This is a genomic window from Steroidobacter gossypii (genome assembly GCF_016801985.1).
Classification (GTDB): Bacteria; Pseudomonadota; Gammaproteobacteria; order Steroidobacterales; family Steroidobacteraceae; genus Steroidobacter; species Steroidobacter gossypii.
The window spans coordinates 400,299-1,323,044 of the sequence record NZ_JAEVLS010000001.1; the positions used below are offsets into that span (position 1 = coordinate 400,299).

The 922,746-nt window shown below is 62.7% G+C and carries 772 protein-coding genes, 2 tRNA genes, 8 pseudogenes and 5 riboswitches (2 of these 787 running past the window's edge); of the genes and pseudogenes, 361 read left to right on the plus strand and 421 right to left on the minus strand.

The annotated features are described in order from the left end of the window. Positions 1-723, minus strand: partial view of an ATP-binding cassette domain-containing protein gene (locus JM946_RS01845; protein WP_203165434.1) — the 5' portion only. Its footprint begins 33 nt before the window's first position; the window shows 723 of its 756 coding nt (coding positions 1-723); the start codon lies at positions 721-723; the stop codon falls past the left edge of the window. 189 nt (positions 724-912) lie between these two features. Between JM946_RS01845 and JM946_RS01850 the strand changes: the two genes are divergently transcribed. Next, positions 913-1,854 carry an AAA family ATPase gene (locus JM946_RS01850; protein WP_203165435.1) on the plus strand — a complete coding sequence of 314 codons (942 nt, stop codon included), beginning with the start codon at positions 913-915 and terminating at the stop codon, positions 1,852-1,854. Positions 1,855-1,996: 142 nt separating this feature from the next. After that, positions 1,997-3,481: a VWA domain-containing protein gene (locus tag JM946_RS01855; protein ID WP_203165436.1), complete on the plus strand. Its 1,485-nt coding sequence runs from the start codon at positions 1,997-1,999 to the stop codon at positions 3,479-3,481. 42 nt (positions 3,482-3,523) lie between these two features. Here JM946_RS01855 and JM946_RS01860 read toward each other — a convergent pair whose 3' ends face one another. Continuing rightward, positions 3,524-3,733, minus strand: a complete 210-nt coding sequence (locus tag JM946_RS01860) for a DUF7336 domain-containing protein (RefSeq protein ID WP_203165437.1) — start codon at positions 3,731-3,733, stop codon at positions 3,524-3,526. Between the two features lie 381 nt (positions 3,734-4,114). Then, positions 4,115-4,315 carry a hypothetical protein gene (locus tag JM946_RS01865; RefSeq protein WP_203165438.1) on the minus strand — a complete coding sequence of 67 codons (201 nt, stop codon included), beginning with the start codon at positions 4,313-4,315 and terminating at the stop codon, positions 4,115-4,117. A gap of 712 nt (positions 4,316-5,027) precedes the next feature. Here JM946_RS01865 and JM946_RS31900 point away from each other — a divergent pair. After that, on the plus strand, positions 5,028-5,642 hold the full coding sequence (locus JM946_RS31900; protein WP_230979428.1) for a VWA domain-containing protein: 615 nt from the start codon (positions 5,028-5,030) through the stop codon (positions 5,640-5,642). Positions 5,643-6,157: 515 nt separating this feature from the next. Here the strand turns inward: JM946_RS31900 and JM946_RS01880 are convergent. After that, positions 6,158-6,601: a hypothetical protein gene (locus tag JM946_RS01880; RefSeq protein WP_203165441.1), complete on the minus strand. Its 444-nt coding sequence runs from the start codon at positions 6,599-6,601 to the stop codon at positions 6,158-6,160. Positions 6,602-7,016: 415 nt separating this feature from the next. Between JM946_RS01880 and JM946_RS01885 the strand changes: the two genes are divergently transcribed. Next, positions 7,017-7,196, plus strand: a complete 180-nt coding sequence (locus JM946_RS01885; RefSeq protein ID WP_203165442.1) for a hypothetical protein — start codon at positions 7,017-7,019, stop codon at positions 7,194-7,196. Between the two features lie 5 nt (positions 7,197-7,201). On the opposite strand, the gene JM946_RS01890 is transcribed toward JM946_RS01885, so the two are convergent. The 4 genes from JM946_RS01890 to groES form a co-directional block, all read right to left on the minus strand. Continuing rightward, positions 7,202-8,119 (minus strand): SPFH domain-containing protein, encoded by a 918-nt coding sequence (locus JM946_RS01890; RefSeq protein WP_230979492.1) that lies wholly within the window; start codon positions 8,117-8,119, stop codon positions 7,202-7,204. Positions 8,120-8,185: 66 nt separating this feature from the next. Continuing rightward, complete coding sequence (locus JM946_RS01895) at positions 8,186-8,623, minus strand: NfeD family protein (RefSeq protein ID WP_203165443.1); 438 nt, start codon at positions 8,621-8,623, stop codon at positions 8,186-8,188. Positions 8,624-8,843: 220 nt separating this feature from the next. Further along, entirely contained in the window at positions 8,844-10,487 is a 1,644-nt protein-coding gene (gene groL / locus JM946_RS01900; RefSeq protein ID WP_203165444.1) for a chaperonin GroEL, read from the minus strand. Between the two features lie 84 nt (positions 10,488-10,571). Next, positions 10,572-10,862 carry a co-chaperone GroES gene (groES, locus tag JM946_RS01905; protein WP_116808371.1) on the minus strand — a complete coding sequence of 97 codons (291 nt, stop codon included), beginning with the start codon at positions 10,860-10,862 and terminating at the stop codon, positions 10,572-10,574. 265 nt (positions 10,863-11,127) lie between these two features. On the opposite strand from groES, the gene cutA reads away from it, so the two are divergent. The 12 genes from cutA to purD all read left to right on the plus strand — a co-directional run bounded on the left by cutA (position 11,128) and on the right by purD (position 23,731). Then, positions 11,128-11,451: a divalent-cation tolerance protein CutA gene (gene cutA / locus JM946_RS01910; RefSeq protein WP_203165445.1), complete on the plus strand. Its 324-nt coding sequence runs from the start codon at positions 11,128-11,130 to the stop codon at positions 11,449-11,451. A gap of 103 nt (positions 11,452-11,554) precedes the next feature. Continuing rightward, a complete protein-coding gene (gene dsbD / locus JM946_RS01915) occupies positions 11,555-13,843 on the plus strand; it encodes a protein-disulfide reductase DsbD (protein WP_218042547.1) in 2,289 nt (762 codons plus the stop codon). Positions 13,844-13,921: 78 nt separating this feature from the next. Then, positions 13,922-14,593 (plus strand): TlpA family protein disulfide reductase, encoded by a 672-nt coding sequence (locus JM946_RS01920; RefSeq protein ID WP_203165447.1) that lies wholly within the window; start codon positions 13,922-13,924, stop codon positions 14,591-14,593. A 248-nt stretch (positions 14,594-14,841) separates the two neighbouring features. Continuing rightward, the gene (aroQ, locus tag JM946_RS01925) at positions 14,842-15,291 is read left to right on the plus strand and encodes a type II 3-dehydroquinate dehydratase (RefSeq protein ID WP_203165448.1); all 450 of its coding nucleotides are present in this window, start codon (positions 14,842-14,844) and stop codon (positions 15,289-15,291) included. A 59-nt stretch (positions 15,292-15,350) separates the two neighbouring features. Further along, positions 15,351-15,806 (plus strand): acetyl-CoA carboxylase biotin carboxyl carrier protein, encoded by a 456-nt coding sequence (accB, locus tag JM946_RS01930; RefSeq protein ID WP_203165449.1) that lies wholly within the window; start codon positions 15,351-15,353, stop codon positions 15,804-15,806. A gap of 114 nt (positions 15,807-15,920) precedes the next feature. After that, complete coding sequence (gene accC / locus JM946_RS01935; RefSeq protein WP_203165450.1) at positions 15,921-17,264, plus strand: acetyl-CoA carboxylase biotin carboxylase subunit; 1,344 nt, start codon at positions 15,921-15,923, stop codon at positions 17,262-17,264. 6 nt (positions 17,265-17,270) lie between these two features. Further along, positions 17,271-18,191, plus strand: coding sequence for a 50S ribosomal protein L11 methyltransferase (gene prmA, locus JM946_RS01940; RefSeq protein ID WP_203165451.1), 921 nt, complete (start codon positions 17,271-17,273; stop codon positions 18,189-18,191). Positions 18,192-18,221: 30 nt separating this feature from the next. After that, the gene (locus tag JM946_RS01945) at positions 18,222-19,439 is read left to right on the plus strand and encodes a DUF3426 domain-containing protein (protein ID WP_203165452.1); all 1,218 of its coding nucleotides are present in this window, start codon (positions 18,222-18,224) and stop codon (positions 19,437-19,439) included. After that, positions 19,439-20,437 carry a tRNA dihydrouridine synthase DusB gene (gene dusB, locus JM946_RS01950; RefSeq protein WP_203165453.1) on the plus strand — a complete coding sequence of 333 codons (999 nt, stop codon included), beginning with the start codon at positions 19,439-19,441 and terminating at the stop codon, positions 20,435-20,437. Before JM946_RS01945 ends, dusB begins: the two co-directional genes overlap by 1 nt. 136 nt (positions 20,438-20,573) lie before the next feature. After that, entirely contained in the window at positions 20,574-20,801 is a 228-nt protein-coding gene (fis, locus tag JM946_RS01955) for a DNA-binding transcriptional regulator Fis (protein ID WP_203165454.1), read from the plus strand. A gap of 65 nt (positions 20,802-20,866) precedes the next feature. Further along, complete coding sequence (purH, locus tag JM946_RS01960; RefSeq protein ID WP_218042549.1) at positions 20,867-22,438, plus strand: bifunctional phosphoribosylaminoimidazolecarboxamide formyltransferase/IMP cyclohydrolase; 1,572 nt, start codon at positions 20,867-20,869, stop codon at positions 22,436-22,438. A 3-nt stretch (positions 22,439-22,441) separates the two neighbouring features. Then, positions 22,442-23,731 (plus strand): phosphoribosylamine--glycine ligase, encoded by a 1,290-nt coding sequence (gene purD / locus JM946_RS01965; protein WP_203165455.1) that lies wholly within the window; start codon positions 22,442-22,444, stop codon positions 23,729-23,731. 30 nt (positions 23,732-23,761) lie between these two features. Here the strand turns inward: purD and JM946_RS01970 are convergent, their stop codons facing one another. From JM946_RS01970 to JM946_RS01995, 6 genes are all read right to left on the minus strand, one after another. Then, positions 23,762-24,136, minus strand: a complete 375-nt coding sequence (locus JM946_RS01970; protein ID WP_203165456.1) for a hypothetical protein — start codon at positions 24,134-24,136, stop codon at positions 23,762-23,764. A 7-nt stretch (positions 24,137-24,143) separates the two neighbouring features. Further along, on the minus strand, positions 24,144-27,041 hold the full coding sequence (locus JM946_RS01975) for a protein kinase domain-containing protein (RefSeq protein WP_203165457.1): 2,898 nt from the start codon (positions 27,039-27,041) through the stop codon (positions 24,144-24,146). Between the two features lie 225 nt (positions 27,042-27,266). After that, the gene (locus tag JM946_RS01980) at positions 27,267-27,845 is read right to left on the minus strand and encodes a GNAT family N-acetyltransferase (RefSeq protein WP_203165458.1); all 579 of its coding nucleotides are present in this window, start codon (positions 27,843-27,845) and stop codon (positions 27,267-27,269) included. A gap of 30 nt (positions 27,846-27,875) precedes the next feature. Continuing rightward, positions 27,876-29,159, minus strand: a complete 1,284-nt coding sequence (locus tag JM946_RS01985; RefSeq protein ID WP_203165459.1) for a dicarboxylate/amino acid:cation symporter — start codon at positions 29,157-29,159, stop codon at positions 27,876-27,878. Between the two features lie 50 nt (positions 29,160-29,209). Beyond that, positions 29,210-29,713, minus strand: coding sequence for a hypothetical protein (locus JM946_RS01990; RefSeq protein ID WP_203165460.1), 504 nt, complete (start codon positions 29,711-29,713; stop codon positions 29,210-29,212). A 108-nt stretch (positions 29,714-29,821) separates the two neighbouring features. Then, positions 29,822-30,325 (minus strand): DUF2721 domain-containing protein, encoded by a 504-nt coding sequence (locus JM946_RS01995; protein ID WP_203165461.1) that lies wholly within the window; start codon positions 30,323-30,325, stop codon positions 29,822-29,824. A gap of 142 nt (positions 30,326-30,467) precedes the next feature. On the opposite strand from JM946_RS01995, the gene JM946_RS02000 reads away from it, so the two are divergent. Further along, positions 30,468-31,166, plus strand: a complete 699-nt coding sequence (locus JM946_RS02000; protein ID WP_203165462.1) for a DUF4097 family beta strand repeat-containing protein — start codon at positions 30,468-30,470, stop codon at positions 31,164-31,166. On the opposite strand, the gene JM946_RS02005 is transcribed toward JM946_RS02000, so the two are convergent. Continuing rightward, on the minus strand, positions 31,156-32,247 hold the full coding sequence (locus JM946_RS02005; RefSeq protein WP_203165463.1) for an MBL fold metallo-hydrolase: 1,092 nt from the start codon (positions 32,245-32,247) through the stop codon (positions 31,156-31,158). The two genes, JM946_RS02000 and JM946_RS02005, sit on opposite strands and share 11 nt — an antisense overlap. A gap of 72 nt (positions 32,248-32,319) precedes the next feature. Between JM946_RS02005 and JM946_RS02010 the strand changes: the two genes are divergently transcribed. Together JM946_RS02010 and JM946_RS02015 are read left to right on the plus strand one after the other, a co-directional pair. Then, entirely contained in the window at positions 32,320-33,621 is a 1,302-nt protein-coding gene (locus tag JM946_RS02010) for a M20/M25/M40 family metallo-hydrolase (protein WP_203165464.1), read from the plus strand. Between the two features lie 243 nt (positions 33,622-33,864). Then, positions 33,865-35,739 carry an alpha/beta hydrolase family protein gene (locus tag JM946_RS02015; RefSeq protein WP_203165465.1) on the plus strand — a complete coding sequence of 625 codons (1,875 nt, stop codon included), beginning with the start codon at positions 33,865-33,867 and terminating at the stop codon, positions 35,737-35,739. Between the two features lie 10 nt (positions 35,740-35,749). Here JM946_RS02015 and JM946_RS02020 read toward each other — a convergent pair whose 3' ends face one another. The 3 genes from JM946_RS02020 to trxA form a co-directional block, all read right to left on the minus strand. Then, positions 35,750-37,597 (minus strand): bifunctional diguanylate cyclase/phosphodiesterase, encoded by a 1,848-nt coding sequence (locus tag JM946_RS02020; RefSeq protein ID WP_203165466.1) that lies wholly within the window; start codon positions 37,595-37,597, stop codon positions 35,750-35,752. A gap of 258 nt (positions 37,598-37,855) precedes the next feature. Then, positions 37,856-39,112 carry a transcription termination factor Rho gene (rho, locus tag JM946_RS02025; protein WP_116808373.1) on the minus strand — a complete coding sequence of 419 codons (1,257 nt, stop codon included), beginning with the start codon at positions 39,110-39,112 and terminating at the stop codon, positions 37,856-37,858. Positions 39,113-39,342: 230 nt separating this feature from the next. Beyond that, the gene (gene trxA, locus JM946_RS02030; protein ID WP_322110882.1) at positions 39,343-39,672 is read right to left on the minus strand and encodes a thioredoxin TrxA; all 330 of its coding nucleotides are present in this window, start codon (positions 39,670-39,672) and stop codon (positions 39,343-39,345) included. A 547-nt stretch (positions 39,673-40,219) separates the two neighbouring features. Here trxA and JM946_RS02035 point away from each other — a divergent pair. Further along, positions 40,220-41,725, plus strand: a complete 1,506-nt coding sequence (locus tag JM946_RS02035; RefSeq protein WP_203165468.1) for a DEAD/DEAH box helicase — start codon at positions 40,220-40,222, stop codon at positions 41,723-41,725. On the opposite strand, the gene yrfG is transcribed toward JM946_RS02035, so the two are convergent. After that, positions 41,726-42,448 carry a GMP/IMP nucleotidase gene (gene yrfG / locus JM946_RS02040; RefSeq protein ID WP_218042550.1) on the minus strand — a complete coding sequence of 241 codons (723 nt, stop codon included), beginning with the start codon at positions 42,446-42,448 and terminating at the stop codon, positions 41,726-41,728. It abuts the gene before it with no gap. 91 nt (positions 42,449-42,539) lie between these two features. Between yrfG and JM946_RS02045 the strand changes: the two genes are divergently transcribed. The 4 genes from JM946_RS02045 to arfB are packed head-to-tail and all read left to right on the plus strand — an operon-like array spanning position 42,540 to position 45,073. Next, complete coding sequence (locus JM946_RS02045; protein WP_218042551.1) at positions 42,540-43,076, plus strand: DUF3301 domain-containing protein; 537 nt, start codon at positions 42,540-42,542, stop codon at positions 43,074-43,076. Between the two features lie 26 nt (positions 43,077-43,102). After that, positions 43,103-43,327: a YdcH family protein gene (locus tag JM946_RS02050; protein WP_116808299.1), complete on the plus strand. Its 225-nt coding sequence runs from the start codon at positions 43,103-43,105 to the stop codon at positions 43,325-43,327. Positions 43,328-43,337: 10 nt separating this feature from the next. Continuing rightward, positions 43,338-44,654 carry a mechanosensitive ion channel family protein gene (locus tag JM946_RS02055; RefSeq protein ID WP_203165471.1) on the plus strand — a complete coding sequence of 439 codons (1,317 nt, stop codon included), beginning with the start codon at positions 43,338-43,340 and terminating at the stop codon, positions 44,652-44,654. 2 nt (positions 44,655-44,656) lie between these two features. After that, on the plus strand, positions 44,657-45,073 hold the full coding sequence (arfB, locus tag JM946_RS02060; RefSeq protein ID WP_218042552.1) for an alternative ribosome rescue aminoacyl-tRNA hydrolase ArfB: 417 nt from the start codon (positions 44,657-44,659) through the stop codon (positions 45,071-45,073). Positions 45,074-45,095: 22 nt separating this feature from the next. On the opposite strand, the gene JM946_RS02065 is transcribed toward arfB, so the two are convergent. The 10 genes from JM946_RS02065 to JM946_RS02110 form a co-directional block, all read right to left on the minus strand. Then, positions 45,096-46,292 carry a phospholipase A gene (locus JM946_RS02065; RefSeq protein ID WP_203165472.1) on the minus strand — a complete coding sequence of 399 codons (1,197 nt, stop codon included), beginning with the start codon at positions 46,290-46,292 and terminating at the stop codon, positions 45,096-45,098. A gap of 65 nt (positions 46,293-46,357) precedes the next feature. Next, positions 46,358-48,811, minus strand: a complete 2,454-nt coding sequence (plsB, locus tag JM946_RS02070) for a glycerol-3-phosphate 1-O-acyltransferase PlsB (RefSeq protein WP_203165473.1) — start codon at positions 48,809-48,811, stop codon at positions 46,358-46,360. Positions 48,812-48,882: 71 nt separating this feature from the next. Continuing rightward, positions 48,883-49,407, minus strand: coding sequence for an alpha/beta hydrolase (locus tag JM946_RS02075; protein ID WP_203165474.1), 525 nt, complete (start codon positions 49,405-49,407; stop codon positions 48,883-48,885). After that, positions 49,404-50,237, minus strand: a complete 834-nt coding sequence (gene ttcA / locus JM946_RS02080; protein ID WP_203165475.1) for a tRNA 2-thiocytidine(32) synthetase TtcA — start codon at positions 50,235-50,237, stop codon at positions 49,404-49,406. Before ttcA ends, JM946_RS02075 begins: the two co-directional genes overlap by 4 nt. A 2-nt stretch (positions 50,238-50,239) precedes the next feature. Next, positions 50,240-51,736: a carboxypeptidase M32 gene (locus tag JM946_RS02085; protein WP_203165476.1), complete on the minus strand. Its 1,497-nt coding sequence runs from the start codon at positions 51,734-51,736 to the stop codon at positions 50,240-50,242. 498 nt (positions 51,737-52,234) lie between these two features. Continuing rightward, positions 52,235-55,366, minus strand: a complete 3,132-nt coding sequence (locus JM946_RS02090; RefSeq protein WP_203165477.1) for an efflux RND transporter permease subunit — start codon at positions 55,364-55,366, stop codon at positions 52,235-52,237. Further along, positions 55,363-56,436 (minus strand): efflux RND transporter periplasmic adaptor subunit, encoded by a 1,074-nt coding sequence (locus tag JM946_RS02095; RefSeq protein ID WP_203165478.1) that lies wholly within the window; start codon positions 56,434-56,436, stop codon positions 55,363-55,365. The genes JM946_RS02090 and JM946_RS02095 overlap by 4 nt, the downstream gene beginning before the upstream one ends. 190 nt (positions 56,437-56,626) lie before the next feature. After that, positions 56,627-57,580 (minus strand): cysteine synthase A, encoded by a 954-nt coding sequence (gene cysK, locus JM946_RS02100; RefSeq protein WP_203165479.1) that lies wholly within the window; start codon positions 57,578-57,580, stop codon positions 56,627-56,629. A gap of 88 nt (positions 57,581-57,668) precedes the next feature. After that, the gene (phaC, locus tag JM946_RS02105) at positions 57,669-58,763 is read right to left on the minus strand and encodes a class III poly(R)-hydroxyalkanoic acid synthase subunit PhaC (protein WP_203165480.1); all 1,095 of its coding nucleotides are present in this window, start codon (positions 58,761-58,763) and stop codon (positions 57,669-57,671) included. Then, positions 58,760-59,587 carry a poly(R)-hydroxyalkanoic acid synthase subunit PhaE gene (locus JM946_RS02110; RefSeq protein WP_203165481.1) on the minus strand — a complete coding sequence of 276 codons (828 nt, stop codon included), beginning with the start codon at positions 59,585-59,587 and terminating at the stop codon, positions 58,760-58,762. The genes phaC and JM946_RS02110 overlap by 4 nt, the downstream gene beginning before the upstream one ends. A 176-nt stretch (positions 59,588-59,763) precedes the next feature. On the opposite strand from JM946_RS02110, the gene phaR reads away from it, so the two are divergent. Then, complete coding sequence (gene phaR / locus JM946_RS02115) at positions 59,764-60,309, plus strand: polyhydroxyalkanoate synthesis repressor PhaR (protein ID WP_203165482.1); 546 nt, start codon at positions 59,764-59,766, stop codon at positions 60,307-60,309. A gap of 7 nt (positions 60,310-60,316) precedes the next feature. After that, a complete protein-coding gene (locus JM946_RS02120) occupies positions 60,317-61,780 on the plus strand; it encodes a glycogen synthase (RefSeq protein ID WP_203165483.1) in 1,464 nt (487 codons plus the stop codon). Here JM946_RS02120 and JM946_RS02125 read toward each other — a convergent pair. After that, complete coding sequence (locus JM946_RS02125; protein ID WP_203165484.1) at positions 61,770-62,240, minus strand: LEA type 2 family protein; 471 nt, start codon at positions 62,238-62,240, stop codon at positions 61,770-61,772. The two genes, JM946_RS02120 and JM946_RS02125, sit on opposite strands and share 11 nt — an antisense overlap. Before the next feature lie 122 nt (positions 62,241-62,362). Further along, positions 62,363-63,622 carry a glucose-1-phosphate adenylyltransferase gene (gene glgC / locus JM946_RS02130; RefSeq protein ID WP_203166533.1) on the minus strand — a complete coding sequence of 420 codons (1,260 nt, stop codon included), beginning with the start codon at positions 63,620-63,622 and terminating at the stop codon, positions 62,363-62,365. A 393-nt stretch (positions 63,623-64,015) separates the two neighbouring features. Between glgC and JM946_RS02135 the strand changes: the two genes are divergently transcribed. Genes JM946_RS02135 through JM946_RS02150 form a run of 4 tightly spaced genes read left to right on the plus strand, consistent with a single transcriptional unit; the run spans position 64,016 to position 68,276 of the window. After that, entirely contained in the window at positions 64,016-64,591 is a 576-nt protein-coding gene (locus tag JM946_RS02135) for a hypothetical protein (protein WP_218042553.1), read from the plus strand. A gap of 32 nt (positions 64,592-64,623) precedes the next feature. Further along, on the plus strand, positions 64,624-65,139 hold the full coding sequence (locus JM946_RS30140) for a DUF192 domain-containing protein (RefSeq protein WP_203165486.1): 516 nt from the start codon (positions 64,624-64,626) through the stop codon (positions 65,137-65,139). A 1-nt stretch (position 65,140) separates the two neighbouring features. Next, positions 65,141-66,445, plus strand: a complete 1,305-nt coding sequence (locus JM946_RS02145) for an aspartyl/asparaginyl beta-hydroxylase domain-containing protein (protein WP_203165487.1) — start codon at positions 65,141-65,143, stop codon at positions 66,443-66,445. 10 nt (positions 66,446-66,455) lie between these two features. Then, positions 66,456-68,276: a tetratricopeptide repeat protein gene (locus tag JM946_RS02150; protein ID WP_203165488.1), complete on the plus strand. Its 1,821-nt coding sequence runs from the start codon at positions 66,456-66,458 to the stop codon at positions 68,274-68,276. On the opposite strand, the gene JM946_RS02155 is transcribed toward JM946_RS02150, so the two are convergent. From JM946_RS02155 to JM946_RS02190, 8 genes are all read right to left on the minus strand, one after another. Beyond that, complete coding sequence (locus JM946_RS02155; RefSeq protein WP_203165489.1) at positions 68,269-68,844, minus strand: hypothetical protein; 576 nt, start codon at positions 68,842-68,844, stop codon at positions 68,269-68,271. The genes JM946_RS02150 and JM946_RS02155 overlap by 8 nt on opposite strands. Before the next feature lie 25 nt (positions 68,845-68,869). Further along, entirely contained in the window at positions 68,870-69,598 is a 729-nt protein-coding gene (locus JM946_RS02160) for an alpha/beta hydrolase family esterase (RefSeq protein WP_203165490.1), read from the minus strand. 69 nt (positions 69,599-69,667) lie between these two features. Next, on the minus strand, positions 69,668-72,646 hold the full coding sequence (locus tag JM946_RS02165; protein WP_203165491.1) for a TonB-dependent receptor domain-containing protein: 2,979 nt from the start codon (positions 72,644-72,646) through the stop codon (positions 69,668-69,670). A gap of 772 nt (positions 72,647-73,418) precedes the next feature. Then, on the minus strand, positions 73,419-79,214 hold the full coding sequence (gene uvrA, locus JM946_RS31500) for an excinuclease ABC subunit UvrA (protein WP_203165492.1): 5,796 nt from the start codon (positions 79,212-79,214) through the stop codon (positions 73,419-73,421). A 253-nt stretch (positions 79,215-79,467) separates the two neighbouring features. Beyond that, positions 79,468-81,384, minus strand: coding sequence for a M48 family metallopeptidase (locus tag JM946_RS02175; RefSeq protein ID WP_203165493.1), 1,917 nt, complete (start codon positions 81,382-81,384; stop codon positions 79,468-79,470). A 1-nt stretch (position 81,385) separates the two neighbouring features. Beyond that, complete coding sequence (locus tag JM946_RS02180; protein ID WP_203165494.1) at positions 81,386-81,967, minus strand: LemA family protein; 582 nt, start codon at positions 81,965-81,967, stop codon at positions 81,386-81,388. 125 nt (positions 81,968-82,092) lie between these two features. Continuing rightward, the gene (gene aroQ, locus JM946_RS02185) at positions 82,093-83,406 is read right to left on the minus strand and encodes a gamma subclass chorismate mutase AroQ (protein WP_218042554.1); all 1,314 of its coding nucleotides are present in this window, start codon (positions 83,404-83,406) and stop codon (positions 82,093-82,095) included. Positions 83,407-83,612: 206 nt separating this feature from the next. Next, positions 83,613-83,858: a hypothetical protein gene (locus JM946_RS02190; RefSeq protein WP_203165496.1), complete on the minus strand. Its 246-nt coding sequence runs from the start codon at positions 83,856-83,858 to the stop codon at positions 83,613-83,615. Between the two features lie 330 nt (positions 83,859-84,188). On the opposite strand from JM946_RS02190, the gene JM946_RS02195 reads away from it, so the two are divergent. Then, on the plus strand, positions 84,189-84,668 hold the full coding sequence (locus tag JM946_RS02195; RefSeq protein WP_203165497.1) for a hypothetical protein: 480 nt from the start codon (positions 84,189-84,191) through the stop codon (positions 84,666-84,668). On the opposite strand, the gene JM946_RS02200 is transcribed toward JM946_RS02195, so the two are convergent. Beyond that, a complete protein-coding gene (locus JM946_RS02200) occupies positions 84,665-86,020 on the minus strand; it encodes an ATP-binding protein (RefSeq protein ID WP_203165498.1) in 1,356 nt (451 codons plus the stop codon). The two genes, JM946_RS02195 and JM946_RS02200, sit on opposite strands and share 4 nt — an antisense overlap. A 26-nt stretch (positions 86,021-86,046) precedes the next feature. After that, positions 86,047-86,775 (minus strand): response regulator transcription factor, encoded by a 729-nt coding sequence (locus JM946_RS02205; RefSeq protein ID WP_203165499.1) that lies wholly within the window; start codon positions 86,773-86,775, stop codon positions 86,047-86,049. Between the two features lie 296 nt (positions 86,776-87,071). Between JM946_RS02205 and JM946_RS02210 the strand changes: the two genes are divergently transcribed. Next, complete coding sequence (locus JM946_RS02210) at positions 87,072-87,329, plus strand: EF-hand domain-containing protein (RefSeq protein ID WP_203165500.1); 258 nt, start codon at positions 87,072-87,074, stop codon at positions 87,327-87,329. A 101-nt stretch (positions 87,330-87,430) separates the two neighbouring features. Next, positions 87,431-87,754, plus strand: a complete 324-nt coding sequence (locus JM946_RS02215; RefSeq protein WP_203165501.1) for a hypothetical protein — start codon at positions 87,431-87,433, stop codon at positions 87,752-87,754. Positions 87,755-87,773: 19 nt separating this feature from the next. On the opposite strand, the gene JM946_RS02220 is transcribed toward JM946_RS02215, so the two are convergent. Then, on the minus strand, positions 87,774-88,580 hold the full coding sequence (locus tag JM946_RS02220; RefSeq protein WP_203165502.1) for a M48 family metallopeptidase: 807 nt from the start codon (positions 88,578-88,580) through the stop codon (positions 87,774-87,776). A 27-nt stretch (positions 88,581-88,607) separates the two neighbouring features. Then, positions 88,608-89,195, minus strand: a complete 588-nt coding sequence (locus tag JM946_RS02225) for an SRPBCC family protein (RefSeq protein ID WP_203165503.1) — start codon at positions 89,193-89,195, stop codon at positions 88,608-88,610. Positions 89,196-89,271: 76 nt separating this feature from the next. Between JM946_RS02225 and folE the strand changes: the two genes are divergently transcribed. Together folE and JM946_RS02235 are read left to right on the plus strand one after the other, a co-directional pair. Next, on the plus strand, positions 89,272-89,919 hold the full coding sequence (gene folE / locus JM946_RS02230) for a GTP cyclohydrolase I FolE (RefSeq protein ID WP_203165504.1): 648 nt from the start codon (positions 89,272-89,274) through the stop codon (positions 89,917-89,919). A gap of 209 nt (positions 89,920-90,128) precedes the next feature. Further along, a complete protein-coding gene (locus tag JM946_RS02235; protein WP_203165505.1) occupies positions 90,129-90,860 on the plus strand; it encodes a hypothetical protein in 732 nt (243 codons plus the stop codon). Here the strand turns inward: JM946_RS02235 and JM946_RS02240 are convergent. The 4 genes from JM946_RS02240 to JM946_RS02255 all read right to left on the minus strand — a co-directional run bounded on the left by JM946_RS02240 (position 90,857) and on the right by JM946_RS02255 (position 95,998). Then, positions 90,857-91,660, minus strand: a complete 804-nt coding sequence (locus tag JM946_RS02240) for an endonuclease/exonuclease/phosphatase family protein (RefSeq protein ID WP_203165506.1) — start codon at positions 91,658-91,660, stop codon at positions 90,857-90,859. The two genes, JM946_RS02235 and JM946_RS02240, sit on opposite strands and share 4 nt — an antisense overlap. Beyond that, positions 91,632-93,893: a VTT domain-containing protein gene (locus JM946_RS02245; protein WP_203165507.1), complete on the minus strand. Its 2,262-nt coding sequence runs from the start codon at positions 93,891-93,893 to the stop codon at positions 91,632-91,634. The genes JM946_RS02240 and JM946_RS02245 overlap by 29 nt, the downstream gene beginning before the upstream one ends. Positions 93,894-93,999: 106 nt before the next feature. Next, positions 94,000-95,103 (minus strand): D-2-hydroxyacid dehydrogenase, encoded by a 1,104-nt coding sequence (locus tag JM946_RS02250; RefSeq protein WP_203165508.1) that lies wholly within the window; start codon positions 95,101-95,103, stop codon positions 94,000-94,002. 19 nt (positions 95,104-95,122) lie between these two features. Then, positions 95,123-95,998 (minus strand): dienelactone hydrolase family protein, encoded by an 876-nt coding sequence (locus tag JM946_RS02255; protein ID WP_203165509.1) that lies wholly within the window; start codon positions 95,996-95,998, stop codon positions 95,123-95,125. Positions 95,999-96,653: 655 nt separating this feature from the next. On the opposite strand from JM946_RS02255, the gene JM946_RS31165 reads away from it, so the two are divergent. The 3 genes from JM946_RS31165 to JM946_RS02270 all read left to right on the plus strand — a co-directional run bounded on the left by JM946_RS31165 (position 96,654) and on the right by JM946_RS02270 (position 102,729). Then, positions 96,654-98,684, plus strand: a complete 2,031-nt coding sequence (locus tag JM946_RS31165) for a glycoside hydrolase family 6 protein (protein WP_218042556.1) — start codon at positions 96,654-96,656, stop codon at positions 98,682-98,684. A 102-nt stretch (positions 98,685-98,786) separates the two neighbouring features. Then, positions 98,787-100,499, plus strand: coding sequence for a lytic polysaccharide monooxygenase (locus JM946_RS02265; RefSeq protein ID WP_203165510.1), 1,713 nt, complete (start codon positions 98,787-98,789; stop codon positions 100,497-100,499). Positions 100,500-100,521: 22 nt separating this feature from the next. Beyond that, positions 100,522-102,729, plus strand: a complete 2,208-nt coding sequence (locus JM946_RS02270; RefSeq protein WP_203165511.1) for a cellulase family glycosylhydrolase — start codon at positions 100,522-100,524, stop codon at positions 102,727-102,729. 63 nt (positions 102,730-102,792) lie between these two features. Here the strand turns inward: JM946_RS02270 and JM946_RS02275 are convergent, their stop codons facing one another. Then, positions 102,793-106,758, minus strand: coding sequence for a DUF3683 domain-containing protein (locus JM946_RS02275; RefSeq protein WP_407700501.1), 3,966 nt, complete (start codon positions 106,756-106,758; stop codon positions 102,793-102,795). Positions 106,759-106,942: 184 nt separating this feature from the next. Here JM946_RS02275 and JM946_RS02280 point away from each other — a divergent pair, with 184 nt between their 5' ends. From JM946_RS02280 to JM946_RS02295, 4 genes are all read left to right on the plus strand, one after another. Continuing rightward, complete coding sequence (locus JM946_RS02280) at positions 106,943-107,617, plus strand: YceH family protein (RefSeq protein WP_203165513.1); 675 nt, start codon at positions 106,943-106,945, stop codon at positions 107,615-107,617. A gap of 85 nt (positions 107,618-107,702) precedes the next feature. Further along, positions 107,703-109,190, plus strand: coding sequence for a DegQ family serine endoprotease (locus tag JM946_RS02285; protein WP_203165514.1), 1,488 nt, complete (start codon positions 107,703-107,705; stop codon positions 109,188-109,190). A 102-nt stretch (positions 109,191-109,292) separates the two neighbouring features. Then, positions 109,293-109,964 (plus strand): response regulator, encoded by a 672-nt coding sequence (locus JM946_RS02290; protein ID WP_203165515.1) that lies wholly within the window; start codon positions 109,293-109,295, stop codon positions 109,962-109,964. Positions 109,965-110,008: 44 nt separating this feature from the next. Next, positions 110,009-111,490: a sensor histidine kinase gene (locus JM946_RS02295; protein ID WP_203165516.1), complete on the plus strand. Its 1,482-nt coding sequence runs from the start codon at positions 110,009-110,011 to the stop codon at positions 111,488-111,490. A gap of 15 nt (positions 111,491-111,505) precedes the next feature. Here the strand turns inward: JM946_RS02295 and JM946_RS02300 are convergent, their stop codons facing one another. After that, complete coding sequence (locus JM946_RS02300) at positions 111,506-112,348, minus strand: secretin N-terminal domain-containing protein (RefSeq protein ID WP_203165517.1); 843 nt, start codon at positions 112,346-112,348, stop codon at positions 111,506-111,508. Between the two features lie 183 nt (positions 112,349-112,531). Here JM946_RS02300 and motA point away from each other — a divergent pair, with 183 nt between their 5' ends. The 4 genes from motA to JM946_RS02320 all read left to right on the plus strand — a co-directional run bounded on the left by motA (position 112,532) and on the right by JM946_RS02320 (position 115,453). Next, a complete protein-coding gene (gene motA, locus JM946_RS02305) occupies positions 112,532-113,389 on the plus strand; it encodes a flagellar motor stator protein MotA (RefSeq protein ID WP_203165518.1) in 858 nt (285 codons plus the stop codon). 12 nt (positions 113,390-113,401) lie between these two features. Further along, on the plus strand, positions 113,402-114,394 hold the full coding sequence (motB, locus tag JM946_RS02310) for a flagellar motor protein MotB (protein ID WP_203165519.1): 993 nt from the start codon (positions 113,402-113,404) through the stop codon (positions 114,392-114,394). A gap of 148 nt (positions 114,395-114,542) precedes the next feature. Beyond that, positions 114,543-114,926 carry a VOC family protein gene (locus JM946_RS02315; RefSeq protein WP_203165520.1) on the plus strand — a complete coding sequence of 128 codons (384 nt, stop codon included), beginning with the start codon at positions 114,543-114,545 and terminating at the stop codon, positions 114,924-114,926. Further along, complete coding sequence (locus JM946_RS02320; RefSeq protein WP_203165521.1) at positions 114,923-115,453, plus strand: hypothetical protein; 531 nt, start codon at positions 114,923-114,925, stop codon at positions 115,451-115,453. The genes JM946_RS02315 and JM946_RS02320 overlap by 4 nt, the downstream gene beginning before the upstream one ends. A gap of 332 nt (positions 115,454-115,785) precedes the next feature. On the opposite strand, the gene JM946_RS29920 is transcribed toward JM946_RS02320, so the two are convergent. The 14 genes and pseudogenes from JM946_RS29920 to JM946_RS02375 form a co-directional block, all read right to left on the minus strand. Beyond that, positions 115,786-116,160 (minus strand): hypothetical protein, encoded by a 375-nt coding sequence (locus tag JM946_RS29920; RefSeq protein WP_218042557.1) that lies wholly within the window; start codon positions 116,158-116,160, stop codon positions 115,786-115,788. 97 nt (positions 116,161-116,257) lie between these two features. Continuing rightward, complete coding sequence (locus JM946_RS02325; RefSeq protein WP_203165522.1) at positions 116,258-116,512, minus strand: hypothetical protein; 255 nt, start codon at positions 116,510-116,512, stop codon at positions 116,258-116,260. Positions 116,513-116,610: 98 nt separating this feature from the next. Next, a complete protein-coding gene (locus JM946_RS29925; RefSeq protein WP_218042558.1) occupies positions 116,611-116,913 on the minus strand; it encodes a hypothetical protein in 303 nt (100 codons plus the stop codon). A gap of 60 nt (positions 116,914-116,973) precedes the next feature. Next, positions 116,974-117,252, minus strand: a complete 279-nt coding sequence (locus JM946_RS02330; RefSeq protein WP_203165523.1) for a hypothetical protein — start codon at positions 117,250-117,252, stop codon at positions 116,974-116,976. 897 nt (positions 117,253-118,149) lie between these two features. Beyond that, positions 118,150-118,464 (minus strand): hypothetical protein, encoded by a 315-nt coding sequence (locus tag JM946_RS02335; protein WP_203165524.1) that lies wholly within the window; start codon positions 118,462-118,464, stop codon positions 118,150-118,152. Positions 118,465-118,857: 393 nt separating this feature from the next. Beyond that, positions 118,858-118,992 (minus strand): hypothetical protein, encoded by a 135-nt coding sequence (locus JM946_RS30880; protein ID WP_269140867.1) that lies wholly within the window; start codon positions 118,990-118,992, stop codon positions 118,858-118,860. A 139-nt stretch (positions 118,993-119,131) separates the two neighbouring features. Further along, a pseudogene (locus JM946_RS31505) lies at positions 119,132-119,293 on the minus strand (CPCC family cysteine-rich protein); the annotation flags it as partial. A 56-nt stretch (positions 119,294-119,349) separates the two neighbouring features. Then, positions 119,350-119,856, minus strand: coding sequence for a hypothetical protein (locus tag JM946_RS02345; protein ID WP_203165526.1), 507 nt, complete (start codon positions 119,854-119,856; stop codon positions 119,350-119,352). Between the two features lie 70 nt (positions 119,857-119,926). After that, positions 119,927-120,421: a DUF2314 domain-containing protein gene (locus JM946_RS02350; protein ID WP_203165527.1), complete on the minus strand. Its 495-nt coding sequence runs from the start codon at positions 120,419-120,421 to the stop codon at positions 119,927-119,929. Between the two features lie 622 nt (positions 120,422-121,043). After that, positions 121,044-121,858, minus strand: a pseudogene (locus tag JM946_RS31510) (AbiJ-NTD4 domain-containing protein). A 465-nt stretch (positions 121,859-122,323) separates the two neighbouring features. Next, entirely contained in the window at positions 122,324-122,668 is a 345-nt protein-coding gene (locus tag JM946_RS02365) for a hypothetical protein (protein ID WP_203165529.1), read from the minus strand. Positions 122,669-122,737: 69 nt separating this feature from the next. Beyond that, positions 122,738-123,361 carry a DUF7919 family protein gene (locus tag JM946_RS31905; protein WP_456115326.1) on the minus strand — a complete coding sequence of 208 codons (624 nt, stop codon included), beginning with the start codon at positions 123,359-123,361 and terminating at the stop codon, positions 122,738-122,740. Beyond that, positions 123,256-123,588 (minus strand): hypothetical protein, encoded by a 333-nt coding sequence (locus JM946_RS02370; protein ID WP_203165530.1) that lies wholly within the window; start codon positions 123,586-123,588, stop codon positions 123,256-123,258. Before JM946_RS02370 ends, JM946_RS31905 begins: the two co-directional genes overlap by 106 nt. A 197-nt stretch (positions 123,589-123,785) precedes the next feature. Next, a pseudogene (locus JM946_RS02375) lies at positions 123,786-123,908 on the minus strand (tyrosine-type recombinase/integrase); the annotation flags it as partial. Positions 123,909-124,165: 257 nt separating this feature from the next. Between JM946_RS02375 and JM946_RS02380 the strand changes: the two are divergent. From JM946_RS02380 to JM946_RS02405, 6 genes are all read left to right on the plus strand, one after another. Continuing rightward, a complete protein-coding gene (locus JM946_RS02380; RefSeq protein WP_203165531.1) occupies positions 124,166-124,396 on the plus strand; it encodes a hypothetical protein in 231 nt (76 codons plus the stop codon). Between the two features lie 212 nt (positions 124,397-124,608). Then, positions 124,609-124,986 carry a hypothetical protein gene (locus JM946_RS02385; protein ID WP_203165532.1) on the plus strand — a complete coding sequence of 126 codons (378 nt, stop codon included), beginning with the start codon at positions 124,609-124,611 and terminating at the stop codon, positions 124,984-124,986. Positions 124,987-125,073: 87 nt separating this feature from the next. After that, a complete protein-coding gene (locus tag JM946_RS02390) occupies positions 125,074-125,751 on the plus strand; it encodes a hypothetical protein (protein ID WP_218042559.1) in 678 nt (225 codons plus the stop codon). A gap of 70 nt (positions 125,752-125,821) precedes the next feature. Next, the gene (locus tag JM946_RS02395; RefSeq protein WP_203165534.1) at positions 125,822-126,313 is read left to right on the plus strand and encodes an SRPBCC family protein; all 492 of its coding nucleotides are present in this window, start codon (positions 125,822-125,824) and stop codon (positions 126,311-126,313) included. A gap of 73 nt (positions 126,314-126,386) precedes the next feature. Then, a complete protein-coding gene (locus tag JM946_RS02400) occupies positions 126,387-126,725 on the plus strand; it encodes a hypothetical protein (RefSeq protein ID WP_203165535.1) in 339 nt (112 codons plus the stop codon). Between the two features lie 535 nt (positions 126,726-127,260). Then, on the plus strand, positions 127,261-128,121 hold the full coding sequence (locus tag JM946_RS02405) for a hypothetical protein (protein WP_203165536.1): 861 nt from the start codon (positions 127,261-127,263) through the stop codon (positions 128,119-128,121). Positions 128,122-128,215: 94 nt separating this feature from the next. Here JM946_RS02405 and JM946_RS02410 read toward each other — a convergent pair whose 3' ends face one another. The 5 genes from JM946_RS02410 to JM946_RS02430 all read right to left on the minus strand — a co-directional run bounded on the left by JM946_RS02410 (position 128,216) and on the right by JM946_RS02430 (position 132,883). After that, complete coding sequence (locus tag JM946_RS02410; RefSeq protein WP_203165537.1) at positions 128,216-128,950, minus strand: proteasome-type protease; 735 nt, start codon at positions 128,948-128,950, stop codon at positions 128,216-128,218. A gap of 98 nt (positions 128,951-129,048) precedes the next feature. Beyond that, positions 129,049-129,855: a transglutaminase family protein gene (locus JM946_RS02415; RefSeq protein WP_203165538.1), complete on the minus strand. Its 807-nt coding sequence runs from the start codon at positions 129,853-129,855 to the stop codon at positions 129,049-129,051. A gap of 10 nt (positions 129,856-129,865) precedes the next feature. Next, positions 129,866-130,813: an alpha-E domain-containing protein gene (locus JM946_RS02420; RefSeq protein WP_203165539.1), complete on the minus strand. Its 948-nt coding sequence runs from the start codon at positions 130,811-130,813 to the stop codon at positions 129,866-129,868. Between the two features lie 22 nt (positions 130,814-130,835). Continuing rightward, the gene (locus JM946_RS02425; RefSeq protein ID WP_203165540.1) at positions 130,836-132,251 is read right to left on the minus strand and encodes a circularly permuted type 2 ATP-grasp protein; all 1,416 of its coding nucleotides are present in this window, start codon (positions 132,249-132,251) and stop codon (positions 130,836-130,838) included. A 242-nt stretch (positions 132,252-132,493) separates the two neighbouring features. Then, on the minus strand, positions 132,494-132,883 hold the full coding sequence (locus JM946_RS02430; protein ID WP_203165541.1) for a hypothetical protein: 390 nt from the start codon (positions 132,881-132,883) through the stop codon (positions 132,494-132,496). Here JM946_RS02430 and JM946_RS02435 point away from each other — a divergent pair. From JM946_RS02435 to rraA, 4 genes are all read left to right on the plus strand, one after another. Then, positions 132,863-133,363: a hypothetical protein gene (locus JM946_RS02435; RefSeq protein ID WP_203165542.1), complete on the plus strand. Its 501-nt coding sequence runs from the start codon at positions 132,863-132,865 to the stop codon at positions 133,361-133,363. The two genes, JM946_RS02430 and JM946_RS02435, sit on opposite strands and share 21 nt — an antisense overlap. 222 nt (positions 133,364-133,585) lie before the next feature. Then, complete coding sequence (locus JM946_RS02440) at positions 133,586-133,945, plus strand: hypothetical protein (protein ID WP_218042560.1); 360 nt, start codon at positions 133,586-133,588, stop codon at positions 133,943-133,945. A gap of 168 nt (positions 133,946-134,113) precedes the next feature. After that, a riboswitch (cyclic di-GMP riboswitch) is annotated at positions 134,114-134,200 on the plus strand. A 177-nt stretch (positions 134,201-134,377) separates the two neighbouring features. Then, on the plus strand, positions 134,378-136,492 hold the full coding sequence (locus JM946_RS02445) for a hypothetical protein (RefSeq protein ID WP_203165544.1): 2,115 nt from the start codon (positions 134,378-134,380) through the stop codon (positions 136,490-136,492). Positions 136,493-136,711: 219 nt separating this feature from the next. Further along, positions 136,712-137,194 carry a ribonuclease E activity regulator RraA gene (rraA, locus tag JM946_RS02450; RefSeq protein WP_322110883.1) on the plus strand — a complete coding sequence of 161 codons (483 nt, stop codon included), beginning with the start codon at positions 136,712-136,714 and terminating at the stop codon, positions 137,192-137,194. A gap of 6 nt (positions 137,195-137,200) precedes the next feature. Here the strand turns inward: rraA and JM946_RS02455 are convergent, their stop codons facing one another. Next, positions 137,201-137,992 carry a DUF2182 domain-containing protein gene (locus JM946_RS02455; protein ID WP_203165545.1) on the minus strand — a complete coding sequence of 264 codons (792 nt, stop codon included), beginning with the start codon at positions 137,990-137,992 and terminating at the stop codon, positions 137,201-137,203. A 32-nt stretch (positions 137,993-138,024) separates the two neighbouring features. After that, the gene (locus tag JM946_RS02460) at positions 138,025-138,801 is read right to left on the minus strand and encodes a DUF899 domain-containing protein (RefSeq protein ID WP_203165546.1); all 777 of its coding nucleotides are present in this window, start codon (positions 138,799-138,801) and stop codon (positions 138,025-138,027) included. A 91-nt stretch (positions 138,802-138,892) separates the two neighbouring features. Here JM946_RS02460 and JM946_RS02465 point away from each other — a divergent pair, with 91 nt between their 5' ends. Then, positions 138,893-140,113 (plus strand): helix-turn-helix domain-containing protein, encoded by a 1,221-nt coding sequence (locus tag JM946_RS02465; RefSeq protein WP_203165547.1) that lies wholly within the window; start codon positions 138,893-138,895, stop codon positions 140,111-140,113. Positions 140,114-140,154: 41 nt separating this feature from the next. Beyond that, complete coding sequence (locus JM946_RS02470) at positions 140,155-140,796, plus strand: Vgb family protein (protein WP_203165548.1); 642 nt, start codon at positions 140,155-140,157, stop codon at positions 140,794-140,796. On the opposite strand, the gene JM946_RS02475 is transcribed toward JM946_RS02470, so the two are convergent. The 4 genes from JM946_RS02475 to JM946_RS02490 all read right to left on the minus strand — a co-directional run bounded on the left by JM946_RS02475 (position 140,793) and on the right by JM946_RS02490 (position 145,881). Beyond that, the gene (locus JM946_RS02475) at positions 140,793-141,836 is read right to left on the minus strand and encodes a lipocalin-like domain-containing protein (protein WP_203165549.1); all 1,044 of its coding nucleotides are present in this window, start codon (positions 141,834-141,836) and stop codon (positions 140,793-140,795) included. The two genes, JM946_RS02470 and JM946_RS02475, sit on opposite strands and share 4 nt — an antisense overlap. Before the next feature lie 107 nt (positions 141,837-141,943). Then, the gene (locus JM946_RS02480; protein WP_218042561.1) at positions 141,944-144,499 is read right to left on the minus strand and encodes an FtsX-like permease family protein; all 2,556 of its coding nucleotides are present in this window, start codon (positions 144,497-144,499) and stop codon (positions 141,944-141,946) included. Then, on the minus strand, positions 144,496-145,185 hold the full coding sequence (locus JM946_RS02485) for an ABC transporter ATP-binding protein (RefSeq protein WP_203165551.1): 690 nt from the start codon (positions 145,183-145,185) through the stop codon (positions 144,496-144,498). The genes JM946_RS02480 and JM946_RS02485 overlap by 4 nt, the downstream gene beginning before the upstream one ends. Positions 145,186-145,206: 21 nt before the next feature. Next, entirely contained in the window at positions 145,207-145,881 is a 675-nt protein-coding gene (locus JM946_RS02490; RefSeq protein ID WP_203165552.1) for an outer membrane beta-barrel protein, read from the minus strand. A gap of 161 nt (positions 145,882-146,042) precedes the next feature. Between JM946_RS02490 and JM946_RS02495 the strand changes: the two genes are divergently transcribed. The 5 genes from JM946_RS02495 to JM946_RS02515 all read left to right on the plus strand — a co-directional run bounded on the left by JM946_RS02495 (position 146,043) and on the right by JM946_RS02515 (position 153,561). After that, positions 146,043-148,703 (plus strand): glycosyltransferase, encoded by a 2,661-nt coding sequence (locus JM946_RS02495; protein WP_203165553.1) that lies wholly within the window; start codon positions 146,043-146,045, stop codon positions 148,701-148,703. Between the two features lie 81 nt (positions 148,704-148,784). Beyond that, positions 148,785-149,267, plus strand: coding sequence for a MarR family winged helix-turn-helix transcriptional regulator (locus JM946_RS02500; protein WP_203165554.1), 483 nt, complete (start codon positions 148,785-148,787; stop codon positions 149,265-149,267). Continuing rightward, entirely contained in the window at positions 149,264-150,685 is a 1,422-nt protein-coding gene (locus JM946_RS02505; protein ID WP_203165555.1) for an efflux transporter outer membrane subunit, read from the plus strand. The genes JM946_RS02500 and JM946_RS02505 overlap by 4 nt, the downstream gene beginning before the upstream one ends. A 24-nt stretch (positions 150,686-150,709) precedes the next feature. Then, positions 150,710-151,951 carry an HlyD family secretion protein gene (locus tag JM946_RS02510; RefSeq protein WP_203165556.1) on the plus strand — a complete coding sequence of 414 codons (1,242 nt, stop codon included), beginning with the start codon at positions 150,710-150,712 and terminating at the stop codon, positions 151,949-151,951. Positions 151,952-152,043: 92 nt separating this feature from the next. Next, positions 152,044-153,561: a DHA2 family efflux MFS transporter permease subunit gene (locus JM946_RS02515; RefSeq protein WP_203166537.1), complete on the plus strand. Its 1,518-nt coding sequence runs from the start codon at positions 152,044-152,046 to the stop codon at positions 153,559-153,561. A 36-nt stretch (positions 153,562-153,597) separates the two neighbouring features. Here the strand turns inward: JM946_RS02515 and JM946_RS02520 are convergent, their stop codons facing one another. Further along, positions 153,598-154,689 (minus strand): Gfo/Idh/MocA family protein, encoded by a 1,092-nt coding sequence (locus tag JM946_RS02520; RefSeq protein ID WP_203165557.1) that lies wholly within the window; start codon positions 154,687-154,689, stop codon positions 153,598-153,600. A 153-nt stretch (positions 154,690-154,842) separates the two neighbouring features. Then, positions 154,843-155,031 (minus strand): hypothetical protein, encoded by a 189-nt coding sequence (locus JM946_RS29930; RefSeq protein ID WP_218042562.1) that lies wholly within the window; start codon positions 155,029-155,031, stop codon positions 154,843-154,845. A 36-nt stretch (positions 155,032-155,067) separates the two neighbouring features. Here JM946_RS29930 and JM946_RS02525 point away from each other — a divergent pair, with 36 nt between their 5' ends. From JM946_RS02525 to JM946_RS02540, 4 genes are all read left to right on the plus strand, one after another. Further along, a complete protein-coding gene (locus tag JM946_RS02525) occupies positions 155,068-157,725 on the plus strand; it encodes a serine/threonine-protein kinase (RefSeq protein ID WP_203165558.1) in 2,658 nt (885 codons plus the stop codon). A 129-nt stretch (positions 157,726-157,854) separates the two neighbouring features. Continuing rightward, a complete protein-coding gene (locus tag JM946_RS02530; protein ID WP_203165559.1) occupies positions 157,855-159,336 on the plus strand; it encodes a tetratricopeptide repeat protein in 1,482 nt (493 codons plus the stop codon). 180 nt (positions 159,337-159,516) lie between these two features. After that, positions 159,517-160,149: a response regulator transcription factor gene (locus JM946_RS02535; protein ID WP_203165560.1), complete on the plus strand. Its 633-nt coding sequence runs from the start codon at positions 159,517-159,519 to the stop codon at positions 160,147-160,149. Positions 160,150-160,177: 28 nt separating this feature from the next. Further along, the gene (locus JM946_RS02540) at positions 160,178-161,941 is read left to right on the plus strand and encodes a hybrid sensor histidine kinase/response regulator (protein WP_203165561.1); all 1,764 of its coding nucleotides are present in this window, start codon (positions 160,178-160,180) and stop codon (positions 161,939-161,941) included. 3 nt (positions 161,942-161,944) lie between these two features. Here the strand turns inward: JM946_RS02540 and JM946_RS02545 are convergent, their stop codons facing one another. Continuing rightward, positions 161,945-162,421, minus strand: coding sequence for a hypothetical protein (locus tag JM946_RS02545; RefSeq protein ID WP_203165562.1), 477 nt, complete (start codon positions 162,419-162,421; stop codon positions 161,945-161,947). Positions 162,422-162,425: 4 nt separating this feature from the next. Then, entirely contained in the window at positions 162,426-163,847 is a 1,422-nt protein-coding gene (locus tag JM946_RS02550) for a GMC oxidoreductase (protein WP_203165563.1), read from the minus strand. A 142-nt stretch (positions 163,848-163,989) separates the two neighbouring features. On the opposite strand from JM946_RS02550, the gene JM946_RS02555 reads away from it, so the two are divergent. Next, positions 163,990-164,859 carry a pseudouridine synthase gene (locus JM946_RS02555; RefSeq protein WP_203165564.1) on the plus strand — a complete coding sequence of 290 codons (870 nt, stop codon included), beginning with the start codon at positions 163,990-163,992 and terminating at the stop codon, positions 164,857-164,859. Here the strand turns inward: JM946_RS02555 and JM946_RS02560 are convergent. Then, positions 164,856-165,758 (minus strand): acyl-CoA thioesterase, encoded by a 903-nt coding sequence (locus tag JM946_RS02560; RefSeq protein WP_203165565.1) that lies wholly within the window; start codon positions 165,756-165,758, stop codon positions 164,856-164,858. The two genes, JM946_RS02555 and JM946_RS02560, sit on opposite strands and share 4 nt — an antisense overlap. Positions 165,759-165,913: 155 nt before the next feature. Between JM946_RS02560 and JM946_RS02565 the strand changes: the two genes are divergently transcribed. The 4 genes from JM946_RS02565 to JM946_RS02580 are packed head-to-tail and all read left to right on the plus strand — an operon-like array spanning position 165,914 to position 170,951. Next, on the plus strand, positions 165,914-166,657 hold the full coding sequence (locus JM946_RS02565; RefSeq protein ID WP_203165566.1) for a PspA/IM30 family protein: 744 nt from the start codon (positions 165,914-165,916) through the stop codon (positions 166,655-166,657). A gap of 31 nt (positions 166,658-166,688) precedes the next feature. Continuing rightward, entirely contained in the window at positions 166,689-168,356 is a 1,668-nt protein-coding gene (locus JM946_RS02570) for an AAA family ATPase (protein ID WP_203165567.1), read from the plus strand. Continuing rightward, the gene (locus tag JM946_RS02575) at positions 168,353-169,210 is read left to right on the plus strand and encodes a hypothetical protein (protein ID WP_203165568.1); all 858 of its coding nucleotides are present in this window, start codon (positions 168,353-168,355) and stop codon (positions 169,208-169,210) included. Before JM946_RS02570 ends, JM946_RS02575 begins: the two co-directional genes overlap by 4 nt. 43 nt (positions 169,211-169,253) lie before the next feature. Then, positions 169,254-170,951 (plus strand): phosphate ABC transporter substrate-binding/OmpA family protein, encoded by a 1,698-nt coding sequence (locus JM946_RS02580; RefSeq protein ID WP_203165569.1) that lies wholly within the window; start codon positions 169,254-169,256, stop codon positions 170,949-170,951. Between the two features lie 13 nt (positions 170,952-170,964). Here the strand turns inward: JM946_RS02580 and JM946_RS02585 are convergent, their stop codons facing one another. The 9 genes from JM946_RS02585 to JM946_RS02625 all read right to left on the minus strand — a co-directional run bounded on the left by JM946_RS02585 (position 170,965) and on the right by JM946_RS02625 (position 181,811). Then, the gene (locus tag JM946_RS02585; RefSeq protein WP_203165570.1) at positions 170,965-171,585 is read right to left on the minus strand and encodes a nucleotidyl transferase AbiEii/AbiGii toxin family protein; all 621 of its coding nucleotides are present in this window, start codon (positions 171,583-171,585) and stop codon (positions 170,965-170,967) included. Then, positions 171,551-171,874, minus strand: a complete 324-nt coding sequence (locus JM946_RS02590) for a nucleotidyl transferase AbiEii/AbiGii toxin family protein (RefSeq protein WP_203165571.1) — start codon at positions 171,872-171,874, stop codon at positions 171,551-171,553. The genes JM946_RS02585 and JM946_RS02590 overlap by 35 nt, the downstream gene beginning before the upstream one ends. Continuing rightward, entirely contained in the window at positions 171,871-172,476 is a 606-nt protein-coding gene (locus tag JM946_RS02595) for a type IV toxin-antitoxin system AbiEi family antitoxin domain-containing protein (protein WP_203165572.1), read from the minus strand. Before JM946_RS02595 ends, JM946_RS02590 begins: the two co-directional genes overlap by 4 nt. 117 nt (positions 172,477-172,593) lie before the next feature. Further along, a complete protein-coding gene (locus tag JM946_RS02600) occupies positions 172,594-173,958 on the minus strand; it encodes a heavy metal sensor histidine kinase (RefSeq protein WP_203165573.1) in 1,365 nt (454 codons plus the stop codon). Further along, entirely contained in the window at positions 173,955-174,641 is a 687-nt protein-coding gene (locus JM946_RS02605) for a heavy metal response regulator transcription factor (RefSeq protein WP_203165574.1), read from the minus strand. The genes JM946_RS02600 and JM946_RS02605 overlap by 4 nt, the downstream gene beginning before the upstream one ends. After that, on the minus strand, positions 174,638-176,053 hold the full coding sequence (locus JM946_RS02610; RefSeq protein ID WP_203165575.1) for an efflux transporter outer membrane subunit: 1,416 nt from the start codon (positions 176,051-176,053) through the stop codon (positions 174,638-174,640). The genes JM946_RS02605 and JM946_RS02610 overlap by 4 nt, the downstream gene beginning before the upstream one ends. Positions 176,054-176,061: 8 nt before the next feature. Next, positions 176,062-179,196: a multidrug efflux RND transporter permease subunit gene (locus tag JM946_RS02615; protein WP_322110885.1), complete on the minus strand. Its 3,135-nt coding sequence runs from the start codon at positions 179,194-179,196 to the stop codon at positions 176,062-176,064. 14 nt (positions 179,197-179,210) lie between these two features. Beyond that, a complete protein-coding gene (locus JM946_RS02620; RefSeq protein ID WP_203165576.1) occupies positions 179,211-180,404 on the minus strand; it encodes an efflux RND transporter periplasmic adaptor subunit in 1,194 nt (397 codons plus the stop codon). 153 nt (positions 180,405-180,557) lie between these two features. Continuing rightward, a complete protein-coding gene (locus JM946_RS02625; RefSeq protein WP_203165577.1) occupies positions 180,558-181,811 on the minus strand; it encodes a serine hydrolase domain-containing protein in 1,254 nt (417 codons plus the stop codon). A 161-nt stretch (positions 181,812-181,972) separates the two neighbouring features. Here JM946_RS02625 and hrpB point away from each other — a divergent pair, with 161 nt between their 5' ends. The 5 genes and pseudogenes from hrpB to acs form a co-directional block, all read left to right on the plus strand. After that, a complete protein-coding gene (gene hrpB, locus JM946_RS02630; protein ID WP_322110886.1) occupies positions 181,973-184,546 on the plus strand; it encodes an ATP-dependent helicase HrpB in 2,574 nt (857 codons plus the stop codon). 50 nt (positions 184,547-184,596) lie between these two features. Continuing rightward, the gene (locus JM946_RS02635) at positions 184,597-185,370 is read left to right on the plus strand and encodes a DUF4412 domain-containing protein (protein WP_203165579.1); all 774 of its coding nucleotides are present in this window, start codon (positions 184,597-184,599) and stop codon (positions 185,368-185,370) included. Positions 185,371-185,401: 31 nt separating this feature from the next. Further along, complete coding sequence (locus tag JM946_RS02640; protein ID WP_203165580.1) at positions 185,402-185,671, plus strand: DUF4404 family protein; 270 nt, start codon at positions 185,402-185,404, stop codon at positions 185,669-185,671. Between the two features lie 8 nt (positions 185,672-185,679). Further along, entirely contained in the window at positions 185,680-186,111 is a 432-nt protein-coding gene (locus tag JM946_RS02645) for an HIT family protein (RefSeq protein ID WP_203165581.1), read from the plus strand. 43 nt (positions 186,112-186,154) lie between these two features. Beyond that, positions 186,155-188,095 (plus strand): annotated as a pseudogene (gene acs, locus JM946_RS02650) (acetate--CoA ligase); the annotation flags it as partial. A 317-nt stretch (positions 188,096-188,412) separates the two neighbouring features. On the opposite strand, the gene JM946_RS02655 reads toward acs, so the two are convergent. Further along, positions 188,413-188,919, minus strand: coding sequence for a C40 family peptidase (locus JM946_RS02655; RefSeq protein ID WP_203165583.1), 507 nt, complete (start codon positions 188,917-188,919; stop codon positions 188,413-188,415). 139 nt (positions 188,920-189,058) lie between these two features. On the opposite strand from JM946_RS02655, the gene JM946_RS02660 reads away from it, so the two are divergent. The 3 genes from JM946_RS02660 to JM946_RS02670 all read left to right on the plus strand — a co-directional run bounded on the left by JM946_RS02660 (position 189,059) and on the right by JM946_RS02670 (position 191,446). After that, complete coding sequence (locus tag JM946_RS02660; RefSeq protein WP_203165584.1) at positions 189,059-190,690, plus strand: M28 family metallopeptidase; 1,632 nt, start codon at positions 189,059-189,061, stop codon at positions 190,688-190,690. 50 nt (positions 190,691-190,740) lie between these two features. After that, entirely contained in the window at positions 190,741-190,989 is a 249-nt protein-coding gene (locus tag JM946_RS02665; RefSeq protein WP_203165585.1) for an EF-hand domain-containing protein, read from the plus strand. Positions 190,990-191,200: 211 nt separating this feature from the next. Then, complete coding sequence (locus tag JM946_RS02670) at positions 191,201-191,446, plus strand: hypothetical protein (protein WP_203165586.1); 246 nt, start codon at positions 191,201-191,203, stop codon at positions 191,444-191,446. A gap of 334 nt (positions 191,447-191,780) precedes the next feature. Here the strand turns inward: JM946_RS02670 and JM946_RS02675 are convergent, their stop codons facing one another. The 4 genes from JM946_RS02675 to JM946_RS02690 form a co-directional block, all read right to left on the minus strand. Continuing rightward, entirely contained in the window at positions 191,781-192,161 is a 381-nt protein-coding gene (locus tag JM946_RS02675) for a LytR/AlgR family response regulator transcription factor (RefSeq protein WP_203165587.1), read from the minus strand. Positions 192,162-192,227: 66 nt separating this feature from the next. Continuing rightward, positions 192,228-192,872: a response regulator gene (locus tag JM946_RS02680; RefSeq protein ID WP_407700502.1), complete on the minus strand. Its 645-nt coding sequence runs from the start codon at positions 192,870-192,872 to the stop codon at positions 192,228-192,230. Positions 192,873-192,925: 53 nt separating this feature from the next. Then, positions 192,926-193,339, minus strand: a complete 414-nt coding sequence (locus JM946_RS02685; RefSeq protein WP_203165589.1) for a helix-turn-helix domain-containing protein — start codon at positions 193,337-193,339, stop codon at positions 192,926-192,928. Between the two features lie 200 nt (positions 193,340-193,539). Further along, positions 193,540-194,970, minus strand: a complete 1,431-nt coding sequence (locus JM946_RS02690) for a CHASE3 domain-containing protein (protein ID WP_203165590.1) — start codon at positions 194,968-194,970, stop codon at positions 193,540-193,542. 322 nt (positions 194,971-195,292) lie between these two features. On the opposite strand from JM946_RS02690, the gene JM946_RS02695 reads away from it, so the two are divergent. The 14 genes from JM946_RS02695 (at position 195,293) to JM946_RS02760 (ending at position 206,201) form a co-directional block, all read left to right on the plus strand. After that, on the plus strand, positions 195,293-195,721 hold the full coding sequence (locus tag JM946_RS02695) for a hypothetical protein (protein WP_203165591.1): 429 nt from the start codon (positions 195,293-195,295) through the stop codon (positions 195,719-195,721). Positions 195,722-195,783: 62 nt separating this feature from the next. Continuing rightward, positions 195,784-196,104, plus strand: a complete 321-nt coding sequence (locus tag JM946_RS02700; RefSeq protein WP_203165592.1) for a BON domain-containing protein — start codon at positions 195,784-195,786, stop codon at positions 196,102-196,104. A gap of 165 nt (positions 196,105-196,269) precedes the next feature. Then, positions 196,270-196,515: a BufA2 family periplasmic bufferin-type metallophore gene (bufA2, locus tag JM946_RS02705; protein ID WP_203165593.1), complete on the plus strand. Its 246-nt coding sequence runs from the start codon at positions 196,270-196,272 to the stop codon at positions 196,513-196,515. Positions 196,516-196,604: 89 nt separating this feature from the next. Next, positions 196,605-197,456, plus strand: coding sequence for an MNIO family bufferin maturase (gene bufB, locus JM946_RS02710; RefSeq protein WP_322110887.1), 852 nt, complete (start codon positions 196,605-196,607; stop codon positions 197,454-197,456). Further along, complete coding sequence (locus tag JM946_RS02715; protein WP_203165595.1) at positions 197,453-198,232, plus strand: HvfC/BufC N-terminal domain-containing protein; 780 nt, start codon at positions 197,453-197,455, stop codon at positions 198,230-198,232. Before bufB ends, JM946_RS02715 begins: the two co-directional genes overlap by 4 nt. Before the next feature lie 29 nt (positions 198,233-198,261). Further along, positions 198,262-198,945: a fumarylacetoacetate hydrolase family protein gene (locus JM946_RS02720; RefSeq protein ID WP_203165596.1), complete on the plus strand. Its 684-nt coding sequence runs from the start codon at positions 198,262-198,264 to the stop codon at positions 198,943-198,945. A 4-nt stretch (positions 198,946-198,949) separates the two neighbouring features. Then, positions 198,950-199,588, plus strand: coding sequence for a maleylacetoacetate isomerase (maiA, locus tag JM946_RS02725; protein WP_203165597.1), 639 nt, complete (start codon positions 198,950-198,952; stop codon positions 199,586-199,588). A gap of 26 nt (positions 199,589-199,614) precedes the next feature. After that, a complete protein-coding gene (locus JM946_RS02730) occupies positions 199,615-200,415 on the plus strand; it encodes an SAM-dependent methyltransferase (RefSeq protein WP_269140910.1) in 801 nt (266 codons plus the stop codon). A gap of 45 nt (positions 200,416-200,460) precedes the next feature. Further along, entirely contained in the window at positions 200,461-200,997 is a 537-nt protein-coding gene (locus JM946_RS02735) for a GNAT family N-acetyltransferase (protein ID WP_203165599.1), read from the plus strand. Between the two features lie 284 nt (positions 200,998-201,281). Continuing rightward, a complete protein-coding gene (locus tag JM946_RS02740; protein WP_203165600.1) occupies positions 201,282-201,566 on the plus strand; it encodes a hypothetical protein in 285 nt (94 codons plus the stop codon). A 16-nt stretch (positions 201,567-201,582) separates the two neighbouring features. Continuing rightward, positions 201,583-203,391 (plus strand): GGDEF domain-containing protein, encoded by a 1,809-nt coding sequence (locus tag JM946_RS02745; protein ID WP_203165601.1) that lies wholly within the window; start codon positions 201,583-201,585, stop codon positions 203,389-203,391. Positions 203,392-203,513: 122 nt separating this feature from the next. Next, positions 203,514-204,233 carry a response regulator gene (locus JM946_RS02750; RefSeq protein WP_203165602.1) on the plus strand — a complete coding sequence of 240 codons (720 nt, stop codon included), beginning with the start codon at positions 203,514-203,516 and terminating at the stop codon, positions 204,231-204,233. After that, on the plus strand, positions 204,230-205,639 hold the full coding sequence (locus tag JM946_RS02755) for an ATP-binding protein (RefSeq protein WP_203165603.1): 1,410 nt from the start codon (positions 204,230-204,232) through the stop codon (positions 205,637-205,639). Before JM946_RS02750 ends, JM946_RS02755 begins: the two co-directional genes overlap by 4 nt. 115 nt (positions 205,640-205,754) lie before the next feature. Beyond that, on the plus strand, positions 205,755-206,201 hold the full coding sequence (locus JM946_RS02760) for a hypothetical protein (RefSeq protein WP_203165604.1): 447 nt from the start codon (positions 205,755-205,757) through the stop codon (positions 206,199-206,201). A gap of 47 nt (positions 206,202-206,248) precedes the next feature. On the opposite strand, the gene JM946_RS02765 is transcribed toward JM946_RS02760, so the two are convergent. Further along, complete coding sequence (locus JM946_RS02765; RefSeq protein WP_203165605.1) at positions 206,249-208,267, minus strand: DUF4394 domain-containing protein; 2,019 nt, start codon at positions 208,265-208,267, stop codon at positions 206,249-206,251. A 207-nt stretch (positions 208,268-208,474) separates the two neighbouring features. Between JM946_RS02765 and JM946_RS02770 the strand changes: the two genes are divergently transcribed. The 4 genes from JM946_RS02770 to JM946_RS02785 all read left to right on the plus strand — a co-directional run bounded on the left by JM946_RS02770 (position 208,475) and on the right by JM946_RS02785 (position 213,996). Then, positions 208,475-209,080 (plus strand): acyl carrier protein phosphodiesterase, encoded by a 606-nt coding sequence (locus JM946_RS02770; protein WP_203165606.1) that lies wholly within the window; start codon positions 208,475-208,477, stop codon positions 209,078-209,080. Positions 209,081-209,102: 22 nt separating this feature from the next. Next, entirely contained in the window at positions 209,103-210,431 is a 1,329-nt protein-coding gene (locus JM946_RS02775; protein ID WP_203165607.1) for a metal-dependent hydrolase family protein, read from the plus strand. Positions 210,432-210,595: 164 nt separating this feature from the next. Beyond that, on the plus strand, positions 210,596-211,795 hold the full coding sequence (locus JM946_RS02780; protein ID WP_203165608.1) for an energy transducer TonB: 1,200 nt from the start codon (positions 210,596-210,598) through the stop codon (positions 211,793-211,795). A 62-nt stretch (positions 211,796-211,857) separates the two neighbouring features. Continuing rightward, positions 211,858-213,996: a WD40/YVTN/BNR-like repeat-containing protein gene (locus JM946_RS02785; RefSeq protein WP_203165609.1), complete on the plus strand. Its 2,139-nt coding sequence runs from the start codon at positions 211,858-211,860 to the stop codon at positions 213,994-213,996. Here JM946_RS02785 and JM946_RS02790 read toward each other — a convergent pair. The 5 genes from JM946_RS02790 to JM946_RS02810 form a co-directional block, all read right to left on the minus strand. Next, positions 213,983-214,615 (minus strand): hypothetical protein, encoded by a 633-nt coding sequence (locus JM946_RS02790; protein WP_203165610.1) that lies wholly within the window; start codon positions 214,613-214,615, stop codon positions 213,983-213,985. The two genes, JM946_RS02785 and JM946_RS02790, sit on opposite strands and share 14 nt — an antisense overlap. Before the next feature lie 189 nt (positions 214,616-214,804). Then, entirely contained in the window at positions 214,805-216,016 is a 1,212-nt protein-coding gene (locus JM946_RS02795) for a pectate lyase (RefSeq protein ID WP_203165611.1), read from the minus strand. A 311-nt stretch (positions 216,017-216,327) separates the two neighbouring features. After that, positions 216,328-219,528, minus strand: coding sequence for an efflux RND transporter permease subunit (locus JM946_RS02800; protein ID WP_203165612.1), 3,201 nt, complete (start codon positions 219,526-219,528; stop codon positions 216,328-216,330). A 21-nt stretch (positions 219,529-219,549) separates the two neighbouring features. Beyond that, on the minus strand, positions 219,550-220,890 hold the full coding sequence (locus tag JM946_RS02805) for an efflux RND transporter periplasmic adaptor subunit (RefSeq protein WP_203165613.1): 1,341 nt from the start codon (positions 220,888-220,890) through the stop codon (positions 219,550-219,552). A 216-nt stretch (positions 220,891-221,106) separates the two neighbouring features. Beyond that, complete coding sequence (locus JM946_RS02810; protein ID WP_203165614.1) at positions 221,107-222,555, minus strand: MATE family efflux transporter; 1,449 nt, start codon at positions 222,553-222,555, stop codon at positions 221,107-221,109. Between the two features lie 145 nt (positions 222,556-222,700). Here JM946_RS02810 and pbpG point away from each other — a divergent pair, with 145 nt between their 5' ends. Together pbpG and JM946_RS02820 are read left to right on the plus strand one after the other, a co-directional pair. Next, on the plus strand, positions 222,701-223,576 hold the full coding sequence (gene pbpG, locus JM946_RS02815) for a D-alanyl-D-alanine endopeptidase (RefSeq protein ID WP_203165615.1): 876 nt from the start codon (positions 222,701-222,703) through the stop codon (positions 223,574-223,576). Positions 223,577-223,741: 165 nt separating this feature from the next. Continuing rightward, positions 223,742-223,897: a hypothetical protein gene (locus JM946_RS02820; RefSeq protein WP_203165616.1), complete on the plus strand. Its 156-nt coding sequence runs from the start codon at positions 223,742-223,744 to the stop codon at positions 223,895-223,897. A gap of 125 nt (positions 223,898-224,022) precedes the next feature. Here the strand turns inward: JM946_RS02820 and JM946_RS02825 are convergent, their stop codons facing one another. Continuing rightward, the gene (locus JM946_RS02825; protein ID WP_203165617.1) at positions 224,023-224,379 is read right to left on the minus strand and encodes a DUF1428 domain-containing protein; all 357 of its coding nucleotides are present in this window, start codon (positions 224,377-224,379) and stop codon (positions 224,023-224,025) included. A gap of 117 nt (positions 224,380-224,496) precedes the next feature. On the opposite strand from JM946_RS02825, the gene JM946_RS02830 reads away from it, so the two are divergent. After that, positions 224,497-225,129 carry a glutathione S-transferase family protein gene (locus JM946_RS02830; RefSeq protein ID WP_203165618.1) on the plus strand — a complete coding sequence of 211 codons (633 nt, stop codon included), beginning with the start codon at positions 224,497-224,499 and terminating at the stop codon, positions 225,127-225,129. A gap of 48 nt (positions 225,130-225,177) precedes the next feature. Here JM946_RS02830 and JM946_RS02835 read toward each other — a convergent pair whose 3' ends face one another. Next, the gene (locus JM946_RS02835; protein ID WP_407700503.1) at positions 225,178-227,097 is read right to left on the minus strand and encodes a CocE/NonD family hydrolase; all 1,920 of its coding nucleotides are present in this window, start codon (positions 227,095-227,097) and stop codon (positions 225,178-225,180) included. A gap of 126 nt (positions 227,098-227,223) precedes the next feature. Here JM946_RS02835 and JM946_RS02840 point away from each other — a divergent pair, with 126 nt between their 5' ends. Then, positions 227,224-227,610 (plus strand): hypothetical protein, encoded by a 387-nt coding sequence (locus tag JM946_RS02840; RefSeq protein ID WP_203165620.1) that lies wholly within the window; start codon positions 227,224-227,226, stop codon positions 227,608-227,610. 129 nt (positions 227,611-227,739) lie between these two features. Here JM946_RS02840 and JM946_RS02845 read toward each other — a convergent pair whose 3' ends face one another. The 4 genes from JM946_RS02845 to JM946_RS02860 form a co-directional block, all read right to left on the minus strand. Continuing rightward, a complete protein-coding gene (locus JM946_RS02845; RefSeq protein WP_203165621.1) occupies positions 227,740-228,564 on the minus strand; it encodes a hypothetical protein in 825 nt (274 codons plus the stop codon). 11 nt (positions 228,565-228,575) lie between these two features. Next, entirely contained in the window at positions 228,576-230,198 is a 1,623-nt protein-coding gene (locus JM946_RS02850; protein ID WP_203165622.1) for an IPT/TIG domain-containing protein, read from the minus strand. 93 nt (positions 230,199-230,291) lie between these two features. Next, on the minus strand, positions 230,292-231,965 hold the full coding sequence (locus JM946_RS02855) for an MFS transporter (RefSeq protein WP_203165623.1): 1,674 nt from the start codon (positions 231,963-231,965) through the stop codon (positions 230,292-230,294). A gap of 26 nt (positions 231,966-231,991) precedes the next feature. After that, the gene (locus JM946_RS02860; RefSeq protein WP_203165624.1) at positions 231,992-233,329 is read right to left on the minus strand and encodes a DcaP family trimeric outer membrane transporter; all 1,338 of its coding nucleotides are present in this window, start codon (positions 233,327-233,329) and stop codon (positions 231,992-231,994) included. Positions 233,330-233,551: 222 nt separating this feature from the next. Here JM946_RS02860 and JM946_RS02865 point away from each other — a divergent pair, with 222 nt between their 5' ends. Continuing rightward, a complete protein-coding gene (locus tag JM946_RS02865) occupies positions 233,552-234,223 on the plus strand; it encodes a LuxR C-terminal-related transcriptional regulator (protein WP_203165625.1) in 672 nt (223 codons plus the stop codon). On the opposite strand, the gene JM946_RS02870 is transcribed toward JM946_RS02865, so the two are convergent. Further along, the gene (locus JM946_RS02870) at positions 234,220-237,723 is read right to left on the minus strand and encodes a PAS domain-containing hybrid sensor histidine kinase/response regulator (RefSeq protein ID WP_203165626.1); all 3,504 of its coding nucleotides are present in this window, start codon (positions 237,721-237,723) and stop codon (positions 234,220-234,222) included. The genes JM946_RS02865 and JM946_RS02870 overlap by 4 nt on opposite strands. A 17-nt stretch (positions 237,724-237,740) precedes the next feature. On the opposite strand from JM946_RS02870, the gene JM946_RS02875 reads away from it, so the two are divergent. Further along, a complete protein-coding gene (locus tag JM946_RS02875; RefSeq protein ID WP_203165627.1) occupies positions 237,741-238,268 on the plus strand; it encodes a hypothetical protein in 528 nt (175 codons plus the stop codon). On the opposite strand, the gene JM946_RS02880 is transcribed toward JM946_RS02875, so the two are convergent. Continuing rightward, complete coding sequence (locus JM946_RS02880; RefSeq protein ID WP_203165628.1) at positions 238,258-240,012, minus strand: diguanylate cyclase; 1,755 nt, start codon at positions 240,010-240,012, stop codon at positions 238,258-238,260. The genes JM946_RS02875 and JM946_RS02880 overlap by 11 nt on opposite strands. A 250-nt stretch (positions 240,013-240,262) precedes the next feature. On the opposite strand from JM946_RS02880, the gene JM946_RS02885 reads away from it, so the two are divergent. Beyond that, the gene (locus JM946_RS02885) at positions 240,263-242,530 is read left to right on the plus strand and encodes a di-heme-cytochrome C peroxidase (protein WP_203165629.1); all 2,268 of its coding nucleotides are present in this window, start codon (positions 240,263-240,265) and stop codon (positions 242,528-242,530) included. 62 nt (positions 242,531-242,592) lie between these two features. On the opposite strand, the gene tal is transcribed toward JM946_RS02885, so the two are convergent. Beyond that, positions 242,593-243,723 carry a transaldolase gene (gene tal, locus JM946_RS02890; RefSeq protein ID WP_203165630.1) on the minus strand — a complete coding sequence of 377 codons (1,131 nt, stop codon included), beginning with the start codon at positions 243,721-243,723 and terminating at the stop codon, positions 242,593-242,595. Positions 243,724-243,894: 171 nt separating this feature from the next. Here tal and JM946_RS02895 point away from each other — a divergent pair, with 171 nt between their 5' ends. Then, positions 243,895-244,818, plus strand: coding sequence for an aspartyl/asparaginyl beta-hydroxylase domain-containing protein (locus JM946_RS02895; RefSeq protein WP_407700491.1), 924 nt, complete (start codon positions 243,895-243,897; stop codon positions 244,816-244,818). Between the two features lie 250 nt (positions 244,819-245,068). Then, positions 245,069-245,854, plus strand: coding sequence for a hypothetical protein (locus JM946_RS02900; RefSeq protein WP_203165632.1), 786 nt, complete (start codon positions 245,069-245,071; stop codon positions 245,852-245,854). A 4-nt stretch (positions 245,855-245,858) separates the two neighbouring features. Here JM946_RS02900 and JM946_RS02905 read toward each other — a convergent pair whose 3' ends face one another. From JM946_RS02905 to JM946_RS02925, 5 genes are all read right to left on the minus strand, one after another. Further along, positions 245,859-246,407 carry a DUF2058 domain-containing protein gene (locus tag JM946_RS02905; protein ID WP_203165633.1) on the minus strand — a complete coding sequence of 183 codons (549 nt, stop codon included), beginning with the start codon at positions 246,405-246,407 and terminating at the stop codon, positions 245,859-245,861. A gap of 83 nt (positions 246,408-246,490) precedes the next feature. Next, positions 246,491-247,438, minus strand: coding sequence for an AraC family transcriptional regulator (locus JM946_RS02910; protein ID WP_203165634.1), 948 nt, complete (start codon positions 247,436-247,438; stop codon positions 246,491-246,493). Positions 247,439-247,568: 130 nt separating this feature from the next. Beyond that, a complete protein-coding gene (locus JM946_RS02915) occupies positions 247,569-248,288 on the minus strand; it encodes a pseudouridine synthase (RefSeq protein WP_203165635.1) in 720 nt (239 codons plus the stop codon). After that, positions 248,285-249,355, minus strand: coding sequence for a class I SAM-dependent methyltransferase (locus JM946_RS02920; protein ID WP_203165636.1), 1,071 nt, complete (start codon positions 249,353-249,355; stop codon positions 248,285-248,287). The genes JM946_RS02915 and JM946_RS02920 overlap by 4 nt, the downstream gene beginning before the upstream one ends. After that, a complete protein-coding gene (locus JM946_RS02925) occupies positions 249,345-250,643 on the minus strand; it encodes an aminotransferase class I/II-fold pyridoxal phosphate-dependent enzyme (RefSeq protein ID WP_203165637.1) in 1,299 nt (432 codons plus the stop codon). The genes JM946_RS02920 and JM946_RS02925 overlap by 11 nt, the downstream gene beginning before the upstream one ends. A gap of 60 nt (positions 250,644-250,703) precedes the next feature. Between JM946_RS02925 and JM946_RS02930 the strand changes: the two genes are divergently transcribed. After that, positions 250,704-251,636 carry a ketopantoate reductase family protein gene (locus JM946_RS02930; RefSeq protein ID WP_203165638.1) on the plus strand — a complete coding sequence of 311 codons (933 nt, stop codon included), beginning with the start codon at positions 250,704-250,706 and terminating at the stop codon, positions 251,634-251,636. A gap of 6 nt (positions 251,637-251,642) precedes the next feature. On the opposite strand, the gene JM946_RS02935 is transcribed toward JM946_RS02930, so the two are convergent. Beyond that, a complete protein-coding gene (locus JM946_RS02935; protein ID WP_218042563.1) occupies positions 251,643-251,945 on the minus strand; it encodes a hypothetical protein in 303 nt (100 codons plus the stop codon). A gap of 122 nt (positions 251,946-252,067) precedes the next feature. On the opposite strand from JM946_RS02935, the gene JM946_RS02940 reads away from it, so the two are divergent. Further along, entirely contained in the window at positions 252,068-252,895 is an 828-nt protein-coding gene (locus tag JM946_RS02940) for a fumarylacetoacetate hydrolase family protein (protein WP_203165640.1), read from the plus strand. A gap of 130 nt (positions 252,896-253,025) precedes the next feature. On the opposite strand, the gene JM946_RS31170 is transcribed toward JM946_RS02940, so the two are convergent. Continuing rightward, positions 253,026-254,327 (minus strand): VOC family protein, encoded by a 1,302-nt coding sequence (locus tag JM946_RS31170; RefSeq protein ID WP_203165641.1) that lies wholly within the window; start codon positions 254,325-254,327, stop codon positions 253,026-253,028. A 248-nt stretch (positions 254,328-254,575) separates the two neighbouring features. On the opposite strand from JM946_RS31170, the gene JM946_RS02950 reads away from it, so the two are divergent. From JM946_RS02950 to JM946_RS02960, 3 genes are all read left to right on the plus strand, one after another. Next, positions 254,576-255,328, plus strand: coding sequence for a histidine phosphatase family protein (locus JM946_RS02950; RefSeq protein WP_203165642.1), 753 nt, complete (start codon positions 254,576-254,578; stop codon positions 255,326-255,328). Positions 255,329-255,400: 72 nt separating this feature from the next. Then, positions 255,401-257,473, plus strand: a complete 2,073-nt coding sequence (locus JM946_RS02955; protein WP_230979432.1) for a carbon starvation CstA family protein — start codon at positions 255,401-255,403, stop codon at positions 257,471-257,473. After that, entirely contained in the window at positions 257,470-257,664 is a 195-nt protein-coding gene (locus JM946_RS02960; protein WP_203165644.1) for a YbdD/YjiX family protein, read from the plus strand. Before JM946_RS02955 ends, JM946_RS02960 begins: the two co-directional genes overlap by 4 nt. A gap of 16 nt (positions 257,665-257,680) precedes the next feature. On the opposite strand, the gene JM946_RS02965 is transcribed toward JM946_RS02960, so the two are convergent. Both JM946_RS02965 and JM946_RS02970 read right to left on the minus strand, forming a co-directional pair. Next, complete coding sequence (locus JM946_RS02965; protein ID WP_203165645.1) at positions 257,681-259,819, minus strand: xanthine dehydrogenase family protein molybdopterin-binding subunit; 2,139 nt, start codon at positions 259,817-259,819, stop codon at positions 257,681-257,683. Between the two features lies 1 nt (position 259,820). Next, positions 259,821-260,351, minus strand: a complete 531-nt coding sequence (locus JM946_RS02970; protein ID WP_203165646.1) for a (2Fe-2S)-binding protein — start codon at positions 260,349-260,351, stop codon at positions 259,821-259,823. Positions 260,352-260,578: 227 nt separating this feature from the next. Between JM946_RS02970 and JM946_RS02975 the strand changes: the two genes are divergently transcribed. The 4 genes from JM946_RS02975 (at position 260,579) to JM946_RS02990 (ending at position 262,712) form a co-directional block, all read left to right on the plus strand. Next, the gene (locus tag JM946_RS02975) at positions 260,579-261,049 is read left to right on the plus strand and encodes a bactofilin family protein (protein ID WP_203165647.1); all 471 of its coding nucleotides are present in this window, start codon (positions 260,579-260,581) and stop codon (positions 261,047-261,049) included. A 14-nt stretch (positions 261,050-261,063) separates the two neighbouring features. Beyond that, positions 261,064-261,414: a hypothetical protein gene (locus JM946_RS02980; protein ID WP_407700504.1), complete on the plus strand. Its 351-nt coding sequence runs from the start codon at positions 261,064-261,066 to the stop codon at positions 261,412-261,414. A 26-nt stretch (positions 261,415-261,440) separates the two neighbouring features. Further along, on the plus strand, positions 261,441-262,040 hold the full coding sequence (locus tag JM946_RS02985) for a histidine phosphatase family protein (protein ID WP_203165649.1): 600 nt from the start codon (positions 261,441-261,443) through the stop codon (positions 262,038-262,040). A 162-nt stretch (positions 262,041-262,202) separates the two neighbouring features. Next, a complete protein-coding gene (locus JM946_RS02990; RefSeq protein ID WP_203165650.1) occupies positions 262,203-262,712 on the plus strand; it encodes a DUF1993 domain-containing protein in 510 nt (169 codons plus the stop codon). A 48-nt stretch (positions 262,713-262,760) separates the two neighbouring features. Here JM946_RS02990 and JM946_RS02995 read toward each other — a convergent pair whose 3' ends face one another. The 6 genes from JM946_RS02995 to JM946_RS03020 all read right to left on the minus strand — a co-directional run bounded on the left by JM946_RS02995 (position 262,761) and on the right by JM946_RS03020 (position 269,436). Beyond that, the gene (locus tag JM946_RS02995) at positions 262,761-263,735 is read right to left on the minus strand and encodes a hypothetical protein (protein WP_203165651.1); all 975 of its coding nucleotides are present in this window, start codon (positions 263,733-263,735) and stop codon (positions 262,761-262,763) included. Positions 263,736-263,911: 176 nt separating this feature from the next. After that, on the minus strand, positions 263,912-264,979 hold the full coding sequence (locus tag JM946_RS03000; protein ID WP_203165652.1) for an alpha/beta fold hydrolase: 1,068 nt from the start codon (positions 264,977-264,979) through the stop codon (positions 263,912-263,914). 49 nt (positions 264,980-265,028) lie between these two features. Beyond that, a complete protein-coding gene (locus tag JM946_RS03005) occupies positions 265,029-266,213 on the minus strand; it encodes an ABC transporter permease (protein WP_230979433.1) in 1,185 nt (394 codons plus the stop codon). A gap of 13 nt (positions 266,214-266,226) precedes the next feature. Beyond that, positions 266,227-267,378, minus strand: coding sequence for an ABC transporter permease (locus JM946_RS03010; protein WP_203165653.1), 1,152 nt, complete (start codon positions 267,376-267,378; stop codon positions 266,227-266,229). Beyond that, positions 267,375-268,067 (minus strand): ABC transporter ATP-binding protein, encoded by a 693-nt coding sequence (locus JM946_RS03015; RefSeq protein WP_203165654.1) that lies wholly within the window; start codon positions 268,065-268,067, stop codon positions 267,375-267,377. The genes JM946_RS03010 and JM946_RS03015 overlap by 4 nt, the downstream gene beginning before the upstream one ends. 118 nt (positions 268,068-268,185) lie before the next feature. Continuing rightward, positions 268,186-269,436 (minus strand): MFS transporter, encoded by a 1,251-nt coding sequence (locus JM946_RS03020; protein WP_203165655.1) that lies wholly within the window; start codon positions 269,434-269,436, stop codon positions 268,186-268,188. A gap of 173 nt (positions 269,437-269,609) precedes the next feature. Between JM946_RS03020 and JM946_RS03025 the strand changes: the two genes are divergently transcribed. After that, positions 269,610-269,957, plus strand: coding sequence for a DoxX family protein (locus tag JM946_RS03025; RefSeq protein ID WP_203165656.1), 348 nt, complete (start codon positions 269,610-269,612; stop codon positions 269,955-269,957). A 12-nt stretch (positions 269,958-269,969) separates the two neighbouring features. Here the strand turns inward: JM946_RS03025 and JM946_RS03030 are convergent, their stop codons facing one another. Further along, positions 269,970-270,935: a helix-turn-helix transcriptional regulator gene (locus JM946_RS03030; protein WP_203165657.1), complete on the minus strand. Its 966-nt coding sequence runs from the start codon at positions 270,933-270,935 to the stop codon at positions 269,970-269,972. Between the two features lie 135 nt (positions 270,936-271,070). Further along, positions 271,071-271,703, minus strand: a complete 633-nt coding sequence (locus JM946_RS03035; RefSeq protein ID WP_218042564.1) for an inorganic pyrophosphatase — start codon at positions 271,701-271,703, stop codon at positions 271,071-271,073. Positions 271,704-271,846: 143 nt separating this feature from the next. On the opposite strand from JM946_RS03035, the gene JM946_RS03040 reads away from it, so the two are divergent. From JM946_RS03040 to JM946_RS03050, 3 genes are all read left to right on the plus strand, one after another. Beyond that, positions 271,847-272,377, plus strand: a complete 531-nt coding sequence (locus tag JM946_RS03040) for an adenine phosphoribosyltransferase (RefSeq protein ID WP_203165659.1) — start codon at positions 271,847-271,849, stop codon at positions 272,375-272,377. Positions 272,378-272,454: 77 nt separating this feature from the next. Continuing rightward, positions 272,455-273,093, plus strand: a complete 639-nt coding sequence (locus tag JM946_RS03045) for a redoxin family protein (protein WP_203165660.1) — start codon at positions 272,455-272,457, stop codon at positions 273,091-273,093. Positions 273,094-273,287: 194 nt separating this feature from the next. Further along, positions 273,288-273,947 carry a TIGR04211 family SH3 domain-containing protein gene (locus tag JM946_RS03050; protein ID WP_203165661.1) on the plus strand — a complete coding sequence of 220 codons (660 nt, stop codon included), beginning with the start codon at positions 273,288-273,290 and terminating at the stop codon, positions 273,945-273,947. 354 nt (positions 273,948-274,301) lie between these two features. Here the strand turns inward: JM946_RS03050 and JM946_RS03055 are convergent, their stop codons facing one another. Beyond that, positions 274,302-275,456: a metallophosphoesterase gene (locus JM946_RS03055; RefSeq protein WP_203165662.1), complete on the minus strand. Its 1,155-nt coding sequence runs from the start codon at positions 275,454-275,456 to the stop codon at positions 274,302-274,304. 81 nt (positions 275,457-275,537) lie between these two features. Here JM946_RS03055 and JM946_RS03060 point away from each other — a divergent pair, with 81 nt between their 5' ends. Both JM946_RS03060 and JM946_RS03065 read left to right on the plus strand, forming a co-directional pair. After that, entirely contained in the window at positions 275,538-277,151 is a 1,614-nt protein-coding gene (locus JM946_RS03060; RefSeq protein WP_203165663.1) for an amino acid kinase family protein, read from the plus strand. Between the two features lie 9 nt (positions 277,152-277,160). Then, on the plus strand, positions 277,161-277,634 hold the full coding sequence (locus JM946_RS03065; protein WP_203165664.1) for a GNAT family N-acetyltransferase: 474 nt from the start codon (positions 277,161-277,163) through the stop codon (positions 277,632-277,634). A gap of 93 nt (positions 277,635-277,727) precedes the next feature. On the opposite strand, the gene JM946_RS03070 is transcribed toward JM946_RS03065, so the two are convergent. The 5 genes from JM946_RS03070 to JM946_RS03090 form a co-directional block, all read right to left on the minus strand. Further along, positions 277,728-279,467, minus strand: a complete 1,740-nt coding sequence (locus JM946_RS03070) for a DUF885 domain-containing protein (RefSeq protein WP_203165665.1) — start codon at positions 279,465-279,467, stop codon at positions 277,728-277,730. A 103-nt stretch (positions 279,468-279,570) separates the two neighbouring features. After that, positions 279,571-281,982: a TonB-dependent receptor gene (locus tag JM946_RS03075; protein ID WP_203165666.1), complete on the minus strand. Its 2,412-nt coding sequence runs from the start codon at positions 281,980-281,982 to the stop codon at positions 279,571-279,573. Between the two features lie 33 nt (positions 281,983-282,015). Further along, positions 282,016-284,982, minus strand: a complete 2,967-nt coding sequence (locus JM946_RS03080) for a TonB-dependent receptor domain-containing protein (RefSeq protein ID WP_203165667.1) — start codon at positions 284,980-284,982, stop codon at positions 282,016-282,018. 205 nt (positions 284,983-285,187) lie between these two features. Beyond that, positions 285,188-285,790 carry a rhomboid family intramembrane serine protease gene (locus JM946_RS03085; protein ID WP_203165668.1) on the minus strand — a complete coding sequence of 201 codons (603 nt, stop codon included), beginning with the start codon at positions 285,788-285,790 and terminating at the stop codon, positions 285,188-285,190. Positions 285,791-285,872: 82 nt separating this feature from the next. Further along, the gene (locus tag JM946_RS03090) at positions 285,873-286,781 is read right to left on the minus strand and encodes a dienelactone hydrolase family protein (RefSeq protein ID WP_203165669.1); all 909 of its coding nucleotides are present in this window, start codon (positions 286,779-286,781) and stop codon (positions 285,873-285,875) included. Between the two features lie 81 nt (positions 286,782-286,862). Between JM946_RS03090 and JM946_RS03095 the strand changes: the two genes are divergently transcribed. After that, positions 286,863-288,188 carry a DUF418 domain-containing protein gene (locus tag JM946_RS03095; protein ID WP_203165670.1) on the plus strand — a complete coding sequence of 442 codons (1,326 nt, stop codon included), beginning with the start codon at positions 286,863-286,865 and terminating at the stop codon, positions 288,186-288,188. Here JM946_RS03095 and JM946_RS03100 read toward each other — a convergent pair. After that, positions 288,180-289,721: an ATP-dependent DNA ligase gene (locus tag JM946_RS03100; protein WP_203165671.1), complete on the minus strand. Its 1,542-nt coding sequence runs from the start codon at positions 289,719-289,721 to the stop codon at positions 288,180-288,182. The genes JM946_RS03095 and JM946_RS03100 overlap by 9 nt on opposite strands. A gap of 148 nt (positions 289,722-289,869) precedes the next feature. Continuing rightward, on the minus strand, positions 289,870-292,830 hold the full coding sequence (locus JM946_RS03105; RefSeq protein ID WP_203165672.1) for a TonB-dependent receptor: 2,961 nt from the start codon (positions 292,828-292,830) through the stop codon (positions 289,870-289,872). 495 nt (positions 292,831-293,325) lie between these two features. Here JM946_RS03105 and JM946_RS03110 point away from each other — a divergent pair, with 495 nt between their 5' ends. Next, complete coding sequence (locus JM946_RS03110; RefSeq protein WP_203165673.1) at positions 293,326-294,267, plus strand: lysylphosphatidylglycerol synthase transmembrane domain-containing protein; 942 nt, start codon at positions 293,326-293,328, stop codon at positions 294,265-294,267. Between the two features lie 6 nt (positions 294,268-294,273). On the opposite strand, the gene JM946_RS03115 is transcribed toward JM946_RS03110, so the two are convergent. From JM946_RS03115 to JM946_RS03155, 9 genes are all read right to left on the minus strand, one after another. Then, on the minus strand, positions 294,274-294,894 hold the full coding sequence (locus tag JM946_RS03115) for a gluconate 2-dehydrogenase subunit 3 family protein (protein ID WP_203165674.1): 621 nt from the start codon (positions 294,892-294,894) through the stop codon (positions 294,274-294,276). A gap of 41 nt (positions 294,895-294,935) precedes the next feature. After that, a complete protein-coding gene (locus tag JM946_RS03120) occupies positions 294,936-296,618 on the minus strand; it encodes a GMC oxidoreductase (RefSeq protein ID WP_203165675.1) in 1,683 nt (560 codons plus the stop codon). A 103-nt stretch (positions 296,619-296,721) separates the two neighbouring features. After that, positions 296,722-298,083 carry an amino acid permease gene (locus tag JM946_RS03125; protein WP_203165676.1) on the minus strand — a complete coding sequence of 454 codons (1,362 nt, stop codon included), beginning with the start codon at positions 298,081-298,083 and terminating at the stop codon, positions 296,722-296,724. Between the two features lie 4 nt (positions 298,084-298,087). After that, a complete protein-coding gene (locus tag JM946_RS03130; RefSeq protein ID WP_203165677.1) occupies positions 298,088-299,395 on the minus strand; it encodes a Xaa-Pro dipeptidase in 1,308 nt (435 codons plus the stop codon). A 24-nt stretch (positions 299,396-299,419) separates the two neighbouring features. Further along, positions 299,420-299,893, minus strand: coding sequence for a cupin domain-containing protein (locus tag JM946_RS03135; RefSeq protein WP_203165678.1), 474 nt, complete (start codon positions 299,891-299,893; stop codon positions 299,420-299,422). After that, positions 299,890-301,008, minus strand: coding sequence for an MFS transporter (locus tag JM946_RS03140; protein WP_203166540.1), 1,119 nt, complete (start codon positions 301,006-301,008; stop codon positions 299,890-299,892). Before JM946_RS03140 ends, JM946_RS03135 begins: the two co-directional genes overlap by 4 nt. 59 nt (positions 301,009-301,067) lie before the next feature. Beyond that, entirely contained in the window at positions 301,068-301,508 is a 441-nt protein-coding gene (locus JM946_RS03145) for an META domain-containing protein (protein ID WP_203165679.1), read from the minus strand. Positions 301,509-301,593: 85 nt separating this feature from the next. Then, positions 301,594-302,889: an APC family permease gene (locus tag JM946_RS03150; RefSeq protein WP_203165680.1), complete on the minus strand. Its 1,296-nt coding sequence runs from the start codon at positions 302,887-302,889 to the stop codon at positions 301,594-301,596. A gap of 16 nt (positions 302,890-302,905) precedes the next feature. After that, entirely contained in the window at positions 302,906-304,936 is a 2,031-nt protein-coding gene (locus JM946_RS03155) for an amidohydrolase family protein (RefSeq protein ID WP_203165681.1), read from the minus strand. 320 nt (positions 304,937-305,256) lie between these two features. Here JM946_RS03155 and JM946_RS03160 point away from each other — a divergent pair, with 320 nt between their 5' ends. After that, the gene (locus JM946_RS03160) at positions 305,257-305,601 is read left to right on the plus strand and encodes a hypothetical protein (RefSeq protein WP_218042566.1); all 345 of its coding nucleotides are present in this window, start codon (positions 305,257-305,259) and stop codon (positions 305,599-305,601) included. Between the two features lie 2 nt (positions 305,602-305,603). Here the strand turns inward: JM946_RS03160 and JM946_RS03165 are convergent, their stop codons facing one another. The 3 genes from JM946_RS03165 to JM946_RS03175 are packed head-to-tail and all read right to left on the minus strand — an operon-like array spanning position 305,604 to position 309,450. After that, positions 305,604-306,944 carry a GH1 family beta-glucosidase gene (locus JM946_RS03165; protein ID WP_203165683.1) on the minus strand — a complete coding sequence of 447 codons (1,341 nt, stop codon included), beginning with the start codon at positions 306,942-306,944 and terminating at the stop codon, positions 305,604-305,606. An 11-nt stretch (positions 306,945-306,955) separates the two neighbouring features. Then, positions 306,956-308,017, minus strand: a complete 1,062-nt coding sequence (locus JM946_RS03170; protein ID WP_203165684.1) for a LacI family DNA-binding transcriptional regulator — start codon at positions 308,015-308,017, stop codon at positions 306,956-306,958. 32 nt (positions 308,018-308,049) lie between these two features. Further along, on the minus strand, positions 308,050-309,450 hold the full coding sequence (locus tag JM946_RS03175) for a sugar porter family MFS transporter (protein WP_218042567.1): 1,401 nt from the start codon (positions 309,448-309,450) through the stop codon (positions 308,050-308,052). Between the two features lie 222 nt (positions 309,451-309,672). Between JM946_RS03175 and JM946_RS03180 the strand changes: the two genes are divergently transcribed. From JM946_RS03180 to JM946_RS03200, 5 genes are all read left to right on the plus strand, one after another. Beyond that, a complete protein-coding gene (locus JM946_RS03180; protein WP_203165686.1) occupies positions 309,673-312,639 on the plus strand; it encodes a TonB-dependent receptor in 2,967 nt (988 codons plus the stop codon). A 136-nt stretch (positions 312,640-312,775) separates the two neighbouring features. Beyond that, on the plus strand, positions 312,776-314,311 hold the full coding sequence (locus tag JM946_RS03185; RefSeq protein ID WP_203165687.1) for a tryptophan halogenase family protein: 1,536 nt from the start codon (positions 312,776-312,778) through the stop codon (positions 314,309-314,311). 3 nt (positions 314,312-314,314) lie between these two features. After that, a complete protein-coding gene (locus JM946_RS03190) occupies positions 314,315-315,025 on the plus strand; it encodes a SapC family protein (protein ID WP_203165688.1) in 711 nt (236 codons plus the stop codon). After that, positions 315,009-316,022 carry a cupin-like domain-containing protein gene (locus tag JM946_RS03195; protein ID WP_203165689.1) on the plus strand — a complete coding sequence of 338 codons (1,014 nt, stop codon included), beginning with the start codon at positions 315,009-315,011 and terminating at the stop codon, positions 316,020-316,022. Before JM946_RS03190 ends, JM946_RS03195 begins: the two co-directional genes overlap by 17 nt. A gap of 9 nt (positions 316,023-316,031) precedes the next feature. After that, the gene (locus tag JM946_RS03200) at positions 316,032-317,519 is read left to right on the plus strand and encodes a tryptophan halogenase family protein (RefSeq protein ID WP_203165690.1); all 1,488 of its coding nucleotides are present in this window, start codon (positions 316,032-316,034) and stop codon (positions 317,517-317,519) included. Between the two features lie 212 nt (positions 317,520-317,731). Here JM946_RS03200 and JM946_RS03205 read toward each other — a convergent pair whose 3' ends face one another. Together JM946_RS03205 and JM946_RS03210 are read right to left on the minus strand one after the other, a co-directional pair. Next, positions 317,732-318,700, minus strand: a complete 969-nt coding sequence (locus JM946_RS03205; RefSeq protein WP_203165691.1) for a GNAT family N-acetyltransferase — start codon at positions 318,698-318,700, stop codon at positions 317,732-317,734. Positions 318,701-319,017: 317 nt separating this feature from the next. Continuing rightward, positions 319,018-319,512, minus strand: coding sequence for an Lrp/AsnC ligand binding domain-containing protein (locus JM946_RS03210; protein ID WP_203165692.1), 495 nt, complete (start codon positions 319,510-319,512; stop codon positions 319,018-319,020). Positions 319,513-319,607: 95 nt separating this feature from the next. Here JM946_RS03210 and putA point away from each other — a divergent pair, with 95 nt between their 5' ends. The 4 genes from putA (at position 319,608) to JM946_RS03230 (ending at position 327,107) form a co-directional block, all read left to right on the plus strand. Continuing rightward, positions 319,608-322,763, plus strand: a complete 3,156-nt coding sequence (putA, locus tag JM946_RS03215; protein WP_203165693.1) for a bifunctional proline dehydrogenase/L-glutamate gamma-semialdehyde dehydrogenase PutA — start codon at positions 319,608-319,610, stop codon at positions 322,761-322,763. A gap of 578 nt (positions 322,764-323,341) precedes the next feature. After that, on the plus strand, positions 323,342-325,045 hold the full coding sequence (locus JM946_RS03220; protein WP_203165694.1) for a GMC oxidoreductase: 1,704 nt from the start codon (positions 323,342-323,344) through the stop codon (positions 325,043-325,045). A gap of 83 nt (positions 325,046-325,128) precedes the next feature. Further along, complete coding sequence (locus JM946_RS03225) at positions 325,129-326,292, plus strand: choice-of-anchor H family protein (protein ID WP_203165695.1); 1,164 nt, start codon at positions 325,129-325,131, stop codon at positions 326,290-326,292. A 125-nt stretch (positions 326,293-326,417) separates the two neighbouring features. Continuing rightward, complete coding sequence (locus JM946_RS03230) at positions 326,418-327,107, plus strand: molybdopterin-dependent oxidoreductase (RefSeq protein ID WP_203165696.1); 690 nt, start codon at positions 326,418-326,420, stop codon at positions 327,105-327,107. Here the strand turns inward: JM946_RS03230 and JM946_RS03235 are convergent. The 6 genes from JM946_RS03235 to JM946_RS03260 all read right to left on the minus strand — a co-directional run bounded on the left by JM946_RS03235 (position 327,091) and on the right by JM946_RS03260 (position 333,854). After that, positions 327,091-328,515 carry a glycoside hydrolase family 28 protein gene (locus tag JM946_RS03235; protein WP_203165697.1) on the minus strand — a complete coding sequence of 475 codons (1,425 nt, stop codon included), beginning with the start codon at positions 328,513-328,515 and terminating at the stop codon, positions 327,091-327,093. The genes JM946_RS03230 and JM946_RS03235 overlap by 17 nt on opposite strands. A 58-nt stretch (positions 328,516-328,573) precedes the next feature. Continuing rightward, positions 328,574-329,077, minus strand: coding sequence for a DUF695 domain-containing protein (locus JM946_RS03240; protein WP_203165698.1), 504 nt, complete (start codon positions 329,075-329,077; stop codon positions 328,574-328,576). 108 nt (positions 329,078-329,185) lie between these two features. Beyond that, a complete protein-coding gene (locus JM946_RS03245) occupies positions 329,186-330,139 on the minus strand; it encodes a PI-PLC domain-containing protein (RefSeq protein WP_203165699.1) in 954 nt (317 codons plus the stop codon). A gap of 174 nt (positions 330,140-330,313) precedes the next feature. Further along, positions 330,314-332,539, minus strand: coding sequence for an ATP-binding protein (locus tag JM946_RS03250; protein ID WP_203165700.1), 2,226 nt, complete (start codon positions 332,537-332,539; stop codon positions 330,314-330,316). A gap of 108 nt (positions 332,540-332,647) precedes the next feature. Continuing rightward, entirely contained in the window at positions 332,648-333,115 is a 468-nt protein-coding gene (locus JM946_RS03255) for a hypothetical protein (protein WP_203165701.1), read from the minus strand. Between the two features lie 663 nt (positions 333,116-333,778). Continuing rightward, a tRNA-Phe gene (locus JM946_RS03260) sits at positions 333,779-333,854 on the minus strand. A 370-nt stretch (positions 333,855-334,224) separates the two neighbouring features. On the opposite strand from JM946_RS03260, the gene egtB reads away from it, so the two are divergent. The 4 genes from egtB (at position 334,225) to JM946_RS03280 (ending at position 338,487) form a co-directional block, all read left to right on the plus strand. Beyond that, positions 334,225-335,508 (plus strand): ergothioneine biosynthesis protein EgtB, encoded by a 1,284-nt coding sequence (egtB, locus tag JM946_RS03265; RefSeq protein ID WP_203165702.1) that lies wholly within the window; start codon positions 334,225-334,227, stop codon positions 335,506-335,508. A 15-nt stretch (positions 335,509-335,523) separates the two neighbouring features. Continuing rightward, the gene (gene egtD / locus JM946_RS03270) at positions 335,524-336,507 is read left to right on the plus strand and encodes an L-histidine N(alpha)-methyltransferase (RefSeq protein ID WP_203165703.1); all 984 of its coding nucleotides are present in this window, start codon (positions 335,524-335,526) and stop codon (positions 336,505-336,507) included. Positions 336,508-336,583: 76 nt separating this feature from the next. Next, positions 336,584-337,345: a trehalose-phosphatase gene (otsB, locus tag JM946_RS03275; protein WP_203165704.1), complete on the plus strand. Its 762-nt coding sequence runs from the start codon at positions 336,584-336,586 to the stop codon at positions 337,343-337,345. Positions 337,346-337,347: 2 nt separating this feature from the next. Then, entirely contained in the window at positions 337,348-338,487 is a 1,140-nt protein-coding gene (locus JM946_RS03280) for a carboxylate-amine ligase (protein WP_203165705.1), read from the plus strand. Here the strand turns inward: JM946_RS03280 and JM946_RS03285 are convergent, their stop codons facing one another. Further along, positions 338,488-339,663 (minus strand): acetate/propionate family kinase, encoded by a 1,176-nt coding sequence (locus JM946_RS03285; RefSeq protein WP_230979434.1) that lies wholly within the window; start codon positions 339,661-339,663, stop codon positions 338,488-338,490. It lies immediately after the preceding gene. 63 nt (positions 339,664-339,726) lie between these two features. On the opposite strand from JM946_RS03285, the gene JM946_RS03290 reads away from it, so the two are divergent. Together JM946_RS03290 and JM946_RS03295 are read left to right on the plus strand one after the other, a co-directional pair. Then, positions 339,727-341,061 (plus strand): amidohydrolase, encoded by a 1,335-nt coding sequence (locus JM946_RS03290; RefSeq protein ID WP_203165707.1) that lies wholly within the window; start codon positions 339,727-339,729, stop codon positions 341,059-341,061. Between the two features lie 227 nt (positions 341,062-341,288). Then, on the plus strand, positions 341,289-345,098 hold the full coding sequence (locus JM946_RS03295; RefSeq protein WP_203165708.1) for a response regulator: 3,810 nt from the start codon (positions 341,289-341,291) through the stop codon (positions 345,096-345,098). Positions 345,099-345,102: 4 nt separating this feature from the next. Here JM946_RS03295 and JM946_RS03300 read toward each other — a convergent pair whose 3' ends face one another. The 4 genes from JM946_RS03300 to JM946_RS03315 all read right to left on the minus strand — a co-directional run bounded on the left by JM946_RS03300 (position 345,103) and on the right by JM946_RS03315 (position 349,523). Next, on the minus strand, positions 345,103-345,375 hold the full coding sequence (locus JM946_RS03300) for an oxidative damage protection protein (RefSeq protein WP_203165709.1): 273 nt from the start codon (positions 345,373-345,375) through the stop codon (positions 345,103-345,105). Between the two features lie 108 nt (positions 345,376-345,483). Then, on the minus strand, positions 345,484-346,617 hold the full coding sequence (gene mutY, locus JM946_RS03305) for an A/G-specific adenine glycosylase (protein ID WP_322110889.1): 1,134 nt from the start codon (positions 346,615-346,617) through the stop codon (positions 345,484-345,486). Between the two features lie 48 nt (positions 346,618-346,665). After that, positions 346,666-347,238: an SRPBCC family protein gene (locus JM946_RS03310; RefSeq protein WP_203165710.1), complete on the minus strand. Its 573-nt coding sequence runs from the start codon at positions 347,236-347,238 to the stop codon at positions 346,666-346,668. Between the two features lie 86 nt (positions 347,239-347,324). Further along, positions 347,325-349,523, minus strand: coding sequence for an AsmA family protein (locus JM946_RS03315; RefSeq protein ID WP_203165711.1), 2,199 nt, complete (start codon positions 349,521-349,523; stop codon positions 347,325-347,327). Positions 349,524-349,770: 247 nt separating this feature from the next. Between JM946_RS03315 and JM946_RS03320 the strand changes: the two genes are divergently transcribed. Then, positions 349,771-353,049, plus strand: coding sequence for a PAS domain-containing protein (locus tag JM946_RS03320; protein ID WP_203165712.1), 3,279 nt, complete (start codon positions 349,771-349,773; stop codon positions 353,047-353,049). A gap of 19 nt (positions 353,050-353,068) precedes the next feature. On the opposite strand, the gene JM946_RS03325 is transcribed toward JM946_RS03320, so the two are convergent. The 9 genes from JM946_RS03325 to JM946_RS03365 all read right to left on the minus strand — a co-directional run bounded on the left by JM946_RS03325 (position 353,069) and on the right by JM946_RS03365 (position 363,384). Beyond that, positions 353,069-354,025, minus strand: coding sequence for a diguanylate cyclase (locus JM946_RS03325; protein ID WP_203165713.1), 957 nt, complete (start codon positions 354,023-354,025; stop codon positions 353,069-353,071). A gap of 201 nt (positions 354,026-354,226) precedes the next feature. Further along, positions 354,227-355,126: a DUF4097 family beta strand repeat-containing protein gene (locus tag JM946_RS03330; RefSeq protein ID WP_203165714.1), complete on the minus strand. Its 900-nt coding sequence runs from the start codon at positions 355,124-355,126 to the stop codon at positions 354,227-354,229. Continuing rightward, positions 355,123-355,746, minus strand: a complete 624-nt coding sequence (locus tag JM946_RS03335; protein ID WP_203165715.1) for a hypothetical protein — start codon at positions 355,744-355,746, stop codon at positions 355,123-355,125. The genes JM946_RS03330 and JM946_RS03335 overlap by 4 nt, the downstream gene beginning before the upstream one ends. Then, complete coding sequence (locus JM946_RS03340; protein ID WP_203165716.1) at positions 355,739-356,350, minus strand: RNA polymerase sigma factor; 612 nt, start codon at positions 356,348-356,350, stop codon at positions 355,739-355,741. Before JM946_RS03340 ends, JM946_RS03335 begins: the two co-directional genes overlap by 8 nt. Positions 356,351-356,538: 188 nt before the next feature. Next, positions 356,539-357,714 (minus strand): EAL domain-containing response regulator, encoded by a 1,176-nt coding sequence (locus tag JM946_RS03345; RefSeq protein ID WP_203165717.1) that lies wholly within the window; start codon positions 357,712-357,714, stop codon positions 356,539-356,541. Further along, the gene (locus tag JM946_RS03350) at positions 357,704-360,103 is read right to left on the minus strand and encodes a PAS domain-containing protein (protein ID WP_203165718.1); all 2,400 of its coding nucleotides are present in this window, start codon (positions 360,101-360,103) and stop codon (positions 357,704-357,706) included. The genes JM946_RS03345 and JM946_RS03350 overlap by 11 nt, the downstream gene beginning before the upstream one ends. A gap of 24 nt (positions 360,104-360,127) precedes the next feature. Continuing rightward, a complete protein-coding gene (locus JM946_RS03355) occupies positions 360,128-360,850 on the minus strand; it encodes a response regulator (protein WP_203165719.1) in 723 nt (240 codons plus the stop codon). Between the two features lie 59 nt (positions 360,851-360,909). Continuing rightward, positions 360,910-362,385, minus strand: a complete 1,476-nt coding sequence (locus tag JM946_RS03360) for a PAS domain-containing sensor histidine kinase (RefSeq protein WP_203165720.1) — start codon at positions 362,383-362,385, stop codon at positions 360,910-360,912. Positions 362,386-362,694: 309 nt separating this feature from the next. Beyond that, complete coding sequence (locus tag JM946_RS03365) at positions 362,695-363,384, minus strand: response regulator (RefSeq protein ID WP_203165721.1); 690 nt, start codon at positions 363,382-363,384, stop codon at positions 362,695-362,697. A gap of 475 nt (positions 363,385-363,859) precedes the next feature. On the opposite strand from JM946_RS03365, the gene JM946_RS03370 reads away from it, so the two are divergent. Beyond that, a complete protein-coding gene (locus JM946_RS03370) occupies positions 363,860-365,323 on the plus strand; it encodes a PAS domain-containing protein (protein ID WP_203165722.1) in 1,464 nt (487 codons plus the stop codon). A gap of 69 nt (positions 365,324-365,392) precedes the next feature. Here JM946_RS03370 and JM946_RS03375 read toward each other — a convergent pair whose 3' ends face one another. The 6 genes from JM946_RS03375 to JM946_RS03400 form a co-directional block, all read right to left on the minus strand. Next, on the minus strand, positions 365,393-366,589 hold the full coding sequence (locus JM946_RS03375; RefSeq protein WP_203165723.1) for an EAL domain-containing response regulator: 1,197 nt from the start codon (positions 366,587-366,589) through the stop codon (positions 365,393-365,395). Next, the gene (locus JM946_RS03380) at positions 366,576-369,275 is read right to left on the minus strand and encodes a hybrid sensor histidine kinase/response regulator (protein WP_203165724.1); all 2,700 of its coding nucleotides are present in this window, start codon (positions 369,273-369,275) and stop codon (positions 366,576-366,578) included. The genes JM946_RS03375 and JM946_RS03380 overlap by 14 nt, the downstream gene beginning before the upstream one ends. Before the next feature lie 1,039 nt (positions 369,276-370,314). After that, positions 370,315-371,079: a 2-dehydro-3-deoxy-D-gluconate 5-dehydrogenase KduD gene (kduD, locus tag JM946_RS03385; RefSeq protein ID WP_203165725.1), complete on the minus strand. Its 765-nt coding sequence runs from the start codon at positions 371,077-371,079 to the stop codon at positions 370,315-370,317. Between the two features lie 3 nt (positions 371,080-371,082). Then, positions 371,083-371,931, minus strand: coding sequence for a 5-dehydro-4-deoxy-D-glucuronate isomerase (gene kduI / locus JM946_RS03390; protein ID WP_203165726.1), 849 nt, complete (start codon positions 371,929-371,931; stop codon positions 371,083-371,085). Positions 371,932-371,966: 35 nt separating this feature from the next. Next, the gene (gene uxaC, locus JM946_RS03395) at positions 371,967-373,385 is read right to left on the minus strand and encodes a glucuronate isomerase (protein WP_203165727.1); all 1,419 of its coding nucleotides are present in this window, start codon (positions 373,383-373,385) and stop codon (positions 371,967-371,969) included. A 135-nt stretch (positions 373,386-373,520) separates the two neighbouring features. Continuing rightward, positions 373,521-374,681: a LacI family DNA-binding transcriptional regulator gene (locus tag JM946_RS03400; RefSeq protein WP_203165728.1), complete on the minus strand. Its 1,161-nt coding sequence runs from the start codon at positions 374,679-374,681 to the stop codon at positions 373,521-373,523. Between the two features lie 138 nt (positions 374,682-374,819). On the opposite strand from JM946_RS03400, the gene JM946_RS03405 reads away from it, so the two are divergent. Both JM946_RS03405 and JM946_RS03410 read left to right on the plus strand, forming a co-directional pair. Then, positions 374,820-376,337, plus strand: coding sequence for a UxaA family hydrolase (locus JM946_RS03405; RefSeq protein WP_203165729.1), 1,518 nt, complete (start codon positions 374,820-374,822; stop codon positions 376,335-376,337). Continuing rightward, positions 376,334-377,806, plus strand: a complete 1,473-nt coding sequence (locus JM946_RS03410; protein ID WP_203165730.1) for a mannitol dehydrogenase family protein — start codon at positions 376,334-376,336, stop codon at positions 377,804-377,806. The genes JM946_RS03405 and JM946_RS03410 overlap by 4 nt, the downstream gene beginning before the upstream one ends. Here the strand turns inward: JM946_RS03410 and JM946_RS03415 are convergent. The 9 genes from JM946_RS03415 to JM946_RS03455 all read right to left on the minus strand — a co-directional run bounded on the left by JM946_RS03415 (position 377,796) and on the right by JM946_RS03455 (position 391,900). Continuing rightward, positions 377,796-379,079: a TRAP transporter large permease gene (locus JM946_RS03415; RefSeq protein ID WP_203165731.1), complete on the minus strand. Its 1,284-nt coding sequence runs from the start codon at positions 379,077-379,079 to the stop codon at positions 377,796-377,798. The genes JM946_RS03410 and JM946_RS03415 overlap by 11 nt on opposite strands. 101 nt (positions 379,080-379,180) lie before the next feature. Further along, positions 379,181-379,708: a TRAP transporter small permease gene (locus JM946_RS03420; protein ID WP_203165732.1), complete on the minus strand. Its 528-nt coding sequence runs from the start codon at positions 379,706-379,708 to the stop codon at positions 379,181-379,183. A 3-nt stretch (positions 379,709-379,711) separates the two neighbouring features. Further along, positions 379,712-380,692, minus strand: coding sequence for a TRAP transporter substrate-binding protein (locus JM946_RS03425; RefSeq protein WP_407700492.1), 981 nt, complete (start codon positions 380,690-380,692; stop codon positions 379,712-379,714). A gap of 5 nt (positions 380,693-380,697) precedes the next feature. Beyond that, positions 380,698-381,534, minus strand: a complete 837-nt coding sequence (locus JM946_RS03430; protein ID WP_203165734.1) for a 2-keto-4-pentenoate hydratase — start codon at positions 381,532-381,534, stop codon at positions 380,698-380,700. Positions 381,535-381,678: 144 nt separating this feature from the next. Beyond that, the gene (locus tag JM946_RS03435; RefSeq protein ID WP_203165735.1) at positions 381,679-383,274 is read right to left on the minus strand and encodes a carboxylesterase/lipase family protein; all 1,596 of its coding nucleotides are present in this window, start codon (positions 383,272-383,274) and stop codon (positions 381,679-381,681) included. Between the two features lie 24 nt (positions 383,275-383,298). Then, entirely contained in the window at positions 383,299-384,237 is a 939-nt protein-coding gene (locus JM946_RS03440) for an alpha/beta hydrolase (RefSeq protein WP_203165736.1), read from the minus strand. Beyond that, positions 384,234-385,865, minus strand: a complete 1,632-nt coding sequence (locus tag JM946_RS03445) for a family 43 glycosylhydrolase (protein ID WP_203165737.1) — start codon at positions 385,863-385,865, stop codon at positions 384,234-384,236. Before JM946_RS03445 ends, JM946_RS03440 begins: the two co-directional genes overlap by 4 nt. A 12-nt stretch (positions 385,866-385,877) precedes the next feature. Beyond that, the gene (locus tag JM946_RS03450; protein ID WP_203165738.1) at positions 385,878-388,640 is read right to left on the minus strand and encodes a TonB-dependent receptor; all 2,763 of its coding nucleotides are present in this window, start codon (positions 388,638-388,640) and stop codon (positions 385,878-385,880) included. A 554-nt stretch (positions 388,641-389,194) separates the two neighbouring features. After that, positions 389,195-391,900 (minus strand): TonB-dependent receptor, encoded by a 2,706-nt coding sequence (locus JM946_RS03455; protein ID WP_203165739.1) that lies wholly within the window; start codon positions 391,898-391,900, stop codon positions 389,195-389,197. A 435-nt stretch (positions 391,901-392,335) separates the two neighbouring features. Between JM946_RS03455 and JM946_RS03460 the strand changes: the two genes are divergently transcribed. Then, positions 392,336-393,343, plus strand: coding sequence for a sugar kinase (locus tag JM946_RS03460; protein ID WP_203165740.1), 1,008 nt, complete (start codon positions 392,336-392,338; stop codon positions 393,341-393,343). Between the two features lie 243 nt (positions 393,344-393,586). Next, complete coding sequence (locus tag JM946_RS03465) at positions 393,587-395,017, plus strand: aldehyde dehydrogenase family protein (RefSeq protein WP_203165741.1); 1,431 nt, start codon at positions 393,587-393,589, stop codon at positions 395,015-395,017. An 18-nt stretch (positions 395,018-395,035) separates the two neighbouring features. On the opposite strand, the gene JM946_RS03470 is transcribed toward JM946_RS03465, so the two are convergent. The 8 genes from JM946_RS03470 to JM946_RS03505 form a co-directional block, all read right to left on the minus strand. Beyond that, entirely contained in the window at positions 395,036-395,725 is a 690-nt protein-coding gene (locus JM946_RS03470; protein ID WP_203165742.1) for a hypothetical protein, read from the minus strand. Between the two features lie 112 nt (positions 395,726-395,837). Further along, positions 395,838-397,835, minus strand: a complete 1,998-nt coding sequence (locus JM946_RS03475) for a PQQ-dependent sugar dehydrogenase (RefSeq protein WP_203165743.1) — start codon at positions 397,833-397,835, stop codon at positions 395,838-395,840. A 142-nt stretch (positions 397,836-397,977) separates the two neighbouring features. Beyond that, entirely contained in the window at positions 397,978-400,626 is a 2,649-nt protein-coding gene (locus JM946_RS03480) for a TonB-dependent receptor domain-containing protein (protein WP_203165744.1), read from the minus strand. 67 nt (positions 400,627-400,693) lie between these two features. After that, entirely contained in the window at positions 400,694-401,725 is a 1,032-nt protein-coding gene (locus JM946_RS03485) for a FecR family protein (protein WP_203165745.1), read from the minus strand. Beyond that, the gene (locus tag JM946_RS03490) at positions 401,722-402,297 is read right to left on the minus strand and encodes an RNA polymerase sigma factor (protein WP_203165746.1); all 576 of its coding nucleotides are present in this window, start codon (positions 402,295-402,297) and stop codon (positions 401,722-401,724) included. The genes JM946_RS03485 and JM946_RS03490 overlap by 4 nt, the downstream gene beginning before the upstream one ends. A gap of 110 nt (positions 402,298-402,407) precedes the next feature. Continuing rightward, entirely contained in the window at positions 402,408-403,181 is a 774-nt protein-coding gene (gene xth / locus JM946_RS03495) for an exodeoxyribonuclease III (RefSeq protein ID WP_203165747.1), read from the minus strand. A gap of 9 nt (positions 403,182-403,190) precedes the next feature. After that, entirely contained in the window at positions 403,191-405,047 is a 1,857-nt protein-coding gene (locus JM946_RS03500) for a DUF885 domain-containing protein (RefSeq protein WP_203165748.1), read from the minus strand. Between the two features lie 100 nt (positions 405,048-405,147). Beyond that, positions 405,148-405,223 (minus strand) — tRNA-Gly (locus tag JM946_RS03505). Between the two features lie 136 nt (positions 405,224-405,359). Here JM946_RS03505 and JM946_RS03510 point away from each other — a divergent pair. The 3 genes from JM946_RS03510 (at position 405,360) to JM946_RS03520 (ending at position 407,526) form a co-directional block, all read left to right on the plus strand. Continuing rightward, positions 405,360-406,253, plus strand: a complete 894-nt coding sequence (locus JM946_RS03510; protein ID WP_203165749.1) for a LysR family transcriptional regulator — start codon at positions 405,360-405,362, stop codon at positions 406,251-406,253. Then, on the plus strand, positions 406,250-406,972 hold the full coding sequence (gene trmB, locus JM946_RS03515) for a tRNA (guanosine(46)-N7)-methyltransferase TrmB (protein WP_203165750.1): 723 nt from the start codon (positions 406,250-406,252) through the stop codon (positions 406,970-406,972). Before JM946_RS03510 ends, trmB begins: the two co-directional genes overlap by 4 nt. A gap of 221 nt (positions 406,973-407,193) precedes the next feature. Further along, positions 407,194-407,526 (plus strand): DUF6763 family protein, encoded by a 333-nt coding sequence (locus JM946_RS03520; protein ID WP_203165751.1) that lies wholly within the window; start codon positions 407,194-407,196, stop codon positions 407,524-407,526. A 69-nt stretch (positions 407,527-407,595) separates the two neighbouring features. Here JM946_RS03520 and JM946_RS03525 read toward each other — a convergent pair whose 3' ends face one another. After that, positions 407,596-408,879: an AmpG family muropeptide MFS transporter gene (locus JM946_RS03525; protein WP_203165752.1), complete on the minus strand. Its 1,284-nt coding sequence runs from the start codon at positions 408,877-408,879 to the stop codon at positions 407,596-407,598. Positions 408,880-409,015: 136 nt separating this feature from the next. Here JM946_RS03525 and pyrE point away from each other — a divergent pair, with 136 nt between their 5' ends. Next, a complete protein-coding gene (pyrE, locus tag JM946_RS03530; RefSeq protein WP_203165753.1) occupies positions 409,016-409,648 on the plus strand; it encodes an orotate phosphoribosyltransferase in 633 nt (210 codons plus the stop codon). A 133-nt stretch (positions 409,649-409,781) separates the two neighbouring features. Continuing rightward, positions 409,782-410,429 (plus strand): hypothetical protein, encoded by a 648-nt coding sequence (locus JM946_RS03535; RefSeq protein ID WP_203165754.1) that lies wholly within the window; start codon positions 409,782-409,784, stop codon positions 410,427-410,429. A gap of 6 nt (positions 410,430-410,435) precedes the next feature. Here JM946_RS03535 and dut read toward each other — a convergent pair whose 3' ends face one another. The 3 genes from dut to JM946_RS03550 form a co-directional block, all read right to left on the minus strand. Further along, positions 410,436-410,927 (minus strand): dUTP diphosphatase, encoded by a 492-nt coding sequence (gene dut, locus JM946_RS03540; protein ID WP_203165755.1) that lies wholly within the window; start codon positions 410,925-410,927, stop codon positions 410,436-410,438. Further along, positions 410,917-412,179, minus strand: coding sequence for a bifunctional phosphopantothenoylcysteine decarboxylase/phosphopantothenate--cysteine ligase CoaBC (gene coaBC / locus JM946_RS03545; RefSeq protein WP_203165756.1), 1,263 nt, complete (start codon positions 412,177-412,179; stop codon positions 410,917-410,919). Before coaBC ends, dut begins: the two co-directional genes overlap by 11 nt. A gap of 140 nt (positions 412,180-412,319) precedes the next feature. Continuing rightward, a complete protein-coding gene (locus JM946_RS03550; protein WP_203165757.1) occupies positions 412,320-412,946 on the minus strand; it encodes a glutathione S-transferase family protein in 627 nt (208 codons plus the stop codon). A gap of 197 nt (positions 412,947-413,143) precedes the next feature. Between JM946_RS03550 and radC the strand changes: the two genes are divergently transcribed. The 3 genes from radC to rpmG all read left to right on the plus strand — a co-directional run bounded on the left by radC (position 413,144) and on the right by rpmG (position 414,394). After that, positions 413,144-413,818, plus strand: a complete 675-nt coding sequence (gene radC, locus JM946_RS03555; protein WP_203165758.1) for a RadC family protein — start codon at positions 413,144-413,146, stop codon at positions 413,816-413,818. A 164-nt stretch (positions 413,819-413,982) separates the two neighbouring features. Beyond that, positions 413,983-414,219: a 50S ribosomal protein L28 gene (gene rpmB / locus JM946_RS03560; protein WP_203165759.1), complete on the plus strand. Its 237-nt coding sequence runs from the start codon at positions 413,983-413,985 to the stop codon at positions 414,217-414,219. Between the two features lie 19 nt (positions 414,220-414,238). After that, entirely contained in the window at positions 414,239-414,394 is a 156-nt protein-coding gene (gene rpmG / locus JM946_RS03565; protein WP_116808805.1) for a 50S ribosomal protein L33, read from the plus strand. Positions 414,395-414,559: 165 nt separating this feature from the next. Here the strand turns inward: rpmG and JM946_RS03570 are convergent, their stop codons facing one another. Continuing rightward, positions 414,560-415,747, minus strand: coding sequence for a DesA family fatty acid desaturase (locus JM946_RS03570; protein WP_203165760.1), 1,188 nt, complete (start codon positions 415,745-415,747; stop codon positions 414,560-414,562). A gap of 240 nt (positions 415,748-415,987) precedes the next feature. Between JM946_RS03570 and mutM the strand changes: the two genes are divergently transcribed. Then, positions 415,988-416,803, plus strand: coding sequence for a bifunctional DNA-formamidopyrimidine glycosylase/DNA-(apurinic or apyrimidinic site) lyase (gene mutM / locus JM946_RS03575; RefSeq protein WP_203165761.1), 816 nt, complete (start codon positions 415,988-415,990; stop codon positions 416,801-416,803). Positions 416,804-416,982: 179 nt separating this feature from the next. On the opposite strand, the gene ggt is transcribed toward mutM, so the two are convergent. From ggt to rsmD, 3 genes are read right to left on the minus strand one after another with little or no spacing between them, the layout of a single operon-like run. After that, on the minus strand, positions 416,983-418,665 hold the full coding sequence (gene ggt / locus JM946_RS03580; RefSeq protein WP_203165762.1) for a gamma-glutamyltransferase: 1,683 nt from the start codon (positions 418,663-418,665) through the stop codon (positions 416,983-416,985). A gap of 54 nt (positions 418,666-418,719) precedes the next feature. Beyond that, entirely contained in the window at positions 418,720-419,211 is a 492-nt protein-coding gene (gene coaD / locus JM946_RS03585) for a pantetheine-phosphate adenylyltransferase (RefSeq protein WP_203165763.1), read from the minus strand. Then, positions 419,208-419,852, minus strand: a complete 645-nt coding sequence (rsmD, locus tag JM946_RS03590; RefSeq protein WP_203165764.1) for a 16S rRNA (guanine(966)-N(2))-methyltransferase RsmD — start codon at positions 419,850-419,852, stop codon at positions 419,208-419,210. Before rsmD ends, coaD begins: the two co-directional genes overlap by 4 nt. Before the next feature lie 103 nt (positions 419,853-419,955). On the opposite strand from rsmD, the gene ftsY reads away from it, so the two are divergent. The 4 genes from ftsY to rpoH all read left to right on the plus strand — a co-directional run bounded on the left by ftsY (position 419,956) and on the right by rpoH (position 423,876). After that, positions 419,956-420,945, plus strand: coding sequence for a signal recognition particle-docking protein FtsY (gene ftsY / locus JM946_RS03595; protein WP_203165765.1), 990 nt, complete (start codon positions 419,956-419,958; stop codon positions 420,943-420,945). Between the two features lie 184 nt (positions 420,946-421,129). Further along, positions 421,130-421,861: a cell division ATP-binding protein FtsE gene (gene ftsE / locus JM946_RS03600; protein ID WP_203165766.1), complete on the plus strand. Its 732-nt coding sequence runs from the start codon at positions 421,130-421,132 to the stop codon at positions 421,859-421,861. Beyond that, a complete protein-coding gene (ftsX, locus tag JM946_RS03605) occupies positions 421,861-422,775 on the plus strand; it encodes a permease-like cell division protein FtsX (RefSeq protein WP_203165767.1) in 915 nt (304 codons plus the stop codon). Before ftsE ends, ftsX begins: the two co-directional genes overlap by 1 nt. A gap of 261 nt (positions 422,776-423,036) precedes the next feature. Beyond that, positions 423,037-423,876 carry an RNA polymerase sigma factor RpoH gene (rpoH, locus tag JM946_RS03610; protein WP_203166542.1) on the plus strand — a complete coding sequence of 280 codons (840 nt, stop codon included), beginning with the start codon at positions 423,037-423,039 and terminating at the stop codon, positions 423,874-423,876. A gap of 210 nt (positions 423,877-424,086) precedes the next feature. Here rpoH and JM946_RS03615 read toward each other — a convergent pair whose 3' ends face one another. Further along, complete coding sequence (locus JM946_RS03615) at positions 424,087-424,773, minus strand: OmpA family protein (RefSeq protein WP_218042568.1); 687 nt, start codon at positions 424,771-424,773, stop codon at positions 424,087-424,089. 140 nt (positions 424,774-424,913) lie between these two features. Continuing rightward, entirely contained in the window at positions 424,914-425,381 is a 468-nt protein-coding gene (locus JM946_RS03620; protein WP_203165769.1) for an Mpo1 family 2-hydroxy fatty acid dioxygenase, read from the minus strand. 357 nt (positions 425,382-425,738) lie between these two features. On the opposite strand from JM946_RS03620, the gene JM946_RS03625 reads away from it, so the two are divergent. Beyond that, positions 425,739-426,860 (plus strand): acyl-CoA dehydrogenase family protein, encoded by a 1,122-nt coding sequence (locus tag JM946_RS03625; protein WP_203166543.1) that lies wholly within the window; start codon positions 425,739-425,741, stop codon positions 426,858-426,860. Between the two features lie 50 nt (positions 426,861-426,910). Here the strand turns inward: JM946_RS03625 and JM946_RS03630 are convergent, their stop codons facing one another. Continuing rightward, positions 426,911-427,213 carry a hypothetical protein gene (locus JM946_RS03630; protein ID WP_203165770.1) on the minus strand — a complete coding sequence of 101 codons (303 nt, stop codon included), beginning with the start codon at positions 427,211-427,213 and terminating at the stop codon, positions 426,911-426,913. 173 nt (positions 427,214-427,386) lie between these two features. Between JM946_RS03630 and pdsR the strand changes: the two genes are divergently transcribed. After that, a complete protein-coding gene (gene pdsR / locus JM946_RS03635) occupies positions 427,387-428,079 on the plus strand; it encodes a proteobacterial dedicated sortase system response regulator (protein WP_203165771.1) in 693 nt (230 codons plus the stop codon). A gap of 30 nt (positions 428,080-428,109) precedes the next feature. Then, positions 428,110-430,176 carry an ATP-binding protein gene (locus JM946_RS03640; RefSeq protein ID WP_203165772.1) on the plus strand — a complete coding sequence of 689 codons (2,067 nt, stop codon included), beginning with the start codon at positions 428,110-428,112 and terminating at the stop codon, positions 430,174-430,176. A gap of 453 nt (positions 430,177-430,629) precedes the next feature. Here JM946_RS03640 and JM946_RS03645 read toward each other — a convergent pair whose 3' ends face one another. Continuing rightward, positions 430,630-431,250: a YdbL family protein gene (locus JM946_RS03645; protein ID WP_203166544.1), complete on the minus strand. Its 621-nt coding sequence runs from the start codon at positions 431,248-431,250 to the stop codon at positions 430,630-430,632. Between the two features lie 70 nt (positions 431,251-431,320). Beyond that, positions 431,321-433,483 (minus strand): translocation/assembly module TamB domain-containing protein, encoded by a 2,163-nt coding sequence (locus JM946_RS03650; RefSeq protein WP_203165773.1) that lies wholly within the window; start codon positions 433,481-433,483, stop codon positions 431,321-431,323. 134 nt (positions 433,484-433,617) lie between these two features. Between JM946_RS03650 and JM946_RS03655 the strand changes: the two genes are divergently transcribed. From JM946_RS03655 to JM946_RS03670, 4 genes are all read left to right on the plus strand, one after another. Further along, the gene (locus JM946_RS03655; protein ID WP_203165774.1) at positions 433,618-436,185 is read left to right on the plus strand and encodes a glycoside hydrolase family 3 protein; all 2,568 of its coding nucleotides are present in this window, start codon (positions 433,618-433,620) and stop codon (positions 436,183-436,185) included. Positions 436,186-436,258: 73 nt separating this feature from the next. After that, complete coding sequence (locus JM946_RS03660) at positions 436,259-437,248, plus strand: LacI family DNA-binding transcriptional regulator (RefSeq protein WP_203165775.1); 990 nt, start codon at positions 436,259-436,261, stop codon at positions 437,246-437,248. A 3-nt stretch (positions 437,249-437,251) separates the two neighbouring features. After that, a complete protein-coding gene (locus JM946_RS03665) occupies positions 437,252-438,136 on the plus strand; it encodes a DUF6279 family lipoprotein (RefSeq protein WP_203165776.1) in 885 nt (294 codons plus the stop codon). A gap of 95 nt (positions 438,137-438,231) precedes the next feature. After that, the gene (locus JM946_RS03670) at positions 438,232-439,065 is read left to right on the plus strand and encodes a class I SAM-dependent methyltransferase (RefSeq protein WP_203165777.1); all 834 of its coding nucleotides are present in this window, start codon (positions 438,232-438,234) and stop codon (positions 439,063-439,065) included. 98 nt (positions 439,066-439,163) lie between these two features. On the opposite strand, the gene JM946_RS03675 is transcribed toward JM946_RS03670, so the two are convergent. Further along, the gene (locus JM946_RS03675; protein WP_203165778.1) at positions 439,164-439,466 is read right to left on the minus strand and encodes a hypothetical protein; all 303 of its coding nucleotides are present in this window, start codon (positions 439,464-439,466) and stop codon (positions 439,164-439,166) included. Between the two features lie 104 nt (positions 439,467-439,570). Further along, positions 439,571-441,634 carry an elongation factor G gene (gene fusA, locus JM946_RS03680; protein WP_203165779.1) on the minus strand — a complete coding sequence of 688 codons (2,064 nt, stop codon included), beginning with the start codon at positions 441,632-441,634 and terminating at the stop codon, positions 439,571-439,573. A gap of 176 nt (positions 441,635-441,810) precedes the next feature. On the opposite strand from fusA, the gene JM946_RS03685 reads away from it, so the two are divergent. From JM946_RS03685 to JM946_RS03695, 3 genes are read left to right on the plus strand one after another with little or no spacing between them, the layout of a single operon-like run. Continuing rightward, entirely contained in the window at positions 441,811-443,154 is a 1,344-nt protein-coding gene (locus tag JM946_RS03685) for a response regulator (protein WP_203165780.1), read from the plus strand. Positions 443,155-443,195: 41 nt separating this feature from the next. Then, complete coding sequence (locus tag JM946_RS03690) at positions 443,196-444,254, plus strand: saccharopine dehydrogenase family protein (RefSeq protein WP_203165781.1); 1,059 nt, start codon at positions 443,196-443,198, stop codon at positions 444,252-444,254. Beyond that, the gene (locus JM946_RS03695) at positions 444,251-445,303 is read left to right on the plus strand and encodes a YheT family hydrolase (RefSeq protein ID WP_203165782.1); all 1,053 of its coding nucleotides are present in this window, start codon (positions 444,251-444,253) and stop codon (positions 445,301-445,303) included. Before JM946_RS03690 ends, JM946_RS03695 begins: the two co-directional genes overlap by 4 nt. 2 nt (positions 445,304-445,305) lie before the next feature. On the opposite strand, the gene JM946_RS03700 is transcribed toward JM946_RS03695, so the two are convergent. Beyond that, the gene (locus tag JM946_RS03700; protein ID WP_203165783.1) at positions 445,306-446,085 is read right to left on the minus strand and encodes a glycerophosphodiester phosphodiesterase family protein; all 780 of its coding nucleotides are present in this window, start codon (positions 446,083-446,085) and stop codon (positions 445,306-445,308) included. Positions 446,086-446,425: 340 nt separating this feature from the next. On the opposite strand from JM946_RS03700, the gene JM946_RS03705 reads away from it, so the two are divergent. Continuing rightward, a complete protein-coding gene (locus tag JM946_RS03705; RefSeq protein ID WP_203165784.1) occupies positions 446,426-448,456 on the plus strand; it encodes a PQQ-dependent sugar dehydrogenase in 2,031 nt (676 codons plus the stop codon). 6 nt (positions 448,457-448,462) lie between these two features. Here JM946_RS03705 and JM946_RS03710 read toward each other — a convergent pair whose 3' ends face one another. Beyond that, a complete protein-coding gene (locus JM946_RS03710; protein ID WP_203165785.1) occupies positions 448,463-448,873 on the minus strand; it encodes a bactofilin family protein in 411 nt (136 codons plus the stop codon). A 559-nt stretch (positions 448,874-449,432) separates the two neighbouring features. Here JM946_RS03710 and JM946_RS03715 point away from each other — a divergent pair. The 3 genes from JM946_RS03715 (at position 449,433) to JM946_RS03725 (ending at position 452,820) form a co-directional block, all read left to right on the plus strand. Beyond that, positions 449,433-450,773, plus strand: a complete 1,341-nt coding sequence (locus JM946_RS03715; RefSeq protein WP_218042570.1) for a M16 family metallopeptidase — start codon at positions 449,433-449,435, stop codon at positions 450,771-450,773. Then, positions 450,770-452,182 carry a M16 family metallopeptidase gene (locus tag JM946_RS03720; RefSeq protein ID WP_203165787.1) on the plus strand — a complete coding sequence of 471 codons (1,413 nt, stop codon included), beginning with the start codon at positions 450,770-450,772 and terminating at the stop codon, positions 452,180-452,182. Before JM946_RS03715 ends, JM946_RS03720 begins: the two co-directional genes overlap by 4 nt. A gap of 170 nt (positions 452,183-452,352) precedes the next feature. After that, entirely contained in the window at positions 452,353-452,820 is a 468-nt protein-coding gene (locus JM946_RS03725) for a hypothetical protein (RefSeq protein WP_203165788.1), read from the plus strand. A 35-nt stretch (positions 452,821-452,855) separates the two neighbouring features. Here the strand turns inward: JM946_RS03725 and JM946_RS30890 are convergent, their stop codons facing one another. Then, the gene (locus tag JM946_RS30890; protein WP_269140874.1) at positions 452,856-452,990 is read right to left on the minus strand and encodes a hypothetical protein; all 135 of its coding nucleotides are present in this window, start codon (positions 452,988-452,990) and stop codon (positions 452,856-452,858) included. Positions 452,991-453,062: 72 nt separating this feature from the next. Here JM946_RS30890 and JM946_RS03730 point away from each other — a divergent pair, with 72 nt between their 5' ends. From JM946_RS03730 to JM946_RS03740, 3 genes are read left to right on the plus strand one after another with little or no spacing between them, the layout of a single operon-like run. Then, positions 453,063-454,061, plus strand: a complete 999-nt coding sequence (locus JM946_RS03730) for a hypothetical protein (RefSeq protein WP_203165789.1) — start codon at positions 453,063-453,065, stop codon at positions 454,059-454,061. A gap of 31 nt (positions 454,062-454,092) precedes the next feature. Then, positions 454,093-455,355, plus strand: a complete 1,263-nt coding sequence (locus tag JM946_RS03735; protein ID WP_203165790.1) for an MgtC/SapB family protein — start codon at positions 454,093-454,095, stop codon at positions 455,353-455,355. 51 nt (positions 455,356-455,406) lie between these two features. Beyond that, on the plus strand, positions 455,407-456,228 hold the full coding sequence (locus tag JM946_RS03740) for an SDR family NAD(P)-dependent oxidoreductase (protein ID WP_203165791.1): 822 nt from the start codon (positions 455,407-455,409) through the stop codon (positions 456,226-456,228). A gap of 15 nt (positions 456,229-456,243) precedes the next feature. On the opposite strand, the gene JM946_RS03745 is transcribed toward JM946_RS03740, so the two are convergent. Beyond that, entirely contained in the window at positions 456,244-456,921 is a 678-nt protein-coding gene (locus JM946_RS03745) for a M15 family metallopeptidase (RefSeq protein ID WP_203165792.1), read from the minus strand. Positions 456,922-457,172: 251 nt separating this feature from the next. On the opposite strand from JM946_RS03745, the gene JM946_RS03750 reads away from it, so the two are divergent. Together JM946_RS03750 and JM946_RS03755 are read left to right on the plus strand one after the other, a co-directional pair. Next, entirely contained in the window at positions 457,173-459,563 is a 2,391-nt protein-coding gene (locus JM946_RS03750) for a putative bifunctional diguanylate cyclase/phosphodiesterase (RefSeq protein ID WP_218042571.1), read from the plus strand. A 98-nt stretch (positions 459,564-459,661) separates the two neighbouring features. After that, positions 459,662-461,578, plus strand: a complete 1,917-nt coding sequence (locus JM946_RS03755; protein ID WP_203165794.1) for an ATP-binding cassette domain-containing protein — start codon at positions 459,662-459,664, stop codon at positions 461,576-461,578. A 95-nt stretch (positions 461,579-461,673) separates the two neighbouring features. Here JM946_RS03755 and JM946_RS03760 read toward each other — a convergent pair whose 3' ends face one another. Next, entirely contained in the window at positions 461,674-462,291 is a 618-nt protein-coding gene (locus tag JM946_RS03760) for a TetR/AcrR family transcriptional regulator (protein ID WP_203165795.1), read from the minus strand. A gap of 181 nt (positions 462,292-462,472) precedes the next feature. Here JM946_RS03760 and JM946_RS03765 point away from each other — a divergent pair, with 181 nt between their 5' ends. Further along, entirely contained in the window at positions 462,473-462,826 is a 354-nt protein-coding gene (locus tag JM946_RS03765; protein ID WP_203165796.1) for an energy transducer TonB, read from the plus strand. A gap of 61 nt (positions 462,827-462,887) precedes the next feature. Here the strand turns inward: JM946_RS03765 and JM946_RS03770 are convergent, their stop codons facing one another. Continuing rightward, complete coding sequence (locus JM946_RS03770; protein WP_203165797.1) at positions 462,888-464,138, minus strand: CaiB/BaiF CoA transferase family protein; 1,251 nt, start codon at positions 464,136-464,138, stop codon at positions 462,888-462,890. 135 nt (positions 464,139-464,273) lie between these two features. On the opposite strand from JM946_RS03770, the gene JM946_RS03775 reads away from it, so the two are divergent. Both JM946_RS03775 and JM946_RS03780 read left to right on the plus strand, forming a co-directional pair. Further along, entirely contained in the window at positions 464,274-464,708 is a 435-nt protein-coding gene (locus JM946_RS03775) for a hypothetical protein (RefSeq protein ID WP_203165798.1), read from the plus strand. Positions 464,709-464,834: 126 nt separating this feature from the next. Further along, positions 464,835-465,635, plus strand: a complete 801-nt coding sequence (locus tag JM946_RS03780) for a tyrosine-protein phosphatase (RefSeq protein WP_203165799.1) — start codon at positions 464,835-464,837, stop codon at positions 465,633-465,635. A gap of 25 nt (positions 465,636-465,660) precedes the next feature. On the opposite strand, the gene JM946_RS03785 is transcribed toward JM946_RS03780, so the two are convergent. Next, positions 465,661-467,076, minus strand: coding sequence for a short-chain fatty acid transporter (locus JM946_RS03785; protein WP_203165800.1), 1,416 nt, complete (start codon positions 467,074-467,076; stop codon positions 465,661-465,663). 92 nt (positions 467,077-467,168) lie between these two features. Continuing rightward, on the minus strand, positions 467,169-470,522 hold the full coding sequence (locus JM946_RS03790) for a GH36-type glycosyl hydrolase domain-containing protein (protein ID WP_203165801.1): 3,354 nt from the start codon (positions 470,520-470,522) through the stop codon (positions 467,169-467,171). Between the two features lie 153 nt (positions 470,523-470,675). On the opposite strand from JM946_RS03790, the gene JM946_RS03795 reads away from it, so the two are divergent. Continuing rightward, positions 470,676-471,122 (plus strand): CBS domain-containing protein, encoded by a 447-nt coding sequence (locus JM946_RS03795; RefSeq protein ID WP_203165802.1) that lies wholly within the window; start codon positions 470,676-470,678, stop codon positions 471,120-471,122. A 49-nt stretch (positions 471,123-471,171) separates the two neighbouring features. On the opposite strand, the gene JM946_RS03800 is transcribed toward JM946_RS03795, so the two are convergent. From JM946_RS03800 to JM946_RS03815, 4 genes are all read right to left on the minus strand, one after another. Next, positions 471,172-472,017 (minus strand): MipA/OmpV family protein, encoded by an 846-nt coding sequence (locus tag JM946_RS03800; protein WP_203165803.1) that lies wholly within the window; start codon positions 472,015-472,017, stop codon positions 471,172-471,174. 14 nt (positions 472,018-472,031) lie between these two features. After that, a complete protein-coding gene (locus JM946_RS03805; RefSeq protein WP_203165804.1) occupies positions 472,032-472,511 on the minus strand; it encodes a glutathione peroxidase in 480 nt (159 codons plus the stop codon). Positions 472,512-472,523: 12 nt separating this feature from the next. Further along, positions 472,524-472,931, minus strand: a complete 408-nt coding sequence (locus tag JM946_RS03810) for a hypothetical protein (RefSeq protein WP_203165805.1) — start codon at positions 472,929-472,931, stop codon at positions 472,524-472,526. Positions 472,932-473,001: 70 nt separating this feature from the next. After that, the gene (locus tag JM946_RS03815; RefSeq protein ID WP_203165806.1) at positions 473,002-473,697 is read right to left on the minus strand and encodes a TetR family transcriptional regulator; all 696 of its coding nucleotides are present in this window, start codon (positions 473,695-473,697) and stop codon (positions 473,002-473,004) included. Between the two features lie 245 nt (positions 473,698-473,942). Here JM946_RS03815 and JM946_RS03820 point away from each other — a divergent pair, with 245 nt between their 5' ends. The 3 genes and pseudogenes from JM946_RS03820 (at position 473,943) to JM946_RS03825 (ending at position 476,420) form a co-directional block, all read left to right on the plus strand. Continuing rightward, the gene (locus tag JM946_RS03820; protein WP_203165807.1) at positions 473,943-475,115 is read left to right on the plus strand and encodes an acetyl-CoA C-acetyltransferase; all 1,173 of its coding nucleotides are present in this window, start codon (positions 473,943-473,945) and stop codon (positions 475,113-475,115) included. Between the two features lie 22 nt (positions 475,116-475,137). Further along, positions 475,138-475,235: pseudogene (locus JM946_RS31515) on the plus strand (3-hydroxy-2-methylbutyryl-CoA dehydrogenase); the annotation flags it as partial. Between the two features lie 21 nt (positions 475,236-475,256). Then, a complete protein-coding gene (locus tag JM946_RS03825) occupies positions 475,257-476,420 on the plus strand; it encodes an acyl-CoA dehydrogenase family protein (protein ID WP_203165808.1) in 1,164 nt (387 codons plus the stop codon). An 829-nt stretch (positions 476,421-477,249) separates the two neighbouring features. On the opposite strand, the gene JM946_RS03830 is transcribed toward JM946_RS03825, so the two are convergent. From JM946_RS03830 to JM946_RS03855, 6 genes are all read right to left on the minus strand, one after another. Further along, entirely contained in the window at positions 477,250-478,194 is a 945-nt protein-coding gene (locus JM946_RS03830; RefSeq protein WP_203165809.1) for a hypothetical protein, read from the minus strand. A 479-nt stretch (positions 478,195-478,673) separates the two neighbouring features. After that, complete coding sequence (locus JM946_RS03835; protein WP_322110890.1) at positions 478,674-479,681, minus strand: HNH endonuclease; 1,008 nt, start codon at positions 479,679-479,681, stop codon at positions 478,674-478,676. A 188-nt stretch (positions 479,682-479,869) separates the two neighbouring features. After that, a complete protein-coding gene (locus JM946_RS03840; RefSeq protein WP_203166545.1) occupies positions 479,870-480,676 on the minus strand; it encodes a peptidylprolyl isomerase in 807 nt (268 codons plus the stop codon). 221 nt (positions 480,677-480,897) lie between these two features. Further along, a complete protein-coding gene (locus JM946_RS03845) occupies positions 480,898-481,383 on the minus strand; it encodes a carboxymuconolactone decarboxylase family protein (protein WP_230979439.1) in 486 nt (161 codons plus the stop codon). Positions 481,384-481,448: 65 nt separating this feature from the next. Next, entirely contained in the window at positions 481,449-482,330 is an 882-nt protein-coding gene (gene sigJ, locus JM946_RS03850) for an RNA polymerase sigma factor SigJ (RefSeq protein ID WP_203165811.1), read from the minus strand. A 21-nt stretch (positions 482,331-482,351) separates the two neighbouring features. Continuing rightward, entirely contained in the window at positions 482,352-484,148 is a 1,797-nt protein-coding gene (locus JM946_RS03855) for a sulfurtransferase (RefSeq protein WP_203165812.1), read from the minus strand. Positions 484,149-484,262: 114 nt separating this feature from the next. On the opposite strand from JM946_RS03855, the gene JM946_RS03860 reads away from it, so the two are divergent. Continuing rightward, positions 484,263-486,089, plus strand: a complete 1,827-nt coding sequence (locus tag JM946_RS03860) for a DUF885 domain-containing protein (RefSeq protein WP_203165813.1) — start codon at positions 484,263-484,265, stop codon at positions 486,087-486,089. Positions 486,090-486,165: 76 nt separating this feature from the next. On the opposite strand, the gene JM946_RS03865 is transcribed toward JM946_RS03860, so the two are convergent. The 6 genes from JM946_RS03865 to JM946_RS03895 all read right to left on the minus strand — a co-directional run bounded on the left by JM946_RS03865 (position 486,166) and on the right by JM946_RS03895 (position 495,371). Then, positions 486,166-486,888: a putative Ig domain-containing protein gene (locus JM946_RS03865; protein WP_203165814.1), complete on the minus strand. Its 723-nt coding sequence runs from the start codon at positions 486,886-486,888 to the stop codon at positions 486,166-486,168. Between the two features lie 152 nt (positions 486,889-487,040). Continuing rightward, a riboswitch (cyclic di-GMP riboswitch) is annotated at positions 487,041-487,127 on the minus strand. Positions 487,128-487,599: 472 nt separating this feature from the next. Then, positions 487,600-490,044, minus strand: coding sequence for a DEAD/DEAH box helicase (locus JM946_RS30170; RefSeq protein ID WP_230979440.1), 2,445 nt, complete (start codon positions 490,042-490,044; stop codon positions 487,600-487,602). 118 nt (positions 490,045-490,162) lie between these two features. Continuing rightward, complete coding sequence (locus JM946_RS03880) at positions 490,163-490,540, minus strand: DUF3037 domain-containing protein (RefSeq protein WP_203165815.1); 378 nt, start codon at positions 490,538-490,540, stop codon at positions 490,163-490,165. Further along, positions 490,518-491,294, minus strand: a complete 777-nt coding sequence (locus tag JM946_RS03885; RefSeq protein WP_203165816.1) for a HipA family kinase — start codon at positions 491,292-491,294, stop codon at positions 490,518-490,520. The genes JM946_RS03880 and JM946_RS03885 overlap by 23 nt, the downstream gene beginning before the upstream one ends. Positions 491,295-491,871: 577 nt before the next feature. Beyond that, positions 491,872-493,176 (minus strand): L-rhamnose catabolism isomerase, encoded by a 1,305-nt coding sequence (gene rhaI, locus JM946_RS03890; protein ID WP_203165817.1) that lies wholly within the window; start codon positions 493,174-493,176, stop codon positions 491,872-491,874. A gap of 74 nt (positions 493,177-493,250) precedes the next feature. Next, the gene (locus JM946_RS03895) at positions 493,251-495,371 is read right to left on the minus strand and encodes a bifunctional rhamnulose-1-phosphate aldolase/short-chain dehydrogenase (RefSeq protein WP_203165818.1); all 2,121 of its coding nucleotides are present in this window, start codon (positions 495,369-495,371) and stop codon (positions 493,251-493,253) included. 160 nt (positions 495,372-495,531) lie between these two features. Here JM946_RS03895 and JM946_RS03900 point away from each other — a divergent pair, with 160 nt between their 5' ends. Genes JM946_RS03900 through JM946_RS03925 form a run of 6 tightly spaced genes read left to right on the plus strand, consistent with a single transcriptional unit; the run spans position 495,532 to position 502,318 of the window. Then, positions 495,532-496,335: a DeoR/GlpR family DNA-binding transcription regulator gene (locus tag JM946_RS03900; protein WP_203165819.1), complete on the plus strand. Its 804-nt coding sequence runs from the start codon at positions 495,532-495,534 to the stop codon at positions 496,333-496,335. A 51-nt stretch (positions 496,336-496,386) separates the two neighbouring features. After that, entirely contained in the window at positions 496,387-497,412 is a 1,026-nt protein-coding gene (rhaS, locus tag JM946_RS03905; RefSeq protein ID WP_407700493.1) for a rhamnose ABC transporter substrate-binding protein, read from the plus strand. 47 nt (positions 497,413-497,459) lie between these two features. Further along, positions 497,460-498,980: a sugar ABC transporter ATP-binding protein gene (locus tag JM946_RS03910; protein ID WP_203165821.1), complete on the plus strand. Its 1,521-nt coding sequence runs from the start codon at positions 497,460-497,462 to the stop codon at positions 498,978-498,980. Positions 498,981-498,985: 5 nt separating this feature from the next. After that, positions 498,986-499,960: an ABC transporter permease gene (locus tag JM946_RS03915; RefSeq protein WP_203165822.1), complete on the plus strand. Its 975-nt coding sequence runs from the start codon at positions 498,986-498,988 to the stop codon at positions 499,958-499,960. After that, the gene (locus JM946_RS03920; protein WP_203165823.1) at positions 499,957-500,934 is read left to right on the plus strand and encodes an ABC transporter permease; all 978 of its coding nucleotides are present in this window, start codon (positions 499,957-499,959) and stop codon (positions 500,932-500,934) included. The genes JM946_RS03915 and JM946_RS03920 overlap by 4 nt, the downstream gene beginning before the upstream one ends. 16 nt (positions 500,935-500,950) lie before the next feature. Then, positions 500,951-502,318 (plus strand): FGGY-family carbohydrate kinase, encoded by a 1,368-nt coding sequence (locus JM946_RS03925; RefSeq protein ID WP_203165824.1) that lies wholly within the window; start codon positions 500,951-500,953, stop codon positions 502,316-502,318. Here the strand turns inward: JM946_RS03925 and JM946_RS03930 are convergent. After that, the gene (locus tag JM946_RS03930) at positions 502,282-503,520 is read right to left on the minus strand and encodes a DUF748 domain-containing protein (protein ID WP_203165825.1); all 1,239 of its coding nucleotides are present in this window, start codon (positions 503,518-503,520) and stop codon (positions 502,282-502,284) included. The two genes, JM946_RS03925 and JM946_RS03930, sit on opposite strands and share 37 nt — an antisense overlap. A 140-nt stretch (positions 503,521-503,660) precedes the next feature. On the opposite strand from JM946_RS03930, the gene JM946_RS03935 reads away from it, so the two are divergent. The 4 genes from JM946_RS03935 (at position 503,661) to JM946_RS03950 (ending at position 509,664) form a co-directional block, all read left to right on the plus strand. Continuing rightward, positions 503,661-504,680, plus strand: a complete 1,020-nt coding sequence (locus JM946_RS03935) for a PstS family phosphate ABC transporter substrate-binding protein (RefSeq protein ID WP_203165826.1) — start codon at positions 503,661-503,663, stop codon at positions 504,678-504,680. A gap of 163 nt (positions 504,681-504,843) precedes the next feature. Then, positions 504,844-507,726, plus strand: coding sequence for a patatin-like phospholipase family protein (locus JM946_RS03940; RefSeq protein ID WP_203165827.1), 2,883 nt, complete (start codon positions 504,844-504,846; stop codon positions 507,724-507,726). 9 nt (positions 507,727-507,735) lie between these two features. After that, a complete protein-coding gene (locus tag JM946_RS03945) occupies positions 507,736-508,929 on the plus strand; it encodes a DUF711 family protein (protein WP_203165828.1) in 1,194 nt (397 codons plus the stop codon). 93 nt (positions 508,930-509,022) lie between these two features. Further along, positions 509,023-509,664 (plus strand): hypothetical protein, encoded by a 642-nt coding sequence (locus JM946_RS03950; RefSeq protein ID WP_203165829.1) that lies wholly within the window; start codon positions 509,023-509,025, stop codon positions 509,662-509,664. 21 nt (positions 509,665-509,685) lie between these two features. On the opposite strand, the gene JM946_RS03955 is transcribed toward JM946_RS03950, so the two are convergent. The 3 genes from JM946_RS03955 to JM946_RS03965 all read right to left on the minus strand — a co-directional run bounded on the left by JM946_RS03955 (position 509,686) and on the right by JM946_RS03965 (position 515,117). After that, positions 509,686-512,307, minus strand: a complete 2,622-nt coding sequence (locus JM946_RS03955) for a GAF domain-containing hybrid sensor histidine kinase/response regulator (protein ID WP_203165830.1) — start codon at positions 512,305-512,307, stop codon at positions 509,686-509,688. Positions 512,308-512,430: 123 nt separating this feature from the next. Continuing rightward, the gene (locus JM946_RS03960) at positions 512,431-513,714 is read right to left on the minus strand and encodes a serine hydrolase domain-containing protein (RefSeq protein WP_203165831.1); all 1,284 of its coding nucleotides are present in this window, start codon (positions 513,712-513,714) and stop codon (positions 512,431-512,433) included. Between the two features lie 11 nt (positions 513,715-513,725). Then, the gene (locus JM946_RS03965; RefSeq protein WP_203165832.1) at positions 513,726-515,117 is read right to left on the minus strand and encodes a GntP family permease; all 1,392 of its coding nucleotides are present in this window, start codon (positions 515,115-515,117) and stop codon (positions 513,726-513,728) included. A gap of 150 nt (positions 515,118-515,267) precedes the next feature. Between JM946_RS03965 and JM946_RS03970 the strand changes: the two genes are divergently transcribed. After that, on the plus strand, positions 515,268-516,572 hold the full coding sequence (locus JM946_RS03970) for a metal-dependent hydrolase (RefSeq protein WP_203165833.1): 1,305 nt from the start codon (positions 515,268-515,270) through the stop codon (positions 516,570-516,572). Positions 516,573-516,609: 37 nt separating this feature from the next. Here JM946_RS03970 and JM946_RS03975 read toward each other — a convergent pair whose 3' ends face one another. Further along, positions 516,610-516,999: a hypothetical protein gene (locus tag JM946_RS03975; RefSeq protein ID WP_203165834.1), complete on the minus strand. Its 390-nt coding sequence runs from the start codon at positions 516,997-516,999 to the stop codon at positions 516,610-516,612. A gap of 209 nt (positions 517,000-517,208) precedes the next feature. Here JM946_RS03975 and JM946_RS03980 point away from each other — a divergent pair, with 209 nt between their 5' ends. The 3 genes from JM946_RS03980 to JM946_RS03990 all read left to right on the plus strand — a co-directional run bounded on the left by JM946_RS03980 (position 517,209) and on the right by JM946_RS03990 (position 519,652). Further along, positions 517,209-517,676 (plus strand): c-type cytochrome, encoded by a 468-nt coding sequence (locus JM946_RS03980; RefSeq protein ID WP_203165835.1) that lies wholly within the window; start codon positions 517,209-517,211, stop codon positions 517,674-517,676. 522 nt (positions 517,677-518,198) lie between these two features. Then, positions 518,199-519,131: a ribosome small subunit-dependent GTPase A gene (gene rsgA / locus JM946_RS03985; RefSeq protein ID WP_218042576.1), complete on the plus strand. Its 933-nt coding sequence runs from the start codon at positions 518,199-518,201 to the stop codon at positions 519,129-519,131. Between the two features lie 131 nt (positions 519,132-519,262). Next, entirely contained in the window at positions 519,263-519,652 is a 390-nt protein-coding gene (locus tag JM946_RS03990; protein WP_203165837.1) for a TraR/DksA family transcriptional regulator, read from the plus strand. Between the two features lie 76 nt (positions 519,653-519,728). Here the strand turns inward: JM946_RS03990 and JM946_RS03995 are convergent, their stop codons facing one another. From JM946_RS03995 to JM946_RS04025, 7 genes are read right to left on the minus strand one after another with little or no spacing between them, the layout of a single operon-like run. Further along, on the minus strand, positions 519,729-520,277 hold the full coding sequence (locus tag JM946_RS03995) for a DUF4136 domain-containing protein (RefSeq protein ID WP_203165838.1): 549 nt from the start codon (positions 520,275-520,277) through the stop codon (positions 519,729-519,731). A gap of 7 nt (positions 520,278-520,284) precedes the next feature. Further along, entirely contained in the window at positions 520,285-521,049 is a 765-nt protein-coding gene (locus tag JM946_RS04000; protein WP_203165839.1) for a M15 family metallopeptidase domain-containing protein, read from the minus strand. A 25-nt stretch (positions 521,050-521,074) separates the two neighbouring features. Beyond that, positions 521,075-521,371 (minus strand): DUF4342 domain-containing protein, encoded by a 297-nt coding sequence (locus JM946_RS04005; RefSeq protein ID WP_203165840.1) that lies wholly within the window; start codon positions 521,369-521,371, stop codon positions 521,075-521,077. Between the two features lie 38 nt (positions 521,372-521,409). Next, complete coding sequence (locus tag JM946_RS04010) at positions 521,410-522,150, minus strand: LytR/AlgR family response regulator transcription factor (protein WP_203165841.1); 741 nt, start codon at positions 522,148-522,150, stop codon at positions 521,410-521,412. A gap of 12 nt (positions 522,151-522,162) precedes the next feature. Next, positions 522,163-523,230, minus strand: a complete 1,068-nt coding sequence (locus tag JM946_RS04015; RefSeq protein ID WP_203165842.1) for a sensor histidine kinase — start codon at positions 523,228-523,230, stop codon at positions 522,163-522,165. Next, the gene (locus JM946_RS04020) at positions 523,230-524,144 is read right to left on the minus strand and encodes a LiaF transmembrane domain-containing protein (RefSeq protein ID WP_203165843.1); all 915 of its coding nucleotides are present in this window, start codon (positions 524,142-524,144) and stop codon (positions 523,230-523,232) included. The genes JM946_RS04015 and JM946_RS04020 overlap by 1 nt, the downstream gene beginning before the upstream one ends. Next, a complete protein-coding gene (locus JM946_RS04025) occupies positions 524,141-524,590 on the minus strand; it encodes a LiaF transmembrane domain-containing protein (RefSeq protein ID WP_203165844.1) in 450 nt (149 codons plus the stop codon). Before JM946_RS04025 ends, JM946_RS04020 begins: the two co-directional genes overlap by 4 nt. Positions 524,591-524,763: 173 nt before the next feature. On the opposite strand from JM946_RS04025, the gene JM946_RS04030 reads away from it, so the two are divergent. Next, on the plus strand, positions 524,764-525,702 hold the full coding sequence (locus tag JM946_RS04030) for a hypothetical protein (protein ID WP_203165845.1): 939 nt from the start codon (positions 524,764-524,766) through the stop codon (positions 525,700-525,702). A gap of 195 nt (positions 525,703-525,897) precedes the next feature. Here JM946_RS04030 and JM946_RS04035 read toward each other — a convergent pair whose 3' ends face one another. From JM946_RS04035 to JM946_RS04045, 3 genes are read right to left on the minus strand one after another with little or no spacing between them, the layout of a single operon-like run. Beyond that, positions 525,898-526,815 carry a recombination-associated protein RdgC gene (locus JM946_RS04035; protein ID WP_203165846.1) on the minus strand — a complete coding sequence of 306 codons (918 nt, stop codon included), beginning with the start codon at positions 526,813-526,815 and terminating at the stop codon, positions 525,898-525,900. Then, the gene (locus JM946_RS04040; protein WP_203165847.1) at positions 526,754-527,968 is read right to left on the minus strand and encodes an S-adenosylmethionine:tRNA ribosyltransferase-isomerase; all 1,215 of its coding nucleotides are present in this window, start codon (positions 527,966-527,968) and stop codon (positions 526,754-526,756) included. Before JM946_RS04040 ends, JM946_RS04035 begins: the two co-directional genes overlap by 62 nt. Then, positions 527,965-528,699 (minus strand): SDR family NAD(P)-dependent oxidoreductase, encoded by a 735-nt coding sequence (locus tag JM946_RS04045; protein WP_203165848.1) that lies wholly within the window; start codon positions 528,697-528,699, stop codon positions 527,965-527,967. Before JM946_RS04045 ends, JM946_RS04040 begins: the two co-directional genes overlap by 4 nt. A 148-nt stretch (positions 528,700-528,847) precedes the next feature. Here JM946_RS04045 and JM946_RS04050 point away from each other — a divergent pair, with 148 nt between their 5' ends. Beyond that, a complete protein-coding gene (locus tag JM946_RS04050) occupies positions 528,848-529,417 on the plus strand; it encodes a helix-turn-helix domain-containing protein (RefSeq protein ID WP_203165849.1) in 570 nt (189 codons plus the stop codon). 158 nt (positions 529,418-529,575) lie between these two features. Here JM946_RS04050 and JM946_RS04055 read toward each other — a convergent pair whose 3' ends face one another. Both JM946_RS04055 and JM946_RS04060 read right to left on the minus strand, forming a co-directional pair. Next, positions 529,576-530,586, minus strand: coding sequence for an NADP-dependent oxidoreductase (locus JM946_RS04055; RefSeq protein ID WP_203165850.1), 1,011 nt, complete (start codon positions 530,584-530,586; stop codon positions 529,576-529,578). Positions 530,587-530,668: 82 nt separating this feature from the next. Further along, positions 530,669-531,232 (minus strand): DUF3617 domain-containing protein, encoded by a 564-nt coding sequence (locus JM946_RS04060; RefSeq protein WP_203165851.1) that lies wholly within the window; start codon positions 531,230-531,232, stop codon positions 530,669-530,671. 96 nt (positions 531,233-531,328) lie between these two features. On the opposite strand from JM946_RS04060, the gene ligD reads away from it, so the two are divergent. Genes ligD through JM946_RS04075 form a run of 3 tightly spaced genes read left to right on the plus strand, consistent with a single transcriptional unit; the run spans position 531,329 to position 535,224 of the window. Further along, positions 531,329-534,175 carry a DNA ligase D gene (ligD, locus tag JM946_RS04065; RefSeq protein ID WP_203165852.1) on the plus strand — a complete coding sequence of 949 codons (2,847 nt, stop codon included), beginning with the start codon at positions 531,329-531,331 and terminating at the stop codon, positions 534,173-534,175. A 9-nt stretch (positions 534,176-534,184) separates the two neighbouring features. Continuing rightward, the gene (locus tag JM946_RS04070) at positions 534,185-535,015 is read left to right on the plus strand and encodes a CAP domain-containing protein (RefSeq protein WP_203165853.1); all 831 of its coding nucleotides are present in this window, start codon (positions 534,185-534,187) and stop codon (positions 535,013-535,015) included. Positions 535,016-535,023: 8 nt separating this feature from the next. After that, positions 535,024-535,224 (plus strand): DUF3565 domain-containing protein, encoded by a 201-nt coding sequence (locus JM946_RS04075; protein WP_203165854.1) that lies wholly within the window; start codon positions 535,024-535,026, stop codon positions 535,222-535,224. Between the two features lie 64 nt (positions 535,225-535,288). Here the strand turns inward: JM946_RS04075 and JM946_RS04080 are convergent, their stop codons facing one another. After that, a complete protein-coding gene (locus JM946_RS04080) occupies positions 535,289-536,002 on the minus strand; it encodes a hypothetical protein (RefSeq protein WP_203165855.1) in 714 nt (237 codons plus the stop codon). Positions 536,003-536,168: 166 nt separating this feature from the next. Continuing rightward, positions 536,169-537,353, minus strand: coding sequence for a S8 family serine peptidase (locus JM946_RS04085; protein WP_203165856.1), 1,185 nt, complete (start codon positions 537,351-537,353; stop codon positions 536,169-536,171). 321 nt (positions 537,354-537,674) lie between these two features. Here JM946_RS04085 and JM946_RS04090 point away from each other — a divergent pair, with 321 nt between their 5' ends. From JM946_RS04090 to JM946_RS04100, 3 genes are all read left to right on the plus strand, one after another. Beyond that, complete coding sequence (locus JM946_RS04090; protein ID WP_203165857.1) at positions 537,675-538,181, plus strand: RNA polymerase sigma factor; 507 nt, start codon at positions 537,675-537,677, stop codon at positions 538,179-538,181. 9 nt (positions 538,182-538,190) lie between these two features. Continuing rightward, positions 538,191-538,943, plus strand: coding sequence for an anti-sigma factor (locus tag JM946_RS04095; protein WP_203165858.1), 753 nt, complete (start codon positions 538,191-538,193; stop codon positions 538,941-538,943). Positions 538,944-539,010: 67 nt separating this feature from the next. Next, positions 539,011-540,513 carry a phospholipase D-like domain-containing protein gene (locus JM946_RS04100; RefSeq protein ID WP_203165859.1) on the plus strand — a complete coding sequence of 501 codons (1,503 nt, stop codon included), beginning with the start codon at positions 539,011-539,013 and terminating at the stop codon, positions 540,511-540,513. A gap of 93 nt (positions 540,514-540,606) precedes the next feature. Here JM946_RS04100 and JM946_RS30175 read toward each other — a convergent pair. The 5 genes and pseudogenes from JM946_RS30175 to JM946_RS30180 form a co-directional block, all read right to left on the minus strand. After that, positions 540,607-541,041: pseudogene (locus JM946_RS30175) on the minus strand (thermonuclease family protein); the annotation flags it as partial. Beyond that, the gene (locus JM946_RS04105) at positions 541,041-541,700 is read right to left on the minus strand and encodes an ABC-type transport auxiliary lipoprotein family protein (RefSeq protein WP_203165860.1); all 660 of its coding nucleotides are present in this window, start codon (positions 541,698-541,700) and stop codon (positions 541,041-541,043) included. The gene JM946_RS04105 and the pseudogene JM946_RS30175, both read right to left, overlap by 1 nt. An 8-nt stretch (positions 541,701-541,708) precedes the next feature. Beyond that, positions 541,709-542,644, minus strand: coding sequence for an MlaD family protein (locus tag JM946_RS04110; protein ID WP_203165861.1), 936 nt, complete (start codon positions 542,642-542,644; stop codon positions 541,709-541,711). A gap of 3 nt (positions 542,645-542,647) precedes the next feature. After that, the gene (locus tag JM946_RS04115; protein WP_203165862.1) at positions 542,648-543,466 is read right to left on the minus strand and encodes an ABC transporter ATP-binding protein; all 819 of its coding nucleotides are present in this window, start codon (positions 543,464-543,466) and stop codon (positions 542,648-542,650) included. Positions 543,467-543,468: 2 nt separating this feature from the next. After that, a complete protein-coding gene (locus JM946_RS30180; RefSeq protein WP_203165863.1) occupies positions 543,469-544,584 on the minus strand; it encodes an ABC transporter permease in 1,116 nt (371 codons plus the stop codon). 230 nt (positions 544,585-544,814) lie between these two features. Between JM946_RS30180 and JM946_RS04125 the strand changes: the two genes are divergently transcribed. Beyond that, entirely contained in the window at positions 544,815-545,927 is a 1,113-nt protein-coding gene (locus JM946_RS04125; RefSeq protein WP_203165864.1) for a mechanosensitive ion channel family protein, read from the plus strand. Between the two features lie 14 nt (positions 545,928-545,941). Here JM946_RS04125 and JM946_RS04130 read toward each other — a convergent pair whose 3' ends face one another. Further along, the gene (locus JM946_RS04130; RefSeq protein ID WP_203165865.1) at positions 545,942-547,366 is read right to left on the minus strand and encodes an alpha,alpha-trehalose-phosphate synthase (UDP-forming); all 1,425 of its coding nucleotides are present in this window, start codon (positions 547,364-547,366) and stop codon (positions 545,942-545,944) included. A 339-nt stretch (positions 547,367-547,705) separates the two neighbouring features. Between JM946_RS04130 and JM946_RS04135 the strand changes: the two genes are divergently transcribed. From JM946_RS04135 to dinB, 4 genes are all read left to right on the plus strand, one after another. After that, the gene (locus JM946_RS04135) at positions 547,706-548,683 is read left to right on the plus strand and encodes a malate dehydrogenase (RefSeq protein ID WP_203165866.1); all 978 of its coding nucleotides are present in this window, start codon (positions 547,706-547,708) and stop codon (positions 548,681-548,683) included. 226 nt (positions 548,684-548,909) lie between these two features. Continuing rightward, positions 548,910-551,387: an acyl-CoA dehydrogenase gene (locus tag JM946_RS04140; protein WP_203165867.1), complete on the plus strand. Its 2,478-nt coding sequence runs from the start codon at positions 548,910-548,912 to the stop codon at positions 551,385-551,387. Between the two features lie 71 nt (positions 551,388-551,458). Next, the gene (locus JM946_RS04145) at positions 551,459-551,911 is read left to right on the plus strand and encodes a DUF4399 domain-containing protein (RefSeq protein WP_203165868.1); all 453 of its coding nucleotides are present in this window, start codon (positions 551,459-551,461) and stop codon (positions 551,909-551,911) included. Then, a complete protein-coding gene (gene dinB, locus JM946_RS04150) occupies positions 551,908-553,080 on the plus strand; it encodes a DNA polymerase IV (RefSeq protein WP_203165869.1) in 1,173 nt (390 codons plus the stop codon). The genes JM946_RS04145 and dinB overlap by 4 nt, the downstream gene beginning before the upstream one ends. A gap of 163 nt (positions 553,081-553,243) precedes the next feature. Here dinB and JM946_RS04155 read toward each other — a convergent pair whose 3' ends face one another. Next, positions 553,244-554,029: a hypothetical protein gene (locus tag JM946_RS04155; protein ID WP_203165870.1), complete on the minus strand. Its 786-nt coding sequence runs from the start codon at positions 554,027-554,029 to the stop codon at positions 553,244-553,246. 135 nt (positions 554,030-554,164) lie between these two features. Between JM946_RS04155 and JM946_RS04160 the strand changes: the two genes are divergently transcribed. From JM946_RS04160 to JM946_RS04180, 5 genes are all read left to right on the plus strand, one after another. After that, positions 554,165-554,779 carry a FlhC family transcriptional regulator gene (locus tag JM946_RS04160; protein WP_203165871.1) on the plus strand — a complete coding sequence of 205 codons (615 nt, stop codon included), beginning with the start codon at positions 554,165-554,167 and terminating at the stop codon, positions 554,777-554,779. Positions 554,780-554,791: 12 nt separating this feature from the next. After that, the gene (nudC, locus tag JM946_RS04165; protein ID WP_203165872.1) at positions 554,792-555,745 is read left to right on the plus strand and encodes an NAD(+) diphosphatase; all 954 of its coding nucleotides are present in this window, start codon (positions 554,792-554,794) and stop codon (positions 555,743-555,745) included. A 72-nt stretch (positions 555,746-555,817) separates the two neighbouring features. Then, positions 555,818-556,666, plus strand: a complete 849-nt coding sequence (locus JM946_RS04170) for an NRDE family protein (RefSeq protein ID WP_203165873.1) — start codon at positions 555,818-555,820, stop codon at positions 556,664-556,666. 41 nt (positions 556,667-556,707) lie between these two features. Continuing rightward, the gene (locus JM946_RS04175) at positions 556,708-558,447 is read left to right on the plus strand and encodes an autotransporter assembly complex protein TamA (RefSeq protein WP_203165874.1); all 1,740 of its coding nucleotides are present in this window, start codon (positions 556,708-556,710) and stop codon (positions 558,445-558,447) included. After that, positions 558,447-562,217: a translocation/assembly module TamB domain-containing protein gene (locus JM946_RS04180; protein WP_203165875.1), complete on the plus strand. Its 3,771-nt coding sequence runs from the start codon at positions 558,447-558,449 to the stop codon at positions 562,215-562,217. The genes JM946_RS04175 and JM946_RS04180 overlap by 1 nt, the downstream gene beginning before the upstream one ends. A gap of 6 nt (positions 562,218-562,223) precedes the next feature. On the opposite strand, the gene JM946_RS04185 is transcribed toward JM946_RS04180, so the two are convergent. After that, the gene (locus tag JM946_RS04185; protein ID WP_203165876.1) at positions 562,224-563,096 is read right to left on the minus strand and encodes an alpha/beta fold hydrolase; all 873 of its coding nucleotides are present in this window, start codon (positions 563,094-563,096) and stop codon (positions 562,224-562,226) included. Positions 563,097-563,114: 18 nt separating this feature from the next. Continuing rightward, positions 563,115-563,726: an NUDIX hydrolase gene (locus tag JM946_RS04190; protein WP_203165877.1), complete on the minus strand. Its 612-nt coding sequence runs from the start codon at positions 563,724-563,726 to the stop codon at positions 563,115-563,117. Positions 563,727-563,839: 113 nt separating this feature from the next. On the opposite strand from JM946_RS04190, the gene rarD reads away from it, so the two are divergent. The 14 genes from rarD to JM946_RS04260 all read left to right on the plus strand — a co-directional run bounded on the left by rarD (position 563,840) and on the right by JM946_RS04260 (position 578,212). Continuing rightward, on the plus strand, positions 563,840-564,769 hold the full coding sequence (gene rarD / locus JM946_RS04195; RefSeq protein ID WP_203165878.1) for an EamA family transporter RarD: 930 nt from the start codon (positions 563,840-563,842) through the stop codon (positions 564,767-564,769). A 116-nt stretch (positions 564,770-564,885) separates the two neighbouring features. Then, positions 564,886-565,341 carry an arginine repressor gene (locus JM946_RS04200; protein WP_203165879.1) on the plus strand — a complete coding sequence of 152 codons (456 nt, stop codon included), beginning with the start codon at positions 564,886-564,888 and terminating at the stop codon, positions 565,339-565,341. 80 nt (positions 565,342-565,421) lie between these two features. Then, complete coding sequence (gene argG, locus JM946_RS04205; RefSeq protein ID WP_203165880.1) at positions 565,422-566,645, plus strand: argininosuccinate synthase; 1,224 nt, start codon at positions 565,422-565,424, stop codon at positions 566,643-566,645. A 39-nt stretch (positions 566,646-566,684) separates the two neighbouring features. Beyond that, positions 566,685-567,764 (plus strand): hypothetical protein, encoded by a 1,080-nt coding sequence (locus JM946_RS04210; RefSeq protein ID WP_203165881.1) that lies wholly within the window; start codon positions 566,685-566,687, stop codon positions 567,762-567,764. Continuing rightward, a complete protein-coding gene (argC, locus tag JM946_RS04215) occupies positions 567,761-568,822 on the plus strand; it encodes an N-acetyl-gamma-glutamyl-phosphate reductase (protein ID WP_203165882.1) in 1,062 nt (353 codons plus the stop codon). Before JM946_RS04210 ends, argC begins: the two co-directional genes overlap by 4 nt. 50 nt (positions 568,823-568,872) lie before the next feature. Next, positions 568,873-570,042: an aspartate aminotransferase family protein gene (locus tag JM946_RS04220; RefSeq protein WP_203165883.1), complete on the plus strand. Its 1,170-nt coding sequence runs from the start codon at positions 568,873-568,875 to the stop codon at positions 570,040-570,042. Positions 570,043-570,067: 25 nt separating this feature from the next. Next, positions 570,068-571,066, plus strand: a complete 999-nt coding sequence (locus tag JM946_RS04225; protein ID WP_203165884.1) for an N-acetylornithine carbamoyltransferase — start codon at positions 570,068-570,070, stop codon at positions 571,064-571,066. A gap of 55 nt (positions 571,067-571,121) precedes the next feature. Beyond that, positions 571,122-572,042: an acetylglutamate kinase gene (gene argB, locus JM946_RS04230; RefSeq protein ID WP_203165885.1), complete on the plus strand. Its 921-nt coding sequence runs from the start codon at positions 571,122-571,124 to the stop codon at positions 572,040-572,042. A 123-nt stretch (positions 572,043-572,165) separates the two neighbouring features. After that, positions 572,166-573,353 (plus strand): argininosuccinate lyase, encoded by a 1,188-nt coding sequence (argH, locus tag JM946_RS04235; protein WP_203165886.1) that lies wholly within the window; start codon positions 572,166-572,168, stop codon positions 573,351-573,353. A gap of 14 nt (positions 573,354-573,367) precedes the next feature. Beyond that, positions 573,368-573,790 (plus strand): hotdog fold thioesterase, encoded by a 423-nt coding sequence (locus JM946_RS04240; RefSeq protein WP_203165887.1) that lies wholly within the window; start codon positions 573,368-573,370, stop codon positions 573,788-573,790. 91 nt (positions 573,791-573,881) lie between these two features. Then, positions 573,882-574,199 carry an LPS translocon maturation chaperone LptM gene (gene lptM, locus JM946_RS04245; RefSeq protein WP_203165888.1) on the plus strand — a complete coding sequence of 106 codons (318 nt, stop codon included), beginning with the start codon at positions 573,882-573,884 and terminating at the stop codon, positions 574,197-574,199. After that, positions 574,199-576,940 carry a DNA polymerase I gene (polA, locus tag JM946_RS04250; RefSeq protein ID WP_203165889.1) on the plus strand — a complete coding sequence of 914 codons (2,742 nt, stop codon included), beginning with the start codon at positions 574,199-574,201 and terminating at the stop codon, positions 576,938-576,940. The genes lptM and polA overlap by 1 nt, the downstream gene beginning before the upstream one ends. 124 nt (positions 576,941-577,064) lie before the next feature. After that, positions 577,065-577,586, plus strand: a complete 522-nt coding sequence (locus tag JM946_RS04255) for a porin family protein (RefSeq protein ID WP_203165890.1) — start codon at positions 577,065-577,067, stop codon at positions 577,584-577,586. 44 nt (positions 577,587-577,630) lie between these two features. Next, positions 577,631-578,212 carry an outer membrane beta-barrel protein gene (locus JM946_RS04260; RefSeq protein WP_203165891.1) on the plus strand — a complete coding sequence of 194 codons (582 nt, stop codon included), beginning with the start codon at positions 577,631-577,633 and terminating at the stop codon, positions 578,210-578,212. A gap of 448 nt (positions 578,213-578,660) precedes the next feature. Here the strand turns inward: JM946_RS04260 and yihA are convergent, their stop codons facing one another. Next, positions 578,661-579,281, minus strand: coding sequence for a ribosome biogenesis GTP-binding protein YihA/YsxC (gene yihA, locus JM946_RS04265; RefSeq protein WP_203165892.1), 621 nt, complete (start codon positions 579,279-579,281; stop codon positions 578,661-578,663). A 107-nt stretch (positions 579,282-579,388) separates the two neighbouring features. Between yihA and JM946_RS04270 the strand changes: the two genes are divergently transcribed. From JM946_RS04270 to JM946_RS04285, 4 genes are all read left to right on the plus strand, one after another. Continuing rightward, positions 579,389-580,015: a c-type cytochrome gene (locus JM946_RS04270; RefSeq protein WP_203166548.1), complete on the plus strand. Its 627-nt coding sequence runs from the start codon at positions 579,389-579,391 to the stop codon at positions 580,013-580,015. 73 nt (positions 580,016-580,088) lie between these two features. Further along, positions 580,089-580,955 carry a thiol:disulfide interchange protein DsbA/DsbL gene (locus tag JM946_RS04275; protein WP_203165893.1) on the plus strand — a complete coding sequence of 289 codons (867 nt, stop codon included), beginning with the start codon at positions 580,089-580,091 and terminating at the stop codon, positions 580,953-580,955. 36 nt (positions 580,956-580,991) lie between these two features. Continuing rightward, positions 580,992-581,975, plus strand: coding sequence for a magnesium transporter CorA family protein (locus JM946_RS04280; RefSeq protein WP_203165894.1), 984 nt, complete (start codon positions 580,992-580,994; stop codon positions 581,973-581,975). After that, positions 581,976-582,818 carry an NYN domain-containing protein gene (locus JM946_RS04285; RefSeq protein ID WP_203165895.1) on the plus strand — a complete coding sequence of 281 codons (843 nt, stop codon included), beginning with the start codon at positions 581,976-581,978 and terminating at the stop codon, positions 582,816-582,818. It begins immediately after the preceding gene. Here JM946_RS04285 and JM946_RS04290 read toward each other — a convergent pair whose 3' ends face one another. Beyond that, on the minus strand, positions 582,819-583,775 hold the full coding sequence (locus JM946_RS04290; RefSeq protein ID WP_203165896.1) for an endonuclease/exonuclease/phosphatase family protein: 957 nt from the start codon (positions 583,773-583,775) through the stop codon (positions 582,819-582,821). It lies immediately after the preceding gene. A gap of 66 nt (positions 583,776-583,841) precedes the next feature. Next, on the minus strand, positions 583,842-584,312 hold the full coding sequence (locus tag JM946_RS04295; protein ID WP_203165897.1) for a hypothetical protein: 471 nt from the start codon (positions 584,310-584,312) through the stop codon (positions 583,842-583,844). Between the two features lie 561 nt (positions 584,313-584,873). On the opposite strand from JM946_RS04295, the gene JM946_RS04300 reads away from it, so the two are divergent. The 4 genes from JM946_RS04300 to JM946_RS31175 are packed head-to-tail and all read left to right on the plus strand — an operon-like array spanning position 584,874 to position 589,984. After that, the gene (locus tag JM946_RS04300; RefSeq protein ID WP_203165898.1) at positions 584,874-587,177 is read left to right on the plus strand and encodes an ATP-binding protein; all 2,304 of its coding nucleotides are present in this window, start codon (positions 584,874-584,876) and stop codon (positions 587,175-587,177) included. Between the two features lie 57 nt (positions 587,178-587,234). Beyond that, positions 587,235-587,654: a response regulator transcription factor gene (locus JM946_RS04305; protein ID WP_203165899.1), complete on the plus strand. Its 420-nt coding sequence runs from the start codon at positions 587,235-587,237 to the stop codon at positions 587,652-587,654. Further along, positions 587,644-588,093, plus strand: coding sequence for a chemotaxis protein CheX (locus tag JM946_RS04310; RefSeq protein ID WP_203165900.1), 450 nt, complete (start codon positions 587,644-587,646; stop codon positions 588,091-588,093). The genes JM946_RS04305 and JM946_RS04310 overlap by 11 nt, the downstream gene beginning before the upstream one ends. A 55-nt stretch (positions 588,094-588,148) precedes the next feature. After that, a complete protein-coding gene (locus JM946_RS31175) occupies positions 588,149-589,984 on the plus strand; it encodes a TonB family protein (RefSeq protein WP_203165901.1) in 1,836 nt (611 codons plus the stop codon). A gap of 8 nt (positions 589,985-589,992) precedes the next feature. Here the strand turns inward: JM946_RS31175 and JM946_RS04320 are convergent, their stop codons facing one another. The 8 genes from JM946_RS04320 to JM946_RS04355 form a co-directional block, all read right to left on the minus strand. Then, positions 589,993-591,339, minus strand: a complete 1,347-nt coding sequence (locus JM946_RS04320) for an NTP/NDP exchange transporter (RefSeq protein ID WP_203165902.1) — start codon at positions 591,337-591,339, stop codon at positions 589,993-589,995. Between the two features lie 87 nt (positions 591,340-591,426). Next, the gene (locus JM946_RS04325; RefSeq protein WP_218042578.1) at positions 591,427-592,884 is read right to left on the minus strand and encodes a M16 family metallopeptidase; all 1,458 of its coding nucleotides are present in this window, start codon (positions 592,882-592,884) and stop codon (positions 591,427-591,429) included. A 17-nt stretch (positions 592,885-592,901) separates the two neighbouring features. Further along, the gene (locus tag JM946_RS04330) at positions 592,902-594,272 is read right to left on the minus strand and encodes a M16 family metallopeptidase (protein ID WP_203165904.1); all 1,371 of its coding nucleotides are present in this window, start codon (positions 594,270-594,272) and stop codon (positions 592,902-592,904) included. 124 nt (positions 594,273-594,396) lie between these two features. Further along, a complete protein-coding gene (locus JM946_RS04335; RefSeq protein WP_203165905.1) occupies positions 594,397-596,253 on the minus strand; it encodes a putative Ig domain-containing protein in 1,857 nt (618 codons plus the stop codon). Positions 596,254-596,473: 220 nt separating this feature from the next. Next, positions 596,474-596,577: riboswitch (cyclic di-GMP riboswitch) on the minus strand. A gap of 116 nt (positions 596,578-596,693) precedes the next feature. Then, a riboswitch (cyclic di-GMP riboswitch) is annotated at positions 596,694-596,780 on the minus strand. Between the two features lie 351 nt (positions 596,781-597,131). Beyond that, positions 597,132-598,304 (minus strand): putative Ig domain-containing protein, encoded by a 1,173-nt coding sequence (locus tag JM946_RS04340; RefSeq protein ID WP_203165906.1) that lies wholly within the window; start codon positions 598,302-598,304, stop codon positions 597,132-597,134. Between the two features lie 164 nt (positions 598,305-598,468). Then, positions 598,469-598,567: riboswitch (cyclic di-GMP riboswitch) on the minus strand. 181 nt (positions 598,568-598,748) lie between these two features. Beyond that, a complete protein-coding gene (locus JM946_RS04345) occupies positions 598,749-601,382 on the minus strand; it encodes an HD domain-containing phosphohydrolase (RefSeq protein ID WP_203165907.1) in 2,634 nt (877 codons plus the stop codon). Positions 601,383-601,495: 113 nt separating this feature from the next. Next, on the minus strand, positions 601,496-601,930 hold the full coding sequence (locus JM946_RS04350) for a response regulator (protein ID WP_203165908.1): 435 nt from the start codon (positions 601,928-601,930) through the stop codon (positions 601,496-601,498). Next, entirely contained in the window at positions 601,927-603,996 is a 2,070-nt protein-coding gene (locus JM946_RS04355; protein ID WP_203165909.1) for a S9 family peptidase, read from the minus strand. Before JM946_RS04355 ends, JM946_RS04350 begins: the two co-directional genes overlap by 4 nt. Positions 603,997-604,428: 432 nt before the next feature. Between JM946_RS04355 and JM946_RS04360 the strand changes: the two genes are divergently transcribed. The 3 genes from JM946_RS04360 (at position 604,429) to JM946_RS04370 (ending at position 608,824) form a co-directional block, all read left to right on the plus strand. Further along, entirely contained in the window at positions 604,429-606,498 is a 2,070-nt protein-coding gene (locus JM946_RS04360; protein WP_203165910.1) for an energy transducer TonB, read from the plus strand. 114 nt (positions 606,499-606,612) lie between these two features. After that, the gene (locus JM946_RS04365) at positions 606,613-608,049 is read left to right on the plus strand and encodes an MATE family efflux transporter (RefSeq protein WP_203165911.1); all 1,437 of its coding nucleotides are present in this window, start codon (positions 606,613-606,615) and stop codon (positions 608,047-608,049) included. A gap of 109 nt (positions 608,050-608,158) precedes the next feature. After that, positions 608,159-608,824 (plus strand): cytochrome b/b6 domain-containing protein, encoded by a 666-nt coding sequence (locus JM946_RS04370; RefSeq protein ID WP_203165912.1) that lies wholly within the window; start codon positions 608,159-608,161, stop codon positions 608,822-608,824. Between the two features lie 51 nt (positions 608,825-608,875). Here JM946_RS04370 and JM946_RS04375 read toward each other — a convergent pair whose 3' ends face one another. The 8 genes from JM946_RS04375 to JM946_RS04410 form a co-directional block, all read right to left on the minus strand. Beyond that, positions 608,876-609,058, minus strand: a complete 183-nt coding sequence (locus JM946_RS04375) for a hypothetical protein (RefSeq protein WP_203165913.1) — start codon at positions 609,056-609,058, stop codon at positions 608,876-608,878. Between the two features lie 105 nt (positions 609,059-609,163). Continuing rightward, positions 609,164-609,544, minus strand: a complete 381-nt coding sequence (locus JM946_RS04380) for a VOC family protein (RefSeq protein ID WP_203165914.1) — start codon at positions 609,542-609,544, stop codon at positions 609,164-609,166. A gap of 33 nt (positions 609,545-609,577) precedes the next feature. Beyond that, complete coding sequence (gene malQ / locus JM946_RS04385; protein WP_203165915.1) at positions 609,578-611,770, minus strand: 4-alpha-glucanotransferase; 2,193 nt, start codon at positions 611,768-611,770, stop codon at positions 609,578-609,580. Positions 611,771-611,774: 4 nt separating this feature from the next. Beyond that, positions 611,775-613,940, minus strand: a complete 2,166-nt coding sequence (glgX, locus tag JM946_RS04390; protein WP_203165916.1) for a glycogen debranching protein GlgX — start codon at positions 613,938-613,940, stop codon at positions 611,775-611,777. A 97-nt stretch (positions 613,941-614,037) separates the two neighbouring features. Further along, positions 614,038-615,936, minus strand: coding sequence for a 1,4-alpha-glucan branching protein GlgB (gene glgB / locus JM946_RS04395; RefSeq protein ID WP_203165917.1), 1,899 nt, complete (start codon positions 615,934-615,936; stop codon positions 614,038-614,040). A gap of 92 nt (positions 615,937-616,028) precedes the next feature. After that, positions 616,029-618,500: a glycogen/starch/alpha-glucan phosphorylase gene (locus JM946_RS04400; RefSeq protein ID WP_203165918.1), complete on the minus strand. Its 2,472-nt coding sequence runs from the start codon at positions 618,498-618,500 to the stop codon at positions 616,029-616,031. A 12-nt stretch (positions 618,501-618,512) separates the two neighbouring features. Next, positions 618,513-619,124: a Cif family virulence factor gene (locus JM946_RS04405; RefSeq protein ID WP_203165919.1), complete on the minus strand. Its 612-nt coding sequence runs from the start codon at positions 619,122-619,124 to the stop codon at positions 618,513-618,515. Between the two features lie 80 nt (positions 619,125-619,204). After that, entirely contained in the window at positions 619,205-619,666 is a 462-nt protein-coding gene (locus tag JM946_RS04410; RefSeq protein WP_203165920.1) for an OsmC family protein, read from the minus strand. A gap of 252 nt (positions 619,667-619,918) precedes the next feature. Between JM946_RS04410 and ybaL the strand changes: the two genes are divergently transcribed. Next, on the plus strand, positions 619,919-621,670 hold the full coding sequence (gene ybaL / locus JM946_RS04415) for a YbaL family putative K(+) efflux transporter (RefSeq protein WP_203165921.1): 1,752 nt from the start codon (positions 619,919-619,921) through the stop codon (positions 621,668-621,670). A 3-nt stretch (positions 621,671-621,673) separates the two neighbouring features. Here ybaL and JM946_RS04420 read toward each other — a convergent pair whose 3' ends face one another. The 8 genes from JM946_RS04420 to JM946_RS04455 all read right to left on the minus strand — a co-directional run bounded on the left by JM946_RS04420 (position 621,674) and on the right by JM946_RS04455 (position 631,549). After that, entirely contained in the window at positions 621,674-623,083 is a 1,410-nt protein-coding gene (locus tag JM946_RS04420; protein ID WP_203165922.1) for a M48 family metalloprotease, read from the minus strand. Between the two features lies 1 nt (position 623,084). Continuing rightward, on the minus strand, positions 623,085-624,584 hold the full coding sequence (glpK, locus tag JM946_RS04425; protein ID WP_203165923.1) for a glycerol kinase GlpK: 1,500 nt from the start codon (positions 624,582-624,584) through the stop codon (positions 623,085-623,087). Between the two features lie 12 nt (positions 624,585-624,596). Beyond that, positions 624,597-625,028, minus strand: a complete 432-nt coding sequence (locus JM946_RS04430; RefSeq protein ID WP_203165924.1) for a hypothetical protein — start codon at positions 625,026-625,028, stop codon at positions 624,597-624,599. Next, a complete protein-coding gene (locus tag JM946_RS04435) occupies positions 625,028-625,336 on the minus strand; it encodes a hypothetical protein (RefSeq protein WP_203165925.1) in 309 nt (102 codons plus the stop codon). Before JM946_RS04435 ends, JM946_RS04430 begins: the two co-directional genes overlap by 1 nt. Positions 625,337-625,414: 78 nt before the next feature. Further along, positions 625,415-626,131 carry an RES family NAD+ phosphorylase gene (locus tag JM946_RS04440; RefSeq protein ID WP_203165926.1) on the minus strand — a complete coding sequence of 239 codons (717 nt, stop codon included), beginning with the start codon at positions 626,129-626,131 and terminating at the stop codon, positions 625,415-625,417. A gap of 3 nt (positions 626,132-626,134) precedes the next feature. Beyond that, a complete protein-coding gene (locus JM946_RS04445; protein ID WP_203165927.1) occupies positions 626,135-626,539 on the minus strand; it encodes an antitoxin Xre/MbcA/ParS toxin-binding domain-containing protein in 405 nt (134 codons plus the stop codon). A gap of 147 nt (positions 626,540-626,686) precedes the next feature. Beyond that, a complete protein-coding gene (locus JM946_RS04450; protein WP_203165928.1) occupies positions 626,687-628,594 on the minus strand; it encodes a gamma-glutamyltransferase family protein in 1,908 nt (635 codons plus the stop codon). A gap of 87 nt (positions 628,595-628,681) precedes the next feature. Beyond that, complete coding sequence (locus JM946_RS04455) at positions 628,682-631,549, minus strand: TonB-dependent receptor (protein ID WP_203165929.1); 2,868 nt, start codon at positions 631,547-631,549, stop codon at positions 628,682-628,684. 181 nt (positions 631,550-631,730) lie between these two features. Between JM946_RS04455 and JM946_RS04460 the strand changes: the two genes are divergently transcribed. Then, on the plus strand, positions 631,731-632,519 hold the full coding sequence (locus JM946_RS04460; RefSeq protein WP_203165930.1) for a FadR/GntR family transcriptional regulator: 789 nt from the start codon (positions 631,731-631,733) through the stop codon (positions 632,517-632,519). Positions 632,520-632,582: 63 nt separating this feature from the next. Here JM946_RS04460 and JM946_RS04465 read toward each other — a convergent pair whose 3' ends face one another. Then, the gene (locus JM946_RS04465) at positions 632,583-634,322 is read right to left on the minus strand and encodes a M20/M25/M40 family metallo-hydrolase (RefSeq protein WP_203165931.1); all 1,740 of its coding nucleotides are present in this window, start codon (positions 634,320-634,322) and stop codon (positions 632,583-632,585) included. 45 nt (positions 634,323-634,367) lie between these two features. On the opposite strand from JM946_RS04465, the gene JM946_RS04470 reads away from it, so the two are divergent. Together JM946_RS04470 and JM946_RS04475 are read left to right on the plus strand one after the other, a co-directional pair. Continuing rightward, a complete protein-coding gene (locus JM946_RS04470; protein ID WP_203165932.1) occupies positions 634,368-634,856 on the plus strand; it encodes a flavodoxin family protein in 489 nt (162 codons plus the stop codon). A gap of 206 nt (positions 634,857-635,062) precedes the next feature. Beyond that, positions 635,063-635,629: a hypothetical protein gene (locus JM946_RS04475; RefSeq protein WP_203165933.1), complete on the plus strand. Its 567-nt coding sequence runs from the start codon at positions 635,063-635,065 to the stop codon at positions 635,627-635,629. A gap of 4 nt (positions 635,630-635,633) precedes the next feature. Here the strand turns inward: JM946_RS04475 and JM946_RS04480 are convergent, their stop codons facing one another. Both JM946_RS04480 and JM946_RS04485 read right to left on the minus strand, forming a co-directional pair. Beyond that, positions 635,634-635,975, minus strand: coding sequence for an ArsR/SmtB family transcription factor (locus JM946_RS04480; protein WP_203165934.1), 342 nt, complete (start codon positions 635,973-635,975; stop codon positions 635,634-635,636). Continuing rightward, a complete protein-coding gene (locus JM946_RS04485; protein ID WP_203165935.1) occupies positions 635,956-636,432 on the minus strand; it encodes an SRPBCC family protein in 477 nt (158 codons plus the stop codon). Before JM946_RS04485 ends, JM946_RS04480 begins: the two co-directional genes overlap by 20 nt. Positions 636,433-636,555: 123 nt before the next feature. On the opposite strand from JM946_RS04485, the gene JM946_RS04490 reads away from it, so the two are divergent. Further along, positions 636,556-637,182, plus strand: coding sequence for a DNA-3-methyladenine glycosylase (locus JM946_RS04490; protein ID WP_203165936.1), 627 nt, complete (start codon positions 636,556-636,558; stop codon positions 637,180-637,182). 51 nt (positions 637,183-637,233) lie between these two features. After that, on the plus strand, positions 637,234-639,675 hold the full coding sequence (locus JM946_RS04495; protein WP_203165937.1) for a YgiQ family radical SAM protein: 2,442 nt from the start codon (positions 637,234-637,236) through the stop codon (positions 639,673-639,675). Between the two features lie 163 nt (positions 639,676-639,838). Here the strand turns inward: JM946_RS04495 and JM946_RS04500 are convergent, their stop codons facing one another. After that, complete coding sequence (locus JM946_RS04500; protein WP_203165938.1) at positions 639,839-641,038, minus strand: lipid A deacylase LpxR family protein; 1,200 nt, start codon at positions 641,036-641,038, stop codon at positions 639,839-639,841. Positions 641,039-641,445: 407 nt separating this feature from the next. On the opposite strand from JM946_RS04500, the gene JM946_RS04505 reads away from it, so the two are divergent. Further along, positions 641,446-642,390, plus strand: a complete 945-nt coding sequence (locus JM946_RS04505; protein ID WP_203165939.1) for a LysR family transcriptional regulator — start codon at positions 641,446-641,448, stop codon at positions 642,388-642,390. A gap of 47 nt (positions 642,391-642,437) precedes the next feature. Here the strand turns inward: JM946_RS04505 and JM946_RS04510 are convergent, their stop codons facing one another. Further along, on the minus strand, positions 642,438-643,034 hold the full coding sequence (locus tag JM946_RS04510) for a class I SAM-dependent methyltransferase (RefSeq protein WP_203165940.1): 597 nt from the start codon (positions 643,032-643,034) through the stop codon (positions 642,438-642,440). A 112-nt stretch (positions 643,035-643,146) separates the two neighbouring features. On the opposite strand from JM946_RS04510, the gene JM946_RS04515 reads away from it, so the two are divergent. The 5 genes from JM946_RS04515 (at position 643,147) to JM946_RS04535 (ending at position 651,303) form a co-directional block, all read left to right on the plus strand. Further along, complete coding sequence (locus tag JM946_RS04515) at positions 643,147-643,551, plus strand: Hsp20/alpha crystallin family protein (protein ID WP_230979443.1); 405 nt, start codon at positions 643,147-643,149, stop codon at positions 643,549-643,551. Between the two features lie 39 nt (positions 643,552-643,590). After that, complete coding sequence (gene lon, locus JM946_RS04520; RefSeq protein WP_203165941.1) at positions 643,591-645,987, plus strand: endopeptidase La; 2,397 nt, start codon at positions 643,591-643,593, stop codon at positions 645,985-645,987. A gap of 565 nt (positions 645,988-646,552) precedes the next feature. Continuing rightward, positions 646,553-648,565: a PrkA family serine protein kinase gene (locus JM946_RS04525; protein WP_203165942.1), complete on the plus strand. Its 2,013-nt coding sequence runs from the start codon at positions 646,553-646,555 to the stop codon at positions 648,563-648,565. A gap of 144 nt (positions 648,566-648,709) precedes the next feature. Beyond that, the gene (locus JM946_RS04530; protein ID WP_203165943.1) at positions 648,710-649,894 is read left to right on the plus strand and encodes a DUF444 family protein; all 1,185 of its coding nucleotides are present in this window, start codon (positions 648,710-648,712) and stop codon (positions 649,892-649,894) included. Between the two features lie 14 nt (positions 649,895-649,908). Beyond that, positions 649,909-651,303, plus strand: coding sequence for a SpoVR family protein (locus JM946_RS04535; RefSeq protein ID WP_203165944.1), 1,395 nt, complete (start codon positions 649,909-649,911; stop codon positions 651,301-651,303). Between the two features lie 25 nt (positions 651,304-651,328). On the opposite strand, the gene JM946_RS04540 is transcribed toward JM946_RS04535, so the two are convergent. After that, a complete protein-coding gene (locus JM946_RS04540) occupies positions 651,329-652,204 on the minus strand; it encodes an NmrA family NAD(P)-binding protein (protein ID WP_203165945.1) in 876 nt (291 codons plus the stop codon). Positions 652,205-652,386: 182 nt separating this feature from the next. Between JM946_RS04540 and JM946_RS04545 the strand changes: the two genes are divergently transcribed. Further along, on the plus strand, positions 652,387-653,382 hold the full coding sequence (locus tag JM946_RS04545) for a LysR family transcriptional regulator (RefSeq protein WP_203165946.1): 996 nt from the start codon (positions 652,387-652,389) through the stop codon (positions 653,380-653,382). Here JM946_RS04545 and JM946_RS04550 read toward each other — a convergent pair whose 3' ends face one another. Next, positions 653,383-654,057 (minus strand): glutathione S-transferase, encoded by a 675-nt coding sequence (locus JM946_RS04550; RefSeq protein ID WP_203166550.1) that lies wholly within the window; start codon positions 654,055-654,057, stop codon positions 653,383-653,385. A 319-nt stretch (positions 654,058-654,376) separates the two neighbouring features. On the opposite strand from JM946_RS04550, the gene JM946_RS04555 reads away from it, so the two are divergent. The 4 genes from JM946_RS04555 to JM946_RS04570 all read left to right on the plus strand — a co-directional run bounded on the left by JM946_RS04555 (position 654,377) and on the right by JM946_RS04570 (position 664,880). Next, positions 654,377-655,603: an efflux RND transporter periplasmic adaptor subunit gene (locus tag JM946_RS04555; protein ID WP_203165947.1), complete on the plus strand. Its 1,227-nt coding sequence runs from the start codon at positions 654,377-654,379 to the stop codon at positions 655,601-655,603. A gap of 134 nt (positions 655,604-655,737) precedes the next feature. Continuing rightward, a complete protein-coding gene (locus JM946_RS04560) occupies positions 655,738-658,917 on the plus strand; it encodes an efflux RND transporter permease subunit (RefSeq protein ID WP_203165948.1) in 3,180 nt (1,059 codons plus the stop codon). Continuing rightward, the gene (locus JM946_RS04565; RefSeq protein WP_203165949.1) at positions 658,910-660,358 is read left to right on the plus strand and encodes an efflux transporter outer membrane subunit; all 1,449 of its coding nucleotides are present in this window, start codon (positions 658,910-658,912) and stop codon (positions 660,356-660,358) included. Before JM946_RS04560 ends, JM946_RS04565 begins: the two co-directional genes overlap by 8 nt. Positions 660,359-660,482: 124 nt before the next feature. Then, positions 660,483-664,880, plus strand: coding sequence for a DEAD/DEAH box helicase (locus JM946_RS04570; RefSeq protein ID WP_203165950.1), 4,398 nt, complete (start codon positions 660,483-660,485; stop codon positions 664,878-664,880). 89 nt (positions 664,881-664,969) lie between these two features. Here the strand turns inward: JM946_RS04570 and JM946_RS04575 are convergent, their stop codons facing one another. Then, positions 664,970-665,788, minus strand: coding sequence for a GIN domain-containing protein (locus tag JM946_RS04575; protein ID WP_203165951.1), 819 nt, complete (start codon positions 665,786-665,788; stop codon positions 664,970-664,972). Positions 665,789-666,127: 339 nt separating this feature from the next. Here JM946_RS04575 and JM946_RS04580 point away from each other — a divergent pair, with 339 nt between their 5' ends. The 3 genes from JM946_RS04580 (at position 666,128) to JM946_RS04590 (ending at position 670,547) form a co-directional block, all read left to right on the plus strand. Continuing rightward, positions 666,128-667,375: a diguanylate cyclase gene (locus JM946_RS04580; RefSeq protein WP_203165952.1), complete on the plus strand. Its 1,248-nt coding sequence runs from the start codon at positions 666,128-666,130 to the stop codon at positions 667,373-667,375. A 165-nt stretch (positions 667,376-667,540) separates the two neighbouring features. After that, a complete protein-coding gene (fbp, locus tag JM946_RS04585) occupies positions 667,541-668,557 on the plus strand; it encodes a class 1 fructose-bisphosphatase (RefSeq protein ID WP_203165953.1) in 1,017 nt (338 codons plus the stop codon). A gap of 196 nt (positions 668,558-668,753) precedes the next feature. Continuing rightward, complete coding sequence (locus JM946_RS04590; protein WP_203165954.1) at positions 668,754-670,547, plus strand: beta-ketoacyl-[acyl-carrier-protein] synthase family protein; 1,794 nt, start codon at positions 668,754-668,756, stop codon at positions 670,545-670,547. Here the strand turns inward: JM946_RS04590 and JM946_RS04595 are convergent. Next, entirely contained in the window at positions 670,544-670,921 is a 378-nt protein-coding gene (locus JM946_RS04595; RefSeq protein WP_203165955.1) for a hypothetical protein, read from the minus strand. The two genes, JM946_RS04590 and JM946_RS04595, sit on opposite strands and share 4 nt — an antisense overlap. Positions 670,922-671,110: 189 nt before the next feature. On the opposite strand from JM946_RS04595, the gene JM946_RS04600 reads away from it, so the two are divergent. Next, entirely contained in the window at positions 671,111-672,325 is a 1,215-nt protein-coding gene (locus JM946_RS04600) for a GGDEF domain-containing protein (protein WP_203165956.1), read from the plus strand. Positions 672,326-672,477: 152 nt separating this feature from the next. On the opposite strand, the gene JM946_RS04605 is transcribed toward JM946_RS04600, so the two are convergent. Together JM946_RS04605 and JM946_RS04610 are read right to left on the minus strand one after the other, a co-directional pair. Next, entirely contained in the window at positions 672,478-673,572 is a 1,095-nt protein-coding gene (locus JM946_RS04605) for an ATP-binding response regulator (RefSeq protein WP_203165957.1), read from the minus strand. A 301-nt stretch (positions 673,573-673,873) separates the two neighbouring features. Next, positions 673,874-674,755, minus strand: coding sequence for a LysR family transcriptional regulator (locus tag JM946_RS04610; RefSeq protein WP_203165958.1), 882 nt, complete (start codon positions 674,753-674,755; stop codon positions 673,874-673,876). Positions 674,756-674,959: 204 nt separating this feature from the next. On the opposite strand from JM946_RS04610, the gene JM946_RS04615 reads away from it, so the two are divergent. From JM946_RS04615 to JM946_RS04630, 4 genes are all read left to right on the plus strand, one after another. Beyond that, positions 674,960-676,087: a citrate/2-methylcitrate synthase gene (locus tag JM946_RS04615; RefSeq protein WP_203165959.1), complete on the plus strand. Its 1,128-nt coding sequence runs from the start codon at positions 674,960-674,962 to the stop codon at positions 676,085-676,087. A gap of 283 nt (positions 676,088-676,370) precedes the next feature. Then, positions 676,371-678,107 carry a biosynthetic-type acetolactate synthase large subunit gene (gene ilvB / locus JM946_RS04620; RefSeq protein ID WP_230979444.1) on the plus strand — a complete coding sequence of 579 codons (1,737 nt, stop codon included), beginning with the start codon at positions 676,371-676,373 and terminating at the stop codon, positions 678,105-678,107. After that, a complete protein-coding gene (locus JM946_RS04625; RefSeq protein WP_203165960.1) occupies positions 678,104-678,463 on the plus strand; it encodes a tRNA-binding protein in 360 nt (119 codons plus the stop codon). Before ilvB ends, JM946_RS04625 begins: the two co-directional genes overlap by 4 nt. Positions 678,464-678,502: 39 nt before the next feature. Next, positions 678,503-679,291, plus strand: a complete 789-nt coding sequence (locus tag JM946_RS04630; RefSeq protein WP_203165961.1) for an acyl-CoA thioesterase — start codon at positions 678,503-678,505, stop codon at positions 679,289-679,291. Positions 679,292-679,303: 12 nt separating this feature from the next. Here the strand turns inward: JM946_RS04630 and JM946_RS04635 are convergent, their stop codons facing one another. Together JM946_RS04635 and JM946_RS04640 are read right to left on the minus strand one after the other, a co-directional pair. Next, entirely contained in the window at positions 679,304-679,960 is a 657-nt protein-coding gene (locus JM946_RS04635) for a MarC family NAAT transporter (RefSeq protein WP_203165962.1), read from the minus strand. Between the two features lie 62 nt (positions 679,961-680,022). Next, positions 680,023-680,751: a TetR/AcrR family transcriptional regulator gene (locus tag JM946_RS04640; RefSeq protein WP_203165963.1), complete on the minus strand. Its 729-nt coding sequence runs from the start codon at positions 680,749-680,751 to the stop codon at positions 680,023-680,025. Between the two features lie 217 nt (positions 680,752-680,968). Here JM946_RS04640 and JM946_RS04645 point away from each other — a divergent pair, with 217 nt between their 5' ends. The 3 genes from JM946_RS04645 (at position 680,969) to JM946_RS04655 (ending at position 685,476) form a co-directional block, all read left to right on the plus strand. Further along, positions 680,969-683,272: a TonB-dependent receptor gene (locus JM946_RS04645; protein WP_203165964.1), complete on the plus strand. Its 2,304-nt coding sequence runs from the start codon at positions 680,969-680,971 to the stop codon at positions 683,270-683,272. Positions 683,273-683,285: 13 nt separating this feature from the next. Further along, positions 683,286-684,044 (plus strand): 3-hydroxybutyrate dehydrogenase, encoded by a 759-nt coding sequence (locus tag JM946_RS04650; RefSeq protein WP_203165965.1) that lies wholly within the window; start codon positions 683,286-683,288, stop codon positions 684,042-684,044. A 202-nt stretch (positions 684,045-684,246) separates the two neighbouring features. Continuing rightward, entirely contained in the window at positions 684,247-685,476 is a 1,230-nt protein-coding gene (locus tag JM946_RS04655; RefSeq protein WP_203165966.1) for an MFS transporter, read from the plus strand. On the opposite strand, the gene JM946_RS04660 is transcribed toward JM946_RS04655, so the two are convergent. Genes JM946_RS04660 through JM946_RS04705 form a run of 10 tightly spaced genes read right to left on the minus strand, consistent with a single transcriptional unit; the run spans position 685,473 to position 701,450 of the window. Further along, complete coding sequence (locus JM946_RS04660; protein ID WP_203165967.1) at positions 685,473-687,296, minus strand: sensor histidine kinase; 1,824 nt, start codon at positions 687,294-687,296, stop codon at positions 685,473-685,475. The genes JM946_RS04655 and JM946_RS04660 overlap by 4 nt on opposite strands. Before the next feature lie 50 nt (positions 687,297-687,346). Further along, complete coding sequence (locus JM946_RS04665; protein ID WP_203165968.1) at positions 687,347-687,529, minus strand: hypothetical protein; 183 nt, start codon at positions 687,527-687,529, stop codon at positions 687,347-687,349. 2 nt (positions 687,530-687,531) lie between these two features. After that, complete coding sequence (locus tag JM946_RS04670) at positions 687,532-688,368, minus strand: DUF4159 domain-containing protein (protein WP_203165969.1); 837 nt, start codon at positions 688,366-688,368, stop codon at positions 687,532-687,534. Between the two features lie 22 nt (positions 688,369-688,390). After that, complete coding sequence (locus JM946_RS04675) at positions 688,391-692,035, minus strand: DUF4175 family protein (RefSeq protein WP_203165970.1); 3,645 nt, start codon at positions 692,033-692,035, stop codon at positions 688,391-688,393. Continuing rightward, the gene (locus JM946_RS04680; protein ID WP_203165971.1) at positions 692,032-694,110 is read right to left on the minus strand and encodes a vWA domain-containing protein; all 2,079 of its coding nucleotides are present in this window, start codon (positions 694,108-694,110) and stop codon (positions 692,032-692,034) included. The genes JM946_RS04675 and JM946_RS04680 overlap by 4 nt, the downstream gene beginning before the upstream one ends. Continuing rightward, positions 694,111-695,010 carry a DUF58 domain-containing protein gene (locus JM946_RS04685; protein WP_203165972.1) on the minus strand — a complete coding sequence of 300 codons (900 nt, stop codon included), beginning with the start codon at positions 695,008-695,010 and terminating at the stop codon, positions 694,111-694,113. Then, positions 695,007-696,008, minus strand: a complete 1,002-nt coding sequence (locus JM946_RS04690; RefSeq protein WP_203165973.1) for an AAA family ATPase — start codon at positions 696,006-696,008, stop codon at positions 695,007-695,009. The genes JM946_RS04685 and JM946_RS04690 overlap by 4 nt, the downstream gene beginning before the upstream one ends. After that, the gene (locus JM946_RS04695; RefSeq protein WP_203165974.1) at positions 696,008-698,266 is read right to left on the minus strand and encodes a tetratricopeptide repeat protein; all 2,259 of its coding nucleotides are present in this window, start codon (positions 698,264-698,266) and stop codon (positions 696,008-696,010) included. Before JM946_RS04695 ends, JM946_RS04690 begins: the two co-directional genes overlap by 1 nt. Next, complete coding sequence (locus tag JM946_RS04700) at positions 698,263-699,207, minus strand: hypothetical protein (RefSeq protein WP_203165975.1); 945 nt, start codon at positions 699,205-699,207, stop codon at positions 698,263-698,265. The genes JM946_RS04695 and JM946_RS04700 overlap by 4 nt, the downstream gene beginning before the upstream one ends. Further along, the gene (locus JM946_RS04705; RefSeq protein WP_203165976.1) at positions 699,174-701,450 is read right to left on the minus strand and encodes a VWA domain-containing protein; all 2,277 of its coding nucleotides are present in this window, start codon (positions 701,448-701,450) and stop codon (positions 699,174-699,176) included. Before JM946_RS04705 ends, JM946_RS04700 begins: the two co-directional genes overlap by 34 nt. A 132-nt stretch (positions 701,451-701,582) precedes the next feature. Between JM946_RS04705 and JM946_RS04710 the strand changes: the two genes are divergently transcribed. From JM946_RS04710 to JM946_RS04730, 5 genes are all read left to right on the plus strand, one after another. Further along, a complete protein-coding gene (locus tag JM946_RS04710) occupies positions 701,583-702,008 on the plus strand; it encodes an encapsulin-associated ferritin-like protein (RefSeq protein WP_203165977.1) in 426 nt (141 codons plus the stop codon). Continuing rightward, entirely contained in the window at positions 702,005-702,841 is an 837-nt protein-coding gene (locus tag JM946_RS04715; RefSeq protein WP_203165978.1) for a family 1 encapsulin nanocompartment shell protein, read from the plus strand. Before JM946_RS04710 ends, JM946_RS04715 begins: the two co-directional genes overlap by 4 nt. Positions 702,842-703,075: 234 nt before the next feature. After that, positions 703,076-703,969: a LysR substrate-binding domain-containing protein gene (locus tag JM946_RS04720; RefSeq protein ID WP_203165979.1), complete on the plus strand. Its 894-nt coding sequence runs from the start codon at positions 703,076-703,078 to the stop codon at positions 703,967-703,969. A 301-nt stretch (positions 703,970-704,270) separates the two neighbouring features. Beyond that, positions 704,271-704,615, plus strand: a complete 345-nt coding sequence (locus tag JM946_RS04725) for a hypothetical protein (RefSeq protein ID WP_203165980.1) — start codon at positions 704,271-704,273, stop codon at positions 704,613-704,615. 278 nt (positions 704,616-704,893) lie between these two features. Then, complete coding sequence (locus JM946_RS04730) at positions 704,894-705,367, plus strand: DUF5658 family protein (RefSeq protein ID WP_203165981.1); 474 nt, start codon at positions 704,894-704,896, stop codon at positions 705,365-705,367. A gap of 33 nt (positions 705,368-705,400) precedes the next feature. Here JM946_RS04730 and JM946_RS04735 read toward each other — a convergent pair whose 3' ends face one another. Next, positions 705,401-705,811 carry a hypothetical protein gene (locus tag JM946_RS04735; protein WP_203165982.1) on the minus strand — a complete coding sequence of 137 codons (411 nt, stop codon included), beginning with the start codon at positions 705,809-705,811 and terminating at the stop codon, positions 705,401-705,403. A 221-nt stretch (positions 705,812-706,032) separates the two neighbouring features. Here JM946_RS04735 and JM946_RS04740 point away from each other — a divergent pair, with 221 nt between their 5' ends. The 3 genes from JM946_RS04740 to JM946_RS04750 all read left to right on the plus strand — a co-directional run bounded on the left by JM946_RS04740 (position 706,033) and on the right by JM946_RS04750 (position 709,009). Next, positions 706,033-708,087 carry a response regulator gene (locus JM946_RS04740; protein WP_203165983.1) on the plus strand — a complete coding sequence of 685 codons (2,055 nt, stop codon included), beginning with the start codon at positions 706,033-706,035 and terminating at the stop codon, positions 708,085-708,087. 9 nt (positions 708,088-708,096) lie between these two features. Further along, entirely contained in the window at positions 708,097-708,786 is a 690-nt protein-coding gene (locus JM946_RS04745; protein ID WP_203165984.1) for an alpha/beta hydrolase, read from the plus strand. 79 nt (positions 708,787-708,865) lie between these two features. Beyond that, positions 708,866-709,009: a DUF3096 domain-containing protein gene (locus tag JM946_RS04750; RefSeq protein ID WP_203166552.1), complete on the plus strand. Its 144-nt coding sequence runs from the start codon at positions 708,866-708,868 to the stop codon at positions 709,007-709,009. A 68-nt stretch (positions 709,010-709,077) separates the two neighbouring features. Here JM946_RS04750 and JM946_RS04755 read toward each other — a convergent pair whose 3' ends face one another. Then, positions 709,078-709,461, minus strand: coding sequence for a UrcA family protein (locus JM946_RS04755; RefSeq protein WP_203165985.1), 384 nt, complete (start codon positions 709,459-709,461; stop codon positions 709,078-709,080). A 60-nt stretch (positions 709,462-709,521) separates the two neighbouring features. On the opposite strand from JM946_RS04755, the gene JM946_RS04760 reads away from it, so the two are divergent. From JM946_RS04760 to JM946_RS04770, 3 genes are read left to right on the plus strand one after another with little or no spacing between them, the layout of a single operon-like run. Continuing rightward, positions 709,522-709,722, plus strand: a complete 201-nt coding sequence (locus JM946_RS04760; protein ID WP_203165986.1) for a hypothetical protein — start codon at positions 709,522-709,524, stop codon at positions 709,720-709,722. A gap of 24 nt (positions 709,723-709,746) precedes the next feature. Beyond that, positions 709,747-710,817 carry a sensor histidine kinase gene (locus tag JM946_RS04765; protein WP_203165987.1) on the plus strand — a complete coding sequence of 357 codons (1,071 nt, stop codon included), beginning with the start codon at positions 709,747-709,749 and terminating at the stop codon, positions 710,815-710,817. Positions 710,818-710,837: 20 nt separating this feature from the next. Continuing rightward, entirely contained in the window at positions 710,838-711,674 is an 837-nt protein-coding gene (locus JM946_RS04770; protein WP_203165988.1) for a LytR/AlgR family response regulator transcription factor, read from the plus strand. Here the strand turns inward: JM946_RS04770 and JM946_RS04775 are convergent. Together JM946_RS04775 and proS are read right to left on the minus strand one after the other, a co-directional pair. Then, on the minus strand, positions 711,625-712,539 hold the full coding sequence (locus JM946_RS04775; RefSeq protein WP_203165989.1) for an EamA family transporter: 915 nt from the start codon (positions 712,537-712,539) through the stop codon (positions 711,625-711,627). The two genes, JM946_RS04770 and JM946_RS04775, sit on opposite strands and share 50 nt — an antisense overlap. A 2-nt stretch (positions 712,540-712,541) precedes the next feature. After that, the gene (proS, locus tag JM946_RS04780; RefSeq protein WP_203165990.1) at positions 712,542-714,101 is read right to left on the minus strand and encodes a proline--tRNA ligase; all 1,560 of its coding nucleotides are present in this window, start codon (positions 714,099-714,101) and stop codon (positions 712,542-712,544) included. Positions 714,102-714,319: 218 nt separating this feature from the next. On the opposite strand from proS, the gene JM946_RS04785 reads away from it, so the two are divergent. Continuing rightward, positions 714,320-714,562 (plus strand): helix-turn-helix domain-containing protein, encoded by a 243-nt coding sequence (locus JM946_RS04785; protein WP_203165991.1) that lies wholly within the window; start codon positions 714,320-714,322, stop codon positions 714,560-714,562. A gap of 9 nt (positions 714,563-714,571) precedes the next feature. Here the strand turns inward: JM946_RS04785 and JM946_RS04790 are convergent, their stop codons facing one another. Genes JM946_RS04790 through tagH form a run of 3 tightly spaced genes read right to left on the minus strand, consistent with a single transcriptional unit; the run spans position 714,572 to position 718,238 of the window. Next, positions 714,572-716,071, minus strand: coding sequence for a serine/threonine-protein kinase (locus tag JM946_RS04790; protein ID WP_203165992.1), 1,500 nt, complete (start codon positions 716,069-716,071; stop codon positions 714,572-714,574). Positions 716,072-716,090: 19 nt separating this feature from the next. Beyond that, positions 716,091-716,819 carry a PP2C family protein-serine/threonine phosphatase gene (locus JM946_RS04795; protein WP_203165993.1) on the minus strand — a complete coding sequence of 243 codons (729 nt, stop codon included), beginning with the start codon at positions 716,817-716,819 and terminating at the stop codon, positions 716,091-716,093. Between the two features lie 6 nt (positions 716,820-716,825). Continuing rightward, entirely contained in the window at positions 716,826-718,238 is a 1,413-nt protein-coding gene (tagH, locus tag JM946_RS04800; protein ID WP_203165994.1) for a type VI secretion system-associated FHA domain protein TagH, read from the minus strand. Between the two features lie 112 nt (positions 718,239-718,350). Between tagH and JM946_RS04805 the strand changes: the two genes are divergently transcribed. After that, a complete protein-coding gene (locus tag JM946_RS04805) occupies positions 718,351-718,980 on the plus strand; it encodes an SRPBCC family protein (RefSeq protein ID WP_203165995.1) in 630 nt (209 codons plus the stop codon). A 225-nt stretch (positions 718,981-719,205) separates the two neighbouring features. Next, positions 719,206-719,988: a hypothetical protein gene (locus JM946_RS04810; protein ID WP_203165996.1), complete on the plus strand. Its 783-nt coding sequence runs from the start codon at positions 719,206-719,208 to the stop codon at positions 719,986-719,988. Positions 719,989-719,991: 3 nt separating this feature from the next. On the opposite strand, the gene JM946_RS04815 is transcribed toward JM946_RS04810, so the two are convergent. Beyond that, positions 719,992-722,481, minus strand: coding sequence for an ABC transporter permease (locus tag JM946_RS04815; protein WP_203165997.1), 2,490 nt, complete (start codon positions 722,479-722,481; stop codon positions 719,992-719,994). Next, positions 722,478-723,149 (minus strand): ABC transporter ATP-binding protein, encoded by a 672-nt coding sequence (locus JM946_RS04820; RefSeq protein ID WP_203166553.1) that lies wholly within the window; start codon positions 723,147-723,149, stop codon positions 722,478-722,480. Before JM946_RS04820 ends, JM946_RS04815 begins: the two co-directional genes overlap by 4 nt. Positions 723,150-723,153: 4 nt before the next feature. On the opposite strand from JM946_RS04820, the gene JM946_RS04825 reads away from it, so the two are divergent. Beyond that, positions 723,154-723,876, plus strand: coding sequence for an arylesterase (locus JM946_RS04825; protein ID WP_203165998.1), 723 nt, complete (start codon positions 723,154-723,156; stop codon positions 723,874-723,876). A 23-nt stretch (positions 723,877-723,899) separates the two neighbouring features. Next, entirely contained in the window at positions 723,900-725,582 is a 1,683-nt protein-coding gene (locus JM946_RS04830; protein WP_203165999.1) for an AMP-binding protein, read from the plus strand. A gap of 50 nt (positions 725,583-725,632) precedes the next feature. Here JM946_RS04830 and hemE read toward each other — a convergent pair whose 3' ends face one another. From hemE to JM946_RS04870, 9 genes are all read right to left on the minus strand, one after another. After that, positions 725,633-726,718, minus strand: a complete 1,086-nt coding sequence (hemE, locus tag JM946_RS04835; RefSeq protein ID WP_203166000.1) for a uroporphyrinogen decarboxylase — start codon at positions 726,716-726,718, stop codon at positions 725,633-725,635. A gap of 70 nt (positions 726,719-726,788) precedes the next feature. After that, positions 726,789-727,946 (minus strand): deoxyguanosinetriphosphate triphosphohydrolase, encoded by a 1,158-nt coding sequence (locus JM946_RS04840; RefSeq protein WP_203166001.1) that lies wholly within the window; start codon positions 727,944-727,946, stop codon positions 726,789-726,791. Beyond that, positions 727,943-729,043, minus strand: coding sequence for a 3-dehydroquinate synthase (gene aroB, locus JM946_RS04845; protein WP_203166002.1), 1,101 nt, complete (start codon positions 729,041-729,043; stop codon positions 727,943-727,945). The genes JM946_RS04840 and aroB overlap by 4 nt, the downstream gene beginning before the upstream one ends. Next, positions 729,040-729,588 (minus strand): shikimate kinase AroK, encoded by a 549-nt coding sequence (aroK, locus tag JM946_RS04850; protein ID WP_203166003.1) that lies wholly within the window; start codon positions 729,586-729,588, stop codon positions 729,040-729,042. The genes aroB and aroK overlap by 4 nt, the downstream gene beginning before the upstream one ends. Before the next feature lie 169 nt (positions 729,589-729,757). Further along, complete coding sequence (gene pilQ, locus JM946_RS04855; protein WP_230979445.1) at positions 729,758-731,977, minus strand: type IV pilus secretin PilQ; 2,220 nt, start codon at positions 731,975-731,977, stop codon at positions 729,758-729,760. Between the two features lie 20 nt (positions 731,978-731,997). After that, positions 731,998-732,519 carry a pilus assembly protein PilP gene (locus tag JM946_RS04860; protein WP_203166004.1) on the minus strand — a complete coding sequence of 174 codons (522 nt, stop codon included), beginning with the start codon at positions 732,517-732,519 and terminating at the stop codon, positions 731,998-732,000. 38 nt (positions 732,520-732,557) lie between these two features. Beyond that, positions 732,558-733,232 carry a type IV pilus inner membrane component PilO gene (locus JM946_RS04865; RefSeq protein WP_322110894.1) on the minus strand — a complete coding sequence of 225 codons (675 nt, stop codon included), beginning with the start codon at positions 733,230-733,232 and terminating at the stop codon, positions 732,558-732,560. Then, on the minus strand, positions 733,229-733,861 hold the full coding sequence (locus tag JM946_RS30190; RefSeq protein WP_230979446.1) for a PilN domain-containing protein: 633 nt from the start codon (positions 733,859-733,861) through the stop codon (positions 733,229-733,231). Before JM946_RS30190 ends, JM946_RS04865 begins: the two co-directional genes overlap by 4 nt. Position 733,862: 1 nt before the next feature. Then, the gene (locus JM946_RS04870) at positions 733,863-734,924 is read right to left on the minus strand and encodes a pilus assembly protein PilM (RefSeq protein WP_203166006.1); all 1,062 of its coding nucleotides are present in this window, start codon (positions 734,922-734,924) and stop codon (positions 733,863-733,865) included. Positions 734,925-735,335: 411 nt separating this feature from the next. On the opposite strand from JM946_RS04870, the gene JM946_RS04875 reads away from it, so the two are divergent. Together JM946_RS04875 and JM946_RS04880 are read left to right on the plus strand one after the other, a co-directional pair. Continuing rightward, entirely contained in the window at positions 735,336-737,813 is a 2,478-nt protein-coding gene (locus JM946_RS04875) for a penicillin-binding protein 1A (protein ID WP_203166007.1), read from the plus strand. A gap of 36 nt (positions 737,814-737,849) precedes the next feature. Continuing rightward, positions 737,850-738,470: a hypothetical protein gene (locus JM946_RS04880; RefSeq protein ID WP_203166008.1), complete on the plus strand. Its 621-nt coding sequence runs from the start codon at positions 737,850-737,852 to the stop codon at positions 738,468-738,470. 24 nt (positions 738,471-738,494) lie between these two features. Here the strand turns inward: JM946_RS04880 and JM946_RS04885 are convergent, their stop codons facing one another. From JM946_RS04885 to JM946_RS04915, 7 genes are all read right to left on the minus strand, one after another. Next, entirely contained in the window at positions 738,495-739,790 is a 1,296-nt protein-coding gene (locus JM946_RS04885; RefSeq protein ID WP_203166009.1) for a citrate synthase, read from the minus strand. Between the two features lie 347 nt (positions 739,791-740,137). After that, positions 740,138-741,664 (minus strand): M48 family metalloprotease, encoded by a 1,527-nt coding sequence (locus tag JM946_RS04890; RefSeq protein ID WP_203166010.1) that lies wholly within the window; start codon positions 741,662-741,664, stop codon positions 740,138-740,140. A gap of 255 nt (positions 741,665-741,919) precedes the next feature. After that, a complete protein-coding gene (rpmE, locus tag JM946_RS04895) occupies positions 741,920-742,120 on the minus strand; it encodes a 50S ribosomal protein L31 (RefSeq protein ID WP_129641557.1) in 201 nt (66 codons plus the stop codon). Between the two features lie 454 nt (positions 742,121-742,574). Further along, positions 742,575-743,750, minus strand: coding sequence for a radical SAM family heme chaperone HemW (gene hemW, locus JM946_RS04900; RefSeq protein WP_230979447.1), 1,176 nt, complete (start codon positions 743,748-743,750; stop codon positions 742,575-742,577). 118 nt (positions 743,751-743,868) lie between these two features. Next, positions 743,869-744,468, minus strand: a complete 600-nt coding sequence (gene rdgB / locus JM946_RS04905; RefSeq protein WP_203166011.1) for an RdgB/HAM1 family non-canonical purine NTP pyrophosphatase — start codon at positions 744,466-744,468, stop codon at positions 743,869-743,871. A 14-nt stretch (positions 744,469-744,482) separates the two neighbouring features. Continuing rightward, the gene (gene rph / locus JM946_RS04910; protein ID WP_203166012.1) at positions 744,483-745,208 is read right to left on the minus strand and encodes a ribonuclease PH; all 726 of its coding nucleotides are present in this window, start codon (positions 745,206-745,208) and stop codon (positions 744,483-744,485) included. 91 nt (positions 745,209-745,299) lie between these two features. Beyond that, on the minus strand, positions 745,300-746,097 hold the full coding sequence (locus JM946_RS04915; protein ID WP_322110895.1) for a PP2C family protein-serine/threonine phosphatase: 798 nt from the start codon (positions 746,095-746,097) through the stop codon (positions 745,300-745,302). A gap of 87 nt (positions 746,098-746,184) precedes the next feature. Here JM946_RS04915 and JM946_RS04920 point away from each other — a divergent pair, with 87 nt between their 5' ends. The 4 genes from JM946_RS04920 to JM946_RS04935 all read left to right on the plus strand — a co-directional run bounded on the left by JM946_RS04920 (position 746,185) and on the right by JM946_RS04935 (position 749,788). Then, positions 746,185-747,039, plus strand: a complete 855-nt coding sequence (locus JM946_RS04920) for a YicC/YloC family endoribonuclease (RefSeq protein WP_203166014.1) — start codon at positions 746,185-746,187, stop codon at positions 747,037-747,039. A 39-nt stretch (positions 747,040-747,078) separates the two neighbouring features. Beyond that, positions 747,079-747,699: a guanylate kinase gene (gene gmk, locus JM946_RS04925; RefSeq protein ID WP_203166015.1), complete on the plus strand. Its 621-nt coding sequence runs from the start codon at positions 747,079-747,081 to the stop codon at positions 747,697-747,699. A gap of 144 nt (positions 747,700-747,843) precedes the next feature. Next, complete coding sequence (locus JM946_RS04930; RefSeq protein WP_203166016.1) at positions 747,844-748,593, plus strand: SIMPL domain-containing protein; 750 nt, start codon at positions 747,844-747,846, stop codon at positions 748,591-748,593. Between the two features lie 28 nt (positions 748,594-748,621). After that, positions 748,622-749,788 carry a hypothetical protein gene (locus JM946_RS04935; RefSeq protein ID WP_203166017.1) on the plus strand — a complete coding sequence of 389 codons (1,167 nt, stop codon included), beginning with the start codon at positions 748,622-748,624 and terminating at the stop codon, positions 749,786-749,788. On the opposite strand, the gene JM946_RS04940 is transcribed toward JM946_RS04935, so the two are convergent. The 6 genes from JM946_RS04940 to JM946_RS04965 form a co-directional block, all read right to left on the minus strand. Then, positions 749,785-750,072: an NfeD family protein gene (locus JM946_RS04940; protein ID WP_203166018.1), complete on the minus strand. Its 288-nt coding sequence runs from the start codon at positions 750,070-750,072 to the stop codon at positions 749,785-749,787. The genes JM946_RS04935 and JM946_RS04940 overlap by 4 nt on opposite strands. A gap of 123 nt (positions 750,073-750,195) precedes the next feature. Further along, positions 750,196-752,121 (minus strand): tRNA uridine-5-carboxymethylaminomethyl(34) synthesis enzyme MnmG, encoded by a 1,926-nt coding sequence (mnmG, locus tag JM946_RS04945; protein WP_203166019.1) that lies wholly within the window; start codon positions 752,119-752,121, stop codon positions 750,196-750,198. 70 nt (positions 752,122-752,191) lie between these two features. After that, the gene (locus JM946_RS04950) at positions 752,192-753,550 is read right to left on the minus strand and encodes a DUF3999 family protein (protein WP_203166020.1); all 1,359 of its coding nucleotides are present in this window, start codon (positions 753,548-753,550) and stop codon (positions 752,192-752,194) included. Positions 753,551-753,582: 32 nt separating this feature from the next. Then, the gene (locus JM946_RS04955; protein WP_203166021.1) at positions 753,583-756,354 is read right to left on the minus strand and encodes a DUF2339 domain-containing protein; all 2,772 of its coding nucleotides are present in this window, start codon (positions 756,352-756,354) and stop codon (positions 753,583-753,585) included. Between the two features lie 75 nt (positions 756,355-756,429). After that, positions 756,430-757,509: a DNA topoisomerase IB gene (locus tag JM946_RS04960; protein ID WP_203166022.1), complete on the minus strand. Its 1,080-nt coding sequence runs from the start codon at positions 757,507-757,509 to the stop codon at positions 756,430-756,432. A 20-nt stretch (positions 757,510-757,529) separates the two neighbouring features. After that, on the minus strand, positions 757,530-757,694 hold the full coding sequence (locus JM946_RS04965) for a hypothetical protein (protein WP_203166023.1): 165 nt from the start codon (positions 757,692-757,694) through the stop codon (positions 757,530-757,532). Between the two features lie 212 nt (positions 757,695-757,906). Between JM946_RS04965 and JM946_RS04970 the strand changes: the two genes are divergently transcribed. Continuing rightward, complete coding sequence (locus JM946_RS04970; RefSeq protein WP_203166024.1) at positions 757,907-759,949, plus strand: S9 family peptidase; 2,043 nt, start codon at positions 757,907-757,909, stop codon at positions 759,947-759,949. On the opposite strand, the gene JM946_RS04975 is transcribed toward JM946_RS04970, so the two are convergent. Together JM946_RS04975 and JM946_RS04980 are read right to left on the minus strand one after the other, a co-directional pair. Continuing rightward, positions 759,936-760,850 carry a hypothetical protein gene (locus tag JM946_RS04975; RefSeq protein WP_203166025.1) on the minus strand — a complete coding sequence of 305 codons (915 nt, stop codon included), beginning with the start codon at positions 760,848-760,850 and terminating at the stop codon, positions 759,936-759,938. The two genes, JM946_RS04970 and JM946_RS04975, sit on opposite strands and share 14 nt — an antisense overlap. Continuing rightward, entirely contained in the window at positions 760,847-762,247 is a 1,401-nt protein-coding gene (locus tag JM946_RS04980; protein ID WP_203166026.1) for an alkaline phosphatase D family protein, read from the minus strand. Before JM946_RS04980 ends, JM946_RS04975 begins: the two co-directional genes overlap by 4 nt. Positions 762,248-762,332: 85 nt before the next feature. Here JM946_RS04980 and JM946_RS04985 point away from each other — a divergent pair, with 85 nt between their 5' ends. Both JM946_RS04985 and JM946_RS04990 read left to right on the plus strand, forming a co-directional pair. Continuing rightward, complete coding sequence (locus tag JM946_RS04985) at positions 762,333-764,450, plus strand: ATP-dependent helicase (protein ID WP_203166027.1); 2,118 nt, start codon at positions 762,333-762,335, stop codon at positions 764,448-764,450. A gap of 33 nt (positions 764,451-764,483) precedes the next feature. After that, entirely contained in the window at positions 764,484-766,496 is a 2,013-nt protein-coding gene (locus tag JM946_RS04990) for a C1 family peptidase (RefSeq protein WP_203166028.1), read from the plus strand. Here JM946_RS04990 and JM946_RS31520 read toward each other — a convergent pair. The 16 genes and pseudogenes from JM946_RS31520 to JM946_RS05065 all read right to left on the minus strand — a co-directional run bounded on the left by JM946_RS31520 (position 766,426) and on the right by JM946_RS05065 (position 779,615). Further along, positions 766,426-767,001, minus strand: a complete 576-nt coding sequence (locus JM946_RS31520) for a DUF192 domain-containing protein (RefSeq protein WP_203166029.1) — start codon at positions 766,999-767,001, stop codon at positions 766,426-766,428. The genes JM946_RS04990 and JM946_RS31520 overlap by 71 nt on opposite strands. A 33-nt stretch (positions 767,002-767,034) precedes the next feature. Next, complete coding sequence (locus JM946_RS05000; protein ID WP_218042584.1) at positions 767,035-767,937, minus strand: type II secretion system F family protein; 903 nt, start codon at positions 767,935-767,937, stop codon at positions 767,035-767,037. A gap of 51 nt (positions 767,938-767,988) precedes the next feature. Continuing rightward, entirely contained in the window at positions 767,989-768,837 is an 849-nt protein-coding gene (locus JM946_RS05005) for a type II secretion system F family protein (RefSeq protein ID WP_203166031.1), read from the minus strand. Between the two features lie 5 nt (positions 768,838-768,842). Next, on the minus strand, positions 768,843-770,141 hold the full coding sequence (locus JM946_RS05010) for a CpaF family protein (RefSeq protein ID WP_203166032.1): 1,299 nt from the start codon (positions 770,139-770,141) through the stop codon (positions 768,843-768,845). A gap of 24 nt (positions 770,142-770,165) precedes the next feature. Then, entirely contained in the window at positions 770,166-770,630 is a 465-nt protein-coding gene (locus JM946_RS05015) for a hypothetical protein (protein WP_203166033.1), read from the minus strand. 77 nt (positions 770,631-770,707) lie between these two features. Further along, a complete protein-coding gene (locus JM946_RS05020) occupies positions 770,708-770,899 on the minus strand; it encodes a hypothetical protein (RefSeq protein ID WP_203166034.1) in 192 nt (63 codons plus the stop codon). Between the two features lie 236 nt (positions 770,900-771,135). Beyond that, positions 771,136-772,308: a hypothetical protein gene (locus JM946_RS05025; protein ID WP_203166035.1), complete on the minus strand. Its 1,173-nt coding sequence runs from the start codon at positions 772,306-772,308 to the stop codon at positions 771,136-771,138. A gap of 5 nt (positions 772,309-772,313) precedes the next feature. Next, positions 772,314-773,975: a Tox-REase-5 domain-containing protein gene (locus JM946_RS05030; RefSeq protein WP_230979448.1), complete on the minus strand. Its 1,662-nt coding sequence runs from the start codon at positions 773,973-773,975 to the stop codon at positions 772,314-772,316. A gap of 462 nt (positions 773,976-774,437) precedes the next feature. After that, a pseudogene (locus JM946_RS31525) lies at positions 774,438-774,596 on the minus strand (TadE family protein); the annotation flags it as partial. A 31-nt stretch (positions 774,597-774,627) separates the two neighbouring features. Next, positions 774,628-775,680, minus strand: a complete 1,053-nt coding sequence (locus JM946_RS05035; protein WP_203166037.1) for a type II and III secretion system protein family protein — start codon at positions 775,678-775,680, stop codon at positions 774,628-774,630. 3 nt (positions 775,681-775,683) lie between these two features. After that, complete coding sequence (gene cpaB / locus JM946_RS05040) at positions 775,684-776,481, minus strand: Flp pilus assembly protein CpaB (RefSeq protein ID WP_203166038.1); 798 nt, start codon at positions 776,479-776,481, stop codon at positions 775,684-775,686. A gap of 38 nt (positions 776,482-776,519) precedes the next feature. Next, positions 776,520-776,675 carry a hypothetical protein gene (locus tag JM946_RS05045; protein ID WP_203166039.1) on the minus strand — a complete coding sequence of 52 codons (156 nt, stop codon included), beginning with the start codon at positions 776,673-776,675 and terminating at the stop codon, positions 776,520-776,522. Next, positions 776,672-777,280, minus strand: a complete 609-nt coding sequence (locus JM946_RS05050; RefSeq protein WP_203166040.1) for a hypothetical protein — start codon at positions 777,278-777,280, stop codon at positions 776,672-776,674. The genes JM946_RS05045 and JM946_RS05050 overlap by 4 nt, the downstream gene beginning before the upstream one ends. A gap of 103 nt (positions 777,281-777,383) precedes the next feature. Continuing rightward, positions 777,384-778,184, minus strand: a complete 801-nt coding sequence (locus JM946_RS05055) for a hypothetical protein (protein WP_203166041.1) — start codon at positions 778,182-778,184, stop codon at positions 777,384-777,386. Between the two features lie 2 nt (positions 778,185-778,186). Continuing rightward, the gene (locus tag JM946_RS05060; protein ID WP_203166042.1) at positions 778,187-779,395 is read right to left on the minus strand and encodes a pilus assembly protein TadG-related protein; all 1,209 of its coding nucleotides are present in this window, start codon (positions 779,393-779,395) and stop codon (positions 778,187-778,189) included. Next, positions 779,382-779,615: a hypothetical protein gene (locus tag JM946_RS05065; RefSeq protein WP_203166043.1), complete on the minus strand. Its 234-nt coding sequence runs from the start codon at positions 779,613-779,615 to the stop codon at positions 779,382-779,384. Before JM946_RS05065 ends, JM946_RS05060 begins: the two co-directional genes overlap by 14 nt. 226 nt (positions 779,616-779,841) lie before the next feature. Between JM946_RS05065 and JM946_RS05070 the strand changes: the two genes are divergently transcribed. Next, positions 779,842-780,381, plus strand: a complete 540-nt coding sequence (locus tag JM946_RS05070) for an amidohydrolase family protein (RefSeq protein ID WP_203166044.1) — start codon at positions 779,842-779,844, stop codon at positions 780,379-780,381. Positions 780,382-780,415: 34 nt separating this feature from the next. On the opposite strand, the gene JM946_RS05075 is transcribed toward JM946_RS05070, so the two are convergent. Together JM946_RS05075 and ada are read right to left on the minus strand one after the other, a co-directional pair. Next, a complete protein-coding gene (locus JM946_RS05075) occupies positions 780,416-781,264 on the minus strand; it encodes a dienelactone hydrolase family protein (RefSeq protein ID WP_203166045.1) in 849 nt (282 codons plus the stop codon). A 91-nt stretch (positions 781,265-781,355) separates the two neighbouring features. Then, positions 781,356-782,432, minus strand: a complete 1,077-nt coding sequence (ada, locus tag JM946_RS05080; protein WP_203166046.1) for a bifunctional DNA-binding transcriptional regulator/O6-methylguanine-DNA methyltransferase Ada — start codon at positions 782,430-782,432, stop codon at positions 781,356-781,358. 231 nt (positions 782,433-782,663) lie between these two features. On the opposite strand from ada, the gene JM946_RS05085 reads away from it, so the two are divergent. Next, positions 782,664-783,566, plus strand: coding sequence for a c-type cytochrome (locus JM946_RS05085; RefSeq protein WP_203166047.1), 903 nt, complete (start codon positions 782,664-782,666; stop codon positions 783,564-783,566). A 12-nt stretch (positions 783,567-783,578) separates the two neighbouring features. On the opposite strand, the gene JM946_RS05090 is transcribed toward JM946_RS05085, so the two are convergent. The 7 genes from JM946_RS05090 to rpmH are packed head-to-tail and all read right to left on the minus strand — an operon-like array spanning position 783,579 to position 788,951. Beyond that, positions 783,579-784,661 (minus strand): hypothetical protein, encoded by a 1,083-nt coding sequence (locus JM946_RS05090; protein ID WP_203166048.1) that lies wholly within the window; start codon positions 784,659-784,661, stop codon positions 783,579-783,581. Between the two features lie 55 nt (positions 784,662-784,716). After that, positions 784,717-785,097 carry an eCIS core domain-containing protein gene (locus JM946_RS05095; protein ID WP_203166049.1) on the minus strand — a complete coding sequence of 127 codons (381 nt, stop codon included), beginning with the start codon at positions 785,095-785,097 and terminating at the stop codon, positions 784,717-784,719. 9 nt (positions 785,098-785,106) lie between these two features. Next, the gene (mnmE, locus tag JM946_RS05100; RefSeq protein ID WP_203166050.1) at positions 785,107-786,468 is read right to left on the minus strand and encodes a tRNA uridine-5-carboxymethylaminomethyl(34) synthesis GTPase MnmE; all 1,362 of its coding nucleotides are present in this window, start codon (positions 786,466-786,468) and stop codon (positions 785,107-785,109) included. Between the two features lie 7 nt (positions 786,469-786,475). After that, positions 786,476-788,161, minus strand: a complete 1,686-nt coding sequence (gene yidC / locus JM946_RS05105; RefSeq protein WP_203166051.1) for a membrane protein insertase YidC — start codon at positions 788,159-788,161, stop codon at positions 786,476-786,478. Then, positions 788,154-788,423, minus strand: coding sequence for a membrane protein insertion efficiency factor YidD (gene yidD, locus JM946_RS05110; protein ID WP_203166052.1), 270 nt, complete (start codon positions 788,421-788,423; stop codon positions 788,154-788,156). The genes yidC and yidD overlap by 8 nt, the downstream gene beginning before the upstream one ends. Then, positions 788,405-788,860 carry a ribonuclease P protein component gene (gene rnpA / locus JM946_RS05115; RefSeq protein WP_322110896.1) on the minus strand — a complete coding sequence of 152 codons (456 nt, stop codon included), beginning with the start codon at positions 788,858-788,860 and terminating at the stop codon, positions 788,405-788,407. Before rnpA ends, yidD begins: the two co-directional genes overlap by 19 nt. After that, entirely contained in the window at positions 788,817-788,951 is a 135-nt protein-coding gene (gene rpmH, locus JM946_RS05120) for a 50S ribosomal protein L34 (RefSeq protein WP_116811218.1), read from the minus strand. Before rpmH ends, rnpA begins: the two co-directional genes overlap by 44 nt. Positions 788,952-789,220: 269 nt before the next feature. On the opposite strand from rpmH, the gene dnaA reads away from it, so the two are divergent. The 4 genes from dnaA (at position 789,221) to gyrB (ending at position 795,426) form a co-directional block, all read left to right on the plus strand. Beyond that, on the plus strand, positions 789,221-790,582 hold the full coding sequence (gene dnaA, locus JM946_RS05125; RefSeq protein WP_203166054.1) for a chromosomal replication initiator protein DnaA: 1,362 nt from the start codon (positions 789,221-789,223) through the stop codon (positions 790,580-790,582). A 219-nt stretch (positions 790,583-790,801) separates the two neighbouring features. Continuing rightward, entirely contained in the window at positions 790,802-791,899 is a 1,098-nt protein-coding gene (dnaN, locus tag JM946_RS05130) for a DNA polymerase III subunit beta (protein ID WP_203166055.1), read from the plus strand. A gap of 19 nt (positions 791,900-791,918) precedes the next feature. Next, on the plus strand, positions 791,919-792,983 hold the full coding sequence (recF, locus tag JM946_RS05135) for a DNA replication/repair protein RecF (RefSeq protein ID WP_203166056.1): 1,065 nt from the start codon (positions 791,919-791,921) through the stop codon (positions 792,981-792,983). Positions 792,984-793,011: 28 nt separating this feature from the next. Then, positions 793,012-795,426, plus strand: a complete 2,415-nt coding sequence (gyrB, locus tag JM946_RS05140; RefSeq protein ID WP_203166057.1) for a DNA topoisomerase (ATP-hydrolyzing) subunit B — start codon at positions 793,012-793,014, stop codon at positions 795,424-795,426. Positions 795,427-795,485: 59 nt separating this feature from the next. Here the strand turns inward: gyrB and JM946_RS05145 are convergent, their stop codons facing one another. The 3 genes from JM946_RS05145 to glyQ all read right to left on the minus strand — a co-directional run bounded on the left by JM946_RS05145 (position 795,486) and on the right by glyQ (position 799,406). Next, positions 795,486-796,250 (minus strand): lysophospholipid acyltransferase family protein, encoded by a 765-nt coding sequence (locus JM946_RS05145; protein WP_203166058.1) that lies wholly within the window; start codon positions 796,248-796,250, stop codon positions 795,486-795,488. A 128-nt stretch (positions 796,251-796,378) separates the two neighbouring features. Further along, positions 796,379-798,460 carry a glycine--tRNA ligase subunit beta gene (gene glyS, locus JM946_RS05150; RefSeq protein ID WP_203166059.1) on the minus strand — a complete coding sequence of 694 codons (2,082 nt, stop codon included), beginning with the start codon at positions 798,458-798,460 and terminating at the stop codon, positions 796,379-796,381. Positions 798,461-798,464: 4 nt separating this feature from the next. Further along, a complete protein-coding gene (gene glyQ, locus JM946_RS05155) occupies positions 798,465-799,406 on the minus strand; it encodes a glycine--tRNA ligase subunit alpha (RefSeq protein ID WP_203166060.1) in 942 nt (313 codons plus the stop codon). 332 nt (positions 799,407-799,738) lie between these two features. Between glyQ and glnA the strand changes: the two genes are divergently transcribed. From glnA to JM946_RS05180, 5 genes are all read left to right on the plus strand, one after another. Continuing rightward, positions 799,739-801,151 carry a glutamate--ammonia ligase gene (gene glnA / locus JM946_RS05160; protein WP_203166061.1) on the plus strand — a complete coding sequence of 471 codons (1,413 nt, stop codon included), beginning with the start codon at positions 799,739-799,741 and terminating at the stop codon, positions 801,149-801,151. A 150-nt stretch (positions 801,152-801,301) separates the two neighbouring features. Next, positions 801,302-802,054 carry a DUF4124 domain-containing protein gene (locus tag JM946_RS05165; RefSeq protein WP_203166062.1) on the plus strand — a complete coding sequence of 251 codons (753 nt, stop codon included), beginning with the start codon at positions 801,302-801,304 and terminating at the stop codon, positions 802,052-802,054. A gap of 67 nt (positions 802,055-802,121) precedes the next feature. Beyond that, positions 802,122-803,264 (plus strand): nitrogen regulation protein NR(II), encoded by a 1,143-nt coding sequence (gene glnL, locus JM946_RS05170; protein ID WP_203166063.1) that lies wholly within the window; start codon positions 802,122-802,124, stop codon positions 803,262-803,264. Beyond that, positions 803,251-804,648 (plus strand): nitrogen regulation protein NR(I), encoded by a 1,398-nt coding sequence (ntrC, locus tag JM946_RS05175; protein ID WP_322110897.1) that lies wholly within the window; start codon positions 803,251-803,253, stop codon positions 804,646-804,648. Before glnL ends, ntrC begins: the two co-directional genes overlap by 14 nt. Positions 804,649-804,824: 176 nt before the next feature. Then, entirely contained in the window at positions 804,825-805,283 is a 459-nt protein-coding gene (locus tag JM946_RS05180; RefSeq protein ID WP_203166065.1) for a tRNA (cytidine(34)-2'-O)-methyltransferase, read from the plus strand. A 224-nt stretch (positions 805,284-805,507) separates the two neighbouring features. Here JM946_RS05180 and JM946_RS05185 read toward each other — a convergent pair whose 3' ends face one another. The 4 genes from JM946_RS05185 to JM946_RS05200 form a co-directional block, all read right to left on the minus strand. After that, positions 805,508-806,548 (minus strand): NAD(P)H-dependent glycerol-3-phosphate dehydrogenase, encoded by a 1,041-nt coding sequence (locus JM946_RS05185; protein WP_203166066.1) that lies wholly within the window; start codon positions 806,546-806,548, stop codon positions 805,508-805,510. A gap of 7 nt (positions 806,549-806,555) precedes the next feature. Next, entirely contained in the window at positions 806,556-807,056 is a 501-nt protein-coding gene (secB, locus tag JM946_RS05190) for a protein-export chaperone SecB (protein ID WP_203166067.1), read from the minus strand. Positions 807,057-807,143: 87 nt separating this feature from the next. Beyond that, positions 807,144-807,416, minus strand: coding sequence for a glutaredoxin 3 (gene grxC / locus JM946_RS05195; protein WP_203166068.1), 273 nt, complete (start codon positions 807,414-807,416; stop codon positions 807,144-807,146). After that, positions 807,413-807,862, minus strand: coding sequence for a rhodanese-like domain-containing protein (locus tag JM946_RS05200; RefSeq protein ID WP_203166069.1), 450 nt, complete (start codon positions 807,860-807,862; stop codon positions 807,413-807,415). Before JM946_RS05200 ends, grxC begins: the two co-directional genes overlap by 4 nt. A 109-nt stretch (positions 807,863-807,971) precedes the next feature. Here JM946_RS05200 and JM946_RS05205 point away from each other — a divergent pair, with 109 nt between their 5' ends. The 3 genes from JM946_RS05205 (at position 807,972) to JM946_RS05215 (ending at position 811,747) form a co-directional block, all read left to right on the plus strand. Continuing rightward, the gene (locus JM946_RS05205) at positions 807,972-809,099 is read left to right on the plus strand and encodes a murein hydrolase activator EnvC family protein (protein ID WP_203166070.1); all 1,128 of its coding nucleotides are present in this window, start codon (positions 807,972-807,974) and stop codon (positions 809,097-809,099) included. Between the two features lie 311 nt (positions 809,100-809,410). Next, the gene (locus JM946_RS05210) at positions 809,411-810,709 is read left to right on the plus strand and encodes a S41 family peptidase (protein ID WP_218042588.1); all 1,299 of its coding nucleotides are present in this window, start codon (positions 809,411-809,413) and stop codon (positions 810,707-810,709) included. Between the two features lie 6 nt (positions 810,710-810,715). Next, entirely contained in the window at positions 810,716-811,747 is a 1,032-nt protein-coding gene (locus JM946_RS05215; protein WP_203166072.1) for a GGDEF domain-containing protein, read from the plus strand. 16 nt (positions 811,748-811,763) lie between these two features. On the opposite strand, the gene JM946_RS05220 is transcribed toward JM946_RS05215, so the two are convergent. Next, entirely contained in the window at positions 811,764-812,162 is a 399-nt protein-coding gene (locus tag JM946_RS05220) for an MAPEG family protein (protein ID WP_203166073.1), read from the minus strand. An 18-nt stretch (positions 812,163-812,180) separates the two neighbouring features. Between JM946_RS05220 and JM946_RS05225 the strand changes: the two genes are divergently transcribed. Then, the gene (locus JM946_RS05225) at positions 812,181-812,654 is read left to right on the plus strand and encodes a phage holin family protein (protein WP_218042590.1); all 474 of its coding nucleotides are present in this window, start codon (positions 812,181-812,183) and stop codon (positions 812,652-812,654) included. A 49-nt stretch (positions 812,655-812,703) separates the two neighbouring features. On the opposite strand, the gene JM946_RS05230 is transcribed toward JM946_RS05225, so the two are convergent. The 7 genes from JM946_RS05230 to dtd form a co-directional block, all read right to left on the minus strand. Next, positions 812,704-814,662 (minus strand): OPT family oligopeptide transporter, encoded by a 1,959-nt coding sequence (locus JM946_RS05230; protein WP_203166075.1) that lies wholly within the window; start codon positions 814,660-814,662, stop codon positions 812,704-812,706. Between the two features lie 4 nt (positions 814,663-814,666). After that, positions 814,667-816,484 carry a M2 family metallopeptidase gene (locus JM946_RS05235; RefSeq protein WP_203166076.1) on the minus strand — a complete coding sequence of 606 codons (1,818 nt, stop codon included), beginning with the start codon at positions 816,482-816,484 and terminating at the stop codon, positions 814,667-814,669. 21 nt (positions 816,485-816,505) lie between these two features. After that, positions 816,506-817,984, minus strand: coding sequence for a peptide MFS transporter (locus JM946_RS05240; protein ID WP_203166077.1), 1,479 nt, complete (start codon positions 817,982-817,984; stop codon positions 816,506-816,508). A 218-nt stretch (positions 817,985-818,202) separates the two neighbouring features. Further along, positions 818,203-818,967, minus strand: coding sequence for a twin-arginine translocase subunit TatC (tatC, locus tag JM946_RS05245; RefSeq protein WP_203166078.1), 765 nt, complete (start codon positions 818,965-818,967; stop codon positions 818,203-818,205). A gap of 8 nt (positions 818,968-818,975) precedes the next feature. Beyond that, positions 818,976-819,401 (minus strand): Sec-independent protein translocase protein TatB, encoded by a 426-nt coding sequence (gene tatB / locus JM946_RS05250; RefSeq protein WP_203166079.1) that lies wholly within the window; start codon positions 819,399-819,401, stop codon positions 818,976-818,978. A 21-nt stretch (positions 819,402-819,422) separates the two neighbouring features. Next, complete coding sequence (gene tatA / locus JM946_RS05255) at positions 819,423-819,653, minus strand: twin-arginine translocase TatA/TatE family subunit (protein WP_203166080.1); 231 nt, start codon at positions 819,651-819,653, stop codon at positions 819,423-819,425. 122 nt (positions 819,654-819,775) lie between these two features. Beyond that, positions 819,776-820,228: a D-aminoacyl-tRNA deacylase gene (gene dtd / locus JM946_RS05260; protein ID WP_203166081.1), complete on the minus strand. Its 453-nt coding sequence runs from the start codon at positions 820,226-820,228 to the stop codon at positions 819,776-819,778. A gap of 464 nt (positions 820,229-820,692) precedes the next feature. On the opposite strand from dtd, the gene JM946_RS05265 reads away from it, so the two are divergent. Both JM946_RS05265 and JM946_RS05270 read left to right on the plus strand, forming a co-directional pair. Next, positions 820,693-821,520: a UDP-2,3-diacylglucosamine diphosphatase gene (locus tag JM946_RS05265; RefSeq protein ID WP_230979449.1), complete on the plus strand. Its 828-nt coding sequence runs from the start codon at positions 820,693-820,695 to the stop codon at positions 821,518-821,520. Continuing rightward, a complete protein-coding gene (locus JM946_RS05270; RefSeq protein ID WP_203166082.1) occupies positions 821,517-822,554 on the plus strand; it encodes a glycosyltransferase family 4 protein in 1,038 nt (345 codons plus the stop codon). The genes JM946_RS05265 and JM946_RS05270 overlap by 4 nt, the downstream gene beginning before the upstream one ends. Here JM946_RS05270 and JM946_RS05275 read toward each other — a convergent pair. The 5 genes from JM946_RS05275 to uvrD form a co-directional block, all read right to left on the minus strand. After that, positions 822,551-822,916, minus strand: a complete 366-nt coding sequence (locus JM946_RS05275; RefSeq protein ID WP_218042592.1) for a tetratricopeptide repeat protein — start codon at positions 822,914-822,916, stop codon at positions 822,551-822,553. The two genes, JM946_RS05270 and JM946_RS05275, sit on opposite strands and share 4 nt — an antisense overlap. A 249-nt stretch (positions 822,917-823,165) precedes the next feature. Then, complete coding sequence (gene mrcB, locus JM946_RS05280) at positions 823,166-825,478, minus strand: penicillin-binding protein 1B (protein WP_203166084.1); 2,313 nt, start codon at positions 825,476-825,478, stop codon at positions 823,166-823,168. 530 nt (positions 825,479-826,008) lie between these two features. Continuing rightward, the gene (locus JM946_RS05290) at positions 826,009-827,457 is read right to left on the minus strand and encodes a TrkH family potassium uptake protein (RefSeq protein WP_203166086.1); all 1,449 of its coding nucleotides are present in this window, start codon (positions 827,455-827,457) and stop codon (positions 826,009-826,011) included. Positions 827,458-827,466: 9 nt separating this feature from the next. Then, the gene (gene trkA / locus JM946_RS05295) at positions 827,467-828,855 is read right to left on the minus strand and encodes a Trk system potassium transporter TrkA (RefSeq protein WP_203166557.1); all 1,389 of its coding nucleotides are present in this window, start codon (positions 828,853-828,855) and stop codon (positions 827,467-827,469) included. Continuing rightward, positions 828,852-831,023, minus strand: a complete 2,172-nt coding sequence (gene uvrD, locus JM946_RS05300) for a DNA helicase II (protein WP_203166558.1) — start codon at positions 831,021-831,023, stop codon at positions 828,852-828,854. The genes trkA and uvrD overlap by 4 nt, the downstream gene beginning before the upstream one ends. Before the next feature lie 337 nt (positions 831,024-831,360). Here uvrD and JM946_RS05305 point away from each other — a divergent pair, with 337 nt between their 5' ends. Continuing rightward, complete coding sequence (locus tag JM946_RS05305) at positions 831,361-832,020, plus strand: COG3650 family protein (protein WP_203166087.1); 660 nt, start codon at positions 831,361-831,363, stop codon at positions 832,018-832,020. 10 nt (positions 832,021-832,030) lie between these two features. Here the strand turns inward: JM946_RS05305 and JM946_RS05310 are convergent, their stop codons facing one another. The 11 genes from JM946_RS05310 to JM946_RS05360 all read right to left on the minus strand — a co-directional run bounded on the left by JM946_RS05310 (position 832,031) and on the right by JM946_RS05360 (position 842,620). After that, the gene (locus JM946_RS05310; RefSeq protein WP_203166088.1) at positions 832,031-833,251 is read right to left on the minus strand and encodes a VanZ family protein; all 1,221 of its coding nucleotides are present in this window, start codon (positions 833,249-833,251) and stop codon (positions 832,031-832,033) included. Positions 833,252-833,267: 16 nt separating this feature from the next. Continuing rightward, entirely contained in the window at positions 833,268-834,173 is a 906-nt protein-coding gene (cyoE, locus tag JM946_RS05315) for a heme o synthase (protein ID WP_218042596.1), read from the minus strand. A gap of 95 nt (positions 834,174-834,268) precedes the next feature. Further along, on the minus strand, positions 834,269-835,264 hold the full coding sequence (locus tag JM946_RS05320; RefSeq protein ID WP_203166089.1) for a COX15/CtaA family protein: 996 nt from the start codon (positions 835,262-835,264) through the stop codon (positions 834,269-834,271). A gap of 171 nt (positions 835,265-835,435) precedes the next feature. Then, a complete protein-coding gene (locus JM946_RS31530; protein WP_203166090.1) occupies positions 835,436-835,846 on the minus strand; it encodes a cytochrome C oxidase subunit IV family protein in 411 nt (136 codons plus the stop codon). Positions 835,847-835,887: 41 nt separating this feature from the next. After that, positions 835,888-836,562: a heme-copper oxidase subunit III family protein gene (locus JM946_RS05330; protein ID WP_203166091.1), complete on the minus strand. Its 675-nt coding sequence runs from the start codon at positions 836,560-836,562 to the stop codon at positions 835,888-835,890. Between the two features lie 22 nt (positions 836,563-836,584). Further along, positions 836,585-837,280, minus strand: coding sequence for a cytochrome c oxidase subunit 3 (locus JM946_RS05335; protein ID WP_203166092.1), 696 nt, complete (start codon positions 837,278-837,280; stop codon positions 836,585-836,587). Continuing rightward, entirely contained in the window at positions 837,277-839,046 is a 1,770-nt protein-coding gene (locus tag JM946_RS05340) for a cbb3-type cytochrome c oxidase subunit I (protein ID WP_203166093.1), read from the minus strand. The genes JM946_RS05335 and JM946_RS05340 overlap by 4 nt, the downstream gene beginning before the upstream one ends. Positions 839,047-839,109: 63 nt before the next feature. Next, entirely contained in the window at positions 839,110-840,462 is a 1,353-nt protein-coding gene (locus JM946_RS05345) for a c-type cytochrome (protein WP_203166094.1), read from the minus strand. Between the two features lie 42 nt (positions 840,463-840,504). Then, on the minus strand, positions 840,505-841,092 hold the full coding sequence (locus tag JM946_RS05350; protein WP_203166095.1) for a hypothetical protein: 588 nt from the start codon (positions 841,090-841,092) through the stop codon (positions 840,505-840,507). A gap of 141 nt (positions 841,093-841,233) precedes the next feature. After that, positions 841,234-841,857 carry a thioredoxin domain-containing protein gene (locus JM946_RS05355; protein WP_203166096.1) on the minus strand — a complete coding sequence of 208 codons (624 nt, stop codon included), beginning with the start codon at positions 841,855-841,857 and terminating at the stop codon, positions 841,234-841,236. After that, entirely contained in the window at positions 841,841-842,620 is a 780-nt protein-coding gene (locus tag JM946_RS05360) for an SURF1 family protein (RefSeq protein ID WP_218042598.1), read from the minus strand. The genes JM946_RS05355 and JM946_RS05360 overlap by 17 nt, the downstream gene beginning before the upstream one ends. 18 nt (positions 842,621-842,638) lie before the next feature. Between JM946_RS05360 and JM946_RS05365 the strand changes: the two genes are divergently transcribed. Continuing rightward, entirely contained in the window at positions 842,639-842,839 is a 201-nt protein-coding gene (locus JM946_RS05365; protein WP_203166098.1) for a twin transmembrane helix small protein, read from the plus strand. Positions 842,840-842,933: 94 nt separating this feature from the next. On the opposite strand, the gene JM946_RS05370 is transcribed toward JM946_RS05365, so the two are convergent. From JM946_RS05370 to bioB, 8 genes are all read right to left on the minus strand, one after another. After that, positions 842,934-843,818, minus strand: coding sequence for a cytochrome c oxidase subunit 3 (locus tag JM946_RS05370; RefSeq protein WP_203166099.1), 885 nt, complete (start codon positions 843,816-843,818; stop codon positions 842,934-842,936). Positions 843,819-843,867: 49 nt separating this feature from the next. After that, positions 843,868-844,407 carry a cytochrome c oxidase assembly protein gene (locus JM946_RS05375; protein ID WP_203166100.1) on the minus strand — a complete coding sequence of 180 codons (540 nt, stop codon included), beginning with the start codon at positions 844,405-844,407 and terminating at the stop codon, positions 843,868-843,870. Between the two features lie 7 nt (positions 844,408-844,414). Then, a complete protein-coding gene (locus JM946_RS30900) occupies positions 844,415-844,540 on the minus strand; it encodes a hypothetical protein (RefSeq protein ID WP_269140884.1) in 126 nt (41 codons plus the stop codon). Beyond that, on the minus strand, positions 844,540-846,135 hold the full coding sequence (gene ctaD, locus JM946_RS05380; RefSeq protein ID WP_203166101.1) for a cytochrome c oxidase subunit I: 1,596 nt from the start codon (positions 846,133-846,135) through the stop codon (positions 844,540-844,542). Before ctaD ends, JM946_RS30900 begins: the two co-directional genes overlap by 1 nt. Positions 846,136-846,141: 6 nt before the next feature. Beyond that, the gene (gene coxB / locus JM946_RS05385; RefSeq protein WP_203166102.1) at positions 846,142-847,014 is read right to left on the minus strand and encodes a cytochrome c oxidase subunit II; all 873 of its coding nucleotides are present in this window, start codon (positions 847,012-847,014) and stop codon (positions 846,142-846,144) included. A gap of 146 nt (positions 847,015-847,160) precedes the next feature. Beyond that, positions 847,161-847,694, minus strand: a complete 534-nt coding sequence (locus tag JM946_RS05390; RefSeq protein ID WP_203166103.1) for a DUF2244 domain-containing protein — start codon at positions 847,692-847,694, stop codon at positions 847,161-847,163. Positions 847,695-847,760: 66 nt separating this feature from the next. Beyond that, entirely contained in the window at positions 847,761-848,633 is an 873-nt protein-coding gene (gene bioC / locus JM946_RS05395) for a malonyl-ACP O-methyltransferase BioC (protein WP_203166104.1), read from the minus strand. A 13-nt stretch (positions 848,634-848,646) separates the two neighbouring features. After that, positions 848,647-849,705 carry a biotin synthase BioB gene (gene bioB, locus JM946_RS05400; protein WP_203166105.1) on the minus strand — a complete coding sequence of 353 codons (1,059 nt, stop codon included), beginning with the start codon at positions 849,703-849,705 and terminating at the stop codon, positions 848,647-848,649. Between the two features lie 119 nt (positions 849,706-849,824). Between bioB and JM946_RS05405 the strand changes: the two genes are divergently transcribed. Continuing rightward, positions 849,825-850,601, plus strand: a complete 777-nt coding sequence (locus tag JM946_RS05405; protein ID WP_203166106.1) for a ComF family protein — start codon at positions 849,825-849,827, stop codon at positions 850,599-850,601. On the opposite strand, the gene ubiA is transcribed toward JM946_RS05405, so the two are convergent. From ubiA to rpoZ, 5 genes are all read right to left on the minus strand, one after another. After that, positions 850,547-851,413 (minus strand): 4-hydroxybenzoate octaprenyltransferase, encoded by an 867-nt coding sequence (ubiA, locus tag JM946_RS31180; protein WP_407700505.1) that lies wholly within the window; start codon positions 851,411-851,413, stop codon positions 850,547-850,549. The two genes, JM946_RS05405 and ubiA, sit on opposite strands and share 55 nt — an antisense overlap. A gap of 1,257 nt (positions 851,414-852,670) precedes the next feature. Beyond that, positions 852,671-854,797 (minus strand): ATP-dependent DNA helicase RecG, encoded by a 2,127-nt coding sequence (recG, locus tag JM946_RS05415; protein WP_203166107.1) that lies wholly within the window; start codon positions 854,795-854,797, stop codon positions 852,671-852,673. Positions 854,798-855,098: 301 nt separating this feature from the next. Continuing rightward, positions 855,099-855,482 (minus strand): Rid family detoxifying hydrolase, encoded by a 384-nt coding sequence (locus JM946_RS05420; protein ID WP_203166108.1) that lies wholly within the window; start codon positions 855,480-855,482, stop codon positions 855,099-855,101. 74 nt (positions 855,483-855,556) lie between these two features. Next, complete coding sequence (spoT, locus tag JM946_RS05425) at positions 855,557-857,728, minus strand: bifunctional GTP diphosphokinase/guanosine-3',5'-bis pyrophosphate 3'-pyrophosphohydrolase (protein ID WP_203166109.1); 2,172 nt, start codon at positions 857,726-857,728, stop codon at positions 855,557-855,559. A gap of 30 nt (positions 857,729-857,758) precedes the next feature. Further along, positions 857,759-858,049 carry a DNA-directed RNA polymerase subunit omega gene (gene rpoZ / locus JM946_RS05430; RefSeq protein WP_203166110.1) on the minus strand — a complete coding sequence of 97 codons (291 nt, stop codon included), beginning with the start codon at positions 858,047-858,049 and terminating at the stop codon, positions 857,759-857,761. 156 nt (positions 858,050-858,205) lie between these two features. Between rpoZ and JM946_RS05435 the strand changes: the two genes are divergently transcribed. From JM946_RS05435 to JM946_RS05515, 17 genes are all read left to right on the plus strand, one after another. After that, positions 858,206-858,838 (plus strand): c-type cytochrome, encoded by a 633-nt coding sequence (locus JM946_RS05435; protein WP_203166111.1) that lies wholly within the window; start codon positions 858,206-858,208, stop codon positions 858,836-858,838. 77 nt (positions 858,839-858,915) lie between these two features. After that, positions 858,916-859,908 carry an oxidoreductase gene (locus JM946_RS05440; RefSeq protein WP_203166112.1) on the plus strand — a complete coding sequence of 331 codons (993 nt, stop codon included), beginning with the start codon at positions 858,916-858,918 and terminating at the stop codon, positions 859,906-859,908. A 7-nt stretch (positions 859,909-859,915) separates the two neighbouring features. Beyond that, positions 859,916-860,548 carry a 16S rRNA (guanine(527)-N(7))-methyltransferase RsmG gene (gene rsmG, locus JM946_RS05445; RefSeq protein WP_203166113.1) on the plus strand — a complete coding sequence of 211 codons (633 nt, stop codon included), beginning with the start codon at positions 859,916-859,918 and terminating at the stop codon, positions 860,546-860,548. A 110-nt stretch (positions 860,549-860,658) separates the two neighbouring features. Beyond that, positions 860,659-861,468: a ParA family protein gene (locus tag JM946_RS05450; protein ID WP_203166114.1), complete on the plus strand. Its 810-nt coding sequence runs from the start codon at positions 860,659-860,661 to the stop codon at positions 861,466-861,468. A gap of 21 nt (positions 861,469-861,489) precedes the next feature. Then, entirely contained in the window at positions 861,490-862,413 is a 924-nt protein-coding gene (locus JM946_RS05455; protein ID WP_203166561.1) for a ParB/RepB/Spo0J family partition protein, read from the plus strand. Between the two features lie 99 nt (positions 862,414-862,512). Then, positions 862,513-864,861 (plus strand): DUF5916 domain-containing protein, encoded by a 2,349-nt coding sequence (locus JM946_RS05460; RefSeq protein ID WP_203166115.1) that lies wholly within the window; start codon positions 862,513-862,515, stop codon positions 864,859-864,861. Between the two features lie 212 nt (positions 864,862-865,073). Next, positions 865,074-865,436, plus strand: a complete 363-nt coding sequence (locus JM946_RS05465) for an ATP synthase subunit I (protein WP_203166116.1) — start codon at positions 865,074-865,076, stop codon at positions 865,434-865,436. Positions 865,437-865,458: 22 nt separating this feature from the next. Continuing rightward, on the plus strand, positions 865,459-866,301 hold the full coding sequence (atpB, locus tag JM946_RS05470) for a F0F1 ATP synthase subunit A (RefSeq protein ID WP_203166117.1): 843 nt from the start codon (positions 865,459-865,461) through the stop codon (positions 866,299-866,301). Between the two features lie 58 nt (positions 866,302-866,359). Next, complete coding sequence (atpE, locus tag JM946_RS05475) at positions 866,360-866,635, plus strand: F0F1 ATP synthase subunit C (protein ID WP_116808431.1); 276 nt, start codon at positions 866,360-866,362, stop codon at positions 866,633-866,635. A gap of 75 nt (positions 866,636-866,710) precedes the next feature. Continuing rightward, positions 866,711-867,190 (plus strand): F0F1 ATP synthase subunit B, encoded by a 480-nt coding sequence (locus JM946_RS05480; RefSeq protein WP_203166118.1) that lies wholly within the window; start codon positions 866,711-866,713, stop codon positions 867,188-867,190. 33 nt (positions 867,191-867,223) lie between these two features. After that, positions 867,224-867,760, plus strand: coding sequence for a F0F1 ATP synthase subunit delta (locus JM946_RS05485; RefSeq protein ID WP_203166119.1), 537 nt, complete (start codon positions 867,224-867,226; stop codon positions 867,758-867,760). A gap of 60 nt (positions 867,761-867,820) precedes the next feature. After that, positions 867,821-869,362 (plus strand): F0F1 ATP synthase subunit alpha, encoded by a 1,542-nt coding sequence (gene atpA / locus JM946_RS05490; protein WP_203166120.1) that lies wholly within the window; start codon positions 867,821-867,823, stop codon positions 869,360-869,362. A 34-nt stretch (positions 869,363-869,396) separates the two neighbouring features. After that, positions 869,397-870,260 (plus strand): F0F1 ATP synthase subunit gamma, encoded by an 864-nt coding sequence (gene atpG / locus JM946_RS05495; RefSeq protein ID WP_203166121.1) that lies wholly within the window; start codon positions 869,397-869,399, stop codon positions 870,258-870,260. Positions 870,261-870,310: 50 nt separating this feature from the next. Further along, complete coding sequence (gene atpD / locus JM946_RS05500; protein ID WP_203166122.1) at positions 870,311-871,729, plus strand: F0F1 ATP synthase subunit beta; 1,419 nt, start codon at positions 870,311-870,313, stop codon at positions 871,727-871,729. Positions 871,730-871,849: 120 nt separating this feature from the next. Then, positions 871,850-872,269: a F0F1 ATP synthase subunit epsilon gene (locus JM946_RS05505; RefSeq protein WP_203166123.1), complete on the plus strand. Its 420-nt coding sequence runs from the start codon at positions 871,850-871,852 to the stop codon at positions 872,267-872,269. Positions 872,270-872,373: 104 nt separating this feature from the next. Beyond that, complete coding sequence (locus JM946_RS05510; protein WP_203166124.1) at positions 872,374-873,099, plus strand: hypothetical protein; 726 nt, start codon at positions 872,374-872,376, stop codon at positions 873,097-873,099. A gap of 16 nt (positions 873,100-873,115) precedes the next feature. After that, positions 873,116-873,598: a hypothetical protein gene (locus JM946_RS05515; RefSeq protein WP_203166125.1), complete on the plus strand. Its 483-nt coding sequence runs from the start codon at positions 873,116-873,118 to the stop codon at positions 873,596-873,598. A gap of 34 nt (positions 873,599-873,632) precedes the next feature. Here the strand turns inward: JM946_RS05515 and JM946_RS31185 are convergent, their stop codons facing one another. After that, entirely contained in the window at positions 873,633-874,745 is a 1,113-nt protein-coding gene (locus JM946_RS31185) for an alpha/beta fold hydrolase (protein WP_203166126.1), read from the minus strand. 99 nt (positions 874,746-874,844) lie between these two features. Here JM946_RS31185 and mddA point away from each other — a divergent pair, with 99 nt between their 5' ends. Both mddA and JM946_RS05530 read left to right on the plus strand, forming a co-directional pair. After that, the gene (mddA, locus tag JM946_RS05525; protein WP_203166127.1) at positions 874,845-875,609 is read left to right on the plus strand and encodes a methanethiol S-methyltransferase; all 765 of its coding nucleotides are present in this window, start codon (positions 874,845-874,847) and stop codon (positions 875,607-875,609) included. A 90-nt stretch (positions 875,610-875,699) separates the two neighbouring features. After that, complete coding sequence (locus JM946_RS05530) at positions 875,700-877,175, plus strand: protein adenylyltransferase SelO (RefSeq protein WP_407700494.1); 1,476 nt, start codon at positions 875,700-875,702, stop codon at positions 877,173-877,175. 10 nt (positions 877,176-877,185) lie between these two features. Here the strand turns inward: JM946_RS05530 and JM946_RS05535 are convergent, their stop codons facing one another. Further along, the gene (locus tag JM946_RS05535; protein ID WP_203166129.1) at positions 877,186-878,142 is read right to left on the minus strand and encodes a response regulator; all 957 of its coding nucleotides are present in this window, start codon (positions 878,140-878,142) and stop codon (positions 877,186-877,188) included. Positions 878,143-878,435: 293 nt separating this feature from the next. Between JM946_RS05535 and glmU the strand changes: the two genes are divergently transcribed. Next, a complete protein-coding gene (gene glmU, locus JM946_RS05540; RefSeq protein ID WP_203166130.1) occupies positions 878,436-879,800 on the plus strand; it encodes a bifunctional UDP-N-acetylglucosamine diphosphorylase/glucosamine-1-phosphate N-acetyltransferase GlmU in 1,365 nt (454 codons plus the stop codon). 459 nt (positions 879,801-880,259) lie between these two features. Continuing rightward, positions 880,260-882,095, plus strand: coding sequence for a glutamine--fructose-6-phosphate transaminase (isomerizing) (gene glmS, locus JM946_RS05545; RefSeq protein ID WP_203166131.1), 1,836 nt, complete (start codon positions 880,260-880,262; stop codon positions 882,093-882,095). Between the two features lie 5 nt (positions 882,096-882,100). Here the strand turns inward: glmS and JM946_RS05550 are convergent, their stop codons facing one another. Further along, a complete protein-coding gene (locus tag JM946_RS05550; protein WP_203166132.1) occupies positions 882,101-884,785 on the minus strand; it encodes a LuxR C-terminal-related transcriptional regulator in 2,685 nt (894 codons plus the stop codon). Between the two features lie 146 nt (positions 884,786-884,931). Here JM946_RS05550 and JM946_RS05555 point away from each other — a divergent pair, with 146 nt between their 5' ends. The 8 genes from JM946_RS05555 to JM946_RS05590 all read left to right on the plus strand — a co-directional run bounded on the left by JM946_RS05555 (position 884,932) and on the right by JM946_RS05590 (position 894,502). After that, positions 884,932-886,491, plus strand: coding sequence for a hydantoinase/oxoprolinase N-terminal domain-containing protein (locus JM946_RS05555; RefSeq protein WP_203166133.1), 1,560 nt, complete (start codon positions 884,932-884,934; stop codon positions 886,489-886,491). Then, positions 886,488-887,600, plus strand: a complete 1,113-nt coding sequence (locus tag JM946_RS05560) for a DUF917 domain-containing protein (protein ID WP_203166134.1) — start codon at positions 886,488-886,490, stop codon at positions 887,598-887,600. Before JM946_RS05555 ends, JM946_RS05560 begins: the two co-directional genes overlap by 4 nt. A 15-nt stretch (positions 887,601-887,615) precedes the next feature. Next, positions 887,616-888,866, plus strand: a complete 1,251-nt coding sequence (locus JM946_RS05565; protein WP_203166135.1) for a cytosine permease — start codon at positions 887,616-887,618, stop codon at positions 888,864-888,866. Between the two features lie 120 nt (positions 888,867-888,986). Continuing rightward, positions 888,987-891,095 (plus strand): TonB-dependent siderophore receptor, encoded by a 2,109-nt coding sequence (locus JM946_RS05570; protein ID WP_203166136.1) that lies wholly within the window; start codon positions 888,987-888,989, stop codon positions 891,093-891,095. Positions 891,096-891,114: 19 nt separating this feature from the next. Continuing rightward, the gene (locus JM946_RS05575) at positions 891,115-892,914 is read left to right on the plus strand and encodes an amidohydrolase (protein ID WP_203166137.1); all 1,800 of its coding nucleotides are present in this window, start codon (positions 891,115-891,117) and stop codon (positions 892,912-892,914) included. 98 nt (positions 892,915-893,012) lie between these two features. Continuing rightward, on the plus strand, positions 893,013-893,495 hold the full coding sequence (locus tag JM946_RS05580) for an FKBP-type peptidyl-prolyl cis-trans isomerase (protein WP_203166138.1): 483 nt from the start codon (positions 893,013-893,015) through the stop codon (positions 893,493-893,495). Between the two features lie 180 nt (positions 893,496-893,675). Continuing rightward, positions 893,676-894,002: a DUF2934 domain-containing protein gene (locus tag JM946_RS05585; RefSeq protein WP_203166139.1), complete on the plus strand. Its 327-nt coding sequence runs from the start codon at positions 893,676-893,678 to the stop codon at positions 894,000-894,002. A 71-nt stretch (positions 894,003-894,073) separates the two neighbouring features. Next, positions 894,074-894,502, plus strand: a complete 429-nt coding sequence (locus JM946_RS05590) for a CBS domain-containing protein (protein WP_203166140.1) — start codon at positions 894,074-894,076, stop codon at positions 894,500-894,502. Positions 894,503-894,567: 65 nt separating this feature from the next. Here the strand turns inward: JM946_RS05590 and leuA are convergent, their stop codons facing one another. Further along, positions 894,568-896,265 carry a 2-isopropylmalate synthase gene (gene leuA, locus JM946_RS05595; RefSeq protein WP_203166141.1) on the minus strand — a complete coding sequence of 566 codons (1,698 nt, stop codon included), beginning with the start codon at positions 896,263-896,265 and terminating at the stop codon, positions 894,568-894,570. Positions 896,266-896,692: 427 nt separating this feature from the next. Here leuA and JM946_RS05600 point away from each other — a divergent pair, with 427 nt between their 5' ends. Together JM946_RS05600 and JM946_RS05610 are read left to right on the plus strand one after the other, a co-directional pair. After that, the gene (locus JM946_RS05600; protein ID WP_218042602.1) at positions 896,693-897,193 is read left to right on the plus strand and encodes a hypothetical protein; all 501 of its coding nucleotides are present in this window, start codon (positions 896,693-896,695) and stop codon (positions 897,191-897,193) included. A gap of 248 nt (positions 897,194-897,441) precedes the next feature. Then, positions 897,442-897,633 (plus strand): hypothetical protein, encoded by a 192-nt coding sequence (locus JM946_RS05610; RefSeq protein ID WP_203166144.1) that lies wholly within the window; start codon positions 897,442-897,444, stop codon positions 897,631-897,633. Positions 897,634-897,654: 21 nt separating this feature from the next. Here the strand turns inward: JM946_RS05610 and cysQ are convergent, their stop codons facing one another. The 3 genes from cysQ to cysD form a co-directional block, all read right to left on the minus strand. Continuing rightward, the gene (cysQ, locus tag JM946_RS05615) at positions 897,655-898,452 is read right to left on the minus strand and encodes a 3'(2'),5'-bisphosphate nucleotidase CysQ (RefSeq protein ID WP_203166145.1); all 798 of its coding nucleotides are present in this window, start codon (positions 898,450-898,452) and stop codon (positions 897,655-897,657) included. A gap of 13 nt (positions 898,453-898,465) precedes the next feature. After that, on the minus strand, positions 898,466-900,391 hold the full coding sequence (cysN, locus tag JM946_RS05620) for a sulfate adenylyltransferase subunit CysN (RefSeq protein WP_203166146.1): 1,926 nt from the start codon (positions 900,389-900,391) through the stop codon (positions 898,466-898,468). Between the two features lie 68 nt (positions 900,392-900,459). Beyond that, complete coding sequence (gene cysD, locus JM946_RS05625) at positions 900,460-901,362, minus strand: sulfate adenylyltransferase subunit CysD (protein WP_203166147.1); 903 nt, start codon at positions 901,360-901,362, stop codon at positions 900,460-900,462. Between the two features lie 409 nt (positions 901,363-901,771). On the opposite strand from cysD, the gene JM946_RS05630 reads away from it, so the two are divergent. The 9 genes from JM946_RS05630 to JM946_RS05670 all read left to right on the plus strand — a co-directional run bounded on the left by JM946_RS05630 (position 901,772) and on the right by JM946_RS05670 (position 911,674). Next, positions 901,772-903,211, plus strand: coding sequence for an efflux transporter outer membrane subunit (locus tag JM946_RS05630; RefSeq protein ID WP_203166148.1), 1,440 nt, complete (start codon positions 901,772-901,774; stop codon positions 903,209-903,211). Positions 903,212-903,231: 20 nt separating this feature from the next. Beyond that, positions 903,232-904,698: an efflux RND transporter periplasmic adaptor subunit gene (locus JM946_RS05635; RefSeq protein WP_203166149.1), complete on the plus strand. Its 1,467-nt coding sequence runs from the start codon at positions 903,232-903,234 to the stop codon at positions 904,696-904,698. A 5-nt stretch (positions 904,699-904,703) separates the two neighbouring features. Then, positions 904,704-905,420, plus strand: a complete 717-nt coding sequence (locus tag JM946_RS05640) for an ABC transporter ATP-binding protein (protein WP_203166150.1) — start codon at positions 904,704-904,706, stop codon at positions 905,418-905,420. After that, positions 905,420-906,631 (plus strand): ABC transporter permease, encoded by a 1,212-nt coding sequence (locus JM946_RS05645; RefSeq protein WP_203166151.1) that lies wholly within the window; start codon positions 905,420-905,422, stop codon positions 906,629-906,631. Before JM946_RS05640 ends, JM946_RS05645 begins: the two co-directional genes overlap by 1 nt. A gap of 58 nt (positions 906,632-906,689) precedes the next feature. Continuing rightward, on the plus strand, positions 906,690-907,448 hold the full coding sequence (locus tag JM946_RS05650) for a phosphatase PAP2 family protein (RefSeq protein WP_218042604.1): 759 nt from the start codon (positions 906,690-906,692) through the stop codon (positions 907,446-907,448). Positions 907,449-907,537: 89 nt separating this feature from the next. Continuing rightward, entirely contained in the window at positions 907,538-908,647 is a 1,110-nt protein-coding gene (locus tag JM946_RS05655) for an S-(hydroxymethyl)glutathione dehydrogenase/class III alcohol dehydrogenase (RefSeq protein WP_203166153.1), read from the plus strand. A 33-nt stretch (positions 908,648-908,680) separates the two neighbouring features. Then, positions 908,681-909,523, plus strand: a complete 843-nt coding sequence (gene fghA / locus JM946_RS05660; RefSeq protein WP_203166154.1) for an S-formylglutathione hydrolase — start codon at positions 908,681-908,683, stop codon at positions 909,521-909,523. Further along, positions 909,520-910,704 carry a multidrug effflux MFS transporter gene (locus JM946_RS05665; protein WP_203166155.1) on the plus strand — a complete coding sequence of 395 codons (1,185 nt, stop codon included), beginning with the start codon at positions 909,520-909,522 and terminating at the stop codon, positions 910,702-910,704. Before fghA ends, JM946_RS05665 begins: the two co-directional genes overlap by 4 nt. Positions 910,705-910,795: 91 nt before the next feature. Continuing rightward, positions 910,796-911,674 carry a DUF4351 domain-containing protein gene (locus JM946_RS05670; protein ID WP_203166156.1) on the plus strand — a complete coding sequence of 293 codons (879 nt, stop codon included), beginning with the start codon at positions 910,796-910,798 and terminating at the stop codon, positions 911,672-911,674. 16 nt (positions 911,675-911,690) lie between these two features. Here JM946_RS05670 and JM946_RS05675 read toward each other — a convergent pair whose 3' ends face one another. From JM946_RS05675 to def, 4 genes are read right to left on the minus strand one after another with little or no spacing between them, the layout of a single operon-like run. After that, entirely contained in the window at positions 911,691-912,122 is a 432-nt protein-coding gene (locus JM946_RS05675) for an OsmC family protein (RefSeq protein WP_203166157.1), read from the minus strand. Continuing rightward, positions 912,119-912,562 (minus strand): OsmC family protein, encoded by a 444-nt coding sequence (locus JM946_RS05680; RefSeq protein WP_203166158.1) that lies wholly within the window; start codon positions 912,560-912,562, stop codon positions 912,119-912,121. The genes JM946_RS05675 and JM946_RS05680 overlap by 4 nt, the downstream gene beginning before the upstream one ends. Further along, entirely contained in the window at positions 912,559-914,037 is a 1,479-nt protein-coding gene (gene gabD / locus JM946_RS05685) for an NADP-dependent succinate-semialdehyde dehydrogenase (protein ID WP_203166159.1), read from the minus strand. The genes JM946_RS05680 and gabD overlap by 4 nt, the downstream gene beginning before the upstream one ends. A gap of 48 nt (positions 914,038-914,085) precedes the next feature. Further along, positions 914,086-914,619 carry a peptide deformylase gene (gene def, locus JM946_RS05690; RefSeq protein ID WP_203166160.1) on the minus strand — a complete coding sequence of 178 codons (534 nt, stop codon included), beginning with the start codon at positions 914,617-914,619 and terminating at the stop codon, positions 914,086-914,088. A gap of 129 nt (positions 914,620-914,748) precedes the next feature. On the opposite strand from def, the gene JM946_RS05695 reads away from it, so the two are divergent. Both JM946_RS05695 and JM946_RS05700 read left to right on the plus strand, forming a co-directional pair. Further along, on the plus strand, positions 914,749-915,372 hold the full coding sequence (locus JM946_RS05695) for a nucleotidyltransferase family protein (protein ID WP_203166161.1): 624 nt from the start codon (positions 914,749-914,751) through the stop codon (positions 915,370-915,372). A gap of 178 nt (positions 915,373-915,550) precedes the next feature. After that, complete coding sequence (locus JM946_RS05700; protein ID WP_203166162.1) at positions 915,551-915,733, plus strand: hypothetical protein; 183 nt, start codon at positions 915,551-915,553, stop codon at positions 915,731-915,733. Between the two features lie 13 nt (positions 915,734-915,746). Here JM946_RS05700 and JM946_RS05705 read toward each other — a convergent pair whose 3' ends face one another. Next, positions 915,747-916,148 carry a response regulator gene (locus JM946_RS05705; RefSeq protein ID WP_203166163.1) on the minus strand — a complete coding sequence of 134 codons (402 nt, stop codon included), beginning with the start codon at positions 916,146-916,148 and terminating at the stop codon, positions 915,747-915,749. Between the two features lie 360 nt (positions 916,149-916,508). Between JM946_RS05705 and JM946_RS05710 the strand changes: the two genes are divergently transcribed. The 3 genes and pseudogenes from JM946_RS05710 to JM946_RS05720 all read left to right on the plus strand — a co-directional run. Beyond that, the gene (locus tag JM946_RS05710; RefSeq protein WP_203166164.1) at positions 916,509-916,934 is read left to right on the plus strand and encodes a response regulator; all 426 of its coding nucleotides are present in this window, start codon (positions 916,509-916,511) and stop codon (positions 916,932-916,934) included. 227 nt (positions 916,935-917,161) lie between these two features. Beyond that, positions 917,162-921,394, plus strand: a pseudogene (locus tag JM946_RS05715) (response regulator); the annotation flags it as partial. A 62-nt stretch (positions 921,395-921,456) separates the two neighbouring features. Continuing rightward, positions 921,457-922,746 carry the 5' portion of a response regulator gene (locus JM946_RS05720; protein WP_203166166.1) on the plus strand. Its footprint extends 723 nt past the window's final position, so the window shows 1,290 of its 2,013 coding nt (coding positions 1-1,290); it begins with the start codon at positions 921,457-921,459; its stop codon lies beyond the right edge, outside the window.

The window sequence follows — 922,746 nt, forward strand, 5'->3', positions numbered from 1 at the left end:
CTGAGCTTTCACGAAATCGCTTACGAACTGCTCAGCGGGTGCGTCGATGAGATCGCGATAGCTGCCGCGCTGGACGACCTTTCCCTCGCGCATCAACGCGATGTTCTGCGAGAAGAACGCTGCTTCAGCCATGTCATGCGTCACCAGCAGCACCGACTTTCCCAGCCTTTTGAATAGACGACGAAGATCCTCCTGCAGACCATGACGCACCATCGGATCTAGCGCACCCAAAGGTTCATCGAGCAACAACACCGCCGGATCGAGCATCAGCGCTCGCATCAAGCTGACCCGTTGCCGTTGCCCGCCAGAAAGATTGCTCGGATAGCGGTCCAGCGCATCGCGCGGTAGTTGCACCAGCTCCGCGAGCTCGGCCACGCGATCTGCAATCCATTGCCGCTCCTTGCGCAGAAAGCGTGCGGCCAGCGTGACATTGTCCACCGCGCTCAAATGCGGGAACAGACCACCGGACTGGATCACATAGCCGATACGACGACGAATCTCCAGCACGTTGTCGGGCGCGAGTTTTCGATCAGTGACGATCACCGAGCCCTGCTGGGGCCAGGCAAGCCCGGCAGCAAGCTTGAGCAACGTCGACTTCCCACAACCGCTGGGACCGATCAGCGCCACCGTCTCGCCCGCTTCGACGCGCAGGCTCACATCGTCCACCGCGACCGCGTGTAGATATCGGTGACTGACGTGTTCGAAGGCGATGGCGCAACTCATGAGCACGACAGCTTAAAGCAAACCACCTATCACTCCCACCCAGCAGCACAAAGATGCAGGTCTCGAGCGCATCGGCTATACATGCGGACGGGGATGGAACCTGAGCAATCGGATGAACAGCAGGCCACACCCAAAAGCGGGCGGCTGGCTGATTGCATATGCGCTGCCCGCGGTGGACACTCGGTAACCATGGCTGACATACCAAGCATTGCCGCGTCGGTTGCTTCCTTGAAGCAGCATCTGGAGGCGCATCGCTATATCTGCTCCGACCAGATCGCGACCGCCGTTTATCTCGCGTATCACCTGCGCAAGCCGGTGTTGATCGAAGGTCCGCCCGGCGTCGGAAAGACCGAGCTCGCCAAGACCACGGCGCAGATGTTCGAACTGCCACTGATTCGCCTGCAATGCTACGAAGGGCTGGACGAAGCGAAGGCGCTGTACGAGTGGAAGTATGGCAAACAACTGCTCTACACGCAGGTGCTGAAGCAAACGCTCGATGAGGTTCTGCAGGGCGCAAAGGGCTTCGCCGAATCGGTCAAGCGGCTGCATGAGTTTGGGGATATTTTCTTCTCGGAAGAGTTCCTCGAAGCGCGGCCGCTGCTGAAGGCGTTACGCGAAGAGCACGGCTGTGTGCTGCTCATCGACGAAGTGGACAAGTCGGATCATGAGTTCGAGTCGCTGCTGCTCGAGATTCTTTCCGACTATCAGGTCTCGATTCCCGAGATCGGCACGGTGAAAGCCCGGCACACCCCGCCTTTGGTGTTCCTGACCAGCAACAACACTCGCGAGATTTCCGACGCGCTCAAGCGGCGCTGCCTGCACTTGTATATTCCGTTTCCGGACATCGCTCTCGAACAGCGCATTGTCAACGCTCGCGTGCCAGAGATCGCGCCTCGGCTGCGTGACCAGCTGGTTCGCTTCATTCACGATCTTCGCGAGCTGGATCTTAAGAAGGTGCCATCCATCAGCGAGACGATCGACTGGGCTCGCACGTTGCTTCTGCTGCATGCGGACCGGCTCGACCCGGAGCTGGTTAGGAACACCATGAACGTGATCCTTAAATTTCAGGAGGACATCGAGAACGTACAGCCGGAGCTGCGGACACTGACCGACAAGGCAGTCCGTTCATGATCAAGTACCGCGTTCCGAGCATGCACTCACGCAGCGTCGACGCGCTTGGCAGACCCAACCCGATGATGTCATGGACCAGTTGCTGACCAACTTCATCCGCGCACTCCGCAACGCCGACGTTCGCATTTCGCCGGCGGAAACGTTGGATGCGCTCAGCGCGGTTCAACTGATCGGTTACGGAGATCGGCAGCTGCTGAAGGACAGCCTCGGCCTCGTGCTGCCGAAGACGCTGGACGAAAAGGCGGCCTTCGATACGTGCTTCGACCAGTTCTTCTCGTATCGTGCGCGCACATCGCTACGCTCGCCCACACCACCGTCAGCTCAGGACGCAGCGACAGCAGATCGCGGCGACAACACTCGGGACCGCGCTGCTGAGGCCAACGATGGCACTGAGAATCGAGAAACTGAGGCCGGCGATGGCACTCAGGCCGGGAACAGCAGCGCCGGCAGCGGCGAAGCTCGTGGCGAACGTTCCGGCCGCGGCCAGAGCAGCGAAGCGACGGCGGCCGCCCGCGAGGCTCGCGAATCAAGCGAGGATGTCAGCCCCGGAGAGATGCCCGCGCCTCAGTCCCCGCTTAGCCGATTACTGACCCGCGCCAATTCGATGGAGATCAATATCGCCATCAATGCCGCCGGCCAGCAGGTCAACGTCTACCAGATCGAGCTGTTCACGCAGAAAGGCGTGTACACCCGTCGCATCCTGGAGGCGATGGGCCACACCGCACTCCAAGAGGAAATCTTCTCCCTCAGCGACAGCGCAGCCATTCCCGACCGACGCCTCGCCCAAGACCTCACCCGTCGGCGCGACTGGCTACGCGAGCGAATCCGCGAGTACGTCGAACATCAGTTTCTTTTGCATGCCGATGTCAGCGGTCGTCGTCTTCGAGAAAGCCTGCTGCGGGATCTGCGGCTCTCTTCGGTTGAGCAGCGCCATCACCGCCTGCTCCGCGACCTCGTCCAACGCATGGCCCGCAAGCTGGTCGCCGCCTACTCTCGCCGCCGCAAAGTATTCCGCCGCGGCCATCTGCACGTGCCTCGCACCCTGCGTCGGAACATGAAATATGACGACGCCATCTTCGACTTGCACTGGAAGTCCGTGAAGACCGACCAACCCAAGGTCTTCGCCATTTGCGACGTAAGCGGCTCGGTCGCCAACTACGCGCGCTTCATGCTGATGTTTCTTTATAGCCTGGAGGAAGTGCTCCCCAAAGTCCGCTCCTTCGCCTTCTCCTCCGACCTCGGCGAAATCACGGACCTCTTCGCCCGCAACGACATCGACACCGCCATCGCGTTAGCGCTCCGCCAATACGGCAGCGGCTCCACCGACTACGGCCAGGCTCTTGCCGACTTCCGGAAGCTCTGCCTCGACGACCTCGACCGCCGCACCACCGTCATCATCCTCGGCGACGCCCGCAACAACTACGGCGACGCTCGCACCGACGTGCTCAAGGAGATCTACGACCGCGCCCGCCGCGTGCTCTGGCTCAACCCCGAGCCCAGGGCGATCTGGGACACCGGCGACTCGGAGATGCGGCATTATATTCCGTACTGTCACCAGGCCGAAGAGTGCGGGACGCTTGCGCAGCTGGCGAGGGTGGTGGATCGGCTACTAAGGATAGGCCTGTAGTACACAGTCAACGCCCATAGTGCGGCTCACTCATCGCCGACCCTAATCAAAGCCAAAGCCGTCCACCCAAAAGCTCTTGTCGAGCTCGTAACCACCAATGTTGAAGTTCTCCGGGTAGTCCTTGAAGCCCGGGAGCAGTTTCAGACGTTCGATAGCTTGTTGAGCATTCGCTTCAGAGGAGAAGATGCCGATGGTCTTAAAACCATCGAGCTCCTCCTCATTGCGAAAGTGAGTCACAAGATAAACTTTCATAAATGACTCGAGTGCGCTGTCAGCGCACTTCCGCCGACTTGCGCAATCTCCGCCTCGACGACCTCGACCGCCGTGCCACCGTCATCATCCTGCGGCGCTCCTGCAACAACTTCGCTGCCGCTCGCGCCAACGTTCTCAAAGAAATCTACCGTCCGCGTCGTTGCCTCACGTTAGATGACACATACGACAAGAGCGTAGCTCACAAACGCGATCCGGCACGGTTAAAGAGCCAGCTCCGGTGAAGCGCAGGATCCTTTAGTAGTTTATCGCCGCACCCGGCTATCACGAGAAGTCAGCGGTCCGTGTTCTGAATCGATCCCACATGAAAATGAGCATTTGCAGCATCGAGGACCAAATGGGATACATCGCCACGCGCCGTCATCAGTCTCTGATATAGAACTCGCAATACACATGCTCGATCAAGACCGATGGCCCCTTTGCAACGATCAACTGAGCATCCACAACTCGCGCTCGAACATATGCGAGGTCGATATATCCATAGGGCGCCCAATCAAAGAAATCATAGAACTCGGCGAAAACATTGCCCGCAGTCGGCAGATTCTCGCGCACACGCCAGATCATATTCCGGTTCTCGTCTCGTGCTCCGAACTGCACAGGCCACTCGCTCAGCCCAGATCTTGGCCTCACGATCAGCCATGGAATTGGCGCCGCCCTATATTCTTCGGTCCTTCCCTTTAGACCGCACGGTGCCACCACAAGAGTTCGAAACAAACTCTGCTCAATACTCGCGAAGTCGTTCTGTGTTTCGGCCGACTCAGGCGCCTCACTTCCGGCGAAGTACGCATTCCATGAGTGTCGGACCGCCTCCTTGAACAAAGACAAATGTCTGGTGATGTTTCTCAATTGGACTCCTTCATAGTCTATCTAGTCCCCGAATTGGATTCTGGTTGTAAATGATCTCATGCCAGAACCCAGTCACATGGCCGTGGCCTGGTCCATCGACCCACCACTTCTTCCCAAGCGGGCATGGATTGCATTTCCCTTCACAGTCCCTGCCCATACTGATAGTGCTTACCCAAGACCCAGTAGTGCATCCTGATCGCCGCCTTCGGCGGCTCGGCGTAACAGCATGAGATACTTTGCGTACCTAAAGGCAGAACGATCGGGATCGGCGAACTCACCAGCCTCAGTCTCATGTATGAACCCGAGGAATTGGCAAGCCTCGATCGCATCGCTCTGGGCGAGCGTGACAAATCGCGACACTGCGCCACTGATATCGTCGCCCTCGTACGCCTTGGCTTTCTGCAGGAGCCTACCAAGCGGGATCTCCTCGATGGGCTACAGCGATCCTTGCTCATGGCGGGCTCGCTCGGAGCTGGCGACAACTCGCGCAGCGCCGGATTTGGATGACTCAGCCGATCACCCGGCCGCCTTGTTCTGCTGCTTCACCACGCTCGTCGCCATCGCAATCATCGACGAGATATCGCTCAGAGTCGCCGGCACGATCAGCGTGCTGGACGATTCGTCCGCTACCTTTCCGAACTGTTTAGCGTACTCCCCCGCGACGACTACGACGCCATTTTTGGCTTGCACTGGAAATTCGCGAAGACCGATCAACCCCAAGGCGTTCACCATCTGCGACGTAAGCGGCTCGGTTGCCCCGCGCTTCACCATGATGTTTCTTTACAGTCTCGAGGAAGTGCTCCCCAAGGTCCGCTCCTTCGCCTTCTCCTCCGACCTCGGCGAGATCACCGCCCTCTTCGCCCGCATCGACATCGACACCGCCATCCCGTTAGCACCTAGCCAACCCGGCAGCGGCTCCACCGACTACGACCAAGCCCTCGCCGGCCTCCGCAAACTCTGCTTGGACGACATCGATCGCCGCACGAGCGTGATCATCCTCGGCGATGCGCGGAACAACTACGGCGACGCACGGACGGATGGCTGAAGGAAATCTATGACCACGCTCATAGAGTGCTGTGGCTCAATCCTGAACCGAGATCGATGTGGAACAGCGGGATTAGCATACTGTCACCAGCTAGGAGAGTGCCGGACGCTGGAACAGCTGACCAGAATCGTCATCCAGTTGCTGAAGTCAAGCAACTAGCTGAATTCTCTGCCCAGTCACGTACACCTTGGCCACAAAAAATCCCAATCGCAGTACGGGAGCATATCAACTCAACCGCACAGCGAGCTCGTTCTTCCTTCATCCCCTTAGGACGCAATCACGCGCTCAGTGCATTCGCAAGGCGTCCACATGCAGCTGAAGCCGACACGTCCTGGAAACTCAAGCAAGGGCTAATATTCTATCTGTCTTACCATGAACAACGATCCCCAGAATCACTCATTTCAAGAGTTTTCGGTTGCCGTCCGTTCATGGAATAGCCGCGCTTATCACCCACGATTGCGCATGTGTCACTTCGCAAGGAACGGAAAACCATGAGAGCTCCGCAGCATTACCCGTCATGCAGTCAAGCTATTTCTTAGCTCGCACTCAATAAGAACATCTGGTGCCGGGTCCATCGCCATCGCCTCCTCAAAGTAAGCAGGATCGCTGCCGTATTCGATAGAGAATATAAAGCCTCTCACGCACCAAACCTGTGCTTTGATGGTAGCAGCCACTCCTTTGACCGTGGCCGACACCGTCACCTTCGCGATCAATAGTTCTTCGGCCTTGTTGAGAAATGCAAGCGACTCATCAAATGTCGGCCGGCCGCGTTCCATCCTGTAGAAGTTGACCTCTGCCCCTCCAGGCAGCCTCTGCACTTTGTTAATTGCCTCAACCTGTCGGCGCCACAAAGCAGTAAGATCGGCACCTAGTTGATCCTTGACGCAGTTAAGGATACGACTTTCCAACTCGGACAGCCGCGTATCGGCGTTCAGTAACTTGGCTAAGAATGATCTCATTTATTGCACTCGCAGCCGGCCGCACCTGCACCAATCGCGCCATAGGCGCCACCCGCCCCAGCCCCCTTATAATGTTAGGTATTCGGATTATTTGCTGTTGGAGACGGTTCGGCATCGGATTTTGCGCCTTCCAAGCTCTCTTCATGAAACCATAGCGGTATGGATCAGACAGTGCATGAATCACAGTCGGCACGTAGTTCCCATTGAACAAAGATCGGGGCCCACCCATGCGTGCCGGAATCCAGTGCGGAAACTCCAACCCTACACCACGTGCACCTGCGGCCCGTAGTCCGGCAAAACCGCCAGCAGCGAAACTCCCCGCTACTCCAGTCCACTCACCGTTGGAATACGCATCCGACGAATAATCAATGCCACCATCGATATCGGCAAATTCAAAACACCGTCACTCCGGAACGTGGCCGACACCGCGCCATACATGCACGACGGCGGTGTCGCGACGCTGGCAGAGGCGGTAGAGCTGGAGCTTTACAGTCGTGGCGCCGTCACGTACCCCATCATCCTGACGCGAGGAGAAAAAGCCGATCTGCTGGAATTCTTGAAAACCCTCTCGGGCACGCGTTCGGCGGTTCCCTGATAGCTTCACCCCACCTTGTTCTGCTGCTTCACCACGCTCGTCGCCATAGCAATCATCGAAGAGATATCGCTCAGAGTCGCCGGCACGATCAGCGTGCTGGAGGCTTCGTCGGCCAGCTTGCCGAATTGCTTCACGTACTCCTCCGCGACCCGCAGTTGCATGGCTTCCATGCCGCCGGGGCTGGCGAGGGCTTCGCCGACGCGCTTCAAGCCTTCGGCGGTGGCGGTGGCGATGGCCATGATGGCTTGAGCCTGACCTTGAGCTTCGTTGATCTGCTGTTGTTTGTTGGCTTCGGATTCCTTGATGACGCGCTGTTTCTCGCCTTCGGCCTGGTTGATCTTGGCGTCGCGGTCGCCTTCGGATGTGAGCACGACGGCGCGCTTCTCACGCTCGGCACGCATCTGCTTTTCCATGGCGTGCAACACGTCCTTGGGCGGGGTGATGTTCTTGATCTCATAACGCAGCACCTTCACGCCCCACGCCCCCGAGGCGTGATCGAGCTCGCTGACGACGTTGGCGTTGATCGTGCCGCGCGCCTCGAAGGTGCGATCGAGATCGATTTTGCCGATCTCGCTGCGCAGGGTGGTTTGCGCGAGCTGGATGATGGCGAATCGATAGTTGCTGATGCCGTAGGAAGCGCTGCGGGCATCGAGCACCTGCAGATAGAGCACGCCGTCCACGCCGACCTGCACGTTGTCCTTGGTGATGCAGATCTGCTCGGGAATATCCAGCGCCTCTTCTTTCAGAGTGTGTTTGTAAGCGACGCGCTCGACGAACGGCACCAGAATGTGGAAGCCGGCCTGCAGGGTGCGGCTGTAGCGGCCGAGCGTTTCGACGACGAATGCGCTCTGTTGGGGCACGACGATGGCGGTCTTCATCAGGACGATGACCACCAGCACGAAGATAGCCAGCACCACGTACATGGTTGTGCTCACGAAGACCTCCAGTTTCTTTCGAGTGTCGTCAGTTTGTGAAATCGGGGCGGCGCGCTAGGCAGCCGAGCGCACCATCAGAACCAGGCCGTCGACGCGCGCGATCACCGCTTCGCGGCCGGCTTCAATCGGCCGCTCATCGACGTTGCGGGCAGTCCAGGAAGAGCCGCGATAATCGACGCGGCAGGTTTGCGAGGGCTCGAGCCGCACCGGCACCGTAACCCGATCGCCCACCGTCAACCGCTCTTCGACATGACCGGTGCGCGCACGCACCAGCTCGTACGCTCGTTTGCGGAACGTCACCATCGTCACGACAGCAACAACGGAAAGGGTGAGCCATTGCGCCCAGTCGGGCAGATCCACGCCGCTCAGGCCCAGCAGCCCGACGATGGCGGCGGAGATTCCGAAGAACACCAGATAGAACTGCGCGTCGAACACGAACATTTCGATCGCGAGCGCCAGTGCGGCGACGATCATCCAACTCCACCACGGCATGGTGCTTCTCCCTTGGCGAGCCCGTGCAGATCTTACCAGCTGCCACGCCCGGCACACCGGCACTAACACGCAATCCGCCGGTCACTCGCGCACAGTCGCCGGCCAAAAGAAAAGCCCCGCCGAAGCGGGGCTTTTGCAAACAAACAAGGCGAAGCAAACAGGGACGACCTGTAAGCGCCGGGTCGCAGGCGGCAAGCGCCACCTGCGACACCGAAGCAACTTACATGTCCATGCCGCCCATGCCGCCCATGCCGCCGGGGGCGCCGTGAGCGTGATCGGCCTCGTCCTTCGGGGCTTCGGCGATCATCACTTCGGTCGTCAGCAGCAGGCCGGCCACAGAGGCGGCGTTCTGCAGAGCCAGACGCGTCACCTTGGTCGGATCCAGGATGCCCAGCTCGAGCATGTCGCCGTAATCGCCGGTGGCGGCGTTGTAGCCGTACGTGCCCTTGCCTTCCTTCACCTTCGCCAGCACCACCGCGGCGTCTTCACCCGCGTTGGTGACGATCTGACGCAGCGGCTCTTCGATCGAGCGCGCCAGGATGCGGATGCCGAAGGCCTGATCTTCGTTCTTGCCTTCCAGCTTCTCGACAGCCTTCTGCGCACGAATCAGCGCCACGCCGCCGCCCGGAACCACGCCTTCCTCGACAGCAGCGCGGGTCGCATGCAGCGCGTCTTCGACGCGAGCCTTCTTTTCCTTCATCTCGATCTCGGTGGCGGCGCCAACCTTGATCACGGCCACACCGCCAGACAGCTTGGCGACGCGCTCCTGCAGCTTCTCCTTGTCGTAGTCCGAAGTGGCTTCTTCGATCTGACGACGGATCTGGTCGACCCGAGCCTTGATGTCGCTGTTCTTGCCCTTGCCGTCGATGATGGTGCTGTTTTCCTTCTCGACCACGATCTTCTTGGCTTCGCCGAGGTCGTTCAGGGTCGCCTTCTCGAGCGACAGACCGACTTCGTCGGAGATCACGGTGCCACCGGTCAGCACGGCGATATCCTGCAGCATGGCCTTGCGGCGATCGCCGAAGCCCGGAGCCTTCACAGCGGCAACCTTCACGATGCCACGGATGGTGTTGACGACCAGGGTCGCCAGCGCCTCGCCTTCGACGTCTTCGGCGACGATCAGCAGCGGACGGCCGGCCTTGGCGATGCCTTCCAGCAGCGGCAGCATTTCGCGGACGTTGGAGATCTTCTTTTCGTACAGCAGGATGTACGGATTGTCGAGCTCGGCGGTCTGGTTCTGCTGGTTGTTGATGAAGTACGGCGACAGGTAGCCGCGATCGAACTGCATGCCTTCGACCACATCCAGCTCGTTCTGCAGGCCCGAGCCTTCTTCGACGGTGATCACGCCTTCCTTACCGACCTTCTCCATCGCATCCGCGATGGTCTTGCCGATCGACTCGTCGCTGTTCGCGGAGATGGTGCCGACCTGCGCGATCGCCTTCTGATCCTTGCAGGGCTTGCTGAGCTTCTTCAGCTCTTCGACAGCAGCGGCGACGCCAGCGTCGATACCGCGCTTCAGGTCCATCGGGTTGGCGCCGGCGGCGACGGCCTTCAGGCCTTCGCGCACGATCGCCTGGGCGAGCACGGTGGCGGTGGTGGTGCCGTCGCCAGCTTCGTCAGAGGTGTTGGAAGCGACTTCCTTCACCATCTGCGCGCCCATGTTCTCGAACTTGTCCTTCAGCTCGATTTCCTTCGCAACCGACACGCCGTCCTTGGTGACGGTGGGGGCGCCGAAGCTCTTCTCGAGCACCGCGTTGCGGCCCTTGGGACCCAGCGTCGCCTTGACGGCGTTCGCCAGGATGTTCACGCCCTTCAGCATGCGGGCGCGAGCGTCGTCGCTGAAACGTACTTCTTTAGCAGCCATGTGTTTAGACCTCTAGAAATTTTCTTGGTTGCCCGGCCGGCGCTGCCGGCCCGACAACGACAAATTTGCTGATGAAGGGATCGATTACTTCTCGATCACGGCCATGACGTCTTCTTCACGCATGACCAGCAGCTCTTCACCGTCGACCTTCACTTCGGTGCCGCTGTACTTGCCGAAAAGAATGTTGTCGCCGACCTTCACGTCCAGCGCGCGCACTTCGCCGTTCTCGAGGATCTTGCCCTTGCCCACGGCAACGACCTTGCCCTTGATCGGCTTTTCGGTGGCCGAGTCCGGGATCACGATGCCACCGGGGGAGGTGCGCTCCTCTTCCAGGCGCTTGATGATCACGCGATCGTGCAGGGGGCGAATCTTCAGTTTGTCAGCCATAGCTCAAACCTCGGCAAAGCTAGTTTGCGAATGGATTGATGTGGAAAAGAGACAGTTGTTCGAATCGTGGCGTCGGGTGAGCACCACGGCAAAGCGTTAGCACTCACCCCATGCGGGTGCTAATAATAGGCACGGAAGGGGATATTTCAAGTCGAATTTGGCCTCTTGTTGACCCCCTGTCGAAGCTGCGTATGCGGTGACACAGAGGCCGGGCGGGGCTATGCTGCGGACCGCGTCGAGCGAGGCTAAGTGTATGACTGAGCAAGTGATTGTCGCCCTGTCCACCTGCCCGGACGAAGCCGTTGCGCGACGCATCGCCGAGGCCCTGGTGAGCGAGCGGCTGGCCACCTGCGTGAATCGGGTGTCTGGCGTCGCTTCGACTTACTTCTGGGACGGCCGTCTCCAGGACGACGCGGAGATTCTGTTAATCATAAAGACCACGGCGGCGCGCCTGGCCGAGCTGGAAGCGAGGCTCACGGCCCTGCACCCTTATGAGTTGCCGGAGCTGGTGGTCCTGCCCGCGGCGGGCGGGAACGAACGCTATCTGCAATGGGTCCGAACCGGCGTATCCCGGTGAAATCCGCCCATTGAAGTCGGCAATGCGCGAGTTTCGATGCAATGTACCGGGGCCCGGCCCGGTCCAATCGACGGATCAGGCCAGCGATCAGGGCCAGCGACACTTGAGCACGAATTTGAATAGCAACACGCGCCAGTTGAGCATCATGGTGTGGGCCGCGGCCCTGGCATGGCTTGCCTCGTTGTCGGCGGCGCAAGCCAAAGAGGACTTCCTGCCGCCCGAGCAGGCCTATCGCTACACCGTCGAAGCCGACGGGGATCGCGTGGTGGTGAACTGGAAGGTCGCCCCCGGCTACTACCTCTACAAAAAGAAAATGGGTGTGGCCTCGACCATGGCCACCGTGCAGACCGCCGAGCCCGACTGGCCCAAGGGCCAGGAGCACACCGACGAGTATTTCGGCACGCAGGAAATCTATCGCGGCAGCTTCGCTGTGCCGGTCGCGTTCACGCTCCACAGTGGCGAGCGCCCGAAGAAGCTCGCGCTGGAATTGAAGTTGCAGGGCTGCGCCGATGCCGGCCTTTGCTATCCGCCGCTGCGCTGGAAGACCGAGGTCGATCTGCCCGCCGCGGGCGCGGGCGGCGGATTGAGCTCGTTGTTCAAATCGAAAGGCGGCGGGTTCGGCGCGCCGAAACGGAACGATGATTTCCTGCCGCCCGACGAAGCGTTCCGCTTCGGACCGGGCATGGAGCAGCCCGACAAAGTGGCGCTCACCTGGATCATCGCCGAAGACTACTACCTCTATAAGGATCGCATTCAAGTCACCACCGACACGCCGGGCGTGACGCTGGGTCGCCTGCAGTTGCCTGAGGGCAAGCCCAAGCACGACGAGTATTTCGGTGACACCGAGGTCTACTACGAGGTGCTCGAAGCGTCGCTGCCCATCGCGCGACCGGCGGGCGCCGGCACGCTGGATTTGAATGTCACTTATCAAGGCTGCGCCGAGGGCGGCCTTTGTTACAACCCGATCACCAAGCAGGTTTCACTCGAGTTGCCGCCGACCGATCGGGCGACGACGTTGCCGGCGGATGCGCAGCCGACCGGCACGAGCGCTGGCGGTTTGGCGTCGTCTTCGAAGCCGCCGGTGGCCGAACAGGATCGGCTCGCATCGCTGATACGTGACGGCAATCTGTTCGCCGTGCTGGCGACGTTTTTCGGTCTGGGCATTCTGCTGTCACTGACGCCGTGCGTGCTGCCGATGATTCCCATCCTTTCCGGCATCATCGTCGGCCAGGGCGGCACCGTGACTCCGGCGCGCGGCTTCTCGCTCGCTTTCACCTATGTGCAAGGCATGGCGCTCACTTACGCCGCCGCCGGCGCTGCCTTTGTGCTGGCGTTCCAACAGGCGCCGCAGGCGTTTTTCCAGCAGCCGTGGATCATCGGCTTGATGACGTTGCTGTTCGTGGTGCTCGCACTGGCAATGTTTGGTGCGTTTACCTTGCAGTTGCCGAGCGCGCTGCAGACTCGACTCACGAATGTGAGCAATCAACAGAAGTCAGGCACGTTCGTCGGCACCTTCATCATGGGTGCGCTGTCGGCGCTCGTGGTTACTGCCTGCGTCGCGCCGGCCATCATCGCCGCTTTGTCCGTCATCAGTCAGACCGGGCAGATCGCGCGCGGTGCTGGCGCGTTGTACGCCACGGGTTTGGGCATGGGCGTTCCGCTGTTGATCGTCGGCGCTTCGGCCGGCTCGCTGCTGCCGAAGGTCGGACCGTGGATGGACACGGTGAAATCTCTGTTCGGCGTGCTGTTCCTCGGCGTAGCGATTTATCTCGTATCGCCGCTGCTGCCTGGCGCGGCAGTGATGTTGCTGTGGTCGCTGCTCGCAGTGCTGTCCGGCTTCTGGATCTTCTCGCTCAAAGCGCGTGACGGCAGTCCCGTCGCAGCCCCGCTGCGCGCGGCCGGATTGGTCGCGCTGGTCTACGGCATCTTGCTGCTGATCGGCACGGCGTCGGGAAGCAAAGATCCATTGCAGCCGCTGGATCGCCTCGCCTCAGGCGGCGGTGGCGCGAGCACGCAAGAACATGCGCTCGCGTTCCAGCGAATCAAAACGGTCGCCGATCTCGAAAATGCCGTGGCCGCAGCGACCGCCGCGGGCAAACCGGTGATGCTCGACTTCTATGCGGACTGGTGCGTGTCGTGCAAAGAAATGGAGAAGTTCACCTTCCCCGATCCTGGCGTGCAGGCCGTACTGGCGAACGTCGTTCTGTTGCAGGCCGATGTCACTGCGAACGACGAGCACGACCGCGAGCTCATGACGCGCTTTGGCATCTACGGGCCGCCGACCATCGCCTTCTACGGCGCTGACGGCGTCGAGCGCACCGACTTCCGGTTGGTAGGATTTATGGGAGCGGAGCCGTTCCGCGAACATGCGCGGGCTGCATTCGGCAGCTGAAGCTGCCGATAGCGCCGGTGCTTGCATCGATCCCCGCCACGCGGCAATCATCGGCCGCGCTTAGTTGAGACAGTGAATATGAAACCCATCGGTTATATCGCCGTGGCCGTCATCGCGGCGGCGGCCGGCTTCGGCATTTATCAATTCGGCATCGCTCCGCGCGTAGCAGTCGAGCCACCGCAGGCGGCGAGCCAGACCGCGCCCGCCGAACCCTCTGCGGCTGCAGATGAGTCCGGCGACACCGCGCTCCCAGAAACACTGCCCGATTTCACCCTCGCCAATCTCGAAGGCCAGCCGCAGTCGATCCGCAGCTGGCAAGGCAAATCGATGATCGTGAATTTCTGGGCCACCTGGTGTGCGCCCTGCCGCCGCGAGATTCCGCTGCTGAAGAAGATTCAGGCGGACCACGGCGATGAGGGTTTTCAGGTAGTGGGCGTCGCAGTCGACTTCCGGGAAGATGTATTGAAGTACGCGAAGGAGATCGGCATCGATTATCCCCTGCTGATCGGCGAGCAGGACGGGATGGAAGCGGTGACCAAGTTCGGCCGTGGCTCGCTGGGTTTTCCGTTCACGGTATTCACGGACAACCAGCAGCGCCTGGTGCTTTTTCACCTCGGCGAGATCCATCCACCCCAGGCGGAGGTGATGCTGGCGGCGGTTCGGAAGGTCAACAGCGGCGAGCTGACTCCGATTCAGGCCCGCACCGTTGCAGCCAAGCAACTCGCGGAACTGCCACGAGCGCAAGAGTAAAGCTGGCCGACACCGCAAGATCGGCTATCATGCCGCCCCTGTTTTCCTGGGCGGGGCGGCGCTGGCAACATTCGCAGCCGATAAGCCGGGATCCGTTCAGTCGCTGCGCTGTTGCAGTTTGCCCACGAAGCGGCTGGCATTGAGCTGCGACTTGCAGCGACTGCGCCGCAAATCATCGCCAAATTGCACCCAATCTGGGTAAACTCGCCGCCATCTTCGGTTAACTGAATCGACGGCTGCCCGCCCCCATGGCGCATTTGTTACTGCTCAACGGTCCCAACCTGAACCTGCTCGGCACGCGCGAGCCGGGGACCTATGGGTCCGTCACACTGGAGCAAATCGTCTCCCGCGCCAGCCAGCTGGCCGCGGAGGCCGGGCATCACCTGTCCACGTTCCAGAGCAACGCCGAGGCTGAGCTGATCAGCCGCATCCACGAGGCGCCCGCTTCGCACGTGGCCTGCATCATCTTCAACCCGGCGGCGTTCACGCACACCAGCGTAGCGCTGCGCGATGCGTTGTTGGGGGTGAAGATTCCTTTCATCGAAGTGCATCTGAGCAACGTGCATGCGCGGGAGCCATTCCGCCATCACTCCTACTTCTCCGATATCGCCATCGGCACGATTACGGGATTGGGCGCTTTCGGGTACGAGCTGGCGCTGCGCGCGGCGGCGAACTACCTGAGCCTTCCCCGCCAGTAGCAAGGCATTTTCCGCACTCTTTCCGCGCTTTTTCGCAGGAAAAGAACAAGAGGATCCGTATGGACATTCGCAAGGTCAAAAAACTCATCGAACTGCTCGAAGAATCCGGCATCGCCGAGATCGAGATCAGTGAAGGCGAGGAGTCGGTGCGCATCAGTCGCTATCCGCAGGGGCAAGCGGCGCCCGTGGTCCACTACGCCGCTCCGCCGGCTGCAGCTCCGATGGCAGCGGCTCCTGTCGCCGCTGCTCCTGCAGCCGCAGCGCCGGTCGCGAGCAAGGCCGATCACACCGTGACGGCGCCGATGGTGGGCACGTTCTATTCCGCCGCCTCGCCGGGCGCGAAGCCGTTCGTCGACATCGGTAGCGAAGTCAACGTCGGCGACACTCTGTGCATCATCGAAGCCATGAAGATGATGAACCAGATCGAGTCCGACAAGGCCGGCCGCGTCACCGCGGTGCTGGTGAAGAACGGCGACCCGGTGGAATTCGGCCAGCCGCTGTTCATCATAGAATGATGAACAATCGAAGCAGCATCATTGAATGATGAAGCGCCGAGCGAAACTCACCACCGAATAACTTCGTCGCGTGCTGGCGATTTGTAGCGCCGGCGCCCACGGTAACAACCAAACATGCTGGAAAAAGTAGTCATCGCCAATCGCGGCGAGATCGCGCTGAGGATTTTGCGCGCCTGCCGGGAACTGGGCATCAAAACCGTCGCCGTGCATTCCACCGCCGACTTCAATCAGAAGCACGTGCTGCTCGCGGACGAGTCGGTGTGCATCGGCCCGCCGTCGTCCAAGGAAAGCTATCTCAACATGCCGGCCATTATCAGCGCCGCGGAAGTGACCGATTCGGTCGCCATCCATCCGGGCTATGGCTTCCTGTCCGAGAACGCGGACTTCGCCGAGCGCGTCGAGAAGAGCGGCTTCATTTTCGTCGGCCCCAAGCCCGAAACCATTCGCATGATGGGCGACAAGGTCTCGGCCATTCGCGTGATGAAGGCCGCCGGCGTGCCGTGCGTGCCCGGCTCCGGTGGCCCGCTCGGCAACGATCCGGATGAAAATTTCCGAATCGCCAACGAGCTCGGTTATCCGGTCATCATCAAAGCCTCGGGCGGCGGCGGTGGCCGCGGCATGCGCGTCGTGCACAGCGACGCGACCTTGATCAACGCGATCAATGTGACGCAGGCCGAAGCGTTGGCCGCGTTCGGCAACGCCGAGGTCTACATGGAGAAGTTCCTCGAGAAGCCGCGGCACATCGAAATCCAGGTGCTCGCCGACAACTACGGCAACGTGGTGCATCTGGGCGAGCGCGACTGCTCGCTGCAACGTCGTCACCAGAAGGTGATCGAAGAAGCGCCGGCGCCCGGCATCACGCCGAAACAGCGCAAGGCCATCGGCGATCGTTGCGTGGCCGCCTGTCGTGAGGTCGGTTATCGCGGCGCCGGCACGCTGGAGTTCCTGTATCAGGACGGCGAGTTCTATTTCATCGAAATGAACACGCGCGTGCAGGTGGAGCATCCGGTGACCGAAATGATCACCGGCATCGACATCGTGAAGGCGCAGTTGCGCGTCGCCTCGGGCGAGCGCTTGCCGTGGACTCAGAACGACATCACCGTTCGCGGCCACGCCATCGAGTGCCGCATCAATGCCGAAGATCCGAAGGGCTTCATTCCATCGCCCGGTCCAGTGAAGCTGTTCCATGCGCCGGGCGGTCCGGGCATCCGCGTCGACAGCCATTTGTACAGTGGCTATACGGTGCCGCCCTACTACGATTCGATGATCGGCAAAGTGATCGCGTACGGTGAAGATCGCGATACCGCGATCGCCCGCATGAAGAACGCGCTGTCGGAAATGGTCATCGAAGGCATCAAGACCAACATTCCGCTGCACCAGGAAATCTTCAATCACGCGGCGTTCAAGGCCGGCGGACTGGATATCCACTACCTCGAACGTCGCCTCGGCATCAAATAATCGGCCATGCCCTTTCTGCAGCTCGTCCTACCCATCGGCGCAGCCGACCCTGCGCCGTATGAGGATGCGCTGCTCGCGGCCGGCGCTTCCTCCATCACCCTCGAGGACGAGGGTGATGTTCCGGTGCTCGAACCGCTCCCCGGCACGACGCCGCTGTGGCCGCGCGTGCGGCTGAAGGCGTTGTTCGATGGCGACGCCGTACCTGAAGACATTCTGCAATTCCTGAACGGCGAGCTGAACGACACGCTCGTCGAGCCCTTGAGCCGGGCCAGTTTCGAAACGCTCGCGGACCGCGCCTGGGAGCGCGAGTGGCTGAAGGATTTCAAACCCATGCGCTTCGGCAAGCGGCTGTGGATCTGCCCCGGTGGGCAGCAGCCCGATGCTGAACAGCTCGCCGCCAGCGACGCGGCCGTGTTGATCGAGCTGGATCCTGGCCTCGCCTTCGGCACCGGCACGCATCCGACGACGGCGCTGTGCCTGGAATGGCTGGACCAGGCAGCGGTAACGGGCAAGCGTGTTATCGACTACGGCTGCGGCTCGGGCATTCTGGCCATCGCGGCCGCAAGACTCGGCGCCGGCGAAGTGGTCGGCATCGACATCGATCCTCAAGCGCTGCTGGCGACCCACGACAATGCTGAACGAAACGGCGTCGCGCAGCTGATCAGCGCGCACCTGGCCGACGATTCTCAGGACGCGCCCGCGGATGTTCTGCTGGCCAATATCCTGGCCGGGCCGCTGGAAAGCCTGGCGCCGGCCTTCGCCGGCCTGGTCCGCGCCGGTGGCCAGCTGGTGCTGTCGGGAATTCTGGCGAATCAGGCGGAAGCTGTGGCAAGCCGATATGCGCCGTGGTTTGATATCGGCCCGGTCGTCGTCCGTGACGATTGGGCGCGCCTCGACGGCGTGCGCCGCCCGACTCCACCGCGCTAGTTTCGAAGATCCGAGCTTGATGATCCGAGCATGCTGACTCAGTGTCCCAGCTGCCAGACGACGTTTCGTGTCACGAGCGAGATCCTGCGGGTCGCGCACGGTCAGGTGCGTTGCGGCCGCTGTCAGACGCAGTTCGACGCGCTCGAGCGGCTGATCGAGGAAACCGACGACGGCGCAATCGAAAGCGGCCGCTACATGCGCCCGCCGCGCGCCATTCCGCAGCCGCCGCCATCGCCGGGCCAGATCGACGTCGACGAACCCGTCGAGCACGAAGACATCACGCTCGAAGGCCGCCACATCGAGATCAGCGGCGTCTATGAAGCCATCGACGAGACCGGCCAGGGCCAGCCGCAAATTCGCGAGGAGGTGATCGAAGACTGGGTGGAAATCGGCGATACCGACGACACTCTCGACACCGACGTCGAACGCAGGCTCGAGAGCGAGCGGGTCGACAGCGAGCCCGAAGCCATCGACATGCGCGAGGATTATCCTTCCGAAGTCGATGAGATCGCGGAAGAAGACGCGGCCATGCAGGCCGCGGCCGAGCAAATGGAAGCTCAACGCGCCGCTCTACAATCCGGCCGCTGGGCGCAATCTCAGCCACAGCAGGCTCGATCAAATTTCGTACGCGCTCCGACCGGCACGCGCACGCGTCGCAATCCGCGCGCGGTCACTGCCGATGAAACGCCTGCTGTCGAGTTCGATTTCCCGACGCAGCAACGCGCCGAGCACACCTCGTCGCTCTGGAAGATTCTTGCCGCGCCACTGATCCTGCTGTTGCTCGTGCAAGTCGTACATCACTATCGCTCGGTGCTGGCCCGACATCCGCAACTTGGCGCACCCTTGCAGAGCGTCTACGGTGCGCTCGGTCTGACATTGCGCCCCGACTGGAATCTGCATGCGTATGAAGTGCGTCAGTGGGGCGTGGTCGCCGATCCGTCGCAACCGGGAACGTTGAAGGTGCGCGCGAGTGTCAAGAATCTCGCCGACTTTCCGCAGCCCTACCCGCTGATCAAGCTGGTGCTCGAGGATCGCTGGGGCGATCAAGTTCGGGCGCGCGAGTTCGACCCTTCGGAATATCTGGATCCCACCGCGGCGCCCGATCGCATGCTGGCGCCCGCACAGCAAACCAACGCGAGCATCGCTATCGTCGATCCCGGCCCGGATGCGGAAGGTTTCCGCTTCGATGTGTGTTTGCGGGGCGCGCGCGGCCCTGTCTGCGCTGCGGATGTCCCGGGCAAGCTGTGATGCAGATCGGCCGTTACAAACTGGTCAACAATCTGGCGCTCGCGCCCATGGCGGGCGTCACCGATCTGCCGTTCCGACTGTTGTGTCGACGCATGGGCGCCGGCATAGCCGCTGGAGAAATGCTCACTTGCGATGTGCGTTTATGGCACACCGAAAAGTCGCGTCGGCGCATGGATCACAGTGGCGAGCCCGAACCGCGCGTGGTGCAGATCGCTGGCGGCGATCCGGAAATGATGGCCGAGGCCGCGCAACGTAACGTCGACGCCGGCGCGCAGATCATCGACATCAACATGGGCTGTCCGGCGAAAAAAGTTTGCAATAAGGCCGCCGGCTCCGCATTGATGCGCGACGAGCCGCTGGTGCGCTCGATTCTCGAAGCGGTTGTCAAGGCCGTGAACGTGCCGGTGACGTTGAAAATGCGCACCGGCTGGAATCCTGAAAATCGCAACGGTCTCGCCATCGCGCGCATGGCCGAAGCCATCGGCGTGCAAGCACTGGCGATTCACGGCCGCACGCGCGCCTGCATGTATCAGGGAAGCGCCGAGTACGAAACCATCCGCACCATCAAGCAAAGCGTGTCGATTCCGATTTTTGCCAATGGCGACATCGACTCAGCCGCGAAAGCGAAGCACGTGCTTGAACAGACGGGCGTAGATGGCTTGATGATCGGGCGCAGCGCACAAGGTCGCCCGTGGATTTTCAGTGAAATTCAGGCCGCCCTGAATGGCAATGAATCTTTCGTCACGCCTTCCATCGAGGAAGTCCGTGATATCATGCTCGCTCATTTGCGCGATCTACATGCTTTCTACGGGGAGGAGGCGGGAGTCAGAGTCGCGCGTAAGCACATCGATTGGTATGCGAAGAGTCGCGCCTCCGCGCCGGCTTTGCGACAAGCCGTGATGCAGGCGACCGACGCGACGACACAACTCGATCGCGTACAGGCGTATTTCAATGCGCTCGCAGAAGCGCCGGAACAGAGTCTGTCAAGCGCGGCTTGAACGAGTCGCGCGCCAATGAAGGGCACGCGACGTGGAAGATTTTTTGATTGCAGAGACTTTTGGCGGAGAGGCCATGGCCCCCAGAAAAAAAACCAGAGCTCGTCGAGAGCCGCTGGCTCGACCCGCGCCGCGGGCGATGCCTTTGAGAACCATGACGGCGGAAGCGCTCGATTCCTACTTCGCGACCTTGAACGGCCACAAGCCCGGTCAGCTGTACGATCTGGTGCTGCGTGAAGTGGAAGAGCCGCTGTTCAAGGCCGTGCTCGAATACGCCGAGGGCAACCAGAGCCGCGCCGCCGATATTCTCGGCATCAATCGCGGCACCCTGCGCAAGAAGTTGAAGACCTACGGGCTGGCGGAATAACCGATCCGCCGGTCGGCTCGAGATCTTTTCAGTTCACATTCCGGTTTGCGAGAGACCGACAACACATGTCCATTGCCGTGCGTCGCGCGCTGCTGAGTGTTTCCAACAAAGATGGCCTGGTGGAATTCGCGCAGGCATTGCAAGGTCGCGGCGTAGCGATTCTGTCCACCGGCGGCACCGCCAGTCTGCTCGAGAAGCACGGCGTGAAAGTCACGCAGGTGTCAGCGCACACCGGCTTTCCCGAAATCATGGATGGCCGCGTAAAAACGCTGCATCCGAAAATTCATGGCGGCCTGCTCGGCCGGCGCGACATCGACGACGAAGTGATGCGCACGCATGGCATCGATCCCATCGATCTGGTGGTCGTGAATTTGTATCCGTTCGCGGCCACCATCGCCAGGCCCGATTGCACTTATGAAGATGCCATCGAGAACATCGACATCGGTGGCCCGGCGATGGTGCGCGCCGCCGCCAAGAATCATGATCGCGTCACGATCGTTGTCGATCCAACCGACTACGCCGCGGTGCTCGATGAGTTGCACAAGTCGGACGGCGCAGTCTCCGAGCAGACTCGTAAACGCCTCGCCGCCAAAGCGTACGCGCACACCGCGAGCTATGACGCAGCGGTTGCGAGCTACCTGTCGCGTGTGACGCAGCCGGAACACGGCACGAAAGACGAATATCCCGATCCGCTGTCGCTGCAGTTCCGCAAGCGCATGGATCTGCGCTACGGCGAGAATCCGCATCAATCGTCGGCGTTCTATGCCGTTGCCGACGCACCGGGCGCAAGCATCGGCACCGCCAAACAACTTCAAGGCAAGCAGCTCTCGTACAACAACATCGCCGATGGCGACACTGCATTCGAATGCGTGCGGCAGTTCGATGAACCCGCTTGTGTCATCGTGAAGCACGCCAATCCTTGCGGCGTCGCCGTCGCTGGCGACACGCTCGCTGCGTACGACCGTGCGTATCGCACGGACCCCACGTCAGCATTCGGCGGCATCATCGCGTTCAATCGTCCGCTCAATGCGAACACCGCTCGCGCCATCGTCGAACGGCAGTTCGTCGAGCTGATCATTGCGCCGGAAGTGGATGCGGATGCGCTCGAGATCTGCGCGCGCAAAGAAAACGTCCGTGTGCTGGTGACGAGCGGTCTGGCGCCCACTGGCATCCGCCATGAATATCGCAGCGTCAACGGTGGCCTGCTGGTGCAAACGCGCGATGAAGGCCGCGTCGCCAAGAGCGATCTGCGCGTGGTGACCAAGCTCGTACCCACCGACGAGCAGTTCGCCGATCTGCTGTTCGCGTGGCGGGTTTGCAAGTACGTCAAATCCAACGCCATCGTGTATGTGAAAGACCGCATGACCATCGGCGTCGGCGCAGGCCAGATGAGCCGCGTGGTGTCGAGCCGCATCGCGGCCATGAAAGCCAAGGATGAAGGCTTGGAAGTGGCCGGCGCGGTCATGGCGTCGGATGCGTTTTTCCCGTTCCGGGACGGGCTCGATGTTGCTGCCGAGCTGGGCATCAAGGCCGTGATTCAGCCGGGCGGCTCGATGCGCGACAATGAAGTCATCGCCGCCGCCAACGAACATGGCATGGCCATGGTCCTCACTGGCATGCGGCATTTCCGACACTGATTTATGCGCGTTCTAATCCTGGGTTCTGGTGGTCGTGAACATGCGTTCGCGTGGAAAGTTGCGAACACGCCGCGTGTGACCGCGGTGTTCGTGGCGCCGGGAAATGCTGGCACTGCGCTCGAGCCTGGCGTCACGAATGTCGACATCGCGGCCGATGACATCGACAAGCTGGTCGAGTTCGCCAGGCGCGAGCAGATCGATCTCACCATCGTCGGCCCGGAAGCGCCGTTGGTCATCGGCGTGACCGACGCGTTCGAGGCAGCGGGCCTGCGCTGCTTCGGGCCTCGCAAGCTTGCTGCTCGCCTGGAAGGCTCGAAGGCCTTCACCAAAGAATTCCTGCGTCGTCACAAGATCCCCACCGCTGCGTACGCCACGTTTACCAAGACGAACTTCGATGCAGCTTGGGTTCGCGCGCAGCGCGCGCCACTGGTCGTGAAGGCTGACGGTCTCGCGGCCGGCAAAGGCGTGATCATCTGCGCCACGCAGGAAGAAGCTGTTGCCAGCGCGCAGGCCATGTTCGACGGTCAGTTCGGCGCGGCCGGCAGCACCGTCGTCATCGAAGAATTTCTGGAAGGTGAAGAAGCCAGCTTCATCGCCATTGTCAGTGGCAAGCACATTCTGCCGCTGGCCACCTCGCAGGATCACAAACGTCGCGACGACGGCGACCAAGGCCCGAACACTGGCGGCATGGGCGCTTATTCGCCCGCGCCAGTGGTCACGGACGAACTGCACGAGCGCATCATGCGCGAAGTGATGCGGCCGACGGCCGAAGGATTGATCAGCGATGGCACGCCTTATATCGGATTCCTCTATGCCGGCTTGATGATCGCGCCGGACGGCACGCCTAACGTGCTGGAGTTCAATTGCCGCTTCGGCGATCCGGAGACTCAGCCGATCATGTCGCGACTGACGTCCGATCTCATGGCGTTGTGCGAGGCTGCGCTGGATGGTCGGCTCGATCAGATCAAAGCCGAATGGGATCCTCGCGCGGCGCTCGGCGTCGTGCTGGCGGCCGGCGGTTATCCCGATTCAGTTCGCAAAGGCGATGAGATCCACGGCCTGCAGGATGCGGCCGCCCTGCCCGGCAAGGTGTTCCATGCCGGCACGTCGCTCAGCGCCGGTAAAGTCGTCACCAATGGCGGTCGCGTACTCTGCGCCGTCGGCCTCGGCGCCACCGTCAGCGACGCACAGCAAGCCGCTTACGCCCTTTGCGACAAGATCACCTGGAACGGCGTGCAATATCGGCGCGACATCGGCTACCGCGCCGTGCAGCGGGAACAGAACAAGAGCTGAGCGTCAGCGCCTCCGCAAGCCCGACGGGCGTCAGCTCGGCTCCGGCGTTATCTCGATCACGCTGCGCTCTTCGGGCTGAGTCTCGGGTTCGACTTCGAGAATCACCTGCACATGCTCGCTCGCGGACACCGGAAACGAGCGCATCAATCTCTCGGCGAACGCGATCGTCTGCCCCAGCTGCTCGAGCTCCGTGCGTGGGATGGTGAGCCAGATGCCGGTGGGATCGCTTTCGAGCTGCCAGCCCCCGCGATCGGCACTCATCACCGACGGCCGCACGCTGACTCGAAATGCGTGATTGCGGGGCAGCGCCACGACGAGATCGACTGAGCGACCGGAGGCCAGCAGAGCGAGCTCAGCGCGGCTGATGCAACAATACAGCGCCTGGCCTGAGAATCGCACGTTCACGGCGCGATCAATCGTCGTCCACGATGATGACGGCGGCGCTGCTGCGCTCGCCGAGATTCACGCCTTCCTCGTTGACCTGCAGCTCGACCAGGAACAGCTCGGTCGTCTCCTTGATCGAGTCCTGCACCAGCGGAATCGTGATGTGAGCTTCGCGCACGCCGGCTGGAATGCGTTCAGTGCCCGGGCCGATACCCGCGAAGTCCGAACCCATTTCCGCAGAGTTGCTGCGCAGGTTCCAGGTGAAGGAAACATCGCGCCGGGTCGAGCCCGTGCGTCGAATGACCAGGCGCACCGAGCCGTCGCCTTCGGAAGTCACATAGCTGTCTTTATCGAACTCGATCACGACCGGACGCGCCGCCCCCGGAGCAGGCGCGGGAGGAACCGATGCCGACGGAGTGGGAGCTGCGCTAGACCCGGCAGCTACTGCTGGCGCCTCGGCCTGAGCACGCGATGGTTGCTCCTTGACCGGCTCTCGACGAGGCAACTGACTCACCCGCGGCTGCGCACGCTCAGGGTCCGTTGCTGGCGCTTTGGTTTCAGCATCATTTCGCGTTGTCGAGGAAGATCCGCTCGCCTGCCCGTTCGACGGCGACTGCGCGCCAGAGGATGACGATCCTGAGGGCCGCTGCTGTGTCGACGGGAGTGGCGCAACCGCGGGCGGCGCAATCGTTTCCAACGCTCGCGACTCGATCGTGTCATCCGCCTCGACTTGCCGATCGAGCATCGCGTTGCCGCCCGCCGATTCACTCTGCAACTCGCGATCGCCAACCGGCGGATTCACCGGCAGCACGTTCACCAGATTCTTGGGCAGGAGGCCGTACTGCCACACCATATAACCGCCGGCCACGAACACCAGGGCCAACACGGCTGCACTTGCAGCCCGTTGCCAACGCGACCGCGAGGTCGCTGGCACCGACAACTCCGAGGGCACTCCGAGACGATTCGGCGCTTCGCCACAACCCAATGCCGCGAGCAGCTCGACCACGTCGATGCGTCGTTCGCCACGAGTCCACAACAAGGCACGCTGCAGCGCTTGCTGCTGCTTGCCGCTCAATCCCGAAATGCGTTGCGGCTGACGGCCGTGCGCGCGCGCCAGGGGCGCCGATCGGCCGCCGAAAGGATGACGACCGGACAACAACTCATAAGCGATGCACGCGAGGCTGTAGACATCGTCGCTGGGATGCGGATCGCTGCCATTCACACGCTCGACGCTGGCGTACGCCGGCGCCGCGACTGGCACATCGTTCAATCCCGAAGAGGAATGCAGATCGAGCGGCCGATCGCGCGCGAAGCCGAAGTCGAGCACGCGCACTTCGCCGGCCGATGTGATCATGATGTTCCGCGGCTTCAGATCGGCGTGCACGATATTGCGCCGATGCGCATGAGCCAGGGCCGCGCCCACGCTGCTGACGATGGCCAGCGCATGGTGGCGAGCCATGGTCTGGCCATCCAGCCGCTTCAGAATGTCCGCGAGCAGCTCGCCTTCGAGCAACTCCATGACGATGAAATACACATTGCCATCGCGATCCAGGTCGAACACGCTGACCACGTTGGGATGCGACAGGGACTGCGCTTCGTGGAATTCGCGCTCGAGCTGGGCGAGCTCTTCGGGCCGATCGTGATAGTTGAGCTTGAGGACCTTGACGGCGACACAGCGCGACGCCGGGTCGAGATGCGCGCGATGGCGATCGACCGCTTTGTAGACGGTGCCACTGCTGCCGCGCCCCAGAATCGAAATCAGCTCGTAACGGTCGCGGAGTACATCGCTGGTAAGTCCCGGCGGTGGGACGGCGGATGGACGCGCTGGGCGCTCGCTCGCCAGATCGTGCGCGCGAGTGCTCGAAGTGATGTCGTCCTTGGGACCGCGCGCCAGGACGGTCTCGTCCTCGGCGAGTTTGATCGACGGCGGTGGCCGCGTCAGCGGCTCGTCGAGATGCCGGCGGAAGCCTGTCGGATCACTGTCGCTGGCCCGGCGAAAGCCGGTCGCCTCGTCGAGCTTTCGGCGACTGAAAATCGTCGCATCGCCCTCGCCGGTGCGGCGACCCGAGGTGGCCGCGTCATCGTCTGCAACGCGGCGGCCGAAAGCGGTCGCATCGTCATCAACGCCGCGGCGGCGGAAGGAAGTCGCGGTATCGTCAGTGCCGCGGCCGAAAGCAGTGGCGTCGTCATCTCTAGTGCGACGACCCGTCCCAGCCTCATCCTTTGCACCCGTGCGACGACCGAAGGCAGCCGCGTCATCGCCCTCGCCGCGGCGGCCGAATGCAGTCGCATCCTCATCTCTCGTGCGACGGCCGGGGCCAGCCGCCTCTTCACCGCCAGTGCGACCGAAGACCGTCGCATCATGATCGCTGCCGCGACGGCGGAAGGAGGTGGCGTCATCGTCTTCAGTGCGCCGGCCGGACCCAGCCGCATCGTCCTCGCTGCTGCGGCGGAAGGTAGTTGCGCCGTCGCTGGAGCGACGCGGGGCGGCTGCTGCTTCTTCGCCGCGACGTGTTGACGGATCCACCACCGCCGGCTCGGAATTCATCGACTCCGGATCGCGATCGGCGATCAGCTTGCGCCAGCGCGAGCCGGTGGTATCGATGGTAACGTCGGTGGTGTCCTGCTTGTCGCCGGCGTCATCCTTGGTCTCGGTCTGATTGGCCACGCCGAACACCAGCTGCGCGATGTCGGTCTTGAGCGAGCGGGCCAACGCCATGTCGATGCGGCCGCGGCGCTGATATTGATCCAGCAGCGCGAGCGCGTCCCAGGGCGCATCCGAGTTGCTGCGGCAGACCGACAAGAACGAGGCTTGCATATCGGCACGGTCGCACCGGCCGGCGATGTAATCATCCAGCCAACTGGCGAGGACCGCGCGCGCATTCTCGCCTTGCTCTCCAAGGTCCTTGTCGATGGACAGGCTCATCACCGTTTGCAGTTTGCCCCAAACTCAGGCGTCTATAAGTCGTTAGTCGGTCCGTCGGCCCATTCGTTCGGAGGAATGGGCGGGCCGAAGCCCCCCAATCTAGCGGGGCGGCAAGCTGAACGACACCTGTCGCCCCCTTCCGACCGGGTGCGACTTCGCGCTTGCCTGCCCCGGAGGGCTCCTGGAGGCGGCCCGGCCCGCGGGGCCGTGACCGGCGGTAACAGCTCACGGCGCCTGCAGCGCCTTTTCCATTCGATAGTCATCCATTACGAAGCCGCCGCCAATATCCATGACCAGCTCCGCGGCGATCCGGAATCCCAGCCGCTGATAGGCCTGAACCGATGGATTGCCCTTGTTGACGGTCAGCCACAACAGAGAGAGCCCGCGCCGCCGAGCGAGCCCCTCAATGAACTCCATGCATCTACGCCCGGTTCCCGAACCACGCGCCGCATGGTGCAAATAAAACTTGCTCAGGAACATCACCCTTCCGGGTTGTTCCTGAACCGCGCAATAGCCGATGTCGGCGCCGAAGCCGGTGTCCAAAGCGCGCGCATCTTCTCGCCGCACAAGGAAGTATTCATAGCCCTGCTCGATCTGGGCCTGCATGGCCGGGGCGCTCTGGAACCTGGCCACCATGTAATCCACCTGAGCCCGGCCGATCAGGGGTACGTAAAATTCGTACCAGATGGCGTGGGCGAGCGCCGCCACGGTGGCAAGTTGCTCCGGCGTGGTCACCGGGACGAACTCGAGGTTCGAGGGGGCATCGGCGGCGGATGCGGGGCTGGAGGGGGCGGGTGAGCTCATCCATCCATAGTAGCCCAGTTATGAGGCCGATCAGCCGCCCGCCAGCTCCTGTCGCAAGCGGTTCTCATCCAGGGCGCGACACCATTTGGCGACCACCAGCGTGGCCACGCCGTTGCCCACCAGATTGGTCAGCGCGCGCGCCTCGGACATGAACCGATCGATGCCGAGGATCAGGGCAAGCGCCGTCACCGGGAGGGTGCCCAGCGCGGACAGGGTGGCCGCCAGGACGATGAAGCCGCTGCCCGTGACCCCGGCCGCGCCCTTGGAGGTGAGCAGCAGCACACCCAGCAGGGTGAGCTGGTCCAGCAAGGTCATGGGCACATTGGTGGCCTGCGCGATGAACACCGCCGCCATGGTCAGGTAGATGGACGTGCCGTCCAGGTTGAACGAGTAACCGGTGGGAATGACCAGCCCGACCACCTGCTTCTCGGCGCCCGCCTGCTCCATCTTCGCCATCATTCGCGGCAAGACCGATTCGCTGGAGGACGTGCCGAGCACGATGAACAGCTCCTCGCGGATGTAACGAACGAAGCGCAGGACGCTGAAGCCGTGCAGCCTGGCGATGGCGCCGAGCACGACAAGAACGAACAACAGGCAGGTGGCGTAGAAGCACGCCATGAGCTTGCCCAGCGAGGCCAGCGAGTCCAGGCCGTACTGACCGATGGTGAACGCCATCGCGCCGAACGCGCCGAGCGGCGCGAGCCGCATGATCATGCCGACGATTCGGAACAGCACGGCGGAGAAACGATCGACGAAGTCGAAGATCGGCCGCGCCCGCTCGCCGACCGCATGCAGCGCGAAGCCGAACAGCACCGAGAACAGCAGCACCTGCAGGATATCGCCTTTGGCGAAGGCGTCGACGATGGTGTTGGGAATCACATTCAGCAGAAAGTCGGTGACACTCTGCTGCTCGGCGGCCTTGGCGTACGTCTCCACGGCCCTGGCGTCGAGCTGCGAAACATCGACGTTCATGCCGGCGCCCGGCTGCACCACGTTGACGATCACCAGCCCGACGACCAGCGCGATGGTGCTGACGATCTCGAAATACAACAGCGCCAGCGCCCCGGTCTTGCCGATCGCCTTCATGTTCTCCATGCCGGCGATGCCCGTGACCACGGTGCAGAAGATGATCGGCGCGATCATCATCTTGATGAGCTTGATGAAGCCGTCGCCGAGCGGTTTGAAGTCGGTGGCGAGGCCGGGAACGAAATGACCCAGCAGCACGCCGACGGCGATGGCGATCAGCACCTGGACATACAGCGAGCCATACCAGCGGGTGGGCGCCGCTGGCGCAGCATGGGCGTCGATTGCCATCCTGGTCCGCGAATAAAGATGGGGATGCGGACCAGTCTACACGAGCGGAGTTACTCGGGCGCGACCTGCCTGACGCCGGCCTCTGCGCCCGCCGTGCCATTGATCCAGATCCTTCCATTCCTCGGATCGAGGCGCACGAGCAAGCCCGGCGAGCGATTGAACTCCTTGCATTCGACCGGCAAGCGCGCATCGGCGAAATACGCCTTGGCGAGATCGATCACCGTGGCCGCCGGCGCTGCCATGCCTGGCACATCGGGCGTGTGACCGAAGATGCTCACGCGCCAGCTCTGCTTGCGCGCGCCCACCGAGCGCAGCTCCTTGCAGAATCGATCCATCAACAACAGGTCCGAGCTGAGGGTGTTATCGGTGAGATCGATGGGTTGATCGTTGGCGATGGCGACATAGCGAAGATGCAACACACCACCGGCCGGTTGGGTGTCGTCATACACGCACACGGCTAGCGCGCCGCGCAGCTCACATGTGAGCAGGGTCGATTCCTTGGAGACGCGAAACGCATCGGGCTGAACAACGATTTCTGGCGGCGGCTGGATCATGCGGGCGCGATGATGCCGGCGCTCGACCGCGCCAAGTTGTGCACTGGATCACGGAATCGGGCGAAGCGACATGCATCGGCAGTTTTGCGCGCAATTTGTCCGTGGCTGTCATTCTTTGGCGACGGATGTTTTGACCGCTGCGGCCTTGTCGACGGCGGGCGATACGGGCCGCACTCCGCCGAACGACAGCGAGTTGGTCGCGAGAATCACTTCGCGGAGGAAATAAATCAACGCGAGCGCGAGCGCGAGCAAGGCGACCACGAACGTGATGGCGATGGGCACATCGAGGTGGAGACCGAGCGCCGAGCTGACGAACAGCGCCGCGACGACCAGCGACACCAGCAAGCCGCAGGTGACTGACAAGCCGATGGCGCGATTGATCAACGTGGCGCGCTTGGACAGGATGCGCAACAGCTTGTGCAGCTCATCGGCCTGCTCCGGGGTCGCGTACTGCAGCCGGTCTTCCAGGGTGCGCGCACGGTCGATGATGCGGCCGACCCGCGTCGCGAGCGCATTCAACGTCGTGCCGACACCGGCCAGAAGAAACACCGGGGCCACGGCCAGTTGAATGACCTGCCCCAGGTTGGCGACCTGCGAACCCAGGCTGAGCATGCAGAACCTCGAGTGATGCGTGCGTTCGAACGATACACCAGCTGTTCGAGCATTGCCGCTAGGCAGTTGCAATTCGTCCGGACGCCCATTGCAACCCTTTCGGCCCCGCCCGCGTCCAATCCTGCAAACAGGAGGTGCGAACATGCGGAACAAACTGGCGGCGTTGAGCACGGTGGTGCTGGTGTTGGCGAGCCCGCTGCTGTGGGCCGACGGCGAGAATATCTCCAAGGTCAACGGCTCGATTCACGTGGCCAGCGGACGACAGGTGGGTTCGGTGGAAACCGTCAATGGCTCGATCCGGCTGGAAAGCTCCGTGACCGCCGGCGATATCGAAACGGTCAGTGGCTCGATCGATATCGGCAGCGACTCGAGCGTCGGCGACATCGACGGGGTCAATGGCGACGTGACTCTGGAGCGCGGCGTCAAGGCCGAGTCGGTGGAGCTGGTCAACGGCGAGTTGCGCATCGACGAACAGGCGCAGGTGCGGGGCGATGTCACCTCGGTCAACGGCGATATCGTGCTGGCCAGGCAGGCTCAGGTGGGCGGTCACGTGGAAAACGTCAATGGCGCCATCGAGCTCGACGCCGCGCGCGTCGGCAACGGCATCAAGACCACCAACGGCGACATCGAGATTGGCGCCGGATCGCGCGTGGATGGCGGCATCCATGTCGAGAAGCCCGACTTCAGCATGTTCTCGAGCAAGAAGCACAAGCCGAAAGTCACCATCGGCCCGGACGCGGTCGTGAACGGCACGCTGCGCTTCGATCGTCCGGTCGAGCTGCGCATCAGCGAGCGAGCCACGGTCGGCAAGATCGTCGGCGCGACGCCGATCAAAGACTGATGTAATGGATGCGTCCGGCGCGCAGCTCGCGCCGGACGCGACCGGCATGAACCAGATATTCCAGATGCGCCAGCGCTTCGCCCAACGCCAGGAACAGATGCATGTCCTTGAGCTCGCGGCGAAACATGAATGGCAACACGTCCACCGCCAGCTTTGGCTGTGCGCACAGCGCCGCCAGTTTGTCCAGCTGCTCCAGGTGATGGCCGGTGAGATCGTCGATCCTCTGGCGCAGTCCGCGAAACGGCACGCCGTGCGCTGGCAACACCAGCGTATCTTCGGAGAGCGCACGCAGTCGCTGCAAAGACGACAGGAACGAGCCCAGCGGATTGGCATCGCCGTGGCCGAACATGAAACTGATATTGGATGAAATCGTCGGCAGCACCTGATCGCCGCTGATCAACACACCCAGCGCCGGGTTCGACAGGCACAAATGACCTTCGGCGTGACCGTTGGTCTCGAGCGCGGTCCATTCGCCCGCACCCCAGCGCAGAACTTCCTCATCGGCCACGAAGTGCTCGACGCGTGTCATGCCGCTGGTCATGCGAGCGAAGCGCTCGGGTCGAAACATCGCACGGATCTGTGTTGCGTCGGTGAGGCCGTGCGACTGAAAGAATTGCTCGGCCTCGGCGAACACTGCCCTGCCCTCGCCGCCCCACATGGCCCGCGCGAGCTCATGCGTCCGCCGCGACATGAGCACGGGGACGTTGCAACGCTCCTGCAGCCACGCTGCCAGCCCGATGTGATCGGGATGAATGTGCGTCGTGAATATCGCGCGCAGGGGTCGTCGTGAGAAATAGTCGCGCTCGATCTTTTCCCACGCATCCTTGCCGATCGACGCCGCCATGCCGGTGTCGACCACGATGCAGCCCTCTTCGAGCTCCACCAACCACACGTTGATGTGATTCAGATCCAGCGGCAACGGGATGCGGGCCCAGCGCAGCCCGGGCGCGATCTCCACGCTTTGCCCGGGGCCAGGCGCGGGGAGATCCACGTACTGCAGACGACGCGGGGCGGATGGAAACGCCTCGCCTTCTGCAGTCACGGTGGGTGCGGGGTGGGTGCCGGGATCGGAAACGCTCATGAGGGTTGGGAAGGATCCGCGTCAGGGGCTCGCGTATCATGCGGCCTCTTGGCCGAAAGAGGAAATTCCACCATGCGACTCGCGAGCACGATCGTTGCCCTCGCCCTTGCTGGCGCGCTGCCGGCGTATTCCGACTCCGCGTCGCTGGATGCCAGGGAAAAAGCGCTGGTCAGCCACTTGACCGCGGGCGAGAACGCCTCGATCGCGCTGCTGGAACAGATCGTGAACGTGAACAGCGGCACCATGAATTTCGCCGGAGTGCGCAAGGTCGGCGATGTGCTGCGACCTCGGTTCGAGGCGCTGGGATTCAAAGTCACTTGGGTCGACGGCGCGCCGTTCCAGCGAGCGGGACATCTGGTGGCCACTCGCCCAGGGCGCGGCCCGCACGTGCTGCTCATCGGTCACATCGACACGGTGTTCGAGCCGAATCATCCGTTTCAACGCTGGGAGCGCGTCGATCAAAACATCGCTCGCGGTCCGGGCGCGGCCGACATGAAGGGCGGCATCGTCGTGGGACTGGCCGCGCTGGACGCGCTTCGTCAGGCCAAGCTGCTCGATTCACTGCAAATCACCGTGGTCCTGCACGGCGACGAGGAAGATTCCGGGCGACCGCTCGATCTCGCTCGCCGCGATCTGATCGAAGCAGCCAAGGCGGCGGACATCGCCATCGGCTTGGAGAACGCCGCTGACGATCCGAAAACTGCGGTCACTGCTCGCCGCAGCTCCACTGGCTGGGTGGTGAAAGTCACGGCCAAGAGCTCGCATTCATCGCAGATTTTTTCCGATGAAGTTGGCGCGGGCGCGGCCTATGAGCTGGGTCGCATCCTCAATGGCTTCTACGAACAAGTGCGCGGCGAAGAGTTTGTGACTTTCAATCCCGGCCTGGTTGCCAGCAGCACTCAGATTGATTTCAAAGGCCAACCGCTGAGCGCTACTCTCTCGGGCAAGAACAACATCGTCACACCGATCGCCATCGCATCCGGCGATCTGCGGACGTTGACCATGCAGGAGCTGGAAGACACTCGCGCCAAGATGCGCAAAGTCGTGGCAGCCAGCCTGCCGCAAACCTCGGCAACCATCGAGTTCACCGACAGCTATCCGCCCATGGCGCCTACCGAGGGCAATCGCAAGCTGCTCTCGATGTACGATGCCGTGAGCCGCGACCTCGGCTTCGGCCCCGTTACCGAAGTCAATCCCCGCAACGCCGGCGCCGCCGATATCTCGTTCGCCGCCAACCACGTCGAGATGGCTCTCGACGGCCTCGGCCTCCTCGGCGGCGGCTCCCACACCCCCGAAGAGTTTGCCGACCTCCGCACTTTCAAGATTCAGTCGCAGCGGTTGGCGGTGTTGTTGTATCGGTTGGGCAAGAAGTAACGCGGCACTGCTGACTGCGAGCTTTCCGCCTGCCGCACGATTGCCTCGAACGGCGCTCTGTAAAAAGTATCGATATACTTGTGAACAGGAACAATAACATCAGGGAGATCAGCGGAAATGAAGCGCAGTCTGGCAGCCGCATTGGCGGCGGCTTCACTATGTCAATGGATTTCATGGACAGCGAGTGCGCAAGCTACGGAAGCAGCGCCGCCATCGGCGGCAGCGTTCGCGAGAGGAGCTGCGATGTCAGCCGTGGTGCTCAGCCCCAACGGCAAGCAGCTTGCCTGGTTCGACAATCGGGAAGCCGGCCTCGCCGTGCAAGTCATCGATGTGTCGGCGAATGCGCAGCTGCAAGTCATGCGCCCGGGGCCGGGTGTGAAGTTCCGCAGCCTCGACTGGGCCGACGACGACACGCTGCTGATCCACAGCACCTTTACGTATGTTCCAGCCCACGCGCCTCAGTACCAGCATGAGAGATACCGCATCTCCGCGCTGAACGTGCGAACCGGCAAGAGCTTGGGTCTGCTGAACAACCAGGGCAGCCCGGCCGGTGCGGAACTGCTCGCCATACCCGTCGCGAATCCCAACAAGGTGGTGATGGCGAGTTGGGATTTTTCGCGAACCAACTATCGACAGGAACTCGGGTCACGCCTCAGCGGCGGGCGCAAGGACGCCGGCTTCACATATAACGTTTATGAAGTCGACATCACCACCGGCGAAGGCAAGCTGCTGAGCAAGGGCACACCCTGGACCACCGACTGGATCGTGAATGAGCAAGGCGAGCCCATAGCCCGTACTGAATGGCTCGCTGACCGCAAGCGGTTCTCAGTGGTGCGCCGAGACGCTATCGGCTGGACGGAGATCTACAGCCTGGAGTCGGACAACCCGCCCGAGGCGAGATCGACCACCCAGGACGGAGCGATTCTGTTGGTCGGTGCGCTGGGGCGCGAACGTAGCGCGCTGTGGCGCCTGCCGATCGAAGGCGGCGCACCTCAGGTGCTTGCGGCGAGTGAACAGTACGAGATCTCGGCGCTGGAATCCGATCCGTACACTCACCGTGTGCACGGCGCATGGCTTGGCGGCATCGATCCGACCATTCAATGGCTGGACGACAAAGCAGCCAAGCGCAACGAGGGGCTGCGCAAGACATTTGGTGGCTTGGATGCGCAACTGATCGGCCGCTCATCGGACTACACGCGCGCGCTCGTGTATGTAGCCGGATCGGGCAAGCCAGGCACGTATTACCTGATCGATTATAAACGAGGCGCAGCAGATATCGTCGGCGAGCTGTACCCGGAGCTGGCAAACGTAACGCTGGGCGAGGTTCGTTCCTTCAGCTACAAAGCGCGCGACGGATATGAGATCCCTGCCTATCTCACATTGCCACCGGGCAAAGAAGCGAAACAACTGGCGTTGGTCGTTTTGCCTCACGGCGGACCGCAGTCTCGCGACACAGCGGACTTCGACTGGCAAACGCAATTTCTGGCGTCACGCGGCTACGCCGTCCTGCAACCGCAGTTCCGAGGCTCATCGGGTTTCGGTGTGGCCCATGCAAAAGCGGGGTTTCGTCAGTGGGGCGGATTGATGCAGGACGACGTGACCGACGGCGTCAAAGTGCTCGTGGAACAAGGCCTGGCCGATCCGCGCCGCATCTGTATCGTCGGCGCGAGCTACGGTGGCTATGCCGCTCTCGCGGGCGCGGCTTTCACGCCGGATTTATATGCATGCGCGGTCAGCATCAACGGCGTTTCCGATTTGCCGGCGATGCTCGGATACGAGCGCTCATGGGGCAAGGAATCGGATGCAGTGGCTTACTGGACCGATCATATTGGCGCGCCGACCGATGCGAATGTGATTGCGATGTCACCTGCGCGCGCCGCGGCTCGCATTCGCGCGCCAATCCTGTTGCTTCATGGCACTTCGGATTCCGTAGTGCCCATGGAACAAGCGCAGCTGATGGAAAACGCTCTGCGGTCGGCGGGTAAACAGGTCCGGTTCGTCGAACTGCCAAGCGAGGATCACTGGCTGTCACGCGGCGACTCTCGCTTTCGAGTGCTGACGGAGCTGGAGAAGTTCCTCTCGGAACATCTTGCGCCCAAGCTGCAAGGAGCGGACTGAAACGCGCCCGTCAGGCGCTGGTCATCAGCTGCTCCATCGGCAGCATATCGGGCGGCGGCCGGCGAGCGGCGGCGAGCAGGTCGACGATGCGCTCGTCGCTGCGAAGTACGAAGCTGTTGCCGGTCTGCTGTTTGGCGTATTTCTTCACGTGCGCGAGCAGGTGAGCGACGGCGTCGGCGCTGGTCGCGCCCATGGTTTCCGAATCCAATGCGGCGACCGACAAAGTCAGCAGAGGGAACTTGCGCTGACGGCCGTCGCGATCAGTGGCGGTGATGGACTTGGCCGCGGCGTGCTCGGGTGAGTAAAAGTTCGCTACCGTCTCGGCGAACCGCTCCAGCACATTGACCACGCGCTCGCGCCAGTCGGCTGAGCGCATGAGGACCAGAAAATCGTCGCCGCCGACGTGGCCCACGAAATCCAGCCGCGCCGAAAAATGATTCTTGAGCAGCGCGGCCAGGTGCAGGATCACCTGATCGCCATGCGCATAGCCATACACGTCGTTGTAGGGCTTGAACGAATCCAGGTCGAAATATGCCGCGATGAAACGTTTGCGCGACTCGATGAGCTTGTCGACGGTGCTGCGAACCGCGGCGTTGCCGGGCAGCAGGGTCAGCGGATTGGAATGTTTCGCCGATTGCAACTGCTGCTCGGTGATCAGTCGAAGCACGTCGATGGTTTGCCCCAAGCCGTGATAGCGCCCGTCCTTGGTGATGACGAACTCTTCGGTGAGCCGCGGCCGGCCCTTCTGAGTCACCAGCCGACTGACCTGCTCCAGACGCAGCTGACCGTCGATCAGCAGCGTGGGCGATTCCATTACCGCCGTGACCGGCCTCTTGTTGAAAATCTCCGGATGCAGCGGCTTGGCAAGCAGATCGAACAGACGTTCGCGACGGACCACTCCCAGCGGCCGACCGTCCTGCACTACCGGAAAGCTAAGCTGTTCGGGAGTATCACGAAACAAATCTGCGACTTCGGTGACGCGCATTTCCGGCGGCACGGGCGGCACATAAGTCGCGATGTGTTCAGCGCACAGCGCCGTGTGGGTCACGATGGAGCGATCCAGCGACTCCACCTGTTGTAGGGCCGCGCTGGGCGCCGTGCTCGGGCGGCCGAACAAATGACCTTGCAAACGATCCAGCCCGAGATCCACCAGTTCACGACACTCGCGCTCGGTTTCCACGCCTTCGGCGATGACTCGACAGCCCATGGCGCGCCCCATATCGAGCATGGATCGCACGAACTCCAGCTTGGTCGCGTCGGCGTCGATGCCGGTGACGAAATAGCGATCGATCTTCACGTAGTCCGGCTTCAGCTCCGACCACGTGCGCAGTCCGGACGAGCCCGCGCCCAGATCGTCGATGGCGATAGCGCAACCGGCGGAGCGCAGGCGTTGCATGGCCGAGCGCAACCGGTCGTAGTCTTCCAGCAGACTTTCCTCGGTCAGCTCGATCACCACGCGATCGCTCGCCATGCCCTCGCTGCGCGCCAGTTCGACGAAGCGTTCGGCGAAATTCGGATGTTCGTAAATCGTGTCGGGCGACACATTGATGAACAATTGGCCGGCGGCGCGCGCAGCGACAAAACGTTTGAACGCGCTTTGCATGCACAGAAAATCGAGCTCGACCTTGAGGTCGGCGCGACGCGCGGCTTCGAACAGATTTTGCGGAGCGTGCAGCCAGCTGTCGGACGGGCCGCGAGTCAGCGCTTCATAGCCGCAGATGCCGCGCGAGCGCGGATCGACGATGGGCTGAAACAGGGTCGTGATGCGCCCCTCGCGCATGACATCGGCAAGCTCCAACGCCGATGCGTCCAAACGGCGCAACCGTAGCGTCGGCGAGTCGGAGCGTGAGTCGGACATGCGCGTGCGCCGGGTTGACCCGGCTTTCCCCGTGGATCCCTAGGGCTTGTGTTGCATACAACTTAAATAAGCTTGGGGAGGCCGAACAGCGAACGGCTTCGCATCGATGGCCGACGTCATCGATGTGTTCACCTAGGAATGTGAAATCTGTGATAGAGCGCACATCGGCCAGCCCCTCCGCGAGAGGTGGTACCGATGCGCGATCGCATGACGGCATTGACCGCTGCTCGGTCAACGCGCTTGCACCATCGCGTGGCGCTAGCGCTTCATCGCGTCGAAGAACTCGCCGTTGGTCTTGGTGTCCTTCATCTTGTCGATCAGGAACTCGATGGCCGCCAGCTCATCCATCGGGTGCAGCAGCTTGCGCAGGATCCAGATCTTCTGCAGCTCCTCGGCGGAAGTGATCAGTTCCTCGCGGCGGGTGCCGGAGCGATTGATATTCACGGCCGGGAACACGCGCTTCTCGGACACGCGCCGATCCAGGTGGATTTCCGAGTTGCCGGTGCCTTTGAACTCCTCGTAGATCACGTCGTCCATGCGCGAGCCGGTGTCGATCAGGGCGGTCGCGAGAATGGTCAACGAGCCACCCTCTTCGATATTGCGAGCGGCGCCGAAGAAACGCTTCGGACGCTGCAGGGCGTTGGCGTCGACACCGCCGGTGAGCACCTTGCCGGAGCTCGGCACCACGGTGTTGTAAGCACGCGCGAGGCGGGTAATCGAGTCAAGCAGAATCACCACGTCGCGCTTGTGCTCGACCAGGCGCTTGGCCTTTTCGATCACCATTTCGGCGACCTGCACGTGGCGGGTGGCCGGCTCGTCGAACGTCGAGGACACCACTTCGCCGCGCACGGTGCGCGCCATTTCGGTGACTTCTTCCGGACGCTCGTCGATCAGCAGCACGATCAGATAAACATCGGGATGGTTCGAGGTGATGGAACTGGCGATGTTCTGCAACAGCATGGTCTTACCCGCTTTGGGCGGGGAGATGATCAGACCGCGCTGGCCCTTACCGATCGGCGCCACCAGATCGATGATGCGCGCGGTGAGGTCTTCACTCGAGCCGTTGCCACGCTCCAGCTTGAAGCGCTTGGTCGGATGCAGCGGCGTGAGATTCTCGAACAGCACCTTGTGCTTGGCGCCTTCCGGAGAATCGAAATTGATCTCGCCCACTTTCAACAGCGCGAAGTAGCGCTCGCCGTCCTTGGGCGGACGAATCAGACCGGAAATCGAGTCGCCGGTGCGCAGGTTGAAACGACGAATCTGGCTGGGGCTGACGTAGATGTCGTCGGGGCCGGCCAGATAGGAGCTGTCGGCGGAGCGCAGGAAGCCGAAGCCGTCCTGCAGGATCTCCAGCACGCCGTCGCCGTAGATATCCTCGCCACTGCGCGCGTGCGCCTTGAGGATGGAGAAGATGATGTCCTGCTTGCGCGAACGGGCCAGGTTCTCCAGCCCCATCTTCTGCGCGATCTCCACCAGCTCCGGCACCGGCTTCAGCTTCAGCTGAGTCAGGTTCATGGACTGGCGCGAGGCGGCCAGTTCCGCTGGGGAGATGACGCCGACGTCCTCGCCGTCGAACGCGTCGTCGAGCGGCAGGTCGTCGTGCTGCGGGCCTTCCCCACGATGATCGTTGTTGCCGCCGCGATTGCCGCGATTGCCGCGGTTGTCGTTGTTGCCGCGGTTGGAGCGGCCGCCGCCGCCACCTTTGTTGCCCGGGCGATTACGGGCCTGATTGCCGAGATAGCCTCTCACAGTTTGCTGTCCAGAAATGCGGCCAGGTCTGATTTACGGAGGGCTCCCACCTTCTGGCCTTCGACCTGACCGTTCTTGAAGAGAATCAGGGTGGGAATGCCGCGCACGTTGAATCGCTGCGGCGTCTTGGGGTTCTCGTCGATGTTGAGCTTGGCGATCGTGACCTTCTCTTTATATTCGGTCGCGATCTCGTTCAGCATGGGCGCGATCATCTTGCAGGGCCCGCACCATTCCGCCCAGAAGTCCAGCAGGACCGGGCCTTTGGCCTTGACGACGTCATCTTCAAAGCTGGCGTCGGTGACATGCACAATCGTCTCGCTGCTCACCAGAAACTCTCCGGGGGTGTGATGAATTGAGTGGAATGGACGGGTGGTGGTTATTGGGAATGGCAGTGACTCAAACCGGCGCCTAGGGCGATACATGGGTCCATGCGTGGGTCATGCGCGTGATGTTGGCGGCGAGCGCCGTACGGGTCGGCGAAATGACCGGGTGACTTGAGTGTGTCCGGTCGGGCACAATGCCCGGGCCTACTGACTTGATTGCGTTGGGCCAAACTCCATACGAAGGCCGCGTGAATGCTTGCGAAAAATCTGTGTGAGCGGTGCTCGTGCTCGAAGTAAGCCAGTCTGCTCGGTCTGCTCTTGACGATCGCTACTCGCGCCATCCGATCAAAGGGTCGCTTGAGTATCCCCTTGAGCACCCTCTCGAGTATCGCAATGGATACTCCAGCAAGGTTCATGACTTCGAGGGGCTTGGAGCCAGTGCTCCGTTCGGGGCAGGTGCGGATGAGTCCGCTTCGTTGAGGCTTATTAAAACCGGGTGCCTGCCAATTTGCAAGCGCCCCCCACTTATCCAACAGGTAATTCATATCGAATGGCTGATTCGCACTTAACCGAGCTGTCCTTTTCCAGCCTGCATCTGCCGGAAGCTTTGCAGAAGGGCCTTGCCGATGCCTCGTTCGAGCGTTGCACGCCCATCCAGGCGCAGACCCTGCCGCAGGCGCTGGCCGGCCTTGACGTGGCGGGGCAAGCGCAAACCGGAACGGGAAAAACCGCGGCATTTCTAGTGGCAATGTATGCGCGCCTGATGCGCGAACCGCCACCGGCGTCGCGCAGCTTGAATGCACCGCGGGCTTTGATCATCGCTCCAACGCGCGAGCTGGCGGTTCAGATCCATCGCGACGCCGAGGTGCTCGGCTCGCACACCGGTCTGCAACTCGGCCTCGCCTTCGGCGGCGTCGACTACGAAAAGCAGAAGCATCATCTCGAACGCGGCGTCGACATCCTGATGGGCACGCCCGGTCGCATCATCGATTTCGTGAAGCAACGGGTCATCGACCTGCGCTCGGTGCAGGTGCTGGTGCTGGACGAGGCCGATCGCATGTTCGATCTCGGCTTCATCGCCGACATCAGGTACATCCTGCGCCGACTGCCCGATCCGCAGGCGCGCTTGAACATGCTGTTCTCCGCGACGCTGTCCCATCGCGTGCTCGAGCTCGCCTACGAGCATATGAACGAGCCCACGCTGGTGCGCATCGAGCCGGACAAGATGACCGTGGATCGCGTCCGTCAGGTGATCTACTACCCCTCCAACGACGAGAAACCGCGGCTGCTGGTGGGCTTGCTCAAGCACATGGATCCGCGACGCAGCATGGTGTTCGTCAACACACGGCGCGCAGCCGAGGAAATCGAATCTCTGTTGCGCTCGAACGGCATCAACGCCGAAGCGATTTCAGGTGACGTGCCTCAACGCAAGCGTCTGCGCATGCTTCGTGACTTTCACGAAGGCACGTTGGCTGTGCTGATCGGCACCGACGTCGCCTCGCGCGGTCTGCACATTCCCGATGTGAGTCACGTATTCAACTACGACTTGCCGCAGGATCCGGAAGACTACGTTCACCGCATCGGGCGCACCGCGCGCGCCGGCACCGAAGGTGATGCAATCAGCTTCGGTTGCGAGGAGTACGTGATTTCCCTTCCGGACATCGAAGGCTACATCGGTCGCAAATTGCCGGTCGCAGCTGTCGCGAGCGAGATGCTGCCCGAAATCGTGAGTCCCGAACGCGTGCCACGACGTCACTTCGGCGGACATGGGGGCGGCCGAGGTAAAGGCAAGCCCGGTGGCAGCCGCAGCGGCGGTAATCGTAGCGGCGGCCGTCGCGGCGAGCGCCGTAGCGGCGGAGGTGGTGGCGGCGGTCATGCATCGCCCGCTCCGGCGCCGACCGAAACGCCACCTTCTGAAGTTTCAGCTGACCCGAGCGCCATCGGAACCAACGGCGAAAGCGCGCAGGAAGCGCCGCCGAGAAAAAGACGTCGCCGTCGTCGTAGCAAACGTTCGAATGGAACGAACCCTGCTCCGCCGGCGCCGGAAACGACCTGATCAATCGGGTCGGTGGTCGCGCCCGCTGAGCTCTTCGAGCAGATGGCTCACCGCTTCCACCGACATGAATTCGGTCACTTCGCGTTTGTCCATTCCGGTGTCGGGCTTGGAGATCGCGAAGATGTGCGCGATGCCGTGCTCACGCGCGGCTCTGAGCACACTGTGACTGTCGTCGACGAATAACGTGCGAGCGGGATCGAACTGCAGCGCCGCCTGCAGCTGGCGCCAGAACTCCGGGTGTTCCTTGGGCACGCCGAAGCTGTGCGAGCTGAACACCACGTCGAAATAATTCAGCAAGCCCGTCTGGGTCGCTTTCACTTTCAGGCTGTCACGATGCGCGTTGGTTACCAGCGCGATGCGCACGCCCTTGTGGCGTAACGCGCGCAGAAATTGTTCCGCGCCAGGCAGGAAGCGCACGTGCTCGCGGATTTCGTGCTTCATGGCGGCGATGTCGAGCGACAACTGGCGCGACCAGAAATCGGTGCAGTACCAGTCCAGCGTTCCCTGCGTGGTGGCGAACATCGGTCGCAACACCTCGCGCGCCCGCTCGACGCTCAGGCCGTGCCGGGCGGCGTAGCGCTCCGGAACCAGCTCCAGCCAGAAATAATTGTCAAATCGCAGGTCCAGCAAGGTGCCGTCCATGTCCAGCAAAACAGTATCGATCGCCTCCCAGTGCGCCAGGGAGGGGCCTGACCCGGCTGCGGAAATCAGTGAGCTGCTCAAGTGAAATCTCGACTTCTTCGGAACGACGACGGCCGTATGATAAGGCAAGCTGTGCAGCGAACAGGCTCCTAGAGTCGGGAGACGAGGATCGATGGAATTGGGTTGGGGCACATTGGTGCTGCTGGTGGTGGCCGCGGGGATCGTCTGGTTTCTGCAGGACAGCCTGGCCGCGCGCGAGCGAGCCAATATCGCCGCCATGGAGGCCTGCCAGCGTCTCAGCCTGCAGTTCCTGGACGGCACTGTCGCATTCGCGCGACTGTCGTTCGCTCGCGAGCACGGCCAACTGGTCGTGCGCCGCACGTATGTGTTCGATTACACCGCCAACAGCATCGAGCGCCGTCAGGGCTTCGTCATCATGCTCGGCCGGCGAGTGGAGTCAGTAGGTTACGCACCGGGCGAAGAGCGGCGGAATCCGCCACCGCAAGCTCCTTCTGTCAGGCTCTCGGCCACCTTCCCCCCACCGGCCGAGCCACCGCCTCCGCCGCCACCGCCGGCCGAAAGCGCCCAAGTCTTCGATCTCGCCGATTGGCGAGCGCGCCGTCGTGGCGCCGATCCGCAGCCGCCGCCCTCACAGCGCCGCCCCACTCTCACCAACGGCGGCGCCTCGGATCAGGATCAACATCACTAGTCCGGCTTGCGCTAAAGTACGCGCCGATGAGCGAAGCGGAAAACAACGTCGAGACTGAAACTTTCCGACGCCTGGAACGGCTGCGGGAGTTACGCATCGAACATCGCGACCTGGACGACGTGATCCACCGGCTGCAAATGGATCTGTACGTCAACGAAGTGCAACTGCGGCGGCTCAAGAAACGAAAACTGATGTTGAAGGATCAGATCGCTCGTCTGGAAAGCGAACTCATTCCCGACCTCAACGCCTAAGTTCAACGCCATGCAGGAATTGCTGCATAACGCAGGCCTGGCCCTGGAGGCCCTGCTCACCCCTTCGTCGCTGTTGCAACTGGCCGCGATCGCGCTGGCCATCCTGGTGGCCTGGTGGTTCGGCCGGCAGGTGCGCAATACCGAGCGCGGCAAGCTGGCGCTGGTCCAGCCCGGCTTTCAGGCGCGGCTGACCGAAGCGTTGATGATCATCAGCCCGCATCTGGCGGCGCTGGTGCTGATCGCCGCGTTCGGCGGCGCTCTGCACGCGCTGAAGGTGGAAAGCAGACTGGTGGATCTGGCGATCACGCTGTCCGGTCTGCTGCTGCTGATCCGCTTCGCCGTCTATGTGGTGCGCGTCTCGCTCGGCAACCGCACCAAGGGCTGGGGCAACGTCATCACGTTCGTGATCTGGGGCCTGCTGGCGCTGCACGTACTCGGCTGGTTCGATCCGCTGGTGCAGGCGTTCGACAGCGTCGGCATCAACGCCGGCGACAAGCGCATCACGCTGTGGTCGGTGATGAAGATCCTGTTCACCGTCGGCCTGTTCATTTCGGTGGCGGTGTGGATCGCGCGCTGGGTCGAGCGGCGCCTGATGTCCATGCAGGGCCTGGCGCTGAGCATGCGCATCGGCATCGCCAAGTTCTCGCAGGCATTCCTGATCGGCCTGTCGATCCTGCTGGGCCTGAACGCCGCGGGTCTGGATCTCACCACCCTGAACATTTTCACCGGCGCGCTCGGCATCGGCCTGGGCTTCGGCCTGCAGGCCATCGCCGCCAACTTCGTCAGCGGCTTCGTGCTGCTGATGGACCGCTCCATCAAGCCTGGCGACGTGATCAGCTTCACCGGCACCACCGGCACCAGCACCGAAGGTTTCGGCTGGGTGCAGGAACTGCGCGGCCGCTACGTGGTGGTGCGCGATCGTGACGGTGTCGAAACGCTGGTTCCGAACCAGAACCTGATCACCAACCCGGTCATCAACTGGAGCTACACCGATCCGCGCGTGCGGCTGAAGCTGCCGGTGCGCGTGAGTTACAAATGCGATCCGGAAAAAGCCCTGGAGCTGCTGCTCAAGGCGGCCGAGGATCAGCCGCGCATTCTGCGCGATCCCAAGCCGGTGTCGCGCATGATGGGCTTCAACGATTACGGCTTCGACCTGGAGCTGCGCTTCTGGATCGCCGACCCGCAGGAAGGCGTGAACAACGTGCGCTCCGATGCGAACCGCGCCATCTGGCGGCTGTTCAAGGAGCACGGCATCGTCATTCCGATCGCGCAGCGCGAAGTCATCCTGGAGATGCGCGAGCGTGGCCAGGTCGCCCGCGACGACTGATCATGGCGCTTGCGAACGAGCTGGGAATACCGGAAGAAGCCATCGAGCTGCGCTTCATCCGCGCCGGCGGACCCGGCGGTCAGAACGTCAACAAAGTCGCCAGCGCCGTGCAATTGCGTTGTGACTTGAAAGCGTCGCCGTCACTGCCCGAACGCGTTCGCGATCGCCTGCGCACCCTCGCCGGTCGCCGACTCACCGCGGACGACGTGATCGTCATCAGCGCGCAGCGCTTTCGCACCCAGGAGCACAACAAACGCGACGCGCTGGAACGTTTGGGCGAGATGATCGCTCAAGCTCGCATCGAGCCACGCGTTCGCAAGCCCACCAAGCCCTCGCGCGCTTCCAAGGAACGCCGCCTGGAAGGCAAGCAGAAGCGCAGCGAAGTGAAAAAGACCAGGAAGGTCTCGCACGACTGGTGAGTGCGGCCGCCCTGCCGCGTTGTCACAACGCCACGGCAATTCCCAGCCGCCATTGCGAATCCAGCTTGCGGTTGTAATCCAGCAGGCTCTCGCCGTGGCCGTTGAAATATTGCAGGGTCAGCCAGCCGGTGAGGTCGCCGCCGCTGAGCTTGGACAAGGGATAGGAAACATTCGCCTCGACACTGCCGTAGCTGCTGCGCTCGCCTTTGCGTAACGTGGTCCAGAAATCCAGGCCGCCCTTGGCGCCGATACCAAGTACCCAATCGACGTAGCCGCGGTAGTCCTTGATATCCGGGTTCTCGTCGTCGGAAATGTAGTTGTGGATCAACGGCGCGGCGAACAAGCGCAGACCGGCCGGATCGCCCAGCGTCAGAGTCGGTCGGGCATAGAGCATATTGAAACTGCGCGAGTCGTCCCCTTCCTTGCCGTTGGACTCGTGCCCGAATCCAGTCTCGACGCCGACCCGCAACTGACCGTCGAAAAAACGGGCCAGATCGTAGTTCGAATAGAACAAGCGCGGCCGGTAGCTCGAGTCCTTGAACGGCTTGGACAGATCGCCCAGGTCCCACAGCGATGTTTGCGAGTACGACAGATACAAATCGTCGATCCACGGCAGGCGGTTCGCCAACTTGCCGCGCCCGTCGAACAGTTGATAACGCAGGCTGATCTGGAACTTCGCGTTCAAGCCGCCGTCGCCACCCACGATGAAATAGACCGGCTCGTACACCGAGACGGCCAGCGGCGGCGGCTTATCGACCAGCGCCGTGGTGTATGAATCTCTGGATGGCGCATTCTCGGCGGTGCGCACCGCTTCATTGGCCGCGATGGCGTTGGCATCCGGCGCGGGCGGCAGAATCTGCAAAGCCACCGAGTTCGCCGCCAGCCCGGTCGGCACGAGCGTCGCGACGCCTTCGGCCCTGGCGGGCAAGGTGCCCTGCAGCTTCATGCGAGTGAAACCGCCCGGCGCCACTTCGATCTGGCCGCTGCGCTCGGGCGCAAGCTCGATGATGGTCAATGCCGCCGGCGTTTCGAATCGAACGTGCAGCTCGGCCGGCACCGCGACGGTCAATGGCTGCGAGTCGCTATTCGTGATGGTCAGGTCGAGCTGAAATGCCGTGCCCGCGACGACCTGCGCGTGCGGCGTGGAAAGAATGATGTCGGCGCGCGCGCCGCAGCTCGCCAGGAGGGCGACCGCAAGTAAAAGGTTGGAAATATTCATGGCACGGAAAGCACGCCAGCGAAGTTCGCTTCAAGCGTACCGGGCGGCCGGCCATCCGGCCAGCACTACCGATGCGTCACTTGCAGCACGCTGTTACGAATCTGCTCGTGCAACACCAGCTGCGCATCGTCCGCGACCGCCGGCAGCATGTCCGTGTAAGTCAGGCGACCCTCGGCATTCACGCCTAGCACGTTCCTGGATCGCAGCAGATCGATGAAATTCTTGAACAGGATCTTGTCGAAAAACTCCGGCGAGTTCAGCTCGTACAACAGCGACATGCGCTGCGCCATGAGCTGGCACTGCGACTCCAGCGCGTCCTGACTGATGCGGCCGCTGCCATGTTTCAACAATACCGCGATCACCAGGTAGTAACGCTCGACGATCTGCACCGTGATCTGCGCCAGCATCGACAGCTGCACCGCCTCGGCCGAGCCGGTCGGCGGACGACGCCACTGCGCGCCCGCCTCCACCGCTTCCAGCAGACCGTGATTGGCGAGGTCGTCGAGCGTCTCCAGGGTGACGGCGCTCACCTCCTCCTCGGTCCAGCGCAGGAACAACTCGTCGCGCACGTACGGATAGATGCGCCACATGAGGCGCTGAATGTCCTCGGTGCGCATGGTGCGATTGTTCAGGAAACAGCACGCGATCAACGAAGGCAGCGCCAACAGGTGCAGCACGTTGTTCCGGAAGTACGTCAGCAGCACGGAGTTCTCCTCCGTCATCTGCATGACGTCGCCAAGCGGATGCTTCAAGCGCTGAATCACGCCCATGCGCTCGCCATGACGCACGATGGACGCGCCGTCGTTTTCGGTGACCCAGACCAGCGGCGAGTACGGCGCCTGACGCAACAGCGAGGCGAGCAACTCGAGTTGCCGCGCCAGATCGGTTTCCAGCATCGATTGCTTGGGCGTGGCGAGCAATGCCGCTGCGATCAGGTTCATCGGCGCGACACAGGCGGCGCCGTTGATGTTGATCATGATGCGCGTCGCCAGCTCATCCACCGCAGCGGGCAACCAGGACGGACGCTCGACTTTCTCGGTGGCGCGCCGATTGTCCGGATCGTGACGCTTCAACACCTCGTCGAGATGGATCGGCTCGCCGAAACTCACGTGCACTTTGCCGAAGCGCTTACGGAGCGCCGGCAACGCGCGCAACATCGTGAAGATGGATTCTTTCTCCTTCGGCTTGCCGAGCATCTCGTTGACGTAGGTCTTGCCCTCGATCAGACGCTCGTAGCCGAAGTACACCGGCAGGAACACGATGGGCCGGCGCGGATCGCGCAAGTAGCTGCGCAAAGTCATCGACAGCATGCCAGTCTTCGGCTGCAGCAAGCGGCCGGTGCGGCTGCGCCCGCCCTCGATGAAATATTCGATGGAATGACCGCGCGCCATCATCAACCCCAGGTATTTCATGAACACCATGGTGTACAGCGCATTGCCTCGGAAACTGCGGCGCATGAAGAACGCGCCGCCTTTGCGCAGGAACGGACCCACGCCAGCCATGTTCAGATTGATGCCCGCGGCGATATGCGGGATGGCGTAGCCCTTGTAATAGATGACATACGACAGCAGCAGATAGTCGATGTGACTGCGATGACAGGGCACGTAGATGACTTCGTTGCCCTCGATCACCTTCTGCAGCTGTTCGACATGATGCAGCTCGACGCCGTCGTACAGCCGCGTCCAGAACCAGCTCAGCGCCTTGGCCATGAACGCAACGAAAATATGCGAATAGTTGGCGGCGATTTCCCAGACGTAGTCCTGCGCCAGCTTCAGCGCTTCGCGGCGTGAGATCTTTTTGGAGCGCATCTCATCGGCCATCGCTCTGCGCACAGCGCCGGAGCGCAACACTTGCGTGGCCATGGTGCGACGATGAGATAAATCCGGGCCGATCGCAGCGGCGCGCTGCCGCGCCAGGAGCAACCGCAGGGTGCGAGTCAGGCGACGCACCGCTCGCGATCTGTCATGTCCTTCGCTCACCGTGGCCCGCAGCGACACCGGCTCGCCGAACTGAACGAACAGGTTGCGTCCGTTCACCATCAGCGACAGCAAGCGACGGAAGCGCCCGACGCGTTCCCAGTTTTCCGACAGCAGAATGCGCAGCCACGAATCTTTGCGGTTCGGCGCGCGTCCCCAAAGTACGGTCACCGGCACCAGATCGACATCGAGTGTGGGATCGTCGAACGCTGCGGACACCAGCGAGCGCATCGACTCCGAGATGCGATAGTCGGTCCGGTCGCCCCAGAAGCCGGCGCGGCGCTCGAGGAACAACACCGACTGCGACGGCAGTGGTTTTTTCAAAGGATCGAGCGGTGCCGGCAGACCGTGCGCGGCGCAGACTTTTTCCAGCACCACCAGGTCCGCGACGGCGGATTCGTTCAGCACATAGCAGATCGGCCGCTCGCGCTGTGCGTAGCGGGCGCGCAGGTCTTCAGGCAGGACATGCGGCCGCGCCCACATGGAAACGGGCGCGCGCAGTAAGCCCAGCCAGAGTCTGTCGAGTCCGGGAAGATCGGCCATCGGTAGCTTCGCGCCGCGTTAGTCGGCGTTCGGGTTCGATTCGGTGGCGAATAGTAGCAGCAGCGCCAGGCTCAGGCCCGGACCGGGCTATCGTTCAGCACTCGCTGCAGGAACTGATCCAACAACGCGCACACTTCGGTCAGGTTGGCGGTGAGTCGATGATCCGAGTCGAGGATGTGCAGGGCGCACTTGTACTGGCGCGCATAGCGGATGCTGTTCTCGACGGGCACGATGTCGTCGTTCCAGCCGTGCACGATGTCCACCGGGCAGGCTGGCGGCGCCGGCGTGTATTTTTCGTAGCCCGGCATGAAGAACGCGGGCGCCAGCAGATACAGCCCGCGAGTGAGCACCTGTGTCGACACCGTCGTGCACACATGTGCGCCCAGGCTCGATCCCACCAGCAGCAATTCGCCCGGCAACTTTTTGCAAACCTCGCGCAGCCTGACCACTCGCTCAGCTGGATCGGCCATGCCGCGATAGTCGACCGACTCGACCGTGAGCCCGTGGCGTTTGGCGACTTCGGCCATGGCGACGATTTTCGTGCCCCAGGGATCGCCGTCCTGGCCGTGGGAAAACACGATGTATTGCTGGCTCACTCGAACAGCTCTCCGGGATTGTTGGTGACCGGCCCGTCCGGCTGCGGTCTTTTGTTGAAATCGTAGCTCGCCGGATCGGCGAGGTGCGAGGGCACCACGTTGCGCAAGCTGGAAAAGATGGTCTCGGTGCGCCCCGGATACTGTCGCTCCCATTCGCGCAGCATCTTCTTGATCTCCACCCGCTGCATGTTCTCTTGCGAGCCGCACAGGGAACAGGGAATCAATGGAAACTCACGAGCGCGCGCATAGCGCTCGATCTCCGATTCGGCAACGTACGCGAGCGGCCGGATCACGATGTGACGACCGTCCTCGGAATGCAGCTTCGGTGGCATGGCCTTGAGCTTGCCGCCGAAGAACATGTTCAGGAACAGCGTCTCGACGATGTCGTCGCGATGATGGCCGAGCGCGATCTTCGTGACGCCGTTCTCCGCCGCGTACTTGTACAAAGCGCCGCGACGCAGCCGCGAGCACAGCCCGCACATGGTCTTGCCTTCGGGAATCACGCGTTTGACGACGCTGTAGGTGTCCTGCTCGATGATGTGGAACGGCACACCCAGCGCGGTCAGATAGTCCGGCAGCACATGCGCCGGAAAGCCCGGCTGCTTCTGATCCAGATTCACCGCCACCAGTTCGAACTGCACCGGCGCGCTGCGCTGGAGCGACATCAAAATGTCGAGCAAGGTGTACGAATCCTTGCCACCGGACAGGCACACCATCACCTTGTCGCCCGCCTCGATCATGCGGAAGTCTTCAATGGCCTTGCCGGCGAGGCCTCGCAGCCGCGCTTGCAGGCGCTTGAAGTTGTTCGAGTAGTCGGGCACGGCGGACATGATCAAGGTTCCAGGTATTTGCCTTCGATATAACGCAGCCATGCGGCTGCGGATAGCGGCTTGCCGGTGGCGTTGCGGATCAGATCGGGCGTGCTGACGCTGGCGGCCAGCGAATGCACATTCTGCCGCAACCAGTCGAACAAACCCGTGAACTGGCCCGCGGCGATTTCCTCATCGAGCTGCGGTCGCTCGTAGCGCAGGCTCTCATATAACTGGCCGGCGATCACCGCGCCGATCGCGTAGGACGGGAAGTAACCGAAGGAGCCGACGGCCCAGTGCACATCTTGCAGGCAGCCTTCGGCGTCGTTGGCGGGCCGCACCCCGAGCCGATCGCCGATGCGAGTGTTCCACGCTTCGGGCAGATCGCGGATCTTCAACTCGCCTTTCAGGATCTCCTGCTCCAGCTCATAGCGAAGCAGGATGTGCACAGGATACGTGACCTCGTCGGCGTCGACACGGATCAAACTGCGCCGGACCCGCGTCAGCAGACGATACAGGTTCTCCACTTCCCACTCGGGACCGGTGACGCCGAAGGCTTTTTCCATGAGCGGTTTTAGGTAGCGCAGGAACGGTCGGTTGCGACAGATGAGCATCTCCAGCAGCAGAGACTGGCTTTCCTGCACCGTCATGCCGCGATCGCGACCCACTGGCTGACCGCGCCAGGCTTCGGGCAAGCCCACGTCGTACATCGCATGACCGGTCTCGTGCAGAACGCCCATCAAGCCAGTCAGCGGATCGGTGGGGCTGAATCGGGTCGTGATGCGAATGTCGCCGGGGATGCCGCCGGTGAACGGATGCTCGCTCTCGTCCAGGCGACCGCGGTCGAACGGAAACCCCATGCTCTTCATCAGGTCGGTGGCCAGATGCCGTTGCTTGCTGACAGCGAACTTGCCGTTGATCTCCAGCGGCGGCGACTTGGCCTGCACCTCGATGGCTTCCTGGATCAGGCCGGGCAGACGCCGGCCCAAGGTGGTGAAGATGCCGTCGATCTCGGCCGTGGTCAGACCCGGGCTGAACTCGTCCAGCAAGGCGTCGTAGGGATCGAGCTTGAGCGCCTTGCCCAGCAGCTCGGCCTTGTTGCGCACCAGGTTGGCGACCTCCTCCAGATGCGGAGCGAACAGCGAAAAGTCGCTTTTCTGCCGCGCTTCGATCCATTTGATCTCGGCGCGCGAGGTGGCCTTGGCGAGCCGTGAGACCAGGTTTTGGGGCGTGGCGATGGCGTGATCGCGCTCCCGGCGCATCTCTTTCAGGTTGGCCTGCTGCCAGTCCTCAAGAGCCTGCAGATTCGCTTCGGCTCGATCCAGCAGCCGCGAGACTCGGGGCGAGGTCAGCAGCGAGTGGCTCTCCGTCTCCAGCACGGCGAGTTGCTCGCCACGCTGCTCCGAACTGCCTCGCGGCATCATCACAGCGGAATCCCAACGCAACAGGCTCGCAGCGCTGCGGAAGGCGTGCAGACGCCGGAATTCCTGTTCGAGTTGTTGATAGGGCGTCAAAGCCATGGCGCGATCGGGGACGACCGTAAAGCCGCCATTCTACCAACGAGCCGACGATCGAATCCCGAGCAGCGAGAACCGCCCCAGGTACAGGGAGCTACCCGCCGCCCGGGCGGGGCAGGAATGTGCCGATCCGCGTCATCGGACCCGTCGGCACTTGGCGACGAATCGCTAAATTTTCCTAACCGATGCTCGGGCGTAATCGCAGCACCCGCCGCCGCTTCATTCCAAAAAAGTATTTCTGAATTACAAAATATTTAGGGAACGAGTCGCTCGGACGGCGGTCATATAAACCGTCCTCCTGCGAGGGCGGTTGTGAGCCGCTCTGGGACAAAGAAAGCCGGTACGTGTTGCAGCCTACCGGCTTTTTTTCGGGCGCTGGATTGGGGCTCCTGCCCCGCCCAGCGCGCGAGTTTGGCGAAAGGCGTGACTTTCGCCGGCTCGCCGCCGCCTGAGGCGGCGGGTACATCCCTGTACCTCGGGTGGGCACTACATTTCCGTCCGTTACGCTTCATCCCGGGCTGGCGCGGTGACTTTGCCAGCGGCGGAGCGCAGGCGCTCGATCATCTGGCTGATGTACTCGGGCGACTGGGTGTTGCGCGCAACGAAGGCATACACCACAGGTACAACGTACAGGGTCAGCAATAACGAGAACGTCACGCCGTAGACGATCACCGATCCGATGGTGCTGCGGCTTTCCGCGCCGGCGCCGGAGGCGAGCAGCAGGGGCACGGCGCCGAACACCGTACACAGGCTGGTCATCAGCACGGGCCGCAACCGGATGGCCGACGACTCGATGATGGCTTCGAAGAACTCGACGCCGCGATCGCGCAGCTGATTGGCGAACTCCACGATCAGAATGCCGTTCTTGGCCGCCAGACCGATCAGCATGATGCAGCCGATCTGGCTGTACACGTTGATGGATCGGTCCGTCACCCACAGGCCGAGCAACGCGCCCGCCACCGCCAGCGGCACCGTCATCATGATGATCATCGGATGGCGGAAGCTCTCGAACTGCGCCGCCAGCACCAGGAACACGATCACCAGCGCCAGCAGGAAGGTCATGTACAACGCATTGCCCGAGCGCTTGAACTCGCGCGACTCGCCGCTGTAGTCGATCACCGCGTGCGCCGGCAGCTCGGTGCGGATCAAGTTCTCCATATAAGCGAGCGCCTCGCCCAGCGAATATCCCGGCGTGAGATTGGCGGACAGCGTGATCGAACGCAGTCGATTGAAGCGCTTCAGCTCGATGGGGCCGGCCGTCTCCTCGACCGTGACCAGATTGGACAGCGGCACCAGCTGATTCGTGGTCGCCGAGCGCACATAGATATTCGTCAGATCGCTGGTGGTGGCGCGGTCCGTATCTTTCGCCTGCAGGATGACGTTGTACTGCTCGCCACGATCCAGGTACGTGGTGACGATGCGCGAGCCCATCATCGTTTCCAGCGTGCGCCCGACCGCAGTGAGCGATACACCGAGGTCTCCAGCGCGATTGCGATCGACGGAGACGCTGATCTGCGGCTTGCGCGCGTAGTAATCCGATTCGAGGTTGGTCAGCCCGGGATTCTCGGCCGCTTTGGCGATGATGATGTCGCGCCAGCGAGCGAGCTCCTCGTAGTCGCTGCCACCAAGCACGATCTGCACGGGATTCCCCGAGCCGCCGACGCCCAGGCCGCCCGGCGTGCCCACGTTGACCTTCACGCCGACCAGATCGACCAGCCGTTTGCGCAAACGGGCTGCGATCTGCTGCGCCGACTCGTCACGCTCATCCCAATCGGTGAGATTGAGAGACACGAAACCGGCGTTGATGTCGGCGCCACCGCCGACATTGGCGCTGCGAGCGATGAAGCGACGCACGTTGCCACGCTCCACCTCTTCCAGCACGATCTCCTCGACCTGCCGAAGATAACGATCCACGTACTGCAGGCTCGATCCTTCCGGAGCGGTGAAACGGATGAAGACGCGCTGACGGTCTTCGGTTGGCGCATATTCCGACGGCAAAGCTTTGAACAACACGAACACCAGACCGAACGCGAGCAGTCCCGCCACCACAACCAGCGCCGGCGCGGCCAATGCACGCCGCAAGCTCCGCTCGTACGCACGCGAGAGCCACTGAAAAAAGCGATCGGTCGCATGCGCGACCCGACCGCGCACGATGCCCTTGGCGAAAATCTTCGAGCACATCATCGGCACCAACGTCAGCGACACCAGCGCCGAGATGGCAATGGCTGCCGCGATGGTGATGCCGAACTCGCCGAACAGCCGGCCGACGTTGCCGGGGATAAACGAGATCGGAACGAACACCGCCATCAGCACCAGCGTGGTGGCGATGACCGCGAAGCCGATTTCGCGACTGCCGTCCACGGCGGCCAGCAAAGGCGCTTCGCCCAGCTCCATGCGACGCACGATGTTCTCGAGCACCACGATGGCGTCGTCGACCACCAGACCGATGGCGAGCACCGCGCCCAGCAGCGTCAGGACGTTGACCGAATAGCCGGCCACCGCCATGACGATGCACGCGGCGATGATGGACACCGGAATGGTGACCGCCGGGATGATGGTGGCGCGCATCGTGCCAAGAAACAGATAGATGACCACCAGCACCAGCAGCAGCGCGACCACCAGCGCGTGCTCCACTTCGTAGATCGACTTGCTGACGAACACGGAGTCGTCGACGGTAATGTCGAGCTTGAGATCCTCCGGCAGCGTCTTCTGAATCTCGTCGATCTCGGCGTACACGCCCTTGGAAACATCCAGCACGTTGGCGGTGGACTGGGGAACGATGCCGAGGCTGATGCCCGCGTTGCCATCGGTACGGGCCAACGAGCGCAGATTTTCCGCAGCGACCTCGACAGTCGCGACTTCACTGAGCCGCACCAGGTAACCGTCGCCGCCACGACCGATGACGAGCTGACGGAAATCCTCGGCCGAACGGAAGCCGGTATCGGTGCGCAACGTGAACTCGCGTTCCAGCGATTCGATACGACCGGCCGGCAACTCGACGTTTTCCTGCCGTAACGAATCCTCGACGTCCTGCACCGTCAACTGACGAGCAGCGAGCGCCTTGCGATCCAACCAGACGCGCATCGCATAACGCCGCTCGCCGCCGACGCGAATGGTCGCGACGCCGTCCACCACCGACAGGCGGTCGACCAGGTAGCGGTCCGCATAGTCGGTCAGCTCCAACTGCGTGCGCGAGGCGCTGGTCAATGCCAGCCACATGACTGCATCGGACGAGGTGTCCACCTTCGCGACCTGCGGCGGGTCGGCTTCATCGGGCAGCTGCCGCACGACGCGAGAGACGCGGTCGCGCACATCGTTGGCCGCCGATTCGATGTCGCGATCCAACGCGAATTCGATGGAAATGCGCGAGCGCTCATCGAAGCTGGACGAGCGCAATGTTTCCACGCCTTCCAGACCTGCGATCTGATTCTCGATAACCTGCGTGATCTTCGATTCGATGACGGCGGCGGACGCGCCTCGATACACCGTGTCGATACTGACCACGGGCGGCTGAACGTTCGGCGTTTCGCGCACGGTGAGCCGGCCCAACGCCATCAACCCGATGATAGTCATCAGGATGCTGATGACCATCGCGAACACCGGCCGGCGAACGGAAACGTCGGACAGAATCATGAAGCGACCTGCGGAGCGGCCTCGGTGCGCGCCTCGACCGGCGTGCCATCGTGCACGTTCAGCGTGCCGTCGATCACAACGGTGTCTGCCTCGGTCACGCCACTGAGAATCTCCACTTCTCCAGGGCGACGCCGACCGATCTTGACCTCACGCTTGTGCGCACGACCGTCGGCCACCACGAATACGAAGTGCTTGCTGTCCTCGGGAACGATGGCGCTCTCGGGCAGCATCAGCGCCATACCCGTGGAACGCACCAGCTGCAGCGTCATGAACATGCCCGGTCGCAGTCGCTGGTCCTTGTTGTCGATCGAGGCGCGCACCACGATCGTACGCGTGGTCGGATCGACCCGGGTGTCGACGCTATCGACGCGCCCTTTGAACACGGAGTTGGGATAAGCGCTGCTGCGCGCCTGGACGGTCAGGCCGGGCTTGAGACTGGAAAGGAATATCTCGGGCACCGCGAAGTCCAGCTTCACCACCGTCAGGTCGTCGAGCGTGGTGATCACGCCGCCCGGACTGACCAGCGAACCCAGGCTCACGTTGCGCAGGCCGACGCGGCCGGCGAACGGCGCGGTGATGATCCGATCGTTGAGACGCGAGCGGGCGGCGGCGACACGCGCTTGATTCGCGAGCATGGTGGCTTGCAGCTGATCCAGCTGCGCTTCGGAAAGTGCCTGCGTCTGGAACAGCTCCTGGCTGCGCTTGTACTGGCTGCGGCTCTCGCGCTCTGCCGCCTCCGCCGCGGCCAGATCGGCGCGAGCTTCTTCGTTGTCCAGCTCGACCAGCACCTCGCCCTTGCGAACCTGCTTGCCTTCCTCGAAATGAATGGCGGCGACGCGATCGGCGACCTTGGCGGTGATGTCGACCGATTCCTTGGCCCGCACGGTGCCCAGCGCCTCGACCTCCAGCGCGAAGTTCTTGAGCTTGGGATGAGCGACCATGACCGGCACTTCACGTGCGCTGCCGCTCTGGCCGCCCTTCTTGCCGGAGGCGGGCATGCCGGAATCCGTACAGGCGCCGAGCCCGAGCACGACCACACACCCCAACATCAGGATCCAATTTCGCTTCACGACTTCGCCACAGTTCAACGCCAGGGAGAGCCGATCATTCTCCCAGCTGCACTGCAGCTTGTCTGCGCAACAGTCCCCTGAAATCGACGCGGGTGCGCGCCGACATTGCAAACAATCGCGAAATCAAACACCTGCGGCCGCGGAGGAAAAACCTCATCCGCGGCGTCAGCTTACAGAATTGTCAGATAAGTCAGATAGCGGTCGCCGGCTCCGCATCCGAGGCATCGGAGATGCCTTCGAACAGCACCGTCGAGAGGTAGCGCTCGGCGGTATCGGGCAGCATCGCAAGAATCACCGACCCTTGCGGCGCGTTCTGCGCGACCTTCAACGCCGCGGCCATGGTGCCGCCGGAGGAAATGCCGCAGAAGATGCCTTCCTTCGCCGCCAGCTGTCGCGCGGTCTGGATGGCCTCGTCGTCGGTGACCGGCAGGATCTCGTCAGCGACTTCGCGATTCAGCACGGCCGGCACGAAGTCCGGGGTCCAGCCCTGAATCTTGTGCGGTTTGAACTCGCCGCCCGCCAGCAGCGAAGCGCCGGCCGGCTCGGTTGCGACGATGCGGACCTCGGGGCGCGCCTTCTTGATCATCTCGCCGGCGCCCGTGAGCGTGCCGCCGGTGCCCCAGCCGGTGACCCAGAAGTCGAGCCGACGGCCGGCGAAGTCGCTCAGGATTTCCGGGCCGGTGGTGTTGCGGTGATATTCGGGGTTGGCCTGGTTCTCGAACTGCCGCGCCAGGAACCAGCCGTGCTTGTCCGCCAGCTCCTTCGCCTTGCGCACCATGCCCGAACCGCGCTCGGCGGCCGGCGTGAGGATCACTTTCGCGCCCAGCATGCGCATGATCTTGCGGCGCTCGATCGAGAACGACTCGACCATCACCGCCACGAACGGATAACCCTTGGCGGCGCACACCATCGCCAGGGCGATGCCGGTGTTGCCGGAAGTGGCTTCGACCACCGTCTGGCCCGGCTTCAAGGTGCCGCGGCGCTCGGCGTCTTCGATGATGGCAATGGCGAGCCGATCCTTCACCGACGACAGCGGATTGAAAAACTCGCACTTGGCGTACAGGGTCACGTGCGAAGGCGCCAGGCGGTTGATTCTGACGATGGGCGTGCGCCCGATGGTGCCGAGAATGTTGTCGTAGATCATGGCGAGAACTACTGGTTATTGAGGGAGGAGCGGCAGATTGCGCGCCTCATATTCGGGCGTCAACAACCCTTTGGCATGTGGCAATTCCCTAACTTTGGTCGCGCTCGCGCAGCCAACCGGCGATCTTGTCCGGGATCTCGCGTTGAGCGGTGCCGCTCACGTAGATGCCGATGTGGCCGCCGCGGAATTCATGCGTGCTGTAGTCCGAACTCGAGATCAGCTGCCCCAACGGCTTGCTGCTGGAGGGTGGCACCAGGTGATCCTGCGTCGCATAGATATTCAGCACCGGCACCGCAATCCGCTTCAGGTCCACGGGGCGGCCGCCAATAGTGAGCGTGCCTTCCTTGAGCCGGTTCTGTTTCACGAACAGCGTCAGGAACTGACGGAACATTTCGCCCGCCTGATCCGGACTGTCGAAGATCCATTTTTCCATGCGCAGGAAATTCTCCAGGGTCGCGCCGCTGGTGTTCGGATCGTTCAGCTGGTGCAGCAGATCGACGTACTTCTGACTGTTCAGCCGGAACGGCATCAAACTCACGAACAGCGCATTGAGCGCCTCGCCCGAAACATTGCCGGTGGCGGCTACCAGCGCGTCGACGTCCACGTGCCTCGACCATTTGGTCAGCAGATTCTCGGGCGTATGAAAATCCACCGGCGTGACCATGGTGATGAGGTTGCGCAGCCGCTGCGGGTACAGGGCGGCGTAACACAAGCTCATGCTGCCGCCCTGACAGACGCCGAGCAGATTGATCTGCTCGCAGCCACTGGCCCGGCGCACGAAATCCACACAGTGCGGCAGATAACGCGTCACGTAGTCTTCCAGCGCGAGATAACGATCCGCGCCGTCGGGATAACCCCAGTCGATCAGATAAACATCCACACCTCGCTGCAACAGACCGCGGATCAGCGAGCGATCGGTTTGCAGATCCATCATGTAAGGCCGATTGACCAGCGCGTAACAAATCAGCACCGGCGTGCGCACGCGCAACTCGGGCGCGACCACTTCGGAAGGGCGATAGTGGTACAACGTAACTTTGTCTTCGCTATAGATCGCGTCCTTGGCCGAGCAACCGACAGCCACTTCTCCTGCGTTCGCCAGCGCCGCCAGGCCTTGCGACATGCGGCGCATGAAGTCGCCAGTGACTGCGGCCAGTTCGGAAGTGCCGGGAGTGGAGTCGTTCATGTGAGTTCCTCACCGCGCAACTGTGCCTCGAGCGTGGCCACGCGCTCACGCAACTCGCGCATCTGCTTGTGCACGGAGTTCAGCTCGGAGCGCGTAGGCAGATCGTATTGTTTCAACAAGCGCTCGAGGATGACCTGCTGACCGGCACGCAGGCGAATGGCAGCATTGCCGAGCTGCGCTTGTAATTTGCAGTACGGTTCGCTGTGTGCGACCTGCGCAAAGACCTTCTCGCCGCAATCGACCCACAGGTTATAAAGCTCGCGATACTCGCCGGCACCGGGCGTCGGGTTCGCCTCGCCGTTCTGCTTTCGTTCGCGAATCAGGCTTTCGAGCATCGACAACGCGTCGCTCTGGACTTTGGTCCATACAGCGCGCAGCTCCTGTTCCAGCTGCTGATATTCCGCTTGAGCAGTCATCAACTCTCGCCACGCTTCAGACTGCTCGCGCAGCAACCCGATCGACGGCAATCGTGAGATCAGATCGACGAACTGACGCGTCGCGCCTTCGCCCGCGGACGCCGCGCCGGCCCAGGTGCCCTGCCAGGCATTGAGCATGTCCTCGCCGAACTTGAGTGGCGACTCGCCAGCAGCCGTGCCGGCTGCACTTCGCTGCGCAAATTGCTGCCAGCCCTGCAGATACGCCTGACCCGCTTCGAGCCAGCGCATGCCGATGTCACGGACCTGGTCGGAAATCGTGTCCGCAGCGGCCTTCGCCGCGCCGGCTTCTGCGCCACTGCCCGGCAGGCCGGCGCGGCGCAATTGCTCGCGCTGCTGCTCGATCCACGCCTGTATCCAGTCGGATCCGTCGTTTTTCGACTCGGTCATTGCCGCTTCCCGCCGTTCATCGGCCCGGCATTATGACCTGCGCGGGCCGCGAATTGATCGGTATGACTCACTTCGATGCATCGTGTGTTGCACCGCCAAATGCGCGTCGTTACAGTAGCCCACCGCCGGCGCTGACGCATCCTTCGCAGGCGCGCCCGTTGCCTGTCGAGCTGAGCATGAGCGAAGAACGACTGATCAAAAAATATGCGAACCGGCGCCTGTACGACGCCGCGCAAAGTCGTCACATCACTATCGACGATATTCGCGATATGGTGATCGCCGGCACCCGCGTGAAGGTAATCGAGGACAAGACCAACGAGGACATCACGCGCCTGGTGCTGCTGCAGGTGATCGCCGATCAGGAACAATTCGGCCGGCCCATCCTTTCGACCTCGTTGCTCGAATCGATGATCCGCTTCTACGGCAATTCCATGCAGAGCTATTTCAGCAGTTACCTGGAGAAAAGCGTCGAGACCTTCATCCGCCAGCAGGAGCTCATGGCTCGCACCATGAACAACGGCGCCGGTCCCGGGCCCAATCCGATCGCCGAGCTGGCTCGACAGAACCTCGAGCTGTGGGCCAAGATGCAGGAAACCCTGCTGACCACGTTTGCGCCGCCGCGCGAGCCCGCCAAAGATAAACCCGGCAAGGCGCCCCACACCGGCAGAAACAGCACTGGTAAAAACAACACGCCGGACGACGGCGACAACGAACCGTCCTGACGTTGGCATGCCTTTGAAAATCTGTTTCGTCGCATCGGAAATCGCGCCGCTCGCCAAGACTGGCGGTCTCGCGGACGTGGCTGGCGTGTTGCCGAAGCATTTGCACGCGCTCGGTCACGATGTGCGTGTGTTCATGCCGCTGTATTCGACGATGAGCAACGGCGCGGTACACCATGCGCCGACGCTGGACAACGCGCACCGTGTGCCATTGGCGCTGGGCCCGCATCGGTACTGGTTTTCCTTGCTCGAAGCACGGCTGCCGAATTCGTCGGTGCCGCTGTATCTGGTGCATTGTCCGGAAGTGTTCGATCGCCCTTCCCTGTACACCTCCGGAGCGGATGAGCATCTGCGTTTCCTGGTGCTGCAGCGAGCGGCGCTGGAAGGTTGTCAGCGCCTGCAGTTCGCGCCCGACGTCCTGCATTGCAATGACTGGCATACGGCGCTGATGCCGATGCTGCTCAAAAGCGTGTACTCCTGGGATCGATTGTTTGCAGCCACGCGCTCGGTGCTGTCGATTCATAACATCGGCTATCAAGGCGTCTTCGGCGCGGGCACCGCTTACGATATCGGCGGCGACGTACGGCATCTGTTATCGCCAGAAACATTGGCCGGCGCCGGCATCAACTGGCTGCGCGAGGGCGTGCGCCACGCCGACCGAGTCACTACGGTGAGCCCGACTTACGCGCAGGAAATCTGCGGGCCTATCGGCGGGCACGGGCTCGATGGCGTGCTACGGGCCCGGCCCGACGGCGTGGTGGGCATTCTGAACGGCGTCGACTACAGCGAGTGGAATCCAGCCACCGATCGTTATTTGAAACATCACTTTTCGCCGCAGGATCTGTCCGGCAAACGCGCCACCAAACGTTCGCTGCTGGACTGGTTGAACCTGTCGGTGAGCGACAGCGCGCCCATGATGGGCATCGTGTCGCGCATGACGGTGCAGAAAGGCTTCGATCTGCTGTTCGACTCGTTGCCGCACATCCTTTCGACGCGCGATATGAGCCTGGTTGCGTTGGGCAGCGGCGAGCCGCGCTACGAGAATTTTTTCGTCGGGCTACAGCAGCGCTTTCCGGATCGCGTGGTGTTTCATCGCGGCTACCACGAGGAGCTGTCGCACCTCATCGAGGCCGGCAGCGATATGTTTCTGATGCCGTCGCAGTACGAGCCGTGCGGGCTGAATCAGATGTACAGCCTCAAGTACGGCACCGCGCCCATCGTTCGCCGCACCGGCGGTCTGGCCGATTCGGTGCAGATGTGGGACCCGGCGACGCGCCAGGGCACCGGCGTGGTGTTCAACGATTTCGACGTGCCGGCGGTGACCTGGGCGATTCACACCGCGCTGGATTTCTACAAGGATCAGGACGGCTGGCGGCAGCTCATGCTCAACGGCATGGCCCAGGATTTTTCCTGGGACAAGCAGACGGGCGAGTACGTGCGGCTGTACCGCGAGCTCACCGGCATCACTTCATGATGGCGAGATTGACGCTGCCGGCTTCGTTGAATGGAATCTTCTTCAGGAAACGGATGTCGGTCAGCAGGTTGCCTTCCACGGTGTAGTTCACCTGGGTGCGGCCGTTCAGCCGCGACAACAGGCGGCCGATGCCGCTGACGAAATTGGTTCGCACCGTCATGTCGAAATCGGTCTCGCCGTTGGCCGGCACCGTGAACGGCCGGTTCAGCGTGCCCCTGGCGAAGCTATCGCCTTCCAGAAACACCTTGTAGTCCAGCCCGGTAATGGGCAACTCGCGATCGTTCGGATTGTCGATGTTGACCCGGATCAGGAACTGCTGATTGAAAATGTCCGCCGACGTCATTGCGACGCTGACCAGCGCCAGCCTCGGCGCCTGCAAGTCCGGCCGCAAGGCGCTACAGCTGCTGGCTGTGATGAGCAGCGCGAATACCAGCGCGAAACGTTGCACGACCTTGTTCATCTGGGCCCCCAATGGAACTGGGGCCAGAGGATAACAGACCGCCGTTTTCCTTGATGCGACGCAGGCCCGGGACGCAGGCCCGGTCGGCAGCAGAAGACCCACCCGGGGGTGGGTCCTGTGCGTTAGCTCCGCTGCAGGCGGGACAGCATGTCCCGCGTAACCAGCGCCACGCCAGCCTCGCTGATGTAGAAGCGACGGGCGTCCTCTTCGCGGTTGACGCCGATCTGCGTGCCGGGCGGCACCACGCTGCCGGTGTCGACAATGGCGCGTTTGATGACGCTGCCGGCGCCGACCTTTACATCGGGGAAGATCACCGAACGCTCGATATAACTGCGCTCATCCACGCGCACATTTGAGAACAGCAGCGACTGATTCACGGTCGAGCCGGAGATGATGCAGCCCCCGGACACCATCGAATTGATCGCCACCCCGCGGCGACCGTCCTCATCGAGCACGAACTTCGCAGGCGGATACTGGCGCTGATAAGTCCAGATCGGCCAGTGCTCGTCGTAGATGTTCAGCTCTGGATTGACGTACACCAGCTCCATGTTGGCGTCGTAGAACGCGTCCACCGTACCGACGTCTCGCCAGTAATGCTGAACACGCGTCTCGCTGTCCGTAAACGGGTACGCGATTACCTTGTGAGTGCTGAGCGCGCCCGGAATGATGTTGCGGCCGAAGTCATGCGAGGTGTCGGGCCGCTGGGCCTGCTCCTCGAGCAGCCGGTACAACAGGCTGGCCTTGAACACATAAATGCCCATCGAGCCGAGCGCAAACTGCTCGCGCCCCGGAATGCCTTCGGGCTCCTTGGGCTTCTCCGAAAACTTGGTGATCCGATAGTCCGGATCGACGCTCATCACACCGAAGGCCGTCGCCTGCTCGCGCGGCACTTCGACCACACCGACAGTGATGTCAGCCCGCTTGGCCACATGCGAAGCCAGCATCACGCCGTAGTCCATCTTGTAGATGTGATCGCCGGCCAGCACCAGCACGTGCTTGGGATTGTGCAGCTTGATGATCTGCAGGTTCTGATACAGCGAGTCGGCCGTGCCGCGATACCAGAAATCGCCCATCTGCTGCTGGGCCGGGATGATCTCCACGAACTCGCCGAACTCACCTCGCAGATAGCCCCAGCCGCGCTGGATGTGCTGGATCAGCGAATGCGCCTTGTACTGGGTCATCACCTGGATGCGCCGGATGCCGGAATTCACGCAATTCGACAGGACGAAGTCGATGATGCGGAATTTGCCGCCGAACGGCGTGGCCGGCTTGCACCGGAAATCGGTCAGATGCTTCAGACGTTCGCCGCGCCCGCCAGCCATGATGACCGCCAGGGTATTGCGCGTGATGCGGCTGACGTAACGGCGCGTTCGGGTCTGCATCTCGCCGTTGCGACGGCCGAGCGCTTCCCTGGATCGAGCGCCATCTGCTCTATCGTCCATATCGGAGTTTCTCGTTTGTCTTAGCGCAGCCCCGTTGCCACGTGCCTCGGGCCTCCGGTTGACCGACGCCATTGTCGGCGAAGACCGCCGCCGCTTGCCTGACGCACGCGGCTTCGGCATTGTGGGTTGCTCGCCGTCCCCGTAGGGACCGGGACGGCGAGGCTCCGGCGCAACAGTCTGCCGGAACCCCTCATCGAGAGTAAGCATACCCGCATGCTGCAACGGTTCAGAGACGACGTCGTTTTCCCGCTCAGACATGTCGGCGGCTCCTCGCACCTCGCGGGCCGGCTGCGTTGCCTGCCCGCAATAACGATCTGTTGGTTAACGTTGGGAATGACCTGCAAGGTCCATGCTCAGGCGTCGGATGCGGAAGATGACAACGCTACCAACGCCGCCGCCCCCGCGATCTGCCTGCCGGACGGCCGCGGCTATCTCAACGCACGGCTCTCCGGCGCATTGCAAACAGAGCTCGTTTGGGGCAATGAGGGCATGGAATGCACTGGCGCCGTGCGCCCGGACGGCGGTCTGCGCATTCGTTTCAGCCATCCGGACAGCGCCTCGGGCGGCCGGCTGGTGCTGCTGTTCGGCGTCGCCGGGTTGCGCGAAGGCCAGTCGGCCAAGGCGCTGCCGGTGAACGTCACGGTGATTCGCGAAGGCCAAGGCGAGTTTTACAGTACCCAGGGAGACAACAAGTGCACCCTGGACGAAGTCGCGCAGGAGCCGATCGCGGGAATACCGCATCGGTCACGATCGTATCGAATTTCTGCCCGCGGTTTTTGTACGGGACCTGCACGAGAGGTCAACGGCGACGGTGTCGTGTTGCTGTCGCGCTTCGACTATGTCGGGCGCGTCGATTTCGACACCGAAGAGCAGACTGAAGAGGAAGTGTTGGCGGCGAGCCGACCCTGAACCTACCCCCGAAACCTGAACTTGAACCTACCGTGATACGACATACAAAATATTTCGGTGCGCTCCTGGCCACGGCGGCGGCGCTGCTCTGGCTTGCGATCGTCGGGCTGTCGACGGCCCGGGCCGACGACGCCGCTGTTGCACAGCTCGACCGACATTTCCCGCGTTCGAGCCTGCAGATCGCCACGCCCGATGCACGCCTGCACAAGTTCGACGTATGGGTCGCCGACGACGACGCCCGGCGCGCCCGCGGCCTGATGTTCGTCACCAAGATGCCCGATCAGCAGGGCATGCTGTTCATCTATCCCAAGGCGCAACCGATCGCGATGTGGATGAAGAACACTCACATTCCGCTCGACATGCTGTTCGTGCGAGCGGACGGACGCGTGGCGCGGGTGGTTGAAAACACCACCCCGATGTCCACCAAGACCATCGAATCGGGCGAGCCGGTGCTGGCAGTGATCGAGCTCAACGGCGGCGTCGCCAAACGCAACAACATCCGCGTCGGCGCGCAGGTCATTCACCCGGTGTTCTCGACCCAGCCCTGACATGACCCAGACGCAGCGTTATCCCACCGAAGTTCAGACCTGGATCCAGCAGGCCGAGCAGGCCCTGCAGTCCGGCAACCGCCCGCAGGCCGAAGCCCTGATGGCCCGTGTGCGCAACGCCGCGCCGGAACACCCGGCCATCCTGAACGCTACCGCGGTGAGCGAAATGCAAAGAGCCAACTGGGCCGAGGCACGTTCGCTGCTCGAACGCGCCGTCGCCCAGGAGCCCGAGAACGCCCGACTGTGGATGAATCTAGCCGCCGCCCTGCGGGGCCTCGGGCTCGTCGACGACGAGATGCGCGCCCTGCAGCGTGTCCTGGAAATCGAGCCGCGACATCTGGCCGCCCTGCTGCACAAGGGCGCACTGCAGGAGCGGCAAGGCAATGCCAAGGCCGCTGCCAAAACTTATAACAACGCCTTGCAGACCATCTCAGCGAGCACGCCGCTGCCTGGACCGCTGCGTGCGATGGTCCAGAGAGCGATCGAAGTCACGAACGCAAACGATGCCGCGCTGGCGGACCATCTGGCGGCGAAGCTGCACGAATTGCGACAGGAATACGCGGCCGAAGATCAATCGCGTTTCGACCACTGCATCGACACCGTGTTGAACCGGCGCCGCATCTACACGCCCCGGCCGACCTTCCTTTATTACCCCAAGGTGCCGGCGCTGGAATTCTATCCGCGGGAGATGTTTGCTTGGCTGCCGGCGGTCGAGGCCGCCACCGCCGATATTCGCGCCGAGTTCGAACGAGTGTTCGCCGAAGACGCCGACCAACTCGAACCGTACGTCAAACATCCCAAGGGCATCCCCCTGGACCAATGGGCCGAGCTGAACCATTCGCGCAAATGGAGCGTGTTCTATCTCTGGCGTGACGGCGTGCCACAGCACGAGCACCTGGAACGCTGTCCACGCACGGCCGAGGTCCTGAAACAGTTGCCCATGCACGACGTGCCGGGTTACGCGCCCACTGCGTTCTTCTCCATCCTCGATGCGAAATCGCATATTCCGCCGCACACTGGCGTGACCAACACTCGCGTGATCACGCACGTGCCATTGGTGGTGCCGGAAGGCTGCCGCTTCCGCGTGGGTTCCGAGACGCGCGAGTGGCAACCGGGCACCGCATGGGTGTTCGATGACAGCATCGAGCACGAGGCCTGGAATGATAGCGGCGTGCCGCGCGCCATTCTCATTTTCGACGTCTGGAATCCGTTTCTAAGCCAGGCGGAACGCGCGCTGTTGAGCAAGGCCGTGCAGGAAATGAAACAGTTTTATCAAGATCAGGCGCCGCTCAGCGGGGCCATATGAGCCGATTGTCGTGAGTGCATCCGTTATCGCCGCGACCGAGCTGGCGCAGGTCACCAATCTGCTGCGGCAGGGAAAACTGGCTGAAGCCGAAAGCTCGTGTCGAAACATGCTGACCAAGGCGCCTGGAAACGCCGCAGCCATTCACCTGCTGGGATTGATCCGCAAGGATCGGGGCGACACGGCCGACGGCGAGCGACTGCTGCGGGAGAGCATTGCGCTCGCGCCTCGTCAGCCTGATTTCAAAGCGAATCTCGCAAATCTGCTGCGTCGGACTGGACGCCCGAAGCTCGCCGAAACGCTGTATCGCGAAGCCCTGCAGCTCGATCGCAATCAACCTGGCGCGCGTGTCGGTCTCATCCGCGCGTTGAGCGACCAGGGCGAGCATGTCGCAGCCGAAAGCGAGGCACGCACGCTGTTGGCGGCGAACCAGCGCGACAGCACTGCATGGTCGCTGCTGGCAATGACGTTGCGCGAGCAGATGCGGTTACCGGAAGCCGAGCAGGCTTATCGTCGGGCGATCGAAGTCGCGCCAAACCAACCGCAGGCTCATCACAACCTGGGCTCGCTGCTCAACCGCATGGATCGCGCCGAAGAGGCTCTGCAGGCGCTGGAGCGCGCGCAGTCGTTGGGACTGAGCGGGCTCGAGCTGGTCTTCAATCGCGGTGTCGCGCTCACTCAGTTGCTGCGGCTCGACGAAGCCGAGCGCGCTTTCGAGCAGGCGGTCGCCTTGAATCCGTTGCACGGAGAAGCCCAGGTCAATCTCGCTCGCGTGCGTTTCATGCGAGGCGATCCAGACTTCTCCCGGAGCATCGCCGCAGCGGCGAACAAACGTTCGGATCCGAACTTGCAGATTCTGCTGAGCCTGATCCTGCGCCGGGCGGGTGACTTGCCGCGAGCGGAGTCGACGTTGCGTGACGTGATCCTTCGCAGTGGCACCTCCCCCGAAGCATGCGCCGCTTTGGCTGAAGTATTGCTGGAAAGCGGCCAGCTCAAGGAGGCTGAAACACATGCGCTCGAAGCAGCGGGTGCTCGCCCCAACGACGCGCGCTTCAGCGACGTTCTGGTCACGATTCTGCTCTCGCGTGGCAGGCCGCAGGACGCGCTGCCATTCATCCAGCGTCAGCGCGCGCAGAATCCGCTGGGCCAGACCTGGCTCGCCTACGAGGCGACGGCAGCGCGCATGCTCGGCGATCCGTTGTATCAGGAGCTCTACGATTACGACCGCCTGGTGCGCACCTACGACATCGAGGCGCCGATCGGCTGGTCATCCATGCAGGAGCTCAACGACGCGTTACTGCACGCATTGAACCAACGCCATCCGTTTTCCAATCATCCGCTGGATCAGAGCTTGCGCAACGGCAGCCAGACTGCGCGCAATCTGCTGGTGGAATCCGATCCGGCGATCCGCGCCATTCTCGAGATCTTCAAGCTGCCCTTGCAGGACTATCAGCAACGCATCGGCGCCGATCCGAACCATCCGCTGACCGCGCGCAATCAGGGCGCCGTCGATATCGTCGGCGCGTGGTCGGTGCAACTGCGCCGCGAGGGTTATCACGTCAATCACGTCCATCCCGACGGATGGATCAGTTCAGCGTATTACGTGGCCGTGCCCGAAGAAGTTCAGGATGAGACGCTGATGTCGGGCTGGCTGAAGTTCGGCGAGCCGCGCTTCGCAGTACCCGGCGCCACCCCGGAAGCGGTGATCCAGCCGCGCCCCGGGCGGCTGGTGTTGTTTCCTTCCTATATGTGGCACGGGACCAATCCGATCCACGGCTCGGATCCCCGCACGACCATCGCGTTCGACGCCGTGCCTCGTAAACCGACTACTTGAGCCGGGTGACCTGCGTGGAGCGCTTGCCGTTGACCATGCGATACGAGCCGAGCATGCCCGCGTTGATGGTGATGTTGTCGCCCGGCTTGGCCATGAAGTGACGTTCGACCTTTTTCTGTGCCCAGACCTGGCCGTTGTCGAGCGTCATCACCAATTCGCCACGCGGTCGCGACGACACTTCGGTGATCTGCGCGCTCAGGCTCTCGATCTTGCCGTTACCGCTGGCCTGCTGTTCCTCCTCGGCGCGGCGCTGACGTGCAATGGCGCTTCCCGTCACGCCGAACTCGCTGGCAGGGTCGGCTGCCGCAGCGGCAGGAGCTGGTGTCGCCTTCGGCGCGGCCCGTTCGGCAGCAGCGGGCTTGGCCGGCGCTGCGACAGCCGGCTCACTGTCACTCGACTTCCTGGAGGCCGAGATCGCTTCGTCGTAACAAGCGAGACGACGCGCTTCGTCACGCTCTTCGGCGCACGCAGCGAGGCGGTCGGCGTCGGCGCGCTCCGCCGCGTTGGTTACCGGCATGGTCGCGAGCATGGCGGCCGCCCATACGATTGATTGCAATTTGCTCATCATGATCGATCCGTAGTTGGCTTCAAGGTCACTGCGCGGTCGGCACCGGCGCTGCATTGGATGAATAAACCTTCAGCCAGTTCCATGCAGCCGGATTGACCTCGTCGGCCACCCTCGAATAGTTGTGGCTGCGTCCTGGCAGGACGGTGAGGTTGGAGGGATGTCCGGCCGTCTGCAAGGCCTCGTGCGTTTTACGCACGTCCTGCAACGCGAAGTATTCGTCTCGGTCGCCGATATAGAGTGCGACAGCAATGGCGCGCCTGGCATGAGGCACGGCAATGAATTCCTTGGGCTCGCGCCAGGCGCCGGCGAACACCGCGGTGGCGGCGAAAAATTCCGATTCCAGCATCGATAGCGTGAGCGCATAGACAGCGCCGCCGGAGTGCCCGAAGAGATAGATCCGCCGCGGGTCGATGGCATGAAGCCGTTCGATTTCAGCCACCACGGCGCGTATGAACTGTGGACCGTCTGCACGGATCTGCCACGCCGCCGCTTTTCTTGCCACGGGCGCGGCAACGATGAACCCATTGGCCTGCGCCGTAGGAATCCAGCGCTCGAGCATGTCATCGGCTTTGCCATACGAGCCATGCAACGTGAGCAGCAGCGGAGTCGGCGATCCCGCGTCGGCGGGTGCGTAGATATAGAAAGTGCGGCGCAGGCCCGCGACTTCGAATGTGTGTTTATCCGGCGTGGTTGTTGCCGGCTGCGCGGGCGACGCGAGCAGCAGCATCAGCACTGCGAGCAAGCGTACTGCCATTGCGATCTCCCAAAAAAAGACGGCGGGCATGAAGCCCGCCGTCCAGTTCCACCAGAATCCTCGGACCGATCAGAAATCGGCCGTCAGACCCACGAAGATGAAGCGACCCAGCGTGTCGTACACCTGCGGGAACGTGTTGCCGTTACACAGCACCGCCGGGCAGTTGTCCTGGCCCAGCAACGGCGGATCCTTGTCCGTCAGGTTGTTGATGCCGAGACGACCCGTGACGCTGCTGAACGCACCCAGTTCCTGGAAGGTGTAGGACGCCGACAGATCGAAGTAGCTGCGCGAGCCCAGGCGCGCATCCGTCGTGGCGAAGTCGTCGTCGTTCAGATCCGGATCCGAGCTGGTCAGATCCAACGACACTTCGTCGATGTAGCGCCAGGTCAGCGCCACGTCCACGCCCCACGGGCTCAGCCAGTTGGCGCGCACCTTCTGACGCCATTCCGGAATCGGAACGCCGCAGACCGTGCCGTACAGGCCTTTGCAGTCGTACTTGGTGGCGAAGCCGGCCAACGGCTCGGTGACGAACTCGTCGGTGTAGGTGCCGACCAGGCTGAAGGCGATGGCGCCGGCGCCACCCGCTTCCAGACGGTAGTTCATCTCGAGGTCGACGCCCTTGGTGGACAGCGAACCGGTGTTGAGGATCGGATCCTCGACGAAGGCGCTGTCACCCAGCCACAGCGAGCCGTTGCCCTCCGTGCCCGGCGCCTGGATGCGGTTGATGCGATTGCAGAACTCCGGATCGCCCGAATCCATACACTGGTTGAGGATGAAGTCCTGCCCGATCTGGTCGATCAGCTTCTCCACCTTGATGTCGAAGTAGTCCAACGTCATGGTGAAGCTCGGCAGGAAGCTCGGCGTGAACACCAGACCGTAGGAATAGGTGTCCGACTCTTCCGGATCCAGGTTCGGGTTGCCTCCCACCAGACCGTTGTATTGCGCAGCCGGGTTGGCAACGATGTTGCCGTATTGTTCCGGCGTCACACCCGTCAGAGCGCACTCCTCGAGCGTGCGGCTCGGGTTTGCACCCGCGCACGGATCGGTGTTGCCGTTCAGCTGAACGCGGGGCTGCAGGAACAGCTCCTGGATGTTCGGCGAACGCACGGCGCGCTGATAGCTGGCGCGGAAGCGAATGTCTTCCACGGGAGCCCAGTCGAGACCCAGCTTGTAGGTATCCGTATCGAAACCCAGGTTGTAGTCGGAGAAGCGGTAGCCCGCTTCGGCCGACAGCGTCTGGGCGAACGGCTTGTCCTGCAGGATCGGCAGGCGCAATTCGGTGAAGATTTCCCTCACGTCGAACGAGCCCGTGGTGTCCAGGGTCGGAGCGCCCTGACCGGCCAGATCGTTGGTCTGATAAGCCGCATCGGCCCTCAGCTCGGAACGCTCGGAGCGATATTCCGCACCGATCGCGAAGCCCAGACCGTCGTTCGCCGTCGGCAGCTTGATGCCGTAGTGACCCAGGTCGGCCGCAACCGAGCCGCTCAGAATCTGTTCGGTGGTGCCGCCCGAGCTGAAACCCGGGATCTGCAGGTACGCCAGCTGCTCCGGCGTCACGCCGCCGAGCTGGAAGATGTTGTAAGGCACGCAGGCCGGATCGTCGTTCGACAGATCCACGTCGGCGTTGACGCGGCAGACGATGTTACCCTGCGCATCGCGCACGGCGTTCAAAGCCTTGCCGAGTCGCGAACGCGAGAAGTCGTTCTGATAATTCTCGGACAGCAACGTCTCGCCGTACAGCGCATACACGTCGTAATTCCACGCCGTCGCGAAGTCGCCGCGCACGCCCAGCACGCCGCGGAACGAGGTGTGGCGCAGGTCGTCGATACGACCGCCGCCTTCGACGTTACGACGGGCCAGCGGCACGAACACATCGCCAGCGGAGGCGCTGCCACCGCACCATGCATCCAGCATGCTCTGGTTGAAGTACGGGTTGTCGCAGTTGAACAGCTGGTTGCCGAAGAACGGAGGCTGACCGGGGCCGCCGCCGGCGAACGCGCCGGAAGCCGCGATCTGCGCAGTCGTGCGGTCGTCCATGAACATGAATTCAGTGTAGACGCTGGCGGCGTCGCTGAAGTCATAGTGCGCGAACAGACCCGCAGTCTTGCGCTCGTCCGGACGCTGGTAGTAGTTGTCCGGAGCGAAGTTGTACGCGTCACGCGCGGCGACGTAAGGACGCAGGTTGCCGTCCGGACCGAGGATGTTCGGGCCGAAGTGGGCGGGCGCAGTGGTGCCGGAGCCGGCGCAGGTGAACGGGTCGCCGTCGTAGCCGGAGCCCAGGGCGCAGGAGCTGAAGTCGCGCTGGTCCTGCTTCAGGGCGTCCAGTTCGCGGTAGCCCAGGTAAACAGTGGCGTTACCACGGCCGTCCGGCGTGTTGATGCCGGCCAGGAAGGTGATTTCCTTGGAGTTGCCGTCGGTTACGTTGCTGCTGGGCAGACCGAAGTTACGGGCGCGGACCGCGCTCTGCACATTGCTGTCGTTCTCGTGCTGATAGAAACCGTATTGCGCGTCGACGCGAATACCTTCGAAGTTGTCGTTCATGATGAAGTTGACGACGCCCGCGACGGCGTCGGCGCCGTACACGGCTGACGCGCCACCGCTCAGCACTTCGACACGCTCGATCAGCGCGCTCGGGATCTGGTTCAAGTCCGGCGAAGCAGCGCCGTTCTGAGTCGGGTCGCCGGGCATCAGGCGGCGGCCGTTGATCAGCACCAGGGTGCGCTCGGAGCCGAGGTTACGCAGGTTGACGGTCGCGGTGCCGGTGGCGCCGTTGGACAGGTTGCCGCCGAAGTCGGCGAACGCCTGCGGCAGGTTGTTGATCAAGTCTTCGACGCGCACCACGCCTTCGATCTTGATCTGCTCAGAGGTCACGGCCGTGACCGGGCTGATGCTGGTGAGGTTGGGCTGCGGAATACGCGAGCCGGTGACGATCACTTCGGTGATCTGGGCATCTTCCTGGGCCTGTGCGGGCAGCACCATTGCTGCGGCAGAGGCGCCAGACAGCAGCGCGTAGTTGACTGCGCGCCGTATGGACGTACTAGTGGACATTTAGAATCTCCTCCTGCGAGAGGGGTATGTTGTTGGGTAGAACTGCAACCGCATCGCCCTCCTTAGCTGGATTCCGGCGAATGCGGCGCTCCCTGTTTTGTCTTGGCCGGGGGTCAAAAACGGACCCTTCATCTCCCTCGACCCAAGCGTGGCATCGAGCATACAACCGTGTCTGGCGTATTTAAAGCCTGTTGCGTCCGACCACCGGCTGATTACCGGCAAATCCCTGGGGTTGGCGCGCGTAGCGCACATTGCCGGGCGAGTTTCTTGTATACCGTTGCGAATGAACCACACGGATTGTGGTTGCCGGATCGTGAAAAACTAACGATCAACGCCCCAATCGAGGGCGTCGGCGCGGGCGCCGGAGGATTGTCTTTCTGAGCTGTCGAGTGGCAGTCGCGTGAGTTCTTATGGGCACTCGCCAAGTTGCGACAGCGTAGTGGCTTTGCTTGCGGAGTGATACCTGACGAAAGTTAGTGTCGAGCCCTTTCCAAAATGAGTCCGGGGGCCGAATGTGATCGGGCCGGCGACCAATGACTCACTTTGGTGCGCGCCAAAGCGATGGCTTATCCGGCGCGCACCATGGGGACGCTTCAGTGGGCGATATGGGCTCCAGATTCCGAGACTTAGCTCACATTTGTATACACGCGCTGGTGGCCGGAGCCCGCTCTCGCGAGCGGACCGGCATTACGGATATCCCGAACACCAGCACCATTTTTCGTGGGCCAACGCTTCCGCTGCTCGCCTCGCTGCTATTCGATGCGCCTCGAGCTCACGCGCGGCGCCGGCGTTCAGAGTCCGACGCCGCATCTTCCTTGCGACCCCGCTCGCTCAAGAACTCTCGCAGGATGCGAGCTGTGTGAGATCGCTTGGCCTGTTCGATGACCGCTTCCGGCGGACCCTGCAGAACCACCTGACCGCCCTCGGCGCCACCTTCCGGCCCGAGATCGATGATCCAGTCGGCTTCCGCGATCACATCCAGATCGTGCTCGATGACCACCACGGTGTTGCCAGCCTCGACCAGCCGATGCAGAACGCGGATCAGCTTCTCGACGTCCGCCATGTGCAAGCCGACGGTCGGCTCGTCGAGCACATATAAAGTGCCCGGCGGCTTCTCCACGACCTCGCCCGGCTCCGGCGTGCGCAGCATCCTGGACTCGCGCACCTTCGACAGCTCGGTCACGAGCTTGATGCGCTGAGCCTCGCCACCCGACAACGTCGGGCTCTGCTGGCCCAAGGTGAGATAGCCCAAGCCCACGTCCTGCAGCAGCCGCAGGCAGTGATGGATACGTGGATGCGCGCTGAAGAAATCCACCGCTTCGTCGACGCTCATCATCAGCACGTCGCCGATGCTGCGGCCTTTGTACTGAACGCCGAGCGTGTCCTGATTGAAGCGGCGACCGCCACAGCTGTCGCACATCACGCGCACGTCGGGCAGGAAGCTCATTTCGATCTTGCGCATGCCCTGACCTTCACACGCTTCGCAGCGACCGCCGGCGGTGTTGAACGAGAAACGCGATGGCGTGTAGCCACGCATGCGCGCTTCGGGCGTTTCCGCGAACACCTTGCGAATCGCGTCCCAGAAGCCGATGTAGGTCGCCGGGCAGGAACGCGGGGTCTTGCCGATGGGCGTCTGGTCGACTTCCAGAATGCGATCGATCTGCTCCCAACCTGCGATCTCCTTGCAGCCGCGCCATTCGAGCTTGGCGCCTTTGCGCCGACCGAGAGCGGCACGCAGGTTGTCATGAAGCACGTCACGCGCCATGGTCGACTTGCCGGAGCCGGACACGCCGGTGACAACAACCAGGCGATCCAACGGCACCTTGCACGTCTGCTTGCGCAAGTTATGCAGAGTCGCGTCTTTCACGACTAAAGCGGGCGAACGCGGAGTGACCGCGCGACGCTGGCCGATCGGATGCTGTAGCGGGTGCGCGAGCAAGCGGCCGGTCACCGACTCCGGCGAACGTTCCAACTCTCGCGCCGTGCCCGCGGCGACCACGCGACCGCCGCGAGTACCGGCACCCGGCCCGAGATCGAGCACGTAGTCGGCCCGGCGGATCGTTTCTTCGTCGTGCTCGACCACCAGCAGCGAGTTGCCTTTGGCGGCAAGCTTGTCGAGCGTATCGAGCAGAATGCGATTGTCTCGCGGATGCAGGCCGATGGTCGGCTCGTCCAGGATGTAACAAACGCCTTGCAGGTTGGAGCCGAGCTGGGCCGCCAGACGAATCCGCTGCGCTTCACCGCCCGACAAAGTCGGCGCCGAGCGATCCAACGCGAGATAACCGAGCCCGACGTCTTCCAGGAACGCCAGCCGGGAGTTGATTTCAGTCAGCACGTCGCGCGCGATCTCGCTTTCACGACCTTTCAGCTTGAGCGAGTTGAACTGCTTGCGCATGTCGCCGACCGACTGCGCCGTGACCGCCGCGATCGACTGGTCGCGGAAGCGAACGTTTCGGGCAATCGGATTGAGGCGCTCGCCTTCGCAGCTTTCGCACACTTCCGCTTCCTGCTCGAACCATTCGTTCCACCAGATCTCCTCGCCGCTCTGCTCTTCGTCGAAGCCGCGGATCTGCAACCCCGTGCCGAAGCAGTCCTCGCACCAGCCGTGCTTGGAGTTGAAAGAGAACAGACGCGGATCGAGCTCGGTGAAGCTTTTGGCGCAAGACGGACAGGCGCGCCGAGTGGAGAAGATCGACAGGCCAGCATTGGCAGCTGCGGCGTGGCCCTTGCTCGACTTCTTCACGGCGGGCAATTTTTTGGCCTTGACGCTCTCATCCAGCAAATGCACGACGCCCTTGCCGAAGTCGAGCGCGGTCGTCAGTGCCTCACGCAATTCGCGCTCGTTGCGCGCAGAAACTTGAACCGTCGCGACCGGCAGCTCGATCGTATGTTCCTGGAAACGCGACAAACGCGGCCAGGCGTTCGTCGGCAGCAGTTCGCCATCGACGCGCAGTTGCTCATAACCTTTTTTCGCAGCCCACGCGGCCAGGTCGGTATAGAAACCTTTGCGAGCCACTACCAGCGGCGCCAGCAGGCTGACGCTCTTGCCTTTGTAATCCCGGCAAATGCGGGCGAAGATGGACTCGAAGCTCTGCGGCTCGATCGGCACGTCGCAATCCGGGCAGTACTGCGTACCCAGCTTCACGTACAGCAAACGCAGGAAGTGATAAATCTCGGTCAAGGTCGCGACCGTGCTCTTGCGGCCGCCGCGACTGGTGCGCTGTTCGATCGCTACGGTGGGCGGGATGCCGAAGATGGCATCCACGTCGGGGCGTGACGAAGGCTGCACGAACTGACGGGCGTAAGCGTTCAGCGATTCCAGGTAACGACGCTGACCTTCGCCGAACACGATGTCGAACGCCAGTGTCGACTTGCCCGACCCGGACACACCGGTCACGACGGTGAACTTGTCGCGCGGCAACTCGACATCCACGTTCTTTAGATTGTGCTCACGAGCGCCGTGAATGCTGATGACATTGGCGCGCGGCCGATGCGCCGCCGAGGCGGCCAGTGGCACCACTGTGCTCTGCTCCGCAATCTTCCAGCCGCTCTCGACTTCGCGCAGCGCTTTGCCTGTATGCGAGCCCGGCGCCTCCATCACTTCCGATGGCGTGCCGACGGCGATGACTTCGCCACCTGCCTCACCGCCTTCCGGACCGAGATCGATCAGCCAGTCGGACGCGGCGATGACATCGAGATTGTGCTCGATGACCAGCAACGAATGTCCGGCGGCGATCAGGCGGCGGAACGCGCGCAGCAACTTCGCGATGTCGTCGAAGTGCAAACCAGTGGTCGGCTCGTCGAATAGAAACAACTTGCCCGGGGCGGCGTTGTCGGGCATTGCCGTTGCGCTCTCGGCGAGATGGCCCGCCAGCTTCAGTCGCTGCGCTTCGCCGCCGGACAGCGTCGGCACGGGTTGCCCGAGTCGCAGATAATCCAGACCCACTTCCGCGAGCGGTCGCAGCGTCGCCAGCACTTCACGCTCGCCGGCGAAAAACTGCACCGCTTCGGAGACCGTCATGTCGAGGACATCGGCGATGCTGCGACCGGGGCCCGCGCCGCGATTCAATGTGACTTCCAGAATCTCGCTGCGATACCGACGGCCGTTGCAGTCGGCGCAGCGCAAGTACACGTCCGACAGGAACTGCATTTCGACGTGCTCGAAGCCGTTGCCACCGCAAGTCGGGCAGCGACCGTTGCCGGAGTTGAAGCTGAACGTGCCGATGGTGTAGTCGCGTTCCTTCGCGAGCGGCTCGTTGGCAAACAATTTACGGATGGCGTCGAACGCGCCCACGTAGCTGGCAGGGTTGGAACGCGTGGTGCGACCGATGGATGTTTGATCCACCATGACGACGGCGCTGATGTGCTCCGCGCCCTGGATGCTGTCGTGCTCACCCGGCGCTTCTGTCGGCTTGCCGAAGTGTTTGAGCAACGCCGGATACAGCACGTCTTGAATCAGCGTGGACTTGCCGGAACCGGACACGCCCGTGACGCACACGAGCCTGTGCAGCGGGATCGACACGTCGATGCCCTTGAGGTTGTGCTGTCTTGCGCCCTTGATGGTGAGGTTCGCAGTGGATGGTGGCAGCGTGGTGGCCGATGCCGCGGCGACCTGTTTGCGGCCGAGCAAATAATCGGCCGTCAGCGAGCGCTTCGCGTTTTTCAATTCGGTCGGCGTGCCGAAGAATACGATCTCACCGCCTTTCTCGCCGGGCCCGGGGCCGACATCGATCAGTCGATCGGCCGCCTGCATCACCTGGGGATCGTGCTCGACCACCACCAGCGAGTTGCCGGCCGCTTTCAAGCGACGCATGACGTCGATGACGCGCCCCATGTCGCGCGGATGCAAACCGATGGACGGCTCATCCAGCACGAACAACGTATTCACCAATGACGTGCCCAGCGCGGTCGTCAAATTGATCCGCTGCACTTCACCGCCGGACAAGGTGCGCGACTGTCGATCGAGCGTCAGATAACCGAGACCCACATCCATGAGATAACCGAAGCGACCGCGGATTTCCCGCAGCACCAGGTCACTCGCCTCGTCCAACGGCGCCGGCAGCGACAACCGATCGAAGAATTGTTTACAGCGATCAATGGGCAGCAACATCAGCTCGTGGATGCCGATGCCCGGCAGCTGCGCCAACTGCTCATCGCTCCACTGCACGCCACTCGGCTTGAAACGCAGTCCCTTCGGCAGAACCGCCGCAGCGTCGGCTTCAGTGCCGAGACGCCACACCAGCGCGTCCGTCTTCAGACGCGCGCCATTGCAAGCAGTACAGGGAGTGTAAGCACGATACTTCGACAACAAGACGCGGATGTGCATCTTGTACGACTTGGTTTCGAGCCATGCGAAGAAGCGACGCACGCCGTACCACAGCTTGTCTTCCCAGCTACCCTCGCCTTCCAGGACCCATTGGCGCTGGTGTTCGGTCAGCTCGCGCCAGGGCACGTCAATCGGAATGTCTCTTTTACGCGCGTACTTGATCAGATCGTCCTGGCACTCGCGGTAGGACTCGGTTTGCCAGGGACGGATCGCGCCGCCTTTGAGGGTCTTGCTCTCGTCGGGCACGATGAGCCCGAAATCGATGCCGATGATGCGACCGAAGCCACGACAAGACTCGCAAGCGCCCAGCGGAGAATTGAACGAGAACAGGCTGGGAGTCGGCTCGCGATAATGAATGTCGCAATCGGCGCAGTGCAGGTCGGAAGAGAAGCGCCAGCTCGCCGCCGTTGCCGGGGGCGAATTGTCGGCCTCGGCTGTGCGAGTGCTGCCGTTGTTGGGCTCAAGCACATGCACCGACACGCGGCCGCGCCCCACACGCAACGCGGACTCCAACGCTTCGATGACACGCTCACGTTCGGTGTTGTCGAAGCGAAAGCGGTCCTGAATCATTTCCAGGCAGACGCTCGCCGGGTGGTCGGCGGCGACCTCGGCGCCCTTTTTCGATGCCTTCTTCTTGGCGCCTTTGCGTTTGGCCGGTGCGCTCGCCGCGGCTGACGTTGCAAGGCGCTGAAACAACCGCGTGTAGCCCTGCTTCTCCAGCAGGCTCAACACTTCAGCTTCAGCGAAATTGGCGGGCACCGGGACAGGGAATGTCACAACCACGCGCGCATCGGAACGACCCGATCCTTTCAATCGCTCGGTCAACTCTTCATAGATGGTCTGCGCGGTATCGCGCTTCACCGGCGCGGCACACTGCCGGCAATAGACATGCGCGGCGCGCGAGAACAGCAGCTTCAAGTGATCGTTGAGCTCGGTCATCGTGCCCACGGTCGATCGCGAGGTGCGCACCGGATTGGTCTGATCGATGGCGATGGCGGGCGGAATGCCGTCGATGCGCTCGACCTGCGGCCGATCCATGCGATCCAGGAACTGGCGTGCGTAGGGCGAGAACGTCTCTACGTAACGGCGTTGGCCTTCGGCGTACAGCGTGTCGAACACCAGCGAGGACTTGCCGGAACCGGACACTCCGGTAACCACGATGAGCTCACCCGTGGGCAACTCGACATGCAAATTCTTGAGGTTGTTCTGGCGCGCGCCACGAATGACGATGGACTGGGACATGCTCACCAATGGCCGCGAGGCCACGAACGATGTAAGAAAAACGGAAGACCCGGGAGCCGGGCCATGCGCAGATGGATAAGGATTGTAAGCGCTGGGTCAACCGCCCCCAACCCGCCGCGCATTCAAGCGCCGAAAGCTGTCAACCTGTGTCTACTTTACTCCGGATCGGGGATCCCGCCACGACCCCGTGGCGAGTCGGAAAAAGGCGTGACTTCTGTCTCTCGCCCGCCCCCCGTGGCGGCGCGGGCCAACGTTAGTTCGCGTTAACACTGACGAGCGGCGGCAACGGACAGTGCAGGGTCGCGCAGACGGCGCGAAGCAGCTCGGCTTCGCCCAGCGTAAGTCGCTGATCGTGCGTCACCGTCTTGACCAGCGCCTCGACCAGCTGCTCCTTGATGATGGGCGCGAGCTGATCCAGTCGGCTGAGCGCCAGGTCCAGCGGCGGCGCCCAATGCTGAACACTCTCGAACGATGGTCGTTGGCGTGGCAGCAGGTGGTGGACACCCACCTCGTAGGCGCGGCGCGCCGACTCGATGTCCTCATGCCCGTGCTGAGCGAGCACCGAGAACAATACCTGAATGTCCTTCTGCACGACGTTCAAGGGCAGTTGCCGCGCGCGAGCGCGGGGATTCAGGTCATCGCTCAATTGCACCTGGGCCAACTTGCGCAGCACATAGTTCTGCAACGACACGTGCCCTTCCCGCTGCAACATGCCGTTTAACGCGGCTAGCAGCTGCAATCGCTCCTCACGAGTCAGCTGACGCAGCGCTGGAAACGTCCGGTACAGCGCGGGCATGCGTTGCTCGGGCTCGAGCGTGTCGACCGCACTTTGCAACCGCGTGATGTTTTCGAGTGTTTGCGCTCCGATCTGCTTGGCGATGTAGTGCTGCTGCCGCCCGCGCACCTCGGTGCTTGAATCGAGCGCCAGCGCCAGCAACAGCGCCCGAGCGGAGTCAGGGTGACGGCCCGCCGCGATGATGGCGTCGGGCAGGGATTTACGGATATCCCGCGCCACTTGCATATGAATCGTGCCGGGATTGCCGACCAAGCCGGCAACGGCCGCCGCCGCGCCCGGCACATTGATCAAGGCTTCCAGTTTTTCTGCGGCGCTCGGCTTAGGCTGGGCCTCGGCCTTGGCTCGTTCGGCTGCCAGCAACAGCTCTGCGCGAGCGCGATCGAATTCCTTGGCGTCGAAGCGCGGATCGATGGCCTTGAGACGATCCTCGAGTGCTGGATGAGTAGCGAACAAACGGCTCATGCCCGGCGCGAACAACATGTGCGCCACTTCTTCGACTTCAGGATTGGCGATCTTCGAGCCGCCCGAGACCGCACCGATTTTCAGCAGCGCGCCGCGCAGCCCGGTGGGATCGCGCGTGAACTGAACTGCCGATGCGTCCGCCAGCGATTCGCGACTGCGCGACACCGCCGCTTGGATCAAACGACCGAAGAACAAACCGACGTAACCGATGATCAGCACCGCCAACGCGACCAGCATGATGGGAAATGCCTTTTTCTCGCCGCTGTTGGACGTGAGTCGCAGCACCGTGCGGCCGATGAGCGCGATCACCAGCAGTCCGAACAACAATCCCATGAGGCGAATGTTCAACCGCATGTCGCCGTTGAGGATGTGACTGAACTCGTGCGCGATCACGCCCTGCAGTTCGGCACGGTTCAGTGTGGTGAGCGTGCCGCGCGTTACGCCGATAGCCGCATTCGCCGGATTGTGACCGGCGGCGAACGCGTTGATGCCCGACTCCTGCTCCAGCAGATACACCTCCGGCATGGGCACGCCGGAGGCGATGGACATTTCCTCGACGACATTGAGCAAGCGGCGTTGCTGCGGATCGGTGGTGTCCGGCGAAACACGCACGCCGCCCAGCGAGCGTGCGACTACACCGCCACCGCCGCCGAGCACGAGCGTCTTGTACAAGCTCGCCAGTCCGATGACACCGACGACGAGCAGCGTGGTGCCCAGCACGGTGCCTGGATGAGCGCTCATCCACTCGCCGAGGGTCGGTGAATAGCCGGTCCTGGAGCCTTCCACCGAGGCAAACACGAAGAACACGACTGCGTTCACCGCCGCGACCACGGCCAGCACCGCGAGCGCGAACAGCACGACGAGGCGGCGCGACGTACGCCGCGACTGCTCCTGCCGCTCGAAGAAGTTCATATCAGAACTTCACCACCGGCACCGCGCGCTTCTCCGGCGACTCGATCTGCAGCAACTGCGCAGGCAGGAAGCCAAACATGCTGGCGACGATGCTGTTCGGGAACATCTCGCGAGTGTTGTTGTAAGTCATGACGGCGTCGTTGAAGGCCTGCCTGGCGAACGCGACCTTGTTCTCGGTCGACGTCAGCTCTTCCGACAACTGCATCATGTTCTGGTTGGCCTTCAGATCCGGATACGCCTCGGCCAAAGCAAACAAACGCCCGAGCGCACCGCTCAACGCGTTCTCCGCGCCGGACAGCTGCTGGACGGCATTCGGATCGCCCGGATTGGCGGCCGCGTTCTTCAGCCCGGTGACAGCTGCATTACGCGCGGTGATGACCGCTTCAAGCGTTTCACGCTCGTGCTTCATATAACCCTTCGCGGTTTCCACCAGGTTGGGAATCAAGTCGTGCCGGCGCGTCAGCTGCACGTCGATTTGCGCGAACGCGTTTTTGTATGCGTTGCGGCCGCCGACCAGCCGGTTGTAGATGGAAACGAAAAAAAGCGCGACCAGGACGACGACAATAAGAACGATCCAGCCCATCTGATCCCCTCCACGGCGAATATCGCCTTCTGCAGCATAACCAAAGACGCGCGTGCCGCCCGCGGCCACCGGCCAACGGCCTGCGCCCACCGGTCAACGTCGCTCGCCGACGGCGGGCGAGCGACTCAGTTCACAGTTTCCGCGCCGCCCGCGGCGATGGCGTCATTCAACCAGGTTTTTACGGCGCCGGATGCGATCTGCCCTTTTAGCCAGGTATCGACGTAGTTGCCGAGCGCTACGTCACGAGGCATCAGCACGGCTTTTTCGCTCTGAGTAAACGTGGTCTCGGTGGCGCGGCACAGGCGCTTGTCGTGGCGCGCCTGCAAGTCGACTTCGACATCGTCGGTGACCATCACATCGGCTCGGCCGGCGGCGATCTCGGCGAAGATGGTGCGATTGTCGGGATGCACGGTGACCTGGGCATGGATCAGGCGGTCCCGCACGAACTGTTGATTGGTGCCACCGGGATTGACGACCACGCGTACGTCGGGCCGATCGATTTCCGCCACCGTGTCGAATCGCGACTCGGTGCCGCAGCGGACGATGGGCGTCTTACCGCCTCGATGATAGGGAACAGAAAACGTGGCGAGCCTGGCGCGTTCCGGAGTGATGCTGATGCCTCCTAGCGCCACGTCGAAGCGACCGGCCTGGTAGTCGCTCATCAGCCCGCGCCAGCTGGTACTCACAAGCTGGGGCTGCGCATCCAGCGAGCTTGCGAGCGCCTCGGCCATCTCTACATCGGCGCCCGTCAATTCGCCGTTGCGTTCCAGGGTGAACGGGGCGTAGTCGCCGGTCATGCCGACGCGCAACACCTTGCTCGCCTTGATGCGCTCGAGCGGCGGCATGCTCGAGGTCCGCAGTTTCGACAACGATTGCACGAGGGCTTGCCTGTCGTCCTCTTGCAGCCCGGGCATGTCGACCTTGGCGGCGTACTTGCCGTATCGCTCGACGAAGTCGTCCGTGGCGAGTTCCGGCAAAGCGAGATAGATGGCGTGCAACAACTGTTCGCCCAGGCGGTCGAGCTGCGGCCTGAGCTCTGATTTCAGGTCACGCACGGGCTCATTGCTACGGCCCTGCTGTTTCCAATTCGAGATGACGTGCTCCTGGACGTCGCGCGCCATCCGGATCTGCAATACAAACAACTCACGCGCCGACGCGCCATCGATGCCCAGTCTCTGCGCTTGAGCCATCGTGGCCTCCAGCACTTGCTGTTCGCGCGGCACATCGGTGACAGGGACGTTGTTCGCGTGCTTCCACGCCGCCACGGCCGGCATGAGTTGCAGTCGCTGCTGCATGAGGTCGAACACTTCGGCCACCTCGGCCGGTCCACTGAAACTCGCCGACCGGGCGACGTTTGCCATCAGCACGAGCGCCAGCGCGATGCAAAGACGGTGCAATGTCATGCCTCCACCGAAAGACTCGGCAATGTAGCACTTCATACCGCGCGCTATGAACGCGTAACGAACCCCGCCCAGCAGCCGCCAACGACCGTGCATCGAAGCTGACTGATCGGGCGGCGAACGGAATGCGAAGGCCCGCCCAGGGCGGAGCGAACTACAAGCGCGAAAAAGCCCGCCGATGGCGGGCTTTTGCAGCGACATCGTTCGCTCAGCGGCGGCAGCCGCTCGAGCGACGGCCTCAGCTCTCAGCGGCGAGGGCCGAACAAATCGAACAGGCGGCTCAGCAACGTCGGCTCGAATACGGCGACATCGACGCTAGCAGGCGCGACCGGCACGTCGGCGAGATTCACGCGGATCTCGTCTTCACCGCGTGGCTTGGAGAAGTCGAACGTTTGCCTGACCGGACACTCGGGTTGCGCGGCGGGAGCGCGGGATGTCGCCGGCGCGGAGCTGCGACGAACCTGGGGTTGGGCGGGACTGGCAGCGCTCATCGAATCCTCCATACAACGACGCATCAAGAAACCGTCCGCAGACTAGAGCAAGCCAAAGCGACGCCCTGTGAGCCAAATCACGTTCGCATCGGTGAATGGCTGGCTCACGACAAATGCGCCGACCTCGACTGCTCACCAATGGAGCAACGCGGCTTTATGTCGAGCGCCTGTCGCCGACCGCAGACGGCAAACCATCTTGCACGCAGCCGAGAAATAAAGAACGTTCTCACCCGTGCAGAGAAGGACGAATCGCACAGGCGACTCGGTCCGTTTCACCGCCAGACCCTCCGCATCCGATTCTTCTGCAAACCCGAATCGAAGGAAAAGCGCTTGTCTCGCCTTCAGCAAATCGCAATCGTCGCCGCCTCGCTGCTCGCAGCCGCCTGTTCGAAACAAAAACCGGCCACGACTCCCAGCATTCCGCTGGTGGAGCAACGCGCCGCCGACCCAGCCCCGACAGCAACCACAGATGAGTTGCGCAGCTCCTTCGCGCCGCGCGGGATCGCGGCAAGCTATCGCGCGACATTCAGTGAAGGGCAGATTCAAAGCCTGGAGGAAACCCGCGAGAGCACCTCGCAAACAGGCACCTACGAATTCCGTGGCGCGCGACTCACGAGATATCGAGGCGCGGCGCTCAATTCGAACGAGGACATCGAGTTGGAATTCGACTTGCAAGGAAAAGTGCTCACCGCCCGCGCCGGCAACAGGGAAGTGAGCGCCGAGGAAATCAGTGCGATTCGCGACCGCGCCCAATCGCTGCGAAGTCACGCCGTAGCCCAGCACGGCGTGCGAGGGCACGAAGCGAACTAATCCGGCCGCAACGGCAGACGAATCTCGACGCGCAACCCACCATTGGCCGCGTTCTGCGCACGCACCTGGCCTTGGTACAAGCCAACCACGCGCGCCGTAATCGCAAGCCCGATACCAGTGCCCCCGGAATCGCGATCGCGCGACTCAGCCACGCGATAGAACGGCTCGAAGATGTGAGCCAACTCCGCCTCGGGCACGCCCGGCCCGTGATCCTCGATCACAATGACGGCGTCGCGATGCTCGCGGGTCAAACAAACCGATACTGCCGAGCCGGGCCTGGTGAAACGCACCGCGTTGCGCAGCACGTTTTCGATAGCGCTGCGCATGAGATCGTGATCGCCGTTGAGCCACAGGCTTTCACCCGGCGACCAATCGACATTCTTGTCGGCGGCGCTCGCTTCCAGACGCGCGTCCTCGACCACCTCGGTCAACAACGTGGTGACATCGATGGGCTCGCTGGGCAACGTCGGCTTGGCGGCGCGCAGCTGCGACAGCTGCAGTATCTGACCGATCAGCGTATCCAGTCGCTCGGCCTCCAGATCGATCCGATCCAGCTGTTTGACCATGTCCGCTTGTGGCCGACGCGCCAGGCCGGAGGCGACCCGCAGACGGGCCAACGGGGAACGCAACTCGTGGGACATCGCCCGCAACAGATCTTCCCTCGACGCAATCAGCGTGCGGATGTGCTCCGCCATCGCGTCGAAGTCACGCGCCAGGACGCCCAGCTCGTCGCGACGACTGGAAAACTCCTCGCCGACTCGCGCCTCGAGATTGCCGGCGGCCAGCGAACGTGCGCTGGACTGCAATCGCTCCAGCGGTTTGCTGATGTAGTGCGCCAGCCACCAACACACCAGTCCACTGATGACCAGCGCGAACGCGAACACGACCAGTCGCACATCCGACGCCTGCAACGGACTCAGCGGATAGCTGCGTCCGATCATCACCGTGTACACGGTGCCGTCGCGATCGGTGAACAACGGGGTGAGCAACAGAGGATCGTCGCGACCGCTGGGCGGCGGCTCGCGCCCGAAGAAGCCCGCGTCCTTCAAACGGTTTGCGTAGCTGCGATAGGTCGGCGGCAGAGGTCGCTGCAAAATATCCTGCCCGTCCGGGCGCACCACATAGATATCCCGGCCCGGATAGCGTTCTTCGGCGTGCTCGATCCACTTGTAGAGCTCGGTCATGCCGCCGACCAGCAGCCGATTCGAGGCCTCCGAAGCGAGCTGCCGAATATCGGGCGAGGCCGCCTGATCGCGCTGAAAGCGATACCACGCCACCGCCGCCGTGGTGGCGAGCACGAGCAAGGTCGCCACCCAGAACGACAGAAAGATACGAAGGAACAGCGAGCGCACGACTATTCAGGCCAAAGCGCCGGCGATCAGACTCTGGACTCGGCGCGCGCTTCGCCGGTGGCGATCAAGACATAGCCCGCGCCACGGATGCTGCGAATTTCGGGCAAGCCGTTTTCACCCAGCCCCAACTTACGGCGCAAATTGCTCACGTGCGTATCGATGCTGCGGTCGTAAGGAGTGAGGCGTCGGCCCAGCACGCGCTCGGTCAGCGACTCGCGCGACTGCACTTGTCCCACCGCTCGCATCAGCACTTCCAGCAGACGCAGCTCGGTGCCGGTGAGGCGCACCGACTGACCCGACAATGTGACTTCGAATGTCGCCGGGTCGAGGCGCAACGGACCGACGCTAACCGGATGCGCCGGCGTATCGGCATCGCGCGGCGAGAAGCGACGGAGCACTGCGCGCACGCGAGCCACCAGCTCGCGAGGATTGAAGGGTTTGGACAGGTAATCGTCGGCGCCCAATTCCAGCCCCACGATCCGATCCACGTCGGCGCCGTGCGCCGTCAACATGATGACTGGCACGGACAGGCTATGTCGCAGGCGACGCAGGACTTCGAAGCCGCTCAGCGAAGGCAGCATCACGTCCAGGATCACCAGGTCAAAGGGGTGCGAATCGGCGGTCAGGCGCTCCAGCGCCTCGGCGCCATCGCGCACGATCGACACCTGGAAACCCTCGCCGGAGAGGTATTCGGTGAGCATCTGACCGAGCTCGCGGTCGTCGTCGACGATCAGTACGGAGGCAGGCAAAGTCATGGTTCGGTCCATAGGGTCGGTCCCCGGCGCTGCGCCTGGACCATGGCATATCGAAAGCGCATCGGTTGCGAAGTTTCGTCAAGTTTACGCAGTGCGCGGCACAACCGCAGGCGGCGGGCTCGTTTGGCGCAGGCCCGTCGCTGCATTTCCTGGCGCGCCGGCGGATGTCCGAGATTCTCCGGGCGAGCGTACCCCCGCACGATGCGCTACGCGCCGCCGGAACCGCATTTCAAGGCTCCGCGTTGAGTTCGGGCCGAAGTGATAGACACGCAACGTCGATCAATGAGGAGAGGCTCATGAGCAGATTGATTGCATTTGTGGCAGCGGCCCTGTTGTCGGTCACGGCCTTCGCCGGCGACAACAAGGACAAAAAGGACCACTCGATGAATTCCTCCGCCGTCACCTTCGATTCGCTGGACAAGAACGGCGATGCTCAGCTCAGCAAGACCGAAGCGGCCGCCGACAAGGCGCTGGCCGACAGCTTTGCCGCCGCGGACAGCAACGGCGACGGCTATCTGAGCAAGACCGAGTTCACCGCCCGGCAGAAGAGCTGAGCGGGCGCCAACGTTTGTCCAACGTTTGTTGATGACGGGCCCCATCGCATGCCGCAGAGGCGGCCGCGGTGGGGCCTCGTCGTCTCTGCTACCCTAGAGACATGGCCGTACCCTGGTTACAAATCGTTCAGCTGGTGCCCTCGATCGTCGAGGTGTCTCGCGAGCTGCTGAAGCGCACCAAGCGCATGCCCGAACCGCAGGACATGCCGGTCCCGGAAAACGTCGACCAGCTGGCGCAGCGGGTCTTGACCCTGGAAGACAACGAGCGTCGTCAGGCCGAGCTGGTCAATCAAATGGCCCAGCAAATGTCCAACCTGACGCGGGCCCTGACGGCCCTGCATCGTCAGGTGCTGTGGTTGGGGGGTACGGCGGTGGTGGCCATCGTGGTCGCGATCGTTGCCATCGGCATGGCCGCCACACAATAGCGGAGGAGCTCGAATCGGCTCACTTTGGGGCGGCCTGATACAGCGGCAACACTCGCGGCACGTTCTTCTCAAGATCTCGAATACGCGACTCGCCCGAAGGGTGCGTGCTCAGGAATTCCGGCGGACCGCCGCCGCCCGCCTTGGACATCTTTTGCCACAGCGTGATGGCGGCATTCGGGTCGTAACCGGCGCGCGCTATGAGTTCCAGGCCGATGCGATCGGCTTCCGCTTCCTGCTCGCGACTGTGCGGCAACGTAAACGTCACAGCGGAAACCTGGCTGGCGATTTGCATGGTCGATTGCTCGGCGCCCGTCGCCACAGCGACACCGGCGAGCACCAGCTGTTCGGCGTATGCACGTGACAAACGTTCGCGTGAATGTTCGCGCAGCGCATGCGCGATTTCGTGGCCGATCACCGCGGCGAGCTCGGCGTCAGTCGGCTTGATGACGTCGATCAGACCGGTGTAGACCATGATCTTGCCGCCAGGCATGCAGTACGCATTCACGTCTTCGGAGCTCTGCACGTTGACTTCCCAAGCCCAGGCGGTGGCGTCGGGGCGAAACACCTTGGTCTGCGGGATCAGGCGCTGCGAAATCTTCTGCACCCGATCGTAACTCTGCTTGTCCGCGTTCAACGCGCCGGCCGCGCGCGCCTTGTTGATTTCCTGGTCGTAAGCGGCCTTGGCGCCTTCGTCGACCTTCTCCGCCGACACCGCCATCATTTGTTTTCGATCGACGCCGACGGCGCCGGGCGCCGTGGTCTGCACGCTCTGGCACGCGGTGACCAGCACCGCGACCGCGGCAACGAACAAGGCACGAATGCGCATGGGTTCCTCCTTACACGTGCAATGTTTCTATTGCTTGGGTGGTTCCGGGTTGCCGACGCTCACGTAGCGCGCCAGGCGCTGCAGCTGGCCGCCGAGCACCTCATCGACGATGGGCGCCCAGTCCGCCAGCGGCCGGTCGGCGAAGCCGCCGACATTATATGTAAACGTGATCCGCGAACCGCCCGCGGCCGACTCGATTTGCCAGGTCATCACGCCGGTAATGCCGAATTCCTGCAGCGGCCCGAGCGCGCCGTTGATGCGCAAGGTCTTGGCAGGCATCGCATACACCACGTTGCCGTGCTCGATGCCGGCGTACAGGCCGAGCTTTTCACAGAAGCAGCCGCGCACGAACGGCTCGAGCGTGAGATTGCGAGCGTCGCCCGAGTAGGTGTGCTCGGGGTCCCACCATTTGGCGACATCGGCCAGCGCCGCCCAGATGATCGGCGGCGCGACGTTGGGCGTCTCGGCAGTGTGGCGCAGATTGAAACCGCTCGGTCCGGCGCTGACGATTTCGGCCCGCGCGGCAGCGGCGCCGAGCAGGGCCGCCACCACAGCGATCGGAGCGACGATCGCGGCAACCCTTCGGGCGACCATCGAAGTCAGGCAAGCTCGCATGTTGTTTCCTCTTCCAGCACCCGCTGCGGGCGGCGCATGGTAATCCGGCGCGGCGAAGGATGGTAACCTAGCGGCCATGAGCAAGAAAAAAGCCCGAGGCGCCTCCAGGGCGGCCGACGCCGGCGTGCCCGAGGCGCACGTGCAGACCCCCACGGTGAGCGAGCAGGACGCCCGACAGGCCGTCGCAACGTTGTTGCGCTGGGCCGGGGAGGATCCAATGCGGGAAGGCCTGCGAGACACGCCCAAGCGCGTCGTGACTGCGTATCGCGACTGGTTCTCCGGCTATCTCAGCGATCCCGCCGACTATCTGCGCCGCACGTTCGAAGAAGTCGAAGGCTACGATGAGATGATCGTCCTGCGCGACATCGAATTCGAATCCCATTGCGAGCATCACATGGCGCCCATCATCGGCAAAGCACACGTGGGCTACCTGCCGACCAACAAAGTGGTGGGCATCAGCAAGCTGGCCCGCGTGGTCGACGGCTATGCGCGCCGCTTCCAGGTGCAGGAGAAGCTCACTGCACAGATCGCCCGATGCATCAACGACGTGCTCAAGCCCCGTGGCGTGGGTGTCGTGATCGATGCCGTCCATCAGTGCATGACGACGCGCGGCGTGCACAAGCGTGGTGTCTCCATGATCACCAGTAAAATGCTCGGCGACTTCCGCGAGGATGCACGAACGCGCAACGAGTTCCTGCGCTTCATCGACATCGCCAACGGCTGAGCGCGCCGAGATCGCGGAGCAGTCGCGCGCGATAGATTTAACACTTGTGCTCGCGCGCTCGGGGACTCCCGCAAATTGTCGGCGGAGGACCACACCAGCGCACACGAGTGTGACGAAGTTCTCGTTGGCACTTTCGTCACAGTTCTAGCATCCCGATCCGGTGGCATTGCCTTCGTGATACGACGAAGGTCGGATTCAGAGGTCAGGATGTGAATGCAGTAGCCGACACGACGATGCAGGAGCCGCAAGGTCGCCCCGTTCGCGCGCGCGCCGAGCACATCTCCATCGAAGCAGGCCACGACGACGTCCTGCCGAATGCGAAAAAGCGCCCCCACCGCAAGGCCCGACTGAATTACGCCCTGACCAGCAAACTGCGCGGCTGCGACACGCAGCTGGCGCTGCTCGACGATCATTTCCTGTCGGTACACCTGACGCGGCCGGACAGCGAGCCTAAGAAGTACGATTTCGATCTGCGTTTCGCCAATGCCAAGCCGATGATCGTGCGGCACATCGCCTGGTTCTGGCTGGCGCTGGCGATCAGCCTGGCGGGACTGGCGACGTGCGCACTGTGGATGTTGTGGCCGCAGACTGCGGCGGAGTGGCTCAGTCCCGTGCTGATCACGGCACTGGCCGCGCTGCTGGCGGCGGCGGGATCGGTGCTGATGTTTCTACGTCGCACCACCGAATCGTTGGAATTTACCAGCGTTCACGGTGGTGTAACGCTGGTGAGCGTGACTGGCGCGATCGGCAGCGCGCGCGAAGGCAAGAAGTTCTTCGTCGAGCTCATCAAGAGCATCAATGCGGCCAAAGCGGCGCGCCCGCAGCCGCCGCAACAGTTCCTGCGCGATGAGATGCGAGAGCATCATCGCCTGCGCGAGCTCGGTGTCCTGTCTGAAGCTCAGTACGAAACCAGCAAGTCGCGCATCCTGGCCGCGCATTAGTCTGTTGCGCTCTGTGTGAATCGCTCGACGTCGATCTCGGCGCGTAACGGCAAATGATCGGACGCGCGCTTGGCCAGCGGCGTGTTGTGAACTGCCACCGAGACGAGGGCCTGCACGGGCCGCACCCAGATGCGCGTCAGCGCGAGAAACGGCCAGAACGAGGGGAACTCGGGCGGCGCCAACGCCTGACCCAGGATCTTGTGCGCATCTCGCAACGTGCCCGCGCGAGGAAACCACTCGTTCATATCGCCGAGCACTACGGTCGGATGCTCCGGCGGCGAAGTCGAGACTGCATCGAGCAGCTGCCGCCATTGAAAGCGGCGTTCCGACCGGCTCAGCCCCAGATGAGTCGCGATCACGCGCAATGCGCGACCGCCGACATCCAACTCGACGTCCAGCGCGCCGCGCGGCTCCAACCATTTGCCGTAACTCAGATCGTGACGATGCACACTGAGCACTGGGAAGCGCGTCAGCAGCGCGTTGCCGTACTCGCCACTGTGTCGCACGATGCGCAAGCCCGGGATGGCCGCCATGTCCATGGTTTCGGAAAGGTATTCGAGCTGCTGCGAATCGTCTTCCTCGCCCGGCTCGTTATCGACTTCCTGCAACGCATAGATATCGCAGTCGAGCTCCTTGAGCACGTTGGCGATGCGCAGCGGCGAGCAGCGTCGGTCCAATCCAATGCAGCTGTGGATGTTGTAAGAACCGATCGATATGCGGCGCACGCCGGGCGCCGGCGGCGATTCAACCGCTTCGACCGGAACTTCGGTCTTAGACAGGACGCGTGTCGCGGACGCCATGTCGCGAAGGGTTTGCCGCCGACGACAGCAGCCAGCGCCGCACGTACCAGGTCGCTCCGCCAAGCAGGAACAGCACAAAGGCGATCGCCCAATAGTTGATGCGCGCAGGGTCGTCGAGCCACGCCGACAGCTGATCGCCGAACACTGTCGACGTGAGCGTGCCTGGCAGGATGCCGATCGCCGTCCCTAGCAGAAACTCCCACATCCGCATGCGAATCGCGCCGGCCACCACGCCCTCCACGGCGAACGGCGCCAATGGCACGAGTCGCAACGCCGTCATCGCGAGCAAGCCGCGACGACGCAACACTTGCAGAATTTTGTCCAGCTTGGCGCCGGCCATGCGACGCACCGTGCCCGGCTCGAGCCGCTTGCCCGCCACATACGTGGTCCACGCCGCCACCTGGATGCCGCTCATGGCGATGATGAATCCCCAGATCGGTCCGTAGGCGATCACCGCAAATAAAGTGATCAACGGTCGAGGAAACATCACGTACGACGCCGGCGTGTACGCGAGCAGCGTCAGCAGCGGCACCCACCAGGTCTTGCCCACTTCGCGCGCCCAGCCGGTGATGCGATTGCCGTCGAGATATTCCGCCAGCGGGGTGAATTGCCACACGGCCGTCAAGGCGATCAAACCCACTGCGATGGCCGCAAGCTTGCCCCAGGAGGGTCCGGTCGGCACCAGCTCGTCCGGTTGTTCCGAAGTATCGGTGATGAACGCTCTGCCGTGTTGGTCCGCCATGCTGGACTCGTCCCCGGAAGAGAAGATCTGCGCAAGGCCGCTCAGTTCCACCGGCTTTTCCGGATCGGCGACGCTGATGACGTTCAACAGGGTTTCGGGGATTTGCGGCAGGTCCGTCAGCGGTTTGAGCGTGCGATCGTCACGCTGCAGCCGATCGATCGCGTCCCGCATGTTGCCGGTGGCAGCGATCGCCTCGCCCACCTGCGTCACTTCGAAGCCAAGATGCTCGGCCAGCAGCAACGAGCGCAGCTCGCGGATCTGCTGCTGCACGTCTTTCCGGCCCCGCGCCTCGATCGTCAGATCGCACTCGGTGTCCAGGCCCATGGAGCGATTGGCCAGGTTCGCCGAGCCGATGCGCACGATGTCGTCGTCGATCACCATCATCTTGGAATGGACGTCGATGCAGGTGCCCTCCTTCAACCCGGCAATGAACGGATAGAAGGCCCGGAACCGCTTGTAACGGTCCGCCGCTCGCAGTTTCTGCACCAGCCGTGTGCGCAAGGTCTGCATGGTCAGCTCTTCCAGCCAGCCATGACTCAGCTCCCGCAGCACCACGATGATCTCGGGGCCGTCGGGCTCGGCAAGACGCGCCGCCAGCGCATCACCGATTTTGTCCGCCGTGAAATATTGATTCTCGATATAAATGCTGTGTTTGGCCGCAGCCACCATATCGAGATACAGCGCCTCGATTTCTTTGACACCGTCGTTGTCGTTGATCGCGGGCTCGGTGCGAGCGATGCCGACGGCTACGTCGGTGACATTCGCCACCAGCGACTGCGGCCAGCGCGATGTTTTCATCTCCTCCGCCGCGGCTCGGCGGCGAAACACGCGTCGCTGCGCGGCCGGTGGCTGCAACACCTCGCCGGTCGCTCGGCGCCAGCGCTCGCGAACCAGATCGCCCAACGCGCGAGCGGCGTCGCCTTCGACCGCCATCATCAAATCGTGAAAGGGCGGGTACGCCGTGCCCTTGAGATGTCGATGCTGGTTCTCGGGCGAATGCTCGTTGGTGTCCCAACGTCGGCAGGTCAGATCGATGCCGCCGTTGAACGCCACGGCGTCGTCGATGACCACGATCTTCTGATGATGCGAGCCACCGATGGGATGCGTGTTGTCGTAACGAAAATGCACGCGTCGATGCGGTTGCCAGCCCAGACCGTAGAACGGCGCCCACTCGCGGTCCAGGCCGAAAATCATCGGGTAGTCCCAGATCAGCACATGAATGTGCAGATGGCGATTCCGGCGCGCCAGATCGTTCAAAAAATCGCCCAGCTCCAGCTCGCAGTCGTCGGCGTGGCGACACATCAGCCGCGTGCGACTGTGGAAGTCCCAGCCAGTGATCAGAATGGAGCGTTTGGCCTTGCGCGCCGCTTCTACGAACGCCCTGAAGTAATTGTCGCCATCGACCAGAAATGCCGCGCGTTGCGCTTTTTCCACGCGCCAGCAATTGCGGCCGGGCTGGAACAAGGAAGCAGGGGCGTGAGGCGCGGACATGACTGGGTTTGCAAAATTGGCAAACGAGGTGATGTCGGCGAAACGCTCGCAGCGAGCGGCCGGTTCCCCAGCCGCTGCCCAACTCGCAAAGCGTGATTGTCGGTTATCAATAACCGCGCGTTACGTCGACGACCGACAACATCCTGTCGCCGGCCACGTAACGACGCACGTTCTCTCCAACCACTTGCAGTTGTGCGTCCTGCCCGAGATCCGAACTGCTGGAGATGTGCGGAGTGATGATGACGTTCGGCGCCTTCCACAGCGGATGACCGGCCGGCAAGGGCTCCGGATCGGTCACGTCCAGCGCGGCGCCCGCAATCTTGTTGCTCTCGAGCGCAGCGATCAGATCGGACGTGACGACGCTGCCACCGCGCGCAACGTTGATCAGATATGCAGTGGGCTTCATCTTGCCGAACAGCTCGGCATTGAAGATTCCCTTGGTTTCGGGTGTGAGCGGCGCGGTGTTCACGATGAAGTCGGCTTCACTCGCCAGCTTGTGCAGTTCGTCGGGCAGGCCGACATAACTGACGAAGTCCGGCCCGGTGCGGCCGCTGGCGCGCGTGGCTGTGACTTTCATTCCAAGTGCATGCGCACGCTTTGCCACCTCGGTGCCGATGCCGCCCAGGCCTACCACCAACAGGGTCTTGCCTTCGACCACGGCCATGCGGCCTGCGCGCAGACCGGGCGCCCATTCACCACGCCTTTGCGCGGGAATGAACAAATGCAGACCGCGAGTGAACGCCAGCATCATCGCGATCGCATGTTCGGCAATGATCGGACCGGTGATCCGTTGCATGTTGGTGACCAGAATGTTTCGTTCCCTGATGGCTGGCACGGACACGCAGTTCTCGACGCCGGCGGTCACGAGCTGGATCCATTGAATGGACTTGGCCGCGCTGAGCAGGTCGGCGCTGCAGACACCGATCGCGGCGTCGATGCTCGCGAGCTTGGCTCTCGCTTCCGGTGTGCCGGCCTGAATGAACTCGACCCCCGGGGCTGCCGATTGCAGCGCCGGACCGGCCTGTGCAGCGATACCGGCGAGCAGAATACGCTTGGGCTTGCGCCAGCCCTTGCGATCCTTCACCGGCGTCTCGTCCTGTTGCAGACCGAAGTGTTCGATGACGTCGGCGGCGGAGTTTTCCCCAGCGGTGGCGGAAGCCGCCAGCAGAGCACCGAGACAGGCGCCGATCAGCAGCGCGCGAAATTCCATCCAGCGATCTCCACTCGACTCAGGCGACGCCGTATTGGTTGAACCATGCCAGCATTTTCTGCCAGGCGTCCCTGGCGTCGGCTTCCACATAGGAAGGCCGATAATCGGCAAGGAAGGCGTGAGGCGCATTCGGGTACACGACGATCTCCGCATCGACTTTGGCTTTCTTGAGCGCCGTGCGCATTTGCTCGACCGTATCGAGCGGGATGCCCTGGTCCTTGCCGCCATACAAGCCGAGCACCGGCGCATTCAGATCGGCGGCGATGTTGACCGGATGTTTGGGCTGGTTCTCGGTGACATTGCCAACCAGCCGACCGTACCAGGCCGCGCCCGCCTTGAGCTGCTGGCTGTGCTCGGCGTATAGCCACACGATCCGGCCGCCCCAGCAGAATCCGGTGATGCCGAGCTTGGCGACGTCGCCCTTGCCGGACTCCTGCGCGAAGTTCACCGTCGCATCCAGATCCGCCATGACCTGCGCATCGGGCACCTGGGCCACGATCGGCAGAATCTGGTCGATGGACTTGAGCTTGGAAACATCGCCCTGGCGGAAGTACAGCTCGGGCGCGATGGCGTAATAGCCGGCCTTGGCGAAACGCCGGCAAATATCCTTGATGTGCTCGTGCACGCCGAAAATTTCCTGAACCACCAGCACCACTGGGAACGGCCCGCCCTTGGCAGGCATGGCGCGATAGCCTAGCAGCGTTTCCTCGCCCACCTTGATCTTCACATCGCTCGTGTCGATGCCCCTGGTGTCGGTGATGACGGTGGCGGCGCCGATCGGCTGCACCGCCAGTGCAAATCCCGCCGCGGCGAGCCCGCTGACCATCATGTGCCGGCGATTCAGCTCCATGCGCGAGAACACGTTGGCGATATCGGTCTGCAGATCCCGGTTCATGGCGCCCCCTAAATTACAATGAAGCTGCGGCCTTGCCGCGTTCATGAAGCGACCGAGTGTAGCGACGCGCTCGCCGCCTGCAAAGAATGAACCCGTTAAGGCAGGTGAATGCGACCTCCGTGTCGGTCGCGCGAACCATGGACGACAGTAAAAAATTCGTGACCGTCGAGCGCGCCGCATCGCGCGCCATCGACGCTGCGCGATTGACTGCGCAATGACTCGCCTTGCAATGGCAATAGCTCTGATTTGCTTGAAAACAAGCCATTCACGTCTGTCTGTTCATGTCTCGTGTTGGCTCGGTCGGTGCAAGTTTGCATGTTGACAGCGTTAGTCATTTGGCCCATGGTGCCCTCGTTCGGAAACCAAGGATCGTTACGCATCGAGGCGCAGCCGCGAGCGACGAATACGGCGCGAACTTCGATGCCTGCTCAGGGGGTCGTGACATGGACGGACGACTTGGGTCCCAGAGACCCGCAACGGCGCTGAAACCTCGCACCCACGCCGGATCGCGTGAGGGACCGCGAGGACGCTAGCGCTTCCATTTTCTTTCAGCATTCCTCGACTGCCCACCTGTGCGTGGGCGCCGACCACGTGCGCTCGTCTGTTACGGACTGGCGCGTGCGGACGTCTTTTGCCGCCGATCAGGGAGGACCTCATGTTTTGCTCATCAGTGTCGAATCGCGAGCTCATTGCGCCAGCGCGCGTGTTTCGCTGGCTGTTTGTGATATTGCTGGTCTGTTGTTCCGGAGCCATACCGAAAGCCTTCGCTCAAGCCGCCGGCTGCCAGGTCACGTACACCAAGAGTTGGGAAGGCGGCAACGGCTTCGGCGCCAACATCGCCATCCTGAACACCGGCCCCGCCATCGCCAATGGCTGGACCTTGCAATTCTCATTCACCAACGGCGAGCGCATCCAGAACGGCTGGCCGGTGAACTTCTCTCAACCCGCAGGCAGCGCGCAGGTGACGGTGTCCAGCAACGCATCCTGGAATCAAAGCATCGGCAGCGGTGCGACCTTCACCGCGGGTTTCAACGGAATCTCGACTGGCACGACCGGAACACCGACCGGCTTCACGCTGAACGGCACGGCTTGCAACGGTGATGGCGGTCCTGGCCCTGGCCCGACGCCTTCGATCAGCGCGACCCCAAGCTCGCTGACTGTGGCAGGCGGAGCGAGCGTCACGTCGAATCTGCGACTCAGCGCCGCGCCTACCAGCAGCGGCGTGACCGTCGCCCTCACCCGATCGGGAAGCACAGCGATCACGGCGTCGCCGACCTCGATCACATTCAACAGCAGCAATTGGCAGAGCGGTGTGAATGTGACTTTCAGCGCCGCGGCTGGCACAACCAGCGCCACCTCGACCTTCACCGCCGCCGCCAGCGGATATAACTCGGCAACGATCTCAGTCGCGCGCAGCACCGGCCCGGTGACGGGTCGCGTCGACAATCCCTATGTCGGCGCTGGCGTTTATAACAATCCACAATGGCGCGCGAATGCAGCCGCGCATGGTGGCAGCGCCATCGCCATGCAGCCGACCGGCGTGTGGATGGATCGCATCAGCGCCATCACCGGCAATAACAGCCCCACCACGGGCACCATGGGATTGGCCGATCACCTGGACGAAGCGGTGGCGCAGGATCAAGCCAACGGCTCCACGCCCATGGTCATTCAGATCGTGATCTACAACCTGCCGGGCCGCGACTGCGCCGCCCTCGCCTCCAACGGCGAGCTCGGACCCAACGATCTGCCGCGCTACAAAGCGGAATATGTCGATGTGATCGCCGGCATCCTGCGGCGCCCGGCGTACGCCAACCTGCGCATCGTGCTGATCATCGAAATCGACTCGTTGCCCAACCTGGTGACCAACGTCACCAGCCGCCCGACCGGCACCGCGATGTGCGACACGATGCTGCAGAATCGAGGCTACGTCGACGGCGTCGGCTACGCGCTCGCAACCTTCGGCGCCATCCCGAATGTTTATAACTATGTCGACGCCGGTCATCACGGCTGGCTCGGCTGGGACACCAACTTCGGCCCGTCCGTGGACATCATGCGGACCGCCGCGACCGCCTCCGGCAGCACGCTGGCGAACGTGCACGGCTTCATCACCAACACCGCCAATACCTCGGCGCTGCAGGAGCCGTATATCACTGTCGACAACACTACGCGTCCGTCGACCTGGATTGACTGGAATCAATTCAATGACGAGCTGACGTACGCGCAGGCATTCCGTCAGCGTGCCGTCCAGGCCGGCTTCGACGCCAACATCGGCATGCTGATCGACACCTCGCGCAACGGCTGGGGCGGACCGAATCGCCCGACCGGCCCGAGCAACGCGTCCGATCTCAACACTCGCATCGACGCATCGCGCATCGACCGACGCATCCACAAAGGCAACTGGTGCAATCCCAGCGGCGCCGGATTGGGCGAGCGTCCGCGAGCGGCGCCGGCTCCCGGCATCGACGCGTATGTCTGGATCAAGCCGCCCGGGGAGTCGGATGGCGCGAGCCGCGAGATTCCGAACGACGAAGGCAAGGGCTTCGACCGCATGTGCGATCCGACATACGGCGGCAACCCTCGCAACAACAACAACATGACCGGCGCGAAGCCGAATGCGCCGCTGTCCGGTCACTGGTTCCCAGAGCAATTCCAGGAGCTGTTGCAGAACGCCTATCCACCTCTGTAACAGGACGAACCGCGGGAGCCGGCGCCGCCTCGCGCGCCGGCTCTCGCCTGGAGCAAACGTTTCGGGCGAGGCACGGGACTTCAGCAGTTCAACGGAGGATGTATGAAGCTCGATTCGTTACGGACCATGCTGCTGGCCGCGCTGCTGCTCGTCATGAGCGGCGCTCACGGCCATGGCCTCATCCAGGACCCGCCGTCGCGCAACTGGTTCTGCGGCGCCATCACCAAACCCGATCAAGTGGCGAACGGGACTGCGCAATATCCCGTCTGCGGCGATGCCTTCAACGCGCCAGGCATCGATCCCAACGCTGGTTACAACTTCATGAGCGTGCTCACGCACACCACCGGCCGCTCGGGCGTCGGCCCGCGACAGAACGTCTGCGGGTTCAACTCGGAAAGTTGGAATGGCGCCGCAACGCCGTGGGATCAGTCGATCAACTGGCCGACGGTGCCCATGTCCGCGGGACAGAAAACATTCACCTGGAACATCTCGTGGGGCCCGCACTTCTCGGACACCGAAGAGTTCCGCTACTGGATCACCAAGCCGGGCTTTCAGTACCAGGTGGGCCGCCCGCTGTCCTTCAGCGATTTCGAGGACCAGCCGTTCTGCACGCTCACTTATAACGACGCGAACCCGAATGCCAACCCCAATGTGATTCCCAACCCCGGCGCGGCGACGTTCCAGACTCGTTGCAATGTGCCGTCGCGGACCGGTCGCCATGTGATCTACGCCGAATGGGGCCGCAACCAGTGGACCTATGAACGGTTCCACGGCTGCATCGATGCGATGTTCCAGGGCGGCAACGGACCCACGCTGGATGCGCAGATCGCGCTCAGCCCCGATGTGGCCGAGTTCGAAGGCAGCGGCTCCATCACGCTCGACGGCCGCGGCTCCACCGGCTCGAACCTGAGCTATCAATGGACGGTGGACTCGCAGAACCCATCGCTCTACACCCTGACCAACGCGAACCAGTCGGTCGCGACCCTCACATTGGGCGCTCCGCAAGCATCGTCGAATGTCACCGTCTCGCTGGTCGTATCGGGCGGCGGGTCTTCCGATAGCGCGACGCGCACGTTCGTGCATCGCCCGGCGAACACAGCGTCGCAATGGTTCGATCTGGGGCCGCTCACCGCAGAGTCGCGCGCGCTGACGGTTGGCGATCGCGTTTCTGTTCGCACTGTGACGACGAGCGGTCAGGATGCGTACTGGCCGACGACGCCGCTGACGATTACCGCAAGTAATGCAGCCGCTACCGCGTGGCCATTGGCGCTGGCGCAGGCCGTCAATGCGGGCAACGGCGCGGTGCGCATCGGCGCGCTCAACGCACAGAACCAAGTCGTGCCTCAGCAAAGCGCCACAGCGAATCGAGTGTTCGCGCAGAATTCCGCCGGCATCACAAGTGCGTTCCTGCAAGTCACTCCGGGTGATACGGGTACAGGCAATGGCGGCTTGACGGTCACGCCAGCCGTCGCCTCTGCAAGCGCGTACTACAACGAGCTGCATCTGCGCTTCGCCAATACGGCGCCCGTTACTGCGTTGTCCGCCACGATCGTGGTGCAGAGGACCACCGGCGTGAGCTACAGCGGCCAGTACAACACGCTCGGCAGTCAAGTTCAGCAGAGCAATTCGAGCACGTCTTCGGCGATCACGTATCAATACACGCTCGCTCCGGGACAGACGCTCAGTGCTGGAACGAATCGCACGCTCGCCGCGCAATTCGGTGGCACGGGCACCGCCCATCCGACCACGGGTGACACCTACACGGTGACGTACACCAGCGGTGGCACCCAGTACACCCAAACCGGCACGTTCTGAAGCAGCAACACGGAGGTCGATCATGCTTCGTTCATTTGTTCATCCAAGGTCAGCGGCCACAGCGCTGCCGGCGGCAGGGCCTCGGCCCCCGTCGTCCGCGCAGGCGGTGCGCTGGATTCTCACATTCATCACCCTGTTCGTCTGTTACCTAGTGATGGCCTCTGGCGCATTCGCGCAGAATGCCAGTTGCTCGGTGACTTACACCAAGAGTTGGGAAGGCGGCACCGGCTTCGGCGCCAACATCGCCATCACCAACACCGGCGCGGCCATCACCAATGGCTGGACGTTGAGGTTTAACTTCGTAAACGGCGAGCGCATCCAGAACGGTTGGCCGGTGACTTTCACCCAACCGGCGGGCAGCTCGCAGGTCACGGTGGCGAGCAACGCGTCTTGGAATCAAAGTATCGCCAGCGGCGCGACGTTTACCGCTGGCTTCAACGGCACCTCCACGGGCACGACTTCAACGCCGACCGGGTTCACGTTGAACGGCACCGCTTGCACGGGTGACGGACCTGGCCCCGGGCCGACGCCGTCGATCAGCGCGACTCCGAGCACGCTGTCGTTGGCCGGTGGTGCGACTGGCACGTCTTCGATCCGCTTGAGCGCCGCGCCCACCAGCTCGGTGACTGTGACACTCACGCGTTCGGGCAGCACCGCGATCGCGCACTCGCCCACCAGCGTCACGCTCAACAGCTCGAACTGGAGCACGGGCGTGAATGTGACTTTCACCGCAGCCGCGGGCACCACTGCCGCGACCTCGACGTTCACGGCCGCCGCTTCCGGCTATAACTCCGCGTCGATCTCTGTTTCGCGGACGACGTCCAATCCCGGCGGCGCGGTGTTCCGAGTCGATCCCAGCGGCAGAATCACCAAGAACGGCCAGGTCTTCCCGGTGCGCTGTGGCTCCTGGTTCGGCCTCGAAGGTCGGCACGAGCCTTCCGACGATCCGACCAATCCCAGCGGCGCGCCCATGGAGCTGTACATGGGCAACACCTTCTGGGCCAATGGCAACTCTGGCACGGGCCGCACCATTCAACAGACCATGACCGAGATCACCGGCATGGGCATCAACGTGGTGCGCCTGCCGGTCGTGCCGCAGACGCTGGATGCAAACAATCCTCAAGGTCGCGAGCCATACCTGAAGAATCATCCTTCGGTGCGCGTGCCCAACTCGCGGCAGGCGCTGGAGGAGTTCATCCGGCTGGCGGATCAGAACAACATCGAAGTGATGCTGGACGTACATTCGTGTTCGAACTACATCGGCTGGCGCGCCGGCCGCCTGGATGCGCGCCCACCTTGGGTCGATGCGACTCGCGACAACTACGACTTCACCCGCGAGAACTACTCGTGCGCGGCGAGTGGCAATCCGAGCACTGTGACGACCACGCATCCGTACAACCAGACGATGTGGCTCGACAACCTGCGGACCCTGGCCGGTCTCGGCACGCAGCTGGGCGTCGATAACATCATCGGCATCGATATTTTCAACGAGCCGCACGACTACACCTGGGCGCAATGGAAATCGCTCACCGAAGCCGCGTATCAGGCGATCAACGCCGTGAACCCCAACACGCTGCTGTTCGTTCAGGGCATCGGCACGGTGGCCGGCACGCAGGACGGCACGCCCGACACCACCACTGACGTGCCACACGGCGCGGCCTCTTCCAATCCAAACTGGGGCGAGAACCTGTTCGAAGCAGGCACCAATCCCATCAACATTCCCAAGGAACGCCTGGTGTTCTCGCCGCACACTTACGGCCCGTCGGTGTTCGTGCAGCGGATGTTCATGGATCCGGCGCAGCCTCAGTGCGCTGGCCTGGAAGGCGACGCAGCCGGCGATGCCAACTGCAACATCGTCATCAACCCGACGCAGCTGCGCGCCGGATGGGAAGAGCACTTCGGCTATCTCAAGGACCAGGGCTATGCCATCGTGGTCGGCGAGTTCGGCGGCAACCTGGATTGGCCACAAGGCCAGGCCAGCATCCGCGACCGCGACCGCTGGAGCCACATCACCCCGGGCGTCGATGCCCAGTGGCAGGATGCCTTCATCGACTACATGGTCGATAGAAACATCGAAGGCTGCTACTGGTCCATCAACCCCGAATCCGGCGACACCGCCGGCTGGTACGGCCACGCCTACGACCCGGTGTCGAACACCGCCGGTTGGGGTGAGTGGCGACCCTTCGATCAGCGCAAGACGAATCTGCTGAATCGGTTGTGGGGCCGGTGATAGGAGCTTGAAATTCCGGGGCTGGCTGCACCAGCCAGCCCCGGTGTCGAGACTGGTCGACTGTTACACCAACACGCGCTCGATGCCGCCGGCGTTGGCTTTCTGCACGTACTCAGGCAGCCAGTTCGAGCCGAGCACGTGCCTGGCGATCTCAACCACGATGTAATCCGCATCGACGTCGGCATCGTCGTTGTACCGCTTCAGCCCCTGCATGCACGACGGGCAAGACGTTAGAATCTTAACGTCACCTTTGAAGCCGTCCGCGCGCAGCTGCTCCGCCCCCTTGCGCATTTCGATCTCCTTGCGGAACCGAACCTGCGTGGCGACGTCGGGGCGAGTCACAGCGAAGGTGCCAGACTCACCGCAGCAGCGGTCGTTCTTCTCGACCTTGCCGTTCACCTGGTCGTTGATCAGCGTGTTGACCACCTTCAAGGGGTCATAGCTTTTCATCGGCGTGTGACACGGATCGTGATACATGTACCTCACACCGGTGACGCCTTCGAGCTTCACGCCCCGCTCCATCAGGAACTCGTGAATGTCGATGATGCGACAGCCCGGGAAGATCTCGTCGAATTTGTAGCCCTGTAACTGATCGAAACAGGTGCCGCAGCTGACCACCACCGTCTTGATGTCGAGATAGTTCAACGTGTTCGCGACGCGATGGAACAGCACACGGTTGTCCGTGATGATCTTTTCCGCCTTGTCGAACTGACCCGCTCCGCGCTGGGGGTAACCGCAGCAGAGATAACCGGGCGGCAGAACCGTCTGCACGCCAACCTGCCAGAGCATCGCCTGCGTCGCCAGCCCGACCTGGGAGAACAAACGCTCCGAGCCGCAGCCCGGGAAATAAAACACCGCTTCCGAATCGCTGGTGGTGCGCGCCGGATCGCGAATGATGGGCACGTAGTGCCGATCTTCGATATCCAGCAAAGCGCGCGCGGTCTTCTTCGGCAGCCCACCAGGCATCTTCTTGTTGACGAAGTGAACCACCTGCTCGCGCACCGGCGGCTTGCCGGTCGTCGCGGGCGGACGCGCCGTCTGCGCAGATGCGACCACGCTCAGCGCGCGATTGGCCATGCGTTGCGCCTTGAAGCCCCATTCAAGCATGGCCGTGCGCGCCACCTTGATGGTCTGCGGATTGGTCGCGTTCAAGAAGAACATCGACGCCGCCGTACCTGGATTGAAACGCTTCTTACCCATCCGACGCAGCAGATCGCGCATCGCCATGGAGACATCGCCGAAGTCGATGTTCACCGGGCAAGGCTTCTCGCACTTGTGACAGACCGTGCAATGGTCCGCCACATCCGAGAACTCATCCCAGTGACGCAGCGACACGCCGCGACGGGTCTGCTCTTCGTACAAGAACGCCTCGATGAGCAGCGACGTAGCCAGGATCTTATTACGCGGCGAGTACAGCAGATTCGCGCGCGGCACATGCGTCGCACACACCGGCTTGCACTTGCCACAACGCAGACAGTCCTTGATCGCATCCGAAATCGAATTGATATCGGACTGCTGCATGATCAGGGACTCGTGCCCCATGAGATTGAAGCTGGGCGTATAGGCATTGCGCAGATCGCCGCCGGGCATCAGCTTGCCTTTGTTGAAATGCCCGTCCGGATCGACGCGATCCTTGTAGCGACGAAACTCCTCGGTCTCGGCGTCCGTCAGGAATTCCAACTTGGTGATGCCGATGCCGTGCTCGCCGGAGATCACGCCGTTCAACCCGCGAGCGATCTGCATGATGCGCTCCACGGCGTGATTCGCCGTCTGCAGCATCTCGTAATCGTCGGAGTTCACCGGGATGTTGGTGTGCACATTGCCGTCGCCAGCATGCATATGCAGCGCCACCCAAACGCGACCCCGCAGCACGCGCTTGTGGATTTGTTCCACCGCCTCGAGGATCGGCAGGCACGCGCCCCCGACGAACAGGCGGCGCAGGTGCGCGCGCACTTCGGTCTTCCACGAAGTACGCAGCGAACGATCCTGCACCAGATCGAAGACACGAACATTCGGTTCGCGCTCGACGCGACGTTCGAAGTCGCCTCGCAGCGGCGCATAGCCCAGCGACGCCAACTGAGGCAGCGCTTCGCTGAGCGGCGTGTCCAGATGCTCGGCGAGGTACGTCCAGCGCGCGAGCGTATCGGCGATGACTTGTTGAGCCTGTATCTGCCGATCGCCGAGCAATTCGGCCCGCGACACGCCGGCCAAATCGGGATCGTCGACCTTGCCCAACGGCAACTCGGTCTCGAAGAAATCGCGCAACTCGCGCAGCATCTTGACCTTGTTGGCGAACGATAGCTCGATGTTGATGCGCTCGATGGCGTCGGTGTAGTCGCCCATGCGATCCAGCGGAATCACCACGTCTTCGTTGATCTTGAAGGCGTTGGTGTGTTTGGCGATCGCGGCCGTGCGCGAACGATCCAGCCAGAACTTTTTGCGTGCGTCCGGGTTGACGGCCACGAAGCCCTCACCCGCACGACTATTGGAGATACGCACGACTTCGGACGTAGCACGCGCGACGGCGTCTTCGTCATCGCCCACGATGTCTCCGAGCAGGACCATCTTGGGCAAAGCGCCGCGCTTGGACTTGGTGGCATAACCGACCGCGCGCAGATAGCGCTCGTCGAGATGTTCCAGGCCCGCCAGCTGCACGCCGGTAGTGCGCGCCTCGTTGTCGAGGAATGTTTTGATTTCGACGATGGACGGAATCGCGTGCCGCGCGTGACCGAAGAACTCCAGACACACAGTGCGTGTGTGCTTGGGCATGCGATGAAGAATCCAGCGCGCCGACGTGATGACGCCGTCGCAACCTTCCTTCTGCACGCCCGGCAGACCGCCGAGGAATTTGTCGGTAACGTCTTTGCCCAGACCGGCCTTGCGGAACTTGCGACCTTCGATGTCGACGCGAGCAGTGCGCAGCACACGAGCGCGCGCCGGATTGTCGCGACCGTCCTTCCAGATCAGTTCGAACTTGGCGACTTCGACGTCGTGAATCTTGCCGCGGTTGTGCTCGAGTCGGGTCACTTCCAGCCAGTTGCCGTCTGGATCGACCATGCGCCACCAGACGAGATTGTCGACCGCCGTGCCCCACAGCACCGCTTTCTTGCCGCCGGCGTTCATCGCCACGTTGCCGCCGATGCACGATGCATCCGCCGAGGTGGGATCGACGGCAAACACCAGACCGGCACGTTCGGCCGCATCGGAGACCCGGCGAGTCACCACGCCGGCGCCGCTGAAGATGGTCGGCATCTTGGCGTCCGGTGTGGACGCACCGGGAATGTCGATGGTCTCGATCTCTCCCAATGTTTCCAATTTCTCGGTGTTGATGACCGCCGAGAGCGGGGTCAGCGGAATGGCGCCACCGGTATAACCCGTGCCGCCGCCGCGCGGAATGATGGTGAGCCCCAGCTCGATACACGCGCGCACCAGCGCCGGAATCTCGTGCTCAGTGTCCGGCGACAACACCAGAAACGGATATTCGATACGCCAGTCGGTCGCGTCCGTCACGTGCGAGACACGAGCGAAGGCATCGAAACGAATATTGTCGTCGCGAGTGTGGCGTTCCAGCAGACGCCGCGCGCGCTTGCGAAGCTGCACCAACTGATCGAAGTCGGTGGCGAACGACTCGACCGCGCGCCGCGCGGCCTGCAACAGCTCGCCGACTTTGCGATCGCGCTCCGGATCGGAAACATCGCGACGCCGCTCGATCTCGTTGAGGCGGTGATGCAAGGCCTCGATCAGCTGTCGGCGACGCTTCGGGTTGTCGACCAGATCGTCCTGCAGATAGGGATTTCGCTGCACGACCCAGATGTCGCCGAGCACCTCGTACAACATGCGTGCGGAGCGACCGGTGCGGCGTTCACTGCGCAGCTCATCGAGCACCACCCACAACCGCTCGCCCAGCAGCCGGATCACGATTTCGCGATCCGAGAACGAGGTGTAGTTGTAGGGGATTTCGCGCAGGCGAGCTGCCGGACCCACCGCGGCGGCGGTCTCCGGCTCCAGGGCGTCGAGCGGTAGGGACAGGTTGCGCAAGGTAGTAAGGCGAGAGCCCAGGCGAGGTATGGACCGCGATTGTAGTGGTAACAGTGCGGTCGATGAAGGCGCGAATACCTGATAACCCCTTGATCTGGGCAATCCTTTATATTCCCCAAACCAAACTGCATAAGCGCCCACCAGCGCCCATCAGCACCACGGAGCCGCCGGTCGCATGAATACTCATCTGTCAGCCCTGGAAGCCCGCTTGATCGGCAGCCTGATCGAAAAGGCCATCACCACTCCCGACCAGTACCCGCTATCGCTCAATGCGCTGGTGAATGCCTGCAATCAGAAGAGCAACCGCGAGCCGGTGCTGAGCCTGGACGAGCGCACCGTGCAGGAAAGCGTCGAGGGCCTGGTGAAAAAGCATCTGGTGCTGGAAAAGTCGGGCTTTGGCAGCCGCGTGCCCAAGTACCAGCACCGCTTCTGTAACACCGGCTTCGGCTCGTTCGAGTTCACGCCGGTGCAAACCGCCGTCATCTGCGAGCTGCTGTTGCGTGGGCCGCAAACGCCGGGCGAGTTGCGCAGTCGCGTGCCCCGCATGGCGCAATTACACGACGCCTCGGAGATTGAAACAGCCCTTGAAGATCTCGCGACTCGCCCCGATGGTCCGTTCGTCAAGCAACTGCCACGGGAGCCCGGCCGCCGGGATTCCCGCTACGCGCATTTGTTCAGCGGCGAAGAAGAAATCCCGGTGACGCCGGCCGAGGCTCGGGCTGAATCGCCGCCGAACCAGCCCAGCACTCACAGCCCCTCGCTGCAAGCTCGTGTGCTCCATCTGGAGGAGCAAGTGGCGGCGTTGCGCCAGGAATTGGCAGCACTGCGCTCGAGCATTAAGACGCCGTAATAAAGCCCGCTGGCGGCAAACTTTGGCGGCGGTGGGGCGTCTCACTGGCATTGCATTGGAAACCTTGAGATGGGAGGAACACTCAATGCCGGTCAGACAACCCTTCAAGCGAGCCAAGGCCACAGCGACGGCGGTGGCCGTCGTCCTCGGAGTCGCGATGGCTGGCTGCTCTGGCAGCTTCGCGGACAATCCAGTTCAATCTGCCGCATCGAGCGCGCCGCCGGCCGTTGAAACCGCCTCGCCGCGCAACTTGGCGGCGGCCCTTCCCGATTTCGCCTCGCTGGTCGATCGCTACGGCCCCGCCGTCGTGAACGTCGCGGTGGTCGGCAAGAGCCAGCCCGTGGCCGACTTCCCGGGCATGTCGCCGAACGATCCGTTCTACGAATTCTTCCGCCGCTTCGGCCAGCCCGTACCCCGCGGCCGCCAGAACATTCCTCAGCCGCGCGGTGAGGGTTCCGGCTTCATCGTGAGCCCGGATGGTTACATCCTGACCAATGCCCACGTGGTGGATAACGCCGAAGAAGTCACGGTGAAGACCACCGATCGCCGCGAGTACACGGCCAAGGTGGTGGGCACCGATCCGGCCACGGACATCGCGGTACTCAAGATCGACGCCACCAATCTGCCTACGGTGAAAATCGGCGACGCGTCCAAGCTGCGGCCCGGTGAGTGGGTGATCGCCATCGGCTCGCCGTTCGGCTTCGAGAACAGCGTCACCGCCGGCATCGTCAGCGCCACTTCGCGCTCCATGCCGGGCAGCAACTATGCGCCGTTCATTCAGACCGACGTGGCCGTGAACCCCGGCAACTCCGGCGGTCCGCTGTTCAACATGCAGGGCGAGGTGGTCGGCATCAACTCGCAGATCTACAGCCGCAGCGGCGGCTACATGGGTCTGTCGTTCGCGATCCCCATCGACGTCGCCAGCAACGTGCAACAGCAGCTGGTGTCCACCGGCAAGGTGACTCGCAGCCGCATCGGTGTGTCGATTCAGGATGTGAATGCGCAGCTCGCCGAATCGTTCGGCCTGGATCGCCCCCGCGGCGCGCTGGTCGGCATGGTCGAAAACGACGGCCCGGGCGAGAAGGCCGGCATCAAGGCCGGCGACGTGATCTTGAAGGTGGACGGCGCCGAGATCGAAACGTCCTCGCAGTTGCCCGGCATCATCGCTTCGAAAAAGCCCGGCAGCACCGTGAATATCGAGGTGTGGCGCGACGGCGGCATCAAACGCCTGACCGCCAAGCCGGTGGAGATCGCGGAGAAAGGCGTCAAGGTCGCCAATCGCGACGACCCCGAAGCCGACGAGACGGCCAAGCTCGGCCTCGTGGTGCGTCCGCTGGATCGCGAGGAGAAACAACAGGTCGACACTGAGGGCAACCTGGTCGTCGAAGATTCCGACGGCCCGGCGGCCGCTGCCGGTGTGCAGCGAGGCGACATCATCCTCGCGGTCAACAACAAGCCGGTGAAGTCGGTCGAAGACCTGAAGAACGCGGCCCGCAAGAGCAAAGGCAAAGTGGTGGCCTTGCTGATCGAGCGCGAAGGCGGCCAGATCTTCGTGCCGGTCCGGGTGGGCTAACCTCGGTTTGTGTCCCCGTTTGAATGCTGATCGGCGATGGCGGAAACTTCTCCTCGGCTCCCCTCCCCGCCATCGCCGGTCAGCGCCGGTCAGCTCGACTGCATGAAACTACTGCTCATCGAAGACGATCTGCAGGCCGCCGAATACCTCATCAAAAGCCTGCGCGAAAGCGGCTACAGCGTCGATCACAGCCCGGATGGGCGCGACGGCCTGGAGAAGGCCACGCAACGTCACTACGACGTGATCATTGCCGATCGACAGTTGCCGCATGTCGACGGGCTCACCATCATCACCACCCTGCGTGAGCGCAACGATCGCACTCCGGTGTTGATCCTCTCGGCGCTCGGCACCGTCGACGATCGCGTCCATGGCCTGAAGGCCGGCGGCGACGATTACCTCACCAAACCTTTCGCGTTCGCCGAACTGCTCGCGCGCATCGAAGCGTTGAGCCGCCGCGGCTCGGCATTGGCCGAATCGAGCCGACTCAAAGTCGCCGACCTGGAGCTGGATCTGCTGGCCCGCAAAGTCACGCGCGCCGGACAGAACATCGATCTCACCACCAAGGAATTTCAGTTGCTGGAGTTCCTGATGCGCCGGCCCGGCCAGGTGGTCACCCGCACCATGCTGCTCGAAGGCGTCTGGAACCTGCACTTCGATCCGCAGACCAATATCACCGACGTGCACATGAGCCGCCTGCGCAACGCCGTCGACAAAGGGTTTTCCCGTCCGCTGATCCACACGGTGCGTGGCGCGGGCTATGTGTTGAAGGAATAGGCGCGGGTCTGGCGACCGGCGGCCGGGCCGGATTCCCGGGTAGAATGGCCGCCACTTCATCCACGATCATTCAGAGCAGCGAACGCATGACCGACGCCGGCAGGCCGGATACCGGCGGGCCGAAGACGCGCCCGCGACCGCGCATGCGACTGTCCACGTCGCGGCTCGCGATGCTGTTCATCGTGATTTTCGCCGTCGGCGTCACGCTGGTGCTCACCGCTGTTTATTTCCTGACGGCGCGCGTGCTCGACCAGGAAGTCGACGCGGTGATCAATTCCGAAGTCAACAACCTGGTCGACGACTACTCGCGAGGCGGCCTGCTGCAGCTGATCTCGACGCTGCATCGTCGCGCCGACGGCTGGGGCCGAACCGGCGCGGTGTATCTCCTGGTCGAAAGCAACGGCTTCCCTCTCGCCGGCAATCTCGCGCGTTGGCCCCAGGTGGTCAGCCGCTACAACGACTGGGTCGAGTTCGAAATCGACGCCAGCGAAGCGGGCGGCGCCGTGTCGCATCCGGTGCGCGCACAGATCATTCGGTTGCCCGGCAATCGCTGGCTGCTCGTTGGCACGGACATTCTGGATCGCAGTCGGCTGGCATCGCGGCTGCGCACGGCGATGTTCTGGGGCGTGGGCGCGAGTGTGCTGTTGGCAACGCTCTTCGGGTTGAGTTACAGCCGGCGCATTCGCCGTCGCGTTCGCGCCGTCGCGGCGACTTGCGAATCGATCATGGCCGGCGATTTGTCCAGACGTTTGCCAGTTGAACCTGCGCACGATGAGTTCGATGCGCTGGCCGCGGCGGTCAATCGCATGCTTGAAACCATCGAGCAGCAGACCGAAATGCTTCGCACGACCTTCGATAGCGCTGCTCACGACTTGCGTGGACCTTTGTATCGCGCGCGCGTTCGTATCGAAGAGTCGTTACAACATGAGGGGCTGGCCGACAACGTTCGCGAGACGATGGAAGCCACGCTCGCCGAACTGGATCGCGTGCAACGAACCTTGGGAACATTGTTGCAGATCGCGCAGACCGACGGCCGCGGCCGCGACGTTCCTACCGAAGACGTCGATGTCGCCGCGCTCGCTCGCGAGTTGGTCGAGCTGTATCAACCCGAAGCCGGTAATAGAAACATCAGCCTCGACTATCGCGGCGATACCACCGCCATCTTGCACGGCAATCGTCAACTGCTCGCGCAAGCTGTGGTCAACCTGTTGGAGAACGCCATCAAGTACGTGCCCGATGGCGGCAAGGTGGAAGCCAGCGTGCGCAGCGACGGCAATGCCGTCACGCTATGTGTGGCCGACAACGGTCCCGGTATTCCCGAAGCCGACCGCACCCGCATTCTGCAACCCTTCGTGCGCCTCGAACGCGATCGCGATCAAGTCGGCAGCGGCCTCGGTCTGAGCCTCGTCGCCGCCGTTATGCGCCTGCACCGCGCCGCCATCGAACTCCTCGACAACCGCCCCGGTCTGCGCGTGCAATGTGTGCTGCCGGTCCAGCCGCAGCGGCTGTCGAGCAACGTCACTTGAAAGAACCTTGCGAAACTATTGCGGGTCCACCTTCACCCAGATCGCGAGTTCGTTGGCGCCGGTGCTGTAGTTGCGACTGAGAATGCCGCTGTCGGTGCGGGAGGAGGACTCGCTGACGCTGCCGAGTTGGATCCAGGTTCCCAGGCGCCCCGTCACCTGTGTGTTCAAGGATTGGGACTGGATGCCGCCGCCGGAAACGCGTTCGTCCTGTTGTGAGATTTCCAGGATGACCTGCTCGCCGGCCAGTCGCGGCGTGACCATGAAGCCGCGCTGGAGATCGCGATGCTCGACGGCGCCTGCGACGAACGGACGACGACCGCCGCCGATGGCGACGGCAGTGACGATCGGCACGCTGGTGCCCGTAGCAATGAATGCGGAACTGCCTTCGAGCACGGAGACACTCGACACGCTGGAATTCTGAGTCTGCAGCGTGCGCTCGCCGGCACGCACGGTGACACCCGATCTGGACCGCGGCCGTTCGTTGACGGAAACACCGCCATCACCGGTGCGCAACGTTCCTGATGCCGAGGCTTGTTCGCGCTGAATGTCCTGCGCCGTGCTTCGTCGAACTGAGACCAGCATCTGACGCTGTTGCCGATCCAGCTGCTCCACCGCCGAGCGCAGCTGTGCGAGGTTCGCATTGCTGGCACGAACGAACAGCTTGTAATCCTGTCCTGTCAGCGCGCCGCCCTGTTCGAGCAACGGCTGAAGCACGGGGATGAGCTCCTCGGCGCGCCGATGCTTCAGATCGATGACCGTCAGCGACTGCGCCCATGCCAGCGCTGCAATCAGGCAGGCGCTGATGCCCACCCAGGACCATGGCTGCAGCCGACCATTCTGCTTGCGCGAATTGTTCATGAAGCCTCGCTGCACGGGCCTAAGTGCCTGTGCGGAGATGATTATTCGACCGGCTCAGGCAAACGCCTAAGCACAAACAGCGGCTTTGCCGCGGCGTCGGCCTCTCAAGCCGCAGCAGATTATGCCGAATCAGGAGCTGTGCGGTCCTTGAACCGCGGCTCGTCTGTCGGTTCCGGAAACTCAATGAATCTGATCCTCGGCATCGTGGTGGTGTTCGGCTGCGTGCTGGGCGGCTTCGCCGCTCATGGCGGCCAGCTCGCGGCGCTTTGGCAACCCTTCGAACTGGTCATCATCGGCGGCGCGGCCATCGGCGCGCTGATCATCGCCAATCCGTTCAGCGTCACCAAACGGGTGGCGGCCAGCATTCCTGCGTTGCTGAAAGGCTCCCCGTACAAAAAGGATCACTACCTCGCGCTGTTCTCGGTCATGTACGAGTTGCTGTCGATCGCGCGCAAGGAAGGCATGATGGGCCTGGAGCGCGTCATCGAAGAGCCCGAGAAGAGCGAGCTGTTCAAGAAGCGGCCGCTGATCATGAAAGATCATCACGCGGTGGAATTCATTCAGGACTATCTGCGCCTGATCATCAGCGGCGACATGGACCAGCACCAGCTCGAAGCGCTGATGGATCTGGAAATCGAAACGCATCACCACAGCGGCGAAGAGCCGGCGCAGGCGCTGAACAACGTCTCCGACGCGATGCCCGGCTTCGGCATCGTCGCGGCGGTGCTCGGCATCGTGAACACCATGGGCGCGCTCGGCGGTCCGCCGGAAGAGATCGGCATCAAGGTCGCCGCCGCGCTGGTCGGCACCTTTCTGGGCATCCTGCTCGCCTACGGTCTGCTCGGCCCGATGAGCAAGGCGATGGAGCGTCGCGCGCGCGACGAGACGGCGTTCTACACCGCCATCAAGACCTGCATCATGGGATTCCTGCAGGGTCATCCGCCGCAGATCGCGATCGAGTTCGGTCGCAAGTCGACGCCCGCGGATCTGCGCCCGAGCTTCAAAGATCTCGAAGCGCAGCTGCGCGGCAAGAAGTCCTGATCGGGGCACGTCATGGCACGCGGCAACGGTGGGGGCGGCGAAGCGCTTCGACCTATCATCATCAAGAAGGTCAAGAAGCGCGGCCATGGCCATCATGGCGGCTCGTGGAAAGTGGCCTTCGCCGACTTCGCCACCGCGATGATGGCGTTCTTTCTGCTCCTGTGGCTGATGGGTTCCACCACCGAACAGCAGAAGGGCGCGATCTCCGAATATTTCAACAATCCCTCCGGCGCGGCAGGCGCCAGCACTGCGCCTTCGTCCTCCGCTGTGCAAGGACCCGGCGGCGCGAGCACCAGCATGATCCAGCTCGGCGGCGCGATGGAGTTGCACACCGCCAGCGATATCCAGGAGGCGCCGGCCAGCAACGACGACGAAGCCGAGAAGCGCGCTGAAGAGCTCGATCGCGAGCGATTGGCTGCGCTGATGAACGAATTGAAGCAGGCCATCGAGGCGCGCGAGGCGCTGGCCAAGTTCAAGGATCAGATCCTGCTCGACATCACACCCGAGGGCGTGCGCATTCAGATCATCGATCACGAACGCCGCTCGATGTTCCCTCTGGGCAGCTCGCGATTGGAAGAGTTCACCGCCAAGATCCTTTACGAGCTGGCGAACATCATCAAGACGGTGCCGAACCGCATCAGCATCAGCGGCCACACCGATATCAAGCCATACGTCGCCAACAACTACAGCAACTGGGAGTTGTCCGCCGATCGCGCCAACGCCGCTCGCCGCGCGCTGATCGTCGGCGGCCTGCCGCAGGAGAAGGTCGGCCGCGTGGTTGGATTGGCCTCGAGTGTGCTGCTCGACACCGCCGTGCCGGACAGCCCGGTGAACCGGCGCATCAGCATCATCGTGATGAACCGTCGCACCGAAGAAGCCATCCTTCACGAGAACGGCACCTTGCTCGCCGTTCAACCCGACGGCGCTTCGCCTTCCAGCGAAGGCTCCACTGGCGGCGCTGCTGCTCCGATCGCCGCCGTTTCTCCGATCGGGTTGCCCCAGTAGTCATACAAGTTTCTGCAGAAACGCCGCCGCGATCTGGGCACCCGCGAGGGTTGATCTATTCGATTGACGCTGGCTACGTCGCGGCACTATCGTGCCCACCGGACGGACACCTTCGCTCGCTGATGTTCACTGGGAACAAGGAGAAAACATGTCCAACATGGCGACCGTGGAACTCAAAGCTTTCGTCCCGGCGAAGGACTTCGAACTTTCCAAGCAATTCTATATCGATCTGGGATTCACGCTTGGCTGGTCGTCAGACGTTATGGCTCAGTTCCATGCCGGCGCATGCACCTTCCTCCTGCAGCGCTTCTACGTCAAGGAGCATGCGGAAAACTTCATGATGCATCTGCTGGTCGAGGATGTGGAATCGTGGTGGCGCCATGTCGAGGCAGCCCAACTCGCCAAGAAATACGGCGTCCGCGTCCTGCCTCCCGCCGATCGCCCCTGGGGCATCCGCGACTTCACCATCGACGACCCCACCAGCGTTCTCTGGCGCATCGGCCAGGGCATCGAGAACGCTCCACAAACATGAAGCACGTTCCTTCTCTGATCCTGATCCTAGCCGTTCTGGTGCTAGCAGCCTGCGCCAGGGAACCGTTCAGGGTTTGCTTCGGACCCATATCGAGTGGCGACTGCAAGAATTTCCGCTCCGCTGAGCATTTCGAAGCCTGGGAAGCTGCCGAACGCGAAAAGCAGAAGCGCGCGGCAGCCAACTTCCCCGACGACTTCCGAGACATCGTCGCAGTGGTGCTGAAGGCCTCTTTCAAGAACAACGAATCCGAGTTCAAGAACACCAGGAATCAATACTTCGTCTCGGTCTTCGGTGAAGATCTCGATCCAACCACGCAAGCCAAGCTGCTGGCGCTGGGCCTGGTGACGGAACCCGCATCCCGTTACGTCAGAAGCCAGCGTGAGCCGGCGTTCCAGGATGCGACTGGAACCTATCTGAGCAACACCGAGGTGTATGTCTCCTCCATTAAGCGTCTGCGTGACGGCGCTTACGACGTAGAGTTTGGATACAACTGTGGCGAGCTCTGTGCGGGCCACTATATCGAGTGAAGCGAGAGTCTGGCCAGTGGGTGTTCATCTCGAAGCAAGCGTTGTGGCATTCGTAACCTGCATGTCCGGAAGGCGCCAGCTCCCCGGGAGGCCAGGAAGTAAATGAACAGAACGAACAGCCCAAGTGCCGCAACGGTGAGTAGCGGCGCCACGGAGAACACAAGGAACAGGAAGACCACGCGCCGCCCACGTGACGCTTGCACCCAAATCTGAAACCTTGATCCATCGACACGCATCAGGGTGTAGATCCCGCCCAACACCCGCCATAACCGGCGGCGAACTCGTGCGCGCCAAAGGCGCGTGCGAGTTCGCCGTCCGTATCGATGGCGTTGTTAGGCTTCACGCTGTTCGTAACCGGCAAACGGTCCAAAGAATATCTTCCCGTCCGCCAATCCCGAGATCACTTGGCCCTGGGTCGGAAAGTGCGACACGAACTCCGGCCACGATTCTGCGACATACGATGTCCACCTCTGAGGGTCCAGCTGGTGAATCTTGTGGTCGGAGATGTCCAAGAATTCGTAGCCTCTCATCGCAAGATGGGCCACGACTGCGCGTGCGGCCGCTTCGTGGTCCGTGGCAGCAACGAATGCAGCGACATAGGCCCCAGCCAGATCGGTGGGCATTTCTGAATTTGTGCCGCGTCCGATGTGCAGGTTAAGCAACCAGAGTTTGTTGGTATCTGTCGGACGCTTGCACAATCCGAACATCTTCTGCCCCCAGGCCTAACGCCGCGAATGAGCCGCGAGCAAAAACCGGAGGCTTTTGCGAGTCGGGCGCGCAACGCGCGCGGACTCGATTCGCTTGTTAGGGCTTGGCTGATGCATCGGATGACACTCCTTCGACGCCGATTGAATCCACTTTAACGCCGAGTTCTAGCAGTCGTCGTTTCGCAAGGGTGCCGAGCGCGTCATCGTCGACCAATAGATCGAAGCGCCGTCCTTCGCGGTTCTTGTAGCAAATGACCTCACTGACGGGTGTGCGCTCGATGTAGTAATTCTCGACTGTGAGCCCGCTCCCAAACAGGAGCTGCTCAACACGCTCACCGATGGATATTCCCATTCTCTAGCCCTAACGCCCCGGCTGAGCCGCGAGCAAAAGCCGAAGGGTTTTGCGAGTCGGGCGCGCAACGCGCGCGCACTCCAGCCGGATGTTAGGGCTCAGTCCCACAGTCCGTTCCTCCGATAAACAGACACACATGCGATTTCCAAGCCAGCGAACGCACCCAGCCCCAGAACATGCGCCAGAGCAGCCAAGTAAGGCGAATCGAACACCATCCAGAGAATGAGGGGAACGGCAACGATCAATGGCAACACCAGGCACCAACAGGCCAACTCGTAGTGAAGCGGAAGCACTGTATATCTCTGCACCTTCGCCAGATCACGCGCAAACTGGCGCCTCTGCATCAACGCATACGCGGCCACCGCAATCACATATACAACCAACGCTGGAAGCCACTCCATCTTGCACCCTAACGCCCGCCATCACCCGCGTGCGTTGCGCACGTCGCGTGAAATGGCTTGTTATGCGCCATGTGCGCCGAAGTATTGGGTGATCTCTGCATCGTCTGTGACCATGTGATCAGTGATGTGAAAAACATCGTCGATCCACTCGTGCTTCAGTGCTTCATCGCGATCTAGGATGCGCCCAAGGAACGTTACATGACTCCATGGCGAGTCCTTGGCATCGACCAGGCCGATCTTGAAGTCCCTCTCGTCCGTCCAGATCCGGAACGGAAATGCGATACGGTGCTCAGGTTCTCCGCCCTCGCCCCATTCGCCCAGGTCATCTTTCTTCTTCACGCATAACGCCGCGCATAACCCGCGAGCAAAGAGCGTAGCTCTTTGCGAGTCGGGCGACCAACGGGAGCGGAGTTCATGCGCTTGTTTGGAAGCATGCTCAATTCTCCTTGTATAAGCGAGACATGATCATGTACACCGGATAAGCCAATACCATAATGATCAGACTGGCCCAATGCGTTGATGCTGAGTCAGCCCATCTCTCCATCTTCTTCGATGGGCCGAACAATCCGAGTCCTATCAGGACGAGACCACCAAAGAATAATGCAAATAGTAGAATGTGCGCCCACCACGTGTCGGCGCGGTCGCCGTCTATGTGCCAGACAAAGATGGCCACTGCGCCGAACGCGAGCCCGAGCGTCACCAGATAACTTCGGCAGTAAGTGACTGTTGCCTTCCGTCGTTTTCGTATATCCGACATGATTCATTTCGCCCAACGCCTCGGCTGAGCCGCGAGTAAAAGCCGGAGGCTTTTGCGAGTCGGGCGCGCGTAGCGCGCGGACTCGAGCCGATTGTTAGGGCTTTGCCACATGCTGCACCCAAATGACCTCGCCCGGATGATGCTCTTGGACGGTAGCTATTGCTTCTTCGACTACCGAAACCTCTGTGCCGGTTAGCGCATAGTTGAACCGAGTTACGCTCACGCCATCTGACCCGAACCGACGATGCTCTTCCTCCGAGATGGCATCTGCTCCCACCCACACGGAATGACCTCCAGCCTTCGCCGCCCGAATGGCTTCCAGTGCTGATCGGCGATCAAGTGCTAAGTAAACCATACGAATCTTGAGCCCTGACGCCCCAGATCAGCGACGTGGCAAAAGGGGCGCGACTTTTGCGTTCTGCAAAAGGCGTGTCGCTTTTGACACGTCCGCTGCATCTGGATGTTAGGCCGCGCCCCGGTCACCATTTGGCGCTGGGGGACGTGGCCAGAATCTCGTACAGACCGAAAACGTCATTGTCATCGACGCCAGGATCGCCGATGGCATAGAGGGTGCCAAAGACAGCTTCGTAGGTGGCGCTACGGTTAATCAGGCACAGGTCCGCCGGCGAAACACCAGCTGCCAGAGCCCGTTCAATAGCTGGCCCCACCTCTGCAAAGGTGCCACCAGGGTGTCGTTTGCAGTTGGCAACGATGTTGTCAAGCGTGGAGGGATCATCAAGCGGATTGATGATCTCTTGCCAAAGATGCTCGACCAGCTCTTCTCTCGTCGGCATGAAAGACTCCCTAGCGGCCTAACGCCCACGCTGTGCCGCGAGCAAAAGCGCCTCGCTTTTGGTGCGGGTCGGAACCAGCGTGATGTTAGGTTCCGACATACGCGGCTCCGCAGTGCTTGCATCTTGCGTGGCGCATGAAGAAGAACGCATGGCTAAACGCCTGCTCGCCACAACTGAAGCAACTTAGGTCAGTTACTCGCTTCTGCAGCCACCACATTAGCGCCATCCACGTGAAGATCGCCGCGTACCCTGGCAGCAACTCCGTTGGCAACACTGCTGAGTATAGGAAGAAGCACACCGGGCCGATTACGAGCCATGATAGAGCCGCGAGGAAGAACAGATTCCTCCGCTTTCGCACCTCGAACCAGAACTCACCTGCTCCCATCTGAATACCTAACGACCGAGCTGAGCCGCGCCGCTGCCGACGCTGAGTGAAAGCGCGTTTCTCACCGGCGCCGGCTCCAGCGACTTGTAAGCGCGTTGCATGTTGCTGCCAATAATACTGCGGAACTTCTTCCGCCGCTGCATTGAAGTACTCCCGCCCCGATGCAGGCGATCTTGGCGACATAACTTCGCACGCGGGACGCCATCCCTTGGCGCGACGGAAGCCGTTGGCTACGGCCACGGTGGCCGGCCACTTCGCGAGTGCCAGCAACTGATGCTGGAAGAGGCTGGACTTGTTTGCACCGCCTGCCAGGGCTGGGAATCGCAACTGCACGTGATCGTCTTCCCAACCACAAAGCCTACATATCTCATAGGAGCCAGCAGGCCCCGAGAAAACCTCGAAACCACAACTGGGGCACGGGAAAGATTTCTCAGCACCCTTCATGCGCTAACGCTATTGCTCACGCGCGCGCGTCTTCGCGCGTCGCGTGCAGCAACTTGTTAGCCGTACAACCTTGACCAAAGGAGTCGCTCCTCCGCCAATTCTTCGATTTCCGATGAATCCAAGTGCAACAGCAAAGTACCGAGTTGCCGATCTCCTCGAATCAGCGCGATAACGCCCAGAGCGGCCTGCCGCGTTGAGGCGTCCGGCGTCTGCGCTACATCCTTAAGCGCCAATGTAACGAGGTCCTCTAAAGCGGCTTCGTACTCGGGCTGCAGCCAGCTCGGTACCGGCGGATTGGTCTTGCGGTGACGCTCAGCCTCGATCACACCCGCCAACCCATACAAATTCCAGTCCCTTGTTGCCGCGGCCTTGGCAATCCGAACCAGATGCGGGACCGCTGCATACGACGCGACATCCACGTCTCCCTGATGATGGAGCTGGTCCCAGAGTTCACTCCAGGTGTCGTTTCCGGCTTCAAGCCCTCGGAGTGCCACTGACGCGTCATAAGCGAGGCGATAACCACCTTTCAATTCTCGCCAATGCTGGTCATCTAGGGAGATCATGTGCTCTTCCGGCTAACGCCATTGCTCACGCGCGTGCGTCTCCGCACGTCGCGTGCAGCAACTTGTTGGGCTATGCATACTTAGCCTCCTCTTCCTTGAGCTCCGGTGGCAGGTCACCCCAAAGCTCACGACCACGCCGAAACATCACTCGCATCGAGTAGCCGCCGAGATACCTCTTCGGATCCTTAGTTACTACCCAGTCTTCGATGTCGCCGAGAGCATGCGTTTGCAAGCGCTCAAGTTCCCCGGTGTGCGTGACCGGCGGCGTCATGTACCGCACGCGTACGTATGGCCCTTCAACGCTCAGCAACTCTGCCCACAAGTGCTCTGTTTCCCCGGAACTGGTGACAAATGGAACCTTTACATTCGTATGGCCCTTCGCATCTTTGAATAGCTCGAGCATCTGCGGGAGAGAATCCTTGGCTTTTTCACGCGCCTCAATCATCAAAGGATCGTTGTCATCGATGGCAAGCGGCGGTAAAGCAGGTCGATTCCTGGCAATGAACCACCACCACGCACCCCAGATGAGGATGGCTGTAACGAAGACGAATATGATCGTGCTCATTTCCTTAAGCCCAACGCCCACGCTGTGCCGCGAGCAAAAGCGCCTCGCTTTTGCGAGTCGGAACCAGCGTGATGTTAGGCACCAAAGTCACTCTCCAGCACTCTCCGGGAAGTCCTGACAACTTCCACAGCCTTCGCTTTCTCAACAAGCTCGACACAATGTCCATTCTTCGGGTTCCGTTTGTAGAGAGGCATCTCAACCCACTTTATACTTTCCATTTCGCGCTCCGGCGATTCCTTCACCGTAAAGTTTGAGACGCGACGACCGTATAAGAATCGATCCGACGTACATAGAATATTCGATCGACGCCACTGAACAACATTCGATTTTCGAGCCGTCGCTCCTTTCTGCGATTGGCAAGGCGGGCCATCTCCATCACGGAACCTCGGCATCTCTGATAGTGGATGTCGATGAAGTCCTCAACGAAGGAACTCGACAGCCTGCTTGAAAGGACTGCCACAACTCGATTTTCATCGCTGATGCGGCGGTCCATACCTTCCCAAGTGATGAGCCAAGCGTTCACGCTTTGCGCCTAACGTCTGCCATCCGCGCGTGCGTCTTCGCACGTCGCGTGCATGGGCTTGTTATGTGCTCTTGCGATCACATACCGCAAAGTTAACTCCTATACCTTGGCTTTGAGGTAATTGATGAATGCCGAACATGCGACGAGCAAAAACTTCGCATCCGATGCCGAGAGCGTAGGCTCTTCGAGCATGGCGTGTCGAATTCCGCTTTCGTCGCTCGTATAGCCGTACAAGGAAGATAGAGCCTTCTTTAGCGCGGGGTGAACCTTTCCATCCTTTTCCAAAATGAGCAGTGCATCTCTCAGGGATGCTTTTGAGTTGCCGGTAAGTTCCTTGGCTAAACTTTCGACTGCCGAAATGGACTCCTTGATCGAATTGCGGTAATCGGGATTCTGCTTCCAACTTAGATGGTCTAGGGCGCTCCGCAGGTGAACCTCAACACCAGCAAATTGCCCGTCTTCCAACGCTTGCTCGATGGAGTCAACCTCTTCCTTGCCAGTCACTGGCGCAAAAGCGCCCGATATATATCGGTAGCCCGCGAGTTCCCGCTCGAGGATTGCGTTCAGCATCTCCTGCATGTTGCCCAATTTTTCATTTTCCAGGACGAACTCTAGGAAGTCGTAAACCTCATACCATTCGCATCCAAAAAGAAACTGCGGATCTCGTCGAGGACTTTACTGGTGCGGTTCGGCCGAGCATCCATGGGTCTTTTGAAGAAGTGAAACCAGAGCGCCATGCTAAATGCATCGATGTCACCTGGCCCACTACCATACTTGGCGTACATGAAACCTTCACGTTGCCAAATATATAGATCGAGAATGTTCCACAACGAACTTCGCAGATCGTCATCCATCCCCTCAGTTTGAAGTACAGTTGTGACGGGGCGCTTGCCAATGCGCTGACTGAATCTCATGCATCACTCCTGAGCACATAACGCCCGCCATAACCGGCGGCGAACTCGTGCGCGCCAAAGGCGCGTGCGAGTTTGCCGTCCGTGTTGATGGCGTTGTTAGGTTTCATTGCGACGGCCAAAAAAGAAAGCTAGACAAGAGAACCCACACGCCTGACACGAACAGATAGCTGCGCGCGAATCGATTCTTCCGGCGGCGGAAATACATGCTCAACGCGATGAGAACGACTATGAAGCCAACGATGGCTTGGATTCGAATAATGTCCGAGACACCAGCAAGCTTGGCTAGTCCACCAGCTCCGAGCGGGACTAGGAATAGCACGAAGCATAGTAGCTGCGGCTTATCTTTGGAATTTGCTTCCATACGTTTCAGAAACCTAACTCTTCGGCTGAGCCGCGAGCAAAAGCGCCTCGCTTTTGCGAGTCGGGCACGCGCAGCGTGCGAACTCCAGCCGATTGTTAGCCCTCTCAGTAAGGTCGCTCATAGATTTCCCTAGCCAGCGGGGCGTCAACTTCCCCGTTCTCGAAGTATAGAAAAGATGTGGAGAGTGGCGTCTTGCTACCACCTCGCTGCTCATTCGAGCGAGTTGGGTCGGTGACTGCTACTAAGATGTGCAGGTACTGGCCACCATCTTTCGTTCCTTCCTCAAGCACCTGAAACTCGAACTGGAGAAAATGGCCGTCCGGTCCACGCTGTTCAGTGAATGTCTGCCCGTCGCGGTAAGACTCCCGCAAATCTTGCCATGCCCACAGAATCGGGATTGCATCCATGAACGCGTACAGTTGCGTGACTAAGGCAAAGTCAGAGGCCATCTTGTTTCCTTGGCTAACGACAACAATGAGCCGCGCGGCGGGATGACGCTGAGGAAGGGCGCGTATGTTTCACCGCGTCGGCTCCATTGTTTTGTTAGCTGCGATACAACCTAGTGCTTCTGCGTACTCAGCGGATGAGAACGAGGGACATTGAAGGACAGCTTCGATGAACTCACGTGGCGGGCTGTACTCGTGCGCTTCCACGTAGTGCGAGATCATCTGCGGAGCGACATAGAGCACTCCGGCACCGGGCACGGCAAACTCACCGACGCCTCGAGCCTCGCCACACAACGAGCAAAGATGTGGACCGGCACAAACGGGCCAGCCACATGCACTGGAACTCCGCGACCAATCTGCAGCGAGCTTGGCCAGGCGCCTCCGGAATTCGACCGACGTTTCGGCCACCGAGAACTGATGCTCTTTCTCAAGCCAGCCGATCGCCCGGATTTGAGGACCCGAGGTGATCATCGTCTCAGTACAGAGGTCGCGGTAGTACATGAAGCAGCTAACGCCCCGGCTGAGCCGCGAGCAAAGGCGCTTCGCCTTTGCGAGTCGGGCGCGCAATGCGCGCGAACTCCAGCCGGATGTTAGGCCATATCTTTGACGAGTTGGAGTTCCACGCCATGATTTGATGCCTCCTTCCTGAGCATGTTGATCAATCCGCCCGCCGCCCCTGAAACGGAGTGGGGACATGAAATGAATATCGTGATTGGCGATTCTGCCCCGAACTGTGCCTGGAAGCTCTGACTCGCCACTTCCCGCAAGTAGTTGCCGATCTTTTGCCGCAGACGGCCTAGCGTATCAGCTGAGTCATCAAGAGGGCCGCTGCAAACAACAACTAGATCTACTCCGCCATCGAGACGCTCGCCGACGATATCGAAGGCCTCGAGATTCTGAATCGGGGGCTCGAAGTCGCTCATGCCTGGCCTAACTAATATGTAGACGACCTAAGTGACGTAATCCAATCAGGCAGTGACCGAACTAGCATACATTTTTCCCAACGAATTCGCATGCTTGTAGCGCGCTTCTTCCCTGATGTCGAGTCATGATAGGTGGCATGGCGGAGCTGTGGCGATCTGCCGGGCAGAGGTTGCCCGCTATAGCCCGTGGCACCGCTTCAGATGCTATCTAACGGGCTTACTACTCCACGTCCTCCCCGGTTCAGAACATGCGTATAGATCATAGTCGTCTTGACATCGGCGTGCCCAAGCAGCTCTTGCACCGTTCGGATGTCGTAGCCACGGGACGATTACGGAGATTATTGAATCGGCTTCAAGGCAGAAGGGATTCAATGTGGAGGAGCCAGGCGTCATGATCGAGTCGCCACCGTTCGGGCTACTGTTCTTGCCAGTCGCCACCTTGGTCCATGACCCGATCGTTCTGGTCCACCGCAGTGAAGCCTAACAAACGAATCGAGTGCGCGCCCGTCGGGCGCCCGACTCACAAAAGCCTCCGGCTTTTGCTCGCGGCTCATTCGTGGCGTTGGGCGTCAAGCCTATGAGCCATCCGCTTTTCGAACTTGTCTCTGCACTCGAAAGCTGCCACATTCATTTCACTTTGCAGCGGCATCGTCCCGACACGATCTTGGTTACGATTACACTCGTTGGTGAGCGCGTGGAAGTTGACGTGTTCGAAGATGGACACATGGAAGTGTCGCGGCTCAAGGGAAGCGAAAGCATCGTCGGGGGCAAGGACCTCGTCTATGAACTCATCGAAGCAGAAAAGTAGTCGGGTCGTGCCCAACAAGCCGCTGGTTACGACTCGCAACGGCGAAGCGCCGTTGCTCGCGGCTCAAGCGGGGCGTTATACCAGCTGAAACTGTGCGCACATCGACGATTGTGCTGTGCTTATGCCTCGTGCCGATTGCTGCATGTGAGCGGGCCATACCCCCGGCTGAACGGGCAGCGCGGACGGCGGTTGCAGACGAATCCGGAGCGGCGATGCTCCCGGAGTCGGAGAATCCGCGTTGGCTCCACCCTGTTCACACGAACGGAGAGATCAGATGCCAAGAGTTTCGAGTCTCAATCGTCGAACTGCTGGCCAACCCGGCGCAGTGGCACGATAAGGATGTCGTCGTCATCGGGTTTGCGGCAGTCGGTTTCGAGCACTCGGCGATCTACATCCATCGCGAGGACATCGAAGCCGGTATCATGCCGAACGGTTTATGGCTCGAACTCCCGAACGACTCCCTGTCTGCTGAACTGGACAAGGGAGCCTATGTTCTAGTGCGAGGAAAGTTTGATGCGAAGGCAGGAGGACACATGAATGGCTTCAACGGAACGATTCGAGCAACGAAAGTTCTGCTCTGGGGGCGTTAGGGACGCGAAGAGCTCGTATAACAACGCGCTCCAGCCGACGTGCGAAGACGCACGCGGCTGAGCGCAGACGTTAGCGCTCAAAAGACAATGACATCGCAGCCAGCAGATAGTCCGGATGCGGTCCGTACGGGTTTCGGCTGGAAACTCAAGTTGGCGTTGCTACTGCCCAGTGCGCTGGTATTAGCCAGCATAGTGGCAAGCTTCTTCATCTTCTCATACTACATTGACACTGCGTTTCTCGTGGCGTCCGCTGTCGCACTGGTTGTCGCAACGACCGCGATGGTAATGCTCATTCGCCGTCCGGCGCTTCGATTGATCGGAAGCATTATCGTCACCGTACTCGCGGTGATGGCGTCGCTGCCGGCGTTCCTGCTTCTAGTCTTTGTCGTGTACATGATCGTCCCAGTCACGCCCTGGGAGCGGGAGGCGATCTCCACCGCAGAGACATTTGTCGAGAGAAACGGTTACACCGCGGCCGGCCATCCAAAGGGTCTGCCGGTGCTCGCCAACGACATCATGGACTTTGGTCCGGCCGACGAAATTGCACAGTCACGCAGGAATGCAGTACAACCGCGAGCGGTGGGCATTGTAGGCGTTCCCGGGTTTGGGTATAGCGTACTGTTTGAATACACGCGCCCACCTCCACGTATCAACGATATGCCTCGCAGCCTGTTCGTTGTGCAGATCGAAGCGGATGGTAAAGCGCGCAAACCGCACTTGATGCCCACGTATCCGGATTGGTGGTATAAGAAAAATGAGCGCTAGCAGGCCATCGAGTTCGCGCCCTCCGGCCGCCCGACTCATTCGCGGCGTTAGGCCCGCAAAGGAGGTTGCTATGAAGGTAGAGATCACAAAAGCACCAGTCGCACAGACGGAAATGCTCATTCGCAGACCTGTCTCAGAGGTGTTTGAGGCTTTCATCGACCCCGATATCACAACGAACCTCTGGTTCACGAAGAGCAGCGGCCGACTCGAAGTTGGTCATGGAATCACATGGCACTGGGAGATGTACGGAGCGTCAACGTTGGTGCTCGTAAAAGCCATTGAACTCAACGAACGTATTCTGATCGAGTGGGACGGATACAGCGGTCGCACCATGGTTGAATGGAAGTTTTCCGCGCGCGACGATGCAACGACATATGTTGCCATCACAGAGTCTGGTTGGACGGGCACTGGAGACGAACTCGTCAAGTACGTTGGCGAGTCGACTCAAGGGTTCACCTGGACGCTTGCAGGCCTCAAAGCTTTCCTTGAGCATGGCATCAAGTTGAATCTTGTGGCGGATAAAAAACCAGATGCGCACAAGGATGGTTGGCAGCGGGCCTAACAAGCCGCTGCAGGCGACGCGCGAAACGCGCGCGCGTGAGCGGCGGCGTTAGCCACTGAAGGGGGAAATATGAATGGCGAGTGAGTTTGTTCTCGTGAAGACGGCCCACCCTGTTGATACTCCATTCGATCCGCTTGATCTGGATAGCGATCCAGCATTCAAAACGGAGGACTATCGGAAGGTGGCGGAACAGATATGTTCGGATGCCGTTTGGAACGGAGAGGAAGGGACAGGATCGATGTTCGGCCATGCCGTTGCTCTGACCCCTACGGATGCCTGCCTCTTCATGAGTTTCGCAGCTCTTTTGACTTCGGTCGAAGCCGATCAACTCGCCAGCCAAGCGTTGGCGCTTGGAGCGGTAGTGTTGGACGCGGAGAGCGTAGACATGTTGTCTGGTCGGTTCGAACTGTAATCCATATCGCTGCATGGCTAACAAGCGCGTCAAGTTCGTGCCCTGGGGGCACCCGACTCGCAAAAGCGATGCGCTTTTGCTCGCGGCTTACGCGCGGCGTTAGAAGTGCAGTCAACCATGTCCCCTCTTGGCAAGCTCGAGTCAGCGCTTTGTGATACGAACGGCGTGTACATCGGAGCGGAGCAGAACGCAGAGGAGTACCTTGCAGCACTCCGATCTGACATCCGTTCCCATGTGTGCGAGCCCTTTCAGCTCAGTGCTACCGTGATGGCGCCTGGCTTTCCGGATGTTCCGGTCGGTAGTGTACCGACCGGGCAATGCGTCGCTTTCCGCGAGGGCTATTGGCTGATCTATGAATCAGAGAAGGATCGCTTTCTCTGCTTCTGGGGAACTGACAGGAACAGCTTGGGCGCACATGGCGTCTATGGCAGTCCGCTCTACTGCTGGTCGGCATGAGCACTTCTAACAGCATGTTGGTTCCGACTCGCAAAGGCGAAGGGCCATTGCTCGCGGCACAACGTGAGCGTTGGGCATCATGAGCGCAGATCATATTGCCGAGATCGCTCCGATGATTAGTCTCATGCGTTCGCTTGTGTACCTCGGACTCGTACTGGGCTCGGTGGCCCAGACTTCAGTCGCGGATCGGGCGGCGTACGGTGGAGTGCGGGACATCGCGGCGCAGGGGACTACGATCACGGTGCGGCATCATCATGATTGGTCGCGGATACCGGTCAAGGACGATGGATGGGTCCTACGATACTCGGCTGCTACGCCCTTTGGCATCGACCAGGAGACTTCCAACCTGGTGTTCTACTCCTCGCAGGGCGCGCTCATCGCCCGCACCTCGAGTCCACCGCTGACCCATCTGAAGATTTTGGCCGATGATAAATATGTCATCGGCCTCTCTGACATAAAACATCTCAATGACACTCAACTCGTCGTGTTCAGTCCGAACGGCAAGCTTCTGTTGAGACGGCGGATCTCGGCCAACCTTTATTGCTTCGACGTGGCGGGATATCAGGCGCTGAGGCAGAAGCATCGGGAAGCATTCAGTCAACTGGACAGGCACTCACAGTCGTCGCACAGCAGTTATGGTTGGCGAGACGGTGACCGTATTTATTTGGAGATCGCCGGCGGCATAAGCGAAGCGTATTGGACCGCTTTAGCAAAAGATGTGCTGCCGGCAGTCTGCGCCTCTCCCCTGTCCTCGAATTTCAGCGAGTCCGCTACCAACTGGATACACTGGTACTCCCAGACGGATCCGCAGCCTCGGATCGTGGAACGACATGGACGGCCGTTCGAAGTTCGGTTGAGGGATCCCCAAGGTATCGAGTTTGGAATCAAGTTCGAACTCACGCCTTTGCAAGGCGAGCAGGCATTCGACGAGAAATTCTGACTTGGATCTCTTTACGCCTCATCCGACCCGCCCGAGTTACGCAACCACGTTGCTGAGCTGACAAAGCGCACGAGATGACTGAGCAGGAACCGCGTCAGCTGCGCCGCATCCACTCCGGATCGGGAATCTCATGAAACGCATGACGCAGGCTTTCGCTCCAACGGGTGCGGATCATTCTGAAGTAGGCGTGATTCTCGTCGATGTTCACGTGGCTATGGACCTTGAGCTCATCGGTCTTGATCGATAGCAGATCCAGGGGCACGCCCACTGACAGATTCGACCGAATCGTCGAATCCATGGAGATCAACGCGCACTTCGCACCCTGTGCGAGACTCGTGCTGCGTGAGATGACGCGATCGAGAATGGGCTTGCCGTACTTGGACTCGCCAATCTGGAAGTACGGCGTATCCGCGGTGGCCTCGATGAAATTGCCGGCCGCATAGATACAAAACAGCCGCGGCGGCTCGCCCGCGATCTGGCCGCCGAAAATCAGCGACGCGTTGAATTCGATATGATGCTCCTTCAACGCATCGGCGTCGCGGCGATGAACCTCTCGCAGCGCGTCGCCGACGCTGAGGGAAGCTTCGAACATGTTCTTGGCGCCCCAGATGCTTACGCCCGGCTCGTTCTCGTGCTCGTGCAAAACATTCACGACCGACTGCGAGATCGCCAGGTTGCCTGCCGTGAGCAGCACCATCACGCGCTCGCCCGGGCGCTCGAATACCGTCACCTTGCGAAAGGTGCTGATCTGATCGACGCCCGCATTGGTGCGCGAGTCGGACAGGAACACCAGGCCGGCATCGAGCAGCATGCCTACGCAATAGGTCATAGCAGTGACTAGTGGCTAGAGATCAGCGAACGTTCGGGAAGATAGCTGGCAACGATAGCCGATGTGGCGGGCTGTGGGCCAGAGATTGCGGCTTGTGACTACTGCTGGGCCGAGGCCGCGACACGAACCGCGACCTGCATTTCTTCCGGGCCACCGCCGCGCCGAACGCCGCGAACCGGGCAGGCATCCAGGTAATCGCGTCCGACGGCGAGCCGGCAATGCCGGCCGTCGGTGGGCATGCGATGGGTGACGTCGATGGACATCCAGCCTTGCTCGCGACCGGTCCAAACGTCCACCCAGGCGTGGCTGGCGATCTCGCCCTCCTTGCCAACGTAAAAATAACCGCTGACGTAGCGCGCAGGAATACCAGCGCTGCGACAGCACGCGATGTAGACATGCGAATGATCCTGACAAACACCCGCCCCGCGCGCGAAGGCTCGTGAGGCCGATTCGTGCACATCGGTTGCGCCTGTTTCATAGCGCACTTGTTCACACACGGCCTCTGCGAGACCGAGCAGCCGTGAGGGCATGTCGCCTCCGGGCTGCAGGCGTGAACGAGCGAAAGACAGGATGGCTTCATCCGGGCGCGTCAACGGCGTCTCGGCCAGAAAGGCCAGAGGTGAAATATTGCCTTCATCGGGCAGCGGCGCGGCCGCAGTGTCGGCAATCTCCACCACGCCGTCGACGACGATGCGAATCTCGCGATGCGGCTCATCCAAGGTCAACAGATGCACGATGTTGCCGTAAGCATCCACCTGCGAACGACAACGGCCCGGCACGGACATGTTCCAACTGAGCGCACGCTGCACGGGATCGCGGCGAGGAGTGAGGCGCAGGCTCTGCACACTGCGCTTGACTGGTTCGCCGTAGCGATAGAGCGTTTCGTGTCGGATATGCAGTTGCATGGGTTTCTCGTCAATCGGTTGCCGACACCAGGAAGTCACGCGACACGCGATCGCCGAGGCCGCGCACCTGGCCGAGGAAGCGCACGAGATACTCGTGCAGCCCCATCTCGAACACGCTCTCGATGCGACCGAAATGCAGCGACGCCTGCAACTCACCTGCACGCCTTTCGGTTTCGGATGATTGCGAGTTACGGACTGCCTGCAAATGCGCGTACACCTGAGACATACATCGCCTCAGCGATCGTGGCATGTCGTCGCGCAGGACCAGGAGCTCGGCTACGCGCCTGGGCGTGATCAAATCGCGATAGACACGGCGGTAGATTTCGAATGCCGATACGGAATGCAACAACGCGCTCCACTGGTAATAGTCGGCGGCGCCGCCAGCCTGCTCGCCGTGGGGCAGCAGCAGGTGATACTTCACATCGAGAATTCTGGCGGTGCTGTCCGCGCGTTCCAGGTATGTTCCCAACCATGTGAAGTGCCAAGCTTCATCGCACAGCATCGTGCCCTGAATCACGCCACGGGCGACGTGCGAGCGGTACTTCACCCATTCGAAGAAATTGCCGACTTCAGCATCGGTGGACGGCCGCTGGCTGGCCTCGCGCATTTCCAGCCAGGTCGCGTTCAATGTTTCCCAAATCTCCGATGTGAGCGTACCGCGCACGGCGCGTGCGTTTTCTCGCGCGGCGCGAAGGCAGCTGTAGATGCTGAGCGGGTTGTCGCGATCGAAGGCCATGAAGGCGATGACGTTGGATGAGGTGACGGAGTCGTAGCGTTGCCGGAAAGCGTCCATGAGACCGATGATGGTCAGGGTGGCGATCCAACCCTGCTCCAGGACTTCCGCGCCCTGCGGGAGCAGCGACATGCGACAGTTGACGTCGAGCATGCGAGCGAGGTTTTCGGCGCGCTCGGTGTAGCGGGCCATCCAGTAGAGATGGTCGGCGGTGCGGCTCAGCATGCTCGTACGCCCGTCGCGCTCATCATCGCTCCAACACCCACGTATCCTTCGTCCCGCCACCCTGCGAGGAATTCACCACCAGCGATCCTTCGCGAAGCGCCACGCGAGTCAGGCCGCCGGGAACCAATGTCACTTCCCGGCCGGACAGCACGAAGGGTCGCAAGTCGATGTGCCGAGGTGCGATGCCGGATTCGACGAAAGTGGGACAGGCCGATAGCGCCAGAGTAGGCTGCGCGATGTATCTCTCCGGCGAGCGCAGGATGCGTTGACGGAAGGCATCCAGCTCCGCGCGACTGGCGGCAGGGCCGATGAGCATTCCATAGCCGCCCGCTCCATGAACCTCCTTGACGACCAGCTCACCAAGGTGAGCCAGCGTGTACGCCAGATCTTGCTTCCGCCGCAACACATAGGTCGGCACGTTCGACAGCAGCGGCTCTTCGCCCAGATAGAAACGAACCATCTCCGGCACATAGGGATAAATGGACTTGTCATCCGCCACCCCCGTGCCGATCGCATTGGCAACAGTCACGTGCCCAGCGCGATACGCGGCAAGCAAGCCTGGGATGCCCAGCATGGAATCCGGCCGAAACACCAGGGGATCGAGGAAGTCATCGTCGATGCGACGATAGATCACATCGACTCGCTGCGGCCCTTGAGTCGTGCGCATGTAGACGAACTCGTCGTCGACGAACAGATCCTGCCCTTCGACCAGCTCGACGCCCATCTGCTGCGCCAGAAACGCATGTTCGAAATACGCGCTGTTGTAAGCACCGGGCGTGAGCAGCACCACCGTCGGATCGTTCACGCCCGTAGGTGCGACGCTTCTCAGATTCTCCAGCAGCAAATCCGGATAGTGTTCGACCGGCGCCACCGAATGCAGCGCGAACAGCTCAGGAAACAATCGCATCATCATGCGACGATCCTCGAGCATGTACGACACACCGGAGGGCACGCGCAGATTGTCTTCCAGCACGTAGAACTCACCCGCGCCCGCACGCACCACATCCACGCCGGCGATGTGCGCATAGATGGAGCCCGGCACATCGATGCCCTGCATCTCCGGCCGATATTGACCGTTGCAAAGCACCTGCTCGGCTGGAATGCGGCCCGCCTGCAGAATCTCCTGCGAGTGATAGATATCGTTGATGAAGGCGTTGAGCGCGCGCACGCGCTGCTTCAGGCCCGCCGCCAGATGTTTCCATTCGCCGGCCGGAATGATGCGGGGAACGATGTCGAAGGGAATCAGCCGCTCGGTGCCGGCCTCCTCGCCATAGACGGCGAAGGTGATGCCGACGCGATGAAATAACGTGTCGGCCTCGGCGCGTTTGCGAGCGACGCGCTCGCTGGGAATACGGCTCAGCCAGGAGGCGAAGGTCTTGTAATGCTCACGCACCTGCCCGTCGCCGGCATGCATTTCGTCGTAGGGAGTCGCCGACATCCAGACCTCTGTTGTGACCCGGCCGATTCATTCCGGCGGGCGAGCCTGGGCAACGCTGCCGCGGCTCGAACTCGATGTCGGAGCAGGGAGCGAAAAACGTGCCAGTGGCAACAGCACGGAAATTGGCGTGATTCGCGAGCGGGGCCGGAGGAAGTCCGGAGATCACGCACCAACGCGAGGCCTGGAGTGCGACCCTCGCGCACGATGATGGGGCGATCACCCCATCATCGTTCTCACCGCGTTTACGGCATCTGGATCTTGCCGCCGCCGCGACCGCCAGTGATGCCTGGGACCGGGCCCTGCGGCACCACCAGTTGCGACGCCTGCTGGCGGCGCATTTCCTGGATCTGCTGCACAGTGCGCTCGATCGCTGCCTGCGCGGCGGGGGAAAAGCCCACGACGGCGTCAGCCAGGGTCTTGCCCTCGATTTCGAAATTGATCGGCACCGGGCCCATGTTGGTCATGATCTCGGCCTGGCCGAGAAACAGCACGGGGCGGCTGGGATCGGGCGTGCCGTCGGCGCGCACCGGGGACAGGCGACGGATAGCGCCGACGCGGCGGTCGGTGAAATTGTCCTCCTGGTAGAGCCCTTCCGGGTCCATCTGCGGGTCTTGATTGCGATCGTCAGCCATGTAGAAACCTCTAATGAATTCGCCCGCTTGCAGCAGGTTGCGGATATCGCGTCGGCTTATGACAGTAGACCAGCCGGCGCTGCCATCTTCAAGGCAGCGATGCTATTCGTCCGCGCCGTCAAGGCCGGTACAATGGGGTCATCTTTAATGAGAGCAACGGGCGCCCGCCCGATCAGTGCCATGCAGGAAACCGACAATCCCTTCAGCGAAGCCTTCGGCAAAGCCGTCGATCTGGGCAACCGGATCGCCGACACGGACGACAAGGCCGATATCTGGGACATCGCCGACGGTTTGCTGGCAGGCGCCGTGCAGTATTGGCTGTACTCGCGCCAGCCCTGCTCGGACCCGGAATGCGAGGAGTGCCAGCCCATCAGCACCGCACAGGGCCGCATCGAGGAACTGCGCAAGTTGATGCGTCAGTTCGCCGAAGAAAGCGAATATTTCCATTCGCCCACCGACCGCAACGTCGGCCGCGCTTGAGATGCGCGCTGCCTGCGAGTCACCGCAGCGGCCGCTCGATCACCACGTTAGTTGCTGTTTGTCAACGCTGCGCGCGTGATTTTTTCGCAGCAAAAAATAGTTCGCGCGTACGTCATTGATCCGTAACGCGGCGTAAATGCAACAGCGGAATGCGATGGCGTTTTGCGATCCAGCGCACACCGCCTGAAGCGTGTCGCCCTTCACACTTTCTCCCGTGACCTCGTGCGGGAGACCGATGCGGTGGGAATGTTGAAGAATTTGAAGCTCAGACATCGCGCGTACGTGTGCGCATACAACTCGTTTCGATTCGCCGCGCGGCTGCGTGGCGACCTGAGCGAGTTCGCGCCCTCGATCGCCGAAACATTGGAGAGCGTCGGCGACGAGCTCGCCGCGCTGGCGCGCGACAGCTGTCCGAACGAGAACGAGCGACGGCAGCTGATCGAAGGATTGGAAGGCGCTCTGCGCGCGCTCGGCTTGTCCGATGCGGCTCAGGTGCACATCGTCGCTCAGCTCGCGCCTCGCATCATGGCGGGCGAGCCAGCCTCGGCCAGCAAGGAAGCCTGGACGCGTATCGCGGTGTGAACGTGGTCACCAAACGAATCTGAACGCCGCCAGAAAATTGACCAGATGAGACATAACCTCAAGCCCGCCGCAGCCTGTCAACCTGTCGCCAATACAACTGTCTGCTGAAAGCGACCTGACACCTTGACTTATGGCCTGGTCGTGCCGATGATCAAGCCGTTCCTAGTCGATATTCCTGGGCAAACTCGCCGAAAGGCGAGGACGCAAAGCTTCCGGTCTAACGGATTCATTTCCTAAGACAGCGGGGTTGCCACGGGGCCGCCTGCGACAGCGGCAACGGTTTCGCCAAAAAAGAAAACAGCGAAACCGCCGTGCACGAGCGCGATGCGCATAAGCGCGCTCCCTTCCCCGTCGAAATGTGTCCATCGGGCTCGAGTTGCGTCCACCGCAAGCGGGCGGTGTTCCAGCGGCGAAACGGGTTGGGGAAGGACAGTGGACGACAACACCAGCAAGGTTTATGTGGAGCCGGACAGCTCACATGCGCCGCTCGTAGCCCAAAACGCGGGCAGCGGCGCTCAGCTGTTCGTCATCAACCTGTGCGCGTCGATCGCGCCGGTGTCGACGACCGGAAGAAACATTCCCGGTCTCGAAAACTACAAGCTTTATCAGGTCGCGCGCGTCGAGGACGGGCGCACGCGGCATCGTCTGCGCCTCGGCTTCTTCACCAACGAAGCGCATGCTGAACGCGTTCTCACTGTGGTTCGCCAACAGTATCCGACCGCATTCACCACCAGCCTCAGCGATGAAGATCGTCGCTTCGCTCGTGGCTACTTGCCCGCCAACTCTGCCCCCGCGCCGCGTCCCGCTGTTGCTGTCGTCAACACGGCTCCGCCGGCGCCCGCCGCTCCTGCTGCTGCGGCTCCGGTCCCCAAGGCCGCTCCTGTCGCACCGAAGGCCGCTGCTCCCGCTGCGGCGAAGCCTGCCCAACCTGCCGCGGCCAAGCTTGCCCCTGCCGCGAAAGCGCCCCCTACCGAGAAGCCTGTTGCTGCTGCCAAGGCGCCCGCTGCGCCGAAGCCCGCGCAGCCTGCGAAAGCCGCTGTGGCCAAGGCTCCTGTCGACGAAGTCGTCGAGATGACGTGGGAGCCCGATGAAGAAACCAAGGCCGCGGCCAGCTCCGCGTCCCTGCCGAAAATCAAGGCACTGACCGAGGCCGTCGGCCTCGATGAATTGAGCTGGGATGAAGAGGCGCCCACGCTGGCTCCCGCCCCGGCTTCCTCCAAAGAACCTCTGGCGGTCGGCCTGTTGAGCGGCAAGTTCGCCGCGCTCGACGCCAGCAAGATCAAGAGCGGTAAATCAGCTGCGCCTGAGGCTGCCGCTCCTGTCGCGAAGGCCGCTGCCAAGCCTGTGACGCCGCCAGCGCCTGTCGCTGTGCCGCCGAAACTCGATCCGGCTGCCAGCGTGCGTGTGCCTGCTCTGACGTTCTCCGATCCTGAACCCACGCCGGCTGCCGCTCAGAAATCGAAAGCTGGGTCGAACGAGCCGTATCACGTCGGCAAGGGTGTGCGGATCGAAGATGTCGAAGCGTTCGAGCTCGACCTCTATGACGATGCGCCTGCTCAGCCGGCGGCTGCGGCCAAGAAGGGCGCGCCTGCGAAGCCGGCCGCCAAGCAGCCTGCTGCTCCGGTGGCCAAGAAGATCGAGGCGCCGGCCAAGCCGGCCGCTCCAATTGCGGCGAAGCCCGCTGCGCCGACCTTGAAGCAGGTTCCGCCTGCGCCGGTGCGCGAGGCGTCGCTCAAGCATCCCAACCTCGACAGCACGCAGACCATCCGCGCGCTGACGACGGAAGAGCTGAACGACGGCGCTCAGGAAAAATGGTTTGCGATTCAGCTGGCGGCCTCCGAGCAGCCGGTCAATCTCGACACCATGCCGCACCTGGACATCTTCGAGGCGTACAGCCTCTACTCCGTGGCCACGGCGGGCAGCGGCAAGATCGTGCATTCGCTGCGCTTGGGCTTCTTCAAGGAAGCGGTGTCGGCGGAGGCGGTCGCGGGTTATCTGAAGACGTTCTTCGCCTCGCCGTCGGTGCTGCGAATCAGCGTCGCGGAGCAGGCGCGCTTCAAGGATGCGCCGCAGCCCCGTCGAGCCGAGCCGGAGGAGCCGAAGAACAACGTGGTCGAGTTGAGCAACGCCCGAGCGAATCGCGCGCCGGTGGTGCCGACGGTCACGATGGAAGTCGATACTTCGGCGACGGGTGCGTTTCGGCCCAATGCAACGGGTGCATTCCGCCCGAATGCGACCGGTGCGCTGAACTCGGCCACCGGCACGTTCAAGCCGGGCGCCACTGGTGCGTTCAAGGCGAACGCGACTGGGGCGTTCAAACTGAATGGCACCGGTGTTCATAAGGCGCTCGACACGCGTGTTGCGGCTAAGTCTGCTAGCCCTGCGACCAAGCGCGCGGATCTTACTGGCAAGCACAAGTCGCTCAAGAAGAGCCTGGCTGAGGAACTGCTTGAGGAGGCCCGCGAGGTCGAGCTGTCGGAGAGTGGCATTCGCAAGCTTCCTCAGAACAACTCGCTTCTGTCTCGGCTTCTGGGCAAGAAGAAGTAGCTTTGTAACTTTCGTGGTGCGCGGCGCCTGCCGGAGGAGATGCCTTCCCGGCACCGCTGCACCCGCCGCGCGTCGCTGTGGCGGTGAGGCCCCAGAAGAGCACAATCATCGATATCGATGGCGGTGGGTCGCCGCTGGTCAGCGGTAGGCGTGGTTATACACGCTGGTTTGGTGCTGTTGGGTGCGGCAAACTGCGGCGTCTTTCGTTAGGGGCGCGCTGTGGATATTCGTACTGCCGATCTTTGCGACCAATTCAGCGACGAACTGGACGTCTGCGAGCCGATGTTTGGCGACTTCGGCGGGTACGGGCAGTTCGGTGGGCAGATCGCCACCATCAAATGCTTTGAGGACAACTCCCTCGTTCGGGAATTAACGGCTGAAGCGGGCAACGGCCGTGTGCTCGTGATCGACGCGGGCGGCTCGATGCGGCGCGCCGTGGTTGGCGATGTGCTCGCGAAAAAAGCCGTCGACAATGGCTGGAGCGGCATCGTGGTGTACGGCTGCATTCGCGACTCCGCCGCCATGGCCGACATGCCGATCGGCGTCAAAGCGCTCGGCACTCACCCGATGAAAACCGACAAGCGTGGCGAAGGACAACGCGACATCCCCGTGCGCTTCGGCGGGATCACCTTTCGCCCGGGCGACTGGCTGTACGCCGACGAAGATGGCGTGATCGTCGCTCGCCGGGAGCTCGTCAGATAGCACACATCACGCCAGCCCGACTGCGCGAGCGATTAGAAACATCCCAGCGCAGACGATGAAAGCTCCGAGCGCTCGGGCGACGCGCTGCCCGGCCGGCGCGAGGCGCTCGAGCGTGATGGCAATAGCGACCGCAGTCATGGCGCGAAGGTCCATCACGCCAATCACGAGCAGAATGGCAGTAAGCCCCGCACAGCAGTAGCTGCAGTGAAGGCCGAGCCGCAAGCCATGACGCCAGGCGCCGAGAGCGGAGATTGAAGAGGCAGGCAAGCAAACGTTGGCGCCGCGGCAGCAGGCCAGGTGATGCGCCTTCCAACTCGTGAACTGAAGGAAGCCGGCGATCACAACGACGATGCCCACGGCAATGGGCACGCCGCGAGCCAGCGTGGGCTGCTGCATTTCGACGGCTGCGAGCGAAACGCCAAGCGGGAATGCCGCAACACCGATCAGCGTCCAAACAAAGAAATATCCCGCGGCAACAATCGCAGTCAGACGAGCAAGCCGCGAGGTGCCAACTGCAGCCACGGCCTGCCGGTAACGCAACAGCATGGGTAGCAATGATGGCAGCATCATCGCCACCATCATCACCGACCACATAGCCACGAACGACAGGGCGGCGCCCGTCCATGTCTGTCCCGGCATTCGCATCCATGCCATGGACATGGTCCACCCGCCGGGCATGGGCATGCCACCCATGGTCGACATGGACGAGCACCATACGAAAGTCACAATGGCGCTCGCCACGAACGCCAATGCCGAGACGCAGAAGAAAACCCGTTGCGAAACCTGTGCAGTAGCCATCGCGTGATCTCCTGCGCTCGATCGTCTAAAGCTCAACGCGCGCCGGCTTGGGCGTACTCGTCACGGCGTCGCCACCAGACGTTTTGCTCGTTGCGACCCTTGGGCGCGCGATCGAGCCACTGAAACATGCCCCACAATCCGTCGAGACCACGCGCATAGGTGGAATAGGTGTGATAGATGACACCCTTCTCCACCACGAACGCGCTCAAGCCCGGCCGATCGCGCGCGTAAGTGGCGACATCGGTGCCGCACATGGCCGCGTTGTCAGACACCGGCGGCGGTACTTGAGTGGCCGCATCCATCGCGTGCCCGTCCCGCTCGAAGTTGTATTCGATAGTGCCTGCACGCTGCTGCTTCTCAGTGAAAGAAACGTTGAAATCGAAGTTGAAGTCGCCACCGTTCGAAGAGACCCACGGGAAGGTCCATCCCATGCGGCGCTTGTACGCCTGCAGCTTCGCCAGCGGTGCGCGAGAGACCACGGAGAGCGTGACGTCGTGGTTCGCCAGGTGAATCACGTTGCCCGCGAAGCCGTCCGCGACGGCCGAGCAGGACACGCAACCCGCCTTGTAATCCGGCCCGAACATGAAGTGATAGACGAGCAGCTGCGAGCGGCCTTGAAAAAGATCGGCCAGCGTCGCAACGCCCTCCTCGGTATCGAATCGGTATTCCTTGTCCACCCGCACCCACGGCAGCGCCTGACGTCGCCTGGCCAGTTCGTCCGCCTGCCGGGTATGCTGCTTCTCCGCCTCGAGCAGATCGAGCCGCGCGGCCAGCCATTCCTGTCGTGTTGCGATCGTATGTGTCGCCATCACTGTCTCCGTTGCAAATTCCGCCTCGTTCGTGAGTTAGATTAGGGCAGGGTCGACAGGGCCGGGGAGTGACAAGTGTGACGGGATTCCGATGGACTCGATGATCACAGCCGCAGCGCGTGCGCTCGCCGCGGGCGATCCGCTAGGCGCATTGAAGCGAGTCGCCTTGCGCGACGATGCTGCTGCCCTGGCATTGCGAGGTATTGCCATGGCGCAGCTGGGCGATCTGGTTCGAGCCAAGATGCTGGTGCGAAGCGCGGCTCGTGCGTTCAGCCCCAAGGAAGTGGTCGCCAAAGCGAGATGCGTGGTCGCCGAAGCCGAAATCGCCTTCGCGATGCGCGATCTGGGCTGGCCGGAAAAAGCGCTCGATGCCGCTCGCGCAACGCTGGAAGAGCACGGCGATCATGCGAACGCCGCGCACGCGCGCTACCTGGCGACGCGTCGTCTGTTGCTGATCGGGCGCATCGACGAGGCAGAACGCACGCTCAACGAATTCGATGCAGGAAAAATCCCACCGGCTTTGCGAGCCGCGCACGAACTGGTTGTCGCAGGAATTGCCATGCGCCGCCTGCGCACGAAGGACGCTCGAAATGCGCTCGCTCGAGCCAGGCAAGCGGCGCACCACGCAGGCATCTACGCGCTGACTGCGGAAGTTGAGAGCGCATATAGAACATTGGATACACCCGCCGCGCGTCTGATCGCACGCGGCGAGGAACGACTGCTCCTGCTGCACGAAGTCGAAACGCTGATGTCCTCGAAGGCGCTGATCGTCGACGCATGCCGCTATGTTGTACGAGACGAACGCACGAATGTTTCGCTCGCCACGCGTCCCATCCTCTTTGAACTCGCTTGTGCTCTCGCCGAGGCGTGGCCCGGCGATGCGCCGAGGAATGCACTCATCGCGCGAGCGTTCAGGACCAGGCATCCGGACGAGACGCACCGAGCGCGATTACGAGTTGAGATGGGACGCCTGCGCAAACTGCTTCGCCCGGTTGCAAGCGTCAATGCAACGAAGGACGGTTTCTCACTGATGCCGCGTCGAGCACGCGAGGTCGTCGTACTCGCGCGGCCCGTCGCCGAAGAGCACGCCGCGGTGCTCGCATTTCTGGCGGACGGCGAATCGTGGTCGAGTTCCGCTCTGGCGCTTGCACTCGGCGCGAGTCAGCGAACCGTGCAGCGGGCGCTGGATTCGCTGGCAGCGGCCGGCAAAGCGCAGTCGTTCGGTCGCGGCCGAGCACGTCGCTGGATGACGCCGCCCGTGCCCGGATTCACGACCACCTTGTTACTCCCTGCCCCGCTGCCCGGCGACTAGTATGAATCCACACCTCGCATCGATAGCTTCGGAGCAAGATCATGAAAAAATCCACAGCCACCATCCTGCATGAGTACGGCCCTCTCGAGGGCGTCGAGAACATCGGCGGGGTCACCTACGACGGGCAACAGGTCTGGGCTGCCTGCGGCGACAAACTCGCGGCCATCGACCCTAACACCGGCAAATTGGTGCGCTCGCTCGACATCGCCGCGCACGCCGGCACGGCGTTCGACGGTCGGCATTTGTTTCAAATCGTGGAGGATCGAATTCAAAAAATCGATCCGAATACCGGCGGCGTGCTCGCATCCATTCCCGCCCCCGGTGGCGGTGCCGACTCGGGCCTGGCCTGGGCGGAGGGATCGCTCTGGGTGGGCCAGTATCGCGAACGCAAGATTCATCAAATCGATCCGGAAACGGGCGCGATCCTGCGCACCATCGAATCCAATCGCTTCGTCACCGGTGTGACCTGGGTGGATGGCGAGCTCTGGCATGCCACCTGGGAAGGTGAAGAGAGCGACCTGCGTCGTATCGATCCACGGACTGGGGAAGTGAAGGAGCAGGTCGACATGCCCGCCGGCGTGTTTGTTTCAGGGCTCGAGTCCGACGGCGCCGATCGCTTCTTCTGCGGCGGTGGGCGCAGCGGGAAAGTACGCGCCATTCGCCGGCCGAAGCGCGGCGCCTAAAGGCGCATCTTCTGTGCGTAGCCGGTCATTTCCAGATAGCCGCGGCCGACCGGTTTACCGTTCTCGAAGGCGCGCACCGCGCCTTCCCAGTAAATCGTGCCGGTGCTGCCGCTGGCGTCGTTTTCCTGATCGTCCATCAGCGGACGCAGCGTAAAGACGCGGTCGCCGACAGTGACCTGCCATTCGACGGGATATCGAACGCCGGTGCGTGAGGAGCGCCAGTGACGCAGCGGCTTCCATGCCACCGCCTCGGGTTTGTATGAGATGTCTTCAGCGGCTCCGGCCGGCCGCAGTTTGGCGGCGGCCCACAGCTCGCTATCCTGCGGGCCGCGCATTTGGAACATCATCAGCGCGCCGCCGTCGTCCAGATTGAGGCCGATCCAGTCCCAGCCCTGAGCGCGTTCGTCGACGATGGCGCCGGACCATTCATGATCGAACCAGGCGACGCCGCGCACCGTTTGGTCCGCTCCTTCGATGGCGACCCGGCCGGTGACCGCGAGTTGAGGCAGGCTGTAGTAATAGCTGGCGGAGCCGACGTCGGGACCTTTTTGACTGAAGCCGCGCTCGCCTTGTAACAAGGGCGGCGCCTGCGGCTGCAACTGCAGATCGATCTGCAGATCGCCGGTCTTCGCGACGGCAATGTATATATCGCCCTCCCGGCGCAGCCGCCAGTCGTCGATATGAACATCGAGCGAGCCCTCCGCCGCTTCCGCCAACCCAAAGCCAGCACGGGCGGATTTCTCGTGATGTAACAGCGAGCCGCGTTTCGGATCGCTGACGGCGAGATGAGCGAACAGCACCTGGCGCAGCGCGAAGCGCGATGGATTGTTCTCGTCGATGCCGGTGCGCGTGCGAAAGAACGTCAGCTGAAAGCCGATCGGATCGCCAGCAGCGCCTTCGAGCCAGCCGGTGACGTACCACCATTCCGTTCTGAACTGAGGGTGACTGCCTTCGTCGCGAGGAAACTGGATCTCATATCCAGGCACGACCTTGGGGAAAATCACCTCGGCGCGCAAGCCTGACATCACCAGCGTAGCCACAGCGAATGCTGTGCAGAATCGCGCGGCTAGCCGGGCGATTCTCCGGAGGCCGAGCACACCAAGATCAGCCGGCGATGAGTAGGCGCGACTGCGGCAGACCGCACGCATCACCAATCCTCCCTGACAGCGCGCACGACTTCTCCGCCCATGGCCTGGCGCCCGCTCACAACGGCAATGAGCGCGGCCGCACCGATCAGCGCTGCACTCAGCCCCGCGAGCAAACCCAGCGGCGCATGCAAATCCATGCTCCAGTGGAACGACTGCCGATTCACCACGTAGATCAAGATCAAACTGATGACTGCGCCGGCGAGCAATCCAACGACCACGCCCAACGTGCCGAGAACCGAGCCCTCGATGGCCAGCATCCCCGCCACCTGTCGCCGCGTAAAGCCCAGATGGCGCAGCGCGCCGAATTCACTGCGGCGAGCCAGCACCTGAGCGCTGATGCCGGCCGCAATACCGAACAATCCAATCGTCACCGCCACCAACTCCAGCAAGTACGTAATCGCAAACGTTCGATCGAACGCCGCCAGCGACAACGCGCGAATCTCACGCGGCGTGCGCAGATCGTGCTCGGTGCCTGGCGGCAACAGGTCGCGAATCGCATTTCCTATCGCGGCGATATCGGCCGACTCCTCCAGCCAAAACCACACGGTGTTGATCGCGCGATCGCCGGTCAGCGCCAGATAGTCGTTCCGATCCATCACGACGGCGCCGTTCTGATGCTCGTAATCTCGCCACACGCCGCGCACTGACGCGGCGACGGTCTTGCCGCCCAGCGTGAGCTCGATCTGGTCGCCCGGCGAAATCGCAAACAAATCCGCGGCCGCCTCGCTGATCCAGACGGGCAGCGATCCCTCCGGCACGTCAGTAGCGGCCGTGCTCATCATCCACAACGCTTCGTCGGGACGCTCGCGATCCAAAGTCCGCGCAATCACAGTGAGCGCCGGCCGGTCGGCCGACAGCTGCGCGCGAGCGAAACGGCTGTATGCGACATGATCAACCCCCGGCACGCGCGACATCGACTCAGCCAGCCCTTCATCGAGGAAGGCCGATTGCCCCACATAGCCCACGCGCACATATAGATCGGCAGGCAACACCTTCTGGGTCCACTGATCGAGCGAATCGCGGAACGACGTGACCATGATGGCCATCGACACCATCAAGCTGAAGCTGACGATGATGGAAGAAACACTCAAGGTCGCGTAGCGCGCCGTGCCGGAGATCTGCGCGATGGCGATCTCGTATGGAATATGGCTCGAGCGCGGCGCATGGCGCAGTACGAAGCGAACCACCGACGGCATTGCAATTACACAGGCGATGAGCAACAACGCAATCGCGACGAAACCCGGCAGCGGCAGCCCGGCGATGGGAGGCAGACTCACCGCGATGGCCGCCAGCACGGTCAACGTCAGGACCGTCCAGCCATGCGGACGAATCTCGCCACTGGTGATGTCGCCTGCTTTCAGCGCGCTCGCCGTCGGCACACGAGCGGCATCGAGCGCGGGCCGCAGCGCGCCCGCCACGGCCACACCGATGCCCAGCAACGAGAACACCGCGATTTCCGCGATATGCACATTCAAGCCAGGCGCGAGGCCTCGGAAGTAGCCGGCGCCGAGATCCGCACCCAATGCGCTCAATCCGAGGTTCGCAATCATCACTCCAAGTACGATCCCAATTGCGGCGCCAAGCACACCGACGATCACGCTGCCCGAGAGCATCAGCAAGAGTTGCTGTGAGCGGGTCACGCCGATGGCATGCATGACCGCAAACTCACGACGCCTGCGCAACGCTGCGAGTGACTGCGTTGAGTAAACGAAGAAGCCGCCTGTGAACAACGCGACCAACGCGAGCGCCGTGAGATTGGATCGGTAGGCACGCGACAGGCGGAGTGCGTCATCGCTCGCTTCCCCTGGCGTCGTGACTTTCACCGAGGCGGGCAATATCGATGTGAGCGCCGCCCTGACCTGCTCCGGGCTCGTGCCAGTGGCAAGACGTAAGTTGATGCGAGACAGCTTGCCCAACCTGCCGAACACCCACTGCGCGGTAGCGATGTCGACCACGCCGCCAAACTCCTGCAAGGCTGCCGGCGGCAACACGCCGGACACGCGCAGTCGCTCGCGTTGCACGCCGACCTGGAACTCGACGAACTCGCCTCGCTCGAGCTGCAACTCACGGGCTGCGGTGGCGCTGAGCAAAATCGTGCGAGCGTCGAAAGCGCCGGTCGTGTCCTGTTCAGACTCATCGTCTGCGGCTCCGCGCTCGTCAGCGCCGCCGCTAACAATGGCAGCGGCAAACGCAGGCTGCAGCAGCTGCGAGCGAAAGCCGTCCAGGCCGATCAACGTCAACGCGCCGCGCTCGCCCACCAGCTTCGCTTCGACTTCGACCACGGGACTCGCGACGGACACGCCAGGCACGCGCGCCACCATTGGATACAGATCCTCATCGAAGCCTTCGCTGCCGCCTTCCACGGCCAGGTCGGCCAATCCATAAAGACTGCGCGCAGCGAGAGATATCTCGTCCGCGGCCGAGCGGTTGATCAAATAGATGGCAAGCCCCAGCGCCACGCCGAGCGCGATAGCCAGCACCGCGAGCAAGGTGCGCCCGGGTGACCGCCGCATGGGGCCGACGATCGCGGCTTCGATGAGCAGCGAGGGAATCACGACCGAGGGTGAGTGGCTGCAGCTCGTGGCGCCAGTCCGTGTCTGGAAAGTTGCAGGATGCGATCTGTAGTGGTCGCAGCGAGTTCCGAATGCGTGACGAGGATACCCGCCGCGTTGTCACGCTTGAGCTGAGCAGCCAACAGTTCGAGCACTTCAGCCGCGGAGTCCGCGTCGAGATTGCCAGTAGGCTCGTCGGCCAGAACCAATGCCGGACGATGCGCCAATGCACGAGCGACGGCGACTCGTTGCATCTCGCCACCCGACAGTTGTGAAGGAGACGCATCGGCGCGCTCCAGCATGCCCACGGCGTCCAGCAATTCGCGCACGCGATCCGCCGCTTCGCGACCTTGCCGACCGTTCAGCGCCAGCGGCAACGCGACGTTCCGCTCGACACTGAGATGCGGCAACAAATGAAACGCCTGAAACACGAAGCCCATGCGCGCCCGACGCAAGCGCGTGCGCGCATCGTCGTCAAGCGCGCTGATGTCACGACCGTCGAGCGAGATGCGCCCCGTGTCCGGAGTGTCGAGTCCGGCAATCAGATTGAGCAGCGTCGATTTGCCCGTGCCGGACTCGCCCATGACGGCGACGTACTCGCCCGCCGCGAGCTGCAACGAAACGCCACCGAGTACCCGTCTGGGTGGCGGTCCGCCGAAGGACTTGCTGATGTTCTCGACCTGTAACATCGCGGGCGCGACGCCTCGCGATCAGAACGCGATGGTGAGGCCGAGCGCCGCGTGATATTGCAGCAGGGTGTCCGACTTGGTCCGGATGGCGCACGCACCGCCGCCTTCGTCGGACACACAAAAAATGTTGCCGTCAGTGTCGAGCAACGAGACGAACGCGCGGACATCGAAGCGCACGCCGATACGTTCGGTAATCGGCACTTTGACGCCGGTGCCGACCGTGAACGCGAACTTGGTTTCGTCATCCAGCCCGGACTGGTCGGGGCTGAACCTTGCCGCGCCCACGGTGAGACCGAAGTATGGGATCACGCGCTTGGCATCGGGATTGCTGACCGTGCCGCCGATCTGCAGGTATTGCACATCCAGGTCCAGAGGAATGGCGCCGCCGATCTCGCTGCTCTGCTGGACATACAGCAACTCGTAATGTCGCCATTGGTCGGCGGCGGCGTTGAAGATCACGCCGAAGTCGTTGTCCTCTTCGATGTCGCGATCGGTGTTGCTGGCCGGGTCTTCGAATTCGCCGCCGGCCATGTAGCCGAAGAACGGGGTGATCTCGTAGTTGGGATAGTCATCGACCGGCGCTTGCGCGGCGGCCGTCCCGGCCACCGCCAGCAGCGTTACGCCAAGCGCGGCGCGCATCGCGACGCGCGCGGAAAACTGTCGTGGAAAGAACCACTTACCAATATGCCAATGCATAGCCTAAAGACTCCTTCGGGAAGGCCGGCGCGGCGACCGGACTTGCAGTCGCGCGGCTTACGTTAACATGTCGCAGGTCGATTGCCTGAACGACGCTCACCTCACGCTATTCGCAGCCGCCGTGCAAACGGTCGCGGCCCAGTGACGCAACGAAGCCAAACATGAAGTGGTCGGGTTTTCTGGTTGCCGCCGTGTTCGCGGCGCTCACGTTCGGCCTGTGGGCCTACGTGAACCGGCCGACCGCCGAGCCGCCATGGCCGGCGCACGTGCAGGGCATGGCGTTCTCGCCGTTTCAGGCGGGACAGGATCCGATCGTAAGGAACCTGCCTGGGGAGCAGCAGATCGATAGCGACCTGCGCTTGCTGTCCGGCAAGGTGACCGCGATCCGCAGCTACTCCACGCTCAACAGCCTGGGCCTGATTCCGGAGATCGCCGCACGCCATGACATCAAGGTGACGGTCGGCGCTTGGCTGGATCGCAGACTCGCCACCAACGATCTGGAAGTGGCCGCCGCCATCGAGCTGGCCAACAAACACGCCAACGTGATCCGCTTGGTGATCGGCAACGAAACCATCCTGCGTGGCGACCTGACAGTCGCACAGCTGATCGAACAGCTTGATCGGGTGCGCGACGCGGTGGCGCAACCGGTCAGCACGGCGGAACCGTGGCACGTCTGGGTCAGCAATCCCGAGCTGGTCGAACACGTCGACTATCTGGCGGTTCATATGCTGCCTTATTGGGAAGGCATCCCGGTGGAGCAAGCCATCGATTACATCGATGCACGCATGGACCAGCTGCAGCGCGCGTTTCCCGGCAAACCCATCGTGATCGCGGAAGTCGGCTGGCCCTCGGACGGTCGCACCCGAGAAGGCGCGGTGGCGTCGACCAGCAATCAGGCGATGTTTCTGCGACGGTTCCTCGATCGCGCCAAGGACGAGGGCTATATCTATTACCTGATGGAAGCTTTCGATCAGCCCTGGAAGGCACGCTATCAGGGCGCCGTCGAAGCGTACTGGGGCGTCTACGATGTCTACCGCCAGCCCAAGTTCGAATTCGTCAAGCCGATCGTTCGCATTCCACAATGGCAGACGCTCGCCACAATTTCAGTCGCGATCGCTACTGTGATTCTCTGCCTGCTCTACGTCCACAGCCTCGCGTTGGGCACGCGCGGCCGCAGCCTGCTCGCGGTCGTGGTGTATGCGGTGGCGACCACGATGGTCTGGATCATTTACGACTACTCGCGGCGCTATCTCACCGTCGCGAGTGTGTTGATCGGCACGTTGCTGATCCTCGGCATGCTCGGCGTCATCGCGGTACTGCTGACTGAAGCGCTCGAATGGGCCGAAGCCCGCTGGGGCAAGCCTCGCAAGCGGCCGTTCGTCGCTGCGACGGCAGGCGCCGAGTTACCCAAGGTTTCGATTCACGTGCCGGCGTACAACGAGCCGTCGGCGATGTTGATCGAAACCCTCGACGCCCTCGCCCGTCTCGATTATCCGGACTATGAAGTCCTGGTCATCGACAACAACACCCCGGAGCCCTCCGTGTGGCAGCCGGTTGAACGGCATTGCCGGCAACTGGGCGAGCGCTTCAAGTTCTTCCACGTGGCGCCACTTGCCGGCTTCAAAGCGGGCGCGTTGAACTTCGCGCTGAAGCACACCGCCGCCGACGTGCAAATCGTCGCGGTCATCGACAGCGACTACAAGGTCGAGCCGCATTGGCTGCGCAGCCTCGTGCCCGCGTTCGCGGACGAGAAGCTCGCCATCATGCAGTCACCGCAGGACTACCGGGACGCCGAAGAGAATGCGTTCAAAGCGATGTGCTATGCCGAATACCGTGGCTTCTTTCACATCGGCATGGTGGTGCGCAACGAGCGCAACGCCATCATTCAACACGGCACCATGACTCTGGTGCGACGCTCGGCGCTGGAAAGCGTCGGTGGCTGGGCGGAATGGTGTATCACCGAAGACGCCGAACTCGGACTGCGCTTGTTCGAGCATGGCCACGAAGCACAGTACTTGCCGGTCACCTACGGTCGTGGCCTGATGCCGGAGAAGTTCATCGACTACAAAAAACAAAGGTTCCGTTGGGCGTACGGCGCGGTGCAGATCCTGCGCGCGCATGCCAAGATTCTGTTGAGCGGCGACCCGCGACTCACCCAGGGGCAGCGCTATCACTTCATCGCGGGCTGGCTGCCATGGATGGCCGATGGTTTGAACCTGCTGTTCAATATCTTTGCGCTGATCTGGTCGACCGCCATGATCGTCGCGCCGCATCGTTTCGATCCGCCGCTGATCATGTTCTCGGTGCTGCCGCTCGCGTTGTTCGCGTTCAAGATGGCGAAGCTCGCGCATCTGTATTCGTCTCGTGTCGGCGCGAACATCCGACAGACGATGGCAGCGGCGCTCGCGGGACTGGCCTTATCTCACGCCGTGAGTGTGGCGGTCGTGAAGGGTCTGCTGACTCGCAATCAACCGTTCTTCCGTACCCCCAAGGGCAAGCAACCGAGCGCGTTGATCGAAGGCTTCGCCGCCGCGCGCGCCGAGACTGCCTGGTTGTTGGCGCTGGTCATGGCCGCTGTCGGCCTGACGCAGCAATTCACCATCGCCCCCGGCCTGGTGCTTGGGATTCCCGAGGAGCTGAAGGCGCCGGATGTCTCGCTGTGGGTGGCGGTGCTGATGATCCAGGCAATTCCTTACGGCGCCGCCCTGCTCATGTCGCTCATCAGCGCCCTGTCTCTGCCCGCCCGGTGGCTGGGACGGCTACCGATGAGCACCGGCGTACCCGCCACGGCCGGCATTCGTGCTCCGGATTCTGCGGACTAGTTCCTGAAAGCGCGTTTTGCCGGCTTGCCCGGTCGAGGGCGCTGCCTATAATGACTGCCTAGGCAGCTATTGCCGAGGCCAATGCCCAAGCAGCATTACAAACCGGATTCATTTCACCTCCGCGACAGCGTCGGTTACCTGATCAAGCGCGCGCAGCGCCTGGCGCAGGAACAGATCGAAACCAGGTTCGAGGAGCAGGGCTGCACCCTGCAACAGTGGGTCGTGCTCATGCACGTGCGCGACAAGATCGCGGTCACCATCGCGGACCTTTGCCGAGAGCTGTATCACGACAGCGGCGCGATGACTCGCCTCATCGATCAACTCGAAGCCCGCAAGTTCATCGAGCGTCGGCGCAATGCGGATGACCGCCGCGTCATCGAGCTGTCGCTGACCCACGCCGGCGAGAAGGCGCTCGACAGTCTCATTCCTATCGCCTGCGACACACTCAATACCGCCCTGGACGGTTTCACGCGCGACGAGGTCAAGACGCTGCAATCGCTGCTCAGACGGATGATCGGAGGTCTGGAAGGATCGCTGAGCGCGAATAAGGAGAAGTCGTCGTGAAGACGCGAACACATCTCACATCAGGCGCGGCTGCGCTGCTGTTGGGAATCGCTACCGCGCTCAGCGGCTGCGTGACGCCGCCGAAGACCGAACCTCAGCTGCACACCATCGCGGGCGACAATGTCGGCCTGGGTGCGACCACGGCGCCGGTGGTGGAAGAACGCTGGTGGGAACAGTATGGCGACGCGCAGTTCGATCGGCTGGTGACGGCAGCGCTCGAATCGAATCCGAGTCTGCAACAAACATTGGCGCGCCTGCGCACGGCCCAAGCGCAAGTGCAGTTCGCGACGGCGCAACGGCAGCCTGGCGTGATCCTGAACGGACAGGAACAACGCAGCCGTCTGCCCGAGGAATATCTCATTCCCCCGCCGTTTGGCGGCGGCACCTATTGGTCCGGCCAGCTGCTGGCGAATCTGTCGTGGGACCTGGATTTCTGGGGCCGACAGGCGGCGCTCATCGATCAGGCCAAGGCCACCGAACAAGCCGTGCGGCTCGATTCAGCGGCCGCGCGACTCGCGACCACGGTGGCGCTGTCCGAAACCTATCTCGACTTGAATCGCGCTATCGCGCTCGCCGACATCGCCCAGCAGTCTTTGGTGCAGAGACAGCGCATCCTCGACATCACCCGAAAGCGCATCGGCGCCGGCCTCGACACCACTGTCGAACTCCGTGAAGCGGAATCGGCTGTCCCGCAGGCCGAGCTGGCGCGACTGCAGGCCGAAGCGGCGCGTGAAATTGCTGTACATCGTTTGGCGGCATTGATCGGCGAAGGCGCCGATGCTTATGAGCACATCGCTAAGCCGACCTTGGATTTGGAAACCGCGTTGTCGATACCCACCGAGCTGCCCGCGGACCTGCTGGGCCGCCGCCCCGACGTCCTGGCAGCTCGCGCCCGCGTCGAAGCTGCGACGTCGCAGCGTGCAGCTGCGCGCGCGGCGTTTTATCCGAATGTGAACCTGAGCGCATTCGCCGGGTTTCAGGCGATCGGTCTCGACAATCTGCTTCAGGCCAACAATCGCACTTACGGCGCCGGCCCGGCGATCAGCCTGCCTTTGTTCGATTCGCAGCGCTTGAAGTCGCAGTTCAATGCGGCCACGGCCCTGCAGGACGAGGCAGTCAGTGCGTACAACAACGTCGTGCTGTCAGCCGTGCAGCAGGTGGCGGACCAACTGAGCCAGGTGAACTACAGCGCACGGCAGCTGCAACAAGCGCGCGCCACACTCGATGCCGCCGAAGAGGCGTATCGACTTGCGCACAAACGCTACGAAGCTGGCCTCGCCAACTATTTGTCCGTGCTCACGACCGAAACGCAGGTCCTGAATGCACGCACCACTTTCGTGGACATCCTCCATCAACAAGCGCTCGCACGTGTGTCGTTGCTGCTCGCCGTCGGCGGCAACTTCAGTGCCGCCAGCTGATCGTTACTCATCAACGGAATTCCCATGAGCGACTCCAACTTTCCTGCAACGGGCGCCAACGGCGCCCGGCGACGAGGCCTGCTGATTCTCACCGCCGTGGTCGCGCTCGGCGCGATCGCATACACCGCCTATTGGCTCACCGTCGCCCGGTACTACGAGAGCACCGACGACGCCTATGCCGCCAGCGACATCGTGCAAATCACCAGCGAAGTGCCTGGCGCCGTGCTGGGCGTGCACGTCGATGACACGCAGACCGTGGAACGCGGTCAGGTGTTGGTCGAGCTGGACCCAGCCGATGCAAACATCGCGGTCTCGGCCGCTGAAGCCGAGCTCGCCCGCACTGTTCGTCAGGTTCGCTCGCTGTATGCGCAAGCCGATCAGTTGCGCGCTCAGATCGCCGAACGCGAAAGCGAATTGAAGAAATCGCAGAGCGACTATGCACGCCGCCAGGCGCTAGTGGCCGATGGCGCCGTATCGGGTGAAGAGCTCGCGCACGCGCAGGACACGATCACTCAAACTCGCGCAGCGCTGCAGGCTGCGCAACGTCAGCTGGATGCCACGTTGGCGCAGACCGAAGGCACCACGCTCGCAGATCATCCCAATGTGCTGGCCGCCGCAGCTCAGCTGCGTGATGCCTCGTTGGCTCTGCGCCGTACGACCATTCGTTCGCCGGTGACCGGCACTGTCGCCAAGCGAGGCGTTCAAGTCGGCCAGCACGTGGCGGCTGGAGCGCCGCTGCTCGCGGTGGTGCCACTCGACGACGTGTGGATCGATGCAAACTTCAAAGAGAGCCAGCTGAAGCACGTGCGCGTCGGTCAGCCCGTCGTCGTGCACGCCGACATCTACGGCGACGACGTCGAGTATCTGGGCACCGTGGCAGGCCTCGCCGCCGGCAGCGGCAGCGCCTTCGCTCTGTTGCCTGCACAGAACGCGTCGGGCAACTGGATCAAGATCGTTCAGCGTGTGCCGGTGCGTATCGCGCTCGACCCCGAGCAGCTGAAGAAACATCCGCTTCGCGTCGGCCTGTCTATGCACGCGGAGATCGAGATCCGTGACACGTCCGGGCCGCTGGTCGCCACCCAAGTCCGCAATACGCCGCAGCCGTTGCAGAAGAGTGTCGGTGAGGATCCCGGCATCGAGCAGCGTATCGCCGAGATCATTCATCAGAACGCCTCCGGCGTGCCGGCCACGGTAGCGAGCAATCATCAGGTCAAGCCGAAGGCGCTGACGCGCGAAGCGGTGGTGCCCGTCAGCGCACGCATGTAACTGCCAGCGAGCCAGGATGATCGAAGAGCAGCCATGCCGATGAGAACACCCCCGTGAGCACCAGCGCCGCAGATGCCTCCGCAACCGCCCCAATGGAGGGCGGTGCGCTTGCCATCACTTCACTGGCGCTGGCGCTCGGCACCTTCATGCAGGTGCTGGACACGACCATCGCCAACGTTTCCATTCCGACCATCGCCGGCAATCTCGGCGCCTCGGCGGATCAAGGCACCTGGGTGATCACTTCATTCGCCGTCGCCAACGGCATCAGCGTGCCGCTCACCGGCTGGCTGATGATGCGCTTTGGCATCGTGCGGACATTCACTGCTTCGGTGCTGGCGTTCACCATCGCCTCGTTACTGTGCGGACTCGCCTGGAACCTGCCCTCGCTGGTGTTCTTCCGCGTTCTCCAGGGCGCGGTGTCGGGCCCGATGGTGCCTGGCTCGCAGGCGCTGTTGCTGCTGCTGTTCCCGCCCGCGAGAAAGGGCCTGGCGCTCGCACTCTGGTCCATGACCACGCTGGTCGCGCCCATCATGGGCCCCGTGTTGGGCGGCTGGATCTCGGACAACGCCACCTGGCCCTGGATCTTCTATATCAACGTGCCGGTCGGCCTGTTCACCGTGGCGGTGTGCTGGTTCCAGTTGCGACATCGCGAAACGCCGACTCGCAAGTTGCCCGTCGATCAAATCGGCATCGCCCTGCTGGTGGTATGGGTGGGCGCGCTGCAGATCATGCTGGACAAGGGCAAGGACGAAGATTGGTTCGCCTCGCCGTTCATCATCGTGCTCGGTCTCATCGCCGTGATTGCGCTGGCCGCGTGGCTGATCTGGGAACTGACCGAGAAACATCCGATCGTGGATCTGTCGTTGTTCAAGCACCGCAACTTCACGTTCGCGCTGATTCCGATGTGTCTGGGCTACGCAGTGTTCTTCGGCAACATCGTGCTGCTGCCGCTGTGGATGCAAACGCAGTTGGGCTACACAGCCACCTGGGCCGGATTGCTCGCGGCTCCAGGCGGTCTGGTTGCCGTGCTCATCTCGCCGTTCGCGGCGCGCTTCCTCGCGAAGTTCGATGCGCGCTGGCTGACTTCATTGGCGTTCGTCGCCTTCGCGGTTTCTTACTACATGCGAGCACAGCTGACGGCGGACGCAGCCGTCATCGATTTCGTCATTCCGCAGTTGATCCAGGGTCTGGCGATGGGCACGTTCTTTGTCGCCATCCTCACCATCATGCTCGACGGCATCGAGCCGCAACGCGTGCCGGCTGCCTCGGGTCTGGCGATCTTTCTACGCACCATCGCGGCGAGCTTTGCCACGTCCATCACCACCACATTATGGGATCGACGCGAAGCGTTTCATCAGGCGCATCTTGCCGCAGGTTCGAGCGTGTATGACCCGCAGACCCAGCAGGCGCTAACGCATATGCAGTCGCTCGGTGTTCCCGACGGGGCCGCGCTGGCGGCGCTCAACCAACAGATGGTCGGCCAAGCCTATCTGCTCTCGTCGCTGGATTACTTCTGGATCTCGTCGTGGCTGACGCTGGCGATGATCGCTCTGGTGTGGCTGGCTCGGCGACCTGCCTCGGGCGGGGCGGTACACGCGGCGGCAGACTGAACGACTGCCGCCGCGCTGCGGAGCGGATGTTCCCGATCAGATTCGGATGGCGCGGCCGGTGCGAGCGGATTCGTAAATCGCACTCATGATCCGTACATCCTGCAGGCCCTCTTCCCCCGGCACGATGGTCGGCCGACGTTCCTTGATGCAGCGAGCGAAATCATCGAGCTGCGCCGCGAACATATCGACCTCGGGGAACGACAGCGGCTTGCCGTCGCTGCGCGAGCCTTTGATGCCGCCGTAGTAATAGGCGGGATCGAGCTCGAACCAGCCACGCTCGCAATTGGCGCGGAAGTTCTTGATGCCGCCGATCTTGAAACTGGCCGTGCAGTAGGCGTTCGCCCCGCTCGGAAACTGCGCGGTCCAGGAGATGGTTTCGTCCACTTCCTTGAACTTCACCGCGTCGGTCTTGGTTTCGGTGGCGGTCACGAGCACCGGCTCTTCGCCGGTGAGATAACGGGTGGCCTGCAAGGCGTACACACCGACGTCCATCAAGGCGCCGCCACCCGACAGCGCATGCTTCAGGCGCCATTGATCGGGCCGCCCGACATCGATGCCGAAGCCCGCTTCAATGATGCGCACCGGGCCCAACTCCTGCTCACGCGCCAGGCGAATGCATTCCTGATGGTGCGGCTCGAAGCGACAGCGATAGGCGGTGCCGAGCATGCGCTCCGCCGCTTTGCAGGCGTCGATCATTTGCTGGCAGCGCTCCACCGAAATCTCCAGTGGCTTTTCGCAAAACACGTGCTTGCCGGCCTGCGCCGCGGCGACGGTGTGCTCCAGATGCAGCGCGTTGGGAGTGACGACGTAGACGATGTCGATATCGTCGTTGTCGGCCATGCGATGCATGGTGTCGTAGCTGTAGACGCTGCGCTTGGGCAGGTCGTAACGCTTACGCCATTCCTCCGCCTTTTCGGACGAACCGGTGACGATGCCGGCCAGCCGGCAATGCTGGGTCTTCTGTAAGGCCGGCGCGATCTGTTTGGTGCTGAGGGAGCCGAGTCCGCACAGCGCCACCCCCAGTTTCTTGTCAGGGGCGGCGGCGCGGGCGCCAGTGCTGATGAACGGCGCTGCCAAGGTCGCGGCGGCGGCTCCCTTCATGAAACGACGACGGGAAAGGTCCTGCATGCTTGCTCGCTTACTCCATTGCCCGGGTGCTGTGGCGAGAATGATGAGCCGCGCCGGGTATCTGCCGTTTATTCAGCAGGAGTGACGCGGCTGCCGTCCTGTTTCACTCAGTTCGGCGAAGGACTAGGATAACGCAGTGCTCGACTCGGAATTCTAATCTCGCGCTGGCGCCACCGGCCGGACGCTGCGGCCGACCCCGCCGCCGCCGAACAAACCTTTGGCGTATTGAGATTCTTCCAGTTGTTCTTTACACATGGATGGGTTCTCTGGCGCGAGGCGAGGACGCCGATAGTTGCACAAGCCGGGCAGGCCCAACAACTGATCCTTGGTACGGCTGAACATCCCTGGTACGACTAGTCCCGAGCCTCGAACCGCGCCATGGCCAGAACCCGCAAACGTCGGCGACAGCAGCCTCTCGAAAAGGCCAGCGCAATCGCCCCTGCCTCCGCGGGCGGCGGCTCCGATGACAGCCACGATTCATTCGTGAACGAGTTCGAGTGCGGCGATGCCGCCCACCGCGAGCCGCTGCCCGATCCGGCCGGCCGCATCATCGGAGCATATCGATTGATTCGCAGCCTGGGCAGCGGCGGCATGGGCGAGGTCTTTCTCGCAGAGCGCGCCGACGAGCAGTTTCGGCAGAACGTCGCGATCAAACTGGTACGTCGAGGCCTGCTGTCGAATCAAGTGCAAGGGCGCTTGCGACAGGAGCGGCAGATCCTTGCCTCGCTCGACCATCCGAACATCGCGCGGCTGTATGACGGCGGAACGACCACCGACGGCACGCCATACATCGTCATGGAATACATCGATGGCGAACCCATCGATATCCACTGCGATCGCCGACAGCTGACCATCGAGCAGCGGCTGCGCCTGTTCATCACAGTCTGCTCCGCCGTGCATCGCGCCCATCAGAACCTGATCGTGCACCGGGATCTGAAGCCATCGAACATATTGGTGACCGCCGACGGGGTGCCCAAGCTGCTCGACTTCGGCATCGCGAAACGGCTGGACGATACCGACGCGAGCTACACCATGGCGGTCACCCAGGCCGATGTGCGAGTGATGACGCCGGATCACGCCAGCCCCGAGCAAGTGCGCGGCGAAATCATCTCCACCGCGAGCGACGTATACGTGCTCGGCGTGCTGCTCTACGAATTGCTCTGCGGCTACAAGCCGTTCGCGTTACGCGGCAAGAACCTGGGCGAATTCGAGCGGGCCATTTGTGAAGACATGCCCGCCATGCCGAGCGAAGTGATCGCCGCGGCCGAACGACAGGCGGACAGCGGCATCGTGTCCGTATCGGCGCAACGCTCAGCCACTACGGCGAAGCTGCGGCGCGAACTGAGTGGCGACCTGGACAACATCGTCGCCATGGCCATGCGCAAGGAGCCCGAGCGCAGATATTCGTCGGCCGCGCAGCTGGCCGGAGATGTCGAGCGATATCTGAGTGGCTTGCCGGTGCTGGCGCGCCCCGACTCGTGGTCGTATCGAGCGGGCAAGTTCTTACAACGCTATGCGCTCGGCGTGGCTCTGTCCGCCGCGCTGGTGGCGACGCTGATCGGCTTCACCGTCACTGTTTATATGCAATCGTTGCGCATCGAACAGGAGCGCGACCTGGCGCAGGCCCAACGCAGCATCGCCGACTCGCAACGCGAGCGCGCCGAAGCCGTATCGGCGTTCCTCATCGACTCTTTCAAAGTGGTGGACCCGTTCGCCAAGGGCGGCAACCTGATCACGGCGCGCCAGATCCTGGACAACGGCGCCACGCGCATCGCGCATGAATTGAACGATCAGCTGGCGATCAAGGCCGACGTGCTGGACACCATCGGCAGCGCCTATCTCGGCCTGGGGCTGCCCGAACAGGCGCGGCCGCTCATCGAACAAGGTCTCACGGTGCGGCGGAAGCTGTTCGGTGAAGACAGCGCGGCGGTGGCGCGCAGCCTGTACTCGTTGAATCAGGTGTACGAAAAAGAGGGCAATCTGGACGCGGCGGAAAAGCTCGCGTGGCAAAGCCTGGAGATCAACCAGCGCCAGACCGGAACCGCCAGCGTCACGACGGCCACCAGCCTGTGCCGACTCGGCGTCATCAAAAAGATTCGTAGCGAACTCGCGGCGGCGGAAAAACTGTTGCAGTCCTGTCTCGACATCCGGCGTGCGCGGCTCGGTCCATATGACGTTTCCGTGACCATTCCTCTGGACAACCTGGCGCACATCGCCACGCAGCGAAACGACAATGTGGTGGCCAAGACCTATCTAACCGAAGCGCTGGAGATCGACCGGCGCGCGCGCAGTGAAGAACATCCGCAATACATTCGTCATTTGTTACGACTGGCGGCAGTCACTCACGATCTCGGCGACACGGCCGAGGCCGAGCCCCTGTTTCGCAACGCCGTCGCATTGAACCAGCGGGTGCTCGGTGCCGAGCACCCGGAAACCATCGATACCCTGAGCGCTTTCGGCACGTTTCTGATGGAAACGGATCGCTTCGCGGAAGCGCGTAAGGTGCTCACAACGGTGCTCGAAGCGAATCGCCGCGCTCGAGGTCCAACTCACAGTTATATCGGCAACGATCTCGAGAATCTTGGCCGTCTCGCTTATCGTCAGCGCGATTTCACTGCCGCCGAGCGGTACCTTGAAGACGCGCTCGCGATCTATCGTGACACATTGCCGCCCACCCACGGCTTCATCGCAACCGCGCTGACCACGCTCGGCCGGACGCAGCTGGCGTTGAATCGGCTGGCCGATGCGCAAACATCGCTGTCCGAAGCGGTCCGGGTCTGGCAGGTCGAATACGGCGACAACAGCACCGGTTACGCCAGCGCCAACGCCGCGCTGGCGTGGTCTAAGGCGTTGCAGGGTCACTTCGCCGAGGCGGAGCCGGCCCTGCTCAAGGCCTATCCCATGCTCAGCCGCTCGACGCGCAAAGTGGATCTCGAAGTGGCGGCCGAGCTGCGGCAGTGGATCGAAAAGCTGTATCTCGAGCAGGGTCGCCCGACGGCCGCCAGGGAATATTTCTCCAGGTTGCAACAGAACTGAACGGTTCGCCACTCGCGTGGCCCGAGCCGAAGCAACCTACGCCAAAGGTCGGTTGAACAGCGTAGCCGGACGCTGCAGTATGCGCGGCGACCAGCGCTCATCCATTGCCGAACAAAAAGGAAACTGCTCGTGCGAATCCTGATCGCGGACGATGAAGTCGCTCAATCCAAAACGTTGCGGCCGTTGTTCGCGGCTGGCGGCAAACGTAAAACCAAGGTCCGCGCCAGCGCGGGCGCTCCCGCCATCGGCCAACTGATCGTGGCGCGAGCTGCTCGCAGCAGCGCACCGAAAAAAGGCAAACGGCGCGCCGGGGCGGCGCAGCCCGGCGCCGACAACCTCGACCTCGGCGATCAACCCGAACAGGCGGCAACCATCCTGGATGCCCTGGGCATCTCGTTGTTGAATCGCGGCATGCTGGAGGAAGGCGCCAGGCTGATCGAGCTGGCCTTGCAGATCCGGCGCAAATTCTTCGGCAGCGATCACCCCGCGACGGCGCTGAGTCTGAACAGCTACTCGCGCGTGGAACGTGAACGCGGCAATTACGAATCCGCCACCGCCGCGGTACAGGATGCGTTACGCATCAATCGCAAAGTGTACGGCGAGCGAGGTCTGCCGGTGGCCGTGAGCCTGAACGAGCTGGGCGTCGTGCAGCTGCTGCAGGGCCGGTTCACCGAGGCGATGAGCTCGGCCAGCGCAGGCCTCGAGATCCTGAAACAAGCCGGGCTGTACGAGACCGATCCGAATACCACGCGATTGCTCGACATTGTTGGTCGCGCGCAGTGCGCACTACGCCAGTCGAACGAAGCGGAACAAACATACAAGGACCTGCTGGCGCTGGATCAGAAACAACTCGGCACCCGCAAACATCCCAAGTACGCCACGCATCTGGCGAACTTCGGCCTGGTGCTCGAACAGCAGGGCAAGCGCGGCGGCGCCGCCCGGGCCTACAGCAATGCCATCGACCTGTACGCCAACACCCTGAACCGCGAGCGCCACCCGAATCTGATCGACGCTTACGCCAACCTCGGATCGCTGTTGCGCACGGTGCCGAGCAAGTCCAAGGACGCCGGCAAGTATCTGCAGAAGGCGCTGGAGCTGGATGTAACGGTGCGCGGCGAAGGGCACGCCCTGGTCGGCAACGACTACGCCAATCTGGCCCGCTGGCAATACGACACGGGCGATCGTGCTTCGGCGAGTCGGGGTTTCTCGCAAGCCATGACCATCTACTCCCGCAATGTTCGCAACGGCTCGTTGCCGGCCAATCACTTTTTCATCGCCGAGGCGCTGACCTGGCAGGGCCGCCTAGCAGTCGAGCTCGGCACGGTGGCCGGCGGCAAACAGGGCGAGCCGCTGCTGCGTCAGGCCCTGGAAATCTGGCCGGCGCAACTGGGCCCCGACACTCTGGGCGAGGCCATGGCCAAGGCTTACCTGGGCCGCGCCCTGGCGCTTCAGGGAGGCGATCGCGACGATGCCTGCAACCTGTTATGCGAGGGCTATCTGCAGCTGAAGCAGGATCCCCAGGCCAAGCCGGACCTGTTGCGCCAGCTGCGCAGCTGGTTGAAGGAGCAAGGCTGCACCTGTGAGGAAACGCCGGTGGCGACGGCCGCATAACCCGGGGGCCCCGGGCAGCGGGGCTTTCCGGCACCCGCCTCATTGGCACGAAAGGGTCATTGCCCGCCCCCTAACGCGGAAGTACGATGGCCGCCTGTACACATCGGGAATACAACCGATCCGCACGGCGACGGAACCGCCCTGCAAACATCCTGGTAGCAACTGGATTGGGGCAGTGTCATGAAAATCCTCATCGTCGATGACCATCCGTTATTTCGCGCTGGTTTCCATGCGGTGCTCGAGCAAAGCGACCTGGACGCCGGCGTGCTGAGCGTGTCCTCGGTGCCCGAGGCGCTGCAGACGTTGCAAACGGATGGCGACATCGGCCTGGTGCTGCTGGACATTCACCTGAAGGGTGAGGACGGCTTCAACGCCCTCAAGGTGATCGGCGAGCGCTTCCCGACCACCGCCTGCATCATGATCTCCGGCGACGAGCAGCAGGCCGTCGCGGCCCGCGCGGTGACCGCCGGCGCTTCCGGGTTCATTCCCAAGTCGTTCACCGCCGACGAAATGATCGCCGCGATTCGCCGCGTGCTCGCCGGTGAAGTGTTCGTGCCCGAGACCACCAACCTGACGGCGGCCGAACAGCCCAACGGCCTGACCCTGCGTCAGCTCGAAGTCATCAGCATGCTGGGGCGTGGCTTCTCGAACAAAGAGATTGCCCGCGCGCTGGATGTGGCCGAGCGGACCGTGAAGGCGCACGTGAGCGCGGTGTTCGAAGCGCTCAATGTACGCAATCGCACTCAGGCGGTGCTGGTGGCGCAGAAGCGTGGCTTCCTGCCCTCCTCGCCGGCTTACGCTAACGCGCGCTAACTCAGCCAAGTAACAAAAACGCCGCTTCATGGACGCCGCGCTGTTGCGACGCGTTGAGCAACAGCGCGTCGAGATGTTGTATGGCAATGCCCTGGCCGTGTCCGGCTCGGCATTGTTGATGGTGGCCATGATCGCCATCATCACCTGGCCACACACTCCTCACGTTCGCATCATCAGTTGGTCCGTCGCGGCGCTGCTGGTGCAAGCCTCGATGCTCGCGCTCACGATCTGGTATCGCGGCGCCGACAATCGGGCCACGGCTTCTGGCGCCTGGGGCTGGCGCTTCGCTGCGCTCTCGGCGATTGCCGGCGCGGTGTGGGGCTCTTCCGCCTTCGTGCTGGTCGATGCCAGTCAATCGCTGACGCTCGCCTTGATAGCGGCATGCCTCGCCAGCCGCGCCACCATCAACGTGCTCACTCATGCGCACTTTCCGCCGGCGCTCCATTCGTTTACCGCGCCCGTGTTTGGATTGCTGGCGCTGCGTTACATCTCGCTGGGCGGTTATGGCAACGCTGCCCTGGGCGTGATGTGGTTTGCGGTGCTGGGTTATTTGTTGTTGTTCGGCGAGCGCCAGTCGCGCGTCATCGTGGCGCAGATTCGTCTGCGCTATGAGAACGAGCAACTAGTCGGCCAGTTGCAACAGCAATATGCGTTGGCGGATCAGGCTCGCGCCCGCGCCGAATCGGCGAGCCGTTCCAAATCTTTGTTCTTTGCCGCCGCCAATCATGACCTGCGTCAGCCGCTGCATTCGCTCGGCCTTTTTGCCACGGCGTTGCGCAACGGCAAGGTCGACGAAGCGGGCCGCAAGATGATCGATCAGATCCTGCAGGCCACCGAATCGCTCGAGCAGCTGTTCGACAATCTGTTGGATATTTCCAAGCTGGACGCCGGCCAGGTCGAAGTCAAGAAAGAAATCGTACACGCCAACCTGGTGCTCGATCGTCTGCGCAGCACGTTCGCCGTGCCGGCTGAAGACAAGGGACTCAAGCTGATCGTGCGCCGCTCGCGCGCGGTGCTTTACACCGACCCGACGCTGTTGTTTCGCGTGCTGTCCAATCTGGTCGCCAATGCGATCCGTTACACCGAGAAAGGCGGCGTGATCGTGGCGTGCCGCAAGCGTCGCAACGGCGTCAGCATCGAAGTGTGGGATTCGGGCATCGGCATTCCGGCCGAGCAGCACGAGCGCATCTTCGAAGAGTTCTATCAGCTCAACAATCCGTCACGCGATCGCAGTCGCGGCCTGGGACTGGGCCTGGCGACCGTGCGCCGGATCGTGCATTTGCTCGACCATCCTTTGTCGGTGCGCTCCACCCCGCGTCGCGGCTCGCGCTTCACCATCGACGTGCCGCTGGCGGATCCCAACAAGATTCATTCGGGCGCGGCCACCATCGAGCAAAAAGTCCCGAACCTAATCGGCGGCAAGCTCATCATGGTCATCGACGACGAAGAGTCGGTGCGGCTGGGCATGCAAAGCCTGCTGGAAAGCTGGGGCTGCAAATGCATCACGGCCATGGATGCCGAGCAGGCGCTGGCTGGCGTCAACGGTCGGGTGCCCGACTTCATCATTGCCGACCTGCGTCTACGCGGCGATCGCAACGGCATCGACGCGATTCGCGAGCTGCGCGCAAAGCTGGGCGATGGAATTCCAGCCGTGCTGATCTCGGGCGACACGGCACCCGAGCAGTTACGTAAGGTGAGCGCCGCCGGTCTGACGATGATGCACAAGCCGCTGAAAGCGGTTCGGCTACGCGCGCTGCTCAATCATGAATTCGCGAAGAAACAGCACGCGTGACGATCAGGCCTGGCTGAAGGTGCTGTCGCTGCGATATGTGAATGGATTGATGCACGCAACTGCGCGACCGCTGTAAACGATTGTCTCGCGCTTCGGATCGGGCACCCGGAAGAAGTTGCTGCCGATCAGATATTCCGTGAGCACGTAGCGCTCCAACCCTTCCAGCCCGTTGCGCGCCTTCGCAATGTGCGCCGGCAGCCAGGGCACGAAGCGATCGGCGAACACCGTCACCTTCACCTCTTTGCGCTGCATGCGTTCGCTGGCGAGGATGTCCTTGATGTACGCCTGCAGGGACGCCGGGTCGAGATCGATGCCTGGCAAGTTCTCTCTCAGCACGCTCTCGACCCATGAAGCGCGGTAATTGCTGAGCGAGCCCCAGGAGGCTGCACCGAATATTCCCAATGCTACGGTGCCGCCGGCGCCCGCGATCAGGAGCTTGCGTCGGCCGGACGAAAAGTTGCTGGTCGATTTCATATGCATGCCGTCACGCGAGCAAGGCAGCGCTGCGCAGAGACAAAGCTGCGACGCTCAAACTGGGATTCGAATTCGGACCCGAAGGGAACACCGACGAACCCACTACCACCAGATTGCGGACATCGTGATGAACCTGCTTCGGGTCGATCACCGAAGAGGCGCGCTCCGCGCCCATGCGCAGCGAGCCCTGGATGTGAGATTCGGTATCGCGCATGCCTTTGAAGTCGATGCGCTCCACCGGCAACGGCGCCAACACCTTTTCGATGTTGTTCAAGGATTCCTGCACGCCGCGCTTGGCGTACTCCGAAACGTCCGGGTGCAGCACCTTGGGCATGCCGTCGTGGTCGAGCACGACGCGATTGGAATCCTGAGGCAAATCTTCCACCACTACCACCAGCGGCGCGAGCTGACGCCATCGGCCGTATTCCTTGCGCAGGCCATGCGGCCAGCGGTTGTCGAAATAGATCAACGCGCCGCCATAGTCCTTGCGGAACGCGCCGTCATACAACGAGTAGTTCAACGCAGTGGTGATGGTGCCGCCGTCGAGACTGTCGAGACCCTCGAGCAGCACCTCCAGCGAGTACCCGACCTGCTCGTGAATGCCGACGCCGGTCAATGGATGATCGATGCCCGAGCGCAGCAGGATCGCCGGGCTGTGAATCGCATTCGCGCCCAGCACGAACAGATCGCCGGTGACTCGATGCTCGGCGCCGCCTTTGCGATAGACAGCGGCGCGAGCCACGCCGCCCGCATGATCGAGGTGTGTCACTTCACATTCAGCGCGAATCTCGACGTTGGGGAGGTTGCGCAGACTGGCGAAGCCGTTCTCGAATGTGAACTTCGCGTTGACGGGGCATAGATTGCAACGAGCGGAGGCACAACACGGCGGTCGCCCAGCAGCGGCAGTGCTGGCGCGCGCGGTGGCGATCGGAACGTGAAACTCCGGCTGCGCTTTACGCATGATCGCGTCGACGGCCGTGAGCTTATGGGGCGGCTGAGGAAAGGGCGCCGAGCGCGGCAGGATCTCGGCCATTTCCGGCGCTCCCGCCACCGACATCTTGGTTTCAGCCGCGAGGTAATAAGGCTCGAGCTCGTCGTAATCGAGCGGCCAATCCTGGGCAACGCCGTACCTGCTGCGCATCCGAAAGTCGCTCGGATGAAAACGCGGTGTCTGCGCATACCAACAGTTGGTGCCACCGCCCACGCCGATCGTGAAGTTCCATACTTTGTTCGCCGCGTCGGTGCGAAACGTCGAGGCAGGCGTGATGGGTGAGTTCTTGCCGTGCTCCAGCTGCCAGGCGTGCGAACTGAAGGCACCGCGCTCGAGCATCAGGATTTTCGCGGCCGGTCGCTTGCTCAGGTAGCCCTCGACAAAGAACAACGATCCGAATCCAGTCCCGACCACCACCACATCGAAATGCTCTTGAGCCATGCGTCCTCCCGAAGCGCATCGGAGTTTAACCGGCGCGCTGCCGGGATGTTCCATGAATGAATGACTTTTGCGCCGTCACCTGACAGATTCCTCGGGGATTGCGTGTAAGCTGCGCGCCATTGTCCCCAGCCACCGACATTCCATGCGCAAGCCCCCAGCCGCCCCAATCTCCACTGCCAAGGGCGTGAGACTGCAAAAGGCCATGGCCGACGCCGGCCTCGGCGCCAGACGCGACTGCGAAGACATGATCACCGCCGGCCGAGTGAAGGTGAATGGCCGCGTGGTCGATACATTGCCCTGCTTCGTCGATCCCGCAAGCGACGTGGTGGAGCTCGACGACGAGGTCGTCGAGCTGCCGGTGCCTGAGCAAAGCACGGCCGATTCCGCCAAGGCAGGCGGCAAGGCGCGCACCCTGATCTACGTGTTGATCAATAAACCCAAGGGCGTCATCACTACCACCAGCGATCCCGAAGGCCGTCGCAACGTGCTGGAGCTGGTGCCCACCTCGCTACGCCGCGAGGAACGATTGTTTCCGGTGGGCCGCCTCGACGGCGACTCGACCGGCCTGCTGCTGATCACCAACGACGGCGACCTCGCCTATCAGCTCACGCATCCGAAGTTCGGCATTCCAAAGGAATATCGTGTGCTGACCTCGGGCCTCGCCAGCGACGAGCAGTTGCAGAAGCTGCGCGCCGGCATGTATCTGGTCAATCCGACAGCGGATGGCTCCAAGACGTCCAAGCGCGCTTCGATGGAATCGGTGCGCATCATCAAACGTTTCGTCGACCGCGCCCGCGGCGACCGCACGCTGCTGAGCGTGACCTTGCGTGAAGGTCAGAACCGAGAGATCCGCCGCATGCTGGCGCGCGTCGGTTTGAAGGTGCGCGAACTCGAGCGCGTGGCGATCGGCCCGCTGCGCGCCGGCGATCTCAAGCCGGGCCAGGCCAAGCTGCTCGGCAAAAAAGATGTCGAGAAGCTGCGAGCCGCGACGCTGAGCGCGGGGCTCGATTAGCCCTGCTTGTCGATCAAGCGGATCAAACCTTCCTGCGCCATCGAAGCCACCAGCTTGCGATCGCGATTGAACATCTCGGCGCGCGTGAGGCCACGAGCGCCGCCGGCGAACGGACTGACCGCTTCCACCAGGATCCATTCGTCCGCGCGTGGCGGGCTGTGGAACCACATGGCGTGATCGAGGCTGGCCATCATCACATCCTTGCTCATCATCGCCGCCGGATGTTTCAACAATGCGGTGGACACCAGAAAGTAATCGGACAGGTACGCCAGGCCCGCCAGATGGGTGAGCGGATCATCCGGCAGCGGCGACGCCGCACGGATCCAATACTGGGCCCGCTGCATCGACTGCTTACGCAGCATGAACATCTCGGGATTCACCGGCTTGAGCTCGATGATGGCCTCCTGCGAGGCCAGCGCCGAGGCGCCCTTGGGCAGCCGGTCGCCAAATTTTTCCAGTAACTGACGCACATCCATCAGATCTTCCGGATCGGGCACGTCGCCGCTCACGCTCACGTCGTGCTGCAGGCCGGCTTCCTGCCGGTGGAACGACAGCTCCATATGGAAAATCGGTCGCGAACGCTGCCGGGCCACGACACGCCGCGTCGAGAAACTGCCGCCATCGCGCGTCAGCTCGACGTCGTAGATCACGGGGATGTCGCTCGCGCCGGCCAGCAGAAAATAGCCGTGCAGCGAATGGCAGACCCGATCGGGGGCGACTGTCTGGGTGGCGGCCATCAGGCCCTGACCCAGGATCTGCCCGCCGAACAGCGTGCGATTGACATTGATCTGGTTGACCTGGCTGCGGAACAGGTTGGTGTCGAGCTGCTCGAGCTCCAGCACTTCACGCAGGCACTTGGGAGCGGGGGGCGCGGGCGGCGGCGAAATCGGATTGGCCATGGCGGGGAGTGTAACACCGCGCCGACCGGCGCTCTGAGGCCACTCACCGGCGCACCGCGGCCGCCGGCCCTCGATCCCTACTCGGCACCGGGGAATTTCGTTAACCTCTGCCCAATAACAACGTCTCATTCCTGGCCCGGAACTTGGAGGGTTGCATGTTCAGCCGACTCGGGAACCTCATTAAAGGCTTCTTCTCCCTCTTCATCTCGGGAATCGAGAAACGCAATCCGGAAGCGCTGCTGGAGCTGGAGCAGGAAAATCTCCGTAAGCAGATCGCCAACTTCAATCAGGGCCTGGCCACGCACGCCGGCTTGTGCGAGCGGATCATGGGCCAGGTGCGCAAGCTCGAGACCGAGCAGAAAGATCTGCGCGCCAAGACTACGGCGCATCTGCGCGCCGGCAACAAGTCGGCCGCCGGCCAGTACGCGCTGCGCCTGCAGACCATCGAGTCGCAGCTGGAAGAAAACCGCAAGCAGCTCGAGCAGGCCGAAGGCACCTACAAGAATCTGATCAAGGCTCGTGACGTGGCCGTGCAGACGGCGCGCGCCAAGATCGAGGGCCTCAAGGGTGCGATCAACGATCTGCGTATGAATCAGGCCATGGCCGAGATCCACGAGATGGCCTCGGGCATGATCAGCAGCATCGGCGGCTCCGGCGACACGCTCAATCGCCTGCACGAGATGGTCGAAGAGGAGCGCACCAAAGCCGCCGGTCGCGCGCGCATCGCCCGAGACTCGGTCGATATGAGCGGCGTCGAAGTGCAGGAAGCGGAAATGAATGCGCTTGCCGATCAGGCGCTCGCCGACTTCGCCGCTCGCGAAGGCATTTCCATCGAAGGCAGCACGCCGGCTGCGCCCGCCACGCGCACCATGGGTGCGCAGTCGGAATCGCAGTCGTAACCACAACTGTCACCTGGGGAACGCGACCTCGATGCCAGCTCCGCACGGCGCACCCGCTTGGGCCAACGAGCTCGCCCTCGCCTACGAAAGCGGCGCGCATGGGCAGTTCATTCTGTACGGCAACGTGCACGACCGGATTGCCGTCGGCGCGCAGCTCGTCGGGCTCACTGGCTATCTCGAGCATCACCTGCTGTCGAGCTTCCAGATCGTGCTTTCATACGATCTGGGTAGCGGGCTGACCATCGAACGCGGTGGCGAGCTGGTCGAGAAATGGGGCGGCGCGGATCTGAAGTCCTTGCCGAGGGAGCCGCAGGCAGCGCTGCAATACGTCAGTCGCTATCTGCGATACCTCGGCAACCTGCGTGCGCTGGGTCGCGAAGTGAAAGAACACGTCGCAGTGATCTTGCGCAGCGTCGATCACATCGTGCCCGCCGACGGCGTCGGCTTCGAACATGGCAGTCTCACCAGCGTATTGCGCGAATGGTCGTCGGAAGCCCCGTTCGCCGATCTGCCCTTCACCAGCATTCTGATTGCCGACAATCTCAACGATGTCGAGCCGCTCGTCGCATTCAGTACGCATGCCTCGCGCATTCGTGTGCCGCTGCCGGATTCGGCCGAGATCGAACGTGCGTTGACGCTGCTGCGAACTCACGAGGCCCGAGCGTTCACTCCGGACGCGAACCTGGCGCAGATTGGCGCGGCGCTGGTCGGCGTCACGCTGACGGCGCTGGAAAGCCTGGTGAAGATGCGCGATCACTCGGGCCAGCCGCTGAACAGCGCGGATCTCACTCGCATCAAAAAAGAGCTGGTGGAGCGCGACTCCGCCGGCCTGGTCGAATTCATCGAATCGACTCGCACTCTCGACGCCTATCACGGCCAGGACGCGCTCAAGCGCTGGCTGCGCCAGGACATCAAGCTGTGGCAGACCGGCGATCTGAAGGCGTTGCCCATGGGGTATCTGCTGTGCGGCCCGGTAGGCACAGGAAAAACCTTTCTGGTCGAATGTCTCGCCGGCGAGGCCGGTGTGCCGGTGGTCAAGCTCAAGAACTTCCGCGATCGCTGGGTGGGCTCGAGCGAAGGCAATCTGGAAAAGATCTTCCGACTGATCCGTGCGCTCGGCCGTTGCATGGTGTTCATCGACGAAGCCGACCAGACGCTCGGCCGGCGTGACTCGGGCAGCGGCGACAGCGGCTTGTCCGGGCGCTTGTATTCCATGATCGCGCAGGAAATGTCGGATACCTCGAATCGCGGGCGCGTGTTGTGGATTCTGGCGTCGTCGCGGCCCGACTTGATCGAAGTCGATTTGAAACGTCCGGGGCGCGTCGACGTGAAAGTGCCGCTGCTGCCCACGAGCACCACTGCCGAGAGCGCCGCACTGATCGGCGCACTCGCCAAGCGCTACGGTCTGCAGTTGAACGAAGCGGACCTCACTGCCCTCGAGCCGCGCATGCCGCTATTGCTCACACCGGGTGCGGCCGAGGCGCTGGTGGTGAAAGCCTATCGGCGCGTACGCACCGAGTACCTCGAGCCGCGTGCCGCGCTCGATGCGTGTTTGGTCGGTTATCAGAATCCCGTGCCAGCCGACGTGCTCGAATTCCAGATGCGCATCTCGATCCGCGAGGCCACCGATCTTGCGTTCGTGCCGGCGGCGTTTCATAAGTACGCCGAGCCGGCCACTGCTGTCCCCATCGCGCCATGAGCGGCCCGCGCTCCTATCTAGCCGCAGCGTTCAACGCGCGTCCTTTCGGCATGCCGGTGCCGCCGAACTGGTTCGGCATTGCCGCGTTCGCGCTGCTCGGCGCGTTCGTGAATCCAGGCCTGTGGCTGATCGGCGCGGGGCTCGAAGGTTTGTATCTCTGGGCGCTGTCACGAAATCCGCGCTTTCGAGCTACCGTTGACGCCGGCGGCAAAGGCGACGACTGGGTCGCGCGCTACAACGCGCTCAGTTATCACTTGGATGAAGACGCGCGCTGGCGGCAGGAGTCCATCGAAGCTCAGGCGCGGGAGATCGTCGACCTTCTCTCACGCACCGGCGCGACGGAAATGCAGAAGAGCGATGTGCGACAGATGGCGTGGCTACATTTGAAACTGCTGGCCGCGCGCGCTTCGATCCTGCAGGTGATCAGCGCTGCGGAGCGCGACAAGCGCTCGCTCCATGATCAGGAGCTTCGGGTCATCGAGCGGCTTTCGGCCCCGGCGCTCAGCGACGAGCTCAAGCGCAGCCTGGAACAACAGCTGGCAGTGCTGCGCTCTCGCCGCGCCGGACATGCGGATGCTCAGCATCGCCGCGAACTCATCGAAGCCGAACTGGAGCGCCTGCGCCAGCAAGTGACGCTGGTGCGCGAGCAAGCATTGCTTGCGACGGACGAACACAGCGTGGCGTCGTCGCTGGACGCGTTGTCCGCTTCGCTCAACGAAGCCAATCGCTGGCTGCGCGATCAACGCGAATTGTTCGCCGGCCTCGATGGCCTGACCGACGAACCGCCTCCGGAAGAACTGCTGCAGCCTCGCGCGCCGACCGGTCGTCGGCGACGCGAACGCGTGGTGCAGTGATGTGCGCTCGACGATCAACACAGCTCTCGGCAAGGACTCTTCAATGAGCACAAACAAACCGGTCCAGCGCGGCTCGGCCGCCGGCAATCTGATCACGCTCGTGTTATTGCTGGGGATCATCGGCCTGGGCGCGTACCTGTGGATGGGCTCTCGGGGCACGGATGGCACTGGGTCCGGCAGGACCGCCACGACCGCAGCGGGATCGACATCTTCCGACAGCCGCCGCGAAGGCGACGCGCCCGAACCCATCGAGCCTGTCACCGGCACGCCCTCGCTCGAGGCGGCCGCGACCTACACGCCCAAGGATGGCGTGTTGCAAATCGACATCAGCGAGTACGCCGGTTACGGCGGCCTGATCGTCGCCAACGGCGGCATGGAGCCCAATCCCGATTCGTTCTTCGCCCGGGAATACGGCTTCAAGGTGAGGATCACCAAGAGCGAAAGCGAAACCTGGTCGGCGCTCAACAACGGACGCCTCGCGGCCACGGCCACGACCGCCGACGCGCTCGCCGTGCTCGGCCGTCAGTTCGACGCCGTCATCCCGCTGCAGATTGGTTATTCGCGTGGCGCCGATATGGTGGTAGTCGATCGTGGCATCGCCTCGGTCAATCAGCTCGCCGGCAAAGTGCTCGCCGCTTCGCAGTTCAACGAAAGCGAGTTTTTCATTCGGTATCTGGCCCAGGAAGCCGGCGTGCCGGTCACGGTGCTGCGTGACCTGGACTCGAAACCTTCCTCCAGCGAGCTCGGCCTGGTCTTCTACGAAGACGCGTTCGTCGCCTGCGACGCCTACGCACACGAGCTGACCGGTTCGCAGCGCTTGAATGGCTGCGTCGGCTGGACGCCGCGCACCGACGAAGTCGTGGAAAGATCCAATGGCGCGGCCAAGGTACTCGTATCCAATCGCAACCTGCTGGTCATTGCCGACGTGCTGGCGGTGAATGGCGGCTTCGCCAAAGCGAATCCCGACATGGTTCGCGGCCTCGTGCACGGCATCCTGGAAGGCAACCGTCGCTTGCGCGATCAGCAGGCAGCAAACATTGGCGTGGTCGCCAAGGCGTTCGGCTGGAGCGAAGCGGAGGCGCGCGACGAGTTATCTCGCGTGCATCTGTCGAATCTTCCGGAGAACCGCGCGTTCTTCTCGGGCACCATCGATTCGGCCGGTTCGTTCGGCGGTATCTTCCAATCGTCCGTGCTCGCTTATGGCAGCGTGATCCGCAATCCCACCGATGCCTCACGCTTCGCCGATACGACCGCACTCGACGCGCTCGCCAAGCAAGGTCTGTTCGCCGAACAAAAGATCGCTATCGCCCCCATCCGCAGCAGTACGCAGGCATCGCTCGAAGGCGATCCGCTGCTGAGCAAGGACATTCGTTTCTTTTTCGAGGCGAACTCGGCCGTGCTCGACAAGACCGCGCCTCAGAATCAGGAATATCTGGACACGATCAAACGTTTCCTGCAGGTGAGCCCCGGCTCCACCGTGCTCCTGCGCGGCCACGTCGACAATGCGCGCGTCGGCGAATTCCGCGACCAGGGCGGCGAACAACTCGTGAAGAGCATGGCCCTCAAAGCCATGGAACTCTCTCGTCAACGCGCGCTCGCCGTCAGCGAAGCACTCCGCGCTCGTCACAAAGATATCGACAGCTCTCGCATCGAAGCCGTCGGCCGCGGCTGGGAAGAGCCCGCCGGCCCGGACAGCGAGCTCAATCGTCGCGTAGAAGTGCAATGGTTCACGCTGGAGTGACGCACGCAGTGTGTCATGAGGTCACCCATCCCTCCCCGGCCTTCCACCGCTCCATCAGCTTCTCTCCTCGGGCGAGCGAACGGAGCGCCGGCACTGCGAAGGTCCTGATATCTGCGACGATTCCGTCGAACGCATTAGCCAGTCCCGGCTCGTCCAGCTTTTTTACAAAGGCGTTCCACTGAATTCGATGCTGCTCCGCGAAGCTGGCGGTGAGCGCTTCGAATTCCTCGGCCGGCACCGGCGTCTCGCGATTGTTGAAAGTCGCTTCGATCGCGTTGAGCAGCGCGTCTGCCTCGAAATCGAGATGCTTCGAGCACATCCACACATCGTAGAAATCCTTCACTCGACTGTTTGCGCTGCCCAACGCCACCATCGCCTGGAGCTTCTCCGCGATCGCGGACTCGATGGGATAGGCAAGCAGATGGATCGTGTCGCTTGCGAGGTAGGCTGGGTATTCGACGATTCGCGGGCCGGGCACCATCACATCGCCGACACCGAAGTCGATCTGTATCCGAAGACGCACTTTGTCCATGCGTCCGTCCATCAGAATGCGCGTTCCTTTGTATTCCGAATCCTTGGTGATCTCCTCGGCGACGATGCTATCGGAGGAAGATGAGGCCGTCCGCCTCCACATCGAGCGTCGCGCAGTCCTTGACGAGAGCGATCAAGCTCGCCCGGTCGGCTTTGCCCCTGCGCAGCATGTCGATGTCCATCGTGGGACGCGCACGTGGTATGCCGATCGTTTTCAGCAGCAGCGCGCCCTTCAGCACGACGCTTTGCGCATGCTTTGACTTGGAGACTCGATACAGAAATCGCTCGATGGCGTATTGCTGAAGCACCTGTTGAAACGGCGCGCCGCTCGACTTGGAAGTGTTGCGCAGCCTTGCGAGTACGGAAGCTACGACATTCTTCTTCCCGCTCATTCGATGGCCTGCAGGTACGGCGACATTGGTTTTTCAACACGAAGCAGGCGCGCGTATCGGAGCAGTTCGCGGTTCTGTACGCGTTTTCGCTGTCGTGCCAGGCGGAGCGCCTCCAGCGCGACGTCCAGCCCGAGCTTGTTCCTGAACTTGAAGCAATCCACCACAGTGCGCGCAACGCCGTAGATACTCAGCGGCATGCCGGCGACGCGATGCGTTTCGAGACCTTCATGGAATGTCTTCGGATCGAAGCGATACACCGTGACTGGAATCGACAGCTTGATGCGGTAATAGCTGTCTCGGGGCACCGCCAGATGCACGGAGGATGGTATCTGTGTCGTGATGTCGTGATACGAAAGTGCACTGGTTAGACACACAGCGGCATTCGGCGCGCGCGCAGCGACGACGGCGAGGTCGGGATACTCTGCTTCGCCGACGTCGGCCAGGCGGTAAAGACCGCGGCCGAGCTCGACAATCTGGCCGCTTTCACGCAGAGCATAGAGTGCGTCGGTGTGCACGCCACTCGCGATCAGATCGCGAGTGCGCAGCGTGCCGCCTTTTTCGCGGAAGACTCGAAGTGCGCTGTCGAGGTCGCGGGTTTTCATGGCCGGGTAATAATAGCTCCATTTATTTACAAATGGGTAGAGTATTACCCAGCCCTAGCTCGATACTATCGCCTCCGGCTCTTCAAGCAAGCGGGCTTTTTGTCGGAGCGGCCCGATCTAGGCGCAAGCGACAGTAAATCCGATCGTGGTAGCGCCGTCGTCGCTTTCGGCGAAGACGGTGCCGCCATGCATGGTGGCAACGGCGCGGACGATCGCCAGACCGAGGCCGTGATTTTCGCGGCTGCCGCTGCGAGAGCTGTCGACGCGATAGAAGCGGTCGAACAGTCGGGAAAGGTGCTCCCGCGCGATACCGGACCCGGTGTTCCGCACCGAGACGCGGATGGCGCCTGGCTGCTGCAGAACAGACACGACGATCTCGGCACCGCGCGGGGCGTGCTGGACGGCGTTCTGTAACAGATTGGTTACAGCGCGCCGAAACAGTGATGTCTCGATACTGGCCTGCGCATCGCCCTCGATACGCACGCGCACGCCAGCTTCTTCAAAGATGAACTCCAGATACTCGACGGCGTGGGCCACTTCTTGCGCGATCGACACTTCGATCCGGTTCGGCGCGCGTTCACCGCGATCCGCGCGAGCCAGGAACAGCATGTCGTTGACGATGGCGCGCAGCCGTTCGAGATCCTCAAGGTTAGAGTGCAGAGCTTCTTTTAGTTCCGTCACACTGCGCTCGCGCGACAACGTGACTTGCGTCTGGCCGATGAGATTGCCCAAGGGCGTGCGCAACTCGTGCGCCACATCGGCATTGAATGCTTCGAGCTGCTGATACGCCGCCTCGAGCCTCGCCAGCGCCCCGTTGAAAGAGTCTGCGAGCTTGGAAAGTTCCGGCGCCAGCGTGTCAGTCTGCAAGCGTCGCGACAGACGCCCTGGCGACAACGCCTGTGCTTCACCGGACAACCGCTCCACCGGCCGCAAGCCCACGCCGGCGATGTAGTAGCCGAGCGCCGCTGCTCCGAGCGCGCCGACGATCGTCAACGCAACCAGGCCCACCGTGAACGACTGCAATGTTTCCACGAACGGCGTCGAATCGATGCCCACCATCAATCGCACCGCTGGCCGCTCGCCACGCGCCTCGACCATCGCCGAATACGTCTTGAACGGCTCCTGCTGGTCCGGCAGCCGGACTTGCCCAAAACTGGCCGTGACCGCGCTACGCAGCTGCTCGGCCGTCAGCTCCGAGCCATAGCGGAAGCGTCGGTCGTCACTCAGCACCCAAACCCTGACGCGACTGTTCTCGGACAGCGAATTGTCGAACTTGCTGCGTATGTGGCCCCAGTAGGCCGCTTCGTCGTTGCGCATGATGAAGGGCCGGTACATTTGCCAGCGCGCCTGCAGTTCATTGTCCTGATGGCGCCCGAGCTCGCGCTTCAACAGACCATGCATGGCCACGCCCAGCACCGCCAGCGTGACGAAGCTAGCGACAGCGAACATCGCGGCGAGGCGCTGGCTGATGGAGAGCTTCATGCGTCTTCGCTCTGCTCGCGTACTTCGAGCACGTAACCCATACCGCGCACCGTATGGAGCAAGGTGGGCCGGAACGGATCGTCCAGCTTGCTGCGCAATCTTTTCACGGCGACCTCGACCACGTTGGTGTCGCTGTCGAAGTTCACGTCCCAGACCAGTTCGGCGATGGTGGTCTTGGACAGGATCTCGCCCTTACGGCGCGCCAGCGCCGCGAGCAATGCAAATTCCTTGGCCGTCAGATCCAAACGCTGGCCATTGCGCCAGGCTTTGCGCGCCAGCAGATCGATCTGCAAATCGGCGATGCGCAATTGCATGGCTTCCTGCCCCCGACTGCGCCGAGTCAGCGCTTGCAGGCGCGCCACCAGCTCCAGGAACGAAAAGGGCTTGACCAGATAGTCGTCCGCGCCTTCGCGCAGTCCACGCACACGATCGTCGACCCGGTCCCGCGCCGTCAGCATGATCACCGGCGTCTGCTTGCGCTCGCGCAGAGCGTGCAGCACCGAGAAACCGTCGGTGCCCGGCAGCATGACGTCGAGCACGATCACGTCGTACTCATATTCGAGCGCCATGTGCTTGCCGTCGAGCCCATCGCGCGCGACGTCCACGACGTAGCCCTGCTCGCGCAGGCCTCGCTCGAGGTAGTCAGCCGTCTTGGGCTCGTCTTCTACGATCAGAACTTTCATTGCCTCGAACTGGACCCCGAACCGGGCACCAGACCCATGGACTCATAAACATTCACCAAGCGGATGGAAACATCCGCCGTCGCGCGGGCCGCGTCCAGCTCCACCGCATACACGCTGCGCTCCGCGTCCAACACTTCCAACAACGACAACGCACCCGCCGTGTATTGCCGTCGCGCCAACTCGGCGGCCCGCCGCGCCGACTCCGCCGCGCTCGCCAGCTCCTGCTGCCGAAGCTTGCCTTGCGTGTACAACACCAGCGCAGTCTGAGTTTCTTGAAGCGCGGTGCGCGCGGTCTGTTCGTACGTCAGATACGCCTGCTCTTGAACGGCGTCCGCCGCATCGATCGCCGCACGAATACGGCCGAAATCGATCAATGGAGCCAACAAACCACCGCTCACCGACCACGTGCGAGTGCCGGTATCCAACAGATCGCTGACCCTATTGTCCTGGACCCCGAGCAAACCGGCCAGCGTGATGCGCGGGTAGCGCAAGGCTTCGGCTACGTTGCGCTGTTCTGCCGCCGCGATCAAGCGTCGCTCCGCCGCTTGCACGTCCGGTCGACGCGCGATTACGTCGGCTGGCGTGAGCAGCACACTCTCGGCGTCACTGTCGGGCAGCGCGCCCGGGTCGCTGCCTGAGGCCGGCAACAGAGGATTCAAGGTTTCCGGCGTCGATGCTGTCAACAGAATCAAGCGATGGCGCGCGGCTTCAGCCAGCTCGTGCGATTGAGGAATCTGCGCGCGCGTGGTCCGCAACGACGAGACAGTGCGTTCCAGATCCAGCCGGCTGGCAAAACCTTCATCGAAGCGCGCGCGAGTGATGCGGACTGTTTCTTCCTGCGCCTGCGCGTTGCGCAACGACAGCTCGGTCTGCACTTGGTACAAGCGGAACTCGAGATAGTTGCGAATGACTTCGGCGATCAATGCCACACGAACTGCGTCGCGATCCGCCTGCAGGGCGCGCAACTCGGCATCGGCAGCACGCGCTTCGGCTCGCAACCGGCCGAACAGATCGATCTCCCAGCTGGCATTGGCCGCTGCACTGGCATTCTCCTGAATTCCGCCAATGGTGTTCCCTGCGAAGCGGCGCCCGCTGGAGCGATCGGCGTCGACGGACGCATCGATCTGCGGCGCCAGATTCGCCAGTGTCGCGCGGCGCTGTGCGCGCACTTCCCGCACACGGGCTTCGGCGACGCGCAGATCGAGATTGCGTTGCTCAGCCAGCTCGACGAGCTGATCGATGGTCTGATCGTCGAACGCCTTCCACCACGTCAACGAAGCCGCATCCGCTGGGGCGATCGCCCGCTGCTCATCGACCCAAGCGGACTGCATGTCATCGGGCAGCTGCCGCACCGGTTGGCTGCAAGCCGCCAGCAAGGCCAGAGCGATGACCGACATCACTCGATGTGACATACGGCAGCTCATCGGGCCGGCTCCGGCACCGCGGTCACCGCAGGCTCCGTCGACTGCCGGGAGCCATGAAACACCCGATCGAGCGCCAGATAAATCACCGGCGTCGAAATCAAAGTCAGGATCTGGCTGATGACCAGCCCGCCGAAGATCGCGAAGCCCAGCGGCTGACGCAGCTCCGAGCCCGTGCCGATGCCGAGCATCAGCGGAATCGAGCCGAGCATCGCGGCGATGGTCGTCATGACGATGGGACGAACGCGCACCAGACAGGCTTCGTGAATCGCAGCGAGCGGCGACATGCCGCTGCGCTGGCGCTCCAACGCGAAGTCCACCATCAAGATGCCGTTCTTCTTGACGATGCCGATCAGCAGCACCACCCCGATCAGCGCCATGATGGAGAAGTCCTGGCCGGCGAGCCACAATGCCAGCACCGCGCCGATACCCGCCGAGGGCAGCGTCGACAGAATCGTCAGCGGATGCACGAAGCTCTCGTACAGCACGCCGAGGATGATATAGACGGCCACCAGCGCGCCCAGGATCAGCAGAGGCTGCGTCGCCAGCGACTTTTGAAATTCCTGGGCCGTGCCACGGAAGTTGCCGGTAACGGTGCTCGGCATGCCAAGCTCGGCCTGCGCCTGCTGGATCAAGGTCACCGCATCGCCCAGCGCGACGCCTGGCGCGAGATTGAACGAGATATTGACCGACGGAAACATTCCGTCGTGCGTGATCGAGAGCGGCCCGGTGCTCGGCGGCTCCATGCGCGCCACGGCTGACAGCGGCACCATCTGCCCGGTCAAAGGCGAGCGCAAATAAAAATTCTGCAGACTCTCGGCGCGGCCGCGCTGGGCTTCGTCGATCTCCAGAATGATCTTGTATTGGTTGGTCTCGGTCTGGTACTCGCTGATCTGACGCTGACCGAAGGCGTCGTACAGTACCTGATCGATGTCGACCGTTCGCAAACCGAAGCGCGCCGCGGCGGCCCGATCGATATTCAAGCGCGTCACCGCGGCGCCGAGCTGCAGATCGTCGGAGACGTCGCGCAATTGATCGTAGCCCTGCAGTTTCTCGGAGAGTTGACGCGCCCACTCGGCCAGCTCGCTGCTGTCCGGCCCGCGCAGCACATACAAATATTGGGCACGACCGCCACCCGCACCCAGATTGATGTCTTGCGCAGTCCGCATGAACAACTGCAGGCCGGGAATCCCGGACACCTGCGGCCGCACGCGGTTGATGAACCCTTCGGCGGACACATCGCGATCGCTGCGATCCTTGAGCACGATGAAAATGCGGCCGCTGGCCATGTTCGAATTGCCCAAGCCGCCGCCCACCACATGGGCGATGCTCTGCACCGCCGGATCCTGCGCGATGATGCCGGCGGCGATCAGCTGCTTGGCTTTCATATCTTCGAACGAAACATCGTCGGCGCCCTTGGTGGTCACGAAAATGAACGCCGTGTCCTGCAGCGGGAAGAATCCTTTGGGGATGAACACGTAGCCCAGCACCGCCACCGCGACGGTAGCGCCAAAACTCACCAGCACGGTGCGCTGATGCGCCAAGGCCCATCGCAACACGCGGTCATATCGGGCGATCAAGCGCTGCGAGAATCCGTGCTCGGCGCCCTCCTTGTGTTTCATCGGCTTCATGAACCGAGAAGCCAGCATCGGCGCAAGAGTCAAAGACGCGACCACCGAAATCAGAATGGCCACCGTCATCGTCACCGCGAATTCACGGAACAAACGTCCGACCACGCCGCCCATGAACAGCAGCGGCACGAACGCGGCGATCAGCGAGAAACTGATGGAAACCACGGTGAAGCCGATCTCGGCCGCACCACGACGGGCCGCCTCGAGCATCGATTCGCCGGCTTCCAGATGGCGATGGATGTTCTCCACCACCACGATGGCGTCGTCGACCACGAAGCCCACCGCCACCACCAGCGCCACCAAAGTGAGATTGTTGAGGCTGAAGCCCAGCATATACATCGCGCCGACCGTCGTGATCAGCGCCACCGCCAGCACGGCGGCGACGATGGCAGTGGCCGAGAGCTGGCGCAGGAACACCCCCATCACCACGACGACCAGCAACACGGTCACGATCAACGTGATTTCGACCTCGTGCAACGACGCACGAATGGTGCGAGTACGATCGTTGATCACTTCCAGCTCCACGCTGGCAGGCAGGAGCTCCTGCAGCCCGGGCAGCGCTGCGCGGATGCGATCGGCGGTCGCCACGATATTTGCGCCCGGCTGGCGGCGAATCACGAAATGAATGCCCGGCTTGCCGTTCTGCCAGGCCTGCACATACTCGTTCTCCGCGCCGAATGTCACATTGGCGACGTCGCGCAGGAACACCGGCGCATTGTCGCGATAAGCGACGATCAAGCCGTCATAGTCCTGCGTGGTGAATATTTGATCGTTGGTCTGCAAGGTCGAGACCCGATCCGCCCCGAACAGCGCACCCTTGGCTTGATTGACGCTGGCGGCTTGAATCGCCTGGCGCAGGTCCTGCAGCGTCAAGCCCAGCGCCGCGAGCTTCTCCGGGGCGGCCTGAATGCGCATGGCGGGCTTGCGTTGACCGTTGATGGGCGTTTCCGCCACGCCCTCGATCTGGCTGAGCTGTCGTCCCACCACGGTCTCGGCGATATCGCTGAGCTCGGTGAGGGTCATCAGCTCCGATTGCATGCGCACGACCAGAATCGGGCCGTCGTTCGGATTGACCTTGCGCCAGGTGGGCAGATTGGGAAGATCGGCCGGCAGTCGCCCCGCCGCCGCATTGATCGCCGCCTGCACTTCCTGCGCGGCCACGTCGATATCCTTGGTCAGCACGAACTGCAGGGTGATGGTGGTGCTGCCCAGGGTGCTGCTCGAGGTCATATCGGTGATGCCCGGCACCGAGCTGAGCTGTACCTCCAACGGCGTAGCCACCGCCGACGCCATGGTCTCGGGGCTCGCACCAGGAAGGTTGGCGCTGATTTGCATGGTCGGCAGTTCCGCCTCGGGCATCGGCGCAACCGGCAGCAGCGGAAAGGCGACGATGCCCAACAATACGATGCCGATCGTCAGCAAAGTGGTGCCGATGGGATGACGGATGAACCATTCCGACAAGCCGGGCCGCGTCAGACCGACCTGCGCGCGACTCGCTGCCATGGGTGTTTGCTCGCTCACCGCCCGGCACTCCCACTGGGGCGATTCGGCTGCCCTCCGGCAGAGAACAGCGCGGCCGGGCCTTCCACCAATGTCACTCTCGCATTCGGCGTCAAGCGCGAATGGCCATCGATGACGACGCTGTCGCCGCTCGCCAGCCCGGACTCGATGACGGCGATTTCGTCGTTGTTGTAGCCGACCTTCACGGGCACGACCTCGGCGGTCTGCTCACGCACGCGGAAAACGAAGGGCCCTTGCAAACCCTGTCGCACAGTGCGCGCTGGCACGACCAGTGCGTTGCCACTTATCCCGGTCTGCAAACGCACTGTCACGAATTGGCCCGGCCACAACTTGCCCGCCTGATTGCTGAACTCGGCCCGCAAACGAATCGTGCCGGTGCTCGCATCCACTTGATTGTCGATGGTGGTGAGCTTGCCTTCCGCCAACAGCACGCCGCCGTCGCGATCGTAAGCGCCGACATGCGCGTGCGAGTCGCCGCGTGTCAGCCCTTGCACGCGACCCAACAGGTCTTGAGGCAAGTTGAAGATCACGGAGATCGGATCGACCTGCGTGACGGTCACCAATCCTGCAGCGTCGCCTGCCTGCACCAGATTGCCCGGATCGACGCGTCGCAGACCCACGCGGCCGTTCACCGGCGAGGTGATCTTGGTAAAAGTGAGCTGTACCTGTTGAGCGGCGATGGTTGCTTCATTCGCCGCGATGGCCGCTTCCAGCTGCTCGACCAGCGCGATCTGCTGTTCGAGGGTCTGACGTGAGATCGCTTCTTGCGCGAGCAGATTGTCGTAACGTGATTGATCCAGGCGGGCGGCCTTGAGTTGCGCCTGATTGCGCGCCCTCTCCGCTTCGGCCTGACGCAGGTTGGCCAGAATGGTACGGTCGTCGATGCGAGCCAGCAGCTGGCCACGTTGCACCTGCTGCCCTTCGGCGAACAACACTTCGGTGACGATGCCGCTGACCTGCGGACGCAACACCACGTTGTGCAACGACTGCACCGTTCCGATCCCTGTGGCCAGCTGCGGCACATCCCGCTGCTCCACCGTCGTTACCGTGACCGGGACAGGAGGCGGGCCTGCGGACGGGTCCGCCGCCAGCGAGCTGGAGGACAGCCGCCACACGATCAGCACTACGACGACAACGGACAGCGCTGCGCCAAGCAGAGCGCCGCGGGATTGAGCAAGTCGAATGGGCATGACGATGCACACGAAAGCCTCTGGACGAGGCCAGGCCCACCATAGCCCAACGCCCGGCACCGGAACATGACCCCCAGCTTACCGAGCTGTCAGGATCCGTTCCGAGCGTTGGTGTTCAAACAACGTTGCAGTCTCGAGCCGACGCAGCGTGCGCTATTCCTCGACGATGGCCTGGTAGGTCAATGAGCGCGACAGCTCGCGCAGATCGGGCATGTTGTCGCCCCGCTGCTGGATCATTCCCACCACGATCAATTCGTACACCGGGTCGATCCAGAACCAGGTGCCGGCAAAGCCGCCCCAGAAGTAGGTGCCCTTGCCGCCATAGCCGCCGGCCGCGGCCGGATCTTCGATCACCGCGAAATCCAGACCGAACCCGGTGCCCGGTCCCATGGTGGGCGCCGAATCGGGCAACGCGTTGGTGCGCATCAGCTTCACGCTGAGCGGCGACAGGATGCGACGCCCGTCGAGCTCGCCGCCGTTCAGTAACATCTGGCAGAAGCGCATGTAGTCGCTGGCCGTGGACACCAGGCCGCCGCCACCGGAGGGAAACACGGGCGGCTGGCTGTAATCGGCCATGCCCGGATGCTTGACCGTGTTGCCATCCTTGTCGCGGAAGTAGAACTCCGCGAAGCGATTCATCTTCTCGGGCGGCACGTAGAACGCGGTATCCACCATTTTCAGCGGACCGAACAGGTGTTGTTGCAGGAATTCCGGGAACGGCTGGCCCGACAGTTTCTCCACCAGATAACCCTGCACGTCCACCGCCACGCTGTAGTGCCAGCGCTCGCCGGGCTGGAACAGCAGCGGCACCTTGGCCAGCCGGTCGATCATGGTCTGCATGGGCTCGGTCTGATCGAAGACCTTTTGCTCGACGTACATCTTGTCGACGGCGCTGCCGCCGAAGAAGCCATAGGTGAGCCCGCCGGAATGCGACATCAGCTCGCGCATGGTCATGGGGTGATCGGGCTCGACGGTCTTCACCTGGCCGCTGATGGGATCGACCTTGGCGACTTTCAGCGCCGCGAATTCGGGAATGTGCTTGGACACCGGATCGTTCAGCTGCCACTTGCCCTGCTCGAACAGGATCATCATGGCCACGCCGGTGATCGGCTTGGTCATGGAATAGATGCGAAAGATCGTGTCCTTCTGCATCGGCGCGCCGCCCTCGATCTCGCGTTTGCCGGCCGCTTCCAGGTGCACCACCTTGCCCATCCGGGCCACCATGGTGACCACGCCCGGCAGCTCGCCTCGCTCGGTGAGCGCTTTCATTTCCGTGGTGAGCCGGGCGAGTCGTTGCGAGGACATGCCGACGCTTTCCGGCCGGGCCTTGCCCAGATCGGCGGCCGGCGCGCTGCCGACCACGCCGGCGAGCAGCAACGAACAAAACAAGCGACGCGCTAGGTTCATGAATGTCCCCCGTGTTGGAAGTGATTCCTTGCCGTTCGCAGTGTAGTCATTGGTAGATGACGAAAGGAACGGCGCGAGCGCTGGACGGGCGTTGGCCGCGGCCAGTTTCGCCATACGGATCAACGCTCGTGGCGGGGTTTCGGATGACCGATAATGGCCGGGTGAACCGTTCAGCTGTCGATCTGCCCCCTACCCTGCCCATCCAGGCGGCGCTGCCCGAACTGCGGCAGACCCTGGCCCAACACCGCAACGTGGTCCTGCAAGCGCCGCCTGGCGCGGGCAAGTCCACCGGCGTGCCACTCGCGCTGCTGCCTGAATCGTGGCGAGGCGACGGTCGGATCGTGATGCTCGAACCGCGCCGACTGGCCGCTCGTGCCGTCGCCACGCGAATGGCGCAAACACTCGGTGAGGCGGTGGGCCGCACGGTCGGTTATCGCACCAGGCTGGAGACCAAGGTCAGCAAGGAGACGCGCATCGAAGTCGTCACCGAAGGCATCCTCACCCGCTGGCTGCAACGAGACGCGACGCTGGAAGGCGTGGCGCTGGTGATATTCGACGAGTTTCACGAGCGCAGCCTCAACGCCGATCTCGGCCTGGCGCTGTGTCTGGATGCTCAGGAAACGGTGCGCGAGGACCTGCGCCTGTTGGTGATGTCGGCAACGCTCGACGGCGCGGCGGTCGCCAGGTTGCTGGGCGATGCGCCGATCGTTACTTCCGAAGGGCGCGCGTTTCCTGTCGCTACACATTATCGCGAGCGGCTGGATCAGCGTAGCGCACGACCTCAGTACGAGGATATGGCGCAAATTCTCGCCCGAACCATCATTCGCGCCATCGAGGACGAGGACGGCGACGTGCTCGCATTTCTTCCCGGCCAGGGTGAGATTCGCCGCGCGCAACGTTTTCTCGAAGACGCCTCGTTGCCGAGCGGCGTGCGCGTGCTTCCTCTGTTCGGCGAGCTGTCCGTGCATGAGCAGGATGCGGCCATCCAGCCCAGTCGCAGCGGCGAACGCAAGATCGTGCTCGCCACCAACATCGCGGAAACCAGCTTGACCATCGAAGGCATTCGCATCGTGGTCGACAGCGGCCAGGAGCGGCGTTCGCGCTTCGATCCGTCCACCGGCATGAGCCGGCTCGAGCTTGGCAGCATTTCGCGCGCTTCAGCCGATCAACGTCGCGGCCGCGCCGGAAGAATCCAGGCCGGTGTGTGTTATCGACTCTGGAGCGAGGTCGAACACGCGGGTTTGCCTGCGCAGACGGCGCCCGAGATTGTCGGCGCCGATCTCGCGCCGCTGGCGTTGGAATTGGCGAATTGGGGTATTTCGGATCCAGCCGCGCTGCGCTGGCTGGATCCGCCGCCAGGCGCCACGTTTGCGCAAGCTCGCGGTCTCCTGCGATCGCTCGATGCAATCTCCGCCGATGGTCGCGTCACCGAACACGGTCGGGCGCTGGCTCGAATGGCGACGCATCCGCGCCTGGCGCACATGATCGTGCGTGGAGCGGAGCTCGGTTTGCAAACAACGGCGCTGCAGATCGCAGCCGTGCTCGGCGAGCGCGATCTGTTGCGCACTCAGGGCCAGGATAGAAACGTTGACTTGCGCTTGCGAGTCGAGGCGCTGCGCGGCGAGCGCAGTCTTCCGGGCGGCGTATCGTTGGATTCGGGCGCGAAGCAGCGCGCGCTGCGAAGTATCGAATTGCTCGGCCGGCAATTGGAACATTCCTCCTCCGGTCGCAACCCAACGAGCGACTCGAAGCTCGGCGACTTCGACGTCGGTCGCTTGCTGGCGCTGGCGTACCCGGATCGCATCGCTCAATCACGCGGCAGCGGCGGGCGATATTTGCTATCGAGCGGCCGCGGCGCGCAGTTGCCGCCGGCGCAAAGCCTGTCGCAAGCGGAGTTTCTGGTGGTCGCCGATCTCGACGCCGGAGATCGCGAAGCATCGATTCGACTTGCGGCGCCGTTGACGCGCGAGCTGCTCGAATCGGACTTCGCTGCGCATATCGAGCATCGCCAGCGATTCGAATGGGACTCGCGCGAGCAAAGCGTCATCGCTCAGGATGAGCGCTGGCTCGGCGCATTGAAATTATACGAACGTCGAATCGACAAGCCCGATCCAGGGCGCATGCTTGAGGGCATGCTCACCGGCGTGCGCGAGCTCGGCCTGGCAGCGCTGCCTTGGACCAAAGCTGCACGCACCTTGCAGACGCGGATGATTTTCGCGCGACGTTATGACGAGCGCGCACCGGCCCCGTGGCCAGACGTGAGCGATGCAGCGCTGCTGGAGCATCTAGATGAATGGCTTGCACCGTGGCTGACCGATATGAGCCGTCGCGATCATCTCGCGCGACTCGACTTGCACGACATTCTGCTGTCGCTGCTCGACTGGAATGCGCAGCAACGGCTGGAAACGTTCGCGCCCACGCATCTGGCGGTACCGAGCGGCTCTCGCATTCCCATCGAGTACGGCGACGATGCACCGACTGTCGCCGTTCGGCTGCAGGAAGTTTTTGGCATGCACGAAACACCCACCGTCGCCGAAGGCCGCGTGCCGCTCACCCTGCAGTTGCTCTCGCCAGCCCACCGCCCCGTCCAGGTCACGCGCGACCTGGTGAGCTTCTGGGCGCGTGGCTATCTGGATGTCAAAAAAGAGCTCAAGGGGCGCTATCCCAAGCACTATTGGCCCGACGACCCCCTCACTGCCCAAGCCACCGCCCGGGCCAAACCCCGCCCGCGCTGAGTCGGGCGCAAGCAGGGTAGAATCCGGTATCGCTCGGTAGGGGGACCTCCATGCTCATACGCACGCTGTCGCTGCTGCTGCTGGCCGCCACCGCCACCGCCGGCACCAAGCTCGAGACTGTCAACCGCGACCTGTCCGGCGCCCGCACCACCACCATCAACACCTGGGCCCAGGGCGGCATGATGCGGGTGGAGACGCAGCCCAACGAGTCGACCATGATTTTCAAGGACGACACGATTTACGCCATCAGCCACAAGGACAAGAGCTACATCGCCATGGACCGCGCCTCCATGAAGAGAATGGCCGAGCAGCTCAATCCGGCCCTGCAGATGCTCCAGGAGCGCATGAAAACCATGACGCCCGAACAGCGCGCGCAAATGGAAAAGATGCTCGGCGGTCAGCTCCCCGGAGGGGCGGAGAAAAAGCAGGAAATCAAGCGCACCTCACGCAATGACAAGATCAACGGCTACAGCTGTACTTTTGTCGAAGTGCGCGAAGACGGCGTGCTCACCGACGAGCTGTGCGTGGTCCCCGGCAACGCCATGCAGGGCTCGGCCGAACTGATGGCGTCCGCCCGCAAGCTCGCCGCCGTGATGGACGAGATGTTGTCCAGCGTGGATATGCCGTGGCTCAAGCAAATGTCACAGAAACAAATGCAGAACTTCGAGGCGCTTGGCGGCATCCCGGTGATGAGCCGGCACTTCCAGGACGGCAAGCCACAAAGCGAGACCACGCTGAGCAATATCACCAGCGAGGCCTTCGCCGCGACCGTGTTCGAAATCCCGGCCGGATATACCAAGAAAGACATGCTGGCGCCGCGCTAAGATCGTCTCGCCGACATTGACGGAGATAGCAGTGAATCAAGACATCCAGCAGCACGTCCTCGCCCTGCACGCCAGGCTCGAGCGCCTCGACCGGGACGAGATCGACTCGGCCACGCGCGATGCGCTCATGCTGCTGCTCAACGATCTGACCCGACTGCTGGGTGCGGCGTCCCTGGATAACGAAGACCATCCGCTCACCGAGCGGCTCGAGCAACTCGCGGTGAGTTTCGAAGCCGAGCATCCTGCGGTCGGCACCGCCGTGCGCCAGCTGATCGACGCGCTGGCCAAGGCCGGAATCTAGGAGGCGCGATGTACGACCAAAGCAATGTATTCGCCAAGATCCTGCGCGGCGAAATCCCGGCATTCAAAGTTTATGAAGACCAGCGCTCGCTGTCTTTCATGGACGCCATGCCGCAGTCCGACGGCCACACGCTGGTGATTCCCAAAGTCGAAGCGCGCAATTTCTTCGACATCGCGCCGGACGCGCTCGCCGATCTGATCAAGGCGACTCAATACGTCGCCAAGGGCGTGCAGCAGGCGTTCAAGCCCGACGGCATGCGCATCATTCAATTCAACGAGCCCGCCGCCGGTCAGACGGTGTTTCACATCCACTTCCACATCGTGCCCTGCTACGAAGGTCAATCGATCCGGGGACACGGGCGCGACTGGGCGGATAAGGCAGTGCTGGCCGAGCACGCCGAAAAGATACGCGCCGCGCTCGCCACGCTGCCGCCTCGCTAATCGCACCGCTGTTTCGTACGGCAATACTCATCGCTTCGACATCATGAGCCAGAAGATCTACAAAGTTCCCGAAGACTTCGCCGCGCTGGCGCATCTGCGCCAGGCCGACTACCAGCGTCTGTATCAGGAATCGGTGCGCGACCCGAACAGCTTCTGGGCGCGCATCGGCCGCCGACTCGACTGGATCCAGCCGTTCGCCAAAGTCAAAGACACCAGCTTCGACGAGCACGACTTTCGCATTCGCTGGTATTACGACGGCAAGCTCAACGTGGCGGCCAACTGCCTCGACCGCCATCTGACCAAGCGCGGCGACAAGACCGCGATCATCTGGGAAGGCGACGATCCGAAGCTGTCCGAACACATCACCTATCGGCAGCTGTACGAGCGCGTCTGCCAGTGCGCCAATGCGCTGAAGTCGCTCGGCGTCAAGAAGGGCGATCGCGTCACGATCTACATGCCGATGATCCCCGAAGCAGCCGTCGCCATGCTGGCGTGCGCGCGCATCGGCGCGATTCATTCGGTGGTGTTCGGTGGCTTCTCGGCCGATTCCCTCGCGGGGCGCATCGCCGACTGCGGCTCTTCGGTGGTGATCACCGCCGACGAAGGCATTCGCGGCGGCAAACGCATTCCGCTCAAGACCAATGTGGATCTGGCGCTGACCATGCCGAACACCGACTGCGTCAAGCACGTGCTGGTGGCGCGACGCACTGGCATTCGTGTGCCGATGTACGCCGCGCGCGATCGCTGGTTCGACGATGTCGTGAACTCGCAGCCGAAGGAATGTGCGCCGGAGGTGATGGACGCGGAGGATCCGCTGTTCATTCTTTACACCTCGGGATCGACCGGCAAGCCCAAGGGCGTCCTGCACACCAGCGGCGGCTATCTCGTGTACGCCGCGATGACTCACGAACTGGTGTTCGATCTGCGCGAGGACGACATCTTCTGGTGTACCGCCGACGTGGGCTGGGTCACCGGCCATAGTTATGTGGTGTACGGACCGCTTGCGAACGGCGCGACCACGGTGATGTTCGAAGGCGTGCCGAACTATCCGGACTGCGGACGCTTCTGGCAGGCCGTGGACAAGCACAAAGTCACATTGTTCTACACCGCACCCACGGCGATTCGCGCGCTGATGCGCGAAGGCGAAGAACCTGTGAAGGAATGGTCGCGCAGTTCGTTACGATTGCTCGGCACCGTCGGCGAGCCGATCAACCCCGAAGCATGGGAGTGGTATCACCGCGTGGTCGGCGACGGCCGCTGCCCGGTGGTGGATACGTGGTGGCAGACGGAAACTGGCGGCATCCTGATTTCACCGCTGCCCGGCGCGATCGATCAGAAACCCGGCTCGGCGACGCTGCCGTTCTTCGGCGTGAAGCCGGCGATCGTGGACAACGAGGGCAACACGCTCGAAGGCGCCTGCGAAGGCAATCTGATTCTGACCGACAGCTGGCCGGGACAGATGCGCACGGTGTTCGGCGATCATCAGCGCTTCATTGATACTTACTTCAAGACCTTCCCCGGGCGCTACTTCACCGGCGACGGCGCGCGCCGCGACGAGGATGGTTATTACTGGATCACGGGCCGTGTCGACGATGTTTTGAATGTCGCCGGCCATCGTTTGGGCACGGCGGAAATCGAGAGCGCCATGGTGGCGCATCCGAGCGTCGCCGAAGCGGCGGCGGTGGGCTATCCGCACGACATCAAAGGTCAGGGCATCTATGTCTATGTGACTTTGATCGCCGACGCGCAGCCCAGCGAGGCGCTGCGCACCGAGTTGCGTGACTGGGTGCGTAAGGAGATCAGCCCGATCGCCACACCCGATTTGATCCAATGGGCGCCGGGCCTGCCGAAGACACGCTCCGGCAAGATCATGCGGCGAATCCTGCGCAAGATCGCGGCCAACGAGCACGATCAATTAGGTGATATTTCCACGCTCGCCGATCCTTCAGTGGTCGAGAACCTGGTGCGCGAACGCATGAACCGCCCCGCCGCCGAGCTAGCCGCTGCTCAGCAGGTAGCGGTCGAGCCGGCGAAAGCGCCTGCCAAGAAGAAGAAAAAGAAGGTCGTTTAAAGACGCCGCCAATTCGAAGCGCCTCAGGTACATGGATGTACCGCCGCCTCCGGCGACCGGCGAGCGACAAAAAGTCACGCCTTTTTGCCTGCTCGCCCGCGGGGCCGGGCAGGGCTCGGCGGTGCCTCAGCGAAGCATCGCTTCGCTCCGCCGGGCCGGTGGCCATGGATGGACACCCCGGGCTTGAGCGCAGCAGGGACTGCGCAACTCAATGCCCGGATCCCGCGTCATCAAAACAGCCTGCCCGCGCCGGCGAGGCGCGGGGCGTAGAAGTCGTCGTCGAGCATGCGCAGCTCGACGGATCGGCCGGTTTGTGGGGCGTGCACGAAGCGTCCTTCACCGGCATAGATCGCAACGTGAGAGATGCGGCCCTTGATCTTGAAGAACAGCAGGTCGCCCGGCTCGATCTCGTCCACATCCACCGGCGTCGCCGCCGAGTACTGCTCGGCGGCGGTCCGGGGCACGAGTATTCCCAACTGATCGTGAATGAAGCGCACCAGCCCGCTGCAATCGAAGGTGGTCGGTCCATTCCCACCCCATTCATACGGTGAGCCGAGCAATGAGATGGCTCGGATCGCGACTTCGTTGCCGACCGTCGTAGCCGGCGCGACCGGCGGGCGAACCTCTGTCGCTGTGGGCGTCTGCGGGACATAGGGCTGCGGCACGGCGCACCCCTGCAGCGTAACGATCACTGCGAGCAATGCGAAGCTGAATGTCGGTGCTGTGAAACGGTTCATGGCGCTACCGTCAAAAGCATGCCCGAGATCGAGGCTATGAGCCAAGCGCTGAACACGCGATGAACTTGCGTGGCCAGCGAAATTCCTGCACCGGTGATACTGTTGCGGCCTCTGAAAGCTTATGGAATCCCTCGATCTCATGCTCCGACGCTCCATCTCACTCCTGCTGCTGATGTCCGCTGCTGCCGTTCCGGCCGCGGAGCGAGGGGCTTGGAACGAGGTGAAGCCGGAGATCATCCGCAGTCACGTTGAATTTCTTGCAGCCGATTTATTGGAAGGGCGCGCCACCGCCTCGCGCGGCCACGACATCGCCGCGGCATATGTCGCAGCACAGTTCCGGCAGGCCGGCCTGCAGCCGGCCGGCGATGACAACAGCTATCTGCAGAAAGTGCCTTTGCTGGAAGCAACGCCGGTGCTGCCAGGTTCCTCGGCCGAACTGGTCCGCGACGACGACACACGCAATTTCGAGTACGGCATTCATTATCTGCCGAACGCCGATTTCACCTCCGCGAGCTCCACGCTGAGCGCGCCGCTGGTGTTCGTGGGCTTCGGCATCGACGCGCCCGAACTCGAACACAACGATTTCGAAAATATCGATGTGAAGGGCCGCATCGCGGTGATCTTCAGCGGCGCGCCGGCCAGGTTCTCCAACGAGAAACGCGCCTATTACTCCTGGGAAGAAAGAAAGCTCAGCACGCTGGTGGACAAAGGCGCAGTTGGTGTCATCACCATCGATTCATCCGCTGATATCAAACGCACGCCGTGGGAACGGCGCGTTGCGATGAGCTGGATTCCACAGATGCGCTGGCTCGACGCGGGTGGCGCGCCACAGAACGCGTTTCCCGCGCTCAAACTGCGTTTCCGTTTCAATCACGACGCGGCCACGCAGTTGTTCGAGACGGCGCAAAGCAATTTCGCCGCAGCGCTGGCCGCATCGGACGAAGGCACACCGCAAGGCTTCGAGCTGCCGGGCATGCTGACTTTGTCCGCCACCACCGGCCTGCGCAAAACCGAGAGCGCCAATGTCGTCGGCATGCTTCCCGGTTCGGATCCCCAGCTGAAAAACGAATACGTCGTGGTCACCGCGCATCTGGATCATCTCGGGCGCGGCACGGCGGTGAACGGCGACTCTGTTTATAACGGCGCGCACGACAACGCGGTCGGCATGGGCATCATGCTCGAGCTCGCGCGAGCGCTGCACGCGTCCAATGCGAAGCCGCGCCGCTCGGTGCTGTTCGTGGCCGTAACCGCTGAAGAGAAAGGCTTGCTCGGCTCGGACTTTTTCGCGCACCAGGCCGAGGTGCAGGAAAAGAAGCTGGTCGCCAACATCAACATGGACATGCCGCTGACCTTCGAGCCGGTGCAGGACTTCGTCGCGCTCGGCGCTCCGCACTCGAGCTTGGGAGCGGTGGCCAAACAAGCAGCCGCCGCCGAAGGCTATCGCCTGAGCGCCGACGCCGCGCCCGAGCTGGTGAGGTTCATTCGCAGCGATCAGTTTTCGTTCATTCGTCGCGGCATTCCGGCGCTGGTGCTGGGCGCCGGCTATCAGCCGCGCAATCCGAGCGTGGATCTGGACGAGCTGCGGCGCGAGTTTCTATCGGCGCATTATCATCAGCCGAGCGACGATCTGACGTTGCCGATCCATTATCCGACCGCCGCCGACCTGGCCCGAATCAATCTGCGCATCGTGCTGGCAGCGGCCAATTCGAGCTCGGCGCCGCGCTGGACCCATGGCGATTTCTTTGCGGAGAAATTCGCCGCGGACAGGTAAGATTTACTCACGTGGCCTCTCAAAGCACCGCTATCAAAAGGATGAACCCCATGCCGGACCTGGATGCAGTCAAGGACATCGACGTAGACGCCGCCGATCTGAAGGAGCTGAAACAAAGCTTCGACGCCTGCGACAGCAACGCCGACGGCTGGATCGTGCATCAGGAGTTCAGCGCGCTGTTGCGCTCGCTGGATCAGGACCTGTCCGAGGACGAATGCCTGCTCGCCTTCGAGCTCACCGACGCCGACGGCGACGGCTCGATCTCGTTCGAAGAGTTCATGGGCTGGTGGACTGAATAGCGCGCCCGTCGAGCGCGATCGGGGATTTTGTCAAAGACAACCCCGCAGCAATATGTGATATGGCTCACACGCGCCCCCCGCATGGCGCGTGACGTAATGCTCATTCCCCGCATGAACCGGGGGCTTACTGCTTTCCCCTAGTCGAACATCCAGGAGGTTGCCCCTAACCTAGCGCGCTGCTCGTGCCGATAGCGCTGAGTAAGGAGACTTCATGAGCAGCGAAATGAGTGAACAGATGCGCCACCAGTTGCGCATCGGCGACCCGGTCCGCCTCAAAGACAGCGACGTGGATCTGCGTGGCGACGTCTGGCAGTTGCGCACCGGCCGCTACGTCGTGGTGCGCTGGCAGGACGAATGTCGCAGCACTCATTCCGAAACGGCCGTCGAATACGACGCCTCGCGCAGCCGCGCCGAGTGGAGCCGCAACATCAGTCATGAGGACCGCGAGCGCTCCTAGCGTCTGACAGGAAGGCGCCGGATAAAAATAGGCCGCGCTCGAATGAAGAGCGCGGCCTTGAAGTGCGCAGCCGTCAGCATGGTGTCCGATGGGTTCTCAGCGGGTGCCCCCATCGTCCTGGGGAGGTCCATGTAACGAGTTGCGCAGGGTTCGGTTGATCGGTGCGTTAATCCTTGTCGAGGTCCGTTCGCATCACTGGCGTCGCATCGCTGGTCGATAATCCGGCAGAAAGGATCCAAGCAGTGGTCGCACAACGCACGACCGGACGCGCAGGATCCTGAGTATGTTCCGTCATGTGGCTGCGGTTTTATTTCGGCAGTTACTCACTGGCAGCTCAGGCCGCGTCGATCTGCAGCAATACCTCGCGTACCTTGTGAAACTCCGAAGCCTTGTCGAAGAAATGATCCGCGCCACACTCGCGGCTCGCAATCCGGTAATCATCGGATGGATGATTCGTAACCACGATCACGGCCTCGGGTCGGCTGCGGCTTGCCCTTAATTGCTTGAGCACCTGAAAGCCGCTACCGCCGCGTAGCTGGATGTCGAGAATCAGTACCCGGGGTTGCGCCAGTCGCATCCCTTCCAGCGCAGCGGCCACGGCATCGGCGCTCCCCACCACCTTGGCGTTTGGGATATCGCCCACGGCTTCCACCAGGCGCTCCATGACCGCAGGCGAGTCCTCAACGATGTAGATCGTCAGCTCGGATCCAGCCATGACTCGCGCCTGGGCAGGAGGGGAGCCTTCCGTCCGCTCATCCCCGCTCTCCAGCTAGTACCGACCTCACTCCACCAGTTGATTGCGGACCGCGTAGGCCGCGATCTCGGCGTTACTGCGCATGCCCATCTTTTCCAGGATGCGCGCCCGATAGGTGCTCACGGTCTTGACGCTGAGCCCGAGCTCGTTAGCCATCACGGCCGGCGAGACGCCACGCGCAATACGCGTGAACACCTGCAGCTCGCGCTCCGACAGCCGGTTGTGCATCGGGCCTTCTTCGTCCGCCGCACACTCCGACGCCAGCAGCTCGGCGACCAGCGGCGTGATGTAGCGACGGCCGGTGCCGACCGCACGCACGGCTTTCACCAGCTCTTCGGGCACGATCATCTTGGGCACATAGCCGTTGGCGCCGGCGCGCATCAGACGGACGGCGAAGCTGCGCTCCGGATGCATGCTCAGCACCAGGATCGCCAGCTCCGGCTGATCGCGCTTGAGCTGCTTCAGCAGATCGATGCCGCTCTGGCCGGGCAAGGTGATGTCGAGCACCACCACGTCGACCTGCAGGCCGTTGCGCAACTGTTGAGTCGCGTCCTCGGCCGAGCCGGCTTCGGCGACCACCTGGAGATCCTGCTCCTCCGCCAGCATCTCGCGCACACCGGCGCGGAGAATGGCGTGGTCGTCGACGATCAACACGCGAATCGGCGTATGCATGGCCTGATACGCGTCCCTGGCTTCATTTTCCCGAGAGCCTACTTCGTTGGGATTCAACATCGCTGCGGTACCTCGGTCATGGCTTCACGGAGGTCGCCCCCCTGCAAGGTGGTAATGGCCACGTCCTGACCGTCACTGAGACCGTAGTCCATGGCCAGACCCTGCGCGCGGTATGCATTGAGGCGGTTGTAAAGAGTCTTCAGACTCACCCCCAGCAACGCCGCCGCGCGCGTCTTGTTTCCACCGCACTTCTGAAGCGTGGCAAAGATCATCCAGCGCTCGACGTCGGCGAGGTTGGTGCCTACCGGAATGCGTAGCGCAACCGGCGCTTGCGCATGATTGCGCTCGCCGCGCTCGACACTCTCGGTCGACAGCTCCTCGTTCGACAGCTCGTCGCCCGGATGGGCCTCATCGCCGTAGTTGGCGCGATGATCACTGTGGGTTGCCCTCTCGACATGATTCTCCATGCGAACGCTCCTGACGGTCAGCTTTACACTTGGTGGCCCGATGGATCACAACGGCGTCAGGGCGAGGAAAAGTTCCCCACAAAGTGAAGTTCGTACCGTCAGACGTTTCCTACGTACTGACCCGGACCCCTGGTTTTGGCCCCCACAGACCCGACGCCCGGAACAGATTTCCCGTCGCAGTCCCCAAGCGCTCCGCGGTGTCAGGCGGAGATCGCGGCGGGGTTGCTGGCGGGGATGAAGGCTTCGACGATGGTGCCGGTGCCCTCTTCGGGGCGGCGGATTTGGAATTTGCCGCCCATCTGGCGCATTCGTTCGCGCATGCCGACCACGCCGTGGGATTTGGGTTTGCTGAGTGACTCTTCGGCCACGCCGACGCCGTCGTCGATGATGCGCAGACGGACGCCGCCATCTTCGCGCGCCAGAATGATGCGAACCCGGGTGGCCTGCGCATGCTTGGCGATGTTGGTGAGCGATTCCTGCGCAATCCGATAGAACGCGATCGACCGCGCCGGATCCAGATCGTCGAAATCCTCCTGCACATCCACCTCGCAGGGCAGCCCGGTGCGACGCGTGAACTCGCGACAGTGCGAGCGCATGGCGAACGCCAGGCCCAGGTTGTCCAGGTGACTGGGCCGCAAGCCTTCGATCACTTCGTGCTTGAGCTCGACAGTCTCGGTCAACATCTGCAGCACCCGTTGCAGCCGTTCCTTGATCTCGCGCGTGCTCTCCGGCAGGCGACGCTGGATCCAGTTCAAGTCCATGTTGATGGCGGTGAGATTGCTGCCCAAGGTGTCATGCAACTCGCGCGCGAGCTTGGCCTTCTCCTCTTCCGAAACGCGGATCAGATGTTGTGAAAGCTCGGTGAGCTCGGCAGTGCGCTGTTCGACCTGCTCGTTCAAGGCTTGATTGGCCTGCAGGATGGCGTTCTCGGCCTTCTCACGATCGCGCACATACTTGCGCAACAGTTTGTTGAGACCGATCAACACCGCCACTGTCACAACCGTGGTGAGCAACGCCAGCCCGCCAGCGACGAGCAGATCTCGCAACACCTCGCGGCGCAAAGCTTCGATGCGTGCATCTTCCTCCGCGACCATTCGATCGACGATGCCTCGCACGCGATCCATCGTGGTCGTGGCTTGCTCGGTGCCTGCGACATCGGCGGTGCCATTCGGGCCCGGCTGCGGACTGCGGCTGATTGTCGCTTTCAGGCGACTGATGGCGGCCGCGGTGAGTTGCTCCAGCTCGCCGATGTCTTGTTGTCGGGCCGGGTTTTCCGAGGTGAGATTGCGCAGCTTGTCGATTTCGGTGCGCCAGCTGCGCATCGCCACGTAATAGGGTTCCAGATATCCGGTCTGACCGGTGAGCAAATAACCGCGCTGGCCGCTCTCGGCCGCCGTGAGCACTGACTGAAACGAGCTCAGCGAGCGTTTGATTTCGTAGGAGCGAGCATATTGCGCATGCGAATCCATGGTGGCCGCGGTGTTGATGATCAGCAGCGTGGCGTTGACCATCAGCAGCGCGATCGAAATCACGATCACGAGGCGCACGTGCAGGGGCACGCCTCCGGTCGCCGCCGGCGGCTTGTTCACCGTTGCATTCGGAGAATGCCCGCTGTGAGTTGCGTCGACCATGGCCTCCTGCAGGCAATGAGACAGTCGTGGCTGCAACGGCTGTGTACATTTCTTGGTTCCTTGGTCAGATGTTGCCGTCGGACAACGCCCATGTCGCCATTCAGTCGCGCAGGTCACATATACACGCTCGTGCAACAACAGGACGATCACTTGACGCAGCGCGCCGCGTGTGCGCGGAACCTTGCATTTCATCGGCACGTTATCGACGCGAATTCCGCGCGCTGCCAAGCGCTTGCACCCACTGTGGGGGAACTGACCGTTTGGCAGGGGGATTGAATCGTGGAGCGCGCGGATCACCAGTAACTGTTTCGAGGGCATGCACATGAAGAGCAATGTTTGTTATTTGATTCTTGCCGCGGCAGGTCTGGCTCTGGCGGGCTGCAACAAGGCCGAGTCGCCAGCCGACGTTCAACAGGACGTCGCCAGCGCTCAGCAGGAAGCTCAGCGCGATGTGACGGATGCGCAGAACGAGGCCCAGGAGTCCATGGCCGACGCGCACGAAGATGTGATCGACGCGCAACGGGACAATAACGCCGACGCCGTGGCCGATCAGGCTCGCGACGCCAGCGAGACCGCCGCCCAGGGCGATTTCAAAGTCGCTGTAGCCCGCGCCGAAGCCACGCATAAAATCGCGGTAGAGAAATGCGATGCGCTGCAGGGCACGGCTCAGGAAGACTGCAAGGAGCGTGCGGACGCCGATCTGGAAAACGCCAAGCGTGCGGCCGAGGCTCGCCGCGACGGCGCGGGTTGATAGATCTCAAAGGTAGATTGTCAGGCAGATTTCAGGAACTCATCAGTTCAGGAGCGATGGATATGGCACGGCAAAACACGGCGGCATTGTTGTTGGCCGCAATCATGGCCTCGACGGTCGTCGGATGCTCGTCGACTCCGACGCAGCAATCGACCGGCCAGGCGATCGACGACGGCGTCGTCACGGCCAAGGTCAAGGCCAAGCTGATCGAAGATCCGGTGACCAAGGCGCATCAGATCAACGTCGAGACGTTCAAGGGCACGGTGCAGTTGAGCGGCTTCGTCGAAACCGATCAGGCTCGCACCCGGGCGCTGCAGCTGGCCCGAGACGTCGACGGCGTGAAGAGCGTCAAGGACGCGCTGGAGATCCGCAAAGGCGGCTGATTTGCGAGCGGATAGCAGCAAGGGCGGGTGAGTAATCACCCGCCCTTTTTGTTGTCCGGACGATGCCAAATGGCGACAGCAAGCGCTGAATCCGAAACTTCGCCGACTGCGTATACTCCAGCGCTTCGCCTTCGAAGCGTCCACTTTCCACGAGGAATGGCATCGATGAAGAAACTTTCTACTCTGGCGTTGGCCACCGCCGCCGCGGTGATGTTCAGTAGCGCCCCGCTGACCGCGGCCCAGGCGGACGAAGCCAAGGTGAAGTGCGAAGGCGTGAATGCGTGCAAGGGCACCAGCGCCTGTGGCACCCAAGCCAATGCCTGCGCCGGCAAGAACGCCTGCAAGGGTCAGGGCTTCCTGATGCTGACCAAGGCGGAATGCGACGCCGCCAAGGCCAAGCTGAAGAAATAACTTCGGCTCCGGCCCGGTCTGATGAACAGGGCGGCGCGACATCTCATGGCGCCGTCGCGCCGCTTCCTGTTCCAGCCTGCGAGCGTTCCGTGTCTAAATCGTCTGCTCTACCCTCTCTTGGATTCGGCCTCGGCGTTCGCCCGGCGCACTACGAAGCGTTGCTGGGCGAGCGCCAGGGCAGCGTCGGCTGGCTGGAAGCCCTGACTGAGAACTATCTGGTCCCCGGCGGCAAACCGCTGCACTACCTGGAGCGGTTGCGCGCCGAATACCCGATCGTGCTACATGGAGTGTCGCTGTCCATCGGCAGCGCCGATGCGCTGAACGAAACCTATCTCGCCGAAGTGAAAGCCCTGGCCGATCGCGTCGAGCCGGCGTGGGTGTCCGATCATCTGTGCTGGACCGGCGTCGACGGCGTCAATCTGCACGACCTCATGCCCATGCCATTCACCGAGGCGGCCTTGCGGCACGTCGTGTCGCGGATCGCTGCCGTTCAGGAACGACTCGGCCGCCGGCTGGTATTGGAGAACGTGTCCAGCTACGTGAGCTTCACCCACTCGGACATGACCGAGTGGGAATTCCTCCGTGAAATCGCCCTGCGAGCCGACTGTCACCTGCTGCTGGATGTGAACAACGTGTATGTCAGCAGCGTGAACCACGGCTTCGATCCCATGGCCTATCTGCGCGGCATTCCGGTGGAGCGAGTCCAGCAATTTCACCTCGCTGGTCATCGCAATATGGGCGACTATCTCATCGATACGCACGATGCGCCGGTCTGCGAGGAGGTGTGGCAACTGTTTCACGCGGCCGTGGAGCGCTTCGGCCCGGTGTCGACCATGATCGAGCGCGACGACAATATCCCCGAGATCGATGTGTTGCTCGCCGAGCTGGATCGCGCCCGCGAGATCACGGCGGCCGCACAAGCCTCCAGGTCGGCGGCATGAGCGACGCGCGCGCCTTGGCCGAATTGCAGCGTGACTTCCAGCGCCATGTCATGCATGGACAAGAACGCATCATCGAGGCCGTCGGCGGAAGCCCGAGTGTGCCGGCAAGCGTTCGCCTGGGCATCTATTCCGAAGCGTATCGGCTGCGACTCACCGATGCGCTCGCAAGCACCCTGCCCCGCCTGCAACAGCTCATGGGCAAGGAGCCGTTCTCGGCGACCGCCCTCGAATATATCGACCTGTGTCCGTCCAGCTATCCCTCCATCCGCTGGTTCGGCGATCAGCTGCCGCGCCTGTTGCGACGTTCGTTTCCGGAGCAACCGTGGCTGGCCGAACTCGCCACTTGGGAATGGACCATCGCCGCGGCGTTCGACGGTCCGGATGCAGAGCCTGCGACGGTCGCGACACTGGCGGCCGTGGCCCCCGAGCAATGGCCAACGCTGCAGTTTCAGTTCCATCCGACCGTGCAATGCCTGCAGCTGCAGAGCAACGCGCCGCAGCTGTTCAAGGCGCTGACAGAAGAAACCCTGCCACCGCCCCCGGTGGCGCTCGAGCAGCCGCAAGCCTGGCTGATCTGGCGCGAAGGGCTGAAGACCCAGTACCGCTCGCTCGAAGCCGACGAGCACGCGGCTCTGGAAGTCATGCGTGCGGGAGGGACGTTCGAAGCGCTCTGCGACACCCTGTGCGCCTGGCATGAAGCGGAAGCGGTGCCCGCGCAGGCGGCGAGCATGCTCAAGCGCTGGGTGGTGGATCAAATGATCGTCGGAGTATCCTAGCGGCCCGAAACATTCCGGGCCGCGTACCCATGTCCTTTGTTTTTCCGCCGCCGGCGCCGCCCGGCGTGGCTATCGTCGGACGTACCGAGCGCTTTCCCGTGCACCGCATTTATTGCGTGGGTCGCAACTACGCCGCGCACGCCCGCGAAATGGGCAATGACCCGGAGCGCGAACCGCCGTTCTTCTTCACCAAGCCCGCGGACGCGGTCGTACCGAGCGGCACGCAACTGCCATTCCCCTCGCGCACCGGCGACTTGCATCACGAAATCGAGTTGGTGGTCGCCATCGACACTGGCGGCGCAAACATCGGCATTTCACAGGCGCTGTCGCACGTGTTCGGCTACGCGGTGGGGCTCGACCTCACCAGGCGGGACTTGCAGGCCGCAGCGAAAGACAAAGGACGACCCTGGGACACCGCCAAGGGCTTCGATCGCTCCGCGCCCATCGGCGCCATCACTCCCATAAAAGACGCGCAGCTCAACGGCAGCAAGATCTGGCTGAAGGTCAACGGCCAATTGCGCCAGCAAGGGGCGCTATCGGACATGATCTGGAGCGTCCCGGAAATCATCGCCGAGCTATCGACCTTGTTCGAGCTGTGTCCCGGCGATCTGATTTTCACCGGCACGCCCGCGGGCGTCGCGGCCATCAAGCCCAACGACCGGCTCGAAGGCGGCGTCGACGGCCTCGAATCTCTTCTCGTGACTCTGATCTAACCGCATGAAGCTCTACAATTTCTTTCGCAGCTCGGCCGCGTTCCGTGCGCGCATCGCCCTGAACCTGAAAGGTCTCGAATACGAGCGCGTCGCCAAGGCCTTCGCCAGGAACGAACATCGCGCGCCGGACTATCTCGCGTTGAATCCGCAAGGCCTGATCCCGGCCTTGGACATCGACGGCGCGGTGATCTCACAATCGCTGGCCATCATCGAATATCTCGACGAGGTTTACCCGCAGCCGAAGCTGCTGCCGAGCGAGCCGCTGGCGCGAGCTCAGGTGCGCTCGATGGCGCTCGCCATCGCTTGTGACATTCATCCGCTCAACAACCTGCGAGTGCTGAATTATCTGCGTCACAACCTCGGCCAGAACGAGGACGGCGTGAATACCTGGTATCGGCACTGGGTCGCCGAAGGCTTTCGCGGCCTGGAGCAGGAAGTCGCCAGGTTCTCGAGCGCGCAGCGCTACTGTTTCGGCGACAGCCTGTCGCTGGCGGATGTGTGCCTGGTGCCGCAGATGTACAACGCGCGCCGCTTCGATACCGACCTCACGGCGTTTCCCAAGCTGGTCGCGATCAGCACCCATCTGGAATCCCTGCCGGCGTTCGCGTCGGCGCGTCCGGAAGTTCAGCCCGACGCCAAGTAGCCTCAGTGACCGAGCCAAGCAATCTCATGAAAGGACGCGGCAGCCTGGTGTGCGTGGGTATCGGCATGACCCTCGGATCGCATCTGACTCCGCTGGCGCGCGATCACATCCAGAATGCCGACGTGGTGTTCACCGGGCTGTCCGACGGCATCGTCGAAATGTGGATCGCGGGAATGAACAAGGATGTGCGCAGCCTGCAGCCGCTCTATCAGGAGGGCAAATCGCGCATGCAGACCTATCGCGAGATGGTCGACACCATGCTCGCCGAAGTGCGCGCCGGCAAACGCGTTTGCGCCGCCTTTTATGGGCATCCCGGCGTGTTCGCCTGGCCGACCCACAAGGCCATCGAGATCGCGCGCCGCGAAGGCTATAGCGCGCACATGGAGCCTGGTGTGTCCGCGGCCGATTGCTTGTACGCGGATCTCGGCTTCGATCCTGGCAAATACGGCTGCCAGCACTACGAAGCCAGTCAGTTCATGTTCAATCGGCGCCGCCTGGATACCGGGGCGTATCTGATTCTGTGGCAGGTCGGCCTGTCCGGGGATCAGTCGCTGGCGCGCTTTTCCACCGGCGCGGCGTATCGACAAGTGCTGGTCGACGTGTTGAGCCGCGACTATCCGCTGGAACACGAAGCGATCCTCTATCGGGCGGCGACGCTGCCCACCTTCACTCCGAAGATCATTCGAGTGGCGCTCGGGCGCTTGCCCCAAGTCGAAGCCGATATGCATTGCACGTTGGTGATTCCACCGGCGCAGCCACTGCAGCCCGATCATCACATCCGCGAGCGCCTCTCCGCGCTCGACCGCGAGTTCGCCGCGCAGAGCTGAGGGCGGGCGGTGCACGCGTTTCCAGTGGAAACCGCCAGACTGCTCATGCGCCCTATCGAGGCGGCTGATGCGGCCCTCTATGAGCATCTGTATACGGATGCCGAAACCATGCGTTTCATCGGCGCTCCTCTGTCTCCGGAACGCGCCGCCAGAAGTTTCCGGAGCGCGCTCGCCGGCATGCAGCGCCAGCCCATCGAGCGCGTGTTTCTGGTGGTGTGCGAGAAGACCACGAACACCGCGGTTGGTCTGTGCAGCCTGCAGGACTTCGATGCCGAAGCTCGCAGCGTTCAAGCTGGCTTCATGTTCGTCGCACCCGCCCGCAGCAGGGGCTATGCGAAGGAAGCCATCACGGAGCTGATTCAGCAGGTGTTCGCGCGCTTGCCGGTGGATGAGCTGTGGGTGGAATTCGCGGTCGACCATGTGGCTGTGCAGCGGGTCATGCATAGCGTAGGCTTTGCACACCGTGGCAACCTCGCCCGGCAGGAGTCTGAGCATGGGCAACGGAATGCCTGGTCGGTTCGTCGTCGATTCTGGTCGCCGCCCTCGGCGCTCACGGCATCCACTGTTCGGAACGAACGGTAACGGGCCGGAGAAATTCCGACTCCGCCCGGCGTTTCTCGCGCCAGCACGGCTGCCGAGCGCCGTTTTCACCCCATCCGGGCCCATCGAAGGGCTTCGAAACAGGCATAATTCTGTTAACTCGCGGATCGCAATCCGATCTCGGAGCGGCGGATGAATGTTTCTGTGGAACGTTCGAGAGCCCGTCGCGGAGCGCTTGCTCTAGTCTGATCGACAGCGGGCGACAACGGCTGCGTCATGCAGCGGTCATCGATGCAACAACAAACGGGGCAGAGGAGGAGCATATCGTGTCGAATGTGGTGGATCTGTTGGAAAGAATGGGCCAGAGCTCGCGCGTGCAAGCGCTCAGCAGCGAGCAACTGGCTCAGGAGCTGCGGCTCGCCGGTCTCGAGCCGGCCGTGCAAGCGGCCATCCTGGAGCAGCGCGCCCGCGAGCTCGAGGAGCTGATCGGCGCGAGCAAGAACGTGTGCTGCATGGTCCACGCGCCACAAGACGACGAGCCCGAGGAAGAGCAGCCTGCTGACGACAAGCAGATCACCGGCGTCGATCGCCGTGTCGCGCGCGCCGGCTGAGCAATCACCTAGAGCAATGGGTTCCGTCCGGCATTGGTTGCTGGGCGGACTCGCTCATTTGTGCCTGTTGACGGCGGCGCCGTCGCTCGCGGCGGAGTCGCCAGACTTCGCCGCGATGCTGCAGCGGGCGGACGCGATGAAAAGCGTCGACCCGACCGAGTTCGTACGGCTACTCGAAGATCTGCGCGAGCAGGCCGATCGGCTGACCCCGCAACAGCGCGACCAGCTGCAGTTCCTGCAGGGCTGGCGCCATGCGTACGCGGGCGAGTACACCGCGGCGGTTCCTTTGCTGGAAGCGGTCGTGGAACGATCGTCCGACCCCACGCTGCAATTCCGCGCCGGCCTGACCGCCGCCAACGTGCGCGTCCTGGCCACCCAATACGAAGGTGCCTTCCTGCAACTCAATAAACTATTGAGCAAGCTGCCGGAGGTCACCGATCCGGACGCGCGGCTGCAAGGCATGTCGGTGGCTGCCGATCTCTATGTGCTGGTCGGCGAATACGATCTGGGCATTCGCTACGCCGAACAGGTCATCAAGGAAAACGTTCGAGGTCGCGGCGTGTGTCGTGGCCAGCAGATCCGCCTCGACGCGCTGTGCAAGACCAAGCGCTTGAAGGCGGACCACCCCGACCTCGAGTCGAGCATCGAGGCCTGTCTGACGCAAGGCGAAGCGCTGGCCGCCAGCGGCATTCGCATGACCAAGGTGCGTTTGTTACTGCGAGAGCGCCGCGCGGACGAGGCCATTTCACTGCTCGAACGGCACTACGGCGATATGGAACAGACCCGCTATCCACGCGGCATTTCCGAATGGGAGTCGCTGATGGCGCAGGCCTATCAGCAGCGAGGCTTTGGGGCCGAAGCGCAGCGCTACGCTCTCCAATCGGTCGCACACAGCGTCAAGGACCAATTCACGTTGCCGCTGGTGAGCGCATATCGCGTGCTCTATGAAGAGGCCGAGAAGCGCGGCGACCTGGCGAACGCCATCGCCTACCTGAAAAAATCGGCCGCCGCGGACAAAACCTATATCGACGACGTGACCGCACGGCAGCTCGCCTATGAACGGGTCAAGTCGAACACGCTGTCCACCAAGTCGCAGCTCGAAGCGCTGAATCAGGAGAACAAGCTGCTGCAATTACAGCGCGAGCTGGACAGCAAGGCGGCCGAGACCAGTCGCCTGTACATCGCGCTGCTGATGCTGGTGCTTGTGTTCATCGCGCTGTGGGCCTATCGCACCAAGCGCTCGCAGCTGTATTTCATGAAGCTGTCGCAAGTGGACAGCCTGACCGGCATCGCCAATCGGCCGCGCTTCATCCAGCTCGCCGAAGCGGTGCTCGAAGCGGCGCGTAAATCGCAGCAGCAGGTCAGCGTCGTGCTGTGCGACCTCGATCATTTCAAAGCCATCAACGATCGCCACGGCCATGCCGCAGGCGATCACGTGCTGCGCCAAGCGGTGATGGCGTGCCAGGCACATCTGCGCGTCAGCGATATTTTCGGCCGCGTCGGCGGCGAAGAATTCGGCATCGTGCTGCCGGGCTGCGGACTCGACGACGCGCGGCAACGCGCCGAACGGCTGCGGCAGGCTCTGATCGCCATCGATCCGCACTACGAGGGTGCGCGTTGTCCGGTCTCGGGCAGCTTCGGCGTCACCTCCACCGAGCAGTCAGGCTACGAACTGCGCCAATTGCTGGCGCACGCCGACGCGGCGTTGTATCGAGCCAAGGCTGCCGGACGCGATCGGGTCACGCCGTTCGATGGTGGCAGCCTCACCCCCGATCAAAACATGATCGGCGTCGACAACGGTCTGCGCAGCGCCGGTAACGCCTGAGTTCGCGGCAAATCGTTACGCAGTGTGTCGGCCCGCGCGGCCGCAACACTTGGTTACAATGTAGCCGCGCACGCGGCGCGAGCATTGGCCATGATTGCGCGCGCAAGCTCTGAGCTGACGCCATGACCGACTCCCGCCATATCCTCATCGTCGATGACGATCGTGAAATTCGCACTCTGCTGGGCGACTACCTGCAGAAGAATGGCTTTCGCGCCACGGCCGTGGGCGATGGCAAAGCCATGCGTCGCGCTCTGGAACAGTCGCATGTCGACCTGATCGTGCTCGACCTGATGTTGCCGGGCGAGGACGGCCTGAAGCTCACGCGCGAGCTGCGCGCTCATTCGCAGATCCCTATCCTCATGCTCACCGCGCTGGGCGAGGAAGTCGACCGGGTCGTTGGCCTTGAAGTCGGCGCCGACGATTATCTTTCCAAACCGTTCAGCCCGCGCGAGCTGGTCGGAAGGATCAAAGCGATCCTGCGGCGGACGGCACACATGCCGCGCGACCCTTCGCAAAGCCAGGTCACCACTTATCGCTTCGGCGACTGGAAACTCGATGTGACGGCGCGCTCGCTGACCCACGCCGACGGCTCGCAACATGCGTTGAGCGGCGCCGAGTTTCGTCTGCTTGCCGTGCTGCTGGCTCATCCCACGCGAGTGCTGTCACGCTCGCAATTGATGGAGCTGCTGCGTGGACGTGACATCGATCCTTTCGATCGCAGCGTCGATGTCCGCATCAGCCGGCTGCGACAGGTGCTGCGCGATGACGCGCGCTCGCCCAAGATCATCAAGACGGTTTATGGCGAAGGCTACGTGATGGGCGTTCCGGTCGAACAGGAATGACGGCCTTGCGCTCGCTGCTGCCCGACACGTTGTTTGGACGCCTCTTCGTGGCGACCGTGGGCGTGATCGGGGCCATGCTGCTGGTATTCGTCCTGCTGATCGTACGAGAGCGCCGCGAGCTCGCGCTGCTCGAGAGCGGCGCCGGCAGCTCGGCCAACCTGATCGCCGAGACCAGCCAATACCTGGCGGGATTGTCCCAGGAACAGCGCGACGAGGCTCGCACCCAGCTTCGCGAGCAACGTCTCTCGCCGAGCGACGTGCGCCCGCCGCCGCGGCGCATCCCTGATGAACAGCAGGCCGCGCTAGAGCGAGCGTTCGCCGCTCATCTGCAGCGCCATCTCGGTCCAGACTACAAAGTCTCTACCGGCCCGCCGCGGGCCCGACGCGGCGATGTCATTCCCCTATACGCGATCCGCAGGGAGCCGCCGCCCGAACAACCCACTCTGCGCATCCGCCGCTTCGAGCGAATATTCGATGTCACGGTGACTTTGCCGGACGGCGACAAAGCGACGTTTCGTACGCTGGCGCCCCGCTCCGGGCCGCCGTTGCCGCGGATGATCTTCCTCGAGCTCGGCATCCTCGCCGTCGCGCTGAGCGTGGTGTTGTATGCGATGACACGCACCATCACTCGTCCTCTTGGCGATCTCGCCCGCGCCGCCGACGAGGTCGGTCGCGGCGCCACTGCGACTGCGTTGAAGGAAACTGGAGCGAGAGAGCTGCGTCGTGCGACACGTGCGTTCAACTCCATGCAGGAGCGCTTGCGTCGCTATCTCGACAGTCGTACGCAAGTGCTCGCGGCGATGTCACATGACCTGCGCACACCACTGACACGCCTGCGCTTGCGAGTGGAATCCATCGATGACGACACGCTGCGCCAGCGCTGCATCGAGGATCTGGACGAGATGTCCAACATGGTTCGCGGCGCGCTCGGCGTGTTTCGCGGTTTGAACGATGAAGAAGCCGCCGTGCCGGTGGACATCGACGCGCTTGCACGCGAGCTGCAGCGACAACATGCCGAGCTTGGTGACGATGTGACCATCGTGGGTTCGGCGCGCGCACCCTACGTCGCCAAGCCACTCGCGTTGAAACGTTGTCTCGGCAACCTGGTGCAGAACGCGATTCGCCACGGCGCGCGGGCCAGCATCCATATCGAAGACGGCCCGCAACTCATCCTGCGTGTTTGCGACCAAGGCCCGGGCATTCCCGAAGACATGCTGGAGAAAGTGTTCGAGCCGTTCTTTCGCCTCGAGCAATCGCGCAATCGCGACACCGGCGGCACCGGCCTGGGGCTGAGCATCGCCCGCGATATCGCCCAGGCCCACGGCGGTTCACTATCTCTCCACAATCGGCAGAGCGGCGGTCTGGAAGCCCGGCTGGTGCTGCCCAGGGAAGCAGCAAGCCGCTGATTCTGCTTGACTTTACGACATTACAGTTAGTAACACTTCATTACCGCACGCGGCCCGCCGCCGGCCTATTCTGAAGCCGTGTTCTGAAACGACACGCACTAACGGAGACACTGTGATGAAAACCAAAGTCACCCTGCTTGCGCTTGCCTGGCTTGCCAGTGGCGTGGCCTTTGCCGCCGAAACCACGGCGACTCCGGCCGCTCAAAGCGAGGCCCGCACGGTCAAGCGCGGTCCGGACATGGACCGGATGGCGCTGCTGCTGGACCTGAACGACTACCAGAAGACCGAGGTCGAGAAGATCCTCAACGAGCATCATCAGCAGGTCCGTGCCGCGCACGAAGCGACTCGCGCCACGGGCGCACGTCCGTCACGCGAAGAGATGAAAGCTCTGCGCGAGCAACACAAGCAGGAACTCAACGCCAAGCTCAGCGGCGTGCTGACGCCGGAACAGCTGAAGAAATTCGACGCTCTGCGCGAGCGTGGCCCTGGCCGTCACTTCAAGCGTGGTCCCGGCGGCCACGGTGATGGCAATGACGCTGACGCGGCGAGCACCAGCAGCTGAGATGATGAATCGGACGGCGGTGACCTCACCGCCGTCCTTTTTTGGTATTAGCGGATCGCCGTCTGACCCACCGTCAGCCCACTGATTCCCGCCGGCAGCGCGCCCAAATCCGTAGCGCGACCATTGCTGAGATCGATCGAGTACAGCCGCGTCGACGAACCCACCGTGAGCGCGGCGAACGCCGAGCCAGTGGCCGCGGCCGAAGCCGTCGTCACCCGCACGGTCGACGGAATATCGAAACCGTTCGCTTCGGTGAAATCCACTGTATTGCCGTTCAACGTGATGGTCTGGCCCGCGGTGAGCGTGCCGTTGTTGGGCGGGTTCTGGATGAACAGCATGTTGCTGACCGGGTCGATCACATACTGAGTGGTCACACCGCCCGTGCCCTGGCCGAAACTGTTCGTATAAGCCGCGCCAGTGACGCCGGTCGAGCCGGCGGGCTGAGCGTTGATCGAACCATCCGGATTGATGCCGTCGGCGCTGGCGTTGCCGTCGACCGGCACGCCCAGGATCTGATTCAGCCTGAAATTCAAGCCCGTGCCCGTGGTGACACGAATGCGATCCACGGTGGGATTGAAGTCGAAGCCGTAACCTGCGGACGCCGGTGGCAGATCGACGACCGCTCCCGCGGCGGTCACGAACGCAATCGAGCCCGCCGTGCCAACCGCACTGGCGGTGCCTGACAGCGGATCGATGATGTAGATCGTGCCGTTATCCATCGCGGCATTCACGCCGAACGAATACAGCTGGCCGGTCTGCGGGCGAAAGTCGATGCCCACCAATGTTTCTCCAGCTGTGATTCCGGAGATGTTCACGGTTACCGGCGAGTTGAGCGCGTTGCTCAACAAGCGCACCAGCTGCGTGCCATCCGCCGACAGCGCAAACAACGGCGTGGCTGCCGGCTGCTGAAGCGCTATGCCGATCACACCGGCGGTGCTGAGCGGGCCCGCGGTTGTGACAGCACCCGTGGAGAGATTGACGTTCACCAGCTCGTCCTGCGTCCGACCGGACGCGAGTACGACTGCCGTGCCCGCTCCTGCCGCGACAGCGTTGGAGCTGCTCACCGTGACCGTGGGCGGGATATCGAAACCTTGCACGGTCTCCACCGGCACCGACAACAGCGTGCAGACGGTTTGCGTGCCCGCGTTCGGCGGATTCTGGATACAGATCGTGTCGGTGGTTTGATCGATCGTGTACTGAGTCGTCACGGTCACGTTGGGAGCGCTGTTGGTATAGGCGGTCTCCTGCACCGACACGGTGGGGCCGTTGATGGGCCCGTCCATGTTCACGCCCGGCGTGGCCATGTCGCCATCGACCAGCGCACCGTTGTTCGGATTCATGCGGAAGTTCTGACCGGCGCTATTCACCACGCGAATGCGATCGACAGTCGGGTTGAAATCGATGCCGAAGAGGGTGTTGGCATCGGCGCCAATGCGTACATTCGCGCCGCCCGCATCGACGAAGCGGCCGGCGGTCCCGATCGCCGTCGCCACCGATGTTTGCGACGAGATGCTGTAGAGCTGAACCGTACCCGCGGTGGCGTTGTAGCCGAGCCCGTAGAGAAAGCCGTTCTGCGGCCGTCGGTCGATGCTGACCAGCGTCTCGCCATCGTTCACGCCGGTGATGTCGGTGGGATTCTCGAAGCCCGCCGGGAACGAGGCGGGAAATGCGGCCAGCCTGTTGTTCGACAACAGCGCATTGCTGTCCGAGGCCGGCACCATCACGTTCTGGGTGTAATCCCGGCTATCGGTGCCGGAAGGGTTCGACGCTGTGATGGTGAACGAGTACGAACCCACCGTGGTGGGCGTGCCGGTGTATTGCCCACTCATGGCGTCGAGCGACAGCCCCGGCGGCAGCGAGCCACTCACGCTCCACATGATGTCCCGACCTTGGGACACGAACGTCGCGCTGTAAGGAACACCCAGTGAAGCAGGCGGCAGCGGAGTATCCGGGGCGGTAATTTGAGGCCGACGCGATTCGTCGTTACCGTTATCGCCACAGGCGCTCAGCAAGGTGAAGGACGCGCAGATCAGGACTGCGGCCGAGCCCAACTTCATCAATCTCATGGGGATCCCTTCTGGTTGCACGCGACCGCCGCCGAGAGCGTTCAGCTCGCGGCAGGATCTGCAGCGTTATTCGGGAAGGGCTGCGGCACGGATGCAGCAATGTCGCTGAACGCAGTGTCTCGCGAGCGCGACGCGCGCCTGGACACGTCTGTTCTGAGACGATTCGATTTTTGCTAAATTGCCCACGACCCATCGCAAGGAACTCACTTGAATTGGCTGGCCCACGTGTTTCTGTCCGAGCCGAACGTCGAATTTCGCCTCGGCAATCTGCTGGCCGACATCGTCCGAGGAGAAGAGCTGCGGCGCATGAGCCCGGGCTTTCAGCGCGGCGTTCAGAAACACAAGCAGATCGACGCGTTCACCGATGCGCATCCGCTGGTAAAGCGCAGCCGCTCGCGAGTGAGCCCGGAGTTCCGTCGCTTCAGCGGCGTGCTGGTCGATGTGTTCTACGATCATCTGCTCGCCACCAACTGGGGCCGCTACTCGCCCATTGTGCTCGACGCATTCACGGCCAAGTTCTACGCTGACATCGAAGCGCATCACATCGCGCTGCCCTCCTCCGCGCGCGTCACGCTCGATCGCATCATTCGCCACGACCTGCTCGGCTCATACCGGCGTATCGAAGGCGTCGAGCGTTCGCTGCGTCGGTTGTCGGCGTATCTGTCGTCGCGCTGGCGACGCGAATTCGCACTGGAAAATGGCGTCGCCGATCTGATCGAGCACCGTGCTGGATTCGAGACCGATTTCGCGGAGTTCTTCCCGCAACTGCAGGCCGCCGCGGCCACGGATCGCGTTACACTGCGAGGCTCGTAACGACGACAACAAAGGATCGCCCATGCCCGTCCGAGCCATCCGCAAGGCTGTAGCAATTGCATTGGTCGCCTGTTCGACACTCCCGACTCAGGCAGTGGCGCAAACCAGCGGCGACCGCGTGGTGCTGGTCCAGGCTGGACGACTCCTCGACCGCCCCGGCCAAGCGCCGCGAGGCAACGCGACCATCATCGTTCGCAATGGCAAAGTGGAAGCCGTGCGCGATGGTTTCGTCGGTGCGGAAAATTATCCCGGCGCGCAAGTGGTCGACCTGCGTGAGCGCTACGTTCTTCCGGGGCTCATGGACAGTCACGTGCATCTCGACAGCGACCGGGCCGGCCAGGAAGGCCTGCTCGAATCGTTGACCAACGATCTTCCTTACTTCGCGTACGAAGCGGCTGTGAACGCGCGCAAAACTTTGGAGGCGGGTTTCACGACGGTTCGAAATCTCGGCAACGACGGCGGCGTGACATTGGCGCTGCGTGACGCAATTGCCGCCGGCAAGGTGCCCGGCCCGCGCATCATCGACGCGGGCTCGTCTATCTCCGCCACCTCGGGGCACGGCGACGCGACACTCGGCCTGCGTCACGAGATCGGCGAACACATCTCTCAAGAGAATCTCTGTGACAGCGCCGAAGCGTGCCGGCGCGCCGTTCGTATGCAGGTCCGCCGCGGCGTGGATGTGATCAAGATTCTCACCACCGGCGGCGTCAACAGCCGCATCGGCGCCGGCCTCAACAAGCAAATGTTCGACGACGAGGCCAAGGCGTTGATCGAAACCGCGCATCTCTATAACAAGAAGGTGGCGGTTCATGCGCACGGTGCGGACGGCATCAATCTGGCGCTCAAGTACGGCGCCGACTCCATCGAGCACGGCACGCTGATCGATGACGAAAGCATCAAGCTGTTCGTCAAGCATGGCGCGTACTACGTGCCGACGCTGTCGACGGTCAACGGGTATCTCGAGCGCATCGCCAAGGACCCGAACGCTTATCCGCCTGAAGTGCGCGCCAAGATCGAATGGCGCATCGGCATCACCGGCAAGGCTTTGGAGAAGGCGTATCCGCGCGGTGTGAAGATCGCATTCGGCACCGACGCGGGCGTGTCCAAACACGGCCGCAATGCCGACGAGTTCGAGCTCATGGTGAAACACGGGATGCCCGCGGCCGAAGCCATCAAAGCCGCCACCGTCAACGCGGCCGATCTGCTCGGCATCTCGGCCGAAGCCGGCACGCTCGAGCCCGGCAAGCGCGCCGACCTGATCGCCGTCGCCGGCGATCCGCTCGCCGATGTCACAGTGCTCAAACAAGTCGCGTTCGTGATGAAGGACGGACGCATCTTCAAGCAGCAATAACGCCTACAGTGCCAGGGCCGTACCGAGGTCGGGCGCTTCTATGGAACTTCCGTAATTAGGACTTACGACCACTGACACCGAATTGCGAATGAACTACCGTGGCCTGCAGAGTGAACCCGCTGCCGCTGTGCTGCAGCAGGGTTCCCGTACTGGGGAGCAAGCGCATGGCCACCGATACTGCGCGCGTAGAACTCGAACTGGCGTCCGGAAGAAATGAAATCACCGCGCCGTTTCATGAGACCGCCCAACGCAGGCGGCGACAACACGAACTAAGCGCAGCATCGGTGGGTGCGCCGGCCGTCGCACCGTCCCGGCTCTCGGCACGACCGCCTTGGATTGCCTTCGCCGCTGCCTTGGTAGCAGTTGCCCTCGCGGTCTGGTGGGTGATGGCGCAGCGCATGCCCGACATCGATCCGGGCGAAGTCATCGCCCGCAATCTCCACGATGCTCAGACTGCGATGGCCGATGGCCGGTACACCGACCCGTCGGAGCGCAGCGCATTTCATTACTACAGCACCGTGCTTGCCTTGGACCCGACCAATGCCGAGGCCATCGCTGGGATCGACGCCATTGCCAATCGTCATCTCACCGACGCGCGAGTATTGCTGGCGGAACAAAAGATCGCCGAGGCCGGCGTCGCGTTGGAGAAGGCGCGGCGCGTTCGGCCGGATCACAATGGCCTGACGTTGCTCGAAGCACAGTGGCGTACGGAACTGCGGAAGCTGCTCGCCGCCAGCACGGGCGTCGCGAAGACCATCTCCGAGCCGATCGTGAAACCCGCTGGCACCAGGCAGCGCGCTACTGCTCCCAAGCGTACCGAACAAACATTGGCTGCCGCCAACAAGGTGGAAGAGCCACAGGCACGGAAGTCAGGCAGTGGCCCGGAAATGAAGGCGTTTGTGGAGCGACCGCAAGTGGCCAAGCTCGATGTGGCCGCGGCTGCGCTGGCCGCTGCGAAGCCTCCGTCGACCCGACTGGAAGAAATGGCGCTGCCGGTGAGCGAACCTGACGTGAGCATAGCCAACACGGGTGCGAACATCGTCCAGGAAATCGCGCCTGCGGCTAGTCCTGCGCCGACGCCAGCGCCGGCCGTTCCACCCGCCGAACCCAAGCTCATCAAAATGATACAGCCTCGGTACCCGCAAGAGGCGCTGATGCGAGGCCTGGAAGGCTGGGTCGACATCAGCCTGCAAGTATCGCCGACAGGTGATGTGATCGACCCGCGCATCGAAGGCAGCAGTCGTGGGCGCATGTTCAATCGGGCCGCCCTGAACGCGGTCCAGCAATGGAAATATGAACCGCGCAGCGACGGCGCGAGCAGCGGACGAGTGCGCGTTCGCGTGCAATTCAAACAGGCCGACTGATCGATCGGCCGGGCTTGCCAGCCCGGCCCCGGATGGGCAGCATGCGGATCGGAGGGATCCGCATGAGACCCAAGGAAAGGTTCACCCGCGCCCTGCTGGCTGCCGTGGTCGGCTGCCTCGTAGTCGTGGCCCGCGCGGAAGATCGCGATATCGCTTTCGCGTATTCGGCCCAGGTCGTCAATCCCAAGTTGACCGGCTCGTTGTACGAGCCTCGGTCCCGAACATTGCTGCTGTGGGGCACGGACGGCGCCATCCTCTACTCCACCGATCTCGGCACCTGGCACAACGCGCCGACACCGGCGACCGCTGACCTCGCACGCGTGGCCGCCGACGCCGATGGCAAAGTGCTGATCGCCGTTGGCGAACGCGGCACCATTCTTCGCTCCGACGATTCGGGACGGCGCTGGCACGCGGTGGCAGCAGGCGGCTCCGATTTCGACCTTCGCGCCGTTATTCATCATGCAAGCAGCGGCGTCTGGATCGCCGCCGGTACGCGCGGGACGATCCTGCGCTCGCTCGACAGCGGCAGAACCTGGTCGGCGTTGGAGCATGGACTCGAGCTCTCTTTCGAGACGCTATATGTCGAGCCCGCCAGTCGCGCTCTCTTGATCGGCGGAGAGGCCGGATTGATCGGGCGCTCCACGGACGCAGGCGTGAGCTGGCTGCTGACGCAAATCAAGATGCCGGAGCCCGTCACACCGATCACCGCCTTCCGTTCGCTGGGCGATGAACTGATTGCCATGAGCGCGCTGGGTCGATTCCTAACCTCGAGTGACCGCGGCGAAAGCTGGGAACTCCAGGACATGGGCGCGAATGCCTACTTCACCGACGCAACGCTCGATCCCGTGCACAGCACCCTGCTGTTGAGCAGCCATACCGGGGACTTGTTTCGACGTGAGGCCAGCGACTCGTCCTGGGAGAAGGTGGAACTCACGCTCGACGGGCAGAAACGTTTCGTGAGCGCCATTCGCTATGACGAGCTCACCCGTTCATTGCTTGCGGTCGGGCACCACGGCTTGGCCGCACGCTCCACCGATGGCGGGCGCCAATGGCACAAGATCGAAACTGGGTTTGCCAGCAGCATGGAATCTCTCGCTCAGCTGGACAAAGGTCGCTACGTCGGATTCGGCGAGGGCGGTTATATCGTCTCGTCCGCCGATTCTGGCAAGACCTGGCGCCGCGCATCTCCCGAGTTGAGTCTGAATTTGCGCGAAGTCGTCAGCGTGCCGGATAGCGACATCATGGTCGCAAGCGGCGAGCTTGGAGGCATCGTCCGCTCCGCCGACAGCGGACGAACCTGGCATCTCATCGATGTTCGCTATCCAAACATGAACACGCCGCCCGATCTGCGCTCATTGCTGGTCGCGCCCGGCGGCAAGGCGCTCGTCGCGGCCGGCGCACCCGGCACCATCATCCGATCCGAAGATGGCGGTCAGCAATGGCGCATCGTGCATTGGACGCCGTTGGAAAAAGAAGAAGCATTCCCCTGGGTACTCGCGCGCGGAGACTCGATGACAGTGATCGAAGCGCGCGGCTCGTTCTACTCGTCGCAAGACGCGGGCAAGTCGTGGCATCTAACGAAGCTCGACACCGATCGCGAGCTTTGGCAGGGCAGCGTTGCCGCGAAAGGCTCCGTCATGTTGGCCGGCGGACAGCGTGGCGTCGCGATTCGCAGCGTCGATGGTGGCAGGCAGTGGGCTCACATCGACACCGGCGCCACTGAAGATCTGTTTGGCAGTTATGCCGACGAGCACTCGGGCGATTGGTTTCTGTTGGGTGGCAAGGGCCTGATCCTTCGTTCTCTCGATGCCGGCTTGCACTGGCAGCGCGCTCCATCCGGGACGGATCGCGCTCTACGACGCATGCTCCGTCATTCTGCAACCAACACGCTGGTCGCGTTCGGTGAGTTCGGCAGCATCGTCCGCTCGTCCGACGGCGGGCGAACCTGGCAACCGATCGCAAGCGGCACCGATGCGGAGTTGCGCAAGGGTTTGATCGAACCCCGCAGCGGCCACATGATCATCGTCGGTCAGCAAGGCGTCATCCTTCGCTCCACTGACGCAGGCAAGAGCTGGCAAAGAATCTCCAGCCACACGCAGCGTCATTTCCGCAGCGCCGTGATCAATCCTCGCAACGGCGATCTCATCGCCGTGGGCGAGCGCATCGTGAGATTGACACGCGGCTCGGCTACTTCGCGTTGATCTTCTGTTGCAAACGCGCCAGCTCGCGATCGAATTCGGTGGTCTCGTAGTTCTTCAGCTGGGTGTACTGCTCGGGCGTGAGCGCCGGCGAGACTTCGGACAGAAACTCATCGAGATATCGCTTCAGTGCTTCGCTCGTTTTCTCATGCGCGTACTTGCGCTCGGCGGGCGACAGAGAGTCTCGGTCCAAGCCAAGATCGCGCATTACCGTGCTGTAACGTTGCTTCTGCCGCAGCTTCGCATCGAGCACGACGCGTTCCTGACGCGCGTCGAGTGGCGCGACATTGCTGATACCGCCGGTATATTCGGCGAGATGATGCTGCTCCAGATCCGACTCCTTCAGGACCTGAAAATACTCGAAGCCCTCCGCTGACAACAGTCGACCGATCTGGGCATCCAGCTGCTCTCGCGCAGCCAGACTCGCTTGCGATTCGCGCTCCAGCAATCGTTGCCGCAGCTCTTCAACCTGCGCTGGATTGGCGTCCGCGATCAAGAAGCGGTACTTGTGCTCGACGTGAGCGAGCAAGGCGACATCGCCGATGTCTCCCGTGGCGAGGAGGCGCTCCTCTTTGGGCGCGGCTGCCGGCTGGACGCTGCTCGACTGCATCGGCGCTGTCACGGGCGCGTTCCGCGCGGATGCAATCGGAGTGGCGACAGGCTGTTCACTCTTCCGAGCCTCGATGGCCGCATATGCAATGCACGCAACGACCGCTGTCCCTATCAGCAGTTTTGCATTCATGATTTCACCTTCGAACAGATGGCCGGGAGCATCTCGCTCCCGGCCAAGCTCGATTCACACCGACAAAGATCAATAGTTGCTGTTACCGGACTGCTGGCAGCTGGCCCACGGCCCGATGCAGATCGTGCCCGCATCGTGCAGGCGGCTGTTGGTCAGCCGCGCCGTGCTGCTCGAGCTGTCAGTGCGGAACACGCCCTCGTTCATGTCGTTGATGTCGCAGCGATCGAAGGTCACGTCGACACGGAAGGTCGTGCCGCCATTCTGGCGCAGCGCCTTGCCGGCGCGGTGGATGATGCAGTTGCTGACATTCAGGGTCGAAGCGGCGTTGACCTGGAAGAACTTGTCGTCGGCGTCGTAGCCTTCGATGTTTCTAACCGTGGTGGTGCCCGAAGACTTGATGGTCATCGCGTCCTCGCCGACATTCATCCAATGGATGTTGTCGAGCACCGCGCCGTTATAGGTGTGAATGCCGTCGGCGCCGTTGTTGCCAATGACCACGTTGCGCAACGTCGCGCCATTCTCCACGCGGAACACTGGATCCTGACCTTCCGACTGGCTGCCATCACCCAGCGCCGAGCCCGCGTTGAAACGCTGGCAGCCGCCGTCGTACGTGCCACTGGTCACGCGAATGGTGGCATTCACCGTCGTCTGCGCTCCGTTGGTCGAACACGAGGAACCCGTGATCGAACCGGTCCCCGGATTGCCGCCGCCGCCTCCGGACGGCGTGGCGGAAGCGACATTGGAATCCGTCGCCGTGCCGCTGGCCGTGTTCTTGATCCAGTAATAGTAGGTCGTGCCGTTGCTCAACCCGCTATCGGTGTAGCTGCGTGTGCTGGCGCTGACGCTGGCGATGCGCACGCGTCCATTCGGATTGGAATCGAGATCGCGATAGATTTCCTGCGTGGTCGCCGTGCCGCTCGAATACGACCAGCTCAACGACACGCTGCCGTTGCCCCCGGACGCGCTCAGATTGATGCTCGATCCGGTCGGTGGCGGCTCGCCCCCGCCGCCGCCCGAGCCCGACGGCACCGAACATTCCTTCACCTGCTTGGATGGAATGGGATCGGATCCGAAGGTGGCGACGGTGCAAGTGAAGGTGCCGCTCAGCACCTTGTAAACGAACTGGCCCGACGCGCCGAAAGCTACGTTGGTGCTGCCGCTCACCGAGCATGTCTCGGGCGTGCGGCAGATAGTGACGTAACCTTCCGGCCGATTGGTCGCGCTCCAGCTGGAGGCGGCCGCGGCCAGCAATATTCCCCCTACGAACAACTTGCGAAGCATGATTTTCTCCTGTCCATTGGATTTCGATGCTCGACTTCACTCTCGCGGCCGGACAGGGCGGGCCAGTGAACGAGGCGCAAGAACATGGCTGCGTCGCGTCCGAAGGCACGCATCTGCCCGGTCTTTCAGCGATAAGTTGACACCGGTGGCAAAAATGCAGTCATTCGTGACACCGGTGTCAGCCGACCGTACAAGCTGCGCCCCGGCAGCGAACATACGTACATGGTGAAACCGGCTTAACCGCCTGTGACCACTGCGAATTTCACCGCAGTCGGGTCAACGGAAGCCGGATTTATGGAACGCGCCGGCGTTCAGGTCGTGTGGGGAGCACCGGCGGGATCGGAAGGCACGGCGGACGATGCGCTCGCAGGCGCAGGCACCGCTTCATGAGTCTGGCCACGATGCCAGAGCGCCTTCGCCCAGGCGGTGAAGCCGTAAATATAGGTGTAGAACACCGGCACGATCAGCAATGTGAGCAGTGTCGAAGTGATCACGCCGCCGATGACGGCGCGGCCCATCGGAGCGAGCAATTCACCACCGGCGCCGACGCCGATGGCCATCGGCAACATGCCGAAGATCATCGCCAGAGTCGTCATCAGGATCGGGCGCAAACGGACCTGCCCGGCTTCGAGAATGGCCTCGCGCACCGTGCGGCCGGCGCGGATCGCCTGATTGGTGAAGTCCACCAGCAGGATCGCGTTCTTGGTCACCAGGCCCATCAACATGATGAAGCCGATGATGGAAAAGATATTCAGCGTGGTGCCAGTGAGCAGCAACGCCAGCAGCACGCCGATCAGCGACAGCGGCAGCGACACCATGATGGCGATCGGCTGCAGGAAGCTGCCGAACTGCGACGCCAGCACGAAGTAGATGAAGATCACCGCGAGGATCAACGCCGCGCCGGCGGCAGCGCTGGTCTCGTTCATTTCCTGCTGGCCGCCGCTGACATCGAAGCGATAGCCCGGCGGCAATTCCATGGCCTTCACGATCTTTTCAGCGTCGGTGCCCACGTCGCCCGACGGACGGCCCTGAGCATTGCCATAGATGGTGATGCGCCGTTGCAGGTTGAGACGCTTGATCTGCTGTGGACTGGTGGTCTCGACGAAATCCGCGACCTGCCGGATGGGCACCAGCAACGGGTTGCCGTTGGCATCGGTGCGAGCGCTGGTCACATACAGGTCGCCCAGATCGGCGGCGATCTCACGACGCTGCTTGGGCAGTTGCACGATGACGTCATAGTCCTGCCCGTCCGGGCCGAGCCAGGTGCTGATCTGATCGCCCGCGATCAGCGGCCGCAACGCGTTGCCGATGCTGGCGGTGGTCAGGCCCAGATCGCTCGCCAGCTCGTTCTTGATGCGCACGGCTACTGTCGGATTTGCGCCGCGCTCGCTGCTTTCCAGATCCGCGATGCCCGGGATTGTCGACAACCGGCGCATCAGCTCCTGCGACAGCTCGGTGAGCTTGCTGTTCTCGGGACCCAGAATCGAGATCACCACCGGCTGATTGAAGCCGCCCATGGTCAGACTCAAGCCGGCGAAGCTCGACAGCCGATTGCGGATCTGCGCCTCGATCTCCTTCTGCGACGGACGATCGAACAGCTCCTTGTCCTTCAGCAGCACACGCACGCGCGCATAGTTGCGACCTTCGTCGGTGCCCACGGTGGTGACGATGCTGTCGACACCTTCGATCTCCCGGATCGCCGCTTCGGCGTCGCGGATCTTCGCATCGGTGTATTCCAGGCTCGAGCCGATGGGCGTGTTCATGCGAATGAACATGATGCCCTCGTCCTGTTCGGGCACGAACTCGGTGCCCACCTTGCCCACGATCAGGAAGCTGCCCAAGAACGAAAACAGGGCGATGAGCAACGAGATCGCCCGCGGGCTGAGGCTCACTCGCCCGGCGACCCGATAGCGACGATCGCTCATCACCCATTGCAGCAAACGATCGTAAACGCGGTGCGCATAGTCGATGACGCTCTCGACGCGCTCCATCACCTTGCCGAGCCACGGCGCGCGACGGAACCGGTCTTTGCTCGGATCGGGCCACACCGACGACAGCATGGGATCGAGCGTGAAGCTCACGAACAGCGACACCAGCACCGCAACCGCCACCGTGATGCCGAACGGCTTGAAGAACTTGCCGATGACGCCGTCCATGAAAGCGACCGGGATGAACACCGCCAGGATGGCGAAGGTGGTCGCCATCACCGCCAAGCCGATTTCGCTGGTGCCTTCGAGCGCCGCGGTTCGATGGTCCTTGCCCATGTCGGCATGACGCACGATGTTTTCACGCACCACGATGGCGTCGTCGATCAGCAGGCCGATACACAACGACAGGGCCATCAAGGTCATGAAGTTGAGCGTGTAGCCAAACGCGTTGAGCGCGATGAACGTCGCGATCACCGAGATCGGCAGGGTCAGGCCGGTGATGATGGTGGAGCGCCACGAGTGCAGGAACAGGAACACGATCAGGATGGTCAGCAGCGCGCCTTCCAGAATGGTTTCCTTGACGCGCTCCAGCGAGCCTTCGATGAACTTCGCATCCGACCACAGCGTGCGGATCACGATGTCGGGAGGCAGCCGGGAAGTGAGATCGGCGACCGCTTCATCGACCGCCTTGCCGACCTCGACCATGTTGGCCTGCTGAACCTTGTAAACGTCCAGCGAGACCGAGCGCATGCCGTTGGAGCGCGAGATGGACATCTCTTCCGCCTCGCCGTCGACGATGTCCGCGATCTGGTGCAGATAAACCGGCGCGCCGCCCTGATTGGCGACGATGATGCGCTCGAAGTCGCGCGGATCTTTCATCTTGCCTTCGACGCGGACCAGCTGTTCCTGCGGACCACGCGAAATCATGCCGGCCGGCAAATCCTGGTTCGCGGCGCGCACCGCTTCGACGACCTGATCCACACCGACGCGGAAGCTCTGCAACGCCTCCGGCCGCAAGAAGATCTGCACCTGACGTTCGACCGCGCCGCCGACCGAGACATTGCCTACGCCGTACGAGTTCTGCAGGCGTTTGACGATCTGCTGTTCGGTGATGGTGGAGATTTCGCGCAGACTGCGAGTGGTCGAGTACACGACCAGGCTGACGACGGGCTCGGTGGAACTGTCGTTGCTGGCGCGAGAGATGGTCGGCTCGCGCACGTCTTCGGGCAGCGAAGCACGGATCTGCGCAACTTTATCGCGGACTTCCTGAGTCGCCGCCACCGCATCGGTTTCCATGCGGAAGTCGATCATCAGGAACGCGTTGCCCTCGCGCGCCGTGGAATAGATGTTCTTGACGCCGTCGACGCCGTTGATGACGTTCTCCAGCGGCTTGATGACGTCGTTTTCGATCGCCTCGGGCGAGGCGCCCGGATAGCTGACCGTGACGTAGGCCTGCGGCACCACGATCTCGGGCATTTCTTCGACCGGCAGCAGCCGATACGAATACAGCCCGAGCACCACCAGGGCCAACATGACCATGGTCGCGAAGACCGGCTGATTGACGCTGGTTTTGGTGATCCACATGTGAGTAACGCCAGCGAGCGACTAATTACGCGCGACTTCGGAGGCCACGGCGGCGGTCGGCTCGGACTTGCGCACGCGAGCCACCGCACCCGCCTTGTCGTCGCCGATCTCGGCGACGATGACCTGATCGCCGGGGCTCAGACCTTCGCGAACTTCGACGAAGGCGTCACCCTTGTTGCGCGGACCGAGAGTCACCGGTGTGCGAACGATTTTCTCGTCGCGCAAAACGTAGACGTAAGTGACGCCGGCTTCATCGCGCACCGCGCGCTGGGCTACTGCAAGAACCGGCTCGGTCGCATTCAACATGAGCTCGCCTTGGGCGAACATGCCGCCCTTGAGCGCGCTGTCCGGATTCGGGACCGCGATGTAAATCATGATGGCGCGCGAGCCATCCGAGGTCATCGGATTGATTCGCTGCACTTCACCTTCGAACGTGCGCTCGCCGAAACCGGCGACGCGGAAGCGCACTTTCTGACCCACGCTCACCGAAGGAATCTCGGCGGACGGCACCGCGGCCTCGAGCACCATTTGTTTCAAATCCACCAGCGTGACGATTTCCGAATCCGGCGACACTTTTTCGCCCGGCTGCACCAGGCGCCTGGCGACGGTGCCGGAGAACGGCGCTCGGATCACGGCGTCGTCCAGATTGATCTTGGCGACGCGCGCCTGGGCTTCGGCAAGCTTGAAGCTCGCGATGCTGGCGGCGTAGGCGCTCTCGGTCTGCTCGAAGGTGTTTTGCGAGATGAACTTCTGATCGAGCAACGCGCGGTTCTTGTCTCGATTCAACCGCGCCAGTTCGAGATCGGCGCGTGCCTTTTCCACAGCCGCCGCTTCACGATCGTACTGGGCCTGCAGATTGCGGGTGTCGACGCGAGCAATCACTTCGCCCTCGCGCACATCCTGACCTTCACGCAGTCGCAACTGCTCGACTTCGCCACCGACCTTGGACTTCAAGGTCGCCTGCACATACGGCGCGATCGAGCCGGACAGCGGCAAGGCGCGCGACAGCACTCGCGATTCGACGGATGAAACATCGACGGCAGCGAGCTCTACTGGAGCCGCGCTGGCGGCTGGCGTACCCACCGCTGCGGCAGGCGCCGCCGCCGGATCGCGCATAGCAAACCATGCGATTGCGCCGATGATGGCCAGCGCCGCGACAATGATCCCTGCTTTCATTGGTGTGATTTTGGAAGAGTCGCCGTGCTCCTGCTGGACCATCTCGGGTGCAGCCTCCTGAACCGGGGCCGACTGCCGATGTTCCGTGGGGCGGGTCGGGAACGGGGTGACCGCCGCTGCATGTGCGGGCGGATCGGTCCGATCGGCTTCGTAACGCGCGGAAGGCTGGTTTGCACTGGTTTTCATTGCGGAATCCACGACCGGAAGTCCCTGAAGGCCGGCGGCCAGGTCAGCTTAGAACACCGAACCTCGCCGCGAGTTGCACCCCTTGCCCCAAAGGCCAGCGAGCCGGGTGCGTTCCTGGTTGGACGGAAGCCAAGCCCAAAAGGTTACAAGCCGGCGAAAATTCTTTCCGAGACCTGGGTCTGTGTCGAAGCCTGCGGCCCCGAATCCAGGCTACGGCTACACCTGTTTCAACTTCCACCGACCGCGCCTGAACAGCACCAGACTCCACAAGGCCAGCGCCGAAAAGCCGATGGGCACTGCAATGAACACGCCCAGCGGCCCGAGTCGGAAGACTTCCGCCAGCAGCCAGGCGAGCGGAATCTGGAACAGCCAGAAACAGAAAAAATTCAGCCGCGTCGGCGTCCAGGTGTCGCCCGCGCCGTTGAACGCCGCTTCCAGGCACATGCCGGCGGCATATAAAGGAAACGCCAGACTGACGATCCACAAGGCCCGCACGCCGTGCTCGAGCACCGGCGGATCGTCGGTGAACAGCCGTACCAGCGGCCCCGAGCCGAACACGAACACGAGGCCGATCAGGCCAAGAAACATCACATTGAAACGGGTCGCGATTCGTATCGCCTGCTCGGCGCGCTCCGGTTTGCCGGCGCCGAGGTTCTGGCCCACCAAGGTGGCGCCCGCGTTGGCCAGCCCCCAGGCCGGCATCAGCGCAAACATCACGATGCGCATGGCGATGGTGTAGCCGGCCAGCGCCGCGCTGCCGAACGCCGCCAGGATCTTGAACAGGCCCACCCAGCTGGTAGTGCCGATCAGTAGCTGCGCGATGCCGGTGCTGGCGGTGGCCATGATGGTTTGGACATCCAGCCAGACCGGTTTCAGATGTCGCAGGCGGACGCGCACCCGGCTATGGAATCCCGCCAGGTGCCACAGCTGATACAGCACACCGACGCCGCGACCGATGTTGGTGGCCACCGCCGCGCCGGTCACGCCCAGCTCCGGGAACGGTCCCCAGCCAAAAATGAAAAACGGACCGAGCACGATGTTCAAAGCATTGGCGAGCCACAGCGTGCGCATGGCCAGCACCGCGTCGCCGGCGCCGCGAAAGATGGCGTTGATCAAAAAGATCATGAACACCGTCACATTGCAGCCGAGCATGATGCGGGCGAAGTCGCTGCCTAGCGACACGATGCTGTCGCTGGCGCCCATGAGCCGGAGAATGTCCGATGCGAAGTAGCTCAGCACCAGGCCCAGCGCCGCCGAGATCGTGACACCGAGCAGGATGATTTGGCCTGCCGCCTGCGCGGCGCGCTCCGCATCCTTCTCGCCGATGCGCCGGGCGACGATGGCAGTAGCGGCGAATGAGATGCCGATGGCCACGGCGTAGACCAGCGTCATCAGCGATTCCGTCAGGCCGACGACCGCCACCGCGTCCGAGCCGATGCGAGAGACCCAGAACACGTCGACCACTGCGAACAGCGATTCCATGATCATTTCCAGGACCATGGGCACGGCCAGCAGCAGCACCGCGCGGTTCAGCGGCACGGCGGTGTAATCGAGGTGCTGGCCTTTCAGCGACAGGCGCACGACCTGCCAGAACGAAAGGTCGGGCTGCGCGGCGGAGGCGTTTGCCTCGGTCGCCAGTGGCTGGTCGGGGTTGGAAGTAGACATGAGGGCGGCGATTGTACTCATCTAAAACTTCGATTGCCGCCTGCAACCAATGAGGCAAGCAGGGAAAAACTCACATTCGCAAGTGCTGCAAATCGGTTACCTTTGAGTCTTCCGACCTCCAGTAAAGAAAGGCACGACCCAGGCGATGCCAACTTCCTTTCGTCCGCGCCCCTTCCGGCTGCGCCATTTCCTGCTCGCACTCCCTGCCTCCCTGATCGTCACCCTCGCCTTCTCCCAGCCGCTGCCTGCCGGAAAACCGCAGACCAAATCGGCGTCGGTGCTGGTGGTGGACGAGGCCGACGCCACCGTGCTGTACGCCAAGCAGTCGCAGAAGGTCATGCCGGTCGCCTCCATCACCAAGCTGATGACCGCGCTGGTGGTGCTGGAAGGCAAACAGCCGCTGGAGGAAGTCGTCACCATCCTGCCGACCGATCGTGAACACACCAAAGCTTCCGCCTCCCGCCTGGCGGTCGGCAGCAAGCTGACACGCGGCGAGCTGCTGCATCTGGCATTGATGTCCTCGGAGAATCGCGCCGCTCAGGCGGTGGCGCGCGCCTATCCGGGCGGGCTGTCGACGTTCATCAAGGCAATGAACGCCAAGGCCAAGGCGCTGGGGATGAAGCACACGCGCTTCGTCGATCCGACCGGCCTGTCGAGCGGCAACGTCGCGACCGCCTCTGACCTGGTCAAACTGGTGGTCGCCTCCTCGCAGCAGCCTTTGATCGAGGAGTACTCGACCAGCGAGCGCCTGACCGTGCCGGTGGGGCGCCAGTTGCTGGAATTTCGTAACACCAATTCGCTCACGTCCAAAGAAGACTGGGACATCTCGGTCCAGAAGACCGGCTACACCCAGGACGCCGGCCAATGCCTGGTCATGAAAGCCAGCATCCAGGATCGTCCTACCGTGATCGTGCTGCTGAATTCGTTCGGCAAACTCACCCGCGTTGCCGACGCACGTCGCATTCGTCGCTGGATGGAAAGCGACGCGAACGGCGCGCAGCTGGCTCGCGCCGGCAAGTAACTCTTTTCTCCTGTCGCTCTCCGGCGTTCACCGGCGACCCTCCGCGGTTCGCCGGTAGTCCGCTTTTTTTTGCGATCCCGGTTGCAACCCTTTTTCGCAAGCTCGCGTCAGAAGCTACGAACACCGCATAACGCGGAGCAACCAAGAGTAAAGAGGAGAGCAATCATGTACGCCGTGAGCAAAGTCACTCAGAGCACCCAGCGCGCCGTTTGCATGGCCATGTCGGTCGCCATCGTCGCCGTGTCGCTGACCTTCGGCGCCTTCGGTGTGAAGTCGATGGAAGATGTCGGATACAGCGTGACTGTGACGCAGCTGCAGTGACAGGAGCGCTGATCATGCGCTCCACGTGCTCGACTCCGCGGCTGGTTCGTTCACCAGCGGCAGCCGCGGAGCCAGCCGAACCTTCGACGATGTTTGTTTGCTTCTGAAATAGCTCTAGCGATCGATCAGAGATCGACGAATACAGTGAAGCCACCGTAGCTCATGCGCTTCATGTCGAAAGGCATGTTGTTCATGTCCGGGGCGAGCCGGGGATCCTTCATCACCTTGGCGTTGACCTTGTCGCGATGGGCGCGCGACTTGTAAAGAATCCACGAGAACACCACCACTTCGTTGCTCTTGGGCTTGACCAGCTTGGGGAACGGCGTGCCGAAATTCTGTTTCAGGTCGTCGCCCACACATTCGCAATATTCCAGCGCTCCGTATTCTTTCCAGACCTTGCCGGCTTTTTTCGACAGGGCCTCGTAGGCCTTGAGGTTTTTCTTGGGCACGACAATGACGAATCCATCGGCGTAACGTGGCATCTGTTGCTCTCCCGTGCTGTGGCCATCGTAGCGGTCGCACCATCGAGCAAGCCAGCCCCCCTGTCAACTCGCACGTTACAATCCTGGCCCAGACCCAGCACACTGAAGGAGCCCGCCATGACGGACAGCATCGTGTTTTTTCACAATCCGCAGAGCCGCGCCCGCATCGTGCACTGGATGTTGGAAGAGAGCGGCGCTGACTATCGCACCGAGCTGTTGCGCTTCGATCGCAACGAGCACAAAGCGCCGCAGTATCTGGCGGTGAACCCGATGGGCAAGGTGCCGGCCATCAAACACGGCGACACCGTCATCACCGAGGCCGCCGCGATCTGTGCGTATCTCGCCGACGCATTTCCCGCCGCCAATCTGGCGCCGCCGGTCAACTCCCCCGAGCGCGGCACGTACTATCGTTGGATGTTCTTCGGCGCGGGCTGCGTCGAGCCCGCTTTCGTCGATCGCATGTTCAAGCGCCCGCAGGTTGACCGTCCAGGCGCGCTGGGCTACGGCAGTTATGAAGATACATTGCAGGCGCTGGAGACGGCACTCAAGCCCGGTCCGTTCATTCTCGGCGAGCGCTTCAGCGCCGCGGATGTTTATATCGGCTCGCAGATTGCCTGGGGCATGCTTGCGAAGGCACTCGAGCCGCGCAAGATATTTCAGGATTACGTGGCTCGCTGCGGCGAGCGGCCCGCGTTCCAACGCGCGGCCGCCCAGGATGAGAAATATATGAAGGAGCTGCAGCAGGCGTGAGTCGAGCCGCTGCGGTCGCGCTCCAGATGCGGAGCGCGACCGGCTCGATCATTGCGCCGCTACCACCGGCAACTCGATCGAGCTGGCTTGTTCGGGCGTGCGCCAGATGCGCTGAGTCGCTTTCACGTAGCTGGCCGGCTCGGCGAACATGATGTTCGGCACGAAGCTCTGCGGATTGCGGTCGTACAGCGGAAACCAGCTCGACTGGATCTGCACCATGATGCGATGGCCAGGCAGGAAGGTGTGATTCACCTGCGGCAAGGCGATCGAGTACGGCAACGCTTCGTTGGAAGTCAGCGGCTGCGGCTTTGACAAATCCGCGCGATATCGGCCACGGAAGATATCCGCCGACAACATCAGCTGATAGCCGCCCATGCTCGGGCGATCCGGCACTTCGTCCGGCCACACGTCGATGATCTTCACGACCCAGTCCGAATCGGTGCCGCTGGTGGAAGCGAACAACTGCGCTATCGGTTGGCCGGCCAGGCGCACCGCTTCAGTCAACGGCTCGGTTTGATAGACCAGCACATCGGTGCGCGAGGCGGCGTGACGTTGATCGTCGACCAGCCATTCGCCCCAGCCCGAGTTCGCCGCGCTCATCGGCAAAATCGGGCGCTGGCGATACGGCACGGGCTTGGCCGGATCTGAAATGTACTCGTCATAGCCGCTCTCGCCCGCCTGCGGCGCTTCGAAGCCCAGCCGTCCGCCGGACAACAGATACAGCGGACGTGACTTTTGCGCACAGCCATTGGCGCACGAACGCGGCCAGTGATCGTACTCGTGCCACTCGTTGGCGCCGGTCTCGTACACCAGCACACGCGGCGTGTTCGGCTTCGGCGCGTCTTTCAAGTGATGATCTAAGAACGGCTGCATGATCTTGTTACGAAACCAGCCGGCGGTGTCGCCATTGAATTCCAATGCGCCGAGGCTGCGGCCCTCGCGACGTCCCTGGCCGTGATTCCACGGTCCCATCACTAGGTGCACGAGCTCGCCGTTCGGGTCCTTGGGCGCGAGCGCCTTGTATAGCGCCGGGCTGCCATAGATATCTTCCTGATCGAACAGGCCGCCGACGATCATCATCGGCACTTTCAAAGGCTGACGGGCGAGCAGTTTGTCGACAGCCTGCTCCTGCCACCAGGAGTCGTAGCTGGTGTGTTCGGAGATAGCGCGCCAGAAGCCGAGTTGCTCCAGACCGCGGGTTTTGGCGAGCGCGCCGGCCGAACCGGCGCGCAGGAATGTGTCGTAGATGTCGTATGAGTCCCACCACCACTTGAACGAGCCGCTGCGCGTGGATTGCTGGCCATAGATGAATTCCAGCGCCGCGCCCTGTCGGAACGCGCCGTTGTGAAACCAGTCGTCGCCCATCCAGCCATCGATCATGGGCGCGAACGGCACCGCCACTTTGAGCGCGGGATGCGGATTCACTGTCGACATGACAGTGGTGTAGCCCTCATACGATCCGCCGATGGTGCCAACGCGGCCATTGCTCTCGGGCACGTTCTTCACCAGCCATTCGATGGTGTCGTAGGCGTCGGTCGCGTGATCCACCTTGGTGGGATTCAACGGGCCGCGCAGCGGACGAGTCAGCACGTAATCGCCTTCGGAACCGAACTTTCCGCGCACGTCCTGATAGACCACGATGTAACCGGCTTCGACATTCGTGTCATGCATCTGCGGCACGACCGCGGCCAATCGCGGGCTGTTGAAGCGCGACACGCGACCGGCAGCGTTATAAGGCGTGCGCGTCATGATGATGGGCGCCTTGGCGTCCCTGGTGGCGCTCCTGGGCACGAGAATGAAGGTCTTGAGCTTCACGCCGTCGCGCATCGGAATCATCACTTCGCGCTTGACGAAATCGTAGCTGTCGACGCTCGGCGTGAACTTCTCCGGCGTCTCGCTCGGCAGCGACTTTACCGCCTGCGCAGCGCCGGCTTGCAGACTCAAGCCGAGCAGCAGCACGCCGACCATGTGACAGAACTTTTGCTGGGCCACTTGCCACTCCTCCTGCAATGCAAACGCCGAGCTTAGTCAAGATGGATCCAAATCGCGACACTCGATATGATCGACGAGTCGTTCCCGTACGCCTAAGTCCGGATGCCGCACATCGAATTGCCGCGCGCGATCGAGGATTATTTTGCGTTCGCTGAAACCGAGCCGACCCGCAACGGCCGTCGGTTCTCGATCACGTTGCCGTATCTGGACGGCGAGCGGCTGGACCGCCTGCAGTGGTGGTATCACATCACGCCGGCGCAGGAGCAGATGTACGACGGTACCGGCCTTGCGTTCTATCGCAACCGCGCCGTCGAGCAGTTTCGCCGGCATATAGAGCGCTGGCTGGACATTACTTCACAACGATTCCACGGCGACGAACCCATTCCACGGCTCGGCTCACGGCAAGCGGGCTCCTCAGCTGCCACGATCGCACCCAGCACGCCGGCGCCAGCACAGATCGAGCCGGTGGAAACGATCGCGATCGGTTGATTCGAAACTGCTGACGATGGGCGCTTCATGCGCGGGGCCGCGGGGCCCCGCGTCGGATCGTGATGGGCCGGATGCACCACGATATCGCGACATGAGCGATCGCGGCCGTCCGCCAGCGCGCGGCCGGTCTTAGCGATACTGACGATCGCGCGTCTTCAGCTCGACCTTGGTGCCGAAGTGGTACACCACGCTGAAGCTGATGGTGCCGATCTCCTGCTCGCGATCGACCACCGAGTAGCCCAGGGCGACGCCAAGCGAGTTGCCCATGAATTCGGGCTGATGTTCGATCTCGATGCCGTAGGTGTCCTGCTCGTACATCTCGCCGCCGGAGAGCATCACGCGCACGCTGTCGATCGGATACCAGCTGGCGCTGAAAACGTTCGACTCGATCTTCGGGCCGTCCTCGAGCTCCGTGGAGGTATGCACCGCGCCAACCGTGAAATCCCACAGATAGGCTTCGGCGGCAAAACGATAGAAGTCGGTGCCGAGTGTGTCGGTGCCGGTGGAAACAAACACCGAGTCGTCGCCGCAGTCCGACTTCAGCTCGCCCTGGCCGTACGAAGCAGAAATCCTGCCCAACGTCGGGCGCCGTGCGAATATCGTGGCCGCAGCGTCGTAATTGTTGAAACGACACGAGGGACGCGACGTCCCCTGCGACGTCACATCGAGCAACACGTCGCTGGTGCGAGCCGTGGTGCGCGAGTAGTTGCCGGACAGCGATGCGCCAAACAAGCTGCCGATTGGCAAGGTGGCCACGCCGGTCAGGCCGAATGTGCCATTCGACGTGCTCTCCTTGGTGTCGCTGTCGCTGGCACTCAGGCCGAGCGACAGGTTGGTCGACTCCACCGCGCGCCGCTCGGTGTCGCGACCGAGATTCTGCTCCGCCGCCACAGCGACATTGCCCGCCAGCTGCAACGCCGCCAGCGCACCGATATAAATATATTGCGAGGTCATGATATGGATGCTCACAGAGCAGGCGTGGGCTGCACGACGATGCGCGCGCCGCCGGCGACGAACAACGTACCGCCATCGGGCGTGATGGTCATGCGCACGCCGGGACCCGGGTCCCCCGCAAGCGGCGTGGCCGGCCCAAGCGCGGTGTACGCAGCTTCGTCTCGATCCACACTGATGTCGTAAACCAGGATGCCGCCTGCGGTCGGATCGTAAGCATATGCGCGCGTGCCGTCCGGCTTGAGCGCGACCGCGACGGTGGTATCCGGCAGCGTGCCGAGCAGTGCGAAAGCGCCGCTGTACACGCGAACGCCATTGATCACGACGCGAGAGAACCGGCGATCGACCGCCGGCACTACAGCGTTCTGTCGCAGCGTCGGTGTGATGGTCGCGGTGATCGAATTCGTTGCAGTCTCATACAAGTACACCGGCACGTCGGTGGTCAGGCTCGGGTCGCCCTGGACTATCACAGCGGCGGTGCGGATGGCGGAGATGACAGGCGTACCGTTGTTCAGCTCGGGGCTGGTGACGATGAGCAGTGCGTTGCTGGCAGGATCGTAGATATAGGCGGGCGTGGTGCCGCTGGTCGGCAGACTGGTAGTGATGAGCGCGCGATTGTCATTGCCGACCACGATGTTCTTCAGTGCCGAATTCGCCTCGAGCGACGGCGCCGTGACCGCCGTGCCCAGCGCCAGCGTCACAGGATCGACCGGCACCAGCGTGTTCGCCGTGATACCGAAGATCTGCGAACCGTTGGCGGACAGTGCGGCGCCCAGGAAGCCGTTGACCTGAGCCGGTGCGGCCCATGCGCCGTCCTGGAAGGCATAGCGAACCAGCGGATTGGAGGGCGCATCCGTCGTCAGCAGTAACGCGCGCCGCTCGGGGTCGTACTCCAGCGATCGAACCGTAGTGGTGCCGGCAAGATGGTCCAGGGTGGTAGCGGCAAACGCGATCGGGTCCTGCACCAGCAGATTCACCGCCGAAGGAATCTCGCCGTCATGATCGGGCGCGCTCAGACGAATCGTGTACGTACCCGCGGCCAGCGCCGGATGCGTGGCGAGCAACTCGGTGCCATTGTCGTTCACACGAACCTCGGTGCCCGCGACATCGCCGAAGCTGACCGCGTTCACGTTGAAGTTCCGGAAACCGAAGCCGCGAATCAGCACCTGATCCGAGACGCCGGCGGTGGCCACGTATGGCGTCACTCGCTCGAGGACGGGCGAGATCTGGTAATCGATCGAAACACTCTCGGTGCTGCCCGCCGACATCCGCGTGCAAGTGGCGTCGGCACAGGTGTAGCCCGTCACCGCGACCGCGCCGGTGAATTTGCCGGGCCCGATGGTGTTCGCGGCCGTCGGCGTCACGGTGATCTCGGCGGTCCGGCCGTTCAGCACCGAGGTGGCCGACGCGATGGCGTTGCCACTGTGCACGACGGCGACGTGCGCGATGTCCTCACCGAAGCTGGCAGTAAAGCTCTGCGGAGCCACCGTGGCGCTCGGACTCGAGGCGCGGAACACAATCGCATTGGTGGAGATTTGGGTCTCGGCGGCGCCGTCGCCCCCGCCGCTGCCGCATCCGGCCAGCAATCCGATCAATACCAAGCCTGCTACGCCGCGGGCGCCGGGTAGATACTGCACTTTTTCTCCCAAATAAGGCGCATCGCGCGCTCCGGAGGAACGCGCGATGCTACCCGATCAAGCTGAATACGGGATGTATGTGCAGCTATTGTGTCACAAGCCCTTATCCTTGGTCTCCCTCAGGAACAGCGTGCCGATGACGGCGGTCATGACCGCCACCACGATGGGGTACCACAGGCCGTTATAGATGTCGCCGGTTGCCGCCACGATGGCGAACGAGGTCACCGGCAGAAAGCCGCCGAACCAGCCGTTGCCGATGTGATAAGGCAGCGACATGGAGGTATAGCGGATACGGGTCGGGAACAGCTCCACCAGCCAGGCGGCGATCGGGCCGTACACCATGGTCACCAGGATGACCAGGTAGGTGCACAGGGCGATCACCATCGTGTAATTCACCTCGTCCATGTTGGCTTTGGCCGGATAGCCCGCCTGGTTCAAGGCGCCCTTCAGCTGCGCGGTGAAGCTGTCGCTGGCGGTCTTGAACTCGGCCTTGCCGAGCGTGTCGCCCGCGAATGAATCGAGTATCACCGCGCTTTCGCCGGTGCCGATGCGAACCTGCGCGACTGTGCCGGGCGGCGCCGCTTCGTTCTCATACGGCACGCCGGTCCTGGCGAGCGCGGATTTCACCACGTCGCAAGATTTGGTGAAGGCCTTGCGTCCGACGGGATCGAACTGGAACGAGCAATCCGCCGGATCGGCGATCACCGTCACCGGCGCGTTGGACACGGCGCGCTCCAGCGCCGGATTGGCGAAGTGCGTGAGTCCCTGGAACACCGGGAAGTAAGTCAGCGCCGCCAGTACGCAGCCCGCCATGATGATGGACTTGCGACCGATGCGATCGGACAGCGCGCCGAACACCACGAAGAACGGCGTGCCGATCACCAGCGCCGCGGCGATGATCAGATTGGCCGCCTTGGCGTCGACCTGCAGGATCTTCTCCAGGAAGAACAGCGCATAGAACTGGCCGCCGTACCACACCACCGCCTGGCCGGCGGTGGCGCCGAACAAGGCCAGCAGCACGATCTTCAGATTCGACCAGTTGCCGAACGCCTCGGTGAGCGGCGCGGTGGACAGCTTGCCTTCCTTCTTGATCTCCATGAACGCCGGCGACTCCTGCAGCTGCAGCCGGATGTACACGGAAATGCCGAGCAGCACGATCGACAGCAGGAACGGAATGCGCCAGCCCCAGGTCTCGAACTCGTCGCCCAAGGCGACGCGACACAGCAGGATGACCAGCAGCGAAAGAAACAAACCCAAGGTCGCGGTGGTTTGGATCCAGCTGGTGTACAGACCGCGCTTGCCATTGGGCGCGTGCTCGGCGACATAGGTGGCGGCGCCGCCGTACTCGCCACCGAGCGCCAGGCCTTGCAACAGGCGCAGCACGATGAGAATGATGGGCGCGGCCACGCCGATGGCCGCGTAGTTCGGCAGCAAGCCGACGATGGCGGTCGAGGCGCCCATGATCACGATGGTGATCAGGAAGGTGTGCTTGCGACCGATCAGATCGCCCAGCCGGCCGAACACCAGCGCGCCGAACGGCCGCACGAAAAAGCCGGCGGCGAACGCCATCAGCGCGAAAATGAAACCGGTGGTCTCGTTGACTCCGGAGAAGAACTGTTTGGAGATGATGGCCGACAGCGAGCCATACAAATAGAAGTCGTACCATTCGAACACGGTGCCGAGCGAGGATGCGAAGATCACTCGCCGATGCGAGCGGTCGATACCGCCGGTGCTGGCGCCCGACAGCGCCTGTGGTGTGCTGGCCATAAGGTTCCCCTGCAAACGATACCTTCTCAGAATGAATATCTCGCAACCGCGTGCACGCGCCGCATCGAGCCACTCGCACCGCTTTCGATTTCCCGTTCGGCGTGGCGGAACTCGATGCCGACGTCGAGCCTGGTCACGGGCGAATAGAACGTGTTGACGGCCCACGACCAGCTCGACTTGTTGACGTTGGCGCCGCTCAGGAGCACATCGTTGTCGTAGGCCGAGCTGGACAGCATCAAGGTGCTGCGCAGCCGCTCGTTCCACACCTGGCGCCACGCCGCGAACGCCGCCCATCCGGAAATCGCTTCTAGCTCGCCGCTCGCCGTGAGCACGGCGTCGTTGTTGAAATTGACGCCGAGATAGCGGCCGATGCCTTCGCCGCCGGCGATCGAGAAGCGCAGATCGTGCGGACCGAAGTTGAACTTACCAGTCAGCGACAGCGCCGCGCCTTCGGTGGTGTCGTCGATCGCTGTAGCGCCGGTGGTCTCGTATTTCAACTGACGCAACAGCGCCGCCGCGCGCACATAACCGCTGCCCAGCTTCCAAGTGTAGGCTGCCGTCAGGTCCGGGATATTGTTGTCATCCGAAGCGATGCGTGTGCCGCCGCCGAAGGGTGTGATCGTGGTCTCGGGATTTTCCGCCGAGAACGACCAATTGCCCAACGTATAACGAACCATCGGCTCGCGCACGAACACCGTGCCGTCGGTGGGGCCGATGTAATCGGCCGTCTCCGGCAGCGCGCCCGCGTCCATGAAATTGCTCCAGGTCTGGCCGACCAGCCAGTTGCGATATTGCACGTAGGCGTGTCGGAGCAGCACGCCGTAAGTGTTGGTGGCGCGCTCGTCGCCGAGCGCCGAGCCGTACAAATCCACTTCGAAACGCGACGACAACAACCCGCCGCCGGCCAGATCCGTGTCGGTGCCGAAGATGAAACGCGATTGTTTGACGTGCGAATCGAAGTCCGCGCCTTCGCCGACGCCGCCCACCGGGATGGTCGAGGGCAGGTAGAAGTCGCGGCCGATGCTGCCGTCGGCGATTTCGCCGTCGTCGTAATCCGACCACAAACCGTCGAGCTTGATGAAACCGCTATACAGGAAACGCGTTCCCGCGGTGGCGTTCACCATGATGGGCCTGGGTTGGAAGTTGGGCAGATCGGCGGGCTTGGCCGCGCTGGCCGCGGCGGGCGCGCCCGACACCTTTTGTCTCAGCTCTTGCAGTTGTCGCTCCAGTTCTTCTATTCGGGCCTCCAGCGCGCGCTGCTGCCGATCCGCAGCCTCCGATGGAGACTGAGCTCGCGCAGTCAGCGGCGGCGCAGCCATGCTGACGATCGCCGAGGCGATCAGAACCTTCCGTAGCTCGATCATTGTCCATCCCCCGATGACAAGTCGGCGCGAGTCTGCGCGCGCGGCTTGCGGACCGGCCATTCATCTTTGGTCGAAGCGAGGCGCGCCGCTATTCGACCAAAGTCGAATACTGGCGCGCGGTCCGCATCGTCAAGCTCGCGGGTAGTCGAGGCGTGACGTGTTCTTGGTCCCGGGCAAATGGAGTTGCCGCAAGTGACTCAAGCATGGAGTATTGCGCGCTCAATGAAGCGCGCCGTCCTGATTGCCGACGATCATCCTCTGTTTCGTGATGCCTTGAAGCTCGCGGTGGCGCAAGCCGTGCCGGGTGCGCAGATCGTCGAGGCGGACACCGTCCATTCGCTGTTCGCGGCGCTCGACGCTCATCCCGATCCCGAGCTGTTGCTGCTTGACTTGAACATGCCCGGCGCGCACGGCTTCAACGCGCTGGTGCAGGCACGAGCGAATTTTCCTACCGTGCCCATCGTGGTGATTTCCGCCCGCGAGGACCGAAGCATCATGCATCGCGCTCTCGGTCATGGCGCGGCTGCCTTCGTCCCCAAATCGGCTTCGATCGATCTCATCGTGGCGGCGCTGCGCGCCGTGCTTGGCGGCGATACATGGCTGCCCGCCTCGGCCTCTGCCGGTGGCTTGGATCCGAGTCCGCTCGATCAGCAGGAGCTCGACGCGACGGCGCGTCTGGCGACTTTGACGCCGCAACAATTTCGCGTGCTGTCGATGCTGTCGGCGGGCCTGCTGAACAAACAGATCGCGGCCGAGCTCAACGTCTCGGAGGCCACAGTCAAAGCCCACGTCAGCGCACTCATGCAAAAGCTGGGCGTAAGTAATCGGACGCAGGCGGTGTTGCTGGCGCAGCGGTTGTCGCTCGATCAAGGATCCGGCGATAGCACGAGCTAACCGGTGCGCTCGCCCAATGCGGATTCTTCAAGCTTTGGACGCGCCAGAGCTACGAGCAACGCACGCAGCGCTGCTGGGCGCAGCGGCTTGCGCAGGACTTGAAAGCCCAGCTCGTTCGCACGTTGAGCCAGCGCTGCCGTGCCGTCCGCGGTCACCAACGCCCCAGCACGCAACCGATTCGGTTCGCGCGGCACCAGTTCGTCGAGCACATCCAGACCCATCGGCTCACCGCCGAGATGGTAATCGGCAAGCACCAGATCGGGGGGCTGCGTCTGCAACATCTGCCGCGCCTCGATCGCGGTCGCGACACAGAAGACTTCGATGCCCCAGCGAGTCAGCAGCTCGCGCATGGCGTCGAGAATGTTTGGATCGTCCTCCACGCACAGCACTTTCAACCCGCGCAGCCCCGAGATATTGCCGACCGACGCAGTCGCGATCACCGGCTGACGCACGATGCCAGAACCCCGCGGCACTGTGACACCGAAGGCGCTTCCTCGACCTTGCACTGAACGCACCGTGAGATGTGTTTGCAATATGTTCGCGATCCGGTCGCAGATCGACAATCCAAGGCCCAAGCCGCGCTCACCCCAGGGCGATTGCTGATCGAGCCGCCGAAACTCCTCGAAGATCACGCTCTGACTCTCGGGGGCAATGCCAGGCCCGGTGTCCAGGACCTGCAGTTCGATTCGATCACCGGCGCGACGGCGCACCCCTACCACCACTCGCCCGCTGTGCGTGTAACGCAAAGCGTTGCCGATCAGGTTCTGCAGCACTCGCCGTAACATTCTCTGATCGGTGTAGACCTGCGCCCGCGTCGCATGCACACGCAGCTCCAGGTTGCGCTGTACAGCCACCGGCGCGAACTGTTCCTTCAACGATTCCAGCAGTGCGCCCGCCGAGAAGTTGGCGGGTTCGGGGCGGATCGCACCCGAGTCGAGCCGCGAGATGTCGAGCAATCCGTCGAGCAGCTCCTCGGCGGCGTGCAACGAGTTCTCGACCCGATCCGCCAACTGCTCGATCTGCGGGTTTTGCAGCTGGCCCGCCTGTCCACGCAACGCCGCGTTGAACAGGCGCGCGGCGTTCAACGGCTGCAACAAATCATGACTCGCGGCAGCGAGGAAACGTGTCTTGCCCAGGTTTGCTTTTTCAGCCGCCGCAGTGGCTTCGGCCAGCTGGCGCGTTCGTTCCGCCACCCGCTGCTCCAGGGTTTCGTTGATCTCGCGCAGCTCGTCCTCGACATGTTTATAAGTTGTGACATCGTTGAACGTGCTGACATAACCGCCGTCCGGCAAAGGTTGCCCCCGCACTTCGATCACTCGCCCGTCGCTACGCCGCCGTTCGGACAAATGCGCCGAGCCGGCGCGCATGTGCGCCAGCCGCTTTGCTACGTGCGCCTCCGCGTCGCCCGAGCCATACCAGCCGCGCGCGGCGTTGTATCTCATCAGGTCGGCGATGGGTCGACCGGCACGCATCAGCTCCGGCGGATAGTCCAGCAGTTCGACATAGCGACGATTCCACGCCACCAATCTCATATCCGCATCGACCACGCTGATTCCCTGCGGCATGTTCTCCATCATGGCTTCCAGCAGCTCACGATTGAAACGCAGCTTCTGCGAGGCCTCGTCGAACAACGTCACCACTTCGCTGAACTGCAGACCGGCGCCGCGTAGCGCGCTGGTCAGTACCATGCGCCCGGAAGCCGCACCGAGCGCGCCGGCGAGCTCGCGCTCCAGCCCTTGTAACAAGCCCACATCGGCGCGCTGAGTCGGCGAATACTCGCGGCCTTGCTCCTGTGAATATTGTTTGAACCACGCTTGCGCCGCGCTCGATCCGAGCAGGCGTGCAGCCAGCAATTGCAAGTCGGCGACGGTGGCCGAACCCGGCAACAACTTGGCGCGTCGTGCATCGGCGCCGGCAATGCGCGGCGCCAGTTGCAATCGCTCACCGATCGCGGGTGGCGAATACAAAGACACGCCGACCAGCGAGGCAATGTTCACGAGCAGCGACCAGAACACCCCGTGGGTGAGCGGATCCGGCCCTGCGAAGCCGAGCAGCGAATGCGGCGCGAACAAGCCGATGCCGAAGGGCCCTTGAGTGACCCACGCTGGCATCGGTCCGCCCGCGCTCACCAAAGTCGGCAGCAACAGCGTGTAGATCCAGATCAGAAATCCACCGCACAAGCCGGTGAGCACGCCGATGCGACTGGCGCCGGACCAATACACCGCACTGACCACTGCCGGAGCGAACTGCGCCACCGCTGCAAAGGCCAGCAAACCGATGGACGCGAGACTCGAGCCGTTCGGCACGACTCGAAAGAAACCGAAGGCCACCAGCAGGATCGCCAGAATGGCCGCTCGCCTGATCCACAGAATGCCGCCGGCGGCCAGGCTGGGAGCGCCGAGCGCCGGCGTTCGCCAGCGCAACAGCGCAGGCAGCACCAGGTCGTTACTCACCATCGTCGCCAACGCCACAGTGGCCACGATCACCATGCCCGTCGCGGCGGAAAAGCCGCCGAGATAAGCGAGCAGCGCCAGCCAGTCCTGACCCGCGCTGAGCGGCAACCAAAGCACGAAGGAGTCGGGCGACACGGAACCGCTCGCGGCGCCGGCTGCAATTGCGGCAGCAGCGATGGGCACGACCACCACGCTGATGACCATCAGGTACATCGTGAACCACCAGCGAGCATGCCGCGCGTCGTCTACTTCGGCGCATTCCACTACGCCGACCTGGAACTGCCGCGGCAAACAGAAGATCGCCGTTAGCGACAGCAATGTTTGGGTGACGAATGAAATGGAATGATCAACGCCGGCCGGCATTCTGCGGGCCGTCTCGATCACGGGCCCGATGCCACCGAGCTGCGTCAGCGCGAATACGGCGACGAACACCAACGCGATCAGCTTCACCAGCGATTCGGCAGCAACCGCGAGCACCATGCCGGGATGATGTTCGGTCGCGTCCACTTGCCGCGCACCGAACAGACTAGAGAACAATGCGAGCATCAGCGCCACCAGCAATGCACTGTCTCGATACCAGGCCGTCGTATCCGCCGGCGCGCCTGCGGACAGCACATCGATGCTCATCGAGATCGCCTTCAACTGAAGCGCGATGTATGGAATGGCGGAGGTCAGCGCGATCAGCGTCACCGCCACGGCAATCTGCGGCGAGCGGCCGAAGCGGGCCGCGAGCAGGTCGGAGATGGAAGTGGCGTTCTGCTGTTTGGCCATTCGCACCAGCCGCTCGAAAAACGGCAGCAGAAACACGAACAACAGCATGGGCCCCAGGTAGATGGGCAGGTATCCCAGCCCGTCGCGGACCGCGGTGCCGACCGCGCCGTAGAAGGTCCAGCTGGAACAATAAACGGCCAGCGCCAGGCTGTAGATCAGCGGGCGCAGCCGGCCATGGTCAGGATACAAACGACGGCGGTCGCCCCACCACGCGATGGCGAACAGGCCACACACGTAGACCAGCGAAGCGATCAGGAGCCCCCATCCCGAGATCATGACCGCATAATACTCAAGTGATCAGCTACAACGTATTCCTGGAGCGCGACCGTTTGCCGGCCGCCGCCGATTGGGCCCGCTCGCTTCGCGAGGCCGGCTTCGACGTTCAGCTGCCGGAGGACTTCGAGCCCGGCTCGCATAGCGGATATTTGCCCTGCCCGGACGATCGCACCGGGTTCGAGTACTACCTGGAATCGTTCACCGCACCGACCATCGAAATCGGCGCAGCCGGAGCCAAGGCCATTGGCGCTCGAAACAGCGTTGCGAATCTGCGCTTCAGCGGTCGCCCCTCGGACCGTGCTGCCGCGGTGGCTGCCGCCGCGACCCTGACCGTCATGACCGACGGAGTGTTATTCGATACAGAAACCGGCCATTTCATTGGCGCCGACGAGGCGCTGCCCTGGGCTCGCAACGAGCGTTACCAACCGCTCGCCGTCTATCGCCGGCGTTCGGCTCGACGCAAAGCGCGTCTCACACCCCCCATCATCCTGCGTTTGCTGATCATCCTGGTGCTGGTGATCATGATCTATTGGCTCAGGAGATAGCCACTCGAGGTTGCGCCGGCGCGCCCTCTGGATTGCGTTCGTGGAACGCCACCACGCAGTTGCGGCCACGCTGTTTGGCTGTATAGAGGGCTGAATCGGCGGCCTCGAAGAATTTGTCCGCGCTTTCGAACTGGCCGCGGTCGAGACACGCATAGCCGATGCTGATGGTGATAGCCAGATCGCCGTGCAATGTTTCTTCAATGGTCCGCCGCAGCCGCTCGCTCATGAGCGCCGCGGTCTGGCAATCGACTCCCGGCAGGATCACGGTGAATTCTTCACCGCCATAGCGGCAGCCCAGCAGCGGCTTGCGGGCAAACTTGCGTAACGCATGCCCCACCGCCTTGATCGCTTCGTCGCCTCGCGCGTGGCCGTGCCGATCGTTGTAACTCTTGAAGTGATCGATATCGAGCACCAGCAGCGACAGCGGCCGTTGTTGCTCGCGCGCTTGCAGAAACTCCTCCGGCAAGCGGTCGTCGAACAAGCGCCGGTTGCCGAGCAGCGTGAGCGGATCGGTGCGGCTCTGGTGCTGCAGCTCGTTCATGCGCGTGCTCAACGTCATGGACAGCAGAATCATTTCCAGCAGCGAGCCGATCTGCCAGCCGTTCTGAGTGAGGAACGTATGAGGCAGCATGCCGAAGGTCTTCAAGAGAAACACCACCGAGCCGCACAGGAACGAGCTCCAGGCGATGACATAGAAGCGCGCCGGCCGCGAACCGAGCGCCATGGCGCTGATGCCTAGCGTCAACATATAGATCACGCCCATCAGCACCAGCAGCGCGATCGGGGCGATGATGGCTGAGTACCGCACGAACGGCGAGGCCAGCAGCAAGACGACGGCGACGCCTTGCACGACTCTCGCCCCGAGGTCCAATCGCGGTATCACTTCCCTGGCGCGCAGAATCATCCGCGAGAACTGCAATCCCGCGAACAAGGCGATCATGATCAGCGCGATCAGACTGGTGTTGCCCCAGCGCGGGCTCTCGGGCCACAGGTACTGATAGGCGAGCCCATTGTGAATCAGCATGTACAGCCCGAACGTCGCCACGTACGCGAAGTAGGCGAGGAACGCCTTGTCGCGCACGGCGATGAACACCAGGCTGCTCCAGACCAGCAGCATGATCACGCAACCGTAATAGATGCCGTACGCCAGCTGCTCGCGACTGAAGGACTCCAGCAGCTCCGGCGAGCTGTAGAGCGACAGACTGATATCGATGGCCCCCTGCGATTGATAGCGCAGGTAGACCACGCGCTCGGCCCCCGCCGGTACGTAGATGGGGAAAACCAGATCGCGATGGGCAATGTCACGAGCGGCGAACGGGCGCCGGTCGCCGGTCCGGTGGGTGCGCCACTGCCCCGGTCCCGTCTGCTCGTATACATCCAGGTAATCGATCAACGGGTAGGTCTGGCGCAGGTACAGCTCCCGCTCCCGCGGCCCCTGGTTACTCAATGTGACTCGGGCCCACCAGACAGAAGTGGTGAAGCCGACGTTGGCCGCCGCCAGGCTCGAGGGGCTGAAGCTCGCGCGGGTCACATCGTCGACGGACAGCGTGCCCGCCGGGTCTTCGAGCAGCCCGATGTGGCGACTGAATTCCTGCACGTGGATTCGTTCGGCGGCGGGCAGCACGAATATCGGCTCGGCCTGCACGGCGAAGGTGGTGAGCACGAGCATGAGCCACACCGACACGCATGCCGCGACCCGCCGAGCAAGGCGCTGGGTGGAAACGGCAATACGAAGCGGCGTCATCGGCACTTTGTCCTCCCTCTAGGTGTGCCCCGCTGCCCCGGTGCGAATGGCGGCAACGAACGGCGCGCAGTATGCGACACGGCGCACTCGCTCGCGACGTCCGCGGTCATGAAATATTGGAATTGTGATGTCGTCAGCGGGCGGTGTGTGAGCCGGTCGGTACCTTCCGCTGCGCCGATGTGACGCATACGTGCAAGCGGCCGGGACGCCCTCGCCGCCGGACTCAAAGACCAAAACAAGGAGCGCTTCGATGCGGCGGCTGATGAAATGGTTGTTGGCCCTGGTGGGTGTGCTGGCCGTGCTGGCGGTGGCCGTCTTCGCCTGGTTCGTGCTGTGGCCGGTGCATACCATTCCAGCGCTCGAGCAGGTCGACGAGTACGTGTGGCTCGACCAGAACTGGGGCGCAGGCCAGAACAGCCCGCAACGGCAGACGTACTATTACACCCCCCAGGGCACCTCGATGCCGCAGGGCGCCTCAACCGGCGCGGTTCGTTATGACTGGTTCGTGAATCTGGAGCTGCCTTTCTCCAGCGAGCGCTTCGCCGCGCCCGATCACATGCGCAAGTACCGTTTCGTGGTCGATCCGGAGCCGAGCCCGGCCAATCCGCATCAGCTGCCCATCGGCTTCACCAGGCACTTCGACCCCGCCATCGGCGAAGACGTGCTGGACATCACCTGCGCCGCCTGTCACACCGGCGAACTCCATTTCACCAAGGACAATCGCACCTACGCCGTGCGCATCGACGGTGGCGCGGCGATGCATGCCTTCACCGACTTTTCACGCGGCGACTTCGCACCGCTGCTGCTGGCCTCGCTGATCGACACCGCGGTGAAGCCCTGGAAGTTCGATCGGTTTGCCGAGCGCGTGCTCGGCTCGGGCTATCCCGACGCCAAGGCCGAGTTGAAGTCGGCGTTGTGGGCGAGCATCAAGGCCATGCTGAGCAGCGGTCAGAACAATCCGTTGCGCAAGTTGTATCCCGTGCACGAGGGCTTCGGCCGCACCGACGCTCTGGGGCGCATCGGCAACACCGCGTTCGGCGATCATCTCACCGCCGACAACTACCAGGTCGGCGACGCGCCGGTCAGCTATCCCTATCTTTGGAACATCTGGAAGTTCGACTGGGTGCAATACAACGGCTCGGTGGCCCAGCCGCTGGCAAGAAACATCGGCGAGGCGCTGGGCGTCGGCGCCATCTCTCCCTGGCGCAACGGTATGCTGCAACCGTTGCCGCCGGAGCACCGCTTTCGCACCAGTGTCGATATCCCGGGCTTGCAGCGTATCGAGCATACGTTGCAGCAGCTCACGCCTCCGCAGTGGCCTGAGCATATTTTCGGTCCCGTGGATCGCGCCAAGGCGGAGCAAGGCGGCAAGTTGTTCGAGCAATATTGCCGCGAATGCCATGGGCCTCACGTGGCCGAGGCGGCTCGTCAGCAAGCGAGCGCGCCGCTGAAGCCGTTCCCGGAAGTGGAATGGCGCATCGAAGTGATTCCACTCGATCACATCGGCACGGATCCGAAGGCCGCCCAAGGCTTCATGTCGCGCCGTTACGATTTGTCCCGCACCGGCTTGACCAATGCCGAACTGGCCGACGCCCTGCGACCTTTGCTGGTTCGCTCGCTCGCGCGCGATGCGAGGTTCCGTCTGCATGAAGTGGTTCGGTTGCGTGAAGCGCAGCAGTTGCCGGTGGGCGAGCTGCCCACATTGCTTGCCAGCTATCCCGATCCCGACGCCAATGCGACGCCGAGCTTGCCGCAGCAAAGCTTCGAAGCCATCGATTCGGCGTTGGAAATATTGCTGTCGCCCGTGCCAGTTGTGTCTGCGGACAAGCCTGCGGATCCGCTCGACTGCGGATTGGATTGCCACACGCTCAATCTGTTGTGGGATGTGCGCTATGGCACGTCCAGTATCGACAAGACGGTCGGCGCGCTGGATGTGACTCGGCTCACCGAAGGTCTGGCGCTGAACCTGGTCGGTATTTTGATCAAGAACCGTTTCTATGCCGACTACGGCATCGACTACGCGACTCAGCAATGCCTCGAAGGTTTCGGCGCTCTCGATCTGCCGCAGCAGATCCTTGGCTACAAACCGCGCCCACTACAAGGCGTCTGGGCCACGCCGCCGTTCCTGCACAACGGCTCGGTGCCTTCGTTGTATCAAATGCTTTTGCCGCCCGAGCAACGGGATAAACGTTTCTTTGTCGGACGCCGTGATTTCGACCCGGTGCACGTGGGCTATGCAACGCAACCCGATCCGAAGACCGGGGGCGATGGGTTCTGGTTGGATACGTCCATTCCGGGCAATCTGAATATCGGTCATGCGTTTGCCGCGGATGCTGCCTCGTGGAACAAACACTTGCAGGATCCTGCTTCGAACCCATTACCTGCAGGCGTGATTGGCCCCTTGCTCACTGACGAACAACGCTTCGCGTTGGTCGAGTACCTGAAGATTCACCAGGACCCACCCACGCCGGCGGACTTCTCTGCTCCGCAGTGTGAATTGTTCGGTCGCTCGTTGTGAGATCGCCGGAAACGAGGGGGTTGCCAAGCCCCTCGCCGCTCCGCCATTCTCTGACGCAACTCTTATTTCTTAGCCCGCGCAGCCAACGTAGCGAGCAGCGCGTCGAACGGCTCCTTGAACTTCTTGACGCCCTCGCGCTCGAGCTGCGCGCTCACTGAATTCAAGTCGATGCCGAGACCACGAAGGCTCTGCACAGTTTCCGCAGCGGAAGAAAGATCCTCTTCGATGCGCACGGCCGGAGAGCCATGATCGCGATAGGCGTCGACAGTAGCAGGCGGCAGAGTATTGACCGTGTTGGGAGCGATCAGCGCCTCGACATACATCGTATCCTTATATGCCGGATCCTTGCTCGAGGTGGACGCCCATAACAGACGCTGCGGCTTAACGCCTTTATAAGCCAGCACCCGCCACCGATCCCCATGGGTCCACTCTTTGAAATACTGATAAGCCAGCCGCGCATTCGCGATAGCAGCCCGACCGCGTTGAGCCTTGGCTTCCGGAGCAGACATCTTGTCCAGCTGCGCATCGACCAGCGTATCGATACGACTCAGGAAGAAACTCGCCACCGACGCAATCTGATCGATCGGCTTGCCGGCGCGCGAACGTTTCTCCAAGCCGGCCATGTACGCATCCACGACCGCTCGATACCGCTCCACGCTGAACAGCAAAGTGACATTGATATTGACGCCCGCCGCGATCAACTCGGTGATCGCCGGCAACCCCGCCTCGGTACCCGGCACCTTGATCATGGCGTTGGGCCGATCGAACGCCTGCCACAACCGTAGCCCTTCGGCGACAGTGCCCTGCGTATCATCGGCAAGATGGGGCGACACTTCGAGGCTGACGAAGCCGTCCGTCCCGCCGCTCGCATCGTAGGTCGCCCGAAACAAATCGGCCGCCGCCTGCACATCTTCTAGCGCCAGCGTCTCGTAGATGTCGTTGATGCTGCGACCCGCAGCGGCCAGCGACGCGATGGCCTCGTTGTATTCAGCGCCTTCGCTGATCGATTTGGCAAAAATGGCCGGATTCGAAGTCACGCCGGCTAGCGCATCGTCAGCGATCAGCTTCGCCAGGCGCCCGTCGCGCAGCCAGCCGCGCCGGATGTCGTCGAGCCAGATGCTCTGCCCCAGCTGGTGAACCTGACGGAGCGGGTTGGCGCCCGCGGCTTTGATCTGATCGGCTTTGGCATTCATCTGTATCTGGCTCCGACGCTACTCTGCGATGCACTCATGCGATTGTATAGGACCGGATTGCGATTACGCTTGTAGCGGCAATACTGCAATTCCGCCGAGGCGCTTGTTTCGAAGGTTTCGCTGAGTATGCTCCGCCCAACAACTGGTCAGAGCCCCGCGCCTTCGCAAACAATGTATCACCTGCTCGTGTCACCCCGCGTGCTGATCGTGGCGACCTTCATCGCTTCGGTCACCTTCGTACAGTTTCGCGGCCGCGTACGGCACAAGCTGTCGCGCCTGGTAGCGGATCACGCCAACCTGCTCGCCCCGTACAACAGCCTGATGTATCTGTTCTCGGCGGTGAAAGCCAAGCCCTATGCCGACGTGCGGGAGTTTCCCGAACTGAAGCAGGTGACCGAGCAGTGGCAGATGATTCGCGAGGAAGCGCTCAAGCTGTTCGATGAAGGTCACATCCGCGCGGCCGCGGGCTATAACGACATCGGCTTCAACACGTTCTTCAAGCGCGGCTGGAAGCGTTTTTACCTGAAGTGGTACGGCGACTTCCTGCCCTCGGCCTCGGCGCTGTGTCCGAAGACGGCCGAGCTGCTGGCAAAAATTCCTTCCATCAACGCAGCAATGTTTACACTTTTGCCGCCGGGCTCGCGGCTCGGCGCGCATCGCGACCCGTTCGCCGGCTCGTTGCGCTATCACCTGGGCCTGAGCACGCCGAACTCCCCGGACTGTTACATCGTGGTGGACGGCGAGAAGTATTACTGGAAGGACGGCGAAGCGGTGATGTTCGACGAGACCTACATCCATCAGGCCGAGAATCGCACCGATCAGACTCGCGTGATTCTTTTCTGCGACATCGAGCGACCGTTGTCTAACCCCGTGATGCGATGGATCAATCGCACCATCGGGCGCGGCATGATTCGCGCGGCGGCAACACAGAACGTGCCCGGCGAGCACGTCGGCGTCCTGAATCATATATTCTCTTACGTGTATCGAATTCGCGCGCTCGGCCTGCGCATCAAAGAGTGGCACAAGCCCACTTACTACGCGCTGAAATGGTCGCTGCTCGCAGTCGTCGCGTACGGCATCTTCGTCGGATTTTGAAACAGTTGTTGGCGTCGGCCCGACAAACGGGCCGTCCGCCACGCGGATGCGCCGCCCGTTGAGCCTTCAATTATTTCCGCCGCGGCGCTAATCGAAGCTGATAAATCGCGTCAACTCCCGGCGCGACACACGAGCGATTTCCAGCATGGAACTTCCGTCCGTGCGTGTCGTTGCTTGCTTATCCTCGGCATGGTTTCTGCAAGCCTGATTGGCCAACAAGGCTCGATGTCGAAGGACGGGAGTTGCAACAATGATGCGCCTCGGACTCGTCTGTCTGGTTCTACTGTTTCCTGCACTCGGCCACGCCTGCGAAAGCGTCAATCGCGAGCAGTGCAAGCAGCGCTTCGCGGCGCTGGTGAACTACCGCACGCAGGCCATCACCACCGCATTCGGCGATCTGCTCGGCACCTTGCCCACCGCGCTCGAAGTGCGTTTCGTCGGCACCAAGGAGTTGGTCGACGGCAAAGAAATCTACGATCAACAGAATCACACGCTGGTGTTTCCGCGTCGGATGCTGAGCTCCAAGGTCCCCAACCCGCTGCGCGCCGCCGCTTACTACTGGCCGTTCTATGAAAACGAACAGTATCGACATGCGTTCCCGGTGGTGGAGGCCATCGATCAATTGATCTGGAGCGCGTACCTGCAGGAAGCGGCCAGGGCGAGCGGCCTGTCGTGGCCGCACAAGGACTGCAAGTCAAGCGATCTCGGGCAGCGGCTGCCGTGCGAGATGCTGGTGGAAGGCATCAACGAACATCTGAAGGAAGTGCGCACGCCGATCTTCAACGCCAACCGGCTCGATATGATCTGGCCGGAGGATTTTGCGGGCTTTCGCCGCAACCTCTGGGACAAGGGCGATCAGACCTATCTGGACGTGCAGCGCTACGGCGGAATTCTGTTGATCGGTCCGCTCATCGATCAATTCGGCGTGCCGCGCGCGCTGGCTTATGTCGCCAGAACGCCGTTCCACGTCGAGGACAACAACATGCGCCTGTCGGCGCAGCGTTACCAGGAACGCGCGCGCAAGGTGCTCGACTGAACGGCTACCACATCAGGTCGTCGGGCACGACGAAGTCCTTGTACGGATCGTCCTCGGCGGGCTTGGATTCTTCCTGGTTCAGCTTCACTACCGAGCGCTCGTCGCGCTCGCGCAGGCGCTCGGCGATTTCGGCAGGCACCAGGTCGTAACGGCCTTCGCAACGGGCGATCGCGATGCTGCCGCCCATCAGCTTTTCACGCAGCGCGTTGTCGGCGGTGATCCGACGCACTTTGCCGCGGTCGATGAAATTGAAATATTCATCGCTGTCCGGCTTGGGCAGGCGGTGTTGCTCGATGATCTGTTTGATCTGCGCCCAGCGCTCCTTGCGCTCCTGATTCTCCTGGCGCTTGCGATTCAGCTCGGCGTCGCGCGCAGCTTTCTCGGCCTGAGCCTTGGCACGGGCTTCGGCGGCGCGCTTCTCCTGCTCTTCACGCAGCTGACGGTTCTTGGCCTGCTGGTGTTGCTGCTGCTTTTGCTGCTGTTCGACCTGGCGCGCCTGCTTCTTGCTGCCGAGGCCGGCGGCCAGTAACTGCTCGCGCAATGACATGCTCATCGAAGGCTCCGCACGGACTCCCTTTGGGACGGCGCCATTCTACGCAAACCGGTCCCGGCCGCGAGTGCGACAGCGCTCGAAAATCAGGCAGGTTGCAATCCGCCGCCGCGCACTGTCTGAATTTCCCGGCGCGGCGGAGCCCCGAACAGGCGGCGGTATTCGCGACTGAACTGCGACGGGCTTTCATACCCCACGCGATGCGCGGCAGCGGCCGCTTCCAGCCCTTCCATCAGCATCAGACGGCGCGCTTCATGCAAGCGCAGCTGTTTCTGGAATTGCATGGGCGACATCGCCGTCACCGCTTTGAAACGATGATGCAGCGACGACTCGCTCATATGCGCGGCGGCGGCAAGATCCTCGATGCGCAGCGATTCAGTGAATCGCTTGCGCAACAGTTCGATGGCGCGCGCGACCCGATTCACCTGACTGTCCACAACACACAACTCGCGCAACCGATGCCCCAGCTCGCCAGTGAGCACGCGGTAATGAATCTCTCGCAGCACCAGGGGCGCGAGAATCGCGGCGTCGCGCGGCTGTTCCAGCAACCGAGTCAGGCGTAGCACGGCATCCAGCAGCGGCGGACTGGTGCGTGCGACATACAAACCACGATCGGTCGAGGGTGGCACGGCGCTGCGTCCCACCTGCAACAGCAGCTCGCCGATCATGCGCGCGTCCAGCTCCAGGCGCAGACACAGATAGGGCTTGTCGGCGGTCGCTTCGAGCACATGACCGATCGCCGGCAAGGTGACCGACACGGTGAGATAGTTCAGCGCGTCGTAGTAATAGACCTCGTCGCCCACCATCGCGCGCTTACGCCCCTGGACCACGATGCACAGGCTCGGCTCGTACAGCGACGGCGTCGGCGTCGAAGGCGAGTTGGCGCGCATGATCGTCAGCCCTGGAATGGCCGACGGGTGCATGCCCTCCCCGGGCGCCAATCGCGTCACCAGCGCGGCCAGTTCGGCCTGCTGCTGATCCAGGTTGGGAAGCTCGACAGGAGGCGATTCGGGGCTGGACTCGACGGCGCTCATGGCTGCGGCTGCAACGATAATCAGGCTAGGCGGTAACCGCCATATCAGCACACAGCCCGGCTTTTGTCCCGGGTCGGCAGGCCACCTTTGCAGAATCGGGCAAGAACCGAAGAGGAATCGGTGAGCCGGCTCAGGCGCCCTGGCGAGCCGGCACTGCAAACAGACGCTCGAGGTCGGTGGCGTCCAGCAAGCGCCACTGGCCCATCGGCAAAGCGCCGAGCTCGAGCCCGCCGACCCGGCTCCGATGCAGCGTCTCGACGTGATTGCCGACCGCGGCGAACATGCGACGCGCCTGATGGTATCGACCTTCGGTGAGCGTGAGTCGCGCCTGGCGCGGCCCGAGCACTTCGAGATGCGCCGGCGCGAGCGGCTCTCGCTCCGATTCGAGCATCAGTTTGCCGCTCGCGAAAACCTTCACTTCGTCGCCACGCAAATCGCGCGCCAGCGTGGCCTCGTAGACCTTGGGCAGTTTGGATTTGGGCGAAACAATCTTGTGCAGCAGTTTGCCATCGTCGGTCATCAACAACAGACCGGTGGTGTCGCGATCCAGTCGACCCACCGTCGCGACCACCGGGCTGCGCTGACGGAAACGCGGCGGCAACAAGTCATAAACAACCTGGCCAGGGTCGGACGTCGAGCAGGTGTAGCCGGTCGGCTTGTGCATCATCAGCAACATGCCGGGCGGCGGATCGAGCGGCTCGCCATCGATGCGCACGCGTGAGTGCTCGACCTTGTCATCCGAGTACAGCACCTCGCCATCGACGTCGGTGATGCGGCCGTCACGAAAGATCGCGAGCACTTCCTTGCGACTGCCGTAACCCAGATTGGCGATGAGCTTGAGCAATTTCATCGCGCGCTCCTGCCCGCTTTGGACGCCGCCTTGGCGCGCACGGCGGCGATGATCTTGTAGCCATGCTGCTGAGTCACGGTTCGCACGGACTCGAAGTTTTCACTCAGCACCGATTCGTATGGCAAGTGACGATTCGCCACCAGCCACAACTTGCCACCGGGCTTGAGCGAGTCGGCGGCCACCGAGATGAAACGCCGCCCGATGTCGGGGCGGTCGATGCCGCGCTGTGCGTGAAACGGCGGATTGGTGACGATCACGTCGTAGGTATCCGGCAATCCCGCCGCGACATCGTGCCATCGGTAGTCGATGGGCGTGCGCGCCTCGAAACCCTTTAGATTGACGCGCGCGAGTTCCAACGCGCGGTTCTCGGCTTCATATATATCGAGCGCGGCGATGCCAGGGCAGCGAGTCAGCAACTCCGCCGACAGGTAACCGAATCCGCCACCGAGATCGGCGGCGCGACCGCTCAACGTCGCAGGCAGATGCTCGGCCAGCAGCGCCGAAGCCACGTCGATGCGATCCCACGCGAAAATACCTGGACGACTCATGAACCGTCCGTCGGCGATAGCGCGCGGTTCATCCAACGACTGCCAGTGAGTCAGCAAGGAAAAATTCAGCCGGGCCAGCGAAGCGGTCCAGAACACGCGACATTTGTTCTTGCTCATGGACTCGACTTCGCCCGTGAGCTGCGCGAGATCCGCTTCACCGGATCGCGCGCCCTCATCGTTGCTCTGACACGCAATGATTCGACCGCCCGGCTTGGTCATCGCGACCGCGCGCGCCATGAGGGCACGCGCTTCGTCACGTTGCCGAGGCGGCAGGATCAGCACCAGTTCATAAGTTTTCGGCGCATCCTTGGCATTGACGGCGAATCCGGCTTGCAGCAACGCGTCCGCTTCGGGCTTGAATGTCTGTTCGCAAAACAGTCCCGGCAGCGGCTGCTGGCGCAGGGGCCAGCCGTCGCGCGCACGAAGAAACATTGCACCGCCGGCGGGCCACTGCAGACGACCGTCGCTGAAAGGCAGGAACAGCGTTTCGAGCGCCGCGTCGTTGCGATCAGCCGGCATGCGACTGCAACAGCTTTTCGGTCGCGGCGAGCAGCACGCAGACGGCCACACCTTCGGCGGCCTGGGTCACTTCCGGCAGTTCCGGAAAACTCGGCGCGATGCGAATGAAACGATCCTGCGCATCTTTGCCGAGCGGGTGCGTAGCACCCGCGGGCGTGAGTTCCACGCCGGCTTCTTTCGCCAACTGCACGACGCGCTTGGCGCAGCCGTCGAGCACCTCGAGCGAAATGAAATAGCCGCCCTTCGGGCGCGTCCAGCGCGCCACGCCCGAATCGCCGAGGTGCTGCTCGAACGTCTTCAGCACCTGCTCGAACTTGGGCGCGAGAATCTCGCGATGCCGATCCATGAGCGCCGCCACGCCGCCATTGGTGTTGAACAAACGAACGTGGCGCAGCTGGTTCACCTTGTCGCCACCGATGGTGCGCATGCTCATCTGCTTCAGGTACCAGGCCACGTTGTCCTTGGAACCGGCGAACAAACCGACGCCCGCGCCAGCGAATGTAACTTTGGAAGTCGAGCCGAAGATGAAAGCGCGATTCGGATGGCCGTGGCGCGCGCAGGCTTCGTCGATGTTCGTTATCTCGATGTGCTCGTGAGTCAGGTGATGCACGGCATAGGCGTTGTCCCAGAACAAACGAAAGTCGCGGGCCGCGGCCGGCATCTTGGCGAGCCGCTCGATGGTTTCATGCGAATACACCGTGCCGCACGGGTTGCTGTATTTGGGCACGCACCACATGCCCTTGATCTGCGGATCGGACGCGACCAGCTGTTCCACCACGGCCATGTCGGGGCCGGTATCGAGCATGGGCACGGGGATCATTTCGATGCCGAACTGCGCGCAGATCGAGAAGTGACGATCGTAGCCCGGCACCGGGCACAGAAACGCGATGCGCGATTCGCGCGACCATGGCTTGTCGCTGTCGACGGTGCCTTTGAGCATCGAATAAACGACGGCATCATGCATGAGCGCGAGACTGGCGTTGTCGCCGAGAATCACGCGATCCGGGCTCACACCGAAGATCGGCGCCAGCTGCGCACGCAGCTCGGGCAGGCCCTGCAACTCACCGTAGTTGCGAGTGTCCACGGCGCCGGCCATGTAGTCGCCGCCAGGCAGGCTCAGCAGCTCGTTGCACAGGTCCAGCTGTTTCGAGGACGGTTTGCCGCGGGTCAGATTGAGTTTCAGCTTGCGCTCGGCGAAAGCCTGATAACGGCGGCGAACGTCTTCATGGGCGGCGCGCAACTCGGCGATGCCCCGAGAAGTCAGATCAAGACTCGTCAGATTGGACATGGAAGGAGCCAGATGGGGGGTGGATTCGCGGCTGCGAATCTTAACGGCTATTCTCGACCCATGACATCAATACTAATCGTCGGGGCCGGCGCGGTCGGCGCCCTGTTCGGCTCGGCACTGGCCCGGCAGGGCGCGCAGGTGTCGGTGGTTTGCCGCTCGGACTACGAGGTGGTCTCGCGTGAGGGCTATGACATCACCAGCCCGCTGCTCGGCAATCATCGCTTCAAGCCGCACCAGGTGTTTCGCGAAGTGGCCGAATGCAAGACCCCGCCGGAATTCCTGATTCTCACGGTCAAAGTGCTGGAAGGAGTGGATCGCGCCGCCCTGATCCGCCCGGCCGTCGGGCCCGGCACGGTGATCGTGCTGATCGAGAACGGCATCGACATCGAAGGCGAGATCGCCGCCGCGTTTGCCGAGAACGAGCTGCTCAGCGGACTGGCACTGGTCGGAGTCGGCCGCGGTGCGCCGGGCAAAGTGGACCACCAGATGCTGGGCCAGCTGAACCTGGGGCGTTATCCGGAAGGCCCTTCAGCAGCGGCAGATCGGCTCGCGGCCATGTTCAACGCCGGCGGCATCGGCTGCAAAGTGACCGAAAACGTGGTCGGCGCGCGCTGGCAAAAGGCCGTGTGGAACGCGACCTTCAATCCCGTCTCCATCACGGGTGGCATGCTCGACACCGCAGTGATGCTGGGCACGCCCGAGTCGACAGCGTTCATTCGGCGGGCGATGCAGGAGGTGTGCGCGATCGCGGCGGCGGCCGGCCATCCCATGCATCCGAAGCTGATCGAGCAACTGATCGAGGGCACCAGGGCGATCCCGCCCTACCACACCAGCATGGCGCTGGATTACAAGTACCGCCGGCCGATGGAGATCGAAGCCATTCTGGGCAACACCGTGCGCGCTGCCCGCAAACATGGCGTCAGCGCTCCGATCCTGGAGACGCTGTACGCGCTCACTAAAATGATTGAAGCGAGACTCTCGGCAGCAAGTTAGCCGAGATCAGGTCCCGGCAGCTTTCTTGGCCCGCGCCTTCGGCGGCTGCTTCACCGCATGCAGCACATTATCGGCCACGCGCGACATCCAGCCGCCGGAGTACAGCATCATCTTCAACGTGTGCAGCAGCACCTGGCCCGGCCCTTCCACCGCCAGGCGGCAGTCTTCTTCGATCTTGCAGTTCTGCATTTCGAAGAGGCCGTTGCCCTCGATGATCAGATTGGTGTCCTTGAAGTGGCAATCGACGAACGACTTGCCGTCGAGGACCACGCGCTGGCCGGTGAAGGTTTTCCCGCGTACCTGTTTCATCTTTGTGTAACTTCTGAAAATTGCCGACGCCCCATGCGGAGCGCCCGTGAGCGAGGCGGTCTTTCTACACGAATGCGCCGGCTCTTGCACGGGCCGGCGTCGTAGGGGAAGCTGCCGGCCGCATGCGTCTATGTAGATTCGATACCGACAGAGTCGGGGTGCTTCGCGGCGACAACGTGGTCGATGTGACCTCCGTCCTTGATTCCATCCCCGCCACGCGCTGGCCCATCGACCCTGGCGACCTGCTGATCGCCAATATCGACCGGCTGCGCGGCATGATCGAGCAGACCGCGCTGTCCGGCATTCCGCGCCATCTGGCCGACTGCGCGCTGAAAAGCCCGGTCGCCAATCCGAGCAAGATCCTGGGCGCGCTGAAGAACTATCACCAGCCGGCCGACGACGCCGACTATCCGGTGAGCACCCTGGAGCGCGACGGCCTGTTCCTGAAAGCCACCAGCTCCATCGTCGGGCCGTCCGAGGGCATCGAGCTCACCTTGCCCGGCCGGCAGCACGAGCACGAAGTGGAGCTGGCGGTCGTGATCGGATCCTGGTGCCGCAACGTCAGTCGCGAGCGCGCGATGGATCATGTCATGGGGTACACAGTAGCGCTCGACATGACCGTGAAGGGCACCGAAGAACGCAGTATGCGCAAGTCTGCGGACGGCCATACCGTGCTTGGGCCTTGGCTGATTACCCGCGATGAAATAGCAGATCCCGCAACGCTGGGGCTGTGGCTGCAGGTGAATCGACAGGCGCGCCAGCGCGGCAACACCCGCAATCTGCTGAACGACGTGCCTCGACTGATCGAATACGCCTCGTCGTTCTTCACCTTGTATCCGGGCGACATCATTCTCACCGGCACCCCGCCGGGCGCCGGTCCGGTGGTGGCGGGCGACGTGATCGATGCCGGCATTGTCGGCATCGGGTCGATGCGAGTGGAGGTTCGATAGAAGACGGGGCCGTCGATTGTCTCGACGACCCCGCGTTAGCTAGCGACCGAACATTTATTTTGTCGAAGCGAGCAACCCCCATCGGGGCCGCTATCGACTTGCTTCTGGCACTAGCCCCGTCCCTGGGTCATCACTTCCTCTTTCGCGGCTTTTGCGCCGCCTTCTTCTTTCCCCCTGAGCGCGTCTTGCTCTTGGCCTTGGCCGGGCGGGCGACTGTCCTGGCGCCCTTTCTGGCCGCGGTCTTTTTGCTGCCGGCGCTCTTGGCGGCCGGCCGCTTCTTGCTCGATTGCTTGCCTGCTTTTTTCTTGGCAGGCGCTTTGGATTTCTTGCTCGACTTCCTGGCCGGCGCCTTCTTGGCCGGACCCTTCTTGGCCGGTGCCTTTTTCGCCGGTGACTTCCTGGCAGGCGCCTTTTTGGCGGGCGCTTCCTCGGTCGGCGCCTCGGTGGCAGGCGGCGCTTCCTTGGCCGGTGCTCGCTTGCGAGCCGGAGCCTTCTTGGCAGGCGCTTTTTGCGCCGGCTCTTCGGGCGGTCGATCGGCCGGCGGCGCCTGCTCCTCGGCCGGCGTCTCCGAATCCTCCACGACCGGCGGCGGGCTTTCTTCGCTCAGGCTCAGCTGTTCCTGCTCGGGCTTGGGCTGCTTGGCTTTCTTGGGCTTGGCGGTTTTCGCCTCGGCGGCCTTTTGCATATCGGCCGCCCGGGCATGCGCTGCGAACATCGCGCCCTGCGGATCGAGCGCCTGCACGATCCAGTCGCCGCCCGGCACTTCCATGGGACCGTTGACGATCTTGCCGCCGGCGGATTTCACTTTCTTGGCGGTCTGGTTCACATCCTTGACCTGCACGTAGCTCACCCATGCCGGGCTCGCCCCCTGCATGGTCATCATGCCGCCGAACTGCACGCCGCCCAGCCCATAGACCAGATACATGCCCATCTCGCCCATGTCGTGCTCGGACAGCTTTTCCCAGCCGAACAGCGCCGAGTAGAAATCGAACGCACCCTCATGGTCGGTGCTGGTCAGCTCGTGCCACGAATGCTCGCCCGGCTTGGGCGGCGTGATCTTGCCGTAGTCATCGGCGGATTCGTATATGCCGAAGCGAGCGCCGTACGGATCCTGCAGCACCGCGTAACGGCTGCCGGTGGATAAGGTCGCAACATCCTTGACCACCGAGCCGCCCTTTTGCTTCGCAAGCTCGATGGTCGCGTCGAGATCGCCAGTGCCCACATAGGGTAGCCAGTGTGCGGCGGAGCCGTTGCCCCCCACGGTGGCGCCGACCGGACCGCGCGCGGCGGCGAACATTACGTAAGAAGCGTCTTCTTCCCAGGGCTGGCTCTTCCAGCCGATCGCCTTCCCATAGAACGCATGGGCGGCGTTGGAGTCCGGCGTCACCAGCTCATGCCAGACGAATCGTCCACGGACACTCTGATCAGCCATCGCGATCTCCCTCGATGAGACTTTGTTAGGTGTTGCTCGTTCCGATCATCAAGTGACGTTCATTGGCGGCTGAGCATACTCCGCTCGTTGACGCAAAAGTAGTCAACACTCGACGCACATTCTCACATTGCATGTTTGTTGTGTGATCGATGCGCATGAGCGAGGCGCACACTTGCCAAAAACTGGCGATGAGGTACAACAGCACGCCAGAATTCGCACCTTCACATCGCACCAACTCAACGGATCTCATGAGCACCACGCCTGAGGCGCGGCCGACCCGCCGTGCATTCGTGGGTCTTCTCGGCGCTTCGGTCGGCGCCTTGGCGCTCGTCACCTCGCTGCCCGCGCCGGCGGCGTTGGCGGGTCAGCCGCCGTTGCAGATCTGGTTCATCCGCCACGGCGAGAGCGAGCTCAATGTGCCCGGCACGCCGCGCACCGTGCCGGATGGCGGGGTGAGTTATCCGTTGACGCGACGGGGTGTGGAACAGGCGCGCGCGCTGGCTGAATCGTTGAGCGACGCACCCATCGCGAAGATCTACACCAGCACCCATCTGCGCGCCATTCAGACTGCGGACGCGCTGGCCCTGGAGCACCTGCTGCCGCTCGCGCTCGCGCCGGAAGCGGTCGAGATCGACTTCGGCGTCGGCGTCAACAGCGGCCAGGATGTGCGAGCCGTGTACAGCGAGCTGTCGCGTAAGTGGTTAATCGAAAAAGACCTGGATGCGCGCCATGGCGACGGCGAAAGCTTTGCCGACGTGCAGCGCCGGTTCCTGCCGTTTGTGCGCGAAGTAATGAACCGTCACGCGCTGGATTCCGGCATCGTGGTAATCGTCGCGCACAGCGCCACCTTGGGCTTCCTGGTGCCGGTGCTCGCCAACAATGTGCCGGCCGATTTCGCTTTGCGCCATCCCTTGCCCAACACCGGCATCATCAAGACCGAGCTGCGCGACAGCCGGCTGTTCTGCACCGAATGGGCTGGTCTCACCACCTTTGGTGAATAGACTCGCTGACGCTACCATGCCGCCGCGCTAAGCATGACGGCATGGGCATCGGCAAGGGGGCACGGCGGCAGGATGATAAAAACAGCATTCTGGATTCTGGTGGCGCTGGTCGGCGCGTTCGCGGTCGGCGGTATCGCACTTCATCGCGGCGAAACCATCAACGCCATGTGGATCGTAGTGGCCGCGCTGTGTATCTACAGTCTCGGCTACCGCTTCTACAGCGCCTGGGTCGCGGCGAAGGTATTGAGCGTCGATGCCACGCGCGCCACACCGGCGCTGAGGCTGAACAACGGCCGCGACTTCGTGCCGACGCATCGCTGGATCGTGTTCGGTCATCACTTCGCGGCCATTGCCGGCCCCGGCCCACTGATCGGCCCCACGCTCGCCGCGCAGTTCGGCTATCTGCCCGGCACCCTGTGGATCCTGGTCGGCGGCGTGCTCGGCGGTTGCGTTCAGGATATGACCATCCTGTTCCTGTCCACGCGGCGCAATGGACGCAGCCTGGGACAGATGGCGCGCGACGAACTCGGCCCGGTCGGCGGCTTCGCCGCCATGCTCGGCACGCTGACCATCATGATCATCCTGATCGCCGTGCTCGGCCTGGTGGTGGTCAATGCGATGAAGCACAGCCCGTGGGCCACTTCGACTGTGTTCGCGACCATTCCGATCGCGGTTCTGATCGGCCTGTACCTGCGCAATATCCGCCCGGGCCGCGTGTTGGAAGGATCGCTGATCGGCCTGGCGCTGTTGCTGCTCGCGGTGGTCGGCGGCGGCTGGGTCGATTCGCATCCGACGCTGCGCGAGCTGTTCAACCTGGACGGCAAGCCGCTCGCGTGGTTCGTGATCGGTTATGGTTTTATCGCTGCTGTGCTGCCGGTGTGGCTGCTGCTCGCGCCGCGCGATTACCTCTCCACCTTCCTGAAGCTCGGCACAGTGTTGCTGTTGGCCCTGGCCGTGATCCTGATGCGTCCGGAAATTCACATGCCGGCCGTCACTCAGTTCATCGACGGCAGCGGCCCGATTTTCGGTGGCGCGCTATTCCCGTTCGTGTTCATCACCATTGCGTGCGGCGCCATCTCGGGCTTTCACGCGCTGGTGTCCAGCGGCACCACGCCGAAGCTCATCGGCAATGAAGCCGACGTGCGGATGATCGGCTACGGCAGCATGATGCTCGAGTCCGGGGTCGCGGTCATGGCCATGATTGCGGCGACGCTGCTGCAGCCGGGTGTGTATTTCGCCATCAACAGCGCGCCGGGCATCGTCGGCGTCACGGCGGAAGCGGCCGTGGCCACCATCTCGGGCTGGGGCTTCCCGGTGACGGTCGAACAGATGCAGTTCCTGGCAAAGGAGATGGGCGAGTCCACCTTGTTCGCCCGCACCGGCGGCGCGCCTTCGCTCGCCGTGGGCATGGCCAGCATTTTCTCCAGCGCCTTCGGCGAAAGCATGCTGGCGATCTGGTACCACTTCGCCATCATGTTCGAGGCAGTGTTCATTCTGACCACGCTGGACGCCGGCACCCGCGTCGGCCGCTTCATGTTGCAGGATGCGCTCGGCCATATCTGGAAGCCCATGGGCGAGACTTCCTGGTATCCGTCGGTGCTGATCGCGAGCGCTCTGGTGGTGGCCGGCTGGGGTTACTTCTTGTACATCGGCGTGGTCGATCCCAATGGCGGCATCAATATTCTCTGGCCGCTGTTCGGCATCGCCAATCAGCTGCTGGCCGGCATCGCGCTGTGCGTGGCCACCGGCATCCTGATCAAACAGGGCAAGCTGCGGTATTGCTGGGTGACGGCGGCGCCGCTCGCGTGGCTGGCCATCGTCACTACCGCCGCCACATGGGAAAAAGTCGTTTCGAGCGATCCACGCGTGGGCTTCCTCGCTGCGGCCGACAGCCTGGCGGCCAAGCTGGCCGCCGGCGCGTTGCCCGAAGCGCAGGCGGCCGTGGCTCCGCAGCTCATTTTCAATCAGCGGCTCGATGCGGTGCTGGCAGTGCTGCTATCGTTGATTCTTTGGGTGGTCATCGCCGACATGGTGCGGGTCAGCCTGCGGGTCGTGCGGGGCCAGCCGGTGCCTCCGAACTCGGAAGCACCCCATGTCCACATCAACTCGATCGGCCCGAGCAAGATCGGCGCGGAGGCGGCATGAACATGCAACGATTGACGCTGTGGGTGGCGGCGACCTGGAACACGATCCGCTCGCTCGCCACCGACGACGCTTACGACAAGTACCTGGCGCACCATGCCCAGGCGCACGCCGGCTCGCCGCCCATGAGCCGCCGCGCGTTTTATCTCCAGCAGCAGCAGAGCAAATGGACGGGCGTGTCGCGCTGCTGCTGAAGATTTCAGTACACCGTCACACCACGAACCCGTGTTTCACGATCGGCAACCTGCGCAGCCGCTTCCGAGTCGCCGCATAAATCGCGTTACAAACTGCCGGCGCAACGAGCGCGACGGTGGGTTCGCCCATGCCGCCGGGCTTCTCGTCGGTGTTCAGCAGGTGTACCTCGATCGTCGGCGTCTCGTTCAGACGGAGCAGCCGATACGTATCGAAGTTCTGTTCCTGAACCTTGCCGTTGGCCACGTTGATCTCGCTGAACAGCGCCGCGGTCAAACCAAACACGATGCCGCCCTCGGCCTGCGCCTGCACGATGCCGGGGTTCACCATCTGCCCGCAGTCGATCGCGCACACGATGCGATGGACCTTGAGCTTGTTGCCTTCGAGTGAGATTTCCGCGACCTGCGCGAGATACGTGTCGTAGCCCGACATCAACGCCACGCCTTGATGTCGTCCCGACGGCGGACTGCCCCAGTTGGCCTTGCGAGCGGCCACGTCGAGCACCGCCAGCCAGCGCGGCTCCTTGCCGAGCAAGGAACGACGAAATTCCACCGGATCGAGCTGCGCCTCGGCCGCCAGCTCGTCCATGAAGCTCTCGATGGTGAAGCAGTTGATCGCGTGACTCACCGAGCGCCAGTAACCGACCTCCAACCCGACTTCGTGCTGCAAATAGTCGATGTATAGATTCGGCACGTCGTAGGGAAAGTTGTGAGCTGCCTCCACCGAGAACGGATCCGGCGTTCCCTGCGGCACGGCGCCCGGCGCCCATCGAGATGTGATGGAAGGCGCGACCATATGAATCTTCACGGTGTCGAGCTTGCCGCTCGAATCGAATGCACCGGACAAAGTGTTGCGCGCTGGCGGACGATACTTGTCGTGCGTCGTGTCGTCCTCACGCGTCCATAGCAGTTTCACCGGTTTGTCGAGCGCCTTCGCGCATTCGACTGCGGCCGGAACGAAGTCGACCTCGAGCCTGCGACCGAAGCCGCCGCCGAGAAACGTCGTATGCACCAACACCTGTTCCGGCGGCAGCCCCGCCGCCTTCGCGGCCGCAGCCTGCGCCATCTGTTGCACCTGAGTAGGCACATATAAATGACAAGCGCCGTCCCGGAACTCGACGGTGCAGTTCTGCGGCTCCAGGGTCGCATGGGCGAGCATCGGCAGTTCATAGGTCGCCTCGACGCGGCGTCCGTTCGCTTTCCAGCCTGCGTCGGCATCGCCTTGCTTGCGCACTTCCAGGCCTTTGCCGCTCGCGGCGTTCTTCAGGCCGGCATAGATCGAGGCATTGCTCAGCTTGGCGGCCGGCCCGGCATTCCACTGGATCTCCAAGGCATCGCGCGCCTGCTTCGCTTGCCACCACGAATCGGCCACGACTGCCACGCCCGAGGATGTTTGTAACACCTCGCGCACGCCGGGCATCGTCTTCGCCTTGTCGGCATTGAAGCTCCTCACGCTCGCGCCCAGTTCCGGCGGCTGCGCCAGCGCGGCGTACAACATGTTCGGCAATCTCACATCGATGCCGAACCGAGCCGAGCCGTCGACCTTGGACGGAGTGTCCATTCGGGTCGCGGTCTTGCCGACGTATTTGAATTCGTTCTTGCCTTTGAGCTGCACGTTCTGCGGCGGCGGCAACGCCGCGGCCGCTTCCGCCAGCTCGCCAAACGACTTGCGTCGGCTGGTGAATAAAACATAGCCGTCGGCGACGGTGCAGGACTGAGGCGGCGCGTTCCACTCATCGGCCGCGGCCGCAATCAGTCGAGTGCGCGCTTCTGCACCGGCCATGCGGATCTTGTCCCACGCCTCGCGAACGCTGGTGCTGCCACCGGTCGCTTGCGCGCCGAGCATCTTGTTCACGTATTCGTTTCCAGGCGGCGCGAACTCGACCTTGATGACATCGGGCGCGACCCCGAGCTCTTCGGCGAGCAGCGTCGGCAAGGCGGTGTACACGCCCTGCCCCATCTCCGATTTGTCACAAAACATGGTGATCGAGCCGTCGGTGCCGATCTGCAGGAAGGCATTGGCTTTGACCAGCTTGGGCGGACCGGCGTTGCTGGCCGCCTGCTCCGGCTTGCTGCAGCCGGGTAAGTAACAGGCGATGACCAAACCGCTGGCGGCGGTGGCGGTGGATTTGATGAAGCCGCGACGTGAAGTTGCCATCTCAGCCACCCTCCTTACCTGTCGTACCCGCAGGCTGCGCGAACGCAGTCGCGCGGCTGAGCGTATCCCGCGGGAGACCAGCAGCTATTGCGGCCGCGCGGTGAATCGCTTTTCGAATGCGCGGATACGTGCCGCAGCGACAGATGTTGCCGCTCATGGCGGCATCGATGTCCGCATCCGAAGGTTTGGGATTTTGTTTGAGCAGAGCGATCGCGGACATGATCTGCCCGGACTGGCAGTACCCGCACTGGGGCACATCGATCTCCATCCAGGCACGCTGCACCGGATGGCTGCGATCCGGCGACACGCCTTCGATGGTCGTGACGGCCTTGCCGGCCGCGCTTTCCACCGGAGTGATGCAGGCACGCGTCGGGGCTCCATCCACATGAACCGTACAGGCCCCGCATAGGGACATGCCGCAGCCGTACTTGGTCCCCGTCAACCCTAACGAATCCCGTAACACCCAGAGCAGCGGTGTATCCCCCGCCACATCCACTTCTCGTGGCTCGCCATTGACCGTGAGCTTGATCATTTAGAAATCCTCACCGGCTTGGAGTTGTGCGCGCGACTATAGGCCGACGAGAAGAAATTCACACTCTGTGGTCTTGCAGCGCAAAAGCCGCAACTGAACGGCCGGCCTGAACGAACAGCTGCATCGACACAGTGTCGTTTCGACGCGACGTTTCGCGTCGGAATGTTTGACACGTTTTGGTTGCCTGTGTCATTAACCGCAGCTCGTTCAACGTGAGGAGTGCCGACATGGCGTTGTGGAAAGATCAGTACGGCAGGGAACAGAACACACCCGATCCCGCCCCGGAAAAACCCGCGGCGACCGTGGCCGCCGTCGAAACCGCTCGCACGGCCGCGCCCGCTGCACGCTCCGCCGCTGCGGTCGATGCCAAGGAATCGGTGCTGGCTGCGGGCCTCACCATCGAAGGCAAGATCGAAGGTTCCGGCAATGTCCGCGTGGCCGGTAACTTCAAGGGCGACGTGCACGTGAACGGCAACCTCACCATCGAGCAAGGCGCCAAGATCACCGGCAGCGTCCGCGCCAACACCGTCGTGGTCGGCGGCGAGCTGGAAGGCAATATCGATGCGGCCACCCGCGTGGAGCTGTTGCAGACCGGCGTGTTGAACGGCGATCTGAAGGCCGGCTCCCTCACTGTCGCCGCGGGCTCACGCATGCGCGGCCGAGCGGAATTCGGCTGGGACGATAAGGGCGGCAAGTAACCCCGATGCCCGTGATCGGTACGGGACGGTCGGCGACCGCGGGCAAGACGCGCATCTGCCCACACTGCAAGTCGACCATCCTCGAAAGCGCGAGCATCTGCCCGGCTTGTCAGCATCACCTGCGCTTCGATCCCAAGGCGGTCGCTGAACGGCGCGCGCAAGCGACGTTCTCGGCGCTGCGGGTCGAAGGCGCTTTCCGCCATCCGGCGGAAGGCGAGGCCTGGGAATACTCGGTCGTGATTTCGGTGCGCAACGACCGGGGCGACGAAGTGTCGCGCCAGGTCGTCGGGGTCGGTGCGCTCGGCGCCAACGAAGGGCGCACCGTGACAGTCTCGGTGGACGTGTTCAAGCCGCCCGAGAAATAAGCTCCGAAATATCGCAAACTGGCGTCATGCCACGTTTGTATCTGGTCCGACACGCCAAACCCGCAGCTGCCTGGGGCGAGGACCCCGATCCGGGCCTCGACCCCACCGGCATGGAACAGGCACGCGCCACGGCGGAGAGTCTAGCTGGCTCTCTGTCGCGGCTGCCGCTTTACACCAGTCCGTTGCGTCGCTGTCGCGAGACTGCCGAACCGCTGGCGCAGATCTGGTTCTGCGACGCCGAGCCGATGGCCACGGTGGCGGAGATTCCGTCGCCGCCCATCGATCTGGCCGCACGTCACGATTGGCTCATCGCTTCCATGCGCGGCACCTGGCAACAGCTGCATGCGAATGCACCCGCCGGTTCGATCGACTATTTGCAATGGCGACGCACGCTGATCGATGCACTGCTCGGCATGAATCACGACTGCGTGATCTGCACTCATTTCATCGCGATCAATGTCGCGGTGGGCGCCGCGCAGAAGCGCGACGAGGTCGTGTGCGTTCGCCCGGACTATGCTTCCGTCACGGTCATCGGCAATGACGATGGCAAGTTGCGACTGATCGAGCTCGGACGCGAAGCCGATACGCTGGTGCTGGCCAGAACCAGTTCGATTGCCACCCAGTGAGTGCCTGACACGGCGGCAGTGCGCGCTACCAGTCAAAAGACTCGTGATTCAGAGCGCCGAATATTGGCGCCGCTGGCCGGAGACCGGAATGTAACCGCGCTCCTATAATCCGCGACTCCAACGATTCCCCACGCCCGATTCACCAGGCAGGAGTTGCTCATCATGAGTCTGTACGAAGTCTCGATTCCCACGTTCCTGCTGACGCTGCGCAATCTCAAGGCCATTCTGGAAAAAGCGGTCGCGCATGCCGAAGCTCGCAAGTTCGATCCCAACGTGTTCGCCAGCCAGCGGCTGTTCCCGGACATGCTGCCGCTGAATCGCCAGGTGCAAATCGCCAGCGACGCGGCCAAGGGCGCGGCGGCGCGCCTGAGCGGCACCGAGCCGCCGAAGTTCGAAGACACCGAGACCACCATGGCGGAGCTGATCGCTCGCGTCAGCAAGACCATCGATTATCTGCAAGGCTTCAAGCCCGAGCAGTTCGACGGCGCCGACGACCGCATCGTCACCGTGAAAACGCCGCGCAACGAATTCAACTTCAAAGCGCTGGATTACGTGCGCCACTGGGCGCTGCCGAATTTCTTTTTCCACGTCACCACCGCTTACGCGCTGTTGCGCCATGGCGGCGTGGAGCTTGGCAAGGTGGATTACCTGGGTCCGGTGCCTCACCTCTGATTCGATTCGTCGGGGCCGGCCCCGCGGCCGGCCCCGCAGCGTGCATTGCTAGCTCATGATTGGCGCCAGCGCTGCTTGAATTCGCTGCAGCTGCTGACGCGTGACCATCCCCGACAGCATCCTGTTGAAATGCGATTGCTGCGCGCCCGACACAATGTACTGCCAGCGATAGGCGCGCTGCATGGTGTGGCGAATCTCGTACTGTTCGGCCGGTGAGAAAGTACGCTCGCACAGGCGCATGAAATAACCCGCGTCCGCCGAGGATTGCGCGCACACCACCTCGTCGAGCAAACGAAGCAGCGCGATGAAATCGTCGACGGCGATGTCGCGCTCGGCCGGCGAGAGATTGCGATCCTCGCGGCACCATTCGATCTCGTCCATCACGGCATGCTGGCATTCTTCCAGCCAGTGGAACCGAAACACGTCGCGATACAGATCGGACAGCTGCTCGTCGCGCTCCAGACTTTCGCGATAGTGCGCCTGGGTGAACAGCTCGATGTGACAGGTCAGCGCCAGCACCGCCCAGGTGGATTTGTTCAGCACCTGGCGCGCCACTTCGTTGGCGTCGGCGATCAACGCGTAGCCGCCCGGCATGCGGCCGGCGAGCGCGGCCTCGATGCGACGGAACAGCTCCTGATGTTTCAGCTCTTCGTCGCTGAAACGCACCAGACCTTCCAGCGCCACCTGATCGCCCAGCCCCTGCTTGCTGGCCAGCTCCAGCGTCTTGGCGCTGATGAAGCGTTCCACCAAGCCGAACAGACAGGCATAGCTGCGGCCCTGCACATGGCTCATGGCGCGCTTCTCGTCCACCGTCAAAAAAGTCAGCTCCTCGACTTTGGTGAGGCCGTCGGGCAGGAACTTGCGACGGAAGTCGAAAGCGCGGCCGCGGAACACGTCGGCATCAATGTCCCAACGCACTCGTTTGGACGCTTTGATGCAACGCGCGTAGCGGGCGCGGTCGGAATTTTCCTGAAACAGTTTTTCGGCGGCGGGCGACACCACCATGGCGGCTGCGGCGCTCATACGTTTTACTCGCTTGGGCTTTTTCAAAGTGCGCGCATGGTGCGGATTTGTGGCCCGCTCCGCATGAGGCGGAAGGCTCATTTGCGCGCGTCAAAGCCGGGACAAACGTCCTACTTCGGCGCCGCCTACGGCGGCGGAGTACATCCTGTACCCGGGGCAGCCTGTTTAGACCGCATCTAGGTCACGCCGCGATCCCGCGCCACCACGATGGCTCGGGCACGAGAATCGACGCCGAGCTTCTCGAAAATATTGGTGAGATGGTTGCGCACCGTTTTCTCGCTGATGAACAGGCGCGTGGCGATTTCACTGTTGGCCGCACCTTGCGCCACCAATCGCAGGATGGCGTTTTCGCGCGCGGTCAGCTCTTCCAGATCCACTTGAGTCGCGGGGCCGTCGACCATGGGCCTCGAGATGACCCCCATGCATTCGTCGAAGCACTCGCAGAAGCGTGCCCACGCCGGTTCGCTCTCGATGAGAATGTGATTGCGACTCTCCAGTGTCACGAACCGTGCATTGGGAATCTCCGCGGCGAGCAGCCGGCCCTGCTCGAACGGAATGCGAGCATCGCCGCGGGCATGCACCACCATGGTCGGCACTTTCACCTTCGGCAACAACGCTCGCACGTTGATCTGCCCGAAGGCTTCGATGATGCGCGCCGCGATCTCCGGTTGCGTGGTGGTGCGCATGAGATCCGCGAACCAGCGCACTTGTTCAGTGGTGGCGTCGGGAATGAACAGAGAAGCAAACAACAGGCGGAAGGCCGGATTTTCCTGGCCCCAGCCCTGGCGAATCAATTCCACCAACGCTTCGCCGTGCCGCCGCGACTCCTCGCCTCGCTGCGCCCAACCCTCCGAATAGCAGCCATACAACACCAGCTGCGTGACGCGCTCGGGATGTCGCACGGCGTACTCGATACAGGCTGCGCCGCCTTGTGAGATACCGAGCAGCGGAAATCTTTCCAGATCGGAAGCATCGATGATGGCTTCGAGGTCCGCCACCTGCGCCTCGTGTGACAGGTCGGGGACATCCCAGTCGGACAGCCCGCAGCCGCGCGGATCGAAACGAATCAGCTGACGGCCCGACGATAGATAGCGAAACCAGTGCCGCCACACCGGGCTGCGCCAGTCGAATTCCAGGTGCGACAGCCAGTTGGCCGACTTCACCAGCGGCGGCCCGTGCCCGGAAGTGGCTACTGCCAGCCGCGTACCGTCGGCGGATTTGATGAAGCGAATCGTTTGCTGCATGGGGGGCCCCAACCCGCCCCCAGAATAACCCGAACCGGGGCGCTGGCGACTAGACCGCCCTTAAGGCCATGGCGACTGGCAGGCGCGCCGCCCGCACGGCAGGAAACAGTCCGCCGAGCACACCGATGATGCAGGCCCAGACGATGCCCAGAATCATCAGCTGCGGGCTGACGCTCAGCTCGAACACCATCTGGCCCATGCCGCCACCGGAGGTGCTCACGGTGTTGCCGTTGAAGAACAACCAGGCGATCAGCGCACCGATCGCGCCGCCGATCAACGCCAGCACCAACGCCTCGGCCAGCACCGACATCACCATCGCCGTCGAGCCAAAACCCAGGGCTCGCAACGTCGCGATCTCCTGTAGTCGCGCGCTCACAGCCGAGTACATGGTGTTGAGCGCGGCGAACACCGCACCCACCGCCATGATGCCGCCCACCACATAGGCGATCACGGAGATGATGGTGCTTAGGGTCTTGGATTGCTGCTGGTAATACTCGCGCTCGCGCACCACATCCACACTCAATCCCGGATTGGAGCTCAACGAATCCTTGAACGCCTGAAACGCGGCCGGCGACTCCAGCAGCGCCGTAACGCTTTGGAAGGCGCCGCGCTTGTCGATGGAGATCAGCGTCTCCGCGTCCGTCATCAGCGAGGACTCGTGCGCATCTCCGCCCGTCTCGAAGATGCCGACCACCGTCCAGTTGGCGCCGCGCGATGTGACGACATCGCCGATGTTCAAGCCCTTGAACTGCGCATGCGCCGATTTGCCGACGATGATTTCCGTGACCGCCGGCTGAAACATCCGGCCCTCGACGATCTTCAGCTCCGGTCGCAGTTGCTGGAGCTTCGGCCCCACGCCACGCAGGATGGCGTTGACCTCCGAATCGTCCTCTTTCTTGCGCAAGCTCAGAATGCGCATGGTCTCCGCGGACAAGATGGGCTCGCCCTGCGCATCGCGTTTGATGCCCGCACCGTCGACGATCAGTCGCGCCGAATCGCGATCCAGCGCGCTCGAAGTCTCGGCGATGGAGCCATTGCGCATCACGATGGCGCGATCCTCGCGCCCGGTGTTCTCCATGGTCTGGATCAAGCCGGTAGACATGGCGAGCACGGAAACCAGCACGGCCACCACGCCGGCGATGCCGATCACCACGACCAGCGACGTGCTCACCCGCTGCGGCAGGCTGCGAAAGTTCATGCCGGTCACGGCGCCAATCTGACGGAACATCTTCATGATTCGCTCTCGCTCAGCGCCCTGCCAATGCATCCACGATGTTCAGCTGGCGCGCGCGCCACGCGGGCGGAAAGCCGCTGACGAACGCCACCAGCACCGCGATGCCCGCGCCCATGGTCGCAACGATCGCGGGCATCGAGAAGTCGCCGAACAGCTTCTGCAACGCCGGCGACTCGAACACCAGCGCCGCGACGGCGATGCCCAACCCGGCAGCAAACAAACACAACAGCAGCGCTTCGGTCAGCACCAAGACCAGCACCTTGGTATCGGAGAAGCCGAGCGTCTTCAGCACGGCCAGCTCGGACGTTCTCTCGCGCACCGATTGCATCATGGTGTTGGCGGTGAGGAACAACAGAGTGAACAGCACCGCACCGACGATCGCGTTGGCGATGAAGTTGATGTCGCCGAGCTGCTTGAGCTGCGATTGCGCCAGCGCATATTCGGTCTGGGTGCGCGTCTCCACCGATGAGTTGGCGAACAGTGCATCGATGTCACGGGAGACGCGCTCCGCCTGCTTCGGATCCTGCACGGAAACGATGTAATAGTGGGTCTCGCCGGTACCGAACTGGCGCGCCTCGTCGAAGTAGCTCCAGTTCAGATAGAACGACGGGAAGCCCGCGCCATAGGCACTGGCGTCGAAGGTGCCGACGATGTCGAACTCCCAGGTGTTGCTGCCCGACTTGTTGGTCCAGATCGAGGTGCCGATGGGGATTCGGTCGCCGATCTTCCACCCGTACTGGGCCGCCAGCGCTTCTCCGACCAGCACGCCGGTGCGCGTCTTCGCCATGGCTTCGATGTATTCGGGCTTGATCTTGATTTCTTTATAGACCCTGAACAGCTCGACGGCGTCGGTGGCGAACGCCGGGATCGGCTTGCGCGCGTCCTGGAAGTAGCCGCCGAAGTAAGCCCACAGCGACACTGCACGCACGCCCGGCACCGAGCGGATCCGCGACAGATACGAGATCGGCATACCGTCCGTCATGCTGGTGCGCGCCGAAACATACAGGCGATCCACGTCGAGATTGGCCATGGCCGTGCCGAAGCCCTGGTTGATCCCTTGCAGCAGCCCGAACAGCAGGAACGCGATCACGATCGAAATCATCGTGAACACGGTGCGCGTCTTCTTGCGCCACAGGCCGGCCCAGACGAGCCCGAAATATTTCATGCCGCGCGCCTCGCGTCGTTGGTGAGACGTCCCTTGTCGAGGTGCAATTCGCGCGAAGCGTATTCGGCCGCCTTGGGATCGTGGGTCACCATCACGATGGTCTTGTTCTGACTGCGGTTCAACGCCTGCAGCAGATTCATGATCTCTTCGGCGTTCTGGCGATCGAGATCGCCGGTGGGCTCGTCGCAGACCAGCAGTGTTGGATCGGAAACGATGGCGCGCGCGATAGCCACGCGCTGCTGCTGACCGCCGGACAGTTCGTTCGGTTTGTGTCGGGCGCGGTCGGCGAGACCGACCAGCTCCAACGCCAGCTGCACGCGGCGACGCCGCTCCGACTTGGACAGGCTGGTCAGCAGCAGAGGCACTTCGACATTGGCCTCGGCGGTCAGCACCGGCAGCAGGTTATAGAACTGAAAAATGAATCCGATGTGTCGGGCGCGCCAGTCCGACAGGCTGCCCCGGGACAATTGGTCGATGCGATCGCCCGCGACCAGCACCTCGCCGCTGGTGGGCTGGTCCAGACCGGCCACCAGATTCAGCAGCGTGGTCTTTCCCGAACCGGACGGCCCCATCAGCGCCAGGAACTCGCCGGTCTCGATGCTCAGATCGACGCCGTGGAGCACCTCCACTTTCTGCTTGCCGCGAACATAGCTCTTGGTGACATTGCGCAGGGTGACGAGTGCAGTCATGGCGCTGATCCGTGTCGGCTCCTGAAGGCGCGGCAGTGTACCGGCTCGATAGCGACACGTCAGGGGTTTGCCGGCGAAATGCGGCTGAACGCCGGCAACGATCGAATCGGGCAGCCGGCTAAGCCGGCGCCGCCGCGGGCTGCGTCTGCAGTCTCTGCTCGCGAATCGGCAGATTCACGATTGCGGCCAGCAGCGCCAGCGCGATGTCCGCATACCACATCCATTGATACGAATCGGTCTGCGACAGCACGATGCCGCCCAGCCAGGCGCCAAGGAAACCGCCGATCTGGTGCGACAACAAGGTCAGTCCGAACAGCGTCGCGAGATAGCGCGTGCCGAACAGTTTGCCGACCAGCCCCGCCGTGGGCGGCACCGTTGCCAGCCATGTCACACCGAGCGCAGCGGCGAACACATAGATGTTGAGCGCCGTCTTGGGCATCACGATGTAGATCGCGATGATCACGGCCCGGCTCGCATACACCCACGCCAGCAGATACTTCATGCGATAGCGCTGGCCGAGCCAACCGATGCCGAGGCTGCCCAGGACGTTGAACAGTCCGATCAGGGCCAGCGATTTGGCCGCCACGTCCGGCATCATCCCACACAGCTTCAGGTCGTTGGGGAAATGCGTCACCAGGAAGGCGATGTGAAACCCGCAGGTGAAGAATCCGGCGTGCAGACACAAGTAGCTGGGATTGCGAATTGCCTCGCGCAGCTGCTCGGTCAATGAAATGTGCGCGGTGGCCACGGCCGCCTTGGCCGATGCAGCTGCATTGCTCGCCGAGCGCAGCAAAGGCAGCACCAACGGAATCGTCAGCAATGCGGCGAACGCCGTAGCAAACATTGCGGTGGTCCAGCCCGCTGCGCTGATGATGAGCTGCACGGCCGGCGCAAACACGGACTGCCCGATCGAACCGCCGGCGTTGATGATGCCCGAGGCCATCGAGCGCTTTTCCGGCGGCAGCTGTTGAGCGGCGATGCCGATCAGGATGGAGAAACTTCCCGCCGCTGCACCGGCTGCTCCGAGCACGCCCATGGTCAGCAGCAAACCGCCGCTCGACGTCATGAACGGCGTGAGCACCGAGCCGAGCGCCAACATGAATGCGCCTGCGACGATCACTCTCACCGCACCGAATTTATCGGCGAGCGCTCCAAACACCGGCTGCGCGGCGCCGAACACGAACTGGCCAACCGCGAGCGCAAAACTGAAAGCAACGATCGTGACGCCGGTGGTTTCCGTGATGGGCAACAGGAACAAACCCGAGGTCTGCCGTATGCCCATGGTGATGAGGAGGATGGCGGCCGCCGCGAGAATCAGTCCGAGAGTGCCGGCGGTCGCGGGAGCATGAGGCGCGGTCGATGTACTCATAAGGCGCGGCAGTATTGCGCGTTCGGTGGCCGCCTCACAGATACAGTTGAGTGAGAAGTAGTCACCACTCTGATGACGCAAACTCCTCAATGGCTGCAATCGTCTGCAGCCGTCCCTTATGATTCCGCGCCTTTGTTTAGGATGGCTGATCGATCATGAAGATCTCTTCAATCATGGTGGTGCGCATCGCCGTCGCGGCGATGTTCGTCATCCACGGCGTGGCGCGGGTCTGGTACGAGGCGGTCGGCCCGTTCGGGCCGTTTCTGGAATCGCGCGGCTTGCCTTTCGGCCTCGCGTGGGCCTGGGCGGTGACGATCATCGAGATCGTCGGCGGCACGCTGCTCGCGCTCGGCCGCTACACCGCGCCGCTTGCTTGTTATTTCATCATCCAGACCGCGCTGGGCATCTGGTGGGTGCACTGGAAGGCAGGCTGGTTCGTGGTCGGCCTGGGCCGCAACGGCATGGAATATAGCGTGCTGATCATCGCCTGCCTGGTGGCGGTGCTGCTCGGGAAGAAATAGTTCGGCGCGCGCTCAGGTGGTCGCCGCGACCACCCGCTTGGCCTGATTGCGCAGTTTCCGGCGCAGCTCGGCGGGTTTGACGATGTCGGCCTCGAACACCAGGTCGAACAGAATGCGCAGCGCCGCCTCCTCGCGCTCGAAGTCCAACGTCACCGGCTTGCGGCCTCTGAAGTCCTCGCCCAAGGGTTCGAGCCGCGTCCGAAACCAGTTGCCGAAACTGTCCAGCAACTGTTGCTTGCCCCTGGCGGAAATCATCAGTTCCACCGGAAAGCTCACCGGTGGATTCTTTTCGAACTTCTCGCACCACGTGTTCCAGAACTTTTGCAGATCGAATTCAGAGTCGCGGGTGAAGTGCGTGCCGGTGGTCTGAAGAGCGAGCATGCGTGAGATGCGAAAGACGCGGGTCTCGCGCTTCACACGGCCGATCAGATACCAGGTGTCGACCTTCACGACCAGCGCATACGGCTCGACCAGGTAGTCCTTCACTTCGCCGTTGCTGCGGCGATAGTTGATGTTGACGCACTCGTCTTTCCAGATCGCCGCACGCAGCGTGTCGAGATGGGGAGAGGCGTCGTACGAGCGGAACCACGGTTTGGTATCGAACAGCAGGCGGCCGCGAGCGTGCTGGGCTCGCAATTGATGCATCGTGGGTACTGCTGCCGCCAGTTTGTCGAGTGCCGTTCGCGTTGGCGCCGCGAGATCGCGCACACCGATACCGGCAGGACTCGCGATGAGGGCCAACGCTTCAGCTTCGCCCGAAGAAAGGCCGGTCAGATCGGAGCTGTAACCCTCGACCAATCGAATGCCGCCGCCGCGTCCCTGCTCGGTATAGACCGGCACGCCCATGGTCGACAGCGCATCGACATCGCGAAAAATCGTCCGCACCGAGACGCCCAATCGCTGAGCCAGCTCACCGGCGGTGAGTGCCTGAGCCCTTTGCAGGGCCATCAAGATGGCGATGAGTCGTTCGGCGCGCATGTCGGGATTACACCCTCAAACATTGACATCGCATGTCAACGAAAAGGGAATCACGAACCGCTCTCGATGTGAAGCGGTGGCTCGCGCGGGAGGACACATTCCCCTCCGGGCGGCGCAAGCCACCGAGCTCTTACATCAGCGGACGCCCATGAAGGCAGCGGTGTAATCCGCCTGGCTGCGGCGAATCGCTTCGTACGCTTCATCGCGACCATACACGTGCGTGATCTCGACCTTGTGATCCGGCGAGCCCGGAGCGTGCTTGTACGTGAGGAAGTAGTGACGCACGCGCTCGATCACCAGCTTCGGACACTGCGAAATATCGGTCAGGTGGCCATACACCGCGTCGTCACGCATGACGGCGATGATCTTATCGTCCGCCTCGTTATCATCGATCATGCGCAGGCCGCCGATGGGAATGGCCTGCACCAGCACGTCACCGTGGCCGATGGACTTTTCCGTGAGCACGCAGATGTCGATCGGATCGCCGTCGCCTTTGATGTCGCTCTTGCCGGTGCGCTCTTCGCAGTAGGCGGCGACGCGCTCGGCGCACAGCGTGCGCGGCAGGAAGCCATACAGCGACGGGCAGATATTCGAGAACCGCTGCGGCCGGTCGACCTTGAGCAGGCCGGTGGCCTTGTCGACTTCATATTTGACCGTGTCGGTGGGCACGATCTCGATATAGGCGGTTACGATGGACGGGGCTTCGGCGCCGAGATCGACGCCATGCCAGGGATGGGCACGAAACGCGGAAGGAAACATGGTCGACATGGATTACAGTAACGAGTGAGTGAACCAGGTTGAGCGGGGAATGAAGCCGGGTTGAAGCGCAAGAGGGAATCTTGGGCGACAATGACCGCCCGCCAGTTTACCTGAAGGACCACCCGGGCCGAGGCCCGCAACACCATAAGCTCATGACAGATCTGCAGCGCCTGATTCGCGATGTGCCCGATTTCCCCCGTCCCGGGATCGTTTTTCGGGACATCGCCCCATTACTGCGCAGCCATTTCGCCCCGACCATCGAGGCCATGAGCGGCCTGCTGAACGAGGCCGAATGGAGCCGGATCGATGCCGTTGCCGGCGTCGAATCGCGCGGTTTCATGCTCGGCGCGCCGCTGGCTTTGCGCCATGGCAAAGGCTTCGTCCCGATTCGCAAGCGGGGCAAGCTGCCGCCGCCCGTGGTCGAGATTCCGTACCAGCTCGAGTACGGCGAAGGGGTGCTGGAGATGCAGCCAGGCCAGGGCCGCGTGTTGTTGATCGACGACGTGCTGGCCACCGGCGGCACCCTGCGCGCCGCTGCCGATCTGTGCGGGCTGGCCGGCTACCAGGTCGACTGCCTGGCGGTCTTGCTGGACCTGAATCTCGTCCCGGGCTTCCGGTGGCAGGGAATCCCGGCCCGCACCGTGATCCGGTACCCGGCGACCGGAGCGACTGACAAATCTTGACCAGGGCCACAGTGCCCTGGGCAACGCCCTCGTTGACAATGGTGTGCAAGCAAGGAACGTCGTTCACGGGGTTGGCCATGAGAAACGCATTGAAGTCGGCGGTGCGCGCACTGGCGACGCTGGCATTGATCGCGGTGGTGAGCGCACCCGCTCGCGCCATCGAGCCCGGCGCGAAGGTCGACAACTTTCGCTTGCTCGATCACCGGGGCAAGTCTCACGAGCTCCACTCCCTTGCAGGCATGAAGGCCGTTGTGATCATGGTCCAGGGCAACGGCTGCCCGATCGTGCGCCAGGCGCTGCCTGCGCTCGCGGAGGTTCGCGCCAGGTATCGGAACCAAGGGGTCGAGTTTCTGCTGCTCAATTCGAATTTGCAGGACACGCGCGAACTGGTCGCCAGGGAAGCGGACGAATTCTCGATCGACTTCCCTATCCTGCTCGACGGAGCGCAACACATCGGCGAGATGCTCCGCGTGGTGCGCACCTCCGAGGTGTTCGTCATCGATCCCAAGGATTGGAAGCTCAAATATCGCGGCCCGATGGACGACCGTCTTTCGTATGAGCGACAGCGCCCCGCCCGCAATCACTATCTCACCGACGCGCTGGATGCACTGCTCGCCGGCAAGCCCGTGACGACGCCGTATGCCGAAGGCGTCGGCTGTCTCATCAATTTCCCGGAGCGCGAGCGCCAGGTGTCGCATTCCCCGATGTCGCATTAGGACACGCAACTCTTACAAGGCAGCGCGCTTCAAGCGCTTTTTCACGGCCTTCCGCGGCGTACAAATACTTACCGCAGATCTGTCGCCAATCGGCGAACCGGCCGATTCGAGGCCATCGCACGCGTTCAGTTTCGCTATAGTTCGCGTCTGCCGACGAAGCGGCCGAGATCGAGACCTATAAGGAACCCGTGCTGATGTTGAGAAAGGTGCTGCTAGCGCTGCTGCTGGTGCTAGGACCGCTGTCCGCCTTCGCCGCGACGATGTACATCTCCGATGAGTTGACTGTGCCGTTGCGCCGTGGCCCCTCGGGCGGCCACAGAATCATCAACGCTGCTCTGCCGAGCGGCCTCGCGCTGGAAGTGTTGGGCGAGGACAAGGCGGCCGGCTTCACTCAGGTGCGCACTCCGAATGGCACGGAAGGATGGGTACCCACTCAGTACCTCACCAGTCAACCCGTCGCGAAGGACCGACTGGCCGCGGCCACCAAGCGCGTCGAGGCGCTCGAAGCGCAGCTGAAATCCATCCGCGAAAATTATCAGGACGTGCGCGGCGCGCGCAGCGAGATCGAAGGCCGCGCCAACGAGCTGGCCAAGGAAAATCAAAAGCTGCAGAACGAGCTCGCCGAGATCCGGCGCGTCTCGGCCACCGCCATCACTCAATACGAAGAAAACAAACAACTGAAAGCCGAGAACGCCTCGCTGCAGACTCAGGTCACGCAATTGAGCGACGAGGTGCAGGACCTGAAGCGCAATGTGATGTTGCGCTGGCTGCTGTCGGGTGGCGGTCTGGTAGTGCTGGGCCTGGTGCTCGGCGCGTGGATCAAGTCGCGCCCCAAGCGCAGCACCTGGGCTTGAGAGTGCGGGCTTAAGAGAAGCCTGTGAACGATCGCGGCGCCAGTGTTGAGAGATCGTCGTGCCGTGGCCTGCAGGAGGACACCGATGGCCTTGGCAGCAACGGGCCAACTCGCAAAACGTACTCGCCTCGACCGCTCACAGGCAGGCTCACAGATTGATATGAGACCAGCACGATCACATCGGACCCGAGAGCGGACTCGCAGTTTCGAATGAGCTGCTTGTTGGTATAGATCAGGCAGCCTGCCAAAATGAACCCCCTCCGAGGAAGAGAGCTCGCAAAAAATCGTCGGGTTGCGATGTAACGGCAAATCCGATGCGCATGGCGACGTCATGGGAGTTGCAAAGCAATCCGTATCAGGGGCGAAGCAGCATTTCACGACTGCCGTCGGCTCGCACTCGAAACATCTGTCCTTTTTCAACCAACAGCGCCTCCATCACCGGCGCGTGAGTCCGCTGATCGCGATGTGGATAGACCTGCACGGCGATCACTCGTCCGTCGTACAAAGCCGTTACGGCTGGCACTCTGGTATGTCCGACCAGGATGGCCGCGACGCCGAAGCGCTCGTGGATCCGATCGATGTCGGCGGACTGGGCTAACGGAATCCCCGCATTGCGCGCGACTGCTTCGAAGTAGCCGCGATACCAGAGCGGACCGTTCTCACCCATCACGAACTGCGTTTGTTCGCTCGGCGTCGATCGCTCGCTCAGCGCGGCTCGGACGGTGCGATTGACTGTGGCGAGCGTCAGCCCGCGATCGAGCAGCTCGGGTGAAACGCCGCCATGCAGACACAGATACTTCCCGATCCGAAACATTGCCGCCTTGCTACGCAGCCATTGGCCCAGCAGGGACTGCTCGTTCCATAGCGACGTGTAGTTGTCGGCGCCCAGCAACGAGGCGACGTGCGGATACTTGGGATTGAGATAACGATTGTCGCCGGTGAGCACCATGGACTCATGGTTGCCGACCGCCAGATGGACGCCGCCGCCGGCGCGCGCCGCCTCCGCTTCCAGCTTGTATAGCAGCCACAACAATTCCGTCTGGTTCGGCCCGCGATCGAACACGTCGCCGAGCACGGCGAGCTGTCCTTTGCCGAACGACCAGCGCAACCGTTCGTCGATCACTCCGTGACGCTGGAGCAAGGTGGCGGCGATCTCATACTCGCCGTGCGTATCGGCCATCACGAACAACGGAGCGCGCGCCGTGACTTCGATCTCGTCGGCCGCTGGCTTGGCCGGACCGCGCAGCTTCACCTCGAACGCTGGCAACGTTCCGACCGCCGCGACTGTCACAACATCGCCTACCTTGACGTCTCTCTCGCGCACACGCGGCGAGTCGGCGTCGGACTCGATCCAACGCGCCGTCAACTTCCCGTCGGCTGAGCGAATCACATACGGCCCGTCCTGAAGCGACGCTGCGACGACCGGGCCGACACCCAGCGCAAACAACGCCATTGCGAACAACAACGAGCGCGTGCTGATCCGTAACTTCGTTCTAGTAACGTTCGACATGGCTGCGCATCATAGAGCAAATATTCACGGGGTGACGGGTGTGGCAGCCTGCGACGGCCGTCTATAGAAAGGGGAGGCAACATGGCCGGCGACATAATCGTGCTGAAGTTTGGCGGCTCGGTGTTGCGCAGCCACGCCGATGTGCCCACGGCCGTCCATGAAATCTACCGTTGGTATCGCGCCGGCTGGCGCGTGGTCGTGATTGCTCAGCCGACAGCGGCCGGCGATGGCGCGTTCGCTGCCGTGTTTGGCAGCGCTCTGGATCGCGTCGGAATTCCGGCACGCATGGTGGATTTGCGCGAGGTGTGTTCAAGCACCCTGCTCGATGGCAGCACCTCGAGGCTCCGAGTCACCCAACTGCAAACATCGTTGAAGCTCGCGCCGGTGCTGGTGCTGGCGGGGCTCGCTCACGACAGGCTCTGCGGCTTGCCGATCTCGGAGCCACAGGACTCGGATCATTTCGCTGTGTACCTCGCTCACGCGTTGCGGGCCAATCGATGTCGTTTGCTCAAAGACGTCGACGGCGTATATGAGGCCGATCCTGCGGTCGCTCCCCCGTCGTCGTTGCAACGATTCTCGGCGCTCGGATATTCCGACGCACTCGAGCTGGCAACGACATTGATTCAGCCGAACACCGTTCGCCTGCTGGATCGCTATTCGGCGCGCGCCGAAGTTGCCGCCATCGCCTCGCCATACGAATCCGTCATCGGTCGCTTTGGCCGCACGCCCGCGCAGCGCGCAGCTGTCACACCCACTCGCGTGCTGATGCTCGGGCGAGGGGAGATCGGTCGTGGGATCCACGACCGAATCGCCGCCATGAGCGAGCACTTCACCATCGTCGGCGCGCTGATTCGCGATCGCTGCAAACATGCCGCTCCCAGCACGGTGCTGTTCGACTCGGTGAACGCCGCCATGAATCAGCAACCCGACGTGGTCATCGACGCCCTGCCCGGCCTCGAGCCAGCGCACTCTCTGGTGAGCCATTTCCTGGAGCGCGGCGTCAGCGTGATCTCGGCGAACATTCCGCTGATGGCCGAGTTGGGCCGCAAGCTCGGCGGCCTCGCTGCCCGATGCAATGCTTATTTGAAGTACAGCGCCGCGGTCGGCGGCAGCGCGCCCATGCTCGAGACTTTGCGCCGTGAACTGCACCACCACGATGTGAGCTCGATCTCGGTGGTGTTCAGCGGTCTGGCCAACCAGCTCCTGGACCGTTGCGCCCAAGGCATTCCGCTGAACGAACTGATCCTGAACGCGGCCGGCGAAACCGGCGCCGGGCGTCTGCACGAAGAACTGTCTGGAGCGCATGCCGTGCACAAGCTCCGAGTGCTGTCCCGGCACGCCTTCGGCCGCGACCCGGATGCGCTGCGCGTGGCCGCGCTCGATGTCGAAGCGTTGCAGCGGGCCTGCGATGGGCTAACCGAGAACTGCACACTCCGCCTGGTGGCGCGTGCGTGGAAAATCAGCCACTGCGTTTTCGGTCAGCTGCAGATGGAGACGCTGGGCAAGTACGACCCGCTGGCGCAGGGATCACCGGAATGGAACAAGTTGCTCATCACTCGTTCGAACGGACAGGAACTGCTCATTCAGGGCCGTGGCGCCGGCCGTTGGCCGGTCACCGAAGCGCTGATGGCGGATTTGCTCGACGTGCGCTTCGCGCAGCTGGCGTCGGCGACGTTCGCATCTCGATTTAGATAATATGCGGCCATGAGCATCATCACGCTCGGTCCCGCGCGCATGGGCGACGCCCCGGCGATCGCCCACCTGTCACGCGATCTGGTCGAAGCCGACCTGCCCTGGAGCTGGACGCCCCGGCGGGTCGCCGGCCTCATGCGCCAGCGCGAAAGCGCTGCCGTGATCGCCCGCGATCGGAATCGCCTCGCCGGTTTCATTCTTGCCCAGTATGGCGACGAGTCGGCGCACATCGCCTTGCTCGGCGTGGCGAACGAATATCGCCGGCAGGGTATCGGTCGTCTGCTGGTGCAGTGGGTGGAAGAGACGGCGATGGTCGCGGGCCTGTTCCTGGTGCGACTGGAAGTGCGCGCCATCAAGCGTGACGCCCGCCATTTCTACGCCAACCTGGGTTATCGAGAGATCGATCGCGTGCGCGGCTATTACAGTGGCATCGAGGATGCGATCAAGATGTCGCGCGATCTACGCGCGCTGTCGACGTCCAAATAGTTTTGTTCATCAGGGCGCTCCCCCTTCGGGGGAGGCCCTTGCTATTCCCAGCTAGCCTCCCCGTCCGGGAGGCCGCGTTCAACGCTCGTTCGATCAGAACAACTCGCCCGCCGGGCCGGGCAGCATCTGCGAGCGCACCAGCGGAACCGGCGGACCGCCGTACGACAGGAACTCGTCGTTGAATTGTTTCCACGCCTGACGACCGCCGCGGCTGCCGGCCCAATCGTCACGCAGCTTGCGAATCATCAGTTTGCCCATCGTGTAGTTCAAATAACCGGGATCGTAGGTGCCACGCGCCGCCTGCTGGCGAGCGTTGCCGGCATCCTGGAACGCCTTTTCTTTGAACATCTGCTCGCACTGAGCCACCGTCATGCCCTGCGTGTGCAGCCCGACGGCGCACATGTAACGAACGTTTCGCAGCAGCGCGTTCAACAATTGACCGACATGCAGCTCCGGCTGGGTGGCCGCGATGCCGTGCTCGATCATGAGCTCCTCGCTGTAGTGGGCCCAGCCTTCGGCGAACGCATAGCCGACGAACAATTGTCCGAAGCGCCATGACGAGCGGTTCGAGTGCAGGAACTGCAGGAAATGACCCGGCCAGACTTCGTGGATTGAAGTGAACATCAGATCGGCCTTGCCGGGCACGTACGCTTCCTGCTCGGCCCTGGACCAGTTCGGGTCCGGCGGCGCGATGTAATAGACCGAGGGCAGCTCTTTCTCGAACGCACCGGGGATATTGATGTATGCGAAATTCTGGCGGCGATACGCCGGCGCTTCCTCCACCTTGGCCTCTTCAATGCCCGGGATGCTGACGATGTCGTGATCGAGGAGGAACTTTCTAAGGGTTTCGAGCTGCGCCCGTGCGCCAGCCACCGCGCCGCCTTCCGGCTTGTCGGCGTTCATGCGCGCCACGCACTCCTCGATCTTTGCACCCGGAGCAAAACGTTTGCAGGCTTCGTTCAAGGCCGCCAGATTGCGCTCCAGATCGGCGCGACCGATGGCTTCGATCCTGTCCAGCGGCACATCGACATTCTCTGTCATGCGCAACATCGCGGCGAAGCGCTCGGGCCCGAGCGCATAAGCGTCGTTGGCGTTGGCGCGCTGTGATTCGAGCCACCTGGCGAATTCCTCGATCGCCTTGGCCGCCGGTTCGATCGCCTCGGCCAGCTCCTTTTTCAGCTCCTCCGGCACCTCCGCGAACGCCTGCGGCACGTCGTTGCGATAGAACTCGGCGAAACCGCCGTAGCTCTTGACGCTGAAATCGACGAACGTGCGCGGCAACGGCAGTTCCAGATTCGATTTGATGTGATTCAACGCGCCGGGCACCTGTTTCACATAGGCAATGAACGCGCGCGCACGCTGATCCGCCGGCGCGTACGGCGTGTTCACATAGGTGCTCGGATCGAGACCGGCGTTGAGATACCAAGCCGGATTGGTGAACGGCTGCCGCGCTTCGCGCAGGTAGAACAGATCGTTATCGATGCGGCTCACCACGTAGTCGCGCTGGAAGCGCTCCTCGGGCATCAGGCTGTCGTCATCGAAGCCGACCGCTCGGGCGCGCATCTGCTCCAGGCGCGCGATCTCCTTCTTGATGCCTTCGGCGCTCCAGTCGGGCATCTGGCCGTCGAATTCGTGCCGGCCCTGCCACACCGCGAAGCTCGGATTGGCGCGAAAATAACTTTCGACGAAATCGTCGACGTACTTGGTCCATTCGACATTGACCACCGGCGCGGGCGGCTCGGTGGCGCGCGTGTTGGGCTGCTGGGAGCGATCGCATCCGGCCAGTGCGGCCAGCACCATGACGATGCACAGAGTGCGATGTAAACCTGCCATTCCCAGTCCTCGCGACAAGTGAGCGGGCAATGATAACCGCTCAGCGTCGGCTGGGGGACGCCGGCGCGGCTGCGCCGGCGTCAATCAGCAATTTTTACGTTGTTCAGAAATCCATCCGCAGCGACACGCCGTAAGTGCGCGGCATGTTGGTGAGATAACCGACGCGGGCGCGAGTGCCTCGCTCACGATCCAGCGACAGGAACGCGCGCTCGTCCCACAGATTGTTGACGAAGGCCGCTGCCTCCCACGAGCCGGAGCGCACACCGAAGCGCAGATTTCCGAGCTCGTAGCTGGGCAGCTCCGGATCGTACGTAAACTGCGTGATGGTGGGCGCACCGAACATGAAGAACCCCGGCGCTCCAGGACAACCGACGCAGCCGGTCGGCGGCTCCTGATCGGCCAGCTGGGTGTAGGAAGAGCCGACCACCTGGAACGTGAGATTCACGAAGCCCTCCAGCGTGTTCGACAACGCCCAGTTGTATGTGGCGCTGGCCGCGGCCTGGAACTCGGGCGAGGTCGGCAGACGGTTGCCGTCGATGATGCCGGCGATCGGCTGGCCGATGGCGCTCAAGCGAGTCTCGGTGATCTCCGCCTGTACATAGGTCGCGGACACTCCCAAGTCCCAGTGCTCGTCGGGCCGCGCGAACAGCTCGAGCTCCGCGCCGACCGCTTCCGCCTGCGCATTGAGCACGATGCGCGACGAGCACGAGCCCGCATCCGCGATCACCTGCAGGTCGTCGATGTCCGAGTAGAACACGGCGGCGTTGAAGGTGATGCGTCGATCCGCCAGCAAGGTCTTGGCGCCGAGCTCGTAGTTCAACACCTTCTCGTCATCGAACGTCGGCTGGCCGCTGTACGTGATGAGATCGTCGTCGCCGCAAAGCTCGACGTTGAGCGGATCGTTGATGCCGCCCAGCCGGAAGCCGCGCGCCACTTGCGCGGTCAGCAGTATGTCCTCGTTGGGCTCGAACGAAAGAATCACGCGCGGCGAAAAGCCGTCCGAACTGGTCTCGCCCGGCTGCCGGGTGTAGCCCACGTCCGCGAACACGCCGGCGAATGTCAGGAAACGTTCTTCTTCGAAATCGTAGTAGCGCAAGCCACCGGTGAGTGACCACTGCTCGTTGAAGTGCCAGGTGCCTTCGCCGAACAGTGCGAACTGCTGAAAGTCATACGGCACTTGTGAGAAATAGGGCGTGTTGGGCGGCGCGTTGTAGCCGACGCTGGTGCGCCTGCCGAGCCGTGTCAGCAAGTCGTCGTAGCCGGGCGTGGGCAGGTTCTGGCCGTAGTCGCGATCGATGTCCTGATAGAACGCGCCGACCAGCCATTCGAATGCGCCGCCGCCATCCGAAGCCAGACGCAATTCCTGGCTGAAGGATTTCAGCGAGGTGGTGTCGTAGAGCGGTGAGTTCAGGCGCACGTCGGCGGGAGTGGCGATGCCTCGGCCGTCGTCCAGCGACAGGGTGACGCTGCCGGTCAGCTGGCTCGCATCGCGCAACACCACCACATCGCGATCGGTGTACGAGCTGATGGAGGTCAAGGTCAAACCGCCCAGACCGAACTCCAGTTTCAGATCGGCCAGTGTGAACTCATCGTCGATGCCTTCGCGGATTTGCGTCACCTGGCCGCGCTCTCCCGGATTCACCGGCGGCTGTTCGGTCGTGAATGGATTGCCGAGGATGTTATAGACATCGATGCGCGGATAGCCGTCCGTTTCGAGCTTCTGATAAACGATGCGCGGCGTGATCGAGATGGTTTCGCTGGGTTGAATCAGCAGCGCAACGCGCGCGCCGCTCTTCTCGCCGCTATTCACATCCTCTCGCACTGCGCGGCCCGGATAATAGGAGTCGATGAAACCCGCCATCTCGTTGTAATAGCCGACCAGGCGCAGCGCCGTCGTCTGGCCCATGGGCGCATTGATCATGCCCTTGATGCCACCGCCCCAATCGGTGTCGGTGCCGGTGTAGCCACCGACTTCGACCGCGCCTTCGAACTCGCCCAACTGCGGCTGACGTGTGATGTAACGCACCGTGCCGGCCGAGGAGCCCGCGCCGAACAATGTTCCTTGCGGACCTCGCAACACTTCGAAACGTTCCAGATCGAACAGATCCAGGTCGGGCGTGAACAGCGCCACCGAAATGGCCGACTCGTCCAGGTACACCCCGACCGACTCTTTCACGCCGGGCTGATCGCGCACCACCTGTCCGGCGCTGATGCCGCGGATGGCGACCTGGCTCTGACCGGGCCCGAGATCCGTGATGGTCAAACCGGCGAAGTTGCGCGACAGCTCGACGATATTGGCCGAGCCGGAATTGCGGATCTGTTCTTCGCTGGCCGCCGCGACGGAGAACGGCACATCCTGCAACGCCGTCGCACGCTTCTGTGCGGTGACGATGATTTCGGCGATGAGCTTTTGGTCCGCTTCGGCCGGCGTCGCTGCCGCGGCCACTCGCGGAGTCATCACCAATCCCAAGGCAAACGCCACCGCGCCCAAGATCACGACATTGTGCTTGTTCATGAATCCCCCCCCCTGTTCGAACGACGCCGCGCTTTAGAATTTGAGCGCGGCTCTGGCATGGAAGAATCGGCCGGGCACCGGGTACAGCGTGCCGTCGTAGTTATTGAGATCGCAGCTCAGGCACGGCGGTGGATCTTCGTCCAGCACGTTGTTGACGCCGATGGCCAGCTGCAGTTGTCGATCGAAGGCAGCCGGGGTCCAGCTCACCCGCAGGTCTGTGTAGACCTTGCTCTCCATTTCGTTGGTCAGCCGCACCGGATCGGAGCACAACTGCTCGGTCAAGTCGTTGTCGATCACCGACTGCGGACAGATCTCGGTGAGATCGCTCAGGTACCGCAACGTGAGCGAAGTGACGAAATCGTTGAGCAGCCAGTCCGCACTCAGCGTCGACTTGTAACGGACGTAGCCGCGGATCGGCGAGCCCACTTCCGTGCCGGCCCGCTCCGTCGCCACCAGCCCGCTGGTGCCAAGGGTGAATTCCTTGTAGCCCGCCAGATAAGTGTTGGCCCACTGGAAGCGGAACGAGCCCACCCCGCCGAGCTCGGCCGTCGCCAATGTGAACGTCCAGTCGAAGCCGTCGGTTTCGATGCGGCCGATGTTGGTGAGCTGGTTGGCGAACGCGGTGATCGAGCCGCCCGGCCCGCGCACGATGCCGCCGCAGAACAACGGGTCGAGCGTATTCACGCAATTGGTCAGCAGCGTTTGCGCCGTCAACGCCTGGATCGCGTCGTCGAGCTCGATGTCGTAGTAATTGACGTCGAAGGTGAGATCGTCGATCCAGCCTGCGTTCCTGGCCCACGTCGGGCTGTAAGTGAAGCCGATATTGCGCGTCTCCGACGTCTCCGGCACCAGGTTCTCGTTGCCGCCGGTCTGCACACTGATCTGTTGATTGATCTGCGTGAACGTGGTCGGCACTCCCAGGGCCGCGCAGTTGGCGCGTACGGTGGCCGAAGGGTTGGCGGAGTAGTTGGAACAGGGATCGTTGATGTTGCTGTCGAAGCGCGAGCCGGTGTTGAACAGCTCACCGATGTTCGGCGCGCGGAAGCCTTCGGCATAGCTGGCGCGTATCGCCAGATCGTCGATCGCTCGCCAATAGATGCCGCCCTTGAACACTTCGTCGCGACCGATGCGGTCGTAGTCGGACGAGCGCACGGCCGCCGACAATTCCAATCGGCGCACGGCCGGCAGATCGGCAAGTATCGGCGCACGCAACTCGAGATATGCTTCGCGCACTCGAGTGTCACCAGCCGTCGGCGCCGCCGGCACGTCGGCTGTCTCGCCCGCCTGCACGGTGGCGTCGGGCGTGAACGAACCTTCCTCTTTGCGATATTCGAAGCCCAGCGCGTATGCGAACGGCCCCGCCGGCAGATCGAACAGATCGCCGCTGACGTTGGCGATGATGTCGTTGAGCTCCTGTTCGCTCTGGTCGTTCTGCGTGAACGTGACCCAGTCGAGCATTTCCTGGGTGATGCTGCCGCTGCCATCGGGCCCCATGCCGCCAAAGATGTTGAACGGCACGCAGCCCGGCACGGCGACACACGCAGCTTCTGGCCCGAGCGCCAGCGCCAGCTTGCGCGCATTGAAGATGTTGTGGCCTTGCTGCGAGGCGTTGTTACGACCCCAATTCAAGCTCACGTCCCAGAAGATGGGCCGATCGGCGAATTGCAACTCACCGCTCAGGCTGCCCGAAATCATCCAGGTGTCCACCGTTTGATCGAAGATCCGCGGGCCCGCTTCGAGCGGCCGGCGCCCGATGGTGATCAGGTTGCTGCGACCGTCCAGGTCGATGCCGAACGGGTTGTAACGTTGGTCCGCGGGAATGAAAATATTGTCCAGGTAGAACCCTGCGCCGGCATCGGAGCCGAGGAACAGCGGATTCGGCGCGGCCTGATTGCTCGACTTGCGATTGGTGTAGGCCGCCGTAAAGCGCAGCGTGACGTTGTCCGCAACGTCGTACTCGGCCTTGCCGAACAGATTCACCCGCCGGTTCGGTGTGACCAGATAGTTGTATGGCCGGAAGTTGAAGCGGTCCGGCGTGCCGAAGGCATGAAAGTCGCCGCTTGACGGATTGTTCGGATCGTAGGTCGGCAAGCTCGTGCCGTTGTTGAGCGCGCCGTTGTTCAACGTGACATCGACAACGTCGGGGTCGCCGTCGCCATCCACGTCGCCGCGGGGATCAAGAAAAATAAAACGTCCTTGCGGTGTGCCGGAGCTGCCGCCCACGCCCTCGGGCGCACCGTAGATCACTGCACTCGATAGCGCGCGGTCGTCGGAGAACACGGCATCCTGTCGCGAATAGCTGGCCGTGAAAAAAGCGCGGCTGCGCTCGGCGCCGGCGCCAAAAGAAATGCTGTAGTCCTGCGTGTAACCATCGCCCTCGTCATACGCGGATTGATTGGTTTCGAGCTCGAAGCCGCGATAGTCCGAACGCGTGATGATGTTGACCACGCCGGCGATCGCGTCCGAACCGTAAATCGGCGAGGCGCCGTCCTGTAGCACTTCGATGCGATCGATGGCGGAGGTCGGCACCGTATTCAGATCGACCGCGCCCGACACGCCGCTCGCCGAAGAACCGCGCACCCAGCGTTTGCCGTCGACCAGAACCAGCACGCGCTTCGACGTGAGATAGCGCAAGTCGATTTCGCTGGCGCCGGCGCCGATGCCGCCGCCATCCGGTGGGAAGCCGAGATTGCCGCTGGAATTGTTGGAGCGATTCAGCGCCGAGCCGGAGATGGGCAGTCGCTGCAGATAATCGCCGACCGTGATCTCGCCACTGCGCTCGATATCGACCGAGGTGGCGGTCTGCAGGGGCGCGGCCCGTTCGAGCGGGTTCTGGCGAATGCGCGAACCGGTGACGATGACTTCTTCCGGCGCACTCTGATTGGCGCTCTGGGCCGCCGCGGGCGGACCGCACAGCAGGAATGTTGCCTGTGCGACACACAGGCTCACAGTGGCGGGTAACTGACGGGCGCTCCAACGATCGATCTTTGTTCTTTCCATGATCCGACCTCCGCTGGGAGATGGTCGGAACGTAGCACCGATCAGGGTTGCGCCAATACGTCTATATACTGAACTCCACCAGCTGCATACATTGCACGCAATTGCATGTTTCTTGGCTGCCGCTTTCTCACATCACCATCCTGGTGCAGTGCAATGATTTGCGCGTATACAACGCGCGCCACGGCCGCAGAAAACAGTGCGGGAATCAAAACAGGTTGGCGAAGAAGTAGCTGTAGGCACTGGGCGCGACCAGAGCGACGTATACCAAGCCGGTGATCGCGCCTCCCAAGTGCGCGTCGTGGTTGATACGTCCGCGCGCATTTTTAGCGGCGTACCATGTGTAGGCCAGATAACCGATGGCGAACAACGGCGCCGGAATGGGCAGCGGAATTGGAAAAATGATCAGCTTCTGATCGGGGAAGAACACGATCGAGGCGAACAGGATGGCCGAGATGGCGCCGGAGGCGCCCAGGGTGGAGTACTCGGGATTGTTCTTGTGCTTGAAATAAGTGCCGGCATGACTGATCAGCATGCCGGCCACATACAACGCCAGAAAATGGATCGAGCCGACCGCGCGCTCCAGCAGGAAACCGAAGAAAAAGAAAGTCATCATGTTGAATAGCAGGTGCACCAGGTCGCCGTGCACCAGGGTGCTGAGCACGACGGTGTCGTACTGCCGGCGGCGCAGGAACCAATAGGGCCGGAACACGCAACGTTCGACGAGCTTGGGATTGCCGAACAGGCCGACCAGGCTGGTGGCGATGGTGACGACGAAAATGATCAGCGCGGCGGACAGCGACAAACTCACGTGATTGTTTCCTGCGGAATCGTTTCTGGCGGACAGGGCAAAGCCGCGCCATTGTGCCGGATTCGTCCAGCCCGGGCGCGGCTCAAACGTGCAAAACCTGCTTGATGAATTCGGCGACCCGGCGACGGGAAGCGGCGAACGCGTCGGCGTCGTACCCCAGGGTGGGATTCATCGCGAATCGTTCACCGGCGTCGCCCGCATCGAGGTCGGCGCCGTCGAGCACGATGACGCCGTCCTCACGTTCGCTCAGTGACGGGCCGTTATGGGAGCGCACTCCCTGTAACACCACCGCCTGCGACAGCAGCGGCCAGTCGAACACGTGCCGGGCGCCGGCGAATTCGTGCAACTCGATGTTCGCGCCTGCCTGGCGGGCGCGGGCCACGAACTCACGGCAGGGTCCGATGGGATTCAGATCGTCGGCGGCCCCGTGCAGCACCTGGATCGGGCGCTCGACCAGCTGTTCGTCGCTCCGATAGCGGATGTGACAAGCGGGATAGAAGGACAGGTAGCCGGCAAAACCACCCCGCTTGGGTCCGTGCATGTCCTGGAACCGGCGCACCGCTGCATACAACGCAGCCTGGCCGCCACGCGAAAAGCCCATCAAGACCACGCGATTGGCATCGATTCGCGCATGACCGGACAGTACGTCGAAGGCGCGATACGCGTCGACGATCATGGCGAGCCGTCCCAGCTGTTCCTGATTCGCAAACGTGGTGTCGATGCCGCGGCCGGTAAAGCAGTCGAGCATCAAGCTGGCCACACCGCGATCGGTCAGGAAGCGAGCCCATTCATCGACATAGCCGGAAGCGCCTCCCGAGCCGTGCATCAGGATCACTGCCGGCACCCTGGCCGCGCCGGGCGGCAGGCGCAGGGCGGCCGTGAGCGTCACCGGCTGCGCTTCGCGCTGGCCAGTCAGGAACTGACGATCGGTGAGCGTGGTGGAAGGGATGGCGTGCAACTCCACCTTCCACGTACGAGAACCTGCTTCCATACGCGCTAGTTTAACCGCTGAATCGCGCTTGCTGGTTGATGACAGTGGCGGCGAGTCGGCGCAGACTCGGCCGACCACGCTATGTCCTCCGAACTCGCCCCGACGACCGTCGACGATCGCATCGGCATGCTCGATTCGATCCGCGGCATCGCCGTGCTCGGCATCCTGATGATGAACATCACGGGTTTCGGACTGCCGTATGCCTATGACAATCCCCTGGTGTGGGGATTGGAGTCGTCGGCCGACCTCACCGTATGGCGGATCATGACGCTGCTGTTCGAAGGCACCATGCGTGGCCTGTTCACGCTGCTGTTTGGCGCCAGCGCCCTGTTATTCCTGTCGCGACATGCCGCGCGCACTGCCGATTTGCGCCCCGCCGATTTGTATTTCCGCCGCACGCTGTGGCTGATGGTGTTCGGCCTGATCAACGGCTACGTGCTGTTGTGGAGCGGTGACGTGCTGCTCTATTACGGCGTTGCCGGCTTGTTTCTGTTCGTGTTCCGCAACCTCGCGCCGCGACAGTTGCTGTTGTTGGCGGCCGCGCTCATGACGCTGCAAACCATGATTACGGTCTCCGAATGGAACGATTATCGTGAAGTGCAATCGCTGGCTGCGGCCGCCAGCGCACGGCAGGCCGCGGGGCTGCCGCTGACCGACGGAGATCAGGAAGCACTCGATGCGCTCGAAGTCGTGCAGAACGAGCTTCGGCCTGCGCGCGAGAATCTCGAAGCAAGCGTCGCCAACGTACGCGCCAGCTATCTGTCGGCCTTTGCCGTGCTGAGCAGCGACACCTGGTACATGCAGAGCGAGTTTTTCTTCCGCCACGGCCTGGTCGAATGCCTCGGCATGATGTTGCTGGGCATGGCGTTGCTGAAATCCGGCGTGCTGTCGGGAAGAAGTCCGACGCGTGTGTACGGCGCCATGATGGTCGTCGGCTATGCCATCGGCTTGACGATCAACACGATCGAGTTGCGACAGATCGAGGCCGGGCAGTTCTCGCCCGACACCATGCTGCGCACTTTTATCACTTACGATCTGGGCCGCATCCCCATGACCTTGGGACATCTCGGGGCCATCGCGCTGCTGTGTCGCGCGCAATGGTTTTCCGGTGCTTCGCGTGTACTCGCCTCGGTCGGGCAATTGGCGTTGACCAACTATCTGACGCAGAGTCTGTTTTGTTTGTTTATTTTCACCGGCGCCGGCCTGGCCTGGTACGGACAGCTCGCGCGCCACGAGCTGTACTATGTAGTGCTCGCGATCTGGGTGGTGCAGCTGGCGTGGAGCCCCATATGGGTGCGGCATTTCCGTTATGGGCCGGCCGAATGGATATGGCGCTCGCTCACTTACTGTCAGTGGCAGCCGTTCCGACGCGGTTCAACGGCGGCGCGCGCCACTGCATCAGCCTGACTGCGCTTCGAATATCTTGCGCACCGATTCCATAGTGTCCGCGTCTTGGAGACGCTTGTCGTCACGATAGCGTTTGACTCGCGCGAGTCGCAGCGCCAGTCCGCCGGGATATCGCGGGCTTGCCTGTAAATCGCTGAACGCAATCTCCACCACCAGCTCGGGCCGCACATACACCGTCCAATCGTCACGATGCGTTTCGCGCGCCAGAAATTCTTTGGTCTGCCATTCGAGCATGGCGTCGGTCAAACCCTTGAACGTCTTGCCCAACATGACGTATTCGCCGGTCGCCGGATCGAGCGCACCGAGATGCAGATTGGAGAGTTTGCCGGTGCGCCGACCGTGCCCCCACTCGGCGGCAAGCACCACCAGGTCCAGCGTGTGAGCACGTTTGATCTTGAGCCAACTCGCGCCCCGGTTGCCGGCCTCGTAAGGCGCGGACAATGATTTCGCCATGATGCCTTCGTGACCGGCGGCAATCGCGGCGTCATAGAACGCGCTCGCCTCTTGTTCCGAGGCTGTGACCAAGCGAGGGATGATCAATTCCGCAGGCACTGCGCGCGCCAGTGCTTCGTAACGATCACGCGTCGGCCGGTCGGCCAGGCTCTCGTCGCCGAGTCGAAGGCAGTCGAAGAAATACGCGCGCATCGGCAGCTCCGCCTGCAGCTTGGCAACATCGAGTTTCCTTCCGAAGCGACGCATCGTGATCTGAAATGGATGCGGCCGACCCGCGGCAGTGAACGCGATGGCCTCGCCATCCAGGATCACTTCCCTGGCAGGCAACTCTCTGACCGTGGCGGCGATCTCGGGAACGGCTGCAGTCACATCGTTGAGACTTCGCGTGTAGATGTGAACGGAGTCGCCACTCTTGTGCACTTGAATGCGTGCGCCGTCCATCTTCCATTCGAAGACCGCGTCTTCACCCAGCTGTTCCAACGCTTCGCCGACATCCGCCGCCGTTTGCGCCAGCATCGGCGCCACCGGCGAGAGCAGCTCGAGTTGAAAATTCGCCAGCGCGCTTTCACCTTCAACCAACGCAGCATGAGCGACGGCGCCCAGGCTCTTCGCATACATCGCAGCTCGGCGCACCTTGTCGACCGATAACTGCGCCGCGGCGGCGATTGCATCGACCATCACGCCTGCCAGCGCGCCCTGACGCAGCTCGCCGATCAACAATCGGATCAGGAAATGCTGCTCGGCTTCGGTAGCACGTGAGAACAATTCCTTCAGCGCTTCGGCGCGACGCGTTGTCGAACCGGCGCCGCGAATGCTGGCGATCTCGGTCAATCGCCGATCGACGTCCAGCACAGTTAACACCGCCTCGCCGGCCGATTCCGCGGTCGCGCTTTTCAACACCGCGTAACCGATGCCGAACTTGCCTTGCGGCGTGTCGCCCGAAAGATAAGCGACGCCGACGACGATCTCGTCGGGTTGGAATTGCCGCAAGCACGCGGCCAGTTCGCGCACTTTGGCCAATCGCGCCGACGTGGCCGCAACCCTGGAGGATGTTTCGACGATGGTCGCGAGCAAGGTCATGCGGGCGTAACGCGATGACGCGAATCAAAGTTGCAATCCGCCGAGGATAGACGGCGGCAAATAAAAAGGCACGGCGCAATCCTTGTGCCGTGCCAAGTGCAGGATGAGCGGGAGGCGCCCTCTCCTGCGAACCGATCGCGGTTGCGACTTACCGCGTCGCGCCGCCGAACGTTCCGCGCACGCCCAGCAGAATCCGGCGAGAGCCGGACTCGAAAGCGAACGGCAGGTTCTCGTATTGCATGTACTGGCTCTGATCCTCTTCGGTCAGGTTGATCGCCTCCAGCGTCAAGCCGATGCTGTCCGTGACCTGGTAGCCGAGCTGCGCATCGAGCTGGCCATAGTCGCGATTCCAGACGCCGTAGGTGCGCGTCCCGCCGCCGTCGGAGAACTGGAAGTTGCCGTCGAACGATTCGTCGCGCCAGGTATAGGACAGACGCGCTTCGAAGCCGAAGTTCTCGTAATAGAGCTGCGCGTTATAGGCATGCTTGGCGACGCCCGGGATGGGCAGGCCGCTGTCGATATCGTTGCTGAACGGCGATTCCGAATCGGAATAGGTGTAGTTGAGGTTGAAGCCGCCGCCGAAATCGAACGCGTACTGGCCCGCGAGCTCGAAGCCTTCGATGGTGCCGCCCGCGCCGTTGATCGGCCGCTGCACCGGCCCGAAGCGGCCCCCGGCCTGATCCGGCACGAATACGGATTCGGTCACCACCGTGATGAACGAATCCACGCTCTTGCGGAACGCGGTCACCGCCGCCAGGCCCTGCCTGCCGAAGTAATATTCGTAGCCCAGGTCGAACTGCTTGGCGCGATACGGCTCGAGCTCCGGATTGCCCGAGCTGCCGTTGGTGAACTCGAACAGATCGGTCACCGGGTTGCGCGTGAAGTTGGTTTCGAAGCCGCGTCCCAGCAGGAACAGGTCCTGGCGCGCCACCACCTTCGCCGCCGACACGCGCACTTTGTGACCTTCGGCCACGTCCAGCACGATGTTGGCGCTCGGCAAAACGTCGGTGTAGCTGCGATCGACCACGTTGGTTTCGTAGTCGCGCAGCACGCCGTTCCAGCTGTCCGTGCCCCAGTACGTCGGGTTGGGCAGCGCTGCGTTCTGCGCGACCGCCAGCTCGGTGCGCATCACGCGCGCGCCGAAGTTGATGTGATATCCGTCATCCGGCGCGCCGATATCGGCCATCAGATAAGCCGAAGTGGTTTCCTCCTCGACGTTGAATGTTTCCAACGGCGAGGGGAAGAACGTGAACGGCGTGTCCGGATACAAAGACTGGATCCACGCCAGCGCGTTGTTCATCTGGCCGCGATTCTGCACCAGCACGCTGCTGGTGCCGGCGTTGCCCGAGCTCCAGAATCCGTTGATGCGCTCCACGCGCCCCGGCGAGCCGACCATGGTTTGATACGGCAGGATCAACGCCGGCGCGTCGCCGAAGCGGCTGCCGACCGAGCAGTTCGGCCGGCCTGGCGTTCCCAAGGGCGCTCCGCCCGCGTCCAGCGAATCGCACGCCTTCGGGCCGATGGCGCCGTCCTGGAAGTAACCGAAGTTGGTCCAGTTCGCGCCGTAGTCGATGCCGTCCAGATCGCTGCTGCCGTGATAGTCGGCTAGGTAACGGCCGAACTCGTAATCGATCTCGCGCTTGGCGCCGCGCACACCGCCGCTGAAAGTCACATTCCTGGAGCTGAAGAATGCCGGATCCCACTGCAGGTCGGCGCGCACCGACCAGTTTTCCGCGTCGGTGTTATCGGCGAACGCCCAGTGCGACTTGAAAAAGGCGTTGTTTGGATTGGTGAACAGATCCTGATTGCCGACCAGGGTGAAGGTCGGCAGCTCGCCGCCGTTGTTGTCGTAACGGAACTGATAGTTGGCGGGCGCGCCGGCGTTGGGCGCAAAGCCCGGACCGCCATCGAGCGCACGTACGCCGTACTGGGTGTAGCGCACGTCGTTGTTGGCGCTGCCGCTCTTCTGATCGGCTTTCGAATAGGCCGCCGAGCCGCTGACGCGCACCGCGCCGCCGTTGTCCCATTTCATGCCCAGCTGGAAATTGTCCGAGTTGATCTCGGTGTTCTTGACGAACGAAATCGCCTCGGCCGAGTTGGCCGTGAACGTGCCATTGAGTAACACGCCGTTGGGGTCGATCGCAAAAGGCTGCGTGATGTCGATGCCGGGCGATTCCAGCGAGAACGGAAACTTCAGCGATGCTTCCTGGGTGAGGATGTCCAGATTCGAGTGGAACCACATGCCTTCGATCTCGAGCGAATCGGTGGGCCGGAACGCCACCGAGATCGAAGCACCCAGGCGCTCGCGCTCTTCGTCACGATCGGTGGTGTAGCGATACTCGGGTGCAAAGTAATCCTGCTCCACGTCGTCGCGGTCGAGCCGATCGCTGAATTTCCATCCGCCGCGATTCTGTCCGCCGAGCACGTCGGTCTGGAACACCTGCTTGTCGTAGGACACCGAGGCCAGCACGGCCAGCCGTTCGTTGAATTTATGGCTCGCCACCACCGCGCCCAGCGGCTCCCAGCCCTCGCCGGCATCGGCATAGCGCAGATTGCCGGCGATATTGGTGCCCTCGCCGAGCGAGAACGGACTGCGGGTTTTCAAATTGACGATGCCGCCCAATCCGCCTTCGAGCTGCGCGGCGTTCGGCGACTTGTAAACGTCGATGCCGCCGAGCAACTCGGACGGGATGCCTTCCAGCGAATCGGTCTCGCGGAAATTGCCTTCGCCCTGCGTATACAGCTCGAGGCCGGTCAGAAAGATATCGTTGTTGAGCAACGTGACGTTCTGGTCCAGGCCGCGAATGCGCACCTTGGTGCCCTGGCCGTTGGAGCGATCGATCTGCACGCCGCTCAGGCGCTGCAAGGCTTCCGCCACGTTCTGATCGGGGAACTTGCCGATGTCCTCGGCGGCCACCGACTCGACGATCTGATTCGCTTCGCGTTTGGTTTCCAACGCGGTGGCCAGCGAGGCGCGGAAGCCGGTGACAACCACCTCCTCCACCACGCCCGTTTCCTCGGTCTGCGCGTTGACGTTGGCCCAGCTGAAACCGCTCAAGGACGCGGCGGTAACTGCCAGGGCGCGTGAATAGTGCTGACGGTTTCGCATGTTTTTACCCCCAAATGCGATCGAACCTGCGAACTGATATGGGCCGATGACCCTTGTGTGATTCCCCCGACGGTGGCCAGGCATCCCTGCGACCGTCGCGCCGGATATTGGAACCGTATGTCTATCGTTGTCAATGTCGGGAATTAGGAAGTTTGTTCTCGTCTCTTAAGTCTCTGATGTTCATTGGCTAATTAGTGTTGACAGCGGCGGTCATACAATCGGGCGAGCGCTGTGCGGAAGCGCACAGCGCACAGTGGGATAACGCGGCGATGTGTAGGCGATGGTGGTTGTCGCGGCGGATTCGCGACAGTTGCTGGGAACTCAGGTCTGGCGCACAGCGCATGGGGTGATAGCGCGGCGTTTGGCGTTGCTGGAGGTCGTGGCGGCGGATTGGCGACAGCGTCGGGAACTCCGGTCTGTTGCATCGGGTTGTGATCGGGGCGCGAAACGGCGGATTTGAGATGATCGAGGACCTTGGTCCTCGTTTGCACACGCATGAAAAAATGGGCTCCGCTGTTGTGGATCACGATGCTCGGTCTGGCGGTCTGGGTGCTGACCGACCGGCTGCAGAGCATCGATTTCCAGGATGTGAAGCAACAGCTGCTGGCATTGCCCGCGGGCACGGTCATGCTCGGGCTGCTGTTCAGTGCCGGCGTATATGCGTTGGTGGGAATCTACGAAGGCATCGCCGTGCGCATGGCGAGCGGGCGAACCATGCCCCTGGTCGCTTTCAGAACGGCGATCATCGCCAATCCCATCGGTCGTGCGATCGGCCTCGCGCTGGTGAGCGGCGGGGCGTTGAGATATCGCATGTATGCGGCCGCGGGTTTATCGGCGCGCGAAGTGGCGACAGTGATCGTGATCGCCGCCATGCCTTATTTCTTCAGCGTCGGCTGGCTGATCGACCTGTCGCTTTTGCTCAATGCCGAAACCGCCGCGCAGGCGCTGCGTTTGTCCACCGGCATGGTGTTGCTGTTGGGTGCGATCGGACTGGCCAAAGATATCGGCTGGCTGACGTTCGTCATTCGTCGCAAGGAACCGCTGGTGGTGCGTGGCCAGCCAATCCCGGTGCCCACGTTGCGGGACGCGTCGATTCAGCTGGGCGTGGGCCTGCTGCAAATCTCGCTGATGACGGGAATTCTTTATGTGTTCATGCCGGAGGAGCTGGGCATGAGCTGGCCGGCCTTTATCGCGATCTACTGTATCGCCTTCGTCGCCGGACAACTCAGCAACGTACCCGCCGGCCTCGGCGTGCTGGAAGCGGCGCTGTTGCTGATGCTGCCGCAAGTGCCGCCTGGCAAGCTGCTCGGCGCCGTGCTCGCCTATCGCGCGGTCTATGAGATATTGCCGCTGCTGGTAGCGCTGAGCTTGTTCCTGATGTTCGAATCGACCAGCGCCAGCGGCTTTTTGCGCCGCCGGCTGCTGCGCCGTGGATAGTCTGAATCAGAAGCGACCCATCACTTCCTGTGCCCACGCCTTGCCATTGCCGGCCTGAGCGAGCGGCACGCAGGCCTCGTACTTGCCGGGGATGGCGACATGCTGCAGGACCTGAGTGGCGCCGGGCTCCGAACAGAAGAAGCCGAGCAAGGTCAGCTCCTTGGTCATGAGGAAGAACGGCCGCTGCAAATCTTTCGGGCGCGGATCGTAGGCCAGCTCGGTCGCAACCGCTTCGTTGTTGAACTTCTGCACCAGCTCGGTTTGCTGGCCGTTGTTCAGTTCCACGAAGCCCTTGCCATACTCCTTGCGAGCCGCGTCTTCGAAGGCCTGCAAACCGGTGACGAAGCGATCGCGATCCGCTTGCGTGTAGACATCCTTGAGCATGGTGTCGATGAACGACGCCACGCCGACGTCTTTGGCGCCGGGTGTGTCAGTGCGCGGGATGATGATCTCCGCGATGTCGGCCACGACCGCGGCCTGCTCTTTGGTGAGAAACACCGGCTGCCACGACGCTTCCTGCGGTTTGGGCGAGCAGCCATTCAGAACGCCGAGCACCGCGGGCGCAGATACGACGCCGCCCATGAGATAGGCGACTCGCTGCAACACCTGGCGACGGTTCATGCTCATGTCCGATCCCACTGTTGTTTCAGACTTCATGGGCAGCGACCTCAGATGTTCATCCGCTTGAGCTCTTCCACCGCGTGATTCGCGGCACGCGCGGTCAGAGCCATGTAAGTCAGCGACGGGTTCTGGCACGCGGCCGACGTCATGCACGAGCCATCGGTGATGTAGACGTTCTTGCAGGCGTGCATCCGGTTGTGCTTGTCCAGCACGGATGTCTTGGGATCGCGGCCCATGCGCGCCGTGCCCATCTCGTGGATGCCCAGGCCGACGCCCGTCGGACGATCGTAAGTACGCACGTTGCGATAGCCGGCCGCTTCGAGCATTTCGGCCGCGTCGTTCGCCATGTCCTTGCGCATCGCCAGCTCGTTTTGTTTGAGCGTGGCGTCGAACGACAGCACCGGCATGCCGAACTTGTCCTTGCGCGAGCGATCCAGGGTCACGCGATTCTCGTGATAAGGCAGGATCTCGCCGAAGCCGCCGATGCCCATGTACCAGGGGCCCGGCTGCGCGGCGCGCTCCTTCAGATCTTTGCCGAGCGTCTCATCGAGCATCAGTCCCGTCCAGCCGCCGCGAGACGCGCCGCCTTGGTAACCGAATCCGCGCAGGTAATCGCGCTTGTCCTTGCCAACGTTCCTATAACGCGGAATGTAGATACCGTTCGGGCGCCGACCCGTGTAGTACTTGTCCTCGAAGCCGTCGACCATGGCGCGCGCGCCGACGTCCAGCTGGTGGTCCATGATGTTGCAGCCGAGCTCGCCGCTATCGTTGCCGAAGCCGTTCGGGAAGCGGCTGGAGGTGGAGCTCAACAGGATGTGCGTGGTGCCGAAGGTCGAGGCGCACAGGAAGATCACTTTGGCAAAATAGTCGGTGGTCTGGCGCGTTTCGGCGTCCATCACGCGCACGCCGGTGGCACGCTGCTGCTTGTCGTCGTAGATGATCTCGTAAACGATGGAGTTGGGCCGCAACGTCATGTTGCCGGTCTTCTCGGCAGCCGGCAGCGTGCTCGAGTTGCTGCTGAAGTAGGCGCCGAACGGGCAGCCGCGGATACACATGTTCCGGTACTGACAGGTGCCTCGCTGCGGGCTGTGAGCCAGCGGCGCAGTCAGGTGCGCGACCCGGCCGATGGTCATCTGCCGTCCCAGCTTGTCCGCCACCGCCTGTTTGAAATGTTTCTCGACGCAGTTCATCTCCATGGGCGGCAGGAACTTGCCGTCGGGCAACTGCGCGAAACCTTCGTTCTGGCCGCTGACGCCGATGAAATTCTCGACATGGTCGTACCAGGGCGCGAGATCCTCGTAACGGATCGGCCAGTCCACCGCGATTCCATCCTTGGCGTTGGCCTCGAAATCCATCGGGCTCCAGCGATAGCTCTGCCGACCCCACATGATGGAACGGCCGCCGACGTGATAGCCCCGAATCCAGTCGAAGCGATTCACCTCGGTATAGGGGAACTCGGTGTCGTCGACGAACCAATGCTTGGTGGCCTGGGTGATGGCGTAACCGGTGCGCGCGGCTGTCTCCTGGCGCTCGAGCTCTTCGGCGGTGGCGCGCCCCGCATACGGGAACTCCCACATCTGCTTGGTGGCTGTCGGGTACTCGCCGTGCTTGACCATGCGGCCCCGGTCGAGCACCAGGGTCTTGAGGCCCTTTTCGGTCAGCTCCTTGGCGGCCCAACCGCCGCTGATACCGGTACCTACCACAATGGCGTCGTAAGTGTTCTGGTTCATCCAACCCCCTCTCGCGCCGCCGCTCCGGCGGTCGATCTATGGCTAGTTGCCGGAGTGTAACCGGTTGCATTCGCTACCACCACGCATTGCCGCAATGAGTTTTTCAGGAGCTCGGCCGGGTAGCGGGCGGCGCGGCGCGTTTGCTTGCCCGATTCAGGGCCCATTTCATGGGCCAGTAAACCGGCAAACCGGCGGCGAACAGGGCCATGCTCCACCAGAAAGCTTCGGCGCCGGCGCCGAACAGGGTCCACAGCGAATACAGCGCCGCAAGCATCGCCACGAGCAAGAATAGCGACAAACGCCGGCCCGCCTCGCCCAACACCCCGCCCCAGCACAGCTTGAGCGCGGCCACGGCGCAGCACAGGTACATGACCAGATAGGTCGAGGTGGCCACCAGAATGATGAATGTGAACACCTGGACCATGGAGCGGCTGTAATTCATCAACACCAGCAGGGTGAGCAGGCCGCTGGTGATCAGCAGCGACATGCCGGGCGTGCCGTGCCGGGATTCCCGCGCGAAAATCTTGGGAAACACCCCCTCGTTGGCCAGCACCCGAGGCATTTCCCCCTGCAACAGAATCCAGCCGTTGAGCGCGCCGAAGCCGCTGATAAAAGCAAATAACGCCAACGTACCGGCCACGCCGTCGCCCCAGAACATTCGCATGACATCGGCGAATGGCGCGCTCGAACTTGCCAGTTGCGAGCCGGGGATCAACAGCACGACCACGGAGCAGGCCAGAATGTAGATGCCCGCCACCATCAGCGTGCCCCACAAGGTTGCGAGCGGTATGTTCCGCTGGGGGTTTTCTACGCTGCCGGCCGGCACGGTGGCGGACTCCAGGCCCAGGAATGCCCACAATGTGAGAATCGCCGAGGCATTCACCGAAGCCAGCGAAAACGGCGTCGGCTGCAACTCGATCACTGATACGTCCGCCGTGATCAGCAACCACACGCCGAGCAGGATGATGGCGGCGAGCGGCAGCAGCTTCAGCACCGTCGTGACGATTTGCAGTCCGCCGGACTGGCGAGTGCCACGCCAGTTCACATAGGTCAGCACCCAAATGATCGCGCACGAAGCCAGAGCCGGCCCGCCACGCGTGTGTTTGATCCAGGGAATCAGCTCGGCCAGATAAGCAACGGTCGCGATGGCGATGGCGGCATTGCCCACCCAGATGCCCATCCAGTAGCCCCACGCCATGAAGAACCCGACGCCTTCGCCGAATGCGACGCGCGCATAAACGTAGGGACCGCCTGCTTGCGGAAACAGCTTCGCCAGGCGCGCGAACACGACGGCCAACGCGATCGCGCCGCCTGACGTAACGAGCCAGCCGAACACGCTGTTGAGGCCGTAGGGCCCGAGCGACGCGGGCAATAAATAAACACCGGAGCCGACGGTGTTGCCGACCACCAGTGCGAGACACATCCAGAAGCCCATTTGACGACGCGGCGACTGGAGCGTGCTCATGACTTCAGTGCAGCCCGATGGGTCGACCGGCTTTGATGACGCCGCGAACCTGATGCAGCTTCTCGATATCGATGAGTGGATCGCCCTCCACCGCGATGATGTCGGCGAACTTGCCTGGGGTGATGCTTCCCAGCTCCCTTTCCTTGCCGAGCAACCGGGCCGAGCTCAACGTGGCGGAGCGGATCGCCTCCATCGGCGTCAGCCCGTAGCGGACCATATAAGCGAACTGCCGAGCATTGTCGCCGTGAGGATAGACGCCGGCGTCCGTGCCGAACGCGATTCGCACGCCAGCCTTCACGGCCTTGGCGAAGCCATCGCGCTGCCGCTGCGTGGTCTCGTCGTTCTTGCGCATGATCTCTTCGCTCCAGTGATCACGCCGGCCGGTCTCTGCGATGTAATCGCCGTTGTAGATATCGGCCACCAGCCAGGTGCCGTGTTTTTTCATCAGCGCGATGCCTTCGTCATCCAGATACGAAGCATGTTCGATCGAGCGCACCCCCGCTCTTGCCGCGCGCTTGATCCCTTCAGCGCCGTGCGCATGAGCGGTGACGAAGATTCCATACTGCGCGGCTTCGTCCACTGCGGCTCGAATTTCCGCTTCGGAATATTCCGCCGCACCCGGTGTGGTACCGGCCGTGAGCACGGCCCCTGTTGCGATGACCTTTATAAAGGTAGCGCCGCCGCTGATCAGCTCTCGCACTCGCTGCCGGACCTCGGTTTCCGAGTTGGCGACTCCACGACGCATCTCGGCTGGAACCACGACGTCGGGCGCGAAGCCCGTTACTTCGCCTCCACCGCCAGTAACAGTGATATAGGCCCCGGCAACGAACATCCGCGGACCATCGACGATTCCGCCATCAATGGCGTTCCGTAAGGCCACATCGGTGAAGGCTCGATAACAACCAACATCGCGCACGGTAGTGAAGCCGGCACGCAAAGTTCGTCGAGCGTTCGCGATGCCCAGCAAGACATCTTCAGCCCCCGACGTGTACAAAGGCGCTGCGACTTCCGACGACGTGATGTTGCCGATGAGATGCGTGTGCATATCCATCAGGCCGGGCAGCACGGTGTAGCCGGACCAATCGATCCAGCGGCCGGCGGCTGCCGATTCGCTCTGATAGTCGGTGACGGCGACCACGCGTTCGCCTTCGATGTGGATGGCCTGATCGTCGAGCACGCGGCCGCGCTCGACGTCGATGAGCTTGCCCGCACGCACCCACAATGCTTCGGCCGCGCAAGTGAAGCTCGCTCCGAACAGGAGCGCCGCACACAGGATCGATTCGAAACGGCGGAGCGAGGTGGACTGCGGCATATCTCTCTTCGCCGTGTTTCAGCGCTATAGCAGCGCTGTGTACTGCGACAGCTCGCCCACGAAGTGGGCGCGGTGATCGGGCAAGTCGGCGGTGAATCGAAATCCCGAGAACTCGAATCCCGGGCTGACCGTGCAGCCGACCAGCGAGTATTCACCGAGACTGCGCGCCGCCTGCCAGCAGCCCGAAGGAATGATGCCGACGGGCCGAGACTCGGAGGCGACGTTGTGAACGAGGTGGCGATTCAGCTGGCGTGAGCGAGGATCGTAAGCCAGCAACTCCAGGGGCGCGCCGCCGTAGAAGTGCCAGATCTCGTCGGCGTCGACCACGTGCCAGCGGCTGAGCTGTTGCTGCTCGAGCAGATAGTAAATGGCAGTCGTGGCGCTGCGGGTCTGGTCGCCGCGCTGAACTCGATCCGTCGAGCGATAGATTTCGCGATACCAGCCGCCTTCCGGGTGCGGGGCGAGCTGCAACGCTTGGATCACATCCTTGGCTGTCATGCACGCAACATACTGCGCGACGCCATCAGCAGCAACATCGAGAACGCAGCGAGCACGGCGGCGGTGATGAAAGTGGCGGCTGGACCGCTTTGCTCCCACAGCACTCCGGCGATCACGCTCGCCAGCATCAAGAGCAATCCTCGCAGCAGATTGAACACGCCGAACGCGGTGCCGCGCAGATCCGTCGGGGCAGCATCGGCGATCATCGCGGTGAAGACGCCCTCGGTCAGGCCCATATGCAAGCCCCACAGCGCCACGCCCAACAAGACCACGGCAACGTCGCTCGCACCCGCAAGCATCAAGTTGGCAAGCACCAGCATGGCCGCACCCAGCATCAACAAGTGATGCCGAGGCATGCGGTCTGCAAGCACGCCCGCAGGGTATGCAGAGAACATGTAGACGACGTTCATCACCACCAGAACCAGCGGTGTCCACGCGATCGTCAGGCCGATGTCGGCGCCGCGCAGGATCAGAAAGGCTTCCGAGAACCGTGCCAGGGTGAAGAATGTCGCGACGGTCGCCACCGCCCAGAACGATCTGGGCAGATCCTTGGGGCGCAGATCCACCATGCGCTTGGGCATGGGCGTGAGATGCGCAGGCTCCTTGACGGCCAGCCACAGAATGGCGACAGCAATGAAAGCCGGAATCGCCGCAATCCAGAACACGGCGCGAACATCGTTCGCCAGCAACATCATAAGACCGATAGCGAACAACGGACCAAGGAACGCACCGACTGTATCGAGCGATTGGCGCAGGCCATATGCCTCGCCTCGCTGTTCCGGTGATGTGTAATCGGCGACGAGCGCATCGCGCGGTGCGCCCCGAATTCCCTTGCCGATGCGATCGATGAAGCGAGCGGCAAACACGGTGCCCGCGCTGCCAGCCAAAGGGAACAGCGGTTTGGTGACGGCGGCAAGCCCGTAGCCGAGCAGCGCCAGCGACTTTCGCTTACCCCAGCGATCCGACAGCGCGCCGGAGAAAACCTTGACCACGTTGGCGGTGGCTTCGGCGACGCCTTCGATCACACCCAGCCAGATCGCGCTGGCGCCAAGCGTGCCGACCACGAACACCGGCAGCAACGCATGGATCATTTCCGAAGAAACATCCATGAACATGCTCACCAGCCCGAGCGCCCAGACGCCGGCAGGTAGAGCAGCGCGTTGCACGACGAGTGTTAGAGATTTCTGGGGTCGAAGCGCGCGACGATGGTCTTCTTGCTATCCAGCAGCTCGAGCTGCGGACCCACGAAGCGCCAGTCGGTGGCGGCATCCATGGCTTGGATGAGCCTCGTCTCGGTGGCCATGTCGGAACAGACCATGCGGGTGGCGATCACGTCGCCGAAGCTGATCCTGGAGCCGGTCTGCTTGTAACTGGTGGAGATGCGGTTGCAACCCGCGTAGCCCACCACGGCCGCGTCCTTCGAGTTGAACACGATATAGGCCTCACGAGCGCCCTCGCCGATCTTGACCGATGCGCCGCCCAGCTGAACCGGCACCCAACGAGTTCCGGTCAGCTCATAGGTCACGCCATCGCCCTCGGCAGAATTCGGTTCGTTGCTATGGCAGGCCGCCAGCGCAAACATCGCCCCGAAAATGAGGTACTTGGCCGGACCCATACTGCGTTACTCCTGACGCGCTCGCTCGACAAGGTAGATCCGATCAAAAATACAGACTCGACCGGTCGGCGTCGAGCGCGAGCCGTCAGGCCGCCGGCTTCAGTCGCTGCCAGAGAACATAATACAGAGCGCCGATCGCCCCCCAGCCGAGCAACACGTAGTAAGGACGGGTGTCCGCGCCGAGGCCCAGCACGATTACCGTCAGGGCGCTGAGCACGCCGGCATAGCCCCACAGTCGCATGGCGCCCGGGCTGAATCTGAAGCGGGCATTCTTATATAAGTCGGGGTGGTGCTCGACCACCCGGGTGGCGCACAGGCTGGTGGTCACGTACTTGAGCAGGGTCGGGATGCTCACCGACAGGAACAGGAAGGTCAGGCTCATCGGCAACAGCAGACACGCCACGCAAAAGCCGAAGACCGCCAGGCAGGCAACGTGCGGCGTACCCCATCGCGGATGAACGCGCGCCAGCGCTGGAGGCAGCACTCCGGCTCGCGCCATCGCGAACAGGCTCCGACTGAACACCATGAAGATGGCGTTCAAAGACTTGCCGATCGCCACGACCGCCGCAAGCACGATCACCGGCGTTGCGAGCGGCCCCATGAAACGGCTGGCCGCATCGAGAATGGGAGCCTGGCTGGCCGCGAGCTCGTCATTGCCGAGAATGCCGAGTGCGACCACGGCCACCAACAAGTACAACGCCACCGCCGACGTAATCGACAACGCGATGCCCAGCGGAATCATGCGGCGGCCGTTGCTGACCTCGTCCCCCACTTCCGTCGCCGCCTCGATGCCGAAGAACAAGCTGACCAGCAACGGTACCGCCGCCAGCACGCCCGCCCAGTTCAAATCGTCGGGAACCGAAAAGTGGACCGACTCGACCGCAGTGGCACCCCAGCCGGCAAAGATCAGAAACAACACGACCAACGCGCCCATCAAGGTCTTTTGCACGCGGGCGGCAATGCCGACGCCGAACAGATTCGCCAACAGCACCAGCACGAACAGCGCGAGCATGGTCGGCTTGGTCGGCACCGGCACGAGCATGGACACATAGCGCACCAGCACCAACGCCAGCACGATCATGGCGCTGCTGCTGCCCGCGATGCGCAGCCACGCGACAAAGAAGCCGACCGCGGGATGGATGAAGCGACGCGGCCATTCATATGAAGCGCCGGACGTCGGCAGCGCCGAGCCCATGAAAGCGTAGTTCACCGCGATCACGAACATCGGCACCGCCGCGATCATCACCGACAGCAGCATGCCGGTGCCGGCCAACGCCGTCGCGGGCGCGATCACCGAGAAAATCGCCACGCCGACGGCCGTGCCCAGTCCCAGGGCAACGACAGCGGCCAGGTCCACACCCTGCTTGAGTTGTGACTGCAATCGAATGATTCCGAAATCAGGTCGCCGGACCGCTCACGGTCGGCGCGGTAGTGAAGGGCTTGATGCCGAGCGCTTGATAGATTTCCGAGGGGAAATATAGCAATCCATCTTTCATCACCAGTTGGATCTGCCGCACGGCGGACACATTGCGCGTCGGATCGCCGGGCACCAGGAAGAAGTCCGCGAACTTGCCCGCCTCGATGCTGCCGAGGCTTTGCTCGAAGCCCAGGTATTTTTCGCAATCGTAGGTGGCCATGCGCAGCACCTTGGCCGCGGGAATACCCGCCTTCTGATACAGCTCCAGCTCGCGATGCACGGAGAAGCCCGTGGTGTCATCGGTTCCAGGCAGCATCTGGATGCCTTCGCTGTACAGCACCTTCATCAAATCGAGCAGCTTGGCCACCGAGTCCAGATACGCCTGATCCTCGTCTTTGCTCTTGAACTCGACGAACGAACGCTTGCGATACCGCTGATAGCCGATGGGCATGTGATCCAGGTACGGCGCATCGCCTTTCTGCACCTTGCCGGCGCGGCTGGCCATCAAGCGTTCGAGAATGACGGTCGTGGTGTCGAGCGCGATCTTGCGCTCCTTCATCAGCGCGATGGTGGTGCGCACTTGCTCGCTGTCGAGATCAAGCGCCGCGAAGTTCGCCATCCGGGTCAGTCGCAGCGTGGTGCGCGTGTCGTCCTGAGGACCGGTGAGCCAGCCCAGCACCAGCTGGTTGATGTGATTGATCTCGTCGTAGCCGTCGCGGATCGCGCGATCGGGCGACATGAACGCCGGCACATGCCCGCTCACCCGCATGCCCAGGCGATGAGCTTCCTTCGCCACTGGGGCGACCCAATCCGGATTGAAGGAGTTGTAGATCTTCATCTGGCGATAGCCGTGGTCCGAGTACCAGCGCACGATGTCCAGTGCCTCGGGCAGCGTCTCGGGAATGCTTCCGATGCGAGCCGAGTACGAGCTGCGGCCTTCGATCAGTCCGGCGCGCACGATGCGCGGGCCCGGCAGCTCGCCTTGCTCGATGCGCCGAGCCAGATCGAGCAGCAGCTGGTTGTCGTTGCCCAAATCGCGAACGCCAGTGACGCCGGCGGCGAGATAAAACAAACCCGACTCGTTGGAGTTGTGGGCATGCATGTCGTGCAATCCGGCGATCAGCGTGCCGCCGCCACCGTCGATCACTGCTTCATTGTTCGGCGGAGTGAAATCCGACGGCTCGGCCGCAACGCTCGCGATGCGATTACGGAACACCACCACCGAAACCGGATCGCTCAACGTTTCGGTGTGAGGATCGAACACACGAACATTGCGAATGCGCACCGGAACATCGAAGCGATGCGCGAGGCGCCGCTGCATTTCTTCCAGGCGCTTCACGCGGAGACTCCGCTCGAGCTGCTGCAACTGTTCTACTTTGGATTCGAAGCCGGTCCGCACCAGCACCTGGCGCGAGCTGAGCTGAGCAAACAAGCTGCCGTCCGCGGCCAGCAATACCATCTCGGGCGCCAGATTCGCGCCGGTGATCGCATACGCAGTGACGGGCACGTCGCCCACATGCGTTTTCTGCAACTCTTCCAGACGCAACGTGCCCGAGGGCGCGACCTCGAGAGTGTGATCTTTGGCTTTGAGCAGCGTGCGGACATAGAGGCCCGCGCTCCACGGACTGCCGTCGTTGGTGATGTAGAGCTTGGGTTGGGGCATGCGGCTGCTGCCCTTGCCATCCTGACCGCGCCACTGCGCCGAGCCTCGTTGCCACGTGAATTGCTCGTCGATCGCTGCGCCGAAAGTGGATTTGCCGGTAATGCGCCACTGAGTGGGAATACCCGCCTCGTTCAGGGTCAACTGCTCGCGGATCTTCGGACCGCGGCCGTTGTTGTTGACCTCGAAGGTGATATCGACGCTCGCGCCTTCGATGGTGGCGACCAGCGAGCCGACTTTTTCATTGGCCGAGATGACAGAATATTCAGCAGTGGCCGCGGCCGCCCAGGCATGCATACACAATGCGCCAATCAGCACGCCGGCGCGCGTAACGTTGCGCCCCAAATTCATTCGCGGACAACCCCTGCAAGCGCCCAAACAGCCATGGGCAGTGCTGCAATAGTGCCAGCAAGCGTTGGCATAACTTATGCTTCCATGCGCCGGCGTGACGCAGTTGGAGCATGGCGAATTCCCAGCGGCGCCTCGATCGAACTCACCTCGGGACGTCGGGCGGGGTAGGGCCGATCTGTCATTAAACCCGACAGTGGCTTGACCATCGACCTGTCAACACCGACCGAGTGCGATAAATATGAATAAGGCGATCCCCGAAAATGCTCAGGCTCGGAACTGCTGTCACATCCATGGATGAGCTGCCCGCGTATACTGCCCGCATGCAAGTCCTCGATGCCCGAGGCGAATCTCGGTTCCACCTGCTGGCGAGGGCGATGCGCACGCTGGTCGATCTGCTCCATACGGAGCACGGATACGCAAGGATCTTTTACGACCAGGACGGTTACAGCTACGAGTTGGACAGCTATCGGCACACGCCGGTGGCGGATCTGTTCACTCGGATGCTGGGCTATGCGTCCGCTTCCGAAGCGGCCGAAGCCGCCCGCCAGACGCTTTCATCGATTCACAGCGCACCGCGCGGCCGGGGCAACAAGACTCGGGCTCGCGCCCGACGCAATCTGCAGGCAGAAGCCACGCAACTCTCGCTTCCGGTCGGAGCCGCTTAGCTTCACGCCGTCTCACGCAGCAGCGATTTGTACCAGAGCGCGCTGCGCTTCAACGTCCGTTGCAGAGTCGCGTAATCGACGTGCACGATGCCGAAGCGCTTGCTGTAGCCCTCGGCCCACTCGAAGTTGTCCATCAGGCTCCAGACAAAATAGCCGCGCACGTTCACGCCTTGATCGATGGCGTCGGCGACGGCGAGCAGATGGGATTCGATGTACTGCCGACGCTGCTCATCTTCGATCCGCCCATCAACGTACTGATCGCGATAAGCGGCGCCGTTCTCGGTGATGTAGATGGGTGGCAATCGATAGTCGCGCTTCAGCCGCAGTAACAAATCTGACAACCCGCGCGGCGCCACTTCCCAACCCATGTCGGTCACCGCAGCGCCACTGCGGGCGGGCGCGGCCGGGTTGGAGCTGCCCGACACCGTCGGATGGTAGTAATTGATGCCGACGAAGTCGCACGGCTGCGCGATGAGTTCGGCATCGCCAGCTTGCACCTGGGGCGCATCCGCACCGAGATGGTCGATGATGTCGCTCGGATACTGCCCCTTGAACAAGGCATCGGTGTACCACCGGATGAGGCGACCATCCTCCAGCCGCGCGTGACGGGCGTCGACTTCGGAATCTGTTTCGGGACGCACCGGCGACATGTTCAAAACGATGCCCAGTTCGGCCTTGACGCCGAGCGCCCGCATCGCCTGCATCGCCAGGCCATGGCTCAACAACAGATGATGGCTGGCCTGATAAGCCACACGCCGGTCCTTCACGCCCGGCGCGAACACGCCACGCTCGTAACCGAGCACCGCCGAGACCCACGGTTCGTTATGAGTCGCGATGGAAACAAGGCGATCGCCGAGGCGGCTCGTCACCAGCCCGGCGTACTCTGCAAATCGATACGCAGTGTCGCGCGCGAACCAGCCGCCGCCGCGATGCTGTAGCTCGGCGGGCAAATCCCAGTGGTACAAAGTAGCGTAGGGCTGGATGTTTCTTTTCAGCAGGCCATCCACCAGACGCTCATAGAACGACAGGCCGCGTTCGTTCACTGGCCCGGCGCCGGTCGGCTGCACTCGCGGCCAGGAAATGGAGAAACGATACGCCGTCACGCCAAGGTCGGCGATGAGATCCAGGTCCGACTCCAGGCGGTGATAGTGATCGCAGGCCACGTCGCCGGTGCCGCCATCGGCAATCGCGCCGGGCACTCGGCAGAATTCGTCCCAGATCGACGGCCCCTTGCCGTCGCTGCGTGCCGCGCCTTCGATCTGGAAGGCGCTAGTGGCCACGCCCCACGCGAATCCGTTGGGAAAGCGCCGGCGCAGCTCGGCTGTCGATAGTTGCTGAGGCATCGCTGTGGGTATCAATCGGGTTGAGGCGCCGCCGTCGACTCGCGCACCACGAGCTGAACCTGCGGCAACGAAATATTCGGCTGCTCACCTTGCAACAGCTGCAACATGGCCGCGCCGGAGCTTTCGCCCAGCACGCGGATGGATTGACGGACCGTGGTGAGCGGCGGCACGCGATACGAAGACGAATGCAGGTCGTCGAAGCCGACGACGGAAACATCGCGCGGGCAATTCAGCCCGGCGCGATACAAAGCGAGGCACGCACCGTACGCCGACTGATCGTTGACACAGAACAGCGCGGTGAACTTGTGCCCGGAAGCAAGCAGCCGCCGGGTCGCCTCGACGCCGCCTTCTTCATGGAAGTCGCCAGGCACCACCAGCTTCGGATCGTGAGGAATGCCCGCCTCGGCAAGCGCCCGTCGATAACCTTTGTAACGCAGCGACGCGTCCGGGTGATCGAGGATGCCGGCGATGAATGCGATCCGACGATGGCCCAGCCCGATGAGATGCTGGGTGGCCAACATGCCGCCCCGCTCGTCGTCCACCGGCAGACTGAAAATTCCCGGGGCTTTCAGATTGCGGGCGGTGACCACCAGCGGCACCTGCTTGGCGTACTGCGCGAGCTGACGATCCTGCAAGCGGCCCGAAAAAATGATGATGCCGTCGACGCGCCGGGACAGCAGCTCGGACATGCAGCGCTCCTCGTCCTGCTCGTCCCAATTGCCGCTCATGAACAGCGCCGTATAGCCGCGCTGCTGCAGATAATCTTCGATGCCGCGCAGACCTTCACCATAGAACGGGCTGTCGATGGCCTGCGTGATCACGCCGATCGTATTCGACTTGCCCAGCGCCAGACCGCGGGCGGCGGCATTCGGTCGGAAGTTGAGCTTGGCGATGGCCGCCTCCACCGCATCCTTGCGCTCGGGGCTGACCTTGGCGGTGCCGTTGATGATGCGCGACACGGTGGCAATGGACACGCCGGCTTCCTTCGCCACCATTTCCAGCGTGGGTGGCGAATCCGGGGCGGCGGTCATGGCGCGCTTCTTGAGGTTGTTATTGGCGGCTCGCTTGCTCATCGTCGCTCGTGTGTGTTCACTGCCGGCGTGGTTCAGGCCTTGGCCGTCATCAGGTCGCTCTCTAGCTGCTCAAGCGTGCGGCCTTTGGTTTCCGGCACGAGCAGCACCACGAACAGCAACGCCGCGGTGGCGAACAGAGCGAACGCCAGGAACGTTCCGCCCGAGCCGAGCGTCGACAGCGCCCACGGAAAAATCATGGTGACCGTGGCGCTGACCAGCGCATTCCAGAAGCCTGCCACCGAGATGGCGGCGGCGCGCTGTTCATTCGGAAATATCTCCGAAAGCAGCACCCACATCACCGGCCCGAGCGAAATCGCGAACGAAGCGACGAAGCCGATGATGGCGATCAGCACCAGCGTCGCATTATAACTTTGCTGGCTGAACGCCCAGCTGATGGCGAACAAGGACAGCGCCATGCCGGCGATGCCCATGATCAGCAGCGGCTTGCGCCCGAGCCGGTCGATCAGCCAGATCGCGACGAATGTCATCAACACGTTCACCACGCCCACCAGCACTGCCTGCCGGAACGCGTCGTTCACGCCGCCGCCGGCCTGCGAGAAGATGGTCGGCAAGTAATAGAAGATGGCGTTGATGCCGGTGATCTGCTGGAAGAACGCCAGCCCCAGCGCGATGATCATGATGGTCCGCACGCGCGAGTCCAGCAGGCCACGGAAGCCTCGCGAGACCGCTTTGGATCCCAGGCTCTGCCGAATCTGCAGCAGATTTTCCTGCGCCTGCTGTTCACCGCCGACTTGTCGCAGCACCTGCAACGCTTCCTCGTCGCGCGCCTTGAGCAGCAACCAGCGTGGGCTTTCCGGCACCAGCCACAGCAAGGCGAAATACAACAGCGCCGGAATCATCTGCACGCCAAGCATGTAGCGCCAGTTGTGCTCGCCCGTCTCCAACAGGAAATAGTTGGAAAAGAACGAAGCCGAAATACCGATCACGATCATCAGCTGATTCAGCGACACCAGGCTGCCGCGCTTGTCGGCCGGCGCGATCTCGGCGATGTACACGGGCGCAATCAGGATTGCGCCGCCGACTGCGAGCCCTCCGACGATGCGTGCGGCCACGAAGCTTGGAAACGAAGTGGCCGAGGCCGCCAGCAACGAGGACAGCACGAACAACAACGCGGTGCCGAGCAGCACTCGTCGCCGGCCGAAACGATCGCTGAGCGGACCGGCGATGGCGTTGCCCGCCATCGCGCCCCAGCCAAGACTGCTGACGGCGAATCCCAGCTTCAGGTCGCCGCTCGCACCGCTCAAAGAAAAGTATTCACGTATGAACGGCACGACGCCGGAGATCACCGTGGCGTCGAAGCCGAGCAGAAAGCCCCCGAGCGCCACCGTCAGCGCCACGTACGCGATATTCAATCTGCCTTGCAGCATGTGACTTCGCTCGGTTTTTTTCGTGCTCTCGCGAGCATCGTTCATTGTTAGCGGTCACTATGACCGCTTCCCCCCGATTTCACCAGCGGCGCTCGCTGCTATCCAGCGGGCGCCGTCGATGGCCGCGGCGGCCGACCCTTGCCGGAACGCCAGGGAGCATGCTACCGTAATTTGTAAGCGCTTACATCCGGTGTTTACTGGCTGAATGCACCGGCGCCGGCGCAACAATAATTTTCGCAACGAGTGACATGGTCGGGGGGTAAGGTCGTGAGCGATCGCGCATTCCAACGCAATAAAGTAGCGCGTGCCATCTCTTTGATTCTCGGAACGGCGGTGGCATTTCCAGCCGTCTCGCAAGAAGGCGCCGAGGTCGAAGAGGTAGTGGTCACCGGCATCCGGGGCAGCTTGACCTCCTCGATGGAGCTCAAGCGCGACTCGCAAGGCGTGATGGACGGCATCGTCGCCGAAGACATCGGCAAGTTCCCGGACACCAACCTCGCCGAATCCATGCAACGTGTCAGCGGCGTGTCCATCGATCGCTCGCTCGGCGAAGGGTCGAAAGTCACGGTGCGCGGCGTCGGCCCCGACTTCAACCTGGTGTTGTTGAACGGTCGACAGATGCCTGCGTCGGCATTGGAAGATACCGGCGCATCGCCGTCGCGCGCCTTCGACTTCGCCAACCTCGCATCGGAATCGATCTCTGCGATCGAGGTTTACAAGACCAGCCGCGCCAGCACGCCGACCGGCGGCATCGGCGCGACCATCAACATCAAGACCGCTCGCCCGCTCGACAATCCGGGCCTGCGCACCAGCTTCGGCGCCAAGGGCGTGATGGACACCTCGGTGGACAATCTGCCGGACGCCTTGCAGGGCGACTCGATCACTCCGGAAGTCTCGGGCATTTACAGCGATACCTTCGCCGACGACAAGTTCGGCATCGCCGTGAGCGCCAGCTACCAGGAACGTGACTTCGGCTTCAACCAGGCCGCCGTCGCCAACGGCTGGAAAGCATTCGCGGGCGATGAAAACAATTGGGGCACGATTCCGCAGCCGGGCGCGCCCGGCTCGGAGAACATCACCAATCGTCCCGGCCCCAACGACACTTATTCGGTGCCGCAGAATCTCGGTTACAGCGTCACCGGCATCGAGCGTAAGCGCACCAACGGCCAGCTGACGCTGCAGTACGCGCCCACCGACACCATCACGACCACGCTCGATTACACCTACTCGGAAAACAAGATCGCGCAGCAGCGCAACGAGTTGTCGGTGTGGTTCAACTTCGGTCCGTCGACCAGCACCTGGACCGACGGGCCGGTGTCCTCGCCGCTGATCTATTCCGAAACCATCGTGCCGGCCACCAGCGACCTGTCGATGGGCGGCGCCAAGTTCGCCACCAAGAACGAAAACAAGTCGCTGGGCTTCAACGTCGAGTGGCAAGCCACCGACCGCCTCGGCCTGGCGTTCGATTATCACGATTCCTCGGCCGAATCCGGCGCCGACAGCCCGTATGGTTCGAATGCGGTGCTCGGCGTAGCCGGCTTCTTCCGGGGCACCACGACCGCGGACTTCTCGCGCGATTTCCCCGTGATGAGCGTGGAACTGCCGCCAGGTCAGAACGGCATCGACGCTTCGCAAATGGAAGTCACCGGCTCGAGCTTCCGTAACAGCTACATGAAGACCGACATCAAGCAGGCGCAGCTGACCGGCAACCTGGAGTTCTTGGAAGACTCCCGGCTCGACTTCGGCGTGGCGCTGACCGATGTGAAGAATCGTTCCGCGTTCTCCAACGTACAGCGCGATACCTGGAGCGGCGCGACCAGCCCGGCCGATTATCCCGACGACGTGTGGCGCGCGGATACGGTGCGTCAGTACTTCGACAACATTTCAGGCAGCGGCAATCCGGCGCTGTTCAATCAGTTCTTCACGTTCGACTTCGAGACGGTGCGTGCGATTGCAGCGCGCGCCGCGGGCGATGAATCGCTCTATCGCACCACGCCGATCTTCGATACCGATCGACGGGTCGAGGAGGAATCGCAGAGCGCGTTCATTCAGTACAGCACCGAATGGGAATGGGGTTTGCCGATGCAAGGCGCCGTCGGGCTGCGCTATGAGAAAACCGACGTGACCGCACGCGCGCTGGTCCCGATCCCCACCGGCATTCTGTGGGTCGCCGACAACGAGTTCTCGCTGCAGACCAGTGGCGGCACGTTCGAACAGCTCGAAGGCGACTACGACTATGTGCTGCCGAGCCTCGACTTCGCCGTCGACATCACCGACAGCCTCAAAGCTCGCGCCAGCTACGGTCACAGCATCGGCCGCCCGCTGTGGAACAACATCCAGGGCGGTCGCACCATCAATTCGCTGGTGCGCATCGAGGGCGGCACGGGCATTCAGGGCAATCCCAAGCTCAAGCCGCTCGAGTCGGAAAACATCGATCTGTCGCTCGAGTGGTATTACGGCGACTCGAACTACATGGCGGTGGGTTACTTCCGCAAGAACATCGACAACTACATCGGCACCAGCGTTCAGCAGCAGTCGCCGTACGAATTGCTGACTCCCTCCGGCGGCGCGTACTTCAACGCCGCGGTCGCGGCAGGCTGCACTACATCGACTTGTATCCGCCAGTACATCTTCACCAACTTCGCCGGCCAGCCGGGCGTGACGGTGACGGGCACGGATGAAACCACGGGCGACCTGCTCGGCACCATCGCCGGCGTCCCTGGCGATCCGATCGCGAGCTTCGCCGTGCAAGTGCCGTTGAACCAGAGATCGGCCTCGCTCGACGGTTGGGAATTCAACATCCAGCACATGTTCGGCGACACGGGGTTCGGCGTTTCGGCCAACTACACCCTGGTGGACTCCGACCTGGTCTACGACAACTACTCGCGCTCGGATCAGTTCGCGCTGGTGGGCCTGAGCGACGCGGCCAACCTGGTGGCGTTCTTCGAGAACGACAAGTTCGGGGTGCGTGCAGCGTACAACTGGCGCGACAAGTTCCTCGCCAACACGTTCGATGGCGGCGGCTTGCCCAATCCGGTGTACACCGAGGCTTATGGTCAGATCGATCTCACCGCCAGCTACACCTGGAACGAGAACCTGACGGTGACGGCGGAGGTGATCAATCTCACCGACGAGATCTACCGCCAGCACGGCCGCACCACGCATCAGCTGATCACGGTCCAGCAGACCGGACCGCGCTACATGATCGGCGCGCGTTACAAGTTCGGCGACTAAACCCTGCGCGTTCCCCGAGGTACAGGGAAGTACCTCATCCCCATGGGGACGAGCGAGAAAGCCGCCGTTCCCCCCGGCGGCTTTTTCTTTTTACGCCAGGCATAGTAGCGTGGGTCGAGATGTCAGGGGCGGATCGATGTCGGAGATCAATCACATCGTGATCGTGGGCGGCGGCTCGGCCGGCTGGCTCACCGCGGGTGTGCTCGCCGCCGAGCACCGTTCGCTGCGAATCACGCTGCTCGAGTCTCCAACCGTCGGGCCCATCGGCGTCGGCGAAGGCACCTGGCCGACGATCCGCGACACGCTCAGAAGCATCGGCGTCACCGAAACCGACTTCATTCGCGAGTGCGACGCCTCGTTCAAGCAAGGCTCGAAATTCCAGCAATGGGTCACGACGCGCGCGGGGGATTATTACTTCCATCCATTCGTGCTGCCGCAGGGCTATACCGAAACCAATCTGGTGGCCGGCTGGCTGGAACGCCACGCCCATGTGCCGTTCGCCGACCTCGTCAGTTTCCAACCCCACCTATGCGCGCACGGCAAAGCGCCGAAGCAGGCGGCGACGCCCGAATACGCCGCCGTCGCGAACTACGCGTATCACCTCGATGCCGGCAAGTTTGGCCTGTTCCTGCGTAAACATTGCGTCGAGAAACTCGGCGTGCAGCACATGCTCGACCACGTCGTCGGCATCAACGCACACGACAACGGCGACATCGCCTCGGTGCAAACCCAAGAGAACGGCGCAGTCGGCGGCGATCTGTTTGTCGATTGCAGCGGCATGCAGTCGCTGCTGCTCGGCGGGCACTTCGGCGTGCCATTCCTTTCGCAGAAGCACGTGCTGTTCAACGACACGGCGCTGGCCATGCAAGTCCCCTATCGAAGCGACGACAACCCGATCGAATCGCAGACCTTGTCGACCGCACAGAGCAATGGTTGGATCTGGGATATCGGCTTGCCCACTCGCAGAGGTATCGGGCACGTCTATTCGAGCGCGCACACCACGGACGACGCGGCTGAGCGCGAACTGCGCACATATATAGAGCGCATCGGCGAACCTCGAGACATGCCTGCGCCGCGGAAACTCACCTTCAATCCTGGCTACCGCGAACAGTTCTGGCACCGAAATTGTGTGGCGATCGGTTTGTCCGCAGGCTTCATCGAACCATTGGAAGCGTCAGCCATCGCGCTGGCCGAGCTTTCCGCGGCGATGTTGCGCGATCAGATGCCGGCCACTCGAGCCGCAATGGACATCGTCGCGCGCCGCTTCAACGAGACATTCACGTATCGATGGGAGCGGGTCATCGATTTTCTGAAGCTGCACTACGTGCTGACCCAGCGCACCGACTCGGATTTCTGGCGCGACAACTGCCGCGCGGAGTCGATTCCGACCCGGCTGCAGGAACAGCTGACGTTGTGGCGTCACCAGCCACCTTCCCGTTACGATTTCAACCGCGTCGAGGAAGTGTTCCCCTCGGCGAGCTATCAGTACGTGCTATACGGGATGGGTTTTCGCCCCGAGCACACCGGGCGGTCGAGTCGCGCCAACGATGCAGATCGCGCCGACCGCTTTTTTCGGGAAGCGGCTGAGCTGACCTCCAGGATGTTGTCGGCGCTGCCCACCCACCGGGCGCTGATCGATCACATCAAGCGCCATGGGCTGTCCAAGGTCTAACTCATGAGCAAACATGCCCTGCTGAACAACATCGACCACAAGGATCTGCGCGTGATCACCACACGCAGCGCCGAGCTGGGCGACAACGTGATGCTGGCGCTCACGTTTCCGTCGGAGTTCCGCGACTTGCAGGCGCACTATCCCATCGTGTTCCGCAAGAACGCGCAGGGCCAGTTCGAGCCCATTGCACTGCTGGGTTTCAAAGACGGGCAGAACCTGTTCCTGAACCGGCACGGCTGGGATGCGAGCTACATTCCGCTGACCATCGAGCGGCAGCCGTTCCTGATCGGCTTCGGCGCCGATCGCGAACCGGTGATGCACATCGACCTGGATCATCCGAGAGTCAGTCGCGACTCCGGCGAGCCTTTGTTTCGAGAGTTCGGCGGCAACACCGAGTTTCTGGAGCGTATGAACTCGGTGCTGCTCGCCATTCACCAGGGCATGGCCGCGAATGAATCTTTCATCGGAACGTTGCTGCAGTTCGAGCTGCTCGAGTCGTTCGTCTTCGACATTCAGTTGAACGACGGCTCGCACAATCGGCTGGCCGGCTTCTACACCATTCATGAGGAACGTCTCCGCGATCTGAACGGCGCCGTGCTGGAGCGCTTGAACCGCACGGGTCACCTGCAAGCCATGTATATGCAGCTCGCATCGCTCTCACAGTTCCGGGCGCTGATCGAGCGGATGAACAAGCTCGATGCTGGCGATCGCTAACAAAGCCCGGGAGATCACCGGCGTCGATCCGCGCGCGTTGCCGGATGACGTGCTGCTTTCTACGCAGCCGCTCGTGCTCAAGGGCCTGGTTGCAGATTGGCCCATCGTGCGCGCCGGGCTGCAGTCGAATCAGTCCGCCATCTCATACATCCGCAGGTTCTATCGCGATGCGACGGTTGGCGCGCTGCTGGGCGCGCCGGACATCGAAGGCCGGTTCTTCTATAACGAAGATCTCAGCGGCTTCAACTTCAAGGCGGTGAAGCTCAAGCTGGACGTGATGCTGGACGAAGTCGAGCGCCACAAGGATGCAAGCAAGCCGCCGGCGATCTACGTCGGTTCGACCACAATCGACACGTGCCTGCCAGGATTTCGCGACGAGAACGATCTGGGGTTCGGCGATCGCAACCCCCTGGCGAGCATCTGGCTCGGCAATCGCACACGCATCGCGGCTCATCACGACCTGCCGGATAACGTCGCCTGCGTCGTGGTGGGGCATCGTCGCTTTACGCTGTTCCCACCGGAGCAGTTGCAGAATCTTTATATCGGGCCGCTGGATTTCACACCGGCCGGGCAAGCCATCAGCATGGTGGACTTCGCCAGACCTGACTTGCAGCGCTTTCCCAAGTTCGCCGAGGCCGTGCGGCACGCGCAGCTCGCGGAGCTCGGGCCGGGCGACGCGCTTTTCATTCCGAGCATGTGGTGGCACCACATCGAAGCGCTCGATGCGTTCAACGTGCTGGTGAATTACTGGTGGCGGCAATCGCCCGCCTTCATGGATTCGCCCATCAGCGCACTGATGCTCGCCATCATGACGGTGCGTGATCTGCCCAAGGCGCAGCGCGACGCGTGGTTCAACCTGTTTCGTCACTACGTATTCGAAGCGGACGAAAGCACCGCTGCTCACATTCCAGAAGGCGCCCGCCGCGCGCTATCGCCCATGGATGAAGACATGGTTCGCGATATCCGCGCGCGGCTGCTACAAAGATTGAATCGTTAGGGGACCCATATGACCCGCAAGCGCATCCAGAAGATCGTCATCGCAGGCGGCGGCACGGCCGGCTGGATGGTGGCCGCCGGCCTGTCGCGCACCCTGGGCAAGACGCTGGACATCAAGCTGGTCGAGTCCGATGAGATCGGCACGGTAGGCGTGGGTGAAGCGACCATTCCCACGCTGGTGACCTTTCATCGCCTGCTGGAGATCAACGAGCAGGAGTTCATGGCCGCGACCCAGGGAACGTTCAAGCTGGGCATCGGCTTCGAGAACTGGCGCGGGCTGAACCAGAACTACATACATTCCTTCGGCACCACCGGCAAGGATCATTGGACGGCGGGGTTCCAGCATTTCTGGCTCAAAGGCCGCGAGCGCAACCTTGCCAGCGACTATGGCGACTATTGTGTCGAGCTCAAAGCCGCGGAACAGAACCGCTTCGCTCACCTGCCTCGCGGCGGCATGAACTACGCGTTTCACATCGATGCTGGCCTGTACGCGAAGTTTCTGCGCAGATACAGCGAAGGCTACGGCGCGAAACGTATCGAAGGCAAGATCGTCAACGTGCTCACGCACGATGACACTGGCTTCATCAAGGCGATCCGGCTGGACTCGGGCGCGGAGATCGAGGGCGACCTGTTCATCGATTGCACCGGCTTTCGCGCGCTGCTGATCGGCCAGACATTGCGCGAGCCGTATGAAGATTGGTCACATTGGCTACCCTGCGACAGCGCGGTGGCGCTACAGACGGAGTCAGTGGGCGAAGCGGTTCCATACACTCGCTCCATCGCGCGCGATGCGGGTTGGCAATGGCGCATTCCTCTTCAGCATCGGGTTGGCAACGGCATGGTTTACTGCAGCCGTTATATCAGCGACGAGCAGGCCAAGCAGACGCTACTCGCCAATGTCGAAGGCCCGGTGCGCACGGAGGCGCGCGTTATCAAGTTCAAGCCGGGCCAGCGACGGCAGACGTGGTTGAAGAACTGCGTCGCGGTGGGACTGGCGAGCGGCTTTATCGAGCCGCTGGAATCGACCAGCATTCACTTGATCGGGCGGAGCATCATCCGTTTGCTGCAGATGTTCCCGAGCGAAGGCGTCAGCCAAGCCGATATCGAGGAGTTCAATCGCCAGACCGTGGCGGAGATCGAGCACATCCGTGACTTCATCGTCCTGCACTACCACGTTACGGATCGGCAGGACACACCGTTCTGGAACGCGTGCCGAACCATGGATATTCCGGCGTCGCTGCGCCATCGCATCGAGTTGTTCCGGGAGACGGGTCGCGTGTTTCGCACGACCAATGAGTTGTTTGCGGAGAATTCGTGGGTTCAGGTGATGCTGGGTCAGGGCATCACGCCCAAGCAGTACCACCAGGTGGCGGATTTGATGAGTGACGCGGAGCTGTCACGGTTCCTCGAAGGGATCAAGTCGCAGGTGGAGAGTACAGTGCGGCAGTTGCCGAGCCATCACGCGTACGTTGAGCAGTACTGCAAGGCGAACAGTTGAGATCCAGGTGTTGCTGCGATAGCTGACCGGAAGACCCACCCCCTGCCCCCTCCCGTGAACGGGAGGGGAATCATCTTTTTCTTCTTTTGTTATTCCCGAGTTGAAGCGAGAAAGGGCTGTGTGCTCTGCGCCCTCGGCGGGGAATCAGCAAACGTACTGGCGGCACCCGGGCGTGCACGGAAATGGTAGGCGCGACTGGCGAGGCGAGAGGGTTATCGGCGGAACAGAGCTTCGAGCATCTTTTTGCCGTGCCAGGCAAACCGGGCGCGGCGGCTCATTTTGTTCAGGCTGAAGTAGATGCGCTGCTGGCCGCCGAAGGCGCGGAAGAAACGTTCGATGCTTTCTACCATCGAGCCAGTCATATCGAACTCGAGGCTGCGCGCCTTGGAGCGCATCAGGGCTTCCCATACCAGCAGGCTGTGCGCGCCGCTGGTGCGCAGTTCGGGGTCGGCGCCGCCGGCGAGGTAATAAGTCGTCTTGCCGTCCCAGATGAGATAAAGCGTGGCATGCAGCCGTCCGTTCTCATCGCGAGCGAGCAAAATCTCACGCCGGCCTCGCTGCGCGCAGGCAGCGTCCAGGCGATGCATGGCCGGGGAGTCGAACGGGTTCACATTCCCCTGCCGCGCATACGACTTGCCAATCAGCCGAATGCATTCCGCCACATCCGTGGTCGTCTCCACCTTCAGCTGCTTGCGCGCCTTGCGTGTCTCGCGACGAATGTTCTCTCGCAGCGCCTCCCACAACTCAGTCTCGCTCTGGGTGAGATCGATCACGTAGGTGTAGCGAGCCATCTCCTCGAAGCCATTCCACACGAAGGGCAGCATGTTGCTGATGCCGCTATGACAATTGATCTGCAAAATGTCATAGCTCGGCAACTGCTCGATGAGCGCCACCGTGAGATCCTTCTCCAACTCGTAGCGGCGCGCGCTCTTGGTGGCGTCGCCCAAATCCAGCCAGGGACCGAGTCGGTGCGTGAGCGGCGGGAGGGTGATCACATCGAACAATCCGCGGCGCTCTTCGAAGATAGGCCATCGTGCTCGCAGCACACCGCCCGAAGAAACGGTGATGTCCCGCCAGGCGCCGGGTGCAACCGCATCCAGCCACCAGGGCTCCTGAAAAACACAATAGCTGGTCGGCCGCTCGGGAACGGCGGGCACAGGCTCGGGCTGAGAAACAGACATTGCCGCTGATGTAATCGACTGCTCGACTCGAACTTCTAATTGCTGTCCAGCGCCGCGGCGTTTAGTCGGATTCTCGGCGGCCCGGCGCTTCGACCTGCTTAATCTACAGAATTCCGGGACGGTTGTTCACACAGACACTGCCGGATGGCGACCCCATGGCGTAAAGCTTACAAGTGCCGGGCCGGAGGTCGATCCAGGCTTCGCCGCCCCGCGGCTGTCGCTAACATTCGGTCGCATCCGGCTGATCGGATTCGTCATCCAAAGCCGCCGCCACGCTCTGCCGGCGAGCAGTCTGCCTCTTCGAACACAGCGGCGCGCTAACGCGCCGGCACGCGCACCTTGCTCGAACTCTTGACCTCTTCCATCACAAAGTACGTGTGAGTCTGCTGCACGCCCTTGATGCACGCGATATGGCTGCTGAGCACGTTGCGATATTCCTTCATGTCCCGCACGCGGATCTTCAGCAAGTAGTCGAAGCCGCCGGCCACCATGTGCGCCTCCTGCACGAAGTCGAGCACTTCGACCGCCGTCCGGAAGCGGTCGAAGACTTCTGGCGTGGTGCGATCGAGCGCGACCTGAACATACGCCAGCAGGTTCTGGCCCAGGTGAGTGGGCGACAGATCGGCTCGATAGCCGACGATGTAGCCGTGCTGCTCCAGCCGCCGAACCCGCTCCACGGCCGGGGTCACGCTGATGTGCAACTCGCGCGCCAGCTGCGCCATGGAGATGCGGCCGTCCTCCTGCAGGCGAGCGAGGATGCGCTGGTCGAGCTTGTCGAGAACCAGTCCCGCCCCTGCGCCAGTTGATTTCACGGATTCAGGCCCCTTTTTAAATCGTTTCGACGCCCCACGGCCCAATACGCTAGTGCTTTCTTCCTGGTTAGCACAAGCCCCTCAAGCCGCCCAACATGGTCGCCCAATCCTCAGTCATCCCCTCTGCCCCGTCTCTGGACGAGCTGCGCGAGCAGATCCGGAGCGCCACCCTGCAAGACGAAACCGCTTGCGTGAAGGCGCTGCTCAAGAGCTCGAGCCTGTCGCTGGATGCCCGCTCCCGCGCCAAGGCGCGAGCCGCTTCGCTGGTCGCAGGCGCCCGGGCCCGAGCCAAAGAGCGGCCCCTGCTGGACTCGTTCCTGCAGGAATTCGCGCTGTCGAACGAGGAAGGTGTGGCGTTGATGTGCCTGGCCGAGGGCTTGCTCCGCATCCCCGACGATGGCAACGCCGACCGCCTCATCGCCGACAAGATCGCCTCGGGTAACTGGAGTGCGCACGCCGGCGCTTCGTCCTCGATCTGGGTGAATGCGTCCACCTGGGGCCTGATGCTCACGGGTCGGCTGATCGAGCCGCCGAAACAGGCGCGTGAAGCAACGGCGACCTGGCTCCAGGGTCTGTCGCGCCGACTCAGTGCACCGGTACTGCGTTCAGCATTCCGTCAGGCCATGCGCATCATTGGCGGCGAATTCGTGGTGGGCCAGACCATCGACGAAGCTTTGGCTCGCTCCGCCAAGACGCCCGAGCTGTCGCTGTGCTCGTTCGACATGCTGGGCGAAGGCGCGCGCACCTGGGCGGATGCCGAGCGCTATCGCAAATCCTATGAACAGGCGCTCGAGGCCATCGGAGCGCAGCGGAAAGGCACGCCGATCGACGAGCGGTCCAACTTGTCGGTGAAGCTGTCTGCGCTCGAGCCCAAGTACGACTTGATGCATGAAGGCGTGGTCATGCAGCGACTGACGCCCATCGTCATGGACCTTGCACGTCGTGCCGCTGCCGCTGACGTTGGCTTCACCATCGATGCTGAAGAAGCCGATCGCCTCGATCTGTCGCTGAACGTGTTCGAAGCCCTGGCGCGCGACAAGACCACTCAGTCCTGGCAAGGGCTGGGCATCGTGATCCAGGCGTATGGCAAGCGCGCGCCGTTGGTCATCGAATGGGTCGCTTCGCTCGCGCGCGTCACGCAGCGTCGCATCTGCGTCCGCTTGGTGAAGGGCGCGTACTGGGACGCCGAGATCAAGCGGGCGCAGGAACGCGGTCTGACTTCCTATCCCGTCTTCACGCGCAAGGCGTCGACGGATGTTTCTTATCTCGCCTGCGCCGAGCGGCTGTTCAAGCATCGGGACGTCATCTACCCGATGTTTGCCACTCACAATGCGCACACCATCGCCGCCGTGCTGGAACTGCGCCCGCCTGGCGCCAAGTTCGAGTTCCAGCGCCTGCACGGCATGGGCGCGCTGCTGCACGACGAGGCCAAGCGACAGATTGAGGGCTTCCCGCGTGTTCGCGCTTATGCACCTGTCGGCCATCACGAGGAGCTGTTGTCTTACCTCGTGCGCCGGCTGCTCGAGAATGGCGCGAACAGCTCGTTCGTAAACCGCTTCATGAATGAAAGCGTCCCCGTTGACACCGTAGTGGAGGATCCGATTGCAGCCCTGCAGTCGGCAGACAGCATGACCAACCCGCATATTCCCCTGCCGAAGCACCTGTACGGCGAGTCCCGTGAAAATTCCGCCGGTGTCGACTGGGGCAATCCTCAGCAACTCGCCGAGCAGATCGCGTCGCTGCAGAAAGCTGGCGCCGAGTTGCCGCACGCCGCGCCTTCGACGCTCGCAGGTAACATCCAGGCATCGCCGACTGAAGTAAGAAATCCAGCGAACCGCGCCGAGCTGGTCGGTTACGTGAGCATGGCGACTCGCGAAGACATCGCGCTCGCTTTCGACAAGGCTGGCCAGGCTCGCAAGGCTTGGGATGATGCTGGCGCCACGCATCGCGCTGTTTGTTTGGTCGCTGCGGCTGATGGCTTGCGAACACATCGCGCCGAGCTGGTACGGCTGCTGGTCAAAGAGGCAGGCAAGACGCTGCCCGATGCGATTGCCGAGGTTCGTGAGGCTGAAGACTTCTGTCGCTACTATGCCGCGCAGGCTCGCGAGCACTTCGCCGATCCGCTGGCGCTGCCCGGCCCGACCGGTGAAGAAAACAAGCTTTTCCTGCGAGGCCGCGGCGTCTTTGCGTGCATCAGCCCCTGGAACTTCCCGTTGGCGATTTTCCTGGGCCAGGTGACGGCAGCATTGGTCGCCGGCAACAGCGTCGTGGCCAAGCCCGCCGAAGCGACGCCGCTGGTCGCCGCCCTGGCCGTGCGGCTATTGCATGAAGCTGGCGTGCCCAAGGACGTGCTGCACTTCGTCCCGGCCAGCGGCAAGCTGTTCGGCGAAGTGGCCTTCAAACATCCGGCGCTGGGCGGCGTCTGTTTCACCGGCTCCACCGGGACTGCGCAGTTCATCAATCGTGCGTTAGCCGCACGCGATGGCGCCATCGTGCCGTTGATCGCCGAGACTGGCGGCATCAACGCCATGATCGTCGACTCGTCCGCGTTGCTGGAGCAGGTTGCCGACGACGTGCTCACTTCCGCTTTCACATCCGCCGGCCAGCGTTGCTCGGCGCTGCGCCTGCTGTTCGTGCAGGAAGAAGTCGCAGACCGCCTCGTCGAGTTGATCGCCGGCGGCATGGATCAGCTGCACATCGGCGACCCGTCGGCGCCGGCCACCGACGTTGGCCCGGTCATCAATGCCGGCGCCGCGTCCAAACTGGACGAATATAGCCAGAGAGTGCAGCAGAAGGGCATCAAGCTGCTCAAGCAATGCTCGCTGAATCAAGTGCGCACCGAGGGCAGCTACTTCGCTCCTCGCATGCTGGAGCTGAGCGACGCGCGTCAACTCACGAGCGAAGAGTTCGGCCCTATCCTGCACGTCGTCCGTTTCAAGCGCGAGAAGTTGAGCGATGTTCTCGCCGCCATTCGCGAAGCCGGCTATGGCCTGACGCTCGGCGTGCACACTCGCATCGAAAGCGTGTGGCAGGAGATCGTCGCCGAAGCCGCCGTGGGCAACATCTATATCAACCGCAACATGATCGGCGCAGTCGTCGGCGTGCAGCCGTTCGGGGGCGAAGGCCTCTCCGGCACCGGCCCCAAGGCCGGCGGTCCGCACTATCTGTTCCGCTTCGCCACCGAACGCACGCTCACCGTCAACACGGTCGCGACGGGTGGTAACGCGAAGTTGCTGTCGCTGGGGTCGTGATAGAAGAGACGAGCGCGTCGGCGTTGATGGCGTCGACGCGCTCACAGTCCTGACGGCGCCGCTCCGGGCATTTATTGCTACTCTATAAAACCTGCCTCGCGCAGTTGTCGCTCCACTTGCCTGGCGGACCTGCAACCGCACCGGGTCACATCCCCGCCGACGTAGGTGCACACCCGAACCTCACATACCGCAGCCGGCTGCGCCCGCTGCACAAAGTGAGCTGGCGTACAGCCTGTCGCAGTCGCACCCAACAGGATTGCACTCACATAGAGACGAGTTCTGACACACATCGCGCTCACCTCTTTGATCGGGTGAGCCTCAGATAGCCAATCACCCTCGCAGCACCTAGAACAATGTGACGAGCACTGCGATTCGAGGGACCAGTATCCGTTCGGCGTGATTGAGACGCTCATCACCCGTCGCAGCAGCGGAACGTTTTGTCGTGTTCGAAATGTGGCCCGATGTCGTGCGGCCCGCTTTCGCGCGTGGTGATGCGGCGCACTTCACGTAAGTCTCATTGAGCTTGCGCCAGGGTGATGCTTAACTCCGCGAGCATTCGCAAGTCAGCGGGAGCCGTCATGCCTGGCAATCTTCCCTACCTGCAGCCGACTGCCGAGACGGTGGCCGTGCAACGGACCACCTTCACCATCGATGTGCTTGGTCGATACATCTGCAGTCTGTGGCACGAGGCTGTGGGCGCGGGTGGCGCGCCTTTCGATGCAGTCGTCATCGGCGCTGGCATGTATGGCGCGTATTGCGCGCAGCGCTTGTATCGAATGGGAAAGCGCGTGCTGTTGCTCGAAGCGGGCAGCTTTCTGGTGTCCGAGCACGTGCAGAATCTTGCCCGAATCGGCTTGGATGTTCCCTCGCCGATCTGGCCGGGCCAGGAGCCGGGGCAGCCGCGCGAGCATGTCTGGGGCATTCCGTGGCGAGGCAACGATCAGTTTCCAGGCTTGGCCTACTGCGTCGGAGGTAAGTCACTCTACTGGGGCGGCTGGTGTCCGAGAATGACGGCGGCAGATCTGGCGCAGTGGCCGGCGGCGGTCGCCAACTTCTTGGGCGCGACCTATCCTTTTGTCGAAGACGACACCGGCGTCACGCAAACGGTGGATTTCATCACCGGTCATCTTTACGACGCCTTGCTTGCAGCGGTGCAGAACGCGGCGCCACTCACGCCAAATATCGACGCCGCCAGCGTCGGACCGGCGCCACTGGCCGTGCAAGGCTCGCCGCCCGCCTCGGGGCTTTTCAGCTTCGACAAGTTCAGTGCTTGCCCTCTGCTCGTCGATGCGATTCGAGAAGACGCCGGACACTCGGCAGGGAACGACGCGGCGAGGCGACTGTTTCTGGTGCCTCACGCGCACGTCACTCACCTGGAAGTCGATCAAGGACGAGTCACAGCACTCCACGCGCACGTCGATGGCGCACAGCAACGGTTTGTGGTGCCGGCGAACTGCAAGGTGATTCTTGCCATGAGCACCATCGAATCGACACGGCTGGCGTTGCGATCGTTCCCTACCCCGCTGATGGGTCGCAACTTGATGGTCCACACGCGGACCGATTTCACGGTTCGCATTCGACGCGCCGTGTTCGGAGGTTTGCCGATCCATTTACAGACGGCGGCATTGATCGTGCGTGGCGCAACCCCCAACGGAGTGTTTCATTTGCAGGTCACTGCTGCCGCCAATCAGCAGAGCCACTCCGACGAGCTGTTGTTTCGGATGATTCCCGACATCGACTCGCTCGAACAGATCCTTGCCAACCATGACAGTGACTGGGTCGCGATCACGTTGCGCGGCATCGCCGAGATGAAGGGCGACCGCAACTCCGCCGTCCCTCATGCGGGCAGCTGGATGAATCTCAGTCCCTACGAGAACGACGAGTTCGGCGTGCCTCGCGCCTGGGTGAATCTGGCGCTGAACGCAGGCGATCTGCAACTGTGGCAGGACATGGATCAAGCCGCGATCGCACTGGCGCAACGGCTCGCAGGCAACGCCAGCAACATCGAATATCTTTACGACAACGGCTGGCAAACCACACCACCGCCTCTGAATCGCCCGTTTCCGGAATGGCATCGCGGGCTCGGCACCACGTATCACGAGTGCGGAACGCTATGGATGGGCGATGACCCGAGCGCATCGGTCACAGACATCAACGGGCGCTTTCATCACATCAGCAACGCCTATGCCTGCGATCAATCCCTGTTCCCTACCGGCGGCTCGGCGAATCCAGTACTTACCGGCCTCGCCTTGGCCCGGCGCGTGGCCGAGGCCGTAACCTGACCGACTGCTGAACGATTGCATTCATGGTCCATTAAGTGGACCGGCGTTGAGATGGCTGCCAGGTCGAACTGTTCGGGGCAGCCATGAAATCTGCAGTCGCCGCTGGCGTGATGATGTTCTGCGTCGCCATGTTGGGTGAACCCGCACATGCTGGCGAAGGGCGCGTTTCGGATGCGCCGCCTCGGCTCGAACCAGGACGCGTATCGAATTACGCTGGCGCGAAGTCGGCGGCGCCAGTCGACGCCGAGTCAGGCAAGGCGCATGCGAACGCCAAAACCGTTCAGCCCAAGGCGGCACGTTCCAAGACGATCCGTCCCGCCATCTCTCAAGCGTGGTCGCATCGCGCCGAGTTCTTTTATATCTACGACGCGAGGAGTCAGCTGCGCCGCGACCGCGACGTGGATGGTTATCACAGCGAGTTTCAAATCCGTTTCGATGCTGACTCCGAGATCGGTGACGCGCTGGTCTACGCGCGACTGTACATGCGGCGCGTCGGGGAAGTGGATTGGGTGCTATATCACACCACCGACGACTTCTGGATCTACGGCAAGACGGACGACGATGAATACTATGTGACGACCGCTCTGGATGACGGTTTTGCCACCAGCGAGTACGACATTCTGATCGATCTGTACGAGGTCGGTCACAGCGGCATCATCGCCACCCTCGACGCGAGCGACGACGTCGACCTGTTCGATCTGCCGCTCGAGGAGGTCGGCCTCGACGTGCCGATCGCCATCCCCGGCTATGCCATCGGCGGCGTGAGCACCACTTTGTTGATCGACTCGGACGGCGACGATCACTACTCGCGCTTCCGCATCGCCTTCGATCCGGACGCAGATTTCGACGGCACCTATGTCTACGCCAGGTTCTGGGTGCGCCCGCAAGGCGGCGATTGGATCGAGGAGCATGTTTCCGAGGATTTCCTGGTCGACTCGAGCGGCGGCGCCGACGTGTATGAACTCACCGCCGATTGGATCAGTGGCTATCCCACCGCTTATTACGACGTACAAATCGATCTGCACGACGCTGCGACCGGCGGCTTGGTCGCTTCGGCCGGCAGCGAACGCCCCGAGCTTTCACGCCTGCCGCTGGAAGATCAGGCTCGCGACACTCGCGCCGGCTCGCCACCCCCAGGTGGTGGCGGTGGCGATACGAGCTCACGCGAAGGCGGCGGCGGCGCTTCGAACTTGTGGTTGTTGCTGGCGCTGTCGTTGCTTGCGGTTGCACGGCGGAGGCAGTCATGAGGTTCGCGCCTCCGCTCCGTGAGCCGGAAAGGCAATTTCTGAATATTCGGTGGGTTCGTCGTTCTCAATTATTTCGCTGATGTCTCGAGCTTGAGGAACAGAAGCGGTCGGCGCAGGCTTGCTGCATGCAAGTAAGCTACAGCCAGCGAGACCTTCCGCCGGGGCAGCGCGAGCTCTCGGAGTTTCCCCGCTTCGGAATCGTCGAGTTCGCGCGGCGGCCGCTAACCTGCCGAGACATTCGGCTGAAGATCACCGGGCCGTTCGACCAACCGCTCATACTGACTGCAACCGAACTCGCAGCGCTCCCGCGCATCTCGCTCACAGCGGATTTCCACTGCGCGGCAGGTTGGAGCCATCGCGCCGTGAAGTGGGGCGGTTTTCGCTTCTCCGATATATGGGAGCAGTTGATCCTGCCGCACGCGCGACCTCGTAGCGAAATCGAGCTTGTGGTGCTTCGATGTCAGGACGGTTATCGGACTGCGTTGCCCTGGTCCGACCTGCTCGCCCAGGAAGTGCTGCTCGCCGATCGGTTGAACGATCTTCCGTTAACCGTCGAGCATGGCGCACCCATCAGGATCGTGGCCCCTTCGCACTACGGATACAAAAGCGCGAAGCATCTCGATCGCATCGAGCTGCGTGACAACGGCGCTGAGTACGTTCCGCTGCTTCCGCGGCTCCTGGACCACCCGCGCGCACGGGTGGCCCTGGAAGAGCGGGGTCAATGGCTGCCCGGATCGCTTTTGCGCTACGCCTTTCGACCGTTCATCAAGCCCATCATCCGTAAGCTGAAATCGCTCGCTAACTCAGCGAGTTGATCAGCTTGCCGTTCACGCGCACGTTTTCGAGGTTCACGCTGCGGGTGTGCTTGACGATGCTGGGCTGAGTGACCTCGTTGAACTCGCAGTCGCGAAGCGTGAGATCGTTCACCGGCGCCTTGGGTAACCCTTGGGAGTCCAGAACTCGGCCGGCCCTGGCGACCCGCATGCGCTCGACCACCACGTTGCGCAACTGGGGCGTGAATGCGCCGTTCGGGCCTTCCTCGTAGTTGAAGTCGCAGGTGATGGCGGCGCGCCCGACCTGTCCCACTTGAATGTCGCGGTAGTAGAAGTTCTCCAGCAGGCCGCCGCGCAGAGCGTTGTTCTTGAAGCGGATCGCGTACCAAAGGTCCGGGCTGTCCATGTGGCAATGTTCGGTAAACACCCAACGCGCGCCACCGGAAATCTGGCTGCCGACCACCACGCCGCCGTGGCCGGCTTTCATCCGGCAGTTGCGGATCAGTATGTTCTGCGAGGGCACGTTGATCCGGCGCCCATCGGCGTTGCGCCCTGAGTTCACGGCGATGCAGTCGTCGCCGGTATCGAAGGAGCAATTCTCGATCAGCACGTGATCCACCGATTCGGGATCGATGCCGTCGTTGTTGGGCCCGTGCCCGAACACATCCACGCCTCGGATCGTCACGTTACGGCACAGCACGGGATGGATGTTCCAGAACGGCGCGTTGCGCAGACGCACGCCTTCGATGAGCACGTTCTCGCAACGGTATGGCTGGATGAACGGCGGGCGCAGATAACCGCCGTCGCCGAAAACTCGCTTTTCGGGCGGCACATTGGCTTCGGCCATCTGAAACAGCTCGGTACGAGCTTTGATCTGCGTCGGCATGCCTTCGACCCAGCCATGATCGATGGTGCCGCCCCATTTGCCCTTCCACGGCCACCAGTGCTTGGCGCTGCCTTGCCCGTCCAGCACGCCTTTGCCGGTGACGGCGATGTTCTTCTGTTCGAAGGCATAAATGAGCGGCGAGTAGTTCATCAGCTCCATGCCTTCCCAGCGCGTGAACACCATCGGGTAACTTGCCGGATGGGTGTCGAAACGCAGCGTCGCGCCTTCGGCGACATGCAGCTCGACGTTGCTCTTGAGATGAATCGCCCCGGTCAGAAATTCGCCGGCCGGCACCAACACCCGGCCGCCGCCGGCCGCAGCGCAAGCTTCGATCGCTTTGGCGATCATGGCCGTGCTCGCGGTCTTGCCGTCGGGTACCGCGCCGTATCTGGTGATGTCGAACACGCGGTCGGGAAACGTGGGTGGGCGAACGTTGCGCGCGATATCTGCTGCTCGCTCCCAAGCTTCACGCGAGCTGATCGCTGCGGGCACTTTATTCGAGGCAATCAGCGCAGCAGCGCTCGCGCCCGCTACGAAGGTCCGTCGGTTCATCGATGTGCGCATGGGCCTATACGCTCCTTGATTATCGCCCCCTCGCGCGCATGATACCCAGATCGTGCTGCTATGGCGCCTCAGCGTGCGAGACGCTATCGATGAACTGCTCCAGCTCCCGCCATTGCGGATCTTCGTAGAAAGAAATTTCTATCGGGTATCGGTCGTGGCCGCGTAACACCCGGTTGAGCGACGCCAGGAACCGCTCGCGATCGCCGATATAGTAGGCGAGCTCTTTGAGATTGTTGCCCGTACGACTGAATGCTGGCTTCAGTATGTCCGCGTCGATCAGATCCAGAGTGTCTTCGAGCGTGTTCATCCGCTCCCGGTCCGTGGCCGGAGGCAGCCCCTCGTTGGCAGCCCCGTCATACTTCCAGGCAATCACGGTCAGCACGCCCATCTTCGCCCGCGCCTCGGGCTCCGGCATTTCACCGAGAAACTTGAAGATCACCCGATTGCCGCTTTCCCGCCCCTCGGCGACGATCCAATTGGGCTCTTCCACGGCCGCAGCGGCAGTGGCGACGAGCAATGAGGCGACGACCATCAACTTGGCTGTGATTCGGCTGATATCCATACGCCGGTTTTTCGATCGAGCGAGTGCGGGTATTTGGATGCTGCGGGACGTCCATTCGCAGCTCGCTCGACACCGGAGTCAGCCCGAGCGATCCCCGGCGGCGAACCATCAGCCGCCGTAGTAGGGATTCAACTCGATGATCTGCTTGCAGGTCTGCTCGTTGACGAAGTCATGCCCGATCACGTTCGGCAGCGTCCAGTTATCCTTGTCGATCTTGCTCTTGATCTCTGTGATGAAGTCGCCGAGCTTGGCATGCGCGCCTTTCTTCGACAGCGTGTTGCTGGAAACATTGCCGCCGGTCTGCTGCCAGTACACCCAGTGCAGATGATCCTGGCGGTGACCCTTGTGCTCGTCGGCCGCCTTCTGCGCGACCTTCAGCACGTCCTTCATGTCTTTTTTGGACTTGTACGTGCCGCAGAAACACAGGCCGCTCACGGTGGGCTTGCCACTCTCGTACTTGAACATCGGCAGGTAGCCGTCTTTCGGGCTGAAGCCGGTATGGAATTCGGAGGCGAATACCATGACGACCTTGCCCCGCAACTCGTCGAGCGTGCACGTCGCGATATTGTTGCTCTGGCTGTAAACGTAGTTCGCGTTGTCGCCCACGGACATGAACTCGGTCAGTGCCGAGCGCACCTCTTCGGGACAATACGTGTGCGAGATGCGCAGGATCAGGAACTCGCTCGAATACGTTTTGACATAGGCCACCGCGTCCTTGACCGCCGTCATGAAGGAGCCGCCGTAACCGCCGAAGGCGCCGGTGGACTTGCCGAACCTGGGCCACTTGAATTTCTCGGCGGCAAAGTGACCCATGGTCGGCTCGATGACGCTCTTGCCCTTGTCATCCTTGATGCGCTTCAGAAATACGCGCACGTCGAACACGCGCGAGCCCGACATGGCCTGGTTGTAGATGTTGGAGCCCTGGGTGCGCGCATAGCGCTTCGGGCAAGCGACACGACTGAGGCTGTCGCCGTACACGCCTGCGTCATGACTCGCCGGTAGCACCATGTGGATCAGCTGGGGGTCGTGCTGGATCTTGCTCATCCACATCGCATTACTCATCGGCGGGCTCCTTCGTGAGGCCGGTCGCGCGGGGCGCGGATTGGTTCTTAGTTATGACACACGGTCACACGACGCCGGTGAGGCGACGCGCGAAGGTCAAGTTTCAGCCGTTTGGTGCGGCGCGAACCATGAACTGGCGCTCAGAAATACACGCGCATGTATCCGATGGGCGGGTTAGGCCTCCTCTCGCTGCAGCGGAAGCGTGAAATGGAACGTGCTTCCCTGCCCCAGCTCGCTCTCGGCCCAGATGCGGCCGCCGTGCGCGGTGATCAGCCCTTTGGCGATGGACAGGCCGAGACCGGTACCCAGCCGTCGCGTCTGTCGCGCCTGCCAGAACCGATCGAAAACATAAGTGAGATTCTCCCGCGCGATACCCGGTCCGGTATCGACCATACTGAAACAAACTTCGCTTGCCGCCCGGGCCACTCGACAGCTCACGCGTCCTCCGGGCGGGGTGAATTTCACCGCATTGCCGATAAGATTCGAGAGCACTTGCAGGATGCGCTCACGATCACAGCGCACGCGGCAGCCACGCTGAGTGTCCGCAGACATCTCCAGCTGCACGCCTTTCTCCACCGCAATGGGAAGCAACAGCTCGAACGCGTCGGCGAACAGGGAGTCGGCCAGGTGCTCCTCCAGTTGCAGATCGATGGTTCCTGACTCCAGCTTGGCGACCGACAGCAGATCGGCGATCAGGTGACCCATGCTTTGCAGCGACCGCTGCATGCCGAGCAGCACCGTCGAGGCCTTGCTCAAAGCGTCGGCCGGTATGGTCTTTTGAATGAGCGTGACGCCCACGATCAGGGAGTGCAGCGGGTTTTTCAGATCGTGCGACACCATCGCGAGCAGTTGTTCCTTTTGCTCGTTGGCCCATTCGGCCGCCGCCCGCGCCTGCAATTCGCGCTCGTACTGGCGTTGCAAGTCGATGCTGAGGAGTGCGCTCGCCAGCGCCTCGACCAGCTCGATCTCCCATCTTGCCCAGGGCAAGGACTTCATTTGCACCGTTTGAGTCCATTGCTCGAACGACGCGCGCGGCCGCAAGCGAGCTGCACTGGACTCGATGGTGACCGGCTTGTTCGGATCGCCCGCCCATGTGATGGTGCGCAGAACCTCCGGTTTGAACCAGAAGATATAGTTGCCGCGTCCCTTGGGGATCCGAAGCGCGAGCAGCCCACTCGCGCAGTCTTTGAAATCGGCGGCTTCCGGATATTCGTTGACGAGCTGATCCGAATGGAACACTTGCCAATCGTCCGGCCGCTGATCGAGCCATGCCGCGAGCTTTGTGAGATGCGGTCGCGACGGCGTTTCTCCGATGCGCTGCCAGCGGCCATCTGGCATCACTACCGCCGCTCCACTGCAACCGAGCAGATCGCGAACATCAGATGCTCCTCCCACGAGGCCTGCCACAGGCTCGGTGCTCGCCCTCATGCCGAGAACAAGTGTTTGCAGGGCGCTCTGCCCGCGCGCGCGGTCGGTTGCGATTGCCAGTTCCTCTGTGCGAGCGAGCTGCTGCGAGACCAACCGGGCGATCAGCTCGGCTGCTGTGCGCCTTTCGTACGAGATATGTTGCGGGCTGCTGTAATGGTGCCCGGCGATCAGGCCCCACAAGCGCCCCTGACTGATCAGAGACAGCGTCAGCGAGGCTTGCACTTCCATGTTTCTTAGATATTCGATGTGAACGGGCGAGACGCTTCGCAACAGCGAACGCCCAAGATCCAAGGGCGGGGCGGCGGCATCGCGGCTGACGAGCCGCACCGGCGAATAATCCCGCTCTGGGATCATTCGCACCCAGTTCTCCAGAAAGATCGCTCGCGCCTGGGGCGGGATGTCCGAAGCGGGATAATGCAAGCCCAAGTACCTGGACCACGGCTCGTCCTTCGCCTCCGCGATCACCTCGCCATGACCGTCGTCGTGAAATTTGTAGACCATCACGCCGTCGAGCCCGGTGAGGCGCTTGATCTGCTCACACGCTGTCTGGCACAGCTCGGACATGTTCATCGCAGAGCCGATCCAGCCGAGTGAGTCCCGCACCCAGTCGGCGGACGCGGCAGGTACGTCCACTTCGGTTGCGGTCTCAAGTTCGAGAATCAGTTGCCCATGGTGACGATGCAGAAAGCCGTTCCATCGGCCGCCCTCGCTCTCCCACTTGAATGGCTGACCAGACTCGAAATCCCCGGGTCGCACCCGTGGCCGCAGATCGTTCCGGACCACTTCTTCGATCGAGCATCCAAGTGTCGCGGCCGGCTCCCGACCGAGCGCCGTGGTCACGTTCTCCGAGCAGTGCGTGATGCGGAGCTCCTCATCGATGGCGAACAGCACGCCGAACGGCTGGATGGCGCCGGGAATGTGGATGGGTTCCCTGCCACAGTTCACCAGCGCTTCCTCGAATGTCGAGCCCATCAAACCTCCCGTCGTGCAATCAGGCCACAGGCATCTATTGCTAATTCCTGAGGTGCCGGATTGTTCGCCTGGAGCCACAACTGTTCTGCGCGGGCGCGGCAGAACCTCTCACTTGATCTCCGCCCGCGGACACGTACCACCCCGCGTACTGCGCGGTGGTTGAGCATGAGTGCACTCGCCTTCCGCGATCTCGATGCCGCAAGTGGTCTCGGGCATTGCGCCGTCACATTGGATGTTGAGCGTCCACTGTCCCTCGGGCGTCGCGCCGGGGCGCCACTTCGCACATTGTTCCATGCGAAAGTCCCGCTGCCGCACGAGTTCGTCGGCCGACTCGCTCAGAATTGCAAACAAGGTTTGGCATTCAGCAGCGCTCGAACACTTGCGCTGTTCGACGAGCCGACCGACCAGGCTCTCACGATCGTACTTTCGCTGCGTACATAGTTCGATCGCGTATTCGAGCGCGCGCTCGCCCTCGAGCGTGATGTCTCGCTCGAAGCGCTCCAACTGCGCTCCGGAAGCTGTTAGTCGATACGTTCCTGGTGGCACCTCAACCGTGTCGCCGGCGTCGCTCGTCACCAAGGGTGCTCCATCGGACCCCTGACGCAGCTCGAATCTCACTTGCGGGTCCGGACTCGTGAAGCGGACGGATACAAGCGTCGGTGACGCTGGCGGTGCGGCGTCACTCTCGGACGCAACTTCAGGAACGCTCTGCGCCGGCGCTTCAGTCGTCGGGGCAGCCGCCGGTTCCGATGCAACTGCCGGCTCGGGAGCAGGCGCTGGTTGCGCCGGCTGCCGCGGGGACTCGACCGACGTTCCGGGATCGCGCGCTGGAGGTACGACCTCCTGCTCTACGTGAGTTTCCGGAAAAGTTTCTGGCGCAACGGGTTCCTGTTGCGCGCTCGTCGCTCTTTCGTCGCTCGAGGGTCGACTCGTCCACCACCAGGCGAGCAGAATGACCACGGCGAAAACGGCGGCAACCGTGAGCACCGTACGCCAAAGCGGTGGTGCATCCTCACGCTGCGGCTCACGAGATCGCCGGCCTGCAATGATTGGCTCGTAGTCGTCACGCCGGTCGCGCATGCTTCATCTTCCCTCGTCCGCACCATGAACAGCTGGATGTTACGGAGTTGGACCACAAGCGCGACGCTGACAGCAAACCGAATGCGAACAGGACCCTGGTCACAGCACGGAAGAGACCGGTCCCTGCCAACGAGCGCTGTCGTAAGTGATTGAAAGAAATGGTGGCCAGGGACGGAATCGAACCATCGACACGCGGATTTTCAGTCCGCTGCTCTACCAACTGAGCTACCTGGCCAGCAGGGGTGGCCCGGAGAAGGGCCGGCGCCCGGCGGGATGTGCCGGAGCGGGCGCGTATTAGAGCGGGGCGTCGGCAAGGCGTCAAGGAAAAACCGGTGCTTAGGGTCGCGGACAGCCCCACGGCGTCGCTGTATGCCGGCACCCGAGGCTCCATCCCTGAAACAGGGGGCGCAAAAGCGCACGAAAATGCCGGCGGTAGCTGTCACGTTTGGGGTTTTATACTGTCCCGTCCCTTGCCTTACGCGCGGCTAACCCCACGGTTTGCTTGGGTTTGCAACTTTTAGGCGCGGCCGGACGTTACCTGGGGCGACTCCTTGGGAAAAGGATGGCGCGCGACCATGGGCCACAGCTATCAAGGAGTCCGTTCAATGGCAGCGGTATACCCGGCAGCCACTCCCGTTCATGATCGCATCCCCGAGCCGCTGGCCCGCCGCTACATCCGAGTCCGCGAGCAGTCGGTGGCCATTTGCAGCCCGCTCGAGACCGAGGACTATGTGGTCCAGAGCATGCCGGACGCGAGCCCGGCCAAGTGGCATCTGGCGCATACCAGCTGGTTTTTCGAGCAGTTCCTGTTGCGGCCCCTGGGGTCCGGCTACCAGCCGTTCCAGGCTGGGTTCGAGTACCTGTTCAACTCGTATTACCAGACCGTCGGCCCGATGCATCTGCGGCCCGAACGCGGGTTGCTGACCCGCCCGACGGTCAACGAAGTGCTGGCCTATCGGCAGCACGTCGACGAGCACATGCTGAAGCTGCTGGCCGCGCGCGACGAGGATGACGAGCAGCTCGCCCCGCTGGTGAAGCTGGGCATGAATCACGAGCAGCAGCATCAGGAACTGATGCTCACCGACATCAAGCACCTGTTCTCAAAGAACCCGCTGCTCCCGGCGTACTCGCGCAAGCCCGCGCCAGCCGGCGAAGTCCGCAGCTCGGGACCGATAAAGTTCCTGACGTTCGAAGGCGGCGTGCGAGAGATCGGCGCGACCGGCAAGCACTTTTGTTTCGACAACGAGACCCCACGTCATCGCACGCTGGTGGAACCCTACGCGCTGGGCGATCGGCTGGTCACCAATGGCGAGTTCCTCGAGTTCATTCGAGACGGCGGATATCGGCGCGCGGAGTTCTGGCTGTCGGACGGTTGGGCCACGGTGAATCAGGAAGGCTGGAGCCGTCCGTTCTATTGGTCACCCGCTCTGGACGCGGAGTTCACGTTGCGAGGGCTGCAACCATTGGACACACACGCGCCGGTCTGCCACTTGAGCTACTACGAAGCGGACGCCTTCGCGCGCTGGGCGCAAGCGCGCCTGCCGACCGAAGCCGAGTGGGAACTGGCGGCCGAGGCGCTGCCGGTGCGCGGCAATCTGCTCAAGAGCGAGATGCTCCGCCCCATGCCCGCGGGCGAAAGCCAGGGATTGAAACAAATGTTCGGCGACGTGTGGGAATGGACCGCCTCGCCCTACGGCGCCTATCCCGGTTATCGCCCGCTCGCGGGAGCGCTGGGCGAGTACAACGGCAAGTTCATGTGCAATCAACTGGTCCTGCGCGGCGGCTCGTGTGTCACGCCGGCGGATCACGTGCGCGCCACCTATCGGAACTTCTTTTATCCGCAGGCGCGTTGGCAATTCATGGGCGTGCGACTGGCGCGCGATCTGTAATTCGAAGGAACAACGATGGCCAAACATCCAAGCACCGCTCCCGCCAAATCCGCCCCTCAATCCGCCGAAACCGCACTCACCAACGACGTGCTGGCGGGTTTGAAAAAACACCCCAAGGAGTTGTCGCCGGTCTGGTTCTACGACGAGCTCGGCTCGTTCCTATTCGACAACATCTGCGAGCTGCCCGAGTACTACATCACTCGCACCGAGCTGCAGATCATGCACGGGCACGCGCTAGAGATGGCGCATCACATCGGGCCGGATGCGGCGGTTATCGAGTTCGGCAGCGGCACCAGCCTCAAGACGCGCCTGCTGCTGGATCGGCTGGAGAGTCCGCTCGCTTACGTGCCGGTGGATATCTCGCGCGAACATTTGTTCACGGCCGCCGGCGCGCTCGCCAAGGATTATCCGAATCTGCACATCGTGCCGGTGTGCGCGGATTTCACTCAGACGTTCGAGCTGCCGCAGTTCGTGCGGCAGGCACAGCGACGCGTCGTTTATTTCCCCGGCTCGACCTTGGGCAATTTCGCTCGCTCGCAGGCGCGCGAGCTGTTGGTCCGCATGCGGGATCTGGTCGGCGGCAACGGCGCCATTCTGATCGGCATCGATCTGCGCAAGGATCCGAGCATCCTGGAGCGCGCCTATGACGATTCAGCCGGCGTCACGGCCGAGTTCAACATCAACGCCCTGCGACACGTCAATCGCGAATTGGGCGCGGACTTCGATCTCGATGCGTTCGATCATCTGGCGGTCTGGGTGGAAGAGGAAAGTCGCATCGAGATGCACCTGGTCAGCAAGCGCGATCAAGTCGTGCATCTCGGCGGCGACGAAATTCGGTTCCGCCGCGGCGAACACCTGCGCACCGAGTATTGCCACAAGTACACGGTGGAAAGCTTCAGCGAGCTGGCCGCCACCGCGGGCCTCGCGGTGAAGCGCGTCTGGATGGACCCGAACAAGCAGTTCAGCGTGCAGCTGCTGGAGCCGGCGCGGCTTCAATAGAACGCGTCATCCGATAGAACCACTGGCTGGCCTGCGGAGTTGAGCCCAAAGGCAAAGCCACGTATGGTCCACGGTCATGCTGGATTCCGCTTCTCACGACAGGGGCGGGTGGGCGCTTTTCCTGGATGTCGACGGCACGCTGCTGGAACTTGCCGAGACGCCACAGGGTGTGCATGTGTCCCCCGCCCTCAAGCAATTGCTCGAAGATGTCCGTTGGCGCCTCGATGGGGCGCTGGCGCTGGTCAGCGGCCGTAGCCTCGCCAATCTCGATCAGCTGTTCTCACCGCTGCGCTTCATCGCGTCCGGCGTGCACGGCTGCGAGCGTCGCACGGCCGAAGGCCAGGTGCTGCGTCCCGAAGTGGATGCGGCGACCATCGCACGTGTGCGCAATCAACTGGCCGAGTTCGTGCGCGGGCACGAAGGGCTGCTCTTGGAAGACAAGCACTACGCGCTCGCCGTGCATTTCCGTCGTGCGCCCGAGATGCAGGATGAGGTCTACCGCATCATGAGCGAAGTGCAGGCGCAGCTCGGCTCAGTGTTCGCCCTGCAAGCGGGCAAGAGCGTGCTCGAACTGCGGCCCGGTGCGTGGACCAAAGGCAGCTCCATCGAATCCTTCATGCAGGAAGCGCCCTTCGCGGGCCGCAAGCCGATCTTCATCGGCGATGACGTGACTGACGAGGATGCATTCGCCGTGGTGAACGCGATGGACGGCCTGTCCATTCGCGTCGGCCACCCGTCGGTCCCGACACGCGCCAGACATCGACTCGGCGGCGTCAGCGAAGTGCTGCGGTGGCTGAAGAGCACGCCACCGGTCGTCCCGCCTCCCCCCGCGCAGTAGTCATGGCGCCCTTCGAACATTCGTTCGGCATCGAGGAAGAGTTCTTTCTCGTAGATGCCACCACCGGGGTGCTCGGCTCTCCGGCGCTGGACCGGCTCGTGCAAGACGCGCGCGGCAAACTGGGCAACGTCGTTACGACCGAGCTGCTGCAATCTCAGATCGAGATCGCTTCACCCATTCTGCACAGCCACGATGAAGCGCGTGACATCATGTCACGCACACGACGCGCCTTGAGCGAAGTTGTAGCCGGCCATGGTCTGCAGCTCATCGCCGCGAGCACGCATCCGCTCGGTGTCTGGCAAGAACAGCTCATCACGGAAAAGCGTCGCTACGATCAGCTGATGGCGGACTTTCGTATTGTCACTCAGCGCAACCTGGTGTGTGGGCTACACATCCATGTGGCGGTTCCAGAGACGGTCGATCGTATCGATGTGATGAATCGGGCGATGCATTGGCTGCCGGTGTTTCTGGCGCTCAGCACGTCGTCGCCGTTCTGGAATCATCGGGTCACGGGCCTGCTCAGTTATCGGCAGGCGCTCTACGACGAATGGCCGCGCAGTGGCATTCCTGATTTCTTTCTAGACGAATCGGACTATCAGGCGTTCGTCGCTCGCATGCAGATGGCGGGCGCTATCGGCGACTCGAGTGAAATATGGTGGGCCATTCGCCCTGCCCTGCGCTTTCCGACGCTGGAGATGCGCATCGCGGACATGTGCACCCGGCTGGAAGATGCGCTCGCCATCGCGGCGCTGTATCGCTGTCTGGTCGCGACGCTCGTGGCCAACCCGGAGATGGGTAGGGCGCGCAGCACGCACACCCGTCGGCTCATCGATGAGAACCGCTGGCGCGCGAAGCGCGATGGCGTCAAGGCCGAGTTCATCTTGGAAACGTCGAATGAGGTCGTGCCGGTGGCGAAGGTGGTGCGAGATCTGATGAATGCCTGCGCCGAACAGATCGACCGGTTCGACTGCGCTTCTGCGCTGGAGCCGATCGAGAAGATTCTGTGCGAAGGCACGAGCGCGCATCAGCAGCTCAAGATCTATAACGACAGCCGCGCCGCCGGTGAAGAGAGTTTGCAGGCGCTGTTCAGAGTGATCGAGTGGCTGAAGGCGACGACGCTGGGAGAAGCGGTCGCCTCGTAGCTATCCGCCGAGCGCACTCGCGGCGGCACGAGCGATGGCCAGTTCTTCGTCGGCGCGCACGGCCAGTAGGTGCACCATCGATTTCGGCGCGCACAGTGTTGCTATCGGATGGTCGCCACTGAGCTTCGCTGCATCGTTCCGTTCAAGATCGAGGACGGCGCCGATGAATTCGAGTCGCTCGAGACAGCGGCGGCGTATCAACGCGCTGTGCTCTCCCACGCCCGCGGTGAATGCGATGGCATCTACGCCACCCATCGCGACAGCATACGCGCCCATGTATTTCCGCACCCGATGAACGTACATCTCGATCGCAAGCACGCAGTCCCGATCGCCCTTGCTCGCACGGCGTTCGATCTCGCGCATATCGTTCGTCCCCGTCAGGCCCTTCAAGCCTGAGCGCTTGTTGAGCAGATCGTCCAGCTCGTCCGCGTCGAGATCGTCGGCGCGTTGCAGTTGCAGAAGCACGCCCGGATCGACGTCGCCGGCGCGCGTGCCCATCACCAAACCTTCGAGCGGCGTCATACCCATGCTGGTATCGACGCTGCGGCCCTGTGCTATCGCAGTCACGCTCGCGCCGTTACCCAGATGGCAGGAGATGATGCGAAGTTTCTCCAGCTCGGTGTGTAAGTGGGCTGCGACGCTGCTAGCGACGTGACTGTGATTGATGCCATGAAAACCGAAGCGCCGAATTCCGTAACGTTGCCGCACGCCGGCGGGCAGTGCGTACTCACGCGAATGATCGGGAAGGGTCGCGTGAAACGCGGTGTCGAAGACCGCGAAGTGAGGAACATCGGGCAGCGCCGCCCGCGCCCGCTGAATCGCCGCCAATGCGGGCGGATTGTGAAGCGGCGCCAGGTGACTCAGCTGCTCGATCTCAGCGAGCACCGAGTCATCCAAGCGCGCCGGCTCGACAAACTTTTCGCCACCGTGAACGACACGATGCGCGACGGCATCGATGCCCGAATCTTCATTGCCTCGATACGCTGCGAGCAATTCATCCACGGCGATCGGCAGATCCGCGCCCGCCAGATCGCGAACCTCCGCGCCCGCATGCAGGCAGGCATGGTCGGACCCGATGCTCTCGACGTGCATTTCTTGCAGCCGGCGCCCGCTCGAGGTGTCGACGAGGGCGCTTTTCACCGAAGAACTGCCGCAATTCAGGGCAAGGACGCGCATGCCGGAAAAATACCACCACCCTGGCCGGGCTTGTACACTGCACCGATCTCAACGGAGAGCCGTATGCATCGTTCCCCACTCAAAAACAAAACGTTCCGGCCCGTGATCAAGTCGTTGCTCACCGGTGGTGCACTGGCGCTCGCCGCGCCCATGCTGGCCCACGCTGACGTCGCGTCGGTGGATGCCGCGGCCAAGGCCGTCGAGCCGCATGTCATTGAATGGCGGCGCCACCTGCATGCCAACCCCGAGCTCAGCAATCGCGAGGTGAAGACGGCGGAGTTCATCGCGAAGCGTTTGAAAGCGATGGGCCTGGAAGTGAGGACCGGCGTCGGTTTGACCGGCGTCACCGCGCTGCTGAAGGGCGGCAAGCCCGGCCGCACGGTGGGATTGCGCGCCGATATGGACGCGCTGCCGGTGACGGAGCAGACGGATGTGCCGTTCAAGTCCAAGGTCATCACCGAGTTCCGGGGCGAGAAGGTGGGTGTGATGCATGCGTGCGGGCACGACGCGCACGTCGCCATCTTGCTGGGTGTGGCTGAAGCGCTGGTGAAGATGAAAGAATCGCTAGAGGGTCAGGTGCTGTTCGTGTTCCAGCCGGCCGAGGAAGGCCCGCCGGAGGGCGAGCGCGGCGGCGCGCTGCTGATGCTGGAACAAGGTGTGTTCGATCTGGCCAAGCCGGATGCCATGTTCGGTCTGCACGTGATGGCCTCGTTGAATAGCGGCGTGATCGGTTACAAGCCCGGGCCGCTGATGGCCGGATCCGATGCGTTCTCGCTGGTCGTTACCGGTTCGCAGACGCATGGTTCGCGACCGTGGGCGGGTGTCGATCCCATCACCGTCTCGGGTCAGATCATTTCGGGGCTGCAAACCATCGTCTCGCGTCAGCTCGACATCACTCACCTGCCGGCGGTCATCACGGTGGGCGCGATCAAGGGCGGCATTCGTTTCAACATCATTCCGGATTCGGTGGAGATGGTCGGCACCATCCGCACCTTCGATCGCGACATGCGTGAGGACATCATCAAACGCATGCAAACCACCGCCAGCAAGATCGCCGAAGCCAGCGGCGCCAAGGCCGAGCTGAAGATGCGATCCGAAGTGGCGGTGCCGCCGGTGATCAACGACGCGGCGTTGACGGATCGAGCGCTGCCGCTGTTCGAGCAATTGGTCGGCAAGGACAAAGTGCAGCTGATCGGGTTGCAGACGGTGGCGGACGATTTCTCTCAGTTCGGCACGCAGATACCGTCGCTGTATTTCTGGGTGGGGATTACGCCGCCGGACAAGGATGCGTCGGCGGTGCCGTTCAACCATTCGCCTTTGTTCTATTTGGACGAGTCGGGGATGCTGACCGGCGTCCGCGCCATGCTGTCGCTCACCACGGATTTCCTGAGCCAATAGCTTTTTGCACTGTGCTCACCGGAGCCCCTGAGGGGGGCTTCCGGTGAGAATAGAAACGGCCGAGCCAGCCCCGGCGAGCCGCCAAACCGGGCAACCGGAATGGGAGTCCCGTCACAAAATCACGTTGCAGCCGCGAGTAAGGGTCATAACGCGACGCTGGTACTTGCCGCAAATCCTGCCACTGCATGTACTGCGCGCTTCGGGAGGAAGCATCGCTGGGAGTGGCGATGAAACAATCAAGAAATCTACTCGCGGTCATCGCAGGACAGAGCTCGGTCGTCGCCATTCTGGTGCTGGTGCTGGTGCTGTCGATCGCGGGTGCGCCGTTCCTGCAGAAAAAGCAGGTCGTGGCGCAGAACATCGGCGCCGAAGTCGCCGTCACCAAGGCGTATGCGCTCACGGAAGCCCTGTTGGCGCACCGCGCGCAGGGACATTCGCTGGATACTTTCAATCCGGCGTTCAATGCCCGTCATTTTCCTGGCGTACTGAGCACGGACCAGGTCGCGCCAGAGGACACAGTCGCGGCGGACGCAATCGCCGCTCTGCGTAAAAACGCCGCGCAGCCCTATGTGCACTTCACGACGCTGGCCGGAACGCCGCATCTCTTTTACGCCGTGCCCGATCGCAACGGCGGTGCCCTGCTGATCGATTTGCCGATGCAGCGCGAGCAGGCGACCATTCAACGTTTCTTCGGTCAGTCGTATCTCTCTTCCAGCGCACTGGGTTACATCCTGGTCGGCTTGCTGCTGTTGGGCGTGTTCGGCCTGCGTTATTACCTGCGCTCGTTGATCGGGCTGCCCGACGATGAGCGCAGGCGCATTCTGATGAAAGGCCTCGACGGTGCGCCGCCCCGGCGCAATCGACTGCCCTGGCTGTTCGCAATCTGCGCGGTGGTGTTCGCGGCCGACCTGGCGAACGTGATGGATTCGGCGATTGGCATCGGCTACGTCCTGGCGGTGATGCTGGCGCTGTCTTCTAGCCGTCATTGGCACGTCAGCGTCATCGCATTCGTCAGCGCGTTGTGCCTGTTGATCTCGCCAATCATCGCGCCATATCACGCCGGTTGGTGGGCATATCTCGAAAGCCACGCGGTCGCAGTGTTCGCCATCTTCGTGACCGCATTCTTCGGCGCCGCCAACCTGCGAAAGACACAGGCAGAAACATTGGCTCTCGCTGAAGCCATGCGCTCACGCAACGAGACGGCCGAGCTGCGCGCGGCCCTCGAGCGCGCCGAAGCGGCCGAGACCAACAACCGCCGCATGATCGATCGCATGCGGATGGCGAACGAGTCCGCGCGCCTGTCGGTGTGGGAATGGAAGATCGCCGAAGACTTGCTCGTGATCGACGAAGGCTGTCCGATGATCACCCGCTGCGGAGGCGTGCGTACGCTCAAGGGCGCCGAATACACCCGCAAGTTCGTGCACCCCGACGAACAGGCCGCCTGGCATGACTTGTTTCGCGATGCCCTCCGCAGCGACAGGACCTCGTTCGCGCACCGCTATCGCATGATCAACGCCGCAGGCGCGACGCGCTACATCCAGGCCCACGCGAGCATCCTGCGCAACGAACAAGGTCGCGCCATCAGTGTGCTGGGCATCGACTGGGACGTGACCAAAGAGGAACAGGCGAAAGAAGAAATCTCGCGCCAGGCCACCGAGATCAAGGAAGCGCAGGAACGTTTCCAACGCGCCGTGTCCGGCACCCAGGACGCGTTGTTCGAGTTCAATTTGATGACCGGCGAGATCTGGCACTCGCCCCAGTTCCGCCTGATGCTCGGCTACGACGGCACCGAAAGCAACGAGGAAGGCCGGCCGGAAGCCTTCGTCCATCCCGACGACGGCGCCATAGTCGGCAAGGCGATGAGCGATCATTTGCAGCAGCGCGTGCCGTACGACATCGAATACCGACTGCGCAAGAAGGACGGGGATTGGTTGTGGGTGCGATCGCGCGCCACCGCCGAACGCGACGAAGACGATCGTCCGCTGTGGCTGGCCGGCTCCATTCATGACATCACGCAGGAACGCGCCGCGCGCGTCGCGATGGAACGAGCGACAGCGGAAGCGGAAGAAGCGAGCCGCGCCAAGAGCACGTTCCTGGCCACGATGAGCCACGAGATCCGCACACCGATGAACGGCATCATCGGCATGACGGGCTTGCTGCTGGACACCGGCCTCGATCGCGTGCAGCGGGACTACGCCGAAACCATTCGCGCCAGCGCCGACTCGCTGCTGACCATCCTCAACGACATCCTGGACTTTTCCAAGATCGAAGCCGGCAAGCTGGACATTGAAAACCTCGAGCTCGACCTGCGCAGCAACGTCGACGACGTGGGCTCGATCATGGCGTTCCAGGCCGCGGCCAAGAGCCTGGAGCTGGTGGTCAACGTGCGCCCCGAAGTGCCGGAGCGCGTGCTCGGCGATCCGCAGCGCATTCGTCAGTGTCTGCTCAACCTGGTGGGCAACGCCATCAAGTTCACTCAGAGCGGTGAAGTGGTGCTGGAAGTCGGCCTGATCGGTCGTCAGAGCGGCCGCGCGCTGCTGCACTTCGAAGTGCGCGACACGGGTATCGGCATCCCGCGCGAATCGCTCGACAGATTGTTCCAGCCGTTCATACAGGCGGACTCCTCGACCACGCGCCGTTTCGGCGGCACCGGTCTGGGCCTGTCGATCGTTCGCAAGCTGGTGGAAATGATGGGCGGCCAGACCGGCGCGCAGAGCGAAGTCGGCCAGGGCTCCACGTTCTGGTTCACGCTGCCCGTTGAAGAGTCTGACGGCATGCTCGATTTCGAGCCGCGTCGTCGCGCGGCGCACGAAGGCCGTCGCATCCTGCTGGTCGACGACAACGACACCAATCGGCGCGTGCTGTCGAGCCAGATGGTTCATGCGGGCTATGAAGTGGTCACAGCCTCGGACGCGCACGAAGCGCTGAACGTGTTGCGATCCGGCCGCGGCGCGTTCGATGCCGTCGTGCTCGACTATCAGATGCCCGACATGGATGGCGCCATGCTCGGCGAGCAGATCATGAAGGCTCGCGACATTCCGCCCACACGTTTGATGTTGCTCACCTCGCTGGACCGCTCCGGCGACATGCAACGCTTCGCCGACATCGGTTTCTCGGCCTATCTCACCAAGCCGGTTCGCACGCGTGAACTGCTGGATTGTTTGAATCGCGCTCTGTCACGCGAGGCCGAGGATTGGCACATGCGCAGCCAGCCCATCATCACGCGCGGCACGCTGGTTGCGAACGAAGTCAAACGCGTCTACTCGGGTCGGGTGCTGCTGGTGGAGGACAACGCCATCAATCAGCGCGTGGCGCGTCGCTTCCTGGAGCGGCTGGGCTGCGAAGTGCACGTGGTGGGCGACGGCAAACAAGCCGTCGACGCTTTCGAGTGCAACAATTACGGCTTCATTCTCATGGACATGCAGATGCCGGTCATGGACGGCCTCGAAGCAACGCAACGCATTCGCCAGATCGAAGGCGAAGGCCGTCGCACCCCGATCGTGGCGCTCACGGCCAACGCCATGATGGGCACGCTCGAGCGTTGCCTGGAAGCAGGCATGGACGACTATCTCACCAAGCCGCTCGACATCTCGCGACTTCAGGACGTGCTCGACCGCTTCATGGTCCCCACGTGTTCGGATTCAGAGACGACGGTGGTGGCGCCGGTTGGACGCGATCTGAACCAGGCGGTCAAGGCGCGCTTGCGTGACATCGCCGGCGAAGATTCCGATTTCGCCGCCGAGCTGGTCAACGCTTTCATCATGGGCGCCGAAGAGGCGATTCTGGAAATGCGCGCCGCCGCGCATCGGCAGGACCTGGACCAGCTGGCCCGCGCCGCTCACAAACTCAAGGGCGCCGCCAACAACATGCACGTCGACAGACTGGGTCTGTTATCGGCGGATGTAGAAACACGCGCCCGAGGCGGCGGCCGCAACGAATGGAACGAAGAGCTGAAAATGATCCAGGCCGAGTTCGAGCGCGTGTCGGAGCACTTGCGCGCGTTGCTGGACTCGCCATGGCATCGCAAGGTGGGCTGAGCGCTCAGTCGTTTTCAGGGACGAACTCCGAGGGCTTGTCCGAGCCGCCGCCGAAAAAGAACTTCTCCATCTCGGCTACCAGGAATTTGCGCGCCTTGGGCTCGATGGGCGTGAGGCGATATTCGTTGAGCAGCATGGTCTGGTGCTTCAACCAGCGCTGCCACGCCTCCTTGGAAACGTTCTCGTAGATGCGCTGCCCGAGCTCGCCCGGATACGGCGCGTAGTCGAGCCCTTCGGCTTCGACCCCCAGCAACACGCATTTGACCATTCTCGCCATAACAACTCCGCCCATCTGACCCTGCAACGATCGCCCCGCGCGGGATCGGCCTACCGACAGAAGTGAAACCGCCGGCTTGCACCGGATGCACAACATACAACGTCCCGCTCAGGCCACATGATCCGCCAGGCCGCGAATCAAATCCACGGCCGGCTTGGCCAAGCCGATCTTCGCCGGCTGCTTCGCATCGTACCAACAATATCGCTCGCCTTCGGCGATGGCGAACTGCTCGCGCGCCGCGTGGAGGAGGATGGGCTGCAACGTGAGATCGAAGTGAGTGAACGAATGTGAGTACGGCGGCAATGCCTGCGTCGGCAGCGACGCCTCACCGGTGCGTTGTTCCATCCAGGCCAGCGCGTCCTCGTGTGCGTCGAACTGAGGGAAGGTCCACAGTCCACCCCACAGACCCGTCGGCGGTCGACGCTCCAGCAGTACAGCGCCGTCAGGTCGTCGCAAGATCGCGGCGTAAGCAGTTCGTTCGGGCCGCGCCTTGCGTGGCTTGGGTGTGGGCAGGATGGCTTGCATTCCATCGCGCCGGGCAATGCACGGCTCGTGCATTGGACAAACAACACACAACGGCCGCGATCGAACACAGACTGTCGCGCCCAAATCCATGATGGCCTGCGTGTAGTGCGCGACGCGTTGCGCCGGCGTACATGCATCCGCGAGGGCCCATAACTTCCGCTCGATCGCAGTTTCACCTGGGAAGCCCTGGATCCCGAAACAGCGCGTGAGCACGCGTTTGACGTTGCCGTCGAGAATGGGATGTCGTTGCGCTTTCGAGATGGCCAGGATGGCGCCAGCTGTCGAGCGCCCGATGCCTGGCAGCGCCTGCACGGCTTCGATGTCATCCGGAAATTCGCCGCCGTGCTCTGCCACGATCAGCCGCGCCGCCCTGAGCAGATTGCGCGCTCGAGCGTAGTAACCCAGGCCCGTCCAAAGATGCAGCACTTCGTCATCGTCGGCCGCGGCCAGGGCCCGCACATCGGGAAAGCGCTGCATGAAGCGCTCGTAATAGGGAATGACCGTGGCGACCTGGGTCTGTTGCAGCATGATTTCGGAGATCCAGACGCGGTACGGCGTGATCTGCTGCTGCCAGGGCAAATGTTTGCGGCCGTTGCGATCGAACCAGGCCAGCAAGGCGCTGGCGAACTGCTCGCCCGCAAACGCAGATGGGTCTGTGCTCGGACGCGCCGTCTGCGCCGCCGCGAGGCTCAACTGATTGGTGATATTTGCCGCCACGGCGACATGATGCCATGGCTGCAGCCGCGACGCCGAAGGCGATCTTTTTCAGGGCTTGGCGGGCTTGGGCTGCCGCGCCTTCTCTTCCACGCTCATGAACAGATCGCTGGTTTCCGTCTCCAACATCTTCAGCATCATGCGACGGCCGCCGACTGCCGGCACCCAGAACCCGGGCACGACATTCGTCACGTACTTCACACGCGTGGCGCCGTGGTGCGCCGGGCTCAGTTCGCTGCGCGTCTCGCTGAACCTCACATCGCTGCGGTCCGGGTCGGCAACGGCAACCAACGTGTACTTGGACTCCTGCACCCGCTCCACACGCGTGACATCGCGACAGAACCAGCCGAAACAAACTTCGACGGTGGTCTCCAGCGTCACGATACCCGGTTCCGGCCGCTCCAGCACTTTGGCGCTCAGAATGCGGGCGTTGAGCGAGGGGTAGTCGGCATAGTTGCGCAGCACCTCGTCGACTCGATCGATGGGCGCGTCCAGCGTCACCACCAGCTCGTAGCGGAAGTGCTTGTCGGCATAGCGGGCTTCGCTGTGCTCGATGGTGAATGCCTGCGTAACGGGTGCTGACACCAGCGCCGCCATGGCGAGCACGACGCACCAACGCAGCATGAGAGGTGACTTCCGGCGGCGCGAAAAGATGTGTGAGGGATCCACAACTGCTTAGTCGCCCGTCGGCAGCCTTTGGTTTCGTCGGCTCAGCGGTTGAACAGATCCTTGAGCTTGTCGCCGAGCTTTTCTTTCACCTTTTCTTCCAGCTTTTCCTTTTCCTGGTCGACGCGCTGCTTGACCTCGTTCTTCAGATAGCCTTCCAGATCCGGGCGCACTTTGGGATCGCTCAGAGCACCCGTGATCTTGACTGGAATCTGGGCATCGACCAGGTCTTGCACCTGCTCGGTATCGGCGCCCTCGCGCGGGATCTTCATGACCGTCGCCACCAGGCGATAGTCCAGCGCGCTGGCCGGCACGTCCACCGTGCCCTGCCCGGTGATCTTGAGATATTGCATGGCCACGTTCAGGTCGTTGTTCGACAGCACTCCGTTCTTCATCACGCCGCTGCCGGTCAGAGCGGTGAACGGCGTGCGCACGGGAACGCTGCGCTCGGGCGCGGGCTGCTGCTTCAACAGCGCGCGGGCGCGACGGATTTCCCACCAAAGATCGGTGCCTTCGATGGCGCCATCGGCCACTTTGAAGTCGATGTTGCCGGTCAGCGTCTTCACGATCTCGTCGGTGTCCTTGCCCGAGCCCGCCAGCTTGATGTTGGCGCTGCCCTTGCCGGACACGCGATCGGTCTCGAAAAAGTCCTTGAACAACGGTGCGAAATCGATGCCGCTGACGTGTTCGTCGAGCGTCACGCGGGCCACACTGCCGGTGGCGTCGATGCCGATGTCGCCGCTGTAGTTGCCGCCGTACATCGATGCTTCCGAAGGATTGAAGCGCACTTTGCCGTCGCGGGCATTCACGCCCAGGCGCAGCTTGGTGAACTTGATGCCCGCAAAGATCGCTTCACCGACCTGCAGCTGGCCGCGAGCATTCAAGTTGCGCAATGTTTCCACCGGAATCGGCGTCGGCGGCTGGTCGGCCGCAGGCTGTTCGGCCGGCTTGCCTGCGGGCTCTTCACTCGGCGGCGGCAGATAACGATCCGCATCGATGCGATCGACGTTCAAGTCGAAACGTAGCGCCATGGCGTCGAAATCGGCGATACCGAGCATGCCCTTGGCCGTGGTGTCATCCAGCTGCAGCACGATGTCACCGACCTCGGCCGAGCTCTTGGTCATCGCCACCCTGCCGGAGAAGTTGAGCTTCTCGAACACTTTCGGATCGGCAGTCGCCGGCAGCTCGACACCGAGCTTCGGCGCCCACTCACGCAGCGACACTTGCTCCAGCTTCAGCGGACCGGTCAGCGCTGGCGCATCCAGAATCTCTTTGCCAGTGAGCGCGCCAGTGAGGCGGGCGCCCGCGACGTCCATGGTCAGGCCCGACAGCTCCATGGTCTGCGCCGCCAGGTTGGCGTTCAAATCCTTCGCCTGCAGCGCGATGGGCACGCCGGCCGCCGGGAATCCTTCGCCCTTCCAACTGGTCGTCACATTCAGCGCTTCGAGTCGATACAGCTCCTTGCCGACATCGGCAGTCAGTGCGTCGGCGCGAATCTGCACCGGGATGCCTTCCTGCGGATAGCCCTGACCGGTCAGCGTCACATCGATCTCGGGCTGGGCGAGCCGATGAGCATTGGCTTCCAGATCCGCGGTGACAGTGGCGGACAGACGCACTTTGGCCGACAGCGACGGCTCCTGATCCAGCACGAAATCGGTGCTGAGCTCGAACGGCTCGCCGGAGGCGAGGCGACCGGTCTTCAGATTGAAGTCACGCACCACCTGCCGGGTCTTCTCCTGGCGATTCTCGATGGTGACCGCGGCGTCCTCGATCTCCAGGCCGGCGATGGTCGGCACTTCCATCGTGGTCTCCTCGGTGGGCGCCGGCTGCGCTTGCTCCTGCTGCTCGCCCAGATCGGCCCAGTTGTTGCGACCGGTCTCGTCGGTGACCAGGCGAATGCGAGCGCCCGCCAGACGCACATTGCCCACCTCGACCTTGCCGCGGATCAAAGGCAACAGGCGCACGCCCACGCGCGCTTCCTGAATGGCAACGAACGGCTCGTCGCCGAAGCCGGGCGCTTCGCCCAGGCTGGCCGGCCCCGCTTCGAGCGCCAGCCAGGGAAAGATCGACAGGTTGAGCTCGCCGCTCAAGGTGAGCTGCCGGCCGGTCTTGCTCTCCACGATGCGCTCGATGTCGTCGCGATAGTCGTTCGGGTCGACGAACAGCAGCACCGCGAGCAGCGCCACTACGATCAGCGCCACGATGCTGCCGACGACGATTCCGGCGATTTTCAGTGCCCGCATGTCTGGTCCTCGATTCAATTCGCACTGTGAACGAATTCACACAAGCGGCCGATTCTAACAGCCGCGCCGCGGATCGGATTGAAACGGGGCGCCGGCCGGCGAGAAGCAGTTCACAGTGGCGGCCCGCCTGCCCCCGCGACGCTTAAGGGCATCCCTGAAATTCCGATGAGATGGTGGTTCTTGCTTGTTCGCTGCCGATACAGGTGATGTGCTCGCCCGCCTGGGGTGGCAATTGGACCCGTGATCGATGCTTGAGTTCGGGACGCATCTGGCCGGCATCGCGTTCGGCGCCCTTCTGGGCGCAGGGGCGCTGTGGGGCTATGGGCGGGCCCGAGCACGCGAGCACGCCGCCCAGGAGCGCATGTTGGCGCAACGCTTGAACATCGCCACCGAAGCCGCGGGCATCAGCTGCTGGGAAGTCGATCCGCAGGCGGGTCGCTTCGTCTGGATCGACAATCCCTACCGCGAAATCTTCGGCGACGCCGGCGAGCCCTCGCTCGCGCTGTATCTGGAAAAGTTTCATCCAGAGGACCGCGCCATGGTGAAGACGCTCTGGGTCGAGGCGCGCGACCGGGGCGAGGACCGCATCTCCTATCGCTACCGCATCCAAAGCATGAGCGGCCGGATGCTGACGATGCAAACGCACGCGCGTCTGCTCCGAGGCGAGAACGGTCACGTGCAACTGCTCGGCGTGTCGTGGGACATCACCAACGAAATCGAAGCGGCCGAGCGCCTTCAGCAACAGACACAGATGTTGCGCGATGTGGAACGACGTCTGGAGCGCGCTTCGCTGTCCAGCTCCGAAGGTCACTGGGAAAAAGACCTGGTGACCGGGCGTATCTGGTACTCCTCGAGCTATCACGCGTTGCTCGACTATGAAGATGCCGAGCTGCCGACCGAGCCGGGCTCCGGCTTCAACCTCGTGCATCCGGACGATGTCGATGTGGCGCGCACGAGGCTGCAACAGCACTACGATCAAGACACGCCGTTCGACCTGGTGCTCCGTTTGCGGATGAAGAGCGGCGAGTATCGCTGGTTCCGACATCGCGGCACGGCCGAGCGCGACGAGCACGGTCGCCCGCGGTCGATGGCCGGCTCCATTCAAGATGCGCATGAACAGAAACTCGCCGAAGATGCGTTGCGGCTGACGCAGCAGCGCCTGGAGCGCGCCATCCACGGCACTCAGGACGGCCTTTGGGAGATGGACGCCGATGGCGCATCGTGGCACTCGCCTCGGGTCGCGGAGCTGCTGGGATATCCGCCCGATCAATTGCTCCCGGAGCGCAATTTCCTGAAAGAATTTCTGCATCCCGAAGACAGCGCAGCGGTGGCCGTCGCGACGCGCGTGCATTTTCAGGAACGTCTGCCTTACGACGTGGAAATTCGCTTGCGCACGCGCTCAGGGGACTATCGCTGGTATCGCGCTCGCGCCACTGCCGAGCGGGATGCACAAGGCCGGCCGTGGCGCTTGTCAGGATCTTTGCAAGATGTCACGGAAGCCCGCGCGGCGCGCGAAGCGTTGTTGCAAGCCACTGAAGCGGCCGAAAGCGCCAATCGCGCCAAGAGCGAGTTCCTCGCCAACGTCAGCCATGAGATCCGCACTCCGATGAACGGCATCATCGGCATGACCGGCCTGCTGCTGGAAAGCCCGCTCGAGCGCACGCAGCGCGACTACGCGGAAACGATTCGTTCCAGCGCCGACTCGCTGCTGATCGTGATCAACGACATCCTGGATTTTTCCAAGATCGAAGCCGGCAAGCTGGACATCGAAACGCTGGAACTGGACCTGCGCAACATCGTGGAAGATGTGGCGGTGATGCTGGCGTTCCAGGCCGCGGCCAAGAATCTCGAGCTGGTGGTGCACATCCATCCCGATGTTCCGGATCGCGTGGTGGGCGATCCGCAGCGCATCCGGCAGTGCTTGATCAATCTGGTCAGCAACGCCATCAAGTTCACGCGCGCCGGCGAGATCGTCATCGAGGTCAGCGGCGACCAGCCCGGCGGCGGCGCGCGAATGACACGTTTCGACGTTCGCGACACCGGCATCGGCATCGCGCCGGGCACGTTGCAGAACTTGTTCCAACCGTTCGTGCAGGCGGACTCCTCCACGACACGTCACTTTGGCGGCACCGGCCTGGGCCTGTCGATCGTGCGTCGGCTGGTGGAGATGATGGGCGGCGATGTCGGCGCGGACAGCGAGATCAACAAGGGCTCGCGCTTCTGGTTCATGTTGCCGTTGGCGGCAGTGACGCAAGGGGTCGCGCCGCCGGCTGCAGCTGTGAATCTGAATCGTCTGGGCCGCCGCGTGCTCGTGGTGGACGACAACGAAACCAATCGACGCGTGCTGGCGGGGCAGCTGATGCATGCCGGGTTCGAAGTCAGTCTGGCCGGCGGCGGCATCGAAGCCATGAGCCTGCTGCACACCGCGGCCATCGACGGCCAGCCGTTCGAGGTGGTGCTGGTGGACCACCGCATGCATGACATGGACGGCGCGACTTTGGGCGAACGCGTAAATGCCGATGAGCAATTGTCACAAGCGCGACTCGTGATGCTCACTTCGGTAGACGGTCACGGCGATATCCATCGCTTCGCTTCACTCGGTTTCGCGGCTTATCTCACCAAGCCGATCCGCGCGCGTGAGCTGCTGCAATGTCTGGATCGGGTGCTGGCGCACGATTCGAAGCAGTGGCACATGCAAAGCCAGCCCATCGTCACTCGCAACACGCTCGCGAATCCGCTGACCGCGGCTTATCGCGGCACGGTGCTGTTGGTCGAGGACAATGCCGTCAATCAAAAGGTGGCGGTGCGTTTTCTGGAGCGCCTGGGCTGCACCGTGCGTGTCGCCGACAACGGCTACGAAGCGGTGCGCGCCTGCGAAGAGACCAGCTTCGATTTGATCTTGATGGACTTCCAGATGCCGGTGATGGACGGCCTGAGCGCGACTCTGCGGATTCGCGAACGGGAAACCGGCGACGGTCGACGCCATGTGCCCATCGTCGCATTGACGGCGAACGCCATGGCGAGCCAGCTGCAGCGTTGCATGGAAGCGGGCATGGATGCATTTCTCACCAAGCCGCTGGAGATCCCGCGGCTGCACGAAATCCTGACCAGGTTCGGCCTGCGTGTCGGCGCCGCTGAGGAACAGATGTCACATTCGAGTCCCTTGAATCACGTGCCGGTGAATCTGGCCCGGCTCCACGAGCTCACCGACGGCGATCCGGAGTTCACTCGCGAGCTGGTGGAAACATTCATCGCCAGCGGGGAAGAAGCGCTCATGGAAGCGCACGCCTCGCTGGACGGGCTCGATCGGATCCGCTTGAGCCGGGTCGCGCACAAGCTCAAAGGCGCCAGCGCGAACATCCACGCCGAGCCATTGCGAGATTTGTCACATGCATTAGAGATGCAGGCCGCGAGCCAGGATCAGGCGCGGCTCAAGCAACTGGTGGCGCAATTGGCCACGGAGCTGGAGCGTGCCACGGAGTTCCTGAACCGGTACGTGCCGACAGCCGCGGCCAAAGCGGGCTGAGCGGCCGGCCCGGGATATTTCAATCCAGGCTGGCGGTGGTGATGCGATCGCGGCCGGCGGCTTTGCTGGCGTAGACGCCTGAATCACAGCGCGCCATCAGGCCGTCGAGCGTCGCGCCTTGCGGCACGCTGTCGCGCCACCCGGACACACCGAAACTGGCCGACACCGTGAATTGCTGGTCGCCCGTCTTGAAGGGCGTGTCGATGATATGTTTGCGCAGATGTTCGGCCGCGGTGGCGGCGTTGCCGACATTGGTTTCAGGTAGCACGATTACGAACTCTTCGCCGCCGTAACGCGCGATCCAGTCGCTGGTGCGCACTCCGCTCCGGAGCGTCTGGGCGAACCATTTGAGCACTTCGTCGCCGGTCAGGTGGCCGTGCGTATCGTTGATCTTCTTGAAGAAGTCCACGTCGCACATGATGGCCGACAGCTGCCGGCCGTAGCGCGCCGCGCGATCGATCTCGCGGGGCAACTGCTCCATCAGAAAGCGACGATTGTGAACGCCGGTGAGCGGGTCCGTGATGGACAGTCGACGGTTCTCTTCGTTGGCGGCGCGCAGCGAGCGCTCCAGCGTGACGATGCGTCGACCGGTATTGAGCCGGGCGATGAGCTCGGGCTCCACCACCGGCTTGATGAGATAGTCGTCCGCTCCGGACTGCAGGCCGGCCACCAGATGTTCGATCGCGTCCCGCGATGTGAGCAGCACGATGTACGTGTACCCCTGTTCCTTGGAGCGCAGCGCCCGACACAGGGCCACGCCATCCATCTCGGGCATTTCCCAGTCGGTGATCATCAGCGGAAAATCGCCCTGCTCGAGCTTGGCGAGCGCCTCGCGGCCATTGGCCGCCATCTCCACCTCATAGCCGCCCCGCTTGAGCAGCCGCGCCATGATCAGCCGCTGCGTGGGCTCATCGTCCACGAGCAGAATGCGCCAGGCAGGCTGTGCGGGCGAGTTGTCGGCGGAGGTTGGGGACATCGCGGCGGATCGTACCCGCTGCGGGGTTCAGCCGCAAAGCACGTGGCCGGCACCCAATCACATTTGCGACCACCCCGGAGCGCCTACGTGACACACCGCGCATTGTGACTTTCGATTCGGGGCCGATGTCGCCGTTGCCGAATCATCGCGCAGCGAGCGGCGCCAGCGCAGGTGCGAACACCGTCACAATCCCGTGCAGGTCTAACGCTTACAGACCATCACCGTGCCGTTGAGCGTCTTGATATGAACGCGCGCGTCGCCCTTGCCCTCGGTGAAACGCAGCTCGTTGCCCGGCCCGTACTGGCGGCTGCGCCGGGGCTCGGGCCCGAAGCAGTTGTCGATATCGCCATTGAAAGTTTCAATATCGAATTCGGCGTTGATCTGGCCGCGCAGATGCAAGCTCAGATCGCCGTTGATGGCCTCCGCTTCGAGCCGAGCGCCGTCGCTCAACGCAGCGGTCAGCTCCAGATCGCCGTTGGTGGTCTTGATGCGGCCCCGGTCGAGCCGGTCGAGCGTGACATTCATATCGCCGGAAACGGTGTTCAGTTCCAGCTCGGGGCCCGCTTTGGTGATCCGCAGATCGCCGCTGACGGTGGTGGCGCGCACCAGCCCTTTGCTGTCCCTGCCGTGCGCCAGGATGTTGCCGCTGACGGTTTTCAGCTCCAGATCGCCAGGACCGAATTCGGTCTCGATGTCCCCGCTCACCGCCTGCAGGCGTTGCGCGCCGCGCACCCCGGTGATTCTCTGTTCCGCACTGACTGTGGTGATGGCCAAACCGCTATCGCGCGGGATTTTCACGATCAGATCGCTGGTGCCGCCCGAACCGGTCGAGCGAGGCAGCACGACTCTAACGATGGTGCGCGAGCCGTCGCGGCGGAAATCCAGACGTTCCACGCTGCTGCCGAGATCGGCGTCGACCTGCACTTCGGCGCGCTCCCAGGTCGAGACCTCGACCGAGCCGGCAACATTGGTGATTTCCACTTCGCCGCGCGCGTCGGCGGCCAGCGTTTTGGAAATCTGTTCGGCGCCGGCGTGCTGTGCCGTGATCAGCAGAGCCATCGACAGCACGGCCTGCACGGCGGCTGACACAGGGGCGTTCATAGATCGGTCCTCACAGGATTGCTCAATGGCACTTCACTTACGTCGGCGAGCAACTGCAGCTCGCGCTGATAAGTGGACATCAACAGATCCTGCAGCAGCGGATCGGAAGGGTTCTCGGCCAGGGTCTTGGAAATCTCCTCGGCGGCATGGCGCAGATCGGCGAGATTGCGTTCGAGCTTGGCGCGCGTCGACGGCGACAGCGACTTGATGCGCTCCTCGAAGCGCTGATTCAGATCCGAGCGCGCCTTCATGTATTCGGCGCCCAACACCTCGGGCCCGAAGCTCGCCGGCATCGCATTCAGGGGCGGCGCCGCCATCGGCACTTGCTGCTGTGATTGCTGCTGCTGTTGAGCCATTTGCATGGCGGCGTCCTTTTCCATGGACTGGCGCGTAACCACAAACGTGGTGAAGGATGTCGCGAGCACGAGAAGCAACCCCGCGGCGATCTGAAACCAGCGCGTCGATGCGAAATGCACGACCGGCGCGGTGTCGGTGACGATCGGCGTCTTGGCGATCTCGGCTTGAATGCCTTGCCAGAGATCGCGCTCCGGCGGCACTTCGCGCGGCAGCGAAGCCAACATCTGGCTCAGTGGATCGTCTTTGTGGCGTTGGTCACTCATCGTCCGCCTCCGCCGTCAGGCCCATGCGTTCGCGTAACAAACGGCGTCCGCGATGCAGTTGCGCCTTGCAGGTGCCGACTGCGATGCCGAGCATGTCGGCGCATTCTTCGTGGCTGTAACCGTACACGGCCTGCAAGACGACCACGTGACGCGCGCCTTCCGGCAAGGTCGCAAGCGCGCGCTCCACGTCCATCACTTCGCCGGCGTCGTGTTCTTTGCTGCCATCGGCCGGTTCCGCCAGCGCGTTCTCGATGGCTTCGTCGTTGGATTCGGAACGCGTGCCGTGATTGCGAGCGTGGCTCAACACCTCGTTGACTGCGATTCGATGCAGCCAGGTGCCGAAGGCGCTGCGGCCCTCGAAGGCCTGCAGGTTCCGCCACGCTCTGATGAAAGTCTGTTGCACGCAATCCTCCGCCACGTCCCGTCGCCGCGTCATCCGCAGACACAGGCCCATCACCTTGCCGCTGTGGGTGCGATACAGGCGCTCGAAGGCGCGCATATCGCCACCCCGGGCAGCCGTCACCAGGCTCGCGTCGGAGAGCAGAGGGTCTTCGGCCCGGGCAACCCCCGGGACCGGTTCATTGGCGCCAGCGCCGTATTGCAAGTTCGCCCCTCTTCCGTTCCGTTCGCGTTGTTACGTCCGCCTTTGTGGAGTTCGATGCGGACCCTCGGAGGAAGGTTTAAAACCGAGGGCAGGTGAATGTTTACCTGGGGTAAGAGCTTAACAGTAATGGGCTTTTTGTCAGCCCAGGCTGCTTGTCGGCAGCGGCTGCCGACAGGCCGCGCGCCGGCTTATCTCTGCCGGCTGTTCCACTCGCGCACGGCGATTTCCAGCGCGGTGCCGGCCATGGGGCGGCCGATGAAGTAACCCTGGGCACGATCGCAGCCCACCGAGTCGAGGAAGTCCAGCACCTCCTGGGACTCGACGCCTTCGGCGCAGGCGGTCAGGCGCAGCTTGTGAGCGAGCAGCACCATGGTCTCGACCATGGTGCGGGCGTCCTCGTGAGCGAACACGTCGCGCACGAACGAGGTGTCGATCTTCAGTTCGCTGAACGGCATCAGGTACAGCTGCTTGAGCGAGGAATAACCGGTGCCGAAGTCGTCGATGGACAGGCCGAAGTTTTTCACCCGCATGCGGGTCAGCACGTCCATGGTGGTGCCCGGATCGAACATGGCCGCACTTTCGGTCACTTCGAAAATGATGCGGCGGGCGTCCGCGCCCACCTGTGCGGCCATGCGGGCAACCTGATCGGGGAACGCCAGATCGTTCAACAACTGTGGCGAAAGATTGATCGCCACCGATAACTGCAGCCCGACCGCATCCCACGCCCGACACTGGGACAGCGCGGTCTCGAGCACCTGCTCGGTCAAGCGACGGATCAAGCCGTTCTTCTCGGCCAGCGGAATGAAGCGCACCGGCGAGACGAAACCCAACGTGGGATGATTCCAGCGCGCCAGCGCTTCCACGCCTTCGACGATCCAGCGGTTCGGCGCGATCCGCGTCGCCTTCGGTTGGTAGTGGACGATGATTTCGCGCTTATCGAGCGCGGCGGTCAGCGCGGCGGCGCTGATCGGCGTGTCGCTGCGCAGGGTCTGGCGCAGCGTCGCCTCGAGATCGGCAAGGAGGATGGGCTTTTGAAGCGCACCGAGCATTTGCAAACCATGCGCCTTGCCAATCTGCTGAGCCGTCGCGAGCACGCGCTGATCCATGCCGCTCGCCACCAGGATCTGCGCCTTGCTGCCGCGCTCGCCCAGATACCGCAGCAGCTCGATGCCGTCGGCGCCGGGCATCTGCAGATCGAGCACCACCACCGTGGGCTGAAATTCCTGCACGGCGCGCCGGAACGCTTCCGGATCGGTCACACCCTTGGACTCGAAACCCAGACCGGCGGCGGCCTCCGAGATGAATTCGCAGAGGTCGGGCTGATCGTCGATGACCAGCAGTTTGTTGGAATGCTCAGGCGACACGGGCCTCCCTATCGAGGACATGGCGGATACGCATAGCCAGATCTTCGTTGCGATAGGGTTTATGGATTACATCGGATGACGTGAGCCCGGCGGTGCCGGCGAGCACGGCATTGTCGGCATAGCCGGTAGTAAAGAGCACATCGATGTCGGGGCGCAATTCGCGCGCGCGCTTGGCCAACGCCGGCCCGAGCATGCCACCGGGCATCATCACGTCGGTGAACAACAGATCGATGCGCTCCGGTCCGGAAAGGATCCGCACGGCTGCCGCGCCGTTCGCAGCCGAGAGTGCGCGATAGCCGAGCTGGCTGAGCGCAGTGACCACGGTGTCGCGCAGATCCGCATCGTCCTCGACCACCAGAATGGTTTCGGTGCCGCCCGGCGCCACGCGCGTGACAATCGTGTCTTCGCGCTCCGATTGTTCCTCTTTGGAACGCGGCAGATAGATGGTCACCGTGGTGCCCGTGCCCACCGTGCTTTCGATGGTGGCGATGCCGCCAGCCTGCTCGGCGAAGCTGTGCACCATCGCCAGGCCCAGGCCGCTGCCCTTGCCGGATTCCTTGGTGGTGAAGAACGGCTCGAACACGCGCTTCAACACTTCCGCGTCCATGCCGACGCCGTTGTCGTTGACGCTGATGGCGACGAAGTCGCCGGGTTCGATGGACGGATAGTCGTTGCAGAACTTGGCGTCGAGCGTGACGTTCTGAGTGCGCACCGTGAGACGGCCGCCCTGTGGCATGGCGTCGCGCGCATTGATGGCCAGATTCAAGATCGCATTCTCGAACTGGCCCGGGTCGGCGCTGGTGTGCCACAGATCATGCGCCTGGATCATACGTACTTCGATGGATTCGCCAATGGTGCGCTGGACCAGCTCGCTCAAGCCCGACAGCTGACGATTCAGATCGAGCACCGCCGGCGCCAGAATCTGCCGACGCGCGAACGCGAGCAGACGGCGCGTCAGATCGGCGCCACGCGCAGCCGCACGCATCGCCGTATGAACCTTTCTCGCGAGGGTCGGAGTCTCGGCCACGCTGCGATCCAGCAGCTGCAGATTGCCGATGACCACGCCGAGCAGATTGTTGAAGTCGTGCGCGATGCCGCCGGTGAGCTGGCCGATGGCCTCCATCTTCTGCGCCTGCATGAGACGCGCTTCGAGGCGCTTCTGTTCCGTCAGGTCATAAACGATGGAGAAGAAGCCCAGCACTTCGCCGTTCGGTCCGAGCTGGGGCACGAAATGGTTCTGCCACTCGCGCGGGCGCCCGTTGCGGATGCCGTTCTGGGTGACGCGGACGAACTCGCCGCCCATGACCTGCCTGATCATGGGTTCGATCTCGTGGAAACGCTCCTCGCCGATGCTCTCGCGCAGCGGCCGGCCGAGCACGGCATCGGCAGGCAGTGCGTACCATTCTTCCAGCGCCCGATTCACATACGTGACGATCATGTTCGAGTTCACGTAGGTGACCGGCGTCGGCACGGCGTTCAACGTCAGCTCGAAGAAGTCGCGCGTTTCGCGCAGCTTGCGTTCGGCACTGACGAGATCGGTCACGTCCTGAATCGTGCCGTGCAGACGCACCGTGTTGCCGCCGCGACGCTCGGCCTTGATGATGCTTCTCACCCAGAGCTGGCGCCCGCGCGCGCTGGTCATGCGCAAGAGCAGATCGGAGGGCAGGCCCGCTTCCAGCGCCATGCGCTCGGCGCCCTGCAGCTTGACCCGATCCTCGGGATCGAAGAACGCGTGGTGCGCTTCAATGTCGATCAGATGACCGACCGGCAGATCGTGGATGGCGTACAGGGCTTCGGTCCAATGCAGTTGTTTGCTGATGACGTCGTATTCCCAGCCGCCGATCTTGGCGGTGGCCTGCATGTCCTTGAGCAGATTGTCGAGCCGCACTCGCTCGCCGATGTCACGAAACACCAGCACGGTGCCCACCGACGCGCCTTCTTCGGTGACCGGCAGGATCTTGTACTCGACCGGACGGAACGTGCCGTTCTTCTTTCGCAGCAAAGCGCCGACGCCGCGCATGATGTCGGTGGTGTATCGCACGCGACGGACCGGATCGGTGCGCGAGTCGCCGTCTTCCTGCGTGTTGATGAGCACGCGATAGTCGAGCCCGGCCAGCTCTTCGGTCTCGTAGCCGAGCATCTTGGCGGCAGCCGGGTTGGCGTAGCGCACGTGACCGACGTTATCGAGCTCGAGCACGCCCTCGCCGGAGCCTTCGACGATGGATTGATTGCGTCGGTTGGCGGCGGTGAGCTGGGCATGCCGGCGGCGCAGGCGGTTGCGCAGCCGTTGTAACAAGACCAGCGAAACAATGGCCGGCAACAGGCCGAGGACAACGCCCACGACCAGGGTGACGACGTTCCCGCCGAGCAGTCCTTGCAGTGAGTTCATAGCCAGTGTGGCGACGAGGCCGGATTACGGCTTCGCGCCCGGCTCCCTCCCCGCATACCAGTTCACTGCATACTGCATCAGCTGCGCCGAGGTACGCAGCGACAGCTTGCGCTTGATACGTTGACGGTGCGACTCGACCGTCTTGACGCTCAGGTTGAGCGCCTCGGCGGTCTGCCGCGTCGACAGGCCCTTGCCGATCATGTGCAACACCTGCAGCTCGCGATTGGTGAGACTGTCGACCGGATTCGAGGAGATGTACGCCCCACCGGAGGCGAACTTTTCGATCATGCTGTTGCCGACCGCTTCGCTGACGTAGATGCCGCCATCGAGCACGCGGCGGAGCGCGATCAGGAACTGATCCGAGGCGGCCTGCTTCATGATGTAGCCGTTCGCGCCGGCCGACAGCATGCGCTCGGCATAGATCGCTTCGTCGTGCATCGACAGCACCAGCAACGGCAACGCCGGATAGTGCGCGCGCGCGTCCTTCACCAGTTCCAGCCCGTCGCCTTGCTTGAGCGACACGTCGACGATCACCGCATCCGGCTCCTGTTCACGGATCAGCGATTTGGCTTCGCGGGCGGTCTCCGCCTCGCCGCACACTTCCAGATCCGGCTCCGCTTCGATCAGCCGCCGCAATCCCTGTCGGACGATGGGATGGTCGTCCACGATCAGCACGCGGCGCTTCTGGTCCTTGGACACACCCTGAGGCTTGTGTGCCGGCTTGAACAAAGAAGGCCCAACGCTCATTGCATACTCCTGCTACTTGCTCTGGTCGGAAGCGGCCGAGGCCCTTTCGACAACACTCTTCAGCTCGCACGACGGCGAGGACGACGCGCCTTGGCGGCGTCGGCCGCGGGTTCGAGCGGACATTCACAAACGATACGCGTGCCGGGCCGGGCCTCCGCCGCCGGGTGTTCCGGCGCACCGCGCTCGAAACGAACTTCGCCGCCGAGGATCCGCGCCCGGTAGCGCATGATCTTCAAACCCAGGCCCGGGGCGTCCACCGCGTCCGACGGCATGCCGATACCGTCGTCGGTGACCGTCAGCCGAACCTTAGCGCGGGCCCCATGTAAATGCAGTCGTATAGACCGCGCCTGACCGTGGCGGACCGCGTTCCGAACCGCTTCCTGCGCAATCCGATACAGATGATTGGCCAATTCGGTGCTCAACGGGCGAATGGTCTTCACACGATGAGTACAAGTGACCTGCACGCCGTAAAGCTCCGTGGCGTGCATGGCCAGGCCCTCGAGCGCGTCGGACAGCCCGCCCCGCTCCAGATTGACCGGCGACAGGCCCCGCGCCAGGGCGCGCGTGCTCTCGATCGAGTTGTTCACCAGTCGGGTGATGCCTTCGATCTCGGGCAGAATGGTCGGATACTCGGTCGTCAGGCGGCCGGCCAGGCCACGCAGCATCAGTGCGATGCCGGTCAACTCCTGACCCAGACCGTCGTGCAGATCATTACCGATGCGGTACTGCTCGCGGCTGACCGCTTGCAGGATGGCGCGCTCCAGCTGCTTGCGCTCGCTCACGTCCTGGAGCACCAGCAGGCTGTGATTGCTGCCCGCGATCTCGAAGCGGGACAGCACGCCCAGTGCGGCGAAATGGGTCTCGTCGGCGCGGCGACCGTCGAACTCGACCTGCATCGAGCGACCCTGCTTGTCTGACAGCGATTGCCAGCGCTCCGGCTGCTCGAAGGGCCAGCCGGCGAGCGTGGCCATGTTGCGGCCGATGAGCGCGCCGCGCCCATAGCCGAACAAGGTATCGAACGCGGGATTGGTGATCTCGATGACGCCGTGCTCGTTGATCACCGCGACGCCTTCGAGCATCGACTCGATCATGCGTGCCTGAGTGGCGATGGCGCGCTCGGCCCGGACCTGCTCGGTAGTTTCAGTCGTGACCACGGCGAGCGCGACGATCTTCTGTTCGGCGCGAATCGGGCTGACGCGCACGTCGAAGTGCCGCGACTGCCCGTCGTTACCTTCGATCTCGGCGACGTAACCGTCGACCTGGCCCGTGGCGAGCACTCGATGCAGCGTCGACAGGGCGCGCGCATGCAGGCTCGGTGGGAAGAAATCGGTGATGAGCGCGCCTTCGACCTGCTTGGCCGTGCGACCGCCGATGCCGCGATTGGCCATCAGGATACGCAGCCCACGATCGACCACGAACACGAACTCGGCCACCGCGCCGACGAGCTGCCGAATGGCGTCCGTCTGCAGTGTCGAGCGCAGTCCGTCCTCGGCCGGAGAGCCGACGGCTAAGTCGATTGTCTTCGCTGTGTTCAAACCGTGTGGTTCCCTGCCCCGCGGCGAGCAATCGTGGTCCGCGAGACCTGTGGGAGCATGGTGTTGGAGCGGCGTTGTAGGGGATATCAGCCACTCCCCTAATGTCACAGGCGGTGTGCGCGCCTTTGGCGGGACTGTGGTGGATGTCTCGCTTGGCGATAAACCCCAACCCGCGCAAGCACTTATATTGCAGGGCAAGGGCGCGAACAGATTTCGCTCACGGCGGCGCTGTGATCTGCGTCACAATCGCGGCCGGCATCCGAGCAGCTTTACCCAGCCGACGACTGAGTAAATCGTGCAGAGAACCGTTTAATGGGCACCGCTGGAAGCGGAGCCGGTTGGCGAGCCTTTATCGGACACCCATTGCGTGGCGTAGCGGATCAGCTCGCTGGTCGAGCGCAGGTTCAGCTTCTCGCGCATGTGGCGCCGGTGCGCGTCGACGGTCTTCATCGACAGATCCAGTCGCTGCGAGATTTCGCGCGTGCTGATGCCTTCACCGATCAGGCGAAACACTTCCAGCTCGCGATCGGTTAAGGCCGAGACCGGATCTTCATCCGCCGCGGGCGAACGGCCACGCGCCACCTGGCTGAGCAAACGCTCGCCCATCGCGGAGCTCACGTGGCGCTGGCCACGAGCGACCTTGCGCAAAGCGCCGAGGAAATCCGTGCCGGCAACATTTTTCATGACATAACCACTGACTCCGAGACGCAGCAGCCGCTCGGCGTAGAGCGCTTCGTCCTGCATCGACAGCACCAGTACGCGGACATTGGGATGATCACTGCGGATCCATCGCACCAGCTCGATACCGTCGTCCGGGCCCAGCGCCAGATCGACTACGGCCACGTCGGGCTCTTCGCCCTGAATGGCGTCCTGCGCCGCCTGCACCGAGGCCGCCTCGGCCTGGAGCACGAATTCGCTCTGCCCGGCGAGCAGCTGCTTCAAACCTTCGCGGACGAACGGGTGGTCATCGACGATCAGGATCCTTGTTGGATCGGCCATAATGTTTCCTCTCAGCGGACGCGCGCGTGCTGCTACGCGCGCTACTTCCAATACATTCAATCTCGAGGTTGCACAACCGGGGCGCTCGTATCCCCTACCATTCAATCTCGGGGACGCACAACCGGTGCGCTCGTGTCCCCTACCATTCAATCTCGGGGACGCACAACCGGTGCGCTCGTGTCCCCTACCATTCAATCTCGGGGACGCACAACCGGGGCGCTCGTGTCCTCTACCATTCAATCTCGGGGGCGCACAACCGGGGCGCTCGTGTCCTCTACCATTCAATCTCGGGGGCGCACAACCGGTGAGCAATCCCCATTTTCCACAGTGCGTCAGGGGTGCTACGGTCCACGCTTGGCGCTCCTTACACGACCCGGGGTACGACTCGGACAACCGTCGGTGGCCAGACTATGAAGCGCGCCCGGCTCACCCACAACGGCCGAACGTCCCTACGCGCCTTGCGGAAATTTTCAGCATGAAATCGGATTCGACAGAACCGCTGCACTTCGTCCTGCTCGAGGACGATCCCAACGACGCCGAGCTGATTCAATTGCAGCTGGCCCGCAACGATCTGGACATCACCTGGCGACACGTGATGTCGGAGAGCGACTTTCGGGCCGCGCTGGCGGGCTCGCCTCCGGATCTGGTGCTGGCCGACTACACCTTGCCCGGCTTCGATGGTCTCACGGCGCTGCGCATCGTGTTAGAGCGATCGGCTGACATTCCTTTTATTTTCGTGTCCGGCTCGCTCGGCGAGGAGCGCGCCATCGAAGCGCTCAAGAGCGGCGCCACCGATTATGTGCTGAAAGATCGTTTGCAACGTTTACCCATGGTGGTGAATCGCGCGCTCGCCGAATCGCGCGTGCGTCGCGAGCGGCGTCGGGCCGAGACCGCATTGGAAGAACAACGCATCCTGCTCAGCACGCTCATCGACAGCCTGCCCGAGATCATCTATGCCGTCGACGCCGACAATCGTCTGACCGTCGTCAACCGCGCGTTGCTCGAATCATTGAAAAAGACGCGGGAGGAAGTGCTCGGCCGCAGGCTGTCGGAGCTGTGGCGCGAAGAGAACGTCGTCGATATCGAATCGCAGGCGGCCACGACCATGCGCACCGGTCGCCCGCTCACCGATCAGGAGCGCGCGTGGATCGGTGCCGACGGCTCGGTTCGCTGGTTCACGTTCACGCACGTGCCGCTGCGAGATCATGGCAACGTGTCGGGCCTGGTCTGTACGGTGCAGGAAGTCACTCAGCGTAAAGAGCTGGAGCAGGAGATTCTGGAAATCTCCAATCGCGAACAGCGTCGCCTCGGCAGCGATCTGCACGACGGCCTCGGGCAGGAGCTCACGGGTTTGTCGTTGTTGATGAAAGGCCTCGAGATGCAGATGGCGCGCGAGTCGCCGCAGTACTCGGCGCAGGTCACCAAGATCACCGATCTGCTCGCGCGCGCGATTCAGAGTACTCGCTCATTGGCGCGCGGCCTTGCGCCGGTCAACCTCGAGCGTGGCGGCTTGCCGGAAGCCTTGAAGCATCTGGTTGCTCGCTGCACGGATATGTACAGCCTCGAGTGCACCTTCACCATGGGCGGCCAGAAGCTGCCGGATCTCGAAGAAGGCGCGGCCACGCATCTGTATCGAATCGCGCAGGAGGCGTCGACCAACGCCGCTCGCTATGCACGCGCCACCTCGATCAACATCGATCTGCGCTCGACCGGTCGCAAACTGCAGCTCGCCATCGCCGACGACGGCATCGGGCTCAGTGCAGGTCTGGCGCAGGGACGTCCCGGCATGGGACTGAAGATCATGGAATATCGCGCGCGCATGCTCGGCGGCGCCATCAGTTTCGACGAACCCGGCACGGGCACGAGAATCACTTTGACGGCGCCACTGCACCTACTACGGCAGAGCAAAGATAAGAAGCGTCTCGCAGCGAGCGGCTGATCAGCTGGCGGGCCCGGCACATCCTTGTGCCCGCTGCGTGGGGCATTCTGCCCCGCATGAGATGGTTTGCTACTTGCGAACCACGGGAACGAGGGTGTGATCCGCGCCATTCCAAACCTGGATGAACGATTCGATCTCCGCGGCCGGCATCGACGGCGCGATGAAATCGCCCTGCAGAGCGTCGCAGCCACACTGCTCCAGGAATTCGAACGCCGGCGAATCCTCGACGCCTTCGGCACAGGTGGTGAGCGACAGGTTGTGTGCGAGCTCGACGATGGCGCGCACCACTGTCGCCGCCGCCTTGCTTTGGGCGATCTCCGAAATCACCAGACCGTCGATCTTCACTTCGCTGAACGGCATCTTATAGAGCAGCGTCAGTGAGGAGGTGCCGATGCCGAAGTCATCGAGCGACAAGCCGACGCCCTTGACGCGCAGGCGCGTGAAGATGTCCATCACCAGCTCTGGATCGTCCACCGACGCCGCTTCGGTCACTTCCAAGGTGAGCTGCTCGGGGCGCACTTCGAATTCGCGCAGCACGCGAGCAAGGCGCTCCGGGAACTCCAGATCCTGCACCAGCCGCGGGGACAGGTTCACCGCCGCGCCGAGATCCAGGCCCCGAGTGCCCCAGTGCCCGATCTGCCGGATCGCATCGGTGAGCACGAAATCGGTCAGATCCACGATCAGGCCGGACTGCTCCGCCAGCGGCAGAAACTCGCCCGGATATAACAATCCCAAGCGAGGATGGCGCCAGCGCACCAGCGCTTCGGCGCTGCGCACGTGCCAATCGTTGGCCGCGCGCACCACTTTCGGTTGATAGTGAACGATGAGCTCGTGCTCATCGATGGCGGTACGCAGCTCTTCGACCGAGATGCGCGAGCTGGGCTCCAGATGTCTGGCGAGCAGCGTCTCGATATCTTCGAGCATCGCCGGCTTCTGCAAGGTGCCGAGCATCTTCAAGCCCAGCGACTCGCCGAGCTGCCGCGCGCTGGCCAGCACACGCTGATCCATGCCGCTCGCCAGCAGGATCCCGGAAGTCACATTCTGGCGCGCCAGGTAACGCAGCGCCTCGATGCCGTCCATGCCCGGCATTTGCAGGTCGAGCAGGATCAACGCCGGCATCCGATGAGACAGTTGCTCACGGAAGCTGGCGGCCGTGTCGGCCGTGATGACGGTGCAGCCGACGCCCTGGCCGATCTGCTCGATCAGCTCCAGGAAGTCCGCCTCATCGTCCACCGCCAGTAACAGATTCCTCTCACGCCGGAACACGCTTGTTCTCCTCTTGACCGTCCAGCAAAGCGCGCACGCGACGCGCCAGCTCTTCCAACTGATAGGGCTTGGGCAGCAATTCGACCGTGCCGTCGAGCAGACTTCGCTGCATCACGCTGCTGTCACTGAAGCCCGAGGTGAGCAGCACTTTGAGTCCGGGGCGCCGCTCGGTGAGTTTTTCCACCAGCTGCGTGCCGAGCAGGCCGCCGGGCAACATGATGTCGGTGAACACCAAGGCGATGTCGGGATGTCGCATGAATCGCTCCAGCGCCTGATGCCCGTTGCCAGCCTCGAGCACTCGATAACCGAGGCTAGTAAGAATTTCAAGCGTCGTGCCGCGGACCGCTGCATCGTCTTCCACGACCAGCACCGTCTCGGCGCCGCGCGGCAGGTCCATTTGCACCTCGCCTTCGGTGCGCGCCGCATCGGTGGCGGCCAGCGACCGTGGAAAATACAACTGCACCGTCGTGCCTTGCTGCGGAACGCTCGCGATCTGCACGTGACCGCCCGACTGTTTCACGAAGCCATATACCATCGAAAGGCCCAGGCCGCTGCCCTTGCCGACTTCCTTGGTGGTGAAAAAGGGTTCGAAAACGCGCTTGAGAGTCTCACCCGACATGCCCGCGCCGTTGTCGGACACTTCCAGCAACGCGTACTCCCCAGGCGTGAGGCTGTCTTCACGCTGCTGCCGATCGGCGCTGATGGTCACATTGCGGGTAGCGATGGTGATGACGCCGCCGGCGGGCATCGCATCCCTTGCGTTGATCACGAGGTTCAGCACCGCGTTCTCCAACTGGCCCGGATCGGCTCGCGTAAACCAGGTGTCGGGGGCGAGCTGACTGTGAATCTCGATATCGCCTGTCAATGAGCGACGCAGCAATTCGTACATGCCGCCGATCAGCAGGTTCAGATCCACGATCTTCGGTTCGAGCACCTGCTGACGGGCGAAGGCCAGCAAGCGTTTGATCAATTCGCCGCCGCGCATGGCGGCGTTGAGCGCGGTCTCGGCTTGTCTCAGCAGTCGCGGCGTCTGGTGTAACGAACGGGTCAGCAACTGCATGTTGCCGACGATCACCGAAAGCAGATTGTTGAAGTCGTGCGCGATGCCGCCGGTGAGCCGGCCCACCGCTTCCATCTTCTGACTCTGGCGCAGTTCCGCTTCGAGCAGACGCTTCTCTGTGACATCGCGAGCGGCGACGAAGCAGCCCTGAATCTCACCTTGATCGTCAAAGTGGGGAATGAACGCGCCTTCCAGATCGACAGGCTTGCCGCTGCTGTCGCGGTAGCGGCCGTGCGCCTCCAGCGTCTTGCCCTGCAGCGCCCCGCGCACATACGGACCGATCGCGGCGTACCGCCGCTCGCCAACGACGTCCTTGATCGCGCAGCCACGAGAGTCCGCCAGCGGGACGGCGAAGAACGCTTGAAACATTCGATTGGCGTACACGATGCGTTCGTCGGGATCGGCGTAGGCCACGAACAACGGCAGCGAGTCGAGGACGGTGCCGTAGAAATCCTGGCTGCGGCTCAGTGCTTTTTCGGCGTCGATCTGCGCGCTGATATCACTCAGCGAACCGGCGAGCCGCGTAGGCCGCCCGGAGGCGTCGCGTTCGGCTTCGCCACGCAATCGGCACCAGACAATGTTTCCTTTGCGAGTCACGACGCGACAGCGCAGATCGAGCCGGCTTTGATTCTCGAGGTGCGCGCGGATTCTGCTCAGCACGGCGGCGCGATCGTCGGCGTGCAACACGTTCTGGAATGCCTGGAAGGTGTTGGCGAAATGCTCATCGGCGCAACCGATGATGTCGCGGAAGCGGCTGGCGTACCAAACGTGACCGGTGAGCAGGTCCCACTCATATAGACCGTCCGACGTGCCGCGAATCGCACGCTCCCAACGCTGCTCCACTTCCAGCGCGGTGCGCTGATCTTGTTTGCTACGTGAGATGTCCTGCAGTACGCCGATGACCCGCTGCGGTTTGCCGCCGGCGTCTCGCCGCACGACTTTTGCGTAGGAAAGAAACCATTTATAGGTACCGTCGACGGTGGCGAGGCGGTACTCGGATTGAAAGTACGGCGTGCCGCCGTGATAGTGGCGCTCGAAATTGTCCAGCACGGCCGAGTCGTCCGACGGCAGCATCAACCGATCGGCCAGCGTCTCGCGCTTCAACAATTCCTTCGGATCGATGCCCAGCGAAATGCGCCACTGATCGTTGTAGGAGACCTGGTCCTGCTCGACGTTCCAGTCCCACATCGACAGCTCGCTCGCTTCCATCGCCAATTCCAGGCGCGCCTCGCTGGCGCGCAGCGATTCGCGAATTCGTTTGTAGTCAGCGATTTCTTCGAGGCTGATGACGACTTGTTTCGAATCGAGCGCTCGCGTGCTCACGCGAGTCCACAGAGTGTTGCCGCTTTGGCAGCGAATGAGCCACTCGGCGCTGAAATCCTCGGCGGTGAGGATGGCTTGATCCAGATGCTGGAGCAGCGGCGAATCGTTGTTTGATCCGGCGATCAGCCGCAGACCGCCATTCAGGATTTCCGCGCGCTGGTAACCGGTGAGCTGACAAAAGGCCGCGTTGACGTAGATCAGCTCGACCTGCCCGTCCTTCCGGGCCGCAATAGCGATCCCCTGAACGACGGCATCGAGCGCGGCGCGCGCATCGATGACAGAACTGCGGTCGGCGACAGGCATGAACGAGTGTTTTGGGCCAGCTTGCGAGTTCGGATGAATGACATAAGCCGGCCACTGGGGCCGTAGTGCGACGGAGTGTGCCCAAGTCCTCGTTTAGAAAGTGTGTTCTGGCGCGCGTGGATGCACCTTTAGGGGTTTCCCCTAACGCTGGCGGGCATCTGTATGGCGGCATGCGTTGTTAAGTCGGTGGCTCGCGGTGGGTGTCGAGGGGAAGTGTCTTCCCGGCACCGCTGCACCCGCCGCCCGTCGCTGTCGCTCGCGCGCTGCTTGTACGTCCATGTAGCGCTAATGGGTCGACATCCCTGTCGATCCCATTTGCCGGGAGGACACTTCCCCCCGACACCCACCGCCTCCGCGTCGGTGGCGTCCGCCACCACGCTCCGGAGGCGGAAAAAGAAGGGGATGCCGCTGAAGAATGACCTAGCTCGCTGCCCAATGCCGAAGAGCCCAAACGAATGTCTGCTTGATTCAAGCACCCGACTGGAGTCGGAGAGCACGCATGCTTCTGGCTAATTCCGCGCCAGCCGAGCCGAACGCCGCAAATAGCTCGCCTCTTCGCTTTGTTCCGCCCCGCCGGGCCGAGCGCCGGAGCTAGCCGCCTTTTTGCCTTCTTCCGGGGCGGCCGAGCCGAGCGCCGGAGATAGCAGCCTTTTGCCTTGTTCCGAGGCGGTGAGCCGAGCGCCGGAAATAGTAGCCTTTTGCCTTGTTCCGAGGCGGCCGAGCCGAGCGCCGGAAATAGCAGCCTTCTGCCTTGTCCGAGGCGGCCGAGTCGAGCGCCGGAAATAGCAGCCTTTTGCCCGAGGCGGTGAGTCGAACGCGGGCGGCGGAGGTCAGGGCGGGGTGGCTTCTTCGGGCATTGTCGAGAAAGAGGGACCTTTTCGGCAAAGTGCGCCCAGGGACGGGACCCCTCGGGCGCGCTTGCGCGACCGAGGGGAGCACGGTGCCCGAAGGAGCCAGCCCGCCCTGGCCTCCGCGAACCACCGACGCCTCTGACTCTTACCCCCCGAGAGCCGCTGACGCAGCTATCGAAGAGACGACGCTAACGAGACAACCACCCGCCGTCGACGGGAAGAATCGTCCCATGCACATAGTCCGAAGCCGCGGAAGCGAGGAACACCGCCGCGCCACCGAGGTCCGAAGGTTTGCCCCATCGACCGGCTGGAATGCGAGCAAGGATGTCCTTGTTACGCTGTTCATCCGCCCGCAGAGCCGTGGTGTTGTTGGTTTCGAAGTAGCCCGGCGCAATGGCATTCACATTGATGCCATACGCAGCCCACTCGTTAGCTAACAACCGGGTGACGCCCGCGATACCGCTCTTGCTGGCGGTATAGGACGCCGTCCGAATGCCACCCTGGAACGACAGCATCGACGCGATGTTGATGATCTTGCCGCCGCGCCCCGCGTTGACCATGGATTGAGCCACGGCCTGCGCCAGAAAGAACGGCGTCTTCAAGTTCACATTGAGCGCAGCGTCCCAATCCTGTTCCGTGAACACCAGCGCATCGTTACGACGAATGATGCCCGCGTTGTTGATCAGGATATCGACGCGACCGGCTGAATCGATGGCTCGCGCCACGAGCTGATGGGCCTCGTGGCTGCGTTCCAGATCCGCATAGAGCGAATGAAATTTGCGGCCCGCCGCGGTCACGCCCCGCTCCGTATCCACGGTGCTGGAGCGCGCGACGCCGACGATGTCCGCGCCGGCTTGCGCCAGCGCGATCGCGATGCCTTGACCCAATCCGGTGTTGGCGCCAGTGACCAGCGCCACTTTGCCAGCGAGCGAAAACGAAGCAGGTTGACTCATGGTTTACTTCAGCTGGCAGATGTCGAGGACGTTCATGTCCGTGTAGTCGAGGTTTTCGCCGCCCATCGCCCAGATGAAGCTGTAGTTGCGCGTGCCCGCGCCCATGTGAATGGACCACGGCGGCGACAGCACGGCTTCTTCATTGTTCACGACGAGGCTGCGCATTTCGTCCGGCTCGCCCATGAAGTGCATGATGCGCTGCTGGTCGCCTTCCAGATCGAAATAGAAATAAATCTCCGAGCGCCGGTCGTGCAGATGCGGCGGCATGGTGTTCCACACGCTGCCGTTCTTGAGCAGCGTCATGCCCAGCAGCAGCTGCGAGGACTTGCAGGTGGCCGGCACGATGTACTGATAGATCGTGCGCTCGTTCGAGGTTTCCAGCGCGCCGCGCTCCAGCGGCACCGCTTTGTCGATCGACAGATGCACCGTCTCGTAACGCGCGTGCGCGGGAGTCGAAGCGAGATAGAACTTCGCGCTCTCGCCCGGCATGGACTCGAACACCACGTCCTTGCTGCCCATCGGCACATACAAACCGTCCTTGGCCTTGAGCGTGTAGCTCTGACCGTCGACGGTCACTTTGCCGGCAGTCTTGCCGATGTTCACGATGCCGAGCTCGCGCCGCTCCAGGAACGGCTTGCCCTTGGCGGAGGCCGGTTCGGTCTGCTCGGGCAGGCGGATCGCCTGGCCGGCCGGCATGGCGCCGCCGATGACCATGCGCTCGTAGTGCGTGTAGTTCAACGCAACGGCGTTTTCCTGGAACAACCCCTGGACCAGATAGCGCTCGCGCAGCTGTTCGGTGCTGGCGCCGTCCATCATGTCCGGGTGAGTGGCGTGATAAGTTTTCTTGAACACGGGAAATCCCCTCGAAAAAGCGGCGCCCAACAACCTTACAAGCCCAGCTTGTAAGCCTGCTTCGGCAGCCGGTAGGCGAGATCGCGAGCGACTTGCGCCGCCGCGTCTTCATCGATGCGATGTTCGGCGACCAGTCGCGACAGGTAGACACAATCGATACGACGCGCCAGATCGTGGCGCGCCGGGATCGACAGGAATGCACGCGTGTCGTCGTTGAAGCCGACGGTGTTGTAGAAACCCGCGGTTTCGGTGGTGTACTCGCGGAAGCGCAGCATGCCTTCCGGGCTGTCGTGGAACCACCAGGCCGGGCCGAGTTTCAATGCCGGATAATGGCCGGCGAGCGGCGCGAGCTCACGGCTGTACACCGTCTCGTCCAGCGTAAACAGGATGATGCTCAGCGACTTGCTGTTGCCGAAACGATCCAGCAACGGCCGCAGCGCCTGCACGTATTCGGTTTTCTCCGGAATGTCCGCGCCCTTGTCGCGACCGAAGGTTTCGAACAGCCAGCGATTGTGATTGCGGAACGCGCCCGGATGGATCTGCATCACCAGGCCGTCCTCCTCGCTCATCTTGGCCATCTCGACCAGCATGGCGGCACGGAACAACTCGGCGTCCGCAGGTGTGAACGAGCCTTTGGTCACCTTCTCGAACAACTTCTGCGCTTCGGCGCTGCTCAGGTCGGCGGTGGCCGCGGTCGGGTGACCATGATCGGTCGACGTCGCGCCGGCCTTGGCGAAATCCGCGCGACGCTTACGATGCGCGTTCAGGTAGCCCTGCCACGAGTAAACATCTTCGCCGGTGATCTCGGCAAAGCGTTTCAACGCATCCTTGAACTGCTCGTGCTCCGGATCGACCACGGCGTCGGGTCGATAGGCGGTGACGACGCGGCCCTTCCAGCCGCTATTCTGAATCTTGTGATGATGATCGAGCGTGTCCACCGGCGACTCGGTGGTCGCCAGCACTTCGATGTTGAAACGCTCGAACAGCGCGCGCGGACGGAACGCGTCGGTCGCGAGTTTCTCGCCGATGACGTCGAAATAATGATCGGCGGTGGACGCATCGAGCCGCACCTTCAGATCGAACACTTTCGCGAACACATAGTTCAGCCACAGCCACGAAGGCGTGCCATTGAACAGATAAAAGTGCGCCGCGAACTTGCGCCATGCCTCGCGCGGGTTGGCATTCGAAGGACCGCGACGCGACGGCACGCCCAGCTCGTTCAGGTCCAGGCCCTGGCTGTAGAGCATGCGGAACAGGTAGTGGTCCGGCGCCAGCAGCAGTTCGGTAGCGTTACCAAAAGCGTCGTTGGCAGAGAACCACTGGGGGTCCGTATGACCATGCGGGCTCAAGATCGGCAGGTCGCGCACTTCCGCATACAGGCGGCGGGCGATCTGGCGAACGGCGGGATCCGCTGGGAACAGGCGATCTTCGTGCAGATGTAACGGTGTGCTCATGGACCGATGCCGTGCCCTCGCGGGCAGCTCCAAGTGAAGGGATGGTAACCGGTGTCAAGATTCACCGCCAGCAATCTATACCAGGGCGAATCCGAACCGTGCGCAATTTACCGCGCGCGGGCCCCTTTGTCGGAACTAACTTGCAGGACGACCCGAAGATTCACGCACCACAAGATGCGGGAATACCGTCGACGCCGCCGCCGAGGGCCCTTCGGTGCGCGAGATCTTGGCGATCAGCTTCTCCGCCGCCAGCCGTCCCATGTCCCGGATCGGTTGTCTCATGGTGGTCAGGGAGGGACAAAGCCGGCTCGCGAGCGGACTGTCGTCGAAGCCAATGATGGTCAGATCGTGCGGAATGCGCAGGCCGCGCAGATAGGCCGTGCGATACACGCCAGCGGCGGTTTCGTCATTGCCGGCGAAGATGGCCGTAGGTCGCGGCGTGCGTGATAACAGCATTTCGGCGCAAGCTGCGCCCGATTCGAAGGTGTACGAGCCTTCGGCGATGTAGTCCGGGGACAATGTCAGACCCCGATCCGCCAGTGCGTTCGAGAATCCTTCCAGGCGCTCTTGCGAAGAACGGTAGGTCGGCGGACCGATGATCATGGCGATGCGCGTATGTCCCAGCTTGGCCAGATGTTCGGCCACCTCGGCCGCGGACTGACGGTCCATGGATTGCACCAGGTTTTCTGGATCATCCAGCGCCGCGGACAGGATGCGAATGTAGGGACAGCTGATTTCCCGCAGCAGATCGGCCAGGCCATTATTCTCCGACACCGGCGGCAGAAGCAGCATGCCGTCGAGCTTCTGACGGCTGACCAGCTGGCGGATATCGCTCAGGAATTCCGGACTATTGCGATCGCAGGGATGCACCACCAATTCATAACCCACCCGGCGCAATGCGCCGAGCGCGCCTTCCTGCACGTTGATCACATAGGGTGCGTTGGGATTGTCGTACACCAGACCGATCAGGTACGAGCGGCGAAACGCCAGGCCGCGCGCCTGCGGATCGGGCGTGAAGCCGGTGCTGCGAATGATTTCAGCGATGCGCGTTCGCGTTTCTTCACGAACGAACGGCGATTCGTTGATGACCCGCGACACTGTCTTTTTGGAGACATTCGCCAGGCGCGCGATGTCGTTGATGGTGTGCTTCTTGTCCACGTTACGACGCGCGACCGGCGGGCGGGCTTCGGGCGCAGGCGGGCGCGTTTCAGGCAGAGCGGTACGTGGCTCGGCGAGTGCGCGCACGACCGGCGGCGGCGGCTGACGACTCGCTTTTCTGGCCGTTTTTTTCGCCATCGGACGAGATAACCTGCTGGGTAATTTGGCGGCACCAGAATACCTTGCGTGTAGGCTGGCGCGCATCCAAGGTAACAGAACCGGGCACGGTCTGACACCGGTTTCCAGCCCGGGTCATTCAGTGCCATCATGCAGACTATGAGTGCAGCTACTGTTTCGAGCTTTGTCCCGCCCGCGGTCTACCGGGTCGCGGCCGACGACGATGTCGCCGTGGCCCTGCGGGATCTTGCCGCCCAGGAAACCATTGGCGTCGGCGATCGCTCCATCTTGGTCACGGATCCCATTCCGCGTGGACATAAGGTGGCCATCCGTCCCGTCACGGCCGGGCAAGCGGTCCGCAAGTATGGCTGGCCCATCGGCCGAGCCACGGCGGACATCGCGGTCGGCGCTCATGTCCACTCCCACAACCTGGAGACACTGCTCTCTGGCACGGACCAATATGAGTACGCCGGTTCAGCTGCGCAGAACGCGAGCAAGCCGAGCGGCGCCGCTTCTTTCCTCGGCTATCGGCGAGCCAGCGGCAAGGTCGGCACCCGCAACGAAATCTGGATCCTGTGCACCGTGGGTTGTGTTGGCCGGACGGCCGAGCGTATCGCTCGCCAGGCGGCGCAGAAATATGCCGGTCGTGTCGACAACGTCGTCGCTTTCCCGCATCAGTTCGGCTGTTCTCAGCTGGGCGGCGATCTGGATCGCACCCGTCGCTTGATCGCCGGGCTCGCTCGTCATCCCAACGCGGGGGGCGTGCTGATTCTCGGTTTGGGCTGCGAGTCCAATCAGCTGTCCAAGCTGCTGACCGAAATCCCGGAAGCGGAGCGCGAGCGCATTCGTTACTTCGCCGCGCAGGCCACCGAAGACGAGTTGGAAGCAGGCTTGCAGGCGGTCGAAGAGCTGGTCAAGCTGGCCGAGCAGGACCGACGCGTGCCGTGCGGTCTCGATGACCTGGTGGTCGGCTTGAAATGCGGCGGATCCGACGGTTTCAGCGGCATCACCGCCAATCCGTTGGTGGGTCGCATTGCCGATCGAGTCACCGAGGCCGGCGGCACCGCCGTGCTCACGGAGATTCCCGAAATCTTCGGCGCCGAACGTTTGTTGATGGAGCGCGCCGCGGATCGCGACGTGTTCGACGGCATCGTTCACGTCGTTAACGACTTCAAGGAATATTTCCTGCGCAACAACCAGCCGGTGCACGAGAACCCGTCGCCCGGCAACAAGGCCGGCGGCATCACCACCCTCGAAGAGAAATCTCTTGGCGCCGTTCAGAAAGGCGGTCATGCGACCGTCACGCAGGTGCTGCGCTATGGTGAGCGCACTACCAAGCCCGGGCTGACGCTGCTCGAGGCCCCCGGCAACGACGGCGTTTCATCCACGGCGCTGGTCGCCGCGGGCGCCACGATTCTGTTATTCACCACCGGGCGCGGCACGCCGCTCGGCTTCCCGGTGCCCACGCTCAAGATCAGCTCCAACTCGCCGCTCGCCGAGCGTAAAGCTCACTGGATCGATTTCGACGCGGGCAAGGCGCTGACTGCGGCGGATCCGGAGACAGTCACCGACGAGTTATTGCAGTTGATCATCGCCACGGCGTCCGGTCAGCCGGCTCGCAACGAGCTCAACGAACAACGCGAAATCGCAATCTGGAAAGACGGTGTGACTCTGTGACTTTATCGCTCGCTTCTGTCGCGGTGCTCGGCAGCCGCAACATCCGAATCCCCACGTACGATCGCAAAGCTGTCCGCATCGGGATCGTCCACTTCGGACCCGGCGCGTTTCATCGCGTGCACCAGGCTTGCTACTTCGATGAAGCGTTGCATAGCGATCCGCGCTGGGGCATTTGCGAAGTCTCCTTACATAGCGCCGGCGTCCGCGACGCGCTGGTGCCGCAGGAGGGGCTCTACAGCATCGCCATTCTCGACGAGCAGTCATCGTTCCGCGTGATCGGCTCGGTGAAGGAAGTGCTGGTCGCGCCCGAATCACCCAGCGCCGTGCTCGATCGCATGGTGAACCCCGACACGCGCATCGTCACGGCGACCATCACAGAAAAGGGCTACTGCCTGAACAAAGAAGGCGGTCTGGATTTCTCGCATCCCGACATCGCTCATGATTTGCAGCACCCCGAAGCGCCACGAACCTTCGTTGGTTTTTTAGCACGCGCCTTGCGCATGCGGCATGACCAGGGGCACGAGCCCTTCAATGTCATCAGCTGTGACAATCTCGCGGACAATGGTCATCGCCTGCGGCGCGCCGTGCTCGACTTCGTTCGCTCGAGCGATCCATCGCTGGTCGCATGGGTCGAGAAAGAAGTGCCCTTTCCTTGCACCATGGTGGACAGCATCACTCCAGCCACCGACGACGCGCTTCGCGCGCGCGTGAAAGAGGCGCTGGGCGTTGAGGATCTCTGGCCAGTGCAACGCGAGTTCTTCTCTCAGTGGGTGATCGAGAACAAGCTGCGCGGCCCGCAGCCCGATTGGGCCGCGGTCGGCGTCACGGTGACCGATGACGTTGCCGGCTTCGAACGCGCCAAGTTGCGTTTGTTGAATGGCGCGCACTCGACGCTTGCTTACACCGGCAGTCTGGCGGGTTATGACACCGTCTCGTCCGCCATGAAAGACGGCGCGCTCGCGACGTTTGTCCGTCGCATGATGATCGAAGACATTCGCGCCGGACTGGCCGCGCCTCGGGGCCTCGACCTGGATCGATATATTGAGGCGGTGCTGCGTCGGTTTCGCAATCCGACCATTCGTCATTTGCTGTCGCAGATCGCCTGGGACGGCTCGCAGAAGCTGCCGTTCCGAATCCTGCCGACGATCGTCGAGAACCTGGCGGGCGGCCGCTCCGTTGCGCGGCTGTGCGTGCCGCTCGCGGCCTGGTTCCATTTCATTCGCCGAGCCGTTCAAGCCGATCGACAGCTCGTCGATCCGCTCGCTGCTCAGCTCGCCGATCTGGCCAAGCGGTGCGACGGAGATGCGCGGAACGATGTCGCTACGTTCTTGAGCTTCGAGAAAGTATTCAGCTCCGAGCTGGCGAGCAATGCGACCTTCCGTGCGGCGCTCGAGGCTGCTTACTCACGGCTCTCGAACGTGGATGGCCCCGCCGCACTCGGCGAGGCCTTGTCAGGCATCACTGCTTGAGCTGGGCCGGCAGCCACAAGGACAGCTGAGGCACGAACACCACGATCAGCACCATCGCCAGCGCTGCGACGTAGAACGGCCAGATCGTTCGCAGCGCTTGCGTGACGCTGATCTTGCCGATGGCCGTGCCCACGAACAGCACCGAACCCACCGGCGGCGTGATTAACCCAACACCCGCGCTGAGAATCAGGATCACGCCGAAGTGCACCGGATCCACGCCAAACGCCTTGGCGACCGGCAGGAAGATGGGCGTACAGATGATGATCAACGGCGCCAGATCCATGAACGTGCCGAGAACCAGCAGCACGACCACCAGCAGGACGAGGATGACGTACTTGCTGTCGGACACTGATGTGAGTGCGTCCACCGCCGCCGTTGGTACTTGCAGATAAGCGAGCAGCCAACCGAAAGATGCCGCAGCGCCGATGACGAACAGGATCAAACCCGTCGTGCGCACCGCGCCCATGCAGGTATCTGCGAAGTGCTGCCAGGTCAGGCGGCGATACACCAACCCTGTGACAAGGACGGCATAGAACACCGCGATAGCCGCGCTCTCCACCGCGGTGAAGATACCGGCGCGAATGCCGAAGAAGATCAAAGCGACCAGCAACAACCCGGGCAGGGCCGCGATCAGGCGTACGAAAATCTCTCTGAAGCCCGGGAACGCTTCCGTGGCATAGCCTCGACGCCGGGCAATGGCCCAGCCGGTGAACATCACCACGACCGTCATCAGCAACGCCGGAATCACGCCGGCCGCGAACAGATCGGCAATCGAGATCGAGCCGCCGGCCGACGCGGAGAACAGAATGAGGTTGTGAGATGGCGGCACGAGCAGCGCCACCAGCGCTGCGGTGATGGAAACGTTCACCGCGAAGTCACGATCGAACCCGCGCTTCACCATCTGCGGGATCATCGTGCCGCCGATCGCGGACACGTCGGCGATCGCCGAACCCGACACGCCGCCGAAGAACAACGACGCCAACACGTTGACCTGGCCCAGACCGCCGCGCAGGTGGCCCACCAGCGATGAAGCAAACGAAATCAGCCGCTCGGAGATACCGCCGCGCATCATCATCTCGCCCGCGAAGATGAACAGCGGAATCGCGATCAACGAAGCCGCATTTGCCCCCGCAGCCGTCTGCACCGCCACCACGATCGGCGGTATGCCCAGATACAGCACCGTCGCAAACGACGCCGCAATCAGCGCAAACCCCACCGGCAAGCCGATGAGCAGCAACAGCCCGAGAGAAACAAAGAGAATCGTTACCGCCATTTCGCTCTCGCCCGCTTCAGTTCGCCCCAGCCGCTCCGCTTCACCCGCACAAACTCAGCCGCGGCATCAGCAGTGACTGAGCCCTCTTCTCTGGACAGTTGTTACTCCGGCGCCGCCGGATCCTGCTGCCGCGGCGGAACAAACAACTTTTCCACCGCAAAGATGGCGATCAGCAGCCCACCCAGAGTCAACGGCAGATAAGCCACACCCTGTGGGAACGGTGCGCCCGCGATGGGGAAGTCCCACGAGTCGCTCACCATCTTCGCGCCCCAGATCGCCATCATCAGCCCGATAGCCGTCGCGATCAGACTGGTGACTGCAAGCAACACCCGGCGCACCACAGGCTTCGCCGTTTCGACCAGAATGAAAAATCCGAAGTGCCGATGCGCACGCACACCGCAGGCTGCGCCGAGCATCATGGTCGTGCTCATGAACAGCAATGCCAGCGGCTCGGTCCAGCTCGGCGAATCGTTCAGCACATAGCGGGCAAACACCTGCCAGCCTTGCACGATCGCCATGCCAACCAGTCCCACGCAGGCAATCGCCAGCGCCGCGCGATCCAGCAGATCGAGCACCGCGCTCAAACCCGTCGTGGCAGGCGCCACCTCTGTTTGCTGATTGACCGACATGCGTTACGCCACCGCACGAATGCTTTGGTAGACCTGACTCAATCCCTTCCGCTGCAGAAACTTCTCGAGCAACGGTTTCGCCGCGCGATGGAACGCTTCGGTGTCGACTTCATTGGACTGCACGCCCGCCTTCAACACGAAGTCGCGCGACTCCGCGTCCATTCGATCCCACAGCTGCCGCATGTACGGCACCGACTCACGCGCCGCCGTTAGCAGCAGCTCCTGATCCGATGGCTGCAACGAATCGAACGTTCGCCGCGACAGCAGCAACGCTTCCGGCGAATGCGAGTGCATCGACTGCGACCAGTAGCGCGCCACTTCGAAATGCCGACTGGTGTGGAACGTGCGCCAATTGTTCTCGGCGCCTTCGATCAGATGAGTTTGCAGCGCCGAGTACGACTCGCCAAACGGCAGCGGCGTCGGATTGGCGCCCAGGGCTCGCGCCAGCTCGATGAAAATATCCGAAGGCGGCACGCGGATCTTCAGACCGTGCAGATCCTTCGGCTCGTGCACCGGGCGACGCGTGTTGTAGAACGACCTCGCGCCGGCATCGTAGATCGCGAGCCCCACCAGATCGCGCGTAGCGAAACTTTCCAGCACTGCCTTACCCGCATCGCCGTCAGCCGCTCGCCGCATATGTTCCACCGAGTCGAACACGTACGGCAGCGAAAAGATCTGGGTCAGCGGAAACGGGTTGTTCAGCGGCGCGAAGTTGACGCGAGTGATATCGAGCGCCCCGAAGCGCGTCATGTCGATGGTGTCGGACTCACGACCGAGCTGGCCCGCGTAATACACGCGAATGTTCAGTCGACCGTTGGTTTCCTGTTGCAGCTTCTTGCCGATCCATTTCACCGCCTCGACAGTCGGATAACCGTCGATGTGAACATCGGCTGCGGTCATCGTCGAACCAGACGCCGCGGTAGCCACGCTCGCGCGGGTCGCGCAGAGCGCACCGACTCCAACCAGTAGCTCGCGACGGTTCATGGGAATCAGCGCGTCGTGCTGGACAGATACTGGCCCGCACGAACACCGCGGCATTCGATCTCGCCGCAGCCTTCGAACACATGACGCGACCGCTGACCGATCCGAATGTCATGAACGCCGGTGATCGCGCCCGTGGAGATCACATCACCGGCACGCAAGGGACGACCGCGCTCAGCGCATTTGTTGAGCGCAAACGCCAGCGCGCCCAGCGCGCCCTGCCGAACGAACGCCGTGCCGCGGCCGACGAATGCATCGTCAATGAACGACAGCGCCACGATTTCTTCGATGGAGCGCCATTCACCGATGGCCGAACCGACCACCACGCCCCAGTTGTTTCCAAAATCGGAAATGACCGCGCCCGGGCCGATGTCGTTGAGCGTCGCCAGCGGACTGCCCGCCACTTCCACGCCAAGGTGGAAGCTGCGCACCAGCTCGGCCGCCTCGTCGATGGTCCAGTCTTTCTTGTTTGCTGGCGCATCTTCATTCACGCGCAACACGATCTCCGCTTCGACCGCGGCGAAGCCGCCATCGAACACGGGAAACTCGATCACCTCGCCGACGCGCGCCTGATACAAATTGCGTTGGAACACCGGACCGACCAGGCGCTCTTCCGGAAACTGTTGAGCGAATGCCGCGCCGATGCGCGCGACTTTCCATCCGACGATGCTGTCCGGAAAGCGCTTGATAGCAGCTTCCTGACAGCGATAAGCATCCGCGAGATTGGTGGGCACTTTGCCCGGAAATTGCGGCAGCGACTGTCCTGCCAGTCGCGCACGGACAAACTGCTCGGAAATCATTTCGGCGCCGTCAGTCGGCAACCCTTGCAACACCGCGCTGGTCATGTCGCAGCATCTCCCCCAGAAAACCTGGCCTGAATCGGGTCGCGAGCGGCCCTGCGCCGCACGCGACACACCGGACCGAGTATCTAGGAAACCGGTGTCATTTACAACCGGACCTACCGCGTTCTGGAACGCGGGGCACGTAGTTCAATACGTGCCGCGCTGAATGTAGGGCACCTGCGCGAACAACTTCCGCTCTTCACCCCGGGGATCGTTGACCAACTGCGAAGTCGCATCGAACACCATGGTCGCGCGCGTCGGCAGTTCATACGGACGCCACTCGGGAATGCCGGCGTGCGTCGGCTTGCCGGTGCGCGCGAATGCGAGGAACGCTTCGCTCATTTGATCGGCAGTCTTCTGCGCTTCGGCGCTCGTTCCGGTCAGCGACCCCGGTTGGGCGATGTTGTCGAACACCAGCGGAATGTCCATGGTGTGCATTGCGCCGTATCGGCCGTTCTCGAGCGGCGAGCGATAGTTCAACTGATACGCATAGGCCGGCGAGCCTTGCGCCGCGCGCAGCTCAGCTTCGATGACGGCGCCGCGCCACGAACGACCAGCCGTAGTCGCCGCGAAGAACACTTCAGTCGCGGAATATTTCGGATACAGCTTCCGATACTCCGCAATGACATACTCGGGCTGAATGTCGACGTGCAACTGGGGCAACAGGCGCTCCGGCAATTCTTCCCAGGTCAGCTGATGCACACCGGGCTCGTTGCCGAGGAAAGCGCGTGTCTCATCGAGTGTGTTGCCGATGATCATAGGAATGTCGGCCGCCAGCGGTGGCGCATCCGGATAGAAGGGGTGTCGCGGCAATGCCTGGTGATCGAGCACCGGTCCGAAATAAACATTGCGTCCGACCATGGTGGGATCGCTGGCGCGAGTCGCAGCGACCAGGTCCGCGGTCGGCACCTCATTCAGCTTCTCGATATCGCCAGGCGCGATCTTCAATGTTTCCAATACAGTCCGCGCGCGCTCGGTCGCGCCACGTGGGCCTGCAGCGGTGACCTGCTGACCGCTCATGGTCGCAGCTCGATGAAACAGGCCCTTGGCTGCCGGCATCGCCATCAGCGTCGCGATCTTCGCGCCGCCGCCGGACTGACCGAACGCCATCACCCGCTGCGGATCGCCGCCGATGCGTTCGGCGTGATCGCGCACCCACGTCAGCGCCTGCACCAGATCGAGAATGCCGACGTTGCCGGAGGTGGCGTATTTCGCTCCGCCGAATCGCGCCAGATACAAATGGCCGAACACGTTCAAGCGATGATTCACGGTGACGACCACGACATCGCCGCGATTGCACAGTCGCGTGCCGTCGTAGATCGGGCTCGAGCCAGAGCCGCTGCTGAACTCGCCGCCGTGGAAGTAGACCATGATCGGCCGCTTGCCACCGTCGCCCAGCGCCGGCGTCCAAACATTCAGGACCAGGCAATCCTCACTCGTCTGATCGCGCTCGCTGGGTTGTGGGCAAGACGGTCCGTAGCTCGATGCGTCCCGTGTTTTTTTCCATGCGAGCGGCGGCTGCACCGGCTGGAAGCGCGTATCGCGGGTGTCGGCGCCGTACGGAATGCCCTTGAAAACATGGACGCCCTGCGCCTTCACTCCAGCCACTTTGCCGAAGCGCGTTTGGAGCATGCTGCTCTTGCCCGAGTTGGCGTACGCGAATGCAGGCAGGCTCAAGCCGCCGGCCAGTAGCAGAGAGCTGCCGAGCAGCTCGCGTCGTGTCATCGAGGATTGGCGGGTCATTGGCACGTCATCTCACAGTCGGGATCAGGAGATCCATCCCTGGCTTTGCAGCCATTGGCGGCAACGTTCCATCCAGCGATCGCCGGTGGTGGCATTGTTCAGGCCATAGCCATGACCGCCGGCGGGATAGATCATCAGCTGCGCTGGAATCTTCCTGGCTTGCAATGCTTCGAAGAAGCGAATGCTGTTGGCCACGGGTACGGTGGCGTCGTCGGCGGCATGCACGAGAAATGTCGGCGGCGTCTGGTCGCTCACCGCGAGTTCCGTCGAGAAGCGCTCCATATCCGCTCGTGAAGGCGTGTCGCCCAACAGCTTCTGACGCGAGCCCCAGTGCACCGAGGCGTCAGTGAACGTGATGACCGGATAGATCAGCATCAGGAAATCCGGCCGCACGTCCGCACTCTTCCACTGAGGTAGCACCGGCGTGTTGAACAACGTGCCGGTGCTGGCTGCGAGATGTCCGCCGGCAGAGAAGCCCATCAAGCCGATGCGTGTGGGATCGATTTGCCACTTCGCTGCGTCACGCCGCACGGTAGCGACGGCCTGTTGCGCATCCTGCAACGGGCCGACGCGCTTGTCCTTCATATGCTTGTCGCTCGGCGTTCGATACTTCACGACAAACGCAGTCACGCCCATCTCGTTGAAGGCGCGCGCGACGTCGTAGCCTTCCTTGAGAATGGACACGCCACGATAGCCGCCGCCAGGCAATATGACGACCGCTGCCCGTTTCGGATCCTGCTTGGCTGGCCGATAGGCGGTGATGGTCGGTCGTGAGATATCCAGATAGAAGGGCCACGGCTCCGCCGCATCACGCAGCTTCTCTTCATCCGGCGCCAAAATCGCGCCGGGAATATCGCCAGGATACAGCGGTTGTGACGGCGGCTCGGCTGCGCCGGCCACCGTCACTGCCAACCATCCGAGCAAACCTAACGTCGCGTGACGCATCTTGTTGCTGGCCGTCATGACTTGGTCGACACCTCGATTGCCTCGTAGCGCATGTTACGAAACACCGCGGCGCCCTGCCCGGCGACATAGATCGCCGGCCGCAGACTCAGGAAGTCATATGCCACGTTGTGGTGGTAGCCGGAGACTTCCATCTGCACATCGTACTTCTTCCATTGCTTGCCGTCGGTGCTGTGGCGAATGGTCACGATGTGCTGATCGTTCTCGATCTGCAGGTGCAGTCGCCGACCGACGCCGGGCGGCAGTTTGTTACGGCGTTCCAGACCGTAGCGATGCATGACCAGGCCGCTCGCATTGAAGCCCAGCCCACAGTACAGCCGCTTGTTATAGAACAGCAGCAGCCCCGCCTGGGCGTTCTCCTGCAGTTCGATATCGACCGTGACGCGATAGGACGTGTCCGGAACGATGAACGACAGCGGCGAGCAATCGTACGGCTGCTCCCCTTTGCCGGCGATGCGCAGCGCCTTGTTCTGATACTGCACGCGGCTCATCTCGTTCGGTCCGGGGTTGTAGAACCCCCAGAGCACGCCGAAACGATTGGTGGAGAAATCATCCGACAGCGGCATGCCGTTTGGCGACGACCTACCTTTGGCCGGCTTGGCAATGGGTTGTGACAAATCGCCGCCCTTGGCGCGGAACCAGCCGTCCTTGGTCCACTCCACCGGATCGAGCAGCGTCTGCCGGCCGAGCGTCCAGTAACCGTTCTCGTAACCGTGATACACCATCCACCAGTCGCCGGCCGGACCTTCGACCAATGTGGCATGGCCACGCGACCACCACTTCTCTTTGGCAGAGTAGGTGCGAACGATGGGATTCGCTGGATCGTTCTCCCACGGGCCGTGAATGGACTTGGAGCGCGCGACGATGACCATGTGCCCGGTCGGCGGTCCCGCGGTCCCACCCACCGCTGTGATCATGTAGAAATATTCGCCATGCCGCATGACCTTCGGGCCTTCCGGCGCGAACGTTTCCACCACCCAATCCTCGGGATAGCGCCAGGGATCGTACACGTGCTCGACGGGACCGTCGGTGGCGAGACCATCATCGGTGAGACGCACGCGATCGCCGCCGCTGAGAAACAAATATCGCTTGCCGTCTTCGCCCACCACGTGGCCGGGGTCGATGTGATTCGGCAGGTTCAAGTCGATGGGGTCGCTCCATGGCCCGCGGATGTTGTCGGCGTAGATCACGTACGTCGACTTGCGATCCGGCCAGCGCGCCGGAATGTAAATGTAATAACGATTCTTGTGCTTGGTGAGCTCGCACGCCCACACCGAGCCGATCGGCTTGGTGAGCGTCGCCACCAGCGGCTGCCAGTTCACCAGATCGCGCGAATGCCAGATCACCACGCCGGGATAGGCATCGAACGACGAGAACGTCATGTAGTAGTCGTCGCCGTCCTTGAGAATGGTCGGATCGGCGTGATCGCCCGGCACGATCGGGTTCAGGAACGTGCCATCGCCAAGATCCGCCTGGCGCTGTCCCTCGATGCCCCGGCGCCAGGTTTTTTCTGGCGCCTTGGCGTCGCCGACGCAGGCAGTTGCACTTTGAGCGGTGGCGGGGAGAGTCCCCGCCGCCGCACCCAGGATCGCCGAGCCCAACAGCTCGCGTCGACTGATTTCGGTCATTGTCACCTTCGCTCAGAGTGAATACTGCAGGCCCAGATAGTACTGCCGTCCGGTGTGCACGTAGTTGTTGATGCGCTCCGCGTTGCTGTCCATCAGATCGGTGCGGTATTCGTCCGTGAGGTTGAGCGCCTCCAACGACACCTTGAAGTGATCGTTGATCTTGTAGCTGGTGGAGAAATCCACGTACGTCGACTCGTCCGTGAAGTCCATGTCGTTCGGCACACGCGAGTTCGCGCTCGTCATGAACGAATCGCGGTACGCCACCGACACACGCGCGCTGAAGGTGTTGTTGTCGTAGTACAAGGTCGCGTTCGCGGACTGCTCCGACAAGCCGACGAGATTGAGAATGCGCGGCGGCTGACCCTGCTCGGCGAAGTTCACCTTCGACTCCACGTTGGTGTAGTTGAGGATGGTGCCGAAGTTGCTCAGCCACTCCGGCCCGAACGTGAACGGCTGCTGATACTGGATTTCGAAGCCTTCCAACTTGCCGCCATTGCCGTTGATCGGTCGGCGGATTTCGAAGTCCTGCGTGGGCAGCGCCGGCACCTGATCCAGCAGGCTGTCCGGATAACCCAGCGTCGACCAGTTGGCGAACGAAACATTGTTGACCACGAACGAGTCGATGTCCTTGCGGAACAACGCGAGCGCGACCAGGCCCTCATCCGAGAAATACCATTCGGCCGACAAGTCATATGCATCGGCGCGGAACGGCTTGAGGTCCGGGTTGCCCACCGTCACCGTTGGCGGCGTAGAGAAGCCGCCGATGCTGATGCCAGGCGACAGCGAACCCAGCGGCGGACGCGACATCACTTTCGAGAACGAGCCGCGCACCAGCAGGTCCCGCACCGGTTCGATCACCAGGTTCACGGCCGGCAGGGTATCGCTGTACTTGTTCTTCTCCGTCGTGGAAACGTTCTGGCCGCTGCCCACCAACAAGCCGGTGGACGAAAGGTCCGTTTCGACGTAGCGCACGCCGACATCGCCACGGAACGGCAGACCGAACAGCGTCGTGTCGAAGTCCACCTGCACGTGATATCCCAGGTCCTCTTCAACCACGCTACGCACGTCGGCGGCGGTGGCCCGCAACGGGAAACAAACATCGTCGGTGTACAAACCGATGGCATCCGCCACCGCACGCACATCGCCCACGAAGAAATTGCGCGCCATGCCGGGCGCCAGATCGTTGTCGCCATAGCCCTGTTGACGTCCCAGAGCAGCGGTTACGGTCGTGCCACAGCTGGCATTGGCGCCCGTCAGAGTCTTGTCGCGCGCACCCGCGGCGACGTCGAATCCGTACTCCTTCCAGGACACGCCGCTCTTGAGTTTGAACGTGTCGTTGATGTCGAAGGTCGTTTCGATGCGAGCGGTATCGAACTCATTGCTTTGACTGCTCGGACGCTCGCGCACTTCCGAGAGGGTCCAGTTCGCCGGATTGCTCACGTCGAAGCCGTAGGAAATGAACGGCCGCTTGGAGTTGCCGCGGAAGTCGTACACGAAGTTATCGGAGTCGAAGTTCTCCAGAATGATGGTGGTAGCGCGCTCCACCTCGAGCTCCGACTTGGAGGTGCCGACCAGCGCGTTGAGGCGGAAGCGATCGGTGATCTCCTGGTCCAGCGTGAGCGAGAACTGGTTGAACTCGGTGTTCCATTCGTCGAGGCGGTTCTCGGAACGCACGTCGACGTCGTTGAATACGCCGTACACCATGCTGCCGTTGGCGTCGATTTCATAATCGAGCACGTCAGTCGCGCCGCGACCGGACGGATTGCCGCGCGACAGCGAGATCGCCTCGATGAATGGTTCGGTGCGCTCCGCGTCGAGCTTCGAATGCAGCACGTCGAAGCTCAAGGTGGTGGTTTCGGTCGGCTGCCACTGGATCGAGCCGGTCAGACCCAACCGGTCCTGGTCATGCTCGAACATCACATAGCGCGGGAAGCGCGCATGCACGGCGTTGTTGACGCGCGCTTGTTCGTCGGCGCTCAAGCCGGGCGGCAGGCTCTGCCAGAAATCGCCCGTAGTGGCCGTATTGGCGTTGCGCTCCCAACCGCCCGACTGCACACCTTCTTCGCGAGTCTGACGACGTGAGTACGCCACCGAGAACAACGCGCCCAGCGTCCTGTTGTCGTTGGTCATGCTGACGAGCGCAACGGCGCGCGGATCGGCTTTATCCGACAGCTCGTTGTAGCCCTGCTGATACGAGGTCACGAATTTGAAGCCGTCGAAATCCAGCGGGCGTGCGGTGAACAGGTCGATGGTCGCACCCAGCGAGCCTTCGTCGATTTCCGCGCTCGAGGTCTTGCGAACCGCGATCTGATTGAACAGCTCGGAGGCGAACACGTTGAAGTCGAACGCACGCGTGCGATTGGTGCCGACCGCGTCGGTGGCACTAGTCGTGGTCAGCGCTTCCATGCCATTGATACGGACGCGCGAGAATTCGGGGCTCAAGCCGCGGATGCTGATCTGACGACCTTCGCCGCCGACACGATCGATCGACACGCCAGGCACACGCTGCACCGACTCGGCCAGGTTGGTGTCGGGGAAATCGGCGATGTCCTCGGCGAAGATTGCGTCGACCGCCCCCGAGGTGGCGCGCTTGATCTCGAGCGACTGCTCCAGGCTCTGGCGATAACCGGTCACCACCACTTCTTCCACCGTGGACGCCGAGCCGGTGCTCTGCTCCGCTTCCTGAGCGCTCGCGGTCGCCGTGACCATCACACCTGCCAGTAAGACGTGCACCGCATTGCGAAGCTGGTGCGAATGTTGTGAAAACTTCGACATGAGATCCCCCATCCTGATCGAAAGGTATCGGTAACAATCGCGCACGCGCGATTGCCACCGAAAGGAACAAGCTACTTATTGCATCCGGTGCGCCGGACTGTCCGTACCGCCGGTGCGGTGTTGACCGGCACATCCGGTGCCGGCCGTGGTGATGAGTGCTGCTCTCACCAGAACATCGGCCCCGCGAACAACGGCACGGCCGGTGCGGCTGTCCACGCGGGCGACAATTGATAGTTCAACGGGCCGAAAGCTGCGCGGCGCGAGGAAGAAAGCTTCCCCGGCAAAGGTCGCCGGCTTGATGCCAACGTCTCAGCGGTGCTGATAGTTCGGGATATTGGGAAGGTCGGCGAGATCTCGCGATCGAGGACTCTGTGGCTGTTTGCGTGCGCCGGCATGCGGCTGAACGCAGCGAACAGCCCAGTGGCACACAAAGCCTTCTCTATCGTGTGCATGTCGTCTCCCCCGAGAATCTAGGCCGGCGGAGATATCTCCGCCGGCCGTTTTTATCGTCAGCCGGTCGATGTCGATTCGCAGTTAGCGATCTGGCACCTCAATCAGAACTGATAGCGGGCGCCCAGCAGATAGCTGCGACCCGTGTGGTGGTAGTACGAGAGCCGGTTGCCCACGCTGTCCACCCACTGATCCTCGAACTCGTCGGTAAGATTGATGCCTTCGAGCGTCAAGGTCAGGCTGTCCGTGACCGAGAAGCGCGCCGAGGCGTCGATCTGTAGCACGTCGGCGGTGCCTTCCAGATCGTTGCCGTTGCGTCCGGGCACCTGGGTCAGGAACTCGTCGCGATACGCCGCCGAAACGCGAGCGCCGAAGCGGTCGACTTCGTAGTACAGCGTGGCGTTGTAGGCGTTGCGGGACAGGCCCACCAGATCTTCACGCAAACCTTCGTTGTAGGTGATCTTGGAATCCACCCCGGTGTAGTTGAGCTGCACGCCGAAGTTGCTCCAGAAGCCCGGCAGGAACACGAACGGTTGCTGGTAGCCGATTTCGAAACCTTTCAGATCGCCGCCGGGGCCGTTGGCAGTGGTGTTGAAAGTCCAGTTCGCCAGATCCGGAGCGCAGTTTGGCTGCGAGCCGCAGGCGGCGATGGCCACGCTGTCCGGGATGCCGAACGGGTTACCCGTGAACGGAATATCGTCGACGGTGACGCCGACTGCGCGGCTTTCGATGTCCTTGTAGAACAGCGCTACGGAGAACAGCGACTCCGGAGCGAAGTACCACTCGAACCCGAGGTCATAGGCCTTGGCGCGCGTCGGATCGATGTTCGGGTTGCCCAGAGTGGCCGTCCGGTTGTTGCCACTGACCGTGACGCTGCCGCCCGGCGTAAGGATGCCGAGGTTCGGGCGTGACATCACTTTCGCCGCCGCTGCGCGCACGATGAAATCTTCGGTGACGTTCAACGCCAGGTTCAACGAAGGCAGCGTGTCGGTGTATTCGCGTTGCGCTTCGACCAGCACCGCCGCGCCGCTCAGGAAGGTGAAGCCCTGCGAGGTCTGGTCGGTCTGCACGTAGCGCACGCCAAGGTTGCCACGCAGCGGCATGCCTGCGACTTCCGTTCGCAGCTGAGCCTGGACGAAGTAGCCCATGTCTTCTTCTTCGACGCGGCGGTTGTTACCCAGCGACGGCGTGCTCGACAGCGGGATACCGTTCAAATTGAACAGGTTGGTGGCAGCCGCCATGTTCGGAATCAGGAACGTAGTGGCAGTGCCGGCCGGAATGCCGAGATCGTTGCCATAGCTGAACACGCGGCTGATGTCGGCGATCGGCGTGCCTTGGAACAAGGCAGCCGCACAGGCTTCCGCATTGGAAGTCGGGCTCTGCGTCGGACCGCAGAACGACGGGTCGATACGCCTCTCGGCGGTTTCGAATGTGAATTCCTTCAGCTGCACGCCGGCTCTGAACTGCAACGTGTCGGTCGCTTCCCATTCCACGTCGAGCTGATAGTTGTCGAACTCGTTGGTGGTGGCCTGCGGGCGCAAGCGGATCTGCGACAGGTACCAGCCGTTGGAGTTGACGGTCGAGGTCGCGCCGGCCGCCGGCGTGCCGTTGACGGTGGAAGTCAGATCGGTATTGCCGAAACTGATCACCGGCAGTCGCTTGTTGCCGCGGAAGTCATAAGACATCAGCGGAATATTGTTCCAGTCGAACAGCAACGTGGTCTGGACTGGATTGTCATGCTCGGATTCGGACATGCCGACGAGGCCGTTCACGCGCACCGTGTCGGTGATCTGTTGCGACATATCCAGCGTGACTTGTTTGAACTCGGTGCTCAGTTCGTCGTAACGCTGCTCCGAGCGGATGTCGACGTTGTTGAACACGCCGTAAACCAGCGTGTTGGAGCCGTCGATGACGGCGTCCTGCACGCGGATGCCGTTGGCGCCGCCGCTGAAGTTCGGCACTTCCAGGAAGGTTTCGGTGCGCTCGGCGTTGAACTCGGCATACAGCATGTCGAGGTTGATGGCGGTGCGATCGCTCGGAGCGAACTGCAGCGAGGCGGTCACGCCGAGACGATCCTGATCGTGCTCGTAATAGTCATAGCGCGGAATACGCGGCAGGAACGAAGCATTGATCTGATCGATGGTCGGCGTGCCCGTATAGCCCGGCGCCAGCGTCATCGCGCCCGAAGGGGTTCCCCAGCGCACCGTGCTCGAGCCTTCATCGACCAGCTCACGCTCCGTGTATGCCACGGAGAACAGCGCGCCGAAGCGGCCGTCCGCGAAGGTGTCGCTGACAACGAATGCCGCTCGCGGATTGATCTTGTCGGACAGATCGTTGTACTGCGCAGTCGCGGAGGTGACGAGAGTGAAGCCGTCGTAATCGAACGGCCGGCCGGTGCGCAGATCGACCGTCGCGCCCAGCGAGCCTTCTTCGATCTCCGCCGAAGCCGTCTTGCGCACGGTGATGGCGTTGAACAGCTCCGAGGCGAACGTATTGAAATCAAAAGTACGATTGCGGTTGGTGCCGCCCGCGGCGTCGGTGCCGCCGTTCGCGGACATGGCTTCCATGCCGTTCAAACGCACTCGCGTGAATTCAGGACTGAGGCCGCGCACGGTGATCGTGCGACCTTCGCCGGCATCGCGGGCGATCGACACGCCGGGAATGCGCTGCAGAGACTCGGCCAGGTTCAGATCCGGAAAATCGGCGATGTCTTCGGCGACGATGGCGTCGATCGCGCCGACCTGATCGCGTTTGACATCGAGCGCCTGGCTGAGACTTTCGCGGAAGCCGGTGACGATCACCTCTTCCACCTGGGCATCCTCTGCGGACCCACCCGTCTGTTGTGAAAAAGCCGCAGGACTAGCAGATAGCGCCGCGACCCCCAACACGGTTCGGACCGCAAAGCGGAGCGCACCGTGGCGACCCATCTTGGACATGACAACCCCCATTCAGAAAAAAAAGCCTAAAACCGCGGAAACCGACCTACCGGCGACTGGCTGCCCGGGTATGGCCGACTGCCAACCCTCGCGGTTTGGCCATCCCGATTTCTGACACCGGTAGCAGACTGCTGGCGCAGCGTTGACACCGGTGACAAAGGGAGGCTAACAGAGCACCCAGCCGAACGGCAAGCCACCTTGGGCGAACTGTTGCGACATACGCACAAGCAGGCCCGATACGCCTACAATCCGGCAGCCCGAGCGCCTTGGCGCCCAGGCCATCACACCTACTACGGAATCTCGATCGACATGAAACCGGCCATCATTTGCTTCGGTGAGGTCTTGCTACGTTTGTCGTCGCCCGGCAAAGAGCTCCTGTTGCAATCTCCACGTTTCGACGCTCACATCGGTGGCGCCGAAGCCAACGTTGCCGTTTCTCTATATAAATTCGGTCACCGCACCCGTGTCGTGAGCTCCCTCCCAGATTCAACACTGGGCAGGGCTTGCGCCGACGAGTTGAGACGTCATGGCGTCGACACCGACGCGATCAATTTTTGTGACGGCCGTATGGGAATGTACTTCCTGACTCATGGCGCAGGTCATCGGCCGGCCGAGGTTCTCTACGATCGTGCCAACTCTGCCTTCGCCATCGCGCCTCCCTCCTGTTACGACTGGGCTTCACTTCTAAAAGATGCTCGCTGGCTGCATGTCTCGGGCATCACGCCTGCCGTCAGCAGCACGACCGCGGAAGCGGCGTCGCAAGCGATGCAAGCGGCTCGCAAGGCCGGTGTACAGATTTCTTTCGACTGCAACTTCCGCGCGCGGCTGTGGGGCTCGCGCTCACCGGAAGCGCCGCAACTGTTGACACGTCTATGCGAACAGGCCGACGTGATCTTCGGTGACGATCGCGACATCGGCTTCATGCTGGGCTTCAAAGCCACGCAACAAGATGCGCGGCGTGAGGCTGCCGATCTGGCCTTCAAGTCTTTCAAGCATCTTCGTTATATCGTTTGCACCGAGCGCGCCCGCTCCAGCGTCGATGTTCAGCAGCTCACTGGATTGCTGTTCGACTCGAAGAACACCTACACCAGCCGCTCCTACCCTCTGCACAGCATCGTCGATCGCATCGGCGGTGGCGATGCCTTTGCGGCCGGCGTTCTGCATGGCTTGCTGACCGGGATGACGCCGCAGGCCGCCATCGATTTTGGCGCGGCCGCCGGCTGTCTGAAGCATTCCATTCCGGGCGATTTCAATCTGCTCGGCGTGGCGGACGTGGAGTTGTTGCTGTCCGAGAAAGGCGGCGACGTGCGACGATAAAAACTCGGGATCGGGCATCCTGCCACGACCCTCGTGCGAGTCGGCAATATGCGCGACTTTCGCCGATCGCTCGTCCCCTTGGGGATGAGGTACTTCCATGTACCCTTGATCGATGTCAGCGCCGTCCGCAGGCTCCTTTGCGGGCGGCGCTGACGTATCATTGTGGTCCCTTTGCACCGCGCCCCGGCGCTATTTTCAGCGCTGTTCTGGTGTGCGGATCGCGCCCACTTGGCGGAGGACGACATGTACGAGTTCAAGCGGTTCTACATCGACGGCGCCTGGGTCACCCCGCCGGGCCGTAAAGAGCTGGCGGTGATCAATCCGGCCACCGAACAGGAAGTCGGCAGGATCATGCTCGGCACCGCCGAGGATGTGGACGTTGCCGTGAAGGCGGCGCGCGCCGCGTTCGAAACCTACTCCCAGACCTCGCGTGAAGAACGAGTCGCGCTGCTGGAGCGAATCATCAAGGTGTACCAGGCGCGCATGAAGGATGTGGCGCTGGCCATTTCCGATGAAATGGGCGCGCCGATGAAGTTCGCGCTGAACGCGCAAGCCGGCAGCGGCCTCGGTCATTTTACGGCTACGCTGGCGGCGCTCAAGGAGTTTGAGTTCGAGGAAAGCCTCGGCACCACCATGATCCGCCGCGAGCCCGTGGGCGTGTGCGGTCTGATCACTCCGTGGAACTGGCCGCTCAATCAGATTGGCTGCAAGGTCGCGCCCGCGCTCGCCGCGGGTTGCACCATGGTGCTCAAGCCCAGCGAAGTTGCGCCGCTCAGCGCACATTTATTTGCTGAGATCTTGCATGAGGCCGGCGTGCCGAAGGGCGTATTCAACATGATCGATGGCGATGGCCCGACGGTGGGCGAAGCGCTATCGCGTCATCCCGACATCGACATGATGTCGTTCACCGGCTCCACGCGCGCCGGCATCCAAGTGGCGAAGGCCGCCGCCGATACGGTGAAGCGCGTGTCGCAGGAGCTCGGCGGCAAGTCGGCAAACATCATTCTCGAAGATGCCGACTTGAACGCCGCGGTGAAGAGCGGCGTGCTCTCCATGATGTCCAACACCGGCCAGTCGTGTAACGCGCCTTCGCGCATGCTGGTGCCGAAGAAGCTGTACGAGGAGGCAGTGAATATCGCCAAGGCGGTCGCTGCCAAACCCGTGGTGGGCGATCCGAAAAAGGACGGCGTCACCATGGGGCCCGTGGCCAACAAGACCCAGTTCGAAAAGATTCAGCGCTTGTTACAAACTGGCATCGACGAAGGCGCCACGGTGGTCGTCGGCGGACCGGGCCGGCCGGACGGCATCGACAGGGGCTACTTCATCAAGCCCACCGTGTTCGCGAACGTAAACAACTCCATGACCATTGCGCGCGAAGAAATCTTCGGGCCGGTGCTGGTGATGATTCCGTACGAAACCGAAGAGGAAGCCATCCGGATCGCCAACGACACGGTGTATGGATTGTCCGGCTATGTGTATTCGGGCGACATCGAGCATGCTCGCAAAGTGGCGCGCAGGCTGCGGACCGGCATGGTGCATTTGAACGGCGCCTCCACTGACGTGAATGCGCCCTTCGGCGGTTACAAACAATCCGGTAACGGCCGCGAATGGGGCAAGGAAGGTCTGAAGGAGTTCCTGGAGGTCAAGGCCGTGATGGGTTATTCGGCCGCCTGACCGCGCTGCCAGCCCGCCTTAGGGCATGGGCCCGTGATCCGGATTGGGCGCCGGCGCGGGCCCGGTGCGGCGATCGAAGAAGCGCACCACTTTCATGCCGGCCAGCTCCGAATTGCCGCTCCATTTCATGTAGTACTCGAGCTGGCCGTTCTTGGTCACGCGGAATTTTTCCAGGCCGCGCGGGCCGCGATTCACACGGCGTTCGATGACGAACCATTCCCCGTCCCAACCCACCTCCGAATCGGCGAGCTGTCCTTCCGGCATCGACACCTGGGTGTGACTGCCCGCCTCGACGCGACGGGACTCGACCGTCGACACGAATTCGAAACGCGTCGGGCCCAGCTGCTTGATTTCCAGCGTCGGGCTCACCGCCAGCATGCGGTACAGATTCTCCTGCTGCCTTCTTTGCCACGGCCGAGGACCCCGACGGCCGGCCTCGGACGGTGACGCATCCACATCGATGGGCGGCGGCATGCCGGCGGGGCGAGCGCCTTCCACACGACGCCGCATGCGTTCGAAGCGCTCCCACTCTTTCGCTTGGCGTTCCGCCAGCATGGCTTCCGGATCGTCGCTGCTCTGCGTGTTCAGCACCCAAAACCGTGCCAGTTCGACCGGCCGCTTCGGCGTGGCGTCGAAGTCCGCCAGCGCGAGTGCGGACCAGAGACACAATACGAAGACGGAAACAGCGCGGTGGAGCAAGGGCTTCACTGTGGGTGGCGTTATGAAATACAGGCAAACGGGCCGCTGCGACCCAGCTTAAAGACTGCCTCCCCATGGGGCAACCCTTGCATTCCAACGCGCCTTCGAGTCTTGCCCGTCGTTATTTCGCCGCGGACATGCCTCGCTTGTCGATCGGCTCGCTCCGTTGCAGATACTCGATGATGGCCTTGCGGTGCTCGGGGTCGGCTACGCCTGGGACCGCCATCGTCGTGCCGGGCACTGCGGTTTGTGGTTGCGCCAGGAAGCGATCTAGAGTGGCCGCGTCCCAGGTTCCGCTCTGAGCGCGCAGCGCCGGTGAGTATTCGTCGAAGCCCTTGGCCTGGGCCACCTGCCGGCCCACCACGCCGAACAGATCGGGACCGAGCCGATGTGACATGCCGTCGCCGATGGTATGACAGCCCAGGCATTGCGTGGCGAACAAGCCGGCGCCATTCAATGTCGTCGCCGGCTCCAGCGTGGTGAACGTCCAGTCGTCGCTCCAGATCAGGATGCGACCGTCCGGCAGTTGCAGAATGTCACGCACCCGTTTGTCGAGGCCGATCGGCTCCTGCAGAACGACGCGATCCTCGGCGAGCACCACCCGATACAACGAACGGCTCGACAGCGAGCCCACCAGCAGATTGTCGGCCCAGATCGGAAACAGCTCGCCATTCAACACTGTGACATCGGACACGCCAGGACTGGGCAGCCACGACAGGATGGGTTCGGGATAACCCGTGTGCCGCCCCTGATGCTGGCTGAGCGGCCACACGGTCGAGCCATAGTCGGTGCCGTAAGTCACATTGGGCCAACCGTAGTTGGCATGCTCTTGTAACAAGTTGATCTCGTCGCCCCCTTGCGCACCGTGTTCCGCCAGCCACACCTTGCCGTCGCGTGTGCGCGTAATGCCTTGCGGATTGCGATGACCCAGCGTGTAGACGCTGTGCTTGCCGGTCGCCAGATCGATCAGGACGGTCTTGCCGTAGTGTGCGGCGGGATCCTGCGCGAACGCCTGGTTGGACTCGATGCCGGAAAAGCCGAAGTCGCCCAAGGTGAGCAGCATCTTGCGGTCTTCCAGCAGCAGCATCCGGCCGCCGATCTCCTCGCCCTGGAACGGATTCTTGCCGCGCTTACGATTCTCGCCGGTGAGCGGGATGCACGGCGTGCTTTCAAACAGAGTGGACCACTGCGCATTCGCGATGCCCTGCTGCAGATCGTTCAGCGGCGTCGTCAGCTGCGACACCCTGACGACGAAACATTGTTCCTGCGCCTTCCAATAATGATGAGACGCCAGGATGCGAACATTGTCGCCCTCCGTCACCGCGGCAACATCGGCAACGCGGAAGCGCCACGTCTGCACTTTGGGCGCGCCATGAGCGCGCCAGTCCGCCGTGCGCGTCGGCTGTCGCGACGATCCGCCGAAAGCCTTGGCGAACTCCTCTCGATTGGCCGGCACGCGCGTGGCGAGCTCCTGAATCTTGAAGCCGTTCGTATCCGACGGCGCGTCGATTAGATATAAACGTCCATCGCCGTTACCGAACAGGACGCGATCGCCAAGCAGCGTAAGACCGCCACCACGGGTTTCAGGAGGGGGAATCCACCCTTCTCTGATGGTGGCGCGCAGTGGATAGAACGCCGTCGATAGATACATCTCCCGCGTGGTGGGCTGACCTGCCGACGAGGCTTCCAGTTGCGAGAAGCCGTACGCGCTCACCACGCCGGTGAGCACCACGACCGCCGCGATGGGCAGCCGTCGCAACCCGATAGGACTGATGGCCAACGGCACGATCAGGGCGATGGCGATGACCAGAGGAATCAGCAAATAGCGGGGCAACGCCACGGACAACGCCGCGGCGCCGATCAGAAACAGGCTCAACACCGCGAACGAGCGAACCAGCGAACGGCCGGCGGTGCGCCAGCTGGCGGCACGATCCATCAGCAAGGACAGCAGACAGGCCGCGCCGAAGGCGCCAAGACAGACCAGCAGCGCGAGTTTTTGCTGCCGCCCCAAAGCTCCCCACAACTCGGCGTATTTCAGTACGGGCAACAGCAGCAGGAGCAACGCGCCGCAGGCGTACCAGGCCAGGCGCTGCCACAACGGTGGGTGCGCATCGTTCAAAATCGAACCCGTCCTCGCTTGTTATCGAACTAAGGCGTGTAACGCGAGCAGTGGGTCTTGGGATCCCCGCGATTGAAAATTATCACGGGGATCCGGCGGCGGGCTTAGGTATTGGCCGCGTCCCTGCGGCCGCGAGGTGAGCTCAACGCATCTTCCAATCCAGCATCAGGCCGACGGTGCGTGGGCGGATGATGAAGTCCTGCACGCCCAGGCCGAAGTCGCCATAGCCGAAGGTGACGCCGCGCTTGTCCGTCAGGTTGTTCACGAAGGCCGTGACGCCGACGTTGGCAAAGGTCGCATTGATGCGCAGGTCGGTCTGGCCATAGCCATTGATCCGCAGATTCGGCGCCTGCAGCGACTGGGGCGCATCCGAGAGGTAACGATGCGCCAGCGTGATGGTCGGCTCCGCTGCATACGGCAGGCGCGCCGTCGCCATCGCCGACACCTGCCACTCGGACGCGCCGGGCAGTTGCTGGCCGTCGCGCAGGATGACATTGGGTGTGGTGACGACCGTGCCATCCGGCAGCGTGGTGCTGGTGGTGCTGATGACGGTCTGGGTCAGTTGAGCATCCAGATGCGTGATGTTCAGTGACAGATCGAACGCGTCGGTCACACGCCACAGTCCGCTGAACTCCTGACCGACATTGCGCGCCTTACCCGCGTTGGTGCCGTAAGTCACATTGTCCGGCCGGTACAGGCGCACCTGCAGATCGCTCCAGTCGATCAGGAACACCGTGAAGTCGGTCTGTACGCGCCGATCGAAGAAGCTGCTGCGCATGCCGAGCTCATAATTCCACAGCGAGTCGGTCTCCCAGCCGCTCGGCGTATCGAAGCCTTCCAGCGGGAAAATCGTGTTGGGATTGCCGAAGCGATAACCCTTCGACGCCAGTGCGTAGATCATCAGATCATCATCCCGGCGCCAGGCCAGAGAGATCTTCGGCGCGAACCCATCTTCTGTTTGATGACCGCGCGGCAACTGCAGGGAACCGGGATAGAACACACCGGAGTACAACGCGCGGCTGGTGACTTCGGTATCGAACCAGCGGCCGCCGAAAGTCACCGTCCAGTGGTCGCTGAAGCGGTAGTTTGCTTCGCCGAACACCGCCTTTTCGTTGCCGTCCGTTCTGCCGACGCCCCAATAGAACGTATCGCCACGCAGATCGGCCAGATCCCGATGCACCGACAGGATGTCGAACGCACCCTCGGAAGAGAGATAGTCCCTGAAGGTCTTGTCGGTGGATGTCCCCATCACACCGATCAGATAGTCGAACTTCTCGCCTTTGGGCGAGGCCAGGCGCAACTCGTAGCTGCGGCTCTCGCTGGTGCCGGTGTCCAGATACGGGACCGGGTTCGGCAGCACTTCGCCGGGCGTGTCTTCGTCGACCGGCGCGAACACGCTGTAGAACACGGTATTGTCGGTGACCAGACGGCGTTCTTTTTCGCTGTAGCCCACCAGCGCGGTCAGCGTGGCGAAGCCGAGATCCTGATCGAGCCGCAGGCTATGCAGCTGCAGCTCGTATTCGACCGGCTCGGACACCAGTGTGTTACGGATGAACTCGCCCTGCTCCGGATAGCGATAGCCGAAGTCGGGAGTGTGATTTTTATCGTACAGACTCAGCAGCGACACCTTGGTGGCTTCGGAGGGCGTCCACACCGCGGAGAACCGCCCGCCTTTGTTGGTCTGCTCGTTGCTCGCCTTGCGACCGATGCCGATGTTGTCCAGATAGCCGGGCTCGGTGCGGTAATAGGCGACGCCACGAATCGCGAAGGTATCTCCCAACGGCACGTTGATCATGCCCTTGCCGGCGTAACCCATGTCACCATCGCCGTGATGCGTGCTGCTCGCCGACGTCTGCAGCGCTGCGTCGAAGCCCGCAGTGCTCGCTTCCCGCGCCACATAGTTGATCGCGCCGCCAAGAGCGGACGAACCGAACAACGTGCCCTGCGGACCACGCAGCACTTCCACTCGCTCCACGTCGAACGTGTCGACGTCGGGAATCGCGACAGCGTAGCCGGGCTCGGTCAGCGGGATTTCGTTGATGTAGTAACCCGTCGGGCCCTGGCCTTGATCCTTGCCGACGGAAGTACCGACACCGCGAATGATCGCGGTCGAATCACCGAGCGGGCCCGCGTTGAACACCACGCCAGGAGTGCGCGTCAGGTAATCCTGGAAGCTCTGCGCACCGATCGCTTCGAGCTGCGCACCGGACATCGCCGAGACCGAGCCGGCGATATCGCGTGCGCGTTCGGGCCGCTTGGTGGCGGTGACGATGACTTCGTAGAGCGATTCTCCGATGCTTGCGGAGCTCGAAGCCGTGTTGCTGTTGGGATTGCCGGATGCGGCCGATGATTGCGGCTCGGCCTGCGTATTCATTTCGGCACGCGCCAGATGAATCGCCGCGCCTGCCTGCGCAGGCGCTGCTGCGCGCGAAGTCACATTCGATACGTCACGCACCAGAATGGCGTTCGAATCGGTGACTGTGTACGTCAGTCCGGTGTTGGACAGGATCCTTTTCAGTGCGTCGAGATCGCCATACTGGCCAACCACGCCGCGGCTCTGCTTACCCTGGGTCAGTTCCGGCGCGAAAAAGATCTCGCGATTGCTTTGGAACGCGAATGCTTTGAGCGCACTGCCCAGATCCTGGGCCTCGATATCGAACGCGCGCGGCTCGGAGTGTGCGGCCGTCATCGCTTGCGCCAAGCTCGGCGCACTCGCAGTCGCCAACACGCAAGCGACCATGAACTTCAGATGGCCCTTCAGATGCGGCCGGGCTGCGTGCCTGTCTTGCATGAACCGTGCTCCCCATTCTGGTGTTGTGTAACCAGTAAGACGCACGGCATGACAAAAGTGTTAACGCTCAGTCGGCGGCCGTCAGCAGGATGCGGGAGCCGTCGCGACTCGCGATCTGCAATGGATAGTGACCGGTGACGGTTTCGACGAAGCTTTCGCTGTGGCCCGCTTTGAATACGCCGCTGACGCGCAGCTGACCCAGCGCCGGGTCGGCCAGCTCGATGCGCCAGGCCGAGTAACGATTGATTTCGGCGATGGCGGTGGCCAGCGTGTCGTTGTCGAAGACCACCTGTCCCTGACGCCAGCTCACCACTTTGCTCACATCGGCCTTGCGCTTTTCGACCGGCGCGTGGTCCGAAACGATCAGCGCTTCGCCGGCAATCAGCAGCTCGGGCACCGGCGGCGGGCTGATCAAACGAGCCAGTGGCGACAGTATCGGCTCGACCGAAACCTTGCCTTCGGCCAGCGTGACCTGCACGGAGTCGCGATCGTTCAGACGAACATCGAAAGCAGTACCGAGCGCGGTCACGCGCTGATCTGCCGCTTCGACCACGAACGGCCGATTCGGATTGCTGGCGACCTGGAACCACGCCTGCCCGGCCAGCAAACGAACACTGCGTCGCTCGGGCGTGAAGCGCACTTCGATACGGCTGCTGGTGTTCAGCACGACCGAAGAGCCATCCGACAAAGTGATATTGGAACGCTCGCCGATAGCCGTGCGGAAGGCTCCGCCCTCGATCGCCTCGCGCGCCATGATTCGTGACGGCGAAGCCGGACCATCGCGAAAGATCGGAGTAACGGCGTAACCGATGGCCACGGCAACGCCGAGGACGGCGGCGGCCATCGCGACACGAAAGTAACGCAATCGATGGGTTGCGCTCAGCGCTTCTCGGCGCAACTTCAGGACGCGATCGTCCACTGGAGCTGCCGCAAGCGACGCCCACGTTTGCTCGACCGCATCGAAAGCGGCTCTATTGCGCGGATCGGCCGCAAGCCACGCGTCGAACTCGGCACGCGTGCGTGGCGAGTCGTCCTCGTCGAGCCGACCGTGCCAGTCCGCCGCGGCGGCATACGCGTCATTCAGCAATTCCGTGCTCATTTCTCCAACCCCCGCGCCATGTGCTCCTTGGCACGCCGCAAATGAAAGCGCACGGTTTCGACGCTGATCTGCAGGCTAGCCGCGATCTCCTCCTGTTTCATACCTTCGTATAGACGCAACACGAATACATGACGGGTGCGCGCCGGCAGCTCGGTCAAGGCGCCGAGCGCCCGATCGAGCAACTGCCTGCCTTGTAAGACGCGCTCCGGCGAAAAATCGTTAATGGGCAATTCGGAGTTTTCCAGCGAATCGTGATCGGCCGCATGCCGCACGGCGCGCCGGCGCACGCGATCGCGGATGACGTTCGCGGCAATCTGGAACACGTAGCCTTCCAGGTACTCGATGTTGTCGAAATTCGGCCGATGCGCCAGGCGGATGAAGACTTCCTGCACTAGGTCGTCGATGTCGTAGCTTTCCCGGATGCGCTTTTCGAAGTAGCTGGTCAACGGGCGGCGGTAGCGCCGATCCAGATGCACCAGGGTTTCGGTCGCATTGGCCGTCGGATCGGCCGCAGCCTCGGCCGCAGGCGCGACCGGCACGGACGAAGCGACTTGTTTACGCCAACGAAACATCGAGCGAGCGAGACGGTTTCCGGCGGGACTTCATCCGAGCTTAGAGCGGCGGCCCGCCGGCCGGCAAGCGCTGGCCAGTTCTCGACGTTATGTGGCCCGAGCTCGCGACTTCAGTCCGCGAGCTCGATCCAAGTTGGTGCGTGGTCGCTCGGCTTTTCCCAACCGCGGACGTCTCGATCGACGCCGCCCGCCTTGAGCCGCCTGGCCGCGGTCGCGTTCAACAACAGATGATCGATGCGCAGTCCCGCATCTCGACCATAGGCGTTCCGGAAGTAATCCCAGAACGTATAGATGGTCGCTTCCGGATGCAGATAGCGGATGGCGTCGACCCATCCTTGCTCGACAATGCGTCCGAAAGCCTCGCGCGTCTCGACGCGGAACAACGCATCGTCCACCCAGCGCTCCGGTTTATAAACATCCTTTTCGGTGGGGATGACGTTGTAGTCGCCGGCCAGCACCACCGCGTTGTCGCTGTTCACCAGCTCGGCCGCATGCACTCGCAGCCGTTCCAGCCAGCGCAGCTTGTAGTCGAACTTCTCGCCGGGCGCCGGATTGCCATTCGGCAAATACAAACAACCGATGATCACATCGCGAACCACCGCTTCGATGTAACGGCTATGCAAATCCTCGGGATCGCCGGGAAGCGCACGTCGGATCTCGGTGGGCTCGCAACCCTTGGTGAGAATGGCGACCCCGTTGTAACTCTTCTGCCCGTGCCAGATCACGCCATAGCCGAGCTCGCGAATCGCGGCCTCGGGAAACTTCTCCGAAGGCGTCTTCAATTCCTGCAGACAGGCCACGTCCGGCGATGTTTCCTGCAGCCAGCGCACCAGACTGGGCAGGCGCGCGTGGACACTATTTACGTTGTATGTGGCAATCCGCATGAACGATCCTCAGCTGCGCGCGATGAAGGCATCGATGTTGCGTGCGAGGACCACCATCGGCACGTCACCGCCCATCACCACCGCATCGTTGAACTTGCGGAAGTCGAACTTGTTGCCGAGCGCCTGCTGCGCCTTGTTGCGCAGACGGTTGATCTCGCTGTGTCCGACCTTGTAGCCGCACGCCTGGCCCGGCCAGGCGCAGTAGCGGTCCACTTCGCTGGTGACTTCTTCGATGCCCGAACCGTTGGTGCGCGCGAACCATTCGATGGCCTGCTGGCGCGTCCAGCGCTTGGCGTGCAGGCCGGTATCGACCACCAGTCGGCAGGCGCGGAACGCGATGGATTGCAGATAACCGAGACGGCCGAACGGATCGTTCTGGTAAACCCCCAGCTCGTCCGCGAGCTGCTCGGCGTACAACGCCCAGCCTTCGGCGAACGCATTGAACGCCAGCAACGAACGGAACAACGGCAGCTTGAATGTATATTCGCCCTGCCACACGTGCCCTGGAATGGACTCGTGATAGGTCAGCGTCGGCAACGCATAACTGGTCCAGAGCTTGGTGGTGTGCAGGTTGATCCAGAACTTGCCCGGCACTTTGCCGTCGATGGTGCCGGCGCCGCCGTAAGCCCCCGGGGCGCCCGGCTCCACCTCGGGCGCCATGCGTACGATTTCGAGATTTCCTGGCACCAGGGTCGCGAACGCACGCGGCAATCGCGTTCGGATATCCTTAACCCGATCGTTGAGCAGCGCCATGATCTGCGCGCGGCCTTCGTCGTTGTCCGGGTATAAAAAGCGCTCTTCTTTGCCGAGCGCCGTCATGCGCTCGCCCACCGTTCCCTCGGTCATGCCCTGCGCCTTGAGAATTCCATCCATCTCCGACTGCAAGGCGCGCAGTTCTTCCAGGCCGAGCTCGTGGATTTGATCTGGCGTCATGCGAGTGGTCGTGCCCGCACTCAACGCCCACGCGTAATACTCATCGCCGCGCGGCAACTTCCATACGCCCGCGTCGCTAGTGGCGCGCTTGCGATGCGCTTCCAACTCATTGAGCTGCCGCTCGAGCGCGGGCGCAACTTTCTCCTTGGCGATCTTGGCGGCCTTGCCTGCGTAATCGCCCGGCATGTTCTTGGTCCGCTGCGCCAACGATGTCACCAGCGACCATTCGGCGACCTTGCCACCGCGCGCGATGCGCAGCTGATTGAGCGTCTTGTCGAGCAGGAAATCCGGCGCAATCACGCCTTGAGCGGCTGCTTCGCGCAGTCTTCCGGTTTCACCATCGAGTTGCCCCGCATACGCTTCCATACGGGACAGATAAGCGTCCGCATCGGCGCGCGTTTCAACGGTGTGCCGCGAATCGAGCATACTCGGGATTTCGAGGAAGGCGCCGGTGTTCTGCGCTACCACGTAAGGCGCGTTTCGATACGACCAGTTCTGACTCAGGGTCGAAACGTCGCCGTACGGAAATTCGAATCCTTCCGCGGCGAACTCATGCGCGGTGCGCATGACATCCACATTGATGCGAGTCGCATCGCTGAGGGTGGAGGTATCGATCGCCTTCAAGCGTTGCAAACGTTTGGCGATCCGCTGCGCGATGGCGCGCTGACCGTCGGCCGAGCGATCCGTCAGCTTCGCCTTGAGCGGAGCACGCGCGCCGGTGTCGATCCCCAATCCGGTGGCGCTCTCGGGATAGTCCACCATCAACTCTTCAGCTAGCTCGGCGAGCAGGCCCTCGGTGGCCTTGTCGATGTTGGCCGCTCGGCTGATGGCCGGCTTGGCGTTCTGATTGGCGTTCTGGGCGACGGCCGGCAGATGGGTGACCGCGAGCGCGGCCCCCGTTCCCACTAAGAAATCACGGCGGCTGGCGGACATCGGACGGCAATCCTCCTGACAAAAGGTCGGACGCGGCGGCGAGCAACGCTGCCGGACTGGGCGAGGCAAGTTAGGGTAGTCGCGCCCGACGGGCCGGATTTGGAGCGGGCGACGGGTCTCGAACCCGCGACCTCAAGTTTGGGAAACTTGTGCTCTACCAACTGAGCTACACCCGCGCCGAGCCGATTCTAGGCAACCGACGGTGACTTGCCAATGCCGGGCCAATGCCGGGGCCAATGTCGGTGTCGCCCGCAACCGGGGTGGGCGACCGCTATACTGGAGACCCTCGATCCATCCCCCGCCGTAGCTTCCGTGGCTCTCAGATTCGATTTACGTGACCTGGAACTGTTCGTGGCCGTGGCCGATGCCGGCAGCATCGCCCGCGCCGCTGAACGGTCGCATACCGTCGCCTCGGCCGTCAGCAAGCGGATCTCCGACCTGGAGGACAACCTGGGCGGCGCGCTGCTGCTGCGCGGAGCGAAAGGGGTGGAACTGACGGCAGCCGGACATGCGCTGCTGGCAAGAGCTCGCGTCCTGCTGCATCAGGCGGCGCAGCTGGACGACGAGATGCGCCGGCATGCCTCCGGCACACGCGGCTATGTACGAATGTTTGCAAACATTTCGGCCATCGTGGAATTCCTGCCGCACGCCTTGGCTTCGTTCGCCCGCCAGCATCCGGACATTCACGTTCATCTCGAAGAGCACGTCAGCTCGGCGATCGCCACCGCGGTGGCCGACAATTCCGCCGACCTTGGCATCGTCAGCGAGCTGCCGGTGATCGACGGGCTGAGCACGGTGCCATTTCGGAACGACGATCTGGTGGTGGTGTTGAAGCCGGATCACCCGCTGGCCGGGCGCAGCTCACTGTCGTTCGCGGAATTGACCGACCAACCTTTCGTCGGTTTGCACGCGGGCAGCTCGCTGCATCGCCTGCTGACGCGCGCGGCCATGGAGTCCGATCGTTCCATGAACTGGCGCGTACAGGTGACCAGCTTCGACGCCGCCTGCGCCATGGTCGCGGCCGGGCTGGGCGTGAGCATCGTGCCCCGCGCGGCTGCCGCTGTTTACATCCGCTCCCTGTCACTGGCGTCGGTGCCGTTGACCGATGCCTGGGCGCAACGCCAATTGTTTCTTTGTGTTCGTACCGGGGCGCCGCTGCACTCGGCTGCCAAATCGCTTTACGACCATCTGCAGTCTCAGAAATGACCGAAGACGACGCCCGCTCCAGCGCTCCCTCTCGCCGCACGATTCGCAGCTTCGTCATTCGAGGCGGCCGCGCGACCGCGGCTCAGCAGCGCGCACTGGACGATCTCTGGCCGCGCTATGGCGTGGAATTCAACGGGCAGCCGCTCGACCTCGATCAACTGTTCGGCCGTCGCGCGCCACGAATGCTCGAGATCGGCTTCGGCGCGGGCGAAGCGCTGCTGGCGTTCGCCGAGAAACATCCGGAGCTGGATTGCATCGGGGTGGAAGTCCACAAACCTGGCGTGGGTCATCTGTTGCTGGGTGCGTACACGGCCGGGCTGCAGAACTTACGCGTGATCTGCCATGACGCTGTCGAGGTGCTGCAACAACAGCTGCCACCCGGGTCGCTGCAGCTGATCCATATCTTCTTTCCCGATCCGTGGCACAAGAAACGTCATCACAAGCGGCGCTTGATCCAACCGGAATTCGTCGAGCTGCTGGCGCAGTCGCTAGCCGTGGGCGGTACGCTACGGCTGGCGACCGATTGGGAGCATTACGCCATGCATATGCGCGAAGTCATCGATGCCTCGCCGTCGTTTGCCAACGAGGCGCCGGACACCGGCTTCGTCGCCCGCAACGAAGAGCGTCCCGTGACCCGTTTCGAACGACGCGGTCACCGGCTCGGTCATGGCGTTTGGGATTTGAGTTATCGGCGCATCGCGGCCACGCCATCGGCGTGACACAAAAGTCACATTCGGCTCCAGCAAATATGAAATCCGTGCGCGCTGTGAGGGTGACTCCACAGCAGCTCTGAGGCGCACTGCGTGGTGCCTTGCAGAAAAAATCCCACTTGAATCCCTCAGCACGCAGGACTAAAAGAAAAGCGTCGATAATTCGTATCGCACGACGCAAGGATGCCGCCCGCAAGGACTGCCCCCTCTTTCATGATGGAGGATGGTCAATGACTTCACCGAGCCCGGTCGTGGGTGATTGGTATCGCCGCTTCAACGGCGCGCTGTTCGAAGTAGTCGCGGTGGATCGTGACGATGACACCGTGGAAGTTCAGCACTTCGACGGCACTCTGGAAGAGTTCGATCTCGAATCTTGGGAAGAACAGGATTTCGAAGAAGCCCAGGCGCCGGAGGACTGGACCGGCTCGGTCGACGTCGAGCCCGAGGACTACGAATCGGAGCGGGACATCGCCGCGACCGGCGGCTGGATCGATCCGCTGATGAGCCTGGATCGTTCCGAGGCTTCCGGTTATTCCGAGTGGCCTTCGCCGCGCGATTTATAACGTCGTCAACGAATAGCCGTTGCGCAGCTGTCGGCGCCGGGCCATCGCCCGGCTGCTATCGTTTGTTTCTTATCCGGGGCGTGGCGCATCCAGCTGCCGGATCTTGTCACGCATGAACCACACCAGCAGCAGGCCCGGCATGGCCAGCAGCACGCTGACCACGTAGTACATATCCCAGCCCGCCCTGTCGGCGATCCACCCCGCCGGACCACCCAACAGATATCGGGGCGTCAACGCGATCGAGGACAGCAGCGCATACTGAAACGCGCTGTAACGCATGTCGCACAGGGCCATGATCATAGCCACCGAGGCAATGTTGCCCATCGCGCCGGCGATGTTGTCGATGCTCACCGCGACGATCATCAACGGGTAGCTTTTGCCCGTCAGCGCCAGCGCGTAGTACAGCAAGTTGGACGCGGTCTGCATCACTCCGAAAATCAACATCGACTTCAGCAGCCCCAGGCGCACCATCAACACGCCGCCGAGAATCGCGCCGATGATGGCGCTCGCGGTGAACAGTGCTTTCAACACCACCGCGATCTCGGTCTTGCTGAACCCCACATCCATCATGAATGGCGTGAACAAGCGCAGCGCGAACGCGTCGCCCACCTTGAACAAGATCACCAGCGCGATGAACGCGATGGCGCTCGGACTGCCCAGCAGCTCACGCAGCGGCACCACCAGCGACTCTTTCAAAGAGCGCGGCGGCGCATGCTCATAGTGCGGCTCGGGTGCAAACAGCGTGGCGAAACAGAACGCCGCCATCACCGCGGCAAGAATCAGAAACGCCGGCTTCCAGCCGAGAAAGTCCGCGACTACCAATGCGAATGCCGAGGCCAGCCAGGCCGACGTTCTATATCCCAGGTTATTCGCGGCCGCCGCCAGACCGCGCTCGTGAGGTTTGGCCACGTCGGTGCGATAGGCGTCGAACGCGATGTCCTGGGTTGCCGAGAAAAACACGATCGCCACTGCGCAGATCGCGATGGGCGTCAACGAGACCGCAGGGTTCTGCAACGCGAATACGCCGATGGCCACGGCGAGCGCCAGTTGCGTCAGAGCGATCCAGCCACGGCGCCGGCCCAGCAGCGGCAGCGGATATCGATCGATGGCGGGCGCCCACAGGAACTTGAACAGATAAGGCAACGCCACGTAGGAAAGAATGCCGATGGTGGTGTTGGTCGCACCGCTGTCCTTCAGCCAGGCCTGCAGCGCGCTTTCGGTAATCTGGTTGGGAAAGCCGGAGGCCGCGCCCAACACCATGATGGCGACCATCTTGGGACTGGCCAGAATGTCGCGCCACCGCGGCTTGTCCGCCGGTGTCGCCTGTGTCGTGCCTGCTGCCACTGTGCTCATGGCGGGTCATTATAGGGAAGCGATGGCCCGTCACCGCGCCTGCGAGCGTAAGCCGCGCGAAATCAGGCCGAATCGGATCCGAAGTCGAGTGGAAATCGACTACCATCGCCGCCGTCCATCCCACAGTGTTTGTTACATGCGCTCCTTCATCGACCTGTGCCTGCAGCTGGGCGTGTTGCGCTTCGGCGAGTTCAAGCTCAAATCGGGCCGCGTCAGCCCGTACTTTTTCAACGCTGGGCTGTTCAACTCGGGGCGGGCGCTGGCTGAACTGGGTCGCGCCTATGCGCAGGCGGTGACGGCCGCGGGCATTCAGTTTGATGTGTTGTTTGGCCCGGCTTACAAAGGCATCCCGCTGGTGGCGACCACTTCGGTGGCGCTCGCCGATCAGTACAGCCGGGATGTTCCCTGGGCGTTCAATCGCAAGGAGGCCAAGGATCACGGCGAAGGCGGCAACATCGTCGGCGCGCCGCTGCGCGGCCGCGTGTTGATCGTCGACGACGTGATCACCGCCGGCACGGCGATTCGTGAAGCCACCGACATCATCCGCGGAGCGGGCGCCACGCCGGTGGGCGTCATTCTGGCTTTGGACCGGCAGGAGCGCGGCCAGGGTCAGCTGTCGGCGGTGCAGGAAGTGGAACAAACATTGCAACTGCCGGTGAGCAGTATTCTGCGGCTGACGGATCTGATCGATTACCTGCGGCAGTCCGGGGACGCGCAGCAACTTGCGGCAATCGAGCAGTATCGCAAGGAATATGGGGTCGACAACTGATTCAATGCGCGCCGCGCGGCCCACCGCCGCTCGGAACGCACACTGACCAAAAGTGTCCAAAGTTGACGTCACGCGCGCGCCTTACGGCAGAATACGACCACTCGGCTCCGGGGAAAATTGCACACCGATGCGCATGATTCGCATACTGACGATCATCGCTGCGACATTCGCGTCCGGTGCCGTTCTTGCCGCGCAGAGCAAGAACAGGAGCGGCACTTCCGAAGAGGCTTACTTCCGCTGCAGAGACGCCAAGGGACAATCCCTGTACGGCGACAGCATGCCGCCCGGCTGCCAGGGCCAGGACGTGGAAGTCCTCAATGCTCGCGGCATGGTGCTGCGGGTCATCGAGGGCGACCAGTCGCGCGCCGCCCGGATCGCTCGGGAGGTTCTCGAAGCGAAGGAGCGAAGGCTGCGCCAGGAGCGCGAACAGCGCGATCGCATGCTGCTGGAGACTTACGAGACCGTGGCCGATATCGAGCGGCTGCGCGATCAACGCCTCGAGATGCTGGTGGCGCAGCGGCGCGTCACCGAGCAAACCATCTCCAACATGCGCGAGCGTCAGAGCCGCCTCGAATCGCAAGTGGCGCGCTTCAAACCTTACAGCAACAAGCCCAACGCGCCGGCGCTGCCCGACCATCTCGCCGAAGACATGGTCAACACGGTGAACAGCCTGCGTGTGTATGAGTCGTCGCTGGAGAAGAACCTGGCCGAGCAGGCCGAGGTGAAATCGACCTTCACCGCCGACATCAACCGTTTCAAGGAACTGAAGGGAATTCAGTAGCCGCCGCTAGCCCCGGCCGGAGCTGCCGAAGCCGCCGGCGCCGCGCTCGGTCACGGCGAACTCGTTCACTACGTCGAACTCGACCTGCACCACTGGCACCACCACCAGCTGCGCAATACGCTCGCCCGGTTGGATCGTGAACGTGCTCTGACCGCGATTCCAGCACGAAACGAACACCTGTCCCTGGTAGTCCGAGTCGATCAGCCCGACCAGATTGCCGAGCACGATGCCGTGCTTGTGGCCGAGGCCCGAGCGCGGCAAGACGATGGCCGCGTAACCCGGATCCTCCAGATATATCGCGATGCCCGAAGGAATGAGCTGCGTGTCGCCGGGCTTCAACTCCAGCGGCGCATCGATGCAGGCGCGCAGGTCGACACCCGCGGATCCTGACGTCGCATATTGCGGCAAGGGATAGTCGCGGCCGATGCGAGCATCGAGCACACGAATCTGCAAGCGACGGCGCGAAGCGGCGCCGGACGACGTTCCATCAGCGGGCATGAGCAGCGGACAAGGGTGTAGTTGAAACAGAAGTCTGCGTGGGTGTCGGGTGGGCGCCGCGCGCGTGATAACGCTGCGCGATCAGCTCGACCAGTTGGCGCGCCAGCGCCGTTTTACTGGTCATCGACAGCTCTTGCTTACCGCCCTGCCAGTAAACGGTGAGCGCGTTCTCGTCTTTATCGAACGCCAGGCCGTCGCCGACTTTGTTGGCGGCGATCATATCGAGATTCTTGTTGTTGAGTTTGATGAGCGCGTTGCGCTCTACGTGCTCGGTTTCGGCGGCGAAGCCGACCAGGAACGGATGTGCCTCGCTGCGAGAAACGGTTGCGAGCACATCGGGCGCACGCGCCAGCGCTAGATTCAATGTGTCGCTGGTTTTCTTGATCTTCTCGCCCGCGATCTCGCGACAACGATAATCGGAGACCGCCGCGGCCGCGATGAAAATATCCGCGCCCACGAGATTGCTTTGAACGGCGCTCAGCATTTGTTCGGCGCTTTCCACGTCGACGCGATCGACCCCGCGCGGCGTTGGGATCTGCACCGGACCGCTCACCAGCACGACAGCAGCACCCGCTTCACGAGCAGCTTCCGCAACGGCGTAGCCCATCTTGCCCGAGCTGCGATTGCTGATGAAGCGCACGGGATCGATCTTCTCTCGCGTTGGGCCGGCGGTGACCACGACCTTCAGCCCTTGCAGCGGACCGGCGCCGCCGCGCGTGGTGAAAATCTCAGCAGCAATTTGCGTTGGTTCGAGCATGCGACCGACACCCACTTCACCGCATGCCTGTTCGCCGCTCGCCGGACCGAGCACGCGCACGCCACGCTCTTTGAGAGTGCGTACGTTCGCTTGGGTCGCCGCGTTCGCCCACATCTGACGATTCATTGCCGGCGCGACTGTGATCGGCGCAGTGGTGGCAAGACACAGCGTCGTGAGCAGGTCATCCGCAAAGCCGTGAGTGAGCTTCGCCAGAAAATCGGCGGTGGCCGGAGCAATCACAATCTCGTCGGCCCAACGCGCCAGCTCGATGTGTCCCATCGCCGCTTCGCCACTCTCGTCCCACAAGTCGTCGCGGACCGGCTTGCCCGACACCGCCTGGAAGGTCAGCGCCGTGACGAATTGCTGGGCGCCGCGCGACATGACCACCTGGACTTCGGCGCCCTGGTCGATCAAACGGCGCACCAGATCCGGGCTCTTGTAGGCCGCGATTCCGCCCGTGACACCCAAAACAATCTTGCGAGGCTGCGAGCTCATGGATTGGATTATGGGGGCGGCCCGAGGGCCGGGCAAACCTCGCCGCGCATACAGGCATTCCGCGCCGGAATGGCGAACCGCAGGCCTGCACCGCGCAACCCGGCCCCTAAAGGTCGAGTTGGCGGCGATCTTGGGCTACTTCACGCCATCCCGACGCTCGCCAGCGCAGCGGCGATGCGCATCGGCGCCCTGGGTCGCTCGTACATGCTTTTCATATATGAAAGCAGCGTCGGACATTCATCGAGCAGCTGCGCTTCGTTGCCCCAATCGAGCGTATAGGCCAGAACGAAATCGGCCACTGTCACATGATCGCCGACGACGAACTCGCGGCCGCGCATGTGCTGTTCCAGGACCGCAGCCATCTGCCTGAACTCACGGCTGGCGATCTCGACATCCCCAGCCAGCCGTTGCTCCTCGGGATAGATAAATGAATGCCGCGCGATGCGCCACAGCGGCTGCTCCAGCTCGGTGACTGTAAACAGCATCCATCGGTTGAGCTCCGCACGCTGTTTCAGGTCGGTCGGCAGCAAGCGGTGCTGCGGGTATTTCTCGGCCAGGTACATGACGATGGCCGCGGATTCCGTGAGCACGAAATCACCGTCGACCAGCGTCGGGATTTTGCCGGCCGGGTTGATGGCGAGGTACTCGGGCCGGTGCGTCTCGCCCGCCGCCACATTGACCGAAATGGACTCGAACTCCACGCCCAACTCCTGCAGTGCCCAACGAACTCGAATCGAGCGGGTGGGGGCGAACTCGTACAGCTTCATGAGCATCTCCTGCCGCGGTTTCACCAAGGACGCCCCCGCCGGTGCAAGTCCGACAGGGTTCCGCCTGCCACGGCGCTATCACGCAAGCCTTGCGACGCGAGGCCCGTTATTTGCCGCTCAACCGGGCAGCAACTCCACATCACCCGCCTTGCCTGCGGGGCAGACTACGGCCCTGAACGGATTCAGAGGGACCAGGAATGTCCATTCGCAACTGGCCGGAAAGCGATCGACCTCGGGAAAAGCTGCTGAAGGTGGGCGCGTCTGCGCTGAGCGAGGCGGAGTTGCTCGCCATTCTGCTGGGGACGGGAGTGCGCGGGCGGAATGCGGTGGATCTGGCGCGAGACCTGCTCGCGGACTTTGGGTCCTTGCGCACATTTCTGACTGCCGATCGGGCGCAGGTGTGTAAGACGCGTGGCTTCGGACCGGCGAGATATGTAGTGCTGCAGGCGGCGCTGGAGCTGACTCGCCGGCACTACCAGGAATTGATGAAGGTCGGCTCGGCCTTGCTGAACCCGGCAGCGACCCGGGACTTCGTGTTATTTCGGCTGCGAGACCTGCCTTATGAAGTGTTCTGCTGCCTGCTGCTCGACAGTCGTTACCGGGTCATCGGCTTCGAGGAACTGTTCCGAGGCACCATCGACGGCGCCATCGTGCATCCCCGGGAGGTGCTTCGGCTGGCCCTGTCCCGGAATGCCGCCGCGCTGATCCTGGTGCACAACCACCCCTCTGGTATCGCCGAACCCAGCGCCGAGGACCGGAAAATCACGGTGCGGCTCAAGGAGGCGCTGGCGCTGGTGGACATCCGTGTGCTGGACCATCTGGTGGTCGGCGACGGGGTGTGCGCGTCCTTCGCCGAGCGCGGCTGGCTGTGAACCCGACCCGAAAACACGGCATTCGGGTATTTTCGGGGCTCGGACCGCTTCCCTAAGCCGCCGCCGGCTGGTATAAAGCGCGACTCGTTTTCGGGCCCCCGGCCCGCGTGCCCAATGCGTTACCGAACCATTGCGCCCGCGCCGCCCCAACCAGGAAATCCGCCATGTCCAGAGTCTGTCAGATCACCGGCAAAGGGCCGATGACCGGCAACACCGTGTCACACGCCAACAACAAGCGCCGCCGTCGCTTCCTCCCCAACCTGCACGTGCAGCGTTTCTGGGTCGAGAGCGAGCGCCGCTTCGTCAGCCTGCGCGTGTCCACCCACGGGCTGCGCACCATTGAAAAGAAGGGCATCGAGACCGTCGTTGCCGAACTGCGCGCCAAAGGCGTCGCAGTTTAACGAGTAGGAGCCTCAAGCCATGCGCGAAAAGATCAAGCTCGTGTCCACGGCCGGCACTGGCCATTTCTACACCACCACCAAGAACAAGCGCCTGCATCCGGACAAGATGGAAGTGCGCAAGTTCGACCCCAAGGCACGCAAGCACGTGGCCTACAAGGAAGCCAAGATCAAGTAAGTCGACCGGCCCGCTGGCGGCGGGCGGATTCGTCCGAGACTTACGCAAAGGCCCACCTCAGGTGGGCCTTTTGCTTTGGGCAAGATATCGGGCGCGAAATAAAAAGCCCGCCTTTCGGCGGGCTCTTCCGTCGGCCGTGAAGCCGACGCCTGGAGATCAGTGACTTCAGGCGGGGTGCGGCATCGGCATGGAGTAGCTGCGCAGCGTATTGGCGAATTCCTGCAACACCTTGATACCGCTGGCCTCGGCCTGGGCGATCAGGTCCCTCAGATGCTGAATGAGCTTGTCGTTGCTCATGTTGGCGCCGCTCCACATCACCGCCATGCGCTCGCGGAATTCATGCACGGTCTTGAGCGTCTGGTTGGACGCCAGCACTTCGCTCAAGCGTGAACGGGCCTGCACATCCAGCAGCGCCGGTTCGCGGACCAGCAGCTTGCGAACGCGACGGCTCAGCGCACCGCCGGCATTGCTCAACTCTTCACGGAACACGGGCAAGGTCACGTTGCGGGTGTAATCGCGCAACACATGCATGCGATTCACGATCACCGCACGAACGTTCTCCAGATCGATCTGCACGCGCGGCTCGACCTTCACCGGCTCCGGCGCGGTCCGCAGCACTCGAGCCAGACCCAGCGCCTTGAAGATGCGGATGTACAGCCAGCCGATATCGAATTCCCAACGCTGCACCGAGAACTTGGCCGAGCTGGGGAACGCATGATGGTTGTTATGCAATTCTTCGCCGGCGAGCAGCAAGCCCCAGGGCGCCACGTTGCGAGCCGCGTCCGCGCATTCGAAGTTGCGATAGCCCCAGTAGTGACCGATGCCGTTCACCACGCCGGCGGCGAGCAAAGGATTGGCGATCAGCTGCGCCGACAGAATGATGATGCCCGGGATTCCGAAGAGCACCAGATCGGTCACCACCAGCAGCACGATGCCCAGATTGCGGTGCTTGGAATAAACGTTGCGCTCCATCCAGTCATCGGGCGTGCCGCGGCCGAATTTGTCGCACAGTTCCGGATCGCGGGCGGCGGCCTGATAAAGCTCGGCGCCCTCCAGCAGCACTTTTTTCAAACCCAGCACCACCGGGCTGTGCGGATCCTCGGCGGTCTCGCAGCGGGCGTGGTGCTTGCGATGCACGGCGACCCACTCCCTGGTGATGATGCCGGAGGTCATCCACAGCCAGAAACGGAAGAAATGGCGTAACGCGGGGTGCAGGTCGAGGCTGCGATGGGTGGCGTCCCGGTGCAGATACAGCGTCACTCCCATGAACGTGACCTGGATCAACACGAAGGTCACCAGCACATAGCCCCAGAAACTCAGGTCGAGAACGCCGTAGAGGAAATCTAGATTCACGGGTGCCCCTGCACGAACGAAAAACTTATAGGATTGGGGAAGTTACGACTAGGGAACTAGCGTCCGACTATAACCAACCCCGGAACCCCCCACAAATGAGCCGTTCCCTCAAGCTGCGACTTGGCGCACAAAGATCAGCGACGCGGGGGAGCGGCGACAGTGGCGACCCACCTACCTTGAAGCCTGATCGGCCGCTTTCAATGGGCACAAGTCACCGAAACTCTCGGTAACACGACAGTCATGCCCGAACTGCCTGAAGTCGAAACCACCCGCCGCGGCATCGAGTCGTCGGTCGTCGGACAGGTCATCAAGAAGGTGATCGTCCGGGAGCCGCGCCTGCGCTGGCGCGTGCCCCGCGAGTTGCCGGAGCTGGCGGCCGGTCAACGCGTGGTCTCGCTGCGCCGGCGAGCGAAGTATCTGGTGTTCGACCTCCAGCGCGGCGGCATGATCCTGCACCTCGGTATGTCGGGCAGCCTGCGTGTGTTACCTGGCGAAACGCCCCCGTCGATGCACGATCATGTCGACATCGTGATGGATACGGGACTGTGCCTGCGTTTCAACGATCCCAGGCGCTTCGGCAGTCTGCTGTGGGTGGCGGACGATCCGTTGCAGCACAAGTTGCTGAAGTCGCTGGCGCCGGAGCCTCTGTCGGATGAATTCAATGGTGAGTATCTGGCGCGCGCCGCCAAAGGTCGCAGCGTCGCGATCAAGCAGTTGATCATGAATGGGCAGGTGGTCGTCGGCGTCGGCAACATCTACGCCAGCGAAGCGCTGTTTCGCGCCGGCGTGCGGCCACGTCGCGCGGCCGGTCGGCTGAAGCGGGCTGAATTCGAGGCGCTGGTGAAAGCCATCAAGGAGGTGCTGAACGATGCGATTCGGGCCGGTGGGACGACGCTGCGCGACTACTTCAACCCCGAGGGAATGCCGGGGTATTTTCGGCAGAAGCTGTTCGTTTATGAGCGAACCCGGGATCCGTGCCGGGTTTGCAAGACGCCCATCAAACATTTCGTTCAGGGGCAGCGCTCCACTTACTTCTGCCCTCAGTGCCAGAAGTGAAGATCGGCTTGCGCCCCTGCCGCGGCGCCGCCTCCGAAGTTCTTTACATTGCCGCGCCATCGGCGCGGCGTGCGCAAGAGACAAGTCGCGACACGCCACGAAGGGGATTGCCGTGCGACCGCAGCTTCCAGCCGGCGCGAGGCCGGGCGAAGAATGGCCGGCTCCGCAAACAATCGTGACTAATAAACGACGCCGACGCCCACGCCGCGAGGGTCGGAGACGGCTTTGACTTCGCCGCTCTTGTAGTCCCAGGTGACGATTTGCATGTTGCCGGGTTGACGCGATTCGCGGAGGTTGTGGCCGTACTTCTTCAACGTCGCTTGTTCGGACTCGCTCAAAGCGCCGGGTTCGAAGGACAGCACGTCGGGCATGTATTGATGGTGATAGCGGCCTTTCTTGACCAGCTCGTCCGCCGGCACGCCGTGCAGCCAGTCGAGCGTGGCGAGCAACACCATGCCCATGATGTAGCTGCCGCCCGGCGTACCAAGCACCATGACGCCGTCGCCACGTTCGACGAAAGTGGGCGTCATGCTCGACAAGGGCCGCTTGCCGGGCGCGATGGAATTCGCTTCTGCGCCGACCAGGCGGAAACCGTTGGGCACGCCGGGCTTGGCGACGAAGTCATCCATTTCGTTGTTCAACAGGATGCCCACGCCCGGCACCATCAAACCGGAGCCGAAAAAGAAATTGATCGACATGGTGCCGGCGACGCGGTTGCCGTCGGCGTCGATGATGGAAAAGTGCGTCGTCTGCGTGCCCGCCGGCGGTGCAGTGATGCTCGGCAGCGAATCGCTCGGAGTCGCGCGATCCATGCGGATCGAAGCGCGCTGGCCCGCGGCGTAGTGCGGACTCAGCAACTGCTCCACCGGCATCGAAACAAAATCCGGATCGCCGAAATACTGCGCGCGATCCCGATGCACTCGCCGGGACGCTTCGACGACGAGATGCACGCGAGTGGCGTTGTCGATGGTCTTCAAATCGTAACCGGAGAGAATATTCAACGCATCGATCAACGCGATGCCGCCCGAAGACGGCGGCGGGGCGCTGATGATGCGCGCACCGTGATATTCCCCATAAACAGGCTGGCGCTCTTTGACCTGATATTCGGCGAGATCCTGCAGCGACCAGATGCCGCCCATCTTCTTCACACCATCGACCAACTGTTTCGCCACCGGCCCCTTGTAGAACCCGTCGGCGCCGCGCTCGGCCAGCACGGTCAGCGTCTTCGCGAGCTCGGGTTGTTTGATGATGAAGCCGACTTCCGGCACCTCACCTTTGTTTAGAAACACCTTCGCCGCCGCGCCAGCGTTGAAAGTATCGCGCTTGGCCACGATGCCACCGCGCAGCCGGGTGTTGAGAGGGAAACCATCGCGCGCCAGGCGGATCGCAGGCTGCAGCACTGTTTTGAACGGCAGCTTGCCGTAGTTCTTGGAAATGTGCTCGAAACCTGCCGGCTCGCCAGGAATGCCGGCGGCGAGCGCGGTCGCGGTGGAGCGGCCCTTCACCACATTGCCTTGCTCGTCCAGAAACATATCGTGAGTGGCAGCCCGCGGTGCGACTTCACGCGCATCCACCATCGTCTCGAAACGATCGGACGCGCGATGTAACAACCAGAAGCCACCGCCACCCAGTCCCGAGCTGCTCGGCTCGACCACGGCGAGCGCGGCGCTCACCGCCACGGCCGCGTCGAAGGCATTGCCGCCCTGACGCAGGATTTCCATACCCGCCTCGGTGGCCAGCTGGTGCGCGCTCGCGATGCCAGCTTTACCGGGTCGTTGCGGCTGATCGGCCAGCGCCGACAGCGGCAACACGAAGAACGCAACTAGCAGAATGCGGACACGGAGCAGCGATAACACTTTCATGAGCAGATCTTCGAGCGCGTGGAGTATCCCGAACGCGCGGCTACGGATGGAAGGCTATTTCGCCCGGCGCTTGGCCCAGGCGCTTTGCAAGGCGGCCTCCACTTTGGGATGCACGAATTGCGCGACGTTGCCGCCAAGGCTGGCGATTTCACGCACCAGGGTCGAGGAGATGAAGTTGAATTGTTCCGTGGGGGTCAGGAACACATAGTCCACCTTATCCGACAAATGCCGGCTCATGGTGGCGAGCTGGAACTCGAATTCGAAATCGGACACGGCGCGCAGGCCGCGCACCACCACGCTCAAGCCATGCTGGCGCGCGAACTCCACCGTCAGCCCGGAATAACCGGTGACTTCGACGTTGGGAATATCGTGCAGCACCTCGCGCGCCAGCTCGACTCGCTCATCCAGCGTGAACAGCGGCGCTTTGTTGGGATTGGCCGCGACCGCCACCACCACCCGCTCGAAAATGCCGGCGGCACGACGCACCAGGTCGTAGTGGCCGTTGGTGATCGGGTCGAAGGTGCCGGGATACATCGCGCCGGTCATGTAGAAACCTCTTCAACAGATGCAACGCCCTGGGTCGATTCCCGGGTGCGCAGCAGATGATAGCCGACCTGACCGGCCACCTTGGAACGATACACCGCCCAGCCCGGCGCCAGCGGCGGCAATGGGGTGTCGGCGGGGCATTCGACGTAGATGTGCGCCGATGGCGCCAGCCACCCTTGCGGCAGGCGGCTGAATACCGTCTGTAACAGTGTTGAAGCGAACGGCGGATCCAGAAACACCACGTCGAACGGCTGGGGCGCGCGCTCCAGGAAGCGCAGCGAATCTTCGGTCTTGACGGTCGCGCCGGCCGCCCCCAGACGCTGCAATGTCTCGTTCAGATGCCGCCCGATCTGCGGTTCCCGATCCACGAACGTGACTGCCGACGCGCCACGCGACAGCGCTTCGATGCCCAGCGCGCCACTGCCAGCGAACAGATCGAGGCAGCGCGCGCCCACGATATGCGTCTGTAACCAGTTGAATAGCGTCTCGCGGACCCGATCTGGAGAGGGGCGGATCGCCTCGATGGCGGGGAAGCCGATCCGCATGCCGCGCCAGCGGCCGCCCACGATGCGCAACCTGTGAGGCAGCTCATTGGAGGTGGATTTGCCGACCGGGCGGCGATTGCTGGGAACTCTGGCCATGCGCGCGGCGGATGATAGCGCCGGCGCGCCCGGCCCATGCTGATAGAATCGCGCTGTTAGAATTCCCCGCCCGCTGCGAGCCCCAACCAAGCCAACGCCCGTAATGTTCGGTTTCAAGAGCAAGCCACCCACCCCGCCGCCCGCGCCCTCCGCCGCCGAACAGAGCGAGGGCAGCCTCAGCCTGTTCCAGCGCCTGCGCGCCAAGTTGAACAGGGGCGACTCGTGGCTGACCTACGACCTGGCGAACCTGATTCCGGGCGGCAAGATCGACGAGAACGTGCTCGAAGAGCTCGAGATGCGGTTGATCACCGCCGACGTCGGCGTGGAAACGAGCGAGCGGATTCTCAGCGCGCTACGCAAGAAGGTGGCGCGCAACGAGCTCGACAATCTCGACGCCCTGCTCGAAGCGCTGCGCGAGGAGCTCATGGACATCGTCCGGCCGGTGCAGGGCCAGATGGTGATCGACAGCAAGTACATTCCGTTCGTGGTGCTGGTGGTGGGCGTCAATGGCGCCGGCAAGACCACCACCATCGGCAAGCTCGCGCGCATCATCAAAGCGGCGGAGATGAAGGTGATGCTCGCCGCCGGCGATACTTTTCGCGCCGCTGCAGTCGAGCAACTGCAGGTCTGGGGCCAGCGCAATGATGTTCCCGTGATCGCGCAAGCGACCGGTGCGGATCCCGCAGCCGTCGCGTTCGACGCCCTGCAGTCCGCGCAGGCGCGCAAGTTCGATGTGCTGATCGTGGACACGGCAGGTCGCTTGCACACGCAATCGAACCTGATGGACGAGCTGAAAAAGGTGAAGCGTGTGATGGGTCGCATCGATCCGGACGCGCCTCATGAAGTATTACTGGTGCTCGATGCGAGCCAGGGCCAGAACGCGCTCCAGCAGGCCAAGCTGTTCCACGAAGCGCTGGGCGTGACGGGCGTGGTGCTGACCAAGCTCGACGGCACCGCCAAGGGGGGCATCGTGTTTGCCATCGCCAGCGAATTGAAACTGCCGATCCGCTATCTGGGCGTGGGCGAGAGCGTGGAGGATTTCGTCGGCTTCGAGGCCGCGGCATTCGTCGACGCCCTGCTCAAACGTGAATAACAGGTTTTCCATCGGCCGCGAACCGACCCGCGAACCATGAAACCGAACACGTGCCACCCAGGTACAGGGATGTGCCCGCCGCCGCAGGCGGCGAGCGCAGGGGGAAAAGTCGCGCCTTTTGCCCTCTGCGCCACAGCGCGAGTGGCAGGATGCCCGAGTCGCTGTCTCTAACAAGTGCGTCCGAATGATTCGTTTCGATCACGTCTTCAAACGTTACCCCAACGGCCGCGAGGCGCTCAGCGATCTGTCACTGGAGATCGAGAGCGGCGAGGTCGTGTTCCTCACCGGTCATTCGGGCGCGGGCAAATCCAGCCTGCTGAAGCTGATCTCGCTGATCGAGCGGCCGACGCGCGGCCAGCTCATCGTCAACGGCCAGAACGTCAATGGCGTGAAGCGCTCCAAGGTGCCGGCGTTTCGGCGCCAGATCGGCATGGTGTTCCAGGATCACAAGCTGCTGCACGATCGCACCATCTTCGACAACGTTGCGCTGCCATTGATCATCGCGGGCGTGGGCACTAAGGAGATCGGCAAGCGCGTGCGCGCCGCGCTCGATCAGGTGGGCTTGCTCGGCCGCGAGAACAGCGTGCCGCTCGAGCTCTCCACCGGCGAACAGCAACGCGTCGGCATCGCGCGCGCCGTGGTCAGCAAACCTCCCGTGCTCATCGCCGATGAGCCCACCGGCAACCTCGATCCAGAGCTGTCGCTGGAAGTGATGAACATCTTCCGCCGCTTCAATGAAGTCGGCGTCACGGTGCTGGTCGCGAGCCACGATCTGTATCTGCTCGAGCACTTCCCGGTGCGTCGCGTGCGCCTGGAAGGCGGACGCATCGTGGACGACATCCCGGCGGGCGTGAGCGCCGGAGAGAAGCTGGTAGACCCCGCCAAGTTCATGACCGGCTCGGAAGGAGCGCTGTGATGGGCGCCTGGCTGACGCGGCACGCGCAAACTTCCATCGGCTCGCTTGGTCGACTGTCGCAACACAAGCTCGCCACGCTGCTGACCATCCTGGTGATCGGGATCGCGCTGGCGCTGCCCGCCTGTCTGCATTTGCTGATCGACAATGCGCAGAATGCGACCGGCAACTGGAATCGGGCGGTCGACCTGACGGTGTTTCTGAAGCGGCCGACCTCCGTCGAGGACGCCACGCGCACCGCCGATCGCATCCGCAAGCGTCGCGATGTGAGCAACGTGGAGTTGATCACCGCGGATGCGGCCTTGAAGGATTTCCGTCGTGATTCGGGTTTTGGTCCGGCGATCGATGCGTTGAACGACAACCCCTTGCCACATACGCTGGTAGTCACGCCCGCCGCAGAATTCACGACTGCTGCCAGCCTGGAGGGTCTCGCCGCCGATCTGCGCGGCATGCCGTCGGTCGACGTGGTCCAGCTCGATACCGCCTGGGTAAATCGGCTCAATGCCATCCTCGACACCGTGCGCAGCGCCCTGGTGGTCGCGGCCGCCTTGCTGGCGCTCGGAGTCATGGTGATCGTCGGCAACACCATTCGGCTGGACATCCAGAACCGCCGTACCGAAATCGAGGTCACCAAGCTGGTCGGCGGCAGCGACGCCTTCGTGCGTCGGCCGTTTTTGTACAACGGCCTCTGGTACGGGCTCGGCGGCGGCCTGATCGCCTGGATCATCACGCTCGCCGTCATCGGAGTCCTACGCGAGCCCATTGGCCGCGTCGCCGGGCTGTACGGCAGCGCCTTCGAACTCGGCGGCCTCGACCCGCGGGCCACCCTGATTCTGCTCGGCAGCGGGATCGTTCTGGGCTGGCTGGGGTCTTATCTAGCCGCTAGCCGCCATCTCCGGGCCATCGAACCCACCTAGTCGGTTCTCCATTGGCCCTGCTCAGTCACGGCTTTCGTGACTACCGTTCACGGGCCGCCTGCGGTGTAAAAGATCTCAGCAGGATCAACGGTTTAGCTAGGCATAAACCGTTTGGAACATATGGCCGCCGCCGGAACTTCCAAGGCGACTTAGCACTCAAACCTCCCGATTGCTAAACTTCTACCCACTTACTGGAGGGGAATCTTCGACATGACAACAGCGCTTGTTCGCTCAAGCACGGATCTCGCCACCAGTCCTTACATGATGTTGGCTGGCCCGGTCGGCAGCCTCGACTCGTACATCGAGCGCGTGTCGCGCATTCCGGTTCTGTCCCGCGAGGAGGAGCTGGAGCTGGCTCGCCGTCTGCGTAACGACGAGGACCTGGATGCGGCTCGCCAATTGGTTCTGTCGCACCTGCGCTTCGTGGTGCATATCGCCCGCGGTTACAGCGGCTACGGCCTGCCGGTCGGCGACCTGATTCAGGAAGGCAATGTCGGCCTGATGAAGGCGGTGAAGCGGTTCGATCCCGATGTCGGTGTGCGTCTGGTGTCCTTTGCGGTTCACTGGATTCGCGCCGAGATCCACGAGTACGTGTTGCGTAACTGGCGGCTGGTGAAAATCGCCACCACCAAAGCGCAGCGCAAGCTGTTCTTCAACCTGCGCAAGTTCAAGAAGAACCTGGGCTGGCTGACGGAAGTGGAAACCAAGCAGATCGCCCGCGACCTCGGCGTGAGCACCGCCGAAGTGACCGACATGGAACAGCGGTTGAGCTCGCGCGACCTGTCCTTCGATCCGGCCCCGGATGCGGACGAAGAAGACGGCGCGTATTCGCCCTCGGCCTATCTGCCGCACCCGGAAGCCGATCCGTCGGTGGCCGTGGAGCGCGAGCAGTGGGATGAGGACACCGCCGAGCGTCTGTCTCAGGCGCTGGAAACGCTCGATGAGCGCAGCCAGCACATCCTGCGCAGCCGCTGGATGCAGGACGAGAAGTCGACCCTGCACGAGCTCGCCGATCAGTACGGCGTGTCCGCGGAGCGTATTCGTCAGATCGAGGCGAATGCGATCAAGAAACTGCGTGGCCTGGTGGCCGATGCCGCATGATGCGAGCTAATGGACTGAGTTAGTTTTATGGACCCTATCAACCAAAGGGCCGGACTCGAAACGAGCCGGCCCTTTTTCATGACTCGGGATCGGGCATCCTGCCACGACCCTCGTGCGCGTCGACAAAAGGCGTGACTTTTGTCTCGCGCCGCCGCCTGCGGCGGCGGGGTACATCCATGTACCCGAGCTCTCTTCGTTATCTCAGTTATCTCAGCCCTTGGTGACGGGGACGATGGTCATCTCGACGCGACGGTTCTGGGCGCGACCGGACTCCGTGTCGTTGGAGGCGATCGGGTGCGACTCGCCGGCGCCGACGGTGAGCAGGCGCTGGCTATCGATGCCCTGGCCCGTGAGATAGTTGGCGACCGACGAAGCGCGACGCTGCGAGAGCTGCTGGTTGTATTGATCGCTGCCGGTGCTATCGGTGTGACCGGCCACTTCGATGACCGTCTTGTTGTATTCCTTCAGCACCATCGCCACGCCGCCAAGCGCGTTGTAGAAACCCGAATTCAGATCCGCGCTGTTGGTCGCGAACGTGATGCTGCTCGGCAAGTTCAACGTGATGTTGTCGCCCACGCGGGTGACGCTCACGCCGGTGCCTTCGAGCTTCTGCCGCAGCTTCGCTTCCTGCACGTCCATGTAATAACCGACGCCACCGCCGGCCAAGGCGCCCACACCCGCGCCGATCAGCGCGTTCTCGAGCTTGTCGCCTTTCGTGAGCAAGCCAGCCACTGCGCCAACAGCAGCGCCGATGCCTGCGCCCTTGGCAGCTTTGCTGGTTTGCGTCTCGCGTGTGTACGGATTGACCGTGGTGCAACCGGCGGTCAGGCAGGCCACGACGATGCCGACACCGGCGAGCTTGGAAAAACGAACGACCATGTGATTTCCTCTGAACATTCTTTGCTCCCTTGGATGAGAGCCGACTGGAACAGCAACCCGCGCGACACTAGCGCGGCCGAATCGGTGCGATCAGCCTGGAAAAAACGGACTGAACCGTCACTGAATTCGTGAGTGTCGATCGAGCCTGCGATGTGAAACTAGTATGGGATTCGCAGTTTTCGATAGATGAAGGACAACAACCATAGCGGACCGATCATCAAAAACTGAATGTCTTTGAAAAACGACGGTCGACGCCCTTCCACGTGGTGGCCGATGAACTGCCCGATCCAGGCCACCACGAACAACGCCAGGCACACGCTCCACAACGGCCACGGCAGCGTTTGCAAAGCGAGGATGGTCAGCATCACCAGCCCGACGAACAGCGCCATGCCCACCGCCAGCGACCACGACATCACCAAGTAATACAGCACGCCCGCGATCAGAAACAGCGAGCCCCAGTTCAACAGCGGCGATATTTCCTGCCAGGCGCGCGGCGCCGGCAGCGACCACAACAGGCCGATCAGACTGACCACGATGATCGGCACACAGATCCAGTGCAACGTCTTGTTGGTGGCGTTGCGATGACTCTCGCCATATTCCTGCAACCACTGCTCCACGGTACGCATCGATCCCCCTTGCTTGCCGTGATCGTTTCCCTGTCCCCGGTCCGGCGCACACGCTACGCCGGTCGGGCGCGACCGACAAGAATTGTAGGCTCGCCTCGCAGCACTGCGCGCCCGAGCCGCCCCCGCGTCTGGAACTTCAGCGTTTTCGCCACTTGCTGGCGCTCGCGGAGCGGATCGAGGACACCACTGACGCCCAAGTGCGCACCAAGTGACCTCGGCCGGGCTGCGCTATCATGGGCCGATCAGGAGAGCCCCCCTATGTCAACCAATTCGTCAGTCCATCCGTCAGCCCATTCCAAGAGCGCTCCGACTTCGGCTCCCGAGCTCGATGCCGTCGATCTGTACAACGTGCGCAGCATGCTCAGCGATGAAGAGCGGCTGGTGCAGGACTCGGTCGCGAAATTCGTCGACGAGCAGGTCATTCCGATCATCGGCGACTGCTTCGAGCACGAGCGCTTCCCGCGTGAGCTGGTCACAGGCGTGGCCGAACTCGGCCTGCTGGGCAGTTCGATCCATGGCTATGGCTGCGCCGGCTTGAACGCGGTGTCATACGGTCTCATATGCCAGGAGCTGGAACGCGGCGACTCGGGCCTGCGCAGCTTCGTGTCGGTGCAGTCGAGCCTGTGCATGTATCCAATCTACGCGTTCGGCAGCGAGGAACAGAAACAGCGCTGGCTGCCGAGCATGGCCAAGGGAGAAACCATCGCCTGCTTCGGCCTCACCGAGCCGCATGGCGGCTCCGATCCCGCCAACATGAAGACTCACGCCAAGCGCCAGGGCAAGGACTGGGTGTTGAATGGCGCCAAGATGTGGATCACCAACGGCTCCATCGCCGATGTCGCCATCGTCTGGGCGCGTACCGACGACGGCATCCGCGGCTTCCTGGTCGAAAAGAACTTCAAAGGCTTCAGCTCGGCGACCATCAAACACAAGATGAGCTTGCGGGCGTCGGTGACTGGCAGTCTGTTCTTCGACAACGTGGTCGTGCCGGAAGAAAACATGCTGCCCGGCGTGGTTGGTCTGAAAGGCCCGCTGTCGTGTCTTACTCAAGCCCGTTATGGCATCTGCTGGGGCGTGACTGGCGCGGCTCAGGCGTGCCTGAAGGACGTCATCGACTATTCCAAGACTCGCGTGTTGTTCGGCAAGCCCATCGCGGCCACTCAGTCGGTGCAGATCCGCCTGGCTGAGATGGCACGGAAGATCACCACTTCACAGCTGCTCTCACTGCAGTTGGGTCGCTTGAAAGATCAGGGCCTCATGCAGCCGACGCAGGTGTCTGTGGCGAAGTGGCACAACACTCGCGCCGCCATCGAAGTTGCCCGCGATGCTCGTGACATCCTCGGTGGCGCTGGCATCAGCGTTGAGTATTCGCCGATTCGTCACGCACTCAACCTCGAGAGCGTGATCACCTACGAAGGCACGGAGACGGTTCATCAGCTGACCGTCGGTCGCGCGCTGACCGGGATCAACGCGTTCTGATCGTGACCTCTCGCCGGCGCATCGGCGCCGGCGAGAGCCACCAATGCCGCTCACAAGTCGACGCTGAACGACGTAGACGGCTGAAACAACTCATCATCCGCCACAGCGTGCGCCATCCGAGCGCGAGGCAGCGAGACGGGCTCATCGAGGCGAGATGAGGCGTCCCAGCAGATAACCAGAACCACCAGCGACAACCACGCCCAAGCCTTTTCGCGACGCTGACGATCGCGGTTCAGAGTGCGGAAGCTGGGCGCGCGCTCGTGCATCCAGTGACGGGCAGAAGGCTCGGAAGCAGGCTGCGGCTGAACGCCAGCGCGCACGCGAGGGGTGACAGGAATGGGTCGCTCGATCATGGCGGTTCTCCACGCCGTTGCTGTTCGGCGTGGCGCTATTACCGCTCTGAAGCCCGGACACACCATCGCTGCCAGAGGGCGCAGCGCGGGCAGATTGTGATTAATCATGGCAGCGCCCGAACCCCGCCCCCGACAGCGGTACACTGTGCTTCACAGGCCCGGGACACGAACTCATGAAGAAAGTGATCGCTATCGTCGAAGACGAACCCGCCATCCGCGACAACTACGCGGCGGCCTTCCAGCGCCACGGTTATTCGGTTCGCACCTACGGCACTCGCAAGGAAGCCATCGAAGCCTTCCGCGCCCGCCTCCCCGACCTGGCCGTCATCGACGTCGGTCTGCGCGAAGAACCGGAAGGCGGCTTCGAGCTCTGCCGCGAGCTCCGCTCGATGTCGGCAGAACTTCCCATCATCTTCCTCACCGCACGTGACAGCGAGCTCGACGCAGTCTCCGGCCTGCGCCTGGGCGCGGATGACTATCTCACCAAGGACCTCTCGCTCACCCACCTGATCGCCCGCGTCACCGCGCTATTCCGCCGCATCGACGCGCTCACTCAACCGTCGAATCGCGATCAAGTAATATCGCGCGGCGCGCTGATGATCGACGCCGCGCGCCTGCACGCAACCTGGCAAGAGCAACCGCTCGGCCTGACGCTGACCGAGTTCTGGATCGTGCACGCCCTGGCGAAAAACCCGGGCCACGTGAAGAATCGCCAGCAGCTGATGGACGCCGCCAACGTGGTGCTCGACGACAACACCATCACGTCCCACATCAAACGTATCCGCCGCAAGTTCCAGGCCATTGACGCGAGCTTCGACAACATCGAGACCATGTACGGCATGGGCTACCGCTGGAAGGAAGCCTGAGCCGGGGCCGCCAGCCGCGCGACGAACGGAATGTCTCTTCGCACCAAGCTGCTGCTACTCAGCCTGCTGACGCTGATCCTGCCGTGGGCCGGCTGGAAATATGCACAGCAGATGGAGAACACATTGCGCAGCGGTCAGGAGGCGGCGCTGCTGACGACGGCCGAGGTGCTCGGTCGCGTCGTCGCCAGCGAGCCCGAGCTGCTCTACCGCGTAGGCGAAGCGCGCGACAAGTTCGACCCAGCGGCCGGCGATCTGTTTGCACCATTGTTTCCAACACAACCGCTGGTCGACGGCTTCGCCGATGAATGGCCGGAACCCTCGCGGCCAGTACCCGGCTTTGAGGCCGCGCGGCCAGGTGAGCCGCTGCTGCACCTTGGTGTGTACGGACGTTCCCTGCACCTGTTTGCAGAGATCGAAACCCCACGCCGCGACTACGAATCCCCTCCCGCCAACGAGGGCAGCGCCGCGCCCGGAAGCAGCTCGGATCGATTGATCATTCTCACGCGCGATGAATTCGGTCGCGAGCGCGCCTGGTCTGTGAGCGCCTTGGCGCCTGGCCCAATCATCGTTCGGCCTTGTGACATCGGTTCCCCGTGGCGACCGCACGGCGAAGTCATGCCGCCCTACGTCAATGGCGTCTGGCGAGAGACGACGACCGGCTACGCCGTCGAACTACGCGGCCCGATGAATCTGTTCGGCACGCAGATCGCGGTCTTTGCGCTGAACAAAGACAACACGCGCATTTCGGGCACGCAGGGCCTCGCCCGACTGCACACCGGCTCCGAAGCTTTGAAACAACGTCTGGAGCAGTACGCGCCTGAAGGTGTGCGCGTATCGGTGGTCGACGTGCACGGTTGGTTGCTCGCTCGCGCCGGCGCAGTGACTGCGAACGCATCATCAACCTATCCGGGCCTGCAACGGAACGAGTATGGTTTCATGCGCTCGATCTATCGCGGCTTGTTCCCCAGCAGCTCCATGACGCCGCAACCCTATGGCTTGCCGTACGGGATGTGGGGCGCGCCCGTCGACGAGGCCCGCGCAGGAAAGAACGCTGCGATCTGGTTCGATCAGTTGGGAGGCGAACCCTCGTTGGTGCGCGCGGCTGTGCCGGTGCGCTACGGCGAGGAATTGTTGGGCGCACTGGTCGTCGAACAACCGGGCGAGCAACTGGTGCTGGTGCGTGAGCTGGCGTTGACTCGTCTGCTCAATCTCACACTCGTGGCAACGCTGTTCGCGATCGTGGTCACATTGGTGTTCGCTGCCCGACTCTCACATCGCATTCGCCGCTTGAGCCGCGCGGCGAGCACGGCGCTGACGGCTGAAGGCCGCATCGAACACAGCATCCCTGGCACTGAAGCGAAGGACGAGCTCGGCGCGCTGGCCCGCAGCTACGACACGCTGCTCGGCCGCGTGAAGGAATACACCATCTATCTGCAAACGCTCGGCACCAAGCTGTCGCACGAGCTACGCACGCCGCTCACCATCGTCAGCTCCTCGCTGGACAATCTCGTCTCCGAAGAAGCATTGCAGCCTAATGCGCAGAGCTACGTGGACCGTGCCCGCAGCGGCACCAATCGCATGCACGCGATCCTCACGGCGCTGAGCGAAGCGACGCGCGTCGAACAAAGCATCGAGCACACCGATCGGGTGCGCTTCGATTTGAGCGAACTGGTACGCAATATGGGTCAGGCCTATCAGCACACCTTTGCGCGACACCGCATCGAGACCAGTGTGCCGAACGAAGCCTGCACGATCGACGGCTCGCCCGATCTGATCGCACAGCTGCTCGACAAGCTGATGGACAACGCCGCCGACTTCACTCCGCCCGGCGGCCGTATCGGGCTCGCGCTCGAGGCCGGGCCGCGCGCCTGCCGACTCAGCGTCAGCAACGAAGGCCCGCCGTTGCCAGCGCAGCTGAACGGCCGGCTGTTCGAATCGCTGGTCAGCAGTCGCGGCAGCTCAGATGGCAAACCCCATCTCGGCCTCGGCCTGTACATCGTGCGCCTGATCGCCGATTTCCACGCCAGTCGCGTCACCGCCACGAACTTGAACGAGGACGCCGGAGTGGCGATCACCCTGGAGATTCCAAGGACTTAGGCGCAGGCCATGGCGACGAGTGCGCACTCGAGCGGCGCGCCGTCGAAATTCCTTACAACGATTCACGCTTCAGCGCTGAAATAATGGTTGCGCTAGCGCGACGATTAGGACTAAGTTCCTGTCCCAGATGCACCGCACGCCAGCCGGCATGTGGCTTGCTTTGATAGGTCCAACGTCGCTCTGCACCGGGCGGCGAGAAGTGGCAGAGAAGCGGGGATGGCACCGCGAGGGGAGTGGGATCGAATCACAAGCGACAGGGATGCGCAGCCTTGCGTCCTGGCGATGACCAGGCGAGGCGGGAGTAGAAGGGTTGAGCGACAACAGCGACGTTTCCTGATTTAGCCGGCGCCACCAAACAACGCGAAGAAATCGTCGACTCGGAAACGAAAAGCCCCGCAAGATGCGGGGCTTTTTTTTGCCGCTGTCTATGACGGCCGATCGAACAGCCTGTCGTTACTTCTGTTTCCAGGCGCCGCTCTTGTCCTGGTAGTACCAGCCGCTGGCCGCCTTGCTGGCCCAGCGCTCGGCGAACGTGGTGCGGATATCCGTTTCCCATTCCGGATGGCCGTTGGCGGTGGCGATCTCGCGATACAGGTTGGCGCGATCGGCGTTCTCGTCGGCGACCAGCTTGCGCACCGAGTTGCGCTCGGGCAGCGGCACCAGATTCTGATCGCGAATCTCGACCAGACCGTCGCTGGTCAGTCCAATCGCGCCCGAGTCGTAATACTTCTTCATGCGCGCATGGCGCTCTTCCATGGATTGCGTGAGCTGACGAATTGCCGGCGTGGACACGTTCAGGTCCGCCTGCGCGTGCGCAGCGGGCACCAACAGATTCAGCACCGAGTGCGCGGCGACGAGCAGCATGTCATTCGCGCGCTCCGGCAGGGCCGAACGCTTGTCGTCGCTCTTGGCTGGCGGCTGGCCGTTGCCGCCCCAGATATCGTCGATGATCTTGTCGGCGGCCTTTTCCGCGGCCGCCGCCGGGAAATAAACATTGATGGTGACGCACGCCGCCACCAGCAGGCACGAGGCCAGGCACAGCAGCGAGCCGAATTTGAAAGCAGCGGAACGCATCATGAGACTCCTTGAAAACGAAGCGCGATTACAGTCGGTGGCTCGAGACCCGTCAATCCGAGATCGTGACTCATCGTACGACCGGCCCCTCGGACTCGGTAACCGCCAGCAGTTGCTGCACCAGGCGTGGCCAGTCGACGCGCCGCGAGCTGCCGATGACGTCGATGCGCGGCAACCCTTTGCCCTTCACCAGGTAGTAATTGCCATTGCTGGCGGGCGCCACGCCGTCCATCACGCAGACCTCGTTCTGCAGCCGGCAGGAAATGCCCAGCCGGTCGTAGTTGAAATCGTCGAAGAAGCGCATCACGCCGCCCGACAGGGCCGCGGTCACGCCGGCGCCGCCGCCACCAATGCTGCCGATATTCTGGACGGCGCGCTGGCTGATGCGATGGCGCGAACGATCGCCAGCCGGCGTGTACAGCCGGGCATCGAACGCCACCGGTGTCCAGTTGAACAACTGCAGGCCGTTGATCGCGCCTGACAAGCGACCGGTGATGCGCCCGAACGAGAACGCGCTGGTCATGGGCTCCAGATCCAGGTTGTCGAGCGCGATGCTCGAGTAGAAGCGCGGCCACTGGCCGAAGGGCTGCTCCAGGCGCAGATCGCTGATGGTCACGTTGCCATCGAACACCTGAGCACGCAGTGTCGTGCCCAGCGTGATGACGCCTTCTCGCATGCGCAGCTTCGAGATCACACCGCCGACACGGCCGCCGAACTCCGGCCAGCCGAAGGCCTTGCAGAGTTGTTGAACGCTGATGGGCTGCAATGTGGCATCCACCAGGAACGCCACCGAAGGCAAGCCGGCATTGCGCACCCGGAATGTTTCCAGATCGAGTGAGCCATCGAGCAACGCGATGCGCGTGGGCTGCAGCAGCCGGAACTGACGCCCTTCCGTGCTGAAGTTGAGCTCGGTCGGACCGAGTGCGAGGCCCAACAGCGATCCGCCCTGCCATTTCAGCTTCGATGGCGTCACCTGCATGGTGCGCGCGGGCGGAGCATCGTCGTCATCATCTGCGCTCGAGGGTTCATCCGACCAATGCCAGTGCCCGCTCAGCGCTGCTAGATGCAGATTGCCAACGCCATCGTCGACGGAGACGTCATCCAGCCGCAGATCGATGCGCTTCGGTTCGCCATTCGCGATCGACATCGTGCCGGCAAGGCTGCCGGCGGTTTGTAACGATCTGAAACTGGTATCGATCAGCAGCGGCTGCAGATAGCTTGCGTAGGCCCCGGGAAACTTCAAAGCAGTGAGCTCGAGCTCGAGATCGCGAACAGGCTGCTCTTGATCGAGTTGCAAGCGCCCGCGCCCGGATGCCTGGGCGACGTCGGTGTGATCCAGCACGAACCGATCGAAGGTCAGGAAGTTGCCATCGACGAGCTTGCCCTGTGCGCTCAATGAGATCGCATGCGCGCCCAGGTCGACGAAGATCGGCTGCGCGAATGCCTGACCCTGTGACGAGCGCACGGACACGTCGAACTGCCACTGATTGGCCGAGCTACGCAAATCGGCCTGCACCTGAAGCGACAGCTTGTCGCTCGCCAAGCTGCCGCTTTCGTTGTTCGCGGTCAGCTCGACGATCGCGCCGTCGACCTGCACTGCCGCGATGTTCGTCTCCGCACCTCGAGCAGACACAGTGAGATCGGCGAGTCCGGTCGCGGCGATTTCCGGGAGCGGCGCTTTGAAGCTCGCGGCGAGTTGCATCAAACGATCGATGGGCACGCGCTGCAAGCGGACCTGCGTATTCCAGCCGGCATCTCGCAGCTGACCTTCAATGGCGACTCGACCGTCGCCAAGCCGCAGGCCTGCAAAGGCCACCTGCAACGAACCGTCCGTTCGTCCATAACTCAGCGCGGCCTGCAGCGATTGCTTGCCTAGCGACGGCAACTCCACGAGCACGTGTGCGTTGGCACACGCGATGACATCCGATCGCAGATCGAGCGCCGGACAATCGATGCGAACGTCGGTGAGCGTTTGTGAGAGGGCCGCGACGTGCAATCGACCAATTCGTGCGCGCACCAGCGCGTTGTCCTTGGGTAATCCCATTTCGACAGCCACGTCGTTCGCACTCCAGCCATCGCCCGCGACATGCTCGATATATAACGTCGCATCGTCGACTGCACGCACGGCTGTTGCGACCACGACGCCACTGCCGATCAGCGCCATCGCAATGAGATGGCGCGCGCGAACGGTCAGCCTCGATCGGGATTGTTGTAAGCGGAACACGCTCGTCATCGGCGCGATCATGACCAGCGCGATTCGTCCCGCCAAGCGCTCACTGGATGAATTCGACTCACGAGCAAATTGACAACGTTGTCACGTGCATGGGATTCTGTCGGGCCAGAACACCGAGGACACGGGGGCAAACAATGATCGACGCACGCGCGCGCGCCGAGCTTCGCGGCGCCATAGTGACAACCTTGCTGACGGTGGCACTGACCGGCTGCTCCAAGAAAGAAGAGACCACGGGCGAAACCCAGCCGAGCCGCATCACGACCGCTTCGAACGTGCATCCGGAAATCTGGCCGCAGGTGTCGCTGCCTGCATTGGATGACACTGCCATCGAACCGCGCCTGAACGAGCTGTTGAGCTCGCTCAGCGTCGAAGAGAAGGTCGGTCAGATCATCCAGGCGGACGTCGGCAGCGTGACCGCCGAGGATGTGCGTCGCTATCGACTCGGCTCCGTGCTGAATGGCGGCAACTCCGCTCCCGGCGGCGACGATCTTGCGCCCGCGCGCGTCTGGTTGGCGGCGGCGGATGCGTTCTATGAAGCGTCGATGGACACCAGCGATGGCAAGCATGCCATTCCGATCATGTGGGGCGTCGACGCGGTTCATGGCCACAACAACATCATTGGCGCCACGTTGTTCCCGCATAACGTTGGGCTCGGCGCGACTCGCAACGCCGAACTGATGCGCAGGATCGGTGCAATCACGGCGACCGAGTTGCGCGTGACCGGCCAGGAGTGGACCTTCGCGCCGACCATCGCGGTCGCTCAGGATGTGCGCTGGGGCCGGGCTTATGAATCATATTCAGAGAATCCCACATTGGTTCGCGAGTACGCTCACTCCATCGTGCTCGGCTTGCAAGGCGATCCGGGCAAACCGGACTTCCTGCGTGGCAATCACGTGATCGCAACCGCTAAACATTTCCTTGCCGACGGCGGAACCTTCGAGGGCCGCGATCAAGGCGACGCCCGCATCACCGAAGAACAGTTGCGCGATCTGCACGCGCCCGGCTACGTCGCCGCCATCAGCGCCGGCGTGCAGGTGGTGATGGCGTCGTTTTCCAGCTGGCAGGGCAAGAAGATCACCGGCCATCACGGCCTGCTCACCGATGTGCTCAAGAATCGCATGGGCTTCGACGGCTTCGTGGTCGGCGACTGGAATGCGCACGGTCAGGTCGAAGGCTGCAGCAACGTGAGCTGCCCGGCCGCGATCAACGCCGGCTTGGATATGTTCATGGCGCCGGATAGCTGGAAAGAGCTCTATGACAACACCCTGGCGCAGGTGAAGTCCGGCGAAATTCCCATGGCGCGTCTCGACGACGCGGTTCGTCGCATCTTGCGCGTGAAATTGCGCGCCGGCTTGTTCGAAGCAGGCAAACCGTCCAGCCGCGCGCCCGGCGGCAAATTCGATCTGCTGGGCTCGGCCGAACATCGCGCGGTGGCGCGACAAGCGGTGCGCGAATCGTTGGTGCTGCTCAAGAACGACAACAAGGTGCTGCCGCTGAAGCCCAGCATGAAAGTGCTGGTGGCCGGCGACGGCGCCGACAATCTGCCCAAGCAGAACGGCGGCTGGACCCTCACCTGGCAGGGCACCGGCATTGAAAACAAACATTTCCCCAAGGCCGAATCGATCTTCGCCGGCATCCGCTCGGCGGTGAAGGCCGGCGGCGGCACGGCCACGCTGAGCGTGGACGGCAAATACACGCGCAAGCCTGACGTCGCCATCGTGGTGTTCGGCGAAGACCCGTATGCCGAGTTCCAGGGCGACATCGCGACCCTGGAATACAAACCCGGCAACGAATCCGATCTGGAGCTGCTGAAAAAATTCCGCGCCGATCAGATCCCGGTGGTGGCCGTGTTCCTGTCCGGTCGGCCGCTGTGGGTGAATCCCGAGTTGAACGCCGCGGACGCGTTCGTCGCCGCGTGGCTGCCTGGCTCCGAAGGTGGCGGCATCGCCGACGTGCTGTTCACCAAGCGTGACGGTTCGGTGAATCATGACTTCAAGGGCAAGCTGCCGTTCGCATGGCCACGCACGCCGCTGATGTTCAACAGCGAAGGCGCCCCGGAAACGCCGCTGTTCGACAATGGCTTTGGCCTGACGTATCAGGACACCGTCGACCTGCCGGTGTTGTCCGAAGAAGTGCCCGCCGCTCCAGGCCAGGCGTCGACCCACCACTACTTCGCCGCGGGTCGGCCGAGCAATGGCTGGCAGCTCGCGGTCGGCGCAGGCGATGCGGCGCGCACCGCCCTGCCGGGTGCCGTGGGCAGCGCTCAGGGCGACGTGCTTCAGATCAGCGCCATCGATCGGGCTGCCCAGGAAGACGCACGGCTGGCGAAATGGTCTGGCGCCGGTCCGGCCACCTTGGCGCTGCAGGGCGAGGCGCCCATCGACCTGCAACGTGAGGCCAACGGTCAGCTGTCGGTCACGTTCGAGTACCGGATCGACGCGCCACCCAGCGCCAAAGTCATGCTCGGCATTGAATGCGGACCGGGTTGTCGTGGAGACTTGCCGATCGAAGCGCAGTTGAAGCAGGCGCCGGCCGGGGAATGGCGCCAGTTCAAAATGCCGCTGCATTGTTTCCAGAACAAGGGGGCCGATCTGCGCAACGTGACCGCGCCGTTCCTGCTGAGCACTGCCGGCAAGCTCGAGCTGGGCATCGCCAACGTGCGGCTCGAGTCCGGTTTGAACGACGCGCCCCGCTGCGAGTGATGCCGCGAACCAGCGATCTGTATAAGTGTCGACAATGACCAAAGCACCGCCCCGACGGGCGAGGATTCAAGACGTGGCCGAAGCAGCCGGCGTCGCCATCAAGACCGTGTCGCGGGTGTTGAACAACGAGCCCAACGTGCGCGAGGAAACTCGGCAGCGCGTGCTGGCCATCGTCAAGAAGCTCAACTATCACCCGAGTCTGTCGGCCCGCAGCCTGGCGGGCCGACGCTCGTTCCTGATCGGGTTGATCTACGAAAACCCCAGCGCCAACTACATCGTCGACGTCCAGCACGGCGCGATGGCCCGCTGCCGCGAAGACCGCTTCCAGCTGCTGATGCACCAGGTCACCGGGCGTGGCGAGGAGATGGAGCGCGACGTGCTCGGGCTGGTGGATCAAACGCATCTGGACGGCCTGATCGTGACCGCGCCGTTGAGCGAATCGGCCGACTTGATGCGTGCATTGGATCGGCGCGCCCTGCCCTTCGTGCGCGTGGCGCCGAACGATGTTGCACATCCCACGCCGTATGTGGACATGGACGACGCCGGTGCGGCGCGCGAGATGACCGAATATCTGATCGGCCTGGGCCATCGCCGCATCGGCTTCATCATCGGGCACCCGGATCACTTCGCCAGTGGCCAACGATTGCTCGGTTACAAGGCCGCGCTCGCGGCGCACGACATCGCCTACCTCGAACGTTACGTGCGTCAGGGCTTCTTCGTGTTCGAATCGGGCATGGAGGCGGCCAAGGACTTGCTGTCCCAGAACGAGCCGCCCACCGCGATCTTCGCCAGCAACGACGACATGGCGGCCGGCGTGCTAATGGCCGCGCACGAGCTGGGCATCAATGTTCCTGAACGACTGTCGGTGGCGGGGTTCGACGACACTTACATCGCCAAGACCGTCTGGCCGCGGCTGACCACGGTGCATCAGCCGACTTACGACCTGGCGTACACCGCCACCAACCTGCTCCTGCAAATGCTACAAACGGGAATCGCGCCACAGTCCATGCGATTGGGGTATCGTCTGGTGTGCCGCGCCTCGACGGCTGTCGTTCCCAAGTGATGGATGAACCGGTTCGCTGCGTTTGTCACCGCCGCTCGTTGCCGATTCTTCCTGCTGATGCTGCTGGTGGCGCTTGTCGCCGCCGGCTGCACCAACTTCTTCTATAACCGCCTGGACACCCTGGCCGCCTGGTATATCCAGGACCTGGTCTCGCTCGACGACGCCCAGCGCAGCGATCTGCGCTCCTGGCTGGACAGCACGCTGCAATGGCATCGCAGCTCGGAGCTGACTCGCTACGCGCAATTTCTGCGCACTCTGGCCGGTACAGCGGCGCAGCCCGGCAACCCGACCACCTATCGAAACATCGAAACCCAGATCGAGCAGTTCGGCTCGCGACTGGTCGAGCGAGCGGCACCGGACGCCGCGCGTCTGCTGATGCGACTGACGCCCGAGCAGCTCGAGCAGTTCGAAACCAATCTCGCGGCGAAGTCGCGCGAACGGAACGAGGAAAATCTCAAAGCGCTGGCCGACGGCAAATGGCACGAGAAGCGCGCCAAGGACATCGAAAAACAACTCAAGCGCTGGACCGGCTCGGTCACCAAGGAGCAGCAACGGCTGATCGCTCAGCACAGCGCGCGTTTCGACTCCACCACCGCCGACTGGCTCGAGAGCCAGGCTCGCTGGCGTCAGGCGATGTTCGGCGCTCTCAAGGAACGCTTTGCCGCAGGCCAGTCGCCGGAGGCGATCGAGGAGCGTATTCTTGGGCTGTTGCGCACGCCGGAAAGCCAGTGGACCCGCGCCTATCAGACCAAGGCCACGCAGAATCGTGAGCAATCGTTGGCGGTGCTGGCCGCGCTCGACGCGTCGTTGACGCCGGAGCAGCGCAGGCATCTGCAACGTGAGCTCACCGAGCTGGCGCAACGGCTCGAACGAATGACCCAGACCTGATCGACCCCGAACCGGTCGACCCAGAACCGATCGACACAGAACCGATCGACACAGAACCGATCGACATAGATTTCGCACAAGCCCAAGGAGCGCTCATGAGCCGTGCACTGTTGCTGGCCATCTCCCTCACCCTGCTCGCCGCCGCCGGCTGCAAAAAAGCTCCGCCGGAACAACCTGCCGCCGAGCAAACATCCACGTCGACGACCGCGCCGACATCCGGGCTGACGGCCGAAGAGAAAACCGCGATCCACGACTCCATCGGCAATCTGGATCGCCTGCCAGGCGACATGGACGAGGACAGCTGGCGCCGGCCCAGCGAGGTGCTGACATTCCTCGAAGTGAAGCCGGGCATGACAGTGGTCGATTATTTTTCCGCCGGCGGTTTTTACACCGAGCTGCTGTCACGCGTGGTCGGCAGCGATGGTCAGGTCATCGCTTATAACAATCCCGAGTACCTGAAGTTCTCGGGCGAGAAGCCCAAGCAGCGTTATGGCGATGACCGCTTGCCCAACGTGACGCAACTCACCACGCGGCCCGAAGAAGCCACGTTCGAACCGAACAGTGTCGACGCCGCGTTGTTCGTGATGTCGTATCACGACCTGCACTGGAAGGCGAAGGATGGTTCCTGGCCGAACACCGATCCGGCGCAGGCGCTGGCGCGACTGGTGTCCGCGTTGAAGCCGGGCGCAACCGTGGTCGTTCTGGATCATGCCGCCGCCGCGGGCGCGGACCCGGCGGAGAGCGTCGATACGCTCCATCGCATCGACCCGGCCATCATCAAGCGCGACTTCGAAGCCGCCGGCCTCACCTTCGACGCCGAGAGCAAAGCGTTCGCCAACGCCGAGGACGATCACACCAAGCCGGTGTTCGATCCGGCAATCCGCCACAAGACCGATCAAGTGATGTATCGATTCAGAAAGCCGGCTTGAGCGGTACGCGTGACGAAGGAGCACGCCAGGACGGGCCTGACGTGCTTCATGCGGCAGTGGCCGTGATGATCAGGGCTTCAATTCCAGGCTGCAGGCGGTCAAGTAGTAGACCAGCGGCATGCCCGTTGCGGAGCAGTCAGATTGAGAGTGACGCTTAGGGTATAGGCCCCTGGATTCTTGAGCATCTCGGCAACCATGCTGTCGCACCGCGTAGAAACATGGCTGTTTTGACTCACGATCGTCGTAGGCGCGGTGTCGTCGACCAGCACGCCGGTGAGCTGCATGCCTAAGCCCGTGTTGTACGAAACCTTGCTGATGCTGTCGAAGTTATAAGTATCGGCGAGCGCACCCAGCGACGACGCCAGCAAGATCGCACCTGTCACAATTTTCGCTTTGATCATGGAACACTCCGTTGTTACAACTCAATGCCCAGTGCCGCCGAGGCGGCATCAGGATGGAACTACGGAGCTTGTTACCGACCAAGCGGGCGAACGCTGAATTGCCGTTAATCCGCGACACGCTTGAAAGCTTGCGCCAGCTCTTGTTGTTTGCGAGGTGGGACGGGGTCGTAGTGGCTCAGTTCCATGGTGTACGCGCCTTCGCCGCCGGTGAGCGACTTGATGCGCGATTGATAGTCGTTGATCTCGGCTAGTGGTACCAACGCGCTAATCCGAGTGCGTTGGTTTGCCAAGGACTGGCTGCCGCTCACGCGGCCGCGACGAGTGGCGAGGTCGCCGGTGATATCGCCGGTGGCCGCACTGGGCGATGTGACTTCGACGCGCACCAGCGGCTCGAGCACGATGGGCGCGGCCTCTTCGACGGCATTCAGAAATGCGCGGCGGCCGGCGGCGATGAACGCGACTTCCTTGGAATCCACCGGGTGATGCTTGCCGTCGTAAACGATCACGCGGATGTCCTGTAATGGGAAGCCCGCCACAGCCCCCTCGGTCAACGCCTGGCGAATGCCTTTTTCCACCGCGGGGATGTATTGCGACGGAATCACCCCGCCGACGACCTCGTCGACGAATTCAAAGCCTTCGCCCCGCGCCAGCGGCTCGACGCGCAAATACACCTCACCGAACTGCCCGGCGCCACCCGTTTGTTTCTTGTGACGATGATGTCCTTCCGCCGGCCGCGTGATGGTCTCGCGATAGGGAATGCCAGGCGCCTTGGTCTTGCAGCCGACCCCATAGCGCTCCTTCATGCGATCCAGCAGCACGCGCAGATGCAGATCGCCCATGCCATACAACACCGTCTCATTGAGACTGGCCTGATGCTCGATGCGCACGCCCGGATCTTCTGCCACCAGCTTATGCAGCGCATCGGACAGCTTTTGTTCTTCGCCGCGTCGTTCGGGCTCGATGGCGACGCCGGCCATGGCGGGCGGCAGGGTGATGGACTTCAGGTGATAGTGATCTTCGTCGTGCGAATCGTGGAGCACGGCGTCGAAATGCATCTCCTCCACTTTGGGCACGGCGCAGATGTCGCCCGGAATCGCCTGCGGCACCTCGTAATGGTCCTTACCCTGCAAACGATACAAATGCGCCACCTTGAACGGCTTGCGCGCATCGCCGATGAACAGCTGCGCGCCGGAGCGCACCGTGCCCTGATGCACCCGAAAAATTCCAAGCCGGCCGACGAACGGATCGATGTTCACTTTGAACACATGCGCAATGACATGCAGATTCGGATCGGGCTGCACCTTCACACGCACGGCGTCGGGACCTTCGCCGCGTAGAAAGGGCGGCGGATTGCCCTCCAAGGGATTCGGCATCAGCCGCGCGAAGATATTCAGCAGTTCCTTGATGCCGGCGCCGGTCTCGGCGGAGGTGAAACACACCGGCACCAGGTGCCCTTCGCGCAACGCGCGCTCAAAAGGGTCGTGCAGCTGCTCCGGGGACAGCTCCTGTCCCTGTTCGAGATACAACGCCATCAGCTCCTCGTCGACCTCGACCACCTGATCGATGATCTCGGTATGCGCGGTTTCGATCGAGGAGAAATCCGGCGGCGCGATGGCGTCCGGCCCCGGATCGAAAAAACAGTCGACGACGGCCTTGCCGCCCTGGCACGGCAGGTTCAGCGGCAGACACTCGCGCCCGAACATTTCCCGCAACTGCGCCAGCACCGCTTCGGGCTGCGCGTCCTTGGCGTCGATCTTGTTGACGATGACCAGGCGGCACAGCTCGCGGTCGCGCGCGAAATCCATCATGCGCTGGGTCATCGGCTCGATCCCGTTGACGGCGCTGACCACCACTCCGGCGGTCTCCACCGCCTCGAGTGTCGTCAACGTGCGACCGGCGAAATCCGGGTAGCCCGGCGTGTCGAACAGTTGCACGTGACAGCCGCCCACCGGGAAGTGCACCAGCGCCGCGTCCAGCGAATGGCGCAGCTGCTTCTCCTGCGGGTCGAAGTCACAAACGGTGGTGCCCCGTTCCAGGCTGCCGCGGCTGCGGATCGCGCCCGCTTCCAGCAGCAGGGTTTCGGTGAGCAGGGTTTTACCGGCCCCTGCCTGCCCGACCAGCGCGATGTTGCGAATGTCCGAGGTCGAATGGGCCCCTGGAATCGACATGGGCTGTCACCTCCACGGCCGTCGCCACGTGGCCTGGCCGTCTCGTGTCGCTGAACCTGCAGATGGAGGTCCAGCATACTCCTCGGCCGCCCATCAAGAAGCGCTCGCCTATTGGAGCTGTCGCGCCCTACGCTTAACCTACACACCTTGAACTAACTACTCACTGACGCTTCCTCATGAGCAAGCGCGCCCTGATCGTCGACGACTCGCGTTCCGCTCGCGTCATTTTGAGCCGCATGCTGGAAGGCTATGGTCTGGAAGTGGACTCGTCCGAATCGGCCGAGGCCGCGCTCGAGTACCTGCGCCAGGCCCGGCCGGACGTGATCTTCATGGACCACCTGATGCCCGGCATGGACGGCTTTCAGGCTATTCAGGCCATCAAGGGCAACCCGGACACCGCCACCATTCCCGTGATCATGTACACCTCGCAGGAAGGCGAGCTGTACGTGAGCCAGGCCCGAGCGCTCGGCGCGGTCGGCGTCCTGCCCAAGACGGTGAAGCATGCCGATGTGTCCAGGGTGTTGTATCAGCTGCGATTGTTGCCGGAGCGTCGCGAGGCGCGTGCGTCGCTGCAGGTTGCGCAACAGGAAGGCTCGGCGGCGGTGCAGATCGAGCCGGTCCGCCCCTCCGGCGGCGAGCTCGAGATCGCGATCCGCAATGCCATCGCCCCGCTGCTGAAGGAGCACAGCTCCGAGATGCGGCGCTTCGTGCTGGCCAGTCTCGAAGGCTTCGCCCGCCGTATCAGCTCCGAAGGCAAGCCGGTCCCGACGCCGGCGCCCGCCGAGCCCGCCGTCGCTCCGCCGCCGCAACCGCTCGAAACCCAGACCGTGATGGTGCGGCAAAACCGTTGGCCGTTGGCCGCCGGTGTCGGCGCGATCGCGCTGATCCCCGCGCTGGTGCTGGCCCTGTTCCTCACCAAAGAACTCGAAACCAACAAGGCGCTGCGCGGCTCGCTCACCACCTTGCAAGCGACCATCGACGGGCAGCAGGCGCAGCTGACCACGCTGCAACGAAGTCTGCAGTCGGGTCAGACCGCGGCCGTCGCCGCCGCCCCGAAAGCCGACAATGTGACTTCGGAAGTGGTGCCCTATGGCGAGGCGCCGCTGTCCGGCTCGCGATTGGAGCGTCTGCGCGAAATGCTCGGACAGCTGCGCGCCAACAACTTCCGAGGCAAGGTGAAGGTCGCGACCTTCGTCGGCGAGTTCTGTCTTACTGGCAACGGCATCGAAGGTTATTCGATGGCCACCGACGAACTGCCGGTGAATCGCTGCGACCTGGTCGGCAATCCGTTCGAGGACAGCCTGCCCACCGCGCAGCGTCAGTCGCTCGCGTTCGCCAATCTGCTGTCGTCGCTGCGCCAGGACGGCGGCGTGACGGTCGAAGTCGCGCACGAAGGCCGTCGCCCGAGCGTGCCCTATCCCAGTGCGGATCAACGCGCCCGCGTCACGGCGGGCGAATGGAACCGCATCGCCGCTCAGAACAATCGGGTGGAATTCGCCACTGAGCCGGCCGGCTCATGACGACGCCCCCTCGTCACGGATGTCGCTGTTAGAGGGTGTCAATGTCTCCGCCCTGGTTGCTCTATGGTGCCAATGGATACACGGGCGAGCTGATCGCGCGTGAGGCGGTGGCGCGCGGCATGCGCCCCGTGCTGGCCGGACGTTCCAAACAAAAGATCGCCAGGCTCGCTGCCGAGCTCGATTGTCCGAGCGCCGTGTTCGATCTCGACGATCACACGGCGCTGGTGTCGACGCTCACCGAAGTCGCGGCCGTCCTGCATTGTGCCGGACCGTTCTCGCAGACCGCGGCGTCGATGATGCAAGGCTGCCTCGCGACGCACGTTCACTATCTCGATATCACTGGCGAGATCGACGTCTTCGAACTCGCCGCCAGCGTGCATGACAAAGCCGAGCGCTCCGGCGTCGTGCTGTGCCCGGGCGTCGGCTTCGACGTGGTGCCGACCGATTGCGTGGCCGCTCGTCTCAAGCAAGCGATGCCCGATGCGACGCATCTCGCATTGGGCTTCGACAGCCGCGCCGGGCTGAGCAAGGGCACGGCCAAGACCGCCATCGAATCGGCCGGCAAAGGTTCGTGCATTCGGGTCGATGGCCGACTGGTGACCGAACGTCTCGGCGCCCGCACCCGACGCATCGATTTCGGCGCAGGCGAAAAACTCGGCGTCAGCATTCCGTGGGGCGATGTCAGCACCGCCTATTACACGACGGGCATCGGCAATATCGAGGTCTACACGGCGTCGTCACAAAAATCCGTCGATAGCATGCGGCGCGCGAACCTGTTCCGCCCGCTGCTGCGGCAACGCTGGATCCGCGAGCTGGTGAAGTTCAGCGCGCAGCGACGTGTGACGCCGCCGGACAAGACGCAGCGGGACAACAATCCCACTTATGTGTGGGGCGAGGCGCGCAACGCCGCGGGCGAAGTGAAAACTGCAAGACTGCGCACCGCCAACGGTTACTCGTTGACCGTACACTCCGCGCTGGGAATTCTCGGTGCGGTGCTGAGCCGGCCTTGCAACCCCGGCTTCACCACCCCAAGCTTGCTGGCGGGCGCCGACTTCGTCAGCACCCTGCCAGGTTCGTCCACGATTCGTATCGACCCATGATTGATTCCGCCGCCGTCCCACATTCCGCCGACGTTGCCAGGTTCGCCCCTTCCGGCTGGTTCGCCAACGCTCACTTCCAATCCATCGTGCCCAGCCTGAGCCTGCGCCGTCCGTTCATCGCGAGCCGGGCACGGACGATGCTGGCGGTCGCGGACACTCAGATCGTGGACTGCGGCGACGGCGTGCGGCTACTCGGTCACTATTCAAGCCAGGCCGCCGCGGGCAGACCGCCGGCGCGCGATCTGGCAATTTTGTTACACGGTTGGGAGGGCAGTTCCGACTCGGTGTATGTGCTGTCGTTGGGCAGTCATCTGTTCGATCTGGGCTGCGACATCTTCCGGCTCAACTTCCGCGATCACGGCCCGAGCCATCATCTGAACGAAGACATCTTCCATTCGTGCCGCCTCGACGAAGTGGTCGGCGCGGTGCGTAGCATCCAGGCGTCATTGCCGAACAAGCGCATCACCGTCGCGGGCTTTTCGTTGGGCGGTAACTTCGCGCTGCGTGTCGCCGCCAAGGCGGCGCGAGCAGGCATCGAGCTGGAGCGCTCCGTCGCCGTGTGCCCGGTGCTCCGGCCTCACAGCACCATGGAGGTGCTGGAGAGCGGCTGGTTCATCTACCAGCAATATTTCATCAACAAGTGGAAGCGCTCGTTGCGACGGAAACAGCAGTGCTTTCCCAAGCGCTACGACTTCAGCAAGATCCTGTCGCAGACCTCGATTCGCAGCATGACCGAGCTGCTGGTGCGCAACTTCAGCGAGTTCGCCGACCTGGATGCTTATTTGAACGGCTACGCCATCACTGGCGATGCGCTTGCGGAGCTGCAAGTGCCCAGCCACATCCTGATTTCGCTGGACGATCCCATCATTCCAGCGCACGACCTGCAGTACCTGGCGCGCTCGCCCAATCTGCACGTGACCTCGATCCCCCATGGCGGTCACTGCGGCTTCATGGACCGGTTCAGCGGCACCAGCTGGGCGGACAGGCAGATCGCGCACATCATGTTCGAGCAGCGCCTGGCCGCCGCCCCGCAAAGCGTTGCCGCCTGAGCTCAGCCCGCGCGAGCGTTCCTGAACTCGCGCAGCACGGTGCGAAGTGACGTGGTGCCGACCAGGCGAGCACCACGCGCCGCGAGTCGAGCCGCGGTCTCGGGTGAAGTCACGTTGTGAATGGCCCAGCGCCAAGGACCACGCCACAACTGCGCAACGGTGTTCGTCAGCAACTCGTATTCGCACAACAGATAGTCGGGCACCAGCGCCTCGCACTTGAGCGCCGACAGACTGGAGTACTCGGACAGTATCCAGCCGACCCGGTACGGCGAGAGTTGCCGCACCTTATGAATCGCAGTCAGATCGCGCGACACCAGCACGCACTGGCGCGCCACCGGCTTCAACACGTCACAAATCCTGCTGACCGCCACCTCCGCGCCAAATACCCGCAAACTGGCGCGTTTGATCTCGATGAAGGCGGTGACCGACGGATGAGTCGAGATCACGCTGACCGCCTGCGCAAGCATTGGCACGCCGATGTCGCTGAACCGATCGCCAAACCGTTCAGGCTCGGTGACCGTGACTTCGACCAGCTCTCGCCAGCTCATTTCCAGCGCGTTACGCTCCAGCCCCGCCATGCGCTTCAGGCTGGCGTCGTTCAGCAGCACCGGGCGACGATCGGCAGTGAGCTGAACGTCGAACTGCAGGTGGCGCGCGCCCAGCTCCAAAGCTGAACGCAGCGCCGGCAAGGTGTTCTCCGGATAGTCCTCGGTGTTGCCGCGTTGAGCGATCAAGTCGGGTAACGGTGACGACACTCTGCTGGCGGCTGACGGAGTCGGCATTCAGCGGATCCTCATTGCCCTGGCAAGCATGCCATGCTTGTGACGCCTCCAATCGACCGCGACCCGACGAACTAGGACGAGCGTGGCATAGTCAATAAAGGGCACTGGCATGAATCGACGGACAGCACCGCGGGTCCTGGCGACGTTGCTATTGGCTGGGCTGCAAGCCTGTGGCGGGGGCGGGTCCTCTGGCAATCCGCCGCCAACCTCGGGCGAGCCTCCGCCCACCACGCCGCCGCCCGACAATCCGCCGTCGAATCCGAACTCCGGCCTGGATGCCCGGCCGTCCAATGCTACCTGCAGGGCGTGGCCACGACCCAGTACAGGCAGCGATATTTCCTTGAGTCGATTCACCAACCTGTCGTTCACCATGCCGCTGGGATTGTTACAGGCGCCGAACGACGACGCGCGCTGGTTCGTGGTTCAGCAGGACGGAATTGTCCGGCAATTCAGTGGCACCAATCCCTCGAGCTCCAGCGTCTATATCGACCTCAGCTCGGTCACCTCTCGCGTGCTTGGGGGCGGCGAGATGGGCTTGCTGGGCATGACATTCCATCCCAACTATCCGAACGATCCGCGGGTGTTTCTGTCGTTCACCACTGGCGATCCGCTGGTGTCGCGAGTCTCGTCGTTCACCAGTACCGATGGCGGCGCGACGCTGAATCCCGCCACCGAGACGCAGATCCTTACCATCAACCAGCCCAACGACAATCACAACGGCGGCCATGTCGCCTTCGGTCCGGACGGATATTTATATATTGGCATCGGTGACGGCGGCGGCGGTGGCGATCCGCACGGCGACCGGGGCAACGGTCAACGCCTCACCACCATGCTCGGCAAGATCCTGCGAATCGACGTCAACAGCGGCACGCCGTACGGGATTCCGCCGACCAATCCTTTCGCGAGCAACGCGAGGTGTCCGGCAGCCGGCCGCTCGAGCGGCGAATGCCCCGAAATCTTCGCCTACGGTTTGCGCAATCCGTGGCGCTTCGCCTTCGATCATGCGAATGGCGATCTGTGGGTGGCGGACGTCGGCCAGGGCTTGTTCGAAGAAGTAGACCTGGTGACGAACGGCGGCAACTATGGCTGGCGCTGCCGCGAGGGCGCGCACGATTACAACACCGGCGGTACTCCCGGCTGCAGCTCGGCCACGCTCATCGATCCCGTGGCCGAGTACGATCATAGTCTCGGCGAGTCCATCACCGGCGGCTACGTGTATCGCGGCTCGCAGCCCACCGCCCTGGCGGGCCGATTCCTATTCGGCGATTTCATCTCCGGCCGCATCTTTGCGTGGATCGCCGAGACGGCCACGCAACCGCGCCAGCCCACGCAGTTGCTCGACACGACGCTGAATATTTCTTCGTTCGGCCAGGGCAACGACGGCGAGCTGTACGTGGTGAATTACAACGGCACTCTGCACCGGATCAATTTCGAATCCAGCGGCGTCATCGACACCACGCCACGGCTGTTGAGCAATACCGGTTGCGTGAGCAGCGCCGATCCGAAGCAGCCGGTCGACGGCCTGATTCCGTACGCCATCAACGCACCGTTCTGGTCCGACGGTGCGGACAAAGACCGCTGGATGGCGCTGCCCAACAATCAGCTCATCACGGTGAACACCGAGAACGATTGGAATTTCCCGCCGGGCACGGTGTTGATGAAGAACTTCCGCCTGGGCACGCGCCTGATCGAAACGCGACTGTTCATGCATCATCCCGACGGCGTATGGGGTGGCTTCAGTTACGAATGGAACGCCGCGCAGACCGACGCGACCCTGGTCGAAGGTGGCGCCGTGCGTGACATCGGGAACGGACGCAGCTGGATTTTCCCGAGCGAGAATCAGTGCATTCAATGTCACACCGAGGCTGCAGGTCGTTCCCTCGGACTGGAAACAGCGCAGCTCAATCGCTCCTTCACCTATCCGCAAACCGGCAGGACAGCGAACGAGCTGACCACGCTCAATCACATCGGCCTGCTGACACCGGCGGTGGCCGATGCGAGCTCACAGCCGGCGATGCCCGATCCCTACGGCACGAGCGGCACGCTCACCGAACGCGCCCGCGCTTACCTGCACACCAACTGTTCGCAATGTCATCGTCCTGGCGGGCTCGCGCCCAGCAACATGGACCTGCGCTATACGACCACCTTGATGGGCACCAATGCCTGCAATGCCTTGCCAACCTCGGGTGATCTCGGTCTCGGCGCGAATGCGAGGGTGATCGCGCCGGGCAGCGCGACCAATTCAGTGCTGGTGAATCGAATGAATCGCCGTGACGCGGCCGCCATGCCCCCGCTGGGTTCCGCAATCGTGGACACAGCGGGCGTGGCGCTGGTCTCGCAATGGGTCGACAGCCTGGCGGCGTGCCAGTAGGCGGAGCTAATTCACCTTCGGCTCGTTGCCGCGCTTCTCTTCGAAGTGCACGACCGGCGAGCCGCTGGTGACTGCCATGTCGCCCTGAATGATGGCGCCTTTGGCCACGGCGATGGTGCGCGCCCTGAGTGACCCCTTGATGCGGGCAGTGGCGCGCAGCTCCAGCTTCTCGGCGATCGTCACAGCGCCCTCAACCTCGCCGGCAATCACGGCGTTGCCAGCGCGAATCTCGCCTTCCCAACGACCGCCCTCGGACAAGGTCAGCGCGCCGTGCACGTCACCGTCGCCTACTACCGTGCCGCCGACCACCAGATCGCTGGTGCATTCCAGATCTCCGGTGAAGCGCGAGCCCGAACCGATGAACGTCGGACTGCTGGACACACGATCGGCAAGGCGGCGGCGAGGCGAATCGGCCATGAACATCTCCATGCAAAGTCGCAACGGCCTTGCGCCGCTGCGACCGGAAAAACGCGAGCGCGGATTATCGACCGGAGCCCGCGCGCGAGGCTAATGAAAGCTTGGGGGCGAGACAGTGAAGTCGACGCGCGCCGCAGTCCGTGACGGAAGTCACCGAAAGCCGTCGGAAGGTGACGTTTCGTGTCAGCGAGCGACGCCGCTCCTGCGATTCAGAGGTTACGGCAAGAACGCGTAACTCGCTGATCCAACGGGCCGAGCCGGTTCACGGAGCCCCGGACGGTTCACCATAAAATTTTTACAGACCCTGGCACGCCGGTTGCACCAGAGAGCTGGCATTTATGCGCTGAACCTCAAAGCAAGCTCGATACCGGGCCCTTGAGTTCGAATTCGCGCCGCCACGCGTTCTTCCCCGCTGGCGGCGTTTTTTTGCGCATTCCCCGCGGCAGCGCGGTGGAGCCCGGCTGGTTATGATGCGACTTCGTCAGGAGTGCGCATGAGCTTTTCATCCCGAGTATCTGGCCGAGTGTCTGGCCGAGTGCCTGGCCGAGTGTCTCGATTGATGGTGTGGGGACTGGCGCTGTTGGCGCCGGCCGCGTTCGCGCAGGTGGTGCCGGGCGCGAAAGAGGTCCGCGCCACCACGCTTGCCAACGGCATGCAGATCCTGATCTGGCCGGATCACGACATCCCCAATGTCGCGCTCTACAACTGGGTGCGCGCCGGCAGCCGGAACGAAGTGCCTGGCATCACCGGCCTCGCGCACTTCTTCGAACACATGATGTTCAACGGCACCAGCAAGCGCGCGCCGGGCGAGTTCGATCAGGTGCTCGAAGCGAATGGCGCGCGCAACAACGCGTTCACCAGCGACGATGTGACTGTCTATCAGGACTGGTTCCCGCGCACCGCGCTCGAGACCGTGTTCGAGCTCGAAGCGGATCGGTTGCGCAACCTGTCGTTCGATCCCAAGGTTGTCGAAAGCGAGCGCGAGGTCGTGCACTCCGAACGCCGTCTGCGCGTCGACGACAGTCATCAGGGCCGGCTGCAGGAACAGGTACAGGCCACGGCGTTCGTCGCTCATCCCTACGGGATTCCGACCATCGGCTGGCCGTCCGACATCCTGTCGTGGAGCATCGACGATCTGAAAACGTTCTTCGCGACCTATTACGCGCCCAACAACTGCACGCTGATCCTGGTCGGCGACGTCGAGCCCGAAGAAGTGATCGCGCTGGCGAAGAAGTATCTCGAGCCCATTCCGGCGCACCAGCCGCCCAAGCCGGTGAAGACCGTCGAACCCGAGCAGCTTGGCGAACGGCGCGTGATGGTCCATGCCGAGGCGCAGACACCGTTGGTGCAAATCGCATATCACGGAATTTCCGGCGCCGATCCGCGCCGCCCGGCTTTGGACCTGCTGACGCGGGTGCTCACCGACGGCGACGCATCGAGACTGCGTCGCTCGCTGGTCGAAGAACAGAAGCTCGCCATCTCGGCCGACAGCTATTTCACCGCGGGCTTCGATCCCGGATTGGTCTGGTTCTTTCTTTCGCTGCCGGCGGGCGGCGACGCGCACAAGGCCGAGGCGGAATTCACTCGGCAGATCGAGCGCGTCATCAAGGAAGGCGTGACCAAGGAGGAACTGGCCCGCGCGCGCAGTCAGGCGCTGGCCGATTTCTGGCGCGGCCTGACGACCATCGATGGCAAGGCCCAAGCCCTCGGCACCTTTGCTGTGCTACAGGGCGGGCATGAAAAACTCTTCGATGCGCCACGCGCCTATGAAGCAGTGACACAGGCCGACTTGCAAAACGTCGCCGCCGAGTTGCTCCGCCAAACGAATCGCACCGTGGGTGTGCTGAACTCACCCCCGCCTTCCAATGAGCTGCAAACCAGCGCGGGAGCTGCGCAATGAATCCGTTGCGTCGTGTGATCGTCGCCGCCGCTGTTGTTTGCTCGTTGGGCGTAACGTCCGCGTTCGCAGCCAGCGCGGTCAAGACGCCGGACTTCGACAAAGTCAAACTTCCCAATGGGGTCACGTTGCTGCTGATGGAGCGGCACGACGTGCCGCTGATCTCTTTCAATGCCGTGGTGCGCGGTGGCGCACTGAGCGATCCTGCAGATCGATTGGGCACGGCCAACCTGCTCGCGGGCCTGCTGGAGAAAGGCGCGGGCTCGCGCAACGCCATCGAGTTCGCGGAGACAGTAGGTTCTGTCGGCGGCACCATCGAAACCGGCGCCGCCACCGAAAGCGTTTCGGTCTCGGGCTCGTTCCTCGCGCGCGATCAGAAGCTGATGGTCGAGTTGCTGGCCGACGTATTGCAACGGCCGCGCCTGGAACAATCGCAGTTCGAAGCTTTGCGTGCCCGGTATATCGAGTTCATCCGCGCTGCCAAGGATTCAGACCGGTCTTCGCTCACACCGATTTACGGTGCCGTCGCTCTGTTCGGCGAACATCCTTACGGCAGGCCGGTGGGTGGCAGCGAGGCGAGCCTCGCCGCCATCACACACGCGGATGTGCAGAAGTATTACCAGGATCACGTGGGCGCAGATCGAGTGATCATCTCGGTGGCTGGCGACTTCAAGACGGCGCAACTGAAGTCCTTGTTGACGCGCGCGTTCTCGAGCTGGCGCAAAGCTGGCCAGCCGTTGCCGAGCGTGCCCAAGCAACCCGAGGTCACGGAGCGTCGCGTGTTGCTGGTCGATGCGCCCGACGCCGTACAGTCGTATTTCTGGGCGGGCGATGTGAGCGTCGCCAGGAAAGATCCGCGGCGCGCCTCGCTGGATATCGTGAACACTTTGTTCGGCGGGCGGTTCACCTCGATGCTCAACACCGAGCTGCGCATTCGCAGCGGCTTGAGCTATGGCGCCAGCTCGCGCTTCGATCGCATGGCCGAAGGCGGCAGCTGGGAGCTCAGCTCGTTCACTCGCACTGAAAAAACCATCGAAGCCATCGACCTGACATTTGCCACGCTCGACCAGCTGCATGAGGGCGCGATCGGCGAACCGCAGCTCGACTCGGCCAAGAGCTACGTGCTCGGCCAATACCCGCTCGGTTTGGAAACAGCCTCGCAGTGGGCCTATCACATGGCCACGCTCGAGCTTTACGGCCTGAACCGCAGCTACATCGACGACTACGGCGACGCTTTACGAGCCGTGACGCTCGAAGACGCCAAGCGCGCCGTTGCAGATGTGATTCCGCCCAGTCAGCAAGCGGTGCTAGTAGTAATCGGCAAAGCCGACGCGATCCGCGATCAGTTGCGCAAGTACGGCCCGCTCACGGAAGTGAAGCTCTCGGATCCGGAGTTCCAGCCACGCTCATGAGCCGCGCGGCCGATCTGCCATGCAGATGCGGCCGAACGATTAACCCGGAGTTCATACCGGCAACGCGATGTCGTCACTGTCTCTATATACAGTGGCCCGGGGTCGGGCTATGATCGTTCTCCCCCACCTATCGAGCAAACACGGAAGTCAGCCACGGACACCACGCCCGCATGAGCGAATGGCCGCACACGTCGATTCACGCCGCCCTGCTGCAGTCCATTCGCAGGCACGCGATGAAGCAGCCCCACTGGCGCTTCACGCAGCTGGAGGTGTTGCACGATGCACTGGCTCGGATGATTCAGCTCGAGCCGGACGAGCTGTGCGTGGTCAGTTGTTTCATCGACGCGCAGCGTTGGTACGTGATGACGACATCGCGAGTATTCGGGATCTATCGCGGCACCCGGTTCGAGTTCTCGCCGCTGCAGATTCGCCGCTGCACCTGGGGCGACTTCAAGCAGGAGGGCCGTCTACAGATCGAGCTCGCCGAAGTTCAGCTGGCCGACGGCGCACGCGTCACGCTGGCTTACGAAGCCGGTTTCGCCGCCATCGCGCCGATCTATTACGAACGTTTCTGGCATACCAGCTATCCGGCGCTGGCCGGGGTCGAGCGCGTGGCCGACAAACCTGACCGGCCCTGAGCGCGGATTGACCCCCGGGCGTTGTGTGAAGCTTGTCACATCGCTAAAAGTTGCTGGTTGGCGGCGGCCTGAATGATGCGGCGGGCGGCACCAAAAGTTTGGCGTAAATCCGCTGAAAAACGCTTGTTTGTGCGCCGGGTGACGCCAAATGCTGACAATTTTTCCGACATGGACAAACGCCGAAAGCCGAATAGACTCGCGGCATCGTTTGCACTTCCTCGCAACGAGTTTCTCCGCTATCCATGCAGTATCGGCGCAGCGATTTCGATGTCACGAACACCGTGCAGGTGAGCTCACCTGACGCGGTCCGTCGGGCGGTCGTCGATCTGTATCGACAGACCTGGCCGCACTATCCTTGGGATCGGGTCGACACCGCGTTCCGGGATTTCGAGCGATTGTTCAACGGTCAGTTTCCCGGGTACTACGGCTGCGACACCGTTTATCACGACCTGCAACATTCCCTGGATGGAACGTTGGCGGTGGCGCGGCTGATCGTCAGTTACGATCGCACCCACCTGGCCGACGAGCGTCTCGGGCCGGAGCGCGCCATCCTCGGCGTGGTCACCGCCCTGTTTCACGACGCCGGTTATATCCGTCAGACCGACGACCAGACCCATCGCAACGGCGCCGAGTTCACGCTCAGTCACGTGAGCCGCAGCGCTCAGTTCATCGGCCGCTACCTGCCTACCATCGGCATGGCCGAGTGGGTGCCGGTGGCCACCAAGATCGTGCACTTCACCGGTTACGAAGTGCAGTTCGATCAGATTCGTCTGGATGACCCGCGCGATCGCAAGCTCGGGCACTTGATCGGCACCGGCGATCTGATCGCGCAGATGTCCGATCGTTGTTATCTGGAAAAGTGTCGCGACCGCCTGTATCCGGAGTTCGTGCTGGGCGGCATCGCCATGCCCAGCGATGCATCGGGCAAGACTTCCGTGAAATACAGCTCCGGCCTGGACGTGCTGCGACAGACCCCCAGCTTCATCGAAGACGTGCGCCGCTCGCGCCTGGATGGCGAGTTCGCGAGCGCGTACAGATATCTGGAATCGCTGTTCAACGGCCGCAATCCGTACATGGAAGCCATCGAGGCCAATCTGAACTATCTGAGCGAAGTGTTACGCACCGGACGCTGGCCCATGCTCCGGCGCGACCCGCCCTGCTTCACCTGGGAGCGCAACCCGGTGCAGAACATCCGCTCGCTGGTGATCGGCCATCTCAAACAAGTCTGGAAGAGCGGCTAAACATTGGCGCGCCGCCAGATAACATGGCGGGATGACCATCGACTCGGCGGACACTACCTGGATGAATCTCGGCGTCGCGCTCGCCGTCGGATTCCTCATCGGCATCGAGCGCGAACGCAGTAAAGGCGATGGCCCGCGGCGCGCGGTCGCCGGTCTGCGCACCTTCACCCTGATCGCACTCGCCGGCGCGCTTGGGCTGTGGATCGGTGGCGTCTATGTGTTCATCGGCACCGGCGCCATCGTCGGCGTGCTGATCGCGGTCGGCTACATGCGAACTCGCGACACCGATCCTGGCCTCACCACCGAGATCGCGATGGTGGTCACGCTATTGCTGGGCGGGCTGGCGGTGCATGAGCCGCGCCTCGCCGCCGCGTTGGCAGTGATCGTGGCCATGTTGCTCGCCTTTCGCACTCCTGCGCACCACTGGGCCAAGGACGTTCTGACCGATGCAGAAATGCGCGACGGCTTGCTACTGGCGGCTGCCGCGTTGGTCATTCTGCCGCTTACACCGACCGAACCGATCGATCCTTGGGGCGTCGTGCAGCCACGCAAGTTGTGGTTGCTGGCGGTGCTGGTGATGGCGATCAACGCGCTGGGTTACGTCGCATTACGCGCGCTCGGGGCAAAGACCGGCCTGGCGGTGGCCGGCTTGCTGTCCGGCTTTGTTTCCAGCACTGCCACCATTGGCGCGATGGGCGCGCGCACCAAGACCCAACCCGAGCTCCACAAGGGCGCGGTGGCTGGCGCGGCCGCTTCTTCGGTGGCCACGGTGATTCAGCTCGCCATCGTGGTGGGATTGGTCAGCATGCCGACGCTGCTGATGCTCATGCCTGCCCTGATCGCTTCCGGATTGGCCGCGATCATCTACGCAGGATTCTTCGCCGTGCGTAGCTTTCGCGAGATGTCCGCGGCCGAGGACTCGCCGAAGGGACGACCGTTCGAGCCGAAGACCGCGATCGTGTTCGTGCTGGTGGTGGGACTGACGCTGCTGATCTCGGCGCTGCTGACGCAGTGGCTGGGCGATCGAGGACTGATGCTCGCAGCCGGCGTCGCAGGCTTCACGGACGCGCATGCCCCTGCCATTTCGTCAGCGTCGCTCGCTGCCAGCGGGCGTACGCACGCGGAGTTCGCCGCGCTGGCGGTGCTGGTGGGATTCACCACCAACACGGTGAGCAAGAGCGTCGTGGCGTTTTCGTTGGGCGATCGGCGGTACGCGTATGAGCTGACGCCGGGATTGCTTTTGATGGCGGCAGCTGCGTGGGCTGCGTGGTCGGTTCGAGCTTTCTTCGCTTGAGAACCGCATACTCCGCGTCGCTTTGAGCCAGCGAGAGGGTCGACACGCACGATGAGCCAACGGTTTGCCCGGCTGAATTCACGGTTTCCACGTAAGCGCGCCTTTATCACGGGCGCCAGCAGCGGGCTGGGCCTGGAACTGGCCAAGGCGCTGGCGGGCGATGGCTGGACTCTCGGTTTGTTCGATCGCAATCTCGAGCGACTCACCAGTGTCGAAGCTGCGTTGGCTGATGCCGGAGTGTCGTTGGTCGCGTATCCGGGTGATGTCACACAGGCAGACGAGCTGACCGTGGCGGTGAATTCGTTCGCAGCCACGCACGACGGCCTGGATGTGATGATCAACAACGCCGGCGTCGCCAGCGCCGGTTCGTTGATGGACATCTCGCTCGAAGACTGGCGCTGGATCATCGACATCAACGTGATGGGCGTGGTGCACGGTGCACGCGCCGCCGTTCCTCACTTGCAACGCAATGGTCGCGGCTTGTTGATCAACGTCGCGAGCGCCGCTGCGTTCGCCTCCGCGCCGGGCATGATCTCTTACAACGCCACCAAGGCGGCCGTGCTGTCCATCAGCGAGACGCTGGCCAGCGAGTTGCACTCGGCCGGCACTCAAGTGTCGGTGGTGATGCCGACGTTCTTCCGCTCTGCTCTATTGGAAACATTGCGCGGTTCCGATAGCGCACGGGCGCTGGCGCACACCCTGATGCAGCAGTCGGAATACTCGGCAGAGTCGGCTGCACATGATTTGCTGACAGCATCGGCTGACGGTCGTACTTACATTGTGCTACCCAAGGCAGCGCGCACGATGTGGCGAATGAAGCGCTGGATGCCGATGCGCTTCCTCGACCAGGTACGACGCATGGCGCAGCGATAGTTGCCGCGCGCTTCGTCAGCCGGGTGAGTCAACCGCGAGCAGGAAGCGCGTGTAAATTTCAGGCAGGCGCGCCAGTACCTGGGACTTGCCTTCGATGCCGCTGCCCTCCAACACTCGCCGCAGCGTCGACAGACTCAACGATTCGAGCGCCGGCAGCGCGATCGGCGCATAGCTCAGATGCCAGGGCTCCGGGCTCACGCCGCCGCGATCGGTGCGGTACGGCCGAAAGAAACCGAAACGTCGCATATTCACATCGAGCCATTGCGACAGGCGCGCGAATATTCCGTCCGGCGCGTACTCGACAGGCAACAGCTCGACGGTGTAGCCCGGCGGCACCGCGGCCGCGTCGATCACATCGACATCGCTGCCCCAATGATGCCGGCTGCCGCCCGGAATCGCCGACCAGCACAGGATGGCGTCGATGGCTTCGGAATCAGAAAGCTGGCTGCGATCCAGCAGCGCACCCTGGCGATCGTAGATGGCCCGCTCGCCGTTCCACTTGCGGTTCCAGATGCCCAGCTGCGCATTGAAATCGCGGAAGCTGGAACGCGGCGCGAGATCGATGCCATCGGCCCGCGCGGCATCCCTCATCGCCAGGAAAGATGCCACCGCTTCGTAGTGAAGCGCGCAAAGCGGATCACTCAATTCCACGACATGAGTGCGCGCCTGTCCGGTGAGCTCGAACTCGTTCATTACGATCTGCGTCCTCGAAACAATGCCGAAAGCGGCTGGAAATGCGGCAAATGCCGCTGTTTTTGACATTCTAATCGTTCGGTATGTCAAAAAAACCGACAAGTAAACTGTGGTGTATTACCGGCACGAAAAACCCGAGTATCATGCGATGAGGCGTATTTTCACACACCACGCGAGCGGGCAGCGCGGAGTATGGGTTGAGATCCCGGGGCCTCAAAATCAGGTTGCTCTCCGTCGCGATTGCGGCGGGCATGGCCATTGCGGCGACCCTGTTCCTGCTGGAATACCTCGACTATCGCAAATCCAGCGATGCGCTGGTGAGGCAAGGCGAGCGCTCGCTGCTGACCGCCGAAGCGCAACGCCTCGACCTGCTGGCGAGCGACATGGCTGCCGCTGGCGCGCAGGCGCTGGAAATCGCGTTGAAAGATCAGGACCGGCGCACCCTGGAAATGGTCGTCGACTCGCTGTTGAACAATCCCTATTCGATTTCGGCGCGCGTGCTGGCGCCCGACGGCGAGGTGATGTACCAGACGATCCGCAAGGATCAATGGAGCAAGCAGCTCACCGATCAGGACAAGCGCACCATCCGTCGCACGCTCGGCGGGGTCGAATCGCTCGGCACCCTTGAGATCGTGGTCGGCAGGCCGGGTCTGGCGGACACGGCGCACGCGCTGCGCACTCAGCTCGAACGAGTGCAGCAGCGCGACTTCGAGCGCCGCATCTGGATCGTCGCCGGCATGGGCGTGCTGATCACGGGTTTGTTGACGCTGGTGGCGTGGATGCTAGCGCAGCGGCTGGAGCGTCCCATCGTCGAGCTGATCCGCTCCGCTGAACGCATCGGCGAAGGCGACTACACGCGACCTCACAAGGTCACCAGCAACGACGAGATCGCCGAGCTGGAAATGGCGCTGGATCGCATGCGGCAGAACCTGCGCCAGACCACCATCACCAAGAACTATCTGACCATCGTCCTGAACAGCATGAACGACGCCGTGCTGGTGACCTCCCCGGACGGCATGGTGCGCAAGATCAACGACGCCGCGGTCCGACTGTTCGGCTACAACGAAGAAGAGATCGCCGGTCAGCCGTTCATGAACCTGATCGCCGAAAGCGAGCGCGAGAACTTTTCACTGGAGACCGCGGGCGTCGAGACGCGCGAGACCGTCATCGCCACCCACAGCGGGCAAACCATCCCGGTGTCGCTGTCCGGTGCGCCCATTGCCGGGGACGATCCGCAGTTCCAGGGCACGATCTTCGTCGTTCGCAACATCACCGATCGCAAGCGGGCCGAGCGTCGCATTCGCTACCTGGCGCGCTACGACGCGCTGACCAAAGTGCCGAACCGCATGCAGTTCCAGCACATGCTGCAGCAGGCGATCGCTCGCGCCCGTCGCAACGACCGCGGCATCGTGATGCTGTACCTCGACATGGATCGGTTCAAGGAGATCAACGACACGTTCGGTCACGCCGCCGGCGACCGCACGCTCGAGGTGCTCAGCGAACGTTTGATTCGCATCCTGCCGCGCGAGGCGGTGGTCGGCCGACTGGCCGGCGACGAGTTCGGTTTGTTCATCGAAGGCTTCGCCGATTCCGAGGATGAGCGCACGCAAGCGGCGAACCTCGCGCGCATGGTGCTCGCCGAAGTCTGCAAGGCCTACTACGTCGATCAGCAGGAAGTGTTCCTGACCGCCAGCGTCGGTATCGCGTTCTGCCCGAAGGATGCGGAGAACGTCATCGATCTGATCCGTAACGCCGACGCCGCGATGTACCACTCCAAACAAAACGGCGGCAACAGCTTCGCGTTCTACTCGCCGGACATGAACGGCGCGGCGGTCGAGCGGCTGATGTTGAAGAGCAAGCTGCGTCGCGCGCTGGAACGCGATGAGCTGATGATGCTGTATCAGCCGAAGGTCGACCTGCGCAACGGCCATGTCATCGGCGCCGAGGCGCTGCTGCGCTGGCGCTTGCCGGGGCACGGCGACATTTCGCCGTCGCAGTTCATTCCGCTGGCCGAAGAAACCAATATGATCTTAGGGATCGGCGAGTGGGTGCTGAATCGCGTCTGCGCCGACTATCGGCGCTGGCAGGAGAAGATCAAGAACCCGGGCCGCGTGTCCATCAATCTGTCCTTGAAACAATTGCGCCAGGCGAGCTTCATCGCGCGCTGCAAGTCGGTGTTCCGTCGCCACGAAGTGTCGCCGACCTGCTTCGAGCTGGAGATCACCGAGACTACCCTGATGGTGGATCCGAAACGCACCATCAAGCTGCTGGATGAGCTGTACGCCATGGGCCTGCATCTGTCCATCGACGACTTCGGCACCGGCTACTCGTCGCTGTCGGCCTTGCAACAGTTTCCGATCGGCACACTGAAGATCGACCAGTCGTTCGTGCGCGACGCCGCCATCAACAGCGACGACGCCACCATCGTCCGCACCATCATCGACATGGGCAAGGCGCTCGAAGTCGAAGTGGTCGCCGAAGGCGTCGAGACCGAAGAACAATTCAACTTCCTGCGCAACCGCGGCTGCCACTACGGCCAGGGCCGCCTGTTCGGCGACGCCATGTCCGCCGACGAATTTCTCGCTTTGGTCACCTCGCAGGAAAGCGGTCGGGCCAAGGTCAGCGAGCTGTTCGCGTCGTAAGCCTGTGCCGACGCCCGGCGCCGGCGCTCGTTAGCCAGAAGCGGGCGTACCCGGTACGATACGCGGCTCTTGGCAGCCGCCTGGTCCCAAGCCCGCCCATGCTCAGTTTTTCTTCCCTCGCCCTCCGGCGCGGTACGCGCCTGTTGATTTCCGATGCGTCCTTTACCGTGTATCGGGGGGAGAAGGTCGGCATCGTGGGGGCCAATGGGTGCGGTAAATCGAGCTTGCTGGCCCTGGTGCTGGGCGAGCTGCAGCCGGATGCCGGCAGCGTGGAATATCCGTCGCAATTGGTGGTGGCGCACGTGGCGCAGGAGTTGGGAGCCACTGAACGGCCAGCCATCGAGTTCGTGATGGATGGCGACGAGGAATTGCGCGCCACCGAGGCGGCAATCGCAAAGGCTGAAGCAAGCGATGCGGGCGCCAAGCTCGGTGAATTGCATGCACGATATGCGGCGCTAGGTGGATACGACGCGCGCAGCCGAGCGGGCAAGTTGATGCACGGCCTCGGGTTCACGGCAGCGGACGAAACGCGGCCCGTCAGCGCGTTCTCGGGCGGCTGGCGCGTGCGACTGAACGTCGCGCAGGCGCTGATGTGTCGATCCGATCTGCTGCTGCTCGACGAACCCACCAACCACCTCGACCTGGATGCCGTGATCTGGCTGGAGCAGTGGCTGCGCAACTATCAGGGCACGCTGCTGATGATCGCGCACGATCGTGAGTTCCTGGATCGCACCGTCGAGCGCATCGTTCACATCGAGAACGGCGCCGCCAAGATATACAGCGGCAACTATTCGGCGTTCGAGGAGCAGCGGGCCGCGCAGCTGGCTCAACAGCAATCGATGTTTGAACGGCAGCAGCGCGAGATCAAGCACATGATGAGCTTCATCGAGCGCTTCAAGGCCAAAGCCAGCAAGGCCAAGCAGGCGCAGAGCCGTGTCAAGGCGCTCGAACGCATGGAGCGCATCGCGCCGGCGCACGTCGACTCGCAATTCGAGTTCACGTTCCTGGCGCCACAGAAGCTGCCGCGGCCGCTGTTGGCGCTGGAGAAACAATCGGTCGGCTACGGCGAGCGCGTCGTGCTGGAAAACGTCAGCATGACCATCGCACCCGGCAGTCGCATCGCCCTGCTCGGCCGCAACGGCGCGGGTAAGTCGACGATGATGAAACTGCTCGCCGGCGAGCTGGCCGCGTTCGACGGCAAGCGCACCGAGGCTCGCGATCTGAAGATCGGCTACTTCGCGCAGCATCAGCTCGAGCAATTGTCAGTCGACGATTCGCCGCTGGCTCATCTGAAACGCTTGGGCGGAGAAGCCGCGGCGAAGGCGACGGAACAGGAGCTGCGCGGCTTTCTAGGCAGTTTCGGCTTCAGCGGCGATCGGGTGTTCGAGCCCGTCGGCCCGTTTTCCGGCGGCGAGAAAGCGCGGCTGGTGCTGGCATTGACCAGCTATCTACGACCGAACCTGTTGCTGCTCGACGAGCCCACCAACCACCTCGACCTGGAAATGCGCCAGGCACTGGCCATGGCCTTGCAGGATTACGAAGCCGCCGTCGTGCTCGTTTCCCACGATCGTCACTTGCTGCGCGCGGTTGCCGATGAGTTGATCCTGGTGGACCAGGGGCGGGCCGTGCCGTTCGATGGCGATCTGGACGATTATGCGCAGTGGTTCACCAAGCGTGAAGAAAGCGAAACGGCTGCGGAAGAAGCCGGGTCGTCGGCTCTCAGCGCCGAGCAGAAGAAACAACGCAAGCGCGAGGAAGCCGAGCGGCGCAATCGATTGAGCCCGCTGAAGGCGGACATCGCCCGGCTGGAGAAACAGCTCGCCAAACTCGAAGGGGAGCGCGGCGCTGTCGAGACCGCGCTCGCCGATCCGGACATCTACAACCCGAGCTCCAAACAAAAGTTGCAGGAGCTGCTGCAGAGACAAACCCAGCTCAAGCGCGACATCGCCAGCACGGAATCGGCCTGGCTCGAGGCCAGCGAAAAGCTCGATGCGGAGATGGCCGCTGGAAGCTGACCGATATTCTCCAGCCTCGCAGATGCGACCGTCGTGACCGCACCGTCCGCAGCGTCATGGCGGGTCACGGTGCGGCAACGATGCGGCGTGGAACTTCATTTCTTGAGCTGAGCATCCACCAGCGCGTCCGCCGCGGCCACGAGGAACTGCTGCGGACCGTTCTTGCCCAGGCACTGCGCCGCCGAGAAAGCGCCATCCACGAGCAATAGCAACTGTTCCGTGAGCTCTTCCGGATCCTTCACGCCTTGGATGTTATCGACCAGCCCGCGCAGGCGGCGTCGCAGTTCGTACATCACTTCGTTCGCTACCAAGCGCGCTGGATGTTCAGGATCGGAGAAGGCGGCTGTGACATTCATGAACGGACAGCCTCGGAAATGTGAGCTGCTCACGTAACGCGCAATGCCTGTGAGATGCGCACGCAGGCGAGCGCGTGGCTCCGGGTCGCTACTTGCAGCGGTCCTGTCCCAGCCCGCCCAGCGGTCCTTCTGTTCCTGCTCCAGGACCGCCACGATCAACGCATCCTTGGATGGAAACCAGCGATAGAGACTGGTCTTCGCGACGCCCGACTCGGCCACCACGGTATCGACGCCGACCGCGCGCACGCCTTCTTTGTAAAACAACTCCCGAGCCGTGTTGAGAATCCGGTCCCGGACGCTTTCGGTGGGCGCGGCCGCTGCTTCGCTGCCCGCGCGTGCTTTGCTGGATGGACTCATACGACCCCTTTCGACAGTTGACAGCGCTACAGACCTGTACGTAGCATACGAACAGACAGGTCTGTAGCGTCGTCTATTAGGCCTCGGGCACCCGGCCAGTGCAATCGAAGCTCTCTATGCGACGGCTCGCCTGTCAGAACTGACCTACCTGTGCGCGTAGCTCTACCTCCGGGAGACGGCAATGAATACTTCTTTAACCACTGGCCTGGCCATTCTGGCCGCGACTCTCGCTATTCCCGCCACTACTGCTTACTCGGCCGCATGCGGCATGCGAGTGATCCACAGCGACACTGATTTCCCCGAGCGCGCGCAACTGCGCGGGCAGAAGGGGACTGTGTATCTCAACGTGACCCTGGACGCCAATGGTCGCGCCACCGGCGCGGAAGTCGAGCGCTCCAGCGGCCATCTGCTGCTCGATCTCGCCGCCAAACGCAGCGTGCTCAAGAACTGGCAGTTCGACGTCTCTCATTGCGATCACGCCTTGCCCGCCAGCCATCAGGTCGCGGTGGAGTATCGCAACGAGGAGTACGAGTAATCGACCCCTTGTCTCCTCCCTCGCATCCCCACAAGGAGGGAGGAGTCTTTTTTCTACTCGGCTACACGATGCCGGACCGCTGCAGTTCCTCGATCTCGCTGTCAGTCAGTCCGGCATCCGCCAACACTTCACGTGTGTGCTGCCCGAGCAGCGGCGGCGCGGACTGATAACGCAGCGGCGTGCCTGACATCTTGATCGGGTTCGCCACCATGGGCACCCTGCCTGCCTGTGGATGCGGCAGATCCAGTTTCATGCCGCGACTGACCACCTGCGGGTGTTCGAACACCTGAGCGAGATTGTTGATGCCGCCCACCGGAATGCCGAGCGGCTCGAACAGCGCAATCCATTCCGCGACCGTCTTCTGCTTCAGCACGGCCGCGAGCATCGGGACCAGCACGTCACGATTGCGCACTCGATCGTCATTGCGCAGAAAGCGTGCGTCCTGATGAAACGTCTGACCCGCAGCCTCGCAAAGTTTCGCGAACTGCCCATCGTTGCCAACCGCAACAACGAACTGCCCATCCGACGCATCGAACACCTGATAAGGCACGATGTTGGCGTGCGCGTTGCCCATGCGCTTCGGCGCACGCCCACTGATCAAATAATTCATGTTCATGTTGGCGATCATCGCGACCTGCGAATCCAGCAGCGCCATGTCGATGTACTGCCCGACGCCGGTCAGCGACCGATGCACGATGGCCGCGAGAATGGCGACCGTCGAGTACATGCCGGTGGTGATATCCGCCACTGCCACGCCGACTTTCTGCGGCCCGCCGCCCGGCAGATCGTCCTTTTCACCGGTGATGCTCATCAATCCGCCCATGGCCTGAATGATGAAGTCGTAGCCCGCCACCTGACGCATCGGCCCGGTCTGCCCGAAGCCGGTAATGGAGCAATAGATCAGTCCCGGATTGAGCGTTTTGAGTTGTTCGTAGCCGAGGTTGTAACGAGCCAGATCGCCCGCCTTGTAGTTCTCGATGAGCACGTCGGCGCGCGCGGCCAGCCGCCGCGCCACTTCCTGTCCCGCAGGCTTAGAAATGTCCAGCGTGACCGACTTCTTGCCGCGATTGGCGCCCAGGAAATACGCGGACTCCTTGGTGTCCTTGCCGTCGCGATCTTTCAAGTACGGCGGCCCCCAACTGCGAGTGTCGTCGCCGACGCGCGGCCGCTCGATCTTGACCACCTCCGCCCCGAGATCGGCGAGGATCTGCCCGCACCATGGACCTGCGAGCACCCGGCTCATGTCCAGTACGCGGATGTGCGACAACGCCCCGGAAGAGGCCGGATGGGAACTGGAACTTTCGGGCTTCATACTGCTTCTTGAAAAGGTCCGAGGGCGTTCGGCCGCGCAAACTAATCGCAGCCGGGCCAGCGGATCAAGGACGTTTGGATCACCAGCGCATGTCGGTGCCGCACCATGGTTCTGCACAACCGATCTGGTTTGTCGATGTCGATGCTGAGTGTGACCGCTTTGCTCGGTTGGGGGTCGGCGTTCGCTCAGGAGCCGTCGTCCACCGCTGTAATCCCTGCCATCACCCAAGAGTCTGCGCCAACGCGCAAGCCCTTGGACCTGCGCCCACCCAACATCACGCATCTGTTTACGTCGGAGCAGCTAAATGAAATTTTAGCTGCGACCTTCGTGCGCGAGGATATCGAAGAAGTGGAGGTCGAAGGCGAGCGTGATCGCCGGCCCACCGCCACGCCCAACGTCTGGCCTGGCATCGCCGCGCCGATCTGGGCCCTGCTCAACCCCAGCCAATCCTGGCGCATCTTCGCGCCTCTGCCTCCGGACCAGACCGATCGCCTGCAATACGTACGCGCCGATGCCACGGACGCGTATGTGCTGGAGCCCGCCGGCGTGCCTTCACCTCACGCGCAATAGATACGCTCCGCTTTAGCCCCTCCGGCTGCCGGAGGAGATCGGGACGCGGCTTCCGGCCGGACATGATCGAGCGAGCAACCCATCGTCTATGCGACACTCTCGGCGATTCCTCGCTAAGGCGCCTCTATGACCTCATCTGCTCCCGCAGTTCGCGTCGAACGCGAACGCATTCTGACTTTCCAGGGCGGCTGTAACTTTCGCGACATCGGCGGCTATCGCACTCAGCAGGGCTCCAGCACGCGCTGGGGCAAGGTGTACCGCGCCGGCGTGCTCACCTACTTCACCGACGACGATCACGCCCCGCTGACCGACCTCCAAGTGCGCGCCATTTGCGACCTGCGCCGCGCCGAAGAACGCGAGCGCGAACCGACGCGTTGGCCACATGCAAACATCAACGCGTTGTTTTGGGACGATGGCATCGTCACGCCCACCATCCGTGGTTTGTCGGCTGAGCGCCCGAAGAACGCTCAGGGAATGTTCGATTCCATGGTCGCGTTGTATCGCGCCCTCCCCGAGTGGATGGGCCCACGCATCGGCGGCATGTTCGCCGCCATCGCCGCCGGCGATGTGCCCATGGTGATTCACTGCGCCGCCGGCAAAGATCGCACCGGTATCGCGGTGGCTGTTCTGCTGAGATCGCTCGGCGTTCCGGAGGAGACGGTCATCGAGGATTATTTGCTCACCAACACGTCGGGCAACTTCGAAGAATTCATCCGCTCGCGCCACCAAGCCCACCTCGGCGTCACCGACACCCACAGCCCACTGCTCTCGATGCCCGAAGACATGCGACGCGTATTGTTCAGCGCCGACGCCGCATTTCTGCACGCGGCGTTTGAGCAGATTGGAGATGTCGAGGCTTATCTCGCTAAAACCGCTGGCATCTCAGCATCGGTACAGGAGCAAGTTCGAACGGCTTTGTTGGAGTGAGGTCCGGCGCGGGATACGTCACTGATCAAGGCATCACGGGAGGCTTGTACTCCAGCGTCATCCCGAACGCCCAAAGCAAGAACAACACCACCGGCACATGCACGATGAACTGAATCATCGTGTAGCCGATCACGTCACGGGCGCGAAGTTTCAAGATGCCGAGGAGGGGTAGCATCCAGAAAGGATTGATGAGATTGGGAAGAGCCTCCGCGGCGTTGTACACCTGTACCGCCCATCCCAAGTGAACCTTCAGCTCGTTGGCCGCCTGCATCACATACGGCGCCTCGATGATCCACTTGCCACCGCCGGACGGCACAAAAAACCCGAGCACCGCGGAATAAATACCCATCACCACCGGAAACGTCTCACGATTCGCCGCCTGCGCAAAGAAGGTGGACAAGTGATGGGCGATGCTCTGCCCATCGCTGCCGACGGCAGACACCAGCATGGCAGCGATACCGCCATAAAAGGGAAACTGAATCAGCACCCCACTGACACTCGACACACTTCTCGACACCGCATCGAGAAACACGCGAGGCCGCCAGCACAGCAACAAGCCCAGCATCACGAACAGAAAGTTATAAGTATTGAGATTGGAGATCGCCAGCGCCGCACCCTTGGTCGCGAATTCCTGAATCAGCCACACCACTCCAAGCGCCGCGATCAGAACATTGAGCAAAGGGCTGTGTTCCAACCATTCCCCGGGCCTGGACGACTCCACAGACGTGACAACCGGCGGCGGCTCAGCAACCGCCCCCAACCGACGCGCCGTCTGAGCGTTTTCACCGCGCGGAGCAGTCAGCCAGGCAATCGCCAACGTCACGACAATCAGAACAGCCGTCAGCGCCACCGACTGCCACAGAAATATCGTCTCGGTGAATGGAATCACGCCCGTGATCTGCAACAGCGCTGGGGGCATGCTGGCGGGATTGGCCTGCAGCTGCGCTGCCGAGGACGACAAGCCCATCGCCCACACCGACCCCATCCCCAAATACCCCGCCGCAGCCGCCGCGCGGTAATCCATATCGAGATCGTCACGGCGTGACAGCGCACGCACCAGCAAGCTTCCGAGCACCATGCTCAAGCCCCAGTGCAACAGCGAGAACAGCATGCTGATCCCAGCAACCCAACACACCGCTCCACGACCCGTGCTCGGGAAAGCGGCGAGCTTGTCGATCAAGCGTGCAGCCGGTGGCGAACTGGCCACGACGTAGCCGCCGATGATGATGAAGCTCATCTGCATGGTGAACGGGATGAGACTCCAGAAGCCGTCGCCAAACGCCTTGGCCGTTTGCGTCACCGGCGAGCCCAATGCGATCGCCGCAACGGCGACAATGATCACGCCCAGCACCGCGAAGACATAAGCGTCCGGGATCCAGCGCTCCGACCAGGCACAGCATCGCAAGGAGATGCGCTCCAGCGCGCCGACGTGTCGATTCATGTTTTGAGTTGCCAGCTTGGTTCACCCGCGAGGCGGCGCAACCCTCGCGAGCCCATCCAGGCTCGCACCCCTGAGGTTCACGCCGCGGACCGTTACCCTACCTTGATTGTAATCGTGTTGTCCGGCTGATCGAGCCTCGCGATCAGGGTCACTCGGTCGATCCGCGCGGCGCCTTTGCGATAAGGATTCGCGTCATGAGTCAGCGAGATGTTCTGTCCGTTGACGTTCACCTCGCTCACGCCCCAGCCGGCGCTGTCGACTTCATAGACCAGCGACACGGGCTTACCGAACAACGACAGCCGCACGCGCAGGCCGCTCAGCGCCGATGGGATGACCGGATCGAGCGTGACATCGTGAGCCTCGATACTGAGCCCGAGGAATCGACGCACGATCAGTGCCAGCCCGATGCCGGCGCCGCTGGAATATATGCGCCAGCCACCATCGAGCGGCACGGTGCCGCGAGCCACCCGCTCGTATTCCGCACTCGCCTGGTAGCGATCTTCGAACGCGGCGTCCGAGCTGGAGTAGTAGCAGTTCGACTGCCGCAGCGTCGCGCTGGGCGCCAGGCTCTGGATGCCAATCGGGTTGGCCTGACACAAGGCCCGGAAGAACCGTTCAGTCTCACCGACTCGCGCCAGCGCTTGCGCGTAGCGAAGGTGCGCATGCATGTACATCAACCCGATTTCGCGACCGAAGAACGTCGCGCTCTCGGCGCGCTGGAAAAAACGTTGCGGCCCACCGTGATAGTTCATCGGCCGGTCGAACAAGCGAATGCCATCTGGCCCGCTCAGGTGCAGATCGATCAAGCGCAGATGCTGTTGTACCTGTTCCGGGCTCAGCAGGTCCTCGAGGATGGCGTGAATCATCGCCAGCGAGCTGTAACGCACGCCAGTGATGCCATCGCGAGGGTGCAGCAGGTAGCTTTCTTTGCCCTTGTCTTCGAACAAGGCGTAACCGGTGAGCACACCATCCACCAGCAGCACGTGCTGAAAATCGCGTTTGACGTTCTCCGCCCAACTCTCGAAGCGCGCCGCCTCCGGCTCGCGGCCGAGGCTTCGCAGCGCCTGCGCCAGCGTTATCAGCACCTGATGATGAAGCGTGACCGTCCAGGAGCTGCACAGGTGCTCGCGCATGGCCGGGTCGGCCGGCTGTAAAGCGTCGTTCCAGTCGCCATGACCATATGCTGCGAGTGCAGTGCCACCGGCGACGCGCCGTTCGATCACCTTGAGCGCACGCTCCACATGTTTCCAAACCGAAACGGCCGGCATGGCATGACCGCTCGTGTAGTACGGTACCGGCTCGTCGAGAATGGAGCTGTCGCCCGAAGCAACCAGGTATTGAGCCAGCGCCAGTAGCGGCCAGAACACGATATCGCCGTGTGAATCCCCGGCCCGAATGTCTCGTTCGCGATCGAAAAACATGAACCATTGCGGCCAGTCGCCATCCGCCGCCTGCGCCTGCATGACTCGCAACAGCAAGTCGCGAATGGGTGCAAAGTGGCCCATCGCCAGCAGCATCTCCACCGGTCCCTGCGTAACATCGCGAGTGCCCCATCCGCCTCCGGAGTATTGCTCCAGCCCACGCGGCGACAGGTAGTGCACGAATGCGTTGTGCTTGAACCAAGGCAGGATTTCCGCGAGACGATCGACTTGCACCGCATGCGAGCTTCCGGCCGGCGCCTCGATACCCAGCAGCTCGACCAGCGGCGCACCGCTCGACTTCGGCACATCGATACTCTCGGTCACCAGATTGCCGCGCACCGTCAGTGCGAACCACTTGGTGGCCGCGATCACCATGCAAACGAACGGCTGCTGACGTGAACGTCCATCGCGGAACAAAAGCTCATCCCCGCCAACAGCCTCCAGCTTCGCGTCGGCATGCGGCGTGAGGACAAAGCACCCTTGCGGGAAGCGCTTGGCGAGATCGCTGTTCTCGGCCGGTTGAATGACAACTTCACTGCCATCCTGACGCCACTGCGCCCCGCCGAGCACACTGCCATCGTCGCCGTTGAGCGCGACGTGACTCGAAACAAGAATTCTCGGCGCCGCCCCCGAGAGCACGCTGATTTGCAAGCTCATCTGATGCTCGGCCCGAGCCTCGCTGCGAACTTCGATCAGCCCGCCGGAATGTTTGTAAATCCATCGACACGCGTCCGGCCCGATCTCAAAGGCGGAAGGCGTGTCGAGCAACTGCCATTCGCCGCTGATGTCGACAAACACACGCAACCCGTGCGAACGGAACAGCCCCAGATAGCTGTGCACGGTGGACAGCAACCGGTTGAAGCTCACATGGCCCTGAGTGAGCATCGAGTGGAACACGCCATTCATCCACACCGTAGACGTGAGTGCCAGCTCGTCCGGCGTCGTGTGCCGACCCGAGCGCAATATGTGGCCGTGAGGGCGCAGCACCCGGGTTTCCTTGGCGCGCAAAGCCACATGGCTGTCGGCATCATGGAAGAAAGCAAGTACGTTGCCCTGTTCGTCCCGTTCTTCGTGACGACGCTGCGTGCCGAACAGCTCACCGAGCTCGTCCGATTGAAGATCGAGCGCCTTCAATAGCGGCGCGTGACTGAACAAGGTCGATGCATCGATCGCCTCGCCAGGCGTGAGATCGAACTCCGTAAATGCCGCCTCTGGCAGCGCAAGAGCTCGATCGACTGCATCCAGATCGGTGGGCGAGGTCGCCGCTTGATGATCGGCACTCAAGCTGCCGAAGAACCCCGTGCTCGCACGCTCGGCCGGCGCGAGCTGTAAAGGCTCGTCCTGGATCGCCACCATCGAATGCTCGTGCTGCAGCCGTCGAGTGGGCAGACCCTGCACGATTCCAATCGGGCGCTCGCCTGCGCGACTGGCCAGCCCATGCACTTGCATTCCGTCGGTCGCGAAACCGACGGCCTGTCGCATCGAGCCGATCACACACCATGGATTGCAACCGCCGGCAGAGAGATTCTGGCGGGACGCCACCACATGGCCGTGCTTGGGGTGTGACAACGGGGTGTGGTCGACGTACTGACTGACGTAGAACTCGTTCAGGCGCACGGTCGCATACGGGGCGAGCGCCACGTCCTGTACATAAATGACGTCGAGCTGTTGCGCCGTGCCTGAAGAATTTTCCAGGCTCACCTGCCAGAACCACGCGGGCGCTGAGCTCGCGAGTCGCAGTTGAACCGTATAGCGAACGCCCGACCATTCGCCCGCGCCAATCCACGCATCGCCTGAACGAGTGAAGCGGGTTGGACTGCGCGGCCCGAGCAGTTCGATGTACTGCACCGCGTCGGCGTTCAACCGTCGCAAGTACAGATTGGCCACGCCGCCTTCCAACTCGTTGCCGAGGAACAGATTGACGATGGTTTCGCCGTGGTCCATGCGTCGCACGGCGCCGTTCTCCAGCAGCTCGACGGCCAATCCGGCGGGACTCTCCAAGCGCGTGATCTGTGATAGCGGCATCTGCGACTTTCCTGGCGCTTGCGACAGCGTTGCAATAAGGCGCGCAGTGTAGTGCATGCACTTCCAGGCGCGGAACCGCAGGCTTACTGATGACCTTACAGAGGGACCTCCCCCGAGCCTAACGCTCGTTCACCTCCGCTCCAGGAGATCGCCATGAAAATCCGCGAAGCCATGACTCCAGACGTTCGCATGGTCCGCCCGGACCAGACCATCCGCGAGGCCGCTCACCTGATGGCCGAGCTCGACATCGGCGCGTTGCCGGTGCAAGACAACGACCGATTGGTGGGCATGATCACCGACAGAGACATCGCGGTGCGCGCCGTCGCTGAAGGTCGCGGCGCCGAAACTCGCATCGGCGACGTCATGACCAACGACATCAAATACTGCTATGAAGACCAGACCATCGAGGAAGTGATGCGCAACATGGGCGAGCAGCGCCTGCGTCGCTTGCCGGTGTTGAATCGCGATAAACGCCTGGTGGGCATTCTGTCGTTGGGCGATCTGGCGCTGGAACGCGGCGCGCAGGATGAAGCCGGACAGGCGCTGGGTGGAATTTCACGGCCCGGTGGCGAGCATTCGCAAGCCACCCAGAGACATTGAGCCCAGCTTCACAGCCGCTCACCTTCCCGCGGGAGGGTGAGCCGGCCTGTCATTCGTCGTTGCCGACTTCCACCATGCGCTTGGACTTGCCGATCATCCAGGCGATGCCGATCCCGCCCGTCACATAGTTCTGCTGACGGACCAGAGGGCTGTCCTCGAATACGGCGTTGTGGAGATTGTCGTAGCGCATGTATGCGCCCACCCAGTACTTCGGGAAGCGCTTGGAAATCGCGGCGAGCACATGCGTGCCTGAATAACCGCCGTTGGCCTCGTAGGCGGCACGCTCCGCCGTCGCGAAGCGCGGCGCCACCGAATAGAAATATTCGTGATACTCGGCCGCGCCGAACAGCGGCCCGACACCGATGCCGAAGTTCCAGCCCGCCTGGCCGGCAATGTTGGCGATGTCCAGGTTCAGGCGCGGCGAAAAATTCCAGCCCAAGGTCTGTGGCGATCCTTCCAGGGTGATCGGCAATCGCAGCGGCATGACCAGATCGAGCTTCATGTCTTCCTTGGACGAACGCCACAGATGCACTTCGAGCGACGGACCGAACTCCAACGTCGGCCGCAGGTTGGGCATGCCCTCGCGCGCCTCGTTGTCGTCGCTGCTGACCGGGACAGTGGCGTTCATGCTCAGGCTCAATTCGAGGTAGCGCTGATCGAACAGCTCGCCGCGCAAACCTTCACGATCCGCTTTCAGAAACTGGCCCCGATACACGAAGTACGGCAGCGGCAACGGATAGGCATTCACTTCGTCGGAACCCCGGTAGTCCGGGAACGCCATCGCGCCGACGCCCAGGCCCGCTTCCCACAGCGGCTTTTGCTCGGCCTGCGAAGAGTTGGGCCAGGCAATAACCGCGCAGGTCAGCGCCAGCGCCGCTTTGAGCATCGAACCCATCGATCTCACATCCTTTACAGCAAGGCCTCGACTTTGGCCTTCAGATCTTCGGGCTTGGTGGTAGGCGCAAAGCGCTCGACCACCTGCCCATGCCGGTCGATCAGAAACTTGGTGAAATTCCACTTGATGGCCTCGCTGCCGAGCACGCCCTTGGCGCTGCTCTTCAACCAGCGATACAGCGGATGGGCCGTGGCGCCATTCACGTCGATTTTCTCGAACATGGGGAAGCTGACGCCATAGTTCTTTTGGCAGAAGGCGCCGATCTCTTCGGCCGTGCCCGGCTCCTGCGCGCCGAACTGATTGCATGGAAAGCCCAGAACCGCGAGCCCGCGATCCCGATACTGCTGGTACAGCGCCTCCAAGCCCTGGTACTGAGGCGTGAAGCCGCATTTGCTGGCGGTATTGACCACCAGCAGCACCTTGCCGGCGAAATCGCGCAGCGCGACCGGCTGGCCGGCCAGGCTGTTGGCCGAAAAATCGTAAACGCTGGTCATGACAGGACTCCTTCAACGCTCCTGGTCCGATACCAGAGTGAAGCTTTCGGCGAAGTACGGCGTCTCGGCAAAGCACGTAGTGGGAATGCCACGATGTTCGCTGTAGTGCAGCCGGATGCTACGCCCGACGTTCGCCGCGAGCCGCTTGGCCAACTCCTCGTCGCGTGTACTGAAGTGCCAGATCTGCGGAGCGACGCCGCCCACCACGTACAGCGCCAGTTCGCCCTCGTAGGTCTTGCAGATCCAGCCCTTGCGGGAGAACTTCTGCAGGATGCCGGCGCGTTCGCCTTCCGAATAGGACCAGCTCAGGCTGAACCAAGTCCATAGCGCGCCTAGCAACACGGCCAGCAGCACCACCCCGAGGATCAACCGGCGCAGCCAGCGACGTGGGCGATCGGAATTGAAGGTGCTCTCGGCCATGTCTTGATCTCTGTTGACGAACTCTCTCGGACAATGCCCGGAGTGTGGCCAAGGTCCAGGGCGCGCTCAACTATTTCATATGTGCGCTGGCACGGCGTGACTTGGTGGGCGGCTTGCTGGCCGCTTTGGCGGCCGGCGCCGCCGCGGCTGGCATGGGGTTGCGCAGCCCGTTGATGAAAATGTCATAGACGTGCGCGATGTAGCGCTCACGCACGGCGTCGGTCACGCCGGCGCCGCCAACGATGGACTGCAACGCATAGCGCGCGTTGAACAGATGATCGCAGGCGCCGGTCAGATTCACATAGAACAACACCGGCTCGACCGGCTTGAACTCGCCTGCCTTGACGCCTTGCTCCAACAGCTGAGCCTGCAACTCCATCAAAGGTCGCACGAACACGCGCGCGATGGTTCGTGCGCTGCTGCTCTCCGCCTCGCGATGATCCAGCAGCGAATGCATCAGCCGGTTCAGGTACGGCCGTCGGTAGAAGGCGTTGATGATGCCGGCGATATGCAAGCGCAGCTTCTCGCTGGGCGAGATATCCATGTCCAGCAAATGGCGCACCCGCTGCAGCTCGACGGCGGCATCGCGTTCCACCAGCGCGACCATCAGCCCTTCCTTGTTGCCGAAGTAGTACTTGACCAGCGCCGAATTCAGGCCCGAGTGCTCGGCGATCTCGCTCAAGGAAACATTCAGGCCGTGCCGGTCGCTCATCAACCGGCTGGCCGTGTCGAGCAGCTGGTCGCGAGCGTTGAAATCTGTGGGCATGGCGGCTCGGGCGATACGCCCCGCCTTGCGTGGCCGCTTGGCGCGGGAACGGTTGCTTTCTTTAGCCTCGGCTCGGGCTGGCACGCGGGACATCGGTTCTCGGTCGGACAATCTGGCAATGGCGCATTCTAATGCGGACATCCTCGAAACAAACAGGGTCGGCTATTCTTTAACTGATTGATTAACTTTCCGCGATAGCGTCCAATGACGACTCTGGCGCTTCCGAGCAACCTGCAGGGAATGACATGAGCACTGCGTATATCGTCGCGGCGGCCCGTACGGCGGGCGGCCGCAAGGCGGGTCGTCTGTCGGGCTGGCATCCGGCCGATCTGGCCGGCAAGGTCCTGGATGCATTGGTGGACCGCGCGCAAGCCGATCCGGCCTTGATCGAAGACGTCATCATGGGGTGCGTCAGCCAGGTGGGCGAACAGTCGAGCAACGTGGCGCGCAACGCAGTGCTTTCGTCCAAGCTACCGGAAAGCGTGCCGGCGACGTCGGTGGATCGTCAGTGCGGCTCGTCGCAACAGGCCGTGCATTTCGCCGCGCAGGCCGTCATGTCCGGCGTGCATGACATCGTGATCGCGGCGGGCGTGGAAAGCATGAGCCGCGTGCCCATGGGATTGTCGATGGTGTTGCCCGCCAAGAACGGCTTCGGCGGTCCGAACGGCGAGGCCATCAAGCAGCGCTATCCCGGCATCGAGTTCAGCCAGTTCCTGGGGGCGGAGATGATGGCCAAGAAATACGACATCTCCAAGGATCAACTCGACGAGTACGCGCTCGGCTCGCACCAGCGCGCCATCGCAGCGACTCGGGCCGGCGCCTTCGAGCAGGAGGTCGTGCCCATCGAAATCACCCTGCCCGATGGCAACAAGGAACTGCACACGGTGGACGAAGGCATTCGCTTCGACGCCACCCTGGAAGGCATTCGCGGTGTGAAGCTGATCCAGGAAGGCGGCCGCGTCACCGCCGCGACGGCCAGCCAGATTTGCGACGGCGCGTCGGGCGTGCTGATCGTGAACGAGAAAGGTCTGAAGACGTTGGGTGTGCAGCCGCTGGCGCGCATTCATCACATGTCACTGCTCGGACACGATCCGGTGATCATGCTCGAGGCGCCGCTGCCTGCCACCGAACGCGCCCTGAAAAAGGCAGGCATGAAGATCGATGACATCGATCTGTTCGAAGTCAACGAGGCGTTCGCACCCGTGCCCATCGCGTGGTTGAAAGCAACTGGCGCCGATCCCGCGCGGCTCAACGTCAACGGCGGCGCCATCTCGCTGGGTCATCCGCTCGGCGCATCCGGCACCAAACTGATGACCACGCTGGTGTACGCGCTCAAACAACGTAACAAGCGCTATGGCCTGCAGACCATGTGCGAAGGCGGCGGCATGGCCAATGTGACCATCATTGAGCGCCTCTGACCACATTTGTGCCATTCCCCAAGAAGAGTACGCTTCGCTGACCTTAGAGGTGTGTCGCACGGTTATTTCAATGGCGAGTCGGTGCGCCTGGACGGCGCGATTCGCATGGCGCCGCGCTGAGCAGTACGACTGGGAATAAGCATGCGTAGAACGATCTTCGATCCCGAGCACGAGCAGTTCCGTGAGGCGGCGCGTCGATTCTTCCAAAAGGAGATCGGCCCGCACGGCGAGCGCTGGCGCGAGCAGGGCTCGGTGGATCGTGAGGCGTATCTCAAAGCGGGCGAGCAGGGTTATCTGCTCATGTGGACGGATCCGGAGTACGGCGGCGCCGGCGTCTCGGATTTCCGCTACGAGCAGATCCTGATCGAAGAGAATGGTCGTTGGGGCGAGAGCGGCTTCTTCATGACGCTGCACTCGCGGCTGGTCGCGCCCTACATCGGTCATCTCGGCACGCCGGAGCAAAAGAAGCGGCTGCTGCCTTTGTGCGTTTCCGGCGAAGCCATCCTCGGCATCGCGATGACCGAACCCGGCGCCGGCAGCGACCTCGCCGGCATGAAGACTCGCGCCGAAGATCGCGGCGATCACTGGTTGCTCAACGGCTCCAAGACCTACATTTCCAACGGACAGATCGGCGACGTGTTCATCGTCGCCGCTCGCACCGACCCGGCGCGCAAGCACGGGCTGAGCTTGTTCATCGTCGAGCGAGGCATGCAAGGTTTTCGCCGCGGGCGCAATCTGAAAAAGATGGGCTTGAAGGCGCAGGATACCTCGGAGCTGTTCTTCGACGATGTGAAAGTGCCCAAGAGCAACGTACTGGGCGAGCCCGGCAAGGGCTTCCAGTACCTCACCACCTTTCTCGCCGAGGAACGATTGATCACCTCGGTCGGCTCATTGCAGGCGGCGCGCACTGCTTTCGAGATCACGCTGGAGTTCGTGAAGGAACGCAAAGCCTTCGGCCAGCCGATCGGCACATTCCAAAACTCCCGCTTCAAGCTCGCGGACATGCAGGCACAAATCGACGCCCTTCAATGTTTCGTCGACCAGTGCGTCATTGAACACAACGCCGGCCGGCTGGACGCCGTGACTGCCGCCGAGGTGAAGCTACTCACCACAGAGTTGGAAGGCCGCGTCGTCGACGATTGCGTGCAACTGCACGGCGGTGCCGGCTACATGGACGAATACGAAATCTCTCGCCTCTACACCGGCGCCCGCATCAGCCGCATCTTCGCCGGCAGCAACGAGATCATGCGCGAAATCATCGGCCGCTCGCTGGACCTCGACGACCGGAAACTCAGGAAAGGCTAGTGCGACCTCCTCACCGCGCTCTCTCGCCACGCGGCCGAGATTGGCGGCGACTCCGCTACGATCCACCTCGGCCATTCCGCGCGGTATGACCCCGCTACTTACTAGCTGGCTGACGAAGACGTTCGATCGTTTCTTGCGACCCTGCGTGGCGCCTTCAAGGGGATTGCGCGCCGGAGCATTGTATGAGGAGATTCACTGCATCATGATCCACGTGGCGCGCGTCACGAACCGCTGCAGATGGCCGCGATGGGTCACAAACGTACGTCGCTTTCGGCCAGGAGCGGACCTTCGCCTTCCGCACAAATTCAGCGAGCGTCAGCTTTGATCACCAGCCGATCAGACGCGAACACTTAACAAGAAAGCGACTAGGTGCCATAGCTTGAGCAAACACCCCGATCAGTCGCCGGCGACATGCGTTCGTGGTAGGCCATAGTCGCGGAAGAAGACAAAGAAGAACACTATTCCGCCAATCCATCCCGCCGACCAACCACCAAGCAAAATCCGCACCAAGTCATAATGGCTGTGAAGTAAAGAACAAATAGCCCGAACACATATGTTCGCCAATTGAACAGCCAAAATGGGATCAGCACGCCCCTCTCACGCTTGACTAGTAAGTAGAGCCAAAGAAGCGCGTGCAAGACGGTGAGGATTGCACGCGTGAGAACGAAACCCATCTTTAGCCACACCTGTGACGCGCGTGCTACGTATAGATTACCGACTCGAATCATCGCAGCCGACTTCGTCGGGCACAAACTGCGCTCCCCCAGAAGAACCTCATTCAGCGGCAGGCTGCACTACTCGGAAGGAACGAAGATACTCGTGACTCCCTTCACTCCCAGAGCCCGCTGAATTGGATCGTCCGCATGGGCACAGTACGCAGTCCACTGAGCGAACGTACTCTCACCAAGATCAGATGTTTCAACAACGGCCAAGTTCTTGCACCATTTGGTCCGCGCACTTGGATATCTCGACGCCGAAAGCCACAAGTCCGCGTCAGCAGAATCTTCGCCGTCACCGATCTCGATGTATCTTCCTTCGCGAGCAGTTCAGTGACCTTAGCGGCCAACGTGTCTATAAATATGGCCACATCCGCATAACCGGATGGGAGATCCTTGATGGTTTCCGCCGGTAACGCATCGGAGTAGCGCGTGAAGACGTGAAGGCCACGGGCGAGCAACTTCTTGTTGGTCTTCTCTGATGAAACGGCTTCCTGAAGCATCGACAAGCAGAGGTTTATAACATCCTCGATCTGGGATCCTTCGTGAATCTTCGCGCTACGAATCACAGCATCTAGGGCCCTATCGGCGAGCTCTGAATCGCCCCCTTGGGCAATCACAAGCAGCGGAGCCAGAGCTTGGCCTCCGTACGATTCAAGGCCAGCTATAATCAACTCTGTTTGCTTCTTGTCATCTGAGTTTAGCTTGCTCAAGACATCTGTCACGGCGGCCAATTGAGTAGATCGTGTTTGTGATTCAAGCAACGAATTCTGATTGCCGATCAGAGTGTTTTGCTGCTTAAGAAGTGCAACCTGCACACCCGTCATAACAAGAGCCCCAATTCCCGCCACGGTCAATACCAACCTCGGGCGTAGATATGCAAACAGAACGCCGAGCGCCGCCGATCGGGGGAAATCCCTTTCGCCTCGCTGCCATTTCACTCCATCGGCAAACAACGTTCGCAGCCCACCAAGAACGCTAGGCTCTCGCTCCTTCATCTCCTCGCGAAGTCTCTCTAACTCCCGCCGCATCATCTCAAGTGTTTCTGCGTCAGACATTTGGAAGTCCGCCTTGTTAGAGGTGTTTAGACAACCGCACGGCATCGAATCTGGGGCTAGAATGGATTGATGACATCAGCCAAAATATCCTCATCGCCAGCAATTATCGAGCGGCGACACTGCGTCTCCCGTAGCTGCCTATTTCCGAGCGAAGGCTACGTGTAAGTCAGCGGCAACTCACGCTGCTCATCGCACGTGTAAAAAACTTCGACGAGGCTCGTACTACGAGCCTCATCTCCGCTTTCGGTCTGAAACGGCCATGCCGCCGTAGACCAATGATCCCTTGCGGCTCAAGCGCAGAAATCCCGATCGCAGGGGCGTCACGCGCCCAGCGCAATCGGTATGCGACTCCGAAGCAATGATCGCGGGGCTATAGCAGACGACTGTCCCAGCGCGGTCTGCGCGATGAGAACAGTTGCTGACCAAGATCAGCTATCGATTTTAGTGCTCATGACACTGCGAGACTCGCCACTTCCGGCTCAACCGGTCCGCAAGCGATGTAATAGCGATTGGATCGCCCATGCGTGGTCGTAAGTTTCGCCGTCCCAGCGAGTGGCGGCGGTGCGGCGGTCGATGTGGAGCCCTAGTGCTTCGTGCGTGGCGACGAGTTGCTGCCGATCACCGAGGGGCTGGGTGTGGTTCTGTAGGGTGCTGTCGAAGGATTTTCCGGTCGGTGTGACGAAACGGATCGCGCCGTCGTCGAGCGTGAGGACTACAACGTTGCCCTCGTGCACCTGGCGGTGATGGAAACGACAGAGGCTCACGAGATTGGAGAGTTTCGTCTCGCCACCGTGGGCCCAGTGTTGGATGTGGTGGCCATCGAGATAGCGCGTGTTGGGGCAGCCGGGGAAGCGACAGCAGCCGCGGTCGCGTGACTTCATCGCGCGGTGTAGTGCGGGCGGAATGCTGCGGGTCTTTCTGCCTACGTTGAGGGGCTCGCCGTGTGCGTTCTCAACGATAGGAACGATGCTGCAATCACAGGACAGGCGCCGCGCCGTTTCCGCAGCAACGCTCGGCCCATGTTCGAAGTTACAACGGCCCGCCGTACTGTCCCGCAGCGTCTCGGCGTCCACGTGCACCACGATCTGATGTCGATCGCCACCTTTGAGCGCGACCGGACCTTGGGCGAGAAACGTTTCCGCCATCATGGCCAGGGCATCCACCCTTTGGGCCGATGGATGGACGCGCCGTTTAACATTCGGCGTTTCCGCGGAAACGTCATCTTTCATCGGAATCTCGTCGCATGCAGCCTCGATGGCTTTGATGAACATCTGACCGGCTTCAGCGGGTAGTCGTGCTTTGATCACGAGCATGCCACCTTCGTCGTGGAACCAGGTGAGCTTGCGATTGATCTGCTGATGCGCTTCTCGGCCCAGCTCCTCGGCCTCCTTGCAGCGGCGGAAGTCGCGCACGATGCGCTCCACATGCACGGCCGTGCCGTGGAGCGCGTACATGAGTAGCGTGTCTTCGGTGTTGGCGCAGGCCACGCGCGTTAGCGCGCGAACCTTCGCATAGCTCAACTCACCGCGCCATCGCCGCGGCGATTTTCGGCAACTTCAGCAGGGCATTTGCCGTGCGCACCTTCTCGCGCGCTGCTCCCATGTCGAGCCCGCACCAGCTTAGCCAATGCGTGCAGGAGGCCGTGGCGCCATCTCCGCCCCAGCTATCGCCTCGCTTACTTCGCCTTTCGAACCGGCAGCGGGACGCTGCAAACATCGATGCGGCCGGCGGGGACTTTGTACCATTCGTCCGTGCGATTGCGGCGCGACTCGATGAGGTCGGTGAAGGTTTGGGTGTCGGTACGTAGCACTTCGAGGTTGGTGCGCTCGGCAACGGGAACATCAGCAGCCAACCGAATCTGCATGATGGGCGTACGCTCTTCCGGCTTTTGATAGAACCCCATAGGCCCCCTGCCGCGGGGCATGGTCGAAAGCACATCCATACCCTGAAGCACACGACCTACCAAAGTGATGTTCCGATCGAGCATCCGAATGGCATGCCCATTCACGACGTACAACTCCGCGCCGCTGCCACTACCAGCGTCATTGTCGCGACCGGCGCCGACCATGCCGTAGCAGTGCACCAGCCAGGCAGAGCCCTGAGCAGCCTCGCGAGCGGCGGGGAAGCCATTCACGAAACCGGTCTGCGCCGCGTAAGTATCCGGATCGGGCAGCGCGGTGAATTTCAGGCCGGCGGCCGGCCGAGTGAACTCCGGCGCCAAAGCAGGCTTAGCCTCACCAAAGGACTTCGGAGCGTGCGCTTCGCCCCACTGTACGACGAAGTTGTCCTGCGAGCGCGTGATCGCCAGCCCATCGAAATACTTCGCTCGCGTCAGCGCGCGCAAATTGGCAGCGTGCTTGGGCGCGAACTCTGGCTGCAGTTCGATCACGATGCGACCCGCAGCCAGGTCCATATACAAAGTATTTTCGGGGTCGACAGGCCGCCAGTCCGACGGCTTCGAAGCCGCCAGCACATCAGCCATGGTGCGACCGGCGGCACTCGAAGATAACGACGCAAACAACAAAGGCAGAGCAGCGAACGCAACGACCTGCAACGACTTGACCACGGCGAGTTCCTTGTGAGACTGGCCGCGACTATGCCTCCGTCCCCGCAGGCAACGCAAACCGATGCGAGGGCAGGCATGCGCCGAATCGAGTCGTCGCACGCCCGCAAGGATGGCTCGTCAGCAAGCGGACAAAGCGCTCATGAAGCCGGCGCTCGCGCGGCCTTCAAGCTACCGGCCTTGTAGCTGCCCGCCGGAAGATTGAAGGCAATGTTTAAACGGTTCCAGCCGTTGATGACCACCACAGCAATGGTCAGACGCACCAGCTCTTCGTCGCTGAACTGAGCCTTGGCCTGATCGTAGACGGCATCGGGCACGTGCTGATTTTCGAGACGCGTCACGGCTTCGGTCCACGCCAGCGCCGCTTTCTCGCGCTCGCTGTAAATCGAGGTTTCGCGCCACACGCTCACCAGGTACAGCCGCTGCTCGGTCTCGCCTTCCAGACGCGCGTCCTTGGTGTGCATGTCGAGGCAGAAGCCGCAGCCATTGATCTGCGAGGCGCGGATCTTGACCAGCTCCAGCAGCGCCGGCTCCAGGGTTGAGTTCTCGTACGTGGCCGCCAGGCCCATCATGGCCTTGAACACGTCGGGGTGCTTCATGATGTTGTACGGGCGATTCTGACTCATGAGACTGTCCTCCAAAGGGTGTTTACGCCCTATAGACGAAACAGCTCCGCGGGCTGTGACAGCCTTCAGCCGGCGCGCGAAAAATCCGCCAGCTTGTCCGGATTGGCGACCGTGTAATAGGCGTAAATGCGTTCGCCGTCGGTGTCGATGGTGGTCACCGAATGCAGCTTGCCGTTGAACGAAGTGGCAATCCCCAGCTCGCCGTTCACTCGCACGATGCGTCGGTCGATGACCAGACCGCGACGGAAGATCATCATCCAAAGCTGCGCAATGCGCTCGGCGCCGTGCAGTATCCGAAGGGCCGCGGTGGCCTTGCCGCCGCTGTCGGAAATCAGGTGTGCGTCGCTCGCGAACAGCGACTTCAGTTCTTCGATGTTGCCGTCGTTGGCGGCACTGACGAAACGCTCCAGCATACGCAGTCGGGTCTGCTCATCGACCTGGAAACGCCGGCGCTCGCTGGTCACTCGTTCGCGAGCTCGATGCACGAGTTGCCGGCACGCAGCCGCGCTCTTGCCAAGCATGGCGGCGATGTCGTCGTAGTCGCAGTCGAAAGCATCGTGCAAGACGAAAGCGGCGCGCTCTTCTGGCCCCAGCCGTTCGAGCATGTTCAGAAAAGCAATCGATAGATCGCTGGCCTGCTCCGCCTTGGTCTCCGGCGTGGCCGAATCGATGTCCGCGAGCGGCTCGGGCAACCACGGACCGATGTAGACCTCGCGCTGGGCCTTGGCTGAACGCATCCGATCGATGGACAGCCGCGTGACGATGGTGGTCAGCCAGGCCTGAGTGGAGCGCAGCTCCTCGGTCTGCGATTCACTCCAGCGCAGCCAGGCGTCCTGCAGAACATCTTCAGCGTCCGCGCGCGAGCCGAGCATTCGATAGGCGATGCCGAACAGCCGGGCCCGTTCGGCGGCGAAAGCATCGGCGGCAGAGATTGGATTGGCGCCCATGGTCGGATGAAACAATAGGGATCAGCTGGCAGCAGCCGCCCAAGCCGGGGGCGGCGCCCTGAACGTGACCGGCTGACGACTCACCGGATGTCTGAACGTAATCTCGAACGCGTGCAGACACAACGGGGGCGCGTCGACACTGAGGGTCTGCGTCTCGCCCACTTCGTTGCCGCCGAAATATGCCGGATCTCCGCATACCGGCCAGCCGAGGTGCGCGGCGTGGATCCGAATCTGATTGGTTCTCCCCGTACGTGGGCGTGCTTCCAACAAGGCCGTGCCATCGCCGAAACGTTGCAGGACGCGGAAATCGGTGTGCGATGGCAGCCCATCCTCTAAATCCACGCTGCGCGATCCGACTTTGCCCGGCTCCTTGCTGATGGGCGCCATGCAAACAAACTCGTCGGCCTCGGGATGTCCTTTAACGCGCACGAGGTACACCTTATCGACCTGGCCCTGCGCAAACTGGTCCTGCACGAGCCCAGCGAAATGGCGGGTTCGAGTCAGCACCTGCACACCGGTGGTATTCGCGTCCAGACGATGCGCGGGCCGCAACTTCTGCGGCGCGTACACATCGAACAGCAGCCATTGCAGAGTATTGCGATAGAAACGTCCGCCGGAGTGAACCGGCAGCGGCGCCGGCTTGTTCACCACGACGATGGCTTCATCCTCATGCAGGATGCGCACGTCCATGTTCACCGCCGGCTCGATGACCGCCGGCAACCGATGCAGATAGCGCTCGCCTGTCCTCACCCGATGCGTAGCGGCGACGGGCCCCTTCTCCGCGGTGAGAATCAAGCCGTCCGCGCACTTCTGCTCCCACACTTCGATGGGAATGTATCGAACCACGCGATACAGCGTCTCCACGATGGTCTGGCCATCGCATTCCACCGGCACGTTCACCGGCTTGTAGTGATCGTACGGTTGGCTGCCGGGCAGCGGCGTGATCAGCTTGCGAATCGTTTCATGCCGCCGCGCGATGTTCGCTGCCATCTGCTCGGCGGGCGTCTTGAAGCAATACGGGCAGGAGCGGCCCGGCACGTAATGCGGATGTTCCTGCTCGGCCTGAGTCAGCGGCGACTGGCACTGAAAACATTGCGCCGATTGAGTCTCGCTCAGCTTGGGATCCAAGCCGACGCGCTGGTCGAACACAAAACATTCGCCTTGGTAGTGCTCGCCGCCCACTTCCTCGAAATATTTCAGGATGCCGCCATCCAGCTGCAGAATGTTCTTGAAGCCCACCTGCTCCATATACGGGCCGGCCTTCTCGCAACGGATGCCGCCGGTGCAGAACATCACCACCGTCTGTTCTTTCAATTCCTCCGGCAGCTTGGCGACGGCTGCGGGAAAGTCGCGGAAGTGATCGACACCGATGGGCAGCGCGTTCTTGAACGTGCCGAGCTTGATCTCGTAATCGTTGCGCGTGTCGAGCAGCGTGATCGGCCGACCTTCATCCAGCCACTGTTTGAGCTGGCGCGCCGCCAGCTTCGGCGAAGTGCGCCGGGCGGGATCGATGCCCGGCACGCCGAATGCGATGATCTCCCGCTTGATCCGCACCAGCATGCGACGAAACGGCTGGTGATCGGTGTGACTGAACTTGGGCTGCAGGTCTGCGAGCCCCGGCCAGCTGCGCAGCTCCGTCAGCAGCCGTTCGATCTGCGGCTCGCCCCCGGCCACGAACAGGTTGATGCCCTCGGGGCTGAGCAGGATGCTGCCTTTGAGCTCGGCATCGGCGCACAGCGTTTGCAATCGGACGCGCAGCGCCTTCAGGTTGTCCAGCGGCAGGAACTTGTAGGCGGCGATATTGACGATGGGGTTCATGGAGGGGGCGCATCTTACGGGCAAAGCCTGCGAGCATGCTAATGTCGAGGGATAGCCGGCCCCGAGGCTGTAGGGGTTGGCGCTACATCCATTTGCAGATTCGAGGGGAAGTGAATGCAGAGAAGCAAGCTGCTGGCAACTCTGACCTATGCTTTGTTGCTCCCAGGCCTGGCCTGCGCCCAGGAAAGTTCCACCCGAGCCGCTCCGACCCGGAGCGCCCAGGCTCAACCCAGCCGCTCCACCGTCGACGCGTTTTTCGCTCGCTTTAGCGATGAATGGGTGCGCGGCAATCCGGACCTCGCGACCAGCTCGCGGTATTTCTCGGGCGAGGAACAGAGCCGCCTCGAGCAGCAACTCACGCCGCGCACGCGCGCCTACTCGCTGGAACGCATCAAGCTGGCGAAGCGCGGGCTCGCGGATTTGCAGAAATACGATCGCAGCAAGATGAGCGAGGCGCAGCGCGTCTCCGCCGAGCTGATGCAGTGGCAGCTCGAAACCATTGTCGCCGGCGAAGCCTATCTGGATTACGACTTTCCGCTGGACCAATTCAGTGGCGCCAATGTGGGCCTGGTCGAGTCGCTCACGCTGCGCCATCCGCTGGTCAAACCCGAAGACGCGTCCAATTACGTGGCTCGCATGAAGCAGATCGGCACGCGCATGGACGAAGCAGTGGCCGAGGCGCGTCGGCTGGCCGCCAAGAAAATGGTGCCGCCGCGGTTCATCGTGGAGACCACGCTCAAGTCGATGCGCACCTTCAGCGACGCCGCCCCGGCACAGAATCCGCTGGTGACCGCGTTTGCTCAGCGCATTCAGAACATCGAGGGCTTGAGCACCGCGCAACGTACGGAGTTGCAAGGCCAGGCGACGCGGATCGTCACCGAGCAGGTGTATCCGGCGTGGCGTCGAGCCATCGCGCTGCTGGAAGGCATCCTGCCGAACACCACCAACGACGCCGGCTTGTGGCGCTTCGAAGGCGGCGACAAGGCCTACGCGTACGCGCTCGGCCGCTTTACCACCACCAAGCTCACCGCCGATGAGATCCATGAGATCGGTTTGCAACAGGTGGCGCGCATCGAAGGCGAGATGGACAAGATCTTCCGCAAGCTCGGCCGCACTCAGGGCACGGTCGCCGAGCGCGTCAAGCAGCTGCGCGCCGACTTGTCCTATCCCGATCCAACATCGGATGCGAGCCGCTCCGCCATCATGCGTGACATCGACGCCATGATGGCCGACGCGCTCAAGCGCAGTCCGTCACTGTTCGATCTGCAACCGAAGTCACCGGTGGTCGCACAACCATTCCCTCGCTTTCGTGAGGCGAGCGCCGCGGCCAACTACAACCGCGCGCCACTCGATGGCTCGCGCTCGGCGATCTTTCAGATGCCGTTGCGGCCGCAGCGCATGACCAAGTTCGGGCTGCGCACACTGGTGTATCACGAGACCGTGCCGGGTCATCACTTCCAGATCGCGCTCGAGCAGGAGAACACCGAGCTGCCCAAGTTCCGCCAGGCGCGCGTGCTGGGCGGGATCTCGGCCATGTCCGAAGGCTGGGCGCTGTACGCGGAGAATCTGGTGGCCGAGAACGGCTGGTATGAAGGCGATCCCGAAGGCTTGCTTGGCATGCTGGACGCGCAGTTGTTCCGCGCACGGCGTCTGGTGGTCGACACTGGATTGCACGCGAAGAAATGGACGAGGCAGCAAGCCATCGACTACGGCCTCGAGGCCAGCGAAGTCGAACGTTACGTGGTGTATCCCGGCCAGGCCTGCTCTTACATGATCGGCCAGCTGGAGATTCTGAAGCTGCGCGATCGCGCTCGCGAAGCGCTTGGCGACAAGTTCTCGCCTCAGCAGTTTCATAACGTGGTGCTCCGAACCGGCACCGCGCCGCTGGAGCTGCTGGGACGTGAGGTCGACCGCTACGTGGCGAGCGCTTCGGCGAACTGAGAAATAAAAAGGGATTGGCGTCAGCGCGACGCCAATCCCTCCCGTCAGATCCTCTAGGAGCTGCGTACGATGCGAGTTAGCTGATCGTGCGCGAGATGACGTTGGAGAGCTTGCTCTCTTCGCCCGACGCCGTGAAGGCACGCACCGCGAAGTAATAAGTGCCACGCGGCAGGTTCTGCACCGTGAAGGTGTTCTGACCCGCGCTGGCCACTTCGATCGACCGCACCATCGCGTTCTGGTTGGTGCCGTAGTGAATGCGATAGCCCGCCAGATCCTGCAGCGTCTCGCCCGACTCGGTGCGAGTCGGCACGTCCCAGGACAGAGACACGCCAGGACCGGAAGCGGCCTGCGAGGGCGTCGAGCCGGTCGCGCCGACGGTGATCGAGAAGGCCGTCAGGGAGGCGCTGGCCTTGCCATCGCTGACCGTGATCACGATGTCGTTGGTGCTGGCCTGCGAGGTCGGCGTGCCGGAGAGCTGGCCGGTGGCCGTGTTGAACTGCGCCCAGTCGGGCTTGTTCTGGATGGAGAACGCGAGCGTGTCGCCGTCATCGTCGGTGGCGTTCGGCGTCATCGAATAGTTGCTACCGACGGCGGCCTCCGTGACCGGAGTACCGGAGATCTTTGGCGCGGAGTTCGCGCCGCTATTGGCGCTGCCGTCACCGGAAGCGCCGGAAGCGCTGGCTGACGCGGCGCCGCCGCCACCGCCACCACCACCGCAACCCGCGGTCATCACACCCGTCATCACCAGCGCCAGCAAGCCACCACGCTGCACCCACTTCCCGACATTCGCCTTCTGCATCAGACAGCCCTTGTTACATCTGCCGGCGCTCGCGCGCGCGGCGTGAAATTTCCAAGGGCGGACGGGGTCACTCACCTGCGACCCGACGAATCATCGGTGTACTCGCGTACACATAGAACAGCCGTGCTTGCGGCACAGTGTGTTCTCGCTAATTCGGCAGCCCCGCTGTCATCGGGCGTGAGCCCTTTAGACCGGTAGCTTTGCGTCCCCGACTTTCGACGGGTTTGCCCTTGACGGTAGCGAGCCTCGATTGCTCCCTCTCGAGGTGGCGATAGCCGCTGGTTGCGCGCGCACACGCGCCGCCGGCACGGCTGTCACCTTGTTTCAGTCAGACGAAGAAGTTTTCTAGACTCCTCGACCCGCTGCGGCATCCGCACTCCATGCGGATCCGTTTGTGATCATTGGACGCCAGTTTCGCGCTTGCGCGGCTCCTTACCCATCGGAGAGGCACCCAATGTCTTGACGCGGGATGGAGCATAGCGACCCCCGGCGAATACTCAATCCTGTCTGCGAATAGCGGCAACGTCGCTGTCCCCCGACGTTTGCAAACAAACATTGGCGCCGGCGATTGTGACTTGGATCACATCGGCCAATCTGGATCGAGTCACGCCTGGTTGCGGCTCGGATTTCGGCCGCAACGTTTTCAGGCTTTATTTATAGGGGTTTGGTGATGATCGGACGGCTCGCGTTGGTGGGCGCGAGCCGCCGGATTCAACGACGGCGTTTGCTGTCGCGTGGCGCGCGGGACTTCGGCTTCGCGCCTCTGGTCTCGGTCTTGTTACCAAATTTCGGCGCGCTCGGGCGCTCGCGTCGGAGCTTTTCTACGTGCGATTTCAGGGCTCGACTGATCTGGAGCGGCTGCCCCGCGACGCGGACTTTCTGCAGCGTGCGAAACACGTCCTTGGGCATGCCCGAAGGAAGATCGACGAAGCTGTGATCGTCGCGGATCACCACGCGGCCGATGTGGCGACCTTCCAGGCCGACTTCGTTGGCAATGGCGCCGACGATGTTGCCTGGCTTGACGCCGTGCATCAGGCCGACTTCGACCCGATACGTTTCCACGTCCTCGTCGCCGCCGCGCCGGCGGCCCTCGCGGCTCTCATCCCCGCTGCGGCTTTCCAACCTGTCGCGGCTCTCGCGGCGGGCAGGCCTGTCGTCGCCGGCATCGCGCCTTGGTCGGCGCTCGCGTTGATCCTCTGTAGTGGCCTCCGCCTCAGCACGTTCCGTATGCCGTTCTTCAGGGAATGTCTCAGCCGCTTCGGACTCGCTCGTTCCGGTCACGCTCGCTTCGACCTCGCCTGGTGCGCCGGTGAGACCTTGCCGTTCGCGCTCGGCACGCTGCAGCGCCCGACGCTCGCGGCGATTCGGCGGCCGCGGCCCTTGCTCGACCTCGTCCGCTTGCTCGGAGCGTGCGGCTCGGTCGGGCCGCTCTGCTTGATGCGCCCAGGTCGCTCGCTCGGGCCGTCCTGTTGATTCGTCGGCTTCCCTTCGCTCGAACCGTGCAGCTCGTGGCGACCGGGCGGCGGGTTCGCGGTCTTCGCTTCGATCGGACCAGGCGGCTCGTTCCGACCGTGCGCCGGACGCCCGTTCTTCGCTTCGCTCGAACCGTGCAGCTCGTGGCGACCGGGCGGCGGGTTCGCGGTCTTCGCTTCGATCGGACCAGGTGGGGCGATCGGAACGGCGCGAGGAGTCAGAGGGTTCGGCTTCGAGGCGAGCGGCGCGCTTGGCGTATTTTTCGTCGCGGGCGGCGCGATCGGGGCGAGGGGCGCGTTCGCGGCGGGGGCGATCGGATGGGTCCTGGTCGTACGCGCGGGCCGAGGGTTCGAGCAACAAGGGAGTGGCCCCTTGGGCGATGCTGGCGAGGGCGGCGGCGATCTCGGCGGCGGAAACGTTGTTGTCTCGCTCGTAACTCTCGATCAGCGGCAGAAACGCCTGGCCGGCATTGGCAGCAATCGCCGCCGTCAGCTTCTCATTGAACCGGGCGACGCGACGTTCGTTCACATCCTCGATGGTGGGCAACTGCATCTGCTCGACGTTCTGCCGAGTCGCCCGCTCGATGACACGCAGCATGTTTCTTTCACGAGGCGCGATAAACAGAATCGCCTCACCGCTGCGCCCCGCCCGCCCCGTCCGCCCGATACGATGAACATATGACTCGGGATCGTAAGGCACATCGTAGTTCACCACATGACTCACCCGCTCCACGTCCAACCCGCGCGCGGCAACGTCAGTAGCAACAACGATATCGATCTGCCCCGACTTCAACCGCGCAATCGTCCTCTCACGTTGGACCTGCGCGATATCTCCATTCAAAGCCTCGACTGCAAACCCACGAGCAGACAACCGCTCCGCCAACTCTTCGGTCGAAATCTTGGTGCGTGTGAAAACGAGCATGGCGTCGAACGGCTCGGCCTCGAGAATCCGCGTCAACGCATCGAGTTTGTGCATGCCGCTGACGATCCAATACCGCTGCCGGATCTTGCTCGCCGTGGTCGTCTTGCTCCGAATGGTCACTTCCGCCGGCGAGCGCAGATGATGTTGAGCGATGCGCCGCACCTGCGCCGGCATGGTGGCCGAGAACAACGCGATCTGTCGCTCCGAGGGAATCTGCTCCAGGATCCACTCGACATCGTCGATGAACCCCATGCGTAACATTTCATCCGCCTCGTCGAGCACGAGATGACGCAGCGAGGAAAGGTTGAGCGTGCCGCGCTTCATGTGATCCATCGCGCGACCCGGTGTGGCCACCACGACATGTACGCCACGGCGCAGGCTATGCAGCTGCGGCGTGTAGCTCTGCCCGCCATAGACGGGCAGTACGTGAAATCCCTTCATGTAACTGGCGTACCGCTGGAACGCCTCGGCGACCTGAATCGCCAGCTCACGCGTCGGCACCAGCACCAGCGCCTGAGGGACCGCCTCGCCGATGTCGATCTTGGAAAGAATGGGCAGTGCGAACGCCGCCGTCTTGCCGGTGCCGGTCTGCGCCTGGCCGACCACGTCGCTGCCGGACAGCAGATGAGGAATGGTGGCGGCCTGGATGGGCGAAGGGGACTCGTAGCCCACGTCCCGCAGCGCTTTGAGCACGGCGTCGCTCAGGGCGAGGTCTGTAAAAGCGGGGCTTTCGCCCGGGGTCTGTTCGGAAGAAGCGGGCAAGGAAACCTCGAATTTCGCGGGCGCGGACTGCGGCAAGGGCGCGCGAGTTTACACATCCAGCGGCCGGTCCGCAGGAAACAGTGAAATCACCGCCGGCTCTGGCTTATGACAGGCGGCGTCAGCGCCGCACCATCTTCTGCAACAACTGCTCGAGCACCCGAGAAGGTTCATCGGTGCGGCCGGTATGGACCGACGAGGTCTGGATCATGGTACTGCGCGGCGCCACCAACCAATGGAAACGCTCGCGAGGCGTGAGTCGACCGATCGGGCCGGATCCCGAGCAGATGGCAGGGATGCTGGCGAGATTCTCACGAACCATGTCGAGATCGATATCCGGGGCGAGCGCACGCAGGCGCTGCTCGTCCAGTTCGATGCGGGCGGCGAGGTACTCCAACGCCGGACACGAGACGATCACGCCGACGTTGACGAATTCTTCGCGTTCGACCCGAGGCACGACGCGAATGATGGCGTAGTCATACGAGCACGGCGCGCGCACGCTTCACCTCGTCGAAAAACAGATGCGGCGCCTGCAGGCGGCGCAGGAGATATTCGCCATAGGCGGCGCGATATTCGGCGGCGCTCGAGAAAGTCGCATCGCCTCTCAGCAATGCGTCGGGAATCAAGGCCACGATGTGTTGGATGGCTGCGGGGGTGATGTGTGTGAGCATGTGCTCGTGCGCTTCATCCAAAGCGGTCGCGAACGGCAGCAGGACGTGATCGCGGATCATGGGAAATGCGTCGCGGCTTCGTTCCAGATATTGCGCCCAGGAGTGATGAAAGTACAAAGCGGCGCCGTGATCGATGAGGCGCAGCTGGCGGTGCCACACCAGCATGTTGGTGTTGCGAGCGGTGCGGTCGACGTTGGTGACGAATGCGTCGAACCAGACGATCTTCGAGGCGAGGATCGCGTCGGGGTGGAACACCACGGGGTCGAAGGTGATGGCGCCGGGGAGGTAGTCCAGGGCGACGTTGAGGCCGCCGCTGGCTCGAATGAGATCCTGGATTTCGGGGTCCGGTTCGGTGCGGGCCAGGTCGGGGTCGAGCTCTATCAACACGATTTCTGGCACTGGGAGGCCGGCGGCGCGGGCGATTTCGCCGGCAATGAGTTCGGCGATCAGCGCCTTGGGGCCCTGGCCGGCGCCTCGGAATTTGATGACGTACATGCCTTCGTCGTCGGCTTCGACGATGGCAGGTACAGAGCCACCCTCGCGCAGAGGCGTGACGTATCTTGTGACTACGACGTTTCTCACGGCTGTGATTATACAGTCGGCTGTTTAGAGGATGCCTTGGTGGCTCACTGTCGGGTGTCAGGGAGAGATGCCTTGGTGGTTCACTGTCGGTGTCAGGGAGAGATGCCTTGGTGGTTCACTGTCGGTGTCAGGGAGAGATGCGCCGGTGGCTCGCGGCGGCTGCCGGGGGATATGCCTCCCCGGCACCGCTGCACCCGCCGCGCGTCGCTGTCGCTCGCGCGTTGCTTGTACGTCCATGTAGCGCTAATGGGTCAACGTCCCTGTTGATCCCATTTGCCGGGGAGGCATATCCCCCGGCAGCCGACGCCGACAGCGCCGTTGTACGGCGAGCGACGCCCGGAGTGTGCTACCGATAGCGCGGTTGCACGGAGAGCCTTGCTCGGAGGCTGTCGTCGATAGTGCAGTGGAAATGCGAGCGGTGCGGTGCTCAGAGGTTGCTGCCGAGCGCAGTTGCACGGCGAGCCGTGCTCGGTGGATGTCGTCGACGGCGCGGTGGTATCGGCTGTTGCTGTTGATGGCGCGGTGGTAGCGGGGGCGGCGCCGGTGTTGTGGTACCGGCGCACATCCTGTTGAAGTGCTAGACGATGCCTCCGCCAAAGTTTTGAGCGCTGGGGCGTTTGTTGGCGCACTCGTTTCTGTAGTTGCTGCGACGGTAGGCCCCAACGGGGTCGATAGCGGCGCCCTTCTGTAGCCGAGCGCGGGCGAGGATGGGCTGAACGTCGGTGGTGAAGGCGCGCTTCAATGTTTGGGCGGCCATCAAGGCATCGTTCCCCTGTTGGTAATCAGAGAGCGCCTGGCGATCGACCAGTAATGCCTGCGCGTAGGCGCGTTGCAGTTCGATGGCGCTGGTCATCAGGCTCTCGATGGGATCGGTGACGTTGTGGGACTGATCCAGCATGTGCGCCGGCTGGAAATCCGGGGCCTTGCGCCATTGTGCGTCCACCAGTTCGTTGAAGATCAGGAACAGCCGGTACGGGTCGATGCAGCCGGTGTCGAGGTCGTCGTCGCCATACTTCGAGTCGTTGAAATGGAAGCCGCCGAGACGGCGAGCGTGCACCAGGCGGGAAACGATCATCTCGATGTTCACATTCGGTGCGTGGTGACCGAGGTCGACCAGGCAGAACGCTTTCGGTCCCAGCGTTTGGGCGGCCATCAGCGAGCTGCCCCAATCCTGAATCACCGTGGCATAGAAAGCGGGCTCGAACATTTTGTGCTCGATGAGCATGCGCCAGTCCGCCGGCAGCGCTGCATAGATCTGCGCAGTCGATTCGAGATAGCGCTCGAAGGCGCGCCCCAGGTGTTGCTGGCCGGGGAAGTTGGCGCCGTCGCCGATCCATACCGTGAGTGCTTTGGAGCCGAGCAGTTGGCCGATGCGGATGCAATCGATGTTGTGTTCGATGGCTTGCGCGCGGACGGCGGCGTCGGTGTGGGTGAGGCTGCCGAATTTATAGGAGAGCGGTTGACCGGGCCGATCCTGGAAGGTGTTCGAATTGACCGCGTCGAAGCCCAGTCCCAAGGCAGTGGCGCGTTGGCGTAGCGCCGGCATGTCCTCGGTGTAATCCCAAGGTAGATGCAACGAGACGGTCGGCGTGGCGCCGGTCAGGCTGTGAATGACCGCGCAGTCTTCGAGCTTGTCGAAGACGTGGCGCGGCTCGCCCCTGCCGGGAAAACGTGCGAAGCGAGTGCCGCCGGTGCCGACGCCCCACGAGGGAATGGCAACTCCGAAACTCGCGACGGTGTTGGTGATGGCGTCGATATCGAGGCCGCGACGCTGCAGGATGGTGCCGAGCGCTGCGTAGTCGGCGTCGAGGTCCTTCGAAAGTCGAGCGTTGTCATCTGCGATGAAAGCACGATCACGCGGATCCGCGTATTTATCGGTCATTGTATCCCCCTAATCTCGAGCCGGGATCGGGCGGGACGCTAGCTCGTCCGATCTCCTTCCCGCAACGTCAGCCGCTAGCGCGTAAACGCAGCTGCGTTGCCTGCATCGACATTGATGATGTTGCCAGTCGACTTGGCGGCGCGCTCGGATGCAAAAAACGCGACGGCCTCGGCCACGTCTTCCGGAAACACACTGCGCTTGAGCAAGCTGCGCTCACGATAAATCGTTTCGAGCTCGTCCGTGCTGGTTTTGTACTGCTCGGCGCGTTGTTGCGCCCACTCGCCCTGCCAGATGCGCGAGCCGCGCAGCACTGCATCTGGGTTGACGACGTTCACACGGATGCCGGCCGGCGCGCCTTCGAGCGCCAGGCAGCGAGCGAGATGCAGCTCGGCTGCCTTGGCCGTGCAATACGCCGCCGCGCCCGGCGAAGCCGCCAGAGCATTCTTCGAACCGATGAACACGATCGAGCCACCGATGCCCTGCGCCTTCAGCAGCTGAAATGTCTGGCGCGCCACCAGGAAGTAACCCGTCGACAGGATGTCCATGTTCTTTTGCCAGGTGGCGAGGCTGGTCTGATCCACCGGCGAGGCCGAGGCGATGCCGGCGTTGGAGATACAGATGTCCAGGCCGCCGAACTTCCAGGCGGCGTCGCGAAAGCTGGCGATGACAGCGTCTTCGCGCGTCACATCGACCCAGCAGCTGGACACCACATCGTTGCCGTATTGTTTCTTCAGGCCGGCTTCGGCCTCGTGGAGTGCGTCATGATCGATGTCACAAAGCACCACGCAGGCGCCCTCGTCCATCAAACGTCGCGCGGTTGCCAGGCCGATGCCGCCGGCGCCACCGGTGATCAAAGCGACCCGGCCCGCGAGCGGCTTGGGCTTTGGCATGCGCTGCAGCTTGGCCTCTTCGAGATCCCAATATTCAATGTCGAACGCTTCCTGCTCGGGCAAGCCACGATACGTCGACACCGCGGCGGCGCCGCGCATGACGTTGATCGCATTGATATAAAACTCGCCCGCAATGCGTGCGGTCGCTTTGTCGGCAGCGAACGTGATCATGCCCACGCCGGGCACCAGATAAACGACCGGGTTGGGGTCGCGCATCTTCGGCGAACCGGGGCGTTTGCAGCGCTCGTAATAAGCGGCGTAACGCTCGCGATATTTCTCGATCGCGGGCTGAACGCGAGCAGCGAACTGATCCACCGAGTCGCTGGCCGCGTCGAACGGCAACACCAGCGGCCAGATCTTGGTGCGCAGGAAATGATCGGGGCAGGAGGTGCCCAGGTCGGCGAGCGCCTGTAGCTTTTCGCTGCCGACGAATTCCAGCACGGCGGCGCTGTCGTCGAAGTGACCGACCTTGCGAGTCGTGCCGGAGATGAGGCCGCGGATGCGCGGCATGATGGCCGCCGCCACTTCGCGACGCTTCTCCAACGGCAACGGCTGAGTCTTGAATGCGCCGAACGGCTGCTTGCCCACGCTCTTGTCGGCCAGCCACAAGGTGGCGCGGTTGATCACATCGAGCGTGTTCTCATAACAGGCCTTGGCCGTGTCCGCCCAGGTGAACACCCCATGCGCTTCGAGCACCACACCGCGCGCCCTGGGATTCTCACGAGTGAACTTGCGCAAGGCGAGGCCGAGCTCGTAACCGGGACGGATCCACGGCAGCCAGCCCACTTCGTCGCCATAGATCTCCTTGGTCAGCGCCTTGCTGTCGGCGGCAGCGGCAATGGCAATCAACGCGTCCGGATGCATGTGATCCACGTGCGCGCGATCCACCAGCCCATGCAGCGGCGTATCGATGCTCGCCGCCCGCGGATTGAGATTGAACGTGCAGTGTGAATACAGCGGCACCAGCACGCTGTCGCTGTCCGAACCTCTATAGAACGGTTCGAGCGACAGGAACTTGTCCATGTACAGGGTGGCGAAACCGTCCAGCTTCATGGTGCCCAGGTCGCCGCCCGAGCCTTTGACCCACAGCACCTGCACGTCCTTGCCGGTCAGCGGGTCCTTTTCCATGATCTTGGCGGAGGTGTTGCCGCCGCCGAAATTGGTGATGCGCTTGTCCGAACCCAGCAGGTTGGAGCGGTACAGCAGCTGCTGCGCAGGCGTCATTCCGGCTGCAACCGCATCGTTCCAGCGGCTTTCGAGCAGCAACGAAGACGACTCGGCTTGCGCCGGCTGAACCACACTCATCTAATCTCCCCCGCAGGCAGTTTGCGCGCGTTCCGGGCATTAGAAATCATCCCGGTGGCATGAAATGCCTGTTTACCACACGAATCGATCATATACAATCAGATGCAAGCATAATCGATCAGGGCTGTGATGGCCGCCCGGTCGATTTACAGGAGGCCCCATGCTGGAACGAGAGCGCCATAGCCTGATTCTCAAGCTGGTCGAAGAACGCTCCATCGTCAGCGTCGGCGATCTGCTCGATCTGCTGGGCGCCTCCGAGGCGACCATTCGCAGGGACATCAACACCCTGGCTGAGCGCGGCGAGGTGAAGCGCATTCGCGGCGGCGCCGAGGCGGTACGGCCCCGCCATCAGCCGCATCTGGTCGGCATGCCGTTTTCACTCAGTCAGGACATCAGCGTTCCGCAGAAACGCGCCATCGCGCGCGCGGCGGCCGAGCTGATCAGCCCGGGTGAAAGCATCATCATCAACGGCGGCACCACCACGTTCGCGCTGGTGGAATTTCTCGCCGACCACGATCTGGACATCCTCACCAATTCGTTCCCGATCGCGGCCAAGCTGCTTGCCACCAGCCGCAACCGCATCACGTTGCCGGGCGGCACCATCTTTCGCGAACAGAACATCGTGCTCAGCCCGTTCAACAACGACACCATCGAAAACTTCTGGGGCAACAAGCTGTTCACCGGCTGCTACGGCCTGAACCGCTTCGGCATCATGGAAGCCGATCCGCTGATCGTGCAGGCCCAGACCAAACTGTTGAAACGCACCGAGGACGTGATCGTGATGGCCGACAGCAGCAAGCTGCGCCAGAAGTCCGCAATGATCGTGACCGGCCTGGAGCGGATTTCCACCATCGTCACCGACGACGGCGCGAGGCCCGAAGAGCTGGATGTATTCAAGGCGGCGGGCATCAAGGTGATCGTCGCCACGGTGAGCGAGGAAGACGGCTTGCAGAAGCTGGCCTGAGTTGGAACACGACAGCACGAGGAATACCTCGGCGGTCGCACAAGCGGGGGGATGAGGATGCGAAGAAGAGCAATGCTCGCGGGCGCGGTCTCGCTGGCGGCCGTCACGATCGCGGGCTGCGGCGAACGGCCGCAAACGCCGGCCGGTGGCGGAGCCGACGGCAGGATTCGGATCGGGATTGTGGCGAAGAGCCTGGGGAACGGCTTTTTCGAAGCCGTTCACAAGGGCGCGAATGAAGCTGCCGCTGCGCTGAACGCCGAAATCATTTTCACCGGCCCGACCACTCCCACCGCCGAAGGGCAGATAGAAACATTGAATGCGCTGATCGCTCAGCGCGTCGATGCAATCGCCATTTCCGCCAACGATCCGGACGCGGTGGTGCCGACGTTGCAGCGAGCGATGCAGCGAGGCATCAAAGTCATCTCCTACGACTCGGCGGTGGCAAAGGAAGGTCGCGCCGTTCATCTGGCGCCCTCGTCCGATGTGCTGATCGGGCAGACCGTGGCGCAGTTGGCGGCCGAGCTCGCACCCGAAGGCAAAGGCAAAGTCGCCGTCGTTTCCGCCACGCCCACCTCGACCAACCAGAACTCCTGGCTGGCCCAGATGCAGCAGGCGCTGCCTCGCTACCCGGGTTTGCAATTCGCTGGCGTGGTTTATGGCGACGACGTTTCGGACAAGTCGTATCGCGAGACAGTCGCGCTGGTGAAGCAGCATCCGGATCTCGCCGTGATCGTGTCGCTGAGCTCGGTCGGCATCGTGGCTGCGGCCAAGGCAATTGAAGATCAAGGTCTCACGGCCAAGGTGAAGGTCACCGGCCTGGGCCTGCCGTCGGAGCTGATCGGTTACGTGCGCAAAGGCGTGGTGCCGAAGTTTGCGATCTGGAATCCCATCGATCTCGGCTACGCGGCCACGCAAGTCGCTGCACGCCTGGCGCGGGGAGAGAAATCCGAGAATGGCCAAGAGATATCACTGGAGCGTGTCGGCACAGTGAGCTTCGACGATGACGGCGTCGGCGCCATGGCCAAGCCATTCATCTACGATCAGAGCAACGTCGAACAGTTCGCCGCGATCTTCTAGAAGAAGTGACTGATGACGAATGACTACTGACTGGTCAGAGGGGCGACTTGAGCACTGATATGGCGGCGGCGCTCGAACCTGTTACGGCTCAACCGGTTCTCAACCTGACGCAGGTGAGGAAGTCGTTCGGCGGCGTGCACGCGCTGCGCGACGCCAATCTCGACTTGTATGCTGGCCAGGTCACCGCGCTCATCGGCGAGAACGGCGCGGGCAAGTCCACGCTGGTCAAGATCCTGTGCGGCATTCATCAACCGGACGGCGGTGAGATTCTGCTCGATGGTCGCTCCATTCGAGTCCGCGATCCCGAGCACGCGCGCCGTTTGGGGATCAACGTCGTACATCAAGAGTGCGTGGTGTTCGATAACCTGACCGTGGCGGAGAACATCTTCGTGAGCGCTCGCCCTCGCAAGGGCCGATTCATCGCGTGGAGCGAGATGCGCAAACGGGCCGCGGAAATCCTGCGGCAGCTGGATGTTTCTTTCTCGCCAGACACGCCGGCGGGGCAGCTCAGCGTGGCTCAGAAACATATCGTGCAGATCGCGCGGGCGCTCACGAGCCAAGCACGCGTGCTGATTCTTGATGAGCCCACAGCCGCGCTGTCCCACCGTGAAGCCGACGATCTGTTTCGTATCGCGCGCAGGTTGCGCGACGCAGGTTGCGCCCTGCTCTTCATCAGTCACAAATTCGAAGAGATCTTCGCGCTCGCCGATCGGTACGCCGTGTTTCGAGACGGCGCGTCCGTAGGCAGCGGGATGATCGCCGGCACCGGCAGCGAACAGCTGATTCGCATGATGGTTGGCCGGTCGGTCGAGCAGTTGTTCCCCAAGCTCGAAACTACGCTCGGCGAGGAATTGTTGCGCGTGGAGAGTCTGTCGCGGGAGCGTGAGTTCGACCAGGTTTCGTTTTCGGTGCGCCAGGGCGAAACACTGGGTATCTATGGTTTGGTCGGCGCGGGCCGCACGGAGCTGGCGCAATGTTTGTTTGGGCTCAGCACGCCGGATGCTGGCGCCATCTTGGTGGGCGGCCAACCCGTTTCGATTCGCAGTCCCGCGGACGCTGTCGCCCAGGGATTGGCGTATGTGCCGGAGGATCGCCAGCAGCAAGGCGCGATCCTGGCATTTCCCATTGCCGCGAATGTGGCCTTGACGAACTTGAGCACTCTCGCACCACGCGGGATCTGCAGCCGAGAGCGAGAGTCGGAGCTCGCCCATCATTGGATCTCGGCTTTGGGGGTCAAGGCGACTGGCCCGGAGCAGAACGTCGGCGATCTGTCCGGCGGCAATCAACAGAAGGTTGTATTGGCGAAGTGGTTGGCCCGGTCGCCGCGCGTATTGATCCTCGACGAGCCGACCAAGGGCATCGACGTGGGCGCGAAGTCAGCCGTGCATGCTGTCACCAGCGCCTTTGCTCAGCGAGGCAATGCCGTCGTGATGATCTCTTCGGAGTTGCCGGAGATCCTGGGCATGTCCGATCGCATCCTGGTGATGCGTCGCGGGCGCGTACGAGCGCTGTTCAATCGAGCCGAAGCGACGGCTGAGAACATCGTGCAGGCGGCCACCGGCGCGTGATGCATATGATCCAGAACTCCGCCGCGCGGCGCGATCTTGCTCTCGGTGTCATCGTCGTTGCGTTGCTTGGGGCGGTGACAGCCGCGTTTCCGCAGTTCGCACGACCTGTGAACCTGGCCGAGATTCTGGACGACAGCGCCATTCTGATCCTGCTGGCGCTTGGACAAATGATCGTGATCCTCACTCGCGGCATCGACCTGTCCATCGCCGCCAACCTGGCGCTCTCGGGCATGCTGGTCGCACTGTTCAACAAGAACTATCCCGAGGCCGGCGTTCTGCCAGTGCTGCTGATCGCTATCGCCAGTGGCGCCTTCCTGGGAGCCATCAACGGCCTGCTGGTTTGGCGCTTCAAGCTGCCGCCCATCGTGGTCACGCTCGGCACCATGTCGGTGTATCGCGGCCTCATTTACTTGCTCTCGGGCGGCACGTGGGTCAACGACAACCAGATGTCGCCTTCCTTTCTCGACTTCGTGCGTCATCAGGTGCTGGGGCTCACGACACTTTCTTGGTTGGCAATTGCGGGCATCGCCTTGGCGGCGCTGTTGATGCGTTACACGGTGACCGGTCGTGATCTATACGCGGCTGGCGGCAATCCGGCTGCCGCGAGTTATACCGGCATCGATCCTGGTCGCATGCAATGCCTCGCATACACGGTCTGCGGCGCCATTGCGGGGCTCTGTGGCTACTTGTGGGTGGCGCGGTTCGCGGTTGCTTACACTGACATCGCGCTCGGCTTCGAGCTGCAGGTGATCGCGGCCTGTTTGATTGGCGGGGTCGCCATCGCGGGAGGCGTCGGGACGGTCGCGGGCGTCGTGCTGGGATGTTTGTTCATCGGCATCATCAGGAACGCTTTGCCGCTGATCGGCGTTTCGCCGTTCTGGCAGATGGGCATCAATGGCCTGGTGATCGTGATCGCGGCGGTGCTGAGCGCGCGACGGCGTGAGGACAAGCGCGCGATTCTGGAGACCAGCCCTGCATGAACGCGCCCAGACTTTCCTTTCTGTCACGCCGGCTGCTGCGCTGGGAGTCGATGCTGGCGTTGGTGCTGGTGATCGAGTTCGTCTGCTTCGCCAGCTTATCGCCCTACTTCCTGAATGTCTGGACGCTGTCCGACGCCACCTTCAACTTCACCGAGCGCGCGGTGATCGCATTGCCGCTCGCGCTGCTCATCATCGCGGGCGAGATCGATATCTCCGTCGCCGCCATCATCGCGCTCGCATCGGTGGCGATGGGATTGGCTGCGGCGGCGGGAATCGATACGGCCGGCTTGGTTGCCATCGGCCTCGGTACCGGGCTGTTGGCCGGCATGATCAATGGCGCCTTGGTGACGATCGGCCGCGTACCCTCGATCGTCGCCACCATCGGTACCATGACGTTGTTCCGCGGGCTCGCTTATGCAGTGCTCGGTGATCGCGTGCTCAAGGATTATCCGCAGTCGTTCTCGGTGTTTGGCCAGGGTTATGCCGTGGGCCCGCTGTCCATCGAGCTCAGTTTGCTGATCGTGCTCGCAGTGATCTTCGCATTGTTTCTGCACGTGACGCGCTGGGGCCGAACCATTTACGCGCTGGGCGCGAATGCCACCGCTGCGCGTTTTTCTGGAGTGCCGGTGGATCGCTATCGGTTCCTGTTGTTTGCAATGACTGGGCTGTGCAGCGGCATCGCTGCGGTGTTGCTCACGTCGCGGCTCGGTTCGACGCGACCTTCCATCGCGCAAGGCTGGGAGCTCGAGATCATCAGCATGGTCATCCTCGGCGGCGTCTCGGTGTGGGGTGGCAAAGGCACCATCCCCGGCGTGCTGCTTGCCGCCGTGGTGCTCGGTTTCGTGAACTTCGGCCTGGGACTGCTGAATGTTCCCGGCATCGTCATGTCCATCATCGTCGGCGCGCTGCTCATCATCGTCGTTGCCATCCCTGTGATCGCCGAACGATGGTGGGGTCGGCCGGTGCGCACCTGACTCCACTGACCAACCTATGTCGCAGCCTCTGATTGCACTGATCGACATCGGCAAGACCCACGCCAAGCTGTGCGTCATCGATCCTCAGTCGGGAACGGAGTTGCGGGGCAGCCGGCGCGCCAACGCGGTGATTCAAGGACCACTGACGCGCGAATTGGATGTCAATGCGATTGGACAATGGTTGCTCGAGGCGCTGCACACAGCGCCGCATCGCGAACGAATCCGTTTCATTGTTCCCGTTGCGCATGGGGCTGCGGCGGTGCTGGTCGATCGTGACGATCACGTCGTCGCCGCTCCTGATTATGAAGATCCCTGTTTCGAGCAGGTCAACGCCGCTTATCGAGCGCAGCGGGATGTGTACCGCGATACTTACTCGCCGGATCTGCCGCTGGGATTGAACCTGGCGCGACAACTGTTCTTCTTGCAGGAGATGCAGCCCACGCTGTTCGCGCGAGCCGCTCATGTGCTGCTTTATCCGCAGTACTGGTCGTGGCGTTTGTCTGGCGTGATGGCGAGTGAGGTTACGTCGCTCGGGTGTCACTCGGACTTGTGGCTGCCGCGTGAGGCCAGCTTCTCCAAGCTGGCGCGCGATCGAGGGTGGAGCCATTTGTTTCCTGTCATGCGGCTGGCAGGAGATGTACTCGGGCCGATTTCGGCATCGGTGGCGGCGGCGACCGGGTTGGATGCTCAATGTCAGGTGGTTTGCGGGATTCACGATTCAAACGCTTCGTATTTGAAATTTTTGATTGCGCGAGATCGGGGCGAGCCGTTCACGGTCGTTTCCAGCGGCACCTGGACGGTGGTCATGGCCAATCGTGCGGATCTGTCGAGGCTTCGGGAAGATCGAGACATGCTGGCGAGCGTCGATGCGTTTGGTTCGCCCGTAGCGACGGCTCGCTTCATGGGTGGCCGTGAGTATGAGGCCATCGCGGGGTCGGACACGCGGCCCAATCTGCCGGCGCTGCTCAATGTCGTCGATCGGCAGGCGATGGCGCTGCCTGCGTTTGCCAGCGGCGGGCCCTTTGCGGGTCGTGAGGGGCGGCTGGTGAACGCAGAGAAGTTGTCGGGTTCCGAGCGGGCTGGCTTGGCGACGCTTTACGTTGCGCTAATGACGGAGTTGCTCATCGAGATGCTGGGCGCGGAAGGCGACGTGCTCATCGATGGTCCCTTGGCGACGAATCCAGTGTTCGGATCGGTGTTGGCTGCGTGCTTGCCGGAGCGCACCGTGTGGCTGACTCCAGGCGACGGAGGAAACATGCGCGCTGCCTGCTACCTCGCCGGCTTCCCCGACGCACCGAGTCAACCCATGACCCGTGCCGTACCCTCCGCACTGAAGGCCTTGCCGAGCTATCGTGAAGTCTGGCGAGAATCGTTAGCGCGCTGACTTTTCTTCTTGTCCTTATCATCCGCCGCAGGCTCACCGATCCCTTCGAGGTTCTGCCGTACGGCGCGAACCGAGATGCTGCCTTCGAGCGAGCGCGCGAATGCGCTGACGAAGGCGTTCCGTAACACACTGACGATGGTCTGCAGCACGCTGGTTTCGGGATTCTCGATGGTGCCGGTGAATGGAATACGCGCGGCGACCTGCTGCTTCTCGTCGTTCTCCAGCACATTGGCCGCAAAATCGACCAGCCCCTCCCAGATGCGCTTGAGAGGGTTCTCCTCGGGCTCCTCGCTGCTATAGATGTTCACGTTCTGGAGCACCGGCTTGGCATACCCCTGAAACTTGCCCTCCGCTGCCGCGAGCTCCAGGTACAACTCGAAATCCCCCGCCTCTGCGTCCGCCTTGACGTACTGGCGCAGCCACGGATTCACCTGCGGCAGCTTCACGCTGTTCAGCTGCAGATTCACGTCGAACGTCGGCTGCTTGGCCAACGGATCGACACTGCCGCTGATACGCGCGGAACCGCCGTCCAACACCTCAGCAGTCGTCTGGAAGTCCGCGAATGTTTCCTTGCCACTGTCGGCGACGTTGGTCAGGTTGGTGATCTGACCTTGCACGTTGGTGGCCCTGATGGCGTCCTGCGTGTCGATGCCGGGCGCGAGGAAGGTAATGGTGCCATTGTGAACGCGCACCGTATTGAAACGGAACGGGAACAGCTCGCCGATGCGTTCGGCCCAGTTCACGCCCTCGCCGGTCTGTGATTGCTCCTTGGTCTCGCCTTGGACGAAGTTCAAATCGGGTGAGAAGAATTGACCTTCGGCCACCAGCGAGCCGCGCAGCAGGCTGCGCCACTCGATGGAAAAATCCACCCGGTCACAGCTGAAGAACGGTACCGGGGCCCCGGAACCGGTCTTCACGATCTTGATGTGGTCAATGCGATAGGCGCCCCGGATCAACGAAAGGTCAACGTCCTCGATGTGCCCGTCATATTCTTCGAGCGCCTGGAGCTGCGCATTCACTCGGTCGCGTATCACGGAAGGCAGCGCGGCGCGGATGACGACAGCCACGACCACCAGCACCAGAAACGCAGTCAACCATTTGTCTCGCCGCCGCATGCCTACCTCAGCGGTGACCGCCGACGCCGCGTCGGCGATCCACGCTGCCCATGTAACTTCGGACGTGCCCTGTTCGGACTTCGCCATCGGACCCGGGGACGCAACGCTCGCCACCGGGCATCGGTTTCGGCCGTGGCTTGCACGGGGCGGACCGTGTAGGGAGACTTTGCCGACGCTTTCCCGCAAACTTGCGGCTTCACTGTCCATCGATTACAGAGGAGTTGCGCATGACCCCATGGCGTCTGGCGACATTGGCGATTGCCACCAGCGTGGCCCTGGCCGGCTGTGGCGAGAAAAACGGTTCGGCACGCACCGGCGCGGATGCACCGGTCATTCGCATCGACGGTTCCAGCACCGTGTTCCCGATTGCCGAAGCGGTCGCTGAAGAATTTCAGGTGGAACAGCGCGGCGCGGTTCGCGTCACTGTCGGCCTGTCCGGCACGGGCGGCGGCTTCAAGAAGCTGTGCCGCGGCGACGTTGATATCTCGAATGCTTCTCGCCCTATCCTCGCCGAGGAAATGGAAATGTGTCGCGCCGCCGGCATCGGTTTCATGGAACTGCCGGTGGCCTTCGACGCCATCACCGTCGTGGTCAATTCCCAGAACGACTGGGTAAAAAGCGTGTCCATCGAGGACTTGAGAAAAATGTGGGAGCCCGAGGCACAGGGTCGGATCGGCAGCTGGAATCAGATTCGTCCGGAGTGGCCGGATGCGCCGCTGATGCTGTTCGGACCGGGCGCCGATTCCGGCACGTTCGACTATTTCACCGAGGCCGTCATGGGCAAGGCGAAGTCCAGCCGCGGCGACTACACCGCCAGCGAAGACGACAACGTGCTGGTGCAGGGCGTGGAGAACAACAAGAACGCGCTCGGCTATTTCGGCTACGCGCACTACGCCTCGCACAAGGACCGCATGCGCGCCGTCCCGATCGAGAAGGCCGACGGTACGCAGACCGTACCGTCCAAAGAAACAGTGCTCGATGGCAGCTATCAGCCGCTGTCGCGGCCATTGTTCATCTATGTGAGCGACAAATCGGCGCAGCGCCCCGAAGTGCGCCAGCTGATCGAGTTCTATCTGACCGAAGGGCCTGCGCTGGCGGAGCAGGTAGGCTTCGTTTCGTTGCCCGAGCACGCGGCGCAGATGTCTCTGGAGCACTTCAAGGCCAATCGCATGGGCACGGTGTTCGGCGGCGTGCCGGAAGTCGGCGTCACCATCGACGAGCTGCTGAAGCGCGAAGCCAAACTCTGATCGCCAGCTGTTAGCTATTTGCCGCCGGCCGTGGCGCCGGCGGCCTCTCGTCTTCGCGCACAGGTGAACCGGAGCACAGGGACGCAAACATGCTCGTGCTAGAGTCCTGCACGGCAATCCAATAAGCATAAGCGGCCAATAACCAGAGCGAAGGAATCCGCCCATGCCCCAGAGAGGCAACCCGAGAGGCGACCAAAGAGCCGATCAGAACGTCGAGCAGAACTCTGACCAGAACAGGGCCGAGCGCGCGACATTCAACCAGGTATTATGGACCGAGCTGCAGGCCCTGCGGCCCGACTACTGCGCCTCCCAGCCATTCCAACCGGCGAAATTCGAGCCGCAGCGGCCCGACGACGCCGGCACCGATCCGCAGTATCAAGACAACCTGCGCGAGCTGTTCCAGATGATCGGCACGTTCGGCAGCGACGCCGAGGGCGGCAAATCCCAGCCGCCGTTGTCGGCGCTGTGTCTGTCGGGCGGCGGGATTCGTAGCGCCACGTTCAATCTCGGGGTGTTGCAGGCACTGGCCAAGAACAAGCTGCTGCCCCAGTTCGATTATCTATCCAGCGTATCCGGCGGCGGTTATATCGCCGGCTGGCTGCAGGCATGGATGCACCGGGAACAACAACAGGCGGGCACTGCCAAGGACGTGTTCAAAGAGCTGGGGAATCGCAGCGAGCAGCCAGTGAATCCGCTCGCGCCCGAGCCGAAGCCTCTCGATCATCTGCGCCAGTTCAGTAACTATCTCACGCCGCGGCTCGGCTTGTTCTCCGGCGATACATGGACCGCAGCCGCTACCATCCTGCGCAATCTGCTGTTGAACTGGCTGGTCATCCTGCCGCTGCTCGCGGCGCTCGTTGTCATTCCACAAGGCGTGTACCTGCTCGTGCAGAGCACGGTCAGCCCCGGCTTCGGTCGGATGCTGATGTATGCATCGCTCCTCGCCGAGTTGCTGGCGAGTTTCTCCATCTACTACCACCGGCGCTTCGTACGCGACCCGGGCACGCCATCGTCTCGTTACGCAGTGCTGTGTGTGCTGCCGGTGATTGCAGCCGCCGCACTGCTCTCATTCACCGGCCTCGGGTATGCCAATGGACCGGCGGTCGTGCTCGATGCGCCGTTCTGGTCCGCCGGGAATCGCCCGATCCTGATGTTCTCGGCCGTGTGGTGCCTGCTCGTTCCGCTGTCCGGCTGGATGGCGGTGGAAATTGTGTATCGCCTGCGGCATCAGATCGCTCCTGAAACCAGACACACGGAAAAATTCGAGCTGGCCGCGCTGCTGATTTCCGGCCTGGCGGTCGCCTTGTTGTTTGCTGTGACGGTGCGCGAACTGCTGCTGCCGTTCTACGCACATCCCGGCCTGTACGTGATGCTGACATTGCCCGTGCTGCTCGGCTTGTATCTGCTCGCGCGAACGTTGTTCGTCGGCCTCGCGAGCATGAGTGAAACATTCGCCACCGGCTCGAAACCGGCGCTGGTCAATGACGGCGATCGCGAATGGTGGGCGCGCCTGTCGGGTTGGATCCTCGCGGTCGCGTTGGGCTGGATCGCGCTCACCGGGCTGTGCGTGTTTGGCCAGTTCCTGCTGGACAAGATCATGGATGAAGCCAAGCCGCTCGTGGCGGCGGCCGGCGGCATTTCAGGCGTCATCGCGGCGCTGCTCGGCAGTCGCGACAAGACCGCCACGTCCGCCAAGGAAGAACCTTCAATCATGCAGCGAGTCGGGCTGGCGTTGGCCGCACCGGTGTTCGTCGTGTGCGTGGTGTTGGCCATATCGTGGGCCACCGCGGGACTCGGCGGCTGGATGGTGACCAATGCGAACGTGGCGGCCGAGCGGATCTTCACCGATCCGATGCTGCGGCATTCCGGGTTACGCAACACCGGCTTCGAATGGTTCTGGGCGCTGCCCTGGCTGCTGTTGCTCGCGGCCTTGACCATGGGGCTGGTGGTGAACGTGAATCGCTTCTCGTTGCATGGCTTCTATCGCAACCGGCTGGTGCGAGCTTATCTCGGCGCTTCGCATACCGATCGCAAGCCCGATCCATTCACCGGCTTCGACGCGTCGGACAACTTGCGCATGCATAAGCTGAAGCCCGACCGGGGCGCGCAGCGCCTGCTGCCGCTGATCAATGTCACTTTGAACCTGCTGCGCGATGGCAAGCTGGCCTGGCAGGAGCGCAAGGCCGAATCGTTCTCGATCACCCCATATTTCTGCGGCAACTTCCATGAAGGCTACCGCGCATCGGCCGCGTATGGCGGGCAGGGCGGCATCTCGCTCGGCACCGCTGTAACAATCTCGGGCGCCGCCGCGAATCCGCATATGGGTTACTGCTCGTCGCCGGCGCTGGCCTTCGTGATGTCGCTGTTCAACGTGCGACTCGGCGCGTGGCTGGGCAACACCAACGCTCGAGGCGAACAGGTGTATGACCTGCCAGGGCCGCGCCAGGCACTCTCGCCCATGCTGGGCGAGCTGTTCGGCTACACCACCCCGGACTTCAAGTACGTCAACCTGTCGGACGGCGGCCACTTCGACAACCTCGGCTTGTATGAGGTGGTGCTGCGCCGATGTCGTTACATCATGGTCAGCGATGCGGGCTGCGATCCGGACGCCAAGCTCGGCGATCTGGGCAACGCCATCCGCAAGATCCGGATCGATTTCGGCATCCCCATCCGCTTCGAAAAGGAGATCGAGATCTATCCCAACAGCAGCGCGGAGCGCGGTCTCTATTGCGCCACCGCGCGCATCGATTACGATGCGGTCGACAAAGGCACGCCGCCGGGTCGGTTGCTGTACATCAAGCCCACCTTGCGTGGTCGGGGCGAGCATCCCATCCCCTATGACGTGTACAGTTACTCCAGGACGGTCGACGCGTTCCCGCACGAACCCACTACGGATCAGTGGTTCAGCGAGTCGCAGTTCGAGAGTTATCGCGCACTCGGCTTTCATGCGCTCGAGCAGATTCTTCAAGGCTCGGCGCCGCAGGATTTCGCCGACTTTTTCGCTCGCGTCGCCACGTATCTGAGCCCGAAGGGCAAGCTGGACTAGCAGTTGGAAATGTCGAAGGTCGATGAAGCAGTGACGACGTTGAATCCGGTGCGAGTGCGAACGATCACGGCAGGCATAGAGCTCACGCCGGCCTTCGAGCTGGACCGTGTGGAGAAAGCGGTCGGCTTTCTCGCTCGCGCCAGGCGAGCCTTCGAAGCCGCGGGTTACGAAGTGCAAACGATTCGTGTCGCAACCAACCCGGTCGTGGCATCGCTCTCTTCGGCGGCACGAGCCAAGGCGCTCGACTCGCTGCGTCGGATCGACGAACTGGTCGGCGCGCAGGGCGCGATCTTCAACGTCGGACCGGTGCTCACCGAAGATCGCGCCGACGACAGCCTGGTTGAATGGTCGCAGGAGTTGGTGCGCTCGACCAAGACCATCAGTTTCTCCACCGCGATCGCCTCGCCCGAGTCGGGGCTGATGCCGAAGGTAGCCGCTACGACCGCCAGGATCATGGTCGCGCTTGCTCGAGCGCTCCCGGACGGGCTCGCCAACTTCCGTTTCGCCGCGGCAGCGAACATTCCCGCGGGCACGCCTTTCTTTCCAGTGGCCTGGCATCAAGGCGCTGAATCGTTCGCGATCGGCATGGAGTCGGCCTCGGTGGTCGAGCGCGCCTTCGCGTCTTTGCGTGAAGGCGAGGATCCAACGGAGAAACTGCGGATCGCTTTGAATGACGTGCTCGCACCAGTCGAGAAGCTTGCCGCCGGGATCGCTCGAACCGAACACCGCGATTATCTCGGCATCGATACATCGCCGGCGCCCAACAAAGATCGCAGCATCGCCGCGGCCATCGAAGCCTTGACTGGCTCGCCGTTCGGCACCGGCGGCACGCTGGAAGCATGCTCGATCATCACTGCCGCGGTGAAATCGCTTGCCATTCGTACGTGCGGCTACTCCGGCCTGATGTTGCCAGTTCTCGAAGATCCGCTGCTGGCCCAACGCGCGGGCGAGAACCGCTATGGAATTCGCGACGTGCTGCTGTATTCGAGTGTTTGCGGCACTGGATTGGATGTCGTGCCGATCCCAGGCGATACACCTGCAGTGAGCATCGCAGGTCTGCTGCGCGATGTTGCCTCCCTCGCCACGCGCCTTCGCAAACCGCTCTCCGCCCGCTTGTTTCTTGTGCCCGACAAGCGAGCGGGCGACATGGCTCGCTTCGACGATCCGGTGTTGACCGACTCCGTGGTGATGAAGCTGGATTGACCGGCCGCGGTTGGCCGTTGGCCGGCAGTCCATTGTCGCATCCACGCTGTCACTCTAAAGTGGCGGCGCTCGTCACGAACTGACGGAGGATGCATGACGACTCTTCGGCCCAGTCGCGGCTCCCGTCGGCAACGCTGGTCACTGGCGCCGCTGTGGCTGCTTGCTGCCTCAGCGGCCGCCGCCAACTCACCGACGGATGAAAGCGTCACGGCCATTTGGAAGGCGCAGCAGCTGAGTTTCGAGTACCGGGGCGACAGCACTGTGTACTCATGCCGCGGCTTGCAAGACAAGTTAGTGATGATCCTGCGCACAGTAGGCGCGCGCGAGGACGTGCAACTCCACGGCTTCGTTTGCGATGAGCAACTTAGCATCGCCCGGTTCCAGGTGTCGATGAAGTCTCCGGTGATCGCCTCCGAAGAGAACGTTCGCGAAGCCACAGAACACGATTTCAAGGACGAATTGGTAGCACGGGCGAGCGGCGAGAAACTCGCCAGCGCCGCCGATCTGGAACGTTTCCCGGCCGTATGGAAGACCGTGTCTTTTGCCCGCGATCGGAACATGCGGCTGGAGCGAGGTGACTGCGAGTTGGTTCAGCAGGTGCGGCAACAGATTTTGCCGCGCATGTCAGTGCGCATCGTGCGGGACAAAGTACGTTGCTCTTCCAGCGTGGGACCTGTCGGACCGCCGCGCCTGACGGTCTCGGCGCTGGTACGCGCCCCGCACATCGATCAGTAAAGGTCGATCGATAAGAGTCGATCAGTGATCCCCGATCATGTCCCGGATGCGCTCGGCCAAAGTTTCCAGGGCGAACGGCTTGGTGATCATTTGCATGCCGGGCGACAGCAGATCGTTACTCACCGCGGCGTTGTGCGCGTAGCCTGTAATGAACAGCACCTTCAAATCCGGGCGATGCGCGCGCGCCGCGTCCGCGAGCTGACGGCCGTTGAAGCCGGGCAGGCCGACGTCCGAGATCAGCAGGTCGATGCGAACATCGGATAGCAGAATCGCCAGGCCGCTGGGACCATCCACGGCCTGCAACGATCGATAGCCCATCTCCGCGAGCAAATCGACAACCAGGTCGCGCACCACCTGCTCGTCTTCGACTACCAGCACCACTTCCTCGCGTGCGTTGGGCTGGAGGGCGAGCGGCGCCGGCGCGGGTTCCTGCGATGATTCGTGTTCGCCGTGATAACGCGGCAAGTACAGTTTGACCACAGTGCCTTTGCCTACTTCCGATTGAATCCTGGCGTAGCCGCCGGACTGGCGCGTGAAGCCATAGATCATCGACAACCCCAGACCGGTGCCCTGACCGATCGGCTTGGTGGTGAAAAAGGGATCGAACGCGCGGTTCACCACCTCCGGCGGCATGCCGACGCCGGTATCCGTTACGCAGATCGCGATGTAATCGCCCGGCATCACGTCGCGAAGTTTCGCCTCGTGCGCGTCTTCCAGATGCGCGTTGCTGGTCTCGATGGTGAGCTTGCCGCCGTCAGGCATGGCGTCGCGCGCGTTGATGGTCAGATTCAGTAACGCGCTCTCCAGCTGATTCTGGTCGCAGCGAGTCAGCCACAGCTGGGGATCTTCCACGAACTCCAGGCCGATGGTTTCGCCCAGGGTTCGTCGCAGCAACTCCTCCATGCCGAGGATCAGCCGATTGACATGCACCGGCCTGGGATCGAGCGCCTGGCGACGCGAGAACGCGAGCAAACGGTGCGTCAGCGCAGCTGCTCGATTGGCGGCCGTCATGGCGGCCGAGACGTACGCATTCACATCGATCTGCTGGCCGCGCGCCAGCTTCCTTTGCATCATGTCCAGCGAGCCGATGATGCCGGTCAGCAGGTTGTTGAAGTCGTGCGCAATCCCGCCAGTCAGCTGGCCGACCGCTTCCATCTTTTGCGACTGGCGCAGCGATTCTTCGGCCTCCGACAGCCGCTGCTGATCGCGGACGCGCTCCGTCACATCCTGCGCATATTGAAACGCACCGATGACGCGGCCGGCAGGATCACGCAACGAGGTGTACGTGATCTCGTAATGGCGCATCTGATCGCCTTCGCTCGGCGCCGTCGGCTCGATCAATGTAAATTCTTCTCCCGCCAGCGCTCGACTCCAGCGGCTACCAGACAAAGCGAGCTGCTCGCGGCTGACTTTCAACAAGTCCAGCAGGCTCTGACCCACTTCGGGGCGCACACCGATGCGGCGCTCGAAGCGATCGGCATACGCCTTGTTCAGAGCCAGGAATCGATAGTCCTTCCCGACCGCGGCCACCAGCGCCGTCACGGAATCCAGCAACTCGCCCCACAACTTGCGCTGAGCGACCGCGTGCTCGACGCGTTGCTCGAGCGTCGCATTGAGCTGTCGCAGAGCGTTCTCGGCGCGCGCGCGCTCAACTGCTTCCCAGGTGCGCTCGGCGGTCTCGCGCACCAATGCGACTTCATCATCGGTCCACCGACGAGGCTCGGCCTGATGCACATACAACGCGCCCACCAGCCGGCCGCTCTTGATCAACGGCACACTGATGCCGGCGCGTGCACCGTTGACTCGATAGACGTCGGCGTCCGCGGCGTCCCGAATCAAAGGATCGGTGAAAGCATCTTCAACCCGCACCGTGTGGCCGGCCTGCAGCTCCCGCACCATCGCCTGGCCGAAAACGTCGAGCAGGTGCCGGCCGGCGAGACTGGTCATGCCCGCGCTGGTCCAATCGCATACCACCATGCCGGTCTGCCCGGATGGATCCACCTCGCCGTAACCTACTCGCCCCGCTGTCAGCTGCCGCCCCACCATCTCCGCTGCCGCCTGCATGATTTCCGAGGCGTCGCTCAATGTGCGCAGCTTGTCTCGCAACGCCAGTTGGAAGGCGAGCTGCCGCTCGGCGCGCACCTTCTTGGTCGTCTCCATGCACAGGACCATCACGCCGCCGACGTTGTTCGGCGCGCTGGCGTCATCGATGGGGCTGAAGCTGTAGGTCCAGTAGATTTCTTCGCGCTTGCCGAAGCGTGGGATCACCACGAGATGATCTTCCGCCCAGCTCGCTCCCTCGCCCGACATCACACGCTCGATCTGCGGCCCCATGATGGACCACGTTTCGGACCAGACTTCACGCAGCGGCGCGCCCAGCATGGCGGGATGCCGCTCTGGCCCGAGCGAGCTGCGATAAGCGTCGTTGTAAAAGCAAAGGAGCTCCGGCCCCCAGAACACGCAGGCCGGATGTTGGGTGGTGAGCAGGATTCGCAGGGCGGTGCGCAAGCCCTGCGGCCAGCGTAGTGGCGAACCCAACGAGGTGCGGTCCCAGTGGAAACCTCGGATCAGTTCGCCAAGCTCGCCGCCCCCGCCGAGAAACGTGGCAGGTCCGTCCACACGCATGAAAGGCGAAGTGCTCACGTACAGAGCGTGCCGCCTCCGCGCGCGTGGGTCAACGCGGGATGATCACTCTGTCAACGCGATTTTCCGCAACTTATCGATGTGCGTGAGCGCCCATAACATCCGGCGCGATAGTAGGGAATGTCACAGCAGCGCCTGGTAAACCAGATTGCGCAACAGCGACCGATAGTGAGTGCGCAACCGAATATCGGATGCCTGCAACATCAATACCGCGATCAATTTCTCCTGCGGATCCACCCAGAAATAGGGTCCAGTGGCGCCGCCCCAGTAGTAATCGCCCACGGAGCCGGGCGCCATGCTTCGGCCCGGCTCCATGCGCACTCCCACACCCAGCCCGTAGCCCTGTCCATATTGGGGCAACGGCGCGGTCAGGCCCAGTTCCAAGGTGAATGCGCCGTAACTCACATCCGGCGGCAGATGGTTGCTGGTCATCAGCTCGACGCTCTTGCGTGACAACAGCCTGACGCCGTCGAGCTCGCCGCCGTTGAGCAACATTTGGGCGAAGCGGGCGTAATCCTCCGCGGTGGACAACAATCCGCCGCCGCCCGAAAACCATTTCGGCGGCCTGGCCGGGTTGTAACCGATCACCACCGGCGTGGCGCCCGGGGCAGCCTGCGCCTGCGCGAGTCGCGATGTTTGCCGAGCGTCGAGCAGAAATGCGGTGTCGCGCATACCGAGCGGACGCGCAATGCGCTCCACGATGAACTGATTCAGGTCCATGCCGGCTTGCACTTCCACGATGCGCCCGATCACATCGTTCGACATTCCGTACTCGAACGCGGCGCCCGGCTGGAATGCCAGCGGCAGTTTTGCCAGCTTGTCGACCAGCTGCGCGTTGGTTTGCTGATCGTCCATGGTGCCCGCGGCGCGATACGCCTGCTGCACCAGGGAGTCGCCGAAGATGCCGTAGGTCATGCCGGAGGTGTGCCGCATCAGGTCCTGCACCGTGACCTCGCGACGCGCCGGTTCCAGCGCAAGCCGCCGGTCGCCGTTGCCGTCCTTCACCTCCACGCCCACCTGCAGGTTCTTCAACTGCGGCAGATAGACCGAGGCTGGATCCATCAACTGCAGCTTGCCTTCTTCGGCCAGCATCAAGGCCGCCACCATGGTGACCGGCTTGGTCATCGAAGCGATGCGAAAGATAGAATCGGGCCGCATCGGGCTGTGGGCGGCACGATCCTGGAACCCAAAGGTTTGCAGATAGGCGACTTTGCCCTGGCGCGCCACCAGCACGACCGCACCGGGAATTTTTCCGCTGGCTACGTCGGCATTGAACGTGTCGGTCAGTCGTTGCAAACGTTGCGACGAAAAGCCGACCGCTTCGGGCCTGGCTTTGGGTAACGGCGCGGCCAGCGCCGCTCCCGCTGTCACCAGCGCCACCAACAAGCCAACAACGAGCTTTCTCATTCTCTTGATCTCTAGACGAGGCCGGTCGCGTAGTACACGGCGATCACAAAGAACACGGCCAAGGTTTTCACGCAGGTAATCGCGAACACATCTTTGTACGACTGCCGATGCGTCAGTCCCGTGACTGCGAGCAGCGTGATGACTGCGCCATTGTGCGGCAAAGTATCCATGCCGCCGCTGGCCATCGCGGCGACTCGATGCAGGACATCGGGTGAAATCCCCGCCGCCTGCGCCGCCGCCATGAATTGTTCGGACATGGCGGCGAGCGCGATGCTCAGCCCGCCCGATGCCGAGCCTGTGATGCCCGCCAAGGTGGTCACGGTGATGGCTTCGTTCACCAACGGGTCCGGGATCGCCAGCAACGCATTGCGAATGATCAGGAAGCCAGGCAACGCTGCGATCACTGCGCCAAAGCCGTATTCAGAGGCGGTGTTCATCGACGCCAGCAGGGCACCGCCGACCGCGTTCTTCGTGCCTTCCGCGAACTTCGTTACCACCGGTCGAAAAGCAAACACGAGCACCGTGAGGATGCCCATGAGCAACGCGCCCATGACGGCCCAGATGGCCACCACGCCGGACAACTGCGTGACCAGCGGTTGCGCCAGCCCTTCAAGACGAGTTTCGATGGTCGGCTCATAGAACCCAGGGATAAGCCGGGTGAATGCCAGATTGGCGACGCCGACCACGAGCAGCGGCAGTATGGCGAGCAGCGGATGCGTGGAGTTGCCCGTGGCTATTTGTTCCGGCTCGTTGCTATGGCCGGTGCCGTAACCTTCGCCGGCGCGCATCGCCTCTCGGCGCCGCCAGTTCAGATACAACAAACCGCAAGCAAGAATGAACGCACCCCCGATGACCCCCAGGACCGGAGCCGCCCAGGTCGTAGTGCCGAAGAACGTGGTGGGAATGATGTTTTGAATCTGTGGCGTGCCCGGCAGCGCGTCCATGGTGAAGGTGAAGGCGCCGAGGGCAATCGTGCCCGGAATCAGCCGTTTGGGAATGTCACCGCGCCGAAACATTTCAGCCGCGAAGGGATAGACGGCGAACACCACCACGAACAGCGATACGCCGCCGTAGGTCAGCAGCGCGCACACCAGCACGATGGAGAGGATCGCACGCTCCTGCCCCACCAGGCGAATCACTGCGGCCGCGATGGACTGCGAGAATCCGGACAGCTCGATCAGCTTGCCGAACACCGCACCGAGCAGGAACACCGGGAAATAAAGCTTCAGGAACCCGACCATGCGTTCCATGAACAGGCCGGTGAACACCGACGGCACGGCGGCCGGGTCGGTCAGCAGCACCGCCAGTAACGCAGCCAGCGGCGCGAACAGAATGACGCTGTAGCCGCGGTACGCGGCCAGCATCAGCAACCCCAAGGCGAGCACGACGATCGCGAAAGTCATTGCGCCTGTTACGGCGCAATCGCTGACCGATGCCGCCGCCCCCTCGAAAAAACCGCTTTGACCGCCTGACGACAATTAATTCATCAGGTGATGATTTTCAGTCGAGCTTGCCTGCGCGGCGCGGGGGTGTCAACCGCGGAACGAGTCCTCGTGCCGAGCGCCAACCGTACCGGCTACACTGCTCGGATGGACAACATCACGCACACCATCATCGGCACGCTGGTCGGCGAGGTTACCGCCCGTGTCGCGCCAAGCAGGCGTAGCACGCTGCCGCCCGCCACACGCCGCAATCTGTGCGTGACGCTGGCCGCGGTAGGAAGCAACCTGCCGGACTCCGATCTGCTGTATTCATTCTTCGGGCGGGATCTGAATTATCTGCTGCATCATCGCGGCCACACACATACGGTCGTAATTGCGGTGCTGCTGGGTCTAGCGGTGTTGGCGATAACGCGCTGGTGGATACGACGGCGCGGCCTGCAAGCCTCACCGGCCGACTACGGCTTGCTGGCCGGAGTGTTGTTGTTCACGCCATTGCTCCATATCGCAATGGACTTCACCAACAACTACGGCGTGCATCCATTCTGGCCAGTGGACAATCGTTGGTTCTATGGCGATTCGGTGTTCATCATCGAGCCGCTGCTCTGGGCCGCGTGCGCGCCGCTGGCTTTCATATTCAGAACTCATGTGGCTCGCTTTGCGGTGCTGCTGTTGATGGTCGGGGCGATCGCGTTGTGCTTCTTCAGCGGGATGGTGCCCCAGCTGCTGGCAGCCGCGTACGCGTTGCTGGTGGCGGCAATGTTGTTGGTCGGTCAGCGCGCACCCACGAAGGTTGCACTCGCCGCGGGTGTTACATTGTGGCTGGGAGTTACAGCAATGTTTGCACTCAGCGCGCAGACCGCGAGAGCGCACATTGATGCCATCGCCGCCCGCCAGTTTCCCGAAGGAACCATCGTTGACCGCATTGTTACGCCGATGCCCGTGAATCCGACCTGCTGGGAAGTGATGCTGCTACAAAAGGAAGGTGACAACGCGGTATTACGGAGAGCGATGCTGGCGCTGTCGCCCGCTTGGCTCACCGCAGATAAATGCTTGAGCCGAAGCCTCGACATGCCGATCACGGCGCCGCTGGTTCCCGTGCCGAGCGACAACACCGAGCAGGTGAAATGGTACGGCCAGATCAGCACACCGCTCGCACGGCTCGCCACCCTCGCCGCGACCAACTGCGAAGCCGCCGCCGCGCTGCGCTTCATTCGCATGCCCTGGCTGGCGAACGTCAAAGACGGATTGGTGCTCGGCGACCTTCGCTACGACCGTGAGGAGGAACTGGGCTTCGCGGAAATTGCGCTTGGGGAGCCGCCGGTTTGCCCTTCGTTCGTGCCGAAGTGGGTCGAGCCCCGGCGTGATTTGTTGGAGCCCGGCGCGGCGAACATGAGTAGCGCGCGCAGCCAACCTTGATGGCGACCACCCGCGCCCGGGGTTGGCTTAGCCATCGCTATTTGCGTCTGGCAATGAAGCTGCCTTCGCCGAACTGCCCGAACACCGCTTTACCTTTCATGGTGTCGCCTTCCACGGTGCCCGTGTAGTCGAGTTTCAAATCGGCTCCTGGCATCTCGAGGGTGAAATCGAACGCCACCGCCGCGCCTTTCACCGAGCCCGTGTAATCGACGATGCCCGCCTCGCTAGTGATGGTGCCAGCCAGGGCAGATCCCGTTTGCCGCACTGTCATGTGCGCGTCCTGCTTGCCCATCCGGCTCTCGGTGGTCAGCACCCACTCACCGGACAGATCTGCGACCTTCGACTGAGGCTGCGATGGCGGCGTGCTCACGCAGGCACCCAGCAACAGCGCGACCGAAGTCACAATCCACGCCCGTCTCGTCTGCATCCGTTTCTCCCCACGACGAGCGCAGAGCTTAGCCTAGCGATGCGCACCTGAGCGTGCATCGGTCACGAGATGGTCATGAGCGGTTCGAATCCTTGTCAGCAACGGCCGGCAGCTCCCCGGCGTAAAAGTCAGGGTCCTGTCAGCAAGGATTCGATAAGCTCGCGCCGCTTGTCCCAGCAATTAGCCCAGCAATTAGCCAGGTGTCATCCATGAATCGAATGCTTCGTTCCGCCGTCGTCGCGACTCTGCTGGTCCCCGCCGTCACGCTGCTGGCGCAGGCGTCCGAGCCTGCCAACGTCAAGCAGCTGCAGAAGGATCGACACGAGCACTACGAGAAGCTGGGCGAGCAGTTCAAGGTCGTGCGCGACCAGGTGCGTGTCGACAAGCCGGACCTCGCGGCCATCAAGACCGCCGCCAAATTCGTCAGCGCCGCCGCCGCCGAGCAGGAAAAGTGGTTCCCCGCCGGCTCCGGCCCGGAAGCCGGCAAGACCGATGCGCTGCCCGCGATCTGGGCCAAGCCGGCCGAGTTCAAGAAGGCCATGCAAATGTTCAGCGACGCCGCGCCAAAGCTGCAAGCTGCTGCTGACAGCGGCAACGTTGCCGCCATCAAGACCGCCTTCGGTGACGTCGGCAAGGCCTGCAAGAACTGCCATGAGCAGTTCCGCGCCGACGACTGATCCGATCCCAGCGATGACGACATTGCACCCGGGCAGCTCCCGCTCCCGGGCGCAGTTATTTACGCCAACCGAAACGTCCGCCAAACGACGCCAGCCTCTCGACCAAGCTTCCGGAAGACCGAAAGGGTCGCTACTGACGCGTCTCCGAGCCCGAACGAAGCCGCTTGCCCGGACACAAAGACGCGAGTACGCTGCCACTCCTTCCCGTCAACCCATACAAGAGAGGTCCAGAGAACTATGACTGCGCGAACTGCGATCTCCGCCGGGTTGATTCTGCAAATCTCTTGGTTCGGCACTCGCTGCTGATCTAACGACCGCGTTCACCCCGGCGTTGCTACGCCCGTTCCTCGCAAGAGGAGCGGATGTCGTGTCGCATTCCCCTGGGGTTCACGCATGTCATCGTCCACGTTTTCTCTGGCCCGCCTCGGCTGGCGCCCGTTCCATTCACAGCAACTCACGTTACAAGACTTCGAATCCGCTCATCCCGCTCGCGTAACAAGCGTGCATCGTAGTGGACTCATAGTGCTTTCAGAGCAAGGATCAGCCACCGTCACCGCCCCGCCTCGCGTACTCGACACTATCGAGTTCCCGATCACCGTCGGCGACTGGCTCCTCATCGAACACGACGCACCTCGCGTCTGCCGGGTCTTATCTCCGTACTCGCTGATCAAACGTCAGGCCGCCGGCACCGACCATCGCCTGCAAACCATCGCAGCGAACCTGGACACTCTGTTCGTGGTGACTTCATGCAACAACGATTTCAACCTCTCGCGACTGGAGCGTTACCTTGCCCTCGCATACGAAGCCCAGGTCGAGCCGGTGATCCTCATCACCAAAGCCGACCTGACCGACAACCCGACGTCATACATCGATGAGATCCAAACGCTGGGCACAAACGCAACAGCCATAACCATCAACGCGACAGACGCAACCCAGGTAGCCACCACACTGGCCCCATGGCTGCAGCCCGGCCAGACAGTGGCCTTCGTCGGATCCTCCGGCGTCGGCAAGTCCACTCTGGTGAACACACTGATCGGCCAGTCTCAGCAAGAGACCGGCAGCATTCGCGAGGACGACAGCAAAGGCCGCCACACCACCACATCGCGTGAAATGTTCCCACTCGCTAGCGGCGCCTGGATCATCGACACGCCCGGCATGCGCGAGCTGAAGATCGGTGCGATCGGCAGCGGCTTGCGAACCGTCTTCGACAATGTCGAAGCGCTCGCCGAGCAGTGTCACTTCCGCGACTGTCGTCACGAGTCAGAAGCAGGCTGTGCAGTGCTAGCCGCAGTCGCGGCCGGCAAACTCGACCCGCGCCGACTGGCGAACTACCACAAGCTCCAGCGTGAAGCCGCGCTCGCCGGAATGTCGAATCGCGAGCGCCGCGCCCGCAACAGACAATTCGGCCGGATCACGGCGTCAGCAATGAAAATCAAGGGCAGGAACAAACGTTGACACCGCGGCGGGCAACTTGAATGGGTATTACCGACACGGTTGCACAAAGTTGCCCGCCCCCTCTCACCTCGCAGGAACCCACCGCCCGGCAGCGGGTTACATAACAGTCTCAGCCTGAGAGTGGAACGGAAATGCTCGATCAACAGCAAGCGCTGAATCTCAAGACCCGATTGCGGGACCGCGCGACCCAACTGCGCGACGAGCTACAGCGGACGCGCGCCAAATCGGTAGACGAAACGCCGGGCAACGTCGCTGAGCGTGCGCGGGACAGCGAGGACGACTCGTTCGCAACGCTGGTCGTCGACACGAATCTCACGGAGATGGAACGCGACGTGGAAGAGTTGCGGATGATCGACTCGGCGCTACAACGAATTAGCGCGGGCACTTATGGCGACTGCGCCGATTGCGGCCAGCCTATCCCGCTCGCGCGCCTGCAAGCGGAGCCGACCGCGGAGCGTTGCATTCAGTGCCAGGAGCTGCACGAGAAAACGCATCTCTCGGCACGCACTCCCAGTCTCTAACGCGGGAGCAGACTGATGGGCGCTGGATGTTCCTGCGCCTCCATGCGCCCACACCCTTCGGGCATCCTGCCCATCGTCACTTTGACGCCCGATCCGGATACTTCTCCAATACTTTCGTCACGACCTCGCGCACCTCGTCCTCGTTGAGCTCGGCCTTTTCGAAGGTCGCGTCGATGGACCCGCTCCACACCTGTGCGTTTTTCGCAGCGTCGACCACGTCGATGGTGAACGTCCCTGCCTGTTCGTTTCTTTTGCCGATGGGCAAGCTCACGCCGATGCCGCCGCCGATGCCACCCGAGCCGCCACCGGCGCCGACACCGACGCTGGGCTTGTTCTTGGGCCGCTCGTGCACATTGAGCACATACGTCACGCGGCATTCCGCCTTCTCAGCCTCCGAGTAGCCCTTCTTCTTCAGCTCGGTGAGCACGGCGCCCTTCACACGCTGCTCCGTCAACGTCGCGGGCTGTTGCTGCGTGGGCAGCCATTCGAAAGTCTTGCAACTCGGCAACCCGCCTTCCGCCATATCGACGCGCACACGCGAAGGCGCCGTGGCCGTGCAACCGGCGAGCAGCGCGACACTCACTAAACCTGGCAATGCGACAGCGGTTCTAACAGCGGTTGTCATGGAAACCTCAAGGATCGTATTCGTAATGCCACGGCTCGTACGGCGACTGCAGCGGCCCGCGAAAACGCGTGCCTTCCATGGCCGCCTGCAATTTTCGAGTCCAGCCCGGCTCATCCCAATTGCGCTTCACCGTCGCGGTCTCGGTAGGCGCCACGATAGCGCCGTTCTTCATGATCTGGAAATCGATGGCGCGCAACTGGCCGTGTCGAGAAATTCCCGGGGCGGCGAGCGGTGCGGCTGTCTGCGGCCGCCAGCGAGTCAGAAATTGTTTGAAGCGTTCGACCGAGTCCGCTCGATCCGGTGAGCCAAAATCGGGCTTGCCGATCTCGGCCAGCGCCTGCCGATGCAATGACGCGGCCACCTTTCCAACGGATTTGTTTGTATTGTAGCGCGTGATCTGCAGCTCCAGGCTCCGCGCTTCAGTATTCGCATAGAGCGTATAGCCCGGGTTCTGCGCCTCGAAGCGCGCCTTCACCTTCTCGGTCTCCTCGAGCAAGGCTCGATATTCCGCCGACCGGGTATGCGCCTGAATCTGATCCTTCGACCAGCTCCAACGTGTGCGCAGCTGTTCGCCTGCGCGAAGATATGATCGGGCCGCGAGCAAGCGACGCGGTGTTCCCTCGATATCACGCAGCGCCGCCGCCGTCTTCTCCGGCAAGCTCGACGCAACGTGCTGAAGATATCGATCGAGTTCGTCGTCGCTGGAGGCGCGCCCGAGGTGCGGCGCAAGCAGCACGACCAGGAGCGTCACAATGCCGATGCGCCTCACCATTCATGGCCTCGTCACATCTCGGATATCACATCGACGGCGTAACCGCCGGCGGCTCGGCTTCTTTCTCGATGACGATGGAGCCTTTGAGCACCAGCGCGGCGATCGCGCCGATGGCGGCGAGCTGCGGCGCGAGCAGCGTGCCCACGACGCCCAAGGTCAACGGAATGTCGATCAATACGCGACCCTCCTCGTTCTTGATGATCACCCGACGCACATTGCCGGCGCGGATGATCTCCTTGATCTTGGCCAGCAGGGTATCGCCGCTGAACTGAAATTCTTCTGAACGCGGCGGGTCGTTGCGAGGCGTGTATGTCTCGGTCATGGCACTGTTCCCTCCGGAATGCCCGGGATTCGATGTGTTCATCCGATCAGCTCCTTGAGCTTGGTATGCCCCGTGCGCGACATGGGCAGCTTGGTGCCGTCCGACAGGATGGCCAGCCAGCTGTCCTTGCCGTACAGGTCGATGCGCGCCAGGCGTTCCACGTTCAGGATGAACGAGCGATGGATACGCACAAAACGCGTGGGATCCAGCTGAGTTTCCAATTCGCTCATGGTTTGTTGCTTGCGCAGCCGTTTGCCGGCGGCGGCGAACGACAGGTAATCGTCCTGCGCCTCGATGAAATCGATGCGATCCAGCGGCAGCACGTGTACGCGGCCTTCATGGCGAATCAGAATGCGCTCCAGCGTCCGGCCGGGCGGCCGGGCGGCGGCCGATAATTGTTCTGGGGAGGGCGCGGGCGTCTTGTTGCGCAGACGCTCGGCTGCGCGTTCCACTGCTGCCTCGAGCCGCGGCGGCTCCACCGGTTTCAACAGATAATCCACGGCGTGCACTTCGAAGGCTCGCAGCGCGAACTCGTCGAACGCGGTCGTGAAGATCACAGCGGGCGCGCGCTCGCCGAGCAGCTCCAGCACTTCGAAGCCCGACAGCTTGGGCATCTGAATATCCAGAAACATCAGGTCGGGATTGAGCTCCTCGGCCAGTTTCACGGCTTCGAAGCCATTGGCGGCCTGACCGGCGACTTCGATATCGGGCAGCTTGGACAGGTGCTCGGCGAGGATGGAGCGGGCCAGGGTTTCATCGTCGACGATCAGAACACGCACGAGAGTCTTCCTTTAGGACGTAGCCGATTGGCTGCTGACGGCCGGCAGCAGAATCGAGACGCGGAACGCGGTCTCGCTGGCGTCGACGTCGACGCTGGCGCGATGGCCGCACAATGTTTCTACACGCGAGCGTACATTGACCAGGCCGACGCCGGTGCTGCGCGAAGGCGGCCGGTCGGGATCGCACGGATTGGCGACCACCAGCTCCAGAAATCCTTCACGCCGATGCGCCTGCACGCACACCTCGCCGCCTTCGAGCAGATGCGCCACTCCGTGATGAACCGCGTTCTCCACCAAAGGTTGCAGCATCAGCGGCGGCACGGCCACATCTTTCACGTCGTCAGCGATGTCGAAACTGGCGCGCAACCGATCGCCGAAGCGCACCTTCTCGATGGCAAGGAAAGTTTCGGCCAGCGACACTTCTTCGGACAGTGGGATGGCCTGTTGGCGAGCCAGGGTCAGGCTCTTCCGGAAAAAGTTCGCCATCAGGAAACACATCTGGCGCGCGGCTTGCGTGTCATTGCCGATCAGCGCGGCCACCGAGTTCAAGCTATTGAACAGGAAATGCGGATCCAGTTGCGCGCGCAGCGACTTCAACTCCGCTTCACGCGCCAGCACTTGCAATTCCAGGGCGCGGCGCTCGGCATTGCGCGAACGCTGAAACGCCCCAGCGAGGTAGTGCCCCAGCACCGCCAGCGACATACCGATGGCGCCGGCGAAGATCAGCAACGGCAAGATACCGGTGGCCGATTCCGGATAGACGCCGCCCTCCGGCACCAGCCACATGGCCCATGCGTAAGCGATCGCGATCCACACAATCAGCGACACGACGCCGGCAATGGCCCAGGTGACGACCATGCGCACCACCGGGGTATCGTCCGCTGGCACGGCCTGAACCACGTACCAGAACGACAGCGATTGCAAACCGAGCACGATGGCTATCGGCACGGCAAACTCGAGCGACCAGTCGATGGGCGCGTTGCCACCGAACACGAACACGACCGTGAGCAGCAGACCAAACACCACCCACACGCCGAGATAGAGCATCAAGCGGCGGCGATGTTTGAAAATCGGATGCATTAATTTTTGATCTCCACGCCGGCCATCACGATCATGCCCCGGACGACCAGGTGCTTGGTCGGCACCACGGTGGTGGGACGTCGCTTGTCGATGAAACCGGCCAGCAGCGTGGTGACTTCGCTGGTCACCGTCCAGTCCGGCGGAGCGAAGATTTCCACGCCGCCCCAGAATGCAAACACTTCGACGACCGCGGTATCGCCTTCCATGCGCGCGCTGGTCAAATCGAGCTTGATGCCGCCCATGACGGCGTTGAGATCGGCGCCACGGAACGGTCGGGAAACGGGCCGCAACTCATGCGCCGACAGCAGTGCGAAGGAACGCACGAACTCGGCGTGATCGCTGGCAGTCGAGCTGGCGAAGTTTGTCGCACCGGGCGCGGGGCCGGTAGGGCCGGTCGGTCCACCAGGACCGCTGTGCCCATTGGTCGGGGGGGGCGGAGTCGGGTCTTCACCGCTGCCCGTGGGTGGACCCGATAGCGAACGAAACACCAGCACTCCGCCGACGAACAACAGGATGCCCGGCAGCAACACCTCGCTGAGATCGAAATGGATCCAGCCCAGCTTGTCGAGGAAGATCCATAGACCCACCGTGATGAGCACCCATCCCCAGCTGCGGCTGCGCTTGTGTTGCGGATGGCGGACCATGGCGACGCCGACTGCCACCAGCACCAGCGGCCAAAGGCTGCGCAGTACGTGACGCGCTTCCCACCAGCCCAGGTTGTCGGCCAGCAGGACGCCGCCGAGCAGAATGATCAGAACGCCGACGATGAGCCGGGTCGAAAACAAATCGCGCCGGCCCTGCGTCGAGCGCGGATGCAAAGGCCAGTCGGAGCTGTGATCTTGATGGTGACCGCGCGGCGGCTCCCGGCCGGCGCCGAGATCGCGATCGTGATCGCCTGGAGGGCCAGAATTCATGAGACACCGTTGCCCGGATCGTCGCCGGCGCGCGGCGGCGATCCCTCGTCATGCCGGTGCAGGATGAAGCCCAGGCCGGCCGCGATCACGAAGATCGGCCACGCGCCGCCCCAGCCCAATCCCCACCAGTGATACAGACCGAACAGAAAATACAGGCCGGTGGCGAACATCCAGACCCCGCCGACCCGGTCGAGGTGACGGCTGGGCACGGCCAGGCCCCACAGGCCAAAAGCGATCAGCAGCCACGGCAGGTATCGCCACCAGCCCTCCGGCAGGCCGAACCCGAGGTTCACCGCCAGCATCAACGCACCGACCACCAGGAGGAAAATGCCCATCACCAGCCGGGAACGCCGCGGCCGGTGCTGTGCGGATTCATCTTTCATCGAGCAACTCCAGCCGTCGCCGGCCGGCAGCTCGATGCGGGTCAGTGACGGATTGACGACCATGGGCTCCGAACTTAAGGACTGTGGGGCGGGCTTGCCAGCAACTACCGGTGAACGGCGGATACCCACCGGTGTGCGCCGCTGTCGCTTCCGAGGTGAGCGCGACTTGCGCGTTGCCGGTCTGCGACGGGCGTCGCTGGCCCATCCGCCATTCGGCATTGCTAAAATTCGTGCCCATGAAACCCTCGTCACGGAACGGTTGGGCTCGCACCTGGCCCTTGCTAATGCTGCTCGCTGGCTGCGCCAGCGCGCCGCCTGAACAGGGCGGCTATACCGCCCCGCCTACGGCGGAAGGCAACGACGTGGATCAACTGGCCGCCACTGCGCTGGCGCTGTGGGGGACGGACGCCTCCGGCAACGGCTCACAAGCCCTGTCTCAGATTCAGAAGGCGGTCAAGGCGGCGCCCGAACGCGCCGACCTTCAGTGGTTGCATCTGCGACTTTGCATCGAAGTGCCGGGCTGCGAACCGCAGCCCATCGAAACACAGCTGCGCAAGCTCGATCCCACCAACGGCGCCGTGTGGTTGGGGCCGTTGTCGCGGGCACAACAGCGTCGCGATACGCGCGCCGAAGAACAGATTCTGGAAATGATGACCAAGGCCGGTCACTTCAACGTGTACTGGACTACGCTGGTGGCGCGCCTCGCTCCTCCTTTGAGCCGCAGTCCTGTTGCGACTTCAGTCGCGCAACTGGTGCCCACGCCCCTGACCAACGCGATGAATTCGACCGTCACCTGGCTGTCGTCTTTGGCCACTCCCGCCTTCGCCGCGTTGAGCACCGCCTGCGACGAACAACACGTTCGCGAACCCGCCACTCGCGTGCGGTGCGAGCAGATCTCTCAAGTGCTGCAGAAGAGCGACACCACCCTCGCCGAAGGCATCGGGCTGGGCATCGCGCAGCGCCTTACCATTCCCGACTCGGCCAGCGCGCTACAGGTTCGCCAGAAAGTGCAAACCCTGCGTCATCAAAACCAGTCGTCGGGCGCAGTGATCGCGGCGCAGGTGGAGAAAGAGAAGTTCTCGGCGCAGATGCTGAAGCTGATGGCGCAACTGAAAAAGGAACAAGACGTTTCTCGCGCCATCCTTCGCTGGGCCGGTCAGCCTCTGACGCCCTGATGTGTCGGCCGCTAGCGCGGCCGCTGCTCCGGTTGAGATTCCTTCCCCGGCCGGAAACAAAAGCCTGCGGGCGTTATGCCGGCGTCATCGGGCTGCCTTTCCCTAGATGGAAATACCAAGCCCGCGGCGACGTTGTGCCGACGTCATCGGGCTTCCTTTCCTTTCCCTGATAGAAATATAAAACCTGCGGCGGCGTTAAGCGGCGGCGGCTTGTTTCTGTTCCGGTGCGCCGAGGGCGGCCGTGAGGTCGCTGAGCAGTTGGGCGAGGTCGCCGGTCATCAGGGTGAAATCGATGTCGAACTGCTCGGCGGCGTCGGTGTCTTCGCCGTCGGCGGGCTTGTCCTTCTCGACCAGCAGGAACTCGACCTTTTTCACGTGCAGCTTCTCGTTCAGCACGAACGAGACGCGGTCACGCCAGGTGAGGCCGAGGCGCGTGGCGAACATGCCGCTTTGGATCTGGGTGCGGATCTCCTTGCCATCCAAGGGATGCCGAACGTAGCGAATGGTCGGCTTGCTTTCGTCGGCCGCCTGCAACTCGAGGTCATCGTCGATCGTGAAGTAAGCCGGCGCATCGCCCAGCATGAGCCACGCCGTGAGCGCGGAAGACGGCGAGCGTTCCGTCTCGAGCAGCGTGACCTGCAGGCTGCCGAGCGTGTTGCGCAAAGTCTCGACCAGTTCCTCGGCCTTGCCCTCGCTGGAAGCGTTGACCACCAGCCAGTGATTCACCGGATCGATCCACGCATGCGTGATGCGCTTGCGAGTCAGAGCGCGGCCGCGCAATTCCTCGGTGACGCGCATCTTCAGTTCGCGCATCTGGCGACGCCCGACGGGATAGCCCTGCTCCTTCGCCATCTCCTTGGCGCGCTCGGTGGCGACCTGCCGGATGATGGAGCCGGGCAGCAACTTCTGATCCACGCCGAGCGCAATCAGGTGCTGGCCGTTGACCGTGTGGACGTAGCGCTCCAGGTCGCTCGAAAACACCCAGCCCTTGCTCTGCATGTCGAAGCTGCCGCACGGCAGGAGCTGATGCGCGGCCAGCTTGTCCTCGAGCTCACTGGCGGAAACAGACCAGTCCTCGGGGAGACGATAAACAATCAGATTCTTGAACCACATGGACGGGCGCCGGCGGAAAATCGTCGAGTATACGTGCCGTAGCCGGCCCGACCAGTCCTTGCATTTCCCGGAAAACTCGTGCAGCCGGCCGGCGTCCGGCGGCGCGTGAATAACGGCGGCTATCGCGTTCAATCAGCACGGAATCGCCGAATTCGTGAGTGCGGTAGCTGGCACTGTTCAGGGCGTCATCTGCGCGGCCGAGCACGGCTTTGTCGGCGAACGCATGCAGCAGTTCGTAATGACTCGTGCCCGGCTCGTGAGTGCCCGACAGAATCGCATCGACGACCCGCAGCTGCGTCTGCGCGCCGATGCGGATGTTCGCCACGCTTTCGCCGGCCGCAACCGAGCCGAAAGTCGCAGCGCTGTGCTCCAGCGCTCGCACCACCGTCGTGCCAATGGCCACGATCCGACGCCCCTCGCAAAGCGCGGCTGCGATAGCTTGCTCCGTGGGTACGGGAATGCGATAGGGCTCATCGAACGGCAGCAAGCGATCGAGCGCCTCGTCGCCAGTGGATGAGATGCCCGCCGCGTGAGTCAGCGTTGCGAATTCAATGCCACGCGTCTCGAAGGACGCGAGCATCTGCCAATCCAATGCAAAGCCCGCCGACGGCGGCTCGTAAGCCACGGGCGTGCCTGCGATGGAGGTCCACACATCCCACAGCGCCAAAGGCTCGCTCATATGAGCGTATTGAATGGGCCGGCCGTGCGCCGCCAATCCTCGCCACAACTCATCCGCTGCAGCTTCGAAACGCAGCGACACCAATCTCGGATGATCGAGAACGCGTTCGATGCGCGCGGTGAGCGAGCCGAGTTTCAGCGCATCACCAGGCAGGAACGCCGGCGGCAAAGGTCGATCCTCTGTGCGCGTGTGATAGTCCCCCGGCCCAAACACAACTGCGATGAAGCGCTGCGCATCGCGAGTCATCGAAGACGGCTTTCCCGCGAGCCTGACTTCAATCTCACGCCCGCTGCGAACATGAACACCATGCAGGCTGGCAGGCAGCGTTGCGGCGTCATTGGCGATCACCAGATCGCCAGGACGCAGAAACTCCGCGAGCTGCGCTCGCGAAGCGTGACGAATCGCACCGTGCTCATCGACATACAACAGGCGAGCGGCGGGCGGACGTTGAACGGGACGATCGGCTGGAATCATGAGGCAAACCTCAACGCCGGCCGTGCCGGCAGCAAATCACTAATCGTTTCCGCAAGCTCCTGCGCCGCCTGCGCCGGCGATTTCAGCGTCGCTGGATCGGCGTCGGGCAAAGCGGCCGCGTGCATGGGTGTATCCATGTCGCCCGGATCGAGCGCGATGAATCGCACGCCTTGCGCCGACAACTCTTCATTCCAGATGCGCGTCATGTGCGCGAGCGCCGCCTTGCTGGCTCCATAAGCGCCCCACTGGGGGTATGCGTTGACAGCCGCGTCGCTGGAAACATTCAGCACCAGGGCGCCTCTGCCTTCGCGTGCCGATGCAGCGAGCGAACCCAACAGCGCCTTGGTCAAACGAAACGGGCCGAGCACATCGGTCACCAGCGCGCGCTCGAAATCTTCGCATTGCGTGTCGCCGAGCAGCGCCAGCGGCACGGGCCCCAGATCGGATGCGTTGTTGATCAGCACGTCGAGCCCTCCGAGCCGGCCAGTGACCTGAAGCGCGATACGATGGATATCATGCTTGTTAGCCACATCACCTACGATGCCGTGTGCGGACTGTTCTGCCGCCACTGCCGCGACACGAGCTTGAGTGCGAGCGATCAACGCAACCTGCGCTCCGCGTTGCGTGAGCTCTCTCACCAGCGCCAGGCCGAGCCCGGAAGTGCCGCCGGTGATTGCAACTCGAACGCCGTGCAGATGTCGTGACGAATCGTGCTGTCGTTGCGTTTGCATAAGGCCTCCTTCGATGACAGCATCTTAGTGACCCGCCGCCCGCAACCAAGCGCCCTGTCCAACGTATTGGCAAACGGTTTGCCGCATGGACATCATGAGGGGCGAACTTCGGTGCGGGCTTGTTTGGCAATGCTGAGAATTGAATACGATGGACAAGCCGGAACTGGTGGCCGAACACCTGGCGCGCAACCTGGTCGCCTTTCGCCAGGTGCGCAATCTCACTCAAGGGGCGCTGGCCAAGAGCGCCGATGTGCCGCGCTCGACCATTGCGAATCTCGAGTCGAGCAATGGCAATCCTTCGCTCACTGTGCTGGTCAAGGTGGCCAATGCGTTGGACGTGCCACTCGATGAGTTGCTGGCCTCACCGCGCGCGAAGGTGCGGAAGTGGTTGCGTGAGGAGCTGCCGGCACAGAGTGCAGGCCGGGGAATCGCGATTCGCTCGCTGATTCCGGAGCGCGTGCCGGATGAGGTGCTCAACGTCATGGACTTCGCGCCGGGCGCCTCCATGCGAGGGTCGCCTCATTTGCCGGGCACCCGAGAGTTTTTCACTTGTCTGTCGGGGCAGGTGACGATTTTCGTCGCGGGCGATCGGTTCGATCTCGCTGCGGGGGATGTCTTGGCGTTTCCGGGGAATGTGCCGCATTCGTATCGGAATACGGATGCGAACCGGACGGCACAGGGTGTGTCGGCGGTGTTGCTGGCGAGAGCGGGGGTTTGAAGGCCCGCTCATAACGCCGCAGCACTGTTTTTTCGATTGGGAAAGAAACAAAGAGAATGCGCTGCCGCGGCGCGGCCGCGCGTTCGGAAAGGAAAGGAAAACTAAGCCGCGGGGTAGGCGGCCGCGAGCGGCCGATGACCCGGGGCAACCGAGCAGGCTCAAGCGTCGGCGACTTTCAACACGAGCTTGCCGAAATTTTCGCCGCTGAAGAGCTTCAGCAAGGTCTCGGGGAAGGTATCCAAGCCGGACACGACATCTTCCCGCGTCTTGAGCTGCCCGGCCTTGTACCACCCCGCCATCTCCCGTCCCGCTTCGGCGTAACGATCGGCGTAGTCGAACACCACCATGCCCGTCATGCTGGCGCGATTGACCAGCAGCGAAAGGTAGTTGGACGGCCCTTTGACTCCGGTGGTGCTGTTGTATTGTGAGATGGCGCCGCAGATCACGATGCGCGCCTTGCGCGCGAGCTGGGTGAGCACGATGTCGAGAATGTCGCCGCCGACGTTGTCGAAATAAACATCGACGCCTTTCGGGCAATGCTGGCGCAAAGCTTTCTTGACATCCTCGGCTTTGTAGTCGATCGCAGCATCGAAGCCGAGCTGCTGCGTGAGGTACTCGCATTTCTGCTGGCCGCCGGCGATGCCCACCACGCGACAGCCTTTGATCCTGGCAATCTGCCCGACCACTGTGCCGACCGCACCGGCCGCGCCGGAGACAACGACGGTCTCGCCCGGCTGAGGCTTGCCGATGTCGAGCAAGCCGAAATACGCCGTCATGCCCGGCATGCCGAAGGCGCCCAGATAAGCAGGCAACGGCGCGAGCGCCGGATCGATTTTGGTCAGCAGCTTGGCCTCCAGCGTGGCGTACTCCTGAACACCCAGCGAGCCGGAGACGAACTCGCCCGGGCTGAACTTCGGATGCCGCGACTCGATCACTTTGCCGACGCCGCCGGCGCGCATGACCTCACCGAGCTGCACCGGGGCAATGTATGACTTGCCTTCGTTCATCCAGCCCCGCATGGCCGGATCGAGCGATAGATACAAAGTCTTCACCAGCACTTCATTGTCGCCGGGCGCGCGAGTCGGCTCTTCGACGTAGTTGAAGTCGCTGCGCTTGACCGCACCGACCGGTCGGGCTGCCAGACGGAACTGATGATTGCTGAAAGTCATGCTGCCTCCGGGCGTCACTGCCGGAGGCAAGCATAAGGGATGTGCGCGAGAAAACTAGCGGCCCGCGCTACCGCGACCAGGATTACTGCTCCGGAATTTCGTCGGTGTTCTCGTCGTCATCCATGTCGTCGTCGTCCTCGTCGCCGCAGTCCGGGCCCAGCCAGCGGCCCTTGATCTTGCCCTTGAGCGTGAAGGCGTCCGGGCCTTCGCCAGTCTTCAAGTCCAGCTCGCCCGTCATGGTCTCCGGCGTGGGCGTAGTCACACGAAACAAGCCCGAGCCCTTGATCTTGCCGGTGCAACTCATGCGGATTTCCTGAGTGTTGCGCGTCGTGCGCACCACGGTCTGGGTGCAGTCGTCATCAGCGGAGCTGAACGGCTTGTCCAGATCTTCCTGCGTGATGCACTCGCTGCTGACTTCCTCCTCCGGTTCCTCGGCGGCGGCCGCCTTGAGATCGGCGATCATCTTGGCGCGCTGCTCGGGCGTCATCTTGTCCACCAGTTCCTTGGGCAGCGGCGGCACGCCGCTGAAGCGCATGATGGAGGTCATTTCCCACAAGCCCAGCTTCACGTTGAGCCGCTCGGCGCCGGCGGCGCTCAGCGTGGTCAGCAAAAGAGCGGCAAGCGCCATGGATCTCGGGATATTCATTGTGGTTCTCTGTGAGCTCTCTATCGAAGGAACGTGACACGGATCTACGGCGTTCCCGCATACCACCGGCGCGATTTTTCACCGCAGAGGTGCGATGTGGCAACCCAGAAACTCTCCCGCTATCGCGCGATGCGCGACTTCACCAAGACGGCTGAGCCGAGCGGCCGGCAAAAAGTGACCAGGTCGCCGCAGCTGCGCTTCGTGGTCCAGAAGCACGCCGCGACCCGTTTGCACTACGACCTGCGTCTGGAGCTGGGCGGCGTCTTCAAGTCCTGGGCGGTCACACGCGGACCTTCGCTGAATCCTCAGGACAAGCGCCTCGCCGTGGAAGTCGAAGATCATCCGCTGGATTACGGCGACTTTGAAGGCACCATCCCGAAAGGCCAATACGGCGGAGGTACAGTACAACTTTGGGATCGCGGCTATTGGCGCCCGATCGGCGAGCGTTCCGCCGAAGAGCAGCTCAAGCGCGGCGAGCTCAAGTTCGAACTGGCTGGCACGCGCTTGAACGGCAGCTTCGTGATCGTCCGCATGAAGAACGATCGCTACGGCGGCAAACGCACCAACTGGCTGTTGATCAAACATCGCGACAAGTTCGCGCTCGACGCGGCAGCGATGGAGCAAGTGATGGAGGAAGATCGCTCGGTCGCTTCCGCCCGGCCCATGGCGGCGATCGCCGCTGGCAAGGGCCGTTCACCCAAACCGTTCATGCTCAAGAAAGCCGGCAAGGCCGACGCGGTTTGGCATTCGAACCGCGAGTCGGATGAGGAGGCGCCTTCAACCAAGAAGGTCGCGGCACGCAACACCGCGGTTGCAACCAAGACTGCTCGCTCCAGGTCCGCCGGCGCCAAAGCCAAAACACGGGGTCGGGCCAAAAAGGCATCCGGCAAGCGTGTGCGAATACCGGACTTCATCGAGCCCGAGTTGTGTAAGCCGATCGACCGTCCGCCCGGCGGCGCCGGCTGGGGCCACGAGGTGAAGTTCGACGGTTATCGCCTGCAGCTGCGCATCGCCGATGGCGAAGTGACATTGAAGACGCGCAAAGGCCTGGATTGGACCGACAAATTCCAAGCCATCGCCGCTGCGGCGCGCGACTTCCCCGACGCCATCATCGATGGCGAAGTCGCCGCGCTGGACGATAACGGCTCGCCCGATTTCGCGGCCTTGCAAGCGGCGCTGTCGGAGGGACGCACCGACGATCTGATCTTTTTCGCCTTCGACCTGATGTACAGCGAGGAGGGCGACCGCCGCTCGCTGACACTCAGCGAGCGCAAGGCCGAGCTCAAAGCGTATCTGGAACAGCAGCGACAAGACGCCACCGGGTTGATCCGCTATGTCGATCATTTCGAGACGGCGGGCGAAGCCGTGTTGCAGTCGGCTTGTCGCATGAACCTCGAAGGCATCATTTCCAAGCGACTGGATTCGACGTACCGAGCGGGGCGCGTGGGCGACTGGACCAAGGCGAAGTGTCGCGCCGGGCAGGAAGTGGTGATCGGCGGCTGGACGCAAACGGGCAGGAACTTCCGGTCGCTGCTGGTCGGCGTCCATCGGGACGGTCACCTGATTCACGTAGGCCGCGTCGGCACCGGCTTCGGCGGCGACAAGCTCGCCACGCTGTGGCCCAAGCTGAAGAAGCTCGAGACCGACAGAAATCCGTTCACCGGCAAGATGGCGCCGCGCAAAGGCGCGGATGTGCATTGGGCCAAACCGAAGCTGGTGGCCGAGATCGAATTCGCCGGATGGACCGGGGGCGGCAATGTGCGCCAGGCTGCGTTCAAAGGCCTGCGCATGGACAAGTCGGCGAGCGAGATCGTGGCGGAGCAGCCGGCGCCTGCGCAGGACGTCGATGTGGTAGAGCCAGAACCCAAGACAGCTCGAAGCAAAACCGCGCCGGCAAAGGCCGCGAGCAAGTCCGCGAACAAACAAACGTCGACGAAGTCGTCGTCGAGCAAGTCCGCCAGCGATGGCTCCAATGTCGTCATGGGCGTGCCCATCTCCAGCGCCGACAAGCCGCTGTGGCCGCATGCCAACGACGACCGGCCGGTGACCAAGCTCGACCTCGCCCGTTATTACGAAAGCATGGGCGAGTGGATCATGGCGCACATCAAGGGCCGACCCTGTTCAGTGATCCGGGCGCCCGACGGCATTCACAAGGAACGTTTCTTCCAGCGACATGCCATGCAAGGCACCTCGAACCTGATCACCATGGTGAAAGTGTTCGGCGATCACAAGCCGTACCTGCAGATCGATCGTGTCGAGGCGCTCGCAGCCATCGCCCAGTCCGCCGGCGTCGAGCTGCATCCATGGAATTGTCAGCCGGACAAACCTGAAACGCCGGGCCGCCTGGTGTTCGATCTCGATCCGGGGCCCGATGTGTCGTTCACGGCGGTCATCAACGCCGCGAAGGAAATCAAGGAGCGGCTCGAAGCGCTGGGACTGGTCGCGTTTTGCAAAACCACCGGCGGCAAGGGCCTGCACGTGGTCACGCCGCTGGCCGACTCCAGGAACAATCGTTTGAAATGGCCCGAAGCCAAGGCGTTTGCGCAAGGCGTGTGCTTGCGCATGGCCGAGGACAGCCCGGATCTGTACCTGGTCAACATGTCGAAGAAACAACGCGGCGGTCGCATCTTCCTGGACTATCTGCGCAACGATCGCCTGTCGACGGCGGTGGCCCCGCTGTCACCGCGCATGCGAGACGGCGCGACGGTTTCCATGCTGCTGAACTGGTCGCAGGTGAAGGCAGGTCTCGACCCGACGCGCTATACCATGCGCACGGCGAAGAACTACGTCGGCAAAGCGACCGAGTGGCAACACTACTGTGAGGCGGAACGACCGCTGCAGGATGCGATTCGAAAGTTCGTGCAGGAAGGCAAGCCCGCTGGCACGCGTAGTCGCTCGGGCCAGCGGCGGCGCGACTCGAATCACGCGCATGCCGTGACGTAACATCCAGGCATGAGAAAGTTTGCGAGCGCCCTGGCCCTGTGTTGTGCATCGATTGCGCCGCCTGCGGTCGCGGATATCGATGATGGTTTGAACGAGATTCGCCGCAAGGGTTGCGACCGGCGGCCAGGCGTCGCGCAACCCTTGCGTTCCAATCGTGAGTTGGACGTGGTCGCGCGAGAGTGGTCCAAGGGAGGGCGACTGCACGAAGCGATCGCGCGCTCGGATTATCGGGCGACCGAGTCGGCGTCCATGCGAGTGGAAGGCTCGACGGACCCGCAGGCCATTCTGGAAGTGCTCCGGAAAAATTATTGCCAGACCATCACCGATCCGACCTTCAAGGAGATCGGCACGTACCGACGGGGCGATGCGCTGTGGGTGGTGGTTGCGGCGCCGTTCGTCACACCGTCCGTGAAAGATTCGGCGCAGGTGAGTCAGCAGGCGTTGGCGCTGGTCAATGCGGCTCGCGCCAAACCCCGCAAGTGTGGACGTTCGTCGTTTCCTGCCGTGGCGCCGCTCAGGTTATCGGCTGTGCTGAATCGAGCGGCGCTGATTCACAGTCAGGACATGGCGAACAAGGATTTCTTCGAGCACCGGGGATCGGATGGCAGCAAAGTCAGCGACCGCGTGACGCGCGTCGGTTATACGTGGCGCACGGTTGGCGAGAATATCGCCATCGGGTCGCAGACGGCCGAGGCGGTCGTGCAGGGCTGGATTGCAAGCCCCGGTCATTGTGCCAACATCATGAGCCCCGGCTTCACCGAGATGGGCATCGCTTTCGTAGCCGATCCCAAGAGCGACGCCGGCATCTACTGGACCCAGGTCTTCGCGACGCCTCGCTGAAATCCACGATGAAACGCAAGATCGTTTCATTCCATCAGGATCATGAGCAGCACTGGGTCGCGCGCCTCGACTGCGGCCACGATCAACACGTTCGTCACAATCCTCCCTGGACCAATCGCCCCTGGGTGGTCACACCCGAAGGCCGCGCGACGGCGCTAGGGTTGGAACTCGATTGCAAGAAGTGCGACGAGGGCCGGCCGCCGGATTGATCATCGAGCGAGCGCCGAGGTTTTATCCTCGGCGCCGTCTTTTATGTCGCAAGTAGAGTCGTCGTCACTTCCTCGATGCGCTTGCCGAACCCTCGCCTGTGGCCGCCAGGCCGCTCTGGGAAGCGGAAGCCGATCCATTCGCGCCCGCCGAGACATCCAGGGCGCCCGATGATTGAGCTGTGCCTTCATTCCCAGACGGCTCGGGCGCGCTAGGAACAATCGTGTTCTCGCCCCCGCCTGACTGGGCCGGCTCGACACTCGGCACTTCCGACTGCGGTAGCGTCGCGCCATTCAGCGCGCCACTGCCTGTGGCCTGCGTAGCTCCGGCGAGATTGATTCCGTCGCGGCTCGCGCTCGATGTCGCCGAGCCCGCCATCTCGGCGGCGCCTTCAACCTGCACGCCATTGATCGCACCCACGGCCGTCGCGGCGGCGGCTGAAGTGGCCGTCGTGGCCGCTTGACGCGTCTCGCCAACTTTGTCCCGCGCCTCACCCACCTTCCCAGCTGCGCGATTGCGGACGGCGCTGGTCGTATCCCGCACTCGATTGGTTGCCCGGTCAGCAGTGTCACCGGTTGTCCGACGCAGCGAGCTCGCATCCAGATCGGCGCCGAACGAGCCGTTCACTGTGCCCTGCGTGGCCATGCTCATATCACGCATGCTGCCCGACAATGTGCCCCCCAATCCGCCGCTCACGCCGCCCAGCCCCTGAGCATTCACCGCAGCGCAATTCAGAGCGGCAGCCATCGCAACACCGATCAGCACGAAACGAGTCTTCATGGAATCTCTCCTCCTGGCGCAGCCAATCTGCGGCCTTTGACTGGAGTACGACGCCGCCCGCCGATTTCTTCCAATGACACCGAATTTTTTTGCTCACCTACCGCCCGCTCTACCGCCACGAACCCGCCGCCGACACGTCGGCAGCGTCCTCAGCCCGGCAGACACGTCATCTCGACGCCAGTTGCTCCGGCGGACGCAGCTCGTCGCCGACGAGCCCGTTGCCATAGATCTTGTCGGCGCCGCGAGCACCCAAATCGGCGGCCTGCGCCGCCAAGGCGGCGACGGCGGAGTCCGCGTGGGTTTTATCGATGGTGTCGAGCTGCCGGGCGAGGAGCCCGGCGACGATGGGGGCAGCGAAGGAGGTGCCGCGGACGACGGCGAAGGGCGACTCGATGCCCGCGGCGGACATGTTGGCGCCAGGGGCCGAGAAGTCGACGTGTTTGCCGCGGCAGGCTTCAACGAGCACGCGTTGTTTAGCATCGACGCCCGTCACGGCGACAACGGAGGGATAAGCCGCGGGGAATAAAGGCGGCGCACTCGGCCCGTCGTTCCCGACGGCGGCGACCACCACATGGCCACGAGCAGTTACAACGCGGATGATCTGTTCCAGCAGAACATTCGCTGGCCCGACCAGACTGATATTGATCACTGGAACTTTCTCACGCGCCATCCATGCGAACGCTTCAGCGACTGAATCGACGGCGCCTCCGGTTGCGAGCCCGCAGTAAACATCGGCGGCGAACAACTCGGCGCCGGGCGCGGCGCCATGAAACACATCACTGCGGCCGACCAGCAAGGAAGCGACTGCAGTCCCATGCGAACTGGGGATAGAGCCGGCGCACCCATGCTCATGCACAGTCACACCGCTAAACACTGGATGCGTACGCTGCACGCCGCCGTCGATCAAGCCGACCTTGTGGTTATCGATCCTTGCTCCACCGCCGCCCTGCGCCGCGGTGGCGGCTGTCCGCGTAGGCGCGGCTAGAATCTCACCGCTCTCGAGGTAGATATGGTTGTAATCGTATGTCCCCTCCGGATCCGCTCGGCGCAGACGTTCAAGTGCACGACGGGTGGACATGCCGGTGGGTGCTTGCAGGACCACGATGGTGACATCCAGCCCTTCCAACACTCGCGTGCGACCAATCCCAAAACCCGCCGCACGCGCGCGGTCGAGCGCGGCCTCAGTGGGCGATAGCGCGACGACTTCATTGCGTATGATCGGCGCGCCGCGAGGATCTGCGTCCAACAGGGTGCGATTGGCCCGGAGCAGAGTCCGAATCCGCAGCTGTCGCAGCTCGCGAAGCTGGCGCGGGTCCGCTCGATCGAGCACGCCGTCTACTGTTCGATTCAACGAATCCGTGGGTAGCCTGGGCAAGTTGGGCAGTTGCGCCGGGGGCAATCCCACCTGCGCGCGCGCCGGCCCAGCTGCAGCAAGCAGCAGAATGGCGCAAATTCGAATGAGCTTGGTCGGGAACATAAGTAGGCTTGCCCGTCAGCATATACGTCCGGCGCGCCGAAATCCTTCCGCGGGACGCGAGCTCCAGGTCGCCAGCCGGCGACAGATGGCGGCCTCTCGCAGTACCCTAGCGAACGCAATCGCAGCGTCCGACAAGACAACGCTTGAACAATATTTCGACAACCCTGGATTAAACCGCGCCTCGGACGCGTATTCATGAGCGAGACACCGGCCAGCACGACGTCTTCTTTGCAGCAGGTCCGCCAGCACATCGTGGCGCTGCTGCCTCGACTGCGCCGTTTCGGCCGCGCCATCACGCGTAACGCGTCGGATGCGGACGACCTGGTGCAGATCGCGATCGAGCGCGCCTTGCTGCGCCATGAGCAGTGGCGGCCCGAAGCGCCGTTTCACAGCTGGATGTTCGGCATCATGCGCAACGCCTGGATCGACGAAGCCCGCGCCCGCAGCCGTCGCGGACAAGTGCTGGCCCCGGAAGAAGCCGGCCTGGATGTAGGCGACAACGCCAGCGAAGCCCAGCAGCGCCTGTTGTCAGTGCAAAAGGCGATGGCCTCGCTGCCGGACGAGCAGCGCTTGGCCGTGGCGCTGGTGCTGATCGAGGGGCTTTCCTACAAGGAAGCGGCGGAAGCGCTGGATGTGCCGATAGGAACATTGACCAGCCGTCTGGCGCGCGGCCGCGAAGCGCTGCAGAAGCAGCTGGAGTGAAGGTGGATCATGCAGTTCTCCGATGAAACGCTGATGGCCTATGCGGATGGCGAGCTCGACGCCGATCTGCGGCGCGAGATCGAAGCCGCGATGGCGCTCGATCCTGCCATCGCCGAACGCATCGGCAGACATCGCCAGTTGCGGGCCGATCTAGGCGCGGCCTTCGGCCCCGTGCTCGACGAACCGATGCCGGCTCGGTTGCTGGATGCTGCCGCTGCTTCGCCGGCCTCGAAGCACGCCAGTGTCACCGATCTGAACGCAGCACGCTCAGCGAAACAGCGTGCTGTGAGTCCAAGGAAAGGCTGGTCGTGGCGAGAATGGGGCGCGATCGCGGCCAGTATGGTCATCGGCGTCCTTGCCGGGCGCACTGCCCTGCAGCCAGCGCGATCGGATTTGTTTGCAACCAGCGCCGCCGGCATCGTCGCGCGCGGCGAATTGTCCGCGGCGCTCACGGATCAGGTTGGAGGCACGATGCAACGTGGCAACGTTCACATCGGCCTCACCTTCCGCGACCGCGAAGGTCAATACTGCCGCACATTCGTGACCACCTCGGCCGCGGGCTTCGCCTGTAGAGAAGACAACACCTGGAAGGTGCGTGCATTGAACGAGCCCGTGCCCGGTCAACCAAGCGGCGAATATCGCATGGCTGGCACGGTGCTGCCGCCAGCCGTCCTCACCGCCGTCGAAGACACCATGACCGGCGAAGCGCTGGATCAGGAACAAGAGCAGGCCGCCCGCGCCAGGGATTGGAACAACAAGTAACGCTGCTGTTCGGGGAAACCCGGACTGGTCTGCAGCGCCGTGGGTCCGCGCCCACTACAATCCGGCCATGGAATTCGAACTCGAAGAACAATCGGCGCCGCGCCGGCGGTTTCGGAAACGGTGGCTGGGATGGGCATTGCTCGCCTGGTGGGGTGGCGTCGCCGGCTGGAACGTCGTCAAACCCATGCCGCCGGGCACCGAAGTAAGCTCGCCGGTGGTCACCACCGAAGCCGGCAACGTTCAGTTTCTCTATGACTTGAGCACCACCGCGCCGACCGGTGAAGACGTGCGTGAGCAACGCATCTTCGACGAGGTGTTCGCCATCATCGGCGGGGCGCAGTCGTTCGTAGTCGCCGACTTCTTTCTGCTCAACGACATGATGGGCGCGGCGGACAATGTGCATCGACCACTGAGTCGTGAGCTCGCCGATCGCCTGCTGGCGCGCAAGGCGGCGCGGCCGGACCTCGCCGTTCTGCTGATCACCGATCCTATCAACGATATCTATGGCGGCATGCCCTCGCCGCTGCTGAACGAGCTGCGCGCCGCCGGAATCGACGTAATCACCACCGATCTCGACCCGCTGCGCGATTCAAACCCGGCGTACTCGGCGTTCTGGCGCATGTTCCTGCAATGGTGGGGCAATGCTCCCGACGGCGGGTCGATGATGAATCCGTTCGCGCCGCCTGGCGGTGCGCCGATCACTTTGCGCAGCTGGCTGGCGCTCGCGAACTTCAAAGCGAATCATCGCAAAGTGATCGTGGCCGACCGCGCCGACGGCACTCTCGATGCACTGGTGACTTCGGCCAACCCGCACGACGGCAGCAGTGCGCATTCAAACGTGGCGGTGCGCTTGAATGGCGAGCTGGCCAAGCACATCGTAAACAGCGAAATGGCGGTGGCCCGATTTTCCGGCTGGAAAGGTCACATCTACGCCTCCCCGCCCAGCGAGCCCGAGACGCAATCCAAGGATCCCGTGCAGCTGCAGTTCCTCACCGAACAAGCGATTCGCGAACATCTGCTCGGCGCGATCGATTCGACGCGCAACGGCGACGCCGTGAACATCGCAACGTTTTATCTGTCGGACCGAACGATCGTGAAGGCGCTGCTTCGCTCGGCGTCACGCGGGGTGAAAGTCAGATTGATCCTCGATCCGAATCGCGACGCCTTCGGCCGCCAGAAGGACGGCGTGCCCAACCGGCCGGTCGCCTCGGAGCTGGTCGAACGCAGCGAGGAGAAGATCGAGGTGCGTTGGTATCGCACCCACGGCGAGCAGTTTCATACCAAGCTCGCGCTGATCAACCACGGCGATCGCTTGATCGCGTCGCTGGGCTCGGCGAATCTCACTCGCCGCAACATCGGCAACTACAATCTGGAAGCCAACGTCGCACTGGAGCTGAGCGCCCGCTCAGCGCTGGCGATAGAGCTGATCGGTTATTTCGACCGGTTGTGGAACAACGATGGTCCACTCGGGACGAGCTTCACTGCTCCCTACGGCGCCTGGCGCGACGACGATCCCGGCCGCTACTGGCGTTACCGTTTGATGGAAGCCACGGGGTTGAGCACCTTCTAACGCCACCGTGGTTTTCTTTGCGTTCTTCTGGCGCTGCTGATATCGATACTGCCACGGCGGCGTCAGGTCCTTGGAGGGCAACGCCCACAGACCACGCCGACTGGCGCGCGCCTCCTCTTCGAGCTCGATCAGTGAACGATCGTGAACCGTGCGGCGGTAGACCCAAACATGACCGTCGCGCACCAGCGCTTTGACGACATCGAGCCGATCCGGCTCGCGATATACACGCACGACCTTGCGCCCGTAACGATCGGTGTCGATCACATCCACGAACACTTGCCGATCGCCGATCAGTTTGACGAGAGCGGCGCGCGCAGCGTTGCCATACGGTTGACGCTTCTCGGGCGCGTCGATGTCTTGTAGACGCACGTCGACGTCTTTGCCCTGCGCCGGGCGCACCAGAAAACTGTCGCCATCGAATATCTTTCTGACCGTACCGGAGAAGTCACGGTCATCGGCCCAGGCCGTCGAACAGACAGCCGCACAGAACAGCAGGCACAGGCCCGCCAGCAACGAACTTCGCACCATCACTCGGGATCGGTCTGATTGCCTTCGCCGCGCGCCTTGCGAAGTACTGGCTGATCTTCGGCGACCGCGACCGCCGTTTGCCGCGCAAGGTCCAAAGCCACTTTCTGCGCGGCGGACTCGAACGCCGCCGCGACCGCACTCATGCGTTCCTCACGTGACGCGACTCGGGCGTCGCTGCTCACGGTTGTCACCAGCTTCCGGTCGAACACGCGGATCAGGCGACCGATGATCATCACGTGCGCTTCGGGATTCGAGCCGTTCGCGTAGTCGGCCTCGAAGTTGCGCACCTCGATATCCAGCATGTAATCGGTGGCGACGCGCGCCTGCTCGGCAGTCACGCTACGAAACAACTGCTGGTCGTTGAGGCTGCTGACCAGCATGCTCTGCACGACCTCGACGGTGCGGCCGCCCCAGCGCACGCCGCGGTAGTAGTCGAGCTGCCGTCCCTTGAGCACTGCGATGCGTTCGGTATCGAGCCCCGGCGCGAAATCCGGCCGGCCGATGGACAAATCCACCGCCGTCCTCGGCGCACCGCTGACGGAGCCTGCCGGCGCCGACGCGAGCACATACGAACTGGGCACGGGCAAATCGCTGTCGAACAGCGAGCCGGTGCAAGCGGCGCACAACACGGCGACCGCACCCATCAACCCAGCTTTCATGCCTGCGCTCATGGCTTGATCTCGACGCCGCTCTCCGGCGGCTCATACAGAATCTGCGACGGATTTTCCTGCAGGCTGCGCGACAGGTCGCGGAATTCCCGGGCGGCCTGACGCGTCTCGCGCATCAGTCGCTCCAGTTCGAACAAGCCTTGCTCGGTGAAATTGCCCAGCTGCACTTCGCTTTGTTGCGTGAAGCGGTCGACTCGCAGCGACGCCTCGGCAAGATTGGTTGCTATATCGTTCATCCGAGCCAACGCCTGCTTCACCTCGGGCCGAGCGTCTTCGCTCATGGCTCGCAGCGATTCCGAAGCGCCATGAATCTCGACCACGGTAGCGCGCAGCTCCGAGACCAGCTGCTGCACGTCTTTCGCGGTCTGCGGCATGGTGGCCATGGTGTCGCGCATGCCCTTGATGGTTTCGGCGATGCCGTTGAGGTTCTCGTCCGAGACCACGCGTGACAATCGTTCCAGCAAGGTGTTGGCACGCCCCATCAGCTCCGGCAGGCTGGCCAGGAAGGCGTCGAAATCGGATTCGACCGCTTCGATCACGGGATAGTTTTCGCCCTGAAGCAACGGCGCATTGCGATCGACATCGGAGGCTTCTTTCAGGTTCACATACAACAGGCCGGTGACGCCTTGCAGCCCGAGGCTGGCGCGCGTTGCTGCCGAGATCGGCGCGCTCTTATCAACCTCGACCACCACGTGCACCCGAGTGGCGTCGCTCGAGTCGATGGCGAGCCGGCGCACCCTGCCCACATCCACGCCGAGAAAGCGTACCGGGCTGCCGCGATCCAGGCCGCTGACCGAGCCGGTGAAATAAATCTCGTAACGGGTGTACTCGCGGCCGTCGTTCGCGTCGGTGTACCAGAGCACGAAGCCGATGGCCATGGCGACCACCAGCAGAATGAAGGCGCCGACCGCGACGTAATGAGCGTCTCGTTCCATGAGCTACCGCGCGACCTCGCTGGCGGAAGCCCCATTGGCAGAGACCTGGGCCGCTCGGGAGCGAGGCCCGTGGAAGTACTCCTGGATCCACGGATGTGGGTTTTTCATGATGCCGTCGAGCGTATCGACCACGATTTTTCTGTCAACCAGCACCGCCACGCGGCTGCAGGTGGCCAGCAACGTATCCAGGTCGTGCGTGATCATCACGATGGTCAGCTTCAGGCTGCGATGCAGATAGGTTACCAACTCGTCGAAGCCGGCCGCGGAGATGGGGTCGAGACCGGCGGTGGGCTCGTCTAGAAACAACAGGGCGGGATCCAGCGCCAGCGCGCGCGCCAGCGCCGCGCGCTTGACCATGCCACCGGACAGCTGCGACGGCAGTTTCGCGCCCGCGTCCACCGGCAGCCCGACCATGCGCAATCGCAGCTCGGTCAGCGCCTCCAGCGCGGCGGGCGAAGCATCGAAGTACTCGCGAATGGGCAGCTGGATGTTTTCCGCCACGCTCAGCGAGCTGAACAACGCGCCATGCTGGAAAGTCACGCCGTAACGCCGTTTGACGGACAGCAGTTCCGCGCCGCTCATCTGAGTGATGTCGCGACCTTCGATCAGCACTTGTCCCGACCAAGGGCGCTGCAGCCCCAGCATGGTCCTGAGCAGTACCGACTTGCCGCTGCCCGAGCCGCCGACGATGCCGAGCACCTCGCCGGGCATCACATCCAGGTTGACGCCGTCGTGCACGACCTGCTGGCCGAAGCGGTTGACCAGGTTGCGCACCGATATGATGGGTGTCTGATCCGAGGAGGTCTGGGGGTTGGAGCTCATGATCAGAAATCCAGCTCCACGAACACGATCGCGAAGATGGCATCGGCGAAGATCACGAGGAAGATCGACTGCACCACCGCGACGGTGGTGAGGCGACCCAGTTCGCGGGACGAGTCGCGCACCTGCATGCCTCGATACGTACCGACCAGTGCGATCAACATGGCGAACACGGGCGCTTTGACCAGGCCCGCCCAGAAGGTGGTCGGCGCCAGCGCGTCCTGCACTCTCGGAATGAATTGTGATAACGAAATGTCCAGCAGTAGCGACGACAGCAGCGCGCCGCCCGCCAGGCCCATGGCATCGGCCACGATGGTCAGCAACGGCAAGGCGATCAGCAGGCCGATCAGACGCGGCACCACCAGCACCTCGTAAATGTCCACGCCCATGGACTCCAGCGCATCGATTTCGTCATTGAGTCGCATCACGCCGATCTCGGCGGCAAACGCGCTGCCCGAGCGACCGGCCACGATAATGGAAGTGAGCAGCACGCCCATCTCGCGCAACACGGAGATGGCCACCAGATCGACAGTGAAAATTTCCGCACCGAACTGTCGCAACTGTTGCGCACCGAGATAGGCCACGATGACGCTGATCAGGAACGCGATCAGCGACACGATGGGAATGGCCTGAATGCCGGTCTCATATATATGTCGCGCGATCGACGGCAGGCGCAGGTGATGGGCGCTGCGCATGGCACGCAGCCAGGTCATGGTGATGCGGCCGAAGAAGCCGATGGCGTCGCGGCTTTGCTTGGCTTGCTGAACCGCGCCCCGGCCAACCCAAACCACGGCATCGCGCAGCGACGAGTCGGCCGATTGTTGCGGTGGAGTCTTGCCGCCTTTCTGTTCCAGCAGCTCATCCAGGAAGGCGAAGTGCGACGGCCGCTTGCCGACCACTGCCATGCGCCCTCCGGCCCGGCTGCGCTCCAGCCAGTTGCGCAGCAGCCAGGCGCCGGACAGATCCATCGTTTGGATGTCGCTGAAATCGAGCCTGGTGTAGCGGCCCCGCTGCTCGAGCTGCGCCAGCGTGGTCTCCATTTCGGGAAGATTGTCGATGCACCAGGCGCCGCACAGACGCAGCGTGGAGTCATCGCCAGTTCGTTCCGATTTGAATAGCACCGGGTCGGTTACCGTTACACAGGACGCGCGCAAGATTAACAGATGTGGCTGAAGACCCACCCCCTGGCCCCGCCCGCGCGCGGCAGGGCAAGTCATTTTGTTTCCGCCGAAGGAACCTCAGGCTCGGCGTAACAAATACATGGCGCGCCGGCGACGTAAGACCGGGCTGCCTTCGGGCAGCCACGTCGCGATATCCTGCGCGATCCTTCCTGTGTGGGGCGGGCTTGCTGATGAACGAAGTCGAGCAGCTGGTGGACGCCACTTACATGGGCAACACCCTATGGCAGCTGACAGTGGCCGGCGGCATCGCCGTGGCTGCGTTCCTGATTCTGCTGCTGGTCCGCCGCGCCGTGCGCGCCCGGTACGAAAAGCTGGCCGCGACGCCGGAGATCGAGTTACTGGAGCTGCCATTGCGCATCGCCAGCCGTACGACGGTGCTGTTCCTGATCATCGCGGCGCTGTTCATAGGCGCGCAATGGCTCAAGCTGCCCGTGGCGGTCAGCAAGGCGTTGCTGACCATCTTCACTATCGCGGTGTTCTGGCAGATCGGGCTGTGGGCCACGGTAGCCGTCGTGGCCGCGCTGGCTCGCAAACAACGCGCGACGCTGGCTACTGACGCGGCGGCCGCGAGCTCGATAGGGATCATCGGCTTCCTTGCACGCGCCACGATCTGGTCGTTCGTTCTGCTGTTGACCCTGGACAACCTGGGCATTCAGATCAAGCCGCTGCTGGCCGGTCTGGGTATCGGCGGCATCGCGGTAGCCCTGGCGGCGCAGAACATCCTCGGCGACTTGTTCGCGTCGCTATCCATCACGCTCGACCGGCCGTTCGTAGTCGGCGACGCCCTGCAGGTCGACGACTTCAGCGGCACGGTCGAATACATTGGTGTGAAGAGCACTCGCCTGCGCAGCGTGAATGGCGAGCAGATCATCATGCCGAACGCGAATCTGCTCAGCAGCCGCGTGCGCAACCACTCACGACTGGTGCAGCGACGCGTGGTGATCAATGTCAGCGTCGATCAACAAACGCCGGTGGCGAAGTTACGGATGATCGCCGGCAAGCTGCGCGAGCTGATCGAATCTCACGAGCCGATCAGGTTCGACCGCGCGCACTTTGCCAAGATCGGCCCGTCGTCGTTCGACTTCGAAGCGGTGTACTTCGTGCTCACCAACAACTACGGCAAACACATGGACATCCTGCAGGACATCAACCTGCGGCTAGTGGAATGGTTCGACAAGGAACGCATCGTGTTTTCGACACCGCAGCGGGTGTACTACGTGGAGCAGGCGCGCTCCAATCCGATGAGCGAGGGCGAACCGGGTCCGGCGCCGCGAAGTATCTGATCGAACGGCCCTGATCAAATGGCGGTGTGCTTGACGCTGGTGATGGCCCGCACACGGCTGTCGGCGACCTGCGCCTGTTCGAGCGCTTCCATGAAGCGCCGTGTCCAGGCGGCGATGTCGTTGCGACGGAGCACTTTCATCATGTCGGCGTGACGCTCGCGCCGCTCGTTGAGGGGCATCGACAGCGCCGCCTGCATCGCATGACTGACGCCGCGAACATCATAGGGATTCACGAGCAGCGCCGACGTCAGCTCGCGCGCGGCGCCTGCGAGACTGGACAAGATCAACACACCCGGATCCGCGGGATCCTGAGCGGCGACGAACTCCTTCGCCACCAGATTCATGCCATCGCGCAGCGGTGTCACCAGGCCCACTTTGGCCGCGCGAATGAAGCCCATCAGCGTGGCGTGCGGGAAGTTACGATTCAGATAACGGATCGGCGTCCAGTCGGTGTCGGCGAAACGTCCGTTGGTTCTGCCCGCCGCCTGCTCGAGCGCCTGACGAATTTCCGCGTAGGCGCGCACGTCGGTGCGCGACAGCGGCGCAATCTGCAAATATGTGATGCGGCCGAGATTCTCGGGGTGCGTCTCGAGAAACTGCTGATAGGCTGAAAAGCGCTCCACCAGTCCCTTGCTGTAGTCCAGACGATCCACGCCCATCATCAACGAGCGGCCCATCAAGCTGTCGGTCATGCGACGCACGACTTCGGTGGCGCTGGCGTCGATGGCCTCGGCTTCGACCGCCCCGACATCGATGCCTATAGGGAACACTTCGGCCCGGATCAAACGATCGCCGATGCGGATGCGACCGTCCGAGCGCAGCGCGTCGGCGCCGAACAAATGTTCGATGCCGCTGTGAAACGAACGCAGATCGTTCTGCGTCTGAAAGCCGACCACGTCATAACTGGTGAGATCGCGCAGTAGCTCCGCATAACACGGCAGCACGCGCAGCATCTCGATGTTGGGAAACGGAATGTGCAGGAAAAACCCGAGCGGCTGCTGCACGCCGAGCTCCCGCAGACGTCGGCCCAGCGGAATCAAGTGATAGTCGTGGGCCCAGATCAGATCGCGAGGCTGCAACAAAGGCAGCAAGCGCTGCGCGAAGATCCGGTTGACGTTCTCGTAGGCCTCGCGCTGCTCGTTGGAATAGCGCATGCCCTTGGAGAAGTAATGAAACAACGGCCACAGCACGTCGTTCGAGTAACCGTTGTAGTAAAGCTCGAACTCGTGTTTGCGCAGCTCGATGGTGGCGTAGGTCACGCCTTCGCGAATATGAATATCGGGCTCGCCCGGCTCGCCCTCGCACGTCTCGCCGCCCCAACCGAACCACAATCCACCGGTACGCTTCAGGGCGCTGAGAATCCCCACCGCCAGCCCGCCCGGCGCAGCCGACTTGCGCGGCAGTGAGATTCGGTTGGAAACGCAGACAAGTCGTTTCATCTAGTCCATGTACTCGTGTGGCACCTGCAGAAATCTGCGGCTTATGCTTTGGCTACAACGTTGCTTAACGTCGCGCCGCGCCTGAAAGTTTCACCATGGCCAGCGTTGTCTCGGCCAGCCCTGGCGCGCGTGAGGCGGATCACGATAGTCGCCCGGGCCCGCCAGGGCAACCCAAGGCCGGCAATTTTCTCCAGCCGATTCAACCGATTGAGCTGCCGACGCGGCGAGCGAAGGCTGCGTTCACCGGACAATAAAGCCGCCTGACGCGTCTAACGGCGCCGAAAACGCTAGAATTCGCGCCCCTTCGATGCATCTCGTCGTACCTTGGAGCTGCGGTCCATGAAAAAGCCCGTCAATGTTGCCATCACCGGCGCGGCCGGCCAGATCGGCTATGCCCTCGCGTTCCGTGTCGCCTCCGGCGCCATGCTCGGCCCGGATCAGCCGATCAACCTGCACCTGCTCGAAATCACGCCGGCGCTGAACGCGCTGCAAGGTGTAGTGATGGAGCTCAACGACTGCGCCTTCCCGACCCTCAACAAGATTGTCGCTACCGACGACGCCAAAGTTGCATTCAAGGATTGCGATGTGGCGCTGCTGGTCGGCGCGCGGCCGCGCGGCCCGGGCATGGAACGTAAAGATCTGCTGCTCGCCAACGCGCAGATTTTCTCGGCTCAGGGCAAGGCCCTCGACGCGGTTGCGAATCGCAACGTGCGCGTGCTGGTCGTCGGCAACCCGGCGAACACCAATGCGTTGATCGCCCAGCGCAACGCGCCCGGCCTGAACCCCCGCAACTTCACCGCGATGGTTCGTCTCGATCACAACCGCGCGTTGTCGCAGCTGGCCGAGAAGACCGGCTCGCACAGCACGCAGATCAAGAAGGCCATCATCTGGGGCAATCACTCGGCCACTCAGTATCCCGACCTGCACCACACGCTGGTGGACGGCAAACAGGCGCTGTCGCTGGTGGATCAGAAGTGGTACGCCGAAACATTCATTCCGGTCGTGCAGCAGCGCGGCGCGGCGATCATCAAGGCGCGCGGTCAGTCGTCGGCCGCCTCGGCCGCCTCGGCCGCCATCGATCACATTCGCGATTGGGTGCTGGGCACTCCGGAAGGCGACTGGGTCAGCATGGCCGTGCCGTCGGATGGCAGCTATGGCATTCCGGAAGGTGTCATCTACGGTTATCCGGTGACCTGCAAGGATGGCGACTATCAGATCGTGCAGGGCCTGCAGATCAACGACTTCAGCCGCCAGCGCATGGACGCCACGCATAAGGAACTGCTGGAAGAGAAGGACGGCGTCAAAGAGTTGATCTGATCCAGACAAGTCCCGGCAGGTTCGTACCAGCCAACGGCGAGCGCGTCTCATACGATGCGCTCGCCGTTTGTTTTTGTGCCACGTCCGACTTGCTGTCATACGCCGCGCAGGCTACTGTCGTCGGCACCGCGCGACGGGCACGCCACGCCTGCATTGTCGGACATTCCGACTGAAATTTCGCCGCCCCTTCCGGCGTGCCGCGCACAGCTTCGCAGAGGTTCATGTCGTGAGCAGCGTGATCTGGTTTGTCTTGTTCGTGCTGGGCGCCCTGACGCTCGCCTACAACCGCGCCTCCTTGCTGACGACCACGCTGGCCTACGGCGCCGGCCTGCTCGCCTATGCCTTGTTCGGCGCAGGCTCGACCGCCTGGCTGATCGTGTTGTGGAGCATCCTGGGCGTGCTGGTGTTCTTGAACATCGATACGCTCCGCATTCGTTTCATCTCGCGCCCGTTCCTGCGCACCTATCGACGCATGCTGCCGTCGATGTCACAAACCGAAAAAGATGCATTGGAAGCCGGCACCGTGTGGTGGGACGGCGAGTTGTTCACCGGCGGCCCGGATTGGGAAAAGCTGTTGTCGGCCGCCGCGCCCAAGCTCACCGCGGAAGAGCAGGCGTTCATCGACGGTCCGTGCGAGGAGCTGTGCCGCATGATCGACGACTGGGACATCACCCACCGTCGCGCCGATCTGCCGCCGCACATCTGGGAGTACGTGAAGAGCAAAGGCTTCTTCGCCATGATCATCCCGAAGAAATATGGCGGCCTGGAGTTTTCGGCGTACGCGCACTCGTGCGTGCTGGTGAAACTTTCGAGTCGTTCCGGCGTGGTTGCATCCACGGTGGCGGTGCCCAACTCGCTCGGCCCTGGCGAGTTGCTGCTCCATTACGGCACTCAGGAACAACGCGATTACTACCTGCCGCGATTGGCGCGCGGCGAAGAGATTCCGTGCTTCGCGTTGACCGGACCACGAGCCGGCTCCGATGCGGCTTCGATTCCGGACACCGGCGTCGTTTGCAAAGGGATGTTCGAAGGTCGCGAGATCGTCGGCGTGCGGCTGAACTTCAGCAAGCGTTACATCACGCTGGCGCCGATCGCGACGGTGATCGGTCTGGCGTTCAAGCTGTTCGATCCCGACAAGCTGCTGGGCGAGGACAAGACCGATTACGGCATCACCTGCGCGCTGATTCCGCGCAACACGCCGGGCATCACCATCGGTCGTCGTCACTTCCCGATGAATGCGCCGTTCCAGAACGGACCGATCCAGGGCAAGGACGTGTTCGTGCCGCTCGACTTCCTGATCGGCGGCGTGAAGATGGCCGGCCAGGGCTGGCGCATGCTGGTCGAGCAATTGTCGGTGGGACGTTGCATCTCGCTGCCCTCCAGCGCCACGGGCGCCGCCAAAGCGGCAGTGTTCGCCACTGGCGCGTACTCGCGCATTCGCCGGCAGTTCAATGTTTCGGTTGGCCAGTTCGAAGGCGTGATGGAAGTGCTGGCTCGCATGACCGGTACCACGTACATCATGGACGCGGCCCGCTCGGTCACTGCTGGCGCAATCGATGGCGGCGAAAAGCCGTCGGTGCCCTCGGCCATGCTGAAGTATCACCTGACCGAATACGGTCGCGTGATCGCCAACGATGCGATGGACATCCACGGCGGCAAGGGCATCTGCCTCGGGCCCAAGAATTATCTCGGGCGCGGTTATCAGCTGGTGCCGGTGGCGATCACCGTGGAAGGCGCCAACCTGCTGACGCGCAGTCTGATCATCTTCGGCCAGGGCGCGATCCGCTGCCACCCGTTCGTATTGCGTGAGATGAATGCCGCGCGCGAGAAGGACAAGCGCAAAGGCCTGATCGAATTCGACGCCGCGCTGTTTGGGCATATCGGCTTCACGATCAGCAACGCGGTGCGCTCGATGGTGATGGCGTTGACGCTGGCGCGCTTCTCTCGCGTGCCGGACACGGGCGCGACTCAGCGCTTCTATCAGCACATCAATCGCTTCAGCGCCTCGTTCGCGTTTGCCACCGACGTGGCCATGCTGACCTTGGGCGGCTATCTCAAGAAGAAGGAAAGCCTGTCGGCGCGGCTCGCCGATGTCCTGTCGTGCATGTACCTGGCGTCGATGGTGCTCAAGCACTACGAGAACCAGGGTCGGCAAGAGGCGGATCTGCCGCTGGTGGAATGGGCTTGCCGCAACCTGCTCTATAAAGCTCAGGAACAACTGCACAGCTTTCTGCGCAACTTCCCGAACCGCTTCATCGCGGGGTTCATGCGAGTATTCATCTTCCCGCGCGGTCAAACGTATCACGCGCCTTCGGATCCGCTGAGCCACGAGCTGGTCAAGCAGGTCATGCATCCGACTGTGACTCGCGACCGTCTGACGGACGGCGTGTATCGCACCGTCGAGCCCACCAATCCGCTCGGCTTGCTGCATGAAGCGTTGCTGTTGAGCGAAACGGCGGAGCCGCTGGAGAAGCGCATCCGTGTCGAGGGCGTGAAGACTGGGAAAATCACCGCGCTCGATCTGCCAGGTCAAATTCAGCAGGCGCTGGCCGCGGGCATCGTGTCCGAGACGGAAGCGGCGATGTTGCGTGACTATGACCGGCGCGTGATGGACATCATCAACGTCGACGACTTCGCCACGGAGGATCTGGCGGCGGGCCAGCAGCCCGTGGAGATGCGACCGGCTCGGGTGAGCAACGCGTAAGCCTGTTCAGCAGTCTTGAGCTGCGACGTGGCAAAATGCCTTACCTTGACGTCGCTAAGGATGCTCCAAGAATGAACCAGGCATTGAAGACTCGAATCGCGCTCGCCGCGGCTGTTGTTTCGCTCGGCGCGGGCTTCGGCCTCGCCGGTATGGCCATGGCCGATGCGCAGCGGACGCCCTCGCCCGCGGGCGCGGAGGTTTACTTCATCGCGCCCGCGGATGGCGCGACCGTTACCAGTCCCGTGACCGTGAAGTTCGGCCTCAAGGGCATGGGCATCGCCCCGGCCGGGATCACGTTCGACAACACGGGTCATCATCACCTCATCATCGACGCGGATCTGCCGCCGCTCGGAGCTCCCATTCCGACGGACGCGCAGCACGTGCACTTCGGCAAGGGCCAGACCGAGACCACACTCGAGCTCAAGCCCGGCAAGCACACGTTGCAGCTGTTGCTCGGTGACTTCGGCCACATCCCGCACGACCCGGTGGTGGCGTCGAAGAAAATCACGATCACGGTGAAGTGACGCGATCCATCCTGCATGTCGACATGGACGCGTTCTACGCGTCCGTGGAGATGCGCGACAATCCCGAGTTGCGCGGCAAACCTGTGATCGTGGGCGGCCTCGGCGGACGTGGCGTCGTCGCGGCCGCTTCCTACGAAGTGCGCAAGTACGGCGTGCATTCCGCCATGCCGATGCGCGAAGCTTTGCGACGCTGTCCGCATGCGGTGTGCGTGAAGCCGCGGTTCGATCAGTACAAGGCGGTTTCCAACACGGTCTTCGAGATCTTTCATCGCTTCACGCCGCTGGTTCAGGGGCTGTCGCTCGATGAAGCGTTCCTGGACGTGACTCAAAGTGAGCGCGCGCTCGGCTCCGCGGAATCCATCGCGAAGCAGATCAAACAGCTCATTCTTCAGCAGACGCAGCTGACCGCGTCGGTGGGCGTTGCCCCCAACAAACTGGTTGCGAAGATTGCGTCGGACTTGCGGAAGCCGGATGGGCTGGTCGTCGTTCCTCCCGATCAGGTGACGGCGATCTTGGATCCGTTACCAATTCGTCGCTTGCATGGCCTTGGTAATAAAACCGCGCCGCTGCTCGAGCGCTTCGGCATCGTCACTCTTCGCGACCTTCGTCTCGCACCCGAGGCCACGCTTCGCTCAGTTTTCGGCAAGTACGCCGCGCAGATCAAAGCTCGCGCGGCGGGCGAAGACGATCGGCCGGTGATTCCGGATTACGACGAGAAACAGATTTCCTCGGAAACTACGTTCGACAGGGACATTGTCGATCCGTCAAAGCTTCACGCCGAACTCGCGGAGCTCGCTGACCGCACCGCTGCGCGGCTGCGCGCGCAGGGCTGGTTGTCTGAGCGCGTGACCGTGAAGATTCGTCGTCACGACTTCAAAACATACACCCGCCAATGCGCGGTCCGGCCCGCCACCCAAGAAACCCGCCCCCTCGCGGCCGCCGCCGCGAAACTCCTCGACGAATGGCTCGCCGCCCAACCTCACACCCCCATCCGCCTCCTCGGCGTCGGCGCCGGCGACCTCACCGCCCAACCCCAACTCGACCTGTTCTCCATGCCGGAGTCCAAACGCAACCAACATCTCGACGCCGCCCTCGACGACATCCGTGCAAAATTCGGCAGCTCCGCCGTCTCTCGCGCAAGCTCCCTGCGCTCTCGCGACCCTCGCTAAGTGGGCCAGCCCGCAGGAACCAACTTGATGTCGCAATTCGCTACATCAAGGCGGTAGCCTGCGTTGGAGCCCTGCAGCAGAGACATAACGTCCGCGACTTACACTTAAGGCATATCGCGAGCCATACAACTCTAGTTACATTTGCACGCGGTTCGGTTATGAGTCATTTAGGTTTGGGATCCTCGACATGGAAAGAAGTTGGGTTGGAAGTCACGCGAGGCGCCATCTGAAGTTTCCGAGCGCGGAGGCGAGGGGAGGCGACGATGGGGGTGCGAGGGCGGCTTAGTTCGCAGGCGACTTCGAGTTCCTGGGCGATGAGTTGCAGGCCTTGCAGGCGAGTGATTTGCAGACGGCGAGTGTCGTTCATGCCGGCGAAGCGAATGAGATCGGGCCAGAACGCGGTGTTGGTAGGCCAGCGAGGCATCATCAGCATGCCGTAACTCGCAGCGATGCACCGGATCTGCCACAGAGGCGTGCGCGCGAGGCGCTGCGCGGTGGCGTAGGGCATAGCGTAGACGACGCGAGCGGCCATGATGTTGGTAGCCGCGACGTGCCACGCATGGAACAGCGCCAACTCACAAAACACATAGTGCGCTGATTCATCTCCCATACGTGCGTATCGATGCGTCAGGACATCCGGCCTGACCGCGGTGGCATTCACCGACACAGCGCTCCAGAACTTCTCATCTTCGAAGCCCAGCGAATACAACGTATAGGGCATAGCTGCGACGGAGCGCAAAGCTTCTGGCGATAACAGCGCCATCGCCGCGCGTTGTCGTGGCGGCAGGTACTGCAGCTGGGAAACGCCCGGAGCAGTGTCGCGCTCCGAAACGAGCAATTCCAGATAGTCCAGATTCAGCTGATGTATGCGCGCGAGCAGCGCCGGATCCAGCACCGGCGCGAGAGCATCGTTGTTCGTTACAGATTCTTCCATGTGAGCTTGTGACATACGGCGTCCTGCGTAGTTGAGAGAGCGTGCAGATTTAAATTCCCTATTTACGCGCAGGTCAATACGGACGACACTACCCCCGACTCCCATCCGGAAGACAAGTCAACGGCCGACCTCTCGAACAAGGAAGTTCTCATGAACCACAGCAACGATTCCTATCGCCACGAGCGTCATCGACAAGATCTCGCGCTTCGCATGATTCGTCACGAAGCGCGGACGTGCACGATTCGCGAGTGCACGGGCCTCACCGACGATCGCATTCGACGTCTCTATCGCTCGTACGCGCACGAGCTGAGCGAAGGGCCCGTGAGACGACGCCGCGGGAAGTCGCCGCGCCAAACGACATTCTTCATCCGAAACACCCGAGCGCAGTTCGAATCGTCGCTGCTCGCTAGCGCCTTCGCAGCATTTGGCTTGTTGCAAGGAGAAGCAAAGAAATCCCCCCGCCTGCAGATCAGCGCGGTCGAGTACGGTCGCCTGTTCTGTGACGCCTATGAAACGCACCAGCAGCTGCTCGACTCGCCAACGTTATCGTTCGAGCATGCATGGTTTCTGTTACAGCTCCTCAACCGAAACGGTGAACTGCAACCCGCGCGCTGCAGACATTGCGACAGCTACTACCTGCGGAACCGCTTCAATGTATGGCGCCACACCTGCCCAACCTGCAGATTGAAACGGATGCGCGCTCGCTGCAGAAAGTCGCGCCGGCTTCGCCAATGTTCGAATTCCCGCGCGGTGTCGCACGGCTGATAGACTGAGGGCATGCCACCGCGCCCGCCAAACACTCTCGCCGGTCCGTATCTCGAACGCGCCGCGCATCGTCGCAAGGACGAAGCTCTTCTGCAGGCCGCGCTCGCCAATCCGGAGACGCTGTTCGTTCCCGTGTGGGAAACGCGCAGCTCCATCCTGCGCCGGGGCGAGCTGCTGACCGCCCACTTCGTGACTGGCATACAGGCACTGCCCGGCGTGGATCCACGCGAGTTGGTCTGGCTGGGCGAGTTCCGCGGGCAAGCCGTTTTTGCCGTCGGTCTGTCGGGCGAACGCCCGCAGCTGACCGACCCCACCGTGGACTTCCAGGATCTGCGCATGATCGCCGGCGCGCTGCCACCCGAAGAGGCCGGCCTGCTCGCCTACGCTCGCGCCATGATCCACTGGCGCGACACCCATCGATTCTGCGGCCGATGCGGCTCGCCGACGCAACCGAGCGAGAGCGGCCATGTGCTCAGATGCAGTAACGAAGCGTGCCGTTCGCAGCAGTTTCCGCGCATCGATCCGGCGGTGATCGTCCTGGTCACGGACGGCGAACGCGCCCTGCTGGGTCGGCAGGCGTCGTGGCCGCCCGGCCGTTATTCCACGATCGCCGGCTTCGTCGAACCGGGCGAGAGTCTAGAAGACGCAGTCGTCCGCGAGGTGCACGAGGAAACCGGAGTGGGAGTGGAGTCGGTGGACTACCATTCGTCGCAGCCGTGGCCCTTCCCGTCGTCGTTGATGCTCGGCTTCACGGCGTACGCCAATCGCACCGATATCTTGCGCGTCGATGACGAGCTCGAAGACGTGCGCTGGTGGACGCGCGCCGACATCGCCAACGGCGCGGTCGCCCTGCCCATCACCCATTCGATCTCCTTCCGGCTGGTCGAGGACTGGTACGACTCGGGCGCGACGCGGCCGCTGCGCGAGGAACCCGGCGTCCGGCTGTGGCAACTGCCGCGCCGTTGATCACGCCAGCCATGCGTCCTTTTTCAGGGCCTATTCATCCACCGTTAGAACTGCTGCTCTACAATTCCGGTCATGTGCCTGCTCGTCCTCGCCTGGAAACACCACCCTCGTTACCGCCTGATCCTCGCCGGCAACCGCGACGAGTTTCATGACCGTCCGGCCGCGCCGCTGAACTGGTGGCAGGACGATCCGCGGATTCTTGGCGGGCGCGACCTGAAGGCGGGTGGCACCTGGCTCGGCGTGGCCCGCTCGGGCCGTTTCGGTATCGTCACCAACTACCGTGACTTGCAGGCGCCCGTCGAAAACGCACCGTCGCGTGGGCAACTGGTGCCAAGGTTCCTCACGGGTGCGACTTCGCCGAAGGAGTTCCTGGACGACCTGCGCGGCGCGGCGCCTCGCTACTCGGGCTTCAACCTCCTGGTGGGTGGCAGTCGAGCGCTGTACTACTTTTCCAATCGTGGGCCAGGTGCGCCAACCGCCCTCGCGCCGGGCGTGTACGGGCTGAGCAATCATTTGCTAGACACGCCGTGGCCAAAATTGGCCCGCACTCGCGAGCGCTTCAACACATTGCTGGCGCAACCCGAAGTCTCGCCGGAAGATCTGTTCGCCATGCTCGCCGATCGCGAGCAGGCGTTGGGACCGGACCTGCCGTCCACCGGGCTGCCTGAGGACTGGGAGCGCGTAGTGTCGGCGCCCTTCATCGTCAACGAGCGCTACGGCACGCGCTGCTCGAGCGTGCTGCTGGTGGAGCGCACGGGTCGCACCATTCTCCAGGAACGTCGCTTCGACGCCGCCGGCGTCCAGAGCGGCAACTCGCGGTTCGAATTCACCAGCACCGAAGTGCCGGAAGTGTGGTTCGAAGCCGGGGATCCGAACGAGACCGTCGCGACCGACACTTCCTTCGATTCCTCACCGGAATAGTTGCTGAAGGCGGCGCTCTCGTGACAGCGAGGATGCGTGCGATGGCGGGAGTGCTGGCGGCGGCGTTGCTGTCGCCATTGCCGGCCGCCGCCAAGATCGATATCGACATCCCCGAAGTCAGCGAAGCCATCGAGACCAACGTTCGCGCCTTCCTGAGCCTGACTCGCTACGCCGACCGCGACGATGTCACCGACGACGTAATGAGCCGCTTGCAACGGCGCATCGTCAACGAAACGCGCCAGGCGCTCGAGCCTCTCGGCTACTACGAACCGAATGTCACTTACGACGTCGCCAAGCAAGGCGAGTCCTGGAAGGTGACGATTCACATCGAGCCCGGCCGGCCGGTGCGATTGTCCGAAGTCAACGTCAATGTCACCGGCCCGGGCGCGAACGATCGCATCATTCGCGAGTTGGTTGAAGCCGACGACATCAAGCCGGGCCTGCGTCTGAATCACGGCACGTACGAGCGCGTGAAAGGCAACCTGGTGCGGGTGGCCAAGAACGAGGGTTATCTCGACGCCAGACTCACCAAGCATGACTTGGTGATCGATCGCGTCGAGCGCCGCGCGACCGTCGATCTCGAGGCCGACACAGGCGAGCGTTACAGCTTCGGACAGATCGATATCGCACAGGATGTGATCACCGATGAAGCCATGCGACGGTTGTTACGCATGCACCCGGGCGAGCCGTACACGCTGGACACGCTGCTGCGAACGCAGTACGTGCTGGACGACACCCAATACTTTTCTGTCGTCGACATCGAAAGCGGCGACCCCGATCCCGAGACTCGCACGGTCCCGGTCAGGGTGACCGCCGAGCCGAGCAGGAAACATCGCTATGCGGCGGCGGTCGGTTACGGCACGGATACCAGGGCGCGTGGCAAGTTCACCTGGGACAATCGACGCGTCAACGAGAGCGGCCACAAGTTCAAGCTGGAGTTGCTCGGCTCCTCCATCGTCACCGATCTCACCGGCAGATACATCGTGCCGGTCATGGACATCGCGCTGGAGAAACTGGAATTCACCGGCACGCTCAGAGACGAAGAGCTCGGCGACACCCAGTCCGAGCGTGCCGAAGTCGGCGCCGGCCTGACGCAAGTGCTGGGCCGCTGGCAGCGCGTGCTGCAGGTCCGGCTCTCGGACGAAACCACCACCGAAGCCGACGGCACCAAGAACACCAACTTCTACCTGGTGCCGAGCGTCAGTTACTCGACGTTGCCGAGTTATATCGTCGGCGGCCGCAAGCGACCGTACTTTTTCTCGGCGGAGCTGCGCGGCTCGCCGGAAACGTTGGGCTCCGACGCGTCGTTCCTGCAGCTGAGATTGAAGGGCGAGCGCGTCTTCGACCTGAGCGAGCTGTGGCACCTGCATCTACGCAGCGAGCTGGGCATCAGCCGCATCGCGGCCACGTCGGATCTGCCCGCGTCACAACGTTTCTTCGCCGGCGGTGAAGGCAGCGTGCGCGGCTTCGCACTGAACGAACTCTCGCCACGTGACGAGCGAAGCCGCACGGTTGGCGGACGCAATCTCGCCACCGGCACGATCGAGATCGTTCGCGATCTGCCACGCAACTTCGGCGTCGCCGCCTTCTACGATATCGGCAATGCCTTCAACGATTTCGACGATCCGATGCTGGCGTATTCCGTCGGGCTCGGCGTGCGTTACAACATCGCGGTCGCAAGCTTCGGCATCGACGTGGCCCAGGCCCTGTCGGAACCCGGTCGCGAACCCGAGCCCGACCACTCGCCGCGCTTTCATCTGTACATCGCGACTCAGTTCTGATGCGCACGCGAATCATCCTGATCATTGTCGCCGCGATCTTGCTGGCGCCCTTGGTTGGGGTGGCCGTGCTGCTGTATTCAGAAGCCGGACTGCAGCTGATCGCCGGTCAGCTATGGCGACTGGAGCGCTTCAACGTAAAGATCGAAGGCGTGTCCGGCACGATCTCGGGTCCACTGCGTGTCGCTCGCTTCGAGCTGAATCACCCTCGCGTGCACGTAGTCGTGAACGACATCGTGATCGATCCGCAACTGCGCGGGCTGTTCATTCAAACTTTGCGAGCAGGATCGGTGACCGCGCGCTACTCAGTCGTCGAAGTGCGCCAGGCGGATATGCCAGAGAACAGGCGGCAGCCCAGATTCCTGCCGTCGTTCCTGCGCATCGATGCACACAACATCGAACTCACCAATGTACGCTACGTGCATCTCAACGGCACCGCCGTCGATGCCAGAACCGTGCGCGGCCGCGTGACGATCACTTCCCATCGTCTGCGCGCGCGTGGCTTCGCCATCGATTCCGATCTGTTCGACGCTACCGGCAACCTGGTGCTACGAGCGGCCCCGGCCTGGGATCAACCCATGGGCCTGGAAGGCGAGGCCAGCGGCCGGCTGCATCTGCCCGATGTGGATCTGGTGCTCAAGGCCTCGGCTCGAGGCACCATCGACGAGCTGAACATGCAAGGCGAGATGCTCGAGCCTAACATGGTGCGCGCTACGGCGGTGCTCACCCGCCCGGAAGACAGCTGGAATATCGCGGGCAAGGTCAGCTCGCAGCAGTTCCTGCTCGATTCGTGGCTGGAGAATCCACCACTGACCTTTCGTAACATCGCTCTGGATGTGGAGATGAACCCGAACGGTGTGCACGCCAAGGGCAAGGTGGGCGTGCCGGAGATCGACCAGCAGGATCTGATCGTCGAGGCGAGCGGCCGGTATGCCAATCGCAGATTGTTTTTAACCGATTCCAACCTGCAGCTGCAGGATTCCCCGGCGACTTTGCAGACCACCGGCCAGCTGCTGTTCGACGGCTCCGCCCCGACGCTCGATCTCACCGCCAAGTGGGCCCACTTCCAGTGGCCCTTGCGCGGAGCCCCGATAGTCACCAGCGCAAGTGGCGACGGCACACTGCGTGGACCTTTGCCATACGACTTCACCATCACAGCCAGCCTGGCCGGACCGAACTTCCCCTCGGGCGCCGGCTCGGCCACCGGCGTGTTGTCGAAGGAACAAGTGACATTCGCAAGCTACTCGGTCAACGCACTGGAAGGCTCGCTGACCGGCAACGGTGAGCTGCAGTTCGCGCAGCCGCGCGCCTGGCGAGTTCACACGCGCACCACGAATGTGAATCCGGCCGGATTGTTCAAGGACTTCCCCGGCAGCATCAACATGATCGCAAACGCGTCGGGCGAAGGCTTCGATAAACAAGCGGTGTTCACCGCAGATGTGAGCGAGCTGCGCGGCACTTTGCGCGGCGAACCGATTCAAGGCCGCGGCTTCGTGCAAAGAGATCGCAAAGGCTGGACGGTGCGCGGCGCGAATCTGGGCCTGGCCGATGCTCGGCTCACGCTCGATGGCATCTGGAAGGAAACCATCGAGGCGACCTGGTCATTGAACGTGCCGTCGGTGGACCGGCTGTTGCCCGAGGCCAGCGGCCGGATTGTTTCCAACGGCAAAGCGAGTGGCCCGCTCAAGGCGCTGCACGTCACCGGCGACCTGGACGCGCACGATATCCGCTACCAGGGGTGGCAAGCCGGACAACTCACGGTGGAAGGCGATATCGACGCCAGCGGCAAATCGCCGTCACGACTGGTTGCCTCCGCCACTCGCGTGGGCGGAGTGGGCGACCCTCTGATCGCGAGTATGCAGCTGACCGGCCAGGGAACCGCGCTCGATCATCGCATCGACCTGAATGTGACAGGCGCGGCGGCGACGCCGAGAGACACGCCGCCCAGCGCTGAGATGCAGATCGTGGGCGGCTACGATCAAAAGCTTTGGAATGCAACAGTCACCACCACCAGGCTGGTCACCGGCAAGGCCGACGACAAGATCTCCATCGCCGAACCCGCCAAGCTCGTTGCGTCCAGCGATCGCGCGCAGCTCGATAACTTCTGCCTGATCGCCGGCGCCGGCCGCATCTGCGCCAGTGGCAAATGGCAACGCGCCGGGCCTTGGGAAGGCACGGTGTCCGGTTATGAAATTCCACTCGCCTTGTTGCTGCCGCCTCCGGGCGAAGAAGCCGAGTATGGTGGACGGGTGGAAGGCCGCGTACACGCGTTCGGCGCTCCGAAGCAGTCATGGCAGGGCGAAGCGGGCATGCGCATCATCGACGCCGCGATCATCTATCGTCCCCAGGGTGGCGAGCCCGAAACTTTGAATCTCGGCACCGGCGGTCTGGCCGCCACCGCCAGACCGGAACGCATCGATTTCTCGTTCGGTGTGCAGGCATTCACCGACACGTTCTTGTTTGCCAACGCCCGAATCGAGCGCAATGACAGCAACGACCTGCTGCATTTGCCACTGACCGGCGACATGCGCGCACGCGCGGCCGACGCAAACATTTTGCCGCTGGTGTTCTCGGAAGTGGACAACGCCGCCGGCCTGCTCACCGCGAACGCAGACATCGGTGGCACGCTAGCCGAGCCCGAGATCAACGGTCGCATCGAGCTGGCCAACGGCGAGCTCGACTCGTATCGAGTCAACTTCGCGCTGCGCAATCTGAACCTCGTGGCTGAACTGGCCAACAACGCCCTGGCCTTCCGAGGCACCGGCCGAGCCGGCGAGGGTGAATTGCAAACCGACGGCACCTTCACCTGGAGCGAGGGAAAGTCACAAGGTCGTCTGCACCTGCGCGGCGAGAATCTGCTGGTCGCCGATCTGCCCGAGTATCGTGTGGTCGCTTCGCCCGATCTGTACTTCAACATCGACGGCAACAACGTCGGCGTCAGCGGCGACGTACTGATTCCAAGCGCTCGCGTCCAACCGAATCAGATCACCGGCGCAGTGCGCGCCTCCGATGACGCCCGTTACACGCACGAGACAGAGGCTGAGCGCGACGGGCGCATGACAATCCAAAGCGAAGTGAAGGTGGCGATCGGCGACGACGTGCGCGTCGATGCATTCGGATTGCAAGGCCGGCTCGCCGGCGCCGTCGGCACGACAGTGAAGACCGGCGAGATCCCCATTGGACGCGGTGAGCTGAACGTGGTCGATGGGCGCTACGAAGCCTACGGACAGAAGCTGGAGATCAACAAAGGTCAGCTGCTGTTCGAAGCTTCGCCACTGGACGATCCCGGCCTGGACATCGAGGCTCGCCGCAAGATCGAAACCGTGACCGTCGGCTTGAACGTGCGCGGCACGCTGCAGGAGCCGCGCCTGTCGTTCTTCTCCGATCCCACGATGCCGCAGACGCAGATCGTCACATACCTTCTGACCGGCAAAGCGCCGGACTCCATGACCGGCACGGATACCGCCACGATGGCCTCGGCGCGCGACACACTGACGTTACAAGGCGGCGGGCTGCTGGCGTCGCAGATCGGCCGGCGCCTGGGCTTGGAAGAAGTCGGCGTCGAAAGCTCGCTGGGCAGCGATGGCACCTCCAACACGGCCTTGGTGCTCGGTAAGTTCCTGTCGCCGCGCCTGTTCATCAGCTACGGCATCTCGCTCACCGAGTCCATCAACACCTTGAAGCTGCGTTACACGATCAGCGACAAATGGGTGTTCAAGACCGAAGCCGGCGAGAACCAAAGCGCCGATTTCGAGTACACCATCGAGCAGTAATCGCGCTCAGTACAACAGCGCTCGCAAGGCCGCAACCAGCGACAGCGGCTGATCCAGCATCACGTGGTGGTGCGATTCGGGAATCGCAATCGGGCCGTGACAGTTTGGAATGAGTGCGACGAGCTCCGCCGCATGCTCATGAGAAACGATGGCGCTGGCGTCGCCATAGACGATCGACACTGGCGTCACCATCCGCGCCAGCATCCCGGAAACGTTGTGATGGACGGCGAGCCGCGGCTTCGTATCGTCGAACTTCCAGGTATAGCCGTCGTCGACTCGCTTGATGGAATGTTCGGCGATGTAGTTGATCACATAGCCCGCCGCTCGATTCTCCGGCGGGATCAAGCGAAAACGCGCTCGCGCGGCTTCATACGTCGGATAGATCTTTTTCGGCCGCAGCTCCTGGGCGCGGATCCGCGGCTCGCCATCGTGAAGATGGAAGAACGAGTCGACGACGATCGCGCGGCCGACGCATTCCGGATGAGCGGCGCACATTTGCAGCACCTGCCGGCCGCCGAAGCTGTGACCCACGACCGCGGGACGATCGAAACCGGCGTCGTCGATCACGGCGAGCAGATCGCGCGCATAGTTCTCGTGGGTGTATTGATCTCGATTGCCGCTGTCGCCCATGCCGCCGAAATCGAGCGCCACCACTCGAAAGCGCTCGGTGAGAAACGGCGCGATGAAACTCCACCATCGCGCATGCGCACGAAAGCCGTGCGCCAGCACCAGGCCGGGCTTGTCCGTTTCGTGACGGTTCCAGCTCAGGTAATGAATGGCCGCGCCGGCGGCATCGACGTACCGCGACTCGCACGGAGCATTCACCGCACGGGTGAACCATTCGGGCGGCAACAGATCCGATGCAGTCTCGTGAGTCATCGGTCGGTCGGATCCGTATCAGTCGAACTCGGTGGGCAGCGAGCGATCGAGGTGATGCACGTACGCACGTTTGATTTGCGCCTCCGTGGTGCGGCCGGTGGACAGCTCCGGCAGCTGCTCCACCGGAAAAAACTTCACATCCGTGGTTTCGTAGCTGGTGCGGAAGTCGCCGCCGGTGATTTCGCAGATAAAGAACATCTTCCAGACGTGGTACAGGAACTTGGGGTGATTGTGCTTGTTGCGGTCGAAGACCGCCGCCAGCTTGACGGCGCGCGCCGTGAACCCTGACTCCTGCTCTATCTCTTTTTCCACGGCGCGGGACGGCGTGTCGTTCACGTCGGCCCAGCCCCCTGGCAAGGTCCACTTGCCATCGACGCGTTCCTTGACCATCAGCACCTGATCGCCCCGAAACACCGCGCCGCGCACGTCCACTTTGGGCGTGGAATACCCGTCTTCCACCATCCAGGCGGCACGCAATTGCTCCGGACTCTGCTGGGATTCCAGCGCCAGCAACTGCCCGGCGATCTCGCCCATTTCGCGATAACGCTCGCGATCGTATTCCTCCTGCGAAAAATGCAGGCCGGTCTGTGACAGCGCCAACAGGCGGCGCGAAAGGTCGAGCACTGACATGGATTGGATGCGGGACGGCGAATGAGAGACCGGAAGCTTCTCTCGCCCGAGGAGCACATGCAACTTCGGCATAGCCGACATATCATTGCCGCCCAGCCGACCGTTCCGCCCCCATGAATGACTCCTCCCGCGTGGCCGACGCCACGCCCGCCGCCTCGCGCATCGATGGCCGCGGTCTGTCCGCCGCTCTAGCCGCCTTCCTCATGTGGGGATTGTTCCCTCTGTACATGAAGTTGTTGCAAGCCGTGCCGGTTCTGCAATTCACCGCGCATCGCATGGCGTGGGGCTTTCTCTTCGGCTTTTGCTGGCTGGCCTGGCGCGGCGAGGTGAGTCAGATGTGGCAAGCGCTCGGCGATCCGCAAACGCGACTGAAGCTGTGCGCGTCGGCGGCATTCATCGCCATCAACTGGTCCATTTTCATGTGGGGCATCGCCACCAACCACGTGGTGGAAATCAGCCTCGGCTACTTCATCGGTCCGCTGCTCAACGTGGCGCTCGGCGTGGTGTGTTTTCGGGAGCGGCTCAATCGCGTGCAGTGGCTATCGGTGATGATCGCCGCCGCCGCCGTGCTGTATCTGACCTGGTCGGCAGGCCGCCCGCCCTATGTGTCCCTGGCGCTGGCGTTGACCTTCGGCCTGTACGGCCTGGTGCGCAAAGTGGCCAAGGTGGAAGCACTGCCCGGCTTCACCGGCGAGACGCTGATATTGCTGCCGTTCGCGGCCGGCTATGTGATCTGGTGCGAGCTCACCGGCGTCGGCGCCATGAGTCAGTCGTCGCTCGGCATCAACCTGCTCTTATTATTAGGCGGCCCTCTCACCGCCGTGCCGCTGGTGCTGTTTGCCGTTGGCGCACGGCGGATTCCGTTGTTCACGGTCGGACTATTGCAGTACATCGCGCCCAGCCTGCAACTGATGTGTGCGGTGCTGGTGTTTGGCGAGCCCTTCAGCGGCCCCCGTGTCGTCGGCTTCGCGATGATCTGGACGGCGCTCGGCCTGTTCGCCCTGGATGGCCTGCGGGTGATGCGTCGACGCGCCCGACTCTGAACCTAGCCGTTATTGACAGCCCGTGCATAATTATGCACGATGCACGCCTTTTTATGCATCCGGGCGTCCGGCCGCTGTCGCGGTCCCACTCGGTGCGAGGCGTACAGACCGGCGACATGGCTGCAGAAATTCATCAATCGGTGGCGCGACGGGCCGCGATTCTCCGCATCATCGGAGAGTCGACCGTGCGCAATCAGGATGAATTGGTGAAAGTGCTGCGCAAGCAGGGCTTCGACGCCACGCAGTCCAGCGTCAGCCGCGACCTGCGCGAGCTGGGCGTAGCCAAGGCCGGTGACCGGTACATTCTGCCGGCCCAGGATGCGGGTGCGGCGAACAACCCGTTCGCCGCCGTCGCCAAGTTCGTGGTCGATATCAAGACTGCCGGCTCGTCGCTCACGGTGCTCAAGACCACCACCGGCACGGCGCAAAGCGTCGCGGTGGCCATCGACAGCTCGGACTGGCACGAAGTGGTCGGCACCATTTCGGGCGACGACACCATCTTCATCGCCACCGACGAGCCCAAAGATCAGAAGAAACTGCGCGAAAGGCTGCGCGGCATCTTTGGCATCTGATTGGGGCATCTGATTCGCACGTCGGCCGCAAGCGCGAGCCCATCCAACTCACCGGCTATTTGATTTCCACGGAAACGAGCATGAGCACACTTCCTCCCGGCAACGAACCGATTCTGCTGGCTTTCTCCGGCGGCCTGGACACCTCCTTCCTGGTGCCGTGGCTGGCGGAGAACTACAAGCGGCCGATCATCACGGTCACGGTCGATACGGGCGGCATCGATGCAGACGCGGCGAAGGTGCTGGATCAGCGCGCGCGTGCGCTCGGCGCGAAGGATCACATCCTGGTCGAAGCCAAGAAGGATTACTTCGAGCAGGTGATCAAGTATTTGATCATGGGCAACGTGAAGCGCGGCCAGATGTATCCGTTGTGCGTCGGCGCGGAGCGCGTGATGCAGGCGCAGACCATCGCTGAGTACGCGAAGAAGCTGGGCACCAAGGTTATCGCGCACGGCTGCACCGCCGCTGGCAACGACCAGGTGCGCTTCGAAGTCGCGCTGCGCACGCTCGCGCCCGAGCTGACCATTCTTGCGCCGGTGCGCGATCAGGCGTTCAAGCGCCCCGACCAGTTGCAGTACCTGCAGGATCGCAATCTCACCATTCCTCCGTATGGCGCGGCTTACTCGGTGAATCGCGGCCTGTGGGGCGTAACCATCGGCGGCAAGGAAACACTGACCTCCGACGGCAGCATTCCCGATCATGCTTGGGTGCTGTCGAAGGATGCGTTCACCAATCCGCAGCCGGCGGAAACTCACACCATCGGTTTCGAGAAGGGCGTGCCTGCAAGCCTGGACGGCGCGCGACTCGATCCGGTGAGCGTGATCGAGAAATTGGAAACGATCGGCGCGAAGTTCGGCGTCGGCCGCGGCATCCACCTGGGCGACACCATCATCGGCACCAAGGGCCGCGTGGCGTTCGAGGCGCCGGCCGCCGAAGTGCTGATCAGCGCGCATCGCGAGCTGGAGAAGCTGGTGATGACCGGGCGCCAGCAACGCATCAAGGAAATGTTGTCCGGCCCGTACGGCGACCTGGTGCACGAAGGCCAGCATCTGGACCCGGTGTGTCGCGACATGGAAGCGCTGTTCGTGAATTCACAGGCGCGCGTCACTGGCGAAGTGAAGGTGCAGTACCGCCCGGGCAACGCATTCGTCGCCGGCGTGACCTCACCCTATTCGATCATGGCCGCCTCGAAGGGCGTCTATGGCGAAGCGGCCGGCGAGTGGACCGCGGCCGACGCGCTGGGCTTCTCCAAGATGGTGGGCCTGCCCGGCATGTTCTGGACCCGTGCGGGTCAAAACAAAGGTTGAGTTGTTTCTTCCAACGTTACAGGTGCATTGAACACAGCCATGAAAACCGTAGTCGTCGACAAGATCGCGTCCATCACCCAGGCCCTCAACCTGGGGCATGAGCTGCGCGTCGCCACCGACAACATTCCTTGCGAGGAAGGCGTGGTGCTGGTTGTCGAGATCCTCAACAACAAGTCGACCTACAACACCCTGGAGCTGACCAGCGGGCGCATGGCCAAGGCCGCCAAGGGCGACGTGATCGTCGGCGCGCTCGGCCATCGCCAGGCGCTGTTCGGCTATTCGGGTCATTTGCCGACCTCGGTCAAGGAAGGCGACACCATCCAGGTGCTGAACATCGGCGGCGTGCTCGGCGTGGTCGATTCTGTGAACCCGGAAAAGGGCACGCCGTTCAACGCCAGGGTGATCGGCGTAGTGCTGCAGTTCCCATATCTCGGGGAACGTATCGGCGTGCCGGCTCGTGTGGGTTATCGACGCCTCGACCACAACGCGGCGGTGAACACCCGCAATGTGCCGGTCGTGGCGCTCGCGGGCACCTGCATGGAAGCGGGCAAGACGGCGGCGGCGTGCGCCATCGTCGCTCGCATGCGGCATCGGGGCTTGAACGTGCATGCATTCAAGGCGACCGGCGTTTCCCTGCGTCGTGACATTCTCGCGATGGAAGACGCCGGCGCGCGCCGGAGCATGATCTTCACCGATCTTGGCGTGGTGACCACCACTGCCAAGAACGGTCCGGCGATCACGCGCTCGCTGCTGACCGAGATGTCGCAAGGCGAGCCCGACGTGATCGTGTTCGAGCTGGGCGACGGCATTCTGGGCGCCTATGGCGTCGAAGCGATTCTGTCCGCGCCCGATATTCGCAGCGCGCTGACTTCGGTGGTGCTGTCGGCGAACGATCCGGTCGCGGCGTGGGGCGGCGTGAAGCTGCTGCGCGAGCAGTTCGGCATCGAGCCGGCGGTGGTGACGGGCCCGGCCACGGACAACGCCGTCGGCGTCAACATCATTAAAGACAAGTTCGGGGTGCCGGCGTTCAACGCCATCACCGACGGCGCGGCCCTGGGCGATTGTGTCATCGACTCGCTGAAGTTGAAGCCGCGGGTCAAGACGGAAGAAGTGGAATGAGCGAAACGATTCCTGTCATCGTCCTGGGCGGCACCGGCTATGTATCGGGCGAGCTGTTGCGCCTGATCGCCGGGCATCCGCGCCTGGCGCTCAGGGCCATTCTCTCGGACAGCCAGCCCGGCGAGCCGGTGGCGAAGTTCTTCGCGCATCTCGCGCCGATCTATCCTGAGCTCAAGTTCTCGAGCCTGGATGAAGTGAAGGCGCTGGTCGGCTCGCTGCCGACGTCCGCCGTGATCTCGGCGGCTCCGCACGGCGTGGCCGCCAAGCTCATCGACGAGATCCTCGTAGCTGCCGAAGCGAAGGGCACCAAGCCGCGAGTGATCGATATCTCGGCGGACTATCGCTACAGCTCGGCCGGCGCGTATGAAGCAGTCTACAAGCATGCGCACGGCGCGCCGAATCGCATCGCGCAGTTCAGCTGCGCGGTGCCGGAACATTTGGGCAAGCTGACGACGCCGCATGTCGCCCATCCGGGCTGCTTCGCCACGGCCTTGTTGTTGTCCAGCGTGCCGTTGTTGTCGCTGGGCCTGATCGAGCCCCGTTTGTTTGCTACGGGCGTGACGGGCAGCACCGGGTCGGGCCGCACACCTTCAGCGGGAACGCATCATCCGCAGCGACATAGCGATCTGTACGCGTACAATCCGCTCGGCCATCGCCATACCCCGGAGGTCGCGGCGTTGGCGCAGGTCGCCTCGCAGGTGCAGGCCGAATTCAATTTCGTTCCGCATTCCGGACCGTTTGCGCGCGGCATTCATGTCACGGTGCAAGCCAAGGCGAGCAAACCCATCAAGACGCCGGAGCTGCTCGAGGCGTTGCGCGGCTTCTATCGTGACAAGCCGTTCGTGCGTGTGGTCAACGAGATGCCGCACTTGAAGGACGTGGCGGCGAGCAACTATGCGTTCCTGAGCGCCGCCGCGAACGGCGATTCGGTCGCCGTGATGTGCGCCATCGACAACCTGGTCAAGGGTGCGGCTGGCGGCGCAATGCAGTTGTTGAATCGAGTGTTCGACCTGGACGAGACCACCGGATTGACCACGCCGGCCGCCGGCTGGACTTGAGGAGAAGGCCGGCGCGGTTGCCGGCCCGACGACAAGAGAACATGAGTTCGATGAGCAATTCAGTTTCCGCTGCCAATGCCCCGGCCGATCATCTCGCGCCGGTTTATGCCCAGTTTCCGTTGCAGATCACCGATGCGCGCGGCGTATTCCTGCACAAGCCCGATGGCGGCAAAGTGCTGGATCTCTACGGCGGTCACGCCGTGGCGGCGCTTGGCTACGGCCATCCGCGCTGGGTCGAAGCGCTCACCGAGCAGGCGAAATCGCTTTGTTTCCAGACCAATGCGGTCGCGCTCGACGTGCGTCGTCGCGCCGCCACCCGGCTGGCGAAATTCTGCGGCCTGGGGCTCGATACTGTGTTCTTCGTCAACTCCGGCGCGGAAGCCAACGAGAACGCGCTGAAGCTCGCTTGCAAGATGACCGGCGGCACGCAGGTGATCGCCGTCGAAGGCAGCTTCCACGGTCGCACGGCCGCGGCCGGTGCGGTGACCTGGGGCGCGGACAAGAAGTGGTACGGTTTTCCGAACACGCCGTTCGAAGTGAAGTTCATCAAGCCGACCACCACGGCCGCCGAGTTGAGCACGCTGATCAACGATCAGACGGCCGCGGTCATCGTCGAGCCGGTGCAGGGCGTCGCCGGCGCGGTCGACCTGCCCAAGGAATTCCTGCAAGCGCTGCGGTTCCGCTGCAGCGAGAACGGCAGCGTGCTGATCTTCGACGAAGTTCAGTGCGGCTTCGGACGCACCGGCCATCCGTTCGCGGCCAACATGTATGAAGTAACGCCGGACATCATCACCACTGCCAAGGCGCTCGGCGCCGGCTTCCCTGTATCAGCCATGTTGGTGGCCGACCATGTCGCGCCGTATCTCAAGATGGACTCGCTGGGCACGACGTTCGGCGGCGGCCCGATGGCCTGCGCCGTCGTCGAGACCGTGATCGACATCATCGAGTCGGAAGGTTTGTTGAAAAACGTCCAGCAGCGTTCTGCCGAGATTCGCGAGACCTGCAAGGTCGGCCCGGTGGTCGGCTCGCAAGGCGCCGGCCTGCTGCTGGGCCTGCGCACCTCGCGACCGGCCAAGGACGTGCAAGCCGAGCTGTTGAAGTTGAACATTCTCACGGGCACCAGCGCCGATCCCAACGTGCTGCGCATCCTCGCGCCGTTCGTGCTGGAGAGTGAGCACGTCGACTTGCTGCGGCAGGCGTTGGCGCAACTGCCCAAATGAGTTTGCTCATCGAGAAATACAACATATGAACCGCTTTCTGGACCTGGCCGAATTTCCGCGCGAGCAAGTGAAGGACCTGCTGGGCCTCGCGGCGCGCTTGCAAGATACGCCGCAACCGCAGGCCCTGGCCGGCAAGGTGCTCGGCTTGCTGTTCCTGAATCCGTCGTTGCGGACGCTCGCGTCGTTTCAGAGCGCGATGATGCGTCTGGGCGGCACCGCGGTCGTAATCACCCCGGGCCAGGGAACGTGGCAGATGGAAACGCGCTCCGGCGCCATCATGAATGGCGCGGCTGCCGAGCACGTGCGCGAAGCAGTGCCGGTGCTCGCTTCCTACTGCGACGCCATTGGCATTCGCATGTTCGCCGAAGGACGCAATCTCGCCGCCGATCTGGCCGAGACCGGCTTCCGCATGATGGCGGATCTTTGTGACAAGCCGCTGGTGAACATGGAATCGGCCATGGCGCATCCGTGCCAGGCGCTGGCCGACTGGCACACCATGGATGAGCTGCGCGTGCCGGACCGTGGCAAGTTCGTGTTGAGCTGGGCGAATCATCCTCGCGCGCTGCCGCTGGCCGTGCCGTCGTCGACAGTGCATATGGCCGCGATGCGCGGCATGGAAGTCGTCGTGCTGCGCCCGGAGGGCTTCGCGTTGCCCGACCCCGTGATGGAAAAGGCGCGCCAGGCGGCCAAGGCGTCGGGCGGTTCAGTACGAGAGACCGACAATCGCGCCGAAGCGCTCGAAGGCGCGCACGTGATTTACGCCAAGGAATGGGGTTCGCCGCAGCACTACGGCGACGACGAAGCCGACAAGCGCTTGCGCGAGTATTTGAGCGATTGGTGCATCAAGGAAAGCTGGTTCAAGGTCGCGGACCCCAGCTGCCATTTCATGCATTGCCTGCCGGTACGGCGTAATGTCGCCGTGGCGGACGAGGTGCTCGACGGCCCGCGCAGCGTGGTGATTCGCGAGGCCTTCAATCGCATGGTCGTGCAGATGGCAGTCCTCTATCGTCTGCTGCGTGGCTGACCTGTTGTCGCGTCATCCTGGTTACTAGTCCATCATTCAATTCAAGGAATCTGCCGTGGTGCTTCGTTCCGATCCCTCCGTCGCCGTTCGTGCGCTGCGCAGCGCCGCTCCGTACATTCGCATGTACAAGGGCAAGGTGTTCGTCATCAAGGCGAGCGGCGGCGTGTTCGGCGACATCGAGTCCACTCGTACGCTGATCGAGCAAGTCGCGATCCTGCATCAGGTGGGCATCCGCGTCGTGCTGGTGCACGGTGGCGGTCCGCAGCTGTCGCAGATTCAGGAAACATTGGGCATCACGCCCCGCATGGTCGCGGGTCGTCGCGTCACCGACGAGAAATCCATGGAAGTCACCAGCATGGTGCTGAACGGTCTGGTGAACACCCAGATCCTCGGCATCTGCCGTGAGCTGGATATTGCCGCCGTGGGCGTGAGCGGCGTCGACGCGGGGCTGGTGCGCGCTCACAAGCGCCCGCCGGTGCAGGTCGAAGGTCAGACGGTGGACTACGGCTTCGTGGGCGACATCGATCTGATCGACGCGAAAGTGCTCCAGCAGTTGCTCGACGACGGCCTGATGCCGGTCGTGAGCCCGGTGTCGGCGGACGACAAGGGCACGTTGCTGAACATCAATGCGGACACGGTCGCTGCAGGCATCGGGGCGGCGCTCAAGGCCGAAAAGTTGATGCTGGTCACCGGCGCCCCCGGCATTCTCGAGTCACTGGACGATCCGCGCTCCATCATTTCGTACACCGACCTGGCGGGGCTGAAGAAGCTCAAGGAGCAGGGCAGCCTGAAGGAAGGCATGCTGCCCAAGGCCAAGGCCATTGAAGAAGCGATTCGCGGCGGCGTGCGTCGCGTGCACGTGATCTCGTACAAGAGCCAGGACAGCATCCTGGCTGAAGTGTTCACCAACGAGGGCACGGGCACGCTGGTCGTAGAAAACATCAGCGCGCTGAGCCCGGCCGAGCAGCATGCGTAACGCTGCCATAGTTTCGTTTTCCGGGATCTCGGTCCGCGAGATCCTGAATAAAGGAATGATTTCCGGGTTTTTGGCAAGCTCGCCGGGCGAGCTTGCTCATAAAAGAAATGTTGTGGTGGCGTCATGAGCCGCCTATGGGACAAAGGCGCGCCGCTCGACGAGCGGGTGCTGCGTTACACGGCCGGCGAGGATCACGCGCTCGACAATCGCTTGGTCGAGTACGACGTGCGCGCGTCGATCGCGCATGCCGAAATGCTCAACGCGCAAGGCTTGTTGTCGAGCGCCGATCTCGACGCGATCCGTCGCGGCCTGACTGAGATCGCCGCCGAGCACGCCGCGGGCAAGTGGCAGGTTCGGCTGGAACACGAAGACGGCCAGACGGCGCTGGAAAATCTGCTGACCGAGCGCATCGGCGAGGCCGGCAAGCGCGTGCATCTGGCTCGCTCACGCAACGACCAGGTGCTCACTGCCGTGCGCTTGTATCTGCGCGACGCCGTCGATGAGTTGAAACGCCGCGTAGAAGGCGTTGCGTCGGCGCTTGATGAACTGGCTGCGCGCGAGGGTGATCTCCCCCTGCCCGGCTACACACACATGCAGCAGGCCATGCCGAGCTCGGTGACTTTGTGGGCCGGCGGTTTCGCGGCCGAGTTGCGGGACGATGCCGAAGGTTTGCAACAGGTGCAGCGGCGTTTGTCCAAAAGCCCCCTCGGTTCCGCTGCTGGCTACGGTTCGCCGAACCTGCCCATCGATCGCGCAGCCACTGCGAACAAGCTGGCGTTTGCCTCCGTGCAAACGCCGGTGACGTCGGTGCAGCTGTCGCGCGGCAAGGCCGAGGCACAGCTGTTGTTCGAGATTGCGCTGGTGATGCAGGACGTGGCGCGCCTGGCCTCCGACCTGCTGTTGTTCTACACCCAGGAATTCTCGTTCGTGGCGCTGCCGGATGCGTTCACCACCGGCTCGTCCATCATGCCGCAGAAGCGCAACCCCGATGTTTTCGAACTGATCCGCGGCCGCAGCGCGACGGCGCAGGCCTGTCTGTTGGAAGTGATGGGCATCGTCGCCAAGCTGCCCTCGGGCTATCAACGCGATCTGCAGCTGATCAAAGTGCCATTGTTCCGTGGCATCGACGTCTGTCTGGACACGCTCGACATCCTGCCCGCGGCACTTGCCGGTGTGACCTTCCGGAAAGATCGGATTCGGCTCGATCCGTCCATTCATGCGGCGGCCGAGGCCAACGAGCTGGTCGTGAAACAAGGAATTTCATTCCGCGAGGCTTATCGCCGCATCGGCGATAAACTGCGCAAGAAATAGCGACGGGACTCGCCATGTCGATCTGGTTCAAACCTTACACGCTGGCCGATCTCACCCTGCGCATCGGCATGGCCAAGCATCTCGGCATCGAGTTCACCGAGATCGGCCCGGATTACTTGCGCGGCCGCATGCCGGTGGACGATCGCACTCATCAGCCCTACGGCATCCTGCATGGCGGCGCATCGGTTGCGCTCGCTGAAACGCTGGGCAGCTATGCGGCCATGCTGGTGGTGGACCAGAGCAGATATCGCTGCCTCGGTCAGGAGATCAATGCCAACCATATTCGGGGCGTCGCCAGCGGCTTTGTGATCGGCACTGCGCGGCCGGTGCACATCGGCCGCCGCAGTCACGTGTGGGAAATTCGGATCACCGACCAGCGCGACAAGCTGGTGTGTATTTCCCGTCTCACCATGGCGGTCATCGACGCGCCTACATGATCGGCTGACAGCCTCCGTCATGGATTGGTCACGGATGGGCGTCATGGATGGCAGCGTCCATGATCGGGGACGCTTCCTTTATACTGCGCCGATGAAATCATCCGCGCGTAAAACCTGGATCTTGATGCCGGTGCTGCTGTTCAACCTGGCCGGTTGTGGCAAGCAGGGCGATCTGTATCTGCCTGACGAACGGCAGGAAGCCGTGCCAGAGACCGCCCGCAAGCCAGTGCTGGAAGGCGGCCGGGTGCGCACTTTGCCGCCGGCGCCTCAGTCGCAAAAGAAAGATCGCGAGCGCCAGGAGCGTTCGTCCTCAGGGTCCGCGTCAGAGCCGTCGCAATCGCAGCCACCGCCGGTCTCACCGCCCGATCCTGACCGCCCCGCCACGACTCCGCCGCCGCCGAGGCAGTGATGGCTGCACAACGCAAGCTCGTCCTGGTGGACGGCTCGGGCTATCTGTATCGCGCGTTTCACGCGTTGCCACCGCTGACCAATTCGCGTGGCGAGCCGACGGGCGCGGTGCTCGGCGTGCTCAACATGTTGCAGAAGCTGCGCAAGGAAGAAACACCCGATCTGATCGCGGTGGTCTTCGACGCGCCCGGTAAAACATTCCGCGACGCGCTGTTCGAATCTTATAAGGCGCAGCGCACCCCGATGCCCGACGACCTGCGCTCGCAGTTGCAACCTTTGCTCGACAGCGTCAATGCGCTGGGATTGCCGTGTCTGCGCGTTGATGGCGTGGAAGCGGACGACGTGATCGGCACCCTGGCGCAGCAGGCCGCTGCGCAGGGTTACGACGTCATCATCTCCACCGGGGATAAGGACATGGCGCAGCTGGTGAACGATCGCATCACGCTGGTCAACACCATGACCGGCTCGCGGCTGAACCGCGAGGGTGTGAAAGCGAAATTCGATGTCTATCCCGAGCAGATCGTCGACTATCTCGCCCTGGTCGGTGACACCTCGGACAACATTCCCGGCATTCCCAAGGTCGGGCCGAAAACGGCCGCCAAATGGCTAGGGGAATACGGCACCCTGGACAAGGTGGTGGAGAACGCCGCCTCGATCACTGGCAAAGTGGGCGAAAATCTGCGCGCCGGCATGAAAGAGCTGGAGCTGTCCCGCAAGCTCGCCACGCTCGATTGCAATGTGAAGCTGGACACTCCGTTTGAAACATTGCGCGTCGGCGAACCCGATCGGGAACGTTTGAAGGAGCTGTTCACGCGGCTCGAGTTTCGTGCGTTGTTGCGTCAGGTGGTCGGAGGCGATGCGGCGGACGAGGCGGCCTCTTCGGCTTCGCCAGCCGCACCGGCCGCGGAAGGCGCTCCGATACCCGCTCCGGTACCGCGCAATTACGAAACTGTGCTGACAGCCGCGGCGTTGGAAATATGGGTCGCGCAATTGAAATCTGCGAACGTGATTTCGCTGAATCTCGCGACCACTTCGGCCGGCTACATGCAGGCTGACATCGTCGGCATCGCCTTCAGCATCGAGCCCGGCACGGTCGCATACGTGCCCATGAGTCACGACTATCCCGGCGCGCCTGCGCAGCTCTCGCGCGACGCGGTCCTGCAGGCCCTGCGCCCGGTATTGGAATCCGAGCAGCCGCTCAAGGTCGGTTACGACCTGAAATACAAAGGCCACGTGCTCAAGCGCGCCGGCATCGAGCTGCGCGGCGATAAGTTCGACATCATGCTCGAGTCGTACGTGCTGAACAGCACCGCGACCAAACACGAGCTGTCGGCCATTTCGCGCCGCTATCTCGGCATCGATCCGATCGCTTACGAGAGCGTCGCCGGTAAAGGCGCGAAGCAGCTGCAGCTCAACCAGGTGGGCATCGATGTGGCCACCAACTTCGTCGCCGAAGAAGCCGATCTTGCGCTCCAGCTGCATCGCCTGCTGTGGCCACGCCTGGAAGGGCTGCCGGCGCTGCAAGGGTTGTATGAAACCATCGAGCAACCGCTGCTGCCAGTGCTGCTGCGAATGGAGCAAGCCGGCGTACTCCTCGATGGCGACTTGTTACGCAAACAAAGCGGCGAACTGGCTACGCGCATGCGCGAGATCGAATCTCAAGCGTACGCGGCGGCAGGCGGACCGTTCTCGCTCGAATCGCCCAAGCAGTTACAGGAAGTGCTGTTCGGCAAGCTCGGCCTGCCCGTGATACGCAAGACTCCGACGGGTCAGCCATCCACGGCGGAAGATGTGCTCGAGGAGCTCGCAGCGAGTTACGAGCTGCCGAAGCTGATCATGGACTATCGCGCGTTCGCGAAGTTGAAGTCCACGTACACGGACAAGCTGCCGTTGCAGATCAATCGTTCGACGCAACGCGTGCACACTTGTTATCAACAAGCCATCGCCGCGACCGGTCGCTTGTCGTCGGCGGATCCGAATCTGCAGAATATTCCGATTCGCACACCGGAAGGCCGTCGCATCCGGCAGGCGTTCGTGGCGCCGTCGGGCCAGTGTATCGTTGCCGCCGATTATTCGCAGATCGAACTGCGCATCATGGCGCACCTGTCCGGCGACGAGGGCCTGTTGCAGGCGTTCGGCGAGGATCGCGACATCCATCTGGCAACCGCGGCCGAAGTATTTAGCATGACGCTCGACACGGTCAGCGCCGACCAGCGCCGCACCGCCAAGATGATCAATTTCGGTTTGATTTATGGCATGTCGCCGTTCGGGCTGGCGTCGCGACTGGGCATCGAGCGCAGCGTCGCGGCCAAATATGTCGATTTGTATTTCCAGCGCTATCCGGGCGTGCGCCGTTATATGGATGAAACACGGCAGCTGGCGCACGAGCGCGGCTATGTGGAAACGGTGTTCGGTCGTCGTTTGTATCTGAACGACATCAACGCCCGCAACGCCGGCCTGCGTCAGGCCGCGGAGCGCGCCGCGATCAATGCACCGATGCAGGGTACGGCGGCGGATATCATCAAACGCGCCATGATTCAGGTGGATCATTGGCTGCAGCAATCCAAGCTGCCGGCGCGGCTGTTGTTGCAGGTGCATGACGAACTTGTCTTCGAAGTGCGACGCGATCTGGCCGAGGACTTGATCGCGCACGTGCGCGAACTGATGAGCGGCGCGGCGGAACTGCGCGTGCCGTTGAAAGTCGACGCCGGCATCGGTGAAAACTGGGACGAGGCGCACTGATTCCCGCCGCGTTCGCCTGAACAGTGCGCAGTCGTTAGCGTTTGTAACTTAGTCACTTCACATTGCATTCAGCTCGAGCGTGCATGCTGCACGGGCGGGCGATTATCTGACCCAAGGAGATCTCATGCGTAAAGCAATTCTGGCGACGGCGTTGGTGATGGCGAGCACCGGCGCCATGGCGGCCGACAACGGCATCTACCTGGGCGCGAGCATCGGCGACGCCAATGTCGAGATCGACCAGGGCTTGGCGCAGGTGGACAGCGACGACACCGGCTTCAAGTTCATCGCCGGCATCCGGCCGCTCGACTGGTTCGGTGTCGAAGCGAGCTATGTGAATTTCGGCGAAGCCGAAGATGGCATCCTGGCCGCGGAGTCGGACGGCATCACTGGATTCGGCGTGTTCTTCGCGCCGGTGGGACCGGTCGATGTGTTCGCCAAGGTCGGTCTGGTCAGCTTCGACACCACGGTCGAAGTCGACGGCTTCGGTGACATCTATCGAGAAGACGGCACCGATCTGGCCTATGGCATCGGCGTGCAGTTTCGTCTGCTGAGCCTGGGCGTGCGCGCCGAGTACGAGAAGTTCGACATCGACGATGTCGAGGACGCCAACATGTTGTCGATCGGTGTGACTTACACGTTCCTCTGAGCGTTCGACATAGACGAACCCCTCAATCACAACGGATCACAACCATGCGTCGCCTACTGTTGCCTTTGGTGCTGCTCGCGGCCAGCCCCGCAGCGATGGCCATCGACCCTGAATTGCAGGGCCTGTACATCGGCGGTGGCATCGGCGAGGCCACGGTGGAGTTGGAGAACGAGGATTCGTTCGCCGACTTCAAGGGCGACGACACGGGCTACAAGTTCATCCTGGGCTACCGGATCATCGATTGGGTGGCGGTGGAGCTGAACTACGCCCGGTATGGCGAGGCCGAGGACGAGTTCCTCGGCTTCACCATCGAAAACGAGTTCACCGCGCTGTCGGTGAGCGCGCTGGGCATGCTGCCGCTGGGTCAATGGGACCTGTTCGGCCGGGCGGGCATCGCCAACGTGGAGGGTGACTTCCGCGTGGTCAATCTTCCCGGGTCGGCGGACAGCGATGACAACATCGAGCCCATGTTCGGGCTCGGCGCCCAGTTCCGGCCCATGCCCAACCTTGGTTTGCGCGTGGAGTGGGAGCTCATCTCGCTCGATATCGACGACGATGACGACGACGATCGGGATGGGGACGACTGGGTCGACATGATTTCGTTCGGCGTCACGTATAAGTTCTGAGCCACCCAACTGGTCAGGCCAATTTGTTGCCCACGTGCCACAAAAGCCACAGAAGCGGCCCCACACAACGCTTCTGGCTGTGGTGTCTCCGTCGCACCTGGGCAACGGTTAAGCACCTGAAAAAATAAAGATTTTTTCACGCGAGTCGAGCGAACCCACGGCGGAACTTTCGCCCCTGGCGGGCGTCATAACTCCCGAGCGTCGGCCAGGACGCTCCCGTCCGCTGACCTCCCTGAGTGGACGGTAACCCGGTCCATCCCCATGCCGGGTAATACTGCCCCGGTGGCTTTCAGAGTCGCCGGGGTTCTTTTTTTCTGGAAAGCGACTCGGGCATCCTGCCACTCGCGCTTTCGCGCCCTACGAAAAAGGCGTGACTTTTTCGCGGGCGCCGCCGCCATAGGCGGCGGGCACATCCCTGTGCCTGGGGTGGTCCCCTTCGTCCTAAGTGCTATCCCGAAGCGTTGTCGACCGGGCCGTGCGATAGCCGTGTTGCCAGCATCTTCAGGACCTCTTTGCGGGCTTCGTCCACGCCGGCTTTGCTGACCGCGGAGAACAGCTGGGCGGTTACGCCCTCGCCCACGGTGGAGCGCACTTTCTTCAGGGTGGCCATGGATTCGCCGCGGCCGAGCTTGTCGGCCTTGGTGAGCAGCAGATGCACGGGCAGGTTCTGCGCGCCAGTCCATTCCAGCATTTGCCAATCGAACTCCGTCAGCGGATGTCGCGAGTCCATCACGATGACCACCCCGCCCAGCGACGCGCGCGTCTCGACGTAGCGCTCCATCAGCTGCCGCCAGTGATCGCGCATTTTCTCGGGCACCTTGGCGTAGCCATACCCAGGCAGGTCCGCCAGCCGCTGCTGCTCGTTGAGAGCGAAGAAGTTGATGAGCTGCGTGCGGCCGGGCGTCTTGCTGGTCCGCGCCAGGTCCTTGCGTCCGGTAATGGCGTTCAAGGCGCTGGACTTGCCGGCGTTTGAGCGGCCCGCGAAGGCCACCTCCGCGCCGACGTCGGCGGGAAACTGGCGGGGCTGCCACGAACTGGTCAGGAACTCGACGGATGGAAACTGGGGCATGGTAGGAGAGCTATACGGCGGAATGCGGCGGAGGCTGCAGGCAAGTGGTATCGCTAGTGTACAATTCCGCGCCTTTTGGCCAGCCGCCGCTACCGGAGTTGCGAATAATGAAGTTGAAGTCGATGGTCCTGCTCACCGTTCTGTGCGGCCTGCAGGCGGGCGTTGTTCTCGCGGCCGAGCAGCCCGTGGCCGGCTCGGCGGAAAAGGGCCAGGCCAAGTCCGCGCCCTGCGTCGCCTGTCACGGCGTCAACGGCAACAGCGTGAACCCGGAGTGGCCCAACTTGGCCGGCCAGAACGAAGCTTACATTCGCCGCCAGTTGGCCGCGTTCAAGAACGACCAGCGGCAGAATCCGCTGATGACGCCCATGGCCAAGCCGCTCTCGGAGGAGGACATGGCCGATCTCGGCGCGTTCTACGCCACCCAGAAACTCACCGGCATGCTGGAAGCCGAGCCCTCGAAGGTGGCGCTCGGGCAGAAGCTGTTCCGCGGCGGCGACCCGGCGAAGGGCATTCCGGCCTGCGCAGCCTGCCACAGCCCGGATGGCGCCGGTATTGCGCCCGCGGGCTACGCCCAGCTGAAGGGCCAGCACGCCACTTACACCATCGCGCAGCTGAAAGCGTATCGCTCGGGAACACGCCAGACCGATCCGAATCAAATGATGCGCAATGTGGCCGCCGCGCTCAGCGACGAACAGATCGACGCAGTGGCCTCGTACATCCAGGGCCTGCGCTGATCGAACCCTTGCCATTCAGGTTGGAGTCGATGCCGCTCGCCACCACCGCGACAACAATTGCTCGGAACGACGCATGAACAAACTCGCTGCCCTGCTATCGACCCTGGTTCTGCTCGCCGCCTGCGGTAAGCAGGAACCGACTCCGGCTTCACCGTCGGCTGCTGCCCCAGCTGCAGAGCAACCCGCTGCGCCAGCCCAAGGCGACGCCAGCGCGCCCACCGAGCAAGCGGCTGCGGATCAAGCCGCGAGCGAAGCTCCCGCTGAAACCGTCAGCGAAGTGGACGACGAGCCTACGACCTCAGGACAGCAGACCGCCTCGACCACGCAGCCGTCTCTGAAGCTGGGCGGCCCGGCCAGCGGCCCGCCGACCTCCGCGCGGTTCAAGGAAGGCGCCAACTATCAGAAGATCGTGCCGGCGCAGCCGACCAACGCCGGTCCCGGCAAGGTCGAAGTGGCCGAAGTGTTCTGGTATGGCTGCGGCCACTGTTTCACGCTGGATCCGGCCATCGAATCCTGGCGCTCCAAGACCAAGCCGCAGTACGTGGAGTTCTCGCGCATCCCGGCGATGTGGAATGAAACGACGCGCATGCATGCGCGCGTCTTCTACACCGCGGAGCTGCTTGGCAAGCTCGAGCAGTTGCACTCGCTGATCTTTCGCGAGATGCACGTCAACGGCAATCAGCTGAACAGCGTCGACAAGATCGCGGACTTCTTCCAGAAGCACGGCGTCAGCAAGGATGAATTCACCAAGGCGTTCTCGTCGTTCGCCGTGGAGTCCAAGCTGCAGCGCGCCGACTTCCTGAACAAGCGCTACAAGGTGCAGTCCGTGCCGATGATGGTGGTGAACGGCAAGTACAGCACCGACGTGGGCTCCGCCGGCAGCGAGAGTCAGCTGTTCGCATTGATCGACGAGTTGGCCGCCCACGAGCACGGCGGCTGAGGCCAGACGGCGCGCCGCACGGACTCGCCTCAGCTCATGCTGAATATCTTCGTCCCCACGGCGCAGGGCCTGACGAAGGTCGAGGCGGGCAACGGCGACGACGGCCCGCCGATTCCCACGCAAGCCGTGTGGCTCGATTTGCTCGAGCCCACGGTCGACGAGGAGAAGCTGGTGGAAGCCTCGCTCGGCGTCGAAGTGCCGACGCGCGAGGAAATGAAGGAGATCGAGACCTCGAACCGCCTGTACGAGGACAACGGCGCTCTCTACATGACCACTACCATCGCCGCGCAGCTCGATACCGATCGGCCGGTCAGCATGGCGGTCACCTTCATCCTCACCGGCAATCGCCTGGTGACCAATCGTTACCTCGACACCAAGCCGTTCCAGCTGTTCATCTCCTACGCCGGCAAGCATCCGGCGGCCTGCCAGAGCCCGGTGGCCATCCTGGCCGGCTTGATGGAAGCGTTCGTGGAACGCACCGCCGACCTGCTCGAGCGAGTGGGCGCCGATCTGGACAATGTTTCCTCCAGCATCTTCGCGCGCCACGGCAACGGCACACCGACCAGTCAGGACCTGCGCGCCATGATCGAGCGCATCGGCTTCAACGGCGAGCTCAACAGCAAAGGTCGCGAGAGCCTGGTGAGCCTGGGCCGCATGCTGATGTTCGTGCAGCAGTCCGTGGCCGGCATTTCCGCCGAGCACCGCGACCGCTTCCACTCGATCAGCCGCGACGTGCTGTCGCTGTCCGACCATGCCTCGTTCCTGGGCTCCAAGATCTCGTTCCTGCTGGAAGCCACGCTCGGCCTGATCAACGTCGAACAGAACAACATCATCAAGATCTTTTCGGTGGCGGCGGTGCTGTTCCTGCCGCCCACGCTGATCGCCAGCATCTACGGCATGAACTTTCATCTGCTGCCGGAACTGCCCGGTCAGTACAGCAATTTTCTGTTTTCCATCGGGCTGATGATCGGCTCGATGGGCGTCACTTACGCGCTGTTCAAACGCAAGGGTTGGTTATAGATGGCTCATAGCATCACGAGCATGGCGCTGTTCTGCGATTTCGAGAACATCGCGCTCGGTGTGCGTGACGCGCAGTACGCCAAGTTCGACATCGATCGCGTGCTGGAGCGGCTGCTGCTCAAGGGCAGCATCGTGGTCAAGAAGGCGTACTGCGACTGGGATCGCTACAAGGATTTCAAGAAGCCGATGCACGAGGCGTCGTTCGAGCTGATCGAAATCCCGCACGTGAAGATCTCGGGCAAGAACTCCGCCGACATCCGCCTGGTGGTGGACGCACTGGACCTTTGTTACACCAAGGCGCACGTCGACACGTTCGTCATCATCAGCGGCGACTCGGATTTCTCGCCGCTGGTCAGCAAGCTGCGCGAGAACAACAAGACGGTCATCGGCGTGGGCGTGAAGAGCTCGACGTCCGACCTGCTGATCGCCAATTGCGACGAGTTCATTTATTACGACGACCTGGTGCGGCAGGAAGAAAAGAAACGTCATCAGCGCGCCCGGCGCAAACAGCCCTCCACCAGCAAAGCCTCGCACGCCGGCGCCGAGACGCCGAAGGCCGCCAAGCCCGAGGCGTCCGAGGAAGATCGCAAGCAGCAGGCGTTCGATCTGGTGGTCGACACCATCGACGCGCTGGCCGAAGAGCGCGATCAGGACGAGAAGATCTGGGGCTCGATGGTCAAGCAGACTCTGAAACGGCGCAATCCCGGTTTCAACGAGAGTTACTTCGGCTTTCGCACTTTCAGTGAACTGCTGGAGGAAGCTCAGGTTCGCAAGCTCTTGACCCTGGAGCCCGATCTGAAGTCGGGCGGCTACATCATCCGGCGCGGGGGCCGGGCCGAATAACTACTGCTGCAGCGTCAGGTCGGCAACGATCGGCAGATGGTCCGAGCCCAAGAAAGGGCCGACGCGCGTCGATACGCTGCGCCACTGCGGCGATAACAAACAATGATCGATACGTATGCCCGCAGGCGCGAACTGCGCCGGCCAGCTGCGCGCCAGGCCGAAGCCGCGTGCTGCGTCGTGCAGGCCAGATTGTTCCAGGGCCTTGCTGAAATATCCCGACCATGGCGTGAGATTGAAATCGCCCGCCACGATCAGCGGCCCGGGCTGCGCCTTGCTGAATCGCACCAGCTCGTTCAACTCCTGATTGCGGAACTCTGAATTGCGCGGCCCGAGCGGCCAGTTCAGATGCACACCGAGCACCGTCACCGGCGCGCCTCGCCAATCCAACTTCAGCTTCGCGGCCACCGCGCCTCCCGGCGCCAATGGCACGGACTCAGCCTCGAGCACCGGCCATTTGGTGAACACGGCCGCGCCCATGCGGCTGGGTTCAATGTGGTAGTAGGGGTAACTCGGCAGCAATGGCGCCAGCTGTTCCGCCTGCGGCGGCGTCAGCTCGAGCAACACCACCGCATCGGCCTGCGATTGTTCGATGTACTGCGCGGTGGGGACGAGATCCGGGTTACGAAACCAAACATTGAAGGAGACGAGGCGAAATGTTTCTTCGCGCGGCGTAGCGATCGCCGCGGACACGGGCTGGTCGCTCACGTAGGGAAACAGCGGCACGACGCTGATAGCGAAACCCAGTAGCGCCGCGCTCGCATGCACGTAATGCCGTAGCAGCAACGTTATGACGGCGAGCACGGCGAACAGCGCCGCGTACTGCACGCGAAAGTGCGCGAACAGATCGAGCGGCCAGGCCCAACGGCCGAGGAGGCCAGCCAGCAGCGCCAGCCACAGACCGACCAAAGCGAGGCTGGCCAGCTGAACGCTTTTGCGAAGAACGGTATCTCGGGACAATTCGATGGACCTGCGCCGCTGATGGATGCGCGGTGAGGGAAGATCGGGGAGGACTACGCCAAAACGTTACATCAACACCTTGGCAGGTGCACGCCAGCGCGGCGCGGAAGTGCGGCCGGTGGCGTAGTACAGATCCATGGTGCGAACGCCTTTGACACGACGAGTCGAGCGCCGGACTTCGCGCAGCAGCTTCAGCAGCAGTTGTTCGTTGGCGCGGCGACCGCCGCTGGCGAATTCCGCGCTGATGCCAACATGAACGACTGTCACGTGCTCGATGTCCTGACGCGCATAGACCGCCACGCCGACCGGCCGGCCGGTCTCGGTGTCGATCGCGAACAGGGACTGCACTTCCGGCAGGCCTTTCACATGAATGCGCAGCCGGTCGCGATCGGCGACGATCTCCGGCGAGCCGAACTTCTCGATGGCGTCGGCGATGCAGGCGCTGACGCGCTCCTGGCAAGAATTGAAAAACAGCAGCGCTTCCAGCGCCGGCTTCTGCGCGACCGGCACATGCGATTTAAATTCTATTTTGCTCATGAGCCTACCGATCCGAGGCCACACCGTATCGATCCGTTCGCAAGGAGCGCATCATGAGCGGCGCCCGCGGCCTTGTCGAGCATCACAAGTTACCTCTTACGGTGCGTAACTGCCGGCAACGACGCTGAAAACGACCTCTTATCGCCGGCTTGTTGCATTCCGGCGGCATTGACTTGACCGGGCCCGGACAGGCAAAACGTATGCTGCAGCGCCTTCGGCAATGTATCGGGGGCCGGCTGTTGCATGGATGTCACAGCAATGAAACAGCGGCGAACCGAACTTTCCGGAAGTCACAGCCCGGCAAGGGGTTCAGGCGGTGCGCGAAACTTTGAACTGGCGCAAGTTTTCGGGATTAAAAAACGGGAACTAAGTCGAGCGACAGGCAAAGTGCTTATTGTCAGATTAGACACTCGTTCATCAGGGAGCGGAAAGACGGCAGTCTGGGAAGACGAAGCCTGCGCGGTTGTGACCGCTAACGGCTGAAGGGGCTGGCTTTCTGCGCATTCCGGCTTGAGGTAGGTCAGTCGCGGCCCGTGGGGCGTGCGGCCAAGGGGAAGGTACATGGGAATTCTTGATCTGGGTCGGTACAAAGGAATCGTATTCGCGATCACCGGCTTTCTGGTGTTCATCGCCATCATTCTGGCGGTGAACCACGGCAAGGCGGGCCAGTTCTCGGACAACGTCGCGGGCGTGCGCTTCCTCGAGAATCGGGCGAAGCAGCCGGGCGCCGTGTACGACATCAGCGTGCAGCTGGCCGAACGCCTGCGGCAGGGCGAAAAAATCGACGAAACGTTGAGCAGCCTGCAAAAAGCCGCCGCCGCCTTCGACAACTCCCTGAACAGCCTCGCCAACGGCGGCATGATCACCGACGCCAGCGGCGACGTGTTCGTGCTGCCGACCATGACCACGCCGGCGGCGGTCGAACGCCTCAAGAACGCCAGCAAGCTGTGGGACGGCTACAAGGCCAAGCTGAACCCGGTCATCAACTTCTCCGGTTCGCCCTACTACACGGCCCAGCCTGCGCCGGCTCCGGCCGCCGCCAACGGCAAAGCCCCGGCAGCTGCTCCCGCCGCGCCCGCGGAACCGACGGTTCAATACAGCCCGCGCGGACGTCGCCTGCAGGCGGCCCTGAACGATCTCGTTCAGTACGGCAACACCGCTCACGGCCAGCTGGCCAAGGTGATGACCGACCTGTCCGTGGAAGTGGAAGCTGCCAGCCGCACGGAAACCGGCACGCTACGCGCCATTCAGGTCGGCGGCATGGTTGCGGCCCTGCTGTTGCTGGGCGCGATCTTCCTGTTCTTCGCCCGCAACCTGCGTAAAGAAGAAGCCGCCTCGAACCGACAGCGCAAGGAAACCCAGGACATTCTGCGCACCGTGAACGAAGGCCTGTTCCTGCTGGACAAGGACCTCAAGCTCGGTAGCGAGCGCTCCATGGCGCTCAACGGCATCTTCCGTCGCGAAGACTTCAGCGACCTGACCTTCGACAAGCTGCTCAAGGACATCGTGCCGGAGAAGACCCTGAAGACCGCGATGGACTACGTCGCGCTGCTGTGGGGCGAGCGGGTCAACGAGAAGCTGGTGAAAACCATCAACCCGCTGAACGAAGTCGAAGTGCACTTCGACAATCCGGCCGGCGGTTTCGACACGCACTTCCTGGAATTCGACTTCAACCGCGTGAAATCCGAAGGCTCGCTGTCCCACCTGCTGGTGACGGTGAACGACGTGACCAAGCGCGTGATGCTGTCGCGCGAACTGCAGGATTCGCAGGAAAAGGCGCAGGCCCAGCTGGACCTGCTGTTGCGCATCCTGCACGTGGAGCCGGACAGCCTGACCAGCTTCCTCACCGACGCCGACGTGTCGTTGAAGATGGTCAACTCCATCCTGAAAGAGCCGGCCCGCGAGGAAACGGCGTTCCGCGCCAAGATCGACGGCATCTACCGTCAGGTGCACGCGGTCAAGGGCGAAGCGGCGGCGCTGGGCCTGAAGACCGTCGAGCAGCGCGCGCATGCCTTTGAAGAATCGTTGAACGACCTGAAAGGCCGCCCGTCCCTGTCGGGCAGCGACTTCCTGCCGCTGGTGGTGAAGCTGGACGATCTGTTCAACCACCTGGCGCAGGTCCGCGAGATGCTGAGCCGACTGGTCGATCTGCACCACGCCATCGCCAGCAAGCGCAGCGCCGGCGGCGAAGTCGCCGCCGAGAAGGTGGATCAGTGGCTTGCTGGTCAGGAACAGACGCAGATCACCAAGGCGCTGGTCGCGCCGCCGGCCGATGTCGCGGAAGCCACCGGCGCAATCGGCGGCCTGGAGCGCACCCTCGAAGACCTGGCCGCGCGCGTCGCGAGCAGCCAGTCCAAGCGGGTCAATCTGCGTTGCACGGGTCTGGACGCGGTGCCGGAGGCGTATCGTCGCGCCGTCAAGGACATCACCATTCAGCTGGTACGCAACGCCGTGGTCCACGGCATCGAGGAGCCGAGCGAGCGCGCCAAGGCCAACAAGGCCGAGACTGGCGCGTTGGCGGTTGAATTCTCACCGCGCGGCGCCGACGGCTACGAGCTGATCGTGCAGGACGACGGCCGTGGCTTGCAGCTGGATCGCATCAAGGAAGTGGCCGTGGAACGCGGCCTGATCACGCCGGCCCAGGCCGCGCTGCTGGATCCGCGCCAGACCATGGCGTTGATCTTCCGCCCTGGCTTCTCCACCGCCGACCGGGTCACCACCGACGCCGGTCGCGGCGCCGGCATGGATCTGGTGCGCATCCTCGTGGCCGAGCTGGGCGGGCGCGTCGGCCTGGCCTCGGCGGGCGGCAAATTCTCCAAATTCAAGATCTGGCTGCCGACGGCGCAAAGCGCCGCCGCCGCCTGATGCCTGGCTGGGACGGACCGGAAAACGACTGGATATCGAAGACTAAGAGGGACTGTAATGGCGAGCGCCAACGCTAAAGCTCAACCGTTGACGAACGGTAAGCTCAAGCTCATGATTTGTGACGATTCAAACATCATTCGCCGCAAGATCGAGCGAGAGCTGCAGATCGAGCGTCTGCAGGTCATCGCGACCGCGGCGAATGGGAAGCAGGCTGTCGAGGCCTTCCGCAAGGAGCCGGCGGACGTTGTCACCATGGACATCACGATGCCCGAGATGGATGGCATCGAATGCGTCGAGAACCTGGTGAAGATCAAGCCTGACGTTCTCATCCTGGTGATTTCCGCGCTCTCCGACAAGGCCACCGCCATCGAAGCTTTGAAGAAGGGGGCCAATGGCTTTCTGTGCAAGCCGTTCACGGATCGCCAGCTGACAGAAGCGCTCGAAGAGCTGCTGAGGGGCGCCGGCAATGATGACTAAAGTTGAGTTGGAAACCTTCGTCGAAGGCACCACGCATTATTTCGCGACCGCGGCCAATCAGCCCGCCTCGGTGGGCTCGCCCTACATCGTGCAGGAAGGCAAGCCGACCATCCAGGAGTTCACCGGCCTGATCTCCATCGCCGGTAAGCGTCGCGGCATCGTTTACTTCACCGCATCGCGGCCGATGCTCACGGTCATGCTGATGCGCATGGGCGAAACCGAGCTCACCCAGGAGAACATGTGCGACCTGGTGGGCGAAGTGGCCAACACCATCTCGGGCAACGCGCGCCGGGATTTCGGCAAGGACTTCATGATCTCGGTGCCGACCGTGGTGGCCGGCGAGCCGGAAAAGGTCGTCACGCCCGACAACATCCGCTCCTTCGTCATCCCGATCAACTGGCGCAGTCATTCGGCGCAGCTGGTCGTTTGCCTGGAGTGATCCGCCATGCCTGGTCGAAAGCGGCCGCGGCCCTTTCGATAGTCGAGATGATGACGTGCCCAGTACGCGGCCCGAAGATTTCCTTTCCACGGTCCGCACCACGGCGGCGCGGCCGGGCCAGGTTCTTGATGTCGTCGTACTGAGTTCGGATGCGACCCTGCTCGAGGCCCTGCGCTCCGGCGCCGGGTCCGAGCACGCACTCTGGGATGTTCCTTCCGCCGACGCGGCCGTCGACTATCTGGTCGGCGGTCGCTGCGACGTGCTGATCGCCGATGTCGGCACTCTGGGCGGCGCTGTGGCCGCGCTGATCGATCGCCTGCAGGCGCAATTTCCCGAGTTGATCTTCATGGCCACCGGCCGGCGGGAAGAGGAAGGCGCGGTCGCGTCCCTGCTCAGCAGCGGTCGTCTTTATCGGTTCTTGCACAAGCCGGTGTCGCCGGGGCGTGCTTTTCAATTCCTCAACGCAGCCACGCGTCGCTATAACGAGCTGGGCGATATTCCGGTCGCTCGACAATCGGTGCGGACCATTGCCGGCAAGCGCGCCCATTTCGGCAAGGTTGCGGCTGCCGCGGGCGGCATTGTCGCGGCGGTGGTCGCATTCGTGATCTGGCAATCGCGCGATCAGGGCCTGCCGGCGACACTGCAAACGACGCAGGTCGCGGACGCGCCAGTGGAGGATGTCGTCAAGTCGAAGCTGGGTAGCGCACAGATCGCCTATCTCAGCGGCAGGCTGCTCGATCCTCGTGGCGACAATGCATTGGAATATTATAGAGCGGTGCTGGCGCTGCAGGCGGACAACGCCGAAGCAAAAGCCGGCGTGCAGAAAGTCATCGACACACTGGAGCAGCGTGTCCTCAAAGGTTTGCAGGAACGCAATGCGCCTGGCGTGGTGAAGGCGTGGACGGCGTTGCAACGCGCGGCACCAGATCATCCCCGGTTGGATGCTTTGCGAGCGCAGCTGTTAGCGCTGTCTCGCACGGCGCCGGCGCCCTCGCCGGCTGCTGTCGCGAGCAACTCGCGGCCCACGCGCGCCGAGTCGAGCACGCAGGTTTCGGCTTCATCGCGTGCGGGCGCGGCCAGCTCAAATATTTCTTCGGCAGGGCCGGGCTCGGCACGTGGTGACGAAGTTGCGGCAGTTGTTACGAACGTTCCCGGGCCCGAGTTGGCTGCCGCTGATGTCGCCGAGCGCGAGCTGGCCGAGGCCATTGCACGCGAGCTCGCGGAGCAGGAAGCTGCGTCCAATGCGGCGTCGCTCGAGCAGGTCGCCGATGTTCCTGTCGAACAAGGTCCGTCGCTGGCCGAGCAGCTCGCCGCTGTCACCGCTCTCCGCGAACGCGGCGCGCTGATCGCGCCTGCTGGTAACAATGCGTTTGACGCGGTGATGGCGCTTCGCGAGCGTTATCCCGATGCGGAAGAAGTCCGTGGCGAACAGCAACGCCTCGCGTTTCTTTTGCTGGATCGTTCCAGGACGGCGCTGGCTGCAAACGACATCGATCAAGCTGCAGTAGCGATCGATCGAGCCAATACACTCGTGCCTGGCGCTCAAGCCGTGCGCGCCTTGCAGGAGCAGCTGTCGGCGGCTCGGGAGCAACGGGATTTCTACAGGAACGTCGCGGCCGCCGCGAGCTTGAAGCGTGTTCGCGAAGTACCGCCTGTTTACCCGCGCGAGGCCGCCCGCAAAGGCACCGAAGGCTGGGTGCAAGTTGAATTCACCATCGCGCCGGACGGCACGACCCAGGACTTGCAGGTTCGCGACTCCCAACCGGCGCAGGTCTTCGACAAAGCGGCCCTCGATTCAGTCAGCAAGTGGCGCTTCGAACCGATCCGCAGGAACGGCGCGCCAGTGGCCCAGCGCGCCATATTGCAAGTGAAGTTCGTAGTCACCGACTGATCTTCTGGTCAATGGGGCGAACCGGACGGTCGCACGGTCGCGCTCGCTGCCACGCGATCGCCTTGCAGCTTCTCTTTGTCTTCGAAGCGCCGGCCCAGCCACCAACCCAACCCAGCCCACAATGCCGCCACCGCCGCACCCAGCCAGGCCACGGCGGCGATACCGAACCCAGCTCCCGCGACGGCATTGTTCAATTGCGCCGACAACGCATCGGAGGCGCGATACACGGGCACATCCACCGTGTTCTTGGCTTTGTATTTGGTTTCTTTATCGAGCGGGCTCCACAACATCTCCCGGCCCGGTCGCACAAACGCATATTCCATTGCGCGGCGTGCGATCACGACCACCGTGAGCACCGCGAAAGCGCCCGACATCGCGAGCGCGCCGAAAGCGAAGATCATGATCACCGGCACGAAAGTGATGAGCGTCTTCACGCCGAACTTAGCGGCGATCCGACCGGTGAGGAAGATCTGCGATAGCACCGTCAGAGTCTGCACCACCCAATCGAAGCGGGCGAAAATCTGCGTGCGATTCTCCAGGTTTGGGAAGTGCTCCTCGACCATGCGCAGCTGTTCGAAATACAACAGCGTGTTCACGCAGGAAATGCCGACCACGAATAGCGCGATTCCGAGCACGTAGGGCGACTTCAGGATCAGCGGCACACCGGCAAAGGGATTGCCTCCGATCGGTCGATCTTCGGCTTTGGTGGTGGCGTCCGCGCGCTCCGACCAGACGCCCAGCAGGATTCGCTGGCAGAAGATCGCCACGACGAACAGCCCGGCGCCGAAGAACAACACGCCGCTGTTGCCGATGAGCGGCACCACCAGATCCGACACGAAGGGGCCGAACAGAGCGCCGGCGCTGCCACCGGCGGCGATCACGCCGAACAGGCGCTTGGTCTGCTGACGATCGAACAGCTCGAGCAGGAAGCTCCAGAACACCGACAGCAGGAACAGGTTGACCACGCTGATGAACACGTAGAAGAACTTGCCCGCCGCCAGGTTGATCGCATCCTGGCGCAGCGCCAGCCCGGTGATCACCAGCACCACCGCGACGATGCCGTACATCCAGGGCAGGAACATGCTGCGGCGGAACCGCGCCACCACCGCTCCATACAGCGGAATGATCAGCACCGAGACGATGGAAGTGATGATCCAGATATCGGCCAGCTTGTCGCGGCCGATGATGGTGCCGATGGTCTCGCGCACCGGTCGCACCGAGAAATAACCGCTCCACATGAAAAAGAACAGGAAGAAAGCGGCGACCACCGCCGCGGTCTCGGCCGGCTGGATCGGCGCGAGTCGCGACAGGAACCGGCCGAAGGGCGAGGATGGCGGCTGAGCAGGTGTATTCATGCAGTGGTTATTCTCGGTTCGCTGCTATGTTTCCGAAACGATCGTTCAATGAGGCCGCACTGTGCGCGACCGACGCCAACGCTCCGCTTACATGGCGCTGACAGGCTCGACCGCGCCGTACTTTTCCAGGACCTTGCCGAGCGCCTTGGCATCGCCCACCGCGACGATCTGCAGCCGCTCGCGGTCGTAGTATTTTTTCGCGACCCGCTGGATATCGGCCGGCGTGACCGCTTCGACCCGCTGGGGATAGGTATCCCAGTAATCGGCCGGTAGACGATAGATCTTCTGAGTCGCCAGATTGCCCATCAAGGCTTGCGGAGAGTCGAGCGAGAGCGCGAATCGCCCGATCAGTGCGCGGCGCGCATTGATCAGTTCCTGGCTCGAGACCGGTTCGCTGGCGATACGCTGCAGCTCCACACTCAACTCGTGCATTGCGCCCTCCGTGACCGCGGTACGCACATCGGTGCTGGCGACCACCACCCCTGGGAAAGTGGTTCCGGTAAACGAGCTATAGACCCCGTAGGTATAGCCCTTGTCCTCCCGAAGATTCATGAACAGTCGCGACGCTGGCCCGCCGCCGAGGATGTGATTCATGACCAGCATGGCGAAGTAATCGTCGTGATCCCGCTGGATGCCGAGCGCGCCCACCCACAGCGAGGTTTGCACCGAGCCCGGCCGGTCGACCAGCAGCACGCGCGCCTTGTCCGGACCTTTGGGCGGGGGCAGCGAGATCTGATCGAGCTCCGCTTTGGGCCAGTCGCCGAAGTGCCGCTCCAGTCTGGCCACCAGATCTTTCAGAGAGATGTCGCCGTGCGCGATCAGAAACCCGTTGTTGGGCGGATAGCGCGCCGCGTGGAACGCAGCCAGATCGGCGCGGCTCAGTTGTTTCATCACCGCTTCGCTCGGCACCACCAGTGCGCCGGGATGCTCGCCGTAGACGGCTCGCATGAACTGCTCTTGCGCCTGGAAGCTCGGATTCGCACGTCGAAGCTCCAGCTGCGCCAGGAAACGCGTGCGGAATTTTTCCAGCTCGGAGTCGGGGAAGGTGGGATTGCGAATCACATCGGCGACCAGCGCGATGGTCGGATCCACGTAATCGCTCAAGCCGGTCACCGACACGACGCTCTCGCCCGAAGCCGGGCCGGAGCTCGAGGACAGGCTGGCGCCAAGCGTCGCGAGTTGCTCGGCGATCTCGCGGCTGGAACGGTTCTTGGTGCCCTCACGCAGCAGACTTGCTGTGACCATCGAGACGCCGCGTTTGTCCGGCGGATCCGCCAGACCGCCGCCGTTGAACCACAGCTGCAGCGAGAACGTCGGCAGTTTGCGATCTTCCAGCAGCGACACGCGCAAGCCGTTCGACAGCACGGCCTCTTGAGGCTTGGGCAATTGCACGCGCAACGTCTGCGGATTGACGGGGGCTTTGCCTTTCAGCTCGACGCCTTTGGTCGAGGCGCCAGCGGGAGCGTCCGCCGGCGTTTGCGCAGCGGCCGGCACGAACATCAGCGCCGACAACAGCGCCAGCAGGAAATGTTTGGATGTAAGCATGGTCATAGCCTGCTCGCTTACGGTCCCGGGGTCGGGGTCGGAGCCGCCGCTGGCGCGGGCAGCGTCGTCAGCACGGTACGATTCGTGGGCTGCAAATATTTCTTGGCGACACGCTGCACATCCGCGCGCGTCACCGCTTCGATCTTAGCCAGACGCGTGTTGATCAAGTGTGGATCGCGGAACAGGATGGTGTAAGTGCCCAGGATTCTCGCGCGGTTCTGCGCACTGCGAATGCTCTGCAAATAACCCATGCGTGTGGCATTGCGCGCCTTCTGCAATTCCCAATCGGCGATGGGGTGTTCGACGATCCTGGAGATCTCCTCGTAGATCGCGGCCTCCACTTCTTCCGGCTTGCGATCCGGCCGCACCGTGGCGGTGATATAGAAACCGCCGGTGCCGATGCGCTCCTCGACGTAGCCGCCGATTCCGGTCACCAGCTCCTTTTCCTTGCTGATGGTCTGATACAGCCGCGAGCTGTCGCCGCTTTGGAGCACCGAGGACAGGACTTGCAGCGCCGCCTGATCCGGGCCGTTGCCGACATCGCCTTTGTAGCCGATGAGCAGTTGCGCCGCGCGCGCCAGCGGATCGGTCAGCGTCTCTCTACGCTCCGCCTTCTGCGGAGGATCGATCAGATCCACCGGTGGCGGCGCCGGTTGACGGGGGATGTCTTCGAAGTACTTGCGAATCAGCGCCAGCGCGTCGTCGCGCTTGAAGTCGCCGACCACCGAGAGCACGGCATTGTTGGGCGCGTAATAGATGCGAAAGAACTCGGCCACGTCCTCCACGCTCGCGGCGTTCAAGTCTTCCATCGAGCCGATGGTGGAGTGCTGATAACCGAAGTTGTCGTAGAACAGCTCGTCGAAGCGCTCGTACGAACGCCCGTACGGTTGATTGTCGACCCGCATGCGGCGCTCTTCCTGCACCGCCTGGCGCTGGTTGTCGAGCTTGGCCTGGGTGATTTCCAGCGAGCGCATGCGATCGGCTTCCAGGAACAGCGCGAGCTCCAGCTGATTGGCGGGCAGGGCCTCGAAGTACAGGGTGATATCGGCGCTGGTGGTGCCGTTCATGGAGCCGCCGTTGGTGAACACTTGATAGAAGTGCTCGCCGTCGCCGACGTTCTTCGAGCCCTTGAACATCATGTGCTCGAACAGGTGCGCAAACCCCGTGAGGCCGGGGCGCTCGTTGCGGGAGCCGACGTCGTAAGCGACGTTGACCGCAATCACTGGCGTGGTGCGATCCTCGACCAGCTGTACGCGCAGGCCGTTCTTCAACGTGTGCTCAGAAAAATCTACACGGACTGCCGCGGTGGTCGCAGCAGTTGCTGCAGCGACCGGAAGTAGTGCGAATGCAAGGCACAAACCGACGCCAGAAAACCACGCGCGCTGCATGGTGACCACTCCGTTACTCGCGCTGGGCGCGCGGACATCGATCGAGAATACCATCGATGGGCAATGAAAAAGGCCCGCCGGAGGCGGGCCTGGGAAGGTTTGCAAGGATTTCGCGGCTGCCCGGCTAAGGGATGGTCTTCATTCCCATGTTCGACACCGCGCTCTCGGCGCCCGTGCTGCTGTATGCCTTCACAGCGAAGTACCACGTGCCCGACGTCAGGTTGCTCACCGTGTAGGTCGACAGACCCGGGTTGGCGATCTGAATGGTCTGGTCGAGATTGTTGCTGTCGCGACCATACACGACCCGGTAACCGGCCAGGTTGGTCAGCGCCGAGCCATTCGTGTTCTGCGTCGGCGGCGTCCACGACAGCGTCGCACTCGTGGTGCTCGACTGGGTGACCGTGATAGCAAACGCGGGCAGCGAGCGCGTCGCGGTCCCATCGGTCACCGAGATCACGATGTTGGAGTAGGTGCCCGCATTCGAAGCGCTCGGCGTGCCCGAGAGCCGACCGGTGGTGGTGCTGAACGTAGCCCACGACGGCATGTTCTGAATACTGAACCGGAGCGTGTCGCCATTCGGATCGCTGGCGGTCGGCTGGAAGTTATAAGCAGTGCCCGCGGTCACGGTCGAAGCGGGCGTGCCGCTGATCGTGGGCGCAGTGTTGCTCGGCGCACTGACGTTGATCGAGAACGCTGGCAGCGTCGCAGACACACGACCGTCGCTCACAGTGATCGCGATGTTCGAGAACGTACCTGCCGTGGTCGGCGTGCCGCTCAACCGACCGGTCGCGGTGTCGAACGCCGCCCAGGTGGGACGATTCTGGATGGTGAAGCCCAGCGTGTCGTTGTCGGGATCGCTCGCGTTCGGCGTGAACGAGTAGCCCACACCGACGCTGCCTGTCGTCGCGGGCGAGCCGGAGATGGTCGGCGCACGATTCGCAGGCGCGCTCACGGTGATCGCGAACGCTGGCAGTGAAGTCGTGACGCGACCGTCGCTGACCGAGATGATCACATTCGAATACGTGCCCACGTCGCCAGCGGCCGGCGTGCCGCTCAAGCGGCCGCTCGCGGTGCTGAAGTTCGCCCAGCGCGGACGATTGGTGATGCGCCAGACCAGCGTGTCGCCGTCGGGATCGCTGGCGCTCGGCACGAAAGTATAGGTTCGCGTCGCCTGCACGCTGGTGGCCGGCGAGCCGCTGATAGTCGGAGCACGGTTGTCCGGACCGCGCACCTGGATTGCGAACGCCGGCAGGCTGCGCGTGATCGAGCCGTCGCTGACACTGATGACGATGTTCGAATAGGTCGCGATGTTCGCGGTGCCCGGTGTGCCGCTCAGCCGACCGGTCGTGGTGCTGAAGCTGGCCCACGAGGGCCGATTGGAAATCGAGAAACGCAATCGATCGCCATCGGGGTCGTTGGCCACCGGCTGGAAGCTGTACGGCTGATCCACCATCACCGACGACGCGGGCGTGCCCGAGATCGTGGGCGCGTTGTTGCCAGGTAGCGGCGTCTCGGTGCGGCCGCGCACGTGAATTCTGAAAGGACCGATGGAGCGCGTGTCACGACCGTCGGTAACAGTGATGGTGATCTCCTCGGATTCGCCAACGTGCGCATCGTCCGGCGTGCCGGTCAGCAGACCGGTCTCGTCGTTGAAGGTCGCCCACTGCGGCTGATTGGTGATGGTGTATTCGAGAAAGTCGCCGTCGGCGTCGCTGGCTACCGGCTGAAAGGTGTACATCTGACCCGCGGTCACGCTCGCATCCGGAGTGCCGTCGACTTCCGGTGGCTGGTTGGCCGGCGTCGGCAGCGGATCGCCGCCTACGGGATCGTCGCCCGAGCCGCCAGTCGCGGGCTGCTCGACCGCGTCTTGTATCGGGCCGCTATCGTCCGAGCCACTATCGAAACAGCCGCTCAACGAAGCGGCGATCAGCGCCAGCGTGGCTCGCTGTAGAAACGTGTTCCCGAAAATGGTTGGAATCATTGTTCGTACCTTGGCTTCGCGCGCGGCAACGACGGCCTGGCGACCGGCGCTGCGAGACGCAGCTGTTTTCTGGAGATGAGGCAGCCGTCGCGGCTAAGACGCGACTATCGAAGCGCAGGAAAAGGTGCGCGCGCTGAAGGCGCGCTATCGGCAGCTTGCTCAATGCACAATCGTGCGCGTGCACGCTCGCGAGGGGCTCTGCGAGCGAGACGTTAGCGATCGTGGCAACCCCGCTGTCGTGGGCGCGCAGCGCGTCATGCGCGGCGTGCCAGTAGACCGGAGGCTTTGCGTCCCCGCCTTTCGACGGGTTTGCCGATTTCACTCTCTGCTGCTCCCTGGTTCTCACAATCGTTCTGACCAGGGCGCGACGCTTACGGTCACGAAGCCAACGAGCAGGGGAAAAGAAGGAAGGATGACGGTTGGCTCGGCGGAGCGAGCTGGCCGGCAACCCCGCTATCCCCGGCTTGCGCCGTCAAGGACCGGAGGCTTTGCGTCGCCGTCTTTCGACGGTTATGCCCTGGTGATGTTGAGTTAAACCCAGGAGATTATGTTTTTGCAATTGTCGTTACCGGCCGACAATCCAAACAAAGCAACGGCCGTGGATGTCACATCGCGGTTACATAAGTCCGCCAGAATCCGGACGGCCCCGCTCTCGTTGAGTGCACATCGGAATATTTTCTGCGGGACAAAACCGCGGCCCGGGCACAGCGATGCCCCCCGCCGACAGAGGCGGCGGCGGAAAGAAAAACACGCCTTTACCCGGAGCACGGGCGCGTGACAGGAGTCCGATCGCTAGTCTTGGAACAAGAAAACGGCGACCGGATTGCTCCGATCGCCGTTGCGCGCGCCACTCGACCTGGCGCTTTACAAACTTGGCGTTACCGCACGACCTTCGAATACACGTTCGAGTTCGCGCTCTCGGTGCCGTTGTTGGTGTAAGCGCGCACCGTGAAGTAGTACGTGCCCGGCGCCAGATTGTTGATCGTGTAGTTGGTCACGCTCGGGTTCGCCACCTGGATGGTGCTCGTCATGGCGCTGGCCGAAGTGCCGTACGCGATGCGATAACCGGCCAGATTGGTCAGCGTGCTGCCGTCGGTGTTCGAAGTCGGAGCAGTCCAGCTCAGCACCGCACCGCTGCTCGACGCGTCGACCACGCTGATCGAGAAGGCCGGCAGCGAAGTGGTGACGCGACCGTCGCTCACACGAATCGTGATGTTGCTGTACGTGCCCGCTTGCGATGCCGTCGGCGTGCCGGACAACTGACCGGTGCTGGTGTTGAAGCTCGCCCAGCTCGGACGATTCGCGATCGAGAACGTCAGCGCGTTGCCATCCGGATCGCTCGCGGTCGGACGGAAGCTATAAGCGCTGCCCACGTTGATGGTGCGAGCCGGCGTGCCGCTGATGACCGGCGCACGATTGGCACTGCTGCCCACGGTGATCGTGAAGGCCGGCAGCGAAGTCGTCGCACGACCGTCGCTCACGCGGATGACGATGTTGCTGAAGGTGCCCGTCGCAGTCGGCGTGCCGCTCAAGCGACCCGTCGAAGTGCTGAAGCTCGCCCAACTCGGACGATTGGCGATAGTGAAGCCCAGCGTGTTGCCATCGGCGTCGGCAGCCGAAGGCTGGAAGCTGTAAGCCGTGCCCACGCTGGCCGTGGTGGCCGGCGTGCCGCTGATCGTCGGCGCACGATTCGTCTTGCTGGCAGTGCCAGTCGTGGTGGCAGTGATGCTGAAGGTCGGCAGATAGACGGTGTGCACGCCGTCGGTCACGCGCAGCCGGATGTTGCTCCAGGTGCCCGGCGACTTGGGATAACCCATCAAGCGGCCGCTGTTCGGGCTGACCGCCATCCAGCCCGGCTTGTTGACCACGCTGAACTTCAGCGGACGACCTTCCGGATCGCGGGCGGTCGGCAGGAAGTTATAGCTGGTGTTGGTCTTGATCAGAGTCGGCGGCGTGCCGCTGATCGTGGGGGGCAGATTGGTCTGAGCGGATGCGATACCGGCAAATGACGCGAGCGCCGCGACCGCGGCGAACGAAGCAGAAAAACGCATTGAGCGACTCCAGCAAGCACAGTGTTCCGAGCCAGCTCGCGTCGCGTGGCTACGCGGCGAGCACCTGTGTCTGGCAAGGGAAGCTGGCGTTGCTGAGCCGGCGCTGTGGGCGCGGGCCGCAGGCCCAAGGACTTCACGGTACGATCTATCGATGATCAGATCGCAACGGCGACCCCGCTATCTTCGATGCGGCTGCTGGAGCGGCATCGGAGGACCGGAGGCTTTGCGTCACCGTCTTTCGAACGGCTTTGCCCTTACAGACGGGGCACATTGTGTCGGAGCCCGCGAACTTGACATATCGGGCGAGCCGCCCAACGCGCTTCAGGAAAAGTTGCAACTTCTCGTGAGGAAGTTTCAGCGACGCTTAATGGCGACGCTGAGGAGGTGAGGCAGCAAAGACCTGATGCCCCTGCCAACGCGCTTTGTCTCTAACGAAAACTCAGGTCATTCCGGCAGCGTGAAGCCGTGCTGCCGGATCAGTCGCGTGCAGGCGGCCACCAGATGCTCATCGTAGAGCCGGCCGGCCGCACGGTTGATTTCGTCGATGGCTGCATCCATGCCGGCTGCCGGCCGGTACGGTCGCGGCGAACACATGGCCTCGACGGTGTCGGCGATGGCCAGAATGCGGGCTTCGATCATGATCTCTTCGCCCTTCAATCCCACCGGGTAGCCGCTGCCGTCGAAGCGCTCGTGAGATTGAAAGACGATCTCGGCGACCGGCGCACCGAAATCGATCTCCGCGAGCAGCTGGCAACCCTCTTCGACGTGAGTGCGCATCAACGCGAGCTCCGTCTCCGTCAGAGGCGCCGGCTTGCTGAGAATGGACGCCGGCACGGCGATGTTGCCGATGTCATGTAACAAAGCAGCAACACGCAGGCCGTGCTGGCGCTCACCGTCGAGACCGGCTTCGCGACCGATCGCGACCGCCAGCGCCGCCAGCCGACGTGACGAGCCGGCCGTGTACGGATCGTGCCGTTCGCTCATGCGCACGAACGAATCGATCATGCCTTGCAGGGCTACGTCGGTGCGCTGGAGCGCGCTGAGCGTCACCGCATGCGCGCGCTTCGTATGCAGCACGCGCCAGACGCCGTCAGCCAGCCCGGCGACCGTGCGCTGATCGTCCTCGTTGTAGCTGGTTTCACGATTGCCGACGCCCAGCACCGCGACCACCTCGTCACCGGAAAGCATGGGAACCGCGAGATAACGTGTCAGGTCCGGCAGGCCGTCGTTCTGGGGCTTGCGAGTCATATCGTTGCTCGACATCACATGCTTGCTGCGCACGCAGTCGGTGAACAACGCGGCCCGACCCAGAGGCTGCGGTTCGGAATCGGCCATCACCACTTGCGGCCGGCTGCCGTCGCGCCACGCGGCCAGCGTGATGGTCTTTTGCACCGGATCGACGAAATACAAATAACCGAGCGGGCTGCGCGTGATCTCCATGGCCTGTTCGATCACCCGCCGCACGATGGCGGACTCGTCGAACGTGTCGGCTTGTTTGAACAGATCGACCAGAAAATCCGACTGCCGCTGCAACATGCGCTGCGCGATCAGCTCACGGCGGCGCTGCCCCGTCTCGCGAATCAGCACGATGCTGTCGCGCGCGTTCTCCAGTAGACCGACGCTCACTTCGACATCGAACAGCGAGCCGTCCCTGCGGCGATGCTTGGTCTCATAGCGACCGCCACCGCGCACGCGACCGAGCTGCAGCCGCATGGTGGTCTCGCCGGAGCTTTGATCTTCGATGTCGGCTGCGTTCATCCGCAGCAGTTCTTCCTTGCTGTAGCCGGACATGCGGCAATAAGCCGCATTCACATCCAGGATCTGGCCGTCGCCGCCGAGCAGCCAAGAACCGTCCGCGACGGCGTCGAGAATCGCGGCGCCGCTGTTGGCCTGCTCCTGCAGTTGGCGCTCGAGCTCCAGCCGCTGCGTGAGATCGAAGGCGGACACCAGATCGGCATTGCGACCGTCGAACTCGATCTGCCGGGTCGCGATGGATAGCGCCAGAATGCCGCCATCCTTGCGCCGGTGCTGTTTCACTTGCGGATCGACGCCCGCATCGGTCACTTCGAACGCCGATGCCTTGAGGGCGAGAAACTCGGCGCGCGAGTAGCCATACATCGCTAGCGCCGCATCGTTGACTGCGATGAAGCCGCCAGTGGCGTGATCGGCGATCCACATGGGCAGCGGATTGCTTTCGAACACGCGGCGGAAACGCGCCTCGCCATCGGCCAGACGCCGATTGACCGCTTCGAGCTCGCTGACTTGCGACCGCAGTCGCGAGTGAGCTTGCATGGCGCGCTCCACGGCTTCGGCCTGCGCCTCCGCCTGAGCTTGCGCATGCTGAACTTTCTGCTCGGCTTCGAGCTGCGCGCGTTCAGCTCGCTGAATCGCTTCGGCCTGCTCGCGCTGAGCTTTTTCCAGCGCCTCGGCCTGGGCGGCCTGAGCCCGCTGCATGCGCTCCAACGCCTCGGCCTGCGCTGCTTGCAGCTTCTGCGCTTTTTCCAACGCTTCAGCTTGCGCCGCCTGCTGGCGTTGCGCGGCCTGCGCTTTCTCCAGCGCGTCGGCCTGGGATTTTTCGAGCACGGCGAAGCGTTGCATCGCCGCCGTGTCGAGCATGTTCATCGGACGGGTGTTGCCGCTCGCGCCGTTGCCATGACCGTTGCCGAGGCCGCCATTGGCGTTCACGGTGGGGCGCGCGCCGTTCATATGACCTGGCGGCAATAACTCATCGAGCGCGCTCAGCAGCTTTTCCGGCGGCGTGGAGCGGGCGAGGAAACGTTCGGCGCCGAGCTCCAGCGCGAACCGTTCATATTTGGGATCGTCGTGACGTCGCGTGTAGAACACGAAAGGAATGCTCTGCAGGCGCTCGTCCTGTTTCCATTTGCGGCACAGGGCGAAGCCGTCCATGCGCGGCAGGACGATATCGGAAACGATTGCCTGCGGCGGCTCGCGACGCGCGACGTCCAGGGCTGCGAGCCCGTTCGCGGACTTCAATACACGATGACCGCGACCCGACAGCAATGTCTCGAGCGCGATTTGCTCGGATTCGCGCTCGAATGCGATCAGGATGACACCCATGCCAGCCTCTGAAAATAACGACCCTGCGGAGCCACCGAAGTATGCCCGGCGGCGGCCTGGGAGGCACGATTAGGGGGATCCCGCAACCGCAAAGAGAGACGCAGTCGACATTCTCACGGTCCGGCGCGATTGATGCGCGTCCAGTATTGCCCGAGCTGCGAGACCTGGTCGGTGAACTGTTTGAAATCCACCGGCTTCACGATGTAACTATTGGCGTGCGCCTCGTAGCTGCGCGCCATGTCCGACTCCTGATCCGAGGAGCTCATGATCACCACGGGCGTGGAGCGGGTCTTCGGATCCGCCTTGATCTGCGCCAGCACGTCCAGCCCGTCGATCTTCGGCATGTGCAGATCGAGCAGCATCAGCTTGGGATTGCCTGACAGCCGCTGTGCGTACACGCCCTGACGAAACACGTAGTGCAGCGCCGCCTCGCCATCCTGAACCCACACCACCTGCTGGGATACGCCGCCGATCTCCAGCGCGCGAATGGTGAGTTCCGCGTCGGTGGGATTATCGTCGGCGAGCAGAATGTACCCGGTGTGGCTCATGAGGCAGCTCCGATGCGCATGCCTCGTGCCAGGGCGATGATGAATCCGTATTCCCGCGCCACTTCGCGCATGTGCTCGTATCTCCCCGACTTGCCACCGTGGCCGGCTTCCAGATTGACGTGCAGCAACAGCGGTCGGCCGCCGGTGTCGTGCTGGCGCAGCTTCGCCACCCACTTGGCCGGCTCGTAGTACTGCACCTGGCTGTCCCACAATCCGGTGGTCACCAGCATGGCCGGATAGGGTTGGCGGCGGATATTGTCGTAAGGCGAATAGGAAAGCATATAAGCGTAGGCAGCGGCTTCGTTCGGATTGCCCCACTCGTCATACTCGAGTGTGGTCAACGGGATGCTCGTGTCGAGCATGGTGGTGACGATGTCGACGAACGGCACGTGCGCCACCAGCGCGGCGTAACGATCTGGCGCGACGTTGGCGATGACGCCCATCAACAGCCCGCCGGCGCTGCCACCCGCGGCGAACACTTTATCGCGTGCGCAGTAGCCGCGCGCTACCAGATGATCGGTCACGTCGACAAAATCGTTGAAGGTGTTCCATTTGTGCTCGAGGCGGCCCGCGTCGTACCAGCGTCGGCCCATTTCCTGGCCGCCGCGAATATGCGCCATCGCATATACGAAGCCGCGATCGAGCAGCGACAGGCGCGACGTGCTGAAAGCCGGCTCCATGCTCAAGCCATACGAGCCATAGCCGTATTGATACAAAGGCGCGGTGCCGTTCAGCGGCGTGCCCTTGCGATACACGATCGAAACCGGGATGCGTTCGCCATCGCGCGCTGGCGCCCAGATGAACTCGCTGACGTAGTTGGCGGGATCGAACTCGCCGAGCACCGGATCGCGCTTCAATAGCACTCGCGAGCCGTTGGTGAGATCGTATTCGTAGGTGGTGCCGGGCGTGGTGAGCGACGTATAGATGTAGCGCAGCCGCGTGGTGTCCAGTTCAGGATTCGAGCCCAGCGCCATGGTGTAGGTCGGATCGTCGGCGGTCAGATGGAACGGCGCTTCACCCCAGCGCTGCACGCGAATGTTCATCAAGCCGTGCGAACGCTCGCTCACCGCGATGAAGCTGCGAAATATCTCGAAGTCCTGAATGAACACTTCCGGATCGTGAGACACCACGTCGCGCCAGCGGCTGCGGTCGGCGGCATGCGCGATTGGCGCTTCGACGATGCGGAAGTTCAGCGCGCCCCAGTTGGTGCGAATCAGGAAGCGATCATCGAGATGATCGAGCTGGTATTCATGATCTTCTTCGCGCGGCACGACTACTTTGAAATCGAAGCTGGCGTCGTCGGTGCGCGCGTAACGCCACTCCGAGGAGGTCGTGCTCTCCGAGGCGATCAGCAGGTATCGTTCCGACTTGCTGCGCTCGACGCTCAGATCGAAGCTTTCATCCGGCTCTTCATAGACGATGGGATCCTCGCCGACGCTGCCGAGCTCGTGCCGGCGCACACGCCGGCCCAGCAACGTGACCGGATCCTTCTCTACATAGAGCAGTGTGCGATTGTCGTCGGCCCAGGCGATGCCGCCGTCGACGTTCTCGATCACGTCCGGCAACAGCGTGCCTGTCACGAGATCCTTGACTCTGAGCCGATACTGCCGGCGTCCCACCGTGTCTTCGGTGTAGGCGAGCAGCCGATTGTCGGGGCTGACTTCGTAGCCGCCCAATTGGAAGAACGGCAAACCGGAGGCGAGCGCGTTGCCGTCGAGCAGGATGTCGTCCTCGGTTTCGATGCGATCGACATACGCCTGGCCGCCGTGCGCGGCGTCCGCCCGACGCACCACGATGGGATATTCCTGGCCGGTGGCGTAACGAATGGAATACCAGTAGCCGCGATAGCGCACCGGCACGGTGGCGTCGTCCTGCTTCAACCTGGCGACGATTTCGTTGTACAGCTCGTCGATCAGCGGCTGCACCGGCGCCAGCATCGCGTCGGTGTATTCATTTTCGGCTTGCAGGTAGCCGAGCACTTCCGGATCGCTGCGCGTGTCGTCGCGCAGCCAGTAATAAACGTCGTCGCGGACGCCATTGGGAGAGGCGACGCGATGAGCTCGCATCGGTGCTAGAGGCGGTTTGAACACGATGGCGAATGCGAACGTAACTGAATGAAAAACCGGTTAGCTGAACGGATCGTGCAGCGCCGGACCCCGGCTGGCAACTGTGGTCCTCATCCAAACCCTTATTTGCGCCCCGAAACACGGTTCGTAGCCACATGCCAACAACTTTGCCGCTGGCAGGTGGCGAGCAAAGGGGTAGGATCACGCCGGCCAGCCGCCAGAAACCGATGGTAATGAACATCGTAGCGACCGTGGGTGCGTCGGTCGGCAGGCAACAACGGATTCACTACAGGGTGATTTGCTGAACCCCGCGTGGCAATTTTGCGCGGCAGTTCACGCGAGCGAGCCGGAAAAGACAGATACAGTTCTCAGCTCTCCGATCTTGCATAAGTAGTATTACGCGACAAGCATGAAAACCCCCAGGAGGGGTCTATGGCCAACGCGCAGCACAGTCGTTCCACCGGACACGGACACACTCAGGACGAGGTCAATTTGGAGATCGACGATTCGCAGAGCATGCGGCAGCTCGAGGAAGGGCACCAGCCGCCGATCCTGGTGCTGAGCCGCGATCCGAACCTGGTGGAAACGGTCAAAAAGGCCGCCCCGCGAGGCGTGCCCGTGGCGTTCGCGCCAGACCTGGACCACGTGGCTGAACGTCTGTCGACACTCAAGCCCGGCGTGCTGGTCGCGGACACCGCGAGCACCTCCGACGTTGCGTCGATGGCCGCACAGCTGACTCAGCATTTCCCTGAATTGGTGGTGGTGGTTGCCGGCAAGCGTGAAGAAAATGCGCAGCTGATGCAGCTGACGGCCACCGGCCGCATCTTCCGATTCCTGCTCACGCCGCTGTCGCACGGCGCGACGCGCCTGTCGCTGGAAGCAGCGGTCAAACAACACCTGGATCTCGCAGCCGCGGGTCAGCGCCTGAGCACGGGCGGCGCCACCGGCGAGGGCGGTTCCAAGAATTACGTGATGACTTACGGCGCCCTGGCAGCCGGCCTGCTGGTGGTCATCGGCGGCATCTGGTTCGGCGTCAGTCAATTCACGGCCGAGCCGGAAGTGCCGCCCGCGGTGAATCTGCCAACCGCGCCCGGTGCGCAGCAGCCCAGCGGCGTGGCGGAGCGTCCCGATCCGGTGAAAGCCGAGCTGGCGCTGGCCAAGGAAGCGTTCAATCAGAACAAGTTCCTCGAGCCGCAGGGCGAGAGCGCGCTGGATCTGTATCGAAGCGCGCTGGCGCTGGATCCGAACAGTCAGGAAGCGAAGGACGGTATTCGGTCCGTGGTCGAGAAGATTCTCGAGCGCGCCGAAGCCGCGCTGCTCGCAGAACGTTTGGAAGAAGCCATTCGCACGATCGAAACGGCGCGCGACATCGACTCGACCCATCCGCGTCTGGCGTTCCTGGATACACAGGTCGCGCGCGAGCGTGAACGTTTGCAACTGAACCAGGCGCAGGAAGTGGGCAACCGCGTGCGTCAGCTGGTCAGCGCCGCGAACGATCGCATGGCCAACGGCCGACTGCTCACGCCGAGAAACGGCAACGCGCAGGATGCGCTGCTGGAAGCGCGTCGCCTCGATCCGACCAATCCCGTGGTGCTGTCGACCATCCGTGAGCTGAGCAATCAGCTGACGGAAGAAGCGCGCAAGTCGCTCGCTGCCGGCAACCTGGATCAGGCCGCGACATACATCCAAGGCGCACGTGAGATGGGCTCGGCAGGCAGCGCGCTCGCCGCAGTCGAACGCGCACTGGCCGAAGCCACTCGCACCGCTTCCGCCAGCTCCGGCGGCGCGGGCGCGGGCCCGGCGGTGGCACCCAGCAGCGCTCCGCAATCCGCGGGGGCGCGCCGTCCGGCCACGAATACACCGGCCGCGCCGCAGGCGGGCTCGGGTCCGAACATCGATGGCATGGTCGCCGAAGTTCGTCAGCGTCTCGGCGAGGGCAAGCTCATCGATCCGCCGGGCGCCAGCGCTCGCGATTCGCTGGTGGCGCTGCGCACGGCTGCGCCGAATCGTGCGGAAGTGGAAGAGCTGTCGCGCACCTTGTCGACGCGTCTGCTCGACTCGGGCCGTCAGGCCATGAACGCCAAGGCGTTCGATCGTTCTGCGCAGCTGATCGCTGCAGCCCGGGACGTTGGCGCGCGCTATAACGGCGCTGCCATCACGCAAGCCGAGAACGAGCTGGCCGCGGCTCGCGACGCGAACAGCCAGCAGACCAACATCGTCTCCGCCGCTTCGCTGAAGCGGGTGCGCATGGTGTCGCCGGTGTATCCGGACGCCGCGCGCAAGCGTGGCATCGAAGGTTGGGTGGAGCTGGCGTTTACCGTGCAGACCAACGGCACGGTCAACGATGTTGAAGTTCGCAACGCCAGCCCCGCCGACGTGTTCGAGGATGCCGCGGTTCGCGCCGTGCGTCAGTGGCGCTTCGAGCCGGTGGAAAAGAACGGCGAAGTGGTCGAGCAACGCGCCATGGTGCGACTGAAGTTCTCGCAGCAGAACGGCGGCTAAGCCACACGGCTTGTATGTAACGAAGGCGGCCCGCTCGGGCCGCCTTTTTTATTGGCGTCGTTGACGCTACCCTGCGCGTCCTTTTTCGCGGTGAATACCGCCCGCCGCCGCATCATGGACGCGCCCCCGCCATCGATCGCCTCGTCTTCATCACTGCCTGCGCAACGGCTGGATGCGGCCGGGCGCGCGCGTGTGGATGTGCGAGCCATCATCGCGCTGGCCGTTCCGTTCGCGGCCAACAGCTCCATTCAAGCCATCCTGAACCTCACCGACACCTGGTTCATCGGGCGCATCTCGACCAGCGCGCTGGCGGCCATCGCCGCGATCCACTGGCCAGTGATCGCGTGCATCGCGCTGTTCGGTGGCGTCGGTCTCGCGGGCCAGACTCTGGTGGCGCAATCGTTCGGCGGGCGCCGACTCAAGCGCGCGTCGCAAGCGGGCTGGATGTCGGCGTGGGCGGCGCTGGTAGTGGTGCCGGTGTTCTGGTTCATCGCCATGAACGGCAATGCACTGCTAAACCCATTTGGCTTGGCTCCCGACGTGCAGTCGCTCGCGGTGCAGTTCTGGGAGCCGCGCATGATGGGCGCGCCGCTGGGCGTCGCGCTGTGGGGCATGGTCGGGTTCTTCAACGGCATCGGCCGGCCCAAGATTTCATTCATGGTGGAGGCGCTGGTCTGCCTCAGCAACGCCGTGTTCGCGCCGTTGTTCATTTTCAAGCTGGACCTGGGCATTGCCGGCGCGGCGTGGGCGACGAACTGCGCGCAGGGGCTCGGCTTGCTCGTGGCTGTGGGCATCTTCATCAGCCCCAGGCTCAATCGAATGTTTCATTCGCGCCTGATGTGGCGGCCGCGCGTCAGCAAACTCGGCGCGCAGCTGAAGCTGGGGCTGCCGATGGGCATGCTGATCGCAGCCGACGTGCTCGGCTTCGCGATGTTTCAATTGATGCAGGTTCATCTCGGCACGGTCGATGGCGCCGCGACTCAGATCGTGATGATGCTGACCTCGATTTCGTTCATGCCTGCGATCGGCATCGCCATGGCGGGCACCACGCTCGTCGGTCAGTCCATCGGCATGGGCGATCGCGCCTGGGCGCGCCGCATCGGCAACAGCATCATCGTGATGTGCATGACGTACATGGGCTCGATCGGCTTGCTGCTGGGATTGACTGCACCGTGGCTGATTCCGACGTTTGTCGCCGACAACGATCCTCAAGCATTGGCCGTCATCCAGCTGGGCGCCACGCTCATGTGGGTGGCCGCCGCTTATCAGCTGTTCGACGGACTGAACTTCGCGTGCTCTTTCAGCCTGCGCGGCGCGGGCGATGCGACGGTGCCGGCGATCTGCGTTCTGTTGCTGTCGTGGCTGATCTTCGTGCCTCTCGCGCACGCACTGTCGTTCGAGCCCGGCCGCGGGTGGGTCGATGGCCTGCCACAGTTCGGACTGGGCGCGCTCGGCGGCTGGCTCGCCGCGCTCACCTACATCATCCTGATCTCATTCGTGCTGCTGCTACGCTGGCGCTCTCGCGCATGGGAACGCATTCGCCTTCGCTGAGCCTGCGGCGTCATCAGCGTCTTCCGCCGCTGCACAGCTGACCGCCTCGTAACCCCGCATCGCCAAATCGGATGCTATGGTTGCGCACCGATCCGGGAAGGTGCACGCAGTGAACGATATTCCCTCCGATTCCAACGACGGCGCGATTCGAATCTGGGATTGGCCGGTGCGCTTGACGCACTGGCTGTTCGTCCTCTGTATCGCAGTCTCCTGGTGGAGCGCCGAGGAGCACCAGATGGAGTGGCATCGCTACAGCGGCTACACGCTGCTCGGGCTGCTGATCTTCCGCATCTACTGGGGCTTCACCGGCAGCTCCAGCGCCCGCTTCTCACATTTCCTGCGTGGCCCGAGCGGCGTCATCGCCTACCTTCGCGAGTCGCGCGAGGCGCATCGTGATGCCGGACACAACCCGCTCGGCGGCTGGAGCGTGGCGATCATGCTCGTTCTCATGCTGTCGCAAGTGTCGATCGGCTTGTTCGTGAGCGACGTCGACGGCATCGAGTCCGGCCCGCTGTCGCATCTGGTGAGCTTCGAGACCAGTCGCACTCTGGCCGACATCCACGAGGTCGTGTTCAACGTGATCCTCGCCTTCATCGGCCTGCACATCGCCGCGATTTTGTTTTATCTGTTGGCGAAGCGGGACAACCTGATCGTCGCCATGCTCACCGGTCAGCGCCGGGATGCACGCATCAGGCCCATGCGGCCGGTGCCGGCGTGGCGAATTCTGCCGGGCATCGTGCTCGCAACCGGCGTGGTGTGGTGGGTGGCAGCTTGAACTGAAAAGGGGCGATCGATGGATCGCCCCTTTTCTCGGCTGGCGACAAAATCACTTCACCAGGCGGAGCGGCGCGCGGTCGGCCCGCACCTGCCGCCGATCACGATGGAAGCCGAGTTCCGGCCGGTACTGGAGCGCTTCGATGCGGCGTTGCAGCTCGGCGGCGCGCTCGGGATCTGGAGTGACTCGCGGACGCATCGGCAGGGCATCGGACTGTTTCAATCTGAAAAGCATGGTGTTCCTCCCGGTAGCCTTCCAATCGCGGCGGTGTAACGCACGACAGCGCGCGGTGGATCCACTGACAACGCTAGAAAAACGTATGTAGTGGCCGGGATTGATTTATTTCCACTGATTGGCGGTGGCGGCGAAATTATTGTTCTGTGGCCGCACTATACAGAATCGCTGGCCTGTAGGTGCTTCCATCACGATCCACGTGTGCACTTTCTCGATTCGTTTGGCGCCGAGCGCCTCGAGCCGCCGCGCCTCCGCCTCGATATCGTCAGTCTCGATGTCGAGGTGCACCCGGCTCTCGTGTTGCACGCTCTGCACCTCGATGTGCAGGCCGAGCTCCCCGCTCTCCAGGCAGCGATAGATGGGGCTGGTTTCCTGCTCCTTCGGGCGCAGCTCGTAACCCAGCGCGGCGGACCAGAACTGCGCGGCCTGTTCCAGATCGTCGGTCTTGCAATCGATGATGAAGCCAGCGAGACGACTGCGATGCATGTTCTCTCCTTTCGAGCTCAGGCTCGAGCTCGCTCAGGCGTTCGGGTTGATGCCCTGACGGGCCGTATCCATGGCCGAGAGAATATCTTTCGCCTCGTGACTGGAGAATATGTCAGCGAGTGACGCGGATACCTTGCGTTGCCAGTTGGCGTGCTCGGTGTCGGTGCCCGGCACGTTCACCGGATCGGTCATGCCGATCAGATCCTCGATCTGCAACAGCGCGATATTGGCGCTCGACAAACCGATGAACGCGTGCACCGCGCGCGACAATGCGGCTGAATAAGGCGGCAGCGGATCGCCCTCGTTCCAATGCCACAGGCCGGCGGCGACCAACGCTCGCAACAGATTCACACGATCTCTGATGCGTGCATCGTGGGCTTGTTGGCGCAGCTCATCGGTCGGATACAAATCGAGCTGCGCACGCAATGTCACATCGCTGCCATCCCACCAGCCGCGCAGCGTCGGCAGATCGTGCGTGGTCACTACCGCCATCGAGTGCTGCACATACTCGTCCGGGCGCTTGAAAGAACCATCGGGGTGCTGTTCGAAGATCAGCACTTTGTAGTGATACAGGCGATAGTGCTCCATCGCCTCGGTCATCGCTTCGGGCACGGTGCCCAGATCTTCGCCGATCACGATGCAATGATTGCGCTGGCTTTCCAGCGCCAGAATCGCCATCAGGTCGGCCAATGGATAGTGCACATAGGTGCCGTCCTTGGACAGCATGCCACGCGGCACCCACCACAAGCGATACAACGTCATCACGTGATCGAAGCGCAGCGCCGCCACGTAACGCATCATGTTTCGCACCAACCCGACGAATGGCTGATACTGCTGGGTCCGCAGCTCGTTCGGATCTTGCGGCGGAATGCCCCAGTCCTGTCCTTTCAATGCCAGCGCATCGGGCGGCGCGCCCACCGATGCGCCTTGCAAATACAAGTGACGATTCGACCACGTCTCCGAACCCGCGGGGTTCGCGCCGACGGCCACGTCACCATACAAACCGACAGCCATTCCCGCCTCGCGCGCGGCGCTCTGCGCATTGGCCAATTGCTCTGCTGCGAGCCATTGCAGGTATTCGAAATATTCGACGTCTTCTACACGCTCGCGCGTGAAGCGTTGCACCGTCGACGAGGTGGGATCGCGATATTCCTCGGGCCAGCTCGGCCAACCCCAATACTGCGGGCCTTGTAAACGGAAGTGTCCGTCGAGCGCATCATAGGTCGCGTGCAGACGCAACGCGTCGCCCTGGATCTCCTGGAATTGTCTGAAGGCCGCGGCGCGGGGCGTGTTGCGAGCGAGATGCCGCTCTCGAAAGCTCGCGTACAACAGCGACAGGATTTCGAACTTGGCCGCGGCCACTCGCACGTAATCGACATTCCTGGTCGCGCGCAACTCTTTCAGCAGCGCCTGGAATTGCGGTTCCGCCACGCGCTTGCGCGCCAGCTCGCACTCGGCGAAATCCGGCACTTCCTCGACCGCGATGTACAACACGTTGAGGAACTGTCGATTCGACGGACTGTACGGGCTAATGTGCGCCGGATTGGCCGGCATCAACGCATGCAGCGGATTCAGTCCGATGATGCCGCAGCCGAGCGGCCCGGCCAGACCCACGAGCTGACGCAGATCGCGGAAATCTCCAATGCCCCAGTTGTCATCGGCGCGCAGCGAATATAGCTGCACGGCGATGCCCCAGAGGCGTTTCCCTTGAGCAATCGCCGGCGCTTCGAAACATTGCTCGGGCGTGACCACCACGCGCACCGTGCCCTGCAAACCGGTGTCGAGCGCGAACGATGCTGTGTGATAGCCCATCGGCAACGCGGGCAGCGACACCGCCAGTCGCCGATAGGAACGATTGTCGATTTGCGCTTCTTCGAGCTTTTGCAGCTTGGACAGCTGCGCGGTGCCGGAGCGCGGTTCGCCGCTCTCCAGCTGCACATTCCAATCGACCCTCTTGGCCGCGAGATCAACCGGCACGGCGATGGAAACGGCAATCGGCTGGCCTTCGGCGGCGACCACCGCCGGCGGCACGAAGCCGGTCCAACGGCGCGTCTGGTATTGATGAATGGCGTCTTCGGCGGCAGCGTCGTCCGCCGCTTCGATGCCCAGCGCAGACAGAATGGCGGTCTGCGATGCGACCGACACTTCCTTGGGCCGGCCGCGAAAGTCTAAATAGGAATCCGCGATTCCGTGCAACTGGGCGAGTTGGCGGATCGGGTTGTCCATCTATCTAGGTCTTCAGGGAGAACCCACTTCGGACGCTGCTGGGGGCGTCGCCATCGGCGAGCAGCACGCACGAATGCGGCGCGACGACGCAACTTTCTCCGGCGCCCATCCGGTCGCCGAGATCGCTAACACGCCAGCGCGCGGTGTCGAACACGATTCGCCACACCACACCGGTCGTGGGCGTGGGCAAACGAAAGTTGACGGGTTGGTCGCCGGCATTGCACAGAAACAGCAGATGTCCGTTCGGTGTTCCATACGGATCGGTGAAAGCGTGACCGATCAGCACGCCGATGGCGCGCGCGTTCGCATCATGCCAGTCGGCAGCGGTGAGCTCATGCCCTTCGGGATGTCGCCAGCTGATGTCCTTGTGCTCACGATCCACCTGGCGCGCGCCCTTGAGGAAGGTATCGCGTCTCAAGCCGGCGGCGTAGCGCCGCAGTGTGAGCAGTTGCCGTACGAACGCAGTCAGCCAGCCGCGTCGCTCGGCGTCGTGCCAATCGAGCCAACTGATTTCATTGTCCTGGCAGTAGGCATTGTTGTTACCGCGCTGCGTGCGACCGAATTCATCGCCCGCCAGCAACATTGGCACGCCTTGCGAAAGCAGCAACGTGGCGAGCAGATTGCGGATCTGCCGTTCACGCAATTCGATCACCGCAGGATCGTCGCTGGGCCCTTCGACGCCGCAATTCCAGCTCAAGTTGTGATTGTGGCCGTCGTGATTGTCCTCGAGATTGGCCTCGTTGTGCTTCTGTTCGTACGCAGTCGCGTCGTACGCGGTGAAGCCGTCATGACAGGCGATGTAATTGATACTCGCCGTCGGACGGCGGCCGGAGGCGCGAAACAAATCGCTGGAGCCGGCGAAGCGCTCGGCGAAATTGCCCAGGATGCCGGGATTGCCACGCCAGAAGCCGCGCACCGAATCGCGATACAGATCGTTCCATTCCGACCAACCGGCCGGGAAGCGCCCGAGTTGATAGCCTTCGGGGCCGACATCCCACGGTTCGGCGATGAGCTTCACATAGCGCAGCGTGGGCTCGGCGGCGACCGCTTTGAAAAATGCCGCGTCGGTGCGAAACGGCGCGTTGTCACGACCCAGCACGGCGGCCAGATCGAAGCGGAAGCCGTCGACGTGCATTTCCTCGACCCAGTAGCGCAGGCAGTCGATGATCAGCTTGCGGGCGGCGGCGTTGCCGATCGCGATGGTATTGCCGGTGCCGGTGCGATCGACGTAACGACTCAGATTGTTGCTGTCCAGCTTGTAATAAGCGGCATTGTCCAGGCCGCGCAGGCTGAGCGTCGGACCTTTCTCGTTGCCCTCGACGGTGTGATTGAACACCACGTCCAGAATGACTTCGATGCCCGCGGCGTGCAGGGTCTTCACCATGGTGCGGAATTCGGCGACCGGATCCTCGATGCCGTACTCCGGATGCGGCGCGAACCACGCCAGCGAGCTGTAGCCCCAATAGTTGGTCAGGCCGCGCTCGGCCAGGAATTGTTCGGGAACGAACGCCTGCACAGGCAACAGCTGCACGGCGGTGACGCCGAGTTGTTTCAGATAGTTGACGACCGCCGGCTGCGCCAGGCCCAGGAATTTGCCGCGCTCACGCTCGGGCACGGCCGGGTGCAGCTTGGTGAAGCCTTTGACGTGCAACTCGTAAATGACGGTGTCACGCCACGGCACCGCCGGCGGACAGTCCTCGCTCCAGGCGAAGCCAGACTGCACCACGCGCGCTTTGTAAACGTATGGTGCACTGTCGGCGGTGTTCAGTTGCTCCGTGGGTTGATCGGGCTGGTGACCGAACACCGCCGGATTCCATTCGAACTTGCCCACCAGCGCACGCGCGTAAGGATCGAGCAGCAGCTTGTGAGGATTGTGCCGCAGACCATACGACGGATCGTACGGCCCATGGACGCGAAAGCCATAGACCACGCCTGGAATGCCATGCGGCGCGGGCAGAAAGCCGTGCCAGCAATTCTCAGTGCGTTCGGGCAGCGGCAGACGAGCCAGTTCCCGCTCGCCGTTCTCATCGAACAGACACAATTCGACGCGCGACGCGCCGCCGGCGCATACAGCGAAATTCACGCCGTCACCGGTCCAGGTGGCGCCCAGCGGCGAGGGTGAGCCAGCTTGCAGGCTGGCGGCGGTGAAATCGGCAGGTACAGCGTTCATCCGACCAATGGTGACCGATCCGGGGGCCGCATGAAAAGTAGCGAATCGCGAAAGTACCTGATTGACATGAGCAACTCAGGTAATCCCTAACTGAATTTTAATCGCGCGCCCAGATCACAACGCTCAACGGCGGCAAGTTGAGCGTGATACGTGCAGGAAAATCTCGCCAGGGCTCTGCGTGGGCCTGCGCCACCGTTTGTTGCGAATAGCCCGAGCCGCCGAATGCGACGTCGTCGCTGTCGAGCAGCTTGCGGTAGCGGCCCGCTTCCGGTGCAGCAAAAGTGTAATGATCGCGTGGCACGGGCGTTGCGTTGAAAACGATCAACAGCTGCGTGCCGCCTTCGCCCGGCAGGCGCTGGCGCATGAAGCCGAACACGCTTTCGTTGGCGTTGTCGGCCTCCAGCCAGCGGAAACCCTCCCAACTGTTGTCGCTGCCGTGAAGCTCCGGATATTCGCGATATAAACGATTCAGGGCGCGACACCAGGCCTGCAGCTGCTGGTGGTGAGGATGTTGAAGCGCGGCCCAGGCCAGGTCCTCGTAATCGCGCCACTCGTGCCATTGGCCGAACTCGCCGCCCATGAACAGCAGCTTCTTGCCCGGATGCGCCGTCATGTAGCCCATCAGGAAACGATGATTGGCGAGCTTCTGCCATTCATCGCCGGGCATCTTGTCGAGCAGCGAGCGCTTGCCATGCACCACCTCGTCATGCGACAGCGGCAGGATGAAGTGCTCCGAGAAGGCGTAGACGAACGAGAACGTGATCAGGCTGTGGTTGTGGCGACGATGAATCGGGTCGTGCGCCATGTAGCGCAGCGTGTCGTTCATCCAGCCCATGTTCCATTTGAAATGAAAGCCGAGTCCGCCCAGATGCACCGGCCGCGTCACGCCGGCGAACGAAGTGGATTCCTCCGCCATGGTCACGACGCCGGGGAAGTAATGGCCGATGGTCCAGTTCAGCTGTTTCAGGAATTCGATGGCTTCGAGATTTTCCCGGCCGCCGTACTGATTCGGCGTCCACTCGCCCGGTTTGCGCGCGTAGTCCAGATAGATCATGGACGCGACCGCGTCCACGCGCAGTCCGTCGATGTGATATTGCTCGATCCAGAACAGTGCATTGGCGATCAGAAAATTGCGCACCTCGTGGCGGCCGTAATTGAAGATCTTGGTGCCCCATTCCATGTGCTCGCCCCGATGTGGGTCGGCGTGTTCATACAGAGCGGTGCCGTCGAAGTCGGCGAGGCCGTGACCGTCGCGCGGAAAATGCGCTGGCACCCAATCCATGAAGACGCCGATGCCCGCCTGGTGCATGCGATCCACGAAGCGCATGAAATCGTGTGGCGAGCCATGTCGCGCGGTGGGCGCGAAATGTCCCAACACCTGATAGCCCCAGGAACCGTCGAACGGATGTTCGGCGACGCCCACCAGCTCGATGTGGGTGTAGCCCATGTCGAGCACGTACGGAATGAGTTGATCGGCCAGCTCGTCCCAGGTGAGGAAGGCGGGCTTGCGATGCCACGAGCGCCGCCACGAGCCCGGATGCAATTCATAAATCGACACCGGCGCTCGCAACGGGTCCCACTGGCGGCGATGGTCCAGCCAGGCGTCGTCGCCCCAGCTATAGCCCTGGATGTCGGCGATCACTGAAGCGCTGTCGGGCCGCAACTGCATCTGGAATGCATACGGATCGGCCTTCATCAGCTGCTGGCCGTGCGCACCGACGATTTCGAATTTGTACAGCGCGCCTGGCGCGGCGCCCGGAACGAATGTCTCCCAAACGCCGGAGTGGCCGCGCATCTCCATGGCGTTGCGCTTGCCGTCCCATTGATTGAAATCGCCGACCACGCTGACGCGCCGCGCATTCGGGGCCCACACCGCAAAGCGAGTCCCCGCCACGCCATCGTGCACCTCGGGATGCGCGCCGAGCTTTCGATGAATGTGGTGATGATTGCCCTCACCGAACAAGTGCAGATCAAGATCAGTGAGGGCGGAGCTCATGGCAGTAGTGGGCCGTCGGGGGTCAGAGGCTGGTGAAGAAAAAGAACGAAGCCCAACTCAAGGTTCCACATCCAACCCCCAACGACTAACGACTACAACACCGGCTTGATGCCCCAGATATTATCCGCGTACTCGCGGATGCTGCGGTCGCTGGAGAACGGGCCCATGCTCAACGCGTTGATCACCGACTTGCGCGTCCATGCTTCCGGGTTCAGGAACAACTCATCGACGCGAGCTTGTGCCGCCATGTAGTCGTGGAAATCCGCCAGCACCAGGAAGTGCTCGCCATGGCTGAGCAGGCGGTCGCTGACCACCTTGGAGTCGAAGATATTGTCGGGCGTGAAATATCCCGAGTCGATCAATTCGATAGCGCGCTTCAGCCTGGGATTCCTGGCCACTTCGTCGGCCGGCGAGTAGCCCTGCGCGCGACGCGCGATCACTTCCTCGGCGGTCATGCCGAAAATGAAAATATTCTCCTCGCCCACCGCATCTTTGATCTCGATATTGGCGCCGTCCAGGGTGCCGATGGTGAGCGCGCCATTCAGCGACAGTTTCATGTTGCCGGTGCCGGACGCTTCCATGCCGGCCGTGGAAATTTGTTCCGACAGATCCGCCGCGGGCATGATCTCCTGCGCCAGCGACACGTCGTAGTCCGGCAGGAAACACAGCTTCAGTTTGTCGCCGATGCGCGCGTCGTTGTTGATGACGTGCGCCACGCTGTTGATGAGCTTGATGATGGCTTTGGCCATGTGATACCCGGGCGCCGCTTTGCCCGCGAACATCACCACGCGCGCCGGGATCGGGGCGTTCGGGTCGTCCAGCAGCTGCTGATAACGGGCCACCACGTGCAACAGGCTCAACAGCTGCCGCTTGTATTCGTGGATGCGCTTGACCTGCACGTCGAACATGGCGTCGACGTTGACGCTCACGCCGAGCAGCTGATGAATGGTTTTCGCCAGTCGCTCCTTGTTGGCGCGTTTGATGACGCGGAAACGGTTGCAGAAGTCGGCGTCGTCCGCCGCCCACTTCAGGCGCTCCAGGTCTTCCAGATCGTTTTCCCAGGCCGAGCCCAGCTTCTCGGTCAGCAACGCCGACAGCAACGGATTGGCCTGCTTCAACCAGCGGCGCACCGCGATGCCGTTGGTCACATTGGTGAAACGCTCGGGCCACAACTCCGCGAAGTCGGAGAAAATGGTCTCGCGCATCAGTCGCGAATGTAGCTTCGCAACGCCGTTCACTTTGTGGCTGCCGACCACCGACAGGTACGCCATGCGCACGCGGCGATCGCCGTCCTCGTTGATGAGCGACATGCGGCGGCGACGATCCAGATCTTGCGGGAACGCCGCGCTCACTTCCTCGAGGAAGTCGCGATTGATCTGATACACGATCTGCAGATGACGCGGCAGCAGTCGTTCGAAGAACGACACCGGCCAGGTTTCCAGGGCTTCCGGCAGCAGCGTATGGTTGGTGTAGCCGCACACTTCACGGGTGAGCTTCCAGGCGGGCGCCCATTCCATGTCGTAGGTATCGACCAGCAAGCGCATCAGCTCGACCACCGTCAAAGCCGGATGCGTGTCGTTGAGCTGCACGGCGATGGCGCTCGACAGGTCCTTCAGCGGCCGACGTTCGGCGAGATGCTGACTCAGCAGATCCTGCAGCGAGGCGCTGACGAAGAAATATTGCTGTTTGAAGCGCAGCTCCTTGCCTTGCGGCGTGGAGTCGTCCGGGTACAGCACGCGCGTGAGGTTCTTGGCCTCGACCTGTTCGGCCACCGCCGCGCCGTAGTTGCCATGATTGAAGTCTTCGATGCGGAACGGCGTGATGGCCCGACCGGACCACAGCCGCAGATGATTCACCGTAGGGCTGCGATTGCCGGGAATGAACAGGTCGTAGCCGACCGCCCAGACATCGTGCGTGTCCACCCATTCGTATCGGACCCGGCCCTGCTCGTCGCGAGTCGCGCGGCAATGGCCGCCGAAGCGCACCCGATGACGCACGGCGCCCTGACCGCTTTCCCAGAAGTTGTGAAAGCCGAGCCAGGAGCTGGCGACTTCGCGCTGGGCGCCGTCTTTCTCGATGACCTGGGTAAAAATGCCGTAGTCATAGCGAATGCCGTAACCGGTGGCGGCATAGCCCAAGGTCGCCAGCGAATCCAGGAAACAGGCGGCGAGGCGGCCCAGGCCACCGTTGCCCAGGCCGGGATCCTCTTCCTCGGCGGCGATGTGGTCCAGATCGTGGCCGAGCGATTCCACGGTCTCGCGCACTTCGGTCAGCAGTTCGTCCTCGAACGAGGACAAGGCGTTGATCAGGCTGCGTCCGAGCAGGAACTCCATGGACATATAACAAATGCGCTTCACTCGAGCGCGCGCGACGCGCTTGCCGGTGGCGATCCAACGCTCGGCAAGTTCTTCACGAACCGCTATGGACAGCGCGTCGTAGATATCGCGGCGGGTGGCGTTCTCGGTCGATTTGCCGAGCACGCGTTCCAGGCGGTCGATGATCGCTTCACGAACGGCGCCGAGGCGCAGCGGCGCCGCCGATCGAATCGCAGAAGTCTGCGCCATGTAAATCCTCGCTTATTTAACTTCGGCCACCTTCTCCTCGACGATGCGCCACGAGCCGCTCTCGCGAACCAGGATCAACTCCTTGCGCAACGAGTTGGTGCCGAACTTCTGGACGAACCGCACGATGCGACGGTCCTCGCCGTCCGGTTCGACGCGCAAGCCTTCGACGATGGGATCGGGCGTCGGGCCGGTGGCCACCTGCTCGCGACGCTGTTCCAACCAGGCTGAACTGCCGGCCGAGTCGGTCGGCGCGGTGAAGCCAGAAGAATAAAGTGCGACAACCGCATCCGCTTCGCGGTTTGCCCAAGCCTGGGCCCAACTCGCGACCACTTCCTCTGGCGAGCGTGCCGTCGTGCCGCTCGAGCGGAAATAGGACGGCGGCTCATCCAGGCATGCGGTCCGGCCGGAACGGTTGCCGGGCTTGGCCTCCGGAATGGTCAGCGCCTCGGAGCGGTTCGGCTGCGTCATGCCGTCAGGCACTCGCAACGCCGGGTTGTTACGGGACGCCAGGTACGGCTCGTTTCGTTCCGGGCAGACCGCCTCGGAACCGCCGCCGCAGGCGGTCAGCAGGGGCAGCAGCAGGGCACAGCACAGGGTCAGACGCCGGGCGGAAGGCTTGTTCATACAGGCAATCGGGGTCATCGAGATCCTGCGGGATGGTCGAACGGAAAAGGCAAACGGCGGATCCTACGCGGGCCGGAAGATTACGCAACCGGCTCGCAACGTACGTCGGTTTTGACCGACGAGGCAATGAAACATTCCTCGTGCGAGCGGTGATGCAGCCGGTCGAGCTCCTCGGCCGTGGGGGTGCGGCCCGAGAACGCCACCTTGGGCCGCAGGGTTACGACCGTCATGGCCATCTTGCCGGCCTCGTTCTTCGCCATCACGCCGACCGCCTGGTCTTCGTAGCTGTCCACCACGAAGCCCTCCTTGGCGGCAAACGACAGGAAAAACAGCATGTGGCAGCTGGACAACGACGCCACGAAGGCTTCTTCGGGATCGACCGCTGTGGGATCCGACAAAGGCACTCGCACCACGTGCGGCGAGCTCGATCCGGGCACCACCGTGCCGCCGTCGAAGCGCCATTCATGCGCCCGGGAATACTTGTTGTCGGTGAAGACGGCGCCGAGGCGCTGCCAGTAGACGGTCGCGGTGTACTCGCTCATCGAAGGAGGTGCGCAAGAGCCGGCGGAGCCGACGGGGAGCCATTGTCCCGCGCCCGCCGCGGGTTTGCCAACGTCATACCCGGCTTCGGGCAGGATTAGCGCCTCACCTGGGGAGCATTGAGAACGACCGCGGCACTCGCCGTATCGCACTGATCTGACAGAGGAATGCACCGGTGCGCTGGATGTACCGGTTACTATCGAGGTCCTGCCCGAGCGTCTGCTCGTGCCGAACCCACAGGTAATCGTTAGCGCATGCCCCATCAATCCGATCTGATTGCACTCATCGCCATGGGCTTCGTGCTGGCCATGAGCTTCGGCTTTCTGGCCTCCAAGCTGCGCATGCCGCCGCTGGTGGGCTATCTGGTCGCCGGCATTGCGATCGGGCCGTTCACGCCGGGCTTCGTGGCGGATGCCGGGCTTGCCGGGCAGCTGGCCGAGATCGGAGTGATCCTGTTGATGTTCGGCGTCGGCCTGCACTTTTCCATCGATGCGCTGCTCAAGGTGCGGAACATCGCGTTGCCCGGGGCGGTCGCCCAGATCGGCGTGGCAACTTTGATCGGCGTGGGATTGGCGCGCTGGTGGGGCTGGAGCACGGCCAGTGGTGTGGTGTTCGGGCTGGCGTTGTCGGTGGCGAGCACCGTCGTATTGTTGCGAGCCCTCGAGCAACGCAACGAACTGGATACCGAGCAGGGCCGGATCGCGGTCGGTTGGTTGATCGTCGAGGACCTGGCCATGGTGCTGGCGCTGGTGTTTCTGCCCGCACTGGCGAACACCGGCGAGGGCGCGCGCGAGAGCAGTCTGCTTGCCAGCCTGGGCGTGACGACGGTGAAGGTCGCCATGTTTGTCGCCGTCATGATGGTCGGCGGTCGGCGGGTGGTGCCCTGGGTGCTGCTGCAGGTGGCACGCACGGGCTCGCGAGAGCTATTTACGTTGGCGGTATTGGCGATCGCGTTGGGCATCGCGTACGGATCGGCGGTGCTGTTCGACGTGTCGTTCGCGCTCGGCGCATTCTTCGCGGGTGTGATGCTGGCCGAGTCGGATCTCAGTCATCAGGCGGCCGAGAATTCGTTGCCGCTGCAGGATGCGTTCGCCGTCATGTTCTTCGTATCGGTGGGCATGCTGTTCGATCCCTGGGTGATCGTGCAGCAGCCACTGCAGTTGCTGGGCGTGATGTTCATCGTTCTGATCGGCAAGTCGGTGGCGGCCTTCGCCATCGTGCTGGCGTTTGGCTATGCGGTACGCACCGCGCTGACCATTTCAGCGTCGCTGGCGCAGATCGGCGAGTTCTCGTTCATTCTCGCCGGACTCGGCGTGCTGCTTGGCTTGCTGCCACCGGAAGGGCGGGATTTGATCCTGGCCGGCGCGCTGTTGTCGATCACCTTGAATCCTCTCGCGTTCGCGACCATCGAGCCGATCGCGCGCTGGTTCAACGAGCGGCCGGACCTGCTCGCGTTCTTGCGCAGGGAGAGCAAGCGCACGACGCTCGCTGCGGAGAGCAAGGTGTCGGCCTTGCGCAATCACGCAGTGATCGTCGGCTATGGCCGCGTCGGTAGCGTGGTCGGTCACGGCCTGCAGGCGCAAGGCCTCGAGTTCGTGGTGATCGAGATGAGTCGCCGCGTCGTCGAGCAACTGCGGGAAGACAAGATCACCGCCGTGTACGGCGACGCCACCGCGCATGGCGTTTTGGAGCTGGCGCAGATCCAACACGCGCGGCTGCTCGTGATCGCTTCACCCGATGGCTTTCATGCCCGGCGCATCCTCGAGCTTGCTCGGGCCAAGAATCCGAAGATCGCCATCGTGGTCCGCACTCACAGCTCCAGCGAGCTGAAATATCTCATCCGCCAGGGCGTCGATCGCGCCGTGATGGGTGAGCTCGAGCTCGCCCTGGAAATGACCGACTATGCGCTGCGCAGCCTCGGCGTCTCCGAAGAACGCTGCAAGCTCCTCACACAATGGCTGCGGAACGAAGGCGTCGCCGGCAACCCGAAAGATCCGGGCGCTTGAGCCTCAGCGCAGGATGGCGTGCAGAATGATGGCGGGGAGCATGGTGAACAACCCGGAAAGGGCGATGGAGATAACCACCAGCAAGTAGATCGCGACGCTCAGTAAGCAAACGACGAGGGCGCCGACCAGCACGATGAGCAATTGTTGCCACACAGGCGTGGCGCGAGGCGCGGCGAGAGTGACCGTTGCGCCCATCCGAGCAAGCGCCTTGAGGCGCTTGTCATAGGCGGGATACATCGGCAGCGCCGAGCCGCTGAGCAATCCGCCGCGACCGGAGCTCCTGGCGACGAGCATGTGAGAGCACCAGGCAGGGAAGTCGCTGCCGTCGCCTATGTAGCGGATTGCGTCGCCGAGAGCTTGAGGATCGCGGGTGAGCTGAACCGCGATCGCGTCGGCCAGATATTTGCGACGACGCCAGACCAGGGCGAGCAGGGGCTCCAGAAAGACGCTGCTGACCAGTCCGCCGAAAAACCCGCCGATCACGATAGGCCCATACAAAGGCATGCGAAGCCGTTCGCGCCAGGTGAGTTTGCCGGAATTGTGACTTCCGGAAGAACGCGATGTTTGCGCATGACCGAAGGGATTGGTCAGGTCGAGGATCAAACGAGCGTCGGCGCTCGACGCGCCCGGCTTCAACGCTTCGCGGAGCGTTTGCCACAAGCGCGTCCACGCCGGAGGATCGACGATGCCGTCGCTGAGTCGGGCGACGAAACCGAACAAGCTCAACGTCTGCGCGACGCGCATCCCTTGCACGACGTCGCCATTGGCAATGAGCCCGATGAGATGTCCCGCCACCGCCTGCATTTGCGCCCGGTTGAGCCTGTCCAACAGCCCCGTGGAAACCAGCACCGTCACGCTTTCATCATCCGGTCCGTACACGGCAGCATTGACGCCGGCGCTTTCGATGATCGCCACCTTCGGCACTTTGATGTTGGCGGCGATGGCCATCTCGGCGACTACGTTTGCGAGTCGCTGTTCCGCGAGCACGCTTTGGTTCGGTGAGCGCAACGCGAGCTCCTGTGCGCCGCTCGCTTCCGCCTCGCGCACGATTCGCTTCAGCGTCATGAGGACGAGGAACACGGCTACCAGGCCTGGCAGCGCCGCGACGAATGCGAGATACAGCCAGCTGCTGATCGGCTGGCTCTCGATGTTTTCGCTGATGGAGTCCAGCGTCTGCAGCACCGCGCCGAGCAGATCGGGCATGGGCACGATCAGGTTCACCAGGTCGAGCAGCAGCCCGAGCAGCGCATAGAACAGCGGTGAGGTCAGCGTGGCCACGACGAAGGCGAGGATGGCGATACCGACCCCTGCGATCGCGCTCACCTGCCATGCGGCGCGGCGATGCCGAGCGATCGCCGCAAAGAAACATTCGCGCTCCTGCGCCGTCCAGACAGGCAGCTCGACGGCGACCATGTCACTCCACCCAGTTGAACGAGCGCGTGACTGCCTTCTGCCAGGAGGCATACAGCCGGCCGCGATCTTCCTTGGTCATGCGGGGCCGCCAGGTGTGCGACACACCCCAGTTGCCGCGCAGCTCGTCAATGCTCTTCCAATAGCCCAACGCCAGGCCGGCGGCGTAAGCCGCACCGAGCGCCGTGGTCTCTGTCACTTGGGGCCGCACCACACTCACATCCAGAATATCTGCCTGAAACTGCATCAACAGATCGTTCACGACCATGCCGCCGTCCACTCGCAGCTCCTGCAATGGAATGCGGGAGTCTTGCTCCATCGCTGCCACCACATCCCTTGTTTGATACGCCGTGGCTTCGAGCGCCGCACGTGCGATATGCCCACGATTCGCGTAGCGCGTGAGGCCGGCGATCACGCCGCGAGCGTGATCCTTCCAGTACGGCGCATACAGGCCGCTGAACGCCGGCACGACGTAAACATCGCCGTTGTCCCGCACACTCGCAGCAAGCGCCTCGACTTCGCCGCTGCTGCGGATCAAGCCCAGGTTGTCTCGCAGCCATTGCACCAGGGCGCCGGCAATGGCTATCGATCCTTCCAACGCAAAACGCGCCGGATTCCTGCCAAATTGATAAGCGACCGTGGTCACGAGACCGGCGGCCGAGGACACCGGCTCGGTGCCGGTGTTCATCAGCAGGAAGCATCCGGTGCCGTAGGTGTTCTTCGCTTCGCCCGGCTCGAAGCAGGTCTGGCCCACCAGCGCCGCCTGCTGATCGCCCAGGATACCGGCGATGGGCACGCCTTTGAGCGGACCGCTGGACACCTCGCCATAAACCTCGCTGGACGATGCGATTCCGGGCAGCACATTGCGAGGTATCGAAAACGTGCGCAGCAGTTCGTCGTCCCACTGCAGCGAATCGAGCCGCATCAGCTGCGTACGGCTGGCGTTGGTCACATCGGTAAGGTGCAGGCCGCCGTTGACTCCGCCGGTGAGATTCCATAGCACCCACGTATCCATCGTGCCGAACAACAAATGGCCCGCTTCAGCCAATGCGCGCGCATTTGGCACATGATCGAGCAGCCATTTGAGTTTCAAGCCGCTGAAGTAGCTGGCGAGCGGCAGACCGGTGATGGCGCGGAAGCGATCTTTGCCGCCTTGGCCGGAGAAATACGCGACCAGTGGATCGACACGCGTGTCCTGCCACACCAACGCGTTGTGCAGCGGCGCCCCGCTGCGGCGATCCCAGATCATCGTGGTCTCACGTTGATTGGTGATGCCGATGGCGACCAGGTCCTTGGCCGTGAGCTTGGCCGCCTTTAACGCCTCGGCAATCACTGCTTCGGTGTTGCGAGCGATGTCCATGGGCGAATGCTCGACCCAGCCGGGCTGCGGAAAGATCTGTGGATGTTCCTGGTTAGCGCTGGCGACGATATTGCCGGCTGCATCGAACACGATGAAGCGCGTGCTGGTGGTCCCCTGATCGATGGCGCCGACGAAGGAACTCATGAGCCTCGCTCCTCAGATAACAGGAAACATGAACACCCGGCGCGCCTCGGCCGATTCGAGCTGCGCCTTGCTGTAAAGGCGGGCGATCGGGCCGTTGCGATGATCCAGCAGCTCCGGACGCCGCTGAATCATTTCATCGAAGCTCTCGCCAGGCGACGCACGCAAGCACCGTTCCTCGTTCAGCATCACCAGGTAGGCCCAGGTGATGGTCTCGTGATATTTGCTCGCCGCCCCGACCTTGGCAACATAGCGCTGCAGGTCCTGCCGGAATCTCACCGCGCCTTCGGGAAAGCCGTCGCGCTGCAAGTAGCTCCACGCGACGCACAGATGCAGGCGATGATCGAACTGCGCTGGATCGAGCGTGCCGCGCTCGAAGGCGAGCAGTGTCTCAGCGATAGTTTCGGCCGAATCGAGCATCGGGTGCTGGATTGCGGTGCTACCCATCAGCGTTTCCTCCCACGTTTGGCGGTCGAGGCCGTACGCTTCGGCGTGGCGCGAGCCACGGCGCGCTCGGACTCGACCAACTGATGACTGTCGGCGGCGCTCAGCTCCAATCCATAGATCTTCTTCAGCTCGGCGATCTGAGCCAGCGTGGACGCGCTGAAAGCCTGCTGGCCATCGAATGCATGCAGCACGATGCCTTCCAGCAAATCGCCCAGCGAGGTGTTCTTGAGCGCCGCCAGAGCCTTGAGCACGCTGAGCAGGCGGGCTTCGATACGCACGCCGGTCTGCACGCGGGTGACGATGGTCACTTCGATGTCCCTTGATACCGTGGTAACTTGGTACCAAGTTACCAGTGGACCCCGGGTAGGGCAAGCCGCGCCGCCGACTCAAGGACCGATAGTGAGATCGACTACGCCCGGCGTGCGCTCGACCGCGACGCGCTGGGAACCGACATCGAGGGTGTAGGTGAGGTAACAAACATGCCGCGGGTTGCTGAGCGCTTCTTTCACGAACACCGCCGCGACTTCGGCGGCAGGCAGCCGGGCCGATAGCGTGAGTACGCCGGGTAGAAACGACGAGCGCAGTTCCGCGCCGAGCGCCTGGCAACGCGTGTAATTGATGGGATCGAGCAGCGTCGGGTCGGTTTCACAGCGCGCGCGCAGATCCACGAGCGAAGCCCCGCAGTGAACCAGATGCACGCGCCGCTCCTGCACGACGGGCTCGCTACTGACGCGAGCTGCTTCGCTCGCCAATGTATTCAAACGAAAGTGGTGAACGGTCTCGTGGATGGTCGCGAGCAGCGAGCGCGCGCCATACCACACACCATAGGAACCGGCGGAATAGCGCGAAGCGGATGGATGATCGAACGGCCACTGAATGGCGGTCACGATGGGATCGTAAGTCGCAGCGTCGTCGAATGGCCGGGTAATGATGGGCTGCGGCTCGCGGGTCGGCTTGGTGGCCATTTCGTGCTCGATGAGCACTGGCACCGCCGCGGCATCGTCGACCAGTTCCTGAAAGATATCGATGCTGGCGCGCAGGCTCACGATATTGCGATGCCAGTCGCCGCGCGCATCCTCGGTGACTTTATAGCTCTCGCTCACGCGTCACTGGCCGCGCATCACGTCCAGGGTGCCGCGCACCAGCGCGAGCCCCGGCAATCCATATTGTTTGACCACGTCGATGGGCGTGTGGCCGCCGAACTTGCTGTTACGGGCCGACATCCAGCCGTGCGCCAGCGCGTCGTTGCGGGGATAGAGCAGCTTGAGGGATTTGTGAATGCCGAGCAGATGCCCGGCGCGATCCATGAGATCCCGATTCGGCGCCAGCGGCTCGCCCTGTGCATAGCGCTGCAGGGCCGAGCGATTCTCGCTGGACATGCCGAGCAAGGCCAGCCGATCGGCGGTGCTCAACTGCCAGAGATCGAACAGTTTGGTCAGCGCGCCGGCCAGCACTACGCGCCGCTCTCGATTCGGTACCGCTGGAACGACCAGCTCGGGTTGCATGCCCATAAAGGGTGTGGCTCCGGAGGGTTGAGCCGGAAACCTGTAGCACTTCACACGTCTGTGCGTATAGCTATCACATGTCGTTCTCGAAGTCGATGACCAGGCTCGTGGGAAGCGCCCGACGTGCAACCGCCGGGCGCGTTTGAACAGGGCTTACCAGGCGATGCCGTAGTCCTCGCCGTGATACGCGGCCGCGCCCCAGAAGGTGCCGTGCCTGGCGTCGATCTGGATGGCGGTGATCGGGCCGGAATTGTTGGCTGTGAACTCCAGCTTATAACCCTTGCGGATCAGCTCGTTGCGCACCCACTCCGGCACCGAGCTGGTGAGCGTCATCCGGCCGGGAATGGACTCGTGCGAGCCGAACGAATCGCGCAGCTGATAGCTGGTGAAGTTCGCGCCTTCGGCCGCTTCCTGGGGCGTCATGCCGAACTCCACTACGTTCAAAAAGAACTGCAGCAGGTTCTGCTCCTGGGTGTCGCCACCCTGTACGGCGAACGCGAGGTACGGCTTGCCATCCTTGAGCGCCATCGACGGCGTCAGCGTCGCGCGCGGACGCTTGCCGGGCGCGACCACGTTGAACGGATTGTCGGCCGGATCGAGCACGAAGCTCTGCATGCGCTGGCTCATGCCAATGCCGGTCTTGCCCGCAATGGTAGCCGGCAGCCAGCCGCCGCTGGGCGTGACCGACACCACCCAACCTTCTTTGTCGACGGCCTCGACCGTGGTCGTGCCGAGCCGAAAGGTGCGATCGAATTCGGCCAGCGCGGTCGGACTCCACTGATTCGGATTTGTTTTGTCTTTGCCGGGCTTGACAGTGCGCCACGCCTCCAGCTGCGCCTTGAAAGGATTGCTGTCGCCCTGGAACGGATACGGATCCCCGGGTCGCATGTCGGGATCGTTGCGATCTTCTTTGATCAGCTTGGCGCGTTCGCGCGCGTACTCCTTGGACAACAATCCTTTGATGGGCTCTTCGGGCGGGAAGCGTGAATCGCCATAGTAGAAGTCACGATCGGCGAAGGCGAGATTCATCGCCTGATACACCGTGTGGATGTAACGCGCGCTGTTGTAACCCATGGCGCGCAGATCGAAGTTCTCCAGGATGTTCAGGGCCTGCAGCATCGACGGGCCCTGCACCCAGTGGGTGAGCTTGTAGACCTCGATGCCTTTGTAGTTGGTGCTCACCGGCTCTTCCAGATACACCTTCCAATTGGCCAGATCTTCCGGTGTATGCAGTCCGCCGAGCTCCTGCGAGCCGCGCGCGAACTCTTTGGCGATGTCGCCTTTATAAAAACGATCGTAGGCGGCCATGATGGCCTGCTTGCGATTCTTGCCGGCCTTGCGAGCCTTGGCCTCGGCCTCGACCAGCTTGCGCAAGGTGGCGGCCAGTTCGGGTTGACGGAATATCTCGCCCGGTTCCGGACCGACGCGCGAATAGCCCGGCAGCGGCTTGCCGTCCTTGCCTTCGTGAACCAGGAACGTGCGGCGCGACTCGGGCCACTTGCGCAGTTCGTCCTGCCATTTCTCGATCAAGTCGGCGGTCTGCGCTTCGATGGGATAACCGTCGGCCAGTTCGATCGCGGGCGCCAGCACGTCGGCGAGGCTGAGCTTTCCGTACTCCGCCAGCATCACCATGATGCCGCCCGGCGTGCCTGGCGTGACCGCCGCGAGCGGGCCGAACTCCGGTGGATATTCCATGCCTTTGGAACGATAGAACTCGGGTGTCGCCCCGGTCGGCGCCACGCCCAGCGCATTCACGCCGATGACTTTGCGAGTGTGCGGGTTATAGATGAGCGCTTGCGTTTCGCCACCCCAGCTCAACACATCCCACATCGTCGAGGTCGCGGCGATCATGGCGCACGCAGCGTCGACGGCGTTGCCTCCCTGCATGAAGATCCGCGCGCCGGCAGTGGCAGCCAGCGGCTTGCCGGTGACAGCGACCCAGTGCTGGCCGTGCAAAGGCGGCTTGACGGTTTTAGCCTGCGACGGCGAGGCCGTCACTGCGATGCAGGCCACCAGCACGGCGGCCAGCCGGGAACGGGCCAGGAGAAAACGAGAAGGCATCGTGACCGTACCTGTCGACTGACGGGGCACGGATCTTAGCGCGAGCGGCGGCGGACTCGCGCGCCGCCGCTCGCTGATCGAATCGCCTTACAGGCGCCAGCGCACGCCGAGGGCGAACGAGCGGCTCAGCAAGGTGTTGCCGAAGTTATGCGTCGTCGGTCCGCCGGCATCGCCGAACTTGTAGTACGACTGCTGCATCTCTTCGGTGAGATTCACCGCGTCGAACGACACCGCCAGCTTATCGGTGATGTTGTACGACACCTGCAGGTCCAGGCTTTCCTCGGGCGAGCGCCAGATGCCGATGGGGTTGGCGAACTGACGCTGCTCGTTGTTGTTGAGGAAGTCGTCGCGCCACACGTAGGACAAGCGCACGCCCACACCGGCCCGGTCGTACGCCAGGGTGAGGTTATAGGACATATCGGAGACGCCGAAGAATTCCGAAGTCTCCTCGCCGATGATGTTGCCCTCGCTGTCGGTCATCGGAATGTTCTGCTCGGAGTTCAGCTTGGTGAAGCTGCCCGTGGCGCCCAGGCCGCGCAGGAAGCCGGGCAGGTACTCGGGGAAGTACACGAAGCCCAGCTCGATGCCTTCCAGCAAGCCGTCCGAGGCATTGACCGGCTGGGTGACGACGAACAGATCGGTGTTCAGGCCCGAGTTCTCGATGGTGATGAAGCGGGTGAGCGGCACCACCAACCCATCGATCTCACGACGGAACAACGTCGCGTACAGCGCGCTGTCGGGCGCGAAGTACCACTCGGCAGTCAGGTCGTAGTTCTTGGCGGTCGCCGGCTTCAGATCCGGATTGCCGCCGTTGCCCCGGCCGTAGCCCAAGCCCGTCAGATCGCCCACCAGGCTGTAGTTCGAGTTCAGATCGAAGAACGCCGGCCGGCGCAGCGTTTCGCCGTAGTTGAAGCGCACCATCAGGTCGTCGGTAAGCGCATAGCGCAAAGTCAAAGATGGCAGCACGTCGCTGACGCTTTGCTTGGCCGTCGAGCTTCGATCGGTGATCAGGTCGGTGAACTGCATCGGCGTGTCGACGGACACGTAACGCAAGCCGAACTGGCCCTGCAGTTTGCCGATCTCCATGTCGGTCTGCACATACGCCGAAGCGGTCCGCTCCTTGACTTCGAATGTGCGGATCAGCGCCGGATCGCCCAACGGCATCCCGTACAACGCGCGGAACTCATCCTTGTGGTCAGCCGCGTAGTAACCGTTGACCGACATCCAGGAGCTCGGCACGTTGGCCTCGCCATCGAAAAAGCCGCTGTTCACATAGGTGGCGGCACTCGGCAGGATGGTCATGCTGCGCTGGAGGTTGATCTCGAGCTGCGCTTTCGGCGCGTAGGCTTCCGCCTGGCGATCGTCGTAGCGCACGCCGAAGCTGAGCTGGCGGAACAAACCGTCGCCGAGCTGATAATCGCCGTCGATCTGCAGGGTCTGGGCAGCGCCTTCCTGGCGGCCCTTGTTCTGGTAAAGCTGCGCGAGATTCCAGGAAGATGCCTGGTTCAACAGCGAATTGTCGTTGAACTGCCAGGACGGCAGCCCGTTGCCAGCATTGAAATCCACCGTCGCCGACGCGGCCACGCGGTCGGTGCGCACCGCGAAGAAATTGGTGTCGAACTGGCTGTCTTGCAGCGACAGGTCGGCGTTCAACGAGAGTCGCTCGCCGATCTGCCATTTACCGTTCAGGGCATACACGAACGTATCGGTTTCCTGCTCCGTGACATCGCCGCTCTGGAATCCATAGATGTCGCCCACGGTGCGGCTCTTGATGATGTTCGTGCCGGGAAACAGCTCATATGTCGAGCCCGGATCGGGACCCAGCGCGCCCCAGAAATCCACGAAGGTGAAGTGCAGATTGTTGAACCACTCTTCGCGGTAGCCTTGATAGAACGCCTCGAACGTATATTCGGAGCTGTCGTTCGGCGCCCACTGCAGAGCCAGCGTTCCGGCGGGGCGCTCACGATCGCCTTCCAGATCGACGGCGAACAGCGCGTCTCGAGCCAACAGATATTCGTAGGGCACGCCGTTCATGGTGATGGTCGAGCCCGGTGTGGTGGACAGACCCCGGTCGGTGCCGGGTTGCCAGAATTGCGGCGCGTCTTCGCCAGGCCGTTGCAGCCGGCAATCGCCGTTGAAAATGCGCTCGAGCGGCACCCAGTTCGGGTTATAGGGATTGCCTGCCGGCGGGTCCAGGCAGCTGTCGTTGTCGACCCCGAGGCCGTTCGGTTGAGCGTCCTCGTGCAGGAATGGCAACAGCGCGCCGGCGGTGATGCTCTGATCGCGATAGCGCACGCGGGAATAGCTGCCGTTCAACATCACCCCGAAGCGGCCGCCGCCCACATCCCAGGTGTTGGCCAGCAGCACGCTGGCGTTCGGATCGATATCGTCGCGCTGCTCCTGTGTGGTCGCGCGCGCGTTCAGCGACATCTCGAAACCAGGGAAATCGAACGGCCGACGCGTGGTCACGTCGATCTGGCCAGCAAGCCCGGTCTCCAGTTGATCGGCCGCGCGGGTCTTGTAGACATCGACCCGGCTGATCAGATTCGCGGGAATGTCCTGCAACGCCAGTTGCCGGCCCGATTCCGGCGGCGGAGACGCCGTGAACACGTTCCGACCGTTCCAGGTGGTCTGCACGTCGTCGAGACCGCGGATCACGATGCCGTCGGCTTCGCCGCCGCCGCGATCGGTGATCTGAATGCCGGCGATACGCTGCAGGGCTTCGACCACGTTGTTGTCGGGCAGTTTGCCGATATCTTCGGCGACGATCGACTCGACGACCTGCGTTGCCTCCCGTTTGTTTTCCAGACCTTGCACCAGACTCTGGCGCACGCCGGTGACCACGACCTCCTCCAGCTCCACCGATTGTGTCGAGGTTTGCTGAGCGACCGCGCTCACCGATAAGGACAGCGCCGCGAGCGCGGACGCCGAATGAACACCAATTCTCTTGGCCACGATCAATCCCCCCAAGCTGCCATGACGGCCATTAATTTCTCAGACAAATGCTATCTGCAAAATGTCCGACAAATCAAGATGCCGATATCGGGCACGGTATTGGGGCTGGGGGCATCCCTTGTGATCGGGCCACGCTGCCAGGAGAATCCGGGAGGTCGCATACGACGCCCAGACCCGGCCGATGCCCATACTCAAGTCGAATCAAGCCGCTGACGGTGAACGGCACAGCCGCAAGCAACTGCGCCTGCACAGCTCCATCGCGCGGGATCTGGGCATGCGGATCGTATCCGGCGGCTACCGCCCGGGACATGTCCTGGCCGGCGAAATCGAAGCCAGCGGTCAGCTCAAAGTGTCGCGCTCCGCTTATCGCGAGGCCGTGCGCATGCTGGCCGCCAAAGGATTGGTACAAAGTCGAACGCGCACCGGCACACGCGTGAGCGCCGTCGAGCAATGGCACCTGCTGGATCCCGACGTGCTGACGTGGGTGTTCGCCGGCGAACCCGAACTGGAAGTGCTGCAAGGCTTGTTCGAGTTGCGCACCATCATCGAACCGGAAGCGGCCGCGCTGGCTGCGGCGCGCCGCAGCGATAAAAACCTGCAGATCATGCGTGGCGCGCTCGAGCGCATGAGCCAGCATACGTTGAACGTCGAGGCAGGCCGCATCGCCGACAAGGAATTTCATTCCGAGCTGCTGCGCGCGACGCGCAACCCCTTCATCATTTCTTTGACCAACGGCGTGGCGTCGGCGGTGCATGCGTTGACGGAATTCAAACAACGCGCTCAGGCACTGAAGCGCGATCCGCTACCCGAGCATTGGCACGTGTTCGAAGCAATCGCGCATCAAGATGCGCAGGCGGCGCGCGCGGCGATGGCGGAGCTGATTCAACTGGCCATCCATGACATGCCGGTGAAGCGCTGGCCCGAGAACTGGACCGATAGCCGGCTGGTGCGGGATTCAGAGTCGATCTGAAGGACCGGAGCTCATCGAAGACGCTCTCGATGAGCCCCGGCCGCAAACGTCACAAACGTCGGCTCACTGCGCCTGGGTCGTGAGTTCGGCTTGCGCAGCTTTACGCGCCGCTTCGAACTCGTCGCCCGGGAGCCACTTCGGCGCTTCCGCCGGTGAAGCATTGGCGATGTTGTTGCCGACGTAGAAGCACAGCTGCGCATCTTCGATCATGCCGTCGAAGTTCCAGTCCGGCTGGATCTCATCCGACTGCTGGTGATAGTGCTGCGCCTCGTACTGCGCGTGCTGCTCCTTGCCCCACTCCGCCGGCTTGCCGATGAACTCGGTGCCGGTGTCGAGGTACAGCGCGGGCACGCCGATCTTGGCGAAGTTGAACTGATCGGAACGATAGAAGAAGCCGCGATCCGGATACTGATCGGCGGTCACCACGCGATCCTGCATCTTGGCGACGGCCTCGACGTAGTCGTCGATGGTCGACTTGCCCTTGCCGACGAACACGATGTCCTTGGCGCGGCCCCAGATGTTGCCGCCGTCGATATTGATGTTCGCGGCGATCTTGCCGGGCGCCACCGTCGGATGCTCGGCGTAGAACTTCGAGCCCAGCAGGCCCTGCTCTTCGGCCGCCACGAACAGCAGCATGATGGAACGTTTGGGCGGCTGCGGCAGCGCCTTGAACGCCTTGCCGATGGCGAGCAGCTGGGCCACGCCGGCGGCATTGTCCATGGCGCCGTTGAAGATCCTGTCGCCTTCCGCATTGGGCTCGCCCACGCCGAGATGATCGTGATGCGCGGTGTAGATCACATACTCTTCGCTGAGCTGCGGATCGCTTCCCTTCAACACGCCGTACACGTTGCCGGTACTGGAGCGATTGATCTTGTTCTTGAACTCCAGCGAGGTGGTCACGCCGAGCGGCACCGGCTGGAAGTCCTTGGATTTCGCCGCTTCGAGCAGCTTGTCCAGATCCTGGCCGGCAAGCTTCACCAGCTCGCGCGAGGCATCTTCGGTAAGCCAGCCTTTGACTTGAATGCGCGGCTCGCCCGCGGCCGGCAGCTCGACCTGCTCGCCCGTCCAGGACGATTGCACCACCTGGAACGGATAACCCGCCGACGGCGTGGTGTGGATGATGATCGCACCCGCGGCGCCCTGGCGCGCGGCGCTTTCATACTTGTAGCTCCAGCGACCGTAGTAGAGGCGCGTGTCGCCGTTGAACAGTTTCGGATCCCAATCCGGATCGTTGTTCAACATCAGCAGGACCTTGCCCTTCAGATCCTGGCCCTTGAAATCGTCCCAGCCGAACTCGGGCGCCTGGATGCCGTAGCCGACGAACACCACTTCGGCGTTCTTGATCGAGCCTTTCTCATCCTGCACGCCGCTGCCGGCGATATATTGATCCCACCATTTGAACGACGCGGTCTGGCCGCCCTTCTTGAAGGACCACTGTTTCGGCATCTGCGCGGTGACGCCGACGACATCGAACGCCTGCTGATAGCTGCCATCGGCGCCGCCGGGCGCGAAGCCGATCTGTTGCAGCTGATCTGCAAGGTACTGGCGAGCCTTCTCGTCTCCCGGCGTCGCGGGGCCGCGCCCCTCGAATTCATCGGACGAGAACCTGGTGATCTGATCGCGCAGATAATCTGCGGAAATCTGGCCGGCGGCAGTGGTAGCTTCGGCGCTGACCGGGCTGGCCGCTTCGGGCGCGGGCACCGGCTTGGGCTCTTTGGGTTTGCATCCGGCCACGGCCGTGAGCAGTGCGGCTGAAATCAGCAGCGCTGACAGCGACCGCCGGGGTCGCAACACTGTATACATTGAAAACTCCGTGCAACGGCTGACGGTGACCGGGAACTGTAACAGATGTCCTTCGTAAAGCAGTCCTCCAGTCGACCTCACCTCCTGCTGATTTACGCCGGCCATGCAGGTGGCCGCACGCACGAAATGGTTGCAGCGGTGAAGCGAGGCGTGGCGGACGCGGGCGAGGATCTCGAGCTAAGAGCATTGCCTGCTTTGCAGGCAGGCGTGGACGACCTGTTGTGGGCGAACGGCTTGCTGATCGGCACGCCCGAGCACTTCGGCTACATGGCCGGCGCCATCAAGGATTTTTTCGATCGCACGTTTTATCCGGCGCAGGGCCGCGTCGAGGGGCTGCCTTATGCAATGTTCGTCAGCGCCGGTAACGACGGCACTGGCGCGGTCGCTGCCATCGAGCGCATCGCCCTCGGCTATCGCTGGAAACAATGCGCCGAGCCGCTGATCGTCAAAGGCGAGCTGTCCGCCGCCGATCTGCAACGCTGCGCCGAACTGGGCCAGACGTTCGCTGCGGGGCTCGCGCTCGGCGTGCTCTGAGATCGCGACACTCACAAGGTTAATAGCGCTTTGCGAAGTGCGAAGGCCGCGAATCGTGTGACGTAGTTGCTCGCTTTCCGCCAAATCCCTGAGGACACTCGCGGCATTCCGAGTCGCCAGGAACTCCAAATCGGTCACATCAGTTTGGCCAGCGACTTCCGATAACCAAGGACAAGGACGCTCCTTCAAGCGCTCGACGATGTGGAATGGAAGACGTGTTGCAACAGTTATGGCTCGCGGTCGGCCTGATGGCCGCCTTCATCGCCGGTGCGGTTTACTGGCGACGCCATCACCTGCCCGCGACCGCCGCTCGCACCTCGTCGCGCCCCGCTACTCTGGTGTATCGCGATTCGCCCACGGTTCGGGTTGCCGATTCCCAGCGAGTCGACCGCGCACGTAAGGTGATTCGGCTGAAGGTCGGCGAGTCGCTGGACCTGCTGCCCACGCCTGCCGCCATGCCGCCGCGCTTCCGCGTCCATTGCAAGAGCATCGTGGACGGAAGCGACCTGGAGGCCGCGCACATCGGCATCGAATTCGGCGGTGCGCAGTTGAGCTGCGGCCCGCTGGTCGACGAAACCGCGTTCAACGAGTACGTCATTCCCCGCGCCAGCCGTGATGAGCACCGCAGCTCGGTGTTCTACTATCACGAGCGCGGCGACTCGATCGAGTTCATGCGCGCCAAGCTCAAGTCGGCCGATCCGAAGACCGGCCAGATCGAGCTGGACGTCATGCAGATGCACGCGAATTGGCCGAATCGCTTCGGCGAGGAATGACGGCTTACTTCTCTTCCACCATGACGCGCAGGCGCTCGATGGCCTGATCCCAGCGCGAGGTGATCAATTCGATGCAGCGTTGCGCCTCCGCCAGTTGCGAAGGCTCGATCTGCCACACGCTGTCGCGCCCCTGATAGACACTGCTCACCAGGCCGGCCTCCTTCATGACTCGCAAATGTTTGGCGACGGCCTGACGCGTCACGTCCACGTTTGCGGTCAACGTGGCGGTCGAGGAAGGGCCGGCCGCGGACAGGTAGATCACCAGCCGCAGCCGTGTTTCATCGCCCAGCGCCGCGAACACCGGCGCCGAAGCTTTGAGCCTGAGCTCAGGTCGCTTGAGTGACATAGCGTTCCAGATTCCTGAGCTGCGCGTCCCAGCCCTCGCAGTTGTCGCCGAACACTTTCGCGCGCCGCGCGAGAGAGATGCTGTCGAAGCCCGACTCGGTGATGGTCAGTAGCGTGCCGATTTTGCCGTCGACCTGCGCGTCGCTGAGCTTGAACTCCACCAGCGTGGTGGGTTCTTTCGCGTAATCGACGCCGGCATCTCTCGCGCCCGGATGCCAGCGCCAGGAGAATAGATGTTCGGGCTGCATCCGCTCTACGGTCATGTCGAAGTCGCCGCCATACTCTTCCGGCGCCCGCATGCGGACTTTCGCTCCTGGCCTGAACTCGCCATCCACGGTGGCGACGCCGAACCACTCGCAGAATTTCTTGATGTTCGTGACCGCCTCCCAGACCCGGCTGCGTGGCGCGCGCAACAAGGCCTGCCGCTCGATAGTGTTTGTGACCTTTGACTCGTTCATTGCGCACCTCCGCGCTACTGACAACCGAACGGTTGCAATATAACTCGTGCCCACCCCATGTGCAACCATTCGGTTGTCGATCAAAGCGAGCGTGGGTCCGACGCGCTTCCTATAATGAAGCGCATGCCTGCCACCAAATTGAGCCGCGAGTTCTACGCCCGAGAGACGTTGCTGGTCGCCCGCGATCTGCTGGGCATGCATTTGATTCACGATGGGCCGGAGGGCGAACAGGTCGGCCGCATCGTCGAGACCGAGGCATACAAGGGCCCTCACGATCTGGCGGCTCACTCTTCGCGCGGGCGGACTCGCCGCACCGAGGTGATGTTCGGGCCGCCGGGGCATGCGTATGTGTACTTGATCTATGGGTTCTGGAACTGCCTCAACATCGTGACCGCAGCCGATGGGACGCCTCATGCAGTGCTATTGCGCGGGCTGGAGCCGGTGAAGGGAATCTCCAGTACCACCCACGGGCCGGGGCTTTTATGTCGTGCGCTACATATAGATCGCAGCCTGAATGGCGCGGATCTGCTCGGTAGCACCTTGTGGCTGGAAAAGCCGGCCCGATATCGGCCACCCGAGGTGGCCCGAGCGACCCGCATCGGCGTGGACTACGCTGGGGATTGGGCCAAGAAGCCTTGGCGTTTCTACGATGGGGATTCGCCCTACGTGTCCACAGTCAGTGCAGCCGCCCGCCGGCGTGCACTGACACCGGATGTGGGGCCCGGCCGGGCGCGGCTGGCGCGCAAATAGCGTAGTATTCCCGCCTTTTCACCTGAACGGGATTCAGCTCCACTGTCCGTCATGCAGCCTGCTCCGCGCGAATTGTTCTCCTATCGCAAGTACTGGGCGTCCCGCTTCGGCGCTGCTCCGTTCCTGCCCATGACCAAGGAGGAGATGGACGCGCTCGGTTGGGACAGTTGCGACATCATCGTGGTCACTGGCGACGCCTATGTGGATCACCCCAGTTTCGGCATGGCCATCATCGGTCGCGTGCTCGAAGCGCAGGGATTCCGCGTCGGCATCATCGCGCAGCCCGATTGGCGTTCCACCGAGGACTTCGCGCGTCTCGGCAAGCCGAACCTGTTCTTCGGCATCACTGCCGGGAATATGGATTCGATGGTGAATCGCTACACGTCGGATCGTCGCATTCGAAGCGATGATGCGTACACGCCGGCTGGCGAAGGCGGCAAGCGGCCGGATCGGTCGGTGATCGTTTATTCGCAGCGGGTGCGCGAGGCCTTCAACGACGCGCCCATCGTGATCGGCGGCATCGAGGCCAGCCTGCGACGAATCGCTCATTTCGACTACTGGTCGGAGAAGGTGCGGCGCTCGATTCTGCTCGACGCCAAAGCGGACCTGCTGGTGTATGGCAATGGCGAACGACAGATCGTCGAGATCGCGCATCGCCTGGCCAAAGGCGAGCCCATCGGGCAAATCACGGATCTGCGTGGCACGGCGTTCGTCCGGCATGCAACGCCAGATGGCTGGACGGAGATCGATTCGACCACCATCGATGAGCCTGGGCCGCTGAATCCGCCCATCGATCCGTACGCGGCGAACGATGCGAGATCGAAGGCGGCGATGGCCGCATCCCATAACGCGACCACTGCAAGTAATGCGACTGGCGCCGCGCCCGGAAATAACCCTTCGAGCGGCGCGCCGGCAGGCAACATGGCGGCGACGAGCAACAGCCCTGTGCTCGAGGGCGGGAGTGCTGCTGGACCTGCGTCGGGGCCGGCGTGCGCCAGCACGGCGACGCAGCCGGTCGCGAAGGTGGTGAAGTTTCTTCGGCACGTGAAGTCCGCCGATCGGGCGCAGTCCGTCATTCGGATGCCTTCGTTCGAAGCGGTGCGTGACGATGCCGTTTTGTATGCACACGCGTCCCGCATCCTGCATCTCGAATCCAATCCCGGTAATGCACGCGCGTTGGTGCAACGGCACGGCAATATCGATGTGTGGCTGAATCCGCCGCCACTGCCGCTCAGCATGAAAGAAATGGACGCGATCTACGAGCTGCCCTATCAGCGCGTGCCGCATCCGTTCTATGGCGAGCAGAAGGGCGCGAACAAGATTCCGGCGTACGAGATGATCCGTTTCTCCATCGCCATTCAGCGTGGCTGCTTCGGCGGCTGCACCTTCTGCTCCATAACGGAACACGAAGGGCGGATCATTCAGAACCGGTCCGAGAACTCCATCATCAAGGAGATCGAGACCATCCGCGACACGGTGCCCGGTTTCACCGGCGTGATCTCGGATCTGGGCGGGCCCACGGCGAACATGTATCGCCTGGCGTGCAAATCGCGCGAGATCGAAACGGCGTGTCGCCGGCCGTCGTGCGTGTTCCCGGGCATCTGCCCCAACCTGAACACCGATCACACGCCGCTGATCAATCTGTATCGGCGGGCGCGAGCCCTGCCGGGCGTGAAGAAAATTCTGATCGGCTCGGGCGTGCGTTACGACCTGGCGGTCGAATCGCCGGAGTACGTCAAGGAGCTGGTTCAGCATCACGTCGGCGGCTATCTCAAGATCGCGCCCGAAGCGATCGGCGAGGGTCCGCTGTCGAAAATGATGAAGCCGGGCGTGGGGACGTATTATCGCTTCAAGGAGCTGTTCGAGAAATATTCCAAGGAAGCCGGCAAGGAGCAGTACCTGATCCCGTACTTCATCGCCGCGCATCCGGGCACGACCGATGAAGACATGCTCGAGCTTGCGCTATGGCTGAAACAGAATGGTTATCGCGCCGATCAGGTGCAGGCGTTCCTGCCCTCGCCGATGGCCACGGCCACGGCGATGTGGCACTCGGGCAAGAACCCGCTGCGCAAGGTCACTCACTCCAGTGAAGACGTGCACATTCCAAAGGGCTTGAAGGTGCGTCGTCTGCACAAGGCGTTCCTGCGCTGGCACGACGCCAACAACTGGCCCATCCTTCGCGACGCGCTACGTCGCATGGGTCGCGCCGATCTGATCGGTCCCGGCAAGCATCATCTGATTCCTGCCTGGCAGCCACTCGGCACGGGCGACGCTCATGAAGGCCGCCGCTTCAAACATGGGGCGCGTCCACAGTCGCACGAACGCAAAGCTTCGAACGATCAGCGTCGTCATGCCGTGCCGGCGTCCGCATCCCGTCCGAAGCTCGCCGGCGCGCCGCAGGCAGCGCCAGGCAAAGGCGCTTCGGCGAAACCGATGAAATTCCGCACCCAGCACACCGGCCTGAAAGGCGTGCGCCTGCCGCGCTCGAAGTAACAAAGCAGCTTCGATCTCTGACCGGCGGTGTTGTGCGCCGGGCAAAAAAAAGGCCCACCGAAGTGGGCCGACGCAGGGACGGGGGGTCGAGGAAACAAAAGCGGCTTATCGAACCATGGTGGTCAGTGGCTAACTGCAATCTTCAGACAAAAACAAACCTTTCTCAGAACGAGTGAGTCAGCTGAACTGCGCCCCAGAGGGTGTCGCGTGACGCAGGGCCGTCGCGCAGCTCGGCCGTCTGATAGTGCAGGGCATAGCTGAGCTGCGTCTGGTCCAAGATCTGCGTGACCACGCCGATCCACGCTTCGGCGAGCAGCGGCTCCACCTCATCCGAGGTGTAGCGGACCTCGCTATCGCGAAACTGACCTTGCAGGAACGCGTTGTAAGCACGAGCTTTGACGCGAGCGCCGAGGAAGACGTACAGCTCACGACCGCCGCGATAGCTCTCGGTCGGCACCGGCGCAGACATGTAATCGGTCAGCTCGGGCGCGAATCCCCACCAAGGCGAGTTGAAGCGACCCGCACGCATCGAGATCGACGCGCTGGCTTCGGTAAGAAAACCGACACTGCCCTGCACGGTCGTCTTCACATCGACGTGACCATTGGGATCCGCGATCCACAACTCCTGTCTCGCGAGGGTGTAGCGCGCAGTGGGCTCGCCGCCTGCGGAGATCTGATGATCATACCCACGCGGCGATTCCGACCCGACCAGTTCATGCACGGCGCTGTGCAAACGCTCCGACACCGACAGACCAAGCACACCGACAGTGAGGCTGCTGGTCCAGGCGCCGAGCTCGTCCGCATCCACGTTCACCCGGCCGTTCGAAACAAACAGCAGGCTGGCATACGGTCGATCGTCCGGCTGCACCTCGTCGATCAAGGTGTTGCTGGGCGTGAAGGCCATCAGGCCGATCTGTCGCGCGTAATGCACTTCGCTCTGCTCATCCTGGTCATACATCAGACCATCGACACGGCTCAGCAGTGGCTCGAGCGACAGCAGTCCGTCGCGAGCGCGCTCGCCAGAGATGGTGATGCTCATGCCGCCGGTGTAGTCGCGGTCCTGGTTGTCGCCGGCGAACAGATCGTTGTCGATCTGCACTCGCACCGCGTCAACGCCATCGAACCAGCCGAGACGCTGATCGGACACGACCACCTCGGCAATGGCTTCTTCGACCGCTGTCGGTGTTTCGACAGTAACGGCCGGCGCAACCATCACCGGCGTGAATTCATCGAAGGAATCAGCGGGCGACACACTCTGCGCGCGCGCTTCATTTCCAGTAACTGCCAATGCAGCGGTGCCTAACGCCGCCAGCACCGCCCAGCGCAGCTGCGCCGCCCATTCGCTCTTGTTGGTTGTAGACATATACATACCCTTGCCATTCGTGCCGCGCCGTTTGCCACGCTCGCTGTGATGTTTTTCCGTGGCGCTACTGTCTCCAAAGTGGCGGCCTCGATAAACGCGACGAACGGAATGACATTCATGAATCGCCAGTCATGAATCGCCCCGATTCGAGTAAGACCGCCTCCATCTCACTACTGGTGCGGCAACCACACCGTCGCATCGTTATTGCAATCGCACTGCTGCAGATGCACTAATCCACTTGTGATGCGCAGAAATTAGCGGGAGAGCGTGATCGGACTGTTGGCCCAGCCGTGAGCACGCCGTGAAAAAAGCCATCCCTCTGATTGGCGCGGGGTGCGAAGCGGATTTCGCCGCGATCAGGGCGATGCCTGACAGGCAATGGAATCTTTCCTGGGGGGAAAGAAAAGATGGACAAGTTCACCTGCATGCTGGCGTTGACGAAGGTGGTCGAATTGGGGAGCTTCGCGGAAGCGGCGCGCCACATGAAAGTGTCCGCGCCGATGGTGACCAAGTACATCATTCATCTCGAGGAGATACTGGGCTCGAGGCTGTTGAATCGCTCCACCCATTCACTGAGCCTCACCGATGTCGGCCAGCTTTATCACCAGCGTTGTGTCCAGATCCTCGAGGACATCGGAGAGGCGGAAGCAGTTGCCGGCGCGAACAGCGCCGTGCCGCGCGGCGCATTGAAGATCTGTGTTTCCGGCGCCTTCGATCTGTCGCATGTCGGCCCGGTGCTGCTCGAATATTTCGAGCGCCACACCGACGTGCGGCTCGAGGTCACCGAGAGCAATCATCTGTTGGACCTGGTGGAGGAAGGCTTCGACGTGGCGGTGTGCGCCTGTCGCGAGCACCGCACCGGCAACCATGCGCGGAACAACAACCTCGCCAGAAAGAGGCTCGCCATCTCGCGCATCGTGGCCTGCGCCGCGCCGGCCTATCTGGAAAAGAATCCGCAGCCGACCATTCCGGACGACCTGCTTCATCACAACTGCCTGGTGTTCGGCGATTCGGCGCCCACCTCTCAGAAGAAATGGCGCTTCGCGCGCGACGGCGGCGATTTCCCGGTGCAAGCGTTGGGAACGTTGCGCGCGACCAGCAATGAATTGCTGAAGCAGGCGGCGCTACGTGGCCAGGGCATCATTCTTCAACCCACGTTCAACGTGCACCAGGAGCTGAAGAGCGGCGCCTTGCGACAGGTGCTGGCCGACTACGACGCCGGCTCGCTCGGGATTTACTTGATCCATCCCGAGCGGCGGCATCTGGCGACCAAGGTGCGGGCTTTCATGGAGTTGGTTGAAGGGCGCTGGGGTACGAACCCAGACGTAGATTCCTTTTGGCCTGACGGCTGACGGACGGTGCGCGTGGGCACGGACGCCAGTGTTATCAAGCAGCCTGCTCATCCATCCCGCACACTGCGCTCCAGTTCCCACTGGCCCCACGGCACGCCACGGCGCACATGAATGCCAAAGCCGGCGTGCTCGAAGTGTCGTGACAGGCGCGAGCGATACCAGGCAGCGTCGCGCAGGTTGATGTCGCCGTCGCTGGTGGAACGATCGGCGTTGTCACGCCAGTCCTCGCGGGTCGGCGCATGGAAGTACAAGGCGCCACGCGACAGCCGGCCTAGATTCGCCAATGCCTGCACCGTCTCACGATCAGACAGGTACTGCATTACGTCGTAACAAATGATGAGATCGAAACGGCCGCGCGGCCGATACGAAGCGAGCGATTCATGCACCCAGCCGTGTTCGCGGCACAAGTGCTCGCTGACCTCCAGGCCGACATACCTCGCCCCGGGAAAAGCTTGCAACAACGGCGCACGTAGCCAGCCGAGCCCGCAGCCGGCATCCAGAATTCTCTTGACCGGCAACTCCAGCTGTTTCACCAGCGCCGCCACCATGCCGGCGCGACGGGCCATCTCCGTGCGGGTTGTAACCCGCGTGCGCGGATTCATATAGAAGCGGCGATAGAAGCTGGCGTCGAAGCGTTTGGACATCGCACGAGGGATCTGACCGGGGGTCGGGTGAGTTTACTTCTCCTACGGCCCGTTCTTGATACTCCCACACCCGTCCCCACCTAGTTCGTCATGACCAACCTGGAAACCAACCATGGGCATTCGTAACCCGCCCTCGTGGATGTGGGCCGAGGCCTGCGAAATGCTGGAGCGGGCTCAACAGCTGCAGCGCCAGTTTTTCCGCTTTGGTCACTCGGTCGCCGCCGAGCCTCGCTGGGAACCGCCGGTCGACATCCTGGCTTATGCCGACGAGGTTCATGTCGCGGTGGCGCTGCCCGGCGTGGCCGCCGAACACATCGAAGTCCGCACCGACAGCGGGCTGCTGATCGTGAGCGCGAAGCGCGCATTGCCGGTCACCAGTCGCGCCACCGCGGTTCATCGGCTGGAAATTCCTTATGGCCGCTTCGAGCGACGCATCGCGCTGCCCGAGGGTCGTTATCAATTGTTGGAACAGGTGTACGCCAACGGCTGCCTGGTCCTGCGCCTGGCACAACGCTAACTGGCCTGGCCAACGCTAACAGCGGGAGCCTCATTCATCATGACTGACTCGACACGCAACAACGCTCAGCGGCCCGAGGGCGAGAGCACGCACACCATCACCGACGACATGCTGGTCGTCATTCCGGTGCGCAACCTGGTGCTGTTCCCGGGAACGGTGGTGCCGGTGGCCATCAATCGCGATCGCTCGCTCGCAGCCGCGCAGGAAGCCGTGCGTAACAATCGCAAAGTCGGATTCCTGTTACAGCACGATCCAGACCTGCAGGCGCCCACCGGCAGCGACCTGTACTCGACCGGCACGGTCGCGAACATCGTGCGGTATGTGACAGGCGCCGACGGCACTCATCATCTGGTCGTGCAAGGCGAGCGGCGCTTCCGCGTGCTCGATTGGCAGAACGGCCTGCCCTACATGGTCGCGCGCGTCGAATACTTGCCCGATCCGAGCAACGTCGGCAGCGACGTGGAAGCTCACGCGCTCAATCTGAAGCGGCTGTCAGCCGAGGCCATCGGCTTGCTGCCGCAGGCGCCCGCGGAATTGTCGAACGCGATTCAGGCGGTCGAGTCGGCTTCGACCCTGGCCGATCTGGTCGCCAGCTTCATGGATGTGAAGCCGGCCGAGAAACAGGAGTTGCTCGAAACCCTCGATCTGAAGGCGCGCCTCGAGCGCGTCAGCGGCCTTCTGCAAAAACGCATCGAAGTGTTGCGTCTGCAGCGGCAGCTCGAAGAGAAGACGCGCGACGCTATCGACGAGCGTCATAAGGAAGTGCTGTTGCGCGAACAGCTGCGCCAGATCAAGAAAGAGCTGGGCGAAGACGGCGAGAGCGGCGAAGAGATCGCCGAGCTGAAGGAGGCCATCGCCAAGGCCGGCATGCCCGACGATGCGCGTGAGCAGGCCGAGAAGGAATTGAAGCGGCTCGAGCGCATGTCCGACGCCAGCGCCGAGTATTCGATGTTGCGCACCTGGCTGGACTGGATGATCCAGCTGCCATGGTCCAAGCTCGACAAGGAGTCGATCGAAATCGAGCATGCCCGCAAGGTGCTCGATGAGGATCACTACGGCCTGGAGAAGATCAAGCGGCGCATCGTCGAGTATCTCGCCGTGCGCAAGCTCAACCCGCAGGGTCGCAGCCCGATCCTGTGCTTCGTCGGTCCGCCGGGCGTCGGTAAGACGTCGCTGGGCCAGAGCATCGCGCGTTCGCTGGGCGTGAAGTTCGCGCGCGTCAGCCTGGGTGGCGTGCATGACGAGGCCGAGATCCGCGGCCACCGTCGTACTTATATCGGTGCGCTACCGGGCAACATCGTGCAGGCGGTGCGTAAGGCCGGCACACGCAATTCGGTGCTGATGCTGGACGAGATCGACAAGCTCGGCGCCGGCATCCAGGGCGATCCGTCCGCGGCGTTGCTGGAAGTGCTCGATCCGGAGCAGAACAACACCTTCCGCGACAACTACCTGGGTGTGCCGTTCGATCTGTCGAAGATTGTGTTCATCGCCACGGCCAACATGCTCGATACGATTCCGGGCCCGCTGCGCGATCGTATGGAAGTGATCGAGCTCACGGGCTACACCGAGGACGAGAAGGTAGAGATCGCCAAGCGCTACCTGGTGCGCCGGCAGCTCGAGGCCAACGGGCTCAAGGCGGAACAGGCGTCGATCACGGATGAGGCGATTCGCCAGATCGCGCGCGATCACACTCGCGAAGCGGGCGTGCGAAATCTCGAGCGCATGATCGGAGCGGTGCTACGTAACGTGGCCGTGAGAATCGCGGAGGGAAGCATCACTCAGCAGACCGTCGACGTCGGCGACCTCGCCGGCATCCTCGGCGCGCCTCGCTTCGAAAACGAAGTGGCCATGCGCGTCAGCGTACCAGGCGTGGCTACGGGCCTGGCATGGACCCCGGTGGGAGGCGACATCCTGTTCATCGAATCCACGCGCGTGCCTGGCAACGGCAAGCTGATCCTCACCGGTCAGCTCGGCGAAGTCATGAAGGAGAGCGCGCAGGCGGCCTTGTCGCTGTTGAAGTCGCAGGCCGCTCGACTCGGCATCGATACCACGGTGTTCGACAAGAGCGACGTGCACATCCACGTGCCGGCCGGCGCGATCCCGAAGGACGGGCCGAGCGCGGGTGTCGCGATGTTCACCTCGCTGGTCTCGCTGTTCACCAACAAGACCGTGCACAACGACCTGGCGATGACCGGCGAGATCAGCCTGCGCGGTCTGGTGCTGCCGATCGGCGGCGTCAAGGAGAAGACAGTGGCCGCGCATCGCGCGGGCATCCGCAAGGTGCTGCTGCCGGCGCGCAATCGCAAGGACCTCGAGGATGTGCCCAAGAGCGTGCGCGACGAAGTGGAGTTCGTGTTCTGCGAACGCGTCGATGACGTGATCCGCGAGGCGCTGGACCTCCAGTTGAAGGTTAAGCAGGTCGACGCCGCGGCATAAAGCCGATGCAAGACGCCGTGGGTGGTGCTCCCGCCACCCACGGCTGTGAACCCGCCCTGAACCGTGCCAGCCGCGCTGGCACGCGGCGTGCACCCAATCAGCATGAATCGCATTGCAAGATTGGCGCGAAGGGAGTAATCAGTGAGTCATGTTCCGCACTCAATCGCGTGAGATGCGCAACTCAAGCGCGTACCAGCAGCGCCCCCCCGCGAGCCGCGCGGGTCTTCATTATTCCTCGTTGCTTACCGACGCCTGTCTGCACAGATCGGGCACGCTCGGCTCACGTCATGGAACGCACCTGCTTGGCGCACATCGTCACGGAACATGTTCGGCCATGGATCAGTCTTTGAGTGTAGGGTGTCGGCAATCCCCCGGACGAACGTGCGATGGCCGGTGCATCCTCGAGCCACTCGCACCAACGCGTGGGAGTATGCTGATTACGAATTCCGACGGCGTGCACTTGAGGACAGTGTGAACTGCGACCAAGAGCGTGTTGTCGTAACGGGTATATAGAACTCGCGAACCTGGGATGAACTTGCCGGTTCGCTGATTGGAGGGCGGTTCGATGCAGTCAGACAGCCCCAGAGGAAGCTCGCAACGCGGCGAGAGCTTCGTCGAGGCCTTGAGCGCCTACAGCCGATTCCACCGTGCGCAGCACTGGTCGGGTACTTTCGGCGAATTCCTTCGTACCGTTGTTCCCGGCAATACCCGGCAGCTGGCGCGCACCAGCCACGAGTATCTGTGGGACATGCTTTGCTGGTTCGGTAAGAACAGCTCGAATGTGAGCTCCGCCAGCAACGGCAACGGCGCCGCTGCCAACGGCAATGGCAACGGCGTCAATGGCGAAGGCGCCGGGCCCAAGGAATTGTTCAAACGCGAGCTGTTCGGCATCGACGAACCGCTCGGCCGAATCGTCGATTACTTCAAGGCGGCCGCGGCCGGTTCCGATGTCGGCAGGCGCTTGTTGCTGCTGCTAGGCCCGCCGTCCGGTGGCAAATCCACGATGGCCATCCTGCTGAAGCGCGGCCTCGAGGAATACAGCCATACCGACGAAGGCGCCATGTATGCCTTGCAGGGCTCGCCGATGCACGAGTCGCCACTGAATCTCATTCCCGCAAGTCTGCGCGCTGATTTCCGTGACACGTACGGCGTAGAAATCAAAGGTGAGTTGAGTCCGTGGGCGCGCGATCGATTGGAGCGCGAGTTCGAAGGCGACTTTCTGCGCATGCCGGTCGAGCGCATCTTCCTTTCAGAAGCTGCACGCGTCGGCGTGGGCACTTATGCGCCTCACGATCCGACGACTGCCGATCTCGCCGATCTGGTCGGCTCCGTTGACCTGTCCAAAGTGGCGCAGTACGGAGACGAGGGCGACCCGCGCGCCTGGTCGTGGTCGGGCGCCGTGTACGCCGCGAGCCGCGGCGTGCTGGAGATGATCGAGATCCTGAAGGTCAAACGCGAATTCCTGTACCTGTTGCTGACCCTGACACAGGAAAAGAACGTAAAGGTGTCGCGCTTCCCGCTGATCTATCTGGACGAGACCATTCTGGCGCACACCAACCTTGCCGAGTTCCACAAGTTCCTGCAGGAAAAGGAAAACGAGGCGCTGCTGGACCGCATGGTCATCGTCAAGGTGCCTTACACGCTGTCGTATGTGGAGGAATCGCGGATCTACAACAAGCTGGTGTCCGCGGCGCCAGCGTTTCGCGATGTGCATCTCGATCCACATGCCCTGAAGCTGGCAGCGGTGTTCGCCGTGCTCACTCGGTTGTACAAGCCCGAGCGCGAAGGCCTCGACATGTCGAAGAAGCTTCGGCTGTACGCGGGCGAGAGCGTGGAAGGCTTCCCCGAGACCGAGATCACGCGTCTGCGCGCGGAAGCGCCGGAAGAAGGACTGACCGGTGTCAGTCCCCGATTCATCGTGAATTCGATCTCCAACGCCATTACGCGCACCGACAAGAAGAGCCTCACCAGCATGGAAGTCCTGCTGGCGCTGAAGGACTCGATCGAAACCGATGCACGTATGGATGCGAAGGCCAAGAAGCTGTGGATCGATTATCTGGTACTGGCGCGCAAGGACTTCTACAACCGCTGGGTGAAGGAAGACGTGCATCGCGCCCTGTTCGCTTCGTTCGAAGACGAAGCGCAGCAACTGCTGGATAAGTATCTGGACGAAGTGGAGGCCTCGCTCGATCACCGCGAAGTCACCGACCCGATCACCGGCGAGTCCCGTCCTGCCGACGAGCGTTTCCTGCGCTCGGTGGAGGAGAAGATCAAGGTGTCGGAGTCGGGCAAGCTGACATTCCGTCAGGAAGTGGTGCGCAAGGCCATGGTGGCGTACAAGGCCGGTGAGAAATTCACTCTCAACAGCCATTCGCGCATGCGCGAGGCCATCGAACAGTATCTGTTCGAAGAGCGTCGCGACGTGTTGCGGCTGGTCACCTCGGCGGCGCGGCCGGACGACGAAGCCCGTAAGAAGATTTCCGCGGTTCAGGACCGCCTGACCTCGGAGTATGGTTATGACGATCACAGCGCCAAGGAAGCGCTGAGCTACGTGACGACATTGCTGGCACAGGAGTAGCCCCGGAGTGATCCAGGAGTCCCTGAAGTGAACCGAAGGGCGCCCACAAGAGTAATGTCTAGGAGTCTTGTTATTTAGAGACTCTGCCACCGACCTCTCTTGGGAGTACCTGGCCAGAGTCTTGAGACGGGGGTTGCGAGCGACATGAGCGACAACGCATCGGGCGCCGGTTCTGGCGACAGTCGCAGCCCGGGCGAGGCCGGTTGGTACGACCTCTTCTCGCGCGGCGCGAGAGACTGGCTGCGACACAATGACAAGGTGCGCGAGGCCGTTCGCCAGCACCTTCCGCAAATCGTCGCCGGCGCGGACGTGCTCACCGGCGGCGCCAGCACCGTGCGCGTGCCGGTGAAGATGCTGGAGCACTATCGTTTCCGGTTGCGCAATTCCAACGAGCAACAGGGCGTCGGCCAGGGCCAGGCCAAGCCGGGCGATCGCATCGGTCGCCCCCAGCAGGACAGCGACAATCAACGCGGCCAGGGCGGCAACGAAGACGGCGGCGTGCAATACACCCTGGAGTTTCGCATCGACGACATCGTCGACTGGCTCTGGGAAGAAATGAAGTTGCCGAACCTGGAGGCCAAGGCCGGTCGCGCCAAGGAAGACGACTGGACGCGCGAAGGCTGGGACCGGCGCGGCGCGCGCTCACGACTCGATCGTCGCCGCTCCATGAAGGAGTCGATCAAGCGGCGCGGCGTGCAGACGTTGACTGGCGGCGATTCGCCGTCGTTCACCGATGACGATCTGCGCTATCGCCAGCTCGCCAAGCGCGAGCAACCCGCCATGCAAGCCGTGGTCATGTTGTTGCTGGACGTCTCGGGCAGCATGGGCGAGCGCGAGCGGCAGATTTCCAAGACTTTCTTCTTCTGGGCCATTCAGGGCCTGCGTCGGCAATACCGGCATCTGGAGCTGGTGTTCGTCGCCCACACCTCCGAGGCCTGGGAATTCGAAGAAGACGAGTTTTTCAAGGTGACCGGCACCGGCGGCACGGTGGCTTCGGCGGGCTTGAGGAAAGTGCGCCAGATCATCGACGAGCGCTACAGCCCCAGCCAGTACAACATTTATTTGTTCTACGCCTCCGACGGCGAGAATTTCCCTTCCGATCAACCGCAGGCGCAGGCCGCGTTGGAAGACGTGTGCGCCGATTGCAACTACAGCGGCTTCCTGGAAGTGGCGCCGCTCGCGGGCGCCGCGCCGGACAGCGAGATCGGCAGGCTGTTCGTCGATCTGTCGCGGGATGACGATAGCGTCGGCGCGTATCGCGTCAGCGGTACCGATGACATCTGGAATGCCGTTAGGCATTTCTTCACTCACGCCTCGCAGAGTGCCTGAGACCGATGCCTACGATGCAGACTGAAGACTGGCAATCCCATATCTCGCGCATCGAACAGCTGGCTCGTGCGCAGGGATTGAAATATCACCCCGTCGAGTTCGAGGTGGTGCCGGAAAGCTTCATGACCGAGATCGCCATCTACGGTCTGCCCGTGCGCATGCCGCACTGGTCGTTCGGCGTGCGTTACATCTATCAGCTGATCCAGCATCGCATGGGCCTGTCGCGCCTGTTCGAGGTGGTGTTCCCCGGCAATCCGGGCCGTGCTTATCTCGCGAAGAGCAACAGCGCGGCGGAGAACGTGCTGGTGACCGCGCACGTGTTGGGCCATGCGGACTTCTCCGCCAACAACATGTTGTTCCGTCGCAGTCAGGACCAGGTCGGCGAGCACATCGTCGAACAGGCGGCCGCGCATGCGCGTCAGATCGCCATGGCCATTGAAGAGCATGGCCTGGAGCGAGTGGAGACGGTGCTCGATGCGGCGCTATCCCTCGAACAGCACGTCGATATTCATCAGGGCCTGCGTCGTCCGCGCTATCCAGAAACACTGCCGGACAAGACGCCGCCGGCGAACGACGAGTTCGCCAAGCGGTTCGCGGCGCTGGGCCCCGATACTGCGCGTCCGTCGCACACCGGTCCCGCAAAGAAGGCGCCGATTCCTCCGCATCCGGAAGCCGACCTGCTGTGGTTCATCGCGCAGTACGCGCCGGAGATGGAGCCGTGGGAACGGGACATCTTCCTGGCCGTGCGCGAAGAGTCGTTTTATTTCTATCCGGTGTTCGCCTGCCAGATCATGAACGAAGGCTGGGCTTCGTACTGGCATGCACGGTTGCTGCGTGAGGCGGACTTCCTGCCTGCCGCCGCGTATGTGGACGCCATCAAATGTCACTCGGATGTGGTGCGTCCGACCGCCAGCGGCGAGAACGTGGCGCTGGCGACCAATCCGTACCACCTCGGCTTTTCAATCTGGGAAAAGATCGTGGAGGCGCAAGGCCTGGAGGCCGCGCGCCGGATCATGGCTGAAGACGACGACTTCTCGTTCGTGCGCAACCACCTCACTCAGGAGTTGGCGAGCGAATTGAAGCTGTTCCGCTTCAAGGGCCCAGCGACGGGCACGCTCACCGTGCAGGAGATGGATTTGCCGGCGCTACACGAAGCGTTGCTGGCGCCGAAGTACGGATTCGGTGCGCCCAAGGTGAGCGCGGCTCGGGTGCACGTGGATGGCAAGCTCGAGCTGGTGCACGACCATCTCAACGACGGCCGCGGCCTGGATCCAGAACGAGGCAGGAAAGTGCTCGAATACGTCGCCAAAGTGTGGCGACGTCCGGTGACTCTGGTCACCGTCGACAACGATCATCGCAGCGTGGAGATATCTGTCTCGCCCGGCCTGACGCCGAGCTTCAACCGCTGAATTTCATCGCTCGTCGCAGCGGCTGTCAGGCCGCGGATGCCGACAGGAAGCGCGCTTTGTAGTCCTGCACGAACTCTTCGAGCGAGCGCGGTGGCCGACCGGTCACATCCTGCACCACCGAGTTGGGCTGGACGTTGATCATGTTGGATGCACACGCATCCCAGAACTCGAGCTTGGCCTCGATCATCACTGGCGACAGACCCTTGCCCTGCAGCCAGCCGCGGGCTTCGTTCGCGGTGATGTCGTGGTAGCGAACCGGCTTGCCGAGAATATGACTGAGCCTGTCAGCGATTTGCGGAAAGCTAAGCGACTCCGAGCCAGTCACCGTGTAAATGCGCCCCGCATGCGAGGGATCTTTCAAACAAGTCACTGCCACTGCCGCTACGTCACGCGCGTCGACCCAGCTCCAGGGCGTCGAGCGGAACGGGCCAGCGATCAGGCCCTGCTGGGCGATGGTCGGCGCAAATTCGAACAACAGCTGGAGCATGTAGGTGGGCCGGAGTCGGGTGACGGCCACATCGGGGCAGGCGGCCACGCCGCTTTCGGCCTGGCCCAGCCAGCGGAGCATTCGGGCGCAGCACATCTGCGGGTTGGCGCCCACGCCCGACAACTGAACGAAGCGTTTGACGCCGGCCGCCTTGGCCGCATTGGCGATCTTGAGATGGGTTTCGGCGATGTGTGGGGAATAGCCCGAGGCCAGGAACGCCGCCTCGACACCCTCGAAAGCGCGCTGCAAACTGGACGGATCCTCGGGATCGGGGCGGACCGCCTCGATGTTCGCCGCCTTGATGGGCAGATCGACGGGCTCCTGCAATAGCGCACGAACGCCGACGGGTTGATTGGCCAGCTCGGCGAGCACCGCTCGGCCTACATGCCCCGTTACGTCCGTCACCAAAAACATCGTTCAATCCCCCGGTAGAGAGTCTTGATCAAGGGTTGCGAAATTGGGCGATACATTAAGCAAGCTTCGGATTGCGGTAAACCACCGTGGCAGCAAAAACTTCGTGCATTGTGGTCATCAATGGAGCGCCTACAATGAGCCCACGTCACGCTTTACGTGACCGCAGGGAAACAATTCGTTGAATGAATAATTTCAGTGACATCGTAGCCTTCGTGCGAGTCGTTGAAGCCCATAGCTTCGTGGCTGCCGCACAGACACTAGGTATGTCCCCTTCCGCGATAAGCAAGGCGGTGTCCCGCCTGGAGGAACGCCTGGGGGCGCGCCTGCTCAACCGTACCACGCGCTCGCTAAGTTTGACCGACTTGGGCACCGGCTTCTACGAACGATGCCGCGAGGCCCTCAGTCAGCTGGATCAAGCTGAGAACGAGGTCTCAGAATCGCGTGGTGTTCCGCGTGGCAAATTGCGGGTGGACGTGCCCATTTCGCTGGGCCGTAAGATCATCGTGCCCGCGTTGCCCCGGTTCATCGAACAGAACCCCGAGCTCACGGTGCAGATGAGCATGAACGATCGGGTGATCGATCTGGTGCAGGAGGGCATCGACGCGGCGCTGCGCGTGGGAAATCTGAGCGATTCCAGCCTGATCGCCCGTCGTGTCGGCAATTTGCGCGGCGTGACTTGCGCCTCGCCCGAATACATCGAGCGCATGGGCGGCCCGCCGAAGACGCCCGAGGACCTCAAGCCCGAGCAATGCATCGCCATGTTTCGACCGGGCAGCAACCAGATTCGTGACTGGATGTTCCGGAAGGGCGGCGTGGAACACACCATCATTCCGGCCGCGCCGCTCTCGTTCAGCGACCCGGAATCTGCCGTAGCGGCGGCCATCAGCGGCGCAGGTTTCGTGCGCACGCTGGATTTCACCGCCGAAGCGCAGATCGCCTCGGGACTGCTGCAACCGGTGCTCGAAGACTGGAATGAAGGCGCGTATTGGCCGGTGTCCGTGGTTTATCCGCAGCACCGGCAGCCCACCGCGAAAATCCGCGCGTTCATCGAATTCGTCACCGGCCTGTTCCCTCAGATCCCTTCGGAGCGCATTCCTTCGCTGGGCGCGACCGGTACCGATGGCGTCGCGCCGCCGCGGTCCACGCGCATGACCGCTTCCGTCCCGCCTCCGGTGTAATCAGCCAGGCGCAAAGTCATATCGACCGCCACGTTCCAGCGCGCGGCGGTATGCGGGCCTGGCATGAATCCTCTGTAAAAAATCGTGCAGGCGTGGCCGGCTCGCATCGAGACCGCCGCGCATGGCAGCGGCTTCCAGCGGGAAGCTCAATTGGATGTCAGCGGCGCTGAATCGGTCGCCGACGAACCAGTCGCTGTGCGCCAGCTGCCCTTCTAGATAATCCAGATGAAGGTTTATTTGCGGCGAGATGAACGTTTGTTTCACTTGCCGGGCGATGGCCCTGGCCACCGGTTTGACGAAAAAGGGCATCGGTCCGCTCTCGATGCGATCGAACACTAACTTTAGTAAGAGCGGCGGCATGGCCGAACCCTCGGCATAGTGCAGCCAATATTTATAACGCAGGTGTTCTTCGGTGCCTGCCGCGGGCGCCAATTTCCCGGCACCGTGCACATCCACGAGGTATTCCACGATCAGCCCGGACTCGGCAATCGTGCGCTTGCCGTCGGTGATCACAGGCGATTTGCCCAGCGGATGCACCTTCTTCAATTCCGGCGGCGCCAACATGGTGCGCGCATCGCGCTGATAGCGCTCTATCTGATAAGGAATGCCCAGCTCTTCGAGCAACCACAGCACCCGCTGCGAGCGCGAATTATTCAAGTGATGGACCACGATCACGTGCTTTTCTCCTGGAGCGGCCTCGAGAACCGTTACCTGTGACGTAATTGTCACGGTCATGGGATTGTCGCAATTCTTCAGCTCATGGATGCACGCGACCCCAGCCAAATCACGTGTATCGACCACGGCATATGCAAACAACCGACGCAGATTCACCTCGATGGAGCTTCGATTCCTGATTCGACTTCACCAATGTCGTGCGCTCAACCCAATTTCTCCTGTTGCGTCCCCTGCCTAAAGTGGCGCCCCAGTCAGGCAGTGCCCGCGTCATACCGATGGCTCTGCCGATTTTGTTTTTGAGGATGCAGGGAGTCTTGGAATGAACAATGTAACTCGTGACAGTCAGCCCGCCGGCCGCCTCGTGACCGTTGTGTTGCCGGCGCTCGCCGCCGCTGTGCTCACACTGCTGCTGCAAGGATGCAAGAGCGAAGCGAACACGGAAGTCGCCGCGCCGCTGCCGCAGGTTTCGGTTGCTGCCGCGCTGGAGCGTGAGGTTCAGGAATGGGATGAATTCACCGGTCGCCTCGAAGCGGTGGAATCGGTCGAAATCCGCCCGCGCGTCACTGGCTATATCGAAAGCGTCAACTTCGACCAAGGCAGCGTGGTCAAGAAAGGCGACCTGTTGTTCGTCATCGACCCGCGTCCGTATCGCGCCGCTCTGGACCAGGCTGAAGCCGAGCTGGCGCGCGCCATCGCCCGCGCCGAACTCGCCACGAACGATGTCGAGCGCAGCGAAAAGCTGCTCGATGCGAAGGCTGTGTCGCGCGAAGAGTATGACCAGCGCATCAACGCACAGCGTGAATCGCAGGCGAACGTCGAAGCGGCTCGCGCTGCCGTGACGGCCGCGAAACTGAACCTGGAGTTCACGCGCGTGGTGTCGCCGATCAACGGTCGTGTCAGCCGTGCAGAGGTGACCGCGGGCAATCTGGTGACCGGTGGCTCGACTCAGGCGACGCTGCTGACCACGGTTGTTTCCATCGATCCGATCTATGTGACATTCGAAGGCGACGAGCAGGTGTATCTGAAGTACACCGAGCTGGCGCGCCGGGGCGATCGGCCAAGCTCGCGCGACGCCGCCAACCCGGTGTTGATGGCGCTGGCGAACGAGCAAGGCTTCCCGCACGAGGGCAGGATGAGCTTCGTGGACAACCAGGTCGATCCGCGCACCGGCACGATTCGCGCCCGCGCTTCGTTCGACAACAAGGACGGCTATCTCACGCCGGGCCTGTTCGCTCGAGTGAAGCTGCTCGGTCACAGCTCGCACAAGGTCGTGCTCGTCGACGATCGCGCCGTCGGCACGGACCAGAGCGAGAAGTTCGTCTACGTGGTCGATAACGACAACAAAGTCTCCTATCGCCAGGTAAAAGTCGGCCGACTCACCGATGGCCTGCGCATCGTGGAAGAAGGCCTGCAACCGGGTGAGAACGTGATCGTCAACGGCCTGCAGCGAGTGCATCCCGGCGTGGTCGTCGCCCCCGAGAAGGTGGCGATGGATGCGCGTCTGAACCGCGACTCGATGCTCGCCTCGAGCGATGTGAAGCCTTGATGCCTTAACCGATCGGCGCGCTCGTCCGAGCAGGCGGGCGCGCCCCAGCCGAGTCATTGGAATTTGCCTGGTAGCCGCGGCCTTGGAGCCGCGGCTGTGGGGACGCTTTTGCCCCGTTTTCGTGGGGACTCTATATGAAATTCGCACGTTTCTTTATCGACCGGCCGATTTTCGCCGCGGTGCTGTCGATCATCATTTTCCTGGTCGGCGCCATCGCGATGTGGCAACTGCCCATCAGCCAGTATCCCGAGGTCGTGCCGCCCACCATCGTGGTGAACGCGCAATACCCCGGCGCGAATCCGAAGGTGATCGCCGAAACAGTGGCCGCGCCGCTGGAGCAGGAGATCAATGGCGTCGAGAACATGCTGTACATGTCCTCGCAGGCCATGAGCGACGGCCAGATGACCCTGACCGTGACGTTCCGTCTCGGCACCGACGTCGACACGGCCCAGGTGCAAGTCCAGAACCGGGTCGCACAGGCGTTGCCACGTTTGCCTGAAGACGTGCGACGCGTCGGCGTGACCACGCTCAAAGCATCGCCCGACTTGCTGATGGTGGTGCATCTCACTTCGCCTGACGGTCGCTACGACACCGTTTACTTGCGCAACTACGCGACCCTGCAGATCCGCGACGTGCTCGCGCGTCTGCCTGGCATGGGCGACGTGAGATTGTTCGGCGCGGGCGATTACTCGATGCGCATCTGGCTCGATCCCGAACGCATCGCGAGCCGCGATCTCACCGCAGGCGACGTCATCGCCGCCATTCGCGAACAAAACGTGCAGGTGGCTGCCGGCGTCATCGGCGCCGATCCGGCGCCCGCGAATGTCGACTACCAATTGAATGTGACGACCTCGGGCCGTCTGATCACCGAAGAGCAATTTGGCGACATCATCGTCAAGGCGTTGCCGAATGGCTCGGTTACGACCTTGAAGGACGTGGCTCGCATCGAGCTGGGCGCGGGTCAGTACTCGCTGCGCAGCCTGCTGGGTAACAAGGCGGCGGTCGCGATCCCGATCTCACAGTCGCCTGGCGCCAACGCGCTGGAGCTGTCCGACGCCGTGCGCTCGACCATGCAGGAGCTGAGCGCCAACTTCCCCGAAGGCGTCAGCTACGAAATCGTCTACGACCCGACCATTTTCGTGCGCGACTCGATCAAGGCCGTGATCAAGACTCTGCTGGAGGCGCTGGCCCTGGTCGTGATCGTGGTCATCGTGTTTCTGCAGACCTGGCGCGCCTCCATCATTCCGTTGCTGGCCGTGCCCGTGTCCATCATCGGCACGTTCGCGCTGATGCTGGCGTTCGGTTTCTCCATCAACGCGCTGTCATTGTTCGGTCTGGTGCTGGCCATCGGCATCGTGGTCGACGACGCCATCGTGGTGGTCGAGAACGTGGAGCGAAACATCGAGAACGGACTGTCGCCGCGCGACGCGACTTACAAGGCGATGGACGAAGTCAGCGGCCCCATCATCGCGATCGCGCTGGTGCTGGTGGCGGTGTTCGTGCCGATCGCGTTCATCACCGGTCTCACCGGCGAGTTCTACAAGCAGTTCGCGCTCACCATCGCCATCTCGACCGTGATCTCGGCGATCAACTCGCTGACCTTGAGCCCGGCGCTGGCGGCGGTGTTGCTGAAGCCGCATGGCGCGAAGAAGGATGCGCTGACTCGCGGCATGGACAAAGTGTTCGGCGGCTTCTTCCGCGCGTTCAACAACTTCTTCCATCGTTCCGGCGACAAGTACGTCGGCGGCGTGCGAGGCGTGTTGGCGCACAAGAGCATGACCATGGGTGTGTTCGCGATGCTGCTGGTCGCGACCTGGGGCTTGTTCCAGGTCACGCCCAAGGGCTTCATCCCGGTGCAGGACAAGCAGTACCTGATCACGCTGATTCAGCTGCCGAACGCGGCGTCGCTGAATCGCACCGAGGAAATCGTGCGCCAGGTGGGCGAGATCGGCATGAAGGTGCCCGGCGTGCACAACGCGGTGCAGTTCCCCGGCCTGTCGGTGGCGGGATTCACCAACGCTTCGAACTCGGCCATCGTGTTCTTCGCGCTCGACGATTTCGATAAGCGCAAGTCGGCCGAGCTGTCGGGCTTTGCCATTGCCGGCCAGTTGAACGCCGCGCTGAGCTCGATCAAGGAAGCGCAGATCGTGACCTTCCCGCCGCCGCCGGTGAACGGCCTCGGCACCTTGGGTGGCTTCAAGCTGCAACTCGAAGATCGCGCCGACCTGGGTTACGACGAGTTGTACAAGGCCACGCAGGCCGTGGTGGCGAAGGCGCGCCAAACGCCCGAGCTCGCCGGTGTATTCTCGAACTACGAAGTGAACGTGCCGCAGATCCTCGCCGACGTGAATCGCATCAAGGCGAAGGAACATGGCGTGCCGCTCAACAACGTGTTCGAGGCATTGCAGGTCTATCTCGCGTCCCAGTACGTGAACGACTTCAATCGCTTCGGCCGCACCTATCGTGTGATCGCGCAGGCGGACTACGAGTACCGCGCCAAGGCGGAAGACATTCTGCGACTGCAGACGCGCAATGAAGCGGGCGAGATGCTGCCGCTCGGCTCGATCGTGCAGGTGTCGCAGACCTACGGCCCGGATCGCGTGTTCCGTTACAACGGCTACCTGGCCGCCGATATCAACGGGGGTCCGGCGCCCGGCTATTCGACTGGCCAGGCCAAGGCGGCGATGGAGCGGATCCTCGCCGAGAACCTGCCGAACGGCATCAAGTACGAGTGGACCGATCTCACCTATCAGGAAATCCTGGTGGGCAACAGCTCCATCTTCGTGTTCCCGCTGTGCGTGCTGCTGGTGGTGCTGGTGCTGGCCGCGTTGTACGAGAGCTGGACGTTGCCGCTGGCCATCGTCGCCATCGTGCCGATGGCGCTGCTGTCGGCCATCTTCGGTGTGTGGATCACCGGCGGCGACAACAACATCTTCACGCAGATCGCGCTGTTCGTGCTGGTGGGTCTGGCCAGCAAGAACGCGATTCTGATCGTCGAGTTCGCCAAGGACCGCGAGTCGGCCGGCGTCGATCCGTTCAACGCCGCGCTGGAAGCCGCGCGTCTGCGATTGCGGCCCATCCTGATGACCTCCATCGCGTTCATCATGGGTGTGGTGCCGCTGGTGCTCGCGTCGGGAGCAGGTGCGGAGATGCGTCACGCCATCGGCATCGCCGTGTTCTCCGGCATGCTCGGAGTGACCTTCTTCGGCTTGTTCCTGACACCAGTGTTCTACGTCCTGTTGCGCGCGGCGGTCGTCAAGAAGATCCGCGGCAACAAACAACCAGAGGCCATCGAAGGAGCGGCCCATGCGTAACCTGAAACAAACGACGTTGAGTGTGACCAAGAAGCTGTCCATCCTGGCGGTGAGCGCGGTGCTCGCCGCCTGCGCGGTGGGCCCCGACTATCGGCAGCCGGAGATGAACTCTCCGGATGAGTTCGTGAGCAACGACGCCACGCAGTTCTCGCCTGCCGACGTCGAGAGCGATTTCTGGAAGGCGTTTGGCGATGAGCAGCTGAACTCGCTCATCGAGCAGGCACTGACGGCCAACCACGACATTCGGATCGCGACCGCTCGCTTGCGTGAAGCGCGTGCGATTCGAGGCGAGGCTCGCCTGGACTTCGCTCCTACAGTGACGGCATCGGGTGGTTACACCGAAACGCGCGCGAGCCAGCGCCAAGCGCCGGTTGCGGAGATTCCTCGTGACCAGGATTATTACGACGCCGGTTTCGATGCGTTCTGGGAGCTGGATTTCTTCGGTCGCATCCGTCGCAACGTCGAAGCCAACTCGGCTTTGGTGCAAGCGGCGGAAGCGGGCGTGTACGCGACACAAGTGAGCATCACTGCTGAAGTGGCGCGTAACTATTTCGAACTGCGCGGCTCTCAGCAACGGCTCGCCGTCGCTCAGCGTAACGCCGATAATCAGCGTGAAACGCTGCGTATCACGACTGCGCGTTTGGAAGCAGGCCGCGGCACGCAGCTTGATACTTCACGCGCACAGGCACAGTTGTCCGCGACGCTGGCGACGATTCCTGACTTGGAATCGAATATCACTAGCAGCATCCTGCGGCTCGGCGTGCTGACGGGTCAGTCACCCGAAGCGCTGATTCCGCAGCTCTCGACGGTGCAGAAGCTGCCCACGCTGCCGGCGACCCAAAGCATCGGTACGCCGGAACTGCTGTTACGCCGTCGTCCCGATATTCGAGTGGCCGAACGTGAATTGGCGTCCGCAACCGCGCAGATCGGCGTGGCCGTGGGCGATCTGTTTCCGCGCATTTCGTTTGTCGGCAGCTGGGGCTTCGATGCTGTGGACAGCAGCGATCTCGGCAAGTCCAGCAGCGAGACCTACGGCTTCGGCCCGAGCATTCAGTGGGCCGCCTTCGATCTCGGCCGCGTTCGCCAGCGCATCAAGCAGCGTGAAGCCGCCACCGAGCGCGCGTTGGCTGTTTATCAGCAAACAGTGTTGCAGGCGCTGGAAGAGGCCGACGCCAGCATGACGGCCTACGTGAAGGCCAAGGTGAAACAAGCTCACCTGCAGGACAGCACCACCGCTTCGTTGCAGGCCGTGACGTTGGCTCGCGCCCGGTACGAGAGCGGCGTCGCCGACTTCCTAACCGTGCTCGACGCCGAACGCAGCGCCCTGACCGCCGAGGATCAGCTCGCCCAGAGCGAAACTCAAACGGCCACAGCTTTGCTCGCGACCTACAAGGCCCTCGGCGGCGGCTTCCGTCCGCTGGACGCTCAGGCGTCGCTGTAGCAGGGAATTGCTTAACAAGACAGCGGCTGGCAACGATGGGTAGCAGGATGCTGCCCATCCCCCAGTCCGTCACTTGAACTCACGTCGGAGTTCTCCACGTCTGGGGTATGCTGGATGCCGCCCCATGACGCACACCCCTTATTTCCATCCGGCGGTCGACGCCTGGTTCAGCCAAACGTTCTCTGCGCCCACGCCGGCGCAGGCGGATGCGTGGCCGGCAATCCAGTCGGGAAAACATGTACTGATTGCCGCCCCGACCGGTTCAGGTAAGACGCTGGCTGCGTTTCTTGCCGCCATCGACGAGCTGGTGCGTGAAGGCGAGCAGTTCGGGCTGCCGGATGAGACGCGGATCGTGTACGTGTCGCCGCTGAAGGCGCTGTCGAACGACATCAATCGCAACCTGGAAGCGCCGCTTGCCGGTATTCGTGACAAGCTGCTGGAGCAAGGCAGCCGCGATGTCGAAATCCGCACTTGGGTGCGCACCGGCGACACACCCCAGAATGAACGCAACCAGATGCGGCGCAAGCCGCCGCACGTCGTTGTAACCACGCCCGAGTCTCTGTACATCCTGCTGGGCTCGGAATCGGGCCGGCAGATGCTGAGCACGACGCGCACGGTGATCGTGGACGAAATCCACGCAGTCGCGGGCAGCAAACGCGGATCGCATCTGTCGTTGTCGCTGGAACGACTGGAGGCCCTGGTCGGCCGGAAGGTCACACGCGTCGGCCTGTCGGCAACTCAGCAGCCCATCGAAGAAGTCGCTCGCTTCCTGGTCGGCACGCGTTATAGACGCCCGGATGGCGCAGCCGACTGCGCCATCGTCGACAGCGGCCACATTCGCAAACGCGATCTTGCGATCGAGCTGCCGGAAGAGCCGCTCGAAGCGGTGATGTCGAATGAAACCTGGGGTCAGGTGTACGACCGCCTGGTGCAGCTCATCAAGGAACATCGCACGACGCTCATCTTCGTCAACACGCGCCGAACCGCGGAACGGATCTGTCGTCAGCTCACCGAACGTCTCGACAAGGACGCGCCGAAAGGTACGCCACCATCGGTCACCGCGCACCACGGCAGCCTCGCCAAAGAACTGCGCTTCGACGCCGAACAGCGCCTGAAATATGGCCAGCTCAAGGCTCTGGTGGCCACCTCTTCGCTGGAACTGGGCATCGATATCGGCGACGTGGATCTGGTCTGTCAGATCGGCTCGCCACGCGCCATCAATGCGTTCCTGCAGCGAGTAGGCCGGTCCGGCCACGCCGTGGGCGCCACCCCGAAAGGTCGTTTGTTTCCTCAATCCCGGGACGATCTGGTCGAGTGCACGGCACTGCTGGACAGCGTGCGTCGTGGCGAGCTCGATCGTTTGAAAATCCCCGTCGCGCCCATCGATGTGCTGTCTCAGCAGATCGTCGCCGAGGCGGCCGCGCGTGATTGCACCGAGCAGGAATTGTTCGACCTGGTGCGCCATGCGCATCCGTTCCAATCGGTGACTCGCGAATCCTTCGATGAAATCGTGAAGATGCTGGCGGAAGGGTTCACCACACGCCGTGGTCGCCACGGCGCGCTGCTGTATCACGACGCCGTCAATCACATCGTGAAAGGTCGCAAGGGCGCGCGACTGACTGCGATCACCTCAGGCGGCGCGATCCCGGACACTGCCGACTATCAGGTGATGCTGGAGCCCGAAGGCCATCTGATCGGCACCCTGAACGAAGACTTTGCGGTCGAAAGTCTGGCCGGCGACATCTTCCAGCTCGGCAATGCTTCCTATCGCATTCTGCGGGTTGAACGCAGCACCGTGCGCGTCGAGGACGCCCGAGGCGAAGCGCCCACGATTCCCTTCTGGTTCGGCGAAGCGCCGGGCCGAACCGATGAACTATCCGTGTCCGTCTCTCGCCTGCGCGAGGAGATCGAGAAACGCTTCGACGAGCACTCTCACACCGGCAATACCACAGCATCCGGTGCTTATCACTGGCTGACAGAAGAGGTCGGCATTCATGCCGCCGCTGCCATTCAGCTGGTCGACTATCTGGCCTCGGCACAGGCAGCGCTGGGCTCGCTACCGACGCAGCAGAAGATCATCTTCGAACGGTTCTTCGATGAGTCCGGCGGCATGCAGCTGGTGATTCACTCGCCGTTCGGCAGCCGTATCAATCGCGCGTGGGGTTTGGCGCTGCGCAAACGTTTTTGCCGCACGTTCAATTTCGAGCTGCAGGCAGCGGCGACGGAAGACACGATCATCCTGTCGCTCACCGGCTCGCACAGCTTCGAGCTGCTCGAAGTGGCCAAGTATCTGCATCCGAATACGGCGCGCGACATTCTTATTCAAGCGATGCTCGATGCGCCGATGTTCAATACGCGCTGGCGCTGGGGCGCATCCATCGCACTGGCTCTGCCGCGTTTCCGAGGCGGCAAGAAAGTTCCGCCGCAGATCGCTCGTATGAATGCGGAAGATCTGCTCGCTTCGGTGTTCCCGGATCAGGTGGCGTGCGGCGAGAACATCGTCGGCGACATCGTCGTGCCCGATCATCCGTTGGTTCAGCAGACCGTGCGGGACTGTCTGGAAGAAGCCATGGATATCGAGGGCTTCGAACGTTTGCTGCACGCGTTGACCGGCCAGCAGATCAAAGTGGAGGCCCGCGACCTCACTGAGCCATCGCCGCTCGCGCTGGAGGTGTTGAGCGCGCGGCCTTATGCATATCTCGACGACGCTCCGCTGGAAGAGCGACGCACGCAGGCGGTCATGAGCCGTCGCTGGATGGATCCGCAATCGGCGTCCGACATCGGCAAGCTGGATCCGGCGGCCATCGCTCGTGTTCGAGAGGAAGCCTGGCCGGATGCCGGCAATGCAGATCAATTGCACGATGCACTGCTGTGGCTCACGTTCATGACGGCGGATGAGATAGCGGCTCAGCCGCTATGGCCCTCGTTGTGCCACGAACTCGTCACTCAAGGGCGTCTGACCAAGCTGGGGACGGGGACTTCGGGCATCTTCGTCGCCACGGAGCGCGTGCCTTACTTCCAGGCTTTGTTTCCTGGGGTGACACTGGAGCCTGCGATCGTGGTGCCTGCAGCGTACGCCGCTAAACGCGAGCGCGACGAAGCCGCACGGGAGATCGTGCGCGGACGATTGGAAGGTCTCGGCCCCACTACAGCGGTGCAACTTGCCGCTTCGTTTGGCGCGAGCGTTGAAGATGTGGATATGGCGCTGCTCGCACTCGAGGCCGAAGGAACTGCCATGCGTGGTTCTTTCGAGCCCGCATCGGATGGATCGCTGGGCGGTACGACGCAATGGTGCGATCGCCGACTGCTCGCGCGCATTCATCGCTACACCGTCAAACGACTGCGCGCCGAGATCGAACCGGTTCAGGCGCGCGACTTCCTGCGATTCCTGTTCGATTGGCAGCGGGTTACGACGGCCCATCGCATGCAGGGGCCGGACGCCGTGCCCGCCATCCTCGCGCAACTGGAGGGCTTCGATGCACCCGCCGGCGCATGGGAAACAGAGATATTGCCGACGCGTATCGCCGAGTACGAGCCCGCCTGGCTCGACGAGCAATGTCTCGCCGGCCGTATCGTGTGGACTCGCCTGGCCACTCGCAGTGGCGACTCGGAGCGCGGCGCGGCGCCTGTGCGGTCGACGCCCATCGCCTTGCTGTCTCGACGCAATGTGAAACATTGGTCGCAGTTCTCGAGCAGCATAGAGCGCTCGCAGCTCACCGACAAAGCACGGCAGGTGGCCGAGTACATCGATGCCAATGGCGCATCGTTCTACGACGAGATCGTCGATCACGTTGGCTTGTTGCCCGTGCAGGTTGAAGAAGCGCTGGGCGAACTGGTAGCGCTCGGGTTGGTGAACTCCGACAGCTTCGGCGGTCTGCGCGCACTCTTGATGCCAGCCGATCGTCGTCGGAGCGGCGCCCGTGATCGTCGCCGCGCGCGGCGCATCGCGATCTTCGGCATGCAGGATGCTGGTCGGTGGGCGCTCGTGAAGAAGAAAGAAACAAAGGCTGAAGAAGGGAAGACTGCCTTCCCGCGCAATGACGAGGCCGTCGAGCACATCTGTCGCACGCTGCTGCGGCGCTGGGGCGTTGTGTTCTGGAAGCTGCTCGAGCGTGAGGCCGATTGGCTGCCCCCCTGGCGTGACCTACTGATGTGCCTGCGTCGCCTCGAAGCGCGCGGCGAGATTCGTGGCGGTCGGTTCGTCGCTGGCTTCTCGGGCGAACAGTTCGCTCTGCCCGAAGCGATCGGTCAGTTGCGCGAGGTGCGTCGTCGTGAGCACGACATGCAATTGGTGTCGCTGTCCGCAGCGGACCCGCTGAATTTGATCGGCATCCTCACACCGGGTGGTCGCTTGCCTGCTCTGACTGGCAATCGCGTGTTGTACCGGGACGGTGTGCCTGTGGCGCTGTACGTGGGCAGTGAAGTGAAGTTCATCGAACAGCTCGACCCTGCTGAACAATGGCAAGTACGCGGCGCCCTGCTCAGAAGACAGGTGCCCGCGCCCTTGGCGGATCTCGCCTGAGCGTAGCTCGGCTACGCCAGCGAGGTTTCAGCGCCGACGTTAGAGGCGGCGCCAGAACCGACGCGTCAAACGCAACTCCCAAACAAGCCTCAAATGACGATGATGCGCCCTTCCTTATGATCCACCGTCTCGGACTTCGGCTTGGGATCCTCACGCTCGAGCTCTAACGACTCCGGATCGACGGGCGCCGGTTGCGGGGGCTCGACCCCCGGGGAAGCATCCGGCTGCTCCGAAGCAGAACCGCGCTGAGCGATCGTCCCCAGCCCATTCATTCGCGTATTCACCCGACGCGGTGTGCCAGTGTAGAAGATCGCGCCGACGCCATTCATGGTCGCATCGAGCGATTCGACCGCATTCACCACCACGTTGCCCACTCCATCCACCGTCACCGTGGCGTCAGCGACCAGCAGTCTGCCGAGATCGGCATTGCCCGCGCCGCTCATGCGTATGGTGAGCTGATCCAATTGACCGTCCGCCTTGAGATTGGCCGCGCCGGCCGCTTTGATCCTGGTGGCGCCACCCTGGAAACCGACGACACTCACGTCGTTTCCGCCTTCGAGTTCCAGCGATTCGAGCTTGGGCAGAGTGATCTGCACCGTCAGCCGCGAGTTGTTGTTCCGGACGAACCAGTCGCGCGCCTTGCTTTTGATTTTTAGCGTGTCGCCACGAACATCCGTCGCCACGCGCTCAACCGCGCTCTCATTCCCTTTAACCAGCACCGAAGTCGGCTCGCCGATGGTGATCTCGAGCTTGGTCGCGCCTTCCACCTCGATGGAATCGAAGCCGTCGAGCTCGCGCCGCTCGCTCACCAGCGGACCTCGATCCGACCAGCGGTCACCCCGATCGCCGCAACCACCGAGCAGCAGCGCCACGACGCTGAGCGCACCCAGCAAGGGATATGTGTTCATCGTCGACCTCGGCGACCCTGGTTTTACATAGCCTATGGTGAGCCGGCGCTCCGTACAGCGGAAGACAACGCCGGTGAATCGCGGCCTCGCGCCGGTGAGCCGCAGGTCACGGATCCTGCTCCGGCAAAGCGCGATTGCGTCCTGTTCGAAAATGCCAGCGACATGCGAAGGTTCGAGCCGCACCTTGCCCCGCGCCACATTGTGACGCAAGTCACAAACTGGACGCTCGAACACCATACTTCGGCAATCTGCGACCCGCATCGTGAGGGTGATCGGCGCGCAGCGTGATTTTGATCGAGGCCCTGAGGGTCGGTACGGGGTTAACCTACTTCCGTGCAGATGAAGCCCCCCTTTCGAACTCCCCATCGCAATCCGTTGCGCGAGCGCTTCGCCAAGCTCTTGCCGCCGCTGTCGTTTGCGGAGCCTCTGGAGAGCCAGTACCGCAACTGGCACCGGGAGCACGCGCGCGAGCGGGTGAGATTCACGATGTTGCCGGCCATGGGCCTGCTGCTGATCGTGTGTCTGGCCAACGGGCCGTTTCGAGATCTGCGCGAGGTCCTGTTCGCTCCCGATCAGATGGGCATCGTCGACGTGCTGCGCTTCGGCGTGCTGCTGCCGACGTGCCTGGCCATGCTGCTGGTCACCTACACCAAGCTGTATTCACGCTGGCTGGAACTGGCGGCGCCGGCTGTAGCGGTGCTGCACAGCCTGTGCGTGATCGCGTTCGATCTGCTGATGCACCGGCAGGGTTATTCCTTGAGCTCCGTGATCCCGATGCTGGTGCTGTCCGCGTACATGCTGTTCGGCATGATGGCGACCAAAGCCACCATCACCGCGACTACCATCGTCGTGGCCTACGGAGTCACCGGCTGGGCCGCGGGTCTCGATAGCGGCCAGCGCTCGTTCGACGTGGCCATGAGCTGCTGCGCCTTGCTGCTCGGATTTTTCTTTCACTACAGCTTCGCGCGCACGCAGCGGTTGAACTGGTTCAGAAACATGATGCTGACCGACTCGGTGCATCGTGACGCGCTGACCAACATCGGCAACCGCCGCATGTTCGATGTGCACATCGATCGCCTCTGGAACCAGGCCACTCGCACGCGTGTGCCGGTCGCGCTGCTGCTGGTCGACCTGGATCATTTCAAAGCGTTCAACGATCACGCCGGTCACCAGGCCGGCGACCACTGCCTGGCGCGCGTCGCCAATGTCATCGCGCAGTCCGCTCGCCGGCCGCTGGACGTGGCGGCCCGCTACGGCGGCGAGGAATTCGTGGTGTTGTTGTTCGATGTGAAACGCGATCGCGTCGAGGAGTTGTGTCGCGAGCTGCACGCCAATCTCGCGGCGTTGAAGATTCCACATCCGGCCTCGTCGGTCGGACCGTATGTGACGGTGAGCATCGGCGCCGCCTGCGTCGAACCGCAGACCGGTCGTCATCACGACGGCTTGATCCAGCTCGCCGACGAGGCGTTGTACGCGGCGAAGGAAGGCGGCCGCAATCGCACCGTGGTGATGGATCGCGAGTACGCGACGCTCAACACTGGCGCATTTCGCGTGCCTCGGACGAGAAAACGTATCGAAGCTGCGTAAAGCGATTCGACATGAGCGCCCAGGCAGTGTGATGGACAGCGTTATCAGGCACTGACAGGGCTCGAGTCGCGCCAGGCCGATGATACATTTCGGGCTCGACGCCGAACCGGAAGGCCCCGGCGATCGTTGTGTTTGCCCGAACTTCACCGAGAGCCTCGCCGCCGCATGTCCGCCCTGATCGATACGCCCGCCCCCGCGCCCGTCCGTTCCAACGAAATCGTCAGCCTGCAGGCCCACATCCTGCAGCAGCAATCGCGTTACCCGGAGGCCAGCGGTCAGTTCTCCTGGATCCTCTCGGCGCTGGCGATCTCCGCCAAGATGATTGCCTCGCATGTCCGTCGCGCGCGTCTCGACGACGTGCTCGGCACGGTCGGCAATCAAAACGTGCAAGGCGAGCAGCAACAGAAACTGGACGTGATCGCCAACGACATCCTGTTACGCACCTTGGGCGGCCGCGAAGGGGTGGCCATCGTCGCTTCGGAAGAAAACGAGGAGCCGGTGATTCTGCGCACCGACGACGCCGCCGAGCGCAAGTACTGCGTGCTGTTCGATCCGTTGGACGGCTCTTCCAACCTGGATGTCTGCGGCGCCGTCGGCACCATCTTCAGCATCCTGCGCAAGGATCGTCGCTCGGCGCGGCCGCAGGACTCGCTGTTACAACGTGGCGCCGAGCAGGTCGCGGCCGGCTATGTGCTGTATGGCTCATCGACCGTGTTCGTGCTGACCATCGGCATGGGCGTGGACATGTTCGTGCTCGATCCGTCGTACGGCGCGTTCATGCGCGTGGCTCAGGGCGTGCGCATTCCCAACGTCAACAAGTGCTACTCGGTCAACGAAGGCAACCGGTTGAGCTTTCCCGAGGGTTATCAGAAGTACCTGAGCTGGGCGCAGGAGCACGGTTACTCCAGCCGCTATGCCGGCGCGATGGTGGCCGACGTACATCGCATCCTGCTGCAGGGCGGCGTGTTCATGTACCCGCCGACCCGCAAGGCGCCGAAGGGCAAGCTGCGCTTGATGTACGAGGCCAATCCCATGGCAATGATCGTGGAGCAGGCCGGCGGCAAGGCGCTGAGCGCGCCCGGCGAGCGCATCCTCGATGTGCGGCCGACCGACATTCATCAGCGCGTGCCGGTGATTATCGGCAGCAGCGAAGAAGTCGAGCACGTCGCCGCGCACCTCTGACCGGTCATTGGGGATGCCGGGCCCCGCCGCCCGGCATCCGCAAAAGCATGTAATTCGCTGTGGAAGTCCGCGCGTTGCAGCAACCTGCGGCGCTGGAGTGTATTCTTCCATCCCAGTGGTTAGGTTCTCTGGGAAGCCTGTGCTCACGGCCGATAAAGTTCTCGTCACGGTAGGAACGCCCTGCTCCATCTCCGCAGTGGGCAGCACTGAGACCTATCGGGCCCGTGTGGTCGGCTCGCCGGACTTCATTGCGCTGGCGGCGTTCGATGCGGGGCTGGTCGACCTCGACCCGCAACCCGACGGCTCGCTGAAGCTGCGCTGGACCCAGAACGGCGAGAGCACGACGACGGCCGAGATCGAACGTCTGCACGGCCGGCAGCTGCGCGCTTCGCTGGGCATCCGTTACATCGACGAGCTGACGGCGCTCGGCAACGCCGTGGTCACGGACGTGGCCGCTTCCCTGCCACACGATTTCGATCGCGGCGGATTGCGCCGGCTCGCCGGGCTCACCTATCGCGATGTGCGCGATTCGGCGCTCAAGGATATGTACGGCCTGTTCGACGACGATCCGCGCCTGGGTCCGTCGCTGCAGGCGCAGTTGTTTGCCTACAGCGGCTTGGGCGCGCTGGCCGCGTTGCCAGTGTCGCTGTCCGAGCTGATTCCCAACCCCTATGAGTTTCGCGTTGCCGGCGCGACGGCCTTCCCCGGTCTGGACGCGCAGGGACAACTGCGGTCAGCCGGCTCAGTCACCCCGGACAACGACAAGCTGCGCGACAAGTTCGCGATGCGCCTGGCGAATTCATTGTCGTCGCATGGTCCGGCCTTGCTGTCGACCATGCTTGCGCCGTCCTACTCGCTCAGCAAGTCGCTGAAGCATCCTGAATTGCTCGATACATTGCGCTCGGCGAGCGGGTACATGCGCGTGCCGCAGACGCCGCTGAACGCGGTCGGCGCGTGCGCGTCGAGCTCCATCGTCTTCGCTGAGTTCGCGCCGCAGATGGTGCTGGACTATCCCGGCTATCAGCGCCCGCAAATGGTGCTGTGGACCGCGGCGGACGCGGCGACTCGGCCGTCGTGGCAGATCCTGGATGCGTTCGGCCCGGGCGCATTGATGACTCGCGCCAAACTCGAGGCCATCAATGCCGGTCGCAGCCCGGCCGAGCAACGCTCCATCGCCGACAGCCTCGCGCCGTTCGACATCGATGCGAACGGCACGGTAGTGGGCGAGGGCGGCTCGGGCCTGCTGGTCACGACACTCGACTTCGCACTGCGTAACTTCCTCGACATCACCTCTATCATCGTCGGCTGGGGCCAGAGCGGCGAGGCCGGCGGCAAGGCGCACTTCGCTGGCGTGGGCTTCGGTGGCGAGAACGCGCTGATGCACGCGTTGGAGCTCGCTTATCGCGGGCATGGATATCGCGTATCGGACTTCCAGTACCTGGTCGCGCACGCTACCGGCACGCGCACGAATTCGAAGACGGATCTCACGACGGCGGCAAACGCTCGTTCAGCGGCAGCGGAACGCCAGGGCATCAAAGGCAGCTTGCCGAAGGTGGCGGTGGGCACACCCAAAGCGGTGGGCGACGGTCACACCATGGGCGAGACCGGATTGAAGGCCACCTCTCAGGCGTTGCAGTTCCTGCTGGGTCAGTCGGCGGTGGGCGTGCCAACTTTGCGTCAGCTGGATCCGGATCTCGGCGCGGTCGCTGAATCGTTCCAGCTGCAGTCGGGGCCAGTGGACGGCAATGCCGATGGCGGCGTGCTGTGTGCGACTCAGGGCTTCGGCGGATACAACGGCGCGATGGCGCTGCGCGCCGCGCATGCCGAAGCATTCGCCCGCTACTCACCGGATCGCAAAGTGCTGGCGGCTTATCTTGAACGCTGGCCCGAGCTGCGGCGGGAACGCGAGCAGCGCGAGCGCCATTGGCGCATGCGCCGTCGCAGCGCCATCGAACTGGCGCAGATGCATTGCTGGAAGGGGCTGGACTAGCCGCCCACCTTCTTGCCGGTGAAGGTGCCTTCGCCCAGATCGCCGAGCTTCACCGTGCCCTTCATGGTCGTGCCCTCGACCGTGCCGTGATAGGTCATCGCCAGATCCATCCCCTGCGCGTTGACCTGAAAATCGATGGTGATCTCGTTGCCGTTCACCGTGCCGGTGACCGGCGACTCTCCGAACGTGCCCTTGTAGGTGCCGCTGATCTTGGCGCCGTCCTGCTTCAGGCTGAAATGCGGATTGCCGGCGCCCGCCTGGGTCTCGACCGTCAGATCCCACTCGCCGGCCACGTTGGCGTCGGCGGCCAGGGCTGAAGTGGCGAACATCACGGCGGTGGAGGCGGCCAGGAGCATTCGGCGCAGGCTATTCATGACGAGTCCCTGATGATGGTTATTGAGGCCCGTGTGAATTGTGGGTGCGCGCCGCGAGCGGCGGCAATAGCGTGAGGCTCGCGTTGACGATTCTCGACTCAGCGCGTTTTGCCATGCAGTTCCCGCTTGTATGCAACAATACCAACGGACGAGGAACAGCGACGCTGCAGGTGGTTTAATCACGAACCGATGTTTCGCGACTTCCGAAAAATCTCGCCACGCATTTTCTGGCTGGTCACGCTCGCGGCGTTAGCCGTGCTGCTGACCGTGGTGGCCGTTCCTCAGTGGCTGTCGAAACAGGCGCGCCTGGAAGTCCTGCGTTCGCACGTGGCCGAGATCGCACAGATCGCGGCCAGCGTGGTCGATGGCGATTTGCATCGGCAGTTGCTCGAGCCGGCCAATTACACGCCCGATCTGTACGAGCGTACGGTCGCGCCGCTGGTAAGGGTCCACTCGGCGGATCCCGAGATTTTCTATGTCTACACCATGGTGGAGCGCAACGGTAAGAGCTTTTTCGTGGTCGACACCGCGGCCTCCAGCAAGCTGAAGACCACGCGCAAGCTGCGCCCGTCGGCGTACATGGAGCCGTTCGAAAGCATCGACGCCGAGCCGGATCCGGATTATCTGCAGCGGATCGCCAACGGCGAAACGTATGTATATCCGACTTTTCAGCGCGACGTTTACGGGACGTTTCTTTCGGGTCACACGCCCATCTATGACAGCCAGGGTCGGTATAGCGGCTTTGTCGGCGTCGACTTCGATCTCAAGTATTACCTGGCGCAGGAAGCGAGCTTTCGATCGATTCTCTATGGCTCGCTGGCCGGCGCGGTTTTGATCGCTTTGCTGATCGGCTACGTGGTGGCGCGCTATCACTTTCACGTGCAGGACCGCATCGACGAGCAGTATCGCATTTCGATCCGGGACGAGCTGACTCAACTTTTGAACCGCCGTGGCGCGCTGAGATTTGCACGCGAGGCGCTGGGGACGCAGGCGTCGAGCTACGCAGTGATCCTGGTCGATATCGACGACCTGAAAGGCATCAACGATATCTATGGCCACGCGGCCGGTGACGAGTTCATCGTCAAAGTGGCGGAAACGATTCGTGGCAGTGTGCGCGAGAAAGATATTTGCGCGCGGATGGGCGGGGATGAGTTTCTGATTTTTGCCACGGGCTGCGATTTGGACGCGTCCACTGAGATCGCGCGCCGGATTCTCGGCAAGGTGTATGCCCACGATGGCGCGTCGGGGCGGTCGCATTTCGGGGTGTCCATCGGGATCTGTGTGGCGGTTGGCGCCAATAGCACGTTCGAAACGATGTATCGCCAGGCGGATGAAGCCCTGTACAAGGCCAAGACGGCGGGGCGCAATCGATTCGTTATTTTCGACCCGCTGGCCGCCGCATAAGCCGCCGCATTGCTACTGGAAATATCTGCGGCGCTTGCCCGGAAGAAGAGAGATCGGATGAACGGCGCCTTGGGAGAATCCTCCGCTCCGGGAGTTCTACCACAGGATTTTTCGGAGGCAGATCGGCCCGGGGAATAAAGCCTGCGGCGGCGTTACGAGGCTTGCGGGCGGGCTTGCAGGATGAGGCGGTGCAGGACGTCGCCTAGTTCTTCGACGGTGTTGGGTTTCAGCAGCAGATCTCGAACGCCGGTCTTCATCACCGACTCACGATCCATGGCGCGGACGTAGCCCGATGTCATCACCACCGGCACCTCCGGGCGCAACTTCAGAACATGCGTGGCGAACTCGATGCCCGACATGCTCGGCATCGACAGATCCGTCACCACCGCCTGGTACGCCGCCGGGTCGGACTGGAATGCAGCGAGCGCCTCGTGAGCGTCAGTGAAACCGGCGACGCGATAGCCGAGTCGCTGCAGTACCCGAGTGATCAGATATACAAGCGATTCCTCGTCATCGACGTAGAGAACGCTCTGACCTTGACCACGCAGCACTTGCGTCGTGAGCGGCGAGGTCCTGGCGGCCGTCTCGTTGAATAGCACAACTTCTTTGGGGGCTTGTTCTTCATTGCCGCTGAACGCCAGGATTTGGTTGATGATGCCGGCCGCGCGGGCGCCGGCCCGCTGCACTTCGGCCAGCGACAGTTGCGCGGGATGATCGGCAGGCAGATCTTCGGCGGCGAGCCGCGCATTACCGCAGATTGCCAACAAAATATTGTTGAAGTCGTGGGCGATGCCGCCGGCCATCGCGGCCAGCGCATGACTTTTCTCGAGCAACTCGCGATCGCGCTCGGCCTGCAGCCGTGCGGTCACATCGCTCGCGAAAGCAATCACGCCTTCGTCAGCGGTGCCTCGATCCACCAGCGCCAGATGCCAGTGACATTGCAGGCGGCTGTCGTCCTTGCGCCGTGTTTCGAGCACTACGCCATCGGGGAATTCGACGCCGGAAAGTAACTTCGGACACACCTCGTTGATCGTGGGCATGCTGGCAGGCGTAGCCACCAGCTCATGGATGTGACGGCCGATGGCTTCAGCTTCGGTGTAGCCGAAAGTGGCCGTGGCGGCGGGGTTCCAGGCGCGCACGATGTGGTGCGTGTCCCAGACAATGCAGGCCAGCGGCGCGCGGTCGAGATACAGCTGCAATCTCTGATTGATTGCCTGCAGCTGCAGCACACCTGCGTCCGCATTCAAATTGGTACGACTCGCAGGCGGGCGACGTCGCCGCCACCACTGCGTAAACCCAAACATAACGCCCCGCTGAAGAAGTTACTGGCTCGCGCCTGCGCTGGACGCGAATTCTCGTTATCCCCAGCGGCAACGTAGCATGGCGCGCAGCGGAACGCGTTGAGCAACTCTCCCGGCAAACGCTTAGGCGATTGGAGTAAGCACCACGTTCAGTGACGCGGGGACAGCCCGCCGGCGGGTCAATCGATGCTGTGAGCTATCAGGCCGAGACGGCAATATTCCACGGTGGCCTGGGAGAGCCGCCCGTTCAGATATTCCAACGCTCGCGACACAGCGCCAGAAATCGGGCACCGGCTTGCGACAATGGCTGATGTCGCAGGTGATAGACGCCCACCTGGCGCTCGATGCTGGAAAATGGCAAACCTTCGATCTGTTCCAGCTCCGGCGGCAGGTCGGTCACCAGGTTGGAGACATAGGTCACAGCCTTGCCTTCGGCGACCAGCGCCAGGCGCAGCTCCATGTGACTGACCTCCCACACCGAGGCGAAGGCATTGCGTAGCCGATCGCCGCTCGGGCGGCGGGGCGCCTCGTCGAGATAGGAGGTCACTAACGGCAGCGTGCGTAACGTCGCTTGAGGGTCGCGCTTCAGCGCCTCGCGACTGGGATGATCGCGCGCAATCATCAAACGGCGCGTTTCGGAGAAGCACGAGTACACCGTGAAATAGTCGGGCATCGTGTGCTGCAAGGGGCCGAAGCCCACCTCCCAACGGCCATCGCCCACGCCATGCACGATCTCGCGGCTGGGCGCGACGGTGACCTTGAAACGCGTCAGCGGGTTGCGTTCGGAGAACTCGCGCAACAGGGCGATGCCAAAACGAGCATTAGTGGCCGGTGAGAGCGCCAGGGACAATGTCGACAGTGCGCCGGTCTTGATCTGCGCGATGTCCGCTAATGTCTCGCGCTCCTCGTTGAGGACAGTCTCCGCGTAGCGAAGCAGCCGGATGCCGGCTTCCGTCAGCTGCGGCGGATTGCCTCGACGTAACAGCACCGCGCCCAGGCGATGCTCCAGGTTGGCGATGGCCTGACTTACCGCCGACTGCGATAAGTTCAGCCGTTCGGCAGCGCGACTGAAGCCTCCGGCCTCCACCACGGCGTGAAAACAACGGATTTCATTGCGCTCGATTTGCATGTGGTCAATTTTCGCGCAGCAGTCGCGACTACTGCAAACAGGAACGGAAAAAAGCGCTGGAATTCAGCACGACGATAAGGTTATCGCGCCTGGCGATGCGATCACAGCGGCTGATATGCGCATCGCTACCGGGCTCTCGTGATCGCTCGGGTGCGAGCGTAGCTTGAACGTTCATCGAACCAGCCAGGATCCCGGGAGAAACGCATGAGCGAGTCGACGCACGTTCACAAAGGCCTCGAAGGCGTGATCGCCGACACCACCTCCGTATCGCTCGTGGACGGCGCAGCCGGTCGCTTGTATTACCGCGGCTATGCCGTGGAAACGCTGGTGAACAAGCGATTTGCTGAAGTGATGCATCTGGTGGTGTTCGGCGAATTGCCCGACGCCGGGCGCCTGGAAGAAGTCGAAGAATACTTGTGGGTCGCCGGCCGGTTGCCACCCGATCTCGCTCGGTCGTTGCGACAGATCGCGCGACACGGCGAGCATCCCATGGCGACGTTGCAATCCATCGCTTCGCTGCTCGCGAACGAGCCGCCCGCGATCAGCCTGGGAAGAACGCAGCAGGAGGAAGAGGCGCTGATCGTCGCGGCGCGCCTGCCAGCTGCGATCGCGATGATTCACGCAGCGTTGCAGGATCACCCGGAGCATCGTTATCCAGTCTCGCGTCGTTACGGCGAGCGTTATCTGCAACTGTTGCACGGTCGCTGTCCGACGGCGGCCGAAGTGTCTGCATTCGAGAGCACGCAGATCTTGCAACTCGATCACGGCTTCAACGCGAGCACATTCACCGCTCGCGTGGTCACTTCCACGCTGGCCCCGGCGACGTCGGCGCTATCGGCGGCGATGGGTGCGCTATATGGGCCGTTGCATGGCGCAGCCGATCAGCAAGCGCTCGAGATGGCGTTCGAAGTGGGCGAGCCTGAACGAGCTCGCGAGTTCGTGGCACAGTGCCTCGCGACCGGACGCAAGGTGATGGGCATGGGCCATCGCGAGTATCGCGTGGTCGATCCTCGCTCACGAATGATCCGTGCGCTGGCTCAACAAGTGGCGCGCGTTCCCGATCACGTGAAGCTGCTCGACGTGTTGAGCGCGGTCGACGAAGCATTCATCGAGCAAACTCGTGAGAAACGACGCACCCTGCGCGCCAACCTGGAGTTCTATAAGGGTGTCGTCTATCTCGCTCTCGGCATTCCGAAGGAGTTTTTCACGGCGAGCTTCGCGGCCGCGCGAGTGTTCGGCTGGATCGCACATGTGATCGAGCAGCGACAGGACAACCGGATCATTCGCCCTGCCGCGCATTATGTTGGCCCCGCACCGCGCGAATCGGTGTGAATGTGGTGTGATTGAGGCTTCACGCACTTGTCATGTTATGCACAGGGTGGCTATAGTGCGGTCACTCGACCAAGTGACTAACCCGCACGTGTCCCATACTTCCTCCCCCATCGCCGTGATCGCTTCCACGATCAACGTCGTAGTACCGGTCGTAGCCATCAGCTGCGCGCCGTAGGGGAACTATTAAATAAACGAATTCACGACCCCCGTCGGTGCAAAGCCGGCGGGGGTTTTTCGTTTCTGGCGCCGGCGCACCGATGGGCTTCTCGAACAGGAGCCTTTCATGATGGACGCCACTCAACCGGCCACCGCGCAACGACACAGCGGCGCCGACCTCATCATCCACCTGCTGGAGCGGCAGGGTGTCGAGATCGTCGCCGGCATTCCGGGCGGCGCACTGTTGCCGCTGTACGAGGCATTGGGTCGCTCCACCCGCATTCGGCACGTCCTGGCGCGCCACGAACAAGCGGCAGGTTTCATTGCACAAGGCATGGCGCGGATCACCGGCAAGGCCGGCGTCTGTTTCGCAACGTCCGGCCCCGGCGTGACCAACGTGGTGACGGCGCTCGCCGACGCCAAACTCGATTCGATTCCCCTGGTGTGTATCGCCGGGCAGGTGCCGACGACGTTGATCGGCACTGACGCGTTTCAGGAAGTGCCCACCGTCGACATGGTGCGACCCATCACCAAAGCCAGCTTTTTCGTGCGGCATGCGGATGAGCTGTGGCGCGTGCTTCCCGAAGCGTTTCGAAGCGCCGAGGGCGGTAGGCCAGGACCGGTGCTGGTCGATGTGCCCAAGGATGTTCAGCTGCAACTGGCGACCACCGAACCTTTCGATTCGGCGCCAGCGCGCGACGGTGACGCCGCGTCCATCTCCAGACTCGATTCGAGCTACTCGTTCGACCTCGCGGCGCAGCTGATCCATGCCGCTCAACGGCCCGTGCTCTATGTGGGCGGCGGTATCGTCAAGGCGCGGGCTCATGCCGCGATCCGGGAACTCGCTGAACGCGCCGGCCTGCCTGTGACATCCACGCTGATGGCGCTCGGTGCATTGCCGGCCGGGCACGAGCTCGATATCGGCATGCTGGGCATGCATGGCGCGCGCTACACGAACATGATCATCGAGGAGTGCGATCTGCTGATCGCCATCGGCGCGCGCTTCGACGATCGCGCCACCGGCAATCCAAAGAAGTTCGCGCCACACGCCCGGATCATTCACATCGACATCGACCCTCGCGAGTTCGGCAAGATCAAACCCGCGGACGTGGCCATTTGCGCCGACGCCGGCGTCGCCGTGCACGAGTTGCTGAAGCGGGTGCCGCTCACTCGAAGAACCCTTTGGCAGTCTCGCGTGCAGCAGTTGAGACAGGGCCACCCGTTGCGGACCCCTGGCATTCGCGAGCTGTGCTCACCGTACGGAATCGTGCAGGCGATTGGCGCGCTGGCTCCTGCCGACGCCATCGTGACGACCGACGTGGGCCAGCATCAGATGTGGGTGGCGCAACGCTTTCCGTTTGCGCGACCAGACCGTTGGCTGACTTCGGGTGGCCTGGGCACCATGGGCTTCGGCTTGCCGGCCGCGATTGGCGCAGCGCTGGTTGCACCAGAAGCGACCACGCTGTGCTTCACTGGCGATGGCAGCCTGCTCATGAACGTGCAGGAGCTGGCCACCCTGGCCGAGCTGGATTTGAATGTGAAAATCGTGCTGCTCGATAATGCCGCGCTGGGACTGGTGCGACAGCAGCAGGAATTGTTCTATCAGCGGCGCTTCGTGGCCTCGCAGTTTTCCCGACCGAGCCAGTTCGTCGCCATCGCGCAAGCGTTCGGGATTCCGGCGCTCGATCTCGGTGAACAAGCCGAGCCGCACGGTGCGCTGTCGCACGCCCTGTCGACGCGAGGCCCCGTGTTGATTCGAGTCCCCATTGCCGCCACTCAGCACGTGCTGCCCATGGTGGCGCCGGGCGCGGCCAATATCGAAGCGCTCGATCATGCGACTGAACCTTTAGAGGAATGCCAATGACTGAAGCCAATGGCCTGGCGCCGCCCATCAGCTGGGCCGACTTCGAAAGGGTCGAGCTGCGCGCTGGCACCGTTCTGGAAGTAATGGACTTCCCCGAAGCCCGGCGTCCGGCCTGGAAGCTGCGCATCGATTTCGGCCCGCAGATCGGCGAGCGCGTTTCGAGTGCGCAGATCACCGCCTTGTACGGCAAGGAAGATCTGGTCGGACAGCAAGTGATGGCGGTGGTCAACTTCCCGCCCAAACAGATCGGGCCGTTCCGCTCCGAGGTCCTGGTCACCGGATTCCACGATGAGGAAGGACGCGTAGTGCTGGTTCGTCCCGAGAGACGAGTGCCGAACGGAGCCAAGCTGCTGTAATGTCCCGCACGAGCAGGCCGATGAGAGACGTGGCGGGTGATGCAGTTTTCCGAGATCCTGAGTTCGATAGGTGCAACGGGCGACGAATGCCACGTCACGGTCAGTGACGATTGGCTGCAAGGGCGCGCTACTTTCGGCGGCCTCGTAGCAGCGGTTGGAAACGAAGCGATGCGCCGGCTGGTGCCGCGCGATCGAGTGTTGCGTTCATTGCAGACCACATTCGTTGGACCGGCGGGCGCTGGTACATGGCGCATTCGAGCGCGAGTGCTACGCGTCGGCCGAGCGGTCACGTTGGCTCAGTGTGAAGTGCTCGACGGCGACCAGGTCGTCGCCGTGCAAGTCGGCGTGTATGGCATCGAGCGCGAGTCCGCGGTGCTCGTCAAACCGGTGGCGGTCGAGTCGCCGCGCAAGGTGGAAGAGATCAACGAAGTCCGCTTCGACCCCGAACGCGCGCCTGCATTCGTTCAACACTTCGCTCTGCGATGGGCGCAAGGGGCAAAGCCGTTCTCCAGCACGCGTTCTGCCTCCAAGGTGTTCATCCGTCATCGCGATCCGTCGCCGCTCACTGAATCTCACATCGTCGCGCTGGTGGACTGCATTCCGTCGCCGGCGCTGTCCATGTTCAAAGCGCCCGCGCCTGGCAGCTCACTGGTGTGGATGCTGGAATTTTTCGAGCACGACCTGGAGTTTGGCCCGGAGGCATGGTGGCGCATCGACAGCGATATCGATGCCGCGACCGGCGGCTACGTGAATCAAACAGGCTTACTGCACGACCCGAACGGTCGACCGGTCGCGCTGTCGCGGCAGCTGGTCGCGGTATTCGGTTGATCTCCTCAGGAATTACATCGTGCGAGCCAGGCGGGTCACGTCCAACACCCCATTGATGATGAACTGCACGCCGATGCAGATGAGCAGGAAGCCCATGATGCGTGCCATGGCGTTCATACCGGCAACACCGAGCACCTTCGACAGGCGGGTCGCCGCGCGCAACGTGATGTAAGAGATCACGCCGACGACGGCTATGCCGACCGCGATCAGGATGTGGCCGACCACGATGTGTTGAGTCTGCTGTGCCGCCGCCGACATGCCGACGACCACGGCGATCGAGCCCGGCCCGCTCAACCCCGGCATGGCGAGCGGAGTGAAGGAGACATCATGCTTGGCGGCAGCCTCCGCCTGCTCCTGCCGCGACATGGTCGCGGTATCCGGAAACAGCATGCGAAATCCCAGATAGCTGACGATCATGCCGCCGGCGATGCGCAGGCCCGGAATCGAAATGCCGAAAAAGTTCATGATCAGGCCGCCCGCCACCAGGAACGACGTGAGGATGAAGAACATGTAGATGCAGGCCCGCCGGATCTGTTCGGTGCGCTCCGGCTCGGTCAGGTTGGCGGTGATGGTCACCACCATGCCCACCGCGGACAGTGGATTGACGATGGGCAACAAGGCACCGATGGTGCTCAAGACCAGAGTGAGGCCTTCGACGAACCAATTCATGCAGCGAGACGCTTCCCGGCGACCAGGCGGTGAAGCGACCTTTTACCGCAAAGTGACCGCGCTTACGTAGCCTTTTTACGCCTGGCGGCTTGCGGTTTGCACAGACGCTCGAAGCCGCTCGCGATGAACGGCGCCATGCGTGCGCCGATGGCCTCGAAGTCGCTCGATTTACACAGCCCTTCGGACAGCCGGTCGATGCGTCCGGTCTGCGACAGCGTAAGGGTCAGCGCGCCGGACAAGAAGTGATAGCTCCAGTAAAGCTCCTGCTCGCTCGCGTCGGGCAGCGCCTTGCGGAGCGCATCGATCAGGTGATGAATGACGTTGTCGAAGGTGCGGCCCATGGTCTCGCCGCCCCAAGCCGGCGTGTTGTTCACCTGCGCGATCAGTGCGAAGTAGTTGTGCCAGCGCTGATCGCCGGTGGCCGCTCGTTGCAGGATGGGCTGTAAGAACGCGTCGATCACGCCTTCCACCGTGATGGCGCTGCCGGCGGACTTCACGTATGCGTCGATGGAGTCGATGCGTTCCTTGTTGATGATCTCGGCGCGACGCTCGAACACAGCATCGAACAGCCCACGCTTGGTGTTGAAGTAGTAGTGCAATAGCGCGGTGTCGACCTTCGCCTCCTGCGCCACTTCACGCACTGTCACACCCCAGAAACCGTGCCGGGAAAAATGATCTTCGGCGGCATCGAGGATGCGCTCGCGCATGTCCGGCGTGGATTCGGTCTTCAGGGGCCGGCCCCGGCGGACCTTGCGGCGTTTGACGGTGGTGGTGGTCGGTCGAGTCGACACTACTGGCGCCTTGGCTAGGTAAAACCCGCAGCAGCATACCCTTTTCCCGGCTCGCTGCCCCCTGCCGCTGCCCCGGAGCAAGTATTCATCAACCGCTGAATAATTGACAGCGGGCTGGCGCAGGAGCAATCTGGCCAATAATCATCAACTGATGAATTAACAGGCTTGAGCGGTCATCGGATCGAAATCGGGTCGGAATCGATATTCAGGGGGAGTCATGAGTGCCTTCGCTTCTTGCGGCGCGCGTCTGTCGATCGCCGCTATCCTTGCCACGCAGTTGCCCTTGCCGGCCAACGCCCAAAGCGCCTCGGCGGGCAGCGATGAATCGGCCTCCGGCATCGAAAGCGTCGTGGTGACGGCGCGTCGTCGCGAAGAAAGTTTGCAGGACGTACCGGTGGCGATTTCGGCCCTGACGGCCGACCAACTGCAGACTCAAAACGTGCGGACGCTGGAGGATATGACTGCGTTTGCGCCGAACATCAAAGTGAATGCGGGTCGCGCCACCAGCAGCACCATCAACGCATACATCCGCGGCGTCGGACAGAACGATCCGCTGTGGGGTTTCGAGCCGGGCGTCGGCATCTACATCGACGATGTTTACATCGCGCGTCCGCAGGGTGCGTTGCTGGATGTCTACGACGTCGAGCGCATCGAGGTGCTTCGTGGTCCGCAAGGTACGCTGTACGGCAAGAACACCATCGCAGGCGCCATCAAGTATGTCACTCGTGACATTGCCACCAGCGAGCCGACGCTGAATGTTTCCGCTACTGGCGGCAGTTACAACCAGCGGGAGATCAAGGTGGGAGGCTCGATCCCGGTGGTCGACGAGCACATCTTCCTCGGCGCGGCGGTCGCATATCTACGGCGTGACGGTTACGGCGAGATCGTGGACGACGGCCGGGCGCGGCTATACAACCGTGTGGGACAGGATGTGTCAGACAAGGACGTGCTGGCGGCCCGCGCCAACGCTACATTTGTCTGGGGCGACAGCTCCCGACTGCGGATTCTGGCCGACACCGTGCAGGACAACTCCAATGCGACGGGCGGCCAGCGGCTGAACAATCTCACGGCCGCCGGCATCTTCCATCCGCGACTGAACCATCGTTACGATCAGCGCACCGACATGCCGGTGGATCGCGATCGCTTCATCAACAAAGGCGTCGCGGCGACGTACACGCAAACGCTGACCGACGCGCTGGATTTGAAACTGGTCGGCGCATATCGCGAAGGCGACGGCCGGCAGTTCATCGACTTCGACGAGTTGAACGCCAATCTGTTCCAGGTGCCGGCGCAGTACAGCGACGATCAAACCAGCGGCGAAGCGCAACTCACCTATACCAGCGATCGGGTCAAAGGCGTGGCGGGCGTCTACTACTTCACCGGCCAGGCCGAAGGAGCGTTCGACGCATCGCTGGGCTCGCTCGGTCTCACCTCGCTGACCAAGGGCAGCGTCGATACCGACAGCATCGCCGTCTATTTCGATACCACCTGGTCGCTGACAGATCGTTTGAACCTCAACGTCGGCGCGCGGTGGAACGAGGACGACAAGGAGGCGAGAGTATTCGTCGCGCAGTATCGCGGCGTACTGGCCCCGGACGCCACCTTGTTCGACGAGAACAACTTGCCGCCCGGCTTCTCGCTGGTGGCCGTGCAGAGCAACTACACCAATGACCGCAGCTTCTCCAATGTCTCGCCGCGGCTCGGCATGGACTTCCGGCTCGACGACGACCTGATGCTGTATTTCAGCTATGCCCAGGGCTTCAAGAGCGGCGGCTTCGACATGCGCGGCAATCAGCTCGCCAATCCCACCACCGTGAACGGCTACGACGCCGAGACGGCGGACAACTTCGAAGTGGGCATGAAGTCGACCTGGTTCGAGGACACGCTGCAGCTGAATCTCACTGCCTTCTACACGCCCTACGAAGACATCCAGATCACCACCCAGCAGTTCGTGCTGCTCAATGGCAACCCGACCAACGCCACGGCCGTACTGAATGCGGGCAAGCAGGTCAACCAGGGCGTCGAGCTGGAAACCATGTGGCGGCCGCTGTCGGCGCTGACGCTGGTGCTGAATGTCGGCTATCTGGATGCGGAGTTCGAAGAGTTCTTCACCGCCTGCCCGACTCCGACGCCGGGCTGCCGCCTGGACATCAGCGGCCTGAATCAGCCCATCAACTCGCCGGACTGGACCACGTTCCTGGGCGCGACCTATGAGTGGTCACTTGGGGCCGGCGACATGACTTTGCATGCGGGCTATCAGTACCGGAGCGCGACCAAGGTCGCCAACACGACCGCCAGCATCACGGATCAGGATGCCTATGACATCCTCGACCTGGGTATCGCTTACACGACCGCAGATGAGAGGTGGCGCTTCGCCGTCGATGGGAAGAACATCCTGGACGAGGAGTATCGCGTCGCGGGATATGACTTCGGCGCGGTGGGCCCGACTGGCGGCTTCAGTCAGATCGGTTTCTATGGACCGCCGCGCACGGTGTCGGTGACGGCCACATATCGGTATTGAAGACGCAGCGTTCATGACCGCCAGACATCGCATTCTCATCACCGGCGCGGCGAGCGGCATCGGACTGGCGTTGACCCAGCACTTCGCCGCTGCCGGGCATCGCGTGGTGGCCTGCGATATACAGCAGGCTTCGCTGGATGACCTACGAAAGGATCTGCCGCAGGTTCGCACGCTGGCGTTCGATCTGTCCGACGCGGGGCAGATCGACGCTGCGTTCGGTTCTCTGGGTGACGATATGCCGGACGTGCTGGTCAACAACGCCGGCTTGCAGCACGTCTCGCCTCTCGAAGAGTTTCCGCCGGAGAAGTGGCAGCTTCTGATCGCCGTGATGCTCACTGGCACGGCGCTGCTCACGCGCGCGGCGCTGCCATCCATGCGCCGAAACAACTTCGGCCGGATCGTGAATATCGGCTCGATTCATGCGTTGGTCGCGTCGCCATTCAAGAGCGCTTACGTGGCGGCGAAACATGGGCTCGTCGGGTTCAGCAAGACCGTCGCTTTGGAAACTCACGATGTCGACATCACCATCAACACGGTGTGCCCCGGCTATGTGAAGACCCCCTTGGTCGACGCCCAGATCGCCTCGCTCGCCCGCACTCACCATCTCACCGAGCAGCAGGTGGTGGAAGAAATCATGCTCAAGCCCATGCCCAAACGTCAGTTCATCACCCCCGACGAACTGACCGGCACCGTCGACTTCCTCTTGAGCCCCGCCGCCCGCAACATCACCGGCCAATGCCTCGTCCTCGATGGCGGCTGGACCGCGCAATAACTCCCCTCACCTTCGCTCGCTCGCGGTAAAGATGAACGTCTCGCAAGGGAGAGCAGAAAATCGAACCAAACCTTTCGGCGCGTCGACGAGGTGGGCGGCGCGCAAGCCACCGAAGCCTCTTGAATCCCAGCTAAAAACAAAGAATGCGCTGCGTTAGCCATCCGCCGATAAGATAGCCGCCGACGCACAAGGCGAGGCCCGGATGTCCCGCAGTTATAAGATCACCTTGCTGATCGCTCTGTATATCGCGCAGGGCCTGCCCTTCGGCTTTTTCACGCTGGCGCTGCCCGTGCTGTTGCGAGAGGCCGGCTATTCACTCAAGGAGATCGCCGCGCTCAGCGTCCTGTCCCTGCCGTGGTTCCTGAAGTTCCTGTGGGCCCCAGTGCTGGATCACACCGGCTCACGACGGGCCTGGCTGCTCGGCCTGCAGTTCGCATCGATCGCAGCGGCGCTGCTGCTGACGAGGGCCGACCCGAGCGCCGACCTGAGCACACTCATTCTGGCCGCGCTGGTGTTCAACCTCCTGGCCGCTTCTCAGGACGTGATCACCGACGGCCTCGCCGTACGCATGCTGGATCAGAAAGAGCGCGGCCTGGCGAATGCCATTCAAGTCGGCGCATATCGCTTTGGCATGATTCTCGGCGGTGGTCTTCTGCTGGCTGTGTTCGCACGGACGAACTGGGAAGTGACCTTCCTGTCGATGGCCGGCCTGCTTGCACTCACCGTGATACCGACGTTCGCACTCAAAGACCCGGCGCCTCGAGAAGACGCACCGAGATACAGCCCCGGCCAACTTCTCATCATCTGGCTCCGCCGCTTGTTTCAGCGAGGCATGCTGCGGTTCGCGCTGGTCATCGTGCTGTATCGCTTCGGCGATCAGATGGTGGCAACGCTGCTCGGCCCGTTCCTGATCGATCAAGGCATGAACAAAGAAGCCATCGCGCTGATGAAAGGCACAGTCGGATCCGGCACCAGCCTGCTCGGCGCAGTGCTGGGCGGCTGGCTGGCGTTCAGTGCCGGAAGGCGCACCGCCATCCTCGCAAGCGGTATCGCACAAGCTGCGTCATACACGCTGTACATCGTGGCTGCGATGGGCCTGGGCGGAGTGAGCCTGCTGTGGGTTGCGACCATCTTCGAAGGCGTCATCGGCACGATGGCCACCGTCGCATTGTTCACATTGATGATGGACGCTTCCGACCCCGAGCATGCCGGCACCGACTACACGTTGTTCGCCAGCCTGGTGGTGCTGATCGGGCCAGTCGGCAACATCTCCGGCGCCGCCGTAGCAGACGCGCTCGGCTATGGCCCCGCGTTCACAGTGGGAGCGATTCTCGCGTTGGCGGGAACACTCATCGTGGTACGCATGCTGGACCACAAACCCGTCCCAGCGCGCGTGGCCGAAGTCTGGAAGCCGGCGAGAGCGAGCGCCTAATCGGGCAACTCGATAGTGAACGTCGCGCCTGCGCCCGGCTTACTCTGAGCGAACACTCGCCCGCCCAGCCGCTCGACGGCCTTGCGCACCAGCGCCAACCCGATGCCCGTGCCGGGATACTGATCGTCCCGATGCAAGCGTTGAAACAGCTTGAAGATGTGATCGTGGTACTGCATGTCGAAGCCGATGCCATTGTCGGTGACCGCCAATACGACCCCGTCACTCTTGCGACGACACACCACGGCGATGTGTGGGCTCGGGGTATCGCGCGTGTACTTCAACGCGTTTTCCACCAGATTCCGCAACGCTTGCGCGAGGCCGCTGGCGTCCACGCGTAGCGTCATCGGCTCGACCACCACGGTCATGACGATGCCGCGGCGTTGTATCTCGTCCTGATACGAACTCAACACCTGATCCACCAGTGACGGCAAGCTCACCACGCTTGCCTGCATGCCGCGCCGATCGATCTGCGAATACGACAACAGATCATCGATCAGCGTCGACATCTTCACCGAGCCATTGCGGATACGGGCGAGATGTTCGCGAGCGCGGTCCGTCAGCTCTGCTGGCAGTTCCTGCTCGAACAGGTGCGCGAAGCCATTGATCGCGCGCAGCGGCGCCTTCAAATCGTGAGCGACCGCATATGAAAAGCCTTCGAGCTCCTCATAGGCGCGCTTCAACTCGGTGGTGCGCTCGCTGACGCGTTGCTCGAGCGCCGTGGTCAAGTCCCGATACCGCGCCTCGCTATGACGCAGCTCGACATTCGCATCCTGCAGCTGCTGATTGGCCATCACCAACTGATTGGTCAGGTGCTGCGATTCGTTCTGGATCCACGCCTCGCGCGCTCCGAGGATGACGGCGAACAGAATGAAGATGGTGGCCGACAGCCAGATCACACGCGGCGTGAACGTAGCGCTGCTGCTCAACGCCACGGCCACCATGATGACGAGCAACAGCGCCGGCATCACCGCCTCGAGCCAGCGCTCGCGAGCCTGCATCTTGTGGCGAATGTCACCATGGTCGCGCTTGCTCAACCAGGCCTGCTCGTGACCCGCCACCGCAATCAGACCGAACATCAGCAGCCAGCTGGCATTGACCATGTCGTCCGGCAGATAGCTTTGGGTCAGCAGGGCATGCGCATACGTGAAGTTGGAGATCGCATAGATGCAAGTGGCGAACACCAGCAGCAGCATCGGCGTCCAGGACGCGCCCCAACGAAAGGTCCAGAGCGCGCTCAAGGTGGACAGAAACGTTCCGGCGACCAGTACCGTATGCGCCACGCCTACCCACAGAAACATCGGTGTGACGCTCGGGCTCTGCAGCGCCGGCTCGAGCATGCCCAGCACCACTGTAATCGCCAGGCAGCAAGCGACCAGCCCAAGGTTGCCGACATGCTTGAGCGTGAATGCAGCCCGGTTGCGGGCTTCGGGCAGCATCAGCACGCCGGCCACCACGAACACGGCGAAGCCCGTGTAGAAGATCTGGTTGAGACTCGGAAACGGCTGCGCCACCTGGAGAACCAGCTGCACGTAGTTCCAATGCAGCTGCCCGATCAACCAGCTGCCGCAGGCGAGGGCGATCATCGACCAGGCGCGCCGACGCTCGGGCTCAACCTGGCGGGAACTGCGGAAGCACACCAACGTCGCGGCTGCGGCAGCCACCGTCCATGCGACATCGTTGATCCACACCTGCACGCCATTGCTGGCCACATAGATGGCGACGCCATAGACTGCGAGCCCCGCCAGCCAGGCATACGCCAGCGCCCAACGCGAGCGCGTCGAATCGAGGTCGGTGTGGATCTTGTCTGCTTCGGCTGCCATCGCCGCTAGTATGCCTTCCCTGTCGCAGCGGCGTGCAGTGGCAGCGAGCATCAAGTCAGCTTGATGCGCTCCTCGCCGCAGCGCTTGCAGCGTTCCGTGCTGACCAGCTTGCCTTGCTTCACATCGAAGCGTCGTGCCGAGAGCAGTTCCCATTTGTGAAAGCCCGACGAGCACAGCGTCTTGCCGTCGGCGCGTTTCTGTTTGGCTTTTTTCAGATTGATGACGTTCGACATGTTCAATGGGTCATTGCATACACGACCACATTCACGCCGACCATGTAGGAGCGGGTCGAGAACGTCTCGAAGTACCAGTCGCCGTACGCCTCGCGCTCCCAGCCGTCACCGACGTCGGTGTTGTGAGTGGCGAGCACCATGATACGGCCATCGTCGTCCAGCCAGGCGCGCATCTGTGGCTCGTCGAGCGAGCCGGCGGGAAACTTGTGAGCGCCGGGGGATTCGGCGGTGCTGCCGCCGGGGCTGGCAAAGGGCAGCGCCGGGATCTGCGGCATCTCTTCGAGATCGAACACGGTATGGAAGATGGGATGTTCGGGCGTGAGCACGCGCCATTCGCGATTCGGCAGCACGGTGCGCATCACGTTGGCGAACTGCTGCCACTCGGCATCGCCCCAGAAATCATCGACCCACACGAAGCCGCCGCGCGCCAGATAGCTCTCGAAAGCGGCGCGCTCCTGCTCCGAGATCACCATGTATCCGGGGTCGGACATGTACAGCATGGGAAAGTCGCCGAGATCCGGCGCCGTCAGCAGGCGACTCGAGGCCTGGGGCGCGACATGGATGCGAGTCAGCTGCTGGAGTCGATGACTGAAATTGTCGTCGCCTTCGGGGAAGTCGGTCTCCCATCGCGCCCACACTCGACCGTCGTAGGCGTAGTAGGCCTCGCCCATGCCGCCTTCGCTGTCGTAGATGGCGCGGACCAGATTGAGCCGCGCCATGTCGGGCGGCGTCGACGAGCGTCCGCCGTCACCCGTGATGAGATTCGTTCCGGCGAGCGCGGCCAGCGTCGCGAACGCCGCGTAAGTGGCCAATAGCGAGAGTGGCAGCCGGTGCTTCATGTTCCGAGCCAAAGACTCTCAATCAACGATTCCCCAGGCGACGGTAATACTCGGCCACGGCTTCGCGATAACGCGGCGACTCCGGCGACGGCAACGTTGCATGCGCCGGTTTGTCGCCGCGGACGCGAGCCGCGGCATTCAATGCAGTGAGTTCAATCTGATCGATGACCTTCAACATGGCCTCACCCTGCTCGGCCATGGGATCGCCGTTCAAACGTCGCAACTGATTGGCATGGCGACGCAAGGCCTCCAGCTCGGCGGGGGTGAGCTCGCCATCCGTCATGCGATTGGTGAGATCGCGAATGCGTTGACTGATGGCGCTGGTCTGTCGAGCCAGCGAGCCCCGGCCATCTTCGAGAGTGTTGATGCCGCGCGCCGGTACGATCGGATTCCACGCGGACAATCCATTCTGCGCGCCGGCGCTGCCGCCGCGAGAGCTTTGGCGCTGCGACGAGCCGGGTTGTCGCGAGCCGGGCGCGCCGTTGCTGCCGTCGGCCTGCTGACCTTGACTATTTTCGCCGCCCTGTTGGTTTTGCGCGCTGAGCTGCGATTGGCCACCGCCTTGCTCCGATCCATCGCCCTGCTGTGATTGCTGATCGCCGCGTTCGCCCGGCTGGCCTCCGAGGCCCTGTTCCTCGCTGCTCCTCTGCGCACTTCTCACGGCCCGGCGAAGTTCCGCGACCTGCGCCAGCAAATCATCCGTCGTGGCGGCGTCGCGCCTCTGCGATCGTTCGCTCGAAGCCTGAGTTGCGGCTTCGCGCAGATCGTGCTCGAGGTTTTCGAGCGCTTCGGTGATCAAGCCTTCGCGAGGCGCGGCTTCGCGAGCGCGGCCGTAATAGATTTCGGCGGCGCTGCGATTCAATCGATACATCACATCCGAGCCTTCGATATCGCGCACGATTTCACTCAGACGCTGCGTGCTCTTGGGTGTGCCGGCACGATGCTGATGCACGGCGCTGCGCATATCGCCTTGCAAGTTGGACAGCTGGTCCGCCATGCGTTGTTTGGATTCGACCAGGTCCTTGACGCTGCGCTGATTCAGGCCGCCACGACCGCTGGCCCGGAAGCTCGACTCGTTGCTTTGCGACAGCGCCTTGTACAGCTCGCTTTCGATACGACGCTGATCCTCCAGCAACTCGCCGGTGCGGTCGGCGAACTGTTCGAGGGCCTGATCAAGGCGCGACGCTTCGGGCTTGTCGATCTGGCGAAGCGCCTGGCGCAGATGTTTGCTTGCTTCCCGCGCGGACTGCGAGCCCTGCGACTCGCCCGCCTCGTTGGGCTGATTGGCCGCCTTCATGTTCTCCAGCGCCTGGTTGACGGACTGCAACGCCTGCTCGATCTCGGATCTTTCCGAGGCGTTGCTGCCGCTCTGACCACGAGAGCCGGAGCTGGAACCGCTTTGCCCCTGGCGCGATGAATTGCTGGCCTGCTGCTGTTGTGACGAACCTTGCTGCTGCTGACGATTCAGCGCATCGAGCCGACGCCGCAGATCTTCCGCCTCTCGACGCAGCTGTTCCTGCTGCCAGCGCTGTTCCTGCATGGCCCGCGCATTGCGCTGTTCCTGCGCGAGCTTCTCCTGGCGCTCGGCCAGTTCTTTGAGCTTGCGGATCGCCTCGTTCATCTCCTGCTGGGTATTCTGCTGCGACAATTGCGATTCGCTTTCGTACTGGCTTTTTTCCACGTCCATTTCGAGCTCGAACATCTCGGCGAAGTTGCGGGCGCTCTGCGAGCCTTCACCGCCACTCTCCTGTTGCATGGAAACCTGCACTTCGCGGAAGGCTGCTTCGGCGCGCAGCAACTGTTGCAGCGCCTGCTGTTCCGGCGTCACTGCCTGTTGCAGCCGAAATGCAGATAGATGACCGGCCGCAGGCTCCATGAGCCCGGCAGCTCGCTCCAGGCTTTCGACAAACGTTTTCACGCGGTCGTCGGCTTCCACTTCCATGCGAGCGCGGGTTCTTTGCGCCAGCGTGCGTGCCTGTTGCGCCAGGGTGGACTGGAAATCCGCCAGCATGCGCGCGCTGTCTTCCAGCTGTTCGCGTGTGCGGGCGTTACGCTCGTCGCTTCGTTGCAGATTCCAGGTCGCGAGCAGGATCTCGCGTTGACGCTCCGAGATCGCGCCCTGCTCGTCCGCCATGCCACCGCCACCTCCGCCGCCGCCCTGGCCTTGTTTGAAGGTGCGCTCGAACGGCTGGACCTGCACCATGAACAGATCGGTCTGCACCGTCTGCTTGCGATCCTTGGCCACCGCGTAATAAGAGACCAGATCGCCGGGCTGCAGCCGCTGCGCCTCGGTTGCCTTGGCGCCGAGCTCTTCCATGCTCAGCAACGACTGGTTGTCGGCCCGCTGGGTGTTGCCGGCGACCGGCATTTTTTTCCATTCGCCGCCGTTCACCGAATACAGCAAGGAAACATCGCGCAACCTGAAATCGTCCTCCGCCTGGATGTGCACCGGCACTTCCTCGATGCTGGTGGCGCGCCAGTCGCGGCCGGGCTTGCGGATCTGAATGCTGGGTTTTTCGTCGGGCACGATCTCGATTGGATATTCGTCGCTGAGCGCCACGAACTCGTCGGCGACGCGCGCGCCGATCTGATAGGCCCCGGGCTGGTTGACGGCGATCGTGCCGACATTGGCGCGACCTTCCTGCTCCAGCTGCTGACTGCGTCCATCCACGATCAGCGCCGGCGCCTCGAGCGGCGCATCGGCAAACACTTCCACTTTGACGTCGGTGCCCGCGACCGCCCGAATGTCGCGCGATTCTTCATCTGTCAGCGATTCGAGCCCGGTCCATTCAGGATAGGAGTAAGTCAGGCGCACTTTCTGGATACGCGGCAGATCCACCACGCCGATGTGGTGCTCGGCGCTGCGAATGCCATCCGCCTGGACGTAGTAAGCGAGCGGGCCTCGCACGGCGTAAAGTTTGAAATCGTACTGACCTTCTTCACCGGCCCGCATCGGCGCCGCTTCCCATTGCTGCTGATCGGCGAAGCGGACGAAGACTTGTGCCTGCTCGGGTCGAAAGCCATCGGTGGTGGCGCGAATCGCCACATCGCTGTTGCGCCTGACGGTGGCGGTGCCGGGCAAAACATCGATGGTTTTGACGATGATGGCTGCTCGCGGCAACTCGGCGCCCAGCAACAGGTGACGACTGGCGAAGCCCCAATAGGAAGGTCCTACGCTCAGCAACAGCGCCAGCGCGATCACAGCGACGCCGGCGATCGCTGCAGTCGTCAACAACCGATGGCGTGTAACGACGGCGGCGGGCGGCGTTTTTTCTGCGATGCTGGCGGCGTCGGCGGCGAGCAGCTCGATCAGTGGCGTTTTGATGCCTGCAGCTTCGCGGCGCCTGGCATCGAGATAAGTCTGAATGCGACCGCGCTCTTCAGGCAGCCGCTCTTCGAAAACACGTGAGCCTTGATCGCGCGCCAGGCGTCGCAGCGGCAGCCACAACAGCAGCACCACCACGGCCAGCAACAAACATATGAGCGTGATGCGCGCGGAGATCGCGATGGAGGGCGCGAAGTCCCGCCGATTGAACAACCAGACCGCGCCGCACGTGACTAGCAATGTGCCGGCTGCGGCAACCGCTCCGGCGCGCAGGTAGATGTGACTTTGCAGCCGCCGGCGCAATGCGCCCAAGTAGCTTTCGAGTCGTTCACGTGAGGTCATTTGGGAACCTCGCGAAGAATCGCCAGATGACGATTTGCCAGTAGCACTTCCGCCAGCAGCAACAACGCCGCCAGCCACAGCAGCCAGGGACCGAGGGACTTCGGGGTGGCTTCGGGGACTGGAGAAGCGGCGACGGCGGGCGTTTGCTCCTGCACCCGCAACGCCTGCCAGCGCGCGACGTAGTCCGGAGCCAACGTGGTGAGGTCCGATTCCCGTGCATCCACGTTGACCGCCAGCCAGCGCGCGCCTTCGCTGCCGCGAATCTCGTAAAACCCGGCCTGATCGGGAATCAAGCGGTCCGTCGTACTCTGCGCCAGACCCAGCACCCGACGACCCTGTGGATCGAATATCTGCCCGCCGCCGTCCGCGGTCAATCCGGTGAGCACAGTCGAGCCGACCAAAGCGCTGGCGGCCGTCGCCTCGGCGCGAGTCAAGTAGCCGGCGGCCGCGCCAATGAAATGCACGAACAGTGGATGAATGGCCAGATCGTTCCAGCGCCGATCCACCGGCACGGTCAGGATCAACATGCGCCCGGCACCCAACGCGCGCTCGATCAGCAACGGTGTGCCGTCGTCCAGCGCGATCAGAATCTTGTCGTCGGCGGCGGGTTCGATGGAGCGCTGTCGGAAGAATCGCACGCGATTCCAGTCGGCCGCTTCGCGCAGCACCGGATGGGTATCGGTCACATCGCCCACTTTGCCGGTGCGATTACGCACTTCACCGACGTTCAGATTGCCCAGCAACGGACTGTCCTTGTCGATCTGCTCGCCGAGCGTGGTCAGCACCGCGCCGCCGGCCTCCACAAAAGAACGAATGCGCCGGGCCACAGCGCCGGAGAGCGCGCCAGGATCGGTGATCACGACCAGGGAAAATTTGCCAATCCCGCTCGGGCCCATGGAGTTCACGTCGCGTTGTTCGACGCTCAGTCGGGGCGCGGACAGCGAGCCGATCGCGGCGGCGAAGTAAGCCGAATCATCTGCTTCGATGTCGCGCGAGATCAGCAAGGCCGCGGGATCGGCCTGCTCGACGACGGCGAAGAAACGATCGTCCTGAGGCAACTGGTCGGCCGGCTCGAGTCGCACTTCGATTCGATGGGCGCCGGCGCTCAAATTCAGATCGCTGAAGATCACCTTGGTAAATGAGATACCGCTGCTGGCAACAGGTTGCGGCGTGGTTGGCAGCGGTGATCCGGCCCCGGGAGCATTGCCGCCTTCGCCCGCCACCAGCTCGGGTTGCGCGGCGGCGGGAGGCAAGGTCACTGTTTTTCTCGACACCTCCTTGTCGTCGACCAACAGGATCACATCGCGTTGTTGCGGCTGGGTGACGGAGTTGCCGATTCTCGCCTGTAGCGATTGCGCGTCCGAAGGCTGCAGCGATGCGTCTGCGACATAGACGTTGTCCGCAGTGGAGTCGCTCACATCGTGTATCGTCAGCTGGGTCTGCGCGGGCAGCTGCAAATCCGCGAAGCGCAGCGGCGCCGCGCTTCGTTGCAAATCCGAAATCAAGTGCAACACCACTTTGGGTCGCGGCGAGCCCAGCCATGCATTGGCCGTGCTCATTGCGTATCCATAATCGAGTCGCTCGATGCCGGGCTCGAGATTCTGCAACGCTGCGCGCACCGCGCCGGCGTTTCCTGCCTGCGTGCTTTCGTGGACTACCGCAATTCGCCGACCCGAGCCTGACAGCAACATCAGCCGATCCGAGGATGGCGCCTCAGCGATCACTCGCTCGGCCGCTTCGAGCGCACGCTGCCAGCGAGGGCCATGCTGCATCGATAAGGAAGTATCGACGAGAAGGGCGTGCAGCTGAGCGTTGGCATTCGGCTGAGGCACCATGCGCGCTGTCAGCAACGGGCCGGCGAACGCGAGCACCAGCGCAATCAGCAACAGAATACGAGTCGCCAACAGCAACCAGTAACGCAGGGTGCGCTTCGCGGTCCGCTGGGTTTCGCTCGCTTCCAGCAGCATGAGCGAGGCGAATGGATGCTGTGTCGGATTGGCGCGCGCCACGCGATGCAGCCACAGCGGTACGCCGATGGCGAGCAGACCCAGCAGGAAGGCGGGCGCCAGGAACATTTACGTTCGCCCCTCTCTGAGCAGCAGATAGCGCCGCAACGCGTTGTCGAGAGGTTCGTCCGTGGTGATCAACAGCTGATGCGCGCCGACGTTGGCGGCCGCGCGACGCAGCGACTGCAAGTGATCGTCGAGACGCTGCCGATATTCTCCGTTGAGAAATTCGGGCGATACATTGAGGGTCTGTCGTGTCTCGATGTCCTCGAGCAGCACCGACTCACGCCAGTTCGGGCGCATCTCCTGCGGATCGAGCAGCTGGAACAACATGATGTCGTGACCGCGATACGCCAGCGGCTGCACGGCTCTGCTCATGGCGGCAGGATCGCAATAGAGATCCGAGATCACCGCCACCAGTCCGCGACGCGACAGGTGCTCGCCGAAACGCTGGAAACAAGCTTCCAGGTCGGTGCCATTGCCGGGCGTCACTGCATCGATGGCGTGGATCATTGCGATCAAGCTGCCCGCACGGCTGGTGGCAGGGCGGAAAGCGCGCACCTGCTCATCGAACACGATCAGTCCGACCGGATCGTGCTGCCGAGCCGCGAGATAGGCGAGCGCGGCGGCGAGATACTTCCCATACTGCAGCTTGGTGATCGAGTGCGAGCCGTAGCCCATCGAGGCGCTGGCGTCCAGCAGGATCATCAGGCGCGTGTTGGTCTCGCCTTCGTAGCGACGTATATAAGTGCGCTCAGTGCGGGCAAACACATTCCAGTCGACGAAGCGCGGATCGTCGCCTTCCACATAGGCGCGATACTCCTTGAACTCCTGACTGAAGCCGTAATGGGGCGAGCGGTGCAGTCCGGTGAGGAAGCCTTCGACGGCGGTGCGCGCGATCAGCTCCAGATTCGCCAGTCCGGCCAGCGTTTCAGGCGGCAACAGGCGATTGGAGGCGGTGGCGTTCACGGCTCGATCACCTCGCGCAGCACCTCGTCGACGCTTCTGCCGTCGGACTCCGCTTGATAGTTCGTGAGCACACGGTGCCTCAGCACCGGCAATGCCAGCGCACGCAGATCGTCGTTGGTGACGTGATAACGCCCTTCCATCAAGGCTCGCGCCTTGGCGGCGAGACATAGGAACTGGGTTGCTCGAACACTGGCGCCATAGCGAACATAGCGACGCACGGCCTCGGGAGCACTTGCTTCGCGGGGCCGCGTCGAACGCACCATCTCCACCGCCTTGCGCCGGACTTCGTCCGAGAGCGGCACCTGCCGCACCAGCCATTGGAATCTCACGATCTCCTCGGCGTTGGTGCACGGCTCCACCTGTGGGCTCGTCATGCGCGAAGTGTTGCGATCCACCACTTCCAGCTCATCGTCGACGCTGAGGTAGTCCAGCAGCACGTTGAACAGGAACCGATCCAGCTGCGCTTCGGGCAACGGATAGGTGCCTTCCAGCTCGATGGGATTCTGCGTGGCCAGCACGAAGAACGGTTCGCCCAGAGTGTGCGTGGTTCCGCGCACTGTCACGGAATGTTCCTGCATCGCTTCGAGCAACGCCGCCTGGGTTTTCGGCGGGGTGCGATTCACTTCGTCGGCGAGCAGCACATTGGCGAACAGCGGGCCGGGCACGAAGCTCCAGCGCCGGTGACCGGTGGTGATATCTTCTTCGATGATGTCGGTGCCGGTCACATCGGTAGGCATCAGATCGGGCGTGAACTGGATGCGCTTGAACGTCAGGCCGAGCGACGTCGCCAGCGTTTTCACCAGCAGGGTCTTGGCGGTGCCGGGCATGCCCGTGATCAAACAATGTCCGCCCACCAGCAGCGTCAGTAGCAAATAATCGACTACTTCCTGTTGGCCGACGATGACGCGCCGGACCTGCCCGCGAATCGCACCGATGCGATCGCGGAACAACTCCACCAGCGCAGCGGTGTCCTGCTCGGTCGGGACATCGGTTTTCATCAAGTACGCTCCTCGATCATTTGCAGCAGCAGAGCTTGCGCAGGCTTGTAGTGTGGGGCAGTGGCGAGCGCATCCAGCAGGTGACGGCGACTGCCGGATTGATCGCCTAACTCGCGCAAGGCGCGCGCCATGCCAAAGTGAGCGGGTGCTTGATCGAGCGTGTTCAGCGCAAGCAGCGCCTGGAACTCGCGGAACGCTTCTTCGGCGCGACCTGCAGTGAGCAATCGCTCGCCAAGCTGCGAATGCAACTCGGCATTGAGCGGATCGGCATAGTTGAGCGACACCAGCACGTCGGTAGCGTCACTCGCCCGACCCGCTTCATCCAGCCAGCGTGCCAGCTCTTTCAATGCGGTCGGATCCCAACCGCCGGCGCGTCGATAATCTTCCAGCGCCACGATGGCGTCGGGCCGGCGATTCAGCTTGTCCAAGGCACGCGCCAGCATGAGATGAGCGCTGTCTCCGCCGACATTCTCCGGATAAAGCGCGACGGCGCGACGCGCAGGTTCGACCACATCGCTCCAACGTTCCTTTTGCAGCGCCTGCCGCGCCGTCTGTTGCTGCTGCTGCCATTCACTGAAGTTGGCGAGCACATTGGCGAAGCGCGTGCGAACGAATGTATCGAACTCCTTGTCGAACGCCGCTGGCGCGATCTTGAACGTCGCCTCGATGGCCGCGGCCGTGGAGCGTTTGCCATCGAACTGCCGCAACAGCACGCCCAGTTGCTCGAAGCCCCAGCGCTGTTCGATGAACAGACACACCAGGCCCGACTGCATGTACGAGATCTGCACCTGGTTGGGATAGCTCGGGCGGATGAAACCCGAATCCAGCTCGGCGATGGGCAGGAATTGTTTCTTGTCGAGCGCGGCGATGGTTTCCGGCGGCACCGCCACTCCGGGCGTCGGCCCGGTGCGCCATTCTTCGAACACCGAGATGCCTTCGCTCAGCCAGCGCGGCACGTGATGGTCGGTGGCTTCCAGGGTGAACACGTGCGCCATCTCGTGCCACAGCGTGCTGCCCCAATGGAAATCTCCCGGCGCGCGACCGGACGGGCTGTCCATCGCTACCACATAACCAAACGTCACACCGAGCAGACCGATGCCGGGCAGGGCCGCCACGCGAACCGCGAAGTCGTCGTGATCCGGGTACATCTCGACGGTCACCGGCTCGCGCAATTTGAAGCCGTAACGCTGTGTGAAGCTTTCGATGCTGCGGGCGGTGAGACTCAAGACGTACGGGCGCAGCACCTCGGCTTCTTTCTTATGCAGCCGCAACTGAACTTCATACGTGTCCTGCGCGATCGTCACTGGATCCACGCTGACCGAGAACTCGCCGATTCGATCCAACAGTCGCAGTGAGTTCACGGTGGTCGGGCTGTAAGGATCGCCGGAGTAGGCCGCCTGCAGATGAGTGCGTGCCTCCTCGACGTTCCCCAGCCGCAGCAGGTTGGAGCCCAACTCGGCATGCGCGCTCCAGAGGTCCGGCTGCACTTCGACCGCCTGCCGCAGCAGAGCGGTCGCTTCCTTATATCGGCGACGCATGATCTCGAAGTGAGCCAGTTGCTCATACACCGCGCCGTAGCGTGGGTTGTAGTCGAGGATGCGTTCGACCCACTGATCGGGCGAGTTGCCGCGAGACATCTCCAGCGAAGCGCGCAGCGCATACACCTCCAGCGGCGGCAGCTTTTCTTTGCTGACCAGCCGCATCGCGCGATCCAGCGCCTTCCCGGCGTCCTCGAGCTTGCCTTCTTCCAGATCCATCGATGCGCTCAGCAGATGCGCCTCGATCAGATCGCCATCCACCTTGAGCGCTTCATCGACCAGCGGCCGCGCCTGGCCTTCGAAACGCTCGGCATACACGCCGGCGAGACCGAGCTTGGCGTGCACGTCGTTGGGAAACACACGCAACGCTTCGCTGAACACCTGAGCTGCGTCGGAGTACTGATGGGTCTGAAGAAACAATCGCGCCCAGCGCACCCGGGGCTGCACGGCGCGCTCGTTGTTCTGGACGGTATTGCGGAAGATCTCGTTGGCGCGCTTGATGTCACCCAGCGCCCACGCCGCTTCTGCCTGCACGATCGGAGTGTTCGATTCGAGCAGCTTCATGTAACAAGTGCGTGCCTGCTCGGTGCGGCCGCGATAGCGCTGATCGTCGCAGGGACGCAGCTCCACCGCGCGTCGCGGATCGTAGTCGATGGACTGCGCACCCACAGCCGCGGCGAACACGGACAAGATGAACGCGATCGACAGCTGCCGCCTCATGACCCGCCTCCGCCCATTCTGGAATCGATCTCTTTTTGCAGCAGGGCCAGGCGCACCAGCACTTCTTCGAGCTGATCGTAGTATTGATTCTCGGGCAGCGACGCCTTCTGCCCTTTCACGCGATCGAGATCCTGTTCGATGGCGCCTCGTTGTGACAGCAGCGCTGCGACTTCGGGATTGTCGGGCGCCAGGGCGGCGCTGCCGAGCCGGGCGATGGTGAAGCGGCCCGCGTCGTCGCCTTCCATACGTGCATGCTCGGTCGCCATCGCCGTCTCCGACTTGAAGGCCGCTTCGACTTGATTGGTCGCGAAGGCATACGCTTCAGCCGCGGTGACGATCTGGTCTTTATTGGTATCGGCAGCATCTGAGGCGACCGCTTGCGCCCAATACTGGGCAAAGCGCGTCGCCGTGCGCTCGCCACCGCTCTTGGTCGCAGTGATCACGACGCGTCGTGGCTTCTGCCATCGCTCGAGCACGGCGCCGCTGGCGCTGGTGGCGTTGATGATCAGTTGATCTCGCGCAGGCAACTCATCGAACAGCCGCGCCAGTTCCGTGTCGGTGAGATCGGGACCGGGCAGATTGAACCGATAGTTCTCGCCGTCGTAACTGCCATGACCGATGAGCACGACCACCGCGGCGTCGTCGGCATTCATGCGAGCGGCGAGCTTCTTGATCTCGCGTTTAACGGATTCGGCGCGAGCTCCACCGCCGCTCAGCGAGACGACATTGTTGGAGCTGCCGGCGGCTGTCTCCGCCGCACTCGCCACCGCCACGGCGTATTCACGAAATTTCTGTTCATACGCCGGCTCGCCGCCCAACCCTGCAATGACGACGGTGTAGGTAGCAGCGGAAGCGGGCAACGCCAGCATAGCGATGAACGAGGCGAGCGCGAGGCGAGGGAAGTCGCTCACAGTCGCCCCCACCGCAATCGCAACAGCCATTCAGCCAACTTCAGCGCCAGCAAGGTCAGGAACACGATGGGCAGATTCCACAGGTCCAGCGTCTGGCGCTCGACGATGCCGGCCTTGGAATAAGGAATGGCGCCGGCCAGCCCGTCCAGATCGCTCAACGGCCAATAGCGTCCGCCGGTGGCGTTGGCGATGCGTTCGAGCAGATCGCGGTGCTGATAGGTGGCAAAGTGCTCGGCCACGCCGTCGTTACGCAATACGTGCGTTATGGCGGTCCCGACCTCTTTATCAGCGACGCGTGCACTCATTTCGATGCGATACAGGCCGGCGGAGGCAGCATCGAGGGTCGCGGTATAGCGACCATCGCCTTGCCCGGAGGGTTGCATGATCTGGCTGAACGCGGTGTCGCGCTCTGGCGCTACATGCAATTCGACCGTGGCGTCGCTGATGGGTTCGAAGCGCTCGTCGCGCACTTCGGCTTCCAGACGCACCATGCGCTCGTCCTCATACACCGTACGCTCGCTGTTCACGGTCACGCGCGACGGCGCTGTCGAAGCAATGGCATGCATGAGCTGTCGCCAGAACATTTCGTGGCTCTGATCCTCGGAAGGCATGCGCATCTGCCAGCGCATGGTGCTGGCGGTGGCCAATATATAAGTCGCGCCACGCCCATAGTGTTGCCAAACCAGCAAGGGGGAACGCCCCTGCTGGCCGTTTGCTTCCAACAACACGATGGCGCCCGGCTTGAGCCGACCCAGCGACTGGTAATCGGCCAGCGGCGGCAAGTTCTTCCAACGGTCCAGGTTCCGCTTGGGGTCGCCGTCCAGCCGGGGGATGGTGGATTCGGCGCCATAGATCGTCAGCTGCGCCTGGCCTTGCCGTTGTACGAACTGCGCCGGTTGCCGGCCAGTGAGTTGCACGGGCAGCGTCTGTGCCAATGCCGCGTTCTGCCAGCCGCCGGCGGAAAGTCCGTAACGACCGGCCAGCATCAACACCGAGCCGCCGCGCTTGTCGACGAATTCCTTGAGCAATCGGTGTTGCTCGGTGCGGAGTGCTGCTGCTTCGTAGCTGCCGATGATGACCGCGTCGTAACCGAACAGCTCGGCGGCGTCGGAGGGAAAGCCGTCGACCAGCTCGTCCGGGGAATTCACCCCCTGGCGGTAATGTTTGTTGGGGGTGGTGCGGACGATGCTGGCGACGCGCAAGGCGCGATCGCGATCCACCGCCCGCCGCAGGAACTTGTATTCCCAGCGCGGCTCGCCTTCGACGTACAGGATGTTGCGTCGAGTCGCGGGAACATTCACTACGCGAGTGCGCGTGTTGTTGATCACGTTGCGCTCGCCTTCCAATGGATCGAGCACGAAGCGCAATTCGTGCGTGCCGGCCTGGCCGGCGGGAAGGTCCAGCGATAACTGCGTGGTCGGGGCGTCGGGGCGCAGTTTCACGTCACGGGCTGCTACCAGATTGTCACGATCGTAAACGCGCAGGCGCGCCTGCGCGGCGCCGTTGTGACGAATGCCGATCTGCGCGTCGATGGTCGAGCCGGCCGGCGCCGTGCTGGCGACTTCGACGCGCTCGAGCTCCAGATCGTCGGTCATTTGTTCGGGGCCGATGCCGACAGTGTGAACGGGCACGCCGTACGAGGCGATCTCGGCGAGCCGCTCTTCGCTCAACGTGTTGCCGTTTTCCGCACCGTCGCTGAACAGGATGACTCCGGCCAGCGGCGCGCTGCCGGCGCTTTGCAAGACTTGAGTGAGCGCGTCGCCGATGCGCGTCTGCCTTCCAGGTGCTGGCATCGAGTCCAACGAATCCAGCGGCGTGGTGGATTGCGCGAATCCGAACAAGCGGACCGCGAAGGTTTTTTCCAGCCGCGGCAGGGTGTCGTTCTGCAAGGCGGCGGCAACTTCCTGAAGGCGGGACTGGCCGGCCGCGCCATACGCCATGCTGGCCGACGCGTCGACCGCGATGGCCAGTTCGTTTTCGCGATCCCGAACGCGCTCCACGTTCAGGACCGGTCGCCACAACAGGCACAGGATCAAGGCGATCAGCGCGGTCTGGAGCACGCCCACCGGAACCAACAGCGACCAGCCCAGTGCACGCCGCCGCCACAGCGTCCAGGCGACCAGCGCCGCGCCCACCAGAATCGAGGTTATGAGCAGCCCTATCGGCCATGCGCTCGCAAACGCGAACGTGCCGGTTCGATACGCCCAGATGGGATGAGTGAACAGCCGCTCGAACACTGGCCAGTAATAGGCGAAGCGCCCGCCGGAACGCAAGCCACAATCCTGCTCAATTGCGTGAAGAAGCAGTTAGCGCTGGTCGCTGCTGAACGCGAGCCGCCAGATGCGGAACCGACGCCGCGCTCATGCGTACTGGTTTGACTTATAAGCCGCGAACCTGAAGAACCCATGGCCAGCGAATCCCTGCACGAGAGCGCCGAGGCGCTGCGTCCCGAAACCATCGATCGGCACCGCGCCGTGTCCTCTTTGATGGAGGAGCTGGAAGCGGTGGATTGGTACGACCAGCGCATCGATGCCGCCACCGACGCCGAGCTCCGAGACATCCTGTCCCACAACCGCGACGAGGAAAAAGAACACGCTGCCATGGTGCTGGAGTGGCTGCGCCGGCGCGATCCCAAGCTCGACGAGCATCTGCGCACCTACCTGTTCACGTCCAAGCCCGTGCTCGAGATCGAGGAGGAGGCCGAGGGCGCCGAGGGCGCCGAGAAAGGCAACGGCAATGGCGACGGCTGCCTGAACATCGGCAGTCTGCGTGGCGAACAACAAAGCCCGATCCGCCACCTCTGGCGCATGGGAACAGGAATCGAATCATGAACGAACTGCTGCGGGATCACGCGCCCATCGCCCCCGAAGCGTGGAAGGAAATCGACGCCGAGGCCAGGCGCACGCTGACCACATTGTTGGCCGCGCGCCGGCTGGTGGACTTCAAAGGTCCGCTGGGCTGGAACGCCTCGGCGGTCTCGACCGGCCGAACGCGCACCTTGTCGCCGTCCCTGCAGGAAGGCGTGGTGTCGAAGCTGCGCCTGTCGCTGCCGTTGATCGAGATCCGCATTCCCTTCGAGGTGGATCGCGAGGAGCTGGACGCGATCGGTCGCGGCGACACCAATCCCGATCTGGATTCAGTGCGTAACGCGGCACGCGCTGCTGCGATCGCCGAAGATCGCGCCATCTTTCAAGGCTATCCCGCCGGACAGATCGAAGGCATCTTCCCCGCCGCGGCAAGCCAGGGTCTGACCATTCCCTCCGACTTCGGCGCGTATCCCGACATAGTTGCCGAAGCTACCCATCGATTGCGGAGCGAAGGCGTCAGCGGACCGTACGGAATCGCACTCGGCCCGCGCTGTTTCACCGGACTGACCCGCAGCACGCTGCGGGGCTACCCAGTCATCAATCATGTGCGCGAACTGGTCGACGGTCCCATCGTCTGGGCGCCGGCGGTCGACGGTGCGGTGGTGATGAGCCTGCGCGGCGGCGATTTCGAGTTGGTCGTCGGCCAGGATTTCTCGGTGGGTTATCTCGACCACACCAGCAGCTCGGTGTTGCTCTATTTGCAGCAGAGCTTCACGTTCCGAGTGCTGGCTCCGGAAGCGGCCGTGCCGCTGACTTATGCGAGCGCGAATGTGGCCTCGGATGTCCCGGCCAAATAGCCACGGCGTCACGGCAGGACAATCCGTGACTTGAGTCCTTGCTCGCACTCTGATCGCGCGTGTCTGATGCAGGCTGCCTACGCTTGGGGCGGGCGGCCTTGGCTGAACGCGCGCATCGAGCGGTTCCTGCCGATGGAATCCGCTATCCTTGGCGACCGGGCACAAGACTTGCTGTAACAAGGGCGTGCCATCCTTAGCTCGCCTTACGTGCCGCCGCTGCGACGGCCTTCGACCATGCGCCTGCCTTCCCTGAAGTTCCTGAAGACGTTCCAAGTCGCCGCCACCCGCCTGAGTTTCAAGGAGGCCGCCGACGAGCTGTGCATCACGCCCTCGGCGGTCAGCCACCAGGTCAAGGGGCTGGAAGAGCAACTCGGCGTCGCGCTGTTCGAGCGCGGCCCGAGCTCGCTCACCTTGACCGAGGCCGGCGAGAGCTATGTGCGGCACCTGGAAAAGGTGTTCTCCCGGCTGGAAGCGGTCACCGAACAGTTGCGCATTCGTTATGGCCGCGACGTGGTCCGTCTGCACATTCCGCCGTTCTTCGCCACCGAGATGCTGCTGCCGCGCCTGCCTTCCCTTCTGGAAGCGCGGCCGGAGATGGACGTACATATCAATACGGTCGCCGGCACGCTGGAGACGCATCCGGCCGAGGCGGACCTGTCCATCGTGGTGGACACATCGCCCGAAGAAGAGCACGACAACGATCACGACTGGTGCAAGTTGTTCTCGCAGACGTTTGTGCCGGCGTGCTCGCCCACGTTGTTACAGCGCCTGCCCATCCAAACGGTGCAGGACCTGAACAAACATACGCTGATCATTCACGAAGCACGCCGTGACAGCTGGCAGCGTTGGGCGCAAACGCATGGCATCGACTTGCGCCCCAAGAGCATCGTGCGCTTCGACTCCATGAACACCGCGGCGGAAGCTGCCGAGCACGGTGTAGGCGTCGCGCTGGTCTCGTCACGGCTCGGTAACGAACGTTTCGCGGAAGGCACGCTGGTGAAGTTGTTCGATCGCGAGCTGGAAACCGGCGAAAGCTACTATCTCATCTTGCGAAGGGAAGACGCCGAGCGGCCCAACGTCAAGGCGCTGCGGCAGTGGCTGATCGAAGAGTTCAGCGTTTCGGCATGAAACAATAAGCGCCTGCGCCCGCAGGCGAGTGACACGAAGCGTCACCTGGTTGACGTTTTTGTCTCACGTCCGCGCCGTTCGGCGCACGACGATATTTCCTTGGCTGATAGAAGTTTCAGTTTTGTTTCTTCCGCCGCAGGCGATCACGCGTCGGGCGGTCGGGGATTGCCTGCATGAGCGCGTTTGTGGCCAGCATGAAATCTTCTCGTTTGTCGGCGTGACGCTGCGCTTCTACAGTGGCGCCATTCGACAACGACATGTTTTCCCGGGGGTGCGTTACAACTTTTGGGAGATCGCTTTGATGAATACTCGTATCAGTAAATCTGTTGCTATCGCCGTCGCCACTTTGGCCTGCGCCGCTCCGTTCGCCAGCCAGGCGGGCAGTTCCGAAGCGGCCGCCATGGACACCTGCATCAACGCGTTCGTCGCAGCCAGTCTGCCGAAGGAACAGCCGGTGCGCGTGCAGAAGCAAGAGGCGGCGCCCAGCCCGCTGGCGTTTTACTCGCGCGGTTACAAGATTTATGTGAGCGCCAAGGGCGTGGAGAGCGGCAAGTATCTGGCCCGCGGCACCTGCCTGGTCGACAGCAGCGGTCAAGTGGTCGCGCTGAACGGCAAGCCGCTGTCGCAGAAGCTGGCCGCCCGCTGAGACGAACTGTTCATCCAACAATCTGAACGGCGTCACTCATGAGAGTGACGCCCAGGCTTCCCACTCCGGGAGCGTGCGCGACTGTCATTCCCCCTGCAGCTTCCGCACTAGCATGGACCCGCTAACTCCCGGAGTGGCTTTCTACCGATTCGCACTACTTCCCGATTTGTTCCCTCGCTGGCGATTTTATTTTGTCCGATCATTACGGTAACTCGGACCCATCGTCTCATACGCTTCGCGCACACTGACCCGAGGAAAGCATCGAGGTCTTTGGTTCCATGCACGCAGCGGAGCGCGTCGTCCAAGAACGTCGTAGCGGTATCGAGCGCCGGGAACACACCGTCGCTGCGTACTGGCGTGGCGCTCTGAATCCCCGCCGCCGCGCCGGCCGGCGTGCATCCGATCGCTACTACGCCATCATCGATTGGCATTCGCCGCGCGTGCTGGCTTTGGTGATGCTGATCCTCGGCTTGTCGACGCTGGACGCAGTGCTGACCCTACTGCTGATCTCGCAGGGCGCGAGTGAAATGAATCCGGTGATGGCGCTGTTCGTGCCGGACAAGCTGGGCTGGTTCGCCGCGGTCAAGCTCGGCCTGACCAGTCTGGGCACGTTGGTGCTGGTGGCCTGCGCCCGGATGAAGGTGTTCAGATTGTTTCCAGGCGAGCTGCTGCTGTACCTGGTGGTGGCGTGTTATATCGCGCTGATCGGCTACGAATTGTTTCTGCTCGAAAACCCGCCGCCGCTGCACTGATCAAGCTCTGGTCAAGCGCCGGTCAAGCGCTAGTCAAGCTCTGGGGTGGGCGGCGCTGGCTCGATAGCCGCCGACGTAAAGGCGAAAGGCGAAGTAGGTCCAGGCGGACAACGTGCCGCTGACCACGGCGGTGACGAAGTGTTCGGCATCGAACAAGCTGGCCGTCACCACGACGATGCCGAGCATGGACAAGGTCGCCTGCCCGAGGCGCAGTTCCCAACGATCCACGTAATGCATATACGCCGGCGCGCATGCGGCGATCCGAGTACGGTGCGGGTCGAAGCCGAACAGCTGCGACAGCAGCATGTAGCTGCTGACGCCAACCAGACTCCATAGCGCCACGCGCCACAGATCCACCGTCTTGGCGGACAACGACACATAAACGGTCGCGGCCAGCAAGAACAACGCAACAGCGATCAGGGCGTGCAGCTTGCGCGAGTGCATGGCGTAGGACCGTGAAGGAAAGGTGAGGCAGGTATAGCGCCGTCACTTTGCCATTTCCGTGATGCACGTCAAAGCGCCGGGGCCCTGAGCCGCGATGGGCGTTTATTCGCAGAGTCTTCCCCGGAGATTACCTACGGTAGCGCAGCGCCCGCCCAAGCTATCTCGCGACGGCAGCGCGAGGCACAATACCTCCTTTGGCAGTCGGGCGGACAAAACAACGAATGCGATTCTTCCGGCGCTCGCTGATCACTTTGGGAGTCGCAGCGACGCTGCCCACAGTGGTGTTCGTTGCCGTCGGCGCGTTTTATTTCCTGCGCGCCGAACGTGCTCGCGTGGAAACCGAGACGCTCGGACGAAGCGAGATCGCGACGCTGCTGGTCGACGGGCGCCTGCGCCGGGACGTGGCCGCGCTCGGGGTGCTGACCAGCTCGGTCGACCTCGCCAAAGGCAACTTCCATGAATTTTATTCACGGGTGCAGCGGGTGATGAAGGCCAATCCCGCCTGGCGCTCGATCGTGTTGATCGATGCCCGGAGCGAGCAGGAGATGTTCGATCTGCGGCGGCCTTTCGGCCCGCCCGTGCCCGTCGCCGAAACTCACGCGGAATCCCTTCAGCAGATTCGCCAGAGGATGGCGCCGGTGGTCGGCTCGGTGACCCCGCCGCCTGAAGCGCTCGCCTGGGTGTATTCACCGGTCGTGACCGATGGCCAGGTGCGTTACGTGCTCGGCGCCGCCATCCTGCCGCAGGTCTTCCAGGATCTTCTGGTCGCAGTAGCCGAGCCGGGCACCACCGCCGCCATCGTGGATAGCGACGGCAGGTTCGTGGCGCGCACCCTCAACTTCGAAACACGCGTGGGCACGCCAGCCACCAGTTTCGTGCGAGCCGCCATCCAAGGCGGCGAGCGGGGCTTTTATCGCGGCACCACGTTCGAAGGGCTGAAGAACTTCACCGCATTTCATACCTCGCCGTGGTCGGATTGGTCGGCGCATCTGGCGGTGGCTTCCGGGGCGATCGACGCACCCACCAGATGGTCGTTCGTGGCGGCCGGGCTGGCGGCGCTCGGGGCTCTAGTGCTTGGCGGCACGCTGATCCTGCTGGTACTGCGCGACATGGCCGAGCGGCGGCGCGCCGAAGAAACATTGCGTCAGTCGCAGAAGATGGAAGCGGTGGGTCAACTGACCGGCGGCATCGCGCACGACTTCAACAACCTGCTGACCGCGGTGATCGGCAATCTGGACATGATCCGCAGCCGCGTGCAGACCGACGAGCGCCTGCGCCGCATGGCGGACAACGCGCTGGAAGCTTCGCGACGTGGCGCCAAGCTCGCTTCGCAACTGCTCGCGTTCTCGCGCAGTCAGCGCATGTCGGTCGGGCCAGTGGATCTGCAGAAGCTGTTCAACGGCATCAGTGGCCTGATCGCACAGTCGGTGGGTCCGGCCGTCGAGGTGCGCATGGAGTTGGATCCCGATGCCCAGATGGTGATGAGCGACGCCAATCAGCTGGAACTGGCCCTGCTCAATCTGGCGGTGAATGCTCGCGACGCCATGCCCAAGGGCGGCAAGCTCGTCGTCACGGCCCGCCGCGTCCAGGGCGTGGACAAACATTTGCCCAAGGGCGACTACGTTCGTTTGTCAGTGACCGATACCGGCGTCGGCATGACTGACCAGGTGCGCGCGCGAGCCATCGAGCCGTTCTTCACCACCAAGCCGGTTGGGCAGGGCACTGGCTTGGGACTGTCGCAAGTCTATGCCGTGACGCGCGAGTCCGGCGGCTCGTTCGAAATCGAAAGCGAGCCCAACCAGGGCACCACCATTCATTTGACGCTGCCGCGGGCAGTCGTCGAATCCGCAGCGCCCGCAGCGCCACCGGCCGCTGAGTTAGCGAAGCCACAACCCGAAGCCACCGGCTCCGCATCCATCCTGGTGGTGGACGACGATCGGCTGGTACGCCGCTTCATACACGAATCGCTGCGCTCGCTGGGTTATGAAGTGCGGGCTGCCGAAGACGGGCACGATGCGCTGAGCATCATGGAGTCGCAACGTTTCGATCTGTTGCTGGCCGACTTCGCCATGCCGCGCATGACCGGCGCCGAGCTGGCCAAGGCGGCACAGCTGAAACAACCCGGCCTGCCGGTGCTGATCGTTTCCGGTTATGCCGACAGCGCCGCGGTGGAAGCGGCGCTGGGATCGGCCCGCCAACTGCGTAAGCCCTTCAACATGGCCGAGCTGGGTGCGGCCGTCGCTGAAATTTTGCGAGCTCGCGTATCGCGCGCTTGAGAGAGTGTCATGCCCTATTCGACTTCAGAATCTGCCGATGCCGTTGTTCTTACGCCGCCCACCGCGCCGAGCGCAGCCGTCATCTGGTTGCATGGGCTCGGCGCGGACGGCTTCGATTTCGTCCCCATCGTCGAGGAGCTGCGCCTGCCGGCGTCGCTGCCGGTGCGATTCATATTTCCTCACGCCAAGCCGCGGCCGGTCACCATCAACAACGGTTTCGTGATGCGCGCCTGGTACGACATCAAAGGCTTCGGCCCCGACCGCCCCGAAGACGACGTCGGCATCCGGGAATCCGAAGCCGTGGTGAAACAATATATCGAGCAACAGATCGCTCAGGGCATCGCGGCGAGCAGAATCGTCATTGCCGGGTTCTCGCAAGGCGGCGCCATCGCTTTTCAGACCGTGCTGCGCTATGAGCAGCGGCTGGCGGGGGTGATGGCGTTGTCCACCTATCTGCCGTTGCGCATGTCAGTTGCCAAAGAAGCCTCGGCGGCCAACCGCGACGTGCCGATTCTGATGTGTCATGGCGTCTACGATCCCGTCGTGCAGTTGCAGATGGGGGAGGCATCGCGCGACGTGTTGCAAGGCCTGGGTTATCGCATCGAGTGGCGCACCTATCCCATGGAACATTCGGTGTGCATGGAAGAAGTGGTCGATATTTCCAAATGGCTGCAGGCGCGGCTGAAGCTGAACGCCTGAGCGGATCGCGCCAGGGAACAATGCGGCGCGCTCTGACGTACCGACTGTGACAGCCTACTCAACAGTCGACAACAAGGCGATGGATATGTACGTCAGCATCGGTCCCCTGGTTGCACTGGTCGCCGGCATTCTGATCCTGATCGTGCCGCGACTGCTGAATTACATCGTCGCCATTTATCTGATCATCATCGGCTTGCTCGGGCTGTTCGGCCCCAGGTTGTAACAGCATTGGGGCGACGCACCGGCTGCACCGGCGCGATCGCCCAGATCGAGTGACTGGCTGCTCGCAGATCAGCTGCGCCTCAGCCCTTTGCCGTCACGCTTGGCGACGCGAATCCGATTGTCCGCCGCGAACGCCGCCTTCACCGCCGCATGCCCAACGTCTTCGACGGCGCGGGCCAACGTGTCCTGATAGCAAGCGTCATACAGCTGCTTCGTGCGCAGATCGCGAACCTCGCTGTACCCGTCGCACACATGGCTGGAAGCGCGCTGCAGGCGGCTGTACAGCTCACGCGCATCGGCTTCCTTGGACAGATCCAGATCGGCGAAGCCGATCACGGTCTTGGCCGAACCTTGCTCCGTAGACAACTCACCGGCTTGAGCGCCGAACGACCAGGCAGCGAGCGCACCGACAGCAACAAAACGCGCGACGCGGATAGTGATGGGGCTGGACATGATCGAGTCTCCTCTAACTTCGCTTTTCGAGTACCGTTCATCTCGCGCTTGAACTTCAAGATGCGAAGGCATTCGACAGGGTTGCAAGCGTCGCGAGATTTTTTCATCGACGTCGATTGGATCGGTCGGCGCGCGTTTGCATTCCTTCCGCTCATCGCGCCGAAGAATCGTCTGGACGTGACGCAACCGGCGCGACCTGTGCGCGTGAAGCGCGCCTTGCGACCGGACGTGCCGGCGGCGCGACGAATGGTTGGCTTGTGATGCGTCGCTTGCTTACAGTGGCGCATGGACCTCGCACAACTGAAACAAAACAGAAACCTGCTGTTCTGGTCTCTGCACCTGCTCGGCTGGAGCGCCTACGGCGTTTCCCAGTACGTGGGCGCGATGCTCTACGGCAAGCCAGTGCACTACGTGCAGTACATCGCCGTGGCGGCGACGGCCGGGTGCATCCTCAGCGCACCGCTGCGCTATATCTGTCGTTGGCTATGGAAACAGCCGCCGGCCACGATGATCGCGGGGGGACTCGCGGCCGCCTACCTGACCGCGTGCGCGCTGCGAGTGATCATGAATTGGTTCTATCACACGCATGTGGACACGGAATGGCCCATCGTGCACACGGCCGAGTACTTCAGTGGGGCACTGAGCTCGACTTACCTGTTGCTCTGCTGGATGGGCCTGTACTTCGGTGTGCGTTATTACGAGTCGCTGCAGACGGAGCGCGTTGCAACGCTGCAGGCCGCGGCCCTGGCGCAGGAAGCACAGCTCAAGATGTTGCGTTATCAGCTCAATCCGCACTTCCTGTTCAACACGCTGAACGCCATTTCCACGCTCATTCTGGACAACCGCAATAGCACCGCCAACAACGCGGTAACCGGCCTGTCGGAGTTCCTCCGTTACACCCTCGATCAGGATCCGATGAAAAAAGTGACCGTGGCGCAGGAGGTCGACGCGCTCAATCTTTATCTGAACATCGAGAAGATGCGTTTCGGACAGCGGCTGCGGCTGAACTTCGCCATCGAGGACGGCGCCAGCCAGATGCTGATGCCCAGCCTGTTATTGCAACCTTTGATCGAGAACGCCATCAAATACGCGGTGTCGCCACGGGAGCAAGGCGGGGAGATCCGCATCGGAGCGCACGTGACCGGGGGTATGCTGCAGCTGGAAGTGGCCGATGACGGGCCGGGCATGGTCGATGCGACCCGTTTGGCCAATGGTCGCGGCGTCGGGATTCGCAATACTCGCGAGCGCCTGCAGGTGTTGTATGGTGGCCGCGGCGCCGTCACTGTCAGCAATACCGATCCCGGCCTGCGCGTGTCGCTGAGCTTCCCGGCGGAGCGCGCCACGACCCCGGCCTGAGCAACGTCATGAGTAATGCCATGACTGACCAACCCATAGATCAACCGATCCGCACCATCATCGTCGATGACGAAGAGCTGGCCCGCCGCGGCATCGAGCTGCGCCTGGCCTCGCACACCGATATCACTATCGTTGCCCAATGCGCGAACGGCCGCGAAGCCCTGGCGGCGCTGGCGCAGCACAAGCCGGATCTGATGTTCCTGGACATTCAGATGCCCGGCCTGTCGGGCTTCGACGTACTGGCCAAGCTGCCGCAGGAATCGCTGCCCATGGTGATCTTCGTCACCGCCTACGACCGTTATGCGCTGGACGCATTCGAGGCCCAGGCCATCGACTACCTGCTCAAACCCATCAACGACCTGCGCTTCAGCCAGGCGCTGGATCGAGTGCGCGGCTACTGGCAACAGAAGAATGCGCTGAGTCAGCGCGAGCAGTTGATGAAGCTGCTGGCGAGCACCCAGGGAGCCGGCTCGGTGGACGAGCAAACGTTGCGGGAATATCTGCACGCGGAACGCCAGCCTCGATACCCGCAGATCCTGCCGATTCGCGACGACGCGGGCACCGTGCGCGTCGACGTGAACACCATCGATTGGATCGATGCTGCCGGGGACTACATGTGCGTGCATGCTGACGGGCGCACCTATGTGCTGCGAGAGACCATGAAGTCGCTCGAGGCCGTGCTCGATCCCAAGCTGTTCCAGCGCGTGCACCGTTCGACCATCGTCAACGTGTCACGCGTGCGGCGGCTGAGGCCGCACACCAACGGGGAATATTTCCTGACGCTCGACGACGGTCAGGAGATCAAGCTCAGCCGCTCTTATCGAGATCGGGTCGATCAACTGCTGCAGCGACGGTAGTCGGACGCACCAGCCACGGGTGCAGGAACACCGCCGCGAGCACGATCGCCACTCCCAGGTAGAAGCTGGGGCTGAGCTCGCGTTGCTCGCCGAGCAGGATGATGGCCATCACGATCGCGTAGACCGGCTCCATATTCAACGCAAGGGTCGCCGAGAACGCGCTGACATGGCGTAGCGCCGCCAGCGATACCGCGAACGGCAGCAGGGTGCAGCCCATCGCCAGCACGACGAGCAGCATCGCATCGCGCGTCTCGGGCAGAACGAACACCGTCTCGGGCGAAAACAGCGCTGAAATCGTAGTGAGCAGCAGCAGGCCGGCGCCCATTTCCAGGCCGGTCACCGCCAGGGTGTCGCTGTGGCCGATGAAACGTTTGTTCAGGCTGGCGAATACAGCGACCAGTAACGAGCCGAGCACGCCGACGACGATGCCCATGCGCATGCTCGTTGGCGTTCCCCCGACCACCAGGATCACGCCGGGAATGGCGACCAGGCCGAATAGCAGTTCGCGCACATCGAAGCGTCGACCGACCAGCAACGGTTCGATGAACGACAGAAACACCGGCGAGAGCGCCAGGCAGGTCGCGGCGACCGAAGCGTTCGACAATCGAATGGATTGATAAAACGCCAGCCAGTGGAGCGCGACCACTACGCCGATGCCGGCGTAGATCGCGATCATCTTCGGTGGCAATGGTTGCAGGCCGCGCCAGAAACGGGGCACCAGCAGCAGCGCGGCGCTGACCAGGACGACGCGCCACCAGACCAGCGCCAGGGTCCCCAGGGAGATCAACTTGCCCAGGATGGCAGTGAATCCCCACAGGATGACGCAGAAATGTATCTGCCAGGTGGCGCGCGAGGCCGCGGACAATCTCAGTACGCCTTGGCCCACACCACTCGTTGCGGACTCGGCTTGCCGGTGAACGGACAGGTGCCGGGCTCGCTCTTGTCCAGCGGGATGCAGCGAACCGTCACGGCCAGGTCGGCTTTGATCTTCTCTTCCACCTGCGAGTCGCCGCTGAAGTGCGTCAATGCGAAGCCAGCGTGAATCGGCGTCGGTGCGTTCTCGGCCACACGCGGCGCGGTGAAGTAGTCGTAGAACTCTTCTTTGCTATCGATACGGCGCGTGAACTGCTCGCGATACTCCAGGGCGCGCGCGTACAAGCCGTCCTGAATCGACTGCAACGTCGTGCTGACCGAAGCAACGAACTCGCCGCGCGGAATGCTTTGCTTGTCCTTCGGCGCGCGATCGCGACGGCCGACGAACAGCGCATCTTTCTCGATGTCGCGCGGACCGACTTCGATGCGCAACGGCACGCCTTTCTTTATCCAGTTCCAGACCTTGTCGCCGCCGCGCTCGTCACGCTCGTCGACGACCACGGCAACGGGTCGATCCGCGAAGCGCTGCGCACGCAGCTCGGCCGCAACCGAGCGGCAGTACTCGATCACTCGCGCGCGATCTTCTTCGGAGCGGTAGATCGGCAGGATCACCACCTGCACCGACGCCAGCTTCGGCGGCAGCACCAGGCCGTCATCGTCGGAATGCGTCATCAGCAAGCCCCCGATCATCCGGGTGGACATGCCCCAGCTGGTGGTCCAGGCATGCTGATGCTGGCCATTCTGATCCAGGAACTCGATGCCGGCGGCCTTGGAGAAGTTCTGGCCGAGGAAATGGCTGGTGCCGGCCTGCAGCGCCTTGCGATCCTGCATCATGGCTTCGATACAGAAGGTCTGCTCGGCGCCCGGGAAGCGCTCGTTGGCGGTCTTCTCGCCGCGAATCACCGGAATCGCCGCCCATTGTTCCGCAAAGGTGGCGTAGACCTCCAGCATGCGCATGGTTTCTTCCACGGCTTCCTGCTTGGTGGCATGGGCGGTGTGGCCTTCCTGCCAGAGGAATTCGGCGGTGCGCAGGAACATGCGAGTGCGCATCTCCCAGCGAACCACGTTGGCCCACTGATTGATCAGCAGCGGCAGGTCGCGGTAGCTCTGCACCCAGCGCGAAAACGCGTCGCCGATGATGGTCTCGGAGGTGGGTCGAACGATCAGTGGCTCTTCCAGCTCGCCGGTCGGCCGCAGCTTGCCGTCCGGGCCGGCTTCGAGGCGGTGGTGCGTGACCACGGCGCATTCCTTGGCGAAGCCCTCCACGTGGGCGGCTTCCTTCTGCATGAACGACAGCGGGATGAACAGCGGGAAGTAGGCGTTCTGATGGCCGGTGGCCTTGAACATCTCGTCCAGCACGCGCTGCATGTTCTCCCACAGGGCATACCCCCACGGCTTGATCACCATGCAGCCGCGTACGGCGGAGTTCTCGGCCAGGTCGGCGCCGCGAATAACCTGCTGATACCACTCGGCATAGTTCTCGTCCCGAGTGGGGGTGATGGCGGTTTTGGCGGCCTTCTGGGCGCCTTGGGCTTGCTGGGGTTTGCTGCTCATGTCTGACAGGCTGAAAAGCGTTCCGGCACGGCGCCGGGAAAGGGCGCGATTACAGCAGATTTTCCGTGTCAGACGAAATGAATGCGCAAAACCCGGCCGGCGGCGGCCGCTGCCCCGGCAAGCCGAGGGTCGACGCGAGAGCGCGGCGGAAGCATCCTAAGCTGGGATATTCGACGTGCCGGAATATAGACACCGGCGCAATCAATGGAGCTCGTCCCTTGAAGTCACTGCGTTCACCTGCCCATGTCCGGCTGCTCGAGGTGCTGCTTGCGGCGCGCGAGAAGGCCGGTTTGACGCAACAGCAGCTGGCCGACCGTCTCGGCAAGCCGCAAAGTTTCATTTCAAAGTATGAAGGCGGCGAGCGGCGCATCGACGTTATCGAGTTCATCGCCATTGCGGATGCACTGGAGATGGATGCGAGTCGTGCGATTCGAGATATCCGTTCGAAATTCCGGGGCTGACTGCGATTCCTACCTGGAGGCTTCCACCACCGGTGCGTATTTACGGAAATGCGCACTCAGCTCCTGCAACTCACGCGCGATTTCCCGGCGCTTCTCCACATCATCGCTTGCCGCGCGTAGCGCTTCGTCAGCTCCGCGGTTGAGTGCTGCAACCGCTTCTCGATTGCGCGGATGCAAGTCATACGCTTTGGCATAGCTCGACAACGCTGTGCTGATCGCATCCGCAAATCCATCGCGCTGATAGAACGTCCAGGCTTCGTTGCCGACTTGCATGGCGGCACGGAAGTCCTGTTGAACCGACGCGGGCAGCTCGTTGAATGGAAGCGCGGGACTGGTTTCCAGGTAGTTTTGGTACCAGAGAAACCCCGCGGTCAACGCCAGCACCGCGCTCGCCGCCAGCGAAGCCTTCTGCAACAACGTGACGCCGCGGAATGCTTTGAGAAACTCGCTCGCGTTCTGCGGCCGATCTTTGCGCTCGAACGACAGACAGCTTTCGATGGCGCGCGCCTGCTTACGCTTCAGCCCTTTCAGCGGTGGCGGTTTGATGCCGAGCTTGCGCGCGTTCGGCGCGCTGTGGCGTTGATACGGATGAAATCCCGTGACGAGCTCGTACGCGATGATGCCAAGCGCATACATGTCATCCACTGGATGCGGATCGATGCCGGCGACCATTTCGTCGGTGGCATAAGCCTCGGTGTATGCGCCGAGCGAGCCGGCATCGAACTCGTCCTTGTTCTCCTCGGTGACCGCGCTCGGCACCGCGCGGGCGATTCCGAAGTCGAGAATCTTCGCGGCGCCATCTTCGGCGATGAACACATTGCCGGGCTTGAGATCGGAATGAACGATGCCTTTGCGGTGCGCGTAGGCCAGTCCTTCAGCGATGCCGCGAACTATAGGCATTGCGACTTCCGCGCTGTTGCCCTTGCCGCGGCTCTCGCGAACGATGGCGTCCAGCGAGCGACCTTTGAGCAGCTCCATGGTCATGTAGACCGTGTCGCCGTCGCGATCGAAGTCGAACACCGTGACTACGTTCGGATGCGCCAATGTTTGTGCTTTTCGGGCTTCGCGTTGCAGCGCCATGAATGACAGCGGATGCCGCGCGAACTCGGCGTTCAGGACTTTGAGCGCCACGTGCGGATTGGGATCGCGCGCTTCGAGCTTGCGACCGTCGACGGCGCTGAACACCAGGCCCATGCCGCCCTTGCCCAGCAATTGCTCCAGCACAAAGCGTTGCTTGATCACCGCGCCGGGCGCCAAGGCCACCGGGTGATGTGCTTCCTGCTCGGTCCAATGGCTCGATCGTTGCTCGGGTACGCGCTCGGGCGCCTGGAGCGTAGGTGCAGAAGCGGCGTTCAGATCTTGGATCGGCCGGCCAGCTTTGAGTGTCGGCGCCGCAGCCTCCGGCTCCGGACGCACTAACGTACGCAGCTCAGTACCGGAACGTTGCAAGGTCCCGTCGGTTGCGGCTGCGGAGCGCAACCTGGTTTGTTCTTCTTCCGTGGGTTTCATACCGCCCCGGCCCGGCCGATCATCGGGCTTCCACAATCACCACTGTTACGTTGTCACGCGCGCCCGCTCGTAGCGTGGCATCGATCAGCGCACGGGCGCTGGACTGCACATCTCCGGTGGACAGAGCTGCCGCGATCTGCGCGTCATTCAACTCGCGCGTGAGTCCATCGGAGCACAGCAGATAACGATCGCCTACTCGCACCCTATCCTTGCGAATGTCCAGAGTCAGCGCACTTTCTCCGCCCACCGCGCGGGTGATGGCATGGTCGGCTTCTTCATCGGCCTGTTGAAGGTTCAGCTCGGCGGCCCAGGTATGGTCGGTGGTCAGCTGGCTCAGCTGGCCCTGACGCCAGCGATACACCCGACTGTCGCCGGCCCACAGCATCGCGCACTCGTCGCGCCGGGCCACCATGACAACCACCGTGCTGCCGCTGACGATGGGATTGATCGGTCGGATCGAGGCTTCGTACAAGCGCCGGTTCACTTCGCTCATGCGCTGACGGATCACGCTGACCGCCTGGTCGAGCGAGCCTTCGGCGCTCAAGCGCTGCAGGCCCTGGCAGACCATGCGACTGGCGACGTCGCCATCGCGATAGCCGCCCATGCCGTCGGCCACGGCCCAGACGCCTACCTCGCCAAGCTCGACGAACGCATCCTGATTGGTGGGCCGCAGCCGCCCCACATCGGTCAGACCTGCGGATACGAAAACCGGGGCCTGCCTGTCCAACACCTGCAATGTTTCATCCATGAATGACTATCCTGCCGGGCGGCTGGCTTTGTTCAGCCGCTCCAGATGTTCCTCGTAAGCGCGGGCGAACGCATCCCCGAACAGGGTGCGAAAGCCCGTTTCGGCATCCTTGACCAGCTCGCCGTACTTGTCACGGTACAGATCCCAATAACGCAACTTGGCCGGCACCCCCAGGATCGAGCCTTTCATCTGGCGATCGAACTCCTCCTGCATGCGCTGCGGATCGAACTGCGCCAGCATGGACTCGAACGCCAGGCGCATCGCGGCCAGGAACGCCGCCTGGTGATCGCGCACATCCCGAAACGCATCCTCCATGGCGCCGTCCGGCGATAGGTAGGCGGAATTGCGCTTGACCAGCAGGTTATGAAACGCGTCGTCGACGTTGGCCGAGAACTTCAGGGGATTGTTGTCGGTGGGCTTGAAGCTGGTGCCCCGCATGCGCATGTCGTCTTTCATACGCTCGCGGGTACGCAATGCTTCCATGACGCCGCCCACCGAAATGCGCAGCATCTCGCCTAGAGTGCGCGCAATTTCGCTGCTCGGGTCGAGGCCTTCGATGCCCGCCGCTGCCAACAGTGTTTGCAGCTGAGAGTCGGCGGCGGCTGACGCGCGTGGTTCCGATCGCTGGATTGGCTCCAGTTTGGTGCGGACCGCGGGAATATTCGGAACGGCTTTGGGTGGAGGCGGCGCTGGCCGTCGCGCCTCCGGACGTGGCAGTGGAACGGCGACCGTGGACTTCACAACCTCGGGCTTGAGGCGCGCAGTCGCCGGTTTCCTGGGCGACATGTCCGCGACTCCGTACCATTCGGTACCGGCATCGTCCTCATCCAGTTCCTCGTCGGCCTGCTCTTGGTCATCATCGTCGGCTGGCACGGGCAAGTCCTGGGCAACCGTGCTGTCGTCCTTGTTCAGCACGACCGGTTTGAGCACGGCCAGGTTTTCGGTTCTGTCGTCGGCGGCGACTGGTGTGGGCGCGGCCGCGCGGGGAACGGCGGCGGTCAGCTTCGGGCTGCTGCTCTTCAAGCCGCCGAACGGATCGTTGCGACGCTCGGGATCAGCATCGTTCTGGATGGAAACATTGATCTGGTAGGCGTCGATGTACAGCAAATCGCCATCGCGCAATTGCTGCGGTTGCCCACGCGTCAGCCGCTGGTCCGGAGAATTGATGAACACGCCGTTGGTGCTGGTGTCCTCGACGAAAAACTTGCCGTTGACGTAGCGGATCAGCGCATGCCGACCGGATACATACGGATCGGGAAACACCCAGTCGTTGTCCGGCAGCCGGCCGATGGTGCCGCCGATGGCCTTGAAGGCCTTGCGCGCGCCAGCGCCCATTTCCTGAGCCTGCGGGCCGGTGACTTCCAAGGTGAGAATCATGCCAATCCGCCAGTCCCAGATCGCCAGTCGATGAATGCCCAATGCGGGAATACTATTCTCATCGTGCCGTCTCCGCGGCCCGTCCCGGAACGTACCGGTCCGGCATTACACCAGCGAAAGCTAGCATCGCAGTATCGGCCAGAGGTCTGCAAGAATGACGCGCATCCGCCCGCACTCCCCCGACAAAACAATCGCTTCCCCGCTCGCCGCGCTCATGCAGCGCTGCGCACGCCGCTTTCCCGGCCTGCTATTCGGCATCGCCTGGCTGTGGATGGGCCAGGCCGCGCACGCCGCCGAGCCGCAGGTGACGGAAGGATTCATCAACGCGGCAACGCCTGAAGTGTGGCGCATCTTCACCACCGCCGAAGGTTACAAACAGATGGGGGTGGCGCACGCCGAGGTCGATCTGAAGATCGGCGGGACCATTCGCACCCATTACGATCCCAAGGGACAGCTGGGCGACCCCAGAACTATCGTCAACGAAATCCTGGCCTATGAGCCGGAGCGCATGCTGGCCACGCGCGTCAAGCAGGCTCCGGCGGACTTCCCCTATCCGGACGCGATCGCCGGCACCTGGAATGTGATTTATCTGACCCCGGCTGGGGACAACATGACCCAGGTACGCATCATCGGCCTGGGCTACACCGACGAGCCGCAGTCGGTGGCGATGCGCAAGTTCTTCGCCGAGGGCAACCGCTGGACCCTGGACCACATCGCCAAGGGCTACTGGCCGAAGTGCGCCAAGTGCGTGGCGGATGAGGCCGCCGCCGAGGCCGCGCGCTAGATCGACGCCACCCGGGTACATGGATGTGCCCCGCGCCGCAGGCGGCGGGACGCAAAGTCGCGTCTTTTGCCGGCCCGCACGAGGGTCGTCGCAGGATGCCCGCTCCCGAGCATCAATTAAGTGTGATGTGGGTCTCGTTACTGTTGGATTTTGCGGACTCGGGCGACATATTCGCCGACACCTTTGGGTTACCCTCCGGCCGCGTTATGGCAATCGGGCAGCCGGATGGACCGCAAGTACATCGAGAGTGAGCACATCGTCGATCGCTATCTGTCCGGCGATCTGACGGTGCGCGAAGCGCGCGACTTCGAAAAATTCTGTCTCGACAATCCCGCCTACCTGCAGGCGCTGCCGATTCCGGTGCGCTTGAAAACGCGGCTGGCGCGCCGGCCCGTGGAGGGCAGCGAAACCGGCGTGTTCGAAGCCATTCCCTCCAGCACCACGCGGGCTGCGCTGGAAGTGGTCGAGGACGAGGACTTCGATCCGGATGAACCCGATGAAGAGCCGCGCTGGAAGAACCTCGGCGCCGGCCTCAATCGGGTGGTGGTGCTGACGCTGCTGGTCGGGTTGGCCGGTGCGATCGCCGCCGCCGTGGTGTTCAAACTGCAGGCCAGCTCGCTGGCCGAACAGCTGCAGGATACGGCCCAGGAAATGACGGCCACGCAGCTGCAGCCGCCCGGCAGCGTGCAGCGTTACAAGCTGCAAATGGTGAAAGCCAAGCCCTCGCAGCCCACCTTCGCGCTAGGCTGGCTGACGCCGCCCCAACTGCTCGACATCAGCATCGATGCTTCGGAAGGCCGGATCACTCAGTATCAGATCACCATCGACAAGAGCGATGGCGTAAGAGTGATGCAGATCAAGCGCATCATGCGCGACTCCAACAAGGAAGTGCGCTTCACCCTGAACTCGTCCGCGTTCGGCCCCGGCAACTATCTCGTCAAGGTCGATGGCTATAACTGGCGCGGCCAGACTCAGGAAGTGGGTTGGATGATGCTCGGGCTGGAGTAGGCATCATCCGCCGCGGAGCGTGGCGACCGGCGGGTGATTCACGACCGAACGGGTCGCCAGCGTACCGCTGATGCCGACCAGCGCCGCGCCCGCTACCAGACCCACGACCCACACAGTGATGTCGAACGTGTAGTCGAGATTGAACAGCCTGGTCGCGAGGAAATATCCCGCTGCAGTCGCGCCAATGGCGGCGAGCGTGCCCGACAAGAGTCCGAGCGTCGTGAATTCCGCAGCCACTCCTTGCAATACGACGCGCCGGCTCGCACCCAGTGTTCTCAACATCGCGCTCTCATAACGTCGCTCGTCGCGAGTTGCCTGGATCGCGGCCAGCAGCACGGTGACGCCGGCCAGCAGGGTAAAACCGAAAACATACTGCACAGCCAGCGAAGCCTTATCCATCACACCGCGCACCTGGGTGAGAATCGCCTCGAGATCGATGGCCGTGACCTCCGGGAACTTGCGCACGAAGTCCAGCAACAACGGCCGCTGCTCGCGAGGAATGTGCACACTGGTGATGTAAGTGCCGGTGCTGTCGTTCAACGTGCCCGGCGAGAACACCATGAAAAAGTTGGGCCGGAACGAGTCCCATTGGACTTCACGGAAGCTGCTGACCTTGGCGGTGATGATTTCGCCAGCCACGTCGTAGGTGATCTCGTCGCCGATCTTCAGATCGAGCGCCTCGGCCAGCTCGATCTCCACCGACACGCGCGGGCCGCCGCCATCGTTGGCATTCCACCATTCGCCGGCCACCAGTTTGTTGTCCTCCTGCATGGTGTCGGCCCAGGTGAGATTGGCTTCGCGATCCAGGAAATCGCGACCGCGATCGCTCTGCAGGCTCAACTCGCCGGCCGGAGTGCCGCCGATCTTCACCAGCCGCGCGCGAATCATCGGCACCAGCTGCGGCGGCGTCACCGCATGCTCGGCGAAGAACTCACGAATCTGCCCGGTCTGGTCCGGACGGATATTGATCATGAAATGATTCGGGGCGTTCTCCGGCAGGCTGGCGCGCCATTCCTGCATGAGATCGTTGCGGACCACGGCCAGCAACAGCAACACCATCAGCCCAAGGCCGAATGCGACGATCTGAATGACACTGTCACGACCGCGACGCGCGATGTTCGCCATGCCGTAGCGCCATGACACGCCAACGCTGCCGCGCAGGCTGCTCAAGGCGCGCACCAGGACCCAGCCTGCCAGCATCAGCACTGCGAAAGTCGCGAACGTGCCGCCGAATACATACAACAGCAGATCCGCATCGCGAACCAGCCAGCCGAGCAGAGCGATCAATGCCGCGAGAGCGGTTCCATAAACGGTGACGTACTTCAGCGGTGGCGGCTCCAGATTTCGACGCAGCACGCGCGCCGGGGGGACATAGCGCAGCTGTAACAAGGGCGGCAGCGCGAAGCCGATCAGAATGAGCACGGCAGTGACGATGCCCAAGCCGCCAGCACTCCACGATGGCGAAGGCAATTCGCCGCGGACCAGATCTTTCAGCAGAAATGCAATGCCTTCCTGCGCGGCGTATCCGATCGCCGCGCCGATCACGCCAGCGAGCAAGCCAATCATCAGCAACTCGAGCACGCTGATCGCCAGCACCAGTCGTTGGGGTGCGCCCATGCTTTTCATCAGCGCGACTGTGTCGAGATGTCGAGCGACGTAGCGACGTGCGGAGATAGCCACCGCGATGGCGGCCAGCAAGATGGTCACGAGCGCCGCCAGATTCAAAAATCGGCCGGCGCGATCGATCGCGGAACGGATTTGCGGGCTGGCGTCGGCGAGATCGACGATGCGCTGGCCCGGCTTTTTGATGGCAGTGAGCCGTTCCTTGAAAGCCGCGATTGCCTGCTGCTCGCCCGCGAATAGCGCGTAGTGAGAGATGCGGCTGCCCTGCTGTGCCAGACCGGTGGCGGGCACTTCGTCGAGACGCATCAGCAAGGTGGGCGCGAGATCGACGAACTGCGAACCTTGATCGGGCCGATAGTCGAGCACGCGCGTGGCGGTCAGCTCGGCGGAGCCGACGCGAATCGTGTCGCCCACTTTGGCGCCCAGCTGCGCGAACAGGCGCGCTTCCAGCCACGCTTCGCCGGGGCCGGGGATGGTTTGTGTCTCCTGCGCCGGCCCGAATGGCACGTCGGCCACTTTGAGTCGCCCGCGCAAAGGGTACGTTTCCGATACGGCGCGAATGGCCGTCAGCGCACTGTCATCGCCGTTGAATACGACGCTCGGGAAATTGGACAGCTCGGCGGTTCGCAGGCCGGCATCCTTGGCCATCTGGAAATATTCAGGATCCAGCGGGGAACGTGACTGCAGGCGCAGATCGGCAGCAAGCACTTCGCCCGCCTGTTGATCGACTGCGAGACTGACACGACTGGTGAAAAAGCCGACTGCCGTCAAGGCGGAAACCGCGACCAGCAATGCGAGCATCAAAACTCGCAGCTCGCCGGATTTTCCGTCGCGCGCCAGCGCGAGAAGAGCTAGCCGTAGTGCTTTCATGCGGCAACCTTTCCGGCGTCAATGCGAATCGTGCGTCCGCATCGCTGCGCAATCGCGTTGTCGTGAGTGACCATCACTAGGGTGGTCTGCGTGGCGCGGTTCAGTTCGAACAGCAATTCGATGATGCGCTCGCCGGTGACGGAATCGAGATTGCCGGTGGGCTCATCGGCGAACAACAACGCCGGCCGCGTAACGAATGCTCGTGCAATTGCGACACGCTGCTGCTCGCCGCCAGAAAGTTGGCGCGGATAATGTTCGAGCCGCGGCGCCAAGCCCACTTTCGCCAGCACTTCGGCCGCCGCGTCACGCGCGCCCGGTTTGCCCGCCAGTTCCAGCGGCAGCATGACGTTTTCGATCGCAGTGAGCGAGGGCACCAGATGGAAACTCTGGAACACGAAACCGACGTGCTTGGCGCGCACCGCGGCGCGGCCATCTTCATCCAGCGCGGTGAGCTCCGAACCGTTCAGCCAGATGCGGCCCTCGCTCGGCTCGTCCAATCCGGCAAGCAACGCCAGCAACGTGGACTTGCCGGCACCCGAGGCGCCGATGATGGCCACGGTCTCACCTGCGTGAATGCTCAGATCGACCGCGGCCAGGATGGTCAGCGTTCCCTCCGGACTGCTAACCTGCTTGCTGATTTTTTCGGCTTTGAGGACCGTTGGCGCAATGCTCATGTCGAGGTCTGGATCTGGATCGTTGGGCAAGTGGGTGCGGGCGCTGGACGCCGCAGTTTGTCAGCGCACACTTAGCGGAAACTTACGCGCAGCTGTCACGATCGGTTTCAGCTGGGTGCTGCTGAGCCTGGGACTGGCGCTGTCGGCAGCCACTCATGCCGCCAGCACGCCCAACACCATCCTGGTGCTCGGTGACAGCCTGAGCGCCGGTTTTGGCGTCAAAGTGGATGCCACCTGGGTGGCCTTGCTGGAACAGCGACTGGCCAGGCAAGGGTACGGGTACCGCGTAGTGAATGCCAGTATCAGCGGCGAAACCACCGGCGGTGCGCGCGGCCGGCTGCCGCGCGCGCTGGAACTGCACAAGCCGGCGGTGGTGGTGCTGGAACTGGGCGGCAACGATGGCCTGCGCGGCCTGCCGATCAAACAGGTGCGGAGCAATTTCGAGTACATGATCGAAAAGTCTCGGGCGGCCCAGGCCCAGGTGGTGCTGGTGGGCATGCGCATGCCGCCGAACTACGGACCCGAATATGCCAACTCGTTCCACGCGCTGTACGGCGAGCTGGCGAAAAAATACGACCTGCCGCTGGTCGATTTCTTTCTGGACGGCGTGGCGCTGGATGACACGCTGATGCAGGACGACGGCATCCATCCCAACGCCGCCGCCCAACCCAAATTGCTGGACAATCTGTGGCCGGCACTGAGCAAGGTACTCAAAAAATGAACGCAAGACCGCAGGAGGCGTCGATGTCCAGCAATCACACGGGCAAGCCGTGGTTGAAGAGCTATCCCGCCGGCGTGCCGGAGCTGATCAATCCGGAGCAGTACCGCTCCACGGTCGAGCTCCTCGACGGCGCCTGCGCCAAGTTCGCCGACAAGCCGGCCTTCACCAGCATGGGCCGGACCATCACGTTCGCGGAGTACGAGCGGCTGGCTCGCGATTTCGCGGCGTATCTGCAGAGCATCCTGCATCTGCAGAAGGGCGATCGCATCGCCATCATGATGCCCAACGTGTTGCAGTATCCGATCGCGCTGTACGGCGCCCTGCGAGCGGGGCTGACGGTGGTCAACACGAATCCGCTGTACACGGCCCGCGAGCTGGAGCATCAGCTCACCGATTCGGGCGCCAAGGCCATCATCATCCTGGAGAACTTCGCGCGTACGCTCGAAGAAGTCATCCATAAGACTCAGCTGGAGCATGTGATCGTCACCGGCGTGGGCGATCAGCTGGGCTTTCCGAAATCGGCGCTGGTCAACCTGGTGCTGCGCCATGTGCGCAAGCAGGTGCCGAGCTTCGATCTGCCGAGCGCGGTGCGCTTCAACAAGGCGCTGCAGCTCGGTCACTTCGAAACATTCACCCCGGTGTCGCTGGACCATGAAGACATCGCATTCCTGCAGTACACGGGCGGCACCACGGGCGTGGCCAAGGGCGCGATGCTGACGCATCGGAATATCGTGGCCAACGTGCTGCAGGCGGAGTCCTGGATCGGCACGTCGGCAACGGTGGGACAGGACACCATCATCACTGCCCTGCCGCTGTATCACATTTTCGCGCTCACCGGGAATTGGGTGGTGTTCGCGAAGCTGGGTGCGCACAACGTGCTCATCGTGAATCCGCGGGACTTCCCGGCGTTCGTCGGGGAGCTCAAGAAACATCGGTTCACTTACATCAGCGGTGTGAACACGCTGTTCAATGCGCTGCTCAATACACCGGGCTTCAGCGAGATCGATTTCAGCGCGCTGCGGATTACACTCGGCGGTGGCATGGCGGTGCAGGCGCCGGTGGCCGAACAATGGAAGAAGGTGACGGGTTGCGTGGTGACGCAAGCGTGGGGTTTGACCGAAACGTCGCCCGCAGCTTGCATCAATCCTTTCGGCGAGGACTTCAACAATTCCATCGGGCTGCCTATTTCGTCTACGGAGATCAGCATCCGTGACGATGAGGGCAACGATCTGGGCATCGACAAGGTGGGCGAGATTTGTATTCGCGGCCCGCAGGTGATGCGAGGCTATTGGAATCGCCCGGACGAGACGGCCAAAGTGATGCTCGGCGACTGGCTGCGCACCGGCGACATCGGGCGGATAGACGCCAAGGGCTATGTGTTCATCGAGGATCGCAAGAAAGACATGATCCTCGTGTCGGGCTTCAACGTGTACCCCAACGAGATCGAGAGCGTGATGGCTGCGCATCCCGGCGTGCTCGAAGTTGCCGCCGTGGCGCAGCCTGATGAGCGCTCCGGTGAAGTCGTCGCGCTATTCGTCGTGAAGAAAGATCCGTCGCTCACCGAACAGCAGCTCATCGATTTCGCGCGTCAGCAACTCACCGGTTACAAGGTGCCCCGGCATGTTCACTTCCGCAATGAGCTGCCAAAGACCAACGTCGGCAAGATTCTCCGCCGCGCGTTGCGCGATGAGCTGAAGGGGAAATAGCTCGGCTGCTCTCAACTGCCGGGAGGAGGTCTCTCGTCCCGGCACGGGTGCTAGCGCTGGACGTGATATTGCGGGCTCAGCTCGTGGACGGCGGCGATCATGGCGCCAGCGTGTTCGGGCGGGATGGCGGGGTGAATGCCGTGGCCCAGGTTGAAGACGTGGCCATGGCCTTGGCCGTAGCTGGCGAGCACGCGAGCGACTTCTTCACGGATGCGTTCCGGTGCGGCGTAGAGGCAGTTCGGATCGAGATTGCCTTGCAAAGCGACGCGGTCGTTGACGAGGCGGCGGGCGTCCGCCAGGTCGGTGGTCCAATCCACACCGAGGGCGTCGCAGCCCGTTTGTGACATCACCGCAAGCTGCGCGCCCGCGCCCTTGGTGAAAAGAATCACTGGCACGCGACGGCCCTCAGCCTCGCGCGTCAAACCATCGACGATGTATCGCATGTAATGCAAGGAAAACTCCCGATACTGCGTGGGCGTGAGCACGCCGCCCCACGTATCGAAAATCATCACCGCCTGCGCGCCAGCAGCGATCTGCGCATTCAGATACGCGCGAGTCGAGTCCGCCAGCACTTGTAACAACGCGCACAAGGTTGCCGGCTCGTTGTACATCATCGTCTTGATCTTCGAGAACTCGCGCGAGCTGCCGCCTTCGACGACATAGGTGCCCACCGTCCAGGGACTACCAGCGAAGCCGATCAGCGGCACGCGTCCCTTCAACTCGCGACGGATCAAACTCACCGCGTCGATCACATAGCGCAACTCGACATTCGGATCGGGCACGCCAAGCCTATCGACATCTGCCTTGGACCGCACCGGCCGCTCGATTCGCGGCCCTTCGCCTGTCTCGAACTGCAGTCCGAGGCCCAAGGCGTGCGGGATGGTGAGGATGTCGGAGAACAGAATCGCCGCGTCCAACGGATACCGGTTCAGCGGCTGCAAAGTGACTTCACAGGCCAGCTCCGGCGTCATGCACAATTTCAAGAAACTCCCCGCCCGCTCCCGGGTAGCGCGGTACTCCGGCAGATACCGCCCTGCCTGTCTCATCATCCACACAGGAGTGCGCTCCACCGGCTGCCGCAACAGGGCGCGCAGGAGCAGATCGTTGGTCAGGGCGGGGCGGGCGGGCGTAGTCATGGCGCGACTTTAGCAGCTCTGCGCGGCGCTTTCGCCTGACGCGCCACCTCGACCAAACACCGCCAAACAGTCAGCTCCGCTTCGCGGGATCGAACAATCTCTCGTGCTCGACGATGGCGTAGCGGTCTGTCATGCCGGCGATGTAGTCGGCGACGGCGCGAGCGCGGCCGGCTTCGCCGGATTCGGCTTCCATCTGGCTGGCGATCTGCTGATGTTCCGTGGGCAGCAGGTCGGGGCGTGCAAAAAAAGTCTTGAACAAACTGCTGATGACCGCATCCGCCTTGTTGGTCATGCGCAGGACGCGATAGTGACGATACACGTGATCGAGCAGATACCGCTTGAGCGCCATGTGTTCCGCCAACACCGGCTCACTGAATTTCACCAACGGCCCCGGAGCGCTGCGCACAGCTTCAACGTCTGCGGGAGCGGCTGCCCGTAGTTGGGCGGCGGTGTTCTCGATGAGATCGGTCACGACGTACGCAATCATGCGTCGAACGATCTCGTGCACCAAGCGCCGTCCGTTCAGCGATGGATACTCCGCCATGACGACATCGTACTGGCGCCTGAACAACGGCACTTGTTGCAATTCATCTACGGTGATGAGCCCGGCGCGGAGCCCATCGTCCAGATCGTGATTGTTGTAAGCGATCTCATCGGCAAGGTTGGCGATCTGCGCTTCCAGCGTCGGCTGCCGGCGGCGAATGAAACGTTCACCCAGCTCGCCCAGCCTGCGCGCGTTGTTCAAAGAGCAGTGCTTGAGAATGCCTTCTCGCGTTTCGAAAGTAAGATTCAAACCGGCAAAAGCGGCGTAGTGTTCTTCGAGCTCATCGACCACGCGCAGCGACTGCAGGTTGTGCTCGAAGCCGCCGTAATCTCGCATGCAGGCATTGAGCGCGTCCTGCCCTGCGTGACCGAAGGGCGTGTGCCCAAGATCGTGCGCGAGACAGATGGCCTCGCAAAGCGTTTCGTTGAGCTGCAACGATCGCGCGATAGTCCGCGCGATCTGTGCCACCTCGATGGAATGCGTCAGTCGCGTTCGAAACAGATCGCCTTCGTGATTGACGAACACCTGCGTCTTGTAGACCAGGCGTCGAAACGCCGTGGAATGCACGATGCGATCCCGATCGCGCTGATACTCGCTACGATAGCGCGGCGCATCTTCCGGATACTGGCGTCCCTTCGAGCGGGTCTCGCAGGACGCGTACGGCGCGAGTGCTGGGTTGCTCATGCGGCAGCGTCGAAATGCGTCCGCATGGTGGCGGCGAACGCTTCGCCGGAGTAGTCGCTGACGACATCCGCCTTGCCGAGGCTGCGTAACAGCACCAGCCGCAATTTGCCGTCGAGCACCTTCTTATCGAGCCCCATCAACTCACGAGCGCGCTCCGCGCCGATTCGCGGCGCCTCGACCGGAAGACCGAATCGTCGTAGCAGAGTCACGGTGCGTTCTTTATCGACGCCCGGCAACCAGCCGAGGCGTTCAGACAGATCCGCAGCCATTACCATGCCGGCAGCAACAGCTTCGCCATGCAGCCAGTTGCCGTAGCCCGAAGCCGTCTCGATCGCGTGGCCGAACGTGTGGCCCAGATTGAGAATGGCGCGCAAGCCTTGCTCACGCTCGTCGACGCCCACGACTTCCGCTTTGATTTCGCACGAACGGCGTACCGCGTGGATCACCGCGGCATCCACGCGTTCCAACAAAGGTTCTACATTGGCTTCGAGCCAACTGAAAAACACCGGATCGTAGATCAACCCGTATTTCACGATTTCCGCGATGCCGGCGCGATACTCGCGCTCCGGCAAGGTATGCAGAGTCGCTGTATCGGCAATCACACAGCGTGGCTGATGAAAGGCGCCGATCATGTTCTTGGCGCGGGGATGATTGACCGCCGTCTTGCCGCCCACCGACGAGTCCACCTGCGCAAGCAGGGTGGTCGGCACCTGGATGTAATCGATACCGCGCTGATAGCAGGCCGCCGCAAAACCAGCCATGTCGCCGATGACGCCGCCACCGAGCGCAACGACCGCCGCGTCTCGATTCATGCGCTCGCTCACCAACGCATCGATGATGCGCGACATGGTGTCCAACGTTTTGTACTGCTCGCCGTCCGGCAGCACCACCGATGCGGTGCGATGGTCCTGCAACGCTGCTTCCAGCGGCCGCAGATACAGCGGCGCGATGGTTTCGTTGGTGACGATGAGCAGATTGCGTGCCGCGATGTGCTCGGCGAGCAACGCGTCGTCCCCCAGCAGATGCGGTCCGATCAGGATGGGATAACTGCGCTCGCCGAGCGGGATGTCGACGCGTTGATGCGGTTGGTGGCTCATGAGGGGGACAGCTCCTGCAGTCGCTGCACGACTTCGTCCGCGACGGCGCGCACCTGCCGGCCGTCGGTGCAGACCACCACGGCGGCGATGGATTCGTACAGCGGCGCGCGAAATGTCATCAACTCGCGCAGTTTACGTTCGGGATCCTCGGTGTAGAGCAGGGGCCGCTGGCGCCCGTGGCGAGTGCGCTCCAGCTGCTGGTCGACGCCGGTCTGCAGATACACCACGCGACCGCGGGTGGCGAGATGCTCCCGATTCTGCGGCGATAGAACCGCGCCGCCGCCGGTCGCGACGATCACGTCCTGCATCTGGGTGAGCGCATCGATCACCTCGCGTTCGCGCTCGCGAAAGCCCGCCTCGCCTTCCTTTTCGAAAATGTAAGGAATGTCCACTCCGGTGCGATGCTCGATCTCGGCGTCGCTGTCGTAGAACTGCAAATGCAGCAGGCGCGCCAGTTGCTTGCCCACGGCAGTCTTGCCCGAGCCCATGGGCCCGATCAGGAAGACGTTATTGCCGCGCGGGGGCGTGGTCGGTTGGGAGGTCATTGCGATCACGGACTATAAACGAAAAGCGGCCGCCCGAAGGCGGCCGCAGCCGTTACTAGTACGGTCGAGGGACTGGGAAGTACCTCATCCCCAGGGGGACGGCGAGCGGGCAAAAGTCACGCCTCTTGTCCGCTCGCGTCAGGGTCGCGGCAGGATGCCCGATCCCGAATCAATAAAGACTGCTGCCTTCGCGCAGGATGCGCGGGGTCACGAAGATCAACAGCTCGTCCTTGTTGTCCGTGGTGGTGGTCTGCTTGAACAGACGGCCGACCACCGGGATGTCGCCCAGGTACGGCACCTTGGTCTCGGCGTCGCGACGCTCGGTTTCCAGGATGCCGCCGAGCACGACGGTCTGGCCGTCGTTGACCAGCACCTGGGTCACGATCTCGCGAGTATCGATCGAGGGCACGAAGCCGCCGGTGGCGCTGGCGACCAGCTGACCGACGCTGTCCTTGGACACGGTGAGGTCGAGAATCACGCGGTTGTCCGGAGTGATCTGCGGAGTCACCTTCAGGCTCAGCACCGCCTTCTTGAACTGGGTGGTGGTGGCGCCGCTGGACGAAGATTCCTGGTAAGGAATTTCCACGCCCTGCTCGATGGTCGCCTCGCGCTGGTTGGCCGTGATCAGGCGGGGCGAGGAGATGATCTCGCCACGGCCTTCGGCCTGCGCCGCGGACAGCTCGAGGTCGACCAGGTAGTCGGAGTCGAGCAGCGCCAGCGCCAGTCGGCCGGCCGGGTTGGCCGCCGGCAGGTTCACCAGGTAACGATCGACCGCGTTCTCGGGCAGACCGAAGCCGCCGAGCTGGCCTTCGTTGCCGATGGCCGGCGTGCCGACCGGATTGCCGTCGCTGCCGGCCACTGCCGGGTTCGGGCTGATCACGATCTGATCGTCGGAATTCAGCGCGCGGCCGAGCAGGCCCAGGCCGTCGTTGCCGCCCTGGCTGAAGGCGACGTTGGCGCCGAAGCGCACGCCGAGGTCGCGGCTGTAGTCGTCGCTCACGATCACGATGCGAGCTTCGATCATCACCTGCTTCACCGGGATATCCAGCGTCGACACCAGGCGGCGAATGTCCGCCAGCCGCTCGGCCGTGTCCTGCAGCAGCAGGGTGTTGGTGCGCTCGTCGATCGCGACGCTGCCGCGCTCGGAGATCAGCGAGCCGGCGCCCGACTTGATCAGGGTGGCCAGATCGGCGGCCTTGGCATAGTTCACCTGCAGATATTCGGTACGCAGCGGCGACAGCTCCTGAGCTTCCTTGCGGGCGGTCAGCAGCTCTTTTTCGCGGGCGGCGATTTCGGCGGCCGGCGCGATGAAGATCACGTTGCCTTCCTGACGCGAGTCGAGGCCCTTGGTGCGCATCACCACGTCGAGCGCCTGATCCCAGGGCACGCTCTGCAGACGCAGGGTCACGTTGCCGGCGACCGAGTCGCTGATGACCATGTTCTGGCCGCTGGTGTCAGCCAGGAGCTGCAACACCGCGCGCGTCTCGATGTCCTGGAAGTTCAGGGTCAAACGCTCGCCGACATATTCCTTCTTGTCGCGCAGCTCGGGCGGCAGCTTCACCACCGGCTTCACTTCGATGGTGTAAACGTTGTCGGACTGATAGGCGAGCTGCTCGTAGTCGCCGGACGCGCTGATCACCAGGCGGGTGCCGTCGCCGACGCGGAGCGCGTCCACGCTGCTCACCGGCGTGGCGAAGTCGACCACGTCCAGACGCTGCAGGAGGTTTTCAGGGATCGCGGTCTTGGCGAAGTTCACCACGATCTTGCCGCCTTCCTGACGCAGGTCGGCGGGCACCTTGGAGTCGGTCAGCTCGACGATGATGCGAGCCGCGCCATCGCCGCCGCGGCGGAAGTCGATGTTGTTGACGCTACGAACGCCAGGCACGGAGGGCGCTGCGCTGGGGCGCTGCGCGGCCGCGGCGAGGCCACCAGGCGCGGCGCTCGACTGCAGCGAGCGACCGGTACCTGGAGAAGACAAGGAAACGATGATGGTGTTGCCCTGAACGCGGGTGTCGTACGGCACCAGCGTGTCGACGTTCAGGACGACTCGAGTGCGGCCGTTCGCTTCCGCGACGTTGACCGTGTCGAGCACACCCTGCTTTACGTCGACCCGGCGCGAGGTCATCGCGACCGAAGTCGAGGGCAGATCGAGCGCGATGCGCGCGGGGTTGTCGACCGTGAACGTCAGCGGCGTCGGAGCGGTGTCGCTCAGACGTAGCGTCAACTCCACTTTGTCGCCTGCCGTGGCCTGCGCCTGGATGCTTTCCAACCGATTGGCCGACTGCGCCAGCGCCGTCTGCGCGCCGAGGCCGGCCCATGCGGCCACCGCCAGGAACATTCCTAGCGCACGACTGGAGCGTGCGGGCGTGGCTGAGCTTGAGAACAACATTCTGTGTTTCTCCCTGAGAATCATTCGTTCAGCGCCAGCGCCGCTGGCCGCTCGATGTACCCGCCAAGACCGTCCGGCACGATCTCGATGATGGAAATACGCGTGGGCGTGATGCTGACCACGCGGCCGTCGTTCTGGCCCATGAAATTACCCGGCAGTACACGATGCACCAGTCCGTCTTTGCCCTGTACCAGGCCGAAGTTTCGGCCCTGCAGCTGCAGGGTGCCGACCATCTGCATGGTGTCGAGCGGGAACTGTTCTAGGAATTCACGCGTGCGCTTGCTGTCCGGGCGCACCGACGCGGCTACGTCGTTACGCGCCGGCGCGCTCGGCACGAAGGGCGAGCGCAGGTTCGACGCGTTGTACGTGAAACTTTCGTAAGCCTTGATTTCGGGGAGCGGCTCGATGCGCTCGCCCGGGCTGTTCTTGATTTCGGCGACTTGCGCCTGCAGCTTGTCCATGTCCGTGGAACAACCGCTCAGCCACAACAGGGCGAGCGCGCCGGTCGCGAAGCTTCGAAGGTGAGTGCTGTGTACCGTCATAACTGACTGCTCTTGACGTTATCCAGTGTCGGGCCGCGTCAGCGGGAGTTCGGCGGCTTGCGCGGGGTCTTGCCCCTGCCCTTGCCGGCCTGCTGCGGTTGCTGACTCGCCTGTTCCTCAGCGTCGAGATAACGATAGGTCTTGGCGGTGACGCTCAATTGCAGTTGATCGTTGCCGGCATCCTTGGCCGCGGGTTGGATCTCCACGTCATGCAAAGTCACGATGCGGGGCAGGGCAGCGATGCCGCTGACGAACGCGCCGATGGCATGGTAGCTGCCGGTCAGCTTCATCTTGATCGGCAGCTCCGCATAGAAGTCCTTGTTGATCTGCGCCTCGGGCTGGAACAGCTTCTGATCCAGGCCCGCGCCGGCGCCCTGCTGCGAAATATCGGTGAGCAGGTTGGGCACTTCGGTCTTGTTGGGCAGCTTGCGCAACATGGCGCCGAACGACTGCTCCATCTCGGCCAGCTGCGCCTTGTAGGCGTCCAGGTTGGCGGCCTTCTTGGCCTTCTCGCTCAGGGTCTGCAGCAGCTTGACCTCCTGGTCGCGCGCGGCATCGAGCTCGGGCTTCTTCGGCTTCCAGGCCATGAAGTACGACATCAGGCCGGCGGCCAGCACGAAAATCAGCACGATGGCGCCGAGGCGGAACGCCACCGGCCAGCGGCTCGGATCGTTCGGATCCAGGTCGCGCAGCTGTTCGACGAACGAGCTCACCGGGCACCTCCCGTCTTGCCGCCCTTTTTGCCGGCCGGTTTGGCTGCGGGCCGGGCGCTCATCTTCTCTTCGGTCTTGGCCGCGGCCAGCTGCGGATTCTCCTGCATCATGCTCAGCGTGAACTGCGAGCCGGTGTCGGTCTTGCCCTTGGTTTCCAGGATCTGCAGCGCCGGATCGGTCAGCCATTCGGAGCTGTCGATGTTGCGCATGTAAGAGGCCACGCGCGTGCTCGACTGCGCGATGCCCTTCAGCTCGATTTTACGGTTGGTCTGTTTCACCGACGTGAGATAGATGCCATCGGGCGTAGTGCGCACCAGCTGATCGAACACGTGCACGATTTCCGGCCGGCTCAATTCGAGCTGTTCGATCACGGCGATGCGTTCCTGCAAACGTTTCTTCTGCTCTTCCAAATCCAGGATCTCGGCAATCTGCTTGTCGAGCTCCGAGATCTCCTGTTTCAAGTACGCGTTGCGCGCGGACTGTTCGTCGATCGCCGACTGCATCTGCCAGTTGACGGCGAAGTACACCACGGCCGCCAGCACCAGGGCGCCGACCGCGCCGACGCCGAACTCCTGACGCTTGCGTTTGCGTTCCGCTTCCCGCCAGGGAAGTAGGTTGATTCTTGGCATGTCAGTCGAAGCTCCGTAAAGCGAGGCCGCACGCTGTCAATAATGCGGTCGCGTCTTTCTTTACCGCCTGCGCCTTGGCTTTCTGACTTACCTTCATCTGACCCAGAGGATCGCCACGGTGAGATTCGATGCCGACGCGACTTTGGATCATTTCCGCCGCGCCCGGGATGTTGGCGCAGCCGCCACAGATCAAAATCTGTTCAGGCTGCTCCCGGCCGGCGCCGGAAGCCAGGAAGAACTGCAGCGAGCGGCTCACCTGCTGGCACATGTCGTCGATGAAGGGTCCGAGCACTTCGGTCTCATAATTGCCCGGCAGACCGCCTTCTTTCTTGGCGCGCCCGGCCTCTTCCATGCTCAGGCCGTAAGTGCGCATCACTTCTTCTGTCAACTGCTGCCCGCCGAAGGCGAAGTCGCGGGTGTAGATCACTTTGAGATCGCGCAGCACGCTGAACGTGGTGGAGCTGGCGCCGAAGTCGACCACCGCGATCACCCGTCCCAGGCCGCCGTCCGGCATCTGGTGTGTCAGAAGACGGCACGCATTCTCCAGTGCAAACGCTTCGACATCGACGATGCGCGCGGTCAGACCGGCAGCGGCGCAGGCCGCGAGGCGCTGTTCGACATTCTCCGAGCGGGTCGCGACCAGCAGCACGTCGAGCATGTCCGGATCTTTTTCGGAAGGGCCGATCACTTCGAAGTCGAAGCTCACTTCTTCCATGGGGAAGGGGATGTACTGGTCGGCCTGCAACTCGACCTGGCCTTCCAGCTCGTTATCGCCCAGCGTGCGCGGCATCTGAATGACTTTGGTGATCGCGGCGTCGCCGCTGATCGCCACCGCCGCTTCCTTGGCGCGCGCGCCTGAACGCTTTACCGCGCGCTTGATGGCTTCGCCCACTGCGTTGGCGTCGACAATGGCCTTTTCGTTGATCGAATTGGGCGGAGTGGCTTCCGCTGCATAGGATTCCACACGGTATTGACCGCCGCTCATGCTCAATTCGATGAGCTTGACCGAGGAGGTAGTGATGTCCAGGCCCAGGAGAGGCCGGGATTTTGCGGTTAACAGCACGCTGGTTCCCTTTCTTGATCAGACACTTAAGTGACGATCGTAGAGCGGAGGCGAAACACGGGCGGCAACTATATACAGCCGTGACTTAAGTTGAATGTGAGGAGCCTCACGAAATACCATCGCGGTATTCCCGCAGCAAAACTGCTTTTTTTACAGTATTAAGCGCGCTTCATCGCGTTCATCCACTGCGAGCCAAAGCAGATCAGAGTCTTATCGCCGCGTTCAGGCGAACCCCGAATCCTGGGACGAACCGGCAGACGAACCCATTGCCAGGCACTACAGTCGAACCCGGCTGTGGCCCGATCGAACGACGCCCCAAATCGTCGCCCGGATTATGTACAACAGCTAATATTGCCCAGCGCAGTTTGATAAAGCAAACGGCGAAGCAAGGACTTAGGATCTCTTATTGTCATGCGACGTTACTTCAAATCCCCCCTCCGTTTGATTCTCGCGGGACTGCTGGGCGTGACCGGCGCGGGGGTGCTCGGCATGCTCGGGGCCTATCAGTACCTGCGACCCGGGCTGCCCGACGTCACCACCATCAAGGACATCCGGCTGCAGGTGCCATTGCGCGTGTTCAGCCGGGACGGCCGGTTGATCGCTCAGTTCGGTGAGCAGCGGCGTATTCCGCTGTCGTTCGAGGCCATTCCCAGCCAGATGATCAACGCGGTGCTGGCGGCCGAGGACGATCGCTTCTTCCAGCACGGTGGCGTCGACTATCCGGGCCTGGCGCGCGCAGTGCTGCGACATCTCCTGTCCGGCAACAAAGCCGAAGGCGGCAGCACCATCACCATGCAGCTGGCGCGTGGCGTGTTCCTCAGTCCGGAAAAGAGCTATCGACGCAAGATGGTGGAAATCTTCACCACGTTTCGCATCGAGCAGGAGCTCACCAAGCAGGAAATCCTGGCGCTGTATCTGAACAAGATGTTTCTCGGCCAGCGCGCTTACGGCATCGGCGCGGCAGCGGAAGTTTATTACGGCAAGTCGGTCGACCAGCTGACGCTGCCGGAAATCGCGGTGATCGCGGGCACGTTCCGATTGCCCTCTCGAGACAATCCGGTCGCGAATGCCGAGCTGGCGCGTCAGCGCCGTTCATACGTGCTGCGTCGCATGCGCGAAAAGGAGTACATCACCGAAGAGGAATATCAGGCGGCATTGAAAGCGCCGGTCGAATCGAAGCTGCACGGTCCAGCTGTCGAAGTGGAAGCGCCGTACGTCGCCGAGATGGCGCGAGCTGAGTTGTTCAATCGTCTTGGCCCCGAGGCGTACACCGCGGGCTACGAGGTTGTGACAACCGTCGACAGTCGGTTGCAACATGCCGCAGTCAAAGCGCTGCGCGGCGCATTACTCGATTACGATCAACGTCACGGATATCGCGGCCCTGCGGGACGCGCGACGTTGCCATCCGGCGCGCGAGAAAAAGAGTGGTCGCAGGCGCTCGAAGAATATGCAGTGCGCGGCGGCTTGGAGCCCGCCATCGTCGTTTCGACCGAAGAAAAGAGCGCGGTCGCGTTCTCACGCAATGTCGGTCGGGTGAACTTGGGTTGGAGCGCGATCAGTTGGGCGCGCAGCCCGTTGCCGGATGGCAGCGTGGGACCGCAGCTGCAACGTGCGAGCGACGTGCTCGCGGTCGGCGACATTATTTATATCGCTCAGGAAACATCGGGAAACTGGCGCATGGTGCAGATTCCCGAAGCGCAGGGCGCGTTCGTCGCAGTCGATCCGCAGGACGGCGCGATCTCCGCGCTGATCGGCGGTTTCGATTATTTCGCCAGCAACTACAACCGCGCGGTGCAGGCCAAGCGTCAGCCAGGCTCGTCGTTCAAGCCGTTCCTGTATTCGGCGGCACTCGATCACGGCTTCACACCCGCGACCATCGTGAACGACGCGCCGCTGGTGATCGAAGATGCCGCGCTGGAAGGCAGCTGGCGCCCACAAAACAACAGTCGCTCGTTCGGTGGCCCGATGCGGCTGCGGGAAGCGCTGGTGCGCTCACGTAACCTGGTTTCGATTCGCGTCATGAACTCGATCGGGCCGGCGTACGCGACCCAATTCATCGAGCGATTCGGATTTCCCGAAAACAGCCTGCCGCGCAATCTTTCATTGGCGCTGGGCACGGCGCAGGTGTCGCCGCTGGAAATGGCAAGCGCCTATGCAGTGTTCGCCAATGGCGGCTTCCGCGTCGAGCCGTACTTCATCCAGCGCATCATCGCCGCCGACGGCAAGGTCGAGTTCGAAGCTCAGCCCAAGTTCGCCTGCGCCGACTGCGTGCAGCCCACGGCTGAAACCGAAGGCGGCACCACCAATCTGCTGGATGCGCCGATCACCTCCAGCCTCACCGACGAGACTCGCTGGGGCGGCCGCACCTATCTGCAGGAAAAATCGCTGGCGCCCCAAGTCATCTCGCCGCAGAACGACTATCTGATGACCGACATGATGATGGACGTGGTCAAGCGCGGCACCGCCGTGCGCGCCCTGCAATTGAAGCGCGGCGACCTGGCCGGCAAGACCGGCACCACCAACGATCGGCGCGACGCCTGGTTCTGCGGCTACAACAGCTCGCTGGTCGGCACCGCCTGGGTCGGCTTCGATCAGGAGCGCTCGCTCGGTCCGGGCGAGGAAGGCAGCCGGACCGCGCTGCCGATGTGGATCTACTTCATGTCCGAAGCGTTGAAAGGAGTACCGGAGCAGCGGCGCACGCCGCCGCCGGGATTGGTTTCCATGCGCATCTCGGCGGACACCGGCCTGGCGGCGCGCCCCGGCGATCCGGATGCTATTTTCGAGACATTCATGGCGGGCCATCTGCCGCCGCAGGCCGAACTCGACACCGCTCTGCCGGTGGGGGACAGCGACGAAGAGAACAAGGAAAGCGACGACTCTCTGTTCTAAAGTTCGAGCTGGCCTGTTCCGACTACGGGTACGAAGATGAGCAAACGAAGCAACCCACGCGCCGAGCAGCTGCGCATGGCGCTGGCGCAGGAAGCGGCTCGCATCATGTCCGAACAGGGCATCGACGATTACGGGCTGGCCAAACGCAAGGCGGCCGAGCGGCTCGGCGCCACCGACATCGCGGTGTTGCCCAAGAACACCGAGATCGAAGCGGCGCTCGAGGCGCATCAACGCCTGTTCGAAGGTCACAAACATTCCACTGCGTTGAGCGCGTTACGTCGCACGGCGCTGCAGGCGATGAAGCTGCTGGCCAGCTTTCAGCCGCGGCTGGTCGGTCCCGTGCTGAGCGGCACGGCGTCGGCGCACTCCGAAGTGAACTTGCACCTGTTCGCGGACAGCCCGGAGCGAGTCACGCTACATCTGATGGACAAGAACATCCCGCATCACCTCGCCGAGCGGAGGCTGCGTTACGAGCCCAATCGCCTGGTCGCGTATCCGGTGGTGCAGTTCGTGGCGGGAGATCGCGAGATCGACGCCGTCGTGTTTCCTATCGACGGCATTCGTCAGTCACCGGCCAGCCCGGTGGATGGCCGGCCGATGCGCCGCGCGGACGCGGCCGAATTGGAATCGTTGCTGGAATCGGCAGACAACGACTGAAGCGTCGCTGCCTGCCCGAGTGACTCAGCGCTGTTCGATCTCGACGTATTCGCGCTTCGCCGGACCGGTGTACAGCTGACGCGGCCGGCTGATCTTCATGGTCGGATCCGCGATCATCTCCTGCCAATGCGCCACCCAGCCGACGGTGCGCGCGATTGCGAACATCACCGTGAACATCGACTGCGGGATGCCGATCGCGCTGTAGATGATGCCGGAGTAGAAATCCACGTTCGGATACAGCTTGCGCTCGACGAAGTACTCGTCCTTGAGCGCGATCTCCTCCAGCTTCAACGCCAGTTCGAACAGCGGATTGTCGGACTTGCCGAGCTTCGCCAGCACCTTGTGACACATGGCGCGGATGATGGTCGCGCGCGGATCGAAGTTCTTGTAGACGCGATGGCCGAAGCCCATCAGGCGGAAGTTGTCGTTCTTGTCCTTGGCCTTGGCCAGATACTTCGGCACGTTCTCGACGGTGCCGATCTGCTCGAGCATCGCCAGCACCGCTTCGTTCGCGCCGCCGTGCGCCGGGCCCCACAGGGCCGAGATGCCCGAAGAGATCGCCGCGTACGGATTGGCGCCGGTGCTGCCGGCGAGGCGCACGGTCGAAGTGCTGGCGTTCTGTTCGTGATCCGCGTGCAGAATGAACAGCAGGTCCAGCGCCTGCGCCTGCACCGGATCGACGCTGTACTGCTCGCACGGCACGGAGAAGAACATGTGCAGCAGGTTCGAGCAGTAATCCAGATCGTTGCGCGGATACATGAAGGGCTGACCCAGCGCATGCTTGTAAGCGGCCGCGGCGATGGTCGGAATCTTCGCGATGATGCGATGAGCGAAAATCTCGCGATGGCGCGGGTTATGGATGTCCATCGAGTCGTGATAGAACGCCGCCATCGAAGCCACCACGCCCGACAGCATCGCCATCGGATGCGCGTTGTGCTGGAAGCCGTTGAAGAATCGCAGCAGCGATTCGTTGATCATGGTGTGGTACTGGATGGCGTGCGTGAACTCGCCGAGTTGCTCGCCGGTGGGCAGTTCGCCGTTGATCAGCAGATACGCCACTTCGAGGAAGTTGCTCTTCTCGGCCAGCTGCTCGATCGGGATGCCCCGATGCAGCAGCACGCCCTCGTCACCGTCGATGAAAGTAATTTTACTTTCGCACGACGCCGTGGCCATGAAGCCCGGGTCGAAAGTAAACATGCCGTGATCTTTGGCGAGGCTGGCGATGTTGAGCACGTCGGGGCCGAGCGTGCCGCTCTTCACTTCGGCGAGCGACTTCTTGCCCGTCGCCAGATTGGTCAGTTCAAACTTCTTATCAGCCATGAAGCTCATTCCGCAGACAGATGCCACAGGGGAGCCTGACCGGGCGCTTCGGTAAGGGAGCATCTGGCCAAGCCGTGGAAAACGATCGTGCCCGTCCGTAGGCGACGCTCGTGGCGGCTTTTTGCAAGCGCAAAAATCGGAGGCGCAGACTTACACGTCATCGCCGACGAATCAAGCACGATGACCGCCGGGCGACATTAGTTCTGTGCATCGCGGATGCAGCGACGCTATAGCGGGAATTCACGCCCTGCGGCGAATCGAATCGGTGGCCTTCAAGTCCTGCGCTGTCTATTAGGCGCGCTTATCACTTCTTCGACGAGATTGATTTCACGTGGTCGCAAGCTCACTCATTCGACGATTTTGATCAGCTGTCCGGGCTGCGGCTCCTTGTTCGGGTACAGGTCGTTGAGCAGGCGTAACTGCTCTTCGGCGTACTCGGGCAAGGGTGATTTTTTCGCCAGGTCGGCGATGCGCGTGGTCTCAGTCGCGCGAATCGTCTTGATCTTGTAGGGCTCGGCCAGCGCGAACTCGTTTTGCTTGAGCCGACGGAAGGTTTTTACCGTCGACATGAACAGCGGATCGGCCTTCGGCGTGCCGGTGGACGCCTTGCTCGCGCCGGCAAAAATGTAAGCAAGGTTGTTGTGATAGATCACGACGTAGCGGGTCGGCATCATTCCGAACGGCGTGCTGGCCGCGCGCACGACCGCGGTGTAACCCTGCAATCCGTTCACTTCGATGGGTTCGGATTGGCTGGCGCTCGAGCGAGCCAGCAGGCGCGACAGGAATTCACGCGGGCCGGTGTTCGGCGGCGGCGCCTGCGTCTGCATTTGCAGGACACTGTCTTTCTGCGGCGAAATCGCGATCACGCGGTCCGCCTGGTTCTCCACGTTCCAGCCAGTCGGGAACACCACCGTGAGCCCAAGGTCGGCGTGATAGAAGCGATTGCCTTTGAGCACGCCTTGCGAGCGGCTCGGGCCCATCGGCAGACCTTCGATGACCTTCAGATATTTTTCGCGGCCGGGATCGAGATTGTCGGTCGGACCGCCCTTGAGCTTGTCCGCCGCTTTCACCACTTCGGTGAGACGCTGATCGTTGTCCGGGTGAGTCGCGAACACCCCGTGATAGACGCGCGGTTCGCGCTTCTCTTCGCGGGCGCGGGCGATCTCGAACATTTCCTGGTTCTTCAGCAGCCGCACCACGTCGATCATGCTCTCCGACGAGTAGCCGGTCTTGGTCAGATACTCGGCGCCGAGGCGATCGGCTTCGAGTTCTTGGTCGCGACCATAGCCGCTGACCAGCGCCGCGCCGGCGTAATTGGCCAGACCGGCCAGATCGGCGCTGCCCGTGAAAATGCCGACCGCGGCCGCGCCGATGTTCGACAGCGTGGATTTGCTCTGCTGGCGCACCGGATGGCGCGCGGTGATGTGGCCGATCTCATGCCCCAGCACGGCGGCCAGCTCGGCCTCCGAGTTGAGGTAATTCATGATGCCGCGGGTGATATAGACGTAGCCGCCGCCGGTGGTGAACGCGTTGATGTCCTCGCTGTCGAGGACCATGAAGTGATACTCGAGATCGGGCCGGTGGCTGGCCTTGGCGGCGCGCTGCCCGACCTCGTTCACATACGCCTGCAGCTGCTGGTCCTCATAGGGACCGCCGAACTGCTGCACGATCAGCGGATGAACTTCCTTCGACTTCTTGATCTCGCCCGCCTCGCTCTGGAAGACCAGATCGGGGCTCCCGGTCACGGGATTGGAAGCGCAGCCGCCAAGCAGGGCGGCCGTGCTGCCTGCGGTGAGGGCCATCAACAATGCGGCGCGAAGAGTCTTGTTCAGCGGCATGGCGGCGTCCGTCTCGGCAACGGCAGGGGACGCCATTGCACTCTATAGATCTATGAGGATGCAAATCGTCGCGAGTTCGCTCGTGGATTCCCTGGCGTTCGGTCTGCCAGCGCAAAGACAAAGGGGCGCCCCGGCGGAAGACCGGAGCGCCCCTTCTCGTGTAGAGCCCTGCTGCTGAACCCGTGCTTAACGCCGACTGCCACTAAGGCGGCGCTGCGCGGGCCGCACTTGGGGGTTGCTCTTGGAGGTTGCACTGGGGGGCTGCCTTTGGGGGCAGCCCGAAGTCGCCTGTTAGCGGGCGTACTTCTTGCGGAACTTGTCGACGCGACCGCCGGTATCGACGATCTTCTGCTTGCCCGTATAGAACGGATGGCAGTTGGAGCAGACTTCGATCTGCAGGTCATGACCCAGCGTGGAGCGGGTAACGAACGAATTACCGCAGCTGCAGACCACGTTGATCTCTTTGTACTCGGGATGGATGCCGTCTTTCATGGGACTGTATCTGTGGGCGTGCCGGGCGGAAAAAAGGGGCGCAGTGTAGCGGCCGATCCGGAGCCTCGCAAGAAAAAAACTTTCGCCTCCAGGGGGCTCAATGGATTCGTAGGTACTTGACTGCGGTTATCCACAAAGCCTGTGGATAAGTGTGTGGATGACTGACCGCGATGGCAAGCCCGAAGCTTGCAGAAATATGACGCTGTCAAATTGCTCAATTTTTCACCAGGGCATTTCTACCTGCGCAATCAATAGGTTACGAGGCGCTCCTGATATATCGCATGTAATTTTGTCATCAACGTGGGAGCAAACCAACAGCGCTTCAGGTGTGTGCATAACCCCGCGGGCCGAGGGCCTAAGGATTCGGTTTTCAAAGAAAATTTGGTCTGACAGAGCGGGTCGTCGGCGAGTGCCGGATGCAGTTATTCGGCGTCTCGCCACGGTCGGATTCGGCCTACGCCCCGGCGCCCTCGGGCTCCGGCAAGAACATCTCCTGGAGATCGTTCAGGAAGCGCTGTCCGTTCGGCGTCGCGCGCCAGTGATGGGGACGATCGAGCTCGAACAGCCCCTTGCGTTGAGCTTCGGCGACGGTACGACTCACGGTTGCGAACGGCAAACCGGTGCGTGATTCGAACTCGTGCTCGTCGAAGCCGTCGATGAGCCGCAAGCTGTTCAGCATGAACTCGAACGGCACGTCCGCCGCGGGCACCACCCGTCGCTCACTCACTCGCAGATCTGCGGCACGGGACATGTACTCGCGAGGTTGCTTCACGCGCGTCGTTCGCACGATGACCTCGCCTTCGTCGAGTCGACTCAGCTTGCCGTGCGCACCCGCGCCGATGCCGATGTAATCGCCGAACTCCCAATAATTGAGATTGTGGCGACTGCGCCGGCCCGGCCGCGCGTAAGCCGAGACTTCGTATTGCTCGTAGCCGCGCGCGGCGAGCACTTCCTGACACTCGATCTGCATCTGCCAGCAGTCGTCCGGATCCGGTAGCGGCGGAGGGCGGTGATAGAACACGGTTCCTGGCTCCAGAGTGAGCTGGTATTGCGAGATGTGCGCCGGCTGAAGGGAGAGGGCCGCCTCCAGATCGAGCAGCGCCTGTGCGACGTTCTGCGCAGGCAGGCCGTACATGAGATCCAGGTTGAAATTGTCGAGGCCCGCCTGCCGCAACTCCTCCACGGCGCGCTCGATGTCGCGAGCGCCGTGGATGCGGCCGAGCAAACGCAGCTGCTCTTCGTTGAAGGTCTGCGCGCCGAGCGACACGCGATTGATGCCGGCGTCGCGATAGCCCGCGAAGCGGCCGTGCTCGATGGTGCCGGGATTCGCCTCCAGCGTGATCTCGATGCCAGAGTCGAAGGGAATCTGCCGGCGCACCGCCTCGAGCAATCGACCGATCTGTTCGGGAGCGAACAAGCTCGGCGTGCCGCCGCCGAAGAAGATCGAAGTAAGCTCGCGACCTTGCACCGCCGACAGATCGTTTTGCAGATCCTCGAGCAGCGCATCGATGTACTGAGCCTGTGGAACGAGCTCGGGCGCGGCGTGCGAGTTGAAGTCGCAGTATGGGCACTTGCGCACGCACCAAGGCATGTGCACGTACAACGACAACGGCGGCAAAGTCATGGACATATAAAACTCCGGATCGGGCATCCTGCCACGACCGTCGTGCGAGTCGGCAAAAGGCGCGGCCTTTGCCTATCGCCGCCACCTGCGGCGGCGGGGTACGTCCATGTACCCGGGTGGCGGCTCAACTGCGATACGACTCGCGTAACTGTGCGACCAGCCCGCGCAGCGCTTTGCCGCGATGGCTCAGAAGATTCTTTTCGGCGGCCGGCAGCTCCGCCACAGTCACCGCACGATCGGCCAGCTCGAAGATCGGGTCATAGCCGAAGCCGCCCGTGCCGCGAGGCGCGGTAGTGATGCGACCTTCCCAACTCGCCTGACAGATAAGCGGTGACGGATCGTGCGAGGAGCGCATGAACGCCAGCGCGCATTGATAGCGCGCGGTGCGCTCTGCAGGCGATTTGCCGTCGAGCGCCCCCAGCAACTTGCGCAGGTTGTCCTCGTCGCTCGCGCCTTCGCCGGCGTAGCGCGCCGAATAAATGCCGGGAGCGCCGTCGAGCGCGTCCACCTCCAGACCGGAATCGTCGGCGATCGCCGGCAGACCCGAAGCTGCGGCCGCATGTCGCGCCTTCAAGATGGCGTTCTCGACGAAACTCAGGCCGGTCTCTTCGACACTCACCGTAGTGAACTGCGACTGCGGCAGCACTTCGAACGCCGGCGCTGGCAGCAGCTCGCGCAGCTCCTTCAGTTTTCCGGCGTTGCCGGTGGCAATTACCAAACGCATGGCCAGCCGCCTGGTCAGTCCGCGCTCAGGGCTTCGAGCTGGCGCGCGAGCAACTGGCCACAGCCGTTCGCGGCGAGATTCAACAGCTCGTCGAGCTCGTCGCGCCGGAACGCATGACCCTCGGCGGTGCCCTGCACTTCGATGAAGCCGCCGCCGTTGTTCATGACGATATTCATATCGGTTTCGGCCTCCGAGTCTTCGGCGTAGTCGAGATCCAGCACCGGGATGCCCGACCAGATGCCCACCGATACCGCGGCCACCTGGCCGTGCACGGGGCTATCACGCAGAGCGCCTTTGCGCACCAGTGCGTTCACCGCGTCCACCAGGGCCACATAGCCGCCCGTGATCGATGCGGTGCGCGTGCCGCCGTCGGCTTGCAACACGTCGCAATCGACCGTGATCGTGCGTTCGCCCAACGCTTTTAGATCGATGACGGCGCGCAAGGCGCGACCGATGAGACGCTGAATTTCCAGCGTGCGACCGCCTTGTTTTCCCGTCGCCGCCTCACGCTTGTTACGCGTATGAGTGGCGCGCGGAAGCATGCCGTACTCGGCGGTGACCCAACCCCGGCCGGTGTTGCGCAGGAAAGAAGGGATGGATTCTTCGACACTCGCGGTACACAGCACGCGCGTTTCGCCGAACTCGATCAGGACCGAGCCTTCGGCATGCTTGGTAAAACGACGAGTAATGCGGATCGGCCGCAGCTCGTCCGGAGCGCGGCCACTGGGCCTGGGTTTCATCGGTATACCTTGAGTTGATACGACTGCAGCGTATCGCAAGTCGTCCTGGAGCGTTCGGCCAGCCGTTACGTCCCTGTACCGGTATGACGGGTCAATTGCTCAGGTAGCGCATGACCGCGGCGGTCGAATTATCGCTGAAAGGCGACGACGCCTGCACGGCGCGCCGGCCCAGGGCTTCCAGCCAGGCCCGCAGCTGCTGGGTGTCGTCGCGGAAGAACTGCGCGATGTCCGAGTCGCGCAAGTTGGCCCATATGCCGTCGGTACACAACAGGATCACGTCGCCCGGCTGCAGCGCATGTCGACCGCTGATGGTCATCTCCGGGATGGCCGGATCGCCGCCCAGGCAGCACTCGACGAAGTTGCGCATGGGGTGGTTGGGCAGTTCTTCCTCGGTGATCTTGCCCTCCCGCAACAGCAGCTCGACGTGGCTGTGATCGCGGGTGCGCACCAGCATCTTGCCGTTACGGATGTGATAGATACGGCTGTCGCCGACGTGCGCCCAATACGCCGCGCCCTCCTGAACGAGGCACACGGCGATGGTCGCGCGGGGCCGCGCGTCGATGCTCTGACCATTGCCGAGGCGGGCCACTTCGTCGTGCGCGCGGCTCAACGCCAGATGCAGGAACCCGATGGGATCGAACATTGGCAAGGGCGTTTGTGAAAAGGAATCGAGCAGGCTTTTCAACGCCGTATCCGCGGCGCGACTGCCATCGGAATGACCGCCCATGCCGTCGATGACGACGAGCAACGCCGCCTTGTCGGTGGCAGCGACAGTCACACGGTCCTGGTTGTCCTCACGATCCCCGATCAGACTTAAATCTGCATGCTCGATCCGCAAGCGCGGGCTCCGGCCGGTCGGCTCTTCAGCTGTTACACTTGCCCCTTTCAAGGCGACGCTTTATAGCACCGCGTCACTCACCGTGTAAGACAGCGTTTGCCTTAATCTTCTTCCAGGCACGAAATAATGATCCGCAGCATGACAGGTTTCGCCCGGCGCGAGTGCCAGGGCCCATGGGGTACGCTGGTGTGCGAGGTGCGCACCGTGAACCATCGCTACCTCGAGACCTCGCTGCGCCTGCCGGACGAGCTCAAGGCGCTGGACAACGACGTGCGCCAGACCATCGCGGCCGCACTGCGCCGGGGCAAAGTGGACGCCAATCTCTACTTGAAGTCCGCCGCCGGCATACAGCGCTCGCTGGAGCTGGACTCGCAGCTGCTGGAAGAATTGATTGCGCGCGTCGATCAGGTGCGCGGCCAATTGAAGTATCCCGCCCCCGTCAGCCCAGTCGAGCTGTTGCGCTGGCCCGGCGTGGTGCGTGAGGCGGAAATCGACATCAAGCCGGTGCTCGCCGCCGCGTTGGAGCTGGTGCAGGAAGCACTGAACGAGTTGAACGAGACGCGCCTGCGCGAAGGGCAACGCATTCGCGAGTTGCTGCTCGCGCGGTGCACGACGATGCGCACGCAGGTCCAAGCCGTGCGCGCGCGCCTGCCCGAAGTCTCGCGTCGCATGCGTGATCGCATCGTCGAGCGTATTGCTCAGCTCGGCACCACGCCGGATCCCGAGCGGCTCGAACAGGAGCTGGTGCTGTACACCCACAAGATGGATGTGGACGAAGAGCTGGATCGGCTCGGCGCCCACCTGGATGAAGTGACCAGCGTGCTGAGCTCCGCCGAACCTGCCGGCCGTCGCCTCGACTTCCTGATGCAGGAGTTGAATCGCGAAGCCAACACCTTGTCCTCGAAGTCGCAGGATAGCGAGACCACGCGCGCGGCGGTCGACATGAAAGTCGCGATCGAGCAGATGCGCGAACAGGTACAGAACGTCGAATAGAAGTGACTGTTGACTAATGGCTACTGACTGGTCAGAGAGATGACGGCCGTCCGAGGAAAGTTGTTTGTAATTGCCGCGCCGTCGGGCGCGGGCAAGACTACGTTGGTGCGTGCGTTGATGACGCGCGTGCCGTCGCTGCGGTTTTCGATCTCTTATACGACTCGCAAGCCGCGGCCGAACGAGCAGCACGGTCGCGATTATTTCTTCGTCGATCACGCCGAGTTCGAGCGCATGGTCGAGGCCGGTGAGTTTCTCGAGCATGCGCGCGTGTTCGACAATTACTACGGCACCTCGAAGCCGCAAGTCGAAGGCATGCTCCGCGGCGGCGACAATGTGCTGTTGGAAATCGATTGGCAGGGCGCGCAACAGATTCGCCGCGGCATGCCCGAATGCCAGACGATTTTCATTCTGCCGCCTTCGCGCGAAGCACTGGAACAACGCTTGCGCGGCCGTCAGACCGACAACGACGAAGTGATCGCGCGCCGTTTGCGCGACTCGATCGCGGATATGTCACATTGGAGCGAGTTCGACTATGTCGTGGTGAACGACGATTTCGAACGCGCCACCACCGAGCTCGAGACCATTGTCGCAGGCTCCGGCGCTGCGCTCAAACGCGACCGATCCGAGCTACAAACGTTGATCCGCCGCCTGTTGGGTTGAGCCCACGATTATTTTTTTCTCGAGCGGCGGTGCGCTGAACTTGCCGGCGTGCCCACGGACAAAGCTTTTGACCTGCCGCGGACGAGCGGCCCGTCATCGGCCAGTAAACGGCCAGTAAGTGGCTAGTAATCAAGGATCATTCATATGCGATTCAGAACTCTTCAGCTCAGCACCGCCGCTGCCACCACTGCGCTGTGTGCGCTGCTGGTAACCGCAAGTGCTTCCGGCGCAGAAGCCGAGCGTCCCCGCACCATCAGCGTCTCCGGTCAAGGCGAGATCCAGGCCGAGCCGGATCGCGCGCTGGTGACATTGGGCGTGGAAGCGCGCAAGCCGAAGATGGAAGAGGCGCGCGCCGAAGTTGCCAAAACGGTCGAAGCAGTACTGAAGCTCACGCGTGACATGAAGATCGAGCAGAAGTTCGTGCGCACCACGCGTGTGAACATTCAGCCCGAGTACAACTGGGACAACAACGCCCGTGAGCGCAACCTGATCGGCTACTACGTGTCGCGCCAGATCGAGATCGAGCTGCGCGATCTCGACAAGCTCGGCCAGCTGCTGGAGAAGTCGTTCGATCTGGGCGTGAACCAGGTCGGCGATCCGCGCCTGGATTCCAGCAAGCGTCGTGACCTGGAGCGTGAAGCTCTGGCGAAAGCCGTGGCCGACGCCAGGCTGAATGCCGAAGCGGTGGCCAAGGCCGCCGGCGCCCGCCTGGGTCCGCCGCGCACGATTTCGGCCAGCTCCGGCTTCGTGCCGCCGCCGATGCCGATGATGAAGACGCAGATGATGCGCGCCGAAGCGGCCTCGGATGCCGCAGGTTCGTATCAGAGCGGCCAGATGGGATTCAACGGCACCGTGCAGGTCGAGTACGATTTGATCCCGAACAGCACGCCGTAACTTCAGCCCGCTGGGAGGGCTCATTCGAATGAATTGCCGCTCTCACGGAACCACGCGCAGCGCTGCTCTCGCGGCAGCGCTGCTCTTCATACAGATCGCCGTACCGGGCGCCAGCCAGGCCATCGAGGCGCCGAAGCAAGCCCCGCCGCCCGCGCCACCACCGGAAGCGCCGGCAGTGACGATCGTCCCCACCGACGAGACCCAGTTCCAGCAGGTGCTGCAGCGGGTGACCAGCTTCCGCAATCTGAAAGGCCTGAATGTCAGCGAGCAGATCATCGATCAACTCTCGCGCGGTGAAGCCGATCAGGCGGTCGCTGCACTGAGCCCGCTCGCGGCTCAAGGTAACCGGCAAGCAGACATTGCGCTCGTGCGCATTCAGCACTGGTGCAACAGTGTGTCCTCGGGGCGTAATGCGGATTGGAAATCCCAGCTCCCGCAGGTAGGCAAACAATTTCCGCCAGAACGCGCGCCGCGCGTGGCGGGAGTGCTGAAAGCCGATGCGGAATTCAAGGCGCGGGCGCGGGGCAATTGCGCCAAGGCTCGGTTCGATTTCGGCGCGATCGAATCACGCCTGCGCACCGCCGCCGATGCTGGCGACCCTGCCAGCGCCACCGAACTGGCGCCGTTCCTGCGCGATGCGGCCAAGCGCGAAGCTTTGCTCCAGGACGCGATCAGCAAGAATTACGCACCGGCCATGTATGCGGCGGCCAGCAATCTGCTGATTGCCGTTCAGCGCGGCGAAACCACCGAGAACGTCAGCAAGATTCGCGAGCTGCTCAAAAGCGCGGGCCGTTCGATTCCCAAGGCGAAAGTCGATCTCGCGAATTGCATGTCGTTGGGTTGCGATGGCCATCCCGCCGATTCGCGCACCGCTCAGGTATTCGGTCTGGACGCCGCGCGCGACGGCGAGCCGACGGCATTCCTGTCGATGGTCCGCATGCCCTGGGGCCGGCAGATTCCGCGCGCCCAGTTGCTGGCGTGGCAGTACTTCGGCAATCGGCTCAACGAAGCCGGCTGCATGGGAGATCAGTACATCGTCACGGCGTTGGGCTTCTCCCAAAGCATCCCGGCGCTGATCAAAACCGCGACTCCGCAAATGCAGGACGCGGCCATCGAGCAAGCCGATGCCTTATGGAAGGAGCATGGCGCCCGCGCGAAGCGGGAAAACGGGTGTCCCGCTACAGCGGGCGATTAGGCAGCGACGCGATCGACCAGCAGCACCGTCCCGTCGACGCCGGTGACGCGCGCTTTGGCGCCCGGCGGAAGGTTGGGCCCGCGGATCGGCCATTCGCGATTGCCCAGGCGAATGCGACCCGAACCGTTCTGCAGGCCCTGCTCCAGCACCACCACCTGGCCGATATGACTATGGCCGGAGCGATGGCTGGCGAGCGGGCTGTTCAATTCCCGCTGCCTCTGGACGTAGCGTCGCCAGAAGTACAGGCCGAACACGGTGCTGGCAAAAAGAACGAACCAGGTCATGAACGTTTCAAGGGTTGACGTTGAGATCAAGAATCGACCCGAAGCCCGCAGACTTTACGGATCGGTAGGGCCGGCCGCCACGCCCGATCCATAAGATGTGAAACATCTTCGAATTCCGGCGAATCAGCCGGCGCGCTGTGAGGGAAAGCCCTGGCGGCGTTTCAGATGGACCAGCAAAAGTGAAATCGCCGCTGGCGTCACTCCCGGCACCCGCGCCGCGCGGCCCACCGTATCCGGTCGGGCTTCCTGCAGGCGCTGCCGAACTTCCATCGACAGGCCGCGAACCTGCGCATAGTCGATGTTGTCTGGCAGACGGGTATCTTCGTGGCGCCGCTGCCTTTCGATTTCGTCCTGCTGGCGATCGATATAACCGGTGTACTTGGCCTGCACTTCCACCTGCAGCTGAACCTGCTCGGCGAGGCGTTCATCCACATCGGCGGCGCTCATCCAATCCGGCAAGCCGACCTGCTCGATGGAGGCCAGCGCTGCATACGAGACTTCCGGCCGGCGCAGCAGATCGAAGCCATGCGCCTCGCGCGTCAGCGTCGTGCCCAGCAACTCGACCGAGCGCGCTTCGGAGAGGTGATGGGGGCGAACGATTGCGCGATCCAGGCGCGCGACCTCGGCGTTGATGGCTTCACGCTTGGCATTGAAGAACGCCCAACGCTCGTCGCTGACCAGTCCCAGCTCGCGGCCCTTCTCGGTGAGGCGCAGATCGGCGTTGTCCTCTCGCAGCAGCAGCCGATATTCAGCACGGCTGGTGAACATGCGGTACGGCTCGCTAGTGCCACGAGTGATCAAGTCATCTACGAGCACGCCGATGTACGCTTCGTCGCGACGGGGCGTCCAGGCCGGACGCTCTTGCGTCAGCAACGCCGCGTTGAGACCGGCAAGCAGACCTTGCGCGGCGGCTTCTTCATAGCCCGTGGTGCCATTGATCTGTCCCGCGAAGAACAAGCCGCCGATGAACTTTGTTTCCAGGCTGTAACGCAGGTCGCGCGGATCGAAGTAGTCGTACTCGATCGCATAGCCCGGCCGCGTGATGTGCGCGTTTTCGAAACCCTTGATGGAGCGCACCAGCTCCAGCTGCACGTCGAAAGGCAGGCTGGTGGAAATGCCGTTGGGATAGATCTCGTGCGTGGTGAGCCCTTCGGGCTCGATGAAAATCTGATGCGACGTCTTGTCGGCGAAGCGATGAATCTTGTCTTCCACCGACGGGCAGTAACGCGGCCCCACGCCTTCGATGACGCCCGTGTACATGGGCGAGCGATCGCACCCGGCGCGAATGATCTCGTGCGTGCGCTCGTTGGTCGCGGTGATGTGGCAGTTCACCTGGCGGGGATGATCGCTACGCCGGCCCAAATATGAGAACACCGGCGCCGGCTCATCGCCCGGCTGCACGAGCAGGCCTTCGTAGTTGATGGTGCGGCCGTCGATGCGCGGCGGCGTGCCCGTCTTCAATCTGCCGACACGGAATGGCAAAGCGCGCAATCGTTCGGCCAATCGATTCGACGGCGGGTCGCCCGCGCGGCCGCCCTGATAGTTGGTCAGCCCGACGTGGATCTTTCCAGCGAGGAAGGTGCCGACGGTGAGCACGACGGCGCGCGCGCGAAACTCGATGCCGGTCTGAGTCACAACGCCGTGCACGCGCTCGGCATCGACGATCAGATCGGCCACTTCCTGTTGAAACAGCGTCAGATTCGGCTGGTTTTCCAGCATCGAGCGGATCGCCTGCTTGTAGAGCACGCGATCGGCCTGGGCTCGGGTGGCCCGCACCGCCGGGCCTTTGCTGGCGTTCAGAGTGCGAAACTGAATACCGCCGCGATCGGCCGCCTGCGCCATGGCGCCGCCCAGGGCATCGATCTCCTTGACCAGATGACCTTTGCCGATGCCGCCGATGGCGGGATTGCAGCTCATCTGCCCCAGCGTTTCGATGCTCTGGGTCAGCAACAGCGTGCGCACGCCCATCCGGGCCGAGGCCAGCGCAGCCTCGGTGCCGGCATGACCGCCGCCCACCACGATGACATCGAAATCTTGTGGAAAACGCATGGGAGTAGGGCTTGTATGCGCCCGGCCCGTGACAAAAGGAGCGCTAGTTTAGTGGAACCGGCCGCTTACTTCATGGCTGCCGCACGCGTTTCAAGAGCGACAGGGCCATCCCAACCAACAGCGCGACGCCGAGCACCAGCACTGCCCATAAAACCACTACTTTGACCGGCGTCTGTTTGGGTAATGGCTTGAGCGCGGTAGCCCCGCCCAGATTGACCACCGGGCCGGTATAGCCGGGCTCGATCATGCGTCCCCGGTCGGCAGCACTCACGTCGGCGAGCAACTGATCGCATGCCGCCGGTTTGGCCAGCTCGGCGCGCCGGCTGCCGAATGCCAGGGTAAACGGGCCGTCGCCCCGGGCGAGAAACCGCACCCTGGCCGGGCGATAGCCCAGCTCCAGACTGCTGTCGGCATAGACCTGCGGATCTTTCAGAATCTGCACGCGCCAGTAACGATCATGAACAGGCTGGATTCGCGCCGGCGGACTTTCCCGGCGCACGGTGTCCGAGACGATGACATAGCTTTCACCGGTCCAACGCGTCCGCCAGGGCGATGTTTCATCGGGCCGGCTCTGCAGGACGACGCTGGCGGTGCTGTTCTCCTGACTGAGTCGCACGCGTGCGAAGGTCACCGGCGCGACGTGCTCGGCGTCGAACATCAATTCGTCGCCTTGCTTGGCCGGCAGCCGAGTCGCGGTGAACCAGATCGGCTCGAACTCGAGTGGCTGCGATACCTCCTCGGCTGTTACCGAATTCACGGTCAACGGCGGACCGTTATCCACTCGTTGCACGCGCAGATACTCATACTCGCGTAGCGGCAGGTTGATGCGCTCACGACGCAACTCCCTTCCTTCCTGCTGGGCCAGCAACAACGTGCTCTCCGGGACGACGGTGCGCCATTGATCGAGGTCGTCGCTGGCTTCGATCCGCACCTTCACCGCGGAGACGCCGTCCGGGCTGCTCCAATCGAAACGAATCGAGCGCAACGGCTGAGTGTCGCGTGCATCGATGATATGGATCAGGCCGCTCACGACTTCAGGGGCGGGCGGCGAAGACTCCTGCACATCCACTCGCGTTCCCGACGATGTTTCCACATTTACGTGCGTGCTCTCGGTGTACACCTGATCGCGACCGCGCAGGACGAACACGGACAGTCCTCGTTCGACCACTTCCGAAGCGGCGTTCTCTGGCGCCGGGCAAATCGCATGCGGCACGGGCACGCCATCTGCATTGAAGACACGCAAGTCGCCGAGGTCCGCGCGAGTGACCTGTCGATAGACGATATCGGGCAACTCCGTTTCGATCATCGGTTGCGTGTTGGAGGCTTGCACGGACATGCCCTGGGCGTAGTCGTTCTTGCTGGGCGGCGCCGCGCCGACACTCGTTACAAGCAGACAGCTCAGGGAAACAAACAGCCAGCGCACACTCATAGTCCGTTCCAGAATCCGGTTGCAAGCCTTCATCACTCCGCCACCTGCGCGGTGATTTTCTTCGGCGGCAGTGGCGCGAGATATCCCGTCACCAATAGCAGCACTCCGACGGTCAGGAAGGAGGTGATGCGTGCGATCGTGCCGATGTTGGACAGATCGACCAGCAACAACTTGGCGACTACGACGATCATCAGTGCGGCGCCGACCAGCCACACATATCGCCACCGCTGCCGCGCGGCCAGGGTCATCGCGGTGAAGCCCAACAGTCCCCAGAAGATGGACAGCGACGCCTGCACGAGCGTCGAGTGATACATGCCATGCCACGTGACGGGCGCGCCGAAGTTGTGATGCAGAGTGCGAATGAGCGCGGCGTTGAGCCAGATGAAGACGATGCCTGCCACTGCCGCGATCAGCGCACGAGGATCGAAGCGCCATGCCGTGGCGCGCTGCTGATCGGTGAGAGCGCTCCACCACATGGCCAGCGCCGCCAGACACAGCGCGACGCTGATATCGAGCGGATTCAGCAAGGGCATATAAGGAATCCAGGTCGAGTCGCCGGTGCTGGTCAGGTTCATGTAGACGACCCAGAGACCCACCGCGACGATCAGCGGAAGCGCCCCAAACAATCGGTACGCATGCTCGCGCACCGCCAATGGCCAGTGCGGGCTCAGTTGCCGACGACCGAACCATGCAACCATCAAGGCGGGCACGACGCCCCAGGGCAGTTGCGGCCATACGCCGGTCGTGCGCTCGCCGACCTGGTAGCTTGCTTCCCACGCGATGATCAAAGTGAGCACCCAGCTTGCGCCCACATGGAACCAGTCGAGCCCGTGCATGGCGCGCCTTTCGCCAAGGCGCAGCACCCAGAAGTGAGCGCTGAACAGCAGCAGCCAGCCGACTGCGCCCCACTGAACGAACGGATGCGCGAAGTTGATCGCACCGGTCAAAGCAAACAAGGCGCACACCGCCGGCAAGTAAGTCGCAATCACCAGCGGCAGTCGCCATTCGCGCTTCAGGCTCAGTAGCGCCAGCAGAGCAGCCGTCAGCGCCACGAAGCTCAATGACACACCATAGGTCGCCGTAAGAACAAACCGGTCGATCTCACGCAAGCCACCAATCAACCACCACATGACACCCCAGAGGGTGAACACGACGTCGGCGCCGGTTTCGTACTGCGCCCGCTGCGCCTGGTTGCGGAACAACCAGTAGCCGCTGCAGAGGCCCGAGATGCTCAGCATCAGGGTGCCAAGACAGGCGCTGTTCAAGATCGGCAGATCGTCCTGATGACCGTACAAGCCGATCAAGCATCCGATGCCCGCTGCAATCTGCAGCAGCGCACCGAACGCTCGCGCCAGCTTTCTTTGCTGCCGCACGCCGATCCATAACAATCCAGCGCCTTCCACCGCCCACATCGCGGCGGTGACGCGAGAATCGAATGCCAGCGGAATGGCGAGACTGCCGAAGATCACACCCAGCGCGGCGAATGCCTCCACCACCAAGCGGAAGCTCTCGCGACCGGTTCGATGTAGCACCGCGCCGAGGGCCAGATAGAACACACCGAAAGCAAGGGCGCTCCACGCCATCGCATATTCGATCGGCGCGACCATCGATGCATGCAACGTTAAAGCGACCACGGGCAAGCCGAACACCAGCGAGCCCGATAGATAGCCTTTTAAATCCGGCGGCTGGCGCACGCAGTTCAGAATCGATACGCCGACATACATCAGGAAGAACAGGATCAGGAAGGCGTCGGCCGCGATCCGATCGGCGCTTTCATAGCCGGTGGCGCGCCACAAGCCGGTGATGGTGAACGTGAACACGAAACCCAGCACGTTCAACACTCGCCAGGTGCGGAACCACGCCACTGCGAACACGCCGAGATTGAGCACGGCGTAGTAAGTGAACAGAGCGATGTAGTTGCCGCTGCCGGTTGAAACCATGATGGGCGCAAGGAAGCCGCCCGCCGTGCCGATGACGGCCAGCGACAACGCGTTCTGACCTACGGCGAGGATGGCCGCAGCCAATGCGATAACCACCAGCAAACCAAAGGCGAGGCCGGTGGGTAGCAGATCGAATCGAGTTGCGGCGAATACCGTGAGATACAGTCCGGCGATGCCACCGCCTTGCAGCAGTTGCGCATAGACGGCGCGTTTGTCCCTCAGGCGCCAGCCGATGAACAGTAGCGCCAACGCGCCCGAAGCGATGCCAACGAAGCGCAGCTCGATCGGAAACAAGCTGTTGTCGGCTGCGTACTTGGCGAGGAAGGTGGCGCCGAAGAACAGAATCACGATGCCGATGCGCGCCAGCGGGTTGCCGCGCTTGAGCCAGCTCATGAACTCGCCGGCGATTCGATCGAACGCGGTCGGTTGCGGGGGCGCTGCCGGTCGTGGAGGCGGCGGTGGAATAGCGGCGCTGCGGTCCGGCATCTCTGCTGCAACGGAAGCGGCGCGATCTTCCCTCGGTGGAGCCGCAGGAGCGGGCTTCACAACTGCGGGCTCGGGCGGCGGCGGCGCGGCGGCTTCTGTTGGAGCCGGCGGCGTCCGCTCGAGTTCTGCTGGTGCTTTCGGAGCCTTGGTGTCGCGCAAGTCGTGCGCGAGACGCAATGACTGCAATTGCTCCTGCAACGACTGCACCCGCCCGCGCAAGTGAAACACTTGAGCGAACAGAAAGCCGAACATGGCGCCAAACAGAAGGCCTTCGCCGCCCGATTCGAGCGCCGCGCCGAGCACGCCGAACACGAACACCAGGATGACGGTCAAGGCCTTGGATGAAGCTTGGAATGAGGCTTGTTGTCCCGGCTCCATGCACGCACCGAATGAGTGCCGGGGTATGTCCCGGCGCGCGCATCTTGCTGGAGCGGCGGCCGAAGCGCAAACCAACTACTTAACAGTTGCGCGCTGCTGCACTTTGAGCAATATCAGGGCCGCCTGTTCCATCTGGCGCGGCGACATGGAGGTTCGTGGCACTCGCTTCTCGACCAGCCCTGCCTTCCAGGCGTCGAACACGACCGGATTGATATATGACTTGCGGCACACCGAAGGCGTGTTGCCCAGCGCCTCGGCGACACTACGGGCGGTCGCAGTCACGCAGGAGTTGAAGGCGCTCTTGGTCATCGGATCCTTGCGCGCCTGGCACGACAGGAAAGCGATCGCCCGCACCGTTCCGCCCCAGGTGCGAAAGTCCTTGGCGGTGAAATCGTTGTTGCCGCCCATCGCCTCGCGCAAATAGTCGTTCACCATGCCCGAGTCGATTGGTTGCCGCTGGCCCTCATCGTCCACGTATTGAAACAGAGCTTGACCGGGCAACTGCTGAATGTGACGGATGAGTCGCGCCAGCCTGCGGTCGTCCAAAACCACCTCGTGCTGACGGCCGCTCTTGCCGCGGAAGTTGAATGACGCTCGGCCGTCCCGCAGAAACTTCACATGCTTGTTTCGCAGCGTCGTCAATCCATACGACCGGTTGGTGCGGGCGTATTCCTCATTGCCCACGCGAATCAATGTCTCTTCGAGCAGTGTGACAATGACCGCGAGCACCTTGTTCTTGGGCAGGCCGGGCAGCGCCCGATCCTGCTTCAGCCGCCGGCGCAGCTTCGGCAGCTGCCTGCCGAACTCGATCATCTTGGAGAACTTGCCGTTGTCGCGGGTGGTACGCCATTCCGGGTGATAGCGATATTGCTTGCGACGACGGGCGTCGCGACCCGTGGCTTGCAGGTGGCCCCGATCCTTGGTGCAGATCCAGACGTCGGTGTACGCCGGCGGAATGGCCAGGCTGCGAATGCGCGCGAGGATGCGCTCTTCAGTGATGCGCTTCTGATCCGGGCCCAGATAGTAGAAGCCTTTGCCTCGCTTGTGACGCTCGATGCCGGGCTCGGCGTCGGAAACATAGATCAGTCCATTGGCGCGTGCATGCTGGTGAGCCTGCAATACCGATTCGGGCAGATCAGGCGGCAGCTCGCGCATGGGACCGTCGCCGGACTCCGTCAGGACGGAGTGTCGGCCCGTCTCCGCTGCAACAGCCCCCAACCGATCATCGCTACGCCGATCAGCAGCAACAGATGGACCGCAAACACGGCCATCTTGATGCCCAGCCAGAGAATGGCCCAGGCCACCACCAACCCGATTCCCAACCACACCAGAGGCTTCATGCGATTCGTCTCCTGCGCCAGGAATGGCTGCCGTGAGAGAACGTCTCATCGGTGCCTTGGTTCCGAACGCCGCCCCACGCCATCCATCGGGCCATCGACGGGCCTTGGTTCGAGCCATCATTTGATAGCCGAATTGACGCGGCATGGGCGCTGCGACACTCTGCTGTCCCCCGCTTTCCGACAACATCTTTGCGCCAGGGAGCGCCGTGCTCATGTCGAATGCCACGCTGCGTGTCTTGTTTCATGCCCTGTTGCTGGCCCTTGCGACCTGCCAGTTCATGCCTTCGCCAGCCGCGGCTGCCGAGCGTCGGTTGCTTACTGCCGAGGACATCATCGCCGTGCGAAACGTAAGCGATCCCCAGCTCTCGCCCGACGGACAATGGGTCGCCTATGAGGTTCGCACTGCCGATCCGGTCAAGGACAAATCCAATACTCATATCTGGATGTCGAGCTGGGACGGCAAGCAGAGCGTGCAGCTCACATACTCCGAAGACAGCGAGCATTCGCCGCGCTGGAGTCCAGATGGCAAGTATCTCGGTTTCCTGACGGCTCGCGGCGAAGACGAGCCGCCTGAACAGGTGTGGCTGCTGGATCGCCAGGGCGGGGAAGCCAAGCCTCTGACAGGATTCAACGGCGAGGTGATCGAGTTCAGCTGGTCGCCGGATGGCAAGAAGCTGGCGTTGATCGTTGCAGACGAGGATCCGCGCAAGCAGCGCGGCGCGGATAAAGACAAGACTCCGCCGCCCATCGTCATCGACCGCTACTACTTCAAGGAAGACGGCAGTGGCTACCTGGGCAGCCAGCGACGACATTTGTATGTATTCGACGTCGCCTCTCGCCAGGCCGACAACCTGACGCCGGATCGTTTCGATGAGAGCGCGCCGAGCTGGTCGCCCGATGGCAGCCGCATCGCCTTCTACAGCAATCGTAGCGACGACCCGGATCGCAACAGCGAGTTCGGCCTGTACACGATCGAGCCGCGGGCGGGCGCAACCCCGCAGCTGGTGACCAAGTTCCAGGGCGATACGGGCGATACATCCTGGATGAGCCCGCCGGCATGGCGACCCGACGGCCGCGAGCTCGCGTTCCTGACCGCGGGCGATCCCAAGCTCATTTATTACTCGCTCCACAATCTCGCCATCGTGCCGGCTGGCGGCGGCGCTGCACGCATCGTGACCAAAGAACTGGACCGCAATGTAATCGAGCCGCAATGGTCGGCCGATGGCGCATCGATCTATTTCCTGCTGGAAGACGACCGCAACCAGGTGCTGGCGCGCATAAACGTCGGCAATGGAAGAATCGACCGGCTGTTGAATGGGCGGCGCGAGTCGACCGATTACGATCTCGGCAGCAAAGGCCGCATCGCTTTGCTCGATAGCACCGTCGACACGCCGAACACGGTCTACGCTCTGGAAGGCAAGCGATTGCGCGCATTGTCACATCACAATGACGACTGGCTCGCGGGCGTGAATCTCGGGACGACGGAGGAGATCTCGTTTTCTTCCAAGGATGGCACGCGCGTCAGCGGGTTCGTCGTGAAGCCGCCGGGGTTTGTCGCCGGGCGCCGCTACCCGACGTTGCTTTGGATTCACGGCGGGCCGGTCTCTCAGTACGCGAATTCTTTCATGTTGCCCTGGCAGATCTTCGCTTCACAGGGTTATGTGGTGGTTGCCGCCAATCCGCGCGGCAGCTCGGGCCGCGGGGAGGCGTACACGACGGCCATCTACAAGGATTGGGGCGGCAAGGATTCGGAAGACGTGCTTGCGGCCGTTGACTACGTGGTTCAGCAAGGAATCGCCGATGCGAATCGGCTCGGTGTCGGCGGCTGGAGCTATGGCGGCATCCTGACCAATGTGGTCATCGCCAAGGACACGCGCTTCAAGTCGGCCACCAGCGGCGCTTCGATCTCGAACGTGCTGGCTGGCTACGGGACGGACATGTATATCCGCGAGTACGAGATGGAGCTCGGCTTGCCGTGGAAGGACCTCGACACCTACCTGCACAACTCCTACGCGTTCCTGCACGCAGACCGCATCAAGACGCCCACCTTGTTCCTCTGCGGCGATCAGGATTTCAACGTGCCGCTATTGAACTCCGAGCAGATGTATCAGGCGCTGCGCAGCCTCGGCGTGCCGACGCAGCTGGTGATCTATCCCGGCGAGAATCACGGCATCCGTAAACCGTCGTACCAAAAGGATCGGATGCAACGGTATCTGGATTGGCACGGCAAGTATCTGCAGCCTACTTCTTCTTAGCCGCCGGGCGACGTTTAGCGCCCGTGGTCCGGGGCGGCGACTCGGTGTCGCCGCGCCGGCGCAGGCCTTCGATCAGCGCGTCACCGCGAGTCGTGCGGACAATCTGATCGCGTTGCATATCGTCGCGAATGCCGATTGCCGCAGCGGCCGGCTGACGAATCAGATACGCACCTCGTGGAGTGAACGCCGTCTCCTGCGACGTGGACGCAGCCGACGGCTCCACCGGGTCGTACGCTTTGTACCACCAACGCGCCGCTTGCCAGATCGCCTCGGGACAGCTGGATGCAGAGGGCAACCCGGGGCTCAGATCGATGCCGGCCAATCCGTGCGCCCGTTCCAACAGCGTTGCAGACGGAATGCCATGCCCCTGCATCAGCGGGTTTCCGCTGCCTCCAACCGCCCAGCAGTAACCCAGCCACGCCACCACCTGAGCTAACAGGTCAACGATGTTTCTTTCCTGGCCGATCCGCGCGACATGCTCCTTGATCGCTGCGTGATCCTCGGTGAACTGCAGGATGGCGATGTTCGGATAGAACATCGGACTTCCATAGCGGGACGCAGCATCCAACGCGACTGCTTCCAAGCCATTGCGCTCCACGCGCGCACTGCTGTCGCTAATGGCATCAACGCGAGCCGTCATCATCGTCTGGCCGTCGATCAACAGACCGCAGGTCGACCAGAAGCTGGGCAATAAATCGTGCCGCAGCTCCGACTGCGCGACCCGCATTCGAAAATCGACGATGGCGGTGCCTCCCAGCAACAGCACGCCATCGCGATAGCCGGTCGATTGCAGCCATTCGAAGTTCGCGAGCGCCCCGTCGGCAACGGCATCGGCGGGCGTTTCTTTCAGCAGAGGATTGCCGATGGCAACATCGGAGCGACGCAGTCCGGACAGATTCATGAGCTGTTCCCTAAGAAATATTCCTTGCGGAAACGGGCGCGGCCGGTGTCGAGATCGTCCAGCCGCCATTGCGACACCGTGCAGAACACACGCCGCCCGCGGCGATAGAACTCCAGCAGCATCGTTCCTTCGGCAGAGGAGCGCAGCGATTCGTCCGTGTGTATGGTCGCACCATTGAACGGATGCAGCGCCGGCAGACTTCCTTTCTGCGGCGCGGGCGCCCAGTCGCCCAGGAACGATAACAAGCGACCGCCGGCAACCAAAGCGAGCGGCGAGCTGATCAGTTCAGTGACTCGACGCTCGCCACTTCCCGCCGACGCGGGCAATGATGCCGAGGCGACACGGCTGAAGTGCAAGTCTCCCGTAAGCACGACGGTGCTGCGCTTAGCGCGACCGAGCACCTCCATGAGCATCGCATATTCGGCCCGGTAGTCCGCCAAACGATAGTCGGCGAAATCCCCTCTGCGCTGAGATGCTGCCTCGAACAGAGGCTGCCCCAAGATCAATACGCCCAGCCCGTGTGGCTCCGCAGCCCAGGCGCGCAGCCGTTGCCACTGTGCCTCTGAAAACAAACGCCCGCCGTATTCGGCACGATTCACTCTTGAATCGAGCACCAGAAAATCCAGCGGCGGCACCTGGCATCGCTGTGCATTTCCAGTGTCGCCTTGGAATGTCTGCAGGAGTTCGCGAGCCATGGCCAGCCACGCTTCACGCGTGGCGCGTTTGCGTGTATCGCGCGCGACCGCGCTAGGGTTCGGGGCGTTGTTCCATAGCTCGTGATCGTCCGCGCAGAATACGTTCGCGCCGGTCGGAAAGACAGCTCCCAGACCCTGGTTGGCAAACCAGGTTCGTGCATAGGTAGCCGAGTGCAACCGCTCCAGCTCCGGCACGCTATGAGACTGAATCGCGAATTCGTACCACGGCGCATCCAAATACACCTGATCGCCGGCCCAGACGCGCAGATGCGGCCGCAATCCCTGGCGATCCAACTGAGAGAGCAGCGAGGACGCAAGGCGAGAGCGTTTGTTGCCGGTGAAGTAACACGACGACAACAGGACGCGCAGCGGCTTGGTTTCATCGCCGAGCTGTTCAGGCAGGGTGACGAAGCGAGCGTGCGCCTGGTCCTCACCTTCGACAGCAACGCTCACGCGATATGCCCGATCCGGTGCGAGATGCATCATGTCGACGAACTGATAGTGCAACGGCATGGCAGCGGTCGGTTGCCATTGCCCGGGCTGGCCTGCTGGAAAGCTCTGCCAGTCTTTTGCGCGCACCGGGACATCGATGCCGTCAACTCGCAGCGAGACTGAACCGAGCAGCGCTGCATCGATGCCTCGCACGCACAGCCAAAGCCGGGCGCTGCGCTGAGTGACGAGGTGCGGCACTAGATGAAGCATGGCGCGAAATTCTGCCGGTCCGTGGACGCCAGCGGCAAGCAATCTCCTCTGTCGTTATATACAGTTTTGCGCCATCATAGCCGCGATGAGTATCGCCGCCAGCACCGCCCAGGATTCCGCACCCGTCTCGGCTTTCGGAGAAGGGCTCAACGCCGCTCAGCGACGCGCGGCTTTGTACGGCGCGCGCACTGCCGACGGTTTTTCAGCGGGACCATTGCTGATCATCGCCGGCGCCGGCACCGGTAAAACCAACACGCTGGCGCACCGGGTCGCCCACCTGTTGCTCGAGGGCGTGCCTCCCGAGCGCATTCTGCTGCTGACCTTCACTCGTCGCGCCGCTCAGGAGATGCTTCGTCGAGCAGAACGCATCGCTACTCAAGCGCTCGCCGATTCACCGAGGGGCGGGGCGATTCACATCAACGCTGCGCGTCTGCTTTGGTCCGGCACGTACCACTCCATCGGCAATCGGCTGATACGAGAGTACGCGCACGTGGTCGGCCTGGAGCCGTCGTTCTCCGTGCTGGATCGAGGCGACGCCGCCGATCTGCTGGACGTCGTTCGGCAGGAGCTCGGCTTTTCCAAGAAAGAGAAACGCTTCCCCCGCAAGGACACGTGCCTGGCCATCTACTCGCACAAGGTGAACAGCCGCGCGCCCCTGGCGCAGACGTTGCAGGATTTCTTCCCCTGGTGCGCCGAGTGGGGCGACGAACTCGGCAAGCTGTTCCGCCGCTACGTCGAGATCAAACACTCGCAGCAGCTGCTCGATTACGACGATCTGCTGCTTTATTGGCACCTGCTCGTGCAGGAAGGGCAACTCGCCCAGGACATCGGTGCCCGCTTCTCGCACGTGCTGATCGACGAGTACCAGGACACCAACACGCTGCAAGCGGAAATCGTCATGGCGATGAAACCGCAGGGGACCGGCGTCTGCGTGGTCGGCGACGATGCGCAGGCTATCTACTCGTTCCGTGCCGCGACGGTGGAGAACATCCTTGAGTTTCCAACGCGGTTCTCGCCAGCCGCTGAAGTGATCAAGCTGGAGCACAACTATCGCTCCGTGCAACCGATTCTGGATGCGGCCAACTGCCTGATGAGCGACAGCCCTCGCCAGTATCAGAAGGAACTGCGCTCGGGCCGCGCCTCATCGCGTCGCCCCGTTTATGTTTCCGTGCAGGATGACAAAGCTCAATCGCTGTACGTGGTGGAGCAGATCCTGGCGGCGCGAGAACAAGGCGTGCCGTTGCGCCGGCAGGCGGTGTTGATGCGCAATTCACATCATGGCGACGTGCTCGAGCTGGAGCTGATCCGGCGCAATATTCCCTACACGAAATACGGTGGCCTGAAGTTTCTCGAAGCCGCGCACGTGAAGGATGTGTTGGCGCTGCTGCGGTGGGCGGACAATCCGAAACATCGCATCGCCGGCTTTCGCGTCCTGCAATTGTTGACCGGGGTCGGCCCGGCGGTCGCGGATCGTTGTTTGAAAGTCTTCGAAGCCAGCGGCTTCGCCTGGCCGACGCTCGCTTCCTATCGCATGCCGGCCGCGGCCGAAAAGGACTGGGCCGGATTGGTGGAGCTCGTCGACGACCTCACCCAGGCGCGCGAGTGGATCGGCCAGCTCGGTCGACTGCGCAAATGGTACGAGCCGCAGCTCGAGCGCATTTACGACGCGGCCCGGGTGCGCATGGGCGACATCGAGCAGCTGGAACGGCTGGCAGGGCAATATGCATCGCGCGAGCAGTTCATCACCGAGCTGACGCTGGATCCGCCAAAGGTCAGCAGCGACCTGGCCGGCGATCCGGCGCGCGACGAGGATTATCTGATCCTGTCCACCATCCATTCGGCGAAAGGCCAGGAGTGGGACTCGGTGTATGTCTTGAACGTGGCTGACGGCAACTTCCCCAACGAACATGCCACCGGCCGTCCGGATCTGATCGAGGAAGAGCGGCGCCTGCTATACGTTGCGATGACCCGGGCCAAGCACGACCTGCATCTGGTGGCGCCGCTCAGGTACTACATCACTCAGCAGAGTCGCACTGGCGATGCGCACGTCTACGGCGCGCGCAGCCGGTTCATGACCGATCAGCTCATGCAATGTTTCGAACAGAAAGCATGGCCGGCCGTGCCCAACACTCCTGCCAGCAAGGCCTCTGAGACCAAAGTACGAATTGACGCAGCCGCAGCGCTACGCGCAATGTGGGACTGACCCACTCAACAAAATAACTCGCACGGTCCAACCATGGCGAAGCGCAAGTCCAGCGCCGCGGCTAGCCGCGGCCGTCAGCCTGCCAAAAAAAAGCGAATCTTCGACGTACGGCGGGACACGCTCGACTTCCGGGACAAGATGTATGTTCCCAGCTTGATCGAGGTGCCCACCGAGCGTGAGCTGCAGCGTTATCGCGAGTATGGCATTCCCATTCTCGATCAGGGCTACGAAGGCGCCTGCACCGGCTATGGGCTCGCGACGGTGGTCAACTACCTGCTCACGACCCGTAAAGTCGTGAGCGATTGCAATCCGGTCAGCCCACGCATGCTGTATGAGCTGGCCAAGCGTTACGACGAGTGGCCCGGCGAAAGTTATTCAGGCTCGAGCGCGCGTGGCGCCATGAAGGGCTGGCACAAGCACGGGGTGTGCTCCGAGGCGCTGTGGCCCTCGGTCCCGAGTAAGAGCAATAAGGGTCAGCTGATCAGCGGCCTGAACGACGCGCGCACCGCCGATGCTCTGCGCCGCCCGCTTGGCGCCTACTACCGTGTGAATCACAAAGACGTGGTGGCCTTGCATGCCGCCATTGCGGAAGTCGGCGTGTTGTTTGCCACGTCGAACGTTCATCAGGGTTGGACCCAACCGGGTGACGACGGCATGATCGAGCAGTCGGACACGCTGCTCGGCGCGCATGCCTTCGCCATCGTCGGATATGACAAGCGCGGGCTTTGGATCCAGAACTCCTGGGGCGAGCAGTGGGGCTATCAAGGCTTTGCTTGCATCAGCTACGACGACTGGCTGCAGAATGCCACCGATGTGTGGGTCGCTCGCCTGGGTGCGCCCATCGAGCTCAAGAAGAGCAGTTCGACCGCCGTGGCGCATTCCGCTTCGGCGGGGCTCTCGGCCGCTTATTCCTATCCAGATCTGCGGCCGCATATCATCAGCCTTGGCAACAACGGTGAATTCAAGGCCGGCGGCAACTACGGCACCTCGGCCGAAGAAGTGGCCGAGCTGTTCAAAAGTGAGCTGCCGAAAGCCATCGAGAACGCCGGCTATAAACACATTCTGCTGTACGCGCACGGCGGGCTGGTCAGCGAGAACGCAGCCGTGCAACGGCTCGCCGATTACCGGCCGACCATGCTCTCGGCCGGCATCTATCCGTTCACGTTTATCTGGCACAGCGACTACTGGACCACGGTCAAGAACATATTGAACGACGCCTTCCAGCGCCGCCGGCCGGAAGGCGCGCTCGACGCCACCAAGGACTTCATGCTGGATCGGCTCGACGATGCCCTCGAGCCGCTCGCCCGATTGCTCTCGGGCAAAGCCGCCTGGGACGAAATGAAAGAGAACGCGCTCGCGGCGACCCGGAACACCAAGGGTGGCGCTCGCGCGGTCGTCGGGCATTTGAAGCGGCTGCTGAGCAAGCTTTCTGGCGCGCAGACCCCAAAGATTCATATCGTCGGCCATAGTGCCGGCAGCATCTTGCATGCGCCCTTGATCACAGCCCTCAACGATGCGGGCATCGACATAGAGACTTGCACGCTATGGGCGCCGGCTTGCACCATCAAGTTGTTCAAGCAGCACTACCTTCCCGCGATCAAGAATAAGCGCATCAAGCGATTCGCGCTGTTTACGCTGTCGGACAAGGCGGAGCAGGACGACGAGTGCGCCAACCTGTATCACAAGTCGCTGCTGTATCTGGTCTCGCATGCATTCGAGGACCAGCCTCGCATTCCACTATTCCGCGAAGGCGAGCCGATCCTCGGCATGGAGAAGTTCCTGCGCAAGGATGCGGAACTGATGACCTTGTTCAAGAGCGGCAATGCCGACCTGGTGATCTCGCCGAACAACCGGCCGATCGGCGCCATCGATGCGTCGACCTCGCTACATCACGGCGATTTCGACGATGACGACGCAACCGTGCGCGCGACTCTGCGCCGGATCCTCAGCGACGGCCCGGCGAAGAGCGAGACGCTCAAGTTTCAACGTTCCGCCTCGTCCTTGCGCGAAAGTCGAGTGCGCGCAGATAAGGCGGCAGGGTTCTGACGGGTTTCACGCCGACGTTGCATGGAGCTTTGACCGAGCCTGTGCAGCGTCGGTCGATCGGCAGCCGCAACGAGAAACGCAGGGAGGTGCGCTTACATGGCACGACGCGCAGGGCTGGCTGCCGGATGGTAGGCCGCTCGCTTGGATCTGCAGACGCGGAGTGCACGATGAGATACGTGCCCGTTGTGAGTCGAGTTGTCGCGATCCTGCCTGCCGCCAACTCCAACACACGCGCGGTGCCGCTCGGCGCCATCACCACGCGCCACGGCGGTACATACTCCACGAGCTGAAGCACCCGCATTTGCCGATTTAGAAACACGACGTCGATGCTGAAGCGCATCCCAAGCGTGTGAATGCTTCCGCCCGGAATCAGTAACAGTCCTTGCTGGTCGGGGATGCGGGTGCGACGGAGCAAACCGAGGCAGCGCGAGCGGAACGAACAAGCCATCTCTACGTGACGGGCGATGCACCGGCCGTCCACGGTACGTAACTCCACAGTCTTCATGGTGCGTCCTTGCACTCCTGCATCGAGAATCTATCAGAACAAGCTGAGCACCCCGGCCTGCAGCAGCTGAATGACGATGGGAAAGCCGATGATGATGAAGGTCGTCGGAAACAGCAGGGCGATCAGCGGGAACAGCATTTTCACCGGCGCCTGATTGGCCAGTTTTTCGGCGCGGAGGAATCTTTCCTGCCGCCGTTGTCGAGCTTGCTCGGTCAGCACTTCGCCGAGCGAACCGCCGGTTTGCTCAGCCTGCGCGACGGCGGCCACGAAGTTGGTCACCGCCGGCAGTGACACTCGCGCCGCCAGTCGATCCATCGCGGCTCGTCTTGCCAAGCCCGCTCTCGATTCTCGCAGGTAGCGGGAGAATTCCTGCTGCACGGGGCCGCTGCGCATCGAGCTGACCGCTTGCTCCAGGGCGGCAGTGAAGTTCAGGCCGGCTTTCATGGTCAGCACGAGTACGTCCAGGAAGAACGGGAACTCTTTCTCGAAGCGGGCCTGGCGTTGCTTTGTGATTTCCCTCAGTCGCAAGTCCGGAAACAGGAACGAAAGTGGCGCCATGGCCGCCGCTACCGCCAGGTGCAGTGGATCTCGCAGCTCGAACAAGAGGATGAGCGCCGCCGCCATCGCCGTTCCGAGCACCGAGACGACGCGTCGAATGATCACGAATTCTGCTGGGCTGATCATGTAAGCCGCGCCTGCGGCATCCAGCCGTGTTTGGATGACCTCGCGCCGCTGCGGCGTCAGCGAGGATTCCACGGAGGCGCTGTACCAGCGCATGGCGGGTCGGAGCGCCTTGAGAAACCATGGTAGGCGGTCGCGCCAAGCCTCGTCGCGTGTCGTCGGCGCATGAGTGGCGCTGCGCAGGGCAAGAGGAAGCAGCACGATCAAGCAGCAGCTCGCGCTAGCTAAGAGCATGGGCAGGTACATACTCGACATGGTTCATCTCAACGCGATGCTCTGCTTCGTGGCCAAGCCGACGACCGGCGATTACACATCGATGCGCACGATCTTGCGGATCAGCCAGGCCGCAAGCGCCATCATCCCGGCGATGATGACGAGCACGATCCAGCCATACCATTGCGTGAACAGCAAACTCATGCGTTCCGGCTGCTGTTGATACAAGACCAGGCCGATGAAGATGGGCAGCAGCCCAACCACCCAGCCTTGCGCGCGACCCATGGATGTCAACGCGTCGATCTTGCCTTCGACGTGTGCCTTCTCTTGTAGGGTCCGCGCAAGCGACTCGAGCGTATCGGCCAGATTGCCACCCACTCGGCGCGAAACGTTCATCGCCGTATTCATCAGGTCCAACTCCGGCGCGCCCACGCGACGGCGCAGGTCATCGAGTGATTCGGCCAAGGGTCGCCCGATTCGTTGCTCGGCAAGCACAATGCTGAATTCCTGACAGAGAGGCGCCGGCTGACGCGATGCCATCAACTCGAGCCCACGGGTCAGCGTGGACCCGGCTCGCAAGGCCGCGCCCAGCGCGAGCAATGCATCCGGAAGTTGGTAGACGAACTGTTTGCGTCTTCGCTCCGCGATGCGCCTTGCGATCAGCCAAGGACCGGTGAGGCTTGCAATGATGGCGACAACGCAGGCGACGGGCCCAGCGGCGGCAAAGGCTGCTGAACCTGAGACCACTGTGAGCGCGATGCTCCAGAGGAACATGGCGCGCGGATTCGTTAGCACGAAGCTTTGTTTCAGACTGGCGCCGATCGTGGCGATGAACGAGCGTTGGTAGCTCAGAACAGCGCGTGCGACGACAGCCGCCAGTATTGCCGCTGCGATGCCAGTGCATGCGACAGGCGCGAACATGGTGTTTGAAAGAGAGTACATCTCGTCTATCGCTCCGGCGCATCGGAAAAGAGGGTTCGATCCAGGCGCACTCCGGCTTCCTCCAGGGCCTCGTAGAAGGCTGGCGGCTGACCGCATGCCTGATAGCTGCCGATGATTGCGCCACCAGCACCCACTCCCCTTTGCCGGAAGCTGAATAGCGGCTGCGTCAGGATCACATCGCCCTCCAGTCCCTCGATGGCGATGATGGCGGTGACGCGACGACGGCCATCGCTGAACCTCGATAGTTGCACGACGATGTCGACCGCCGATGCAATCTGTTCGCGAACCGCTCGTATCGGAAGCTCCATGCCGGCCATCAGCACCATCACCTCCAGTCGCGAGAGCAGGTCGCGAGGAGAATTTGCATGTGCTGAGGTCAGCGATCCGTCATGTCCGGTGTTCATGGCCTGCAGCATGTCGAGCGCTTCGCCGCCTCGACACTCGCCAACGATGATCCTGTCCGGCCGCATGCGAAGCGCGTTGCGAACCAGATCTCGAATGGTGATCTCACCGCGTCCTTCCACATTCGGCGGTCGAGCCTCGAGCGACAATACGTGTGGCTGCGCTAGTTTCAGCTCGGCAGCGTCTTCGATGGTGACGATGCGTTCAGTGCTCGAGATATATTCCGAGAGGGCATTCAGGAAGGTCGTCTTGCCGGTGCCCGTGCCGCCCGACACGATGATGTTCTTGCGATATTGGACGCAGACTTTCAGGAACTCGGCCATCGCCTGCGAAAGCGCGCCGATGTTCACGAGCCGTTCCATAGAATAGCGTTGGCCACCGAAGCGGCGAATGGTGAGCACCGGGCCGATCAAGGATAACGGCGGAATGATGGCGTTGACTCGCGATCCGTCCGGCAGACGGCCATCGACCATGGGAACGCCCTCGTCGATGCGGCGGCCGATGGGCGCTACGATGCGTTCGATGACGCGCATCAGCGAGTCGGCGCTGATGAAGCGCGCTGGCACCGAGGCGAGCAGACCGTTGCGTTCGATGTAGATCTGGTTGGGGCCGTTCACCATGACTTCGCTGACCGAGTCGTCGTGGAGATAGGGTTCGATCGGGCCGTAGCCCATGATCTCCGCCGTCATTTCCTGGACGAAGCTGGTTGCGTCGATGTTTGCGGGGAGGCGTACTGCTCCCGAGGCCAGGATGGCTTCGATGGCCTGCTTCGCTTCGGAACGAAGGTCCGCGCTGGCCAGATTGTTGAGTGCGGTACGACGGAACAAATCCAGCTCACGCAGCACCAACGGCTGCAGTTGTTCCTTTAGCGCTGCCGACATTTCGGCGTGCGAGGTGGTCATCGTGCGGTCCTTCGCCTTTGTGGGTCAGTCGAGATAACGCACGTTCGTCCATGAACGGCGGATGTGTTCCGACAGGTGTGGCAACTTGTCTCTCAAGGTGACTGCCTGCATCACCACGGCCGGGCGGCCTTCGCGGTGGCCACAGAAGATCAGCACGTCGATGGGCATCTTGTCCGACTTGGCGTGGAGGATTGCTTCGTAGCCCGTCAGGTCGCCGAAGGAGCGCTGCCTTATCTCTTTCGGCGGTTGAGTGCGGTAGTTGGCGGCAATCTGATGAAGCACGCCGCGCGCGGCGGCTTCCAGCTCGGTCTCACGGAGTTTGAGGTGCGGCATGACGGTCCAGCTCATGTATGCCGGCGGATAGGTGAGCGCCGGGGTTTCGGCGACGAACGTGAATGCGTCGCCTACGTCGCTGAGGTGCGTTTCCCACTCCGGGTCCTGCTCGGTCCAGATCTCGAGGTTCAGTTCAGGCAGGCGGTGGATGATCATTGGCCGGCCTGCTCTTGTGCTCGCGGCAGCGATGCACGCTGTCATTGCGAAGAAGGCGATTAGAAGTATGGTGTTTCTCATAGCGCGCCTCCTTTCGCGATCAGACCGATCAGGAAAGCTGTCGTGGTGGCGACCAGGCCGGTCCAGTGGTTCGCGCGTCGGAATGCGTCGCGCCAGTTCAAGCGCGCGAGCAGCCACACGATCAGCCAGATCAGGGCGTAGGAGAGTACGAAGCGGCCGAGGAGGTTGCCGAGGAGATAGGCGCTCATGCGATCAGCCTTCTCGCATGCGTACGTTTGGTCGCACACCCGAGCTTGGGTTCCGCTCGCGAGCCGATCTTCGATCGAACGGGCGAATCGGGTTCGATGTGCGGTCGAACGGGTGGAGCCGGTTCGATGTGCGGTCGACTTGTTTCATTGGCGTCCTTGCCTCTGTTGTTCCTGCTTCGGCCCTGCTTAGCGCGTTGTCGCCTGCTTCGTCCCTGCCTAGCTCGCCTGCTTCGTCTTCATTGCGGCTTCGAGCGGCTCAGTGCCTCTTGCAGCGGTGTGTAAATCACTCGTAGCTGCTGGTCAGTGATGTTGGTGTAGTCGGCCAGCAGCTGGCGCACTTGATGCGCCGGTTCCTCCAGGCCGATGTGCCACTCGATCGGCACCCCACCGGCTTTCGCTGCCGCCCGTACCTGGCGCTTCGCTTCATTCAACACCGGGCCGTCCCAGCCTCTCAGGCCCCACTCCTTTGGATGTCTCTTGAGACGTCGGAAGAGTTTGGCGTAGAGCAGGACTTTTCTCTGGCTGTCATAGCCGTCGAAGTTGATGCAGTGAACTGTGTACTTCCTGTTCGCGGGCGCGCCGCTGATGAATTGCTCGTATATTTCTTCTTCCCTGTCTGGCGGCCAGCCTTCTATCGCGTACGTCGCGTCGTTCACCAGCCCAAACTCGTCCAGCACCTCTCGCACCCGAATGCCGGCAGCTACGTCTGCCGGGTTGTTGGCGTCGGGCATGTGTGGTGTTGTTTGGATCAGGATGCCGTTGGCGAAGGGTTCGTGATGGATGTCGTTTGGGAGGCAGGTGGCTAGGTTAGGGAATGGGAGGTAGTAGAGCCATTGGCCGGCGTATGATGGTTGCTCTGTCATCCTGATTGCATTCCTGAACTTCGAAAGATAGACACCTGCGAGGTCGCATCGCCATTTTTCTATAAGTAACGATAAGAGCTGCCTGACTACCGGAGGCTTCGTAAGACTCAACACGGAACTCTTCGATAGGCAGATCACTGCGCTCGCATTGCTTTCAACGCCCGCCGAGACGCCTTGGAGCTTGATCTCGATGCCGCCCGGTTCCGCCATAGTTGTTGTGCTCTCCTTGCCAGGAGACAAGAAGGATAGAGAGAAGCCAATCCTGCTGAGTGTTTCTGGGCCGAGCTCTTCATTGCGGAGATTAAGGTAGTCTCCCGTGTTCCTTGCATCGAAGACATGCGATGACACCACACTCCCAAAATCGACGTCGGAGGTCAGGAAGGACGTCCTGTCCTTGCCGACGACTATCAGGCGATCAAAAGCTGGGCTGGTGTCACGCAATGCGTGCAGTAGTGAGCGCGTCTTGTTTTCGAACATCTGGAGCGAGTCTGGGGTCTTGAATTTCGAGATTGCCCAAACAATGGTCTCGTCCTGAAAACAATCCATGTGAGCTACTCCGAGATGTCGCTGAGGGGTGTGTAGATAACAGTGATCCCACGTCTATCATCAATGTCGGGTATCCCGCGATCGAGAATTTCTCCGATTCGAACGGCCATCTCTTCATCCACCACTCTCCATTCGATTCGGGTGTCATGACCCCTGATCGCATCCAACTGTCGTCGCGCCTCTTCAAGCAAGCGATCAGCCATCGCGCGCTTAAGCGGCTCATATCGACACCGATCTCCGAGCGGGCACTCCTGGGTCCAATGTTTGGCGTCCAGGAGGGCGTTGCGGGTGGCGTCGTAGCCGTCGAAGTTGACGCCGTTGACATTGTACTCGACGCCGCGAGGCGCACCGGTGATGCGTTCCTGGTAGCGATAGGCGTCATTGTCCGGCCGGGTGATGGAGGACCAGGTGCCGGGGCCGCCGTCGGTGGCGCCGAGGGCGAAGTTGCTGGGGCTGCGAGGGACATGGTAAGGAACGCGGATCGTGCAGGTGGCGTTGTGCGCCCACACACGCTCGGCGCCGACGAAGTAACTGGCGTCGTCCGCGACAGTGAGATTGAAAACCTGCAGCGGCGCATCGACACGCCGATTAACGAGCACCAGCGTGTCGCCACCGGCCGTCGCGAGGGGTGCGCCGACTTCAACATCGGAAACCGGCGTCCAGCCGCGACCCTGCACCCACAACGGGTGCTCATCACTAACAACGAGTCGCGAGCCCTCAGTCTCAACAACACGATGTGTAGAAACACGTCGCTCGAAAACCCGAGTAACGAGCCGCGAGTGATCGAGATAAGTGCGATCGTTACGCGCATCGACCCACTCGCCAGGTGAGAGCGACTGAATGGGCACACTGCGCGCCCCGGCCGACACCGCAGTGTCGGCAGCAAAACTCGCGCAGCCCAGTTCACGTCGAGTCGCATCGGCAGCAGCAGCAAGATCCGCACGGCCAAAGCGAGCAAGCTTGGCCGCGAGCTTGAGCATGAAGGCAGGACTGACATAGCTGCCCAGCACCCGACCGCGATCGAACGCATCGCATTCAATGAGCTGGCTGAGGTCATGACCGAGCGCCGCGCCAATGGTCTGCGCCGTGCCGGCCGGATCCTCCATGAAGGCCATCGCCAGCTCGTACACACCACGAGCCGTCTCAACCGGATCGGTGATCGCAGCAACCAGATCACCGATCTGCTGCTGCAGCCCTTCCCAGAAGCCTCGAACGAACTCGTAAGCATCAGTCGCAAGGCTGCGTAGCTCGTCCCAGACTCGGCCGAGAGCGCTGCGGTCCGCAGCAGCAGGCGCCGGATCGACAGTTGTTACCGAGCAGAGAGGGGTATCGCCGCCAGGACCCGCGGAACTGCCACCGTCGGCATCATCGTCGCCGGGATGTTGGTCCGAGGAATCGTCCTCATCTGGACCAGTGGAGTCGCCGCCTTGGTCAGCTGAATCCTCATCGTCCGCGGATGACTCAGCCGAGCCGAAACCAAAGAAGGAGTCGCCGAGATTGCTACCGCGAGACGAAGAGCCCGGCGCGCTCTGCGCATCTTCCGTTTCTTGTTCGCCGTTGTGGCTGGCGCCACCACCATGGCTGCCGCCTTCGAGAGCCACTCGCGCGACGTTAGAAAGTGCATCGCGCGAGACCAGCAGTTCACTAAACCGCAGCGGACTCTGCATCCGCACCGTCGCGGTCGACGTAATCGGCAATCGATTCCGCCGCAGCAACTGCTGATGAAACGAATCCTGCTCACGCGCCGGCGACAACAATCGCGAGATGAGGCCGCCGACGAGAGGAACCTTCAGCTCGTATCCATAGGTGACCTCGACGCGAAGCAGGTTCGCGTCCTGAATGTTGAGACCGCCGCGGGAGCCCCGTCGTGTGTCGCGGGCGTGCAGCCGATCGTTCGGTAGCTCGCGAACGCCATCGACCTCGACGGCGAAATCATCGAACGTTTCCTGTGTGGGGTTGAGGATGCGAATCCGCGCATCGGTGAGCAGCTCGCCTTCGACACGCGCAACGGCCTCTGCGACACTCGTGAGCGAACTGTCCGGAGAACGCAGCGGCGCCAGCCCCTGCGCCAATCCGCGCCGAATCGATTGCGGAGTTGCATTGGAAACAGCGCCAGCGCGCGCAGCCTGAAGAGCTGCATGATTGAGCGTCGCCTTCGCTTGATAGACGAAGCCGAACTGAACCGCTGCGAGAATGACGACGATCAGCAGCGGCAGTGCAATCGTCGCTTCGACAATTGCAGCACCCCACTGCCGCCGGGCACGGCCTGTCGGTGATGTCACATCCATGTGACGCTCGCTTCCTTGCCAAAATCGGTGATCAGTCTTTGAGTCGGGGCTTCAACGCGGCATCCGATTCGCGCTTGAGTCGATCGAAGCGCTGCATGTCATCGCTCACCGCCGCCGAATCGATGATCTGCGGCGTCACCAACACCACCAGCTCCGTCTCGCCACGCCGGAACTGACGTGACTTGAACAACTCGCCTAGAACGGGAATGGAGCCGAGGCCGGGAATCTTGGCGACCGTCTTCGCATCGTCGGCGCTGAACAGTCCCGCGACGACCATGTGCTCGCCGGACTGCACATTCATTTCCGTGTGGGCTTTGCGGGTCGCAAAACCCGGGATGCCCAACACGCTATTGGCCTTGTCGACGCTGCTGACCTCGACGCCCACCTTGGTGCGAATCAAGCCGGCATCGTTGGCTTCCGGCTCGACGTTCAACAGGATGCCGAACTGCTTGAAGACCACGTTGAGCGCGCCATCCTGGTTCTGCACGGGAATCGGCACTTCGCCGCCCACGACAAAGTCGGCTTGGCCGCCATTGATGCAAGTCAGCGTCGGTTCGGCGAGCAGCCGCGCGTCGCCGCGATCCATCAGCAGATGGATCACCGAGTCGAGAGTGCTGGTGATATCGAAGCCGCCCGAGGTGCTGAGCGATGGACCCACGGCGACATCCGCCCAATCGACGCCGATATCGCGCAGAGCGGACTTGCGAACCTCGATCAACTTCGCGTTGATCAAGATGGTGGACTCCGCTTCCAGCACGCGTGCAGGCGCGGCGAGAGGGTCCATGACCCCAAGCACCTGCACGAGATACGCGACGTTCGATCCATCGCGAGACCAGATGCGCAAGTCGGTCGTGCCGGCCTTTCTGCCGAGCACGAGAATCTCCTGCGTATCGTCCAGCACTTTGATGTCGATGGTGGCGCCATCGCCGGCGGAAACACGCTTCACGCCGGGTGTGCGAATCACCAGACTTTGTCCTTCGGGCACCGAGAGCACGGCGACCGGCGGCGAGCTGACCGTTTGCGGCTCGGCGTTGTTCATCATCAGCGCGGCGAGCAACCAAGCGCCGTAAGTGATGACGCTCATAGCTCAAACTCCGCCAAGAATGATCTGAACACGGGTCCGCGAACGCGATTGCCGGGTAGGCTCGTCCGCGCTCAGCAAGCTGCTCTTCGTGACGCGAGCTATGTGAGCGCGGTCTTGATCATTCGGCTGCCTGAGCGCCACAGTGATCCGTCCGGCCTCCTGTGCAAGCGTGATCCTGGCAGCGTCGCTCGGGCTCACTGCAACAGTGATGTTTCGAAACGCAGCGGACTGCAGTCGCTCCGGCAGCGAATTCGAGTTGGCTTCTGTGCGCACTCCGGTTGCGATCACCGGAACCGTCGACAACAGCGGCACAGTGACGCTGTCATTCCCTGCTGCAGTAGTGAACAGCAGATCGATGCGATCGCCCGGAGCAAGCATTCCGGCAATCGAAGCTTCTTCATCGACTGGGAGCGTCAGCGCGCGCATGCCATCAGCGAGCAGAGCCGAGAACCCGGCACCCACGCCGTGAGCGAGATGCGAGTTGAGAATGGTCTCGCCACTCCTCACACTGCGTGACAAGACCCGCCCGGCGATATCTGCCCACTGCCCCGAACGCACGGCATCGGCGTGTAAGAACGTTTGTGGCACCTCACGCAAGGCCACCGTCTGACTGGATAGCACGGCGCCTGCTGCCAGGTTCGCCTTCGCGACCACCACGTTCACCAGTTGATATTGACGATGGAGCTGCTCGCGCTCGGCTCGCATCTCGTTATTGATGTAGCCTTTGGCGAAGTACGCTGCCCCACCGCCGGCGGCGAGCGCGCCACCGACCATGAGAGTCGTGATCCAGATGCCTTTCATGCTCGTTCCTTGAGCGAATCAGCCATCGAAGCGGGCGATCAGAAGGGAATCGTCAGCGCCCAGGAGAATTCATCGTGATGTTCGGCGAGCAGCTCGAGCAGAATCTGCGAGCCCCGCCACAGCACCATCAGTCCGGCCAGAATTGCCACGTACTCGGCCGAGGTCCAACCTCGTTGCGATCGCTTGCTCGTCATGACTTTTTCCATGTGATGACGATGGCGGTGCCCGATGCGCGCGCCGCGTCCGGCATGATGACCAGGAGCGCCTGCTCGGCTTCACGCTGAGCTTGCAACACGAAACCGCGATGCATCTGATGCGTAGGACGCGTGTCGATCATCGTCCAGCCGTTGCGGATCAGGAGCTGCGAGAAAGCTTGCGCTTCGACGAAGGGACCTCGTTCGCTCGACAGGCTGATGTGCTCCGACGCCATGCCCGCATCGTCGTACTGCTGCAGGTTCACGAGGCGAGCGGTCGGTGGTCTTGGAAATTGCGTGCGCATACGAAGCGCGGCAGCTTCGAGCGCAGGGCTGACCAGAATGGTCCCTTCACTTCCGGCACTCACGGCTCGTGCATGCACGGAGATCAGATGGTCGCGCGACTTGAATGTGAGCACCTGCCAAGGCGAGCGGCTCAGCCGACGGGTCTCGTGACTGCCCGAGGTTTTCAGTACCGATTCGTAGTGAGCCAGCACGGCGTCGGGTGACAAGCGTGACTGAAACGCTTTGAGAGTCATCGGCAAGCCGTTCATGCGCATGCTGCGAGCGATCCACTGAGCAGTGCCGTCGGGTGGAGCAGTCAAGTCAGGCAACGCGGCGGTCGTACGTGCGAGAGGCTCTGCTCGAGCGGGACATACAAGCACGCAGATGATCAGCGCCGCGATTGAAAGCTGGGTGGCAACCATGTCACTCGGCCTCCCGCTCGCCCACATATGCGGAGGGAAGGGCATCGGATCGCGGCCGCAGCTGAGGATCCCAGCCATACTGACCTTCTCCATACAGCGCTTCGCCTTTGCCCAACGCCTGCATGCCGATGGGCCGACCAGGTTGTTCGAGTGTTTCGATGAGCTCGTCGGCGGTGATGCGATCGACTCGGCGGCCGAGCTCACCTTCGTCACGAGGTGACCAGGCATCGCTGAGCAACGCGCCGGTGGCGCGTTGAATCAATGACTGGGCGGGGTCATCAGCCAACAGGCGCTCGACAGTTGCGGACACGGAAGCGCTCGCAAACGAGCGACGGTTCAACCCGAGATCATCCATCTGGAGCGCAGTCGCTGCCGCGCCGAGCGGGCCGGTGCCGTGCGCCAACCCCGGCATGAGGATCATCCCCGCTTCGACCGGCGACTCGCCGTCACCCACGCTGGAAGAAATCGCGCCCGTCGAAGGAATCAGCGGCTGCCGCTGATGGCGCCACAGCGGATTCTGCGACACGCCTTCGGTGCGAAGCGACTCTATGGGCAACATCCCAGCTCGCGGATCGCCGAAGGAACGATCCAGAACTTCGGCCCCGAGCTCGGAGTCGCTTTTGTCACTTGCGCTCCAGACAGTACGTTCCCAGACCGAATATCGAAGCGCATCGAAACTCTTGTGCTTGATATCCAGTTGTTTGCCGAGCAGCACCATGCCTCCGAGAAAGGGCAGCAGCGCGACCAGGGCCACGATGGTCTCGACCAGAGCATTGCCGCGAATCGAAAGTCTCACAGTCATGATCAAAAGCTCCAGACGACGGGCGCGAGCTTCGCTTCCCAGAAAGGATTGAACAGATTGGCGTACTCGTGCCTGCGCTCCCCCAGTGCGGCGAACGCCAAGCCACGGGGCCGCTGGAATTCCACGCGTGCGGTCGCTGCCACTGCCAACGGATGGTCTGAAGCTGACATGCCCAGCAGGTCTGCAGATGCAATCCGCGCCTGCGCCTTGGTGGCGATCGCGGCGATGCGGAGCGAGCTATCGCCTGGCTGGCCCGATACGTTGTAGAGGGCGGGCACGCCTGCGTAGTCGGAGTCGAACTCTCGTGCACTGGCAGAGCTGACGCGATCGCCGATCCGGCGCCAGCTGCGCCAGCCAAACAAACTGCGAGTGCGATATCGAAGTTGGTCCTCGGCGCGCCAGTCAGCGCCATCTGCAGTCTGTGAATGCGATGTCGTGCCGCGCTTGCGCAGCTGTACCGCAAGCAGGTTCTCGCGCCAGCCTCTCTCACCTGCAACCCAGCGCTGCAGGTCTTCGTTACCACGCACGCTCGCAGTGACGAGCTCTTGCAAGGCATTGCTGTCGCGGCCGACGCTGTAGCGCTGAATGAACGCAGGCACGGCCGCTGACTGCGTCATCAGCTGGGCATCGAGCATGTGACGCAGTTCAACCGGCATGCGCGAGAGGGCATCCCGATCGTTGATCAGGATGTGAGGATCGTAGGCACGACCCGTCTCGGACATCAGGTTCTGCAGATGGCGAAAGGCGAGAGAAGCGTGTGCTTCAGCCTGCGCCGCGCGAATGTTTGCATTCCACGCGTCGAGGGCGGGTATAGCGATCTCTGCCGACTGCTCGGTCACATCGCGAACTTGCGCCGAGATCTGCTCAGCCATGTCCACATACTGACCGACGTATGGAATCCACTGCGTCACCCGATCTATCGCCGCCAGTGAGTCGTTGAGGTACCGAACCCAACTCACATAAGAAACAAAGTGACCGACGGCGAGATGGTTGGCGATCATCGCCCGGTTGCTATAAGCGATGAAATTCAGATGCCGCGCCGTCCACACAGCTCCGCTGTACGCCGCAGCGTCTGCGGCGTTGGCGACATGGGATCGCTCCGTCACTCTCTGTCCGGTGTTGAACATCACCACCAGCACGGCGCTGCTGATGAGCATGCCAAACAGCGCGACAGGAGCGATCTGCCCTCGATGGTGATTACTGAGCAGCATTGGTCTGCTGGTTATAGTTGGAGAGGCTGTCCGCCTGAGCGGCGCGGTTCTGCGCTGTTGTGGCCGACGCCTGTGCGTCGCTGATGTCCTGGGTGGCCGACTGGCCCGCCATCTCGCGGCTCATGCCAGCCATCTGGTTCTGAAGCACATCGCCGAAGGCGGCGAACAGGCCGATGCCGGCCACGGCCACGAGCGCGGTGATGATGATGTACTCGCTCATTCCTTGGCCGCGTTGCCCAGTCATCGGGCACAGGCGCGCGCGCGCCGACGAAATCACGTTCCTTGTGCTCATCGCAGTCTCCTTGGGGTGGACGGCGACACAGTAATGGCGCGCAGCGGCTCCAAAGCGCCCAATAAATGCGCTTTCCACCAGAAATACCCGCCCTGTCTTCCTTTGAAACGTGAACGGGTATCGTCCCGCCACCACCCCAGTCGGAGGTCGCGAAGTGGCGGCGCATAGCCATGGCGATCTGGCCGCGCGACAAGCTGTCGAAGCCGGCGTCGATTCGATCGAGCACGGCAGCGTTCTCAGCGATGAAACCTTGAAGCTGATGAGGGCCAAGGGCACTTACCTGGTGCCGACCCGACTCGCGGTGTACTGGGTGAATCAAATGGCCGCGAAGTATCCGCCGGCCATTGCCGCCAAAGCGCGCGCGACGTTGACCGAGCACGAACAGGTGTTTCGCTATGCGTTGAAGATGGGCGTGCCGATTGCGTTCGGCGCCGATTCGGGCGTATCACCGCATGGCATGAATGCGAAGGAGTTCGCGTTGCTGGTCGAGATCGGCATGGAGGCCGCAGCCGCCTTGAGGTCCGGCACGCGAGAAGCGGCCAAATCGCTTGGCATCGGCACTGCAGTGGGCACGCTCGAAGCCGGCAAGATCGCCGACATCGTCGCCGTGAGAGGCAACGTGCTGAACAACATCGCGGCCACCGAGAAGCCGGTGTTCGTGATGAGGCACGGCCAGGTCGTCGTACAGCCGTGATCGATCGGCTGACCTTATGGCTACGGCTGGAGGGTCAGCTGAACCGTTTGGCGAGGAATTCCTGCCAGCGCTTTTTCGCCAGCACGTGATAGCCCTCGTCGTAGTGCTGCGAGGAGGGCATGTAGAAGCCCGGACCGGCGCCTCCATATAAATAGAGCTCTCGTCTATCGGGTTCGACGGCGACGAATCTTCCCAGCCAGTTCATCTGATCCCGACTGATCGCCGGGTCGGCCGTCCCTGTATGAAACTGCACGGGTACATTCAGGCGCGCCAGCAACGTAATCAGATCCGGCCGAGGATCCGTATTGGATTTCACGGGCGTTTCGATCGGCGTGTACATCGCGATCACGCCGACGATGCCGAGCGGATCGTTCAATGCCATGCGCAGAGCGGTGTAGCCCGCGGCGCCGAATGCAAGGATCACCACCGGGTTGGCATTCGGCAGGTTGCCGTTCAATGTCACGATGCCGGCGCGCACGTCGCTCTGTACGTCACGAGCGAACGCCTCACTAAGCAATGCGTCCGGGTGCGTGGAGATCTGAGCGGTGCCGCGCATCGCGCAATCGATTACCAGTGAAACATATCCGGTGCGCGCCACATCCCGCGCGAGGTCTTGCAATTCTTTGGAGATTCCCGGGCTGTCGTGAAGAATCACGACCGTGGTGCGGTTGTCCGTGCCCATCGGGACGGCCGTGTAAGCGGGCAGCAGGACACCATCGTTATCGATCGTCAGTCCCCGGCCTTCGATGTCCCACACAATGGCAGCGGTGTTCGCCACGGCCTTGGTGCTGAACGCAGTCGCGGCGGTCAACTGCAAGGCCGTAGCTAGAAAGTCCCGCCGCGTCGATGTTGACTCGTTGTCGTCGATACAACCCAGGCACATACCGCCTCCTGCAGCATGCTCAACGCATGCGCGCTCATTATCAGCACGAGCGCTGGGTGCGCAAGAAATCGACGCCAAGATGTGAACTGGATCATCGCTTGCTGGCCGCGCGCTCCGTATCGAGCAGAACGCGCTTGCGCTGCATGCCCCAACGATAGCCGCCGAGCTCGCCGGTGCCGCGCACGACGCGGTGACAAGGAATCAACAGCGCAATCGAATTGGTCGCGCAAGCCCTCGCCACGGCTCGCGCCGCGCTGGGTTTGCCGATCGCTTCAGCCACTTCGGCATACGATCTGACCTCGCCGTAGGGCACCTTCTGCAAATAGCGCCACACGATCAACTGAAAGGCAGTGCCGCGCACATCCAGCGGCAGGTCCAGGCGAGGTTCGAGTCCTCGCAGGTGCCGATTCAGCGCAGCCATCCACGATTCGAACTCGCTGCGTGAGCTGTCCGGCATCGGTTGCAGCGTGGCCGCCGAAAACTGCAGCTTCAGCTCGCTCAGCAGTCCTTCAGCGGTATCGCCGAATTGCAGGAAGCAGATGCCGCGATCGGTGGCGCCGATCATCAGCAATCCCAGCGGCGTCTGCCCGCTGGCGTACGAAATGGTCAGGCCCTTGCCGCCACTGCGATATTCGCTGGGCGTCATGCCGAGCTGACCGTCGGCCTTTTCGTAGACCCGGCTGCCCGAACCGAAGCCGGCTTGGTAGATCGCGTCGGCCACCGGCGCTTCGTTGCGCAGCTCCTTCTTCAGGGTGCGTACGCGCGCGGCGGTTTGATATTCCTTCGGGCTGCTGCCGATGATGGCCTTGAAGCTGCGTTGCAGGTGGAACGGACTGTAGCCGGCGCGCTTCGCCAGCTGCTCGAGGCTGAGTTTTCGCTCCGGTTCCGCGTCGATCTGTCGCGCCAGTTGGTGCACGACTTGATTCAAAACATTGGCTGGTGCGCCGGTAGGCCGGCATCGCTTGCAGGGGCGCAGGCCGGCGCGCTCCGCGTCCTCGGTGGATGCGAAGAAACGAACGTTCTTGCGCAGGGCGCGTCGCGAGTTGCAGGATGGCCGACAGTAAACACCGGTGGTCATGACGCCGTAAAAAAACTCACCGTCGCGGCTGGCGTCACGGCTTTGCACCGCGTTCCACAAGTCCTCTTCGTTCAAGATTGGGGTCGACATGGCGCTTCTCCTCTTTGCCCACGTCGCAGTGTCGCCTGCGACCGGCGTGGAGGATTCCCGGCTCTTGCTGTGCAATTTTCGCGGTCGATGTTTGGCCATGGCGGGATCGAAGGCAGGTTGCCAGTGTAACCGGCCCCTCTCGAAAGTCAGTACCGCTCGGCCCTCTTGGGCAACTGTCCGGTGCCCGTTGGTACGCTGTATTCCTGCGGTCGATATGCAGAATACGCCGCCATGAACAAGCTCATCAAAATCGTCGGGGGCACACTGGTCGTCCTGGCCGCGGGCATCGGTGTGACCGTTGGGGCTGCGATGGTCCTCAGCGAACGCAAATTGAATCGTGTAGTCGATGTGAAGGTCGGCGCCATCGATCTCGCCTCTTACACTCCGAACATGCAGCGTGGCGAATACCTCTTCCTCACGCGCGGCTGCTCGGAATGTCACGGCGCCAAAGGCGAGGGGCGGCTTGTGATCGACGATAGCAGCAGCGGCTTCTATGTCTACACGCCGAATATCACTCGGGGCGGCAGCGGAGCGGCCGCGACGTACACCGATACCGATTGGATCGCGCTGCTGCGTCATGGTTTGAAGCCGGCGCGCACCCCCGTTTTCATCATGCCGAGCGAAGACTACGCGCAGATGGCCGACGAAGACGTTGCAGCGTTGGTTGCATACATCCGCGCCCTTCCGCCCGCTCCGGAAAGAAAGGCCGAGATGCGGATTCCGCTGATGTTGAAAGCCCTGTATGCCTTCGGCGTCACGACCGACGCATCGGAGAAGATCGATCACACCAAGCCCGCGCCGGCCCGAGTGCCGAGCGACTTGCACTCGCAGGGTGAGTACATCGCCAGGACTTGCGCTGGTTGCCATGGTGCCGGTCTCGCCGGCGGCAAGATCCCGGGCGCGCCTCCGAGTTGGCCGGCAGCGGCAAACCTCACTTCCGCTCCAGACGGTGTGATGACGCGCTATACCTCGCCCGAGCAGTTTCGAGAAATGATGCGCAGTGGCAGGCGGGCGGACGGCACCCCCGTCGCGGTGATGCCGTTCGAGAGCCTGCGCGCCATGAGCGATGCCGAGCTCGATGCGGTGTTTGGATTCCTCAAAACGCTCCAACCCAAAGCGTCCGGCACACGCTGATCTGAAGCCGACTCAATCGCCGTGGGCTACTTTCTTGTAGCCCACCGGCACCTCGAAGATTTGCGGATCCACAGCGTTGTTATTCACCGAGATCAGCTCGGTGCTCATCCCCATCAGTGACATGAGCCCGCCCGGCAAGAGTGCCGGCGGTGGCGCCGCTTCTGGCTGAGATTGTTTTTTCTTCCCGAACATTCCGCCCAAAGCGCCGCCGAGCGCCTGGCTCAGACTCGGCGCCGTCGCGGAGGCGCCGCCGGCCGCTTGCATCTCCTGGGTGCTTTTACACTGGGGACCACCGACGCCCAATCCGAAGCTCATTCGAACCGGGTAGCCCTTGACGTCGCGCATCTTGGTCGCGACCTCTTTCCACATGCCCTCGAAGCCACCGAACATCGACTCGGCGCGTTCAGCGAAATCACGTGATCCCGCCGCGCCCAAACCGAGCTTCTCGGCGAAGGCGAGCTGATATGCCTGGGCTTCCGCGGATGCCGCGAAGTCGGGCGCGACCCACTGATCCATGACCAGCCCGAAATCACAAACCTGCCCGGTGTTTTTGTCCTTGCACGACTGTGTGGCGAGCACGGTGACTCGCTCGGCCTGATAGCCCGCGATCGTCGCTGTCTCGCCCGCGCGCTGCACCTCGCCCTTGGGCTCGGACCATTCACACTGGGAATCGTCGACTCCGGAAGTCGCTCGTCGTTGCGACGCCTGCGCCTCGCGCATCTGCCCCGTCACTTTTTCCATCTGTGCGCGGGTTTCGGCGAAGGTGGTTTCGGTATAGGTCTTTTTCTTTTCATTGACCGAATACATCTTCTCCTGATCCAGCCGCACGATCTCGACCGACTCCCCCAGCCCGCGCGCGAACGTGCGCATCAAGCCCGAATGAAATTGCAGATTGCTTTCGGTGCGGGCGCGCTGTCCGGAGATGGTGGTGGTGGTAGTGCCACTCATGTTCGCCATCGACATCAGCCCGGCGCCGTTGATGGACATCCGCTCCTCGATGGTCACATCGGCTTGCGCAGCGCTGGTGAGGATCGCGGCGATCGCGCCTGCCAGCAGGGCGCGTGTAGGAATAGTTCTGGCCGTCTGAGTTTGCATCGTAACCTCCACATCCAGATCGAAGCCCGGCGAAGTTACTAACGCAATCCTCCGCTCAATCCTGCCACGTTTGCAATCGCCGCCTGAATGCCTGCCAGTGCGCTGCGGCAAAGGCCCTGGCTTCGATCTCGAAACGGTTGTGCCAGTAGCCGTGCCGGGCCGACTCCGTCAGGTATCTCCAGATCGTCAGCCGTCTCGGCTGCCACTGGCGCATCACATGGAAATACTCGTGCAACACCAACTCGGGATCGTTCCAGAAATCCGCCGCCGAGCCCCTCAATAGAATCCGCCCGCGACGGGTCGTGGCGCGCGCGCCGAGATGCAGCCGGGCATAGAACGAATGTTCGACCACACGAATGTGATCGACCGACTCGCCAAAGATCTCGCGCAGCGCGGCGGCAGTTGCGGCGGGAGTGTTGCAGCGATGGCCAAGCATGGCCGCCGATTACTTCCCGATGCAGAAGGAAGTGAAGATGCGCCCGAGCAGATCGTCCGGCGTGAACTCACCGGTGATTTCGCTAAGGCAGTGTTGAGCCTGGCGCAGCTCTTCGGCCATCAATTCGCCGGCGCGCTTTTCCGTGAGCTGGCGCTGAGACTCATATAAATGAGCGGAGGCGCGGTTCAGTGCATCGAGGTGGCGGCGGCGAGCGGAGATGGTGCCGGTGCCAGCGCCTTGGTAGCCCATGCACTCTTTCAGATGTTCACGAAGCAGATCCATGCCTTCGCCCGTCGTCGCGGACACATGCAGTCGCGGGGGCTGCGATTGTTCGTAGCGGGATCGGCCCTGTGCGATGTCGATCTTGTTCAGCACCACGCTGACCGGGATATCCGCCGGCAAGCCGGTGAGTTCAGCCTGCATGCCTTCATCGTCCAGCGAGCGAGTAGCGTCGATTACATACAGGATGCGATCGGCGCGCGTCATCTCGGTGCGAGCTCGACGGATGCCTTCTGCTTCGACGATGTCGGCGTCGTCGCGAAGGCCGGCGGTATCGGCGACGTGCAGTGGCATGCCGTCGATGTGAATGCGTTCACGCAGCACGTCGCGAGTGGTGCCGGGAATATCGGTCACGATGGCCGCTTCGTAGCCGGCCAGCCGGTTCAGCAAGCTCGATTTGCCGGCGTTGGGCCGGCCGGCAATCACCACCGTCATACCTTCACGAAGCAGCGCGCCCTGCTGCGCCTTGGCCGTGATCTGCTCACATAGCTCGATGGCCGAGGCAATGCGTTCATGCAGAGCGCTGTCCGCAAGAAAGTCGACTTCCTCTTCAGGAAAGTCGATCGCGGCTTCGACGTGCATGCGCGTCTCCGTTACTGCTTCGGTCAGCGAATGAACGGCGACGGAAAACTCGCCTTGCAAGGATCGCAGCGCTGCCCGCGCCGCCTGACTCGAACCGCTGTCGATGAGATCGGCGATGGCTTCGGCTTGAGTCAGATCGAGCTTGTCATTCAGGAAAGCACGCTGAGTGAATTCGCCGGGCTGCGCTACGCGCGCGCCGAGTTCGAGCACGCGAGCGAGCAACATGTCCATGACGACAGGACCGCCATGGCCATGCAGTTCCAAAACATCTTCGCCGGTGAATGAATTCGGGGCAGGGAAGTAGAGGGCGAGGCCGCCATCCAGCATCTCGCCCTCGGCGTCACGGAATACTCGCAGCGCTGCGCGGCGCGGCTCGGGAAGATCGCCGAGCACTTCGCTGGCGATCGTCGGCACCAGGCTGCCGGAGACTCGCACCATCCCGACACCACCGCGACCCGGCGGCGTCGCGATTGCCGCGATGGTGTCAGTGTCGCCGGTCCGAGCCGTCATGGTCCTCTCAGCTCTTTTCCCGCCTGTCTTCCGCAGCGACCAGTTTATTGATACGCCATTGCTGCGCGATCGACAGCAATGTATTGGTCAGCCAGTACAGCACCAGGCCCGCCGGGAACCAGGCCATGGTCACGGCCATGATGATGGGCATGAACATGAAGATCTTGGCCTGCATCGGATCGGCGCTCGGCATGGGCTGCAGCTTGAACTGCGCGAACATCGCCGCGCCCATCAGAATGGGCAGGATGAAGTACGGATCGCGCGAGGACAGGTCGGTGATCCAGCCGAGGAACGGCGCCTGCCGCATCTCGACGCTCTCCAGCAGCACCCAGTAGAAGGCGAGGAAGAACGGAATCTGGATCAGGATGGGCAAGCAACCGGCGAGCGGATTGATCTTCTCGCGCTTGTAGATCTCCATCATCTGCCGGCCGAGTTGTTCGCGATCGTCCTTGTAGCGTTCCTGAATGGCTTTGATGCGCGGACCGAGATTGCGCATCTTGGCCATCGACCGGCCGCTGGCCGCGGTCAGCTTGTAGAAGGCGAGCTTGATCAGGAATGTGACGATGATGATCGCCCAACCCCAGTTGCCGATCACGTTGTGAACTTTGTCGAGCAGCCAGAACAACGGCTGCGCGATGACGGTCAGCATGCCGTAGTCGGCCACCAGCGCCAGCTTGGGGCCGGCCTGCTCGAGCTGCTCCTGCAGCTTCGGGCCGACGAACAACGTCTCCTTGAAAGAGTGCCTGCCGCCGGCTGGCACCACCTCGAGTGGGCCGCGATAGGACAGCACATAGTCATTGTCCGCATCGAGGGTGAGCTGATAGTCGTAGTTCGCGCCGACGGGAGGCACGGCGGCAGCGACAAAGTGGTGCTGAAGCGCCGCCATCCAGCCGCCAGTGATGCTGGCTTTGAACGCGCGATCTTCCTCGTCCTCGATATCGAGCTTGCGATAGGCCTTGCCGTCGTAAATGGCCGGCCCGCGATACGCATAGGTTTCGACCTTGAAGTAGGAACGTTCGATGTGTTCGTAGTGACGCACGATCTGCACGTACGAAGCCGCTTTGTAGTCGGCGCCCGACGTATTCACCACGTCGTAGGTCAAGTCGATGCGATAGCTGCCGGGCGTGAATCTATAAGTCTTCACCACGGTGATGCCCTGATCGTCGGTCCAGGTCAGCGGCACGATCAGTTCTTCTTGACCCGCAGCCAACGTGTATTCGTTCGCGGCGGACTTATAAATGGCCTGATGAGTAGGCTCAGCGCGCTGGTCGGCGGCGCGCAGGCCTGAACGAGCGACGTACAGCGGAGAGGTGGGATTGAACAGCCGAACCGCCAGATCCGGACGATTCTTCTCCACTGGGTACTTCAGCAGATCCGCACGAATCAGCTCGCCACCGCGCGTGCTGATGTCCATCGACAGAACATCTGTCTTCACGCGAATGACAGCGGCATTCGCCGCAGTCGCTTCGCTGCTGGTGGCCGGCGTCGAAGCAGGAGCGGCGGGAGCATCGGTGGCAGCCGACGGGAGATCCGGCAATGTTTCATTCGCCGGCGTGCTGCCATTCGCAGACTGTGTCTGCGTTGCCGCGGATGGAGCTGGCGGCGGAGGCGCATAGTCCTTCTGCCAGGTGACGAAGTTCAGGTACAGGACCAGCGCAAGCGCGGCCCAGATGAATACGCGTTGGTTATCCATGAGGAACCGGCTTCACAGGGTTGCGACTCGTGTTGTTGATTTGAGGCACCGGATCGTAGCCGCCTTCATGCCACGGATGACAACGCAGCAAGCGTCGCACCGTGAGCCAGGTCCCGCGCATCGCGCCATGTTCTTGCAATGCTTGTTCGGCGTAGCAGGAGCAGCTCGGGTAGAAGCGGCAGGTCGGCCCGAGCAAGGGACTGATTAAATAGCGATAGGCGCGAATCGCGGCGGTCAGCATCTTCACTGTGGCGGCGCGCATTGCTTTATGACCGTACGCCAATGCTTTTCCAGGCTGCGCACGATGGTGGCATTGTCCGCATCGCGAGCGCCGGAGCGCGCATTGACGACGATGTCCACCGCGGGCAGTTCATGCTGATGCTGACGAAACGACTCCCGAATCAGACGCTTGATGCGGTTTCTCCGCACAGCATTCCCGATAGTGCGTGCGGCTATCGATAATCCAAGCCTTGGAATCGAGCCGCCACTGTTGCGAGTGAGGATCGCGAAGCAGGCGTCGGTGGAGCGGCGCGAGTCCCGGTAGACGCGATCGAATTCGGATTTATGCCGGAGACGTTGCGCCGGTTGAAACGGTCGGGCCGGGGCTGGCAAGTCGAGAATCGGACAGCTGCGAGTGCCGCTGCGAAGCCGACGCTCAGACCGTGAGGCGCTTACGACCCTTGGCGCGACGACGAGCAAGCACCTGGCGTCCTGCGCGGGTAGCCATGCGCGCACGGAAACCGTGAGTGCGCTGACGGTGAACTTTGCTGGGTTGGTAAGTACGCTTCATGCGGGCATCTCAACGGTGTCTTATACATCGGCTGGCCACTGTGACCTGGCCGGAAGTCGCGCTAAAACAAGTACATGCTGGCGCGCACAGAGGGGCGGCAAGACTACGCACCACCCCCCGCAGTGTCAAGCTCGGGAGTGCTTTTCCGCGCACAAAATTCGCGTTCCGTGCCTGTGGATAACTGGCTGTCCAACGGTATAGACTCGCCGCCTCTCGCGTTGACCTGGCGCAGAACAAATCTTTTTCTTGACGATGTAGGGGACGACTCCGTGCAGGGTTCGTTGTGGCGCCGCTGTCTCGCGCAATTAGAAGTCGAATTGCCGGAGCAGCAGTTCAATACGTGGATCCGGCCTTTGCAGGCCGTGGAGGACGGACGCACGTTGCGCCTGCTGGCCCCGAACCGATTCGTGGTGGACTGGGTGAACGAGAATGTCGCCGGTCGCATTTCCGAGCTGGTTGACGCGGTGGGTGATGCACCCACCCCGGCCGTGGTGTTGGAAGTCGGCTCGCGACCGAGCGCTCCGGCCATGACCATCAATACACATCAGCCGATTGGTGCCCGCCCTAGCGCGCCTGCCGCGGCCCCGGTTCGCGATGTTCCTGCTGTGCTCGGCAGTCGGCTCAATCCCGATTTCACCTTTGCCAATTTCGTCGAGGGCAAGAGCAATCAGCTGGGCCGCGCCGCGGCTTTTCAGGTGGCGGAAAATCCCGGCCGCGCCTACAACCCGCTGTTCATCTATGGCGGCGTGGGCCTGGGCAAGACTCACCTCATGCACGCCGTCGGCAACATGATCAAAGCTCGCAACGATCGGGCGCGCGTCGCTTACGTGCACTCGGAGCGATTCGTCGGCGACATGGTGAAGGCGCTCCAGCACAACACCATCAACGACTTCAAAACGGCATACCGCTCGCTCGATGCCCTGCTCATCGACGACATCCAGTTCTTCGCCGGCAAGGATCGCTCCCAGGAAGAGTTCTTCCACACCTTCAACGCGCTGTTCGAGGGCCAGCAGCAGATCATCCTGACGTGCGACCGCTATCCCAAGGAAGTCGACGGCCTGGAAGAGCGACTGAAATCGCGCTTCGGCTGGGGCCTGACCGTGGCCATCGAGCCGCCCGAGCTGGAAACCTGCGTGGCGATCTTGATGAGCAAGGCTGCAGCGACGCGCGTCGAGCTGCCCGACGAAGTCGCGTTCTTCATCGCCAAGCGCATCCGTTCCAATGTCCGCGAGCTCGAAGGAGCCCTGCGTCGCGTGGTAGCGAACTCGCAGTTCACCGGCCGCGCCATCACCATGGATTTCGCCAAGGAGGCGCTGCGCGACCTGCTCGCTTTGCAGGACCGCCTGGTCACCATCGAGAACATTCAGAAGACCGTCGCGGAATACTTCAAAATCCGTGTCGCGGATCTGCTGTCCAAGCGGCGTAGCCGCTCGATCGCTCGTCCTCGGCAAGTCGCGATGGCGCTGGCGAAGGAGCTGACCAGTCATAGCTTGCCGGAGATCGGCGATGCTTTTGGCGGTCGCGACCACACGACCGTGCTGCACGCCTGCCGCGTGATCAAGGAGTTGCGCGAGTCCAATACACGCACCAGCGAGGACTACTCAAACCTGTTGAGAACCCTGGCTGGATGACTGTGGATAAATTGTGGTTTGTGCGTGGAGCTTATTTATCCACAACAACTGCACAGCGCGGCCACAGGCTGTGGCAAAGTTAGCAGATAGGTTGTGATTGGCGTAAGCTGCTGATGGAACGTGGAAATATCGGGTTATTCACAGGCGGCGCGGGCCTTCATAATCATCATAAATTCTTTAAATACTTAATCTCTAATTAAGAATCTCAAGGTGACCACGATGAAGTTCAGTGCTGAGCGGGAAAGCATCCTCGCGCCACTGCAAGCGGTAATCGGCGTTGTGGAACGCCGCCAGACCATGCCGATCCTGGCGAACGTGCTGATCGCGGGTCGCGGCGAGCAACTGTCCATTACGGCCACCGACCTGGAAGTGGAGCTCGTGGCCAAGGCGAATGTAAGCTTGCAGACGCCGGGTGAAATCACCCTGCCGGGTCGCAAGCTGCTGGACATCATCAAGGCCCTGCCCGACAAGGCTCAGGTCACCGTTTCGGTCGAGGGTGAACGCGCCACGGTCCGCTCCGGCAAAAGCCGCTTCACTCTGGCAACCTTGCCGGCCAGCGATTTTCCCACTGTGGAAGACATCCGCGCCCAGAAGGCGCTGCTGATCTCGCAATCGGCACTGCGCCGGCTGCTCGACAAGACCCATTTTTCCATGGCCCAGCAGGACGTGCGCTACTACCTGAACGGCATGTTGCTGGAAGCTGATGGGAAAACGCTGCGAACGGTCGCGACTGATGGCCATCGGCTCTCATATTGCGAGACCACGCTCGAGCACGAGGCGGGCGCCACTCAGCAGGTCATCGTGCCGCGTAAAGGCGTGCTCGAGCTGCAGCGCCTGCTGGCCGGGGAAGGCAACGTCGAGCTGGCGATTGGAACCAATCACGTTCGCGCCCAGATCGGCGATATTCGTTTCACTTCCAAGCTTATTGACGGTCGTTTCCCGGAATATGGTCGCGTGATTCCGAGCAATCCGACCAAAAAGATCGCTGCGAATCGCGACGTGCTCCGCTCGGCGCTGCAGCGCGCGGCCATCTTGTCGAACGAAAAGTACCGCGGGATTCGTCTCGCCGTTCGTCCGGGTGTGCTGGTCCTGCAATCGCATAACCCGGAGCAGGAAGAGGCCGAGGAAGAGTTGGAGATCAACTATTCCGGTGAGGAGCTGGAGATCGGCTTCAACGTGAACTATCTGCTCGACGCCCTCGCGGCCGTCGACGGTGGCGAAGTGGAGTTGGGCCTCACGGATGCGAACAACAGCTGTCTGCTGAGCTCCGGCGGCACCCCCCAGGCCAAATACGTCGTCATGCCGATGAGGCTGTGACGATGACGGACGAGTGTCGGTGCTGACTGCGATCACGGTCGATAACTTCCGTTGCATCGAACACGCCAGCCTCGATTTCGATTCGCGCTCGACCGGCATCATCGGTGACAACGCCTCCGGCAAGACTAGCTTGCTGGAGGCGATTTACTTTCTCGGCCATGGCCGCTCCTTCCGGAGTGCCCAGGCCGACAAGCTGAAGCGAACCGGTACGACCTTCTTTCGTGTCGTTGGTCGATTGGCGACGCCTCGCGGCATCCTGACTGCGGGGCTCGAACACACCCAAGGCCGGACTCAGGGCCACCTCGCGGGCCAAGGCATCTCGGGCATCGCAGACATCGCCGAAGTTCTCCCGCTGCAGATTATCGACCCCGGCGTTCACCGGCTGGTGGAGGAGGGATCGGCTCGTCGTCGGCGCCTGATGGACTGGGGAGTGTTTCACGTGAAACGTGAGTTTCTCGGTTACTGGCGCCGATACCAACGAGCCCTGTCGCAACGGAACGCTGCGCTCCGAACCAGTCATCCCGAAGAGCTGATCCATGCCTGGGAGCAGGACCTCGTTGCGGCCGGTATCGAAGTGGATCGGTTGCGCTCCTTCTATGTGGAACAGCTTCGTCCTCACTTCGAAGCGCTCGCGGCTCGACTGGTCGGACCGCAGACCACGATTACGTATAGAAGAGGCTGGCCCGCAGAGTTCGACTTGAGAGAAGCCCTACACGACTCCATCTCTAGAGACCTGCGACTCAAGACCACCCATGTCGGTCCCCATCGGGCCGACCTCAACTTTCTGATCGACGGCACTCCCGCTCGGGACCGAGTGTCCCGCGGCCAGCAAAAGATGTTGGCGGCGGCTTTCATCCTGTCTCAGCTCCAGTGCCACACGGCTTTGGGAGCAACGCCAACCACCCTCATGTTGGACGATCCAGCGGCCGAGCTGGATGTGGATAACTTGGGGAAACTTCTTTTGGCGATCGCTGAAATCCCCAGCCAGCTGATCGTCACTTCAGTCCACGAGCGCGGTTTGAGGGGTATCGACATTGGCCGGAGGTTTCACGTGAAACAGGGCCAATTCGAGCCGATGGTATAATTCCGCAGCTCATTTTTTAGGCCGGACCATGACAGATAAAGACGTCTACGATTCAAGCAAAATCAAGGTCTTGAAGGGCCTCGACGCAGTCAGAAAGCGTCCCGGCATGTACATCGGCGACACCGACGACGGCACCGGTCTACACCACATGGTATTCGAGGTCGTCGATAACTCCGTCGATGAAGCTCTGGCGGGACATTGCTCACAAGTGATCGTCACCATCCATGCCGATCAGTCGGTCACCGTGGCCGATGACGGCCGTGGAATACCTGTGGATATCCATCCGGAGGAGGGTCGCTCCGCCGCCGAAGTCATCATGACGGTGCTGCACGCCGGCGGTAAGTTCGACGACTCTTCCTACAAGGTCTCGGGCGGTTTGCACGGCGTCGGCGTGTCGGTGGTGAACGCCCTTTCCGAGTACCTGCAGCTGACCATTCACAAAGAAGGCCGCCTGCACCAGCAGGAGTACCGGCTCGGCGAACCGCAAGCCCCTCTGGCGGAGGTCGGTACGACGACCAAGCGGGGCACGGTGATCCGGTTCAAGCCAAGCGCCGAGATCTTCACCAACATCGAGTTCGACTACGCCATCCTGGCCAAGCGCCTGCGCGAGCTGTCGTTCCTCAACTCCGGTGTGCGCATCGAGCTGATCGACGAGCGCGACGACAAGCACGAGACCTTCCACCACGAGGGTGGCATCAAGGAGTTCGTCCGCTACCTGAACCGCAATGCCCAGGCCATCCACGACACCATCATCTGGTTCCGGACCCAGGAGGGCCCGATCACGGTGGAGCTGGGCCTGCAGTGGAATGACTCCTACCAGGAGACCATGAGCTGCTACACCAACAACATCCCTCAGAAGGATGGCGGCACTCACCTGGCCGGCTTCCGTAGCGCGCTAACCCGAACCCTCAATGCTTACATCGACCGGGAGTTCTCGGCCAAGGACAAGGTGGCCATGACGGGCGACGACGCTCGCGAAGGCCTGACCGCCATTCTTTCCGTGAAGATGCCGGACCCGAAGTTCTCCTCGCAGACCAAGGACAAGCTGGTTTCGTCCGAGATCAAAGGCATCGTGGAGTCGGCGGTGGGCGCGAAGCTGGAAGAGTTCCTGATGGAGCATCCGCCGCAGGCCAAGGCCGTGGCGAACAAGGTGCTCGAAGCGGCCCGCGCCCGCGAAGCCGCCCGCAAGGCTCGTGAAATGACCCGCCGCAAAGGCGCTCTGGATCTGGCCGGCCTGCCCGGCAAGCTGGCGGACTGCCAGGAGAAGGATCCGGCGCTGTCCGAGATGTTTCTGGTCGAGGGTGACTCCGCCGGTGGCTCGGCCAAGCAGGGCAGGGATCGGCGCACCCAGGCCATCCTGCCGTTGAAGGGCAAGATCCTGAACGTCGAGAAGGCGCGCTTCGACAAGATGCTGTCGTCTGCCGAGGTGGGCACGCTGATCACCGCGCTCGGCTGCGGCATCGGCGCCGACGATTTCGATGTGACCAAGCTTCGCTATCACCGCATCATCGTCATGACCGACGCGGACGTGGACGGCTCGCACATCCGCACCCTGTTGCTCACCTTCTTCTATCGCCAGATGCCCCAGCTGATCGAGCGCGGACACATCTACATCGCGCAGCCGCCGCTGTTCAAACTGAAGAAGGGCAAGTCCGAGTACTATGTGAAGGACCAGGCCGAGCTCGATTCCATGCTGCTGACCCACGCGCTGGAAGACGCGCAGCTGTTCGCCGATCCGGCGCAGCCGCCGATGACGGGATCCGCACTGGAGACTCTGGCTCGCCGCTGGATGGAAGTGGCGGCGATCATCAAGCGTTCTTCCCGCCGCTATGACCAGCGCGTGCTGGAGCAGCTGCTCTACATGCCCGAGGTCACTCCGGCGAATCACGATCAGCTCGACTGGCTGACTTCGTGGGGCCGCACCCTGGAGAGTCAGCTCAATTCCCACGACGATGCCGCTCGCAAGTACCGCGTGCGGGTGATGGCTGCCGTCGACGGCGGCACGCCGCGACTGCTGGTGGCTCGCACCGAGCACGGCGTCACCTCGGAAAAGCACATCCACCGCGAGTTCTTCGAGTCGGCCGAGTATCGGAGCATCGCGGATTTGGCGGCGGCCCTTAATGGCCTGCTGCAGCCGGGCGCTTATATCGCCAAGAGCGACACCAAGCAGGAGATTGGCAGCTTCAAGGAAGCGGTCGAGTGGCTGCTGGCGTTGGGGCGCAAAGGGCAGTTGATCCAGCGCTACAAAGGGCTGGGCGAGATGAACCCGGAGCAGTTGTGGGACACGACCATCAATCCGGCGACCCGCCGGTTGATCCAGGTGCGCATCGAGGACGCGTTGGCGGCAAACGATATTTTCGCAACCTTGATGGGCGATCAGGTCGAGCCGCGACGTGAGTTCATCGAGAAGAATGCGCTGGCCGTGGCCAATCTCGATATTTAATCTTATCTAACGATACGCGGCGGGATTCCTGCATCCCGCCGCTACATCGTTAATAAAAATCAATGATTCGCTGGGCGGAGCGGCGCTCCGGAGGGCTCCGTCACGCCATTACCGTTGGTCGGCGTGATCGTGGCGAGCTTCTTTTCGATCCACGCGCGCACTTCTTCATTCAATTCCCGCGGATCTCGGCCGGCGGCGTCGATTGGCGGGCCGATGATCACGCGGATGTTTCCAGGCTTTTTCACCCAGCCTCGGCGGGGCCAGAAGTAGCCGGCGTTGTGAGCGACGGGAACGACCTTGCAGCCCGCCTTGGATGCGAGCAGCGCGCCGCTCACCCCGTACTTGCGAGTCTCACCCACGGCGACTCGCGTTCCTTCAGGGAAGATCAGAACCCACAGCCCTTCCTGCAAACGCTGTCTGCCCTGCTCGACCACTTGTGTGACGGCGGTGGCGCCGGCCTTGCGATTGATGGCGATGGGCTTGAGACATTTCACCGCCCAACCCACCAGCGGGATCCACATCAGCTCGCGTTTGAGCACCCAGGCCTGCGGCGGGAAGACGGCAGCCTGCGCGATGGTTTCCCACGCCGAAGAATGTTTCCACATCGACACATGGGCGCCGGGCGGAATGTTTTCTGCACCTTCTACCGTATAGGTGAGGCTACAAAGCTTCGCCAGCAACCACATGTACACGCGGCCCCAGCTCCGCGCGATGGCGTACAGTTTCAGGCTGGGCAACCAGCCGAACAGCAGCACCACCACCGCGTACAGCAGAGTCCCGGCAAACAGCGCGGTGGTGAACAGAATGGACCTCAGCAGCTGCATCGTGTCCTCGTCTCAAGCGGTGCGCTTCAAGCGCCTCATTTCAAGCAGCTCATCTCACCAGCCATCCCTGGAGTCTCGACCAGCCAGCACATCCGTGTGCAGTCGTTCGCGCAGAAAGATATCCGCGCTCACCCAGGCAGTCGCGACAGATCCGCCACCTGCAGGAACAAGCCGCGCAGGCGCACCAGCAAACCCAATCGATTGACGCGGACGTCCGGATCGTCGGCCATGACCATCACGGAATCGAAAAAGCGATCCACATCGTCCTTCAAGGTCGCAAGCTGAGTTAGCGCGCCAGTGTACTCACGCCGTGAGAACAGCGGATTGACGGCGCGCTCCATGGAAACCACGTGATCGAACAGCTGGCGTTCCGCCGGCTCCTGCAGCCGGGCTGTTTCCACCGCACCGGACAGATCGCCGGTGGCCTTGCGCAGGATGTTCGCGATGCGTTTGTTCGCAGCGGCCAGGCTGGCAGCTTCAGGCAGCGCCAGAAAACCTTCCAAGGCCTGCAGCCGCACGTCGATGTCGATGGGTGAATGCGGCTTGCTGGCCAGCACCGCGTCGAACATTTCAGTGGTCACGGCGCGGCCGGCCGATTCTTCAAGATAAGAAGAGCGCAGCCGCTCCATCAAATAGCCCCAGATGTCCTCGCCGACCGTCTCGGCAGCCGCCACCGGCTGCAACGAAACGGCGCCATCGACCAGGCGACGCAGGTCCAGATCGAGCTTGTGCTCGACGATGGTGCGCAGAACGCCCAGCGCCGCTCGACGCAAACCATATGGATCCTTGGTGCCCGACGGCTTCTGGCCGATGCTGAAGATGCCCGCGATGGTGTCGAGCTTGTCGGCAATGGACAGCGCGATACCGGTCTTGGTGGCGGGCAATTTGTCGCCTGCGAACCGGGGCCAGTATTGTTCCTCCAGCGCCATGGCGACTTCCGCATGCTCGCCATCGTGTTGCGCGTAGTACTTGCCCATCAAGCCTTGCAGCTCGGGGAATTCGCCGACCATGGCCGACAGCAAGTCACATTTGCTGAGCCGGGCCGCGCGAGCCGCAAGCTCGGCATCGCCGCCGATGATTTCAGCGATACGTTGCGCGAGGGTGGCCACGCGATTACTTTTGTCCGCAAGCGAACCCAGCTTGGCCTGGAACGTCACGGACTTGAGCGCGGCGAAGCGCACGTCGAGCCGTTCCTTTCGATCTGTGTCCCAGAAGAACGCTGCGTCGGCCAGGCGCGGCCGCACGACTCGCTCATTGCCATCACGCACCCGATCCGGGTCGCGGCTCGCGATGTTGGCGACGGTGATGAAATAGTTCATCAGCTTGCCGTCGGCCGAGCGCACCGGAAAATAACGCTGATTGTCCTGCATGGTGGCGATCGGCACCTCCTGCGGCAGCCGCAGGAACTGTTCGTCGAAGCGTCCCGACAGGGCCACCGGCCATTCCACCAGCGCCGTGACTTCATCGAGCAACCAATCCTCGATGACGGCCTGACCCTTGAGCGATTCAGCGATCGCGTTCACTTCCGCACGGATGCGGTCGCGACGAGTGGCCACGTCGGCGACGACGTGCCCCTTCTCGAGCAGCACCTGCGCGTACTTGGCCGGACTGGCAATCGCCAGAGACTTGGGTCCGTGGAAGCGATGACCTTGTGTTTGTTTGCCGGCGCGGATGCCGAGAATATCCGCCTCGACGACGTTCGAGCCAAACAGCATCACCACCCAATGAACGGGCCGGACGAACTCCTGCGTACCCGCGCCCCAGCGCATGCGTCGCGCGATTGGTAGGGAGTCGAGCGCGCCATTTACGATGTTCGGCAGCAGCGCAGTCGTCGCCTCTCCCTGCCTGGAGCCTTCGAACTGCAGCACCTTGCCCTTGGGACCATCGACCTGCACGAGCTGATCGACCGTCACGCCGCACGACGCCGCAAATCCAAGCGCCGCCTTGGTGGGCTGACCGTCGGGACCAAACGCGTTGGCCACGGCCGGACCCTGACGTTTGATCTGTTGATCAGGCTGCTGATCCGCCACACCCGCCACATAGACAGCGAGACGCCGCGGCGTGGCAAACCATTTCACTTCGCCATGTTGGACCGAGGCTGCGGCCAAGCCCTTCGTGACGCCGTCCGCGAAGGCCTGCGCGAGAGTGAACAAAGATTTCGGCGGCAGCTCTTCAGTGCCGATCTCGACCAGAAAGTCACGTTTGCTCATGAGCTCAAACTTCCGCGGCGGCGCGTTCAGCGGGGACCTTGTTCATCATCGGAAAGCCCAGTGCCTCGCGCGTCTTGTAATAGGTCTCGGCAACTTCCTTGGCCAGCGCCCGCACACGCAGGATGAAGCGCTGCCGTTCAGTCACCGAGATGGCCTTGCGAGCATCCAGCAGATTGAAGGTATGCGAGGTCTTGAGCATCTGCTCGTACGCCGGCAACGCCAGTCCGCTCTCCAGCAGCTTTTTGCAAGCCGCTTCGTGGTCGTCGAAGTGCCGGAACAACAGTGCGGTGTCGGCCAGCTCGAAGTTATATTTCGACTGCTCCACTTCGTTCTGGTGATAAACGTCGCCGTAGGTCACGCGACCCAGCGGCCCGTCGGCCCACAGCAGGTCGTACACGCTCTGCACACCCTGCAGATACATCGCGAGGCGCTCCAGGCCATAGGTGATTTCGCCCATCACCGGTTTGCAGTCCAGTCCGCCCACCTGCTGGAAGTAAGTGAACTGCGTGACCTCCATGCCGTTCAGCCAGATTTCCCAGCCCAGGCCCCAGGCGCCGAGGGTCGGCGATTCCCAGTTGTCCTCGACCAGCCGGATGTCATGGGTGAGCGGATCGAAGCCCAGCGCCGCCAGCGAGCCGAGATACAGCTCGACGATGTTGGGCGGCGACGGCTTCAGCACCACTTGGAATTGATAGTAGTGCTGGAGCCGGAAGGGATTTTCGCCATAGCGGCCGTCAGTGGGTCGGCGCGACGGCTGCACATAAGCTGCACTCCAAGGCTCCGGGCCAACGGCTCGCAGCAGCGTGCCGGTATGGAAGGTACCCGCACCCATTTCCATGTCGTACGGCTGCAGGATCACGCAACCCTGCTGCGACCAGTACGACTGAAGGGCGAAGATCAGGTCTTGAAAGGTCCGCGGAGGGACGACGGCTTTCGGTGCGGCCATCTCGAGTCCGGTTGGTTGGTGGGCGGGCGAAAAGCGCGCGAGTATACCGTGCGGCCTCGGTTCAGGACGGTTTGCCACAGTTTGGGGCCTTGCCGCCGCGGCTCGTGCACACGTATGGTGCGTGCACCGCCGCACGTGCTCCAATTTGGGGCGGCGATTTGTAAGCTTTTCGCTCGAGCCCGGCCAGAATCCAGCGTTTGCGCCATGACGGTGCGCTGGCATGCTTCCTGCAATTTTCGACTTTGCAATTTCACCCCTTGAACAACTTCCTGGCGTCGTAGCGGCGAGCGGCCCGGGACCTACCAATCTCGCTGTCTACCGGAGGAGAACTCATGACGACCCCCGCTGAAGTCCTCAGCATGTTGAAAGAAAAGGAGGTCAAGTATGTTGATCTGCGCTTCACGGACACGCGTGGCAAAGAACAGCACGTGACCGTGCCGGCGCACACAGTCGATCAAGGCTTCTTCGACGACGGCAAGATGTTTGACGGTTCCTCGATCGCCGGCTGGAAGGGCATCAACGAGTCCGACATGGTGCTCATGCCCGACGCCAGCACCGCGGTGGTCGATCCGTTCTTCGAGGAAACCACGCTGATCATCCGTTGCGACGTGCTCGAGCCCTCCACCATGCAGGGTTACGACCGCGACCCGCGCTCCATCGCCAAGCGCGCCGAGGCCTACCTGAAGTCCACCGGCATCGGTGACAAGGCGCTGTTCGGCCCGGAAAACGAATTCTTCATTTTCGACGACGTGAAGTACGGCACCACCATGCAGGGGTCGTTCTTCGAGATCAATTCCGTCGAAGCCGCCTGGTCGTCGGGCAAGAACTACGAAGGCGGCAACATGGCGCACCGCCCGGGCGTGAAGGGTGGTTATTTCCCCGTGCCGCCGGTCGATTCCTTCCAGGACATCCGCTCGGCCATGTGTAACGCCATCGAAGAGCTGGGCATGAAGGTCGAAGTGCACCACCACGAAGTGGCGACCGCCGGCCAGTGCGAAATCGGCGTGAACGCCAACACGCTGGTGAAGAAAGCCGACGAAGTGCAGTTGCTGAAGTACGCGATCCACAACGTCGCGCACGCCTACGGCAAGACCGCGACTTTCATGCCGAAGCCCATCGTCGGCGACAACGGCAGCGGCATGCACGTGCACCAGTCGATCTCCAAGGACGGCAAGCCGCTGTTCGCGGGCGACAAGTACGCGGGCCTGTCGGACCTGGCGCTGTACTACATCGGCGGCATCATCAAGCACGCCAAGGCTATCAACGCGTTCACGAACCCGAGCACCAATAGCTACAAGCGCCTGGTGCCGCACTTCGAAGCGCCGGTGATGCTGGCGTACTCCGCGCGTAACCGTTCTGCTTCCATCCGTATTCCCTGGGTCTCGAACCCGAAGGGTCGTCGCATCGAAGTGCGCTTCCCGGACTCGACCGCGAATCCGTATCTCGCGTTCGCGGCCATGATGATGGCTGGCCTCGACGGCATTCAGAACAAGATCCACCCGGGCGAAGCCGCGGACAAGGATCTGTACGACCTGCCGCCGGAAGAAGCCAAGAACATTCCGGAAGTCTGCTACTCGCTGGAACAGGCGCTGCAGGCTCTGGATGCGGACCGCGGCTTCCTCAAGGCCGGCGGCGTGTTCACGGACGACGTGATCGATGCCTACATCGCGTTGAAGATGCAGGAAGTGACCAAGGTGCGTATGTCGACGCACCCGCTGGAGTTCGAGCTTTATTACAGCGTCTGAAAACAGTCGCAGCAGTCAGCGGCAATTCAGCTCCCGACCAGCAATTCCGGGAGCGGCCGTCGATGCGGTTTTCGAGAATGGTGACGGCGGTCACAAATGCGCCGTCGCCGCTTTTGTCAGGTCGAGGTGGAGCGGCTATGCTCATTACATATGCGTACGGCGCTTTATGTTCTCCTCGCACTGGCGGCACCGGCTTTCGCCGGGCAGACCGTTTACAAGTGGGTGGACGAAAAAGGCGTCACTCATTTCTCGGATCAACCCATGGCCGGGGCCGAGAAGGTGGAGCTGAGCAGCGGTCCAGCTCGCTCCGCGGAGCCTGCACCTTCTTACTCTCCGCCGGCGCAGCAAGCGCCTGTCAAAAAGGGTCCGGCCTATTCCCGCCTGGCCATCGAGAGCCCACAGCAGGACGAAACGATCGTCAATACCGGCGGTGTGGTCGGTGTGCGTTTGGCCATCTCGCCGCAGATCGAGGCCGCGCACGTGGTGGCGTTGTATCTCGATGGCGCGCGCGTGGAAGATTTCCCGAAACAGGGAACGAGCTACGAATTCTCCAACATGCCTCGCGGCACACATACCGTGAAGGCAGTGATTTCAACGATTCAAGGTGCGGTGGTTCAAGAAACGCCGCCGGTGACATTCCATGTGCGACAGGAGTCCGCGGCGCAACCGCCGGTCGGTCCGACACTGCGCCCGAACCCACCCAAACGCACCGTAGGCAACAAGCTGCAGACCAAGCAGCCCACCTATGCGGCCTTGAACGGCGGCATGCCGAAGATGGATCCGCGCACCAATCTTCCGGTGCCGACCAAGAGCGAAAAGCCCAAGACGTTGCCCGCGGGCCCCAAGAATCCTGGCGGCTCCAAGGACAAGGACTCGACGCCTCCTCCGAACAGCGGCAAGTAACGCTTCTCGCCGATCTCGCGCCGCTCGTCCGAGCGGTCGCTTTGTCTCGGGCGCGGTGAAGGCGCCCATGGCTGCACAGCCCTCCAACCTGATGGCAAGCGTCATGGCTGATCCCGGACGCATTCTCGACGGCCTCAGCACCAGCGTGCTGATCGTCGATCGCGATCGCTCGCTGTTGTATCTGAACGTTTCCGCGGAAACGTTGTTTGGCGTCAGCCGCAATCAGGCACGCGGTCGGCCGCTGGCTGAACTGTTGGAAGATTCGGCCGTGCTCGATGCGGTGATCGATCGTGCCGCGGCGACATCGCGACCCTTCTCACGCCGCGAGCTGGCGCTGCGACCTATTTATGGCGATGGCGAGCTCATCGTCGATTGCACGGTCGCGCCCTATGAAGAGAGCGGCGCGCCGGGCGCGGTAATGATCGAAATAAGCGATGCGACTCAGCATCAGCGCATCACCCGCGAGACTGCCTTGCTCACGCAGATTGGTGGCAGCCGGTTGATGATTCGCCAGCTCGCGCATGAAATCAAAAATCCCCTCGGTGGTTTACGCGGCGCGGCTCAATTGCTGGCACGGCAGCTCGATGACGCATCGATGCGCGAGTACACGACCGTCATCATCAGCGAAGCTGATCGGCTGGTGACGCTCGTAGATACATTGCTCGGCCCGGGCCATGCGCCACGCAAAGAATCGATCAACGTCCACGAACTGATTCAGCACGTGGGTCATCTGCTCGCGGCCGATGCGCCACCCGGCGTGGTGATCGATCGCGACTACGATCCGAGCCTGCCGCCGCTGCATCTGGACCGCAATCTGATCATTCAGGCGATGTTGAATCTGGGGCGCAACGCCATGCAGGCGATCGCCCAAGGGTTGAGTCAGAACATTTATCCAACCGGCGGTCGCGGTGGACGACTGGTGTTGCGCACTCGCGCACTCACCAACGTCAACATCGGCGCACGCCGGCATCGATTGGTCGCCAGCGTGCAGTTCGAAGACAACGGGCCCGGCGTGCCCGAGCATCTGCGCGACACTTTGTTTTATCCGCTCGTCACGGGGCGAGCCGACGGTACTGGACTTGGTCTGGCAGTGGCGCAAGACCTGGTGAGTCGTCACGACGGCCTGATCGAATTCGAGAGCAGGCCAGGTCAAACCATCTTTACTATTTTGTTGCCATTCCATGTTGCAGACACCGGTGAAACCTCTTAACGTCTGGCTCGTCGACGACGACGCCTCCATCCGCTGGGTCCTGGAGCGCGCGTTGCGCCAGGGCGGCATGGCGCCAACCGCGTTCGATCATGCGGATAGCGCGCTGGCCGCACTACGCCGCGATCGGCCCGACGTGTTGATTACAGACATTCGCATGCCGGGTCGCAGCGGTCTCGAGCTGCTCACCGAGATTCGCGATAGCCAGCCGGAACTGCCAGTCATCGTGATGACGGCGCACTCGGATCTCGACAGCGCGGTGGCTGCCTATCAAGGCGGCGCGTTCGAATATCTGCCGAAGCCCTTCGATATCGATCAAGCAGTCGACCTGGTGCGACGCGCGGCTCAACAGCGCATCCGCGTCGAAGAGGCATCGACGGAGGCGCGACGCATTCCCGAGATGCTCGGCCAGGCGCCGGCGATGCAGGAAGTGTTTCGCGCCATCGGTCGCCTGTCGCGATCGAGCATGACGGTGCTGATCACGGGCGAGTCGGGCACTGGTAAGGAGCTGGTCGCTCGCGCTCTGCATCGTCACAGTCCTCGCGCCAACAAGGCGTTCATCGCGCTGAATACCTCGGCGTTCACGGCCGATCTGCTCGAGTCCGAACTGTTCGGTCACGAGAAAGGCTCGTTCACTGGCGCCGATGCGCAACGCCGCGGCCGATTCGAACAGGCGGATGGCGGCACGTTGTTTCTTGACGAGATCGGCGACATGTCGCCGCAGTTACAGACTCGATTGCTGCGCGTGTTGGCCGAAGGTGAGTTCTATCGCGTGGGTGGCCAGACGCCGGTGCGAGTCGATGTGCGAGTGATCGCGGCGACTCACCAGGATCTGGCCGAGCGAGTGAAGCAGAACCTGTTCCGCGAGGATCTGCTGCATCGATTGAATGTGATTCGAATCGAAGTGCCGCCGCTGCGCCAGCGACGCGAAGATATTCCGGAGCTGCTGGTGCACTACCTGATGGAAGCGGCGGTCGAGCTCGGCGTCGAACCCAAGACGCTGACGCCGGAAGCGGCCGCGGCGCTGTCGAACTTCGACTGGCCCGGCAACGTGCGTCAGCTCGTGAATGCCTGCCGCCGTTTGACGGTGACGGCCCCTGGTCGCGAGATCAAAGCGGAAGATATTCCCAGCGATCTCGGTGGCGCGCCCGGGCCTGCGAAGTTGCAGGACGAATGGACCCGTCAGCTCACCAACTGGGCTGAGAAGCGCCTCGCCGCCGGCGAGACCCCGCTGCTCGACGACGCCATGCCCGAATTCGAGCGGACTTTGATTCGCGCCGCCTTGCGTAAGGCCGAAGGCGGCCGCCAGGAGGCGGCCAAGTTGCTCGGCTGGGGTCGCAATACGCTGACCCGCAAGCTCAAAGAGCTGGCGATGGACGACGAATAACGCCGCCGCGGATCTTGCTTATCTCTAGCGCTCTGCCACCGAGGCAGAGCCGCTGCTAATCTCCGCACTCTGAGGATAGGGCGTGCGGCCGATGCAGCGCTTCGACAACTCCTTGCGAGTGGGGCGGCGCCGTCGAGCGCCGCCAAGATCAAGTTGCGGCTTGCAGGGGCGCCGAGTTGTTTCACGTCATTCTTTTTCAGCCAGAGATTCCGCCGAACACGGGCAACATCATTCGCCTGTGCGCCAACACCGGTTCATCGTTGAATTTGATACGGCCGCTCGGTTTCGATATCAGCGAGAAAGCAGTCCGGCGCGCGGGCATGGACTACGCCGATCTGGCAAATGTTCGTGCGTGGGATTCGCTGGACGAATGTTTCAAAGCGCTGCCGGTGCAGCGCTGGTTCGCGATCTCAACTCGCGGCAAAACCCGCTACGATCAGCCCCGCTTCATGCCGGGCGACGCCTTCGTGTTCGGCCCCGAAACCCGCGGCCTGCCGCAAGAACTGCTGGAAACCTGCCCGGCCGATCAGCGTCTGACCATTCCCATGCGCCCCGGCAATCGCAGCCTGAATCTTTCCAACGCCGCCGCCGTGGTGGTCTACGAAGCCTGGCGACAACTAGGATTCGCCACCTAGCCTACCCGCACCGCTGCTCCTGCCGAGGCCCGAGCCTGAACCTTCCATCGCAAGGCGTTTCGCGCCCTTCGGGGCCAAGTGCGACGCTTGCCGAAGGCGGCAGCATGTCATTTTGAGCGCATCCGCGAGATGGAGGGATTGTTCTGAAGCCCCGCAGGAAAAAATATATTTCTCCCCTCCCGTTCACGGGAGGGGGCAGGGGGTGGGTCTTCCGGCCGGCTAAATCAAACATCCTGCTCGGGCTTGAGCGCCCGGCTCATCAATTCCTTCACCGCGTCCTTGGGCGAGACACCTTCATAAACTACTCGATAGACCTGCTCACAAATCGGCATCTCCACACCAGCACTCCGCGCCACATCTCGCACAGCCTTGGCTGCAAGCACGCCTTCGACCACCTGCCCGATGGTCTTCTGAGCAGCGTCAACCTTTTCACCCGACGCCAAGGCCAATCCAAACCGCCGATTGCGCGACTGATTGTCCGTGCAAGTCAGAACCAGATCACCCAACCCTGCCAATCCCATGAATGTTTCTTTACGCGCACCGAGCGCCACACCCAAGCGCGTCATCTCGACCAGTCCGCGGGCAATCAGCGCAATGCGCGTATTCGCCCCAAAGCCAAGGCCGTCGGAAATGCCCGCGCCAATGGCCATCACATTCTTGATCGCCCCGCCAACCTCGACGCCAATGACATCCGTCGATGTATAAGCGCGGAAGTTCGCTCCTGAAAACCGCTGCGCCAGTTCCGCCGCGTAACTCGAATCCGACGCTGCGATGGTCATGGCCGTCGGCAACCCAGCGCCGACTTCACGAGCAAACGTGGGCCCGGAAATCACCGCCGTGAGCACGCGTTCACCAAGAACCTCGCGCGCAACCTGATGCGGCAGCAAGCCGGTGGAGAGTTCGAAACCTTTGGTAGCCCAAGCAACGCGTGCAGCCGCAGGTAAATGCGGAGCGATCTCCTGCAGCATTCCGCGCAGCGCATGACTCGGGACCGCCACGATGACAACGCGGCTGACCTGCAAAGCGCCTTTCAGATCGGGCTCGATGCGCAGCTGCTCGGGAAATGGCGCATCCGGCAAATAGCGAGTGTTACGCCGCTCACGTTGCAACTCGGCGAGACGAGCCGCGTCGCGTCCCCACAGCAAGGTAGGAAGCGCGACGCGAGCTAACTGGATCGCCAGCGCCGTGCCCCAAGAGCCGGCGCCGAGCACAACCGATGTTGAGCCTTCGGGTGCCGAGCGGGCAGCCTCTGGCGCGACAGACATGGTGGGATCAGTTGACGGAAGTGGCGCCCGGAGCGTCCGGCTGCTGCTGTTGAGCGCGAGCAGCGGCTTGCGCGTACAGCGCATCGAAGTTCACGGGCGGCAGCAGGAACGGCGGGAAACCGCCTTTCATCAGCAGATCGGAAATCACCTGGCGCGCATACGGCAGCAGGTAATTCGGGCAGAAGATACCCAGCAGCCGGCCCATGTCCGCCGGCGGCACGTTGCGAATGCCGAACGCGCCCGCCTGCTGCAGCTCGACCAGCCACAGCGTCTTGTCGGCGGCCTGCGCTTCGACGCGCACGGTCAGCACGACTTCCTTCATGTCGCCGCCGATCTCGTTGACCGCGGTATTGAGGTCCAGCTTGATGGTCGGATTCGTATTCGGATTGACGCGCGGGCCGTTGGGCGCTTCGAAGGACACGTCTTTCAAATACACCGCCTGCGGCGCGAACTGCGGCGCATTGGGATCGGCGGTCTGGCCGTTGGCCGCAGGTACTTCGTCAACCATGATGTCGGATCCTCTATCGCGTTCGTCGAATAGTCGTGTGTACGGGCATCCCGCCCGGCGCCGCTCGATCGCTGCCGAACGGCGATCTTACTTGGGCAATTGGGCGAGCAGTTTATCCAATTCGCCGGCACGGTCGAGCGCCGCGAGGTCGTCATAGCCGCCGACGTGACGTTCGCCGATGAAGATCTGCGGCACGGTGCGGCGGCCGCTCCGCTGCATCATCTCTTCACGCTGCTTGATGTCCTCGTCGATCTTGATTTCGCGATAGGTCGCGCCCTTGCGTTCGAGCAGATTGCGCGCGCGCTGACAGTAGCCGCACCAATCGGTCGAATACATGATGATTTCGCTAACTGCGCTCATGAATGCTTACCGTCCTTCTTGGCGGCGCCTTTCACCAGGGGCAGGTTCTCCTGTCGCCAGCTGTTCAGACCGCCACTCAACGTCACCACTTTGTTGAACCCGGAAGCGCGCAGCTGACGCGCGGCTCCGGCCGAAGTGAAGCCGGCATCGCAATACAGGATGACCGGCTTTTCCTTGAATTTCTTCAAGGAATCCGCGCGGCTGGCAATTTCAGCCGCAGGGATGTGGCGCGCCTCGATAATGTGTCCGGCCTCGTAGTCCTTGCCGTCTCGAACGTCGACCACCAGCGCACCGCTGTTTTGCAGCCGGACTGCGTCGGCCGTGCCGATGCTGCTCGCGCCGCGAGCGCGATGACGCATCTCGATCACGATGGCGAGAACGGCGAGAATCGCCGCAGCGGCGACCAGGAACGGATGGTTGGTGGTGTACTCAAAAAATCGATTCATTGCAGCAGGTCGGGATTCCGCCCGGAAGGCTGGCAAAAGGGCGCGAAGTATAACAGCCGAGTCACTCCGCCGAGTTCCTCGTCCGGTGCTCGCCCTCGGGCTGGCGGCCATGCTGTGCACAGTTGGGTGGGGAACGGGCGCTTTTCAAGCCCGGGCCGCCGCGCCCACCCCCGCCGCCAAGGAAGCCGAGCTCAAGCAGGTTCGCAACCGGATCGACTCCATTCGCCGCTCCATCCAGGCCGAGGCCGAGCGCCGCGACGCCCTGGCCGGACAGGTCCGGGAGGCGGAACTGAAGATCCAATCGGCTCGTGAGCGCCTTGCCGATGTGCGCGCCCGACGGATCGCCTCGGAAAACCGCCTGGCCGATCTGAAGGCCGAGCAAAGGGCCACCAGCAAGAAGATCGACGACGAACGCGATGCGCTCGGCGCCGAGGTGCGGGTCGCCTACATGAACGGCCGGCAGGAGCAGCTCAAGCTGCTGCTCAACCAGCAGGATCCGGCGCAGCTCGGACGCATGCTGGCGTACTACGGTTATTTCGGCCGGGCGCGCGCCGAACGCATCACCGCGATCAGCGAACATCTGGCGCATCTGGAGCTGGTGTCGGAAGGCATCGCCAAGGAGACAGAGCAACTGCGCGCGCTCGAGGAAGATCAGGCGCGTGACGTAAAAGCGTTGGCCGGCGCACGCGATCAGCGCGCACGAACCCTGGCCCAGGTGCAATCCAAAATAAAAACGCGCAACGACGAGCTGAGCAAACTGCAGCGTGAAGCGCAGGCGCTGGAAAAACTGGTGGAAGAACTGCGACGCGCGATCGAAGAATTCCCCGAGCTCGCCGAACAACCGTTCCAGCGAGTCAAAGGCAAACTTCCCTGGCCGGTGAAAGGCTCGGTGCTGGCGCGTTTCGGACAGCTACGCGCCGGCGGTCCGCTGAAATGGCAGGGCATGGTCATCGCCGCCGATCGCGGCACGCAAGTGCGCTCGCCTTACTATGGCCGCGTGGTGTATGCGGACTGGTTGCCCGGCCTGGGGCTGTTGGTCGTGCTCGATCACGGCGGCGGGTATATGAGCCTGTATGGTCACAACGAACAGGTGTATCGGCGCGTCGGCGATCGCGTGTCGCCCGGCGATCCGCTGGCGGCGGTCGGCGAAGCGTCCGGCTTTGGCAAATCCGGTCTGTATTTCGAGATCCGCAAAGGTCGCACGGCGCTCGATCCAGGGCCGTGGCTGGCGAAGTAGCCAGCGAGTCATGCAATCGGAAAGGCGCGGCGGCGCGAACAGGTCCAGGAGCTGCCTTGGCGTCGGCGCCACGTGGTCAGCGGATTCAGCGGTGAACTGATTGCCGCCGCCGCCGTCCGACTGACAGCCTTGGTCTGATCGCTTGGACCCAAGTCACAGTTCGAGGAGGGTGGCCCGGCGGGTCGGTCGCGCCTTGGGCATTCTTTGAACGGCGTCCGGATTTCGCGCGCCTTCGGCCGCATTGTCGCCGGCAATTGGACGTGTACTATGTTTAAAGGCCCTGCAACTTGAAGTCTCATCCCCTCAGTGTCATGTCACGGGTAGTTATGCCGGTTCGGTTCGCGCTGATCCTCGGGGTCGGCGTGGTCGTGGGCTTTGGCCTGTCGGTGGGGCGGACGGTCCAGGCGCAGCGGCAGATCGATCCTCCGGTGCTCGCCAGCAGCGCCGACCCGCGCATCGGCAATAACGAGAAGGCCGTGCCATGGCAGGACGCACGCCTGCTCGCCGAAGTGCTCGAGCATGTGCGCAGGGAATATGTCGAAAACATTTCCGACCAGGAACTGATCGAAGCCGCCATCCGCGGCATGATCGCCGACCTGGACGCGCATTCGGCATTCCTCGATCCGCAGGAATTCGACGAGGTTCGTATCAGCACCACCGGGGAATATTCCGGCGTCGGCATCGAAGTCGCGCTCGAGAACGGCGTGGTCAAAGTGGTGAACCCGATCGAAGGCACACCGGCCGAGAAAGCGGGCGTACTGCCGGGTGACACCATCGTCGCGGTCGACGACGTGCCGGTGAGCGTCGACAATCTCAACGACACGATCGATCGCATGCGTGGCAAGGCCGGCACGTCGGTGAAGATCAGCATCGCGCGCGCCGATCAGAAAGACCCGCTCGAATTCACGCTGTCGCGCGCTCCCGTGCAAGTTCACAGTGTGCGTGATCAGTTGCTCGACGACGGCGTGGGCTATGTCCGCATTTCGCACTTCAGCGAAACCACGGCCCCGGATCTCGAGCGTTCGCTGGCCAAGCTGAAGAAAAAGAACGGCGCTCCGTTGAACGGCCTGGTGCTCGACCTGCGTAACAATCCCGGCGGCGTGCTCGAAGCCGCGGTCGGTGTTTCAGATGTGTTTCTGGAGGACGGCGTCATCGTCACCGCCAACGGTCGCGCCGCCGATGCCCGCTTCGAAATGGACGCTCATCCTGGCGACGCGCTCGAAGGCGCCCCGATGGTGGTGCTCGTGAACGGCGGCTCGGCGTCGGCGTCCGAGATCGTCGCGGGCGCGCTGCAGGATCATCGCCGCGCCACGCTGGTTGGCCGCCAGACTTACGGCAAGGGTTCAGTGCAAACCGTTGTGCCGCTGTCCGATGGTCATGCCATCAAGCTGACGACATCCAAGTACTTCACGCCCTCGGGCGCGTCGATTCACGAGAAAGGCATCAAGCCGGACGTGTTCATCGACGAAAAAGACCTGCCGACGCCCAAGGAAGGCGCCGACGTGTCCGACAGTTACGGCGACCTCAAGGAAGACTACGAGCTGCAGGCGGCGCTCACCACGCTGCAGCAGAAGGCTCGCGGCGCGATTCGGCAGAGTCGCGCGCCGTAGTACCTCATGCGTTCCGCTCAGCCTGCAGCGGCCCAAACACAGGGATTTGCGGCCAGGGCGCTGTTGTGCCTCGAACTGCTGACCCTGGCGATCGGCGCGCTGCAGTTCGCCTTCGTGCCCAACTCGGTGAGCCGGCCCATGCTGGCCGCCGCTGCATTGGGCCTGCTCACGGTGAGCGTGCTGTTCGCGCGCATCGTGCCTGCTCTACAACGCCCACTTGCTCGCCAGCACAGTATCGATGTCGCTGCGCTGATTGTTTGTATCACTTTGTTTGCTATCGCCACCGGCGCGGCGCACAGCTTCATCGTGCCGCTTTATCTCATTCCGCTGGTCGGCGCCGCGCTCGCTTTCGGGCGCTGGTGGGTCGTGCTGCTATTGGCGGTGGTGATTGCGGCGATCGGCTTCCTGCTCGGCGCGCTTACGCCGGACGTTGCAATCGGTGGTCCTGAATTTGGCGTGCAGCTGCTTACCGTGCTGGCTCCCGGCGCGGCGGTGGCGCTGATCATTGCGGCGTTGATCGAACAAATGCACAGCGCCGTGCAGAGGATCAGCGATCTGGCGTCGACCGATGCGCTCACCGGCCTGTTGAACCTGCGTTCGTTCGAAGAAATCCTGCATCAGGAACATCGCAAGGCCGAACGGTTCGGCCGGCCGTACACCATCGTCGTGGTGGACGTGGACAACCTCGCTCACATCAACGAAACAATGGGCCACGAAGCGGGCAGCCAGATTCTGGGAGCGGTCGCCGCGGCCATCACTCGTTCCATTCGTGGCTCAGACGTAGCGGCCCGCTTGGGGGGCGACGAATTCGTGGTGCTGTTGGTCGAAGCGGATTCCGCCATGGGCGGCGCTATTGCCACGCGCATTCGTAACAATGTTTACGCTGGCACGGTCTCGGTGGCCAATCGGCTGATTCGCGCCAATGTGAATGTGGGGACGGCGAACTTCCCGGAGGATCATCTGTATCCCAAGGAGCTCATGATCCTCGCCGAGCAGAACATGCAGCAGGATCGCGCCCTGCGTCGCGCACCCGAATGATGTTTAGAGACGTTCTCTACCAGGCGGCGCCGAGCAGGATGGCGCGGACTCCCCAGATCAGGATGCCGAGGATCATCGAAAGCGTCGGCAGCGCCGTTAGCGCAAATCCAAGCGCGCGGCTCTTCGGATCGCGCACATAGGAAATCGCATAGATCGCTCGACCCAGCAGCCACACCACGCCCAAAGCCGCTGCCCACAGCGGACTGATGAAGCTGGCGAAGATCCACAGCGCCGGCAGAAAGATCACCAGCTGTTCCAGGGTGTTCATCTGCACCCGGAAATGGCGCTCGAACACCTCGTTGCCGCTGGTTGCCGGCGCCCGGATACCATAACGCGTGCGCGCCCTCGCGACTCTGAAGCCGAGCATGAAAAATTGTCCCAAGGCCAGGGCGGTCACGATGGCGACGAACGGCATAGCGGTCCCTCATTGAGGATGTTGTCGCTCGACTCCATATCGGACGTATCATGCCCGGCGGCGGGTCAGGCGACCGATGACACTAGCTTACTCGCCCCGCGCTACGAGGACCTCAACATGACCGGATTCTTTTTGCGCGCCGCTATCGTCGCCCTCGGGCTGTGGCTGGCCACTCAAATTTTCGGCGGGCTGAATTTCGACAGCCCGTTCACGCTACTTGCGGCGGCCGTCCTGCTCGGCATCGTCAACGCCATCGTCCGACCGATCGCCGTGATCCTCACCCTGCCGCTCACCTTGCTGTCTCTCGGTTTGTTCCTGCTGGTGATCAACGCCGGCATGCTTGGCCTGGTGGCGCTGCTGTTGAGCGGCTTCACCATCAGCAGCTTCTGGACCGCCCTCGGCGCTTCTCTGATCGTCAGCATCACCTCGTGGCTCGCCTCCGGCATGATCGCGAACAGCGGTCGCGTCGAGGTGATTACGATGAAGAAATGAACTTACTCCTCAGCCGCGCGAGGGCGCGGCTGAGGGAGAGTATCCGCACTCAAGCAGTGGGGTTGAGCGCCCCCTGACGGGCGACGCGATACAGGATCCAGCCCATCAAGGCGAATATCGCCAACCCGAACCACTCGATCAGACCCGGCCCGAAGCGGACAGCTTCAGGCAGCGCGAGCACATCTGACTGACCGGTGGAAACGATCGGAATCGCGATAAGAATTCCCATCAGCGCTTCACCCGTGATCAATCCGGCCGAGAACAACACACCCTTACGGTGAACGCGTTCCGCCGCAGCGGGATCGTTGTGGACGCCAGCCGCGCGCTCGACCAGATGCGCCAGCAGACCGCCAAGGAAAATGGGCACAGTGAGGTCGAGCGGCAAATAGATACCGACGGCAGCTGCGAGCACCGGCGTCCGAAACGTCGCGCCACGCTTCTTCAGGATCTCATCGCAGATGATGATGGCCGCGCCAATGGCGACGCCGATCCAAATCAGATCCCAGGGCAGCTCCCCACCAAACAAGCCCTTGGCCACCGAGGCCATCAACGTAGCCTGCGGCGCCAGCAAAGGCTCGGGATGCTCCGGCGTGGGAACGCCAATGCCGTAAGCCTTGGCCAGCAGGTTGAGCACCGGCGCCATGACAAGCGCGCACGACATCGCGCCGATAGCCAACATCACCTGCTGACGCCACGGCGTCGCGCCGACTATGTAACCGCACTTGAGATCCTGCAGATTGTCGCCGGCCACCGCAGCCGCACAGCAAACAACAGCACCGATCACGATGGCGGCTACCGGCCCCAGCGGTGCATTGCTCCCCATCAGCACCGCCAGCACCAGCGAAGCAAACAAAATCGTGCCGATGGTGATGCCCGAGACCGGATTGTTCGACGAGCCCACCAGGCCCGCCATGTATGCCGACACCGAGCTGAACAGAAAGCCGGCGACGATCATGATGATGGTCATGGGCACCGACACGCCGAAGTCTTGCACGATGGCGTGATACAGACCGGCCAGCGGCAGGGTGAAGGCGATCAGACCCACCAGCACCGCCTTCATCGGCAGATCTCGTTCAGTTTCGGCGACAACCTTCGCCGCACCAGCGCGCGCCGCTTCCAAACCGCTGCGCACGCCCGACATCAATGAACTGCGTAACGAGATCAGCGTCCACACGCCACCAACGAGCATCGCGCCGACGCCGAGATAACGAATCTCCGCGCTCCAGATCGCACCGGCCGCATCTTCGGCGCTCGCGCCAGCCAGTCGCGCAGCGAGGTCGGGATTCCCGTCGAGGAAGAAAGCGCTGTAAATCGGAATGGCAATGTTCCAAGACAGGATGCCGCCACCCACGACCACGATGCCGATGTTCAAGCCGACGATGTAACCCACACCGAGCAGCGCCGGCGACAGGTTGGTACCCATGTACGCAATGCCTTTGCCCACGAAGCTGCCGAACGCCGCCGAATCCGGCACCAGTCGCAGGCCGCTAGCAGCAATCAGCTTGCCGAGGCCGCCGATTCCCGACGCCGCGGCCAGCACACGAATGCCGCTCGCCGGATTCTCACCGGCTTTCAACACTTCAGCCGCGGCCTTGCCTTCTGGGAACGCGAGCTGCTGATCCACGATCAGGGAACGACGCAACGGCACCGAGAACAGCACACCGAGTACGCCACCGAGACCGGCAATCGCCAGCACCCACCAGTATTTGAAATCGGTCCAGTGGCCGAGGATCACCAGCGCCGGCACGGTAAAGATCACACCGGCGGCGATGGACGACCCGGCCGAAGCACCGGTCTGAACGATGTTGTTCTCGAGGATGTGACCGCCACCGAGCAGACGTAACACGGCCATCGAGACCACCGCGGCAGGAATCGCCGTGGCGATCGTGAGGCCCGCGAAAAGGCCCAGGTACGTGTTGGCAGCCGCGAGAATCATCGCGAGCACGATCGACAAAATGATGGCGCGCGCAGTCAGCTGCGGCGCCGCTTGAGTCGCAGGTGTGTTCATTGGATTACCAGCCGCAGCTTTGGCCCTTGTTCTGTTCTTCCAGCCACGCGAGCAGCGGCGCGAAATATTCCGTAATCGCCGAAGCATCCATTTCGCGAGTGCCCGTCAACTTCTCCAGCGTGTCCTGCCACGGCTGGCTCTGGCCCAACGCCAGCATGTCACGGAAGCGCTGACCGGCTTCCTTGTTGTCGTAGATCGAGCATTCGTGCAGCGGGCCCTGGAAACCGGCCGCCTGACACAAAGCGCGATGGAACTGGAACTGCAGGATGTACGACAGGAAATAACGCGTGTACGGCGTGTTCGCAGGAATGTGATATTTCGCACCCGGATCGAAATCCTCTTCCGTGCGCGCAACGGGAGCCGCCACGCCTTGATACGTCTCGCGTAGTTTCCACCACGCCGCGTTGTATTCCTCCGGCTTGATCTCGCCCGCGAACACTTTCCAGCGCCACTCGTCGATCAGCTTGCCGAACGGCAGGAACGCCAGCTTGTCGAGCGCCAGGCGCATCTGCTGATTGATGGTCGCCTCGTTGCTGGGCTTCACCGCACCCGCCAGGCCGATCCGGTGCAGATACGCCGGCGTCATCGACAGATTCACCGTATCGCCGATGGCTTCATGGAAACCGTCGTGCGCGCCGCTTTGGAACAGGTACGGCTGATCCTTGTACGAAAGGTAATAAAACACGTGCCCAAGCTCGTGATACACCGTCATCAGATGTTCCTGAGTCGGCTCGATGCACTGTTTGATGCGAACGTCCTCGTTGCCATCCATGTGCCACGCGCTGGCGTGACATTGCACGTCGCGGTCACGCGGCTTGGCCAGCAGGGAACGTTCCCAGAACGTCTGCGGCAGCTTGGGGAACCCCAGAGAAACATAGAAGTTCTCGGCCGATTGCGTGATCCGCACCGGATCGTATTTTTGTTTCTCGAGCGCGGCAGTGACGTTCATGTCCGTGGCGCCGGGATAAGGCTCGACCAGCGGATAGATCTCGCCCCACTGTTGCGCCCACATGTTGCCGAGCAATTGCGCGGGAATCGGTTTGCCGGCCGGGACGCGCTGCTCGCCATAGGTCTTCTGCAGCTTGCCACGCACGTAACAATGCAATGAGCCGTACAGCGGCTTTACCTGATCCCACAGTCGCGATGCTTCTTTGGTGAACTCATCCGGCGGCATGTCGTAATTCGAGCGCCACATGGCGCCGAGATTGTCGAAGCCCAACTCGCGCGCGCCTTCATTCGCCAGCTCGACGAAACGCACGTAGTCCTTGCGAATCGGACGGGCGGTCGAATGCCAGCCGGTCCACGCTTCGGTGAGCTCGTCGTAGTTGCGGCTCCTGGCGAGGATGTCGGTCAGCTCAGTCTGGTCCTTACAGGACTCCGGTCCCTTGGGGCAGTACTTTGCAGCGCCGTACATACCCTCCATCTTCGACGTGAGCGCGGCAAGCTCCGCGCGCTTGGTCGCGTCTGTGGGCGCGGGCGCGGAGACGCCGAGTTTCAGCAACTGAATTGCGCGTGCGGCGGTCGGGTTCAGCTGCTCCGGCTTGTATGCTTTTGCCCGCTCGACCGCGCCGCTGAAGTATTCCAGCACGCGCTCGTTGGCCTTGGCATTCAAGAACTCCGTATCGGGATTGATGAAGGTCGCGTAAGCGTAGGCAGCCGCTGCCGCCTCGCGCGACAACTCCGCCAGTTCGCTGTTGAGTTGTTCCACGAATGCATCGGCGTTCTCAGCTTGAGTCGCCGCGGGCTCGGTCTTGCGCTCACAGCCGGCCACCGCAAGCACGGCCGCTACCGCCGTCGTCAGTCGCACGCAACGTCGAATCATGATTCTCTCCATGCGAGCCGACTATTTAACGCCTGCCATCATCTTGCGAATGAACGGCGTCAGCACCAGCAGTACCACGCCGGCGATGAAGCCCCACCAGAACAGATACAGGAACTGGCCCGGCATGCCGGGCAGGTTGTTCGGATCGATCTCGCCCGCGAACTGACCCGCAAGGTTGTTGCCAAGCGCGGTGGCCAGGAACCACAGGCCCATCACCTGGCCGACGAAGCGCGCCGGCGCGAGCTTGGTCATCGAGCTCAGGCCCACCGGGCTCAGGCACAGCTCGCCGAATGTATGCAGCAGATAGGTGAGGATCAGCCAGGTCGGCATCACCATCTCGCCGGCGACCACGTAACGCGCAGCCATGAACATCACCAGAAAGCCGAAGCCCATCAGGATCAGACCGACGGCGAATTTCGCCGGCGCCGAGGGATCCAGGTTGCGCCGGCCCAGGTTCACCCAGATCGCGGCGAACACCGGTGCGAACAGGATGATGAACATCGGGTTCACCGCTTGCAGCACGCCGGCGGGCATGTCCCAGCCGAACACGTTGCGATCGGTGTGACGATCGGCGAACAGATTGAACGAAGCGCCGGCCTGCTCGAAGCCGGCCCAGAACATGGCGCACGCGATGAACAGCGCGATCATCGCGACCACGCGCTTGCGCTCGTCGGTTTCGAGGCCGGCGAAAAACAGCAGATAAGCGAAGTAGCCCGCGGCCAGCGCGACCAGCGCCCAGTTCAGGCCTTCGGAAATGACGACGGGATCGGGCTGCATGTAGCCGAGCAATGCCGCCGCCATCAGCACCACCACGACCACGACGAAGCCGATGACCGGCGTCCAACTCGCGGGCTGACCCATGGGCACCACGCCCGAGGTGCCGAGATAATGTTTGGTGACCTGGAACTGCACCAGACCCAACAGCATGCCAATGGCGGGCAGGGCGAAGCCCGCGTTCCAGCCGAGCTCCTGCGCGGCGATCGGCACCAGCAGCGAGCCGAGGAAGGCGCCGGTGTTGATGCCCATGTAAAAGATGGAGAAGCCCGCATCGCGTCGCGAGCCGCCTTCCGGATACAGCTGCGCGACGATGGCGCTGATATTCGGCTTCAACAAGCCGACGCCGAGCACGATCACCATCAGGCCGATGAAGAACAGCTGCGTGTTGCCGGTGGCGAGGCAGCCGTTGCCGAGCATGATCATCACGCCGCCCCAGAACACCGCGCGCTGCTGGCCGATCAGCCGGTCGGCGATCCAGCCGCCGAGCAGGGACAACAGATACGTGCCGGAAATGTACAGACCATAGATGGCGCTGGCGGTGCGATCGTCCAGCCCGAGCCCGCCGTTGGCGATGGCCGCGGTCATGAACAGCACCAGAATGGCCCGCATGCCGTAGTACGTGAATCGCTCGAACGCTTCGGTGAAGAACAAGGTCATCAGTCCACGCGGATGACCGAAGACCTGCGGTCCGTGCGTGGAATCGCGCTCGATGCTTTCATTCATACGGGAAGAGTCCCTGCTGCGGCTCGAGATTTGAGCGGCTGTTGTTATGGACACGCCGCGAGCCGTCCCGGACGCGGGGACGGACAGAACCGGCGCGGGCTGTCAGACATGACAAACGTCATGGAGGCGCAGTCTCACCGAAGAATGCGCCGCGGGGCAAGCTTAAGAGCTCTCGGCAGCACGGTTTAACCTCGGTGTATACCGAGGTTCGAGCCGCTTCAGGCCGCGGCCGACTCGCCGTTTTTCTGCCGCTGCCTCAGTAGCAAACGCGAGCCCAGGATGCCGATTTCGTACAGCAGGTACATCGGCAACGCCATCATGGTCTGCGAGATCGCATCCGGCGGTGTGAGGAATGCGGCGACCACGAAGATCCCGAGCACCACGTAACCACGGTTCTTGCCCATCGCTTCGACGCTGACCATGCCGGTCGAGGCCAGCAACACGGTCGCGACCGGAATCTCGAACGCCACGCCGAATGCGAAAAACAGCAGCAGGACGAAGTCCAGATAGTTCTGCATGTCCGTCATCATTTGCACGCCGGCCGGTGCCGCCATGGTCAGGAAGGCGAACATCGCGGGGAACACGACGAAGTAGGCAAACGCCACGCCGCAGTAAAACAGCACGATGCTCGACAGCACCAGCGGCACGGCGAAGCGCTTTTCGTGGCGATACAAGCCAGGCGCGACGAATGCCCACGCTTGATAGAGCACATAAGGCATCGCGATGAACAACGCGATGAACAGCGCGAGCTTCAACGGTGCGAGCACCGGCGACACCACGCTGGTGGCAATCATCGACGTGCCGGCCGGCATTCTCGCGATCAGCGGGGTCGCGACCAGCGTGAACAGCTTGTTGGAGAACACCGCGCACGGAACAAACATGACGGCGACGGCAATCACGGCACGCAGCAACCGGTCGCGCAATTCGACCAGATGCGAAATCAGCGAGCCTTCGGCTAAATCTTCGCGCTCCTCAGCACTCATGCGCGAACTCACTTGACCGCTTTGTCGGGAGGCGTCTCGGCTGCCGATTGAGGCGGCGGCTCCATCCCTGAAACCATGGTCTGCAGATCGAGTCCGGAAGCATTGTGGGGTGTGTCGCTGGCGGCAGGTTGCTCGCTCGTCGCGGCGGGAGCCGAATCAGTGGCCTCGGCGGTCTGGGTCGGCGACGGTTCGTCGGTCGGCGCAGTCGAGGCGGGTTCGCTGGTGGAGGGCGGCGCCTGCATGGGCCGTGACTTGGTCATCTCATCGAGCGTGACTTCCTGTTCCAGCTGGGTGCGCAGCTGGCGAGCCATGGCCCGGGCACGGCCAGTCCAGCGGCCGACCTTCTCGGCCAGGCCGGGCAGCTTTTCAGGCCCCAGCACCAATAGCGCCAGGCCCATGATCAGTACGATCTCGGTGAAACCGACTTCGAACATCGGGACGCTTCGATCAGAGCATCAAGCGTTGGAGGACTTGCTGCCGGTCTTGTCCGCGGTGGTATTGAAGTCTGCGTCCTTCTGGGGCGAGTTGAGCTGCTGCGTCTCCTTGTCGTCCTCGGCGTCCATGGCTTTCCGGAAGCCCTTGACCGCGCCACCCAGATCCGAGCCGATCGTCTTCAACCGCTTGGCGCCGAAGATCAGCAGCGCAATGGCGAGGATGATCAGAAGTTCTTTGAAACCGATGCCCATTCCACTCTCCCGCTTCGCAAAGCCGCCGGATCATACGCCAAAAGCAGGTAACGACGTGGCGGCGGAACTGGAAAACTCTAGCCTTATCCTGCGAAAAAAGCCTGCTGGCTCGACCTGACCGGTCAGTTCTGGCCCGGCGGCACCTGCAACCAGAAAGTCACCGGCCCGTCGTTGGTCAGGCTGACCTGCATGTTGGCGCCAAACTCTCCGGTTTGGACCGCGCCCAGCCGCGCACGTGCCCGCTGCACCAGATAATCGAACAATCGCCGGCCTTCCTCGGGGGCGGCCGCCGGGCTGAAGCCGGGCCGGGTGCCACTACGCGTATCCGCCGCCAGTGTGAATTGCGAGACCAGCATTAGCTGTCCGCCAATGTCCTGCAGACTGCGATTCATTCGCCCTTCGGCATCGGGGAAAACGCGGTAGGTGCATAGCCGTTCCAGCAGCCGGTCGGCCTGCGCTTCGCTGTCGCCGCGCTCCACGCCCACCAAAACCAGCAGTCCAGCCTGGATCGCTCCGACCTGGTGGCCGGAGACATGCACTTCGGCGTGAGTGACGCGCTGGAGCAGGCCGATCATGGCAAACCGTGAGTGAGCTGGGTGCGGCAGGATAGCGGAGGCTGGAGTAAGGTTGATGAAGTTTGCGTCACTGCCGTGTTTTGCCACCCGGGCCGGATGAGGAGGCATACGTTAAGCGCATGTTTCCACTTAGCCGCAGATTTTCTAACCTTCATCGTGGGCACGCTCGGACTGAAGAGCAGGGAAGGTTTGTACGTCGTATGCTGACACGGGCTGGGTGTGGGTGGGAAAAAATGACCGCCTAACCCGCAGAACACCGGAGCGTGTGGGTCAGCGCGTTACGATCACGGCGAAAACCAAGCGAATATGGCGGCCTCGAGCGTCTCGGTAGCGCTCGGCCATCGCCCGGTCTCAGTCATCCAACCTGCTGAACCGTCAAACAAACTTCCCGCCATTGTCATCCGTCGGTCATGTCCCGGCCCGAGGCTGCGCGCAACCACAGCCTCGCCGCAGGGAGGTGAGCCATGAGCCCGACTCCGAGCCGACCGGGTGGCCCGACCCCCGTTCTGCGCTTCCGAAGTGTTTTTATCTCCGACGTGCATTTGGGGTTCCGCGGCTGTAGCGCGGACTACCTGCTCGACTTCCTGCACTCGATCCAAACCGACAACCTTTATCTGGTCGGCGACATCATCGATCTGTGGAGCCTGAAGCGGGCGTTCTTCTGGCCGCAGGAGCACAACAACGTCATCCGCACCATCCTTGGCAAAGCCAAGGCAGGCACCCGGGTCATCTACATCCCCGGCAATCACGACAGCGTGTTCCGCGACTACGCGGGCATGGTGTTCGGCAACGTCGAGATCCATCGCGAGATCGTGCACGAGAACGTCGATGGGCGGCGCTTCCTGGTGTTGCACGGAGATGAATTCGACAGCGTCATCAAGGCGAGCCCGCTGCTCGAAGCGCTGGGCAATCGGGCGTATGCCTTCATCCTGCGCCTGAACCGCTATGTGAATTTCTTCCGGCGCCGTTTCGGGTTCCCGTACTGGTCCATCGCTGCGTTCCTCAAACACAAAGTGAAGAACGCGGTGAACTACATCTCCAACTTCGAGCGCGCGCTGGCGGATGAAGCCAAGCGCCGCAATCTCGACGGCGTCATCTGCGGCCACATTCACCGCGCCGAAATCGCCGATATCGGCGGCATCACCTATTGCAACGACGGCGACTGGGTCGAGAGCTGCACCGTGCTTACCGAAGACGACCAAGGTCGCATGGCGCTGCTGCGCTGGACCGAGCAGCAACAGGTGGTCGCGCATACTGAGGTGGTGCCGTTGCCTATCGGACAGGCGGCGTGAAGATCGCGATCGTTACGGATGCGTGGCGACCTCAGACCAACGGAGTCGTCAAAACGTTGAGCACTACGGCCGACGGGCTGCGCGCCCTGGGGCACGTGGTGCATATCATCGAGCCGAATCAGTTCAGAACGTTTCCTTGTCCGACGTATCCCGAAATCCGGCTCGCGTGGCTGCCTTACGGCCGGCTGTCCGGGTTGCTGGAGGAGTTCGGGCCCGACGCGATTCATATCGCAACCGAGGGAACATTGGGTGCGGCCGCACGGAAATGGTGTTTGCGACAAAGGTTGCCTTTCACCACGTCCTATCACACGCAGTTCCCCGAATATCTCCGTGCTCGCGCACCCATTCCCCTGGCGTTGAGCTATGCGCATTTGCGGCGTTTCCATTCGGCCGCTGCGCGGACGATGGTGGCTACCCCGACCATGCAACGGCTGCTCGAATCGCGCGGGTTCAGAAATATCGTGCGCTGGACGCGGGGCGTGGATGTTTCTTTGTTCAAGCCGCGTGACAAAAGCTTTCTCGATTTCCCCCGGCCCATTGCGATGTACGTGGGCCGCGTTGCCGTAGAGAAAAACATCGAGGCGTTCTTACGGCTCGATCTGCCCGGCACCAAAGTCATCGTCGGCGATGGCCCCGCTCGCTCCGATCTGCAGGCGCGCTATCCAACGGCTAAATTCGTTGGCTACAAATATGGCGAACAACTCGCAGCGCATGTCGCGGCGGCCGACGTGTTCGTCTTTCCCAGCCGGACTGACACGTTTGGATTGGTGCTGCTCGAAGCGATGGCCTGCGGCGTGCCGGTGGCCGCCTATCCCGTCACCGGCCCGATCGACGTCGTCAATCAAGGCGTCACCGGCGTACTCGACGAAGATCTTCGCACCGCTACGCTAGCTGCCCTCACGCTCGACCCGACTCAATGCCGCGCCCACGCCCTCGCCAACACGTGGGAGACAGCTACACGCCAGTTTCTCTCGCACCTCGCTCCGAGGGCGGCAGCGGCAACTGCTGCCGAGTCCGCGCTCGACTCCGCTTAGCGAACGCCCTGCGCTCGAAGCTCGGCTTCGCGAGCCTGGACATTCTTTCCGCGAGCACGGAGCGATTCGGCAATCAAAGACCAAGCGGCCGAGTTTGCGCGAGGCGCGTTGACGGACATTGAAGCCGCCTTGCGACCCATGTTCTCCGCCTGGACGTAGTTGCCTTCCGCCTGCCGTACCTTGCCCAGCTCGATCCAAAGCAGAGGATTGCCGGGCTCGATGCGCAGGGCGCGTTCGATCGAAGACGCAGCGACGGGATAGTTCTTCGACTGCAGCTGAATCTGCGCCTGGTTCACGAGCGCACGGGAAGCAGGGCTCAAGGTCGGCTCGCGAACCACCGGTGCGGGCACGGGCTCGGGCACTTCGGTGGGTTGCTCGGGCGGCGGCGCCGGGTGGGTCTGAACCGGTGGCTCTTGCGGAGGAGGAACGGGAGCCGGAGGCGCCGGGGCACGATACGGCGGAGGGACTGCACACGCCGACACAGCAATGGCAGTCACCAGCAGAGAAGTTTTACGCAGCCAGGTTGTCACAAGCGTTTAGACCGTCGCCAATCGAAAAAGTGTTCGTCGCTCGGGCATGAACCGATTCAGCATTCGCCCCAATGTTCAGCGTCACTGGCGCGTGATGCCGCGCCACCACTCCCTGGCCCGCTCGCCAAATTCGCCGAAAACGTTGGTTTCACAGGCCGGCTGCATCGGCAGCGTCGTGCCCTTGGGAACAGCGATCGCGATCGGCTCCTCGCCACAGTCCGGCCGGGCCGCAAGGCCGGTAGGGAATTCTATCCAAGTTTCCTCCAGGCTTTCCGGCAACGGCGCACTCCAGGAAGTTGTTCCCAGGTTGGCCATGAGCCGCGACCACACGGCCAGCGAGCCTGACGATCCGGTGAGCCCGGTCGGCGTGTTGTCGTCGTGGCCGATCCACACCACGGCGAGATGCTGACCGGAGAAGCCCGCGAACCAGCTGTCACGATAATCCGAAGAAGTGCCCGACTTGCCGGCCACCACGATATCCGGCGGAATCACCGCCCGTGCACTCCGGCCGCTGCCGTGCTCCATGACTTCGACCATCATGCGATTGACCTGATACACCGCGTCCGGGCTCGCCACCGGCGTGACTTCGAGCGCGAACGACTTCAGCGGCTCACCTTCCGCATCCACCACCGCGCGCACGGCGCGAAGCGGCGTGCTGAAGCCGCCGTTGGCGAATGCGTTGTACAACTGCGCCACCTCCAGCGGCGAAACATCCAGCGAGCCGAGCAGCACCGACGGCAGTTGCGGCGGCTCTCTTTCCAAACCGAGCGCCACGAACTCGCGCGTCACCTTCGGCAGCCCGACCGACAAGCCGAGATTCACGGTCGCGAGATTCATCGATTGCGCCAGCGCACGCACCAGCGGCACCGGACCGTAGTACTGCTCGGAAATATTCTTTGGCTCCCACACCTGGCCGTTGGAAAGCTTCACCGACACCGGGCCGTCCTCGATCACCGAGGCGGCGTGATACTGACCGCTTTCGATCGCCGCCAGGTAGATCACCGGCTTGACCAGCGAGCCGATGGAACGCTTGGCGTCCAGCGCACGGTTGAAGCCCGCGAAGTTGGCCTGGCGCCCGCCGACCATCGCGATCACTTCGCCATTCTGAGGCGCGGTGACCACGACCACGCCTTCCAGCGGCGTCTTGGATTTCTGCTTGCGGGTCTTATCGAGCCGATTGAGCTCCAGCGTGAGCGCTTCTTCGGCCTGCGTCTGCACAGTCGGATCGAGCGTCGAGAAAATGCGCAGGCCTGCTTCGGTGAGGTCCTCCTCGCGATAGTCACGTCGCAGGGTACGACGCACCAGATCGAGGAACGCCGGGTAATAACCACCGCCGGCCTGCGTGCCCGAGCTCACGATGCCGAGCGGACGCTTGGCCGCCTTCTGCGCCATGGCTGGATCGATGACGCCGTGCTCGCCCATCAACTTCAACACCAGATCGCGACGCTCGCGCGCGCGCTTCGGGTGCCGCCGCGGATCGTAATATGACGGCCCGCGCACGATCGCCACCAGCAGCGCGACTTCATGCAGCTGCAGCTCGGCCAAAGGTTTGCCGAAATAAAACTGGCTGGCGAGGCCAAAGCCGTGAATCGCGCGTCGGCCATCCTGGCCGAGATAAATCTCGTTGATGTACGCGTTCATCAGGTCCTGCTTGCTGAAGTGCACCTCCAGCAGCATGGCCATGATGGCTTCCTCGATCTTGCGGCTCAGCGTGCGGCGGTTGTCGAGGAAGTAACTCTTCACCAGCTGTTGGGTGAGCGTCGAGCCGCCTTGCTCGATCTGGCCGGCGCGCAGGTTCACGAACGCCGCGCGCAGGATGGCGGATGGGTTCACGCCCCAATGCGTATCGAACTTGCGATCTTCGACCACCTTCAGCGCGGCCGGCAGCAACGTCGAAACTTCCTCGGGCGTTACCACCACGCGGTCTTCGCCGTGAATGGGAAAGATGCTGCCGATCAGCAGCGGGTCGAGGCGGAAGATCGGCACTTCCTCGTTGCGACCGTTGCGCATGTCGGCGATAGCGTTGCCACTGGTGCTGATGGTCAGCAGTTGCGGCTCCTGCAGGGCATCCCAGAACTGAAAGCGACGATTGATCAGATCGACCCGGGAGCCGCGACGGCTGTAGCTGCCCGGCTGCTGCGGCTTCTCGACGCGTTGATAGCCGAGCCGCTTCAGCTCCTCCTCGAGCGTTTCGGCGCTGAACGCCTGGCCGACGTACAACTCGGTCGGCTGGGCGTAGACCTGCGCCGGCAAGGTCCAGCGTCGGCCCTCGAACTGACTGGTGATCTTGCGATCGAGCGTGAACACCCACACGGTGAAGCCAATCAGCGCTATGCCGAAGGCCAGGGCCACGCCCGCGAAGATCTGCTTCCGGTATCTTTTCAGTGCTCTCATCTCGACTCTGTGTCGTCACTGCTACGGCTGCCGCCGTCAAACATGCGGCAGAATTCGGGCAAAACCGTGGCAACTTGCGGCTGCCGCCGGTCCACCGGTCTGGGCCACGCATGCTACCTTGCCGGCGGCCCCCATGCCCCCTGGCCGCCCAGCATTGGACCGTTCATACCGGGATTCGTTGGCCACCGAGAGCAGATCGGCTACTGGCCGATGTAGCGGCGCGCGGGCGCAGATCGGCAGGCAGGCCCAGGCTCTTTCGGCGCGACTGTACAATCTGATTCTCACTTCGGCGCTCGGCAAGCCGCTCATGTCGCCAATGCCCGACCAGCGGTGGCGATCCCCGATCTCCCGCCGACCCGGGGTGCGGCCCGCTGAACGTGCAGAAGCAAGGACAATGGACATGCGCTACAAACATTGGCCCTGTGGGCTTCATCTTCTGGGTTGCGCTGTATGCGCAGAGCGCGGCGCCGACGCCACGTTGCGTGGGTCATACGAGCCGGCAAAGTCCTGAAGTCGCAGGAAGCTCCGCGTTAGCGACGCCAGAACGAAGGCGTGGCGATCACCAGCAGCGGGAAGATTTCCAAACGTCCCAGCAGCATCGCAATCACGCACAACCATTTGCTCAGATCGGAAATCGACGAGAAATTCGAGGAGACATCGCCCAGCCCCACCCCGTAGTTGGTCATGCAGGCGGCGATGGCGGAAAACGCGGTCACCTGGTCGGCGCCGCTGATCATCATCAGCACCATCAGCACGCCGAACAGAATCACGTACGCGGCAAAAAAACCCCACACCGAGTCGATGATGCGCCAGTCGATCGGCTTGCTGCCGATGCGCACCGGAATCTCCGCGCTGGGATGGATCAGCCGTTGCACCTCCCGCATGCCCTGCTTCCAGATCAGCAGCCAGCGAATCACTTTCATGCCGCCCGAGGTCGAGCCTGCCGAACCGCTGATGAAGGTCATCAACAGCAGAATCACTGGCAGCGCGCCCGGCCATAACGAATAGTCGGTCGTGAAGAAACCGGTGCCGGTCTGGGTCGAAACGGCTTGAAACATCGCCGTGCGCAGCGCCACTTCGGGCGTGTAGACCTGCTTGAGGGTGAGCATGAGCACGGTCAGCAGGAACAGTCCCACCACCAGCGTCACGAACGCGCGAAACTCCGGATCGCGCAAGTAATCCTGCACCCGCCGATGGCGCAACACGAAAAAGTGCAGCGCGAAGTTGACGCTGCCGAGAAACATGAAGACGCATGCGACCATCTCGACCACGACATTGTCGAAATAGCCGATGCTGGCATCGTGCGTCGAGTGGCCGCCGGTCGACACGGTCGAGAAGCTGTGGGCGATGGCATCGAACGGGGTCATTCCGGCCATCCAGTAGCAGACCGCGCACAGCACCGTCAGAGCCACATAGATGGCCCACAGCGCCTTGGCGGTCTCGGTGATGCGCGGCGTGAGCCGGGCATCCTTGGTGGGCCTGGGGCTCTCCGCTTTCAGCAATTGCATGCCGCCGACGCCCAGCATGGGCAGCAGGGCGACGGCGAGCACCACGATGCCGATGCCGCCCAGCCACTGGATCTGCTGCCGGAAGTAAAGTATGGAAATCGGCAGATTCTCCAGCCCGACGATGACGGTCGCTCCGGTCGTGGTGAAGCCCGACACCGCTTCGAACACTGCGTCGGTGAGCGTGAGCTCCGGCTTGTCCGAGATCAGCAGCGGCACTGCGCCGGCCAGGCCGAGCACGATCCAGAACATGGACACGACCAAGAATCCGTCGCGCGCCCGCAGGTCGCGCACCGCTTTGCGGGCCGGCCACCAGATCAGCGCGCCGACCACGACCAGAGCTCCGAACGACTCGAGAAACGGTTGCCAGTGCCCGTCGCGGTAATACAGGCCGACGGCAACGGGTGGCAGCATGGTCACGCTGAACAGCATCAGCAGCAGACCCAGGATGCGCTGGACGGTAAGGAAGTTCATCGCGGGCGCTTATCTGGCATGCCGGCGCGGCACGTCGAACAGACGCTCGACGGCTTCGACATGACGGCGATCGGTGAGGAACAGAATCACGTGATCGTCACGCTGAATCATGGTGTCGTGATGCGCGATCAGAACCTGGTCGCCGCGCGCGATGGCGGCGATGGTCGTGCCTTCGGGCAGCGGAATGTTCTCTATGCGCTTGCCGATGACTCGCCCTTCGCCTTGCACGCCGTGCACGATGACTTCCAGCGCTTCGGCCGCGCCGCGTCTCAACGAGTGGACGCGAACAACGTCGCCACGACGCACGTGCGCTAGCAACGAGCCGATGGTCACCTGTTGTGGCGACAGCGCGATATCGATGGAGCCACTTTGCATCAGCTCCGCATAGGCGGGCCGGTTGATCAGCGCCATCACTTTGTGACAGCCCAGTCGCTTGGCCAGCATCGCCGACAGGATGTTGGCTTCCTCGGCGTTGGTGACTGCGACGAACACGTCCGCGCTGTCGATGTTTTCTTCCAGCAGCAATTCTTCGTCGGCGGCGTCGCCACTGAGCACGATGGTGTTGTTCAGCTGCTCCGACACGCGCCGTGCACGACGCGGATCGCGCTCGATGAGCTTGACCTGATGCTCGCTTTCCAGACGCTGCGCCATACGAAACCCGATGTTGCCGCCGCCAGCGATCACCACGCGACGCACCGGGTCTTCCAGCTTTTGCATCTCGTTCATCACCAGGCGAATATCTTCGCGCGCGGCGATGAAAAACACCTCGTCGCCGTGCTCGATGATCGTATCGCCTTCCGGCTTGATGCTTTGACCGCCGCGGTAGATGGCCGCGACGCGCGCATCGCGACCCTGGATGTGCGTCGGCAAGTGCTTCAGCTGCTGGCCGACCAGCGCGCCGCCCTGCAGCGCCTTCACGCCGACCAGCCGGATGCGGCCGTCGGCGAAGTCGAGCACCTGCAGCGCGCCGGGATAGTGAATCAAGTGGATGACGTGCTCGGTCACCAGTTGCTCGGGGCTGATCGGCACATCGACCGCGAAGGCCCGGTCTTCCTGCGAGAACAGCTTGGTGTGCCTGGCGAAGTCGGCGGAGCGAATGCGCGCAATGCGTGTCGCATCCTTGTTGAACAGACTCCAGGCGATCTGGCACGCCACCATGTTCACTTCGTCGCTGTTGGTGAGCGCGATGAAAATGTCCGCGTCCCGCGCGCCTGCGGCTTCGAGCACGCTCGGCTGAGTGCCGCTCCCGACCAGCGTGCGAATGTCGAGCCGGTCCTGCAGGTCACGCAGCAGCTCGTCATTCACATCGACGACCGTGACTTCGTTGGCTGCTTCGCGCGCCAGGTGAGAGGCGGCGGTGCGGCCCACCTGTCCGGCGCCGAGAATGATTATTTTCATACCGGTTCCAGATTTGCGTACGCCAGCATCAGCCACTTGGGGCCCTGGCGCTCGAAATTCACTTGCACGCGCGCGTGGTGCCCGTCGCCTTCGAGCTCGAGCACGACGCCTTCACCGTACTTGCCATGGCGCACACGCTGGCCGAGGCGCACCCCGCCGACAGTGGACGCTTCTTCGCGCAACTGACTACCCATCCCACTGCGACGTGGCGCGTAGATCGGCCTCGAGATCTGAATGCGCGGCCGGATCTCTTCCAGCAACTGCGCAGGAATTTCCCGGATGAAACGCGAAGGCGTGCCGTAGCTGTCGACGCCATGCAGACGGCGTTGCTCGGCGTATGTGAGATACAGCTGTTTCATGGCGCGCGTCGTGCCCACATAGCAAAGGCGCCGTTCTTCTTCGAGCCCGTCGACATCGCTGATCGAGCGCTGGTGCGGAAACAAGCCGTCTTCCATGCCGCACAGGAATACCACTGGAAACTCCAGACCTTTGGCCGAGTGCAGCGTCATCATCTGCACCGCGTCCTCGCCGGCGCCGGCTTGTTCCTCTCCCGATTCGAGCACGGCATGCGACAGGAAGTTGGCCAGCGGCGAGGCCTCGGTATCGCCTTCGGGCTCATAGCCGCGAGCCGCCGACACCAATTCGTTCAAGTTGTCCACGCGAGCTTCGCCGCGATCGCCTTTCTCCTGCTGATAGTGGGCCATCAGGCCGCTCGCATGGATGACGTGATCCACCTGCTCGTGCAGCGGCAGCGTCCGTGTCTGTTGATCCAGCTGTTCGATCAACAGCATGAAGCCATGCAATGCCTGGCCGCCGCGTGGGCCGACTTCTTTGATGCTGGCGCCGGCGGCTTCCCACATCGAGCATGCGTTGGCGCGGGCATAGTTGCGCACCATGTCGAGCGTCTTGTTGCCGATGCCGCGCGTCGGCAGGTTCACGATGCGTTCGAACGACGCATCGTCGGTGCGATTGAACATCAGCCGCAAATAACCAAGCGCGTCCTTGATTTCGGCACGCTCGAAGAACCGCAAGCCGCCGTACACGCGATACGGAATGCGATAGTTCAGCAGCGCCTCTTCGAAGGTTCGCGATTGCGCGTTGGAGCGATACAGGATGGCGCATTCACTGCGCAGCCCGCCCTTCATCACGTACTCGCGGATGCGGTTGATGACGAAGTCCGCTTCGTCGCGCTCATTGAACGCAGCGTACAGTCTGACGGGGTCGCCTTGTTCGCCGCTGGTCCAGAGATTCTTGCCGAGACGGCCGCTGTTGTTGGCGATCAGCGCGTTGGCGGCGGCCAGGATGTTGCCCGTCGAGCGATAGTTCTGCTCCAGGCGAAACATTTGCACGTGGGGATAATCGCGGCGGTACTGCTGCAGGTTCTCCACCCGTGCGCCACGCCAGCGATAAATCGACTGATCGTCGTCGCCGACCGCGAATGGCAGTCCGTCCGGACCCGCGAGCAGCTTGAGCCACAGATACTGGATCGTGTTGGTGTCCTGAAACTCGTCGATCAGCACGTGCCGGAAGCGCTGGCGATAGTGCGCCAGCAAGTCCGGCCGATCACGCCACAGCTCGTACGCACGCAGCAGCAACTCGGCGAAATCGACGACGCCGGCGCGGTCGCACTGCTCCTGATACAGCTCGTAGAGCTTGATGAACTGCCGGCGCGTCGGGTCGCCGTCATCCTTGATCTGTTTGGCGCGCAGCCCCTCGTCCTTGCGCGCATTGATGAACCACATGATCTCTTTCGGGACCCAGCGCTCCTCATCGAGGTTTTGCGCCCTCAGCAGCCGGCGGATGGCGCGCAGCTGATCGTCCGAGTCCATGATCTGGAAGCTCTGCGGCAGATTGGTGTCGCGCCAATGGATGCGGAGCAGGCGATGCGCGATTCCGTGGAAAGTGCCGATCCACAGCGGCGCGCTCGGCACCCCGAGCATGGACTCGATACGCGCGCGCATCTCGCCCGCGGCCTTATTGGTGAAGGTTACGGCCAGGATGCCGTGCGGCGAGGCGCCTTCGACCTGCACCAGCCAGGCGACACGGTGGGTGAGCACGCGCGTCTTGCCGCTGCCTGCACCAGCCAGGACCAGCGTCGGCGCCAGGGGAGCTGCAACGGCGGCTCGCTGCGCGTCGTTAAGTCCTTCAAGTAAAGGGGAAACGTCCAGGGCGAGTCCTCACGTGGGCTAGTTTACCTCGGCAAAGAGCCACCTCAGGCACAGGGACGTGCCCGCCGCCACAGGCGGCGAGCGCAGGGGGAGAAGTCGCGCCTTTTCCCCTCTGCGCCCCAGCGCGAGTGGCAGGATGCCCGAGTCGCTGTATAAATCAGGCCGCGCATTCTAGCAGGGTGGCTGATTCAGTATGCTGTGCGGCCAGGATCGGTGCCGGGAGGCGTGCATGCGTGGTTGGCGCGGGATGTTACTTTCCCCTTGCGCGGTTTTGCTGACGATGGCGGGATGCTCCGAAGCCCCGAAATCGCCCGTTTCGGCGCCCCCGGCGACGACGTTGCCGAACGCACCGGCCGCCTCTCAGGGAACAACGACCGCGGTATCGGAGCCGCTTGCGGAGTCGGGGCTATCCATCAAGCGCGGCATCCTGACGTTGAGTCCCGATCACGGCGCTTTCCGCCCGTGCGGCGAGCAGGGCGATCTGCTGCTGGTCGATCAAACCGATGGCGTGCTTGCCCGCACTTTCGCTGCAGAAAAGGACGCGAATGGCGCGGACCAGCCGCTGAAGTTGTATATGGAGGCATACGGCGAGCGCGTCACGGACCAGCCAGCTCCGGCCGGTTTTGCGGGTACGTTCTTGCTTGAAGAGGCGCTGTACGCGGCACCGGACGGGCAGACGCGCGGCTGTGATTCACCCGCTCAGGACTACATCGTCGCGGCCCGCGGCAACGAGCCGTTCTGGAGCGTCGAGATCACCGAGGCGGCGCTGCTTTGGCGCCAGCCCGAGGAACCAAAAGAGATCTCCATCGCCGCGCCCCTCAATCAGAACTCCGAGGGCGCCGTGAGCTACGCCGCGAGCAACGATGCTCACAAGATCGAGGTATTGATCGAGGCTCAAGCCTGCCAGGACGACATGTCGGGCGAGTACTTCGCGTACGCCGCTCGCGCCACGCTGGATGGTAAGCAGTTCGCTGGATGCGCCCGCGTCGGTGAGTAACTGCGGGCGATCACCGTTCCCGCAAGGATAGATTGCCCGTCGCGCCCTCGAGTCCACCTGGGCGTCGACGTCGATACAAGGAGCGGAATATCAGCCCGATCAGCAGCGCCAGCAGCGGATCGGTGATGGAAGCATGCTCGGCGGGCAGCCAGATCTGCAGCAGTTCGACGCTCGTGGCTACGGTCAGCATCACGCCGAACGCGAAGTCGGTGGATGCGCCCCATTCGCGCACCACCCAGAGCAGCGCGCCATACAGAAACAGTTTGCCGAACAGTTGCACCCAGTCGATGGCCGCCAGATCCCAGCCGGTTTCGGCGAACACCAGGAACGGCCAGAAATCGAACTGCGCCACCTGCGGCGAGAAGTCGAACGGGGCCAGCTCCTCGATGACGAGCAGCGCGACGACCGCCAGCACCAGGGTCGCCCGGCGTGGCCGAGGCCGCAGCCGATGCATCAACACCACCATCGGCAGCAGCAACAACAACGCCAGCAGCTCGGCGGGCACGAACGTTTGATTCGCCATCACCAGGCGTCCGATCAGCACGGTCGCCATCAGCAGCAACAATGTTTCCAAGCGCCGTGGGCGGCTCACCAGCGCGGCCACCGCCTGATTCACCACCAACCAGCAGGTGAGAAAGATCAGCACGGTGATGAAATCGAAGCTGGGATTGAACAGCGGTCGCAACGCCGCCTTCAACTTGCCCAGATCGAACTGCGGCACGAACGGCGCGAATCGCCACGCGAGCCATAGACCGATCAACAGCGCGGCGCCAGGATCCCGTGTTTGCTTTTCTGCACGAGCTGGCAGATGCATCAGATGAGTCAGCGCAGCCCAGCCCACGCCTCCTACCGCACCCAGGAAGGTGCCTCCGGAATTCAGCACCAGATCCGTGAGACTGGGTACGCGCCTCGACACGTACACCTGCGCCACTTCGATTGCGAGCGACAGCAACGTGCCGAGCAAGGTCGCGATAGTCAGCGAAGGGCCGCGGCGCAACCGCTCGTTCAGCCACAGATACAAACAAAAGCCGAGCGGCAGATACAGCAGGACGTTGGAAATGCGATCGCCGCGACCGGCGCGGGCCCATGACAGCTGGCGCAGCGCTCCCAGCAGGTCGTCCTGGGCGTCGAGTTTGAAATTGAAGGGATACAGCGAACCGTAGGCGATCAGCGCGATCACCGCCGCCGTCAGCCAGGGAATGAAGCTTCGTGGTGTGCGCGCCGGGGCCACGATGGGAGCGGCGTCCCTACAGCAACCTTATGGTCACGTAGTGATCGATCAACAACGCAGCGAACAGCAAGGCCAGGTAGGTGATCGAGAAACCGAAAGTTCGCATCGGCAGACGGGCGTCCTGACGCACCTTCAACTGCAGAGCGCGGAACAGGAACACGCCGCCGAGAATCACGGCCGCGGCTAAATAGAGCAGACCGCTCATGCCGGTGAGATACGGCAACAAGGTCACGATCACCAGCAGAATCGTGTACAGCAGGATATGCAGCCGTGTGAAGTCGCTGCTATAGGCGACTGGCAGCATGGGAATGCCGGCCTTCGCATATTCATCGCGGCGAGCGATGGCCAGCGCCCAGAAATGCGGCGGCGTCCACGTGAAGATGATCAGGAACAACAACAACGCGTGTGGATCCACCGAGCCCGTCACGGCCGTCCAGCCGAGCACGGGAGGAGCCGCGCCGGCCGCGCCGCCGATGACGATGTTCTGCGGAGTCGCATGCTTGAGCCACACCGTGTAGATCACGGCGTAGCCGATCAACGAGCAGAACGTGAGGACGGCTGTCAGTGCATTCACACAACCCGATAACAACACCATCGACACCACGCCAAGCACGAGGGCGTAGCCAAGCGCCTGTCGCTCGGTGACATGGCCGGTGGGCAGCGGACGATTGCGCGTGCGTGCCATCTGCTCGTCGAAACGGCGGTCCAGCACGTGATTGACGGCGGCGGCGGACGAAGCAGCGAGGGCGATGCCCAGCGTGCCGAAAATCAGGGCATTCAGCGGCGGCAGACCCGGCGCCGCCAGGAACATGCCGGCAACGGCCGTGAACATGATCAGCATGACCACGCGCGGCTTGCCCAGCTCGTAGTAGTCGCGCCAGGAGGCGGCCGGCTGAAATGAAGAAGTTTCCACGGCGGACATAGGGATGGCGTCGGTGACCAACGGCGGATTCTACAGATAAGCGCTGGCGCTTGCCGGTGAGTCGGGTCCGGCCCCCTGCCGTCGATCGCCCAGGACTAACGTAACAATCTGTTCATCCGCACTGTCGCGAGCAGCAACAGCGCCGCGACGCCGTTATGTGCAGTGGCCAACGACAGCGGCAACGCGCGCATCACCATGATCGGGCCGAGAATCAGCTGCGCGACAAGCACCAGGCCAAGTAGCGCACCCGCAGTCCGCACCGCCGGCGAGGCGCCTCGAAGCCATGCCAATACGCTCAGCGCTCCCAGAATCAGAGCGGCGGCAATGGCGCCGAGCCGGTGAACGAAATGAATGGCCACGCGCGCGGGGTGATCGAGCACGCCGCCTTCGTAATCGATGCCCAGGCCACGCCACAGCACGAACGCGTCCTGCACGTCCATCTCCGGCCAGTAGCTGTTCTGGCAGGTCGGAAAGTCCGGGCAGGCGAGGGCGGCGTAGTTGCTGCTGGTCCAGCCGCCGAGCATGATTTGCAAAGCCAGCACCACCAGGCCCACACCCGCCAGTTTGCGCAGGCCATGACTAGCCGGAGTGGACCGATCGGCCGGCTCGCTCGGTCGCATTGCCAGCCAGCCGAGCAGCGACAGCGTCGCCAGCCCGCCCACCAGATGCAACACCACGATCAGCGGCTTGAGCAGCAGCGTTACGGTCCACATGCCCAGCAGACCCTGGAAGATCACCAGCGCCACCAATGCGACCGGCAACGCCACCGGCTGCTGTGGATCCTGGCGATTGCGGATGGCCAGCCCGGCCAGCACCAGGATCAGCAAACCCAGGCCCGAGGCGAAGTATCGATGCACCATCTCCTTGATGGCCTTGTGATACTCGAACGGCCGATGCGGGAAGGCCTGATTCACGGCATCGACGTTCTCGGCGGCGCTGCCCGCGGTCAGATGGCCATAACAGCCCGGCCAGTCCGGACAGCCCAGGCCCGCGGCGCTCAGGCGCACCCAGGCGCCCAGCACGACCACGAGCAGCGCGAGCAGCACGCCGGCGAGCGCCAGGCGGCGAAACAGGATCAAACGTGATGTCATGAACGGCGGCGTCAAACAGCGACTTTGAGCGGGGGTGAGCGCGGCTGCCCTTTCAAGGCGACTCAACGTCGCCTTGAACCGCGCGAACGACGGTACACGGATGTACCGGCTGGCCGAGGCTCCAAGGACGGCTGCTTGAGGCGAGCAATCCTCGGCCCCAAATTGTAGATGCTAATTCACGAACGACGCCAGCCGGGTCAGGAAGGTGTAATCGCCCTCGATCGCCATCAGCGCGATCAACACCAGCAAGGCCAGCGGCGGCACCAGAATGGCCAGCTTCAGCGCCAGCCGTTCCCAGGCCATGTGCATGAACACCGCGACGATGACGCTCGCCTTGAGGAACATGAAAACCAGGATCAGCGTCCAGCGCAGCGCGCCCTGCAGTTGCAGATAATCGACCAGGTAGGAGAAGGCGCTGAATACGAACAACAGCACCCAGACCCAGAGATACAGTTTGATTGGGTGCTGCTGGCCTTCTGCGTGCTCACCCGCGTGTCCAGATGCATGTCCAGTCGCACGGGGCGCGGAGTGTTCCCCGTGCGACTGTTCCGGAACGGACTCCTGACGTACCGCCTGGTCCATGCTCGCTCCCGATTGCTGCGTGGTTACAGTCGCCACAGTGCTCACCACAAATAGAAGAATGCGAAAATGAACACCCACACCAGATCGACGAAGTGCCAGTACAGCCCGGCGATCTCGACGGTTTCGTAAGTACCCTTGCGATCGTAGAACCCGCTCAGCACGCGCCACGCGACCACCGTGAGATAAACCACGCCGCCGCTCACGTGCAGGCCGTGAAAGCCGGTGATCATGAAAAAGGCCGAGCCGAATTGCGCCGCGCCCATCGGATTGCCCCACGGACGCACGCCTTCCTCCACGATCAGCTTGGTCCACTCGAACGCCTGCATGCCGACGAAGGCCAGACCCAGCGCCGCGGTTGCAAACATCAGCAGCGCGGTTCGCTTGCGATCGCGCCGGTAGCCGAAATTCACCGCCATGGCCATGGTGCCGCTGCTGGTGATGAGCACCATGGTCATGATCGCGATCAGCAGCAGTGGAATGTGCTGGCCCGCGACGGTGAGTGCGAACACTTCACTTGGGTTGGGCCACGTATCGAGCGTCGACATGCGCACGTTCATGTACGACGTGAGGAAACAAGTGAAGATAAAGGTGTCCGAGAGCAGGAAGATCCACATCATGGCCTTGCCCCACGGCACCGGGAACGCCTGTTTGTCGGCGGACCAGTCCGCGGCCACGCCTCGAAAGCCGGGTTCCAACGTCGTCGGGTTATTGCTCATGTTGCTCTCTCACGTCGCCAATTCACGTCGATAGCAGGACAGCGAACAGACCCAGCCACACCAGCAACAGGTAATGCCAATAGACGGTGGTGAGCTCGACGCTCAAGCGCACGTCGATCAACTCCACGTCTTTACGCAGCGAGCGCACCAAGGTGCGCGCCCACACCACCAGTCCGCCCAACAGATGCAAGCCATGGACGGCAGTGAGCACGTAAAAGAACGCGACCGCCGGATTCGCCGGCGAGAACAGCTCCGAATAACGCAGCTCGCGCCACGCAAGCCACTGCCCGATCAGGAAAGCGATGGTCAGCAACCCAGCAGCAAACAAACACACTCGAGTTTGCTCGGCCTGGCCGCGGGCCACCGCGGAGCGTGCCCACTGCATCGCGACGCTGCCTAGAATCAGCAGCACCGTGTTGAACCAGAGAATGGAAGGATCGCGAATCGCCGCCCAATCGCCCACGCCGCCGCCCGGCATCCCGTGCCCGGCATGTTGACCCATGCGCATGTAGTACGCGGACACGAACAAACAAAACAGCGAAGTGATGACCGCAAGAAACACCCACAGGCCGACCCGCTTCGGCGAAAACGGAAAAGCGCCGCCTTCGGGCGTGGCCGCGACCTGCTTCTCCCACGGCTTGGCGCGGAATCGGGTGACCAGCACGATCCAGACGATGATGCCCGTCGCCAGAGCCGCGTATGCGACGGTCAAGCTCATGTCGGCACTCCGTGCTCACGACCGGCCGGAGTCGTTTCCGAGTGCGGCACATTCTGCGGGATGAAATCTTGCGGCGCGCCGGGCACGCTGTAGTCATAGGCCCAGCGATGTACTTCGGGCAGCTCCTTGCCCCAGTTGCCGTGCTTCGGCGGGGTCTCCGGCGTTTGCCACTCCAGGGTGGTTGCGCGCCATGGATTGCCATCCGCGACCGGACCTTTGAAGTACGAATGGATCAAGTTGTACAGGAACACCAGCTGCGTGGCCGCCACGATCATGGCCGAGATCGAGATCCACTGATTGGCCTCGTGAACCGAGGGCGGAATGAACTGTATGGCGTCGGGGTATCCGTAGTAGCGACGCGGCACGCCGAGGATGCCCAGGTAATGCATGGGCAGGAAAATGCAGTAGGCGCCGACGAAGGTCAGCCAGAAGTGCAGCTTGCCGAGCCGCTCGTCGAACATGCGGCCGGTGATCTTGGGATACCAGTGATAGATGGCGCCGAACACCACCATGATGGGCGACAGCCCCATCACCATGTGGAAGTGCGCAACCACGAAGTAAGTGCCCGACAGCGGCACGTCCACGGTCACGTTGCCAAGAAACAATCCGGTCAGCCCGCCGTTGATGAAAGTGAAAATGAAACCGATGGCGAACAGCATGGGCACCGTCAGATGCACGTCGCCGCGCCAGATGGTCAGCACCCAGTTGTAGACCTTGATGGCGGTGGGCACGGCGATGATCAGCGTGGTGGTGGCGAAGAAGAACCCGAAGTACGGATTCATGCCGCTCACATACATGTGGTGCGCCCACACCACGAAGCTCAGGCAGCCGATCGCCAGGATGGCCCACACCATCATGCGGTAACCGAAGATGTTGCGACGGGCGTGCGTGCTGAGCAGGTCCGAGACGATGCCGAACGCCGGCAGCGCCACGATATAAACTTCCGGGTGGCCGAAGAACCAGAACAGGTGCTGGAACAACAGCGGGCTGCCGCCGCTGTACCGCGTGGTCTCGCCCATCGAAGAAATCGCCGGCATGAAGAAGCTGGTGCCGACCACTGCATCCAGCGCCATCATGATCGCGGACACGAACAGCGCCGGGAACGCGAGCAGGCCGAGGATGGTCGCCATGAAGATGCCCCAGATCGACAGCGGCATGCGCATGAACGTCATGCCGCGGCAGCGGGCCTGCAGAATGGTGGTCGCATAGTTGAGGCCGCCCATGGTGAACGCGACGATGAAGATCGCCAGCGACGCCAGCATGCAAATGATTCCCCAGCTCGCTCCCGGCGTCCCCGGCAGCACGGCTTGCGGCGGATAGAGCGTCCAGCCCGCACCGGTTGGCCCGCCCGGCACGAAGAACGAAGCCACCAGCACCAGCACCGCCAGGAGATACACCCAGAAACTGAGCATGTTCAGGTACGGGAACACCATGTCCCGCGAGCCCAGCATCAATGGAATGAGATAGTTGCCGAAGCCGCCCAGGAACAGCGCCGTCAGCAGATAGATCACCATGATCATGCCGTGCATGGTGATGTACTGGTAATACTCCTGGGGCGCGATGAAGTTGAAGGTATCGGGAAAGCCCAGCTGCAATCTCATCAGCACCGACATCACCAGGGCGACCAGGCCGATCGCGGTGGCCACCAGTGCGTACTGAATGGCGATGACCTTGTGGTCCTGGCTCCAGATGTACTTGCGGATGAAACTCTGCGGATCGTGCAGCGCGTGCTCATGATCGCGGTCGGCGATTGCTACGAAAGCCATCGAGTCACACTCCTTCGATCTGTTTTGATGTGAGGCGCTCTTGCAGATTGGTCGGATGGCCCGCTACAGGGTACGTACGTAATCCAGCACGTCGGCGATGGTCGCATCGTCGGCGAGGATCTGAGTCATCGACCTCATCTGCGCGCCGTGAAAGTCCTGGGGATGTCCGCCACGAATGCCGTCGCGGAAGTTTCTAAGCTGCCGCGCCATGTACCAGTCGCTCATGTTGGAGAGTCGCGGCGCATTGGTGGCCCAGATGCCCTGGGCCTTGGCTCCATGGCACGAGGTGCACGTCTGATAAAGCTCTCGGCCGCGAACCGGATCGCCGACCACGCTGGCCGCTGGCCGGACTTCGGGCAAGGTTTTGATATAGGCCACGACGTTCTTGATGGCGGTGTCGTCGGCGAGCATGGTCGCGAACGGAATCATCTGTTTCGCGTACGTGTCCTGCTCGTGGGCGCCACGCACGCCGCCTTTGAAACTTTGCAGCTGACGCACCAGGTACCAGTCGGACTGACCGCTGAGCTTTGGCGCGTTCAACTCACGATTGCCTTCGCCTTGCGCGCCGTGACATGCCGTGCAGGCCGTGAACAAGGCTTTGCCGGCTTCGGCATCGCCTTTACTCGCCATCAGCGTTCTCTCGAACGTGGGTTGGGCCGCGAGCCACGTCTCGAAATCTTCTTGTTTGTCCACGACCACGCGTCCGCGCATGGCGAAGTGGGCCACACCGCAAAGCTGCTCGCACAGCACGTCGAATTCGCCAGTGCGGGTCGGCGTGAGCCAGAAGTAAGTCACCATGCCCGGCACCATGTCCATCTTCACGCGAAACTGCGGCACGGCGAATTGGTGGTTTACGTCCTTCGCACGCAACAGTATTTTCACCGGCCGGTCGATGGGCAGATGCAGTTCGGGGCTGGCGACCAGATGATCGTCCTGACCCACCGGGTCGTTCGGATCCATGCCGAACGGATTGTCGACGCTGATCAGATTGGCGTCGGAGGCGCCGAGCTGCCCATCCTTGCCGGGGAAGCGATATGTCCAGGCCCACTGCTGACCCAGCACTTCGACCACGTCCGCACCTTCCGGCACCGTGACGAAATTGGCCCACACGGACAGGCCGGGCGCGAGCATCGCCGCGATACCCACCGAGGTGATGCCGGTCAGCCACCATTCGAGCTTTTTGTTCTCCGGCTCGTAGTGGGCCTTGTTTCCCTTGCGATGCCGGTAGCGAATGATGGCGTAAGCCAGGAACAGGTTGACTGCCACGAACACCACGCCGGTGACCCAGAAGGTCACGTCGACGGTCGAATCCACGGTCTGCCAGTTGGATGCGATCGGCGTGAACCACCATGGGCTCAGGAAATGAAACAGCACCGTGGCCACTACCAGCACGATCAACGCGATCGCGATCGTCATAGGCGGTTTCCCCTTCTTCTGCCTACCAGTGCAGGGTGTTGGTTACATTCTGGGCGCCGTGCTCTGAACCGTGTTCTGGGTGGTACTCTGGGACACCCGATCCACGCCGGTGAACGGGTTGATGAAATGAGAATCCACGGCCACCAGCTCGGCATCCGCGTGACGCTCTTGCATCATCTTGCGGACCGTCTCTTCCTGATGCTTCCTCACGTACACCAGGATCAGATATTTACCGGCGGCAATATCGTCGTGGAATCTGCGCAGCTTTTTGTTCTCGGTGGCGATGCCGGTGAGGCCGCCTTCCCAGGCGCCGAACAGCGTCGCCGCACCGACCAGAATCGCATAGACCAGCGTGGGAACTTCGACGGTGGGGCCGAAGGGCTTGAAGTACATCAGCAGCGAGACGCCGATCAGGCCGACGATGAAACCGAGCGCGGCGCCGATGAAGCCGTCGCGTATAACGTCGAGTGTTTCTAAATAATTCGCGGAATGAATGTGCTGTTTTTTGAGGCCGCACTCGTCCTTGGAGATTACGTGCAGATAAAAATCGTTGACGCCCACTGCATGCAGATCGTCCGACACTTCCTGAGTGCACTTGAGCGTCGGTGACAGAAAGTAGATGCATTTCATGGCAATCCCCCGATTGCTTCGCTGAACCAATCAACCGTTAACGCGATACCTCTTTTGATACGTTGAACCAATCCATCCGAAGATGGCGCGCGAGGAAATGCCGTGGCGCACTCCCTCGCTTGCGCACCGAGTGTGTCACAGTTATCCGATATGCGACAGCTTCAGTAACTTCTTCAGATCCTCGAGCAAACCCTTCTGCGGCGCATCAGGCTCGTATTTCATCATTAGATTACCCAAGGGATCGACCAGATAAATCCGGCCGAGCCCGGGCGCACGGGCTGCATCCGGAAATGTTTGTAACAGTGTCTGGCCTTCTGGATTGTCGATGCGTCCGAGCAACAGGCCGCTCTGCTCGGCTTCCAGATAGGGCCGGTCGCAGCAGTTGGCGCTGACCAGAAACACCCGCTGAACGCGCGGCAGGTCGTCACCGAGCGCGAGTCTCGTTTGACGCATCAACGTAAGGGCTTGCCGACAGCGATCGTCACAAGCGCCGTCGCCGATATAAACCATGCTCCACTTGCCGCGCAGCGCGTCCGCTGCAAGTTTTTGATCCGCCATGGCGGGCAGCTCCACTTCGGGCAATGTCACAGGCGGATGAATCAGATCGCCCTTGTTGGTGCTGCCGTGGGGGCGCACGTCGAGGCCGTAGTAGAGAATGAATGCGAGCGCCAGGGGTGCGAAAAATGCACCGATCAAAATATAGATCTGGCGACGCGAGCGCGATGTTTGGCCAGCCGGCGCGGCCGGGTCAGCGGGGCGATGCATCTGTTGCCTTCTTGGTACGAACACTGGTGACAAGAAAAAGAATCAAAGCCGCGGCGGCCAGGGCGAACCACTGAACCGCATAGCCGATGTGGCGCTCGGGTTTGAAACCCAGGTGGGCTTCCCAGATCCGCTGGTAGCCGTCGGGATGTGAAGCATCGAGCAACAACACTCCGGGCAGCAGCTCGTGCCCCAACTGTTGCTCAAGGCCCTCGTGCGTCGGAAAGCTGAGTACGCGTGGCCACGGCAGGGTGGGGTCGATGGTCGGTGTCTCGAGCTGCAACCCAGCTCGCGGCAGAACATCGATGGTGCCGGTGATGGTTCGCTGTTCGTCGCTGACCGAGATGTCGGGCAATACCTGTCGCGAGGCACCGAGCGGCAACCAGCCCCGATCCACTAGAAGCCAGCCCGCCGAGGTCTCGAGCGGAGTGAGCACTCGAAAGCCGGGCTGTCCGGTATGTGACGGCATGTTGTCCAACAGAATCTGATGTGTCGGATCGTAGCGGCCGCTCACCTGCGCGCGCTGATAGCGCGGCAAGTTGTGAGCATTCTGCGAGGTGATCTCGACTTGCGCTTGCTGGCCAGCGGCGTATTGATCCAGGAGCGCCTGCTTCTGGTCGGCGCGATCGAGTTGCCAGTAGCCGAGTCGGATGAACAACGCCAGGCCGAGCAGCGTTAGCACCACGCCCAGCAGGCTGGGGCGAAACGTCCGGCTCGTTGCAGTTGTCTCGGTAGCGGTCACGATATACTGGTCGCGATCCGCCATCGCGGATCGGGAGGTCCCATGGTCAAAATCATCATCCTCGCCGGGCTGATCGCCGTCGTGCTCAGTCTCGCCTCCGGCCTGTTCTTCCTGGTCTACGACAAGGGTGAGTCGAAAAAGATGGTCAACGCACTGTCGGTCCGCGTGGGGCTGTCGGTGCTGCTGTTCCTGCTGCTGCTCCTGGCGTGGTCGCAGGGAATGATCAAGCCGCACGGCATGTAAAAAAGCCGCCGCGTTCAGTTGAAGCGGCGGCTCATCGTCAATCGCGGCGCGCCTTGGAGCGTTCTCTCGGGCGCGCCACCAGGTCGTCGTCGGATCAGAGCCAGTACACGAACACGAACAGGCCCAGCCACACCACGTCGACGAAGTGCCAATACCAGGCCACGCCCTCGAACGCGAAGTGATGCGTCGGCGTGAAGTGCCCCTTCAGGCAGCGGAACCAGATCACCAGCAGCATGATCGCGCCCATGGTCACGTGGAAGCCGTGGAAGCCGGTCAGCATGAAGAAGGTCGAGCCGTAGATGCCCGAGGTCAGCTTCAGGTTGTAGTGCTGATAGGCCTCGACGTACTCCATGCCCTGCAGGTACACGAACAGGAAGCCCAGCGCGATGGTCAGGCCGAGGAACACGTTCAGCACGCCGCGGCTGCCGGACTTGATCGCGTGGTGAGCGATCGTGATGGTCACGCCCGAGGTCAGCAGGATGGCCGTGTTGATCGCCGGCAGACCGAACGCCGGGATCACGTCGAAGTCGCCGCCCACGTCGCCGGGGCCGTCGGTCGGCCACGCCGCTTCGTAGTTGTCGCCACGGAGGATCTTGGTTAGGGCGCGCGTGCCTTCGCCACCCAGCCACGGCACCGAGAAGTTACGTGCGTACCACAGCGCGCCGAAGAACGCCGCGAAGAACATGACTTCGGAGAAGATGAACCACATCATGCCCATGCGGAACGAGCGATCCACCGCATCGTTGTAGAGGCGACCTTCGCTCTCCCTGATCACGGCGCCGAACCAGCCGGCGAACATGAACAGCAGGATGGCGAAACCGATCGTCATCACCCACGGGCCGGCGTTCGAGTGGTTGAGCCACATCGCCGCGCCACCCACGGTGAGGAACAGCGACACCGAGCCGACCAACGGCCACGGGCTACTGTGAGGAACGTAGTACTTCTCGGACGGCGCGTGCGTCGTTGTTGCGTGGGCCATAGCTTTAACGTCTGCCAGTCAGGTTCAAATTGATTCGGTTCTCAAGAAATCAGCTGGTGCTCTTGCCGTCGTACATGACGTAGGAGAGCGTCAGTCGATCGATGTTTTGCGGCAACTTCGGGTCGACGATGAAGCGCACCGTGAGCTCGCGCTCCTGTTGCGCATCGAACGGCTGCGGCGTGAAACAGAAACATTCGGTCTTGTGGAAGTACTTGGTCGCTTGCAGCGGAGCGATGCTGGGGATGGCCTGCGCTACCACCGCCTGCGTCCGCATGTTGCGCGCGTAGAACTTCGCCTCGTACAAGCGGCCGGGATGGACCTGCAGCGAGCCCTGTTCCGGCCGGAACTCCCAATCGCCGACCTGCGGCGAATCGGACAGCAGCTCGATGGTGATCGTGCGGTTCTTGTCTTCCTCCGCGGTGAACGAGCTGGCTTCCACCAGCTTGGTGCGATCGCCGTAGCCGGTCACATCGCAGATCACGTCGTACAGCGGCACCAGCGCAAAGCCAAACGCGAACGACCCGGCAGCAAAGATCCATAGCTGCCGGGTCAACGAGCGGTTGGCCTTTTTTTGCTCCAGGTCGCTCACGTCACCTTCACTGCGCTCGCATCACCGCCATGGCGATGAAGCCGAAGTAGAACGTCGCGGCGATCAGCAGCAGCCACAGCACGGTGCGCTGGACGCCGCGTTTACGTTCGGGATCGCGAATCTCGGTAGCCATTACTTCACTTCAGGAGCGGTTTCGAAGCTGTGATACGGCGGGGGCGAGCTCAGCGTCCACTCCAGGCCATGCGGCCGGCCGCTGTCCCAAACCTTGTCCGTCGCCTTTTCGCCGCCACGGATGCATGCGAACACGATGTACGCGAACAGCAGCTGCGACAGGCCGAAACCGAACGCGCCGATCGAAGAGATCATGTTCCAGTCGGCGAACTGCGTGGAGTAGTCCGGGATACGACGCGGCATGCCGGCCAGACCCAGGAAGTGCTGCGGGAAGAACAGCACGTTCACGAAGATGGTCGACAGCCAGAAGTGCGCTTTGGCCAGCTTCATGTTGTACATGTGACCGGTCCACTTAGGCAGCCAGTAGTAGGCGGCGGCCATCAGCGAGAACACCGCGCCCGGCACCAGCACGTAGTGGAAGTGCGCCACCACGAAGTAGGTGTCGTGATACTGGAAGTCCGCCGGCACGATCGCGAGCATCAGTCCAGAGAACCCGCCGATCGTGAACAGGAACAAGAAGGAGATGGCGAACAGCATCGGCGGCTCGAAGCTGATCGAGCCCTTGAACATCGTCGCGGTCCAGTTGAACACTTTCACGCCGGTCGGCACGGCGATCAGCATGGTCGCCAGCATGAAGAACATCTGACCCGCCAGCGGCATGCCCACCGTGAACATGTGGTGCGCCCACACGATGAACGACAGGAAGGCGATCGAAGCGGTCGCGTACACCATCGCGTCATAGCCGAACAGCGGCTTGCGCGAGAACGTCGGGATGATCTCCGAGACGATGCCGAAGGCCGGCAGGATCATGATGTACACCTCGGGGTGCCCGAAGAACCAGAAGATGTGCTGGAACATCACCGGGTCGCCGCCACCGGCCGCCTCGAAGAAGGTGGTGCCGAAGTAGTGGTCGGTCAGCAGCATGGTCACGGCGCCCGCGAGCACCGGCATCACGGCGATCAGCAGGTACGCGGTAATCAACCAGGTCCAGACGAAGATCGGCATCTTCAGCAGCGACATGCCGGGAGCGCGCATGTTCATGATGGTCACGATCACGTTGATGGCGCCCATGATCGAGGACGCGCCCATCAGGTGGACCGCGAAGATCAGCATCGGGAAACCGTCGCCCAGCTGCTGGGACAGCGGCGGGTACATGGTCCAGCCGCCGGCCGGGCCACCGCCCGGAACGAACAGCGTGCCGAGCAGCATGGTGAAGGCGAACGGCAGGATCCAGAAGCTGAAGTTGTTCATGCGGGGCAACGCCATGTCCGGCGCGCCCACCTGCAGCGGGATCATCCAGTTCGCCAGACCAACGAACGCCGGCATGACCGCGCCGAAGATCATGATCAGCGCGTGCATGGTGGTCATCTGATTGAAGAACATCGGATCGACCAGCTGCATGCCGGGCTGGAACAGCTCGGCACGGATCACCAGCGCCATCGCGCCGCCGATGAAGAACATCAGCAGGCTGAACAGCATGTACATCGTGCCGATGTCTTTGTGATTGGTCGCGAACAGCCAGCGACCGATGCCCTTGGCCGGGCCGTGGTCGTCGTGGTGATCGTGGGCAGCGTCGTGCGTGTGTGCGTGTGCCATGGTCTCTTACTCCGCCGCAGCAGCCGTGGCCGGCGCCGCATTCTCAACCGTCTGTGCCGAAGCCGCCGCAGGCGCGGCTTGTTCGCCGCCCTTCTGCTGAGCGAGCCAGCTGTCGTACTCCTGTTGAGGCAGTACGTTCACGACGACAGGCATGAAGGCGTGGTCGCGACCGCACAGCTCGGCGCACTGGCCGCGATAGATCCCGGGCTCGTCGGCGCGGAACCACAGCTCGTTCACGAAGCCCGGGATGGCGTCCTTCTTCATGCCGAAAGCCGGCACCCACCAGGCGTGAATCACGTCGTGCGAAGTCAGCAGCACGCGCACTTTCTTGCCGACCGGCACCACCAGCGGGTTGTCGACTTCGAGCAGATAGTTCTCGACGCTGTTCGGGTCGACGCCCGAGTCGAGCTGACGAGCATGGTCGCTGTCGCGGGCCAGGGTGGAGAAGAAGCTCACGTCCTGATCCAGGTACTCGTACTGCCACTTCCACTGGTAGCCGGTGACCTTGACGGTCATGTCCGAGTCGCGCGTGTCCTCGATCTTCACCAGGGTCGCGGCGGCGGGAATGGCCATGCCGACCAGGATCGCGACCGGGATGATGGTCCAGACGATCTCGGCCTTGGTGCTGTGGTCGAAGTTGGCGGGCACCGCGCCCTGGGAGTGGCGGAATTTGACGATGGAATAAATCATCATGCCGAACACCGCGATGGCGATCAGCACGCAGATCCAGAAGATCAGCATGTGCAGGCCGTGGATGTCGCGGCTCAACTCGGTCACACCGACCGGCATGTTGAGCTCCCATGCCGCCAGCGCCGCCCCGCTGGGCGCAAACGCGGCCCCCGCTAATGAACCGGCGGCGGCGTATTTCACGATCTTCATTGGCCCTTTTGCTCCCAAGTGCTTCGTTCTGCCCGCGTCCGCCCTTGCATAAAAAACGAACGCGAATCATGCGTGGCAGGACTGTCCGGTCGAAAGCGGCCGAAGCCCTTTCGACGCACGCGCCCGCAGTCCGACGCCGCGCTACTTCATAGCGCGGGCGTTTCGTTCATATTCCCCACCAGTTGCTTTAGACGAACCGCGAGGCTGCGGCGCTCGTCCTCTGTGAGAAACCTGCCCACCTCGCAGGCGCGACCGCGCGACTCCAAGACGAGTCGGCTGGGATGTAGCGCCGCCGGCGGGGCGTGGAGTGTAACCCTCGACCAATGTCTAGGAAATACCGATGACTGCACACCGCGGCGGTCCCAGTGTCTGATGATCACCGAGTCCTGGGTCACTGTAATGGTTTCCCGCTCCAGCCCTGATCGCATGGAGGCGCGGACCGCCCAGGTCAGCAACCCGATTTCCAGACCGGCAAAGGGCAGCACCGGCCAGAATCCCTGGGCTGTAAACATAAGAGCGACGACCACGGTCGGAGCCGCCACGGAAGCGATGAAGATGCGCGCGGTCTTGGGAGTGAGCGAGCGATGCGGCATCAGCTCGAGCACCCGCTCACCGGGGCGGGCCCCGGGCTTGGCGTCCGGGGTCGGGCGAGGCGGCGGCAGATCGGCCCGAGCATTCATCGTGTAGATACTGTTGTCGAACGGATGTGTCTTTGTTGGTCTATATCGCGCTGACTTTCTAAAAAGTTAACGTTTCGTGCGAGTCAAAACACTCAGGGGCACCCGCACTTCGTCGCCGGCCCGACGCCGTGGACGCAGCTCGGTCGCCCAGGCATGACCGTAGACCACTTCCACCGAGACCGATAGTGCGCCCTTTTCCGGGGTGGGCCGGACCGCCTCTCGCAGCGATGCCAGGTGACCCTTCGGAGTCAGTCCGCGGCTTCGGCCGTGCGCCAGGTTGGTCGAGCCCGTTGCCGTCAGCTCCTGCATCAACGCATCGAGGTGGGGGTAAGTTACCGTCAGCCTCTCGGTATCCATCACCGGCTCGGCGAGCCCGGCGCGGACCAGGGCGTCACCCAGATCGTGCATGTCGATGAAGCGGTGAACATGGGGGTGTGGGTCGATTTTGCGCCAGCTTTCGCGCAACTCGCGCAAAGTATCCGGGCCCAGGGTGGCGAAGGTCAGCAACCCGCCCGGCTGCAGCACCCGGCGCATCTCCTGGAACACGGCGTCTGGATCGTGGCACCACTCCAGCATCAGATTGCTGAAGACCAGCTGCGCACTGGCGTCCTTGATCGGCAGCTTGTGCGCGTCGGCGATCACCCGGTGGAAGCGCTTCAACCAGCTCTGTCGGCGGTTCGCTTCTTCGAGCATGCGGGGCGCGATGTCGAGAGCGATGACTTCCGCGGTTTTGTAGCGCTGTTTGAGCGCCTTGCTCGCGTGACCGGTCCCCGCGCCGAGGTCCAAGACCACCTTCGGCTGCAGCTTTACGAGATCGAGCCGCTCGAGCAGGCGATTGCGGATTTCAGTCGGCACTGCGGCCGCGGCGTCATAGCCGGTCGCGGCCTTATTGAAAGAGCGGCGGACGCGCGCGGGGTCAAGGTAGAACTCATCGGGCATGGCCCGATGAATCTTACCCGCTAATCGCGAGCTGCTCGTCCTCCAAGCGGCGCGAGCAGGTCGGCGCGCTCTGCTGGGCCAGCGGCTCCGCGGTGATGCCGAGCTTGGCGAACAGTTTGCGGTCCTGATCCTCTTCCGGATTTTCAGTGGTCAGCAGCTTGTCGCCGTAGAAAATCGAATTCGCGCCGGCCAGGAAGCACAGTGCCTGCGTCTCGTCGCTCATGCCGGAACGGCCCGCCGACAGACGCACGTGCGCCTTCGGCATGAGCAAGCGCGCGACGGCGATCACGCGCACAAAATCGAGCGCGTCGGGCTTTTCCGCGCCATAGAGCGGCGTGCCCGGGACCTGCATGAGCTGATTGATCGGCACGCTATCCGGGTGCTGAGGCAAGGTCGCCAGCGTATGTAGCAGCTCCGCGCGATCCTGCTCCTTCTCGCCCAGACCGAGGATGCCGCCACAACACACATTGATTCCGGCGTTACGCACGGCTTCGAGCGTGTCGAGCCGATCCTGATAGGTGCGCGTGGTGATGACTTTCTTGTAGTGAGACTCGGATGTGTCGAGGTTGTGATTGTAGTAATCCAGCCCCGCGTCCTTGAGCTGATGTGCCTGTTCCGGCGTCAGCATGCCAAGCGTCACGCACGTTTCCATGCCCATCGCCCGCACGCCTTTGATCATTTCGACGATCTGCGCCAGCTGCTTGGGCTTCGGGCTGCGATATGCGGCGCCCATGCAGAAGCGGGTCGCGCCATTCGCCTTGGCGGCGCGCGCTTTTTCCATCACGTCATCCAGGTCCATCAGCGGCTCGGATTTCAGGCCGGTCTCGAAGCGGATGCTCTGCGAGCAGTAGGAACAATCTTCCGGGCAGGCGCCGGTCTTGATCGACAGCAGCGTGCTGATCTGCACCTGGTTCGGGTCGAAGTACAGCCGATGCACCCGCTGCGCGTGATAGAGCAGATCGGAAAACGGTAGCGCGAATAGCTCGCGCACTTCATCCAGCGACCAATCGGTGCGCACCGCGCCCAGGCGATCGATCAGGGTAGCGCTGCGCGCGGCTTCGGAACGGGTCATATCCACGACAAACCTCGAGTTAATCGGTGCCGTGGCTGGCTCGACAGGCTCCATGCTCGTTCCGCCGCCACGGGGACGTTGGCGGAAGTATTCGTGGCGGTCGGGAAGCCTGTCAACCGATGTTCAGAACTGCAGTCGACATTATAGCGCGGCTGATGGTCGCCGCCGGGCGGCAACTGTGGCCGCCGCGCTGTGCGCTTTGCGGCCTATCTGGTCAGGAAGATCTCGATCTGTGCGCCGGTTGCGAAGGCGATCTGCCGATCAACGATAGCTGTTGCGAGCACTGCGCCGAGCCGTTGCCGCGCGAGTTGACCAAGCCGGCGCTTTGTGGCGCGTGTTCCACCCATCCACCCGTGTTCGATGCTGGTGTCGCGCCGTATCTGTATCGCTTTCCGGTGGATCGCATGATTCAGGGGCTCAAGTATCGCCGCGATCTGCCGTACGGCCGGATCCTGGGTTCTTTGCTTGCGCGTCATCTGGCCGGTCGGAACACACGACCGGAACTGGTGATTCCGGTGCCGCTGGCGCCGCTGCGCTATCGGGAGCGAGGTTTCAACCAGGCTCGTGAGTTGGCGCAGCCGGTGTGCAAGTTGCTCGAACTCGATCTGCGTAGCGACTTGCTGGTTCGCCATCGCGAGACGCGCGAGCAGGCGGCGCTGGATCGTAGTGAGCGACTGAAGAATACCCAGCGTGCTTTTTCGCTCATCGCTCCACTCGATGCGCGTCATGTGGCGATCGTTGATGACGTGGTCACGACCGGCAGCACCGTCAACGAAATCGCCAAGGTGTTGCGGGCTGCCGGCGCGCAATGGATCGAAGTGTGGGCCGTGGCCCGCCCCGCTCAACGAAACGTGTATTCCAGCAATATGCCGATGAACACCGACATGCCGAAGTAGTTGTTGTTGAGAAACGCGCGGAAGCACTTGTCCGGTTTGCGGTCGCGGATCAGCAGCTGTTGATACAAAGCAAACATCGCCGCGAATGCCAGGCCCAGTCCGTACCACAGGCCGAGCTCCATCTCGTGCCCGATCAGCCACAAACCCAGCAGCGTCATCAATTGCATGATGCCGATGATGAAGCGGTCCGCGTCGCCGAACAGAATGGCGCTCGAGCGGATGCCGAGCTTCTTGTCGTCTTCTCGATCCACCATCGCGTACATGGTGTCGTACGCTACGGTCCATGCGACGCCCGCAAGAAACATCACGATGGCGATGCGCGACACCTGATTGGTCTGTGCGGCGAACGCCATTGGCACCGACCAGGTGAATGCGATGCCCAGGTAGGCTTGGGGCATCGGGAAGAAACGTTTGAAGAAAGGGTAGGTGACGACCAGGATGCCGCCTGCCAGCGTCAGCCACTGCGCCAATTCGTTCAGCGTCAGGGCGAGGCCGAGTGCGATGAGACCCAGGGCCGCGCAGATCGCTATAGCTTCCATCGGATCGACCGCGCCGGTGACCAGCGGGCGATCTTTCGTGCGCTGCACGTGACCGTCGAAGTTGCGGTCGGCGAAATCGTTGATCGCGCAGCCCGCGGAGCGTGTCAGCACGGTGCCGAGGACGAACACGATGAATACGTGTGGATCGGGGCGACCGCTCGAGGATATCCATAGCGCCCACAGCACCGGCCACATCAGCAGCCAGATACCGATCGGCTTGTTCAATCTCGTCAGTGCTCCATAGGCACTGAGCTTTGCCCCTGCTCCTGGCAGGATCTCGGTGACGAATGCCGTCGCCGCGATCTTGTGACCGAGCCAACGCAAACGTTCCTTCACGGGCGCGAGCGGCTGGCTCGGCTGCCTGATTTCGATGTCCGGCGCTAGCGTCGGCTTCGCCGCGGCCATCTTCACCGTCTTGACGTACTCACCCGCCGCCCCGGCCGCCCTCGCGGCCTTCGCCGGCTCCGCCAACGTCGAGCCGGTCGTTCTCGTCGTTTCCGGCTGCGCCGGCGCCGCCGCCTTTGCCGCTGGCGTTTCGTCCTGCGCCGAAGCGTGCGAGCTCGATGATGAATGCGCCCCCGCCTTCGCCGCGCCCTTCGCAGTCTCGTGCGGTGACGGCGCGTTCGGGGTGCCCCTTACATTGTCATGCTGAGGCGGCACATTCGCCGTGGTCGCTGCGACTTTCACACGTTCATGGTGTGTGGGCGAACTGGGAGCCTGCGTTTTCGTTGCTTCGACTCGCGGCGGCATCGCTGCGGCAACAGCTGGCGCATGCGTCCTCGCCGTCTCAGGTTGCGTCGCCGCTTTCGAAGCCGGCGAGGTCGTCACATCTTTCAGCGGCGGCGGTGTTGCTACTTGAGGCGCGGTCGGCTTCGCAGGCTCATGATGCGCCGGTGAGATCGCTGGCGGCGGAGTGGTTACGTCACTTCGCGGTGGTGACACTACATGAGGCGCGGCAGGCTCGTGATTTGGCGGCGGGCTAGCCGGAGGAGAAGGGGTCACATCACTGTGCGGCGGTGAGGGCGCCGAAGTGGAGGACTTTGAGGCTTCCTGGTGTGCCAACGCTGCCGAAGCGAATGTTGTCGGTCCGGAATGGGCTGTCGTGGGTGCCGGTTTAGTCAGCGACTCATGCGAAGGCGATGTATCAGATGGCGCGGGCCCCGAGGGGCCCGCGGCCGCAGTTGCCACCGCCGGTTGCGCGGGCGAAGACGACGCGGGTGCCGTCTTCGGCGGCTCGACGCGCGGAGGCGCCGCGGACTTGGCCTTCTTAGAAGTCTCGCGACGTGGGGCCGCAGTCTTCACGCGATCAGAAGCAGAAGGAGCAGCACCAGCCGGCTGACCCGGTGCAGCCGAGGCGGGCGGCAGGACATGAAGCGGCTGCGTCTTGTCAGGCTGGTGACCCACCGAAGGCGCAGCGTTCAGCAAATCCATCTGCGCAGCGCCCGACTTGGGCGCAGCCTCCGCCGCGGCCGAGGGCTGCGTCGAATCGGGTTTGTGCGCGTTTTGTGGGTCTGTCACGAAGCTAACCGTCTACACCTTGCCGAATCGCTCACCCTGGCCAATCCATCGCCGCAGCAGCGGCGCAATGTTGGCCTCATTTTGGGCAAGCATCAATTCCGCCACTTCCTGAACCTTCGGCAACAGGTCCGAGTCGCGCACCAGATCCGCCACGCGCATCTGCATGAGGCCGGTCTGCTTGGTCCCAAGCAGCTCGCCAGGGCCGCGCAACTCCAGGTCCCGGCGTGAAATCTCGAAGCCGTCATTGGTAGCCCGCATGACAGACAATCTCTCACGCGCCACCTCAGTGAGCGGCGTCCGATACAACAACACGCAAGTGCTCTCCGCGGCGCCTCGGCCAACGCGGCCGCGGAGCTGATGCAGCTGAGCCAGGCCCATGCGCTCGGCATTCTCGATCACCATCAAGCTCGCATTCGGCACGTCGACACCGACTTCGATGACCGTGGTCGCGACCAGCAAGTCGATCGCACCTTCCTTGAAGCGCCCCATGACCGCGTCCTTCTCTTTGGGCGACATGCGGCCATGAACCAGCCCGACCTTCAACTCCTGCAAAGCTTCGGCGAGTATCGCGGCAGTCTCCTCCGCCGCCTGCGCTTCGAGCTGATCCGACTCTTCAATGAGCGGGCACACCCAATACGCCTGACGTTTTTGTTTGCACGCGTCCCGAATCCGCAGCACGACCTCATCGCGCCTGTTCTCGGGCAGGGCTACGGTCTTCACCGGCGTGCGCCCGGGCGGCAACTCGTCGATCACCGACACATCGAGATCCGCATACGCGGTCATGGCCAACGTTCGCGGAATCGGCGTGGCGGTCATGATGAGCTGATGAGGATATCGTCCGGACGCAAGCCCCTTCTCACGTAACAACAAACGTTGATGCACGCCGAAGCGATGCTGTTCGTCCACGATGACCAGGCCCAGCCGTCGAAACTCCACTTCCTGTTGAAACAACGCGTGCGTACCGATCGCGATCTTCGCCTCTCCCGACGCAAGATCCGCGAGCGAACGAGCTCGAGCCGCCGCGGCTCTCTTGCCCGTGATCAGCGCAGGGAATAACTCCAGCGGCGCCAGCCAGTTGGTGAAGTTCCGAGCATGTTGTTCCGCTAGCAATTCCGTCGGCGCCATCACGGCGACTTGGAAGCCAGACTCCACCGCTCGCAACGCAGCCAGCGCCGCAACTAACGTTTTCCCACAGCCCACGTCGCCCTGTACCAGGCGAAGCATCGGGCTCGCTTGCGAAAGATCGCGCTCGATATCGCGCCACGCGCGCGTTTGCGCGCCCGTGGGCTTGAACGGCAATGTTTGCAGGAAGCGATCGATCAGCGGCTCACTCACCGTGAACTTCCAGCCCGGATCTCGCTGAATCTCACGTCGCAGAAGCCGCAGGCTCAATTGATGGGCGAGCAGCTCCTCGAAGGCCAGCCGCCGCTGCATCGGATGCTGACCGGTAGCCAACAAGTCCAGATCGGCATCCGGCGGCGGACGATGCACGTACTGAAGCGCATCACGCAGCGGCGGCAGTTGCAACTGCGCCAGTACCGCCGGCGGAATCCAATCCTGCACCGATCGATTCGCAAACTCCCGCAAGGCCATGGCTGTGAGCTGTCGCAATCGCCCCTGCTGCACGCCTTCCGTCAGTGGATAAATCGGCGTGAGCACTTCTTCATTCGCAGCCGGCGCATCGCTGGCTACGCGCCGATATTCGGGATGCACGATCTCCATTCCGCTCGGTCCCCGCCGAATCTCGCCATAGCACCGCAGGCGCGTGCCGCGAGTCATCTGTTCATACTGCGAGTTGCTGAAATGAAAGAAGCGCAACGTCAACCAGCCCGATCCATCGCCGATTCGACACAACAACTGCCGTCGGCCGCGGAATGCGATCTCCGCGAGCTGGACTTCGCCTTCCACCACGGCGCGGTCGCCATGACGAAGTGAGCCGATGGGTACGACTTGGGTGCGGTCTTCGTATCGTAGCGGGAGCAGGAACAGCAGATCCTGAATGGTGGTGATGCCCAGCTTCGCCAGCTTCCCAGCCAGCGCATCGCCCACGCCCCGCAGCGTCGTCACTGGACGGATTTCGGGCGACACCGCAGCCGCAGGCAATTCAGTTCGCTTGCTCTTGGAAGGGGAGGGGTTCATTCACTGAATAGTGTACGGCAGGAGACGCGCTGATCGTGCCGATGAAGTGGCTGATGGTCTCAGCCGTGCAGATGCCGCGAGTTTCAGGCGCCTGAAGCGCCGCGGACGTCTCGGCGGTGGCTGTCGGGGGGAAGTGTCCTCCCGGCAAATGGGATCAACAGGGACGTTGACCCATTAGCGCTACATGGACGTACAAGCAACGCGCCGCGCGACAGCGCAGGCGCGGCGGGTGCAGCGGTGCCGGGAGGACACTTCCCCCCGGCAGCCGCCGCGAGCCACCGTAACCTCTGACAGTCCGAGCTCAGTCGAGCTCAACAATACAATCGATCTCGACGTTCGCATTCTTCGGCAGCGCCGACACCTGCACCGTCACCCGAGACGGATAAGGCTCGCTGAAATATTCCGCCATGATCTTGTTCAACGTCGGAAAGATCCCGAAGTCGAGAATGAACACGGTAGCGCGTGTGACCTGAGAGAAGTTACCGCCAGCCGCTGTGACGATCGCTTTGAGATTGTCGAACACACGACGAATCTCGACCTCGATCGAGCTCTGTTGCATTTCGCCGGTGGCCGGATCGAGAGCGATCTGGCCCGAGACGTACACCGTCTTGCCGACCTTTACCGCCTGGGAGTAGGTGCCGATGGCCTTGGGAGCATTCGGAGTGGAGATAACTTCGCGCGCCATGATGAACCAACCGTTGATGACGAGGAGCGCGGATTTTGCGCGCGTTCGCGCGCAATGACCACCTTGGGTTTGAACTAGGCGATCACGCGCGTCACGCGTAACACTTCGGGCATCTTGCGCAGACTCTTGATCGCATGCGCCAGATGTTTCCGATCTCGGACCTGCAGATCGAAGATCAGCGTCGACGCGTCGCCGTCACGCTCGTCGACCGCAACATGCTCGATGTTGGTCTCCGTCGTGGCGATGTTCGAGGCGATGGCCGCGAGCACGCCCATACGATTGGCGACGTCGATGCGAACCTCGACATTGAACAGACGATCGACGTTCGGCTGCCACGTAACCGTGAGCCACTTGTCCGGCTGCTTGCGGTAGTTGCGCAGATTGCCGCAGGCCTCGCGATGAATGACCACGCCTCGGCCACTCGACAGGTAAGCCATGATCGGATCGTTCGGAATCGGGAAGCAGCAGCGCGCGTAACTGACGACCATGCCTTCCGTACCCGCAATAGCCAGCGGCTCGGCCTGCGTGGTGGGCTCCGGCGGCTGGCTGCCGTCGGCGGGAAGCAGACGCCGCGCAACCAATGCCGCGAGCCGCTCGCCGAGGCCGATCTTCTCGAACAACTCGTCAGGTGTTTTCAAGTTGAGCTCCGCCGCCACGGCCTGCAGACGCCCTTCCGGAATCTTCTTCAGCACCAGTGACAGATCCTGCAGCGCCTGACTCAGCATGCGCTTGCCCAGCTCGATCGCCTCGCTTTGTTTCAGGCCCTTCAGGTAGTGACGAATAGCGGCACGCGCCTTCGCCGTGACGACAAAGTTCACCCACGCCGGATTCGGCGTCGCGCCCTTCGCAGTGATGATCTCCACCGTCTGGCCATTACGCAGCGGCGTGCGCAACGGCACCAGCCTGCGGTCCACTTTTGCGGCCACGCAGTGATTACCGATGTCGGTGTGGACCGAATACGCAAAGTCGACCGCGGTGGCATTGCGCGGTAAGCGACGAATCTCACCGCGCGGCGTGAACACGTATACCTTGTCCGGGAACAGGTCGAGCTTGACGCTCTCCATGAATTCTTCGGCGGAGTTGCCGCTGTGAGGCATCTCCATCAGGTGCTGCAGCCATTCGCTCGCGCGATCGCGATACGCGCGGCCGGCATCGTTGGAATCTTCGCCAGTCTTGTACTGCCAATGCGCGGCGATGCCTGACTCGGCGATTCGATGCATGTCCTCGGTGCGGATCTGCACTTCGATGGGCATGCCGTTGGGGCCGAACAAAGTGGTGTGCAACGATTGATAGCCGTTGATGCGCGGAATCGCGATGTAGTCCTTGAAGCGCCCGGGCATCGGGCGATACAGACCGTGCACAATGCCGAGCACGCGATAGCACTGATCGATCGAGTCCACGACGATGCGGAAGCCGAACATGTCGATGATGGACGACAACGGCACGCGCTTGCGCCGCATCTTCTGATAGATGCTGTAGAGATGCTTCTCGCGACCCTCGACGCGGCCGTTCACCTGCGCCTTCTCCAGGGCCTTGCGCAAGTTGTCCGCGATCTTGCCGAGGAACTGCTTCTGGTTGCCGCGCGCCTTTTTCAGCGCCTTTTCGATGATGCGATGACGGCCCGGATACAGCGCCTTGAAGCCCAGTTCCTCGAGCTCCGACTTCACCGTGTGAATGCCGAGGCGATTCGCAATAGGTGCGTAAATCTCCAGCGTCTCGCGCGCGACGGTGCGCCGTTTTGCCGGCGGCACCGAGCCCAACGTGCGCATGTTGTGAGTGCGGTCCGCGAGCTTGACCATGATCACGCGAATGTCGCGGACCATCGCGAGCAGCATCTTGCGGAAGCTCTCGGCCTGCGCCTCGGCTCGGCTGCGGAACTGGATGTGATCGAGTTTCGAGACGCCGTCGACCAGCTCCGCGACATCGGCGCCGAAGCGCTCGGCGATGTCGTCCTTGGCGGTCGGCGTGTCCTCGATGACGTCGTGCAGGATCGCGGCGACGATGGTCGGCGCGTCCATGTGCAGATCGGCGAGGATGTGAGCAACGGCGACCGGATGCGCGATGTACGGCTCACCGCTCAGGCGCTTTTGGCCCTCGTGGGCTTCGGCGCCGAATTCATAAGCATCGCGGATCCGGTCGACCTGCGCGGGCGGCAGGTAGGTCTCCAGCTTATTGAGCAGCTGGTTGACCCCTATGGAGCGTCTTCCGGTAGGTAAGAGATTCAGGATGGAAGACGCGTAGTCCATAAGCTGAAGCTGGGGACTTTATAGCGTGACTCAATCTCCGAGGCCGAGATGAGGCGCGCGCAGCTCGCCGGACATACCCGGAATTTCGGGCTCCGGCATCAGTTCGGGCTGCGGACGCTGCTCGGCTTCCTCGAGGATTTCCGGGCCGATGTGACCGGCGGCGATTTCGCGCAGCGCCACCACCGTCGGCTTGTCGTTTTCCCACTCCACCGTCGCCTCGGCGCCGTTGGCCAGCTTGCGCGCGCGCTTGGCGGCCACCAGCACCAGCTGGAACAGGTTCGGGATGTTGTTGAGGGAGTCTTCAACCGTGATACGGGCCATGCGGAACCTCGAGGATCGAAATCGGGGGATTGGCCAGCAGTATACCTGAGGCAGTGCCCAGGGCAGACCTTTCAGGTACCATACCGCGCCCCGCCGGCCGGGGTCCCTGAGGTTTTCTGGCAATACTGCGCCGGTAATAAGCGGAGAGAGTGGGTTATGACGTTTCGATTGGGCCCGGTCACAGTGTTGGGTCTGGGCTTGCTGGGCGCGATGATGACCACTGGCGCCGGCGCGGCCGATGCCGCAAAGGGCAAGGTTCTGGCTTACACCTGCCATGGCTGCCACGGTGTGCCGGACTATAAGAACGCCTTTCCCAACTACCGCGTGCCCAAGCTCGGCGGCCAGAATGAGGCGTATATCGTCAGTGCGCTGAATGCCTACGCCAATGGCGAGCGCCCGCACCCGACCATGCACGCGCAGGCCGTGACCCTGACGCCGGAAGAGCGCGCCGACATCGCGGCTTTCTTCGCCGCCGAAGGCGGCCTGCAGAACAAGGAAGTCGTCGGCACGCCGCCGCCGGCCACTCAGACCTGCGTGGCCTGCCACGGCGCCGATGGCGCCAAGACCGTTGCGCCGGACTATCCGAAGCTCGCCGGTCAGCCGGCCGACTACCTGGTGCATGCGCTCAAGGACTACAAGAGCGGCAAGCGCAAAAACCCGATCATGGCCGGCATCATCAGCGGCGTGGACGAGAAGGACTTCGAGGCCATCGCGGAATTCTTCTCGCGGCAGCAGGCCCTGTGCACGACCGATCAGATTCAGAAGCACGGCAAGTGCGCGGCCGAGTAATCGGCGCGCCCATATCGAAAGTCAGTTCGAATCGTTAGCGCCTCGATCGTTGACCGGAAGGCGCGGGAGCAGTCGCGGTGGAGAGCTTTCGCGCATTTCGCATTCATCAGGAAGGCGGCAAGATCGTCTCGCGTTTCGAGACGATCCCGCTCGAGGCGCTCAGTGCCGGTGAAGTGGTGGTGAAAGTCCGCTACTCCACCATCAACTACAAGGATGCGCTGGCCGCGACCGGCGCCGGCAAGATCCTGCGGCGTTATCCGCTGGTGGGCGGCATCGATCTGGCGGGCGAAGTGGTGTCGAGCGCCGCTCCGCAATTTCAGCCCGGCCAGAAAGTATTGGTCACCGGCAGTGGCCTTTCCGAAACGCATGACGGCGGCTACGCCGAGTTCGCGCGTGTGAACAGCGACGCAGTCGTACCGATTCCCGCGGGCCTCGATGAATTCCAAGCGATGGCCATCGGCACTGCCGGCTATACCGCGGCGCTCGCCGTCCACCGGATGGAGCAGAACGGGCAGAAGCCTGACGCGGGCGAAATCGTGGTGACCGGTGCGACCGGCGGCGTCGGCAGCATCGCCATCGATATCCTCGCGGCGCGCGGCTATCGCGTCGTCGCTGTGACCGGCAAAGAATCGTCCACCGAATATCTGCAGCGGCTCGGCGCCGCGCGCGTGCTGCTTCGTGATCGGATCGACACCGGCAGGCGCCCGATGGAAGAAGCGCTGTTCGGCGGCGCCATCGACAATGTCGGTGGCGAGTTGCTCACCTGGCTGACGCGCACCGTCGGCTTCTTCGGCAACATCGCCAGCATCGGTCTCGCCGCGAGCCACGAGCTGAACACGACCGTGATGCCGTTCATCTTGCGCGGCGTGAGTCTGCTCGGCGTGAACTCTGTATACACGCCGCGAGAGTTGCGCCTGGAAGTATGGCAACGGCTCGCCAGCGATCTGAAGCCGCGACATCTCGACAGCATCGTGACGCGCACGATCGGCTTCGAGCAGTTGCCGAGCGCGTTCGACGATTATCTGAAGGCGAGCGTCACGGGCCGCACTGTCGTGCGCATCGCGGGTTGAGCGTCGCATGGCCGACGCAACTCTCGTCGCCGGCGCGGCGCAATTGGGCATCGAGCTCGAGGAACGCCAGGCCGCACAGCTGGTTCGCCTGCTCGACGAGCTGGACGACTGGAATCAGCGCATGAATCTCACGGCCATCCGCGAGCGCGGCGCGCAGATCACCAAGCATTTGCTCGACAGCCTGTCCGTGCAGCGATTCCTGCAGGGCGAGCGCGTTTTGGACGTGGGCACCGGTCCAGGCTTTCCGGGCTTGCCGCTCGCGATCGTGAATCCCACGCGGCAATTCACGCTGCTGGACTCGACCGCCAAGAAGCTCAAGTTCATCGATCACGTCGTCGGGTTGCTGGAGTTGCCCAACGTACAGACCGTCCATACTCGCGCGGAAAATTTCCGCCCGGCGCAGCGATTCGATATCGTGGTGTCGCGCGCGGTCGGTCCGGTAGAGCAATTCGTCAAATGGGCCGGTCATCTATGTGTCGGCGGCGGGCGACTGCTGGCGATGAAGGGGCGGCACCCCGCGGCCGAGCTGGAAAAGCTGCCGAGCGGCTGGAAACTTGCGGCGGTCCATCGACTTAACGTGCCCGCTCTGGACGAAGAGCGGCATCTTGTGGAAATCTGCCGCAGCCACGAACGGCTGTAGCGCCACGGCTGGCGATTCGAGCCCCACTCCAGCCGCAGATTCGAGCGTTGCAAATTCAGCGTTGAGCCGATTGCCTGACTCATTAACGGATTGGTCCCATTCATTATTCCATGCATCGCATTCTCGCCATCACGAACCAGAAAGGCGGCGTCGGCAAGACCACGACGAGCGTCAATCTGGCTGCCTCGCTGGCGGCGACCAAGCGGCGCGTGCTGTTGATCGACATCGATCCGCAGGGCAACGCCACCATGGGCTGCGGCATCGACAAGCGCACCGTGGAGCGATCAACCACCGACGTGCTGCTCGGTGATAGCGATGCGGCCTCGGCGATGCGCGCGGTGGACTACGCCGATTTCAAAGTGATGCCCGCCAACCAGGACCTGGTGGCCGCGGACGTGGAGATGATGGGCAAGCCGGGTTGCGAAGCCCGCCTGCGAGATGCGTTGCAGCCTGTGCTGGAGCAGTTCGATATCGTGCTGATCGATTGCCCGCCGGCGCTGAACATGTTGACTGTGAACGCGCTGGTGGCCGCCGAAGGCGTGCTGATTCCGATGCAGTGTGAGTATTACGCCCTGGAAGGCTTGAGCGCGCTGATCGCCACCATCGACCAGATCAAGGCCGGCCCGAATCCCAAGCTGGAGATCGGGGGCATCCTGCGCACCATGTTCGATCCACGAAACAACCTGGCGAACGAAGTGTCGGCGCAATTGATCGAGCACTTTGGCGACAAGGTGTTCCGCTCCATCATTCCGCGCAATGTGCGCCTGGCCGAGGCGCCCAGCTTCGGCAAGCCGGCATTGCATTACGATAAAGAGTCACGCGGCGCGCTGGCTTATCTGGCGCTGGCCGGAGAGATGATTCGCCGGGAGGAAGAAACATTCAATGTGGCGCCTCCCGCCGCCGATGCGGTCGCGTCATAGCATGATGAACCCATGACAACCATGGCGAACAAACGACCCTCACTCAGCCGGGGGCTGGGCGCCTTGCTAGGCCAGCCAGCCGCGGCCACGTCTCCCGCCGCTGCCGCCGTGGTCACGGCGTTGCGGCCCGCCGACGAAGAGTTGCGCAAGCTGCCGGTGGATCTGTTGCAGCGGGGCAAGTATCAGCCGCGCATCGATCTGCGTCAGGAAACATTGCAGGAGCTGGCGGACTCGATCAAAGCGCAGGGCGTGGTGCAGCCCATCGTCGTGCGTCCCATTGGCAGCGAGGCGGGCGAGAGCGGCCCGGCCGAGCAGCGTTACGAGATCATCGCCGGCGAGCGTCGCTGGCGTGCGGCCCAACTGGCCGGATTGCATGAGATTCCCGCGGTCATTCGGCGCGTGCCCGATGAGGCGGCCATCGCGATGGCGCTCATCGAGAACATCCAGCGCGAGAATCTCAATCCGCTGGAAGAAGCACGCGCTTTGCAACGATTGATCACCGAGTTCGAGATGACGCATGCGACTGCCGCCGAGGCGGTGGGCCGTTCTCGTGCCGCAGTTTCGAACCTGTTGCGTCTGCTCGATCTGGGCGAAGAGGCCAGCCGGCTGGTGGAACATCGCGAGCTCGACATGGGGCACGCGCGCGCCTTGCTCGGCATCGAGAACAAGCGGCAGCAAGCGGAACTGGCGGCGCAGATCGCCCAGCAAAAACTTTCGGTGCGCGATACCGAGGCGCTGGTGAAGCGCGTCGCGGCGCAACCATCGGGCGGCTCGCAACAGGCGGCGCCCCGCGTCGATCCCAATATCCGCAAGCTGGAAGCGGACCTGAGCGAAAAGCTCGGCGCCAAAGTGCAGCTCCAGCACGCCTCCTCGGGCAAGGGCAAGCTGGTCATCAGCTATCATACGTTGGAAGAGCTCGACGGTATTCTCGAGCACATCCAGTAAGCGGCGTCGTCCACAGCACGCCACGCCCATCAGGTCAGACCAGGTAAGGTTCATGATTCGGCGTTCCAGGGAAGTTTGCTCACGGGAGGTCCGTTCAAGATGCGAACGGCTCCAGTGCTGATCGGGGAGTGGCTGCGCACTGCGACTGGTTACATTTCCTGTGCGTTGCTGCTGACATTTACTGCAGTCTGTAGTGTTCCGGCGCACGCCGAACTGAAGATCGACGGCCGGATCGACGAAGCGCAATGGCAGCAGGCCGTTCACTGCGACGATTGGCGACGCACGCTGCCGTTCGCACGCGATGAGCCCCGTTACGGCAACCAGCTGCACATACTTTCCACCGAGGCGGGCCTGGCGGCCGCTTTTATCATCGACCAGCCGCCCAGCGAACGGCGCATCAAGCCGCGCACGCCGCGCGACTCGGAACGTTTGATCGGCGACACGGTGTCGCTGATGGTGGACTTCGACGCCAACGCGCAGATCGGCTATGAGTTCACCGTCGGCCTCGGCGGCGGCATTCGCGACGGGCTGATCACCAATCAAAACAAGTTCGATCGCGACTGGGATGGCGCCTGGCAGCACGCCGTGTACGAGACCGAGCAGCAATGGTTCGTGGAGCTGTTCATTCCCTGGTCCAGCATCAGCATGCGCGAGTCGGGCGAGGAGAAGCGCGCCATCGGCGTGTACGGAACGCGTTATCTGTTCGAGCGCGGCGAGCGCTACGCCTGTCCGGGCATCACCAGCGAAGCGGCGGTGTTTCTTTCCGAATTCCGCCGCATGGAGATCTCACAATACGCCGCGGTCGCAAGTTTAGACGTGGTGCCGTATGCAACCGTCATCTCCGACTTTGTCGAGGACGACATGCGCTTCAAAGCCGGCGCCGACATCAATTGGAAGGCGTCGCCGAATCTGTGGCTGTCGGCCACCTTGAATCCCGATTTCGGCCAGGTGGAAAGCGACGAGCTGGTGGTGGATTTCTCGGCCATCGAAGTGGTGTTCACCGACAAGCGGCCGTTCTTTTCCGAGAACCAGGGCATTTTCGATCTGCGCACGCCCGCCAATGGACAACTCGTCTACACGCGGCGCATCGGTTCGGCGATGGACGATGGCAGCGCCGCGTCCGCCGATATCGACGCGGCATTCAAGCTCACTGGCACCGCAGGCTCGCTGGTGTACGGCGGCTTCGTCGTGCAGGAAGACGATTATCGCAACCAAGGTCCCGGTCGCTTGTTCGCCGCCACTCGCGTCGCGCTGCCGATGGAAAACGCTCGCGTCGGCTATCTCGGCACCTGGACCGACCGGCCGTTCCTGGATCGCGACGCGCTGCTGAATGCCTTCGATTACGAGCTCGCAACCAGCGACGACTGGCGCATCAGCGGCCAAGTGATTCGATCCGACATCGGTACCAGCGGGCTGAACCTGTTCATGGGCGATGCCATAGCGATCGCTCGCGGCACCTCGCCCTCACGGTACGAGATCAACACGCACGGTTACGAGTCGTGGCTGCAGGCCGATTTCAATCGCAGTTCGCCGCTGATGCATACGCTGAAGCTGCTGTACATCGACGACGATTTCGACATGAACGACCTCGGCTACATGGAGCGCAACGCGCTCAAGCAGGTCGAGTGGGAAACCAATCATCGCGTCGCCAATGCCGGCGGTGGACGGATCAATGGTGAAACGCGACGGCTCTACACGTTTTATCGTGAGAACACCGACGGTCAGCGTCTGCAATCGCGCTTCGCGCTGTCGCGCGATGTGAGTTACTCGAGTGCGTGGACGGCGTTTCAGGAGCTGCGCTACGTCAGCAGCGGCGTGGACGATTTGATTTCCCGCGGCAACGGACCGGTGCGTCTCGACGATCGCCTTTCCGGCTACATGGACATCACCACGCCCCGCTACGGCGACTGGCAATTCACGTTGGGCTCGTATCTTTATCAGCAGGGTGTCGAGGATTACTCCGCGTGGCTGCAGTTGGTCGCCGCCTGGTATCCCACCGAAAAGCTGACGGTGCGGCTGGATCTGCTCCCGCAGTACTCCTCGGACTGGCTGCTTTGGGAAGAAGGCAATCTGTTCGGCTCGTTTCGCGCCAGGCGACTCGACTACGACTTCCGACTGGACTGGATCCCCGCGCCGCGCCACGAGCTGCGCATCAAGTGGCAATGGATCGGCATCGATGCCGACCTGCGCCAGGCCTATCGCACCGATGCGGCCGGGAATCTGTTGCCGGTGAGCGATCCGGTCGCGCCGTTCACGGTCAACAATCTCGGCCTGCAGGTGCGCTATCGCTACGAGCTGGGCCCGATGTCGGAGCTGTTTCTGGTGTACGCGCGCGGCGGCTACCATTTCCTCGACGACGACCAGCGCCATGTGAACCAGCTGTTTCAAGACATGACCGACGTGCGCGACGCGGATCAGTTCCTGATCAAGTTTCGATACAAGTTGTAAAACTGGCATGTCGTCGCGAGCGGCCGGCGCAACCGCCAAAGTCGAAGTCAAGTGACAAAATGCCCCACCCGCGCGGCATCAACCCAGCCGAATAGTCATAAGTCACGATCGAGACCGACCAATCTTCCTTGTAGCACTGCAAAACGCTGCGTATAATTCGCCGCCGTTTCCGGCCGGGCGGTAATCCAAAACGTGCCACACACGTCATTAACGTGACTGCGCGCCGCGGCAAGCTCCTGGCGTTGAAATTCGCCGCGATACAGCTGGCAAGTACGGGTCTGGCAGCGCTCGTCTTTCTGGCGCTGAGCGGCATGAACGCGGCCCGCTCGGCAGTCGCGGGTGGGTTGATCATCGCGTTGGGGACCCTTGTGTTCGCATGGCGGTTGTTCGCCACAGACTGGCCCGCGGCCAGCGCGGCGCGCGGGTTCTACGCGGGCGAATTGTTGAAGTGGATTTGGGTGGTCGGCGCATTTGCGCTGGCGTTGACTCGCGGCGGTATGGAACCGCTGCCCCTGCTGGTGGGCTTGGTGGCCAGTCAGTTCGGGTTCTGGGTCGCGATGGGAATCTTCAAATAGCTTTGTACGCGAGGTGGGGTTGATGGCTGAGCATGGTGGTCCGGCGACCATGACCGATTACATCAAGCACCATCTCCATTTTTTGGAGATGCCGGTGGGCGAGGGCAGCTTTTGGGTGCTGCACCTCGATAGCATCTTTTTCAAGCTGCTGTGCTCGGCTGTGTTCCTGTTCGCCTTCTTCCGCGTGGCGCGTCGCGCGACCCCGGGTGTGCCTGGCAAATTCCAGTGCTTCATCGAGATGATCGTCGAGTTCGTCGACACCTCGGTGAAAGAGACCTTCCACGGCAAGAGCAAGCTGATCGCGCCGCTGGCGATCACCATCTTCTGCCTGGTGTTCCTGATGAACTTCATGGACATGATCCCGGTGGACTGGCTGCCGGCGGCGGCCAGCGCGGCGGGTATCCCTTACCTGCGCGTCGTGCCGACCGCGGACCTGAACACCACGCTGGCCATGTCGCTGACCGTGTTCCTGCTGATCCAGTACTTCGGTGTGAAGCACAAGGGCATCGGCACCTTCGTCGGCGAGATGTTCACCGCGCCGTTCCACGCGCCCAACATCGTCGGCAAGATCCTGCTGGCGCCCGCCAACCTGCTGTTGCGCCTGATCGAAGAAGCGGTGCGCCCGGTTTCGCTGGCGCTGCGTTTGTTCGGCAACATGTACGCCGGCGAGCTGATCTTCATCCTGATTGCCTGCATGACGCTCGGCGCGAGCCTGACCAGCGGCCTCACTTACGTGATGGCGCCGCTGCAGTTCGTGGCCGGCTTCGTCTGGACCGCGTTCCACGTTCTGATCATCACGCTGCAAGCGTTCATTTTCATGATGCTGACCATCGTGTATCTGAGCATGGCCGCCGAGCACCACTGATCCCGTTTCGATCGTTCGATATCAACTAGCTGTTTTTCTGCACGCACCGGAGATTCAAATGGAGAACATCACTCAAATTGCCGACGTCATGAGCTTTACCGTGATTGCCGCGGGTCTGCTCATCGGCCTCGGCGCGCTTGGCACCGCGATCGGCTTCGCGTTGCTCGGCGGCAAGTTCCTGGAAGGCTCGGCTCGCCAGCCGGAGCTGACCGGCATGCTGCAGACCAAGATGTTCATCGTGGCCGGCCTGTTGGACGCGATTCCCATCATCGGCGTCGCCATCGCCCTGCTGCTGATCTTCGCCAATCCGTTCATCGGTCAGCTCGGCGGCTAACGGGCCGCTTCTGTTCGATCGGCGCCAGGCGGCGCCTGTGCATGGGTTCGCCGCCGTCAGTGAATCGGAGTAAGCATGGATCCCACAATAACTATCGTCGTCCAAGGCTTCGCGTTCTTCGCGGTGGCTTGGCTGGTCATGAAGTTCGGCTGGCCGAACATCATCGCGGCGATCGAGGATCGGCAGAAGAAGATTGCCGAGGGTCTCGCGGCTGCCGAGAAGGGCGAGAAGAGCCTGGCGGAAGCCAAGAACTCGGCCGCCGACATCATCAAGGAAGCGCACGCGCGCGCCGCCAAGATCGTCGAGCAGGCCAATCGCCGCTCGGCCGAAATGGCGGAAGAGGCGCGTGGCGTGGCCTCGGCGGAAGCCGAGCGTCTGGTGGCCACCGCACGTCAGGAAGCAGCGTTGGAGTCGGGCCGCGCCCGCGAGCAGTTGCGTAAAGAGGCCGCCGGTCTGGCGGTGCTTGGCGCGAGCAAGCTGCTCGGTCGCGAGATCGACCCCAAAGCGCACGCCGACTTGCTGGACAAGCTGGCGCTGGAGATCGAGCGCGGGTAACCGCGTCCGATCTTTCGAGACACTGGAGCATTCATGGCCGAAAAAGCCACCATCGCCCGCCCCTACGCCAAGGCTGCGTTCGAATCGGCGCGTCAACACAACGCGTTCGAGCGTTGGTCCACGGTGCTGGCAACCGCCTCGTCGGTGGTGCAGGACGAGCGCGTTGCCCCACTGCTGTCGAATCCTCTGGTCAAGCCGGAGGAATTGACCGGTTTGATCGCGGACATCGCCGGTGAGTCGATGGACGATCGGACCCGCAACTTCCTGGCCACGCTGGCCGACAATCGTCGGCTCGCGCTGCTGCCGGAAATCGCCTCGATGTACGAAGCGCTGCGGGCCGAAGCGGAGAACACGGCGGACGTGCAGGTGGTCTCGGCGGTGGCTTTGAACGATGCGCAGAAGCAGCGCCTCGCCGCGGCCCTGAAGCAGCGCTTGAAGCGCGAAGTGCGATTGCATTGTGAAGTGGACGAATCGCTGATCGGCGGCGCCATCGTGCGCGCGGGCGATTTCGTCATCGATGGTTCGCTGAAGGCGCGCCTCGACCGGCTGGCGGTCGAGATGACCCATTGACCCCCGGACGATCCAGCGCCGTCACCAGTGCCACAACAGAATTGACCGAGGATTGAGCTCATGGCCATCAAGGCATCTGAAATCAGCGATCTGATCAAGTCGCGCATCGAGAAGTTCTCGAGCGTCACTGAAGCGGCGAACATCGGCACGGTGGTCACGGTCACCGACGGTATCGTGCGCATCCACGGCCTCGCCGACGTGAAGTACGGCGAAATGCTGGAATTCCCCGGCGGCAGCTTCGGCCTGGCGCTGAACCTGGAGCAGGACTCGGTCGGCGCGGTGGTGCTCGGCGAATACAAGCACATCGTCGAAGGCGACACGGTGAAGACCACCGGCCGCATTCTCGAAGTGCCGGTCGGCGAAGGCCTGCTGGGCCGCGTGGTCGACGCGCTCGGCAATCCGATCGACGGCAAGGGCCCGATCCAGGCCATCCGCAACTCGCCCATCGAGCGCGTCGCGCCGGGCGTGGTGTACCGCAAGTCGGTGGCCCAGCCGGTGCAGACCGGCTACAAGGCGGTCGACTCGATGGTGCCGATCGGCCGCGGCCAGCGCGAGCTGATCATCGGCGATCGCCAGACCGGCAAGACCGCTCTGGCCGTCGACACCATCATCAACCAGAAGAACTCCGGCATTAAGTGTATCTACGTCGCCATCGGCCAGAAGCAGAGCTCGATCGCCGGCGTGGTGCGCAAGCTGGAAGAACACGACGCGATGAAGCACACGATCATCGTGGCCGCGTCGGCTTCGACTCCCGCCTCGATGCAGTACCTCGCGCCGTACGCCGGTTGCGCCATGGGCGAGTACTTCATGGACAACGGCGAAGACGCGCTGATCATTTATGACGACTTGACCAAGCAGGCCTGGGCGTATCGCCAGATCTCCCTGCTGCTGCGTCGTCCGCCGGGCCGCGAAGCGTATCCGGGCGACGTGTTCTACCTGCACTCGCGTCTGCTCGAGCGTTCCGCTCGTGTGAACGAGGAGTACGTCGAGAAGCAGACCGGCGGCAAGGTCAAAGGCAAGACCGGCTCGCTCACCGGCCTGCCCATCATCGAAACTCAGGCCGGTGACGTGACGGCGTTCGTGCCGACCAACGTCATCTCCATCACCGACGGCCAGATCTTCCTGGAAGGCGATCTGTTCAACGCCGGTATCCGTCCCGCGATGAACGCCGGTATCTCGGTCTCCCGCGTCGGCGGCGCCGCGCAGACCAAGATCATCTCCAAGCTGGGCGGCGGCATTCGTCTGGCCCTCGCGCAGTACCGCGAGCTGGCGGCGTTCTCGCAGTTCGCTTCCGACCTCGACGAGTCGACCCGTCGTCAGCTGGAGCGCGGCCAGCGCGTGACCGAGCTGATGAAACAGAAGCAGTACGCGCCGATGTCGGTCGCGGAAATGGCGCTGTCCATCTACGCCGTCAACAACGGCTACATGGATAAGGTCGAGCTCAAGAAGATCGGCGCGTTCGAGCAGGGTCTGCAGGCGTTCGCCAAGACCAACTACAAGCAGGCCATCGACGGCATCAATTCGAACCCGGTGCTGTCGCCGGAGAACGAAGCGGCGCTGAAGAAGATCTGCGAAGAGTTCGCGACTTCGGGCACGTACTAGAGTTTGTCGAGCTGGGTCCCGCACTGAGAACGACATGCCAGGCGTAAAAGAAATCCGCATCAAGATCGCGAGCTTCAAGAGCACGCAAAAGATCACCAAGGCCATGGAAATGGTGGCCGCGAGCAAGATGCGCAAGGCGCAGGAGCGCATGCGCGCCACGCGCCCGTACGCGGAGAAGATCCGCACGGTGATCGGACACTTGCGCCTGGCGAATCCGGATTACAAACATCCGTTCATGGTCGAGCGCGAGGCCAAGTCGGTGGGCTTCATCGTCATCAGCACCGACCGCGGTCTGGCCGGCGGCCTGAACGTCAACTTGTTCAAGGCGTCGCTGGCGGCGATGCGCGAGTGGCAGAACAAGGGCGTGAAGGTTTCGGCTTGTCTGATCGGCTCGAAGGGCGTGCAGTTCTTCCGCCGCCTCGGCAACGTCGAAACGCTCGCCACCGTCACGCACCTGGGCGACCGCCCGCACGTGAACGATCTGATCGGCACCGTGAAGGTGATGCTGGATCAGTATCGTGACGGCAAGCTCGACCGGTTGTTCCTGATCAACAACGAATTCATCAACACGATGAGCCAGAGGCCCGTCGTGCGCCAGCTGCTGCCGGTGGTCACCGAAGACGCCGACAAATTGCAGAAGCTGTGGGACTACATCTACGAGCCGTCCGCGGCCGAGCTGCTCGATGGCGTGCTGATGCGCTACATCGAGTCGCAGGTCTATCAAGGCGCGGTCGAAAACGTCGCCTGCGAGATGGCGGCGCGCATGGTCGCGATGAAGAGCGCGACCGACAACGCCGGCAAGCTCATCGACGAATTGCAGCTGATCTACAACAAGGCTCGCCAGGCGGCGATCACCAAGGAGATCAGCGAAATCGTCGGCGGCGCCGCCGCGGTTTAGTTTCGACTCGAGCGGCGCGACGCGATTACAGAATTTTTGAGGAACGACACATGGCAACCGGCAAGATTGTCCAGATCATCGGCGCGGTCATCGACGTGGAATTTCCGCGCGACCAGATTCCGAAGGTGTACGAAGCGCTGAAGCTCGAAGACGTCGATCTGACGCTGGAAGTCCAGCAGCAGCTCGGCGACGGCGTCGTGCGCACCATCGCAATGGGCGTGTCGGAAGGCTTGAAGCGCGGCCTGAAGGTGAACTCCACCGGCGCGCCGATTTCCGTGCCAGTGGGCAAGGGCACGCTCGGCCGCATCATGGACGTGCTGGGCACCCCGCAGGACGAGAAAGGTCCGGTGCAGACCCAGACCACGTTGCCGATTCACCGTCCCGCGCCGTCGTACGACGAGCAGGCCGGCGGTCAGGAGCTGCTGGTCACGGGCATCAAGGTGATCGACCTGCTCATTCCGTTCGCCAAGGGCGGTAAGGTCGGCCTGTTCGGCGGCGCCGGCGTGGGCAAGACCGTGAACATGCTCGAGCTGATCAACAACATCGCCAAGCAGCACTCGGGTCTGTCGGTGTTCGCGGGCGTGGGCGAGCGTACTCGCGAAGGTAACGACTTCTATCACGAGATGATCGAGTCGGGCGTCATCGACACCGCCGACCTGTCCAACTCGAAAGTGGCGATGGTGTACGGCCAGATGAACGAGCCGCCGGGCAACCGTCTGCGCGTGGCGCTGACCGGCCTGACCATGGCCGAATATTTCCGCGATGAAAAGAACGAAGCCGGCAAGGGCCGCGACGTGCTGCTGTTCATCGACAACATCTACCGTTACACCCTGGCCGGCACCGAAGTGTCCGCGCTGCTCGGTCGTATGCCTTCGGCGGTGGGTTACCAGCCGACGCTGGCCGAAGAAATGGGCGTGCTCCAGGAGCGCATCACTTCCACCAAGACGGGCTCGATCACGTCGATTCAGGCCGTGTACGTGCCTGCCGACGACTTGACCGACCCGTCGCCGGCGACCACGTTCGCGCACTTGGACGCGACCGTCGTGTTGTCTCGCCAGATCGCGTCGCTGGGTATCTACCCGGCCGTGGATCCGCTGGACTCCACCAGCCGTCAGCTCGATCCGCTGGTCATCGGCGAAGAGCACTACAACGTCGCTCGCGGCGTGCAGGCGGTGTTGCAACGTTACAAGGAACTGCAGGACATCATTGCGATCCTGGGTATGGACGAGCTGTCGGAAGACGACAAGCGCACCGTGTCGCGCGCTCGTAAGATCCAGCGCTTCCTGTCCCAGCCGTTCAACGTCGCCAAGGTGTTCACCGGTCAGGACGGCAAGATCGTCCCGCTCAAGGACACCATCCGCGGCTTCAAGGGCATCCTCGAAGGCGAATACGACCACCTGCCCGAGCAGGCGTTCTACATGGTCGGCGCCATCGAAGAAGCGGTCGCGAAGGCGAAGACTCTCCAGTAACGCGGAGCGAGGCGGCGGCCTTCGCGGCCGCCTGTTAAGGCGAATTCGCGCTGCGAAAGTCGCTTCTTTCGCAAGCGAAGCAGAAAAGTGCCGGGAGCACTTTTCTGCAAGAGGAACAGTATGGCCACAATTCACGTCGATATCGTCAGCGCCGAAGGCCAGATCTTCTCCGGCGAGGCCGCCATGGTGTTCGCTCCGGCCGCCATGGGCGAGATGGGCATCGCGCCTCGTCACGCGCCCTTGCTGACGACGCTCAAGCCCGGCGAAGTCCGCGTGCAGCTGCCCGGCGGTGAAGAACAGCTGTTCTTCGTCGGTGGCGGCGCCATCGAAATCCAACCTCATCTCGTCACCGTGCTCGCCGACACCGCTCTTCGCGCCAAGGACATCGACGAAGCCGCTGCCCTGCAAGCCAAGCAGCGCGCCGAAGAAGCACTGAAGGATCGCGGCAGCCAGATCGAGCTCGCCGAAGCTCAAGCAGAGCTCGCTCGCGCCATGGCTCAGATCAAGGCCATCGAGAAGCTGCGCAAACTCAAGCAGTAGTCGCGCTTCGAGCTCCGGATCTGCTGGCCGCTGATCGCGGCGAGACGTTTCCGCGGAAACGTCTGACAGCGCCGAAACATCCCGGCATTTGGATCGATGGAACCGTGTCAGCGCCGAAACTTCCTTGTGAGCACTGCCGGGCCCTGGTCCCACGCTTCGTCGTAAGCGACGAGCAATTTCAGGCCATCATCAAGGCGCTTTCCGACGGATCGACGACGCTTGCGACCGCGGAGCTGAAGCATTTCGTCCACTGCAAGGACGAGGAGGCACAGGCTTGGATGGAGCACCTGCTCAGCTGTGCTTCCTCATGGCCATTGGCGGAGGCCGATCAGCAAGTGCTTCACCAGATCGATCAGGTCTTCGGCGAAGTCCCCAAGCCAGACCACTTCACGAACCACACCCACTGCAGTGAATGCGAGGAGCACGACAGCACGCTGCGGATGAGAACTCGCGAAACGCTACGGCGCGAGGATCTGGGCAGCAGTGGCTGGGACCCACTCAATTTCTCCAGCGCGGCAGGGATCGGGTACCTGTTTCCTGCGCTGGCGCGCTTCGCCTTGCTGCCCGACGCGTGTAGCAGACGCCATGACTGGTATGGCAGCCAACTGCTGTTTCATCTTTCTTTCGAAGCAGGCAGCAACAGGTTCCTGGCATGGTGCTCGCCGCGCCAGGCAAACGCCGTGTACGACCTCCTGTGCCATCTGGCCGCCACCCGGCTTCACAACATCGAGGACTATGGCCAAGAGGCACTACTGAGGACCGCGCTTGACGCGTGGCGACGGCCCGATCTTCCGAAGCCTGGCCCCCTGACTTCCCCGCTGATCATATAAAGACAAAGGAGTTTCGATGGGCGTCTCCCTGTCCTATTCGTGCTCGGCTCCGATACCGCAGCAGGATCGCGCGCGATTGCTCGAAGCAGTCGACCAGGCCGTGGATTCCTTTACCTGGTGGGCCGAACCGATCTGCCTTTGGGAACACGAGGGATCGGTCGCCGGCGACACCAAGATCTTCCTGCTGGCCTACTCGACGAACGCAGGCGAGACGCGCGAAGTCGAGCCCGAGGACGACACCATCATGGCGTGGCGCGACACCGTGCGAATCCTGGAGCTCCTGCAAGACTATGCCAGGACGTATCGGCTGGTTTGGAATATCGACCTGGCGGGCGAGCCCTTCGGACAGATTCGCGGCGACAACGAGCAGGATGCCGTGACATTTGCTAACGCGGCCAAGATGCTGGAAGCGATTACTGGCTTCGGCCCTACCCATCCCGAGCTGCCGCAGCGGATCGCCGAAATCGATGCGAAGTTCAGCGACCGCTGGGAAAGCTGACCGCGCGAGCAATATCCAAAAGTTTCGAGGTTCCTTACCGCGCCCGAAATCCGTGATCCCGAGCGAACACAGCCGCTTGTGTGCGCGAGTGAACATCCAGCTTTTCGAATACGCGAGAGACGACGTTGCGAACGGTCTTCTCGCTGATGTGCAAGCTCGCGGCGATCTCGGCGTTGCTGCGGCCGGCGGCTAAACCTCCCAGAACTTCACGTTCGCGAGATGACAAAGCGCCGAAGCGGTCAATTTCACGCACATTTGCGGCGCCTCTGCCGCAAAACTCCAGGACGATCTCCTTGAATCGCGCCCACGCCGGCTCATCCGCAAGCAGCACGTGATTGCGCGAATCCAGCTGCACGAACTCCGCATTCGGGATCTCAGCGGCCAGCTCGCGACTGGCACTCAATGGCGTGACCTGATCATCCACGGCATGGATGACCAACGTCGGCACCTTGACCTGAGGCAGTAGCTCGCGCACATCGATCTCCGACCGAGCCAACATCAGATGCGCCGCAACCTCCGGCGTCGTCGTGCGCCGGCACAGCTCGTTGAACCATTCGAGCTGCTGAGGGCTGGCGCCAGGGGCGAAGCGAGAGGTGAAGACTTGCCGGAACGCCACCGTGTCGGTGCCCCAGCCAAAACGAATCAGTTCGACGATAGCCTGGAAGCGACGCAGACCCTGCGGGTCGCCGCGCTTGGCCCAGCCCGTGGCGTAGCCGCCGTAGAGAATCAGATGAGAAACACGCTCCGGGTGCCGCACGGCATAGGCGATGCAAGTCGCGGCACCTTGCGAGATACCAAGCAGTGCCACCGGCCCATCACATTCGGCCGCGCCGATCACGGACTCCAAATCATCCGTCCACCGCGGCAAGGAAACTTCAGGCACCTCCCACTGCGACATGCCACAACCGCGCTCGTCGTAACGAACGAAACGGAAACGCTCGGCGAAAAACTCGATCCAGTGCCGCCACACCGGGCTCTCGAGGTCATATTGCAGGTGCGTTAGCCAGTTCGCGGCCTTGACCATGGGCGGCCCGCTGCCGATCGACGCCCATGCCAGCCGCACCCCGTCGCTGGCCCGGACGTATCGAATGGTCTGACGGATCGTGTGCCCCATGCGCCCGCCGAAGTCGGGACGAATGTCCCGCATCGGCACCCGATCATGCCTGCGTTCGGGACATCCTTCATCTATTTCCACGAGACCGCCGGGCGGATGCTATCCGGGTTCCACACCACGTCCGGAGCTCCCATGAAACGCGTCCTGGTTCTGCTGTACGGCGCAGCCTGTTACGCCGTATTCCTTGCCACTTTCGTCTATGCGGTGGCCTTCCTCGGCAACTTCTTCATCGGCAATTCGATCGACGCTGCGCCCACCACCGGTATCGGCCAGGCGATCGCGATCGATATCGCGCTGCTCGCGGTGTTCGCGCTTCAACATAGCGTCATGGCGCGCCCCGCCTTCAAGCGGTGGTGGACGCGCCTGGTGCCGCCCGCCGCCGAACGTAGCACCTATGTTCTCTTTTCCAGCCTGGCGCTGCTGCTGTTGTTCTGGCGGTGGCAGCCGATCGGCGCCGTGGTGTGGAACGTCGAGAGCACCGCCGGCCAAGCCCTGCTGTACACCGGCTATGCGTCCGGCTGGATCCTGCTGCTGGTGGCCACGTTCATGATCGATCATTTCGATCTGTTCGGGCTGCGCCAGTCGTGGCTGTACTTCCGCGGTCGGCCGTATTCGGAGCTTTCGTTCCGTACTCCCGGCTTGTACAAGCTGGTGCGACATCCGATCTACGTCGCCTGGCTGCTCACGTTTTGGTGCACGCCCATCATGACGGCCGCGCATCTGCTGTTCGCGTTGCTGACGACGGCTTACATTCTGATCGCCGTCCAGCTCGAAGAACGCGATCTCATCCGCGCGTTCCCCGAGTATGAAAGTTACCGCCGGCGCGTGCCCATGCTCATCCCATTCATTCGCGTCCGAACCAAGGACGTCGTGGCCACACCTGGCGAGGTCCGATGATTCACAGCCTGTCCGTGTTCCGTCCATGGAGAAATACGCGCCACGATTAGTGTCCAACATCGATAGGCTTCCGCGCTCCGGCACGCTACGATGGGGCCCATGCGATTGGGCTTTGAACATACATACGCAGCGCTGCCGGCGCGATTTTTCGCAGCAGTTCCACCGACCACGACCGCCGATGCGCGCATGGTCATTTTCAATCGTGCTCTGTGGGATGAGCTCGGGCTCGATCCGAACGTCGACGAGACTCAGGCTGCCGCGCTCTTCTCAGGTAATGAGCTGGCCGAGGACTCCACGCCGATTGCGATGGCGTACGCAGGCCACCAGTTCGGGCAGTTCGTGCCGCAGCTCGGCGACGGGCGGGCCATTCTGCTCGGCGAAGTGCGTGGGCGAGACGGCGTTCTGCGCGACATTCAATTGAAAGGTTCCGGTCGCACGCCGTTCTCTCGCGGAGGCGATGGTCGCGCGGCGATCGGGCCGATGCTTCGCGAATATCTCATCAGCGAGGCGATGCATGCGCTCGGTATTCCGACCACGCGATCGCTCGCTGTCGTCGCTACCGGCGAGCAGGTATATCGGCAGCAGATCCTGCCTGGAGCGGTGCTGACTCGCGTGGCGGCGAGCCACATCCGTGTGGGAACATTTCAGTTCTTCGCAGCTCGCGGCGACAGAGAAGCACTGCAGACGCTCTTAGATTACGTGATCTCGCGGCACTATCCCGAAGCGGGGGCGGCAGAAGTGCCAGCGCTTGCGCTGCTCGAAGCAGTGACGAAGCGACAAGCTTTCTTGATCGCCGACTGGATGCGCGTCGGCTTCATTCACGGTGTGATGAACACCGACAACATGGCGCTATCCGGCGAGACCATCGACTATGGCCCATGCGCATTCATGAACAGCTACGACCCGCAGACGGTATTCAGCTCCATCGATCTGGGCGGACGGTACGCCTACACCAACCAGCCCGCCATCGCTCAGTGGAATCTGGCGCGACTGGCTGAAACATTCCTGCCGCTCATCGACGCCGACACCAACAAAGCGATCGAGCTGGCGACCGGGGTCGTGGAAGACTTCGTCGAGCACTTCGAAGCCCGATTCCTGGAATGCATGCGCCGGAAGATCGGCCTCGTGTCCGAGGAAGACGGCGACGCCGATCTGATCTCGCGATTGCTGGCAGCGATGCAAAACGCCAAGGCAGATTTCACTCTGGCCTTCAGTGCCATCTCACGGGCGGCCACCAGCGCGGGCGAAGCCGCGACATTGCGAACAATGTTCGCAGGTGCCGCCGAGATCGACGAGTGGCTGAGCGATTGGCACATGCGCCTGTCGCGAGACCCGCAAACTCCAGACCAGCGCGCCGAGACGCTCCGTCTCGCCAATCCCGAGTTCATTCCTCGCAATCATCAGGTCGAGGCCGCTCTCGAAGCGGCAACTTCAGGCGACATGCAGCCGTTCAAGCGACTGCTGGCAGTCTTGCAACGGCCGTATGACAGACAGTCGGAATTCGAGGAGTATCGGCTGCCGCCGCCTCCGTCCGAGGTTCCTTACAAAACGTTCTGCGGAACGTGAGTTGGTGGGATCAGGCTGCGTGCTGCGCAGGCGCGGATTCAGCAGCACGGCGATTCGCGTTGGGCGCGTCGTTAGTGCGGCGGTTACGCTCGGCCTGACCGAGCAATTCCAGGGCGGCGGGAGCCTGCTCTTCACCAGCAAACGCGGCCAGGCCGGTCGACAGCCGAATGCCGCTGTTGACCGAGCTCAATCCCCAGTGAACGAACGCGTTGCGAATCGTTTGTTCCATCGCGCCGGCTTCGATCGAGCCGCTTTCGGGCATGACGACCACCAGCCGGCAAGTGTTGGCGGGCGCAGGCAGGCGCACCACCCAATCGAGCTTCGGGCGCATGGCTTCATGTGCGGCACTCAACAGAGTATCGGAAATCGCTCCCGAGCCGCCGTGATGCTGGAATGCCGTGGGATCCGCGGCATCGAGACCGATGCTCAGGACTTGCAATGTTTTCTGAGAGCGACCGGCCTGGACGATCTCCGCTCGCATACGACCGACCAGATGTCGCGCGGTATGCGCACCGTTCTCCAAATCGACCGTCGCCGGCTCGTGGGCTCGGCCCGTGCGTGAGGACTGACGACGGCGAATCGCGGTGATGCCCGCCTGCACGCGACCAACGAGCTCTGATAAAGAGTTCTGCCGCATCAGGTATTGATCCACGCCCATGCAGTAGCCCTGCTCATGAACGCGCACGTCCGTCGTCTCGGTGGGCATGATGATATAAACCGGTGCGAGCGACAGAATACGCAGGCGAGCCACGAATTCGATTCCGTCCACCGGGGGCACCGAGCTGTCGGTGACCACGACCGGAAACCACTCGCGAGCAAACATCGTGAGCGCTTCAACGCCGTCGGCGGCAGCGGCCACTTCGTAGCCCTGCAGCTTGAGCAGCGCCGCCGCCGACTCGCGCATGCCCGTGTCGGCATCCACGATCAGGACGCGGCGCGGAGGTGAAAAATCGGGCGTGGCGCTCATGTGGGCTGCTTTGTTATACGTGAGGGAGCAACGTTACTCCGTACGCCGGTGTCAGCGTTAACGCGCCTGCCATTTCTGTGAGGCCGTCTGTGACTATGTCGGTCAGGCACTACACGAGTTGAGGGCTGGATTGTGCGCCAGTTCGCAATTCGCAGCCGGAGCCGCCCCGTTCCGCCGACGGGCGTCCGCCCGGCGAATGGCCAGTGCTCGATCGGCACCGCTGGCGATGGCGGGCGCATGTCCCGATAATGCGGCTCATCGAGGCCGCGTCGGCCTGCCACCATTCATTGCCCATGCCCCTGTCCATCGTCATCCTGGCCGCCGGCCAGGGCAAACGTATGAAGTCGGAGCTGCCCAAGGTGCTGCAGCCCCTGGCCGGTCGCCCCATCCTTTCCCACGTGCTCGACACGGCGAAACAGCTGAAAGCCGAGGCTATCCACGTCGTGTACGGCCACGGTGGCGAGCAGGTCCGCCAGGCTCTGGCGACCGAACCGGTCAACTGGGTGCTGCAGGCGGAGCAATTGGGCACCGGTCACGCCGTGGCACAGGCCATGCCCGCCATCCCGGACGATCACGACGTTCTGATTCTGTACGGCGACGTGCCGCTGATTCGCCAGCCCACCTTGGAAACATTGCTGCAGCAATGCAACCCCAAGGCGTTGGCCCTGCTCACCGTCGTGCTGGCCGATCCCACCGGTTACGGCCGCGTGGTTCGCGACAACGCCGGCAACGTGGTGCGCATCGTCGAGCAAAAGGATGCGAACACCAAAGAGCGCGCCATCGGCGAGATCAACACCGGCCTCATGGCCGTGCCGGCCGCGTCGCTGCGCCAGTGGCTGGCCGCTCTGAAAAATGACAACGCCCAAGGCGAGTACTACCTGACCGACATCATCGTCATGGCGGTGCGCGGCGGACTCAAGGTCAATGCTGTCGTTGCTCCGACCGAAACAGAAGTGCTCGGCGTCAACGACAAGGTTCAGCTGGCGCAGCTCGAAGGCGCCTTACGCGCCGAGCGGGCACGTGAGCTGATGATCAACGGCGTTACGCTCGCCGACCCGGCTCGCATCGATATTCGCGGCCAAGTGACGGTGGGTCGAGATGTTTTCATCGACGTGAACGCGGTACTGGTCGGCAACGTGGAACTGGGCGATCGGGTGCGCATCGGCCCGAACTGCTACCTGAAAGATTGCCGCATCGATGCGGATACCGAGATCCATCCCAATTGCGTGATCGACCGCGCCGTGGTTGGGCCTCGCAATGTGATTGGTCCGTTCGCCCGGCTGCGACCCGACAGCGTGCTGCACGAGAACGTGCACATCGGCAACTTCGTCGAAGTGAAAAAGAGCGAGATCGGGGCGGGCAGCAAGGCCAACCACCTGACCTATCTCGGCGACGCCAGCGTCGGTAGAAATGTCAACGTCGGCGCCGGCACGGTCACCGTCAACTACGACGGCGTGAACAAACACCGTACCGAAATCGGCGACGGCGCCTTCGTCGGCTCCGGCTCCATGCTCATCGCCCCGGTGAAAATCGGCGCCAATGCCAACACCGGCGCCGGCTCCACCATCACCAAAGACGCCCCCGAAGGCAAACTCACCCTGGCCCGCGCCCGCCAGGTCACCATCGAAGGGTGGCAACGCCCGCAAAAGAAGAAATAGTGGACGCTCGCGCCCCGGGCACGACCGCCTCGCCCTGAATCCAGGCGTTCGGCCAGCGACGAAAACGCCGCAACCAGTCAACGTCTTGTCAGGCCAAGAAGAGGTTGGCAAGGGAACGAAGGACACCACCGCCGCATCGGGCGCAGGCCTGGGGGGCGGGTCCTCCCGGCAAATGGGATCAACAGGGACGTTGACCCAGCAGCGCTACATGGACGTACAAGCAGCGCGCGAGCGACAGCGATGCGCGGCGGGTGCAGCGGTGCCGGGAGGACCCACCCCCCCAGGCCTGCGGCGAGCCACGGACGCGTCCTTTCTAGGACTCCGAAGCGAACAAAAGCGTGCAAAAGGACGCTTCACACCCACAAAACGACCTGTGAGACTTTCGGCAGCCTTCGGGAACCTCCCTCGGCTACACTCTCTTACTATAAATCAGCGACTCAACGGACCTCCTGAAGCCCCATGTGCGGAATCGTCGGCGCGATTGCGGATCGCAACATCGTTCCTATTCTGATCGAAGGCCTGCGGCGCCTGGAATACCGGGGCTATGACTCGGCCGGCCTCGCCATTCTGAACGGCACCGGCCACCTGCGCCGGCTGCGCACTGTCGGCAAAGTGCGAAAGCTGCAGGACGCGCTGGTCGAAGCCCCCGTCGAAGGCCACCTCGGCATCGCTCACACCCGCTGGGCCACCCACGGTGTCCCGTCCGAACGCAACGCCCATCCGCACATCTCGCGGGATGGCATCGCCATCGTTCACAACGGCATCATCGAGAATCACGAAGAGCTGCGCGAGGAGCTGACCAAGGTCGGCTATCAGTTCACCTCCGAGACCGACACCGAGGTGATCGCGCATCGCATCCATTATCACAAGCAAAAGTTAGGCGACATTTTCCGCGCCGTCCGTGCAACTGTCGCCGAGCTGGAAGGCGCATATGCGCTCGCGGTCGTTTCCGAAGATGCGCCCGACACCATGATCCTCGCTCGCGCCGGCTGCCCCGTCGTGATCGGCGTTGGAGAGAACGAACACTTCGTCGCTTCCGACGTTGCCGCCTTGCTGCCGGTGACTCGCAAGTTCATCTTCCTCGACGAAGGCGATGTCGCCGAAATTCGCCGCACGTCCGTGCGCATCCTCGATAACGAAGGCAACAACGCCCAGCGCCAGCTGCGCGAAAGCTCGCTTTCGGCCGACGCCGCAGAGAAGGGCGAATACGCGCACTACATGCTCAAGGAAATTCATGAGCAGCCTCGCGCCATCGCGCAGACGCTGGAAGAGCGCGTCGCCGGCGGCAAGCTGCTCGAAGCTGCCTTCGGCCCGCTGGCAACCGAAGTGTTCCGTCGCTGCGAAGCCGTGCAGATCGTGGCCTGCGGCACGAGCTACCACGCCGGCGCCGTCGCCAAGTATTACATCGAGCAGATCGCTCGCCTGCCGTGCTGGGTGGAGATTGCGAGCGAATATCGCTATCGCAGCCCGGTCGTTCCCAAGAACACTTTGTTCGTCTCGATCTCACAATCGGGCGAGACCGCCGACACGCTGGCCGCGCTGCGCATGGCCAAGCAGTCCGGTTATCTGTCGACGCTGTCAATCTGTAACGTTCCGGAAAGCTCGCTGGTGCGCGAGTCCGAGCTGGTGCTGCTGACCCGCGCCGGCCCGGAAATCGGCGTCGCTTCCACCAAGGCGTTCACCACTCAGCTGTGCGCCCTCGGCATGCTGGTCATTGCTCTCGCCAAGTTCCACGGCACCGATCCCGAGCGCGAGCGCGGCCTGGTGCAGCGGTTGATCGAGATCCCGGGCTTGATTGAGAAGACCCTGCATCTCGACGAGACCATCAAGAAACTCGCCGAGCGCTTCGCCGATAAACATCACGCCCTGTTCCTCGGTCGCGGTCAGATGCACCCGATCGCGATGGAAGGCGCGCTGAAGCTCAAAGAAATCTCTTACATCCACGCCGAAGCCTATCCGGCCGGCGAGCTCAAGCACGGCCCGCTCGCCCTGGTCGACGCCGACATGCCCGTGATCGCCGTCGCTCCCAACAACGACCTGCTGGAGAAGCTCAAATCCAACCTCCAGGAAGTCCGCGCCCGCGGCGGCGAGTTATACGTCTTCGCCGATCCGGACTCCGGCTTCCAGCCCTCCGAAGGCGTCACCGTCATCACCATGCCCAAGCACGTCAGCCACTTCCAGGCGTCCGCGGTCTATACCGTGCCCTTGCAACTGCTGGCCTACCACTGCGCCATCCTCAAAGGCACCGACGTCGACCAACCTCGCAACCTCGCCAAGTCCGTGACGGTGGAATAGTTCTGTCACTCCGCGGCGTCGGGTGAGCTGTCCAGCAGGCGCTGTTCGCGAGACAGGCGGACGGCGTCGCGACGGGAGTTGACGCCGAGCTTTTCGTAAAGGGATTTGAGGTGATACTTCACCGTGTTCGGTGAGATCTTGAGCAGGCGGGCGATTTCTTTGTTGGTGTAGCCCTGGTCCAAGTGACGCAGGGCGGAAAGCTCCGGGCCGCTGAGCAGGGTGGAGTCGCGGTTCTGGGCGGAGTGGCGTTCCAAAGACTTGCGCAGGCGGCGAAGAAAGGTCTCGCGGAAGCGATCGGTGTGGCGCAAGGTCGCGTGACGGGAGTCGATGGTGGCGGACAGGCTGATGAATCGCCAGCAGTCGAGGAATGGCCCGATGAAGCCTTGGAACATCGACATGCTGACCGCTTCATCGAAGCGCACGATGGCCTGCTCGGGCTGTTTCGCCAGGCGATGCGCATGCGCTGCCAGAATGCAAAGCGTAATGAGCAATCGTCCGTGTCCGTGCTGACGAGCCCAGCGTTCAGTAGTCTCGATCTCGGTGAGCGCTGCCTGGTGGTCGCCGCCGCACAGATGAACCTTGGCGAGGCACACCGACGCCGCCAGCGCGATGTGACGATAGGGTGGCATCTCTTCACTCATGGCAGCGGCCAACTGACGCATGCCAATCTTTTCAGCATGTTCACCAGCCGACTCGTGCCGACCCGCATGAATCAGCGACTCGACTTCGTAGATGTCAGCTAGCAGCTGCAGCTGAGTGAGATGTCGACCCGCGGCGACCGTACGCATCCGCGCGATGATGCGATCGGCCTCGGATGCGCTCTTGCCGAAGGCGACGCGAATGGCAGTACAAAAGCCCGAAGCATAGATCTCGAACCACCCGTCCGACTGCTCCATGTGAGGCAGCGCCCAATCGAGCAGCGACATGGCCTCCTCGAGGGCGTCACGTTCGAACAGCGCCTCCGCTTGATACACGGCGCAATTGGCCGCGAGATCGGAGCGCGGCCCGTAAGCCCGCTGAATATCTGCAGCCGCCTCTTTGAGCACCACCTGGGCTTCATCCAGGCGTCCCTGGGCAAGTCGAATCCTAGCTTCGAGCAAGCGAGCAAACATTTCGCCATAGAGCGAGCCGAGCGCCCGATGATGCTCACGCGCGCGCCGCGTAGGTTCAAGAGCGCGCTCGAGCCAGCCGCAGTCACAATACTTCTCGCCCAGCGATTCGCAAACATTGGCGAGCATCAGGTGATCGTTGGACGGCAAGCTCAGGATCAGCGCTTCCTTGGCCAACAAATCTTCCAGCCGCACCGGCGTGTTCTCATATTCCGAGAGCACCTCGCCGACCAGGTTCACCTCAGTCCAAAGATCGGCGGGCAAGCTGGCGCGTTCCACAGAATTTCGGAAGCCATCGTAGCTGGCGCGCGCCGCGGTCATCTGGCCTTGTTTGATCAAACGATACACGTTCGCCAGCTGCAGTCGTGGAAAGCGCGCAATGGTGGCATTAGAGACGTGCGAAAGCCCCGCGATCAGCGTCTCCATCCTGCCTTCGGGAATCATGCGCCACCCGCCGGCTTCATCCAGCACGGTAGCGAGGAATTCCTCATCCGCCGCGCCGATGGCATGGCCGACCGCCTCGGCGACCTGGCCGTGCGAGCCAAACCAGATGGCCGCTTTCCGATGCAGCTGACGAAACAACGCCGGGTCGCGACGCGCGAGGCGATCGCGAAGGATCTGCGCGAACAACTGGTGATAGCGATAGGTCAGATGTTGAGCATCGAGCGGCAACAGAAACAGATTCTGCTTCTCCAGCTGCTCGAGCATGAACTGACCGTCCTCCCGATCGCACAGCAGATTCACCAGATCGCCATTCAACCGCTCCAGGATGGCGGTGCGCGTGATGATGTTCTCCACGTCCGGCGGCAGACTGGCCAGCACCTGTTCGGACAGATAACTGGCGAGCTCCCAGGCCGGGCCAGAGAAATTCGCGATCAGCTCGGCACGGTCGCAGCCTTTGCGTAGTGAAAGCGCAGTCATCTGAAGCGCAATAGGCCAGCCCTCAGTGCGCTTCAGCAGCCGGGCGATGTCGTCCTCGGCCAGCGGAGCAGAGGCGCCGCGATTCAACATCACTTGCGCTTCATCGAGCGTGAATTTCAGATCGTCGGCGCCGAGCTCCACCAGGTCCTCGTTGGCGGCGAGCACGGCCTGGCCGAGCTTCGGATAGTCACGCGAGGCGATCACGATGTGCAGCCGCTCGGGAGCGAGCTTGATGAGCTGGCGTACGAAGTGACAGACGGCCTCGCTCTCGGCACGGTGAAAGTCATCGAGGATCAGGACGGTGTGACGATCTGCATGCGACAGCCGATTCACGATGGCCGACAGCGCCGCGCGTGTCGGCATGCTCTCGCCGCTGCTTCCACCGCCGATCGCCGCCATCAGATACTCGGCGAAACGGGCGGCATCGGATTCTTCTTCTTCCAAGGTCAGCCAGGCGGCCTCGATGCCTCGCTCCGTGAGCGCCCGATGCCATTGCGCGAGCAGACTGGTTTTGCCGTATCCGGCCGGAGCGTGCAACAGGGTGAGCCGCCGCGTGATCACATCGTCCAGCCGCTGCAACAGCAACTCGCGCGGCACATGCTGGCTCGGGCGAGCCGAAGGCGCGATCTTGGTGAGGATGGGATCACCGAGGCTGTTCACGGATCCAATCGTAAGTTCCGGGGAGGCCGTCGAGCATAGCAAATCAACAGCGCTACCCATCGTCGCGGCCTGACTGCCCATCGCCGGGGCACGCGTTACCCGTCTTGGCGTCGGAACCGAGGTTCCGGGCACGTAGACTGCCCACCATGCGATTGGGTATCGATGTGGGTGGGACAAACACGGACGCCGTGCTGGTTGCCGGCCGAACCGTGTTGGCGTCGGCAAAGCGGCCGACCACCGATGACGTGAGCAGCGGCATCGTCAACGCGACTCGAGCGGTGCTCGACGCCGCCGGGGTCAGCCCGTGGGCCGTCAGCAGCGTGATGATCGGCACCACCCACTTTGTGAATGCGCTGGTCGAGCGCAAAGGGCTGCTGGGGGTCGGCGTGTTGCGCCTGGCAGGAGCGGCGGGCGAAGCGCTGCCGCCGATGAGCGGTTGGCCCGACGACCTGAAACGGTGCATCGGCGCGACCAGCTTCCAACTTCCTGGCGGCTACGAGTTCGACGGTCAGGAGAACACGGCCTTCAACGAGGATGCCGTGCGCGACGCCGCGCGAGAGCTGCGTCGCAAGGGGTTGCAGTCCGTTGCGATCTCATGTGTGTTCGCGCCGATCAATCGATCGATGGAGCAACGAGCCGCGGCGCTGGTGAAAGAAGTCGCCCCGGACATGTCGATCACCGTCTCGAGTGCGCTAGGTCGCATTGGATTTCTGGAGCGCGAGAACGCCACGATCATGAACGCGTCGCTGTCGAAGATGGCGCGTCACGTGATGGCCTCGTTCACATCCGCGTTCGGCGAGCTCGGCATTCACGCGCCCTTGTACGTCAGTCAGAACGACGGCACGCTGATCTCGGCGGACTATGCCGCACAGTATCCCGTGCTAACGCTGGGTTCCGGGCCCACCAACAGCATGCGTGGCGCGGCGTTCCTCACTGGGATCCAAGATGCCATCGTGATGGACGTGGGTGGTACGACCACCGATATCGGCGCACTGGTGAACGGCTTCCCGCGCGAGTCTTCGATTGCCGTGAACATCGGCGGTGTGCGCACCAACTTTCGCATGCCCGATATTCTTTCCATCGGTCTGGGCGGCGGCACTCGCATCCATCTGGACGCCGACGGCCAACTGATCGACATCGGTCCAGACTCGGTCGGCTATCGATTGTCCCAGGAAGCCTATATGTTCGGCGGCTCGACCCTCACCGCCAGTGACATCGCGGTGAAGGCCGGTCAGGCGAACTTCGGCAATCCGGCCAGGGTGCCGGATTTGCGGCCCGGCGTGATGGAAAAAATCCTCGCGGGTTTCCGCAACATTTTCGAAGACGGCATCGATCGCATGAAGACCGCGGCCGCGGATGTTCCAGTCGTGCTGGTCGGCGGCGGCAGCGTTCTGGTGCCGAACGAATTGAAGGGCGCAGCGCGCGTGCTTCGTCCCGAGCATGCAGCAGTCGCGAATGCCGTCGGCGCCGCGATTGCCCAAATCGGCGCAGAAGTGGATCGCATCGTGGCGTACGACAACGAAGATCGAGCGACGGCATTGCAAGACATCGAGCGAGAAGCGGCCGAACGCGCCGTCGCCGCCGGCGCCGATGCCAGCACTGTGCGGCTGGTCGATGTGGAAGAAACATTTCTTTCGTATATGCCGGGCAACACGGTGCAGATCCGCGCCAAAGTCGTGGGCGATCTGGCGGTGAGCGCCGCATGAGCCACACGAAAAGAACGTTGACGCTCGAAGATGTCGCCGATCTCGCCCGCGGTTGCGCCTTCCTCGGCTCCGGTGGCGGCGGCGATCCTCACACGGCATTCATGGAGATCGAAGCAGCGCTCGGCGAAGGCGGCGCCATCGAACTGATCGAGCTGGAGTCACTGCCTGACGACGCCTTCGTCGCGCCCTGCGGCTGGATCGGGGCGCCCACCATCTCGGCCGAGAAACTGCCGAGCGGACGCGAAGCGCTGCAAGGCCTGCGCAAGCTGGAAGAAATCACCAACCGGCGCGTCGACGCCGTGTTCCCAGTGGAAATCGGTGGCAGCAACGGCCTCGCGGCATTGTTGTTGGCCTTGCGCTCCGGCCTGCCGGTGGTGGACTGCGATGGCATGGGGCGCGCCTTCCCCGAATCGCAAATGGTGATCTTCAACATTCGCGGTCAGCAGGCGTCGCCCGCCATTCTCACCGACGACAAGGGCAACTGCGTCGTGATCGAGACTGTCGATAACGTCAGCGAAGAGCGATTGGCGCGCGCTGCGGCCGTGACGCTGGGCGGTTCGTGCCATCTCATCGAGTACTGCGCTTCGGCGCGAGAAATGAAAGCCAACGCGCTTCGAGGCACCATCTCCGATGCGCTTCGCATCGGTCGCGGCATTCGTGCCGCCCGTGAAAACGGGCGCGATCCGTTCCATGGCTTGTTCGAGGCGCTGCGCGCGTCGCCCCATTTCGACCAGGCCGGCGTGCTGTTCGACGGCAAGATCGTCGATTTGCAACGCGAGACGCGCAATGGCTTCTCGGTGGGGCGGGCGGTGATCGATGCCTTCGGCGGCGGCCAGCGTTTGGAAGTCGAGTTCAAGAACGAGAATCTGATCGCTCGCCTGGACGGGCAAGTGCGGGCGCTGGTCCCCGACATCATCAGCATTCTCGACCGCGAAACGGCCGAGACCATCGTGACCGAGTGTCTGAAATACGGTCAGCGGGTCAAAGTCGTCGGCGCCAGCGCGCCTCGCGCCTTGCGATCCGCCGAGTCCCTGGCGGTGCTCGGCCCCGACGCCTTCAAACTGCCCGGACCGTATCGCTCGATCGCCGAGCTCAATGGCTGGAAATAACGTCCGGAAATAAACATGTCCAGCACGGCCGTCGAATCGAAGACAGAACAGTTCGCCAATGAGCCCGTGCCGGAAAGCGAGACCGTCGACGGCTGGCGCGTCGCGTTGATTCTCACAGGGTTTGCCATCTCGCTGCCGAGCTTCTTGAGCAGCGCTCAGATCGCGAGTGCGCTCGGCTTGCGAGACGCCTTTGTCGTTTCGCTGCTGGCCGGAGCGTTGTTGTGTGCGATGGGCTGCCTCACCGCGGTGGTCAGCGTGCGCACGCGACTGACGACCTACCTGCTCGTGCAACGCTCGTTTGGACGCAGCGGCGCGGCATTGGTGAACATCGCGATCGCATTGGTGCACTTCGGCTGGTTCGGTGTGAACGCTGCGTTCTTTGGCAACGCCATGGTGGCCGGGACGCAAGAAGTGCTCGGCGTGACCGGACCGTTCCCGGCATTCGTCGTGATCGGCGCTCTGTTGATGGCCATCACCACCATCTATGGTTTCCGCGCACTCGACCGACTCGCGTTGGTCGCCGTGCCGATTCTTGCACTGATTCTGGGCGCGGTCGTGGTCATGGCTGTGCAGCAGTACGGCATGGTTGTCGCGCCCGACCCGACGCCGCCCGAACCGATGAGCTTCGGCATTGCGCTGTCGGCCCTGATCGGCGGCAACATGCTCACCGTGGCTGCGATGCCGGATCTCACACGTTACATCCGCTCCTCGAGGCAATCGGTGCTCGGCATGGTGCTGTCGTTTCCAGTGGCGATCCCGTTGCTGACCCTGGCGGCCGCCATTCCGGTGCTCGCGACCGGCGAAATAGATATCATGCGACTGATCATCGGCTTCGGCCTGGGCGTGCCGGCGCTGCTGGTGCTGATTCTTTCCACCTGGACCATCAACTCGGCCAATCTCTATTCCGCCAGCCTGAGCCTCACGGCGACGTTCCCGGCCGTGGCGCAATGGAAGTTCACTCTGGTCGCGGGTGCGCTGGGTGCATTGATCGCGGTCGCGGGCATCCTCGATGCGTTCGTTTCGTTCTTGTTGTTGCTGGGCGCGATCATCCCGCCGATAGCGGCGATCTACGTGATCGACGCGTTTCGCTCCAACAGCACTCAGGCGCCGGTGCATTGGCCCGCCGTCGTGACATGGGCGGTGTCCGCAGGAATTGCACTGCTCGCCAACTCAGGTTATTTCACGCTGACCACGGTGCCCGCACTCGACGCGACGCTGGCCGCGTCGCTGGTCTACGGTGTGTGGTCGCGCGCTGGAAGGGTATGAGCGTCCCACGCGCGGGTAGTTCGCTCCGCGCGATGGGTAGTGGACTAGCCACCGCTCAAGCCCCGCCATAGCTTGCTTCGAACGCTGACGCAGATAGATCAGCCCATGGGGATTCGAACGATGAACAAACTTTCAGTGGCCGTTGCCTGCACTCTGGCGCTCGCTTCGGCGGCGCGAGCCCAAGAGAGTGGTGGCGAGGGCGGTACTCTCGAAGAAGTCACAGTGCTGGCCGACCGCGCCGGGGCGGCGACCAAAACCGACACCCTGCTGGTGGAGATTCCGCAATCCATCAGTGTCGTGACCGCCGAACAGATCATGGAGCGTGGCGCGACGTCCTACCAGGAGGTGTTTCGCTACTCCGCCGGCGTGGCTACCGAGCTCTCCGGTGGCGATACCCGCTCGGACTATTTCGCGGCGCGTGGCTTCGCGCTGAAGCAATTCCTGGATGGCCTGAACAAGACGCCCAAGGGTCTGTATGGCTCGACTCAGGAAACGTTCACTCTCGAGCGCGCCGAAGTGCTGCGCGGCCCGTCGGCAGTGCTCTACGGCGCGGGCAGCTCGGGCGGCTTGCTGAACGCAGTGAGCAAACGTCCGCAATGGGAATTCGGCGGAGAGATCGGTCTGCAAGCCGGCAACTGGGATCGTAAACAGCTGCAGGTGGATCTCACCGGGCCGCTGGGCGAGGACTTCGCCGGTCGCTTCGTCGGCGTGCTTCGCGACGGCGATCTGATGTGGGAAGGACAGGCGAACGACAAGTACGTCGTGATGCCCTCGCTCGCGTGGAAGCCGGGCGAGCAGACCGATATCACCCTGATCGGGCTGTATCAGAAGGAAGACATGGGCACGCAGACCTATCTGCCCATGTCCAAGACGCTGCAGGCCAATGCCGACAATCCCAAGATCCCCATCGACTTCTTCGTCGGCGAGCCGGACTTCAATCACATGGATACCGAGCAGGCGTCGGTCACGCTGCTGGTGAACCATCGCTTCAACGAGCTGGTCGCGGTGAGCAGCAACACCCGCTATCTGAATCAGACGGTGGACTACGGCGAGGTGTATCCGACCTTCAACTTCGGCGTCGATACGTTCATCGACCCGGAGCGGACCACGCTGTCGCGCGCGTTCTACTTGCTGGACGACTCGTACACCATCGTCAATTCCGACAATCACGCGCAGTTCGACTTCGACACCGGCCCGGTGTCGCACAAGGTGCTGGTCGGCGTGGACTACACGTTGTTCGAACAGGATCGTCGCGAAGGCTACTCGTGCGTGGTTTTCTACCCTGGCTGCTTCGAAGCGATGACGATTCCGCTGAACGTCTACAACCCCGTCTACGGGCAGCCGTTCAACTATGGCTATAGCAACGCGTTCGACAGTCGCAGCACGCAGCTGGGCTTCTATCTGCAGGATCAGATGAAACTCGCCGACCGTGTTTCGTTCGTGTTCGGTGCGCGTCGCGACCGCGCCACGTCCGAAGCCACGTTGAGCCCGAAGGAGACGGTGAATGCGACCACGTTCAAGTTCGGCGTGATCGCCGAGGTGTTGCCGGGCGTCTCGCCGTTCGCGAGCTACTCGGAGTCGTTCACGCCCATCTTCGGCGGCGACTTTTATGGCAACGCCTACAAGCCGCAGCAAGGCGAGCAGTACGAAGCCGGCATCAAATGGCAGCCGTTCTCGAACAGCTTGATCACCGCCACTTACTTCGATATCGAGGACAGCAACTTCCTCACCAGCGATCCCAGCAACCTGCAGAACTTCATCCAAAGCGGCGTGATCGGCTCCAAGGGCGTCGAACTGGAGGCGCAGGTCAATCTCGCGATGGGCTTGAGCGTGAACGCCGCCTGGAGCTACACCAAAGCCGAAGTGCTCGAAGGCACCTCGTCGCATCCCGCCGGCGATCGCATCGAGGATCTGCCGAATCATCTGGCCTCGCTGTGGCTCAGTCAGATGCTCTACATCAACAACGATCTGACCATGCGTCTGGGCGCGGGCGTGCGGCGCGTCGGCGACAAGCTCGATTACTACCAGATCCAGAAGACTCCGGCGGTCACGCTGGTGGACGCCAGCGTCGAGGCTACTTACAAGGACTGGAGCCTGCAGATCAATGCGAACAACGTGGCCGACAAGGAGTACTACGCCACTTGCGCCGCATGGGCGACGCCGTTCGACGGCATGTGCACGCCGGGCCAGACGCGCAGCATCCTCGGCACCGTGACTCGGAAGTTCTGATCTTTCGGTGGGAAGTTTGATGAAGTCAAAGAACATCGGCGAGCGTCAATCCGGCGCTCGCTTCTCCGGTCGGGCCTCGGCGCGGGTGTTGGTTCTCACGATCGCGGCGCTCGTGACCGCGTGCGCGAAACAGGAGCCGGCGGCCGAGCCAACTGCGGAGTTGGTGTTCAAGAATGGCAACATCTACACCGTCGATGCCGGGCAACCCACAGCATCTTCGATCGCAGTTCGCGCCGGCAAGATCGTTGCGCTCGGCGCGGACGGCGACACTGCGGGATTGATCGGTCCGCAAACCAAAGTGGTCGATCTGCAAGGCCGGTTCGTGCTGCCGGCATTTCACGATGCGCACGCGCATCCGGTGTGGGGCGGCCTCGGTCAAAGTCAGTGCCCGCTGCACGAAGGCAACTCCATCGCCGACTATCAGAAGAAGATCGCCGAGTGCGCGGCGGAGCAGCCCGGTTCGGGATGGCTGGTGGGTGTGGGCTGGAAGGACGGTTTGTTTGTTCCGGAAGGCACGCCCGACAAGAAGCTGCTGGATGCGGTGGTGTCCGATCGCCCGGCGGCATTCACGTCGGTGGGTGGCCACAGCATCTGGGTGAACTCGAAGGGACTGGAAGCGGCGGGGATCACGCGCGCAACGCCGGATCCCCCCAACGGTCGCATCGATCGTTACAAAAATGGCGAACCCATGGGCTCGTTTCAGGAAGCCGCCGTCGAGTTGATCCTCGCAAAGCTGCCGCCGCCTTCCGATCAGGCGCGCGAGGATGGTCTGCTTTACGCGCGTGAGTATTTCAACAGCATTGGCATCGTCGGTTGGCACGATGCGTTGGTGCCGATCACCAGCGAAGAGCCCGGGCAGGCCATTCCGCCCGGCGTTCCGCAGACGTACGCCAGTCTGGCCAGCAAGGGCGAGCTCAAAGGTCACGTGCGCCTGGCGCTGGGTTGGGACAAGAAACGCGGCGTCGAACAGATTCCAGACCTGGTCGCAGCCGCGCAAAAGCTGGCCGAAGCGGGCGTCGAAGCCAGGTCGGTGAAGTTTTTGTTGGACGGCGTTCCGGCGCAGCGCACGGCGGCGCTCATCGAGCCTTATTCAGACATGCCGGGCTTCACGGGCGACCTGCACATGGAGCCGGCGCTGCTCGAAGACGCGGTGACTCGTCTGGACGCCGAAGGTTTCCAAGTTCACATTCATGCCATCGGCGATCGCGCCGTGCGTACTGCGCTCGATGCGTACGCCAAAGCGCGCGAGCGTAACGGCAACAAAGATCATCGGCATCTGCTGTCGCACGTCAATTTGATTTCGACGGCGGATCTGCCGAGGTTTCGTGAGCTGGGCGTGGTGGTGGTGTTCCAGCCGCTGTGGGCCTGCCTGGATGAATACATGGTCATGGTTGGCAGACGCGTCGGGCAGGAGCGGCTCGATCGCACCTATCCGACGGCTTCTTTGCTGAAGGCCGGCGGCCGGGTGGCGTATGGTTCCGATTGGCCGGTCGCCTCCGCCAATCCCTTCGAAGGCATCGAAGTGGCCCTCTCGCGTCGTTTCCCCGGTGCGACCGAGGGCGACCGCCTGGCGCCCGGCGAAGCCATCGAACTCGCTCGCGCCATCGAGAACTACACGCTGCATTCGGCCTACGCCTCGCACCTCGACGATCGCAGCGGCTCGCTGGTGGTGGGCAAGAGCGCCGACCTGGTGGTGCTCGACCGCGACCTGTTCAAGATCCCGGTGCACGAAATCTCCAAGACCAAGGTGCTGCTGACGTTGTTCGCCGGCGAAGCGGTCCATGGCGATTTCGCTGCTGTAAGCGCCGCGAGCGAGTGATTGGGTAACTGGATCCTGACAGGGCGACCGGGCGGGCGTTTGGGTCCGCGATGGGCCATAATGCGACATTTCGGCCACCCCTGTTTCGGGCCCCTGTCATGCAAATCACCAAAGACGCTGTCGCACTGATCCACTACACGCTGACCGACGATGCCGGAGCGACCATCGACAGCTCCGCCGGGGGGGAGCCGCTTGCCTACATCCACGGCAATGGCAACCTGATCCCGGGCCTGGAGCGCGAACTGGAAGGCAAAGGCGAGGGCGACAAGCTCGACGTGAAAATCACACCGGCCGACGGCTACGGCGAGTTCGACAAGGCGCTCATCCAGCAGGTGCCCCGCCGTGCGCTCAAGGGCGTAGGCAATCTGCATGTCGGCATGCAGTTACATGCACAGTCCGAGCACGGTGTGCGAGCCGTGACCATCACTCACCTTCAGGGCGACATGGTGACGCTGGACGGCAATCATCCGCTCGCCGGCAAGAACCTGAACTTCAAAGTCGAAATTGTCGGCGTCCGCGCCGCCACCGAAGAAGAGTTGGCGCACGGCCACGTACATGGCCCGGGCGGCCATCACCACTGATCCATTCCTGAAACGATCTCTCGTCGCGCGCACCATTGTCGTGCGCCCGGCGGAGCATCGTGCATCGTTGGATCGCGACTTTCCGACATTTCGCGGTCATATCCGCTCCGTAGAATGAGTTCGCTTCGCTGGCACACTCCGTGCTTGCTCACGATGTGATACACGTTGCAGGAGCTGTCGATGGAATTCACCCCTGACACCTCACCTCCGAAGCGCACTCGCGCCAAGCCCAAAATCGCCGCGGGCGTGACTGCCCAGACTCCATCCGCGGTAGTGAAAAAACCTCGCGCACCTCGTAAAACGCCGACAAGCAAAACGGCGCCGGCTGCACCCGCTACCGAAGTGCAGGTGGTGGCGGCCACCCTGGATCCGACGCGCGAAGATGTGGGCACGATGATCGCGACCGCCGCCTACTATCTGGCCGCAGCCCGCAATTTTTCCCCAGGCCACGAGTTGGACGATTGGTTGGAAGCCGAGCGTGCTATTCACGCCAAGCTGTACGGCTGACGACAGCACGCATTTCATCGCAGCAGAGTTTGGGAGTAGGCTGGTCCTCGCTTCAAAGAAGGAGGGCCACAATGCTTCGCGTCAGTTACGTGCTTGCCTTCAAGAACAAAGAGGTCTGGACCATCGGGCCGGAAGAGCCGGTGCTCGCAGCCATTCAGATCATGGCCGACAAGCACATCGGCGCACTGCCGGTGATGCGAGATCAGGAGCTGGTCGGCATCGTTTCGGAGCGCGACTACGCACGTAAGGTGATCCTGCTCGGGCGTTCCAGCTCCGACACGCCGGTGTGGCAGATCATGTCGTCCCCCGTGAAGACCGTCTCGCCCGATGAGGCCGTGCATCGATGCATGGAGCTGATGACCGAGCATCGCATCCGCCACCTGCCCGTGCTCGAGAAGAATCGCCTGGTAGGGATGATCTCCATCGGGGATCTGGTGAAGGCGGTGATCGAGGAGCAGCAGCAAACGATCACTCAGCTGGAACGTTACATCGCCGGCTGATTTGCTCTCGGCCCGCCCGGACCCACCCCTGAACTCGGGGTTCGGGGTGGGTGTTCGCGGCGAAATCAGCCCTGCGCGGTGGCGACCGGCATTGCGTCGTCGAGAAGCCCACGCTGCAGGGCGCGATTCACGGCGCTGAGCACAGCGAGCAGGGACGCGGTCACGATGTTCTCGTGATAACCGACACCAAACAACGTCGCACGAGCAGGAGTGGTGATCTCGACGAAGGCCATTGCCTTCGCTCCGCTGCCCGTGCCTACCGAGTGCTCTTCATACGACAGCACGTCGAAGCGCAGGCCAAGCGCATCGACAATGGCATCGATGGGCCCGTTGCCTTCGCCATGGAGCAGCGCGCCCTGGCCGTTGCACTTCAACTTCAGCGACAGCCGCTCGACCTCGTGCTGATCTCGCAGCGACGTGAGTTGATGCCCGCCGTACACATAGGTGCCGTTGTCGCTCAGGAATTCCTGCTGGAACAGCGCCCAGATCTGTTCCGACGACAGTTCCTTGCCGGTCGCATCGGTGACCGCCTGAACCACCTGACTGAATTCGATCTGCAGCCGCCGCGGCATGGTGATGCCGTAGTCGCGCTCGAGCAGATAAGCGATGCCGCCCTTACCCGACTGACTGTTCACGCGAATGACTGACTCGTAGGTACGGCCGACATCGCGCGGATCGATCGGAAGATACGGAATCTCCCAAATGTCCCCGTCCCGACGCGCGGCGAACCCTTTCTTGATCGCATCCTGATGCGATCCCGAGAACGCGGTGAACACCAGATCGCCGACATACGGATGACGCGGATGAATCGGCAGCTGATTGCAATGTTCGGCAATGCGCGCCGCTTCGTTGATGTTGGAAAAATCCAAGCCCGGGTTCACACCCTGCGTGTAGAGATTCAAAGCGAGCGTGACCACGTCGACGTTGCCGGTACGCTCGCCGTTACCGAACAGCGTGCCTTCGACGCGATCCGCGCCGGCCATCATGCCGAGCTCCGCGGCGGCCACACCGGTGCCGCGATCGTTGTGCGGATGCAGAGACAGAATGATGCAGTCACGGTTCTTGACGTGACGGAGGAACCACTCGATCTGGTCGGCATAGATGTTCGGCGTCGCCATTTCCACCGTGGCCGGCAGATTGATGATCACCTTGCGCTCCGGGGTCGGCTGCAACACCGCGTTCACGGCGTCACAGATCTCCACCGCAAAATCCAATTCGGTGCCGGTAAAGCTTTCCGGGCTGTACTCGAAGCGCCATTCGGTCTCGGGATGGCGCTCGGCGTGCTCACGAACACACTGTGCCGCCTTGACGGCGATATCGACGATGCCGGCGCGGTCCAGGCCGAACACCACGCGCCGCTGCACAGTGGATGTGGAATTGTAGAAGTGGACGATGGCGCGCCGCGCGCCGCGCAACGATTCGAAGGTGCGGGCGATGAGCTCGGGGCGACACTGCACCAGAACCTGAATGGTGACATCGTCCGGAATCAGGTTCTGCTCGATGAGCTCGCGCACGAAGTCGAAATCCGTCTGCGACGCGGCCGGAAAGCCGACTTCGATTTCCTTGAACCCGGTCCTGACCAGCAAATCGAACATGCGACGCTTGCGGGCGCCGTCCATGGGCTCGATCAGCGCCTGGTTGCCGTCACGCAGGTCGACGCTGCACCACGTAGGCGGCGCGCTGATGACCTTGTCGGGCCAGGTGCGATCCTTGAGCGGGATCGGAGCGAACGAACGATATTTGCGTGAAGGTTCCTGCAACATGGTGCCGTTTCCTATATCGCAGCTGCGCGACCTGCCGGTGCCGAAAGCAGATGAGTCTTCTGCCTGCCAGAGGTCCTTGCCAGCCGCTTCAGAGCGTAAGAGACGAAGGACTTATTTTTAGCGCCGTTCCCAGATCCCATTTCAGGGGGGAGGCGGGAGGGTGAAGTTGTGCGTCTAGCGACGCAGGTGCAGGCGCGCACGCAGCAGCCCACTGCCATGGGGGGGCAGAGCAGACATTTGCTGGTTCGTACGCATGTGCATGAATCTAGCAGGGCCTGTTTGCGAAACGCAAGGAGTTCCTGCGGCATTCCGGTATGACCGCGCAGGCCAGGTAGGGGAACTGCTCCCCTGAGCCCAGGGTTGGTTCGGTATGGTGCAACGGATCAACCTCGGATCTTGCCGCTGGAGCGCGGCCTGCCTGACCGCGATGCTGGCCTGGTTCGCGCCAGTCGCAGCGGCGCAGGGGTCGCTGTTCCAGATCGTATGGGTGGTGATCGGCGAGGCCTCCAGCGCGACCGACCAGCAGCCGGCAAAAGCCGGCCGACAATTGTTCACGGCCTCCGATCTGGTCTCCGCCAGTCTCGCCGACGTCACGGTGGAGCAGGTCGAGGTCGGGCCAGTCATTAAGCAGCTGGCGATCGGCGAGCGTCTGTGTCTGACCGAGATGAGCATTCGCACCACCGGGCCAGGCAAGGAGCCGGTCGGCGGCGCGCCGCTATCGATCTCGGTGCGTCAAGATCATAAGCAACGATTGGGCCTGAAGCGCTCCAAGCGCAATATCTGTTTGCAACCTACGGAAGGCGGGGAATATCCCGTGCGGCTCACCAGCATGTTGCCGGCGCGCGATGGCACGATGCGCGGCGCCCAAGTGTACATACGAGTCGGCGGAGACAAATCAACAGACGCCAGCGCTGCTGACGTTCCCTGACGCACGTCGTTCTCCGACAGGAAGTCGCAAAAAGCAAACATTGGCCTTTCGGGCCGACGCTGGATTTCACGCGTTCTTCACGCGCTCGCTCACCTTGTCGTCACGAGCCAGGCGCAAAGTCCCCCACATGAAAAACAAGCCCTCACTGCACGACTGCATCGCCGCGCTCAACCCCCAGATCGACGCGGGGTTGCTGTCGCGCAGCTGGGAACGTTCGGGAAAAACTTTGCAACTCTGGAGTACCACACGTGAACATCCATACCCGGCTCGTCGGCGCATTCGACGCAATCATCATGTTGCTATGGGGAGCCGTGACCATCGCCATGATGATGGCGCTGCTCGACCCTTCTTTCAGCCGGTCTGAATTGCTGAGCAAGCGCGGCACGGTGGCGATTCAGCAGCTCGCGTTGAACGCCACGACCAGCGTGCACCAGCTTTAACGACACGCCCGGTCGACGTCTTCAGCGCAGTGCAAGGATCTGCAGCCAGTCCCGGCTGAGATCGCCGTACACCAGGAAGTGCGGGTTCAATAGATCAGGCTTGGTGTTGTAGCGCAGTGGTTCGCCGGTGGTTTTGACGACGGCGCCCCCTGCGGCTTCGACCACGGCTTGAGCCGCCGCCGTATCCCATTCACTGGTCGGCCCGAAGCGCGGATAGAAATCCGCGCTGCCTTCGGCGACCAGGCAAAACTTCAGCGAGCTGCCGACCGCGATGAGCTCGTAGGGCGCGAGCGTCGGCAGATATTTATCCAAGGAATCGCCGCGATGCGAGCGACTGCCGACGATGCGCAGCGGACTTGCGGCGGGCGCCTGAACGCGTATCGCTTCGGGGCGCTCGCCATTGATCTGCCGAAATGCGCCGAGACCAACTGCGCCCGTATAGGTTGTGTTCGTGACCGGCACATGCACCACGCCCAGCACGGGCGCGTGATTCTCGATCAGCGCGATGTTGACGGTGAACTCACCGTTGCGTGACACGAACTCCTTGGTGCCGTCGAGCGGATCGACCAGCCAGTAGCGGCTCCATTGCCGCCGCTGCTCGTACGAAATATCGCTGGCCTCTTCGGACAGCACCGGCACGTCGGGTGTCAGATCACGCAGACCGCGTGAAATGATGTCGTGCGAACGCAGATCGGCCACGGTCAGCGGCGAGCGGTCGGTCTTGTGCGTGACGTCGAACTGCTCGCTGTAGACGCTCAAGATGGCGTCGCCGGCCCGATGGGCCAGCTTCACCGCCGCCGTCAACAGTTCCGCTTGCATCACGCGAGTTTCCCTACAAGCCGGACAATTCGTCCGCCGGATACAGCATACCCGCGTCGCGCAGCTGATTCATGATGTGCTCGGCGGCCGCTTCCGGAGAAACCAGCGCCGTGCGCAAGTGAATCTCGGGATTCTCCGGCGCCTCGTAGGGCGAATCGATGCCGGTGAAGTTCTGCAGCTCGCCGCGCCGCGCCTTTTTGTACAGACCCTTCGGATCGCGCTTCTCGGCTTCTGCGAGCGGCGTGTCGACGAACACTTCGAAGAATTCTCCCGGCTGCATCAGATCGCGCGCCAGACGACGCTCGGAGCGGAATGGAGAAATGAACGACACCAGCACGATCAGACCCGCGTCCACCATGAGCTTGGAGACTTCGGCGACGCGACGGATGTTTTCGACACGGTCCGCATCGGTGAAGCCCAGATCCTTGTTCAGACCATGACGCACGTTGTCGCCGTCGAGCGTGTACGTGTGCCGGCCCAGCGAGTGCAGACGCTTCTCGACCAGGTTGGCGACGGTTGATTTACCCGCGCCAGACAAGCCGGTGAACCACAGCACGCAAGCGCGCTGACCCTTCAGCGCGGCGCGCGCCGCTTTGTTCACATCGAGCGCTTGCCAATGGATGTTTTCAGCTCGGCGCAGCGCGAAGCTCAGCAGGCCCGCGCCGACGGTGTCGTTGGTCACCTTGTCGATCAAGATGAAGCCGCCGGTCTCGCGATTCTCCGTGTACGGATCGAAGGGCACCGGGCGGTCCAGGCTCAGATTGCACACGCCGATCTCGTTGAGCTCCAGCTGCTTGGCGGCCAGGTGCTCCAGGGTGTTGACGTTCACCTTGTACTTCGGCGCGGTGATGCTGCCAGTGACGGTGCGCGAGCCGAGCTTGATCAGATAGGGCCGGCCGGGAAGCATCGGCTCGTCGTGCATCCAGATGATGGTCGACTGGAATTGATCGGCGACCGTCGGCGGCGAATCGGCGGTGGCAATCACGTCGCCACGGCTGATATCGACTTCGTCGGTCAACGTCAGCGTGATCGATTGTCCGGCGACGGCCTGTTCCAGATCGCCACCATGCGCGACGATGCGCGCGACCTTGCTGGTGCGACCTGACGGCAGCACGCGAATCGTGTCGCCCTTGCGAATCACGCCGCTGGCGATGGTGCCCGCGAAGCCGCGGAAATCCTGATTGGGACGATTCACCCACTGCACGGGCAGGCGGAACGGCCGCTGTTGCAAGTCGTCTTCGATCTCGACGGTCTCGAGATAGGACATCAGGGTCGGACCTGCATGCCAAGGCGTATTGGCGCTTGGCTCGAGCATGTTGTCGCCGCGCAAGGCCGACAGCGGCACGGGCACGATGTTCTCGAGGCCGATCTGCGCGGCGAAGTCGCGATACTCGGCGACGATGGTGTCGAAGATCTGCTGCGAGTAGCCGACCAGGTCCATCTTGTTGATGGCCAGCACGACGTGCTTGATGCCGAGCAGAGACACGATGTAGCTGTGTCGGCGCGTTTGCGTCAGCACGCCTTTGCGCGCGTCGATCAGAATGACCGCGACGTCGGCGGTCGACGCGCCGGTCACCATGTTGCGCGTGTACTGCTCGTGGCCAGGCGTGTCGGCGACGATGAACTTGCGTCGGTCCGTCGAGAAGAAACGATACGCGACGTCGATGGTGATGCCCTGCTCGCGCTCGGCCGCCAGGCCATCGACCAGCAAGGCGAAATCCAGCTCGCCGCCCTGCGTGCCGACCTTCTTGGAGTCGGCTTCCAGCGCCATCAGCTGGTCCTCGAAAATCATCTTGGATTCGTACAGCAGCCGGCCGATCAGGGTCGACTTGCCGTCATCGACGCTGCCGCAGGTGATGAACCGCAGCAGGCTCTTGTGCTCGTGGGACTTCAGGTAGGCCTGAATGTCGGTAGCGATGAGATCTGATTTATGGGCCATGATTTATCTACCGAAGTCGCGGCCGGCGTCTCTGACCAGTCAGTAGTCAGTAGTCACCAGTCACTTCCTCAGAAATAGCCCTCCTGCTTTTTCTTTTCCATGGACGCGGCGCTGTCGTGATCGATCACGCGGCCCTGTCGTTCGGAGCTGGTGGTCAGCAGCATCTCCTGAATGATCTCCGGCAGCGTGGCGGCTTCGCTCTCGATGGCGCCGGTCAACGGATAGCACCCCAGGGTGCGGAAGCGCACCGACTTCATTTCCGGCCGTTCGCCGTCGCGCAGGGGCATGCGATCGTCGTCGACCATGATCAGCGTGCCGTCGCGGCGGACCACCGGCCGCATGGCCGAGAAGTACAGCGGCACGATCGGAATCTTCTCCAGGTAGATGTATTGCCAGATGTCCAACTCGGTCCAGTTGGACAGTGGGAACACGCGCAGGCTCTCGCCTTTGTTCTTGCGGGCGTTGTATTGGCGCCAGAGCTCGGGACGCTGACGCTTTGGATCCCAGCGATGCTGGGCCGAGCGGAACGAGAACACGCGCTCCTTGGCGCGGGACTTCTCTTCGTCACGGCGCGCGCCGCCGAAAGCCGCATCGAAGCCGTATTTATCCAGCGCCTGCTTCAGGCCCTGAGTCTTCATCACGTCGGTGTGCACGGCCGAGCCATGGGTGAACGGGCCGATGCCTCGCGCCAGACCGTCCTGATTGATGTGGACCAGCAGGTCGAGGCCAAGCTCCCGCGCCGTCCGATCGCGAAACGCGATCATGTCGCGGAACTTCCAGGTGGTGTCCACATGCAGCAGCGGGAACGGCGGCTTGGCCGGATAGAAGGCCTTCATCGCCAGGTGCAGCATCACCGAGCTGTCCTTGCCGATGGAATACAGCATCACCGGCCGCTCGCACTCGGCCACGACCTCGCGGAGGATGTGAATGGATTCGGCTTCGAGGCGTTGTAAATGAGTCAGTCTGGTCATCTTGTGCGAAACATCCCGCCGGTTCGAGTCGCGGTCGCCAGGTCGCAGGCAGGCCTGCGGACCCGTCGGGCGCGGGCGATAAATTGTGCGTTAACGGCCTGTGACTGCATATCGCAACTGGTACGGCCACACGCACAGTTGGTTATAAGCAGGTCACCCCAGCAATCCCAGAACACCGCGGCCATGGCTAAAAGCACGGCCTTTTCAGATACATATGCTTACAATCTTGTAACACTATGGCGCCCTGGGCCGTGCTGAACTTGCCTCCTGGCGTGGCCACCAACCCATGCCAGCCCGGCTGGCCGGTCATATGTCGCGTTCCGGCCATTACCCCAGTCACCACAGGTCAATGACGCTCTCACAACTCCGCCCGACAGCGCCGTCTGAATCGGCAGGAACGGTAGAACGCGTGTCCGTGTTCCGACCTCTGATCGTTGCCGCCGTGGCGATGGCGCTGGTGGGCTGCGCCGTCGGGCCGGACTACCGTCCGCCTCAGACGGTCGCGCCGGATGAATGGCACCAGCTGCCGCAAACCGGCGTTCGCGTGGAGTCTCCGGATGCGCCCTCGCTGGCAGCCTGGTGGACCACGCTGAACGATCCGCAACTGAACGAATTGATCGAACGAGCGCTGGCCGAGAACAGGACGGTCAAGCAGGCCTATGCGCGCGTGGTTCAGGCTCGCGCACAGCGGGCCATCGCCGGCGCGGGTTTTTGGCCGAACATCGGAGCGTCCGCGAGCGGCAATCGCACCGAGTCCGAGTCGAACTTCAACGAGCGCGGCGAAGCGGTCACGACGGTCGGCGAGAGTTACGGCACCGGCTTCAGCGCCAGTTGGGAACTGGATCTGTTCGGCGGACAGCGACGCTCGTACGAAGCCGCGACCGCGCAACTCGCCGCCACCGAAGCGGACCTTCGCGACGTCCTGGTCGTGTTGTTGGGCGACGTGGCGCTGAGCTATGTCGGGGTGCGGACTGCGCAATCGCGACTCGAATTCGCTGAGCGCAATCTCGAGTCACAGCGTGAAGCATTGGATATCACGCGTTGGCGCGCGCAGGCCGGGCTCACCACGGTGCTCGATGTCGAGCAGGCCAACACCAGCTACGAACAGACTCGCGCACAGATTCCCTTGTTGGAATCCAGCCTGGTGCAGAACATGAATCGGCTGGCGGTGCTCACCGGCCAGCCGCCCGGCGCGCTCGAAGCCTCGCTTCAGCAACGTAAGCCGATTCCGATCGCGCCCGTCGATATCGTTGCCGGTGTGCCCGCCGATGTACTGCGGCGTCGACCCGATATTCGCAGCGCCGAGCGGCAGCTCGCGGCGCAGACAGCGCAAGTAGGTGTGGCCACCGCGGCCTTGTATCCGAGCTTGTCGTTGAATGGCTCGATCAGCTGGCAGTCGCTCACCGCCAGCGATCTGCTCGACGGTTTTCGTAACGAACGCAGCGGCGTTTCCTTGAGCCTGCCGCTGTTCAATGGCGGCGCACTCCGGCAGAACATCCGAGTGCAGAACGCGCTGGTGGATCAGGCGCTGGCTTCGTACGAGTCGGTGGTGCTGGCGGCGTATGAAGAAGTCGAGAACGCGCTCTATGCCTGGAGCAGCGAGCAGCGCCGTCATCAAGCGCTGGTCGAAGCCGTCGGCAGCGGCCGGCGCGCCGCCGAGCTGGCGCGGGTCCAATACAACTCCGGTCTGGTCGATTTCGAGACGGTGCTGACCGCGGATCGCCAGCTGCTCTCGCTGGAAGACTCGCTGGCCATCAGCGATGGCGAGATGACTTCCAATCTGATTCGTTTATACAAGGCGCTCGGCGGCGGCTGGTCGGTGTTCCCAACGACCACCACCGGCAGTTGATCGCCAGCTTCAAGGCCAGCATGGATACCGAAACCAGCCAATCCACCGATCTGTCGCGCACGTTGCGGGCGGGGCTCCACGAGCCGCCTGCGTGGCAGCGCTTCCTCAAATGGGGGCTGCTCGCGCTGATCCTGATCGCCGCGGCCTATTTCACATTCGGTCGCGACCGCTCCAAGGAAGTCTCCTATGTGACTCAGGACGTGGTCACCGGCGATCTGACTGTCAGCGTCACCGCCACTGGCAACCTCGAGCCGCGCAATCAAGTCGAGATCGGCAGCGAACTGTCCGGCACGGTGGCCAAGGTCCATGTCGATGTGAACCACGAAGTCAAAGCGGGCCAGGTACTGGCGGAGCTCGACACCACTCGCTTGAAGGCGCAGGTGCTGCAAGCCGAGAGCTCGCTCGAGTCGGCGCAAGCTCGCGTGTTGCAAGCGGATGCCAGCGCCAAGGAAGCCAAAGCGAACCTGGCTCGTCTGCAAAAAGTCCGCGAGCTGAGCGGCAACAAGCTGCCATCGCAACAGGATATGGATGTGGCCGAGGCCGCTGTGGCGCGAGCCGAAGGTGAGTTGGCCGCGGCCAAGGCGGCAGTCAGCCAGGCGCGCGCCAGTCTCGAAACCATTCGCACCGACCTGGGAAAGACCGAGATCCGCTCGCCCATCAACGGCGTGATCCTGGTGCGCTCGGTCGAACCCGGCCAGACCGTGGCTGCGTCATTGCAGGCCCCGGTGCTGTTCATCATGGCGGAAGATCTGAAGAAGATGGAGCTGCACGTGTCGGTGGACGAAGCCGACGTGGGCGCAGTCGAAGTAGGTCAGGAAGCGTCGTTCACCGTGGACGCTTATCCCAATCGACGTTTCAACGCGCACATCACGCAAGTTCACTTTGCCTCGAGCAATACCAAGTCGAGCGCGTCGTCGTCATCGAGCAGCGCCAGTTCCAGCGCGACCTCGACCGGCGTGGTCACCTATGAAACGGTGTTGGAAGTCGACAATCCCGAGTTGCTGTTGCGCCCGGGCATGACGGCCACAGCCGAGATCGTCACCACTCACATCACCGATGCGGTGTTGGTGCCGAACGCAGCACTGCGCTTCGCGCCGGAAACACCGCAGGCCCCGCCGCAGCGTGGCGGAGGTCCGCTTTCGATGATCATGCCCAGGATGCGGTTCGGCGGTCCGCGCGGCCAGCAACAACAAGGGCAGGGCCGCCGCATGGGCCGCGCTTACATTCTTGAAGAAGGCAAGCCGGCATTGGTGATGTTCCGCGCCGGCGCGACCGACGGTCGCATGACTCAAGTGTTGCCGTTCGAGCGCCCGCCGAATGTTCGCGGTCCGGAAGGTGGTGGCGATGCGCGTCCTCCCGCAGGCGGCATGCGAATGAACGGTCCCGGCGCGGCCGGCTTGAGCCCGGAAGAAATGCGCAAAGCGTTCGAGCGCAAGCTCGAGCCGGGCACCAAAGTCATCGTCGATTCCGGGGCCCCGACGCCGTGACCGGCATGCCTGGCAGTCCCACGCCCGTCATCGATCTGTCGCAAGTGACCAAAATCTATGGTCACGGCGAGGGCGAAGTGCGTGCCCTGCGTGGCATCGATCTGCGCATTCATTCGGGTGAGTTCGTCGCCGTCATGGGGCCGAGTGGCTCCGGCAAGTCCACCTGCATGAACATTCTGGGCTGCCTCGATACACCGACCGGCGGCACGTATAAATTTCTTGGCGTGCCCGTGGGCACCATGAATGCCGATCAACGCGCGTTACTGCGGCGGAATTATCTGGGCTTCGTGTTCCAAGGCTTCAACCTGCTGAGTCGCACGACCGCACTGGAGAATGTCGAGTTGCCGCTGGTATATCGACATGTGCCGAAGGAACAGCGGCGCGCGATGGCACGCAAGGCATTGCAGGAAGTTGGACTCGGAGGGCGCGAGACTCACGTGCCGAGCGAATTGTCCGGTGGTCAGCAACAACGCGTGGCCATTGCGCGCGCCATTGTTTCGCAACCGCAAGTGCTGTTTGCCGACGAGCCGACTGGCAATCTCGATACCGCCACCAGCATCGACATCATGAAGCTGTTGACCAGCTTGAACGAGCAGCGTGGCATCACCATCGCGATGGTCACGCACGAGCCGGACATCGCCGCCTGGACCCGCCGCGTGGTTCGCTTTCGCGACGGGCACATCGAAAGCGATCAGGTCAACCAGCCGGTGCGGGAACTGTAATGTTCGCCAACGCCATCGTTCTCGCGCTGCGCGAGATCCGCCGCAACGTATTGCGCTCGACGTTGACCATTCTCGGCATCGTCATCGGCGTGGGCGCCGTGATCACCATGGTGACCATCGGCGAAGGCGCGACCGCGCAGGTGCAGGCCGACATTCAGAAGCTCGGCTCCAATCTGCTGCAGGTATTTCGAGGCCAGGGCTTCGGCGGGCCGGGCGGCGCACGCTCCTCCTCGCCGCCCTTTAGCATGGCTGATGTCGAGGCGATCAAGAACGAGATCAACGGCGTGCGCGCCGTTGCGCCGAGTGCCAACACCAGCGCGCAGGCTATCTATGGCAACGCCAACTGGTCGACCATGGTCACCGGCACCGATGATCAATACATTTCAGTGCGCGACTGGCCGCTCGCCACCGGGCGCAACTTCTCCGATTCCGAACTGCGTGCCGGCGCCGCCGTTTGCATCATCGGTGCCACGGTCCAGCGCGAGCTGTTCGGCCAGGAAGATCCGATCGGGGTCAGCATGCGCCTGAGGAATCTGTCGTGTCAGATCGTCGGCACGCTCAGCGCCAAGGGTCAGTCCGGCTTCGGCCAGGATCAGGACGATCTGGTGCTGGTGCCGCTGCGAACGTTACAGCGACGCATGGTCGGCAACGCCGACGTCAATTCCATCATGGTGTCGGCGCGCGAAGGCGTGTCGACGGAAAAGGTACAAGCGGACCTGGAACGACTGATGCGTGAGCGGCGGAAGATTCGCCCGGGCGCCGACGACGATTTCAACGTCCGCGACCTGAAGGAAATCAGCAGTGCCATGACGGCCACCACGCGTGTGCTCACCACGTTGCTGGCTGCCGTCGCCGCGGTGAGTTTGCTGGTCGGCGGTGTCGGCATCATGAACATCATGCTCGTGTCCGTAACGGAACGAACGCGTGAAATAGGTACACGCCTGGCCGTCGGCGCGATGGCGCGTGATGTACTACTGCAATTTCTGATTGAAGCGGTCACGCTGGCAGCATTCGGCGGCATTATCGGCATCGCGCTGGGATTGGCGGCCGGAGCGGTCGCGACCAACGCTTTCAACGTGCCTTTCGTGTTGAACGTCGGCATCGTGGTGCTATCGTTTGCTTTCTCTGCCGCCGTCGGCATCGTCTTCGGCTACTTCCCTGCACGGCGCGCCGCGCAGCTCGATCCGATCGAGGCGCTACGGCACGAATAGCAGGTCCAGATGAGTGAGGGTCATGCCATCACGCTGTGCGATCGTCTGGTGCGTACTGATGCTATCCGGATGCGGCACATTGCCGGATGGCAAGGGCTGGGGTGAAGAGGCTACGCCGCTGCCCGGCTGGGAGCGCGTCCAAACATCCGCAATTAACGCCGCGAAGGATCCCTGGACCTGGGGTCCATTGCTCGGCGCGGCCGCATTTCAAATCGACGACTTCGACCGACGCGCGTCCGACTGGGCGCGCGAGCACACACCGGTATTCGGTTCTGAGCGCAGCGCCAGGCAGTGGAGCGACGATCTGCGCTCCGCCTCCAGCTACGCTCACTATGTCACCATTGCCGCGACACCGAGCGGCAATGCGCCCGGCGAGTGGCTGCTCAATAAACTGAAAGGAACGTTGGTCGGCGTCGCCGCCGTGAGCGCCACGGGTCAGATCACCAACCATATGAAAGAAGCATCGGATCGCGAGCGTCCGAATGGCGCCGACGGCGAGAGCTTCCCTTCCGGTCACACGTCGTCATCAGCCGTACATACCCGGCTCGCGTCTCGCAACCTGCAATCGATCGAGATGTCTGACGGCACGCGCGCCGCGCTCGATGTGGGCTTGCACGCGCTCACTATCGGTACGTCGTGGGCGCGAATCGAAGCGGGTTGGCATTATCCGGCGGACACGCTCTTCAGCATGGCGCTAGGCAACTTCATGGCTGCGTTTATCAACGACGCCTTCATGGGGTTGTCGGCGCCGAACGCGAGTCTCGCGCTCCAGCCGGTGGACGGCGGCGCCGTGGTTCAGATGAATCTGCGCTTCTAGCCACGCACTTCTGACCGATCGTCCAGGGTGGCGCTGCTTCGTGCGAAGGAGGACAATCGTTCGCTCCTTTGGTCACCAGCACGCTATCGATGAAAACCCGCGCCGCCGTCGCCCTTGCCGCTGGCAAGCCCCTTGAAGTCATGACTCTGGATCTGGACGGGCCGCGCGATGGCGAGGTGCTGGTCGAGATCAAGGCTTCCGGCGTGTGTCACACCGATGAGTTCACGCGCTCGGGCGCGGATCCCGAAGGCCTGTTCCCGGCGATTTTCGGTCACGAAGGCGCCGGTGTGGTGGTCGATGTCGGACGCGGCGTGACTTCGTTGAAAAAGGGCGACCACGTCATTCCGCTGTACACGCCGGAATGTCGGCAATGTAAGTCCTGCCTGTCACAGAAGACCAACTTGTGCACGGCCATTCGCGCCACTCAGGGCAAGGGCCTGATGCCGGACGGCACCAGCCGTTTTTCCATCGGCAAGGATCTTGTGCATCACTATATGGGTTGTTCCACCTTCTCCAATTTCACGGTGATGCCGGAGATCGCGCTGGCCAAGATCCGCGAGGACGCGCCGTTCGACAAGGTTTGCTACATCGGCTGTGGTGTCACGACGGGCATCGGCGCCGTCATCAACACCGCTAAAGTGGAGCCGGGCGCGAACGTCGTGGTGTTCGGGTTGGGCGGCATCGGCTTGAATGTCATTCAAGGCGCGCGGCTCGCTGGCGCCAATCGCATCATCGGTGTCGATATCAATCCGGCGCGTAAGGCGCTGGCCGAGCAGTTCGGCATGACCGACTTCGTGAATCCCAAAGAGGTGCAGGGCGATCTGGTGCCGTACCTGGTGTCGCTGACCGATGGCGGTGCGGACTACAGTTTCGAGTGCGTCGGCAACGTGGAGCTGATGCGCCAGGCGCTGGAATGCTGTCATCGCGGCTGGGGCGTTTCGGTGATCATCGGCGTGGCGGGCGCGGGGCAGGAGATCAAGACCCGGCCATTCCAGCTGGTGACCGGTCGCGTGTGGAAGGGCACAGCGTTTGGCGGCGCCCGCGGTCGTACCGATGTGCCCAAGATCGTCGACTGGTATATGGACGGCAAAATCCGCATCGACGAGCTCATCACTCATCAGATGCCGCTCGAGGACATCAACAAGGCCTTCGGCCTGATGCATTCGGGCGAATCGATTCGTTCGGTGGTGGTTTACTGATCGCGTAACGCAACTCACCCGGAGGGGAGCGCCATGACACTCAATCTGATTTCGGAACACGCCAGTTACGGTGGCTGGGTGCGCTTTTATTCGCACGAGTCGCGCGAGTGTCGCTCCGAGATGCGGTTTTCAGTGTACCTGCCGCCGCGGGCTGAGAAGGAGAAGGTGCCGGTGCTCTACTATCTCGCCGGCCTCACCTGCACCGAAGAAACATTCATCATGAAGGCGGGTGCGCAGCGCGTCGCCGCCGAGCTGGGGATGATGTTGGTCGCGCCGGACACCAGCCCGCGCAAGGCGCGCTTCCCGGGCGACGACGCGAGTTGGGATTTTGGCGTGGCCGCCGGGTTCTACGTCGACGCCACTCAGGAGCCGTGGTCGCAGAACTATCGGATGTATAGCTATGTGACGCGCGAGTTGCCGGAGATCGTGCAATCGCTGGGGCCGGCGCGCATGGATCGTCAGGGTATTTTCGGCCATTCGATGGGCGGTCACGGGGCGCTGGTCTGCGCGTTTCGCAATCCACAGCAGTTTCTTTCCGTGTCGGCGTTCGCGCCCATCTCGTCGCCTTCGCAGGTGCCTTGGGGCATCAAGGCGTTCAGCGGATATCTGGGCGAAGATCGCAATGCGTGGAAGCAATATGACGCCAGCGAGTTGATTCGCGCGCAGCGCTATGCGCGGCCCATCCTTATCGATCAGGGCTCGCGCGACAAATTCCTCGAGGAACAATTGAAGCCGGATCTGTTCGCGGACGCCGTCAGGGAGTCGGGTAGCGAGCTGCACTTCCGGATGCATCCGGGCTACGACCACGGCTACTACTTCATCGCCACTTTCATGGAAGATCATTTGCGGCATCATGGCCGCCAGCTGCTGACTTGACCGGCGCCGGTTCGCGACGACTGCCGGGTTGGCTGATTCTGGTTGCGGCGATGACCGCCGTCGGGCCGGTCTCGATCGACATGTATTTGCCCGGCTTCCCGAGCATCGAGCGCGAGTTCGGCGCGCGCGGCGTCGAAGTCACGATGGCGGCGTTCATCATCGGCATCGCCGTCGGGCAGCTGTTCTACGGCCCCATCAGCGATCGTTTCGGTCGCAAGCCGCCGCTGTACTTCGGGTTCGCTGTTTACATGATCGGCGCGCTGGGCTGTGCGTTGGCTGTGAACATGACCATGCTCACGGTGATGCGCGTGGTGCAGGCGCTTGGTGGTTGTGCCGGCTTGGTGATCGGTCGCGCGATCGTGCGAGATAGCTGCGAGCCGCACGAGGCGGCGCGCGCGTTCACGACCTTGACGATGATCGTTGCTCTGGGGCCGGTGTTCGCGCCCGCCGTCGGTGGGGTCATCGTCACTTACTTCGGTTGGCGGGCGACGTTCATCGTTCAAGTTCTGCTGGCGCTGGTCTTGATGCTGACGATGCACAAGGTGCTGCGGGAGTCCAACGTCACTCGGGATCGCGCCGTGAGCATCGTCGATGTTCTGCGCAACTATGGCCGGCTGACGCGGGATCGCCAGTTCATGGCGTTGTCGCTGTTGCTCGGGTTGTCCATGACCTCGATGTTTTGTTACGTCACCGGCGCGCCCAGGGTCATCACTGAGAACTATGGTTTGTCGGCGCAGCAGTTCGGTGCGCTGATCGGCTTGAATGGCCTGGCGTTCATGACGGCGAGCATGCTCAACATGCGCGCGTTGCGAACGATGACTCCGCGTGACGTGCTTTCCCGCTATGTCTGGGCTTCGCCCGTGCTCGGCGCGGCGCTACTCGTTCTCAGTCTTTTGTTTCATCTGCCGCTTTGGGGCGTGGTGTCGCTGCAGTTGTTGTTCTTCGTCACCGTCGGTCGCGTCAGCCCCAACGTTTCCGCCCTCGCTCTCGCCCCTCACGGCCGCAATGCCGGCACCGCTTCCGCCCTGATGGGCGCGACCCAATCCACCCTCACCACCCTCGGCGGTCTCGCCGTCGCCGTCTTCAACAACGGCGCCGTCTCCACCCTCGCCGCCATCATGACCACCGGCGCCTCCCTCGCCTTACTCTGCTACCTCTGGATCCGCCGCACGCTCACGTAGCACAGCTTCGAGGTGCCGCGTTCGCTGATCACCTTTCTTATTTGAGAAATTCAGGTCGCTGCCGCATGGGCGCGGGCTCTACGCTTCGTGCATGCCGTCGCAGCTTCACGAAACGCTTCTTGCACTGTTCCGCAATCAACCGCTGCTCGCGCCTAAACTGCTGAGCGAGGCGTTGTGTGCAAATCTGCCGAAGTACACTGATGTGAGTGTTCACTGCGCGAATCTCACGGAGATTCAGCCCACGGAATATCGCACGGATCTTGTACTGCGCCTGTCGAACGGAGCGCCGGTGCTCGGTATCATTCTCGAGGTTCAGCTGGCGATTGATGACAGCAAACGTTTCACCTGGCCGGCCTACGTAGCCACCCTGCGTTCGCGGTGGCGGTGCCCGGTTTGTTTGCTCGTGGTCTGCGACAGCATTGCGGTGGCGCAATGGGCCGGCAAACCCATTCCCATTGGGTGTACGAATCTGTTCATCCCGAAAGTTCTGGGGCCAGACTGTGTCCCAGAAGTCACCGATCTCGCTGAGGCAGCAGCCTATCCGGAATTGGCGGTGCTGGCGGCGATGGTGCATTGTCCGAATGCGGATGACTTCAAGGCGGTCGAGCTTGCTGCCCTGGCCCTGGGGGTCAGCGTGGGACTCGACTCTGAGCGCTCCGAATTGTACTTTGACCGGATTCTTGGATCATTGAGCGCGTCGGCGCGCAACCTGCTGGAGCGGACCATGCCTCAATTCAAAGTTGAGTATCAGAGCGACTTCGCCAAGCACTACTTCGCGAAAGGCCGATCGGAAGGACGCGTGGAAGGGCGCGCGGCGCTGATTGCGCGCCAACTCAGAGCGCGGTTCGGCCCGCTGAATGAAGCACTGGAACAGCAGCTTGCCTCCAGCTCCATCGAGGAACTGGACGCGATCGGCGATCGGTTGTTAACCGCGGCGAGTCTGGAGGAAGCGCTCACTCGGAAAAGCTAGCTGCCGAATTTCTCGCTCAAGTCCAGCCTTCCAGCTTCGCATCCATCGTGATCTCCGCCTTGAGCAGGCGGGAGATGGGGCAGTTGGCCTTGGCGGCTTCGGCGGCCTGGAGGAAGTCGGGAGGGGTGGAGCCGGGGACTTTGGCGCGGACCTTGAGGTGGACGGCGGTGACGGTGAAGCCGGCGTCGGTTTTCAACAATGTCACGGCGGCTTCGGTTGAAATGTGTTCGGCAGTCTTCCCCTCGTTACCGAGCTGAGCGGACAACGCCATGCTGAAGCAGCCGGCATGCGCGGCGGCGATCAGTTCTTCGGGGTTGGTGCCTTTGCCTTCCTCGAAGCGGGTGGAAAAGGAATATTGGCTGTCACTGAGCACGCCGCTCTCGGTGGAGATGACGCCTTTGCCGTCTTTCAAGCCGCCTTTCCAAACGGCGGATGCAGTGCGTTTCATGCCGTTGCTCCAGAGTCAGTGGGTTGAGATTCGACGATGGTGATGGTGTGAGTCAGCTCGGCCGTCTTGGCCATGATGGCGCTGGCCGAGCAATATTTGTCCGCCGACAGCTGCACCGCCCGCTCGACTTTTTTGCGGTCGAGCGCGTGACCGGTCACGGTGTAGTGCATCTGAATCCTGGTGAAGACCTTCGGGTCGGTCGTGGCGCGCTCGCCGTCGATGTCGACCACGCAATCGGTCACAGCCTCGCGGCCGCGCTTCAGAATCAGCATGACGTCGAAGGCCGAGCAGCCGCCCAAGCCGAGCAGCAGCATCTCCATCGGCCGAAAGCCGAGATTGCGCCCGCCAGCGTCAGGTGCGCCGTCCATCACGACGGAATGTCCGGACCCGGATTCGCCGAGAAACATCACGTCCTGCACCCACTTGATGCGAGCCTTCATTGGATCCCGCCCATGCACAGGTACTTGATCTCGAGATAGTCGTCGATGCCGTACTTGGAGCCTTCGCGGCCGATGCCGCTCTCCTTCACGCCACCAAACGGCGCCACCTCGGTGGAAATGATGCCTTCGTTGATGCCGACGATGCCGCTCTCCAGCGCCTCGGCCACACGCCACACGCGCGCGATATCGCGACTGTAGAAATACGACGCCAATCCGAACTCGGTGGAGTTCGCCAGCTGAATCACTTCTTCCTCGGTGTCGAACTTCATCAGCGGCGCCACCGGCCCGAAGGTTTCTTCGCGCAGCACCAGCATGTCGCCCTTGATGCCCGTCAGCACGGTGGGTACATAGAAATGCCCATTGCCGTCCGCTCGCTTGCCGCCCACGACCACCTTGGCGCCCTTGCTGACAGCATCGCGCACATGCTCTTCAACCTTGGCAATGGCCTTCTCTTCGATCAGCGGTCCGATGCTCGTGCCCTGATCCAGACCATCGCCCACCTTCATCGCGGATACCTTCTCGGCCAGCCGAGCGGCGAAGCGATCGTAAATACCGCTCTGAACGAAGATCCGATTGGCGCACACGCAGGTCTGCCCGGCATTGCGATATTTCGATGCGATCGCACCGTTCACAGCCGCTTCCAGATCGGCATCGTCGAACACGATGAACGGCGCGTTGCCGCCCAGCTCCAACGAGATTTTCTTCACCGTGCCGGCACACTGGGACATGAGCAGCTTGCCCACAGGCGTGGAGCCCGTGAAGCTCAGCTTGCGCACCAGCGGATTGCTGGTGAATTCGCCGCCGATGGGCTTCGCGTCGCCAGTGACCACGGAAACGATTCCCGAGGGCAGGCCTGCCCGTTCCGCCAACACGCACAAGGCGAGCGCCGAGTACGGCGTGAGCTCCGAAGGCTTGATCACCATCGTGCAACCCGCCGCCAGCGCCGGGCCGGCCTTGCGGGTGATCATCGCGGTCGGAAAATTCCAGGGCGTGATCGCCGCCGTCACACCGATCGGCTGTTTCAGAACGACGATGCGCTTATCCGTGCCGTGAGCGGGAATCACATCGCCATACGTGCGCTTGCCCTCTTCGGCGAACCATTCGATAAATGAGGCGGCATACGCAATCTCGCCACGGCTTTCTGCCAGCGGCTTGCCCTGTTCCACCGTCATGAGCACGGCGAGATCTTCCTGGTTCGCCATGATCAGATCGAACCACTTACGCAACAGCTGCGCGCGCGCCTTCGCCGTGCGCGAGCGCCAATCGGCCAGCGCTTTGTCCGCGGCCTCGATCGCGGCTCTCGCTTCCTTGGCGCCACAATTGGGCACCGTGCCGATGAGTTCGCCGTTGGCGGGATTGAAGACCTGCTTCACTGCGCCGCTGTCCGCATCCACCCAGCGCCCACCGACGAAGGCTTGCTGACGAAACAGACCCGGATCGCGAAGGGACAGTGTGCTCTGTGGGGCGGCGGCCATGAAATGCTCCAACTGGAAATGAGAGTCAGCCGGCTCAGTCCTCGACACTCAATCGTCGACGAGGGACTGACCGGGAAACAATGCTTCGTTGAAACCGAAGGTGCGCAGATCGCGGATGCGCATGGGATAAAGGATGCCGAGCAGGTGATCGACTTCGTGTTGCACGACCCGGGCGTGAAAGCCTTCGACGGTGCGATCGATGGGCTGGCCCTGCGGATCGAAGCCGCGATAACGCAGCTTGGTGTAACGCGGCACCAGTCCGCGCATGCCGGGGACGGACAGACAACCCTCCCAGCCCTCTTCCATCGCGTCGGTCTGCGGTTCCAGCACGGGGTTGATCAGCTCCGTATAGGGCACTTCCTCGACCTGCGGATAACGGGGATTGTGACCCACGCCGAAGATCACTACTTGCAGGGATGTGCCGATCTGCGGGGCCGCGATGCCGGCGCCGTTCAACGCCGCCATCGTGTCCTTCATGTCCTGGAGCAGGGCATGCAACTCGGGCGTGTCGAACTGCTCCACAGGCTTCGCCACCTGCAGCAGCACGGGATCACCCATTCTCAACACCGGACGGACCGCCATGACTAAAACCGGCTCGCTAAAGCTTGAGGAACGTCGTTTCGGGAGCTTGCTGGTACCATCGCCATCCTAACCCATCTGAACGCAATCGCCCGTCATCCCACAGTCACCACTGCCTGCCTGTCAGTCACCATGTCATCAACACCTCATGTTCTGGTGCTCGCTGCCGGCGCTTCAAGGCGTCTGGGTCAGCCGAAACAGCTGGTGAAACTGGCCGGCCGGCCAGCGCTGCACATCGTGGTCTCGAACGCCGTGGCCGTCGCCGGCCACGCCGTCACGGTCGTGGTCGGCGCGAACGCCCGCGAAATGACGCATCTACTCGCGCATTCACCCGCGTCCGTCATCGTGAATCGGCATTGGGAGGAAGGCATGGCGTCCTCCCTGCGCTTCGGTATCGCCTCTCTGCCGCCGGCGTGTCATGCAGCGATGGTGCTGCTGGGCGACCAGGTCGCGGTCACGGCCGACGACCTGAAGCGCCTGGTGAGCGCATGGAAAGGCGAGGAAAGCATGATCGCCGCCAGTGTCTACGACCAGCGCGTCGGCGTCCCCGCCATCTTCCCGCGGCTCACCTTCAGCGAGCTCTCCGAACTACGCGGCGACCAGGGCGCTCGCATGGTGCTCGAACGTAACAACTACCGCCTGACCCGCGTACCCATGGCCAACGCCGCCATCGACCTCGACACTCCCGAAGATCTCGTGCAGCTGACCGAACGTTTCCAACGATCGGATTCGACCTACAGCATCTCGGAGACCTAGCGTGCGCATCGTCGCCATCCTGCTGCTCATCGCGTTCGTCGTCGTAGTGATCTGGTTACGGGCGCGTCGCAAACGTTGAGGACAGCCGGCGCCCGCAGCGACTTTTCGCGGATGGCCGAAACATCACCGACGGTTCGGCCGTTACCCGTGCAGGGTTCGCGGACCAGAGGTATGCGTCATGCAGGAATTTTTCCAACAGAATCTGATCGCCGTGGTGATACTGCTGGCGCTGGCGATTGCGCTGACGATTTTCGTGTTTCGTAAACGGCTGTTCGAACGTGGCTATCGCAAGGGGGAAGCCGCCAATCCCGGCAAGGTGAAGCGACAGAACCGGCCGGACGAGTGGAGCCGCAGCCACTGACGCGGCCGCGACCTCAGGCTTGAGGCGACGGCGCGGGTACGCCGAGGGCCGCCAGCGCGTTGACGAGCATCGAGGCCGTGTATGGTTTGACCAGCACCCCGATGCGTTTGTCGGACGCGAACTTGTCCTTCAACTCGCGCTCGCTTCGGCCGCTGGCGATCAGGATGGGCATGCTTTGACGCTGGGCCCGCATCTCGGCCGCGAGCTGATCGCCGGACCGATCCGGCAGGCCCATGTCGACAATCACGGCGGCGACATCCGATGCCCCCGCCAGCGCGGTGCTCGCTTCGCCGGCGTCGGCTGCCTGCAACACTTGGAAGCCCACATCTTCTAAAGCATCCACGGCGAACATGCGCACCAGCATCTCGTCTTCGACGATCAGAATGCGGGTGGGACCTGACTGTGTATGTGTCATGGATCGTTTGGTTGTTGGTCCTTATCGGGTGGCCACCATGGCGACCCCGAGCGCTGAGCGCCGCAGTGTACTCCACGGCCGCAGCCAGTGCGTATAACTTACGGTAAAACTTAAGAATAGTACGTCATAACGCACTTTGTGTAAGTATTCCAGGCACACCATTGCCGTGGTTTCGTAGCGACGCGGAACTTTCTACATTTGCCAAGCATTGGGTGGTCTGCGCCGCGACCTGGCTCGAAACAATGACATATTTCTCAGGTGCCGCGAGCCAGGGTGCAATGGGTGTGGCCGCGGGTGACTGCGGTTACGGTGAGCGCAACAACTTTCCGGGAGTAGCGGCGCGGTGGACGTGCTCATCGCATGCAAATGAATTCCGATTCCTCCGCAACGGACGCCGACACCCGAGTGCTGCGCGTACTGATCGTCGAAGACGAATCGCTGGTGAGCCTGTTTCTGCAGGGAGTGCTGCGCGATCTCGGCCATGAAGTCAGCGGCATCGCGCCGTCGCTGCGGACCGCGCTGGCGTTCGCGGCCGGCACGCCGACGGATCTGGCGATCGTGGACGTTGGCCTGGCCGGCGACGGAGGGGACGGCATCGATGCCGCCATCGCGTTGCGTGCCCGCCATGGCATTCCGGCCTTGCTGATGACCGGAGCGCCGTTGGCATCGCTGGGCGACCGGGTCAAGGACGCACAACCTTTGGGCTTCCTCGCGAAGCCGTATACCGAAGCGGATGTGGAGCGAGCGTTGATCGCGGCAGTGGCTCAGCTGCCGCCCCGAGACTGAACGACCATCCACCCCGCGCCTCGTCGACGGGTGAGTAAATGGCTCAAGCTGTGATCGAAACCGCGCCCGCGCTGGAACGCGGCGACATCCTCAAGGCGTTGCGGCTGCTGAAGCGCGGCGACTTCTCCGTGCGCCTTCCCATGGATCTGGCGGGCATCGATGGCGAGATCGCCACCGCTTTCAATGACGTGGTCGAGCTGAACGACTCCATGACCCGCGAGTTCGCCCGGCTGCGCGAAATGATCGGCCGCGAAGGCCGCATTTCTGAACGCGCCCACCTGAACATGGCCAGCGGCAGCTGGTCGCAATGTATCGATTCGGTGAATGGCCTGGTCGGCGAGATGGTTTATCCCGTCTCCGAAGTGGCGCGCGTCATCGGCGCCGTGGCGAACGGCAACCTTTCGCAGACCATGAATCTTGAAGTCGACGGCAGGCCGATGCGCGGTGAGTACCTTCGCATCAGCACCGTTGTGAACACGATGGTGGATCAGCTCGCATCGTTCGCTTCGGAAGTGACACGTGTGGCGCGCGAAGTGGGCACCGAAGGCAAGCTCGGCGGCCAGGCGCACGTGAAGGGTGTGGCTGGCACATGGAAGGATCTGACCGACTCGGTGAATCACATGGCGGCGAACCTCACCGGCCAGGTGCGCAACATCGCCGAAGTCACCACCGCCGTGGCCAGCGGCAATCTCTCCAAGAAAATCACCGTCGATGTCAAAGGTGAAATGCTGGAGCTGAAGAACACCGTCAACACGATGGTGGACCAGCTCAACTCGTTCGCCTCCGAAGTGACGCGTGTGGCGCGCGAAGTGGGCACCGAAGGCAAGCTCGGCGGCCAGGCAAAAGTGGAAGGCGTGTCCGGCACCTGGAAGGACCTCACCGACAACGTGAACCAGATGGCCGCCAACCTCACCGGCCAGGTCAGAAACATCGCCGAAGTCACCACCGCGGTGGCCAGCGGCAACCTGTCCAAGAAAATCACCGTGGATGCGCGCGGTGAAATTCTCGAGCTCAAGAGCACCGTCAATACGATGGTGGACCAGCTGAATTCGTTCGCCTCCGAAGTGACGCGCGTGGCGCGCGAAGTGGGCACCGAAGGCAAGCTCGGCGGTCAGGCGAAAGTCGAAGGCGTCGCCGGCACCTGGAAAGATCTCACCGACAACGTGAATCACATGGCCGCGAACCTCACCGGCCAGGTTAGAAACATCGCCGAGGTCGTGACCTCGGTGGCGCAGGGCGACCTGAAGCGCAAGCTGGTGGTGGAAGCCAAAGGCGAGATCGCCGCACTGGCGAGCACCATCAACGGCATGATCGACACGCTCGCGACATTCGCCGATCAGGTGACCAACGTGGCGCGCGAGGTAGGTACGGAAGGCAACCTTGGCGGCCAAGCCAGCGTGCCTGGCGCCGCCGGCTTGTGGCGCGATCTCACCGACAATGTGAACCAGCTCGCCGCGAACCTCACGACTCAGGTGCGCGCCATCGCCGAAGTGGCCACGGCCGTGACCAAGGGCGATCTCACACGATTCATCACGGTGGAAGCCTCGGGCGAAGTGGCCTCGCTCAAGGACAACATCAACGAGATGATTCGCAATCTCAAGGACACCACTCAGAAGAACAACGAGCAGGACTGGCTCAAGACCAACATCGCGCGCTTCAACCGGCTGCTGCAGGGCCAGCGCGATATTCGTCACGTCTCCAACCTGATCCTGTCGCAGCTGGTGCCGCTGGTGAACGCGCACCAGGCGCTGTTCTATCTGACCAAGCAGGAAGGTCCGGAAGTCGTTCTGGAACTGGTCGCCAGTTACGCCGCGCCGAATCGTCGGCGCCCGCCGCAGAAGTTGAAGCTGGGCGACGGTTTGATCGGCCAGTGCGCCGTCGAGAAACGCTCCATGCTGCTGACCGACGCGCCTCACGATTACATGCGCGTCACTTCCGGGTTGGGCGAGGCCAAGCCTTCGACCGTCATCGTGCTGCCGGCGTTGTTCGAAGGCGAGGTGAAGGCGGTGCTGGAGCTGGGCTCGTTCGAGCGCTTCAGCACCATTCATACGCTGTTCCTCGATCAGCTGATGGAAAGCATCGGCATCGTGCTCAACACGCTGGCCGCCAACATGCAGACCGAGGCGCTGCTGGCGCAGTCGCAGCTGCTCACCGGGGAGCTGCAAAGTCAGCAGGAAGAGCTGAAAAAGACCAACGACCGGCTCGAACAGCAGGCCACCACTCTGCAGCGTTCCGAAGATCTGCTGCGTTCCCAACAGGAGGAGCTGCGCGCCAAGAACGAGGAGCTGGTGGAGAAAGCCAACCTGCTGTCCTGGCAGAACAAGCAGGTGGAAGCCAAGAACCAGGAAGTGGAGCGCGCCAAGGAAATGCTGGAGGAAAAGGCCGAGCAGCTGGCGCTCACCTCCAAGTACAAATCCGAGTTCCTGGCCAACATGTCGCACGAGCTGCGCACGCCGCTGAACAGCCTGCTGATTCTTTCCAAGCTGCTGGCCGACAACGCCGATGCCAACCTGACCCCCAAGCAGATCGAATTCGCGCAAACCATCAATCGCGCCGGCACCGAGCTGCTGGCCTTGATCAACGACATCCTGGATCTGTCCAAGATCGAGTCGGGCACCGTGACCCTGGATGTGAGCACGGTGCACTTCGCCGAAGTGGTCGACAACCTGCAGCGCAGCTTCGAGCAGGTGGCCAGCGATCGCAAGCTGCAGCTGAAGATCGAGCTGGATCCGTCGCTGCCGCGGACCATGATCACCGACGAGAAACGGTTGCAGCAGATCCTGAAAAACCTGCTGTCGAACGCGTTCAAGTTCACTCACGAAGGCGGCGTCGAGCTGTCCATCTATCGCGCCAGCAACGGTTGGAATCCCTCCAATCAGTCGCTCAATTCAGCATCTTCGGTGGTCGCATACTCGGTGCACGACACCGGCATCGGTATCGCGGCCGACAAGCTGCGCGTGATCTTCGAAGCCTTCCAGCAGGCGGACGGAACGACCAGCCGCAAGTACGGCGGGACCGGCCTCGGTCTGTCCATCAGCCGCGAAATCTGCCGCTTGCTCGGCGGCGAAATCACAGTCGAGAGCAAACCGGGCGAGGGCAGCACGTTCACTCTGTACTTGCCGATGACACACGATTTCTCCAAGGCGGCGGTCGCGCATACGATGCTGGGTGCGCCGGGCCCGCAACCGCAGGTGGCGGCGCCGTCGCAGATCGTCGTGAGCCGCGAGTCGACGCCGCTGCTGGTGGCCTCGGAGCTGACCGACGATCGGCAAAACATCCAGCCGGGCGATCGGGTGCTGCTGATCATCGAGGACGATGTGAAGTTCGGCCGCATCCTGCTCGACCTCGCGCACGATCGCGGCTTCAAGGCGGTGGTGTCGGCGACCGGCAGCGGCGCGCTGCCGCTGGTGCGGCGGTTCAATCCGTCGGTCATCACGCTGGACATCAATCTGCCGGACATGGATGGCTGGCGTTTGCTGGATATTCTGAAGCGCAGCGCCGAGACGCGGCACATTCCCATTCATATCATCTCCGTCGACGATCCTCGCGAGCGGGGCCTGCAAATGGGCGCGTTCTCCGTGCTCGAGAAGCCGGTCGATCACGCCACTTTGAAAAATGCGTTGGCCCGCACCGAAGAGTTCCTTGCCCGCAAGGTCAAAAACCTGTTGCTGGTCGAGGACGACGACCTGCAAAGCGGCGAGATCCGGAAGCTGATCGGCAATGGCGACGTGCACATCACGCGTGTCACGACCGGTCGCGAGGCGTTGCAGGCCCTGCAGAGCACGCAGTTCGACTGCGTCGTGCTCGACCTGGTGCTGCCTGACATGGATGGCGTGCAGTTGATCGAAACCATTCGCCGCGACACCTCCCGTCGGCTGCCGGTGATCATTCACACCGCCAAAGATCTGAACCCCGCCGACGAGGCCAAGCTGCGCAACCTGGTCGAGTCTTTCATTCTCAAGAGCCCGGAATCGCATGAACAGCTGTTCGACGAGACCGCGCTGTTTCTGCACCGGTTCGTCGAGAACATGCCCGAGGATCAGCGCCTGATCATCGACAAGGCGCGGCGCCGCGAGCCCGGCCTCGCCGGCCGCAAAGTGCTGATCGTCGATGACGATATCCGCAATATCTTCTCGCTGACCGGCGTGCTCGAACAGCACGACGTCGAAGTGCTGCATGCCGAAAGCGGGCGCGAAGGAATCGCCATGTTGAACGAGACTCGCAACGTCGACATGGTGCTGATGGACGTGATGATGCCGGACATGGACGGCTACGAAACCATGCGTCAGATCCGCCGTAACGAACGCTTCCGCAAGCTGCCGATGATTGCCATTACCGCCAAGGCTATGAAGGGCGACCGGGAAAAATGTATCGAAGCGGGCGCTTCGGAATACATTTCCAAGCCGGTCGATGTCGATCAGCTCGTTTCGATGATGCGCGTGTGGCTGCGGCGCGTGTGAACAGAGGTCCGCAGGTTGCGGACGCGCAGGGAACCGGTCTCCCGTCAGGAGCGACCGGCGCGGTGTCCCCTGCCTATTCCCCAGCACGGACCACCCGAGCGACCATCCTCATCGTCGATGACGAGGCCAACAATCGATATGCCTTGTCGCAGGTGCTGGCGGAGCTCGAAGAGACGGTGGTCGAAGCGGCGTCCGGAGAGGATGCGTTGCGCTTCCTGCTGCGAGAGGAATGCGCCGTCATTCTGCTCGACGCCAATATGCCGGGCCTCGACGGTTACACCACGGCTGAACTGATTCGGCGTCGGGAGCGGTCGCGGCATATCCCTATCATCTTCGTCAGTGCCATCGATCGCGACGACGAGCACATCGCGCGCGCGTACGCGATGGGCGCGGTGGACTATGTGTTCAAGCCGGTCGATCCCGTCATCTTGCGTTCCAAGGTGACGGTGCTGGTCGACTTGTATCGCAAGAGCGCTGAAGTGGAGCGCAAGGCCGCGCTCGAACGCTTTCTGCAGGAAGAGAACCTGCGCATCCGGCAGGAAAAGCTCGAAGCCGAGCGTCAGTTGCGCCAGGTCGAGGAGCGGCAGACTGCAATCGTGCGTTCGCTGCCCATCGCGCTGTACAGCGCAGATGTGGATGGCGGCTTTTCCGGGCCGCGTTTCATCAGCGATGTCATCGCGGATCTGGTGGGCTTCACCCCTAATGAATTCCTGAACGATCCGCATCTGTGGGTGGATCGCATTCATCCGGATGATCGCGGGCGCGTGCTCAACGAAGTGGCGAGCATTCCGGTGCTCGGTGGCATGTCCACCGAATACCGCTGGCTGTGCGCCGACGGCTCGCATCGCTGGTTCCTGGATCGCGCGGTGCTGATTCGGCACGAGGGGCGGCCGTTCGAAATCTTCGGCAGTTGCCTGGATGTGACCGATCGACGCCGGGTCGAGCAGCAGTTGATTCAATCGCAAAAGATGGAAGCCGTGGGTCAGCTCACCGGTGGCATCGCGCACGACTTCAACAACATGCTGACCGTGGTGATCGGCAACCTCGATTCGCTGGCGCGCGCGCTGAAAGGTACGGGTCGAAACTTCGATCGCGCGCAGATGGCGCTGACTGGCGCTTTGAGCTGCGCGGAGCTCACTCGTCGGATGCTGGCGTTTGCGCGTCGCCAGCCTTTGCAACCCAGCGCGGTGAACTTGGGCGAGGTGAGCCGGAATATCACCAAGCTGCTCGGTCGCACGCTCGGCGAACGTATCGTCATCGACGTGCTCGTGCAGGAGGATCTTTGGAATGTGCTGGCCGATCCGGCGCAGGTCGAGTCGTCTCTGATCAATCTTGCCGTGAACGCACGCGAT

Excerpts from the sequence above, each read along its gene's own strand:
- JM946_RS03700 (WP_203165783.1), bottom strand. The coding sequence starts at position 446,085 with ATGCCGACTCCGTCAGCCGCCAGCAGAGTGTCGTCACCGTTACCCGAC.
- JM946_RS05710 (WP_203166164.1), top strand. The coding sequence starts at position 916,509 with ATGCAAATGAATTCCGATTCCTCCGCAACGGACGCCGACACCCGAGTG.
- JM946_RS03935 (WP_203165826.1), top strand. The coding sequence starts at position 503,661 with ATGACCCCATGGCGTCTGGCGACATTGGCGATTGCCACCAGCGTGGCC.
- JM946_RS03015 (WP_203165654.1), bottom strand. The coding sequence starts at position 268,067 with ATGACTGCACTCGTCACCCTGCGCAATGTCACCAAGAGCTATGTTCGC.
- JM946_RS02400 (WP_203165535.1), top strand. The coding sequence starts at position 126,387 with ATGGCGAGTGAGTTTGTTCTCGTGAAGACGGCCCACCCTGTTGATACT.
- JM946_RS02490 (WP_203165552.1), bottom strand. The coding sequence starts at position 145,881 with ATGCATTGGCATATTGGTAAGTGGTTCTTTCCACGACAGTTTTCCGCG.
- JM946_RS03900 (WP_203165819.1), top strand. The coding sequence starts at position 495,532 with ATGCTGGAACGAGAGCGCCATAGCCTGATTCTCAAGCTGGTCGAAGAA.
- coaD (WP_203165763.1), bottom strand. The coding sequence starts at position 419,211 with ATGACCGGCGCGATGTATCCCGGCACCTTCGACCCGATCACCAACGGC.
- JM946_RS03860 (WP_203165813.1), top strand. The coding sequence starts at position 484,263 with ATGCAGAGAAGCAAGCTGCTGGCAACTCTGACCTATGCTTTGTTGCTC.
- JM946_RS04345 (WP_203165907.1), bottom strand. The coding sequence starts at position 601,382 with ATGGGTGTCATCCTGATCGCATTCGAGCGCGAATCCGAGCAAATCGCG.
- JM946_RS04805 (WP_203165995.1), top strand. The coding sequence starts at position 718,351 with ATGACGCGCATCCGCCCGCACTCCCCCGACAAAACAATCGCTTCCCCG.
- mnmG (WP_203166019.1), bottom strand. The coding sequence starts at position 752,121 with ATGCGTTTTCCACAAGATTTCGATGTCATCGTGGTGGGCGGCGGTCAT.
- JM946_RS03200 (WP_203165690.1), top strand. The coding sequence starts at position 316,032 with ATGACCCGCAAGCGCATCCAGAAGATCGTCATCGCAGGCGGCGGCACG.
- JM946_RS02810 (WP_203165614.1), bottom strand. The coding sequence starts at position 222,555 with ATGTCTACTTCCAACCCCGACCAGCCACTGGCGACCGAGGCAAACGCC.
- JM946_RS04935 (WP_203166017.1), top strand. The coding sequence starts at position 748,622 with ATGAATTGCCGCTCTCACGGAACCACGCGCAGCGCTGCTCTCGCGGCA.
- JM946_RS04330 (WP_203165904.1), bottom strand. The coding sequence starts at position 594,272 with ATGCAGCGCGCGTGGTTTTCTGGCGTCGGTTTGTGCCTTGCATTCGCA.
- JM946_RS02265 (WP_203165510.1), top strand. The coding sequence starts at position 98,787 with ATGAAGCTCGATTCGTTACGGACCATGCTGCTGGCCGCGCTGCTGCTC.
- JM946_RS04045 (WP_203165848.1), bottom strand. The coding sequence starts at position 528,699 with ATGCAAACGCAACGACAGCACGATTCGTCACGACATCTGCACGGCGTT.
- JM946_RS01850 (WP_203165435.1), top strand. The coding sequence starts at position 913 with ATGGCTGACATACCAAGCATTGCCGCGTCGGTTGCTTCCTTGAAGCAG.
- JM946_RS02255 (WP_203165509.1), bottom strand. The coding sequence starts at position 95,998 with ATGAACCGGGATCTGCAGACCGATATCGCCAACGTGTTCTCGCGCATG.
- JM946_RS02485 (WP_203165551.1), bottom strand. The coding sequence starts at position 145,185 with ATGTTACAGGTCGAGAACATCAGCAAGTCCTTCGGCGGACCGCCACCC.
- JM946_RS04720 (WP_203165979.1), top strand. The coding sequence starts at position 703,076 with ATGCGCCTGCCTTCCCTGAAGTTCCTGAAGACGTTCCAAGTCGCCGCC.
- JM946_RS04710 (WP_203165977.1), top strand. The coding sequence starts at position 701,583 with ATGGCCAGCGAATCCCTGCACGAGAGCGCCGAGGCGCTGCGTCCCGAA.
- JM946_RS02700 (WP_203165592.1), top strand. The coding sequence starts at position 195,784 with ATGGCACGGCAAAACACGGCGGCATTGTTGTTGGCCGCAATCATGGCC.
- JM946_RS05575 (WP_203166137.1), top strand. The coding sequence starts at position 891,115 with ATGAAGTCAAAGAACATCGGCGAGCGTCAATCCGGCGCTCGCTTCTCC.
- JM946_RS04695 (WP_203165974.1), bottom strand. The coding sequence starts at position 698,266 with ATGAGGCGGCAGCTGTCGATCGCGTTCATCTTGTCCGTGTTCGCCGCG.
- rarD (WP_203165878.1), top strand. The coding sequence starts at position 563,840 with ATGAATGACTCCTCCCGCGTGGCCGACGCCACGCCCGCCGCCTCGCGC.
- JM946_RS01975 (WP_203165457.1), bottom strand. The coding sequence starts at position 27,041 with ATGAGCCTGTCCATCGACAAGGACCTTGGAGAGCAAGGCGAGAATGCG.
- JM946_RS05670 (WP_203166156.1), top strand. The coding sequence starts at position 910,796 with ATGCCGTCGCAGCTTCACGAAACGCTTCTTGCACTGTTCCGCAATCAA.
- egtD (WP_203165703.1), top strand. The coding sequence starts at position 335,524 with ATGGCCAAACATCCAAGCACCGCTCCCGCCAAATCCGCCCCTCAATCC.
- JM946_RS02225 (WP_203165503.1), bottom strand. The coding sequence starts at position 89,195 with ATGCGAGCTTGCCTGACTTCGATGGTCGCCCGAAGGGTTGCCGCGATC.
- rpmE (WP_129641557.1), bottom strand. The coding sequence starts at position 742,120 with ATGAAAGACGGCATCCATCCCGAGTACAAAGAGATCAACGTGGTCTGC.
- JM946_RS03420 (WP_203165732.1), bottom strand. The coding sequence starts at position 379,708 with ATGTCGGTCAATCAGCAAACAGAGGTGGCGCCTGCCACGACGGGTTTG.
- JM946_RS05200 (WP_203166069.1), bottom strand. The coding sequence starts at position 807,862 with ATGAATCGATTTTTTGAGTACACCACCAACCATCCGTTCCTGGTCGCC.
- JM946_RS29930 (WP_218042562.1), bottom strand. The coding sequence starts at position 155,031 with ATGTTCAGCCGTACCAAGGATCAGTTGTTGGGCCTGCCCGGCTTGTGC.
- JM946_RS02325 (WP_203165522.1), bottom strand. The coding sequence starts at position 116,512 with ATGGGAATATCCATCGGTGAGCGTGTTGAGCAGCTCCTGTTTGGGAGC.
- JM946_RS02660 (WP_203165584.1), top strand. The coding sequence starts at position 189,059 with ATGCTCCGACGCTCCATCTCACTCCTGCTGCTGATGTCCGCTGCTGCC.
- JM946_RS02190 (WP_203165496.1), bottom strand. The coding sequence starts at position 83,858 with ATGAGCGCTGCCAGTCCCGCCCAACCCCAGGTTCGTCGCAGCTCCGCG.
- JM946_RS03915 (WP_203165822.1), top strand. The coding sequence starts at position 498,986 with ATGATCCAGAACTCCGCCGCGCGGCGCGATCTTGCTCTCGGTGTCATC.
- JM946_RS02865 (WP_203165625.1), top strand. The coding sequence starts at position 233,552 with ATGAAGCGCGCCGTCCTGATTGCCGACGATCATCCTCTGTTTCGTGAT.
- ybaL (WP_203165921.1), top strand. The coding sequence starts at position 619,919 with ATGCCCCATCAATCCGATCTGATTGCACTCATCGCCATGGGCTTCGTG.
- JM946_RS04320 (WP_203165902.1), bottom strand. The coding sequence starts at position 591,339 with ATGAATACACCTGCTCAGCCGCCATCCTCGCCCTTCGGCCGGTTCCTG.
- JM946_RS03365 (WP_203165721.1), bottom strand. The coding sequence starts at position 363,384 with ATGGCCGATCCAACAAGGATCCTGATCGTCGATGACCACCCGTTCGTC.
- JM946_RS02085 (WP_203165476.1), bottom strand. The coding sequence starts at position 51,736 with ATGGCTTTGACGCCCTATCAACAACTCGAACAGGAATTCCGGCGTCTG.
- JM946_RS02695 (WP_203165591.1), top strand. The coding sequence starts at position 195,293 with ATGAAGAGCAATGTTTGTTATTTGATTCTTGCCGCGGCAGGTCTGGCT.
- JM946_RS04170 (WP_203165873.1), top strand. The coding sequence starts at position 555,818 with ATGTGCCTGCTCGTCCTCGCCTGGAAACACCACCCTCGTTACCGCCTG.
- JM946_RS03755 (WP_203165794.1), top strand. The coding sequence starts at position 459,662 with ATGCTCAGTTTTTCTTCCCTCGCCCTCCGGCGCGGTACGCGCCTGTTG.
- rhaI (WP_203165817.1), bottom strand. The coding sequence starts at position 493,176 with ATGACCGATAAATACGCGGATCCGCGTGATCGTGCTTTCATCGCAGAT.
- JM946_RS03080 (WP_203165667.1), bottom strand. The coding sequence starts at position 284,982 with ATGGAAAGAACAAAGATCGATCGTTGGAGCGCCCGTCAGTTACCCGCC.
- JM946_RS05565 (WP_203166135.1), top strand. The coding sequence starts at position 887,616 with ATGTCCAGCACGGCCGTCGAATCGAAGACAGAACAGTTCGCCAATGAG.
- JM946_RS02055 (WP_203165471.1), top strand. The coding sequence starts at position 43,338 with ATGCAGGAATTGCTGCATAACGCAGGCCTGGCCCTGGAGGCCCTGCTC.
- JM946_RS04410 (WP_203165920.1), bottom strand. The coding sequence starts at position 619,666 with ATGAGCGAGTACACCGCGACCGTCTACTGGCAGCGCCTCGGCGCCGTC.
- JM946_RS04210 (WP_203165881.1), top strand. The coding sequence starts at position 566,685 with ATGAAAACCGTAGTCGTCGACAAGATCGCGTCCATCACCCAGGCCCTC.
- JM946_RS03810 (WP_203165805.1), bottom strand. The coding sequence starts at position 472,931 with ATGGCCGAGAGCACCTTCAATTCCGATCGCCCACGTCGCTGGCTGCGC.
- JM946_RS02905 (WP_203165633.1), bottom strand. The coding sequence starts at position 246,407 with ATGAGCATGTCATTGCGCGAGCAGTTACTGGCCGCCGGCCTCGGCAGC.
- JM946_RS03220 (WP_203165694.1), top strand. The coding sequence starts at position 323,342 with ATGCCTGGCAATCTTCCCTACCTGCAGCCGACTGCCGAGACGGTGGCC.
- JM946_RS03855 (WP_203165812.1), bottom strand. The coding sequence starts at position 484,148 with ATGAACCCCATCGTCAATATCGCCGCCTACAAGTTCCTGCCGCTGGAC.
- rpmH (WP_116811218.1), bottom strand. The coding sequence starts at position 788,951 with ATGAAGCGTACTTACCAACCCAGCAAAGTTCACCGTCAGCGCACTCAC.
- JM946_RS03295 (WP_203165708.1), top strand. The coding sequence starts at position 341,289 with ATGAAACAATCAAGAAATCTACTCGCGGTCATCGCAGGACAGAGCTCG.
- JM946_RS02395 (WP_203165534.1), top strand. The coding sequence starts at position 125,822 with ATGAAGGTAGAGATCACAAAAGCACCAGTCGCACAGACGGAAATGCTC.
- def (WP_203166160.1), bottom strand. The coding sequence starts at position 914,619 with ATGGCGGTCCGTCCGGTGTTGAGAATGGGTGATCCCGTGCTGCTGCAG.
- JM946_RS01895 (WP_203165443.1), bottom strand. The coding sequence starts at position 8,623 with ATGCCGTGGTGGAGTTGGATGATCGTCGCCGCACTGGCGCTCGCGATC.
- atpA (WP_203166120.1), top strand. The coding sequence starts at position 867,821 with ATGGCCATCAAGGCATCTGAAATCAGCGATCTGATCAAGTCGCGCATC.
- JM946_RS04405 (WP_203165919.1), bottom strand. The coding sequence starts at position 619,124 with ATGAACAAGCCTTCCGCCCGGCGTCTGACCCTGTGCTGTGCCCTGCTG.
- JM946_RS03645 (WP_203166544.1), bottom strand. The coding sequence starts at position 431,250 with ATGCGTTCCGCTGCTTTCAAATTCGGCTCGCTGCTGTGCCTGGCCTCG.
- JM946_RS02670 (WP_203165586.1), top strand. The coding sequence starts at position 191,201 with ATGAGCAGCGAAATGAGTGAACAGATGCGCCACCAGTTGCGCATCGGC.
- JM946_RS03045 (WP_203165660.1), top strand. The coding sequence starts at position 272,455 with ATGAGAAACGCATTGAAGTCGGCGGTGCGCGCACTGGCGACGCTGGCA.
- JM946_RS03525 (WP_203165752.1), bottom strand. The coding sequence starts at position 408,879 with ATGAGCACAGTGGCAGCAGGCACGACACAGGCGACACCGGCGGACAAG.
- JM946_RS02125 (WP_203165484.1), bottom strand. The coding sequence starts at position 62,240 with ATGAACAAGGTCGTGCAACGTTTCGCGCTGGTATTCGCGCTGCTCATC.
- JM946_RS03690 (WP_203165781.1), top strand. The coding sequence starts at position 443,196 with ATGTCTCCGCCCTGGTTGCTCTATGGTGCCAATGGATACACGGGCGAG.
- cysK (WP_203165479.1), bottom strand. The coding sequence starts at position 57,580 with ATGATCTACGACAACATTCTCGGCACCATCGGGCGCACGCCCATCGTC.
- JM946_RS05530 (WP_407700494.1), top strand. The coding sequence starts at position 875,700 with ATGGGGCCCATGCGATTGGGCTTTGAACATACATACGCAGCGCTGCCG.
- JM946_RS03775 (WP_203165798.1), top strand. The coding sequence starts at position 464,274 with ATGTCGATGCTGAGTGTGACCGCTTTGCTCGGTTGGGGGTCGGCGTTC.
- JM946_RS04355 (WP_203165909.1), bottom strand. The coding sequence starts at position 603,996 with ATGCGAGCTCATCGCGTCGCCTCTCCCAATGGCGTCCGCGACGACGTT.
- JM946_RS02855 (WP_203165623.1), bottom strand. The coding sequence starts at position 231,965 with ATGGCCAGCACACCACAGGCGCTGTCGGGCGCCAGCACCGGCGGTATC.
- JM946_RS31165 (WP_218042556.1), top strand. The coding sequence starts at position 96,654 with ATGTTTTGCTCATCAGTGTCGAATCGCGAGCTCATTGCGCCAGCGCGC.
- JM946_RS31520 (WP_203166029.1), bottom strand. The coding sequence starts at position 767,001 with ATGAAGACTGTGGAGTTACGTACCGTGGACGGCCGGTGCATCGCCCGT.
- JM946_RS31170 (WP_203165641.1), bottom strand. The coding sequence starts at position 254,327 with ATGGCTGATCAGAGTGTCCGTGGACGATTCGTCTGGCATGAGCTGGTG.
- JM946_RS03805 (WP_203165804.1), bottom strand. The coding sequence starts at position 472,511 with ATGACCAGCGTTTACGATTTTTCGGCCAACAGCCTGGCCGGCCAGCCG.
- ggt (WP_203165762.1), bottom strand. The coding sequence starts at position 418,665 with ATGAAAGTGTTATCGCTGCTCCGTGTCCGCATTCTGCTAGTTGCGTTC.
- JM946_RS02165 (WP_203165491.1), bottom strand. The coding sequence starts at position 72,646 with ATGTCCACTAGTACGTCCATACGGCGCGCAGTCAACTACGCGCTGCTG.
- JM946_RS03490 (WP_203165746.1), bottom strand. The coding sequence starts at position 402,297 with ATGTTTCGTTGGCGTAAACAAGTCGCTTCGTCCGTGCCGGTCGCGCCT.
- JM946_RS03090 (WP_203165669.1), bottom strand. The coding sequence starts at position 286,781 with ATGGAAGCAGGTTCTCGTACGTGGAAGGTGGAGTTGCACGCCATCCCT.
- putA (WP_203165693.1), top strand. The coding sequence starts at position 319,608 with ATGGTCGCCCAATCCTCAGTCATCCCCTCTGCCCCGTCTCTGGACGAG.
- JM946_RS05205 (WP_203166070.1), top strand. The coding sequence starts at position 807,972 with ATGCTGTGCACAGTTGGGTGGGGAACGGGCGCTTTTCAAGCCCGGGCC.
- rpoZ (WP_203166110.1), bottom strand. The coding sequence starts at position 858,049 with ATGGCCCGTATCACGGTTGAAGACTCCCTCAACAACATCCCGAACCTG.
- JM946_RS03815 (WP_203165806.1), bottom strand. The coding sequence starts at position 473,697 with ATGCCCACAGATTTCAACGCTCGCGACCAGCTGCTCGACACGGCCAGC.
- JM946_RS04760 (WP_203165986.1), top strand. The coding sequence starts at position 709,522 with ATGCGAAGGCATTCGACAGGGTTGCAAGCGTCGCGAGATTTTTTCATC.
- JM946_RS02155 (WP_203165489.1), bottom strand. The coding sequence starts at position 68,844 with ATGATGAGCAAATTGCAATCAATCGTATGGGCGGCCGCCATGCTCGCG.
- JM946_RS02635 (WP_203165579.1), top strand. The coding sequence starts at position 184,597 with ATGCTCATACGCACGCTGTCGCTGCTGCTGCTGGCCGCCACCGCCACC.
- JM946_RS03070 (WP_203165665.1), bottom strand. The coding sequence starts at position 279,467 with ATGGCAGGTTTACATCGCACTCTGTGCATCGTCATGGTGCTGGCCGCA.
- yidC (WP_203166051.1), bottom strand. The coding sequence starts at position 788,161 with ATGGATAACCAACGCGTATTCATCTGGGCCGCGCTTGCGCTGGTCCTG.
- dut (WP_203165755.1), bottom strand. The coding sequence starts at position 410,927 with ATGCCCGCTGATGGAACGTCGTCCGGCGCCGCTTCGCGCCGTCGCTTG.
- JM946_RS05235 (WP_203166076.1), bottom strand. The coding sequence starts at position 816,484 with ATGATTCGACGTTGCGTGCGACTGACGACGGCGGTAGCGGCCGTGCTT.
- rhaS (WP_407700493.1), top strand. The coding sequence starts at position 496,387 with ATGAGGATGCGAAGAAGAGCAATGCTCGCGGGCGCGGTCTCGCTGGCG.
- purH (WP_218042549.1), top strand. The coding sequence starts at position 20,867 with ATGTCCATTGCCGTGCGTCGCGCGCTGCTGAGTGTTTCCAACAAAGAT.
- JM946_RS02685 (WP_203165589.1), bottom strand. The coding sequence starts at position 193,339 with ATGGAGAATCATGTCGAGAGGGCAACCCACAGTGATCATCGCGCCAAC.
- tatB (WP_203166079.1), bottom strand. The coding sequence starts at position 819,401 with ATGTTCGAAGTCGGTTTCACCGAGATCGTACTGATCATGGGCCTGGCG.
- JM946_RS03230 (WP_203165696.1), top strand. The coding sequence starts at position 326,418 with ATGCAAGTAAGCTACAGCCAGCGAGACCTTCCGCCGGGGCAGCGCGAG.
- JM946_RS04475 (WP_203165933.1), top strand. The coding sequence starts at position 635,063 with ATGGAAGACGTGTTGCAACAGTTATGGCTCGCGGTCGGCCTGATGGCC.
- JM946_RS02045 (WP_218042551.1), top strand. The coding sequence starts at position 42,540 with ATGGAATTGGGTTGGGGCACATTGGTGCTGCTGGTGGTGGCCGCGGGG.
- JM946_RS04975 (WP_203166025.1), bottom strand. The coding sequence starts at position 760,850 with ATGAATCTGTCCGGACTGCGTCGCTCCGATGTTGCCATCGGCAATCCT.
- JM946_RS04030 (WP_203165845.1), top strand. The coding sequence starts at position 524,764 with ATGAAACCCTCGTCACGGAACGGTTGGGCTCGCACCTGGCCCTTGCTA.
- JM946_RS04260 (WP_203165891.1), top strand. The coding sequence starts at position 577,631 with ATGCGTCGCCTACTGTTGCCTTTGGTGCTGCTCGCGGCCAGCCCCGCA.
- glyQ (WP_203166060.1), bottom strand. The coding sequence starts at position 799,406 with ATGGCCGCACCGAAAGCCGTCGTCCCTCCGCGGACCTTTCAAGACCTG.
- JM946_RS02625 (WP_203165577.1), bottom strand. The coding sequence starts at position 181,811 with ATGAACCTAGCGCGTCGCTTGTTTTGTTCGTTGCTGCTCGCCGGCGTG.
- JM946_RS02665 (WP_203165585.1), top strand. The coding sequence starts at position 190,741 with ATGCCGGACCTGGATGCAGTCAAGGACATCGACGTAGACGCCGCCGAT.
- JM946_RS02735 (WP_203165599.1), top strand. The coding sequence starts at position 200,461 with ATGCGCCCTATCGAGGCGGCTGATGCGGCCCTCTATGAGCATCTGTAT.
- JM946_RS03235 (WP_203165697.1), bottom strand. The coding sequence starts at position 328,515 with ATGCGCACATCGATGAACCGACGGACCTTCGTAGCGGGCGCGAGCGCT.
- JM946_RS02620 (WP_203165576.1), bottom strand. The coding sequence starts at position 180,404 with ATGCCCATTCGACTTGCTCAATCCCGCGGCGCTCTGCTTGGCGCAGCG.
- JM946_RS04885 (WP_203166009.1), bottom strand. The coding sequence starts at position 739,790 with ATGGCTGATAAGAAGTTTGAACTGACCAATCTGGCGACGGGCAAGAAG.
- JM946_RS01980 (WP_203165458.1), bottom strand. The coding sequence starts at position 27,845 with ATGAGCTCACCCGCCCCCTCCAGCCCCGCATCCGCCGCCGATGCCCCC.
- JM946_RS02420 (WP_203165539.1), bottom strand. The coding sequence starts at position 130,813 with ATGCTGAGCCGCACCGCCGACCATCTCTACTGGATGGCCCGCTACACC.
- arfB (WP_218042552.1), top strand. The coding sequence starts at position 44,657 with ATGGCGCTTGCGAACGAGCTGGGAATACCGGAAGAAGCCATCGAGCTG.
- JM946_RS04825 (WP_203165998.1), top strand. The coding sequence starts at position 723,154 with ATGTCGAGGTCTGGATCTGGATCGTTGGGCAAGTGGGTGCGGGCGCTG.
- JM946_RS03065 (WP_203165664.1), top strand. The coding sequence starts at position 277,161 with ATGAGCATCATCACGCTCGGTCCCGCGCGCATGGGCGACGCCCCGGCG.
- JM946_RS03625 (WP_203166543.1), top strand. The coding sequence starts at position 425,739 with ATGCTCAGCGATGAAGAGCGGCTGGTGCAGGACTCGGTCGCGAAATTC.
- JM946_RS05005 (WP_203166031.1), bottom strand. The coding sequence starts at position 768,837 with ATGTACTCTCTTTCAAACACCATGTTCGCGCCTGTCGCATGCACTGGC.
- JM946_RS05435 (WP_203166111.1), top strand. The coding sequence starts at position 858,206 with ATGACGTTTCGATTGGGCCCGGTCACAGTGTTGGGTCTGGGCTTGCTG.
- JM946_RS04305 (WP_203165899.1), top strand. The coding sequence starts at position 587,235 with ATGGCGAGCGCCAACGCTAAAGCTCAACCGTTGACGAACGGTAAGCTC.
- JM946_RS02575 (WP_203165568.1), top strand. The coding sequence starts at position 168,353 with ATGAGCGGCCCGCGCTCCTATCTAGCCGCAGCGTTCAACGCGCGTCCT.
- JM946_RS02795 (WP_203165611.1), bottom strand. The coding sequence starts at position 216,016 with ATGCTTCGCAAGTTGTTCGTAGGGGGAATATTGCTGGCCGCGGCCGCC.
- JM946_RS02655 (WP_203165583.1), bottom strand. The coding sequence starts at position 188,919 with ATGAACCGTTTCACAGCACCGACATTCAGCTTCGCATTGCTCGCAGTG.
- JM946_RS04600 (WP_203165956.1), top strand. The coding sequence starts at position 671,111 with ATGTTTCGCGACTTCCGAAAAATCTCGCCACGCATTTTCTGGCTGGTC.
- accC (WP_203165450.1), top strand. The coding sequence starts at position 15,921 with ATGCTGGAAAAAGTAGTCATCGCCAATCGCGGCGAGATCGCGCTGAGG.
- JM946_RS02120 (WP_203165483.1), top strand. The coding sequence starts at position 60,317 with ATGCCTTTGAAAATCTGTTTCGTCGCATCGGAAATCGCGCCGCTCGCC.
- glpK (WP_203165923.1), bottom strand. The coding sequence starts at position 624,584 with ATGAGTTCCTTCGTCGGCGCCATCGATCAGGGGACCACCAGCACGCGC.
- JM946_RS04690 (WP_203165973.1), bottom strand. The coding sequence starts at position 696,008 with ATGAAAACCGATGTCCCGACCGAGCAGGACACCGCTGCGCTGGTGGAG.
- JM946_RS03945 (WP_203165828.1), top strand. The coding sequence starts at position 507,736 with ATGTCGAAGGTCGATGAAGCAGTGACGACGTTGAATCCGGTGCGAGTG.
- JM946_RS03655 (WP_203165774.1), top strand. The coding sequence starts at position 433,618 with ATGATCGACGCACGCGCGCGCGCCGAGCTTCGCGGCGCCATAGTGACA.
- JM946_RS03205 (WP_203165691.1), bottom strand. The coding sequence starts at position 318,700 with ATGTCTGTTTCTCAGCCCGAGCCTGTGCCCGCCGTTCCCGAGCGGCCG.
- JM946_RS05505 (WP_203166123.1), top strand. The coding sequence starts at position 871,850 with ATGGCCACAATTCACGTCGATATCGTCAGCGCCGAAGGCCAGATCTTC.
- JM946_RS05455 (WP_203166561.1), top strand. The coding sequence starts at position 861,490 with ATGGCGAACAAACGACCCTCACTCAGCCGGGGGCTGGGCGCCTTGCTA.
- JM946_RS02545 (WP_203165562.1), bottom strand. The coding sequence starts at position 162,421 with ATGCATATGAAATCGACCAGCAACTTTTCGTCCGGCCGACGCAAGCTC.
- JM946_RS03920 (WP_203165823.1), top strand. The coding sequence starts at position 499,957 with ATGAACGCGCCCAGACTTTCCTTTCTGTCACGCCGGCTGCTGCGCTGG.
- JM946_RS02830 (WP_203165618.1), top strand. The coding sequence starts at position 224,497 with ATGACGGACAGCATCGTGTTTTTTCACAATCCGCAGAGCCGCGCCCGC.
- JM946_RS05645 (WP_203166151.1), top strand. The coding sequence starts at position 905,420 with ATGTTCGCCAACGCCATCGTTCTCGCGCTGCGCGAGATCCGCCGCAAC.
- JM946_RS04985 (WP_203166027.1), top strand. The coding sequence starts at position 762,333 with ATGAGTATCGCCGCCAGCACCGCCCAGGATTCCGCACCCGTCTCGGCT.
- JM946_RS03020 (WP_203165655.1), bottom strand. The coding sequence starts at position 269,436 with ATGAGTACATCGACCGCGCCTCATGCTCCCGCGACCGCCGGCACTCTC.
- JM946_RS04655 (WP_203165966.1), top strand. The coding sequence starts at position 684,247 with ATGTCCCGCAGTTATAAGATCACCTTGCTGATCGCTCTGTATATCGCG.
- cyoE (WP_218042596.1), bottom strand. The coding sequence starts at position 834,173 with ATGTCCGCCGTGGAAACTTCTTCATTTCAGCCGGCCGCCTCCTGGCGC.
- trkA (WP_203166557.1), bottom strand. The coding sequence starts at position 828,855 with ATGAAAATAATCATTCTCGGCGCCGGACAGGTGGGCCGCACCGCCGCC.
- JM946_RS04525 (WP_203165942.1), top strand. The coding sequence starts at position 646,553 with ATGCAGTCAGACAGCCCCAGAGGAAGCTCGCAACGCGGCGAGAGCTTC.
- JM946_RS02560 (WP_203165565.1), bottom strand. The coding sequence starts at position 165,758 with ATGGCCAATCCGATTTCGCCGCCGCCCGCGCCCCCCGCTCCCAAGTGC.
- glmU (WP_203166130.1), top strand. The coding sequence starts at position 878,436 with ATGCCCCTGTCCATCGTCATCCTGGCCGCCGGCCAGGGCAAACGTATG.
- JM946_RS04625 (WP_203165960.1), top strand. The coding sequence starts at position 678,104 with ATGACTGAAGCCAATGGCCTGGCGCCGCCCATCAGCTGGGCCGACTTC.
- JM946_RS02730 (WP_269140910.1), top strand. The coding sequence starts at position 199,615 with ATGAAAGGACGCGGCAGCCTGGTGTGCGTGGGTATCGGCATGACCCTC.
- JM946_RS04190 (WP_203165877.1), bottom strand. The coding sequence starts at position 563,726 with ATGTCAGTGCTCGACCTTTCGCGCCGCCTGTTGGCGCTGTCACAGACC.
- JM946_RS03120 (WP_203165675.1), bottom strand. The coding sequence starts at position 296,618 with ATGAACCAGAACACTTACGACGCCATTGTGGTAGGTACCGGTATCAGC.
- JM946_RS04630 (WP_203165961.1), top strand. The coding sequence starts at position 678,503 with ATGCAGTTTTCCGAGATCCTGAGTTCGATAGGTGCAACGGGCGACGAA.
- JM946_RS04050 (WP_203165849.1), top strand. The coding sequence starts at position 528,848 with ATGGACAAGCCGGAACTGGTGGCCGAACACCTGGCGCGCAACCTGGTC.
- JM946_RS03500 (WP_203165748.1), bottom strand. The coding sequence starts at position 405,047 with ATGTCCGCCAGCCGCCGTGATTTCTTAGTGGGAACGGGGGCCGCGCTC.
- JM946_RS01990 (WP_203165460.1), bottom strand. The coding sequence starts at position 29,713 with ATGATCCAGCCGCCGCCAGAAATCGTTGTTCAGCCCGATGCGTTTCGC.
- argH (WP_203165886.1), top strand. The coding sequence starts at position 572,166 with ATGAGCCGCCTATGGGACAAAGGCGCGCCGCTCGACGAGCGGGTGCTG.
- JM946_RS05055 (WP_203166041.1), bottom strand. The coding sequence starts at position 778,184 with ATGACTGTGAGACTTTCGATTCGCGGCAATGCTCTGGTCGAGACCATC.
- hemE (WP_203166000.1), bottom strand. The coding sequence starts at position 726,718 with ATGACTACGCCCGCCCGCCCCGCCCTGACCAACGATCTGCTCCTGCGC.
- JM946_RS04125 (WP_203165864.1), top strand. The coding sequence starts at position 544,815 with ATGAACGAAGTCGAGCAGCTGGTGGACGCCACTTACATGGGCAACACC.
- JM946_RS05650 (WP_218042604.1), top strand. The coding sequence starts at position 906,690 with ATGCTATCCGGATGCGGCACATTGCCGGATGGCAAGGGCTGGGGTGAA.
- JM946_RS02910 (WP_203165634.1), bottom strand. The coding sequence starts at position 247,438 with ATGAGCGCCGTCGAGTCCAGCCCCGAATCGCCTCCTGTCGAGCTTCCC.
- JM946_RS04615 (WP_203165959.1), top strand. The coding sequence starts at position 674,960 with ATGAGCGAGTCGACGCACGTTCACAAAGGCCTCGAAGGCGTGATCGCC.
- coaBC (WP_203165756.1), bottom strand. The coding sequence starts at position 412,179 with ATGAGCTCGCAGCCTCGCAAGATTGTTTTGGGTGTCACGGGCGGAATC.
- JM946_RS02615 (WP_322110885.1), bottom strand. The coding sequence starts at position 179,196 with ATGGCAGCGAGTCGCGCGCAGGTCGGTCTGACGCGGCCCGGCTTGTCG.
- JM946_RS05065 (WP_203166043.1), bottom strand. The coding sequence starts at position 779,615 with ATGAGCGAGTACATCATCATCACCGCGCTCGTGGCCGTGGCCGGCATC.
- JM946_RS04955 (WP_203166021.1), bottom strand. The coding sequence starts at position 756,354 with ATGGAGCCGGGACAACAAGCCTCATTCCAAGCTTCATCCAAGGCCTTG.
- JM946_RS05460 (WP_203166115.1), top strand. The coding sequence starts at position 862,513 with ATGCGAACGGCTCCAGTGCTGATCGGGGAGTGGCTGCGCACTGCGACT.
- JM946_RS02835 (WP_407700503.1), bottom strand. The coding sequence starts at position 227,097 with ATGGTCGGCGTGCTGCTGCTCGGCTTGAGTCTGCAAGCCGGCGCTGCG.
- JM946_RS03675 (WP_203165778.1), bottom strand. The coding sequence starts at position 439,466 with ATGATCAAAGCGAAAATTGTGACAGGTGCGATCTTGCTGGCGTCGTCG.
- JM946_RS02090 (WP_203165477.1), bottom strand. The coding sequence starts at position 55,366 with ATGATTCTGTCCGACGTTTCCGTTCGCCGGCCGGTGTTCGCGATGGTC.
- glnA (WP_203166061.1), top strand. The coding sequence starts at position 799,739 with ATGACGACCCCCGCTGAAGTCCTCAGCATGTTGAAAGAAAAGGAGGTC.
- JM946_RS02065 (WP_203165472.1), bottom strand. The coding sequence starts at position 46,292 with ATGAATATTTCCAACCTTTTACTTGCGGTCGCCCTCCTGGCGAGCTGC.
- JM946_RS05700 (WP_203166162.1), top strand. The coding sequence starts at position 915,551 with ATGCAGGAATTTTTCCAACAGAATCTGATCGCCGTGGTGATACTGCTG.
- JM946_RS01865 (WP_203165438.1), bottom strand. The coding sequence starts at position 4,315 with ATGATCTGGCGTGTGCGCGAGAATCTGCCGACTGCGGGCAATGTTTTC.
- JM946_RS04595 (WP_203165955.1), bottom strand. The coding sequence starts at position 670,921 with ATGAATAGCCTGCGCCGAATGCTCCTGGCCGCCTCCACCGCCGTGATG.
- JM946_RS02820 (WP_203165616.1), top strand. The coding sequence starts at position 223,742 with ATGTACGCCGTGAGCAAAGTCACTCAGAGCACCCAGCGCGCCGTTTGC.
- JM946_RS02745 (WP_203165601.1), top strand. The coding sequence starts at position 201,583 with ATGGGTTCCGTCCGGCATTGGTTGCTGGGCGGACTCGCTCATTTGTGC.
- JM946_RS04840 (WP_203166001.1), bottom strand. The coding sequence starts at position 727,946 with ATGAGCAACCCAGCACTCGCGCCGTACGCGTCCTGCGAGACCCGCTCG.
- JM946_RS05220 (WP_203166073.1), bottom strand. The coding sequence starts at position 812,162 with ATGCCGTTCGTCGCCATCGTGACCGCCCTGGCCTTGGGACAATTTTTC.
- JM946_RS02465 (WP_203165547.1), top strand. The coding sequence starts at position 138,893 with ATGGACTCGATGATCACAGCCGCAGCGCGTGCGCTCGCCGCGGGCGAT.
- JM946_RS03785 (WP_203165800.1), bottom strand. The coding sequence starts at position 467,076 with ATGAATCGACACGTCGGCGCGCTGGAGCGCATCTCCTTGCGATGCTGT.
- JM946_RS02645 (WP_203165581.1), top strand. The coding sequence starts at position 185,680 with ATGTACGACCAAAGCAATGTATTCGCCAAGATCCTGCGCGGCGAAATC.
- atpG (WP_203166121.1), top strand. The coding sequence starts at position 869,397 with ATGCCAGGCGTAAAAGAAATCCGCATCAAGATCGCGAGCTTCAAGAGC.
- JM946_RS04225 (WP_203165884.1), top strand. The coding sequence starts at position 570,068 with ATGAACCGCTTTCTGGACCTGGCCGAATTTCCGCGCGAGCAAGTGAAG.
- JM946_RS03760 (WP_203165795.1), bottom strand. The coding sequence starts at position 462,291 with ATGAGTCCATCCAGCAAAGCACGCGCGGGCAGCGAAGCAGCGGCCGCG.
- JM946_RS02750 (WP_203165602.1), top strand. The coding sequence starts at position 203,514 with ATGACCGACTCCCGCCATATCCTCATCGTCGATGACGATCGTGAAATT.
- JM946_RS03995 (WP_203165838.1), bottom strand. The coding sequence starts at position 520,277 with ATGACAACCGCTGTTAGAACCGCTGTCGCATTGCCAGGTTTAGTGAGT.
- JM946_RS02280 (WP_203165513.1), top strand. The coding sequence starts at position 106,943 with ATGAATACTCATCTGTCAGCCCTGGAAGCCCGCTTGATCGGCAGCCTG.
- JM946_RS03520 (WP_203165751.1), top strand. The coding sequence starts at position 407,194 with ATGACTTCACCGAGCCCGGTCGTGGGTGATTGGTATCGCCGCTTCAAC.
- JM946_RS02385 (WP_203165532.1), top strand. The coding sequence starts at position 124,609 with ATGCTCCCGGAGTCGGAGAATCCGCGTTGGCTCCACCCTGTTCACACG.
- JM946_RS05015 (WP_203166033.1), bottom strand. The coding sequence starts at position 770,630 with ATGATCATCCACCGCCTGCCTGAACTGAACCTCGAGATCTGGACCGAG.
- JM946_RS02520 (WP_203165557.1), bottom strand. The coding sequence starts at position 154,689 with ATGCAGGACCTTTCCCGTCGTCGTTTCATGAAGGGAGCCGCCGCCGCG.
- mnmE (WP_203166050.1), bottom strand. The coding sequence starts at position 786,468 with ATGACGGCTCGGACCGGCGACACTGACACCATCGCGGCAATCGCGACG.
- JM946_RS04400 (WP_203165918.1), bottom strand. The coding sequence starts at position 618,500 with ATGGCGCAGACTTCTGCGATTCGATCGGCGGCGCCGCTGCGCCTCGGC.
- JM946_RS04335 (WP_203165905.1), bottom strand. The coding sequence starts at position 596,253 with ATGATTCCAACCATTTTCGGGAACACGTTTCTACAGCGAGCCACGCTG.
- JM946_RS04880 (WP_203166008.1), top strand. The coding sequence starts at position 737,850 with ATGAGCAAACGAAGCAACCCACGCGCCGAGCAGCTGCGCATGGCGCTG.
- cysN (WP_203166146.1), bottom strand. The coding sequence starts at position 900,391 with ATGGCCCATAAATCAGATCTCATCGCTACCGACATTCAGGCCTACCTG.
- JM946_RS02460 (WP_203165546.1), bottom strand. The coding sequence starts at position 138,801 with ATGGCGACACATACGATCGCAACACGACAGGAATGGCTGGCCGCGCGG.
- JM946_RS02000 (WP_203165462.1), top strand. The coding sequence starts at position 30,468 with ATGCGGAACAAACTGGCGGCGTTGAGCACGGTGGTGCTGGTGTTGGCG.
- JM946_RS02510 (WP_203165556.1), top strand. The coding sequence starts at position 150,710 with ATGAGCGACTCCAACTTTCCTGCAACGGGCGCCAACGGCGCCCGGCGA.
- JM946_RS03245 (WP_203165699.1), bottom strand. The coding sequence starts at position 330,139 with ATGAGTAATGCGATGTGGATGAGCAAGATCCAGCACGACCCCCAGCTG.
- JM946_RS03550 (WP_203165757.1), bottom strand. The coding sequence starts at position 412,946 with ATGAAGCTGTACGAGTTCGCCCCCACCCGCTCGATTCGAGTTCGTTGG.
- JM946_RS05680 (WP_203166158.1), bottom strand. The coding sequence starts at position 912,562 with ATGAAGGCTCGCATCAAGTGGGTGCAGGACGTGATGTTTCTCGGCGAA.
- JM946_RS02930 (WP_203165638.1), top strand. The coding sequence starts at position 250,704 with ATGACATCAATACTAATCGTCGGGGCCGGCGCGGTCGGCGCCCTGTTC.
- JM946_RS04680 (WP_203165971.1), bottom strand. The coding sequence starts at position 694,110 with ATGTTCCTGGCGCCCGCCTTCCTGCTGGGTCTGCTCGCCATCGGCGTA.
- JM946_RS03480 (WP_203165744.1), bottom strand. The coding sequence starts at position 400,626 with ATGCAAGACAGGCACGCAGCCCGGCCGCATCTGAAGGGCCATCTGAAG.
- JM946_RS04295 (WP_203165897.1), bottom strand. The coding sequence starts at position 584,312 with ATGAGCAAAATAGAATTTAAATCGCATGTGCCGGTCGCGCAGAAGCCG.
- JM946_RS03140 (WP_203166540.1), bottom strand. The coding sequence starts at position 301,008 with ATGTTCATGGATGTTTCTTCGGAAATGATCCATGCGTTGCTGCCGGTG.
- trmB (WP_203165750.1), top strand. The coding sequence starts at position 406,250 with ATGACCGAAGACGACGCCCGCTCCAGCGCTCCCTCTCGCCGCACGATT.
- JM946_RS03130 (WP_203165677.1), bottom strand. The coding sequence starts at position 299,395 with ATGCCGCAGTCCACCTCGCTCCGCCGTTTCGAATCGATCCTGTGTGCG.
- JM946_RS03685 (WP_203165780.1), top strand. The coding sequence starts at position 441,811 with ATGAGCAAGCGCGCCCTGATCGTCGACGACTCGCGTTCCGCTCGCGTC.
- JM946_RS02995 (WP_203165651.1), bottom strand. The coding sequence starts at position 263,735 with ATGAGCGCCGCAGCCGCCATGGTGGTGTCGCCCGCCGCCGAAAAACTG.
- JM946_RS04505 (WP_203165939.1), top strand. The coding sequence starts at position 641,446 with ATGGACAAGTTCACCTGCATGCTGGCGTTGACGAAGGTGGTCGAATTG.
- JM946_RS02880 (WP_203165628.1), bottom strand. The coding sequence starts at position 240,012 with ATGACGCCGCTTCGTATTGCCGTTTCCACCCAGCGCCTTGCTCGGCGG.
- JM946_RS03160 (WP_218042566.1), top strand. The coding sequence starts at position 305,257 with ATGCAAGTCCTCGATGCCCGAGGCGAATCTCGGTTCCACCTGCTGGCG.
- lon (WP_203165941.1), top strand. The coding sequence starts at position 643,591 with ATGACTGACTCGACACGCAACAACGCTCAGCGGCCCGAGGGCGAGAGC.
- JM946_RS03665 (WP_203165776.1), top strand. The coding sequence starts at position 437,252 with ATGAACCGGTTCGCTGCGTTTGTCACCGCCGCTCGTTGCCGATTCTTC.
- JM946_RS29925 (WP_218042558.1), bottom strand. The coding sequence starts at position 116,913 with ATGGAGTGGCTTCCAGCGTTGGTTGTATATGTGATTGCGGTGGCCGCG.
- JM946_RS02940 (WP_203165640.1), top strand. The coding sequence starts at position 252,068 with ATGCGTCTATGTAGATTCGATACCGACAGAGTCGGGGTGCTTCGCGGC.
- glgB (WP_203165917.1), bottom strand. The coding sequence starts at position 615,936 with ATGAGCTCCGCCCTCACTGATCTTGATCTGCACTTGTTCGGTGAGGGC.
- JM946_RS04450 (WP_203165928.1), bottom strand. The coding sequence starts at position 628,594 with ATGCCTTCTCGTTTTCTCCTGGCCCGTTCCCGGCTGGCCGCCGTGCTG.
- JM946_RS02825 (WP_203165617.1), bottom strand. The coding sequence starts at position 224,379 with ATGCCACGTTACGCCGATGGATTCGTCATTGTCGTGCCCAAGAAAAAC.
- fis (WP_203165454.1), top strand. The coding sequence starts at position 20,574 with ATGCCTTTGAGAACCATGACGGCGGAAGCGCTCGATTCCTACTTCGCG.
- aroB (WP_203166002.1), bottom strand. The coding sequence starts at position 729,043 with ATGAGCCACCAACCGCATCAACGCGTCGACATCCCGCTCGGCGAGCGC.
- JM946_RS05580 (WP_203166138.1), top strand. The coding sequence starts at position 893,013 with ATGCAAATCACCAAAGACGCTGTCGCACTGATCCACTACACGCTGACC.
- JM946_RS04715 (WP_203165978.1), top strand. The coding sequence starts at position 702,005 with ATGAACGAACTGCTGCGGGATCACGCGCCCATCGCCCCCGAAGCGTGG.
- JM946_RS04240 (WP_203165887.1), top strand. The coding sequence starts at position 573,368 with ATGTCGATCTGGTTCAAACCTTACACGCTGGCCGATCTCACCCTGCGC.
- JM946_RS03715 (WP_218042570.1), top strand. The coding sequence starts at position 449,433 with ATGGTGTGGGGACTGGCGCTGTTGGCGCCGGCCGCGTTCGCGCAGGTG.
- JM946_RS03110 (WP_203165673.1), top strand. The coding sequence starts at position 293,326 with ATGAAAAAATGGGCTCCGCTGTTGTGGATCACGATGCTCGGTCTGGCG.
- JM946_RS02610 (WP_203165575.1), bottom strand. The coding sequence starts at position 176,053 with ATGTCACATCGAGTGATGTCGGTCATCGCTCTGGCCTTGCTGGCGGCT.
- JM946_RS02860 (WP_203165624.1), bottom strand. The coding sequence starts at position 233,329 with ATGATCGAGCTACGGAAGGTTCTGATCGCCTCGGCGATCGTCAGCATG.
- uxaC (WP_203165727.1), bottom strand. The coding sequence starts at position 373,385 with ATGAGCACACCGTTACATCTGCACGAAGATCGCCTGTTCCCAGCGGAT.
- JM946_RS05370 (WP_203166099.1), bottom strand. The coding sequence starts at position 843,818 with ATGGCCCACGCAACAACGACGCACGCGCCGTCCGAGAAGTACTACGTT.
- JM946_RS04650 (WP_203165965.1), top strand. The coding sequence starts at position 683,286 with ATGACCGCCAGACATCGCATTCTCATCACCGGCGCGGCGAGCGGCATC.
- JM946_RS03460 (WP_203165740.1), top strand. The coding sequence starts at position 392,336 with ATGAAACCGGCCATCATTTGCTTCGGTGAGGTCTTGCTACGTTTGTCG.
- prmA (WP_203165451.1), top strand. The coding sequence starts at position 17,271 with ATGCCCTTTCTGCAGCTCGTCCTACCCATCGGCGCAGCCGACCCTGCG.
- hemW (WP_230979447.1), bottom strand. The coding sequence starts at position 743,750 with ATGTCCATGACTTTGCCGCCGTTGTCGTTGTACGTGCACATGCCTTGG.
- secB (WP_203166067.1), bottom strand. The coding sequence starts at position 807,056 with ATGGTTGACGAAGTACCTGCGGCCAACGGCCAGACCGCCGATCCCAAT.
- JM946_RS02110 (WP_203165481.1), bottom strand. The coding sequence starts at position 59,587 with ATGACCGAGTCGAAAAACGACGGATCCGACTGGATACAGGCGTGGATC.
- JM946_RS03115 (WP_203165674.1), bottom strand. The coding sequence starts at position 294,894 with ATGAGCATGAACCGTCGCCAGGTGTTGCAGCGAGTCGCCTATCTCATG.
- groL (WP_203165444.1), bottom strand. The coding sequence starts at position 10,487 with ATGGCTGCTAAAGAAGTACGTTTCAGCGACGACGCTCGCGCCCGCATG.
- JM946_RS04485 (WP_203165935.1), bottom strand. The coding sequence starts at position 636,432 with ATGAACGAGTCAAAGGTCACAAACACTATCGAGCGGCAGGCCTTGTTG.
- JM946_RS02590 (WP_203165571.1), bottom strand. The coding sequence starts at position 171,874 with ATGAGCGGGAAGAAGAATGTCGTAGCTTCCGTACTCGCAAGGCTGCGC.
- JM946_RS04675 (WP_203165970.1), bottom strand. The coding sequence starts at position 692,035 with ATGACCTCACGTGAACGACTCGAAAGCTACTTGGGCGCATTGCGCCGG.
- bioC (WP_203166104.1), bottom strand. The coding sequence starts at position 848,633 with ATGCCCGATGAGTTCTACCTTGACCCCGCGCGCGTCCGCCGCTCTTTC.
- JM946_RS03165 (WP_203165683.1), bottom strand. The coding sequence starts at position 306,944 with ATGCCTCAGCAACTATCGACAGCCGAGCTGCGCCGGCGCTTTCCCAAC.
- JM946_RS03300 (WP_203165709.1), bottom strand. The coding sequence starts at position 345,375 with ATGGCGAGAATGGTCAAATGCGTGTTGCTGGGGGTCGAAGCCGAAGGG.
- JM946_RS02180 (WP_203165494.1), bottom strand. The coding sequence starts at position 81,967 with ATGGGCTGGATCGTTCTTATTGTCGTCGTCCTGGTCGCGCTTTTTTTC.
- JM946_RS05635 (WP_203166149.1), top strand. The coding sequence starts at position 903,232 with ATGGATACCGAAACCAGCCAATCCACCGATCTGTCGCGCACGTTGCGG.
- JM946_RS02895 (WP_407700491.1), top strand. The coding sequence starts at position 243,895 with ATGTATCACCTGCTCGTGTCACCCCGCGTGCTGATCGTGGCGACCTTC.
- atpB (WP_203166117.1), top strand. The coding sequence starts at position 865,459 with ATGGCTGAGCATGGTGGTCCGGCGACCATGACCGATTACATCAAGCAC.
- argC (WP_203165882.1), top strand. The coding sequence starts at position 567,761 with ATGAGCGAAACGATTCCTGTCATCGTCCTGGGCGGCACCGGCTATGTA.
- egtB (WP_203165702.1), top strand. The coding sequence starts at position 334,225 with ATGGCAGCGGTATACCCGGCAGCCACTCCCGTTCATGATCGCATCCCC.
- JM946_RS03465 (WP_203165741.1), top strand. The coding sequence starts at position 393,587 with ATGTACGAGTTCAAGCGGTTCTACATCGACGGCGCCTGGGTCACCCCG.
- JM946_RS02250 (WP_203165508.1), bottom strand. The coding sequence starts at position 95,103 with ATGGAATTTCGCGCGCTGCTGATCGGCGCCTGTCTCGGTGCTCTGCTG.
- fbp (WP_203165953.1), top strand. The coding sequence starts at position 667,541 with ATGTCCGCCCTGATCGATACGCCCGCCCCCGCGCCCGTCCGTTCCAAC.
- JM946_RS04875 (WP_203166007.1), top strand. The coding sequence starts at position 735,336 with ATGCGACGTTACTTCAAATCCCCCCTCCGTTTGATTCTCGCGGGACTG.
- JM946_RS02290 (WP_203165515.1), top strand. The coding sequence starts at position 109,293 with ATGAAACTACTGCTCATCGAAGACGATCTGCAGGCCGCCGAATACCTC.
- JM946_RS02985 (WP_203165649.1), top strand. The coding sequence starts at position 261,441 with ATGCCACGTTTGTATCTGGTCCGACACGCCAAACCCGCAGCTGCCTGG.
- JM946_RS05360 (WP_218042598.1), bottom strand. The coding sequence starts at position 842,620 with ATGGCGGATCGCGACCAGTATATCGTGACCGCTACCGAGACAACTGCA.
- JM946_RS02605 (WP_203165574.1), bottom strand. The coding sequence starts at position 174,641 with ATGAAAGTTCTGATCGTAGAAGACGAGCCCAAGACGGCTGACTACCTC.
- JM946_RS05225 (WP_218042590.1), top strand. The coding sequence starts at position 812,181 with ATGTTGTCGCTCGACTCCATATCGGACGTATCATGCCCGGCGGCGGGT.
- ftsE (WP_203165766.1), top strand. The coding sequence starts at position 421,130 with ATGATTCGTTTCGATCACGTCTTCAAACGTTACCCCAACGGCCGCGAG.
- JM946_RS03615 (WP_218042568.1), bottom strand. The coding sequence starts at position 424,773 with ATGTTCAGAGGAAATCACATGGTCGTTCGTTTTTCCAAGCTCGCCGGT.
- JM946_RS04930 (WP_203166016.1), top strand. The coding sequence starts at position 747,844 with ATGCGATTCAGAACTCTTCAGCTCAGCACCGCCGCTGCCACCACTGCG.
- JM946_RS03440 (WP_203165736.1), bottom strand. The coding sequence starts at position 384,237 with ATGACGGCCAGCAACAAGATGCGTCACGCGACGTTAGGTTTGCTCGGA.
- JM946_RS02785 (WP_203165609.1), top strand. The coding sequence starts at position 211,858 with ATGAGACCCAAGGAAAGGTTCACCCGCGCCCTGCTGGCTGCCGTGGTC.
- JM946_RS05335 (WP_203166092.1), bottom strand. The coding sequence starts at position 837,280 with ATGAGCTTGACCGTCGCATACGCGGCTCTGGCGACGGGCATCATCGTC.
- JM946_RS02960 (WP_203165644.1), top strand. The coding sequence starts at position 257,470 with ATGAACATGCAACGATTGACGCTGTGGGTGGCGGCGACCTGGAACACG.
- JM946_RS04950 (WP_203166020.1), bottom strand. The coding sequence starts at position 753,550 with ATGAGTGTGCGCTGGCTGTTTGTTTCCCTGAGCTGTCTGCTTGTAACG.
- leuA (WP_203166141.1), bottom strand. The coding sequence starts at position 896,265 with ATGTTGCAGGAACCTTCACGCAAATATCGTTCGTTCGCTCCGATCCCG.
- bioB (WP_203166105.1), bottom strand. The coding sequence starts at position 849,705 with ATGACCCGTTCCGAAGCCGCGCGCAGCGCTACCCTGATCGATCGCCTG.
- JM946_RS04530 (WP_203165943.1), top strand. The coding sequence starts at position 648,710 with ATGAGCGACAACGCATCGGGCGCCGGTTCTGGCGACAGTCGCAGCCCG.
- JM946_RS05480 (WP_203166118.1), top strand. The coding sequence starts at position 866,711 with ATGGATCCCACAATAACTATCGTCGTCCAAGGCTTCGCGTTCTTCGCG.
- JM946_RS02845 (WP_203165621.1), bottom strand. The coding sequence starts at position 228,564 with ATGACCTCGCAATATATTTATATCGGTGCGCTGGCGGCGTTGCAGCTG.
- JM946_RS03790 (WP_203165801.1), bottom strand. The coding sequence starts at position 470,522 with ATGCCGCTATCACAGATCACGCGCTTGGAGAGTCCCGCCGGATTGGCC.
- JM946_RS03170 (WP_203165684.1), bottom strand. The coding sequence starts at position 308,017 with ATGAGCAAGCGAGCCGCCAATAACAACCTCAAGAAGCGCGCCATGACC.
- JM946_RS04790 (WP_203165992.1), bottom strand. The coding sequence starts at position 716,071 with ATGAAACCCACGGAAGAAGAACAAACCAGGTTGCGCTCCGCAGCCGCA.
- JM946_RS30900 (WP_269140884.1), bottom strand. The coding sequence starts at position 844,540 with ATGGCTACCGAGATTCGCGATCCCGAACGTAAACGCGGCGTCCAGCGC.
- JM946_RS04285 (WP_203165895.1), top strand. The coding sequence starts at position 581,976 with ATGGCTCATAGCATCACGAGCATGGCGCTGTTCTGCGATTTCGAGAAC.
- JM946_RS02405 (WP_203165536.1), top strand. The coding sequence starts at position 127,261 with ATGAGCGCAGATCATATTGCCGAGATCGCTCCGATGATTAGTCTCATG.
- JM946_RS04275 (WP_203165893.1), top strand. The coding sequence starts at position 580,089 with ATGAACAAACTCGCTGCCCTGCTATCGACCCTGGTTCTGCTCGCCGCC.
- JM946_RS04145 (WP_203165868.1), top strand. The coding sequence starts at position 551,459 with ATGAACCAGGCATTGAAGACTCGAATCGCGCTCGCCGCGGCTGTTGTT.
- JM946_RS05515 (WP_203166125.1), top strand. The coding sequence starts at position 873,116 with ATGGGCGTCTCCCTGTCCTATTCGTGCTCGGCTCCGATACCGCAGCAG.
- JM946_RS04810 (WP_203165996.1), top strand. The coding sequence starts at position 719,206 with ATGGACCGCAAGTACATCGAGAGTGAGCACATCGTCGATCGCTATCTG.
- glnL (WP_203166063.1), top strand. The coding sequence starts at position 802,122 with ATGGCTGCACAGCCCTCCAACCTGATGGCAAGCGTCATGGCTGATCCC.
- JM946_RS03075 (WP_203165666.1), bottom strand. The coding sequence starts at position 281,982 with ATGAACAAGCACAATGTCGTGATCTTGGGCGCGGTGGCGTTTGCCTTG.
- JM946_RS05320 (WP_203166089.1), bottom strand. The coding sequence starts at position 835,264 with ATGACATCACGTTTGATCCTGTTTCGCCGCCTGGCGCTCGCCGGCGTG.
- JM946_RS04090 (WP_203165857.1), top strand. The coding sequence starts at position 537,675 with ATGAGCGAGACACCGGCCAGCACGACGTCTTCTTTGCAGCAGGTCCGC.
- JM946_RS02765 (WP_203165605.1), bottom strand. The coding sequence starts at position 208,267 with ATGAGATTGATGAAGTTGGGCTCGGCCGCAGTCCTGATCTGCGCGTCC.
- JM946_RS02470 (WP_203165548.1), top strand. The coding sequence starts at position 140,155 with ATGAAAAAATCCACAGCCACCATCCTGCATGAGTACGGCCCTCTCGAG.
- JM946_RS04300 (WP_203165898.1), top strand. The coding sequence starts at position 584,874 with ATGGGAATTCTTGATCTGGGTCGGTACAAAGGAATCGTATTCGCGATC.
- JM946_RS05185 (WP_203166066.1), bottom strand. The coding sequence starts at position 806,548 with ATGTCTGTCGCGCCAGAGGCTGCCCGCTCGGCACCCGAAGGCTCAACA.
- JM946_RS05640 (WP_203166150.1), top strand. The coding sequence starts at position 904,704 with ATGCCTGGCAGTCCCACGCCCGTCATCGATCTGTCGCAAGTGACCAAA.
- JM946_RS03190 (WP_203165688.1), top strand. The coding sequence starts at position 314,315 with ATGAGCAAACATGCCCTGCTGAACAACATCGACCACAAGGATCTGCGC.
- JM946_RS02455 (WP_203165545.1), bottom strand. The coding sequence starts at position 137,992 with ATGGCTACTGCACAGGTTTCGCAACGGGTTTTCTTCTGCGTCTCGGCA.
- fghA (WP_203166154.1), top strand. The coding sequence starts at position 908,681 with ATGACACTCAATCTGATTTCGGAACACGCCAGTTACGGTGGCTGGGTG.
- JM946_RS04375 (WP_203165913.1), bottom strand. The coding sequence starts at position 609,058 with ATGCTTTTCAGATTGAAACAGTCCGATGCCCTGCCGATGCGTCCGCGA.
- uvrA (WP_203165492.1), bottom strand. The coding sequence starts at position 79,214 with ATGTCCCAGTCCATCGTCATTCGTGGCGCGCGCCAGAACAACCTCAAG.
- JM946_RS02720 (WP_203165596.1), top strand. The coding sequence starts at position 198,262 with ATGTCCTTTGTTTTTCCGCCGCCGGCGCCGCCCGGCGTGGCTATCGTC.
- JM946_RS03400 (WP_203165728.1), bottom strand. The coding sequence starts at position 374,681 with ATGGCGAAAAAAACGGCCAGAAAAGCGAGTCGTCAGCCGCCGCCGCCG.
- JM946_RS31900 (WP_230979428.1), top strand. The coding sequence starts at position 5,028 with ATGGGCTACAGCGATCCTTGCTCATGGCGGGCTCGCTCGGAGCTGGCG.
- JM946_RS03380 (WP_203165724.1), bottom strand. The coding sequence starts at position 369,275 with ATGCCTGTCGCCGACCGCAGTTCTGTCATCGATGCGCGCGCCGCGCTC.
- JM946_RS04665 (WP_203165968.1), bottom strand. The coding sequence starts at position 687,529 with ATGTCGAACGTCATCAATCTGAAAAAAGCCAAACAGAAACGCGCCGAC.
- JM946_RS02580 (WP_203165569.1), top strand. The coding sequence starts at position 169,254 with ATGAGCACAAACAAACCGGTCCAGCGCGGCTCGGCCGCCGGCAATCTG.
- JM946_RS03125 (WP_203165676.1), bottom strand. The coding sequence starts at position 298,083 with ATGAGCACGCTCCAGTCGCCGCGTCGTCAAATGGGCTTCTGGATGTGT.
- JM946_RS05030 (WP_230979448.1), bottom strand. The coding sequence starts at position 773,975 with ATGCAGAGTCCGCTGCGGTTTAGTGAACTGCTGGTCTCGCGCGATGCA.
- JM946_RS03950 (WP_203165829.1), top strand. The coding sequence starts at position 509,023 with ATGACGACTCTTCGGCCCAGTCGCGGCTCCCGTCGGCAACGCTGGTCA.
- JM946_RS04860 (WP_203166004.1), bottom strand. The coding sequence starts at position 732,519 with ATGACGGTACACAGCACTCACCTTCGAAGCTTCGCGACCGGCGCGCTC.
- JM946_RS30890 (WP_269140874.1), bottom strand. The coding sequence starts at position 452,990 with ATGTCGGAAAAATTGTCAGCATTTGGCGTCACCCGGCGCACAAACAAG.
- JM946_RS04515 (WP_230979443.1), top strand. The coding sequence starts at position 643,147 with ATGGGCATTCGTAACCCGCCCTCGTGGATGTGGGCCGAGGCCTGCGAA.
- JM946_RS05265 (WP_230979449.1), top strand. The coding sequence starts at position 820,693 with ATGAGCCCGACTCCGAGCCGACCGGGTGGCCCGACCCCCGTTCTGCGC.
- JM946_RS03725 (WP_203165788.1), top strand. The coding sequence starts at position 452,353 with ATGAGCGAATGGCCGCACACGTCGATTCACGCCGCCCTGCTGCAGTCC.
- JM946_RS05695 (WP_203166161.1), top strand. The coding sequence starts at position 914,749 with ATGTCATCAACACCTCATGTTCTGGTGCTCGCTGCCGGCGCTTCAAGG.
- JM946_RS05535 (WP_203166129.1), bottom strand. The coding sequence starts at position 878,142 with ATGAGCGCCACGCCCGATTTTTCACCTCCGCGCCGCGTCCTGATCGTG.
- JM946_RS02900 (WP_203165632.1), top strand. The coding sequence starts at position 245,069 with ATGATGCGCCTCGGACTCGTCTGTCTGGTTCTACTGTTTCCTGCACTC.
- JM946_RS04750 (WP_203166552.1), top strand. The coding sequence starts at position 708,866 with ATGGATATGTACGTCAGCATCGGTCCCCTGGTTGCACTGGTCGCCGGC.
- JM946_RS05600 (WP_218042602.1), top strand. The coding sequence starts at position 896,693 with ATGCTGGCCTGGTTCGCGCCAGTCGCAGCGGCGCAGGGGTCGCTGTTC.
- JM946_RS04740 (WP_203165983.1), top strand. The coding sequence starts at position 706,033 with ATGCGATTCTTCCGGCGCTCGCTGATCACTTTGGGAGTCGCAGCGACG.
- JM946_RS03055 (WP_203165662.1), bottom strand. The coding sequence starts at position 275,456 with ATGTCGAACGTTACTAGAACGAAGTTACGGATCAGCACGCGCTCGTTG.
- JM946_RS02800 (WP_203165612.1), bottom strand. The coding sequence starts at position 219,528 with ATGTGGATCACCAAAACCAGCGTCAATCAGCCGGTCTTCGCGACCATG.
- purD (WP_203165455.1), top strand. The coding sequence starts at position 22,442 with ATGCGCGTTCTAATCCTGGGTTCTGGTGGTCGTGAACATGCGTTCGCG.
- JM946_RS03035 (WP_218042564.1), bottom strand. The coding sequence starts at position 271,703 with ATGTCGACCATGTTTCCTTCCGCGTTTCGTGCCCATCCCTGGCATGGC.
- JM946_RS04015 (WP_203165842.1), bottom strand. The coding sequence starts at position 523,230 with ATGCATCCGATTTTCAAACATCGCCGCCGCTTGATGCTCTATCTCGGC.
- JM946_RS04060 (WP_203165851.1), bottom strand. The coding sequence starts at position 531,232 with ATGAATATCCCGAGATCCATGGCGCTTGCCGCTCTTTTGCTGACCACG.
- JM946_RS03845 (WP_230979439.1), bottom strand. The coding sequence starts at position 481,383 with ATGAGTCAGAATCGCCCGTACAACATCATGAAGCACCCCGACGTGTTC.
- JM946_RS03030 (WP_203165657.1), bottom strand. The coding sequence starts at position 270,935 with ATGCGCGCCGAACGACTCATCGCCATCTTGATGGCCCTGCAAAGGGCT.
- JM946_RS03430 (WP_203165734.1), bottom strand. The coding sequence starts at position 381,534 with ATGACCAGCGCGGTGTTGCAAGGGTTGCCGACTGACGGCGCCGAAATG.
- atpD (WP_203166122.1), top strand. The coding sequence starts at position 870,311 with ATGGCAACCGGCAAGATTGTCCAGATCATCGGCGCGGTCATCGACGTG.
- JM946_RS02270 (WP_203165511.1), top strand. The coding sequence starts at position 100,522 with ATGCTTCGTTCATTTGTTCATCCAAGGTCAGCGGCCACAGCGCTGCCG.
- JM946_RS03620 (WP_203165769.1), bottom strand. The coding sequence starts at position 425,381 with ATGCGTACCGTGGAGCAGTGGTTGCAGGAATATGGCGAGAGTCATCGC.
- JM946_RS04155 (WP_203165870.1), bottom strand. The coding sequence starts at position 554,029 with ATGTCACAAGCTCACATGGAAGAATCTGTAACGAACAACGATGCTCTC.
- JM946_RS04635 (WP_203165962.1), bottom strand. The coding sequence starts at position 679,960 with ATGAATTGGTTCGTCGAAGGCCTCACTCTGGTCTTGAGCACCATCGGT.
- JM946_RS04980 (WP_203166026.1), bottom strand. The coding sequence starts at position 762,247 with ATGCTTCATCTAGTGCCGCACCTCGTCACTCAGCGCAGCGCCCGGCTT.
- JM946_RS04095 (WP_203165858.1), top strand. The coding sequence starts at position 538,191 with ATGCAGTTCTCCGATGAAACGCTGATGGCCTATGCGGATGGCGAGCTC.
- fusA (WP_203165779.1), bottom strand. The coding sequence starts at position 441,634 with ATGTCGATTCCAGGGGCCCATTCGACCTCGGACATTCGCAACATCGCG.
- pyrE (WP_203165753.1), top strand. The coding sequence starts at position 409,016 with ATGCGCTCCTTCATCGACCTGTGCCTGCAGCTGGGCGTGTTGCGCTTC.
- JM946_RS02805 (WP_203165613.1), bottom strand. The coding sequence starts at position 220,890 with ATGAAAACCAGTGCAAACCAGCCTTCCGCGCGTTACGAAGCCGATCGG.
- JM946_RS02245 (WP_203165507.1), bottom strand. The coding sequence starts at position 93,893 with ATGTCCGCGCCTCACGCCCCTGCTTCCTTGTTCCAGCCCGGCCGCAAT.
- JM946_RS04105 (WP_203165860.1), bottom strand. The coding sequence starts at position 541,700 with ATGAAAGCTGGGTTGATGGGTGCGGTCGCCGTGTTGTGCGCCGCTTGC.
- JM946_RS03710 (WP_203165785.1), bottom strand. The coding sequence starts at position 448,873 with ATGGCCGATTCGCCTCGCCGCCGCCTTGCCGATCGTGTGTCCAGCAGT.
- JM946_RS03750 (WP_218042571.1), top strand. The coding sequence starts at position 457,173 with ATGGCCATTGCGGCGACCCTGTTCCTGCTGGAATACCTCGACTATCGC.
- JM946_RS01945 (WP_203165452.1), top strand. The coding sequence starts at position 18,222 with ATGCTGACTCAGTGTCCCAGCTGCCAGACGACGTTTCGTGTCACGAGC.
- lptM (WP_203165888.1), top strand. The coding sequence starts at position 573,882 with ATGAAATCATCCGCGCGTAAAACCTGGATCTTGATGCCGGTGCTGCTG.
- JM946_RS01985 (WP_203165459.1), bottom strand. The coding sequence starts at position 29,159 with ATGGCAATCGACGCCCATGCTGCGCCAGCGGCGCCCACCCGCTGGTAT.
- polA (WP_203165889.1), top strand. The coding sequence starts at position 574,199 with ATGGCTGCACAACGCAAGCTCGTCCTGGTGGACGGCTCGGGCTATCTG.
- JM946_RS02950 (WP_203165642.1), top strand. The coding sequence starts at position 254,576 with ATGAGCACCACGCCTGAGGCGCGGCCGACCCGCCGTGCATTCGTGGGT.
- JM946_RS04940 (WP_203166018.1), bottom strand. The coding sequence starts at position 750,072 with ATGACCTGGTTCGTTCTTTTTGCCAGCACCGTGTTCGGCCTGTACTTC.
- JM946_RS04365 (WP_203165911.1), top strand. The coding sequence starts at position 606,613 with ATGGACGCGCCCCCGCCATCGATCGCCTCGTCTTCATCACTGCCTGCG.
- JM946_RS02680 (WP_407700502.1), bottom strand. The coding sequence starts at position 192,872 with ATGCATACGCCGATTCGCGTGTTGATCGTCGACGACCACGCCATTCTC.
- motA (WP_203165518.1), top strand. The coding sequence starts at position 112,532 with ATGAATCTGATCCTCGGCATCGTGGTGGTGTTCGGCTGCGTGCTGGGC.
- JM946_RS02345 (WP_203165526.1), bottom strand. The coding sequence starts at position 119,856 with ATGATCTCCCTAGATGACCAGCATTGGCGAGAATTGAAAGGTGGTTAT.
- JM946_RS05060 (WP_203166042.1), bottom strand. The coding sequence starts at position 779,395 with ATGCTGCTCAGTAATCACCATCGAGGGCAGATCGCTCCTGTCGCGCTG.
- maiA (WP_203165597.1), top strand. The coding sequence starts at position 198,950 with ATGAAGCTCTACAATTTCTTTCGCAGCTCGGCCGCGTTCCGTGCGCGC.
- JM946_RS05010 (WP_203166032.1), bottom strand. The coding sequence starts at position 770,141 with ATGACCACCTCGCACGCCGAAATGTCGGCAGCGCTAAAGGAACAACTG.
- JM946_RS03630 (WP_203165770.1), bottom strand. The coding sequence starts at position 427,213 with ATGATCGAGCGACCCATTCCTGTCACCCCTCGCGTGCGCGCTGGCGTT.
- yihA (WP_203165892.1), bottom strand. The coding sequence starts at position 579,281 with ATGCCCCAGTTTCCATCCGTCGAGTTCCTGACCAGTTCGTGGCAGCCC.
- JM946_RS03820 (WP_203165807.1), top strand. The coding sequence starts at position 473,943 with ATGAGCACTGCGTATATCGTCGCGGCGGCCCGTACGGCGGGCGGCCGC.
- ctaD (WP_203166101.1), bottom strand. The coding sequence starts at position 846,135 with ATGGCACACGCACACACGCACGACGCTGCCCACGATCACCACGACGAC.
- tatA (WP_203166080.1), bottom strand. The coding sequence starts at position 819,653 with ATGGGCATCGGTTTCAAAGAACTTCTGATCATCCTCGCCATTGCGCTG.
- JM946_RS04460 (WP_203165930.1), top strand. The coding sequence starts at position 631,731 with ATGCCCATACTCAAGTCGAATCAAGCCGCTGACGGTGAACGGCACAGC.
- JM946_RS30190 (WP_230979446.1), bottom strand. The coding sequence starts at position 733,861 with ATGCCAAGAATCAACCTACTTCCCTGGCGGGAAGCGGAACGCAAACGC.
- accB (WP_203165449.1), top strand. The coding sequence starts at position 15,351 with ATGGACATTCGCAAGGTCAAAAAACTCATCGAACTGCTCGAAGAATCC.
- JM946_RS05215 (WP_203166072.1), top strand. The coding sequence starts at position 810,716 with ATGCGTTCCGCTCAGCCTGCAGCGGCCCAAACACAGGGATTTGCGGCC.
- JM946_RS05340 (WP_203166093.1), bottom strand. The coding sequence starts at position 839,046 with ATGGCTTTCGTAGCAATCGCCGACCGCGATCATGAGCACGCGCTGCAC.
- JM946_RS02160 (WP_203165490.1), bottom strand. The coding sequence starts at position 69,598 with ATGGCAGTACGCTTGCTCGCAGTGCTGATGCTGCTGCTCGCGTCGCCC.
- glmS (WP_203166131.1), top strand. The coding sequence starts at position 880,260 with ATGTGCGGAATCGTCGGCGCGATTGCGGATCGCAACATCGTTCCTATT.
- JM946_RS01880 (WP_203165441.1), bottom strand. The coding sequence starts at position 6,601 with ATGAGATCATTCTTAGCCAAGTTACTGAACGCCGATACGCGGCTGTCC.
- JM946_RS01860 (WP_203165437.1), bottom strand. The coding sequence starts at position 3,733 with ATGAAAGTTTATCTTGTGACTCACTTTCGCAATGAGGAGGAGCTCGAT.
- JM946_RS05025 (WP_203166035.1), bottom strand. The coding sequence starts at position 772,308 with ATGGATTGTTTTCAGGACGAGACCATTGTTTGGGCAATCTCGAAATTC.
- JM946_RS02975 (WP_203165647.1), top strand. The coding sequence starts at position 260,579 with ATGGCGTTGTGGAAAGATCAGTACGGCAGGGAACAGAACACACCCGAT.
- JM946_RS04360 (WP_203165910.1), top strand. The coding sequence starts at position 604,429 with ATGGCCAACGCGCAGCACAGTCGTTCCACCGGACACGGACACACTCAG.
- JM946_RS03100 (WP_203165671.1), bottom strand. The coding sequence starts at position 289,721 with ATGACCTTGCTCGCGACCATCGTCGAAACATCCTCCAGGGTTGCGGCC.
- JM946_RS04575 (WP_203165951.1), bottom strand. The coding sequence starts at position 665,788 with ATGAACACATATCCCTTGCTGGGTGCGCTCAGCGTCGTGGCGCTGCTG.
- JM946_RS04745 (WP_203165984.1), top strand. The coding sequence starts at position 708,097 with ATGCCCTATTCGACTTCAGAATCTGCCGATGCCGTTGTTCTTACGCCG.
- JM946_RS02210 (WP_203165500.1), top strand. The coding sequence starts at position 87,072 with ATGAGCAGATTGATTGCATTTGTGGCAGCGGCCCTGTTGTCGGTCACG.
- JM946_RS03990 (WP_203165837.1), top strand. The coding sequence starts at position 519,263 with ATGCTCGATCAACAGCAAGCGCTGAATCTCAAGACCCGATTGCGGGAC.
- JM946_RS02145 (WP_203165487.1), top strand. The coding sequence starts at position 65,141 with ATGACCCAGACGCAGCGTTATCCCACCGAAGTTCAGACCTGGATCCAG.
- spoT (WP_203166109.1), bottom strand. The coding sequence starts at position 857,728 with ATGGACTACGCGTCTTCCATCCTGAATCTCTTACCTACCGGAAGACGC.
- JM946_RS04005 (WP_203165840.1), bottom strand. The coding sequence starts at position 521,371 with ATGACCGAGACATACACGCCTCGCAACGACCCGCCGCGTTCAGAAGAA.
- JM946_RS04160 (WP_203165871.1), top strand. The coding sequence starts at position 554,165 with ATGAACCACAGCAACGATTCCTATCGCCACGAGCGTCATCGACAAGAT.
- JM946_RS01995 (WP_203165461.1), bottom strand. The coding sequence starts at position 30,325 with ATGCTCAGCCTGGGTTCGCAGGTCGCCAACCTGGGGCAGGTCATTCAA.
- JM946_RS04660 (WP_203165967.1), bottom strand. The coding sequence starts at position 687,296 with ATGGCAGCCGAAGCAGACAAGATCCACACCGACCTCGATTCGACGCGC.
- rsmD (WP_203165764.1), bottom strand. The coding sequence starts at position 419,852 with ATGGCCAGAGTTCCCAGCAATCGCCGCCCGGTCGGCAAATCCACCTCC.
- JM946_RS03315 (WP_203165711.1), bottom strand. The coding sequence starts at position 349,523 with ATGCGGGCACTGAAAATCGCCGGAATCGTCGTCGGCAGCATCGTGGCG.
- JM946_RS03670 (WP_203165777.1), top strand. The coding sequence starts at position 438,232 with ATGAGCCGTGCACTGTTGCTGGCCATCTCCCTCACCCTGCTCGCCGCC.
- JM946_RS02315 (WP_203165520.1), top strand. The coding sequence starts at position 114,543 with ATGTCCAACATGGCGACCGTGGAACTCAAAGCTTTCGTCCCGGCGAAG.
- JM946_RS03355 (WP_203165719.1), bottom strand. The coding sequence starts at position 360,850 with ATGAGCGTTGGGCCTTCTTTGTTCAAGCCGGCACACAAGCCTCAGGGT.
- rph (WP_203166012.1), bottom strand. The coding sequence starts at position 745,208 with ATGAAACCCAGGCCCAGTGGCCGCGCTCCGGACGAGCTGCGGCCGATC.
- JM946_RS04765 (WP_203165987.1), top strand. The coding sequence starts at position 709,747 with ATGGACCTCGCACAACTGAAACAAAACAGAAACCTGCTGTTCTGGTCT.
- sigJ (WP_203165811.1), bottom strand. The coding sequence starts at position 482,330 with ATGGGCGCCAATCCAATCTCTGCCGCCGATGCTTTCGCCGCCGAACGG.
- JM946_RS02365 (WP_203165529.1), bottom strand. The coding sequence starts at position 122,668 with ATGGCCTCTGACTTTGCCTTAGTCACGCAACTGTACGCGTTCATGGAT.
- JM946_RS04350 (WP_203165908.1), bottom strand. The coding sequence starts at position 601,930 with ATGAGCCACACCGGGTACATTCTGCTCGCCGACGATAATCCCACCGAC.
- JM946_RS02410 (WP_203165537.1), bottom strand. The coding sequence starts at position 128,950 with ATGACCTATTGCGTAGGCATGCTGCTCGATGCCGGCCTGGTGTTCCTG.
- JM946_RS04730 (WP_203165981.1), top strand. The coding sequence starts at position 704,894 with ATGCACGCAGCGGAGCGCGTCGTCCAAGAACGTCGTAGCGGTATCGAG.
- JM946_RS03965 (WP_203165832.1), bottom strand. The coding sequence starts at position 515,117 with ATGACTTTCGCGATCGTCGTGCTCGCCTTGGGGTTGCTGATGCTGGCC.
- JM946_RS04510 (WP_203165940.1), bottom strand. The coding sequence starts at position 643,034 with ATGTCCAAACGCTTCGACGCCAGCTTCTATCGCCGCTTCTATATGAAT.
- ttcA (WP_203165475.1), bottom strand. The coding sequence starts at position 50,237 with ATGTCCGCCGTGCCCGACTACTCGAACAACTTCAAGCGCCTGCAAGCG.
- JM946_RS04920 (WP_203166014.1), top strand. The coding sequence starts at position 746,185 with ATGACAGGTTTCGCCCGGCGCGAGTGCCAGGGCCCATGGGGTACGCTG.
- dnaN (WP_203166055.1), top strand. The coding sequence starts at position 790,802 with ATGAAGTTCAGTGCTGAGCGGGAAAGCATCCTCGCGCCACTGCAAGCG.
- JM946_RS05230 (WP_203166075.1), bottom strand. The coding sequence starts at position 814,662 with ATGAACACACCTGCGACTCAAGCGGCGCCGCAGCTGACTGCGCGCGCC.
- JM946_RS03240 (WP_203165698.1), bottom strand. The coding sequence starts at position 329,077 with ATGGATATCAGCCGAATCACAGCCAAGTTGATGGTCGTCGCCTCATTG.
- JM946_RS04580 (WP_203165952.1), top strand. The coding sequence starts at position 666,128 with ATGAAGCCCCCCTTTCGAACTCCCCATCGCAATCCGTTGCGCGAGCGC.
- JM946_RS02005 (WP_203165463.1), bottom strand. The coding sequence starts at position 32,247 with ATGAGCGTTTCCGATCCCGGCACCCACCCCGCACCCACCGTGACTGCA.
- JM946_RS02205 (WP_203165499.1), bottom strand. The coding sequence starts at position 86,775 with ATGACTTTGCCTGCCTCCGTACTGATCGTCGACGACGACCGCGAGCTC.
- radC (WP_203165758.1), top strand. The coding sequence starts at position 413,144 with ATGTCCATTCGCAACTGGCCGGAAAGCGATCGACCTCGGGAAAAGCTG.
- cysQ (WP_203166145.1), bottom strand. The coding sequence starts at position 898,452 with ATGCAAGCGGAACTGTTGACGGCGGCGGTGAAGCTGGCCCATCGGGCC.
- JM946_RS02970 (WP_203165646.1), bottom strand. The coding sequence starts at position 260,351 with ATGATCAAGCTCACGGTCAATGGCGAGCCACGAGAAGTGGATGTGGCG.
- JM946_RS02495 (WP_203165553.1), top strand. The coding sequence starts at position 146,043 with ATGAAGTGGTCGGGTTTTCTGGTTGCCGCCGTGTTCGCGGCGCTCACG.
- JM946_RS04115 (WP_203165862.1), bottom strand. The coding sequence starts at position 543,466 with ATGAGCTCCAACCCCCAGACCTCCTCGGATCAGACACCCATCATATCG.
- JM946_RS02380 (WP_203165531.1), top strand. The coding sequence starts at position 124,166 with ATGAGCCATCCGCTTTTCGAACTTGTCTCTGCACTCGAAAGCTGCCAC.
- JM946_RS02925 (WP_203165637.1), bottom strand. The coding sequence starts at position 250,643 with ATGTCCAATCTGACGAGTCTTGATCTGACTTCTCGGGGCATCGCCGAG.
- JM946_RS03330 (WP_203165714.1), bottom strand. The coding sequence starts at position 355,126 with ATGAACGCCCCTGTGTCAGCCGCCGTGCAGGCCGTGCTGTCGATGGCT.
- ftsY (WP_203165765.1), top strand. The coding sequence starts at position 419,956 with ATGTTCGGTTTCAAGAGCAAGCCACCCACCCCGCCGCCCGCGCCCTCC.
- JM946_RS04495 (WP_203165937.1), top strand. The coding sequence starts at position 637,234 with ATGCAGCCTGCTCCGCGCGAATTGTTCTCCTATCGCAAGTACTGGGCG.
- JM946_RS03925 (WP_203165824.1), top strand. The coding sequence starts at position 500,951 with ATGTCGCAGCCTCTGATTGCACTGATCGACATCGGCAAGACCCACGCC.
- JM946_RS03445 (WP_203165737.1), bottom strand. The coding sequence starts at position 385,865 with ATGACCGAAATCAGTCGACGCGAGCTGTTGGGCTCGGCGATCCTGGGT.
- JM946_RS02285 (WP_203165514.1), top strand. The coding sequence starts at position 107,703 with ATGCCGGTCAGACAACCCTTCAAGCGAGCCAAGGCCACAGCGACGGCG.
- JM946_RS04555 (WP_203165947.1), top strand. The coding sequence starts at position 654,377 with ATGAACAATGTAACTCGTGACAGTCAGCCCGCCGGCCGCCTCGTGACC.
- JM946_RS04970 (WP_203166024.1), top strand. The coding sequence starts at position 757,907 with ATGTCGAATGCCACGCTGCGTGTCTTGTTTCATGCCCTGTTGCTGGCC.
- JM946_RS04180 (WP_203165875.1), top strand. The coding sequence starts at position 558,447 with ATGCGCACGCGAATCATCCTGATCATTGTCGCCGCGATCTTGCTGGCG.
- JM946_RS05290 (WP_203166086.1), bottom strand. The coding sequence starts at position 827,457 with ATGAACTTCCTTACCGTCCAGCGCATCCTGGGTCTGCTGCTGATGCTG.
- cysD (WP_203166147.1), bottom strand. The coding sequence starts at position 901,362 with ATGACCAGACTGACTCATTTACAACGCCTCGAAGCCGAATCCATTCAC.
- JM946_RS05240 (WP_203166077.1), bottom strand. The coding sequence starts at position 817,984 with ATGAATGAAAGCATCGAGCGCGATTCCACGCACGGACCGCAGGTCTTC.
- folE (WP_203165504.1), top strand. The coding sequence starts at position 89,272 with ATGAGCAAGAAAAAAGCCCGAGGCGCCTCCAGGGCGGCCGACGCCGGC.
- motB (WP_203165519.1), top strand. The coding sequence starts at position 113,402 with ATGGCACGCGGCAACGGTGGGGGCGGCGAAGCGCTTCGACCTATCATC.
- JM946_RS03930 (WP_203165825.1), bottom strand. The coding sequence starts at position 503,520 with ATGGCGAAGTCCGAACAGGGCACGTCCGAAGTTACATGGGCAGCGTGG.
- rpmG (WP_116808805.1), top strand. The coding sequence starts at position 414,239 with ATGCGCGAAAAGATCAAGCTCGTGTCCACGGCCGGCACTGGCCATTTC.
- JM946_RS02565 (WP_203165566.1), top strand. The coding sequence starts at position 165,914 with ATGTTCAGCCGACTCGGGAACCTCATTAAAGGCTTCTTCTCCCTCTTC.
- JM946_RS03155 (WP_203165681.1), bottom strand. The coding sequence starts at position 304,936 with ATGAATTTGGGGCGCAACGTTACGCGCGCCGGCGTGCTGATTGGCGCA.
- JM946_RS02350 (WP_203165527.1), bottom strand. The coding sequence starts at position 120,421 with ATGAGCACGATCATATTCGTCTTCGTTACAGCCATCCTCATCTGGGGT.
- JM946_RS02240 (WP_203165506.1), bottom strand. The coding sequence starts at position 91,660 with ATGGCGTCCGCGACACGCGTCCTGTCTAAGACCGAAGTTCCGGTCGAA.
- JM946_RS04890 (WP_203166010.1), bottom strand. The coding sequence starts at position 741,664 with ATGGCGTCCCCTGCCGTTGCCGAGACGGACGCCGCCATGCCGCTGAAC.
- JM946_RS03435 (WP_203165735.1), bottom strand. The coding sequence starts at position 383,274 with ATGACCCGCCAATCCTCGATGACACGACGCGAGCTGCTCGGCAGCTCT.
- JM946_RS01920 (WP_203165447.1), top strand. The coding sequence starts at position 13,922 with ATGAAACCCATCGGTTATATCGCCGTGGCCGTCATCGCGGCGGCGGCC.
- JM946_RS02220 (WP_203165502.1), bottom strand. The coding sequence starts at position 88,580 with ATGCGCATTCGTGCCTTGTTCGTTGCCGCGGTCGCGGTGCTGGTCACC.
- JM946_RS02335 (WP_203165524.1), bottom strand. The coding sequence starts at position 118,464 with ATGCCGACGAGAGAAGAGCTGGTCGAGCATCTTTGGCAAGAGATCATC.
- pbpG (WP_203165615.1), top strand. The coding sequence starts at position 222,701 with ATGCCAACTTCCTTTCGTCCGCGCCCCTTCCGGCTGCGCCATTTCCTG.
- gabD (WP_203166159.1), bottom strand. The coding sequence starts at position 914,037 with ATGGCCGCCGCCCCACAGAGCACACTGTCCCTTCGCGATCCGGGTCTG.
- tal (WP_203165630.1), bottom strand. The coding sequence starts at position 243,723 with ATGAATGCCAAAGCCGATCAGATCAAAGCCGCGGGCGCCAACCCGCTC.
- JM946_RS04000 (WP_203165839.1), bottom strand. The coding sequence starts at position 521,049 with ATGGTGAGGCGCATCGGCATTGTGACGCTCCTGGTCGTGCTGCTTGCG.
- JM946_RS04220 (WP_203165883.1), top strand. The coding sequence starts at position 568,873 with ATGAGCAATTCAGTTTCCGCTGCCAATGCCCCGGCCGATCATCTCGCG.
- JM946_RS04725 (WP_203165980.1), top strand. The coding sequence starts at position 704,271 with ATGAATACTCGTATCAGTAAATCTGTTGCTATCGCCGTCGCCACTTTG.
- JM946_RS31185 (WP_203166126.1), bottom strand. The coding sequence starts at position 874,745 with ATGCGGGACATTCGTCCCGACTTCGGCGGGCGCATGGGGCACACGATC.
- JM946_RS04500 (WP_203165938.1), bottom strand. The coding sequence starts at position 641,038 with ATGTCTACAACCAACAAGAGCGAATGGGCGGCGCAGCTGCGCTGGGCG.
- JM946_RS05675 (WP_203166157.1), bottom strand. The coding sequence starts at position 912,122 with ATGAAACGCACTGCATCCGCCGTTTGGAAAGGCGGCTTGAAAGACGGC.
- JM946_RS02965 (WP_203165645.1), bottom strand. The coding sequence starts at position 259,819 with ATGGCAACTTCACGTCGCGGCTTCATCAAATCCACCGCCACCGCCGCC.
- aroQ (WP_218042554.1), bottom strand. The coding sequence starts at position 83,406 with ATGAAGTGCTACATTGCCGAGTCTTTCGGTGGAGGCATGACATTGCAC.
- JM946_RS03175 (WP_218042567.1), bottom strand. The coding sequence starts at position 309,450 with ATGAACGATGCTCGCGAGAGCACGAAAAAAACCGAGCGAAGTCACATG.
- JM946_RS03865 (WP_203165814.1), bottom strand. The coding sequence starts at position 486,888 with ATGCAGAAGGCGAATGTCGGGAAGTGGGTGCAGCGTGGTGGCTTGCTG.
- JM946_RS05705 (WP_203166163.1), bottom strand. The coding sequence starts at position 916,148 with ATGACACATACACAGTCAGGTCCCACCCGCATTCTGATCGTCGAAGAC.
- pilQ (WP_230979445.1), bottom strand. The coding sequence starts at position 731,977 with ATGTTGTTCTCAAGCTCAGCCACGCCCGCACGCTCCAGTCGTGCGCTA.
- rpmB (WP_203165759.1), top strand. The coding sequence starts at position 413,983 with ATGTCCAGAGTCTGTCAGATCACCGGCAAAGGGCCGATGACCGGCAAC.
- JM946_RS01890 (WP_230979492.1), bottom strand. The coding sequence starts at position 8,119 with ATGTACGTGGTGCTGGCTATCTTCGTGCTGGTGGTCATCGTCCTGATG.
- JM946_RS02690 (WP_203165590.1), bottom strand. The coding sequence starts at position 194,970 with ATGGTCGACGCAACTCACAGCGGGCATTCTCCGAATGCAACGGTGAAC.
- JM946_RS03135 (WP_203165678.1), bottom strand. The coding sequence starts at position 299,893 with ATGACAGCCAAGGATGTGATCCAAGCGTTGCAGCTCGCCCCGCACCCG.
- JM946_RS05345 (WP_203166094.1), bottom strand. The coding sequence starts at position 840,462 with ATGACGATCGCGATCGCGTTGATCGTGCTGGTAGTGGCCACGGTGCTG.
- aroQ (WP_203165448.1), top strand. The coding sequence starts at position 14,842 with ATGGCGCATTTGTTACTGCTCAACGGTCCCAACCTGAACCTGCTCGGC.
- JM946_RS03825 (WP_203165808.1), top strand. The coding sequence starts at position 475,257 with ATGCGTAGAACGATCTTCGATCCCGAGCACGAGCAGTTCCGTGAGGCG.
- JM946_RS03735 (WP_203165790.1), top strand. The coding sequence starts at position 454,093 with ATGACCATCGACTCGGCGGACACTACCTGGATGAATCTCGGCGTCGCG.
- JM946_RS05045 (WP_203166039.1), bottom strand. The coding sequence starts at position 776,675 with ATGACGAGCAAGCGATCGCAACGAGGTTGGACCTCGGCCGAGTACGTG.
- phaR (WP_203165482.1), top strand. The coding sequence starts at position 59,764 with ATGAGCGAAGAACGACTGATCAAAAAATATGCGAACCGGCGCCTGTAC.
- JM946_RS03485 (WP_203165745.1), bottom strand. The coding sequence starts at position 401,725 with ATGAGCACGGAATTGCTGAATGACGCGTATGCCGCCGCGGCGGACTGG.
- JM946_RS04055 (WP_203165850.1), bottom strand. The coding sequence starts at position 530,586 with ATGACTTTCAGCAATCATCAGTTCCGTCTGGCAGCCCGACCGGTCGGT.
- gmk (WP_203166015.1), top strand. The coding sequence starts at position 747,079 with ATGACGGCCGTCCGAGGAAAGTTGTTTGTAATTGCCGCGCCGTCGGGC.
- JM946_RS05000 (WP_218042584.1), bottom strand. The coding sequence starts at position 767,937 with ATGTCGAGTATGTACCTGCCCATGCTCTTAGCTAGCGCGAGCTGCTGC.
- JM946_RS03060 (WP_203165663.1), top strand. The coding sequence starts at position 275,538 with ATGGCCGGCGACATAATCGTGCTGAAGTTTGGCGGCTCGGTGTTGCGC.
- dtd (WP_203166081.1), bottom strand. The coding sequence starts at position 820,228 with ATGATCGGCCTGCTCCAGCGCGTCACTCACGCCGAAGTGCATGTCTCC.
- JM946_RS04815 (WP_203165997.1), bottom strand. The coding sequence starts at position 722,481 with ATGAAAGCACTACGGCTAGCTCTTCTCGCGCTGGCGCGCGACGGAAAA.
- JM946_RS03415 (WP_203165731.1), bottom strand. The coding sequence starts at position 379,079 with ATGGCGGTAACGATTCTCTTTGTTTCTCTCGGGCTGTTGCTGCTCATC.
- JM946_RS05655 (WP_203166153.1), top strand. The coding sequence starts at position 907,538 with ATGAAAACCCGCGCCGCCGTCGCCCTTGCCGCTGGCAAGCCCCTTGAA.
- JM946_RS04270 (WP_203166548.1), top strand. The coding sequence starts at position 579,389 with ATGAAGTTGAAGTCGATGGTCCTGCTCACCGTTCTGTGCGGCCTGCAG.
- ada (WP_203166046.1), bottom strand. The coding sequence starts at position 782,432 with ATGTCGACCCCAATCTTGAACGAAGAGGACTTGTGGAACGCGGTGCAA.
- otsB (WP_203165704.1), top strand. The coding sequence starts at position 336,584 with ATGCTGGATTCCGCTTCTCACGACAGGGGCGGGTGGGCGCTTTTCCTG.
- JM946_RS04990 (WP_203166028.1), top strand. The coding sequence starts at position 764,484 with ATGGCGAAGCGCAAGTCCAGCGCCGCGGCTAGCCGCGGCCGTCAGCCT.
- JM946_RS03795 (WP_203165802.1), top strand. The coding sequence starts at position 470,676 with ATGAAAATCCGCGAAGCCATGACTCCAGACGTTCGCATGGTCCGCCCG.
- JM946_RS05560 (WP_203166134.1), top strand. The coding sequence starts at position 886,488 with ATGAGCCACACGAAAAGAACGTTGACGCTCGAAGATGTCGCCGATCTC.
- JM946_RS04110 (WP_203165861.1), bottom strand. The coding sequence starts at position 542,644 with ATGGAACGAGACGCTCATTACGTCGCGGTCGGCGCCTTCATTCTGCTG.
- JM946_RS02425 (WP_203165540.1), bottom strand. The coding sequence starts at position 132,251 with ATGTCGGCGACTCCCTACGACGAAATGCATGCCGGCGACGGGCAGGTG.
- JM946_RS02755 (WP_203165603.1), top strand. The coding sequence starts at position 204,230 with ATGACGGCCTTGCGCTCGCTGCTGCCCGACACGTTGTTTGGACGCCTC.
- JM946_RS04795 (WP_203165993.1), bottom strand. The coding sequence starts at position 716,819 with ATGGATGAAACATTGCAGGTGTTGGACAGGCAGGCCCCGGTTTTCGTA.
- JM946_RS05035 (WP_203166037.1), bottom strand. The coding sequence starts at position 775,680 with ATGAGCGTCATCACTTACGGCGCTTGGTTGCTCGCCGCGCTGATGATG.
- JM946_RS03730 (WP_203165789.1), top strand. The coding sequence starts at position 453,063 with ATGCAGTATCGGCGCAGCGATTTCGATGTCACGAACACCGTGCAGGTG.
- JM946_RS04080 (WP_203165855.1), bottom strand. The coding sequence starts at position 536,002 with ATGAAGACTCGTTTCGTGCTGATCGGTGTTGCGATGGCTGCCGCTCTG.
- JM946_RS04560 (WP_203165948.1), top strand. The coding sequence starts at position 655,738 with ATGAAATTCGCACGTTTCTTTATCGACCGGCCGATTTTCGCCGCGGTG.
- pdsR (WP_203165771.1), top strand. The coding sequence starts at position 427,387 with ATGAAGAAAGTGATCGCTATCGTCGAAGACGAACCCGCCATCCGCGAC.
- JM946_RS02035 (WP_203165468.1), top strand. The coding sequence starts at position 40,220 with ATGGCTGATTCGCACTTAACCGAGCTGTCCTTTTCCAGCCTGCATCTG.
- JM946_RS05585 (WP_203166139.1), top strand. The coding sequence starts at position 893,676 with ATGGAATTCACCCCTGACACCTCACCTCCGAAGCGCACTCGCGCCAAG.
- JM946_RS02955 (WP_230979432.1), top strand. The coding sequence starts at position 255,401 with ATGATAAAAACAGCATTCTGGATTCTGGTGGCGCTGGTCGGCGCGTTC.
- JM946_RS05330 (WP_203166091.1), bottom strand. The coding sequence starts at position 836,562 with ATGAGCAATAACCCGACGACGTTGGAACCCGGCTTTCGAGGCGTGGCC.
- JM946_RS02715 (WP_203165595.1), top strand. The coding sequence starts at position 197,453 with ATGAGCGACGCGCGCGCCTTGGCCGAATTGCAGCGTGACTTCCAGCGC.
- JM946_RS03000 (WP_203165652.1), bottom strand. The coding sequence starts at position 264,979 with ATGCAGCAAACGATTCGCTTCATCAAATCCGCCGACGGTACGCGGCTG.
- rpoH (WP_203166542.1), top strand. The coding sequence starts at position 423,037 with ATGATGTTGGCTGGCCCGGTCGGCAGCCTCGACTCGTACATCGAGCGC.
- JM946_RS03185 (WP_203165687.1), top strand. The coding sequence starts at position 312,776 with ATGTCGGAGATCAATCACATCGTGATCGTGGGCGGCGGCTCGGCCGGC.
- JM946_RS02840 (WP_203165620.1), top strand. The coding sequence starts at position 227,224 with ATGCCGCACATCGAATTGCCGCGCGCGATCGAGGATTATTTTGCGTTC.
- JM946_RS04445 (WP_203165927.1), bottom strand. The coding sequence starts at position 626,539 with ATGGGCATGCAACCCGAGCTGGTCGTTCCAGCGGTACCGAATCGAGAG.
- JM946_RS04310 (WP_203165900.1), top strand. The coding sequence starts at position 587,644 with ATGATGACTAAAGTTGAGTTGGAAACCTTCGTCGAAGGCACCACGCAT.
- JM946_RS02675 (WP_203165587.1), bottom strand. The coding sequence starts at position 192,161 with ATGGCTGGATCCGAGCTGACGATCTACATCGTTGAGGACTCGCCTGCG.
- JM946_RS03960 (WP_203165831.1), bottom strand. The coding sequence starts at position 513,714 with ATGAGAAAGCTCGTTGTTGGCTTGTTGGTGGCGCTGGTGACAGCGGGA.
- JM946_RS03005 (WP_230979433.1), bottom strand. The coding sequence starts at position 266,213 with ATGAAGATGTTCCGTCAGATTGGCGCCGTGACCGGCATGAACTTTCGC.
- yidD (WP_203166052.1), bottom strand. The coding sequence starts at position 788,423 with ATGCGCGCCGCCACAGTGAAGATGCTGACCGCCGCGATTCGCGCCTAT.
- JM946_RS03745 (WP_203165792.1), bottom strand. The coding sequence starts at position 456,921 with ATGAACGAGTTCGAGCTCACCGGACAGGCGCGCACTCATGTCGTGGAA.
- JM946_RS03840 (WP_203166545.1), bottom strand. The coding sequence starts at position 480,676 with ATGGCTGATGTGCTGGCGGCTTCGAAGCCGTCGGACTGGCGGCCTGTC.
- JM946_RS04535 (WP_203165944.1), top strand. The coding sequence starts at position 649,909 with ATGCAGACTGAAGACTGGCAATCCCATATCTCGCGCATCGAACAGCTG.
- JM946_RS04540 (WP_203165945.1), bottom strand. The coding sequence starts at position 652,204 with ATGTTTTTGGTGACGGACGTAACGGGGCATGTAGGCCGAGCGGTGCTC.
- JM946_RS05365 (WP_203166098.1), top strand. The coding sequence starts at position 842,639 with ATGGTCAAAATCATCATCCTCGCCGGGCTGATCGCCGTCGTGCTCAGT.
- JM946_RS05020 (WP_203166034.1), bottom strand. The coding sequence starts at position 770,899 with ATGAGCGCCTATCTCCTCGGCAACCTCCTCGGCCGCTTCGTACTCTCC.
- JM946_RS03800 (WP_203165803.1), bottom strand. The coding sequence starts at position 472,017 with ATGGGTTCGATGCTCAAAGCGGCGCTGGCGCTGACCTGCGCGGTTATT.
- JM946_RS04025 (WP_203165844.1), bottom strand. The coding sequence starts at position 524,590 with ATGGTCGTCAATCCGTCACTGACCCGCATCGAGCTGCCGGCCGGCGAC.
- glyS (WP_203166059.1), bottom strand. The coding sequence starts at position 798,460 with ATGAGCAAACGTGACTTTCTGGTCGAGATCGGCACTGAAGAGCTGCCG.
- JM946_RS02760 (WP_203165604.1), top strand. The coding sequence starts at position 205,755 with ATGAAAACCAAAGTCACCCTGCTTGCGCTTGCCTGGCTTGCCAGTGGC.
- JM946_RS03250 (WP_203165700.1), bottom strand. The coding sequence starts at position 332,539 with ATGGGCTCGACATTCGAGGAAGCGCTGGTGAACTGTGGCAGGGAACCC.
- JM946_RS02015 (WP_203165465.1), top strand. The coding sequence starts at position 33,865 with ATGTCAGCCGTGGTGCTCAGCCCCAACGGCAAGCAGCTTGCCTGGTTC.
- JM946_RS03640 (WP_203165772.1), top strand. The coding sequence starts at position 428,110 with ATGTCTCTTCGCACCAAGCTGCTGCTACTCAGCCTGCTGACGCTGATC.
- JM946_RS02295 (WP_203165516.1), top strand. The coding sequence starts at position 110,009 with ATGGCCGCCACTTCATCCACGATCATTCAGAGCAGCGAACGCATGACC.
- JM946_RS03225 (WP_203165695.1), top strand. The coding sequence starts at position 325,129 with ATGAAATCTGCAGTCGCCGCTGGCGTGATGATGTTCTGCGTCGCCATG.
- JM946_RS02010 (WP_203165464.1), top strand. The coding sequence starts at position 32,320 with ATGCGACTCGCGAGCACGATCGTTGCCCTCGCCCTTGCTGGCGCGCTG.
- JM946_RS02570 (WP_203165567.1), top strand. The coding sequence starts at position 166,689 with ATGCCAGCTCCGCACGGCGCACCCGCTTGGGCCAACGAGCTCGCCCTC.
- JM946_RS02595 (WP_203165572.1), bottom strand. The coding sequence starts at position 172,476 with ATGAAAACCCGCGACCTCGACAGCGCACTTCGAGTCTTCCGCGAAAAA.
- JM946_RS03310 (WP_203165710.1), bottom strand. The coding sequence starts at position 347,238 with ATGCTGCGTTGGTGCGTCGTGCTCGCCATGGCGGCGCTGGTGTCAGCA.
- JM946_RS02500 (WP_203165554.1), top strand. The coding sequence starts at position 148,785 with ATGCCCAAGCAGCATTACAAACCGGATTCATTTCACCTCCGCGACAGC.
- JM946_RS03975 (WP_203165834.1), bottom strand. The coding sequence starts at position 516,999 with ATGCAGACGAGACGGGCGTGGATTGTGACTTCGGTCGCGCTGTTGCTG.
- JM946_RS03025 (WP_203165656.1), top strand. The coding sequence starts at position 269,610 with ATGGTGGTGCGCATCGCCGTCGCGGCGATGTTCGTCATCCACGGCGTG.
- JM946_RS04040 (WP_203165847.1), bottom strand. The coding sequence starts at position 527,968 with ATGATTCCAGCCGATCGTCCCGTTCAACGTCCGCCCGCCGCTCGCCTG.
- tatC (WP_203166078.1), bottom strand. The coding sequence starts at position 818,967 with ATGAGTGCTGAGGAGCGCGAAGATTTAGCCGAAGGCTCGCTGATTTCG.
- JM946_RS04185 (WP_203165876.1), bottom strand. The coding sequence starts at position 563,096 with ATGACTCACGAGACTGCATCGGATCTGTTGCCGCCCGAATGGTTCACC.
- JM946_RS04420 (WP_203165922.1), bottom strand. The coding sequence starts at position 623,083 with ATGGTCGCCGTCGAGCTGCCTGTCTGGACGGCGCAGGAGCGCGAATGT.
- JM946_RS05090 (WP_203166048.1), bottom strand. The coding sequence starts at position 784,661 with ATGCAAACTCAGACGGCCAGAACTATTCCTACACGCGCCCTGCTGGCA.
- JM946_RS05390 (WP_203166103.1), bottom strand. The coding sequence starts at position 847,694 with ATGAATGCTCGGGCCGATCTGCCGCCGCCTCGCCCGACCCCGGACGCC.
- JM946_RS05420 (WP_203166108.1), bottom strand. The coding sequence starts at position 855,482 with ATGGCGCGCGAAGTTATCTCCACTCCGAATGCTCCCAAGGCCATCGGC.
- JM946_RS02430 (WP_203165541.1), bottom strand. The coding sequence starts at position 132,883 with ATGGCTGACGATCGCAATCAAGACCCGCAGATGGACCCGGAAGGGCTC.
- JM946_RS04075 (WP_203165854.1), top strand. The coding sequence starts at position 535,024 with ATGAAACGCAAGATCGTTTCATTCCATCAGGATCATGAGCAGCACTGG.
- JM946_RS03325 (WP_203165713.1), bottom strand. The coding sequence starts at position 354,025 with ATGTCCCCAACCTCCGCCGACAACTCGCCCGCACAGCCTGCCTGGCGC.
- JM946_RS02920 (WP_203165636.1), bottom strand. The coding sequence starts at position 249,355 with ATGCCGGCTGATCGCAACGACGCGGCGCTCGAAACGCTGTTCCTGCCT.
- JM946_RS03010 (WP_203165653.1), bottom strand. The coding sequence starts at position 267,378 with ATGAAATATTTCGGGCTCGTCTGGGCCGGCCTGTGGCGCAAGAAGACG.
- argG (WP_203165880.1), top strand. The coding sequence starts at position 565,422 with ATGAGCACACTTCCTCCCGGCAACGAACCGATTCTGCTGGCTTTCTCC.
- JM946_RS03940 (WP_203165827.1), top strand. The coding sequence starts at position 504,844 with ATGCCCCAGAGAGGCAACCCGAGAGGCGACCAAAGAGCCGATCAGAAC.
- JM946_RS03335 (WP_203165715.1), bottom strand. The coding sequence starts at position 355,746 with ATGAGTGACCAACGCCACAAAGACGATCCACTGAGCCAGATGTTGGCT.
- phaC (WP_203165480.1), bottom strand. The coding sequence starts at position 58,763 with ATGAACGACTCCACTCCCGGCACTTCCGAACTGGCCGCAGTCACTGGC.
- JM946_RS04965 (WP_203166023.1), bottom strand. The coding sequence starts at position 757,694 with ATGAAGCCTCTGGTGTGGTTGGGAATCGGGTTGGTGGTGGCCTGGGCC.
- malQ (WP_203165915.1), bottom strand. The coding sequence starts at position 611,770 with ATGGACAACCCGATCCGCCAACTCGCCCAGTTGCACGGAATCGCGGAT.
- JM946_RS03105 (WP_203165672.1), bottom strand. The coding sequence starts at position 292,830 with ATGCGAAACCGTCAGCACTATTCACGCGCCCTGGCAGTTACCGCCGCG.
- JM946_RS03280 (WP_203165705.1), top strand. The coding sequence starts at position 337,348 with ATGGCGCCCTTCGAACATTCGTTCGGCATCGAGGAAGAGTTCTTTCTC.
- cutA (WP_203165445.1), top strand. The coding sequence starts at position 11,128 with ATGACTGAGCAAGTGATTGTCGCCCTGTCCACCTGCCCGGACGAAGCC.
- JM946_RS29920 (WP_218042557.1), bottom strand. The coding sequence starts at position 116,160 with ATGTTCGGATTGTGCAAGCGTCCGACAGATACCAACAAACTCTGGTTG.
- JM946_RS02320 (WP_203165521.1), top strand. The coding sequence starts at position 114,923 with ATGAAGCACGTTCCTTCTCTGATCCTGATCCTAGCCGTTCTGGTGCTA.
- ilvB (WP_230979444.1), top strand. The coding sequence starts at position 676,371 with ATGATGGACGCCACTCAACCGGCCACCGCGCAACGACACAGCGGCGCC.
- JM946_RS03195 (WP_203165689.1), top strand. The coding sequence starts at position 315,009 with ATGCTGGCGATCGCTAACAAAGCCCGGGAGATCACCGGCGTCGATCCG.
- JM946_RS03450 (WP_203165738.1), bottom strand. The coding sequence starts at position 388,640 with ATGTCGAAGTTTTCACAACATTCGCACCAGCTTCGCAATGCGGTGCAC.
- JM946_RS04465 (WP_203165931.1), bottom strand. The coding sequence starts at position 634,322 with ATGTATACAGTGTTGCGACCCCGGCGGTCGCTGTCAGCGCTGCTGATT.
- JM946_RS02550 (WP_203165563.1), bottom strand. The coding sequence starts at position 163,847 with ATGGCTCAAGAGCATTTCGATGTGGTGGTGGTCGGGACTGGATTCGGA.
- JM946_RS05485 (WP_203166119.1), top strand. The coding sequence starts at position 867,224 with ATGGCCGAAAAAGCCACCATCGCCCGCCCCTACGCCAAGGCTGCGTTC.
- JM946_RS02050 (WP_116808299.1), top strand. The coding sequence starts at position 43,103 with ATGAGCGAAGCGGAAAACAACGTCGAGACTGAAACTTTCCGACGCCTG.
- JM946_RS04130 (WP_203165865.1), bottom strand. The coding sequence starts at position 547,366 with ATGAAACGACTTGTCTGCGTTTCCAACCGAATCTCACTGCCGCGCAAG.
- JM946_RS04545 (WP_203165946.1), top strand. The coding sequence starts at position 652,387 with ATGAATAATTTCAGTGACATCGTAGCCTTCGTGCGAGTCGTTGAAGCC.
- JM946_RS03780 (WP_203165799.1), top strand. The coding sequence starts at position 464,835 with ATGACCTCATCTGCTCCCGCAGTTCGCGTCGAACGCGAACGCATTCTG.
- JM946_RS02540 (WP_203165561.1), top strand. The coding sequence starts at position 160,178 with ATGGACGCCGCGCTGTTGCGACGCGTTGAGCAACAGCGCGTCGAGATG.
- JM946_RS04470 (WP_203165932.1), top strand. The coding sequence starts at position 634,368 with ATGTCCTTCGTAAAGCAGTCCTCCAGTCGACCTCACCTCCTGCTGATT.
- JM946_RS04325 (WP_218042578.1), bottom strand. The coding sequence starts at position 592,884 with ATGCTTACATCCAAACATTTCCTGCTGGCGCTGTTGTCGGCGCTGATG.
- JM946_RS04570 (WP_203165950.1), top strand. The coding sequence starts at position 660,483 with ATGACGCACACCCCTTATTTCCATCCGGCGGTCGACGCCTGGTTCAGC.
- atpE (WP_116808431.1), top strand. The coding sequence starts at position 866,360 with ATGGAGAACATCACTCAAATTGCCGACGTCATGAGCTTTACCGTGATT.
- rsmG (WP_203166113.1), top strand. The coding sequence starts at position 859,916 with ATGGCCGACGCAACTCTCGTCGCCGGCGCGGCGCAATTGGGCATCGAG.
- JM946_RS03050 (WP_203165661.1), top strand. The coding sequence starts at position 273,288 with ATGTTGAGAAAGGTGCTGCTAGCGCTGCTGCTGGTGCTAGGACCGCTG.
- JM946_RS04755 (WP_203165985.1), bottom strand. The coding sequence starts at position 709,461 with ATGTCCAGCCCCATCACTATCCGCGTCGCGCGTTTTGTTGCTGTCGGT.
- JM946_RS03040 (WP_203165659.1), top strand. The coding sequence starts at position 271,847 with ATGACAGATCTGCAGCGCCTGATTCGCGATGTGCCCGATTTCCCCCGT.
- ftsX (WP_203165767.1), top strand. The coding sequence starts at position 421,861 with ATGGGCGCCTGGCTGACGCGGCACGCGCAAACTTCCATCGGCTCGCTT.
- JM946_RS03695 (WP_203165782.1), top strand. The coding sequence starts at position 444,251 with ATGATTGATTCCGCCGCCGTCCCACATTCCGCCGACGTTGCCAGGTTC.
- JM946_RS02415 (WP_203165538.1), bottom strand. The coding sequence starts at position 129,855 with ATGCAACTGCATATCCGACACGAAACGCTCTATCGCTACGGCGAACCA.
- bufA2 (WP_203165593.1), top strand. The coding sequence starts at position 196,270 with ATGAAGAAACTTTCTACTCTGGCGTTGGCCACCGCCGCCGCGGTGATG.
- cpaB (WP_203166038.1), bottom strand. The coding sequence starts at position 776,481 with ATGAAAGGCATCTGGATCACGACTCTCATGGTCGGTGGCGCGCTCGCC.
- JM946_RS03285 (WP_230979434.1), bottom strand. The coding sequence starts at position 339,663 with ATGCGCGTCCTTGCCCTGAATTGCGGCAGTTCTTCGGTGAAAAGCGCC.
- JM946_RS03770 (WP_203165797.1), bottom strand. The coding sequence starts at position 464,138 with ATGAAGCCCGAAAGTTCCAGTTCCCATCCGGCCTCTTCCGGGGCGTTG.
- JM946_RS02515 (WP_203166537.1), top strand. The coding sequence starts at position 152,044 with ATGGAGGGCGGTGCGCTTGCCATCACTTCACTGGCGCTGGCGCTCGGC.
- JM946_RS03650 (WP_203165773.1), bottom strand. The coding sequence starts at position 433,483 with ATGACGAGCGTGTTCCGCTTACAACAATCCCGATCGAGGCTGACCGTT.
- JM946_RS02915 (WP_203165635.1), bottom strand. The coding sequence starts at position 248,288 with ATGAAATTGCTCAAGCTCATCGCCAATCTGGGTTACGGCAGTCGCAAG.
- JM946_RS03405 (WP_203165729.1), top strand. The coding sequence starts at position 374,820 with ATGAGTGCAGCTACTGTTTCGAGCTTTGTCCCGCCCGCGGTCTACCGG.
- JM946_RS02370 (WP_203165530.1), bottom strand. The coding sequence starts at position 123,588 with ATGAGCGACTTCGAGCCCCCGATTCAGAATCTCGAGGCCTTCGATATC.
- JM946_RS05095 (WP_203166049.1), bottom strand. The coding sequence starts at position 785,097 with ATGCTTGGCCATCGCTGCAACACTCCCGCCGCAACTGCCGCCGCGCTG.
- recG (WP_203166107.1), bottom strand. The coding sequence starts at position 854,797 with ATGAACCCCTCCCCTTCCAAGAGCAAGCGAACTGAATTGCCTGCGGCT.
- JM946_RS04490 (WP_203165936.1), top strand. The coding sequence starts at position 636,556 with ATGCCTGCCACCAAATTGAGCCGCGAGTTCTACGCCCGAGAGACGTTG.
- kduD (WP_203165725.1), bottom strand. The coding sequence starts at position 371,079 with ATGAGTCAACCTGCTTCGTTTTCGCTCGCTGGCAAAGTGGCGCTGGTC.
- JM946_RS04070 (WP_203165853.1), top strand. The coding sequence starts at position 534,185 with ATGAGAAAGTTTGCGAGCGCCCTGGCCCTGTGTTGTGCATCGATTGCG.
- mrcB (WP_203166084.1), bottom strand. The coding sequence starts at position 825,478 with ATGAGAGCACTGAAAAGATACCGGAAGCAGATCTTCGCGGGCGTGGCC.
- plsB (WP_203165473.1), bottom strand. The coding sequence starts at position 48,811 with ATGGCCGATCTTCCCGGACTCGACAGACTCTGGCTGGGCTTACTGCGC.
- JM946_RS04340 (WP_203165906.1), bottom strand. The coding sequence starts at position 598,304 with ATGCGTTTTTCTGCTTCGTTCGCCGCGGTCGCGGCGCTCGCGTCATTT.
- rho (WP_116808373.1), bottom strand. The coding sequence starts at position 39,112 with ATGAACCTGACTCAGCTGAAGCTGAAGCCGGTGCCGGAGCTGGTGGAG.
- JM946_RS05450 (WP_203166114.1), top strand. The coding sequence starts at position 860,659 with ATGCATCGCATTCTCGCCATCACGAACCAGAAAGGCGGCGTCGGCAAG.
- JM946_RS04255 (WP_203165890.1), top strand. The coding sequence starts at position 577,065 with ATGCGTAAAGCAATTCTGGCGACGGCGTTGGTGATGGCGAGCACCGGC.
- JM946_RS02585 (WP_203165570.1), bottom strand. The coding sequence starts at position 171,585 with ATGTGGAGGCGGACGGCCTCATCTTCCTCCGATAGCATCGTCGCCGAG.
- JM946_RS05350 (WP_203166095.1), bottom strand. The coding sequence starts at position 841,092 with ATGAAATGCATCTACTTTCTGTCACCGACGCTCAAGTGCACTCAGGAA.
- JM946_RS05075 (WP_203166045.1), bottom strand. The coding sequence starts at position 781,264 with ATGTGCCTGGGTTGTATCGACGACAACGAGTCAACATCGACGCGGCGG.
- JM946_RS04480 (WP_203165934.1), bottom strand. The coding sequence starts at position 635,975 with ATGTCACTCAAGCGACCTGAGCTCAGGCTCAAAGCTTCGGCGCCGGTG.
- gyrB (WP_203166057.1), top strand. The coding sequence starts at position 793,012 with ATGACAGATAAAGACGTCTACGATTCAAGCAAAATCAAGGTCTTGAAG.
- JM946_RS05570 (WP_203166136.1), top strand. The coding sequence starts at position 888,987 with ATGAACAAACTTTCAGTGGCCGTTGCCTGCACTCTGGCGCTCGCTTCG.
- mddA (WP_203166127.1), top strand. The coding sequence starts at position 874,845 with ATGAAACGCGTCCTGGTTCTGCTGTACGGCGCAGCCTGTTACGCCGTA.
- JM946_RS05405 (WP_203166106.1), top strand. The coding sequence starts at position 849,825 with ATGTTCAGAACTGCAGTCGACATTATAGCGCGGCTGATGGTCGCCGCC.
- JM946_RS04645 (WP_203165964.1), top strand. The coding sequence starts at position 680,969 with ATGAGTGCCTTCGCTTCTTGCGGCGCGCGTCTGTCGATCGCCGCTATC.
- JM946_RS02300 (WP_203165517.1), bottom strand. The coding sequence starts at position 112,348 with ATGAACAATTCGCGCAAGCAGAATGGTCGGCTGCAGCCATGGTCCTGG.
- mutM (WP_203165761.1), top strand. The coding sequence starts at position 415,988 with ATGCCCGAACTGCCTGAAGTCGAAACCACCCGCCGCGGCATCGAGTCG.
- JM946_RS04670 (WP_203165969.1), bottom strand. The coding sequence starts at position 688,368 with ATGAAGCACCGGCTGCCACTCTCGCTATTGGCCACTTACGCGGCGTTC.
- JM946_RS03980 (WP_203165835.1), top strand. The coding sequence starts at position 517,209 with ATGAATCGAATGCTTCGTTCCGCCGTCGTCGCGACTCTGCTGGTCCCC.
- JM946_RS03290 (WP_203165707.1), top strand. The coding sequence starts at position 339,727 with ATGCATCGTTCCCCACTCAAAAACAAAACGTTCCGGCCCGTGATCAAG.
- JM946_RS03370 (WP_203165722.1), top strand. The coding sequence starts at position 363,860 with ATGAAATCGGATTCGACAGAACCGCTGCACTTCGTCCTGCTCGAGGAC.
- JM946_RS02780 (WP_203165608.1), top strand. The coding sequence starts at position 210,596 with ATGGCCACCGATACTGCGCGCGTAGAACTCGAACTGGCGTCCGGAAGA.
- JM946_RS05210 (WP_218042588.1), top strand. The coding sequence starts at position 809,411 with ATGTCACGGGTAGTTATGCCGGTTCGGTTCGCGCTGATCCTCGGGGTC.
- dusB (WP_203165453.1), top strand. The coding sequence starts at position 19,439 with ATGCAGATCGGCCGTTACAAACTGGTCAACAATCTGGCGCTCGCGCCC.
- JM946_RS02020 (WP_203165466.1), bottom strand. The coding sequence starts at position 37,597 with ATGTCCGACTCACGCTCCGACTCGCCGACGCTACGGTTGCGCCGTTTG.
- JM946_RS04200 (WP_203165879.1), top strand. The coding sequence starts at position 564,886 with ATGGCTGCAGAAATTCATCAATCGGTGGCGCGACGGGCCGCGATTCTC.
- JM946_RS04830 (WP_203165999.1), top strand. The coding sequence starts at position 723,900 with ATGTCCAGCAATCACACGGGCAAGCCGTGGTTGAAGAGCTATCCCGCC.
- nudC (WP_203165872.1), top strand. The coding sequence starts at position 554,792 with ATGCCACCGCGCCCGCCAAACACTCTCGCCGGTCCGTATCTCGAACGC.
- JM946_RS04960 (WP_203166022.1), bottom strand. The coding sequence starts at position 757,509 with ATGCGCGAGCTGCCGCCTGATCTGCCCGAATCGGTATTGCAGGCTCAC.
- JM946_RS03425 (WP_407700492.1), bottom strand. The coding sequence starts at position 380,692 with ATGAACCGTCGCGAGCTACTGGTTGGAGTCGGTGCGCTCTGCGCGACC.
- JM946_RS03535 (WP_203165754.1), top strand. The coding sequence starts at position 409,782 with ATGATTCGCATACTGACGATCATCGCTGCGACATTCGCGTCCGGTGCC.
- JM946_RS02600 (WP_203165573.1), bottom strand. The coding sequence starts at position 173,958 with ATGAAGCTCTCCATCAGCCAGCGCCTCGCCGCGATGTTCGCTGTCGCT.
- JM946_RS04735 (WP_203165982.1), bottom strand. The coding sequence starts at position 705,811 with ATGCACTCGCGCAAGCTGCACGCCCTGATCGCTGTTGCGTTGTTCTTG.
- JM946_RS31905 (WP_456115326.1), bottom strand. The coding sequence starts at position 123,361 with ATGTCCCCACTCCGTTTCAGGGGCGGCGGGCGGATTGATCAACATGCT.
- JM946_RS04035 (WP_203165846.1), bottom strand. The coding sequence starts at position 526,815 with ATGTGGTTCAAGAATCTGATTGTTTATCGTCTCCCCGAGGACTGGTCT.
- JM946_RS04610 (WP_203165958.1), bottom strand. The coding sequence starts at position 674,755 with ATGCAAATCGAGCGCAATGAAATCCGTTGTTTTCACGCCGTGGTGGAG.
- JM946_RS02525 (WP_203165558.1), top strand. The coding sequence starts at position 155,068 with ATGGCCAGAACCCGCAAACGTCGGCGACAGCAGCCTCTCGAAAAGGCC.
- JM946_RS03895 (WP_203165818.1), bottom strand. The coding sequence starts at position 495,371 with ATGAGTGTGGTTCAGCCGGCGCAAGCCGAGTCGTCTTCGTTGCTGCTC.
- JM946_RS03720 (WP_203165787.1), top strand. The coding sequence starts at position 450,770 with ATGAATCCGTTGCGTCGTGTGATCGTCGCCGCCGCTGTTGTTTGCTCG.
- proS (WP_203165990.1), bottom strand. The coding sequence starts at position 714,101 with ATGAGCAGCAAACCCCAGCAAGCCCAAGGCGCCCAGAAGGCCGCCAAA.
- JM946_RS03320 (WP_203165712.1), top strand. The coding sequence starts at position 349,771 with ATGCTTGAGTTCGGGACGCATCTGGCCGGCATCGCGTTCGGCGCCCTT.
- JM946_RS04700 (WP_203165975.1), bottom strand. The coding sequence starts at position 699,207 with ATGGCTGTTGCGATTGCGGTGGGGGCGACTGTGAGCGACTTCCCTCGC.
- aroK (WP_203166003.1), bottom strand. The coding sequence starts at position 729,588 with ATGACCTCCCAACCGACCACGCCCCCGCGCGGCAATAACGTCTTCCTG.
- JM946_RS02885 (WP_203165629.1), top strand. The coding sequence starts at position 240,263 with ATGCGGCGGCTGATGAAATGGTTGTTGGCCCTGGTGGGTGTGCTGGCC.
- JM946_RS04565 (WP_203165949.1), top strand. The coding sequence starts at position 658,910 with ATGCGTAACCTGAAACAAACGACGTTGAGTGTGACCAAGAAGCTGTCC.
- JM946_RS05355 (WP_203166096.1), bottom strand. The coding sequence starts at position 841,857 with ATGCATCGCCCCGCTGACCCGGCCGCGCCGGCTGGCCAAACATCGCGC.
- JM946_RS02775 (WP_203165607.1), top strand. The coding sequence starts at position 209,103 with ATGCCCGTCCGAGCCATCCGCAAGGCTGTAGCAATTGCATTGGTCGCC.
- rdgB (WP_203166011.1), bottom strand. The coding sequence starts at position 744,468 with ATGCGTTTGGTAATTGCCACCGGCAACGCCGGAAAACTGAAGGAGCTG.
- glgC (WP_203166533.1), bottom strand. The coding sequence starts at position 63,622 with ATGCAGACCCGAACGCGCCGTTACGTCAGCCGCATCACGCGCAATACC.
- JM946_RS02390 (WP_218042559.1), top strand. The coding sequence starts at position 125,074 with ATGACATCGCAGCCAGCAGATAGTCCGGATGCGGTCCGTACGGGTTTC.
- JM946_RS02990 (WP_203165650.1), top strand. The coding sequence starts at position 262,203 with ATGAGTCTGTACGAAGTCTCGATTCCCACGTTCCTGCTGACGCTGCGC.
- JM946_RS04020 (WP_203165843.1), bottom strand. The coding sequence starts at position 524,144 with ATGAATTCTGGCCCTCCAGGCGATCACGATCGCGATCTCGGCGCCGGC.
- JM946_RS02535 (WP_203165560.1), top strand. The coding sequence starts at position 159,517 with ATGAAAATCCTCATCGTCGATGACCATCCGTTATTTCGCGCTGGTTTC.
- JM946_RS04135 (WP_203165866.1), top strand. The coding sequence starts at position 547,706 with ATGAAAAAGCCCGTCAATGTTGCCATCACCGGCGCGGCCGGCCAGATC.
- JM946_RS05590 (WP_203166140.1), top strand. The coding sequence starts at position 894,074 with ATGCTTCGCGTCAGTTACGTGCTTGCCTTCAAGAACAAAGAGGTCTGG.
- JM946_RS05555 (WP_203166133.1), top strand. The coding sequence starts at position 884,932 with ATGCGATTGGGTATCGATGTGGGTGGGACAAACACGGACGCCGTGCTG.
- JM946_RS02555 (WP_203165564.1), top strand. The coding sequence starts at position 163,990 with ATGCGCAAGCCCCCAGCCGCCCCAATCTCCACTGCCAAGGGCGTGAGA.
- JM946_RS04770 (WP_203165988.1), top strand. The coding sequence starts at position 710,838 with ATGACTGACCAACCCATAGATCAACCGATCCGCACCATCATCGTCGAT.
- JM946_RS02175 (WP_203165493.1), bottom strand. The coding sequence starts at position 81,384 with ATGAACTTCTTCGAGCGGCAGGAGCAGTCGCGGCGTACGTCGCGCCGC.
- grxC (WP_203166068.1), bottom strand. The coding sequence starts at position 807,416 with ATGAGCGCAGTTAGCGAAATCATCATGTATTCGACCGATTGGTGCGGC.
- glgX (WP_203165916.1), bottom strand. The coding sequence starts at position 613,940 with ATGAACGCTGTACCTGCCGATTTCACCGCCGCCAGCCTGCAAGCTGGC.
- JM946_RS03095 (WP_203165670.1), top strand. The coding sequence starts at position 286,863 with ATGTCCTCCGAACTCGCCCCGACGACCGTCGACGATCGCATCGGCATG.
- JM946_RS05085 (WP_203166047.1), top strand. The coding sequence starts at position 782,664 with ATGAACAAGCTCATCAAAATCGTCGGGGGCACACTGGTCGTCCTGGCC.
- JM946_RS02870 (WP_203165626.1), bottom strand. The coding sequence starts at position 237,723 with ATGATCTCGGGATGGGGGCTCCTGATCGCTTCGCTGGTCTACGTGTGT.
- JM946_RS05165 (WP_203166062.1), top strand. The coding sequence starts at position 801,302 with ATGCGTACGGCGCTTTATGTTCTCCTCGCACTGGCGGCACCGGCTTTC.
- JM946_RS02215 (WP_203165501.1), top strand. The coding sequence starts at position 87,431 with ATGGCCGTACCCTGGTTACAAATCGTTCAGCTGGTGCCCTCGATCGTC.
- JM946_RS04430 (WP_203165924.1), bottom strand. The coding sequence starts at position 625,028 with ATGGGTAGCACCGCAATCCAGCACCCGATGCTCGATTCGGCCGAAACT.
- JM946_RS02935 (WP_218042563.1), bottom strand. The coding sequence starts at position 251,945 with ATGAAACAGGTACGCGGGAAAACCTTCACCGGCCAGCGCGTGGTCCTC.
- xth (WP_203165747.1), bottom strand. The coding sequence starts at position 403,181 with ATGCGGATTGCCACATACAACGTAAATAGTGTCCACGCGCGCCTGCCC.
- JM946_RS04380 (WP_203165914.1), bottom strand. The coding sequence starts at position 609,544 with ATGCATCGCAGTCGTCTCGCTGGCTTCATCATCGATTGCAAGACCGAC.
- JM946_RS03830 (WP_203165809.1), bottom strand. The coding sequence starts at position 478,194 with ATGTCTGACGCAGAAACACTTGAGATGATGCGGCGGGAGTTAGAGAGA.
- JM946_RS02135 (WP_218042553.1), top strand. The coding sequence starts at position 64,016 with ATGACCTGCAAGGTCCATGCTCAGGCGTCGGATGCGGAAGATGACAAC.
- JM946_RS04280 (WP_203165894.1), top strand. The coding sequence starts at position 580,992 with ATGCTGAATATCTTCGTCCCCACGGCGCAGGGCCTGACGAAGGTCGAG.
- JM946_RS03145 (WP_203165679.1), bottom strand. The coding sequence starts at position 301,508 with ATGGGTCCGGCCAAGTACCTCATTTTCGGGGCGATGTTTGCGCTGGCG.
- JM946_RS04100 (WP_203165859.1), top strand. The coding sequence starts at position 539,011 with ATGGAATTCGAACTCGAAGAACAATCGGCGCCGCGCCGGCGGTTTCGG.
- JM946_RS04175 (WP_203165874.1), top strand. The coding sequence starts at position 556,708 with ATGGCGGGAGTGCTGGCGGCGGCGTTGCTGTCGCCATTGCCGGCCGCC.
- JM946_RS05145 (WP_203166058.1), bottom strand. The coding sequence starts at position 796,250 with ATGCAGCTGCTGAGGTCCATTCTGTTCACCACCGCGCTGTTTGCCGGG.
- JM946_RS31530 (WP_203166090.1), bottom strand. The coding sequence starts at position 835,846 with ATGGACCAGGCGGTACGTCAGGAGTCCGTTCCGGAACAGTCGCACGGG.
- coxB (WP_203166102.1), bottom strand. The coding sequence starts at position 847,014 with ATGAAGATCGTGAAATACGCCGCCGCCGGTTCATTAGCGGGGGCCGCG.
- JM946_RS03350 (WP_203165718.1), bottom strand. The coding sequence starts at position 360,103 with ATGAACTCACTGCAAGGACTGCTCGGCGGGAACGTCGTCACCCTGGTC.
- JM946_RS03765 (WP_203165796.1), top strand. The coding sequence starts at position 462,473 with ATGAATACTTCTTTAACCACTGGCCTGGCCATTCTGGCCGCGACTCTC.
- JM946_RS03740 (WP_203165791.1), top strand. The coding sequence starts at position 455,407 with ATGAGCCAACGGTTTGCCCGGCTGAATTCACGGTTTCCACGTAAGCGC.
- JM946_RS30880 (WP_269140867.1), bottom strand. The coding sequence starts at position 118,992 with ATGCAGCGGCGGAAGAAGTTCCGCAGTATTATTGGCAGCAACATGCAA.